The organism is Plantactinospora soyae, assembly GCF_014874095.1.
Lineage (GTDB): Bacteria > Actinomycetota > Actinomycetes > Mycobacteriales > Micromonosporaceae > Plantactinospora > Plantactinospora soyae.
Genome location: NZ_JADBEB010000001.1, coordinates 8492607 through 9415352 on the forward strand (window position 1 = coordinate 8492607; position 922746 = coordinate 9415352).

Sequence of the window (922746 nt, forward strand, 5' to 3'; positions counted from 1 at the left end):
GAAGTTGGGTCCACCGTTGGGCTCCTCGAACGGAATCCAGTTCGCGATGAACGTGAGGTACCCCGGACGCTCCGGGCTGACGAAGGCGTACAGGTCGGTGTTGTCGATCGCCGGGTCCATCGCGACCAGGGGTGCCTCCCGGTGGCTGGACGCCCCGGCGGTACTCGGCCCGAGGCCGGTGAGTGCTCCGGCGAGCGCGACGCAGAGCGCGGCGACCACCGCCGTCTTCGCCCGTCGCGCGGATCTGAACCGCGGCGCCGGGCCTGGGATCGTGGCCATCTTTCCTCCCACTCTCGGTAGACGCTGGTGTCGTCTGCCGAGGGTTCGGAGGAGACGGGTACCCGGATGGTCGGGTGTGAGATTGCCGGCAACCACCCATCCGGCCGGCGGTCGGCTCCGAATACTCCGGCCGGAGGACCGGGCTGTTCCGGTCCTCCGGCCGGCGAGCGGAGGTGACCGCGCCGGTGGTGGGGCGGTTATCGGGTCCGGACGGCCAGGCTGTCGATGCCGGGCGTCGGCAGCGTCGTCGCCGCCCGGGTCGCCGGCCCGGCGTCCTGCGGACAGTGTGCGGCCAGCAGGAACCGCGCCCACGCTTCGTCGATCGGATGCGCCTCCGGCAGGAACAGACCGTAGTGGCTGATGTTCAGCCCGAACGACGCCTGCCGGCTGGCGTCCCGGCTGTGCAGGGAGAACGTGATCTGGCCGACCACAACGCCGTCGTGGCCCCAGAGCGACCCGCACGGCGTGCGCATCTCGTAGATCCCCAGACCGTAGCCGCCGATCTCCGGCTGCGCGGGATCGAACGGTACGACCGTCAGCATCTCCTCCAGCGTCGGCGCCGAGAGCAGCCGGCCGTCGAGCAGCGCCCGATAGAACGTGTTCAGGTCGGCCATCGTGGCGACCAGTTCGCCCGCGGTCCAGGCCCAGGTCATGTTGTACTCGGCGAAGTTGCGCACCCCGAGCGGAGCGAAGTACGCCCCGGCGTGCCGGCCACGGATCCGGGGATCCGAGCCCGGGAAGTAGGTGTCGGTCAGCTTGAGCGGCCGGATGATCCGCCGGACCACCTCGGCGGTCGGATCGTTTCCGGTGACCCGCTTGATGATCAGCCCGGCGAGGATGTAGTTGGTGTTCGAGTAGGAGTACTTCTCCCCCGGTGCTCCGGTCGGCGGCAGTCCGAGGCCGATCGCGACCAGTTCGGCCGGGGTGTAGATCGTCGTCCGCATCTGCTCGACCGCGGCCAGCGAGCTGAGGATCGCGTCGGTGTAGTTGCCGAGTCCGCTGGTGTGGTTGAGCAGCATCCGTACCGTCACCTGTTGCCCGAGTTCGCCGGGGACGTGCTGCGGCAGCCACCGGCCCACCGGGTCGTCGAGGCGCAGCCGGCCCTCGTCCACGAGTTGCAGCAGGGCGGTCGAGACGAAGGTCTTGGTGATGCTGCCGACCCGGTGCCGCAGGTCCGGCCGCGTCGGCCGGGCATTCGACAGGTCGGCGATTCCGGCGGCCCCGCCCCAGCCGCTTCGTCCGGCCCGGACGGCGGCGTAGGTGCCCGGCGCACCGGCCTCCGGGATCGCGTCGAGGGCCCGCTGTAACGCCGCCCGGTCCAGCCCCGGGCCGTCGGCCCGGTCCGGCTGCGCCAGGGCCGGCGCGGGTACGACGGTGTTCAGCACCGCCAGCACCAGGCAGAGCGCCATGATCCGAAGTGTCCTGAAAAAGATCAACATGTAGCTATTATCGATCGCGATCGCAACCCGGCGCGGTACTCGTCCGGATGACGACGCGATCGGGCAGCCGGGGCGACCTCCGACATCGGCGCGGGTCGCCGACTTCTGCTGACGGATTGACGAAGTCCTCTGGTAATTCTACGCTGCTGCCGATGAGCCACCGTCCGCCGTGGACCTCCTCCCCCGCCCTGCCCCAGCCGGACCACCGGCTGTCGCCGTACACGGGGTGGGGCCGGGAGCACTGGGAGTCGGTGGTCGACCGGACCCTCGCCGCCGTGCGGCCGTACGCCTCGCCCCGGCACGCGCTGATCGACCTGCCGGGGCCGCAGAGCAGTTCCGGTCGGCGCAGCGACGGGCTGGAGGGGTTCGCCCGGACCTTTCTCGCCGCCGGCTTCCGGCTCGCCCAGGGCGACGACGGTGGACTCGCGCAGTGGTACGCCGAGGGCCTCGCCGCCGGAGTCGACCCGGACTCGCCGGAGCGCTGGCCCCGGGTCACCGAGACCAACCAGGCCAAGGTGGAGGCCGCGTCGATCGCGCTCGCCCTGCACGAGTCCCGGCACGTGCTCTGGGACGCCCTCGACGACCGAGTACGGGAACTGCTGGTGGGATGGCTCGGCGAGGTCCTCGGCCAGCCGTACCCGGCCTGCAACTGGTTGTGGTTCCAGAACGTGGTGCAGGCGTTCCTGCGCTCGGTCGGCGGCCCCTGGTCGGCCGAGGAGATCGACCGGAACATCGCGGTGATGGAGGACTGGTACCTCGGCGACGGCTGGTACACCGACGGGTACGAGGGCCGGCACACCCCCCGCAACTTCGACTGGTACGCCGGCTGGGCGATGAACTTCTACCCGCTCTGGTACTGCCGGATGTCCGGCGGACACGCGGACGACGCACTCCGGACGCGGTACCAGGACCGGCTGCGGCTGTACCTGTCCACCGCCCAGCACCTGTACGCCCCCGACGGGGCGCCGCTGCACCAGGGCCGGTCACTGACCTACCGGTACGCGGCCCTCGCCCCGGTCTGGGCCGGCGCGGTGTTCGACGCCACCCCGCTGCCACCCGGCCGGACCCGACGCCTGGCCAGCGGTGTGCTGCGGCACTTCCACACCGAGGGACTCCAGCCGATCGGCTGGTACGGCGAGTTTCCGGCGATTCGGCAGCCGTACACCGGGCCCGGTTCGCCGTACTGGTCGAGCAAGGGTTTCGCCGGACTGGTGCTGCCGGCCGACCATCCGGTCTGGACCGAGCCGGAGCGCCCGCTGGAGATCGAGGAGCACGACGTCTCGGTCAGCCTCCCCGTACCCGGCTGGCTGGTCTCCGGCACGAGGGCCGACGGGGTGGTCCGGATGGTCAACCACGGCACCGACCACGCCGACGACGAGACCCTCGCCACGGACGAGCCGGACTACTCCCGGTACGCCTACGCCAGCCACGCCGGCCCGGAGTACGACGGCTCGCTGCTGGACAACCAGGTGACCCTGCTCGACCGGTACGGCGATCCCGCGCACCGGCGCCCGCTGCGGCCGTTGGGCGTACGCGGCCGGATCGGGATGTCCCGGCATCGGACGCACTGGCCGGTCGGCCCGGCGCCGGAACGCAGCTGGCCACCCCGGCAGCCGGCGTTCCGGACCGGCCCCTGGCTGTGGACCGGCTCGGTGCTGCGGGGCGCGGTGGAGATCCGGCTGGCCATCGTCGAACCTCCGAACGACGGCGCTCCGGACCACGGCGCCCCGGACCACGGCGCTCCGGACCACGGCGCCGTGGACGACAACGCTCCGGACCACGGCGCTCCGGACCACGGCGCTCGGGGCCGCAGTGGGCCGTGGCGGTTGTGGGTCGGCGGTCACGCGCTCGCCGACGCCGAACCGCCGACCGCCCAGGTGCGCGGCGCCACCGCCACCGTCCGGCGCCCGGACGGGCTGACCGCCCTGGTGGTGGGGCTGCGCGGGCTACCCGTCGCCCGGGTGCTCGAAGGCTGCGGCGCGAACGCGTTCGGGGCGTACTCGGCCGTGCCGGTGGTCCAGAGCGACGGACCGGTACGGTTCGGCGAGCTCTACGCGGCGGCGGTGCTGCTCACCGGGGCGGCGGTGACCGAACTTCCCCTGGTCACGGCCGACTCCGGCGGCCCGGTCCAGGTGCGCTGGCCGGACGGGGAACTCGACGAGGTGCCCCTGGCCGACCCGGTCAGCCCTTGATCCCGGTCGCCATGATCCCCCGCACGATGTAGCGCTGAGCGGCGAGGAAGACCAGCGCCAACGGAATCACCGAGATGACCGCACTGGCGAACAGCGCCGGCAGGTTGATCGCCTGCGACGTGAGGTTGGTCGACATCGCCACCTGGACGGTCCAGAACGCCGGATCCTGTCCAATCACCAGCGGCCACAGGAACGAGTTCCAGTGCTCGATGAAGGAGAGCACCCCCAGCGCGGCGAGCAGGCCGGCCGAGTTGGGCAGCGCCAGCCGCAGGTACACGCCGAGGTGGCCGAGCCCGTCGATCCGGCCGGCGTCCTCGATCTCCTGCGGGAAGCGCAGGTAGAAACCCCGGAACAGCAGCACCGCGAGGGCGTTGAAGAGTCCCGGCACGATCAGCCCCCACAGGGTGTTCACCCCACCCATCGAGCCGACCACCACGAAGGTCGGCACGAAGGTCGCCGCGCCCGGCACCATCATGGTGGCGACCACCAGCACGAACACCGGCCTGGCCGCGGCGACCCGGATCCGGGCGACCGCGTACCCGGTCATCGAGGCCAGCAGGGTGGAGACCGGGGCCGAGATGACCGCGACGAGCGCGGAGTTGAGCAGCGCCCGGCCCAGCGGCACCGTGCTGTTGTCGAACGCGTCGGTGAATCCGGTGAAACTGATCTTCTCCGGCCACCAGTGCCACTCCAGCGCGCCGAGTTCGGCCTGGGTCATCAGCGAGTTGCGCAGCAGCAGGTAGAACGGAAGCAGGAACGGCACCGCGAAGACGACCGCCGCCAGATAGCTGCCGACCGGAAATCTCCGCCCACGCCGACTCGGTCGCTCGGTCATTCGCCATCCTTCCGGCCGAGTCCGACGAGACGTCCCTGCACCAGGGTCACCACGACGATCAGCAGCGTCACCACGAAGGCACCGGCGGAACCGACCCCGTAGTCCTGCTGGACCAGCGAGACGTCGTAGAGGTAGACCAGTGGCGGTCGGCCGTCCGGGCCGGGTGCGCCGGCAAGCCCGGTACTGAGCAGGTTGTAGAACTCGTCGAAGGCCTGGAACGACGCGATCACCAGCAGCAGGGTCACCGCGACCGAGGTGTTCCGGAGCAGCGGGAAGGTGATGTGCCGGAACAGCCGCCACTCGCCGGCCGCGCCGTCGACCCGGGCCGCCTCGTACAGCTCGCCGGGTATCTCCTGCATCCCGGCCAGGAACAGGATCATGTAGAGACCGATCTGCAACCACAGCCGTACGGTGATCAGCACCACCCAGTACAGCGGCGGGTCCACGGTCGCGATCCAGGCCGTCGGTTCCTGCCCGAAGAGCGCGGCGAGCGAGTTCGCCGCGCTCGACGGCACCCCGCTGAACAGGCTCATCTTCCAGATCAGCGAGGCGACCACGTAGGAGACCGCGGCGGGCAGGAAGAACGTGGTCCGGAACAGGGCCCGTCCCCGGCGCAGCCGGTTGACCAGCACCGCCAGCCCCAACGCGATCGCGAAGGTCAGCGGCACGATGACGAGCGTGAAGACCACGATCATCGACAACGAGGTGCGGAAGCGCGGGTCGTCGAGCAGCGCCCGGTAGTTGGCCAGGCCGGCCCAGTCGCCGAGTGCGATGGTGCCCCGGGCGTTGCTGAAGCTCAGCAGCAGGCCCCAGCCCATCGCGACGTACTTGAAGACGACCAGCCCGACGACCAGCGGCGCGGTCAGCAGGATGAAGGCCCGCCAGGCCGGCCAGTCGACCCGGCGACGGCGCGGCGCGGCGGGCGCCGGTCCAGTGACGGGCCCGGCGCTGGTGCCCGGGCGTCCGGTACGCAGGGACACCCGCGCCTCAGACCGTGGGCAGCTTGTCGAGGGCCTCCTGCGAGCGCTGCGCCGCCGCACCGAGCGTCGCCATCGGGTCGGCGTTCTTCTTGACGATGTCGGAGACCGCGTCGTCGTACGGCTTGCTGACCGTCGGCGCCCAGAGGGCGGTGGTCCGGGTGCCGTACTGGTTGAGCAGGTCGATGGCGGTCTTCGCCGGACCGGACCGCAGCGGCTCGGCCTGTGCGGCGAGACCCGCCCGGGGCGGCACGTGGAAGCCGTAGCTCAGCGCCCAGTCCTGCTGCACCTCGTTGTTCTGCAACCACAGCCACTGGATGTACTTCTTCGCCTCGGCCACGTGCTTGCTCTTGCCGTTGACCACCTGGGACCAGCCACCGAGGATGACCACCGGCTTGCCGCCCGGCCCGTGTGCCGGCCAGGGGATGAGGTCGAAGTCGTCGACGAGTTCCTTCTTGATCTGCGGCAGTGCCCACAGGCCACCCCAGGCGATCGCGGTGGCGCCGGTGATGAGCGCGCCCGGGTCGTACCACTCGGTGGCGTAGCCGAGCAGCATCGACTTGTCGGTGAACATCCGGCGCACCAGGGCGAACGCGTCGGCGATCTCCGGGGTGGCGTAGCTGACCCTGCGGCCCGTCAGCACGTTCTGCCCGACGGAGAACGGCAGCAGGTTGCGCATGCCGGCGAGACCGTCGTTTCCGACGAAGATGCCCTTGGTCTTGCCCCGGGTGAGTGCCTTGGCCGCGCTGACCAGCTCGGTGAGAGTCTTCGGCGGCTGCACCCCGGCGGCGGAGAGCAGGCTCTTCCGGTAGTACAACAGCATCACGTCGATGATCATCGGTACGCCGTACGCCTTGCCGCCGTGGGTCAGCGGGCTGAGCGCGTGCTCGTTGAGTTCGCCCTTCGCCGCACCGAGGATGTCGTCGAGGGCGGCGACCTGCTGCTGCGCCACCATGTCCGGGGTGACCTCGTTGATCTCGTAGATGTCGGGGCCTTCCGGGGTCAGCACCGACGACTGCCACTTCGTCTTGTAGTCCCCCGGCACCCAGGTCACCTTCACCGCGACGTCCGGGTTCTGCTTCGTGTAGTCGGCGGCGTACCGCATCGCCGCCTCGCGGGTGCCCTGCTCGCCGTACTCGTGGTACCAGTGGTTGAGGGTGACCTTGGCGCCGCCGGAGCCGGAGCCGGTCGGGTCGGTCTGGCAGCCGGAGATCGCGGCACCGCCGACGAAGAGCAGCGAGGTGCCGAGGAAGCGCCGGCGGGACAGGCCGGGCGTGGGACCGCTCATGATGCGACTTCCTTCTCCTCGTGGTGGCGGGGACGCACCTGCCCACAGCCGGCGGGGATGCATCGGAGTACATGGATCAGGTCGTGAGGTGAGGCCGAGCCTAGGGTTCTGCCACTACTTCGTCAAGGACAAAGAATAAGCCCCTGCGATCGGTTGACGCCCGCCTCGTCCACGTCGGACGATCTAGCGATGGCGTTCGACATCCCGGCCCTGCGCGGCCTTGCCTTCGGCGGCGACTACAGCGCCGAACAGTGGCCGGAAGAGGTGTGGACCGACGACGTCCGGCTGATGAAGATCGCCGGGGTCAACCTGGCCACCGTCGGCGTCTTCTCCTGGGCCATGTTGGAGACCGCACCCGGCCGGTACGACTTCGACTGGCTCGACCGGCTGCTCGACCTGCTCGCCCGGCACGGCATCGCCGCCGACCTGGCCACCGCCACCGCCGCGCCGCCGCCCTGGTTCAGCCACGCCCATTCGGAGTCACTGCCGGTCGGCCCGGACGGCACCCGCCTCTGGTACGGCAGCCGCCAGTCCTTCTGCCCCAGCTCACCTGCGTACCGGGACGCGGCGGCGGCACTGGTCGAACAGCTCGGCACCCGCTACGCCGGCCATCCCGCCCTCGCCATGTGGCACGTCAACAACGAGTACGGCTGCCACGTCGCCCGCTGCTGGTGCGACACCTCGGCCGAGGCGTTCCGCGGCTGGCTGCGCGACCGGTACGACAGCCTCGACGCACTCAACACCGCCTGGGGTACGGCCTTCTGGTCGCAGCGTTACACCGACTGGGAGCAGGTGCTGCCGCCCCGGCAGACGCCGAGCTTCGCCAACCCCACCCAGCAACTCGACTTCCACCGGTTCTCCTCCCGGGAACTGCTCGACTGCTACCGGGCCGAACGTGACATCCTGCGCCGGCTCAGTCCCGGCGTACCGGTGACCACGAACTTCCTCGTCGACCGGTGGAGTGTGGACTTCTGGGCCTGGGCCGGCGAGGTCGATCTGGTCGCGATGGACCACTACCTGACGGCCGGACGCGTCGACCCGTACGCCGATCTCGCCCTCATCGCGGACCTGGCCCGGTCGCTGGCCGGCGGCCGGCCCTGGGCGCTGATGGAGCACGCCACCAGCGCGGTCAACTGGCAGCCCCGCAACCTCGCCAAGCCGCCCGGCCGGTTGCGCCGCGACTCGCTCGGGCACGTCGCCCGGGGCGCCGACTCGGTGCTCTACTTCCAGTGGCGGGCGTCCCGGTCCGGCGCCGAGAAGTGGCACTCCGGAATGGTGCCGCACGCCGGCACCGACACCAAGGTGTGGCGGGAGGTGGTCGCGCTCGGCTCCGAACTGGACGGACTCGCGGAAGTCGTCGGCAGCGAGGTGATCGCCGAGGTCGCCGTCCTGCTCGACTGGTCGAGCATCTGGGCACAACGCCATCCCAGCCAGCCCAGCGTCGACGCCGACCCGATCGGTTGCATCGAACAGTGGCACGCGGCGCTCCGGGCCGCCACGGTCACCTGCGACTTCGCCCCGCCGGGCGGCGACCTCGGCCGGTACCGGCTGGTGCTGCTGCCGGCCCTGCACCTGGTGAGCGAGGCCGACGCGGCCAACCTGGTCGCGTACGTCGCCGAGGGCGGGACGGTGCTGGTCGGGCCGTACGCCGGGGTCGTCGACGAGCACGACCAGATCCGGCTCGGCGGGTACGGCGCCTGGCGGGAACTGCTCGGCGTCCGGGTCGAGGAGTTCTTTCCGCTCGACGTCGGGGCCACGGTCGCACTCAGTGACGGCGGCACGGGTCGAGTGTGGACGGAGCTGGCGACGGCGGACCAGGCCGAGGTGCTGGTGTCGTACGCCGACGGGCCGCTGGCCGGCGGTCCTGCGCTGACCCGACACCAGTACGGCCGGGGCACCGCCTACTACCTGGGCACCCACCTGGACGACCCGGCGCTGCGCGCCCTGCTGACCCGGCTGGCCGTCGACGCCGGGCTGACGCCGATCCTGGCCACCCCGCCGCCCGGGGTCGAGGCGGTCCAGCGCCGCCATCCCGACGGGCGCCGCTACACCTTTCTGGCGAACGACACCGACGCCCCGGTCGAGGTACCGGTCGACGGCTCGATACTCACCGGCGCCGCCCGGGTCCCCGACGGCATCCAGATCCCGCCCCACGGCCTCGCCGTCCTCCGGGACAGGTGTTAGGAAGGGGCCCTTCATCTACAGAAAGCGATAAGAAGGGGCCCTTCCTTTCAGACTCGGCGGATGAGGCCGCCGGCCGGGGTGCCGATGCCGGCGAGGAACCGTTTCAGGGCGAAGGTGGCCGCGCCGAGGCTGACCGGATTGCCGGCGATCTGGCAGAGGGTGATCTCGGTGGCGGCCAGCGGACGGCTGAGCGCGTGCTGGGCCACCACCGCGCCCACCTCGGCGAGCAGGGATTCACCGAGCCGGGCGGCGACCCAGCTGCTGAGCACGATCACTTCCGGGTTGACCAGATTGATCAGGTCGGCGACCGCGACGCCGAGGTAGCGGGCGGTCTCGGTAACCACCTTCGCGGCCACCGGATCTCCGGCCGCCACCCCGTGGGCCAGCGCCTCGATCGTGGCGGTCTGGTCCTCGGGGTGCAGCAGCGGGCTGTTCGGGGCCAGGTCGCGCAGGGTCTGCATGATGCCCGGCGCGCCGACGTACGTCTCGACGCAGCCGCGACTGCCGCAGTGGCAGAGCCGCCCGTCGACCACGAGAGTGGTGTGTCCCCACTCGCCGGCACTGTTCGTGGCGCCCCGGTAGAGCGTGCCGCCGAACGCCAGACCGGCGCCCACGCCGGTACCGAGGTTGACCACCACGACATCGTCGCGGCCCCGGCCGGCGCCGAACCAGAGTTCGGCGACCACGCAGGCCCGCAGCGGGTTGTCCAGGTACAACGGCAGGTCCAGGGACTCGGCCAGCAGGCTGCGCAGCGGTACGTCGTGCCAGTCCCAGTTCGGGGCGTACACCGACACCCCGCCCTCCCGGTCGACCTGGCCGGGCACGCTGACGCCCGCTCCGAGCACCCGGTCCGGGCCGACACCGGCCGCCTCGAACGCCGCCTGCACCCCCGAGGCGATGTGCGCCACCACCTGCTCGGGCCGGTTCTCCCGGGGGTGCAACTCCTCCTCGACACTGGCCAGTACGCCCAGCGCGGCGTCGAAGAGCTCGACGTGCACGTACGTCTCGGCGACGTCGACGCCCACCAGCACGCCACCGGAGGGGTTGACCGAGACGACGCCCCGGGGACGCCCGCCGCCCGAGTCCTGGAAGCCGACCTCGACCAGCAGGCCCAGCTCCATCAGCTCGCCGATCAGGTTGGCCGCGGTGGCCAGGCTCAGCCCGGTCTCGCTGGCGATCTGCTGGCGGGAAACCATCGGGGCCCCGATGATCCGGCGCAGCACCTCGAAACGGTTGGCTATCCGGATGTCCCTGGAGGTGCGCTTCACGCCGAAACTCTAGACGGTGGAGGCCAGGGTCGATCAGCGCCGCCGTGAGCTGTGGCTCCGGATCGTCGCGCACATCTCATAACACTTAGCGTAAGCACACGAGATAGTGCCGCGCCAGCCCCGGGGGGCACGTCCTTTCGGGCCGGGCCTCTGCTCAGTCCGGCGGTGCCCGCAGCAGGTCGGCGTGGGCCGCGCGCAGCCGGGCCAGCGCCGGATCACTGCCCGGCACGACCCGGCGGTCAAGCTCGGCCCAGACCTGGGCGAGCGCGTCGCTGACCGTCCGCAGCTCGGCCGCGTGCCGGCGGGCACTTTGCCGGTGCAGCTCGTCGAGCCGGCGGGCCCAACCGGCGGTCACCGCACCGACCCGGTCGGCGTCGGCGCGGGCCCGTGCCGCCGTGCGGGCGGCCGAGGCCGGCACGATCGCCGCGATGGGTCGCGGGTCGCCGTCCCTGGTGATCATCGTGACCGCGTCGGCCACCTCGGCCAACGCGACGAGCTGGGTGAGCCGGACCCGGACCTCGCGGAGCGGCAAGGCACGCGCGGGATCGGGGTCGGAGGCCGGAGCGGGGGCAGCCATCCACCCATGCTGCCCCCGGGGTACGACACCCGCGCCGCCGTCGTCCGTAGTGGACCACCCCGAGGTGGACGGTCCATCGATATAGTTTGCCGGTCTCAGCCCGAGTCCGCCTCCCAGCACCCATGCTTCAAGCAGCCGCCGGGCGGTACCGGCTCCGCTGCCCCGAGCCACGGCTGCCGGCGCCACCGCCTCGGCCGCGAGGGCGTGTGGCGGAAACATGGCGGCAGGTAGGTGCAAAAGCCGTTAGGTTCCCAGACATGGGCAGAATCCTCTCCGTCAATCTCGCGGTGCCAGAGCGCTCCACCGCGAAGGGGGTCGGCATAACCGGGATCAACAAGCAGCCGGTCGACGGACCCGTGGCGGTCCGCGCGCCGGGGCCGAAGACCACCGGGTTGCACAGTGGCCTGGTCGGCGACCAGATCTTCGACATCAAGCACCACGGCGGGGACGACCAGGCCGTGTACGCGTACGCCCGCGAGGACTACGACTGGTGGGAGGTGCGGCTCGACCGGGGGCTGCCGGGCGGCATCTTCGGCGAGAACCTGACCACGCTGGGCGTCGACGTCAACGGTGCGGTGATCGGCGAGACGTGGCGGATCGGCGATGCCCTTGTCCTACAGCCGACGTTCGGGCGTATCCCGTGTACCACCTTCCAGGTAAAGATGGCCGAGCCGCACTGGCTCAAGACGTTCACCCGGGAGAACCGCCCGGGCGCCTACCTGCGGGTTGTCACACCGGGCGACGTCCAGGCCGGTGACCCGGTGGTTGTGGAGGGTCGACCGGCCCACGGAGTGACGATCGCGGACGCCTTTCGCGCGTACATGACCGAGCCGGAGTTGCTGCCTGCGCTGATCGAGGTCGAGGGCTTGCCCGACCAGGTGCGGGACTCACTGCGCCGCCGCATAGGTAGCCTGAGATGAACGGTGCGTCGGTCGCTTACCGGCCGGCGCGGGACGGCCACCTGCGCAAGGTGCTGGAGTTGGCCGCCCACGGCTCGACGAACCGCGGGGCGGCCGGATGGCTGTGCACCAGCGACGCCACGGCGCTGACGTTCCGCGCGGACTACCCGGAATAGACCTCGAACTCCGACACCTGGCCGGCGGGCCAGCCGGTGTTGCCGGTGAACTCCAGCCGGACGTACCGGGTCGGCGTCGCGGTGAAAGTGATCGTGACCGTGTTGCCGGTGGCCGGATCGAACCGGCGCCCGGCCGAGGCCGAGAGGGTGCCGAACGCGGAACCGTTGGTGCTGCCGCGTACCGCGAGGGTCTGGGTACGGGCGCCCCAGGCGGACAGCGGCGGCAGCTTCAGTACCACCCGGCCGACCGGGGTGGTGGTACCGAGGTCGACCTGCACCCACTGCGGGAACGCGTGGTTCGGGCTCTCCCAGTAGCTGTGTGCGTCGCCGTCGACGACGTTGCCCGAGCCGTAGTGCTGGACGTGCCCGCTCTCCGCGGTTGCCCTGCCCCGGGCCAGGTTGGTGTTCGGCGCCGCGTCGGTGGTCGCCGTGACGAGGTTGGACGACGGCGAGACGTTGCCGGCCGTGTCCCGGGCGACGACGGAGAAGCTGTAGCCGGTGCCCGGGCCCAGCCCGGTCACCGTGTACGACGTGCCGGTCGGCGTGCCCGCCACCGTCGTACCCTGTCGGACCTGGTAGCCGACGACGCCGACGTTGTCGGTCGAGGCGGTCCAGGACAGCGAGACGCTGGTGGTGGTCTTTCCGGTCACCGTCAGGTTGCCCGGCGCGGTCGGCGGGGGGTCGCCGCCGCCGACTACCGGCTGGGTCGGCCGGACCGGGGTCAGCGCGAGCTGGCCCTTGAGCATCCGGTTGCCGTCGGCGGTGATCCGCAGGTAGTAGTCGGAGGAGCAGAAGGTGCCGTCCTCGTCCAGCGCGCGGATTCCGGCCCCGGCCGGGGTGGTCGCCTGGGTCTCGCTGGTCTTGGCGATCTGGTTGCCCTCGTTGAACTCGTCGAACATCGAGATGTAGATGCCCTGCGCGCCGACCCGCACCATGTTGTAGAAGTGCCGCCAGTAGAAGTCACCGTGGTAGCGGTGCCCCGAGGACAGGTCGCCGGGCATCACGCACGGCTGGTAGTCGATGCCCCGGGCGTTGCAGTCGGCCTGGTCCGGCTGGTTGACGTTGGTGTAGAACCAGTCCAGCCCGTCGAGCGTGCCGGTCCGGCCGACCATCCACGGCGAGATCATGTTGAACGCGTGGTAGACGTCGAGGAACCCGGGTCGGGAGTCGTTGATCCCCTGCCGCCAGTACGTCGGCACGCCGCCGATCACGTAGCAGCCCTGCGCCTTGAACCAGTTGACCACTTCGAGGCAGGGCGCCGGCGGAAACGGTCGGCCCTCGTCGTTGAAGCCGAATCCCCAGATGCAGACGACCGGCTTGCCGTTCTGCCGGGCGTACGCGGGCGAGGCGGTGTGCGCCGACATCTTCGTGGCCCAGTCGGTCTTGATCTCGCTCTGGAAGTTCGTCCAGCTCGTGACGTCGTACATGATGTAGTACTTGCGGCCGAACCGCTCCGCCGCGCCACGGACCTTGGTGGCCATCGCGTCGCGGGTCGGGCCCTCGTCACCCATCGGGTTGAACCGCTGTAGCGCGGCGGTGTCGCAGTTGTACTCCTGCATCCACCGGAAGTGCGTGTCCACGGTCTGCTGGTCGTACGAGGAGAAGAGCTGCGCGGGCTGCCCGTTGCCGAGGTTCGGGTACGCGGTGGTGTAGCCACGGCTCAGTTCGCGCATGTCCGGCCAGGACACGATCGTGGTGTTGCTCGGCGACGGCGACTGGAACCGGTCGCGGCTCCAGTGCCACCAACCGCCGATCGGCGCACCGTCGCCGGGGCAGGCGAACCAGCCCTGGTATCCGACCGAGACCTTGCCGACGACGTCGCCCGGTGGGCTGGCCGCGCTGGCCGGACTGGCGAGCGCCGACAGCAGCTCGGCGCTGGAGACGGCGGCGAGGGCAGATCCGGCCGCTGCGGACGTGAGAAGTTTCCGGCGAGAGACCGCCATGGCTACCGCTCCTCGGGGGGGGAAGGGATGCGGATCGATGCCTCAGCTTGCCAGGACTCGACAGATTCCCGCAAGAGTTCGACTTTGCTCTGCAATCTCCTGGCCTTGAGGCAGAAAGAAAGTTGCAGGATGATGTTGGGCTTCCTATGCTCGGCCGCGTGACTGACGTTCTCGTGCAGGCGGTCGACCTCGTCAAGCGCTACCCACCCCGACACCGGCGGGACGCGAGCTTCACGGCGGTCGACGGGATCGAATTCACGCTTCACCGGGGGGAGGCGTTCGGGTTCCTCGGCCCGAACGGCGCCGGAAAGTCCTCGACGATGCGGATGATCGCCTGCGTCTCACCGCCCACCTCGGGAACGCTGCGGGTGCTCGGGATGGATCCCCGGAAGGACGGCCGACGGATCCGGGCCCGGCTCGGCGTCGTACCCCAGGACGACGCCCTCGACCGCGAACTCACCGTCCGGGAGAACCTGCTCATCTACGGCCGCTACTTCGGACTGCCGAAGCAGGTGATCGCCGAACGCGGCGACCGACTGCTGGAGTTCGCCCAGCTGACGGAGCGCGGCGCGGAACGCGTGGAGGCGCTCTCCGGCGGCATGCGGCGGCGACTCACCATCGCCCGGTCCCTGATCAACGAGCCGGAGATCCTGCTGCTCGACGAGCCGACCACCGGGCTCGACCCACAGGCCCGGCACGTCCTCTGGGACCGGCTGTTCCGGCTCAAGCAACAGGGTGTCAGCCTGGTGCTCACCACCCACTACATGGACGAGGCCGAACAGCTCTGCGACCGGCTCGTGGTGATGGACGCCGGCCGGATCGTCGCGCACGGCTCCCCGGCCGAACTGATCGCCGCACACTCCACCCGGGAGGTGCTCGAACTGCGGTTCGGCGTCGGCGAGCAGGGCACCGCGCTGGAGAAGCTGCGCGACGCGGGCGTACCCGACCGGCTGGAGGAACTGCCCGACCGGCTCCTCTGGTACACGGCGGAGGGCGAGACGGCGCTGGCGTTCGTACACCGGTTGGGGTTGAGCCCGATCACCGCGATGGTGCGGCGGGCGAGCCTGGAGGACGTCTTCCTCGCCCTGACCGGCCGGACCCTGGTGGACTGACCGTGGCCACCTCGACCCTCGTCCCGCCCCGGCCCATCCCGGTCAGCGGCGCTGGAATGGCCTTGCGGGCATACGGCTACTGGGCGCTGCGCTACCGGCGGACCTGGCGGGGCACCATCGTCATCGGCGTCGCCAATCCCCTGCTGTTTCTGATGGCGATCGGGCTGGGGCTCGGTCGGTTGATCAGCCCCGACCTGGCCGTCCTCGGCGGCGTCGACTATCTCGCGTTCTTCGCGCCCGGAATGCTCGCCGCCGCCGCGATGCAGAACGGCATCGTGGAGGCGGCATTCCCGGTCAGCATGAGCCGGCAGCCGGGCGGGGCCTATCCGGTGGCCGCCGGCACCCCGCTGGAGCCGGAGGACATCCTGCACGGCCACGCCCTGTTCATGGCGCTCCGGGTGGCGACCAACGCCGCGGTGTTCCTGGCCGTGATGGTCGCGTTCGGCGCCGCGCAGTCCCCGATGGTCGCGCTGACCCTGCCGGCGGCGACCCTGACCGGCCTGGCGTTCGCCCTGCCGGCAGCTGCCTGGGCGGTCACCCTGACCGGCGTCGGTCCGGTGATGGGCGCCTTCAAGTGGGTCGTCATGCCGCTCTACCTCTTCTCCGGCACGTTCTTCGCGGTCGAGCAACTGCCGGACGCACTCCGGCCGATCGTCTACGTCACACCGCTGTGGCACGGCGTCGACCTCTGCCGGACGTTGAGCCTCGGCACCGCGACCTGGCCGGCCAGCCTGGGCCACCTGGCCTACCTCGTCACCCTGGCCGGCGCCGGCTACCTCGTCGCGCGCCGCAACTACCGACGAAACCTGCACGGGTAGGAAGTGGAGTCGCACGTGTCATCGGCACATCTGATCGTCCTGCGACACCTGTGGGTGCTGCGCCACGGGCGCCCGTGGAACCTCGTCGTCAACGGCATCTTCGAGCCGTTCCTCTACCTGCTGTCGGTCGGCATCGGGATCGGGCAGCTCGTCACCGCCGGAGCCGACGGGGGCGCCGGCCGGTACGCCGCGTTCGTCGCGCCCGCCCTGCTCGCCACCTCCGCGATGAACAGCGCCGTCAACGAGACGACCGGCAACGTGTGGTGGCGGGTCCGCTTCGACAAGCTCTACGACTCGGTCGTGACCACACCGATGCGGATCGCCGACATCACCGTTGGCGAGATCGCCGCCTCGGTGCTGCGCAGTACGCTCTCCGCCGTCTGTTTCTGCGCCGTCATCGTCGCCCTCGGCATGATCCACTCGTGGTGGGCCCTGCTGGCCGTGCCGGCGGCCGTGCTGATCGCCTTCGCGTTCTCCGCCGCCGGTCTCGCCGCCGCGACCTACCTGCGCGACCCGCACGACCACCAGTACCTGCAACTCTGCATGCTGCCGATGTTCCTGTTCTCCACGACCTTCTACCCGCTGTCGGTCTATCCGGAGCCGGTCCAGGTGGTGGTCGCGGCACTGCCGCTCTACCAGAGCATCGAACTGCTCCGCGGGCTGACCACCGGGCAGCTCGGTGTCGGTCTGCTCGCCGCGACCGCGTACCTGGTCCTGATGGGTGTCGGCGGCACGTGGTTGGCGAATCGACGGTTGGGCCGGATGCTGCTGGGCTGAGCCCGATGTTCGGTGAGCTCAGCGCTTCCGGGGGTGGGCGGCGAAGAATTTCCAGAGGAGTTCCGTCGCCACCACCCCGGCGTCGGGCGCGGCCAGCCCACCGGTCTTCGCGCCGGGCCAGGAGTGCCCCATGCCCTCGATCACGTAGACCTCCACCTCGCTGCCGTCGGCACAGCGGGTCCGGGTGAGGACGATCGTCTTGGCCGGGGACTTCGGGGCGGGGGTGACCGGGGTGCAGCGCAACCGCTGCTGCCAGGTCTGGATCCCGGTGCGGAAGGTCTCGGCGTACTGGTCCTGATCGCCGATGAACGTGATGACCGAGACCGGGCTCTTCGGCGCGTAGTCGGGCTTCGCGGCGAGTTGCCCGCCGAAACCGCCGCTGACCGCGCCGATCGCCGCGAACACCTCGCTGGCCTCGACCGCGGCCCGGAAGCTCATGTCGCCACCGTTGGAGATGCCGGTCAGGTAGACCCGGTCCGGGTCGACCCGCCAGTCGGCGACCAGGTGCTCGGTGATCGCCTTCAGGAACCCGACGTCGTCGGCCGCGCCGCAGCAGACCAGCGCGTTGAACCCACCGGCGACCCCGTCTGGGTACGCGACCAGGAAGTTCTCCCGCGCCGCCATCTCGTCCAGCCCGGTCATCCCGATCATCGCCGATCCGTTGCCGGGATAGGGATGCATGGCGATCACCAGCGGAACCGGCCGGGCCGGGTCGTAGCCGGCCGGCGCGTGCACCCGGTACTTGCGGGTGGCTCCACCATGCTCCAGGGTGAGCCAGTGCTTCCCTGGCGCGGGCGCCACGGTAGAGCTTGAAGGAGCTGGCGACGACGTCTGTTGCGTACCCCCGCCGCAGGCCACCGCGCCGAACAACACACCCAACAGCCCACACCACGCAGCCACTCGTCGCACACCCAGCTCCTTCCCGCCCGTGTGCCATACCCTGGGTCCACGGTTCCGCCCGGTCAACCCTTTCGGCGTACGCCGAATGCCGGCAGGCTGGGAAGGGTGATCTTCCTGCGGCTCGAACCGGCGGACCTGGTGCGGGTGCGGTTCGCCGACCGCCTGCATCCGATCGGCAACACGATCCTGGCCTGCCAGGCGTTGCGGGACCCGGCCCTGGCGGCGGTGATGCCCGAACCGGCCAGCCGGGGCGAGGCGGTCGCGGCGGCCACCGGGCCACTGCGGCACCTGCTCCCGGCCCAGGGGTTCCTGCCGGACTTCCTCACCCCCTACCACGGACTCGAATCGGTGGCGGCCGGCATCGAGGCGATCCGCGCGACGCCCCGGCAGCGGATCCGCGCCGAGCTGACCGAGGCGTACGCGAACCTGCCGGCCACCCCGTGGCGGCGACGGTTCGCCGCGGCCGACCGGGACGTGCTCGAACTGCTAACGGTGTCCCTGGCCCGCTACTACGACGCGGTGCTCGCCCCACACTGGTCGGACCTGACGCTGACCCACCGGAGCTGGATCGCCCGGGCCGCCCAGACGTACGCGTTGTCCGGAGTGGACGCACTGCTCACGGACCTACATCCGGCGATCCGCTGGCGGCCCCCCGTCCTCGAGATCGACAGCTGGTGGAGCGGCGACGTCCGAGGCACCGGCGAGGGTGTGCTGCTGATACCCACCCCGTTCGCCGGCCCCCGCCCCCGAGTCCTGGTCGAGCCGGGCCAGCCGGTGCTGCTCGTGTATCCGGCCCTGGCACTGGCGCCGACCGGAACGGCCCGGTCCGGACCCGATCCGCTCGCCCGGCTGCTCGGCGGTACCCGCGCGGCGGTACTGCGCCGCCTCGGCGAGCCCGGCCGGCACACCACGACGACGCTGGGCCGGCATTCGGGGATCAGCTCGTCGTCGGCCTCCGAGCACGCCACGGCGCTGCGCGCGGCCGGGCTGGTCAGCAGCGACCGGGCCGGTGGCGCCATCGTGCACCGGCTCACGCCGCTCGGGGTCCACCTGCTGGCCCAGAACGCGTCCCGGCCGGCCGGCCCCGGCGGATCCGCCCGGGTCGGCCGGGTCGGTGCCCGAGCTAGCGCCGGTCCCTCCGGTCCCCGGTCGGCGGCCGGCGAACCCTGGCCCGAGCCCGGGCCGCCTTGATCGCCCTGGTCAGCGTCGCGATGTCGTACGCCCCATAGTGGCGCTGCTCGTTGACGAAAAAGGTGGGCGTCCCGGAGACACCGCTGAGGTCGGCGGAGTCGACGTGCAGGGCGATCCGGTCGGCGTGCACGTTGTGCCGCAGGTCGTCGCGGAACCGCTGCTGGTCGAGGCCGAGTTCGCCGGCGTACCGCACGAGGTCCGCGGTGACCAGCTTGTCCTGGTGGTCCAGCAACAGGTCGTGCATCTGCCAGAAGGCTCCCTGCGCCGCCGCGGCCTCGCTCGCCTCCGCCGCGAGTTGCGCCTCCGGATGGACGTCGGTGAGCGGCAGGTGACGCCAGACGTAGCGCAGGTCGGAGTCGGTGAGCAGTTCGCGGACCACCGGCTCGGCCTGTCCGCAATACGGGCACTGGAAGTCGCCGTACTCGACGAGCGTGACGGAGGCGTCCGCCGGCCCCCGGATGTGGTCGTGCTCCGGATCGACCGGCGGAACCAGGTCGACGAGTTGGTCGATGTCACCGAGCAGTGCGCGGGCCCGTCGCGCCTTCGGCAGCGACGCCGTGATCCGGTACACGGCCCAGGTGATCAGGGTCGCGACGATCGCCGAGGCCAGCACGCCGATCTTCGCCTCGGCTAGTTGTGGGCCGTCGAAGGCGAGGGTGGCGATCAGCAGCGACAGGGTGAAGCCGATACCGGCGATCGTGCCGCTGCCGAGCACGGCCGCCCAGCCCACCGCCGGACGGATCCGGCCCCGGCTGAGCCTGGTCAGCAGCCAGGAGACGCCGACGACCGCGATCGGCTTGCCGAGCACGTACCCGAACAGGATGCCGAGGGTCACCGGGGAGGTGAAGGCGTGGGCGAGGAAGGCGCCGTCGACCGCGATGCCGGCGTTGGCCAGGCCGAACAGCGGAACGATGAGATAGCTCGTCCACGGGTGGTAGAGCCGCTGGAGCCGGTCGTTGGGCGACAGCGACCGGGCCAGGCCGAGGCTGGCGGAACGGGCGAGCTCGGCGGTCGGCTGCTCGCGGAAGAGCTTGAACAGGCCACTGGCGTTCTCCAGCGCGCCCCGGACCGGCGAGTAGGCCGTCGCGGTCAGCCCGATGAGCAGCCCGGCCACCACCGCGTCGACCCCGCTGGCCAGCAGCGCACCCCAGAGCGCGACGCAGAACGGGAGATAGACGAGGCCGCGCCGGACGCCCAGGGCCCGCAGGCCGAGCAGTACCCCGAAGATCCCGGCCGCGACGACGAGCGGCGTAAACCTGATCTCCTCGGTGTAGACGACGGCGATGACGGCCAGGGCGATCACGTCGTCCACCACGAACACGGTCAGCAGGAAGATCCGCGCCTGGTCGGGTACGCCACGGCCGAGCAGCGCGAGCAGGCCGAGGGCGAGCGCCGTGTCGGTCGACATCGCCACCCCCCAGCCGTGTAGGCCGGGGCCGCCTTGGTTGACCAGCAGGTAGATCAGCACCGGAAGCACCATGGCCACGACTCCGGCGACGAACGGCAGCACGAACCGGCGCCGGTCACGCAGGTCACCGAGGTCGAACTCGCGGCGCGCCTCAAGCCCGACGACCAGGAAGAACAGCGTCATCAGCCCGCTGTTGACCCAGGTTCGCAGGTCGAGCGCGACACCGGCGTCGCCGAGCCGGATGCTGAGTTCGGTCTCCCAGACCGCCTCGTAGGAGTGGTTGTCGACGTTCGCCCAGGCCAGTGCCGCGACGATGGCCGCGACCAGCACCCCCGCGCTGCCCGCCTCGGTACGCATGAACCTGCGCAGCGGCGCGGGGATCCCCTGACCCCACGCCGTGTGCCCGAGCCATCCGGACGAAGGTGAGTCCGTCACCATTACCCCCGTCCCGACGTATGCCGCCCACACCGAGATCTACCACGTGTCGACGGGACGGCAGGCCCGCTCGGGTGAACAGCCCAGGGAATCCCGGCCCGGCGCACGGCGTTGTGACTGTGCGTAACGCCGAGAAGGACCACCGCTAGGCAGCCAGGGGAGGCAGACATGAAGGTTCGCACCTCACTGCGGGCATTGAAGCAGAAGCCGGGTTCGGTGGTGGTACGCCGGCACGGCCGGGTGCTCGTGGTCAACCGTACGAACCCGCAGTGGAAGAGCCGCCAGGGCTGAGGCCACCCGGACAGCGCTGACGCCGATGTCCGGTTGAGGCCCGATTCCACCGACTGACCGATTCTCCCGTACGGCCCCCGTCACCTCGGCGGGGGCCGTACGTCATTCCCCACCGGAAGCGGCGGACATTGACACCTGTGAACGGCGAGATTACGCTCCCGTTTCAGGAAAGCGCTTTCCCAACATCGCGGCATCACCGGGTACGGAGCGCTCGGTACCCCTTCCAGAAGGGCCCGTGATGGACACACCCGCTCCCTCGACGCCCAGGTCGCGCCGCAGATGGCCGATCATCGGCGGCGCCATCGCGGCGATGACCGCCGGTGCGGCGATCTTCGCGCCGCTGGCCAGTGCCGCCACCGTCTTCACCGCCGGCTTCGAGGACGGCGACATCGGCGGCTGGTCCAAGTCCGGCGGCACCTGGGCGGTGGTCAGCGACGGATCGCAGGTCGCCCGCCAGTCCAAGGCCGACGCGGAGAACGCCCGGTTGTTCAACGCCCCCACCAACCTCACCGACTACACCGTCCAGGCCAGGGTCAAGCCGCTGAGCATCGGCACGAACGGCTTCGTCGGCCTGCTGGCCCGGTCCAGCGGGTCGACCGTCTTCTACCGCCTGGCCCTGCTGCCGGGACGGGCCGAGTTGCAGGCCGTACAGGGAAGCGCCGTCACGGTGCTCGGCAGTTCCTCACGTACCGTCGCCAACGGCACCTGGTACACCCTGTCGATCACCACCAGCGGTTCGGCCGTCACCGGGTCGATCGACGGTGCCCAGTTCGCCTCCGGCTCCAGCTCCCTCTCCGCCGCCGGCCGGATCGGCCTACAGACCTCGTACTCCTCGGCCTCCTTCGACGACGTGACGGTGACGACCGGCGGCACCACCCCGCCGCCCACCCCGACCCCGAGTCCCACCCGGCCGACCCCCACCCCCACCGGCCCGTCCACGCCCACCCCGACGCCGACCGGACCGTCGACCCCGCCGCCCACCGCCCCGCCCGGCAACGCCAGCGGCCTGGTCGGCTTCGCGACCATGAGCGAGTACGGTCGCACCGGCACCAACGGCGGAACCGGCGGCCCGACGGTGACGGTCAGCAACTACGCGCAACTCGCGGCGGCGGTGGCCGACGACGCACCCCGGATCGTCCGGGTGTCGGGCACGATCAGCGGCAACGGCGACGACATGCTGGACGTCGGCTCGAACAAGACCGTCATCGGGGTCGGCTCCAACGCGACCATCAGCGGCTTCGGCCTCGACGTCAACGGCTGGGGCCCGGCGGAGGTGGCCTGGGGCGGCGACCTCTGCGACCCCGCCGAGCGGGACCGGTTCACCCGCACCCAGAACGTCATCATCCGCAACCTGTCGTTCCGGAACTCCCCGGACGACTCGGTGAACGTGCAGTGCTACTCCCACCACGTGTGGATCGACCACAACACGTTCTACCCGGCCAGTGACGGCTCGGTCGACGTCAAGCGCGGATCCGACCTGGTGACCGTCTCCTACAACAGGTACGCCGGGACGGACAAGTCGATGCTGCTGGGGCACAGCGACAGCAACGGCGCCCAGGACACCGGGTACCTGCGCGTCACCTACCACCACAACTGGTTCGACGGATCCGCCACCCGGCACCCGAGAGTGCGGTTCGGGTACGCGCACGTGTTCGCCAACTACGTGAACATCAGCGACTACTTCATCGGGCTGGGCGTGGACGGCAGGATCTACGCCGAGAGCAACTACGTACGCGGCGCGAAGACGATCACCGAGGACTTCGGCAACGCCAGTCTCACCTGGACGAGCAGCAACTTCTACGACGTGGCCACGATCACCCGGGCCAACGACAGCGGCAAGACCATGGAGGACTGGCTGCGCGCCAACAACAGCGTGGCGCGGCCGCCGTACAGCTACTCGGCCGGCTCCGCGTCCTCCAGCCCACCGTCGGCGGGCGCCGGAGTCAGCGGCGCGGACACCATTCCGTAACCGCCTCCGTAGCCGCCGACGCGGCGCTCGGACGATCCCGCACGGCCCCGGGCGGCCGGTACACCCGTACCGGCCGCCCTCGGCGTGCGTGCCACGACGGCGCCGGCCAGCAGCGCCACCGGCCAGCAGCGCCACCGCGACGATCAGCAGTACCCGCACGGCCTGGTCGGCCGGCAGTCGTACCGGCTGCATCGGCAGCAGGGCCAGGCCGAGCAGGGACGCCAGGGCGACGGCCGACCAGAACGGGACCGGCCGGGGTACGACCGACGGCGGTGGCCCGTACCAGCGCCGCGGCAGCCCCGTACGGCCGGCGCTGTGAAGATCCGTCCAGTCCGCTGGGTCCCGCTCGCGCCGGTTCGGTCGCGACATCTCGTCCAAGTGATGGATGTAGATTGACCGTGCCCGTGAACACACCGTGTGCACGTCGATGTCCGCTAGGTATGGAGGACACGTGGTCGACCAGTCGGGCGGACACCTGCCGGACCTGGACCCGGGGACCATCGCGCGGGTGGCGAGCGTCGCCGAGTTGGCCGCGCTGCTGCGCCAACTCCGCCGCCGGGAGGCCCGGCAGGAGGGGGCGAGCCCGCTCACCTACCGCGAACTGGCGGCCAAGACCGGATGGTCCCGGGGCATCCTCGGGGAGTACTTCGCCGGCGGGGTGCTGCCACCCACCGACCGGTTCGACGTCCTGATCCGCCTCCTCGGTGCCAGTCCGGCCGAGCAGGGCTGGCTGGCGACCGCCCGGGACCGGGTCGAGGAATCCCGCCGGTCCGGCAGTACCGCCGCCGGACCTCCGCCGGTCCCCACCTCGCGCCAACTGCCGTCGGCGGTGCCCGGCTTCGCGGGCCGGGCCGGCGAACTCGCCGAACTCGACCGCCTGATGGACGCCACCCCACCCACCCCGGTGGCGCTGATCACCGCCGTCTCCGGCACCGCCGGAGTCGGCAAGACCGCCCTGGCCCTGCACTGGGCACACCGGGTCGCCGACCGGTTCGGCGACGGGCAGCTCTACCTCAACCTGCGCGGATTCGACCCCAGCGGCTCGCCGGTCGCCCCGGCCGAGGCGATCCGTACGCTGCTCGACGCCCTCGGGGTGCCGCCACAGCGGATCCCCACGACGCTGGAGGCACAGGCCGCCCTCTACCGGGGCCTGCTGGCCGACCGGCAGGTGCTGGTGCTCCTCGACAACGCCCGGGACGCCGACCAGGTCCGCCCACTGCTGCCCGGCGGTCCGGCCTGCCGGGTGCTGGTGACCAGTCGCAACCAGCTCGCCGGCCTGGTCAGTACCGGAGGCGCCCGACCGATCAGCCTCGACCTGCTTCCCGTCACCGAGGCCCGCCAACTCCTCGCCGCCCGGATCGGTGCCGCCCGGCTGGCCGCCGAACCGGAGGCGGTCGACGACATCATCGCCGCCTGCACCCGGCTGCCGCTGGCCCTGGCGATCGTGGCGGCCAGGGCGGCGTTCCATCCCGAGTTCCCGCTCACCGCGCTGGCCGGCGAGCTGCGCTCGGCGCGCGGTGGGCTGGAGGCGTTCAGCGGCGCCGATCCGGTCTCCGACGTACGGGCGGTCTTCTCCTGGTCGTACCGGGCACTCAGTGCCGGCGCCGCCCGGCTGTTCCGGCTGCTGGCGTCGCATCCCGGCCCCAGCGCCAGCGGCCCGGCGGTGGCCAGTCTCGCCGGGCTGCCCCCCGTTCGGACGCGTCCGCTGCTGGCCGAGCTGACCTCCGCCAACCTGGTGGCGGAACAGGACCCCGGCCGTTACACCTGTCATGACCTGCTGCGCGCGTACGCGGCCGAGCTGAGCCAGGCCGTCGACCCCGACTACGAACGGCGGTCGGCCACCCGCCGGGCACTCGACCACTACCTGCACAGCGCACACGGCGCCGATCGCCGGCTGGACCCGCACCGCGACCCGATCCCACTGCTGCCGGCCGATTCCGGCGTGACCCCGGTCGAGATCGCCGACCACGGCGCGGCACTGGCCTGGTTCGACGCCGAACTGCCGGCGCTACTGGCCGCCGCCGGGGAGGCCGGTCCGGCCGGGTTCGACCGGCACCTGTGCCGGCTCACCCGCAGCATGGCGCACTTCCTGGAGCGTCGGGGCCACTGGCACCGGTGGGCCACCGTCCAGGAACTCGCCCTGGGCGCGGCGCAGCGGTTGGCCGACCCGGCCGAGGAGGCGCACGCCCGACGGAGCCTCGGCCGGGCCCACGTACACCTCGGCCGGACCGCCGGAGCCGCCACGCACCTCGGTGCCGCGCTGGCGCTCTATCGCGACGCCGACGACCCCGTCGGCCAGGGGCGGGTCCAGTTCGACCTGAGCTGGGTCGCGGTCCGGCAGGACCGGTTCCCGGACGGGCTTAGGCACAGCCGGGCGGCGCTCGACCTGTTCACCAGTGCCGGCAACCGGTCCGGGCAGGGGCGGGCGCTGAACAACATCGGCTGGTGCCTGAGCTGGCTCGGCCAGCACTCCGACGCCGTCGGGTACTGCCAACGGGCCCTCGACCTGCTGCTGGAACTCGACGACCGGTTCGGCGCGGCCGACGCGTGGGACAGCCTCGGACACGCCGAGCACGAACTCGGCCGGTACCGGGAGGCCGCCGACTCGTACCAGCGCGCGTACGCGCTGTGGCGGGAACTCGGTCACCGCTACCAGGAGGCCGATCTGCTGGCCCGGCTCGGCGACACCCAGTCGGCGCTCGGCGACCTCGACGCGGCCTCCGACAGCTGGCGCCGGGCGCTCGACATCCTCGACGAACTCGACCATCCCGACGCCGAGCAGTTGAAGGCCCGGCTCGACCGGGTCGGCCGGAGTACACCGGGCCGGCACCGATGAGGCGCCGACCCGGTCGCACCCGCAACGCCCCGCCGACGGGCGGCACGCCGGTCGCGCGTACCGCCGGTCGCGGTGACCGGGCCCGCCGCTGTCCCCCTCGGCAGCGGCGATCGTAGCCTCGGTCCCTGTCCCGACCCGGTACCCGACGGGTGCGAGGGGACCGATCCTGCCCAGCGCCGGCCACCGGCCACCGCGATCCTGGACCCGGTTGGACACGGTTGGACACCGCTGGGAGGACACCGCACGCTCCGCCCGCGGGTCCGAGCCGGGAACACGGTCGAGCACCACCGGGGCACCGCCGCGTCGCCGCTGCCGCACCCCGGTTGGCGTAACCGAACGTTTGCGGGGTAGGCGGTGCCCCGACGACCTGCGGGTGCGACCGGGGAAGGGAGCGAGGGTGCGGTCCGGCGACTCCGATGACCGGCACTCGGCGAGGGAGGAGCGCCAGACCAGGGCGTACCCGCTACGCGAGTATGCGCTGCTCGCCGACGGCCATCGCGGCGGACTGGTGGACCCCGCCGGCAACGTCGGGTGGCTCTGCGCACCGGGCTGGGACAGCCCGGCCGTCTTCAGCAGCCTGCTCGGCGGCGCCGGCCGCTACAGCGTCACCCCCACCGACCCGCGCTTCACCTGGGGCGGCCACTACGAGTCCGGCTCGCTGATCTGGACCAGCCGCTGGGTGGGTACCGACGGGATCGTGGAGTCACGGGAGGCGCTGGCGTACCCGGGAGACAGCTGCCGCCTGGTGCTGATCCGCCGGATCCACGCGCTCGACCACCCGGCCCAGCTCTCGGTCTGGCTGGAACCCCGCGCGGACTTCGGCCGGGAACCGCTGCGCGATCTGCACCGGACCGGCGGGACGTGGTCGGGCCGCAGCGGCCCGCTGCACCTCCGGTTCACCAGCACCGCCCGGCTCCAGCCGACCGGAGACGGCGCGATCACCGGACTGGTGACCCTTCCGGCGGGCGGTCGGCACGATCTGGTGCTGGAGATCTCCACCGTCCGGTTCGACCGGCCCGCGCCCGATCCGGACGAGACCTGGCGTACCACCGAACGCGCCTGGCGGTCCACGGCGATCTCTCTGCGCGGCTGCCTGGCCCGGCGCGACGCGACGTTCGCGCACACCGTGCTGCGCGGAATGACCAGCCCGGGCGGTGGCATGGTCGCGGCCGCGACCACGTCACTGCCGGAGCGGGCCCGCGCCGGCCGCAACTACGACTACCGGTACGTCTGGATCCGCGACCAGTGCTACGCCGGCCGGGCCGCCGCGGTCGCCGGAGCGGACGACCTGCTGGACGGCGCGGTCACCTTCGTCCGGGACCGGCTTCTGGCCGACGGGCCACGGACGGCGCCCGCGTACACGGCCACCGGTGCGCGGGTGCCGGACCAGGAGCCGTTGGCCCGACTGCCGGGCTATCCGGGCGGCGTGGTGCACATCGGTAACCGGGTCGCCGAGCAGTTCCAACTCGACGTGTTCGGCGAGTGCCTGCTCCTGTTCGGTACGGCCGGGCGGCGGCAACGGCTGGACATCGAGGCGTGGCGGGCCGTCGAGACGGCGGTGGCGGCGATCGAGCACCGATGGCGGGAGCCGGACTCCGGGATGTGGGAGCTGGAGCCCCGGCAGTGGACCCCCTCCAAGCTCACCTGCGTGGCGGGACTGCGTTCGGTGGCCCGGTTGGCGCCGTCGGCCCAGGCCAGCCGGTGGACCCAGCTGGCCGACACCGTACTCGCCGACGCCGGGCGGCACGGCCTGCATCCGTCCGGGCGCTGGCAGCGCTGTTACGACGATCCCCGGGTCGACGCGGCGCTGCTGCTCCCGGTGGTACGCGGCGCGCTGCCGGCCTCCGACCCGCGCAGTGACGCGACCCGGCAGGCGGTGTTCGGAACGCTCGCCGTGGACCACCACCTCTACCGGTTCGCGCCGGACGAACGACCGCTCGGCGACGCCGAGGGCGCCTTCCTGCTCTGCGGTTTCATCGCCGCCCTCGCCACCCACCAGGCCGGTGACCCGGTCGCGGCGACCCGCTGGTTCGAACGTAACCGTGCCGGCTGCGGCCCACCCGGCCTCTTCAGCGAGGAGTACGACGTCCAGCAGCGCCAACTGCGGGGCAACCTGCCGCAGGCCTTCGTCCACGCGCTCCTGCTGGAGACGGCGGTGACGCTGAGCGGCCCGATCGGCGGAACGGGGTTCGACGGACCGATCGGCGGAACGGGGTTCGACGGTCCGGTCGGCGGAACCGGGCTCGACGGACCGGTCGGCAGAACCGGGCTCGACGGCCCGGCCGGCGCCGCCGGTCAGCCGACCCGGTAACGGTCCGCGTCGGTCTCCCGGAACGCCAGGCCGTTGCCGGGTTCGGTGAGGTTCACCGGCGCCACTCCCCCGGTGGCCGGCACGGCGCCGTCGAACAGCATCGCCTCGATCCGGACGTGGTCGTGGAACCACTCCAGGTGCCGCAGGTTCGCAATTGCCGCCGTCACCGCCAGGTGCTGCTGCGGGGCGCAGTGTGCCGACACCTCCAACCCGGCCGCCGCGGCGACCGCCGCCGCGCGGAGGAACTCGGTGATTCCGCCGCACCGGGTGACGTCGATCTGCAGGCAGTCCACGTACGGGACCATGCGCTGGAAGTAGACCAGGTCGAAGCCGTACTCGCCGGCCGCGACGTCGGCCGACACCTGGTCCCGGACCACGCCCAGCCCGATCAGGTCGTCCGAGCTGACCGGCTCCTCGAACCACCGCACGTCGGAGTCCGCGGCGGCCCGGAGGACCCGGACGGCCTGTTTGCGGCCGTAGCCGCCGTTCGCGTCGACGTACAACTCGACGTCGGGGCCGACGGAGCGGCGGGCGGCGGCCATCCGGGCCAGGTCGCGGCCCTCGTCGGCGCCCCAGCTCTCACCGATCTTGATTTTGACCCGGGTGATCCCCTGGTCCCGGGTCCAGCCGACCAACTGGCGGTGCTGGGTCTCGTCGTCGTAGGTGGTGAAGCCGCCGCTGCCGTAGACCGGCAACCGGTGCCGCGTGGTGCCGAGCAGCCGGGCCAGCGGCAGGTCGAGCCGGCGGGCCTTGAGATCCCAGATCGCGTTGTCCGCCGCCGACAGCGCCAGTCCGGCGATGCCCGGACGCCCGGCGTTGCGCAGCGCCCGCCGCATCGCCAGCCAGGCGGCCGGCACGTCGTCCGGGTCGAGATCGACCACGGCCGGGGCGAGCAGTTCGGGCACCACCGGCGCGACCGCCGCCGGCCCGTACGTCCAGCCGATCCCGACCACGCCGTCCGCGCTGGCCCGGACCAGTACCAGGGTGGTGGCCGACCAGGTCAGCGTGCCGTCGCCCTCGGGCGCGTCGGTCGGGATCCGGTACGCCCGCGCGTCGAGCCGCATCCGCTCACCGCCTCGGGGCGGTACGGCCCCGTGCCCCACCCCCGGCGGTCCGGCCACCGCCCAGCGCGGTCACCGCTCCGGCCAGCAGTCCGGCGGCGACCAGCCCGACAGCCGCGCCGACCAGGGCGCGGACCGGCGAGGCCGGAGCCGCCGGCCGGGAACCCCACCGGCGCTCGGGCAGCGGATCCGGGCGCTCGCCGCGCAGTCCGGCGCGAAGCAGTTCGGCGAGGTGGATCGCCTGCCGCCCGAACGCCGCGCCCTGCTCGATCTGGGTACGGCAACTGAACCCGTCGGCCAGGATCACGTCGGTCGGGTCGGCGGCGCGCAGTGCGGGCAGCAGCACCCGTTCGGCGCATGCCTCGGAGACCTCGTAGTGGCCCGGTTCGAAGCCGAAGTTGCCGGCCAGTCCGCAGCAACCGGAGTCGAGGAACTCGGCGGTCACCCCCGTCTCGTCCAGCACCGCCCGGTCGGCGCCGGTGCCGAGGATGGCGTGCTGGTGGCAGTGCGTCTGGATCAGGGCGTTGCCGGAGAGCTTCGGCGCATGCCAGCCGGGGCTGTGCTCGTGCAGCAACTCGGCCAGCGTGACGGTCTGCTGCCGCAGCCTGCGGACGTCCTCGTCGTCGGGGAAGAGTTCGGCCGCGTCGGCCCGGAACACCGCCGTACAGCTCGGTTCGAGGCCGACCACGAGGGTGCCGGCGCGCAGTGCCGGGCGCAGCGTCTCGATGGTGCGGCGCAGCACCCGTTTCGCGGTGTGCAGTTGCCCGGTGGAGATCCAGGTGAGTCCACAGCAGACGGGGCGCTGCGGTACCCGGACCCGCCAGCCGGCGGCCTCCAGCACCTCGACCGCGGCCTGCCCGACGGCCGGATGGAAGTGGTTGGTGAAGGTGTCCGGCCAGAGCAGCACCTCGCCCCGCGCACCCGTCCCGGTCGGCTGCCGACCGGCGAACCAGCGTACGAACGTCTGCTCCGCGAGGACCGGCAGGTCACGCCGCTGTTCGATGCCCCCGACGGCCTTGGTCAGCCGGGCCAGCCCGGGGGTGTGGATCACCGTGTTGACCAGCCGGGGCACCCGCGACGCCAACGCCATCGCCAACGGCAGCCAGCCCATCGAGTAGTGCGCGCGCGGACGCAACCGGCCGGCGTAGTGGTGCGAGAGGAACTCCGCCTTGTAGGTGGCCATGTCGACGTTGACCGGGCAGTCCGCCTTGCAGCCCTTGCAGGCCAGACAGAGGTCGAGGGCGTCGCGTACGGCGTCCGAGCGCCAGCCGTCGGCGATCGTCCCGCCCCGGGCGGCGCCGTCGAGCATCTCGAAGAGCAGCCGGGCCCGCCCCCGGGTGGAGTGCTCCTCCTCCCGGGTCACCATGTACGACGGGCACATCACGCCGTCGTGCTGGCGCCGACACTTGCCCACCCCGACGCAGCGCAGTACGGCCCGGCCGAAGCTGCCGCCGTCGTCCGGATACCGGAACACGGTGTCGACCTCGCCGTGGTTGTAGTCGACACCGAGCCGTAGCTGGCCGTCCAGCGGATGCGGCGCCGCCACCTTGCCCGGGTTCATCCGGTCACCCGGATCGAAGATCGCCTTGAGCTGGCCGAAGGCCCGGACCAGCCGGTCGCCGAACATCTTCGGCAGCACTTCGGCCCGGGCCTGCCCGTCACCGTGCTCGCCGGAGAGCGAGCCGCCGTGCGCGATGGCCAGGTCGGCGGCGCGTTCGACGAAGGACCGGAACCGGGCTATCCCGTCGGCGGTACGCAGTTCGAACGGGACACTGCTGTGCACGCAGCCCTGGCCGAAGTGCCCGTAGACCGAGGCCCGCTCGAAGCCGTACTCCTGGTAGAGCCGGGCCAGGCCGCGCAGGTAGTCGCCGAGTTGGTCCGGCGCCACGGCGGAGTCCTCCCAGCCGGGCCAGGTGTCGTGCATGACGGTCGGATGGGCGGTGGCGCCGAGGCCGGACTCGCGGACCGCCCAGAGCTGCACCTCGTCCGCCTCCTCCTCGAACCGGGCCACGCTGGGACCGTCGGCCCGGTCGATGGCGTCACTGAACCGGTCCGCCGCGGCGTCGGCCTCCTGCCGGGTGTCCCCGCCGAACTGCACCATCAGCCAGGCGCCGGCCGGGGGCAGATCGTGCAGCGCGGCCGGGTGCAGGTGCTGCTGCCGCTCGAGATTGATCAGTTTGTCGTCGATTCCCTCCAGCGCGATCGGCTCGTACGGCAGGATGCGTGGCACGTCGTCGGCGGCGGCGGCGATGTCCGGGTAGCCGAGGATGACCAGCGACCGGACCCGCACCGCGGGCAGCAGCCGCAGCCGGGCCCGCAGGACCGTCACCAAGGTCCCCTCGGAGCCGACCAGCGCCTGGGCGACGTGGAAGTTCTTTTCCGGCAGCAGACTGTCCAGGTTGTAGCCGGAGACCCGGCGCGGGATGTCCGGATAACGGCCGCGGATCTCGTCCAGGTACTCGTCGCGCAGTGCCCGCAGCTGGCGATGGATCTCCGCCGGCCGGCCGCCCTGGCGCTGGATCTCGGCGTACCGGTCGTCGCCGGTCTCGCCGACCCACATCCGGGTGCCGTCGTAGAGCAGCACCTCCAGCTCGATGACGTTGTCGACGGCCTTACCGGTGCGCTGGGCACTGGCTCCGCAGGAGTTGTTGCCGATCATGCCGCCGACCGTGCAGTGGTCGTGGGTGGCCGGCTCCGGGCCGAACTCCAGACCGGCCGGCGCCAGCAGCTCGTTGAGGGTGTCCCGGACGATCCCCGGTTCCACCAGGCAGGTACGCCGGTCCTGGTCGACCTCCACCAGCCGGTTGCAGTACTTCGACCAGTCCAGCACCACGGCAACGTTCGTGCACTCGCCGCCGAGGCTGGTGCCGCCGCCCCGGGACAGCACGGGCGCCCCGTGCCGCCGGCACACCGCGACGGCCTCGACCGCCGCGTCGACCGAACGCGGCACCACGACGCCGAGCGGCACCTGCCGATAGTTGGAGGCGTCCGTCGAGTACGTCGCCCGGGACCCCGCGTCGAACCGCACCTCGCCGTCGACGGCGGCCCGCAGGTCGGCTTCGAGACGCCTCAGGTCGAGGCCGTCGGCGTGACCGTCGACGTGGGCGTCGCTCCGGACGACCGGATCGGGCAGGACGACGCCGCTCATGCCGTCACCTCGCCGCGCTCCGCGCCGTCAGGAGCCTTCCCGGCCCCGAACCGGCTGACCCGCCCGCTCCGCCCGTTCATGACCGGAGTTGGTTGATCTTGTCACGGGCCACCGTGGCGAGGGTGGCGATCCGGTGCGGCTGCCCGCGCAGGAACGCCTCGGTGAACTCCTTTGCCTGCTCGTACCGCACCTTGCCGGGCATCGGCGGCTCGTTCGGATTGACGCTGCAGTCGACCAGCGCCGGCCCGGGATGCGCCAGGGCCTCCCGGACCGCGTCTTGGAGCCGCCCCGGATCGGTGACCTTCACGCCGTACCCGCCACAGCTGCGCGCCCAGCTGGAGAAGTCCGCCTCCGGCTCCCGGTGCCGTACCGCGTACTCGGGATAGCCGAGGAGGATCTGCTCCCAGAGAATCTGCCCGTACGAGTTGTTGTTGTTGACCATCACCTTGATCGGCAGGTCGTGCCGGGCGGCGGTGAGGAACTCCGCCATCAGCATCGCGAACCCGCCGTCCCCGACGAAGGCGATCACCTGCCGATTGGGCAAGGCGTGTTGCATCGCGATCGCGTACGGCAACCCCGGCGCCATCGTGGCGAGGTTTCCGGACAGGTAGAACTCCCGGCCGCCCCGGATGGTCCAGTGCCGGGCCGACCAGGTGGCGATGGTGCCCGAGTCGCAGGTCAGGATCGCGTCGTCGGCAGCCAGATCGTCGACGCAGCCCATGAAGTACGACGGCGCGATCGGATGCCGCTTCGGATCCCGCAACGCCTTCATGCTGCTGCGCCACTCCGTACTGCCCCGCTGGTACTTCTCCAGGAACGAGCGGTCGGTGGTCGGGTTCAGCAGCGGAAGCAACTGCCGCAGCGCCGTCCGGGCGTCGGCGGCCAGCGCCACCTCCACCGGCAGCCGCAGGCCGATCCGACTGGCGTCCCGGTCGATCTGCACCACCCTGGCCTTCCCCGGCGCCGGCAGGTAGCTGCTGTACGGGAAGCTGGTGCCGACCATCAGCAGGGTGTCGCACTCCTCCATCAGCTCCTCGCTCGGCTTCGTGCCGAGCAGCCCGAGGCCGCCGGTGGTCAGCGGGTGCTCGTCCGGCACCACCTGCTTTCCGGGCAGGGTCTTCACGATCGGCGCGGCGAGGCAGTCGGCGACGGCCAGCACCTCGTCCCGGGCATCCCGGGCGCCGATGCCGACCAGCATGGCGACCTTGCCGCCCTCGCCGAGCACCCGGGCGGCCCGGTCCAGTTCATCCTGCGCCGCCGGCACCGGTGGACGGGAGAGCACCGGACTGCTCTTCGGCGGCTTACCCGGGCTGACGTGCCGGTACGGGTCGGCGGACGCCTCGGCCACCTGGATGTCGTTCGGGAAGCTCAGGTGCACGACGGTCCGCTCCGCCAGCGCCTTACGAATGGCGATGTCGACCACGCCCGGCAACTGCTGCGGGTTCGTCACCATCAGGTTGTAGGCGGCGACGTTCTCGTAGAGCTGCGGCGTGTGCACCTCCTGCTGGTAGTACGAACCGAGCACCGAGGTCTCCTGCATGCCGGTGAGCGCGAGTACCGGCGCGTGGTCGAGCTTGGCGTCGTACAGGCCGTTGAGCAGGTGGATCGCGCCGGGGCCGGAGGTGGCGGCGCAGACGCCGAGCCGGCCGGTCGCCTTGGCGTACCCGGTCGCCATGAACGCGGCGGCCTCCTCGTGGTGGACGAGGACGAAGCGCAGCGACTCGCGCTGCCGGCGGAAGCCCTCCATCAGCCCGTTGATGCCGTCGCCGGGCAGCCCGAAAATCGTGTCGACACCCCAGTCGACCAGGCGCTTGGCCAGCGCCTCTCCGACGATCTCACGCATTGCGGTCCCCCCGTGCTGTCTGTCGTGGCCCGGCGGCGGGTGCGGCCTCAGCCTCGCCGTTGCATCCGGCGGCCGATCAGGTAGCCGACCAGAACACCGACCGCGACCAGGACCGGCACGGTCGAGTGGCTCCGTATCTGTCGTATCCCCTGCCTGGGATCCACGACGGTGCCGGCGGCGGTCCCGATCACACCGGTCGCCAGGTCACCGACTCGTCCGTCCGACATCCCCGTCCCCTTCGACGTGGACCTCCCGGGCGGAGGCCGCCGTCATCCCGCCGTCATCCCGCCGTCGGGACTCGCCGGGGCGCGACAATCGGCGCCTAACCGACCATAACCAATCGCTCCGGAAGAACGGGACGGACGGTGAATTCCGCTCCGATTCCCTGCGGATGGTATGAGCGGTTCCTGATCTTCGGGAGTAGTAATTTCACCTATATCCGCCCGCCGGTCGTGCTGGGTACGTTCGCCCTGCCACCCGATGGAAGGAGCAACCGTGACGGCGACCGTGTCCCACCTCGGCGACCGTGCCGCTGCCGCGCCGGCCCCGGAGCGGTACACCATCGACAGCCTCGCCCGGGTGGTCGGAATGTCACCCCGCAACATCCGGGCGCACCAGGCCCGGGGCCTGCTGGCACCGCCGACCCGGCACGGTCGGACCGCCTACTACGCCGCCGGACACGTACGCCGGCTGGAGAGCATCAAGCTGCTGCAACGGCAGGGCTTCAACCTGGTGGCCATCGAGGCGATGCTCGGGGTACGACGGGCGGCGACCACACCGACCGAGCCGCTGACCGCCGCGCTCTCCCGGCTGGCCACCGAGCATCCGGCCATCGTGTACGCCCTGGCCCGGCACGGCGTGCTCGCGCACACCCCGGACGGGGCGGTCACCGTGGCGCGGGCCCGGGCGGTCCAGCCGGCGCTCGACCTCCGGCATGCCGGCGTGCCGATACCGGCCGGGTTGACCCTGCTCAGTGAGGTGCTGGACGAGTTACGTCTGGTCGCCGAGGAACTGGTCCGCGACGCCGGCACCCGGATGCTGGCGATGCGCCGGCCGGAAGCCGCCAGCACCGCCGGGCCCCAGCTCGACCACGAGAGCGCCGCGCTGACCCAGAGCCTGATCCGCCTGCTCAGCGAGGCGTTCCGGGTGGTGGCGGAGAACTCCGGCGAGGCCGCCATGGCCGAGTTCGGGACCGGGCCGACCGACGTCGACCGACGGGGCGGGAAGTCCGACCTCTGAGGCGCCGACAGCCGCGCGGACGCCACCGGCAACGGGTGGGATCGGCGCCGGTGGATCAGCGCGGCCGGTCCGGACCTCGGGCCAGCAGGCTGACCATGGCGGCCCGGGAGGTGACCCCCAGCTTGCGGTAGATCCGCATCAGATGCGCGTCGACGGTACGGGGGCTGACCTGCAACTGCCGGGCGATGAGCCGGGAGGTGGCGCCGGTGGCCGTCAGCTCGGCGACCTCGCGTTCCCGGGAGGTCAGCAGCGCCAGTGGATCCGGGACGTCCGGCACCGCCCCCGGTCTGGTCGCCAGGCAGATGCGCCGGAAGACCGCGTCGCCGACCGCGGACCGGACCGGTCGGGGCAGCGGCGTACCCGGCCGTCCGGCCAGGAGCAGCAGCAACGGGCCCCGGACCGGGTACCGCGCCAGATGGTCGATCAGCTCCGTGGAGGCGGGATCGGCCCAGTGCAGGTCGTCGAGGACCAGTACCATCCCCGTACCCACCCGGTCGGCGACCGCCCGCCGCCAGCCACGGTAGAGCTGGAAGCGTGCGACGCTGAGCAGTCCGCCGGAGCCCTGTAGCGCCACCTCGGCCCACAACTGGTTCCCCGGCCCCAGATGCTCGGCGGCCTCGTCGCCGAGGGCGTGCAGGAACACGTGGAACGGTATCTGGCGCTCCACCTCCGCCGCCGCTCCGGCGAAGATCTCCGTACCGGTCCGGTCGATCCGGCGCAGGGCCTCGGCGATCAGCCGGGACTTGCCGGTACCCGCCGCACCGATCACCTCGACGATCACCTGCCGTCCGGCGTCGAGTGCGGCGACCGCCGCCCGGATGCCGGCCAGTTCCGCCTCCCGGCCGACAAAGGGCGCCGCCCGCTGATGGTCGGTCGTCAGTGTCACGGCTCAGCCCGCCCGCACCGTCGCCCGGCCGAGCCGGTCCAGGCAGATCCCGATCTGTCTGCGCGCCTCCGGATCGCCGGTGGCGGCGTGCACCTCGGTGAAGTCGGCGAGCGCCTCCTCGCACCGGTCCGCCTCGACCAGCGCCATGCCCCGGTGGAACCGGGTCGAGGGACTGTCGGCGAGGGCCAGCGCGCGATCGAAGTCGGCGGCCGCGGCGGCCAGGTCACCCCGCTCGTAACCGGCGACACCCCGGGCGACCCAGCCGTCGGCGAACTGCGGGTGCGCGGTCACCAGCTCGGTCAGCGCCGCCTCACCCGCCCCGGGATCCTCGGCCATCAGCAGCTGGGCCCGTACGCGGAGCAGGCGTGGATTGTCCGGCTCCAGGGCGAGTCCGTGATCGACGTCCTGCCAGGAACCGTCGGTGTCGCCCAGGTCGTAGCGGAGTACCGCCCGGTGGACGTAGGCGTCCAGCTGGGACTCGTCGAGTTCCAGCACGTGGCCGAGGTCGACCTCCGCACCGGTGAGGTCACCGACCTCGAGCCTGGCCTCGGCCCGGCGGTGGTACACCTCCGGGAACGGCGGGGAGAGCTCCATCGCCCGCTCGTAGCTGACGATCGCCTCGGCCGGACGCGCCAGCCGGCGTAACAGGTCACCCCGGTCGACGTGGTACTCCGGGCAGTCCGGTACGGCGGCGATCACCGTCTCGAGGTCGGACAGCGCCTCGTCGTACCGGCCGAGTGCCGACAGCACCCGCGCGCGGTGGTGCCGGAGCATCGACCGGTGCCCGAGGTACCCGGTCGGGCCGAGTTCCCGGTCGAGTCGGTCGAGCCCGGCGGTGACCAGCCGCAGTGCCTCGTCGAGCCGGCCCTCGTGCCCGGCGACCGAGGCGAGGCCGTTCTGCTGGAACACCGTCTCGACGGCCCGGGTCAGCGGATCGGGCAGGCACCCGGCGAGCGCGATGGCCAGGTTCGCCCAGCCCCGGGCGGCGGAACTGTCCCGGCTCTCCGCCGGCAGGTGTCGGACGTGCAGCATCGCGGTCGCGTACGCCGCCTGGCGGTGCACCGCCGGGCTGCTGGAGTACGCCCGCGCCTCCTGGTAGAGCCCGAGGGCCTCCGCCGGCCGGCCGAGTTCGGCAAGTGGGGTCGCCATCCGGCTGACGAACGCCCACGAGTGCTCCGGATGGCCGGCCCAGTCGACCACCGCCCGACCACGCCGTCCGTAGTCGACGGCGGCGTGCCGGAACCCCAGGCCGACGCAGTGGTCGAGGGCCGCCAGCAGGGCTTCGGCGCCGGCACCGGCCGGGTCGCCGCCGTGCTCGGCGTGGTAGGTGAGCGCCCCCAACCGCAGCGACCACTCCCCGGTGCCGGTCAACCGGGCAGCCCGCTCGTCGTGCAGCCGAGCCCGCTTCTCCGGGTCGAGCCGCTGGTACGCGTGCCGTACCCGGGGGTCGTCGTCGGTGCCGTCGGTCGCGACGAACCGGCGGGCCAGCTCCTCGACGGCGGCCAGCTCCTCGACGGGCAGCGCGGGCAGTTCCGGCAGTTCGGTCGCGGTCACCCGCACCGCTACCGCGTACCGGTGCAGTGCCGCCGGCAGGGACATCGCGACCGGGCCGGCCGGATCGGCGATCGGCTCGGTACCGGTGGCCAGGTGCAGGCGGAGCCGGCGTCGGTCGACCCGGCGCAGCAGTACGACGCAGAGCTCCTGGTCGGTCGGGTCCGCCTCGTGCAGGTTGTCGACCAGCAGGTCCCGGCACTCCCCACCGAGCCGGTCCAGGTACGCGTCGAGAAACTCGACCAGCCCGTGGGCGAACCGCAGCGTAGCGGGCCGGGGATGCGCGCGGAGCCACTCGTCGGGCGCCACCGGTGCGGGCGGGGTGTGGTGCCGGGTGGCCGGAACCAGGTCGCGCAGCTCCGGGGCGAGGGCGAGGATCTCCACCTCGTGCCGGGAGACCAACTCGGGCCAGCGCTTCCATGCGCCGGGCACCAGGGCCCGCAGCAGCTCGCCGGCCGCGCTGTACGGCCCACGCCGGCGCCGGTGGGCGTCGAGGCTGGCCAGCAGCGGGCCGGTGGCACCAGCGGCGAGTTCCCGCCGGCGGTCGTGCCCGTGCCGCGCGCGGATCCAACGGTGCGGCGCCTGGAGCATGCTCGTCTCCCCTGTGCGATCGGCTCGGCGGTGACGTGTCGGCCGTGGACATGTCGGCGGTGCGGCGAGCCCGGCGGTCACCGGCCTCCCGCCCGGCGGCCAACGCCCTCCCGCGCGGCGGCCAACGCGTTCCGTCCGGCGGTTACCGCGTTCTGTCCGGTGCCGGACGTCGTCCGGTCGCGTCGCGGGCCCGACCCGACCGGACGAACTCGTCCGACCCGTGCGGTGGCGCGGCGGACCCCGGGACGGATGCGACATCGCATTCACCTCCTTCATTGCGATCGGTGCCTCACTGTGCACCTGGGACGGCTTACTTAGGATCCGGGGAAACACCTAACCCGGACGGATTGACCACACTGCGTCATCGACGACCGGCCCGGCGTCAGAGCTGTCGGGCCACCGCCGCCCGGGACGGAATGCCGAGCTTGGCGATGATCCGGGTGACGTGGGTTTCCACGGTGCGTGGGCTCAGCACCAGCTGACCGGCGATCTGATGGTTGGTCAGTCCCTGCGCGACCAGTTCGGCGACCTCCCGTTCCCGGGAGGAGAGGGTGACCGGACCGTCCGTACGTTGCCGGGGCAGCCGGGCGGCCAGTCGACGTTGGGCCCGGTCCGCCTGTCCGGCCAGCCAGCGCGCGCCGCTGCCGGAGAAGAGCCGCTTGGCCCGGCCCAGTTGCTCCCGGGCCAGCTGCGGGTTCCCGGTCCCGAACTGCGCCTCGGCGAGGAGCATCCGGGCCTCCCCCTCGGCCACCGGCATGCCGGCCCGGGTGAAGAGGCTGATCGCCGGGGCGGCCTGGCCGACGGCCTCGTCCGGGCGGTGCCGCGCCAGCGACAGCGCCGCCCTGGCCATGCCGACCGCACCCAGTCGGGCGGGCAGGTCGCCGGCGATTGTCGCGGCCCGGCTCAACCACCGCCCCAGCTCCGGCGCCTCACCACCCGATCCGCCGCCCATCCCGTCACGCGATCCGCCGCCCGAGCCTTCGCGCAATCCGCCGCCCGAGCCTTCGCGCAATCCGCCGCCCGAGCCGCCGCGCGATACGTCGTGCGATCCGCTGCCCGAGCCGCCGTGCGGACCGTGTACGCCGACGGAGCGGGCCCGCAGGGCGAGAATGGTCGCCTCGGCCGGCCCGAGACAGCGGTAGATCTCCGGGTCGGCCAGAAGGCGCTGGCAGTCGGCGTGGTCCCCGACCGCGTCGCAGGCCTCGGCCAGGTGCGTCTGTACGACCGCCCGGTACAGCGTGGACCGTGGTGCGGCGCTGCCCTTGAGCCGGTCCAGGGCCGGGCGTACGGCGTCCGGGCCGGCGAGCCAGAGCAGTGGGCGGAGCCGTACGGCCGCCGCCAGCGTCGCCGCCTCGGCACTGCCCTGCCACCGGGCGATCTCCTCCGCCTCCTCCGCGTCCCGCAGTGCCTCGTCGACCCGGCCGACCGCGCCGTACAGGACCGAGCGGGCCGAGTAGAGCAGCGGGTGCACATGGATCCGGCCGAACCGCAGGCCCACCTCGATGCCGTGTTCCGCGTGGGCCAGCCCGTCGTCGACCCGGTCCAGCATGGGCTCGATCCAGGCGAGCAGGGCGATCGCTCCCAACTCGTCCCGGAGCGCGGCGTCCCCCAGGGCGTCGACCATCCGTTTGGCGTACGACACGCGTACCCGGGCGGTCGACAGTGGACCGCTGGCCACCACGCAGGCGGCGAGTACGGCGCTCGCCGCCGCCTCGATGCCACGGTGCCCGCCGGCCCGGGACCGCTCGATCGTCTTACCCGCGTGCCGGGCACCGGCCCGCCACCGGCCGGCCAGCATCTCGGTCACGGCGAGCTCCAGCCGGAGCATCGCCTGGGTGGCTCCGGTGGCGTCGAGTCGTTCCAGTTCGGTACTGAGCAGCGCGCTGGCGACGTCGAGCCGGCCGGCGAGCCGTTCCAGGACGGCCAGTTGCTCGACCGCCGCGTGCCGGTGCGGGCCGGCGACCGCGACCAGGTCGTGCAACACGGTCCGGGCCTCGTCGAACTGGCCGGTGACGCCGAGGGCCTTGGCGAACAGCAGCCGCAGCTCGGCCCGGCGGTCGGCGTGGCCGGGGTCGTCGGGCAGCGCGGACAGGGCCGCACGCAGCCAGGCGGCGCTGCTCCCCGGCGCCGTACCCATGGTGCTCCTGGCCGCCATCGCGAGCACCTCGACGGCGTCCTCGTCGCCCGGCACGACGGCCTTGGCCAGATGGTGGGCCCGCAGCGGGAGCGGGGCGGCCCGGCGCTCCAGGTGGGTCGCCGCCCGGCGGTGCGCGCCGAGCCGCCACGCCGGGCCGGCCATCCAGTACGCCACCGCCCTGACCAGCGAGTGCCGGAAGTCCAGTTGCCCGCCGACCTGGCGCAGCAGGTTCCGTTCGACCAGCGCGTCCAGCGCGGTGGTGGTCGGCAGCGGATCCAGTTCGGCCGCGGCGGCGACGGCGGCCACGTCGAGACCGGGGCCGATCACCGCGATCGCCTGGAGGACGAGCCGCTCGATCGGCGCCAGCCCGCGCACCTCGACCGCCATCGCGCCGTGCAGGGCCGCGCTCACCGGTTCGTCGGGGAAGTCGCCGCGACGCAGCGCGCCGAGAATCTCCGTCGAGGTGCCGGCGAGCAGCTCCAGGTACAGCGGGTTGCCGCCGCTGACCTGGTGCAGCAGCCGGCGCCGGGACGCCGGCTCGGTGGGTAGCAGTTGGTCGACGTCGGCGCCGGAGAGCGGACCGAGGTGCAGCCGGAGGGGTACCGGCACCAGGTGGGCGAGCCCTTCGGCCAGCCGCGCGGGACACTGCTCCGAGCGGAACGCGAGCACCACGGTGATCCGGGCCTCCGGCGGGTGCCGCAGCAGATATCCGAGGAACTCCACGGAGGCGTCGTCGGCCCACTGCACGTCGTCGAAGACGAACAACGCCCCGGCCGGCCGGGCGACCGCGGTGAGCAGGTTGCGCAGTCGCCGGTGCCGCTGGTGCCGCTCCACGGCCGCGGTGGCCGGCACCCCGTCCGCCGAGCCGGGATCGCCGCCGCCGGCCGGGTCCGGCACCGCCAGCGCGTCCAGCAGCACGTGCAGGTCGGACCGATGATCCGGTACGGCGGCCAGGGCGTCGAGCACGACTCCGTACGGAAGGAAGCGCTCGAACTCGGTCGCCCGCCCGAACAGCACGGTACGGCCACGCTCGCCGGCGATCTTCGCGAACTCGGAGACGAGTCGGCTCTTGCCGATCCCCGGCTCCCCCTCCACCACCAGGAAACGCGCCGACGGTACGGAATCGTCGAGCAGATCGACCATCCGGGTCAGGTCGTCCTGGCGCCCGACAAGCTCACTGGTCCCGGCTGTTGTCTGATCCGGGACAGCAGGAGTCTCCGATGTTGATTCGACCCGCACCCGGCACCTCCGTGGACATGCGAAAAAACCTGTCCCGAGGTAACCGCGTTGACCGTTATCCATGCCAGACCGATCAGGCCGGACTATAAGCAGTCATCAGTCCATTGACACCGGCGCGACGGGAACATATGGCGTCGGATCGTCCACTGTTTCCGAGGTGCGGGACATCGCTGCCGGTCAGGCCGGTGGGCTGGGCGTCCGGCCACGTTCCGCGACACAGTACGGCGGCGCCGATAGCGGGCCCGCACATCCGGGAGCGCATGGCGAGCAGCCCCAACAACGTGACATTTGCGCTGCTCTACTTCCCGCCATGCGAGACGAGTCGGTCCCGCAGGCGGGACCATTCCGGAGCGCATCGGAAACGACCCTGTCCCGCAGGGGCACGGCCGACGCGGAGAGTACTCCCACTGCCACCGGAGTCGGGGCGGGCCCGCCACTTTCGGTCCCAGGTCCGCGCGATCCGTCCGGCCGATGTGACCGAACTGACGGTGGCGGGCACCGTTGCTCCTCGGCACAATGCCCGCCGCCGTCTGTGGACTGACCTACTGGAAAGTTCCGGTCAGAAAAACGACGGAAACCTTATCTTGGTCCGCAAGAACCCGATCCATCGTCGTCCGGCAGAACCGGGGCCCGGCTCCGGCCCGGCATTGGCCGAGCGGATCAGTGCCGCACTTTCGCCATTGCTTGCTGGCCCACCCGCATGCCGATCTTGCGCATCCCCATCGGCATGCTCTTCGACATCACCAGGGGCATGCCCCTGGAGACGCCCTTCGACATCATCGGCACGCCCCTCGACACGCCCTTCGAGACCCCCTTGGACATGCCCTTCGACATGGCGGTCAGCCCGCTCATCCGCTTCAGGACTCCCCTGGCGACCTGACCGGGCTTCTGCTGCTCACCGGCGAGCGCGGTCACGATGATCAGTCCGCCGGTGAGCGCCGGAATGGCCCACTGCAACACCCTCAGCTGGCGCTGCTGGGAGGCGAGCTGCTGGGGTGTCCCGTGATCGGGCTCGGTCACCCCCGCCACCGGGGTCCCATCGGACTTCGCCAGCCGCATGCCGAGCAGCCGGCTGTAGCCGGTCACCGCCAGGGCCGCGACGGTGAGGCCGGTCTTGATGACGCTCATCCGGCCCACCCCGGACTGGGCCATCACCCGAGGACTCTCGGTGATCAGCTCACCGGCGGCGCCGGCCACGTGGACGCCGATCGCCGCCGCGTTGACGGGCGTCCACCGGGCCCAGCCGGCCGAGGCCACCCCGAGTCGCTGCTTCGAGTCACTCAACTTCGCCGCCGCGCCGTTGACTCCGATCGCCCCCATCAGGGATCCGCCGAACCAGGCCGCCAGGCCGAGATCGTGGATCGAGCGCATTACGGTGTGCCGTTCCGACATGTGCCACCCCCCGAGATACGAGATCCGACGCGTACCCGCTGGCCACCGCTCCAATCCTGTCCGGCCCGAACGTACCGCCGTCGGCACCCGGGTCGGGACACCCGCTTGTTCGTTCCCCGTTCCGCACGGCGGGGCCCGGCAACAGAATTGCGTGCCATTGAGCGGATGCTCCCGGGCCGATCGAGCGATCGCCACTCGGTCGTTTCGGATGGTGTGGGCGGTGGGTGGCGGTCGAGCGTACTGACTGGGCGGGTGCGCTCGTCCCCGTACGGACGAAATCGCCTTTGCGGGCTTGCTGACCGCCGAGGAAGAAGCAACGCTCATTGGCAGCGGCACGGGATGCCGCGAAATTGTTCCTCGGACGAATTGAAGGGGGACCCGTGGATTCTCCGGTTGTCGTCGCGCTCCTGATCGCGCTCGGGGTGGCAGTCATCGCCATGCTCGGGATCGCGATCTTCCTCCTGGTGAAACTTCTCAGGATGGGCCGGCTCGTACGGGCCGACCTGATGCCCGTACAGGGGAAGGTGGCCTTCTGGGCTGCCATCGCCTACAGCATTTTTCCGGTCGACGTCCTTCCCGATCCGATCTATCTCGACGACGTGGGCGTTCTCGTCGGCGTGATCACCTACATCGGACACCTGGCGAAGAAGCACGGACTTCTCGGTGCTCGACCGACGGAGCCGGAACTCGAAGGGCCGACCGGGAAAACGCGGTAACGTGCGGCGGAATGGCAGATGGTGTTTCCCCATGACGACGGAGTGGCCGCCGGTCAGCCGACGCGGGTTACCCGTACCGCATCGGCGACGACGTAGCCGGTGCCGGACGTCCACCGGCTCACTCCCACCTTGTTCTCGTCTCCGGCGGTCAACGCAAAGACCCCGAGCGACACCCACCGGCCGCCGTTGGCGCGCTGGTTGACCCGTACGGTCTGGTTGCCGCTCGTGCTGGCCACGATGAACGGGGTCGCATCGTTGTAGCCCGGATCGGCGGCGTACCAGACCGAGACCTCGTAGCTGGCGGTGGTCGGGATGTTCACCTTGTACCAGGCGACGTCGCTGGACAGGACCGGGTCGGCGAACCGGTAGTCGGTGCCGTACCGCTGGCTGGAGTAGGTCGACGTACCCCAGCTCGCGCTCGCGGTGAACCGGCCGGCGGTGGTGTTGTCGACCGTGGAACTCCAGGCCTGCGCGGTGGAGACGAAACCGATTCCGTTGGGTACCAGCCGTTGGGCGCCATCCGACGGCGTGTTGCGGACCGATACCGACGTGTCGCCGGGCATCCGGGCGACCATCGTGCTCGACCCGCCGCCGTCGAGGTTGATCGCGTCGTCGGCACCGATCGACTTCATGTAGTTGGCCAGCTCGACGTAGGTCATCCCGACGCTGTTGGTGGCCCGGCCGTCGACGACGACCATCCACATCTTCAACCCGTCGGCGGAGAAGCCGACCGCCGTCCGTGGATTGCGCGGATGCGATTCCGTCGTCACCACCCCGTCCCGGACCAGTACGAGGTTGCCGCCGATCGCGACCTGGGCCGCCCCGTCCCCACCGCGCGGGGTGTAGTTGACCGTGACGCTGTCGCCGACCACGACCCCGGCCAGCGCGTCGGCACCGGCATTCACGCCGAGTACGACGACACTTCCGGCCGCCACCTTGCCCCCGGCGGTGGTGCTGACCTTGCTGACCCGGCCGGCCGTTATCTCGATCTCGCGGGACCGGGTGGCACCATCGAGCACCTGGCTGCGTGCCTCGTCGCCCCAGAGCGAGTTGTAGACGCCGATGCCGTTGGCGGCGATGTTCGGCGAGTTGAGATTGGTGGCGGTGAGCTGCCTACCGCCCGGCAGCGTGACCCTCGCGTCGAGGAAGATCTGGGCCAGGCCGCCACGGCTGCCCCCCGCACCGTTGGCGTACAGCGCGGCCACGTTGTTCCAGCCGGCAGCCGGGCCGTTGAGCAGGGTGCCGTTGTCCAGTCCTATCCCGCGTGGCGCCCCGGTGACACCGATGTCGAAGAAGTCTCCGTTGACGGCGGCGATCGCCCCGACCCGGTTGGCCTGGCTGGTCAGGGTGGCGGTGGCGCCGACGGTGCCGGGGTTGAGGTACTTCGGCTTCAGCGTCGGCTCGGCCAGGTTCGCGGCGAGGATGTTGACCCGGTTGGGGCCGGTCGCCGTCGTGTTGCTCAGGGAGAGCCCGGGCGCGAGCGCCGTGGTGGCGAGCGTACCCACATCGGGTCCGACGGCGACCGCGACCGCGGGGGCGGGCGCCGCGCCGAGCCCGACGAAGGCGATCGATGCGGACAGCAGGACAGCGAGGGTTGGTCGTCGCATGGCGTCTCCCGGGAGGGCGGTGGCGAGATCGAACATTGACGGATATCGCGAAAGATATTGTCACCTGCCACTATGCACTTGGCAAGAATCTTCGCCGCTGGCCGTGCCGCACCACCGTGACAGGTCGCGATGGTTCTGCGTACGGTCCGAAGTTGGCTCGCCGCGCGGCCGAGCTGGCTGCTGGATCCTCCAGCCCGAGTCGACGCCGTCCGCCGCCGAGTTGCGCCGGATCACCGGGCTGGGCTGAACCTGAGGCGTTAGGAAGGGGCCCTTCTTCTACAGGAAACGATAGGAAGGGGCCCTTCCTTACAACCTCAGGGCGGTTTCTTCTGTGGTCCGAGATTGCTACCGTCTGTAGCCACGCCCGGCACTCGACCCGGAGAGCGGCAGTGACGAAGGTTTACGTCTCGGCGACGTTCACGGACCTGCAGGAGTGCCGTGCTGCGGTCCAACTCGCGCTGCGGCGACTGCGGGTCGAGGACGTGGCCATGGAGTCGTACGTGGCCGAGGAACGGCGACCCCTGGAACGCTGTCTGGCCGACGCCGCCGAGTGCGACATCTACATCGGAATCTTCGCCTGGCGCTACGGCTTCGTTCCCGACGGGTACGACCGGTCGATCATCGAACTGGAATACCGGGAGGCGCTGACCGCCGGCAAGCCCTGCCTGATCTTCCTGCTCGACGAGGAGGCGCCCTGGCCGCGCAACTTCATCGACCGGGGCCCGGCGGCGGAGAGAATCGAGGCGCTCCGGGCCGAGTTGGCCGACCGGCACACGTGCAGCACGTTCCAAAGTCCGGCGGACCTCGCCGCGATGGTCACCGCGGCGGTGGCGAACTCCGTGACCGAGTCGGGCCTGCCGGTCGGCGGCATGCAGGCGTTGAGCCGGAACGCCCTGGAGCAGTACTTTCTCCGGTTGCGTCAGCACTACGGGGTGCTGGACCTGGACGCGCTCACCCCGGAGCAGACCGAGGACTACGTGCGGATCCAGTTGATGTCGGTCTTCGTCGAGCAGTGGGTACGCGAGGATCCACCCCCGGCCGAACTGCCCCGGGAATGGCTGCGCCGGATCCAGTCCCAGGGACACATCGGCACCGAGGACGTACCCGAGGAGGTGGACCCGCAGGAGCTGGTGCACCTGCACGAGTCGTACCGGGCGAAGCCGTTGCAGCGGCTGTTCGACGTACTCGGGGCACCGGACCAGCGGGCGATCGTACTGCTCGGCGACCCCGGCTCCGGAAAGTCAACCGCCGCCCGCTACGTCGCCCTGAGCCTCACCCGCGGCCCGACCGACGACCGGCTGGCCATGCTCAGCGGGCATCTACCGCTGCTGATCGAGCTGTCCGCGTACGTCGCCGCGTTCACCGAGCGCCGCTGCGTGAACGTCGTCGACTATCTGGACCACCGGGCGGCAACCGACGGCCTCGGCATCGAGCGCTCCGCGCTGCACCGGCACCTGAGCACCGGCGGGCTGGCGGTCGTCATCTTCGACGGCCTCGACGAGGTCTTCGACCGGCGACAACGGGAGGAGGTGTCCCGGCAGATCGCCGACTTCGCGGTCGGCCATCCGCAGGTACGGATCGTCGTCACCTCCCGGACGACCGATTACGGCCGCCGGATTCTGGGCGATGTCGGGTTCACCCATTTCACGCTCCAGGACCTGGACGAGGACCAGACGTCGGAGTTTTTGTCGAGCTGGTACCGGCTGGCGATCCCGGATCAGGCGGAGGTCGCTCACTCGGCGCGGACCCGCCTGCTGGACGCCCTGCGCCGCTCGGACGCGCTCCAGGAACTGGCCGGCAATCCGCTGCTGCTCACCGTCCTGGCCATCGTCGGCAGACGACACGCCCTGCCCCGCGAGCGCTGGAAGCTGTACGACCACGCGGCGACGGTGCTGGTGCAGCATTGGGACGTCTTCCGGCACCTTGGCGGGCAGTCCCCCCTCGCCGATTTCATCGACAGCGAGGACAAGAAGGAACTGCTGCGCCGGCTGGCGTACCGGATGCAGGCTGACGAGCGCGGTCTGACCGCGAACTACGTCAGCGCGCAGACGTTGAGCACGGTCTTCGAGCAGTACCTCGTCGAGCGTTACGACCGCGACCCGGTCGACGCCCGGCGGATCGCCCTTCAGTTGACGAGCGAGTTTCGGGAACGGACCTTCACCCTCAGCCGGTACGGCCCCCGGATCTACGGCTTCGTCCACCGTGCGTTCCTGGAGTTCTTCTCCGCCGAGGCCATCCTGAACAGATTCAAGTCCGACCTCTCGTTCACCTTCGAGCACGTCAAGGATCTGCTCCGCCTGCACTGGGCCGTCCCCTCCTGGCGGAGCATTTTCCGGCTGCTCGCCGGCCACATGCATGAGAGGCACACCGCCCAGATCATCCACCTGCTGACCGCCGACGTCGGCCAATCCTGGCCAGCCGCCGAGATCAGCCCGCCGCCGTGGAAACTGGCCCTCGCCGTACAGTGCCTGGCCGAGGTCCGGAGGCTGGACAGCGCCGTCGCGGCACCCGCCGAAGCACTGCTCCGGCGACTCGTCCTCCTTCTCGAACACTGCGTCTCGATCGACGACCGCGACACCGTCCGGCTGATCGAGGAGGAAATTCTGCCCGCCGCCAGGACCATCGGATCGAAATGGCCCGGCCGCGAGCTCTACCTTTCCTGGTACCGCCGACGCGGTGTCCGGGTCGTCTGGAGTCCCGTTTCCACCCATGCCGCCCGACTCGCCGCTGTGCTCTCCACCCCGACCGAACGCATCGACGACCTCTTCGACAAGATCCTCGTCAGGATGGACGAGAGTCCGGCCGCGCACGCCTGCGTCGCCGGACTGGCCGAGATCGCCCAACTCGCCGTCGCCACCGTGGACAGTCCCGCCCACTCGGCCGCCGCCGCCCGGGTCCGTACCCGCCTGATCGAGCGCGCCCGCGACGACAACCATGCCGTCGTCAGGATGGCCGCCGTCGAAGCCCTCGGCGAATCCTTCCGGGCCGACCCCCGGGCCCAGGATCTCCTCATCGAACGTGCCCGCACGGACGGGTACGTCGGAGTCCGGCTCGTCGCCATCCAGGCCCTTGGCGGGGGCTTCTGGGACGACCCCGACGTGGGTGGCCTCATCGAGGGCGCCCACGCCGACGAAAACCCGAGCGTACGTCGCGCGGCCGTACAGATCCTGGGTGAACGCGCCAGCGGCGACTCCGACGTACGGGCCGCCCTCGTCGGCTCCCTGCACACCGACACCGATGCCGAGGTCATCCGCAGCACCGTCCAGGTCCTCGTCGAACGCTTCGAGGCCACCCGAGAAGTCCGGGAGGTGCTCATCGCGCGCGCCCACGACGACGCCATCGCCATCATCCGACGCACCTGTCTCCGTGTCCTCGGCGACCGACTCCCCGCCGACAGCCAACTTCACGCTCTGCTGGTCGACCGGATCCAGCACGATCGGGATCCCGGTGTTCTGGACGCCGCGGCCCGGGTCCTCGTCGACCGGTTCGGTTCCGCCGCTGGCGTCCGCGAGATCCTGGTCAGCCGCGCGACCGGCGACTCGGACGTAACCGTCCGCCGCGTCGCCCTCCAACTGCTGACCGGGTACCACCCCCGGGACAGTGCGCTGATCGCACTGCTGACCACCGCCGCCGGTCAGGACCGCGACGCCGACGTACGACTGCACGCCACCCGGGCCCTCGCCGACCGGATCGGCACCGACTCCACCATCGGCACCGCCCTCGGCCGCCTCGCTCTGGGTGATCTGGATGCCCGGGTCCGGCTCGCCGCCGCCGGGGCCCTGGTGGAACGCGTCGGCCTGGACGACGGTGTCTCCGGCGTACTCGTCGGACTTGCCCGTGAGGATGCCGAGGCCGGCGTACGACTCGTCGCCGTCAATGCCCTTGCCGAGGTCGTCGCCACCGATCCGGCCGCCCGGGACACCCTCACCGACCGCGCCCGCACCGACCGCGACGCCGGGGTCCGGCTGGCCGCCGTCAGGGCTCTCCTCCGGTACCCGGAGGTTCGGGACAGCAGCTTCGAGACCCTGGTCGACCGGACTCACCACGACCTTGATGCCGGGGTGTTCGCCCTCGCCGCCGCTGCCGTGGTCGGTGACCGTGGATCTCCCCAGGACCCGCACCGCCTGCTGGCCGACCGGGTACGCGGGAACAGCAACGCCGAGGTCCGGCTCGCCGCCGTACGGTTGCTGATTCGGCACTTCGGCGTCGACAGCGACGTCCGGGAGGCGTTGTTGGAACGGGTCCGGCACGACCCGGACGCCGAACTGGTCCACGAGGTCGCCGTCGAACTCGCCTCCCGGACCGGCGCCGAGCTCGACATCGCGCACCGCGACGTGCTGCTGGAGCGAACCCTCGACGGCGACGCGCAGATCCGGGCTGCGGCGCTGCGCATCCTGGCCAGCTACTTCGGCACCGACGAGGCGGTCCGTGAACTGTTGGTCAGACGGGCCGCCGACGATCCGGACGTACAGGTCCGCCGGGTGGTGCTCCGGGTGCTCGACCAGCCCCAGGTCGCCCACCACCCCGAGGTGCACACCCTGTTCGTCGAGCGGCTCCACGACCAGGACTGGTCGGTACGCGCCACGGCGGTGCACGCCCTCGGTACCCACTTCGGCGACCAGGAACAGACCCGGAAGCTCCTCACCGACCTGGCCCGCGACGACCCCGATCCCGACTTCCGGCGCCGCGCCGGCCAGGCCCTCACCTGGCTACCCGACGCCGACCCGGACCACCTGCCCAGCCTCGGTAACGCGCCGCCACCGGGGGACGAGTCGCGGCCAGAGCAGAACAGCAGAGGTGACGCCATCTTCACGCACCCGCTCAGTGACGTCTTCAAGCGGAACGGTCATCCGACGCTGACCTTCGTGGAGCCGCCGAACTTCGCCATGTTCCGGATGGCCCTGCGCCAGCCCGGTCTGGGAATCGTGATCGAGGGGCCGTCCGGAATCGGCAAGAGCACGGTCCTGCAACGCGCGGTCCGGCTCGAACGCGAACAGGGCCGCAACATCCTCGTACTCAGTGCCAGGAAGCGGGACGACCTCGAACAGATCAAGACCCTGCCGACGACCCGGCAACGCGGGGTGGTGGCCGTCGACGACTTCCACCGCCTCTCGCCCGAGTTGCAGGCGGCGTTGACCGACCATCTGAAGCTGCTCGCCGACGAGGAGGCTCCCGACGATCGTCTGATCATCGTCGGTATTCCGGGGACCGGCCGTCACCTGGTCGAACGGTCGTCCGATCTGGCAATCCGGATCGAGGTCTTCCAGGTGCCGGTGGCCACGGACGACCTGATCCTGGAGATGGTGCGCAAGGGTGAGGCCGCCCTCAACGTGTCGTTCACCCAGGCCGACGAGATCGTCAGGCTGGCCAGGGGCAGTCTGAGCACCGCCCAGATGTTGTGCTGGTACCTCGCCACGCAGAACGGCATCGAGCGTACCCAGCTCAGTCTGGTCACCGTGAAACGCGGCCTTGACGAGGCGATTCAGCACGTCGAGCAGACGTTGGCCGCCCGGTACCAGGGGGTGGTGCGGTCGTTCGCGGCACTCGACGGGGATCGCCAACAGGCCTGCATCGAGCTGCTGCTGATGTTGGCCGCCACCGACGGCGTACTGTCGCTGGACGATGCCGCCGTGCGGGACCCGAACCTCGCGCCCGCGATCGACAAGCATCTGCTCCGCCGGTTTCCGCACGGCTTCGACGGGCACGACCAGCTGGACGAGCATCTTTTCCTCGACACCCAGTCCCGGCAGCTGGTCATCGAGGATCCACAGTTCCTGATCTATCTCCTCCGGCAGCAGCGGGACGCGTTGGCGAAGGCGGTCGGGAAGCGGATCCGCGCCCCCCGTGCCCAGGTCTTCATCAGCTACAGCCACCGGGACGCGGAGTGGCTGAGCCGGCTCGAACGGCATCTCAAGCCACTCGTCCGGCGGGGCCTGGTCGACGTCTGGGCCGACACCCGGCTCAAGCCCGGCGACGTGTGGCGCGACGAGTTGGAGGCCGCGATGTCCCGGGCCCGCGCCGCGATCCTCCTGGTGACGGCGGACTTCTTCAGTTCGGCCTTCGTGGACGAGGTCGAGTTGCCGACCATGCTGGAGGCGGCCCGGGAGGACGGCTGCCAGATCCTGCCGCTGATCGTCAAGCCGAGTGTCTTCGCCCGGATTCCCGAGGTCGCCTGCTTCCAGGCGTTCAATCCCGTCTCGCGACCGTTGAGCGGACAGAGTGACCACGATCAGGAGCAGCTCCTCAGCGAGCTGGCCGCGTTCGTGTTGAGCATGTTCGACGACGGAAGAGGTGGCGTCACGGCCGGCTGAGCCTGAGGCGTTAGGAAGGGGCCCTTCTTCTACAGAAAACGATAAGAAGGGGCCCTTCCTTACACCCTCAACGCCCGCCGGCCCGCCACTCGAAGCGGATGTCGCCGACCGTGGCGGAACCTCCGGCGGGGCAGACCTTGACCTCCCGCGCGTCGGTCGAGCCGTCCCGGCTGTACGCGATCTCCAGGTCGGTACGGCCGGAGCGTGCCGTGGGGCGACGCCCCCGGGCGGTACCCGAACCCGGTATGCCGAGTGTCGCCGCGCTGATCGTCATCCGCCGGCCGTGCAGGGTCACCGAGCCGCCGTTCACCGAACCCGATCCCCGGGAGCCGCCCGTCGCAGTAGCGGTCAGGACGCCGCTGAGCACCGGATGCAGTCGGTGCCAGCGCAGCAGCGCGGCGAGGGCCACCAGGAGCAGCAGCAGCCCGGCGCCGAGCTGCCACCAGCCGGGGCGACCCTGCTGCGCCCGCAGTGAAGCGGCGCCGTCGGGTCCGGCCAGAGTCGAGGTCAGCTTCGCCGAGGCGCCCAGCTCGTCGGCGAGGAAGGCCGCCCAGGGCGTACCGACCCGACCGGTGAGGGTGAGCGCGCACTGCTGGCGTACCACCTCCGACGGTTTCCAGCTCCGGTCACCGGGGTTCCAGTCGACGGTCAGCCGGACCGGTGCACTGCCGCCGGGCGGCAGCTCCACCGGGTCGCCGTCCAGGGTGGACGTCACCGTCGCCCCGCAGGTCGTACCGACTGCCAGGTCGGTGACGGTCAGCGGCAGGTGGTCGTTCTGGGACCGGAGCGTCGCGGTCAGTTCGTTGCTGCCGGCGTCCAGTCGGCCGAGCTGCCCGGGCCACTGGACCGAGACGTTCCGGGCAAGATCTCCGGCCAGCAGTTCCTGCGCCTTGGCCGCCCGGACCCGCTGCTTCGGCTCGGCCAGCCGGGCGCCGATCTGGTCCGGGTTCGTGGTCGGCAGGACCGAGGCCCGCGTTCCGAAGACCTTCTTCAGCAGGTGCGCGCTGGTCCCACCGGCCAGCGGGATCGCGTACGCGCTCAGCGCGTCCTTCTCCAGCCCGCCCGCCGCTTTCGTCAACTGGTTCCAGGCGTACCCGGACTCCACCGGGTACCGACTACCCGGCTTCGGGTCGTGCCGGCCGTCGGTGAGCAGGATGACCGTACCGATCGACGGTGCCTCGGGCCGGCGCAGTACGCGTACGGCGCTCTCCAGTGCGAGCCCGATGTCCGTGTACGCCCCGTTGGCGACCGGCGGCAGCTTGGCCACGATCGCGTCCGGTGACTCGCCGGCCGGCTGCCGCCACACCTGCACCGCCCGCTCGGCGAACGTCACCACGGTGACCTCGTCCTTCGGCGCCAGCGCCGCGAAGAGGTTGCGTAGCCCGGTCTTCAGGGCGGCGTACAGGTTCCCGGTGCGCAGTGATCCGGAGACGTCGACCAGTACGACGTAGTCGGCGGCCACCTCCTGGACGCCGAGCTGTTCGTAGATCCGCTCGGTCGCGGCGGGGTCGGCCCGGCCCGGCACCGGAGCACCGAGGGCCGCCGGCACCGGAGCACCGAAAACTCCAGGCACTGGAGCACTCAGGACCGCCGGCACTGGAGCACCGAGGGCGGCCGGGACGGGCACGCCGAGCAGTCCGGTCCCGAGCCCGAGGGTCAGGGCCAGCCCGGCGGCCGTCCGACGGATCCACCGGTGGCTCGGCCGCACATCGCGGTGACGCGACTTCCCGCCCTTCGCAGTCATGCTCTCCCCCACCTGGTCAACGAAAGTGGCGCCGGTTCGCCCGGCTCCATTGCCGATCGCATTTGTCGTACCGGAAGCGTGCTGTCGATTTCCGTGCGGAAATGGCCGACCGTTCCCGGGTGCCGCGCCAAGAACACGCGGGAGGGTGGCACGAGGTGTCGGGAAGCCGACCGGGATATGCGTACACCGGGTCCGGTTCGGCACCGGAAACAATCGTGCCACTCCCTTGTGACACGCAGACCCGACGCGTTCAATTGACGGGGGACGGGCCCGTTCTGGCAATCACCCGGTCGTCCACCCGGGATGGCCTGATCGGCTCGCGGGGCGCCGGGAGGGCGACCAGCGTCGCTGATCAGTTGACCTGCTCCGGGTATTTTCGTCGTTCCGGAGAATGCGTACGGAGTCGACGACGACCCGATCCGAATGGCGTACATGGTGACGTCTTCGACCGATACCACGATCCGTTTGGTCAATAGCCCGGGGTAGATCAGCTAAGAGGGTCAAACGGGTCTGGACCGCTTTCGGTGCCGCCCTCTACGGTTCGGGGCGTCACTGGGGTGTCCACAGCAGAGACGCCATGTCGGTGGAGGTGCGCACGTGCCGGAAGAGATTGTTCCCGGGTCGACCGACTCCGAATCGGGGCGGACCATCGACCTGGAAATTGTGCGGGATACGACGGGAAACACGGACTTTCCTTCGCCACGCAACGGTACCCAGGTCACGGTCTCCGGAACGCGGACGTCCGTTTCCGGCGACCGGGAGGCGCCCGGTCCCGACGAACAGGCGACGGGCGCCGACCCGACCGCGCCGGGCCACGGCCCGGAGGTTCCGGCGGCCGGGACCGGACCGGCGGAAGGCGTTCCGCTGACCTTCGCCGAGCGGCTCGACCGGCTCGACGCGACGGTCGCGACGCTGCACCGCGGGCTGGCCAGCGGCAACGAGCGGGCGGCCGCCCGGGAGCGGGTCATCGACCGGCAGTACGAGGACATCGAACGGCTCCGTGCCGGTGAACGCCAGTCCCTGCTCCGGCCCATGCTGGTCGAGTTGCGCCGGCTCCGGGACGACCTGCTCCGGCAGGCCGCCGGACTTCCGGAGAACCTGCCGTCCACCCAGGCGGCCAGCCTGCTGGAGTCGTTCGCGTACAGCACGGAGCTGATCCTCGGCCGGGCCGGAGTGGAGGTGCTCCGCCCGAATCCAGGCACCCCGTTCGACCCGACCCGGCAACGCGCGGCCGGGATGCTGCCCGCGCCCTCGCCGGAACTGGACGGCACCGTCGCCGAGGTCGTCAGCGACGGATATTTCGACCTGGCCACGGATCGGGTCCTGGCCACCGCGACGGTACGCGTGCAGCGGTGGCAGGAGCCGGCGCCGGTGATCGCGCCGGACGACCCCGACGAGGCGGCACGGCCGGAGGCCGGGCTGCCGGAGGCCGGGCTGCCGGAGGCCGGGCTGCCGGAGGCCGGGCTGCCGGAGGCCGGGCTGCCGGAGGCCGGGCTGCCGGAGGCCGGGCTGCCGGAGGCCGGGCTGCCGGAGGCCGGGCTGCCGGAGGCCGGGCTGTCGGAGGCCGGGCTGTCGGAGGCCGGGCTGTCGGAGGCCACGGCGCGCCCGGTCGGCGCCGACATCTGAAGTTCCGACGCCCGAAGTCCGACGCCCGAAGGAGGAGAGATGTCCCAGGAACCAGTCACATATTTCGGTATCGACCTCGGCACCACGTACTCGGTGGTCTCCTACGTCGACCAGTCCGGCCATCCGACGGTGGTCCGGAACGTCATCACCAACAGCGAGACGACGCCGTCGGCGGTGTACTTCGAGAACGCCGGCAACGTGGTGGTCGGTGCCTCGGCCAAGAACGTGTCCCGGCTCTACCCGGACCGGGTGGTGCAGCGGGTGAAGCGGCGGATGGGCCGGGAGGCGCACTGGGAGTTCGACGGGAACACCTACACCCCGGAGTCGATCTCGGCACTGATCCTCAAGCAGCTTGCCGAGGACGCCGCCGAGGCCACCGGGCACGAGGTACGTCAGGTCGTCATCACCGTACCGGCGTACTTCGGGATGCTGGAGCGGGACGCGACCCGCAACGCCGGTCGGATCGCCGGGCTCGACGTGATCGGCATCGTGCCCGAGCCGGTCGCCGCCGCGCTCCAGTACGAGATGCGGGACAGCGCCGCGGGCGCCGAGCGGATCGTCCTGGTGTACGACCTCGGCGGCGGCACCTTCGACACCACCGTCATCCGGATCACCCCGGGCGCGATCGACGTGCTCTGCACCGACGGCGAGCAGGAACTCGGCGGCGTCGACTGGGACAACCGGCTGATCAAGTACCTGGTCGACGAGTTCGTCAGCCAGGCCGAGCCGGCCCAGGACCCCTACTCCGACGAGGAGTTCATGCAGTCCGTCGCGTCCAGCGCGGAGGAGCTCAAGCACCAGCTCTCCCAGGTGGAGTCCCGCAAGGTGCCGCTGCGGTTCGCCGGTGCCGCCGCGATGATCGAGGTGACCCGGACGACGTTCGAGCAGATCACCCGCGATCTGCTGGACACCACGCTGGTGGTCACCGACCGGGTACTGGCGAAGCTGGCCGACAAGCTCGGCGCCGCCGACCCGGCCGGGCGGATCGACGACGTACTGCTGGTCGGCGGCTCCACCAAGATGCCGGCGGTCAAGGGCCGGCTGACCGAGAAGTACGGCTGGAAGCCCCGGTTGCACGATCCGGACCTGGCGGTGGCCAAGGGCGCGGCCCGGTTCGCGCTCAGCCGGGCGCTGTGGGACTGGAAGGACGCCGAGTCTGCCGCACCGACCCCGCAGGAGCAGGAGTTCCGGGTCCAGGAGCTGGCGCTGCGTACCGGGGTGGATCCGGACGAGCTGGCCGAACTGGCGAGCAAGCGGATCACCACCGTGCTGCCCAAGGCGTTCGGCGTACGGCTGGTCGACACCGACCTGCCGAACTGGGAGGCCGACCCGATGGCCGCCTCGTACGTCGAGCACCTGGTGCACGCCGACGACTCGCTGCCCAGCGACCTCAAGGTGCTGCACGCCGGCACGGTCGTACCGAACCAGACCGACATCGAGATCGCGGTCTACGAGCAGGCCGGCGCCACCGAGAGCCGGGACCTGGCCGCGAACAAGGCGGTGGACCAGGGCAAGGGCGTCATCAGCGGGCTGCCGCCGCTGCCGGTCGGCTCGCCGATCAACATCACCCTCCGGGTGGACGACGAGGGCTTGCTGACGGTGCGGGCGGTGGAACCGGGCACCGGCAAGGAACTCACCATCGAGGTCCGGGTCAGCATGCTCACCGAGGCCGAGGTGGTCGAGGCCCAGCAGATGGTCTCGGCGATCGCGGTACGGGCCTGAGCGATGACCTTCGACCCCGTCCGGTACGAGCAGGAGGTGATCCGGCCGCTGCGCCGGCACACCCGGCTGCCCGCCGGTGACCTGCTAAGGCGGTACGCCATCGAGCCGGGCCTGGACGACACACGGCTAAAGGAGCACCTGCGCCGGATCCGGGCGTACTGGAACCAGAAGGCCGGCAGCCCGGACAACCGGGCCAAGGTGTGCCGGCTGCTGCTGCTCGCCGACGAGGAACTGCAACGCAACCACGGTGCGGCGATGTACCAGCCCGCCTGGTGGCAGCAGCAGGCGCAGCAGTGGCAGCAGAGCAGCCGGGCCAAGGTGACCGCGCTGGCCGCCGACCTGGCCAGGGCGCACCAGCCGCTGGGTCAGGTGACCCGGGCCCAGTTGGCCGCCCTGGCCGCGAGCTTTCCGGAGCTGTCCCAGGCGCAGATCGACGACGCGGTACGCCAGGCCAAGCTGCGGGTCGTCGACACCGTCGAGCTGCCGAAGACCAGCGGATTGGACCGGACCGCCTACGGGCGGCTCAAGACCGGCTGCGCGGAGGTGGACGCGCCGACCGTGGTCCAGTTGCTGCATCCGACCCTGAACCGGCCGTTCACCCTGCTGCGCGAGTTCGGGGTGCCGGGCGGCCCGGCGCTGCGACTGGACCGCCCGGTGCTCGACGCGTGCCTGCGGGCCGTCGACTCGGCCGCCGACTCGTCCACGGTACGGGCCCGGAAGGCGGCGCTGCACGTGCTGCGTACCGGCCTGGAGGGCGGCGCGGACCTGCGCGTCATCGCGCTGTACCAGGTCGTCGAGCAGTTGGCGGCGGCCCGGTCCCAGGGGCTGGCCGAACTGCTGCTGATCCATCAGGCCACCGCGCTGGGCCTGGCCCAGCCGGAGGCGGAGCTGCTGGTCGCCAGCCTGGGCAGCGCGGGAGGCCAGGCCGCCAGTGGCGCCGACCGGATCCGCGAACTGCTGGCGGACGGCGAGTTGCGGGCCGCCCAGCAGGCGCTGGCCGCGCTGCCGGGCAGGGATCCGGAACACACCGCGGTGGCGGCCCTGGTCGCGACCCAGCAGGCGACCGTGGAGCGGCTGGTCCGGGAGGCCGGCGCGGCCCTGGCGGCACACCGCGAGCAGGACGCCGAACGGCAGTTGCGGGAGGCGCTGCGGATCGCCTCCGACGACGAGGACCTGGCGGCCCGGCTGCGCCGGCTGCCGCCACCGCCGCCGCGTGACCTCTCCGTCGTGCCGGTCGACACCGACGTGCGGCTGGACTGGAAGGCGCCGGACTCGGCAATGGCCGAACTGCGCTACCGGGTGGTCCGGACCGAGGGCCGGGTGGCGGCGGCACCGGCCGACGGTGTGCAGGTCGCCGCGCCGACCTCGACGTCGGCGGTGGACCGCCAACCGCCGGTGGCCCGGCCGATCGCGTACGCGGTCTTCGCCAGTGCCGACGGTACGGTCTGGTCCCGCCCGGCCAGCGGCACACTCTCGATCGTCCCGCCGTTGACCGAGGTGACCCTGCGGGTGCGCCGGGACCAGATCGTCGGCGCCTGGAAGCGGCATCCGGCGACGGTGGCCGTCCGGGTACGCCGGGTCGAGGGCTCCCCGCCGCATGGCGCGGGTGACGGCGATCCGGTCGACGCGGAGCTGGACTCGTTCGTCGACCGGGGCATCGGCGAGGGCCGGGAGTACTTCTACAGCGTCGTCGCGGTGTACCACGACGTACGCCGACGTGAGGTGACCGCGCCGATGGTGGTGGTCTCGGCGTCACCCCGGGCTCCGGCCACCCCGGTGGAGACGCTGCGGGTCAGTCCGCTGGCCGCCGCCGACGACGGCAACCGGGTACGGGTGTCCTGGACCACCTCGGCCGGCACCGAGGTACGCGTCCGGTACGCCGCGCAGCGCCCGCCGTGGGAGGTCGGCGCGGTCGTACCGGTGACCCATCTCGACCGGTACGGCCGTCCGCTGGTCGGCGCGCGGCACGTCGAGGGGCCGGACACCGTGCTGGAGGCCGACGTGGCGGCCGGACAACAGGTGTACGTCCCGTTCGCCATCGGTGGCACCGGCGCCGTGGTCGGTCGGCCGGTGGTGGTCGGAGTCGCCGAGCCGGTACGCCAGCTCGTCGCCCGGCGTACCGGTCCGGAGGTACGGCTGTCCTGGGTGTGGCCCGACGAGGTGGGCATGGCGGAGGTCACCTGGACCACCCCGGAGCACGGCACCCGGCGGCACCGGGTCACCCGGGCACAGCTCGTCGACGGCGAGGGCTGTCTGCTGCCGGTCGGACCGGGTGGCGGCAGCGCCGAAGTCAGCGCGATCGCGGTCGGCTCGCTCGGCGAGGCCAGCTCGGTCCCGGTCTCGGTGACCGTGGAGGGAACCGCGCTCTCGCTGTCGTACGAACTGTGCCGGCTGCCCGGGATCCGGCGGCTGTCCCGGCAGCGGCAGCTGCGGGCCACCGTGAACGCCGACTGCCGGAACGTCGATCTGGTGGTGGTGGCCGCCGCTGGACTGATCATGCCGCTGCGTCCCGAGCAGGGCACCGTGGTGAACCGGTACGACGGGCTCACCTTCACCCGGGACGTGCCGCTGACCTTCGACATCGAGATCCCGTCGGGGTTGGGCCGGCCGTACTGGCTGCGCTGCTTCGTCAACGGCCCCGGCAACCTGACCGTGACCGACCCGCCGATCGACAACCTGAAGGTGTCCTGATGACTCCTCTGCTGGGGCAGACGGCCTGCCCCTACTGCTATCACCAGATCCCGGGGCGGAAGCTGGCGTACCAGTGCACCGGGCGGGGCTCACCGGGCCGGGACGGCTGCCCGAAGACCGTCGACGAGAAACGCCGACGGGAGACGGGCTTCAACCAGCCGTCCCGGCCGGTGTTCACGGCCGACAAGGCGGGTCTGTACGCGCCGCCCCGGGCCAAGTGTCCGACCTGTCGGGCGGAGAGCGGGATCCGGGCCTGTCCCTGCTGCCACACGCCGCTGTCGGCGAACTTCGGCGCCTCGGCCGGCCCGTTGATCGCGATGGTCGGCGCGACCGGCACCGGCAAGACGGTCTACCTGACCGTACTGGCGCACGAGCTGATGAACGGGCTGCGCCGACGGTTCGACGCCGACGTACGGCGGGTCGGCGGCTCGTCGTCGGAGGTGGAGCAGGTGTTCGGCGAGCAGACCCTGTTCGGGCAGACCGCACAGGCCAAGGGCGGTTGGCGGGAGCCGGTCGTCTTCGAGTGGCGGCAGCAGCGCCGGGGGCTCGGGATCGGTCCCCGGTTCCGCACCACCTACCTGTCCTTCTACGACACCGCGGGTGAGGACCTCACCGAGCAGGACACCACGCACGACCTGACCTACCTCGGTGCGGCGGAGGCGCTGATCCTGCTGCTCGATCCCTTCATGATCCGCAAGGCCCGGGACCAGATCCGACTGCCGAAGTCGGCACTGCGGTCCCAGGAGTCGACGCTGAACGTGGTCAACCGGGTGACCGAGACCCTGCGGGCCAGTCACGGGCTCAAGCCCCGGCAGAACGTGAAGATCCCGGTGGCGGTGGCGTTCGCGAAGATCGACGCCTTCTTCGACGTACTCGGTCGGGACCACGCGCTGCTGCGGAAGCCCCCGGTCACCGCCGGCTACGACGAACTCGCCGGCCAGGCGACGCACGAGCAGATCCGAGCCCTGCTCCGGGAGTGGGACGCCGACGACATCGACGCCCACCTGCGGCACAACTACGAGAACTTCCGCTACTTCGCCGTCTCCGCGCTCGGCGCCCAACCGGACTACGACGACGCGGTCGTCGATCCGCGCGGCGTACAGCCGTTCCGGGTGGACGAGCCGCTGGTCTGGCTGCTCAGCCGGTTCGGCGTGGTACCCCGGCTGGTGAACAGGTGACCGCGCCGGAGGGGCAACCCGGCTTCGACACCCTGATCTACACCGACTGCCGGGCCGGACAGGGCCTGCGCGGCGCGGTCGGACTCCAGTTCCAGGCCCGTTCGGCCGGTGCCGACGAGGCGGCGATGGCGGTGGTGCAACGCAACCTGCTGTACGAGCCGCCGGCGAGGTGGATGCGGGAACGCCGGTCGGTCTCGGACTATCCGCCCTCGTTCGCGCACGTCTGGGACGGGCACCTGGCCACCGCCGCCGGGGTCTACCTCGGCAAGGAGGTCAACGGCAGCCGCGAGGGCAACCAGCTCACCCACAGCGTGGTCACCCGCGACCCCGCCGCGTACGGCCCGGTCCGGCCGGCGCAGCTGTTCGGCGCGACGTTCTGGACCGACCGACCGGCACCGACCACCCAGTCCCCGCCGGTGCCGCCCGGCTGGCAACCCGGACCGATCGGGATCGAGGACGCCCAGAAGTTCGTTCTCGACCAGCCCGACGGGCGGCAGACCCTGATCGCCCTGGTCTCCGCGCTGGAGGAGGTGACCGAGCCGGGCGCCCGGCGGGTGCTCTTCGTCGCCGACGCGCCGGCCCCGGTGCTGCACTGGATCACCGCGGCGACGCTGCTGCTGCCCCGGAACCGGGCGCTGGCCATCGGGTTCAAGGTCTTCACCACCAATCCCGCGTACGCCACCCAACCGGTGGTGGCGGTGCATCCCGACTGGGGCACCACCGACGCCCGGGTCGACAACGATCTCGGGTACGCCGTCTTCGACCTGGTGCACGGCGGCTGCTCCGAGGTGCCGTCGACCCGGCACGCCGAGACCTGGGTGCCGCTGTTCTGCGCCGAGGACCCGTACGACATCGTCGACGCGATCGAGGTCGCCGCCGCCTCCGGGCTCGGCCGGCACGCGCCGGTGCTCGGCCTGGCCGCGACGCTGCGCCGCCGGCAGACCCCGGAACAGGCGGCGATCCTGCTGCGCTGGCTCCGGGACAGCGACCGCGACCTGCTGGCCGGCTGGCGGGGACCGGTCGTCGACCTGCTCGCCGAGTCGGTCGACGAGCTTCCGTCGCCGGTGCTGCTCGCCTTCGACGAGGTGGCCCGCTCCGGGCAGGTGCCCGCCGACCGGGTGGCACCGGTACGACTGGCGCTGATCACGGCCGAGATCCAGCGGGCGTACCGGGACGCCGAGGTGGCCGGCGTGGTCCTGCCGGCCCTGCCCGCCGGTACCTGGCTGCCGGAGCACCAGGCCGCCGCCGAACGGGCGGTACTGGCGGCGCTGCGCGGCGCACCGCCGGCCGCGTTCGACGCGGTGCTCCGGGTCGCGTCCCGGTTCGAACTGGCGGTCCGGATCGCCGACATCAGGGACGAGGCCGGCCGGTTCGTCGACGACTGGGCCCAGCACCGCCGGGCGTACGAGCCGGCCGGCTGGCCGTGCGGCGAGGAACTCGACGCGATGCTCGTCGACGGGCTCTGCGAGCAGATCGCCCGGGATCCGGCCCGGGGCGCCGGCATCGGCGACGGCTGGTGGCGGCAGCGCTGGCGGGGGTGCGTCAACGGGGCCACGCCGTTCGACCAGGCGGTGCTCGGCGCGGCGATGGTGCACCTCGATCCGGACCGTCGGCTCGACCTGGTCCGGCTGGTGTTCCGGGACCTGCCGGCCGCCGACGATCCGAGGCGACTGGCCGGCGAGCTGGCCGAGATCCTCTGGGCCCGGCGGCCGGCCACGCACGAGGAACTGCAACTCCTGCTGGACACCGTGCCCCGGGACACCGTGCTGCCGCACGTCGTCTGCCAGGCGCTCTGCGCCGAACTCCTGGACGGGAAGCTGACCGAGCAGGTGGTGGTGCTCGGCCACCGGCTGCGCAGCAAGGGCATTCTGCGCAGCCGGAACCGTCGGGTGGCCGACCTGCTGGAGGCCGACTACGACCTGTACGACCTCATCGAGCAAATCGCCCGGCTGAGCTCCGCGAACTCGGCGAAGTCACTGGAGAGCCGACTCGGTGCCATTCCCGGCCCGATACTGCTGCTCCGGGTCGACAAGGTGGTCGACGCGCTGTTGGCGGCCGACGCACCGCACGTCGTCCGCCGTCTGCTCAGCGCCCGGCCGGAGCTCGCCGAGCCGTACGTCCGGCGACTCTGCGCCGACCTGCGCCGGGGCGGCCGGAGCCCGGCCCGGGTCCGTACCGCGTTCTATCTCGGCACCTCCCCGCACGTGGCCGGCGCCGACCAGACCGAGTGCAAGCAGGCGGTCCGGCACTGGCTCGGGCGGGCCGGCACCAGACGGATCAAGCCGGTCACCGAACTCGTGGCGCAACTCAGCCCCGACCATCTGAGCATCTGGCAGGCGTGGGTGGCGGAGACCCGGCGCGGTTTCCCGGCCCGATTCCTGCCCCGGCGGAGGTGAACCATGCCCACTCTGGTCATGTTCCTGGCGCTCGCCGCCGCAATCATCGGGTACGGCTGGCTGTGCTACCTCGTCCTGGCCCTGGTCCTTCCGGCCGTGGCCCCGGTGGCGTTCGTCGCCGGGGTGGTCGGCGGACTCGGGCTGGCAATGGTGGCCGCGACCCGGGTGCTCAGCGGCCACTATCCGCCGACCCGGGTGCTCGGGCCGACCGACGTGGCGGCGGGCCGGCTGGCCGGCAGGGTCGGCGCGGCACAGGTCCGGCGCGACCGGGCCTGGCCGCAGTACTTCACCGCGCAGGTCCGGCTGGACCTGATCGCGGTGCACCGGCTCGGCTACGGCGTGCTCGGCCGCGCCTGGACGGGTGCCGTCCGGCCGTTCGGGCCGACCCGCCGCCCCCGACTGCTGCTGTTCTGGCCACTGCTGCTGATCGGCGTCGCCGGGTTCGCCGGGTTCGGCGCCGGGACGGTGCTGGGCACCGCACTGGTGGCACTGCTGTCCGGGATCTTGACGATCTCCGCCTGGCTGGTCGGCTTTCCGCTGGTCCTGTTGCTGCGCGGGGCCGACCGGTGCTGGCAGTGGATCTTCCGGGCCGGGGGCAGCTGTCCACGCTGCTACGAGGTGACCTCGCTGCCCGCGTACCGGTGTCCCGGTCCACACTCGACCGAGGATCGGCGGTGCGGCGACGATCTGCACCGGAACGTCCGCCCCGGCCGGCTCGGCGTGCTGTGGCGGCGGTGCGCCTGCGGTACCCGACTGCCGACAACCGTGCTCCGGGCCTCCCGCACACTCGCGGCACACTGTCCCACCTGCACCGCCGCGCTGCATCCGGGTGCCGCGGTCGCCACCGACGTACGGGTGCCGGTCTTCGGTGCCTCCTCGGCCGGCAAGACCCAGCTCATCATGGCGGCGCTGGTGGCACTGGTCGGGGCACCGTCGACCGGGGCGGACCGACCGGCGGGCGGCTCCGACGATCCAGTGGACGGCATCGGGGCCGGCGAGGCGTCGGGCGGGGCCGGAACCATGCTGGCCGACGAGTACAGCCGGCGCCGGTACGACGAGTACCTGCAACTGGTGACCGAGGACCGGGCGGCGCCGAAGACCGACGTGGCGCAGCAGCCGGTGGCGGTGACCGTACGCATCCCGACCGGCCGGCACCGCTCCGCGCTGCTGCACCTGTTCGACGCGGCCGGCGAGGCCCTGGTCGACCAGCAGCTCAACGCGGGGTACGCGTACCTCGACTACGCCCGGACGCTGCTCTTCGTGCTCGACCCGTTCTCCGTACGCGATGTCCGGGACCAGTCCGCGCGGGCGTTCGCGGACGTCTTCGCGGAGGCCAACCCGGCGCAGCACGATCCGGAGGACTCGTACCAGTCGACCGTCACCCGACTGCGCCAGTACGGCGTCGACACCGCCCGCCAGCGGCTGGCGTTCGTGGTCAGCAAGCGGGACCTGATCGAGCGGCTGCCGATCGGCGAACGGCTCGGCATCGATCCGGACAGCATCCGCGGCTGGTTGCTGGATCGCGGGCTGGACAACCTCGTCGCCTCGGCCGCCCGGGACTTCGCCGAGGTGCGGTTCTTCCTGGTGTCGTCGAAGGACCTGTCCGAGTCCGGCGCGGTGGCACCGGTGCGTTGGCTGCTGGAGACCGAGCGGGTCGCGGTACGGCCGCAGGGCACGGGCATCGGCCGGGCCGCGCCGGCTCCCCGGGGCGTACCGAACGAACGCGACCAGCACCAGACCGCCTGATCCAGTCTTCGACGGCCCGACCGGAAACGAGGAACGACATGTCCGGCACCGCACTGCCCGTGACGCACCGGATCGCCCGGGGCGTGACCCTCCTGCTCGTCCTGGTCTCCTTCGGCGTGCTCGCGGTGGGCAGCGGCGCGCTCGCCTGGCTGCTCGGCGAGGGCGCGGAGATCCTCGAACGGATCGGCTCGGGCCCGCAGTGACCGAAGCGGAAGGCGTGGAACGACGATGAGAACGCTCGGCATCGACCTGGGCACCACCTTCTCGGTGGTGGCCACCCTGGACAGCGCCGGACGGCCGATGATCCTGCCGAACCCGCTGGGCGAGGAGGCCACCCCGTCGGTGGTCTGCTTCGAGTCGCCCGGCTCGGTGCTGGTCGGCTCCGCCGCGTACAACGCCGGACCGGCCTTTCCGGACCGTACCGTCGCGTTGATCAAACGTCAGATGGGCACGGACCGGCTGCTCCGCTTCGACGGTGTCGAGTACACCCCGGAGGCGGTCTCCGCGCTGATCCTCCGCGCACTGGTGCACGGCGTACTGCCCGGACACCGGCCGGAGTCCGGTCGGACCGTACCGGCCGTGGTGACGGTGCCGGCGTACTTCGGGATCCGGGAACGCGAGGCGACCCAGCAGGCCTGCCTGCTCGCCGGGGTACGGCCACTGGAGCTGGTCAGCGAGCCGGTCGCCGCCGCCGTGCACTACGGCTTCTCTGACGTGGCCGGCATCGGCACCGCCCTGGTGTACGACCTCGGCGGCGGCACCTTCGACGGCACGGTGCTGAGCCTGGGCGGCCGGATCCAGGTGGCGGCGACCGACGGCGACACCGAACTGGGCGGCGCCGACTGGGACCGCCGGCTGGTGTCGTTCCTGCTGGAGCAGTTCCTGGCCCGCGTCGAGCCGGCCGACGACCCGGCCGACGACGAGGTCTTCATGGCCGAACTGCTGCTCACCGCGGAGCGGGTGAAGCGGGCCCTGTCCAGCACCTCAGTGCACCGGGTCCCGATCCGGTACGGCGGCCGGGGCGTCACCGTGACGGTGAGCCGGGACGACTTCGAGGCGGCCAGCCGGGACCTGGTGGACCGGTCGCTGGTGGTGCTGCGCCGGCTGCTCGACGCGGCCGGCCGGGCCGGTGTTGCGGAGATCGACCACTGCCTCCTCGTCGGCGGATCCAGCAAGATGCCGATGATCGCCGCCGCGCTGGCCGCCGAGTTCGGCTGGCGGCCCCGACTCTTCGATCCCGACCTCGCGGTGGCCAAGGGCGCGGCGCTGCGGGCACACCAGTTGACCCAGCTGGCGGTGCAGGACCGACCGGAGACCGGAGACCGGGAACCGGGCCCGCGCAGGACCCGACCCTGGACCCGGGGCGGTGGCGCCGACGGCGGCGGGTCCACTCCGGTACGGGTGGACTGGCGCCGGCCGGACGCCGCCGTCGTACCGGTGGAGGCGGCGCCGGAGTTCTCGCCGCCCGGCGGCAGCGGGCTGAGCATCGCGCCGGCCGCCTCGGTGGCGTCCCGGGGCCTCGGGCCGCTGGTCCACGACAGCCACGACCGGACCGGAGAGCACCGGTTCGTCGCACACGTCATCCACCAGAACGACCCGCTGCCGGTGGCGAACCGGGAACTCACCCTCGCCACCATCCTGGACAACCAGCGCAGCGTCCGGATCGAGGTGTACGAGCAGGCCGGCGCGGTGGAGTCCGCCGAGGTGGCCGACAACCGGCCGGTACTCGACGGCGAGCTGACCGGACTGCCGGAGCGGCTGCCGGCCGGCTCACCAATCCGGCTCAGCCTGGGCCTGGGACTGGACGGCCGGCTCAGCATCACCGCGTCGGAGCCGGGCAGCGGCGCCAGCCTGACCCTGGAGGCCTGCATCGACGGCGTACTGGACCGGGCCGGACGCGAGACGGTCGCCCACGACCTGGCCGCGCTGACCGTACGGCACTGAACGACCCAGCTTCGGGAGGTACCCCAATGGCAGACTGGATCAGGCGCAGCTACACCGGCGTCGGGCTGACCCAGTACCGACCCGGCCGGCACCTGAACGCGCTCCAGGAACCGCACCTGGGCAAGGTCATCCTCTGCATCGACGTCAGCGGTTCGATGGCGTACCGGGAACGGGGCCGTACCCGGCTCGCGCACGCGGTGGCCGGCGCCGAGCGTTTCGTCACCGACGCGGTGCGCCACCACTACCGGGTCGGCCTGGTGCTCTGGAACCACCAGGTGCAGCAGTTCGTGCCGCTGTCCCGGGGCGAGGACGCGGTGCGCAAGGCCCTGCGGCGGGCGCCGATCACCGGCGGCAACAACATCATCCCGACCCTGCGGCTGGGCATCAGGGAGCTGGGTCAGCTCGGCGGTGACCGGGTCCTGGCGATCTTCGGCGACGGCGACATCGGACCGGCCCGGCCCGCCGTCACGGTGGCCCGGGAGGCGGCCGCGCTCGGCATCCGGATCATCGTCCGTGGTCTCGGCGAGCACGCCGCCGCCCAACTGAACCTGATCGCGACCGAGGCGCCGGAGGCGGAGGGCGGCGGCACGGTGCTGCGCGACGCGGCGGAGATGGAACAGGGCATCGCCTCGATGGCGCGGAGCCTGATCGGGCCGGGCCTGGCCGCCGGGCGTCGGGGCGGAAAGCCGTGACGGACCTGCGGGGCGGCGACGACGCCGGGGCCGACCGTCTCGGACCGGAGGCCGGACCGGACCAGGAACTCCGCGAGGTGACCGAGGGCATCGCCGAGGTACGCGACGAACTGACCACGTTCGACACCGATCCGGACTACCGGAACAGCCTGCTGGCGCAGTACCGGGCCGAGCGCACCTACGAGCTGGCCCGGCTGTCCTGGCAGCGGTACCTGCTCCTCGACGACCGGCCGGACGTCGAACCGGACGACACCGCCGCCGCCCTGCGAACCGCGATGGAGTCGCTCCAGCAGGCCCGGGCCGGGCTGCCCACCGACTCCGAACTCGGTGTCGACCTGGCCTGGTGGCTCGGCGGCGGCTGGACCGAGCGCTACCTGGCGGACGCCGATCCGGCCGCGCTGGACCAGGTGATCCGGCTTGCCGCCGAGGTGGCCGGGGCCGGGGCGACGGTACCGGGTGCCGTCGGACCGGCCCGGCACAGGCTGGCCGAGGCGCTGCTGGAGCGGCACGGGCTCGCCGCCGACCCGGACGACCTTCATCGGGCGGCCGCCGAGGCGGAACTGGCGCTCCGGCAGGACCCGACCGGCGACCCGGAGGCGGAGTCGGGCTGGTGGTACGGCGCGATGTTCACCGCCGGGATGGCCCGGGCCCGGCGCTGGATCGCAGACCGGCAGCGGGACGACCTGGACGCGGCGATCGGACACCTCGACCGGCTGGCCACCGCCGACCCGCAGGACGGACCGGACCCCGCGACGCTCAGCGGCCTGGCCCGGATGTACCACGACCGGGCCGCGCTGCTGACCGACGACGAACCGACCGACCGTACGGCGGCCGCGTCGGACCTCACCGCCGGCCAGCGCTGGGTACGGATCGCCCTGGACCGGTGCGGCGCCGACGATCCGGCCCGCCCCGGGATCCTGGCCGCCCGCGCGCTGTTGAGCTGGGCGCGGTACCGCGGCAGCGGGCAGCTCGACGATCTCGTCGCGGCCGAGCCGGAGCTGACCGAGGCGGTGGAGGCGCAGGACGGCAGCAGTGGGGAGCGCGAGACACTGCTGGCGATCCGGGCCATGCTCGTCGCCGAGCGGACGGTACGCGGGGTACCCCACCGACCGACCGACGGGGCGACGCTGGACCAGGCGTACGCCGGGATGTGGCAGGAGTACGACCGCGTCCGGCAGGAACAGGCCGGCGCCGGGTCGACGGACGTACCGGCCGAACCGGTCCTTCCGCCGCTCCCCCCGCCGGGCACCGAGCCACCCCCGGAACAGCTGCGGGGCCTGCTCGATCAGGCGATCGACGCCTGGTCGAAGCTGCCCGCCAGGGCACCGGAGCGGGCCCGCTTCGCCGCCATGCTGGTCACCACGCTGATGGCCCGGCACACCCGACAGCACGATCTGCTCCCCCATCCCCGGTCCGACGAACTGGTCGAGTCGGCGCGTACCGCGTATCCGGACGACGCCGGCTGGCAGCAGCGCCTGCTCGCCTTCGAGGGGATGCTCGGCGTGCTCCGCGCGCGCCAGGGCGACACCGCACCGCTGGACGATGGCCTGGCCGCGATGGCGAAGGCCCGACGGCTCGCCGCGGACAGCCCAAGCGGCACCGACCTCGACATCGCGATCGCCACGATGAGGCAGGTGGGTGCGCAGTTGACCGACGACCTTGGCGGCACCACCCGGGCGATCGCGGAGCACGCCGACATCGCGGCCCGGCCCGACCTGACCGAGCAGCAGCGGTCGCTGCTGCACCTCCAGGACGCCGCGGTCCGGGTCGCGCACGGATTGCAGCACCGCGACCGGGTCGAGGTGGACTCGGCCCTGGCGGAACTCCGGGCCGAGCTGGCCCAGCTGCCGGAGCAGGATCCCCGGCGCACGGCGCTGACCCCCCTGCTGACGATGGCGGACCTGTGGCAGCGGGCGTTCTCCACCGACCGGCCCGACCCGGCGGTGCTGGAGCAGGTCGCCGAGCAGCTGGGCACGATGGCCGGGCGGAGCGGCGCCGCCAGCCTGGCCGACCTGGACGTCTACGCCATGCTGGCCCGGGCCGGCGCGGCGGTGGCCGGCTACGACCAGCCGGGGCTCGAACGGCAGATCGCCCAGTTGCGGCAGCGGATCGACCAGATGCCGGTGCACGAGCTGCCGGCGATCACCCTGCGGATCATGCTGGCCGGGGTGTACATGATGCGGCTCGAGGCGTGGCGCACCTTCGCCGACGCCGATCGGGCGGTCGAGGAACTCGAACTGGTCCGGCCGTACGTCGTCGACCCGACCCACCAGCTCTGGTCGGCCGAGATGTCGTGGCTCAGTCGCGCGTACCGGGCCCGGGACGACCGGACCCACGACGACCGGGCGCGCAGCCGGGAAGCCGGACTACAGGCGCTGCGCGGGTACGCCTGGCGGACGCTGGTGCAGTCCGGTACCGCCGAGGCGGCCCTGGCCAGCCGCGACGTGCTGGACGACGCGACCGAGGTCTTCGACTGGTGTGTCTCGGACAACGAACCGGCGCAGGCCGTCCGGGCCCTGGACGCCTGCCGAGGGCTCGTTCTACAGGCGGCGTCGCACAGTCGGGACCTGCCGGCGTTGCTGCTCGCGGCGGGGCAGCCGGAGCTGGCCGACCGGTGGCGCTCGGGCAGCCGCGCGTCCGGGCCGATCCCGGCCGGACTGCGCCAGCAGGTGATGCGGACACTGTTCGCGCACGAGCGGTCGCTCCGGATCGGTGGCCGGATCGAGCTGCTCGACCCGCCCGAACCGGCGGAGATCACCGACGCGCTGCGCTCGGCCGGCGCCGACGCACTCGTCTACCTGGTGCCGGCGACGAGCGAGCGGCCGCCGATCGCCGTACTGGTGCCGGCCAACGGCGAACCGGAGATCGTGGCCCTGCCGATGCTCGCCGCCCGGTTCAGCGCCCTGGACGGCTACCTTGCCACCCGGCTGGCCGGCCGGCGGGTGGCGGCCGGGGCCCGGGACGCGGTGCCGCCCGATCCATCCGACGGCGCGGCGGCCGATCCCGAGGCGTACCAGGCGTTGCGCCGGCTCTCCGACTGGGCCTGGTACGCCGCCATGGAACAGATCCTCCAGTACTGCGCCCGGCGGGAGTTCTCCCGGCCGTACCGGCTGGTGCTGGTGCCGATGGGCCCGTTCGGGCTGGTCCCCTGGCACGCCGCCCGAGCCCCCGGCGGCCGGTACGTCATCTCCGACGCCGTACTCAGCTACGCGGCCTCGGCCCGGATGTTCTGCGGCACCATCCGCCGCGAGCCGGTACGGACCGGCGCGGACAGCCTGATCGTCGGCGACCCCACCGGCGATCTCGTGCACGCCGAGGCGGAGGCGAGCGCCATCCGGAGCACCTTCCATCCCGCCGCCCCCTACCTCGGCCGGCCGGGCAGCGGTACGGCGACCGGGCCGGCCAGCCCGGCGGAGCTGCTGAGCTGGCTGGAGTCGTCGTTGACCGCCGATCGCGGCGTACTCCACCTCGCCTGTCACGGCGTGGTGGTGCCGGACGGACCGGAGCGGTCGTACCTGGTGCTGGCCGGTTCGGCGGGGCCGACACCGTTGACCGCCGAGCGGATCAGCGAGACGGCACGCCGGTCCGAGGGCGGATTCCAGCTCGCCGCGGTGGTGCTGGCGGCGTGTTCCAGCGCGGTACCCGGGCGGGCCTACGACGAGGCGTACTCGCTGGCCACGGTCTTCCTGATGGCCGGTGCGCGATCGGTGGTCGGCTCGCTGTGGCCGGTGCCCGACGAGGCCACCTCGCTGCTGATGTACATGCTGCACCACTATCTGGCCGTGGATCGGATGGGTCCCGCCCAGGCGCTCCGGTTGGCCCAGTTGTGGATGCTCGACCCGGACCGCGGGGTACCGGCCGGAATGCCGGCGACACTTCGGAGCCGGTTGGCCGCGATCGATCCGGACGACCTCGGCGGTTGGGCCGGGTTCAACCACCTCGGTCAGTGGTGACGTCCGCCGGACCCGGCACCTCGGTCAGCACCGGAAGGGTGACGGTCGTCCAGTCGTACGCGGCGGGCGCGTCCGGGACCGCGTCCCGGTACATCATCCGGTGGCCGAGCCGGTCGACGATGCCCAGCAGGCCGATCGGGGCGCGGGACCCGGGCGGCCACGGCGCGTCCAGTTGCGGCATCTCGAACGGACGCGCGTTGAACGCCTCCTCGGCGACCAGCAGTTTCAGCCAGTCCCGGGTCCGGGCGCCGGGCATCGGCGGCTGACCGTGCGGCAGGGCGAACCAGATCGGCCGTCCGGCCGAGGCGGCGGCGGTGCCGCCCGCCGCGACCACGTCCCCGGCGAACAGGTCGGTGTGCACCCGGTACCGCTCGGTCAGGTCGAGCAGCGCGCAGTACAGCGGCCGGTCGGTGCCGTTGTGGATCCGGACGAAGGCCCTCGGCGGAACCGGGCGGCCCGCCACGTACCGGTACCGCAGCCGGACCGCGCCGTCCGCGTCCGCGCGCAGACCCGGCCGGTGCAGCGGCACCACCGCGTCGCCGGGGCGGGTGGGCACCAGTTCCACGCTCACCCCGCCGGCCAGCCCGGAGCGCGGGTTGCTGAGCCCCCGCACCTGGCGCCAGCGCGCGACGTGTTCCAGCGCCCGGACCACGGGCCCGACCGGGTCGCCGTCGGCTGCGCCGATGTCGCCGGTCAGCGCCGTCCCGTCGGTGCTGAGCACCCGGATCCGGCCCGGGGCGGGGGTCGCCACCCGCAGTTGCGGTGCCGCCTCGGACCCGGCGGGATCGACGACCCGCAGGTGCGGCGACGGCCCGCCGGCCGGTCCGGCGACGGCCAGTGCGGCGGCCAGCCGGTCCGCGAGCCCCGGATCGTCGTCCGGGCCGCCACCGACGGCCACCGTGGTACGCGGCAGCGGCACCGAGCTGACCACGACCGGGTACTGGCGTTCCGGATGGGGTCGCCAGCCGATCGGCGCGACGATGCTTCGTTCGGTCAGTACCTCGGTGACCCGCGCCTCGCGGACCGGCACCATCCCGTGCGCGGCGACCCGGAGCGCGCCCTCCGGGTCGACGCTGGGCAGTCCGTGGCAGACGCCGGCGTCCATCTCCCAACCGTCCCTAACGAACCGCATGGTCATGCTCGCCCCGCCGGCCCGGACCTGGCCGCCCAGGAACGGTTGGTCGGCCAGCGTTCCGTTGACCGGAAACAACTGCGGCACCTGGTGGGCCACCTGGTTCTCCACCTCGCACCGGGCCGCCGTGAGCAGTTCCCGGTACGTCGCTCCGGGGCCGAGCCGACCGGCCGCGGTCAGCAGTGCCGCCGTGAACACCCCTCGGGGCTCGCCGTAGTGCAGCAGCTCGACGGCCTGCTCGTCGTGCCGGCAGGCGGCCAGCGCGACATGGTCCTCCCGGCCGGCGTAGACGCCCACGGTGCCGTCGGCCGTCCGGGTCACCACCTCCGGCAGCAGCAGGTCCATCGCCGGTGGCTCGTTGAGCCGGGGTACCGAACGGGTCGCCAGCCCGAACCGGTTCGCGCCGCCGGAGTGGCAGGAGTCCAGCACCAGCAGTACGTGCGCGCCGGCGGCGGCGACCTCGTCGGTGAGGACCGCGATCTCCTTGTCGTACAGGTCGGGTACGTCGCCGTGCCGGCTGTCCACACAGAGCACGGTCTGCAACTCGCCACGCGACTCCAGGTGCCACGCCGAGCGCCACACCGGGGCGTACGAGCCGTGCCCGCTGAACCAGAACAGCGCCGTGTCGCCCTTGCCCGCCCTGCCGAGATGCGAGCGGAATTCGTCGATCACCGCCGCCCGGGTCGCCTTTTCGTCGCACAACTGACTGATCACCGGCGTGATCCCCGGATCGATCCGGTGCCGCAGGAATTCCGCCACCGCGAAGACGTCATTCCGACATCCGGCCAATGGTGTCGCCACGTCGCGGTATTTGTCGATGCCGACCAGCAGTGCGTACAGGACGGGCATGGCCACCCTCTCAGTGGGGTACGGCGCAGACGCGCAGCCAACTCCGGGCGACGAAATTCTTCTCCGGCAGTTCGACGGTGACGTCCGTATAGTCATCCGCCGCCATCTGGCCGGGCAGGATGACGTCCTGATAGAGGAAGTCGGGGACCACCACCACGAATCCGCCCCCGGTGTGTGCGCGCAGCGCGGCGCGTACGGGTGGCGAGTCGAGCAGCCGGTGGACCGCGATCGCCGAGGTGCCGACCCAGCCGTTCGGGGCCGGTTCGACCAGGCCCCGGTGCAGCGCCACCCGCAGCCGTACCCGGTCGTCGCCGAGTTCGGAGTTGGCCTGGGCCAGGGCGTGTCCCAGTCCGGTCAGGAACTCCGGGATGACCACGGACTCGTCGATCCCGGCCGGCAGGATGGCGAACTGCCCGTCGCCCTGCGGCTGTACGTCCACGGCCGACTCGTCGAGGCCGGCGGCACTGCGGGCGACGGCCAGCATCCGGACGAGGTGGTGCTGGATCCGCGCCGCCGAGGCGTTGCCGTGCCGGCTGTACCCCTCGACGTCGGCGGCGACGCAGAGTCGTACCGCCGCTGCCGTGGGCCGGCCGCCGCCCGCCTCCCACGGCGGGGCGCCGAGGGAGGCCCGTCCGGGGGCAGGGGTCCCGGTGCCGGACTCCGCCGACTCCGGCTCGGCCGGCTCTGGCTCGGCCGGGGGCAGCGGCTCGACGAACGGTACGGCGTCCCGCAGGTCACCCGGGATCGGATGGCGCCGCCCGCGCAGCGACCGCGCGACGTCGACGTGCACCGTGATGGTGCCGGCCAGCGTGGCCGCCTCGGCGGGGGCCGCGAGCAGGGCGTGCAGGACGAGATTGCGCGGCACCGGGCGGTTCCCGTCCGGGTCGTAGTACACCCAGCCGAAGCGGTGGCTCTGGGTGCCGGTGGGCCAGGGCCGGGCCTCCCCCGACCGGGGCAGCAGCCGGCCCAGCCAGTCCGGCCGGCCGGCACCCGCGCCGATGGTCCGGGCGGCGGTGTCCGAGGCCGCGAACATCCCCCGTGGCCCGTATCCCAGGCCGAGGGTGTCCGCGTCCATGTCGAGCCGGATCGCGAGGATCCGGGGATCGGCCAGCCCCACCTGCAGGCGCGCGGTCGTGTAGCGGTGCCCGACCGGCAGTGCGGCGAGGTCGAACGCGAAGAGCACCCCGAAGTACCGCTCCCCGGTCGTACCGACCCGTCGGCGCAGTGGGGCGGGCAGATCACCGGCGGGTACCGGATAACTCAGCGGACGTCCACAGCGGACCGTTGCCGTCGGGTCCGCCCCCGACCCGGTCCCGCCCCGGCCGTCCGGCGGATACAGCGTGACCGAGGCGAGCAGGTCCGTCGGCCGGATCGCGGGTCGGTCAAGGTCCGTCGTCTCCACCTGGGGAGGGGCCATGGCACCGCTTCCTCACTTCCGTGACGGGGTCCGGGAAATTGGCGTCGGCGCTGCACGGAGAAGCCTGGCACCGTCGGCGCCCGACCTTCAACAATCGAATGGCCACCCCGGGCGGCAGCACGGATGAGTAAGTCCAGAGATCGGATCGGTTCCGAAGAATTCGGTCGGTGGATAGAACGCACCCAGCCGATATCTCATGCACCTTCAGCGCGTTGTGTCCGCCGCACCGGGTGCGGTATACCAAATTCGCCCCAGTTCCGGCGCCCCGCCTTTCTCCGACCATCAGCCGATTCCGGTGCCGCCCACCGGTGACGAATTCGCAGAGGGAAGCCGATGATCAATACTTCCGATCCCGACGAACGGATCCGACTGCTGCGGAGCACCTTGGCGAACGTGACCGGCACCGGCCGGATCGGACCGCTGATCGAACTGGGGCGGGCGCATTCGGACCGGTACGGACGCGACATCCAGCGTGGCCTGCCGAGCGCCGCCGACGACCTGGTCGCCGCCGTGGCGGCGTTGCGGGAGGCGCACGGGCTGCTCTCCGAACGCGATCCCTGGCGTCCCGGGATCGCCGCCATCCTCGCCCGGCTGATGGGCATCAGGTACATCACCAACCTCGGCTCGGCGGCCGACCGGGACGGCGCGATCGACCTCTTCACGGAGTCACTGGCCCATCCGGACCTGTCCGCCGCCGACGTCGAGATGGGCCGGTACATGTGCGCGTCCCTGTTGCTGCTGCGGGCGACCCCCGAGCACCAGGAGCTGTTCAAGAGCGGCTCGCTCGACATCGCCACGGTCGTCGGCATGGTCTCCGCAATGGCCCAGGGCGAGGTGTCGGCGCGGCGACGGCAGGACCTCGACCTCGCCGCCACACTGGTCCAGCAGATGATCGACACCCCCTCGGTGGTGCCGCAACTCGGTCAGGTGGCGGGGGCCCTGATGACCCAGATCACCATGCTCCGCACCATCTGGGGCCTGGGTGGACCCGGTGGGAGCTTCGATCTCGCCGGCATGATGCAGACCGTCAACCAGGCCATGCGGGCCGCCCCACCGGGTTCGCCGGGGCACGACGAGATCACCGCCATGCGGGCCGGGATGTTCGCGCAGGGCTTCGGTGGGCCGGGTGGGTCCGACTCGCTCGGCAACGCGATGCGACGGCTCATCGAGGAGCGGTCCGGCGTACGGATGATGCTTCCCGCCCTGGTCCAGGAGCTCGCCCGGCTCACCGGCGAGGGTGGTGAGCCCGGTGCCGGCGACACGTCCCGGATGGCCCGGCTGCTGGAACTGGACACCGACGGCGGGCTGCCGGACGCTACCGCCCTGCTGCTCGTCGACGCCACGCTGGCGGCCCTGGCCTACCGGCCGGCGGCCCCGGCCGACCGGGTGGTCGAACTGGCCAACGCCGTGGTCGGGGAGTCCGCCGAGGCGCCCGGCATCCGGGGTCGGCACCATCTGTTGGCCGCACTGGCCCTGACGATGCGCGGGTACTGGGCCGGGCAGCCCGACGACCTGCGCAGCGCCGCCGGTCACCTCCGGGAGTCCGTGATGCTGCTGGCGCCCGGCCACCCGCTGGCCCCGGGCGCCCTGGGGCTGCTCGGCGTGCTGCTCGACGACCGGTACGTCCTGGGTGGACCCGCGACCGACCGGGTCGACGCCCGGCAGCTCGTCGAGCTGGCCGGCCGGATCCTCGACGCGCATCGGGGAACGGCAGGCCGGGACGCGGAACGGCTCGCGGTGGTACGCGGACTGCACTGCCTCGGTCAGATCGCCCGGGCCGTCCACGCCGGCGACCGGAGCGGCCTCGGCACCGCGACCGCCGCCCTCCGGGACGCGCTCGGTGCGGTGCCCGAGACGTACCCGTGGCACGGGCGGCTCGCCAGCGGTCTCGCCCTGGCCCACCTGGTCCTCGGCGGCACCGACGACCTGGCCCGGGGTGCCGACGTGCTGGCCACCGCCGCGCGGGCCGTGCCGGAGTACCACACCGGCCGTCCCGGGCTCACGGCGCTGGCCGGGCTCGCGGCGCTGCCGGCCGCCCGGGCCGGTGCGTCGGACGCGGCGGCCCGCGCCGTCGACCTGCTGCGCGCGAGTCTCGACGCCGGCGGTCGGATCCCGATCGACCGCACCGTGCTGCTCGCCGCGCTCGGCGCCGCCCACCTGGTCCGGGCCTGCGCGCGTGACGCCGGCCCGGCGGAGACCGGCACCGGGCTCGACCTCGCCGTCCGCCATCTGGCGCAGGCCCGCGACCGGTCCGTCGCCCGCCCCACCTACCTCGCCCATCCGGTGCTGCGCGACCTGGCCACGGCATACCGGCGGCGGGCCGACGCCGGTGCCGGCGGCCACGAGCAGGCTGCCCGGACCGGACTGGCCGCACTGCGCTCGGCCGGCGCGGCGGTGCCGATGGAGTCCGGCGTCGACCGGCGGCTGGCGCTGGCCCGGTCCGCGGCGACGTTCGGGCTGACCGTCGCGCACTGGTGCGCCGCCGACGGCTGGCCGGACGGGGCGGCCGAGGCGGCCGAGCTCTCCCGCGTCCTCACGGTGCTGGGCGCGACCACGGTCGCCGACGTACCGGACCGGTTGCACGACGCCGGACAGCCCGATCTCGGCCGCGAGTGGCGGCAGACCGAGGTCGGTCCGCTGGTGCCGGCCACGCTGCGCGAACTGTTCGACCTGTCGCCGCCCACCGCGCTCTACCGGCGGGTCCGGGAGGCCCTCGGCACCCCGGTGCTGCGGACACCGACGGTGGCGCAGACCGCCGCCGCGTTGCGTGCGGTCGACGCGGACCTGCTGGGTTACCTGCTGCCGGCGGCGCCCGACCGGCCCGGCCGGCTGGTCTGGATCAGCGCGGCCGGCCGGGTCGGGATGCTGGCCGCGCCCGGCCTGACGGCCGCACCGGACGGCCCGGTCGCCCACCATCTGGCCGGCGGCGACGGCGACCGTCACCTGGCCGAGGTTTGCGACTGGGCCTGGCCCGCCGCCGTCGGGCCACTGCTGGACGCCATGCCGCAGCCCGCCGAGCGGGACGGCCCGGCGAAATTGGTCCTGGTACCGCACGGCACCCTCGGCCGGGTTCCGTGGCATGCCGCCCGCACCGCCGGGCCGACCGGGGAGCACCGGTACGCCAGCTCGGTGCTGACCATCGCCTACGCCGCCTCGGCGGGACAACTGGTCGGCGCCGCCGGACGCGAACCGCCACCGGTGACGGAGAACCCGGTCTTCCTGGTCAATCCCCTGGGTGACGACGGCGCGACGGCGTACGCGGTCCTGGCGCTGCGCCGGGTGCTGTATCCACGCTCGACCGGTCTCGGCCGGACCGGCGACCCGCAGGACCGGCCGGGTACCGCCGACAGTGTCGTCGAGACGCTGTCCCGGGGCGCCCGGACCGGTACCGGCGTCTCGATGCTCCAACTGCACTGCCGCGGGGTCCTCACCGCACCGCCGGCCGGCCCCTGGTGGGAGCTGGCCGGACCTCGGCCCGGTGAGCCGACGACGACGCTGCCGATGGGCCGGCTGCCCCGACGCCCGGCCAGCGAGGGCACCGGCGGCCTGGTCACGCTCTGCCTGGACAGCACCGACCTGCTCGGTGCGGAATACGACATCGCGTTCACCCCGGCCACCGCCCTGATCGCGGCCGGCGCGACCGGCGTCGCCGGATCGGGGTGGCTCGGCGGACCACCGGGGCATCGGGCGTTGCCGCCGATGTTCCACCACTTCCTGACCGATCGGCGGATGTCGCCTGTGGACGCGCTGCACGCGGCGTACCGGTGGTTGCTCGACCCGGACCGGAAGGTGCCCCCGCAGCTGGCGTCGGCGCTGCCCGAGCCGATCGAGGCGGTCGGGATCGGCGACTGGGCCCGCTTCCGCTACCAGGGCCGGTAGCCGGCCCTGCGGACATCCGCGCGCGCCGTCGCCGTCGCGCCGCTGCCGTCCGACACCCGACGGGCAGACCCCTTATTAGTACGTCATCTGCCCCTCCGCACCCTGCGACGCTCGGCCCAGCCGAGAGGAGAGTCGGATGCATCCGTCGTCAGCGGCGACACCGTACGGACCACCGGTACCCTATGGACTGCTCGACACGGCCAGTGCCCGGTGGCGTCGGAGGCTAGCCGGCCCCGACAGCGACGAGCGGGCCCACTGGCGCACCAGAACGTGGTACTACCAGGCCGTCGCCGAGCTGTTCGCCGAACCCACCCCGGGCCGCTTCACCTGGCGGGACGTCGTCGCGGCGGTCCGGCCCCGGGGCAGCCGGAGCACCTTCTACGACGTCGCCGGCCGCAAGGCCAAGCACACCCTGGTCGAGGAGATGCTCGGCACCGGTACGTCGACGGCGACCCAACTCGCGCTCTGCTACCTGCGGACCGCCGCCGTGGACCAGCTCGTCGACGAGACGAAGGTCTGGTCGTACTGGCCGTACCGGCAGGGTTGGCTCGACCAGCTCCAGCCCGACTCCGACCCGGCGGCGGCCGAGTCACTGGTGTGCGTGCTGACCGAGTGGGCGATCCGGAATCCGGGCCTGGCCCAGGCGGTCGGGTACGCGCCACCGGTCTGCGCGGTCGAGGACCTCGTGCTGATCCGACGCGGCCGGATCAGTCCGAACCGCGCATTCGGCACCCTGACCGGTGCACTGCGCGCCGCCGCCGGCCCGCTCGGCGAGGTCCCCGGCGGGGTGCTGGCCTCGGTACGCGACGACCTCGGCACCGCACCGACCCGGACGGCCGTGCCCGACACCCTGCTCGTCGGCCTGGCGGAGCAGATCTACGGACTTCGCGAGGAGCTGCGTACCCTGCGGCCGGAGCAGGCCGGCACGATGCGTGAGCTGGCCACGGCGCTGGTCCGGGACGCGGCGGAACTGCTGGCCGAGGAGCCGGCCGAGGAGTCCGGCACGGATCTCCGGCGGCTGGATGCTGACCGCCCCGGCGCCGGGCGGCGGGCGCGATGAGCACCGGAGCCGGCGCCGCGCCCGCCGGGAAGAGCGCGGCCCGGTTGCACGCCCGGCTGCACACCGTCCTGGGTCAGGGCGGCGATCCGACGCAGCTCGCCGTGCTGCACCGGGACGCGGCGCAGCTGCTCGGCGAGTCCCACGAGACCAGCCTGCTGGTGGAATGCGCGCTGGAGCACGCGCTGAGCCCGGACCGGCCGGTGTCCGACTCCCTCGCCGCCTGGCTCGACCTGCGCGAGCGCGCCGGAAGCACGCTTGCGGAGCACCATCCGACCGTGCTCGCCGTACGCGACCAGTACATCCGCTGGCTGCGCCGACGCGGCGAACCCGGCGACCTCGACCTGGTGGTGCAGCTGCGCCGGGACGAGGTCGAGCTGCGCGCCACCCAGCCGGTCGGCCCGCACCAACTCGGCGTCGCCGCCACCGGGTACGCCGTCGCACTGCTCGACCGGGCCCGGTACGGCAGCTTCGACCCGCAGTTGAAGAAGCACGAACCCGGCACGGATCTCGCCGAGGCGTACCGGCTGGTCGACGGGGAGATCAGCCGCCGGGGCGCCGGGTACGGCAGCGGGCACGAGTCGACCTGGCAGGCGCGGCTGCTGCTCGGCGACATCCGCTGTGCCGGGCTGCGGCTGACGCCCGACGACCCCGATCTCAGCCAGGCCGAACCGGCGCTGCGCGAGGCCGACACGATCCTCCGGTACGACTGGCAGCGGCACGGGCGGCACGGCCGGAGCGCGCTACGGGCCCAACTCGTCCGCGCCGAGGTGCTGACCGTGCTCGGCCGGGATCGGGCGGCCGAACGCGAGGCGCGGCTCGCCAGCGTACTGGCCCGGCGGTATTCCGACCTCGACCTCGGCCGGCCGCTGCTGGTGCTCGCCCAGGCACAGGCGCACCGGGACGCCGTCGCCGCCCTGCGTACCGCCCGGGCGGCGGTGCGGGAACGGCGGCTGCGGTACCCACCCGCCGGACATCGCCTCGTCGAGGCCGAACGACTCGTCCAGACCCTGTCCGCGTCGGCGCACCGGACCGGCTGACCGAAGGGCGGTTGCGTACGCTGGGTGACGGAGTACCGGTCGGGTAGTATCCGGCCCGTACTGCTCCCTGCGTCTTCCTGCGTCGAACTGTTGGGGCGGACATGGCCGGTGCCACGCAGCCGCGAACCGAAGTCCTCGCACCCGGCAGCTTCCTGCACCGGTTGTCCCCCGCCGACCGCGACGAACTGCTGACCCTCGGGGTGTCCCGGGAGTTCCCGGCGGGCCGCCGGCTGATCCGCGAGGGTGCCGACGACAGCCACGTCGAACTCCTGCACCGCGGCTTCGTCAAGGTCACCACCGGGGTGCAGGGCTCCGAGACGCTGCTGGCCATCCGGATGCCGGGCGACATCCTCGGCGAGACCGCCGCGATGACCGGGGGGCCACGCACCGCCACCGTCGTCACCTGCGGCCGGGTCCGGTCCAGCGTCGTCTCCCGGACCGGTTTCGAACGCTTCCTCAGCCGGCATCCGGAAGCCGCCCTGCACATGGGCGCCATCATGGGCGAACGGCTCCGCTGGGCCAACCAACGCCGGGCCGACTTCACCGCGTACCCGGCCGACGTCCGGGTGGCCCGGATCCTCACCGAGATCGCCACGACCTGCGGGCAGCGGGTCGACCGGGGCATCCTGCTCGGCGTCGCGCTCAGTCAACCGGAGCTGGCGTCGATGGTCGGGGTGGCCGACGTGACCCTGCAGAAGGCGCTGCGCGCCCTGCGCCGACGCAACCTGGTGCACACCGGGTACCGGCGGTTGCTGGTCCTGGACCTCGACCTGCTCCGAGAAGTCGGCGAGGGCGCGGCGGTCGGCTGAGTCCCCCGGAGTTCCCACTGGTGGCGACGGGGAACCAAAACTGGAACCGCTGTGCAAGACTCCGAGGCTGCGCCATGGCGCGAAATTTCGAGGTCGCCCCGGCCGATCACGGCGGGCACTCCCCACATGAAAAAGGAACCCCCAATGCAGCTCGACATGCTTCAGACCCAGCGGCAGTTCCACGTCCGGCAGCGGGTCCGGTTGATGGTCAACCAGTACCAGGTGCACGCGGTCACACCGGACGGCTCCGAGGGCGAGATGCTCGCCTTCGCCCAGCAGAAGCGGATGGCCTTCAAGGAACAGGTGACGCTCTACACGGACGACACCAAGCAGCAGCCGGTGCTCGGCTTCAAGGCCCGCCAGGTGATGGACCTCGGCGCGACGTACGACGTGACGGACGCGGCTGGCAACCCGATCGGCCTGTTCCGGAAGGACTTCAAGGCGTCCCTGCTCCGCTCCACCTGGCACGTCGAGCAGCCCGGTCTCGGGCGGGCCACCGGGCAGGAGCGGAGCCTCCCGGTCGCGCTGCTCCGCCGTTTCGTCGACTCGCTCTCCTGGCTGCCGTACCACTTCGACTACACCATCGGCGGGCAGCCGGCGTTCTCGGTCATCAAGAAGTGGGGCCTGCGCGACCGGTACGTCATCGAGATCCACCAGCCGCAGCTCGACCGCCGTCTGGTCATCGCGATGGCGGTGGGCCTGGACGCCCTGCAGAGCCGCTGAGCCGGACCGGGCGCGTGCCCACGTCGGACACGCGCCCACCAGCGCTGACGACCCGGTACCGGGCGGTCCCTGGCTCCGGCACGTCCGCCGACGCCGCCGTGCGACGCCGGAGGTCCGGTGCCGCCGGCATCGACCACCGCCGTACGACAACGTTCGGGACCCGGCTGGCGCGCCACCCCGTCGAGGGGGCAGCATGACGGGCGTGTCCCAGCCTCCACAACTCGCCGCCGTACAGGGTCGCGCCCGGGCGCTTCGCGACGGCGGCGACGACCCGGCCGCCCGGCGGCTGCTCGCACAGGCGCTCGAAGCGGCCCGGCCGGCGTACGGTAAGGACCATCCCGACGTGCTGGCCACGGCGCACCTGCTGGCCCAGTGGCACCGGGAGGCCGACGATCCGGCGGCGGCCCGCCGCATTCTCGAAGAGGCGCTGATCGACGGCCAGCACCGCTTCGGTGACGCGGATCCGCTGATGCTCGCCCTGACCTTCGAGTTGGGCACCGTGGCCGAGGAACTGGGCAACCGGCACGAGGCCCGCCGCAACTTCGGCCGGGTGGCCAGCCTGGGCCCCGGGGTGCTCGGCGACGACAACTGGCAGGTCCGGGCGGCCCGGAACTATCTCGGCGACGCACCGTCGAACGGCGGCGGCGCGGCCCAGCAGCCACCCGGGCCTCCCCCGATACCGGTCTCGGCGCCACACGCACCCGTCTCAGCGCCACACGCACCCGTCTCGGGGCCACACGCACCCGTCTCAGCGCCGCACGCACCCGTCTCGGGGCCACACGCACCCGTCTCGGGGCCGCATGCGGCGGCACCGGTGTCGTCGGCACCCGGGCCGTTCCAGCCGCAGCCCGGTGGGCTGTACCCGGCGAGCACCGGGGTCGGCGAGGAGTGGGCCCCGACCCCGACCAGCGGGCCGGCCTACTCGGCGATCGACGAGCCCACCTCCACGTACCCGTCGATCTCTGCCGGCCAGCCGTCCTCGTCGTACGCGCCGCCGCAGGCCGAGCACGTGGCGTCGACGTACCCGCCGTACTCCTCGCGGTCGGTGGGGCAGCCGGAGCCGTACCCGGTGATCGCCACGACCCCCACCCCGACGCCGGTCCCGGCGCCAGCGCCGGCCGAGCCCGCCCGGGGCCGGGGCGCGACGGTGGCGGCGGCGGTCGCCGCGGCCGCCGCGGTGATCGCCGCGATCGTGGTGGTGTTCGCCGTGGTCGCCGACCGGGACCCGCCGGCCAACACCGCCGACCAGGGCGACAACCGTGGGGAGCCGGTCATCGCCGGCGAGAAGCCGACGAACGTGAAACTGCTCGACGAGGGTGCGGCGATCACCATCAGCTGGACCGACCCGAGCGGCGGCACGGTGCCGTTCGTCGTCGCCGGTGCCCGGGCCAACCAGGAGACCAAGGCGATGGGCTCGCCCGTCGCGGGTGAGACCACGTTCAAGGTCAACGCGTTGAATCCCCGGCTCGATTACTGCTTCACCGTGCTGGCGGTCTATTCCACGAACGAATACGCCCCCTCGGACCTGGTCTGCACAAACCGGGGTGGCGCGGGGGCAACTCCTCGCTGATCACAATTCAACACCGATTGCAGCCCTGTTGACCTGCGGGGACGGCCGTGGAAGCCCAAGGTTATCCACAATTCGCCGCGCGTCCGTCCACAGCGTCATGTTCCGGGTACCCGCGTACAAAGGGCTGGCCATATGATGGCACCCGGTTTCGGGGAGATTCGCTGACGACGGCGGTGGACACGACCGCCAAGGCGTGGGGAGGGCGGCCGGCTGTGGTCACCACAGACAACGGCTTCACAGGTAGTGACGGAATCGGCGGAGAGAATTCCGTCGGGGTGGCGCCCGGCACGCCCCCGGCTCGTCGCCGGTCCCGCCTTCGCGGCGGCCTGGTCACCATCGCGACCGTGGCGGCGCTGGCCGCCGCGATGGGTCTGACCGTTCTCGGGCTGGGCGCGGCGGACAACGCGGTGGCCAGCTACGACGCGAGTTCCTGGCTGTGGAGCATGGCCAAGAGCGAGATGGCCCGGGTCAACGGGGTCACCGGCAAGGTCGACACCCGGGTGCAGATTCCGCAGGGTCGCAGCCACCGGATGCAGGTCGTCCAGACAGACCGCCTGCTGGTCCTGCGCGACCTGAACACCGGCCAGGTCAGCTCGCTCGACCTGGCGACGCTACAGATCATCGCGACCACCAGGACCACGGCCGGGATCGGCGTCAACGTGGCGCTGCACGAGGACTCGGCGTTCGTGGTCGACGCGGTGCAGGGAATCGTCCGGCAGCTCGACCCGCGCGCGCTCACCCCGGTCGGCGAGCAGATCAACTATCCGCCGGGCATCACCGGCGGCGCCTTCGACGGCAAGGGTCGACTCTGGATCGCGGTGCCCAGCGAGGGGACGGTCTCCGCCATCACCGCCGCCGATGTCGGCGCGGCCGGCTCCGCCGACGGCGGGGGCACGGGCGGCGGGGTAAGCCCGAAGCAGATCCGCAGCGAGGCGGTCGCCGACCCCAGCCACGACCTGACCATCTCCACGCTGGACGACGGCGTCGCGGTGCTCGACCGGACCACCGGCACGCTGACCACGCTGCGCGGCGACGAAAAGCCGCTTCCGGTCAAGCTCCCGCTCACCGGGCCCGGCTCGCTGCCGGAGCGCACCACCGGTCCACAGGTGCCGGTGACCGTGCTCGACGACCGGAACGTCGTCGTCTCCGAGAAGGGCACGATCGGACAGCAGTTCAAGGTGCCCGGGGCGGGGACCCAGCTCAGCCCGGCCGTCTCCTGGGCCGGCCGGTTCTACTGCGCGGACGAGGACACCGGCACGGTCTACTCGTTCGACGAGGCCGGGAAGTTGATCGAAAAGATCGAGATCAAGGGCGCCAACGGTCCGCTGGAGCTGGAGGTCCGGGAGAACCACCTGTTCATCAACGCCCCGAACTCCGCCACCGCCCGGGTCATCGACGACCAGCACCACGTCCGCGAGGTCGACAAGTACGCGGACAACATCCTGGGTGGCGACCCGCCGCCGGACCCGCCGGCCCCGCCGCCACCACCGAAGCCGAGGATCAGCAAGCCGAGTGCACCGAAGTCCGTGACCGCCTCGGCCGGAAACGCCCAGGCGCGGGTGAGCTGGCGCGCGGCCGCCCCGAACGGCTCGGCGATCACCCGGTACGTGGTGCAGGGCGCCGGCCGGACCTTCGAGGTGGGTGCGAACCAGCGCTCGGTGGAGGTGACCGGCCTGACCAACGGCGAGACCTACCGGTTCGCCGTGCACGCGGTGAACGGCAAGGGCGCCGGCCCGACCCGGAACAGCAACCCGGTGGTACCGACCTCCGAGGTGCCCGACCCGCCGGCCAGTATCACCGCGCAGGAGCGGCCGGACGGCACGGTGCTGGTCAAGTGGCCGGCGGCCAACGGACAGGGCTACAAAATCAACAAGTACGCGGTGACCGCGATCTCGGCCGGCGCGAACGCCCCGGCCGGCGAGTCGACCAAGACCGAGCTGGTGATCCCGGCCGGAGAACTCGACTACGGCAACCAGTACGCCTTCACCGTGATCTCGATCAACGAGAAGGGTGCCGGCTCGGCGGCGTCACCGGTCAGCAACAGCGTGGTGCCGTTCGCCACCCCGGGTGCACCGGTCAACCTGAAGGCGCAGACCGTCGGCGGGTCCAAGGGCACCATCTCGATGACCTGGAGCCCGCCCGCCGACAACGGCCGGCCGATCACCAAGTACGTGGTCGAGGCGGGCGGCAAGAGGAGCGAGGTGACCGACACCCGGGCCACCGTGGACGGTCTGGGCAACGGCGCGACCGTCAACGTCCGGGTACAGGCCGTCAACGAGGCCGGTCCCGGAGCCGCCGCCACCGACACGGCGACCACGGTCGCGCTGCCCACGGTGACGGTCACCGGCGGGTCGTCGGACGCCACCTCGGTCACGGTCGACTTCACCGTGAACGCGGGCGGTGGAGACCCGGCGTGTTCGGTCACCCCGGCGGGCCGCGCCAAGGTGAACGGCGGCTGTTCCAGCATCAGGGTCACCGGGCTGGCCCCGGGCACGACGTACGACCTCACGGTGACCGTGACCAACGCGGCCGGCAGCGACACCGCTCCCGCCAGCAGGGCGACCCAGCCCGTCTACGGCATCGCCACCTGCCGCAACGGCCAGAACGGTGACACCGCGACGTACTGTGACAACGACCGGGCCGGTCGCAACGGCAACGAGATCTTCTCGGTGACCCGGCAGGACAACAACCGGCAGGTCGGCTGGGTGCCGAACGGCCGCCGGTTGAAGGCGTTCTGCAAGGCGTCCGGCGAAGACGTCGACGCGTACATCTACAACAGCAACAAGCGGAGCACCTGGTGGGTCCGGGTGGAGTACGAGGGGCAGAACTACATCCCCTGGGCCTGGCTCAACCTCGAAGGCGGCGACAACATCAACGTCCTGCCGACCTGCTGATCGCACCACCTCGCAAGGAGCACCACAGCCGTGAACAACCACGAGCCGCTTACCCCGCACCATGTGCAGGGCTTCGCCAGCCTGGCCGCCCGGATCGCCGACAACATCAACTCGGTGGTGCTGGGTAAGCCGCACGTGGTCCGGCTGGCGCTGACCGCGCTCTTCGCCCAGGGGCACGTCCTGCTGGAGGACGTGCCCGGGGTCGGCAAGACGACCCTGGCCCGGGCGATCGCGGCCACCGTGCACGGACAGTGGCGGCGCATCCAGTTCACCCCGGACCTGTTGCCCTCCGACGTCTCCGGGGTGACCATCTTCAACCAGGCGACCCGGGCCTTCGAGTTCCATCCCGGGCCGGTGTTCGCCAACATCGTCATCGCGGACGAGATCAACCGGGCCTCGCCGAAGACCCAGTCCTCGCTGCTGGAGGTGATGGAGGAACGGAACGTCACCGTCGACGGGGTCCGGCACCCCGTACCCCGGCCGTTCCTGGTGGTCGCCACCCAGAACCCGGTCGAGATGGACGGGACGTACCGGCTTCCCGAGGCGCAGCTCGACCGGTTCCTGGTGAAACTCTCCATCGGGTACCCCGACGAGCTGGTCGAGATCGAGGTGCTGCGCGGGGCCACCGTCCGGTCACCGGAGGCGCTGGAGGCGGTCACCGACACCGCCACGGTCGGCGAGATGGTCCGGATGGCCCAGCGGGTGCACATCGCCGACCCGCTCTACGCGTACGCCGTCCGGCTGGCCGCGGCGACCCGCAACCACTCCCAGGTCCGGGTCGGGGTCAGCCCCCGGGGCGTGATCGCCCTGACCCGGGCGGCCTGTTCGTACGCCCTGATCGACGGGCGCGGTTGGATCATGCCGGAGGATCTCAAGATCCTGGCCGAGCCGGTCTTCGCGCACCGGATCCTGCTCTCCCCCGACGCCCAGGTGCGCGGTGTCACCGCAGCCGAGGTGCTGCACGAGGCGGTCGCGTCGGTACCGGTGCCGCTCCCCTCGGGGCAGCTCGCCGCCGCGGGCACCTGACCCCGACACCATGATCATCACTGCCCGCGGCATCGGTCTTCTCGCCGCCGCCGCCCTGCTCCTGGCCGCCGGCTTCGGCTTCGGCTACCCCGAACTCGCCCTGCTCGGCGCCACCGCCGCGATCGCGGTGGCCTGCGCCGCCGGCAACGCCGCCTGGCGGCCCCGGCTCGACGTGTCCCGGGTGGCCGATCCGGACAGGGTGGGCCGGGGCGAGCCGGCCACCATGACCCTCACCGTGCGGAACAGCGCCCGTCTGCGGTCGGCGAACCTGATCGCCGAGGACCGCTGCGGCACCCGTCCGGTGCCGGTGCCACTGCTCCGGCTGCGCCCCGGCCGGGACACGACGGTCAGCTATCCGGTACCCACCCACCGGCGCGGGGTGATCGCCGTCGGCCCGCTCCGGGTCACCGGCCGGGACGCCCTCGGGCTCATCACCGTCGCCCGGTCACACGGCGGAACCGCGCAGGTCTGGGTGCACCCCCGGATCCACCTGTTGTCCGCCGTGCCCGCCGGAGTGTCCCGGAGCCTGGACGGCCGGCACGACAAGGTGCCGCACGGCTCGATCACCTTCGACTCGCTCCGGGAGTACGTCGTCGGCGACGAACTGCGCCGGGTGCACTGGCGGAGCAGCGCCAAGGTGGGCGAGCTGATGGTCCGCGAGCAACTGGACACCAGCCTGCCCCGGATCGTCGTACTGCTGGACAACCGGGCCGGCGCCCATCCTGACCGGACCGGTGGGATCGCGGAGACGTTCGAGTCGGCCTGTGAGGCGGCGGCCTCGGTGGTCGCCGCCGCCCGCCGCGAGGACCTGCCGGTGACGCTGCTGCTGGTCGCCGACGACGACGGGACCGGAGAGTTCCTCGACCGGCTCGCCGCCGCCGACCTGGTGCCGGGGCGACGGGGCGACGACAGCGATCCGCTGCGTACCGCCACCCTCCGGCTGCGGCAGGAACGGCTCGGCGACACCCTGGTCTTCCTCACCGGGCCGGGCGCCCGCGCCGACCTGGGCTACGTCGGGGCGCTGCGGCCGGCGTACCCGTCGGTGGTCGCCGGGGTGTTCGCGACCGGCGGGCAGACCCCGGGCGCCGTGTCCGGCCTGGTCGTGATCGACGCGGCGGACGGCGCGGAGTTCGCCGCCGAGTGGGACGGAGTCCGGCGGTGGTGAGGTTGCTGCGGGCGCTGCCGGTGCCCTTGGCCCTGATCGCGATGATCGGGCTCGCCGGCACGGTGCTCGGCCGGGTCTACGCCGGTCCGCTGCTCACCCAACTCGTGCTCGGCGCGGCGGTCGGCTCCGTCGGGGTCAGTGTGGCCGCCCGGCGGCTGCCGTCCTGGTTGGTCGCACCGCTCTCGGTGGGCGCACTGCTCGGTTACACGGCGTTCGCGCTGTGGTTCACCGCGCAGCGGGCCGACCTGCCGGGCGCGCTCGGCACGGTGGCGACGGACGCCGCCCGCAACGGCATCCCCCGGCTGCTCACCGCGCTGATTCCGGTCGAGCCGATGCCGGACACCGTGATCGTGCCGCTGGTCACCGCCTGGCTGGCCGGGCTGGCCGGCGCCGAGGTCGGGATCCGGGCCAGCCGGGTGCTGCTCGGTCTGGTCGCCCCCGCCGGCCTGTACGCCGGGGCGCTCTACGTGGTCGGCCCGAACGCCGACCCGACCATCTGGCCTACGGTGGCGTTCGCCGCGGCGGGAGCGGTGGCGCTCGCCGCGGGCGGGCGGCCGAACCAGCCGGTCCCGGGCGGGTCCGGCCCCGGTTCCGAGCTTCCCCCGGCGGTCCGGGCCAGCATGCGGCTCCGGCTGCTCGCCAGCACCGCCGCCGGACTGGCCGTGGTGATCGGGCTGGCCGCCCTGCTGGCACCGCTGGTGGCCCGCCAGGTCGGCACCACCCCGGTCGACCCGCGCCGTTACGTGCAACCACCGCAGGTGGAGAGCCTCGACGAGAACCCGCTCATCCGGATCTCCGGCTGGGCGTTGAGTCCGGAGCAGAAGCTGCTCGACGTGATCACCTCCGGTGTACCGGTGCCGGCCGGTCCGGCTACCGGAGCCCCGACCGGCGGTGCCGAACCCTCCCCGGCCGACGGCGAGGCGCCGGATGGGCAGGACCCGGTCGAGGAGCTGGAACGGACCCGCGCGGTACGGATCCGACTCGCCGTGCTGAACGACTACGACGGGGTGACCTGGCGGGTCGGCGCCACGTACCGCAACGCCGGGCGGGTGCTGCCGGCGGCGGAGTCCCTGCCCGACGTTCCGACGGAACGGGTCGAGCAGCAGATCACCATCGACGGGCTGGCCGGACGGCTGCTGCCCGCCGTACCCACTCCGCGCGAGGTGACCGGCGCCCGGGTGGCGTACGACCAGAGCAGCGGCACCATGATCCAACCCGACGGGCTGCGCTCCGGGCTGGCCTACTCGGTCACCTCGGTACGCGAGCGCCCCGACTACAACCTGCTGCCGGCGGCGAACGTGCCGTCCGGTGACGCGGTCGCCCGGTTCCTCCGGGTGGAGGCCGGTGCGCCCGAGCAACTCCAGCGGCTCGCCACCCAGCTCGCCGAGGATAACGGTGCCCCGTACGAGCGGGCCGCGGCGATCGAGAGCTTCCTCGCCGAGCACTACCGGGTGGTCCCGGACGCACCGAGCGGGCACGCCTATCCGAACCTCAACTTCTTCCTCTTCGGCCCGAGCAACGGTGGCGGGCAACGCGGCACCTCGGAGCAGTTCGCCGCCTCGTTCGCCGTACTGGCCCGGATGATGGGCCTGCCCAGCCGGGTGGTGGTCGGCTTCCAGTCGTCCACCGGCAGCGGACCGGTACGCGCCGCGGACGCGCTCGCCTGGCCGGAGGTGCTCTTCGACGGGCTCGGCTGGGTGCCGTTCAACCCGCTGCCGAAGCCGAACACCAAACCCCGGCCGGTCGAGGAGGACTTCAAGCCGGAGCCGGAGGACCCGACCCCGCCACCGGACGAGGCCAGCGCGACCGCCGAACCCACCCCGAGCGGTACGCCCGACCCGGCCGCCGCCCCGAGCCGGCGCGGCGGCCCGGGCACACCGGTGCTGGTCGGTGGCGGTACCGGCGGCCTGTTACTGGTGCTGGCCGGGCTGGCAACGGTGGTCGTCAGCCTGCGGCGGGCCCAGCGGCGCCGCCGGCTCGCCGACGGTTCGCCGGCGCAACGGATCTACGGTGCCTGGCGGGAGGTGACCGACGCGTTGCGGCTGGCCGGCCGACCGGTGCCGAACCACCTGGCGGCGACCGAGGTCGCGGAGCACGCCCGGTCCAGCCTCCGGGGCGCGACCGACCCGTCGGCTCCGACCGGCCCAACCGGCTCGGCCGGCTCCGTCGGCTCGGCCGGCTCCGTCGGCTCCGTCGGCTCCGTCGGCTCCGTCGGCTCCGTCGGCTCAGCCGGCTCCGTCGGCCCAACCGCCCCAGCCGGCCCCGTCGGCTCAGCCGGCGATGCTCGGGACCTGGCGCAGGCACCGGCCGGCCCGACGGATCCGGCCCGGCCGGGGGCGCTGCGCCACGCCGTTCCACCGATCGACGATCTGGCCGTCCTGGTGAACCTGGCCGCGTTCGCGCCGGGCAACGCCACCGACGACGAGGCCCGCCGGGCTGCCGAGCTGGCGCTGACGTACGCGGACGAGCTGCGTGCAGGCCGGCCGTGGTGGCGGCGGGTGCTCTGGTCCCTGCATCCCGGCCCGCTGCGCTGGCGGAGCTGACCGGCTCAGCTGGTTCCTCCGGTCGCCGGGCCGAGCTGGGCGATCGTCGTGGCCAGCGCCGCGGCTCCGCCGGCCGCCAGCTCCGGGGTGGGCAGCAGGGCGAGCACCGGAATGTCCACTCCGGCCGCCGCGTACCGCTCGATCCCGGCCCGGCAGGCCTCCGGTGAGCCGTGCACCACCAGGGCGTCGACCAGCTCGTCCGGGACCAGCTCGCCGGCTCCTCGGCGGTCGCCGGCCGACCAGGCCCGCCACATCGGACCGAGTACCGGCTCCCGGCCGAGCCAGCGGTGGAACTCGGCGTACGCCGGCACGGTCAGGTAGGTGGTGATCAGCCGGCGGCCCACCGCGCGGGCGTGTTGGACGTCCTCGGTGGGGCAGACGAAGATCCGGGCAGCGACCTCGAAGCCGGCCCGGCGCTCACCCAGCTCGGTCAGGACCGTCGGTACGTCCTGCGCGGCGAGCCAGTTGAGGATGGTGCCGTCCGCCTCGGCACCGGCCAGCCGCAGCATCCGGGGGCGCAACGCGGCCAGCAGGATCGGCGGCGGTACGACCGGCGGCCGCTCCAACCGGAACCGCCGTACGGTGAAGGTGTCGTACACCTCGTCGACCAGTTCGCCCCGCAGTGCCGCGCGCAGGAAGCGCAGCATGTCCCGGGTCCGCCGGAACGGCTCGACGAACCGGGCGGCGTTCCAGTCCTGGACCAGCACCGGGGACGACGCCCCGATGCCGAGCGAGAACCGTCCCGGCGCGGCTTCGGCCAGGGCCGCCGCGCTCATCGCCAGCAGGCCGGGCCCACGGGTGTAGACCGGCGCGATCGCGGTGCCGAGCCGCACGTCCGGTTGCCATGCGGCGGCGAGCGCCAACGGCGTGAACGCGTCGCTGCCGGCCACCTCGGAGGACCACAGGTCGGTGAACCCGGCTTCCACGAGTGCGGCGTAGATCGCGGCGTGCCCGGCGAGCGGGACGCCGCTCAGCGGCACGGTCATCCCCCAGCGTGTGGTCATCGGTCGATGGTGCCTGGTCGATCGCCGGCCCGGCAAGATCCCGCGCCGGTATCCCCGGAACCAGGCCCGATCTTGTAGCCTCGGCCGCGTGACGTTCTCGATAGTCGCGCGGTCCGACGACGGCAGGATGCACGGCGTCGCGGTGGCGAGCAAGTTCCTCGGGGTCGGCGCCCTGGTGCCCGCCGCCGAGGCCGAGGTGGGCGCGCTGGCCACCCAGGCGTACGCCAACCTGGCCTACCGGCCGCAGGGACTCGCCTTCCTCCGTACGGGTCTGGCCGCGGCCGACGTGGTGGCCGGGCTGGTCGCCGCAGACCCGGGCCGGGCGCAGCGGCAACTCGGGGTGGTCGGCGTCGACGGCGAGGGCGCCAGCTACACCGGGCCGGGCTGCACCGACTGGGCCGGTGGGCAGGCCGGTACCGGCTGGGCGGTCCAGGGCAACATCCTGACCGGCCCGGAGGTGCTGGACGAGATGCGCGACGCGTGGCTGGGCCTCGCCGACCGGACCTTCGCGGAACGCCTCCTCGGGGCGCTGGCCGCCGGCGACCGGGCCGGCGGCGACCGCCGTGGCCGGCAGAGCGCGGCGCTGCTGGTGGTCGCCCGGGGCGGCGGGTACGGCGGCGGCAGCGACGTCGTGCTGGACCTGCGGGTGGACGACCATCCCGAGCCGGTGCCGGAGTTGGCCCGCCTGCTGGACGTGCACACCCTGCTCTTCGGCCGGCCCGATCCGCAGACGCTGCTCGACCTTACCGGTGACCTCGCCGACGAGGTGGCGGTGCTGCTCGGCGTGCGGGGCTATCCCGACGACGGCTCCGGGCTGGACGACCGGCTCGCCGCCTGGGCCGGGGTGGAGAACCTGGAGGAGCGCCTGGTGCCCGCCCGGATCGACCCGGTCGTGCTGGCCCACCTGCGCGCCCGGTCCTGACCCGGCGACGGGGGCACCGGCGGGATCACCCGAAGGTCGGCCAGCGTACGTCCCGACGGTCGATCTCGGCCCGTTCGGCGTCGGTGAGCGGCCATCTACCGGTGGCCTTGGCGATCAGCGTCAGCCGGTCCCAGCCCAGCTCGTCGGCGAGTCCGGCACCCGCCGCGCCCGCCGCCCGATCCAGCAGACCACTGATCAGGTCGGCGGCCGGCGTGGTCAACCACGGCTCCCGCCCGAGCGCGCTCGCCAGGTCCAGCCCGTGTACGCCCAACTCCACCACCCGGGTCACCAGGAACTCGTCGAGCGTCATCGGGTCGCCGTGCCTCGTGCGTACCAGCCGGTCGGGTTCTGCCTTGGCGCTGGCCGCGTACGCCGCCCGCCAGGTGCGGTCGAAGTCCTCCGCCAGCGCGCGACCGCTGTCGAACTCGGCGCCCTCCCGCCGCGCGGTGTCGACCCGGGCGGCGTCGGTCTCCGGGGCGAACTTCGCCGGCCCGAAGTAGTCCGCGGCGTCGACCTCGGCACCCGGCGGCGCGGGCGCGGCGAGCATGCCGATCACCCGGCCGGCGCCGGTACGCACATGGGCCGCCAGATCCCGGACGTTCCACGGCGGACAGCCGGTGGGGCGCAGCTGGTCCGCCTCGGTCAGCTCGGCCAGTACGTCGGAGAGCCGCCCGGCCTCCGCCGCGAAGGCGTCCCGTACCAACATCCCGGGAACGCTAGCCGACGGCGGGTCGGTCGGCGTCGGCCGTGTGCCGGGGAACCACCCGGTGCATGGTGAGCAGCACCAGGGCGGTCACCACGGCGGCGGTTCCGGCGATGCCGGCCGCGCTGCCGCCGTACGCGACCAGGAGCTGGTGGCGGTCGAACTCCGGCATCGGCGTCGAGCGCGCACCGTCGGTCCAGCCGATGGCGATCGCGGCGGCCAGCAGCAGGGCCAGGCCGCCGATGGCCAGCACGCTGAACACCCGACGGTTTCCGTCGGCGGGTTCGACCTGCAGGTCGTCGCCCTGCCTCAGCAGCAGTACGAAGCTGGCCGCGGTTGCCCAGGCCCCGACGATCAGCAGTGCCGTCACGGAGTCGCTGGGCCGGTGCCAGCCGGCCGACAGGGTGGCGACCCCGGCCGCCGCGGCGTACCCGGCGCCGACCAGCGCGCCCCAGCCACGGACCCGGGGCGGCAGCACCATGACCAGCGCGATCGCCACCGAGGCGGCCACCGTGGTGTGTCCACTGGGCAGGCTGTTGCCGGCCGTCTCGCGCTCCGGGTCGACGCCGAAGTCGGGCCGCTCGATGAAGTACTTGAGGGCCTGGGTGGTCACGTTCGCGCCCGCGATGAGCAGTACGGTCACCACCGCCAGCAGAAACCGCCGGCGGATCAGCGCGATGAACCCGATGACCGCGGTGGCGGCCACCAGCGACAGCAGGGAGACCGCGTTGAGCACCCCGCCGATAATGCCCTCGATCCGCTCCCGCCCGATCGAGTTGCCGTTCAGCGCGATCGTGTCGAGCAGTTGGCCCTGCTCGGTGCCGACGGCGAACCGCCAGACGACGACAACCGTCATTATCTGCACCGCGGTCAGCACGACCAGCCAGGCGCCTGTCAGGATCCTGCTCCGCCCACGCACGCGGCACACCGTAGCGGACGTGCCGGACATGCCCGGCACCGCACCCTCCGGGTACCACGCTCGGATCGGGACAGCAAGAAGCAGGAGGGGCCGCCACGGGGGAAGCGGCCCCTCCTGCTCTCTGCCACGATACTCCGTCCCGGCGCAGACGGCACGACGGGCTGACTGAAAACTCAGGATCCGGCGTACGGCGGAGCCGGACGTTTCGCCCCGGACTCCTCCGGGTGGCAAGCCAAACGGGCGGCACCGGAGGTACCGCCCGTCCGTGGTCTTACCGCTGGTCCGGCAGGTACTGCCGGAGGAGGGAGTGGCGGGCCGGCCGGACCGCTGCGTTGGCCAATCCGGCCGGGCCCGCCACGTGTGGCCTGACCGTGGGAATCAGGCCCGTCTGGGAACCGGGATCAACCGATCAGCCGGTCGTAGTCGTGCAGTGCCATCGCCACGTCGATCTGCGCCCAGAAGCGGTGGTAGTTGAACGTCGGCACCGCGCCGCCGTTCAGGTACGCCTCCACCTTGGGCCAGTCCGGGTCCTCCTCGAGGAACGAACGGATGCTCAGGAAGGTGGACTGGGAGTTGATCGGGTCACCGTTCGGCATCGTGCCGGTGAAGCTCGACGGGACGTACAGGCCCTGGCCGGTGCTGGAGTTGTAGGTGTCGTCGAACCGGTTGTAGTCCGCCTTCGACTCCGTCACCGACACGCCCAGGTCGTCCTTGTGCTGCAGGACGGCGTCGAGCAGCGCCTTGGCCATGGTCTTGGCGCCCGCGTGGTCGGCCTTGGCACCGTAGTAGACCAGCGTCCGGGCGTACGCGCCCGCGACACCGACGTCCGTGGTGTGGTCGACCACCGAGACCCGCAGGTTGCTGTTGTTCACCGAGGTGGTGCCGGCGGACCAGCTTCCACCCGGCTGGCCGCTCCAGCTCAGCGTGGACGGGATCTGGTAGTTCGAGCCGCTCACCGTGGTGTTGGCCAGCGCCCAGTTCACCCACTTGTCCAGCAGTGCCTTGGCCCGGGCGTCACCACTTTCGTGGTAGTACTCCGCCACCCGCTCCATGCTCCACGCCTGGAAGCCGAACCACTGGTTCGACGGCGGGTCGTGGTAGACCGGCTTGACGTCGTACACCATGCCGTAGAACGTCGGCACGCCGGCCGGGCGGGCGCTGTAGTCGCCGTTCCAGCTGTTGGTCGCGCCACCGGCGATCGCACCGTCGGCCGACTGCAGCCAGGTGTAGAAGTCGATCTGCCGGGTGAGGCTGGTGGCCCAGTCGGTACGCGCCGTCGGCGACCGCGGGATCAGCTCGGTGACCGTGGACAGCGCCCAGGCCGCGAACGGGTTCTGGTAGCCGCCGTGGTTGTGGCTGGAGCCGATCCGCCAGGACCAGCTGCTGCTGCCACCCTGCGAGCCGCCCCAGGCGTAGTACCAGGACAGCAGGTAGGCGGAGCTGTTCTTGCCGGTGCCGACCGCACAGGACGGCGAGGCGCAGCCGGGCTGCTTGAAGTACTTGTCGTACATCGCGTAGCGCAGGTAGTCGCCCATCTTGGCGGCGTTCTGCACGGTGGTCGCGATCTGGCTCTGGTTGCCCTGCTCCTTGGCCCACTTCAGCGCCCAGTACGCGGCCTGGACGGCACGCGCGTCGGCGTCCGGAGCGTTGGTGTAACGCCACTGCTGGGCGTACGACGAGTCGCCGATGAACAGCGGCAGGTACCCGTTCGGGCCACCGTCGGCGAACGTCTCGCAGGAGGGGTGCGGAACGGTCTCGAAGACCGACTCCTGCGGGCCACGCTGGTAGGTGTTGATGTACGCCGGCTTGGTGGTGCCGTCGCCGCAGCGGCCGTAGCCGTACACGTTGTCGACGTCGAGCAGCCAGTGCATGCCGTACACCCGGCCACTGTTGTACGTGGACTGGAGTTCGGCGGCCAGCGGGTCCTGACCCACCCGGATGTTCGCGTCGAGCTTGCCACCCTGCTGCGGGTAGAGGTCGGGCCGGTTGGCCTCGGGCGCGTAGTCCGCCGGGTCACTGGCGTTGTAGTTCGACTGGGTCTCGGACGGGATGATGTACCGGTCCATGATCTGCCAGGCGTTGTTGAACGGACCCCACTGCCCGGTGGTCCGGCCGTACATCGCCTCGAGGAAGAGCCAGTAGCTGAACGCCTCACTGGTGGTCTCGTGACCGTGGTCCGGGGCCTCGACCAGCAGCGTCTCGACGGAGTGGTACGGCACGCCCTCGGGGCTGAAGTAGCCGTTCGCCGGAGCCTTGATCTTGTTGTAGAGCTCCAGGAACTCCTCGCCGTACTCGCCGCTCGGCTCGCCGCCCTCGTCGTCGGTCACGGTGACCGCGGTGCTTCCCGGGGTACGCCCGCTGGCGGTGCCGGTGATCGACGCCGCGTCGTTGGTGCTGTCGGCGTCCTGTGCGGCGCTGACCGTCGCGTTGACCCCGCTGTTCCAGTTCGACGGGGTGATGGTGACGCTGGCGGGGCTGACCGTCACGTCGGTGTCGCCGGTCCTGGCGAGCGAGACGGTGACGTTGCTGGTCGGTGCGGCGCTGAGCCGGACGTTGAGCGGGGAGGTGCTGCCCTCGGCCACCGTCACGGTGGCGGGGACGATCACGCTCGCCTGGCTGGTGCCGCCGACGGTGAAGGCCACCTCGTCGATGCCGCTGAGCCCGGCGCTGTCGTACGCGCGGGCCTGGGCGGTGTACGAGCCGGCCGGCAGCGCGCTGTTGGTGTAGCTGTACGGCGCGCTGGTGTCGGTGCCGACCAGCATGCCGTTGCGGTAGAACTCGACGCGCTGGACCGGGCCCTCCGCGTCACTGGCGTTGGCCGAGACGGTGACGTTGGCCGGCGCGGCGAACGTGGCGCCGGCCGCCGGCGCGGTGATGTCCACGGTCGGCGCGGTGTTCTGCGCGCCGTTGCAGGCGACACCGTTGATCGTGAAGGCGGTCGGGCTGGCGTTGGTCCCCGAGTAGGAGCCGTTGAATCCGATGCTGGTCGAACCGCCGGTGCCGATGTTGCCGTTGTACGACAGGTTCGTGGCCGTCACGTTGGCGCCGGACTGGGTCCAGTTGGCCGACCAGCCCTGGGTGAGGCGCTGGTTGCCCGGGAAGGTGAATCCCAGGTTCCAACTGGTCATCGGGTCGCCGACGTTCCGGATGGTGATCGCGGCGGTGAAGCCGGAGCCCCAGCTGTTGGAGGCATAGGTGACGTCGCAGGCGGGGGCGGCATAGGCGGTACCGGGGACGACGGCGACACCCCCGACCACAAGTACGCCTGCGGCGGCCATCGCCACCCGGCGTCTTCCTAAGCTCAACTTCATTTCGTGACTTCTCCTCGCGGACCGGGCCGCGGTGCTGCCGCGGCTGTGGCGCCTCCTGCGCATGGAGCGGAAGCGGTGCGCGTGGGTGGGTGGGCGCCAGGATGGTGGTGGTCAACCCGTCCCGGACCGGGGTCGGCGGACGCCGGAGGAGACGCCGGACGTGGCGGCTCCGATCGGTAACTCAAGGGGGCGCCGTACCGAAATTCGGATGCCCTCGGCGGCCCGCGATCGCGTCAGCTTTTGGCTCCCTAGCGCGATGCTCGACAGTGTGGCATGGGAGCGCTCCCGCAGCAAGTGGAGGCGCGTGCCGCTCCACTACAGAGGGTCGGAGAACAGCCACTGACCTGCGTGGAGAGTCGATCGAGGCGAGCACAACGGAGTTTCCTCGACGTTGGCCAGATGTTTCGATCTTATTTTGGGTCTTTCACAAAACCGTGACGCGGGCTACAGTCCAACCAACGTCGATGGGAGCGCTTCCATCGATGATGGTGTAAGTAGCTTGGATCGCACCAGCTACGGAGACTGTGAACATCCGGTCCGCCGGATTGATCCAACTCCGTTGGGCGAGCTACGGGAAGTATGCCGTAGCCGCCGACCGCTCAGCCACAAGGCTGGCGGCGGGCCAGCCCGGACTCCGCCGTCGGTCATCTCACCACCGTCGAGAGGAGGTGGAACCAGAGCCACTCGCGTGGCCCGGCTCCCGCGCGGCACGCACGACATGGACGCCAATCCGCTCGTGCGTGTTTGTAACTCACGGTGGGGACGGGGGTTGCCCTCCCCGTCCCCACACACTAAACCCCCCGCCAACGACGGGAATATCGGTCGTCGGTACAGCGTCTCGACGCCGAACCGGTCGACCGGCTTCGTCATCGGCACTCCGACGGCGACCGGCCTCGTCGCGACGCGACGCACAGGCGCCGGTCGCCGTGGTCATGGTGCACGTGGGGACGGGCAATGGACGAGGCCCAGACCCCCATTGCCACCCGAACATCCCATACGCATTCGCCCGCTAGATCGCTACGCTCTTGTTTGGGAGCGCTCCCGGGCGTCCTGCGGAGGGCCCCACTCACGAGGAGACAGCATGTCCGTACTGACTCGGCGGCATTTGCTGCGCCGCGCCGCGTTATCCGCCAGCGCCGTCCCGGCCGCCCGCCTGTCGACGAGCGCGGCCGCCACCGCCGCCACCACTGGCACGGCGGCCACCGGATGCGACGGCGGGTCCGAGGCCGACGACGAGCGCCTCCCGGCGCCGCAGACGCAGCTCGGCCTCCGCTTTCCGGACAGCTTCGGGTGGGGCGCTGCCACTTCGGCGTACCAGATCGAGGGCGCGGCCAAGGACGACGGTCGTGGCGAGTCGGTCTGGGACACCTTCAGCCACACCCCGGGACGGGTCCGGGGTGGCGACACCGGCGACATCGCCGCCGACCACTACCACCGGTACGTCGAAGACCTGGACCTGATGAAGGACCTCGGACTCGGCACGTACCGGTTCTCCATCTCCTGGCCCCGGATCCAGGCCGACGGCACCGGCGCGCCGAACCAGCGCGGCCTGGACTTCTACCGGCGCCTGGTGGACGGGCTGAACGAGCGCGGCATCGCCCCGATGGCCACCCTGTTCCACTGGGACCTCCCCCAGTCGTTGCAGGACATCGGCGGCTGGGAGTCGCGGGACGTCGCCTACCGCTTCGCCGACTACGCGGAGGCGGTGTTCGAGGCGCTCGGCGCCGACGTGCCCGTCTGGCTGACCATCAACGAGCCCAAGACGGTGGTGCAGAACGGCTACCTCCAGGGCCACCACGCCCCGGGCCTACAGGACCCGGCCGCGGCCTACCTGGTCGCGCACCACCTGCAACTGGCGCACGGGCTAGCCGTACGCGCGCTGCGCGCCACCGGCAGCGGCAGCCGGATCGGCCCGGCCCTGAACCTGCACCCCTGCTACCCGGCCGACGACGGCCCCGGGGTCGCCGAGGCCACCCGGCTCTACGACGGCTACGAGAACCGGCTCTACCTCGACTCGATCTTCAAGGGCGCCTACCCCGCCGATGTGCTCGACGACCTCGGCCCGGACGACCGGATGATCCGGGGCATTCGGGACGGCGACCTGAAGATCATCTCGTCTCCGGTGGACCTGCTCGCGGTGCAGTACTACACCCCGATCTACGTCACCGGCGACGGCGGTACGACCCGGAAGTGGCCGACCTCCGAGGCGAGCTGGCAGCAGCTCTACCCCGACGGGATGTACGACATCCTCTCCCGGGTCACCCGGGACTACGGCGACGTGCCCCTGACCATCACCGAGAACGGCCTGCCCACCCCCGACATCCTCGGCGCCGACGGCACGGTCGACGACCCCGGGCGGATCGCCTTCCTCCGCGACCACCTCGCGGCCGTACACCGGGCCATCGCCGACGGCGTGCCGGTGGAGAGCTACCACGTCTGGTCGCTGATGGACAACTTCGAGTGGAACGAGGGATACGAGCAGCGCTGGGGACTGATCTACATCGACTTCCCGACCCAGCGCCGGATCCCCAAGCGCAGCGCGAACTGGTACCGCGGGGTGATCGCCGCCAACACCCTCTGACCCTCGTCGGCGTACCGGCCACCACTCGGGCGCGTACCGGCCGCCCGACCGCAACCGCCGAAACGGGGGTCCATGGAAATCCACAGTTCGACCAGAAGGCACGTCACCGAGACCGAACTCCGGTCCCTGGTCCGCCGCGGTTTCGGCGACCGGGTCGAGATCGACCGATGGCAGGAACTGACCGGCGGCACCTACAACGCCGCGTACGCCATCGTCCTGGACGACGGCACCGACCTCGTACTCAAGGTCGCACCGTCGCCGGAGCTGAAGTTGCTCAGCCACGAGGTCGACCTGATGCGCACGGAGGTGGACTTCTACCGCCGCGCCGGCCGGGCCGACGTCGCCGTACCGGACGTGGTCTACTTCGACTTCGGCCGGGACCTGATCGGCACCGACTTCGTGTTCCTGAGTCGGGTGGCCGGAACCGACCTGCACCAGACCCGGGACGACCTGACCCCGGCGCAGCTCGCCGCCGTGCGAGGGGAGATCGCCGCGATCGCGGCCCGGCTGCACACGGTCACCGGCTCGGCGTACGGGTACCCGCTCCGGGGCAGCCGCAGTTGGCAACCCTCCTGGCGGGCCGCGTTCGGCGCCATGGTCGACGACATCCTCGCCGACGCCACCCGGTTGGGCAGCGTGCTACCCGCCCCACCGGAACGGATCGGCACGCTGCTACGCCGGCATGCCGACGCGCTCGACGAGGTACGCCGGCCCGCGCTGGTCCACTTCGACCTGTGGGACGGCAACGTCTTCATCGCCGCCGACGCCGCCGACACGGTCCGGGTGACCGGGCTGATCGACGGCGAGCGGGCGTTCTTCGGCGACCCGCTGGCCGAACTGGTCTCGATGACCCTGTTCCGGGAACTGGACGACGAACCGGAGATCCTCGCCGGGTACGCGTCGGCCGGGCACGGCCGGCTCGAACTGACCGACACGGCCCGGCGCCGACTCACCCTCTACACGAGCTACCTCTATCTGATCATGGCGATCGAGGGCGCCACCCGGGGCTGGGACGGCCCGGAACGGTCAGAGTACGAACAACGCCTCGTCGGGCTGCTCGACGCGCAACTCGGCCGGCTCGACCAGTTGCGACGCGGATGAGGCGTACCGGATCCGTTGTCCCGCTGACCGACCGCCGTCGGTCAGCGGGGCAGCGCCTGCTGGAGTTCGGCCCGCAGTGCGGGAGTCAGCATCTCGCCGGCAGACTTGGCCAGTTTCGCCATCTCGTAGCCGACCACGCCGATGTCGGCGTCGATGGCGGCGAGGGTGGCGAGGATCGAACCGTCCCTGATCTGCATCACCAGGAAGTAGCCCCGGCCCATCTCGACCACCGTCTGCTTCACGATGTCGCCGTCGAACATCTCGGCGGCGCCGGTGGTGATGCTGCACAACCCCGACGTGACCGCCGCGAGTTTGTCCGCGTGGTCCCGGGGCAGGTGCTCGGAGACCGCGACCAGCAGGCCGTCGGCGGAGACGACGATCGTGTGGGCTACTCCGGGTACCCGTTCGGTGAACCCGCTCACCAGCCAGTTCAGATCCCGTGCCTCTTGACTGAGCGTGCTCAATACTGCTCCTCTTCGCTGCGCGCGCCGGCCGGCGCCATGGGTATCACAATCGTGTCCTCGGCCTCGGCACGCCGGACGCCGCCGTAGTACCGCGACAGCGTCCCGGCCACCTGCTCCGGATCCGGTTCCTCACGCTGGACCGGAACCCTCGGCCGGGTCGGTTCGGACTTCACCGGCAACTGTGCCATCGGCACCCGGATCGGCAGCCCACTGGGCTTGATCCCGCCCGTCACCGGCACCGCCGGCGGGGCGTTCCCGGTCGGCAGGGGGCTGTGTTCGACAACCGGCGTCGCCGCCGACCCGGACCGGCCCTGCCGGGACCACCAGGTGCTGCCGGGCGCCGGGCCGCTGCCGTCGGTGGACATCCCGAGCACGTCCTCGGCCCGGGTCGGGGTCTCCCGCCGGACCCGTTGGCGGGCCGACGCCGCCTCACCGGGGGCACCGCCCGGCCGGCCAGCGGCCAAGGGGTGCGCCCCGTTCGGGCCGGCTACCGCGCCCGCGACGACCGTGAGCATCCGCCGGCCACGCCCGTCCGCCGGGTCCGCCGTGGGTGCCGGCGCCAGCAGGTTCGCCGGCAGCCAGACCGTCGCCATCAGCCCACCGGACTCGATGGGCCGCAACCGCACCCGTACGCCCTGCCGGGCGGCCAGGTGGCTGACCACGAACAGGCCCATCCGCTCCGACGCCGACACGTCCGCGGCCGGCGGTACGGCGAGCACCTCGTTGGCCTGCTCGAGCGCGCTCGGGCTCATCCCGAGACCCTGGTCGACGATCTCCACCAGCACGCTGCCGTCCGGCTGGCCGGCGGCGTCGATCCGGACCACGGTGTCCGGTCTGGAGAACGACGAGGCGTTCTCCAGCAGCTCGGCGAGCAGGTGCACCAGGTCGGCGACGGCGTGCCCGACGATGTACAGCTCGTCGGCGACGTTGTGCCGGATCCGCTGGTACTGCTCGATCTCGGCGACGGCGGCGAGCATCACCGTGGGGAGCAGCACCGGACGGTTCCACCGCCGGGTGGCCTCGGTGCCGGCCAGGACGAGCAGGCTGTCGTCGTTCCGGCGCATACGGGCGGCGAGATGGTCCAGTTTGAACAGGTTCTCCAGCTGGTCGGGATCGCCCTCGTCCTGTTCCAACTCGTCCAGCAGTTCGAGTTGGCGCTCGACCAGCACCTGACTGCGCCGGGCGAGGTTGACGAACATCGCGTTGACGTGCCGACGCATGACTGCCTGTTCCAGCGCCACCGTCACGGCGCTGCGGTGCACCGCCACGAAGGCCTCGGCCACCTCACCGATCTCGTCCATCGACCGTACGTCTGCCGGCGGTACGTCGAACTCGGAGGCGACCGGATCCACCGTACGCAGCCGCTCCAGCGTCTCCGGCAGCTCGACCTGGGCGACCCGGAGCGCCTGGCTCCGCAGCATCCGCAGCGAACTGGCGACGGACCGGCCGATCGCGATCGAGGTGAACAGCGCCGCCACCAGGACGGCCAGCACACCACCGGCGGTGAGCACCGTCCGGCGCAACTGCTCGGCGCTGCGGTTCTCCGCCAGCGTCACCGCGTCGCCGACCGCACCCGCCTCGACCTGCCGCAGCAGGTCCTGCCGCTGCTGGCTGGTCGTCCACCAGGTCTTCGGTTCGAGCACCGCGGCGATCCGGTCGCCGGAGGTGAACGTGGTCTCCTCCATCTTGACGGCGGCCAGGAAGTTCGGATTGCTGGCGGCGCTGGCGTACCGCTCGATCTGCCGGTCGGTCGCCGACAGCCGGAAGTCGGCGAGCCCGGTGAGCTGCTGGGCCCGCAGGTCGGTGAGCGCGACCAGGTCGGTCGGCTCGTACCGGCCGGCCCGCGCGGCGGCGTAGAGATGCCCCCGCATCTTCGAGTTGACCTCCTTCACCTGGGCGAACTCGACGTACCGGAGCACCGCGTCGGTCAGGTCGGGACGGTCACTTCCCGGCGACGGCTCGGCCAGCAGCACCAGCAGCACCTCGATGACCCGGTCGTACTCGCTGAGCACCGGATCGGGGGTCAGCCCGGCCGCCGGCACCGCGGCCCGGACGTCGGGCAGCCGCTTGAGCGCCTCGTCCACCCGGTCGTAGGAGATGCGCCAGGAGGCCTCGCCCCGGGCCAACGGCTCCGCGGCCACCCGGAACTGGTTGATCGCCCGGTCGGCGACCGGGTACACCGGTTCGAGTGCCGGCAGGGCCTGGCCCGGCTCCAGTTGCCCACCCGGTGCCGAACCGAGCGCCGCCAGCTCACCGGCGGTCTGGTCGCGCTCGCGCTGCAACTCGTGGATCAGCGTGGTGATCTCACGTCCCACTCCGACCTGGTCGGCGAACTCGCCGAGCAGGCCGGCCTGGCTGACCAGCGCCCCGGTCTGCGCCCCGGCGAGCACCAGGAACGCGATCGACGGCACGACCAGGACGGCGCCGAGCTTGGTACGCATCCGCCAGTCCCGCAGCCGGAACGCGGACCGGCGCCGGTGCGGTACGACCCGGACGTCGAGACGGCGCCGACGGTGACGCGAGACGGCGCCGTGTGACGGATCCGGGGCAACAGCCACCACGCCTCCTACCGTCCTCGATGCCGGGCGCGCCAAGGAGCGGAGCTATTTCAAATCAGGCCCGGTCTCGCTGTCAATGATCCAGTGGGCAGAACAGCTCACGAAGGATACTGCGGGCGATCAGATCTTGTCGCTGTCGCCGACTCGTCCTCGTCCGTCCGGACGATGCGTTCAAGTCCGGTCGCCCCATTGAGTCGACCGATCGCCACCAAAGCCGCACCGACCGCACCGATCTCCGGATTTCGGACGTGACGTACCTCGCGCGGGGCCAGCGCGACCGCGAAGGCCCGCCGCCACCACCCCGACGCGGCGACCGCACCGCCGCCGAGCACCACCTGGACCGACTCGTCCAGGGTGGACTCGATCGCGGCGACGCCCACCGCCACCTGGGCGCAGAGCGCGTCCATCAACCCGGCCAGAATGTCCACCGAGGTCGTGTTGAACCCGAGTCCGGCCAGCATGCCGGAGCCGGCCGGGGCCAGTCCGGGCGGCCGGTCACCACCGAACCGGGAGTCGGCCGGCACTCCACCCCGGGACGGCACCCGGGCCAGTGCCTGGTCGAGTTCCGGCCCCTCGGGCAACCGCATCTCCCGCCGGACCCAGGCGTAGAGGTTGCCGCCGCCGGAGAACGCGGTGCCGGTGACCACGTGGTCGTGGTCCACCCGGTACCGCCAGAGCTCCTCGGGCAGCGGGGGCAGTTCCGCTCCGGCCGGGGCGCGCTGCACCAACCGGACGGCCGCCGAGGTGCCGACCGTGACCGCCGCCCGACGGCTGTCGAAGCATCCGGAGCCCACGTTGGAGGCGGCACCGTCGCCGCAGGGTGGCGCCCATCCGGCGGCCCGCAGCGCCGGCCAGCGGCGGGCGAAGTCGTCCCGGAGCCGGCCGACCCAGGCCCGGGACGCCAGCGCCGGCAGCTCTCCCGGCCGGACCCCGGCCAGTGCGCACGCCTCCGGATCCCAGTCCAGGGTGCGCAGGTCGAGCAGGCCGGTACCGGACGCCTGGGAGATCGACATGACCCCCTCGTCGAGCAGCATGCCGTAGATGTACTCGACCAGGCCGGCGAAGCGCACCTGGCCGGCACCCACCCGGTCGCGCAGCCACGGCAGCCGGACCGACCAGTAGAACCGGTGCCACCAGGTGCCGGTCCGTCGGTGGAAGTCGTCGGCGTCCGCCGGCCCCCGGACCCCGGCCGGCACCACGGGCCGGGTGTCCAACCAGGTCAGCACGGGCCCGAGCGGGGCGCCGCCGGGATCGAGGGGAACCACCGAGTGCCACTGCGCGGAGGCGACGACCAGGTCGACCCCGTCGAGGTGGTTCGCCTCGGCCAGCTCGTCCAGGCACTCGACGAGGGCACCGAGGTAGGCCCGCGCGTCCAGGGTCGCCTCGCCGTCGTCGCCGATCTTGACATCCGCCGGGCGTCGGGCCAGCGCACCGGGCAGCGGCCGGGCGGCGGTGTCCAGCACCAGGCCACGCACCGACGACGTACCCAGGTCGAGAGCGAGAATCCTCATCGACGAAAACCGTACCCGTTCGGCGTGCCGCCGAAGCCAAGGTGGCGCGGAGCGGCCGGAAGAGGTGTCGGCGCGCGGCGAACCGCCCAGCTGGTGGGCGGTTCGCCGACACCGGTGCCGGCCCGGCCTCCGGTGCCCTAGACTTCCCGGCATGCTCGCGCGACTTCACTCCTGGTGGCCCGCCATCCCGGCGGCCGACCTCCGCGCGTAGCTCTTCCACGCGGCCGCCCCACGCGGCGGCCGCCAGCGTCACCTCCAGCCTCCCGGCCACCGCACCGGACGGCCCCGGCTGTGAGGGACGAACGAAGATGAATCTGCTGCACCACCTGCTCACCACCATCGTCGCCGGTGCCGATCCGGGTCCGTTCGCCCTGGTCCGCCGGGACGGTGCCGCCGGCCTGGACGTCTTCACCGGTGCGCCACGCACGGTGTCGAGACTCGCCGACATCCCCCTGCCGCCGGGCCCCGCCGGACCACGGACGCTCGCCCTGGTGCCGTACCGGCAGATCGGCGAGCGCGGCTTCGCGTGCGTCGACGACGGCGCCCCGCTGGAGTGCCTGGCGCTCTCCGGACACGTCCGGGTGCCGCTCGCGGAGGCGCTCGCCGCGCTGCCCGACACACCGACACCGGTCCGGGACGCCGCCTTCGACCTGCCCGACGGGGAGTACGCGGAGATCGTCGGGCGGGTGCTGCGCGACGAGATCGGCCGGGGCGAGGGCGCGAACTTCGTGATCTCCCGCTCGTTCGTGGGCACCCTGACCGGCCCCGCCCTGCCGGCCGCGCTGGCCGCGCTGCGCCGGCTGCTCCAGGGCGAGCGGGGCACGTACTGGACGTTCCTGGTGTACACCGGAACCCGGATCCTGGTCGGCGCCTCCCCGGAACGCCACGTCAGCGTCGAGGACGGCCTGGTCCTGATGAACCCGATCAGCGGCACCCTCCGGCATCCGGGCGGCGTGGCGGACCGGGAGTCCCTGCTGCGGTTCCTCGCCGATCCGAAGGAGATCGACGAGCTGTACATGGTGCTCGACGAGGAACTGAAGATGATGGCGACCGTGGCCGAGCAGGGCGGCCAGGTGATCGGGCCGTACCTGAAGGAGATGGCGCACCTCACCCACACCGAGTACCTGCTCGCCGGGCGCGGGTCGCTGGACGTCCGGGAGGTGCTCCGGGAGACCATGTTCGCGCCCACCGTCACCGGCAGCCCGATGGAGAACGCCTGCCGGGTGATCGCCCGGCACGAGCGACGCGGCCGGGGCTACTACGCGGGCGTACTGGCACTGCTGGGGCGGGACGACGCCGGCCGGCAGACCCTGGACGCGCCGATCCTGATCCGTACCGCCGAGATCTCCCCCGCCGGAGCGCTGCGGGTGCCGGTCGGCGCGACCCTGGTACGCCACTCCACCGCCGCGGGCGAGGTGGCCGAGACGCACGCCAAGGCGGCCGGGGTACTGGCGGCGCTGGGGCTGCGGTCGACCTCGGCCGAGCCGGACACCGTACCGGCGGGGGTCGCGCCGGCGGCCGTCACACCGCCGGACGCCGTACCGGTGACGGTCGGGGCCGCGCCGGCGGCGGAGGTCCGGCTGGCCGAGGACCCGGCGGTACGCGCCGCACTCGCCGCCCGCAACCACGGACTCGCCCCGTTCTGGCTGGAGGAACGGACGCCCGGCGCGGCGGTGCTGCCGTGGCTCGTCGGGCGGCGGGTACTGGTCGTCGACGGCGAGGACACCTTCACCGGAATGCTCACGCACCAGTTGCGGGCGCTCGGACTGACCGTCCGGACCCGGCCCTGGGGCGACGCCGCCGGTCAGGAGCGGTTCGATCCGACCGACGCCGACCTGACCGTGCTGGGTCCGGGTCCCGGCGACCCGGAAAGTCCGACCGATCCGAAGATGACCGCCCTGCGCGGCGTGGTCGACGGCCTGCTCGCGGCCGGGCACCCCACCCTCGGGGTCTGCCTCGGCCACCAACTGCTGGCCGGGCGGCTCGGCCTGCCCCTGCACCGCCGGTCCGCGCCCTACCAGGGGCTGAGCCGGGAGATCGAGGTCTTCGGTGCCCTCCGGCGGGTCGGTTTCTACTCCAGCTACACGGCGCTGGCCGACGCCGACGAGGTGGTCACGGCGTACGGGCCGGTGCGGCTGGACCGGGACGCGGTGGACGGCACGGTGCACGCGCTGCGCGGGTCGACGTACGCCGGGGTGCAGTTCCATCCCGAGTCGGTACTGAGCCGGGACGGGATGGCGGTGCTGACCGATCTGCTGGGTTGGCTGCTGCCGGACCCGAGCGTGCCGACCGGCCATGGCACGCCCGAGCCGCATACTTCCCGGCATCCCGGGTAGCCATTGAAGTAAGCCGGCGGTCCGGGCGGGTTGAGAGCCCCTGCCCGGGCCACCGGTCCTGATCCGATGTGGCCGGCGACCCGCAGCCGACACGACTACCCCACGCGGACCGGGCACGACGGTACGGGTCGCGGTGCCGATCCGATCACGCCCGGGCGGACCCGTTCCGGGCCCAGGCGTCGATCTCGGCGAGCGCGCCGCGTAGCCCGGCACCGCGCTCGGTCAGCGCATAGCTGATCCGGGTGGGTGGGCCGGTCACGACCCGGCGCCGCAGCAGATTCTCGTCGGCGAGTTGCCGCAACCGTTCGGTGAGCACCCGTCGGGAGAGGCCGGGGACGGCCTCGACGAGATCGCTGAACCGGGCTTCGCCGTGGCTGAGCACGAAGAGCAGTTCGAGGGTCCAGCGGCGGCCGAGCAGTTCCAGCGCGGCCGAGGCGGGCGGGGACGGCGACCTGTCAGCTGCTTCGGTTACTTTTCCCAACCTGGTTATCTGATTGGCGGAGAAGCCGGTTCCGGACTCGATCACGGTGGGTCCGGGTTGGGATCGCGGTCGGGTAAGGAAGACCTCGATGCCGTCGAGCACCCGCCGAAGGCCGAACTCGAAGTCCTTCGCCACCAGCGTCGGCGCACCGGTGGCCGGGTCGAAGAGCCCGGACACCAGCGGAAACCGACCGGTGCGGAGCAGCCCGGCCAGCGTCGCCGACTCGGCCGCCCACCACTGTTCGGCGCTCACCCCGGTACGCCGCTCGTCCTCGGCCTCGTTCCGGACGTACAGCGCCGCGCCCTGCACGTAGTCGCTGACGGTGAAGTAGAGCTGGGTCATCGTCGCCCGGTCCAGCCCGAAGCCGTCGACCGCCCGCAACACCCACTCGAAGTTGGCCAGCACGTTCGGCCCGAGCGGCGGGCGCCAGGTGCCCGCGACGATCGGCAGCACCCACGGGTGCCGCTGGTACATCGCCCACTCCCCCCGGGCGGAGAGCTCGATCCTCGCCCGCCAGCCGGCGGGGCCGGGATCGGGATAGCGGATCTCCCCGAAAACGGTCTCCACCATCAGGTTGACCAGCTGCCTCTTGCCGGGCACATGGCGGTAGAGGGACATCACCCCGGCGCCCAGCGCGGTGGCGACCCGGCGCATCGAGAGCGTTCCCAGGCCGTCCGCGTCGGCGAGCCGGATCGCGGTCCGGACGATGCGATCGAGGCCCAGCCCCGACCGGGACCCCTGGATCCGGTCGCCTTCCATCCGCGCCCTCCCCATTCCCGCCGTCGTCATTTCTACCGTCGTCATTTCCACCGTCGTCGACGGCTCGCGTACTTGGCACGCTGCCGCGTACACTGTACCCGTCGGAATCGAGGCGGTGGAGGTCGAGGCGGTGGAGGTGAGGATGACCGAGACCATGACGGTACGACCGGCCGGGCCGGACGACGCCGGGGCGGTCGCGCTGGCGCTCGGCCGGGCCGGGCTGGACGAGACGGTCTTCGGCTGGGTGGTGCCGGACGAGGATGCCCGACGTGCTCGGGTCGAGGCATGGACCGAACACGCGGTCGGGTGGGTGTCCGGGATGCTCGACGCGGGCGAGATCCTGGTGGCGTACCAGGGCAACGGGGAGATCCTCGGGCTTTCGGTGTGGGAGTTCTTCCCCGACGGTCCGGCCCGGTCCGATCCCGCCTCCGCCGCCGAGCAGGCCGCCCTCGTCGCCCAGGCCTACGACGAGTACGCGCCCCGGATGGCGCTGGTCGGGGAACTGACCCGGGAACGCCACCCGGCCCGGGAGCCGTACTGGTACCTGCAACAGATGGCGGTCGTACCCGCCTCGCGCGGCCAGGGACTCGGCGGTGCGATGCTGCGCCACCAGCTTGCCCGGGCCGACGCCGCCCAGATCGGGGCGTACCTGGAGGCGAGTTCGCCCCGCAACCGCGCGTTGTACGAGCGGCACGGGTTCCGGCCCCGAGGTGAGCCCATCCGGTTGCCGGACGGCGGGCCGGGCATCCAGCCGATGTGGCGCGACCCCCGACTCGACCCCGCGACGACCCCGACGGGTTAGCCCCGCACGGTCAGGTGTTCGGGGCGCCCTCGAATCCCTCGCGACCGGACGGGCGGGTGCTGGCCAGCCAGATTCCGAAGATCATCGCCAGTACGGCCGGCACCTCGACCAGCAGCCGGAGCCCGCCGAACGACAGCGTCTCGTGGAAGGCGGTGACACCGATGAGGACGCTGCTGACCGGGTCCACCAGGGTGATCGCCGTCAACGGCGCGGCGAGCGGGCCGTTCTGGAAGGCGTTCTGGTTCAGCGCCACCGCCGCGACCCCGATCACGGCCAGCGCGTAGAGATGCCAGTCGGTCAGCGTCGAGAGCGGGTCGCTGAACACCCGTTCGGCGAAGGTCTTCAGCACCGAGGCGGTGCCGGCGTAGAGCAGGCCGGTGGCGATCCCGAGCAGGGTTCCCCGGAGGGCGCCCCGGGCCCGGTGGGCGAGGACCAGGCAGACCCCGATCAGCGAACCACCGATCAGCGCGACCCCGAGCCAGCCCATCAGGGAGGGCTCGGAGACCCCCGCCCGGGGCTGCGCGGCGGCGAGGAAGGCGCCCAGGCCGAACACGCAGGACGCCACCGCCGTGACGTCCCGGGGATGCGGCCGGCGGTGGTCGAGCGCCGCCTCCAGGGGGATCGCCAGGAACATTCCGCTGATCAGCAGGGGCTGGACCAGGGTGAGGGGCCCGAACCGGAGGGCGAGCGCCTGTAGGGCGGTACCGGTGAAGTCGGGAAGCTTGGCGAGCAGCCAGCGCTTGCGCCGGAGCATCCGGAGGAACAGCCGGAGGTCGGCCGTACCGTGCGGCGGTTCCCGGCGTACGGCACGCTGCTGCAACGCGGCCCCGAGCGCGAAGCAGCTCGCGGAGGCGAGCGCGAGCAGCACCGCGGCGATCGTCACGCCTGGGTCCCATCGCCGTCGGCACGGGAGACGCCGGGTACCGTACGCACAAAGTCACGCTACGTGCTCAGTCGGGTACGGGCAGACGGTTCTGGCCGGGCGACAACCAGAACCCCCGGTCACCCGGCCACCTCGGCCCACTTCTGGTAGGGGATCTCCACTGGCGGGTCGCGCCGCCCGGTCGTCGTCGCCACCCCGGCACCCTGCGCGAGCGGTGCCACCCCGGTCGACCAGATTCGCAGGTCACCGGGGGGTGGGATCGACGACCACGAACGGCGCGAACCCGGCCCGTGGTCGAACGGACGGTCAGGTCAGGAGGCGAGCGTCCCGGCCGCCCGCCCCTCGTGCAGGGTGAGATTCCGGCCGTTGGCCGGGTCGAAGAGGTGGATCTTCTCCAGGTTGAACCAGATCCGCCGGCTCTCTCCCTCGGTGGCCGTGGACTCCGCCGACAACCGGGTCACCAGACTGCTCCCGGAGCCGGTGAGGTCCTCGGCGCCGACATCGGCGGCGAGTTCCTCCAGCTCCGCCGCGCTGGCCCGCTCCCCCTCCACGGTGAGGTACACGTACTTGTCCGAACCCATCGACTCGACGATCTCGACCGGCGCCTCGAACTCCATCCCCCGCGCCCGGGTCTCGTCGTCGATCAACGACGCGTCCTCGAAGTGCTCGGGGCGGATGCCGAGGATCAGCTCACGGGGGGCGTCCTCCGCCGCCAGCTCCCGGCGGATCCGGTCACCGAGCGGTACGTCGCCCACCGCCGTACGCAGCCCGCCGTCCTCCACCGCCGCGTGCAGGAAGTTCATCGACGGCGAGCCGATGAACCCGGCGACGAAGAGGTTGGTGGGATGGTCGTACAGCTCCTGAGGCGGGCCGACCTGCTGCACCGAGCCGCCCCGCATGATCACCACCCGATCGCCGAGGGTCATCGCCTCGGTCTGGTCGTGGGTGACGTACACCGTCGTGGTGCCGAGCTGCTTCTGCAACCGGGACACCACGGTGCGCATCTGCACCCGCAGTTTGGCGTCGAGGTTGGAGAGCGGCTCGTCCATCAGGAACGCCTTCGGACTCCGTACGATCGCCCGGCCCATCGCCACCCGCTGACGCTGCCCGCCGGAGAGGTTCGCCGGCTTGCGGTCCAGCAGCGCGGTCAGCTCCAGCACCTTCGCGGCGTCGTTGACCTTCTGTTCGATCGTCGCCTTGTCCAGCTTGGCCAGCCGGAGCGGAAAGGCCATGTTCTCCCGTACGGTCATGTTCGGATAGAGGGCGTACGACTGGAACACCATCGCGATGTCCCGGTCCCGGGGCGCCTTGTCGTTGACCCGCTCCCCCGCGATCCGCAACTCGCCCCCGCTGACGTCCTCCAGCCCGGCAATCATGTTCAGCGTGGTCGACTTCCCACAGCCCGACGGACCGACCAGGATGACGAACTCGCCATCGGCGATCTCCAGGTCGACGTCGCGCACCGCGACCGTTCCGTCCGGGAAGCTCTTGCTCACCTTGTCCAGCACGATGTCAGCCACTGCGATTCACCCCTTGACGGCGCCGGACGTCAGGCCCGACACGATGCGACGCTGGAAGAACAGCACGAACAGAATGATCGGAATCGTGATCACCACGGCCGCGGCGCAGATCGCCCCGGTCGGGTCCTCGAACTGCGACTCCCCGGTGAAGAACGACAGCGCCACCGGCACCGTGCGGGACCGCTCGGTGGAGGTCAGCGAGATCGCGAACAGGAAGTCGTTCCAGCAGAAGATGAAGACCAGGATCGCGGTGGTGAAGACCCCGGGCGCGGCCAGCGGGGCGATCACCCGACGGAACGCCTGCCCCTGCGTCGCCCCGTCCATCTTGGCGGCCTTCTCCAGGTCCCACGGGATCTGCTTGAAGAACGCCGAGAGGGTGTAGATGGCCAGCGGAAGCGCGAACGTGATGTACGGCAGGATCAGGCCCGGCCAGGTGTCGAAGAGCCCGAGCGACCGCTCGATCTCGAACAGCGGGGAGACCAGCGACACCTGCGGAAACATCGCGATCAGCAGGGAGACCCCGACCAGCGCCTTCTTGCCCGGAAAGTCGAGCCGGGCGACCGCGTACGCCGCCATGGTGCCGAGCACCACGGCGATCGCGGTCGCGATCAGCGCGATCCCGATCGAGTTGGCCAGCGCCCGGACGAACTGGTTGGTGGAGAAGATCGTCCGGTAGTTGTCCAGGGTCCACTCCCGGGGGATGAAGTTCCCGTCGGTGAGCGTGCCGGTGGTCTTGAACGACAGCGACGCGATCCAGAGCACCGGAACCAGCGCGAAGACCACCACCACGAGGTCCAGCAACCCCCACCGCCACCTGGCCGAGGCCGTGGTGTTCATGGCGGCCATCAGATCCTCCTTTCGTTCGCGACTGCGGGGCTCCGCGCGTTCACCGGCGGCCTCCCTCGTCGGTGCTGCCGGGAGCAGCCGTGCCGAAGAGCTTCACGAAGATGAACGCGATGATCGCCACGGTGACGAAGATGAGCACCGACATCGTCGATCCGATCCCCAGGTTCAGCCCGCGGATCAGGTTGTTGTAGGCGAGCATCGACACCGAGGACGTCTCGTTCGCCCCGGCGGTCAGCACGAAGATGTTGTCGAAGACCCGGAACGCGTCCAGGGTGCGGAAGAGCAGCGCGACCAGGATCGCCGGCTTCATCACCGGCAGCATCACCTTGGTGAACCGCTGCCAGGCGGAGGCGCCGTCCATCGAGGCCGCCTTGAGTAGGTCCTCCGGCACCAGGGCCAGGCCCGCCATCAGCAGCAGCGCCATGAACGGGGTGGTCTTCCAGATCTCCGCCAGCATGATGATCGCCAGTGCGCTGGCCCGCTCGGTCAGCGGCGCCCCCTCCCCGAACAGGGTGGCCAGGTATCCGGTACCGGGTGTCCAGGCGTACCGCCAGGAGAACGCGGCGACGACGGTGACGATCCCGTACGGGATCAGCGCCGACGTGCGGACCAGCCCGCGCCCGATGATGGTCCGGTGCATCACGATGGCCAGGCCCATCCCCAGCACGAGTTCGACCGCGACCGTCACGACGGTGATCAGCATGGTCACGCCGAACGCCGTCCACCAGTACTCGTTGCTCAGCACCGTGACGTAGTTGGACAGCCCGACGAACTCCCGCTGGTCCGGGAACTTCAGGTCGAAGCGCTGCAACGACAGCCAGATCGAATACAGGATCGGGTACGCGGTGACGCCCAGCATCACCACGGCGGCCGGCGCGCAGAGCAGCCAGCCCAGTTTGCGTTCGGCCCGCTTGCCCTCGCTCAGCGCCACCCGGCCACGACCCCGCCGGGGCGCCGGAACGCGTCCCTTCGACCCGGCCGGGTCGCCCTGGTCCACCGTGGTGGCCGCCTCCGTGCTCATGCCGCCACCTCGCTTCGCCGGGCGTCGCTCTGGCCGGTGCCGTTGAGCGGGCCGATCCGCCCGCTGCGCCCGCTCATGGCAGAACCCCCTTGGACTCGAGCGCGTCCTGCGCCGCCTTCCGCATCCGGTCCGCGGTCCGCTCCGGCTGGATCGCGGACGGCGGGGAGAGCGTCGCCGACAGCACCGTGGAGATGTTCTGGTACGCCGGACTGCGCGGCCGGGTCGCCGCGTCCTTCAGTTCGGCGAGGATGGTGTCCCGCATCGGGTACGCCTCGGCCATCTCCGGTTCGGCGTAGACGCTCTCGATCGTCGGCGGTACCCCGTCGTTGATCGCGGAGAACTTCTGGTGCTCCGGGTTGCGCAGGCAGGCGGCGGCCTCGAAGGACTCCTCGGGGTGCCGGGAGTAGCGGCTCACCGCGAGGTTGACGCCGCCGATGGTCACCTTGCTCGGCGTGTTCGCATCGACTGCCGGGAACCGGGCCCAGGCGACCTTCTTGGCCAGTTCCGGATCGGCCTCCTGCATCGCCGGATAGACGAACGGCCAGTTGAGCTGGAAGGCGCCGCCACCGGACTGGAAGTCGAGCCGGGCCTGGTCCTCGATGGTGTTCGAGAACGACGAGGTGGTGATTCCGGCGTTGGCGAAGTCGCGGAGCACCTCCAGGGCCCGGACCGCACCGGCGTCGAAGACGGCCTTCGTGCCTTCGGGGTTCAGGATCTGCCCGCCGGCGCTGGCGACCAGGGTGTTGTAGAGGACCACCAGGCCCTCGTACTGGGCACCCATCGTGATCACCCGGTACGGCTGCCCGCGCCCCTTGAGGCCGAGCGCAAAGTTGATCATTTCGTCCCAGGTCCGGGGCGGCTGGGACACCAGGTCGGTCCGGTACCAGAGCAGTTGCACGTTGGTGTTCTTCGGCGCGGCGTACAGCTTGTCCTCGTACCGGGCGGTCTCCAGCGGCCCGGCCAACGTGCCGCGCTCCGCCTCGGTACGCCGCTCGCCGGTCCACTCCAGCAGCCAGCCCGCGCTGGCGAGCTCCTGGGTCCAGGTCACGTCCAGGCCCAGCACGTCCATCCCCGAGTCCTCGGCGGCCAGCCGGCGCACCATCTGCACCCGCTGCTCGTCGGCGGCCCGGGGCAGCACCCGGTACTCGATCTCGTACCGGCCGCCCGCCTCCGCGTTGCAGTCGTCGACCACCTTCTGCAGGTTCTGTTCCGGGGCGTAGTAGAGGTTGATGGTGGGAACGCCGCTGTCCTCGCCGGAGCCGCAGGCGGCCATCGGGGCCAACAGGGCCAGCAGGGTCGCACCGGCCGCGAGGCGCATCCGGTGGGACCGGACCGGGCCGCCCCCGTCGGGCTCAGCCATGTCGGCACCCCGCTGTCGGAACCGTTCCGGCCAGGCCTTCCCCGACCGGCGCCGGGCCGGTCGGAGCCCGCCCGCCCGCCGACGTACCGCCCACGTCGACCTCGGGACATCGGAAGTACTGCTCGGACCGCGCCGACCGTACGTCGCGCACCCGGTGACCGCTCATCACGCCGCCCTTCTTCCCACGACGGCCGGAACGCCATCCGTCCCGGCACACGGCGAAAGCACCTCGCCTCCGGCCGTAACCGAACCGCCGACCGGGCGCAGGTGTACTGCGCCTCCCACTGCCCCGTCGGCCGGCGGACGAAACCTGGGTCCCGACCGGCCGCTACCGAGGAGCTCGGACGGGCGATACCGAGGAGCTCGGACAGGCGGTCCCGAGGAGCTCGGACGGGCGGGCCGACCGGCGGTGGGCCGGCTCGCCGGGGCGCGGTCGGGCCCGGCCGGGACCATCGCGTCCAGACTGGTATTCCCCCGGCCCCGGCGCCTCGGATACCGTGGGTCGCACCTCCGGCGCCAGCACGTCGCCGTCGACGCCGACACGCTCCCGGACCTGCGCATGCCGCCCGATCGGCAGCCGCGTCGATCGGCGAAACGCGCCCCGTCCCCGCGATCCGTTCGGCAGGATCGTCTGCAAGAGGAGGTGCCGCCGTGCGGAACACCAGGGCGCTCACGTTGTCCTTCGAAGTTCCGGGACCGCCCCCGGTCCGGACCGAGGCACTGTCGATCTTCGCGGCCGGGCACCGGCAGGCCACCCGGGTCCGGACGCTGCTGGAGGCCGCCTGCGGCGCGGCCCAACACACCGGCTGGACCGCCCTGACCGAGCCGGTCGGCCTGGAGGTCGTGCTGCGCTGCCCACCCGGCCGTCGTACGTCCGACGCGGCGACACTGCTCGGCGGGATCGGCGCCGTGCTCCAGGACAAGAAGCGGGCCGCCGACATCGGGCTGGCCCACCTGGGCGTACTCGCCGACGTGGCGCTCTACGTCGACGACCGGCAGATCCAACAGATCTCGTACCGGGAGGAGCCGGCCGAGGAACTGTCCTACCTGGTCCGGGTGAGCACGCTGGCGACACCGGCCTGAGCGCCGGGCAGCAACGGTTTCGCGACCACCGGCGACTGGGTAACGCGGACCCGCGACGGAGGGAGCAGCACATGTCGGAACCACACATCACGCTCGATCCCGGTGGGCTCAGCCAGGCGCAGCAGCACCTGCGGGGGCCGCTGGAGGAACAACTCAACTCGGCACTCCGGGTGGCGACCGAGCGGGTCCGGGCGGAGTACGCCGGCGAGCCGGTCGAGCAGGTGTGCCAACGGCTGCTCGACGAGACCCGGGCCGGGCTGCACCCCGACATCGCCGAGGGATTCAACCCGGACATGGACGAGTTCTGCCGGGTGGCGGTGGCGATCGTCCGGCGCGACGTTCCCGGGGACCGGTGACCACGGCCGGCGGGCCGGGTTGACGGCTTCCCGCCGGAGGTTCCCCATTGGCTGATGGTGGCCGGCCTCCGTACACTCAGTGCGCCGTCACGGCCGACCGTGTTCGTCTGGCGTTCTCTGCCGAGATCCGGTCGATCTCTACGGGAGGCCCAGTGCCCGCACTGCCGTCCAGTGTGCCCGCCGCGGTGCTCGACACCACCTCGACCGCGTTGCTGACCGCGTCCGAGCAGGGCGAGGTGACCTGGCACAACCGCGCGGCGCAGCGACTCGGCCACCTGATCGGCGCCGACGTCGGCTCCCTACCGTTCGCGACGGCGACCCCGGACGGTCCGCCGGTCGAGTTGCGCTGCCCGACCGTCGACGGCACCACCCGGTACCTGCGGGTGACCTGCCGTCGGTTGTCCCAGATGCGGGGCGAGGACCCGACGACGCCGGTCCGGCTGGTCTACGAGTTGACCGACGTGACCGAGCAGCGGGCCGACCGGAACCGCGCCGACGACTACGCCTGGCGGCTGACCCATATCGAGCAACTGGCCCGGGTCGGCACCTGGGAGTGGCACCTGCCGACCGACCAGGTGGTCTGGTCACCCACCCTGAAGTCGATGATCGGGCTGAACCCGGAGACCGCGCTCGACTACCCGACCTACCGGACGATGATCCATCCGGACGACGTCGACATGATCGAGGCGACCCTCGTCCAGGCCATCCGGGGCGCCACGTCCTTCACCTACACCCACCGGATGTTCCTGGCGCACAGCCGGGAGATGCGGGTCCTGGAGTGCTACGGCGAGGTCTTCACGGACGAGTCCGGCCAGCCGCTCCGGATGCTCGGCACGGCACACGACATCACCGAGATCCGCCAGGTCCAGGACGAGCTGGCGTACCTCGCCGAGCACGATCCGCTGACCGGCCTGCCGAACCGGCGGGCCCTCACCGCCCGGATGAGCGACCTGACCTCGGCCGGGGCTCCGACGTCGGCCGCCCTGCTCCTGATCGACATCGACAACTTCAAGGACATCAACGACCTGCGTGGGCACGTCGTCGGCGACGAGGTCCTCCGCCTGCTGGCCCGGCTGCTGACCCAGCACCTGCCGGCCGGTGCCGTGCTCGGCCGGCTCGGCGGCGACGAGTTCGCCGTCCTGCTGCCGTCCTGCGACGCCGACCGGGCGCTCGCGATCGGCGCCGGACTCTGCGACCTGGTCGCGCACACCCCGTTCGCGGTACGGGGTGAGCCGCTGCGGGTGACCCTGAGCATCGGGGCCGCCCCGCTGGACACCTCCGACGACGACACCCTGCTGCTCGCCCACGCCGACCTCGCGCTCTATCAGGCCAAGGGCGAGGGCCGGAACCGGGCCCGGCTGTTCGCCCCGGAACAGCAGCGCCTGGCCGCCCAGCGGGTCGACCTGGTGTCCCGGGTCCGGAAGGCACTCGACACCGGGCAGTTGCAGCTCGACGCGCAGCCGATCATCGACCTCGCCGATCAGCGGGTACGCAGCTACGAACTCCTGATGCGGGTCCGCGACGACCAGCGCCGGCAGATCGGCCCCGGCGACTTCCTGCCCGCGTTGGAGCGCGGCGACATGATCTACGAGTTGGACCGCTGGGTGGTGGAGACCGCCACCCAGGCGCTCGCCTCGGCCCGGAGCGCCGGTGTCGACCTCCGGTTCGACGTGAACATCTCCAGCCGATCGCTGGAGGACCCGAGCTTCGGGGACTGGGTGGTCGCCACCCTGGCCGCCGCCGCCGTACCCGCCACCCGGCTGGGCCTGGAGATCACCGAGACCACCGCCATCGCCAACCTGGACGCCGCGCGCCGGCTGGCGTCCACGCTCACCTCCGCCGGCTGCGGATTCAGCCTCGACGACTTCGGCGCCGGGTACGGATCCTTCGTGTACCTCAAGCACCTGCCGTTCAGCACCGTCAAGATCGCCGGCGAGTTCGTCCGGCAGGCCGACCACGGCGGCTCGGACCCCATCCTGATCGACGCCGTGGTCCGGGCCGCGCACGGGCTCGGGATGCGTACCGTCGCCGAGCACATCGACCGGCCCGAGCTGGTACCCGTACTGCGGCAGCTCGGCGTCGACTGTGGACAGGGGTACCACCTCGGCCGGCCGGAGCCGCTGCACCTGCTGATGGAGCGGACCACCGCCCGGGGTGGCGTTCCCGCGACCCTCGCCTGACCGGGCGGTGCCACGGGGACGGGCGGCGCTGCGGCCGTACCGGGAGGATCGTCAGCGCTCGCAGGATCCGACGTCGAGGTGCAGGTATCTCGCGTTGACCCAGCGACAGACCTTCACCCCGACCACGATGCCCACGATCGTGACGAGCGCCGGAAGATATCCGGTGCCGACCTGGACGATCGGGATCGCCGGGCATCCACCGGAGACCGCCCAGCCGGTGCCGAACAGCACCGCACCGGGTATCACGCCCGCGTGGATGCGCCCTGGACTACGGCGGACCCGGATCAGGGCGAAGACCACCACGACCATCGCCACGCCGCCGCCGAAGGCGAGGAGCATGCGCAGGTCCTGGAAGGTGAACATCCGGTTCAACTCGGCGTAGTCACCGAACCCGATGTTGGCGACGACGAAGCCGAGGGCGAGCCCGGCGATGATGTTGGCGACGAGAACCCCACCCCGGGTGCGCATCACACCACCTTCCAGAGCAGGAACGACACGACGACGGCGGCACCGAAGAAGACGGCCGTCGCGACCAGGCTGTCCGGATGGAGCCGGCCGCAGCCGTTCAGGCCGTGGCCGGAGGAGCACCCGCCGGCGAGACGGGTGCCGAAACCGACGAGGAGACCGCCGGCGAACAACACACCGACCATGTGCGGCGGGCTGTCGGTCACCAGGTCGCGGAAGCCGTCGCCCATGTCGAGCCGGAGGTCGAACCGGCCGGCGGTAACCGCCGCGAGCCATCCACCGAGGAGGATCGACAGCAGCAGGGCGGCCTGGCTGACCAGCGGTGCCGGGCGCGGTCTCGGGACCGGGGCGGGCTCGCTCGCGGTCGGCCCGGCCTCCCGGACCGCTGCCGGTGGTCCACCACCTCCGGGGTACGGCGGCGGGGCGGCCGCGCCGGGGCGGGTGCCGAAGTGCTCGGCGGTCGCCGTCGCGATCGCCTCGGTCAGGACGCGGTCGTCGGTGAACTGGGCTTCCATTCGTTCGACCCGGCGCTCGGTCCGCCACTGAAGAACGCGTTCCCAGGCCGAGGAGACACCGAAGGACCGGTCGGTGGTGACGGTGTAATTGATGGTGACGACGGCGAGCCCGAGAGCGCCCGCCCACCAGGGCCAGTAATTACTCATGCGGGACCTGAGATCCAATCAGTGAAGCGGGTCCACCAGCCGCGCCGCCGTACCGGCGGCGCTGGCGGGTTTCCTGGAGTTTGCACACCATGTGCGGACAGCGGGGGCTCCGCCGATTGGCCCGGCATTCGGACGCCCTCGAAATTGGCCGGCGGCACGGGCGCCCAGCCTTGCCGGGGATCCGGCCCTGACCAGCGGTTCTGCGTCGGCTGGGCGGGGCCGGTCCGGTCGGCTCCGGCGGCGGCACGTTTCAGATGTTGCGCGTGGGCGCCGTTCGGGAGCAGCGAGATCGGCACGACGGCACCGGTGAGCGACAACTGGTATCGGGCACAGCCGTGCCAACCCTCCGCCGTGTCACAGTAGTAATCCCGCCAGCTGCGCAAACTGGCTCTGAGCAGTGGGAATAAGGGGCATCGTTCAGTGTGTGGGCAGCCCATAACGCTCCAGCCTGATCGACATGCGTCACCGAGCGGATTGGCGGTCTGTGCGATCCCGATCTGCATGATCCAGCGAGCAAGCATAGAACATCGTCAGCACGTTTGCATTCGGCCATTGATCATCGGACCCGGTCCGGGCACGGTATGCGCGCACGCTGCACCGATAGCGCCGCTCCGGAGTTCCGGGCGTGCTGCGACGAGGACGTACCCGTTTGTCGACCGGGAGGTTCGTCAGCCCCGTGGGGCGGTCCGCACCGGATCGGCCAGCACGGCGACCTCGTCCGCACAGCCCCAGGCCAGGGTGACCCCGGCACCACCGTGCCCGTAGTTGTGGACCAGCCGGGCTCCACCGCCGGTCCCGGAGGGATCCACCGCCACCCGGACCCCGCCGTCCCGGGCGGGTCGCAGTCCGGCGAGCTGACCCAGGACCGGCGCCCCGGCCAGTTCCGGAACGAGTGCGACGCACCGGGCCAGGATCGCCGCACCGGCCGCCTCGTCCGGCCCGGTCTCCGCCGCACCCGGTTCGAAGGTGCCGCCGAGCACCACGTCCCGGCTGCGCGGATGTACGTAGGTGATCCCGGCCGGATTGTCCTCGTCGCGAACCGAGGTGACGAGTCCGGGGTTGGCCACCAGCACGATCCGCCCCCGGACGGGGTGCACCGCGGGATCGTCGGCCAGCTCTCCGGCGGCCAGTCCGGTCGCGTTGACCACGATCGGTGCGACGTCGGCCGCCTCGGCGAGCCGGGTCACCCGGTGCCGGCGTACCCGCACGCCGAGTTCGTCGAGCCGGGTGACGAGCCAGTCCAGGTACGGGCCCATCTCGACCGTCGGCACGGTGAACTGCCACTGCCCGGCGTACCCGGGTGGGGCCGGGGCGGCTCGGAAGTCCGGTACGCCGGCGGACCACCACGGGGCGCCGTCGACCGGCGCGCGCAGCAGCATCCGGGTCGGCCGCATGACCACTCCGGGCACTCCGCTGCCGGCCTGGGCGGCCAGTTCGTCGAAGGTCCGGCGGGCCCACTCCAGCACCCGAGGATCGGCGCTGGTGTGGGTCGGGTACCAGACCGCGGCGGCGACCTGGGAGACGGTCCGGGCCGGTTCGTCGGCGGTCAGCACCGCCACCCCGGCACCCGCCTCGGCCAGCCGCACCGCGGAGGTCAGGCCGATGACTCCCGCGCCCACCACGACCACGTCCACCATCCGACCAGCGTGCCGTACGACTCACCGGGCGTCCACCACCGGAACTCCAGCGCCACGGACGTCAACCGCGCCGGTCAGCCGTGCCGGACGTCCACCGCTATCACGTAGCTGCCGTCCGTCCGGGTCAGCTCCAGCGCCCGGACCGGCAGTGCCTGGTCGCTTCCGGGTGCCACCTGGATGCCCAACCCGTAACCGAGGTACCCCTCGAAGTCGCCGGCGAAGCCGTAGCCGCGCAGGGTGGGATAGCCGAGCGCGGGTCGGGGCGAGGCGGTGACCGACCACCGGCCGCGCTCGTCGTGCGCCTGCGCCTGAACGAACCGGATCCGGAGGAAGGCGTTGCCGGGCAACCGAACCGGCTCGCCGGACCCCTCGGCGGTGACCTGTGCGACGTATCCGAGTTCGTAGGACGGGAAGCCGCCCCGGAAGGTGAACGAGATCCGGCTGTAGCCGGGCCGCTCCGCCGGATGGTCGGCCGCCCGGATCTCCACCAGGTACGGCAGCGGCGGAGCCGGCGGCGGGGCGATCGGCGGTCGGACCCGGTGCCGGACCAGTACCGGCTCGGCCGGAACGCCCCACCCGTACGCGGTGCGGAACGAGGTGACGTCGTCGTCCGGGGTGGGCCGGGCGGGTGCGCCCGTAGTCCGTGGTGGCCCGGTGCCGGTGCCGCCCGGCGCCACGGTCGGGTCCGGACCGGTCGGCTGCGAGGTGGGCGCCGGAGGTTGTCCGGCCGGTGTGCCGGAACCGCCGCCGGGGGTCGGCTCGCAGCCGGTGAGCGCGAGGAGCAGGGCGAGGGCGAACAGGGGTACGCGCTGACGTGTCATGCCGCTGTGACGCGCCACCGCAGCGGTCGGTTTACCTCGGGCCATCCCCCGTCGGACCCGAAGGCCCCGCCGGTTCGTTCGACCGGAACGGGTCCGTGCCGTCCCCGCGGATCTCCGTTCGGACGACGTCGCACGCCCGGTGCGCGAAATCCATGGAGATGGATCTAATGTGAGTGCGTTCGTCATCGGCGAGCTGGACCGCTTTCCACGGGCGAGGAGGGCAGACGGCGTGACCAAGCTTGGGATTCACTTCGACCGCGACGAGGTCAGTTGGCTCGCGGAGAGCCAGGCGGCGGTACGACCCGCGATGGTGGCGGCGATCGGCGATCTGCGACCGCAGATGCGCGCGGTCTGCGAGTACCAGTTGGGCTGGCGTGACGGCGAGGGCCGGCCGGTGAAGGCCGGTACGGGAAAACTGATCCGGCCGGCGCTGACGCTAGTCAGCGCGGCCGCCGTGGGCGGTGAAACCGGGGCGGCGCTGCCCGCGGCGGTCGCCGTGGAGCTGATGCACAACTGCACCCTGTTGCAGGACGACGTGATGGACCAGGACACGGTCCGCCGGCACCGCCCGGCGGCCTGGACGGTGTTCGGCGAGTCCGCCGCCGTACTCGCCGGGGACGCCCTGCTGGCCCTCTCGTTCGCCGTACTGGCCCGGACGCCGCCGCAGCTGGCCGGGCCGGCCGCCGCCCAGCTCGCCCGCACCACCGACGAGCTGATCGAGGGACAGGCTCTCGACCTCTCCTTCGAGGAGACAAATCTGGTCAGCGTGGCGGACGGGGAGCGGATGTCCGCCGCCAAGACCGCGGCCCTGCTCGGCTGCGCCTGCGCGCTCGGCGGCCTCTACGCCGGAGCCGGCGAACCGACCCGGGTCCTGCTCGAACGCTACGGGCGTCATCTCGGCATGGCGTTCCAGCACCGGGACGACCTGCTGGGCATCTGGGGCGACCCGATGCGTACCGGCAAGCCGGCGATGGCGGACCTGCGGCGGCGGAAGAAGAGCCTGCCCGTGGTCGCCGCGCTGGCCGCCGACAACCCGGCCGCCGCGCGGTTGCGAATCCGCTACGCGGACGCGGCGCCGTGCACCGACGCCGAGCTACGCGATCTCGCCGACCTGGTGGAGCAGGCCGGTGGACGGGCCTGGTCGGAGCGGGCCGCCCGGCGCGAGGTCGAGCTGGCCCGGGAGACGTTGACGGAGCTGGCCGGCTCCGACGTGGACACCTCGGGGCTGGCGGCGATCGGCCGGTTCATCGTGGGCCGGCAGGAGTGAACGCCGGCGACCTTCGAGCCGAGTTCCATCCCGCAGGGTAGCGACTCCCTCACCCCAGGTCCATACGGGAAGACCCCTAAACATCACCGGAACCCCGTAAGTAATTAAACTTCCGTGATGAGGGAGCAATGAGGGTTTCTGCGCATGAAAGGTACGACTATGCTCGGATCCGTGAAGGAAGAGATGGACCGCGAGCTCAGCCCTTCCACCCGGACCCAGCGCTACGTCGTGGTCTCCGAGGTCGTCGTCGAGGTGGAAAACGAATACCGACTTCGGGCGGCGGCCCTGGTCAAGCTGGACGCGGTGGCGGCCAGCACACCCGAGGGGCTGGAGCGGATGCGCACCCGGATCGAGGGTGACACCGCGGTCGCACTGGACTTCCTCACCGATCCGGCGGCCGCCATCGTCGGTGCCGACGGCATCCGCACCCACGGCCACGGCATCCGGGTACGCAAGTACCTGCCCCGGGACGACGGCGACGGCTGCGCCGGCTGACGGCCGCCCCGGGTCGCCATCGGACCCGCCCTCGGGACGGTACGGACCACGCGAACGCCACCGCCGCGACCGCCTACCGCCGGGGAAGGATTCGTTCGACTATCAGCGGTACCAGCCGATCGGCCTGGTCGTCCAGATAGAAGTGGTCGCCGGGCAGCTCATGGACGTCGAGTCCCGCGCTGGTGTGCAACACCCAGTGGCGGGCGTCGGTGACGTTGAAGGTGTGGTCGCGGTCTCCGACGATCGCGGTGATCGGAGCGCTCAACGGCTCGCCGGGCACGTACCGGTAGGTCTCGATCAGCCGCACGTCGCTGCGTACCATCGGCAGCGCGATCTGTCGCAGCTCCTCGACCTCCAGCAGTTCCGCACCGCCACCGAGTTCCCGGACGTACGCGACCAGGCCCTCGTCGTCGCGCAGGTGAATCCCCCGCGAACGCCGCTGGGACGGAGCCGGCCCGGCCGAGGCGAACAACCGCAGCACCGAGATCGATTCGCTGGTCCGCAGGCGTCGCGCCACCTCGAACGCGACCACCGCACCCATGCTGTGGCCGAAGAGCGCCACCGGTCCGGAGATCGCCGGGGAGATGGCGGCGAGGATCTCGTCGACGAGGAGGTCCATCTCCTCGATGCACGGCTCCCCGTAGCGGTTCTGCCGCCCCGGGTACTGGACCCCGATCACCTCGACCTCATCGGGCACGAGGTCGACCCACCTCCGGAACGACGTCGCGCCACCGCCCGCGTGCGGGAAGCAGAGCAGCCGTACCGCCGCTCGGGGCGCGGACCGGAAGCGCAGGAACCAGGAGCCGTTCGTCGTTTCCCGGACGTAGCTGGTCACCGATGGAAGACCCTTCTGCTCGGCCGGGCGGGTGCTGCCCGGACGGCCGGTCACCCGTTCTCCCCGGAGATCGTGCCGGAGCGGCTGCCGAACGCCCGGTCCAGCGCCGCGTACCGCTCGTCGGCGGTCTCCTCGTCGGCGGCCCGCTCCAGGGCGAGCGCCCGAACGAGGTCGTGGAAGAAGTAGCGGACCTGACTCGCGCCGTCGACCTGGGCCACGTCGAGCAGCCGCGCGTCGACCAGTTGTTCGAGTAGTTCCCGCGCGGTGGCGAGCGTGACGTCGAGCAGCACGGCGGCGGTCCAGATGGCGAACCGTGGCACGTCCAGGAGCGCCAACAGCCGAAAGGCCCGCCGGGCGGCCTCGCCCAGGCCCTGGAGGCTCAACGCCACGCTCGCCCGGACCTCCAGGTCGGCGATCCGCAGTTCGTCGAGGCGTCGGCGCTGGCTGGACAGCCGGTCGGCGAGCCGGGCCAGCCGCCAGTACGGCTTCGCGGTGAGCCGGGCACCCGCGATGCGTACGCCGAGCGGCAGGTGACCGCAGAGTTGGACGATCCGTTCCGCGGCCTCGGGTTCGGCGGCCACCCGGGACGCACCGACGATCTTGGAGAGCAGTTCCAGCGCCTGTACGTGTTCGAGGACGTCCAGGTCGATCAGGGGTACGCCCTCCAGCGCCGCCAGCCGGGCCCGGCTCGTCACCATCGCCGCACAGGTCGGACTGTCCGGCAGCAGCGGACGTACCTGCTGCTCGCTCGCGGCGTTGTCGAGCAGCATCAGCACCCGTCGCCCGGCCAGCCGGCTCCGGTAGAGCTGGACCCGCTCGGGCATCGTCGCCGGGATGGTGGCCGGATCCGAGCCCAGGGCCCGGAGGATTGTCACCAGCAGGTCGGAAGGGTCGGCGGGCTGCGGGCCGGCACCGCGCAGGTCCACGTAGACCTGACCGTCCGGGTACGACGACCGCAGCAGGTGCCCGACGTGGATCGCCAACGTGGTCTTGCCCAGCCCGGCCATCCCGCCGATCACGCAGGCGAGCCGCTGGCCCCCGCTGTCGGCCCGGGTACGCAGCAGCGCGGTCACCTGCGCGGCCTCCCGGTCCCGGCCGGTGAAGTCCGCCACGTCGGGGGGCAGTCGGGCCGGCAGCGGCTCCGACGAAGGCCGTCCACCGAGGATCCGGGGCTCCGCCACCGGAACGTTGAGCGAGGCGTCGGCGGCCAGGATCGACTTGTGCAGGTCCTGGAGTTCGCGTCCCGGGTCGATGCCGAGCTCGTCGGCCAACGAGTGCCGGTAGTCCTGGTAGCTGGCCAGCGCGTCCGCCTGCCGGCCGCACCGGTACAGCGTAAGCATGAGCTGGCCACGGAACTGCTCCCGCAGCGGATCCGCGGCGATCAGCCCGGTCAGTTCGACGACCAGGCGGCCGTGGGAACCGAGGGCCAGCTCCGCGTCGATCCGGTCACCGAGCGCGGCGAGCCGCGCCTCCTCGAGCCGGGGTCGCTCCGCGTCGCTGAGATACTCGGTCACGCCGGCCAGCGCGGGGCCGCGCCACATGGCGAGGGCGGACCGCAACGCCTCGGCGGCCTCCTCGAACCGTCCCTCGGCCAACGCGTCCCGGCCCTGCGCCGCGAGCTGCTCGAAGCGCACCAGGTCGAACTGGTTCGGCGTGACCCGCAGCACGTATCCGGGCCGCTGCCGGACGATCTCCGCGTCCGGCGCGAGCTTGGCCCGTAGTCGGGAGACGTAGGTCTGGATCTGCGCGGCGGCCGTCACCGGCGGGTCCTCACCCCAGAGCACGACGGCGAGTCGCGAGTCCGAGACCACCCGGCCACGGGCGAGCAGCAGCGCGGCGAGCACGGTACGCACCTTGGACGCGCTGAGGTCGATCGGCCCCGTCGAGTCGAGCACCTCGACGTTCCCGAGAATTCGAAATTCCATCTTTCTCCAGAGGGAGTGGCGGTCCGGGTCCGCTCCACCCGAACGGGTCGAGGGCGGGGTCTGCCGGGACACGACGAGTTGCGTTCCGCCGGAGCTCATCAGGAGTCCCTGCCGTGGGTCATCACGAGCCGGGATCCGGTGGCGCGGTAGCGGCGAGCCGTCTCGACGTCGAGGTCCTCGTAGACCGGATCCAGGGCGTCCGCCATGAACAGCTCCCGCATGAGTTCCCGCTGGACGTTGCCGTCGGCGGACATCCGTACCTTGCCCGGCCGCAGGAACACCACGTTGGCCACCCGGACCCCGAAACACCGGCCCAGCCAGGCCTTGACGCTCTGGGCCAGGCCCGGCAACGAGGTGCCGTCCGTGGGCTCCAGCCGCACCTCGTGCAACACGACGATCTCCTGCCGGGGCGAGGGCACCGAGAAGACCGTGCCGGTCAGGTCGGCGAAGCGGGTGCTGGAGTTGCGGACGACCTTCTCCATGTCGTGCGGGTACAGGCTCCGCCCGCCGATGACGAGCATCTCCAGCATCCGGCCGAGCACGTACAGCTCCGAGGCGACGCAGACACCGAGGTCGCCGGTACGCAGGTAGCCCGCCTCCCCGTCGGCCGTGGTCGCCTGGAAGACGCGGGCGGTCTCGACCTCCCGGCGCCAGTAGCCCCGGGCCACGCTCCGGCCCCGGATCCAGATCTCGCCGAGGCGCCCGTCGGGCAGCACCGCACTCGTGTCCGGATCGACAATTCTCACGTCGAGACCATTGACCGTGCCGCTGCTGACGAGTGATCGACCGGCGGCGTCCGCGACGGCGGGCAGCAGGATGTTCTGCTCGAGCCGGCTCGGATCGAATCTCTCGACAACTAGCGGTCGACCGGGGCGGGTACCGGAAACGAACAACGTCGACTCGGCGACGCTGTAGCCGGCCCGCAGCGAGTCGCGACGGAATCCGGCCGACTCGAAACGGTCGGCGAATTCGACGACCGGCTCCGGCTCGATGGGCTCGGCACCGCCGACACAGGCGTGTTCCCACCGGGACAGGTCCAGCCCTCTGACCTGCTCGTCGGTCAACTCCCGGGCGCACAGGCGATAGGCGAAATCAGGGGCGGAGCTGAGGCGGATATCGTATTTGTCGATAGCCTTCAACCACCGCCACGGCTCCTCGAAGAAATCGTCGGTCGACAGGAGCACCGCCGTGGAACCACGATACAGCGGCTCCAGCAGCATTCCGATGAGGCCGGGCCCCTCGTGCAATGTCAGCCAACTGAGGAAACGGTCTTCCGGGGTCAGGCCGAGAGCGTTCTCGAATACACCGAAGTTGTGGACCAGATTCTCATGACTGATCATCACTCCCTTCGGGTCACTGGTCGATCCGGTGGTGTACTGCAGAAGCGCCAGAGTGGCCGGGCCGATATGTGGCAACCCTTCGCGGAAGCCCAACTCCGGGCCGCCCTGGTCCGTCAGGTCGGTGGCGGTGCAGAGCAGCCGGTCCAGTCCGTCCTGGCTCATCCAGTCGGAGACGGCGACCAGGCTGGCACTGTCGGTGAGGACAATGCGTGGATCCGAGTCCAGCGCGATCCCGGTGGCCCGCATCAGGTGATGCTTGCCCCCATCGGGTAAAGGCGCCGGGACGGGAACCACTCCGGCATACATGCAACCCAAAAGACTCTTGACGAAGTCGATGCCGGCCGAGTACAGCAGCAGGGCGCGGTCACCGGGGCAACAACGGTCCCGCAATCGCCCGGCCAGCGCTCGGGCCGCTCGGTCCAGTTGCCCGTAGGACAACGATTCCGAACGTTCCTCGCGTTCTTCCCAACCCAGGAAGACAACCGCCTCCCGGCCCGGATCCTCGCGCGCATGTTGAGCGACCCGGTCCACCAAACTTTCGATTCCCACCCGCCATTCCCCCCAATATTGCCTGCGGAGAGTGTGGCCACCCACGTCGGGACGCCGATTCAGCGGCAGATCCTCGGCGACGACGACCGCGGACGCCACATCTCCCCAAACGCTCACGGACGGTTCCGCTTACAGTATCGGGGCCGGCATATTCAATCAAGTCAGGTTCGAGACAGCGATAAGAACTTCCCGCGAAAGATGTGGGAAATCGCCCCGCTGCTAATCAAGCCACTACCTTTACTACCGTAAAGTAACCTGGGCCCGTTGCCGGAATGTCCCGCCTACCAGGGCAATTAGCCCGGTCTGCCGGGCAGGTTCCCGTCCCTTTGCTGACGCAAACATATAGTCGGTCGTCGTCAGGAGGGACTCCCGGTCCCTAGAAGATAGCCACCAGTTTCACTACTCACCCGTAGTCGGGCGAAAGTGACGCGTCGATGGGTAGCCGCATCGAACGGACCGAGCGTAGCGGAGAGACACAAGCGGAAAGCCCGCCCGGAGGCACCGTGACGGTGCGTCCCCGGACGGGCTTGATGGCGTGACGGAGTCAGCCGTTCGACAGCTCGGCCATCGCCACCGCGATCTGTCGCGGGCCGGTGAACGGCTCGCGGCCGTGCGCGGCGAGCATGTTGTCGACCACCAGGATGTCGTCGAGCTGCCAGTCGAACCGGACCGTCGCCGCCCGGTAGCAGTCCCGCAGATGCGCGACCACCTCGTCCGGAATCCGGCCACCGTCGCCGTAGTACGTGTTCGTCGGCAGGTCCTCGGGGTCGAACATCTCCAGGATGCCCTCCCGCACGTCGCTGGGCAGGGTCGTCACGTGGAAGAACGTCGCGTGGTTGAACCACACCGTCTCGCCGCTGACCGGATGCGTGTGCACCGCCCGGCGGACCGCGCGGGTACGAAGGTGGTCGCCGTCCAGCCACTCCGTCTGAATGCCGTTGGCCCCGCAGTACGCGGTGACCGCGGCCCGGTCATCGGTGTTGAAGATCTGCTGCCAGGCGGTGCCGAACTGCCCGTGGAAGTTCCGGACCACCATCCAACCGCGCCGGACGAACTCCTCGCGGATCGTCGGGTCGACCGCCCGGTACACCCGCCGGATGTCGGCCAGCGGGGTCGCGCCCCGGGTCAGGGGTGCCTGCCGGCAGTAGAAGTACAGCGTCAGCGGCCAGGCCGCCTGGTAGGAGTTCTCGTTGTGCAGGAAGATCTCCTCGTCCGGCGGATAGTCCGTCGAGGTGTAGACCTGCCCCTTGATGGTGCTCCGCGGCGAGGACCGCTCGGAGTACGTCAGCGGCGGGCCGGACAGCGCGCGTACCACCGCGTCGAAACCGTCGACCCCGCCGATCGGAAAGCCGCGCAGCAGGATCGCTCCCCGCTCGCCGAGGATCTTCCGGAGACTGGCGCGCTCGCTCCGGATCAGCTCCTCGATCCCGGCTCCGCCAGCCTCCCGGCTGACCGTGAACGGCATCGTCCCAACATCCTGCGCAGAGATAGTCATGAACCGGCCCTTCGAAACAGATCGCGGGCGCGCACCAGGGCGACGCGCGCTCAGTCGGACATGGCCACCAGGACCCGGCGACGCCCGGTGAACGGTCGCCGGCCGTGGCCGACCAGTACGTTGTCGATGAGCAGCACGTCGCCCTGGCGCCAGTCGACGTTCACGGCGGAGGCCAGTCCACGGTCGCGGACCTGGATGACGTACTCGTCCGGGATCGGGCTGCCGTCGGCGAAGCTCACCGACTGGGGCAGCTCGTCAACCGGCAGCACCTCGGCCAGCGACTTGGCGGTGTCGTCGCCCAGCGCCGCCGGATGCCACTGATCGGACTGGTTGAACCACACCTCGACCCCGGTGACCGGGTGTCGGGTGGTGGACGGACGGTCCTGGGTCACCCGCAGGCCACCGTCGGGCTTCCACTCCCAGCTCGCCTTGGTACTGCCGAGGAACGCCTCGACCTCGTCGCGGTCGGAGGTCTCGAAGGTCTCCTGCCAGCTCTTGCCGAAGCCGAACCCGTCGTGCAGGTTCTGGGTGTACCGGACCCCGTGCGCGTACGCCGCGCGCACCTCCGGGTCGAGGGCGGCGAGCCACCGTACGCCGTCGACCACCGGAGTGGCGCCACCGGTCTCGGCCGCCTTGGCGCAGAAGAACATCAGCCGCGCCGGCCACTGGTGCGCGTACGACAGCTCGTTGTGCATCGAGATGGTGAACTCGGGCGGGTACTCGGTCGAGGTGTAGACGTTCTTGCCGACCTTGGTACGCGGCGAGTTGCCGTGCACGTACGCCAGGCGGTTCGGCAGTAACTGGTCCATGACCTGGTCGAGCGTCTCCTCCGTCACCTGGAAGCCACGGAAGACCAGCGCCTTCTCGGCGCTGAGCAACGCGGCCAGGTCCGGCAGGGCCGAGAGGTGGTCGACCAGCCCTTCCGGGCTCGCGGCGACCCCGGCGGTGGCCGGGTCGATCTCCGTCGGTCTCCAGGCCTGGTGATCATCCATCGAACTCTCCCTTCGAGGGGACTCCCGCGGGGCTGGAGACCGGTAGCGGGAATCAGAAGGTGATGCGTCGTCGACGCAACCGTCATCTAGCTTCAAGAATGCGGGCAAGATCTATACTTTTCCGATACTCCGGCCATCCGCGGCCATGGCCGCGGGCATCGGGGTCCGTCAGGCCCGTTTCCGGACCAGCCGGGCGTTCTGCTCGGTGTCGGCGATCGCCCGCACCGAGGGGCTGAGCACGGCGAGCAGCACCAGCAGCGCCATCACCGCGCCCAGGCCGAGCACCGTGGACCGGACGCCGAAGCTGGCCAGGAGCAGGCCGCCGGCCAGCACGCCGAGGAAGTTCGCCCCCGACGCGAGCAGCGTGGCGACCCCGCCGACCCGGCCCATCAGGGCGTCCGGGGCGATCTGCACCATGTAGACCCCACCGACCACGTTGAACAGCCCGCCGACGTAGCTGTTGGCGGCGAAGAGCACCGCCAGGACGACCGGATCGCTGGTGAACGCCATCGCGGGGACCGTCACCGCCCAGGCGGCCAGTCCGCCGACCACCAGGGCCCGCAGGGTGGCCCGGCGCATCCACCACATGCCGCAGAGGGCGCCGAGCATTCCACCGACCCCGCTGACCCCGATCACGATGCCGACGACCGCGGCGGAGCCGCCGTCGTTCCGCACGATGATCATGAGGGTCAGGGTCAACGCCTGGAAGACGGCGTTGCTTACCGCGACGAACCCCATCACGGTACGCAGGAACCGCTGCCCCCACATCCAACGCACGCCCTCGGCGATGTCGGCGCGCAGCGACGTCCGACGGGGCGGCCGGGCGTGCTGGAAGTCCCGCCGGATCAGCAGCAGCGCGACCAGCGAGCCGAGGTGCGCGATCGTGGTCACCACGAACGGTGCCCACCTCGTGAGGCTGAACAGCAGGCCGCCGATGGGCTGACCGATCAGCACCGCGGCCCGGCCACGGGTCTCGTTCTGGGTCAGCGCCGTGGGCAACTGCTCCGGCGTGACGAGGTGCCGGACGGCGGCCCGCTCGGCGAGCTGGTAGAAGATGGTGAGGCTGGTCTGGACGAACGCGACGAGCATGAGCTGGGGCAGCCAGACCCGGTCGAGATACACCGCCAGCGCGACGCTGCCGGTCGCGGCGAGGCAGCCCAGATCACAGAGGATCATCAACCGCCGCCGGTCCCAACGGTCGACGAACGCGCCCGCCGGGAGCTGGACCAGCAGGTGCGGCAGCAGCGCGGCGGATCCGACGAACCCGGCCTGGGTCGCCGACCCCGTGTACCAGAGCACCAGCAGCGGGTACGCGATCGCGGTGATCCGGGCTCCGACCTGCGTACCGGCCGCCGCCGTCCAGAGCAGCAGGAAGTCGCGGTTGCGGCGCAGCGGAGGCGGCCCGGTGCGCTCCCGGCCGGTGCCGGCGGCCCCGGGCGGCTCCCCGACGGGGCTGTTCCCGGCACCGGCCTGCCTCGCCGGCTCCTCGACGAGGCTCACGAACCGGCCACCGGACCGCGCCGGCACCACTCCAGCACCGCCATCGCGCTGTGCATCTTGTTCTCGGCCTGGTCGAAGGCGATGCTCGCCGGGCCGTCGAGCACCTCGGCGGTGACCTCCTCGCCCCGGTGCGCCGGCAGGTCGTGCATGAAGATCGCGTTCGGACTGCCCGCCCAGAGCGCGGTGGTGACCTGGAACGGCGCGAAGATCTCCCGCCAGTTCGGATCGGGCTTGCTGGTCCCGGTCGTCTGCCACCGGGTGGTGTAGACGACGTCGAAGTTCCCGGGCAGGTCCACCATGTCGTGCCGCTCGCAGAGCGTCGCCGTGCCCCGGGCCGCCTGCGCCGAGGCGGTCGCCCGGATCTCGTCGGGCAACCCGTAACCGGGCGGCGTACGCACCTCCAGGTGCGTTCCGGCGTACCGGGTGAGGGCCAGGGCGAGCGCGGTCGCGGTGTTGTTGCCCTCGCCGACGTACAGCACGCGCAGCCCGTCGATCCGGCCGAAGTGCCCGAGCAGCGTGGTGAGGTCCGTCAGCGCCTGGGTCGGGTGCTCGTCGGCGCTCATCGCGTTCACCACCGACATCCGGTCCTGGGCGGCCAGCATCCGCAGCTCGCCCGGGTCGGCTGCGGTCCGCGCCACCAGCACCTCGAGCATCCGGGACATCACCGCGCCGGTGTCCTCGTGCGTCTCGCCGGTGTTGAGTTGCAGGTCGTCCGGCCCGTACGAGACGATCTGCGCCCCGAGCCGCAGGGCACCGCTGGAGAACGCGGTCCGGGTCCGGGTCGACGTCTTCCGGAAGTAGATTCCCACCACGTCGCCGGCCAGCGGACGCTCCGGGCCGGCGGTGCCGGCCCGGAACCGCGCTCCCCGGGCGACGATCGAGCGCAGGTCCTCGTCCGTCAGGTCGTTGATCGAGATGAGGTGCCGGACGGACCCTCGCGGGCTCCGCGCCGGGCCGGTCACCGCCGGCACCTCGCTGGCCCAGTCGGTGGAGAACCCGCCCCCGCCGCGCCGTTCCGCCTCCCGGCCACGTCGCTCACCCGCCTCACCACGTCGCTCACCCTCCCGGCCACGCCGCTCGCCCGCCTCACCTCGTCGCTCACCCTTGCGCGCGGCCGGGTCGGCCCAGCCGGCCAGCTCGCTGGCGACGAACGACTGCACCGCCTTGCCGGACTCCGCGTTGGTCAACACCACGAACCCGTTACCCGAGCGGATCCGGCCCAGCGTCATGGCCCGGTACCCGACGGTCTCGCCGGGATGGCCGAACTCGAGATCCGACACCGTGTCGTCGACGACGGTGCCGAGCCCGTAGAAGCTCCCCGGATGCGCCACGGTGACCAGTTCCGCCGCCAGCGCCGGGGTCAGCAGCGCCGGTCCGGCGTCCAGGTGGGCACGATGGATCTCGACCATCACCCGGGCCAGGTCCGCGGCGGTCGACCACAGCCCGCCGGCCGCCAACGCCGGCCGGACCCGCCACCCGTCGGGTACGGGTACCCCGTGCGCGTCGTGACCGAGCGCCACCCGGCGATCCGGAGCCGTCGGAAAGGCGGGATCGAAACTGCTGCCGGTCATGCCCAGCGGTGCGAAGACGAGCGCGCGGATCAACTCCGGGAACGGCTCACCGGTGAGGTCGACCAGCACCTGCTGCAACACCGCGAAGTGGCTGTTGGTCTTCCGGAACGACGTCCCCGGCACCTGCTCGGGCCGGACCGGGGCGGAGGTCGCGGGCGGCCGGCCGTACAGCACGTCGAGCAGGGTCGGTGCCGGCTCGGCCGGGGCGTACCCGGTGTTCGGGCTGGTGGACAGGCCGGACAGGTTGGCCAGCAGGTGGCGTACGGTGACCGGCCGGGACGGGGCCGGCACCCGCCAGGCGGTCAGGTACTCGTTGATGTCGGCGTCCAGGTCCAGCGTGCCGTTCCGGACCAGCCGGAGCACCCCGAGTGCGGTCACGTGCTTGCTGATCGAGGCGACCTGGAACGGGGTCTCCGGCGTGACCCGCTCCGTTCCACCGGCCGCGAGCACGCCGTGGGCCTGCACGTCGACCACCCGGCCGTCGCGGACCAGCGCGATACTGGCCCCCGGAACGTGGTGTCGGGCCATCGTGGTCAGCGGCGACGGCCCGGACACCGCCCGGACCGGCCGGGACGCCGGCCAGTTGCTCGCGGGCGTCGGCGCGGGAACGACGGCGGACCCGGCGTCGACCGTCGGCACGGGCGGGCCGTCGACCGTCGACGGCTCCGCGTCGAGCGTCGGTGGCGCGTCAGCGTCGAGGGACGACGGCGCGTCAGCGTCGAGCATCGGTGGCGGCTCCGCATCGAGCAACGGTGGCGCGTCCGCGTCGAGCACCTCGGCCAGGGCGGCGACCGTCTCGTGCTGGTACAGCATCCGCAACGACACCGGTAGTCCGGCCCGTCGGGCGGCCGAGACGAGTTGGACGATCCGCATCGAGTCCGCGCCCAGGTCGAAGAACCGGTCCTGCGCACCGACCTGGTCGAGGTCGAGGACGCTGGCGCAGACCTCGGCGATCCGCCGCTCGGTGTCGGTCCTCGGGGCCACGAACTCGCGCTCGGCGCCGAACGAGTCCCGTTCCGGAGCCGGCAGGGCCCGCCGGTCCACCTTGCCGGCCGAGTTGAGCGGCATCGCGTCCAGCGTCACGAACGCGGCCGGCACCATGTACCCGGGCAGCGTCGCGGCCAGGAAGTCGCGCAGCTCCGCCGGCTCGATCGGCCGCCCGTCCACCGGTACGACGTAGCCGGCGAGCCACTTCTCCCCGCTGGCGTCCTCGCGGGCGACAACCACCCCGTTGCGGACGTCCGGATGGGCCAGCAGCCGCTCCTCGATCTCGGGCAGCTCGATCCGGTGTCCCCGGATCTTCACCTGGTGGTCCGCCCGGCCCAGGAACTCCAGGTTGCCGTCCGGCCCGAACCGGACGAGGTCCCCGGTGCGGTACATCCGGGCGCCGACGGCCCGGCCGAACGGCTCCGGCAGGAACTTCTCCGCGGTCAGTTCGGGGCGGTTGACGTACCCCCGGGCGACGCCGTCACCGGCGATGTACAGCTCGCCGACGACCCCGACCGCGACCGGCTGGAAGTCCCGGTCCAGCACGTACAGCCGGGTGTTCGCGATCGGCCGTCCGATCGGCGCCACCTCGACGTCGCCGGGGACGTCCCAGGTGGTCGACCAGATCGTGGTCTCGGTCGGGCCGTACACGTTGAGCAGTCGCTTGACCCGGCCGCGCAGCTCGCCGGCCAGCGCCGGCGGCAGTGCCTCGCCGCCGACCAGCGCGACCACCGGCCGGGTCGCGAAGCCGGCGTCGAGCAGCAGCTTCCAGCCCGACGGGGTGGCCTGGACGTGGGTCACCGCGTACCGGTCGACCAGCCGGAGCAGCTCCGGGCTGTCCCCCACCTCGTCGTCGCCGGCCAGCACCAGCTGGGCACCGGTGACCAGCGGCAGGTACAGCTCCAGCCCGGAGATGTCGAAGGAGAGCGAGGTCGCGGCGAGCCAGACGTCGCCGGCGCCGCCGTCCAGCAGCCGCCGCATCGAGAACAGCAGGTTGAGCAGGGCCCGGTGCGAGATCTGGACGCCCTTGGGCCGCCCGGTCGAACCGGAGGTGAAGATGGTGTACGCCAGCCCGTGCTGGTCGTCGCGCCGGGACACCGGCTCCGTCGACCGGGCGGTGATCTCGGCGGCGTCCCGGTCGGTCAGGACGTACCGGCCGGGGTAGACCCCGTCCAGCCCGGCGGCGAGCGTGGAGTCGCTCACCACCAGTTCCGCCCCGGCGGTGTCGAGCATGTAGCCGAGCCGCTCCGCGGGCAGATCCGGATCCAACGGTACGTAGCCGGCGCCGGCCTTCCAGACGGCCAGCAGCCAGGCCACCAGTGCCGGGGTACGGCCGCACAGCACCCCGACCACCGACTCCGGTCCGACCCCGACCGCCCGCAGGTGCCGGGCATAGCCGTTCGCCAGCGTGTCCAGCTCGGCGTAGGAGACCCGCTCCTCGCCGTGGACCACCGCCACCGCCTCCGGGGTGGCCGCCACCTGCGCCTCGAACACGTGGTGCACAGATCTGGTCATGCCTCTCACCACTCCACGGATGTGTCGTTCCAGTCGGTCAACAACGTGTCGCGTTCCGCCTCCGGCATGTACGTCGCCCGGGCGTCGCCCTCGGGGCCGGCGGCCATCGACTCCAGTACGGCCCGGTACATCGCCACCACCCGCTCGGCGTTCACCGGGCTCAGCGCGCTGTTCCGGATCCGCAGCATCAGGTGCCCGGGACCGGTCGAGACGGCGAGCGCGAACTCGTTCGCGGCGTCGCCCGCGCCGGCCCGCACGTCCACCCGACCGGTGTCGACCTGGTGGAAGTCCTGGTAGCTGAACATCACCTCGATGAGCTGCCGGCCGCCGACCTGGCGCTGGATCGCCGGCATCGGATAGCGGCGGTGCGGCCAGAGTTCGACCTCGCGGTCGAAGACCTGCCGGACCAGCTCACCCCAGGTGGCGGCGGTCCGGTCGTGGGCGAACGGCAGGGTGTTCAGGTACATCCCGTAGACCCGGTCGGCGCCGTCGACCTCGGGCCGGGCGCTGCACACCAGACCGGTGAAGAACGCCGGCTCGTCGGTGAGCTGGCTCATCACCTTCAGATGCGCCGCGTGCAACACCGCCTTCAACGACGTACGCGTCGCCGTCGCCAGCGCCCGCAGCTCGGTCTCCAGCTCCGGGAACGGCACCGGGATCCGGAAACTGCCGGAACCGTCGGCGTCGCCGCCCCAGCCGGTGGGCAGGGCGAACCGGGAATGCGCGGTGACCACGTTCCGCCAGTAGTCGCGGTCCACGCCGGACTCCAGCGACTCGAGTTCGGCGGCGATGAAGTCGGCGTACCGGACCTCGGGCAGCGGTGTCGGTTCGGGCGACGTTCCGGCGGCGATCCGCCGGTAGAGGTCCAGCACCTCCATCAGCAGCGACTGCTGACTCCAGCCCTCGGTGATGGCGTGGCACTGGGTGAAGCCGAGCCGCCAGGCCTCGTCGCTCTCGACGAAGCCCGCCATCCGGAGCAGCGGCGGACGGTCCAGGTCGAACAGGGCGGCCCGTTCCTGGGCGATGAAGTCGTGCAGCGCCTGCTCCTTGGCCGGATCGTCCAGGTGCCGTACGTCGCGCACCTCGACCGGCATCTCGGCGGTGGCGTGCACGAGCTGCATCGGCACCGAGTACGTGGTCAGGTCGAACGAGGTACGCAGCAACTCGTGCCGCTCGACCACGATCCGGGCCGCCTCGCGCAGCGCGTCCGGCTGGAACGGCCGTTCGTCGCGGATCCGGTAGAAGCTGGTGTTGTGGTAGCGGTTGCCACCCACCCCACCGAGCATCTCGACGACCATGCCGAGTTGGACCTGGGACAGCGGGTACGCGTCAACGACCCCGACCGGCAACCCGGCCCGGTCCCGATCGCCGAGCAACGCGAACGGCGTCACCACCGGACCATCAACCGACCCCACCACCGACACACCCTCGACCGACTCCGCCGGCATCTTCCCCGACATCGCCTCGGCGAACTCCGCCACCGTCCGGAACTGGAACACATCCCGCACCGCAACCTCGAACCCCGCCGCCCGCAACTTCCCCACCAACGCCACCGCACGAATCGAATGCCCACCCAGATCGAAGAAACTCTCATGCACCCCGACCCGATCCAGACCCAGAACCTCCCGCCACACCCCCGCGACCCGCACCTCCACCGCATTACGCGGCGCCACGAACACCGGACCAGCCGCAACCACCGCCGAATCCGGATCCGGCAACCCCCGCCGATCCACCTTCCCATTCGCATTCAACGGCAACCCGTCCAACGACACGAACACCGCCGGCACCATGTACTCCGGCAACCGATCCACACAATGCGCCACCAACACATCAACCCCGACAACACCATCAGCCGGCACCCAATAGGCCACCAACCGCCGATCCGACGCCGACCCAACCGCGACCACCACCACATCCCGCACCGCCGGATGCGCCAACACCACCGACCGAACCTCACCCAACTCGATCCGATACCCGTGCACCTTCACCTGATCATCAACCCGACCCACGAACTCCACCACACCACCAGGCAACATCCGCACCAGATCACCGGTCCGATACAACCGGACACCAGAACCGAACGGATCCGGCACGAACCGCTCCGCCGTCAACTCCGGCCGATTCACATAACCCCGAGCCACCCCGACCCCACCAACAAACAACTCACCCAACACACCCACCGGAACCGGCGACAACTCCGCGTCCAACACATACATCGACATCCCCGGCAACGGACGACCGATCGGCACCACCTCCGGCACCAACCCCGCCACCACCGGATACGTACACGTACCCACCGACGCCTCCGTCGGCCCGTACTCGTTGACGAGTCGGCCGTCGCCGAGGATCTGCCGCCAGTTCTCGGCGACCGGGCCGGGCAGCGCCTCGCCTGCCACCACGACGACCTCGGCCAGGGCGGCGAGCTGGGCGGCCTCGACCTGCTGGCCGAGGATCTCCAGGTGGCCCGGGGTCAGCTTCAGGAAACTGAACGGACCCGCCGCCACCAACTCCCGACCCAGATCCGCCATATCCACATCCGAACCCAACAACCACACCCGCTGACCCGACACCAACGGCGCCCACACATTCGGCACCACCAGATCGAACGCCACCGACGAGAACAACGCCGACCCACCAACACCCCGACCAGCCAACTCCCGCGCCGCCCAGGACACGTGGTTGACCAGCCCACGATGGGTGACCGCCACCCCCTTCGGCCGACCCGTCGAACCCGACGTGAAGATCACGTACGCCAACCGGTCCAGGTCGGGCGGCTCGGCCAACGGGGTCGCCGGGCGGCTCGCGATCGCCAGGCGTTCGGTGTCGACCAGTACGCAGTCGAGGGTGGAGTCGAACCGGTCCGCGTGCCGGGACCGGGTGACCACCATGCTGGCGCCGGCATCGGCGAGCATCCGGTTCATCCGCTCGGCCGGGAAGGACGGGTCGAGTGGCACGTACGCGCCACCGGCCTGCCAGACCGCCAGCATCGAGGCGATCAGGTCCGGTCCCCGGTCCAGCAGCACCCCGACGACCGACTCCGGCACCACGCCCCGGGCCCGCAGGTGCCGGGCCAGCCGGTTCGCCCGGGCGTCCAACTCCGGATAGCTGAGCTCCATCTCGCCGAGCGTCACCGCCGGCCGGCTCGGGTTCGCCGCGACCATCTCGGCGAAGAGCTCCGGCACCGTACGGACCGGTGCCGGGCCGGGGTTGACGGCGTACTCGTCGAGCAGTTGGATCCGCTCGTCCGCCGGCAGGTGGCTGTTCCGGGCGTCGCCGTCCGGACCGGCGGCCATCGCCTCCAACACCGCCCGGTACATCGCGGCCAGCCGGGTCGCGTCGGGCCGGCTCAGCGTGTGCGTGTCGGCGGTCAGCACCAGGCTGCCGGTCATCGCGGCGACGGCCAGGCCGAACTCGGTGGCCCCCTCGCCGAGGCCGGACTCCACGTCGACCAGGTCGGCGTCGACCGCCTCGAAGTCCTGGTAGCTGAACCGCACCTCCAGCAGGCGCTGCCCGTCGGCCAGCTCACGCTGGATGGTCGGCATCGGGTAGCGGCGGTGCGGCCAGAGTTCGACCTCGCGGTCGAAGACCTGCCGGACCAGCTCACCCCAGGTGGCCGCGCCGCGCCGATGGGCGAACGGCAGGGTGTTCAGGTACATCCCGTAGACCCGGTCGGCGCCGTCGACCTCGGGCCGGGCGCTGCACACCAGACCGGTGAAGAACGCCGGCTCGTCGGTGAGCTGGCTCATCACCTTCAGATGCGCCGCGTGCAACACCGCCTTCAACGACGTACGCGTCGCCGTCGCCAACGCCCGCAACTCGGTCTCCAGATCCCGGAGCCCGACCGTCACCGAGTACGGCTCCCGCGCGCTACCCGGTGCGGCCCAGCCGGCGGGCAGGGCGAGCCGGCTGTGCCCGTCGACGATCCCGCGCCAGTAGTCGCGGTCCACGGTGGACTCCAGCGACTCGAGTTCGGCGGCGATGAAGTCGGCGTACCGGACCGCGGGCCGGGGCGCCGGCTTCGGCTCTGCACCGGCCCGAATCTCCTGGTAGAGGTCGAGCAGCTCGGTCAGCATCGCCCGGTGGCTCCACCCCTCGGTGATCGGGTGGGACACGGTGACCGACATCCACCACGCCTCGTCGCTCTCCACGTGGACGGTGAACCGCAGCAGCGGCGCCACGCCGAGGTCGAAGAGTTCGGCGCGTTCCGCCGAGGTGAACTCGCGCAGCGATTGCCGCCGCGGCTCCGGGTCCAGGTGCCGGAGGTCGCGTACGCCGATCGGAATCTCGGCGGTGGCGTGCACCAGCTGCATCGGCACCGAGTACGTGGTCAGGTCGAACGAGGTACGCAGCAGCTCGTGCCGCTCGACCACGATCCGGGCCGCCGCACGCAGCGCGTCCAGGGCGAACGGATGGGCGGTACGCAGCCGGAACGACGTCACGTTGTGGTACGCGTGCAGGTCGGTGTCGGCCAACATCTCGACGACCATGCCGAGTTGGACCTGGGACAGCGGGTACGCGTCGACGACCCCGACCGGCAGCCCGGCCCGGTCCCGATCGCCGAGCAACGCGAACGGCGTCACCACCGGACCATCAACCGACCCGACCACCGACACACCCTCGACCGACTCCGCCGGCATCTTCTCCGACATCGCCTCGGCGAACTCCGCCACCGTCCGGAACTGGAACACATCCCGGACCGCAACCTCGAACCCCGCCGCCCGCAACTTCCCCACCAACGCCACCGCACGAATCGAATGCCCACCCAGATCGAAGAAACTCTCATGCACCCCGACCCGATCCAGACCCAGAACCTCCCGCCACACCCCCGCGACCCGCACCTCGATTGCTGTACGCGGCGCCACGAACACCGGACCAGCCGCCACCACCGCCGAATCCGGATCCGGCAACCCCCGCCGATCCACCTTCCCATTCGCGTTCAACGGCAACCCGTCCAACGACACGAACACCGCCGGCACCATGTACTCCGGCAACCGATCCACACAATGCGCCACCAACACATCAACCCCGACAACACCATCGGCCGGCACCCAATAGGCCACCAACCGCCGATCCGACGCCGACCCGACCGCGACCACCACCACATCCCGCACCGCCGGATGCGCCAACACCACCGACCGAACCTCACCCAACTCGATCCGATACCCGTGCACCTTCACCTGATCATCAACCCGACCCACGAACTCCACATCACCACCAGGCAACATCCGCACCAGATCACCGGTCTGATACAACCGGACACCAGAACCGAACGGATCCGGCACGAACCGCTCCGCCGTCAACTCCGGCCGATTCACATAACCCCGAGCCACCCCGACCCCACCAACAAACAACTCACCCAACACACCCACCGGAACCGGCGACAACTCACCATCGAGCACATACATCGACATCCCCGGCAACGGACGACCGATCGGCACCACCTCCGGCACCAACCCCGCCACCACCGGATACGTACACGTACCCACCGACGCCTCCGTCGGCCCGTACTCGTTGACCAGCACCGCTTCGGGGTCACACTCGCGCCAGCGCTCCAGGGTCTGCCGGGTGAACGCCTCGCCGGCCACCACCGTCACCCCGGCCAGCCCGGTGGCCTGGCCCGGTTCGAGTTGGTGGGCGAGCACCTCCAGGTGGCCCGGGGTCAGCTTCAGGAAACTGAACGGACCCGCCGCCACCAACTCCCGACCCAGATCCGCCATATCCACATCCGAACCCAACAACCACACCCGCTGACCCGACACCAACGGCGCCCACACATTCGGCACCACCAGATCGAACGCCACCGACGAGAACAACGCCGACCCACCAACACCCCGACCAGCCAACTCCCGCGCCGCCCAGGACACATGATTGACCAACCCACGATGGGTGACCGCCACCCCCTTCGGCCGACCCGTCGAACCCGACGTGAAGATCACGTACGCCAACCGGTCCAGGTCGGCCGGCACGTCGAGTGCGGTCGCCGGCTGCTCGGCGATGGTCGACCCGGCCTGGTCGAGCACGACCCGGACGGGGACCTCGGGGAACCGGTCGACGTAACCGGACCCGGTCACCACCACCCGGGCACCCGCGTCGGCGAGCATGTCGCCGAGCCGGTCGGCCGGGGAGGAGGGGTCGAGCGGCACGTACGCGCCACCGGCCTTCCAGACCGCCAGCATCGCCACGAGCAGGTCAGGTCCCCGGTCCAGCAGCACCCCGACGACCGACTCCGGCACCACACCGCAGGCCCGCAGGTGCCGGGCCAACCGGTTCGCCCGGGCGTCCAGGTCCGCGTAGCCGACCTGACCGTCGGCGCCGTCGATCGCCACCGCCTCGGGGGTCGCGGCCGCCTGTGCGACGAACCGCTCCAATATCCCGGGGCCGGCCGGCTCGGTCGGGCCGCTGCTCCACTCGACGAGCAGTTGCCGCTGCTCGTCGGTGTCCAGACAGGTCCGCCGGGCGTCCCCGTCCGGGTCGGCGGCCATCGACTCCAGCACGGCCCGGTACATCGCGCCGATCCGGTCGGCGTTCACCCGGCTCAACCCGCGCGGGTTGACCGCCATCGTGACGTAGCCGAGCCGGACCGCCACGGCGAGCGGGAACTCGGTCGGGCTGTCGTCGATGCTGGCCATGTAGTCGACCAGTTCCTTGTCCACCTGGTCGAAGTCGTGGTAGCTGAACCGGACGTCCATCAGCCGCTGGCCGTCCCCGAAGGCACGCTGGATCTCCGGCATCGGGAAACGCCGGTGCGGCCACACCTCGACCTCGCGGGCGTAGGTCCGGGTGACCAGCTCCAACCAGGTACGGGCGCCCCGGTCGTACGCGAAGGGCAGGCTGTTGAGGTACATCCCGTACACCTGGTCGGCGCCGACGATCTCCGGCCGGCCGTGCAGGACCAGGCCGGTCAGGAACGACTCCTCGGCGGTGAGCTGGCTCATCACCTTCAGGTGCGCGGCGAGCAGCACGGTCTTCAGCGACGCCTTCGCCCGGCTGGCCAGCGCCCGCAGGTCGGACTCCAGGTCGTGGAAGGGCACCCCGAGCATCAGCGAGCCGCGCGGCGCGTTCTCGTCGCCCCAGCCGGTCGGCAGGGAGAACCTCGGGTACCGCTCGACGATGCCCCGCCAGTAGTCCCGGTCCCCGGTCGAGTCCAGCGAACGCAGCTCGGCGGCGATGAAGTCGGCGAACCGGATCGTCGGCACCGCCGCCGGCTCCGGCCGGCCGCCGTCCCGCATCTCGCGGTAGAGGTCCAGCACCTCCATCAGCAGCGAGTGGTGGCTCCAGCCCTCGATGATCGCGTGGCACTCGGTGACCGACAGCCACCAGGTCTTGTCGTCGCAGACGTGCGCGTACAGCCGCATCAGGGCCGGCTCGGCGAGGTCGAGGACGTCCGCCCGCTCCGCCGCGGTGAACTCGCGCAGCGACCGGTCCAGCTCGGCGGCGTCCAGGTGCCGCAGGTCCCGCTCCCCGACCGGCATCTCGGCGGTCGGGAAGACCACCTGCATCGGCACCGAGTACGAGGTGAGGTCGATCGCCGTACGCAGCACCTCGTGCCGGTCCACCACGATCCGGGCCGCCTCGCGGAGCGCGTCCAGCGTGAACGGCCGCTCGTCCCGGATCCGGAACGACGTCACGTTGTGGTACGCGTGCAGGTCGCCGTCGGAGAGCATCTCCACGACCATGCCGGCCTGGACCCGGGACAGCGGGTACGCGTCCACGGCACCGGCCGGCACCCTGGCCCGATCCTCGGCGGAGATCAGCTCGAACGGCGTCACCGGACGCTCGGCCGGAGCGGGGGCGGAACGGCCGTCGAGCACGCCGCAGAGCTCGGCCACCGTACGGTGCTCGAAGACGTCCCGTACCGCGACGTCCAGGCCGATCGCGCGCAGCTCGCCGACCAGCGCCACGGCCCGGATCGAGTGCCCGCCGAGGTCGAAGAAGCCGTCGTGTACGCCCACCCGCTCGACCCCGAGCACGTCCCGCCAGACCGCCGCGACCCGCTCCTCGATCGGGGTCCGGGGTGCGACGTAGGCGGATCCGGCGGCCAGGGTGCCCCGGTCCGGCGCGGGCAGCGCCCGCCGGTCGAGCTTCCCGTTGGCGGTCAGCGGGATCCGGTCCAGCGGCACGAACGCCGCCGGCACCATGTACTCCGGCAGGGTGCGGGCGAGGAACTCGCGCAACTCCCCCGGTGTCGGCGCGGAGCCGACCTCGGCCACCAGGTAGCCGGCCAGCCGCTTGTCGCCGGGCACGTCCTCCCGGACCACCACGACCGCGTCCCGGACCCCCGGATGTGCGGCCAGCGCCGCCTCGATCTCGCCCAACTCGACCCGGTAGCCCCGGATCTGCACCTGGTCATCGATCCGACCCAGGAAGTCCAACCCACCATCGGAACGCCGCCGAGCCAGATCACCACTGCGATACATCCGGGCACCCGGCGAGGTAGCGAACGGATCCGGCACGAACCGCTGCGCCGTCAACTCCGGCCGCCCCAGATAACCCCGCGCCACCCCCGGCCCACCCACGTGGATCTCCCCCGGCACCCCGACCGGCACCAGATTCCCGTACGAGTCCAGCAGGTAGACCCGCAGGTCACCGAGGGGGTAGCCGACCGGGTTGCCCGGGGCGGTGATGTCCTGCGGGCGTACCTGGTGGAAGCTGGAGTGCACGGTGGTCTCGGTGATGCCGTACATGTTCAGCAGGGCCGGCCGGTCCAGTCCGAACTGGTCGGTCCAGGGGGCCAGCTCGGCCATCTCCAGCTTCTCGCCGGCGAAGACCACGGCCCGGAGCCGGAGTGCGGCCAGCCGCGGATCGCCGTCCCGAGCGAACCCGACCAACGCCCGGAACGCCGACGGCGTCTGGTTCAACACCGTCACCCGCTCCCGGACCAGCAGATCCAGGAACTCGTCCGGCAGCCGGGTCACCTCCCGGGGCACCACCACCAGCCGACCGCCGTACAGCAACGCACCCCAGAGTTCCCAGACGGAGACGTCGAAGGCGTACGAGTGGAACAGCGGCCAGACGTCCGAGGCGGAGAACTGGTAATGGGTCTCGGCCACGGTCAGCAGCCGGAGCACGTTGGCGTGGGTCAGGCAGACGCCCTTCGGTCGACCCGTCGAACCCGACGTGTAGATCACGTAGATCAGGTTCTCCGGACCCGACACCGGCACCGGATTCGACACCGGCTGCCCCGACAGGTCCTCCCGGTCCAACAGCACCGTCACGCCGTCGTGGAACCCGGCCACCGTGTCGGACAGCGCCGACTGGGTCAGCACCACCGACGCGCCCGCGTCACCGACCATGAAACCCAACCGGTCCACCGGCTGCGCCGGATCCAACGGCAGATACGCCGCCCCCGACTTCAACACCCCCAGCAGGGCCGGAACCAGCTCCACACCCCGCTCCAGGCAGACCCCGACCAGAGACTCGGGCCCGACGCCCAGACCACGAAGCCGATGCGCCAACCGATTCGCCCGCGCATTCACCTCCGCGTACGACAACTCCACACCCTCGAACACCACCGCCACCGCATCCGGCGACGCCACCACCCGCTCCTCGAACACCTCGTGCACGCAGCGGGTCGGCGGCACCGCGTCGATCCGGAACAGGTCGGCGACGCCGGTCACCTCGGTCCGCTCCGCCGCGTCGAGGAAGTCCGCCGCCGAGACGGCCCGGGTCGGGTCGACGACGACCGCCTGGAGCAGCCGGACCAGGTGCGCGCCCATCCGGTCCACCGTGGCCCGGTCGAAGAGCGCGGTCGCGTACTCCAGGTGGCCGCGCAGCCCACCGTCGGCGGCCTCCTCGATCTGGAGGGTCAGGTCGAACCGCGACACCTGGGACATCCCGTCCAGCGGCGTCACCACGAGGCCCGGCATCGCGTACGCCCCGGCGCCCGCCTCGTGCATGGTGAAGGCGACCTGGAACAGCGGGGTACGGGACATGTCCCGTTCGGGCTGCAACTCGTCGACGAGCTGGCCGAACGGCACCTCCTGGTGGTCGAACGCGCTCAGCACGGTGTTCCGGTTGGCGGCCAGCAGTTCACCGAAGGTGATGTCGGAGTCCCACCGGGCCCGCATCACCAGGCTGTTGATGCCGTACCCGATCAGCCGGCGCAGTTCGGGCCGGCTCCGGCCCGACACGACGGTCCCGACCGGGATGTCGGTGCCACCGGTGTACCGGGACAGCAGTGCCTGGTAGCCGGTCAGCAGCACCATGAACAGCGTCGCGTCGTGCCGGCGGGCGAGGTCGCGGAGCCGCTCGCCGAGCCCGGCCGGCAGGTCGAACCCGGCGACCGCACCGGCCCAGTCCCGGGTCGCCGGCCGGGGCCGGTCCGCCGGTACGTCCAGCGGCGGCACCCCGGCGAGCTGGTCCCGCCAGTAGTCGAGGTGCCGCTGGTGCTCCGCCTCGGAACGGTTCCGCTCCCAGGCGGCGTAGTCGGCGTACTGGACCGGCAGCGGGGCGAGCGGGTCCGGTCGGCCGGTGGTGGCGGCGTCGTACAGCGCGCTGAGTTCCTCGGCGAAGACCCCGACCGACCAGGCGTCGCAGGCGATGTGGTGGAAGACGACGACCAGCAGGTGGTCGTCGTCGGCCAGCCGGAGCAGTCGGGCCCGCACCGGCCACTGCGCGGCCAGGTCGAACGGCGTGGCCGGCTCCTGCGCGGCCAGCGCGAAGGCCCGGCTCTCCCGCTCCGACTCCGGCAGCTCGGACAGGTCCACCACGGCCAGCGGCACCGGCGCGGGCGGGTCGATGACCTGGGTCGGCTCGCCGGCCGCGAGCGCGTACCGGGTCCGGAGGATCTCGTGCCGCCCGACCAGCCCGGTGAGGGCCCGACGCAGCGCGTCGTGGTCCAGCGGGCCTCGCATCCGCAGCGCGAGCGGGACCAGGTACTCCCAGCTCCCCGGGTCCAGCCGGCTCAGGAACCACATCTGCTGCTGCCCGAAGGACAGCGGCAGCGGGCCGTCCCGGTCCACCCGGGTCAGCGCCGCCCGGCGACCGCCGCGCAGCTTTCCGGCGAGCCGGGCCCGCAGCAGTTCCTCGCGGACCACGTCGATGCCACGCTCGATCGTGTCTTCGCCCGTGCTCATCCCTTTTGCTCCTTCAGCAACGCCAGGCCCGCCAGCAGGTCGGATTCGGAAAGCTCGTCGATTTCTGCGCGGATCCGCTCCTCGACGGCCTCGGCGATCCGCGCGATCGTGGGGCGCTCGAAGACGGTCCGGACCGGAAGTTCGATCTCGAACTCCTCCTGGATCCGAGCGGCCAGCCGGACGGCGAGGATCGAGTTGCCGCCGGCGGCGAAGAAGTTCGTCCGCGCTCCGGCCTCGACGTCGAGCAGTTCGGTCCAGATCTCGGCGATCCGCTCCTCGAGGGCGCCCTGCGGCGGCACGTAGTCCGCGGCGTCCACCTCGGCCAGCGCCCGACCAGGCGCGGGGAGGGCCCGCCGGTCGAGCTTGCCGTTGGCGGTCAGCGGAATCCGGTCCAGCGGCACGAAGACCGCCGGCACCATGTAGTCGGGAATCCGGGTCGCGCAGTGTGCGGCGAGTTCGGCGGTCGACGGCGACGCGTCCGGCTCGGCCACGTGGTACGCGACCAGTCGCAGGGCGCCCGGGGTCGGCTCGTCGGTCAGCACGACCGCGTCCCGGACCCCCGGATGTGCGGCCAGCGCCGCCTCGATCTCGCCCAACTCGACCCGGTAGCCCCGGATCTGCACCTGGTCGTCGATCCGACCCAGGAAGTCCAACCCACCATCGGGACGCCGCCGAGCCAGATCACCACTGCGGTACATCCGGGCACCCGGCGAGGTAGCGAACGGATCCGGCACGAACCGCTGCGCCGTCAACTCCGGCCGCCCCAGATAACCCCGGGCCACCCCCGGCCCACCCACGTGGATCTCCCCCGGCACCCCGACCGGCACCAGATTCCCGTACGAGTCCAGCAGGTAGACCCGCAGGTCACCGAGGGGGTGCCCGACCGGGTTGCCGTGCCCGTCGACGTCGGTGGCGCGTACCCGGTGCTGGGTGACGTGCACCGTGGTCTCGGTGATGCCGTACATGTTCACCAGGGCCGGGCTGTTCCCGAACCGGTCGGTCCAGGGGGCCAGCTCGGCCATCTCCAGCTTCTCGCCGCCGAAGACCACGGCCCGGACCCGGAGTGCGGCCAGCCGCGGATCGCCGTCCCGAGCGAACCCGACCAACGCCCGGAACGCCGACGGCGTCTGGTTCAGCACCGTCACCCGCTCCCGGACCAGCAGATCCAGGAACTCGTCCGGCAGCCGGGTCACCTCCCGGGGCACCACCACCAACCGGCCGCCGTACAGCAACGCACCCCAGAGCTCCCAGACCGAGAAGTCGAAGGCGTACGAGTGGAACAGCGGCCACACGTCGGACGAGGTGAACTCGAAGTGCGGATAGGTGGTGCTGAACAGCCGGAGCACGTTGGCGTGGGTCACGCAGACGCCCTTCGGCCGACCCGTCGAACCCGACGTGTAGATCACGTAGATCAGGTTCTCCGGACCCGACACCGGCACCGGATTCGACACCGGCTGCCCCGACAGGTCCTCCCGGTCGACGACGACGAGATCACCGTCGTGGAAGCCGGCGACCGTCGCCGACAACGCCGACTCGGTCACCACCACCGACGCACCCGCGTCGCCGACCATGAAACCCAACCGGTCCACCGGCTGCGCCGGATCCAACGGCAGATACGCCGCCCCCGACTTCAACACCCCCAACAGCGCCGGAACCAGCTCCACACCCCGCTCCAGACACACCCCCACCAAAGACTCCACACCCACACCCAGACCACGAAGCCGATGCGCCAACCGATTCGCCCGCGCATTCACCTCCGCGTACGACAACTCCACACCCTCGAACACCACCGCCACCGCATCCGGCGACGCCACCACCCGCTCCTCGAACACCTCGTGGAGGCAGCGGTCCGGAACACCGGTCCGGAACGGGTCGGCGACGCCGGTGGCCACCAGCCGGTCCACCGGGTCGAGGAAGTCCACCGTGCCGAGCCGCAGGTCCGGGTCGGCGACGACGGCGTGAAGCAGCCGGACCAGGTGTCCACCCATCCGGTCCACCGTGGTCCGGTCGAAGAGCGCGGTCGCGTACTCCAGGGCGCCCAGCATCGTGCCGTCGGCCTGGACCCGGACGAAGAGCGTCAGGTCGGTCTTGGCGACCTGCCAGGAGGCGGTGAACGCCGCCAGGTCGTCGGCCCGGACCGCGCCGCCGGTCAGCCCCTCGTCGTGCAGGTCGAACGCGACCTGGAACAGCGGGGTACGGGACATGTCCCGGTCCGGCTGGAGGTCGTCGACGAGCTGCTCGAACGGCAGCGCCTGGTGCGCGAACGCCTCCCGGCAGACCTCCCGGGTCGCCTCCAGTGCCTCGCCGAACCGCAGTCCGCCGTGCAGGCCGGGCCGCAGTACCAGGGAGTTCAGGAAGAAGCCGACCATGTTCTCCAACTCGGGCCGGGTACGGCCGGCCACCGGCGTACCGACGGCGACGTCCCAGCGCCCCGCGTACCGGGCGATCAGGGTGCCGAACGCGGTCAGCAGGGTCATGTACGGCGACGCGCCGTACCGCCGGCCCAGTTCGCGTACGGCGGTGGCCAGGTCGGCCGGGATGGTGAACGGGGCCAGTGCACCCCGGGAGTCGCGCCGGGCCGGTCGGGGCCGGTCGGTCGGCAGATCCAGTGGCCCGAGCCCGGCGAGAGTACGCCGCCAGTAGGCCAGGTCCGCCGCGAGCACGTCGTCGGTCAGCCAGCCCCGTTGCCAACTCGCGAAGTCCGCGTACTGCACCGGCGGCGCCGGCAGTTCCGGGGTACGTCCGGCGGCGAACGCGGCGCAGAGTTCCCGCAGTTCCCGCTCCAGCACCACCGACGACCAGCCGTCACAGGCGATGTGGTGCAGGGTGAGCAGCAGCACCGACTCGCCAGCCGGGGTCCGGCCGGCCGTCGCCGGAATGCGTACCGACGTCGGCGGGACCGGGACCGGGGTGCCCGGCAGCCGGACCAGCAGGGCCCGCCAGACCGGCCCGGTCGCCAGGTCGAACCCGCGCTCGAACTCGGCCCGGAACACCGTGTCGAGATCCACCCGGTCGGCCTCGACCGTCCGCAGCTCGACCGCGCCCGGGGACTCGATCACCTGCCGGGGCTCGCCCGCCTCGTCGACGTACCGGGTCCGCAGCACCTCGTGCCGCTGGGCGAGCGCGGTCAGCGCCCGTCGTACCGTCGCCGCGTCGATCTCCGGAGACAGCCGGAGGTAGAGCGGGGCCACCCACTCGGTGCTGCCCGGCTCCAACCGGTCCAGGACCCAGAGCCGGCGCTGCCCGAACGACAGCGGCAGCGGACCGGTCCGGGGCACCACGGTCAGCGGCGGACCGTCCTCCTCGGCGACGGCGACCAGCCGGGCCTGCTGCTCCACCGTCGGCGCGGCGAACAGGCCCCGCAGCGCGACCTTGCTGCCGGACGCCGCCCGGAGCTGGTTGGCCAGCCGGGTCAGCAGCAGTGACGAGCCGCCGAGCTGGAAGAAGTCGTCGTGCGCCCCGACCTGGTCGACCTTGAGCAGCTCCGTCCAGGCCCGGGCCACCAGCCGCTCGGCGGCGTTGCGTGGCGCCACGTACGGCGCGCGGCCGTCGGCGTCGCCGGGGTCCGGCACCGGCAGCGCGGCCCGGTCCACCTTTCCGCTCGTGGTGAGCGGGAACGCGGGCAGGGCGACGAAGGCCGCCGGGACCAGCGGGTCGGGCAGCCGGTCGCGGAGGAAGGCGCGCAGCCGGTCGGGCGTCGGCACCCGCGGGCCGGTGACGTACCCGACGAGTCGCTTCGTACCGTCGGCGCCGTCCTGGGCCAGCACCACGGCACCGGCCACGTCCGGATGGCTGACCAGGACGGACTCCACCTCACCGGGCTCGATCCGCACCCCGTTGACCTTGACCTGCTGGTCCAGCCGGCCGATGTACTCCAGGGTCGCGTCACTGCGCCAGCGCACCAGGTCACCGGTGCGGTACAGCCGCGAGCCGGCCGGCCCGTACGGGTCCGGCACGAACTTCTGCGCGGTCAGGTCGGGCCGGCCCAGGTAGCCCCGGGCCACTCCCACCCCGCCGGCGTGCAGTTCGCCAGCCACACCCACCGGCACCGGGTCGCCGTTCTGGTCGAGTACCAGCACCCGCAGGTTGGTCAGCGGTCGACCGATCGGCACCGGGCCGGTCGGCAGCGCGGGGTCGTACGGGTGCGCGGTCACGTCGATGGCGCACTCGGTCGGCCCGTACGTGTTCCAGAGGGTGACCTTGAGCCCGTCGGTGAGCCGCCGGCACAGCTCGGCGTGCAGTGGCTCGCCGGCCGAGAAGAGCAGCCGGAGCGAGGTGCAGTCCCGCCAGCCCGGATCCTCGGCGACGAGCCGGAGCACCGACGGCACGCCCTGGAAGACGGTGACGCCGTGCCGGGCGACCGCCCGGACCATTGCCGCCGGGTCGTGCTCGGCGCCCACCGGTGCGAGTACGACGGCACCGCCGCTGACCAGGGGTGCGAAGAACTCCCAGCACGCCGCGTCGAAGGTCAGCGCGGTCTTCTGCAGCACCCGGTCGTCCGGACCGAGACCGTGCTGCTGCACCGCCCAGCCGACCCGGTTGGCGATGGCCGCGTGGCTGATCATCACGCCCTTGGGGCGCCCGGTCGAGCCGGAGGTGTAGATCGCGTAGGCGAGGCTGTCCCCGGTCGCCGGGCTGACCAGCGGCTCGTCGGAAAGCTCCGCGAGCTCCGCCGAGAGCGTGTCGAGGCAGACCGTCCGGGCACCGGTGCCGGCCACCAGGTCGGTCAGGGCCGACTCGGTGAGCACGATGCCGGCACCGGTGTCGGTCAGCACCCAGGTCGCCCAGTCGCGCGGGTGGTCCGGGCTCAGCGGCAGGTAACCCGCACCCGCCCGCCAGACGCCGAGCAGCGCGACGACCAGGTCCACGCCGCGCGGCAGGCAGACGCCGACCAGCGAGTCGGGCCCGACGCCGAGCCCCAGCAGGAGCCGGGCCAGCCGGCTGCTCCGGCAGTCCAGCTCGGCGTACGTCACCTCGACGTCGCCGGCCAGCACGGCGACCGCGTCCGGCGTGGCCGCCGCCTGGCGGGCGACCAGCGCCGGCAGGATGGTGGCGGATCCGGCGTCGGCCGCCGTTCCGTGTCCGGCGCCGACCACGTCAGTCCGGCTTCGATCGGGGTTCATGGGTGCTCCTCACCTCGTTCCGGCGGCCGAGCGGTCAGCTGGTGCTGGCCGCCATCCGCTGGCGCAGGCTCAGCGGGCGCATGTCGGTCCAGACCTCGCCGATCCGGGCGAGGCAGTCGGCCCGGAGGCCCTCGGTGCCCTCGGCGTGCCAGCCGGCCGGCAGGTCCCGGTCGGCGGGCCAGATCGAGTACTGCTCCTCGTCGTTGCGGACCACGCGGTAGACCCGGTCGTCCGTCTGCTCGTCAGCCATGGGAACTCCTTGTCGATAGTTGGGGCTCCGGCCGCTGGCCGGGACCGGGCAGGAAGTTGTCGACGCGGACGCCCAGGCCCCGCTCGACGGCGGCGGCCCGGACGAACTCCGCGAGGGCGATGTCCAGGGCGCCGAGCCCGAACGGCGAGAAGACCACCCTCCGGGATGGATCGCGGCGGAAGCCGCCGGTACCGCGCAGGATCTGGCCGATCGGCGCGTCGATGAAGTTCCGGTGCCCGACCTGTAGCTCGGTCAGGTGCAGCGAGGTCCGCTCCCGGCACACGTGGTCGGCGTCGTCCACCACGTTCTGGCTGGCCAGGATCGTCGCCGGGGGCAGGTCGCGCAGCGAGACGTGCAGCACGAGGGTGCCGGGGCGGGCCGGGCCGAGGTCGAGGTGCGGTTCCGCGGCGGTGGTCGCGACGGAGATCAGCTCGTGTGCCGCGACGGCCCGGCCGATGTCGGCGGCCAGCGTCACGTGCACCGTGCCGGCCAGTGCCGCGCATTGCCGGGCGAACGCCGCCGCGCGCTCGGGGTCGCTGTCGAAGAGGGTGACCTCGGTGAGGGTGGGCAGCGCCGCGAGCAGGAACCGCAGCACCTCCAGGTTGATCACGCCGCAGCCGATCAGCGTCACGCCGCTCGGGGCCGGGTCGCGGACCAGCAGCCGGGCGGCGAGCGCGGCGCTCGCCGCGGTCCGCTTGGCCGAGATCACCGATCCTTCGAGGAGTGCCCGGGGCACTCCGGTGTCGAGGTCGTTGACCAGGATGGCGGCGTTGGCCCGGGGCAGGCCGTCGTGGATGTTCCCCGGCCAGGAGGCGATCCACTTCATTCCGGCGGCGGGTGCCGGCCCGCCGACGTACGCGGGCAGCCCGATGATCCGGTTGCGGGGCTCGTCGGGGAAGCGCAGGAACGTGGAGTGCGGCACCGAGGTCCTGCCCTCGTCGTGCAGCTTGTACGCCTCGCCGACCAGTTCGATCAGCGCGAGCTCGCGGTCGGCCAGGATCTCCTGGACGTCGTCATGTCGAAGGATCAGCATCAGGCTTGATCACCACCGGCGGCTTCCTTCCAGAGGTGCGAGGCCTCACCGAAGCGCCCGCGTACCCATTCGTCGGAATAGATCGTGTCGAGGTAGCGGTCGCCACCGTCGGGGAAGATGAGCACGCAGTTCGCGTCCTCGGGGATGGTCGGGCTCCGCCGCTCCAGTGCCGCGACGGTGGCGCCGGACGAGCCGCCGACCAGGATCGCCTCCCGGGCGGTGAGCCGGCGGCAGGCGGCGACGCATTCCAGGTCGGTCACGTGGATGACCTCGTCGGCCGCGTCCGGGTCGAAGAGCCCCGGCCGCAGCGATGCTCCGTGTCCGGGCAGCAGTCGTTCGATCGGCTGCTGGCCGTCGAAGATCATGCTGCCGACCGCGTCCACCGCGATGATCTTGGTGGTCAGCCCGTGCTCCCGGATGTAGTCGGCGCAGCCGCGCAGGGTGCCGCAGGAGCTGACCGCGCAGAACAGGTAGTCGACGGAACCATCGAGCGCGTCGACGATCTCGCCCATGGTCTGCCGGTGCGCCAGCGGATTGCGCGGATTCGCGTACTGGTTCGGCCAGAACGCGTGTGGGGTGTTCGCCACCAGTTCACGTACCCGCCGGACGCGCACCGGCAGGTACTCGCCGCTGTCCGGATCGGGCTGGGTAACCACCTCCACCGACGCCTGGTACGCGCGCAGGATCGCGAGGTTCTGCTCGGTCGTCTTCGCGTCCACCACACAGACGAACCGCAGCCCGAAGTACCGGCAGATCTGTGCGAGACCGACCGCCAGATTTCCCGAACTGGACTCGACCACCACCGACCGGCCCGGCTGGAGCTCGCCGCTGCGGATTTTCTCCAGCAGCATGCTCAGCGCGGTCCGATCCTTCACGCTGCCGCCGGGATTGAACCGCTCCAGCTTCGCGAACACCCGCATTCGAGAATCGGGTATCAGGCGTTCGAGTTCTACCAGGGGCGTGTTCCCGATGGCCGCGAGGATGCCCTTCAGCGCATGCATTGCCACGGCTTCCCTTCGCGGGTCATTTTCTTTCAACGGATCCGCATCGAAGGCGCCGGTGCTGTCCCGTTGTTGGCGCCGCGCTGCTTTCTCGGCTCGTTGTCATCGTGCGACCCGCGGCTATACCTGCCCCATACCGAAGCTATCTTCGAAAGGAAACGGGCCCCGCCACGCCCGAAATCGGGAGAAGCGGGGCCCGGGAAACCGGTCCGGAGTGGACGCCTATTCGCGTACGCCGGCCAGCTCGACGGCACGGGACCGGAACGCGAGCCGGACCGGCACCACCGCGCCCAGTACGGCCAGCACGGCGCTGACGGCGGTGATCAGTGCCACCGTCCCCCACGGCACGGTGACCGGGGTGGCCCCCACCAGCTGCCCGAGGGCGAGCCGAAGTCCCGCCAGGTTCACCGCCGAGGCACCGACCGCCAGCAGTACGCCGACGCCGACCACCAGCAGCGACTCGCCCGCGAAGACCCGCAGCACCTGTCTCGGCGTGGCCCCGGCCAGGCGCAGGATGGCCAGGTCGCGCAGCCGGTCCGAGGTCGCCATCACCAGGGTGTTGACGATCGCGATGAAGCAGAAGACGATCGCGATGCCGAGCACCAGGAGCATGCCGAGGGCGGTGGTCTCGCTGTTCTCGGAACTCTCCTCGCCCAGCCAGTTCTCGGCCGGGACGGCCCGGGCCCCTCCTCCGGCGGTGGCGCTGTCCAGGGCGGCCCGGACGGTCGCCGGATCGGTGCCGGGTTGCAGCGACACGTACACCCGCCGGGCGAGGCCGGTGAAGGCGTACCGGGCGGTGCCGGCGTACCGGGTGCTCAGGTAGGCGACGTCGTTGCTGCCGGAGGTGGTGGAGAGCACCGCCACCACCCGCAGCGGCACGGTCGTGCCGTCGGCCATGAACACCTCGACGGTCTCGCCGACCCCGACTCCCCAGTCCTCGTTGACGATGATGGTGTCGTCGCGCAGTTCCGCCGCCGAACCCTCCTCCACGGGCAGGGTCAGGGTGCGGGACAGCGCCGCCGGATCCACCGTCTGGGCCTCGTAGTCGGCCAACCTCGCGTCGTCCCTGGCGTACACCATGGTCGGCAGCGCGGCGACCACGTCGACGCCGGGGATCGCCCGGACCCGCTCGGTCACCGCCTCGTTGACCCCGGGAGTGCCGTCCGGGGTGACCACGAAGTCCGCGGTGACCTGGTTGCGCCGGCCGGAGTCCTTGGCCCGGTCGATCGTGGCGGCGGCGCCGAGCAGCGAGATGGAGAGGCCGACGGTGAGCAGCACCGGCGCGGCCGTGGCGGCGGTCCGGCGTACGGCGGTCAGCGCGCCCTCCCGGACCAGCATCCCGGCGGCGCCGCCGAACCGGCCGAGCGGCCAGGTGATGAGCCGGGCGATCGGCTTGACCACCACCGGCGCCAGCAGCGCGAAGGCGAGGATCGGGAACATCAGCACCCCGATGTACCGGGTCGGCACCATCACCATCCCCGGGTTCACCGCCGCCACCCAGCCGATGGTGACGAGCCCGAAGGCCAGCGCCAGCAGCCCGTAGAGCCACCGGCCCGAGGTCATCGTGCGGGTGTCCACCGCGGCGTCCCGGAGCGCCTCGATCGGGCGTACGTCGCCGGCCCGGCGGGACGCCGCCCAGACCCCGGCCAGCGCCACACCCAGTCCCATGCAGAACGCGATCAGCAGCGGCACCCAGACGGCCGGTCCCGTGCCGACCTCGACGGTGAACCAGGACGGCGCCAGCCCGAGGTCGACCATCCAGCCGGCCAGCAGCGGTGCCGTGCCCAGTCCCAGCGCGCAGCCGGCGACCGCCGAGGCGATGCCGACCACCGTCGCCTCGCTGACCACCATCCGCCGCACCTGCCGGGGGGTCGCGCCGACCGTCCGCAGCAGCGCGATCTCCCGACGCCGTTGCGCCACCGCGAAGGCGAAGGTCGAGGCGACCAGGAAGATCGAGACGAAGCCGGCCACCACCGCCGTGATCGGCAGCAGGGTACGGGTGTTGTCGATCGCCTCCCGGTCGGCGTTGTAGCTCGGGTCCAGCACGTTGCGCCGGTCCCCGGTGAGCACCTCGGCGTTCCCGCCGACCGCCGACCGGATCGCCTCGGGCGCCCCGTACGCCACCAGCGCCTCCACCCGGGGGGAGAGCCGTGCCGCCTCCGCCTCGGTGAAGAAGACTGCCGACTCGAATCCGACCGGGGCGGTCACCCCGGCCACGGTGTACTCCTTCGGACCGGCGGTGGTGAAGACGGTGACCCGTTCGCCCGGCGCGGACCCACCGGCCGGTACCACCACCTCGGTGTCCGCCTCCGGACCGCGCCCGGCGGCGAGGCCGTACGCGGCGAACTGGGCGGTGGACCAGCCGTGCCCCACCTGGTCGGTCTCGCCACCGGCGAGCTGTGCGTAGAAGGAGCGGACCGGCACGGTCCGGCCCAGCGCGCCGACCTGCGCGGCGAGCCCGTCCGAGATGCCCCGGGCCTGGATCAGCGAGCGGCTGCCCGGGTCGTGCCGGGCCGGGTCCCACTCCGGGTCGAGCGCGGCGACCACCACCGGGGCGGTGGCGAACCGCTGTGGCGCGCGCTCCGGCAGGCCCAGGGTGGCACCGATCTCCAGCCCCATCGCGGCGATCATCCCGGCGCCCAGGGTCAGCGCCACGAACGTACCGACGAACGCGGCCCAGCGGACCCGGATCGTCTGCAGCGCGATGGTCAGCACGCGCTGACCTCCATGCGCGTCATCCGGGCCGCGATCGCCTCCGCCGTCGGGTTGACCAGTTCGCCGGCCAGCACCCCGTCGGCGAGGAACACCACCCGGTCCGCCTTCGCGGCGGTCACCGGGTCGTGGGTCACCATCACGATGGTCTGGCCGTGCTGGTCGACGAGCCCACGCAGCAGCGCCAGCACCTCCCGGCTGGTGCTGGTGTCCAGCGCCCCGGTCGGCTCGTCCGCGAAGAGCACCGCCGGCTTCGTCACCAGGGCCCGGGCGATCGCGACCCGCTGCTGCTGGCCGCCGGAGAGTTCCGCCGGCCGGTGCCGGCCGCGGTTGCCGAGGCCCACCTCGGCGAGGACGGCCGCGACCTCGGTCCGGCCCGGCTTGCGCCCGGCCAGCCGCAGCGGCAGCGCCACGTTCTGCTCGGCGGTCAGCGACGGCAGCAGGTTGAAGGCCTGGAAGACGAAGCCGATCTTGTCCCGCCGGAGCAGGGTCAGCGCCGTCTCGCTCAGCCCGGTCAGATCGGTCTCCGCGATGACCACCCGACCACTCGTCGGCCGGTCCAGACCCGCCGCACACTGCAAGAGGGTGGACTTGCCCGATCCGGACGGGCCCATGATGGCGGTGAAGCTACCGGCCCGGAAGTCGAGTGAGACCTCCGTCAGGGCCGTCACCGCGTTCTGGCCCGAACCATAGGTCTTGCTCAGCGACTCCAGCCGCACAGCCTGCTCCATAGCGAGCATCCAATCACTGAATGTTAGATCGACACATTAGATACCACCCTGAGAACCCCCGGACCATTGACCCTGAGCTGTCCCGGGTTTTCCCGGAATCCACCCGAATCACTGTCCGGGACGTACACCGCCGGTACCCAACGCGAGCAGCATTTCCAGTTGCGCGCTGTCGACAAGGGAAACCCGGTCGATCCGACGCGCCGGGTCGACGGTGGCCGCCTCCAGCAGCCGCCGGTAGTGCCCGGTGAGCCGCTCGATCGTCGCAGCATCGAACAAATCCGTGTTGTACCGGAAGGCGCCGGTGAGTGAACCGTCGCTCTGCCGCAGCTCCACCGAGAGGTCGAACTGTCCCTCCAACTGGGGCACGTCCAGCGCCGCGAGCCGCAGGCCGGCGTACTCGATCTCCGGGCCGACGACCGCGCCCTCGGGCACCAGCGGCAGCGGCGGGTCCAGCCGGTCCGCCGCCACCATCGTGAAGGCGATCCGGAACAGCGGCGCCCGGCCCGCCCCACGGCTCGCCCCGACCATCCGGTCCAGCAGCGGGAACGGGTACCCGACGTGGGCCAGGCCGGCCAGGAGTTCCCGGTGCGCTCCGGCCACGGCGTCCGCGAAGGTGGCGTCCGGGGCGAACGAGGACCGGAGCACCAGCGAGTTGACCAGGTACCCGACCACGTCCCGCAGCCCCCGACCGTGCCGGGTCGCCACCGGGCAGCCGATCGCGAAGTCGTCCTGGCCGCCGTACCGGAAGAGCATGGACTGGAAGACGCCCAGCAGGAACGCGAACGGGGTGACCCCGGCGGCCGTCGCGGTCGTCCGGACCCGGGCCGCCAGGTCGTCGGGCAGCCGCAGGTGATGGGTGGCGCCGTCGAACGTCTGCCGCTCCGGCCGGGGCCGGTCGATGGGCAGCACCCCGGCCGGTACGCCGGCGCAGCGCTCCCGCCAGTACCGCTCCAGCCGGTCCCGCTTCGGCGAGTCGAGCAGCGCCCGCTCCGCCTCGACGTAGTCCTGGTAGCCCGACCGCAGCGGCGCCCAGTCCGGCGCTCCACCGGCGACGATCCCCCGGTAGGCGGCGAGCAGGTCGCGCAGCAGCAGCCACTGCGACGTCGCGTCGCTGACGATGTGGTGGGCGGCCACGACCAGCACCGCGTCGGCGGCGGAGCGGCGCAGCAGCACGACCCGGAAGACGTCCCCGGCGCCGAGCCGGAACGGCACCGCGCCGGCCGCACCGGCGAGCCCGAGCAGCGCCTCGTCGCCGACCCCGGGCACGTCGCGGATCTCCAGCCGACCCGGGGCCTGCCCGGACGGATGCGGCATCCCGGTGCCGTCGGCGGCCGACCCGCCGGATCCGCCCGACGCGGCGAACTGCCGGGGTACGCCGTCGACCTCGGCAAAGGTCGTCTCCAGTACGACGTGCCGGGTCACCAGCGCGGCGACCGCCCGGCCCAGCGCCTCGACGTCGAGCGCGGTACGCACCCGGACCGCGAGCGTGATGTTGTACGCCGGACTCTCCGGCGCGAGCTGGTACAGGAACCAGAGCGCCTCCTGACCGACCGACAGTGCACGGCCCACGCCCGGCGCCGCAGTCCCGGTCGGCGCCGGGACCACGGCGGTCTGCTCGGTCATCCGCGCGATCCCAGTACACCGTGGAGATAGCCGGCGAGGGCGTTGACGGTCGGGTGGTCCCAGGCCATCGTCGGCTCGACCTCGATGTCGAACCGCTCCTCGACGTCCCCGCTCAGGGTCATCGCGTACACCGAGTCGAGGCCGATCTCCACCAGCGGCAGGTCGGGATCGATCTCGTCGGCGGAGCGCTGGAGGTAGAAGGCGATCCGACCCGCCAGCCAGGCACGGATCGCGGCCACGGACGTGTCTTCGATGATTCCGGACATGTTGCACTCCCCTTCGGCGGGCGGAACTCAGCCGGCGAGACGCCGATTGACGAGATCGAAGCTGCGGCCGTCGACATGACGCTCCAGCAGCTCGGCGTACAGGTGTTTCTCCAGCCCGTCCGCTGCCGTACCCGGGTCGAGGCCCAGTCGTGCGGCCAGGCGCGACAGCGCGGCGAGCAGCCACGGCGTGTCGCGCAGGAACGGATCGTCGGAGTTGTACCGCCACACGCCGAGGCAGGCGGCGGCAGCGAGCAGCACGGCGTACCGGTCGGTCAGGTCGAAGCCGCGCCGGCCGGCGATCACCGTACGGTCCCGGGGCGGCAGGTCGGCGCAGAGCCTCCGGAGCCGGCCGAGTTCGGCGGCCAGGCGCCCGCAGAGGTCGGCGACGTCCGGATCGGTGCCCGGCTCCGCGCCGTGCTCCCGGAGCGTGGCGAGCAGGCTGTCCTCCCCCCGGGCGGAGAGCCCGAGCCGGTCGAACTCCAGTGCGGGGATCGGGTCGGACAGCCGGAACAGCGCCGGTGGCGCGGGCGTGGAGCGGTGCCAGCCGTGCTGGGCCAGCCGGGGCAGCTGCGGAATGATCGTCGCCTGGCAGACCGCGGCGCTGGCGTGGGTGAGCGTCGCGGCGAGCAGGTCCCGGATGTTCTTCTGGAAGATCCCGTACGGCCCGTCCCGCAGGAAGGACCGGGCCCCGAGTACGACGGACAGGCTCTGCGTCGCCTCCTGCAACAGCTTCGGCACCAGGTACTTGACGGCCGCCGTGTAGACACTCGTCTGGGCCGGCAGCACGTGCAGGGCCCGGGCGACCACCGTCGACAGAGAGTCGCTGATCAACAGGTCGAGGAAGCCGCCGACCAGGGTGGCCCGGGCATGCGGAAGCTCCGCCACGGGCAGCCCGTACAGCCTGCGGTCGAGCCCGAACCGCAGCACCGTACGCAGTTGGGTGTCGACGATCCCGACCGCCATCCCCGGCAGCACCCCGCGGGTGACCTGGAACGCCCGCAGTACGGTCTCCATCGCGTCGCCGAGTTCCCCGATCACGGCATCGGCCGGTACCGGGCAGTCGGTGAACTCCAGCCCGCCCAGCAGCACGCCACGCACTCCGGCGGTGCGGTACCGGCGCAGGTGGCGGCGCCGCTCCGGCGGCAGCGCGGCCATGTCCAGCAGCAGGTGCGAGTGGCTGCGGCTGCCCGGCCGGTCGTCGGTGCGGGCGAACAGGGTGACCGCGTCGGCCCGGGCGAGGTTGCCGACCAGTTCCTTGCGACCGTTCACCAGGAGCCGGGTGCCGTCGGGGCGGGCCCGCAGCCGGGCCCGGGTGAAGTCGGTGCCGTGGGCCAGTTCGTTGTAGCCGGCCGAGGCCTTGCCGTGCCGGAGCAGCAGGTCCGCCATCCAGCGCCGCTGCTCCGCGCTGCCCGAGGTCCAGACCGGGGTGGCCGCGATGAACGTGGTGACCCCGTATCCGACGCCGAGGGTGGTGTCCCGGCGGAACACGGCCCGGAGCACCTGCGCCAGCCGGTCGGCCCGGTCGAACCGGCCACCGAGCGCCCGCGGTACGAACTCGGCGTTCAGCCCGTACCCGTCCAGGGCCCGTTCGCCGGCGGCGAGCAGTTCACCGCGCTCGTCGGCGGCGAGCACCGCCGGATAGCCCACCGGGTTGGTCGGGTCGTGTGGATCGCCGAGGTACGTCTCCAGGTCCGGAACCGCCGCCGCCGTGCCGGCGTCGGGGTCGGCGGCCGGCTGCCCGCCGGGGCCGCTCGTATCGGGGCCGATCGCACCGAACCCGGTGGTGTCGGGGCCGGTCGTGGCGGGGGCCGTGGGCGTCTGGGTCATCGGGTTTCCTCGGGAAGCCTCGGTGCCTCGTCGGCGAGTCGGCAGGGCAGCAGGGAGAAGAGCCGGCCCTCGCGGTGCTGGGCGCGCAGGTCCGGAAGCAGCCGGTCGTAGACGGCTCCGCCGTCGCCGTCCCCGTCGGTGCCGTCGCCGTCCCCGTCGGTGCCGTCCCCGGTCGCGCCGTCGACGCCGTCGGCGACCACGTCGTCGACGCCGTCGGTGCCGGTGCCGAGCGGCCGGAGCTGCCCGATCAGCCGGTGCAGGCAGGCCCGCAGCCAACGGGCGTCCGCCCACAGTGGCGCCGTCGGGCCGCCGACCAGCCGGTGCCGGTTGGCCAGCCACAGTTGCAGACAGGACGCCGCGGCGAAGGCGACGGCGTACCGCCCGGCCAGGTTGAACGCCTCCGCCGGCACCTGACGCGGGGACGGCCGGTAGCCGGCCATCTGCTCGTGCAGCCGGTCGACCAGTCGGCGCAGCGTCTCGGCCTGCTCGGCCACGGCGGTCGGGGCGTGGCCGGCGTCGGCGAGTACCCGGATCTCCGCGACCGCGACCGGCAACCGGGCGACGACGCTGCAACCGGTCCGGGACAGCAGGGAGAGCCGGTCCCGGTCGAAGTCGGGCAGCGGCCGGGACAGGTCGGTGGTCGCTTCCAGCCCCGGATCGACCAGCCCCCGCCGGTAGCCACGGACCAGGCCGGGGAACTGGTTCACCAGCGTGTTCAGGTTGACCAGGGTGTTCCCGTCGAAGATCCCGACGATCCGGTGGTCGCGTTCGATCTTCTGGAACAGTCCGTCGGCATGGTCGGAGGTGAGCAGGGCCCGTGCCCCGAGCACCTGGCCGAGCCGGGGAATCGTCCGATCCATCATCGTCGGCACCAGGTACTTCGCGATCGCCGAGGTGACGCTCAGCTCGCCGGGACTGGCGTGGATCCCCCGCGCGGTCACCACGCTGGTCGCCTCGCCGATCAGCAGGTCGACGTACGCCTCGGTGAGGGTCCGGTTGGCGTGCGGCAGGTCGACCAGGTAGCGGTCGTACAGCCGGTGCGTGCTGGCGAAGTCGAGGACCAACCGCAGCGCCTGGTCGGCCAGGCCCAGCGACATGGCCGCGCACATGGTCCGGGTGAGCTGGACGCTCTTCAGCACGATCTCGGGACCGGCGCCGACCGCGCCCAGCACCGCCTCGGCCGGTACGTCGGCACCGGCGAACGCGATACCGCTGATGTCCGCCCCGCGTACCCCGTGGGTCCGCTCCTTCGGCAGGCAGCTGTACGTACCGGGGGCGAGCCGCCGCTTGTCGACCAGCAGCAGGCTGAACCCCCGGGTCCCGCCGGCCGGATCGGTCCGGGCCAGTACGCAGACCAGGTCCGCCCGGCTGGCGTTGTTGATCAGCCACTTCTCGCCGTCGACCCGGTACCCGGTGTCGGTCGGGACCGCCGAGACCTCACCGGCGAGCAGGTCGCTGCCGTGCTCCCGCTCGGTCAGCGCCAACGAGATGACGCTGCCGGCGAGTACCTCGGCACCGACCCGGCGGGCCTGTTCCGGGCTGGCGCCGACCCAGGCCGAGACCGCCCCGAGGTACGTCTTGCCGTGTCCGATCGCGACGGTCAGGTCACGCCGGGCCAGGATCCGGACGGCGTGCAGCAGTTCCTCATAGCTGCGCAGCTCGCCACCGAACTCGGCCGGTACGTACCAGCGCGGCAGGCCGAGCCGGTCGAGTTCGTCGCAGATCTCGGCCGGGAACTCCTCCCGGGCGTCCAGCGCCACGCAGCGGGCGAACGAGGACGGCCGACCGGAGTCGTACGGGTCACCGAGGCCGTGGTCGAGACGCTCGGCGAGGGCGAAGGCCGGATAGCCCGACATCCCGGTCACCCCCGCCCGGCCGGCACCGGCACGGCCGACCGGTCGGTCCGGAACCGGTCCCGGAGCTCCGGATCGAGATCGGCGTACGTGGCGTCGAGCGCACCGGAGACGAAGAGTTCCCGCATCAGCGTGCGCTGGATCTTTCCGCTGGTCGTCCGCCGGACCTGACCGACCCGGACGAAGACGACGCCCGCCACCCGGACCCCGAGCACCCGGCCCAGCGTCGTCTTCACCGCACTGGCCAGCCCGGCGACCTCGGCCGCGTCCCGGCTCCGGGTCCGGAGTTCCTGGACGACGACGATCTCCTCCCGGGGCACGGGTACCGAGAACACCGCGCTGGGCAGCCCGGCGAACGCCTCGGCCACGCCCCGGACCTCCCGCTCGACGTCGTGCGGATAGAGGTTGCGGCCGTGCACGATCATCATTTCCTTGATCCGGCCGGTGACGTAGAGCTCGCCGTCGTCGAAGGTGCCGAGGTCGCCGGTGCGGAGGAAGCCGCCCTCGCCGTCCGCGGTCACCGCGTCGAAGCTGCGCCGGGTCGCCTCCGGGTCGCCCCAGTAGCCCCGGGTCACGCTGCCGCCCCGGATCCACACCTCGCCGACCCGCCCGTCCGGCAGCACACCGCCGGTGCCCGGATCGACGATCCGGACGTCGAGCGAGTTCACCCGGCCGCTGCCGACCAGGGCCAGTCCCGGCGTACCGGCCGGCGCCGGTGCGAACACGTCCCGGGCCAGCAGGTCGGGGTCGACCAGTGCGCCGACCGGGCGGCCGGTGGGCCGGGCACCGGTGACGCAGAGGGTCGCCTCGGCCAGCCCGTACGTCGGCAGGAACGCCTCGTACCGGAAGCCGGCCGGGGCGAACCGGGACGCGAACCGGTCCAGGGTGGCCGGGTCGATCGGCTCGGCCCCGTTGCAGGCGTACCGCCAGCTGGACAGGTCCAGCGCGGCGACCTGCTCGTCGGTCAGCAGCCGGGCGCAGAGGTCGTACGCGAAGTTCGGCGCGCAGGCGACCTCGGCCCGGTACCGGTCGATGGCGTCCAGCCAGAGGTGCGGGCGCTTGAGGAAGTCGTTCGGCCGGATCAGCACCGCCGTGCTGCCCAGGTAGAGCGGCGCGAGCAGCATCGCGATCAGGCCCATGTCGTGGTAGAGCGGCAGCCAGCTACAGAACCGGGTCTGCGCGGTCCAGCCGAGCGTGCGGTGCACCGAGCCGAGGTTGTGCAGCACGTTGCCGTGGGTCACCATCACGCCCTTGGGGTCGCTGGTCGAGCCCGAGGTGTACTGGAGGAACGCGATGTCGTCCGGGCGGGCCGGGTGCGCGGTCCCGGCGTCGGCGGGGTCGGCCGGACCGCCGGCATCGTCGGCACCGGTGACCGTGCCCGAGCCGGTTCCGTCGGTGGCCGCCCAGCCCAGGTCGTCGAGTCCCTCCTGGAGCATCCAGTCGGCGACGGTGCCCAGGTTCGCCGCGTCGGTGAGCACCACCGCCACGTCGGCGTCCCGGGCGATCGCGCTGGTCCGGTCGACGTGCTGCCGGAAGTTGCCCGGCAGCGGCACCGGCACCGGGATCACGCCCGCGTACAGGCAGCCCAGAAAGCTCGCCACGAAGTCGAGTCCGGTCGGATACAGCAGCAGCGCCCGGTCACCGGGCCGGCACCGCCGACCCAGCCAACCCGCCGTCGCCTCCGCCGCCCGGTCGAGTTCGGCGTACGTCAGGGACGCCTCGACCAGCCGTTCCCCTGCGCCACGACAGAACACCACGGCCTGCCGCTGCGGCGATTCCGCGACATTGTGCCGGAACGCCTCGACGATACTTCCCCACCTGGACACGCTTTTTCCCCGGCCTCTTCCCGGTACGACACCACCGTCGGATCTCCGCGGCAGACCGTACGATCGACGTCCATATTCGGGCTATATCGCCCCGGCTAGCCGCAGCCGCCGGCGTGCCCCTCGTCGGTCCGGCCGGGTGCGCCGACCGGTAGTGGCCCGGCGTCGGCGCGGACCGGCAGTGGGACCGAGGCGGCGAACGCGGGCAGCCGGTCCACGCCCCAGAACTTCTCGAATCCGTGCACGAAGAACGGCACCCCGAACACGCCGTCGCGGTAGATCGCGAGCAGCGCCTCGACGCCCTCGCGCCGAACCTCGGGGTCGTCGGAGGCCGAGGCCAGCTCGTCGGCGTCGAGCCCCAGCGCGTCCCCGATCCGGGCCACGGTGGCCCGGTCGCAGATGTTCCGACCCTCCTGCCACCGGGCCCGGTACGCGTGCGCGACGTACTCCGGTCCGGCACCGTGCCGGCAGGCCACCAGGTAGGCCAGGTGCGGTATCTCCCAGCACGGCTCGCGGTCGACCGGCCAGCTGAACTCCAGTTCCCGATCGGCCGCGAGCCGCCGCATGTCGGAGAGCACGTACAGGTGCTTGGCCCGGGACATCGCCGTGTAGACGAACTCGCCGCCCGCCTCGGCCAGCAGCCGCCGGCTCAGCTCGTCCGGTTCCCAGAACGGCACCCAGTCCAGCTCGTTCGCGAGCGTCGGGTACCGCTCGAGCAGGTCGCGGTAGGCGAGCCACGAGTACGGGCTGCGCAGGCTGAAGTAGAACCTCGGGGTGCGACGCACCGCCATGGTGGACTCCTCGGGAGTTGGGGCGGCGCGCTACAGCGCGATCCCACCGTCGACGTGGAAGACCTGGCCGGTGACGTAGGAGGCCCGGTCCGAGACGAGGAACCCGACGAGGTCGGCGGTCTCGTCCGCCCGGCCGAAGCGGCCCAGCGGGATCCGGCCCAGCATCTCCTTGCTGACCGCCGTCGGCAGTCCGGAGGTCATGTCGGTCTCGATGAAGCCCGGTGCGACCACGTTGGCCCGGATGCCGTACCGGCCCATCTCCTTGGCCATCGCCTTGGTGAAGCCGATGATCCCGGCCTTGGACGCCGAGTAGTTGGTCTGACCGGCGTTGCCGGCCACTCCGGCCACGGAGGAGAGCGTCACCACGGCCCCCCGCCGCCGTTTCATCATCGGGAACATCGCCGACCGGCAGACCGTGTACGTGCCGTCCAGATTGGTCCGGAGCACGGCGTTCCACTCGTCCTCGGCCATCAGCACCAGCGGCCGGTCCCGGGTGATCCCGGCGACGGTGACCACCGCGTCGATCGGCCCCAGTTCGTCCTCGGTGGCGGACACGAACGCCCGTACCTGGGCCAGGTCCACCACGTCGACCTGTCGGGCCAGTACCCGGGCACCCGCCTCGCGGGCGGTCTTGGCCGCCAGCTCGGCGGCCTCCACATTGGCCTGGAAGCAGAAGGCCACGTCGAAGCCGTCGGCGGCCAGCCGGTGCACCACGGCCGCGCCGATGCCCCGGGAACCGCCGCTGACCAGCGCCACGCGTCGCTCGTTGTCGGTCATCTCGCTCCTCATCCCGCTACCGGGATCGGGTCCGCCGGACGCAGCGCACTCACCGGCCGCTGTGTCTCGACGAACTGCCCGACCCGCATCACCGTCGTGTCGCCGACCACGGTCTCGCCCTCGAGAATCACCGTGTCGCCGATGACCTTGACCATCCGGACCCGGTGTTCGAGGACGTCGCCCGGGTACGCCGGGCCGCCGAAGCTGACGTCGTTGATCGCCCCGGCCAGCCCGACCATTCCCACCAGCACGTCCGGGTTGGGCCGGTCCCAGGTCGCCAGCAGCACGCCCGCCTGGGCCCACGACTCGACGATCAACGTCGCCGGGTACGCGTAGTCGCGGTCGACCGCCTTCTCGTCCAGCCCCTCGTAGCAGGGCTCGGTGCAGCTCACCGCCTTCTGCGCGGTCAGCCGCTCCCCGGGTACCAGCTCGACCACCCGGTCGAGCAGCAGGATCGGGTACCGGTGCGGCACCACCTTCCTGATCTCGGCAACCCCGATCATCAGTCCTCCTCCGGGCGGTAGCGCAGGCGCAGGTCGGCGGCGCGGCCGCGGTCGGTGGTGATCGTGGCGGCGCAGCGCAGGTCCGGACCGGACCAGGTGAGCGCCACCTCGATCCGCAGTTCGTCGCCGGGGGCGACCGGGCTCAGGAACCGGCACCGGTCCAGGGCCGCCAGCTCGGGCCGGTAGCTGCCGTGCAGCGCCGCCCGGACGGTCTGGCCCACCAGCTCGACCAGGTACACCCCGGGCAGCAGCGGGAAGCCGGGGAAGTGGCCGGCGAACACCGGATCGGCGGGGTCCACCGTCGCGGTGGCCACCGCCTGATCCGGGCCGGCGCTGACCAGGCGGACCTGGTCGGCCAGGGGTGCGCAGCGGGCTGTCACGAGCCGCCCCGCAGCTTGCCGTCGAGCAGCTGGTACGTGCTGTCCAGCGTGCTGACCGCGATCAGCTCGCTCTCCTCCATCTTGACGCCGTACCGCTTCTCCAGCCGGACGGTGATCTCCAGCGCCATCAGGGAGTCCACCTCCAGGTCGTTGACGAAGTGCGCGTCGTCGGTGACCTCGGCGATGTCGACGTCGATGGTGTCGGCGATCAGCGTCCGCAGGTCTTCCTTGTCGAGCCCCGTGGTGAGCTGGTCAGACATGACTTTCCGTCCTCTCCTCGTTACTTCGGTGGTCTTTCCGGGTCTGGTCGGTACCGGCGGTCGCGGCCGGCGCGGTCGCCGTACCCCGCCCCGCTTGGCGGTCCCGGTCGTCGGGCGGGGTGGCCAGCACGGACTCGACGACGCCGAGCTGGTAGTCGCCGGAGCGGAAGCCGGGATGGCGCAGCAGCCGGCGGTGGAACGGCACGTTCGTGGTGACGCCCGCCGACCGGTACTCGGCGAGCGCCCGGTCCAGCCGGCGCAGCGCCTCGTCCCGGGTCGCGCCGTACGCGATGATCTTGGCGAGCAGCGAGTCGTAGAAGGGCGGTACGACGTACCCGTCGAACAGGTGGCTGTCCACCCGTACGCCGGGTCCGGCCGGCATCCGGAGCCCGTGCACCCGCCCGGTGGAGCCGGCCCAGTCCCGGTCGACGTCCTCGGCGTTGATCCGCGCCTCGATGGCGTGCCCAGCCAGCCGGACGTCCGACTGAGTGAGGGCGAGCCGTTCACCGGCCGCGATCCGGATCATCCACTCGACGATGTCGATCCCGCTGCGGACCTCGGTGATCGGGTGCTCGACCTGGAGCCGGGTGTTCATCTCCATGAAGTACGCCTCGCCGTCCGGCGCCACCAGGAACTCGAAGGTGCCGGCGTTGACGTACCCGATGTCCCGGGCACCCGCGACCGCCGCCGCGCAGAGCCGCTCCCGCAGCCCCGGATCGAGGGACGGCGACGGGGACTCCTCGACGAGCTTCTGGTGCCGGCGCTGCACCGAGCAGTCCCGTTCGCCCAGATGCAGTACGGTGCCGTGGCCGTCGGCCAGGACCTGCACCTCGATGTGCCGGGCCGCCGGCAGGTACCGCTCCAGGTAGACCCGGTCGTCGGAGAAGAGCGTGCGGGCGGTGGCCCGGGTCGTCTCGTACGCCGCGGTCAGCTCCCCGGCCCCGTGCACCACCGCGATGCCGCGCCCGCCACCGCCGGCCACCGCCTTGATGATCAGTGGATAGCCGATCTCGGCGGCCACCGATGCCGCCTCGGCCAGCGAGTCGACGGTGCCGTCCGAGCCGGGCAGCACCGGCACCCCGGCGGCGCGCATCGCGGACCGGGCCGCGACCTTGTCCCCCATCAGGGCGATGTGCTCGGCCGACGGGCCGATGAAGGTGAGCCCGACGCTCCGGCAGGAGGCCGCGAAGACCGGATCCTCGGAGAGGAAGCCGCAGCCCGGATGCACCGCGTCGGCGCCGGACTTGGCCGCCGCGTACAGGATGGCGGGGATGTTGGTGTAGCTGCGGCCAACCGGGCCGGGTCCGATCTGGACGGCCTGGTCGGCGAGCTGGACCGCCAGGCTGTCCCGGTCGGCCGAGGAGTACACCACGACGCTGGCCAGACCGAGGTCCCGGCAGGCGCGGAGGATCCGGACGGCGATCTCGCCCCGGTTGCAGATCAGTACCCGCGTGACCATCGCCCGCTCCTCAGCACGGCTCGACGCTGAGCAGCGGCTGGTCGTACTCGACGACCTCGCCGTCGACGGCGTGGATCGCCCGGACGATGCCGGCCCGGTCCGCGACGACCGGATTCATCATCTTCATCGCCTCGACGATCGCGACCTGGTCACCCGCGTCGACCCGCTGGCCGAGCTGCACGAACGGCGGCTGGTCCGGGCCCGGGGCCCGGAAGAAGACGCCCATCAGCGGCGCCGGCACCGCCACCGTGCCGACCGGGTTCGCGACGGCTCCGGCGACGGCCGCGACCGCCGCACCGGGCACCGCGGCCACCGCCGCCGCACCGGAGACGGCCCCGCCGGAGACGGTGACGACCGCCTCCCGGACCGGCGCCGCCTCGGCGCCCTCGACCTCGATCCGGACGTCGGCGACCGTCACCTGGATCCGCCGGATCGCCGAGTCGCGCACCAGCTCGACCACCTCGGCGGCGGCCCGCACCGCCAGCCGCAGCGCCTCGTCGGTCACCCGACCGGCGCCACCGGCCGGATCGGGAGCGTCGACGGCCGGCCCCGGCACCGCCTCGGCGGCCGCCGGCCGGCCCCCGTCCGGCCGCGACGCGCCGTTGCCGGCTCGCGGCCGGGCCTTGTCCCGGACGATGTCAGACATGCGCGCCTTCCTTCCAGGGTTCGGCGTCCAACCGGCCGGTGCCGGTGCCAGATTCGGCGTCCAACCGGCCGGTGCCGGTGCCGCCCGGGGCCAGCACGCCGTACGAGCGCAGCCGGCGGTACCGGGCGGCCATCAGCTCGTCGGCCGGAACGGCGGCGAGTTGGCGGAGCAGTCGGCCCACCGCCGCGGCGAGCAGTGCCGACGATCGGGCCGGGTCACCGGCCGGCTCGGGCACGATCTCGTCCACGACGCCGAGCCGGTGCAGGTCGTCGGCGCGTAGCCGCAGGGCGCGGGCCGCCACCGGGGCCAGTCCGGCATCGCCGAACAGGATCGCGGCGCAGCCCTCCGGGCTGATCACCGAGAAAATGCCGTTCTCCTGGATCAGCAGCCGGTCGGCGACCGCCAGCGCCAACGCCCCACCACTGCCACCCTCGCCGGTGATGACCGCGACCACCGGGGTACGCAGTCCCGCCGCCAGGGCGAGGGTCTCGGCGATCGCGGCACTCTGGTTGCCCTCCTCGGCCGCCAGCCCGGGGTACGCCCCCGGCGTGTCCACCAGGGTCACCACCGGTACGCCCCAGCGTTCGGCGAGCCCGAACAGCCGCATCACCTTGCGGTAGCCCGCCGGATGGGGCATGCCGAAGTTGTTCGCCACGTTCTCCCGGGTGTCCCGGCCCTTGGCGTGCCCGACCACCACGACCGGGAGGCCGTCGAGTCGGGCCAGTCCGCCGACGATCGCCGGGTCGTCCCGCTCCCACCGGTCGCCGTGCAGCTCGACGAAATCGGTGAAGATCTGGTCGATGTGCTGCCGGGCGGTCGGCCGGTCGGCGGCCCGGGCCCGCGCCACCGCCGCCCAGGCGTCCGGCGCCACCGGAGCCCTCCGCTCGTCCCGGCCCGCGTCGCGCGGGCACGCCCGGGCGCCGGTACCGACCCGCGACCCCGTTCCCGGCGTACCCGCAAGGGCGCTGTCGGCGCAGAAGCCGACCAGCCGGGTCAGCACCCCGCGCAGCTCCTGGCGGCGTACGACCAGGTCGACGTGCCCGTGCTCGTGGAGGAACCGGGCGGTCTGGAAGCCGTCCGGCAACGGCTGCCGGATCGTCTGCTCGATCACCCGTGGACCCGCGAAGCCGGCCCGGGCCCCCTCCTCGGCGATGATCACGTCACCGAGGCTGGCGAAGGAGGCCGCCACCCCGCCGTACACCGGATCGGTGAGCACGCTCAGGTACGGCACACCGGCGTCCCGGAGCAGCCGGATCGCCGCCGAGGTCTTCGCCATCTGCAACAGCGACAGCACGCCCTCCTGCATCCGGGCACCCCCGGAGGCGCTGACCGCGATCAGCGGTACGGCGTGGTCCAGCGCGGTCTCCGCAGCCCGGGCGACCTTCTCCCCGACCACCGACCCCATGCTGCCGCCCAGGAACGCGAAGTCGAGGACCACCAGCGCCACCCGGTGGCCGCCGATCGTCGCCAGCCCCAGCACCGCGCCGTCGGCCCGCCCGGTCCGGGCCTGTGCCCGGGCCAGCCGCTCCGGGTACGGGATCCGGTCCGTGAACTCCAGCGGATCCGCCGGAGCGAGGTCGGCGTCGTGCTCGACGAAACTGTCCGGGTCGACCAGCAGGGCGATCCGGTCCTCGGCGCGCAGCGGCAGGTGGTGCCCGCACTCGGGGCAGGTGTGCAGGGCCCGCACCACCCGGTCGGAGTGCAGCAGTGCGGCGCAGCGCGGACAGGGGCGCCAGACGCCGTCGGGCAGCCCGTTGATCAGGTCCAGGGTCGAGGCGGTCATGCTCAGCTCACCGCGCCGAGCAGGGTGGCGCCGACCTGGCCGTCCCGGTCCACCCCGGTGACCAGGGCGACCCCGTCCGACCGATCGGACAGTTCGGACAGTGCCGCCGCGAGTTGGAACGCCGACGACGCCGACGAGGTGTCGCCGAGCAGCGCCCGGCAGTGCAACCGGGTGGGCCGGTTCGCCCCGAGGACGTCCGCGATCGCGGCCTCCTCCGCGGCGGCGAGGCCGTTCCCGGCGTCCGACGCCGCCACCACCCGTACGTCCTCCGGGCGCAGACCCGCCGCCCCGAGCGCGTCCCCGATGCACCGGCCCAGCACCGGGCGTACCGCCGCCGGATCGGAGAAGGCGCGGAAGCGGGAGCCCCGGACCGTGGCGAGGGGCCGACGGCCGTCCCGGACCGCACTGGACAGCGGTTCGAGCAGGAAGATCGCGCAGCCCTCGCCGAGCGGGGCCGCCACGCCCTCCCGCCCGTGCCACTCCAGCCAGCCGCGCTGCACCGAGTACTCCTCGACCGCGCCGCAGAGGATCAGGTCGCTGTGCCCGCCCCGCTGGAGCCGTACCGCGTAGTTCAGGGCCAGCAGGCCGGTCAGGGAGCCACCGGCGATGGTGGTGTTCGGCCCCTTCAGCCCGTACCAGATCGCGCTCTGTCCGGCAGCGCGGTTCATCACGGTGTTCGGGAAGCGTGCCGGGTCGACATGGAACGGGCGGGCGCCGGTCAGCGACTCGCGGGTGAAGTCCATGATGCTCTGCACGCTGCCGGAACTCGTACCCAGGACCAGACCGATCCGCTCCGGCTCACCGACCAGTTCCGGACCGCACTGGTCGAGCAGCATCCCGACGGTGGCGATCGCGATTCCGGTGGCCCGGTCCATCGACCGGGTGCCCTTGCGGCCGAGCAGTTCGGGAATGTCGAAGCCGGGAATCAGGCCGGCCCGGTCGTACGGGCCGGGCCAGGCGGCCCGGTCCAGCGGCGCGACCGCGTCGGTGCCGGCCCGGACGCCGTCGGCGAACCGGTCGGCGCCCAGCCCGAACGCCGAGGCGGCCGACCAGCCCGACAGCACCAGTTCGTCCCCGGCGATGGTGGTGGCGATCATCTGTCTTCCCTCCCTCAGGCCGGGACCGGCTGCTGCGCCGGCGCCCCGTTCGGCGGTACGGCCCCGGGCTGATCCGGCCCCGGCGATCCGCTCGGCTGATCCGGCCCCGCCGACCCGCTCGGCTGATCCGGCCCCGCCGACCCGCTCGGCTGATCCGCCTCGGCGCGGTTCGGACTCCACGCCGGAATGCCGGCGATGCCCTCGGCACCGTCCACGCCGATCGTGTTGCCGGTGATCCAGGACGAGTCGGTCCGGGACAGCAGCAGGATCGCCTCGGCCACGTCCTCGGGCCGGGTGAGCCGGCCGTGCGGGTTCGTGGCGCTCGCCTGCGAGACGAACTCGGCGTGCTCGGGAATCCGTTGCAGGGCCGGCGTCACGGTCACCCCGGCGCAGAGCGCGTTCACCGCCACGCCGAACCGGGCCAGTTCACAGGCGAGCTGCCGGACGTGCGACTCCAGCGCGCACTTGGCCGCCGAGACCGCACCGTAGCTGGGCATCACCTGACTGGCGCCGGTGCTGGTCATCGCGTACACCTTGGCGCCCCGGGGCAGCAGGCCCGCGGCCATCAGCTCCTGCACCCAGTAGACGAGGCTGTGCGCCATCACGTCGACGGTCATCTCCATCTGCCGCTGACCCAGCGTCCGGTCCCAGCCCGCCCGGGGCAGGTACGGCAGCAGCGAGCCGAAGGCCAGCGAGTGCAGCACGATGTGCAGCCCCGCTCCGCCGGTCAGCTCGGCGATGGTGGGCAGCAACTGCTCCCGGGCGGACCGGCTGGAGGCGTTGACGTTGAAGAAGTGCGCCTGGACGCCGTACCCGCGCAGCTCCTCGACCAGGTCCTGGGCCGCCTGCGCCCGCTCACCCATGTCGAGGTGCACGCCGAGAACGTTGCCGCCCTCCCGGGCCAGCGCCAGCGCCGTCGCCCGGCCCATCCCGCTGGACGCGCCCAGCACCAGGCTCCACGTGCCTTTCAGGGGAATCAGCATTCCGCGCTCCTCGCAGATGTCGTCGCGGTCCGCCAGATCCGGACCATCGCCACGTTTCCGGTGCCGGCCGCCGTGACCAGCAGGCTGTCCCCGTCCAGGGCACGCAGCCGCTCGGCCAGCCGCAGCATCGGCCCGAGGCTGCCGGCGGCGGTCGGGCCGACGTCCCGGACCGGACCGGCGCCGGTCGGCACCACCCCGGCCACCAGCTCACTCACCGGGGAGTCGTCGAACATTCCGTACACCGGCACCTGGCCCGCGCCGAGTCCGGCCGCCGCCTCCCGGACCAGGTCGGCCGACCGCCGTCGTTCCGGCGTACCGGCACCGAGCCGGTGCGGCGGCAGCAGCAGGGTCCGGACCTCGCACCGGCCGTAGCCGGTGCCGCCCCGGGCCCGTACCGAGGCCGGCGGCTCCAGCACCAGCACCACGGCGCCCTCCTCCGGCGCCGCCATCGCCGGCTCCGGGACCGCCTGCTCCATCGCCCCGGCGAGCAGCAGTGCGGACCGGCCGGCGGCCAACGCCCGCGCGCCGACCTGCACCGCCTCCAGGCCGGCCACCAGCGGCGAGGTGAGGGTCAGGCTGACCCCCTTGAACCCGTGCTCCATCGACAGCCGGCTGGTCAGCACGTTCACCGCCCCGAACGGCGCGGTGACCGGGCTGAGTTCGCCCGCGTGTTCGGCGATCACGACGCGGTCCTGCTCGTCGTGCAGCGCGGCCACCCCGTTGTTGGTACCGACCACGACGCCGCGCTGCTCCTCGGCGGCGCCGTCGAGGCAGTCCCCCGCGTCGGTCAGCGCCCGGCGGCCCGCCACCAGCAGGTACTGGCAGGCCGCCGGAAGGTACTTGTAGCCGCGCCGGCCGAGCTGGGCCCGTACGTCGAACCACGCCCCGTCCGCCGCCGGCCGGTCCAGCGGCGGTGCGCAGATCCCGATCCCGGTGACCACGGTCCGGCCGCCGGCCACCCCGGCTGCGTCCCCGCGCGGGTCCTGGCTCATCTCCCGGCACATGTCCTGGCTCATGTTCCAACTCCGGCGAGTGTCTCCGCTCCGGCGAGCGTTCCGGCCCCGGCGAGTACCAGGGAGACGTTGTTGCCGCCGAAGGCGTAGCCGTTGACCATGATCCGGTCGGAAGCGAGCGGGGTGACCAGGCCCTGGGGCAGCCAGACCCGGCACTCCGGGTCCTGCTCGGTGATCGGCACGTTCGGCGGCACCGTCCGGTACCGCAGGATCAGTGCCGCCGCCACCGCCGCGACCGCGGCCGCCGCGCCACCGGTGTGCCCGATCAGCGCCTTCAGGCTGTAGAGCGGCACGTCGACGCCGAGCACCTCGTTCAGCGCGCGGCTCTCCACCACGTCGTTCAACTGGGTTCCGGTGCCGTGCGGCAACACGCAGCCGATCCGGTCGGAGTCGGTGCCGGTCTCGTCGAGCGCGGCGCGCATCGCCCGGATGATCTGCGTACCGCCGGGCTCCGGAGCGGTCAGGTGGTACGCGTCGCAGGTCCAGCCGGACCCCTCGACCACGGCGCGCACCGTCGCGCCCCGGGCCCGGGCGTGCTCGGTCGACTCGACCACCAGGGCGCCGGCGGCCTCGCCGAACGACGTACCCCGGCGGTGCAGGTCGAACGGCCGGCAGCGGACCGGATCCACCGCGCCCATCCGGTTGAAGCAGGCCAGCATCACCCGGCTGTACGCGTCCGCACCGACCGCGAGCACGATGTCGGCCTCGCCGGACCGGACCAGGTCCGCCGCGGCCCCGAGCGCGAAGCCGCCGGCCGCACAGGCGTTGCTGATCGTCGTGGCGACGCTCAGCGGCCCGAGCCGGTCGGCGATCTCACCGGCGACCCCGAGTGCCGAGGTGAACCGTTCGGCCGGCTTGCCGCCGTCCGCCCGCCACTGCTCGTGCAACCCCGAGTCACCCATGCAGGTGCCGAGCGAGAGCCCGATCCGGGCCCGGGCCGCACCGGCCGACTCGGCCAACGGCAGGCCGGCGTCGGCGAGAGCCTCGTCGACCGCCGTCAGGGCGAGCCGGGAGGTCCGGGCCAGCGCCTGGGACTCGGCCGGCAGGTAGACCTCGGAGACGCCCTGCACCACCGGCACGTCCATGTGCGCGAACGGGTCCGACACCGGACCCGGGTCGGTAACCGGTGCCGCCATCATCGCGTCCCAGAGGGCGCGCGTACCACTGCCGTGGCACGTGACGACACCGAGGCCGGTGATGGCGACGCCGGTCATCGACGCGTTCTCGGAGCAGCCGGCGCACCTTCCAGCGCACCGGCGAGACGGTCGTCGAAGGTCACCAGGCTCCAGTCGCGCCGGTTCTCGATCACGGCGTAACCGTGGGTGATCCGGCCGGTCGCGGTCGGCACCAGTACGCCGTCGCGCAGCACGTAGCAGTCCATCCGGGAGGTGTACGTCAGCCGCTTGAAGACGCTCTCGACGGTGAAGACGGTGTACAGCTCCTCCTCCATTCGCGCCTCGTCCAGCAGCGTGATCCGGGAGTGCGGTACCACCGGGATCCAGTCCTGCTCGTCGAGCAGGGTCTTGATCGAGACGCCCCGGTCGGCCAGGAAGAGGTCGACGACCTCCTCCATCTGCCGCAGGTAGCCCGACATCTGCATCCGCTCGGTGAAGTGGCAGTAGAAGTACGGGATCCGCCACTTCCAGGCGTACGCGTTGCGGCCGGCGGTGAGCTGCGCCAGCACGTCGTCGCTGGCGGTCACCCCGGCGGCGGCCGGCCGGTCGACCCGGACCGGCGCCGTTCCCAACCGGGCGACGGCGTACGTAGCCAACTCGTCCGGCACCGGCTCGGCGGCGCTGCCGTGCGGGTCGAGGCGCAGCTCCACCCGGACCTTGGCGGTCACCGCCTTGACCGGCGGCACACCGTCGACCGAGATCTCCACCGCGAAGGCGAGCTTGTCACCGGGCAGCGGCCGGACCTCGGCCATGGCCACGTCGTCGATGTGGAAGGCGTGGGTGATCCGGCTGTCGATGTCGACGATGTCGACGCAGAGGCCGTACGTCTCGTACAGCCCGCCGGGGGCCAGGCCGCGCTGCCGGAGGTGGTCGAGGACCGCCTCCTCGACCAGGTAGTTGACGTGCTTGAAGCCGATCCAGGTGCAGATGTTGGACCCCTCGTACCGGGGCCGCAGGTTCACGCGGGTCACCGCGTCCGCGACTGGTTCGTGGACGGGACGGGGTGACAGGGTCGTCGAGTTCACGTGCGCTCCAGGTGAGTGTCGAGGATCGGTTCCGGTGCTACGTCGGAGGCCACCAGCGGCCTGGTGAAGTCCGCCACCAGGGCGGCGAACCGGTCGGGGTGCTCGGCCATGGCGAAGTGGCCGCAGTCGGGGACCAGGGCGTACCGGCCGGCCGGCGACGCCGCGGCCAACGCCCGCCCGTCGGAGGGCTGGGCGGCGAAGTCCCGGTCGCCGGAGACCACCAGCAACGGGACCGTCAGGTCGGCGACCGGCAGGAACGGCGTACGCAGGTAGGCGTCGAAGAACCGCATCCAGCCGTACGGCCCGATCCGTTCCCGGACCCGGTCCGCCATCGCCGCCCGCACCTCGGTGGGCAGGCCGGCTCCGGCGCTGACCCGGATGCCCTCTTCGAGGATCCGGTGGAAGTCGTTGAGGTAGAACGTGATCGCCGCCCAGTCGAAGTCGTCCGCGGCCGGTCGGTAGAACGGCGACACCAGCACCGCCGCCCGTGGCGCAGCCGCATCCGGGCGACTCCACGGCTCGGCCGCACCCGTGCGGCACAGCAGTTCCAGCATCATGTTGGCGGCGAAGGAGTGCGCGACGACGAGGTCGACTCCGCCGTCGACGGCTCGCAACGCCTCCGTCGCCCAGTCGGCGGGGTCGCCGTGCTGACTCCAGCCGCCGTTCCCTCCGCTCGCCCAGGGCAGCTCGGCGTCCCACAGCTCCAGCTCCGGCGGCGCGACGCTGACGAACCGGTCCCAGATGGCCCGGCTACTGCCCAGGCCGTGCAGCAGCAGGGTACGAACCGGCCGGGTGGTGCCGGCGGACCGGCGCCGCCGGACCGGGACCCCCGGAGCCGCCCGCAGCGGTGTGGTCGCGGTCATGACCGGCCACCCCCGACGGTGAGCAGCAGCGCCGCCGCCGCGTCGGCACCCTCGCCGTCCGCGCTGGCCAGCACCGCACCGGAGTCGTTCCCGCTCAGCCAGGCGGTGCCGGCGACGCACTGGAGCACGCCGAGCGCACCCGAGCAGTCGCCGTGGTAGGCGGTCAGGTCGTACGTACTCGCCGGGGTGATCCCGGTCGGACCGCCGGCGCCGGAGCCGAACCACATGTCCACCGGACGCGGGTCGGTACCCCGGATCGCCGCCACCGCCGTCGACTGGTCCGCCTTCCGGGCGTACGGGCCGACGGTGGCGAGCGCCTCGACCTCGCGGTCCCGGACCGCCCTGGCCGACTCCAGTACCAGCGCCGCCGCCCCGTCGAACAGCCGTGGCCGGACGCCGTCCTGGTCGCTCGCGCCGCCGGTGACGAGATGCCGTACCGGCGGATTGTCCGGTTCGACCCCGACCACCAGTACCCGGTCCACCCGACCGGCCAGGACCAGCAGCCGGGCCCAGTTCACCGCGTCCAGACCCGAGGTGGGCCCGTTGCACATCGTCAGGTTCGCGCCCCGCAGCCGGAACCAGATCGCCAGCCAGGACGCGATCACGTTGCTGGCGGTGGCCGGCAGCGCCATCGGGCTCAGCCCGACGTACGTCTCGTCGGCGATGGTCCGCACGGTGTCGCAGATCGTGTCGACGTTGCCGTAGTTCGAGCTGACCACGACTCCGACGGTCTCGCTGGACACGGTGAGACCGGGATCGCGCAGCAGCCCGGCGTCGGCCAGCGCGTCCCGGCCGGCACAGAGCGCGAGCCGGGTCGCCCGATCCTTGTAGCGCAGTCCCTTGCCGGTGAGCCGCCGGGCGGGATCGCCACCCTCGCCGGCCGGCATCCGCCGCAGCAGGTCGTCGGGGCCGTCGACCCCGGCCACCGCGACACCCACACCGCTGATCACCACATCGGCCGCGCCCATCAGGCCACCTTCTCCACGATCGCGACGGCGTTGAGCCCGCCGAAGCCGAACGAGTCCACCTGGGCGACCCGTAGGGCGGCGACCTCGGCCCGCTCGCGGACCAGCCGGAATCCCTCGACCTCGTCGATCGGGTTGTCCAGGCCGAGGATCGGCGGCACCACTCCGCAGCGGAGCGTCTCGACCGCCACCACCAGGCTGTGCAGCCCGGACGCCCCGGCCGTGTGTCCGGTCATCGACTTGATCGCCGTCATGTACGGCGACGGCGCCACCCCGGAGAAGACCTCGCGGACGGCCAGCGCCTCGGCCTCGTCGTTCAGGGCCGTTCCGGTGCCGTGCAGCATCACGAGGTCCACATCGGATGGCTCGACGCCGGCTCGACGGTGGGCTTCCCGGGTGACCAGGGCGATGCTCTTCGCGTCCGGCGCCGACGGGTGGTACGCGTCGCAGTTCATCGCGACTCCGCGTACCCGGGCGTGCCGGTGCCCGTCGCCGGGACCGTCCGCCTCCCGGCGCAGGACGACCGCCACCGCGCCCTCGCCCTGGAGCATGCCGCGCCGGTCCCGGTCGAACGGACGTACCTGGTCGGGTGCCTCCGGGTAACAGCGGTCGAGCAGCCCGTACGTGCTCTCGGTGATGGTGTCCACCCCCGCCACCACGACGGTGTCGGCGGCACCGACGTCGAGCAGGTCCATCCCGAGCCCGAGGGTGTACAGCGAGGCGGAGCAGGCGTTGGCGACGGTGTACGTGTTCGTCGCGCCGAACCGGTTCCGCAGCGCGGTACCGAAGTGCAGGTCCCGGACGTCGAACGGTACGCCGTCCCGCCAGCTCAGCTCGACCGAGCGCAACTCGCGCAGCGTGGTGCCGACCAGCACCGGGATGTCGCCGAGCTCGGGATCGAGGCCGGCGTCCCGCAGTGCGGCGGAGACCGCCTGCTCCAGCCACCGGCTGGCCCGCAGGGTCGTGTCGCTTCCCGGCACCGGCCGGTCGTCGATCTCGTACGCGTGCTGGGCCCGGTACCGGCTCCGGTCGAAGCCGCGCAGCTCGGCCAGGCCGCTGTAGCCGGCACAGAGCGAGTCGAAGAACTCGACGGTGGTACTGCCGATGCTGGTCACCGCCCCCATCCCGACCACCAGCGCGTCGGTCCGCCCGCTCATGGCGTCTCCTCGTATCTGCCGAGGATCAGCACCGCGTTGTTACCGCCGAAGGCGAGGGCGTTGTTCTGCACCACCCGCAGGTCGGCGGGCTGGGCCACGTTCGGTACGCAGTCGAGCCCGCACTCGGGATCGGTCTCGACGTGGTTGATGGTGGGTGGGATGAACCCGTGAGTGATGGCGAGGGCACAGGCCGCCGAGGCCAGCGCGCTCGCGGCGCCCATCGTGTGTCCGATCATCCCCTTGATCGACACGGTGCGCGGCGGCTGTTGGCCGAACACCTGCCGGATCGCGCCGGCCTCGGTCACGTCGTTCGCCTTGGTGCCGGTGCCGTGCGCGGAGATGAAGTCGATGTCGTCCGGTTTCACCCCCGCGTTGCGGTGCGCCAGTTCGATGCAGCGCGCGATGCTGTTCCGGTCCGGCGCGACCGGGTGGTACGCGTCGCAGTTGAGCCCGTACCCGAGCACCTCCGCGTAGATCCGCGCCCCGCGCGCCCGCGCCGAGTCCAGGCTCTCCATCAACAGGATGCCGGCGCCCTCACCGGTGAGGATGCCCTTGCGGTTGCGGTCGAAGGGCTGGCAGGCCTCCGGCGCGATGGTGCCGAGCCGGTAGAAGCCGGTGAAGGTCTTGCGGCACAGCGCGTCGGCGCCGCCGCAGAGGGCCACCTCCACGTCGCCGCTGCGGATCGCGTCGAAGCCGTACCCGACCGCGTAGTTGCCCGCCGCGCACGCGGTCGGGATGGTCACCGCCTCGACATCCGTCAGCCCGAGTTCGGCGACGATGCTCGACGACAGCCGACCGGCGGGAACGCGGCGGGCCACGACCGGGTCGAGGTGCTCGGCACCCCGTTCGACCTGCACCCCGACCAACCCGTCGAGGTCGTGGGACTCGCCGTCCGTGGTGCCCACCGACACCAGCGCCCGCCGCGCCCGCAGTGTCTCGACGGACATGCCCGCGTCCGCGACCGCCATTCCGGCGGCGGCGGCCGAGAGCTGGCTGGCCCGGCCGAGCCCGGCCGGGTCCACGTTGCGCAGCCAACGGGCCGGGTCGAAATCGGTGATCTCGCACCCGTTGGCGTGGGCGAACCCGGTCGTGTCGAACGCGGTGATCGGCTTGACCCCGCTCCGACCGGCCCGCAGCCCGGCGAGAAACCTCTCGACCCCGATACCGATGCTGGTGACCACGCCGAGCCCGGTGACGACCACCCGGCGGGGCGATCGAGCATCGCCTGGCAGAACGCTCATCCTCGCGCCTCACTCACCTGTAGTCTCCGACCTGACTCGCACCCGTCCGACGGAACGGTCAGGCTGCCGGGGCCTCGCCGACAACGGCGTAAACGCCCTGCAGATTCACCATTCGGCTCAGTTCCGCCTGGTCGATGGTGACGTGGAGATTCCGTTCGAGCGCCGCGAGGATTTCAATCGCGAGCAGCGAATCCGCACCGTGGTCCTCTTTGAAGAGACTGGTTTCGGTAACCTCCTCGACGTCGATTTCCAGGATCTCGCAGACGATCTCCTTAACCTGCTCGTTGCGGTCAGCCTCGGTGCTGGTGGTCGGGGCCGTGCTGGTCATGTCGCCTCCAGAGCGGATCGGAAGATAAAGTGCCTCGATGGCTACGTCTGACTGGCGGCGCCGTGCGCCGCATTACCGATACCGTTTGCCGGTCGGCCGCATCGCGGCACCATCGGATCGCGGCACTGTCCAGAGTCTGGAAGCCGCGGCTATATTTCTCCTATATGGCGAACCCGCCGTCCGCCATATCCGCCCGACATCGGGCGGCGGCGTCACCTCGGTTCAGGAGCGGCCGGCGTCGGCCGTCCCCAGCACGACCGCGCCGCCGCCGGTGATGACGGCGACGGCGGTGGTGACGACGGTGGGTGGTGGTGACGCTGGGTGGTGGTGACGGTGGGCGGCGACAGCGGCTGCGGTGGTGCTGCTACCGCACCGGGTCCGGGCGGCGACGCCCCTCGTACCAGTACAAGCCGACGATGCCCAGGGCGAAGACGCCGACGGGGGGCAGCGCGAGCAGCACCCACTGTTCCGGACTGAGCGGAAGCGGTGGGCTGAAGTGGTAGGTCGCCATCCGGTAGCCCAGGAAACTTCGGTCGATCACGAGGTAGAGAACGACGACCGGTAGCGCCACCGTCGCGATTCGGCGCCGGACCGAGCCGGCCAGCGGCGCCAGCACGATCAGCAGCAGCACCAGGGCAATCAGGTAGAGCACCGTCGCGGGCAGGTCGACCGACAGGTGCAGGGTGCGGAAGTAGATCCGGCCGTCGGTTTCCCGGTAGGCGTCGCCGCCGGGCAGCGGGACGATCGTGACCTGGAGCAGTGCGGCGACTCCGCTGCCGACGACGAGCAGACCGGCCAGCAGCAACCCGGCGGTCCGCCACCGGCCGAGCAGCTTCGCCACCGGTCGGTGCCGGACCGACATGGCCAGCCCGACCGAGGCGATGACGGCGACGAGGAGTGGCCGCAGCCCGTACAGGAGGTCGGTGGGAAACATCCGGTACCGCTCGACCAGCACGACGGCCTCGGCCAGGGTGACCAGCCAGGCGATCGCGGCGGCGCCGGTCCGCCAGCCGACGAGGGCGGCGAGCACCACCGGCAGCCAGACGAGATCGTGGAGCACGTCCGGCAGCGACCGGACCATGATGTCGTCCACCAGCAGCCGCCAGCCGAGGTGCACCACGAGGTTCCGCAGCCCGAGGCTGGCCAGCAGGATGGCGGCGACGATTCCGATCACCGCCGCCGCCGTGGACCATCCGTGGTCGTCGGCGGTGTCGCGCAGCGCCCGGAGCCGTACGCTGGTCGCCGCCCGCAGCAGGTCGACGGTCTCCACCAGGGTCGGTCGACGCTGGCCGGGGCGTGCCCGGTCCATCAGGACGCCGAGCATCTCCTCCTGGTACTGCCGTCGGTGCCGGGCCGGAAATGCGTTGAGCAGCAACCGGTAGTGGGCTTCCAACGACCACCTTTCGACCGATCGGCTCACGACGCGCCACCGAGACGGAGCCGACGCAGGCCCTTGTCGGCGGCGTCGGCGGTCCGGCGCAACCGCTCGCTCTCGGCGGCGAGTTCCTGGGCGCCCAGCCCGGTGAGCCGGTAGTAGCGCCGCAGCCGGGACCGGACGACCTCCTCCCGGTCGAGCTCGATCAGACCCGCCTGGCGCAGTCGGTCGAGAATGGCGTAGAGCGAGCCGGTGCCGAGCTGGAGCCGGCCACCGGAGACCTGTGCCACCTCTCCGATCAGGCCGTAGCCGTGTTGCGGCCCGCTGGCGAGGACGGTGAGCACCAGCAGTGCCGGCTCACTCAGCGGGGTCGACGTCATAACCGCAGGATATATGCCGGCAGCCGACATATCAACGATCCGACCTGTCGGGCCGGTCGACCGGCACCGCCAGCCGTCCGTCCGGCGCGTACAGCCGGTAGCCGGCGACCTCGACCGCACCGGCCAGCACCGCCGGGCCCTCGGGCAGCACCCGCAGGTAGCCGGCGAACGCGGTCTCCTCCGGCCCGCCCGACGCGAAGACGTACACCGGTCGTGCCGCCGTCTCGATCTGGTGCCGGGCCCCCGGCACCTTGTCGGCCCCACGCCGCAATAGCGCCGTCACGCTCGCACAGCCGATCCGGCGCGAGGTGGCGAACATCAGCCGCTGACAGGTCCAGTAGTCGGTGTACAGCCGGTCGATACCACGTCGGTCCAGTTCGGCGATCAGGGCGCGCTCGTCGACGGCCGCCTGCCGGTGTCCGTCGACCGTGGACCCGACGGCCAGACCGGCCGCCCCGGCCGCCGCCGCCAGGATCGCGATCGCCGCGCGGGCCGGCCAGGCCGACCGGACCCGCCCGGTCCGCCGGGCCAGTGACCAGAGCGGCCAGAGTACGGCGGGAAGCGAGATCACCAGACAGCACAGGTACCTGACGCTCTCGGTCGGCGTCGCGCCGGCCGGTGAACTGGCCGCGTAGAGCCCGATCGTGAGCAGCCCCGGCACGGCGAGCGCGAGCCGCCCCGCCGTACGGGCCGTCCGGGCGCCAGGCGTACGGGCGGTCCATGCGCCGCGCGACACGACGCCGATCAGCAACCCGACGATGACCGGCCCGCAGAGCTGGGCCAGCGGTGCACATGAGCCGGGCCCGCAGAGTCCCATCCGCATCGGAACACCGATCATCAGGCCACCGTGCAGCCGGGCCAGCGCGCCCGGTGGCTCCCCGGGAGGGTCCTGCCCGAAGGCCATCCGCAGGTAGGCAAGGGTCGAGTTGTCCGCCAGCGGGCTGGTCAGATCGTGCAGCAGTTGCGGTGCCACCCCGACCAGGAAGCCGGCGCCGACCAGCAGGCCAGCCCGGCCGAGCAAATCGCGCCGGCAACCCGCCACCAGCAACGCGAACGCGCCCAGCAGGTACGGCGCGGCGAGCCAGTCCGTCCAGACCACCAGCCCGGCGACCAGTCCCCAGCCGGCGAATCCGGCGAACCGGAGGCCGGCCGGGCCCACCGCCCCGGCAGACCGGCGGTTGTCCCGACCCGGTGGGTCGGCCAGCCGCAGCGCACCCCAGAGCAGGGCGGCACAGCCCGGCACGATCCAGGCGAAGCCGTTGGCGATGAGCTGGTCCTTGACGACCCGGTCCGATCCCACCGCCAGCAGGCCGGTGACGAGAACCGCGAACCAGGGCGAGTAGAGCCGCGCCGTGAGCCGGTAGAGCAGCACCGCGAAGACCAGGTAGGCCACCGTGGTCGGAAGTCGCAGCGCCGGCACGGACGGACCCACGAGCCACACCACGGGCGCGGCCAACCATGCCTCGGCCGCCCCCATGTAGTGCTGCCCGTAGAGGAAGGCCGGCGCCGCGGCTCCCTCGGCGATGTCGGTCGCCATCAGACCGATCAGCGCCTCGTCGCTGTTGGTCCGCGGCACCACCAGCATGGTGAGCCAGGCCCGCCAGGCCAGCCCGGCGGCGATGAACAGTCCGGCGACGACGACCGGTCCCGGAAGCGTCCCCCGTGGTATCACGCCGACAAGATATATACCTGTCACCGATATATTCAAGAGCCACTGATATTCGCCGCAGGTCCACGACCTGAGCAAAGTGGATTAGCCTGCCCGGATGCGGCACACCCTCGTACCCGGCGACGCGACCCTGCACGGTCACTTCTCCCGGGATCTCCCGCCGGTGCTCACCATCGACCCGGGCGACACCGTCGAGTTCCGAACCCTGGACTGCTGGTGGTCGGCCGGCCCCTACCCCGGCGGACGCAACCGGGACCGACCCCGGGTTCCGCAGCACCAGCCCGACTGCGGCCACGCGCTGATCGGCCCGGTGGCCGTACGCGGCGCCGAGGTCGGCGGAACCCTCGCGGTACGGATCGACGCCGTCGTACCGGCCGGTTGGGGTACCACGGTCGCCGGCGGCTGGCCCAGCCCGTTCAACCAGCGGTACGGCGTCGAGGAGACCGGGGTCGTGCACGCCTGGCAGCTCGACCCGGTGGCGATGACCGGCCGGAACCAGCACGGCCACACCATCGCGCTGCGGCCGTTCATGGGGGTGCTCGGAATGCCGCCGGCGGAACCCGGACGGCACTCGACGATCCCGCCCCGGCCGCACGGCGGCAACCTGGACTGCCGGGAACTGGTCGCCGGCAGCACGCTGCTGTTGCCGATCCCGGTCGACGGCGCGCTCTTCTCGGTCGGCGACGGGCACGCCGCCCAGGGCGACGGCGAGGTGGGCGGCACCGCCGTCGAGTGTCCGATGGACGAGGTCGTGCTGACCTTCGACCTGTGGGACGACTTCCCGGTCACCGGACCCGTCGCCCGGACCGCCGACGCCTGGCTGACCATGGGGGTGGGCCCGACGCTCGACGACGCGACGTTCACCGCGCTGAACTCGATGCTGACGCTCCTGGAACGGCTGCACGGCATCGGCCGGCCCGACGCGGTCGCGCTGGCCAGCGTCGCGGTGGACGTCCGGGTCACCCAGATCGTCAACCAGACCGTCGGCGTGCACGCGGTGCTCCGCGACGGAGCCGTACGCATGTAAGGAAGGGCCCCTTCTTATCGTTTTCTGTATAAGAAGGGGCCCTTCCTAACACCTCAGAGGGTGAGTGACCAGACGTCCAGGTAACCGGTGACACCGCTCACCGTGTCCTGCACCCGCAGCCGCCAGCTGCCGTTGCGGGTCTCCCGCGAGAGGTCCACCACGAATACCTGGTCGACGATGCCCTCGAAGCCACCGGTGCGGTCGCGCAGCAGATAGGAACTGCCGTCGGGCGCGACCAGGCGCAGCACCAGGTCACTGACGGCCCCGTGCGGGATCACCACGGCGACCTCGCTGGTCCGGGACGCGACGCCCGAGCAGCCGGTGAGCGCGATCGTGCTCTGCACCGTGCCCGGGTCGGGAATGGTCAGGTCGGTACCGTTGCTGCCGGAGCAGAACACCGGACCGTTGCCGCCGAGGTTGACCGTCCAGGTGTCGATATGACCGACGTCCCAGCCCGCCCGGTCCTGCACCCGCAGCCGCCACCTGCCGTTGCCCACCTCGCTCGACAGGTTGACCGGGAAGCTCCGGTCGATGTTGTCCTCGCCGCCACCGGTCTGGTTGTGCAGCACGTACGCGCTCCCGTCCGGCGCCACCAGGCTCACCACCAGGTCGCTGCGGAACGTGTGCACGATGCGTACCCGGACCGAACTCGACGCCGACGCCCGACCCGGGCACCCCGAGATCGCCACCGCGCTCTCGGCCGTGGACAGGTCCGGAATCTCGACGTCGGTATTGTTCGTCCCCACGCAGCCGGGCGGGTTCGTGACGGTCAGCGTGTACCTCACCAGGCGGCTGGCGTACCGGCTGGTGCCGGTGATCGTGAGTGGATAGACGCCGGGCGGGGTCGTCGCCGCGACCCGCAGGGTCAGGACCGACGACCGACCGGCGGGCAGCGCCGCCGGGCTGAACGACGCGGTGACCCCGGCCGGCAGGCCGGTGGCGCCGAGGGTGACGGTCTGGGCGGAGCCGGCCGTGATCCGGGTCGACACCGTCGTACTCACCGAACCGCCCGGCGGGACCGAGCCGGCCGCCGGGGCGACCGAGATGGCGAAGTCGTGTGCCGGTGGCCTGGTGTCGGCGACGTACAGCAGGACGTTCGGCGAGCCGGTGCCAGGGTTGGTGACCAGTCCGGTGGTGCCGTTGTTGACCAGGTGGTCGCGGACCTGGAGGGGGGTGAAGGACGGGTTCTGCGCCAGTACGAGCGCGGCCGCGCCGGCCACGTGCGGGCTCGCCATCGAGGTGCCGTCCCACGACTCGCTGGAGGTGTCGCTGGTGATCGTGGACGACGTGATCGCCACGCCGGGCGCGAAGATGTCGACGCAGCTGCCGTGGCTGGAGAAGGAGGCCCGGGCGTCGCTGCGGCCGGGGCCGCCCTGCGCACCCCCGGTGGCCGCGACGGTGATCGCGGCGGGGACGGCGGCCGGCGAGCTGCCGCACGCGTCGACGTTGTCGTTGCCGGCCGCGACGGCGTAGCTGACCCCGTCGGCGATGGAGTTCACCACCGCCGTGTTCATGGCGGTCGAGACCGGTCCGCCGAGGCTCATGTTCGCCACGGCCCGCTCACCGGGATCGTGGTCGCCGGTGACCCAGTCGATACCGGCGACGACCTGGGCGGTCGTTCCGCCGCCGTCGCAGTCGAGCACCCGTACGCCGACCAGCGTCACGCCCTTGGCGACCCCGTGGATGGTGCCGCCCGCGGTGCCGGCGACGTGGGTGCCGTGCCCGTGGCAGTCGCTCGCGGGTCCGCCGTCGATCGCGTCGAAGCCGGAGACCGCCCGGCCGCCGAAGGTGGTGTGGGTGAACCGGATGCCGGTGTCGAGGATGTACACCCGGACCCCGGCGCCGGTGGTCGGGTACGTGTAGCTGTTGTCCAGCGCCAGTGGGCGCCGGTCGATCCGGTCCAGTCCCCAGGACGGGGTCGGGGTCTGGGTGCCGGAGATCCGTACCCGGTGGTTCTGCTCGACGTACGCCACCGAGGGGTCTGCCGCGATCCGCCGGGCCGCCCCGGTGTCGCCGGCCAGTTCGAAGCCGCGCAACGCGTGCCGGTAGGTCCGCGCGACCCGGGCGCCGACCCGGGCGGCGAGGGTGTCCGCCCGGGCGGACACCGAGGCGGTCTCGACCGACGTGTCCTTGAAGACCACGAGGTAGCTGTCCGCGACCGCGGTGCTGCCACCGAGGTGCCGGATCGTCTCCTTGGCCGGTGCCGTGGGCGTCGCCGACGCCGCGGACGCCGGTGCCCCGGGTGCCAGGGTCGCGGTCAGCGCGACCACCAGACCGATCGCGAGCGGTACGGCCGTCCACCGCTGCTGGAACGTACTGGGAATCCTCATCCCCATCCTTCTCCCCTCCCGCCGATGCCCGGGGCTCGCCCGGCGGTGCCGCGACGTCGCCCCGGAGATCGACTACGGGGACACTACGAGGAGTGTTGGATTACTGGCGGACAGTAACCGACAGCAGGTCAGTCGGCATCCAGTCCATGTGGCCTGGGTCACTTTCCGTGCCGACGGGTGTTAAGAAGGGGCCCTTTATCGACAGAAAGCGATAACGGGGGGCCCTTCCTTACCGGCGGAGGGTGAGGATGAGGTCGGCGACCAGGGCGGTCCAGCCGGTCTGGTGCCAGGCGCCGAGGCCGGCACCGTTGTCGCCGTGGAAGTACTCGGGAAAGGCGATCAGGTCCTTCCAGTCGGGGTGGGTCTGGAACAGCTCACAGATGCCGTAGATCGGCCGCCGCCCCCAGGTGTCCGGGACGAACAACGAGATCAGCCGGGCCGAGAGGTCGTCGGCGATCTCGGTCAGGGTGTGCTTGCTGCCGGACCGGGTGGGATATTCCACCAGCAGGTCGTCGCCGAAGAACGCGGCGTGGTCGCGCAGCGCGGAGATCAGCATGAAGTTGGTCGGCATCCAGATCGGACCGCGCCAGTTGGAGTTGCCGCCGAAGAGACCGGAGGTCGACTCCGCCGGCTCGTAGCCGACGGTGAACTCCTGACCGCCCATCTCCACCGTGAACGGCTCCGCCAGGTGCCGCCGGGACAGCGTACGCAGCCCGTACGGGGACAGGAACTCCTCCTCGTCCAGCATCCGGGCCAGCAGTCGGACCACCTGGTCCGGGCCGACCATGGAGAGCAGCCGCTGCTGCCGCCCGTCACCACCCAGCCGGCGAGCCCCGATCACGCTCGCGTACTCCGGCTTGTTGGCCAGGAACCAGCGCAGCCGGGCGGTCAGCTCCGGCAGCCGGTTCAACGTCACGGTGGTGAGCCGGGTGATCGCGGCCAGCGGCAGCAGGCCGACCACCGAACGCACCTTCAACGGCGTACTGGTCCCGTCCGGCAGCCGCAGGACGTCGTAGAAGAAGGCGTCCTCCTCGTCCCAGAGGCCCTGGTCGTACGCGGCCGCCGCGATGTACGCGAAGTGCTCGAAGAACTTCGTCGCGATGTCGGAGTACGTCGGGTCGTGCACCGCCAGGATCAGCGCCATGTCGAGCAGGTTGAGCGCGTACATGGCCATCCAGCCGGTGCCGTCGGACTGCTCCAGCACCCCGGCCACCGGCAGCGCGGCGGAGCGGTCGAACGGGCCGACGTTGTCCAGCCCGAGGAAGCCGCCCTCGAAGACGTTGTTGCCGCCGATGTCCTTCCGGTTCACCCACCAGGTGAAGTTCAGCAGCAGTTTGTGCATCATCCGGGCGAGGAAGTCGAAGTCCCGCCCGCCGTCGATCTCGAACACCTTCAGCGCCGCCCAGGCGTGCACCGGCGGGTTCACGTCGCCGAACGCCCACTCGTACGCCGGGATCTGCCCGTTCGGGTGCAGGTACCACTCGCGGAGCAGCAACAGCAGTTGCGACTTGGCGAACCCGGGATCGACCCGGGCGATGGTCACGCAGTGGAAGGCCAGGTCCCAGGCGGCGTACCAGGGATACTCCCAGGGGTCGGGCATGGAGATGACGTCGAAGCTGTTCATGTGCCGCCAGGAGCTGTTCCGGCCGAACCGGTGCCCGTCCGGCGGCGGCGTGGCGGCCGGGTCGCCGTTCAGCCACTGCTGCACGTCGAAGTGGTAGAACTGCTTGCCCCACATCAGCCCGGCGATCGCCTGCCGGGCCACCGCGGCCTCCTCCCGGGACGCCCCGTCCGGAATCAGCCGCCCGAAGAACTCGTCCGCCTCGGCCTGCCGGGTCGCCATGACGGTCCCGAAGTCCGTGCCGAGATCCAGCACCGGCGCGGGCTGGTTGGCCGGCGGCGGGGAGGTACGGCTGAGCCGGATCCGGATCTTCGCCTCGCCGCGCGCCGGTACGTCCAGGACGTAGTGCAGCGCCCCCTTGGTGCCCTCGCCGGCCGGGTTGACCGTGTCGGCGCCGCTCACCACGTGGTCGTTGATGCCGTCCTTCGGGTACGGGCTCCGGCCCGGCAACCCCCACAGCCGGTCGGTGTTGGTCTCGTTGTCGCAGAGCAGTGTGGTCGGCTCGCCGTCACCTTCGAGCACGAGTTGCCCGAGCACCCAGTGCTCACCGACCAGCCGGCCCGGCGAGCCGACCAGCTTCGGCACCTGGTCCCGCCCCGGCAGCCCCCAGGACCAGGTGTTCCGGAACCACAGCGTGGGCAGCACGTGCAGCCGGGCCTCCTGGTCACCCCGGTTGGCCACGGTGATCAGCACGCACATGTCGGTCGGTGACGCCTTGGCGTAGTCGACCGTCACCACCCAGTACCGGTCGTCGTCGAAGACCCCGGTGTCGACCAGCTCGTACTCGGTCTCGTCCCGGCCGCGCTCGCCGTTAACCGCGACCAGTTCGTCGTACGGGAAGGCGGCCTGCGGGTAGTGGTAACGCCAGCGCATGAAGGAGTGCGTCGGGGTGGAGTCCAGGTACCACCAGTAGTCCTTGACGTCCTCGCCGTGGTTGCCGCCGTCCCCGCCCAGCCCGAACATCCGCTCCTTCAGGATCGGGTCGGCACCGTTCCACAGGGCGAGCCCGAAGCAGAAGGTCTGCCACTCGTCGCAGATCCCCGCCATCCCGTCCTCGTTCCACCGGTATGCCCGGGAACGGGCGTGGTCGTGCGGGAAGTAGTCCCAGGCCGTACCGTGCTCGCTGTAGTCCTCCCGGACCGTCCCCCAGGCCCGCTCGGCCAGGTACGGGCCCCAGCCGCGCCAGGGCTCCTCCCCGGCATCCGCCTGGGCCAGCCGGGCCCGCTCCGCGTCCCGCCGGTCATCCATCCGATCCCCGCCCGTCATCCGACCGAACCGTCCCGGTCATCCTTACCGATCATTGTTATCGGTTCGGTCATACCCGGTCAGGATCATGGGAACGCCTCGGCACCACCCGTGTGTGCCCGGTCACCCGGGGAGGGCATCATGGGCGCCATGCTGCCGATCGAGTTCGGGCCGCGGGTCTGCGGTCACCTGGAGTCCGGCGTCGACCGGGAGTGGCTGGTCCCGGACGGCCTGGGCGGGTACGCGATGGGCACCGTGAGCGGGCTGCGTACCCGCCGCTACCACGGGCTGCTGGTGATCGCGGGGGAAACCCCGGCGGCCCGCCGGCTCGGCCTGGTCAGCCTGGACCCCGAGCTGATCCTGCCGTCCGGCGCCACGGTACGGCTCGGCGCCCACGAGTGGCGGTCCGGCGACGTCGACCCGCGCGGCTTCGAACTGCTGGAACGCTTCGACCTCGTGGACGGGCTGCCGCGCTGGCGGTGGCGGATCGGCGACCTGGTGCTGGAGCGTGATCTGGCGCTGGTGCATGGCCGGTCCGCCCTGGCGGTCCGGCACCGGCTCGTCTCCGGCGGCCCGGCCCGGCTCGGCCTGGCCGCGGTGGTCACCTGGCGGGACGGCCACGGCGAGCGGGGCGCGGCGGGACCACCGCCCCAGGTCGAGCCGGCTGCCGGCGGGGCGGTGGTCGAGGACGCGTTCCGGCTGGCCGGGCCGGACTGGGCGCCGCAGGGGCAGTGGTGGCACGGCGTGTACCACCGGCAGGAGGCGGCCCGGGGGCTGACCCCGGAGGAGGACCTCTGGTACGCGGGGCGGTTCACCGGCGCACTCGACCGGCCCGGTGACAGCGTCTCGGTACTCGCCTGGGCCGGCGACCTGGCCGACGAGCCGCCGCCGGCCGACGAGCTGATCGAGGCGGCCCGGCGGCGCAACCGCCGGGTGGTGGCGGCCGGCAAGCCGACCGACGAGGTGGCCGCGACGCTGACCCTGGCCGCCGACGCGTTCGTGGTCCGGACCAGCGCCGGCCCGGACGTGGTGGCCGGCTATCCGTGGTTCGGGGCCTGGTCCCGGGACACGATGATCGCCTACGAGGGGCTGTTCCTGAGTACCGGCCGGGCGGACGAGGGCCGGGACCTGCTCCGGGCGTACGCCGGGGCGCTTTCGGACGGGATGCTGGCGAACACCGCCGACACCGGCCGACCGGAGTACAACACCACGGACGGCACGCTCTGGTTCCTGCACGCCGTGGCCCGGCACGTGGCGGTCGCCGAGGACACCGATCTCGGCGCCGAACTGCTGCCGGCGCTGCGCGCGGTGCTGCTCGGCCACCTCCGTACCGACCCCCGGGCCGCCGCGGGCGGCGGGACGGCGGCCTTCCGGGGCGCCCGATACGGCATCGGGGTGGACCCGGCCGACGGGCTACTCACCCAGGGCTGTGCCGGGGAGGCGCTGACCTGGATGGACGCCCGGGTCGACGGCGAGCCGGTGACCCAGCGGGCAGGCAAGCCGGTCGAGGTGAACGCGCTCTGGATCAACGGGCTGGCCGCCGTCGCCGAGCTGGCCGACCTGCTCGGCCAGGATGCCGGTCCGCTGCCCGCCGCCCGGGACCGGGCCCGCGCGGCGTTCCGGCGCCGGTTCCCGGCCCCGGCCGGTTGGCTGTACGACGTGGTCGACGCCCCGCCGCCGGTCTACCCGCGGGGCGCCGCCGCCCGGCACGACGACGACCTGCTCCGGCCGAACCAGCTCCTCGCCTGGTCGCTGCCGCACGCCCCGCTGGACCCGGACCCGGCGACCCTGCGCCGGCTCGCCGACGCGCTGCTGACCCCGCTCGGCCCGCGCAGCCTCGCCCCGGGCAGCCCGGGGTACGTCGAGCGGCACCGGGGCGGTCCGGCCGAGCGCGACTCCGGCTACCACCAGGGCACCGTCTGGCCCTGGCTGATCGGCCCGTACGCGGACGCCTGCCGCCGGGCCGGGCTGCCCACCGACGAGACGTTCGCCGGGCTGACCGCGCACCTGTCCGAGTTCGGCCTCGGGTCGGTGAGCGAGACCGCGGACGCGGCGGCACCGCACGACGGCACCGGAACGCCGTTCCAGGCCTGGTCGGTCGCGGAACTTCTACGGGTACGACCAAGCTGACCGACCGGCGTTACATCCCCGCAACGGCGACGTCTTCACCGGTTTTTCCGGCGCCGGCAGTATGGGCCCCAACCCGAGAACGCGTCGACACCCGTCCCAGGTGTCCGGTCGCGCCTGCCCGGGAGTCAACTCGAAGGGGGCTGGGCCATGTCACCGAACGCCGAGGTCATCAACTTCCCCGCGGCCCACCCGCAACGCGTACTGATCCTCTCCTGGGAGTACCCGCCGGTGCTGGTCGGCGGGCTGGGTCGGCACGTACACGCCCTGGCCACCGCACTGGCCGCCGCCGGGCACCAGGTGACGGTGGTGACCCGGCACGCCGAGGGCGTCCCGGTGGAGGCGTACGTCGACGGGGTGCACGTGCTGCGTGCCCCCGAGGACCCGGTCGGGTTCCCGCTGGCCACCCCGAGCCTGCTGGCCTGGACCATGGCCTTCAACCACACCCTCACCCGGACCGCCCTGCGGGCCACCCGCAACCAGCGGTACGACGTGATCCACGCCCACGACTGGCTGGTCGCGCACACCGCGATCAACCTCGCCGACCACCTGGACATCCCGCTGGTGACCACGATCCACGCCACCGAGGCGGGCCGGCACCAGGGCTGGCTGCCCGACGAGATGAACCGGACCATCCACTCGGTCGAGCACTGGCTCAGCCACGCCTCGCACCGGGTCATCACCTGCTCCAGCTACATGCGGGACCAGGTGGCGGCCCTGTTCGGGCTCGCCGCCGGGCAGCTCGACGTGGTCCCGAACGGGGTCGACGACCGGGCCTGGTCGGCGCAGCCCCGGGCGGTCGCCGCCGCCCGTAAGCGGTTCGCCGGGGCCGGGCCGCTGATCGGCTTCGCCGGCCGGCTCGTCTACGAGAAGGGCGTGCAGCACCTGGTCCGTGCCGTACCCCGGCTGCGGGAGCGGCATCCCGAGCTGCGGGTGGTGATTGCCGGGGACGGGCCGTACCGGTCGGAGTTGCAGGACCAGGCCCGGGGGCTCGGGCTGGACCGCAGCGTCAGGTTCGCCGGGTTCATGACCGAGCGCCAGTTGCCGGCGCTGCTCGCCGCCACCGACGCCACGGTGGTACCGAGCCTCTACGAGCCGTTCGGGATGGTCGCCCTGGAGGCGGCCGCCGCCGGGGCACCGCTCGCGGTCGCCGCCACCGGCGGGCTCGCCGAGATCGTCGAGGCCGGGGTCACCGGGGTGACGTTCCCGCACAGCGATCCGGACGCGCTGGCCGGCGCCGTCGACTCGCTGCTCGGCGACGAGGTCTTCGCGCGTCGGGTCGCCCGCCGGGCCCGCACCATGGTCTCCGAGCGGTACGGCTGGGCGAGCATCGCCGCCCGCACCGCGGCGGTGTACGCCAGCGCGGCCGGGCGTACCCGGTCCGGCGGGGCTACGGCGGGCGGCGTCTCGCCGCGGATCGTCGTACCCGAGGGGAACCTGCTGGCCCTCGGCGGCGCCGCCTGCTGACTCCCCGACCCCGCTCGCGCCGACCCCACCGGTCCCCTCGGCCGGCGGGGTCGGCGAAATTCTTTCCGATCAGCGCCCGGAGCAGTACCTACGCCGCGACGGATGATGCGAAAGACACTGTCCGCTCGCTATCGTGTACGGCGGGTAACAGAGGGGAAGCCGCCGGTGCAGCAGGTACGGATCGCGGATCGTTACCTGCTGCTGGATACCGTCGGCAGCGGCGGGATGGGGCGGGTCTGGCTGGCCCGGGACGAGATGCTGCACCGCTCCGTCGCGATAAAGCAGGTCGTCCCGCCGAACTGGATGACGCCGGAGGAACGCCAGGAACTTCGGGCCCGGACCCTGCGGGAGGCCCGGACCGCGGCCCGGCTGAACCACCCCAACGTGGTACGGATCTACGACGTCGTGCACGCCGACGAGTGCCCCTGGATCGTGATGGAGTACGTCCCGTCCCGCTCGGTGCAACAGGTGCTCGACGCGGACGGCCCCCTCACCCCGCTGCGGACCGCCGAGCTGGGCCTGGCCGTACTGGCCGCGCTGCGGGCCGCGCACCGGGGCGGGGTGTTGCACCGGGACGTCAAGCCGCACAACGTGCTGATCGCCGACGACGGGCGGGTGGTACTCACCGACTTCGGTCTGGCCACCGTGGACGGCGGTGACGGGGCGCTGACCCGGGACGGCGTCGTGCTCGGCTCGCCGCAGTACGTCTCCCCGGAACGGGCCGCGAGCGGCTCGTCCACGGTCGAGTCCGACCTCTGGTCGCTGGGCGCCACCCTGTACGCCGCAGTGGAGGGCCGGTCGCCGTACCGCCGGCCGACCACGATGGCCACCCTGACCGCGCTCGCGGTGGCGCCACCGGACCCGCCGAAACGGGCCGGTCCACTCCGGCCGGTACTGGCCGGGCTGCTCCGCCGGGATCCCCGGCAGCGGCTGACCGCCGACGAGGTCGAGCGGCTGCTGCGCCGGATCACCGAACCGCCGCCGCGGTCCGGGCGAGATCCGCTTGCCGTGGCCCGTAGCCTCGCCCGCCGCTCGCCGGTCAGCCCGGAGGCCGATCAGCCCGGTCCGGACGATCCGGCCGGCACGGAGCCGGACCGGCGGCAGCAGCCGAGGCAGCGCCGGCCGCCCAACCAACGCCCGCAGCCCGAGCAGCGGGCACAGCCGAACCAACGACTCCGGCCGAACCAGCCGCTCGCACCCCATCGCGACGACGAGCCGGACCAGCGGCGGGCTGCCGACCCGCCCGGAGCGGCCGAGCAGTACGGGGGGACCGATCAGCCCGGGTCAGTCGATCGGCGCGGTGCCGCGGCCCGGCACCCCGGCCCGTACCGGCCCGGTGACCGGGACGGGCCCGGTGGACCGGACCCGAATGGCCGGCCGGACGATCCCGGCCCACCAGTCGAGCTGTGGGAGCCGTCCTCCGGCGGGCGTCGGCGCGGCCGGCACCCCTGGTGGGTACTGGCGACGGCCGGGGTCCTCGCCGTGCTGACCGGGCTCGGCACCGGGCTGGTGCTCTGGAACCAGCGCGGCGAACCGGCCACACCCGACGCCTCCGGAACCCATCGGTCGACGACGCGGGTGCCGGCCGCGTTCCCGTGCGCTCCGCCGCCGGAGGAGAGCAGCACGGTGACCGCCGCGCCGCATCCGCCCGAGGAGCGCTTCGGACTCGTCAAGAACTGGACCTGGTACACCGATCCGTCCGGCTTCCGGATCGCCGTACCGATCGGTTGGCGCCGGTACGCCGACGGACCGGTCGTCTGCTTCCGGGAGCCGGTGGCCGGTACCGCCCGGACGCTGAGCATCGACCCGACCACTCCGGCGACCCGGAACGCGGAGGCGTACTGGCTCGCGGAGGAGCGGCGGCTGCTCGGGCGCGGCGCGTTGACCGGTTACGAACAGGTCGCCATCGGACCGCTGGACCTGGGAGCCGGCGGCGCGACCTGGGAGTGTCGCTGGACCAACGCCCTCGGTGACCGGGTGCAGACCGCCCGAATGCTGATCAACACGTCTTCCCGCCGGGCGTACACGGTGTCCTGGTTGACCCGGGAGTTCGACTGGGGAGTCAACCAGAGCTATCTGCGGATGTTGCAGACCAGTTTCCGACCGGCCACCTGACCCCAGCCCCACCGGGCCACACCGGCTCGTTCTCCGGCGTGACTGCGACGATCTCGCGGCGACACGCCGGGGCTCGCCGGGGCGGTACCGTTCCCGGCCCCGGCACCGACCGCTCGCCGGAGGCGTACGACCACCCACGACACCCGCGCTGAGCTGCGAGTCAACGCGATTCCCGATCACGTTCGGAGTGGCCGCGCCAGCCCGGTCGTCCTGCCCGGAACCACCCGGACAGCACTGTGGATCAAATGGTGATTGCCTGCCGATCCGCCGTTTGGCACAGTGGCGGAGCCATGTGGATGCTCCAGGGGAAGGACGTACGCAAATGATGGGGCCATCCCATGCATTGTCCGGTGCTGCGGTCTGGTTGGCCGGGTCCTGGGCGCTGGACCAGTTCGCCGGTTACGAGCAGTCGCCACTGGCGATCGCGGTCGGTACGGCGGTCTGCGCGGGCGGGGCGCTCTTCCCCGACCTCGACATGTCCGGCAAGGTCACCAAGAACCAGGGTGGTGCCACCGTCGCCCGCACCTTCGGTGTGGTGTCGCTGTTCTTCGCCGAGGTGATGGAGAAGATCTCCCTCGGCGTCTACCACGCCACGAAGCTCAGCAAGGATCCGCACCGCAACAACGGCCACCGCACCCTGACCCACACCCTGCCGTTCACCGCGCTGGTCGGCTGGGGAACCACCGCCCTCTGCACCGCGTACGGCAAGTGGGCGGTGATCGGCATCCTCTTCTTCATGATCGGGTTGGCGCTGCGCGGCCTGTTCGACGAGTGGGCGAAGCGGGCCGGCTGGGTGATCGTCACCATCGTCTCGCTGGCGGCGGCCTACTTCACCTTCCTGCACCTGCCGGACGACCGGGGCTATCCGATGCTGGGCCTGGCGGTCGGCGTCGGCTGTTTCGTGCACATCATGGGCGACTTCATCACCAGCGCCGGTGTGCCGATCCTCTGGCCGATCCCGATCAAGCGTCGAATGTGGTTGATGATCGGCATACCGAACAAGATCGCCGTCAAGGTCGGCGGCAAGGTGGAGACGGTCGTGCTGCGCGGCGTCTTCACCGTGGTCTCCGTGCTCGCCACGGCCGGCCTGCTGGCGCCGTCGGTGCTCCGCAGGTTCAACATCGAGATCTGACGGTACGCCGGGGTCGCGGTCGCCTCAGACCGCGACCCGCTGGGCCGGCACCGGCACGGTCAGTCCCCAGACGGCGAGCAGTTCGGGCGTGTTCGCCCGGCTGCCGTCCGCCACGGCGTCACAGGCGATGTCGACGATCTCGTCCTTGTGCGCCATCAGGTAGGGCCGGGCGCCGACGTCGGCGTTGGCGAGCGCGGCGATGCCCGCCCAGTGCCGCCGGCCGAACAGCATCGGATAGCCGCGCAACCCCTCGTAGGTGGCGCAGACCAGCGCCTCGGGATAGGGCAGTGCCGCCACCCGGCGGACCGCCGCGGTGGTCAGGCCCGGCATGTCCACCGGGACCACCACGACCGCCTCGATCCGGGGATCGGGCAGGGCGTTCAGGCCGAGTCGGATCGACGATCCGATTCCGGTGCCCCACGAGCGGTTGACCACCACCATCGTGCCGGAGAGGTCTGCGGTTGCCCGGACCTGGTCGGCCGCGGCGCCGAGCACCACGACCAACGGTCCGCACCCCGCCTCGCGCATGGTGTCGAGCACCTGGTTCACCAGGGGTCGCTCCCCCTGGTGCAGCAACGCCTCCGGGCCACCGATCCGGCGTCCCCCGCCCGCGGCGATGATCATTCCTGCGATCCGACTCAGCGCCGTCACCTTCCGCCTGTCGTACGACCCCCCGCCGCACGCACACCTGTCGTACGACCCCCGCCGCACGCACAACGGACCCAACGAGCGGATGTCAGCCAGGTATCGGCACTAAACGGACTAATTTGGAGTTATGCCGCATCGGCGTAACAGTCCACCGTCGACACGTCGAGCGGAAACCGGACCGGGCTGTCGCCGAACAACAACCGTCCCGCCTGGGTCGCCGCCTGGTGCACCAGGGCGGAGACCTGGTCGGCCAGCTCCGCCGGGCAGTGCACCAGGACCTCGTCGTGCTGGAAGAAGACCAACTCGGCACCACCGGCCCCGGCCGGCCCGGCCCGAAGACCAGCGAGTCCGTTCCGCAGCCCGGCGAGCAGGGTCAGCGCCCACTCCGCCGCCGTGGCCTGGATGACGAAGTTGCGGGTGAACCGGCCCCGGGCCCGCGCGGCGGCCCTGGCCCGGGGACCGAACGGATCACCGCCGGCCGACTCGACCACCGGCCCCTCGCCCTCCTCCGACTCCCGGACCGAGACCGAGGACGGTGGACAGGTACGCCCGAGCCAGGAACGCACCAGCCCGCCGCCCTCCCCGGTCCGCGCCGCGGCCTCGACGTACTCGAAGGCGGTCGGATAGCTGCGCCGGAGCACCGCCAACGCGGGGATCGCCTCACCTCCGGTCTGCCCGTACATCGCGCCGAGCAGGGCCAGCTTGGCCCGACCCCGGTCACCACCGAAGCTGTCCCGGGCCAACGCGGCGTAGAGATCCCCGGACCCGCCGGCAGCGGCCAGCCGGGCGTCGCCGGATACCGCCGCCAGCACCCGGGGCTCCAACTGACCGGCGTCGGCGACCACGAACCGCCACCCCGGATCGGCCCGAACGGCCCGCCGGACCACCTTCGGGATCTGCAACGCCCCGCCGCCCCGGGTCGCCCAGCGACCGGAGACCACCCCGGCCGGTACGTACTCCGGGCGGAAACGGCCGCCCCGGACCCATGCCTCCCGCCAGGTCCAGCCGTGCGCGGTCCAGATCCGGTACAGCTCCTTGTATTCGAGCAGCAGTGGCACCGCCGGATGATCCACTCCACGCAACACCCAGGCCCGGGTGTTGGGCAGGTCGAAGCCGGCCCGAGCGAAGGCGCGGAGCAGTTCGGCCGGCGACTCGGCGTGCAGCTGCCGTACGCCGAACGCCGCCGCGATCCGCGCGGACAGCTCGGCGAGCCGGCGGGGCGGCCCACCCATCGGCGACGGTTCACCGAGCAGCTCGACCAGGAGCGCGTCGTGTACGTCGGCCCGCCAGGGCAACCCGGTCGCGCCCATCTCGGCGGCGACCAGGGCACCGGCGGACTCGGCCGCGACCAGGAGCCGGAACCGGCCCGGATGCTCGGTCTCGGCGATCCGGGCCTGCTGGTCGGCGTACACCCGGACCAGCGCGTCGAGCCCGAGCGGCGGCGGCCCGTACGCCATCTCGAAAAGGGCGCCCTGGCCGTCCCCGGGGGGCGCGGCGGCCCGGGATGGTGGATCGGCCGGCACCGGCGCACCCGTCAGCCGGGCCCACGCCGCGGCCAGCCCACGCGGCTCGCCCCAGCGCCCAGCCTGGCCGAGCAGCAGCGCCTCGGTCAGTTCGACGTCGTGACACCGGTCCACCCGGACGCCCCGACGCAGCAGCCCCGGATAGGTCGCGGCGGTGGAGGCCCAGAGCCAGCGCGGCGGCTCGCCCGGCCTCCGGCCGGCGGTCTCCCGGGCGGCGACCGCCGCCCCGACGTCGGCGACCCGCTCGGCGGGGCCGGCGAGCCGGCCGTCCGGATGGAGCGACTGGAGCAGACCTCCGTCGCCGTCCTCGTCTCGGACCACCGCCACCAGCACGCCGTGGATTCTGCCCGCCCCGTCCGACATCCCCGCCGGCAGCGGCGGCACCGAGACGACGGTCACCGGGCTCGAAGGTCCTCAGCTTGCCCGGCTCTGCCCCGGCTCGGGCTCCGCCGGGCGGTCCCCGTCGGAGCGCAGCCGGGCATGCAGGTGTACGTCGTGCCATCCGTCCGCGTGCAGCATCGCCTGCCGCAGTACCCCCTCAGTCGGGTAGCCCACCTTGCCGGCCACCCGGCAGGAGGCCCGGTTCCGGGTCGAGTGCAGCAGGACCAGCCGGTGGATGCCGAGGATGTCGAAGGCCCAGCGGGTCAGCGCGGTGACCGCCCGTCCGGCGACGCCCGCGCCCCGGGCGGCGGGCAGCACCCAGTAGGAAAGCTCGGCGCTTCCCTCGACCAGGGTGACGTTGCGCAGCCCGACCTGCCCGACCGGCCGGTCTGCGGGCCCGTCGACGAGAGCCCAGCTCGCGTCCGTCTCCGCCGCCCAGCGGGCCGGCCACTGCGCCGTCCAGTCCCGCGCCTCGGCGTCGCTGTCCATCCGGCGGATATGCCACCGCTGGATCTCGGGACAGTCGAACGCGGCCCGTACGGTCGCAGCGTCGTCCACGCGCCACGGCCGCAGGCTCAGCCCGCCCTCGGCGGCGAGTCGGGGCTGACGGAGGGAGTGCAGCGAGCCGGCGGGAAGCACCGGCGGGACGAGCAACGGCATCCGTTCATGATGGCCGAGCACCTACGCAGGGCGACCACATCGTCATAGGGTGACCTGCCGGCGGGCGGCCATTCTGCTGACCATGACGTTGATTGCAAAAATTCCGACCACGGCTCCGAGAAACACGTTTCGCGGGCTCAAATTCCACCCGTGGAGCGCCCAATTGGTTCGCTCATTGACCAGCATAGGCACGATCAGCGCCAGCAGGACCACGCTGGCCACGATCGATATCCGCACATCAAACGCCGCGCCCACGAGGGCCGCCACCAGCCCGGCGCCCACGATGACCGTTAGGGTAAAACGCTCGGCCCAGCCATTGAGCGGATTGGGCGTAATAACCGCTATAACCATTGTCGCACCGAGAAGCCAGGTCCATGGTCGCGTGGCCCGTGGTTGGCGCGCTCGAAGTAGTGGCACCATCGTCAACGCGGCTAACATGCATGTCCAGGTAGATATTTGCATGATCAGGTAGAGACCCGTCCGCAGCCCCGACACTGCTTCGTACCCTGCCGATGGCCCTACCATGTACCACAGCTCATAGGCCGCGGAGTACCAGATCTCCGCACCGAAGGCGCCAATGGTTATGGCGAGTGCGATGCGGTAGCGAGCCCACGCTGCGGCGATCAACGCGAGAAGCAGCAATGCGGGCGTGACCGGGCTTCCCCCGTAGAGGAAGGTGGCGGATTTACCCGGCAACAGCAGCCATAAGCGCCAGATGAGGGGCAGTGCCGTAAGGGCAACGCCGCACACGAGCAGGGACAGCGCCGTCGATCGCAGCGCGGAGTATCGCAAGGTGTCCCGGGAGCGAAGCCGGTCTACACCGGTGCGGGCCCGCAGGCCTCCCACCACGAGCGCCAGGGACTCCCGAAGACTCGGGCGCCTCTGGTCCGTCTCGTCCACGGCCAGCAGTGTTTCCAGCATCTCGTCGGCGCGGTACTGCCGATAGGCCCGAGGGTACGCGCGCAGTAGCCACCGGTAGCGGCGCTCCAGGCCGGTCACGCCGGCACCGTCCGCCCCGTCGCGGCCGTCGACCGCACGGAACGGTCTCGAACGACCCGAGCCGCAGCGGCCATCCGCGCCGCCTCCTCACGCAGTGCGGACAACCCGCGCTCGGTCAGCTCGTAGGTGCGACGGGCGCGGCCGTTAACCACCGCCTCCTCGGCCACTCGCACCATCTCCTCGCCGGTAAGCCGGTCCAACGCGGCGTACAGCGTGCCGGTCGTCAACCGCACCCGCCCGCCAGACAGGTCCTGCGCGCGCTTGACGATGGCGTAGCCGTGCAACGGCTCGTCCTGCAGCGCGGCGAGGATGAAGTATGTGGGTTCACGCATCGACGCGGAGACCGTAGTCATGTCATCTACATAAGCAGATGGTCGACGTATCGGTCAAGCTCGACTCTCCACTCGGCACACGGGATGTCACTGCCCGTCGAGGTCGCCATCCTCAGCGGTGGCCGACGACGTTGACCACCTTGCCGTCCGGGTCACGGACGAAGAAGCGCCGGACGCCCCACTCCTCGTCGGTAATCGGGTGCACGATCTCCGCGCCCGTCGCGCGTACCGCCTCGTAGGCGGCGTCGACGTCATCGACCTCCACGCTGAGGTCCGGGTTTACCGGCGCCGCCGCGTCTTTGGTGATGAGGATGATCTGGGCGGTGGGGTTGGACGGCGAAACCAGGTTGACCACCCACCCCAGGTTCATCTCCTCCCGGAAGCCCAGGAGCTGGTAGAAGCCGCTGCTCGCGACCGGGTCGGCGGTGGTGATATCGGGCACGGCACGGCGGATCGTCATGCCGGATTCTGACATGCGAAGTACTCGCTCGTACGACTAGTGGGCCCCGCTCACCAGGCGCCCGGACGGAGGCTGCGGACCGCTGACACCATGACGTGTCGCATCCGGATCTGCCGAATTGAGTGCGCTGGATAGCCGCGCCATGCTCGATGAATGAACGGCGACTGACGGACTAGGAAGGGGTGACGCGACGCTACAAATTGGCCTTACTCGCAGAATCCTTGTGAAATATATCGACACCTTCAACGAGCACTTGAACCGAATGTCTGTCGCTTACCAGGGCTGCTTCATCTGCCATGGCACGCCAGCGTTTTCTCAGGGCCGGCGTGTCCGAGTCTCTTACAGCAAGATAGATGGCGCGCGCCGTACTTGCTGGCTGTTCATGTAGATGGGCGTCTGAGTCTGCAGACCATGCCAAAATTTGCCACTCGTCAACCTCTTCATCTCCACGATCACCCGCATGCGTCGGTCACCGCTAAAAGTAAAGTCGACCGGTCCCCTTCCAGTTTCGACCTCTCGGTCTACCTGTATTCCCGCCATCTCGCAATAGCTATCAATGACGGCGAGGAAAAGAAGTTGCATCGAGGGCTCAGGAATGGCGTTCTCGTAGGTTGCGTCTTGCCAAAAGACCCGCCACCCACCCTTCTCCTCCGCCCATGCCGAAAGTATCCTGGCGCCCCTCACTGACGACGCCCTGATCTGCCGCAAGGTGATCCGGGAAAGGGACCCGGTAGCCGAACCCCCCGACCCTGCCGTTGAGCACGACCCGGACTCATGACCGGACGCTGAGAGTGGTGCGAGTGATTAGCGGACGGTTCCACCGGGCCAGCAACTCGTTCGACAGATCCGCGACCGCGAGCAGGTCCTGAATCCTCGCCCGGACTCCGGCGGCGGACAGACCCCTCGGAACGGCGTCGGCGTCCAGCAGCACCCGCCAATCGTCCAGGTCGAGTTCCAGGTATTCCAGCCCGGTCAGCAACGCGACCTCGCGCGGGTCGGCGAGACTGCCAGGGACGGCTACGAGGGTGCGCAGCCGAGGCAGTCCCGCGAAGGGCGCGAGGCGGAACGGCCCGGCCTTCGACGATCCGACGCCGAGCACCTCCAGGTCGGGGTGAACGGACAGGTTCCCGTCCGTGGCGTCGGCGATCACCGGGGTCTGGTCACCGGTGGGGTCGGGGTAGTCGTACTCCCGCTCGCGCACCATCAAGTCGGTGAGCGATTCCGCGATCGGCACGGCGCCGACGCTCTCCTCGTGGTTGATCAGGATCACCTGTCCCCGGTAGCCGCGCGGGCCCGGGGTGAGGTCGATAGCGTATAGGTCGCCTCCACAGGTGCTGGCGAACGCGATCCAGCCGGGTGAGCCGACCACGCCCTGCACCAGGGCGTCCGGTCCTGTGATCACAGCTTCCATGGCCGCGAACTCCCACGGGCAGGGCCGGGACGCGGCGTCGGCGACGAAGATGCTGTCCGGCCCCACCAGCTCGAAACCGAGCGCCTCGAGCAGGCCGTCGCGGGGATCCTCCCGGCCGGCCCGGACCACGCGGTAGAGCACCTTGAGTTCCTCGGGCAGGGCGACGCCGAGTCGCGCCTCGACCGCGGCGATCTCCGCCCCGGTGGCACCCCGGACCGTCGGCAGCCGCTCGCGGAGGTGCCGCTCCAGCAGCGCCAGATCGGTCGACGGGGACACCGCCGCCCCGGGTGTCGGCGACGGCAGGCGACGCCAAGGCTCCGGAACCGCGCCCTCGACCAGCAGGAGCGACCCCGCGTTGACGCCGAGGCCGTCCACGGCAGGACCGGTTTCGATCAGGTACAGCGCAGACCCGTCCAGCACGAAGGAGATATCCTCCCGGCCGTCCTCGGCCAGGGCGCCGAGCACGGGCTCGACAGCCGCGTGCATGGTGCGCCAGTCGTGGTGGGGACCGGGAACGCTCCACCCGGCCGGGCTGACGTGGCCGTGCACCGGGCCGACGGCGCCGCCGCCGGCCCGCATCAGCCGGACCAGCATTTCCCACGTGGCGACGTCGTAGATCGAGGGCATCGATCGATTATCAGGCATGCAGCGCCTGCTTCAGTTGGGACGAGCCGGAGACTACGGCGAGGAACCATGATCACCGGGTGAATAGAACACATGCTCGACGTACTGATCTGCCGCGAACCGCGAGCATCCACCCGTCCTACCGTGAGACGCCGCAAAGCGGCAACGGCCGGTGACGATGGTAGCCGTCAAGGCGCCGACATTGCTTTCGTCGACCTGTGACTTTGTAGGTCAGACTGCAACTGGCTGTGTACATGGACCCGCGCGTCGAACACCTGACAACGAGACCAGCGAGCAGCCCAGCAACCGGACTAGCAGCGTTCGACGCCTGGTCGCGGCCCAAGGGCCGCGGCAGTGCGGGTCGGCTGCCGAGTGGCGGCAGGGCGCAGCAGCACGATCCCTGCGACCCGCAGGAAGATCTCTCGCTTGTCGGTTGCCATCCCCCTCCGGTCGAGTACGTAGCCTGTCAGCCAGCACCAGCCGTGATAGGTCGGCCTGTCAGCCAGCACCAGCCGTGATAGGTCGGCTTGTCACACACGGACACCACCCGCAGCACGAGCCGGCGGTCTCCACGGAACTGGACGCTCGCGGCTGCACAGACGCCGATCACCTCCCCCGCGACTGGTACCCGGTTCACCGGGACCAGGGATCGTTACGCCGCTTGAGCTGCTTACACGTCTCGCCGCAGCGACAGACCACGCCGGCGTGGAGGTGCGACCACACCGGCCCATGTCGCGTCCGCAACCAGAGCCATGCCTCACGCAGGTACCACCGGATCAGGAACATGCCTGACCTCCCATCGACCGGGAGCACGGTGGCCGGGCCTTCGGGTCGGTCATCCGACCACCGCACCCGGCATCCATCATGGATGCATCGTACGATGCTCCGCAATCCCCTGGAATCATGATGATGAAAGGTTAGGAGAGAGAGCGACCATGAGGGACGATCGCAGGATGGCCCGCTTCACTCCCGCAACGCCCCGGAGCCGCCGCCTCGGTCGCGAACTCAGGCGACTTCGCGACGCCGCAAGGCTTACGTTGGAGGAGGCCGGGAAGCGGATCGGCAGTTCTGGATCACGAATCCAGCGCATCGAGTCGGGTGACATCAAGGTCAGGCCCGGCGACGTCATGGAACTGCTCGTCGCCTACGGCGTAGCGATCGACGGCGAGCCTGGCGAGTCGCTCCTCGTAATGGCCCGCGAGCTGCGTGAGGCCGGATGGTGGCAGCGGTTGGACGCTCTACCGTCCCGTTACGCAACCATGATCGCCTACGAGGAAGAGGCTGCCCAGATCCACAACTTCGAGCCGGTGCTGATCCCTGGACTGCTCCAGACCGAGGCGTACGCCCGCGCCGTGATCAGCGTTGGCCAGGAGATGAACGCTCAGGCGATCGACCAACGCGTACAAGCGCGGATGACCCGGCAAGCCATCCTCACCAGGAAGGATCACTACCCGAAGCTGGATGTCGTTGTGGCGGAGGCCGCGCTGATGGTTGAGGTCGGCGGTACGGAGGTCATGCGTGAGCAGCTCGACCACCTGGCCGAGGTCAGCCGTCAAACGAACATCACGATCCGGATGCTTCGGTTCGCCGCCGGGGCACACATGGCCAACCACGGCGGCTTCCTGATCCTGGAGTCTCTCAACGATCCACCGCTCGGCTACATCGACACCCTGGCCGGCGCCTTGTTCCTGGAGTCCCCCAACGAGACCAACCGGTTGACCGTCGTGTACAACCACCTCAAGGAGCTGGCGATGTCTCCGGCAGAGTCAGTCAAGTTCATCAAGGAGCGATCCCGTGCAATGGCGTAAGTCCTCGAAGTCGAACAGCGACGGCAACTGCGTCGAGGTTGCCACACCGCCCCAGGTCGTCATGGTGCGCGACAGCAAGGACCAGGCCGGTCCGGCGCTGACGTTCAGCCCGACCGCATGGCGGGCATTCGTCCGGCACGTCCCGGCCTGCTGAGCGGATCAGCGCGGCCGGCCGTGCACAGCCCGTCCTCCAGCGAGCGGGCCCCGATCTCCTCGTGAGAGATCGGGGCCCGGTCCGGTAGGTCGAGCCCTACTTGAGCGCGCCTGCGGTGAGGCCGCCCTGGATCTGCCGCTGGAAGATCGCGTAGACGAGGATCATCGGCAGGATGGCCATGGTCAGCGCCGCGAACAGGCCGGACCAGTCCGCCTCGTATCCGGCGTTGGTCGAGATGTCGGCGATGCCCTGGGTGAGCACCCACTTGTCCTCGGCGTTGGAGAGCAGTACCAGCGGAAGCTGGTACTGCGACCACTGCCCGATGATGTTGAAGATCCCGACGCTGATCAGGCCGGGCTTGGCCATCGGCAGCATCACCTGGAAGAACAGTCGGGTGTGCGAGCAGCCGTCGATCATGCCGGCCTCGGCCACCGACGTCGGCAGGGTCTTGAAGAAGGCCGCCAGGAAGAAGACCGTGAACGGCAGCGAGTAGGCGATGTACACCAGGACCAGCCCGGTGTGCGTGTTGAGCAGCCCGAGGTTGTCCACCACGAAGAAGAGCGGCACCAGCGCCAGGAACACCGGGAACGCCAACCCGGAGACGAACAGGTAGTAGACGAACCGGTTGCCGACGAACTTGTAGCGGGCCAGTACGTAGGCGGCCATCGAGCCCAGCAGCATGGTGCCGGCGACCCCGCAGGTCACCACGATCACGCTGTTGATGAAGAACTTGCCGACCCGGGCCTGGGTCCAGGCGCGGCTCCAGTTCTCCCAGCGCAGTTCGGCGGGGAGCGTCCAGGGGCTGCTGAAGATCTCCGTGGTGTTCTTGAACGAGGCCAGGAAGGTCCACAGGATCGGCACGATGACGATCACCGCCCACACCACCAGGGCGACGTGGCCGAGGCTGGAGAAGAGCCGTACCTCGGACTTGACCTGCCGGTCCCGGCCGTTGCGGCCTCCGGCGGTCGGCTTCCCTGTTCCCGAGCCGGTCGCCGGGCGGTCGGTCTTGGTCGTCATCTTCGGTCCCATCTCAGTACTCGACGCTCTCCCGCTTGGACACCCGCAGCGTCAGCGCCGCGAACGTGAGGGTCAGGAAGAACAGCGCCACACCCATGGCCGAGGCGTACCCGAACCGGCTGTAGGTGAAGGCGTTGCGGTAGATCTCCACCGCCAGCACGGTGGTGGCCCCGTCCGGGCCACCGCTGTCGACGGAGAGCACCGCGACGATGGCGAAGCAGTCGAACGCCGCGATGCCCAGGTAGACCCAGGCCACCTGGAGGGTGTCCCAGAGCAGTGGCAGGGTCACCCGGAAGAAGAGCGTGACCCGGCTGGCGCCGTCCATCTCGGCGGCCTCGTAGATCTCGGTCGGGATCGACGCCATCCCGGCCGAGAAGAGCACCACGTAGAAGCCGACCGCCTGCCAGACCAGCACCCCGATGATCGACCACAGGGCGAGGTTCGGTCTGATCAGGAAGAAGACCGGATCGAGGCCGAGCTTCATCAGCACGCCGTTGATCAGGCCCGACTCGTTCGGCCGGTAGACCATCTGGAACAGCACCGCGATGATCGCCACCGCGAGCACCTGGGGGAAGAAGAACACCACCCGGTAGAACCCGGAACCCCGGACCCCGACCCGTTGCCCGCTCCGGCTGCCACCGCCGACGTTCAGCATGAACGCGAAGTACAACGCGATGGCGATGGTGATCAGCGGCAGGGCAAGCAGCAGTATCCCGTGGTGCTGGACCGCCTTCCAGAAGGCCTCGTCCTCGAACAGCCTCTGGAAGTTGTCGAAACCGACCCACTCCGGCGCGCCGACGCCCCGCCAGTTCGTCATCGCGAGCTGGAACGCCTGGACGTACGGCGCGATCACGAAGACCGAATACAGCAGTACCGGCAACGCCAGGAAGCCGATCACGAACGGGTACTTGCCCTGCCGCATGATCACTCCGCTCCGGTCAGCGCTTGAACTTGGCGACGCTGCTGTCGCCCTTGATGGTGTCCGCGCGCTTCTGAATCCGCTCGGCCCACTGCTCGGCCGAGGCGCGACCGAACATCAGCTCGTTGGTCGCGGTCCGGGCCTCAGTGTCCAGCTCCTTGTACCAGTTGTCGAACATCATGTTGAACACGTTCGCACCGGCGGTCTTCAGCGCTGCCTGCGAGCTGGCCACGCCCGGCGGGAACTGGTAGCCCTCGCTGCCGGCCGGCACCACGGTGGCCGCCCCGACGGTCTCGGTGAAGCCCCGGGTACCCGCCTTGGAGAGCATCTGCCGCATGTACTCCATGCCGCCACGCGGGTTCTTGCTCTTGGCCGAGACGAAGTACCCCTCACCACCGGCGGCCCGGATCGCACCGGCCGGCAGCTTGTCCGACGCGGTCAGGCTGGGCACCGCCATGAGCTGGTACTCGAAGCCGGCCGGCGTGTCCTTCTTCTGCTCGTTCTCCAGCCAGTCGCCGCTGGGGTAGAAGGCGAGCTTGCCCTGGTTCTGCCGCAGCTGCACGTCGGTGTGCTTGAGCCCCTCGAAGCTCTTGTCACCGTACTTGGCGCCGATCTCGGCCCACGCCTTGGCGGACTGGATGACCGAGTCGGCCTTCCAGGCATCCGCCTCCAGGTTGTCGATGTTCTTCAGTACGTCCGGCCCGCCGACCTTGGCGGCCTGGGTGAGGATGACGTTCCACATGTAGTAGGCCGCGTTCGCCCCGGCGTACCCGAACGGGGTGATGCCCTTGCCCTTGATCTGCTCGCAGAGCGCGGTGAACTGCTCCCAGGTGGTGGGGGCGGTCCAGCTGTTGTCCTTGAACAGCTTGCCCGAGTACCAGATGCCGTACACGGTCGAGACGTAGTACAGGACGTAGGGCTTGCGCGAACCGTCCGGGGTGCTGAACATGCCCTGCTCGACGACGCCGGGGATGAGGGTGTCCCGGACCTTCTTGCTCGGGTCGTCGACCGACGGCGCGTCCCAGAGCTCGGTCAGGTCCTGCATCTGGCCGTCGGCGACCAGCGCGCCGAAGTCGAGGAACTTCTCCCCCGAGTTGTTGACGAACTCCGGCGGGTCACCGGCCGCGAAGCGCGGCTGGAGCACCGTGGAGACCGCCTGGGTCGCCTGGTGCTTGATCTGGGCCTTCGGGAAGGCCGTCTGGTACAGCTTCTCGTGGACGTCGGTGGCGTACTTCTCGCCGTAGCCGCCGTTGAAGATGATGATCTCCAGCGCGGCGTCTTCCTTGACCCCGAGCGGGTTGGTGGCGCTCTTGGTGCCGGTGTCCTGCTCGGTGGTGCCCTCGTCGTCGCCACCACTGGTGGCGCAGGCGCCGAGGAACCCGGCGGCCGGGATGGCCAGCAGTCCGACGGCGGCGGCCCGGCGCAGCACCGTACGCCGGCTGGCGCTCAGCGCGGCCGGCAGGCCCGCTCCGGTGGTGGCCGACGGGTCAACGCGGTCCGACGTGTGGTCGGGGCTTGCGGACATCTTCATCTCCTCAGTTGAGAATCGGGTCGGGTCAGCCGGACGGATCCGGCCGACCTGGACCTGCCAGCGGTGCGGTAGCTCGTCCCCGCCGGGGACGATCGGGCCAGAGGCGGATAGGGACGCCTCCGACCCGACGTTGGACTCCTCGGACGCGCCGGCCGCTGCCGGCTCGCACGTCGGGGTCGGGCACCGGTCGGTCGGGCGAGGCCCGCCGGCACCGGTGGCACGTCGGTTGTCGAAGTCCGGTGGAAGGCTCACTGCCGCGCCTCCTTCGCCGCCTTGTGCCCGCCGACGGCCTGGGCCGTCCGCTGGAACGCGGCGTGGGCCCGGTCGTAGGTCCGCTGGGCGACGGCGATGTAGAGCAGGTCGAGCACGACGAGCTGCGGGTGCCGGGCGGAGAGTCCGTCCGGCCGGAAGGTGGTCGCCTGGCTGGCGGTGAGCAGGACGATGTCGGCCAGCTCGGCCAGCGGCGAGCGGGCGAAGCCGGTCAGCGCCACCGTGACGGCGCCGTGGCTGCCCGCCTCGGCGAGGGTCTCGATCGTCTCGCGGGTCTGGCCGGTGTGCGAGATGCCCAGGGCCACGTCGCCGGCGCGGAGCAGCGCCGCGCCGGCCAACCCCTCGTGTACGTCGTTCCAGGCCCACGCCGCGACGCCGATCCGGTGCAGGCTGAACTGCATCTCCTCGCCGACCAGGGCACTGCCGCTGGCACCGAAGATGTTGACCCGGGTGGCTCCGGCGATCGCCTCGGCGGCCCGTTCCACCTCGCCCAGGTCCAGCAGCGTGGCGGTGTCGTGCATGGCCTGGGTGTCGGCCGCGATGATCTGGCCGAGCACCCGCTCCAGCGGGTCGGTCGGCTGGATCTCCCGTCCGATGTCGACGCTCCAGCCGGCGGTGTGCGCCCGGCCGGTCTCGGCGGCGATGCCGAGCCGGAGGTCGGCGTACCCCTCGAATCCCATCGCCCGGCAGAACCGGGTAACGGTGGCCGGGGAGGTGCCGCTGCGCTCGGCCAGCTCGACGATGGTGGCCCGGGCGGCGGCGGCCGGATCGCTGAGTACCTGCTCGGCGACGCGCTGCAACGCGCCGGTGAACTCGGTCAGCCGGGCCCGGACCCGGACCAGCACGCTGTCCGCCGGCGAGAGCCCGGCGGCGGCCCGGCGGTCGGGCTCGGCATCGACCACCGCGGTCCCCGCGATGGTGTCCGCCTTCTGCTCGACCATGGGCACGCCTTTCAAAAAAGGAAGTTAACTGTTAGTGGTAAAAGTTCTTACTAAAGCCCCCTCCTTGTCAAGACGATGGGTGAAGTTTTCAAACTGTTACCTGGCTTGACCCTGATGTCGATCGATCGACCCTTGCCCGGGACAGCCGTACCGAGCAGCATGGACCCGTCCCGTGGGCGTACTGGAAGGGCTGGGCGACGAATGTCCGACGGCATGGTGGTGGGGCTCGACGTCGGTGGCACCTCGACCCGGGCCACGGTGGTCTCGGTCGCCGGGGAGCGGCTGGGCGCCGGCCTGGGTGGTGGCGGCAACCCGACCAGTCACGGCGCCGAACGGGCCGCCGAACAGCTCCGGGTGGCCCTGGCCGCCGCCCTCGCGGGACTCGATCCGAGTCTGGTCCGGGCCGGCACCATCGGGATGGCCGGAGTCGCCCGGCTGCTCGCCGACCCGGTGAGCCGGGAGGCCTTCGACCGGATGTGGCAGGACGTCGGGCTCCGCTGCCCGTACGAGATCGTCGGCGACGCCCTCGTCGCGTACGCCTCGGGGACCGCCGCGCCGGACGGCACGATCCTGATCGCCGGCACCGGGGCGATCGCGGCCGAGGTACGCGGGCTCACCCTGGACCGGGTGGCCGACGGCCACGGCTGGCTGCTCGGCGACGCCGGCGGCGGATTCTGGCTCGGCCGGGAGGCGGTCCGGCACGCCCTCACCGACCTGGACCGGCACCGTCCACTCGGCCCGCTCGGCACCCTCGTCCTCACCGAGCTGCTCGGCTCTGCGCAGGTCGCCGCCCGCCCACGGGACACCGTGGACGTCCTCGTCCAGACGGTGACCCGACGACCCGCCGTCGAGCTGGCCGGGCTCGCCCCGCTGGTGATCCAGGCCGACCGGGACGGCGACCCGGCCGCCGCCACGATCCTCGCCCAGGCCGCCCGGCTGCTCGCCGCCAACGTGCAGCGGATCCGGCCGGCCGACGCCACCGCGCCGATCGTGCTCGGTGGCGGCCTGCTCACCGGAGCCACCCCGCTCGCCGACGCGGTACGTCCGGCGCTGGCCGCACGGTGGCCGGGGGCCCCGCTGTCCGGTGCCGGTGACGGCGCCGTCGCCGCCGCCTGGCTGGCCGCCCGGACCCTGCCCGAGGTGACCGATCCGGCCGACCTGCACCGCCGGCTGATCGGCCCGACCCCGGGCCGGTGAGGCCTGCCCGCCGGTGACGGCGGCTGGCGCGCTCCGGCCCGGGACCGTCGGCGACGCTATTTCAGCTGGCCGGCGGTCAGGCCGGACTGGATCTGGCGCTGGAACACGATGTACACCGCGAGCACCGGGAGCATCGCCAGGGTGAGCCCGGCGAACAACCCACTGAAGTCGCCCTGGTAGCCCTGGCTGACCGCCAGCGCCGACAGGCCCTGGGCAAGCACCCATTTCGACTCGTCCCCCTGCATCAGCACCTGGGGCAGGATGAACTGGTTCCACTGGCTGAGGAAGTTGAAGATCGCCACGCTGATCAGACCCGGTCGCGCCATCGGCAGCATCACCCGGAAGAAGAGCCGGAAGTGTCCACAACCGTCGATCAGTGCCGCCTCGGCGACCGACGACGGCAGCGTCCGGAAGAACGCGGTCAGGAAGAAGACCGTGAACGGCAGCGAGTACGCGGCGTAGACCAGGCTCAGTCCGGTCCAGGTGTTGAACAGCCCGGCGTTGCGGACCACGAAGAAGAGCGGCACCAGGGCGAGGAAGACCGGGAACATCATGCCGCCGACGAACAGGTAGTAGAAGACCTGCCGGAACCGGAACTCGTACCGGGCGAAGACGTACGCCGCCGTGGCGCCGAACAGCATGGTCAGGGTCAGCGACCCGGTCACCACGATCCCGCTGTTCAGGAAGTACTGGCCGATCCGGGCCTCGGTCCAGGCCCGGGCCCAGTTCTCGAAGCGCAGCGCGGCGGGCAGTCCCCACGGGTCGGAGAGGATCTCCCCGTCGCTCTTGAACGAACTGATCACGACCCAGACCAGCGGCAGCGTGGTCAGCAGCCCCCAGAGCAGCAGGAACCCGTGCGAGAAGACGTTCACCACGCCCAGTTCCCGGCGGGGTGCCCGGTCGCCGGTCCGGGCCGGGCCGTCGCTGTCGGCGGCGGGCGTGGCCGGCGCGGAGGTGTCGACGGTCGTCATGAGTACTCGATTCGGTCACGCCGGGCGGCCCGCAGCGCCATCACCGCCACCGACAGGGTCAGGAAGAACATCACCACGCCGATCGCCGAGGCATAGCCGAACTTGGTCTCGCTGCCGAACGCCGTGTTGTACATCCGCAGACCGATCACGTCCGAGGAGTGGTTGGGCCCGCCGTCGGTCATCTGCTGGATCAGGATGAACCCGTCCAGCGCGGCGATGGCCAGGTAGATCCAGGCGACCTGGACGGTGTCCCAGAGCAGCGGGATGGTGACCTTGACCAGGGTGGTGAACCGGGACGCCCCGTCCAGCATCACCGCCTCGTAGATGTCGCGCGGGATGGCCTGCATGGCCGCGCCGAAGAGCACCACGTAGAAGCCGACGTTGCTCCAGACCATCACCGCCACCACCGCCCAGAACGCGGTCCGGGGATCGCCGAGCCAGGTCGGCGCGCCCAGCCCGAGGCCGCGCAGCGTGGCGTTGAGCAGCCCGTTGTTGGGGTGGTAGACCTCCTTCCAGAGCAGCGCGATGATCACTACCGAGAGCACCTGCGGGAAGAAGTAGACCAGCCGGTACACCGAGGATCCGCGTACCCCGACCACGCCGGCGACGCCGCGCCGGCCACCCATGTTGAGCATGGTGGCGAAGAACAGGCCGAGCCCGATGGTGACGATCGGCAGCATCACCAGCAGGACCAGGTTGTTGCGGACCGCGTTCCACAGGGCTCCGTCGCGCAGCAGCGTCCCGAAGTTCTCCAGGCCCACGTAGTTGGCGCTCGGCGAGTAGCCCAGCCAGTCGGTGGTGGAGATCTGGAACGCCTGCAGGTACGGCGAGAGCACGAAGATGCCGTACAACAGCAGCGGCGGCACCAGGAAGGTGATGATCAGCGGGTACTTGCCATGTCTCACGAGAACAACATCCTGCCCACTCCACGCGGGAAGACCTGTCCCCGCGACAACCGCGTCGTGGGGGTCGACCGTGCCTGGCCGACCCCCACCCGACGGAACCCGACTATGAGCGCTTGTACTTCTTGATGCTGCTGTCCCCGGCGATCTGGTCGGCGCCCTTCTGGCACTGCTCCAGGAACTCCGCCGGGGTGGTCCGGCCGCTGAAGAACTCGCCGCAGGCCGCGTCGACCAGCTCGCGTTCCAGCTTCCGGTAGAAGTTGTTGTACACCCAGTTGAACCCGTTGTTGCCGGACGCGTCCAGTGCCTTGACCACGGTGCTCAGCCCGAACGGCAGCTCGATCCCCTGGGTGGAGCCGGCGACCGCGCTCAGGCTGGAGACCTTCCGGGTGAAGTCCTGGGCGCCCTTCATCGAGAGCATGGTGCGGAAGTACTCCAGCCCGCCGGCCTGGTTCTTGGCCTTGGACGGCACCATGAACGGCTCGCTGGCCGTACCGCGGATCGCCTCGAACGGCAGCTTGTCGCCGGTGCCGAGGCTGGGGGTCGGTGCGACGGACATGTTGAAGCCGGCCGGGGTGACCTTCTTCTGCTCGCTCTCCAACCAGGAGCCGCAGGAGATGAAGGCGGCCTTGCCCCGGCACCACTCGGTCTGCGACTGCACGTGGTCGAGCCCGGGGGTGCCGGGCAGGATGTAGCCGTCCTTGACGATCTGGTACCAGGCGTCGGCCGCGGCCTTCATCGCGTCCGACTTCCAGGCGTTGGGCTCCAGGTTGTCGATCGCCTTCGCCACGTCCACGCCACCGAACTTGACGGCCGTGGAGATCACCGGCCAGCTCATGTAGCGCGGGTGCTTGCCGGCGTACGTCCAGGGCGCCATCCCGGACGCCTTGATCTTCTTGCACAGGGCGATGTGGTCGTCCCAGGTCTTCGGGTACTCCCAGCCCTTGTCGGTGAAGAGCTTGGTGGAGTACCAGATGCCGTACGCGGTGTACGCGTAGTTCAGCACCAGGAACTTGCCGTCGTACGAGCCGACGTCGACCACGCCGGGCAGCAGGGTGTCCCGGACGGTCTTGCCCGGGACGTCGAGGCTGGGCGCGTCGAGCAGTTCGCTGAGGTCCGCGATGGCGTTCTGCGAGACGAGTCCGTTGAAGTCGATCTGGCCGGCGCCGGAGTTGTTCACCACGTCCGGCGGGGTGCCGTCGACGAAGCGGGGCTGCAGGGTCTTGTTGATTTCCTGCGTCGCCGAGTGCTTGATCGTGGCCTTTGGATATTTCTCGGTGTACATCGCCTCGTGGGCCTTGGCATAATCCTCACCGAAGCCACCATTGAAGATGACCACCTCAAGCGGCGCGTCCTCCTTGACGCCGAGCGGGTTCTGCTCGCTCTTCGTGCCTTCGGCGCTCTCGCCGGTGCTGTTGTCGTCGCCGCCGAGAGCGCAACCGGTCAAAAGGCCGGTGGCGGGGACCGCCAGCAGGCTGGCCGCCGCAGTACGACGCAGGATGTCACGCCTGTTCATAGCTTCTCCTCGGATCCGGTCCAGGTAGACGCCGCGGCCGCACTCGTCGACCGGTAGTGCTTCTATCACCCAGGTGGTGCCGGCTGTTGCTTGTCTTCACTTAACTCAAAGTTACTGAAGGATTCTTACGGAAGTGCGTGCCGGCAGCAAGCCCCGGGGGCCGAACCGTTACGCACCGGCAATCCACCCGGCCCGGTTGCCGCATAGTGCGTCGGCGTTCCGGCGAAGTCGATAGCCTGGCCACATGCGCCGCCTGCGGGAGATCGCCGGCCGTACGCCCGCCCAGCGGGAGCGCTACGTCGACCTGCTCCGCGCGGTGGCGATCATCATGGTGGTGCTCGGGCACTGGCTGATCGCCGTCATCGACCACGACGACCAGGGCGGGCTGCGCGGCCACTCCGCACTGGAGGAACTCGTCTCGGCCCGGCCCGGCACCTGGCTGTTCCAGGTCATGCCGCTATTCTTCCTGGTCGGCGGCTACGCCAACGCCGCCTCGTTGGAGGGACACCGTCGGCGCGGCGGCTACGCCGGTGGCTGGCTCCGGGACCGGAGCGGGCGACTGCTCCGACCCACCACCGTGCTGCTGGTGGTGCTGGCGGTCGCGGCGCTGACCGCCCGGCTGCTCGGCGGCGGGCCGACGCAGATCCGCAACGTGGTCTGGTACGCCACCGTTCCGCTCTGGTTCCTCTCCGCGTACCTCTGCGTGGTGCTGCTGACCCCGGTCATGTACGCGCTGCACCGGCGCTTCGGGCTCGCCGTACCGGCCGTGCTGCTGGTGCTGATCGTTCTCGGGGACGTCGGCCGACTGCTCGGCCCGGAGCGGCTGTCGTACGGCAACTACCTGTTCGGCTGGCTCGCCATGCACCAGGTGGGCTTCGCCTGGCGGACCGGGGACCTGCCGATGCGCCCCCGGGTGGGCGTACCGCTGCTGCTGGTCGGGCTGACCGCGCTGCCGCTGCTCACGTTCCTCGGCCCGTACCCGACCAGCATGATCAACCAGCCGGGTGAGCGGATCCAGAACATGTCCCCGCCGAGCCTGGCGCTGCTCGCCCTGGCCACCGCGCAGCTCGGACTGATCATGCTGTTCCGCGGCTCGGCCGAGCGGTGGCTGCGCCGGACCCGCCCCTGGACGGTGGTCGTCGGAATGAACGCGGTGGTGCTGACCATCTTCCTCTGGCACCTCACCGCCGTGATCCTGCTGGCCGGCGCCCTGGACGCGCTCGGCGTACTGCCCACCCCGCAGGTGGGCAGTACGGCGTGGTGGCTCTGGCGCATTCCCTGGCTGGTCCTGCTGGCGGTGGTGCTGGCGGTCCTGGTCGCCGCCTTCGGCCGGATCGAACTGCGCGGTTCCCGACGCCCCGCCGTACGCCCACGCTGGCTGCCGGCCCCGCTCTGCCGCACCCTGGACCGCCCGCTTCCCCGGCTCCTGCTGCTGGTGGTCGGGTTCGCGGCGACCGTGGTCGGGTTGTTCAGCAACAACGTCGCCCCGAAGAGCGGCGAGTACCTGTTCGGGCTGCCCACCGTGGCGCTGGTCGGCTACCTGTTCGGGGCGGCCCTGCTCCGGCTGCTCCGTTCGGTCCCCACCGGTCCCCCGGGCTGACCACGCCAACCCCACCGGCCGGGGCGTCAGACGTCGGCGACCGCCACCGCCTCGGCCAGGATGCCCAGCGCCTCGGCTGCCTCGGACTCCGTCACCGTCAACGGCGGACCCATCCGCAGCACGTTCCCGTACAGACCGCCCTTGCCCACCAGCAGGCCGCCCCGCTTGCACTCCTCGAAGACCCGGGCCGTGACCGCCGGGTCCGGTTCGGTGCCGCCGGACCGGACGAACTCGAGACCGATCATCAATCCCCGGCCGCGCACCTCGCCGACGATGCCGTGCCGGCGGGCCACCTTCCGCAACCCGGCGAGCAGGATGCCGCCCACCCGGGCCGCGTTGGCCTGAAGGTCGTGCGCCAGCAGGTAGTCCAGTACGGCGTTGCCGGCCGCCGTCGAGATCGGGTTGCCGCCGAAGGTGGAGAACGACGTGGCGTGCACCTCGTTGAGTACCTCGGCCCGGCCCACCACCCCGGCCAGGGCGAACCCGTTCCCGATCCCCTTGGCGAAGGTCAGCAGGTCCGGCGTCACGTCGTGGGCCTGGTAGCCCCAGAAGTGGTCCCCGGTACGCCCCCAGCCGGTCTGCACCTCGTCGGAGATCAGCAGGATGCCCGACTCGTCGAGCACCTTCTTGAACGCCCCGAACAGCCCGTCCGGCGGGGCCACGAACCCGCCGACCCCCTGGATCGGCTCGGCGATCAGGCAGGCCACGTCCCCGGCGGTCTGGGTGGCGAGCACCTCCCGCAGGTCCTCGACGGCCGCGTCGAGGTACTCCTCCGGCCCCAGCCGGGACAGCAGGCCGCGCAGCCGGTCACCGGAGTGCAGCCAGCTCACCTGGAGGGGGTTCAGCGCGCTCGCCGACCAGCTCCGGTGCCCGGTGACCCCCATCGCCGCGTACGACCGGCCGTGGTAGCTGTTGCGCACCGCCAGGATCTGGTGGGACCGCCGGTAGTTGGTGGCGACCAGCAGCGCCGCCTCGTTGGCCTCGGTGCCGGAGTTGGTGAAGAAGACCCGGGCGTCCGGAATGCCGGAGACCGCCGCCACCTTCTCGGCCAGCTCGACCTGCTGCCGGATCAGGTAGAGGGTCGAGGTGTGCACCACCCCGGTGTCGAGCTGGCGCCGTACCGCCTCGCGTACCTCGGCGATGTCGTAACCGATCATGTTCGTCAGCACTCCGCCGAAGAAGTCCAGGTAGCTGCGCCCCTGCGCGTCGGTGACCCGGCGGCCGGAGCCGGAGACGATCTCGATGGGCTCGGCGTAGTAGAGCGGCATCCAGGACGGCAGGACCGCCCGGTGCCGTGCCAGCAGGTCGTCGGTGGTCATGGTCATCACACCCTTCACCCGGGTACGCGGACCACTGCACGCTCCCACCAGGCGGTCCGGCGGGCAACTTCGGCCGGCCGGGTCGACCGGCGCCGGACATCGACCTGCCGTCAACCCGAAACGGACTACTATTACCTGTGCCCAACGGACAACTCCGACGGATGGCCGCCTTCGCCTTCCCGTCCCACTCGTTCGACCCGGCCACCGGCAACGCGGCCCTGGAATACGCGCTGACCGGCCCGGACGGTGACCTGCGGTTCACCGAGGTGATCACCTTTCCCCGGCCGGAGGCACCGCCGTCACCACGGACCCTCGACGCCTTCGGACGGGTGCTGGAACTGCTGCACCTGGTCGCCGGGGTCAGCTACTACAAGGCCGCCGCACCGCCCCGGCTGATCCTGCCGGCGCCGCTGGGCGAGGCCGCCACCGCGCTGGTCACCGCCGTCTACACCAAGGGCCTCGCCGAGTACGCGTACCGCAACGACCTGCCGTACGTGCTGGAGCTGACGCCGACCGTGCCGGACGGGGAGGTCGCCGAGCCGGACGTGCTGGACAACTCCGACCGCCGGCCGCTGTCGACGGTGGGCGGCGGCAAGGACTCGATCGTCAGCCTGGAGGCGCTGCGCCGGGGCGGCTTCGATCCGGTGCCCTTCTCGGTCAACCCCAACCACATCATCGTGTCGGTGAACGAGGCGTCCGAGCTGGCCCCGCTGGCGGCCCGCCGCCGGCTCGACCCGACGCTGATCGAGCTGAACGCGGCCGGGGCCCGCAACGGGCACATTCCGGTCACCGCGATCAATTCGCTGATCGCGGTGGCGACCGCCGTACTGCACGGGCTCGGCCCGGTGGTGATGTCGAACGAGCGCTCCGCCTCCGATCCGAATCTGATCTGGAACGGTCACGAGGTCAACCACCAGTGGTCGAAGGGGGTCGAGGCCGAGGGACTGCTGCGCGCGGCACTGGCCGGGCACGCGGGGCTGACCGAGCCGTACTTCTCGCTGCTGCGCCCGCTCTCGGAGCTGCACATCGCCCGGCTGTTCGCCCAGTTCTCCCGGTACGACGACGTGGTGACCAGCTGCAACGCGGCGTTCAAGTTGCGCGATCCCAGCGCCCGCTGGTGCGGGAACTGCCCCAAGTGCCAGTTCATCTTCCTCGCGCTGGCCCCGTTCATGCCCCGGGCCCGGCTGGTACACATCTTCGGCACCGACCTGCTCGCCGACCCGGCCCAGACGCCGGGCTACCTCGAACTGCTCGGCATCGACGCGCACAAGCCGTTCGAGTGCGTCGGCGAGGTGGAGGAGTCGGTGGTCGCGCTCGGCCTGGTCGCCGAGCACCCGGACTGGCGGGACGCGGCCGTGGTCCGGACCCTGCTCGCGGCCATTCCGCCCGAGGCGTGGACGGCCGCGAACGCCACCGACGTGTTCACCCCGACCGGCCCGCACTTCGTGCCGCCGACGTACGCCAAGGCGTTGACCGCGATCTCCTGATCCGGATGACCGCCGTCAGAAGCTGCTGACCAGTTTCACGAACGCCTCGTCGATCGTGGCGGGGTCGGTGGCGTCGAACGCCTTGCCCGACGACACCTTGGCGATCCGGTTCAGCGTGGCGAAGTCCGACTCCCGGTCGAAGGCGATGCAGAAGACCTTGACCGGGCGGTCCGGGTCCAGGGCGACGTCGGCGAGCAGCTGGGCCAGGTTGTTGTCCTGGCTGTACTCGTTCTTGCCGTCGGTCAGCACGACGACGGCGTTGATCCGCGCCGGGTCGTACCGTTCGAGCACGTGCTGGCGGGCGGCCCGGACCGTGGCGTAGAGCGCGGTGCCCCCCTCGACGTGCAGGTCGGCGATCCGGCTGTTGATCCGCTTCTGGTCCAATGCGCCGAGCCGGACCTCCTCACGGTAGGGGGCGCTGGACCGCTTCGTCTCCGAGGAGAACGACCAGAGTCCGACCCGGTCCTCCGCGTTGAGCAGCGCGAGCCCCTTGGCCGCCGCTGCCGAGGCGACCTGGAAGCGGGTACGCTCGCCGACCGCCGCCTCCATCGACCCGGAGGTGTCCAGCGCGATCAAAATGTTGGCCTTCTTACGCAGCGTGCTCCAGCCGTCCAGCATCGCCTCGACCACCATCGGGTCCGGCGGCTCGAAGTAGGTCAGCCCACCGGCGGGCTCGGCGCCGACGCTGGCGAGCAACCCCGCCGCGGCTCGGCGTTCGTGGTCCCGGAAGCCGAGGCGGGCGAAGCTCTGCTGCTGGTCGTCCTCGGTCAGGAAGGCCAGGAAGTCGGCCGCCGCCGCGCGCTGCCCTTCGTCGGCGGAGGGCAGCACCACGAACGGGTGGTCCAGGTTGAAGGTGCCCTCCTTCGGATAGACGGCGACCAGCGGGACGTTCGGCCGGCGGCCCCGCTCCTCGCCCTGCTGTCTGGGGCTCAGTCCCCCCTCGTTGTAGAGGTGGACCAGTTCCTCCTGCATGACGATGGCGCTCATGTCCTCCGTGCCGGCACCCCCACCGGCGAGATCGGCCTCGGCGAGGTTGCGCAGCAGGTCCACCACGTCGTCGCTGTAGTGCGACACGTTCGCCTCGATCCGCCGGACGAACCCGGTCACCTTCGGGTCGGCCAGGTCGGACCGGGTCAGGTCGCTGGACCGGTTCACCGCGGCGTAGTACGTGGCTATGGTCGCCGCCAGCCCGGAGGTGGAGAGGTTCGGGTTGTCCTTGCCGAAGGTGAAGCGGCCCCACTCGGGCCTGCCGAAGCCCGCCCACCCGTCCCGTCCGGAGAGGCCGAGGACCTCTCCCCAGCCCAGCGGCCCGCGCCGGCGTACCAGCTCGCCCTTGGGCTGCGGCATCGCGATCACCAACGGGCTGTTCGCGATCGACGGGTACTGGTCCGGGGTCTGCAACGCCCGTCCGGCGGACCTGTCGAGCAACCGGAGTTGGCCGGTCCACAGGCTCGACGTCGGCAACCAGACCTGCGGCTCCGGCAGGCCGGTGCCGCTCCAGCCGGCGGCCAGCGCCTCGGTGGCCTTTCCAGAGGTCAGACCGCTGACGTGCACCTGTGCGCAGCCGCCGTCGAACGACCGGTCGCTGCTGTTGTACCGCTCGGCCAGCTCAACCAGCAACGCCGCCTTCTCCGTCGAGGAGTTGACCTCCAGCTTGGTGGTGCAGTCGGCCCGGCCAGCGTCCGCGTCCCGCTGCCGGACGAGCACGAACGCGCCGGCGATGACCAGCAACCCGGCAGTGACGGCGGCGGTGTACGGCAACCACTGTCGGGTACGCGGCGGGGCTGGGGCCATCTGGACGTCCTCCTCGGCGGCTACCTGATGGCAGTCAAACTATCGGTGCAGCGCCACCGGCGACGCCGGTCCGGCGCCCACCGGTCAGCGGCGGTCGGACGAGTCGCCGAGTGCCGTCGCGACCAGCAACCGCACCAGGTAGACCACTACGAAGGCGGCCGCCCCGGTCGCCACGGCCGCGTCCAACGCGCTCGACGCGACGTAGCCGGCAGCGGCGCCGACCGAGCCGAGGAAGATCGCGGTCGAGATGCCCCAGGCGTCGACCGACTCACGTCGGAGCCGGCGCCCCCAGCCGCCGTGGCCCGGTGTGGCCGGCGCGGCGGGCGCACCGGGCGCGAACTCGGAAGCCCGGTACTGCGACGGTGCCACCGACCCGGGACGGGACAACGGCAGCGGCCGGGTCGGCGGCGCCGCGCCGGCGGTCTCGTTACCCACCTGGAGCACGGTCTCCCGGCGGAGCGGACCGGTGACCCTGGCGTCCTGCCCGAGCAGCCGCATCAGTACGTTCTCGGCATCCGGCCGGGCCGTCGGATCCTTGGCCAGGCACTGCCGGATCAGCTCGTCCAGGCTTCGCGGCAGCGGTGGTAGGTCGGGCGGCTCGTTCAGCACCCGGTGCATCACCGCGAAGAGCGAGTCGTTGCCGAAGGGTGGCCGGCCACCGGCAGCGAAGGCGATCGTGGCGGCCCAGGCGAAGACGTCGCAGGGTGGGCCGACCGAGTCGTTGCGGAACCGCTCCGGCGCCATGTACGCGGTGGTCCCCATCACCCGACTGGTCACCGTCTCGGTGGTGCCCAGGGCGCGGGCGATGCCGAAGTCGATGACCCGTGGGCCGTCCCGGCCAAGAACCACGTTGTCCGGCTTCAGATCGCAGTGCACGACGTCGGAACGGTGGATCGCGGCGAGCGCGGTGGCGGTGCCGACGGCGAGCCGGTGCAACGCGTTGCCGGCGACCGGGCCGTGGTCCTGGACCTGCCGGTAGAGGGTGGGGCCCTCGATGAACTCGCTGACCACGTAGGGCCGTTCACCGTCCACCTCGGCGAAGAGCACCTGTGCGGTACAGAAGGGGACGACGCGGCGCGCCGCGGCGATCTCCTTCATGAACTGCGACCGTGCCCGGGGGTCGCTCAGATCGACATTGATCATCTTGACCGCGACCTGGTCGCCCTGGTCGTCCTCGCCGAGATAGACCACTCCCTGGCCGCCCGCGCCGAGCCGGCCGACCAGCCGGTACGGGCCGGCGGTGACCGGGTCGTACGTCCACAGTGGCGCCAGCCCCGGCACCGGCGTGCCGGCCAGTCCTGTCATCCCGACTCCATCGACGTCGCGTCCGGCCACCCGGCGGCGGAGGACGCGTCCATGGTGCCACGTCGCCGCCGCCAGGCTGACCAGGTAGCCGCATGCCGGATTCCGCCGGCACGCAGGGCAACGGCGGGTGGAGTCGTGGCGTGACTCAGTCGTCCCGGACGGCGTCCAGGGCCAGCAGGGCGACGTGCAGGGAGAGACAGTCCTCGACCACGTCCAGGTCGACGGCGAGAATCCGGGAGATCCGGGCCAGCCGTTCGTAGAACGCCGGCCGGGACAGGTGCGTCGCGGCGGCGGCGGCCGACTTGTTCCGGCCGCTGTCCAGATAGCCGCGCAGCGTACCGAGCAACTGCTCACGGGGATGCTCGGCGTCGTACGCCAGCAGTGGCCCGAGTTCGCGTTCGACGAAGGTCTGCAACCTCGGCTCGTCCCGCAGCAGGTGCAGCAGGCCGGCGAGCCCGACGTGTGGCAGCCGGTACACCGGCAGGTCCCGTCGACCCCGTCGGGCCGCGTCGGCGACCTGCCGGGCCTCGATCAGGGAACGCCGAACCTCCCGTACGGTGTCCACGCCGGATCCGGCGGCCACGATCACCCCGACCGGTGCGCCGTACGACCGACCCGCCGTCGGGCCGGCGTCCAGGCGTACCCGGTCCAATGCCGTGGCGAAGTCGGCCAGTGCGCGGTCGACGTCCGCCGCGTCCCGGAGCGCCAGTACGGCACCGACCGCCTGGTCGTCGAGCGTGCTGGACAGCCCGTTCAGGTCGGCGTTCCGCAGTGCCTGGCTGACCGCCTCCGCGAGATCGCGCAGTCGGGCCTGGGCCGCCGCCGAACCCGGCTCGTCGGCCCGGTACCGGACCACGACGCCCACCAGATGTCGACGTTCCAGGGCGACCCCGAGGGCGCGGGCCCGCAGCGCCACCTCGTCGACCGGCCGGGTGTGGTCGAGCAGCGCGGTGAGCAGGCTGCGGTGGATCTGCCGCTCCAGCCCTTCGGCGTCCCGGCGGATCAGCCGGCCCAGCGCCAGGGTGGAGGCGGCCCGCTCGACCAGGATCGTCAACCGGGTCGGCGGGGTACCCGAGCCCGTCGCCAGTTCCCCGGCCGGCCACCGCAGCAGCAGCCTCCCCCAGTCCTGTCCCCGGGCACCGACGGTGGTCACCAGCCAGCCCACGTCCGGGTCGTACCCGGTCCGTCCGGTCGACCGGATCCGTCGGGAGTGCTGCTCCCACGCCCGGAGCAGCAGTTCGGCGCTTTCCCCCGCCGGGTCGTACGCCAACACCTGCCGGGAGACGTTCTCCAGGACCACCGGGCAACCGGCCAGCTCCGCGGCCTGCCGTACCACCTCGGCCGGCTCGGCTCCCTCGACGGACAGTTCGGTGAACCGCTGGTGGATCTCCTCCGTGGCCCGCAGTTCGGTGAGTTGGGCGTCGACGATCAGCGCGTGCACCGCCTCGGTGATCCGGACGAACGGGGTGACCCGGCGCAGTTCGACCAACGCCAGGCCCCGCTGCTCGGCCGCCGACGCCATCACCCGGGGCACCACCGTCGGGTAGCGGCGGCCGAGCTCGACCACCAGCCCGGACACCCCGACGTCGGCCAGTTCACCGATGAACGCCCGGAGCCCCGCGTCGTCGCCGGGCAGCCCGATTCCGGTGGTGAGGACCAGTTCGCCGCCGCTGAGCAGCGCCGCGATGTCGGGTACCTCGGCGACGTGCACCCACCGCACCAACCGGTCGAGCCCGCCCGCCCCGGCGACCACCCGAGGTCCACCGTGCCGGACCGGGTCGAGGGCCAACACCTCACGCACGGTAGGAAACACGGACTCGACGGTACCGCCCGGCGACGTGGGCGGCCCCGCGCTCCGGATTCGGAACGGCCACCGGCCGCATCTACCGGGATCGCAGCACGGGCGCGCTACACCGGGTCGTCGCGACCGAGTTCCCAGCAGGCGACGGCCGCCGCAGCCGCGACGTTGAGCGAATCGACACCCCGGCGCATCGGGATCACCACCCGTACGTCGCTGGCCTTCTGCGCCGCCCCGGTCAACCCGGCACCCTCGGCGCCGAGCAGCAGCGCCGCGCGGGTCCGCTGGGCCGGGTCGAGCCGCTGGATCGGTACCGCGTCCACCGCCGGGGTGAGCGCGAGCACCGCGAAGCCGGCCGCGCGTACCTCGGCGAGGCCGTCGGGCCAGGGCTCCAGCCGGGCGTACGGGACCGCGAACACCTCGCCCATGCTGACCCGTACGCTGCGCCGGTAGAGCGGATCCGCGCAGGACGGCGAGAGCAGTACGGCGTCCACGCCGAGTCCCGCCACGGCTCTGAAAATCGCGCCCAAATTGGTGTGGTTGTTGACGTCCTCCAGGATCACCAGCCGGCGCGCACTGCCGAGCACCTCGGCCACGCTCGGCAGTTCCCGCCGCTGGAACGACCCGAGTACGCCCCGGTGCACGTGAAAGCCGGTCGTCTGCTCCAGCACGCTGGGACTGGCGGCGTAGACGGGCGCACCACCGGTGTCCAGGTCGCCGAGCTGGTCGACCCGTTTCGCGTCCACCAGGAACGACCGTGGCCGGTAGCCGGCCCGGACCGCCCGGCGCAACACGAGTTCCCCCTCGGCGATGAAGAGCCCGTGCGGCGGCTCCCAGCGAGTGCGCAACTCGACGTCGGTGAGCGCCCGGTAGTCGGCGATCCGGGGGTCGCCCGGCTCGGTGATCTCCTCGATCGCCGCCACCGGTACGGCGCCGGTGGGCTTCCCGACCTCGCCGGGCGGGGGGCTGGGGACTTCTTCGGCGGACACGGCGCCGATTCTCCCCCGCGCCGGTCCGGGCCCCGGTCAGGAGGGTGCCGAGCCCTCAGGTAGGCAATTTCCTACCCTTGACTGGTAGGGCATCGCCTACCTATCCTTCCCGGTATGGCGATCACAAAGATCCAACTACAGGCCACCGCCGCCCGTGGCTGACGTCGACGTCTTCGCCGCGTTGGCCAGCCCGACCCGGCGACAACTGCTCGGCCTGCTCCTGGACCGGGGCGCCCGTCCGGTCCAGGAGTTGGCCGAACACTTCGACATGCGCCGACCGAGCCTGTCGGAACACCTCCGGGTGCTCAAGGACGCCGGTCTGGTGGTCGAACGCCGGGCCGGCCGGCAACGGCTGTACTCGCTGCGCCCGGAGCCGCTGCGGGACCTGTCCGAGTGGCTCACCCCGTACGAGCGGTTCTGGCGGGAGAAGCTGTCCGGCCTGCGCGACCTGCTCGACGCGGAGGACGACCAGGAGACGGAGAACCATGATGACTGACGTCGGTGTGATCAGAGCAGGACAGTTCCTTCCCCAGCCACCGGTACGCGTCTGGCACGCCCTCACCGACGCCGAACTGCTGGCACGCTGGTTCATGCCCAACGACTTCAAGCCGGTACTGGGACACCGGTTCACGTTCCAGGCCAAGCCCCGGCCCGAGCAGAACTTCGACGGTGTCGTGCACTGCGAGGTCCTGGAACTCACTCCGGAGCGCCTGCTCCGGTTCGCCTGGCGCGGTGGGCACCTCGACACCACCGTGACCTGGACGTTGACACCCGAGGGGCGCGGCACCCGGCTGGTGGTCGAGCACGCGGGATTCGATCCCGACGACCCGGACCAGCGGTTGGCTTTCAAGATCATGGGTGGCGGTTGGCGGTCACACGTCCTGCGCGGTCTGGCGGACCTGCTCGCCGCGCAGGACGAACCGTCGGACCGGTGAGCCCGGTTCGCGGAGCGAGGTGTCGCTGTCCACTCAGGACGGAGCGGGCTCGGGTGGTGCGGTCGGGAGCAGCCCGCCATGGCCGGGCACGACACCGCCACCGGCAGGTACGACCCCACCGCCGGATACGACCGCGGCGACCGCGCTGGCCGTACTCGCCCGGGTCAGGGTGGCCCGGCCGACCGGCGGCACCAGTCGGCCCGCCCGCCAGGCCACGCCGATCCCGGCGGCGAGCACGAACATCGCGCCGAGGCTGTGCAGCGCGGCGACCAGCAGCCCGCCGACGCCGAGCAACGGAGCCGCGATCATCAACAGCGTGCCGTCGGCCCTACTGAAGACACCGGAGCGGAACACCGCGAGACCGGTCAGCCACCAGCCGAGCGAGTAGAGCACTCCACCACTGATCGCGATGACCCGGCCCGCCGTACCGAACGCCGCCGTGTCGTCCGGCAGTCCACCGAACGGCAGCAGCAGCATCGTCCCGGCGATCGCGACCAGCAGCCCCGCGGCCGCGATCGCCCGGCTCCGGGCGGCGACCAGCAGGCTGGCCACGGCCATCAACCCGAGCAGGCCGAGCCAGAGCGCCCCGATCCAGCCGAGCAGGTGGGCCGGGCGCTGCTGGGTGAGAAAGGGCGCCGAACCGGATCCGACCAGGGTCACCGAACCGTAGACAATGGCGTAACCGGGTAGCACCCAGACGGCGGCGCGGGCGGACCGGCGCAGCGACCAGGCCCAGGTGGCATCGCTCGCCGGCTGCTCCGTGCGGCGCTCGACGACGAACGGCAACAGGGCGAAACCGCCGTACGGCCAGCGCCCCGAGACCGGATCGGCGGTCTGGCCGACGACAGGTCCGGAGCGGAGGGAAGTGTCGGGCACGGGTCCACTGTCACCGATAGCCCGGTTTGATGAGTTCGTTCGCTTTGACGGGTACGCACCTTTTGCTGGTACGAGGTGGTACCTGGGGTCCGAGGGGTGGGTTTCCGAATTTGAGGGGTGGATCACACGCCGTCACCTCGCTCCACGTGCCGCACGGGTGGGCGCGGGCGCATCCGCTCCGGCACCCCGCTCCTGGTCACCACCCGTCGCTAGGACCGATCGTGTCAGGTGCCGGGGTGCCGCGCGGACGCTTTCGCGAATCAGCCGTCGGAGCACGGGCGAAAGGCCCGAAGGCTCAGGCGCGCTCCTCCCGCTTATCCACAGTGGAGTCGTCGACCAGGCTGGCCGGCGAGACCGGCTCGGGCGCCGGCAACTCCGGGCTGCTGGCAACGGGCCGGGACGTCACCTGCGCTTCGGCGGCGCGTACCTCTTCGTTGACCTGCCGGGCCGCCTCGGCCGCGGCCTCCGCCGCCTCGGCTGCCTCCCGCTCGACCGCACCGGAGTCGACCGCCGCCCTCGGTACGTCGCCGACCATCTGGCTCAAACCGCCCAGCGCGCCGCCGATCCCCTCGAGTGCCTTGTTCAGCTCGGCCGGCACGATCCAGACCTTGTTCGCGCTGCCGTTGGCGATCTGCGGCAGCGCCTGGAGGTACTGGTAGGCCAGCACCTTCTGGCTCGGGTTGGCCTGGTGGATCGCGTCGAAGACCGTCCGGATCGCCTTGGCCTGACCCTCCGCCTCCAGGATCCGGGCCTGCCGGTCACCGTCGGCGCGGAGCACCGCGGCCTGCTTGTCGCCCTCCGCGGTGAGGATCTGCGACTGCTTCTGCCCCTCCGCGTTCAGGATCGCGGCCCGGCGGTCCCGCTCGGCGCGCATCTGCTTCTCCATCGAGTCGCGGATGCTCGCCGGCGGCTCGATGGCCTTGATCTCCACCCGCGTCACCTTGATGCCCCAGCGTCCGGTGGTCTCGTCGAGCACGCCGGACAGGTGCCGGTTGATCTGGTCCCGGCTGGTCAGCGCCCGCTCCAGGTCGAGCGAGCCGATCACGTTACGCAGGGTCGTGACCGTCAACTGCTCGATGGCCTGGAGGAAGTTGGAGATCTCGTAGGTGGCCTTCACCGCGTCGGCGACCTTGAAGTACAGCACCGTGTCGATCGAGACACCCAGGTTGTCCGAGGTGATCACCGGCTGGGGCGGGAAGCTGACCACCTGCTCCCGCATGTCGACCTTGGTCCGTACCGCGTCGATGAACGGCACCAGGAGGTTGAGGCCGGGGTGCAGCGTGCGCTTGTACTTACCGAGCCGCTCCACCACGTCCTGGCGCTGCTGCGGAACGATCCGGACAGCCCTGATCAGAGTGACCACCACGATCAGGGCCACGGCGGCCAACAGTAGACCGACCACAGTTTCCACGCTGCTCACCTCTTTGTATCGGGTTGCTCATCAGTAGCGACATCGTCGTGCCAGACCAGGGCGGTCACGCCCTTGACCTCGATCACCCGCACCCGGTCGCCCGGAGCGAACACCTGGGTCACGTCGTAGGACCGGGCGGTCCAGATCTCTCCGTCGATCTTGACCACCCCACTCTCGGCGTCCACCCGTTCGAGCACCAGCGCGGTGCTCCCGGCCAGCGCCTGCATGCCGAACGGCTGCTCATCGCCACCCAGCGCCGACTGGCGGTGCCGCTGGATGGTCGGGCGGGCGAACACCAGGGTCAACGCCGAGACGGCGGCGAACACCACGGCCTGGAGGGGCACCGGCGCACCGAGGGCCGCAGCGCCGGCCGCGGCGAACGCTCCGATCCCGAACATGATCAGGAACAGCGTCGTCGTGAAGATCTCCGCGACGACCAGCACGACGCCCAATACGATCCACAGGAGTGGCTCCACACACTGATCCTGTCACGCGGGTGCACGTGTCGGCGACCGACGCATCGGTGCCGATAAGATCCTGTGCGCCGGTGTTTGATCGGATTCGCGCACCAATGCCGAAACCGCCGGTCCGCACCCTCGGATCCGGCCTCCCGGTCCCCCGGCGACCGGCCCGCCCCCCGTCCCCCAGCCCGAGGAGGTACCCGACGTGGTCCCCCTGTCGCCGGAGTCCGGCCTGCTGCCCGACACCACCCGCCGGATCGACGCACTCGTCGCCCAGGCCCAGGCCGTGGGCCGGGCACCCTCGCTGATCCTCGGGGTGGTCCGCGACGGCGGACTCGCGCACGTCGCCGCCGCCGGCCAGACCCCGGAACCGGAACCGGACACCCAGTACCGGATCGGCTCGATCAGCAAGACCATGACGGCGGTACTGCTGCTCCAACAGCGCGACGAGGGGCGACTCGACCTCGACGACACCCTGGACCAGCACCTGCCCGGCACCCCCGTCGGAGCGGTACGACTCCGCCAGCTCCTCGGCCACGCCGCCGGGCTGCAACGCGAGCCGGACGGCGACTGGTGGGAACGCTCCGCCGGAGCCGACCTCGACACCCTGCTGGCCGGGCTCACCGCCGCCAAGCTGGCCCATCCGCCGCACCGCACCTTCCACTACTCCAACCTGGCGTACGGGGTGCTCGGCGGGGTGTTGGAACGGATCACCGGGGAATCCTGGTGGAAGCTGGTCCGGACCCGGCTGCTTGATCCACTGGGGATGGTCCGCACCTCCTACCAGGCGACGGAGCCGTTCGCGCGCGGATACGTCGTACATCCGTGGCACGGGACGCTGCGGGAGGAACCGCGTACCGACACCGGGGCGATGGCGGCGGCCGGACAGATCTGGGCCACCACCACCGACCTGGCCCGGTGGGCCGCCTTCCTCGCCGCGCCGGATCCGGAGGTCCTCGCCCCCGGCACGCTCACCGAGATGTGCGTTCCGGTGGCGATCTCCGACCTCGACTCCTGGACCTCGGGGTACGGGCTCGGCCTGGAGCTGCACCGGCTCGGCGACCGGGTGTACGTCGGGCACGGCGGCTCGATGCCCGGCTACGTCGCGACACTGTCGGTACACCGGCCGTCCCGCACCGCCGTCGTCGGCTTCGCCAACTCGTACGGCTTCCGGTCCGGCTCGCTGCCCGTGCTCGGTCGGCAGGTGCTCAGCACGGTGCTCGACTCCGAACCCGTACCGGTCCGGCCCTGGCGACCGGTGTCCGCGCCGCCGGTACCGGAGATCGCCGAGCTGACCGGCCGCTGGTGGTGGATGGGCCGGGAGGTCGAGGTGGCCTGGGAGCCGACCACCGACGAGTTGCTGATCGCCCAGCTACCGCCGAGCGGGGCCGTACCCTGGCGGTTCGGCCGGGACGGCACGGGACGCTGGCGCGGCCGGTCCGGCCTGAACGACGGCGAGGTACTGGTGGTGCGCCGCGACCCGACCGGCGCCGCGACCGCGCTGGACATCGCCACCTTCGTCTTCACCCGCGACCCCGACCGGGTCGGCTAGGGGCCGGACGGCGCCGTCACGAAGTCGATCAGCCGTTCCACCGCGTTGATCAACGGTGTCTCCACGTCGTGGAAGCTGTCGACCCGGGAGAGGATCCGCCGCCACATCTGGGCCGGCTCGGCGACACCGAGCGCCGCACAGACGCCCTCCTTCCACGGCCGTCCCGGCGGAACCACCGGCCAACGGGGAATGCCGAGCGCCGACGGCTTCACGGCCTGCCACACGTCGACGTACGGATGCCCGGTGACCAGGACGTCCGGCGAGTTGACCGCCGCCACGATCCGGCTCTCCTTCGACCCGGGCACCAGGTGATCGACGAGGACGCCCAACCGGCGCCCCGGTCCGGGACCGAAGTTCCGGACCTGCGCGGCGAGTTCGTCGATGCCGTCGAGCGGCTCCACCACCACGCCCTCGATCCGCAGGTCGTCGCCCCAGATCCGTTCCACCAGGGCGGCGTCGTGGATCCCCTCCACCCAGATCCGGCTGGCCTTGGCCACCTGTGCCCGTACCCCGGCCACGGCGACCGATCCGGACGCGGTCCGCTGGCGTACCGGTGCCGCCGTCGCGGGCGCCGGGCGACGCAGCGTCACCGGCCGCCCGTCGAGCAGGAACGCCGCCGGCAGGAGCGGAAAGTTGCGCCGTCGCCCGTGTCGGTCCTCCAGCACCACCGCGCCCGACTCGAATCCCACCACCGCGCCACAGAAGCCCGAGTCGGCATCCTCGACCACCAGATCGGGCTCGGCCTCCACCTCGGGTACGACCTTGCGGCGCCGCCAGTTTCCGGCGAGCACGTCGTCTCCGTACATCCTCCCCATGAGGGCCGACGCTAGCCGTCGCCGGTCGATCAGTGTCGTAGACGCGCCGCCCGGCGGGCACCCGAGACAGCCACCACACCGAGCACGTACCCTAGCCGCATGTCCCCCGCAACGGGCGCGGCGACTCTTGTAGCGCGCCGGTCCAGCCGTTTCGTGGCCTGGGTACGCGCCTGGCGTGCCGGGCTGGTGTCGTACGACGAGATCGCCGAGGAGATCGCCCGCGGCGAGGAACACCTCGTCGCCGACGCTCCGGGCACCTGGACCGACGTGCCGCTACGGGATGCGCTGGCCGCTTTCTCCAAGCACTCGCCCGACGAGATCCGGCTGGTGCTGCCCGCCCCCGGTGACCCGCGCGGGCTGCCCGGCCCCGGCCCGTTCGCCTCCGCCGCCCTGCTCGCGGGCGAGGCGGTGGTGGCCCGCGACCTGGGCGTCATCCCCGAGGTACGGAGCCACACCTCCGGGTCGGGAGTGACGTTCGAGACGCTGCTGTGGCGGGTGTACCCACTGCCGGCGAACGCCCCCGCCGCCTCGCTGGTCAATCCCGGCGCGGCCGAGGCCGAGGCGGAACTCTCGATGGCCCTCGCCGAGGCGACCGCGGCGCTGACCCGACTCGACGTCGCGCAGTGGCGACCGGAGCTGGCCGGGGCGCTCGCCGCGCTGCGCCGCCCGGACAGCGGGATCGACCTGCCACCCGGTTTCGACCCGCGCTCCCGCCGGCTGTTCGCCCGGGCCAGCGTGCTGGACCAGGTGCTCGCGCTGGCCGAGAACGCCGCGCCCGGCGGCTCGGTCAACGGCCACGAGGCCCAGCAGCGGGACGCCGCGCTGCGACCGCTCACCGCGGCCTGTCGCCGAGCCGTCGTCGCCGCCTGTAACGCCCCGCTCTCGGCCTAGCGACACGCGACGGAGGACCACCTCCCGATTCACCCCCTCGCCCGGCCGTCACCAACCGGAACTGAATCGGAAGGCGGCCCGTCCTCCCCGGTGCCCGGCCCGGTCAGAACTGCGCATGCCTACGCTGGAAAGTCATCGCCTCAGCCGTAGAGAGTGCCGTCCAGATAGTTCCACTGTGGCTTGTCGCCTCCGCCATCCTGGGTCCAGATCTGAAAAAAGATCAGGTCGCCAGCGCGGACCGGGGCGGCGAGCGGCGTCAACGTGCACGCGGCGTCGCTCCCGCCATTGGCGCCGTCGACGTCCTCGGCCCTGCCCAGCTCATAGTTCCGGGTCACGTTGGAGACCTCGATGACGGCACGCCTTCCGTCCGCCTTGAGGTCACAGACCTTGATGAGTCCGGAAACCGTGGAGACCGCTCCCGATGCGTTGTCGTTGCCCAGTCTTCCGGGCGCCGCCGGGGCCGGGGTGGCGAGACCGATCAGGGACACCGTCGTCACCAACGCGGTGAGGGCCAGTGCTCGTCTGGTCTTCCGCACGCCGACTCGCACGGCTCCATACACACACATAACTCTTCCTCCCACGCAGGGCCTTCACGAACCGACCCGGGCCGAATTCCTTTTGCCTGGCCAATCCTGCTGATCCCGACCGACCGGAACCTGCGCCATTCCTTGAATGTGCTGGTCAACGCCCTACCCAGGTAATCAGCGACGCACCTGTCGAAGCCACCGCGCGGCCACCGGCGTACTCGCTCCTATGTCGACTTGTGCAATCCTTGAATGTGCTGGCTGGCCGGTCCGCATGGCACCAACCCAGACAGATTCGAAGGGCGACTGGTGGTAACGACCTTTCACCTGCTCGGCGACGCCGGTGCGCGGATCGACGACCTCCGGATCGACGTCGGGCACGCGCGTCAGCGTTGCGTACTGGTGGCGCTGCTGATCGACATGGGCCAGGTCGTGTCGGCCGAGCGGCTCACCGACCGGGTGTGGGGCGATCAAGCGCCGCAGCGCTCCCGCAGTGTGCTGCACAGCTACCTGTCCCGGCTGCGGCAGGCGTTCCGGGGCGCGGAGGACGTCGCGATCCACCGGCAACCGACCGGCTACGTCCTGACCGCTGCCGCCTCCGCCATCGACCTGCGCCGGTTCCAGGACCTGGTCAAGCGGGCCCGGGGTGCCCCCGACGAACAGGCGCTACCCCTGTTCGAACAGGCGATGGACCTGTGGCGGGGTGAGCCCTTTCCGCGTCTGGACACACCATGGCTGAATCAACTCCGGGAGATGCTGCAACAACAGATGCTGGCGGCGCGGCTCGATCATCTCGATGTCGCGCTCAGGGCCGGTCAGCACGGCCGGCTGCTGCCCACGCTGCGATCGCTGGTCGAGACGTACCCGCTGGACGAACGTCTGACGGGGCAGTTGATGCTGGCGTTGTACCGGTCCGGTCAGCAGGCGGAGGCGCTGGACCAGTACCAGCGGGTGGGACGCCTGCTCGCGGACGACCTCGGCGTCGACCCCAACCCCGACCTGCGGCAGCTGCATCTCAGAATCCTCAATGCCGACCCGGCGCTAGCCGGGTCCGAGGACGCCCCGGTCACCGTGGCGCATCCGCGCACGGGGCCGACGCCACGGCAGTTGCCCCTCGACATCGCGACCTTCGTCGGTCGGGAGACCGAGTTGACCGGACTGGGCAACCTGCTGCAGGCGGACGACTTCATCGGCTCGGGCCCCGTGGTGGTCATCCACGGACCGGCCGGCGTGGGCAAGTCGGCGCTCGCCGTCCGGGCCGCGAGTCTCTGGTCCTCCGCCTTCCCCGACGGCCAGTTGTACCTGAACCTTCGCGGCGCGACTCTCGGCGTCGAGCCCCTCACCAGTGCCGACGCGCTGGGCCGGTTCCTTCGTGCGCTCGGGGTGTCCGCGGCGGACGTACCTCGCGACGTCGAGGAGTCCGCCGCGCTGTTCCGTACCGTGGTCGCCGACCGACGCATGCTGATCCTGCTCGACAATGCCGCGACCCCGGCCCAACTGCGCCCGCTGCTGCCCGGCAGCGGCGGCAACGCGGTCCTGGTCACCACCCGGACCAACATGGCGATCCTCGACGGGGCGACCCACCTGCATCTGGGACCGCTGAGTTCGGACGTGGCGCGGACGATGCTCGACCGTCTCGTCGGAGATGACCGGACGGCTACCGACCGGAACGCCACCCGACGCCTCGCCGAACTCTGCGACCATCTGCCGCTGGGGCTGCACCTGGCAGCCGCCCGCCTCAGGGCGAGGCCGAGCTGGAACGTCGCCCACCTGGTGGGCCGGCTCGCCGACGAGCAGCGCCGCCTGGGTGAACTCGCGGCCGGAGACGTCGCCGTGCGCAGCAGCCTCCGGGTCAGCCACGCCGCGCTGGAGAACGGCACGCACCCCGGGGACCGGGCGGCGGCACACGCCCTGAGCGCGCTCGGCCTGCTCCGGATGGCCAGCATCGACGTCAACCTGGCGGCGGCGCTGTTCGACACCGCTCCGCCGGCCGCCGATCGGATCATTCAGCGGCTGGTGGACGTCCATCTGATCGAGGAGAGCGAGCCCGGTCGGTACCACCTGCACGACCTGGTCCGGCTGTTCGCCCACGAACTGGCCGCGGAACTCTTCTCCGCCGACGAGACGGCCGCCGCGTTGGGCCGGGTCCTCGGCTTCTATCTGGCAACCGCGCGGCAGGCGAACGGCCTGGTCTATCCACGGCGCGCGCACTATCCGGTGCCGGCCATCGCCGCGGAGTCGGTGCGGTTCAGTGGGCGGGACGACGCGTACGGCTGGCTGGAGGCGGAACGCACCAACATGGTCGCGATCATCCGGCAGGTGTTGTCCGGCCAGGATGATCAGGCGCGTCTCGGTGTCGGCCTCACCCTGGCCCTGCACTGGTTCTTCGTCTTCGAGGGCTACCGACGGGAGCAGTCGGTGCTCGCCGAGGAAGCCCTGGGCACCGCCGTGCGGATCGGTGACCGGGCGGCAGAGGCGTACGTGCGTGGCAGTCTCGCCGGCGCCCTCATGGACACCGGACGGCAGGACGACGCGATCACCCAGGTCACGGCGGAACTGTCCATCTGCCGCGAGATAGGTGACCGGTTCGGCGAGCAACGCGCGCTGGGCAACCTCGCCCACATCCATCTGAGCCTACGGCGCCCGGAAGCGGCCATTCCGCTGGTGAAGCGCCAGTACGAGGTCGCCGAGGAGATAGGCGCGGAGATCGGCATGGCTTACGCGCTGTCGGGACTCGGCAAGGCGTACCACCAGCTCGGCCGGTCCGAGGAGGCGGTGGGACTGTTCCAGAGATCGCTGGCCTGGCACGAACGGATGGACGATGACCTTTCCCGTTACGGGGCGCTGACGGAACTTGGTCAGTTGTACATCGATATCGGGCAGTCCGACGAGGCTGTTCCGGTGCTGACCCGCAGTCTCGAATGTGCCCGCAGAAGCGGATACCGGATGGGCGAAGTCTGGGCACTCGCCCGCCTGGCCCGCGCCGCGCGATCGCTCGGCCTGCCCGCGAAAGCACTGCGCCATGCCGAGGCGGCGATCGCGATCAGCGGTACGTTGACCATCACCCGGGCCCGGTCCGCCGCTCTCGCCGAGCGGGCTGCGGCGCGCTCCGCCGAGGCCGCTGGAGTGATCGGCTGAGGCGATTCACCCCGGTCGACCGCCCCGGGCACGGCGAGCCGGTCAGCCCGGTACGGACACCCGCTCCCGGTACGCCTGCGCCCTGGCCCGGGCGAACCGATCCTCCGGCTCGCCGGCCAGGTAGTTCCACGGATCCTTGGTCACCAGGTCGCCGACCGCGTCGAACTGCTCCGCCGCCCCGGCGTACTCCTCGGCCAGCCAGAAGGCCATCGCGAAGCTGTTGTGCGGAGCCGGCCAGCCCGGCCGGCGCCGGTAGTCGGGGTGCCGGACGGACCGGTCCGCCGCCCAGTGCAGCGCGGCGCGTACCTCCGGCTGCCGCATGTGCGCCCGGTCCGGGCCGTCGGGCAGGTCAAGCCACCGTTCGATGTGTGCCATCGGCACGAGCGCGCCGAGCCGGCTGCCGGCCGGCGCGTCAGCCACCGTGTCGTCGACGAAGCGGTGCATCTGCTCGTGCGACCCACCCCATTTGGCGCAGAGCTGACCGAACATCCTGTGGTGGGCGGCGCGGTGCCAGCGGTACCGGGCGGTGGCCTCCGAGAACCGACGGCCGGCCTCCTCGACGCCCAACCCCCGCCCGAGACCGGTGACGATCAGCAGCGCCCAACCGGTGGGGTCGTCCGGCGCCCGCTGCACCGCCTCGTCCAGGCAGTCCTCGGCGAGCTGAAGACGCTTGGCGAACATCTGGAACTGGGCCGCCGAGGTGTCCTTGGCCCGCCCACTGCCCCGGGCCTGCCAGGCCCAGCGGATGGCGTGGGCGCCCCGGACCAGCACCGGCAGCGCCGACCGGGACTCGGCCTCGATCCACTCACCGATCCAGGACTGCAACCCCGTCGTCTCCGCCGCCACGTCGACGTACCAGTCGAAGTCGTCCGGATCCTGGACGGTACGCAGGAAGTCGTGGACCGGGCGCCAGTTCCGGTTCGCGAGGTGATCGCGCAGCACCGCCGCGTCCGGATCACCGGCCGCCGGGTCGATCGTCGGAACGGTCAATTTGGCGCCACGACGGAACGGCCACACAGGTCATGTCCTCTCTAGACGGTCGGCACGGATCGTACGGGCATCGACGGGTCTTGTGGGGGCACGGTGCGAAGCGATAACGTCCCGCTCCGTCCTCGAACGAGCGCGCGACCACGGGGGAATGTCGCATGATTGCTACGGTTCGGGCGGGATTGGCCGTCGCTATGCTCGCCGGTTTCTACCTGCTCGCGCTCGTCCAACTCGTCGCCGTCTTCGGGCTCGGCGCGTGGCTGGCCAGCCTGATACCGGGACTGTTGGCGCTGAAACTCATCTGGCCGCTGCTCGTCGCGGCGTCCGGAACGGTCGGCCTGGCACTCTGGCGAGCGATCCGCAGCCGGCCGGAACCACCCGAGGGGCTACCCGTCACCCCGGCGCAGGCGCCGATGCTGTGGAACGCGGTCCGGGCCCTCGCGACCGAGGTCGGCACCCGGCCGCCGGACGAGATCCGGCTCGTGCCGATCGTGAACGCGGCGGTGGTCGAGCAGAGCCGACTGCTCGGGCTGATGTCCGGGCGCCGCCACCTCTACCTCGGCATCCCGCTGCTGTACGGGCTGAGCCTCGCCCAGTTCTACGCCGTACTCGCGCACGAGCTCGGGCACTACTCGGGGCGGCACACGACGCTCGGCGCGGTCGCCTACCGGGGGCGGCTGGCGATCGGCGGAACGATCGGCCGGATCGGTCGGTACAACCCGATCGGGTGGGGCTTCAAGGGGTACGCCCGGCTGTACCTGCTGGTCGACCACGCGGTGGTACGGCGTCAGGAGCTGGAAGCCGACCGCGCCGCCGTACGGGTCGCGGGGCGGCAGGCGGCCGGTGACGCGCTACGGGAACTGCACGTGATCGACGCCGCCTGGGACTTCTACTTCTCCCGATACGTCGGACCCGCCTGGGAGTCCGGACACACCCCGGAGGACCTCTTCGGCGGCTTCCGTCACCTGCTGGCGGGCCGGCAGTCGGAGCTGGCCCGGCTGCGACAGGAGACTCCCGACGACCAACCCTCGCGGTGGGACACCCATCCACCGCTCACCGAGCGACTCGCCGCGATCGCCGGCGCCCCGGCCCGGAACGTGGCCGTCGACGACCGCCCGGCCGCGCTGCTGCTTCCCGAACTCGACCTGCTCGGCCGCGAGTTGCAGGCCGCGCTGGTCGACACCGACGGCCGGACCGTGTTGTCCTGGCCGGAACTGACCGCGATCACCGCCGGGGCGGCCACCGAACGGGCCGCCGCCCGGGTCGGAACGAGGTTGGCCGAGGTCGTCGCCGGCACCGCGCCGCCGTGCCTGGGCGCCCTGCTCGACCTCGTCGAGGCGGGTCGGCTGGTCGAGCTGGCCCAGCCGCTGCTGCCGTCCGCCACCCGCCGGGAAGTCGCCGAGAAGTTCGCGCCGATGCTGGTTCCGCTGCTGACCCTGGCCGCCCAGCGTTCCGGGGTCGTCCAGTGGCGGCACTCCTGGTCCGGCCCGCCGGAGCTGCTGGGCGTCCGCGACGGCAGACCACTCGACCTGGCCGAGCTGGCCCGGCTCGCCGTCGTACCGGAGACCACCGCCCGGGCCCGGCACTGGCTGGCCGCGCTCGGGGTCGATCTCGGTGCCGCGCTCGTCGCCACCCGGGCGGCCGGATCTCCGGCCGGCCCCGCAGCGGGTACGTCGCACGCCGCGCCCCCGGCCGACGAGGTGCTGGGCGGCTTCGCCCACCTGAAGGTCAACAACGTCCCGCACGACGTGCTCGTACTCGGCAGCGGGCTGATCCTGGTCGCCAACCCGGACCAGTCCGAAACCGGCAAGGAGCGGCTGACCCGGCTGATCGACAGCATGCCCGTCGCGGAGTTGGCCCAACGGCACCAGTTCGTGCCGTACGCCGAGATCGGCCGGGCCCAGATCCTCAAGTCCATTCCGCTGCGGGCCGAACTGACCCTGTCCGACGGCCGTCAGCTCTCCCTCGCCGCCGGCTGGACGACGCCGTTGCTGACCAAGGAGAGCGACAGCGTGCTGATCCGACTGCTCGGCTCGGAGTCGAGCGGCCGGTTGCCGGGCCCGTCGGCCGCCGGTGGCCGCGCACCCGCCGCCGGCCCTGGCGGCGGTGGCCCGGGCGGGCCGGCCCGCCTCGCCTCGGGTGGTGGCGGTGCCGATGGTGCCCGGGTGCTGGACGGCCTGGCCAACGTCAAGGTCGACAACGCCCAGTACGACCTGCTGATCCTCGACGTCGGCCTGGTGCTGATCGGCGACCCCGGTCCGTTCCAGCACGGGCGGGAGCGACTGCTCACGCTGATTCGGCGCTGGCCGGTCGAGGAGATCGCCGACCGGAACTGGCTGATCCGGTACGAGGAGATCATGAGGGCCCGGGTCAACCGGAGCATCCCGGTCCGGGCCGAACTCGAACTCGGCACCGGCCACCGGATCACGATCACCGAGCCGTGGACCACCCAGACGCTCACCGACCAGGGCGGACAGGTACTGGTGCACGCGCTCCGGTCGGTCGGTGCCGAGGTTGTCGGCTGACCGGCGTCGAGTCGGGTGAAAGGTGGGTGCTCAGATCTCGTCGATCAGGTCCGCGACCGACGCGACGATCCGGGACGGCCGGTACGGATACCGTTCGGCCTCGGTCCGGGTGCTGATCCCGGTGAGCACCAGCACGGTCTGCAGGCCGGCCTCCAGGCCGCAGAGGATGTCGGTGTCCATCCGATCGCCGATCATCGCCGTCGTCTCGGAGTGCGCGTCGATGGTGTTCAGCGCCGAGCGCATCATCATCGGGTTGGGCTTGCCGACGAAGTAGGGCTCCACCCCGGTCGCCTTGGAGATCATGGCGGCTACCGAACCCGCCGCCGGCAGCGCGCCCTCGGTGGACGGGCCGGTCGGGTCGGGGTTGGTGCAGATGAACCGCGCCCCTCCGTCGATCAGCCGGACCGCCTTGGTGATCGCCTCGAAGCTGTACGTCCGGGTCTCGCCCAGCACCACGTAGTCGGGCGCGAAGTCGGTCAGTACGTACCCGACGGCGTGCATCGCCGTGGTGAGACCCGCCTCACCGATCACGTACGCCGTACCCCCGGGTCGCTGGTCGGCCAGGAACTGGGCGGTGGCCAGCGCGGCGGTCCAGATCGCGTGCTCGGGGACGTCGAACCCCATCCGGTTCAGCCGGGCCTGCAGATCCCGGGCCGTGTAGATCGAGTTGTTCGTGAGGACCAGGAACGGCTTGCCCGAGGAGCGGAGCCGGCTGATGAACTCGGGAGCGCCGGGCACCGGCTGCCCCTCGTGCACCAGCACCCCGTCCATGTCGGTGAGCCAGCTCTCCACCGGCTTGCGGTCGGTCATGGCCGTTCCTGGCTGCTCTGGTTCATCGCTCTCCTGGTTCGGGGCGGAAATGCACGGGTGACACCGGGCCGGTCAACTGTCCGGGGTCGGGGTCGGGGTCGGGTACGCGGGCTCGGGGTGCGGTCGGTCAGGGCCGCCTGACCGGCAGGCAGCAGCCGTCCGGACAGGTGTCCCAGGCGGGCAGCGTACCCAGCCGACGTCGCGGGACCGTATCCGCCGGGTTAAGCCGCTCGGTCACCAGCTCCCGGATCATCGACACGAACCCCGGATCGGTGCCCGGGGTTCCGGCCCGGACGAAGTCCAGGCCGAGCTGTTTCGCGGTGGCGGCGGCCTCGGTGTCCAGATCCCAGACCACCTCCAGGTGATCGGAGACGAACCCGATCGGGCTGACCACGACCGAGGTCACACCGTCGGCGGCGAGCGCCCGGAGGTGGTCGTTCACGTCCGGCTCCAGCCAGGGCACCTGGGGCGGGCCGGAGCGGCTCTGCCAGACCAGGTCGTACCGCAGGTCCGGAGCCGCCCGCTCGGCCACCAGGCGGGCCGTCTCGCGCAGTTGGGCCTCGTAGCGGCCGCCCTCCGGCCCGGCGGCGGCGGCCGCCGTGACCGGGATCGAGTGCGCGGTGAAGACCAGACGGGTGCTTTCCCGCCGGTCGGCGTCGAGGGTGGCCAGCGCGGCGGACACCGCGGCGGCGTGCGGCTCGACGAACCCGGGGTGGTCCCAGTACTGCCGCAACTTGTCGATCCTCGGGGCCTCCGGGCCGACCGCCGACCGCGCGGCCGCGATGTCCTCGAGGTACTGCCGGCAGGACGAGTAGCCGCCGTACGCGCTGGTGACGAAGCCGAGCGCGGACCGGACGCCGTCGTGGTGCATCTGGGCCACCGTGTCGGCCAGCATCGGGTGCCAGTTCCGGTTGCCCCAGTAGACCGGCAGGTCGAGCCCGTGCGCGGCGAAGTCGGTCCGGATCGCGGCGAGCAGGTCCCGACACTGCTGGTTGATCGGCGAGACGCCGCCGAAGTGCTGGTAGTGCTCGGCGACCTCGGCCAGCCGGTTCGGCGGCACGTTCCGGCCCCGGGTCACGTTGGCCAGGAACGGGAGTACGTCCTCGGGCTGTTCCGGCCCGCCGAACGAGATCAACACCACGGCGTCGTACGACATGCCACCATTCTCCCCGCCCTGCCCAACTGTTAGGAGGGGCCCCTTCTTATACAGAAAACGATAAGAAGGGGCCCTTCCTTACACCTGTCAGCTGCCGGCGCCGAGGGCGTGGTAGCCGCCGTCGACGTGCACGATCTCGCCGGTGGTGGCCGGGAACCAGTCGGAGAGCAGGGCCAGGCAGGCCCGGGCCGCCGGCTCCTGGTCGGCCAGGCTCCAGCCCAGCGGGGCCCGCTCGGTCCAGGCGTCCTCGAACTGCTCGAAGCCGGGGATGGACCTCGCCGCCATGGTCCGCAGCGGTCCGGCCGAGACCAGGTTGCTCCGGATCCCCTTCGGGCCCAGATGCATCGCCAGGTAGCGGGACGCCGACTCCAGCCCGGCCTTGGCGACGCCCATCCAGTCGTACACCGGCCAGGCCTTGGTGGCGTCGAAGGTGAGCCCGACGACCGCACCGCCGGGGCTCATCAGCGGCAGCGCGGCCACGGCCAGCGACTTGTAGGAGTACGTCGAGACATGCACCGCGGTCGCCACGTCCTCCCACGGGGCGTCCAGGAACCCGCCGCCCAGGCAGCTCGGCGGCGCGTACCCGATCGAGTGGACGACCCCGTCGAGCCCGTCGACGTGCTCGCGGACCTTGTCCGCCAGCCCGGCCAGCTGTTCGCTGTTGGTCACGTCCAGTTCGATCACCGGCGCGGGCTCGGGTAGCCGCTTCGCGATCCGCTCGACCAGGGACATCCGGCCGAAACCGGTCAGTACGACCGTGGCACCGTTCTCCTGGGCGAGCTTCGCCACCGAGAACGCGATCGACTGGTCGGTGATCACACCGGTGACGAGCAGCCGCTTGCCGGCCAGCAGTCCAGACACGTGAAGATCCCTCCATACCCTCGTGGTCCCCCGCGTCCCGTGACCGGACCCGGGTCGATCCCGGCCGGTCGACGGCGCCTGGGCGATTGTGTCAGTCAGTGGCCCATGCCGAGGCCGCCGTCGACCGGGATGACCGCCCCGGAGATGTAGCCGGCGGCGTCGGAGGCCAGCCAGGTGACGACCCCGGCCACCTCGTCCGGGTTGGCCATCCGGCCGGCCGGGATGGCCTTGCGGATCTCGGCCTTGCGCTCGTCGGAGAGGCCGGCGGTCATGTCGGTGTCGATGAAGCCGGGCGCGACCACGTTGGCGGTGATGTTCCGGCTGCCCAGTTCCCGGGTGATCGACCGGGCCACCCCGACCAGGCCGGCCTTGCTCGCCGCGTAGTTGACCTGACCGGCGCCGCCGGCCAGTCCGACCACCGAGGAGACGAAGATCATGCGGCCCCAGCGGGCCCGGAGCATCTTCGACGACGCCCGCTTGGCACACCGGAACGCGGCGGTCAGGTTCGCGTCGATGACGCTGGTGAACTGCTCCTCCGACATCCGCATCAGCAGCGTGTCGGCGGTGATCCCGGCGTTGTTGACCAGCACCTCGACCGGGCCCAACTCCGCCTCGACGGCCGAGAACGCCTCGTCGACCTGGGTACTGTCGGTGACGTCACACCGCACCCCGAACAGGTCGGCGGGCGGGGTGCTGCCCCGGTGGGTGATCGCCACCCGGTCGCCCTGCTTGGCGAAGGCCTGCGCGATGGCCAGGCCGATGCCCCGGTTGCCTCCGGTCACCAGCACGGTTCGGGCCACGGTGTCCTCCTCACGGACGGTACGGACGCTGGGCACATGCCACGTGGGCACGTACGCACGTGCGGCTTGGAGACTAGGCGCTACCGGCAGGTAATCCGTAACCAGGGGGCGGGCCGACCGGTGTGCTACCGGGGTACTACCGGCGGGATACCACCACGGGGTCACGACGGGTACGCCGCCGCGCCCGTACCCTGCCCTTGATGGAGGACGCGACCGGCGCGGTACTACGGGGCGCACTGGACGACCTGCGCCGGCTGCTGGTCGGGGCGGACTATCCGCCGTCCCCGCCAATCGGCCCGCCGGGCTGGTGGCGACGGCGGTGGCGACGGCTGCGGCCGTTCCTGGGCCCGCTGCTGCTGCTCGCCCTGATCGGCCTGGGTATCGCCGGGGCGCAGTACCTGACGGATGAGCGGGCGATGCCCGAGCCGCTGGCGATCCTGCTCGGCATCGGCGGGATTCTGCCGGCGGTGCTGGCCCCGGTCCGGCCACTGCTCGCCTGGCGGGTCGCCTCTCCGCTGCTCTATCTGGGGGTCATCGGCGCGGGCAGAGATGAGGCGTGGCCGTGGAACCCGGTGCAGATCATCGCCTTCCTGTTCGTGCTGCTGGTGCTGGCCGCTCGTGCCGGCCCCGGGGTGGCGGCCTGGGCCGGACTGTTCAGCGTGCTGCCGGCGTACCTGTTCGTCGAGACCCGGGCGAACGCACACGGCGTCGCCATCCTCTTCGTGGTCATCCTGATCGTCGGCGACCAGGTCCGACGGCGCCGGCAGAGCCAACGGGCCCTGGCCGAGCAGGCCGAGCGGAGCGAGCTGGAGCAGGCCCGGCGGGCGGTGCTGGAGGAACGCACCCGGATCGCCCGGGAGATGCACGACGTGGTGGCCCACCACATGTCGATGATCGCCGTGCAGGCGGAGACCGCGCCGTACCGGTTGACCGGGCTGCCGGAGCCGGCCCGCGCCGAGTTCACCGCGATCGCCGGCTCGGCCCGGGAGGCGCTGACCGACATGCGCCGGCTGCTGGGCGTGCTGCGTAGCGAGTCGGCCGCGCCGGAGACCGCGCCACAGCCAGGGCTGGCCGAGGTACCGGAGCTGGTCGAGGCGGCCCGACGAGCCGGGATGTCGGTGACGGTCGCCACCGCGTCGGGCCGGCCGGCCGAACTGGCGGCGACCGGCGACCGGCCGGTGCCGGAGGCGGTCGGGCTGGCCGCGTACCGGATCATTCAGGAGGCCCTGGCCAACGCCGGCCGGCACGCCCCGGGCGCGACCGTCCGGGTGTCGGTGAGCGCGGACGACGAGGCCCTGACGGTCGCCGTCCACAACGACCCGACCGGGCCGCCCGGCCCGGCGACCGGTACCGCCGAGACCGGCGGTCACGGGTTGACCGGGATGCGGGAGCGGACCCGGCTGCTCGGCGGCCGGTTCACCGCCGGACCGACCGGCGACCACGGGTACGCGGTGACCGCCTACCTGCCCTACGACGCGGAGGCAGCCGGATGATCCGGGTACTGATCGCCGACGACCAGGCGATGGTCCGGCAGGGGTTCGGCGCGCTGCTGGCCGCCCAGCCCGATCTGCTGGTGGTCGGCGACGCCGCCAACGGGTCGGAGGCGGTCACCGCCGCCCGCCGGTTGGATCCGGACGTCGTGCTGATGGACATCCGGATGCCGGTGCTGGACGGACTGGCCGCCACCCGGCAACTCCTCGGGAACCGCCCGGAGTCCGCCCGGCCCCGGGTGCTCATCCTGACCACCTTCGACCTGGACGACTACGTCTACGAGGCGCTGCGGGCCGGAGCGAGCGGCTTCCTGCTCAAGGACGCGCCCGCCGCCGACCTGGTGCACGCGGTCCGGGTCGTCGCCGCCGGTGACGCGCTGCTGGCCCCGGCGGTGACCCGTCGGCTGATCGCCGAGTTCGCCGCCCGGCCCGGTCGGGATCGACCTCGGCCGACCACCCTGGCCGCGCTCACCCCCCGGGAGACCGAGGTGCTGCGGCTGATCGCGCGCGGCCGGTCCAATACCGAGATCGCCGCCGAGCTGGTGGTCGCCGAGCAGACCGTCAAGACCCACGTCGGGCGGGTCCTCGGCAAGCTGGGCCTGCGCGACCGGGCCCAGGCGGTCGTCGTGGCGTACGAGTCCGGTCTGGTCGCGGCCGGGGAGTAGTTCCCCGGTAGCCCACCCAGGACCACTCCCTGGCGTGACGCGCCACCGGGGCTCGGCTCCGCATTCTTTCTCCGGCAACGATCGGAGGGAGACGGCGAGATGAGATGTCGACCAGCGGTACGCGGCACGGTGGTGGGTCTGCTGGCCCTGGGGCTGCTGGTTCCCCCGCCACCGGCCGGGGCGGCTCCGGTCGCGGCGGCGCCGGCCCGGTTCGTGGACGCGTACCCCGAGGTCGCCCGGGCGATGCGGGCGGCCGGAACGCCGTACGCCGACTGGGTCGGCACCGGCCGGTCCTTTCTCGCCTTCGACCCGCACGGCGACGGGCTGGCGGTGGAGGTGCTCGGGGACCTCGGCACCGCCGACCGGATCGCCGTACTGGTGCCCGGGGTGGACAACACGCTGCGGGACTTCGACCGGGGACTTGGCGGGGTGTCCCGGCGAGCGCCGTCGGTCCAGGCCCGGATCCTGTACGACGAGATCCGGGCCGCCCAGCCCGACGCGCGGGTGGCGGTGCTGGCCTGGTTGGGCTACGACCCGCCGAACGGGCTGGGCCGGGCGGCGGCCCGCCAGGAGAGCGCCCGACCCGGGGCACAGGCCCTGCTCGACCTGGTCCGGACGCTGGCCCGACACCGCCCGGCCGCCACGGTCACCCTGATCGGGCACAGCTACGGCGCGCTGGTGATCGGGCTCGCCGCGCCGGCACTACCGGCCCAGGTCACCGGGATCGTCACCGTGGGCGGGGTCGGGATGGGCGTGGACGAGGTCGGCGAGCTGCATACCGGCGCGACCGTCTGGGCCGCCGAGGCACCGGACGACTGGATCCGCTGGTTGCCGCCGCTGCAGGTACTCGGATTCGGCCACGGTGTCCGGCCGGCGGCGCCGGGCTTCGGCGCCCGGCGGATGCCGGTCGACGGGGTGACCGGCCACGATGGCTACCTGGTGTCCGGCACCGGGACCTTGCGGGCGGTGGCCCTGCTCACGCTCGGCCGGACCGGGTCGGTGGCCGGGGCGGCGGTGGCGGCCCGATGAGCACGATCGAACGGCAACCGGCCATCAGCACAGGCCAGCGGGCCACCGCCGAAGATCGACAGCACGGTCGCGACGACGCCGGACGGGATCGGGACGGCGCCGGACGGGATCGGGACGGTGCCGGACGGGACCGGGGCATCGACGGGCTGCGGGCGTACGCGATCGGCGGGGTGGTGCTCGGACACTGGCTGGTGACCGCCCTGGTGCTGCTTCCCGGCGGGGCGCTGCGGCCGGCCAGTCCGCTGATCGCGATGCCGGGACTGGTGCCGGCGACCTGGCTGCTCGAGACGCTCGGGCTGTTCTTCTTCGTCAGCGGTTACGGCTCGGCCAGGTCACTGCGGTCGGCCACCGACCGTGGGCTCGGATCGACGGACTGGCTGCGGCGACGACTCGGTCGGCTGCTCCGGCCGGTACTGCTGCTGCTCGGCGGCTGGCTGGTGGCGCTGGCCCTCGCGGCGGCGCTCGGCACCCCGGCCGCGACGCTGCGGACCGCCGCCACGCTGGTGATCAGTCCCCTGTGGTTCCTGCTGCCGCTGGTGGTGCTGATCGCCCTGACCGGCCCCCTGTCCCGGGCACTGCACCGGTACGGAGCAATGCGCTTGAGCGCGGTTGCGGTGGCCCTGGTCGCCCTCGGGGACCTGGCCGGCCGGAACCTGTCGGACACCCGGGACTGGCCGGTGCCGCTGCCCGGCGACGGAAGTTGGCGGGTGCCGGTCGCCGTGCTCGCCGCCTGGCTGGTGCCGTACCTGCTCGGCATGGCGCTGGCCGGCGGTCGGCTCGGGGAACGGCGTACCGGATGGTGGCTGTTGCTGGGCGGGGCGGCCGGGATGACCGCCCTGGTGTGGTACGCCGGCTATCCGGCCAGCGCGGTCGGCGTACCCGGGGCTGGGATGTCCAACCTCGACCCGCCGTCGCTGTTCGCGGTCTCGCTGGCCCTCGCCCAGATCGGCGTGGCCCTGCTGATCCGGCCGGCCCTGGCCGGCTGGCTGTCCCGGCCGGGCCGGTGGCGACCGGTGCACCGGCTCAACGGCGCCGCGATGAGCGTCTACCTGTGGCACCAGAGCACCCTGCTCGGGGTCACGGCGCTCGCCGCGCTCGTCGCCCGGCTGGTCGGCGGCGGCGCCGTACCCGGCCTGCACTCGGCGCCGGACGGGCCCGGCTGGGTACTCGCCCGGCTGGCCTGGCTGCCGCTGCTCGGTCTGGTCCTGGCCGTGCTGGTCGGACGACCGGCCCGGCCGGAACCGGGGTCGACGCCGAGGGCGGTCGGCGCCGACCTGCCGCGGATGCGACGCCGGTCGGGATGAACCGGGGGCGGCGTACGAGACGTGCGCCGCCCACCCGCCGCCCCGCGTACCGCAGGGTGAACAGGTCCGCGCGGCGATCGTCCCCGGCCCAGTGCCAGTGCCAGTGCCCGGCCCAGTGCCCGTGCCCGTGCCGACAGTCGGCAATCCGTCGGCTGACTTCGCTCCCGGGGGTGGTGCGGGTGTACGATGACTCGCGTTCCAGTGCCCGGCCGGCAGAAGGAGGTGATCGCTGTGCGAGATAGCGATCCTCCTAGTCGTGGCCGGGCCCTTGGTCAGTCCGCCTGAGTCATTGACTTCCCTGGCCGGCTGACCCAGCTCGCTCCACACCGCATCCCAGGCCCTGCCGGCATCGACCGGCACGCCGAGGGCTGCGCGCCTCGACGGCGGTAGCCGAGTTCGAGCGTGTGTGGAGCCTCCCGGTCACGACTTCGTGTGCGCGTCCGCTGATCCCCAGACCTCCCTACCCGGCCCTGCGCCGACCCGGGACGTCTCAGTCGCCACCGGAGAGCAGAATCATGAGCCGTTACGCCGCCCCACTCGGTTTCACCCTCGCCGCCGCCTGGATCGTGGTGGTCTTCATGCTGGTCCGCGCGACCCCGTGAGCATGGGAACCCTCGCCACCGCCGGAACGCGGTCGCGCAGTCGTCCGTCGTCGCGTACCCGGCCGGGCCGGTAACCGGGACCGGCCGGGTACGTCGTACGACCGCGTCGGGCGTTGCACCGCAGCACCCCGCGCACCCCTCAGACCAGCCGGGACGTCCAGATCAGGCTCATCCCCGCCGCGCAGAGTGCGAAGAGCAGCGCGATACCCGCGTACCACTGGGTGATCTCCCGGGGTTCGGTCCGGAACCCGATCGAACTTCCCATGTCCTGGTACACCTGCTTCAGTTCGCTGACCGACGCCGCCTCGTAGAAGAAGCCCTGGGTGGTCTCGGCGAGTTCGGCGAGGGCCAGCCGGTCGACCGGTACCCGCTGCACCTGGCCGCCGATGTCGACCTGACCGGAGTCCGTGCCGAACGCGATGGTCGAGACCGGCACGTTGGCCGCCTGCGCGGCCGCACCCGCCTCCTCGACCGACCGGCCCGAGGTCCGGTAGCCGTCGGAGAGCAGCACGATCCGGGCCGGTGGGATGCCCTGGGCGCCGTCCGCCGGAACGGACCGGATCGCCTCCAGGCAGGTGAAGACCGCCTCGCCGGTGGCGGTCGCCTCGGCCAGGACCAGGCCGTCGATCGCCTGGGTGACCGCCGGGCGGTCCTTGCCGGGCGGCACCAGCACGTTCGCGGACTTGGCGAAGGCCACCAGACCCAGGTTGTACGTCGGCGGAAGTTCGGCGACGAACTGCTTGGCCGCCTCCTGGGCCGCCTCCAACCGGTTCGGCGCCACGTCGTCGGCCTCCATCGACAGCGACACGTCGATCGCCAGCATGATCGTGGCCCGTTCCAGCGGCTCCTTCCGGTCCACCGAGGGCCGCGCCATCCCGGTGGCGAGGACGAGAAGACTCAGCAGGAAGACACCGGCCGCGGCGTGCCGGCGCCAGCCGAGCCCCTTGGGCGCGAGCGTACGCAGCAGTTCGACGTTGGTGAAGCGCAGCGCGTACGTGCGGCGGTGCAGTTGGCGCCAGACGTACGCCCCGGTGAGGGCGAGCACCGGCAGTACGGCCAGCAGCCACCAGGGTTGCAGAAAACGGATCATCGAGTCGTCCCCCGGGTACGGGCGTGCCGCTGCGCTGCGACGAAGCGCACCATGTCCAGCAGCCAGTCGGAGTCGGTACGGAGCCGCAGGTGCGCCGCACCGGCGGCCCGCAGTTCGTGGGCGATCGCCGCGCGCTGGGCGGCGGCGGCAGCGGCGTAACGGCGCCGCAGGCGGGGGTCGGCGGTCTGCACCTCGTGCAGTTCACCACTTTCGGGGTCGACGACGGCGAGCACCCCGACGTCCGGCAACTCCAGCTCACGCGGGTCGACGACCTCGATGGCGAGCACCTCGTGCCGGACACCGAGCTTGCGCATCGGGCGTCCCCACTGCTCGGGCGGGGCCAGGAAGTCCGAGATCACCACGGCCATTCCGCGCCGCCTCGGCGGCCGGTTGAGCGCGTCGACCAGGGCGCCGAGATCGGTACGACCGGGTCTGGACTCCAGCTTCGCGATGGTCCGCAGCAGGCCCTGGGCCTCCTTGCGGCCGGGCCGGGCCGGCAGGCGCAGCACGCCCGATCCGCCGGTCCCCGGGCCGGAGCCGGTGGCCCCGCCGGGACCGGTGCCGATCACCGCGCCGATCCGGTTGCCGCCCCGCACCGTCAGGTGGGCGATCGCCGCCGCGGCGGCGACCACGAGTTCCCGCTTGAGCCAGCGGCCGGTGCCGAAGTCGAGGCTGGCGGAGAGGTCCACCGCCATCCAGCTCTCCAGCTCCCGGTCCGCCACCGTACGCCGGACGTGCGGCACGGTGGTCCGGGCCGTCACCGGCCAGTCCATCCGGCGTACGTCGTCGCCGGGGCGGTACTCCCGGGACTCCCCCGCCTCGGTGCCGGGCCCCGGCAGCAGGCCGAGGTAGTCGCCCTGGAGCAGCCCGTCCAGTTTCCGGGTGACGAGCAACTGCAGCCGGGACAGTACGGCCTCGGCTCGGGCCGGATTCGGGTTGATCGGGGTACCACTCATCATGCCGGCGGGCGTCCCGGCCACGTCGAACCGGCCGCCGGAGCCGGCGCGGCCGGCGAGGAGCCGAGCGGAAGACCGGAGCTGGCACCGTTCGACGGTGCCGGGCTGGCGTTCTGCCGGGGCGTGACCGAGGGCAGCGGAATCGTGGACATCACCCGGTCGACGACGTGGTCGGCCGGGATGTTGTCGGCCAGCGCGTCGTAGCTGAGCACCAGCCGGTGCCGGAGGATGTCCGGCGCGATGTCCTGCACGTCCTGCGGCAGCGCGTAGTCGCGGCCCCGCATCAGGGCGAGCGCGCGGGTGGCCCGGACGATGCCGAGCGAGGCGCGGGGGCTGGCGCCGTACTGGATGAGCTGGGCCACGTCCGGCATGCCGTGCTCGGCCGGGGCGCGGGTGGCGAGCACCAGCCGTACCGCGTAGTCGACCAGCGCGTTGTGTACGAACACCCGGTCGGCCTTCTGCTGCAACGTGACGAGTTCGAGCGGCGTGAAGACCGACGACGGCTCCGGCGGGCTGACCCCCATCCGGTAGACGATCTCCCGCTCCTCGGCGTCGGTGGGATAACCGACCAGGATCTTCATCAGGAAGCGGTCCCGCTGCGCCTCGGGCAGCGGATAGACACCCTCCTGCTCGATCGGGTTCTGGGTGGCCATCACCAGGAACGGGTTCGGCACCCGGTGCGTCTGCCCGCCGATCGAGACCTGCTGCTCGGACATCACCTCCAGCAGCGCCGACTGCACCTTGGCCGGTGCCCGGTTGATTTCGTCGGCGAGCAGGAAGTTGACGAACACCGGGCCGAGTTCGACGTCGAACTTCTCGCTCGACTGCCGGTAGATCCGGGTACCCACGATGTCCGCCGGCACCAGGTCCGGGGTGAACTGCACCCGGGCGAACGTACCGCCGACCACCCGGGCCAGGGTCTCCACGGCGAGGGTCTTGGCCACCCCCGGTACGCCTTCGAGCAGGCAGTGCCCCCGGGCCAGCAGGGCGACGAACATCCGCTCCACCATCCGGTCCTGCCCGACGATCACCCGCTTGACCTCGAACAGGGCGCGTTCGAGCAGGGTCGCGTCTTCGGCCGGGGTGGAGCCCGCGGCGGGGCCGGCACCCCCGACGTCGGGCGGGGTCTGGGCGTCGGGCGTGGTCGGCTGGGCCACCGGTCCTCCACAGCGGGGTGCACGGAATCGATTGGGTCGGCGCGAGGCCGACGCCCCCAAGCCTCGCACGTCCGCCTGTGAGCCGACGAAGGGAGAACCGGATTTGCGGTTCCGAGCCTCCGCAATCCGCGAAACGGGTCGGACCGGGTAGACATAGAGGGAGTTTCCATGTGTACGATGCAGCGAATCGCCGGGCGGCTCCCCCCGTGGCCGCCCGGCGATCTCTATGATCCGGCCGCCGTAGACTCGCCGCCGTGAGCGACACCTCCTCCGCAGAGCTCCCCCGGATCTGCTCGGCCCGTGGCTGTCAGGCCCCGGCGGTCTGGGCACTGCACTGGAACAACCCCCGGCTGCACACTCCGGAACGCAGGAAGACCTGGCTCGCCTGCGCCACGCACCGGGAGTCGCTCGGCGAGTTTCTCGGCGCGCGCGGGTTCCTTCGGGAGGTAGCACCGGCCGACGGATCGCCTACGCTCGACACGTGAACGAGCGAGGCGGCAACCCGGGTGAGCGGCGCGACCGACGGGTGAACGGGGCGGCGACGTGAGTGAACACGGCGAGCAGTCGCCGACCGGCGCCGTACCACCCGCGCCGACAGGCGGTCCCGTACCACCCGAGCAGCCGGTGGGCGGGCCGACGGATCCGCTGGAGCCGTGGCCGGAGACCGTCCGGTGGCAGCCGGTGTCCCAGGATCTGATCTGGGTGGAGGCGCTGCGGCTCAGCATCGGAATGCTGGTCGTGATCGCGGGCCTCCTGATCGGCCTCGTCCTGACCGGCAGTTGGCCGTTCGGCCTCGCTCTCGGCCTGGCCGTCCTGCTGACCGTCTGGCGGCTGCTGGTGATCGCGCGGGCGGTCCGGGCCTGGGGGTACGCCGAGCGCGACAACGATCTGCTCGTCCGGCACGGCCTGCTGGTCCGGCGACTGTCGATCGTGCCGTACGCCCGGATGCAGTTCGTGGACGTCACCGCCGGCCCACTGGAGCGGGCCTTCAAGCTGGCCACCGTGCAGTTGCACACGGCGGCGGCGGCGAGCGACGCCCGGGTGCCGGGGCTGCGGCCGGCCGAGGCGTCCCGGCTGCGGGACCGGCTCACCGCCCTCGGCGAGGACCGGGCGGAGGGTATATGACCACTGACGGCGTCACCGAGCCCCGGCGGCGGCTGCATCCGCTGAGCCCGGTGCTCCAGTCGGCGAAGTCCCTGGTGGTGATCGTCGCGGCGCTCTCCTGGTCGACGCTGTCCCAGGTCGGGATCGGCTTCTTCAGCCTGCTGGTGGTGGTGCTGCTGATCGGCGCCGTCCTGCTCTCGGTGGTCAGCTGGTACAACACCGGTTACCACGTGGTCGGGCGGGAGTTGCGGATCCACGAGGGCCTGCTGTGGCGCCGTACCCGGGCCATCCCGCTGGAACGGTTGCAGTCGGTGGAGGTGGTACGCCCACTGCTGGCCCAGCTCACCGGCCTGGCCGAACTCCGGCTGGAGGTGGTCGGCGGCGGCAAGACGGAGGCGCCGCTGGCGTACGTCACGGTGGCCGACGCGATGGCCCTGCGGGAGCGCCTGCTGACGCTGGCCGGTCGGGCCCCGCATGCCGCACCGACGGCGTTCAGCGAGGCGCCGGAGTGGTCCGGGGCGGTACCGCCCGGCCAGTCCACGGTGCCGGGGCCGGGCCAGCCCGGAGCGGCGGGGCCGGGGCAGCCGGCGGCCGGGCCCGGTCTGCCCGGGATGTCGACCGTCGACACGCAGCCCGCCGGGCGGCATCTGCACGCCGTGTCCAACCGCGACCTGCTGATCAGTCAGCTCCTCACGCCGCAGGCGTTCCTGCTGCCGTTCGGCGTCGCCTTCGTGCTGGTGCAGTTCTTCACTGCGGACTCCTGGTCGTTCGTCGCCGTCGCCAGCACCCTCACCGCGATGGCCGGGGTGGTGCTGCAACCGATCCGGCGGGTGCTCGACGACTGGGACTTCCGGCTGGCCCGGGACGACTCGGCGTTACGGGTCCGGCACGGTCTGCTGGAGACGCGGGCTCAGACCGTACCGCTGGACCGGTTGCAGGCGGTCGGGGCCACCTGGCCGCTGCTCTGGCGGATGAAGGGGTGGCTGCGGCTACGCCTCTCGGTGGCCGGCTACTCCGGCGGCGAGGTGGACGACCGGAAGAACCCGGACCGGCTGCTTCCGGTCGGTGACCTGGAGACGGCTCAGCGGATCATGGCGGAGGTGCTGCCGGGCGTGAAGCTCGGCGGGGTGCTCACCCCACCGCCGGCCCGGGCCCGCTGGGTGCACCCGCTGGCCCGGACCTCGCTCGGCGCCGGCCTCTCCGCGCGGGTGTTCGCGGTCCGCTCCGGGCTGCTGACCCGGGAACTCTTCGTCGTGCCGTACGCCCGGATCCAGAGTGTCCGGGTGGTCCAGGGACCGCTGCAACGGCGGCTCCGGCTGGCCACCGTCTATGCGGACACGGCCGGCGGTCCGGGCGCGGCGGCCCGGGACCGCGACATCCACGAGGCGTGGGCGCTGGCGGCGGAACTCACCGCGCGGGCCCGGTCGGCCCGGCTCAGCGGCACAGGGTGAGCGTCCGGCCCCAGCCGCCGACGATGAGCGTCCGGCGCCTCAGCGGCACAGGGTGAGCGTCCGGCCTCAGCGGCCGACGGTAAGCGTCCGGCCCGGCTCCGAGCCGGGGCCCGATTCCTGATCGTTCTCGTCCGGTCCGGGGCGCTGGGCACCGATCGCGGCGGATGGTGGGTCCTCCGGCTCCGGCTCGGTCGGCCGGCGTCGGGCCTTGCGGGCCGCCCACCACCGTTCGGCGAGCCCGACGACCAGGAAGGTCATCCCCACGTACGCCCAGCCGACCAGTACATCGATCACGTAGTGCTCACCGGCGTAGACCAGGGTGAAGGTCATCGCCAGCGGATAGCAGAGCAGCAGCGGCCACCAGCGTCGCCGGGTCACGCCGAGGAAGAAGACGACCACGAAGAGCGCCCAGGCGGTGTGCAGCGAGGGCATCGCGGCCACCGGGTTCGAGGCGATCTGGCCGGCGTTGAGCAGGTTGCCGGCGCCGTGCATGCCGAACTCCCGCCAACCTCGGGTGGAGATCCGGGCGACCTCCTCCAGCATCCCGTACTGGGCGGCCCACCAGGGCGGCGCGGCCGGGTAGATGAAGTAGGTGACCAGGCCACTGGCGCAGAGGAAGCCCCAGCGACGCATGAACGCCGCCCACCGGGCCCGCTCCTTCAGCCAGAGCACCACCGCGGCGGCGAGGGTGACCACGAAGTGCGAGAAGTACACCCAACTGACACCGACGTCCCACCAGTGGATGCCGTCCGGGTCGTAGAGGTGCTGTTGCAGCCAGATGGTCGGCACCTGGCCGTCCATGGCCCAGCCGAACATCCACTTGTCGGCGACGATCAGCTCCATGGCGTGCGGCGTCGCCCCGTTGTCCGCGAAGCCACGGGACAGGTTGTAGAGGGCCAGCAGCACCACCACGGGCAGCCAGTCCCGGGCGAAGCCCAGATGCGTACGCCATGGCCGGTCGCTGCGCCACGCGATGGTGGCGGCCCAGAGCCAGGCGAAGGCGTACAGCGGGTCGGTCGGCAGGCCGATCAGGAACCAGCCGGCGACGAAGGCCACCGTCCAGATCGACATGGCGACGATCCGGCGACGGCGGAGGCCATCCGGAGCCGGTGGGTCGGGTGGCGACGCGGGCGGGGTGTCGGTAACGGTAACGAGCATCGCCCACCAGGTTAACGGCGCCGCTACGGCGGACTGCGGGAGGGACGACGGCATCGCGCGGAGCGGTCGACAGCCGCCGCTACCAGGGCTGGGCAGGCAGTCAAGGGTATATTTACCCCAATTCGGACAATGCGCCTCGACGACCGCCTACGATTACCGGGAATTTGGTGATTATCGGTCGGTTTGGGAGCAATGGTGCCACCGTCCAAACAAGAAGTGCTTTCGGTGCCGCAGGTGTCGTCCTTCCGCCCTGACATCGAGGGTATGCGGGCACTCGCCGTCATTATGGTGGCTCTTTACCATGCCGGGACGCCCGGATTCGACGGCGGCTTCCTCGGCGTCGACGTCTTCTTCCTGATCTCCGGCTACCTGATCACCGGACTGCTCATCAAGGAGCGACAAGCAACCGGGCGAATCAACTTGCGTCGGTTCTACGCCCGGCGCATCCGCCGGCTGTTGCCGGCGTCGATCGTGGTGGCGCTCACGACCTTCGGCCTGGCAAAGTTCGTCATGTCGCCGTTGGGACTGCTCGACTTGCGACCGGACGCCCTTGCCACACTGGGCTACCTGGCCAACTACTGGTTCGCGCTTCGAAACACGGACTACCTGAACGATCACGTCGGGGCGTCGCTGTACCAGCAGTACTGGTCCCTGGCGGTAGAGGAGCAGTTCTACCTCGTGTGGCCGGCACTGCTCATCGGTGGTTGCCTCGTGCTGCGCCGGCTCGGGGTCATCAATGCGGCTCGGGTGGTGATCGCCGGAGTGCTCGCCGCGTCGTTCGCGTTGAGCGTCGTCCTGACGACGTCCGCCCAGCCGTGGGCATTCTTCAGCCTGCCGACTCGCGCCTGGGAACTGGCCGTGGGCGGCCTGCTCGCCCTCTTCCTGGGTCGAGTGAATTCCTGGCCGGCACCGCTGGCGCAGGCTCTGGGTTGGTGCGGGCTCCTGCTCATCGTCGTCGCGCCACCGTTGCTGGTGGGCAACGTGACATTTCCGGGGTGGGCCGCGGCCGTACCGGTGATCGGGGCCGCCATGATGATCTCCGCAGGCACACGTCATCGCGGGCCACTGCAGGCAGTGCTCGCCAGTGCTCCGCTGACCTTCATCGGCCGGCTGTCGTACTCGATTTACCTTTGGCACTGGCCCCTGCTGGTCCTGGCCGGCGGGATCCGCGGCGGTTCTCTGCCCTGGCCGGCGCGGGGAGCCGTACTTGGTGGGACCGTGGTCGTCGCCTGGCTGACCTATCGACTGGTGGAGAACCCACTACGGCATCAACGATGGCTCGGCGCGAGGCCCGGGTGGTCGATAGCCGTCGGCGCCGCCAGCACCGCCGTCGGCGCTGCCGCCGCCGTCCTGATCGCGATGCCACCGGCCCTTCACGTCGATCGCACGGCCGACCCCGTCAACGGCTCCGCCATCGGGCGGGACGACTGGACCAGCTACGTCCCGAGTAACCTCACCCCTCCGCTGCAGTCCGCCGGAGCCAACTTCCCGGCGGTCTTCTCCGACGGCTGCCACGCCGACTTCCGCGACGAGGTCGTCCATGACTGCGTGTACGGGCAGGCCGGGTCGGACGTCACCGTGGTCCTGTTCGGCGATTCACATGCCGCCCAGTGGTTTCCGCCCCTGAGAGCGGTCGCCGACCGGCACGGGTTCCGCTTCGTGTCGCTGACGAAGTCCGGGTGTCCGAGCGCGAGCATCCGCAAGACGAGCAATTATCTCGGCCGGGACTACCGCGAATGCTACGAATGGCGCTCCCGGGCCATGGACCGGATCGTCATGGAGCAGCCCGAACTGGTGATCATCGCGAACAGCACGAACGCCACTCACGATGGAATCGTTCCGAAGGAGGATTGGCTGGCAGGTATGGGAAAGACCCTCGATCGTCTCTCCTTCGTACCACGTCTGACAGTGCTGGCCGACACCCCCTATGCCGACGCCGACGTCCCGAGTTGCCTGTCGGCACAGCTCTCTTCCGCGTTGTCCTGCACCCTTCCCCGAGCCACCTCCGTCAACGCCGACTTCAGCCGGGGCGAGGCAGAATTGGTACGCGGCAAGGGCCGCCAGGTGCGCGACCTCAACGAATACCTCTGCTCCGCCCAGGAATGCCCCCCGATCATCGGCGACACCCTGGTCTACATCGACAGGCACCATCTCAGCCCGCAGATCACCCTGGCGCTGGGCAACGTCATAGAACGACACGTGCTGTCGAACGTCACCACTTCCGGGCAGACGGAGCTGGACTAGCCCGCCGGACGGGCCACTCGCCGAGGACCAGATCGAGGCGCTGCGCGACTAGCAACTCGCTTGCTAGCTTAGTAACTCAGTTGCTAGTGTCCCGGCATGTCGGTGTCCCGGATCCTCCTCGGACTGCTCGAACCCAGCTCCCAGCACGGTTACGTGCTGCGGCGCCGCTACGACGAGTGGTTCGGCACCAGCCGGCCGCTCAAGTCGGCCCAGGTCTACGCCACCCTCAACCGGCTCGACCGGGACGGGCTGATCAGCCTCGCCGGGGTCGCCGCCGGCGTCGGCCCCGACCGTCGGGTCTACGCCATCAGCGAGGCCGGCGTCGTCGAGCTCGACCGCTGGCTCGACGAGCCGGACGTGCCCGAGGTGACCGCCAGCCGCAAGGTGCTCTTCGCCAAGGTGCTCATCGCGCTCTCCAGCGGCCGGCCCGCCGAGCCGATGCTCGACCGGCAACGGCAGGCACACCTGGCCCGGATGCGGGAGCTACGCGCCCAACGGCAGGCCGGCGACCTGCTCGGGCAACTCGACGCCGATTTCGAGATGTACCACCTCGACGCCGACCTGAAATGGATCGACGGCGCCGTCGCCCGGCTCAGCCGGCTGGCCGCGCTCGTACACGGCGGCGACGGCGCGGAGAACGGTCTGGAGAAGAACGCGGAGAAGGAGAACCCACGATGATTCTGCAGGGCAGCAACCTCACCATCCGGTTCGGCCAGACCATCGCACTGAACGGCGCCGACGTGGCGATCTCACCCGGCGAGATCGTCGCCATCATGGGACCGTCCGGATCGGGCAAGTCGACCCTGCTGCACGTGCTCGCCGGAATCCTCCGCCCCGAGCACGGCGAGGTACGCCTGAACGACGAGCGGATCGACAACCTCTCCGACAGCCGGCGCAGCCGACTGCGGCTGCGATCGTTCGGCTTCGTACTCCAGTTCGGTGACCTGGTACCCGAGCTCTCGCTGCGGGAGAACGTCGAACTGCCGCTGCGGCTGCTCGCCGTACCCAAGGCCAAGGCCCGGGTACGCGGCAGCGAACTGCTCCGGCACCTGGAGGTGGACGAACTGGCCGACCGGCGCCCCGGCCAGGTCTCCGGCGGCCAGGCGCAGCGGGCCGCCGTGGCCCGGGCACTGGCGCACCGACCGACCGTGATCTTCGCCGACGAGCCGACCGGTGCCCTGGACAGCGCCGCCGGTGAGGTGGTGCTGGACACCCTGACCGGACTGGCCCGCAAGGAGGGCAGCGCGGTGGTGATGGTCACCCACGAGGCCCGGGTCGCCTCGTACGCCGACCGCACCATCCTCCTGCGCGACGGGCGGGTAGCCGCGTGAGGGCGAGGAGTGAGCCGGGCCTGCGAGCCCCGCAGTCACGAACGAAAAGTGGTACCGCGTGAGGGCGAGGAGTGAGCCGGGCCTGCGAGCCCCGCAGTCACGAAACGAAAAGTGGAACCGCGTGAGGGCGAGGAGTGAGCCGGGCCTGCGAGCCCCGCAGTCACGAAACGAAAAGTGGAACCGCGTGAGGGCGAGGAGCGGGCCGGGCCTGCGAGCCCTGCGGTCACGAACGGAAGGTGGAACGGCGTGAGGCGCTGGATCTGGCTCGGACTGCGGCTGTCGCTCGGCTCCGGGCGGGGCGGACTGCTGCGTACCGCGTTGATGTCGTCCGGCGCGGCGATCGGCGTACTGCTGGTGCTGGCGTCGTTCGCCAGCGTCTCGGTCGCCGGGGCGCAATACGATCGGGCGCGGGCGCGTACCCCGGTCTGGGACTCCTCCGGCGCGAGCCCGGCGACGCTGCGCATCTCGGATATCGAGGACGCGATCGGGGGTCGGGTGCTCCGGCGTACCGTCGTCTCGGGCGCCACCGCCGACAGCCCGCACCCGCCCGGCATCGCTGCACTTCCCCGGCCCGGGGAGGTCATCGTCTCCCCCGCGCTGCGCGACCTGATCGCCGACGATTCCCGGGCCGCCGGCCGGTTCCCGCAGCGGATCGTCGGCACGATCACCCCGGCCGGGCTGCTCGCCCCCGACGAACTGATGGCGTACGTCGGGGCGGACCCCCTGCCCCCGGCCCCACCGGAGACGGCCGAGCTCCGGGAGAACCAACCGGTCACCGGATACGGCGGCCCGCTGCAGTACGCCCTCGGCTCACAGTCCTCGGGACCGGACGTCTTCACCCCGGCCCGGCTGCTCGCCGTCGGCTTCGGACTGTTCGTGCTGGTCCCGTTCGGTGCCTTCCTGATCACCTGCGCCCGGCTGTCGGCCTCCACCCGGGACCGCCGGATCGCCGCGCTACGCCTGCTCGGGGTCTCGGGTCGGCAGGCGACCCTGGTCAACGCGGTGGAGACCGGGGTAATCACCGCCGGCGGCGCGCTGCTCGGCCTGGTCGCGTACGCGCTGCTCGGGCCGCTGTCCCAGGGCTGGCGGATCGGCCGGCTGCACTGGTACGCCGCCGACGTCCAGGTACCGGTCATGTTGATCGTCACCGTGCTCACGGTCACCGTGACGTACGCGGTCGCCATCGGGGTCTTCGCCACCTGGGCCGCCCGGACCAACCCCCTTGGCGTACGGCGGGACGCACCCGCCCGTCGCCCCGGACTGTGGCGGATCGGTCCGCTGCTGCTCGCAGTGGCCTGTGCCGCACTGGCCGCGGTCACCGGCCGGGACGTACCCGGGCAGGGCACCGGCCTGCTCTTCGCCGCCGCACTGCTGCTGACCGGGCTGGCCCTGCCACTGATCCTGCCGACTCTCGGGTACGCGGTCGCCGGCCTGCTGGCCCGGGTGCCCCGTACCCCGGTCTGGTTGGAGCTGGCGGCGGCCCGGCTGCGACACGCGCCCGGAGTGGCTCCCCGGCTGGTCGCCGCGCTGACCGTGATGATCTACGTGGCCGGGGTGGGTTCGCTCGGCGTCGGCCTGGTGGCCAACGACCGTGAACTGCTGCCGACGACCGACTCGAGCGGCGCGCGGATGTACCAGATCGTCGACGCGGGTCCGGCGCCGATCGGCGAGCTACGGCAGATGCCCGGCGTCCAGGTCGTCGATCTGCGAAGCGTTCCGGCGACCATCGGGAGTGCCCAGGACTACCTGATCGTCGGGGAGTGTGCCGATCTGAGCGGCATGTTCCGACTGGGCGCGGGTGAGTCCTGCGTGGACGGCGCCACCTATCGGCTCGCGCACGACTACTCGCCCGGAGCGCCACTGCCGGAGCCCGGCACCGAGGCGATCGCCGAAGGCGGTGTCCGGGTCCCGGTGCCGAGGCAGGTCCTGCACCTCAGCGCGCGGTTCGACATGGCCCAGGGCGGTTCCCTGCTGATCACGCGGCAGGCACCGGTGGCCGCCGCGCTGGACACCTCCGAGCCCTACTTCGCGAACCTGGTGGCATCCGACCTGGCCACCGCCGACCGTGCCGCGCAACTGATCGCCGCCCGACTTCCGGCCGGCTTCCTCAGCGGCGACCTCGGGGCAAGGCGGGGCTTCGACGGCGATCTTCTGGTGACCCTGCTGGTCACCGGACTGGTCCTGAGCTTCGTGCTCGGCATCGCCGCGTTCGCCGCCGCCGCCGTCGACCGGACCATGGAACGTCGCCGCGACAACGCCACCCTCGCGGTGGTCGGCACCAGCCCGCGCGTCATCACCGCCGGTGAGGTGGGCTTCGGCGCCATACCGCTGACCATCGGGCTGGCGCTGTCCAGCCTGGTGACGATCATGCTCACCGGTGTCCTGGCCGGCCTCCTCGACCTTCCCTTGGGCACGGTCTTCGAGCGGATCGCTCCGACCCTCTGGCTCGCGGCCGGTGCCCTGGGGGCGGGGCTGGTGCTGATCGCCGTACCGGCCTGGTTGACCCAGCGGATCAGCGCCGAGCAGTTACGTCGGCCCTGATCGGAGCCGGCGCTGATCGAGGCCCGGCCGGCGACGGGGGCCGGCGCTTATCGAGGCCGGCCCCGGCGACCGGGGCCGGCCAGCGGTGCAGCCGGGCAGCCCCTGGGCTGTCGACCATCCGATCGTTCCGGCGCAGGTCAGAGCGTGTCGCCGATCGGCGCAGACGAAACATCTAGGCTCTGCCCATGGAACAGCAGCGCCCTGTCGAGCCGGAGCGGGAACCGGGGTCGGGCCAGGACTCAGACCAGGAGACGGGGCAGCGGCAGGACCGCGAGCGGGCACCCGAGTCCGAGAGCATTTTCCCACCAGGGCTGACCGCCCGGGTCGAGCTGACCGTCACCGATACCGACACCGCGCAGGCGGTCGGCTCCGGGGACGTACCCGTGCTGGGCACGCCCCGGGTGCTGGCGCTGGCCGAGGCCGCCACGGTGGCCGTCACGGCGAGCCGGCTGCCGGCCGGGATGACCACGGTCGGCATGCGGGTCGAGTTGGACCACCGGGTGCCGACCCCGATCGGCCGGACCGCCGTGGCCCTGGCCCGGCTGGCAAAGGTCGACGGACGACGGCTGCTGTTCGAGGTGACCGTCACCGAGGGGACGACGACGGTCGCGGACGGCCGGGTCGAGCGGGTCATGGTCGACCGGCAGCGGTTCGTGGACCGGGCGCTCGGCAACCCATGACCATCGCCTTCACCGAGATCGCCGACCGGGTGTACGTGCTGCGCCAGCCGATGCTCGACGTCAACGTCACCCTCGTGCTCGGCGACGCCGAGGCGCTGGTGGTGGACACGCTCTCCACCGCCGCCCAGGCCGCCGAACTGGTCGCCGCGGTCCGGGTACTCACCCCGGCGCCGTTGACCGTGGTCAACACCCATCACCACTTCGACCACTGCTTCGGCAACGCCACCGTCGCCGCCGACCAGCAACGCCCCGTGTACGCCCACCAGGCCACCGCCGATCTGCTCCGCGAGCACACCGCAGCCTGCCGCCGGGAGGCGTACGACGAGATGCTGCCCGCCGATCCCGGGCTCGCCGCCGAGCTCGCCCGGACGACGATCCTCGCGCCGAGCCACGTCGTACGCCAGGAATCCACGGTGGATATCGGTGGCCGGCCGGTCGTCCTCCGGCACCTGGGGCGGGGGCACACCGAGGGGGATCTGGTGGTGCAGGTGCCCGACGCCGACGTACTGGTGGCCGGTGACCTGATCGAGGAGAGCGGGCCGCCGGCGTTCGAGGACGCGTACCCGCTGGAATGGGTGGAGACGGTCGCCGCGCTGCTCCGACTCGTCACCCCGGGCACCGTGGTGGTACCCGGACACGGCGCGGTGGTCGGCCAGGACTTCATCCAGGTCCAGCACGACGACCTGGCCACGATGAGTTGGCTGATCCGCAGCGGGGACGCCGACCGGGCGCCGGCCGAGCGGGTCGCCGCCCGGACCCCGTTCGATCCGGAGGCCGGGCTGACCGCCGTCCGGCGCGGCTACGCCGAACTACGCGGCGACGCCTGAGCCGACCCACTCCCGACACGGTCGGGCCCGCCGGGGTCAGGTCGGGAAGCGGCGGGCCACCTCCGCCCGGGTCGGCATCGCGACCGCGCCGCCGGGCGACTCGCAGACCAGCCCGGCGACCCGGAGGGCGAAGCCGACCCGCGCCAACCAGCCGGTCGGTTCCGCCGGCGGCCCGTCGACGATCAGGTCGGCGATCAGGGCCGCCATCACCGAGTCGCCGGCTCCGGTCGCGTCGACGGCCCGGACCACGGGTGCCGGCAGCCACACCGACGTACCGCTCGCGCTGGCCGAGACCAGCGCCCCGCGCGCCCCGGCGGTGATCACGACGGCGCCGGCCCCGAGGGCGTGCAGCCGCAGCGCCACGTCCTCGGCCGGGTCGTCCCCGTACAGCACCTCGGCGTCGGCGGCGCTCAGCTTCACCAGGTCGGCGGTTGCGACGAAGCCGGCCACCACGTCACGCAGGTCGGCGATCGCGGCCCGGTCCGGCAGCAGCCGTGGCCGGACGTTCGGATCGAAGACCCGCAGGCCGGTGGCGAGCGCCCAGGCCCGCCGGGCGGCGGCGAGCACCGGCGGGCAGAGCAGCACGATCGAGCCGGCGTAGAGCACCGCCGCACCCTCGACCAGCGGTACGTCGAGATCCTCCGGCCCGAGCAGCCCGTAGGAGAGCGGTTCGCCGTAGAACCGGAAGTCCGGCTCCGCCCCGGCGAAGGTGGCCACCCCGAGCGTGGTCGGAGCGGGTCGCAGCACGACGCCCCGCCGGCCGACCCCGGCGGTGCCGAGGAAGTCCAAGATCCGTCCGGCGAGTACGTCGTCGCCGAGCGACCCGACGAACTCCACCTCGGCGCCCAGCCGGGCCGCCCCGACCGCGACGTTGAGCGGCGCTCCGCCGATCGCCTGCCGGTACACCGGTTGCCCGTCGTACTCCCCGTCCAACAGGTCGACCAGTGCCTCACCGAGCACCACCGCGTAGCCCATCGCACCTCCCGATCCACCGCCGCGCACCTGCCGACCCTGACACACCTGCCCGGTGCCGCCCTCGACGTACCCGCACCGACGTCACACCGCTCCCGGTGTCACACCGCTCCTGTGTCCTACCCACTTCCGATGTCGTACCCGGTGGGCACACTGCGGCATGACCACGGCACACGAGACTGTCTCGAAATACTGGACCATCTGCGAGGCGCGCGACTGGGCGGGCTTCGCCGCACTGCTCGCCGAGGGTGTGGTCTACGACCTGCCGCAGCCCCGCCAGCGGATCAACGGACGCGACGCGTTCGTACGCTTCAACGTCGAGTATCCGGGCGACTGGCACGTGACGGTCGAGCGGGTGGTGGGCGAGGGGTCGCACGCGGCGTCGTGGGTCCGGATCGCCCTCGACGGGGAGGACCTACCCGCGCTCTCCTTCTTCGAGTTCGACGACTTCGGGCTGATCGTCCGGATCACCGAGTTCTGGCCGGAGCCGTACGACCCGCCGGCCGGTCGCGAACACCTGGCCGAATCCTACTGATCCGCCCCTTGGACAGCCTGGCCGGCCGATCGGCCATGGTCGATCGGCCGGAAACCTCTCATCGAGACCCACCTATTGCATCGGATCCCGATCCATGATGCGATTGCGCTTACCGAGCCAGTGCGGGGGCTGACGCGCTGTGCCGGGTGCCGGCAGGGGCCACGCCGAGTAGCACACATCCGTGATCGGACTGTGCGTCGTGTCGCCGCCTGCCATCGGAGCAGATAACAGCCCACCACCCTCCGGGCAGACCGGCGATACCGCAAACAGTGTCGGAAGCGGGCGCCCGCGTGCTGCGGGTCCCCCGCAGGTTGCCCGCAGCGTCGGATTATCCCGCTGCGGCACTGCCCCCAGAAGGAGAACTCGGTGAAACGTCTTCGCAGGATCGCGGTGCTGGGCGCCGTGGCCGCGCTTACCGCCGGTATGATCACGGTGCTCAATCCCACCTCGGCCGTCGCCCACGGTGCCGCAATGGCGCCGGGCAGCCGTACCTTCCTCTGCTGGAAGGACGGGCTCAGCCCCCGGGGCGACATCCAGCCCATCAACCCGGCATGTGCGGCAGCGGTCGGGCAGAGCGGGGCCAACTCGCTCTACAACTGGTTCAGCGTGCTGCGCTCGGACGCGGGCGGCCGGACCACCGGCTTCGTCCCGGACGGGCAGCTCTGCAGCGGTGGCAACAGCAGCTTCAGCGGCTACAACCTGGCCCGCAACGACTGGCCACTGACCCACCTCACCGCGGGCGCGAACTTCAGCTGGAAGTACAGCAACTGGGCCCACCACCCCGGCACGTTCTACTTCTACGTGACCCGGGACGGTTTCAACCCGACCAGCGCGCTGAACTGGAGCAGCCTGGAGAGCACGCCGTTCCTGACGGTGACCAACCCGCCGCAGCAGGGCGCGGTCGGCACCAACGAGGGCCACTACTACTTCAGCGGGCAACTGCCGACCGGTAAGAGCGGCCGGCACATCATCTACTCCCGCTGGGTCCGCTCGGACAGCCAGGAGAACTTCTTCGGCTGCTCGGACGTGGTCTTCGACGGCGGAAACGGCCAGGTGACCGGGGTCGGGAACGGCGGCAGCAACCCCACCAACCCGCCCACCACCACGCCACCGAACAACCCGCCCACCACCACGCCACCGAACAACCCGCCGACCACCCCGCCGGGTGGCTCGGCCGGCTGCACCGCCACGTACCGGCTCACCGGTAACTGGTCCGGCGGCTTCCAGGGCGACGTGACGGTCGCCAACAGCGGAACCTCCGCGCTCAGTGGCTGGACCGTCCGATGGACCTGGGCGAACGGCCAGACCATCGGCAGCCTGTGGAACGGTACGCACACCCAGAGCGGAAGCGCGGTGACGGTACGCAACGTCGGCCACAACGGCAACCTCGCACCCGGCGCGACCGGCACGTTCGGCTTCACCGGCAGCGTCAGCGGCAGCACCAATGCCGTACCGACGCTGACCTGCAGCAGTCCGTAACCACCACCGCACACCACGACGGGCCCGGCGCCACTGGCGTCGGGCCCGTTCGCGCGTATGCACAGGTGCGGGTGCACAGGTGTTAGAGCCTGGTAAATAAGTGGTTTAGGTGTGTTGATGGCGGGCGAGGCGTCGGGTCATGTTGGTGATCATGGTTAGTTGAGGACGGGGCGAAAGCCGTTGGGTAGGCGGGGCTTCTGACTGCTCCCCTTCCGGCAAGTACGGCACGACCCGCGAGGTGCGGGCCCGCCAGAGGCCTGCGCGTTCCGTGCTGCATCAGCGGCGCTCACCTCGGTCTGCCACTATGTCCCGTCATGGACTACCACGGTCAATTCCGCCGGGCGGCGACCGAGTCAGGTGTGTCGGAGGATGAGTCGGCCCGGTTCGCCGACCTCCTCCGGTTCCGGATCCGCGCCGGTGACCAGTCCGACGGTGTCCGCGTCGGACAGTTCGGAGGGATGCCTCACCTGCCGGCGGGGATGCCCTGGCCGTCCGTGTCGCCGGGTGCGCCGCTGGCGTTCATGGCCTCCCTCGACTGTGCGGCACTACCGAGGATTGCCGGCTTCGCCCTTCCGGAGGCCGGCTCGCTGCTCTTCTTCCTGTCACCCACGGCGGCGTTCGAATCCTGTTCCGTTGCCGACGAGCAGAAGTTCGCGCGGGTCGTGTATGTGCCCGCCGGCGTCGAGACAGCGGCTGCCGAACCGCCGGTCGACGAGCACGACGACGAGCCGTTGTCCGGCCCGGAGCACGTCCTCTTCGCCAGGGTGGAGGTGAATCTGCCGGGCTGGCTCGAATGGGCCGAGGACGTTCGGTCCGACTTCCAGAAACATCTGACCCGTGACATGCCGCGCTGCGCGGAGCTCACCGCTCTCGTACAGCGCCTCTGGCCGGTGGGGCAGTCCTGGATCGGTGATGACTTGGTCATCGGGGGGTATTCCGTCTCGGCGCAGAACAGCCCCGAAACGCAACTGGTGGACGACGAAGAGGCGCATCTTCCGCCGGGCCCCGAACGGGCCTACCGCTGGGAGGAAGCGGAACACCGGGTGAGGCGCGAGTGGGTGCCGCTAGCCCAGTTCGCCGTGCCGGGCGAGGAATACGTCAACGGGCGCTTCCTGATCCGGCACGAGGACCTCGCTGCCCGGCGATTCGACAGGGCGCTGTCCTTCTGCGAGTTCACCGAGTGACCGGGTTGCGGAGGCTGGGGTGCCGCTGTCGTAGCCGGTCTGTACCCGTCGTTGCACCTCAACCTTGGCGAGTGCTATCGCAAGCTCGGTGATCTCGACGCCGCCCGCGAGTGCCTCCAGCGTGCGCAGGCGGGTATCAGCACGCTCGGCTGTTAGGAAGGGGCCCTTCTTCTACAAAAAGCGATAAGAAGGGGCCCTTCCTTTCACCCTCAGCGGACCATGCTGCCGACCACCGGCTTGGTGAGCAGGGCGGACTGGTTGCGCTGGATGCCCGGATCGAGGGTGCGGGCCACGAAGATCGCGTGCCAGACGCAGAAGATGAGGACGGTCCAGATCTTGCGGGAGTGGTCGGCCTCGCCCCGCCGGTGCTCCTCGAGCAGCCGCATCGCGTACGACAGGTCGAGCAGGTCACCGGCGCCGGAGATGGAGAAGACGTGCCGGGCCCAGTCGTACATCTCGCCGGCCAGCCAGACCCGGGTCGGGGTCGGGAAGCCCAACTTGCGCCGGTTGACGATGGCCGGCGGTACGACGCCCTGCAACGCCTGCCGCATGGCGTACTTGGTGGCGTCGGAGCGCGGCGGGAGCTTCAGGTCGACCGGGATGCCGGCGGCGACGTCGAAGACCTCACGGTCGAGGAACGGCACCCGCACCTCCAGCGAGTGCGCCATCGAGATCCGGTCCGCCTTGACCAGGATGTCGCCGCGCAACCAGGTGTAGAGGTCGATGTACTGCATCTTGGTCACGTCGTCCAGCTCGGTGGACTCGGCGTAGAACGGGGCGGTGACGTCGGTGTACCGCACCGAGGGGTCGTACCGGCGCAGCAGGTGCTGCTTCTCCTCCTCGGTGAACATCCGGGCGTTGCCGTAGTAGCGCTGCTCGATCGGGGTGGTGCCGCGCTCCAGGAAGCTCTTGCCCTTCACCCCCTGCGGAATCGCCTTGGAGACCGCGCGCAACCCCTTCTGTACGCCGCCGGGCAGCCCGTTGACCGCGCCGAGCGACAGCGGCTCCCGGTAGATGGTGTACCCACCGAAGAACTCGTCCGCGCCCTCACCGGAGAGCACCACCGTGACGTGCTCGGCGGCCTTCTTTGCGACGAAGTAGAGCGGCACCAGGGCCGGGTCGGCGACCGGGTCGTCCAGATGCCAGACGATCTTCGGCAGCGCCTCTATCATGTCCTGGGGCCCGATCTTCACCGGGATGGTGGTGACCCCGAGGTGCCGGGCCGAGTCCTGGGCCACGTCGATCTCCGAGTAGCCCTCCACGTCGTAGCCGACGGTGAAGGTCAGGATGTTCGGGTTGAACTCCCGGGCCAGCGCCACCACCGCGGTCGAGTCGATGCCGCTGGACAGGAAGGCACCTACCGGTACGTCGGAGCGCATGTGCATCCGGACGCTCTCCCGCAGCGTCTCACGGATCCGGTCGTACAGCTTCTGGGGCTCCTGCACGGGAGCGGGCCGGAACACCGGCCGGTACCAGCGGCGTACCTCGATCTGCTGGCCCGGGGTCCAGGTCAGGTACTCCCCCGACCCGATCCGGCTGATCCCCTGGTGCAGGGTGCCGGGCTCCGGGACGTACTGGAGGGTCAGGTAGTGCGACAGGCTGGCGGTGTCCACGCCCGCGTCCCCGGCGTACGCCGAGGGCGCGAACGGCAGCAGCGCCTTCTTCTCCGAGGCGAGGTACACCCCGTCCCGGGTCTGGAGGTAGTGCAGCGGCTTGATCCCGAAGTTGTCCCGGGCGCCGAAGGCCCGGCGCAGCTGCCGGTCCCAGATGACGAAGGCGAACATCCCGCGCAACCGGGTGAGTACCTGCTCACCCCAGTAGTGGAACCCGGCGACGATCACCTCGCCGTCGCCGTTGGTGGAGAACTGCGCACCGTAGTCCCGGGCCAGCTCCTCGCGCAGCTCGATGTAGTTGTAGATCTCGCCGTTGAAGGTCAGCAGGTAGCGGCCGTTCGCGTACGGCAGCGGCTCGTGGCTGAGCGCCACGTCGATGATCGACAGCCGCTTGTGCGCGAAGACGGCGTCGGTGTACCCGTCCGGCGTGGAAATCACCTCTACACCGGTCTCGTCCGGTCCTCGGTGGTGCAGGCATTCCAACGCGCCGGCCAGGGCGTCCCGATGTGCGCCGGCGTTGCCGTGCGCGCTGAAAAAGGCCAGGAGTCCGCACATGGCGGTCATCTTTCCACGCGGACCTGTGCGGCGTGCCGGCACCGCCGGGAGACCGGACCCGGCCCGGCACGGTACCGTCGGATCACGCCAGAAGCGGGATCAGGTCAGCCGGACGAGGAACCGGATCGACCTCGCGAGGATCCGACCAGACGTCGCGGGAGATCGGGCCGAGCCGGACGAGGGAGGAGCGGCGATGTCCGACGAGCGGATCGACATCACGGCAGAGCCGGGACAGACGGACTCGGCCGGTACCGAGTCACACGACCCGGACTTCCCGGAGAAGTTCCTCGAGTTCATGCGGCAGGGGTGGCGGGACAGCACACTGCCGGTCGGGCCGCGTCCCGAGGTGCCTAACTACGCCAAGCGCCGGGCCGCGCTGTCGGCCTCGCTGGCCGGCGAGACCCTGGTGATCCCCACCGGTCCGGAGAAGGTCCGGGCCAACGACACCGCCTACCCGTTCCGGCCCGGCAGCGACTTCGCCTACCTGACCGGCGACCATGATCCCGACAGCGTGCTGGTGCTCCGCCCGAACGGCTCCGGCCACGACGCCGTGCTGTACATGCGACCCCGGTCGTCCCGGGACAACGACGAGTTCTTCCGCAGCCGCAACGGCGAACTCTGGGTCGGCCGCCGGCACACCCTGGTTGAGAAGTCCACCGAGCTGGGCATCGAGACCGCGCCGCTGGAGGAGTTGGCCGACGCGCTGGCCGACTGCGCGCCCCGGCGTACCCGGGTGCTGCGCGGGCTGGACCCGTCGGTCGACGCCGCCGTGCGCGCGTACGAGCCGCGCCGGCCGGAGGCGCCGGCCGCCGGGCGGGAGGAGAACCCCGCCCCGCTCGGCCGGGACCGTGAACTGGCCGCGCTGCTCTCCGAGCAGAAGCTGGTCAAGGACGAGTGGGAGATCGCCCAGCTCCAGGAGGCGATCGACGCCACGGTACGCGGCTTCGAGGACGTGGCCCGGGTGCTGCCGGTCGACCGGCCGGTGACCGAGCGGCTGATCGAGGGCGTCTTCGGGCTGCGGGCCCGGCACGACGGCAACGGTGTCGGCTACAACTCGATCGTCGGCTCCGGGGAGCACGCGACGATCCTGCACTGGATCCACAACAACGGTCTCACCCGACCGGGTGACCTGCTGCTGATGGACATGGGGGTGGAGGGGCGCAACCTCTACACCGCCGACGTCACCCGGGTGGTGCCGGTTTCCGGCACCTTCACCCCGCTGCAACGGCAGGTGTACGACATCGTCCACGCCGCACAGCAGGCCGGCATCGACGTCATCCGGCCCGGGGTGACGTTCAAGGACGTGCACCGCACCTGCATGCGGGTGCTCGCCGAGGGCCTGGCCGACCTGGGGCTGTTGCCGGTCAGCGTGGACGAGGCGATGGACGAGAAGTCGATGGTCTACCGCCGGTGGTCGCTGCACGGCTTCGGGCACATGCTCGGGATCGACGTGCACGACTGCGCGAACGCCCGCAAGGAGCAGTACCGGGACGGCAGCCTCGGCGAGGGCTACGTGCTCACCGTGGAACCCGGGCTCTACTTCCAGCCCGAGGACGACCTGGTTCCCGAGGAGTTGCGCGGGATCGGCGTACGCATCGAGGACGACGTACTGGTCACGGCGGACGGTGCGGTCAACCTGTCGGTGGGGCTGCCGCGCCGGGCCGACGAGGTGGAGGCGTGGCTCGACGCCCAGCGCACGGCCGGTCCCCGACTGCCGGGCTGAGCTGCCCGACCGAGCGCCCGCCCCGCCGAGCCCCGCCCGGCTAGCCTCTTCGGCCGAGCCTCGCCCGGCTGGGCCTGAAATCCACCGGTCGCGGCTCGGACCGGGGGCCATCGTCGACGGTCGCTACCAGCAGTCCGCGACGGTACGATGGCGCTGCGTCACCAGCTTGAAGGGCAGGGGAGGCGTCCGTGCCAGAAAGCAACCTCGGCGAGCCGCCCCGGGCTCCGACCAAGAGCGTGCTCAGGCTGACCTTCGCGCTCGCCGGGGTGGTCGCCTTCGTCTGCGGCTACGTCGGGCTCCATCAGCACCTGTCCAGCTCCACCGAGTACGGCCACACCCCGTTCGACCTGTTCTACTACGACCTCCAGCTCTTCGTACTCGGCGCCCCGCCACTGGACGGAGGGGGACCGTTTCCCCCGCTGCTGGACATCGCCCGGTTCGCGGCGCCGGCCGTCACCGCGTACGCCGTGGTGGAAGCCTGCCGGCTGCTGTTCGCCACCGAACTGCGGCGGCTGCGGGACCGGAACGCGCGCGGGCACGTGATCGTCTGCGGGGACGGCCTGGTGGCGGACACCCTGACCCGCCGGCTCCGGGCCGCCGGCCGGCGGGTGGTGACCGTACGCTCGGACGTCGCGACGGTGTCCGGGGGCGGCGGGGTGGCCCGGGCCGCCCGGGATCCCAGCGTGCTGCACGGTGCGGGGATCAGCCGGGCCCGGGCCGTCTACGCCTGCACCGACGACAGCGCCACCAACGCGGCGATCGGACTGGCGGCGGCCCGGCACGGCCGCTCCCCGCTGTCCGTCTACGCCCAGGTCAGCGACCCCGAACTCTGCCTCGCCCTACAGGCCCGGCATCTCGGGCTGGCCCGGCAGCCCGGCGCTCGGCTGGACTTCTTCAACATCGACGACCTGGCCGCCCGGAAGCTGCTCACCGAGGAACCGCTGATCGCCGTGGCCGGCCGGCCACCCCGGGTGGTGATCCTCGGCGCCACCGCGTTCGGCCGGGCGGTGCTGGTCGAGCTGGCCCGTCGCTGGCGGGTACGCGACCCGCACGGCGCCCGGATGATCCCGCTGGCCCTGGTCGACGAGTCGGCGACCGAGGTGGCCGCCCAGCTGACCCACCGCTATCCGTTCCTGGCCCGGGTCTGCCGGATCATTCCGCTCGACGGTGGGCTCACCGACCTGCCCCAGCGGCTGCCCCGGATCGGCTTCCCGCTGCCGCCGGACCGGGTCTTCATCTGTTACGACGACGAGGAGCAGGCGCTCAAGACCGCGCTGACCGCCGAGCAGCTGTGGCACGGGGGTCCCGGCTCGATGGTCGTCCGGTTGGACCGGCTGGCCAACCTGCAGGAGGCGTTCGGCAGCGGACAGGGGATCGGCGTCCTCGACGACCTCTCCGGGGCACTCCGGCTCTACGGCGTGGTGCACGCCGCGTGTGACCCGGCGCTGATCGGGGACGACCTGGTCGAACGGTTGGCGCGGGTGATCCACGAGAGCTACGTGGTGGCCCGCCGCCGGCATGGCGAGCAGCCCGGTACCAACCCGTCGCTGGTGCCGTGGGAGGAACTCTCGGAGCCGCTGCGGCGGGCCAACCGGGAACAGGCAAAGGACATCGGACGCAAGCTGCGCGAGCTGGGCTGTGCCCTGTCACCCCGGGTCGGGCCGGGCGACGAACACGCCCTGGCGGAGCCGGAGATCGAACGGCTGGCGATCCTGGAGCACCAGCGCTGGCTGGCGGCGCAGCAGGCCCACGGCTGGCAGTACGCCGCCGACCGCGACGACGCACGCCGCCTGCACCCGGCGTTGAGCCCCTGGGAAGATCTACGGGAGGATCTACGGGAGCGTAACCACGAGGCGGTCCGGCAGTTGCCGGGCATCCTGGCCGACGCCGGCTTCAGGATCGTCCGGGTCGGGCAGGCGTAACGACGAACGGACGGTGCTCGATGGCCCGCATCGGTGTCACTGGGCATGTAGTGCTCGCCGACGGAACCGCGGAGCTGGTCTACGCCCGGTTGACCGAGGAGCTACAGCGGTACGCCGGCCCGGACCTGCTCGGGATCACCTGTCTCGCCGACGGCGCCGACCAGCTCTTCGCCCGGGCGGTCCTCGCCTGTGGCGGCAGGTACGAGGCGGTCATCCCGGCTCGGGACTACCGGCGGCGGGCGGTCGAGGCACACAACCGGGCGGCCTTCGACGAGTTGCTGCGCCGGGCGAGCGCGGTGTCGTACATGCCGTTCGCGGAGTCCGGTCGGGAGGCGTACCTGGCGGCGAGCATGGAGATGCTGCACCGCTGCGAGCAGCTGTTCGCGGTCTGGGACGGCCTGCCGTCGGCCGACATCGGCGACACGGCGGACGTCGTCCGGGCCGCGCACTCGCGCCACCTGCCGGTCACCGTGCTCTGGCCGACCGGGGCACGGCGGCACTGACCGTACGTCCCGGGCCGGCGGCGCCGCCGGTCGGCGGCCCGGTCACCGCCGGCTGACCGCGTCGTTTCCGGTGAGCAGGGCGCGGGCCAGCGGGGTGAGCGTGTGATGGGCCGCCTTGCCGTGCCTGGTCGTCCGCAACAGCCCGGCGTCACGCAGCACGCTGGCGTGCTGTGACGCCGACGGCATGCTGATCCCGGCCCGCCGGGCCAGGTCGGTGGTGTTCGCGCCGACCAGTGCGGCGCGGAGCACCGCGGCCCGGGACCGGCCGAGCAGCGCGGTGAGCGGATCGCCGGAGGCCGCGGCGACCCCGAGGGCGTACGCCGGTACCGGCCGGTGCCCTGCGGTGCGGTGCTCAGCGGGGCGGGGGCGCCGGACCGGGTAGACCAGGACGACCGACTCGGGTTGGCCGCCCACCCACAGGTGGCGGGCGAAGACCGACGGCACCAGCAACAGTCCGGCGCCGCCCGGCCGCAGGTCGACCTCGACGGTGGAGCCGACACTGAGCACCGGATTCCGCCAGGTCGCCCAGGGGTCGAGCAGGGCGAGCAGTGCCTCCACCCCACCGGTGGCCAGGGCCCGGCTGCGTTCGTTGACGTCGAGCCGGACGACCGACTCCCAGGCCGACAGCTCATCGGCCACCCACCGGTCGTAGTAGGCGCGGACCGCCGCCGCGAGGCTCCGTACCCGACCCACCGAGGTGGTGAGCAGCCACTCCAGTGCCCCTTCCAGGTTGCGGTCCTCAGGCAACGGGGCGAGCAGGTTGGCGGAGTGCGGACGGCCCGGCCCGCGCCCACGCTCGGCCGGCGGTTCGCCGTTCGGGTCCGGGGACGCCCACCGGCCGGCCGGGGTGGGGCCGGAATCGCGCAGGTCGCCCAGCCAGCGGAGAAGTTCCGGCCCACCGACCGGCTTCGGTCCGGTTCCGGTCCGTTGCGCGGCGAGGCTGACGAAGACCTCGTGCAGCGGCAGGGGTGCGGGAGCGATCCGGGTTCGGGCGATGTCCTCGGGGCCCAACCAGATCCGGATCATCACCACCTCCACGGCTTTCGTCTGATCACGAAACGCCGTCGCCCCGCCGCCTAGTTGTCGGCCCTCCGGATGGTTTGGACCCAGTCAAAAGCATTGCCGCGATGACCTGATCGGCTCGTAACTGGTGAACAGGAGCCGGCCGGTCATGGCCTGGTCCGGCCGGACGAACGCCCGTACGCCCGGCAGGGTCGCGCCGCCCTGTTCAGGGTCGCGGCGCGAACACGAAGGAGGCTCAATGCCGGTGCGCAGACGTGTCACCTGGAGCGCGATGGCACTCGCCGTCGTACTCGCCGTCACGGCGTGCAGCGACGACGGCGGGGAGCCGAGTCCTGCGGACGGCAACGGCATCGTCCGGATCGGTCTGGTCGAACCGCAGCACCTGATCCCGTCGAACGCCACCGAGAGCGCCGGGGCACAGGTGATCGCCGCCCTCTTCACACCCCTTGTCGACTTCGACGGGGAGAAGAAGCCGTTCGAGGTGGCCGCCGAGTCGATCGAGTCGTCGGACAACAAACTCTGGACGGTGAAACTGAAAGGCGGTTACACCTTCCACAATGGCGAGCCGGTGACCGCCGACAGCTACATCAACGCCTGGAACCACGCGGCGTACGGGCCGAACGGCAACGGCGGGGCGTACTTCTTCGGGCAGATCGACGGGTACGACGACCTCCAGTCGACCGATCCGGACGGTGATGGTCCACAGAAGGCACCGGAGCCCAAGGCGAAGAAGCTCACCGGCCTGCAGAAGGTCGACGAGCTGACCTTCACCATCACCCTGTCGGGACCGTTCGCGGAGTTCGAGTCGGTGCTCGGCTACCACGTCTTCTCCCCGCTGCCGGCCGCCGCCTGGGCCTCCGACGGCGTGTTGAAGGACGGCTTCGAGGAAGCGCTGATCGGCAACGGACCGTTCAAGATGAAGGGGACCTGGCAGCACGATTCCAGAATCGAGGTCGAGCGGTACGACGCGCACCCCGGCACCAAGCCGAAGATCGGCGGCGTGGTGTTCCAGATCTACCAGGCATTGACGGCCGACTACGCCGATCTGGTCGCCGGAAACAACGACGTGACCAAGACCATTCCGACCGAACACCTGGCCAGCGCGCCGGGCGATCTCGGTGACCGGTTCAAGAAGAGCCCGTTGTCGTCCTTCCAGTTCCTGGCCTTCCCGACCTTCCAGCAGGAGTTCGCGAAACCGGAGGTCCGCAAGGCCATCTCGATGGCGATCGACCGGGACGAGATCGTCAAGACCATCTTCAAGGACTCGCAGACCTCGGCCCGCGCGTTCGTGTCACCGGCGGTGGCCGGGGCCCGGCCGGACACCTGCGGCGAGGCGTGCGTCTTCGATCCGGCGAAGGCGAAGGCGGCGTACCAGGCGGCCGGTGGGCCGAACCGGTTGCAGATCTCGTACAACGGCGACGGTGGGCACCGGGACTGGATCGACGCCACCTGTAACCAGCTCACCAACAATCTCGGGGTGGAGTGCGTCGGCACGGCCGAGACGAGGTTCGCCGACCTGCTGACCAAGGTCGAGGAGAAGACGCCGGTCGGGATGTTCCGGCTGGGCTGGTCGATGGACTACCCGTCGATGCAGAACTATCTCGGACCGCTCTACAGCACCGGCGGATCGTCGAACTACTACGGCTACAGCAACCCGGAGTTCGACCGGCTGGTCGAGGAGGGTGTCGCGGCGCCCAACCAGGACGAGGCGATCAAGAAGTACCAGCAGGCCGAGGAGATCCTCGCCCGGGAGATACCGGTGATCCCGCTCCGCTTCGGACAGAACAACTTCGGTCACTCGACCCGGGTCGGCAACGTCGAACTGGACCTGTTCGGTCAGGTCGACCTGTTGAAGATCGAGGTCAGCGGCTGATCCTGCCCGGCCGTACCAATCGGTCCGCCCTCCGCCGTCAAATTCTCGACGGCGGAGGGCGGCTCTGTGGCGGAGGACGGACCGGCCGCACGTTCTATGTCACCGGCACTTCCAGGTGACCCCCCCGATATAGTTATCCGTGCTGTCCTGTGCGTTGCCCGTCACCATGCCGTTGTCGCTGATCGATACCAGGTGCGCATTCTCGGCTCCAGCCGGCAACGGCAACCGCTCGACCGCGCCGTCCGGCGCCACCAGCAGCGGGCCATATTCCTCGGTCGCCACCGCCAGCCAGCCCTCGCTGTTGACGGCCATCCTCTGGACGCCCCCGGTGTCGAGATTGGTAAAGATCGACAACTTGCCGGTACGAACGTTCCACCGCAGCGTCGCGCTCGGCTGCTGATACACGTCGTGATCCCTGGCGACCAGGCCGGAGATCCAGTCGCCACTGCCGACCCAGAGCGACATCCGCCCCCAGCCCTCGGGCTTCGGCACGGTGCTGGTGGTGCCGTCCGCCCCCCACACCCGCATCTCCTGAGTGTCCACCAGGGTGCCAATCACGGAACCGTCTCCGGTCACGCCCTCCACCTCGTACCGCCCGGGCTCGTCCAGCACGCGTGGCGCGTCATAGCCGCCGGACGGCCAGATCACCGGGACGCGCGCGCTGTAGGCGTCCTGCCCGGCCGCGACACCGACCACATCGCCCCGACCGTTGATCGCGCTGGGTATAGCGTGGTCGTAGCCGGGCGGCAACGTCAGCTGCCGGGCCTGGCCGTCCGGGTATTGCCGGCCGACGGCGCCCGAAGGACCACTGGGCCCCCAGGGTCCGATCTCCCGCATCATTGTCGACGGCGAGAGGCCACGATCCGGTGCGGGTTCATCGCGCACGAGGCGCGACGGCACGCCGTTGTCCCACAACACTCTCGTTGCCGATGAGCGTCGGTCGGCTTTGCTCGCTGAGCCCCCGACGACGTACCGGCCCGTGCTGTCGGCGACCAGCGCCTGCGTAAAGTCGAAACCGGGCAGCGCGGCGAGCGGCTCGACGCTGCACCGCGACGAGGCCGCGTCGGGAATGCGGGCCTCGATCTGCTCCAGATCCGTTACGGATGTCGCGAATGGGCTCGCTGCCGCCGGCTCCGGCGGATCCCGTCGATCGGCCGGGGTGAGCACCGTCGTCGCGATCACTCCGATCACGCCGACGACGGCGAGCGCCGCCGTCGCGGCGGTGACGGTTCGGCGTCGCCGCTCGGCACGCCGGCCCAGCCGTACGGCCAGCGCGACATCGGTCCGCGCGGGTGGCACCTCCGCCTGGAGCATCATCGTACGAAGCGCCCGGCCCGTACCCTGCTCCTCCTCCGTTGACATGTCTGCCTCCTTCATCAGTTGCCGGCCGCGCTGGACTGTCCGACGGCGAGATGACGCCGGAGCGCCGCCAGCCCTCGGGAGGTGTGGCTCTTGACGTTGCCGGTGGAGCACCTGAGTACCGCCGCGACCTCCTCGACCGACAGATCGGAGTAGAAGCGCAGCACCAGAACCGCCCGTTGCGCGGCCGGCAGCTCACCGAGCAGCGCGCTGAGGACGTCCCGGTCCTCGACACTGCCGTTCGGCACCGTCGGACGATCCGGTGGATCGAACATCAGCCGTACCCGCGCCCAGGGGCCCCGCTGCTCGTCGAGGTACTTGCGGACCAGCATCCGGCGGACGTACGCGTCGATGTTGTCGGCCGCCCTCGCCCGGCGCCAGTGCCGGTACAGGGCGATGATCGTGGTCTGCACGATGTCGTCGGCGCGGTGCGCGTCCCCGCACAACAGGTACGCGGTCCGGTGCAGGGCGGGCAGCCGCGCGGTGACGTACTCCCGGTACTCGTTCTCACCATCGGTGCGCATGCATGCCATTCCCTTCTGGATGCCTCGCCCCGATGACGGCCGGATCCGGGAGCCGGGTTGCAGTCCGGATGTTTGACGTCGAAGTGCAATTTTTTGCTGAAAAAGGGCGAACCCTCTGGATTGCCTACCGGTCTACCGCCCGACCAGGCTCAGCTCACGAAGCTGGGGCGCCTGGTACCCGCGATCATGCCCTCGGAGCCCGGCGATCAGGGAGGCGTCGATCAGCCCGGGTGACGTTGCGGCAGCCGACCAGGACAGGAGGTGAGGGCCCCGGCGACATCCCTGGGGCCCTCACCTGTCGTCGTGTGGTTAGCCGTGTTCGCCTTCAAGATCCTTACGGCGCTTGGCGGCCCACGCTCGAACATCCTTGCTTGCCCAGACGCGGCCAACCGTCAGGTGTGCGATCGGCGCGGGGAAGTCCTCCCGCTCCGCCAGGGCGTTAGCTCGCTGCCGAGAGATGCCAAGGAAGTCGGCAATCTCAGCCATCGCCATCACTTCCTCGGTCACCGACAGACCTTCCGACGGACCACCCTTTACGACTCGTCACGTGCCTCCCCTTGACGAGTCGTAAAGGGGGTGGGACGGTTGGGCATGCCCAACCAGAGCGCCTCGAAACCCGACCGGTCAACCGACGTTTCGCCGCGTCCGGCAACCTGTGACGCCAGGCGACACCCTGTATGCCCCAGAGGGTGATCACTATCAGCCGTACGACGCGACGCCCCGAATCCTCGGGGATCTCCGGCTACGGGTCACAGTCGTTCCCCGCAGCGCCTCGGCGCGTGAGGGCTTCCTGATGCTGCGCGGCTACCTGGTCGACTCCGACGGGGTTGAAGCCGTACGGGAGTCGTGGCACTACGTACGGCTAGCTCGGTGCCGTGTCGCTACCCCGCCCACTGGGACATCGTGATGACCGAACGCCCCAGTGTGATCACTCGGCCAGGCTCGAAATTGAGTTGCCCGAGGTACGCCCAGCCCTACGGTGGACGGGTGCTGACACCACCGGACGGCCTGCCCGAGGATGCCCTTCGGACCACACTCAGGCAGGAGTGGGGGCTCGACGTCGCCGCGCTGGCGTACCGGCCGGTCGGCTTCGGCAGCCACCATTGGGAAGCCGTCGACATCGGACAGGTCCGGTGGTTCGTGACCGTCGACGAGCTGGAGGTCAAGCGGCACGTGCTGGACGAGCCGCTCGACACGCCGTTCGACCGGCTCCGTGCCGCCCTGGGCACCACCGCGCGGCTCCGGGAGCACGGCCACCCGTACGTCGTGGCCCCCGTCCCGACCCGCGACGGCGCACCGCTGGCCCGGCTCTCCGACCGGTTCGGCGTGTCGCTCTACCCGTACGTCGAGGGGCAGAGCTTCGAGTGGGGCGAGTTCGCCACCGCGACACAGCGGAACGCCGTACTCGATCTCGTCGTCGCCCTGCACACGACTCCGGAGGAACTCCGCGCTGCCGCCCTGGCGGACGACTTCGCCATCGCGCACCGGGACGAGTTGGAGTCGAGCCTGGACGGCGCTGGAGATGTCGACGGCCTCGGCCCGTACGCCCGGCCCGCCGCGGACCTGCTCGTCGAGTACGCGGCACCGGTCCGGCGGCTGCTCGCCCGCTACGACGCACTCGTCAGCACCGCCCGCACCGAGCCGTCCCGGACGGTCCTCACCCACGGGGAGCCACATCCCGGCAACGTGATGCGGGTCGGCGACGACTGGCTGCTGATCGACTGGGAGACGGTCCTGCTGGCACCGCCCGAACGCGACCTGTGGATCCTGAGTGCGGGCGACGATTCGGTCCTCGGCGCGTACGCCGACGCGACCGGCACGATTCCGCTGGCCCCGGTGCTGGAGCTGTACCGCATCCGCTGGCATCTCGCCGACATCGCATTCGAGGTCAGCCGCTTCCGGAGCCCGCACAGCGGGGACGCGGGCGACGACGAGTCGTGGAAGGTCCTGCGCTCCGTACTCGAACACATCGCCACCGAGCCGGCCGGAACGAACTGAGGCAGCGATGACATCGGTCCCCGACCACGAGACGTACCGGCGCCGAGCCGCCCGGGTGCTGCTGCTCGACGCCGCCGGCCGGGTCCTGTTGCTGCGATGCCTGCTGGATCCCGAGCATCCTGACGCGGGCCACTGCTGGGCAGTCCCCGGCGGTGGCGTCGACGACGGCGAATCCCTGCGCCAGGCGGCGGCCCGGGAACTCCACGAGGAGGTCGGTCTGTTGGTCGATCCCGACGAACTGGGTGAGCCCGTGGCACTGACGACCGGGTACGCGAATCTCGGTTGGGCCGAAGGACTCTTCCGGGACGACTTTTTCTGCCTCAGGGTGGACACCCACGTCGTCGACACCAGTGCGATGGAACCACTCGAACGCGGCAGCCACGCCGGGTACCGGTGGTGGCCGGTCGACGAGCTGGCCTCGACCGACGAGATCGTGTACCCGTACGAACTCGCCCCGCTCCTCGCCGACCTGCTGGTTGGCAGCCACCAGGGTCAGCCGGTCGAGTTGCCCTGGCACCACTGACCCGGTACGGGCTCCCGGCGCCCGGAAGCCCGTACCGGATGTCGGCTCAGCCGGAGAGGGTGAACGGAACGGTGACGGTCGACTGGGCTCCCTGGACGGCGGTCGCGTCGACCCGCAGCGTGGTCGGCACCGACCCGATCGCGTTCCAGACCTCCAGGCGTACGCAGCCGCCGGTCATCGCGGCGAAGCTGCCCGCGACGGCACGTACCCCGGCGGCCTGTGTGTAGGCCTCGGTACCGGTCACCGGATCGGTGGCGAAGTACGAGTACGTCTCCACCCGGCCGTAGCTGCCCGAGCCGGTGAAGTCGTACGAGATCCGGGCCTGCACCCCGGCCCCGACGGCGGTCCCGGCGTCGACGTGCAGGGCGAAGTTCGTCGCCCCGCCCCCGGTGTACGTCCCGGTCAGCCCGCAGACCCGGTGCGTGACCGGGTTGTTCGGGGTGCCGTCGTGGTTGCCGTTCGCGGCGGCGACGGTGACCGAGCCCGCGCCGCCGCCCGCCGTACCGGCCAGGGCACCGCCGGAGCGGACGTAGAGCCGGTTACCGGTGGTCGGCGGCCCGGTCGGGGTCGGCGTCGGAGTCGCCGTGGGAGTGGGAGTGGGTGTCGGCGTGGGGGTGGGCGTCGGGTTCGGCGTCCCGCCACCGGCACTTCCCCCGCTCCAGGTGTACGCCCCGGTGGTGGCGGTACGGCCCGCCGGCACGGTCAGGGTCCGGCCGTCGGAGAAGGTCACCGTGACCGGGCTGCGGGTGATGTTCGACGCCACGTACGTGCGCGCCCCGCTCCGGTTGAAGACGGCGTAGAGCGGGGTGTTGGCGGTGACCGTGGTGTCGACCTGGCCCAGCGCCGTGAGGTTACGCAGCCAGTGGAAGGTGTGTGCCCGGCTCTCCCCCTCCTCCTGCGGGTACCCGGGATTGGCCCGGAAGCTGGCCAGCGCGGAATCGGGGTTGGCCAGTGCCTGGAACGACCAGAGCACGTCCTGCCAGACCGTTGGCGGTCCGCCGTTGTTGGTGACGAGTTCGTTCCAGTTCGTCGTGACGTAGTCCGGCCGGTAGCCGAGGTAGAGCGAGCCACCGGTGATCGGCAGCATGTTGATGCCCTGGATCATCTCCGGCTCGCCGCTGAACCAGGTCGCGTACGCCCCGCCGTCGCCCCAGACCATCCCGACGGTGCTGTGCCCGAACGCGGACGGGAAGTTCTGGTTGGCGGAGTCGAACCAGTACTCCTGGATCGCCTGTGCCTGGGTGGTGTAGATGAACAGGCCGGCGTCCCGGACGGCGGTGTTGCCGGTGGCCAGTCCCCACTGGATCAACGCGCTGGCGAAGTTCATCCCCTCCGAGGAGGACTCCTGGTTGTTGCCGGCGCCGAACGAGCCGTGCCCGGAGGCCCAGTCGTGCCCGGCGAAGATGTCGAAGTCCCGCAGGAACGGGAACATCGAATCGGCCCGGTCGATGCCGTTCGCGTCCCGGATCAGCAGGTTGACCATGCTTCCGTACCGGTCGGTGGCGGCCCAGGCGGGATCGAACTTGGCCAGGGTCGCGGCGGCGGCGATGTAGTAGCCGTAGTGGAAGTGGTGGTCGTTGAGTTCCTGGTCCGACCCGTACGACGCCGGGTAGCCGACCAGGGTCCCCCAGGCCCGGTCGTAGTGGAACAGCCGTCCGGTCTCGCCGGAGGAGGCGGTGAACCAGTCGGTCAGCCGGGTCCGGATCGCGTTCAGCAGCAGGTCCCGCTGGCCGGTCCGGCCGAGTTGGTCGGCGATCTCGGCGAGCCGGGCGGCCCGGCCCAACCCCTTGCCGGTCCAGTAGGTGTCGTTGCCGAAGCCGGCCAGCGGGTCGCCGGTGGCCACCTGGTCCAGGTAGCCGCCGAGGGTGGCCAGGTCCGCGCCGCTGGAGGTGGCCACGGCGGGCACCTCGGGCAGCACCCCGGAGTAACGGATCGCGGTGCCGAAGGAGCCGACCCCGACCAGGGTACGCAGCGGGCCGCGCGGCGAGACGTACGTCTGGGCGATCGGGGTACCGCCGGACAGGTTCTTCCACTGGTGCGGGTAGAGCGAGACGACGGTGTTGCGTTCGCTGCCCTCCCGGGCGGTGGTGGTCAGTCCGTAGGTCGCGTGCACCGTGCTGCTCGCCTGGTCGAAGCGCCAGTCGACCCGGGTGCCGGTGATGTGCGCGTGGGCGTACCGGCCGTAGCTGTCGGCCAGGGCGGCCCGGTCTGCGGCCGAGGTGCTTCCGGTGGTGGGGAGCAGGGCAACGGAGAAGTAGCCCCGGCCGGCGAGTGTGGAGGTGACGGTGTTACCGGTGACCGTCCAGCTCGCACCCGTCGGGGCGTACGCGACGTAGTCGTGGCCGCGTACCGTGAAGCCGATCCGGGCGCCGCTGTTGCTCCAGACCGTGGGCGTCGCGCCGAAGCCGAGCTGGGCGTTGCCCCCGGTGACCTGGGCGTAGACGAACGGCAGTCCGTGCCCGATGGTGGCCCGCAGCGTACGCGCGCCATCCGACCAGTACGGCGAGACGGTCCAGTCGGACCAGCCGTCCACCTTGACGTCGGGCGAGTTCAGCCCGGTCACCCCGAGGGTGAACTCGGTGCTGTACGGAAAGTGGTACTCGCCGACCGTGGTCGGGGTTCCGGAGACGGTGGGCGTGGTGGTGTATCCGACGCCGAGCCCGCCGGCCGCCGGTTGGAACGCCATCGGGTGCGCGTGCAGCGGTACCGAGTAGGCACACTCGGTGCGCTTGAACAGCAGCGACGACCACCAGTCGTTGGTCGGGACGGCTCCGGCCGGTGCGTTCGCGGTGACGTACCGCCGGGGGTTGGTGCCGATGTCAGCACAGCCGGACGGGCCGGCGGCGCCGGCCGGGCGGACGGTGGTGTAGCTGCCGGCGCCGAGCGGGTCGGCGCCCGCACCGGTCGGGGCGGCGAGCGTGACCGCGATGATGGCGGCGGCCGCAGCGGCGAGCGCGACCAGGCGGTGGCCTGGCCGGTGGGGACGGTTCATGATGCCTCCGGGCGGGGATGGCACGGCCGGGTGGATTACCCGGGTGTTACCGACAAGTTGCGGCAAGGCCACCAAATCCAGGGAGCGCTGTCAATATCGACGCTCGTTTTTCAGATCGGGGCAATCGCACCAGATTTCGGTAATCCCACCGGCCCGGCGCCCTCCACAGAGGTTGGCCTGATCGGGTACGGGTTCCCTGTTACGGTCGGCGCCATGGTTGCCGTGTGGCGGATCGGAAACTACCACCGCGCAGAGACGCCGGTGACCGAGCCGATCACCAAGTTCGGCGGTCAGCCCAGCTGGATCGGGCAGCCGCAGTGGCCGCTCAGCGTGGCCTGGGGCACCCCGATGCGCTTCCTGGGTCAGATCGCGCTGGAACCCGAACTCGTCGGCGACGGCCCGGGGCGGCTCGCCTACGTCTTCGTCACCCATGGCGACCATGGGCGCGACGCCGAGGAGTTCGACCCGGACGTAGTCTTCCCCGACGGTGGCGAGAACGCCGTCGTCGTCCAGCCTGGCGCCTTCGCCGGACCGACCAGCCCACTGACCAGCGGTCCGACGCTCTACCACGAGGACGGGTCAGCCGCGGAGTATACGGTCGACCTGGTCCGTGGCGAGGATCCCGAGCCGCTGTCCTCCGACGAATACCTGGCACTGCCGCCCGCGCAACGGGACCGCTATTTCCAGGCCCTCGATCACGACAAGATCGGCGGAACGGCGCTGCTGCTGCACGAGCACGACTGGCCGGCGGGCGGGCCGTGGCGCCCGCTGCTGCGCCTGGCGACGAACTGGACGCCGTTCCACCTCAATCTCGGCGCCGCGCCGGTGGCCCTCGCCTTCCTTGCCACCGATGGCCGGACAGGCTGCCTGCTCGTGGAGGACTCCTAAGCGTCTTGTCCATCGACTGGTGGACGCGGGGTTCCACTGGTCGAGGCTGTCTGCGGGATGGACCCGGCGACCAGCATTTCAGTCATGAGAAACACCCCTGTACGCGTGGCGCGTTGGAGCGCCCGGCACCCCTGGCGGGCCATCGGCGGTTGGTTCATCTTCGTCATTGTCTGCCTCGGCGTGGGCATCACGGTCGGCAGCAACGCGGCCACCACGGAGGACTTCTGGGTCGGTGAGGCCGGTCGCGCCGAGGCGATGGCGACCGAGGGCGGCCTGCAGCGCAAGCCCACCGAACACATCATGATCTACGCCGAGTCCGGGCCGCTGGATATGGCCGCAGCCCGTTCCGCGGCCGAGGACCTCACCGGCCGGATGCGGGCGCTGCCCGAGGTCGACAGCGTGGCGGCCCCGATCCTCTCGCAGGACGGCACCGTGCTGCGGGTCTCCGTGGTCCTCGACGGTGCCGAGTTGGCGGGCAGGGAGAACGTCGTCCCGCTGCTGGATCAGACGGCGCAGGTAGCCGGCAGCCACCCGGACCTGGTGATCGAGGAGACCGGCTCACCCTCGATCAGCAAGGGCGTCAACGACCAGCGCGGTGAGGACCTCGCGCTGGCCGAGCGCATCACGCTGCCGGTCACGATCGTCGCCCTGCTGGCCGTCTTCGGATCGGTGGTCATGGCCAGCGTGCCGCTGCTGCTGGCGCTCTCCTCGATCGCGGCCGCCCTGGGGCTGTCCATGGTCGCCTCGCACCTGCTTCCCGACCCCGGAATCGGGACCAACATGATCCTGCTCATCGGCCTGGCGGTCGGCGTCGACTACACCCTGTTCTACCTCAAGCGCGAGCGCGAGGAACGGGCCCGCGCCGACGGCCGGGTCAGCTCCGAGGCCCTGGTGGAACTCGCGGCGGCGACCGCGGGCCGGGCCATCGTGGTCTCCGGGCTCGCGGTGATCGTCTCCACGGCCACCCTGTATCTGGCGACGGACGTCATCTTCTCCTCCCTCGCCACGGGCACGATCCTGGTCGTGTCGGTTGCCGTGATCAGCTCCCTGACCGTACTTCCCGCGCTGTTGGTCAAGATCGGCCAGCGGGCCGAGCGCCGGGCCGGAAAGAAGGCCGCCCGCCGGGCGAGGCAGGGCAGGCCGGCCCGTACGAAGCCGGCGAAGCCCGAAACCGGCCGGGTCTTCGACGCGCTGCTGCGGCCCGCACGGAAGCACCCCGCCGCCACGCTGTGCGTATCTGTGCTGGTCATGCTCGGGTTGGCGGCGCCCGCGCTCGGCATGAAGCTCGTCGACCCGAGCAGAGACACCTTCTCCCGCGACATCCCGGCCATGCAGGTCTACGACCGGCTGAACTCCGCTTTCCCGGAGTTGCTGGTCAAGCACGAGGTCGTCGCCCGATCCACCCCGGACCGCGCTCCCGAGGTGCGACGGGCACTGGCGGAGCTGGGCCGGCAGGCCCAGGCGGACCCGCTGTTCGCCCAGAACGCCGCGCCGGCGGTGCGGACCTCCGCCGACGGCCGGATCAGCGTGCTGGAGCTGGCCGTCCCGCACCCCGCGCCCACCGACGAGGCCATCGCATCGCTCGCCCACGTCCGCGAGAACTATCTGCCGGCCACCCTCGGCACGCTGCCCGACGTACAGGCGGCGGTGAGCGGTGACGTGGCCCGGGGCCAGGACTACGTCCAGCACGAGAAGAGCAAGCTACCGCTGGTCATTGGCGCGCTGCTGCTGCTGACCTTCGTGATGACCGTGCTGGCGTTCCGGTCGGTGGTCATCGGCCTGATCGGCGTGTTCCTCAACCTGCTGTCCGCCGCAGCCGCCCTCGGCGCGCTGGTCGTGGTCTTCCAGGGAACGTGGGCGGAGGGCATCCTGAACTTCGACTCCCTCGGCGCGATCGCGTCCCGGGTGCCGCTGTTCCTGGTCGTGATTCTGTTCGGACTGTCGATGGACTACCAGGTGTTCGTGGTCAGCCGGATCAAGGAGGCGATGGAGAACGGGATGACGGCCCAGGAGGCGGTACTCGCCGGCATCGCCCGATCGGCGAAGGTGGTGACCAGCGCCGCGGTGGTGATGGTCACGGTGTTCGGCGCCTTCGTCGCCCTGCACCTGACCGAGATGAAGCAGATGGGCTTCTGCCTGGCGTTGGCCGTACTGCTGGACGCCCTGGTCATCCGGATGATGGTGCTGCCGTCGATCCTGCTGCTTCTCGGCGACAGGGCCTGGTGGCCGCTGCGCCCGGCACGACCGGGGCAGGCCACCGCCGTGGATGCCCGGCCGCAGACGCAGACCCTACGCTGACATCATGATCCAACGGCCACGGCGCGGCGACCCGTTCTGGATCTGGACGCTCCACTGGTGGGACGTCCTGTCCTGGGCGCTGCTCGCTCTGCTGATCCTGCTCACCGTCGTGGGAGACCTTCCCGCCACGGCGCGGTACGGGTCGCTCGCGCTGATGGTCGGGCTCGGCCTCTGCTACGCGACAACGCGCAGGTCCCCCGGCAATCCGGTGCTGACCCCGCAGCACTACCTGGGCCTGCTGGTTCTCGTGCTGGGCGGACTCGCCTACCTGCGCGACGGGTTCGGGGTGCTGTACACGGTGCTGCTCCCCCAGTTCACCATCCTGGCCAGGAACACGCGGTCCGCGATCGTCTACAGCGGCCTCGGTGCCGTGGCGATCACGATCGGTGGCGTCCTCCGGCAGGGCTGGACCCTCGACGTCCTCACCACCAACACCATCTCCTCGCTCGCCGTCTACGCCGCGAGCGTCCTGATCACCGTGCTGACGCCCCTGGGACTGCGACAGGCCGCCGAACGCGCCCAACTACGCGCCGACCTGACGGCCACCGAACTGCGGCTGGCCGAGGCGCAGAAACGCCAGGGCGCCGCAGAGGAACGCGAACGCCTCGCCCGGGAGATCCACGACACCCTCGCGCAGGGCTTCGCCTCGATCATCGTCCTCGCCGAGGCTGCCCGCGCCGGCCTCGGCAGCCGTCCGGACAAGAGCGCCCAACAGCTGCAATCCATCGAGCAGACCGCCCGCGAAAACCTCGCCGAGGCCCGGATCCTCGTCGGCTCCGCCCCACAGAGCGGCCTGGCCGCCGGCTCCGTGGCCCGCACCCTGCGCCGGACCCTGGACCGGTTCGCCGAAGACACCGGGCTGACCGTCACGGCAGACCTGCCCGACATCGACGTCGACCAGCCAACCCGGATCGCGCTGCTGCGCTGCACCCAGGAGTCCCTGGCCAACATCCGCAAGCACGCCGCGGCCTCCACCGTCGGAGTCGTCCTCACCCAGCACCAGGACCGGGCGGAACTGGAAATCACCGACGACGGACAGGGCTTCGTGGTCGCCGACTCCCACGGCTTCGGCCTGGACGGCATGCGCAAGCGCCTCGCCGAGCTCGGCGGCGAACTCACCGTCACCAGTTCGGTCGGCAACGGCACCCGCGTCCTCGCCATGCTTCCGACGAACGGGCAGGTGTGACATGACGGAAGCCACACTCCGGATCATCCTGGTCGACGACCATACGGTGATGCGGGCCGGTCTCGTGGCGCTACTGGCCTCCGAACCCACCATCGACATCGTCGGCGAGGCCGGCAACGGCCGCGCCGCCATCGAACTCGTCGAACGCGTCGAACCCGACGTGGCGCTCCTCGACCTGCGGATGCCCCTCCTCGACGGCGTGGCGGCCACGGCCGAGATCCTCGCCGTACGGCCGCGGACGCGGGTGCTGATCCTGACCACCTACGACACCGACGCCGACATCGAACGCGCGGTCGAAGCCGGGGCAACCGGCTACCTGCTCAAGGACGCCACCCGCGACCAACTCGTCGACGCCATCCACTCCGCCTCCCGAGGCGAGACCGTGCTCGCCCCACGGGTCGCGCAACGGCTCGTCGCCCGCATGCGGCAACCCACACCGGTAACCCTCACCTCCCGCGAGATCGACGTCCTCAACGGCGTGGCCGACGGCCTCAACAACGCCGACATCGGCAGGCGACTGTTCATCGCGGAAGCCACCGTCAAGACCCACCTGCTGCGCATCTTTGCCAAACTCGACGTCAGCGACCGTACCCACGCCGTGGTCCTGGCACTCGAACGCGGCCTGCTGACCCGCCCGTAACGTTGCGAAGTAAACGCCCTTCCGAGTAGCAGTGACGGCACAGCTCAGCGTGCCTCGACGTACACGGCGACGCTGCGTGGTGGGACGGTGAAGGTACCGGTGGACCGGTCGAAGGAGGCGGTCCGGAGCACCGGATCGGCCGATTCGCGCAGCACCGGATGCAGTGCCACGTCCGCCCCGCGCAGCCCGGCAACCGTCTGGGTCGCCGCCGTCGGAGTCGCGTTGAAGACCACCGTCACCGACCGCCAGCGCGAATCGATCCCGGTCCCGTCCAACCGCATGGTCAGCACCCCCGGGGTCTCCCTCACCCCCGACAGCGGGAACGACATCCGCCGCTGCACCTGCGCGGCGTCCGCCAGCCCGAACACCGGCGACGACGCCCGGACCCGGAGCAGCTCCCGGTAACGCGCATCGGTCAGGTCGATCGCGGCGCAGTCCGGCACCAGTTTCGGATCCGCCAGCAGCGGCCGGGCGTACGGCCACTTGTCGGAGTTGTCGGCGGCCGGCGGCAGCCCCGCCCCGAACCCGTTGCCGGACGCGCAGTCCCAGCGGATCTGGTTGAACCAGTCCCCGCTGTTGTACGAGTTCCGGTCCAGCGACTTCGACCGCAGCCGTTCGCTGCCGGCGGTCACGAACCCGGTCCCCTGGCTCAGTACCGCCGTGCCGAGCGAGAGCACCTGCATCCGCGCCCGGTCCGCCGCGCTCGTACCGGACGGCAGCTTGTACGCCAACGCGTCGTACAGGATCTCGTTGTCGTGCGCGTCGACGTACGTGACCGCCTCGCCGGGAGCGGCGGTGTAGCCGGCCGGTGCGCCGTTGTAGTCGACGTCGGCCCCGGTGACCGGCTCGCCGGACGACGCCACGAACCGGTACGCCGCCAGGTTGCCGGTCAGCCCCACCTTGATCTGGTCCTGCTGGTGCAGCAGCCGGGCCCGCTGCTCGGCCGCCGTTCCGTTGACCGGGTCGCCGTTCGGATCGGTGAACAGCCCCGACCCGAAGCCCTGCACCCGGGGGTTGGTGTCGAACGGGCCACCGCCGCGTACCGCGTCCCGGAGCCGGTCGTTGAAGGTGCCGATCCCGGTGCCGGCCATGTTGGCCTGGGTTGCCTGGGTGAACCGGACGTCGCCGGCCACCTCGCCGAAGTCCCAGCCCTCGCCGTAGAGCAGGATCGACTTGCCATCCACTCCGTCCCGAGCCGGCGTCAGCCGGTCCAGTGCGGCCCGGACCGCCAGGATGTTGGCCTTCGGATGATGCCCCATCAGGTCGAACCGGAACCCGTCCACCTTGTACGCCTTCGCCCAGGTCACCAGCGAGTCGACCACCAGTTTGCCCATCATGGCGTGTTCCGGGGCGGTGTTGGCGCAGCAGGTCGAGTTGGCCACGGTGCCGTCGTCGAGCAGCCGGTGGTAGTAGCCGGGGACGATCTGGTCCAGCACCGACTTGGGATCGGTGCCGGACGCCGAGGTGTGGTTGTAGACAACGTCGAGCACCACCCGCAGCCCGGCCGCGTTGACCCCGGCCACCATCTGCCGGAACTCGACTGTCCGCCGGTCCGAGTCGACCGCGTACCCGCCCTCCGGCACGGTGTAGTGCAGTGGGTCGTACCCCCAGTTGTAGCCGTCGGTGTCCCGGACCGCGCCGACGCACTCCTGCTGCCGGTCGGAGTCCGGCGGCAGCGCCGCCAGGTCGCAGGCCGGCACGGCCTGGTCGGACCGGCGTTCCGGGATGGTGGCGAAGTCGAAGGCCGGCAGCAGGTGCAGGTGGGTGACCCCGGCGGCGCCGAGCGACCGCAGGTGCCGCATCCCGGTCGAGGCCGGGTCGGTGAAGGCGAGATACGTCCCCTGCCGGGCCGCCGGCACCGACGAGTCCGCGATGGAGAAGTCCCGGACCGAGACCTCCTGGATCTGGGTACGCGTCGACGGCACCGCTGCCGGCTTGCCCAGTTTCGCCCAGCCGGCCGGCGCGGACGCGGGATCGGTCAGGTCGACGAGCCGGCTGTGCGTGGAGTTCACCGCCAGCGCCACCGAGTACGGATCGGTCACCGAGGCGGCGACCATCCGTTGGGCCGCCGGCTGCCAGGCGTCCACCCGGTACCGGTAGTACCGGCCGACCCAGCTTCGCTCACCGCGTACCGACCAGACGCCGGTCCGGTCGTCGCGGCGCATCGCGACCTGCCTCGGCGCCGCCGTCGGTGCGTCGAACAGCTCCAGCGCGACGCTCCGGGCCGTCGGCGCCCAGACCGACACCGTCGGCCGTCCCTGGTCGAAGGTCGGGCCGAGCCGGGCGGCGGTGGCGGGCGCGTAGACGTCGTCGAGCACGCCGGGTAGCTGCACTCCGGTCGCGCCGATCAGCGCCCCGGTGTGGTCCCGTTCGGTCACCACGAGCTGCCCGCGCAGCGCCGTCGCCACTCTGGCCTGGTCGCGCGGGTCCAGGCCGAGCGCGTGGTACTGCCACAGATGCGGGAACTTCGCCCGCTGGGCCTCGGTGAGCCCGTTCCGCCGCGCCCGCAACGGCATCGAGGTGTACGTCCCGACCAGCTCGCCGTCCACGATCGCCAGCCCGCCGGCCGGGGCGCTGACCAGGTCGTACCGCCGGCCGTCGGTCGGCTGCCCCGGTGGCCAGGCCACGGTGGACCGGTCGAGCCAGTGTGCCCGCTGCTTCGTGATGTCCAGGTCGGCGGCGGCGGCGTTCTCGGCCACCGGCAGCAGCCGGCCCGGGGTCGCGGCGAGCAGCCAGGCCTCCCGTCCGGCGGTGGCGAAGTCGAGCCGCTGGTCGTCGGGAAGATCTTTCGTGTCGCCGGAGTGGATGATGTAGCTCAGCCCGGTCGCCCCGGCGGCGAGCGGCACCCGGAAGGTGACCCCGAACTCGTCCCGGCCGGCCGGCGGCAGCGGTTCCGCCCAGTCGGTCGGCTCGGCGGCGCCGTCCCAGACGTGCAGCCCCCAGCCGGCGTAGTTGCCGTCGGTCCGGCGGTAGTGCAGCACCGCCGTACCCTCGTCGGCCGGCGGGTCGGGTTCACCGGTCGCCGCCGCCCGGGTCGGATAGACCGTCGGGTCGCCCTGCTTGAGCCAGACCTCTCCGGTACGGCTCACGTCGACGGTCCGGTCGACGGCCACGTCCTTGTTGCCGTCGGCGTCCACCACCAGGAAGCCGACGCTGCTGGCGCCCGGCTTCAGTTTCACCCAGGCGAACCGGCCGTACGCGTCCTCCCCGGCGAACGGCTGCCCGGTCGGCCACGGCGTCTGGTACGCCGGATCGACGTCCCCCCAGGCGTGCAACTGCCAGTCGGGGTAGCCACCGGCCGGCCGCTGGTAGTGCACGACCAGCCAGTCCCGGCCGGCGGCCCGGGGCGGGGTGCCCACGGTCGCCGTCGACCTGGTCGTGGCGGTACGGCCAGCGGAGTCCCGCACCACCGCCTTGTACTCGATCCTGGCCCCCGCCGGCAACCCGGCCAGGTCGTGGTAGACCCGGTACGGCACCGGCGAGCCCTGGTTGCGGGCCTGGCCGAGCAGCGTCCAGCTCCCGCCGTCGACCCGGGCCGCCACGGCGACGGTGGCCAGCGGGTCCCCGGTCACCTGGGCGACCACCCCGACCCGGGTGGGTACGGCGGTGTCCGGCGCCGGCTCGGTGATTCGGACCGTCGGCGCGGCGGCCGGACGGGCGATCGGCGTGCCGGCCCGGAGCACCAGCGCCGACAGCGCCGGCACGGTCAGGGTGAGCTTCCCGCCCGGGCCGGCCGTGCTGGCGCCCGTCGATCCGTAGACGCTGGTGAAGGAGGCGCCGGCCGACCAGGTGTCCACGGTGACGGTCTGCGCGGTGGTGGCGTTGTTGACCGCGGCGACGTACTCGATCCGGTCGGTCGGGTCGGCCCGGGAGACGGCGAAGACGCCGGGCCCGTCGGCGGCGTACCGGGTGACCTGGATGCCGTCCCGCAGCGCCGGATGCGCCCTGCGCAGCGCGCCGAGGTCGGCGATCGCGCGGTACAGCGGATGCGTCGGGTCGAACTGGTCGACGGCATGGCTGCGGTCGGTGCCGAGCAGGTCGTCGTCGAGATAGTCGGCGGTCCGGGAGGCGAACATGTCCTGTCGGGCGTCCTTGTCACCGCCCGGCCCGGTGAAGCCCTGCTCGTCGCCGGAGTAGACCACCGGCTGCCCCCGGGTGAGGAACATCAGCTCGTGTGCGAGGACGTCCCGGCGCAGGTGGGTGGCGGGGTCGGTGCCGCCACCGGCGATGAACGAGCCGATCCGGCCCATGTCGTGGTTGCCGAGGAAGGTCGGCAGCCGGCCGGCGTCGGTGTCCCGGGCGGTGTAGAGGTCGTCCCGGGCGAAGCCGTCGGCCAGGGCCCGGGCCGAGCCGCCGGCCGCGACGTAACCGCGGGCCGCGTCCTGGAACGTGAAGTCGAGGGTGCCGGGCAGTCCACCCCGGCGGACGTACGTCGAGGCGACCTCCGGGTTGCTGTCGTAGACCTCGCCGAACATGAAGAAGTCCGGCTTGCCGGCCCGCTGGGCGGCCCGGTCGATGCCCTGGCTGAACTGTGGCCAGAAGTCCAGGTTGACGTGCTTGGCGGTGTCGAGCCGGTACCCGTCGACGCCGAGTTCGGTGATCCAGTCGGCGAAGATCTTCGTCATCCCACCAACCACCTCGGGGCGTTCGGTCCAGAGGTCGTCCAGGCCGAAGAAGTCGCCGTACTCGCTGTTCTCCCCGACGAAGGTCGAGTCGCCCCGGTTGTGGTACATCGTCGGGTCGTTCAGCCAGGCCGGCACCTTGACCCGCCGGTCCGCCTCACTGCCGAAGGTCGGGGTGTACGGAAAGGACGCCTCGTCGACCGGCGGAAAACTCCGGCTGCCGTCGGCGTAGTTCCGGTCCTCGAACGGTCGCCCCTGCGCGTCCCGGTACGGCGTGCTCGCCTTGTCCCGATAGGAGTACTCCCCCTCGGCGTGCTTCAGCACGTCGGCGGTGTGGTTGACGATCACGTCGAGGTAGATCTTGATGCCCCGGCGGTGCGCCTCCCGGACCAGCCTCTTCAGCTCGTCGTTGCTGCCGAAGTGCGGGTCGACCTGGGTGAAGTCGGTGATCCAGTAGCCGTGGTACCCGGCCGAGGCGTCCGCTCCGCTGCCCTGCACCGGGCGGTTCTTGAACACCGGCGCCAGCCAGATCGCGGTGGTGCCGAGCCCCTGGACGTAGTCCAGCCGGTTCAGCAGGCCACGCAGGTCGCCGCCGTGGTAGAAGCCCTTGTCGGTCGGGTCGTGGCCGGTGCTGAGCCGGTCGCCGGTCAGCCCGCCCCGGTCGTTGCCCGGGTCACCGTTGGCGAACCGGTCCGGCAGGACGAAGTAGAACTGTTCGGCCCGGTTCCGGTCCGGGTCGGCCGCCCGGAGCAGCGCGTCGGCAGATGGCTCCGCCGGCCACCGGGCGGCGCCGGCGGCGGCCAGTACCCCGGCCTCCGCTCCGACGCCGGCGCCCGATCCGTTGCCGGACCGGGGATCGGGTACCACCACCGACCCGCCGACCAGCGCGAACACGAGCAGTGGAACCAGCGCGAGCAGGGCGGTACGCGGCACGGGCAGCGGCTTCATCGACGGCCTTCCTCTGGTCGCTGATTCGCCCGCACGCTAGTCCCTTGCGGAAAGATTGTGCAAGACCTTGCAACACAGCCGCACACCATCCATCATCTTGCGCAAGTTGCGGGCACCACGACGGCGCCGATCGGCCTACCCTTCAGGGCGTGCAGCTTCGACACCGCAAGAGACTTCCGAAGCGACTGGCGGCGGCGCTGCTCCGGGAGGACGCCCGCGCCGTGACCGCGTTACTGCGGGCCGGAGCGGACCCGAACGCGGCGACCTCCGACGGCACGACCCCGCTGTACACGGCCTCGGTGCAGGGCAGGGCCCCGATCGTGCGACTGCTGCTGGGCGCGGGCGCGGCACCGGACACCGAGAGTGGGCACGGCGCGGAGGGCACGCCGTTGACCGGCGCGGCGGCCTGGGGACACACCGACGTCGTACGCGAACTGCTCTGTCACGGCGCCGAACCGAACCTGCGGGAGGACCACGGCGCCGGCCTGTCCCCACTGGACTGGGCGCTGCGCGCCGGTCACCGGCAGACCGCCGACGTCCTGCTGGCGGCCGGCGGCACGACGACCACCGCGCACGGGGACGCGCCCGACACACCGGCCCCGGACGAGCCGACCCGGGCTCCGGACGAGCCGACCTGACCTGACCTGACCCGGATGCCGGGCCGGCCGGGCCACGCGACCCCGTCAGGGCAGGTCGGCCGCGCGGCTTTCCGTCATCGGGTCACCGCAGCTCGCAGGCCCGACCGTTGACCGCGCAACTGGTCGGGGTCTCCCGGTAGCCGCGCCGCTCGAAGTGGAACCGCAGCGGGGCGGACGCGCCACCGGCCAGTGCGGTGCCCTTGAAGATGTACCGCCCGTCGGAGCGCTGCAACGTCGGCCGATCTGCCCCCTCGACCCAGTACGACCGCAGGTCGTCGATCTCGTCCGGGAACCGCAGCTCGACCGTCCACACCCCGGCCGTTCCGGAGACGTTGCGGACCAGCACCTCACCGACGAACGAGTCGCGGTAGTCGGCCAGTACCCGGTACCGGCCGGTCAGTTCCGCCCTGGGCGCCGGTACCGCTGGCGGCGAGGCCGAGGTCGGCCGGGTCGCCGGTGCGGTCGTCCGGGCCGGCGTAAGCCGGGACGGTGACGTCGCCGCCCTCGACGGCCGGGCGTCGGGTCCCGGCGACCGGTCCCCGCCGAGCGGGGAAGCGCTCGGACTGACCGGACCGGCGGCGGAGACCAACGGCGACGTCGTCGTGCCCGGCACGAACGGCCAGACCGGCTCGGGGGCGCCCGAGGAGCGCCGGTCGGCGGAGAGGTATCCGGTGGTGAGCACGAAGAGCACCGTCATCACCAGGACACCGGCCAGGACGACGATCCACGGCGCCGACGCGAGCAACCGCGGTCGGGTGGGTTCGGGTGCGTTCACCGAGCCGGGATCCGGACCGCGATCTCGCTACCGAGCCGTGCCCCGGCGGCGAGTTCCAGGTCGTCGCCGCTCCAGAACCGTCCCGGGTCGTACCAGCTCGGGCGGCGTCCGGCCGGAAGCAGGCCCATCGCCTGGTAGGTCACCGCGACGACCTCGGCGCAGTACGCCGTCTCCAGCGTGCTGTCGCTCGGTCGGCGACGACGGACGGCGGGTGCCCGCCCGCGCAACCATCGCCAGGCGAGTTGGCTGGTGGACGGAAAAGGCGTTCCGTCCAGGCGGGCGATGGTACGCAGCACCCCGTTCTCCATCTCCTGATCGGCCGGTGGTTCGAGTTGCCGCAGCCAGCCGCGCTGGCCGTACCGGTTTCCCCAGACCCGGACCGCGTCCCGCAGGTCGTGCAGTTGCACGCCCCGGTGGTGGTTGCCCGACCACATGTCCGGCAATGACCGGCCGAGCTCGGCGTGCCACATTAACGGCGGCAGGTCCTCGATGACCACAGACATTCCGACATGATTCACCGGACTGTTCGTGGTGAACTGGATCGCCCGATCCGGCACGCTGCGGCCCCGAAAGACCCAGACGTCGCCGGTGCGGGTCAGCTCGATCGCCTCGTCGAGGCTGAGTTCGCTGCTCTCCTCGCTCATTTCCCCACCTAGGTCCGCCCGCTCATCCCGGGCCCCCGACTACCCTAGGCGGATGCGCTGGTGGAAGGTAATCGGTGTGGCGAGCTTTGTCGGGGTCGCGGCCACCGGGGTGGTGCTGGCCCGGGCCGAGCGACGGCGGCGGGCGTACACCCCGGAACAGATCCGCGATCGGCTCCGGGAGCGGCACGCCGAAGCCGCCGACGGTGCAACTTCCACGAAGGGTCGGCAGATCGACGGCCCGAACAAATCCCATACCTCGCAGTAAGTACTCTCACCCCAGCCGTGGTTGCGGGTGAGACAGCAAATCAACATTATCGATAGATGGCGGTGCCGCAACCGGGGGCGGAGCGGACGAGCGTCGGCGGCGACGCTTCCGGCGTACCCGAAATCGTGGGTTTCGGCGCGCTGAACGTCGACTACATCGCGAGTGCGTCGCGGCTCTCCCAACGCAGGGCGGAGCGGATTACCGAATCCGTGGCGCGGTTCGAGTGGAATCGCGAGGGACCGGTCGACGAAGAGGTCATCAACGAGGCGATCCAGCATCTCGGGGTCGCTTCCCTCGGCTACTCGCTTGGTGGATCGGCCTGGCTCACGATCTTCGCCCTGGCCCAGATGGGAGTGAGTCTCCGGCTCGGCTACGTGGGCGTGGTCGGCCGGGTGGAGGCGCCCGGCCTCTCCTTCCTCAGCCAGATGGAGGAGTTGCGGATCGATCATCGCTGGGTCAGCGAACGGCCGGACCGGCTCAGCGGGCTGTGCCTGTCCTATATCGACGACACCGACCGGGTCATGCTCACCCACCCCGGCGCGAATTTCGAGATGTGCGGTTACATCCGGGACAACATCGACGAGTTGGCCGCCTACCTGGCCGGGGCCCGCTACGTCCATGTCACCTCGTTTCTGGACGATGCGACGCCGGTGCAGGTACTTGAGGTGCTGACCATGGCGAAACGACTGAATCCGAAACTCTGCCTCAGTTTCGACCCCGGATTCGACTGGGCGGAACATCCCAGCGCGGCGATCGAGGGAATTCTCCGCCTCACCGATCTGCTCTTCGTGAACTACCGCGAATTCAAGGCGCTCGGCCGGTACGTGTACGGCGAGCCGGACGATCTGATCGCCCGGAAGACACTGGACCGGTGCAGTCCGGGATGCACCGCCTTCGTGACGAAGCGCTACGACTTCATCGAGGTGTTCCGGGCCGTGTCCGCGGGAGTGCTCACGTCGCGGTTCCAGTTGCACCGGCCGGTGCGGGAGACCGAGTTGGAGGACGCCACGGGCGCCGGCGACGTCTTCGCGGCGGGTGTGCTCTCCGCCCTGGCGTCCCGGCGCCTCCAGATCGAACTCGGCGCGTTCGTCGGACTCAGCCTGGCCCGGCACAAGATGTCGCACCGGACCTCGTCGGCCGACCAGCCGAGGCCGCCCGATCTCAGCAAGGGCTTCCTCCAGAAGACCGAGCGGCTGGGCGGTTCCGGTCCCGGGCCCCCCGGGGTGTTCATCGCGCACGACGAGCATCCGCAGTGGAGAGTCGTACGTCGCTTCATCGAGCAGAACTGCGGACTGCCGACGTACGAGTTGAAATCCTCGGACGTCGACGAGCACAACCTCGCGGATCTCATGCGCCGGACCCTGGCCCGGTGCAGCTTCGCGGTCTGTCTACTCAATGCGAAGGACACCGCTCCCGGTGGCCGGACGCCGGCCGATCAGAACATCGTTCACCAGGCCGGTATCTTCCAGGGTCACTACGGCTTCGGGCGAGTCGCGATACTGGCCGAAGAGGGCTGCGATACGTTCTCGAACATCGCGGGCCTGATCCGGATGGACTTTCCTCCCGGCCGGATCACCAGCACGTTCCTCGAACTGGAACGGATGTTGCGGCGCGAAGGCCTGATTCGGCGATGGGGTGACAGACGTGACGGATTTTCCAATTCGCATTGACAACCGTGCCGACCTGGCGGGTTTCGCCCTTGATGTCGTCGGTGTCGGGGCGTTGAACCTCGACTATCTCGTCAGCGCCCCGCCGTCGACGCCCGACTCGTCCCCCCGGCCGCTGACCGACCGCCTCTCCCGACTTGTCGAACGGACCGGACCACCGGTGGAGCCGGGTACGGAACGGGCGGTGGACGCCCAGACGATCCACGCCGCGATCGAGGCCGCCGGCTTCGCCCGGCCGGAGACCTCGCTCGGCGGTACGTCGTTCAGCCTCGGCGGATCGGCGTTCAACGCGATCTTCGCGATCGCCCAGACCCAGGTCGGCCTCAGGCTCGGCTACGTCGGGGTGGCCGGACGGGTGCCGGTGATCGGCCTGTCCACCGTCGCCCAACTCGAAGCCCTCGGGATCGACCACCGGTTCGTCTTCCAGGACAACGAGCACCTCTGCGGGATCTGCCTGTCACTGGCCGAGGACGGTGACCGGACCCTGCTCACCCATGCCGGCGCCAACGAATACCTGGCCGACCACCTGGACCGGGAGTTCGACCGGGTGGTGGGGTACCTGGCCGGGGCCCGGGTGGTGCACGTGACCTCGTTTCTGGACGACCGGACACCAGGCCGGCTGCTCAGGGTGCTGCGGGCGGTCAAGGAGGTCGCCAGCGGCACCGCGATCTGCTTCGACCCGGGCCACGTCTGGAGCGCGGCGGCCAGCGACGAGATCGAGGCGATGCTCGGACTGAGCGACTACCTGCTGGTCAACTACCGCGAATTCCGGGAACTCGGCCGGCACGTCCCGGGTGAGTCCGACGAGACCGTGGCGGCCCGGCTGGTGGCCCGGACCGCTGGCGGAACCGGTGTGGTGGTGGTCAAGCTGCCCACCGGCATCTGGTCCTACCACCAGGAGACCGGCAAACTGGTCAGCGACTTCTACGCCCAGGTGCAGGTCGCGCCGGCGGACATCAGGGACGCCACCGGAGCCGGCGACGTCTTCGCGGCGGGCCTGCTCGCCGTACTGACCAGCGACAGGTTGCAGGTCGAACTGGGTTCACTGCTCGGTATGCGGCTGGCCCGGCACAAGCTGCGGCACGTGGGCAGCGCGGGCCACGCCCAGTTCGCCGAGGTCACCCGCGATTTCATCCGCTCGCTGGCCAGCGAGCGGCGCCCGGGCGGGCTGCCCAACGGCGTTTTCATCGCCCACGGCGCCCATCCGGAGTGGCTCGCTGTCCAGCGCTTCATCGAGGAGCGGTTCGAGCTTCCGGTGTACTCGTTCGAGAGCGGGTCGTGGGGCGGGCGCCAGGTGACCGAGGCCCTCGCCGACTACCTCGAACGGTGCGGGTTCGCGATCTGCGTACTCACCGCGGAGGACTTCACCGGCGACGGTCGGCGGTTGGCCCGGCAGAACGTGGTCCACGAGGTCGGACTCTTCCAGGGGCGGCACGGCTTCGACCGGGTGATGGTGCTGGCCGAGGAGGGCTGCGACTTCGTCCCTCAGGCCGCCGAGCCGTACACGATCTCGTTTCCCCGCAACGGCATCAGCCGTACCTTCTACCAACTCGACGAGATGATCCGGGCGCAGGGTTTCGGCGTCGTCGAGTCCTGACGACGCCACCGTCCCGGATGCTGGACGGGCTTGCGTTTCTAGCAAGACGGACGTACGGTTTTGTTGAATCCGCACATTGGTAAGGGTTACCTGAGCCTGATGGCCAGGTATTGGGTAGGAAAGACTGCTCAGGACTACGCCCGGTCGCCCGCCGGTCGGGAGGCAGGCCGGACGAGCCGCCGGACCGGACAGCGCGGCCGGGACGAAGACAGCGTGAAGGAGTACGACGTGGCGAGCCTCGACACCTTCGGTGCGAAGAGCCAGCTACGCGTCGCAGACGCGAGCTACGAGATTTTCAAGATCAGCACGGTGGCCGGGCACGAACGCCTGCCGTACAGCCTGAAGATCCTGCTGGAGAACCTGCTCCGCACCGAGGACGGCGCGAACATCACCGCCGAACACATCCGGCAGTTGGGCGACTGGGACCCGGCCGCTGATCCGAGCGTGGAGATCCAGTTCACCCCGGCCCGGGTGCTGATGCAGGACTTCACCGGCGTGCCCTGCGTGGTCGACCTGGCCACCATGCGCGAAGCGGTCCGCGACCTCGGTGGCGACCCCACCAAGGTCAACCCGCTGGCCCCGGCCGAGCTGGTCATCGACCACTCGGTCATCGCCGACCTGTTCGGCCGGCAGGACGCCTTCGTCCGCAACGTCGAACTGGAGTACGGCCGCAACAAGGAGCGCTACCAGTTCCTGCGCTGGGGCCAGACCGCGTTCAACGAGTTCAAGGTCGTCCCGCCCGGCACCGGGATCGTGCACCAGGTCAACATCGAGTACCTGGCCCGGACGATCATGGAGCGGAACGGTCAGGCGTACCCGGACACCGTGGTCGGCACCGACTCGCACACCACCATGGTCAACGGCCTGGGTGTGCTCGGCTGGGGCGTCGGCGGCATCGAGGCCGAGGCGGCGATGCTCGGCCAGCCGGTCAGCATGCTCATCCCCCGGGTGGTCGGCTTCAAGCTGCACGGCGAGGCGCCGGCCGGCACCACCGCCACCGACCTGGTGCTGACCATCACCGAGATGCTCCGCAAGCACGGCGTGGTCGGCAAGTTCGTCGAGTTCTACGGCCCCGGCGTGAGCGCCGTGCCGCTGGCCAACCGGGCCACCATCGGCAACATGTCCCCCGAGTACGGCTCCACCGTCGCGATCTTCCCGATCGACGCCGAGACGATCCGCTACCTGAGGCTGACCGGACGCGCCGAGCAGCAGGTAGCGCTCGTCGAGGCGTACGCCAAGGAACAGGGCATGTGGCACGACCCGGCCGCCGAGCCCGACTACAGCGAGCGGCTCGAACTCGATCTTTCGACCATCGAACCGTCGCTGGCCGGCCCGAAGCGCCCGCAGGACCGGGTGCCGCTGGGCAACGCCAAGACGCTGTTCCGGGGCGCTCTGATCGACTACGTCGGGGACGGCGGCGACGGTGCGCACGGCCCGGCCGACGAGGCGAGCGAGGAGTCCTTCCCGGCCAGCGACCCGCCGGCCAACGGGGTCAGCGACCCGGCCGACGCGCCGCGCGATCTGGTCTCGGCGGCCACCGGGGCGAAGGGTCGGGCCAGCAACCCGGTCCGGGTCACCAGCGAGGACGGCGTCGAGTACGAGCTGGACCACGGTGCGGTGGTGATCGCCGCCATCACCTCCTGCACCAACACCTCCAACCCGCAGGTGATGATCGGCGCGGCGCTGCTGGCCCGGAACGCCGTCGACCGGGGGCTGTCCCGCAAGCCGTGGGTGAAGACCACCCTGGCCCCGGGCTCCAAGGTCGTAATGGACTACTACGAGCGCGCCGGCCTCACCCCGTACCTGGAGAAGCTCGGCTTCCACCTGGTCGGCTACGGCTGCACCACCTGCATCGGCAACTCCGGTCCCCTTCCCGAGGAGGTTTCCGGCGCCGTCAACTCGCACGACCTGTCGGTGGTCTCGGTGCTGTCGGGCAACCGCAACTTCGAGGGCCGGATCAACCCGGACGTCAAGATGAACTACCTGGCGTCCCCGCCGCTGGTGGTGGCGTACGCGCTGGCCGGCACCATGGACATCGACCTGGCCAACGAGCCGATCGACGTCGGCGCCGACGGACAACCGGTCTACCTCCGGGACATCTGGCCGGACGCCGCCGAGATCGACGAGGTCATCGCGCACGCGCTGCGCAGCGAGATGTTCACCAAGGACTACGCCGACGTCTTCGCCGGGGACGAGCAGTGGCGGGCACTGCAGACCCCGGAGGGCGACACCTTCGCCTGGGCCGGCGACTCGACGTACGTCCGGAAGCCCCCGTACTTCGAGGGAATGGACCGGGAGCCGACGCCGGTCGTGGACATCTCCGGCGCCCGGGTGCTGGCCAAGCTCGGGAACTCGGTGACCACCGACCACATCTCCCCGGCCGGCTCGATCAAGGCCGACTCGCCGGCCGGAAAGTACCTGGCGGACCACGGTGTACCCCGGCACGAGTTCAACTCGTACGGCTCGCGGCGCGGCAACCACGAGGTGATGATCCGGGGCACCTTCGCCAACATCCGGCTGCGGAATCAACTGCGGTTGCCCGGAAACGGGCAGGCCGAGGGTGCTGTGCTTCCCGAGGGCGGGTTCACGGTCAACCACCTGACCGGCGAGCAGACCTCGATCTACGATGCCTCGACGGCGTACCAGGAGGCGGGGATTCCGCTGGTGATCCTGGCCGGTGCGGAGTACGGCTCCGGATCGTCGCGGGACTGGGCGGCCAAGGGCACCATGCTGCTCGGCGTACGGGCGGTCATCGCCCAGTCGTACGAGCGGATCCACCGGTCGAACCTGATCGGCATGGGCGTGCTTCCGCTCCAGTACCCGGCTGACACCGATGCGGAGTCGTTGGGGCTGACCGGCACCGAGACGTTCTCGATCAGCGGGGTGACCGCGCTCAACGAGGGACAGATCCCGCGTACCGTCTGCGTCACCACGGACACCGGGGTCGAGTTCGACGCGGTGCTCCGGATCGACACTCCCGGTGAGGCCGACTACTACCGGCACGGCGGCATCCTGCGGTACGTACTCCGCAAGATGCTCGCGAGCTGAACTGAGCTGAACTGAACTGAACTGAATTGAGCTGGGCCGAACCGGGCCGGGCCGATCGCCTGATCGAGGCGGTCGACCCGGCCCGGAGGTGTTAGGAAGGGGCCCTTCTTCTACAGAAAACGATAAGAAGGGGCCCTTCCTTGCATCTAGGCGTTGGACGAGTCCGGGAGCAGGCTCGTCGTGCCGGGCAGGTACGGGTCGAGCAGGTGGGTGGCGAGCACGATCCGCTGCCAACGGCTGACCGGCACACCGCTGGACTCGGCCAGCCGTACGACCGCACGCCAGTCCCGCGAGCCCCGGCCCCGTACCCGGCCGATCAGTGCCGACAGCTCCCGGGCCGCCGCAGCCGATTCGCCGTACCGGCGGGAGTCGGCCGCCGCCGCCAGCTCCCGCAGGGTCTGGTCCAGTTCGAGGTCGACCTCGGGAGTGACCGCCTCCAACTGGTCGACCAGGGCGAACGCCTCCGATCGACCGTCCGACGCCGGACCCGGCCCGCGGTCCAGGCTCCGCCGGTAGACGGCCGCCCGGGTCTCGTGGTTGCAGAGCACGGCCAGTTCCCGCAGCAGGTCGGCCGGCTCGTCGGCGGCGTGGACCAGGTTGAGTTGATAGTTGAAGCTGCCGACGTCGTAGCGGAGCTGTCCGGGTCGGCACCGGACCGGGTCGGCCGGCCCCTTGGCCGTGCTGAGCACCAGCGACGCCGGCTCGGTGCGGTCGGGCAGGGCGAGGAGCAGCAGCAGGCACTCGCACGCCGTGACGTACAGGTCGGCGGCATCCCGCCGGTCCCGGCTGGCCGCGTTCAGGCCGTACTGCCACAGTGCCCGGATGCCGTGCCGGTCGATGGTCACCGTCGCCGCCCAGACGATGGTGAACCCGTACGCCAGCACCCAGTGCAGCACCGCGCCGAGCCGGCGGGCGACCACCGCGTCCGGCTTCAGCAGCAGCAGCGCATGGTCGTGGCAGAACTGTTCGACCCGGCCGTCGCCGATCGCGGCAAGGTCCTCGAAGCCCTCCCGGAAGTAGGTGTCCGCCGCGTACAGGGACCGCTTACGGGGGAGCTTCGACAGGAACGCGGGTATCTCCGGGGCGCTGGGGGTGGCCATGGCGGATCACTCACGCAGTTCCGCGGCTCGGCGGCCAACCTCTCCGGGGGTCAGGATCTCACCGTCGAGCACCACACCGACGAAACTGGCCAGCGGGATGTGCTCGAACACGGGCGCGCCGAGCCGGTCAAAGACCGGCGCCGGGACCAGTTTCAGCGCGGTGGTGACGACCAGGGTCGGCAGCCGCCGCGCCAGCTCCCGGGTGCCCCGGATGTTGAGCACCGTGGTCGGGCCGATCGCGTCGGCGCCGGCCAGCGCGATCAGGGGTTCGCCGGTACGGATCTCCGCCGGCAGTTGGGCCAGCACCTGGCCGACGATCGAGCTGCTCGGCGCGAAGGTGACCGGTTCACCCCGCTCGCCGACCCAGGTGACCGCCGCCTTCACGGTGTTCTCGACGGAGTGGTCCAGTTCGGCCCGGATCCGGCGCAGCGCCTCGGCCGGCTCGGCGGACCGTACTGCGTTGGCGATGTGCCACATCGGTGCGTAGCCGGGCAGCCGAGCCGTGAGGAACTCCGTCGCCTCGGTCGCCGCGGCGCGGTCGTCGACCAGCTCGAGCAGGCCCTGGATCACCATCCGGGCCACTCCGGTAGCCCCGGCCGTGGTGACCGTGACGGCCTCCCGCAGCGATGGCGGCAACATAGCTTGATCCATGATGCTGGCTCTTTCCGTTCCGGGTCTGGTCCCCTGGGGACAGGGCTTCTCCCTGGTATCGAGAATGCCCGATCTACGGGCGCATCGGCACCAGGATTGGTAGTTCATATCAAATGGACAACCCGGCGGGAGTGAAATGACCAAATGGCAGCGGGCGTCAGTGCCCGAACACGCGGAGTGCCCCCGCGCGGACGTCGCGCGGGGGCACTCGCTGGCGGCCGGCCGAGACCCACCTCCCGACCGCCCACCTCGGCTGCCCCGGGGCTGTCCGGTCGAACGATCGACCGGGTCAGCCAAGGGATCGGGTCAGCCGACGAATCCGTTCAGCCGGCGATCCTCCCGATCCCGGCCCCGGCCCGGACCGCGGCCGGCACACCGGCCGCGGAGTCGAGCTGGTACGCGTAGTACGTGCGCGGTTCGACCACCGAGCCGGCCGTCTCCGGTACGCCGGAGTTGACGAAGATGTTGTTGCGCTGCACCGCCCGGCCGGGCCCGCTGTCGGCGTAGCCACTGGCGGAGATGAGCGGGAACGGGACGTTCTCGAAATAGTTCCCCTCGACCAGCACCCCGGCGTTCTCCGTCGAGGCCACCCCGTACAGCTCGTTGTTCAGGAAGTAGTTGTTGTAGACGTGCACCGGTTCGCCGAACCGGATCCGGGGATGCCGCTGCCGGCTGTTGTCGAAGAAGTTGTGGTGGATGCTGACCTTCAGGTGCCCGACGTCGGTGGACGCGGCTCCGTCGGAGTGGCTGATCAGCATGCTCTTGTCGGCGTGGTCGAAGTGGTTCCAGGACACCGTCACGTAGTCGGAGCCCCGGACGATGTCGACCGAGCCGTCCACCGCGCCGGTGAACCGGTTGTGGTCGATCCAGATGTGGTGGGACTCCTGGCCGACGTTGACCGCGTCGTCCTCGGCGTTGGTGAAGTTGATGTTCTGCACGATCACGTTGTACGACCGGTAGAAGTCCAGCCCGCCACCGTTGATCGTCGCGTTGGACCCCACGCCGATGATCGTCTTGTTCGGGCGTACGCCCTGCTTGCTGCTGATCTGGATGGTCCCCTGTACCCGGATCACCATTGGACCGACGGTGTCGATGTACTCCAGGAAGTCGTCCGCGTTGGTGGCAGTGACCGTCGGTCCGCCGACACCGCCGGTGGTGCCGTTCTGGCCGAGCGCGTTGACGCTGGCGAACCCGTCCGGCTGGCCGGCCGCCACTGCCGAGGATCCGCCGGAGGGGCTCCATCCGGTGGAGTTGTCACCGGAGACGGTGTCGGTGAACGGGTTCGTCGCCTGTGCCGGCCCGCTGCCGGTGGCCAGTACGGCGGTCAGCGCCACCACCAGCGCCCCGGAGAGCGTGCCGACGAGTGGCCGTCGACGCGTGCCGTGGCGTACGGGGAAGGATCCGGTCATCGGTCAGCCCAGCTTTCCCACCCCGGCACCGGCCGGGACGATGGTCGGGAGGTCGGCCGCGTTGTCCAACCGGTAGCTGTAGAAGCCGCTCGGTTCGGGCACCGTGCCTCGGGTTTCGATCGGGTGGTTGCAGTCGACGAGGATGTTGCCCCGCTCGACGATCCGGCCCAGGTCACCGCTGAACTCGACCCGACCCGGGTTGTTCACGCTGAAGAAGTAGTTGTTCTCGACCAGCACCGCGGCGTCGTACGTGGAGGCCACCCCGTAGCTGTTCTCGAAGTAGTAGTTGTTGTAGACGTGCGCGAGGGCGGAGAACCGTACCCGGGGATGCCGCTGGTCCGAGGCGTTGAAGTAGTTGTGGTGGTACGTCACCCGCAACCGGCCGATGTCCTGCGCGCCGGCGTCCTCGTCGTGCGAGAGCAGCAGCGTCTTGTCGTGGTCGTGGAAGTTGTTCCAGGAGACCGTGACGAAGTCGGAGCCGCGCTTGATGTCGACGGCGCCGTCGTCCCCATTGGAGAACTCGTTGTGGTCGATCCAGATGTGATGGGAGAACATCTGGACGTTGAGCAGGTCGTCCGTCGCCCCGGTGAGGTGCAGGTTCCGGATGATCACGTTGTGTACGGCGTTCGCCGGGGGCGAGGTGGTGGCGTCGTCGACCGGCAGGCCGATGTTGAGGCCGCCCCCGGAGAGGGTCGCGTTGGCACCGACGCCCACGATCGTCTTGTCCGAGGTCACGTTGTGCATGCCGTCGCTGGTGCCGGTCGGCAGCGTGATGGTGCCGGCGACCTGGATGACGTACGGGCCGGGTCGGGCGATGTAGTCGAGGAAGGCCGCCGTGCTGTTCACCGTCACCACCGGTCCGCCGGCACCGCCGGTGGTGCCGTTCTGGCCGAGCCCGTTGACGCTGGCGAAGCCGTCGGCGGTGCCGGCCGGTACGGGCTGGCCGGTGGGGCCGGGGGTGCTCGGCGTCGGGCCGGGCGGCGTGGTGGTCGGTGCCGGCGTGGTCGGGCTCGGCGGTGGGGTGGTCGGGCTGGGGCCGCCGGGAGCGGTTTCGACGGCGACGTCGTCGAAGTGCGCCGCCGCGTACCGGCCGAACAGGCCGACCTGTCCGGTGCCGAACTGACCGTCGCTGGCCCTGAGCACGGTGCCGTTGTCGACCTGGCCGGTCAGGCTGGTGCCGGAGACCTGCAACCGGAGCGCGTACCAGGTGCCGGTGCCGACGGTCAGGGCGGCGCTGGCCAGGGTGGTGTCGACGCCGCCGGCGACCTTGCCGAGCACGGCCAGGTTGTCGTTGCGTACCCCGAGGTAGTAGTAGTTGCCGCTGCCCTGGGCCCGGGCGGCGACGCCGGTGGACCGGGCGGCACCGCCCCAGCCGGCCGGCTTGACCCGGGCGGTGACCGTGTAGTCGGTCCAGCTCGCCTGGCCGGTGCGGACCCGGGCGTCGGCGCCGGTGCTGGCCTGGCGCAGCACCTGGCTGCCGTCGGCGGTCACGCTCCACGATCCGCCGGAGCTGCTCCAGCCGTTGTGGTTGCCGTCTTCGAACGTGTCGGTGAACAGGGTGGCGGCCTGAGCGGGACCGGTGCCGTAGATCAACGCGGCGGCCACCGCGGCGGCCAGGGCCACGGCGGCGGGCCGGCGCCATCGAGGTGCGGCCCGTCCGCGCGAACTGCCCGGGACGGCCGTCCCGGCTCTGCTGCTCGGTGCGGTCACGATGCTTCTGCCTTTCGGGTGGCGGGGACGACCAGAGCGCGGTGTGCGGTGGCACGGAGAGCACGGCAGCGACTCCGCCGGAGGGCGGCTCGAGCTGCCGAGGTGGAAGCGGGGAAGATGCTGGAAAGCGCTTTCCTATGGCCACCATAGAAACCGGTCGGGCCCGTGTCAATGAATCCTGTCTATGTCCCTCGGCCGGACCGGCGGGGCCGGGGACCGCCCCGGTCCGCACCCGCTGCCCGGAAGGTGGGCGGCACGGTCGGCACTGTGCCAGGATCCTGGGCATGGACGACAGCACGATTCTGAGCCGGATCACCGAACTCGTGGACGAGGAGCACCGGCTGCGCGGTCACGCCCAGCAGGTCGAAGGCTCCACCGACGAGGAACGGACCCGGCTACGGGAGCTTGAGGAGTCCCTCGACCAGTGCTGGGACCTGCTCCGCCGCCGCCGGGCCGCCCGTGAGGCCGGCGGAGATCCGGACACCACCGGCAACCGCAGCGTGAACGAGGTCGAGAAGTACCTCCAGTGACCGGCGGCGGCCGCGTGGACCGCCGCCGGTGACACGTCAGCGCATCCCCGCCTCCCGCAACAACTGCTCCGTCAGCACGCCCGGGTCGACCAGGTCGGCGGGCAGGCCCCGCGCCACGAACCAGGTGGCGACCACCCGTACGTCCCGGGTCAGGAACTCCCGTCCGCTCGGGTTGGCCACCACGTCCACCACCTGCGGCAGGTCGATCAGCACCAGCCGACCGTCGTGCACCAACAGGTTGTACGGCGACAGGTCACCATGGGCCAGCCCCGCCCGGGCCAGTACGACCAGCGCGTCGACGAGCTGGTCCCAGAGCTGCCGGAGCGGCACCGGATCGGGCCGGAGCTGGGCCAGCCGGGGGGCGGCCAGACCCTCGACCGGGTCCCCGACGAACTCCAGCATCAGTTCGGTGCCGAGCAGCTGCACCGGGTACGGCACGGCGATGCTGCCGAACTCGGACCCCACCTGCCAGAGCCGGGACAACGCGGCGAACTCGGCCGCCGCCCACTGACCGGCGATCATCTGCCGGCCGAACGCCGTACGCCCCTCCATCGCCCGGTTCTCCCGGGACCGGCGTACCCGACGGCCCTCCAGGTAGCCGGCGTCCCGGTGGAAGAGCCGGTGCTCCGGATCGCGGTAGCGCTTGGCCGCCAGCAGGCAGCTCCGGTCGGTGCCCGGCACACCGCGCCGAACCAGGTGCACGTCGGCTTCCTTGCCGGTCTTGAGCACGCCCAACTCGGTGTCGGTGGCGGCCAGCTCGGTGACCAGCCAGTCGGGATGCGGCGCCGGCCCGTGCACCGCCTGGTCCCAGCTCGACCAGCGGTCGCCGTCGTTCGGGCGGTCGGTGTCGGCGTTGGTGTCGAAGGCGGTCGCCGTGGCGTGCCGCGTTCGTTTCAGTAGTCGCGGCTCGTCGTCGTCGAAGCGGCGAGCGGTACGGCCGCCACGAGGGCGGGCGGAGGTGCGGTAATCGTCGTCATCGCGTGTTGGCACAGCGGAATTCCCTTGGTCGAGACGGAAGAAGGCAGGCGGAAGCGGAGCACAAAGACAGCCACCGGGATCTCCTTCCACTCGACCGGGCGGTGCCCGGGAATCTGCACGACAACGGGGACCTCGCAGGGCCCCTCCGTCGACCGGCGTACGCGTCGACGCGCGCAATGTTCGTCGCCGCCGTACCGGCCCGTCAACCGAATTACCGCACCGGCGGTGTCCGGCGGGTGTTACGCGGCGAGCACCGTGGCGACCGCCGCGATCAGCCCGTCCACGGTCTTGGTCGGGGCGTACCGGCGCTCCATCCAGCGACGGCCCCGGTGCAGCCACACGCTCGGCAGGCCGACCGCCGCGGCGCCGCCGATGTCGGCCTCGGGGCTGTCACCCACCATCCAGGCGCCGCGCAGCCGCATCCGGGCCCGCTCGGCGGCGAGCGCGAAGATCCTCGGATTCGGCTTGCTGACGCCGACCTCCTCGGAGATCACCCAGTCCGCGAGATAGCGGTCCAGACCGGTGTTCCTGATCTTCAGCTCCTGCTGCCGGGCCGCCCCGTTGGTGACCGCCACCGGCACCCAGCCGGCGTCGTCGGCGATCCGTAACGCGCACGCGATCAGCGGGTCGAGCCGGATGAACTCCATCACGCCCTCGTGCAGCGCCTCGACCAGGTCGATGGAGGGAATCCGGAGCCCGTACCGGTCCCGGATGGCGTCGGCCACGTCCCATCGGTTGGTCAGGCCGTCCGCGTCCACGGACAGCAGCCAGTCGAGGTCGCTTTCCGGCGCTCCGATCTCGGCCAGGAAGCCCTGCGCCCAGGTGCGGAACGGACCGGCCCGGTCGAGCAGGGTGTTGTCCAGATCGAGGAGCAACAGCGGCACTTGCGCACAGTACGGGACGCACCCGGTCGGACAACAGTCCCACCATGTAAACAACCGGCTTGCCCGAACTGACAACCGGTGTTCAGCCGGTCAACAGCAGGCGTACCCCACCCTGATAGGCCCGTCGGTCGGCGAGCATCCGGTGCGCGTCCCGGACCCGGCGCAGTTCCACCGGATCGAGTCGGGCCACCACCACCGCCTCGCCGTCGTCCCCGGCCCGACCCAGTGGCCGGCCCTCCGGATCGTAGACCGCCGCGCCACCGTTGAACCGCCACGGTGCCGCCCCGCCCACGGCGTTGGCGAAGACGACGTACATGGTGTTGTCGAGGGCGCGGGCCGGGTAGTAGAGGTCCCGGCGGTGCTCCGAGCCGACCAGGTAACCGCTGGGGCAGAGGTAGCCGTGTGCTCCGCCCATTGCCGCCGCCCGACCGTGTTCCGGGAAGCAGCCGTCGTAACAGACGCCGAGACCGAACCGCCATCCGTCGACCAGCAGCGTCGCGCCGCGTTCTCCGGGACTGAACAGGGCGTTCTCGTCCGGCCCCCAGAGGTGCTGCTTGGCGTACCCGGCCGCCACCCGGCCCGACCGGTCCACCACCAGCGCCGAGCAGGTACGCCGGCCGTCCGGCTGCCGTACCGCCGCGCCGACCAGTACGACCGCCTCCCGGTCCCGGGCGACCGCGCGCAGCGGGTCGAGCCGGGGGTCCGACACGACCTGCCGGTCGTCGGCGGCCACGTCGGTACCGGCCGGGTCGTCGCGCAGTGCCGGCGGGTGGTACGCCGGCAGGAACAACTCGGGAAGTACGACCAGCCGGGCCCCTGCCCGGGCGGCCCGCTCGACCAGCCGGGCCGCCAGCACCGCGTTGCCGGCGACGTCGCCCGGTACCGGCTCGGCCTGGACGGCGGCGACCGACAGCGGTGCCACCGGCAGGTCGCCAGCGGAGAAGGACGGATCATGATGTTGCGGCGGCCCGGAAGTGGCATGCGTCACGGCGGTGATGATATCGGCCGGCGACGCTGTCCGATCTTGCGAACTTCACCGCAGCAAGGAGAATCACCGGCGTGCCCGACGCGTTCTATCTGCCCACCGATGATCCCGGGCGATTCGTCGCCACCCCGCACACGCAGGGTCCGTGGAATGCCGACCTGCAGCACGCGGGGCCGCCGTCCGCCCTGCTGGCCCGCGCCGTGGATGAGGTCGCCACCTCGGTCGACGGACCAGCCCAGGTCACCCGGCTGACGGTGGAGATCCTCGGCGCGGTGCCGGTCGGCGAGGTCACCGTCCGGGCCGCCCTGGCCCGGCCCGGACGCTCGGTCGAACTGGTCGAGGCGGAACTCTCCGCCGCCGGACGACCGGTGCTGCGGGCCCGGGTCTGGCGGATCCGCCGCACCCCGGTCGACCTGCCGACCGGGGCGATCACCGCGCCGGTGCCGCCGCCACCCCGGCCGGCGTCGGCGTCGGAGGTCAGCGAGCCCCGCTGGCAGACCGGATATCTGCGGGCGATCGAGTGGCGGTTCGTCGAGGGGCACTTCGAGCGACCGGGTCCGGCCTCCGTCTGGGCGCGGCAGCGGGTGCCGCTGGTGGCCGGCGAGGAGCCGAGCCCGCTGCAACGCACCGTGCTGCTCGCCGACTCGGGGAACGGACTGAGCCGGCTGCTGGAGATGGCGGACTGGTGGTTCATCAACACCGAACTCACCGTGCACCTGCATCGCCGGCCACACGGGGAGTGGATCTTCGTCCGGGCCGCGACGACGCTGGACCCGCACGGGTCGGGGCTGGCCGAGACGGTGCTCTCGGATGCCACCGGTCGGGTGGGCCGGGGCGCCCAGGCCCTGATGGTGGGCCGACGCGCCGACTGACCGATCCAAGACGTACGTACGGATTGCATACCGGGGCACTGCCTGGCACGATCGGGTCGTGCCCAGGGTAAGTCAGAACCAGCTCGACGCCCGCCGTCAGGAGATTCTCGGCGCGGCACGGGCCTGCTTCGCCCGGCACGGCTACGAGGGCGCCACCGTGCGCCGGCTCGAAGAGGCGACCGGGCTGTCCCGGGGAGCCATCTTCCACCACTTCCGCGACAAGGACTCGCTCTTCCTCGCGGTCGCCGAGGACGACGCCGCCGCCATGGTCGAGACGGTGGCCCGCAACGGTCTGGTCCAGGTGATGCGGGATCTGCTCGACGGCGCCACCTCACCGGACACCACCGGCTGGTTGGGCAGCCAGCTCGAGGTGTCCCGGCGGCTCCGCACCGATCCCGCGTTCGCCAAGCGCTGGGCCGAACGCTCGGCGAGCCTGGCGGAGGCGACCCGGGAACGGCTGGCCCGGCAGCGCGACGCCGGAGTGCTGCGCGACGACGTACCCATCGAGACGCTGGCCCGGTTCCTGGAGCTGGCCTACGACGGGCTGGTGCTCCAGTTGGCCATGGCCCGGCCGGCCGGCGACCTCGGCGCGGTCCTCGACCTCGTCGAGGAGGCGGTGCGGCGGCCGGGCCGCTGAGCCCCGCGGCGGCGGCCGGCAACCGGTCCCGCGCCGACGGCCGGCAACCGGTCCCGCGGCTGATCCGGTCCGGGCAGCGACGCCGCAAGCCTCGACCCGACGACCGGTTGCACCGACGTGGACAGTGGTAGTGGAGGAGACAGCGGCAGAGGCGGAGGTTGGGCGGATGATTCCGGACGACTACGGCGTGGGCATCGGCTGGCGACCCGAGATCGCCGGCTTCGTCGCCGAACTACCCGGGCTGCGATTCGTCGAGGTGGTCGCCGAGTCGGTACCCGCCACCGGGCCACCCCCACCGGCGCTGGCCGCACTACGCGACCGGGGCGTCGCCGTCGTGCCGCACGGCGTACGGCTCTCCCTCGGTGGAGCCGAACCGGTCGAGCCGGCGCGGGTCAGCCACTTCGCCCGGGTCGCCGAACTGCTGGACGCGCCCCTGGCCAGCGAACACATCGCGTTCGTCCGGGCCGGCGGGGTCGAGGCGGGTCATCTGCTGCCGCTGCCGCGTACCCGGGAAGCGGTGGACGCGGTGGTCGCGAACGTCACCCGGGTCCAGGCCGAGCTGACCGTACCGCTCGCGCTGGAGCCGATCGCCGCGTTGTTCGACTGGCCGGACGACGAACTCGACGAGGCCCAGTTCCTCGGCGAGATCCTCGACCGGACCGGTGCACTGCTGCTGCTCGACATCGCCAACGTCTACGCCAACGCCCACAACCGGGGTACCGATCCGCTCGACCTGCTCGACCGGCTACCGCTGGACCGGATCGGGTACGTACACGTCGCCGGTGGTGCCGCGCACGACGGGATCTACCACGACACGCACACCGATCCGGTGCCGGACGCGGTGCTCGAACTGGTCGCCGAACTCTCCGCCCGACACCGGCCACCGGCACTGCTGCTGGAACGGGACGGCCACTATCCACCGGCTGCGGCCCTGCGTGCTGAACTCGACGCGATCGCCGCCGCCTCCGGCCACCCCCGGGTGACATGACCGGCGGAACACCGGCCCCGGCGCCGGACCCGACCCCGCTGGTGACCGGCCACACCGGCACGCTGGCCGACCGGCAGGCGGCGCTGGTGGCGACGTTGGTGGCGGGAGCGCCGGTACCGCCGGGATTCGACGTCCGGCTGGTCGGGGCGGCCCGCTCGGCACTGCTGGGCAAGCGGGCCGGCGACGTCGCCCGGTCCTGGCCGCTGCTCGCGGCGGGACTCGGGGAACGCTGGCCCGCCGTATTCGCCCGGTGGGCGGCGACCCGCCCCACCCAGGGCTCGCTGCGGGACGGCTGGGACCTGGCCCGCGAACTGGCCGGCGAGGGACCGCTGCCGACACCGGCCGCCGAGGAACTCGCCGTCCGCGAGGTCCGCTGGCGGTACGACGGGACGGCGGCGCCACGTCGACGGGGACTACCGGCGGTCCACCGGCTCGGCGGGGTGACCGTGCTGCAGATCGCCGGCCGGATCCGGCTCTGGTCCCGCCGCGACAGGTGACCGGAGCAGCACGTTCCGACATCGGCCAAACCCAAGATCCGGTTCTCCGGGCCTACGCCATAGGATGACGCGCATGGATCTCGGACTCGCGGACCGGGTGTACGTGTTGACCGGCGCGTCGAAAGGACTCGGCTTCGCCACCGCACAGTCTCTGGTGGCCGACGGCGCCCGGGTGGTCGTCTCGGCCCGGGACGCCGATCAGGTGGCCGAGGCGGTGCGCCAGCTCGGCGACGAGGAACGGGCGGTGGGCCTCTGCGCCGACCTGACCGATCCCGACACCCCGGCCCGGCTGGTCGACACCGCCATGGCCCGGTTCGGCCGGCTCGACGGCGCACTCGTCTCGGTCGGCGGTCCGCCCCGGGCCAGCGCCGGACAGGCAACCGACGAGCAGTGGCGGAACGCGTTCGAGACGATCTTCCTCGGCACGCTGCGGACCGCCCGTACCATCGCGGCGGCGCTGCCCGACGGTGGCGCCATCGGCCTGGTGCTCTCCAACTCGGTCCGGGCCCCGATCCCGGGCCTCGGCATCTCGAACGGCCTGCGCCCGGGGCTCGCCGGTGCCGCCAAGGACATGGCCGACGAGTACGGCCCCCGGGGCGTACGCGTCGTCAGCCTGCTGCCGGGGCGGATCCTCACCGACCGCAACCGGGAACTCTTCGCCGCCACCGGTGACCCGGAGCGGGCCCGCGCCGCCGCGGAGGCGGAGATCCCGCTGCGCCGGATCGGCGACCCGGCGGAGTTCGGCCGGGTCGCCGCCTTCGTCCTCTCCCCCGCCGCCAGCTACCTGACCGGTGTCGCCATTCCGATCGACGGCGGCGCGCTCCGGGCCCTGTGAGGTGACCACACCGGATCGCGGCGGAGTACGCCATCGACGCGGAACGCGATCCGGCGGCCTCGCGATCCGGCGGCGGTGGTGGCGGTCACCGGAGCGGGAGCCGAGCTGTCGGGCCGGGTCGGCTGGGGCAGGATCGTCGGCATGGCATCGCTGACCGCAGCCGGCGGCACCGGATCGGTCCGGCCGGGCGCGGTCGGCCCACGGAAGCTGCCCCGCCCGACTCCGGCCGAGCTGGCCGCGGCGGCCGACCTGCTGCTACCGGACCTGATCGGCCCGGATCTGGACGTACTCTTCTGCGGAATCAACCCCGGGCTCTACTCCGCCGCGACCGCGCGGCACTTCGCCCGCCCCGGGAACCGCTTCTGGCCGGCCCTGCACCGCGGCGGATTCACCCCGCACCTGGTCGACCCCGCCGACCAGGCGGAGCTGCTCGGGTACGGGCTGGGCATCACGAACCTGGCGGACCGGGCCAGCGCCCGGGCCGACGAGCTGACCCGGGACGAACTCGCCGAGGGCGGTCGCCGGTTGGTCGACAAGATCCGGCGTCACCGGCCCCGCTGGGTGGCCGTACTCGGCATCACCGCGTACCGGATCGCATTCGACCGGCGGACGGCGCTGCTCGGCCGGCAGGACGGGACGCTCGGTGGCGCCGAAGTCTGGGTACTGCCGAACCCGAGCGGACTGAACGCGCACTTCACGCCGGACGCACTGGCCGCCGAGTTCGCGGCCCTACGGGCGGCGGTGGGCGGGCCGGTCAGCCGGCGGCGCTCACCTCGATCTCGACCGGCCAACCGCTGACCGGTGTCCCGGCGACGATCGCCGGAGGTCAGACCGGGTCGTAGTCGGGACGCGGCACCGTGATCATCGGTTCGGGGCCGACCGCGTCGACGTACGGGGCCGGAGAGTCGGCGACGGCGAACTGCGTCCGGTACAACTCGGCGTACAGGCCGCCGACGGCCACCAACTCGTCGTGCCGGCCACGCTCGACGATCCGCCCGTGATCCATGACCAGGATCTGGTCCGCCTCCCGTACGGTCGACAGCCGGTGCGCGATGACCAGTGCGGTACGGCCGCTCAACGCCACCGAGAGCGCCCGCTGCACCGCCGCCTCCGACTCGGAGTCCAGGTGTGCGGTGGCCTCGTCGAGGATCACGATCGACGGGGCCTTGAGCAGCAGCCGGGCGATCGCGATCCGCTGCTTCTCGCCACCGGAGAACCGGTAGCCGCGTTCGCCGACCATGGTGTCGAGCCCGTCCGGCAGTTCCCGGACCAGTTCCTCGACCTGTGCACCGCGCAACGCCGCCCAGAGTTCGTCGTCGCTCGCGTCCGGTTTGGCGTACCGGAGGTTCTCCGCGATCGTCTCGTGGAACAGGTGCGAATCCTGGGTCACCACACCGATCGTGTCGCGCAGCGAGTCCGCGGTGGCGTTCCGGACGTCCACCCCGCCGACCCGGACCTCTCCGTCGGTCACGTCGTAGACCCGGGAGACCAGCATCGAGGTGGTGGACTTGCCGGCGCCGGACGGTCCGACCAGCGCCACCATCTGCCCCGGCTCGACGGTGAACGAGACCCCGCGCAGCACTGGCTCGTTGACCGTCCGGTCCAGGGCGGCGACGTCCTCCAGCGAGGCGAGCGACACCTCGGCGGCGGTCGGGTAGCGGAACCGAACGTCCCGGAACTCCAGTCGGCCCGCGCCGCGCGGGATGGCGACGGCGTCCGGCTTCTCCGCGATGGACGGGGTGAGGTCGAGCACCTCGAAGACCCGGTCGAAGGAGACCAGTGCGCTCATCACGTCGACCCGGACGTTCGACAGCGCGGTCAGCGGACCGTAGAGGCGGGTCAGCAGCAGGGCGAGGGTGACCACCGTGCCGGCGCTCACGTTGCCGCGTACCGCGAGCCAGCCGCCGAGGCCGTAGGTCAGCGCCTGGGCCAGCGAGGCGACAAGCAGCATCGCGACGAAGAAGGTCCGGGAGTACATCGCGGACTGGATGCCGATGTCGCGGACCCGTTCGGCCCGGTCCCCGAACCGGCGTGCCTCGACGTCCGGCCGGCCGAAGAGCTTGACCAGCAGCGCGCCGGCCACCCCGAACCGCTCGGTCATGGTCGCGTTCATCTTCGCGTCGAGGTCGTACGACTCCCGGGTGATCTCCGCCAGGCGCTTGCCGACCCGCCGGGCCGGAATGATGAAGATCGGCAGCAGTACCAGGGAGAGCGCGGTGATCTGCCAGGAGAGCGTGAACATGACGCCGGCGGTGAGCACCAGTTGGATGATGTTGCTGACCACCCCGGACAGGGTGCTGGTGAAGGCCCGTTGGGCGCCCGTCACGTCGTTGTTGATCCGGCTGACCAGTGCACCGGTCTGGGTCCGGGTGAAGAACTGCAGGGGCATCCGCTGGACGTGGTCGTAGACCCGGGTCCGCAGGTCGAGGATGATCCCTTCGCCGATCCGGGCCGAGTACCAGCGCTGGGCCAGCGAGAGCAGCGCGTCCACCACCGCGAGGCCGGCGATCACCAGGGCCAGAATGATGACCAGGCGGCCCGCGTCCGACTTGCCCCCGGAGATGGCGTTGATGACGTCGCCGGCCAGCACCGGGGTCGCCACCCCGATGATCGCGGCGAAGACCACGGTGACCAGGAACACCCCGATGTCGCGCCGGTAGGGACGGGCGAACTCGACGATCCGTCGGACGCCGCGCCGGGTGACCCGGTGGGCGGTGACCTCGTCGCCGTTGCGGAGCGATCGCAGCATGCCCCAACCGCCCATGCCGCCACCGGAGCCCATCCCGTTCACCACGCACGACCTCCCACTCTTCGACTACTACGACAACCGGAGTGGCGGCCCGAATCTTCCCGAATGGTCCTCCAAGATCGAATTTATCGGACGCGCCATCGGCGTCCAGGCTATTCGCCGGCTCTGACAGGTCCGGCTATTCACCGGCCCCGACAAGATCACGGAAGCGGCGGGCCTGCGCCTCGCGCTCGGCCCGCTGCTGGTCCGCCGGGGAGCGGCCGGCCGCGCCGGCCAGCAGGGCCTTGATCTCCACCACCGCGTTCCGGTTGCCGGCCAGGATCGCCCCGACGAGATCCTCGACCGCCGCGTCGAGTTCGGTCGGCGGTACGACCACGGTCGCCAGGCCGAGCCGTTCGGCCTCGACCGCGTCGATCCGCCGACCGGTGACGCAGATCTCCAGGGCCCGGGCGTATCCGACCAGGTCCACCAGACGCTTCGTACCGGCGAGGTCGGGCACCAGGCCGAGGGCGACCTCGGCCATCGAGAACCTGGCGTCGTCGGTCAGCACCCGGAGATCGCAGGCAAGCGCGAGTTGGAAACCCGCGCCGATCGCATGGCCCTGCACCGCCGCGATCGAGAGAAGATCGGGGCGGTGCAGCCAGGTGAATCCAGCCTGGAATCCGGCAATGCGATCGGCACACTCCTCCGGTGACAGCGCAGCCAGCACCGCCAGCGAGTTCTCCGCAGCCGGGTCGTTGACCACCGACAGGTCGAGCCCAGCGGAAAAGGCTCGACCCTCGCCCCGCACCACCACGACCCGTACGTCGCCTGGGAGATCCCGGGAGAAGTCATACATCGCCCGCCACATCTCGGGCGTCTGTGCGTTGAGTACGTCGGGCCGGCACAACGTCACTGTCGCGACCGGCCCGTCGCAATTCAGTCGTACGCCGACGGTCACGAATGAATCCGCGGGCGTTCGGGTCCGGACCAGGCTGCTGAGCGGGTCACGCCTTCTTACGACGACGAGCGCCGCCACGCTGACGAAGCTGTACACCAGACTCGGTGAGCACCCGGTGGATGAACCCGTAGGAACGGCCGGTCGAGGCCGCCAGGGCGCGGATGCTTTCGCCGGAGGTATACCGCTTGACCAGGTCCTTGGCGAGCGTCTGGCGCTCGGCTCCGACGATCCGGCGACCCTTCTCAGTGCTGGTGGCTGTGCCAGTGGCTGCCATGTTGATTCCTCACGTCCCAGACTGTGCGGTTCGATACGGTCCCACCTATTAGACCGCCTCGAACGATCATGCGCTAGATATCAACTCTTCGCCAACCGACACGCACAGCAGTGTCAGTTTCCCGATTGAGTGATTGCGCGGTCCGCGCCATCCCTCCTCACCGGGGAGTTTCCGCTGCACCTCAGCGGCGGTATGGGTCCCGCCCGGTCGGTTGCCGACCCGCACGGTCGGGATTTTCGCACCCGCCGGTCGAGTTTCCTTCCGACGCGGTCGGAGTTTCGCTCGCCGCCGATCGAGTTTCCATCCCCGCCCGCGAAGTTCAGCTCGCCGTCGGTCGGGTTTCCGTCTTCCGCTCGGATTCAGTCAGACGGATTCCGCAGAATGGTGATCGACCCCCTACGGTGTCGCATGTGGCAGATCAAGTCGGCATCCTGGCAAGCGCGGTGGCCATCTTCGCCGGCACCAACATCGACGACATTGTCGTACTCACGGTCCTCTTCGTGACCTCGCGCACGGCGGGCCGCCCGCGAACCTGGCAGATCGTCGTCGGTCAGTACGGCGGAATCGGGGTTCTGGTGGCCGCCAGCCTGGCGGGAGCGGCCGGGCTGCTGGTGGTGCCGGACCCGTGGACCGGCCTTCTCGGGTTGCTGCCGCTGGCGCTCGGCGTACGGGCCCTGCTGCGCCGGACCGACGACGACCCGGACACCCCGAAGGTGGTCACCGGGGCGCTCGGGGTGGCCGGGGTGACGATCGCCAACGGCGCGGACAACATCGCCGTCTACGTACCGGTGTTCCGGGCCCTCGGTCCGGCCGAGGTCGGAACGTACCTGCTGGTCTTCGTCGGGCTGATCGCGCTCTGGTGCGCGGCGGCCGCCTGGCTGGGCGGCCACCGCCGGGTGATCCGGCTCGTCGGCCGGGTGGGCCACTGGCTCGTGCCGGTGGTCTTCATCGGCATCGGACTGGTCATCCTGGTCGGCTCCGGCGTGCTCGGCCGGCTCACCGGACTCGGCTGACCGCCAAGGCGATCCGGGCCGGCCGGCGCGGCGGGGTCAGGCCAATTCGACGAGTTCGAGCAGGTCGTCGCTCCAGGCGTCCTCGTCGCCGTCCGGCAGCAGGATCGCCCGGTCGGGCTTGAGCGCCAGCACCGCCCCCGGATCGTGGGTGACCAGCACGATCGCGCCGGGATAGCGGGCAATCGCGTCGAGCACCTGCTCCCGGCTCACCGGATCGAGGTTGTTGGTGGGCTCGTCCAAAAGCAGCACGTTGGCGCCGGAGCAGACCAGTGTGGCCAGCGCCAGCCGGGTCTTCTCGCCGCCGGAGAGCACCCCGGCCGGCTTGTCCACGTCGTCACCGGAGAAGAGGAAGGCGCCGAGGATCTTGCGCAGGTCGGTGTCGGACTGTTCGAAGGCGGCGCTGCGCATGTGCTCCAGGACGGTCCGGTCGATGTCCAGCGTCTCGTGCTCCTGGGCGTAGTAGCCCAGCCGCAGCCCGTGCCCCGGCCGGACCTCACCGGTGTCGGATTTCAGCAGTCCGCCGAGGATGCGCAGCAGGGTGGTCTTGCCGGCACCGTTGAGCCCGAGGATCGCCACCCGGGAGCCACGGTCCACCGCGACGTTCACATCGGTGAAGATCTCCAACGAGCCGTACGACTTCGACAGGCCGGACGCGGTGAGCGGCGTCTTACCGCAGGATGCCGGACTGGGGAAGCGCACCTTGGCCACCCTGTCGGCGACCCGCGCGTCCTCCAGCCCGGAGAGCAGCTTCTCGGCCCGGCGGGCCATGTTCTGCGCGGCCACCGTCTTGGTCGCCTTGGCCCGCATCTTGTCGGCCTGGGCCATCAGCGCCCCGGCCTTCTTCTCGGCATTGGCCCGTTCCCGGCGCCGCCGCCGCTCGTCGGTCTCCCGCTGTTCCAGGTAGGTCTTCCAGCCGACGTTGTAGACGTCCACCACCGAGCGGGTGGCGTCCAGGAACCAGACCTTGTTGACCACGGACTCCAGCAGCGAGCCGTCGTGACTGATCACGATCAGCCCACCCTTGTGCCCGGCGAGAAAGCCACGCAGCCAGGTGATCGAGTCGGCGTCGAGGTGGTTGGTCGGCTCGTCGAGCAGCAGGATCCCGCCGCTGCCGGCCGCCGCGTCCCGGAACAGGATTCGGGCCAGCTCGACCCGGCGGCGCTGGCCACCGGAGAGGGTGCCGATGGTCTGGCCGAGCACCCGGTCGGGCAGCCCGAGGTTGGCGCAGATCCGGGCCGCCTCGGCCTCGGCGGCGTACCCGCCGAGGGAGGCGAACTGGTCCTCCAGGGTGCCGTACCGGCGGACGAGCCGTTCGTCCCCGGACTCGTCGGTGAGCCGCTCCTCGATCTCCTTCATCTGGGCCATCAGGACGTCCAGGCCCCGCGCGGAGAGCACCCGGTCCCGGGCGGTCACCCCGAGATCGCCGGTCCGGGGGTCCTGCGGGAGGTAGCCCACCGAGCTGCGCCGGTCGATCTGGCCGGTGTACGGCTGCCCCTCGCCGGCCAGCACCTTCAGCGTGGTGGTCTTGCCCGCGCCATTACGGCCGACCAGACCGATCCGGTCGCCGGGCTGCACCCGCAGGGTGGTGTCGGACAGCAGGATCCGGGCGCCGGCACGGAGTTCCAGGCCGCTCGCAGTGATCATCTCGGAGAACTCGCTCTCGGGGTCGAAGGCTGACTCAGGGCACACAAACCAGCCGGCGGATCTCGTCGATCCGTCGGCGCGGGGCGTTCAGCCTTCGCAGAGCAGCACGGAACCGATTGTACCGGGCGGCTCGGCGGAGCCGTCCACGGATTACCAATCAAGATCAACGGGTATCGCCAACACCAAAATCGGGCGATCGGGGTTGTGATGGAACTCAACGAGGACGCACGCATCGATACCAGCCAGGTGGAGGACCGGCGCGGGTCCGGCGGCGGCGGGGTGGCCGGGATCCCCATCTCCGGCCGGGGCGGCCTGATCGGCCTGGTGATCACGGTCCTGGTGGCGCTGGCCGGCGGTGGCTTCGGAATCAGCCAGCTGACCGGGGACGGCGGGGACCAGGGCGACAACACCGCGCTCGAGCAGCGGTGCAACGCCGAGGACGCCCTCCGACACCTCGACTGTCGCAACAACCTTTTCATCAACTCCATCCAGTCGTACTGGCAGCGGGCGTTGCCGGAGCACTTCGACCGGCCGTACCAGCAGTCCGACACGGTCTTCTTCGAGCAGGCGGTGAGCAGCGGCTGTGGCCAGGCCGACTCGGGCGTGGGGCCGTTCTACTGCCCCCTCGACGACAAGGTCTACATCGACCTGAGCTTCTACCGGGTACTCGCCGAACAACTGGGCGCCCCCGGCGAGTTCGCCCAGCCGTACGTCCTGGCGCACGAGTACGGCCACCACGTGCAGGACCTGCTCGGCACCGAGGCGCGGGTACGCGGGCAGCGGGAACAGAGCCCGGACGACGCCAACCGGCTCTCGGTGCTGCTCGAACTCCAGGCGGACTGCTACGCGGGCGCCTGGGCGAAGAACGCCACCGGTACCGCCGACGAGCGGGGTGTGAAGATCTTCACCAGCCTCAGCGACCAGGACATCCAGGAGGGCCTGGACACGGCGGCGGCGATCGGCGACGACGCGATCCAGCGCAGGTCCGGCGGCCGGATCGACGAGTCGCAGTTCACCCACGGCAGTTCGGCGGACCGGCAGAAGTGGTTCAACACCGGCTACCAGAATGGCAACCCGACCGCCTGCGACACCTTCCAGAACGCCCGCTGAGCCCGGCCGGCTCTCCGCTGGGCAACCGGATCGCCGCCGACCGGTCGGGGCCCGAGGCCGGCCCCGACCGGGGGCGGGAGCGGTGGCGTCGCGGCCGTACCCTCACTGCGGGTCCCGGACCAGCACGCGTACCGCGCGGGCGGCGGTGACCGCGTCGACCAGGACCGCGTGTCGGGGTTCGGGCACGTCGAGCAGCCGTTCCGCGCGCAGCGGCACCAGCGGCGCCAGCCGCCGGTCGGCGAGGATCCCGTCCACCGCCAGCCGGTCGCCGCCGCCCACCACCGCCGCGAGCCGGTCGGCCTCCGGCAGCAGCAGCCGGACCGCCAACTCGGCCGCGTCCGCCATGGCCGCCTTCGCCTGGTTGTCCCGCCGCCGGGCGAAGCGCTGCTGGGACCAGCCACCGGCGGCGGTACGGCCCTGCACGTACCGCCTGTCCACCTTGGAGACCACGAGCCGTTCGCCGTCGGCGACCCCGACCGCGACCGCGCCCTTGCGGGCCAGCAGCAGGCCCAACCGGCGCGGTGCCTGGACGGCCGCGAGGAATCCGGCCAGGTCCTCGGCGCCGGGCACCCCCGGCGGCGGATGCAGCACCGCGGTGGTGCCGTCCGGGGCGGCGAGCCGGAGCCCGTCCGGCACCGGGCCGGTCTCCGGCGGTCCGCCGTGGCGCTCGGTGAAGCCCTCGATCCAGCGCACCATCCGGGCCGGCGGGACGTCCACCCAGCGGCCACCCCCGGCAGCGGGTCGGCTGTTCATCACCAGACCGTACGGCACCGTCCAGCCGGATCAGCGCAGCAGCAGTTCGACAGCGAGCACCACGATCAGGGTGCTGGAGACGAGCGCGGTGGCCAGCCGACCCCGGGGCCCGGCCAGCAGCCGGCCGAGCAGCGAGCCGCCGGAGGCGACCAGCAACTGCCAACTCGCCGACGCACCGAACGCCGCCGCCACGAACGCCAGTTCCTCGCCCGCCGACCAGTCCACGGCGGCCTGCCGTCCGATCACCAGCGCGGCGAAGTAGAGGACCGTCAACGGGTTCAGCAGGGTCAGCGCCAGCAACCCGCCGTACGCCCGGGCCGGGGTGCCCAGGCTGCGGTCGGTGACGGCGACCCGGCCCTGGTCACGCCGATGCCGGAGGGCGCCGTACGCACCCGAGGCCGCCAGCCCGAGCAGTACGGCGACGGCGGTCCAGCGCAGCGGCTCGGCGACCGGCTCGATCAGGCCGGCGAGGGCGGCGCCACCGAGCACTGCGACGGCGGCGTAGAGCCCGTCGGCGGTGGCCACCCCCAGGGCCGCCGCCGCGCCCACCCGGATCGAGGTCCGCGCGGCCAGGCCGATCACGAGGATCGCGATGGCCCCGACGGGTACGGCGACGCCGTACCCGGCCAGCAGGCCGGCGACGAACGCGTCGGTCACGACGGCTGCGGGTCGATCCACACCGGACCGGCGCACCGCTGCTGTCGCCGGGCGGCCGAAGCCACGACGGCGGAAGCACGGGTGCGGAGGGTCGGCGTGATCATGCACCGATTCTGACCGGTAGCGAGCGGCCCCGCGACGGATTATCGGGCCAGGGCCCGGCCCCCGCGGCGCGGCCGGATCGCCCGCCCGGGACGGAACCGCGATCGGGCGCTGCCGGTCTATCTATCGACAGCGTGAGATAGATACCATTTGGAACCTGAGTGTCCTTCAGGTATGCCCGGACGCCGGCGGAAGGATTCCCCCATGCCCCGACGCGCCACCTTCCGACGCGCAACCGCCGCCGGCATCGCCGCACTGACCGTGGCGGCGATCGCGTTGACCGCCACCCCCGCACCGGCCGCACCGCCCGGAACCGGCCCGGCGACCGCCGCTGCCCCGGCCGCGCGGGCGGCCACGACCGCCTTCGTGGCCGGCGACCACTGCCTGGGTGAGTGTGCCGACATCCTGCCGCCCGGCCAGAACGGCAACGCCACCCTGGTCGACGTGCTCGCCAACCAGGCGCTGGGCGTCCTGCCGGCGCACTCGGGCGACCAGCTCGGCCCGTACGCCGACCTGGTCTACTCGTACGCCGGGTTGCGCGAGGAGCAGATCGGGGCGTTCTTCAACGACGCCTCCTTCGGAGTGCCGGCGGGCCAGGCCGAACGTACCTACTCCCCCCGTGCCGACGTGACGATCGTGCGGGACCGGGCGAACGGGATCCCGCACGTCACCGGCACCACCCGGGGCGGCACCATGTACGGCGCCGGGTACGCCGGCGCGGAGGACCGGCTCTTCACGATGGACCTGCTCCGGCGGGTCGGCCGGGGCACGCTCACCCCGTTCGCCGGTGGGGCGCCGGGCAACCGGGCGTTGGAACAGAGCGTCTGGCGCAACTCGCCGTACCGGGAGGCGGACCTGCAGGCCCAGGTCGCCGCGCTGCGCGACCAGGGTGCCCGGGGCGAGCAGCTCTACGCCGACGTGCAGGAGTACATCGCCGGGATCAACGCCTACATCCGGCACTGCATGGCGAACCGCAACTGCCCCGGCGAGTACGTGCTGACCGGCCACCTGGACGCGATCACCAACGCGGGCGGGCCGGAACAGTTCCAGATGACCGACCTGATCGCGATCGCCGGGGTGGTCGGCGGGCTGTTCGGCGGCGGCGGGGGCCATGAGATGCAGTCCGCCCTGGTCCGGATCGCCGCCCGGGCCCGGTACGGACCGGTCGAGGGCGACCGGGTCTGGACCGCGTTCCGGGCGCAGAACAATCCGGAGACGGTGCTGACCCTGCACGAGGGGCAGAGCTTCCCGTACGGCGCCGCGGACCCGGACGGGCCGAGCGTCGTACTGCCCGATCCGGGTTCCGCCCGGGTGGAGCCGGTGACCACCAGTCCCAGCGGATCGGCCCGGAAGTCCACCGGCGGCCCGTCGGAGCTGGCCGCCGCCCTGTCCGGCCTGACCATCACCCCGGCCAACCGGGGCATGTCGAACGCCGCCGTCATCTCCGGCGCGCACTCCGAGACCGGCCATCCGGTCGCCGTCTTCGGCCCGCAGACCGGGTACTTCGCGCCGCAGTTGCTGATGATGCAGGAGTTGCAGGGACCGGGAATCAGTGCCCGGGGCGCCGCCTTCGCCGGGGTCAACCTCTACGTGCTGCTCGGCCGGGGCCAGGACTACGCGTGGAGCGCCACCTCGTCCAGCCACGACATCACCGACACGTACGTCCTACCGCTGTGCACGGTGGACGGCAGCACCCCCACCCTGGCCAGCAACCACTACCGGTACCGGGGGCAGTGCCTGGCGATGGAGGAGCTCTCCCACGTCAACTCGTGGCGGCCGACCCTCGCGGACAGCACCCCGGCCGGCTCGTACCGCATGATCGCCTGGCGGACCAAGCTGGGGCTGGTGGGCTGGCGGGGCACCGTGGACGGTGCGCCGCACGCCTTCACCCAGCTCCGCTCCACCTACCGGCACGAGGCCGACTCCGCGATCGGGTTCCAGCTGTTCAACGATCCGGCCGCGATGGGCAGCGCGGCGCAGTTCATCACGGCGGCGGCCGAGGTCGAGTACGCCTTCAACTGGTTCTACGTCAACGCGGCCGAGTCGGCGTACTACAACTCCGGGCTCAATCCGGTCCGGGCCGCCGGGGCCAACCCGAACCTGCCGATCCGGGCCGAGCCGGCGTACGAGTGGCAGGGCTACGACCCGGAGACCAACACGGCCGACTACGCCCCGATCGCGGCGCATCCGCAGTCGGTGGACCAGGACTACTACGTCTCCTGGAACAACAAGCAGGCCAAGGACTTCGGTGCGGCCGACGGCAACTTCAGTTTCGGCTCGGTGCACCGGGGTGACCTGCTGGACAGGCCGATCCGGGCGGCGCTGGAGGCCGGCCAGAAGTTCGACCGGGCCTCGTTGACCTCCCTGGTGGAGCGCGCCGGGCTGACCGACCTACGCGGGATCGAGGTCCTGGACGAGCTGATCCGGGTGCTGGAGAGCCAACCGGTCGGCGACGCCGGCCTGGCCGGGACCGTGGACCGGCTGAAGGCGTGGCGACAGGCCGGCGCGTTGCGGGTGGAGACCGCCCGGGGCTCGAAGACGTACCAGCACGCCGAGGCGATCCGGATCTTCGACGCCTGGTGGCCACTGCTGGTCCGGGGGCAGTTCGCCGCCCCGCTCGGCGCCGACCTCTACCAGGCGATGGTCAACGCCATGCAGATCAACGAGTCGCCGTCCGGGCAGCAGCGCGGGGACACCTCGGACCTGCCCGGTTCGGCCGCCGAGGCGCAGACGCACAAGGGTTCGTCGTTCCAGTACGGCTGGTGGAGCTACGTCGACGCCGACCTGCGGGCCGTGCTCGGCGAGCCGGTACCGGGCGGGCCGGGTCGGACGTACTGCGGGGACGGCAACCTCTCCGCCTGCCGGCAGATCCTGCTCGACACGCTGCGGACCGCCGCCGCCCAGCCGGCCGCGCAGGTCTACCCCGGCGACGACCACTGCACGGCCGGGGACCAGTGGTGTGCCGACGCCATCGTGCAGTCCCCGCTCGGCGGGATCAAGCACGCCACGATCGCCTGGCAGAACCGGCCGACGTACCAGCAGGTGGTGTCCTTCCCGGCCCGGCGGGGCGACGACCTGACCAACCTGGCCGCGGGGCGGTCGGTGGCCGCGTCGAGCAGCCAGACCGGCAACGGCGCGGCCCGGGCGGTGGACGGAAACCCCGGTACCCGCTGGGCCAGTTCCTGGGCCGACAACCAGTCGATCACCGTGGACCTGGGTGGCGTCCGGTCCGTCAGCCGGGCGGTACTGAGCTGGGAGGCGGCCTACGCCCGGTCGTACCGGATCGAGGTCTCCACCGACGGCGGCACCTGGCGTCCGGTCTGGTCGACCACCGTCGGCGACGGCGGTACGGACAACGTCGACTTCGCCGCCACCCCGGCCCGCTACGTCCGGATGTACGGCCAGACCCGCGCCACCGGCTACGGCTTCTCCCTCTGGGAGTTCCAGGTCCACGCCCACTGACAGGTCCACGCCCACTGACCGGAGAGGTCACCGAAGACGTCGACGGCCTGTTGTCCACACCGCGACAACAGGCCGTCCATCCTCGCGAAAACAGTTACACGTTGAAGCCCAGGGCGCGAAGCTGGTCGCGGCCCTCGTCGGTGATCTTGTCGGGGCCCCACGGCGGCAGCCACACCCAGTTGATCCGGATGTCGGAGACCAGTCCGCCACCAGGGCCGGTGGTCAGCGCCGACCGCGTCTGGTCCTCGATCACGTCGGTCAGCGGGCAGGCCGCCGAGGTCAGCGTCATGTCCAGGGTCGCGACGTTCTCGTCGTCGATGTGCACCCCGTACACCAGACCGAGGTCGACCACGTTGATGCCCAGCTCGGGGTCGACGACGTCCTTCATCGCCTCTTCGACGTCGGCGACCGCGGCCTTGCCGGTCGACCCCGTCGACTCGGTCGACGCGGTCGCCATGTCCTGATCAGTCATGCCGTCTTCACCTCGCTCCGCTCGTTCTTGTCATCACTACCGGCCTCGAACTCGACCCCGGCCCGCGCCGCGGCGTCCTTGAACGCCATCCACGGCAGCAACGCGCACTTCACCCGGGCGGGATAGCGGGCCACCCCGGCGAACGCCACCGCGTCGCCCAGCAGTTCCTCGTCCGGGGTCACCTGACCCCGGCCCGACATCAACTCGACGAAGGCCGCGTGCACCGCGAACGCCTCCTCGGCGCCCCGGCCGGTCAGCAGCTCGTGCAGCACGCTCGCCGAGGCCTGGCTGATCGAGCAACCCAGACCGTCGTACGACACGTCACTGAGCGTGTCGTCGTCGAGGGCGATCCGTACCGTCACCTCGTCCCCGCAGGTCGGGTTGACGTGATGTGCCTCGGCGGCGTACGGCTCGCGCAGCCCGCGCCCGTGCGGATGCTTGTAGTGGTCCAGGATGATCTCCTGGTAAAGCTGGTCGACCTGCATTACCCGAACACCTTCCGTACCTGTTCCAGCCCGCGCACCAGGGCGTCGACCTCGCTGGTCGTGGTGTACAGGTAAAACGAGGCGCGGGTGGTCGCCGGTACGCCGAACCGTACGCAGACCGGTCGCGCACAGTGATGGCCGACCCGTACCTCGACACCCTGGGCGTCCAGCACCTGACCCACGTCGTGCGGGTGGATGCCGTCCAGTGCGAACGAGATGGTGCCACCCCGGCCGATCGGCACCGTCGGCCCGAAGATCCGCAACCCGGGCACCGTGTCCAGGGCGTCCAGCGCGTACGCCGTCAGCTCCTTCTCGTGCCACTGGATCGCCCGCATCCCGATCCCGGACAGGTAGTCCACCGCCGCGCCCAGCGCCACCGCCTCGGCGATCGGCGGAGTACCCGCCTCGAACCGGGCCGGCGGCGCCGCGTACGTCGAGCCGGCCATGGTGACCGTCTCGATCATCGAACCACCGCCGAACACCGGCGGCATCGCGGCCAGCAGCTCGCCTCGGCCCCACAACACGCCGATGCCGCTCGGCGCGCACATCTTGTGCCCGGTGAAGGCGATGAAGTCGGCGTCCAGGTCGACCACGTCGATCGGCAGGTGCGGCACCGACTGCGAGCAGTCGAGCAGCAGCAGCGCGCCGACCTGGCGGACCCGCTCGGTGATCCGGGCGGTGGCGTTGATCGTGCCGAGGATGTTGGACATGTGCACGAACGAGACCAGCCTGGTCCGCTCGTTGACCAACTCCTCCAGGTTCGACTCGTCGAGCCGGCCCCCGTCGGTGACGCCGAACCAACGCAGCGTGGCGCCGGTCCGCTCGCAGAGCAGCTGCCACGGCACGATGTTCGAGTGGTGCTCCATCTCGGAGATCACGATCTCGTCGCCGGGGCCGAGCCGGAACCGGGGGTCACCGCCGGTGCCGACCGAGGCGTTCGAGAAGGCGTACGCGACCAGGTTGATCGCCTCGGTGGAGTTCTTGGTGAACACCACCTCGTCCGGGCTCGGCGCGTTGATGAACGCCGCGACCTTGCCCCGGGCCCCCTCGTACGCCTCCGTCGCCTCGGTCCCGACGGTGTGCACCGAGCGGGAGACGTTGCCGTTGTGCCGCTCGTAGTGCTCCCGCAGCGCGTCGAGCACCTGGCGGGGCTTCTGCGAGGTGTTCGCGCTGTCCAGGTAGACCAGCGGGTGGCCGTTGACCTCGCGACCCAGGATCGGGAAGTCCGCCCGTACCGCCTCCACGTCGAACCGCGGCACGTCGTCGTACTGTGGCATCCCCGGTGGGATCGCGATCGTGGTCATCTCGATGGTGCCCTTCCGCTCAGGCCCGGGCCGTGCCGGCGCCGGCGACGTACCGCTCGTAGCCCTCGGCCTCCAGCTTCTCGGCCAGCTCCGGGCCACCCTGCTCGACGATCCGGCCGGCCACGAAGACGTGCACGAAGTCGGGCTTGATGTAGCGCAGGATCCGGGTGTAGTGGGTGATCAGCAGCAGGCCGGTCTGTCCGGTCTCGCGGACCCGGTTGACTCCCTCGCTGACCACCCGCAGGGCGTCGATGTCGAGCCCGGAGTCGGTCTCGTCGAGGATGGCCACCTTCGGCGCGAGCAGCTCGAGCTGGACGATCTCGTGCCGCTTCTTCTCACCGCCGGAGAAGCCCTCGTTCACGTTGCGCTGGGCCATCGCGGGGTCCATCTGCAGCCGCTCCATCGCGCCGCGCAGCTCGCCGGCCCAGGTACGCAGCTTCGGCGCCTCGCCGTCCACCGCCGTCTTCGCGGTACGCAGGAAGTTCGCCACCGACACCCCGGGCACCTCGACCGGGTACTGCATCGCCAGGAAGAGGCCGGCGCGGGCCCGCTCGTCCACGGTCATCGACAGCACGTCGGTGCCGTCGAGCAGCACCTCGCCGCTGGTGATCTGGTACTTCGGGTGGCCGGCGATCGAGTAGGCCAGGGTCGACTTACCGGACCCGTTCGGGCCCATGATCGCGTGAGTCTCCCCCGCCCGCACGGTGAGGTCGACTCCGGCCAGGATCGGCTTCAGCTCGCCGTCGGGCAGCTTGACCGACACCTGCAGGTCACGGATCTCAAGAACACTCATGGCGCGGAAACTCCATTACTCGGCGTGAGACTCAGGTAGATGTCGCCGTCGCGGATCTCGACGGGGTATACGGGTACGGGTTCGGTCGCCGGCAGCCCGGTGGGCTCACCGGTACGCAGGTCGAAGCGGGAGCCGTGCAGCCAGCACTCCAGGGAACAGCCGTCGACCTCGCCCTCGGAGAGCGCGACCGCGGCGTGCGAGCACTCGTCGCGTACGGCGTAGAAGTTGCCGTCCTCGGCGTGTACGACGGCGACCTCGGTGCCGTCGACGTCCGCCTGGATGGCGGTGCCCTTCGGCACGTCCTCGGTCGAACAGATCCGGATCATCAGACGGCGGCCTTGCTGAGCCGTACCTCGATCTGCTCGCCGAGCCGGTCGCGCAGCGCCTCGGCCGGGATCTTGTTCAGCAGCTCGGCGAAGAAGCCCCGGACGACCAGCTTGCGCGCCTGGTCCTCCGGAATTCCCCGGGCCATCAGGTAGAACAACTGCTCGTCGTCGAACCGTCCGGTGGTGCTGGCGTGGCCAGCACCGGCCACCTCGCCGGTCTCGATCTCCAGGTTGGGCACCGAGTCGGCGCGGGCGCCCTCGGTCAGCACCAGGTTGCGGTTGATCTCGTAGGTGTCGGTGCCGGTGGCCGCCGCCCGGATCAGCACGTCGCCGACCCAGACGGTGTGCGCGCTGGCGCCCTGCAACGCGCCCCGGTAGCCGACGTAGCTGCGGCAGTCCGGCACGCTGTGGTCGACGAGCTGCCGGTGCTCCAGGTGCTGCCCGGCGTCGGCGAAGTAGAGGCCGTACAGCTCGGCCTCGCCGCCCCGACCGGTGTACTCCACGCTGGTGTACTGCCGGACCAGCTCCCCGCCGAGGGTGACCTGTACGTGCGTCACCTTGGCGTCCCGGCCCAGCTTGACCTTCAGGTGCTGGGCCTGCACCGAGTCCGGCGCCCAGTCGGCGACCGTGACCAGGGTGAGCTTCGCGCCCTCGGCGACCGCCACCTCGACGTTGTCGGCCAGGGTCACCGAGCCGGTCTGCTCCAGCACCAGGGTCACCTCGGCGAACCGGCCGACGTCGACGAAGGTGTGCCCGAACGAGGCACCGTCGGCGCCCTGCCCGACCAGCCGGACCGACACCGGTTCCGCCGGCCGGGTCTCCGGGGCCACCGCGATGACGACCGCCTCGGCCGCCCGGCCGTGGGCCAGCGCGCTGATCCGGTCGAACGGGGTCAGCACGCTGCCGATCCGGGCGTCACCCTCGTGCACGCCGCCGAACGTCACTCCGTCCGGCAGCGCGTCGACCTCGTAGCGCAGCCGGCCGTCGGTCGGGGTGAACCCGTCGTCGGCCAGTCCACGCAGCCGCTTGAGCGGAGTGAACCGCCACTCCTCCTCCAGACCGGTGAGGGCCGGGAAGTCGCCGACGTCGTAGGAGCGGAGCGTCTGCGCCTTGGTCTGCGGCCCGCCTGGTGCCGTGGGCGCGAATGCTTCGGTAGTCATCTCTTCCTTGGTCTTGTCTCACGAGGTCCGAGGCGAACGGATGGAATCGGCGTGCCGGCGTCAGCCGACCGCGCCCTCCATCTGCAGCTCGATCAGCCGGTTGAGTTCCAGGGCGTACTCCATCGGGAGTTCCTTGGCGATCGGCTCGATGAAGCCGCGCACGATCATCGCCATCGCCTCGTCCTCGGTCATGCCCCGGCTCATCAGGTAGAAGAGCTGGTCCTCGCTGACCTTGGAGACGGTCGCCTCGTGCCCCATCGACACGTCGTCCTCGCGGATGTCGACGTACGGATAGGTGTCCGAGCGGGAGATCGCGTCCACCAGCAGCGCGTCGCACTTCACCGTCGACCGGCTGTGGTGCGAACCCTCCAGCACCTGGACCAGGCCCCGGTAGGAGGTCCGGCCACCGCCCCGGGCGATCGACTTGGAGACGATCGTGCTCGACGTGTGCGGGGCGGCGTGCACCATCTTGGCGCCCGCGTCCTGGTGCTGCCCCTCGCCGGCCATCGCCACCGAGAGCACCTCGCCCTTGGCGTGCTCGCCGGTCATGTAGACCGCCGGGTACTTCATGGTGACCTTGGAGCCGATGTTGCCGTCGATCCACTCCATGGTCGCGCCCTCGTGGCAGACCGCCCGCTTGGTGACCAGGTTGTAGACGTTGTTCGACCAGTTCTGGATGGTCGTGTAGCGGCAGCGCGCGTTCTTCTTCACGATGATCTCGACGACCGCGCTGTGCAGCGAGTCGGAGGAGTAGATCGGCGCGGTGCAACCCTCGACGTAGTGCACGTACGCGCCCTCGTCGACGATGATCAGCGTCCGCTCGAACTGGCCCATGTTCTCCGTGTTGATCCGGAAGTACGCCTGCAGCGGGATCTCCACCTGCACGCCCTTGGGCACGTAGATGAACGAGCCACCGGACCAGACCGAGGTGTTGAGCGCGGCGAACTTGTTGTCGCCGACCGGGATCACCGTGCCGAAGTACTCCTTGAAGACGTCCTCGTGCTCCTTGAGCGCGGTGTCCGTGTCCAGGAAGAGGACGCCCTGCTCCTCAAGGTCCTCGCGGATCTTGTGGTAGACCACCTCGGACTCGTACTGGGCGGCGACACCGGCGACCAGCCGCTGCTTCTCGGCCTCCGGGATGCCCAGCCGGTCGTAGGTGTTCTTGATCTCCTCGGGCAGGTCCTCCCAGCTGGCGGCCTGCTTCTCCGTGGAGCGGACGAAGTACTTGATGTTGTCGAAGTGGATCCCGCTCAGGTCGGCGCCCCAGTTCGGCATCGGCTTGCGCCCGAACAGCCGCAGTCCCTTCAACCGGAGGTCGAGCATCCAGGCCGGCTCGTTCTTCTTGGCGGAGATGTCCCGTACCACCGCCTCACTGAGGCCGCGCTGGGCGCTCGTGCCGGCCACGTCGGAGTCGGCCCAGCCGTACTCGTAGCGTCCCAGGGCGGCGAGCTGCTCCTCCTGCGTCAGGGGCTGGACGATCTGCTCGGTCATCTATCTGTCCTCACATTGATGACGGAATGTATCGACTGGGCCGGAATGTGCGTGGTGCACACTCCGTCACCGTGGGCGATGGTGGCCAGGCGCTGCACGTGGGTGCCGACCAGGCGGGAGATGACCGCCGTCTCGGCCTCGCACAGCTGGGGAAACTCCGCGGCCACGTGGGCCACCGGGCAGTGGTGCTGGCACAACTGGCCACCGGAGGCGATCGTGGACGCGTTGGCAGCGTATCCCTCCGCGGTGAGCGCCTCGGCAAGTGCCTCGGCCCTGGCCAGCGGATCGTTCCCGGCGCCCTCCATGGCCGCCCGGCAGCGGGCCTCCAGCGCGGAGACCTGCTCGGCGGCGAACGCGCCCACCGCGTCCGGGCCGCCCTGCCGGGAGATCCAGCGCAGTGCGGCGGTGGCCATCCCGTCGTAGGTGTGCGTGCCGCAGCGTCGCCGCCCCGAGTCGGTGAGCCGGAACAACTTGGCGGGCCGTCCCCGACCACGCTGGCCGCGTACGGCCTGGTCACGGGCGATGACCTCGCCGTCGGCCAGCATCGAGTCGAGGTGTCGGCGGATGGCCGCGGAGCCGAGACCCAGTTCCGTACCGAGCTGGGCGGCGGTCGCCGCACCGTGCTCCAGCAGCAACTGGGTCACCCGGTCCCGGGTGGTACGCCCGTCAGGCCCGCCGACCGGACCGGCGGCGACGACAGGACCGGCGACCGGCTCGGTCGCCTGCTCCTGCTCGGAGTACACCGCCAGGTTTTTCACAACGCCAACGTTACGTATTTCATCCAAGGTCCGCAAACCCGGGCTCCGGTGATCCGGACCACCGGGCGGCGGGCTTGCCGTCCAGCATGATCACATTTGCACGTACGATGGCCGACGTGAGCCGATTCGGCGAATTCTCTGGCAAACCCACCCTATCGCGGTTGGCGCTCGCCTCCGTGGTGGGGAACGTCCTGATCGTCGGCACCGGCGGCGCGGTCCGACTGACCAAATCCGGTCTCGGCTGCCCGACCTGGCCCCGCTGTACGGACGAGTCGTACGTGGCGACCAGCGAGATGGGCGTACACGGGGTGATCGAGTTCGGCAACCGGCTGCTCACCTTCGCCCTCGCCGCCGTGGTCATCGCCGGAGTGGTCGCGGCGTGGCGGCAGCGCCCCCGCCGCCGGCCCCTGCGGCTGCTCGCCGTCGCCGCCGCCTTCGGCATCCCGGCGCAGGCGATGGTCGGCGGCCTGACCGTGCTCACCAACCTCAACCCGTGGGTGGTCGGGCTGCACTTCCTGGCCTCCATGGCCGTCATCGCGGCGGCCTTCGCGTTCTGGCGGCGCACCCTCGAACCGGACGACCCGGCCCGGCCGACCGTGCCCACCCCGCTGCGCGGGCTCGCCTGGGTCGTCGCCGGGGTGACCGCGGCGGTCCTGGTGGTCGGCACCTGGGTGACCGGAAGCGGACCGCACTCCGGCGACGCGGGCGCGGCCCGCAACGACCTGGACCCGGAGACGATCTCCCAGGTGCACGCCGACATGGTGTTCCTGCTGCTCGGCCTCGCCATCGCGCTGTGGTTCGCCCTGCGGGCCGTACGCGCCCCCGCCGGGGCACTCCGGGCGGCCGGCCTGCTCCTGCTGGCCATCCTGGGCCAGGGCCTGATCGGCTTCGTGCAGTACCTCACCGGGCTGCCGGTCCTGCTGGTCGGCGCGCACATGCTCGGCTCCTGCCTGGTCTGGCTGGCCGCGCTGGCGGTGCTCTGGTCGACCCGGGAACGCCGGCCAGCCGGCATCGCCGAGACACCGCAGCCGCACCTCGCCACCGCATCGGTGTAAGGAAGGGCCCCTTCTTATCGTTTTCGGTAGAAGAAGGGGCCCTTGCTAACCGGTCAGCGCACCCGGGCGGCGATGGCGTCGGCGAAGCGCTCCGCCGCGCCCGGGTCGTGGGCCAGGAAGAGTGACGGCTCGGTGAGTTCGACCTCGACCAGCACCGGCGCCCCGTCCGGGCCCGGGATCAGGTCCACCCGGGCGTAGAGCGGCCGGCCCGGCCCGCCGGGCAGTGCCGCGAGCACCCGTTCGGCGACCGCCAACTCGGCCTCCTCCGGGGTACGCGGGCTGATCTGCTCCGCCCGGAACAGCCCCTCGGCGCCGTAGTCCGGACCGAGGAGCATCGGCCCCTTCCGGATCGCGTGGCTGAACCGCAGGCCGTCGGGGCCGGCGAAGAACAGCAGCGCCGTCTCGCCCGCGCTGTCCACCGCGCTCAGGTAGGGCTGCACCATGACCTGCCGCCCGGCCGCGTGGAGCCGCTTGACGTGGGCCAGGGCCAGTTGCCGGTGCTCGACGTTCGCCAGGTCGTAGCGGCCGGTGTCGAGGCTGCCGGCCCCGATCGCGGGTTTGAGGACGTACTCGCCGGTGGCCGGTGGATCGTTCCAGTCGGCGTTCGGATCCAGCCAGGTGGTCGGCGCGGTGGGCACTCCGGCGGCGGCCAGCTCGCGCAGGTACCGCTTGTCGGTGTTCCACCGGACCAGGTCGGCCGGGTTCGCCAGCGCGGGCACCGTCTCGGCCCAGGCGACGAACTCGGCCCGCCTCGACGGGTAGTCCCAGGGCGACCGGAGCACCGCGAGGCGGTAGCCGGCCCAGTCCACCTCGGCGCTGTCCCAGACCACCGGCTCCACCGATATGCCGCGATCGGCGAGCGGGGCCGACAACAGTCGGTCGTCCGGATCCAGTTCCGGTAGTTCGGCACAGGTAATGAGAGCGACCCGGGGCTTACCCCGGGCCGCGCGGTTATCGGACAAAAGATATCAACGAGCCATGGTACGACGAGCCATCGACCGCCATAGATCGTGACCCGGACGCATCTGGTCCATCAGTTCCCGCTCCCATTCATTCTCAACGGCGACCCCCGCCTTGGCGCAGGCCAGTCGCGCGACATCGGTGCTCTCCGCGAACTGGTCAGCCCACACGCCGTCCTCCCCCACGAGGACAATGCGCGCGCCCCGCTTGCCGACGTACTCGATGACCGCCTTCGCGCCGCCGTGGCCGGCGGCAAACGACTGGATGCCAGAGACCAGACCATTGGGGGTCTGGCCCGCGACGGCGGTCTGATCGGCCGTCGGCGTCGTATCGGAACCATCTGCCATAACGCGAAGCCTAAGCAGACTTCGACCGGCATGCGGGGCGCCTACCGATATTTTGTGATGCCAATTACTGTCGGTTTACCGTTCCGACCGCGCATCTTCGTCCGATTTTTCGGGCTATAAGTGACCAAATTAAAGCCACAATTCACGTTTAAAGCCGACAAACAGGACGAACGGTGACGTAACCACCCGAAACCGGAGGTCAGAGCAGCGCGTCCACCGCGACGGCGGCGAAGAGGATCGTGAGATACGTGATGGACCAGTGGAACAGCCGCATCGGCTTCAACGACTCGCCGCGCCGGGACCGCTGGCTCAGCCGGTGGGACTCCGCGATGAACATCCCGCCGGCCGCCAGGGCCGTGATGCCGTAGACCGGGCCCATGCCCAGCGGCCACAGCAGCACCGAGGTCAGCACCGTCAGCCAGGTGTAAAAGACGATCTCCAGGTTGACCCGGCGGATCGAGGCCACCACCGGCAGCATCGGAATGCCGGCCCGGCGGTAGTCGTCCTTGAACTTGATCGCCAACGCGTAGAAGTGCGGCAACTGCCAGAAGAACACCACCGCGAAGAGCCCCCAGGCGCGCGGCGCCAGCGACCCGGTCACCGCGGCCCAGCCGATCAGCACCGGTGCCGAGCCGCAGATGCCGCCCCAGAAGGTGTTCTGCGACGTGTTCCGCTTGAGCCACATCGTGTAGACGACGTCGTAGTAGACGATCGCGGCCAGGGTCAGCGCGGTGGCCAGCCAGTTGGTGAAGACCGCCATCAGGGTCACCGAGATCACCGCCAGCACCAGCCCGAAGACCAGCGCGTTGCGCGGCGCGACGGTGTGCGTCGGCAACGGGCGACGCTTGGTCCGCTGCATCAACTGGTCGATGTCCCGGTCGATGTAGCAGTTGAGCGCGTTGGCGGCACCGGCGGCCAGCGAGCCGCCCAGCAGCACCACGGCGACCAGCCAGAGCGACGGCAGGCCGTCGGCGGCCAGCATCATCGTCGGCACGGTGGTGATGAGCAGCAGCTCGACGATCCGCGGCTTGGTCAGCGCGACGTACGCCCTGATCCGGGCCGCGGCGTCAGCGCGCCGGGACACCTCGCGGTCGGCCGTCGTCCCCGCACTCGGGGCACCGCCGGTCGCGGGGCGCTCGGTGATCGTGCTCACGGATTGCCACCTTCCGGCGTCGACACAGGGGAGAACGGTGCGTAACAGCGTGGGCGGCGGGCGACCAGCCGGACCAGCATGCCGACCGACAGCCTACGCGTCGCCGTTTGCGCTGCCCGGGCGACCCTTCAACGGTGCGAACGATCACACTCCCGACGAAGCGGCGCACTGGTGGCGACATCCGGGGGTTGGGTTTCGGAAGCGGTCGCTAGGGTCATCAGTGAGGGTTCCGCCCATCTGTTGAGGAGCGCACACGATCGTGGCTGACAATCGACCCGCCCAAGACTCGCTGAGCTGGTCCGATCTCGACCAGCGTGCCGTCGACACCGCCCGCGTGCTGGCCATAGACGCCGTCGAGAAATCCGGCAACGGCCATCCGGGTACGGCGATGAGTCTCGCGCCCGCCGCCTACCTGCTGTTCAACCGGGTGATGCGGCACGACCCGACCGACCCCGACTGGACCGGCCGGGACCGGTTCGTCCTCTCCGCAGGGCACAGCAGCCTCACGCTCTACGTCCAGCTCTACCTCAGCGGTTACGGGCTGGGCCTGAGCGACCTCAAGTCGTTGCGCCAGTGGGGATCCCTGACCCCGGGCCACCCCGAGCACGGTCACACCCGGGGAGTCGAGACCACCACCGGCCCGCTCGGCCAGGGGCTCGGCAACGCCGTCGGAATGGCGATGGCGGCCCGCCGGGAACGCGGCCTGCTGGACCCGGACGCCCCGGCCGGCACCTCGCCGTTCGACCACCACATCTGGTGCATCGCCTCGGACGGCGACATCGAGGAGGGGATCAGCCACGAGGCCAGCGCGCTCGCCGGACACCAGAAGCTCGGCAACCTCGTCCTGATCTACGACGACAACGAGATCTCGATCGAGGACGACACCCGGATCGCCAAGAGCGAGGACGTCTCCGCCCGGTACGCCGCGTACGGCTGGCACGTGCAGACCGTGGACTGGCGTACCGGCGACGCGGACCAGGGCGACTACCACGAGAACCTCGAGGAGCTGTACGCCGCGCTGCTCGCCGCGAAGGCGGAGACCGACCGGCCCTCGTTCATCGCGCTGCGCACCATCATCGGCTGGCCGGCCCCGACCAAGCAGAACACCGGCAAGATCCACGGCTCGGCGCTCGGTGCCGACGAGGTGGCCGCGACCAAGAAGCTGCTCGGCTTCGACCCGGGGCAGCACTTCGAGGTCGACGACGAGGTGCTGGCGCACGCCCGGCAGGTGCTCGAACGCGGCCGGACCGCACACACCGAGTGGGAGACCGGGTACCAGTCGTGGGCCGGGGCGAACCCGGAGGGTAAGGCGCTGCACGACCGGCTGGCCAGCCGTACGCTGCCGACCGGCTGGACCGACGCGCTGCCCGAGTTCCCGGCCGACGCCAAGGGCATCGCCACCCGGGCCGCCTCCGGCAAGGTGCTCCAGGCCCTCGCCCCGGTGCTGCCGGAACTCTGGGGCGGCTCCGCCGACCTGGCCGAGAGCAACAACACCACGATGGAGGGCGAGCCCTCCTTCATCCCCAGCGAGTACGCGACCAAGGCGTTCCCGGGCAACGAGTACGGCCGGGTCCTGCACTTCGGCATCCGCGAGCACGCCATGGGTGCGATCCTGAACGGTATCGCCCTGCACGGCGGCACCCGGCCGTACGGCGGCACCTTCCTGGTGTTCAGCGACTACATGCGCCCGGCGGTACGGCTCGCCGCGCTGATGAAGCTGCCGGTGACGTACGTCTGGACGCACGACTCGATCGGCCTCGGCGAGGACGGGCCGACCCACCAGCCGGTCGAGCACCTGACCGCGCTGCGGGCCATTCCCGGGCTCGACGTGATCCGGCCGGCCGACGCCAACGAGACCGCCTGGGCCTGGCGGCGGGCGCTGGAGCAGACCGACCGGCCGGCCGCGCTGGCGCTGAGCCGGCAGCCGCTGCCGACGCTTGACCGCAGCGAACTGGCCGGGGCCGACCAGACGGCCAAGGGCGGTTACGTGCTGGCCGAGGCGTCGAACGCGCAGCCGGAGGTGATCCTCATGGGCACCGGTTCCGAGGTGCAGCTCTGCCTCACCGCCCGGGACCGGCTGGAGGCCGATGGCACCCCGACCCGGGTCGTCTCGATGCCCTGCCAGGAGTGGTTCCGGGAGCAGGACTCGGCCTACCAGGAATCCGTGCTCCCCCGCGACGTCAAGGCCCGGGTCAGCGTCGAGGCCGGCATCGCGATGTCCTGGCGCGACCTGATCGGCGACGCCGGCGAGGCCGTGAGCCTGGAGCACTACGGCGCGAGCGCGCCGCACACCGTGCTCTTCGAGCAGTTCGGATTCACCCCCGACCGGATCGTGGCGGCCGCGCACGCGTCGCTGACCCGGATCGGTTCCATCACTGGTACGACCACCGGAAACTAAAGGGAGCGTTGGCGAACATGACGGACCGGTTGGGTGAGCTCACCGCCGCGGGCGTGGCGGTCTGGCTCGACGATCTTTCAAGGGTACGGCTCAGTTCGGGCAACCTGGACCAGTTGCGTCGGGAGAAGCACCTGGTCGGGGTGACCACCAACCCGACGATCTTCGCGAAGGCGCTCAGCGACGCCGACGAGTACAGCTGGCAGCTGCGTGACCTCGCCATGCGTGGGGTGACCGTCGAGGAGACGGTCCGGATGCTCACCACGTACGACGTGCGCTGGGCCTGCGACGTGATGCGCCCGGCGTACGACAGCAGTGCCGGCGTCGACGGTCGGGTCTCCATCGAGGTGGACCCGCGGCTGGCGTACGAGACTGAGAAGACCGTGGCCGAGGCGAAGGCGCTGTGGTGGCTGGTCGACCGGCCGAACCTGTTCATCAAGATCCCGGCGACCGAGGCCGGGCTGCCGGCGATCACCGCCACCCTCGCCGAGGGGATCAGCGTGAACGTGACGCTGATCTTCGGACTGGACCGCTACTCGCAGGTGATGGAGGCCTTCCTGGCCGGCCTGGAGCAGGCGAAGGCGAACGGGCACGACCTGACGAAGATCGCCTCGGTGGCGTCCTTCTTCGTCTCCCGGGTCGACTCCGAGGTCGACAAGCGGCTGGACAAGCTCGGCGCCGCCGGCCGGCCGGACCTCGCCGCGCTGAAGGGCAAGGCGGCGGTCGCCAACGCCCAGCTGGCGTACGAGCGCTACTCGGAGGTGTTCTCCTCCGACCGGTGGCAGGCGCTGGCCGACGCGGGCGCCCACCCGCAGCGCCCGCTCTGGGCGTCGACCTCCACCAAGAACCCCGAGTACCGGGACGTGATCTACGTCGAGGAACTGATCGCGCCGGGGACCGTGAACACCATGCCGGAGCCGGTGATCGACGCGTACGCCGACCACGGCGAGGTGCGCCCGGACGCCGTCACCGGCGCGTACACGCAGGCCCGTGAGGTCTTCACCGGACTGGCCGCGGCCGGCGTCGACTTCGACGACGTGATCGCCACCCTGGAACGCGAGGGTGTGGAGAAGTTCGAGGCCAGCTGGCTGGAGCTGCTGGACGGCGTACGGAAGTCGCTCGAAGCGGCGGCCGAGGGCGCCGGGAAGCCCGGCCGGGCCGCCCAGGACAACGCGGCAGCGGCGCAGCGCGCGGGAGGTAATGCATGAGCGAGGACCTGTTGGACGGCGGATGTGAGGGGGCGGCCGGACTCGCGGTGTACGGCGCGGACGCGGTCGACGCGGAGGCTCCGGCGTCGGCTCGGGCCGCGCTGCTCGCCGAGGACGTGCCGGCCCGGCTGACGCAGAAGGACCCGACGCTGTGGGGGACGGAGGCGCAGGCCGAGGCGGCGGTCCGGCTCGGCTGGGTGGACACCTTCCGGCGCAGTCGGGAGTTGCTGCCGCAGCTCGCCGAGCTGAAGGCGGAACTCGCCGACCTGGACCACGTGGTGCTGGCCGGGATGGGCGGCTCCTCGCTGGCCCCCGAGGTGATCACCCGTACCCTCGGCAGGTCGCTGACCGTGCTGGACACCACCGATCCCGGGCAGGTCCGGTCGGCGATCGCCGACCGGCTGGACCGGACCGTCGTGGTGGTGGCCAGCAAGTCCGGTTCGACGGTGGAGACCGACAGCCACCGGCGGGCGTACTGGCAGGCGTTCCTCGACTCCGGGCTGACCGAGGCCGAGGCCGGCCGGCGCTTCGTCGTGGTCACCGATCCGGGCTCGCCGCTGGCCGACACCGCCGCCGAGATGGGTGCCTTCGTGGTGCTCGCCGACCCGGAGGTGGGCGGGCGGTACTCCGCGCTGACCGCCTTCGGGCTGGTCCCGTCGGCCCTGGCCGGGGTCGAGGTCGCGGAACTGCTCGACCAGGCCGAGGAGCTGTTCGACGCGCTCGGCGGCGACCGGGACAACCCGGGGCTGGCGCTCGGCGCCGCGCTCGGCGCGGCGGCCACCAACGGGCGGGACAAGGTCGCGTTGATCCCGGACGGCACCGGCATCGACGGCCTCGGTGACTGGGCCGAACAGTTGATCGCCGAGTCCACCGGCAAGAACGGCGTCGGGATCCTGCCGGTGGTGATCGAGGACCCGAGCAGTCCCGGGGCGACCGGACCGGACGTACTGACCCTGACCTACGGCGGCGGGCTGCCGGCCGGAGCGGTGCCGGGCGGCGGGATCCGGCCGCAGGTGGCCGTGAACGGCCCGCTGGGCGCGCACTTCCTGGCCTGGGAGTACGCCACCGCGGTCGCCGGTGTGGTGCTCGGGATCGACCCGTTCAACCAGCCGAACGTCACCGAGTCCAAGGAGAACACCAACCGGCTGCTCGGCACCGGCCTGCCGGTCGAGGCGCCGACGTTCGTGGACGACGGGGTCGAGGGGTACTGGTTCCCGGGCGGGAGCCAGCAGGAGGCGCCGCTCCCCGGCGACCTGGCCGGCGCGCTGCGGCTGCTGCTGGACGGGCTGGCCGACGGCGGCTACCTGGCCGTGATGGCGTACCTGGACCGGTTCGCCGACGCCAAGGCCGGGCAGGTACGCCCCGGACTCGCCGCCGCCTCCGGTCGACCGGTCACCTTCGGCTGGGGCCCACGCTTCCTGCACTCGACCGGTCAGTACCACAAGGGCGGTCCGCAGCTCGGCTCGTTCCTGCAGATCACCGGGGACGTGGCCGAGGACCTCGCGGTGCCCGGCAAGCCGTACTCCTTCGCGCAGTTGCAGGCGGCGCAGGCCGCGGGCGACCGGCAGGCGCTCGCCGAGCGGGGCCGTGCCGTCCTACGGCTACACCTTCCCGACCGGGCCGCCGGGGTACCGCACGTGCTGGACGCGGTACGGGGTCTGCGGAGTTGACGACGAGCCGGCATGCTGACAGTGGAGGTCGGATGAGCCAAGGAGAGGAAGCCGTGAATCCGCTGCGCGACCCGCAGGACCGGCGGCTGCCACGGATCCCGGAGCCGTGTGCGCTGGTGATCTTCGGCGTGACCGGCGACCTGGCCCGTAAGAAGCTGCTGCCGGCGGTGTACGACCTGGCCAACCGGGGATTGCTGCCGCCCGGCTTCGTGGTGCTCGGGTTCGCCCGGCGGGACTGGGGCGACGGCGACTTCGAAACGGTGGCCCGGGAGGCGGCCCAGGCGCACGCCCGGACCCCCTGGCGTGAAGAGGTCTGGGCCCGGCTGGCCGGCAACATCAAGTTCGTCGGCGGCTCGTTCGACGACGACGCGGCGTTCGACCACCTGGTCGCCGCGCTGGACGAGTTGCGCGACACCCACGGCATCGCCGGCAACGCCGCGTTCTACTTCTCCATCCCACCGGCGGCGTTCCCGACCGTGCTCAAGCAGCTCGCCCGGACCGGCATGTCCGACAACGACAAGTCCGGCGGCTGGCGCCGGGTGGTGGTGGAGAAGCCGTTCGGGCACGACCTGCCCTCGGCGAAGGCGCTCAACGATCTGGTCGACGACGTCTTCACCCGGGAGGACGTCTTCCGGATCGACCACTACCTGGGTAAGGAGACGGTCCAGAACATCCTCGCCCTGCGGTTCGCCAACAACCTCTTCGAGCCGCTGTGGAATTCCAAGTACGTCGACTCGGTGCAGATCACCATGGCCGAGGACGTCGGCATCGGCTCGCGGGCCGGCTTCTACGACGCCACCGGGACCGCCCGGGACGTGCTCCAGAACCACCTGCTGCAACTGCTCGCCCTGGTCGCGATGGAGGAACCGACCAGCTTCGACGCCAGCGAGATCCGGGCCGAGAAGCTGAAGGTGCTCCGCGCGATCACCCTGCCGAAGGACGTCAGCACCGGCACGGTCCGGGGGCAGTACCTGCCCGGCTGGGTGGCCGGAAAGCGGGCGGTCGGCTACCTCGAGGAGGAGGGCGTACCGACCGACTCGACCACCGAGACCTACGTCGCCGTCCGGCTCGGCATCCAGAACCGGCGCTGGGCCGAGGTGCCGTTCTACATCCGGGCCGGCAAGCGGCTGCCGCGCCGGGTGACCGAGGTCGCGATCATGTTCAAGAAGGCGCCGCACCTGCCGTTCAACCCCGCCGACATGGAGATGCTCGGCAACAACCAGCTCGTGATCCGGGTCCAGCCGGACGAGGGCGTGGTGCTGAAGTTCGGTTCCAAGGTCCCCGGTACGACCATGGAGGTCCGGGACATCGCGATGGACTTCCAGTACGGCGAGGCGTTCACCGAGTCCAGCCCCGAGGCGTACGAGCGGCTGGTGCTGGACGTGCTGATCGGGGATCGGACGCTCTTCCCCGACGCGGCCGAGGTCGAACAGAGCTGGCAGGTGATCGACCCGCTGGAGGAGGCCTGGGACGGTGTCAAGCCGGAGCCGTACCGGGCCGGCGAGTGGGGTCCGCGGGCGGCGGACGAGCTGCTGGCCCGCGAGAGCCGGGCGTGGCGCCGGGCGTGATCCTCCGAGGATCCCAACAACTACCACCAGCACCAGGAGGCACCGTTGATCGGCTTGTGGGACACCACCGGTAACGAGGTGGTGAAGGCGCTGGCCGCCGAACGGCGCAGCGCGGGCGGGGTGGCCAGCGGAATGGCGCTCACCCTGATCGTGGTGGTCGACGAGGCGCATGTCCGGGAGGCCGAGGCGGCGGTGACCATCGCCTCGGCGGCGCACCCGTGCCGGATGGTGGTCGTCGTCCGCTCCGACATCGAACGTGACCGCAACCGGCTCGACGCCGAGATCGTGGTCGGCGGTCGACTCGGTCCGGGCGAGGCGGTGGTGACCCGGATGTTCGGCCGGCTCGCCCTGCACGCCGAGTCGGTGGTGATGCCGCTGCTGGTGCCGGACGTACCGGTGGTGACCTGGTGGCACAGCGCGCCACCGTCGGAGATCGCCAACGACTTCCTCGGGGTGGTGGCGGATCGCCGGATCACGGACAGCGCCCAGGCACCCGATCCGGTGGAGGCGCTGCGGCAGCGGGCCCGGGACTACGCCCCGGGGGACACCGATCTGGCCTGGACCCGGATCACGCCCTGGCGCACCCTGGTCGCCGGCGCCTTCGACACCACCGAGGGCAACCAGGTCACCTCGGCCACCGTGGTGGCGCCGCACACCGACCCGACCGCGGCGCTGATGATCGGTTGGCTGAAGGCCCGGCTGGGGCTCAATCCGCAGTGGCAGCACACCAGCGAGTTCCCCCGGATGCGTTCCGTCGAGCTGCGCTGTGCCAACGGCGACGAGATGGTGCTGAGCCGGGAGGACAGCCAGGCGACGTTCCGCCGCACTGGGCAGGCCGACCGGAAGTTGCCGCTGGTCCGCCGGCCACTCGGAGACGAGCTGGCCGAGGAGCTGCGCCGGCTGGACCCCGACCAGATCTACGCCGACGCGTTGGGCGCCGCCGCCGGGATCTCCGACCTGGACTCCCGGCCGTCCCAGCGGGTGCACATCTGGAAGGACCCGTCCAAGCAGCCGTCCAGCGCCGCCGCGCAGGGAGTGGCCACGGCGTGACCCACACGACTCTCGTGGTGCACGCCGACCCCGACCTCCTCGCCCAGGCCGTCGCCGCCCGACTGGTCGTCAAGGTGATCGACGCGCAGGCGGAGCGGGGCCAGGCGAGCATCGTGCTGACCGGCGGCCGGATCGCCGCGGCCGTCTACCGGGCGGTCCGGGACCTGCCGGCCCGGGACGCCGTCGACTGGTCCCGGGTCGACGTCTGGTGGGGCGACGAACGCTTCCTGCCGGCCGGGCATCCGGACAGGAACGAGACCCAGGCCCGCGCCGCCCTGCTCGATCATCTGCCGTTGAGCCCGGCGCGGGTGCATCCGATGCCACCCTCGGACGGGCCGGACGGCGCTGACCCGGAGGCCGCCGCCGCCCGGTACGCCGAGACCCTGGCCACGGCGGCACGGCCGGCGGCCCTGCCCCACTTCGACGTGCTGATGCTCGGGGTGGGTGAGGACGGCCACGTCGCCTCGATCTTCCCGGAGCACCCGGTCGGCTACGAGACCCGCGCGGTGTCGGCGGTCCGGGGTAGCCCCAAGCCGCCGCCGGTCCGGACCACCCTGACCCGGTCGACGATCAACAGCGCCGAGGAGGTGTGGTTGATCGCCGCCGGTGCCGACAAGTCGGCCGCCGTCCGGATGGCGCTGGCCGGTGCCGGGCCGGTGCAACTGCCGGCGGCCGGGGTCCACGGGGTGGGTGCCACCCGGTGGCTGTTGGACCGGGCCGCCGCGGCCGAGGTCGCGCCGACGTTCCGTAGCCTGCGCTGACCTACCGGCTCCCGGAAACGGCGCCTAAGCACGACCCCCGGCTCAGCGTGACGACGACCCGGCGCTCGGCTCGGTGTGACGGCCCAGCGCCCGGGTCGGCGTGACGGGTCAGCGCCGGCCGCGGCGCTGGCGCAACTCGGCCAGCGCCTCGGCGAGGATCGCCTCGGCGTCCGCCTCGCTCCGCCGCTCCTTCACGTAGGCCAGGTGCGACTTGTAGGGCTCGGCCCGCTGCCGCCCCGGCGGATTCTGCACGTCCTGCCCGGCCGGCTGCCCGCAGTGCGGGCAGTCCCAGGTGACCGGGGGCTCCGCCTCGGCCGCCAGCAGGATCTCCACCGTGTGCCCGTTGGCACACCAGTAGCTGACCGGGCGGCGGGGGGCGGGTTCACATCGTTCGGTCGGCCGGGCTGGCCCGGCACCAACTCGGCTGCCACGGATGGCACTGCCACTTGGCACGGCTGCTCGCTCCGTTCGTCAGAGGGGGTCCGCCACGACAACGGCGGTATGACGCGGTGGGCGTATGGCACGGTGCGGCGCAGACAACTGCGCGCGGCCCACGTTAGCGGACCGCGCGCAGTTTGTACGCCCTGGGTCGGTTGGAAACGACCCAAATTGTCAGGTGGTCTCGGCGAGCCTCAGCCACAGGCCCAAGCCCACGATGCAGGCAAACCAGACAAGACTCACCAGAACGGTGTAACGGTCAAGATTCTTCTCGGCGACCGAGGAGCCGGCCAGGCTGGAGCTGACCCCTCCGCCGAACATGCTCGACATCCCGCCGCCCTTGCCCCGATGCAGCAGGATCAGCATGGTGAGCACCAGGCTCGTGATGACCAGCAACACGATCAACGTGTATGCGAACCAGATCGGCATGGTAGGGGTCAGTCCTCTCAGCTACGCGGGGCCCGTCAAGGATAGCGACCGTCAGCGCGCGATGTGCTCCGGGAACCGGCAGATCTGCACGAAGTCCTCGGCGTCCAGGCTAGCCCCGCCGACCAGCGCGCCATCCACGTCAGGCTGCGCCATGATAGCCGCGATGTTGGCCGCCTTCACCGACCCCCCGTAAAGTACCCGGACCTGGTCGGCCGTGGCCTGGCCGTGCAGCTCGGCGATCCGCGCCCGAATCGCCCCGCAGACCTCCTGGGCGTTCTCCGGAGTGGCGGTCTTGCCGGTGCCGATCGCCCAGACCGGCTCGTAGGCGACGACCACCTTGAGCACCTGCTCGGCGGTCAGCCCGGCCAGCGCACCGTCGAGCTGGTCACGGGTGTACGCCACCTGCCCCTCGGCCTCGCGGATCTCCAGCCCCTCGCCGACGCAGAGGATCGGGGTCAGCTCGTTCGCCAGCGCCGCCTTGACCTTGGTGTTGACCACGGCGTCGTCCTCGTGGTGGTACGCCCGCCGCTCGGAGTGGCCGACAACGACGTAGCCGCAGCCAAGCGCGGCCAGCATCGCCCCGGAGATCTCCCCGGTGTACGCCCCCGACTTGTGCGGCGACAGGTCCTGCGCGCCGTACCCGATCAGCAGCTTGTCGCCGTCGACCAGGGTCTGCACGGTACGCAGGTCGGTGAAGGGCGGCAGTACCACCGTCTCGACGTCGGTCAACTGCTTCTCGTTGAGGCTCGCGGCGAGCTTCTGGATCAGCAGGTTGGCTTCCCTGTGATTCAGGTTCATCTTCCAGTTGCCGGCCATCAGGGGCCGGCGGGCGGGCGTGGTGGGGGTGGCCACTATTGCTCCAGAGCGAGGATGCCGGGGAGGGCCTTGCCCTCCAGGTATTCCAGCGAGGCTCCCCCGCCGGTGGAGATGTGCCCGAACGACGACTCGTCCAGGCCGAGCGCCCGCACCGCAGCGGCGGAGTCACCGCCACCGACCACGGTGAAGCCCTTCACACCGGTGATCGCCTCGGCCACGCCCCGGGTACCGGCGGCGAACGGAGCCAGCTCGAAGACGCCCATCGGGCCGTTCCAGAACACCGTACGGGCCGTACCGATCGCCTCGGCGAACTCGGAGACGGTCCGGGGGCCGATGTCCAGGCCGAGCCGGTCGGCCGGGATCTGGTCGACCGGCACCGTGTCGTGCCCGGCGTCCGCGCTGAACTCGGTCGCCGCGACCACGTCGACCGGCAGCACGATCCGGCCGGCGCCGCGCTCCAACAGCTCGCGGCAGGTGTCGAGCATCTCCTCTTCGAGCAGCGACTTCCCCACCTCGTGCCCCTGGGCGCGGAGGAAGGTGAAGCACATTCCGCCGCCGATTAGCAGCTTGTCGACGGTGGGCAGCAGCGCCTCGATCACGGCGAGCTTGTCGGAGACCTTCGAACCGCCGAGCACCACCACGTACGGCCGCTCCGGCTCGTGCCGCAGCCGCGCCAGTACCTCGACCTCACGCAGCACCAGCCGGCCCGCGACGTGCGGCAACCGGGCCGGTACGTCGTACACGCTGGCGTGCTTGCGGTGCACGGCACCGAACGCGTCGTCGACGTACGCGACCGCGAGCGCGGCGAGCTGGTCGGCGAAGGCGCCCCGCTCGGCGTCGTCCTTGCTGGTCTCGCCCGGGTTGAACCGCAGGTTCTCCAGCAGGGCGACCTGCCCGTCGCCGAGCCCCTCGACCGTCTTGCGGGCGGACTCGCCGACCGTGTCGGCGGCGAACGCCACCGGGGAGCCGAGCAGCTCACCCAGGCGGGTGGCCACCGGGGCCAGGCTGTACTTCGGGTCGGGCGCGCCCTTGGGGCGGCCCAGGTGCGAGCAGACCACGACCGCCGCCCCGGCGTCCCGCAACGCGGTCAGCGTCGGCAGGACGGCCCGGATCCGGCCGTCATCCGTGATGGCGCCGCTCTTCTTGTCGAGGGGCACGTTCAGGTCGGCGCGTACCAGCACGCGCCGACCTGACACCCCCTCGGCGAGAAGATCGTCGAGGTTGCGGATGCTCACAGCGACTTGCCTACCAACTTGACCAGGTCGACGAGGCGGTTGGAGTAGCCCCACTCGTTGTCGTACCAGCCGACGACCTTGACCTGGTTGCCGATCACCTTGGTCAGCCCCGAGTCGAAGATGCACGAGGCCGGGTCGGTGACGATGTCGCTGGAGACGATCTCGTCCTCGGTGTAGGTGAGGATGCCCTTGAGCGGCCCCTCGGCGGCGGCCTTCATCGCGGCGTTGATCTCTTCCACCGAGGTGTCCCGGCCGGCGTCGATCGTCAGGTCGGTGGCCGAACCGGTCGGGATCGGCACCCGCAGCGCGAAGCCGTCCAGCTTGCCCTTGAGGTCCGGCAGCACCAGGCCGATCGCCTTGGCGGCGCCGGTCGAGGTCGGGACGATGTTCAGCGCGGCGGCGCGGGCCCGACGGAGGTCCTTGTGCGGGCCGTCCTGGAGGTTCTGGTCCTGGGTGTACGCGTGGATGGTGGTCATCAGCCCCTTCTCGATGCCCACCGTGTCCCGCAGCACCTTCGCCATCGGCGCGAGGCAGTTGGTGGTGCACGAGGCGTTGGAGATGATGTTGTGCTTCGCCGGGTCGTACGACTCGTGGTTGACGCCCATCACGACCGTGACGTCCTCGTTCTTGGCCGGCGCCGAGATGATGACCTTCTTGGCCCCGCCGTCGATGTGCGCCTTGGCCTTGGTGGCGTCGGTGAAGAAGCCGGTCGACTCGATCACCACGTCGACACCCAGGTCGGCCCAGGGCAGCTTGCCCGGGTCCTTCTCGGCGAACACCTTGAGGGTGTGCCCACCCACGGTGATCTCGTCGGCGCTCGCCTTGACCTCCTGCGGCAGCCGGCCGAGGATGCTGTCGTACTTGACCAGGTGCGCCAGCGTGGCGTTGTCGGTCAGGTCGTTCGCGCCGACCACCTCGACGTCGGCGCCGGACGCGAGCACCGCGCGGAAGAAGTTGCGGCCGATCCGGCCGAAGCCGTTGATGCCAACCCGGATGGTCACTGGGTCCATCTCCTCGTGTGTTCTGGTTCGCCGCCGTGAGCCAAGCGGCGGCGAAGGTGGGTGCGCCGACCGCTGAAGTCGGCCGCTGATTGTCACCCGGCCACCCCGCCGCGACCCGACCTGACCGCGTCGAGGCGATGGCCCCGAGGCGGAGAGCGCGGCGAGAAGCCGGTTCCGGCCCCGTCGCCGTACGCTGCGACCCTATCCGAGCGCGGGACGTCGCGCTGCGTCGGGGCATAATCCGACCCGTCCCCCGCGCGGACTCCGGTCAGATCCGGCTGACCTGGGGGTTGGATCGGACCGCCGGGGCGGGACGACGCCGGCCCGGGGTGGAAACGAGCCCCCCGGGGGCGGGAGCGGACCGGCCCGGAGGTGGAAACGGGCCCGGCGGTGGAAGTGGGCCGGTGACGGACGGCAAGATGCCCCTTCGGGCGAAGGTGGCCCGCCCGTCATCGCGGCGGCCAGCGCCGACCGGCTCAGACCGCGAGCATGTCCGGGGTCACCGCCGCCTCGGTGTCCGGGATGCCGAGGTCGCGGGCCCGCTTGTCGGCAAGGGCCAGCAGCCGCCGGATCCGGCCGGCGATGGCGTCCTTGGTCAGCGGCGGATCGGCCAGGGCGCCCAACTCCTCAAGGGATGCCTGCCGGTGCTCCAGCCGCAGCCGGCCGGCCGAGGTGAGGTGGTTGGGGGCGTCCTCGGCCAGGATCTCCAGGGCCCGGGTCACCCGGGCGGCGGCGGCGACCGCGGCCCTGGCCGAACGGCGCAGGTTGGCGTCGTCGAAGTTGGCCAGCCGGTTGGCGGTGGCCCGCACCTCGCGGCGGACCCGGCGCTCCTCCCAGGACAGCACGCTGGAGTGCGCGCCGATCCGGGTCAGCAGCGCGGCGATCGCGTCGCCGTCCTTGACCACCACCCGGTCGACGCCACGGACCTCCCGGGCCTTCGCGGTGATGCCGATCCGCCGGGCGGCACCGACCAGGGCGAGCGCGGACTCCGGCCCCGGGCAGGTGATCTCCAGCGCGCAGGACCGGCCGGGCTCGGTCAGCGACCCGTGGGCCATGAACGCGCCCCGCCAGGCCGACACGGCGCAGCAGACGTTCGCCGCCACCACGTGCGGCGGCAGGCCACGCACCGGCCGGCCGCGCACGTCGAGCAGGCCGGTCTGCCGGGCCAGTGCCTCGCCGTCCTTGACCACCCGGACGATGTAGTGGCTGCCCTTGCGCAGGCCGCCGGAGGCGAGTACGTGGATTTCGCTCGGATAGCCGTAGACCTCGGCGATCTCGCGGCGGAGCCGGCGGGCCACCGCTCCGGTGTCGAGTTCGGCCTCGACCACCACCCGTCCGGAGACGATGTGCAGTCCACCCGCGAAACGCAGCAGGGCGGCCATCTCCGCCCGCCGGCAGCAGGGTTTGGGCACGTCGACCCGGCTCAGCTCGTCCTTGACCGCAGCCGTCATCGCCATCTTGTCGTCACCTCGTGAGCCGATTCCGGCGGGTGCCGGTGATTTCGTACGTGCTTCGTGATTCGTACGTGCTTAACGATCGGCGCCCAGGAGAGGCACCAGCGCGGCTCCCAGCGCTGCCGGATCGTGCTGGGGACCACCGTCCGGTACGGCCACCGGGGCGAGCACGAGCCGCGCACCCAGCGATTCTGCCGCACGATGCACCGGCTCGGGGTCACCCACCGCCTTTCCGTCCGCGACCACCGCGTCGACCTTGAGTTCCGGCAGGTACCAGCCGAGTGCCGCCAGGTGGTCGGCGAGCGACAGGTCGAGGGTCTCCGCCTCGTTGGCGAGGTTGAGCGTGACCAGCCGTCGGGCCGGGCTGGCGACGATGGCGGCGGCCAGATCCGGTACCAGCAGGTGCGGGATCACGCTGGTGTACCAACTGCCGGGGCCGAAGATCAGCCAGTCGGCGTCCCGCACCGCCGCGAGCGCCTCCGGGCAGGCGGCCGGGCCCTGCGGGGTGAGGCGCACCGACTCGACCCGGCCGTCGGTGACCGCGACCGCGTGCTGTCCGCGTACGGTCAGCACCGCACCGGGCCGGCGCGGGTCGGCGCCGCGTACCCGGGCCTCGATCCCCACCGGATGGCAGGACATCGGCAGCACCCGGCCGACTGCTCCGAGCATTCCCGCGGCGTGGTCCAGCGCGGCCACCGGGTCGTCGAGCAGCTCCATCAGCCCACACAGTACGAGGTTGCCGACGGCGTGCCCGGCCAGCGGATCACGCCCCGCGCCGCCGCTGTCGAACCGGTGCTGGAACAGGTCGGCGCTGCGCCGCGTGGCGGGCCGGTCCGCCGCCAGCGCGGCGAGTGCCTGCCGCAGGTCACCCGGCGGCAGGGCGCCGCGGTCGGCACGGAGCCGCCCGCTGGAGCCGCCGTCGTCGCCCACGGTCACCACGGCGGTGATGTTCAGGTCCAGGTCGGGGGCGCAGTGCCGCAGCGCCCGCAGCGACGCCGCCAGGCCGTGTCCGCCGCCGAACGCGACGACTCGCATTCTCACTCGCGCCCCAGGTCGCGGTGCTGCGCGTTGGCGGCGAGCCGGGCCTGCCGGAGTCGGGAGGCGAGTTCCTCGGCGATCGCCACGCTACGGTGCTTGCCGCCGGTGCAGCCGACGGCCACCGTCAGGTAGCGCTTCCCCTCGCGCTCGAAACCGGGCGCCGTCGCGTTGATCAACCGGGCGTACGTCTCGACGAAGGTCACCGCGCCACGCTGCCCGAGTACGTACCGGCTGACGTCCTCGTCCCGACCGGTGTGCTCGCGCAGCTCCGTCACCCAGTACGGGTTGGGTAGGAACCTGGCGTCGAGCACGAAGTCGGCGTCCGGCGGCAGGCCGTACTTGAAGCCGAAGGAGAGCACCGTGACCCGCAGCCGACGGGCGTCCTCGCCGCCGAACAACTCCTCCACCCGGCGCCGGAGCTGGTTCACGTTGAGGTGGCTGGTGTCGATGATCACGTCGGCCAGGTCGCGGGCCTCTTCGAGCAGCCCCCGCTCGACCGCGATGCCGTCGGCGAGCCGACCGTCCCCCTGGAGCGGATGCGAGCGCCGGACGCTCTCGAAGCGCCGGATCAGTACCTCGTCGTCGGCGTCCACGAAGACCACCCGGGGCTGGAAGCCACGCTCCTTGAGTGCCCGGATCGCCCCGGCGAGGTCGGTGGAGAAGGCCCGGCTGCGCACGTCGAGCACCATCGCGGTCTTCCGGGCCGCCCCGCCGGCCTGGAATGCCAGTTCGGCCATGTCGATCATGAGCGCCTGGGGCAGGTTGTCGACGACGTAGAAGCCGACGTTCTCCAGCGCCCGGGCGACGGTGCTGCGACCGCCGCCGGAGACCCCGGTCACCACGACCAGGGCCGTGTCGGACCGGGTCGGGTCCGCCTCGGATCGGACCTGCACCGGTCGTACCCCCTCCGGTCCCGGCTCCGCCTCGGGCTTCTCGCCCGTCGGCGAGCCGTCGGTCGCCACCCGCGTTTCGCTCATGCTCCACCCCCAGCCGTGCACGCCTGCCGGATCGACGGTACGCGCCGATGGGCACGTTCCCGAGCGGTCGACCATCCGGCGAGGTTGGAGACGTAATCTACCCGGCCGTCGCAATCCGGCCGGCCGCCGGGGCCGCGCGGTCCGGCGTCCAAACTTGCTAAAGAGGTCTCTAGAAAGATATCTTTAGAATATGATGAAGCCCGAGATTCGGCTGACCGATCCGCGTGCTCTCCGGGGGTTCGCGCACCCGCTGCGGATGACGCTGGTCGGGCTGCTCCGCCGGGAGGGCCCGATGACGGCGACCCAGGCCGCCGAGCGCCTCGACGAGAGCGTCCCGAACTGCTCCTACCACCTGCGCCAGCTCGCCAGGTACGGCCTCGCCGAGCGGGCCGAGGGCGCCGACGCGCGGGAACGGCCATGGCGGGCCACCGCGAGCTCCACCACCTGGGACGACCTCTCCGACGACCCGGCGGTACGCGCGGCGGCCAACGAACTGAACGCGAGCATCCTGGAGCACTACTTCATCCGGGCCCGGGCACACCTGGCGGAGCGCGCCTTCGAACCGGTCGACTGGCGGGCCGTGCTCGGCTTCGGCGACGCGCTGGTGCACGTGACGGCGGCGGAGCTGGCCGACCTGAACGGCCGGATCGAAGCCCTGCTCGCCGAGTACGACGAGCGCCTGCACGACCCGTCGACCCGGCCCGCCGACTCCCGGCCGGTCGGCGTCATCCAACTGCTCGTGCCCACCGGACCCCCGCCGGGGACCGAACCCGCGTCGCCGGCCACGACCCCCGCCCCGGACGCCGACGCCGACGCGGACACCGCCCTCGACGCCGACGCCGACGCCGACGACGATGCGGATGCGGATGCGGATGCGGACGACGACGCCGACTCGGGGCCGGGCTCAGCGACGGAGCCGGGTCGGTGACCGGCACGCTCACCCCGCCGGAGGCTCCGGTCCGGCGTACCCGGCGCTGGTTTCCCGTACTGCTCCGGCAGGCGCCGTTCCGGCGGTACTGGTCGGCACAGACCGTGTCGATGTTCGGCGACCAGATCTCGCTGCTCGCCCTGCCCCTGCTGGCGGTCCTCGGCACCGGAGCCGGCCCCGCCGAGATGGGCTACCTGACCGCCGCCGCGCTGATTCCGAACCTGCTCTTCTCACTGGTCGTCGGCGCCTGGATGGACCGCTACCCGCACAAGCGCCGGATGATGGTGCTCGCCGACCTCGGCCGGGCGCTGCTGCTCGCCGCCGTACCGCTGGCGTACCTCTTCGGCGTACTCAGCCTCGGCCAGCTCTACGTCGTGGCGTTCCTGACCGGCACCCTCGCGATGCTGTTCGAGGTCGCGCACGGCAGCCTGTTCGTGTCGCTGGTGCCCCGGAAGGACTACGTCGACGCCAACGCGCTGATCAACGGCAGCCGGGCGATGTCGTACGTGGCGGGGCCGAGCGTCGGCGGCGTACTCGTCCAGGTGCTCACCGCACCGGTCGCACTGGTCGCCGACGCGGTGTCGTACCTGGTCTCGGCGGCGTTCCTGAGCAGGATCCGACCGACGGAACCGCCGCCGGCCGAGGGTACGGGCCTCGGCATCGGCCAGGGACTGCGGTTCATCGTCCGCTCCCCGATCCTGCGTACGACGCTGCTCAGCACCACCACGCTGAACCTCTTCAACTACATGTTCGCCGCCCTCTTCGTGCTCTACGTCAGCACCGAACTGCACATCTCACCCGGCCTGCTGGGCCTGGTGATCGGGGTGGGCTCGGTGGGCGCACTGCTCGGCGCCGCGATCACCAGTCGACTCGTCCGGCGGTACGGGATCGGCCCGACGATCGTGTCGAGCTTCATCCTGTTCCCCGCTCCCCTGGTGCTGGTGCCGCTCGCCGACGGCCCGACACCGCTGATCCTGGGTGCCCTGGTCGTCTCGGAGTTCCTCGCCGGGTTCGGCGTGATGATGATGGACATCACCGTCGGCTCGCTGCAGACCGCCGCCATCCCGGAGACCATGCTCGCCCGGGTCACCGGCGCGAAGCGCACCGTCAACTACGGCATCCGACCGGTGGGCGCCCTGCTGGGCGGCACGCTGGGCGCCTGGATCGGGGTACGTCCGACGCTCTGGGTCGCCACGGTCGGTGCGCTCGCCGGGTTGCTCTGGTTGCTTCCCTCACCGATCCCCAAGCTGCGCGACCTGCCGGAGCCGGACGGGTCCACGCTGACCTGACATCCGTCGATATCCTGCCGGTAGACGCGATGGGGCGGGGAGAAATGGGCGATGTCGGCAAGCGGCTGGCCGGGACACTGCGCCGGCAGCGAATGCGATGGCGGCTGTCCCGCCGGCCGCTCCGGCTGGTGGTGCAGGCGATCGGACTCGCCGCGCTGGCCTGGACCGGGTTCACGTTCCTGCGTACCGGTGGCGAGATCAACGAGACGGCGGCGTCGATCCTGATCGCCGTGGTGTTCGGGGCGGTCACCGTACTCCAGCAGCGGCAGTCGCAGCGCCGGCAGTACACGGTCGGCCTGATCACCGCATTCCAGAGCGCGGATCCACTCAGCCAGGCGGACGTCTGGATGGCCCGCCGGATCAGCGCGCACCGGCCGGTCGGTGCCGACCTGACCGACGACGACGAGGAGCACGTGCTTCCACTGCTCGACTACTACGAGTTCCTGGCCGTGCTCGCCGTACGCGGCCTGGTCGACGTGCCGCTGCTACTGAACCTGCGCGGCGGCACGATGACCCGGTGCTTCGAGCTGTGCCGGGGGTACGTCGAGGATCGCCGGGTCCTGGCCGGGGGCGAGGTCTACCAGGCGTTGGAGTTGCTGGCGACCGAGTACCGCCGCCGCACGCCGGTACGCCGAACCGGCCCGGTGCGATCCGAGCCGGAGACGCCACCGGCCGGGTCCCCGATGGTGGGGACCCGGCCAGCGGATGATGCGGTGGCTTAGCTGTTGGTCCAGGCGCTGGCGACGAGGTCGGCAGCCTGGTTCTCCCACTTGGCGTACGCGTCCGGGTACGCCGAGACCTGCACCTTCTGCGCGGCGTCGGTCAGCGGCAGGTTCTGCCAGCCGTCGACCTGCCTCAGGCCCTTGAGGAACGCGGTGGTGGAGTACTCCGGATCGGTGATCTGGTCCGGCGAACCCCAACCCGAGGACGGCCGCTGCTGGAACAGACCCAGCGAGTCGTGGTCGTTGCGGTCACCCAGGTGACCCAGGTTCTCCAACTTCGACTCCTGGAGGCTCGTACCGACCGCGATCACGGCGGCACGCTCGTCCAGACCAGCCTTCTTCGTGGCCTTCACGATCGCCTTCACGTTGCCGGACTGCTCACCCGAGAGCCGGATCGACTGCTGCTCGCCCTGCACACCGTGCGGAACCAGCTTGTCCCGGGCCGGCTTGGCCTTGGAATCCCGGTCCTTGTCGCCCTTGACCGAGTTGGCCACCGCCTGGGCCACCGACACCGGCTGGCCCTGCTCCGGGGCGGCCTGTGCCGCCATCGCCGGACCGGCGACCGCGCCGCCGACAAAGGCCAGACCGGCCAGGCCCAGGGCGCTCTTACGGATGATCGAAGTCTGCTCGATGGCCGGGAGCCATCGGCTGAACAGAGTCGTGTTCACGATGGTTGCCTTCCATTCGGGGATGAACACCCCACGGGGGATGCGGGATGTCAATGGAGATGTCCGCACCAGAGCCCGAAGACCCCGGGGACAGGAACGCCCGAGCGGGGGGGTGCTCGGGCGAACACTATATGTAACGACCGGGGGCCCTGGATCATTCCCGGCCCGCCACCCAACAGCCCAGCTCACACGCCGTGGTACTCGGTCGTACGGGTAATGTAACGACCGACTAGCCGCCAACATTCCGCCGACCGGGCCCCGGCGCGAGTTGATCACGGATTGGCTCTGGACCCGCGACGCGGGGTGCCCGGAGTCCGCCCGACAACGCCTGCCGGGTGATTTGTCTCAGCCGCGAAGGCCGCCCGACAGCAGCGGAAGATAATCCTCCGGCCGGTCGAGGCACGAGGTGAACTCGGCCGCCGTGACGATCTCCGCCACCCTGTCCCGCAGGTCGTCCGGGTCGGGTTGCAACGCTTCACAGAGCCGGAGGTGGACAGCGCGCACCGCGTCACCGATCTCCTCCGCTTCGTCGTCATAGCCGTGGCGTGCGTCGTAGAGGTGACGTGCCAGGTCGTCCCAGACCTCAGCCGCGTGCTCGACCACGTCGAGGATCCCGTCGTTGGCCAAGCGCTGGACCAGGAGCTCCAACTCGTCCACGATCCACTGTCCGGCCTTCACGACATCGTGCAGCTCCCACTCCCCCGCCGTGGCGTCGTTCGCCAGGTTGTCGATGGTCCGGCGAGCGTTGGCCAACTCGGTGTCGGTGGGCGCCCCCAACCGTCCGGCGTACGTCAGCAGCCGGGTCGCCAGATGTCGATCCTGCGCCGCGTGCTCGCCGATCAGCATGGCCAGCCGGCGGGCCGGAATGGTGGCCGCGATCTCGGCCAGTCGGCGTACCTCGGGGTCGACCGCGATCTGTGCTGGCGGGGTGGCCACCGATGACCAGGCGAAGTCGTCCCGGAGCGCACCGAGGGTGAGTGCCACGGCGTGCACACAGAGTTCGTCGGGATCGGCGGGTTCGCCGCCACAATCGCACTCGGCGGTGAACTCGCCGCCGACCACTCCCACCCACACCTCGTAGCCGGGCTGGCTTCCCCGATCGAGCACACAGGAGGCGCCGCCGCCAAACGGCGTGATCTCCCCCAGTCGTCCCGACTCCAGCAGCTTTTCCGCGTCCTTAAGGGTGGAGGGTGCTACGGCGTTGCGGATCGCGTCGATGTCCAGTCGCACAGCCACGCAGACATCTAACGCCTCCCACGCCAACATTCATCGGCCGGCCCCCCGGGGACCGGGTAGGCCCTGGATTGCCTCCGGACTCCGCATCCAGAGCGCCCCAGGCTGCACCAGACCCTCGGCGTTGGCGGGCCGCGTGGACGTACTCGCTCAGCCTTGTCGGCGTCGGTGGAACAGCGCGATGCCGCCGACGGCCAGGACGCCGACAAATACCGCCAGTCCGAGCCGGGACATGTCCGTCACGCTCATGAGGAGGCCGGTGACGCCCAGAAACACGCCGACGAGATCGAACAGGGAGGCCCGGGTCAGTTCACCACGTCGGCCGGCCGCCGGGAGGCTCTCGCGGGTCGTAGCGACCTCGCTCGTCGTCGTGGCCACCTCGCTCGTCGACCCGTCGTCGGGCCGGGGGCTCCGGGCGGACCTCACCGACCAGAGCCGTGGCAGGTGGTAGACCAGCGCGGCCAGCCCGAGGCCTGCGACGCCGACGAGCGCGTAGCCGAGTACCACCTCGTACCAACGCCCGTAGGCATCGTGGAACATCCACTGTGCGAGGTAGTAGAACCCGATCAGTGAGGCAACCCGACCGGCGAACACGAGGCGGCCCTGCGCCACCGCCAACAGGCGCCGCTCGGCGGCCAGCACCATCCAGCGCAGCACCACCACGATCACGGTGGGCAGCAGGCCCTGGAAATTCTGAATTTCCATGCCCTCGTCTTCGAGCACCTGGTACGGCTCGATGGCCGCGGTGACCGCGAACACCGTTACGACAACCACGTCGACAGCGACCAGCAGTCGCCAGACGACACTCGCCCGTTCCACCCGAAGACCAGTCACCAACCTCATGGTCCTCGATGTCCCATCCATTTACCAGCGCGAGCAGCACGGGTTCGAGATTGATCGACGCCGTTGTCGTCCTGACCGTGTTGGCGATAACCTTTGCCGATGCGTACCCGACGGAAACTTTCCTTCTTCGCGACGGGCCTCCTGGTGCTGGTGGGCGGGATCGCGGCGTCGCCGCCCGCTGCGAGCGCAGCCGACGTACGGCTCAGTCAGGTCACCGCACGCAGTGGCGCCGCCTTCGCCCTGACCCCCGACTTCAGCCTCACCAGCTACGCCAACGCGCTGGCCAACCGGATCGGCGCGGACAACGTCGCAACGGTGCTGGACACCGCCAACCGGTCCGTCACCTCCTGCAACAGCAGCCAACTGCTCGCCCGGCCGGAGCACTACGCCCGGACCGACATCCCGCTCACCCCGGAACAGATCATCAGCTCGTCCGACCGGTTCTGCTGGAACGCCGAGGACAGCTCCGCCAAACACTGGATGCCGCAGGGCATCACCGGCTCCTCGGACGCGGACGACGACCACATCTGGGGCGACGACCGGGTGATGATCGTCGCCTCGCACTACTCCGCCACCATCGCCGGCACCTCGTACGACAAGGGCGCCCGGCTCTCCATGGTGGACCGGACCACCGGACGGTACCGCCAGGTGCTGCTGGTCGAGCCGACCAAGACCAGCACGCCCAACTACCGGTCTGCGGGCATCCACGCCGGCGGCATCGCCTGGCTGGGCAACTACCTCTACGTCACCGACACGGCGGTCGGAATCCGGGTCTTCGACATGCGCAAGTTCCTCTGGGTGGACGCGGCCGACGGTCAGCTGGTCGGCCTGCACGGCGGGGTCTACAAGGGACACGGCTACTCGTACGTGCTGCCGCAGATCGGCGTATACCGGCAGGCGAACGTGCAGAGTGCCTGCGTACCGGCGACGTCGTCGTTCTGCTTCTCGTCGCTGACGCTGGACCGCAGCACCACCCCGGACACCCTGGTGGCCGGCGAGTACCGCAACAACGTCGACACCGCCAACCTCAACGTCGTGGGTGGCCGGGTGCTCCGCTATCCGGTCGACTCGTCCACCCGGCAGTTGACGCTGAGCGCCGGCAAGGCCGTACCGGTCGACGCGGTGACCATCCCCAAGTCGAACATCCAGGGCGTGCAGACCTGGGACGGCGTCTACTACCTGGGCCGCTCCTCGGCCGACAAGCACAGCTTCCTCTTCAGCGGGCCGGTCAACACCCCGATGGCGACCTGGAGCTGGGGCATCGGCGGTGAGGACCTCTACCACGAGCACAGCGGGTCCGGGACCGGGATCGGAGCGGGCCGGATCTGGACCGCGACCGAACACTACGTCGACCCGAACGGCGCGGTGATCGACAAACGCGTCGTCTTCGCCGTACCGCTCGCCGAGACGTACTGAGCCGTTCCGCAGCTTCAGCCGACGGCCCCGGTCCGGCGGGGGCGCCCGCCCGGTGACACGTCACCGGGCTTCGGGAGCCTCCGTCGGACGCAGGGCCGCGACGATCGCCTCGGCGGTACGTCGACCGACGCCGGGCACCTCGGCGATCTCCTCGACCGTGGCGGCCGTGAGCCGCTTGACCGACCCGAAGTGCCGCAGCAGGGCCTTTCGGCGTATCTCGCCCAGTCCGGGAACCTGGTCCAGTCCCGACGTCGTCATCCGCTTGGACCGGCGCTGCCGATGGAAGGCGATGGCGAACCGGTGGGCCTCGTCCCGGACCCGTTGCAGCAGGTACAGCCCCTCCGAGGTCCGGGGCAGGATGACCGGGAACTCGTCGCCAGGCAGCCACACCTCCTCCAGCCGCTTGGCCAGCCCGCAGAGCGCGATGTCGTCGATGCCCAACTCGGCCAGCACCGCCGCTGCCGCCGCGACCTGCGGTTGCCCACCGTCCACCACCACCAACTGGGGTGGGTAGGCGAACTTCCGGGGCCGGCCGGTGGTCGGGTCGACGCCGGGGCGGTCCGGGTCCGAGGCCATCTCCTCGCCCAGCTCACCTGTCTCGCCACGGGTCTGGAGATAGCGGGAGAAGCGTCGGCGCAGCACCTCGGAGAGCGCCGACAGGTCGTCGGTGGCCCCGCGTACCGCGAACCGCCGGTACTCGCTCTTCCGGGCCAGACCGTCCTCGAAGACGACCATGCTGGCCACCACGTCGGTGCCCTGGATCTGGGAGACGTCGTAGCACTCGATGCGCAGCGGGGCGGTCCGCAGACCCAGCGCCTCGGTGATCTCGTCGAGCGCCTCGCTGCGGGTGGTCAGGTCGCCGGCCCGACGCAGCTTGTGCCGGGTCAACGCCTCGCCGGCGTTCCGGGCCACCGTCTCCAGCAACGTCTTCTTGTCCCCGCGCTGCGGCACCCGCAGGGTCACCCGGCTGCCCCGGCGCGCCGACAGCCAGTCGGCCAGCGCATCCGCGTCCGCCGGCAGCGCCGGCACCAGCAACTCCCGGGGTACGTCCCCCTCCCCCTCTGCCTCGCCGTAGACCTGGGAGCAGAAGTGGTGCACCAGGTCTCCGGTGCTCAGGTCCTCGACCTTCTCCACCACCCAGCCGCGCTGGCCGCGTACCCGTCCGTCCCGGACGTGGAAGACCTGGACCGCCGCCTCCAGCGGGTCCTCGGCGAACGCGACGACGTCGGCGTCGGTGCCGTCGCCGAAGACCACGGTCTGCTTCTCCATCGCCCGGCGCAGCGCCGCGACGTCGTCGCGCAGCCGGGCGGCCTTCTCGAACTCCAACTGCTCGCTGGCCTCGCCCATCTCGCGTTCCAGCCGGCGGACCATCTGATCGGTACGACCGCCCATGAAGTCGCAGAACTCGTCGACGATCTGCCGGTGCTCGTCGGCGGAGGCCCGGCCGACGCACGGGGCCGAGCACTTGCCGATGTCGCCGAGCAGGCACGGGCGGCCGATCTGCCCCTGCCGCTTGAACACCCCGGACGAGCAGGTCCGGGCCGGAAAGACCCGGAGCAGGAGGTCCAGCGTCTCGCGGATCGCCCAGGCGTGCGAGTACGGCCCGAAGTAGCGCACCCCCTTGCGCTTGACTCCCCGCATCACCTGGAGCCGGGGAAACTCCTCGTCCAGGGTGACCGCGAGGTAGGGGTAGGACTTGTCGTCGCGGTAGCGGACGTTGAACCGGGGGTCGTACTGCTTGATCCACAGGTATTCGAGCTGGAGCGCCTCGACCTCGGTGCCGACCGTGACCCAGTCCACGCTCGCCGCGGTGGTGACCATCTGCTGGGTGCGCTGGTGCAGGTTCCAGACGTCGCCGAAGTAGGAGTTGAGTCGGCTGCGCAGGCTCTTCGCCTTGCCGACGTAGATCACCCGGCCGGTCGGATCACGAAACCGGTACACCCCGGGCACGTCGGGAATCGTGCCCGGTGCCGGGCGGTAGGTAGCGGGGTCGGGCACGTCGACAAGCGTAGTCCGTACCCCTGTCAAGATCGGTCGCCACCGTCTGGCGCGGCGGCGGCGGACGGCCGGCCGCGCCAGACGGTTCCCGGCTCAGGCCAGGACGATGTTGTCGCCGTCGACCGTGACCTTCTTCTCTTCCAGCTTCTTGCTCGCCGGACCGGTCTTGACCGAGCCGTCCGCGACGGCGAACTTGCTGCCGTGGCAGCTGCAGTTGATCGTGCCGCCGTCGACGCTGGTCACCGGGCACTGCTGGTGAGTGCAGATCGAGCTGAAGGCCTTGAACTCGCCCTCGGTGGGCTGGGTCACCACGATCTGCTGATCCTGGATGATCTTGCCGCCGCCGACCGGGATCTCACTCTTCTTGGCCAGCGCGTTGCCCCCACCGTTCGCGGCCGGCGCGCTCGCCGAGCCACCGGTGGCCGGGGCGCCGCCCGCCGAAGGGGTGCTGTCCGTGCCCCCGTCGAGGGCGTCGTCGTCGCCCGTGCCGCACGCGGCAAGCACCACGGATACCCCCACCGCACCCGCACCCGCCAGTAGCGTCCGTCGGGTCTGCGGGCCCGAACCGGTTACGGCCTGATCGTCACTCATACCTAGCCTTTCTTTCGGCGCCGCGTGCCTTGGTCGTTCGCGGCCACGACCGAAGACACGGGGATATCCACCAACCGGTTCAATTGGACCATCCTCAGGACGCTCCGGTACGCCGGACCCGGGCGGCACTCTTCGGCTGCGTCGCCTTCGCGGCCACGGTCTTTCCGCTCTTCGCGCCCTTCGCGCTCGCGCCGGCCGCCGCCTTCACCCCGCCGCCGTCGGCCTTCGCCGCGCCGGTCGCCTTCGCGGTGCCATTGTCCTTCGCGGTGCCGTTGTCCTTGGCGGTGCCATTGCCCTTGGCGGTGCCGGTCGCCTTCGCGGTGCTGCCGGGCGCCTTCGCGGCTTCGGTCACCTTCGCGGTGCTGCCGGCCGCCTTCGTGCTCGCGCCGATGGCCCTGGTCGGACCGCCGTTGGTCTTCGCGGCCCCGCCGTTGGCCTTGGTCGCCCGTCCGATGGCGGCGGTCGCCCCCTGGGCCGGGCCGGTGAGTCCCAGCACCGGGCGCAGGAACTCCCCGGTGTGGCTGTCCGGTACGTTGGCCAACTCCTCCGGGGTGCCGGCGGCCAGGACCATGCCGCCCCGGTACCCGCCCTCGGGGCCCATGTCGATCAGCCAGTCGGCGGTCTTGATCACGTCGAGGTTGTGCTCGATGACGACCACCGTGTTGCCCTTGTCCACCAGGCTGTCCAACACCCCGAGGAGCTTGCGGATGTCCTCGAAGTGCAGGCCGGTGGTCGGCTCGTCGAGCACGTACACGGTGCGTCCGGTGGACCGCTTCTGCAGCTCGGAGGCGAGCTTGACCCGCTGCGCCTCACCGCCGGAGAGCGTGGGTGCCGGCTGGCCGAGCCGGACGTAGCCGAGGCCGACGTCGACCAGAGTCTTCAGGTGCCGGTGGATGGCCGGGATCGCCGAGAAGAACTCGGACGCCTCCTCGATCGGCATCTCCAGGATGTCGGAGACCGTACGGCCCTTGTAGTGCACCTCCAGGGTCTCCCGGTTGTAGCGGGCGCCCTTGCAGACCTCGCACGGGACGTAGACGTCCGGCAGGAAGTTCATCTCGATCTTGATCGTGCCGTCGCCGCTGCACGCCTCGCACCGGCCGCCCTTGACGTTGAACGAGAACCGGCCCGGCCCGTAGCCGCGTACCTTCGCCTCGGTGGTCTCGGCGAAGAGCTTGCGGACGTGGTCCCAGACCCCGGTGTAGGTGGCCGGATTGGATCGCGGGGTACGCCCGATCGGCGACTGGTCGACTCCGACCACCTTGTCGACGTGCTCGATACCACTGATCCGGGTGTGCCGGCCGGGCACCAGCCGGGCACCGTTGATCTGGTTGGCCAGCACCGCGTAGAGGATGTCGTTGACCAGCGTCGACTTGCCCGAGCCGCTGACCCCGGTGACCGCGATGAACTGGCCGAGCGGGAACGACACGGTGAGGTTGCGCAGGTTGTGCTCCCGCGCCCCCTGCACCACCAGCTCCCGACCCGGCGTCTGCGGCCGGCGCCCCTGCGGAGTGGGGATCGACCGGCGACCCGAGAGGTAGGCCCCGGTCACCGACTCGGGGTTGGTCAGCAGGTCGGAGACCGAGCCGCTGTGCACGATCGCTCCGCCGTGCTCACCGGCCCCCGGCCCGATGTCGACGATCCAGTCCGCGGTCCGGATGGTGTCCTCGTCGTGCTCCACCACGATCAGGGTGTTGCCCAGCCCCTTGAGCCGGACCAGCGTCTCGATCAGCCGGTGGTTGTCCCGCTGGTGCAGCCCGATCGACGGCTCGTCCAGTACGTACAGCACCCCGACCAGGCCGGAACCGATCTGGGTGGCGAGCCGGATCCGCTGCGCCTCGCCGCCGGAGAGCGTGCCGGCGGGCCGGTCCAGCGACAGGTAGTCCAGGCCGACGTCGACCAGGAACCGCAGTCGGGCGTTGATCTCCTTGAGCACCCGCTCGGCGATCATCTTCTGCCGGTCGGTGAGGGTCATCGCGCCGAGCAGGTCGGCGCACTCGCCGACCGACAGCGCACAGACCTCGGCGATGTTCCGCCCGCCCAGCGTGACCGCCAGCACCTCGGGCTTGAGCCGGCTGCCCCGACAGACCGGACAGGGGACGTCCCGCATGTAGCCCTCGTACTTGTCCCGGGACCAGTCCGACTCGGTGTCGGTGTGCCGGCGCTCGATCCACTGCACCACGCCCTCGAAGCCGGTGTAGTAGGAGCGCTCGCGGCCGTACTTGTTGCGGTAGCGCACGTGCACCTGGTCGCCGGAGCCGTGCAGGATGGTCTTCTGCGCCCGCGAGGGCAACGCCCGCCACGGGGTGTCAACGTCGAAGTGCTCGGCCTCGCCCAGCGCCTCCAGCAGGCGCATGAAGTATTCCTGGGTCTGCCCGCCGGACCACGGCTGGATCGCGCCCTCCCGCAGGGAGCGCTCCGGATCCGGGACGATCAGGTCGGCGTCGACCTCCTTCTTGGTGCCCAGCCCGGTGCACTCGGGGCAGGCGCCGTAGGGGGCGTTGAAGGAGAAAACCCGGGGTTCGAGGTCCTCGATCGCCAGCGGGTGGTCGTTGGGGCAGGCCAGGTGCTCGGAGTAGCGGCGCTCCCGCTGCGGGTCGTCCTCGGGCAGGTCGACGAAGTCGAGCAGGACCAGCCCGCCGGAGAGCCCGAGCGTGGCCTCGACCGAGTCGGTGAGCCGCTGCTTGGCGCTCGCCTTGACGGTGAGCCGGTCGACCACCACCTCGATGGTGTGCTTCTCCTGCTTCTTCAGCTTGGGCGGCTCGGTCAGCGGATAGACCACGCCGTCGACCCGGGCCCGCGCGTAGCCCTTGGACTGCAGTTCGGCGAAGAGGTCGACGTACTCCCCCTTGCGGCCGCGCACCACCGGGGCCAGCACCATGAACCGGGTGCCGTCCTCCATCGCCAGCACCCGGTCGACGATCTGCTGCGGGCTCTGCTTGGAGATCCGCTCGCCGCAGATCGGGCAGTGCGGCTCGCCCACCCGGGCGAAGAGCAGCCGGAGGTAGTCGTAGACCTCGGTGATCGTGCCGACCGTGGACCGCGGGTTACGGGAGGTCGACTTCTGGTCGATCGAGACCGCCGGGCTCAGGCCCTCGATGAAGTCGACGTCCGGTTTGTCCATCTGGCCGAGGAACTGCCGGGCGTACGACGACAACGACTCGACGTAGCGACGCTGGCCCTCGGCGAAGATCGTGTCGAAGGCCAGGCTGGATTTACCGGACCCGGAGAGCCCGGTGAAGACGATCATTGCGTCACGCGGCAGGTCAAGGTTGACGTCACGCAGGTTGTGCTCACGCGCGCCACGGATGATCAGTCGGTCGGCCACTGTCCGCGTACTCCCGGGGAGAAAAGATATGTTCTGTCCGATTCAGCGGCGCAGAGAAGCGCCTCGGCAACTCTAGCCCCGGCGTATGACAGTTTCCCGCCCCCGGACATTCCCGCAGCTCAACGGGCCGGCCCTGCCCGCCTCCGGTGCTCCTTGTGAATCCGCTTCCACCGCTGCCGCTCCTCGGCGGACAGCCGGGCGTCCCGGCGCCGCATCTCGAAGGCGACCTCACGCTGGAGCTTCTGCCAACTCGCCCACCGGCGCGGAGCCAGGTCGCCGGACTCCAGCGCGGACCGGACCGCGCAGCCGGGCTCGCCCCGGTGCCCGCAGTCGGCGAACCGGCACGCGGCGATCAGCTCCGCGACGTCCGCGAACGCCTGGTCCAGGCCGGCCGCCGCGTCGAGCAGACCGACCGCCCGCACCCCGGGGGTGTCGAGCACGGCTCCACCGCCCGGAATCAGGATCAGTTCCCGGTGGGTGGTGGTGTGCCGACCCTTGCCGTCCACCCCGCGTACCCCCTGGGTGGTCATCACCGTCGCCCCGGCCAACGCGTTGACCAGCGTCGACTTGCCCGCACCCGACGGTCCGAGCAGCGCGAGCGTACGACCGGCGGCGACCCACGGGCGCAGCTGGGCCAACCCGGTCCCCCGCTGGGCGCTCACCGGCAGCACCGCCACTCCCGGCGCCACCTCGGCGAGCTGGGCGGCGACGGCCACCGGGTCGGCGACCAGATCACACTTGGTCAGCACCAGCAGTGGCTGTGCCCCCGACTCCCAGGCCAGCGCGAGCAGCCGCTCGATCCGACCCACGTCCGGCTCGGGGTGCAGCGGCTCGATCACGGCGGCGGCGTCGGCGTTGGCCGCCAGCACCTGCCCGGTCGAGTCCTTGTCGGCGGTCCGGCGCACGATCGCGGTACGCCGGGGCAGCACCGCCTCCACCGTCAACCGCTGGTCCGGCCAACTCCGGACCAGCGTCCAGTCGCCCGCGCAGGGCAGGTTGACGGCGTCCCGCGCCGCCGCGATCAGCACCCCGCCGCCGAGACTGGCCCGCACCGGACCGTCGGCGCAGAGCACCGTGCACACTCCCCGGTCTGCCCGGGCCACCCGGCCGGGTCGGAGTTCATCGCCGCGGTCCGGGTACGCGGCGGCCAGTGACGCGTCCCAACCCAGGGACGCGAGATCGAAGGTCATGTCAGCCCTTTGTCGTCAGAAGTGGGGTTCAGAAGTGGAAACGGGGGCCACGCGCACTGCGACCGGCATGAATCCCACCTCCTCACAGCTTCGGGTGACGCGTCGGCAATGACGGTAGGCGCTGTCCCGACCACACCGAAAGCCAATTCCGCCCCGCGACGCCGGATCGGCGGGACACCGCCTCCACCCGGCCCCGACGACCGACCGATAGGGTCGTAAGCCGTGACCCTCGACCCACTCGCACTCCTGCCCGAGGTGGACCGGGCGACGGAACGACTGTTCCGGACCGTCGCCGGGCTGGACGACGCCTCGGTCGGCGAACCGTCCCTGCTCCCCGGCTGGACCCGTGGACACGTGCTGACCCATCTCGCCCGGAACGCCGACAGCTACGTCAACCTGCTGACGTCGGCGCGTACCGGCGAGGACGTCCCGCAGTACCCCAGCCCGGCGGCCCGGAACGACGGCATCGCGGCCGGAGCCGGCCGAACCCTCGCCGACCAGCTCGCCGACCTGCGGGCCAGTGCGGAGCGGCTCGCGGACGCGGCCCGGGAACTGCCGGCGGAGGCCTGGGCCGCGCAGGTCCGGTCGAACCTGGGGCCACGGGCGGCGGCGACCCTGGTCTGGGGCCGGCTGCGCGAGGTGGAGGTGCACCATGTCGACCTGGCCGCCGGCTACCGCACCGCCGACTGGCCGGACGCGTTCAGCCAGCGCCTGCTGCACGAGGTGGTGCACGACCTCGCCCGCCGGGACACGCCGCTCGCCCTGGTACTGCGCCCGACCGAGACCGGACAGCCGCTGCTCCTCGGCCCGGCCGGGCGACCCGACGGCGATCCGGAGCGCGGCGCCACCGACCGGAGGTCATCCGGCGTCGCCGACCCGGACCCGCGTACCGTCGCCGGCCCGGCACACGCGCTGGCCGGCTGGCTGACCGGCCGCGGTGCCGGCGAGAACCTCGTGGTCACGCCCGCCGGGCCGCTGCCGGCCGCGCCGGCCTGGATCTGATCCGCCGACCTGGACACCTACTCGGAGGCACCAACATGAGCGAGCACTACACCGGAGACGTCACCACCGGCGGACCACCCGACGTACGGACGCTGACCGGCCTGACCATCAGCAAGCTCTCGGTCGGCCCGATGGAGAACAACGCCTATCTGCTCCGTTGCCCGGCCAGCGGTGACCAGGTACTGATCGACGCCGCCAACGAGGCACCCCGGCTGCTGGAACTGGTCGGCGACGCCGGCCTGTCGACGGTGGTCACCACGCACCGGCACATGGACCACTGGGTGGCCCTGGAAGAGGTGGTGGCGACCACGGGGGCCCGCTCGCTGGTCCACGCGGCGGACGCCGATGGACTGCCGATCGCGTCCGAGCCGCTCGCCGACGGTGACCGGATCCGGGTCGGCGAGCGGTGGCTCGACGTGATCCACATCGTCGGGCACACCCCCGGCTCGGTCGCGTTGCTCTACCAGGACGACACCGACGGCCGGCACCTCTTCACCGGGGACTCGTTGTTCCCGGGTGGGGTGGGGAACACCGAACAGGACCCGGTGCGGTTCAACTCGCTCATCGACGACGTGGAGCAGAAGGTCTTCGGCCGGCTGCCGGACGACACGTGGTTCTACCCCGGCCACGGGAAGGACTCGACGCTCGGCGCCGAGCGAGCGGCGCTGCCGGAGTGGCGGGCCCGCGGCTGGTGAACCAGCCGGCCAGCCGTCGTCGCGGTGGCCGCCGCCCGGACCGATCCGCCCGTGCCTAGCCGAGATCGTCCAGTACGTCGGCCGCCAGGCCCCGCATGGTGTCCCGGTGCTGCGCCAGCGCCGCGTCCCAGGCTGCCTCGTCCAGCTCCTTGACCTGGTAGAAGACGGTAAACCTGGCGTTGCTCGACAGTACGAACAGCTCGATGGTGACCCGGTCCTTGTGGATGCCGAGGTAGGCCTTCTCCTCCAGGCCGGGCTCGGGCTTCCAGTGCAGGGTCGACCCGTCCTGCACGTACTTGTCGAACCCCTGCTGGAACTCCTGGGCAGTGGCCTGGTCGGCCGGCAGCGGCCCGTCGCTGCGGTTGAGGTACAGGGAGACACCCACCGAGCCGGTGCCCTCCCCCCAGGTGCAGTTGACGTTCTGCGCCAGCGGAGTGTCCGCGTCGGCGGCGCTGGGCGTACCGGGTCCCGTCTTCCGCAGCGAGGTGGCCGCCGCGCCGGTCAACGCCGGACAGGTGGCGGCGAGCTTCGACCACTTCCCGGTGAACCCGGCCGACGAGGCGGAGGGGGTCGGCGCGCCACCCGAACTGCCCACCCCGGCGGGCGGATCGGACTGCCCGCAACCGGTCGCCAGCAGCGGAAGAGCCAGCGCCAGCAGGGACACCTGCGCTAGCCGACGGAGTCGACCGGGCGTGCGGAGCATGGGATGTTCCTCTCCTGATTCTTGGCTGTCCTGGGCCGGCGTACCTCGCCGGCCGCTATTCGGCGACCGGTGCCGGCCACTTCCCGTCCGCCGTCAGCCCGGTGAGGTCCGACTTCTCGGTCTCCAGGGCGAGGATCTGGTTCAGTACCTCGGCGATCCGGGTGCCGAGCGCGGTGATGTAGCCGATGACCTGGTTGACGGCCGTACCGATCAGCTCGGAGAAGTGCGCCAGTGCGTCCATCACCTGGGTGATGGCGCCGGCACCGGCGGCCGCGAGGTCGACGCAGCAGGTGGTGAGCGCGCCGTACACCTCGCCCATCCGCGCGCCGAGGCTCGACATGTACGTCATGTTGCCGGTGGCGGCGTCACCGAGGTACGTGGCCAGCGCCTCCACCTTGTCGGAGGCGTTGGTGACCGCGTCCTGCTGGTCCTGCCTCCGCTTCTCGTACGTGTTCTTGGTCGGGCCACGCCAGGCGTCGATCTCACCGGATCCGGTCATGTCCCCGTGCATCCCGGTGAGGGGGCGGTTCACCTTGTCCCCGAGGTCGAACGCGCGGGAGAAGAGCGAGGCCACCGGGATCGAGCCGGCCACGGACTTCTCGGCCTTCCCCAGCAGTTCCCCGATCTTGGTCTTGACCTGTTCGAGACGCTTGACGATCTCGCCGAGCCCCTCGCTGATGTCCGCGTTGAAGAACTCGAAGAACGAGTCGACCCAGCTGTCCTCGAGCTCTTTCTGCACCTTCTGAAGGAAGGCGTTGATCCGGTTTATCAGGTTGTTGAGCTCGGTGCGGGTCTTCGCGATGAACTGCTCGACCAGCTTCACCGCGCTGTCGAACGCCTGCACGGAAAGGGGCGTGTAGCTGGAGCTGGGTGGCGGCAAGACCGTACCTTTCTGGGACGCGCGGAAGCCGCTAGGACTTCGCGATCTTGTCGAAGCTGGCGGCGCTCCGGCCATCGGTCCTGTCGTACTCGTCCGCGCACTTGTTCAACGCGTTGCCGAACTGGTCGAACTTCTTCGCCGCGTCCCGGAACAACCCGGTGAGCCAGCCGTGCGTCTTGGTGTACGCGCCGTGCTGGTCGGTCGCGGTCATCAGGGCGGTCCCCGGATCGATCACCATGAAGGCCGTCGGTCCGAGCGTCAGGCCGGCCATGCTCTGGGCGACGGTCTCCATCTTGTCGGAGAAGCCGAACCACTTCTTCGCCTCGGCTCGGATGCCGTCGGTCGCCGCCTCGACGCTCTCCTCGCTCATCCAGTCGTAGTCCGTCATCGCCGCGCCCCTTCCCCGGAGAGCCAGTACGTCGGATCCTTCTCGCGAGTGGCCTGCCGCAGGACCGCCCGCGCGTCGTCGGCGATCCGGTCGGCGTCGTCGGGAGCGATCCGATGCGAGTTGATCTCCGCGCTCACGACGGTGAATCCGACCAGTCGCAGGTGGAACAGGCCCAGCGGCCCGGAGATGGTCCTCGGTTCCGGCGAGTCCCGCAGCTGCGCGACGCGGTCCGCGACCTCCATCAGGGCGTAACCCCGATCGACCTTCGCCTCCGCCGCCGCCCACTCGGCCCAGGCGTCCCGGGGCGACCAGGAGGAGTCGGCCTCGTCGTCGCGCGACGATTCGTCCGCCGGTGGGTCCGCAGACGTCTGCCTGCCGTTGCGGCGCAGCAGGGCCATGGCCAGCATCGCCTTGTCCTGGGCGAACTGGAGGGCGTCGAGAATGCCGGCGCCGACCCCGGACGGTCCGACCGTGTACCACCAGTCGGATCCGATGCTCAGGTCCACAAAGTCGCCCCGGGCGTCGACCACGCAGGTCACCGTGCCGGTCTGATCGGTGCCCGAAATCCGGTCGATCGCCTCGATCGGCAGGTAGCGGGGTGTCCTCGCCAGGTCGTCCTCAAGCTCACGCACGAAGCGCCGGGCCTGATCCAGCCGGGGGTCGTCACGGCTTACGGTACGTGATGTGTGCAGCATGACGCTTCCCCCATCGCCCCGGGCGCCCATCACCTCGACGAGGATGGCCCCGACTGCCTTCGGATCTTAGCTGCTGGGCGCTTGCCCGTGGGATCGGCAAACTGGACGGTGCCCGATGCGCGGCACACCCCGGCGACCTTTCGCACCATCCTTTTCGGACATCCGCCGCACCGGCGAATCCGCTTTCGTCGACGCCGGCCGCAGGCCCGGAGTACGGTGTGCCGCATGGTCCCGTTCCCGCCTCCGCAGCAGATCGCGCAGACCCGCGAGGTTGACGCGTTGGCCCTGATCAATGGCCAGGTCGACCTCCGCGGCTACCCGTTCCGGCATCTCGCGGTCGTGGCGGGGAGCAACCTTTCGATGCCGCGGACGACAGGCATCCTGATCGCGGTGGAAATCCTCAGCCAGTGGGGCTGGGAACTGGTCAGCGTCACGAAGCCGTTCGAGTCGGTCGACAAGTTGGTCGCCTTCCTGCGCCGCAACTGACAGGCGGCGTACCCGGCCGAGGCCGATGGCCCGACCGGTCGGATCTGCAAGCCCTTCCTTCCCATCCGACGCGGCGGCGGTGGCATCGCCGCCCGGCTCGGCTTGGCAGCCCTTGGCTAATGGTGGTAGCTTTTCGGCTATGACCAGTGTGCGGCACCTCCGGCGTCCCGAGGGACGGATCGCGTACGACGTGCAGGGCAGCGGCCCGCTGGTGATCTGCGTACCCGGGATGGCCGAGTTGCGGCAGACGTACCGGCTGTTGGTGCCGAGGTTGCTCGACGCGGGCTTCCGGGTGGCCACCATGGACATCCGGGGACACGGCGACAGTGACGCCACCTTCACGGCGTACGACGATGTCGCGCTCGCCAGCGACCTCCTCGCGCTCATCGACGAACTCGACGAGCCCGCGTTCGTGGTCGGCAACTCGATGGGCGCCGGCGCTGGCGTGATCGCCGCCGCCGAGGCACCCGCGAAGGTGCGCGGCCTGGCCCTGCTCGGCCCGTTCGTGCGCGACCCGGAGGGCGGCGCGATGCAGAAGCTGCTGATCCGGGCCCTCTTCCTCCGCCCCTGGGGTCCGGCGGCCCTGCTCGGCTACTACCCGAAGTGGCTGCCGGGCAGCAAACCCGAGGGGTACGAGGAGCACCGGCGGCGGGTACGCGACAACCTGCGTCGCCCCGGGCACTGGCACGCCTTCGTCCGGACGAGCCGTACCTCGCACGAGCCGGCCCGGCGCCGACTGGCCGACGTGTCCGTGCCGGCCGTGGTGGTGATGGGCGCCGCCGACGTGGACTGGGCGGATCCCAGGGCCGAGGCCGAGTGGATCGGCGGACAGTTGCGGGCCGAGGTGGTCGTGGTCCCGGACGTGGGCCACTTTCCCCAGGCCCAGGCGCCGGACGTGGTCGCCGACGCCGTGACCCGCCTCGTCGAGCGGGTCACCAGGGCCTGAGTGGAAGCCTCCCGAGGCTGATCCGGCGCCGGCGGGCCACTGCTCCGGTATCGCGCCGACCAGGCCATTGCAGCCGTCCGGAAAACCCGGCGAGGAATAGTCGAAAAAGATGTTGCCCCGCGCGTGGGGTCGCCCTACCGTAGTTACCACAGCGATCAACAAAGCGACACCAACCGACAGGGAGCATCCGATGTTGTGGCAACCCTCATCGCAACCGCGACGGCACGTGCCGTGCGGTCCGATGGGTTACGCCATGCTCGGCCGACCCGTCTACCTAAGTGCCAGCGAGTGTGCCGATCTGGGCAGCTGGCGGACGTAACGCGACTTCCGACGCGTATACGCCGCCCACCCCGACCGGGACCGGGCGGCTTTTTCGTGCACCACACAGGGGTGTGGCGCAACTGGCAGCGCAACGGCCTCCAAAGCCGAAGGTTGCAGGTTCGAATCCTGTCACCCCTGCTCTTCCCCCGACCTCGGCCGGCGGGACCGGTACCTCTTTGAAAACTCCACAGTGGATGGCAAGAGTAGTGCCCGGCCGGTGCCGTACCACCGCGCCGGCCGGGCTGATCCGGGGCGAGGGAGACGGTTGACCCGCCTGTTTTGGGAACAGGAGACACCGAGTTCGATTCTCGGGTCCCGGACGCATGGGGCGGTGGCTCAGTCCGCTCCACCACACGCACCGGGACCGTTGGAGTAGTGGTTATCTCGCCAGACTCTCGATCTGGAGAAGGCCGGTTCGATTCCGGCACGGTCTACGTACGACAATCGCGGCCATAGCTCAGTGGCAGAGCGCCTGGCTTCCACCCAGAGAACCGGAGTTCGATTCTCCGTGGCCGCTCGCAGTATCCGTCGGGGAATGGTGTAACTGGCAACATACCCGGCTTTGAACCGGGAGACGGTATCGCTTGTGCTGGTTCGAGTCCAGCTTCCCCGGCTTGCGCTCCGGTAGCCCAACGGCAGGAGGCGGCGCGCTCAAACCGCGCACAGTGTGCGTTCGAGTCGCACCCGGAGCACATTGTCGAGCCCCCGGTCCGAACTCCGGTAGCCGCTCGGAGAACTGGTTCCCACCCACGAGGAGAGAAGGAGGCATCCGGTGGACGTCCTGGTCATCAACGCCGATCTCGGCCCGCTCCACCGGGTCAGTGTCCGGCACGCCGTACGGATGCTCGTCCGGCGGGTCGCCGAAATCCACGAGGCCGAACCGGACCGGCTGATCGGGGTCTACCCGATGCCGAAGGTGGTCCGCCTGGTCCGGTACGTCGTCACCCGCTGGCGCTTCACGTCCGGGCCGGCCTGGTCCCGCTCGGGGGTACTCGTCCGGGACGGCCGTCGCTGCGGCTACTGCGGCGGACACGCCACCACCGTCGACCACATCCTGCCCCGCTCGCGCGGCGGCCGGAACACCTGGAGCAACACCATCGCATCCTGTGACGGATGCAATCAGCGCAAGGCAGACCGCACCCCCGCCGAGGCGGGCATGGCACTGCGGTCGGCGGCGTCGGTCCCCTCCTGGGCCGCGCTGACCCGGCGCTGAGACGCGGCCGGTGGATCTCGCCCCCGCCGGCCGCCTTTCCCGGATCGTCCAACCGGCAGGACGCCTGACTCTGGATCAGGAGATCGAGGTTCGAATCCTTGTCCGGGAGCGCAATGCCCTCGTGGCCCAACGGCAGAGGCAACGGTTCGAGGGACCGTACGGTGCGCGTTCGAATCGCGCCGAGGGCACGTTTTCCTGGGGTGGGTGCTGGTGCACAGCGTTGCCTTGCAAGCTGCGCGTGCGCGGTTCGATCCCGCGTCACTCCATCCCGCCCGGGTAGCCCAACGGAAGAGGCCGCCGGCTCAGAACCGGTGTGTTGCAGGTTCGACTCCTGCTCCGGGTACGCAACAGCAACACGGTGTCGTAGCTCAGTAGGTAAGAGCGCCGGACTGTCGATCCGGAGGTCGCGGGTTCGAGCCCCGTCGACGCCGCGCGTGGAGGGTTCGCCATCGGCAAGGCAAGCGGGTTGCTAACCCGTCGCGGGTCACACCGTTGCCGGTTCGACTCCGGCACCCTCCGCTCCAGTCCGTCGTGGCGCACCCGGGTGGGCCCGCTGCTTGAAGGCAGCGCGGGGCAGCTCGACGCTCCCCGACGGACCATTGCCCCTGTAGCTCAGTGGACAGAGCGCCTGGCTACGAACCAGGAGGTCGGACGTTCGAACCGTTCCAGGGGCACGCATCGGGACGTGGCGCAGCTTGGTAGCGCACCGCACTGGGGGTGCGGGGGTCGTCGGTTCGAATCCGGCCGTCCCGACAACGGAAGGCGCCGCTCAGCGGTGGGCGACCGGTCTTGAAAACCGGGGTGCCGGCAACGGCAGGGGTTCGACTCCTCCGCCTTCCTCTCCACCTTTTCCCGGTCCCGCCCCGGTTCCGGTAGCTCAGCTTCGGTAGAGCGCCGCGTCGACATCGCGGAGGTCGCTGGTTCGAGTCCAGCCCGGAACACCCACGGCGCCGTAGACGAGTGGCCAGAGTCGCCGGGCTTTCACCCCGGATTTCGCGGGTTCGAATCCCGTCGGCGCTACAGATACCCGGCCTCGGCGGTCCACCCGTCGGGGCGACGCCCGGATAGCTCAGCGGCAGCAGCGCCTCGTTTACACCGAGGAGGTCCCTGGTTCGATCCCAGGTCCGGGCACGATGGCGGAAGCTCAGCCTGGTCGAGCGCCGGAATGTGAATCCGGAGGTCACGGGTTCGAATCCCGTACGTCACCCCATGCGGGCGCGCCGACGTTGGAGAGTCGGGGCCGGCTGTAACCCGGTCGCTTTGCTGAGGGGGTTCGAATCCCTTCGCCCGCACTCAGCCGCTCACCGAGGCCACTGGTTCGATCCCGGCCGGGGGCGCAGCACGACCTCGCTTCGTCCCCGGTGGGGCGGCCCGTCTGCAAAACGGGTGATTCTGGTCGGGTTCGACTCCCGGCGAGGTCTCGATCTGCCATCCGCTGTGGACGCCGTGGGCGCGGGCGTTGGCTGCTCGGCCGCCACTCATGATGGCGGTGTGCCCGGTTCGACACCGGGGCCCACGACCGAGGAACACCGCCGCGTCGCCGTCGAACCGGCAGGTCAGCGGCGGGCGGCCGGCGCGGCCCGCCAGGCCCGGATCCCGAGTACGCCGACCGTCGTACCGATCACCAGAGACGCCCCGATAAGCAGGGCGTGTACCCACAGAAAGCTGGTCGGGCTGCCCTGTCCGATCTCGCCGCTCGACCAGGCGCGGGCGTCGTTCCAGATCGCGACCCCGAATCGGGGCCAGATGACCCAGGTCCAGACCCCCACCAGGATCAGGAATCCGGACCAGGCTCGCGTCAGCACCATGGCTGGCCAGTATGCCAGCCGCCCTGACGGGGTCGAGAGCGACCGGTCTATCCCCCCGACCGGCCGCTCTCGAACTGACCGGCCGCCCCGACCGATCACCCCCTGTCGGGCTGCCCCGACCGATCGCCCCCCGACCGGTGCAGCCCGCGCCGCGCTAGCTCGGCACCGCTTCGGCGTCGACGGTCGCGGCGAGTCGACGACGGACGCCCAGCAGGACGAGCCCCCCGAAGAGCATTCCGAACGCCACCGTGCCCAGCAGGGCGAACGACTCTCCGGGCAGCAGCCCGCCGACCGACCGGGCCACGATGCCGAGGACCATGTAGAGCCCGGCCCAGAGCACCGCGCCGACCGCCGCGAATCCCACGAACCGGCGGTACGACATCCGCAGCCCGCCCGCGGCGAGCGGCAGCAGCGCGTTCAGCACCGGCAGGAAGGGCGCCACCATGACCATCCGGCCCCCACCGCTGCCGAGCATGCGTTCCGCGGCGGCCCAGCGCGCCTCCCCGATCCACGCCCCCGTCCGGCTGCGGCGCAGTCGCGCACCGAACCGCCGACCGGCGAAGAAGGTGAGCGACCATCCGCCGAGGCAGCCGCCGATCACCGCGAGAAACGCGCTCACACTCGCCGGCCGTCCGACCCCCACCGCGGCGAGCACCGCGATGTCGCCGGGCACCAGAACGCCCAGCAGCGGAATCGCGTCGAGCATCATGACCCCACCGAGCACCGCCAGGAAGACCACCGACGGAAGCTCCCCCACCTGAACCAGCCAGTCAGCCACGTGGAGAACGCTACGGGTCGTACGGGACGTGGACATCCGGGTCAAGCCCCCGGAAGCGCGGCCGGTAACCCTGACCCGATCTCGGGGTATGTCCGCCGCCCGGCGTAGCCTGGCCCCACCCCGTCGGAGTAGGTCGGACTCGCCCGGTAACGGTACGACTCGCGACTTCCGGCCGCATTCGGCAGCCCGGGAGGCTACTGTCGGTGCGTGCGGGGCGCGCCGCTTCCCAGACGCGCCGCTAAGGAGACACGTATGGCAACCGGGACCGTGAAGTGGTTCAACTCGGAAAAGGGCTTCGGCTTCATCGAGCAGGATGGTGGGGGGCCCGACGTTTTCGTCCATTACTCGGCGATCTCGTCGTCCGGCTACCGAGAACTCAACGAGGGGCAGAAGGTCGAGTTTGACGTGACACAGGGCGACAAGGGTCCGCAGGCGGCGAACGTCCAGCCGCGCTGACCAGGCCCGACCCTCCGGCCCTGGACCCATCCGTCAGGTTCGGTCCGGGGCCGGGCGGTCGGGCAGTTCCCGGTGGTGGCGGAGCGGACCGATCAGCAGGATCAGCCCGGCCAGCCCCAGGCCACCGGTGATCAACCACATCGCCGGACGAAGGCCCAGTACGGTACCGAGGGTGCCGCCCAGCAGGGCACCCAGCGGGATGGTGCCGTAGTTGACGACCTGCATGCTCACGATGGCCCGACCGAGCAGCCCGTGCGGCACGTACGCCTGCCGGAAACTGCCCTTGAGCACGTTGCCCACGACGGCACCCGCGCCGATCACCACTCCGGCGACCACCACGTACGTCAGTCGTACGCCGGGTCCGGCCAGTGGGATCAGCAGTCCGAACGGCGCGCTGCCGACGTTGCTCACGAGCATCGCGCGGGCGCTGCCGAGGCGCTGGCTCAACGGTGTGGCGAGGGCCGCACCGAGGACCCCGCCGAGGCTCATGGCGGCGACCAGGCCACCGACCGTACCCGGACTGACCCCGATCTCGCGGACCAGGAAGACCACCAGGATCGCCTGGTATCCGGTCAGGCCGAGGTTGCTGACCGCGCCGAACACGGTCATCACCCGCAGGTAGGGATCGCGGGCCACGAACCGGATGCCCTCGGCGATCTCCCGACGCAGTCCACCGGCGGCCCGGTCGACGACCCGGCGCGGCTCACGGACCCGGACCGCCAGCAGACAGGCCGCCGAGCCCAGAAAGCTCACCACGTCCAGCAGCAGGGCGAGCACCGGGCCGAACGCCGAGGCCAGCAGCCCGGCGGCGCCGGGGCCGGCGACCTGGGCGACCGCCTCGGTCCCCTGTAGCTTCGCGTTGCCCTCCGGCAGCTCGGACCGGGCCAGCAGGACGGGCAGCCAGACCTGGTAGGCGGTCTTGAAGAAGACGCTGACCACGCCGCCGCCGAGCGCCACGGCCAGCAGGTGGCCGACGCTCAGCGTGCCGAGCCAGGCGGCGACCGGCACGCTGAGGAACAGCAGCGCCGCGACCAGGTCGCAGACCAGCATCACCGGCCGGGCCGGCAGCCGGTCGACCCAGGCCCCCGCGGGCAGCCCAACGACCAGCCACGGCAGCCAGGCCGCCGCGGTCAGCAGCGCGACCTGGAACGTGCTGGCGTGCAGCACCGTGATCGCCACCAGCGGCAGCGCCACGCTGGTCACGCTGCTGCCGAAGCTGCTGGCGGCCTGGCCGGTCCAGAACAGTCGGAAGTCCCGCCGCCGGAGCAGCCCGCCGGGTCGGCGCGGCGGGCCGGCCCGGGTCAGCTCAGCAGCCACCGGCGCGGGGCCGCTCACGGCCGGGCCGGGATGCCGTAGGCGAAGAGGAACACCGGGTCGCGCTGACGGCCGTCGTCCGGCACCTCGCGGTCGGCCCACCGGGCCAGTACGCCGTTCAGCTCCTCGCTCAGCGCGGCGAGTTCTTCCGGAGTGAGCCGCAGCCACCGGTCGGTGGAGAAGGGGCCCTCTCCCCATGCCTCGTGCGCGTCGTCGCCGGCCGCGTGCCAGTCCCGGACGAGGCCGGCGTGCCGGTCGAGGTTGAGCGAGACGGCGGCCTGCTGCACGGCCTGCGCCGCCGGGTCGGCGGCGAAGTCGGCGGCGGACCACCGCACGCCGGGGGCGACCAGGCGCCACCAGCGTTCGCGGCGGTCCCGGGCCAGTTCGGGCGCCTCCTGGACGAGTTCGGAGGCGGCGAGCACCTTCAGGTGGTGGCTGACGTTGGCCACGGCCTGGTCGGTGCGCTCGGCCAACATGCTGGCGGTCGACGCCCCGTACACCTTGAGCACGTCCATCAGCCGGCGCCGGAGCGGATGGGACATCGCGGCGAGCACCCGCGAGTCGGTGACCTGGCGGATCTGCTTCTCCATGCTCTCAGGCTGACATACGCAAGAGCTGTTGCGCAATGTCTCTTGCGCAATACGTGTTGCGGAGTGCCGCCACCAGCGCGGCAAAGCTCATATTTGTGAATACATAGTGACAACCTCATCTGCGCACCGTGGCGTAGCATGGCCCTCGTGGTTCTCGCAGGTGAACGCACCGAGAAGGTCCCGTTGGACGGCGTCGCCATCGACCGCGACAGTCCGATGCCGCTCTACTTCCAGATCGCCCAGCAACTGGAACAGGCGATCACCAGCGGGGCACTGCCCGCCGGCGGCCGGCTCGACAACGAGATCGAGCTCGCCGACCAGCTCGCGGTCAGCCGACCGACCCTGCGCAAGGCGATCGAGACGCTGGTCCGACAGGGCCTGCTGGTGCGGCGGCGCGGGCTCGGCACCGTGGTGATGGCCCGGCCGGTACGCCGTCCACTCGCCCTCACCAGCCTCTTCGACGACCTGACCAGCACCGGGCGGGCGCCGACCACCGAGGTCCTCGAGTTCGGCCTCGGGCCGGCCGACCACGACGCGGCGGCGGCCCTGGGCGTACCCGAGGGCACCGAGGTGACCGTGGTCGAGCGACTGCGCCGGGCCGACGGCGAGCCGCTGGCGCTGATGCGCAACTACCTGCCGCCCGCACTGGTCAGCGTGGACCGGGAGAGTCTGGGCGCGTACGGCCTCTACCAACTGCTGCGCCGGCAGGGCGTGACCCTGCACCTGGCCAACCAGCAGGTCTCGGCCCGGCCGGCCCGTCCCCGGGAGGCTCGGCTGCTCGGGGTGCCCCGGAACGCCACCGTGCTCACCATCGCGCGGACCACGTACGACTCGGCCGGTCGCGCCGTCGAGTACGGCGCCCACTGCTACCTCGCGGCGCGCTACTCCGTCGAGATGACCCTGGTGGCCCGCTGACCGGCGCGGGGATCGCCGTCGACGGGTCGCGCGGTCGATGGCCGGGGGCCCGTTCGGCTGTCAGCTGAAGCACGGAAGACAGTCCGGCGGTGGGCCTAGCGTGGTGGCATGGAGAAGCTCGCCGTGGTGGTCGGGGCCACCGGTCAGATCGGCCGGGCCGCCGTCCGGGCCCTGGTTGCCGACGGCTGGCGGGTCCGGGCCGCCGCCCGGGGCCTACGGGCCGGCGCGCCCTGGCCGCTGGACTGGGACGTCGAGCTGGTGCCGCTGGACCGCGAGGACGACACCGAGCTGGCCACCGCGCTCGGCGACGGCTGCGACGTACTGGTGGACACGGTCGCGTACGGCGCCCGGCACGCCCGGCAACTGCTCGGACTCGCCGACCGGATCGGCTCCGCCGTCGTCGTCTCCAGCGCGGCGGTCTACCTCGACGACGCCGGGCGGGGCTTCGGTGCCGAGGGCTTCCGGTTCCCCGTACCGATCGCCGAGACCCAGCGGACCGCCGAGCCGTTCGACCCCGACGACGCTGCGGGGAACGACCCGCCGCCCGAGGAGACGTACGCGGCCGAGAAGGCGGCCATGGAGCGTCAACTGCTCGCCGCCGGAGCGGTGCTCCCCACCACTGTCCTCCGAGCCGGCGCCGTGCACGGGCCGCACACGGTGCACCCCCGTGAGTGGCACTTCGTCAAGCGCGCCCTGGACAACCGGCCGGTCCGGGTCCTGGCGTACGGCGGTGCCAGCCGGTTCCATCCGGTCTGCACGGCTAACCTGGCCGAGTTGATCCGGCTCTCCGCCGCCGAGCCGGGGGCCCGGGTGCTCAACGCCGGCGACCCGGAGCCGCCCACCGTACGGGAGATCGGCGCGGCCATCCACGACGTGCTGGGGCACGGCGCGGAGGAGGTGCTGATCGACGGGCCGTCTCCGGCACCGCCGGTCGGCGAGACGCCGTGGACCACGCCGAATCCGGTGGTGCTGGACATGAGCCTGGCGGAACGTCAGCTCGGCTACCGCCCGGTGACCGGCTATCTCGACTCGTTGCCGGAGACCGTGCGGTGGCTGGTGGACGCGGCGCACGGGCGGGACTGGCGAACCGTCTTTCCCGACCTGGCGGAGAACTACCGGACCGACTACTTCGACTACCTGGCCGAGGACGCCTGGCTGCGCCGACGCCACTGACCGGGTCCCGGCCCCGGTCTGCCAGCCCGGGGCACGACAGGACGGTCGACGACGTCCCGGGCCGCCGCCGGGATCAGGCGCTGGCGGCCAACTTCGCGGCCAGTTCCGCGGCCCGGTCCCCGAAGGCCGCCTTCAGCGCGGCGACCGCGTCGTCCAGGTCCTTCGAGCCCAGCCCGGTGAGCACACCGTCGATGATCTGCTGCTCGTTCACCCAGTCCTTGCCGAGCATGGTCATCTGATTGGCCTTGATCGTGACCAGCAGGTCCTCGATCTCGTAGAAGTACTGCCGGAAATCGGTACGGCCGCTGCCGTCCGGTTTCTGGGCACCCTGCCAGAGGATGTAGTTGGAGTCCTTGGCGTACTTGAGCAGCTGCTCCTGCTCCGCATCGGACAGTGCCGGCATGATGTTTTCCCCTCCGGACGATGTTTCGGCGACGTCGCGTCGGAACGTGTCCATGTTGAAGCTGGGATCGGTCTTGACGCTGGGGTGCCCGTAGCCGCCGGGCTGGTGTTCCTTGTGCCCGCCCACACCCCAACCGGTACGACGCTTGAGCGCCGCCACCCCGCGGACGTACGAGTCGTACTGCCGGTCGGTCCACGGCTCACCCAGGGCGTGCTGCGCCTCGATGCCGATCAGCCCGGAGTTGCCGACTCCCTTGAACGGCCCGGCCCAGCCGACCCGGACGTGGTTGCACCGACCGGAGGCGACGACGTGCCAGTCCCCGGTACGGGACAGGTAGAGCTGGGCGATCGGCGGTGGCGCGGTCGCGGAGCCGTTGAGCAGGACGTAAATCTCACCGGCGTCGGTGGAGTGCAGTGAGCCACGGGTTTCGTGGCAGATGATCCCGTGTGGGTCGAAGGACGTCGACCCCCGGCTACGCCATCCACCGACCTCGTGGACGGTGAGCCCGGCGGAGCGGAGCACGTCGGCGAGCCAGAGCAGTCTCATCGGTCAGCCCGCCTAACTCAGAGGCAAAGTCTCACTACCGACCGTATCTATGACATCGACCGGAGTCCAGTCGTACAACATGCCAACTTGACTTATAAGCAATGGTCAACCTACCTATGACCAAGATCCATCGGTCGATTTCGAAGCTCGCCCAGAAATCGAGACACTCACACTCCGTCATCGAGGCGCGGACGTTGCGCACGTACTGGAGCAGACAGGAGTTGGCGCTGCGCGGCGACTCAGGGGGCCTCAGCCGGCGGTGTGCAGCGGCCCGTTGGCCTCGCCCGGCGCCGGCCGATCGGCACGCTCCGCCGGCACCGGACCCGCCGACTCCGCCGGCACCGACTCGCCCACCGCGGGCCGGGAGGCGGCCGGGGCCGAGGTGGCGGCGGCGGGCGTGGCGGACGGCGACGCCTCCGCCGGTACGGCACCGCGTACCGCCCGGTCCCGGGTCGCCCAGGCCACCATGAACACCGCCGTCCAGAGCACGCCGAGCAGCATCGAGGTGACCGTCTCACTGGCCGTGCTCCAGCCGACGTAGAGCCGGGCCGCCCCGATGGTCACCACGCCGACCGCCGCCACCGTCCAGGCCGCCACCGCCATCGGCCAGCGGCTCTGCCGGGCCAGCAGCCAGGCCAGCGTGCACAGACTGGCCGCGACGACCGCGTTCTGGGCCGGAAACAACGCCACCGGCGTACTCCGGGTGGGCCCGGTCACATCGGTGACCAGGGTCAGCACCACCAGCGGTACGAAGGCGCCGACCGTACCCAGCACGCTGACCAGGTCGACCCGCCACGGCCGGGTACGCCAGCCGAGCACCGCGGCGACCAGCGCCACCACCAGGATCAGCACCGAGCCCCGGAGTGCCCCGATCGCGCCGTGCGCCAGGTCGGCGACCCCCTCGGTCCGGCGCGACGTGAACCAGTCCGCGATCGCGTGGTCGACCACCGACAGCCCGCTCTGCGCCACCACCAGGTCGAGCAGCCAGGCCAGCACGAGCCCGATCACGAACAGCACCGCCAACCCCGCCACGAGGTTGGTCAGCAGGGTCCAGCCGGGCCCGATGTGCATGGACAACAGGAAGAACAGCACGCCGTACCGCCGGGCCAGCCCGCGCAGCGGTGGTGCCGCGACGGCCCGGGTCAGCAGGGACCTCGCCGGGTCCGGGTTGCGCCCCAGCCACCGGCCGACCAGCACGATCGCGACGATGAACAGGATCAGCAGCAGTACGGCACCGGTCGCCCTGCCCAGGTAGTGGGAGACCGTCTCGTACGACTCACCGGCCAGGTAACCGGCCAGCACCGACCCGCCGACCCAGCTCACCACCCCGGCCAGGTTCCACGGCGCGAACCGCCGGTACGGCATCCCGGCGCTGCCGGCGAGCCGGGGCACCAGGGTACGGGCGAAGGCCACCCAGCGGGCGACGAAGACCCCGCGCCCGCCGAGCCGGACGAGCATCGCGTCGGCCCGGGCCCAGCGTGCCGCGCCGACCCGGGCCCCCCACCGGCCGGCCCGCAGCCGTGCGCCGTGCCGTCGCCCGCTCCGGAACGCCAACGCGTCACCGAGCACCGCTGCGAGAATCATCACCACCAGCGCCGGTGCCAACCGCAGCATTCCGGTGTACGCCAGAAAGCCGACCAGCAGCAGGGTCGCCTCGGCCGGCATCACCAGACCGACGATCACCGCCGTCTCGGTGGCCACGAGCAGCGCTGCGACCAGATACACGAGTACCGGTGGCAACTCCCGCACCACCGTCAACACATCCTGCACGGCGACCCCCCGAACACCCCGGCCAGCATGCCAGGCTGACAGCGGGACCACACAGTGATTCCCGCGGAGTACCGGGTTACCTCAGGGGGAACCCGGACGCCGACCAGGATCGCCGAGACGAGAGGATGGAGGACATGCAGACCCGCGCCGACCTTCGTAACGTCGCCATCATCGCTCATGTAGACCACGGCAAGACAACGTTGGTCGATGCCATGTTGCGGCAGTCCGGCGCGTTCGCCGCCCGGCTTGAGCCGACCGACCGGGTAATGGACTCCATGGACCTGGAGCGGGAAAAGGGCATCACCATCCTGGCCAAGAACACCGCCGTGCGCTACGTGCCGGTGGACGGTTCCGACCCGGTCACGATCAACATCATCGACACCCCCGGCCACGCCGACTTCGGCGGCGAGGTGGAACGCGGCCTGACCATGGTCGACGGGGTGGTGCTGCTGGTGGACGCCAGCGAGGGCCCACTGCCGCAGACCCGGTTCGTCCTGCGCAAGGCGCTCCAGGCCCGTCTGCCGATCATCCTCGTGATCAACAAGGTGGACCGGCCGGACGCCCGGATCAAGGAAGTGGTCGACGACACGTACGAACTCTTCCTGGACCTGGACGCGGACGCCGAACAGATCGACTTCCCGATCATCTACGCCTGCGCCCGCGACGGCGTCGCCTCGCTGACCGCACCGGCCGACGGCTCCGTGCCCGCCGACAGCAGCTCGCTGGAGCCGCTGTTCCGGACCCTGCTCGGCACCATCCCGCCGCCCGCGTACGACGAGGGCTCCCCGCTCCAGGCGCACGTCACCAACCTCGACGCCTCGCCGTTCCTCGGCCGGCTGGCACTGTGCCGGGTCCGGCAGGGCACCATCCGCAAGGGCGAGACGGTGGCCTGGTGCCGCACCGACGGCAACATCTCCCGGGTACGGGTCTCCGAACTGCTGATCACCAAGGGCCTGGAGCGGACCTCGGCCGAATCCGCCGGCCCCGGCGACATCATCGCGGTCGCCGGCATCCCCGAGATCATGATCGGCGAGACCCTGGCCGACCCGGAGGACCCCCGGCCGCTGCCGCTGATCACCGTCGACGAGCCGGCCATCTCGATGACCATCGGCACCAACACCTCGCCGCTGGTCGGCCGGGTGAAGGGCGCCAAGGTCACCGCCCGGCTGGTCAAGGAACGGCTGGCGCGGGAACTGGTCGGCAACGTCTCACTGCGGGTGCTTCCCACCGACCGGCCGGACGCCTGGGAGGTGCAGGGTCGGGGCGAGCTGGCGCTGGCCATCCTGGTCGAGCAGATGCGCCGCGAGTCGTACGAGCTGACCGTCGGCAAGCCGCAGGTGGTGACCCGGGAGATCGACGGGAAGATCTGCGAGCCGGTGGAGCGGCTGACCATCGACGCCCCCGACGAGTACCTCGGCGCCATCACCCAGCTGCTGGCCACCCGGAAGGGCCGGATGGAGCAACTCGTCAACCACGGCACCGGCTGGGTCCGGATGGAGTGGCTGGTTCCGGCCCGGGGCCTGATCGGCTTCCGGACCGAGTTCCTGACCGACACCCGGGGCACCGGCATCCTGCACCACGTCTTCGAGTCCTACGAGCCCTGGTTCGGCCAGCTGCGTACCCGGAACACCGGCTCGCTGGTGGCCGACCGGTCCGGCGTGGCCACCCCGTTCGCGATGATGAACCTCCAGGAGCGGGGCACCCTCTTCATCGAGCCGACGACCGAGGTCTACGAGGGCATGCTGGTCGGCGAGAACTCCCGGTCCGACGACATGGACGTCAACATCACCAAGGAGAAGAAGCTCACCAACATGCGCTCCTCGACCAGTGACGAGACCGAGAAGCTGATCCCGCCGCGCAAGCTGTCGCTGGAGCAGGCCCTCGAGTTCTGCCGCGAGGACGAGTGCGTGGAGGTCACCCCGACCTCCATCCGGCTGCGCAAGGTCATCCTGGACGCGCCGTCCCGGGCCCGGGCCACCGCCCGGCGCAAGCACGCCGGCTGAGTCCGGCGTACCTGCCGCAGATGACCTGGGACGAACTCGACGCCGAACTGGCCGGCTTTGCCGGCACGGTCTCGGTCTACGCCGGCCGGCTCGGCCGTCCGCCCGCGTACGTCCGGCTGCCGGACGCCCGGCACTACGCGGCCAGCACCATGAAGGTGGCGGTGCTGGCCGCCCTGTACCGGGCCGCCGAGGCCGGAAGCGTGGACCTGGCCGCGCCGGTGCCGGTGGTCAACGATTTCGCCTCGGCCGGGCCCGGCGCCGGACGGTTCTCCTGCGCCCCGGACTACGACAACGACGACGCCGTCTGGGACCGGCTCGGCGACACCGCCCCACTGGGCTGGCTCGCCGAACGGATGATCGTCCGCTCCAGCAACCTGGCCACCAACCTGGTGATCGGGCGGGTCGGGCTGCCCGCGATCGGTGCGGTCTGGGCCGACAGTGGCGCCCGGCACAGCCGTACCGGACGGGGGATCGAGGACTTCGCCGCCCGGGACGCCGGGCTGGACAACCAGGTCACCGCCGCCGACCTCGCCGGGCTGCTCGGCGGGATCGCCCGGTCCCGACTCGCCGGGCCGGCCACCTGCGCCGACATGCTCGACGTGCTGTTCCGCCAGGAGCGCGGCGAGGACCTGGCCGCCGGGCTGCCGCCGGGCACCCGGATCGCGCACAAGAACGGTTGGGTACGCGGAGTCCGGCACGGCGCCGGAGTGGTGTTCCCGGACGACGCACCCCCGTACGCCGTGGTGGTCTGCACCACCGCGACGCCGGGCGGGGACGGTGATGCCGACAGCGGCCGGGACGACGACGCCTGCCGGCTGATCGCCCGGATCTCGGCGATGGTCTGGGCGACCCGGCACCGGTTGGGTCCGCTCGACTGAACCGGGCCTGGATAGGGTGCCCTCATGTCGATCGCCTCGGTTCGCACCCACCGGCTCTCCGCACCGTTGCACACCCCGTTCGTGACCGCACTGCGGCGTACCTCCACAGTGGAGACCCTGGTCGTCGAGGTGGTCGACACCGACGGGCGGTCCGGGTACGGCGAGGCACCCCAGGTGTGGCAGGTCACCGGCGCCTCGATCGGTGGGGCGCGGGCCTGTGTCGAGGAGATGCTCGCACCGCTGCTCACCGGCCGTAACGCCGACGACCTGGTGGCCCGGTGCGCCGAGGTCCGCCGGGCGGTGGTCGGCAACGAGGCGGCCAAGGCCGCGGTGGACACCGCACTGCACGATTTGGCGGCCCGGCGGCTCGGCGTACCCCTGGTCCGGCTGCTCGGCGGGGTGTCCCGCCGGGTGCCCACCGACGTCACCCTCTCGGCCGGCGACGCCGTCGAGTTGGCGCACGCGGCCAAGCAGCGGGTCGCCGAGGGCTTCGACGTACTCAAGGTGAAGGTCGGCACCGACGCGTCGGGAGACCTGGCCCGGGTCCGGGCGGTACGGGCGGCCGCCGGACCGCAGGCCCGGATCCGGCTCGACGCGAACCAGGGGTGGACGCCCCGGGAGGCGGTCCGGGTGATCCGGGGCATCGAGGACGCCGGGCTCGACGTCGAACTGGTCGAGCAACCGGTGCCGAGCCGGGACATCGCCGGGCTGGCCTGGGTCAGTGACCGGGTCGACCTGCCGATCCTGGCCGACGAGGCGGTCTACGGGGTACGGGACCTGGTCGAGGTGATCCAACGGCGTGCGGCGGACATGGTCAACGTCAAGTTGGCCAAGTGTGGCGGGCTCGGTCCGGCCCGGACTCTGCTGGAACTGGCGACAGAACATGGCGTCGGGACCGTGGTCGGGTCGATGATGGAGAGCCAGATCGGGTTGGGCGCGGCGGCCAGCCTGGTCGCCGCGTACGGCACCAGTGCGGTGTCCGACCTGGACGCCGCCTGGTGGCTGGCCTGGTCGCCGGTGCAGGGCGGGATCCGCTACGAGGGGGCGAACGTGCTGTTGCCGGACGCACCGGGGCTCGGCATCGCCGGCCTGCACGCCCCGGTGCCGCAGCAGCGTTGAGCACGGCGGTACGACAGCTATGAAGGCAACATTCATGTGAATCTTGCAGTACGGCGCTAATTTTCATATCGTTCGGACCGAGATCGGTCGAGGACGGGTGGGGTCGACATGGTGCTGCGCTCCGGCCACGAGGCCGTCGTCCGGGTCGCTGTCGCCACCCTCTGGGCGCGACCCGAGGCCGTCCGGCCGGTGGACGGGCCGGCCCTGTCGAGCCGGACCGACATCGCCGGGTGGATCTCCGGAATGAGTTCCGACCAACGGGTCGGCGACTGCGTGCTCAGCCAACTACTGCTCGGCGAACGGGTACTGGTCGAAGAGATCAGGCCGGACGGCTGGGTCCGGCTCGTCGCGGTGGAGCAGCCGGCGGCCAAGCTCGACCCACGGGGCTACCCCGGCTGGTTGCCGCTCGAACAACTCGCCGAGTCCACGGGGCCGGACGAGGCGCCGTCCGGCCCGGTTCTGGTGGTGGCGGCCACGGTCACCCGGCTGCATGCCGCCCCGGCCGGCCCGGTGGTGCTGCCCGGCGTCATCCTGGGTACCCGGCTGACCGGAGCGGGACCGGCCCGGAGCGGTTGGCGTCCGGTCCGGGTGCCCGGACACGGGAAGCCGCTCTGGGTGGCCGAGGGACATCTGTCACCCGCGCCGACCCGGCTGCCGAGCGCGGTGGAGGTGCTCACCGTCGCCTGCCGGCTCCGCGACGTGGTCTACGTCTGGGGTGGCGTCTCGGCGTACGGGATCGACTGTTCCGGTCTGGTGCACCTGGCCTGGCGCCGGTTCGGGGTCCGGCTGCCCCGGGACGCCGACGACCAGGCGGCGGCGACCATGCCGGTGCCGCTCGGTGCCGAGTGCCCCGGCGACCTCTACTTCTTCGCCCGGCCCGGGCGGCGGGTCCACCACATCGGGATCGTCACCGCCCGGCCCGGCCCGCAGGGCCACCGGCGCATGCTGCACGCCTGCTACACCCAGCGGAGGGTGCTGGAGGAACCGATGCCCGCCGACCGGACCGCGACCCTGGTCGGCGCGCATCGGGTTGCCCTCTGACCCGCTCGGCGGTCAGCCGACCGGCACCTGCTCCTCCGCCCGGCGGTCCCGGCTCGACTTGATCAGACTGGCCACGGTCGCGATCGCCAGGGTGCCCAGGATGATGGTGAGTGAGAGCCAGATCGGGATGTGCGGCGCCCAACCGATCGGCTCGCCACCGTTGAGGAAGCCGAGGTTGTTCCCCGCGAGCGCCTCCAGCACCAGCTTGACCCCGATGAAGCCGAGCACCACGGCGAGACCGATGTTGAGGTAGACCAGCCGGTCCAGCAGGCCGCCGAGCAGGAAGTAGAGCTGCCGCAGCCCCATCAGCGCGAAGACGTTGGCGGTGAAGACCAGGTACGGCTCCTGGGTGATCCCGAAGATCGCCGGGATGGAGTCCAGCGCGAAGACGAGGTCGGTGGTACCGATCGCGATCAGCACGATCAGCATCGGGGTGAAGAGCCGCCGACCGTTCTCGTGGACCGTGAGGCGGGTACCGGAGAAGTCCCGGGAGACCGGCAGGGCGCGCCGGGTCCAGCGGATCAGGGCGTTCTCCTTGAAGTCCTCCTCGTTCGGCTCACCCTGGCGGAAGAAGTTGATCGCCGTGTAGATCAGGAAGGCGCCGAAGATGTAGAACACCCAGGAGAACTGGGCCAGCAGCGCCGCCCCGGCGGCGATGAAGCCACCCCTCAGTACCAGGGCCAGCACGATGCCGATCATCAGCACCTTCTGCTGGTGCTGCCGGGGTACCCCGAACCGGGCCATGATGATCACGAAGACGAAGAGGTTGTCCACCGAGAGGCTGTACTCGGTGAGCCAGCCGGTATAGAACTCTCCGGCGATGGTGAAGTTGTTGGTCAGCGCCAGCCCGACCCCGAAGATCAGGGCGAGGCCGACGTAGAAGGCGACCCAGAGACCCGATTCCCGCAGGCTCGGCTCGTGGGGTCGACGGCCGATGATGACGAGATCGAGTATCAGGACCGCCGTCAGTACGACGAGCGAGATGGCCCATACCCATGCGGACACGTTCAAGACACTCCTCCGGCAGACACGCGGCACCGCCGTCGGCACGTGGGTAGCGTGCGTCGGGCGGTGTAAACGATGGTGACTGTCGGAGGTCTCTTCCGCCATCGCCGCGCGAACCGCGTGGCGACAACCTACGGTGCCGGGTCGTCGTGCCGGCTACTGCCCGACCGACGACCGTGTTGACGACACCGTCGCGAAGGAATACTCCCCTCCTACAGGGCCATTGTTCACTATTCCCCGCCGGTTGCGCATCTCCCCTAACCTGGTGTGCCATCCGGCACCCCTGGTAACCCATCCTAGGAAACTAGGTGTGACCTCCGGGCGACATCGGGGCGGACAGGGACCAACCCGCCGCCAGCAGCCCGTCACAGGCCCGGACCGCATCGCGGAGCCGCTCCGAATGTGGCCCGGTGAGTTCGATCACTGGTACGGCGGAATCGGCCAGTACCTCCCGGAACCGGCCGGTCATCCATTCTCGCAGGTGCTCACCGTCCCGCAGCCCGTCATCGCGAAACGGCACACCGCAGTGGTCCGTCAGCAGGTACAGGTCGGGTCGGCGAGCCGCGGCCCGGACCGGCGGCGACGCCGAGCCGAGATAGCGCTCCTCCCAGACTGCGGTGGCCCGGGCGTCGGTGTCGCAGAACAGCAGCGGCCCGCTCCGGCGCGCGGCGGCGTCCTCCGCCGCCTGCTGCTCGCGGACCACCGACACGAAGTCGGCCCGCTCCCAGGTGACGTCGAAGACCGTCGCCTCCGGCGTGATCTTGTGCAGCCGGGCCAGCTTGTCGGCGGTGAGTTCCCGGCCGTACTCCGGCACCCAGGTCGTCCGGTAGTGCCCGGCCAACGCCTCGGCCATCGTGGTCGTCCCGGTCGACTCGGCGCCGACCACCACCACCCGGCGGACGAACCAGGCCCGCACCGGCGGGCTGAGCCGGTCCCAGTGCGCCACCGGATCGGACCGGACCGCCGTCCCGGAGACGGGTACGGCCGCCCGCTCCGGATCCACCGGCACGTCGACCGCGTCGAACCGGCGGGCCAGTTCGGCACCGTACGCCTCGGAGGAGAAGACCGCGTCCACCCGGGCCCCGCCGACGGCCTCCCGGAACACCGCGCAGTGCACCTCCCACGCCACCGGATCGGCGTAGTCGACCGGGTGGTCGTCGTACCGGCCCACGAACCGGACATGTGGATCGGCCGCGTGCACCTCCCGCAGCCAGTCCAGCCGGAACTCCAGCGGAATCGACTCCCGCCGGGACGGCGCGACCACGACCGTGACGGCGGCACAGCGCCGGGCCGCCGCGTTGATCAACGCGTGGTGCCCGGCATGCGGCGGATAGAACTTGCCGACCACCAGCCCGTGCCCGAACCGGGTACTCACGTCGTGGCGGGCGCCGGACCGGGAGCCACCGGCCGGGCGGCGGAGAGCCGGCGCAGGTCGGCCTGCCAGTTGCGCAACCCGAACACGCAGAGCCCGAGGAAGACCAGGTACAGGCCGGCGGTGAGATGCAGCCCCTTGTACGCGTACAGCGGGATGTAGATGACGTCGGCGGCGATCCAGATCCACCAGCTCTCCACCCGCTTGCGGCACTGGCCGTACGTCGCCATCAGGGACAGCGCGGTGGTCACCGCGTCCGGCAGCGGCACGGTCGAGTCGGTGGCCCGGTCCAGTAGCAGCCACAGCAGCAGCGTCAGCACCGCTCCGGCGCCGACCAGCACCATCCACTCCCGAGCACCCGTCCGGCTGACCACCAGTCGGCTCCGCTCGGCACCGCCGAACAGCCACGCCCACCAGCCGTACAGCCCGAGCGCGACGTAGACGATCTGTAGGCCGGCATCGGCGTACAGGCCGGCCGTCCAGAACAGCAGCATCAGCAGGAGCACGTTCGCGATGCCGATCGGCCAGTTCCACATCCGCTGCCGGGCCAGCAGCCAGACATTGAGTACGCCGGTCGCGAAGCCGAGCAGTTCGGCCCGGCTGGTCGGTGTGTCCGCCACGGTGAACGCCGTTCCGGTAAGCCAGTCGAGCATGCCGCACCTCCCGCGCAAGATCCCCTGGAGCTCCTACGTTAGGGACCGGCCGTCGGGACGGATAGACCCCCGATCGACCCGGCGGGACCCGGCCGTGCCAAGATCCGGCCATGGTGCTGGAGGTTGCGCTGATCGACGTACTCGCCGGTCAGGAAGACGCGTTCGCGCGGGCGTACGCCGAGGGTCATCCGGTCCTCGCCGGTACACCGGGCTGCCGCTCGGTACGGATGACCCGTGGCATCGAGTCCCCGTCGCGGTTCGTACTGCTGGTCGAGTGGGACTCGGTCGAGGCCCACCTGGAGAACTTCCGGGACACCGAGCGGTTCACCACCTGGCGCTCGCTGATCGGCCCGTACTTCGCGACGCCGCCGGTGGTCGAGCACTTCACGGACGTCGTACCGCCGGCCTGACCGCCGTCGCGACCAATCTGTCGCACCCCGACGTTAGCCTCCCCGGCGAACCCAGTTCCTCCGGAGGCGGCAGATGTACCGACAGGGCGATGTTCTGGTCACGCCGATCGATCCGACCGAGCTGCCGGGCGGCCTCGCGCCGGCGGGTCGGGACGCCCGGGGCCGGCTGGTCCTCGCCCGTGGTGAGGCGACCGGGCACGCGCACGTGGTGACCGGATCCGGACTCACCGCCTGGGCACTGCCCGACCAGGTCGAGCCGGCGTTCCTGGTGGTCGACGGCTACGGCCGGCTCGGGCACGAGGAACACGGCCCTATCGCGCTGCCCGCCGGCACCTATCGGGTGGTGCGACAACGGGAATACCTGCCCGGCAGCTGGCGACCGGTGGCCGACTGATGACGGCCGGACGGCCCGACCTCGCCACCGATCCCGGCCCCACCGGCAACCACACCGGCCGCGAAACCAAGCCCGACCTCGCCACCGAACCCGGCCCAGCTGGCACCCGCACCAGCCGCGCCACCGGGCCCGACCGTGACACCGAGCCCGACCTCGCCACCGATCCCGGCACCGGCACCCGCACCGGCCGTGACACCGGGCCGTCCGATCCCCATCCCGGCACCGGCAGCGGCAGCGGCACCGATCCGGCGACCGAGGAGGCGCTCCGGCAGGCGGCACGGGTGGCCGAGGTGTGGCTGGCGCACGGGCTGGCCACCGGGCCGGCCGACCGGCCCGCGGCGGAGGCCGCGGTCCGGGCCGCCTACGCGGCGGTGGGGCTCGCTCCGCCCGGACACGTGGTCTGGCTGCCGTCCCCACGTGCCGGTGCGCTGGCCGCCGCCCTGCTGACCGGTCCGGCCCCGGCGACCGACCGGGCCGCGACAACCGACCGGGCCGCGACAACCGGCCCGGCTCCGGTGGCCGATGTGGATACCGGCACCGCCGGCCCCGGCGGGTTCGGGGCCGCCGGGCCCGGCGGCCCCGCGCCGGCGACGTCCGCTGCCCGGGTCGGTGGTACTCCGGTGGCGCCGGACGCCGTGGACCGGATCGACAGCTATCCGGGTACCGCGACCGGAGCGGCCCTGGCCGACGTGCTGACCAGACTGCGGGCGGCGGGCTGCGATCCCGCCCTGGTCCAGGCCGGCCGGCCGGTCCGGGCCGAACTCCGGACCGCGACCTGGGCAGCGGCCCGGTCCGCCGCCGTCGCCCGGCTCGGGCCGGTCGGCTGGGCGGCGCACTGGGCGGCCGGTGGGCGCCGCAACTGGCACCTGCTCACCGACCGACTGGTCACCCCGCTGCGCGGCCGGCTGAGCGCGGACCTCACCGAGGAGGTCGACGACGCGTTCACCCGCCGGGCCCGCACCAGCCTGCTCGACGCGGTACCCGGACAACACGACGCCGCCTGGCTGGCCGCCTTCGACGGCGAGCGGGGACTGGCCGGCCTGGGCCGGAGTCGCCGCCGCGGCCGGTTGGTGGTGGCCCTACGAGCGGGTGGCGATCCTCACCGAGCGTCCGGTCCGACTGCACCGGGACAACCTCGGCCGGCTGCACCACGACGACGGGCCGGCGCTGGCCTACCCGGACGGGTTCGGGCTGCACGCCTGGCGGGGGATGCCGATTCCGGCCGACGTCGCCGCCGAACTGCCCCGGCTCGACGTGCGGCGGATCCGGGCGGAACGCAACGCCGAGGTCCGCCGGGTCATGCTGGAGCACTTCGGCTACGACCGCTACCTGCGGGAGAGCAGGGCCACGGCGGTGCACCGCGACGCGTACGGCGTGCTCTGGCGGCTTCACCTGCCCCAGGACGAGCCGCTGGTGATGGTCGAGGTGGTCAACGCCACGCCCGAGCCCGACGGCACCCGGCGCACCTACTGGCTGAGGGTCCCGCCGGACACCGGTACCGCGCGTGCGGGGGTGGCCTGGACGTTCGGCCTCGACGCCCAGGAGTACGCACCGCTGGTGCAGACCTGATCGCGGCCGGGTGACCCGGCCAGCCGCTCAGCGCAACGCGGCGGCCGGTACGCCCCAGCGCGGATCGGCGGGCACCCGTTCCAGTACGCCGCCGGCGAAGACGTCGTACAGCGGCAGGGTCTTCAGGTGCACGTACCCGATGTGGCAGTCACAGGCCGCGTTCGGGCACGGCCGGGGCCGCAGGGCGGCGCGGTACGACCCGTCATAGAGGTTGCCCAACGGGGTGTCCACAAAGTGGCACCGCCGGACGCTGCCGTCCCCGCGTACCGAGATCACCGTCTCCCCGGCCCGGCACGGCGCCCCGGCCGACGGATGTGGCCGCACGCTGTAGCCGAACAGCGGATCGACGGCCGACCACTCGGTCTCCTGTGCGGCGGTGTAGTGCTGTCCCTCGGCCGCGTTCACCCAGAGGTAGACGTCGGCGGGCAGGGCGGCCCGCAGCGCCCGCGCCTCGGTCAGGTGTTCCGGCAGCCCGACCACGCCGACCGAGAACCGCACCCCCAGTTCGGCCAGCCGGGCGCAGCGACCCAAGAACGTCTCCCGGCGTACCTGACCGGGGTGGTACGTGGCCCAGAGCGCGACGGTCCGGCGGTCGGCGGCGTCCAGCCAGTCCAACCGGCAGGCCAGGTTGGTCTGGATCGCCACCCGGTCCAGGTGCGCCAGGTGGGAGAGCCGGACCAGCGCGTCGCGGTACCAGGACCGGCTCAGTCCCTCGCCCCAGGGGGTGAACAGCACGCAGAGCCGGTCGTCGTCCGGGTTGCGGGCCGCCCAGTCGACGAACCGGCCCAGCGCGGTCCGGTCGGCGTCCAGCTCCGCCCGGCTGTCCCGGCGCTTCGCGAACGGGCAGTACGGGCAGTCGTAGTTGCAGCTCGCCAGCGGTCCCCGGTAGAGCACGGAGAGGTTCATCGGAGGGCGTACCCGGCCATCGCCCGGCGTACCGGGACGGAGACCAGCCAGGGGCCGATCGCGTCGGCACGCTCCAGCCCGGCGTCGGTGAGCGCGGTCCGCCCGCCCGCCGAGCCCAGCCAGCCCCGGCCGGCGAGCACGTCGAGCTGTGGAAAGTCGTCGTCGACGGAAGAACCGAACCGGTCCCGGTACGCCGCCGGTTCGAACCCGTCCGCGCGGAGCAGCGACTTGACCAGCCAGCGCCGGCGTTGCTCCACCGGATCGAGCCGGAAGCCGACCTCGGCGACGTCGAAGTCGGTCTCCGGCCGGCGCAGGTAGTCGTCGATGATGGTCCGGACGTGCCGGACGCCGACCGCGTAGTCGAACGAGTAGTGCAGGTCGGTGGTGTACGAGCGGGCGCCGCAGCCGAGCCCGACCATGCCGTCGTCCTGGCAGCAGTAGACCGGCCCGGTCGCCGCGGGATCGTCGCCGGACGCCAGGTCGGCGCGGCGGAAGTGGCGCAGCGAGAGCTGCCGGTAGCCGGCGGCCCGCAGCGTGTCCCGGCCCTGCCGGTAGAGCGTGAGCCGCTGCGCGTCCCAGGTCGGGTCGGCGCTGTCGTCACCGTCCACCGTGGAGGTGCGCCGGCCGAGGCCGGTGAGCGGGCGGACGTAGAGCGGGTAGAGGAACACCTCCTCCGGCCGCCAGTGCAGGGCCGAAGCGAGCGACTCGGCCCAGGTCCGCTCGGTCTGCCCGGGAATGCCGTAGATCAGGTCGAGGTTCAGCTCCGGGATGCCGCAGTCCCGGATGGTGCCCAGGGCGCGCTCGACGTCGGTCCGGCGCTGCGGACGCCCGGCCGCCCGCGCCTCGGCGTCGAGGAAGCTCTGCACCCCGATGCTGACCCGGGTGACACCGCGTTCGGCGAGCACCCCGATCCGGTCCGGGGTGGCGGTGTCCGGCGAGGTCTCGACCGCCGTCGGCACCGCGCCGACCCGGGCGCCGAAGCCGGCGAGCAGGTCGAACATCGAGTTCAGCTCGCTCGCGGTCAGGTAGGTCGGGGTACCGCCGCCGACCGCGACCCGGGCGAACTCGGCGTCGCCGAGCGCCGCGCGTACCCGCCCGGCCTGCCGGCCCAACTGGCGGAGGTACCCGGTCACCTGCTCGGCCGGCGGGTTCGACCGGGTGAACAGGTTGCAGAACCCGCAGCGCATCTCGCAGAACGGCAGGTGCAGATAGAGGAAGAGGGCGTCGCGCGGCTGCTGAGCCCAGACCTCGCGCAGCGCGGGGCGGGGACGCAACGGCCGGTACGCCGTCTTGTGCGGGTACGCGTACAGGTAGCCCTGGTACGGCGAGCCGTCGAGCGGGTTCACCCCGGTTCACCCCCGCCGGCCGGGTCAGCCGACTCGGGCCAGTCCCCCGGCTTGCCCCAGTCACCGGGTTCGAGCACGAACTGCCCGTACGGCACCGTCCACACCACCTCGTGGCCGAGTCGGTGCCCGTTGTGCCCCTCCTCGCCGTACGCCGTGCCGTGGTCGGCGCAGAGCAGCACCAGGCACGGCCGGTCCCGGGAGGTGACGAGGGCGAAGAGCCGGCCGATGTGCCGGTCGACGTACTCCAGGGCGGCGGCGTGGCTCTCCCTGCTGTCCCGGTCGGCGCCGGGCAGGTAGTGCCGGTTCGGCTGGTGGATCGCGGCGACGTTGACGAACAGGAAGAGCGGCTTCTCCTCCGGCACCGTCGGCAGTACGGTGGCGATCCGGTCGAGCTGCGCCTCGAAGCAACGCGGCGCGGAGACGCCGAACTCGGCTTCCCAGTGCGCCTCGGTGAACAGCGCCGGCAGCACGCCGCCCAGTGGTGACCTGGCGTTGAAGAAGCCGACCCCGCCGACGCAGACGGTGTGGTAGCCGGCGGTGGCCAGCGCACCCACCATGTCGGGGGCGTCGAAGGTCCAGGTCTGCTCGCCGGTAGTCTCGCTGCCCGGAAAGGCCGCCGCGAAGAGCCGGGGATGCGGACCGGGTGTGGTCGGGGTGGGCAGGAAGCCGGCGAAGAACGCCTGGTGCGCCGCGTAGGTGAAGCTGGCCGGGCTGTGCCGGCGCTCCCACGTCCCGTCCGGTAACGCCCGCGCCAGGTTCGGCGTACGGCCGGCGGCGGCCAGTTCGGCCGCGACGTCGTAGCGGAGCGTGTCGAGGGTGACGAACAGCAGGTCATGGGTGCCGATCAGGTCTCTCATGCTGCCCTCCCGGCCGACGTCCCGGCCCGCCACCGATCGAACCGGCCGGACGTCAGCGCATGCAGTTCGGCGGCGTAGCTGTCCCGGCCCGCCGGGTCGGACACTCCGGGAAGGAGGTCCCCGAACGCGTTCACCTCGGCGACCACATGCCGCCGCCAGTCGGTGCCGACCAACAGGTCCACCCCGACGTGCAGGCTGGCGGGGAAGCACGCGGCGGCGCGTACGCAGCTGTGCAGCGCCGCCGCGTACGCCGGCTCGCCCATTGCCGTACGCACCGCGGCGAGATCGCCCCGGGCGTTGCCCAGGTGCAGATTGGTCAGTGGACCGGGGCTGGACCGGACCACGACATGCTCCGGCCGTCCGGCGATGACCAGCACCCGCAGGTCGATCGTGGCGGCACCCAGCCCGGCCTTGGGGAACCAGCGCTCGACGTGCAGCCCGTCCGGGGCGAGCCGGTCCACGATGGCCGCGACCTCCCGCTCCCCGGTGTAGTCGCGGACCCGCAGTGAGTTGAACAACCGGCCGTCGGCGGCGAGTTCGACCGAGGTGGTGGCCCGGATCCGGCCGGGCGCCACCTGTAGGGCGAGCACTCCGGAGGCCGAGGAGCCGTGCGCGGCCTTGACGAAGACCCGGTGCCAGCCGACGGCCCGCATCGCCGCGCGCAGCTCGTCGTAGCCGGCGATCCCACCCGTCCCGGCGACGGAGCCGCTGCGCCCGGTGGCCGGGCCGGGCAGTGCCGGCGGCACCGGAACTCCGGCGGCGGTCAGCCGGGCGTGGCAGGCGCGTTTGTCGAACATCCCGAGGACGTCGGCCGGCTGGTTGAGCAGGGTCGCATCGGCGGCGCGCACGGCCGCGTCGAGCCGGTCCAGGGCGGCGCGCAGGCCCGCGTACCAGGGTGCGAATCCGATGATCTCGCCGTGCTCGGCCGGCCGGTCGGCGCCGCGCAGCAGCCGGTCGACCTCGGCGTCCTCGCCCGGTGAGTCGATCCGGACCACGGCCTGCCGGTGCAGCCGGACCGGGCCGGCCGCCAGCTGCCGCCACGGCAGCACCGTCGTCGGCACGCCGGCCTCGGCAGCGGCGTCCCGGAACAACGTCACCCGCCGGTTGTCCGGGTTGCCGACGACCACCAGCGGCGCCCTGCCAGTCATCCGTCGATCATGCCAGTCACTCGTCGACGGCCACGTACCGGTCGCCGTACGCGTCGGGCAACTCGGCCTCGGCCAGGTCGACCTCGACGCCGGGCAACTCCGCGACCAGCCGGGCCGCCAATTCCCGCCCGATGTAGTGATGCCGCAGGTCCAGCCGGTCCAGATGCGTCAACGGCTGCCCCGCTAACAACGCCGCCGCCCCCTCGTCACCGAGAATCCCCAACGACAGATCCAACCGACGCAACCGCGCCACCACCGGCGCCCCCGCCAACGCCCCCGCCACCTGATCCGCGATCTCCGCGTTCCGCAGACCCAACGACACCAACCCCGGCAACCGACCACCACCCAGCACCGCCGCCAGATCCTCCACCGAGGCGTCGCCGCCCCACCGGTCGGTGCCGAGCCACAGCTCCAGGTGCTCCAGCGCCGGCAGGTCACACTCGCCCACCGCCCGGACCACGCCGGTCGACAGCCCCGCGGACTCGACGACCAGCTCGCGCAGCGCGGTGTGCCGGATCGGCGAGAGCGCGAGACCGGTGCCGTGCTCCACATTCGCGTCGCCGCTGCGGATCCGCAGCCGCTCCAGATTCGGGTACGCGGCCAGCAACGGCGTGACGTCCCCCTGGCAGATCCACGACAACTCGCACTCCTCGGCGGGAACGTCACCGAGGAAGAGCGCGCGCAGCCCGGTCAGTCGGGAGGCGGCGGCACAGAGCTGGTCGATCGGGGCGGCGTTCATCGCGCTGTAGCCCCACTGTCCGATCACCAGGGCCCGTACGTCGGCCGGGTCGACCAGGTCGAGGAACCGTTCGAACGCGGTCTCGAAGGCCGGCGACGGCCCGTAGTCCCAGTTGTCGTCCTCCTCCCACGCCTCGATCCGCCAGGCCACCGCCCCGGGGTCGGCCGGCAGCTCCGCCTCGGGAACGAGCACCGGCGGATCGTCCGACCAGTTCTGGGTCAGCCCGAAGACCGGCAACCCGGCGAACTCGCGGGCGTGCCCGTGGAAACTGGTCCTCACTCGGACACCGCGACGTACCGGTCACCGTCCCGGTCGGGTTTCTGGACGTCGGCCAGGTCGACCTCGACGCCGGGCAGTTCCGCGACCAGCCGCGCCGCCAGCTCCGGCCCGATGTAGTGATGCCGCAGGTCCAGCCGGTCCAGATGCGTCAACGGCTGCCCCGCCAACAACGCCGCCGCCCCCTCGTCACCGAGAATCCCCAACGACAGATCCAACCGACGCAACCGCGCCACCACCGGCGCACCCGCCAACGCCCCCGCCACCTGATCCGCGATCTCCGCATTCCGCAGACCCAACGACACCAACCCCGGCAACCGACCACCACCCAGCACCGCCGCCAGATCCTCCACGGTGGCGTCCCCGCCGTACTCGTCGGTGCCGAGCCACAGCTCCAGGTGCTCCAGCGCCGGCAGGTCACACTCGCCCACCGCCCGGACCACGTGCGCCGGCAGGCCGCCGGCCTCGATGGCCAGCTCGCGCAGCGCGGTGTGCCGGGTCGGGGTCAGGCTCAGCCCTTCGGTCGCGCCCCGGATCCGGAGAACGCGCAACTGCGGGTACGCCGTCAACAGCGGCGCCGGATCGGCCTGGGTGATCCAGGAGATCTCGCTCTCCTCCATGGTCAACTCACCCATGAAGAGTGCGCGCAGCCCGGTCAGTCGGGGCGCGAGCCGGACCAGCAGGTCCACCGGAGCGGGTTGGTCGTACGACTCGCCCCAGTCGCCGACGATCAGTGCCTGCACCTCGCCGGGTTCGACGGCGGCCAGGAACCGGTCGGTCAGCTCCGCGAACCTCTCGCCGCCCTCCGAGCCGTCGTCGAGGCGCAGCCGCCAGGCGACCGTACCCGGCGCCGCGTCCACCGGCCGGTCCGGATCGAAGTCCACCACCGGCAGGCCGGCGAACTCGGTAATGTGCGAATTGATCGTCATCTTCTGCGACTCCGAAGCACTCGAGGGCGGCAAGACCCTAACAAGTCGCCCCGACATCCCACTGCCCGCCGCGACGACCGGGACACCACTGTGGACATGTGCATGACGGTCCGGCAGGTGACCGGGGTGGCCGGAAGCCGACCGATCCGGTTGACTCGGCACATGAACGAACGGGTAGCCCTCGTCACCGGGGTCAGCCGACGGATCGGGATCGGTGCGGCGGTGGCCCGCCGGTTCGCCGCCGCCGGCTACCGCCTACAGCTCACCGGCCTGCCCCGGTACGACGACGCGCAGCCCTACGGCGGCGACCCCGACGGCGTACCCGCGCTGCTCGCCGAGTTGAACGGGGTGACCGGCGATCCCGACGCGGTCCGGTACCGTGTCGTCGACCTGACCTCGCCGAGCGCGCCCGCCGAACTGATCGAGACGGCGGTACGCACCCACGGCCGGCTGGACGTGCTGGTCGCGGCACACGCCTACTCCACGCACACCCCGCTGAACGGGCTCGACGCCGCCGAGATCGACCGGCACCTGATCGTCAACGTCCGGGCCACCCTGCTGCTCGCCGAGGCGTTCGCGGCGGCGTTCGGCGCCGGCTCCGGTGGCCGGCTGGTGCTGTTCTCCAGTGGTCAACGGCTCGGCCCGATGCCGGCCGAGTTGGCGTACGCGGCCAGCAAGGCCGGCGTGGAGAACCTCACCCGGCAGTTGAGTCCCCTGCTCATGCCGAGGGGCATCACGGTGAACTGCGTCAACCCCGGGCCGACCGACACCGGCTACGCGTCGCCGGAGGGTCTGGCCGCGGTCGGGCGGCTGTTTCCGGGCGGCGAGTGGGGCCGCCCGGACGACGCGGCCCGGCTGATCGAGTGGCTCTGTTCACCGGACGGCCGGTGGATCACCGGACAGGTGATCGACTCCGAGGGCGGCTTCGACCGGTACGGCTGAGCCGGGATCGGGGCCGCATCCGCCCCGGGGCGGCCGGGCTCACTTCATTCCGGCCGCGTCCATTCCGCGCAGCTCCTTCTTCAGCTCGGCGGCCTCGTCCCGGATCCGGGCGGCGAGCTCGAACTGCAACTCGCGAGCCGCGGCGAGCATCTGGTCGTTCAGTTCCTGGATGAGCTGGGCCAGCTCGGCGCGGGCCATCCCCTCCCGGGCCGGTGCCGTTCCGATCCGACCCCGGTTGCGGGTCTCCGGCGCCTTGCCCCGGGACATCTGCCGCACCCCGCCGCCGACCCGGGTGGTCGCATTCTCGTTGTCCTCGGCCTCCCGGTAGATGTCGTCCAGGATGTCGTGGATCTTCTTGCGCAGCGGCTCCGGAGTGATCCCGTTCGCCTCGTTGTGCGCCACCTGCTTGGCTCGGCGCCGGTTCGTCTCGTCGATCGCGGCGGCCATCGACGGGGTCATCTTGTCGGCGTACATGTGGACCTGGCCGGAGACGTTACGGGCGGCCCGGCCGATGGTCTGAATCAACGACCGGCCGCTGCGCAGGAAGCCCTCCTTGTCGGCGTCGAGGATCGCGACCAGCGACACCTCGGGCAGGTCCAGCCCCTCCCGGAGCAGGTTGATCCCGACGAGTACGTCGTAGTCGCCCTTGCGCAGCTCGCGCAGCAACTCGACCCGGCGCAGCGTGTCGACCTCCGAGTGCAGGTACCGCACCCGGATGCCGTGCTCCAGCAGATAGTCGGAGAGGTCCTCGGCCATCTTCTTGGTCAGTGTGGTGACCAGCACCCGCTCGTCCCGCTCGGTACGGAGCTTGATCTCGTGCATCAGGTCGTCGATCTGCCCCTTGGTGGGCTTCACGATCACCTCGGGGTCGATCAGGCCGGTGGGCCGGATCACCTGCTCGACCACCTCGCCCTGGGCCTGCTCCAGCTCCCACGGCCCCGGGGTGGCGGAGAGGAAGACCATCTGGCCGACCCGCTCCAGGACCTCGTCGAACCGCAGCGGGCGGTTGTCGGCCGCGCTGGGCAGCCGGAAGCCGTGGTCGATCAGCATCCGCTTGCGGGAGGCGTCGCCCTCGTACATCGCGCCGATCTGCGGGATCGTCACGTGCGACTCGTCGATCACGGTCAGGAAGTCGTCCGGGAAGTAGTCCAGCAGACAGTGCGGGGCACTGCCCGGCGAACGGCCGTCGATGTGCATCGAGTAGTTCTCGATGCCGGAACAGAAGCCGACCTGGCGCATCATCTCGATGTCGTAGCTGGTCCGCATCCGCAGCCGCTGCGCCTCCAGCAGCTTGCCCTGGCGCTCCAGCTCGGCCAGCCGCTCGGCCAGCTCGACCTCGATGCCGGCCAGCGCCCGCTCCATCCGCTCCGGCCCGGCCGTGTAGTGGGTGGCGGGGAAGATCAGCAGGTGGTCCACCTCGCGGACCACCTCACCGGTCAACGGGTGCAGGTAGTAGAGCTTCTCCACCTCGTCACCGAAGAACTCGATCCGCAGCGCCAGCTCCTCGTACGCCGGGATGATCTCCAGGGTGTCGCCGCGGACCCGGAACGTGCCTCGGTTGAACGCCATGTCGTTGCGGGTGTACTGGATGTCGACCAGCCGGCGGAGCAGCTTGTCCCGCTCGACCTCCTGGCCGGCCCGGATCCGGACCGAGCGGTCGAGGTATTCCTGCGGGGTGCCCAGGCCGTAGATCGCGGAGACCGTGGCCACCACGATCACGTCCCGGCGGGTCAGCAGGGACATCGTGGTGGCGTGCCGCAGCCGCTCGACCTCCTCGTTGATCGAGGAGTCCTTCTCGATGTAGGTGTCGCTCTGCGGGATGTACGCCTCGGGCTGGTAGTAGTCGTAGTAGGAGACGAAGTACTCCACCGCGTTGTGCGGCATCAGCTCGCTGAACTCCTTGGCGAGCTGGGCGCAGAGGGTCTTGTTGGGCGCCAGCACCAGGGTCGGCCGCTGGAGCCGCTCGATCAACCAGGCAGTGGTCGCACTCTTACCCGTGCCGGTGGCGCCGAGCAGCACGGAGTTCCGGTCGCCGCGCCGCACCCTGCGCTCAAGATCGTTGATGGCAGTCGGCTGGTCGCCGGAGGGTATGAACTCGCTGACCACCTCGAAGCGGCCATCAAGTCGTGGAATGTCGAGCGCCATGACCTCAACCGTACGCCGAGGGTCTGACATGCCGCCGGCACGACGGTGGGTACACGATCGGCTTCGATATCGTCATTGTGTGGTAAAGATCACCGCGATACCGTTCTAGGGTAGGCCGCTCGCGGCGGCCGATCGGGTCAGCGACGGAGCCGCCACACCGGTACCGTCGCACCCGGCGCAGAGGTTGCAGCCCCGGCGCAGGCTGGCGTGCGCACCTGATGCGGTCGCGCGAGAGCGCAGACCGGCCGCCGCGAGCGCCCCTTCGCCCGGAGCAGCGAGCTACCGTCACGAGCGCCCCTTCGCCAGGGAGCAGCCAGCACCGTCACGAGCCCGGTCAGGGCCGCCAGTCGCTGGTCGCCGCCCACTCCTCCGCGCGCTGGTGCTCCAGATCGAACCACGGCTCCTTGGCGCCGGAGTACGCGTCGAGATCCGGGCCGAGATCCGCCAGGTTCCGCTTGACCGCCAGGTAGCCCGCCCGCTGCTCCGGGTCGGCCCGGAGGTGGTCCCGCATCAGCAGGGCGAACCGCCAGCCGGGCGACCCCGCCACCCGGACGTGCAGGTTCACCAGCCGGCCGGGGTCGGCATTGCCGTGCAGCCGCTTCTCCCACCGATCCCCGCCCCCGGGGTGGCGGGGCTGATCCCACCACTGCCCGGGACACCTGGGAAAGCCCGCCTCGGCCAGCCGGTCGGCGAGGGCGTCGGCGTCCGCCAGGGTGGCCACGCTGAGCTGGATGTCGATGATGTCCTTGGCGGCCAGCCCGGGTACCGAGGTCGAGCCGATGTGGTCGACCCGCGCCTCGGCGGGGCGTACCGCGTGCCGGATCCGCGCGGCCAGCCGGGCGAACTCGGCCGGCCAGTTCGGATCGGGCTCGACCAGCCGGACCTCGTCGGCCCGCATCGGCCGCCGTGTCCGGACATTCCGCTCGTACGGCACCAGCCGGTCGTGCCAGAGCCGCTCCACCCCGGCGTACAGCTCGGGAAGTTCGCCGTCGTTGTCGAGCAGAACGTCGGCGGCGGCCTCCCGCCGATCGTCGCCGGCCTGGGCCCGGATCCGCTGCTCCGCCTGCTCCGTGCTCATGCCACGGTCCCGGACGAGTCGACCGATCCGGGTCGCCTCCGCCGCCCGTACCACCACCACCAGGTGGTACGTCGGCGCGAGCCCCACCTCGACCAGCAGCGGTACGTCGTTGACCACGATCGCGTCCGGAGGTGCCTCCGCGACGAGTTGCGCGGTGCGGGCGCGTACCCGGGGATGGATGATCTCCTCCAGCCGGGCCCGCGCCGTCGGGTCGGCGAAGACGACCTCACCGAGCGCGGGGCGGTCCAGGCTGCCGTCGTCGCGGCACACCCGGTCGCCGAAGGCGGCCACCACCTCCCGCAGCCCGTCGGTGCCGGGGGCGACCACCTCGCGGGCGATCCGGTCGGAATCGATCACGATCGCCCCGAGGCTGGCCAGTCGGGCCGCGACGACGCTCTTGCCCGAACCGATCCCACCGGTGAGTCCGACCTTCAGCACCGGTCCAGTCAACCCGATCGGCGCCGAGTCGCCAAGATCTCCCCGGAGCGGGCGTGTCGCCGGTCTCGGCGGCACATCGTCGTGGAACGGCGGAGGCCCGCTCCCCGGCCCGGCGGAACCGGGATGGGGAACGGGCCTCCGTCTTGGGACTACTTGCCTCCGGCGAGCTTCTCGCGCAGTGCCGCGAGCGCCTCGTCGGTGGCCAGCGTGCCAGCCGGCTCCTCGGCCTGGCGGGCCGGAGCGGTGCTGGACGAGCTGCCGCCACCGCCACCGGTGCCACCGCCAGCGGCGGGGACGACCGGGGTCGGGTTGGCAGCGGCCTCGGCGTCGGCAGCGCGGGAGTTCTGCACCTGCTTGGTGTGTGCCTCCCAGCGGGTACGAGCCTCGGCGTACTGGGTCTCCCAGGTCTCCCGCTGCTTGTCGAAGCCTTCCAGCCACTCCCCGGTCTCCGGGTCGAAGCCCTCCGGGTAGATGTAGTTACCCTCGGTGTCGTAGGTCGCCGTCATGCCGTAGAGGGTCGGGTCGAAGTGCTCCTCGCCCTCGACGAAGCCCTCGTTGGCCTGCTTGAGCGACAGCGAGATCCGCCGACGCTCCAGGTCGATGTCGATGACCTTGACCATGACGTCGGAGCCGACCTGGACAACCTGCTCCGGGATCTCCACGTGCCGCTCAGCGAGCTCGGAGATGTGGACCAGGCCCTCGATGCCGTCGTCAACCCGGACGAACGCACCGAACGGCACCAGCTTGGTGACCTTACCCGGCACGATCTGCTGGATCGCGTGGGTACGGGCGAACTGCCGCCACGGGTCCTCCTGGGTCGCCTTCAGCGACAGCGAGACCCGCTCGCGGTCGAGATCGACGTCCAGAACCTCGACCTCGACCTCCTGGCCGACCTCGACAACCTCGGACGGGTGGTCGATGTGCTTCCAGGAGAGCTCGGAGACGTGCACCAGGCCGTCCACGCCGCCAAGGTCGACGAACGCGCCGAAGTTGACGATCGAGGAGACGACGCCCTTGCGAACCTGCCCCTTCTGCAGCTTGTTGAGGAACTCGGTACGCACCTCGGACTGGGTCTGCTCGAGCCAGGCCCGGCGGGACAACACCACGTTGTTGCGGTTCTTGTCCAGCTCGATGATCTTGGCTTCGAGCTCGCGCCCGACGTACGGCTGCAGGTCCCGCACCCGACGCATCTCCACGAGGGAGGCGGGCAGGAAGCCACGCAGGCCGATGTCCAGGATGAGGCCGCCCTTGACCACCTCGATGACGGAACCGCGGACGACGCCGTCCTCGTCCTTGATCTTCTCGATGGTGCCCCAGGCGCGCTCGTACTGCGCCCGCTTCTTCGAGAGGATCAGGCGCCCCTCTTTGTCCTCCTTCTGGAGGACCAGCGCCTCGATGTGATCACCGACCGACACCACCTCGGCGGGGTCCACGTCGTGCTTGATCGACAACTCGCGCGAGGGGATGACGCCCTCGGTCTTGTAGCCGATGTCGAGCAGGACCTCGTCCCGATCGACCTTGACGACGGTGCCTTCGACAATGTCGCCGTCGTTGAAGTACTTGATGGTCTCGTCGATCGCGGCGAGGAAAGCTTCCTCGGACCCGAGGTCGTCGATGGTGACCCTGTTGGCGCTCGAGGGGGCCTCGATGCTGCTCGTCATGTGGGCGGTTGCTCCGGTCGGATGGATGTCACAGCAGGTTTGTGTCGCGGTGACCCGTTTACGCCCCCGGATCCGCCGTCGGCCACACCGTCCGATCGGTGGTCCCGATCGTAGGTTGTATCCGACGACCGCGGACCTGCTCCCTGCCGAGGCACACGATCCGCGAGCGCATCGAACAGCTTACCGTGCGCATTACCACAGCATGCAAGCCCTCCCAGCACGTGATGAGATCCGCCGTCCACTGCTCGGGAAGAGCTTCCCCCCGACGCCCGGACCGGTCCGGCGCCCACGGCGTTCGACACCCCCGGCCGCGCGGCGGCCCGCAGGCGACGCGGCACCGTCCCGGGCACTAGCGTGACCACGTGGATGATGACGCCCGGCCGGACGACGACGTGCCCGGAGTGCTCCGCCGTCGGGTCAGCGACCGGGAGAGCCGGCGGGCCAACCGCCGGTGGTGGGACGCCGACGCCGACAACTACCAGGCCGAGCACGGCGGGTTCCTCGGCGAGGTGGACTTCGTGTGGTGCCCGGAGGGGCTGCGCGAGGCCGACGCCCAGCTGCTCGGCAGGCTGCCCGGCCGGCGGGTGCTCGAACTCGGCTGCGGCGCCGCCGCGGCGGCCCGCTGGTTGGCCACCCAGGGCGCCCGGCCGGTCGGGCTGGACCTGTCCGCCGGGATGTTGCGGCACGCCGCGCTCGCCGCCACCACCTCCGGGGTACGCGTGCCACTGGTCCAGGCGGACGCCCTGGCCCTGCCCTTCGGCTCCGGCACGTTCGACATCGTCTGTACGGCGTTCGGCGCGATCCCGTTCGTGGCGGACTCGGCGGCGGCGCTGCGCGAGGTGTTCCGGGTACTGCGGCCCGGCGGCCGCTGGGTCTTCTCGGTCACCCACCCGATGCGCTGGATCTTCCTCGACGATCCGGGCGAGGGCGGGCTGACGGCCACCCACTCGTACTTCGACCGCCGGCCGTACGTCGAGCAGGACGCCGCCGGCGTACCGAGCTACGTCGAGCAGCACCGCACCCTCGGCGACCGGGTACGCGAGATCGTCGGCGCGGGCTTCGTCCTGCGGGACGTCCTCGAGCCGGAGTGGCCGACCGGGCACGAGCAGATCTGGGGGCAGTGGAGCCCGCTGCGCGGTCAACTCTTCCCCGGCACCGCCATCTTCGTCTGCGACAAACCGGACAGCATGTCCGTCTAGCGTCGGTCCGGCTCCGTAGGCTGCTCCGGTGAGCGCCGAGCGGCCGCCGACCTGCTGGAGCTGGAGCAGCCGTTCCCGGTCAAACTTCCGATCGCGGAGATCATTCCGTAGCGGGGGCGATTGCGGACGGCTGACCCGGCCAGTTTTGTCCCGACCGGGCCGGGTAGACGCAGCACATGGCCGAGCGGAGGAAGCTGCACGAGGGCGACCGGGTGAGCTGGCGCAGTCACGGCTCCACGGCGCGCGGCACCGTCCAGGAGGAGATCACCGAACGGACGTACGCCGGCAAGCGCACCGTCGCCGCCTCGAAGGAGGATCCGCAGTACCGGGTCCGTACGGACGAGGGGCGGGACGCCGTACACAAGCCGGAGGCGCTCCGCGATGACTAGGCGCGAGGACGGCGGCGATCGCGACCCGGTCCGGGAGTTCAGGGACGCGGTCAACATGAAGCCGGGCGAACTCGGCACGTGGCTCGCCACGGACGATTCGAAGTCGGCCGGGCAGCACAAGGGCGGCGGCGAGTCGGTCGGGCACGAGTCGGGCCGGCGAATCATCGACCTGTTGCGCAAGCGGGCGAACCAGTTCACCGATCGCGACCTGGCACACATGCGCAAGGTCGTCGGGTACGTACGACGGCACATGGCCCAGCGCCCGTCCGGCGACGTACGCAACACCAGGTGGCGCTACTCGCTGATGAACTGGGGCCACGATCCGCTCAAGGAACCTCTTCCGCCGCCCGGCGGCCCGTCCCGCAAGGCCCTGCAACGGCATCAGGAGGCCGAGCGGTCGTCGGGGCGGAACCGGCGGCGTTGACGACCGTGGCCCGGCGGTGTCCCGGTCGGGACGGCTGTCAGTGGTCGGCGCTGTTCCAGTCCGTGCCGACGCCGACGGAGACCTCCAGCGGCACCGCCAGCGGATAGGCGCCACCCATCTCCCGGCGGACCAGCGCCTCCAGTTCGGGCCGCTCGCCGGGGGCCACCTCGAAGACCAGTTCGTCGTGCACCTGGAGGAGCATCCGGGACCGGAGCGCGGAGTCGCGGAGCGCGGTGTCGACGTGCAGCATCGCCACCTTGATGATGTCGGCGGCCGAGCCCTGGATCGGGGCGTTCAGCGCCATCCGTTCCGCCATCTCCCGACGCTGCCGGTTGTCGCTGACCAGGTCCGGCAGGTAGCGCCGACGGCCGAGGATGGTCTCGGTGTACCCGTCGAGCACCGCCTTCTTCACCACCGTCTGGAGGTAGTCGCGGACGCCGCCGAACCGGGTGAAGTACTCCTCCATCAGGGTCCGCGCCTCGTCCGCCCCGATGCCGAGCTGCTGGCCGAGGCCGAACGCGCTCAGCCCGTACGCCAGGCCGTAGTTCATTGCCTTGATCTTGCGCCGATGGTCCGGGGTGACCTCGGTCAGCGGAACCCCGAAGACCGACGAGGCGGTGGCGGCGTGGAAGTCGGCGCCGGAGTTGAAGGCCTCGATCAACGCCTCGTCGCCGGAGAGATGGGCCATGATCCGCATCTCGATCTGGCTGTAGTCGGCGGTGAGCAGGCAGTCGTAGTCCTGACCCACCACGAAGGCCCGGCGGATCCGCCGCCCCTCCTCGGTACGGATCGGGATGTTCTGCAGGTTGGGATCGGTCGAGGAGAGCCGGCCGGTCGCGGCCACCGTCTGGTGGAACGTGGTGTGGATCCGTGCGTCGTCGGAAACCGACTTGAGCAGGCCGTCGACGGTGGACTTGAGCCGGGCGACGTCACGGTGCCGGAGCAGGTGCTCCAACAGCGGATGCGGCTGCTGCGCGTACAGCCACTGCAGGGCGTCGGCGTCAGTGGTGTAACCCGTCTTGATCTTCTTGGTCTTCGGCAGGCCCAGCTCGGTGAAGAGGATCTCCTGCAACTGCTTGGGCGAGCCGAGGTTGAACTCCCGGCCGATCACCCCGTACGCCGCCTGGGCCACCGCCTTGACCTCGCCGGCGAAGTGCGCCTCCAGCTCCGACAGGTAGTCGGTGTCGGCGGCGATGCCGGTCCGTTCCATCGCGCCGAGCACCTCGACCAGCGGCTGCTCCACCCCGCCGAGCAGCCGGGCCGACAGCTCGCCGTCCCGGGACAGCTCCGCGTCGATGGCGTCGGCCAGGTCCAGGGTGGCCCGGGCCCGGAGCATCAGGTTCTGCTCGATCTCGCCGTCGTTGCCCAGCCCGTCGAAGGCGAGCTGACCGGTCTCCGGAACGTCGACCCGCAGCTCCCGGTGCAGGTAGCGCAGGGCCAGGTCGGTGAGGTCGTAAGAGCGCTGGTCGGGTCGGGCCAGGTAGGCGGCGAGCGCGGTGTCCCGCAGCACGCCGCGCAGCGTCCAGCCGTGCGCGGCGAACGCCAGCAGCGCCGGCTTGCTCTCGTGCAGCACCTTGGGCCGGTCCGGATCGGCCAGCCAGGCCGCCACCGCCACCTCGTCGGCCTGTTCCAGGGCGGCCGGGTCGAACCAGCCCGCCGCTCCGGTGGTGGTGGCCAGGGCGACACCGGTCAGCGAGCCGGTCCCCCGGCCGAACGTGCCGGCGACGGCGACGCCGGCCGGAACGCCGGAGGGCGCGTGTTCGGCCAGCCAGGCGGCCACCTCGCCGCTGGGCAGGACCTTGCCGGCCAGGTCGAAGCCGGCCTCGGCCTCCGGCTGGACCGCGTCCAGGTACTGGTAGAGCCGGTCCCGCAGGATCCGGAACTGCAGGGTGTCGAAGACCTGGTGCACCGCCTCGCGGTCCCAGCCCGCCCAGCGGGCGTCCTCGGGCCGCAGTGGCAGCTCGAGGTCGGCGACCAGGCAGTTGATCTCGTAGTTGCGGATCACGTCGGAGAGCCGCTCCCGCAGGCTCTCCCCCGCCTTGCCCTTGATCTCGTCGGCCCGGGCCACCACGCCCTCCACGCCGCCGTACAGGTTGATCCACTTCGCGGCGGTCTTGGGGCCGACTCCCGGTACGCCCGGCAGGTTGTCGCTGGTCTCGCCGACCAATGCGGCGAGGTCGCGGTAGCGGTCCGGCGCGACCCCGTAGCGGTCGCTGATCGCGGCCGGATTCATCCGGGCCAGGTCGGAGACGCCCTTGCGGGGATAGAGCACGGTGATCCGGTCGTCGACGAGTTGGAAGGCGTCCCGGTCACCGGTGGAGATCAGCACGTCCATCCCGGCGTCGCGGCCCTGGCAGGCGAGCGTGGCCAGCACGTCGTCGGCCTCGTAGCCCTCCTTCTCCACCACCGGCACCCGGAGCGCGGCCAGCACCTCCTTGACCAGGCTGACCTGGCCGTGGAAGTCGGTCGGGGTCTCCGAACGACCCGCCTTGTACTCCGCGTACTTCTCGGTCCGGAACGACCGGCGGGAGACGTCGAAGGCCACCACGATGTGGGTCGGCTGCTCGTCCCGCAACATGTTGATCAACATGGAGGTGAAGCCGTAGACCGCGTTGGTCGGCTGCCCGGTCGTGGTGGAGAAGTTTTCCACCGGCAGGGCGAAGAACGCCCGATAAGCCAGGGAATGACCGTCGAGCAGGAGCAGGCGCGGCGTCGAGGCTGTCACGATAGGCGACTCTAGTCCGCACCCCCGACAGGAGTGCTGCCAGGCCGCCGGAAGCGGTCAGTGGTTAAGAAGGGGCCCTTCCTATGCAGAAAGCGCTAAGAAGGGGCCCTTCCTTACCCTTCCTCAGAGCACCTTGGCGAGGAACGCGCGGGTGCGCTCGTGCTGCGGGTTGGCGATCACCTCGCGCGGAACGCCGGACTCGACCACCACGCCGCCGTCCATGAAGACCAGCGAGTCGCCCACCTCGCGGGCGAACCCGATCTCGTGGGTCACCACGATCATGGTCATGCCGTCCCGGGCCAGGTCCTTCATCACGTCCAGCACCTCGCCGACCAGCTCCGGGTCGAGGGCACTGGTCGGCTCGTCGAAGAGCATCACCTTCGGCCGCATGGCCAGCGCCCGGGCGATCGCCACCCGTTGCTGCTGGCCGCCGGAGAGCTTCCCCGGGTACGTGTTGACCTTGTCGGACAGGCCGACCCGCTCCAGCAGTTCGCTGCCGCGCCTGCGGACCTCCGCCCGTGGCTCCCGGCGTACCCGGATCGGCGCCTCGATCACGTTCTCCAACGCGGTCATGTGCGGGAACAGGTTGAACCGCTGGAACACCATGCCGATCGACCGGCGCTGCGCGGCGACCTCCTTCTCGCGCAGCTCGTGCAGCTTGCCGCCGCGTTCCCGGTAGCCGACCAGGTCGCCGTCGACCCAGATCCGGCCGCCGTCGATCTTCTCCAGGTGGTTGATGCAGCGCAGGAAGGTCGACTTGCCCGAGCCGGAGGGGCCGAGCACACAGCACACCTCGCCGGCCCGCACCTCCAGGTCGACGCCGCGCAGCACCTCCAGGTGCCCGAACGACTTGTGTACGTTCTCCGCCCGGACCATCACGGTGGCGTCGGCCTCGGCCTCCGGCGGCGTGGCCTGCTCCGGAATCGTCGCCCCGGTCATCCCGGCGTTCCCCCCGTCCCGCTTCCCGTTCCCGTCCTGCCCGCCGTTCCGCCCGCACCGGCGGCACCGCCACCGGTCTCGGCGGCCAGGTTACGCAGCCGGAACCGGGCCCGCTCGGTCTGGCCGTACCCCTTGCCGAAGTGCCGCTCGAGGAAGTACTGGCCGATCAGCAGGATGCTGCTGAGCAGGAGGTACCACAGGCAGGCGGCGACGTACATCGGAAAGATCTGGAAGGTCCGCTTGCCGACCGCGTCGAGCTGGAAGAACAGCTCCATGCTGACCGGTACGTACATCAGCAGCGAGGTGTCCTTGAGCATCGCGATGGTCTCGTTGCCGGTCGGCGGGATGATCATCCGCATCGCCTGCGGCAGCACCACCCGGCGCAGCGTCTGGCCCCGGCTCATCCCCAGCGCGCCGGCCGCCTCGCCCTGTCCCGGGTCCACCGACTGGATGCCGGCGCGGACGATCTCCGCCATGTAGGCGGCCTCGGAGAGCGCGAGACCGAGCAGGCCGGCCATGAAGCCGGTCAGCACGTCCCGGGAGTCGAAGCCGAAGAGTCGCAGTTCGAGGCCGTCGATGCCGAACAGCTGCCCGATCTGGGTGTCGAACGGCACACCGAACTCGAGCCGGCTCCAGAGGATGCCGATGTTGCCGAACACGGCCAGCAGCACCAGCCGGGGCACCGCCCGGAAGAACCAGGTGTAGAGCCAGGAGACGGTACGCAGGATCGGGTTGGTCGACAGCCGCATCACCGCGACCGCGACCCCGAGCCCCACGCCGATCACCATCGCGCTGACCGTCATCAGCACGGTGCCCTGGACCAGCCCGCTGATGATCGGCGGGCGGAACATGTTGTCGATCATGAACGACCATTGGAACGCGTCGTTCGTTAGCAGTACGTGCAGGAACATCGCCGCCAGCACGGCGAGTACCGCTATGGTCACCCAGCGGCCGGGATGCCGTACGGGCACGGCCTTGATCGGTTCCGGCCGTGCCCGTGCGGTCGTGGCTTCCTCGGTGGTCATCTCAACTCACGGATTGATGGCCGGATCGGTGATGGCGCCGTCGCCGACCTTCCACTTGTCCAGCACCGTCTTGTACGAGCCGTCGGCGATCAGTGCCTTCGTCGCGTCCCGCACCGCCTCGGCGAATGCCGCCTGGTCCTTGGCGATCACGTAGCCGTACGGGGCCGCGTCGTACATCTTGTCCAGCAGTTCGAGCTGGTCGTTGGACTGGGTGACGGCGTACACCCCGACCGGGTAGTCGGCGAGCATCGCGTCGTCCTTACCGGAGACCACCGCGGCGGTCGCCGCGTCCTGGCCCGGGAACTGCTCGATGGTGATCGCCGGCTTGCCGCCGTCGGTGCAGGTCTTCGACCGGGCCGTGATGTCGTCCACCTGGACGGTGTCCCGCTGTACGGCGATCTTCTTGCCGCACGCGTTGTCGATCGTGACGCCCGCCGGGTTGCCCTTCTTGGTCACCCACTGCGTGCCGACCTGGTAGTAGCTCACCATGTTGGCCTGGCCCTTGCGCTCGTCGTTGATGGTGAACGACGAGACGCCGACCTCGTACTTGCTGGTGTTGACGCCGGTGATGATGTCGCCGAAGTTCGCCGAGACGAACTCCGCCTTCAGGCCGAGCTTCGCCGCCACCGCGGTGAAGAGCTCGACGTCGAAGCCGACCACGGTCTTGCCGTCCGGGTCGAGGAACTCGGCAGGGGCGTAGGACGAGTCGGTGCCGACGACGATCTTGCCGTCCGACTTGATCGCGTCCGGCACCTTCGCCGCGAGCGCCGAGTCGGCGTCCGCCGAGACGCTCGGGCCGGCGCCCGGGGTGTCCCCGCCATCCTCCTGCTCGCCGCAGGCGGCGAGGGTCAGGCTCAGCAGGGCCGCGCCGGCGATGCCGAACACGGCCCGCCGCCTACCGCTATTGATATTGAACATGCACTCCTCCTCATAACTGAGCCAGCCGACAGGTTAGGCCACACCCAGATACGCCTCTTTCACCGCGGGGTCGTGCAGCAGCTCGGCGCCGGTTCCGGTCTTGACGATCCGACCGGTTTCCAGTACGTACGCCCGATGTGCCCGGGCCAGCGCCTGTTGGGCGTTCTGTTCGACCAACAGGATCGTGGTGCCCTGTTGGTTGATTTCGGTGATGATCGAAAAGATCTGCTGGATCAACATCGGCGCCAGCCCCATCGACGGCTCGTCGAGCAGCAGCAGCTTCGGCCGGCTCATCAGCGCCCGGCCCACCGCCAGCATCTGCTGCTCGCCGCCGGAGAGCGTGCCGCCCGCCTGCTTGGCCCGCTCGGCCAGCCGGGGAAAGAGCTCCAGCACCCGGGCCAGGTCCGCGGCCACACCGGCCCGGTCCCGTCGGGTGTAGGCACCCATGTCCAGATTCTCCAGCACCGACATGCCGGGGAAGATCCCCCGGCCCTCCGGCGCCTGGCAGAGCCCGAGCCGGACCCGCAGGTCCGCTCGCATCTTCGTGATGTCCTGACCGGCGAAACTGATCCGACCGGAGGCGACCGGGCGGATCCCCGAGATCGCCCGCATCGTCGTCGACTTGCCGGCGCCGTTCGCACCGATCAACGCGACGATCTCGCCCTCGTTGACCGTCAGGCTGATGCCGTGCAGCGCCTGGATCCGCCCGTAGAGCAGGCTCACGTCCTCGATCTCAAGCAGCATCTTCCGGCACCCCCAGGTAAGCGGCGATCACCCGGTGGTCCTCGCGCACCTCGGCGGGGAGCCCTTCAGCGATCTTCTTCCCGAACTCGAGCACGACGATCCGGTCGGTGACCCCCATCACGAGCCGCATGTCGTGCTCGATCAGCAGCACCGTCACGCCACGGTCGCGGATCTGCCGGATGAGCTGGAGCAGCTCCTCCTTCTCCGCCGGGTTGAAGCCGGCGGCCGGCTCGTCCAGGCAGAGCAGCACCGGTTCGGTGGCCAGCGCCCGGGCGATCTCCAACCGGCGCTGCTCGCCGTACGACAGGTTGCGGGCCACCTCGTCGATCCGGTCCCGGATACCGACGAACTCCAGCAGCTGCTCGGCCTTCTCACGGCCGTCCCGCTCCTCCCGCCAGTGCCGGGGAAGCCGGAAGAGCGCGGAGATCACACTCGTCTTGTGGTGCGTGTCCGCGCCGACCTGGACGTTCTCCAGTGCGGTCATCTCCGGGAAGAGCCGGATGTTCTGGAACGTCCGGGCCATGCCCATCTTGGTGATCTGGTGCCGCTTCTTGCCGCTGAGCCGCGATCCCCGGAACCGGATCTCGCCCTCGGTCGGCTGGTAGATGCCGGTCATCGCGTTGAAGCAGGTGGTCTTGCCGGCCCCGTTCGGACCGATCAGCCCCAGGATCTCTCCCTTGTAGAGGGTGAAGTTCACCTGGTCGAGCGCGACCACACCACCGAAGCGCAGGGTGACGTTGTCGACCTCCAGCAACGGCTCGCGGGCCGCACCCGCCGGCTGTGCCGTCGGGCTCGCCGCCGCGTCCGGACTGGCCGGAGCGGTCCGCTCCGACTCGGTTGCGCCCGGGGCCGGCTGTGCCGGTACCGCCGGCTTCCGTCCGGTCTCAGCCACCGACGGTCACCTCCTTGCGACGGTCCTTGAACTCGGCCGCTCGTCGTCGGTTCGGGATCAGGCCCTCCGGCCTGAAGATCATCATGACCACGAGGATGACTCCGAAGAACAGGAAGCGGTACTCGTACAACTCGACACCGAACAGCTCGATGCCCCGGAACCGCTCGATCAGGTACGCCACCAGGCCGCCCCCGACGATCGCTCCGACGATGTTGCCGGAACCACCGAGGATCACCGCGGCCAGAATGATGATCGAGTTGAGCAGTTCGAAGTTCTGCGAGTTGACGAAGTTCTGCTTGCCGGCGTACAACGCCCCGGCCAGGCCACCGATCGCGGCTCCGGCGGCGAACGCCCAGAGCTTGAACTTGAACGTGGGCACACCCATCAACTGGGCCGCGTCCTCGTCCTCCCGGATCGACACCCAGGCCCGACCGACCCGGCTACGGGTCAGGTTCCGCACCCCGAAGACCACCAGGATGATCACGCTCAGCACCAACCAGTAGTACGGGCGCGCGTCGAGCACCCCGAAGACCGGCTTACCGTCGGCGTACTCGCCGGGCGGGTGCGGGATCTGGTTGAAGCCGCGCTGTCCCTTGAGGAACGTCGAGCTGGTCGCCGCGATCCGGATCATCTCGGCGAAGCCGAGTGTGACGATCGCCAGGTAGTCACCGCGGAGCCGCAGGGTCGGCGTACCGAGGGAGACACCGGAGATCATCGTTAGTGCGACGGCCAACGGCACCACGGCCAACCATGGCCAGAGGGTCTTCAGGTCGCTGCTCGGTGAGGTCAACACCGCCACCGTGTACGCGCCGACCGCGAAGAAGCCGAAGTAGCCGAGGTCCAACAGGCCGGCGAACCCGACCACGATGTTGAGTCCGACCGCCAACAGCACGTAGATGGAGACCGTGAAGAGCACCTGGCCGAAGTTGGACTCGGTGGTCGGGATCGGCCCCAGGTACTGGTAGAACTCCTTGTTCGGCAGGGCGTAGAAGAACACGATCACGGCGGCCAGTACGACCCACCGCATCCACCGTGGGGCTCTACGCCACCGCGCGCCAACCGACCGCCAGTCGTTACGGATCCGTTCTGTAGCACCGCTCATGCCCGCGCCCTCCCCAGTGACTCGCCAAGCAGTCCAGTCGGCCGGAACATCAGCAGGACGACGAGGACGGCGAACGCGGCGAAGTCCTTCCACTGCGAACCGATCAGGCCCGATGCGTAGTTCTCGACCAGCCCGAGCAGCAGTCCGCCGAGCAGCGCGCCGCGCAGGTTGCCGATACCGCCGAGCACCGCGGCGGTGAACGCCTTGAGACCCAACAGGAAGCCGACGCTGTAGGTCAGTGCACCGATCCGGATGTCGTACAGCAGGCCGGCCACGCCGGCCATCGCACCACCGGCGACGAAGACCAGCAGGATGATCCGGTCCTTGTTGACGCCCATCAGGGCGGCGGTGTTCGGATCCTGTGCCACGGCACGGATACCGCGACCGAACCGGGTGCGGTTCACGAAGAGGTCGAGCAGCACCATCATGACCAGCGCGGAGCCGACGATCAGCAGCTCGATGGGCCTGATCGGCGTACCGGCGATCGTGAACAGCGGCTCGATGCTGACCAGGTTCGGCACGCCCTCCGGCAACCGCCGGGTGTAGATGCCGAACGCCTCGGAGATGGCGATCGAGGCGCCGATCGCCGTGATCAGGAAGGCCAGCGGCGGCGCGTTGCGCTTACGCAGCGGTCGGTAGGCCACCCGCTCGATCACGGTCGCCGTCACCGCCGAGGCGAGCGCCGCCGCCACCATCGCGATGCCCAGGTACATGATGATCGACCCGACGCCGTTGACCACGGAGTCCTGGTTGAGACCGAGGGCACCCAAGGTCCAGATCGCCGCGAAGGCGCCGGCGATGAAGACCTCGGAGTGGGCGAAGTTGATCAGCTTCAACACGCCGTAGACCAGCGTGTAGCCGAGCGCGACGAGGGCATAGATGGCGCCCTGGGTCAGGCCCGTTGTGGTGAGTTCCCCGAAATTGGAGAACAGTCCGTTGAAGTCCAAGGAAGGGTGCTCCCGGTTTGGCTGAAGGACGACTTCGGGTGCGACCGGGACTGTGCTCCCGGTCGCACCCGAGATCAATCAACTGCTACAAGACGGGCAGGTCAGGCCTTCGGAATCTCCTGGTCCGGCACAACCTTGCCACCCTGGATCTTGTACGCCCAGACCTTCACCTGCGCGGGGTCCAGCTCGCCGGTCTCGGTGAACTTGTAGGTCGCCGAGACGCCCTCGCCGCTGTAGCCCTTGACGAACTCCAGCAGCCCCTCACGGGTCGACTTGCCGTCCTTGATACCCGCGAGCAGGATGTTCGCCGCGTCGAAGGCGGTGTCGCTGTAGGTACCCGGGGCGACACCGTTGAGCGCCTGGTAGTCGGCGGCGAACGTGCCCTTGGCCCTGGTGGCCGGCTGGCACGGGCAGGTCAGGATGGTGCCCTCGGCAGCCGTCTGTCCCGCGCTGGAAATGTAGGCCGGGTCGTTGACGCCGTCCCCGGCGACCAGCGTGGCGGTCACACCGGCGCCGGTGAGCTGCTTACGGATCAGGCCGGCCTCCTGGTAGTAGCCGCCGTAGAAGACGACCGTGGCGCCGGAGCTCTTGACCTTGGTGACGCTGGCCGAGAAGTCCGTCTGCTTCCCCTCGCCCTGCACCTTGTCGGTGCCGACGACCGTGGCACCGAGGAGCTTCTTGACCTCGTCGGACAGACCCGCACCGTACGCGGACTGGTCGTCGATGACGTAGACCTTCTCGGCCTTGAGCACGTTCTTGATGTAGGTTCCGGCCGCCGGGCCCTGGCTCAGGTCGTTGCCGACCGCGCGGAAGAACGTCGGCCACTTCTGCTGAGCCAGCGTCGGGTTGGTCGCGGAGGCGGTGATGTGCACCAGACCGGCCTCGGAGAAGAGCGGGTTCGCCGCCTCGGACTCGCCCGAGTAGGCCGGGCCGACGATGCCCAGGATCTTCTCGTCGTCGATGGCCCGCTGGGCCAGCTGCGGCGCCTGGTCCGGGCTACCCTGCGAGTCGAGCTCGACCTGCTCGACCTTGCAGTCGGGGTTGGCCTTGTTGTACTTGTCAACCGCGAGCTTAACGCCGTTGTTCTCATTGATACCGAGCGCCGCCGAGCTGCCGGTCAGTGCGCCGAAAAAGGCGATCTTGCTGCCACAAGCCTCACCACCGGCGGTTTCCTCGCCGCCGCCGCCGCATGCCGCTGCGCTAGCGACGAGCGCCACCAGGGCAACGCCGCCGATTGTGCGTGCGATTCTCTGCCTCAAGGCCCGAACCCTCCTCCATCCAGGGGCCCAAACCACCCGCCGCTAATTGGCTCTTGCCGGGTATCGCGGGGATGGGTGAACCGGACCGTTGTCGCGGTCTGGGGCCGGACGTTATCCCACGGATCGGCAGCGCCGATAGACCCGCAGCAGGGGGTTGACCTAAACGTTACAAGGCGTGGCTGATCCACTGCGCCAGCTGTAAGACCGGAGCGGGCCGTGCCGGCCAGCGGCAAGCAGCCGTCGACCGCCGGGCCCACCGGCGGAGCGACCGGCCAGCGGACTTCTCAGCCGGGCACCGGCGTTCCGGTCGACCAGAGGGTGCTGTGGGTCCCGTCGTCCACGGCGAGCACGAGGCGGTGACCCTGCGTACCGAGCGTCACGGCGCGGGCCGCCCCGGCCGGCAGGTTCGGGACCGGGCCACGCATCGGACGCCACGACCCGCCCTCGTCGTCGGAGATCCAGAGTCGCTGGGCCGTGCCGTCGGATACCGCCGCGTAGAGCTGGCCGTCGATCCCGACGAGACCGGAGACGGTAGCCGTACCACCACCCTCGGTGCTGCCGAACCGTCCGGCGGGCACCCAACCGGAGCCGTCGTCCCGCCACGTTCCGAACGTCGTACCGCGTGGGCCGACCGCGATCCGGTGGCCGTCGACCACCGTGACGCGCTGGAGTTCGTCGTACCCGGTAATGGCCGGCACCTCCTGCCGCTGCCAGCCGCGGCCGTCCCGGGAGACCCAGGCCACCGGATCCCGCTCGACCCGCCCGCTCCGGCCGATACCGCCGACGGCCAGCCAGCCGCCCGGCCCGGCGGTGGCGTCGAACGCCCAGGTCCGCCCGGCGGCGTCGCTGGCCAGACCGGGAGCCGCCTCGACGATCTCGAAGGCGGCCGGGTCACCCGTCACCCAGGCGGCGGCACCACTGATCCGGTTCCCTACGATCAACCAGCCGGACGGTCCGCCGGCCATCCGGGCGACGCTCGCCGCCGTCGGGCCGCCGAACAGTTCGAAGGGCGCGGGCACCTCGGCCAGGAACCCGTCGTCGGTCTGCCGCCACCCGGTCACCCGAGGGTTGCCGTGCACCCCTCCGGCGCGGGCACCGAGCGCCGCCAGCCGGCCGTCCCGGCAGGCCACGGCATAGAGCACGGCGCGTCGGCCGTAGAAGCTCTCCGCGTCCACCGCCAGTGGCTCCCAGGACCGGCCGTCCCCGCTCCGCCAGGCGACGGGACGCTCGGTTCCGTCGGCCGCCACCGCCCCGCCCACCAGGAACCACCGGTCGGCGCAGGCCGCCACGTCCCGCACCATCAGCCGCTCGGCGCCGCCGTCCGGAGCGGGCAGGGTCGACGCGACCCAACCCGGATCGATCGGGGCCTCCCGGTCGATCCGGTCACCCCGGGCCTCATCGCCGCGGAGCGGCTCGCGACAACCACCGGCCAGCGCCAGTGCCGCCAGCACGGCGACCACCGCCCCGACCCGTCGCCCGCGAAGCATGCCGTCGATCGTACGGAGCCGAGGCCGCCGCCGTGACTACCGGCACACCGGCCCGTCGCCGCCGCCTCAGCCCGCCTCGACCGGCTCGGTACCCGTCCCCTCGGCCAGGATCCGCTCGGCCACCTCACGCATCGTCATCCGATGATCCATCGCGGTGCGCTGGATCCACTTGAACGCCTGCGGCTCGGTCATCCCGTACGTCGTCATCAGGGCACCCTTGGCCCGTTCGACCGCCTTGCGGATCTCCAGCCGGTCGGTGAGCCCGGCCACCTCGGCTTCCAGCGCGGCGATCTCGGAGTACCGCGACAACGCGATCTCGATCGCCGGGACCAGGTCGCTCTTCTGGAACGGCTTCACCAGGTACGCCATCGCTCCGGCCGCCCGTGCCCGCTCCACCAGGTCACGCTGGCTGAACGCGGTGAGGATGACGACCGGCGCGATCCGGCCACCGGCGATCCGCTCCGCGGCGGCCAACCCATCCATGATGGGCATCTTGATGTCGAGGATGACGAGATCGGGTTTCAGTTCCTCGGCCAGCCGGACGGCGGTCTCACCATCGCCGGCCTCCCCCACCACGTCGTAGCCCTCCTCGACCAGCATTTCGGCCAGGTCCAGCCGGATGAGCGCCTCGTCCTCAGCAATCAACACCCGCCTACGCTCGGCACCAGCCTGAATGTCGGCCACGAGCCCCTACCCCCAACTACTTTCCGACACCTGCCCAGCCGGGTGTCGCCGCCCTCAGCGTAGTGGGTAGTCTTATCGACGCTAGGCCCCTGTAGCCCAATGGCAGAGGCGCGATTCTCAAAAGATCGACAGTGTGGGTTCGAATCCCACCGGGGGCACGCGAAGCATCACAAACGGTCGATTCGGCGGCCGGAGCGGCCGCGTCCGGCGCCTCCCGGCCTGGAACGCCGAGGTCCCCGGCGGTGGAGGCAGTGGCGACGGCCGGCCGACCCTCGTCGGACCGACCGCCGGCCGACCTCCCGGCGAAGCCGAGAAAGGCCCTCGTCCGCCAGAACTCCGTCAGTACGTCAGGGTCCGGGTACGTGCTGCGCCTTCCACTCCTCGACCTGGGTCAGCGGGACCGGCGCGGGCCGGTCCACCTCCGTCGTCAGCACGATCCGCCGGCCGACGTCGGCCGACCGGAGCAGGGCGGTCATCGTTTCGAGTACGTGCAGCGCGATCTCGCCGCTGGCGCGCGGCGCACGTTGCCCGTCGGCGCTGACGAGGTCGAGCAGGCCGACACCCCGGGAGGCGCCCGCGTAGCCCCCCTGCGGTTCGAGCGCCCGCCATCCGCCGCCGCCGAGCGCGAAGAGCCGGACCTCACCGTCGAAGTGGTTCGGATCGGGTACGGCGAGCGTGCCGGTCTCCCCGTGCACCTCGATCGGGGCGGCCGTCGTCGCCACGCCGTCGAAGCTCGTCGTGATGGTGGAGAGGGCGCCACTGGTGTGTTCGAGCACACCGGTCACGTGGCTGTCCACGTCCACCGGAACCCGTTGGCCGACGCGCGGACCCGAGCCGATGACCCGCTCGGCGCGCAGCCGGCTGGCGGCTCCGACCACCGCGCGAACCGGCCCGAGCAGGTGGATGAGTGCCGAGACGTAGTACGGCCCCATGTCCAGCAGTGGACCGCCACCCGCGGTGTAGTAGAAGTCGGGGTGCGGATGCCAACGCTCGTGCCCGGGCGTGACCATGACGGCCGACGCGGACATCGGACGCCCGATCAGGCCGCCGTCGATCGCCGCGCGCGCGGTCTGCGTACCCGTGCCCAGAACGGTGTCCGGCGCGCAGCCCACCTGGACGCCCGCCGCCGTGGCCCGGTCGATGATCGATCGGCCGTCCGGGAAGGTGACCGCGAGCGGCTTCTCGACGTAGACGTTCTTGCCCGCGTCGATCGCACGGAGCGAGATCTCGGCGTGCGCGGCGGGGATCGTGAGGTTGAGCACCGTCTGCACGTCCGAGCGGTCGAGCAGGTCCTGCACGCTCGTCGCCTCGGCCCCGGGAAGGTCGGCCGCCACCGCGGCCGACCGGGAGGCGTCCAGATCGGCCACCGCGGCGATGCTCACCGCGGGATGGTCCGCGAGCGTCTTCAGGTAGGCGCGGGAGATGACCCCGAGACCTACGATCCCGATGCGGTGCGGGTCGCCCATACCATTCCCCTCTCGATGACGGTACGGACGCTCGGGTGCTCCAGTACGTCAAGACTGTGCCCGGGGGTCGTCACGACGACGCGCCCGGCGCCCCAGAGCCGGGTCCAGATCGCCGGTGAGGTGACCGGCCGGTGCCATGGGTGCCACGCCCGGGTCGGGTGGGTCGTGGTGGCCAGGACGTCGATCAGGTCGTCGTGCAGCACCCAGTACTGCTCGGTGACCAGGTCGAAGTCCTCGATTCCCGCGGTGATCGGATGCGTCCGTCCGAGGTCGGTGATGCCCACCGTGTGCGGCAGGAAGTTGTCCTCCGCACCACCGGAACGTTCGCACGGCTCCTTGCCCGGATGGGTCGCGAACTGCCCGCCCACCAGGTGCAGGTAATCGGATGACGCCCGGAAGGAGTCCGCGATGCCCCCGTGCCAGCCCGTGAAGCCCGTGCCGGCGACGACCGCCGCGCTCAGGCCCGCCAGTTGCTCCGGGGTGATCTGCGACATCGTCACGCACTGCACGACGAGGTCGGTGGCGGCCAACTCGGCGGCATCGGCGTAGACCTCCGTCGACTCCTCGACCCGTACCGCGTAGCCGCTACGTTCGAGGAACGGGAGGAACAACTCGGTCGCCTTGACCGGCTGGTGCCCCTCCCATCCGCCCCGAACCACCAGTGCCCTCCGCTGCGCCACACTCGCTCCTTCTCGCTGTCCATCGCCCGGGCTGGCCGCTGCCGCCCGGCATCGGCGTACCACCGATCGTGCCGCCGATACCGATACCGATGCCCGTCGCTCGACGCAGCCTACCGACCGGACCGGTGCCGACGGTCCGGCCGCCGGCCGACGGTCGGACCATGCTCGCCGCGGCCTCCGACGATGTCGACGCGACCCGGTCGGTGCCGACCTCACCGGTGACCGTTGAGGTAGGCCAGGACCGCGAGGACCCGGCGGTGTCCACTGTCGGTGGCCACCAGGCCCAGCTTGGTGAAGATGTTCCCGATGTGTTTGTGCACCGCGTTGTCGGTGATGAAGAGCTGGGCCGCGATCGTGGCGTTGTCGTGTCCCTGCGCCATCACCGCGAGGATCTGCCGTTCGCGACGGGTCAGGCACTCGACGGGGTCACCGGCCCGGCGGCGGAGAAGCTGCGCGACGACTTCGGGGTCCAACGCGGTACCGCCCGCCGCCACCCGGTTGAGCGCCTGGATGAACTCGTCCACCCGGCTGATCCGGTCCTTGAGCAGATAACCGACGCCACCACGGGCGGTGGAGAGCAGTTCCGCCGCGTACTGCTGCTCGACGTACTGGGACAGCACCAGTACCGGCAGGTCCGGGCGGCGTCGACGGGCCTGGAGCGCGGCGCGGATCCCCTCGTCGCGAAACGACGGTGGCAACCGGACGTCGACGATCGTGATGTCGGGCCGGTGTTCGTCGACCGCCGCGAGGAAACCGTCGGCGTCGGGCGTGACCGCCGCGACCTGGAATCCCTTGCTGGCCAACAGCAGTTCGAGTCCGGTCGACAGCAGCACGTTGTCCTCGGCGATCACCACCCGCACGGCAACTCCACACAGATCTCGGTCGGCCCGCCGGCCGGGCTGGTGACGGTGGCGGTGCCGTCGAGCGCCTGTGCCCGGCGCCGGATACCGGCCAGCCCGGTACCGATCCGCTCGTCGGCGCCACCGGCGCCGTCGTCGCTGACCGTGACGGACAACCGGTCACCGGTCCGGCGTACCCGCACCCGCACGTCGGTCGCGCGGCCGTGTCTGGCCACGTTGGCGAGCGCCTCGGTGACCACGAAGTACGCCACGGCCTCCACCGCGGCGGGGACCTGCCCGAGGTCGTCGAGGTCGACGCGGGTGGGTACGCCGCTGCGCGCCGCTGCCGCCGTCAGCGCTCCGGCTAGGCCACGGTCGGACAGGATGGCCGGGTAGATGGTCCGGATGACGTCGCGCAACTCGGTCATCGCCTCCTCGGTGCCCTCGTGCGCCTCCCGCAGCAGCTTCGCCACGAACGGGGAACTGTCGGGCAGTGCCTCGCGGACCAACGCCAGCCGTACGGCGATGCCGACCAGCCGGGCCTGGGTACCGTCGTGCAGGTCCCGCTCGATTCGGCGCAGCTCCGCGCCGTGCGCCTCCAGCACGTCGGCCCGGGTCCGGGTGAGTACCGTGACCCGGTCGGCGAGCCGCTCGACCGCCGACGGGGCCAGCACCGCCAGGCCGATCCTGGCGTGCGCGCGGGCCAGCGGCGGAAGGATCCAGTACGCCACTGCGACGAGCACCAGCAGCTGGGTCAGGCCGAGGACCAGCGCCGTACCCCAGCCGGTCACCGGGACCTCGATCAGCAGCCGCGGCGGGTCGCCGGGTGGGAACGCCCACCACAGCGGCGTCACCACCACGGCGAGCAGGGCGTTGCCCATACAGAGCAGGGCGACCAGGCCGAGCGGCACACCGGTCGCCGCGTGGACCAGCAACCAGCGCGGGTACCGACGCACCGGGGTCACGGACGGCGTGACCGGCGCGTCGAGCAGGTGAGCGGCGCGGTGCCGATGCCATTGCGCCCACGGCCTGCCGAGCGCGGGATGGCACAGCAGCGGCAGCGCGAACACCGTCACCACGGCGGTGGACAACGTGCCGAGCAGGTAGGTCGTGGCGCGCCATGGCCGCCCCCACCGTCCGTCCAGTCGCGACATCCTCAAGATATAGCCAGGCCGCGATGGGGTGGCAGTACAGCCAGCTGTAGCTTTTCCTGGCCAGTCCGGGGTATCGGCCGGGGCTCCCACCCGCAAATAGCGTACGGCCATGAGACCTTTCCACCGGCGGGTAGCCCTCGCCCTGGCCGGCCTGACGGCCGTCGCCGCAACGGTTGTCACGGCCGGAATCGCCGGGGCCGGTACGACCGGTCCGCAACCCGACCACACCCGCCTGCACCAGAATGCCGCCGCGATCCACGCCCTCGGCGTCACCGGCGTGCAGGCCCGGCTGGTCGGCCGCGACGGCCGCCAGTACGTCGCGACCAGCGGAGTCGCCGATCTGGTCACCGAACGCCCGGTACCGTCCGACGGCTACTTCCGGATCGCCAGTACCGCCAAGACGTTCGTGGCGACGGCGGTCCTGCAACTGGTCGGGGAGGGCCGACTCTCCCTGGACGACACGGTCGAGCGCTGGCTGCCCGGCCTGGTACGGGGCAACGGCAACGACGGCCGTCGGATCACCGTCCGCCACCTCCTGCAGCACACCAGCGGGATCCACGACGACTTCCCGGACTACTCCACCGCCGCCGAGTACCACGAGCACCGGTACGACGTCCTCACTCCCCAACAGGTGGTCGCCCGTGCGCTGCGCCATAAGCCCGATTTCCCGCCCGGCACCCAGTGGCGCTACTCCACCACGGGTTATGTCCTGGTCGATCTGATCATCGAGCGGGTCACCGGCCGGCCCTGGCACGAGGTGGTCACGAACCGGATCATCCGCCCGCTCGGCCTCGATCACACGTTCTGGCCGGGACACTCGCCGACACTGCCGTCGCCACACGCCAGGGCGTACCAGCGCTTCGAGACCGACACGCTGGTGGATGTCACCGACAGGATCTCGGCCGATCCCGAGGGTGCCATCCTCGCCACCACGGCGGACGTCAACCGCTTCTTCCGCGCCCTGTTCGGTGGCCGGCTGCTGCGCCCCGCGCAGCTGGCCGAGATGAAGCGGACCGTCCCGGTCGGCCCGGACGTCGAGCAACTCATGCCCGGCGCCCGGTACGGCCTGGGCCTGTTCCAGCGCCCACTGGAGTGCGGCGGCACCTACTGGGGCCACAGCGGCGGCGACGGCGGCTACATCGGCGACAACGGAATCACCGCCGACGGCCGGCGCAGCGTGGTGGTCTCGATGTCGAGCGTGCTCGGCAACTCGCTGGAGCACTTCATCCGGCAGCAGCGCGCGACCGACGCCCTGGTCGGCCAGGCGCTGTGCGGCTCGGCCTGAGCCGAAACGGCTCGGCCCGGCTGCGGTGACCCCGGTGGGTCACCGCAGCCGGATCGCGTCACATCAGTTTGGAAGGCCGATGGCTGGTCGATCCGCTGGAGGTGTGCACGACCACCGTGAGACGGTCGACCTCACCGCCCGCGGGCCCCGGCCACCAGGCCGCCCACCAACCGGCCTTGACGCTGGCGTGGAGGATCTGGCCGTTGTCGAGCCGAACGTCCACCCCGGTGACGTCCGGGCCCACCAGGCCGATGATGTTCGACCACATGCTGTCACCGCTGCCGGTGGAGCTCATCGTCTCCAGGGTGACCCTGCCGGCCGGCGGGGCCGGCGGAGTGCGTCCGTCGGTCAGTCCCATCGAGGCGAACTGGTCCTCCCCCACGCTCAGGCACTCGACGACGGTGCCGCCGCTCTTCTGCATGACGAGCAGTGTCGCGACCCCACGCTGTTCGGCGAGGAGCACGTCCGTCGGGCGTACCGTCGACGAGCTGCCCCCGACCTCGTTCCCGGCACACGCCCGCGCCTGCGGCAGCACCTGCTCGCCCGTACGCGAACTGGGTGCGGCGCTCCAGGACGCGACCGCCTTCTCGGCCGTGCCCGGCAGCAGTACCGGCACGGCCACGGCCGCGACGACACCCGCCGCCACCGTGACGCCGCCCACCGCCAGCCAGCGTCCCACCGGTCGCCGGCGGGCCGGCCTTCCGGTGACCTCGCCGGCCACCACCCGCTCGACGAACGCCTGCGAGCGCGCCCACTCCATCGCGGTCGGCTCACGCCCCCGCGCCGGGTCAAGGCTCGCCAACTGCTCCAGGTCCTTCATGCTCGTGTCCACGACTGCTGCTCCTTGAGAAGGTGGGGGCGGGGCGACGGACGGCTGTCCGACTCGGCGGGTTCCAGGGCCGACTGCAGGCGTTTCCGCGCCCGGCTGAGCCGCATGGCGAAGGTCGACCGGCGGCAGCCCAGTACGGCGGCCGCCTGTTCGGCTGTCAGTCCGTCGAACGCGATCAACGCCAGAACTTCGCGGTCTGCCGCGCTCAAGGCGGCCCAGGCGCGTTCCAGGTCGATCCGTACCGCCGTACCCGTGGAGTCGTCGTCGGACGGCTCGCGCGCCTCGAACGACGCCACCCGGACGTCCAGCGCCCGGCGCCGCAACCAGCCCCGGGTCCGGTTCGCCATGGTCTTGTGAGCCACCGCGAACAGCCACGGCCGGGCGTCCTCGGGCAGTTCGTCGAAGCGCCGCCACGCCGTCAGGAAGACCGTCGAGACCACGTCCTCCGCCTCGCTGCCCGGCACCCTCCGCTCCACGAAGCGCAGCAGGTCGGCGTAGGTCTCCACGTGCAGGGAACGGAAGCGTTCCGCTCGTCCACCGGCGTCGTCCTCACTCATCTGTGTTTTCCTTCGTCGTCGTCCATACCCCCTACCTGTCCGGCTCGGCAGCGGCTGTCACATCCCGGTTCCTCGGCTGCCGACGCCCGGCACACCATCCGACGTTCCGGGGCGTATGACCGAAATGTCGCTCCCCGGCCCACACTCCGGCGCGGCTTCACTGCGAGGCACTCGCCCACCATGGCGTCTTCACCGCTCCGCCGCAGTTACCCCCGGCACAGCCGTACCCGATTTCCCCTGGTCCGGCCGTTGCCGCAGGCCCCGCAGCCCGGCCGGGGCGAGACAGGCGGGCAGGGCGGGCAAGCAGGCAGGCAGGCGGGCCGGGCAGGGCACGCGGGGCGGGCTCAGTCGGCGAAGTCGACGCCGGTGAGCGTGGCGGCGCGGTACGCGGCGAGGTGTTCGGCCTGCTCGGCGACGGCCTTGCGGCCGGCGCCCGACAGCTTGCGCCAGGGCTGGACGGCAACCGTCAACTTCTTGCCCGACTTGCGTGGACGCCAACTGCCCACCAGCTCACCATCAACCAGTACGGCGCCCGGACGGCCCAGCACCGGCCACAATTCCTTGGCGTGGGCGGCCTCGGCGACCAGCGTCGCCCGGTCTTTGGCCTGGAGGAACAGGTCGTACGGGCCGAGTAGCCGGGTCATCCCGGCGTCGGCCGATTCCAGTGCCGCCCGGTCGCCGGCCAGCAGCGAGCGCGATTCGCCCTCGACGGTCACCTCGACCACGTCCTCGGGCCACCGCGCCTTGACGTCCTTGACCGGTGCGTCCAGATAGTCGGCGACGTGTTTCGGGGTGGCCGGACCAAGCAGGCGGAGATATGTCCGGACGAGATGGAATCTGTCGCCCGCCGCTTTCGCCTTCCTGAAGCCGGCGATGCGTTCCAGGACCGGAGGCGAGGTGCCGGGCCGCAACTCCAGGCCGGCCCGCAGGGCGGCCAGCCGGAACGGCATCTCGTAGATGTGGGTGGCGTCACACGCGCGACAGAATCGTAGGTACGGCTCGGTCACCAGCCCGGCCAGCCGGCCGGAGGCGTCGCCCTTGACCGTCGGCTCGGTGACGATGGCCCGCAGCCGCGCGGCCACCTCGTCGAGCGCGGCGAGATTGCCGATGCCGGCCGCCTTCAACGGCCTGGCGGCGTCGTAGATCCGCTTGCCCGCGTCGGACTCGGAGAACGGCTCGACTGCGGCCGCCACCTCTCCCACGTCGGCGCGGCGGTAGAGGTGCGGGGCGCCCCGGACGGTCCAGAGCAGGACGAACTCGTCCGCGGGCAGTGCCGCCACGTCGATCCCGCGCATGGCCAGCGCCCAGCCGGCGCCGTCCGGGCCGGTGTCCTGCACGCCGATGTCGAGGACGGCGGTGTCGAGGACGGCGGTGTCGCCGAGCGCGCCCCGGGCTCGATCGAGCTGCTGCGCCCGGGCCCGGAACCTCATCACCTGACGACGATCGACCATGCCCTCACCCTAGGCGGCATCCCCGACACCGGCCCGCCACCTGCCGCCCCGAGCGCGGCGCGCGTCCCACCCGCCCGCAGCCGGTAACCGGAGGCCTCCGCCCGCCTACGACATCAGACCGTGTCGTCACGCAATCTCGACCAAACCTCCCTGGCGGTACGCCTAGGCCGGGACGTCGGCGAAGAACCCGCGCAGAGTGTCGGCGACCAGAGCCGGCGCCGTCATGGTCACGAAGTGGGACTGCCCCGGCCAGATGATCCGGCGCGCCCGCGGAAGGGTCGCCGCGAGGGCGTTCATCGTGCTGGGCATCGGTTCCCAGGTATCGGCACCCTGCATCAGCAGGGTCGGCACGCCGATCGAGGACCACCGGGCGACGTCGGTGCTGTCCTCGGCGAGCGCCTCCAGATCGTGCAGCCAGCCGATCGCCGAGCGCCGCGCCTTGACCGGGTCGGGCGTCCGGTCGCCCGCCGCGGCGGCGAACGCCGCGACGATCTTCGCCGGGACCCGCGTCACCTCGTTCAGCGTCGCGGTCATCGCCGACGCGTCGTCCCGCTCGAAGGCGGAACGGTACCGATCGAGCAGGGGCGCGAGCTGCGGCCCGGCCGCGAAGAGCGGGGGTTCGAAGATGGCCAGCGAGCGTACGTCACGGGAATCCGTCGCTACGGTGTGCAACGACAGCGTCGCTCCGTACGAGGCTCCGACGAGGTGTACCGGGCTGCCCGAGGACTCGCGCACCGCCCCGAGAACGGCGGACAGGTCCGCACTCTCGTCCTTGAACGACTTCGTACCTGCCGGAACGTCACTCGGGCCGTAGCCACGCCTGGCCGGCATCCACACCTCGTGGTCGTCGGCGAGCAGGTCGGCGACGGCGGCCCAGGAGTGCAGCCCGCCTCCCGACCCGTGTACCAGGACGACGGGGTCGCCGGAACCCACCCGCCGGACCGCCAGCCGGGTACCGTCCGCCGACCTGACGTACTGATCGTGGCTCTCGTGACTGTTCATCGTCGTGGTTCCTTCGTTCCGGTCGGCCAGTTGCCCAGCGTGGTGTGTACCGCGTCGAGGATGTGGCTCCACGACTCGTCGATGTCGCGGGGATGCCCGAATCCGTCGACCGTTTCGAGACTCGCGAAACCGTGGAAGGTGCTGCGTACGAAACGCATCGCGTCGGTCAGGTCTGGCTCGTCGAGCCCGTACCCGCGAAGCATCGCGTAGCTCAGCTCGATCATGCGCAGATGCCCCGCCGACCGCAGGCCGACCTCGCGCGGCAACTGCAGTTGGGTCGCGGCGTACTGCCCGGGGTGCGCCACCGCAAAACTGCGGTAGGCGTCGCCGAATCCGACGAGGGCCTGCCTACCGGCCCGACCGGCGACGGCGAGCGCCAGTTCGTCGGCGAACGCGGCCGCCGCCCGAACCGCGACCTGCTCGATCAACGCGTCGCGACTTCGGACGTGTACGTACAGCGCGGCATCCGAGACCCCGAAGTGCCGGGCGACCGCCGCGACGGTCAACCGCGACAGGCCCACGGCGTCCACCAGATCGGCTGCCGCAGCCGAGACACGCTCGCTCGTCAGACCCTGCCGGGGCATACCGTGTACCGACCTTTCGGGGCACCGCCCTCTCGGCGGCACCGACCTTCGGGGCACCGCCCTTTCGGGGCAGCAGGCGAAAACTTAGGAGCCCTAAGGTATCACTTAGCCTCCTCCACCAGCGAACCTGTCCCTCGCCCTCCGGTCCGGAGACGACGTCCGGACGGCCTCGATCCGGGTCGCGCCGGTCCACCCGGCCCGGCCTGAAGAGTTCCTTAAGCCGGCGCCGCCCGGGTCGGTCGGTCGGAGACCGGGACCTACCATCTGGCGGTGCGCATCAAGACCACCTCCGCCCTGCTCGTGGCCGGGCTGCTCGCCGCCACCGCCCTGACCGGCTGCGGTTCCTCGCCGGCGGAAAAGGCGGCGGGCGGCGCACCGGGCCCCACGGAGACCACGAGCGCGTCCGCGACGCCCTCGCCGTCGGTCCCACCCGGGCCGTCGCCGACCGCCAGGCCCGCCACCTCGACCACGCCGGTACCCGCACTGCCCCGGCCGGGCAACCCGAAGGGTCGGGCCAGCGTGCCGGCCGAGGCCCGCGCGGTGAACACGGCGAAACCGAGCCGGGTGATCGGCAACGGCACCCCCGGAAGCTGCACCTCGGCGGCGGTGGTCGCGGCGGTGGCCCGGGGCGGCATCATCACCTTCTCCTGCGGTCCCGCTCCGGTGACCATCACGATGAAGGCCACCGCGAAGATCCGGAACTCGACCGGTCCCCGGATCGTGCTCGACGGCGGCGGCAGGGTCACGCTCTCCGGTGGCGGCAAGCGCCGGATCCTCTACATGAACACCTGCGACGAGGCGCAGGGCTGGACCACCTCGCACTGCCAGGACCAGGACCATCCACAGCTCACCGTGCAGAATCTGACCTTCGCCGACGGCAACTCCACCGGCGACCGGGTCGAGGGAGGTGGCGGCGGGGCCATTTTCGTCCGAGGCGGCCGGTTCAAGGTGGTCAACTCGCGGTTCGTCCGCAACCGCTGCGACCAGACCGGCCCGGATCTGGGCGGCGCGGCCATCCGGGTGCTGAGCCAGTCCAAGGGGCTACCGGTGTACGTCGTCAACAGCACCTTCGGCGGTGCCTCCGGACAGGGCGGCACGTGTGCCAACGGCGGCGCACTGAGCAGCATCGGCGTCTCCTGGGTGGTGCTCAACAGCGTGCTGACCTACAACAGGGCGGTCGGCCGGGGGGCCAATCCGGCCCGGGGTGGCACCTCCGGCGGCGGTAGCGGCGGTGCGATCTACACCGACGGCAACCGGTTCACGGTGACGATCGCCGGCAGCGTGATCGAGAACAACCGCGCCAACGAGGGCGGCGGCGCGGTCTTCTTCGTCAGCAACGACCGGACCGGCACGATGAAGATCGAGGGCTCGACGCTGCGGCGAAACCCCAGCGACGGCTTCGAGACCCGGGGCTTCCCCGGCATCTTCTTCCTCGGCGCCCGGAACCCGACGGTCACGGGCTCCAGGCTCGGCTAGCCGGCGACGTGACCGTGGTCGGTCAAACCATCGTGAGCTGGCCGTTGCTGTCGGTTCGGTCGGACCAGAAGCCTGGCGGGGTCCCGCCGACCGATCCGGCGGCCCGCGCCTACCGACCCCGGGGCAGGTACCGCCCACTGACCCCGGCACCGACCGCCGCGACCACACAGGCGACGGCGACACCGACCAGCACCGGCAGGTAGCTGCCGGTACCGCTCCGGACCTCGGCGGCGACGACCGGCGCGGTCGCCTTCGCCAGGGTCACCGGAACGGCGAGCATCCCCGAGACGGCGCCGAAGACGGCGGTGCCGTAGATGTCGGCGACCAGTGCCGGCTGGGCGACGGCGGCGACGCCGAACCCGAGCCCGAAGAGGAGTACCGCGACGACCGCCCCGACCGCGCTACCCGCCACGGCCGCCAGCGCCAGCGCGCCGACCCCCTGGACCAGGAAGACGACGGCGACCACGGAGGTGACCCGGAACCGGCGGGCCACCGTGGTCAGCGTCAACCGGCCCGTCACCGACAGCACGCCGAGCAGACCGGCGACGGTGGCGGCGAAGGTCGCCGGATGACCGCGTTCGACCAGGTAGATAACGAGATGCACGCCGACCGTGGCGGTCGCGGTGACATGTGCGACGAAGACCAACGACAGGGTCCAGAACCGGCGGTCGCCGGCCACCGCGCGAAGCGACCGGCGCGGTCGACTCGCCGTCGCGCCGTTCCGACCGGCGTACGGCGGGCGCCGCACCACCAGCCAGTGCCCCGGAACGGTCGTGGTGGCGTAGACGGCGGCCAGGATCAGCAGCGTGTTCCGCCAGCCGTACTGGGCGGTGAGGAAGCCGGTCAGCGGCATGAAGACGGTGCTGGCGAAGCCCGCGACCACGGTGACGGCGAGCAGGGCGTTGGCCCGGCGGTGCGGTTCGGGGAACCAGGTGACGACGACGGCGAGGGCCGGTCCGTACAGCGTCATCGCGCCGGCCAGGCCGATGCCGGCCTGGACCAGGTAGAGCGCGGGCAGGGCGTCGACCCGCGACCAGGCCAGGACCAGCACGGCGGCGACGATCGAGCCGACCGTCATCAGCCCGCGTCCGCCCCGACGGTCCAACCAGCGCCCCACCGGAACCGCCGCGACCGCGCTGGTCAGGACCGAGACGGTCAGCGCGCCGGTCACGGCGGTGGTGCTCGCGTCGAGGTCGTACGCGATCGGCTCCAGGAGTACGGCGAAGGCGTAGTGCAGGACGCCGTACCCGACGGTGGTGCTGAGGGCGAGGGTGGCGACGATCGGCCAGCGCCGGTTCCGCCCGGTGTCGGAACTCGCGTCGGTACGTACGGAGGCTCCGGTGCGCGCCGTGACCGGCATGGATCAGCCTACGGTGTCCGCTGTCGGCCGGTGACCGAGGCGCGCCCACCGGCCGGGCCGCCCGGCGCGGTCACCGGTTGAGGTACGCCAGGACGGCCCGCACCCGGCGGTGCGAGTCGTCGGCCGGCGGCAGGTCGAGCTTGGCGAAGATGTTCGTGATGTGCTTCTCCACCGACACGGGCGCCAGTACCAGGGCCGCGCAGAGCGCCGAGTTGGACAGCCCCTGCGCCATCAGGTCGAGGACCTGCCGTTCCCGGGGGGTGAGGCCGCCGATGCCGTGGCTGCGGCTGTTTCGGGCGAAGAGTTGGCGTACCACCTCGGGGTCCATCACCGTGCCTCCGGCGGCGACCCGTTCGATGGCGTCGAGGAAGTCGTCGAGCGCGGTGACCCTGTCCTTCAGCAGGTAGCCGACCCCGCCCCGGCCGTCGGCGAGCAGTTCCGCGGCGTAGGCCCGTTCGACGTACTGGGAGACGATCAGCACCCGGGCGTCGGGCTCGGCCGCCCGGATCCGCAGGGCGGCCCGAAGCCCTTCGTCGCGGAACCCCGGCGGCAGCCGTACGTCCACGATGGATAGATCCGGGCGGTGTTCGGTGACGGCGTCCTCCAGCGCGGACGCGTTGTCCACCGCCGCCACCACCGTGTGTCCGGTGTCGGTGAGCAGCCGTACCACGCCCTCGCGCAGCAGGAGCAGGTCTTCGGCGATCACGATGCGCATGGGAACTCCGCGTGCAGGATGGTCGGGCCGCCCGGCGGGCTGGTCAGGGTGAGCGTGCCGTCCAATGCCTCGACCCGGCGCCGCAGCCCGTCGAGCCCGGGACCGGCCGGGTCGGCGCCGCCCTGGCCGTCGTCGGCGAGGGTGACCGAGATCGTGTCGGCGGTACGGACCAGGTCGATTTGGCAGGCGTCCGCGTCGGCGTGCTTGCCTGCGTTGGTGAGCCCCTCGGCCACCACGAAGTACGCCGCCGACTCCACCGCCGCCGGGTACCGGTCGGACTGGTCGCCGCGCAGGTCCACCCGGAGCGGGCTGTCGGCGGCGAGCGCGGCCAGCGCCGCGTGCAGGCCCCGGTCGGTGAGGATCGGTGGATGGATGCCCCGGACCAGTCGGCGCAGCTCGGCGAGCGCGTCGTCGAGCTGCCGGCGGGCGAGTGCGACGTCGGTGTCCGCCGCTCCTCCACCCCGCAACTTCCGGGCCGCCAGCGCGAGGGTCATCCCGGCGGCGACGATCCGGGCCTGCGCCCCGTCGTGCAGGTCCCGCTCGATCCGGCGCAACTCCGCGGCCTGGGCGTCCACCACCCGGGCCCGGGTCTCGGCGAGCCGGGTGGCCCGCTCCACCAGCCGGCGGTGCGCCCCCGGGGCGAGCAGGGCGCGGGCGACGGCGACCGTGAGCCGGGCCAGCGTACGCAGCAACCAGCCGGCCACCGGCAGCAGCATGAGCCCGATCACGGTCAGCCCGAACCGACCGGGCGTTGTCGTCATCAGCGGGCGCATCGGGAACGGCGCGTGCGGGTTGGGCACCGCCCAGGCCCAGAGGGGCGCCACGATCGCGGCGAGGTCGACAGCGGCGATCACGATCCCGGCGATGCCGCCGGCCAGCCCGATCGGAAAGAGCAGCACCAGCCAGGCAAGGTCCCGCCAGGTCGCCGGCTGGGCGCCGATCGCGGCGACCCGCTGCCGGATCGAGCCGCCGCCGGCCGGCAGGTACGGGGCCGGAATCGGCTCGCCGAGTATCCAGCCCGCCCGGTGCCGTTCGACGGTCGCGAGCCGGCGGGTCAGCCAGGCGGCGCCGAGGAAGGCCGGCCCGCCGAGCTGGGTGATCGAGAGGAGCCCGACCCCGAGCACCGCGGCGAGGCTCCAGGCCAGGTCGACGGCGCCCGCGACGAGGCCGCTGGCCAGGTACGCCAGGGCCCGTGCCGTCGCTCTTCCCACCGCGCAGATGGTAGTCCGGACAACACGGGCCCCGGGCAGCACGTCTCAGCCCGCGTCCGCGACGGCCGGCAGGCTCCGGCGGCGGATCACGAACCGGGCCGGCAGCGCCCCGGCGAACAGGCCCAGCGCCGCGACCCCGCCGAGCATCCCGGCGTACGTCCAGGGGTCGATGATCAGCCGGAACGTGCCGTCCTGCGCGGTGCTGAACGCGCCCACCACGATCGAGGTGACCGCGCAGCCGAGCAGCAGTCCCACCGCGACGGTGATCGCCGCCTCCCGGGTGGCCAGCCCGCGTACCTGGCCGGCGGTGGCGCCGGCCAGCCGCAGTCCGGCGTACTCCCGGCGGCGGGCCGCGGTCGCGATCGCGAAGGTGTTGATCACCGCGATGGCGGTGAAGCCGAGCGAGATCACCACCATCAGCTCCCAGGCGCCCTGCTGGTTGTCCGCGTCCCCGGCGGCGGGTGCGTCGACGGTCGGGGTCAGCCGCAGTTCCGGCCAGTCGGCGCGGATCCGCTCCGCCACGTCGCCGTCGTAGCGCAACGCGACCGCGGCGGCGAGCCCGCGCGGATCGTGTTCCGCGACCAGCCGGGCCGGCAGGACGAGGTCACCGAAGCCCCGGGACCGCTGGTAGATCGCCGACAGCCGCAACCGGACCGGGGTTCCGTCGGCCAGCCAGATCGGCACCTCGGCACCGACCCGCCAACCCCGGGCCTCCGCCAGGGGCCGGCTCGCGGCGAAGGTACCGTCCCCGGCCAGCTCCCCCGCCCGGACGTCCAGGTCGAGCGCCGGCTCGCCCCCGCGCAGCAGCAGCCCCTGCGCCGGATAGTCCTCCGGCTTGCCTCCGGTGTCGACGATCGCCCGGGTCGGCAGCGTCGCCGCCGCCCCGCTGACGCCGGGCAGCGCCACGAGCCGCTCGACCGTGCCGAGCGGAATCCCGGCCGCGCCGGTGACCTGGGCGGTCGCGGCGGCGTTCCGGTCCTGCTGCTCGGCACCGGACAGTTCGACCAGCAGCGCGCCGTTGAGCAGCATGGTGGCGTTGAGCGCGAACATCAGGACCAGCGGTACGGCCACCCCCGTCACCCGCCGGCTCTCCACCCGGGTGATCGCACCGGCGAGCCGACCCGTCATGCCGGCGAGTCCGGCCAGCCGCGAGACGGGGACGACCAGCAGCCGGACCACGATCGGGCCGAGCGCGGCAACCGCGCAGAGCAGCAGCGCACAGGAGACGAAGCTCATCCCCATCCCCAGGTCCCCGCCGAGCGGCACGAAGGTCAGCACCGCGACGGCACCGGCGGCCGGGAAGAACGCGAGCAGTAGCCGGAGCAGTACCCCACCCGACGGCGCGGTGGCGGTCTCGGCCAGGGCCTGGGTCGGCGCGATCCGTACCGCCCGTCGGCCGGCGAGCCGGGCCGCGACGAAGGTCACCAGCACCCCGGCCAGCACGGCGCAGAGCAGGACCAGCACGTTCACCTGCACGGTGAACTGTCTCGGCACCGCGCCGAGGGTCCGGAACCGGGCCGCCACCAGGTGGGCGACCAGCACCCCGAGCGGCAGTGCCGGTACCGCCGCGACCAGCGCGAGCAGGACGCTCTCCAGCCCGAGCAGCCGGCGCAACTGGGTCGGCGTCGCTCCGGCCGTACGCAGCAGGGCCAGTTCACGCAGCCGTTGCCGTACGCCGAGCGCCACCGTACCGGTGAGCACGAAGACCGCGGCGAAGCCGGTGATGCCGATGACGAACCCGAAGATCGAGATCGGGCCGATGTAGTCCGGCAGCGCCCCGGGCAGGTCGGCCCGGATCCGGTCCACCCCGGTCAGCACGGGCGCGTCGCCGGCCTCGGCCCGTACCGCCGCCAGCAGCGCCGCCCGGTCGGCGCCGGACGCGGCGAACACCCCGATCCCGGTGGGTCCGGCCAGCCCGGAGAGCACACCGACCTCGGCGTCGCTGACGAACAGGGCACCCTGGGCCGGCAGCCCGTTCCGGCCGGCGGGCGCGGCCACCCCGGCGACCCGCATCGGCCGTACCCCGGTCTTCGTGGTGACCGTGACCGCACCACCCACGCCGACCTCGGCTCGGGCTGCCAGGTCGGCGTCCAGCACCACCTCGCCGCGCCCCGGCGCCATCCCGGCCCGCAGCCGGTACGGGGTCAGGGTCGCGGACGCCCAGCCGTGCCCGATCACCGGCGCGTCCTGCGCGCCGCGCACCGCCCGCCCGGCCGACCCGGTCAGCGTCACCGGGAACGCGGCGTCCGGAACCGCCTGTCCGACCCCGGGCAGTCCGGCGATCCGCCCGACCAGGTCGACGGGAAGGGTGCCGGCGCCGGTCAGTCGTTCGGTCTTGGTCTTGGTCTTGGCCTTGTCCTTCTTCTTCTTGACCGTCTGGAGGGTGACCTGGCGGTCGCCCGAGACCATCGCGGTGGTGGCGCCGAACCGGTCGGCCGGTGGCTTCGCGGCGAGCACCGAGAACAACAGCAGTCCGGCGCCGGCCAGCAGCGCGACGGCGAGGAACGCGGCGAAGAACGTACCGAGGTAGCTGCCCCGGTGCCGGCGCAGCGTGCCGAGAGCGAGCCTGATCATCGGACGCTCACCGCCATCATCTGGCTCGCGACCTTCTCCGCCGTCGGGTCGGCCAGCTCGGCGACGGTACGGCCGTCGGCGAGGAACACCACCCGGTCGGCCCAGGCCGCGGCGGACGGGTCGTGGGTGACCATGACCACCGCCGTACCGACGTCGTCCACCGACTCCCGCAGCAGACCGAGCACCTCCCGGCCGGTCGACAGGTCGAGCGCACCGGTCGGCTCGTCGGCGAAGATCACTTCGGGCCGGCTGGCAAGGGCCCGGGCCAGTGCGACCCGCTGCCGCTGCCCGCCGGAGAGCCGGCCGGGACGGTCGTTCTCCCGACCGTCCAGCCCCACCCGGCGGAGCACCTCCCGGGCCCAGTCCCGGTCCGGCTTGACCCCGGCCAACCGCTGCGGCAGCAGTACGTTGTGCCACACCGACAGCGAGTCGATCAGGTTGTACGCCTGGAACACGAAGCCGACCCGCCGACGCCGCGCCTGGGTGAGCTTCGGCTCCCGGAGCCCGCCGATCTCCTGCCCGGCGAGCAGCACCCGCCCGCTGTCCGGCCGGTCCAACCCGGCGGCGCAGTGCAGCAGCGTCGACTTGCCGGACCCGGACGGTCCCATCACCGCGCAGAACGTACCGGCCGCGAAGGCCACCGAGACGCCCCGCAACGCCTGGACCCCGGCGCCCGGATAACTCTTCACCACGTCGACGACCTCGACGACCGGCCGGTCCACGACCACCGGCGCCGTACCCCTGTTTTCCATGGTCATCAGCCTGGTCCGGACGGCTTTCCGAAAACACATGGTGACCTTGGATCTCGCCGGTAGGGGCAGCCCTACCCCCGAAGCCCAGAACGGTTAGGAAGGGGCCCTTCTACAACAGAAAACGATAGGAAGGGGCCCTTCCTTGCACTCAGCCCCAGCGGGAGCGGGTGGAGTCGTCGGACAGGGCGGCGGGGACGCCGAGGCGGCGACGGACGAGCACCGACAGGCCGTCGACCAGCAGCACCAGGATCAGCACGGCGGCCATCAGGGTGGCCAGCTCCTGGTAGCGGAACAGGTGCAACGCGACCCCGAGTTCCTGGCCGAGGCCGCCGGCACCGACGTAGCCGATCACGACCGAGCTGCGGACGTTGCACTCCCACTGGTAGAGCAACTGGGAGGCGATGGTGCCCCGGGCCTGCGGCGCGATCGCGAGCAACGCCGTCGCGGTCCGGGAGGCGCCGGTGAGCCGTACCGCCTCGACCGGGGCCGGGTCGACGGCCTCCATCTGTTCGGAGCAGAGCTTGGCCAGCATGCCCGCCGAGTGCAGGCTGATCGCGTACACCCCGGCGGTCGGGCCGAGGCCGACCGCGGCGACGAACAGCAACGCCCAGAGCAGTTCCGGTACGCCGCGCAGCACCGTACCGAGGCCACGGGCGGCCAGCGCCAGCCAGCGCGGCGCCCGGACGTTGCCGGCGATCAGCACCGCCAGCGGCAGCCCGAGCAGCGCACCCAGCACCAGCGCCGACACCGAGATCTGGACCGTCTCCAGTACGGCGGTGCCGATCCGGCGCAGCAGTGCCGGATCGAGGTCGGGCGGGAACAGGCCGGAGACCAGTCGGGCGATCCCCTCCCGGCCCTCCACCAGCTGACCGATCCCGACCCCGGTCGCCGACAGCGACCAGAGCGCGAGCGTGGCGACACCCAGGTACGTCAGCCAGCGGAGGGTGCGCATCGGTGCCCGAGGTCGGCCGCCGACCGCCCGCTCCCACTCCACCTGTCGATCGCCGCTGCCGGGTCGGGGCGTCTCTCGGACCGGCTCCCCGGTCTCCAGCTCAGGCCGCATAGATCAGCTCCATCGTCGCCGCGTCCGGGGGCGGGCCGTCGTGCACGATCCGCCCGTCCCGCAGCGCCACCACCCGGGGGAACCGGCCGGCGAGCGCCACGTCGTGGGTCGCCACCAGCAGGGTCGCCTCGCCCGCGTTCCGCAGATCCTCGATCGCCGCCTCGGCGCGTACCGGATCCAGGCCCGAGGTCGTCTCGTCGGCCAGCAGCAGTCGAGGCTGCCCGAGCAGCGCCCTGACCAGCGCGACGCGCTGCCGCTGACCACCGGAGAGGTGTTCGATCCGGCGCCCGAGCAGGTGTGCGATGCCGTGCCGGTGGACCAGCGTGTCGACCCGGGCCGCGTAGCGCGCCGGCACCGCACCCCGGAGCACCGCCAGCCAGTCCGGCAGACGCCATCGTGCGGCCTGCCCGATCAGCAGGTTCGTCCGGGCGGTGAGGCCCGGTACGAGGTCGTCGCGCTGCCGGATGAACCCGGCCGCCTGGCGCAGCCGCCGTACCTCGGTGGGCGTGCCGAACGGGTCGAGACCGCCAACCCGGACCTGCCCGGCGACCGGCCGTACCGCGCCGAGCAGTACCCGGAGCAGGGTGCTCTTGCCCGCACCCGACGACCCGAGCAGGGCGACCGCCTCGCCTTCCGCCACCCGCAGGTCGATGCGGTCGAGCACGGGTTCGGCCCGGCTGTCGAAGGTCGCCGTGACCCCGGTGAGTACGACGTCCACCCCACCGCCGATCCGATCCGCGTCGCTGCTGTCGATCCGGTCTGCCGCGCCGTCGATCCGGTATGCCGTGCTGCCGCCCTGGTCATCCATGGTGCTACCGCACGGTGACCAGACCGAGCCGGGTCGCGTTCTCCCGGACCTCCGTGTAATCCCCCGAGGACACCGTGACGTACGACTTCGCCCGCATCAGGCTCAGCAACTCCGGATCGGTGATCCCGGTGAACGCGTCGGTGACCTTCTGCCGGGCCGCCGCGTCCAGACCGTCGCGGGCCACCCACGGGTATCCCATCACCTCGCGCTGCCCGACGACCCGCAGCGCCCCCGCCGGGATGGTGCCCTGCCGCTCCAACCGGTGCAGGATCCGCAGCTCCAGGCCGCCGGCCTCGACCGCACCCGTGAACACCGCCTGGGCAGTGGCATCGTGCCCGCCGGTGAACGTCACGGTCCGCAACGGAGGACAGACGTCGAGTTCGTCGGCCCGGCACTGGGCGCCCGCATCGGTGATCATCATCCTCGGGTAGAGGCTGCCGGACGTGGAGCCGACGTCGCCGAAGGCGAACCGTCCCTTGGCGGCCACGACGTCCTGGACCGTCTTCGCGGGCGAGGCGGCCGGTACGACCACGGCGGCGTAGTAGCGCGGTGTCCCGGTCTCCTCGTCGATCTCGGTCACCAGCGGCGTGACGCCACTCGACTGCTCCACGGCCTGCGCGTACGTGAGGCCGCCGAGGTACGCCACGTCCACCTGCTTGGCGACCAGCGCCGCCACCACCCCGGCGTAGTTGTTGGCGACGAAGAGTTCCACCTTGACGCCGAGCGTCTCGGTCAGGTGCTCGCGCAGCGGCTCGTACTGCGCCCGCTGCTTCTCCGGGGAGATGTTCGGAATGATCCCCACCCGGAGTGTCTTCGGCAGCCCGTCGCCACCGCTCTCCCCGGTACCCCCGCAGCCCACGGCGGCCAGCAGCAGCACAATGACGGTGAGTAGACCGGGTACGGCGTACCCAACCCGACGTCGGCGCATGAATTCCTCGCTTTTCCATCCGGATACGGAAGCGACGACGAGCCCTGGTCTGCGCACAGTAGACGGACCGCCGCTGCCCACCCGTCGCGGCCACGCACTCGGTGGCACCGAGACTCTAAGGCCCGGTGGCCGTGCCGGCAGAGGCGACCGCCGCAGGTGTTCTGATTCCACCGCACCGGTCAGGATGCCAGACGGTCCCGCAGCCGGCTCGGCTCGGTCCGGTCACAGCGGTGACGAAGCGGGCGCCGGCTCCCGGCCTCTGATCCGGGCCACGTCGTGGACGATGATGCCCAGCAGGATGGCGCTGACGATGCCGGCGGCGGCCAGCGGCGGTACGAAGACCAGCGCCGGGGCCACGACGACGAGCAGGACGATCCCGATCAGCCGCGACCAGAGCAACCGGGCGTAGACCTCGTACCCGAACCGTGCCCGGCCGGCCATGAAGAGCACCGGGCCGCCGACGATCACACCGACCCAGGCAGCGTCGGTGTGCCCGAGCGGACGGGTGACCACGAGTTCGTAGCCGACGGCGGTGGTCACCACACCGGCCACGATCACCAGGTGGGTGTAGGTGGCCGACCAGGTGAACCGGGTCGGGTCCCGGGCGCTGTTGAAGGCCTCCGCCAGCGCGAACCCGGCCTGGAAGAAGTAGAGCCGCCACAGCAGCACGGTGGTCGCGAAGGCGATCACGAAGGCGGCCGACCGGGCGATGGTGAACTCGTTGCCGCTGAACGCGAATCCGGTGACCAGGATCGATTCGCCGAGCGCGATCAGGAAGAACTGCTGGTAGCGCTCGGCGACGTGCTCGCCCGCGAACCGCCACTCCAGGCTCGCCGCGCGGCCCAGCCTCGGGGTGGGCCAGCGGAGCAGATGCCCAAGGTAGTCCGCGCCGATGGCCAGTCCCCAGAACAGCAGTCGGAGGTCGCCGGTGGCGAGCGCTCCGCCGATCCAGAGCGGGGCGGTGCACAGGCCCCAGAACACCAGCCGGACGGAGATCCGCTGCCGGGGGTCGCCGCGCAGGGTCAGCCCCAGGACGAGGGGCCGGCCGATCTGGCTCAGCACGTACGCCAACGCGAACATCAGGCCGTGCTGCTCGAACGCCCGGGGTACGGCGACCGCCATCACCATGCTGCCGAACATGGTGGCCACGACGATGACCTGGACCATCGCCCGTTCCGGGTCGAACCGGCTGGTCATCAGCGTGGTCATCGCCCAGAGCAGCCAGAGGGTCAGCAGCAGCAGTACGGCGCGGAGCGCCTGGCCGAAGACCTCCCCGTCGAGTTCGCTGAAATCCTGCACGAGCCGCTGTGAGACCCGGGTCAGCGCGAAGACGTACACCAGGTCGAGGAAGAGCTCCAGGAAGGTCGCCCGTGGCGAACTTTCCTCGTTGCGCAGCAGGTCCGCCCCGCCACCGAGTACCATTCGGCCCGCTTTCTCCCGTCACGCGTCGCTCACCCGAGATGTCCGGCTTTCCGTTCCGAGTGATACCACGAGCCGCCCACCGATCGGGCCTTCCTGCGGAAAGACCGGCCCGGAGCAGTCGACGCCCGGCGGGGAGTTGTCGACCGCCGGCGGAAGAAATCCGGCTCTTCCCGGGTTGCCGAACGTGTGATTGACGTACCGCTGTCTGTCCTTGACCTCGCACCGGTCGCCGCCGGCACCACCGCCGGCCCGGCCCTGCGCCACACCACCGAGCTGGCCCGGCGGACCGAGGAACTCGGCTACCACCGCTTCTGGGTGGCCGAACACCACAACATGCCGGCGATCGCGAGCTCCGCGCCGGCCGTGCTGATCGCCCACCTGGCCGCCGCCACCTCGACCATCCGGGTCGGTTCCGGCGGGGTGATGCTGCCCAACCACGCGCCGCTGGTGGTGGCCGAGCAGTTCGGGACGCTGGAGGCCCTGCATCCGGGCCGGATCGACCTGGGGATCGGCCGGGCGCCCGGCACCGACCAGGCGACCGCGCTGGCGCTGCGGCGTACGGTCGAGGGCCTCTCCGCCGAGGGCTTCCCGCAGGAACTGGCCGACCTGTTCAACTACTTCACCGGGGAACGGCCGGGACCGATCACGGCTACCCCGGGCCGAGGCGAGCGGCCGGCGATCTGGCTGCTCGGCTCCAGCGGCTTCAGCGCCCGGCTCGCCGGGTTGCTCGGCCTGCCGTTCTCGTTCGCCCATCACTTCAGCTCGGCGAACACGCTGCCGGCGCTGGCGCTCTACCGGGAGAGCTTCCGCCCGTCGCAGTGGCTGGACCAGCCGTACGCGATGGTGGCGGTGAACGCGGTCTGTGCCGAGGACGACGCACGGGCCGAGTGGCTGGCCGGGCCGGCCTCGCTGTCCTTCCTGCGCCTGCGCGGCGGCCGACCGGAGCCGCTGGCCACGCCGGAGGAGGCGGCGGCCTACCCGTACACCGAGTTGGAACGGCAGTTCGTGGCCGATCGGCGCGAGGGGCAGGCGATGGGGTCGCCCGAGACGGTCCGCCGGCAGCTCACCGACCTGCTGGCCCGGACCGGCGCCGACGAGCTGATGCTGACCACCCTGGTGTACGACATCGCCGACCGGGTGCGCTCGTACGAGCTGATCGCGGAGAAGGTGGTCGGCGGACTGCGCCGGGAGCACTGACCGGCGATCCGTGCGGTGGTGGCCGGCGATCCGTTGTCCGGTGGGTGGCCGGCGATCCGTTGTGCGGTGGGTGACCGGGGTCCGTTGTGCGGTGGGTGACCGGGGTCACGCTGGTCGGCGGGCGCGAAACACACTCTTCACCGCGCTGTCATCGGCCGGCACCGGAAGGGGCCTAGTGTTCATACCGGTGGTGGTTCGACAAGCGCGATCGGGACGGGTCGCGTGATGTCGCGGTGTGTGCCGCACCGGCCGGCGGGGAGATGAGCGACCCTGCGGGCCGGTGCGGCTTCGCGTTGTCGGGTCCGCCGCGGCGTCCGGCCCTACCGGCGCCGCGGCGGTCCGACCGCCAATCCGAACGGGCCGCTACCTCAGGTAGATCGACGGCGCCGGTGCCGTGGACATGCCGTTTCCGATGAAGAAGCTCGGGTGCGGCGGCTGGTTGTAGGCGGTGTTCTGCCAGGCGATCGCCACTCGGTACATCGGGTCGTGCATCAGGGTGTGGATCCGGGTACTGGTCTGGGTCGGAGTGCTGTAGATCCGCAGCGCCCCGCTGTCGCTGGTCCGCCAGATCACCTCTTCGCGCCAGTCACCCAGGATGTCGGCCGAGAGCGCCGGGTTGGCCTTGGTGCCGTTGTTCGACGCCACCCCGCTGCCGTTCAGCAGCCGGGTGTCGGAGCTGGTGCCGTACTTGTCGATCCGGGTCTGGTCCAACAGTTCCCGGACCGGGTCGCCGTCCCACCAGATCAGGAAGTTGCTCGACGACGGCTTGCGGCCGACGTTCGCGCCGGACGGGCTGCGCAGCCCGTCGGCCGCCGACGACCAGGACTCCGCCCCGGCGCTGCCGGCGTAGATGTCCCCGGCCACGCCCCGGCCGTTATCCCCGGCCGCGGCGGTGGACCAGTAGATCTGTCCGGTACGCGCGTTGGCGAACCAGGACGACGGCTTGGAGGAGTCCTCGCTGACCTTGAAGTACTCCAGCCCCGAACGGGCCGGATCGAGGTCGCCGAGGTGGGCCGCGTCGCCGTGCCCGTGGCCGGTGTTCCACAGCGCCGAGCCGTTGTCGTTGACCGCCATCGCCCCGTACAGGATCTCGTCCCGGCCGTCGGCGTCCACGTCGCCGATGGTCAGCGAGTGGTTGCCCTGGCCGGCGTACTGCGACCCGGCGGAGTTGGAGTCGAAGGTCCAGCGCCGGGTCAGCGCGCCGTTGCGGAAGTCCCAGGCGACGATGACGCTGCGGGTGTAGTAGCCCCGGGCCATGATCAGCGACGGCCGCTGCCCGTCCAGGTAGGCCGTACCGGCGAGGAACCGGTCCACCCGGTTGCCGTAGTTGTCGCCCCAGGCCGAGACGGTGCCCCGGGCCGGCTCGTAGTTGACCGTCGAGAGCACCGCGCCGGTCTGACCGTCGAACATGGTCAGGAACTCGGGCCCGGCGAGCACGTAGCCGCTGGAGTTGCGATGGTCGGCCGAGGACGATCCGATCAGCTGACCGGTGCCGGACCGGCTGCCGTCGGCCGTCTTCATCGCGACCTCGGCGCGGCCGTCGCCGTCGTAGTCGTACACCTGGAACTGGGTGTAGTGGGCGCCGGCCCGGATGTTGCGGCCCAGGTCGATCCGCCACAGCCGGGTGCCGGTCAGGGTGTACGCGTCGACGTAGACGTTGCCGGTGTACCCGGACTGCGAGTTGTCCTTGGCGTTGGACGGGTCCCACTTGACGACGATCTCGTACCGGCCGTCGCCGTCCAGGTCGCCGACCGAGGCATCGTTCGCCGAGTAGGTGTACGCCTCCCCGGACGGCGTGCTGCCGCCCGGTGGCACCTGCAACCGGACGTCGAGGTAGCCGCTGCCGAACTGGAGTGCCGGTGCCGACGCGGCCTGCTCGGTCCCGTTGACCACGGCCCTGACGGTGTACGCCGAGCCGGCGGCCGCCCCGGAGTCGAGGTAGTTGGTGGCGCCGGTGATCGGGGTCGAGTTGACCAGGGTCGAGCCCCGGTAGAGGTTGAACGACACGCCGGAGGTCTCGGTGCCGAGCAGCCGCCAGGAGACCAGGTTCGCGCTGCCGGACCGGACGCTGACCAGGCCCCGGTCGAGATCCTCCATCTGCTTGGCCCCGGCCGGTGGGTTCGTCGGCGGCGGGGTGGTGACCGGAGGTGTGGTGACCGGCGGGGTGGTCGGCGGGGGTGTGGTGACCGGCGGGGTGGTGGTCGGTCCGCCCGGCGTGGTGGCGGTCGGGCCCACCGAGCCGGTGCAGGTGGTGCCGTTCATCGCGAAGCTCGTCGGCACCGGGTTGCTGGAGGTCCAGGATCCGTTGAAGCCGAACGCGACACCGGCGTTGGTGGCGAGCGCGCCGTTGTAGCTGACGTTGGTGGCCGTGACCTGACTGCCGCTCTGGCCGACCGTGGCGTTCCACGCCTGGGTGACCGTTTGGCCGGCGCCGTACGTCCAGGTCAGGCTCCAGCCGGTGACCGGGTCTCCGAGGTTGGTGAGGGTGACACTGGCGCCGAAGCCACCCTGCCACTCGTTGGCCACCTGGTAGTCGACCCGACAGCCGGCCGCGGCGGCCGAGGCGACCACTGCGGTGAACGCCCCGGTCGCGGTCAGGACGGCCGCCGTCGTCGCGGCGAGCAGGGTGGTGCGATGTCGCGAAATACGCATGATCAACTCCGTTGGAGGCGGGGGCGCGGCACGGAGGTACGAAGCCCGGCCGGCGACAGCGATGCTGCTCCGGCCTGCCCGGGGCCGGTGGTACTCGGACCGCGCTTGGGTAGCCGAAAATGGAACAGTTCAACGGCAACCCGACAACGGGGGGACGGCTTCCAGCGCACTTGAATGCTAGGGCAAGCGCTTTCCGGAGCACAACATCGAGCCTCGCAATTTAAAGGTTTCATCTCCCGCGCACACCCCTGGCCGACACCCCACGCTCCGGCGTCGATGCGCAGCGCCCGCGCGCTCGCCACCGACCGCGCGAACCCCCCGCCAGCCGAACGGAAGGAGCGGGGCCGGACGCGGGAGGGCGCGGGTTGGAAGCGAGGGCAGGGCCGGACGCGCGAGCGGGGCTGGACGCGCGAGGGTGGGGCCGGACGCGAGGGCGGGGTCGACGGAGGGGCGGGGTGGGAACGCAAGGGGCCGGGCTGGACGGACGGGGCACCGATTTATCCGACGATTCGAACGAGCGACAGAAGAACGGATGCCCACCCGCGTTGGGGGACGCGGGTGGGCATCCGTGGCCGGACAGTTCTCAGAACTTGTCGCGGCCAGTCAGAGTACGTTCGAGGTTGTCGGCGGTCGTCGTCACCAACAACAGGGGGCGCTCAAACTCGTTGATGTTCAGGTTGAGCAGCGGAACCGCATGGCGGAACGTCACGAGCTTGCCCATCAGCGCCATTCCGCCGCACACCGTCTCGCCAATTTCCTTCAATGCCCGGGACAGGTCCACCGAGCCGAGCTCGCCGAACGACGACTCGATCTGGACCCACTCCTCCTCGCCGTTCGCCAGCGTCAGGTGCCACAGCAGGACGGCCTGCGACCGAAGGCCCTCGGTCTCGAAGATGAGCTTGATCAGGTTGGGCTCTTCGTGCGAGATCTTGTAATTCGATCGGACGTAGGAAGCGAGGTCTGTCCAGGTCGCCATTAGCCCTCCTCCAGTTTGTACGACACGAGCAGTGGACACCGGGCGAAAAGAAATCGCAAGCGTCGACACGTACGCTGTACAAGATCTGTCTCTATTCGAAACAGCGGCCGTACAAAGAATGGATGCGACGCCGTACTGAATAGTCACCGATTCGGACCCGATCGACATCTTGCCCGGTGACTTTCGCCGGTGCCGGATAAACGGTCCGACATAATCGGCGCTACGGGTTCGCTCAGCGCGACCGAACGGCGGAACGGTTCCGGTCGTCCGTTGGCGGCGCCGGATCGGTCGGGCGACACGGGCGGACTCGATGGTGGACGTCCTCGCCGGGTGGCTACGCTCTGCCGATGCGACCGACCGTTACCGAGATCCGGCAGCTCGAGGTCGGCGAGTTCGCGGCCGCCGGGGAGTTGGGGCGGCTGGCCTTCGGCTCCGCCCCGAGCGCCGCGCCGAGCGCCGCCCCGACCACCCCGCCGCCGCTGCTGTCCGGGCTGACCCGGTACGGCGCGTTCGACTCGGACGGGCGTCTGGTCGGCAAGGCCGTCGACCTGCACCACGAGCAGTGGTGGGCCGGCCGCCGGCTGGTCGCGGCGGACGTCGCGGGAGTCGCGGTGCTGCCCGAGGCGCGGGGGCGGGGCGTGGCCCGGTCGCTGCTCCAGGAACTACTGCGCGGCGCCCACGCCCGCGAAGCCGCGGTCAGCGCGCTGTACCCGACCGTGACCGAGCCGTACCGGCGCAGCGGCTGGGAGGTCACCGGCGCCCTGCGGGCCGTCGACCTGCCGACCGTGGCGCTGCCCCGAACCCGGCCGGCCCCCGACCTCTCGGTCCGGCCCGGCGGCCCCGAGGACCTGCCGGCGGTGGCCGACCTGTACGACCGGATCGCCCGCCACCGCTGCGGCCTGCTCACCCGCCGGGGTGGCCTGTTCGACCGGGACGAGCCGCCGACCGCGCTGCCGGACGGGATGGACGGGCTCACCCTGGTCGAGCAGGGCGGACACCTGGTCGGGTACGCGAGTTGGGAACGCGGCCGAGGGTACGACCAGCACGCCGTACTGACGGTGCAGGATGTGCTCGCCACCACGCCGGAGGCGGCCCGGGAACTCGTCGGCGTACTCGCGAGCTGGCACAGCGTCACGCCGACCGTACGGCTGTGGCCGCTGGCCCACGACGCGATCGCCGCACAGCTGCCACTGGAACATGCCCGACAGCACGAGCAACGGGTCTGGATGCACCGGCCGGTCGACGTGGTCCGGGCGGTAGCCGGTCGAGGCTGGCCGGAGCGAGTACGCGGCCACGTCGAGTTCAGCCTGACCGACGACGTCGCACCGTGGAACTCCGGCAACTGGCGGCTGGAGGTCGACGGTGGCGCGGCGGAACTGCACCGGATCTCCGAGCAGCCCCCGCTGACCCTCTCGGTACGCGGCTTCGCCCTCCTCTACACCGGCGCCGCCAACGCGTACGCGGTCGCCGAGGCCGGTCTGCTGCACTGTCCCGCCGGAACGGACCCGAGCGGGCTCGACCTGCTCGGCACCGGTCCCCGAGCCGAACTGCTCGACTACTTCTGAGCCACCGCACCGGATCTGCCCGCCCGATCGGTCACGACGGCGGCGGGTACGGCACTCCCAGCAGGTCGGCCGTGCTCCGACCCGGAGCCGCCAGCGCGTTGAGGGCTTCGGAGATCTTCTTCTCCTCGTACCGGAAGTGCGTCTCCATCACCGCCTCCAGGCCCTCCAACTCGGCGCGTACCCGCATCGCCTGATCCGGGTCCGGTTCCGGTTCCGCACCGAGGCCGTCGAGGAGTTCGGTCAGCTGGCGCAGGATGTCGGTCAGGATCCGGTGGTCGCGTTCAAGCTCCGCCAGCACCGGGCGCAGCGCCGGAAACTGTTCCGCCAGCGCCGGAAACGCCCCGCCGTCCTCGCCGGTGTGGTGTCGGGTCAACGCCGAACAGAAGGCCAGGCAGTGCGCGGGCAACGCCGCCGCCAGGTTGGCGCGAACGCCGGGCTCCCCGCCGTCGAGATAGGAGTCGACGTCCTCGCGGAGCCGGGCGAACTCCTCGCGGAGCCAGATGTGGATCTCGATCAACTGATTGCCGAACGCCAGAACCCGGCCGTCCGGTCCGGTGGTTGACACCATCAGAACCCTTGCTGTACCGCGCCTCCATGCCCTCGGCGGTCTCCGTGCCGGGTACACCGCGACGCTGCGGACGAGTCTACCCACGGGAGAACTCATCGATGTCGACCCCAGGCTGGATCGCCCGACTCAACGGTCCGGGGTGTCGATCGGGGCCATCACCCGCAGCGCGTTCGCGTCAAGCCCGATCTGGATCGGGGTCTTCCCACACACCTCGCCGTCGACCTCCACCGGCGCCGGTCGATCGGTTTCCACCCAGAGTTCGCCGGTGGCGAGGAACGGCTCGTCGCCGAGGGTGCGGCGGTGGCCGGTCGCCGCGTTCCGGGCCGTGTCGCGGAGCAGGTCCCGGCGCGCCGGGCCACCGACCGGGTACGCCACCAGCAGCCGGTCGTCGGCGTTCGCGTCCGCCGTGATCGGGCGGCCGGCGTGGAAGCCGCCGTTGGCGACGTACAGCTGGTGGGTCAGGAACTTCCGGGCCTGCCCGTCGGCCCGTACGGTGATGCTCACCGGGCGGTGCCGGGGCAGCAGCGCCAGTGCGGTGGCCGGGTACGCGAGCCGGCCGGTGATCCGCTTGAGTCGTGGCGGCGCCGCGAGCATCACCTCGGCGGACAGGCCGATGCCGACGTGGTTGGCGAACGGCATCCCACCCGCGATCCCGAGGTCGACGTCGATCACCTTGCCCTCGGCGAGGGTGGCGATGGCCGCGTCGACGTCGAGCGGAACGCCGACGGTCCGGGCGAAGTTGTTGGTGGTGCCGAGCGGCAGCAGGCCGAGCGCGATGTCGCGGTGGGCGAGCAGCCGCGCGGCGGCGCCGATCGTGCCGTCCCCGCCACCGACGACGAGCAGATCCGGACCCAGCTCGGCGGCGGCCGCCAGGCTCACCTCGAGTTCACCGGGCCGATCGACCGGGTACGTCCCCAGCAGGGTGAAGCCGGCCGCCGCCAGCCGGGACCGGACTCCCGCGTAGAGCCGGCGACCTCGGCGGGAGCGGGCGTTGACGACGAGCGCCGCCCGGCGCTGCCGCCGGATGGCCTCGCCCAGCTCCTGCTTCGTCCGCATGGGCCCAGACCCTATCGCCAGTCCTCAGCCGGCCGACGCGGCGGAGGACGACCCGGGGGACGGTCCGCCGCCGACCGGACGCCGGACGGTCACGACGCGTTCGGGGTGAGCAGATAGTCGTCGCTTTCCGGGCTCCAGCGCAGCTGGACCGCGCCACTGGTGGCGGCGGCCTTGCAGAACTGGAGGAAGGTGCGATAGCCGAGCTTCTTCTCGCTGAAATCGGGTCGGGCCCGCCGAAGTTGGTTCTTGAGGCCGGACAGCGCCACCGCGCCCTCCTTGCCGGCCAGGTCCACCACCACGGAGCGAAGCAGCCCGAACGCCTCCTCCCGATCGCCGTGCTCGGGCAGCGACACCTCGGGGTCGCCCTTGGCCGGGCCCTCGGTCAACTCGATCACGTTGCGCCCGGCGAGGTACCGCAGGAGTTCCCCGAAGGCGCGGAATCCGTAGTTGGATTCGCTGAACGTCGGGTCCTTCCTGAGCAGGGTTCGCTTCAGCGTGGAGGCGGTCACCGCACCGCCGGAACTGCCCTGGAGCCCGGCCACGGTCTGGGCCACGAGGACTGCGAGCGCGTCGACGTCGCGTACGGGTTCCTCGACCGCCGGCTGCGGCTCCGGTTCCGGTTCCACCTCCACCTGCTGCGGGTCCGGGCCGGCCGGCCGGGCCGGGCGTCCCCGCCGACCCCGTGCCGCCGGGACGTCGACGCCCTCGAGGCGGTCGTAGTACAGGAACTCGTCACAGGCGGGCGGCAGCAGTGCCGAGGTGGAGTTCTCGACGCCGACCCCGATGACCCGCTTATTGAGTTCGCGGAGCTTGTGCACCAGCGGCGTGAAGTCACTGTCACCGGTGCAGATCACGAACGTCGAGATGTACCCGCGTTCGAAGGCGAGTTCCACGGCGTCGACCGCCATCTTGATGTCGGCGGCGTTCTTCCGCGAGGCACCCATCCGCTGGGGTATCTCGATGAGTTCCACGTGCGACCGGGTGAGCATCCGACGGTCCTCGTCAAAGTACGACCAGTCCGCGTACGCCCGCCGCGCGATCACCCGCCCCCGCTCGGCGAGGGCGTCGGCGATCGGACGGAAGTCGAACGCCATTCCGCCGAGGTGGTCGCGCGCCCCCAACGCGAGGTTCTCGTAGTCGAGGAACAGGGCGATGCGGTCTTCTTGATCCACGCGGGTCAGCCTACGCCCGGCGCAGGGCCGTAGCCGATGACTTGGGCTCGCGGCGCCGGGCGCGTCCTGGTCGGGGGCAGCCCGCGTCGTTCCACCAGTGGCAGGTACACCTCGTCGACGATTTCGACGATGGTGGCGTCCGGGACCTTCTTGATGCCCCGGGTCAGGTACTCGTTGCGGAGCAGGTTGATCGCCACGGTGGCGACTCGCGGGTGCAGTGCCTCGGGCCGAGCCTCGCCGCGGGCGACGGCCCGGCCCAGGATGGTCAGCCAGGTACCCACGTTGGCGTCGGCGGTCTGCTCGTGCAGTTCGGCCAGGAGCGCGGGATCATCGGCGACGCTCGCCAGCAGGCTGTGCAGGATCTTGCCCCGAGGTGAGGCCGCGTCGCTGTTCAACCGGCCCAGCAGGTCCAGCACATCGTTGCGCAGGTCGCCGGTGTCCGATGGCCGCAGGTCGGAGTCGACGAGTTGCCGATAGGCGGCGACGCTGAGGGCCGCTCGGCTCGGCCAGCGGCGGTAGATCGCGTTCTTGTTGGTGCCGGCCCGCCGCGCGACCGCGTCCATGGTCAGGTCGCGGTATCCGCCGTCGACGAGTTCGTCCGCCGCCGCACGCAGGATCGCCTGCTCCAGCTCGGTTCCCCGCCGCCTCGTCGCGGGCGGCCGGGACCGTGCTGGCACGTCCGCAGCCATGGGCCCCTCCTTCAGGGTACGGATCGTACCGCAAACCCACCTCGTCTCCATGCCTTGACCCGACCAGAGGGTCCTGCCAGTACCCTAGGTCACGAGGCCCGCAGGAGCGCCGATCCCTCACCGCTCCCGCAGCACGGCACAACCACCGGCCGGCAGCGTGACGGACTCAGCGCGTACCCCGGTCAGCAGGTCCACTCCGGACGCCGGCACGGTCTGCGGGACGTCGGTGTGGTTCAACAGGAACAGCCAGCTTTCCCCGGCGGTACGCCGGCGCACCGCCTCCACCCCGTCCGGCGCCCCCGGACAGGTCGGCCCGACGCCGGCCGCCCCGGCGACACCGGCCAGCAGTTCGCGGTACGCGTCGTCGCCCAGCCGGGTCGAGACGTACCAGGCCACGCCGTCGCCGTACCGGTGTCGGGTCACCGCCGGCCGCCCGTCGAGCACCCCGCCGACGTACGTCAGCACCGGCTCGGCGCCGGTCAGGCGTACCGTCTCGGACCAGAGCCGGCCGGTGCTGGTGCCGTCGGAGAGCGGCAGCCGCTCCGCGGCGTCGAGCGGGTGGAACTCCTCGACCCGGATCCCGAGCAGGTCACGGAAGGCACCGGGGTAGCCGTCGAGGCGTACCCGACCGTGTTCGTCGGCGATCCCGCTGAAGTAGCCGACCACCAGGTGTCCACCGGCCGCCACGTAGTCGCGCACCTGCCGGGCGTACGCGTCCGAGACCAGGTAGAGCGCCGGCAGCACCAGCAGGGCGTACCCGGAAAGCTCGTCGCCCGGGGCGACCACGTCGACGCCGAGGCCGGCCCGCCACAGGGACCGGTGCGCCGCCGACACCTCGGCCAGGTAGTCGAGCTGCTCCGACGGCAGTACGACGGCCTGCATCCCCCACCAGCAGGCCGCGTCCCAGGCGATCGCCACCGGTGCCTGGACCACCCCGCTGTCCACCTCGGCCAACCGGTCGAGGGTCGCGCCGAGCGCCACCGCCTCCTCGAACGCCCGGGTCTGCGGGCCGGCGTGCGGCAGCAGTGCGGAGTGGAAGAGTTCCGCACCGCCGCGCGAAGCCCGCCACTGGAAGAACATCGCCCCCCGGGAGCCCCGTGCGACGTGCGCGAGGCTGTGCCGGATCATCCGTCCCGGCTCCTTGGCGTGCATCCGGCCGGGCGTGAGGACCAGGTTCGGCGCGCTCTCCATCAACAGCCAGCTCGGCCCGCCGACGGCCCGTCGACCCCAGCACCGGGCCAGGTCGGCGGCGAACGCGGTCTGCTCCTCCGCGCCCGGTCCGGCCTCGCCCGGATAGTGGTCGATCGCCACCAGGTCCACCTCCGTCGACCACCGGGTGTGGTCCACCGGCACCCATCCACCGAGTACGTAGTTGGTGGTCACCGGCACCTCCGGGGTGGCCGCGCGGAGCAGGTCACGCTGCTCGACGTACGCCCCGAGGAGCTCGTCGGAGAGGAACCGGCGGAAGTCCAGGAGTTGGCCGGGGTTGCCGAGGTACTGGGTGGCCCGGGGCGGCCGGATCTGCTCCCAGTCCGAGTAGTACTGGCTCCAGAAGCTGCCGGTCCACGCCTCGTTCAGCCGGTCCAGCTCGACATAGCGCACTCGCAGCCAGTTCCGGAACGCGGCGGCGACGTGCTCACAGTGGCACGTCGTGCCGTACTCGTTGTGCACGTGCCAGAGCGCGAGCGCCGGATGGTCGCCGTACCGCCCGGCCAGCGCGGACGCGATCTTCCGGGCCGCCGTCCGGTACGCCGGGGCGCTGACGCAGTAGGTGTCCCGGCTGCCGTGACTCAGCCGGACCCCGTCGGCGGTGACCGGCAGCCCCTCCGGGTGCCGCAGCGAGAACCACGGCGGCGGGGACGCGGTGGGGGTGGCCAGCGCCACCCGGATGCCGCCGTCGTACAGCAGGTCGAGCACCCGGTCCAGCCACTCGAAGTCGTACCGGCCGGGCTGCGGTTCCAGGCGCGACCAGGCGAAGACCCCGACCGTGACCAGGTTGACCCGGGCCCGGCGCATCAGCTCGACGTCGGCCGGCCAGAGTTCCGGCGGCCACTGCTCCGGGTTGTAGTCACCGCCGTAGCAGAGCCCGGTCAGGCCGCCCGGCCAGCGCATCCGCCCCCGCCCTTCCACCGCCCGGGATCGTTGACCTTTGTTGGGCTTCCAGCCAAAGTAGGCGGGGTGGATCTCCCTGTCAACGGACTCGTCTCGACCACCGTGACCGACGACTGGGAACACGCGCTGGTCACCGGCAACGGCCGGCAGGGCGCCCTCTGCTACGGCGGCCCGGCGGGAATCCGGATCACCGTCTCGCACGAGCGGCTGTTCCTGCCGCTGGGTCCGCCGCTCGACCCGCCACCCACCGCCCGGATCCTCGCCGAGCTACGGGCGCAACTCGCCGCCGGGCGCTACCAGGAGGCCGCCGACCGGGTGGCGACGTTCGCCGCCGAGGTGGAACCCGGGTACGCGACCACCCGCTGGGTCGACCCGCTGGTCGGCGCCGCCACCCTGTTCTGCACACCGACGACCGGCACATCCACGGCCGGCATCCCACCGCTGCCGAACCCGGCCGACGGCTATCGAAGGCGTACCGACTTCGCCACCGGGGTGGTCACCCAGTCCTGGCGGGGCGTCGACGGCGAGACCGGTGTCGACGGCGAGACCGAGGTGGCCGCGTTCGTCTCCCGGGCACACGACGTGCTGGTGGTCCGGTTGACCGGTCCGACCCGGTGGCGGATGAGGCTCGGCCCGATCGGGGGCGAGCCGCCGGTGCCGGTCGAGGTGCGGATCACCGCCGACGGGCTCGGCCTGCGCGCCCACTTCCCGACCGCCGGCACCGGGCAGGCCACCGGCTACACGGTACGGACCAGGCTGGTCGACGACACGCTCCTGCTGCTGCGTACCACGGTGGACGGCGTACCCTCGCCCGGTCCGGAACTGGCGGAACTGCCGGCGGACTTCGACACGCTGCTGGCCGCGCACGCCCGGCGGCACGGCGACCTGGTCGGCCGGGTCCGGCTGGACCTGGGTGGAACACGGGCCGGCCGGGCGGCCGACACCGAGGACCTGCTCGCCGCGGCACCGGGCACGGCGCTCGTGGAACGACTCTTCGCGGCCGGCCGGTACGCGACCGTCTCCGCCTGCGGCGGCCTGCCGCCGACCCTCCAGGGCGTCTGGAGCGGGACCTACCGACCCGCGTGGAGCAGTGGGTACACCCTGAACGGCAACCTGCCGGCCGCACTGGCCGCGCTGTCGGTCACCGGTACGCCGGAACTGATGACCCCGCTGTTCGACCTGCTCGACTCGGTCACCGACGACCTGCGGGACAACGCCCGCCGGCTGTACGGCGCGGGCGGCGTGCTGACGCCGACCCATCTGACCAGCCACGGCCGGCAGAACCACTTCGGGCCGGTCTGGTGCCAGACGTTCTGGACCGCCGGGGCGGCCTGGTTGTCCCGGCTCTACTACGACCACTGGTGTTACACCGGCGACGACCGCTTCCTGCGGGACCGGGCTCTTCCGTTCCTGCGTCGGGCCGCCGAGTTCTATCTGGACTTCGTCACCACCGGCCCGGACGGGGACGGCCCGGCCCGGTTCGCGCCGTCGTACTCGCCGGAGAACGCGCCGGCCAACACCGGCTCGCAGGCCGGCGTCGATGCCACCGCCGACGTCGCCGCCGTCGGTGACCTGCTGCGCAACCTCTCGGCCGCCACCGCGGCACTCCGCACCGCCGAGACCGCGGAGACGGGCGTCGAACCGACCGGGGAGGGCGTCGAACCGACCGAGGAGCGTTGCCGGGCGCTGCTGGCGGCGCTGCCCGGGTACCGGATCGCCCCGACCGGCGAACTCGCCGAGTGGATCGCACCGGAGCTGTCGGACAACCATGCGCACCGGCACGCCTCGCACCTCTATCCACTCTGGTACGAGCCGGACCCGACGATCACCGCCGATCCCCGGCTGCGCCGGGCCGCCGCCCTGGCGATCCGCCGCCGGCTGGCCTGGTGGCAGGGCGCGGAGTCCGACGAGATGGGGTACGGGCTGGCGCAGCTCGGGCTGGCCGCCGCCGGGCTCGGGCTGGCCGAGGAGGCGTACCAGACCCTGCTGCTGATGGCCGGTCGCTACTGGCGCCCCAACCTGGTCTCCACGCACAACCGGAACGCGATCTTCAACGTGGACCTCTGCGGCGGACTGCCGGCGGTGGTCGCGGCCATGCTGCTGCGGAGCACCCTCGGTCCCGTCCGGGCCGGCGCCGGGGCACCGCCGAGCCGGCTGGACCTGTTGCCCGCGCTTCCCCGGGCCTGGCGGCGGGGCAGCGTCACCGGGCTGCTGGCCCGGGGACCGGTGACGGTGGCCCGGCTGGCCTGGACACCGACGGATGTCGAGGCGGATCTGGTCTCCCCGGTGGACCGGTCGGTGACGGTGGGGCTGCCGGTCGGCGGGCCGGTCCACGTCGAGTTGGTGGCCGGGCGCTCGTATCGACTCCGCTTCCGCCGTTGACAGTTTGTTGGGTTACCAAAGAAACTAATAGGAGCCCGCCGGGTGTCACGGTCACCGCCGCCGACAACCGCGCCGGTCCGCGTCCCGGGAGCCGAGGAGACCGAATGCCGTACCGACCGCCCCTGGTCCCGCACGAGACGTTCGTCGCCGACCCGCCCGAGCTACCGGTCCGGGCGCCGGGCGAGCACGGACTCTCCGCGCTGACCCGGGCCGAGGTACTCAGCGCGGACGGCCAGGGCGTGACGCTCAAGGCGGGCACCTCGGACGGTGGCTCGCTCGCGGTCCGGATCACCGCCGCCGGCGAGGGCGTGATCCGGGTACGCCTCAGCGAGGACCCGACGGCCCGGGGCCGCGCCGCTCGCGCCCTGCCCCTGGTGCACCCCCAGCCGTACCGGGCCGACGTGCGGGTGGAGACCGACCGGGTACGCGTCGACGCCGGGGCCGTCGTCGCGGAACTCTGCCTCGACCCCTGGCACCTGCGCTTCGTCGATTCCACCGGGGCCGAACTGGTCAGCCAGAGTCGCGGCGAGCAGGACATCAGCGGACGGCTCCGGACGCTGCCGTTCGGCCGCTCGCTGGTCGACGGCACAGTGGCCGCCTACCACGAAAGTTTCATCACCCCCGGCGACGAGCAGTTCGTCGGCCTCGGCGAGAAGTTCACCCCGCTCGACAAGCGCGGCCAGCGGGCGCTGATGTGGAACTTCGACGCCTTCGGCAGCGAGTCCGACCGCTCGCACAAGAACGTCCCGCTCTACCTGTCCAGCCGGGGCTACGGGGTGCTGGTCGACAGCGGCATGCCGGTCGAGTTCGACATCTGCCAGTCCACCCACAGCTGCGTACAGATCCTGGTGCCGGACGACCTGATCGACTACTACGTACTCGCCGGCCCCACCCCGGTGGAGATCCTGGACCGGTACGACCGGCTGACCAGCCGGCCCGCGTTGCCGCCGAAGTGGGCCTTCGGCACCTGGATCTCGTCCGGGTTCTTCCGGGACAGCCAGCCGCGGGTGCTGGAGCGGGCCCAGCAGATCCGGGACCGGGGCATCCCCTGCGACGTGCTGCACCTCGACTGCTACTGGCAGGTCGCCGGAGCCTGGTCGGACCTGCGCTGGGACGCCGAGCAGTTCCCGGATCCGACCGGCATGCTGGCGTCCCTGGCCGAGCAGGGCTTCAAGGTCAGCCTCTGGATGAACCCGTACGTGATGACCGGCAGCCCGCTCTTCGCCGACGCGGCGGAGGCCGGTTACTTCCTGCGCCGGACGGACGGCTCGGTCTACGTCGCCGACACCTGGCACGGCAGTCATCCGGCCGGCGGAATCGTCGACTTCACCAATCCGGCGGCGGTCGACTGGTTCGCCAGCCTGCTCCGGCCGCTGCTGGAGCAGGGCGTCAGCGTGTTCAAGACCGACTTCGCCGAGGGCGTACCGGCCGACTCCGTGGCGTACAACGGGATGACCGGCGTCGAGCTGCACAACGTCTACACGCTGCTCTTCAACGACGTCGTCTCGGCGGTCACCCAGCAGGTCGCCGGGCATGCCACGGTGTGGGCCCGGTCGTCGTACCTCGGTGGGCAGCGGCACTCGGCGCAGTGGAGCGGGGACGGCAACTCGACGTACCCGGCGATGGCCAGCACGCTGCGCGGTGGGCTGAGCCACGGACTCTCCGGGGTGCCGTTCTGGAGCCACGACACCGGCGGGTTCCACGGCACACCGTCGCCTGACCTCTACGTACGCTGGGCCCAGTTCGGCGCGCTGTCCCCGCTGATCCGGTTCCACGGCACCACCAGCCGGCTGCCCTGGGACTTCCCCGCCGATGCCGAGCGGGACGCGGTGGACGCGCTCCGGCTGCGGTATCGGCTGATGGCGTACCTCTACTCGGCCGCCGTGGTGGCGGCCCGGACCGGTGCGCCGATGATGCGGGCGCTGCTGGTGGACTCCCCCGACGACCCGGCCGCCTGGACGGCGGAACTGGAGTACCGGCTCGGGCCGGACCTGCTGGTGGCCCCGATGACGAACCCGGAGGGGCGCCGGCACGTGTACCTTCCGGCCGGCGACTGGGTCGACTTCTGGACCGGTGAGGTGCACACCGGCGGCCGGCACCTGCTGGTACGGCGACCACTGCACCAGGTCCCGCTCTTCGTCCGGTTCGGCGCGCTGATTCCGGTGCTGCCGCCGGCCGACCGGGTCGGCGACGCGCCCTTCTCCGATGTCACCGTGCTTAGCTGGGGCGCCAGCGACGCGAGCACGGTGGTGTACGACGTCGACGGCGACACGACGATCCGGGCCAGCCGCTCCGGGAACGAGTTCCGGGTCGAGGCCGACGGGCCGCTGTCGATCAGTGGAATCGCCCTCGCCAGGGTGGACGGAGCCCGGCTGCCGGATCGGCTGCTGCTCAGCGGCGCCGAGACGGTGCCGGTGCTCCTGGATGGACTACCCACCGTGCGGGGTTGAAGGTCGGGGCGGGGTGCCCAGGTGGGGGGCGCCCCGTCCCTCTTCAAAGTCGCGCCGATCCCGGCGCACCTCCACCGGGCCCTGGTCTCGACGATCGCGAGCTGGCGGTATTCGAGGCCGGTGCAGAACCTGATCAGGCGGCCGGCGACGCCACGGCGACCCGGTCGCGCTCCACCGGTCCGGCGTCGGGCCGGCCCTGCGGCCGGCGCAGCACGGTGAGCGCGACGACGAGGGCGGCGACGACCAGCCCGGTGGCGACCGCGAAGGCGAGCCGGTAGCCGCCGGTCAGCGCCGCCGCCTCGGTCTGGCCGGCCGCGAGCAGGTCCCCGGTCCGGGACGCCGCGAGCGTGGCGAGCACCGCGACGCCGAGGGCCATGCCGAGTTGCTGGGTCGTGTTGAACAATCCGGAGGCGAGTCCGGCGTCGTCCTCGCGGGCGCCGGACATCCCGAGGGCGGTCAGCGCCGGAAGGGCGAGGCCGAAGCCGGCGGTCAGCAGCATGACCGGAAGCAGGTCGACGACGTAGTTCGCCTCCACCGGAATCCGCACCAGCAGTCCGAGCACCCCGACCAGGAGCACCAGCCCGGCCAGCAGGACGGTGCGTTCGCCGAACCGGGCGTTGAGCCGGGCCGAGACGCCGAGCGACACCGCCCCGATCACCGCGGCCGCGGGCAGCATCGCCAGTCCGGTCTTGGCGGCGCCGTAGCCGAGCACGTTCTGCAGGTAGAGCGCGACCAGAATCTGGAACGCGAAGCAGGCCGCGACCATCAGGATCTGCACCAGGTTGGCCCCGGCGACGCTGCGGGACCGGAAGATCCGTAGCGGCAGGAGCGGGTTCGCCGCGGTGGCCTGCCGGGCGACGAAGGCGACGAGCAGGATCACGGCCAGCGCGCCGTACCCGAGGGTGGCGCCCGAGGTCGCGCCGCGCGACCCGATGCTGACGACGGTGTGGATGCCCAGCATCAGGCCGGCGGTGACCAGCAGCGCACCGAGTACGTCGGCACCGGCCCCGAGGCCGAGCCCCCGGTCCCTCGGCAGCACGGGACGGGCGACCACGAGCGCGGCGAGCCCGATCGGCAGGTTGATGAAGAAGATCCAGTGCCAGTCGAGCGCGTCGGTGAGGAGCCCACCGAGTACGGAACCGAGTGTCGCGCCGACGGCGCCGGTGAAGCTGAAGACGGCGATCGCCGTACCCCGTTCCCTGCGGTCGACGAAGAGCGTCACCAGGATGCCGAGGCTGACGGCGGTCGCCGCCGCGCTGCCGACGCCCTGGAGGAACCGGGCGACGATCAGTACCGCCGGGGAGCCGGCCACGCCGGCCAGGAGTGAGGCGGCGGTGAACAGCGCGGTGCCGGCCAGGAACATCCGCTTGCGGCCGAGCAGGTCGCCGAGGCGTCCGGCCAGCAGCAGCAGGCTACCGAAGGCGATGAGGTAGGCGTTGACGACCCAGCTCAGGCCGGCGGAGGAGAAGCCGAGATCGCGCTGGATGGCCGGCATCGCCACGGTCACGATGCTGCCGTCGAGGATGGTCATCAACATCGCCGAGGCGATCACCCCGAGGGCGACCCAGCGGGAGCGCGGCACGGACGAACCGGATGTAGCGGACATTTGTCCTCCTGTCGAGCGGACTAACAGAAGGACCGTACCAAATAGTTTTGTTGCAGACTATCTGTCTGCGATCTAACTCTCCCGCTGACGGGCGCGGCGTACCGGGGTGGGCGTCTCGACCGGCGCGGCGAGATACCCGGTCACCAGGCGTTCCATCACCCGCAGCAGGACCGCCCGCTCGTCCGGGGACATCGTCGCCAACGCCTCCTCGTGCACCCTGTCCACGATCACCTGGCTCTGCGCCGCCACCCGGGCACCCTGCTCGGTCACGGCGATGATCCGGGCCCGGCGATCCCGGCCGGACGGCCGCCGCTCGGCCAGCCCGGCCGCCTCCAGCGCGTCGACCGTGACCACCATCGTGGTCTTGTCCATGTCACCGATCTCGGCGAGCTGGGCCTGGGTCCGCTCCCCTTCCATGGCGTGCACCAGCACGCAGTGCATCCGCGCGGTGAGCCCGATCTCGGCCAACGCCGCCGCCATCCGGGTCCGCAGCACATGACTGCCGTGGTCCAGCAGGAACGACAGATCCGGCTCGGTACGGGTCGGCGCCATAGCGGTCATACCGATCAGCATAGCAATCCGGTCCGTAACGGATTATCTACCAACAGTAACAAGTGTAAGGAAGGGCCCCCTGTTATCGCTTTTTGTAGATGAAGGGGCCCTTCCTAACAGGTCAGCCCTTGACCGCGCCGATGATCACGCCCTTGACGAAGTGGCGCTGCACGAAGGGGTAGACCAGCACGATCGGCGAGACCGTGACGATGACCACCGCCATCTTGATCGCCAGCGTCGGGGGCATCGAGACGCCCACCGCCATCCCCGAGGTGTTCGGGGACTGGCCGGCGAGAATGAAACTCTGCAAGATCCGCTGGATCGGGAACTTCGAGTTGTCGTCGATGTACAGCAGCGCGTTGAACCAGACGTTCCAGTAGCCGACCGCGTAGAACAGGCCGACCACGGCGATCACCGCGCGGGACAACGGCAGCACGATCCGGGCCAGGATCCGGAACTCGCCGGCACCGTCGATCCGGGCACTGTCCAGCAGCTCCGCCGGAATGTTCTGGAAGAAGGCCCGGATCACCACCAGGTTGAAGACACTGATCGCGGTCGGCAGGATCAGCGCCCAGATGCTGTTCTTCAGCCCGAGCCCGGTGACCACGAGATAGCTGGGCACCATGCCGGGATAGATCAGGAAGGTCAGCAGGAAGTAGAAGAGCAGACCCCGGTGCGCCACCGAGCCGGGGCGGGACAACCCGTACGCGGCCAGCACGGTCAGGGTCAGGCTCACCGCCGTACCCAGTACGGTGATTATCGTACTGATCCAGAGCGCCCGGGCGACCAGACCACCGGAGAAGATCGTCACGTACGCCGAGAAGTCGATCTCCCTCGGCACCAGGACCAGACCACCGACCTCGTTGATGGTCTCCCTGGACGCCAGACTGGTCACCAGGACCACCCAGAGCGGAATCAGCACCGCCAGAACCACTCCGGTGAGGACGGCGCCCCGAGTGACCTGGCCGGCCACGCTCGGCTTCTCCTCCCAGGCCGGTCGGCTGCTCGGCCGTCGGCGCAGGTCCGGACCGACCTTCCGTACAGGATCAATCACACTCATGATCGCGAATACACTCCCCGCTCGCCGAGGGCGTGGGCGAACCGGTTGGCGGCCAGGATCAGCACCAGTCCGACCATCGCCTTGAACAGGCCGGCCGCCGCTCCGTACCCGTAGTTTCCGGTCGTGATGGAGTTGAAGTAGACGAAGGTGTCCAGCACCTCGGCGGCCTGCCGCCCCACGCCGTCCCGTTGCAGCATGAACTGCTCGAAGCCGACCGAGAGCGCGTCACCCAGCCGCAGGATCAACAGCAACACGATCACCGGCCGCAGGCCGGGCAGGGTCACGTGCCAGAGCCGCCGCCAGCGGCTCGCCCCGTCCACCGCCGACGCCTCGTATAGATGTTGGTCGATCATGGACAGCGCGGCGAGGAAGACGATCGTGCCCCAGCCCACGTCCTTCCAGACGGTCTCGGCGGTGACCAGCAGGATGAAGGTGTCCGGGTTGGACATGATGTTCCACGGTTCGAGCCCGACGTCGCGCATCTCCTGGGCGAGCAGCCCCGCCCCGCCGAACATCTGGACGAAGAACGTCACCACCAGCACCCAGCTGAAGAAGTGCGGCAGGTAGACCACGGTCTGCACGAAGCCACGCAGCCTCGAGGAGAGGATGTTGTGCAGCATGATCGCCAGCACGACCGGCAACGGGAAGTAGAAGACGAGCTGGAACGCCGTGATCGCCAGGGTGTTCCGCAGCGCGTCCCAGAACGCCGGGTCACCGAAGAGCGCCTCGAACTGGCCGAACCCGATCCACGGACTGGACGTGAACGCCGCCAGCGGCGTGTCCCCGGCGTACGGGTTGTAGTCCTGGAACGCGACCACGTTGCCCAGGGTCGGCAGGTAGTGGAAGACCAGCAGCAGCAGGGCGGCCGGGGTCACCATCAACAGCAGTGGCCAGTCCCGGCGCAGCCGGGCCCGCAACGGCGCCCGCTTGCCGCGCCGGCCCCGACCCCGTCCGTGCCGGACCGGCGTACCCGGAGGATCGCCGGTGCGGTCCGGGTCGCTGGCCGCGCTCAGGGCGTCGGCGCCGGTACGGTTGCCGGCCGGCCCGGAGAAGCCGGGCGGGCGGCGCCGGTCCTCACCGGCACCACCCGCCCGGGCCGCCTCACGAGTGCTCATCGTCCGGCGTCGGCCAGTGCCTTGGCACGGAAGTCGCGAGCCTCGTCACCACCGCCGCTGCGCCACTCCGAGATGATCGTGTCGAGATCGGTCAACGGGCGGCGCCCCCGCATGACGTCGATGATCTTCTCGTCGGTCGGGGTCAGGCTGGCCTTGAACCGGGCCGGCATCTCCAGCTTGAGCCCCGCCCACGGGTCCTTCTCCATGAACTTCACCATGTCGTTGGAGTAGGTGAGCGCGTCCCGGACGAAGTTCGGCGTCTGTGGGAACGGCTGGAGCACCGGGTTCCGCCCGCTGATGAAGAAGTACTGGTTCTGGATCTCCTTGAAGCCGAGGTCGGTCTTGACCGGCCCGGTGGCCGTCCGGGTGTGGTGCTTGCCCTCGACCCCGTACTCGCGCAGGTCGAACTCCTTCGTGCCGAACGGCGCGGAGCACCAGTTGATCACCCGCAGCAGCTCCTCGACCCGGGCCTTGCCGAGCCCCTTCTTGATGAAGGTGAACGAGATCGGGTCGTCGTCGCCCCAGACCAGCGGGTCACCGCCGGTCGCCGAGAAGATCGGCACCGCCTGCACGTTGAAGCCGGGGGTGGTCTTCTGGTGCTCGGCCTGCAGGCCCTGCCAGGCGCCGGGACCGTCCTGCATGAAGACGATCTTGCCGCCGGCCATCAGCTGCTTGGCGTCGGCGCCCTTGGTCGCCACCAGGTCGGGATGGACCAGGCCGGCCTGGAAGACCTTCACCATGAACTCGACGGCCTGCCGGAACTCCGGCGTCTCGTACTTGAACTCCGGGGTGCCGTCCGGCTTGAGCCGCCAGCCGTCGTCGGTACCCGGTGCCTTGTAGAACATCTGGACCACCGCGAAGATCTCGTTGAAGGCCCAGACCCCCTTGCCGGGGTTGGTCACCGCCTTGCCGACCTCGAAAAGCTCGTCGATGGTCTTCGGATAGGTCAGCCCGGCGGCGTCGAGCAGGTCCTTGCGGTAGAGGAGCGCCCACGGGAAGGGACCGTCGGTCGGGTTCGGGACGGCCATCAGCCGCTCGTTCCAGAACGAGTTCCGCCAGGCCCCGGACGGGAAGGTGGCCAGCATCGGGTACGCGTCGACCGCGGGGCCCTTGAGATAGTCGGTGAGGTCCTCGAAGAGTACGGCGACCGCGTCGGAGAAGCGCGGCAGCTTCGACACCTCCCACTCGGGTACGCAGAGCAGGTCCGGTACGTCCCGCGCCCCGAGCATCGCGTTGAGCTTGTTGGCGTAGAGGAGGCCGTCCTGGACGCTGAAGTTGACCTCGACGCCGAGTTCCGCGTTCACCGCCGCCAGATAGGCGCTCTGTCCCACGCCGGGCGGGGCCGGCCCCCAGGCCGGGGTCATCGCGGTGATCTTCTGGCCGCTGGTCGCGGGCTTGTCGGCGATGGCGTCGACCAGGCTGGTCGGGAACTCCGTGTAGCCGTCAGGCACCGGCCGGACACCGGTGATGCTCGGCTTCGGAATGTCCAGCGCCAGTTCCTTGTGGTTGGGCAGCAGGCCGGCGAGCTTGTCCAGGTCCTGCGCGTTGCTGGTGGGGCCCACCTCGCCGCCGCAGCCGGCGAGCAGGCCGCCGCCGGCGGTCGCCGCGGCACCGAGGCCCACCAGGCTCAGGAAGTTTCTACGGTTGGTGGCGCCGCCCGGGCCGGATGGTTCCACGGGGCGCTCCCTTCGTTATCGCCGAACGGCGGTGGCCCCCGCGAGCCACGCGGGTGCGAATCGTTCGGTTGCTGGGTGGGTATGGGGTAGAGTTAGTTCGTCGGGTGACTAAACAAACGTAATCGACGGTGACCGGTGCCACAAGCACCGGAATCATGGTGCGGCGGGCGGACGTGGCCCCGGCGCCCGGAGGTACGGCATGATGGGGCGCACCGTCGGCGACCGGAGCGCACCGGCCCGGACACCGATACGCGGGGAGCGGGGCTGACCTTGATCACGACGCAGACCGGGCCACAGCCGGCCGATCTCGCCGACGTACGGGCCACGAACCTCGCCGTCGTGCTGCGCTTCGTACGCGTACACGCACCCTGCTCACGCGCGGACATCGCCGCCTCGACCGGGTTGAACAAGGCGACCGTCTCCAGCCTGGTCGCGGAACTGATCGACCGCCGCCTGCTCCGGGAGACCGGGCTGGCGGAGAACCGAATCGGGCGGCCGGCCACGATGCTGGTGCTCGACGGGGCCCCCTACGCGGCGATCGGCATCGAGGTGAGCATCGACGAGCTGACGGTGGTCGCCGTCGACCTCTCCGGCACCGAACTGCTTTCCTGGCGACGGGCCTTCGACGGCTCGACCGCCTCCCCCGGCCGGGCGGTCAGCGCGATCGCCGCACTCGCCGGCCGGGCCGTCAACCGGGTCACCGGTCAACAGCGCCAGGTACTCGGTCTCACCGTCGCGGTGCCCGGACTGGTGGACGGGGCCGGCGCCGTCCGGCTGGCCACCACGCTCGGCTGGCGGGACCTGCCGCTCGGTGCCGACCTGCGCCGGGCCCTGCGCGAGCCCGCCTTCGAGGTGGTGGTGGACAACGACGCCAACCTCGCGGCCCTGGCCGAATACCGGCACGGCCCGCACGCCGGCACCGCCAACCTGGTCCACCTGACCGGCGGCGCGGGCCTCGGCGCGGGTGTGGTGGCCGACGGCCGGTTGCTGCGCGGCGGGCGCGGCTTCGCCGGTGAACTGGGCCATGTGACGATCGATCCGGACGGCCCGCTCTGCCCGTGCGGCCGGCGTGGCTGCCTGGAGGCGGTGGCCGGGATTCCGGCGCTGATCCGCCGGGCGCTGCCGGATGCGGCGGAGGACGGGCCGGTCACCGACTTCGCGCCCGAGGTCGACCGGATCCGGACCAAGGCCCGCCGGGGCGACCAGTCCACCCTGGACGCGCTCGCCGAGATCGGCCGGCACCTCGGGCACGGCGTGTCCCTGCTGGCCAACCTGGTGAACCCCGAGGTCGTGCTGCTGGGCGGATACTTCGCGACGCTGGCGCCGTGGCTGTTGCCCGCGGCCGAGGCCGAACTGACCGCCCGCTCGCTGGCACCGGAGGCCGGCGGCACCCGGCTGCTCGCCTCCGCCCTCGGCACCGGCGCCGCGGCCGCGGGTGGCGCGGCCCGGACCCTGGAGACGGTCGACGCGGGCCGGCTGCCGAGCCGCGATCCGGGTCGGGGCACCGGCCGGGAGCCCGGTCCCGCCGCGAGCGTCACCCGGAAGTCGCCCACCCGGTCCGCCAACCCGCCGGGCGCGGGCGGCCACAGTTCCGCCGCCCCGGATTCCGCCGGCTCCGACACCACCGCCCCCGGCTCCGGCACCACCGCTCCGCGCTCCGACACCACCGCTCCGCGCTCCGGCACCACCGTTCCCGGGTCGCCCGCCGCCCCGGCGAGCGGGACCGACAGCGTCGCCGCCGGCTCCGACAGCGCGGTCGTCGATGCGGCCGACGCCGCCGGGTCCGAGCCCGTCGCAGCGGCGACGGAGCCGCCGTCGACCAGCTCAGAGCGGCTGCCGGCGGGACGTCGCTGACCGCGTTCCGCCCGCATCCAGCCCGCACTCCGCCCGTCCGGGACCCGGCCCGGAAACCGACCGCCGCCAATCCGTTCGACGGAAACCCTTGACCGGTACGACGGCTGATGGAAGCCTCGAAATGCTCCTCCGTAACAGGCGGGAAACCGCTATCCACGGTGGAGTCTCTTTTCCACGGTCGTCGAAGCGCTTCGAGCTTCCCGGGCTGGCGACCTGTCCGTTCCGCCATACCCGCCACCGCAGTATTCGAAGCGCTTCGACGATCCGCGCCGCCGCCACCACGATCCGCCACCCGGGCGCGCTAGTCGAAGATCATGGAAGGTGATCGACCATGAGCGACAGGACGTTCCGCGACCCCGACCGCCCGCTCGACGTACGGGTCGCCGATCTGCTGGGCCGGCTCACCCTCGCCGAGAAGATCGCACTACTGCACCAGCACCAGGCCCCGGTGCCCCGGCTCGGGCTGCCCGCCTTCCGTACCGGCACCGAGGCGCTGCACGGGCTGGCCTGGCTCGGCCCGGCCACCGTCTTTCCCCAGGCGCTCGGGCTCGGCAGCACCTGGAACCCCGACCTGGTCCGGGCGGTCGGGTCCGCCGTCGGCGACGAGGTCCGGGGCCTGCACCACAAGGACCCGACCCGGGTCGGCCTCAACGTCTGGGCCCCGGTGGTCAATCCGCTCCGGGATCCCCGCTGGGGCCGCAACGAGGAGGGCTACGCCGAGGACCCCTGGCTGACCGGACGGCTCGGCACCGCGTACGCCCAGGGATTGCGCGGAGACCACCCTGAGTACCTGAAGACCGCGCCCACGCTCAAGCACTTCCTCGGCTACAACAACGAGACCGACCGGTGTACGACGTCCAGCAACCTGCCGCCCCGGGTGCTGCACGAGTACGAGCTGCCGGCCTTCCGGGAGCCGATCGCGACCGGCGCCGCAGTGGCGGTGATGGCGTCGTACAACCTGGTCAACGGTCGGCCGGCGCACCTGAGCCCGCTGATCGGCACCGAGCTGCGGCGGTGGACCAGCGACGAGATCATGGTGGTCGGCGACGCCGGTGCGGTCTCCAACATCGCCGGCGCACAGGGCTACCACCCGGACCACCCGAGCGGGTACGCGGCGGCGCTGCGCGCCGGAATCGACAGCTTCACCGAGGACGGCGAGGACTCCGGCCCGACCGTCGAACGGGTCGGCGAGGCGCTGCGGCGGGGCCTGCTCGACGAGTCCGATCTGGACACCGCCGTCCAGCGCATCCTCAGCATCCGGTTCCGGCTCGGCGACTTCGACCCGCCGGAACGCAACCCCTACACGGCGATCACCACCGACGTGATCAACTGCGCCGCCCACCAGGAGCTGGCCCGGGAGGCCGCCCGACAGTCGATCGTGCTGCTCCGCAACGCTCCCACGGCCGGCGCCGGGCCGCTGCTTCCGCTCGACCCGGCACGCCTGGGCCGGCTGGCCGTACTCGGTCCGCTCGCCGACACCCTCTACGAGGACTGGTACAGCGGAACACTGCCGTACGCGGTCACCGCCCGCGCGGGGCTGGCCGCCCGACTCGGCGCCTGCGACGTCGTACACCACACCGGGGCGGACCGGATCGCGCTGCGTACCGCCGGAGGTTACGTCCGGGCCGCCGGCGGTCCGGACGGTGGCCCGTTGACCCTCGCCACCGCCGCACCCGACACCCGGGGTCCGGCCGGCACCCGCCCGTCGGCCGACGGCGACCGGAGTACCGCCGACAGCCGGTTCCCGGCCGACGGCGTGTTCGAGGTCTTCGACTGGGGCCAGGACATCGTCGCGCTCCGGACGCTGGCGAACGGCCGGCACGTCGGCGCCGACGAGGAGGGCACACTGGTCAACGACCGGCCCGGCCCCGGTGGCTGGGTGGTCCGGGAGACCTTCCGACTCGTCGGCCGACCGGCCGGCGACCACGTACTGCACCACCTGGCCAGCAACCGGTACGTCACCGCCGGCCCGGACGGCGTACTGCGGGCCGACGCCGTCGACCTCGACGAGGGCAGCGGGTTCACGGTCGAACTCCTGCACGACGGGGCGGCCGGGGCGGCGGCACTGGCCCGCGAGGCCGACGTCGCGGTGGTCGTACTCGGCAACCATCCGATGGTCTGCGGCCGGGAAACCGAGGACCGGGCCGACCTGGCGCTGCCGACCGGGCAGGAGACCCTGCTCCGGGCCGTGTACGCGGCCAACCCGCGTACGGCGCTGGTGGTCAGCAGCAGCTACCCGTACGCGCTGGGCTGGGCCGACGAGCACCTGCCGGCCGTACTCTGGTCGGCCCACGGCGGCCAGGAGTACGGCACCGCGCTGGCCGCCGTGCTCTGCGGCGACGCCGATCCGGGCGGCCGGCTGACCCAGACCTGGTACCACGATGCGGCCGAGCTACCCGACCTGTTCGACTACGACGTGATAGCCACCGACACCACGTATCTCTACCATCGGGGCACCCCGCTCTACCCGTTCGGCCACGGGCTGAGTTACGCCGACTTCGCCTACGCTGACCTGCGGGTGAGCGCGGACGAGGTGGACGCGGCCGGAGAGATCGAGGTCAGCGTGCGGGTGAGCAACGTCGGCACGCGACCGGGCGACGAGGTGGTGCAGCTCTACACCCGGCAGCGGCGGTCCCGGGTCAAGCAGCCCCTGCGCCAGCTCCGGAACTTCGCCAAGGTGACCCTGGCTCCGGGCGAGCGGACCACGGTACGGTTCCGGCTGCGCGCCGCCGACCTCGCGCACTGGGACGTCATCCAGGGCCGGTACGTCGTGGAGGACGCCCGGCACACCGTCGCGGTCGGCCGGTCCAGCGCCGACCTCGTACTGAGCACCGCCCTGACCGTGCACGGCGAGCCGATCCGACCCCGGGAGCCACTCGCCGGTCCACTGTGGGCGATGGACCACGACGAGTACGCCGGCACCGAGCCGCTGCCCGACGGTCCGGGCGGTGCCGCCGTGGTCGCCCGGGAGGCGGGCGGCTGGATCCGGTTCTCCCGGGTGGACTTCGGCGCCGGGGTACGCGGCGTGGCCGCCCGGGTCGGTGGACGCCGGCCACTGCGGGACGGGGCCGAACTCGTACTGCGGTTGGACGATCCGGTCTGGGGCCCGGTGGCCGGTACGGTCCCGATCCCGGCCGGCGACGAGCACGATCCGGGACCGGCCACCGACCAGGGACCAGCCACCGATGCGGGGCCGCGGCTGGGTACCGGTGCCGACCCCGGCATGGTTCCGGCGGTCGTCGGGGCGACGGACCGGCAGCCGGACCGCGAGGTGTCCGGTCACTGGCGCGGCGAGGCCACCGGGGTACGCGACCTGTATCTGCTGTTCGACGCGCCGGGAGCTACCGTGAGCTGGCTGGCCTTCGAAGACGGGACGGACGGCGACCGTTCCGCGACTGGAAGTGGGGGCGCCTAGTGTCCGAAACGTCGCGCCCCACCTCGCGACCCGTGCCCCGGCAACCCGCCGGGACACCCGCCAAACGGCCGGACATGGTCACCATCGCCGACGTCGCCCGGCACGCCGGAGTCGCGGTCAGCACCGTGTCGTACGTGCTCAGCGGCAAGCGCGCGATCTCGGCGTCCACCCGGGAACGGGTGCTGGCCAGTGTGCGTACCCTCGGCTACCACCCCAACGCCGGGGCCCGGGCGCTGGCCAGTAGGCGGGCCAACGTGATCGCGCTGGTGCTGCCGCTGCGCTCCGGGATGCACCTGCCGGTCCTCATGCAGTTCGCCACCTCGGTGGTGACCACGGCGCGGCAGTTCGACCACGACGTACTGCTGATGACCGCCGACGAGGGACCGGCCGGGCTGCGCCGGATCGCCGCCAGCGCGATGGTGGACGGGATCGTGCTGATGGACGTCGAGATGCACGACGCCCGGGTGCCGCTGCTCCGCGACCTGGAACGGCCCAGTGTGCTGATCGGCTTTCCGGCCGATCCGACCGGACTGACCTGTGTGGACCTGGACTTCTACCGGGCCGGGGAGGCCTGTGTCGAGCACCTGGCCGGGCTCGGCCACCGCCGGATCGCGCTGCTCGGCGCACCGGCGGTGGTCTACGACCGGGACACCGGGTTCGCCCACCGCACCAGGGCCGGGTTCGCCGAGGCCGCCGCGCGGTACGGCATCGCGGCGATCGCCCAGCCCTGCGAGGAGAACTTCGACGCGGTCCGCCGGGAGTTGGCCGGACTGCTGGCCCGGCAGCCGGACCTGTCCGCGCTGGTGGTGCACAACGAGGCGGCGGTCGGCCAGGTGCTGGCGGCGCTGCCGGCGCTCGGCCGACGGGTTCCGGACGACGTGTCGGTGGTGGCGATCTGTCCGGACGAGGTCGCCGAGCGGGCCAGCCCGGCCCTGACCTCGGTGCTGATTCCGGCCGAGGAGGTGGGCCGGCAGGCGGTGTCGCTGCTGATGCGCAAGCTGGAGGGTGATCCGGTCCCGGAGGGGACCCTGCTCGATCCCCGGCTGACCGTCCGGGCCAGCACCACTCGGGCACCGGCCGCCGACCCGGGCAGCCCCGCGCCCACCGGGGTGACGCGGCTCCGGAGCTGATCGACCATCGTCTTGATCCGAAGCGGGTTGCCTGGTCGACTCGGATGATGGCCAATCACATGAGCCCGGACGAGTTCCGCCGGCACGGGCACGCCGTCGTCGACTGGATCGCCGACTACTGGTCCAGCCTCGACCAGCGGGCGGTCCTGCCGGCCGGTCCGCCCGGGGCGGTCGCCGCCCGGCTGCCGCCCCGGCCACCCGAGCGGGGCGAGGGGTTCGACCGGATCCTCGCCGACCTCGACTCGGTGATCGCGCCCGGCCTCACCCACTGGCAGCACCCCGGCTACTTCGGATACTTCCCGGCCAACACCTCCGGGCCGAGCGTGCTCGGTGACCTGGTCAGCGCCGGTCTCGGCGTACAGGGGATGCTCTGGGCCACCGGGCCGGCCTGTACCGAGGTGGAGACGGTGATGCTGGACTGGCTGGCCGAACTGCTCGACCTGCCGGCCCGGTTCCGGTCCACCGGCTCCGGCGGCGGCGTCATCCAGGACTCGGCCTCCTCGGCCACCCTGGTCGCGGTGCTCGTCGCGCTGCACCGGACCGGCGGCGGGCGGTGGCGGGAGCACGGCGTCGAGCGGCGGCACCGGATCTACACCTCCACCCAGGGACACTCCTCGATCGAGAAGGCGGCCCGGATCGCCGGGCTCGGCGACGACGCCGTACGGGCCGTCGAGGTCGATCCAGACACGTTGGCGATGGAGCCAGCGGCGCTGCGGGCGGCGATCGAGGCCGACCGGGCCGCCGGACTGGTTCCGACGGCGGTGGTCGCGACCATCGGTACGACGTCGACCACCGCGGTCGACCCGCTGCCCGCGATCGGCGAGATCTGCCGGGAGTACGGCGTCTGGCTGCACGTGGACGCCGCGTACGCCGGGTCGGCCGCGATCTGCCCGGAGCTGCGCTACACGCACGCCGGCCTGGAGTACGCCGACTCGTACTGCTTCGATCCGCACAAGTGGCTGCTCACCGGCTTCGACTGCGACGCGTTCTGGGTGGCGGACCGGGCCGAGCTGATCGAGGCGTTGAGCATCCTGCCGGAGTATCTGCGCAACGCGGCGACCGAGTCCGGTGCGGTGATCGACTATCGCGACTGGCAGGTGCCGCTGGGCCGGCGGTTCCGGTCCCTGAAACTCTGGTTCGTGCTGCGCTGGTACGGCGCCGAGGGGCTGCGCGCGCACGTCCGTGCCGGGGTGGCGCTGGCGGACCGGTTCGCCGGCTGGGTACGCGCCGACGAACGGTTCGAGGTGGTGGCGCCGCATCCGTTCTCGCTGGTCTGCTTCCGGCTGCGCACCCGCGCCGGCGCCGGCGACAGCCGCGCCCCGAGCAGCACAGACGCCAACGCGAACGGCACAGACGCCGACGCGAACGGAACGGGCGCCGAGCTGGACCGGGCGAATGCCGAACTGCTCGACCGGGTCAACGGCACCGGGCGGGTCTACCTGACGCATACCCGGGTCGGCGGTCGGCACACGCTGCGGCTGGCGGTCGGTTCGCCGTACACCCGGGAGGAGCACGTGGCCGAGGCCTGGCGGCTGATCACCGACGCCGCCACGGCGTCGCAGGTCGGGCGCTCCTGAGCTGGTCGCCGGGCGACGGCACGCGGTGCCGCCGCCCGGCGTGGGTAGGACAGGCTCAGCGCGGCACCCGGAGCGCGGCGATGAACCACTCGAAGTCCGGCACCCGGGGCGGGAACGCCGGCCGGTCGTTCAGCACCCCGATGAGCTGCCAGTACCGCTCGACCCGACGGTCGGAGAACGTCTCCATCTGGTCGGCGATCCGGAGCCGCTCGTCGGTCGGCACCGCCGGATCCACGAGCCGGTCCAGGATCGCCTGCCCCTCCATCGAGTCCGGCGCCACACCGGCCCGCACCGCGCGTCCGGCGTGCTCGATCACCTGCTCGTGGTCGTACCGGGGTGCCTCGGCCGGGCCGTCGGACCGCGCGCCGGCCACCGCCATCTCCCGGACCCGGGCGCCGAAGCTGGCATCGCCGACGAGTTCGGCGAGTTCGAGCCAGGCGTCCACCTGTTCCGGGGTGGGATCGTCGGGAAGTTCGGCCGGCATCTGCCGCATCCCGTGGGCGATCTGCGCCCCGGGCGTGTCCGGATCGATGCCCTCGAAGGTACGGTCGACGAAGTCGTCGATTATCCGCTGCCGCTCCTGGGCGGAGAGTCTGGCCAGTCTGTTCATCACACTCATCTCCTCGGTCGTGCTGTTCCGGCGGGCGATCGACCGCAGCACCGCGCGGCGCAACTGGAGCGTGCGGATCTCGGTGCCCAGCGCCTCGGCGTGGGCCCGCGCGACCTCGGCCAGCGTGCTCTGTCGGGCCAGGATCCGTCCGACAGTGCCGAGGTCCAGTCCGAGTTCGCGCAGGGTCCGGACCAGATCCAACCGGGCCAGCGCCTCGGCGTCGTAGAGCCGGTATCCGCCCGCCGAGCGGGCGGTCGGCGGAATGACGTCGATGTCCGACCAGAACCGGATGGTCCGGACCGGTAGGCCGGTGCGTCGGGAGAGCTGTCCAATGGTGAAAAGCTCGGTGCGGTCGTTCACGGGACGAGCATCAACCTTCCAGTCGCTGGAGACTCAAGCCCATTATTGACCCGGGCTGCTACGTACTGCGATGCTACGTTGGACGTAGTAGATGGAAGGTGGCCTCGTGTCCGGACTATCCGACCTGGGCAGGTTCTCCGAACCCGCGCTGCTCGTCCTGATCAGCCTGGCCGCCGGCCCACGACACGGGTACGCCATGCAGGACGACATCGCCGGACTCACCGGTCAACGGCCCGGCCCGGGGACGCTGTACGGCGCGATCCGACGCCTGGAGGAACACGGTTACATCGAGGCGCTGGCCGAGCAGGATCGGCGCCGCCCGTACCGGCTGACCGACGCCGGACGGGCCGCCCTCGGTACGGAACTGGAGCGGATGCGTACCGTCGTCAGCACCGGGCTCCGCCGGCTGGCGGTGTCCTGATGCGCTCCCTCCCGGCGGTGTCCTGATGCGGCGCCGACGTCCCGGCGACGGCGAGCCGACCCGGCCGGTCGACCGCGAGCCGGGGCAGCCGGTCGACGGCGAGCCGACCCGGCGGTTCGATGGCGTACTGGCGCGGCTGGTCGCCACCGTACTGGCGCTGTATCCCCGCCCGATCCGGGAGCGTTACGGCGCGGAGATCGCCGACCTGCTGACCCACTCCCCCACCCCGGTACGCGATCTCGCCGACGTGACCTGGTGCGCCCTGGCGGACCGGGTCGTCCGCGGCGCGCAGGCGTTGACCCTCGCCCGGGCCCGTACCGGGGTGTTCATCCTGGCCAAGTTGCTGCTGATCCCGCTGGGGCTCACGATCGCGCTGCTGGTCCTGATGGTGGCCGCCGGACCGCCACTGAACCTGATGGTGGCGCTCGACATCGACGTGGAACGGACCGCGTCGATGGTGCACAGCCTGTCGATACTGCCCCTCGGGCTGCTCGCCTGGTGGCTCGGGCGCCGGCTGGGCCGTAGCGGCGCGGTCCCGGCCGCGTGGGCGCTGGCTCCCACCGCTCTCGCCGTCGGGCTGCTCGCCCTGGCCGCGCTGCCCGGAGTGGGCGTGATACTCGGCGAGACCCCGGACTCGGCCACGCTCGCCATCCTGTGCTGGTCCGCCGGCACCGCCGTGACCTGCCGACTGCTCCGGACCGCCCTGGTCCACCGACGGGTCGCCAGGGCCTGGCTCACCGGCCTCGGCGGCGGGCTCGTCCTGCTCACCCTGAGCACCATCGGGTACGTCTGGAGCGCCATCGACGCCGCCCGGGCCCCGCGCGGGTCCGCGCCGTACTGGTATCTGAGTGCGATCAGCGGAATCGATCCGGGCCTGGTCGACGACACCCATCTACAGCTCGCCGACGCGGTCGCACTGCTGCCGTCGGTGCTCACCGCCTGCACGGTGTACGCGTTCGCGCTGACCGCCGGGGCCGTCGGGGCCAGCGGCGCGGCCATCACCGCCGATCAGGGCAGGAAGAAGGCCCCGTCCCGGCTGGCGTCCTGACCTGCTCGGTACGGCACCGCCGCAAGAACTACCGGTCAGATCCAGGCGTTCGGGTCGGCCGCCAACTCGCGGACCCGGTCGGGCAGCTTCCCACTGGCGACGTCGGCGATGGTGACCGAGTCGAGGATCTCCCGCTCGCTGGCCCGCAGCGCGATCCAGACCTCCTGGAGCGCCCGCGCCGCGCCCTGGTAGCCGAGGTCCTCCGGTCGCTGGCCCCGGATGTTGGCCAGAGGGCCGTCGATCACCCGGATCACCTCGGCCAGCGAGATCTCCGTCGCCGGACGGGCCAGCCAGTAGCCACCCTCCGGACCCCGCTGGGCGTGCACGATGCCGCCCCGGCGCAACTGCAACAGGATGCTCTCCAGGAACTTGGGCGGGATCTCCTGGGTCCGGGCGATCTGCTCGGCGGTGACCGGGGTCGGCCGCTGGGTCGGCATTCCGGTCCGGATCGTCCCACCCGAACGGCCGCCGGGTCGGGCTCGGCCGTCGGTTCCGGAGCCGGCACCCGGCCCCGACGCGCTTTCCTCGGCGTGTGCGGCGAGTTCGGCGACGGCACGCAGCGCATAGTCGACCCGGGCGGAGAGACGCATGTCGGCAAGGTTAGTCCGGTCGCCGCGCCGGCCCCGCCGGGCCCCGAGCCAATGCCGCAGCCCGGGTAGGTTAAGGACCGGCGGGGAACGCCGAGCGCCGCCGGGTCAGCCGCCGACGCGGCGGAGCAGACCCTCCTGTACGGCGCTGGCGATCTGCCGGCCGTCGACCGTGAACATCCGGCCGGTGGCCAGCCCCCGGCCCCCCGAGGCCGACGGGCTCCAGCAGTCGTAGAGGAACCACTCGTCGGCCCGGAACGGGCGGTGGAACCAGAGGGCGTGGTCGAGGCTGGCGCCCACCATGCCGCCCGGTCCCCACACCTCGCCGTGCACCGACAGGACCGAGTCGAGCAGCGTCATATCGGAGGCGAAGGTGAGCGCGCAGGCGTGCAGCAGCGGGTCGTCCGGCAGCTTTCCGTCGATCCGCATCCAGACCCGTTGGTGCGGGTCGACCGGCCGGTCGCCGGGCGCGACCCAGCCGGGTTCGCCGACGTAGCGGACGTCGATCGGGCGCGGGATCGTCCCCCAGATGCCCAGCCGCTCCGGGTACCGGGCCAGTCGGTCGGCCATCGTCGGCACCTCGTCCGGCGGTGGCACGTCGACCGGGGTCGGGGCGTGGTGGTCGAGTCCCTCCTCCTGGCGGTGGAAGGAGGCGGACATGAAGAAGATCGTCTTGCCGTGCTGGAGCGCGACGGAACGGCGTACCGAGAAGGAGCGGCCGTCCCGGATGTTCTCCACCTGGTACTCGATCGGCTCGGCCGGGTCGCCGGGGCGGACGAAGTAGCCGTGCAGGGAGTGCACGACCCGGGACGGGTCCACGGTCCGGCCGGCGGCGACCAGTGCCTGGCCGGCAACCTGACCGCCGTAGACCCGCTGGGGTCCGACCGGCGGGCTGATGCCCCGGAAGGTCATCTCGTCGAGCTGCCGCAGGTCGAGGACGTCCAGCAACTGGTCGACCGCGGCCTGCCCGACGACCACCGCACGCCCGTCCTCGGAACTCACTGCCTGGCCCGGGCCGCCGACACCGCGTCGACCAGCGTGCCGAGCTGGTGCACCCGGAGGGTGTTGGTGGAGCCCGGGGTGCCGGACGGGGTCCCCGCGACGATCACCACGTAGTCGCCCGGGTTGGCGTGGTTGAGCCCGACCAGCGCCTGGTCGACCTGCCGGAACATGTCGTCGGTGTGCTGGACGAACGGCATCAGGAAGGTCTCCACCCCCCAGGAGAGGGCGAGCTGGTCCCGGACCTCGGGCACCGGGGTGAAGGCCAGCAGCGGCAGGTCGCAGTGCAGCCGGGACAGCCGCCGGACCGTGTCACCGGTCTGCGAGAACGCCACCAGGGCCTTCGCGCCGATGGCCTTGGCGATCTGGGAGGCGGCGACGGTCAGCGCGCCACCGTGGGTACGCGGGTCGTGCTGCAACCGCGGCACGCCGATCGACCCGGACTCGGTGGTCGTCACGATCTTGGCCATGGTGCTCACCGTCAGCACCGGGTACTTGCCGACGCTGGTCTCGCCGGAGAGCATCACCGCGTCCGCGCCGTCGAGCACCGCGTTGGCGACGTCGGACGCCTCGGCGCGGGTCGGCCGGGAATTCTCGATCATCGAGTCCAGCATCTGGGTGGCCACGATGACCGGCTTGGCGTTCTCCCGGCAGAGCTGCACGGCACGCTTCTGCACCAGGGGCACCTCGTCGAGCGGAAGCTCGACGCCGAGGTCGCCACGGGCCACCATGATGCCGTCGAAGGCGTCGACGATCGCCTCCAGGTGGGTCACCGCCTCGGGCTTCTCCACCTTCGCCATCACCGGGCGGTGCACCCCGGCCTCCTGCATGATGCCGTGCGCCAGCTTGATGTCCTCGGGCGAACGGACGAACGACATCGCCACCATGTCGACACCGAGACCGAGCGCGAAGCGCAGATCCTCGGCGTCCTTCTCCGACATCGCCGGAACACTCACCGCGACGTTGGGCAGCGAGACGCCCTTGTTGTTGGAGACCGGACCGCCCTCGGTGACCAGTACCCGGATGTCGCTGCCGTCGACGTCGGTGACCTCGACCGCCACCCGGCCGTCGTCGATGAGCAGTCGGTCGCCCGGCTTCACCTCGAACGGCAGCTTCTCGTAGGTGCACGAGACCCGTTCCCGGGTGCCGACGATCTTCTCTCCGGTGATCACCACGGAGTCGCCGGTCCGCCACTCGTGCGGGCCGTCGGCGAACTTGCCGAGCCGGATCTTCGGGCCCTGCAGGTCGGCCAGGACCGCGACCGCGTTGCCGGTCGACTGGGCGGCCTCGCGTACCAGGTGGTAGACCTTCTCGTGGTCGGCGTGGCTGCCGTGGCTGAAGTTGAGCCTGGCTACGTCCATGCCCGCCTCGACGAGCCCACGGATCCGCTCCGGTGAGGAGGTCGCGGGGCCAAGGGTGCAGACGATCTTTGCGCGGCGTGTCACGGCCATCAGGCTATTCTCTCTCTCGGATCGGCCCGCTAGACCTCGGAAGCCGAACGGTTGACCAACGTCTCGCGGCGGGGAAGTGACCGGCGGGTACGTCACACCGGGACGTTGTCGGCGGGCATCAGCGACCGCGCGGCGCCGAGCCTACCCCCGCCGCCCTTGCCACGTCCTCCCGGCCTGATCTACTCCGGTCCCGGCCTGATCTGCTCCGGGTGGTACGCGGACGGCAGCGACGCCCGACGAAAAGTGTACGCCGACGCCGCACGGTTCACCGCGACGTGATCTTGCCGTTATCGCGCCGATACCGTTCGGACCCACAGTCGGTGGTCAACGATGTTGATCAAGATGACGCCACTGGTCGACACGTCGCCACCCCCGGCACCCCCAACGTCCGAGGAGCGCCATGGCCCCCACCCCGCCCACCGATGCCGAACTCAACGTCCTGATCCGGGCCCGGCTCGCCAGCCTGGGCATCGACCTCGACCAGCTCCCGCCCGGTACCGCCACCGACCCGGAGACCGGTTCGCCGGGTCAGGACTCCGTCCTCGCCTCGCTGCGCTCCTTCGTCCGGGGCACCGTGGGCGCGCTCGCCGCGTACCAGCTGCCCGCCCCCGCCGGCACCGACCCGGAGGTGGCGAAGGCGCTCTCCCAGCAGGCGGCACCGATGCTCTATCCCTCGATCAGCACGGAATGGCGGCAGTCGTGACCTCCACCTCCGAAACCGTGAACACCTTCGAACCCGTGGACCGGACGGTCGACCGGCGGGCGTTCCTGGCCCGCGCCGCCGCGCTCGCCGCCGCCGGCACCGTCGGCGCCGCCATCGCCCTGCCGGGCACGGCCGGCGCGCACGGACCCGCCACCGGAACCCCGGGCGGGCACGGCAACGCCGGAAAGCCGAACCCCGCCCTGGACCGGCCCGACGCGTACCGCCGGCCCCGGCCCGAGGCGCTGGCCGACCCGACCGAGCTGACCATCGCCGAGGCGGCCTGGCTGATCCGCGCCGGCAAACTCAGCCCGGAGCAGCTGGTCGAGGCGTACCTGGCCCGGATCGGCAGCTACGACGGCACGTACCAGGCGTTCAACCTGGTGCTCGCCGACGCGGCGCTCGCCTCGGCGCGGGCCGCCACCCGCCGGTCACACACCGGCGCGCTGCACGGCATCCCGGTGGCGATCAAGGACAACTACTACACGGCGGGCGTCCCGACCACCGCGAACTCGTACCTGTTCCGGGACTTCGTGCCGCCGTTCGACGCGACGGCGGTGGCCCGACTCAAGGCCAGCGGCGCGATCGTGCTCGGCAAGACCCAGATGGGTCCGCTGGCGACCACCCGGGCCACCACCCCGGCGGGCGTGATCACCACGGTCAACGCCTGGACGCCGACCAACCCCGGCACCGATCCGGGCGGCTCGTCGACCGGTACCGCCACCGCGGTCGCCGGCCGGATGGCCACCGCCGGCACCGGCACCCAGACCGGCGGCTCGATCACCGCGCCGTCCAACGCGCAGAACCTGACCGGGATCAAGCCGACCATGGGACGGGTCTCGCTGAACGGGATCATCCCGCTCAGCTACACCCGGGACCACCCGGGACCGCTCGCCCGGGACGCCAAGGACGCCGCGATCATGCTGACCGCGATGGCCGGCGAGGACCCCGCCGACCCGCGCAGCCAGGGCCTGCCCGCGGTGCCCCGACTGATCGAGGCGGCCACCCCGGTGTACGCCGGCAAGCGGGTCAAGCTGCGCTGGAAGACCCGGATCGGCATCCTGCCCGGGTACGCCACCGGCACCTCGGCGACCGCGCTGGCCCGGCAGGCGTTCCTGGCCGAACTGGCGGCGATCTCCGGCGCGACCCTGGTCGACGTACCGCTGCCGGAGGAGTGGGACCTGCTCGGCGGCAACACCTTCAACAACATCCGGCTGCCGGAACGCAGTGAGCCGTTCATGCCGTACCTCCGGACCGACCTGCGCGGTTTCGGGGTCGCGGTGACGAGCTGGTTGCAGGGCGCGCTGATGGGCGGCAACGAGTTCATCACCGGGCAGCGGGCCAAGCTGCTGTTCCTGGAACGGGTGCTCGACCAGCTCTTCGACGCCTGTGACGTGGTGGTGCAGACCAGTCCGGTGCCGTTCGACATCCTCGGCCTGCCGGAGATCGCCTTCCCGATCGGGTTCAGCACCGCCGGCGTACCGGTCGGCACGATCCTCGGCGGCCTGCCGTACGGGGAGGACCGGCTGTTGTCGGTGGTGGCCGCGTACCAGGAGGTCACCGACTGGCACTGGCGCCGCCCGGCGAACCCGCCGGCTCCGGCGGCCGGCGCCCGGGCCGCGCGCGGCACGCTCGCGGCACCGCAGCCGGACGAGTCCCGGGGCCGGCTCACCGCCGACCAGGTGGCCGAGCTGACCCAGTAGCCGATCGGGTACGCGAACGCGTAGGAGGGGGGTCCTCAGCCTCGGTGCTGAGGACCCCCTCGTGAACTCGCGACGTGATCAGATCTCGTCTGATCAGCCGGGCTGGCAGTGCCCGGAGAATGTCCGGCCGGTTACGAGATAGCGGACGGCGTACCCGGCGCAACTGACCTCGACCAACGAGCCGTGCGTGTCGTCGTCGACGTATCCGAGGGTCCCGCCGATCGCCTGCCGCATCTCCTCCGCCCAGCGGGCCGGGGTGTTCCACTCGTGGGTGTGGGCCACCAGTTGGAGGGATCCGGACCGACGCTGCTGGACCAGTGGCTGCACCGGGTGCGGCCAGCCGGTGCACTCGCTGTACCGGGGGCTCATCGATCCGGCCATCGGGAACTGACTCACCTGGCGTTCGTGGGTCGCCCAGACCTGGTCGAAGTTCCGGGACGTGGTGTCCAGGTTGCAGTAGGTGGCGAGATTCATCAGGCCGCTGTAGCGCTCCCGGTGGTCGGACGACGGCCAGTCCGTCGCTCCGGCGAATGCGGTGTAGGCGGCAGCGACAGCGGCCCGGTCACCAGCGACGACACCGGTGATCAGGCGGGCCGTCACCGGCCAGTCGGCTGAAGACCAGGTGGCGAGGCCGACTATGTCGTTGCCGGTGATCTCACCACCGTCGAAGCCGAACGGCTCCGCCCGCAGTTCTTCGCGCAGTGCCAGCAGTCGTGACCGCACCTGGACCGGCTGGTCGCCGAGGTGGTAGCGGTCGTCGTGCCGGGCCAGCCAGGAACTGTAGGCGTGGAAGGCCCGCTCCATGTCGGGTATGACGTCCGCCGCGGTGAACGAGAAGGTCGGGCTCGACACGCTGTCCAGCAGCATCCGGTCCACCCGGTCGGCGAACAGGGTTCGGTAGGTGGCGCCGAGCGCGGTGCCCCACGACACGCCGAGATAGCTGATCCGCGGCTCGCCCAGCGCCGCCCTTATCCGGTCCATGTCCCGGGCGATGTTCTGCGTGGTGAGGTTGCGGGCGAATGCCGGATCCGCGTTGCCGCACCGGCTGATGGCCGCACCGTACGCCGCGGCCTCCCGAGCCGCCTGCTGCCGGGGGGAGAGTCCGGGTTCGGGCGGGTACGGCGCCGGCGGGTCGCAGCGGAAGCCGGTGCTCTCTCCGGTACCGCGCGGGTCGAAGCCGATCAGGTCGAAGTGTTCCGCGACCTCGCCGGCTCGGCTGCCGGCAAGGTACGTGGGCAACTGCCGGCCGCTCCACCCCGGACCGCCCCAGTTCAGCAGCAGCACACCCCGGCGCCGGTTCGGGTCGGCAGCGGCCAGCCGGCTGACGGCGATGGTGACGGTGGGACCGTCGGGCCGGGCATAATCGAGTGGAACCAGCACGGTGCCGCATTCGAGTCGCTGTGTTGCTCCGCCCGCTGTCGATGGTGTCGCTGTCGATGGTGTCGGGCAGTCAGCCCAGTCGATCGCGGGTGACGCGCTGCTGGGAGCGGCGGCGACCACGCCGCCGAGCCCCACGCCCAGCAATGTCGCCGCCAATAGCATCCTCATCGGCCCTCTGCGGTGCACGCGTTCCTCCTGTTCGCTTATGGACGGTGGGAAGTCCTCATAAAGTACGAGCGGAGGGCCTGTTCACACGTCGTGCCCGGGGACGACACGGTCCCGGCATCGCGGACGGGGTGAACCCGGTGCCGTACCGGATCTGGTCAGCGCCGTGGCCCGTACGGGTAGCAGTGCGGGCGCAACAACGACCTTGACGTTCATCAATATGAGCCATACGTTTGCCCCGGGTGCAGCGTCCTCACCGGAGGGGGAAGAACCGGATGAGAACTCGGTCGTGGGCGGCCATCATCATGGTCGGCGTCATGGTCAGCAGCGGCGGATCGGCGGTGCCGAGCGCCAAGGCGGTACCCGGATCCGGACCGGAGGGCGACGGCGCCGTACCGCCGATCTACTCCAACCGGGCGTACCCGGCCCGGGAGCGGGCGGTCGACCTGGTCTCCCGGATGACCCTGGAGGAGAAGGCCGCCCAGATGGTCAGCAGCCAGTCGGCGGCCCTGCCCCGACTGGGCATCGCCGCCTACGGCTGGTGGAACGAGGCCGCGCACGGAGTCGCCCGGGAGGGCACCCTGCACAACGCCAACCCGCCCATCCTGACCAACACCACCTCGTATCCGGTCGACCTCTCGCTCGGCGCGACCTGGAACCCGGACCTGGTCTACCGGGAGGCGACGCTGATCTCCGACGAGGCCCGCGAGGTGGTCCGGGACAACCGGCTCGACCTGAACTTCTACTCCCCCACCATCAACCTCGCCCGTGATCCCCGCTGGGGGCGCAACGACGAGGCGTTCAGCGAGGACCCGCTGCTCACCGCCGCGCTGGCGGCACAGTTCGTGAACGGGATGGAGGGCAAGGACCGGGCCGGTCGGCTGCTGCCGCAGGGTGGCGGCTACCTGAAGACCAGCACCACGCTCAAGCACTACGCGGCGAACAACAGCGAGTTCGACCGGATCACCGGCTCGGCGAACATGGACGACCGGACCTTGCGCGAGTACTACACCGCGCAGTTCCGCGAGGTGATCCGGCGCAGCTCACCGGCCTCCATCATGACCTCCTACAACCGGGTCAACGGGGTGCCGACGTCGGCGAGCGGCTACCTGATGGACGAACTCGCCCGGCAGACGTTCGGCTTCGGCGGCTTCTTCACCTCGGACTGCGACTCGATCCGGGAGATCCAGCACGGCCACCACTGGCAGCCGCCGGGTGAGCCGGAGCCGCTGGACCACATCGAGCGGCACGCCTGGGCGAACGCGGCCGGTGAGGACCTGAACTGCCAGCAGGGCTACCACGACCAGTGGAGCTACGCGAACACCATTCCGGAGGCGGTCGCCCGGGGCATCGACACCCCGAACGGTCGCTACACCGAGGAGCACGTCGACGCCGCACTCGTACGGCTGCTGACCACCCGGATCCAGCTCGGCGAGTTCGATCCCGCCGAGAACGTGCCGTGGGTGACGGCGGCCCGGAGCCGGGTCGCGCCCGGCACCTGGACGAACTCGGACGCCAACGGCGCGGTGACCCAGACCGCCGATCGGCTCGCCCTGGCCCGCGAGGTCGGCGCCGAGAGCATCGTGCTGCTGAAGAACGAGGCCACCCGGCCGGTGGCGACCGACGCGGCCGGTAACCGGCACGGTGGCCGGAACGCGCTGCTGCCGCTGCGGGTTCCGGCGTCCGGGGCGTACCGGGTGGCGGTGATCGGGCACTACGCCAATCCGCCGAGCATGTACCTCGGCGGCTACTCCAGCATCCAGGCCAGCGCCGGGCAGGCGAACGAGGTCAACGGCTACGCCGGGGTCCGGGCGGCGATTCGGGCGATCAACCCCGGTGCCGTCGTCGACCACCTGCCCGGCGTCACCCCGGGCACCCTGGCCGAGGTCGACCCGGCGTCGGTGGCCGCCGCCGCCTCCTACGACGCGGTCATCGTGTACGCCGGCACCGACGACCGGCACTCCCGGGAGGACGTGGACCGTCGTACGCTGGCCCTGCCCGGTGCACAGGCGTCCCTGATCAGCCAGGTGGCGGCCCGGAACCCGAACACCGTCGTCTACCTGGAGACCGCCGGACAGGTCGACGTCGCCGACTTCGAGGCGGCGGTGCCGGCGCTGCTCTGGAGTTCGTACAACGGGCAGCGCAAGGGCGAGGCGCTGGCGGATGTGCTGCTCGGGAAGCGCAATCCCAGCGGGCGGCTGCCGTTCACCTGGTACCGGGACGTCGGTCAGCTGCCGCCGATCGACGACTACGGAATCCGGGGCGACGGATCCCGCCCCGGTCGGACGTACATGTACTTCGACGGGGAGGTGTCGTACCCGTTCGGGCACGGTCTCGGGTACACCGGCTTCGCGTACTCCCGGCCGTCGGTCGACCGGTCCAGGGTCGACGCCAACGGCAGCGTCCGGGTCAGCGTCGACGTCACCAACACCGGATCGGTCGCCGGGTCCGAAGTGGTCCAGCTCTACGTGGGTACGCCCACCGCGCCGGCCGCCCGGCAACGCCCCGACAAGCGGCTGAACGGCTTCCAGAAGATCTCGCTGCGGCCGAAGCAGACGAAGCGGGTCAGGTTCACCGTCGACGTACCCGACCTTGCCTTCTTCGACGACCAGCTCGGCCGGTACGTCGTCGACCGGGGCGCGTACCTGATCCAGGTCGGCAGGTCCAGCGCGGACACCGGCCCCCGGCAGCAGGTCCGGGTCCTCGTCGGCGGCAGCCTGCGGCCGGAGCTGTCGGTCATCACCGCGACCGCGCCGACGCTGCTCCCCCGGAACGCCGTCGTGTCGCCGAGGGTCACCATCGCGATGAGCGACGACACCCGGTACGGCTACCGCGCCGAGGGCGCCAGCACGCCGCTGCCGGCCGGCACCATCGTCCGGTACCGCAGCAATCGTCCCGGCGTGGTCTCGGTGGACCCGGCCGGAGTGATCCGGACCGGCGTGCCCGGCGTCGCCACCATCACCGCCACGGTGAGCTACCGGGGCGTCAGCCGATCGACCGAGTTCTCCCTCGGGGTCCGCTGATCCGGGGCAGGGTCGGCACGGCGACGCCGAATAGGTCGTCCGGGTCGTACCGGCGCTTGGCGGCCGGCAGCCGAGGATAGTTCGGACCGTAGGCGAGCCGGACCCGCTCCGGCTCGTCCGGCGCGAGCAGACCCCGAGATGGCTGGGCGGGGTGCCGGGGCGGCGAAGGCCGCTCCGGAAGTGGCCGGAAGTCGGGCCACTCCGATGAATGCCCGTTGTTGGCTTATATAAGCTCGTCCTGATACGCTCCCACCCGTTCCAGCGGGAAAGACCAGGACAGAGGAGTGATGGTGGACATCGTCGACGAGATCAACGCGACCCATCGGGTGCTCGGCCGGGCCGACACCCCGGTCGGCGAGGCACGGACCGTCCTGTTGCGACGGACCTACGACACCTCCGCCGAGGATCTCTGGGACGCCGTCACCAATCCCGAGCGGCTACCCCGCTGGTTCCTGCCGGTCAGCGGCGACTTCCGACTCGGCGGCAGGTACCAGGTCGAGGGGAACGCGGGCGGCGAGATCATCGCCTGCGAGCCACCCCGCCGACTCAGGCTGACCTGGGTGTTCGGCGAGCCCACCGAGGGCGGATTCAGCGAGGTGGAGGTACGGCTCGCACCCGGCACCGGGCCCGACGACGACAAGACCACCGTCTTCGAACTCGAACACATCGCGATCGCGGATCCCGAGTTCTGGACCAAGTACGGCCCGGGCGCGGCCGGTGTCGGCTGGGATCTGGCCCTGCTCGGCCTCGGTCTGCACCTGGCCGGCGCCGGAATCGAGGACCCCAGCGCCTGGGAGCAGTCCAAGGAGGCCCGGGAGTTCGCGACGCTCAGCAGCAACGCCTGGGGTGCGGCCTCGGTGGCTGGCGGCGAGTCCCCGGACGTGGTGGCCGCGATGGTCGCGAACACGACCGCGTTCTACGCTCCGGACGTGCCCGCCCCGGAACCGTCGGGCGACTGACCGCCTACGCCGCCATCGGCTCATGCCCCCAGGAGACCGCCGCTTCATGTACGCCAAGCAGTACGAGATCACCCTGCCCGCCGACTACGACATGCGGATCATCCGCAAGCGGGTCGCCGACTTCGGCCACCTCCTCGACGACCGCGCCGGGCTGGGGCTGAAGGCGTACCTGATCCGCGAGCGGAGCAGCGACGGCTCGCCGGTCAACCAGTACGCCCCCTTCTACCTCTGGAACGACGTCGGCGCGATGGCCCAGTTCCTGGCCGGCGGCGGTGGCTTCCAGGGCATCATCCGCGACTTCGGGCGCCCCACCGTCGCGCACTGGACCGGGATAGCCAGCGTCGCCGGACCCGGTCGGAAGTTCGTTCCCAGGGCGGCGTCGCGCCGGCTCACCCCGCTGCCGGTCGACCCCGAAACCGAGGCGACCGGGCTGGGCCTGACCGCCCGGATCGAGCAGGAGAACGCCGCGCTCGCCCTGCTGGCCCGGCGGGACGGTGTACACACCGCCGCGCTCGCCATCGATCCCCAACACTGGCAACTGCTGAGATTCGTACTGTGGTCGGACGCCGTACCGGCGGACGAGCAGGCCACCGAGCGGTACGAGGTGCTGCACCTGTCGGCACCGGGGCTGGCGGAGCTGCCGAACGGCCGAACCTGGTGACGACGGTGCTCCGCAGCACAGTCGACTACGCCTCGTCGCGAACTCCTGCCGTCCGGACGTGGTGACCGTCTACCCGCAATGTAATGCCGGATCGCCGTTCTTCGATGGCAGACCGCCGGCGACTTGCTGCTGCGCTCGGCTCGTCATCGTCGAATACCAGCCCGGCCTGGGGCCTTGAGGTCCTGGTCCGGCAATGCGGTACGGCTCGCCCGGCGCTGTTGGACCAACCGGGTCAGGTAGATCAGCGAGCCGGCCAGTACGCCCATGTCGTCGAGGTAGATCGGATCGGGCAGCAGGTCGACCGGCAGCACCGTGTAGATCAGCGCGCCGTAGAAGGCCACCTTGCCCCCGGCGCCCAACTCGCCGAGCAGTCGACGGGTCCGCAACACCTTCACCCCGAGTACGACGGCTCCGACCAGCGTGGCGAGGGCCACGATGCCGCCCAGCACCAAGACCACGATCCACGTCTCCCGCGACATGCGGTAACGGTAACCCGGCAGCCCGTCCGCCGCCCGGCGGCACTGCCGATCCCCGACGTTGCCAGCCCAGTACGCCGTAATTGTGCGAGCGTGGGAACGCTTGTTGTCGGCTCGTTGCCGGCCGTTGCCGCAGGACCCAAGCGGGAATTGTCGACGCTCATGCAATTCCCCTGGCCTGGCTCATTAGTGGGACTGGCTTCGTTCCATGGGCCGTCACCGTGATCGCATCGAGCGGCCTCGCCGTGCTGTACTGCGAGGCATGGCGACGTGGGGACCGGAACCGTTCGCGAGTGATGCCGGCCAGGACCTGCTCGACCTGCTGGCCGGGAGTACCGAGGATGAGCGGCGGAGGGTGCTGCGCGAGATCCTCGGCGGCGTGCCCCGGATCGGGGAGCGCGGCTTCGACTGGTTCGAGCAGGACGTCGTGGATGCGGCGGCGCTTGTGGCGCTGAGCGTGCCAGGCGGTATGGAGCAGCTAGCCGACATTGGGCACGGCGCCAAGGATGCGGTCGTGATCGGTGGCGTCGACGTCGAATTGCGGACTCAGGCGCTCGTCGGGCTGGAGCTGATGCTGCAGCCCGGCAACGACTGGTACGACACCTGGATCGACGGCGACGAGGACTGCGAAGGCGCCCGCACGGCCCACGCGATCGCCGCAGTCCTACGCTTGTCTTTGGGCTAGTTGCAAGCACCACCTATCCGAGAAACGCCATTGGTGGCCTGGTCGGCGTCTAAGCGCCGGCAGACTTCGCGGTCGCCTGCATCTCGACCAGGGACGTGAACTCCCTGCCTTTCCGCCACGAGTCACGGATATACCGCATCTGACGCTCGACGCGGGGCTTGTCCTTGGGCTTGCGGGCCCGCGCCGGGTCGACCAAGACGCCCTAGCGCGCCGCGAGCCGGTTGTTGAGACCGACCGACGGCGGACCGTCGACGCTGCTGTTCGCCGAGCCGGCGGCGGACGTCGGCGTTGGACAGGTTGAGATCCTCGCCGACGGCGAACCGTCGGCGCTGGTCTGGTACTCCTTGGCCTGGTAGGCACCGTGCTTGGTGAGTTGAGATCCTCGCCGACGGCGAACCGTCGGCGCTGGACGCTGACGTCAAGCATGTTCGGTTCCGCTCTGTGTTGAGATCCTCGCCGACGGCGAACCGTCGGCGCTGGCTCCAGCTCGGACACGGTGGCGGTGACCAGGACGGTGTTGAGATCCTCGCCGACGGCGAACCGTCGGCGCTGGGCTTCGTGAGCTGGGGAAGCGTTGGTGCTGTGGCTGTTGCTTGCTTTGGTTTGCCTGCACAATGTCCGTTTGGACCCGCTCCACGCCCGGGAACCCCACGCTCAAGACCGCCGCACTTGGGGTTCCTAGATCAACTATCGAGCCCTCGTCAATCTGGAACCCGTCCCCGAGCGTACCGAAGGTGTTCGACGATAATTCAAGATGACCTGCCGACTTACAGCAAGCAGGCTGAGCACTGTTTGAGCGGACACAAGCGCAGGGCGCGGTTGAATCGACGCCGACCCACGCTGTCGACCTCTAAGTCCGTACTATGCGCCAGTCGCGCCTGTCGGGATGCGGCCCGACAGGCACTCGACGCTGATGGTGGTCACTCCTCAGTGACAAACACTCCGACTCCACCTACGCCTTCGACGACGCCCTCGGTCTTGAGCGCGTTGATCGCCTGACGGACCACGATCGCGGAGACGTCGTACTGCTTGCACAGTTCAGTTGTGGACGGCAGTTTGTCGCCGGGACGGAGGTCACCGGACGCGATCTGAGCGCGGATGCTGTCGACGATCTGCGCCCACTTGGGCTTGGCGGGCATAGTGACTCCCAGGTCTGCACCGCCATTTGATCACGCCTGGCCTTATATAGCAACTAATAGCAGCCAAGCCTTGCGCGTACATCACTTGTTATATACGCTTCCCTTCGATCGGCTCCCAGGTCTGCAACCGGAGTGGGCTGGTCTTGTCCCATCGCACAGAGCCCGGCCGGCTGATCCCCCGGTCGGTCGGGCGCCCCCATCTGCCCGTACCCGGCGTCCCCAACCGACGGGAGGCAACTCATGGACCCCTACCCACGACGCAGGACACGACGGTGAGCGCACTGTCCGGGACCGCGTACGCCAGCTACGCCCGTACCCGGATCGCCGAGGCGCGGGCGGCGGTCGTCCGGCACGCGGTGTGTGCGTACACGGGGGTGTGTCTGGGGTGTGGGCGGCCCGGCCCCTGCCCCACCCTGGCCGCCGCCCGGCGGACCCTGGCTCACCACACGCACAGGTCGACCAACCAACGCGCGCACACCTACGGCTACCGGCAGTTCCCGATGATGAGCGGGGACGTGACCAACGGCGTATCCCCTGCCGAGTTGCGGGCCGCCTGCCTGGCCGTCGGGGCCGCCGTCGACCCGGCACACCGGCAACTGGCCGGTGTCGACCGTCCGCAGCCCCAGGCCGAGCAGGCCCACTGGGGCGACGCACTCACCGACGCCTGGCAGGCGCTCGGGATGCTCTACTCCCGCATCTCCGAGGCCCGACGGCCGCCCGGGAATGCTCCGACGAGCGTCCGACACGTACTCGTTGGGCTGGCGGCGGCTCGGGCGGACGCCGAGCGGGCCGGCGCCGTGGTCGGACGGGTCCGGCGCCAGGTCGCCGCCGCCGAGGACCGGGTCCGCCGGGCCGGCGCAGACCCGTCGGTCCGGGTCGCGGCCGACCGAGGGCGTACGACCCACGCCCGGCTCGACCTCGTCGCCGCCCGACTCGCGATCGGAGTACGCACCATCGACCGGTACGCCGATGCCCTGTCCGGCGCCATCCAATCACGCCGCCCACGGGCTACCTCGACAATCGACGCCGAGTCCATCGCGGCCGGGGCGACTACGGCCGGCGCGGTGCTGCTGACCGTGCACCCGCAGACCGGCTGGCGAGGTTTCCTGGCCCGGCTACGCCACGGGCACCCACTCGTCCGACGAAGGACGGGACTGTGCTGAGCCGGTACGCCGTCCCGCTTCGCGACCTCGCCACCGGCCGGGTACGCGACTACCAGCACCGGCTGGACCGATTCGACGAGCCAGCCTGGCGGCGGTACGGCCTGCTGATCGACACCGCGTTCCGGCTCGCCGTCGACCGGCGGTTCCGGGCCGGCCAGGATCGTGCTCCGGTGATCAGGTTCGTGGCGAGTGTGCGGGAGCGCTACGACCACGCCGGCTACGACCTCGATCCTCGGCTCGCCGAGTCGCTGCTCTGGGCCGCATTGGACGCACACCCGATCCCGGAACCGGTGCACTCCGCGACCCACACCGCGCAGACGCTGCTGCTTCTCGGCCTGCTCGACGACGAGGGCCTGTCCCGCGCCGAGCTTCACCGGTTCCTGGCCGAGGCCGACACGGCCAGCGGCGCCGAGTTCGACGCCGCGCTCGGATCACATCAGGACCAGGTAGTACGCCATGAAGGCGATCGGGGCGGCAAGGAAGCAGATCAGGAAGCCGAGCCGGGCGTACGCAGCCGGCCTCCCGACGATGATCCTGGGCTTTCCCCAGACGTTGAGCACGGTGTACCCGGCGAAGAAGAGCATGGTCGGCAGGCCAGCGCAGCTCCAGGAGAAGACCCCGATGGTGTTTCGGTCGAAGCCCTTGGAGCCCTGCACCTCGGAGACGGTGAGCAGGATCCAGATGATGATCGCGAGGACGCCGGCACAGCCGAAGTAGACGGTCATCGCCCGGGCCAGCGGTGACATCGAGGGCAACAGGGGCGCCTGCTGCGCCATCGTCTCCGCCTGCACGATCATGACGTCGGCGCCGTCGGCGGCCTGTCGGGCCAACTCCAACTCGCGTCGCGGATCGACCGGCCGCGCGGGCGGCATCGCCGCACCGGGCCCCTGGCCCGGACCGGCCGGCGACCGTTGGTCGAACGGCAGCCGCGGACCGGGTACCTGCCCGGCCGCCGAGCTGGCCGGCAGCGCCCGCCGCCCCTGACCGCCCGGCAGTTCCGGGTACGCCTGACCGGCCGGCAACTCCCCACCTCCCGCCTCCTGCCCACGTCCCCCGTACTGGACCGGCGGACCGAACGGCGTCGGCGGGCCGAACTGGCTCGACTGTCCGGACTGAGTCGACTGTCCGGACTGAGTCGGAGTTCCGAACTCGTTGGAGCGGTCGTACGGAACTGGACGGTCCGACGAGCCAGGCGGGCGGTCGTACGGGATCGGACGGTCCAGCTGGTCCGGGCCGGCGTACTGGGCGGGCACGGTGGGATGGCCGCCGGAGGCGGGTGGGGCGTACCGGGGCGGCTCGGGCGGCAGCATCTCGCCGACCAGGGGCGCCGACGGCCCCACTGGCACCGGTTTGCCGATCATCTGGCCGAGCGCCGTCAGCCGCTGCTGTTGCAGGGCGAGCCGCTGGTCGAGGCGGTCGACGGCCGCGCCCGTACTGCCCCGGTGTTCGGCGACCTGGGCGGCGGTCCGCTCACCGGTCCGGCGCAGGTCGTGCAGGTGCCGGGCCAGGGCCGCGTACTCGGAGAAACTCGCCACCTCAGTGCCCCTCGTCGTCCTCTTCGTAGCCGGGCCGGACGAACGGCACGATCAGCCGGGTCCGCTGGTCGTGCCGGTCCACCAGCAACGCCCGGTTCGCCCTCGGGGTGTACGCGAGATCGGTCACCCCGAGGTACATTCCCAGCTCGCCACCGGGCACGTTCAGGGCCACCAGGCAGGCGATGTCGTCACGGTTGCTGGACCCGCCGATGTCGTCGGAGAGCCGGCGCAGCCCCCGCCACCAGCCGAGCAGGTGCACCCCGTACGCGGGGCCCTGCCGGAGCACCGCCTGTAGGTCGTCCAGCCCCGACTTGTAGTTCTCGTCCCGGGCGCTGAGGATGCCGCTGGCACCGTCCATGCCGTACCCGACGAGGAAGGTCCGGCCCGGTCCGTCGGCCGGTTGGCCGGAGAGTTTGCGCAGTTCGTCGCGGAGCCCGGCGGCGTCGAGCCGGCTGACCGGATGCCCCGCCTCGGCCAACTCTGCCATCGTCGCGTCGGCGATCTCGTCCGCGACGGCGACCAGCGGGGCGATCAGGAACCGGGCGCTGCCCGGCGGATGCTGCCGGGCCAGGCTGATGGTGGCGGCGTGCAGCACGCTCGCCCCGACCGGCGAGGTGCCGACCACCGCCAGGTGCCGCCCGGGGGTGGCGTCCAGCGGGAAGAGTGCCGAGGTCAGGTCGACGTCGACGGTACGGCCGACCAGCGCCAACGGCCGCCGTCCGCCGGGGACCAGTCCCCGGTACGTCGGATCGTCTTCGACGTGCGCCGACTCGTACCCCTTGAAGACCGCCGGTGGGCGTGAGCCCGGCTTGCGGGCCTGCCACAGCTCGTGCCGGAGCTGGGCGACCTCGGCGGCGCTGGCGTGCGCGTCCGGGAACCGGACCACGCTGTTCGCGGCGGCCAGCCCGGCGGCCGGGTTGATGATCGCCGAGCCGATCGGCAGCGCCCCGGCGGCGTCGTTGAGCGTGTCCAGCACTCCCCCGCCGCCAGGCAGGGCGACCCGGAGCGGGAACTGCCCGAAGATCGAGTCGGTCTTGCCGTACAGCGCCTCGATCCCGGTCATGCTCTGGCTGGCCAGTACGAGGTGGATGCCGTACGACCGGCCCTTGCGGGCCAGCTCCTCCAACAGGGTGACGGCCTCCCGGGCCACCGCGTCGTTGCCGGCGAAGAGGACGTGGAACTCGTCGATCACCGCCACGATCCGGGGTACCGGCTTGTCCCGGGGCAGGTCGGACAGCTTCGTCACGCCGTGCCGCTTCAGCGCCGAGGCGCGCCGGTTCAGTTCTCGGCGCAGTTCGCGGAGCACCGCCACGCCGTACTCCCGGTCGGATTCGATGCCGACCGCGCGGGCGTGCGGGATCCACGACGGGTCGCGGCCGGTCGGCACGAACTCGGTGAAGCTGACGCCCTCCTTGAAGTCGAGCAGGTAGAGCGAGAGTTCGTCCGGGGAGTACCGGGCGGCGAGTCCGTAGAGGACGTCGAGCAGGAAGACGGTCTTGCCGGCACCGGTCCGGCCACCGACCAGCCAGTGCGGGGTCTGGTCGTCGAAGGCGCAGATCACCGGCTCCCGGCCTGATCGGCCGATCACGGCGCGCAGGCCGTTGCCGGACGACTCCGCCCAGGGGCGGGCCGGCAACAGGTCGGTGAAGTCGAGTGTCGACTCACGCCGGTGCACCTCGCCGAGCCGGTCGGCCAGCGCCGCGACCCCGCCGGCCGGGGGATCACCGTCCAGGCGTACCGGAGCGGCCAGGCCGGAGCCGTCGGAGCTGAACGGGTGGCCGGGCGGGTCGCCGATCCAGGCGTACCCCTGATGGTCCAGCCGGACTCCGGTGGTGCCACCCAGCGGCGGCGGGGTGAGCCCGGCGGACCGGGGCGGATAGCCGGCGGCGATCACGCAGACCCCGGCGGTCGGCCCGGCGTGGGTGAGCGCGGCGAGCCGGGCGAGGTCCCGGCCGTCCGGCAGCGAGGCGGCGACCAGGAGCAGCAGTTCCGGCGTACCGGTGGTGGCCTGCTGGGCGGCGCGGGCGTGCCGTTCGGCCTCGTCGAGCCGGGCGGCGATCTCGGCCTCGGTGGTGGCCGGCGGCGGGAGCGCCCCGGCGTCGACCAGCGCCCGCAGCGGCAGGAAGGTGGCCCCGAGCGCGGCGGCGTCCAGTACCGACACCCGGACCGAACCGGCCGGCGCGGCGGCCAGCAACCGCACCACCAGGGTACGCAGCAGCGCGGCGACCCGCCGGTCCCGGGCGTCGGTGTCGATCGCCAGGTGGGTCCCGCCGTGCAGCGGTACGACGGCCGGGAACTCGCCGTCCATGGTGGTCGCCACCCCGAGCCGGACCGGCAGCGGGCCGGCGAAGAACTGGGCTGGCTCGGGTTCGGCGCTGACCGCCTCGCCGATCCGGCGCAGCCGGTCCACGATGCCGGCGGCCTCGCCGGAGTCCGCCGGGGCCTGGATCTCGGCCAGCCCGTACCGGGCCGCGTCGAGATGCGCCCGGGCCTGCCGGTGTGCGGCGACCGCCCGCCCGAACGTGGCTGCCAGTCCCACCCTGCCTGCCCCCAACCCGCCTCGGCCTGTGTGGTCACCGGCCACGGGCCCCGCCCGCTCCCCCGCTCTGCGGGAAGGGGCCGCGTAGTCACCGGAACACTAACCGACACAGCCGGCCGCGAGCATCTCGGCGAGCCGGCGCGCCCTCGGCTGGGGCGTTAGGAAGGGGCCCTTCTTCTACAGAAAGCGATAACAAGGGGCCCTTCCTTACATCCCTTCCTTACACCGCCAGCTTGCGGACGTGCTCGTAGAGGTCGAGGTAGGCGCGGGCCATGACGGCGGGGGTGAAGCGGTCGGCGGCCGTCGACAGGCAGCGCCGTGGGTCGATCCGGGTGGCCGCGGCGAGGATGAGGTCGGGTAGTTCCTCCTCGTCGTCGGTGAGCAGGCCGGTATCGCCGTGGTCGATCAACTCTGGGAGGCAGCCCTTGGCGAGTCCGACGGCTGGGGTGCCGAGGGCGAGGGACTCGACGACGGCGGTGCCGCCGGGCTCCGCCCAGCGGAGCGGGAAGAGTGACGCGCGGGCGGATGCGACCAGGTCGTCGCGCTCCCGCCCGGCGACGGTGCCGATCCAGCGCACCCGCGCCCCGTCGACGTGCGGGGCGACGTGTTCCCGCCAGAACTGGACGTCGGGGTTGGCGCCCGCGACCGGGTCACCCTCAGCGGCGGCCAGGTCGGCAGGCTGCCGGTACGGCCCGACCGGCCCGGCGAGGACCAGATCGAAGCCGGCCCGGTGGGCCAGCCGGGCGGCCAGGTCCTGCCCCTTCCCGGCGTTGATCCGACCGAGTACGACGACGTGTCCGCCCTTGTCGGCGGGGCGGCGCCGGTCCGCGTCCGTCGCCAGTGGGGTGGCCAGGTGGACGTGCCCGACCGAGTGTTCGCGGAGTGCCTCGGGGGCACGGGCGAGTTGTGACGCCGAGACGCCGTTGACCCGTACCCGGTTGCCGCCGTCGAAGCTGCCGTACAGCTCGGGGTGTTTGGCCAGGTCCCAGTGCAGGGTGTGCAGGGCCGGCGGGGCGTCCGGGCCGAGCGCGGCGAGGGTGGCCAGGCCGGCCGCCTCGACATGGTCGTGTACGAGGTCGATGTCGTCCCGCTCCCGCAGCGCCCGTACGACGGCGTGCAGATGGGCCTGCACCACCCCGCAGCTCTGGTTGTACGGCCGTTGCAGGCTCTGGAACTGGCCGTCGGGAAAGATCGCGAGCCGCTCGTCGACCGGCAGTTCGCTGCTGCCGACGGTGGCGAGTACGACCCGGACGTCGAGTCGACGCAGCTCCGGTACGAGGGCGGCGATGATGTTCTCGATTCCGCCGTACCCGTTCGGCGGCACAGGCAGCCACGGTCCCGCGTTGATCAGGACGGTCAGGCTCATGCGCCGGTCACCGCCAGCCGGCGTGCTCTGCTCCGGGCGGCCCGCATCTGCCGGGCCACCGTCGTCAGTGGCGGGCGTTCGGCGACCGAGATGTCGGTGACCTCGATCTGCCGGTCCAGGTTGGGCAGCACCTGGTCGCCGCCGCGCCGGAACTGGGTCAGTGCGGCGGCGGGGGGCACCGGTTCGGCCACCAGACCCCGGCGGTGCAGCCGGGACCAGACGGTGTAGAGGATCTGCGCCGACATCCGGCCCAGCGCCTCGGTGTCCTGGTGCCGGTGGAACCGCTCACCGAGGTCGACCTGGGCCAGTGCGTCCAGCCCGACCAGGTCCAGCAGGTCGATCAGCATGGCGATCTCGACGCCGTACCCGGAGACGAACGGGATCTGTTCGAGGACGTCGCGGCGGGCGGCGTACTCGCCCGCGAGTGGCTGGACGAAGCCGGCCAGTTCCGGCCAGAACATGTTGAGCAGTGGTCGGGCCATCAGTTCGGTGACCCGGCCGCCGCCGTCGGGTTCCACTCCGGCGGCACCGACGAGCGGCCGGTGGTAGAAGCCCTTGACGAACGCGACGGTCGGATCGGTGAGCAGTGGTCCGATCAGCCCGGTGAGGAACCGGGGTGAGAAGCGGCGCAGGTCGGCGTCGATGAACGCGACCACGTCACCGGTGGCGGCGGCCAGGCCGGACCAGAGCGCGTCGCCCTTGCCTTCGAGCCGGGGCAGGCCCCGGGTCATCTCGTCCTGCCCCACCACCCGGGCCCCGGCGGCGGCGGCCACCGCCGCGGTCGCGTCGGTGGACCGGGAGTCGACCACGATCAACTCGTCGATCAGCGGAGTCTTCTCGATCAGATGGCGACGCAGGGTGTCGACGATGGCACCGACGGTCGCCTCTTCGTTGCGGGCCGGGATCACGACGCTGACCGTCGTTTCCCCCTTGGCCTTCGACAGTCGGCGCGTCGTCCACTGGGCCGCATTGCCGGTCCGGTACGTAGTCCACGCCTCTACCACGGGTGAGACGGTCGCTTTCACATGCCGCACGGGCACACCCCCTGTTTTGCGATCCGATACGCCGGCCGATCTCCTACCCCGAGCAGGTACGACGAACCCGGTTCAGGGATGACAACTTGATCACCGGACTGCGGCATCCGCGCGGCGCTCGGATGAACGGTGCGTTTCGCCACACCGGCCGGACGTTTCCCCATCCCGGAAGAGTTTCCGCACCCCGGGAAGCGGAAAGGAGCTCAGTTCGTGTTTCTGGACGGGGAGGTCGGAATGAAGACGGGGAGGTCGGGATGAAGGTGTGTCGGGTCGGGCTGGTCGGGGCCGGCAATGTGGCGCAACGCCATGCCCGGGTGCTGGCAGGATTTGCCGACACACGGATCGTCGGGGTCACGGACGTCGTGGCGGAGTCGGCCGGGCGACTGGCCGAGTCGTGTGGGGCGCGGAGGTTTCCGGACGTCGCAGCCCTGCTCACGGCGGACCTGGACGCAGTGTACGTCTGCGTGCCGCCGTTCGCGCACGGTGCCACCGAGGAGGCGGTGCTCGACGCCGGGCTGCCGCTGTTCGTGGAGAAGCCGATCGCGGCGGACCGGGAGACCGCGCTGCGGATCGCCCGGCGTCTGGCGCCGACGCCGGAGCCGGAGGCGGAGCCACGAGCGGAACCGGCCATCGGGCGACCGAGGGTGCTGACCGCCGTCGGGCACCACTGGCGCTACCTGGCGGTGGTCGAGGAGGCCCGGCGGATCCTGGCCGACCGGGCGATCCGGCTGGTCAGCGGCGCCTGGCTGGACAAGGTACCGCCGGTCGGCTGGTGGCCGCGCCGGGAGAGCTCCGGCGGCCCGGTGGTGGAACAGGCGTCCCACGTGCTCGATCTCGCCCGGCACCTGGCCGGTGAGGTCGACGAGGTCTGGGCGGTCGGGAACGGCAGCCCGCCACCGGTCGACGGGGCCGACGTCGACGGCGCGACGGCCGCCACCCTCCGGTTCGCCTCCGGCGCGGTGGGCACGCTCAGCGCGACCTGCACGCTCGGCTGGAAGCACCGGGCCGGTCTGGAGGTGTACGCCGACGGCCTGGCGCTCGCCGTCGGCGAGACCGGGCTCCTGGTCCGGGACGGCGAGAACGAATGGCAGATTCCCGGCGATCCGGAGGCGGCCCGGGTGGCCGTCGACCGTGCCTTCGTCGACGCGGTCCGAGGCGTCGGCGACGACATCCGGGTGCCCTACGCCGAGGCGTACCGGACCCATCTGCTGGCGCTGGCCGTCGCCGAGTCGGCCGCCACGGGTCAGGGGGTGCGGGTACCGGCGGGAACGGTGGCCGAGGCGGCGTGGACGGAGCGGGCCGGTGTCTGACGAGCTGAACGTGGTGGTCACCGGGCCGGGCGAGGTGGTGCTCCGGGCGACCGGGGCACTGCCCGTCGTGGACGGCACCTTCCGGGTGGAGACACTGTTCAGCGGGGTGTCCGCCGGCACCGAACTGAGCTACGTCAAGGGCACCAACCCGTACCTGTCGGCCGGCTGGGACGCCACCCTGGGGCTGTTCGTGACCGGTGACCCGGACACGCCGTACCCGGTGGAGCGGCTCGGGTACATGGAGGTGGGGCGGGTCACCCAGAGTCGTACCCCGGCGGTCACCGAAGGCACGGTGGTGGCGATGACGTACGGGCACCGGACCGCGTACCGGGGCGATCCGCTGGTCGACCGGGTGGTGCCGGTGCCGCCCGACCTCGACCCGATGCTCGGCATCTACGTGGCGCACATGGGTCCGATCTGCGCCAACGGGCTGCTGCACGCCGCCGCCGACCTGTACGGCAGCACAGTGCGGGACCTCTCCGACGGAGTCCGGGGCCGCCGGGTGGCGGTGACCGGGGCGGGAGTGGTCGGGCTGCTCACCGCGCTCTTCGCTCGACGGGCCGGCGCCGCCTCGGTGGTCGTACTCGATCCGACGGCGCAGCGGCGGGCGGTCGCCGAGGCGCTCGGGCTGGAGACCCTCGATCCGGCGGACGGGGATCCGGCGGTGGTGCTGAAGACCCGGTGGCGGCACGCGGCCGACGACCGGGGTGCCGACGTGGTCTTCCAGTGCCGGGGGCAGGCGTCGGCGTTGCAGCTGGCGCTGCGGCTGCTCCGACCGCAGGGCACGGTGATCGACCTCGCCTTCTACCAGGGCGGCGCGGAGCCGGTCCGGCTCGGTGAGGAGTTCCACCACAACGGGCTGTCGCTGCGCTGCGCGCAGATCGGCCGGGTACCCCGGGGGCTGGCCCCGACCTGGGACCGCGACCGCCTGTCGGCCGAGACGATCGCCCTGCTCCGGGAGTACGGCGACGAGCTGCGCAAACACCTCGTCTCGGCGGTGGTCCCGCTCGACGAGGCGCCCGCGTTGCTGACCGACCTGGCCGCCCGCCGACGTTCCGAGTTGCAGGTCGTACTCGCCGCCTGACCGGATCGGCTGGGTCCCGGTCGAGGTGCGTGTGCGGGTCGGTAGGGGTCCGGCCGAGATGCGTGTGCGGGCCGTGTGCGCGTCGTGTGCGCCGGGCCGGCGACGCTCCGTTCGAGGAAGTTCAGACGCGAACGGAGACACGGAATGGCTGTACGCCATGGCATCCGGGCCGAGGGCCTGGTCAAACGGTTCGGCAAGACGACCGCGCTGGACGGGGTGGACCTGACGGTCCGGCCGGGCAGCGTACTCGGACTGCTCGGCCCGAACGGCGCCGGCAAGACCACGGCGGTACGGGTCTTCGCCACCCTGCTACGCCCCGACGCCGGGCGGGTCGAGGTGGCGGGTCACGACGTGGTCCGCTCCGCCGACCAGGTACGGGCGCTGATCGGGCTGACCGGCCAGTACGCCGCCGTCGACCAGGACCTGACCGGGGTCGAGAACCTGATGCTGATCGCCCGGCTGCTCGATTTCAAGCGGGCCGACGCCAGGCGCCGGGCCGACGACCTGCTGGGCCGGTTCGGGCTCGCCGACATGGCCGGTCGGGTCGTGAAGACGTACTCGGGGGGTATGCGTCGCCGGCTCGACCTGGCGGCCAGCCTGGTCAACCGGCCGGAGGTGCTGTTTCTCGACGAGCCGACGACCGGGCTGGACCCGCGCAGCCGGGGTGAGGTCTGGCAGTTGGTTCGGGCGATGGTCGCGGACGGGACGACGGTCCTGCTCACCACGCAGTACCTGGACGAGGCGGACCGGCTCGCCGACGAGATCGTGGTGCTCGACCGGGGGAAGGTCGTCGCCGCCGGCAGTCCGGCGCAGCTGAAGGCAAAGGTCGGCGGGCGGACGCTGGACATCCGGGCCACCGAACCGACGGACCTGCCGGCGGTCGCCGCGCTCGTCGAGGCGAGCGTCGGGGTGGCCCCGGTGCCACATCCGGACGATCCCGGGCTGCTCTCCGTGCCGGTGCCGGACGCCGACGCGCTGCCGGCGGTGGTCCGCGCGCTGCACGACGCCGGGATCCCGGTGACCGAGCTGGCCCTGCGCCTGGCCAGCCTGGACGAGGTCTTCCTGGCGCTGACCGGTCACGACACCGGGGAGGAGTCCTGATGTCCACCGCCGCACCCGCGCTGCCGACGTCGTCCGCCGCACCCGGCCGGCGCCGCCGACCGGGCCGTACGCTGCGGCACGCCGGCACCCTCGCCTGGCGGGCGATACTCAAGATCCGTCGTGACCCACAACAGCTGATCGACGTCACACTGTCGCCGATCCTCTTCGTCACGATGTTCGTGCTGCTCTTCGGGGGCGCGATCAGCGGCGGCGCGACCGGCGGCGGCGATCGCCAGGACTACCTGCTGTTCGTGCTGCCCGGCATCATGGCGCAGGCGATCGTACTGGCCAGCATGGGTACCGGGGTCAACCTCGCCACCGACATCACCCGGGGCATCTTCGACCGGTTCCGGAGCCTGCCGATCGCCCGGTCCGCCCCGCTGACCGGACTGATCCTCGGCGACGTGGTTCGCCAACTGGTCGCCCTCGCCGTGGTGATCCTGTACGGCGTGATCCTCGGCTTCCGGTTCCAGACCGGGGTGCTCGCGGTACTCGCCGGATGCGGGCTGATCATGCTCTTCTCGTTCGCGCTCGGCTGGATCTGGGCGTACCTCGGACTGCTGGTCAGGTCGCCGCAGGGCGTACAGGGGACGGTGTTCCTGGTCGCGTTTCCGCTCACCTTCGCCAGCAACATCTTCGTACCGGCCGGAACGCTGCCGGGCTGGTTGCAGGCGTGGGTGGAGGTCAATCCGGTGTCCCAACTCGCCGACACCGCGCGTGGGCTGATGATCGGCGGCCCGGTGGCCGGTCCACTCTGGCCGACGCTGGCCTGGATCGCGGGCATGGTGCTGCTCTTCGGACCGCTCGCGGTGACGAAGTACCGGCTCAGCACCTGACCGGGCACCGGCGCGGCACCTGACGGTGCGGCCACCACCCGCCTCCCCTTCTTCCGGGTGGCGCGGGCGGTGGCCGTCGCCGACCATGGGAAGGGTGACGAACAGTCCCTGGAAACGCGAGCTGCGGGAGCGGTGCGAAGCCACCTTCGACTTCCTGGTCAGCGAGCACGACTGCCGGAAACGTGGCCGGTTCATCAGTCAGGGGATCGAGGTCTTCTACTGGAACGCGACCACGGGTGTCTCGGTGAGTGCGGTGTACCGCGATCCGTTCTCGGTGGATCTCTGTGTGCTGCCCGAGGACGGCTTCCCACCCCGCAAGGACGAGTACGGCGCACGTCTGCGGATCGACTGGTTCGACGCCTTCTACGTGGTCACACTCGTGACCGGCAAGCGGCCCAAGTTCAGCCAGGAGCAGGTCTACGGCAACGACCAGGCGGTGCTGGACGCGTACGCCGACGCGCTCCGGGGGCCGTGCCGCCCGCTGCTGCACGACGCCGAGGATCCACTGTGGGCGCGGCTGGGCCGGCAGCACTAGGCCATCGTCGCGGCCAACAAACGCCGGGTCGCCGCCATCGAACGCAGTTGGGGCTTGGCGGAGAGCACCGAATAGCCGGACCGGGGACCCGCGGCCCTACGGCTTCGACCCGACCGCCCGCTCGCCGAGGATGGCGATCGCCTCGTCGACCGACCGTCGCGCACCGGCCGTGTGGGCCGCCGGATAGTCGTCCCCGAGCGCGGCCCGGACCGAGTCCATCGTGGCCGCGACGTCGGGGTCCCCCCGCGCCGGTACGCCCCGGATCGCCTCGGCCAGCCCGAGCAGGTACGCCGCCGTGGCCGGATCGTCCTCGGCGAGCGCGATCGCCGCCAACGCCTCGCCGGCACCGGACAGGCTCGGCCGGTGCCGCCCGGGTGTCACCACCGACAGCAGTTCGCGGACGTGTTCCCGGGCCACGACCAGGTTCCCCCGGGCGATCGCGGTCAGCGCCAGCCCGAGCAGCCCCGGTGCGCGCAGTTCGGCCCGTACCACCTGACGGCCGCCGCCGGTCAGCGCCTCGACGGCGGTCCGGTACGCCCGCTCGGCCGTGGCCAGGTCACCGCCGCGCCGGGCCAGCTCGGCCTCGCCGAGGCTGAGCAGTACCTGCCGGGCGGGAAAGCCCACCAGGTGCGCCTCGTGGGCCGCCCGGTCGAGGTCGGCCCGCGCCCCGGCCAGGTCACCGGCGCGGCAGCGCAGCAGGCTCAGCCGCAGGGACGTGTGGGTGCTGTCGTCGCGCGCGCCCAGCTCGGTGGCGAGCCGCAGCGCCTCCTCCAGATGGCCGATCGCGGCGTGGTGTTCGCCCCGCAACGCGCTGCTGTCGGCCAGCCCGGCGACCGCGATGCCGCTCCCCCACCGGTCGCCGACCGCGCGGAATCCGGCCAGCGCGCCGGCGTAGTCCTGCTCCGCCGCGTCGGTGTCGCCGCGCTTCGCCCGCAGCGACCCGCGCAGTGCGAGCCCGATCGCCCGGGCCCACGGGTCGGGATGCTCCAGCAGCGGCGGCAGCCGGGACCAGGCCAGAGCGTCGTCGTCGACGTACACGGCCGACAGCGGCCCGGCCAGCGCCACGAACGGGTCGGCGAGCCCGTCCAGCGCCTCCGCCTCGGCCAACGCCGCCCGGCTGCCGGCCAGCTCGCCGGGCCTGATCTGGAACAGCGCGTGGTACGCCAGCGCGACGGCCCGCGGCCGGGACGGTGTCGTACCCGGTACGGCGAGACACTGCGCCAACCAGGTGGCCGCCTCGTCGTGGGCGCTGCGCAGCGACCAGAACCGGCACAGCGCGGCGGCCAGCCGTACCGCCGTCGGCGCGTCGGCGGAGTCGACCGCCCAGCGCAGCGCGGCGGTGAGGTTCTCCCGGTCGGCGCCCAGCCGGTCCAGCCAGTACACCTGGTCGGGCCCGCGCAGCGCCGGGTCCGCGGTCTCGGCGAGCCGGAGGAAGTACGCCGCGTGCGCCGACCGGGCCCGGTCGGCCTCGCCCGCGTCGGCGAGCCGCTCGGTGGCGTAGTCGCGGATGGTCTCCAACATCCGGTACCGGCCGTCCGCGAAGGTCACCAGCGACTTGTCGACGAGCCCGCCCAGGGTCTCCAGTACCGCCGGGATCTCCGTCTCGGCGGAGGTGTCCGCGCAGACCGCCTCGACGGTGTCGATCGTGGCGCCGTCGAGGAAGACCGAGAACCAGCGGGCCAGCCGCTGCTCGTCCCCGCCGAGCAGGCCCCAGCTCCACTCGACCACCGCCCGGAGGGTGCGGTGCCGGGGCAGGGCGACCCGGCTGCCGCCGGTGAGCAGGCGGAACCGGTCGCCGAGCCGGGCCGCGACCTGGTCCACCGACAGGGTACGCAGCCGCGCGGTGGCCAGTTCGATCGCGAGCGGCAGCCCGTCGAGCCGGCGGCAGATCTGCACCACGTCCGGCGCGGTGGCCGGGGTGACCGCGAACTCGGGCCGTACGGCGGCGGCCCGGTCGGCGAAGAGGCGTACCGCCGGGAAGTCCAGGGCCCGCGCCGGCGGGGCGGCACCGGGTGGCGAACCCAGCGGTGCGACCGGGCACAGCGTCTCGCCGGTGATCGCCAACGGCTCCCGGCTGGTGGCGAGGATCCGCAGCTCCGGACAGCCGCCGAGCAGCGCGTCGGCGAGCCGGGCGCACTCCTCGACGAGATGCTCGCAGTTGTCCAGCACCAGCAGCATCCGCTTGTCCGCCAGCGCCTCCAGCAGCCGTCCCAGCAGGTCACCACCGCCCCCGGGACCCGAGGTGACGCGCAACCGCAGCGCCTCGGCCAGCGCCCGGGTCACCTCCTCGGGTTGGCGTACCGGGGCCAGTTCGACCAACCACCCACCGTCCGGTGCGCGGCCGGCGTAGGCCCGGGCGGTCTCGGTGGCCAGCCGGGTCTTGCCGACCCCGCCCGGCCCGACCAGGGTGACCAGCCGGCTCCCCGCCAGCAGCCCGGTCAGCCGGGCCACGTCCGCGTCCCGGCCGACGAAGCTGGTCAGCGGGGCACGCAGATTCCCGCGTGGGCCACTTCCGGCGCGCAGGATCGTGGTGTGCAGCGCCGCCAGTTCGGCGGACGGGTCGACGCCCAGCTCCTCGGCGAGGGTCCGACGCAGCTGCTGGTACGCCCGCAGCGCCTCGCCCGGCCGGCCGGTGTCCCGCAGCGCCCGCATCAACAGCCCGTACGGCCGCTCGCGCAGCGGATGCGCGGCGGTCAGTTCGGCGCACCGGGCCACCACGTCGGCACCGCCGCCACGCTGGAGATCCGCCGCTATCCGTTCCTCGACGGCGGTCAGCCGCAGGTCGGCGAGCCGGGCCGCCGGCGCCTGTACGAAGTCGGCGTCGGCCACGTCGGCGAACGCCGGCCCCCGCCACAGCGCCAGCGCCTCGTCCAGCAGCTTCGCCGCCACCGTGGTCTCGCCGGCGGCGACCGCCTCGACACCGGCCGCCGTGAGCCGTTCGAACTCGACCGAGTCGAGCTGCTCGGGCGCGAGATCGAGCCGGTAGGCGCCGGACCGGGCGCCGAGTCGGGCCGGCTCCGGCAGCACCCGGCGCAGCCGGAACACCAGGGTCTGCAACGCGTTGGCCGCGCCCGCCGACCGGGTCCCGCCCCAGACGGCGTCGATCAGGGCATCGGCGGTCACCGACCGGCCGGCGTCCAGGGCGAGCCGGATCAGCAGCCGGCGCAGCCGGTCGCCGTTGACGTCGACGGTCCGGCCGTCGTCCCCGACGACGACCAGCGGCCCGAGCAGCCCGATCCGCACCAGAACCTCCCGCCGGCCGGTCCACAGCCTCCGTGGCCAGCGTACGGGTGGCGCCCGCCGACGCCCCGACCCGGCGGAGCCGCACGGCGCGCCACGCGGGTGCTTTGATGGGCTCCATGGACGTCAACCGGGACGGGCGGAGCTGGCGGATCGGCACGGCCGGCGACGTCGCCTGGATCGCCGGCCGGACCACGCACGGTCACTCGGTCACCACGGCGATCCCGCCGGTGTTCGACGCCTACGCCACCTTCCACCCGCCGGACGGCATCGGTTTCGCGGCCCACGAACGCGCCGTGGTCGCCGAACTCGCCGCGCACACCCCGGACCAGCCCTGGTGGCTGGGCTACCTCGAAACCGGCCTGCACGACGTCGTCTTCCCGCTCGCGCCGAGGCTGCGCCTGTACTGGGACTGGCCCTACGTACTGGTCGAGGCCGGACCCGAGCAGGCCCTCGGCTGGCGGACCGGCCACATGCGGGGCGACGGATCGCTGCCCGATCTGATCTTCCCGGCGGACCACTCCTGGCTCGTCTCCGCCCTCTGGGACGACCTCTGGACCGACGTCGGCGGCGCTGCCGACCTGATCACCGCCTTGCAGCGCAACCCGCTGGTCAACGCCCGTCCCGTCGGCCCCGACGAGGACGCCCTTCCGCCGGGACTCGTACGCGACTGACCCGGCCCCGTCGACTGACCCGGCCCGGCCGACTGACCCGTCGACCGGGCGGTCCGGGGTTCAGCGCGGCGCCGGACGGAGTGCGATCGCCCGGAGGAAGACGTCACCGATCTTCGCCGGATCCTCGGCGATGAGTACGCCGCCGCCGGTGGTCCTGGTGATCTGGTCGAGCGGCTCCCGGTTGACCGCGTCACCGATGCCCAAGATGATGAGCTGAATCGGCTGCGCATCGTCCCTCAGCGCGGTGAGCTTGCTGATCAGGCTCTCCAGGGAGAGACCGGCGGGGTCGTCGTTGCCGATGCCGTCGGTGAGGATGACCACGGAGTTGACCCGGCCCGCCTGCCAGCCGTCCTGCACCTCCTTGTAGGCGGCGAGAATGGTGTCGTAGAGGCCGGTGTCGCGGTTCTGCCCGGGCGTGATCCCGGCCAACGCGCCGACCAACTCGCTCCGCTGGCTGGAGAGGGTGCCGATCGGCACGAGTTGCCGGTAGTCCCTGGATCCGTCGAGGCGGGTGGAGAAGACCCACAGGCCGACGGCCCAGTCGTCGTTGAACAGTCCCAGGCCGCGTTGCGCCGCCTGGAGGGTGACCTGCATCCGGGTGGCGTTGCCGGCGGTGGGCACCCGGCCGCGCATGGTGCCGGAGACGTTGATCGCGGCGAGCATCCGGCCCGGCGCGGTGATTGCCGACCAGGTGGAGAGCGCCCGGTCGACCACGGCCGGGTCGGCCCGGGTCGGCGCCGCACCACCGGCCCTCGGTGACGCCGACGGCGACCCGCCGGCCGGGCTCGGCGCGCCCGTCGGTGCGGAGAAACCGGCACCCCAGGTGCCGTCGGCGGCGCGCAGGCCCTGGGCGGCGAGCTTGTCGCGGAAACGGCCCGTGCTCAGCGCCTGATGCAGCCCGTCGGCGGCGGCGACCTTGGCCGGATCCGTACCGGGCATGACCGCGAACGGGTAGTCCAGCGGTGTCGGCGCCGGGTCGAGGTACAGCGCGGCGAGCGGGACCGGTGGCTTGGCCGCGTTGTAGGCGATGACGTCCTCCTCCGACAGCATCGCCAGGCGCAACGCGCCACTGATCGACGAGACGTCGCTCGACCGGGGGAACTGCGCCAGCAGATCGCCGCGGAGCGCCGAGCGGCCCGTCGCCACCGCGCGCAACGTCGCGGTCGTCGCCTGCTGGGCGCCCGCGCCGGCGGCACCCGCCGCCGCCCCGAGCGCCATCAGCCCGGACAGGCCGGCCGCGTCGCGGGTGGGCTCGACGATTCCGGTACGCAGCCCGGTGCCCGTGGTGATCTTCTCCAGCAGGTCGTCCCAGCTGAGCGTGGTGTTGGGCCAGCCGAGGCCGGACGCGACGGGCTCGGGCATGGCCACCACGACGGGGCTACGGGCGATCGAGGCACCGTCGGTCGTGGCGAATCCGGGTGCGGCGGTACGCAGCCGCTGCAGCCAGGTCGAGGAGTCGGGCACCCACACGTCCGGGATGACCGTGGTGCCATTGCCCTGACCCACCCCGGCCAGACCCACCCCGTGTGCGGTGGCGAGTGCGGCGGCCATGTCCGCCGGTTCGACCGGGCTGACCGAGACCGTCACGCAGACACCGCCGGGCGCCCCGCCCTGGTCGATCCCGGACTCGGCGACGGACTGCACGGCGGGGACGATCTCCGGGGCGGCGGCGACCGTGAGTTTCGCCTGACTCGTGCAGCCTGATCCAGCCAATTGCTGGTAGCCGAGGGAGACTCCGGACACGACGGCGACAACCGACACCGCAACGGCGGCGGCGCCTATCCCTCGGGAACGTCTATTCCCTTGGGAACGTCTACGTATGCGATGGCGGCCAGACACGCGATCAATACTGGACACCCGGACCCCCTTGTGGCCAGCCATGTCCGGCCGAAACTCCAGAAAAGCGAGCATTAGCCGAGTTTCGCTACCTGATGTCGCCGACCGGCGGCGGATAGTAGCGAACGGTTCAGGCCGGCAGGGTGACGACCCGGCGCTCGGCGGCTGCGGTCCGAGCCGCCTCGATGATCCGGAGCGTCTGCACCGCACTGGCCGGATCGACCGGGAAGGCACCCTCGCCGCGCAGCGCGTCGCGTACCTCGGCGTAGAACTGCTCGTAGCGTCCCCGTTCGGTGGGGATCCGCTCGACCTCGTCGTTGACACCCAGCAGACCAGCGTCCGACTCCGGCTCGACGCCCCAGCCCGGGTCGCCGGGACGCATCCCGGAGATCACCTGGGGCTCCTGCACGTCGAGGCCGTACTTGGTGAAGGTGGCCCGGTCGCCGAGAACCCGGAAACGGGGATTGCGGGTACCGGCCAGGGCGGAGGCCCACAGGTGCGAGCGCACCCCGCTGGAGTGCCGCAGCGCGACGAAACTGTCGTCGTCGACCGCCACCCCGGCACGCCGCCGGTCCAGCTCCGCGTAGACCTCGGTCACCGGGCCGAACAACTGCAGAGCCTGGTCGACGATGTGCGCGCCAAGGTCGTAGAGCAGGCCACCGGCCTCGGCGGGGTCGCCGAACTCGCGCCAGTTCTCCTTCGGCTTCGGCACCCAGCGGTCGTACCGGGACTCGAACCGGAACACGCTGCCGAGCCGGCCGGAGCTGAGCACCTTACGCAGGGTCAGGAAGTCCGAGTCGAGCCGGCGGTTCTGGAACACGGTCAGCCCGACGCCCGCCTGTTCGGCCGCCCGGACCACCTGCTCGGCCTCGGCCGCGGTGGGCGCGAACGGCTTGTCCACCACCACCGGCGTACCCGCTTCGATGGCCCGCAGCGCGAGCGGCACGTGGGTCCGGTTCGGGGTGCTGACCACGACCAGGTCGAGCGAGTCGACCCGGTCGAACAGCTCGTCGGCGGTGGGTACGACCTCCGCCTGCGGGTACCCCGCACGGGCCTGCTCGGCACGTTCCGGGTTGCCGGTGACGATCAGCGCGACCGAGAGGCCGGAAGTGGCGTCCACCAGTGGGGCGTGGAAGCGCTGCCCGCCGATGCCGTACCCGAGGATGCCGACCCGTAGCTCGGCGGAGGAGGCGTTACCCATGACGCCCATTTAAGCCCCCTGACCAGTCGGCGGCGGCGTTACGCGGCGTCGGGGTGACGCTCGTCCCACTCGGCGAGCCGGCCGGAACCGGTGACGGTGACTGGTGTGCCCGACCGGACAGACTCCGACCCGGACCGGCGGCGACCCGGGCAGGGTCGGCGGCGGCTACCCGGGGGTGATTCGGATCGCCGGTTTCAGCGCGTCGGGAGCGGGCGGCCGGGCGAAGGTGAGCACGGTGTCCGGGCCCTCGACGGTCAGCGCGACGGGGCTGTCGTCACCGAGCAGCCGGGCAGTGCCGGTGAGCTGGACGCCGGCCAGCCGGACCCGGTCGCCGGTGACCGGCCCGCCGAGGATGACGTTGACGGCACCGTCCCGGCCGAGGGTGAAGTGCGCACCCTCGCTCTCGGGTCGGCTCCACGGTCGGCTGGCGTAGATCGCGGCACCGTTGGCGTCGAGCCACCGACCGAAGCCCGCCAACCGGCGCAGCTGCTCCGGCGGCAGGGTGCCCTCGCCGCCGGACGGGCCGACGTTGAGCAGCAGGTTCCCGTTCTTGGCAACGGCGTCGACGAAGTCCGGCAACAGCGTGTCCGGGAACGACGCGTAGTCCTGGTCGCGCTCCATGCGGTTGAAGCCGTACGAGTTGCCGATGCCTCGGGTCGTCTCCCACTTCTTCGCCCGCACCGTGTCGTACTGGGTGTACTCGGGGGTGGTGAAGTCGCTGTGCGGCACGGCCGGCGGCGTGACGTTGTCGATGAACTCCGGGTCGTCGGCGATCGCCCACTTCATCAGCCGGTCGAAGCCCGCCCTGCCGAGCGTGGTTCCCATCGTCCAGCGCCAGAAGGAGTCGGTCTGCCAGCGGTCGTTCACCACCCCGTCCGGGACGGTGTTGTAGTAGTCGGCAAGCAGGCTGAACAGCCGTTTCTGCCCGGTCGGCCAGGAGATGTCGTTCCACAGCAGGTCGGGCTTGTACCGGATGACGAGTTCCCGGAGCTGGGCGTCGGCGTAGTCGGCGTAGCCGTCGCCGTACCGGGCGTAGGTGTAGTCGCCGAGGGTGCGGACGATGTCGCGCTGGAAGGTCCAGTCCACCCCGCCGGAGTAGTAGACGCCGAACCGCAGCCCCTGGGCTCGGACGGCGGTGGCGAGTTCGCCGACGATGTCCCGCTCGCTGTGCCAGCCGGGCCGGTGCGGGTGGCGTACGCCGGTCGGCCACAGCGCGTACCCGTCGTGGTACTTGGCGACCAGTACGACGTACCGGGCGCCGGAGTCGCGGAACGTCTTCGCCCAGGCGTTCGGGTCCCACCGCTCCAGCCCCTTGTCGAACATCGCCTTGAAGCCCTCGTACGGCAGGTTCCCGTAGGTCGCCCGGTGGTGCTCGGCGGTCGGCGTCGACGGATCCCGCATGGCGTTGCCGTAGTCCTCGGCGTACGGGTGCACCAGCATCGCCCGGTCGTAGTCGGAGCGCAGCACGTCGGCGTAGTTGCCGGTCGGGGCGAACCCGGGGACGGAAAAAAGTCCCCAGTGGATGAAGATCCCGAACTTGGCGTCGGAGAACCAGTCGGGCACCGGGTGCGCGTTCAGCGATTCCCGGGTCGCCCGGTACGGCCCCTCGGTCGTCATCCTGGCCAACCGGTCGTCCCGCCAGGCGTAGACCGCCGCCGCGATCGGCGGCGTGGCCACCAGCAGTGTCAGAACGACCAGCCCCACCAGCAGTTTCTTTCGGTGTCGACGGATGAATGCCCGCATGACTCCCCCTCCCCAGGTAGCAATACAAATGTATTGTCTGCCAGCGTGGCGGAGGTTGCAAGTCGAACGTATTGCTTAGAGAATCGGATCATGCCGAGGAAGGTCGACCACGAGCAACGCCGGAGCCGGATCGCCGAGGCGGTGTGGACGATCGTCGCCCTGCGCGGGCTGGAGGCGGTCAGCCTGCGCGACGTCGCCGCCGAGGCCGGGGTTTCGCTGGGCCAGGTCCAGCACTACTTCAAGACCAAGGACCAGGTCCTGCTGTACGCCTGTCGTCGCCTCGTCGAACTGGCCGGCGAGGAACTGGGCCGCAAAGCCGGGACACCGCCCGAACCCTCGTCCCCCCGGGCGGTCATCCGGGCGATCGCCGAGCAGACCGTGCCGACCACACCGGAACACCAGGCCGGCGCCGCGGTCTGGTACGCCTTCATCACCAGGTCGGTCACCATGCCGGAGCTGGCCACAGTCATCCGGACCACCTGGGCCGACACGCACGCCCTGATCACCGAACAGGTACGCCTGGCCCAGCGGGCCGGCGAGGTGGACCCCCGGCTCGACCCGGCGGGGCTGGCCGCCACCCTGCAAACCGTGATCGACGGCGTCGTCCCGCAGGTGCTGGTCGGACACCGTACCGGCACCGAGGCCCTGGCCATCGTGGACGAGCATCTCGATCTGGTCTTCGACCCCGCCCCGAGCCGCCGACAGCCCGGCTGACCAGGCAACGAGTACCGGAGCGGTGTCCACCGGAGATGTTGACGGCGAACGGGTCTCCGACGACAGCAGCGCCGCCGCCACCTCGGAGTGCTGGTAAGAACGTGTCACCACCAGCTAAAGCGGGCGTGCACGGGAGACCTGGTGTGGCCGGAGGTGGCGGCCAGGCTGGCTGGCCGCTGGTCTGGACAAACCTTCAACTTATTGATTTTGAGCCGGCTGGTCTACAGACCACGCAGACCCCCCGGCTCCTCCCCTGGCCGACTCGTGAACAGTCCCGCCACACATGGCGCATAGGCATGACATCACCGGCGAACAGGCCGGCTCCTCTGGCGGCCATGACCGATGTCAGCGCGACTCACTCCAGGGGATCAACATGGACACCACGCCCACTGTCCCCGGATACCTCCGCCCTCCCAGTGGCGGACGGGCAGCGGGACGAAGTTGTCAGCCTCTACGTCCCCTGTGCGTTCTGCGGGATCTGGCACAGCCACGGCAACGGCCGCGCGTCCGAACCGCTCAACCAACCCGGGGAGGTCACTCACCGCGTGGAGCACTGCACCAGCCCCACGGACCGCTACGGGCGGTCCACCGCCCCCGAGAGAGGCTGGGCCGTACGCGCGCACCGGTTACAACATCCTGATGCAGGAGGAGCCGTTCCGCCAGGAGTGGGGCACGGGACACGCGTAGGCGGTCCCGCGTGATCGCCGCTGCCTTCTCCTGGCCGGACGCGCACCGGTGCCCGGCGTGAGGTAGCGCGAGAGTCCGCTGCAACCGATGGAGGAGTGGCGTTGGACCGGACAGATGGGCGGCCACTTCTACAACTGCTAGCCGGACACCACGGGCGAGACTCCGGCGTGTCGGTGGACATGTCCCCACGGGGGCGCGCTCCGTGTCCGGGAGTTGTCCGGGACACGCGCAGTCCTGATCGCTACCGCGGCGGCCTTCGACGCCTGGGGGGTCTGGCCGTAGCGACGGCAGCCCGTTCAGGCTGCCTGGTCACGCACGGCTCTGATGCGGAACGGCATCCTCGGCGACACTGATTCCTCGGTCGGCGCGCCGGCGATGCCATCGCCGCTGCCGTGTGAAGGTCGTGATCGTTGCGGCAACACCGATGGCCGCGCCGGCAATCAAGGCGGTGGGCAACCAGCCGAACCACTTCGCAGTCGCTGCCCCGAAGGCAGTCCCAAGGCTGCCGCCCACAAAGTAGACCAACATGTAGGCACTGTTAAAGCGTGCCGGGGCCGCCGGATCGATCGCCAGAACAGTGCTTTGGTTAGCCACCTGGGCCGCGAACAGCCCCGCATCGAAGACCGCCAGGCAGACCAGGGTCACGGCTGTGTTCGCGAGGCTGAAGCCCAGAATGGTCGCGGCTACCGCGGCCAGGACGAGGCCGGCGAGGATCACCCGGCGAGCACCGACGCGGTCAGTCCACGCACCCGCGACCTGGGTGGCCAGGATGCCCGAGAGGCCCGCAAGTGCATACAGTCCGATCCGTTCGGCCGAGTACGAGAACGGGGGCTCAGAGAGCGCCACGGCGATCCCTGCCCACACCACGGAGAACGCGAAGAACCACATTGAGCCGCGCAATGCGGCAACGCGCAGGGTCGCGTGACGGACGAACAAGCCAGGCAGCGAACGCAACGCAGACAGGTAGCCGCGCTCGGCGGTGCCGTGTGCTCGCGGGAGCGCCACCAGGCAGCACACCGTGACCAAGCCGCAGGCAGCGGCGAAGACGAGCAGCATCTTGCGCCAGCCGAGCTCGTCTGAAAGCCACCCGCCGACGATTCGGCCGGCAAGAATCCCGGCTGAGATGCCGGCGGTCACGACCCCCAAAATCGTTGCACGCCGTCGCGGAGGAGCCAAACGGCCCGCGACCGAACTCAGGCCCGCCCCGACCGATGAACACGCACCGACCACGGCGACCATCAGGCCCAACAGCGTGACAGTGGGGACGACTGCGCTGGCCGCAAGTGCACACGCAAGGACCCCGAACTGAGCGGCCAGGACCCGCCCAGGAGCGAAGCGGTCGACCAACGGCACGAGAACACCGAGACCAACCATGTAGCCGATAGGCCCAAACGCGAGTGCGACCCCAACGGCAGTGATCTGTGTACCCAACGAGTCCGCCACATCCGCAATCGCTGGCTGCAACGGGTAGATGGTCGACGTGGCAAGGGCAGCCGAGGTCGACATGAACAGGACGGCGGAACCGCGGAGCCGAGCAGAACCAGGAGCCCCGATGTTGGTTTCAGTTGTCACCCGACCGACCGTAGGGGTGCAAGAGCAGGAGTGCTGGCGAGAATAGGACGTCGATGGCGTGGGAGGCCCAGCTCAGCTCGATCACTGCTGAGGAGGTCGTCGAGCGCAGCTGTCGGTGGGCGGATGAGGTGCCGTCCATCGTCGTTCGGCCGCCCACCGAGCGCGGCGGGGCGTGGCGGGTAACACGCGGGTTGCTCCGCTTCGACGGGGCATGGCTACCCGCTGAGGCGGACTTGGTGCCGTTCATCGGGTGGGTGCTGTCCGGACGGTTCGTCTACGACGCTTTGCGGTGTCCGGCCATCGGCCAGGTCCCGGCCCGCCACGTACACCCGGACACCCTTGCGGACCTGCTCCGCCTCCAGTCGCTCACCGTGGAGGCGACCCGGCTCCGGGGTCCGCGCGGCAGGCTTAGCGCGCGGCCGGGAAAGGCCAGGTGGAGGCCCGGAAACTGGTGGCGGTGGCTGCCGCCGCTTGCGATGCGTCGGACGTGGCCGGAGGTGAACCGGATCATCCGCCAGCGTCAGAAGGAGGCGACCACCGCTGAGACCGTGGCGGAGGGCACGGCGGACGGGGTGACGACGCTCCGGCGTCAGGTGGCCGCCGGGATCGAGTAGCGTCGGCCGGAGTGGCTGGCGTACCTGCACGGCCAGGCGGCGGAACTGGCCCGGCTGGACCTGGTGGCGGAGGAACTGGCGGCCACCGTGAAGGCCCTAGCGGAGTTTGACCGCGTGCGCCAGGTGATGGAAGTCCCGGCACGCCTGTTCATGGCTGCATCCACGCTCGAGGCCTGGCGGTCCAGGAAGCCCGGGAGCAGGCCACTACCGCGTCGGCGAGCCTGGAGCGGCACGTGGTCCAGGCCACTCGGGGGAGGCCGCTGCGGCGGTCTGAGTTTCACAAACAGGGGCCCGCATCCGCCGGACTGGCCTCCTCCGGGTGCGGGCCGTTTCGTGTCTCTGCGAGCCGCCTCTGTTACTCGCTCTCGTCGCGTTGGCTGGGCCGGTTCTCGCGAATCCAGGCTTCAACGGCGTCTCGGTCCCAGATCCGCATGCGGCCATTGCCGACGGTATCGACGGGCTCGGGGAATCCAGGTCGACGGACGATCTCGGTTGTCCTGGTACGTGATACACCGCCGAGCATCGCGGCGACGTCTGCCAGGGCAACCAGCCTCATACGGCGACGGTAAGCACAAATGACCTTGCCACTTCGGCACTTGCCGCATTGACGGTGTCGAAGTGGCAAGGGAGGCTGTTGTGCATGGGTTGTGCCGCTCGTGGAGCGGGGCTCGGGGGCGGCACGTCAGCCTTAGCCTGCCCGCGCGGCCGGATCACCCCGTCCCCTGGCAAGGGGCGCCGGCCGCCGGGCAGGCCCGGACGCGACGAAGGGTGACGCACGTGTTCAGCGACGACATACCGCACCAGCCCGTACCGCTCACCAATCCCGGACCCGTGCCCGTGCCTGAGTCGATCGAGCGGGCCGAGATGCGCACGGTGCTCCGGCGCCACGTCAGCAACGGAGGCAACTGCCAGTCGTGCGGCAACCCCCCGGATCACACCGGGATGTGCTGGGCGGCCAGGGTGGCGTACGAACGGCTGGCGAGCGACTGGGGGAAGTGACCCCGGAGACGCGGAACGGCCCGGACCTGCGTGGGATAGGTCCGGGCCGTTCTGTGCGCGGCTACGCCCCTTGGATCCCTGGATCCGCCTGGATCCGACGGGCGTGGCTCGCGATGCCCAGCTAGGTTCGGTGGATGCGACTATCGGTGCTCGGCGGTTGCGGCGGCTGGCCGACCGCGAACCAGGCGTGCAGCGGATACGTCATCGAGCACGACGGGTTCAGGCTTCTGGTGGATCCGGGCTACGCGACGATGCCCCGGCTGCTCGATCTCATGACACCCGACGAGGTCGACGCCGTGTTCGTCACGCACGGGCATCCCGACCACTGCGCCGACCTCAATCCCCTGCTGCGCGCCAGAGCCATGCGGGACAACCCCCCGGCACCGCTGCCCGTGTACGCCCTTCCGGGCGCCCTGGACGCCGTCCTCGCGCTCGACCGGCCGGAAACGCTCGACAGCGCCTACGATCTGCGCGAGTTCAACGCCGGCGACCACTTCGACATCGGCCCCTTCTCCGCGTGGACCCGCATGCTGCCGCACTTCACGCCCAACGCCGGCCTTCGGCTCGAGCAGGGCGGCCGGATCCTGGCCTACACCGGTGATACCGGCCCCAGCCCCGAGGTGGTGGAACTGGCGCGGGGCGCCGACCTGTTCCTGGCCGAGGCCACCCATGCGGACGAGGTTCCGGCCGACTCACGGGAGGCCCTGACGAGCGCCGACCAGGCCGGCCGGCAAGCCCGGCGGGCCGCCGTGGGACGCCTCCTGCTCACGCACCTCTGGCCCGGTTCCGACGTCGAACTGGCCAGGGCAAAGGCCGGTGCGGAGTACGACGGCGACATAGCGATAGCCACCCCCGGCCTCGCCACCGACGTGTGAGTCAGCCAGCGACGCCCGCACGGGAACGTGCGAGGACCTCGGCGGCCCCTAACTCGAGGCGGGCCGGCGTTCTGTCTACCTCACGCTCGCGGCGGCGGTCGGCCGGGCCGGCGCCTGGTTCCGCCGGCCGATGGTGCGACGGCGGCTGGACGCGGTCAGCGGCACCGTGCTGATCGCCCTCGGCCTGCGGGTCGCCGCCCAGACCCGCTGAGCGACGACCAGCACGTGGCGGGTCAGCGGGCGGGTACGGCCAACGGCTGGGTGGAGGACGCCACCGGGGCCGGCAGCTCCCCCGTACCGCCGAGGTAGCGGTGGATCGCGGCGGCGGCCGCCCGGCCCTCGGCGATCGCCCAGACGATCAGCGAGGCGCCCCGGTGCATGTCCCCGGCGACGAAGACACCCGGCGTACCGGCCTGCCATTCGGCGTCCGAGTCGATCGCACCACGCCGGTTGCGGACCACACCGAGCTGATCGAGCAGCAGCTGCTCCTCGGTGCCCTCGAAGCCGATGGCGAGCAGCACGAGGTCGGCCGGCAGTTCCCGCTCCGAGCCGGGCACCACGGTCAGGAAGCGCTGACCGTTCCGCTTCTCGACGGTGACCTCGGCGATCCGGACCGCGCGCACCTGGCCGGTGCCGTCGTCCACGAACTCCTGCACCGCGACCGCGAAGACCCGCTCGCCACCCTCCTCGTGCGCCGGGTACTCGCGCAGGATCCACGGCCAGGTCGGCCACGGGTCGCGGGCCTCGTCGCGCTCGTGCGGTGGTCGCGGGTACAGGTCGAGCTGGTGTACGCCGGCCGCGCCCTGCCGGTGCGCCACGCCCAGGCAGTCGGCCGCGGTGTCCCCGCCCCCGATGATCACCACGTGCCTGCCGGCGGCGTCGATCGGCGTCGACGACTCCCGCCCGCTCACCAGCCGGTTCGACGCCACCAGGTGCTCCATCGCCTGGTGTACGCCACGCAGCGGCCGGCCCGGGGTTTCCGGGGTGTCCCGCCCGGCGAGGGCACCGCAGGCGAGCAGCACCGCGTCGTGCTCGGCCCGGAGCTGCTCGGCGGTGACGTCGACGCCGACGTTCACGCCGGTCCGGAACTGCACGCCCTCGGCGGTGAGCTGGGCCAACCGCCGGTCGATGTGTTCCTTCTCCAGCTTGAAGTCGGGGATGCCGTACCGGAGCAGGCCGCCGATCGCGTCGTCCCGCTCGTACACGGTCACCGCGTGACCGGCCCGGACGAGCTGCTGCGCGGCGGCGAGTCCGGCCGGCCCGGAGCCGACCACCGCGACCCGCCTGCCGGACGGCCCCGGTACCTCGTGCGGGGTCACCAGGTCCAGGTCGAAGGCCCGGTTGACGATCTCGACCTCGACCTGCTTGATGGTCACCGGCGCGCCTCCGGCGATGCCCAGTACGCAGGCCGCCTCGCACGGCGCCGGGCAGAGCCGCCCGGTGAACTCCGGGAAGTTGTTGGTGGCGTGCAGCGACTCGATGGCGGTCGCCCAGTTGCCGGTCCGGACCAGGTCGTTCCAGTCCGGGATGCGGTTGCCCAGCGGGCAGCCGTCGTGGCAGAACGGGATGCCGCAGTCCATGCAGCGGGTGGCCTGCGCCCGGATCAGGGGCTCGTCGGCGGACGGGTAGACCTCGCGCCAGTCGGAGATCCGTACCGGGACCGGGCGGCGGGCCGGGAGCTTCCGGTCGTACCGGAGGAAACCGTTCGGGTCAGGCACGAGCCACCTCCTGGGACGGCCGCGAACCGGGGCTGACCGGCCGGGCGGGGGACGCGGGCGGACCGGCCGGTGTGGCACCGGACGGCGGCTGGGCGGGTACGGGTACGGCCGGCGGGGCGGCCGGAGCCGCCAGGGCGGTCATCACCGCCTCGTCGACGTCGCGCCCCTCCGCCTCGGCGATCCGCATGATCTCCCGGACCCGCTTGAAGTCGCGGGGTACCACCGCGGTGAACTCCTCCACCGCCTCCGGCCAGCGCTTGAGCAGCGCCTCCGCGACGGACGAGTCGGTCTCGGCGAAGTGCCGCTGCACCAGGTCGTGCAGGCTGCCCCGCTCGTCGTCGGTGAGCGGCGCCAGGTCCACCAGTTCGGTGTTGACCCGGCGGCGGTCGAGTTGCCAGACGAACGCCGTACCGCCGGACATGCCGGCCGCGAAGTTGCGCCCGGTACCGCCGAGCACCACCACCGTGCCGCCGGTCATGTACTCACAGCCGTGGTCACCCACCCCCTCGACGACGGTCGCCGCGCCCGAGTTGCGGACCGCGAACCGCTCGCCGACCCGGCCACGCAGGAACAGTTCCCCGCCGGTGGCCCCGTACAGGATGGTGTTACCGGCGATGATCTGGTCCTCGGCCCGGCCGTTCGGTCCGGCCGGGGTGTCCAGCCCGCCGGCGAACGGCGCGGCCGGATCGGGGCGGACCACGATCCGCCCGCCGGACAGCCCCTTGCCGACGTAGTCGTTGGCGTCGCCGGCCAGCCGCAGCGTCACTCCGCTGGGCAGGAAGGCGCCGAAGGACTGACCGGCGGTGCCGGTGAGATCGAACTCGATGGTGTCGGTCGGCAGGCCGGCCCCGCCGAACCGCCGGGTGACGACGCCGCCGAGCATCGCGCCGACGCTGCGGTGTTCGTTGCGGACCGCCACCGCGGCCCGGACCCGGGTACCCGACTCCGTCAGCGCCGGAGCGGCCAGGGCCAGGAGTTCGTTGTCCAGCGACCGGTCCAGCCCGTGGTCCTGGGCCCGTACGCCCCGGCGGGCGGCGCCGGCCGGCAGTTCCGGCACGTGGAGTACGGGCCGCAGGTCCAGACCGTGCGCCTTCCAGTGGCCCAGGGCGGGGGCGAAGTCGAGCAGCTCGGTCGCGCCGATCGCCTCCTCCAGCGAGCGGAAGCCCAGCTCGGCGAGGTAGCCCCGGACCTCCTCGGCGAGGAAGAGGAAGAAGTTCTCCACGAACTCGGGCCGCCCGGTGAAGCGCTCGCGCAGCACCGGATTCTGGGTGGCGATGCCGACCGGGCAGGTGTCCAGGTGGCAGACCCGCATCATGACGCAGCCGGCGACGATCAGCGGGGCGGTGGCGAAGCCGTACTCCTCGGCGCCGAGCAGGGCCGCGACCACGACGTCCCGGCCGGTCTTGAGCTGGCCGTCGACCTGCACGGTGACCCGGTCGCGGAGCTTGTTGAGCAGCAGCGTCTGCTGCGCCTCGGCCAGCCCCAGCTCCCACGGGGTGCCGGCGTGCTTGAGCGAGTTCAGCGGGGAGGCACCGGTGCCGCCGTCGTGTCCGGAGATCAGGATGACGTCGGCCTTGAGCTTGGCGACCCCGGCCGCGACCGTGCCGACACCGATCTCGCTGACCAGCTTCACGTGTACCCGGGCCGCCGGGTTGACGCTCTTCAGGTCGTGGACGAGCTGCGCCAGGTCCTCGATCGAGTAGATGTCGTGGTGCGGGGGCGGCGAGATCAGTCCGACTCCCGGGGTGGCGTGCCGGGTCCGGGCGATCCACGGCCAGACCTTGTTGCCGGGAAGCTGACCGCCCTCGCCCGGCTTGGCACCCTGGGCCATCTTGATCTGGATGTCGTCGGCGTTGACCAGGTATTCGCTCGTCACCCCGAACCGGCCGCTGGCGACCTGCTTGACCGCCGAGCGCCGGGACGGGTCGTAGAGCCGCTCGACGTCCTCGCCGCCCTCGCCGGTGTTCGACTTGCCGCCGAGGCGGTTCATCGCGATCGCCAGGGTCTCGTGCGCCTCCGCCGAGATCGACCCGTACGACATGGCGCCGGTGGCGAACCGCTTGACGATCTCGCTAGCCGGCTCCACCTCGTCGAGTGGGACAGGCTCGCGTACTCCGCTGCGGAAGGTGAACAACCCGCGCAGCGATCCGGCCTGCCGGGCCAGGTCGTCGACCTTGGCGGTGTACTCGCGGAAGACGTCGTACTGGCGGGAGCGGGCGGCGTGCTGGAGCAGGAAGACCGTCTCCGGGTTGAACAGGTGCAGCTCGCCCTCGCGGCGCCACTGGTACTCGCCGCCAACCTCCAGCGGCCGGTGGTTGAGCGCTCCGGTGTTCTCGGCGTACGCCCGGCTGTGCCGGGCGGCCACCTCGGCGTGGATCCCGGTCAGCCCGATGCCGCCGATCTTGCCGGCCGTACCGGCGAAGTAGCGCTGCACCAGCCGGTTGTCCAGGCCGACCGCCTCGAAGACCTGGGCACCGCAGTACGACGAGACGGTGGAGATGCCCATCTTCGACATGATCTTGAGTACGCCCTTGCCGAGCGCCTTGACGTAGTTCCGGACCGCCGTCCCCGGCTCGATCCCGGCCAACGCACCGGTCGCGATCAGGTCCTCGACCGACTCGAACGCGAGGTAGGGGTTGACGGCAGCGGCGCCGTAGCCGATCAGCAGGGCGGTGTGGTGCACCTCGCGGCAGTCACCGGACTCGACGATCAGCGCCACCTGGGTCCGGGTCTGCTCCCGGACCAGGTGCTGGTGCACGGCGGCGGTGAGCAGCAGCGACGGGATCGGCGCCAGGTCGGCGGTGGAGTCGCGGTCGGAGAGGACCAGGATGCGTACCCCGTCCTCGATCGCCTCGGAGACGTGCCGGCAGATCTCGGTCAGCCGGGCCTTCATCCCGGCGGCGCCGTCCCGGATCCGGTAGAGCCCGGAGACCCGGACCGCCTTGAACCCGGGCAGGTCGCCGTCGGCGTCGATCTTGAGAATCTTGGCCAGCTCGTCGTTGTCGATCACCGGGTACGGAAGTACGACCTGCCGGCAGCTCGCCGGACTCGGGTCGAGCAGGTTCCCCTCCGGCCCGATCGTCGCCTGGAGGCTGGTCACCAGCTCCTCCCGGATGGCGTCCAGCGGCGGGTTGGTCACCTGGGCGAAGAGCTGGTGGAAGTAGTCGTAGAGCAGCCGGGGCCGGGTGGACAGCGGCGAGATCGGGGTGTCGGTGCCCATCGAGCCGACCGGTTCGGCGCCGGCCCTGGCCATCGGCCCGAGCAGGATCTTCAGCTCCTCCTCGGTGTAGCCGAAGGTCTGCTGCCGGCGCCGGACGGAGTGGTGGGCGTAGACGGTGTGCCGGCGCGGCGGCAGGTCCGACAGGTCGATCAGGCCGGCGTGCAGCCAGTCGCCGTACGGCTGCGCGGCGGCGAGCTCGGACTTGATCTCGTCGTCCAGGACGATCCGCCCGGCGGCGGTGTCGACCAGGAACATCCGGCCCGGCTGCAACCGCCCCTTGGCGACCACGCTCGCCGGGTCGAGGTCGAGTACCCCGGCCTCGCTGCCGAGCACCACCAGGCCGTCCGAGGTCAGCCACCAGCGGCCCGGCCGCAGCCCGTTGCGGTCCAGTACGGCACCGACCAGCGAACCGTCGGTGAAGGCGACCGACGCCGGCCCGTCCCACGGCTCCATCAGGCTGGCGTGGAAGCGGTAGAAGGCCCGCTTCGCCGGAGCCATCTCCGGGTCGTTCTCCCAGGCCTCCGGGATCATCATCAGCACCGCGTGCGGCAGGCTCCGCCCGGCCAGGTGCAGCAGTTCCAGCACCTCGTCGAAGTTGGCCGAGTCGGAGGCGGCCGGGGTGCAGATCGGGAAGAGCCGCTTCAGGTTGCCGGGAATCTCCGGGCTGCGCAGCAGCGCCTCCCGGGCCTGCATCCAGTTCTTGTTGCCCCGGATCGTGTTGATCTCGCCGTTGTGCGCGATGAACCGGTAGGGGTGGGCCAGCGGCCAGGACGGGAAGGTGTTGGTGGAGAACCGCGAGTGCACCAGGGCGATCGCGCTGGTCATCCGGGGGTCGGTCAGGTCCGGGAAGAACTCCGGAAGCTGGTCCGGGGTGAGCATCCCCTTGTAGACCATGGTCCGGGACGACAGCGACGGGAAGTACGCCGGCACGCCCCGCTCGGCGGTCTCCCGTTCGGCCTGCTTGCGTACGCAGAACGCGACCCGGTCCAGCTCGAGGCCGGTCAGCGGGGTGCCAGCCGGACCGGCCGCCGAACCGGTCAGCCGGTGCGCGGCGAGGAAGACCTGCCGGATCCGGGGCCGGGCCGCCAGTGCGGTCTCGCCGAGATCGTCCGGCCGAACCGGTACGTCCCGCCAGCCCAGCACCTCCGCGCCCTCGACCAGGGCGTACTTCTCCAGCACCGTCCGGGCCCGAACCTCGTCGGCCGGATCGGCGGGCAGGAAGACCAGGCCGGTGGCGTACTGCCCGGCCGGTGGCAACGGGAAGTCGACCACGGCCCGCAGGAAGGCGTCCGGCACCTGGAGCATGATTCCGGCGCCGTCGCCGGTGTTCTGCTCCGCGCCCCGGGCGCCCCGGTGATCCAGCCGACACAGCGCCGACAGGCCCTTCGCGACCACGTCGTGCGAACGGCGGCCGTGCAGGTCCGCCACGAACGCCACCCCGCAGGCGTCCCGCTCCGTGCCCGGGTCGTAGAGCCCCTGCGGCTCCGGCGTTCCCGTCAGCCGAGCGGTGGAGTCCAGGACGTGACCGCCGCCGGTCAGCTCACGGTCGGCGGTTGCCGCCGACGGGGAGAGGCGCGGTTCCTGGGGGTACGGAGAGGCCACCGGGGCTCCTGTCGTCACTCACGTTCAATCATTGGGTCGGGACGACGTCGGCCCTGCTGGGTCTCTCGAGTCTACGTTAGGGGCCGGCGGGGTCCACCAGTTCGAACTGATCACAGGCAGCGGAATTGATCACATGCCCGGGATCCGCTACGTGTACGCTCCCCCGGTGGCTTCTGTGCGAGACGAGCCGTTTGACCGGTTGGAACGCTTTTACGATGCGGTGCCGCGTGACGGGGCACACACAGAGGATTTCGGCGGGCTGGTTCTCTTTGTCCGCGACGGGGCTGGCTGGCCATTCTACGCGCGCCCGCGACTGGACGCCACGGAGTCGCCGTCGGCAGCCGACGTGACCGCCGTCCGTCAGCGGCAGCGTGACCTCGGCCTGCCGGAGGCGTTCGAGTGGGTCCACGACAACAATCCCGAACTGCTGGCGGTGGCCCGGTCCGCGGGCCTGTCGGTGCTGGAGGCGCCACTGATGGTGCTCGACCCGACCGCCCTGCCGCCGGCCGCCGAGTTGGGCGGGCCGGCGGTACGGATCCTCGACCCCGCCGCACCCGGCTTCGCCACCGACGTCGCGGTCCGGCGGGCGGTCGCCGCGGTCGGCTTCGCCGCGCCGGGGACCGAGACCGGCGCGGCCGGGCCGACCGCCCGGGACGCCGCCCTCGTCGAACTGCCGGTCGACTCGCTGGACGAGGAGCGGGCCAGGACCGCCGCCGGAGGGCGGATCTCCGCCCTGGTCGAGATGCCGGGCGAGGGAGCGGTGGCCAGCGGCATGGCGCTGCGGGTCGACGACGTCGCCGAGATAGCCGGCATCGCCACACTCCCCTCGGCCCGCCGCCGGGGCCTCGGGGCGGCGGTCACCGCCGCCCTGGCCCGCCGGCTGCTCGACGACGGCACCAACCTGATCTTCCTTTCGGCCGGCAGCGACGAGATCGCCCGGGTCTACCTGAGGGTCGGGTTCCGGCGGATCGGCACCGCCTGCATCGCCGAGCCCGCCCCCGCCGCACTGTAAGGAAGGGTTCCTTCTTATCGCTTTTTGCATAAGAAGGGGCCCTTCCTAACCGGCGTCGGCCGGTCCCCGCACAGCCTCAAGACATACTCAAGATCATTGCGTCGTCGCACGTGGGCAACCATGATGACCGGCAGTGTTGTCCCGTACAACTCCATCCCCCTCGGAGTTCACATGAGAATAAGACGACCGACGGTAGTTGTTATATCGACACTGCTGGCCGCCTCCCTCGGCGTCGTCACCGCCCCGTCGATGGCACTGGGCCAGCCGGCAGCGGCGCTGCAGATCGCCGTCGCGGAGCCGAACCAGGTCACCGGGCTCACCGTCACCCAGGCCGACGGGTACGCCACGCTGGCGTGGACGCCGGTCGACGGCGCCACCGACTACCAGATCGAGCGCACCCCCGTCGACGCCGGGAACGTCGCCACCGGTCCGGCCGTGATCGTCGGCGTGTGGCGCCCGAACCGGCAGATCAACAACGAGTCACCCACCTTCGCCGACGCCGGGTTCAGCCCGGGCGACCGGTTCTCCTGGCGGGTACGCGCCCGGTTCGACACCACCGAGCAGCCGTACTCCACCCCGGCCTCCGGCAGCACGCTGTCGCCCTGGGGCAACCCGAACGTTCCGGGCGAGAGCCTGCGTACCCAGTGGGAGACCACCAAGGCGGCGCAGTACACCAGCGACGTCGACGAGTACGCGTACACCGCCGAGATCGACCGGCTCAGCGAGCGCGTCCGGGTGGTGGAGATCGGCCGTACGGTGCTGAACCGGCCGATCAACATGCTCGTCTTCGGCTACCCGACCCCGCCGACCACCGCGCAGGCCGTCGCGGCGACCTCGCCGCTGGCGGTCAACTGCAACGTGCACGGCAACGAGCCCGGTGACCGCGAGGCCTGCCTGGTGCTGGCCCGCAAGCTGGCCTTCGGCAAGGACGCCAAGACCGTCGACCTGCTGTCGCACACCACCGTGCTGATCGTTCCGACGATCAACGGTGACGGGCGGGCCGCCAACACCCGGGGCAACTCGACCGGGCAGGACCTCAACCGCGACTACTCGCTGATCCGCCAGCCGGAGACGGCGGCGTACGTCCGGATGCTGCGCGACTACCGCCCCGTGGCCGGCTACGACGGGCACGAGTACGGCAACTCCACCGCCGGTGACCTGCCGATGCTCCCGCCACGACACCAGAACGTGGCGAAGCAGATCTTCGACGAGTCGATGGACATGATCGAAGACCACATGTACGTGCAGGGCGCCAAGGACGGCTGGTGGGCCTGCCCGTACGGCTGCCAGGGCGGCAGTGGCGTGGGGCTGAGCGAGGAGACGATCCTGCGCAACACCCTGGGCCTGAAGAACACGGTGAACTCGCTGCTGGAGCTGCGCAGCTCCGGTGGCCAGACCCGGCCCGACGAGGGCAACACCGCGAACAACCGGCGCCGCAAGACGTACTCGGCGTTCTGGACGTTCAGCCAGTTCTTCGACTACCACCGGGCCAGCCTGCCCGCCATCAAGCAGGCGCGGAGCGAGGCGATCGAGTTCCAGGCCTCGAACACCGGTCGACTCGTCTTCCGGGGCTCCCGGCCGATCCCGCTGCACCCGGCACCGCACCCGGGTGAGGCCGGACCGCGCGACGACCTGCCCGAGCCGGAGATGATCCTGGACAACGCCCCCTGTGCCTACAAGCTCACCGAGGAGCAGTACAACGGGGCACGCACCGACGGTCCCGGCGGGGTGGGCGCCACCGTGGCGCAGCGGATCGCCGCGCACGGCTGGAAGGTCGTCAAGGCCGCCGACGGGTACTACGTGCCGCTGGCCCAGCCGGAGCGGGGCCTGATCCCGCTGCTGCTCGACGCCCAGGGCGCCGAGGAGTGGGTGGACGGCCAGCGGGTCTACCCGACCAGCACGGGCCGGCACAACGGGCCGCTGAGCGTCTCCGGCTTCACCTGCATCTCGGGTGGCACGGTGAACGGTCCGGTCACGGTCCGGCCGGGCGCGGTGTTCATCGCCACCGGTACGACGATCAGCGGTCCGGTCAGCTCGTCCGGTGCCGCCGGCGTCTTCCTGGCCAACAGCACGGTGCGGGGTCCGGTGCAGGTCTCCGGCACCACCAACGCCGTGTCGCTGGTCGACAACCGGATCTCCGGACCGGTCGCCCTGTCGCTCAACAACACCGGCAGCGACGTACCGCTGCTGGCCGGCAACTCCGTGAGCGGTCCGCTGAGCTGTGCGCTGAACAGCCCGGCACCGACCAACCTCGGTGTGCCGAACCAGGTGAACGGCCCCAAGGCGGGCCAGTGCGCGGCGCTCTGAGCCGCGTCCGGCGGTGACCTGAGCACCACCGGTCCTCGCCGTACCGGCAGGTCGGGCGCGACGCCCGGCCTGCCGGTACGACACCTTGCAAGCCCCTCGTGGAGGTTGTCGTGTCCGAGCCGTCCCACCCGTCCCAGCTACCTGGCCACCTCGGTCGGGCGGCCGGACGTACCCGTGATCACCGGGCGTCGTGGCGCGGACCGGTCCGCCTCGCCGCCGCCGCGCTGCTGGTGGCGGCCACGACCGTCGGCTGCACGGACTCCGATGCGGCCGACCAGGGCGCGGCGGCGCGGGCGGCCGCCCAGCCGGCGGGTCCGGTGACCGGGCCGCTCTGCTCGGCGCTGCCCTCCGGCAGCGACCCGGGAAACCCGGCGTCCCTGGCCAAGGAGCCCGGTGACGTGGCGTTGCAGTGGATCCCGGTGCTCACCCGGTTCGAGGCGGCGGTACGGGCAGCGGACGTGTCGGCCGAACTCCGCGATCCGGACGGGGTGACCATCCTGGCGCCCACCGACGACGCGTTCGCGAAGAAGTTCTCCGAGGACAACCTCGACAATCTGATGATCAAGCAGAAGGACGAGCTGCGTACGCTGCTCCGGGCGCATCTCGTCGCCGGCTCACACTCGCTGGCCGACCTGGTCGCGAAGGGCAGAGTCAGTACGCTCGACGGCACGTCCGTCACGATCACCCGGGCCGACCCGATGGCCCGGATCGGCGACCACACCCAGGCTGTCTGCGCCGACTACCAGGTCAAGGGCGGCCGGATCCACATCATCAACGGAGTGCTCGGCAGCCTGCCGACGACCGCCGACGCCAACGGCGACCCGGCCCACTGAGGCCCCGCGCGCCCGACCTGGTCTACGGATCGCCCTCCGGCGGCACGGCGGCCAGTACGGCGTCGAGCGGCGCGTCCCGGCCGTACCGGTGGGCCACCGCGAAGGCGCCGGTACCGAGGAGTGACCCGGCCGCCCCGGGCGAGCCGAGACGCCATCCGTCCGCCTCCGGCCGCCATCCGACCGGTTCCGAGCCGGGTCGCCAGCCACCCGACCCCGACCGCCGCCCATCCGCTTCCGGGCCGGGTCGCCAGCCACCCGCCCCGGGTTGCCGGCCGTCCGGTTCCGGGCCGGGCCAGCCGGTCGTCCGGGGCCACCCGCCCGCCCCGGGTCGGCCCTCCGCTCGGGTCCGCCCGGCCCGTCTCGACCGGGTCGGCCCGTCCAACTGGGCGCGCAGTGCCCGCTCGGTCGCCTCGGCGTCCGGTCGCTCGCAGGCCGGCACCGGAGCGCCGATCTCCGCACGGATCCGGTCCGCCGCGCCGAGCAGTCGGGCACCCCGGATCGGCTCGCCCTCCAGCCGGGCCACCTCCGCCAACGCCTCCAGTACGCTCGCCGTCCGCCACAGGTCGCCGACCCGGCGGTGCTCGGCGAGGCTGATCCGCAGATGTCCCGCCGCCTGTCGGGTACGCCCGCCACGCAACTCGACCAGGCCGCGCAGGTTGTGCGCCCAGCCGACTCCCTCGGGGAACCCGATCGCCGAGTGCCGGCGCAGGGCCACGTCGAGCAGCGACGACGCCCGGTCGATGTCGCCCTGGTAGAGCGCGACCGCGCCGAGGTTCATCAGCGCGCTGGCCGCCGCCAGGGCATCGCCCAGCCGTTCGTGTCGGCGCAGGCTCGCCCGCAGCCGCGAGTAGGCCCGGTCCAGATCGCCCGCGAGCCACGCGGTGAAGCCCCGCAGCTCCGTGGTCTGTGCCTCGCCCCACTCGTCGTCACACTCGGCGAAGATGGCGCCGGCGGTGGCGAGGTGGCGGGCGGACTCGGCGTACCGGGCCTGCTCCCGGGCCACCGAGCCCAGAATCAGCTCCACCCGGGCCTGGGTCCTGCGGTCCCCGGTGCCCCGACAGGCGGTCCGGGCCAGCTTCGCGTGCTCGATCGCGGCGGGATAGTCACAGCGCAGCATCGCCAGCATCGCCGCGCCGATCCCGGCCCGGGCCCGCAGCGCGGGCGGTGCCGCCGGATGCCGCGCCAACGCCCCCGCCAGCCATCGGTGCCCGTCCCGGTAGTGGCCCTCCAGCCGGCAGTACATCGACAGCGCGGTGGCCAGCCGGAGGTCACCGTGCACGGGTCCACCGGCCCCCGCCTCGGCCAGCCAGGTCATCGCCGAACGCAGGTTGGAGTCCTCGGCCCGCAACCGGGAGAGCCACCGGTCCTGGACCGCGCCGCGAAGCTGGGCATCGGCCCGCTCGGCCAGGCCCAGGCAGTACGTCGCGAGATCCTGCCGGGCGGCGACCTCGGCCCCGGAGGCGACCAGCCTGGACAGGGCGTGCCGCCGGATCGGAGCCAGCATCCGGTAGCGGACCGGCATCGCCTCGGACGGCTGGCCGGAGGTCGGCGACGATTCGGCCGGCTCGCCGGGCAGCGGCTCCGCCAACGACGCCTCGACCAGCGCGGCCAGGTCGGCCGGGGCCGACGCCCCACCCATCGCCTCGGCCAGTTCGGCGTCGAAGCCACCGGCACAGATCGAGAGCCGGTCGAAGAGCCGGCAGGCGTCGGGCTCCAACTGGGCCAGGCTGGACTCGACCGCGGCGGCAATGCTCCGGTGCCGGTCCGGCGTCCTCGGATCCGAGCTCCGCAGCAGCCGTACGTCGGCCCGGAGGCGAGTCGTGATCTCGTTGACGCTCAGCATTGGCGTACGCGCCGCCGCCAGTTCGATCGCCAGCGGCAGTCCGTCGAGTTCGGCGCAGAGCCGTACGACCGCTTCGGCGCTGGCCTCGGGAACCGGGCGACCGGAGAACTCGTGGGCGCGTTCGAGGAAGAGCCGGGTGGCCGGATGTGCCCGGAGCGCGGCGATGTCGTGCCCGCTCGCCGGCTCGGGTACGGCCAGCGCCGGCACCCGGATCCGCGACTCGCCCGGCACCCGCAGCGCGACCCGGCTGGTCGCCAGCACCCGCAGTCCCGGGCACTGCGACAGCAGCCGCCCGACCAGCTCCGCACAACCCGTGACCAGGTGTTCGCAGTTGTCCAGCACCAGCAGGGCCGGTACGGCGCCGAGATCGGCGACCAGCGCCTCGACGAGGTCCCGCCCCAGGTCGGGTACGCCGAGCGCGGCGGCCACCGCCTGAGGTACCCGTACCGGGCTCTCCACCGCGGTGAGGTCGACGAACCAGACCGGCCGGTCGGTGACCCGTCCCGCCGCGGCCACCGCCAGCCGGGTCTTGCCGGCGCCCCCGGTACCGGTCAGGCTGACCAACCGATGCTGGTCGAGGCGCTGCCCGACGACGTCGAGCAGGTCCTCGCGGCCGAGTAGCGCGGTGAGCGGGACCGGGAGCCGGGCCGCCGCACGTGCCCGGGACGCCGGACGACCCGTGCCGGCCTCCGGGACCGGTTCGCCGCGCTGCCCCGTCGCCCAGTCCTCCGGCAGCTCTCCCCGTTGCGCCGCCTCCGCCAGCGCGCAGATCCGACCGGCCGGCTCGACGCCCAACTGCTCCGAGAACACCTCCCGGGCGCGGCGCTGTACCTGCGCGGCAGCCCGCCGCCCGTCGGCCAGGAAGGACGCCACCAGCAGCAACTCCCAGAGCCGGGCTCGCAGTGGCCGGCCGGCCACCGCCACCGACAGCTCCCCGACCGCGGTACGAGCCAGCCTGGTACCAGCGGCACCGGCTGCCACCACGGACCGGTCGGCGACGGGGCCACCGGCGGCGGCGTACGCCGAGACCGCCAGTCGCAGCAGGCACTCCCACCGGTCCTCGAACGCGTCGAACCGGGCCTGTCGCAGCCGGCGTACCTCGACGGCGGCCCACCCCGACGGACACAGCCGGTGGCCGCGCAGCGGCTCGCCTCCCGCCTCGGCCAGCGGCTGACCGGTCGGCTCCGGCGAACCGGGTACGGTCGGCGGGACGATCTCCGGACGGGCACCGGGCGGCAGCGTCCCGGAGCAGGTCACGACCGCCGGTTCCGGGGCCACGCCGGTGCCGGGGCAGGTCACGCTCGGCGGGACGATCTCCGGACGGGCACCGGGCGGCAGCGTCCCGGAGCAGGTCACGACCGCCGGGTCCGGGACGAGACCGGTGCCGGGCCCGGGGGTGGCCGGGTCGGACCAGGTGGCGAGCGCGGCGCCGAACAGGCGGCCGGCGGCCGGAAGGTCACCGGCGGCCATCCGGCGACGGGCCCGGGCGACGAGCCGGATGAACCGGTGCGCGTCGATCCGGCTGCCCGGCAGTCGCAGCCGGTAACCAGCGGGTCCGATCTCCAGCGCGTCCGGCGATCCGCAGTCGGCGAGCGCGGCGGCCAACAGGGTGGCCGGCCGGTCCAGGATCCGAACGTCCGCCCGCACCGCTCCGTCGACAGCGGCTCGGGCGTGCCGGGGACCGTCGACAGGGGCGCGCGGCGACGTAGGACCGTCGACAGCAGCTCCGGTATGCCCGGGACCGTCGACAGCGGCGCACGGCGACGTAGGACCGTCGACAGCGGCTCCGGTATGCCCGGGACCGTCGACGGGGGCGCATGGCGACGTCGGGTCGTCGGCTCGGGTCCGGGCGGTGCCGGAGGTGCCGATCGCCGCCAGTAGCTCCGCGTCGGGGACCGGCTCGCCGGCCCGGAGGGCGAGCAGGCCGAGCAGCAGGCGCGACTCGTCCGGCAGGGCCACCGGTCCGTCCGGTCCGATCAGCCGGACTGGTCCGAGCAGCCGTACCTCGCCTCCGGTGGTGACCGGCCGGTCCGTGTTGGCCTGCTGACCAGGCACGCTGTGCCGCAACTGGGAGCCCTCGCCTTCGCTTGCGGCAAGTGTGCGACGCGGCGACGCGGAGGGCATACCCCCGATCGGTCGGTTAGCCCGCGAACCGGAGGGTCCGGCGCGACCCGCTTGGGCAGCGGCCCCCTTCGATTCGGATACCACCTGATCGACCGGCTGCGGACGACCCGGCAGTCGAAGATCGCCGGATGGTCAGGCCGGCGGCCGCCACTGGGCGGCTGCGGTCGCCGCGCTGCCCATCAGGCGGGGCGTGATGGTGCCGAGGGCCGCGTCACGAGCTCGTAGCGCCAGCCGGCCCCGGGTCTGCAGCACCGCCGACATCCGCCGGGTCTGCCGGACCACCGTCACGGCCCGGGGACGGCGCAACCGGCTGTACGACTCAACCGCCTCGCGCAGCGGTGCGCCGGGTACCGCCTCGCGAACCACCGAACGCAACGTCGCGGCGTCCTCCAGCGCCAGGCAGGCACCCTGGCCGAGGTGGTGCGGCATCGCGTGCGCGGAGTCGCCGAGCAGTACAACCCCACCCGCACCGGCCGGGAAGCCGTACGACTTGGGCAGCGGGCGCAGTTCGCGTACCTCCTGCTGGACCAGGTCCTCCGGCTCCGTCGCGGCGAGCAGGTCACCGATCGGCGCCGGCCAGTCGGCGAACCAGCGCCGGAGCAGGGTGAGCTGGGTCGCGGGCGACTCCGGCCGGGACGCGCCGGCCGCGGTCGCCACCCAGTAGATCCCGCCCCGGGTGGAGCCGCCGGACGAGCCACGGTCACCCAGCGACGCCGCGACGAATCGATAGCCGGCGCCGAGCGTCTCCCCGTCGACCGGCCGGTCGACCGGAAGCTGAGGAGCGCGGTACCACGGGATGACCGCCCGCCAGGCGGCACAGCCGGAGCTGACCACGGTGGCACCGGGAGCCAGCCGGCGACGTACGGCGCTGTCGATGCCGTCCGCCGCGACCACCAGGTCGGCCTCGTAACTGCTCCGCCCGTCGCCGACGCTCGGCCGTTCGCCGTCGGTCGCCCGCACGGTCCGCACCTCGACCCCGGTCCGGATCTCCACCCGGTCGCCGAGCCCGGCGACCAGCGCGTCGTGCAGGTCCTCCCGGTGTACGACGACCGGAGCGCGGTCGCTCGGCACGGGACGGGGCTGCACCAGCCAGTGCCCGTCGGGGCGCCGGACGCCCACGTCGGGCAACGGGGTCGCGATCGCCGCCAGGCCCTCGCCGAGGCCGAGCGCGCGCAGCGCCCGCAGCCCGTTGGGCCAGAGCACCAGTGCGGTGCGCTCGGCGCGGACCCGGTCACCACGTTCGAGCAGCGTCACCTGCCAACCGGACCGGGCCAGTGCGCCGGCCGTCGCCAGCCCACCGATCCCGGCGCCCACCACCACGGCCGTACGCATCGGTCCGGCTCCCCTGCTCAACGGTCCCGGTCGGCGTTCCCCGGCGCGGCCCCGGCATCGGCCGGCTCGCCGTCGCCGTTGCGACCCGCTGCGGTCACCGTACCGTCGTCGGTGGCCGTCTTGTCGACACCGTCGGCGGTGGCCGTCTTGCCCGGGTCACCGGCGGAGGCCGGTTGGACCGCGCTCTCGGCGGTGGCCGTCCTGGCAGCGCCACCGGCGGTGGCCGTCTTGGCGGCGTTGTCCGCGGTGGCCGTCCTGGCGGCGTTGTCCGCGGTGGCCGTCCTGGCGGTGTTGTCCGCGGTGGCCGCCTCGGGGACAGCGTCGGTGGCGGCCGTCTCGTCGACGCGGCCGACGGGGGCCAGCTGCTCCGCGTCGTCGTCGGAGGCCGCCTCGTCGTCGTCCGGATCGCCGGAGTCGTCGGACGACGCCCGCTCCGTCGGCTCCTCCGGCGGTATCTCGCCGGTTTCCTGGTACCGGCCGAACTGTTCCTCGGTGACCACCCGGTAGGCCGTCGGTATGCCGATGGCGCCCGGCGCACGCGACACGTCGACCTGGGACACGTCGACCTGGGACACGTCGCTCGCGGCGGGAGCGCCCGAGGTGACCGGTACGGCGGCGGCACCGTCGAGCGGGATGAGGTACTCCTGCGGTCCACGGACCCGTACGAAGTAGATCAACGCGCCGAGGAAGACCAGTACCGCGGTCCAGACGTTGAGTCGTGCGCCGAGGATCTCGGTCGCCTTGTCGGTACGCATCATCTCGATCCAGAACCGTCCGGCGGTGTAGCCCATGACGTAGAGCGCGAACGCGCGCCCACGGCCGAGCTTGAGCCGGCGGTCGAGAAGCAGGACGAAGCCGGCGACCCCGATGTTCCAGATCGCCTCGTAGAGGAAGGTGGGATGGAAGAGCCCCGGCTCGAGAACCGGGTTTCCGCTGTCGTCGCGGAGCGCGTGCCCGGGGTTGGTGCCGTCCATCCGGTGGATCTCCAGGCCCCACGGCAGGGTGGTCGGCCCGCCGAAGAGTTCGTTGTTGAACCAGTTGCCCACCCGCCCGACGGCCTGGGCGAGCGGCAGCCCGGGCGCGAGGGCGTCGGCCACCACGGTCAGCGGAATGCCGAGCTGCCGGGCGGCCAGCCAGGCTCCCACGGCGCCACCGGCGACGGCTCCCCAGATGCCCAGGCCGCCCTCCCAGATGTAGAGCGCCTTGATCGGCTCGCCACCGTCACCGAAGTAGTCCCCGGGTGAGGTGATCACGTGGTAGATCCGGGCACCGACGATGCCGAACGGCACCGCCCAGACCGCGATGTCCAGCACCGCCCACGGCGCGACGCCACGGCGGCGCATCCGAAGCTCGGTCACCACGCAGGCGACCACGATGCCGAGCACGATGCAGAGCGCGTAGGCCCGGATGGGCACCGGTCCGACCTGCCATACGGCAGTGGCGGGACTGGGCAGGGCCGCCTGGGGAGATAGCGAGGCGAGGGTCACGGGTGCACAGGCTACCGTCGCAACCCGTCCCAGCGGCACCCCGGTCCGGTTGGCAACCGCGAGCGATCGCATCCTGGTTTGGTGGGTTACACCCGGTTTAACCGCAGGTGTCGGTTGTACCCGACCAGTCCGGGCCGACGCCTCAGATCCCCGCCCGACCGGCACCTTCGACCACGTCGGGATCGACGACGTCGCCGGACAGGTACGGCCGGCGGCACGGTCGACCCGGCCGGCGGACTGTCGGCGCAGGGTACCCCCGGCCCCGGTCGGCCGGTTCAGCGCTGGACGGCGCGAACACCCTCGGCGAGTTCGGCGCTGAGGGTACGCAGCGCGGCCAGCCCGGTCGCCTCGTCGGGCGTGTCCAGCAGGCACCGGATCAGCGCGCTGCCGACGATCACCCCGTCGGCGTACCGGCCGACCTCGGCCGCCTGCACACCGTTGCCCACGCCGAGACCCACCCCGACGGGCAGCCCGGTTACCGCCCGGACCCGGGAGACCAGGGTCGGTGCCGCGTCCGAGGTGCGCTCGCGCGCCCCGGTGACCCCCATCAGCGCGGTCGCGTAGACGAAGCCCCGGCAGTGCCCGACCGTCATCGCGAGCCGCTCGTCGGTGGACGAGGGCGCCACCAGGAATGTCCGGTCCAGGCCGTACGCCTCGGAGGCGGCGAGCCACTCGCCGGCCTCCTCCGGGATCAGGTCCGGCGTGATCAGGCCGGTGCCACCGGCGGCGGAGAGGTCGCGGGCGAACGCGTCGACGCCGTACCGCTCGATCGGGTTCCAGTAGGTCATCGTGACCACCGGCGCCCCGGTCCCGGCGACCGCCTCGATGATCCGCAACGTGTCGGCGGTGCGTACGCCTCCGGCGAGCGCGATGTCGCTGGCCCGCTGGATGACCGGCCCGTCCATCACCGGATCGGAGTACGGAATCTCCACCTCGATCACGTCGACCCCGGCCGAGACCATGGCGGTCATCGCGGCGATGCTGCCCTCGACGGTCGGGAACCCGGCCGGCATGCAGCCGATCAGCACCGCCCGCCCCTCGGCGCGCGCCTTCTCGAACGCGACCGCGATGCTGCGCTCGGCCGCCCCGCCCGGGCCGGGCGCCGCGACGGACTGATCTACGCCGCTGCTCACGCCTGCTCCCCGTCGAGGATGCCGAAGTACTCGCCGGCGGTGTGTACGTCCTTGTCGCCCCGCCCGGACAGGTTGACCAGGATGGTGGGCTTCCGGCCCAGCTCCGCGGTCAGGGCCGGGATGATCTTCAGTGTCCCGGCCAGCGCGTGCGCGCTCTCGATCGCCGGGATGATCCCCTCGGTCCGGCAGAGCAGCTGGAACGCGCTCATCGCCTCGGCATCGGTCACCGGCGCGTACCGGGCCCGACCGATGTCGTGCAGCCAGGCGTGCTCGGGGCCGACCCCGGGGTAGTCCAGCCCGGCCGAGATCGAGTGCGACTCCCGGGTCTGCCCGTCCTCGTCCTGCAAAACGTAGGTACGGGCGCCGTGCAGTACCCCGGACGAACCGCCGGTGATGCTGGCCGCGTGCCGCCCGGTCTCGACCCCGTCGCCGCCGGCCTCGAAGCCGTACAGCCGGACGTCGTCGTCCGGAACGAACGCGTGGAAGATGCCGAGCGCGTTGGAGCCGCCGCCGACACACGCCGCGACCGCGTCCGGCAGTTTGCCGTCGAGGTCCAGGGACTGCTGGCGCGCCTCGACCCCGATGCCCCGGACGAAGTCGCGGACCATCGCGGGGAACGGATGTGGGCCGGCGGTGCTGCCGATGATGTAGTGGGTCCGGTCGACGTTGGCGACCCAGTCCCGCATCGCCTCGTTCATCGCGTCCTTGAGCGTGCGTGAACCGGACGTCACCGGCACCACCGTGGCACCGAGCATCCGCATCCGGGCCACGTTGAGGGCCTGCCGCTGGGTGTCCACCTCACCCATGTAGACCACGCACTCCAGATCGAGGTACGCGGCCGCGGTCGCGGTCGCCACCCCGTGCTGGCCCGCACCGGTCTCGGCGATCACCCGGGGCTTGCCCATCCGCTTGGTGAGCAGGGCCTGACCGAGCACGTTCCGGATCTTGTGTGCCCCGGTGTGGTTCAGGTCCTCCCGCTTGAGCAGGATCCGCGCGCCGACCTCGGCGGAGAGCCGCTCCGCCCGGTAGAGCAGGGACGGGATGTTCGCGTACTCGCGCAGCATCGTGCCGAACTCGGCCTGGAACGACTCGTCGGTCAACGCCGTCCGGTACGCCAGGTCGAGCTCGTCGAGCGCGGCCACCAGCGCCTCGGGGACGAACCGTCCGCCGTACCGGCCGTAGTGGCCGGCGCTGTCGGGCGACGAGCCGGCGTTCGCCGGCAACGTGGGGGCGCTCATGCTGACCTGCCTCTGATTCGCGACTGCGGGGCTCGCAACCCCGGCTCACTCCTCGCGCTCATGCTGATCTACCTCTAACTCGCGACTGCGGGGCTCGCAACCCCGGCTCACTCCTCGCGCTCATCGGACGGGGCGGGGGGTGGCGGGGTGGTTGCCGGCGTTGACCAACTCGGCCACCGCCTCGCGCGGACTCTTCTGGGTCACCAGGCCCTCGCCGACCAGTACCGCGTCGGCACCGGCCGAGGCGTACCTGATCAGGTCGTGCGGACCGCGTACGCCGGACTCGGCGATCTTGACGACGCTGTTCGGCAGGCCGGGTGCGATCCGTTCGAAGACCGACCGGTCGACCTCGAGGGTGCGCAGGTTGCGGGCGTTCACCCCGATCACCCGGGCGCCGGCCTCCAGTGCCCGGTCCGCCTCCTCCTCGTCGTGCACCTCGACCAGCGCGGTCATGCCCAGCGACTCGATCCGTTCGAGCAGGCCGACCAGCACGTTCTGTTCCAGCGCGGCGACGATCAGCAGGACGAGGTCGGCTCCGTGCGCCCGGGCCTCGTGCACCTGGTAGCTGGAGACGACGAAGTCCTTGCGGAGTACGGGAATGTCCACCGCCGAACGGACCGCCGCCAGGTCGTCCAGCGACCCACCGAACCAGCGCCCCTCGGTCAGTACGCTGATGCAGCGCGCACCGCCGGCGGCGTAGTCCCCGGCCAGATCGGCCGGATCGGCGATCTCGGCCAGCTGCCCCTTGGACGGCGAGGAGCGCTTGACCTCGGCGATCACCCCGACGCCGGGCCGGCGTAGGGCCGCGTAGGCGTCGCGGGGCGGTACCGCCGCCGCCGCGAGTTGCTTGATCTGCTCCAGCGGAACCAGGAGCTGTCGACGCTCGACGTCCTCCCGGACTCCGGCGAGGATCTCGTCGAGCACGTTGGCGGACGCGGCCGGTGTGGCGTCGTCCCCCTCTGCGTGCGAATGCTCAGCAGTCACCAACGGACTCCCCTCTCCGGGTGTCATGGGCCGATGCTAGGCGCCGCCATGGGGCGGACGCCGTCGGGGGTATGGCGTGCTTCACGAAATGGGCTGGGGCATAATGCCCGACCTTGTGAGTGAAATGTCACGCTGCGCCACCGGAATCTCGATGGCGACCGCAAGCGGGCGGTACCGGATGAACGCGCGGTAACCAGACGCGGGTGTGACCCAGGTCAAGGAAGCCGGAGCCCCCGCCGGAGGTTGGCACAGCAGGAGCGGCAGACCCGGGAACGGAACCGTTGACCCCCGGGTGACCGGTCGGAAACATCGCCTCGGCACCATCAATGTCGGGCACACTGGGCGCGGGAGCCGCGGACCAGTCGGATCGATCTTCGTGCGGGGAAGACCATGAGCGCTGTGAAGCCTGCCTCGACCATCGACGTGACCAGCATCCCCCGGGCCGTACTGTCCGTCGCCGTCGGCGTCGTGCACAGCGTGGAGCGGGCGGTGGTCGGCGACGCGCGGATCCGGACCGCCCGGGGCAACGCCTGGGAGGCGATCTGCGCCGACCGCGACCGGGCGCACCGACGCGACGAGATCCGGGCCCTGGTGGCCGCGCTCGCCGCGACGCCGCCGGCCGGCCTGCCGACGAACGGTCAGCCGACCGTCCGGTCCTCGTCCGGGTCGGAGGCGTCCCGCGCCGCGGTGAACTGACCGTCGGGTCCGCACCCCGGTCCGGCGCGTCCACGCCGTGGTCAGCCGACCGTCGGATCCTCACCCCGGTCCAGCGCGTCCCACGCCGCCCTGGTCCGTCGACCGTCGAGCCGGCTCTCGTCGGCCACCGGGTTCGGTTCGGGCTCGCTTCGGCGTGGCGCCCGCTCGTAGCGCGCACCCATCACCGGCCAGGCCGCCCCGCGCGCGGTGGTGACCCCGCCGGCCACCATCGTCAGCAGGCCACCGAGCACACAGAGCAGCGGCCAGGTGAGCCGGATGTCGCCCTGGTCGGTGCCGAAGCCGCCGTACGCCCCGCCGATCGCGACACCGGCCCCGACCGCCGCCAGCAGCCCACCGACCAGCCGCCGCCCGAGCCCTCGGGTGCCGAGCACCGCGCCGGCTCCGGCCAGCCCGACCAGGGCGAGCGCCGGCAGCCAGGGCAGCAGGTCGGCACCGCTGTGCACCGTCCGGGTGGCCGGCAGTGGTGCCGGTCGGGCGGCCACCTCGACCGCCCAGGTCCGGGTCGCCGCGAAGACCGCCAGGCCCGCACCGAGCAGGCACCCGAGCACGGTGTACGCCAGGACGCGGCGACCGGCCGGCGACGGCTCCCCGGCGTCGCTCACCGAGCCGGCCGCAGGGTTTCGGCGGCCGCGATCGCGGCGAGTACGGCAGCCGCCTTGCTCCGCGTCTCCTGGTCCTCGGCGATCGGGTCGGAGTCGGCGACGATGCCGGCACCGGCCTGCACGTACGCCCGGCCCCGCCGGATCAGCGCGGTCCGGATCGCGATCGCCATGTCCAGGTCCCCGCCGAACCCGAAGTAGCCGACCGTGCCGCCGTACAGCCCCCGGCGGGTCGGTTCCAACTCCTCGATGATCTCCATCGCCCGTACCTTCGGCGCGCCGGAGAGCGTTCCGGCCGGGAAGGTGGCGGCCAGCGCGTCGAAGGCGCTCTGGTCCTCACGGAGCGTCCCCACGACCGTGGAGACGATGTGCATGACGTGGCTGTACCGCTCGATGGTGGCGAACTCCGGCACCTCGACCGTGCCCGGCCGGCACACCCGGCCCAGGTCGTTGCGGCCGAGGTCGACCAGCATCACGTGCTCGGCCCGCTCCTTGGGGTCGCCGAGCAGTTCGGCGGCCAGTCGGCCGTCGTCGGCCGGGGTGCCGCCCCGGGGACGGGTACCGGCGATCGGGTGCAGCAACGCCCGCCGCTGCCCGTCCTCGCCGGCGGTGACCTTGAGATGCGCCTCGGGAGACGAGCCGACGATGTCGAAGTCGTCGAACCGCAACAGGTACATGTACGGGCTGGGGTTCGTGGTCCGGAGCACCCGGTAGACGTCCAGCGGATCGGCCCGGGTCTCCCGCTCGAAGCGCTGGGACACCACGATCTGGAAGCACTCCCCGGCCCGGATCGCCTCCTTGGCCGCCTCGACCGCCTTCGGGTACTCCCCTTCCGGGGTGCGGCTGACCACCTCTCCCGGGGACGGCCGGTCGATGGTGGAGATCATCGGCGGGATCGGCCGGGACAGTGCGGTGGTCATCGCGTCCAGCCGGCCGACCGCCTGGTGGTAGGCCGCCGTCACCTGTGCGACCCGGACCGCCGGCCCGTCCCCGCCGCTGTCCCCGGGTGCGGGCAGGACGGCGTTCGCCACCAGGATCGCGGACCCGTCGAAGTGGTCCAGCACCACGAGATCGGTGGCGAGCATCATGCCCAGTTCGGGTAGCCGCAGGTCGTCCTGGGTCAGCGAGGGCAGCCGCTCGAAGCGCCGGACGACGTCGTACCCGAGATAGCCGACCATCCCGCCGAGCAGCGGCGGAAGTTGGCCGGGGTCCCAGCCGGCCGGGCCGTCGGCCGCGACCGGACCGGTCAGCTCCGCGACGGTCGCCCGCAGCGCCCGCATCGGGTCGCCGCCGGTCGGCAGGCCGACCGGCGGGGTGCCCAGCCAGTGCGCCTCGCCGCCCCGCTCGACCAGGGTGGCGCTGCTGCGCACGCCGACGAAGGAGTACCGGGACCAGGCGGTCCCGGCCGCCCCGGCACCCTGTTCGGCCGATTCCAGCAGGAACGTACCCGGCCCGCCGGCCAGCTTGCGGTAGACCCCGACCGGGGTCTCGCCGTCGGCGAGCAGCCGCCGGATCACCGGCACCACCCGTCGGGTCCGGGCAAGCCGGTGGAAGGTCGCCTCGTCCGGGCTCACCGCTCCGGTGGTCATCCGGTCACCGCCTCCTGCTCGATCATGACGTGGTTCCGGCGGTCAGGTTTCCGGTCCCGGTGACCGGCAACTCGTCCGCGAAGCAGGTGCGGCTGCCGGTGTGGCACGCGGCACCCACCTGGTCCACGCTGACCAGCAGGGCGTCCCCGTCGCAGTCGAGCGCCACGGCCCGGACGTACTGGTGGTGGCCGGAGGTCTCGCCCTTGACCCAGTATTCCCGGCGGCTGCGGGACCAGTAGGTGGCCCGGCCGGTGCTGAGGGTGCGGTGCAGCGCCTCGTCGTCCATCCAGGCGACCATCAGCACGTCGCCGGAGTCGTACGCCCGGACCACCGCCGTGACGAGTCCATCGGGGTTGCGGCGTAGTCGCGCCGCGATCGCCGGATCAAGGGCAGACGGCCGCGCGGGACCGTCCGCCGCCGGTCCGGGCGCGGCCGTCCGGGCCGCCGGGGAGAGATCGGGTACGGGCATAGTTCCCGATTGTTTCGCACGCGGGGCCGGAGCCGCCCACCCGTCCCGGATCGAGTGGTCCTCCCGACCCTCCGCCGGGTCCACCGCACCGGCCGCCGAGCGCCCCTGATCGGCCGCCGGGGACCTGTGTGGGGGCGTCGGGGAGCCCGGATCGGCGTCGGGCCGGCCCGGTCGGGCCAACTGGGCGACGTACCGGTCCAGCCGGCCGTCCCGGAGGGCGGCGGTCAGTTCCGGGCCGATCAACGGCGCCAGGTCGTCGGCGTACGGGCCGGCCAGGGCCACGGCTCCGGCCACCAGCCGGCCGGCGGCGGCATGCAGTCGGGGCAGGCTGTCGGTGCGCAGCCCGAGACAGCTCACCATGTCGTCGCGGTAGCCGGCGGGCGCGACCGGCAGGTCGAGCGCGGCGCTCAGCGCGGCCCGCCGGCTCGGGACCGTGACCGACGGGTTCGCCAGCCGGATGATCGAGGGACAGCGTCGGGCCAGTTCGGCGGCGGCGAACCGGGCGCCGAACTCGTCGCCGGCCGCGCACGCCGCGGTGACCTTGCCGAGGCCGGCGACGACGTTCTCCAGATCCGGGTCGCCCGGACGTTGCCGGATCTCCGTCAACTCGATCGACTGTCGCCACTCGTCGCTTGCCCAGAGTAACCGGGCGGGCGCGACAACCGGCAGCCCGAAGGACCAGTCGGCGGGCTGATCGAGTCGGGCGAGCCAGGATCGGACGTCCCGGACGGCGACCGAGAGGTGCGTCAGCCGCTCACCGGTCTCGGCCAGATAGGCCGGGTACGCGACGTACGGCCCACCGCTGACCAGGACATCGATGTCCACATCGCTGTACGCCGTGGCGGCGCCCCGGGCATGACTGCCGCGTAGCAGTACGCCGACGACGGGCGGGCCCGGCGCTCGGCGCAGCCGATCCGTCCAGTCGTCGAGGAACCCGAGTTGCAGTAACGGACCGTGACCCACGGCGCCATCGTGCCGTAGGTGCGATCATGACGCAACGCCCGATCACGCGTCGACTGGGCGTTTCGCGCGCTATTTACCCAAGAATCCCATTGCCCGCTCGGGATATCGTTCTCCGGCCGCCGCTCCGGGCGGTACCGCCGCCGAGAGTCGGGCCACCTGCTCGCCGGTGAGCCGCAGGTCGTCGGCGGCCGCGTTCTCCTCCAGGTACCGCACCCGCTTGGTGCCGGGGATCGGCAGGACGTCCTCGCCCTGGGCGAGTAGCCAGGCCAGCGCCGCCTGTGCCGGCGTACAGCCGATCTCGGCGGCGACCTCGCGGACCCGGGCCACCAGGTCGAGGTTGGTGTCGAGGTTCTCCTGCGCGAACCGGGGCGCCCCGGACCGGAAGTCGTCCGCGCCGAGTTGCTCCCGACTGCTGATCGTCCCGGTGAGCAGCCCCCGGCCCACCGGCGAGTACGCCACCAGCGCCACTCCGAGGTCCCGGCAGGTCGCCAGCATCTCCTGCTCGACATCCCGGGTGAAGAGCGAGTACTCCATCTGCACCGCCGCCACCGGATGTACGGCGTGCGCCGCCCGCAGGGTCGCCGGGCTCACCTCGGAGAGCCCGATGAACCGCACCTTGCCGTCCACGACGAGTTCCGCCAGCGCGGCGACGGTCTCCTCGATCGGCGTCTCCGGGTTGCGTCGGTGCAGGTAGTACAGGTCGATGGTGTCGATGCCGAGCCGGGCCAACGAGGCGTCGCACGCCTCGCGGGCCCACTGGGCGGTGCTGTCGACGTACGCGCCGGGCGAGGCGGTGGTGCCGGCGTCGCCGGTGAACCGGTTGCCGAACTTCGTCGCCAGGAACACCTCGTCGCGGCGCTTGCGGACGATCGGGCCGAGCAGTTCCTCGTTCCGCCCCCGTCCGTACATGTCGGCGGTGTCCAGGTGGTTCACGCCCAGGTCGAGGGCCCGGTTCAGGGTCCGGACCGACTCGGCGTCGTCCCCGGCCCCGTACGCCATGCTCATCCCCATACAACCGAGGCCGATCGCGGAGACCTCCGGTCCGATCGCACCGACACTGCGCTTTCTCATCACTCTCGCTCCGTCCGGCCGTACGTCTCGCGCTGATGGTTCGACTGTCTCGGGTTCCGACACTGCCAGGTTGTGCTCTGGTCCGGCCAGCCGGATCCATACCCGATCGGGGCGCGCGTCGAAACAACGCCGCCCGGTCTTCGCCGCCCGGTCTTCGCCGCCCGGTCTTCGCCGCCCGGTCTTCGCCGCCGGAAAGTCGACAGTCGGCGGCCGATTGCCGGCGGCCAAGATTTCAACTAGCGTTGATTTCAACAGTTGTTGAGTTTCTGGGAGGAGGGTCCATGGAGACCGCGATCGAGGTCGACGACCTCGTCGTACGGCGTGGCAAGCGGCGGGTCCTGCACGGGATCAGCTGCGTCGTTCCGCGCGGCAGCGTGACCGGCCTGCTCGGCCCGAGCGGCAGCGGCAAGACCACTCTGCTCCGGGCCGTGGTCGGGGTGCAGATCGTCGGCGGCGGCACGGTCACCGTGCTGGGACAGCCGGCGGGCTCACCGGCACTGCGGCACCGGCTCGGCTACCTGACCCAGGCGCCGAGCGTCTACCCCGACCTCACGGTCCGGGAGAACGCCCGCTACTTCGCCCGGCTGTACGGCCTCGGCGCCCCGGACGCCGACCGCGCGGTTGTCGACGTCGGCCTGGGCACCGCCGCGACCCAGCTCGTCGGCACCCTCTCCGGTGGACAGCGCAGCCGGGCCTCACTCGCCTGCGCCCTGGTCGGCCGCCCCGAACTGCTGATCCTGGACGAGCCGACGGTCGGCCAGGACCCGGTGCTCCGGGCCGAGCTGTGGGACATGTTCCACAGCATGGCGGCCAGGGGCAGCACCCTGCTGGTCTCCAGCCACGTGATGGACGAGGCGGCCCGCTGTGATCGACTGCTGCTGATCCGGGAGGGCCGGCTGATCGCCGACGACAGCCCGACGGCGGTCCGGGCGGCGGCCGGCACCGACGACCTGGAGGAGGCGTTCCTGCGCCTGATCAAAGCGAGCGCGGGAAGCACGGCGAGCGCGGGAAGCACGGAAAGCACGGCGAGCACGGGGAGCACGGAGAGCGCGGGAAGCACGGGGAACCCGGAGAGCAGCACCCGGACGAGCGAAGGGACGGGCGCACGATGAGTCTCCGGATCCTGGCCGCCACCACCGGCCGCATCCTGCGTCAACTGCGCCACGACCGGCGGACGATCGCGATGCTGATGGCGGTGCCGACCCTGCTGCTGACGTTGCTCTACTTCATGTTCGCCGACCAGCCCACGCCGCCCGGCCAGCCCAGCACCTTCGACCGGATCGCGCTGGTGATGCTGGGTGTCTTCCCGTTCGTCATCATGTTCCTGGTGACCAGCATCGCGATGCTCCGCGAGCGCACCTCCGGGACGCTGGAACGGCTGCTGACCACCCCGCTGGGCAAGCTCGACCTGCTCTTCGGGTACGGCCTGGCGTTCGGGCTGGCCGCCGCGGTGCAGGCGAGCGTGGCGGCCGGGGTGGCGTACTGGCTGTTCGACCTGGGTACGGCCGGCAACGGCGGGCTGGTGGTGCTGATCGCGGTGGTCAACGCCGTACTGGGAGTCGCGCTCGGGTTGCTCTGCAGCGCCTTCGCGCAGACCGAGTTCCAGGCCGTACAGTTCATGCCGGTCGTGGTGATCCCGCAGATCCTGCTCTGCGGTCTGTTCGTCGACCGCGATCAGATGGCCGGCTGGTTGGGGGCGGTCAGCGACGTGCTGCCGCTGTCGTACGCGGTCGAGGCGCTGCAACAGGTCGGCGCGCACACCGAGCCGACCGGCACGATGTGGCGCGATCTGGTGGTGGTCGCCGCAGCGGTGGTCGTCGCCCTGATCCTCGCGGCGGCGACGTTGCGGCGGCGTACCGGCTGACGAACCGGTGCCGGTCGGGGTGCCCGACCGGCACCGGACGGAACGAGCACGAGGACGGCGATGGCACGACGCAGTGGGCGGCGCCCGGGCAACCCCGACACCCGGGAGGCGATCCTCACGGCCGCCCGGGACGTGTTCGCCGAGCGCGGCTTCGACGGCGCCTCGATCCGGGCCATCGCCACCGGCGCCGGTGTCGATCCCGCGCTGGTCCACCACTATTTCGGCACGAAGGACCAGCTCTTCGTGGCCACGATCAACATCCCGTTCGACCCCCAGGAGATACTGCCGCAGATCGCCGCCGGCGGCCTGGACGGCGTCGGCGAGCGACTGGTCCGGACCTTCCTGAGGATCTGGGACTCCCCGGCCGGCACGGCCGGGGCCGCGTTGTTCCGCTCGGCGATGAACAACGAGTGGACCGCCAAACTGCTCCGGGAGTTCCTGGTCACCCAGGTGCTGCGCCGGGCGACCGGCCTGCTCGAGATCGATCCGGCGCAGGCACCCCTGCGCTCGTCGCTGGTCGCCTCCCAGATGGCCGGCCTGGTGATGGTCCGATACATCCTGCGGATGGAGCCGCTCGCCTCGGCGTCTCCGGACGTGGTGGTCGCGGCCGTCGGGCCGACCGTGCAGCGTTACCTGGCCGGCGACCTGACCGGCCTCACCGAACCAGCCTCGCCCGGCACCGATACGGCTGCGCCCGGCACCGGCCCAGCCTCGCCCTGACCCAGCCTCGCCCTGACCCGGCCTCACCCCGCACCGATACGGCCTCGCACCGAACCGGGATGCCGGAGCAGCCGAACGGCGGGTAGGGGTCGGGCCGCCGGCCGGGACCGGGCGGTCAGCCCCGGCTGCGGCCCTGGTCGGGCAGCACCGAGGGGGACCAGTCCTGGTCGACCCGGTCGGTCTGCCGTCGACGCCGGCAGAGCACCGGATGCAGCAGCTCCGCCAGCTCCGCCTGGCCGGACATCGGCCGGGGAAAGGCGAGCCGGGCCCGGTACCGGGCGCCACCCGGACCGAGCGCCACCACCAGGCCGTACCGGTCGAGCCGGACCACCTGCGGCGGCGGCTCGTCCGGACCCGCCGCCGGTACGACGCCGCCGAGCTGACGCCGGATGAACGCGGCGACCTCGCTGCCGTGGTGGTCCGTGAGGTCGGCGAGCAGTTCCCGTTCGATCGGGTGCAGCGGGTCGGGCTCGGCCGCGGCGTACTCCGCGGGTTCCACATCGATCACCGTGCCGCCGCGTTCGAGCCGGACCTCCACCGGCTCGAAGCGGTGCAGCGTGAAGCGCCGCCCGACGTCGAGCAGGTCTCCGGTCGGCACCACCTCGGCGAAGTCGACGGCCGCCTGGCGGGCGGCGGGGCCGTCCAGCGGCTCCGCCCAGCCGCTGACCCAGAGCCGGCCGAGTGCGGGTGCCCCGGCGGCCGGTGGCAGGTCCCGCACGTCGAGCACCAGCGCCCGGCCCCGGGTACCCGGCTCGGGCCGCAACGCCGCCGCCAGGTCGCTGACGATCGAGACGAGCAGGAGGATCCGGCCGGACGGGTCGGTGGCGTGCCGGACCTCGTGCGGCCCGGGTCGGTACGCGACCTGGGCGGTGCCGGCGAGCCGGCCGGCGGCCAGCGTACGGGCCACCTCCGCGGGGCTGGGCTGCATGACGGGAACCTCCAGCACAAGTTAGCCTTCCCTTAGTAAGGGGAGGCTAACTTATCAGCGGAGTCCCGTCCATCTGCCCAGCGGATTCGCTCCGGTCACCGTCAGGTCGCTCCGGTCACCGAACGCGTCTGCTCCAACTCCTACCGGGTCTGCTCCAACCAGGACGCGAAGAGCAGGGCGTAGACCGACTCCGGATCGTTGACCAGTTCCTCGTGCGGGCCACGCTGCACGATCCGGCCCCGGTCCACCACGATCACCTCGTCGGCGGCCTGTGCGGTGGAGAGCCGGTGCGCGATGGCGACCGTGGTCCGGCCCCGGGTCACCGCGTCGAGGGTGCGTTGCAGCCGTACCTCGGTCGCCGGGTCGACGGCGCTGGTCGCCTCGTCCAGCACCAGCAGGTCCGGGTCGGCGACGTACGCCCGGGCGAGCGCGACCAGCTGCCGTTCGCCCACGCTGAGCGCCTCGCCACGCTCCCCGACCGGGGTGGCCAGGCCGGCCGGCAGCCCGTCCACCCAGTCGCCGAGCCCGAGCTCGACGAAGGCGGTCGCCAACTCCTCGTCGGTCAGCTCCGGACGACCGAACCGGACGTTCTCCGCCACGCTGGAGTCGAACAGGAAGCCGTCCTGCGGCACCATCACCACCCGGGAGCGGAGCGAGCCGAACCGCACCTGGTCCAGCGGCACCCCGGAGAGCAGGACCGCCCCCTCGGACGGATCCATCAGCCGGGTGAGCAGCTTCGCGAAGGTGGTCTTGCCGCTGCCGGTCTCGCCCACCACCGCGACCCGGGTCTTGGCCGGAATGTCCACGTTGACGTCGACGAGCACCGGAGGGCCGCCGGGATAGGAGAAGGTGACCTCGGAGAAGCGCAGGTCGATCGGCCCGGCCGGCAGGTCGACCCCGCGCTCCCCCGGGTCCGCCACGTCCGGCGTCATGTCCAGTACGTCGAGCACCCGCCGCCACCCCGCGACCGCGTTCTGCGCCTCGTTCAGCACCTCGGTGGCGATCTGGACCGGCTGGATGAACATCGTGACCAGGAACAGGAATGCGGTCAGCTCGCCGATTCCCAGGGTCCCGTCGACGCCGAGCTTGACGCCGAGCACCACCACGCCGGCGAGCGCCAGCCCGGCGGCGATCTCCCCGGTCGAGAAGCTGATCACGCTGGTCCGGATCGCCCGTTGCTGGGCCCGGCGCTGCGCGTCGATCGTCTCGTCCAACCGGGCGGCGGTACGCCCCGACACCCCGTACGCCCGGATCACCGGCGCGCCGACCACGGTCTCCGAGACGGCGGCGAGCATCGCGCCCAGCCGTACCCGGACCACGCCGTAGGCGGTGGCGAGGCGCTTCTGGAAGACCCGGATCACCGCCACGGCGGGTACGAACGCGGCGAAGACCACCAGGGTCAGCTGCCAGGAGTAGACCGCCATCACGACGGTCGTGACCACCACCTGACCGAGGTTGATCAACAGGATCACCCCGCCCCACTGGAGGAACTGGGTGATCTGGTCGACGTCGCTGGTGACCCGGGAGACGAGCGAACCGCGCCGCTCCGCCTGCTGGTGCAGCGTCGACAGGTCGTGCACGTGCCGGAAGGCGCGGATCCGTACCCCGGCCAGCGCCGTCTCGCTGACCGTGAACAACCGCCGCATCATCAGGTAGCCACACACGGTGGTCACCACCAGGACGGCGGCGGTGGCCGCCACCACGATCCCGACCACGCCCAGGTCCGGACCGCCGGGGGCCCGCAGGCCACGGTCGATGCCCTGCTGGATCGCCACCGGTACGGCGGCCCGACCGATCATCGCGACCAGGGCCAGCCCGAGCGTGCCGGCCAGCCCGGTACGCAACTCCGGGGAGAGCGCCAGTCCTCGGCGCAGGGTCTGCCAGGTCGTCTCCGTCCGTTCCGAGATCGCCTCGTTCGCGGTCGTGGTCATGCCGTCCCCCCGCTGCGCTCGGCGCCGTCCTGACTGCTGCCCCTGAACCGGTCGGTCCCGCTCACGCGTCCACCTCTTCGTCCTGCCGGTTCGCCGGTGTGCCGGGCGGCGGTTCCTCGTACGCCCGCTCCCGTTCCCGCTCCGCCTCGGCCCGCTCGTACGCGGTGACCAGGGCGGCGTACCCGGGGGTGCTGCGCAGCAGCGTGGCATGGGTGCCCCGGCCGACCACCCGGCCGTGCTCGACGTAGACGACCTCGTCGGCCAGCGCGATGGTCGCCCGCCGGTACGCCACCACCAGGATCGACGCGCCCGGCGGCAGGGCGGCGGTGTCGGCATCGCCGGGGGTCGGGTCGGCCGCGGTCGACGGCGGCGGGGTATCCGGTGCGGTCGCTGGGGCGCGCAGCGCGGCCAGGATCGCCGCCTCCACCCTCGGGTCGACCGCGCTGGTGGCGTCGTCCAGCACCAGCAGCCGGGGCCGGCCGGCCAGTGCCCGGGCCAGGGTGAGCCGCTGCCGCTGGCCGCCGGACAGGGACGCGCCGCGCTCCCCGACCAGGGTGTCCAGCCCGTCCGGCAGAGCCGCCACGAACCCGTCCGCCTCGGCCAGTCGCAGCGCCGTCCACACGTGGTCGTCGGTGATGCCCGCCCGGTCCAGGGTGATGTTGGCCCGGATGGTGTCGTCGAAGACGAACGGCACCTGGGCCACCAGTGCGGTGGTGTCGGCAAGCGAGGCAGCCGTCAGCGACCGGACGTCGACCCCGTCCAGGGTCACGGCCCCGGCGTCGGGGTCGACCAGCCGCACCGCGAGGGAGACGATCGTCGACTTGCCGGAACCGGTGGGGCCGACCAGTGCCACCGTACGACCGGCCGGAACGGTGAACGACACGTCGTGCAGTACCGGCACAGGCTCTGCGGGCGCGGACTCCGTCGGCACCGGCTCGACCGGTGCGGTCACCCCGGCACCCGGGGCGGGTTCGGTCGGGACGCTGGCCCCGGTCGAGTCGAATTCGTCGGCCGGGGCGGGCACACCGACCGGCCGGGCCGCCGCCTCCGGCTCGGTCGACAGCCCCGGCTCGGCGGGTGCGGTGGCCGGAGCCGGCTCGGTCAGGGCGTAGCCGAAGTCGACCCGCTCGAAGACGAGAGTGGCGGGGCCGCCCTCCCGCCGGTCCAGCGTCGTGTTCCCGTACGGCATCTCGCCGGTGGCGGTGAGCACGGCCTGCAACCGGTCCCAGCCGGCGACGCTGCGCGGCAGTTCGGCGAGCACCCAGCCGATCGCCCGGACCGGGAAGGCCAGCACCGTGAAGAGGAAGGCGACGCTGACGAGTTCGGTGATGGTGACCGCGCCCTGACCCAGCCGGACCGCGCCGACCAGCAGCACGGCGAGGGTGCCGAGGCTGGGCAGGGTCTCCAGCATCGGGTCGAAGACTCCCCGCAGCCGGCCGACCGAGATCAACGCATCGCGCAGCTCACCGGCCTGCGCCGCGAACCGGGCCGTCTCCCGGGCCTCCTGGCCCATCGTCTTGACCACCAGGGCACCGTCGAAGCTCTCGTGGGCGATCGCGCTGACCTCGGCGCGCATCTGCTGCGCCCGGGCCTGTCGGGGCGCCATCCGTCGGGAGTAGACGACGTTCAGGGCGAAGAGTGCGGGGAAGATCGCGACCCCGACCAGGGCGAGCACCCAGTCGGTAACGAGCAGCGAGCCCATCGCCGCGACCAGCATCACCAGGGTGCCCACCGCGAAGGGCAGCGGCGCGATCGGGAACCAGGCCGCCTCGACGTCCGAGTTCGCGTTGGACAGCAGGGTGCCGGTGGCGTGCCGGTGGTGCCAGGAGAGCGGCAGCTCCAGGTAGCGGCGGGTGATCCGGCGCCGGTAACTGGCCTGTAGCCGGTACTGCATGAAGCCCGCGCCGATCCGGCGGCCGAACATCCCCAGCACCCGGCCGAGGCTGACCGCCAGCAGTGCGACGGCGCTCAGCACCACCGCCGTGGTGTCGGCCCGGCCGCTCTCCAGCGACGGCACCACCACGTCTCCGACGACCGCGCCCACCACGTAGGCGCTGGCGATGATCAGCAGGCTGTAGAGCACGCTGCCGCCGACCGCGACCGAGAAGATCCGGGGCTCCTCGCGAACGGCGTGACCGAGGACCCGGATCCCCCTGATGAGCACGTCCCGGCTTGTCTTGCCCGCCACACTGTCCCCCGCCGTAAGCCTTCTTCGTCAACCTCATCCTTACCGATCGGGCCGAGTGATGACGAACCGATTGGCGCTGGTCGTACCGGTCCGGACCTGATTGTGTCTGCTGTCACAGGGCCGTACGCCGCTCGGAGCGGACCGGCCGCCCGGACCTACCCGAATCGCGGCGCGCCGGCAGCGGCATCAGCACTTACGATCAAGACATGCCCCGCTACGCGGAATCCGAGCGCCGATCGCTGGCCGACCTCCTCCTGGCCCTTGGACCCGACGCGCCGACGATCATCCCGGACTGGGCCGCCCGGGACCTCGTCGCACACCTGGTGATCCGGGAACGGCGGCCCGACGCGGCGGCCGGAATCCTGCTCCGCCCATTCCGTACCCACACCGACCGGGTGCAGGCCGCGACGGCGGCGAAGCCCTACCCCGGCGTGGTCGACCTGTTCCGCAGCCCGCCGCGCTGGAGCCCGATGACCCTGCCGCCGATGGACGAGTTGGCCAACCTGACCGAGTTCTTCGTGCACCACGAGGACCTGCGCCGGGCGCAACCCGGCTGGCAGCCCCGGGAGCTTTCCGAGGGGCACCGGGCAGCGCTGTGGAGGCGGGTACCCGCGCTGGCCCGGATGGTGCTGCGCCGCTTCCCGGCCGCCCTGCTCATCCAGGCGCCCGACCACGGCGAGGCGTCGGTCGGGGCCGGCGGCGACCAGGTCAGACTGGTCGGCGCGCCGGGCGAGCTGACGATGTTCCTGTTCGGCCGGCAGCGCGTCGCCCGGGTGCAACTGGTCGGGCCCCCCGCCCTCACCGACCGGCTGCGGACCGCGAGGCTCGGGGTCTGAGGGCCGGCCGGTCTAGTCGTCGTTCTTCTTCCAGGTCGGCACGGGCCGGCCGGCGATGCACTCCACCTCCACCTCGATCCGCTGGTCCGAGCCGTGGAAGGTCACCTCGGCGTCGTCGTCCGGCCCCCGCTCGACCTCTCCGACCCGGTAGCCCTGGGCCGGCGTCCACGAGGCCAGCCACACGGTCCGGCCGTCGCACTCGGCCACCACGGTGCCGCCGGGGGTGGAGAGCAGCTGGCGTGGACCGTGCCCGGTGCCGCCCGGAGCCGGCGTACCCGGACCCGGGGAGCCGGTGGTGGCCCCCGGCGACGTCGGAGTGCCCGGGGACGTCGCGGGACCCGGACCGGCGGACGCGGAGCTGGCCGCCAGCGCCCGCGCCACCTCGTCCGGGCTGCGCACCTCACCCGCCGGCCCGGTGAGGCCGGCCCCGATCACCTGTACGGCCGCCAGCCCGGTGCCGGTCGCGGCCAACGCGGCGAGCAGCCAACCGGCCACCGCGAACCCGGTACGTCGACGCATCGTCCGATCATGCCCGTCCGGTCGTTAAGAGCGGAGCCGGTGGACCCTAAGGGAAGGTTAACGCCGCTGTCCCGATCCGGGGTCCACCGGCCGTCGTCGGGTTACCGTGCCTGGTGTGGCGCGCCTACTGCTGATCGAGGACGACCCGGCCATCCGTACGCCGCTGCTGCGCGCGCTGCGTGAGCGGGGGCACGCCGTCGCGGCTGTCCAGACCGCGATGACCGGACTGCAGAGGGTGCTCGACGACCGGCCCGACCTCGTCGTACTCGATCTGGGTCTGCCCGACCTGGACGGTCTGGAACTGCTCAGGATGCTGCGCGCGGTGAACAGCACCCCGGTGATCATCGCGACCGCCCGGGACGAGGAGAGCGAGATCATCCGAGGGCTGGACGCGGGCGCCGACGACTACGTGGTGAAGCCGTTCACGGCCGCCCAGCTCGACGCCCGGATCCGGGCGGTACTCCGGCGCGGTACCGGTCCGGCGAGCGGTCCGGCCCCGCTGACCGTCGGCGAGCTGCGGGTCGACCCGGGAGCCCGGCAGGCCAGCCTCTCCGGTGTCCCGCTCGAACTGACCCCCCGGGAGTTCGACCTGCTGCACCACCTGGCCAGCCGGGCCGGTCGGGTGGTCAGCAAACGCGAACTGCTGACCGAGGTGTGGCAGCTGCCGTACGGCGGCGCGGACAAGACGGTGGACGTACACCTGTCCTGGTTGCGCCGCAAGCTCGGCGAGACCGCCCAACGCCCCCGGTACCTGCACACCGTGCGCGGGGTCGGGGTCCGGCTCGACGTACCCGGGGCCGGATCGTGAGGCGCCGGTTGACCCTGCTGGTCGCCGCCACCACCTGCCTGGTGCTGGTCGCCTTCCTCGTCCCGCTCGCCGTGCTGCTGCGCACCGTCGCCGCCGACCGGGCCGTGGTGGCGGCCACCGCCGACGTACAGGGCCTGGTTCCGCTGGTCGGCACGACCGACCTGGACGGCCTGCGGCTCGCCGCCGAGCAGGTCGGCGCGGCGGCAGACCGGCCGGTCACCGTCTTCCTGCCGGACGGTTCGGCGCTCGGCACCGGGGCACCGCGTACCGACGGGGTGGAGCTGGCGGCCCGAGGTGAGAGTCTCACCGTGGCCCGGCCGGACGGCCGGGAGATCCTGGTCGCCGTGCAGGGCCGGCCGGACGGTACGGCGGTGATCCGCACCTTCGTACCCGACAGCGACCTGACCCCGGGGGTCTACCGGTCCTGGCTGGTCCTGGCCGGGCTCGGGCTGGCGCTGCTGCTGCTCGGTCTCGCCGTCGCGGACCGGCTGGCGCGTTCGCTGGTCGCCCCGATCACCGAACTCGCGGCGGTCTCGCACCGGCTGGCGCGGGCGGAACTGACCGCTCGGGCCCGGCCGTCCGGCCCGCCGGAGCTGCGTGCCGTGGCGACCGCGCTCAACCATCTGGCCACCCGGATCCAGGAACTGCTGCGGGAGGAACGCGAGCAGCTCGCCGACCTGTCGCACCGGCTCCGTACGCCGCTGACGGCGTTGCGGTTGGAGTCCGAGTCGCTGACCGACCCGCAGGAGGCCGCCCGGGTCACCGAGCAGGTCGACGCGGTGGAACGGGCGGTCACCGGGCTGATCCGGCTGGCCCGGCGGCGCGCCGCCGAGGGCGGTGGCGAGCCGGCCTGTGACGCCACGACGGTGGTCCGGGAGCGGGTCACGTTCTGGTCGGTGCTGGCCGAGGACACCGGCCGGCAGGTCGTCCTCGACCTGGCCGACCGGCCACTGCCGGTACGGCTACCGGCCGACGAACTCGCCGCGGTGCTGGACGCCCTGCTCGGCAACGTCTTCGCGCACACGCCGGACGGGGTCGACTTCGCCGTGACGCTGGTCCCCGGTCCCGCCGGCGGCGCCCTGCTGACCGTCGCCGACGCCGGCCCCGGACTGCCGTCGACCCTGGTCGACCCGGCGGCGCTGGTGGAGCGGGGGGCGAGCGCCGCCGGGTCGACCGGTCTCGGCCTGGACATCGCCCGCCGGGCCGCCCGGGCCAGCGGGGGTCACCTCGATCTCTCCACCGGCGGCGACGGCGGGGCACGGGTCGCGCTCACGCTCGGGCCGCCGGTCCTCGCCCCGACCCCGAGGCGTGGGGTCGGGGCGACCTGACGATCGCGGTCTTTACCTCGGCTTAGCATTCCCACAGCGCGCCGCTATCCCCCGTCCGGCGAACCTTCCCAGGACAACACCGAACAGAGTGTTCGAGGTTCGAGGAGGACTGTGATGCGGCGCAAGACGCTGATCCTGAGCATCGGTGGCGCGCTGGCCGCTGCCGCCGTCGTCGGTACCGCGATCGGTGCCAGCGCGGCGGAGGGCGAACGGCAGGGGCTCGGGCTGGCGCCGTTGGCCACCACAGCCGCCACCACCGATCCGACCGGCACACCCGGCACCGGTCCGTCCGGTACGCCGACGAGCGGCCCCACCGGCACGCCCGGCGGTACGCCGACGGGTTCGCCGACAGGCTCACCGGGCGCGACCGGCGGTACGGCGGTCAGCTCCGAGCGGGCCGTCGAGATCGCGCTGGCCAGCGCGGGCGGCGGCCAGCTCGACGAGGTCGAGCGGGAGCAGGAGCACGGCCGGACGGTGTGGAGTGTGGAACTGGTCAAGGACGGCGGGGAGGTCGAGGTCGACGTGGACGCGACCACCGGCGAAGTCGTCAAGACCGAGCGTGACGACAAGGACGACGACTCCGACGACGACAAGGGTTCCGACGACCGGGACGACGACGATGACGACGGTGACGACGACTGATTGCTGCGACAGCCCGTAGTGCCACCCACCGCCCGCTGGCGTCGTCCAGCGGGCGGTGGACGGTTTCCGGCGCGCGCGGCGTCGCTGTCGGCCGGCACTGTTAACCTTCGCCGCCATGGAATCCGGGAACGGCCAGGACACGCTGCGGGAGCAGGTCGAGACGTACGTCCGGCTGCAGGTCGCCATCGGCGAGCGGCCGTACGCCGCGATCGTCGACGGTGCCGTGGAGTACCTCGACGACGTGGAGGACGAGGAAACCGTCGAGGCGCTGGCCCGGGAGGTGGCCGCGGTGGAGTTCGCCGCGCACGCCACCGCCCAGGCGCAGTGGCCCGAGGTCAGCGATGCCGACCGGCTCACGCTCGCCTTCCGCGCCCTGGACGTGGCCGGGATCGTCGCCCGGGAGGCGTTCACCTGTTGTCAGAACTGTGGACTGGCCGAAATCGGCGCGGAGGTCGCCGACGGCGAGACGCCCCGGGGGTACGCCTTCTACCACCAGCAGGACGCGGAGCACGGCGCCGACGGTGCGAGCCTGCACGTCGCGTACGGGCTCTTCGGGCAGCCGCCCTCGGCCGAGATCGGCGCCGAGGTGGCGGCGGCGCTCCGCGAGCAGGGGCTGCCGGTCCACTGGACCGGTGACCTCGGCCAACGGATATCCGTGCCGCTGACCTGGTGGCGGCGGCGTACCGGTCGGCTGGCGGCGGTCCCGCCCACAGTGGACGACGACGTGGAGGTCGAGATCGAACTGCTCGACGCCTGGACCGGGCGGTACGCCCCGACCGACGGTCCGATCGCCGCCACCTGGCTGACCAGCCTGTACCTGCCCTGGCTGCCGACCGGGACCCGACTGCGGATCAGCCTGGGCGGCACGGCGATCACCGTCCACCGCGACTGGGACGTCCTGGTGGGGACGTCCGCCGCCGCCGACCGCCCCGAGATCCGGGTGGACCGGCAGGACGGGATGGCACTGGTACGACGCCTTCGGGCCGACCCGGCCAGCACCGGCCGGCCCGCTCAGGCCAGCGAGCGGGCGGCCCCGGCGGAGCGGACCGGCCCCGGCGGGGAGGCGGGCGCCGCCGGGCGAGCGGGTCTGTTGGAGGTCACCTGGCAGCACTCCGCCGGGCACGAGTACCAGGGCGTACCGCTGACCCGCTCGGAGAGCGTCGACGTGCTGCGCCGGATGCCCGTCCGGACCGACGCCTGGATGTCCTGTCGGGGCCGGTCCCGCGGCATCGTCCAGGTGCGCTGGGAGGAGCGGCGACTCTGGCTGGAGACGCCGGACCCGGAGGCGTCCGCCTCGTTCGGCCGGTACGTGACGATCCCGGAGGCGGAACGCATGATCGGCGTACTCGCCACCGAGGACCGGGTCGCCGTGGCGGAGCTGGGCGACCTGGTCAGGAACTCCTGGGGCTGACCGACGGGCCGACCCAGGCGCCGGAGGCGGCGTGCGCCAGCGACCTCTCGGGCCCGGGCACGGTCCCCGGGACGCCGGCCACGCACTGTCCCGGATGTCCCTCGCGCTCGCCGCACCGGCCGTCACCGAAGAGCAGCCGGTCGCAGAACACCCGGTGCCGCTCGTGTTGCGCGTCCTCCGCCGAGACGGTGACCTCGCCGGCGTCGAGTTCCGGAAGGAAGGCCAGCGACTCGGCCAGCAGCGCGGCCAGTTCGGCGGCGGCGTCCAGGGTGTGTACGGCGACCGGAAGGTGGATGACGTGGCCCGGTACCGCGTCGCCGCGACCGAGACTTCCCGTGACCGGACCTTTCTGACCCATGGTTGACGACCCTCATCCGTGGTTGGCGATTCCGTGGTTGACGATGACTCCCGCCCCCGGTCCGGCGGCGCGATCTGCCGGGCCGACCTGGGCCGACGCCCCGATAGCTTAGAGACGTATCCGGTCATTCCGGGTTTGCCACTCGGATCGACCAGGGACCGCCACCAGGTCTCTTCCGCCGGCTCGGTCCACCCGGCCTGGCCGAACGGGACTAGCCGATTCGAGGTCAGACCAAATACCCTTCGGTAACCGCGAGTTAACGTGACCGCCGTCACGCCACGATATCCGGAGGCTGCCCCCGCCATGGCTCTCGATGTCCCCTACCGCTCCATCCCTGACATGTTTCTCAAGCGTGTCTCGGCCTCCCCCGACCGGGACGCTTTCGCCCATCCCGCGCCGGACGACTCCGGCCCGGTCTGGCTCAGCTGGGCGCAGGTCGGCCAGCGGGCGAAGGCGATCGCCGCCGGGTTGCGCGGCCTCGGCGTCGGCCACGAGGACCGGGTGGCCATCCTGGCCAACACCCGGCTCGACTGGATCCTCGCCGACCTCGGAATCATGTGTGCCGGAGGCGCGACCACCACGGTCTATCCGACCACGGAGCCGGAGGACACCGCCTTCATCATCGCGGACTCCGGGTCCAGGGTGCTGATCGCCGAGGACGCCGGCCAGGCCGCCAAGATCTCCGGCGCCGACCTTCCGTCGCTGACCCATGTCGTACTGATCGACGGGCCGGCCGACCCGGGAGCCACGCCGCCGCAGCTCACCCTCGCCGATCTCGAGGTGCAGGGGGCGCTCGTGCTGGAGAGCGATCCCGACCTGATCGACCGGGTGGTCGCCGAGATCGACCAGGACCACCTGGCGACGCTGATCTACACCTCGGGTACCACCGGCCGCCCCAAGGGCGTCGAGCTGATGCACGCCGGCTGGTGCTGGGAGGGCGTGGCCCAGGCGCAACTGGGCCTGATCAGGGCCGAGGACCTCCAGTACCTCTGGCTGCCGTTGTCGCACTCGTTCGGCAAGACGCTGCTCTGCGGCGTGATCCACGTGGGCATGCCCACCTACGTCGACGGTCGGCTCGACAAGCTCGTCGAACTGCTCGGCGTGATCAAGCCGACCCTGATGTGCGGCGCACCCCGGATCTTCGAGAAGGTCTACAACCGGGCCGTGACCACCGCCCAGACCGGAGGCGGCGCCAAGGCCAAGATCTTCGCCTGGGCGGTCCAGACCGGCAAGCGGAAGGTCTCGCTGGAGCAGGCCGGCAAGCCCGTCTCGGCGGGACTGCGGATCAGCTACGGACTCGCCGAGAAGCTGGTCTTCAGCAAGTTGCAGGCCCGGCTGGGCGGCCGGATCCGGGTCCTCGTCTCCGGGTCCGCGCCCCTGAGCCAGGACATCGCACTCTTCTTCGCCGCGGCCAACCTGCCCATCTCCGAGGGGTACGGCCTGACCGAGACCAGCGCCGGCAACTTCGTCAACCGGCCCGGAGCCCTCAAGATCGGCACCGTCGGCAAGGCACTCGGCGACCTGGAGTGCAAGATCGACTCCGACGGCGAGATCCTGCTCCGTGGCGCACCGGTGATGCGCGGCTACCACAACCTGCCCACCGAGACCGCCGACGCGTTCACCCCGGACGGCTTCTTCCGGACCGGCGACATCGGCGAGCTCGACGACAACGGGTTCCTGAAGATCACCGACCGGAAGAAGGACCTGGTCAAGACGTCCGGCGGCAAGTACGTCTCGCCGTCCCGGATCGAGGGCATGTTCAAGGCGCTGTGCCCGTACACCTCCCAGGCAGTGGTGATCGGCCAGGCCCGCAACTACTGCACGATGTTGCTCACCCTGGACGCGGACGCGATCGCGACCTGGGCCGCGAACGGTCCCCTGGCCGGCCGGCCGTACGCCGAGATCGTCGGCTCCGCCGAGGTGGCCGCGATGATCGACGACTACGTCAAGCAGCTCAACGACAAGCTCAACCGCTGGGAGACGATCAAGAAGGTCACGGTGCTGTCCCGCGACCTGACCGTCGAGGACGGCGAGATGACGCCGTCGATGAAGATCAAGCGTCGCTCCGTGGAGACCAGCTTCGCGACGGAGATCAACGGGATGTACCAGGGCACCCTCGCCCAGATCTGAGCGGACGGACCGGCCGCCGAGGAGATTCGTGTCCTCGGCGGCCGGCACCCGACGTCGCCGTCCGACTACTGCCGGACAAGGTGACATCTGGTCGGCTTCACCGGACCACCACCGGGGTAAGACCAGGGTCAGAGCGCGAAAGGACCGGCCGAGAGCGGGGCCGATCGCGGCGGCGTACGGGTGGGCGAGGGGGTTCCGGTAATGGCGGCCACGGTGGCAGCTCACATCGAGACCGGAGCCTTGGTGATCACCATGGCCGGGCGATGGAGCGTGGGACAGGCGTACGCACTGCAGCGGGCATTCGAACGGTGCGCGGCGCACCGTCCGCCGTACGTGGCGGTGGACTGCACCCGGATCGTTCCGGACGGGCTGGTGCCGGCGCTGCTGCCGGCCCTGGTGGTGCTCGGGGAGTCCTGCCGGCGCGGCATCACCGTGCTGGTCTGCGCCCCGGCCTCGACCCTGACCGGTCTGCTCCGTCGCCTGCCGACCACCCGGATCCGGTTCTACCCGCGGCTGACCGAGGCGCTCAGTCGGGTCCGGCCCTACCATCTTCCGGGCCCGAGCCGACGCGTCCACCGCCGGTTCACCCCGTCCCCCGGTGCGGTCGGTACGGCCCGCCGGCTGGTCCGCGAGTGCTGTGAGCGGTGGCGGCTGGACGGCGTGACCGACAACGCCCAGCTCGTCGTCTCCGAGCTGATGGCGAACGCGGTGGAGCACGCCGGTACCGATATCGACCTGACCATCTGTCACCACCGGCAGCACCTCCGGATCGCGGTCGCGGACCGGCACCACGCGGTACCGGCGATCGACCACAAGGGTGCGGACGATGGCGACGCCGATCCGCGACAGGAAATCGCCCTCCGGGGACGCGGTCTGGCCCTGGTAGCCCGGTCCGTCGCCAACTGGGGCGTGCTGCGGGGTACGGACGGCAAGGTCATCTGGGCGGCCCTGGCGGCACCCCGGGCGACTCGGCTGCGCCTGTCGGACCTCGCCCTGCTCTCCGGAAGCGGCTACCCGGCCTGACCCGTGGCCACGGCGGGTTTCGCCGGGCCACCGGTGCCACCGACAGCCTCAGCCGAGGCTGCCCGCGTCGTGGAGATGGTCGAAGATGACCTGGTCGACCGGGGAGACGCGGTGCCGGTCGGCGTGGGTCAGCCAGACGATCTCGGCAACCTCGTTACTCGGTCGCAGTTCGCCGTGATAGTCCGCCGTGTAGCAGGTCATCCGGACTATCGTTCCGGCCGGATGCCCGTACGCCTGGGCCCGGAAGGTGCCGAGATGTCGGGCGCTGTCGGCGGCGATGGCGACACTCAGTTCCTCTTCGATCTCGCGTACCAGCGTCTCGACGTCGGTTTCGCCCGGCTCCCGCTTGCCGCCGGGAAGGAAGTAGACGTCCTTGCCGTGCGATCGCGAACTGAGAATCCGACCGTCCTCCAGGCGGATCCAGGCGATCTTGTCAATCATGCCCATGCGGGTTCGACTCTCCAGTCTTCCGGGGACACCGGTGGCTCCGCCGAGGACGCCGACCCTCGCGGTGTTCCGATGCGCGGGCCGGCGGTCAGGCGATGACCACCGGCTCGCGCCACAGCGAGCGTTCCGCCCGGTCGATGTCGTAGCGGACCGCCGCGATCCGGCGTACCGCCTCGGTCAGTTCGGTGGCGGGAAGGGTGAACGGGAGCCGGAGAAAACGCTCCAGCGTGCCGTCCAGGCCGAACCGTGGGCCGGGCGCGAGCCGTACCCCGACCTCCTCCGCCGCCCGGGCGAGCGCGCTGGCGATCGGTCCGTCCAGCTCCGCCCAGAGGGTGACCCCGCCGAGCGGGGTGCGGACCCGCCAGCTGGGAAGTTCGTCGCGCAGGGCGGCCAACAGGGCGTCCCGCTGCGTGGCCAACTGCCTGCGCCGGGCCGCCACGATCGCGTCGGCGTCGGCGAGCAGCCGCACCGCGACCAGTTGGTCCAGCACCGGACCGGCCATGTCGACCCCGACCCGCGTCGCGGCCAGCCGCTGCACCTGGGGAGCCGAGGCACGGATCCAGCCGATCCGCAATCCGCCCCAGTACGGCTTGCTCATCCCGCCGATCGTGACCACCCGGGAGTGCCGGTCGAAGACGGCGGTCGGCGGCGGCATCTCGGTGCCGTCCAGTGCCAGATCCACGAAGGACTCGTCGACGACCAGGTCGGTACCGCTGGCGTGCGCGGTGGCCACCACCCGCTCGCGCAACTCGGTCGGCATCAGGTGGCCGGTGGGATTCTGGAACTCCGGGATCAGGTACGCCAGCCGGGGGCGCGTCTGCCGCAGGCTGCCGAGCAGCAGGTCGGCGTCCCAGCCCGCGCGCTCGGTGGAGAGCCCGTGGGTGCTGATCCGGGCCCGACGCGCGGCGAACGCGGCCAGCGCGTTGGGATAGGTCGGCGACTCGACGAGGACGCCGGCCCCGGGCGGCAGGACGAGCCGGAGCACGAGGTCCAGCGCGTGCTGCACCCCGTTGGTCACCATGATCTGCTCGGGGCTGGTGGTCAGGCCACGGTCGGTGTACGACCGGGCCACCGCCGCGCGGAGCTCGACGATCCCGGTCGGGTGGTATCCGGCACCGCCGAGATAGCGCGGCAGGTCCTCGGCGGCGCCCCGGGCCGCCCCGCCCAGTTCGGCCGGGGCCGCCAGCGCGGCACAACCGAGGTCGATCATGTCCAGATCGTCCTGCGGCGTCCACAGCCCGGAACTGGCCACCCGGTGTCCGCCCGGCAGCGTCGTCCAACTGCCGGCACCCCGGCGACTCTTCAGATGACCGGTCTCGCGCAGTTCGCGGTAGGCGGCGGTGACCGTGGTCCGGCTCACCCGCAGCGCCTCGGCCAGTTCCCGCTCGGCCGGTAGGCGTACCCCGAGCGGTAGCCGTCCGTCGGCGAGCAGTCCGCGTACCGCACCGGCCAGCGCGATGTAGTCGGGGCTCCGCCGCCGGCCCGGAAGGGCATGCCACTGGCCGAGCATCCGGCCCAACTGTGGACCCCGAACGAGGTTAGTCACAGCCACTTCCCCTCGATTGGCCCTTCGTACATCCTGGATTGGCCCTCAGAGTGGCACGCATGGCAATGATTGGCAACAGCGGTGACCGGCTCGTCCGGCGACTCGGGCAGCTCTACGTCGGTCTGGCGCTCTACGGGGTCAGCATGGCGTTGATGATCGAATCAACGCTCGGGCTCGATCCCTGGGACGTCTTCCACCAGGGGCTGTCCAGGCTCACCGGCGCGTCGATCGGCACCGTCACCATCGCCGTCGGCGCGCTCGTCCTGCTGCTGTGGATCCCGCTGCGCCAACGCCCCGGCCTGGGCACGCTGAGCAACGTCGTCGTGATCGGCCTGGCCGTCGACCTCGTACTGGCGGTCCTGCCGACCGTCGGCTCGCTGCCCGCCCGGATCGGCTTCGTCGTCGCCGGCATCCTGCTCAACGGCGTGGCGACCGGCCTGTACATCGGCGCCCGATTCGGCCCCGGACCGCGTGACGGCCTGGTGACCGGGTACGTCGCCCGCCGGCCGCACCGGTCCATCCGACTGGTCCGGACGGTCGTCGAGGTGACCGTTCTCGCGATCGGCTTCGTGCTCGGCGGAAAGGTGGGGATCGGCACGGTGGCGTACGCGCTCGCCATCGGTCCGCTCACGCACGTCTTCATTCCGATGTTCACCGTACGTCCCGTCGCCGCCGGGCCGGTGCCGCCGACGGGACCCCGGGCGACGCCGGAGACCGGGATCGGACAGTCGGCCGCCCGAGGACCGGAATCCGACAGCCGGGCCGTGGAGCCGGCCGGACCGGACGCCCGAACTGCACCGGTCCGCTGAAAAAGATCGTCGATCTGGACCGGATCGTCCCACGTGGAGGGCGGGTGGCCGGGGTTCGCCGGAATGAACGGGTGGCCAACGGTTCCGTCGGCCCGCGTCGCACGGCATCATTTCCCCCATGGGGGATGAGGGCTGGCGATGGTCCGACGCCTGGATCTTCGTATCGCTGATCATCGCGGGCGGCGCCGGTCGCCACCGACGTTCGAGCAGCACGCGGCGACCGGAAGGCGTCCGGCTCGCCGACGTGCTGTCCACGGCCGACCATCTCAACCGGGCCATCCCGGCCCGGCACGAGATCGAGGCCGCCGTGCGCCGCCTGGTCGGCGCGGGACTGATCACGGTCGCGGACGGTTGGTTCCGGGTCACCACGGCCGGAGAGCAGTTGTGGCGGACCCGCCCGCACGGCGGCCTCGCCACCACCGTGGAGACGGTGCACGGGGTGCTGACCCGCCGGCACGCCCCGGGCAGTCACGACTGGGAACTCGGCGAGGACGAGCACGCCGCCGCGGTCCAGGAGTACGCCGCCCGGTTCACCCTGCCGATGCCGCGCCGCTCCCCGGAGAACGGTTCCTGACCGGCCGCCGGGGATCTCGCCGCTCCCCGGAGAACGGTTCCTGACCGGCCGCCAGGGACCTCGACGGGTCCCGGGTGACCGGTCAGCGGACCGGATGTCCGGCGGCCTGTAGCGCGCCCTTGACCTCGCCGACGCTCAGCTCGCCGAAGTGGAAGACGCTGGCCGCGAGGACCGCGTCCGCGCCGGCCGTGACCGCCGGCGCGAAGTGCGCCACCGCCCCGGCGCCGCCACTGGCCACCACCGGCACGTCGACAACCTGCCGGACCGCGCCGATCAGCTCCAGGTCGAACCCGGCCTTGGTGCCGTCCGCGTCCATCGAGTTCAGCAGGATCTCCCCGGCGCCCAACTCGGCGACCCGGGCCGCCCAGTCGACCGCGTCGATGCCCGTGCCACGCCGGCCGCCGTGCGTCGTCACCTCGAACCCGCTGCGGGTGGAGGTGCCCGCCGGAGTCCGCCGGACATCGAGCGAGAGCACCAGCACCTGCCGCCCGAACCGCTCGGCGATCTCGGCGATCAGCTCCGGCCGGGCGATCGCGGCGGTGTTCACCCCCACCTTGTCGGCGCCGGCCCGCAACAGCACGTCGACGTCGGCGACCTGTCGCACTCCCCCGCCGACGGTGAGCGGGATGAACACCGACTCGGCGGTGCGGCGTACCACGTCGAGCATGGTGCCGCGATCGTCGGACGAGGCCGTGACGTCGAGGAAGGTCAGCTCGTCGGCGCCGGCCTCGTCGTACGCCGCCGCCAGCTCGACCGGGTCACCCGCGTCCCGCAGGTCGACGAAGTTGACCCCCTTGACCACCCGACCGGCGTCCACGTCCAGACAGGGAATCACCCGTACCGCCACCGTCATACGGCGAGCCTAGCCAGCGCCGCCGACGGAGCGCAGGACGAATCCAGCCGGCGGGACGGACCCGGAGCGGGGCCGTTCACCCCTGCCCGTCCCCCGCCACCGCCAGGGTCACCTCGACGTTGCCCCGCACCGCGTTGGAGTACGGGCACAGCTCGTGCGCCTTCGCCGTCAGCTCGCGCACCACGTCCCGGTCGACTCCGGGTACGTCGACGGTGAGCGTGACGGCCAGGCCGAAACCACCGGTGTCGGCGCGGCCTATCCCCACCTGCGCACTGACGCTGGAGCCGGCGAGGTCGACCCCGGTCCGCCCGGCCAGCCGTCGCAGCGCCGAGTGGAAACACGCCGCGTAGCCGGCGGCGAAGAGCTGCTCCGGATTGGTCGCACCGCCCTCGCCACCCATCTCCTTGGGAACGGCGAGGTCGAGCGCGAGGATGCCGTCCGAGGTGGCGACGTGACCCTCCCGACCCTCGCCGGTGGCACGGGCCTGGGCGGTGTAGAGCACCCGCATTGTCGCTCACGTCTCCTTCCGGCACCGGTCGCCACGTGCCGGCCGGGGCCTGACTGGGCCGGGGCCGGCCGGCAACCTGGCTGGCCGGGCCCCGCCGGCCGTGCTGGCCGGTCGGCCCAAGATACGCCTCGGCACCGCCCTCGACCAGGCACCCGGATGATCAGGTGACCAGTCCCTCAGCTGTGCTCCGGACCGCGTCGCACCCGGCCAGCGTCGCACCCGACCAGCGTCAGGGCTGCGCCAGTACGGCGAGAGCCTGCGCGACGGTGAACGCCCCGGCGTAGAGCGCCTTGCCGGCGATCACGCCCTCGACCCCGATCGGCTCCAGTGCGGCGAGCGACCGCAGGTCGTCCAGTGTGGATACGCCGCCGGAGGCGATCACCGGGGCGTCGGTACGGGCACAGACCTCTCGCAGCAGCTCCAGGTTCGGTCCACGCATCGTGCCGTCCTTGGTGATGTCGGTCACCACGTACCGCGTCGCGCCCGCCTTGTCCAGCCGCTCCAACACCTCGAACAGGTCGCCGCCGTCCCGGGTCCAGCCCCGGGCCGAGAGGGTACGGCCGCGCACGTCCAGCCCGATCGCCACCCGGTCGCCGTACTCGCCGAGCACCCGGTCACACCAGAGTGGGTCCTCCAGCGCGGCGGTGCCGATGTTCACCCGCGCCGCCCCGGTGCCCAGGGCCGCCAACAGCGACTCGTCGTCGCGGATCCCACCGGACAGCTCCACCCGGACGTCGATCCGGCGGACCACGTCGGCGAGCAGGTGCGCGTTCGAGCCCCGGCCGAACGCGGCGTCGAGGTCGACCAGGTGAATCCAGTCGGCACCGTCGCGCTGCCAGGCCAGCGCCGCCTCCAACGGGTCGCCGTAGCTCGTCTCGCTGCCGGCGGCGCCCTGGATCAGACGGACGGCCTGGCCGTCCGCGACGTCGACGGCGGGAAGCAGGGTCAGGCTCAAGGTGTTCTCCTCGGTCGGCTGGCGCGGTTGTCGGATCGGATGTCGTCCGGTCCAGCGATCAGGCTCGCCGTCCCAGCACTCGGGTCGGTCGGTCCGGCGTTCGGGTCCGCCGGCCCGGCACTTCGGTTCGTCCTCCGGCGTCAGGTCCGCCGGCCCAGGGCGATCACCACGACCGCCGGCAGCACCAGCAGCAGCAGCGCGATCAACCCGAGACGCAGGGCCAGGTCGTCGACCAGCAGCCAGATGACCGCCAGCGCCGTCAACGAGAGTACGACCACCCCGGCCCGCTCGCCCCGGCTGCGCCGGACGAAGATCCGCCCGGTACGCCGGTCGGGCAGCCGGGGCGTGAGCCGGCGCAGCAGCGCCCGCCGACGCTGGCGACGGGACACCGCACGGGCCCGCACGGCCCGATCCCGCTCTGCCTCGGCCAGCCGTACCGCCCGGCGCCTGGCTCGTTCCTTGCTCACCGGACCGCCCCGGACGGGTCCGCGCTCACAGCGTGGCCAGCCAGTTGCGGAGCAGGATCCGGCCCGTCTCGCCGGACTTCTCGGGATGGAACTGGGCGGCCGACAACGGCCCCCGCTCCACCGCCGCGACAAACCGCGACTCGTGCTCGGCCGTCGTCGCCAGCGCACCGGCCTCGGCCAGTACCGCCGTGTCGGTCGAGGCGTACGAGTGCACGAAGTAGAAGCGGGCCCCGGAGGGCAGGTCCGCGAAGAGCCGCGTTCCGGGCGACGGCGCGACGGTGTTCCAGCCCATGTGCGGCACCCGCCGGGCGGCGAGCCGGGTCACCCCGCCGGGCAGCAGCCCGAGACCCTTGGTGACCACGCCGTGCTCCTCGCCGTACTCGAAGAGGACCTGCATGCCGACGCAGATGCCCAGCACCGGACGGCCCGCCGCGACCCGCTCGGCGATCACCGGACCGGCCCGGAGTGCCTCGATGCCGGCCATGCAGGCGGCGAAGGCACCCACCCCCGGCACCACCAGCCCGTCCGCGCCGGCCGCCGCGGCGAGGTCGTCGGTGACGGTGACCTCGGCACCGGCCCGGGCCACGGCACGCTGGGCGGAGCGGAGATTGCCCGAGCCGTAGTCCAGGACCACGACGGTGGGCGGCCGGCCCGGGACGGCGGGCGAGCCGGTCATCAGCCGTCTCCGGGAACCAGATACAGCACGCCACCGGCGGTGGCGAGCAGCGCGAGGGCGCCGACGATCAAGAGTGCGCCCCGGGGCGCACCCTGGCGGTGCAGCGACCAGGCGCCGCCGATCAGCACGCCGCCCAGGGCGAACAGCAGCACCGGCAGTACCGCGCCCATCAGAGCAGTCCCTTGGTGCTCGGGATCGCGCCGGCCGACCGGGCGTCGATCGCCACGGCCTCGCGCAGCGCCCGGGCCACCGCCTTGAACTGCCCCTCCACCACGTGGTGGGCGTCCGGATGCCCACCCGGCCGGGCGGCCCGGAGCACGGACACGTGCAGGGTCATCCGGGCCGACTGGCCGAACGACTCCCAGATGTGCCGGGTCATGCTGGTCGGATAGACCGGCCCGATGTACGGCGCCAACGCGGGCTCGTCGTGCACCACGTACGGCCGGCCGGAGAGGTCGACGGCGGCCCGGACGAGCACCTCGTCCATCGGAATGGTCGCCGACCCGTACCGCCGGATGCCCGCCTTGTCGCCGAGCGCCTGGTCGAAGGCCGCGCCCAGGGCCAGCGAGGTGTCCTCGATCGTGTGATGTGCATCGATCTCCAGATCGCCGACCGTGTGCACGGTCAGGTCGAAACCGCCGTGCCGGGCGATCTGGTTGAGCATGTGGTCGTAGAAGCCGACTCCGGTGATGATGTCGGCCTGACCGGTGCCGTCGAGATCCAACTCGACGAGGACCTTGGTCTCGGCCGTGGTCCGCTCGACCCGGGCGGTTCTGCTCACGGTAGGACCTTTCGCTGTTCGGGTAGCTCGACTCACTGTTCGGGATCGGTCGACGCCGCCTCCGGGCCGCTCGACGCCGGCCCGGGACGGGTCGACGCCGATCCGGGGCCGATCGGGTCGGACCCGGGACCGGTCGCCCATGAGTCTAAGGCGGCCAGGAAGGCGTCGGTCTCCTGCGGCGTGCCGGCGGTGACCCGCAGCCATCCGGGCAGCCCGACGTCGCGGACCAGCACACCCCGGTCGAGCAGCGCCCGCCAGGCCACCCGCTGGTCCCCGCCGACGGCGAACAACACGAAGTTGGCGTCGCTGTCGGCCACCGCTCGACCGCCGGCCCGCAGGCCGGCCACGATCCGGTCCCGCTGCTCCTTGATCGCCTGCACCGTGCCGAGCAGGATTTCCCGGTGGGCCAGCGCTGCCCGGGCCGCGGCCTGGGTCAGCGCCGAGAGGTGGTACGGCAGCCGGACGAGTTGCACCGCGTCGACCACCGCCGGATCGGCGGCGAGGTAGCCCAGCCGCCCACCGGCGAAGCCGAACGCCTTACTCATGGTCCGGGTCACCACCAGGCGGGGATGGCCGGGCAGCAGGGCCAGCGCGGTCGGCGTACCGGCACGGGCGAACTCGGCGTACGCCTCGTCCACCACCACCATGCCGGGCGCCTCGGCGAGCACCGCGTCGATCACCGCCGGATCCAGCGCGGTGCCGGTCGGGTTGTTCGGCGAACAGAGGAAGACCAGGTCGGGCCGGTGCTCGCGGACCTGCGCCACCGCGTCGGCGGCGGTCAGGCCGAAGTCGGCCCCCCGGTGGCCGTCCCGCCAGCCGGTACCGGTGCCGGTGGCGAGCAGCGGATGCATCGAGTACGCCGGGGTAAAGCCGAGCGCAGTCCGCCCCGGACCGCCGAAGACCTGGAGCAGTTGCTGCTGGATCTCGTTCGACCCGTTCGCCGCCCAGACGTCGGCGGTACTCAGCCCGTGTCCCAGGTAGTCGGCCAGGTCGGCGCGGAGCGCCACGGCGTCCCGGTCCGGATAGCGGTTGAGGTCCCGCAGCTCGGCCGCGACCGCCTTGCCGATCGCCTCCACCACCGGCTCCGGCAGCGGGTACGAGTTCTCGTTGGTGTTCAGCCGCACCGGCACGTCGAGCTGCGGTGCGCCGTACGGACTGCGACCGCGCAGGTCGTCGCGAATGGGGAGATCGTCCAGCGAGGTCACGCCGACGGCCCGCCCGGGGACTCGATCGCCGACGCCCCGGCCGGGGAGCCGAACCCGTCCGACGACTCGATCGCCGACGCCCCGGCCGGGGAGCCGAACCCGTCCGACGACTCGAACCGCACCCGCACCGCCTGACCGTGCGCGGGCAGGTCCTCCACGGTGGCCAGGGTCACCACGTGCCGGGCGGTGTCCCGGAGCGCCGCCTCGTCGTACTCGATGATGTGGACGCCGCGCAGGAAGGACTGCACCGAGAGGCCGGAGGAGTGCCGGGCACAGCCACCGGTCGGCAGCACGTGGTTGGAGCCGGCGCAGTAGTCGCCCAGCGACACCGGCGCGTACGGCCCGACGAAGATCGCCCCGGCGTTCCGGACCCGCATCGCCCACTCGCGGGCGTTCCGGGTCTGGATCTCCAGGTGCTCGGCGGCGTAGAGGTCGACCACCCGCAGCCCGGCTTCGAGATCGTCGACCAGCACCGCGCCGCTCTGTGGACCGGTCAGCGCCGTGCCGACCCGGTCCGCGTGCTTGGTCTCCGGGACCTGCCGGCGCAGTTCCCGCTCCACCGCCTCGACCAGCTCGACCGACGGGGTGACCAGTACGCTCGCCGCGAGCGGATCGTGCTCCGCCTGGCTGATCAGGTCGGCGGCGACGTGCACCGGATCGGCGGTGTCGTCGGCGAGTACGGCGATCTCCGTCGGTCCGGCCTCGGCGTCGATGCCGACCACACCGCGCAGCAGTCGCTTGGCCGCGGTGACCCAGATGTTGCCCGGTCCGGTGATCATGTCGACGGGATCGCAGTGTTCGCTCCGCGCCGCGTCGGTCCACGAGCCGTACGCCAGCATCGCCACCGCCTGGGCGCCGCCGACCCCGTAGACCTCGTCGACGCCGAGCAGCGCGCAGGCGGCCAGCACCCGGGCGTCGGGCAGGCCGCCGTTCTCCGCCTGCGGCGGGCTCGCCACCACCAGCGACCGGACCCCGGCCGCCTGGGCCGGCACCACGTTCATCACCACGGTCGACGGGTACATGGCCAGGCCGCCGGGGACGTAGAGGCCGACGCGGTCGACCGGGATCCACCGCTCGGTGACGGTGCCGCCGGGGACCACCTCGGTGGTGAGGTCGACCCGCCGCTGGTCGGCGTGCACCCGGCGGGCCCGGTCGATGCTCTCTACCAGGGCCTCCCGGACCTCCGGCTCCAGCATCGCCTCGGCCTGCATGATCACCTCGGTCGGCACCCGGAACCGGTCCAGCCGCAGCCCGTCGAGGCGATGGGTGGCGTCCTGGATCGCCGCGAACCCATGCTCGCGGACCGCCTCCACGATCGGGCGGATCCTGTCCACCGCGACGGACACGTCAAGCTGGGCACGGGGCAGCAGCGCGCGCGGGTCGCGCCAACCTCCGCGCAGGTCGATCCGGTTCAACACCCTTGGGAGTCTATTCGCCGGCCACGGATCGCCACGCCGCCCGTCCAGCGGGCGGGACGGTGAGCCGAGCCACGTCCGTTCACTGCCGGCCGGTACGGGCTAGGCTCGACCGGTGGATGCGCGGCTGCCGGTGTTTCCGCTCGGGACGGTGCTCTTTCCCGGCCTGGTACTACCGCTGCACATCTTCGAGTCCCGGTACCTCGAACTGATGCAGCACCTGATCAATCTGCCCGACGGCACGCCCCGGGAGTTCGGCGTCGTCGCCATCCGCAGCGGCGGGTCGGCCCCGGTCGCCGCCGGCCCGGACCAGGAGCGGCACGCCGGGCCGGAGCAGTCGCCGGGGCGACCGGAGCAGTCGGAGCCCTCCGCACGGCAGCCGGACGGCGCTCCGGTGACCCTGCACGAGATCGGCTGCACCGCCGAACTCCGCCAGGTGACCGAGCTGCCCGACGGCCGGCTGGACGTGGTCACCGTGGGCCGCCGGCGGTTCCGGATCGCGGAGGTCGACGAAGAGTCGACGCCGTACCTGACCGCCGAGGTGGAGTGGCTGCCCGAGCCCACCGGCCAGGAACAGCTCGCCGATCTGCTCGCGCCCCGGGTGCTGGCGGTGTTCCGACGCTATCTCACGCTGGTCCGGGACGACGAGGACGAGGTCACGGAGCAACTGCCGGACGACCCGACCGTGCTGTCGCACCTGGTGGCGGCCACCGCCGCGCTGACCCTGACGGACCGGCAGCGGCTGCTGGCCACCCCGGACACCGCCGGCCGGCTGACCGCGGAGCTGCGCCTGCTCAACCGCGAGGCGGCTCTGCTGCGTCAGGTCCGGGCGGTGCCGGTGTCGCTGTCGGACCTGGCGGTACCGGCAAGTCCCAACTGAGCACGGTCGGGGCGGGCTCGGCCTCGGGCCGCAGTCCCGGATACCGGGACCAGCCGGCCAACAGGGTGTACATCACGGCGGCGCCGAACGCCGGCACCAGCAGGTCCTGGATCCGGGGAATGAACCCGAGCACCATCTCGAACTGCCCGCCGTGCAGGTCCGGCGGTTTCGAGAACGTCTCGCCGGGCGGTGCGGTCTGCAACAGCCGCTCGTAACCGGAGAGGCCGATCTGCCGCCCGACCTGCCAGGCCAGCACCGCCGCACCGATCATCCCGAGGACGACCAGCAGCAGTCCGAGCGGACCCCGGTACCGGCGCAGCAGCAGCCACACCGCGATCGCGGCCAACACCCCCAGGCCGAAGCCGAGCAGGCTGAACCAGCCGTCGGCGGCGATGAACTCCTCCGGCTGTGGCTGGGCCAGCAGCGCGCCGTCGTCGGTCTGTACCACCGGCACCCCGGGTGCGAGGGCCGACCAGATCAGCCCGAGCGGGAGTCCCAGCAGGATCATCACCAGCAGCGCGACGGCGCTGACCGCGAGGCCCCGGAGCAGCCCGCCGCCCGCCGGGGAGTCGCCGGAAGCGGCGCCGAACCCGGCGGCGGCCGGGTCGTGCCCGAAGTCCGGCCGGCCGGCCGGATCCGGTCCGGGCCAGGCCAGCGGATCGAGATCGGTTCCGGACCCGGAAGTCGTGCCGGGTCCGACCGGAGGTTCCGGATGCCCTGGTACGGACCCGGCCGGGGTACGTCGTTCCGCCTCGCCGCCCGGCGGTCCACCGGTGGTCGGCGGGGCCGGAAAGGTCGGGGCAGGCGTCGACGGGGCGGCGGGGCGGCCGTCGTCCCCATCGCCGAGCGGGCCTTCGGGATGGGAGTTTGCCGGGCTCACCGGATGATCCTCTCAGGCGGGGTGGACCGGCCGGGGCCCGGATCCGGAGAACGGCTCAGGACAGGGGTGATCCGGAGCCCTCGCCGTCACCCGGGCGCCCCGGCAGCCCGGATGTTGGGAAGGGCCCCTTCCTATACAGAAAGCGATAGGAAGGGGCCCTTCCTTGCACCTCAGCCGGCGACGGCGCTGGGGCCGAGCAGGGCCTTGAGGTCGGCCATCAGCGCGGTGGTCGGGGCCACCCGGAGGGGGCTGAGCCGGAGCAGGGTGGCCCGGGAGCCGTTGATCAGTTTGACGTGCACCTCGGCCGAGCCGGGATGGCTGGTCAGCACCTCGCGGAGTCGTTCGACCAGAGGTGGGGTGCAGCGGGACGGCGGAAGGGCGAGGACGATCGGCTTGACCTCGTCGGCGGCGGTGATCTCCGGCATGGAGAGGTCCATGGCCATCATCCGGGGCTGATCGTCCCGGCGGTCGACCCGGCCCTTGACGACGACGATCGCGTCCTCGGCGATGTACTGGCCGACCAGTTCGTAGGTGTTCGGGAAGAACAGCACCTCGACCGCCCCGCCGAGGTCCTCCAGGGTGGCCGACGCCCAGGCCCGGCCCTGCTTGGTGATCCGTCGCTGGACCCCGGAGAGGATGCCGGCCAGGTTCACCACCGCACCGTCGCTGACCGCGCCCTCCTCGGCGAGCGTGGCGATGGACATGTCCGCGGCGGCGGCGAGGACGTGCTCCACGCCGAACAGCGGATGGTCGGAGACGTAGAGGCCGAGCATCTCCCGTTCGAAGGTGAGCAGGTCGGTCTTGTCCCACTCCGTGGTCGGGATCGGCGGGGTGACCACCATGCCGCCGCCGGCACCACCGTCGCCACCGCCACCGAAGGCGTCGCCGAACAGGTCGTACTGGCCGACCGCCTCGTTGCGCTTCAGCGCGATGAACGAGTCGATCGCGTCGGTGTGTACGGCGAGCAGCCCCTTGCGGGTGTGCCCGAGCGAGTCGTAGGCGCCGGCCTTGATCAGCGATTCCATCGTCTTCTTGTTGCAGGCGACGGCGTCGACCTTGCGCAGGTAGTCGTAGAAGTCGGTGAACCGGCCCTTCTCCTTGCGGGAGCGGCGGATCGACTCGACCACGTTCGTGCCGACGTTGCGGACGGCGGCCAGCCCGAACCGGATGTCGGTGCCGACGGCGGCGAACCGGGCGTTGGACTCGTTGACGTCCGGCGGCAGCACCTTGATGCCCATCCGCCGGCACTCGGCGAGGTAGACCGCCGACTTGTCCTTGTCGTCGCCGACCGAGGTCAGCAGCGCGCTCATGTACTCGGCCGGGAAGTTGGCCTTCAGGTAGGCGGTCCAGTAGGAGACCACCCCGTACGCGGCACTGTGCGCCTTGTTGAAGGCGTAGTCGGAGAACGGGACCAGGATGTCCCAGAGCGTCTTGATCGCCGCGTCGCTGTAGTTGTTGGCCTTCATGCCGGCGGCGAACGGCTTGAACTCCTTGTCGAGGATCTCCTTCTTCTTCTTGCCCATCGCCCGGCGGAGCAGGTCCGCGGCGCCGAGGGTGTACCCGGCGACCTTCTGGGCGATCGCCATCACCTGCTCCTGGTAGACGATCAGCCCGTAGGTGTCGCCCAGGATCTCGGAGAGGGACTCGGCCAGCTCGGGGTGGATCGGCACCACCGGCTTGCGGTTGTTCTTCCGGTCGGCGTACTCGTTGTGCGCGTTGGCGCCCATCGGGCCGGGCCGGTAGAGCGCGCCGACGGCCGAGATGTCCTCGAAGTTGTCCGGTGCCATCGAGCGGAGCAGGGCCCGCATCGGGCCGCCGTCGAACTGGAACACCCCGAGGGTGTCGCCCCGGCCGAGCAGGGCGTACGTCGCCTTGTCGTCCAGCGGCAGGTCCTCCAGGACCAGGTCGATCCCCCGGTTGTCCCGGATGGCGTCCAGCGCGTCGTCCATGATGGTCAGGTTGCGCAGGCCCAGGAAGTCCATCTTGAGCAGGCCGATGGTCTCGCAGGCACCCATGTCCCACTGGGTGATGATCGAGCCGTCCTGCTCGCGCTTGTGGATCGGCAGCACGTCGAGCAGCGGGTCCCGGGACAGGATGACGCCGGCCGCGTGTACGCCCCACTGCCGCTTGAGCCCCTCCAGCCCCTTGGCGGTGTCGACGATCTTCGCCACCTCGGCGTCACCGTCGTAGAGCTGGCGGAACTCGGCCGCCTCCTGGTAACGCTGGTGGTTCGGGTCGAAGATGCCGCCGAGCGGGATGTCCTTGCCCATCACCGCCGGGGGCATCGCCTTGGTGATCCGGTCACCCATCGCGAACGGGTAGCCGAGGACCCGGGCCGCGTCCTTGATCGCCGCCTTCGCCTTGATCGTGCCGTACGTAATGATCTGCGCGACCCGCGCCTCGCCGTACTTCTCGGTGGCGTAGCGGATCATGTCACCGCGCCGACGCTCGTCGAAGTCCATGTCGATGTCGGGCATCGAGACGCGGTCGGGGTTGAGGAACCGCTCGAAGAGCAGGCCGTGCGCCATCGGGTCCAGTTCGGTGATGCCCAGCGCGTACGCGATCAGCGCGCCGGCCGCCGAGCCACGGCCCGGTCCGACCCGGATCCCCTCCCGCTTGGCGTACGCGATGAGGTCGGCGGTGACCAGGAAGTAGCCCGGAAAGCCCATCGTGATGATCACGTCGAGCTCGTACTCGGCCTGCTTGCGGCGGTCCTCCGGAATGCCGCCCGGGAACCGCCGCTCCAGCCCGCGCAGCACCTCCTTGCGGAGGTACGTCTCCTCGGTCTCCCCGGCCGGGATCGGGAACTGCGGCATCAGGTTGCGCGAGGCGAACACCGTCGAGTAGTCGCCGATCTTCTCGGCGATCTCCAGGGTGTTGTCGCAGGCCCCGGGGACCTCGGCGTCCCAGAGTGCGCGCATCTCGGCCGGCGACTTCAGATAGAAGTCCCGGGCGTCGAACCTGAACCGCTTCGGGTCGGCCATCGTCGACCCGGACTGCACGCAGAGCAGCACCTCGTGCGCGTCCGCGTCCTTGGCGTACGTGTAGTGCAGGTCGTTGGTGGCCACCGGCTTCAGGTTGAGCTTCTTGCCCAGCCGGATCAGGTCCTGCCGGATCCGGGTCTCGATGTCGAGCCCGTGGTCCATCACCTCGAGGTAGTAGTTGTCCGCCCCGAAGATGTCCCGGAACTCCGACGCCGACTCGCACGCCTTCTCGAAGTTGCCGATCCGCAGCCAGGTCTGCACCTCGCCGGACGGGCAGCCGGTGGTGGCGATGATGCCCTTGCCGTACTCGTGCAGCAGTTCCCGGTCGGCGCGCGGCTTGTAGAAGTAGCCCTCCAGGCTCGACCGGGACTGCAACCGGAACAGGTTCCGCAGCCCCTCGGCGTCCGCCGCCAGCATCGTCATGTGGGTGTACGCGCCACCGCCGGAGACGTCGTTCTCGCCGCCGTCGGCCCAGCGGACCCGGGTCCGGTCCCGACGGTCCGTCCCCGGAGTCAGATAGATCTCACTGCCGATGATCGGTCTGACCCCGGCGGCCGTGGCCTGCTTGTGGAAGTCGTACGCGCCGAACAGGTTGCCGTGGTCGGTCATCGCCAGCGCCGGCATGCCGAGCCGGTCCGTCTCGGCGAACAACTCCTTGAGTCGGGCCGCCCCGTCGAGCATCGAGTACTCGGTGTGCACATGAAGGTGCACGAACGAGTCAGACACCCAGGGCCCCCTTCCCTCACGCGGCTGCCGGCCGACCCGCCAACCCACCGGTCGACGGCGGCTACCGGTCACCCAGCGACGCATCCCCCACGGCACCACCGCCGCACCTGGCGTACGCAGCCGGAACGGCACGATCCATGCCCTACGGCAGGACACCGTCCCCGGCGAAGCGCCACCGCCGGCCCCCGAGCCTAGTCCCCGGATCGTCCGGCCTCTAGGGGCCACACCCGCCGTCGCGAGCTGTCCCACATCCCGCCCGCGACACGCCGACCGACGCCACCGTTCCGGCCCGGACGGTGCCCTGATCCGGACCGGACAGCGGGACGATCCGGCCCGGCCGGAAGCGCGTCCCGGAACCGGTCGACCCGGCCGGGGACACGGCCCGGGACTCGGCGGGGACGCCGCAGGTGAGCAGGGTCCGGGTGCCGACACGGCCCGGAACTCGGCGGGGACACGGCCCGGGGACCGGCCGACCCGGGACCGGCCGACCCGGGACCGGCCGACCCGGGACCGGCCGACCCGATCCGGGCGACCCGATCCGGGCGACCCGATCCGGGCGACCCGATCCGGCGGCCGGCGGTCAGCGGGCGAAGGGCTCGATCATCATGGACGCCGCCTGGAGCCAGGCGTCCCGGGTCTCCTGCTGGAGATGGCCGTACTCGATGGACGAGCCGGTCTCCAGCGCCGGGTCGTACGGCACCACGGCGACCGCGCGGGTCCGGGTGGCGAAGTGCCGCTTCAGGTCGTCGAGCAACGGCGAGCGGCCCGGCGTCGGGCAGGAGAGCAGGGTCACCGCGTTGTCGGCCAGCTCGCCCATGCCGATCTCGTGCAGCAGGTCGAGCATCCAGTCCGCGGTGAACGCGGCGTCCTCCCGGGGGACCGTGGTGACCACCAACTGGTCGGCCGCGCGCAGCACCGTCTGCCAGTTGGCACTCTCCACGTTGTTGCCGGTGTCCACGCAGATGACGTCGTGGGTGCGGCGGAGCAGTTCCAGCACCCGGCGGACGGTGTGCTCGTCCAGCCGCTGGGCGAAGCGCGGGCTCTCCTCGCCGGCCAGCACGTCGTACGACCCGTCGGAGGCGTGCCGCAGGTAGTCGTCGAGTCGCTCGATCAGCTGTGGGTCGGGTAGCGCCTCGGTCTCGATCAGGTCGGCGACCAGGTGCCGGATCGTACGCGCGTGCCGGGCGCTCCCCGCCCGTAGCCCGAGCGTGCCGCGCAGTTCGTTGTCGTCCCAGGCGAGCACACCCCGGCCGCGCACACTGCCCACGGTCGCCGCCGCGAGGACGGTGGCCGTGGTCTTGTGCACGCCGCCCTTCGGGTTGGCGAAGGCGACCACCCGGGGCGTACCGAGGTCGCGTCGCAGTACGCCCATCGCGCGCTCGACCTCGGGATTCGACGATCGTTGCTGCCGCTCGATCCTGGCCAGGTAACCGGGCTCGACGCTGGCCCGCCGGGACACCTGGGCGTACCCGACGTCGGACGGCGGCGCCGGGGCGGGCGCGTCGCCCGGCGTCGTCGGCGGAGCCAGGATCGACGGCTGTCCGGCGGGTGGCATCGGCGGCGCGGGAGGTACCGGGGTCACCGGCGGCGACAGGGACGTGCGGGGAGCGGGGATCGACCGTCCCGGTGCCGCCGGTGGCAGCGCCGGCTGCGGCAGGGCGGGCATGGTCGGCGGGGCCGGGCGGCGGGCCAGCGGCGGCGGACCCGACGGGGGAGCCGGACGCGGGGCCGGGGCGACCGGCGGCGGAGGTTGGTAGCCGGTACCGAGGGCCGCGTACCGGGACTCGCCCGGGTAGCCCGGTTCCGTCGGATAGCCGGGCTCGGGTCGGTAGCCGGGATCGGACCGGTAGCCGGGGGCCGGCTGGTACGCGGAGTCGGGCCGTGGTTCGGGGCCGGTCCGGTAGCCGGAATCCGGCCGGCGCTCCGGCTCTGCCCGGTAACCGGATTCGGGCCGGAAGCCGGGATCGAGCCGGTAGCCCGGTTCCGGGCGGTAGCCGGGATCGGGCCGGCCGTAGCCGGGGTCGACCGGCCGGGCCGGAAGGCCCGGGTCGGCGGAGGGCGTCCGCCCGGGGTCCGGGCCGAAACCGGGATCCGGACGGTAGCCGCTCTCGAGCGCGGCGTAGCGGGATTCGCCGGAGTATCCGGGCTCGGGGCGATGTTCGGGCGCTACGCCGTAACCGGGCCCGGACAGGTAGCCGGGGCCGGACGGTTGGCCCGGGTCGGGTGCCGGGGCGCGCTCCGGCCGGCCGGGATACCCGGTGCCGGCGCCGCGCCCGGCGCCACGGCCGGGCTCCGGCGGCTGCTCCGGGCCCGGTCGTTCGTCGAGAACATGCTGCTCACCGGTGCGGCCACCGTGCAGGGCCCGATCGAGCAGCGCCCGCCAGCGCGGCGCTGATTCCGCCGGCCGGCCCCAGCCGGTCTCGGTGCCGTCCACGGCTCGCCCCTCCCAGCACCATCGGTCCCCGCCCTGACAGGCTACGAAGCAAACCCTATTCGGGCCACATCGGGAGCGCACCCACCACGGTCGGCGTGGCCACCGTCGAACAGTCGCCCTCGGACGTAACCATCGTCACGGTTCTCCGTCCGTCGGGCCGGAGGGCAGGCCCGACGTGGTGCTGGGCACCTCGGCCGACGGCACGTCGACCGACGGCCGGCCCGGCTCCGGATCCTCGAACGTCGGCGGGTCGACGGGATTCTCGCCGGTCGGCAGCGGATCGGGAAAGTCGGGGCCGGTCGTGCCCACCCCGGGGGTGGCCTCCGGCTCGGGGAGCGGATCGGTCGCGGCACCGGTCGACGGAACCGTGGTCGTCGTCCGGGCCGGCTCGTCACCCGGCGCGCCCGGCCCACCCGGGCCGGTCGGTTGCCCGGTCAGCCCGCCGCCGGCCGCCGGCATGCTGGCATCGGCCGGCGGGCGGACCACGTCGACCTGCTCCGGTAGCGGCGGGGTGAAGACCGTACGGTCCAACCGCTGCACCTCGGGGGCCGGATCGACGGCGCGGATCTCCGATCGGGCGGCGATCCGCTCCAGTGCGGCCGGCTCGCCCCGCACCACGGCGGCGTAGACGCAGGAGCAGCCGGCGCGGTAGGCGGTCGCCTCCTCCGAGGCGACCTGGGCCCCGCTCTCGTACCACTGCCGCAGGTCCCGCTCCGGTGTGCCGTCCCCGATCACGGCGGCGCCCCGCTCCTGGTAGTCCCGGACCTCCTGGTCCTTGCGCTCGGCGACCCGCAGCATCCCGGCGACCACGTCCTCGGGGATGCGGAACGCCGGAATACGCACGATCTGGGTCTGGGTACCCGGCCGCCACAACCGGCTGAAGACCTCGGAGACCGAGACCCCGGTCAACACCGGGGTCAACCGGTCCGGCGCCAGGTACGCCGACATGGTCACCAGGGCGTACGTCTGCCGGCTCGACTCGTCCGGTCCGGCGGCGAGCAGGGCCCGCAGCTCTCCCCGGCTGGACTCGACGTAGCCCGGAATGGACTGGCCCTGCGTCACCCCGACCCGGGTCACCTCGCCGACGGTCTGGTCGACGGCCGGCCGCCGATCGGCAGCCCACACCGCCGTGACGAGTACGGCGGCCGAACTGAGCAGCGCGACGGTGGTCAGCAGCCGGAGCCGCAGCCTGCCGTGCCCGAGCCGGGCCATCCCACGGGCCAGGGGCGGCAACAGTTGCCGGTCCAACTGTCGCAACAGGTCGCCGGGGCGCACGGGCGAAACTCCCCCTCGTCGGGTAACCGCTGACGGTCGGTCAGTCGCGCAGTTTGCGAAGCGCAACTTCCAGGTCGTCAGGGTAGTCGCTGACGAACCGAACCTGCTCGGCCGTACGGGGGTGCTCGAAGGCCAACTCGTGGGCGTGCAACCACTGTCGGGCAAGGCCGAGCCGGGCCGACAGGGTGGGATCGGCCCCGTATGTCAGATCGCCGACACAGGGATGCCGCAGGGTGGAGAGGTGCACCCGGATCTGGTGGGTCCGGCCGGTCTCCAGCCGTACGTCGAGCAGGCTCGCCGCCGGAAACGCCTCCAGGGTGTCGTAGTGGGTGATGCTGGGTTTGCCACCCGCCACCACCGCCCAGCGGTAGTCGTGGTGCGGATGGCGGTCGATCGGGGCGTCCACCGTCCCGCGCAGCGGGTCGAGATGGCCCTGGACCACCGCGTGGTACCGCTTCTCCACCTCCCGGGCCTTGAAGGCCCGTTTGAGGAGGCTGTACGCCTGCTCGCTCTTGGCCACCACCATCACGCCGGTGGTGCCGACGTCGAGCCGGTGCACGATCCCCTGCCGCTCGGCCGCGCCACTGGTCGCGATGGTGTGCCCGAGCGCGGCGAGCCCGCCGATCACCGTCGGCCCGGACCAACCCGGACTCGGATGTGCGGCCACGCCAACCGGCTTGTCGACCACCACGATGTCGTCGTCGGAGTAGACGATCCGCAGCCCCGGCACCGTCTCGGCGATGACCGTCGGCGCCGCGGCCGGTGCGGGCAGCACCACCTCCAGCCACGATCCGGCGGAGACCCGCTCGGACTTGAGTCGGGCTACACCGTCGACGAGCGCGTCGCCGGCCTCGACCAGCGCCGCCGCCGTGGTGCGGGAGAGGCCGAAGAGCCGGGAGACCGCCTGGTCCAGCCGCATGCCGTCGAGTCCGTCCGGCACGGGCAGGGACCGGACGTCTCCGGTGGGCCGGAGTTGGCCGGCGCCGTAGGTCGAGGTCATGCCCGGTCCTGCCGCTCGGTCTCGGCCGTGGCGTCGGCCTTCGGTTCGTCGTCCGGACCGGTGGCCGGGTCGGCCGCCTTGGGCCGGGCCCGGAGCCGGGTGCCGTCGCGCTGGCGGCCGGTGAGTTCCAGCAGCACCGCCAGGACGACACCGCTGACCAGAGCGCTGTCCGCGAGGTTGAAGATCGGCCAGACCTGCCCGTACGGGTCGAACAGGCTGACCATGTCGACCACGTGCCCGACGAACACCCCGGGAGCCCGGAAGATCCGGTCGGTCAGGTTGCCGAGGGCGCCGCCGAGTACCAGGCCCAGTGAGATCGCCCAGGGCAGCGAGCGCAGCCGGGCGGCCATCCAACCGATCCAACCGATCACCACGGCGGTGACCAGTGGGAACACCCAGGTGTGATCGGAGGCGAGACTGAACGCCGCCCCGCTGTTGCGGGTGAGCGTCAGGTACACGGCGCCGCCGAGCAGGCGTACCGGTTCCCGGTCGGAGAGTTCCGCCAGGGCCAGGTGCTTCGTACCGAGGTCGGCGAGCCAGGCCAGTACGGCGGTGGCCAGCAGGATGGTGACGGCGATCCGCCGCGCGCGCCCGGGGGTCGGCCGATCCGGGGACGAGCCGATGGGCCCTGCCTCGGTCGTCCGCTCGTCGTCGATGTTCAGCAGGGGTCCCTCTCTCCGTTCACGACCCGGCTGGGCTCACCGGCGCTCCTCCAACTGCTTGCACGAGACGCACAGCGTGGCGGATGGGAACGCGGCGAGCCGCTCCACCGGGATCGGATTGCCGCACCGCTCGCACCAGCCGTAGCTGCCCTCGTCAAGCCGCTCCAGGGCCCGCTCCACCTGAGTGATGCGTTCCAGGATGCTGTTGGCGAGGGTGATCTCCTGCTCCCGCTCGAACGTCTTGGTGCCGGTGTCGGCCTGGTCGTCCCCGGCCGAGTCGGTCAACCGGTCGCGCTGCAGCTCGGTGATCTCGCTCAACGTCTGATCGTACTCGCCGCGCAGTTCGTCGCGGCGGGCCGCCAGGGCGGCCCGGATCTTCTCGGTCTCCGCGGCGCTGCGGGCGGTCCTCGGCGCGGCCTTCGGTGCGGCCTTCGATGCCGACTTACGGCCGGCGGCGGTCCTGGTCTCGGCTGGCTTAGCCATCGTCGCTCCCTAGGCCGCGGACTCCGCGGCGATCGGCCGTGCCTGGACAGGATGCTCCGGTGCCCCGGCGGCGGATCGAGTGATCCTGTTCGGTCCGGTCGCTCCGGCGGGTGCGACCGGCGGGGTGGCGTCGACAGCGGACGGCGCCGTCGCCGGGCCGCTGGGTCGCCGGGTGTCGCCGTCGCGGGACGCCGACCGGTGGTCGGGCCTGCGGGGCCCTGAGCGACAAACCCGACCTTCCGGGTGTCTCACCCCCGACCTTCGCCCGCTCGCCCACGGCTTTGCCCCCAATTGCAAAACGGGCGCGGCGGGACGCCGCGCACTCCGGAGGTTGGCAAGAATACGGAACGTACAGACGTCCGACAACATGCCGCACCGATGTGACGCATTTCAGCCCGTAATAAACCACAAACCGGGCAAAAGGAACGGTAGCATTATTTGTCGCGATCGTCGCCGGACTCCCCAAACCAGCGCGCCAGCCGCCCGCGCCGGCTGACCGCCCGCAGCCGACGCTCGACGTCGTCCCGAACCCGCGCGGTCGCCACGATCAACACGCTGTCCCCGACCTTCAACCGGGTGTCCGGCGCCGGCACGAACCCGACGCCGTCCCGGGAGACCAACGTCACCGAGGCGCCGACCGGCAACCGCAGTTCGTCGAGGTGTACGCCGACCAGCCGGGAACCGGGCGGAATCTCCAACTGCAACAGGTCCGCCTGCATCCGCTCCAGCGGAGCCGTCTCCACCCGCAGTTCCGTCAACTCCGCCGGGGCGGTGATCCCCAGCCGGCGGGCCACCGGACCGAGGGTGCCGGCCTGCACCAACGTGAAGATCACCACCAGTACGAAGACCGTGTCGAAGAGTTGCTCGGCGCCCGGCAGGTTCTCCGAGAGCGGGATCGTGGCCAGCACGATCGGCACGGCCCCGCGCAGCCCCGCCCAGGACAGGAACGCCTGTTGCCGGGCCGGGACCCGGAACCCGAGAGCGCAGAACACCACCGACAGCGGCCGGGCCAGGAAGAGCAGCGCCAGCCCGGCGACCACCGCCGGCAACAGGGCGTCCACCAGTCGACCCGGCACGCTGAGCAGGCCGAGCAGCACGAACAGGCCGATCTGGGCGAGCCAGGCCAACCCGTCGGCGAACCCGAGAATCGCCTGCCGGTGCGGCAACCGGGAGTTGCCCAGCACCACCCCGGCCACGTAGACGGCGATGAATCCGGACGCGTGCAGCACGGTGGCGGCGCCGTACGCGAGCACGGTGAGCCCGACCGCGGCGATCGGATAGAGCCCGGACGACGGCAGGGCGGCCCGGCGCAACGTCCAGCGCCCGAGCATTCCCACACCGAAGCCGAGCACCGTGCCGAGGCTCAGTTCGTAACCGAGCACCAGTACCTCGTACCACCAGGGGTGCGCGCCGAGCCCGGAGGTGGAGAGGAGGACGACCAGCAGCACCGCCGGGGCGTCGTTCATCCCGGACTCGGCCTCCAGCGTCGCCACCAGCCGGGGTGGCAGCCGGAGCCAGCGCAGGGTGGCGAAGACCGCCGCCGCGTCGGTGGAGGAGAGCACCGCGCCGTAGAGCAGGGCGAGCCGCCAGTCCAGCCCGAGCAGGAAGTGGACCACCACGCCGACCACCGCGATGCTGACCACCACACCGACCGTGGCCAGCGTGGCGGCGATCCCGAGTACCGGCCGCACGGCGGTCCACCGCGAGGTCAGTCCCCCCTCGGCGATGATCACGATCAGCGCGCAGAAGCCGAGGGCGCGGGTCAGTTCGGCATCGTCGAACCGGATCCCTAACCCGGATTCACCGATGGCCACCCCGAGCGCGAGATAGACCAGCAGGCTGGGTAGTCCGAGCCGGGTCGACAGCCGGACGGCCCCGACGGCGACGAGCAGCACCGCGGCGCCGATCAGCAGCGCCATATCGAGCCGGTCGGTCACGGCAACCGCGCTCGGCACAGACCCGGGCCAGGGTCGGCGGATCGCCGGCCCCCAGCAGTCACTGCGCGGATCCGTCCCGCAGCTGGCGCAACCGCGCGTCGATCGCCGAGGTGAGGCCGTCGACCTGGAAGAGCTTGTCGCGGCTCGCCGCGCCGGTGCGGAGGCTGACCGCAGCCGGACGCAGCCCGAGCGTCTCGGCGAGCGCCCGCCGGGCGGCCTCGGTGGCCCGACCGTCGACCGCCGGCTGATGCACCGCGATCACCAACGCCGGGCCGTACGGGCCGTCGAACCGGCCGCCCACCCGAGCCCTGGACGAGCCGGGCTTGACCCGGACCGCAACGGTGACCGTCTCGGATCCGGCCATCGACCGGACCCGCCCACCGCCGTCCGACACCCCTGCCGCCGTCAGCCGCGACGGGCGTCGGCGAGCAGGAAGCTGTCCGGCTCGCAGCGCCCACACGGGCTGAATCCCAGCTCCACCGCCTCGCCCACCGGCACCGGCTCGCTCTCCCGGCTGTGCAGATGCGGGCAGTCGGCCAGGTGGTAGCGGGGTCGTCCGTCGACCACGTACACGTCGTCGACCAGCCCGGCCACCAGCGCCGCGTCGGCCTCGGAGACCACCTGTGCCGCCGGCTCGTCCGCCGGAACGGCGTCGTCGCCGGGCTCGCCCCGGCTCACCGGCCCGGAACCGGGCATCTCCGACGCGTTGGCCGGTTGCCGCCAGCCGGCGTCGTCGATGTCCGCGTCCGCGTCGGCCGGTTGCCGCCAGCCGGCGTCGTCGATGTCCGGGTCCATGCCGGACCGGTTGGCCTGGCCGGGTACCGCAACGTCGCGCGGATCGGTCAGCACCGGGCCCGCCACGTCGAACGGATCCGCCCCGCCGTCCCGACCAGCCCCGGCCAGCCGGGGATCGGTCGGTGCCATCCGGGTGCTGGTCGGTGGCCGGCGGCGGCTCGGTGCCGGCTCGCCCTCGCCGCCGTCGTCCAGCTCCACCCCGTCGTCGACGAACCGCTCGTCGTCGGCGGCGAAGCCGGTCCCGCCCCGGGCGCCGGCGGCCTGCCGGGCACCCACCACCAGCGCGACGGCGGCCAGCAGGCTGACCGCGATCGAGCCGATCAGCAGCCCGCTAGACCCACTCGCCAGACCGAGCACGAGCAGCATGACGGCGACGAGGATGAGCAGCAGACTGCCGACTATCACGGCTCACCCCCGACGCATCGTTTCCAGTTGTCGTTCCGTGTCGACCCGGTGGATCAGCGGCCGGTCTCGAGCGCACCGGACCGGCTTCCCCCGCCGTACGAGTTCGCCAGGCCCGCGGTCGCCAGCCCGGGGGTGCTGCCGCTGGACCGATTGCCGTCGGTCCGCGTCATCTCCACCTCCAGGCCCTGACCACGCCCGTCGAGATCCCGCAACTGGCTCTCCAGGTATGCCTTGAGCCGGGTCCGGTACTCGCGCTCGAACTGCTTGAGCTCCTCGATGTGCTTCTGCAGCGCGGTCCGCTTGGCGTCCAGGCCGCCCATCGCCTCCTGGTGCCGCTGGCGGGCGTCCCGCTCCAGCGCGTCGGCCTTGGCCCGCGCCTCGCGGGTGACCTCTTCGGCCTTGGTCCGCGCGTCGGAGAGCAGCTTGTCGGCCTCACGCCGGGCGTCGGAGACGTGGTCGTCAGCCGTACGCTGCGCCATCATCAGCACCCGGAGAGCCTGCTGCTCGCCGTCGCCGCCCACCGCCGGACCCCCCTGGGCCCGTACCTGCTCCAGCTCGGCCTGCATCGCGCGGGCGGCCTGCTCGGCCTGAGCCTTGTCCCGCTGCACCCGGTCGAGCTGGGCCTTCACATCGCCCAGCTCGGCGGCCAGGCGCGGATCGGCGCTCGGGCCGGCTGGCGCGCCGCCACGACCGCCGCGCTCCACCTGGGCGCGCAGCTCGTTGTTCTCTTCAATCAGACGGGCGAGCTCGCGCTCGACCTCGTCCAGAAACGCGTCGACTTCCTCCTCGTCATACCCCCGCTTGCCGATCGGCGGCTTCTTGAAGGCGACGTTGTGGACGTCGGCCGGGGTCAGCGGCATCGAAACTCCTCGGGTCAGTTGCGGCCGCGTGGCACGCCGGTCACCAGGTTGTTCAACTGACGATCAACGGCCTTAACACGAACTCCATCAGCACGAACAGGATAACCAGGAGCACAAGGGAGGCCAGGTCGATGCTCACGGTACCAATTCGCAATGGAGGGATCACACGCCTCAACGCCTTGAGAGGGGGATCAGTGACGCTCCACACCGACTCCATTCCGGCGGCCGCCCCTCGGCTGGGCTGCCAGCGGCGGCCGTACTGAAGGACGGCACTTAGGACAAAACGGCCCAAAAGCACCAGAAGGAAGACGTAGAGGATCAGGTAGAGGACCTGAAACAGGATGGACAGAAACACGGCAGGCGAGATCCCTCGTTCGGGCTAACTCAGGCTGAAAAACCCACCCTCAGCGATCTTGGCCTTGTCCTCAGCGGTGACCTGGACGTTGGCCGGTGAGAGTAGGAACACCCGATTGGTCACGCGCTCGATCGTACCGCGCAGCCCGAACGCCAAACCGGCGGCGAAATCCACCAATCGGCGGGCATCGGCCTCATCCATCTCGGTGAGGTTGATGATCACAGGTACACCATCGCGGAAGTGCTCCCCGATAGTGCGGCCCTCGCGGTAGGTGGTCACGTGCAGCGTGGTGATCTGGTAGCGCTGTTCTGGCTCCGCCGGCACCGCGCGCTCACGCAGCTGCGGCTGCGGTGCCAACGCGAGATTGTCCCGGGTCTGGTACGTCAACGCGCCCGACGGCTCCGCGTTGCCCGGCCGGCTGATCGACCGCACGCTCGACCGCTCCGTGCGCTCGTTCCGCTCCGGCCGATCGCCGTCCGACCGGTCGTGGTCGGTCGTCCGGGCGGCCGACCGTTCCGAGAGCCGGGTCCGTTCGCCGGCCCGGGACCGGGGCGGCGGCGGATCGTCCTGCTCCTCGTCCTCGTCAGCGAACTCGTCGGCGTACCGGCGCTGCCGGTAACGCGACTCGCGGTAGCCACTCTTCTCGTAGCCACCGTCGTCGTAGGCTCGCTCGTCGTCCTCCTCGACCAGTCCGAGCCAGACCCCCGCCTTGCGCAGTGCACCCATCCCGCGCCCCTCCGTCCGCCGTGCGACACACACCCCCCGTGCCGTGCCACTGTCACGCGCGTGAACACTGCCAGTGCCCACCGGCCTGAGACTTCAACCCCTGGCACGACCGCAAGCGGTCTCACCCCGACCCCCGCCAGCGGGGATGTCGTCTCAAACAACACTGATGTAGTTTGGTGTCCGGTTGTCAGGCTACCGCAGCGTGCTACGCATTCCGAGCAACGCGCTACCGATCCGCACATGTGTCGCGCCGTGGGCGATCGCCGGCTCCAGGTCACCGCTCATCCCGGCCGAGACGACCACCGCACCCGGATACCCGGCCCGCAGCCCGGCCGCGATCTCGGCCAGCCCGGCGAACGCCCGCTCCGGATCCCAGTCCAGCGGCGCCACCGCCATCACTCCGGCCAGCCGTAACGTCTCCCGCCCGGCGATCTCGGCGGCCACCGCGTCGATCTCCCGGTCCGGATCGTCCCCGCCCCGCAGCGCGCCGCCCCGGTCGACGGCACCGTCCAGGTTGACCTGGACCAACACCTCCAGCGGCCGGTCACGGTGCCGCTGCGCCGCGTCGGCGAGGGCGCCGGCCAGCCGTACGCTGTCGACCGAGTGGACCAGGTCGGCGTACCGCACCACCGAACGGGCCTTGTTGCGCTGCAACTGCCCGACGAAGTGCCACCGTACCCGGGCACCGGCCGACGCCACCTCGGCCGCCTTGGGCGCGGCGTCCTGGTCGCGGTTCTCCCCCACGTCCAGCACACCCAGCTCGGCCAGCAGGCGAACGTCGCTGGCCGGATACGTCTTGGTCACCGCGACCATGGTGACCTCGGCCGGATCCCGGTCGGCAGCGGCGCAGGCCGCGTCGATCCGGGACCGCACCCGGGCCAGGTTGACCGCGAGCTGCGCCCGGCGCTCGTCCAGCGCCGGGGAAGGGGCTTGGCTCATCTGCGGAGTTCAGGAACCGTTCTTGAGAAAGTCGGGCACGTCCACGTCGTCGAAGAGCACCCGACGCGGCGCCTGGCTCGGTGCCGACACCGGAGGTGGCGAAACCGGGACCGTGCTGTGCGGCGTCGTCGGCGTGCTCGCCTTGCGGGGCGGATCGGCCGGCTTGTACGCCGGAGTTCCGCCGTCGAAGCCGGCCGCGATCACAGTCACCCGGACCTCGTCGCCGAGCGCGTCGTCGATCACCGCACCGAAGATGATGTTCGCGTCCGGGTGGGCGGCGTCGGTGACCAGTTGTGCCGCGTCGTTGATCTCGAACAGGCCAAGGTCGGAGCCGCCGGCGATGGAGAGCAGCACTCCCCGGGCACCGTCCATGCTCTGCTCCAGCAGCGGGCTGGAGATGGCCGCCTCGGCCGCCTCCACCGCCCGGTTGTCCCCTCGGGCACTGCCGATGCCCATCAGCGCGCTGCCGGCGCCGCTCATCACGCTCTTCACGTCCGCGAAGTCCAGGTTGATCAGACCCGGCGTGGTGATCAGGTCGGTGATCCCCTGCACACCGGAGAGCAGCACCTGGTCGGCCTGCCGGAACGCGTCCATCATGCTGATGCCACGGTCGCCGAGGGCGAGCAGCCGGTCGTTCGGGATCACGATCAGGGTGTCGCACTGGTTGCGCAGCTCGTCGATGCCGGCCTCGGCCTGGACCTGGCGACGCTTCCCCTCGAAGGAGAACGGCCGGGTCACCACGCCGATGGTCAGCGCGCCGAGCTTGCGGGCGATGTTCGCCACCACCGGAGCGCCACCGGTACCCGTACCGCCGCCCTCACCGCAGGTGACGAAGACCATGTCGGCGCCCTTGAGCACCTCCTCGATCTCGTCGCGGTGGTCCTCGGCGGCGTTCTTGCCCACGTCGGGGTTGGCGCCGGCGCCCAGCCCCCGGGTCAGCTCCCGACCCACGTCGAGCTTGACGTCGGCGTCACTCATCAACAGCGCCTGCGCATCGGTGTTGATCGCGATGAACTCGACGCCCTTGAGTCCGACCTCGATCATCCGGTTCACGGCGTTGACTCCACCGCCGCCGATGCCGACGACCTTGATGACCGCCAGGTAGTTGTGCGGAGGTGTCATCGGGGTCCTTTCCTTCGATCTCGGCGGAGTGCCCACCCGCCCGGCGATCCGGCCGGGTCAAGGCCGACAACCATTCGGTACGAGGAGGCGAAGGGTAACCCTCACCCTCTACTAGAGGCTTACAGTTATGTCAACTATTTGATCCTCTCGGGGCAACGTATGCGGACGCGAGGCAGGAGCCAAGGACCCGCCCGGCGTGTCGGCGCGCCCACCGACAAACGTCTCGGGCGACCACCCCGGCCGAAGCGCCGAAACGGATCAGCGGATGGTCACCACGTCCGGGGTCCGGACATCGATGGTGTTGCCCTTCCTGGCCAGCAACGACGTCGCCACCTGAGACTTCGTGTCGCTGCGCGAGGCGTCACCCCAGAGCACCGTACGGCCGCCGCGCAGCTTCACGGTGATCCTGGCCGGTCCCTCCACCACCACCTCGGTGAGCCGTTCTCGCAGCTCCGGGCTCAACGCGGCGAGCACCGTCAGCGCCCCTGTCGTCGCCAGGTCGTCGGGACCGGGCGTACCGAGCCGGGCCAGCGGCAGCCCCGCCGGATGGTCGGAGCGGGTCTGGAACACCACTCCGGAACCGTCGATCACCACGAACCGGCGGTTCTGCGGCACCACCGCCACCGGGGTCCGCTCGACGAGTTCGACCAGGATGGTCCGGGGCCACTGTCGGGAAACCGTCACCCGGGCCACCGGGGGCAGCTCGGCCACCCGGTCCTCCACGGCGGCCAGGTCGATCCGGGCCAGCGGAACGCCGTCCGACAGCCGGGCCGCCTCGCGTACCTGCTCCGGGGTGACCAGGGCCGCACCGACGATCCGGAGCGTACGGAAGCCGAGCGCCGAGGTGCCGTACACGATCCCGGTGCCGACCAGGGCGACCACCAGCGCCCCGGCGAGCACCGTCCACGGCATCGCGGCGCGCATCCGCCGCTGCCGGGCCCGGGCCGTGAACCGGCGCACCGACGGCGGTACCGCGTCGCTGCCCGCCCGGACCAGCCGCCAGCCCCGACCGGCGGTCCGTCCCGCGCCGGGCCGGGCCGCGCCGGACCGGGGAGTCGCACCGGAACCGCCCCGGGGGGACCGCCCGGTCCCCCGCCCGCCGGAGCCTCGCCCGCCGGATGAGCCCCGCCCGGCTGGGGCCGGACCACCGGACCGGCCGCCCGGCGTCGGTCCGCCGGCCCGGCCGCGAGGCGAGCCGGGGCTCATCCGGCGTCGGTGGCCGCTGCGTCCGGCCCGACCGGCCCCACTCCGCCGGCACCCGGCAGCCGGGTCTGCGCCGGATCGCTGGCGGCGGAGGTACCGGAGAGCGCGTCGAGCAGGTCGTCACCCATCAGCGAGATCGGCGGTGCGCCCATCGTCACCACCACGTCCCCGCGCCGGGCCCGCCGGGCCACCTCGGCCGGCACGTCCTCCCAGGAGGGCATGAAGATCTTCCGTTCGGCCGGCAGCGTGATCGCCTCGGTGAGCGCGGCCCCGCCCTCGCCGGGCGCCCGGACCTCACCCGGCCCGAAGACCTCCAGCACCACCGCCTCGTCGGCGATCGCCAGCGCGGCGGCCAGCTCGGTCTGGAGGTCGCGGGTGCGGTAGACCCGGTACGGCTGGAAGACGACGACCACCCGCCCGTCACCGGCCACCTCACGCAGCGTCTTCAGCGCGGCGGTCATCGACGTCGGGTGGTACGCGTACTCGTCGTACACCTGGATGCCGGCGACGACACCCTTGCGCTCGAACCGGCGGCGTACCCCGGGGAAGGAGGCCAGCGTCGAGACGACCGAGTCCAGCCCGAGGCCGAGCTTGCGGGCGGTGAGGACCGCCGAGGCGCTGTTCAGCCCGATGTGGGCCCCGGGCACCGGCAGCCGGATCTCGCCCAGCGACTCCCCGTCCAGGGCGGCGAGATAGCGTACGCCGCCGGCCGACGAGACCAGTTCGGTCAGCCGCAGGTCAGCGTCCTGCGCCGTACCGTAGGTGTAGACCGTACGACCCTCGGAGCGGAGCACCTCGGCCATCCGCCGGGTACCCGGGTCGTCCGCACAGGTCACCACGAACCCGTCCGGGTCGGTCAGCCGGGCGAAGTCCGCGAACGCCTGCTCCAGCCCGGCGTAGTCGCCGTAGGTGTTGAGATGGTCCGCGTCGATGTTGGTGATTATCGAGACGTACGGCCGGTAGAGCAGGAACGACCGGTCGCTCTCGTCGGCCTCCGCGATGAAGTACTCGCCGCTGCCGTGGTGGGCGTTGGATCCGACCTCGGAGATCTCGCCGCCGATCACGAACGACGGGTCCTGGCCGGCGTGCTGCATGATCAGCGTGACCATCGAGGTGGTGGTGGTCTTGCCGTGGGTACCGGCGACCGCGATGGTGCGCCGGCCCGTCATCGCGGCGGCCAGCGCCTCCGACCGGTGCAGCACCCGCAGCCCGCGCTCCCGTGCCTCGACCAGTTCCAGGTGGTCGGACGGGATCGCGGTGGAGTAGACGACCGTGTCGACGCCGTCCAGGTTGGTCCGCGCGTGGGTCATGTGGATGGTGCCGCCCAGCGCCCGCAGTCCGGCCAGCGCCGGCCACTCCCGCAACTCGCTGCCGGAGACCTGGATGCCCCGGGTCAGCAGCAGCCGGGCCAGGCCGCTCATGCCGACCCCGCCGACCCCGATCAGATGGATCGTGCCCAGGTCCTCGGCCGCCAGCGTGCCGACCGGGCTGAACTGCGCGGTGTTCATAGCGCCAGCCTTCCACTTCCGGGCCGCCCGGTCATCGGGTCGTCCTCCTTTGCGACCACCAGCCCGTGGACCGGGCCGGATCCGTACCTCGGCGCCGACCCGGTCACCGGGCCACCGCCTCGTAGACGAAGTCGAGCAGCGCCTCGTCGCCGTCGCGCCGGCCGTACGCCGCCGCCGCCGCGCCCATCGCCGCCAACCGAGCCGGATCGCGGATCAGCGGGATGATGTTCTGCTCGACCCAGCCCGCCGTCATCTCGGCGTCGTCCACCAGCAGGCCGCCGCCCGCCTCGACCACCGGCAGGGCGTTGCGCTTCTGCTCCTGGTTACTGTGCGGGTACGGCACGTAGACGGTGGGCAGCCCGATCGCCGCTACCTCGGCACAGGTCATCGCGCCGCCCCGGCCCAGCATCAGGTCGGCGGCGGCGTAGCCCAGTTCCATCTGCGAGAGGTACGGCAGCGTCACGTACGGCACCGGCAGGTCGTGCGGCAGCGCCACGGGCTCGTTACGGGCCCCGATCACGTGCAGTACCTGCACTCCGGCGGCGGCGAGCGCCTTGGCGCCCTCGGCGACGGCCAGGTTGATCGAACGGGCGCCCTGTGAGCCACCGGCGACGAACAGGGTCGGCAGGTCGGGATGGAGGCCGAACTGCCGGCGTGCCTCGGCCTGCTGCCGTGCCCGGTCCAGGGTGGTGATCCCGCGCCGCAGCGGTACGCCGACCACCCGGGCGTCGCGCAGCGAGTCGGCCTGGGCCGGCTGGTGCGGGAAGCCGACCGCCACGTGCTTGGTGAACTTCATGCCGAGCCGGTTGGCCACCCCCGGCGGCACGTTGACCTCGTGGATCACGATCGGCAGTTCCCGGCGCCACGCGGCAAGGTAGCCGGGCACCGAGACGTAGCCGCCGAACCCGATGACCACGTTGGCCTGCACCTCGTCGATCACCTTGCCGGCGGCCCGGGAGGCCTTCCACATCCGGTCCGGAGTACGCATCAGGTTCATGTTGACCGAACGCGGGAGTTGATACGCCGGGATCTGCCGCAGATCGTAGCCATGTGGCGGAATCAGGTCGTTCTCAAGCCCTCTCGGGGTACCGAGGCAGGTGATGCGGACGCCCGGGTCGTGTCGACGCAGACAGTCGGCGAAGGCCAGCAACGGGTAGATGTGGCCGCCCGTGCCTCCTCCCGCGAGCACCACCGACCGCAGCGGACCCATCAGCGTCTCCTCTCGCTCGCCGTACCGGCGCGCCCTTTCCTGGCCCGGCCACCCGCCGGTCCGGCCTCGGTCTCCCGCCGCTTCCCGGCTCCGGATACGGGCTCCCGACGGGCCGGCGCGGGGACCTTCCCCCGGCGGCGCGCCGGCGGAATCGGCGGCAACGGGGCCCACACTAGTCGGACCCAACGGGGCGCCGGGCGGGCGTGCAGGGCTCGCGCGGCGTCCGGTTCGGCGCGGGCGAACGAGGCCAGCATGCCGATCGCGGCCAGGGTCACCACGAGGGCACTACCGCCGTCGGAGATGAACGGAAGCGGCAGCCCGGTGATCGGCAGCAGGCCGACGACGCCACCGATGTTGATCACGGCCTGGCTGACCAGCCAGGCCGTCGCGGCGGTGGCGGCCAGCCGGCGGAACGGATCGGCCACCCGGCGGGCGATCCGCAACCCGGTGTACGCCAGCACGGCGAACAGGCTCAGCACCACCACACAGCCGACCACGCCCAGTTCCTCGGCCAGGATGGCGAAGATGAAGTCGTTGTGCGCCTCGGGCAGCCAGTTCCACTTCAGGCTGCTCTTGCCCAGCCCCACGCCGAACCAGCCGCCGTTGTCGATCGCGTACCGGGCCTGGAAGTACTGGTAGCAGTCGTTGAGCCCGCACTCCTGCGGCGGTGGCGGGTTGAAGAACGTGGTGAGCCGGGCGAGCCGGTAGTTGGGACCGCCGTCGCCGCTCGACCCGGCGCCGATCGAGGCGGCGGCGACCAGCAGCCCGACGCCGAGCAGCCCGAAGATCGACAGGGTGGCGAAGATCCGCTTTCGGATGCCGGCCGCCCAGAGCAGGCCGACCAGCACGGCGAGCAGGCAGAGCATGGTGCCGAGGTCGTTGTAGCCGACCAGCAGGAACAGCAGTCCCACCACCGGGAACAGCGGGGTGGCGAGCTCCCGCCACCAGCCCAGTGCGGCCCCCTTGCGGGCGATCATGTCGGCACCCCAGAGCACCAGGCCGAACTTCGCCAACTCGGAGGGCTGCACCTGGATCGGGCCGATGTACAGCCAGAGCAGCCTGGCCTCCAGCGGCCCGAGGCTGGCGTCCCCGCCGTCGCCGTTCAGCTTGTCGAACAGGTGCAGGATGTCCAGCACCACCAGCAGCACCACGGCGACGCCGAGGGTCGGCAGCCCGACCGCCCGGAACGTCCTGGCCGGCAGGCGCTGGCAGATCCAGAACGCGCCCAGCCCGATGAGCGCGAAGAGCGCCTGCTTGGCGAGCATCGCGAAGGCGTTGCCGTCGGTGGCGTACGCCCGGACGCTGGTGGCCGAGAAGACCATCGTCAGCCCGATCAGCAGCAGCAGCCCCGAGCTGGAGATGAGCAGGTAGTAGGAGGCGAGCGGGCGGGCCAGCAGCCCACGCAGGGCGGCCAGACCGCCGGCCAGGTCGACCCCGGCCGGCTGGCCGGACGCCGGTTTCGCCCCGGCGCCGTCCGTCGTACGCCCACCACCTGGAGCCGGACGGCCGGAGTTCTCCCCCGTACGCCCGCTGCCCGGAGCCGGACGCCCGGCGTTGTCTCCCGTGGTACGCCCACCGCCCGACGCCGGGCGCTCGTTACCGTCGCCCGGACGGCCACCACCGTCATCCGCGCGCGCACCGCCGGAGCCCGTACGCCCGCCGCCGGAAGCGGCCGGGCCGGTCTGCCGGCGGAACTGGTCCTCGGTCACCGCGTCGACCCCCCGTCCTCCCCCATCCGCCCATCATCGGCGTTGGCCCCGCCGGCCCGGCGCAGGTGCCCGGCCGGCGTGTCGGATCGGAGCCGGATCCCGTTCGCCCGTAAGCCGGTCCCGTTTCCGTTCCCGGAGAACGGCTGCGGGTCAGGTGGTCGCGGCGGAGGACGTCGCTCAGGTGGTCGAGGCGAGGAACTCGCTGTAGAAAAGGCCGAGCGCGATGGCCACCCCGATCCCGGCGATGATCCAGAACCGGACGACGATGTTGACCTCGCTCCAGCCGGCCAACTCGAAGTGGTGCTGCAACGGCGACATTCGGAACACGCGTTTACCGGTGGTCCGGAACGAGATGATCTGGATGACCACCGACATCGTGATGATGACGAAGAGGCCGCCGAGGATCAGCAGCAGGATGACCGTCCGGGTGGCCATCGCCATTCCGGCGATCAGCCCGCCCAGGCCGAGTGCTCCGGTGTCGCCCATGAAGATCCGGGCCGGCGAGGTGTTCCACCAGAGGAAGCCGACACAGGCCCCGGCCGCCGCCCCGGCGATCAACGCGATCTCCAACGGATCTCGCACCGTGTAGCAGTAGGCCCCGCCCCGGGCGTAGTCCGTGTCCGCGCACCAGTGCCGGTACTGCCAGAACGCGATCAGGGCGTACGCGGCGAGCACCATCACCGAGGCACCGGTGGCCAGCCCGTCCAGCCCGTCGGTCAGGTTCACCCCGTTGGTCGTCGACATCACCACGAAGATGAAGATGACGACCGAGGCGACCTTGCCCACCTCCAGGGCGTTGATGTCCCGGATGAAGGAGAGCGCGGTGCTGCCGACGGTCGCGCCTGCCGTGCTCGGGAAGTAGAGCGCGACCACTCCGAAGACCGCGCCGACCAGGATCTGCCCGAGCAGCTTGCCGCGCTTGTTCAGGCCGGCGCTGTTCCGTTTGCGTACCTTGAGGAAGTCGTCGATGAAGCCGACGGCACCGGAGAAGACCATCAGGCCCAGCAGCACCAGTGCGGTGATGGTCGGGGTGACCTGGGCGATCTGCGCCTCGGGCAGGGTGGTCAGGGCGAGGTGCCCGGCGACGTACGCGATCACCGTGGCGACGATGAAGACGACCCCGCCCATCGTCGGGGTGCCCTTCTTGCCCTGGTGCATGATCGGGCCGTCGGCGCGGATCGGCTGACCGGCCTTCAACCGGGTGAACACCTTGATCGCGACCGGTGTGGCGAAGAGCGAGATCAGGAACGCCACGAAGATGGCGACGATGACCGCCCTCACGCCGGCACGCCGTCCGCCGGAACCGCCCCGACCAGATCGCTCATCGGGACCCGCCCGTGGACTGGGCGGCCTCGGCGCGCAGCGCGTCGGCCACCTCCCAGGTGCGGTAGCGCGAGCCCTTCACCAGGACGACGTCGCCCGGCCGCAGCTCGCGCCGCAGCTCCACGACCGCCGCCTGCTGATCGGTAACCAGCACCGACTCTCCTCCCCAATCCGCCACTGCCACCGCCCCGTCGTGAATCGGCGTGGCAAGTTCACCGACCACCAACAACCGATCGACGCCCAGTTCGGCCGCGAGCTGGCCGACCTCGACGTGTCCGTCCCGCTCGTACTCACCCAGTTCGGCCATGTAGCCGAGCACCGCGATGGTCCGCCGCCGCGCACCCATGCCGGCCAGCGCACGCAGCGCGGCGGTCGTGGACGCGGGGTTGGCGTTGTACGAGTCGTCGATCACCGTCACCCCGTCGGTGCGGTCGAAGACGTCCATCCGGCGGGTCGAGGGCAGGCCCAGCGTGCCGAGCGCCTCGGCCAGTTCGGCCAGCGGCATGCCGAGTTCCAGCGCCACCGCCGCCGCGGCGAGCGAGTTCCCCACCTGGTGCCGCCCGCTGATGCCGAGCCGGACCGCCGCCCGCCCGGCCGGGGTGACCAGGGTGTACGACGCCCGTCCCCGGTCGTCCACGGTCACGTCCACGGCCCGGATCTCGGCGTCGGACGCCTCACCCACCAGTACGGTCCGGGCGGCGGTACGGGCCGCCATGGCGCGTACCCGGGGGTCGTCGGCGTTGAGCACCGCGAGCCCGTCGGCCGGCAACCCCTCGACCAGTTCGCCCTTCGCCTCGGCGATCGCCTCGACGGAACCGAACTCGCCGATGTGCGACGACCCGACGTTGATCACCACGGCGATCCGGGGCGGTGCCACCTCGCACAGGTAGCGGACGTGTCCCAGCCCCCGGGCGCCCTTCTCCAGCACCAGGAACCGGGTGTCGGCGTCGGCCTGCAACGCCGTGTACGGGTGCCCCAGCTCGTTGTTGAACGACCCGGGCGGCGCGACCGTGGCGCCGAGCCGGACGGTGAGCTGGGCGATCAGGTCCTTGGTGGTGGTCTTGCCGGACGAACCGGTCAGCCCGATCACCGTCAGTGCGGGCAGCCGGTCCAGCACCGCCCTGGCCAGCCGGCCCAACGCGGCGCGCGGGTCGTCGACCAGCACCATGGGCACGCCGTCGACCGCCCGGGAGCCGAGCACCGCCACCGCGCCGCCGTCGGAGACCGCTCCCGCCGCGTAGTCGTGGCCGTCCACCTTCTCGCCCGGGAACGCCACGAAGAGCCCGCCGGGACGCACCTTGCGGGAGTCGAACTCGACCGGGCCGGTGACCTGCGCCTGCGGGTCGGCCCCCGCCAGTCGGCCGTCGACGGCGGCGGCCAGTTCGGCCAGGGTCATCGGGATCACGGCGCCACCTCCGAGTTTTCGAACCGGGCGGCGAGCGCGGCGGCCAACTCGACCCGGTCGTCGAACGGGTACGTCCGGCCGGCGATCTCCTGGCCCCGCTCGTGGCCCTTGCCGAGCACCGCGATCACGTCGTCGGGTTCGGCGAGCCGGACCGCCTCGTCGATGGCGGCGCGGCGGCCGGCCACCTCCAGGACCCCGGCCGAGGTGCCGGCCCGCTCGGCGCCACGCCGGACCTCGGCCCGGATCAGCGCCGGGTCCTCGGTCCGCGGGTTGTCGTCGGTGACCACCACCAGGTCGGCCCCGTTCGCCGCGGCGGCGCCCATCAGCGACCGCTTGCCGTGGTCACGGTCGCCACCGGAACCGATCACGCAGATCAGCCGGTTGCCGGAGGTGGTCAGGTCGCGCAGTGCGGTGAGGGCGGCGACGACCGCGTCCGGGGTGTGCGCGAAGTCGACGACGCCGCGCACCGGTCCGGGCGCGTCTACCAGTTCGAGCCGGCCGGGCACCCCCGGGCAGGCGGCGACGCCGTCGGCCGCGACCGTCGGGGCGACCCCGGCGGCGACCAGGACGGCGATCGCGAGCAGCGCGTTGGCGACGTTGTGCCGGCCCGGCAGCGCCACCCCCGCCGGGACCGGCGAGCCACCCGGGCCGAACGCGGTGAAGGTCTGGGTGTAGCCGGACTCGTTGACCTCGCCGGCCCGCCAGGTCGCGTCCGGGTTCCCGGCGGCGGAGTAGGTGGTGGTGCCCGGCCTGACCAGTGGGCGCAGCGCCGGATCGTCGTGGTTGAGCACCTCGGCCGCACACCTGCCGTCGAACAGCCGCGCCTTGGCCGCGAAGTAGTCCGCGACGTCGGCGTGGAAGTCCAGGTGGTCGTGGCCGAAATTGGTGTAGCCGCCGACCGCGAACCGCACCCCGCCGACCCGGCCCATCGCCAGGGCGTGGCTGGAGACCTCCATCGCCACGGCGGTGACCCCGCGTTCCCGGGCCGCCGCCAGCATGGCGTGCAGGTCCGTCGCCTCCGGAGTGGTCCGGACGCTCTCCACGGTCAGGTCGCCGAGGCGGCACTCCACGGTGCCGATCAGCCCGGTGACGTGACCGGCGGCCCGCAGCCCTGACTCGATCAGGTAGGTGGTGCTGGTCTTCCCGGCGGTGCCGGTGATCCCGATGACGGTCATCGCGGCGGTCGGATCGCCGTAGACCGCGCTGGCGACCTCGCCGAGCACCGCCCGGGGGTCCGGTACGACCAGGGCGGGAAGCCCGGCCTCGGCCGCCGCCGCAGCGCCGGCCGGATCGGTCAGTACGGCCACCGCGCCCGCCGCCGCGGCCGCCGCGACGAATTCGGCGCCGTGCCGGCGGGCCCCGGGCAGCGCCGCGTACAGGTCGCCGGGGCGGACCTCGGTACTGGCGTGGGTCACACCGGTGATCGTCACGTCGGCGGTATCCGACGGCGACTCGGCGGCGACTCGCGCGACGAGATCGGCGAGCCGGAGCGGCGTCACGGCGCGGGGACGGGGATTGCCGGGCACGGCGTCAGACCCTACCCCGTCGGGGGGTCCACCCCGCACAGCCGCCCCGGTGGTTTGCCCGCACCCACCGATGATGTCCCGTTTCGGCTGGTCAACGCGGATAGACGACGAACTTGGGCGGTGCGCTGCCGGTCGACGGCACCCGATAGTGGCGCAGCACGTAGTTCATCATCTCCTTGAACGCCGGGGCGGAGATGTCTCCACCGCCGCCGCCCGGGGTGTAGCCGAAGACCGCGATCACGTAGCGCGGCTGGTCCGCCTGGTCCATCCCGATGAACGAGGCGACCTCACCGCCGACGTACTCGCCGTTCACCACCCGCAGTCCGGTGCCGGTCTTGCCCGCCACCCGGTAGCCCGGGATCGCCGCCTGGGTACCGGTGCCGCCCTCGATGGTCACCGGCGCCTCCATCAACCGGCGCAGGGCGGCGGCGTTGGTCGGGCTGATCACCTGTCGGGTCTCCGGTGTCGTCGCGGGCTTCCGCTTGCCGTCCGGGCCGATGATCTCGCGTACCAGGTGGGGCTGCACCCACTTGCCGTCGTTGGCGATCGCGGCGTACGCGGCGGCCATCTGCAGGGGCGTGACGTCGACGCTGTGTCCGATCGGCACCGACCCGTACGTCGACTCGCTGTACTCCGACGGTTTGAGCACCCGGCCGGACGCCTCGCCGAGCACTCCCTCGCCGGTGGGCTGGCCCAGCCCGAACTTGAGCTGGTACTCGTAGAGCTTCTGCGCGCCGAGCTTCTCGGCGATCTTGATCGTGCCCACGTTGGAGGAGTACCCCAGCATGCCCGCCACGCTCAGTTTCCTGCCCCCGACGGGGTGGGTGTCCGGGAAGGGCTCGCCGCCCTTGCGGATCACGCTCGGGACCGGCCAGGCGGTGTCCGGAGTGATCACACCCTCCTCCAGCCCGGCACCGAAGACGAGGGCCTTGTGCACCGATCCGGGGTCGACGACGAAGCTGGTGGCGGCGTCGTCGCGGTCGGTGGCCCGGTACTTCCGCCAGTCGGCCGCGTCGTACGTCGGGTAGCTGGCCTGGGCCAGCACCTCGCCGCTGCGTACGTCGAGCACCACCGCCGCACCGATGGTGCCGTCCACCTCCAGCATCCGGTCGGTCAGGATCCGCTGCACCGTGTACTGGAGGTCCCGGTCGATGGTGAGTTCCAGCGAACTGCCCGGCTGTGCCTTGACAACCCGGCTGTAGCCGCCCGGGATCTCGGCGGCCAGTTCGCCGTTGCCCACCTCGTACTCCCGCTTGCCGTTCACTCCGCGCAGCAGGTCGTCGTAGCCGGCCTCGATGCCCTCCAGGCCGTCGAGGTCCTGACTGGTGAAGCCGATCAGGTTGGCGGCCAGGTCGCCGCCGGGCACCTCGCGTCGTTCGTCCCGGCCGGTGGCGATCCCGCCCAGGTTGAGTTCCATGATCTTCTCGGCGGTGCCGATCTCGACCCCACGGGCGAGGTACTCGAACTCCGAGGGGCGCCCGTCCGGCCGCTTCTGCTTCTTCATCCGCGCGGCCAGGTCGGAGGCCGGAAGGCCGAGCAGCGGCGACAGGGTCGCGGCGGTACGGGCGGGATCCTCGATCAACTGGGGGTCGGCGTAGACGTACCGGGCCTCCACGCTCCGGGCCAGCGGCGCTCCGGACCGGTCGTAGATGGCGCCCCGGGGTGCCGGCAGGACGACCTGGCGGACCCGGTCGTTGACCCCGCCGCCGTCGTACTCGGGGGCGTCCACGACCTGGAGCGCGACCAGCCGGATGCCGATGGTGGTGAACATGGCGAGCGCGAGCAGGGTGCCGAGGCGCAGCCGCCGGTGCGGGTCGGCCAGTCGGGGTGGCCGGCGGGGCCGACGCCCCGGCCGGCGGGTGGGGGCGGCGGCCCGGGTCGGGCCACCGGCGCCGTCGGCCGGACGCCGCCGGACCGGCTTCGCCACGTCGCCGCCCCGGACCGGGCGCGGGGTGATGGTGCGGCCGGTGCCGGTCGCGGCGACCCGCCGGGTGGTCCGCGAGGCGCCGGTCCGACCACCGTCGAGCACCTGCAACGCGGGCCGGAACGGGTCCGCCGATCGGCTGGACCGGGGAGTACGCCGGGACCGGCCGGCGGCGTCGCCACCGGCCGGCACCGGTCGGGTGGGTTCGGGGTTGTCCCGCACGGTACGACCGCGCGGGGTGTAGGCGCGGGCGTCGGAGATACCGCCGAGACCCGACCCGGAACCGGAGCGCCCGCCGTGGCCGGCGCCGCGTTCGTCCGGCTCCCGACCGCCACCCGTACGTGACGAGCCGCGCCGGGACACCGAAGCGTCCCGGCGCGGCTCCTCGGACCGCGGTGCCATCCTGCTATCCCCCGGCACCCTGGGTACTGGTGATGGCGGGCTCGCCGTCGGCCGGTTGCGGTACCCCGATCAACCGGCCGTCGGGCAGCCGGATGAAGGCGGGCGGCCCGGAGTCGACCAGGCCCAGCTTGCGGGCCCGGGCGGCCAGGTTGCCCGGCACCTCCGCCTCGGCGATCTTCTGCTCCAGCTCCTGCTGTTTGACGTCCAACGTGGACTGCTGCTGTTGGAGCCGCTCCAGCCGGAAGGCGTTCTCGTTGACCTTGCTGTTGACCACCAGGATGCCGAGCATCCCACCGACCACCAGCACCAGGACCAGCGCCACGAAGGAAACCCGGGGCCGGGCGACCGGATGCGGTGGCGCCACCCGGAGCCGGGAACGCCGCGCGGGCGTGTCGGACTCCGGCGACCGGTCGGGCCGCTCCTCGGAACTGTCCCAGACCCGCAGTTCCGGGTTGGGTTCGCTCGGCTGGTCGAAGGCCCGCTCCCGCAGCGCGGCACTGCCCTGTGTCGGATACTGTCGCGCCCCCCGGACACGAGTCTCCGAAGCCGGATTCGACCGGCTGTTACCCGCTCGCGGAGCCCGCTCCACCGTGGTCCGGCCCCCCGACCGCGGTGTGCGCTGCTCAGCGCCGCGCGCCGCGTCGGGCTGTCCCCGACGGTCGCGCTTGTTGGCGTTCATCATCCCTCCCCCTGTACTGTCGTGCCGCTGCCGTCCCCTGGCGATCGCGGCATCTCCCGTCGTGCTACTTCGAACCCGTCCGCTATCCCCGTATCGGACGTGCGCACTTCCTCGGCGACTCGGCCGGGCCGTTCGCGGGCGGCCCTTCTCCTCGTCGTCGTCTCCGTACCGTTCCTGCCGTCCTGCTCGATCCGCTCCGCCGCCCGCAGCCGCACCGATGCGGCGCGCGGATTGGCCTCGACCTCCGCCTCACCCGCCAGCTCGGCCCCCCGGCTGAGCAGCCGCAACGTCGGCCCGGTACCGGGCAGCTCGACGGGAAGGTCGACCGGCCCCGTGCTCCGGGACCGGGCGGTCAGCGCCTGCTTGGTGATCCGGTCCTCCAGAGAGTGGTAGGACAGCACCACCATGCGACCGCCCAGGGACAGCGCGTCCAGGGCGGCCGGCAGCGCCGTTTCCAGCGCGGCCAGCTCCCGGTTTACCTCGATCCGCAAAGCCTGAAACGTCCTCTTCGCCGGATGTCCACCGGTACGCCGGGCCGGTGCTGGAATCGAGTCCCGGACCAGCTCGGCCAGCCGCGCCGACGAGGTCATCCGGGTCCGTTCCCGTTCCCGGATGATCGCCGAGGCGATCCGACCGGCGAACCGCTCCTCGCCGTAGACCCGTAGTACCCGGGCCAACTCGCCGTGTGAGTAGGTGTTGACCACCTCTTCGGCGGTCGTACCCGTCGACTGGTCCATCCGCATGTCCAGCGGCGCGTCCTGGGCGTAGGCGAACCCGCGGTCGGGTGCGTCGAGCTGGAGCGAGGAGACGCCCAGGTCGAACAGCACACCGTCCACCCGGGGGTGGCCGAGCCGGTCCAGTACCTCGGTGAACTCGTCGTAGACCGCGTGCACCAGATGGATCCGGTCGGCGTACCGGTCGAGGCGGGCCCGTGCGTGGGCGAGCGCCTCCGTGTCCCGGTCGAGTCCGATCAGGACGGTACGCGGATGCGCCGCCAACACCGCCTCGGCGTGCCCGGCCAGGCCGAGCGTGGCGTCGACGTACACGGTCGCCCGGTCTTTCCGGTCCAGCGCGGGGGCGAGCAGCTCGAGACATCGCTCAAGCAGCACCGGCACGTGTGTACCGCGTAGCTCCCCCATGTCGACCCCCACTGACCACTGTTCCGTCCGGACGTGCCCCGGTTACCGTTCCTGCTCGTCGTACCGCCAGATCCCCATCCGCTCTGGTCCCCCGGGTCCGACCGTCGGACCATTTCGGGGGATCGCGCCTGGCACCGGGGAAGAGGCGCCAGGAACTTCGAGCGGGTGGAGATCTCGCAGTACGTCGGGCGTTGGCAGGCAGCGCCCTACAGTCCGCCCGGCAGCACCCCCTCCTCGATGTCGGCGAAGTCTCCTTCGCTCTCCGCGAGGTAGGTCTCCCAGGCCCGCTTGTCCCAGATCTCCACCCGGGTACTCGCCCCGATCACCACCAGCTCCCGATCCAGCGCCGCGTACTCGCGGAGGTGGATCGGGATGGTGACCCGGCCCTGCTTGTCCGGGATCTCGTCGTGGGCGCTGGCGAAGAACACCCGGCCGTACGCCCGGGCCGCCTTGTGTGTCATCGGCTGCTCACGCAACTGCCCCGCGATGCGCTGGAACTCGGGCATCGGGAAGACGTAGAGGCAGCGCTCCTGCCCTTTGGTGATCACGACACCTCCCGCCAACTCATCCCGGAACTTGGCCGGAAGAATCAGCCGGCCCTTTTCGTCCAGGCGCGGAGTGTGCGTGCCGAGAAACACCGGCCCAACCCCCTCGCCCTTCCAGCGACGTTCGCGGCGCCGCTGTCCCCCGGGCCGGCGGGCCTTCCTGGCCCCCCATCGCGCCCCACTCTACTCCACTTCCCTCCACCCGCAACCAGAATCGCCCGGAAAGCGCCGCTACCGCTCGGACGAAACCGCACGTCAGAAGGGGTGGCCGTCGGTGGAGGGAAATGGGCCACCCCGGGCGGGGGTCCGCTATCCGACACGGTCAAGGCCGGTGCCAATCGTTCGGGAATGCCCGGTTTTCCCGGCCCAACTGTCCATCGGCACCGGCCCGATCGGACGGTGCGGGGAGCGAAGTGGAGGAAAAAACACGGTGCTCGGCACGGTGGGCCGAGATCTCCAGGGCGGCCCGGACGGGATCGCCGGCCCAGCGGCTGGCGAAGGCGTCCACCAGGACCCAACCGGCCTGGTCGAGCGCCCGCTGCCGGGCGATGTGCGCGGCCGCCCCGGTGGGGTGCACCGCGCAGATCAGCCCGAGTGCCGACGCGCCCTCGCCCACGCACAGGTCCACCGTCCAACGGCCGACCGGATAGCGGAGCCGGACCGCCAGCCCGATCCGGGTCAGCTCGGCCGCCAGCTCCCCGGTCCAGTCGGCCGGGTTCCGGACCGGCCGGGTCGAGCGGGTACCGGCGGTAGGGGTGTCGGGCAGGACGTACGGCTCGCCGTACGGCGACGGCGGTGCCGACGCGTAGCGCAGGTACTCCCCGAGCAGGCCGTTCGGGGCGGACTGCGAGGTCAGCACGACCATCCGCCGACGGGCCCGGGTCACCATCACGTTGAACAGGTTCGGATCGGTCAGGAAGCGCATCCGCCCGGCGGGTACCGGGTCGGTGACCGCCAGCGACACCAGCACCGTCTCCGCCTCGCTGCCCTGGAAGGAGTGCACCGTGCCGACCCGCAGCCCGAGCCGCTCGATCTCGGTCACCTCGAACGCGGCGACCAGCGCGGACTCCAGCGCGTCGGCCTGGGCCCGGAACGGGGTGATCACCCCGATGCCGACCCGGCCCGCCTCCGCCAGCCGCCGGACCTCGGCCACCGCGGCCTCGACCTCGGCCGGGTTCACCCCCGACTCGGTGCTCGTCGCCTCGACCGTCAACACGTCGATCACGTCCGCGGTCTCGTTGCCGGGATGCCTCGTGGCCACCGCGATCCGGTCGTCGTAGAAGCGGTGCGCGGAGAAGTCGATCAGGTGCGGGGCACACCGGTAGTGCTCGTCGAGCCAGGTGACGGGTGCGGCGCCGGCAGCCAGGTCGAAGGCGCTCACCCGGCGTACGTCGACCCGTGCGTCGAGGCCGTGCCGGTCCAGGGTCTGCGCGACGTCGACGTCGGCGACGAACGAGACGAACCGCAGCTGCCGGGGATCGCCCACCACCAGCGCCCGCCGGGCCCGGGCCAGTGCCGGCGCCGCCCGGATCTGGTCGGTGTGCGACGCCTCGTCCAGGATCACCAGGTCGAAGAGGCCGGCGGTCGGCGGCAGCAGCTCCTCGACGTCGGTGACCGTGCCGATCCACAGTGGCAACGCGCGGACCAGCGAGTCCCCGCGCAACTCGGCGAGGAGTTCCCGACGCCGGTTGCGGCCCGCCCGAAGCGCCCCGCTCAGCGCGGCGGCACTGCGCCGCCCGGCGTCGTCCCAGCGCCGGGCGCTGCGGCTGCGATGCTCCATCGCCGTACCGAGCGCCACCGACAGCGCCTGGTGGGCCCGGTCCAGCGCCGACCACAGTGGCCCCGGATCGGCACCGCCGACCGTCGCCAACCGGGCCGCCGCGACCTCCGCCCGGGCTGCCGCGATCGCGTCGTCGAGCCGGTCGAGCGACACCGTCTCGGCCGCGCCGAGCCGGCGCCGCAGCCGGCGTCCGGGTGACCCCGGCGCCCAGCGCCGCCACCAGGCATCGATGGAATCCCGGGCACGCCGGGCCGACCGCACCGCCGCGGCCAGGTCGGCCCCCGGCTCGAAGGCACCGGGTACGTCGAGCCGCAGCCCACCCAGCAGTGGCTGCCACCGCTCGACGGAGTCGGCCAACAGTTCGAGTTCCAGCAGCTCGGTGAGTTGACCGGTGACCCGGTCGAGTTCCGCGCCCGCCTCGGCGACGGCGCTCCGGTCCGCGTCGAGGGTCGCGGACGACACCACGTCGCCGACTCCGAGGCCCAGCGTGCTGGCGATCGCCGCCCGACGTTCGGCGTCACCGAAGAGCACCGGCTTCGGCCCGGGGTAGCGGTCCAGCAGGTCGCCGAGCACGTCGGCGGCGTGTGCGGACTGGGTGACCACGAGGACGCTGCCGCCCCGGTCCACCACGTCCAGGGCCGCCGCGACCACAGCGTGGCTCTTGCCGTTCCCGGGTGGTCCGGAGACCACGGTCACCGGCTGGTGCCGGACCCGGCGTACCACCTCGATCTGGGCGTCGTTGAGCGGCAGCGGCGAGTTGACCGGCTCGACGGGGCCGGTGGGTACGGCCGGCGCGGTGGTGACGGCGCCGTCCTCCGTCGGGCGGGTGCCGTACACCTGCGCCAGCGCGGTCGACTCCACTCCCGGCCGTCCAGCCCAGGCCCGCAACCGGTCGCCGAGCGCGATGCCGGCGATGTCCCGTACCCCGAACAGCGCCGCCGCGACGAACAGCACCAGGCCCTTGGTGGGCAGCGGAGCCGACCCGCTGCGCTCCGTCCGGTCGACCCCGGTCACCGGCAGCCCGGCCGCCTCGGCGACGGTACGCAGCCAGGCCTCGGTTCCGGTGGCGGAGAGCCAGCGCGGCCCGGCCAGGCCCGGTGCCGCCTCCAACCGCGCCGCCAGGGCCCGGTCCTCGACCAGCGGGGTGATCTCCAGGTCGCCCGCCGGGACGATCCGGTAGCCGTGCGACGCGTTCTCCACCCGTACTGGCTCGCTGAGCAGCGGCAGCCGCACCTTGCGGGTACCGCCACCGGCCACCTCCACCGTCCCGGCGACCACGCCCCAGGCGCGGCGCACCGTCCGCTCGTCCCGGTGCAGCAGGTCGGCGGCGGCCAGCCGGGCCACCTCGCGGTACCGGCCGCAGTAGTCGGGGTTCCCCGGCAGCCAGATCAGTGGCTGCCCGGGGCGGGTGACGTCGAGGACCCGGGCGGACGCGGCCGGCGCGAGGTCGGCGAGGGCCCGCAGGACGGTCGCGGCGGAGGGACTCATCGGCCGCCGAGGGTAGCAACGGGATACCCCTGGCCGCGTCGTCCGGCTCCGGCCCGGCCGGCCGACGAGGAACATCGATCGCAAAACGGACCCACCGGCCCGGGACACGGCGGCGCCGGCCGACCTCGGTATCGGGTCGCCCGGTGAACCGGTCCTTCGTGCGGCGGTCGTCCGCCCCGTGTCGTCCGGTAACCTCGCTCGGGTGACGGACGGGAAAATGCCCCTTCGGGCGAAGGTGGCCAGTTCGGTATCGCGTACCGCCGCGGCCCTCTCCCGGGCCGCCGGCCGGGGCGACGGATCTGTGATCGGCGGGTGGATAGGACTCAAGATCGACCCGGACCTGCTGGCGCATCTGGCCGCCGGCCGGGCCATCGCGCTGGTCTCGGGAACCAACGGAAAGACGACCACCACCCGGCTGACCGCGGCGGCGGTCGGCGTACTCGGTCGGGTGGCGACCAACTCGTTCGGGGCCAACATGCCCACCGGACACACCTCGGCGCTGGCGAAGGCGGGCACCACCCCGTACGCGGTGCTCGAGGTCGACGAGCACTACCTGGCCCAGGTGCTGGAGGCCACCGAGCCGAACGTGGTGGCCCTGCTCAACCTCAGCCGGGACCAGCTCGACCGGGCCAAGGAAGTGGCGATGATGGCGCAGCTCTGGCGCGCCGCCCTGGTCCGGCATCCGAACGTACGGGTGGTGGCGAACGCCGACGACCCGATGGTGGTCTGGGCCGCCACGCCGCCACCGATCCGCAGCAACCAGGTGCAACCTCCCTCGGTGACCTGGTTCAGCGCCGGCCAGCGCTGGCACGACGACTCGTGGGTGTGCCCGGAGTGCGGCTCCCCGATCGAGCGGATGTCCGACCAGTGGTGGTGCACGGGCTGCTGGCTGCGCCGGCCGGAGCCGCAGTGGGTGGTCGAGGACGACGGGGTGGTCGACCCCGCCGGTGACTGGCACAAGGTGGTACTGCAACTGCCGGGCCGGGTCAACCTGGGCAACGCGGCCACCGCGCTGGCCGTCGCGGCGGAATTCGGCGTACGCCCGACCGACGCGGTCTCCCGGCTCGGCGGCGTCGCCTCGGTGGCCGGACGCTACGCGCAGGTGGTCCGGGACGGGCGCACCGTACGGCTGCTGCTGGCGAAGAACCCGGCGAGCTGGCTGGAGGCCTTCGACATGGCCGACGTGGCGCCCACCCTGCTGTCGATCAACGCTCGGGACCCCGACGGGCTGGACACCTCCTGGCTCTTCGACGTCGACTTCGCCCCGCTGCGGGGTCGGCAGGTGCTGATCACCGGCGACCGGGCGTACGACCTGGCGGTGCGGCTCGACGTCAACGGCGTGCCGTTCCAGCACGTACGGACCTTCGCCGACGCGATCGCGAACGTCCCGCCGGGCCGGCTTGAAGTGATCGCCAACTACACGGCGTTCCAGGACATCCGAGCGGAGTTGGACCGTGTCAACTGAGGCCGCCTACCCGATGCCGCCCTCGCCGGGTGGGGAGAGCAGTCTGCGCATCGTCTGGATCTATCCGGACCTGCTCTCCACCTACGGCGACCGGGGCAACATGCTGATCCTGGCCCGCCGGGCGTACCTGCGCGGGATGCCGGTGGAGACCATCGAGGTCCGTTCCGACCAGCCGTTGCCGATCTCGGCCGACATCTACCTGCTGGGTGGTGGCGAGGACGGCCCGCAGGCCCTGGGCGCGCAGCGGCTGATCGCGGACGGCGGCCTGCGCCGCGCCGCGCAGCAGGGCTCGGTGGTGTTCGGGGTCTGCGCGGGCTACCAGCTGCTCGGCGGCTCGTTCTTCGCCAAGGGCGCCAAGTGTGCCGGGCTGGACCTGCTCGACCTGCACTCCGACCGGGGGCCGTCCCGGGCCGTCGGCGAACTCGCCGGTGCCATCGACCCACGGCTCGGGCTGCCGCCGCTGAGCGGGTTCGAGAACCACGGCGGGCGTACCCACCTCGGTTCCGGGGTGTCCCCGCTGGCCCGGGTGAGCACCGGGATCGGCAACGACGGCGCCACCGAGGGCGCCTGGCGGGGCAAGCTGCTCGGCACCTACTCGCACGGGCCGGCCCTGGCCCGCAACCCGGCGCTGGCCGACCTGCTGCTGCGCTGGGCCACCGGGGCACACCAGTTGCCGCCGCTGGACGAGACCTGGTCCGACCGGCTCCGGGCCGAACGCACCGCGGCACTGGCCGCCACCCGGCAGTGATCGGGCGCGTCCGGCGGCTGCTAGGTCAGCGGTCGGTCGCGCGATTCGCCGTACTGCTCCTGGTCCTCGGTCTGTTCGGGCTGGCTCTGTTGCTGGTGCCCCGTCCCGACGTGGCGCAGTTGCCCGGCCTGGCCGACCGGCTCGGCCCGCTGGCTCCGGTGGCCGCCGTCGGTGGCGGCGCGCTGTTGATGGTGGCGCTGGTGCCCCGGACCGCCGTCACGGTGGTCTGGGGAGCGATCTTCGGGCCGTTGCTGGGCGCCGGCTACATGCTGGCCGCGGCGTTGCTGGCGGCGGCCGCCGGTTTCGCGGTCGGCCGGCTGCTCGGTCGGGAGTTCGTCGCGGAACGCGTACGGGGACGGCTGGCCCGGCTCGACCGCTGGTTCACCCGGCAGAGCCTGCTCGGGGTGATCAGCGTCCGGCTGCTCCCGGTCGGCGGCTTCGGGCTGGTCAGCTACGGCTACGGCACCACGGGTGCCCGGCTGGCGCCGTTCCTGCTGGGCAGCATGCTCGCCTCCGCCCCGTCCGCGTTCGGGTACGCCGCGGTGGGCGCGGCGGTGGTGTCCCCGGGCGAGGTGAACTGGCTGGCCGTGGCCCCGGCCGGGCTGGGCCTGGTGGCCGCCCTGGCCCTCGGGGCACGCTGGTGGCGGGCGGAGCGGGCCCGGCCGGTCGATCAGTCGACACCTCGTCCACTTTAGGTTATTTGCCCGAAAAGAACGGAATGGGCGATAAGGTGGGGAACACCACCGCCCGATCGAGTGGCAGCTTTACCGGGCGGGTGGCCAGTCCTCACCCCGGGGTCGGCAACCCCCGCTCCGGGGTGAGCGGTCCCACCGACGGCCGACGGCCTCGGCGGGGTACGCAGTCCACTCCGGAAGGTCAGCGAGGTGGCCCGGTGAAGTCGTACGCGGAAACGGCCGGCGCGGTGCAGGTCGCCGACACCGCCGTGGTGCGCGGCCCCAACTCGGTGGTCGTACGACTCTCCGTCAACGGCACGCTCCGGAACATGCTGATCGAACCCCGGGTCAGCCTGCTGGACGCCCTCCGGGACCGACTCGACCTCACCGGCGCCAAGAAGGGCTGCAACCAGGGCGCCTGCGGGGCGTGCACGGTCTGGGTGGACAAGCGGCGGGTCCTGGCCTGTCTGACCCTGGCGATCACCTGCGAAACCCGCGAGGTGACCACGATCGAGGGGCTCTCCGACGGGGTGGACCTGCATCCGATGCAGCAGGCGTTCGTGACCCAGGACGCCTTCCAGTGCGGCTACTGCACCCCCGGTCAGATCATGTCGGCGGTGGCCTTCCTGGCCGAGGGGCACGCCACGGACGACACGCAGATCCGGGACTGGATGAGCGGCAACATCTGCCGGTGCGCGGCGTACCCGAACATCCGGGCGGCGATCCGGCAGGTCCGCGACGAGGCCGCGACGGAGGACCCCGATGCGACCGCTTAGCTACTCGCGGGTGGCGGACGTCGCGACCGCGATCGGCACCGTCGTCGCGGATCCGGGCAGTTCGTTCCTGGCCGGCGGCACCACCGAGGTCGACCTGCAACGCATCCAGGTCGCCCGGTCCCGTCGACTCGTCGACATCAACGACCTGCCGCTGCGGCAGATCGAGGAACTTCCCGGCGGCGGAGTACGGATCGGGGCACTGGCCCGGATGAGCGACGCGGCCCAGTCACTGCCGATCCGGCGCCGGTTCCCGATGCTCTCGCAGTCGCTGTTCCTCAGCGCCTCGCCGCAACTGCGCAACATGGCGTCGATGGGCGGCAACCTGATGCAACGGGTCCGCTGCGGCTACTTCCGGGACGTGATGGCCCCGTGCAACAAGCGGGTGCCCGGCACCGGGTGCAGCGCCCTGACCGGCGTCAACCGTGGCCACGCCGTGCTCGGGACCAGCGAGCACTGCATCGCCACCCACCCCTCCGACGCCGCCGTCGCGCTCGTCGCGCTCGACGCCGTGGTGCTGACCCAGGGACCGGCCGGACACGACCAGATCCCGATGGACGACTTCTTCCTGCTGCCCGGGAACACCCCCGAGCGGGAACATCCGCTCGCACACGGCGAACTGGTGGTGGGCATCGAGGTCCCGCCGATGCCGATGGCGAGTACGTCGCTCTACCTGAAGGTCCGCGACCGGGAGTCGTACGAGTTCGCGCTCGCCTCGGCCGCCGTCGCGATCTCGCTGGACGCCGGCGTGATCACCGACGTACGGCTGGCGCTGGGCGGCGTCGCGACCAAGCCCTGGCGGGCGTGGCGGGCCGAACGGGTGCTGACCGGTGCACCCGCGACCGTCGAGACGTTCACTTCGGCGGCCCGGGAGGAACTCACCGGCGCGGTGTCGCACGGGATGAACGCGTACAAAATCGAACTTGCCACCCGCACCATCGTCCGGGCACTGCACATGGTCACCGGTGACGCCCGGATGGTCAGCGACGACGGGAATCCGCCATGAGCCCAGCGATCGGGGCCGCCATCGACCGGGTGGACGGCCGCGCCAAGGTCAGCGGCGCCGCCCGGTACTCGGGCGAGATGAACCTGACCGACCTGCACCACGCCGTACTGGTCGGCGCCCGGATACCCAGCGGTCGGATCATCGGGATCGACTGCCGGCAGGCCAGTGTGGCGGACGGGGTGCTCGCCGTACTGACCCACCTCGACCTGCCCAAGGTCGCCGTGCAGCCGAAGCTGTTCCCGTCGCTGGCCGGGCTGACCGCGCACGGGCAGAGCTTCTTCCCGATGCAGGACGACGTGGTGCACTACGCCGGGCAGCCGGTCGCGATGGTCGTCGCCGACACCGTCGAACGCGCCGAGTACGCGGCCACGCTGGTCGAGGTGAACTACGCCGAGACCCCCTCGGTGACCCTCCTCGACCAGGGACGCGACCAGACGTACGAGCCGGAACGGATCTTCGGCGGGCTGATGCCCGGCCGGAATCCCACCCGGGGCGACCCGGAGGCGGGGTTCCGAGACGCCGTGATCAAGCTCGACCTCAGCTACCGGTACGCGGCCAACCACCAGAACCCGCTGGAGCCGTCGACGACCACGGCGGTCTGGGACGACGTCGACCGGTTGACCCTCTACGACGCGACCCAGGGACCGACCGCGACCCAGCTCAGCGTCGCCGAACTGCTCGGCCTGCCCCCGACCGTGGTCCGGGTGGTGAGCCACTTCGTCGGCGGCAGCTTCGGCGCCAAGGCACTGATCTGGGCCCATCCGACCCTGGCCGCGCTCGCCGCCCGTCGGGTCGGCCGGCCGGTACGGCTGGCGTTGAGCCGCGAGCAGATGTTCCACTCCTGCGGACACCGGGAGGAGCAGGAGCAGCGGATCAGCATCGGTGCCGGCCCCGACGGCCGGCTGACCTCACTGCGGCACGACAAGATCTCGCTGACCTCGCACTACGACGACTGGGCCGAAACCTCCCTGCTCTCCGCCGCGATCCTCTACGCCAGCCCGAACTACGCCGGCGGCTACCGGCTGGCCCGGGGCAACACCATCAGCCCGACCTTCACCCGGGGACCCGGGGCGGCCACCGGGATCTTCGCGCTGGAGTCCGCGATGGACGAACTGGCGTACGAGATCGGCGTCGACCCGATCGAGCTGCGGCTGCGCAACCATGCCGACGTGGACCCGTCCACCGGCAACCCGTGGTCGAGCAAGGGGCTCAAGGAGTGCTACCAGCGCGGCGCCGAACTCTTCGGCTGGTCCGAGCGCGACCCGCAGCCGGGTACCCGCCGCGAGGGGCAGTGGCTGATCGGCACCGGCATGGCCAGCGCCGCATATCCGGTCGCCGCCCCGATCAACCCGCAACGGGCCCGGGCCCGGCTCTACGCCGACGGCAGTGCGGTCGTCGAGGCCGGCGTCTCCGAGTTCGGCACCGGAATGACCACCGTGATGACCCAGGTCGCCGCGGACGGCCTCGGACTGCCGGTGGACCGGGTACGTTTCCTCGGCGGCACCACCGACCTGCCCAACATCGCCGCTGCGGTGGGCTCGGCCGGCTCCGGTGCGGCCAGTTCCGCCGTACACCTGGCGACCACCGCACTGCGCGACCAGCTGATCGGTCAGGCGGTGGCGGACGGCCAGTCTCCGCTGCACGGCGCCGACCCGTCCGGCGTGGTGGTACGCGACGGCCGGATGTGCCTGCGCGACCACCCCGACACCGGCGAGACGTACGTCGACCTGCTCCAGCGCAACCACATGCCCGACGTCGAGGCGCTGGGCAGCTGGATGCCGACCCCACCGGACGGTGGCGGGCACGGCATGCACACCTTCGGGGCACAGTTCGCCGAGGTCGCCGTCGACGCCGACCTGGGCCTGGTCCGGGTACGCCGCCTCGTCGGTGTCTTCGCGCCCGGCCGGATACTGAACCGCAAGACCGCGCACAGCCAGCTGATGGGCGGGATGCTGTGGGGGCTGGGCCAGGCGCTGCTGGAGGCGACCCGGATGGACCCGTACACCGGTCGGTGGGCCAACGCCAGCCTCGCCGACTACCTCGTCCCGGTCAACGCCGATGCCCCGGACATCACCATCGACACCATCGAGGTCCCGGACCAGGTGGTGAACCCGCTGGGCGTCAAAGGAGTCGGTGAGATCGGCATCGTCGGCACCGCCGCCGCGATCGCCAACGCCGTACACCACGCCACCGGCCGCCGGATCCGCCACCTCCCCATCACCCTCGAAGACCTGCTGTAGATGCAAGGAAGGTGTGTAAGGAAGGGCCCCTTATTATCGTTTTCCGTTGTAGAAGGGCCCCTTCCTAACACCCTGGCCCGAGACGGCGCCGCGCGTTGGCCTAGTGCGGGCGCGGCTCGGCGACCTTGCGCCAGCCCCAGGCGGCGTAAGGCGTACGCGTTTCCGCTCTGACGGTCCCCTCAGAGGGGGTACCCGAGGGTTGCGAAGTTGTCGCACGCCACCCTGTGCTCGGCTTCGTTGATCCAGAACGAGCAGAGCACCATCGTGAACGACGCCCGCTGACCGACGGCGGTGCCTCGGATCCGTACCGACCACAGGTCTGGGAATCCGGGCTCCCGCTGGGCACCCTCGTACGGGTCCTCCATCCGGGTCAGGATCCACTCAGCGACAACGAACCGCAGGTCCGGCGATGGATTGTCGCGATCGGCCCAGGCTTCGAAGCGGTCTTCGAAGTCCGCCAACTGCCACAATCCGCGCCCGTCAGGCACTCCGCCCCAGTTGTGCCCGCAGCTCCGCTACCTGGGCGCGCAACCGCTCCGGGTCGTCGGGTCGCGGGTTCGGGTTGCGGCGCGCTTCGGCGCCCTTGAGGATCGCCCGCACCTCGGCGGCGTCGACGGGTGTCTCATCGTCGTCGTCCAGCGCGCCGGTGGTGGTGAAGTAGTCCCGTAGCCAGTCCAGCTCGATCCGGGCTGACTCGCCTGGCATCCGGGCGGTATTGGCGTACTGCCACGGGGTTTCGGAGTGGGTGAGGTGTTCCAGGTCGGTGCCGGTGAGCTTGCCGTAGCGGGAGACGACGTAGCCGATGGTGTTGAGTTCGGCTTCACCGAGTCGCTGGGGACCTGGGATGTCACCGCTGCGTTCGGCTCGCCAGAGGGTGCCGACGACCGGACCCATGTCCCAGGCCGAGATCGCCTCACCAAACAGAGGTGTGCCGAATGCGGCCAGATGGTGCCCTTGGCAGTAGTAGAGCAGTTTGTGCAGCTTCTTTGTCGGTAGACCGGGAAGCCGGGCGCGGAGCGCTGCGGCTACGTCGTGGGCTGACACGGTCATTGCGCCAGCCTACTTTCCTGATCTCTGCCGTGGGGGGCGCCACGCGTCGCGGGTCGCTCGCACATGCGTACGAGAGTGCCAGGTACGTCCGACAAGGTTGGGCGAACGCCTGCGACATCCGTCGCCGGCCCGGTTGTGCATCAGGGAGGTTGGTGTGACGATTGGTAAACCTTCATTACAGTTACTCGGGATATCGCCCTTAAGTTCGCAAGTTACTCACTTCGCTTAAGTCGGATATTGACGCAAGATCCTTTGAGTCATAGCGTGTCATCGATCGCCGCGCCCCACCCCCACCGCGCGGCGACGAGCGAGAGGACGCGCATGATCGGCCGTACCCGCACCAGCCTGACCCGACGACTGGCCCAGTTCCTCGCGCTGTTCCTGGCGCTGGCCACCGTCTTCGCCCAGCCCGCCTACGGCACTGCCCGAGCCGCCGCCGCCCCGGCCTTCAACGTGATCGCCTTCTACAACGGCACCTGGGACGCGGCCCACATCAGCTTCGTCAAGGAAGCCAACCAGCGGTTTCCGCAGCTCGCCGCCGAGCACAACTTCTCCTACACCGCCACCACTGACTGGAGCCGGCTCAACGCCGCCAACCTGGCCCAGTACCAGGTGGTGATGTTCCTGGACGACCTGCCGCCGGCCGCGCAGCGCCCGGCGTTTGAGCAGTACATGCGGGGTGGCGGCGGCTGGCTCGGCTTCCACGTCTCCGCGTTCACCACCAACCCGGGCGGCTGGGACTGGTACCACAACCAGTTCCTCGGCACCGGCGCGTTCCAGTCCAACACCTGGGGACCGACCACCGCCGTGCTGCGGGTCGAGGACCGCGCCCACCCGTCCACCGTCCGGCTGCCCGCCACCTTCACCTCGGCGGTGAGCGAGTGGTACAGCTGGAGCCGCGACCTGCGGACCAACCCGAACATCGACATCCTGGCCTCGGTCGACCCGAGCAGCTTCCCGCTCGGCACCGACCCCAACCAGACCTGGCGCAGCGGCTACTACCCGATCATGTGGACGAACACCAACTACAAGATGTTGTACGCGAACTTCGGCCACAACGCGATGGACTACGCCAACAACGTGCCGCTGTCCTCCACCTTCGCCAGCGAGGTGCAGAACCGGTTCCTGATCGACGGGCTGCTCTGGCTCGGCGGGGGCGGCGGTACCACTCCCCCACCGTCCGACCCGATCTCCCCGACCGCCTGGTACAGCCTGGTCAACCGGGGCAGCGGCAAGTGTGTCGACGCCCGGGCCGCCGGCACCACCAACGGCACCGCCATCCAGCAGTACGCCTGCAACACGAGCCTCGCCCAGCAGTACCAGTTCCAGCCGACCAGCGGCGGCCACGTACGGGTGAACAACCGCGCGAACAGCGCCCAGGTGATCGACGTGACGAACGTGTCCACCGCCGACAACGCCGCGATCCAGCTCTGGAGCTACGGCGGCGGCAACAACCAGCAGTGGCAGGCGGTACCGGAGACCGGCGGCTACCACCGGCTGGTGAACCGGCTCAGCGGAAAGTGCCTGGACGTCCCGGGCGCCTCCACCGCCGACAGCGTGCAACTGGTGCAGTACGCCTGCAACGGCAGCGCCGCCCAGTCGTTCCGGCTCGTACAGCGGTAGGGCCCGGGCCACGGTAAGCGGACCGCCAGGGCTCACCTGGACACCAGCGGCGCTAACGGCTTCGCATAACGCCTCTGGTGTCCAGGTCGACGGTCCAGGTCGACAGTCCAGGTCGACGATCCAGGTCCCCTGTCCAGGTCGCCGAGCGGAATGCCCGGCGGGGCCGGGTCAGGCGACGACGCTGACCATCCGGCCCGGCACCACGATCACCTTGCGCGGCTCCTTGCCGCCCAGCTGGTCGGCGACCGCCGCCAGGGCGGCGGCGCGTACGTCGTCCTCGGCCGCGTCCGCCGCGATCTCGACCCGGCCCCGGACCTTGCCGTTGATCTGCACCGGGTACGTCACCGTGTCCGCCACCAGCATCGCCGGATCGGCCACCGGGAACGGCGCGTACGCCAGCGACTCGGCATGCCCCAGCCGCTGCCACAGCTCCTCGGCGACGTGCGGGGCGAACGGCGACAGCATCAGCAGCAGCGGCTCAGCCACCTCGCGGGGTGTCGCCTCCAGCCGGGTCAGCCCGTTGGTCAGCTCGATCAGTTTGGCGATCGCGGTGTTCATCCGGATGCCGTCCAGGTCGCCCCGGACCCCGTCGATGATCCGGTGCAGCAGCCGCCGGGTCTGCTCGTCGGCCGGAGCGTCCGTCACCCGCAGCTCGCCGGTCTGCTCGTCGACGATCGTCCGCCAGACCCGTTGCAGGAACCGGTACGCCCCGACCACCGCCCGGGTCTCCCAGGGCCGGGAGACGTCCAGCGGTCCCATCGACATCTCGTAGACCCGGAAGGTGTCGGCGCCGTACGCCGCGCACATCTCGTCCGGGGTCACCACGTTCTGCCGGGACTTGCCCATCTTGCCGTACTCGCGGCGGACCGGTTCGGCGCCGAAGAAGTAGTCGCCGTCCCGCTCGGTCACCTCGGACGCCTCGACCCAACTGCCCCGGGCGTCCTTGAAGGCGTACGCCTGGATCATGCCCTGGTTGTACAGCCGGCGGTACGGCTCGAAGGACGAGACGTGGCCCAGGTCGTACAGCACCTTGTGCCAGAACCGGGCGTACAGCAGGTGCAGTACGGCGTGCTCCTGGCCGCCGACGTACAGGTCGGTGCCGCCGCAGTCACCGGGCGACTGCGGACCCATCCAGTACCGCTCGTTCTCCGGGTCGACGAACCGGTCGGAGTTCGTCGGGTCCAGGTAGCGCAGCTCGTACCAGCAGGAGCCGGCCCACTGCGGCATCACGTTGGTCTCCCGGGTGTACCGCTTCGGCCCGTCGCCCAGGTCCAGCTCGACCTCGACCCAGTCCTTGCGCCGGGACAGCGGGGTCTCCGGGTCGGAGTCGGCGTCCTCCGGGTCGAAGGTGCGCGGCGCGAAGTCGTCCACCTCGGGCAGTTCGACCGGCAGCATCGACTCGGGCAGCGCGACCGGGTTACCGCCCTCGTCGTAGACGATCGGGAACGGCTCGCCCCAGTAGCGCTGGCGGCTGAACAGCCAGTCCCGCAGCCGGTAGGTGACCGCGCCGGAGCCGTGCCCGTTCGCCTCCAGCCACTCGATGATCTTCGCCTTGGCGTCGGTGATGAACAGCCCGTTCAGGTCCGGGCCGTCCGGCGCCGCACTGTTGATCGCCGGCCCTTCCCCGGTGTACGCCTTGCCGTCGAAGTTCTCCGCCGGCTGCACGGTACGCACGATCGGCAGCTCGAAGACCTCGGCGAACTCCCAGTCCCGGTCGTCCTGCCCGGGCACCGCCATGATCGCGCCGGTGCCGTAACCGGCCAGCACGTAGTCGGCGATGAAGATCGGGATCTGCGCTCCGGTGACCGGATTGGTGGCGTACGCCCCGATGAAGACGCCCGTCTTCTCCCGGTTCTCCGCCTGCCGCTCGATGTCGGTCTTGGCGCCGGCCGACTTCCGGTACGCGTCCACGGCGGCCCGCGGCGACGCCTGTCCCCCGGTCCACGCGTCCTTGGTCCCGGCCGGCCACGCCTCCGTCGCCAGCCTGTCGACCAGCGGATGCTCCGGCGCCAGCACCATGTAGGTGGCCCCGAAGACGGTGTCCGGCCGGGTGGTGAAGACCCGGATCGGCTCGGCGCCGGTCGGGAAGTCGATGTGTGCACCGGTCGACCGGCCGATCCAGTTCCGCTGTTGCAGCTTGATCGGCTCCGGCCAGTCCAGCGTGTCCAGATCCGCGATCAGCCGGTCACCGTACGCGGTGATCCGCATCATCCACTGCTTCAGGTTGCGCTTGAAGACCGGGAAGTTGCCCCGGTCCGACCGGCCGTCCGGGGTCACCTCCTCGTTGGCCAGCACCGTGCCCAGCCCGGGGCACCAGTTGACCGGCGCCTGGGAGACGTACGCCAGCCGGTGGTCGTCGACGATCCGTCGGCGCTCGACCTCGGACAGCTCGGCCCAGTCGCGGCCGTCCGGGGTGCTCCGGGTACCGGCGGCGAACTCGGCGATCAGGTCGGCGACCGGACGGGCCCTGGCGGCGGTCTCGTCGTACCAGGAGTTGTAGACCTGTAGGAAGATCCACTGCGTCCAGCGGTAGTACTCGGTGTCGATGGTCGCCACCGAGCGCCGGTCGTCGTGCCCCAGCCCCAGCCGGCGCAGCTGCGAGCGGTAGTACGTGATGTTCGACTCGGTGGTGCCCCGGGGGTGCTTCCCGGTCTGCACCGCGTACTGCTCGGCGGGCAGCCCGAACGCGTCGAAGCCCATCGTGTGCAGCACGTTACGGCCGGCCATCCGCTGGTAGCGGGCGTAGCAGTCGGTGCCGATGTAGCCCAGCGGGTGCCCGACGTGCAGCCCCGCCCCCGACGGGTACGGAAACATGTCCAGCACGTACAGCTTCTCGGCGTTGGCCCGGGGATGATCGGGATCGGCCAGCGGGCCGACCGGGTTGGGCGCCCGGAAGGTGCCACGCTCGGCCCACCGGTCCTGCCAGCGGATCTCGATCTCACCGGCCAGCTCGGCGGTGTACCGGAACGGCGGAATGTCCACCGCCGGCTCGGCTACCTCGGTCATCGCGTCTCCTCGTTAGCTTTCTTGCCGCCGGTGGGCCGGGGGTCATTCTCCGGGCATAAAAAAGCCCCTCACACAGGAGGGGTAGCCGCGCTGTCGCTGTCTATCGCGTCAGCACGGCTCGCTAAGGAGCAGGTGGACCCTGGACATGAGGCCACTGTACCGCTTCGCCGCCCGACCTGTCGCACCCGTTCCCGACCGGCGATCCGGCCGGGCCTCCTACCGGGTGTGCTCGGCTCCACAGCCGAATACGGCTAGCCTGAGGCATGCGGGTGATCCGGGTGTCCCGGACGGACGTACTCTCCCGCGAACCATACGGCCACCCCAGCGACTCTTAACTAGGCAGGCGGCCGTGAACGACGAGGAGGAGGCCCGTGACTCAACAAACCTGGGACGAACTGGGCGGCGCACTGCCGAATGAACAGTTCCGTTCCGCCAGCGACGCCATCGTGGCCAACATCGAAGAGGTCATCGAGGGCAAGACCGCCACGGTCCGACTCGCACTCGCCGTCCTGCTCGCCGAGGGCCATCTCCTGATCGAAGACGTTCCCGGTGTCGGCAAGACCAAACTCGCCAAGGCACTCGCCCGGTCGATCGACTGCTCGGTCCGGCGCATCCAGTTCACCCCCGACCTGCTGCCCAGCGACGTCACCGGGGTCAGCGTCTACAACCAGGAGACGCACGACTTCGAGTTCAAGCCGGGCGCGGTCTTCGCCAACCTGGTCGTCGGCGACGAGATCAACCGGGCCTCGCCGAAGACCCAGTCGGCCCTGCTGGAGTGCATGGAGGAGCGGCAGGTCACCGTCGACGGCGTCACCTACGAACTACAGACGCCGTTCATGGTCATCGCCACCCAGAACCCCATCGAGATGGAGGGCACCTACCCGCTGCCCGAGGCACAGCGCGACCGGTTCACCGCCCGGATCGCGATGGGCTATCCGGACTCCGGCGCCGAGCTGGCCATGCTCGACGCGCACGGGGGCCGGGACCCGATCCACGAGCTGCGTCCGGTCTCCGACGCCGCCACCGTACGGAGACTGATCGCCACGGTCCGCGACGTACACGTCGCCGACGCGGTCAAGCAGTACGCCGTCGACCTGGTCACCGCGACCCGGGAGGCACCCGACCTGCGGCTCGGCGCCTCGCCCCGGGCCACCCTGCAGTTGCTGCGCACCGCCCGGGCGGTCGCCGCGCTGGAGGGTCGGGACTACGTACTGCCCGACGACCTGCAGGCGCTCGCCGTACCGGTGCTCGCCCACCGGGTCATCTCCACGGCCGACGCCCAGCTCGCCCGCCGGACCACCGACGCGATCGTGTCGGACCTGGTGCACCGGCTGGCGTTGCCACACGAACGGCAACGCTCGCCCTACGACACCCGGCCACCCGGTTCCGGCGACGGCACCGGGCGATCGCAGTACGAGCCCCGGGGGCGATGAGGCGTGCGCGAGGCGATGCGCGGACTCACCACCCGGGGGCGGTCCTTCCTCGCCGCCGCCGTGGCGGCGGCGATCTCCGCGCTGATCCTCGGCGAGAAGGATCTGCTCCGGGTGGCCATCCTGCTCGGGGTGCTTCCGCTGCTGGCCGCCCTGTACGTCGGCCGCAGCCGCTACAAGCTCGCCTGCAGCCGCTCACTGGAACCGCACCGGGTGCCGGTGGGCGCCAGTTCCCGGGTGGTGCTGCGACTGCAGAACATGTCCCGGCTGCCGACCGGGACACTGCTGCTCGAGGACCGGCTGCCGTACGCTCTCGGTAGCCGTCCCCGGGTGGTCCTGGAACGTCTGGGGGCGCACCAGGCGAGTTCGGTGGCGTACACGGTACGGGCCGACGTGCGGGGCCGGTACGAGGTCGGGCCGCTGGTCATCCGGCTGACCGACCCGTTCGGGCTCTGCGAGCTGACCCGCGCCTTCCCGAGCGTCGACCCACTCACCGTCATCCCGCAGGTCACCCCGCTGCCCTCGGTCCGGCTCGCCGGCGAGTACGCGGGCACCGGGGACAGCCGGGCCCGCTCGGTGGCGGTACACGGCGAGGACGACGCCGCCACCCGGGAGTACCGGCGCGGGGACGACCTGCGCCGGGTGCACTGGAAGTCCACCGCACGCACGGGTGAGCTGATGGTGCGCCGGGAGGAGCAGCCCTGGGAGAGCCGGGCGACGGTGGTGCTGGACACCCGGTCGTTCGCGCACCGGGGCGAGGGACCGACCGCGAGCTTCGAGTGGGCGGTCTCGGCGGCGGCGAGTATCGCCGTACACCTGCGGCAGGCCGGCTACAAGCTCCGGCTGGTCACCGACTCCGGAATCGACACGCACGCGAACGACGCCGGCGGCGAGGGCCTGCTGCTGGACCACCTCGCCGATGTCCGGCTGACCCAGCGGGGCGACGTGGCGACACTCGTCGAACGGGTCCGGCAGCGGTCCGACGGTGGGCTCGTCATCGCCCTGCTCGGCACGCTGACCACCGCCGAGGCGGAGTTGCTGACCGGACTGCGCAGCAACGGCACCACCTGCGTCGCCTTCCTGGTGGACAGCTCGACCTGGCTCAACCTCACGCCGCAGGCCCGGGCGGAGGCGAACCACGCGCACGGCGCGGCCGCCCTCGGCCTGATGCAGAGCGGCTGGCGGGTGGTCGGCGTCGAACACGGCAGCAAGCTGCCGGCGCTCTGGCCGCAGGCGGCTCGCGGCTCGCAGGGTTTCGCCTGGCGGGCCGTGTCGGCCGAGACGGTGGCCGGCGGGGTGCGATGACCGGCCGGCGGGGTGCGATGACCGGCCGGAGCGGGGCGACGGCACGAGCGAGCGGATCGGCCAGAGGTGACGGCATGAAACGGAACGGTCGGATCATCGGCAGGGACGGGGAGAAGGCATGAGGGGACGCCGTCATCTGGGGTTCGTGGCCGCGGCGGCCACCCTGCTCGCCGCCGCCCCGCTCTCCACGATCTACGACCGGTGGACCTGGCTGGTGGAGTGCGCCGTCGTGGTCGGCATGGTCGCCGGCACGGCGACGCTGGTCCGCTGGTGGCGGGGGCCGGTCTGGGCGCAGGGGCTCGGCATGCTCGTCGCGCTGCTGCTCGGACTGACCTGGATCTTCCCGAGCGGCGAGGAGTTCCTGGCCCTGCTGCCCACCCCGGGCACCATCACCCACTTCGGCTCCCTGGTCGCGGCCTCGGGCGAGGACATGCGGTCGTACGGGGTGCCGGTGCAGGACATCGACTCGCTGCTCTTCCTGACGGCGTTCGGGGTCGGCACGGTGGCGATCGTGGTGGACCTGCTCACCGTCGGATTGCGCCGCCCGGCCCTGGCCGGACTGCCGATGCTGGCGATCTACTCGGTTCCGGTGGCGGTGCACGTCGACAGCGTCTCGGCGGTGCCGTTCGTCATCGGGGCGGTCGGCTTCCTGTGGCTGCTGGCCGCGGACAACGTCGACCGGGTCCGCCACTTCGGGCGCCGGTTCACCGGTGACGGGCGGGACGTGGACGTCTGGGAGCCGTCGCCGCTGGCCGCCGCAGGTCGCCGCCTGGCGGTGATCGGCGTCGCCGTCGCGGTGCTGCTGCCCCTGGCCGTGCCCGGGATGACCTCGGGGCTGCTCAGCCAACTGAACGCGAGTGGTAGCGGCGATGGCAACGGCCCGGCCGGCCTCGGCGGCTCACCGGGGCGGATCAACCTCTTCGCCCAGCTCAGCGGGGAACTCAACCGCTCCGAGGTCCGCGACATGGTCCGGGTGACGACGGAGGATCCGGAGCCGTTCTACCTACGGTTCGCGGTCGCCGACGAGTTCCGGCGCCAGGGCTTCGTTCCGCGTACCCCGAACGGCGAGCAGGTGACGGCCCCGCTTCCGGATCCCCGCCGGCTGAACCGGGCGTCCCAGGGCATCACCCGCACCGCGCACCAGGCCAGCGTCGAGGTGCTCGACTTCGTCATGCCGTTCCTACCGGTGTACGCCGAGCCGGTGGCCACCCGGGGCATGGACGGCAACTGGCGTTACGACCCGACCATGCAGGTCGTGTACTCCAACCGGGCGTCGTCGAAGGGGCGGAAGTACTCCTTCGACTACGTACGGTCGGAGTACAGCCCGCAGGCGCTGGCGGCCGCCGAGTCACTTCCGGAGGGGCACTCGCTGCGCACCCTCTACACCCGGGTCGAGCCGTCGGCCGACGTCGAGGCGCTCGTCGCGCGGCTCACCGAGGACAAGCGGAACGACTACGAACGCGTCCGGGCGATCTACGACTACTTCTCCCGGGAGAACGGCTTCAGCTACCAGCTCAGCACCGAGGGTGGCACCAGCGGGCAGGACATCGTCAACTTCCTCACCAACAAGGCCGGCTTCTGCCAGCAGTACGCCGCCGCGATGACCTGGCTGGTCCGGCAGGCGGGCATCCCCGCCCGGGTCGCCTTCGGGTTCACCAACGGCAACAACCGGCGGGAGAACACGTACACCCTGACCAACCTGAACCTGCACGCCTGGACCGAGGTCTACTTCGCGGACATCGGCTGGGTCCCGTTCGATCCCACACCGGCGGCTAACGTTCCCGGTTCGTTGCGCTCGGACTACGCGCCGGACCCGGACCGGCCCGACCTGCCCAGCCCGACGACGGACACGAGTGCCGGTCCCGCGGCCGACCCGTCGGCCGGACCGGAGACGTCCGCCGGGCCTGAGGAGGCCTTCGACGGTACGTCCGCCGACGGCGGCGGCGTGGTCCAGGACAGCGGTCCGAGTTGGCCGATGTACGTGCTCGGCGTGGCGGTGCTGCTGGCGCTGCTGCTCAGCGTGCCCGCCCTACGCCGGGTCCTGCTCCGCCGGAGACGTCAGGTCCGGGTGGCCGCAGCGGCCGGCACCCTGGCCACCGTGGCGGGGAACGGCGACGCGACGCCGGGAGTCGCACGGGTGGTGCTCAGCGATTCGGAGCTGGCCCGGGCCCGGGCGGATGCGCACGCCGCCTGGGACGAATTGGTCGACACCCTGGTCGACTTCCGGATCCGGGTGGATCCCGCGGAGACTCCCCGGACGACGGCCGACCGGCTGGTGCGCGAGGAACTCTCCGCCGGACCCGCCGGAGAGGCGGTACGCCTGCTGGGCCGGGCCGAGGAACGGGCCCGGTACGCCCGGGAGCCGTTGCGGCACGGTCCGTTGGTCGACGCCCTCCGCTCGGTACGGCGGGAACTCAGTGCCGGTGCCGATCGGCGTACCCGGATCATGGCGGCCACCCTGCCGCCGTCAGTGCTGTTCCGCTGGCGGTCGGCGATCATGGACATGTCGGCCGGTTTCGTCGGCCTGAGCGGTCGGCTGCGGGATCGCATGCTGCGGTGGAGCCCGCGCCGGATACTCGCCAGCCGTCCGTCCCGCTGAGGTCCCGCCCGGCCCGACATCCCCGGCACGACATTCTCGGCACGAAAAGAGATCCCCGTACTCCGGTACGGGGATCTCTGTCGTCTCGTCTCGGGGTGGCCGGGGACGCGAAAACGGCCCGCCGGTCAGTTCGGGCTGACCGGACGAGCCGTGCTGGAGCGGGGTGCGGGCATGGAGAATTACCAGTGGTCGCCGGGAACGATCCGGCTGAAACCGTCGGCGGGGGTCAGCCCGCTGACGGGGACGCGATCAGCGGTGGCCTTCCGGCCGCTGACGCCACCTCTCTTCGAGTCGGTCGACGAACGACAGGCGTCGCCCGCGGACCCGACGGCTGGTGGTGCCGCCGACCACGTGCAGATCCGGTGACTGCGCCCGACGCTGCGACAGCATCGCGAACGCGGCCGCACCGAGCATCACCACGAAGCCCGCTACTCCGAGCAGCGGAGTTTTGCTCACCGTGCCGTAGACAACCAATGCAAGGCCAGCGACTATCACGCTGATCGCGACGAGCAGGCGACGTCGCGCGTGGAAACGCGGGTCGCTGGCACGCACAGCCGAGGCGAACTTAGGGTCCTCGGCAAGCGACTGCTCGATCTGCTCGAACAGCCGCTGCTCGTGCTCCGAGAGCGGCACGGCACTCCTCCCCGGTCACGTTGAGTCGGTCCGCTCGGACCGACAGACCGTGGCAGCCGACCGGCTGCTTACCCGCCAGTCTACGAGGGGGCTCGCGGGTCGGAAAGCGGGACGACCTATGGCCGCGCCGGATTTTCCGTCCGGCGCGGGTTGTCGCGCCCCAACAGGCTCGCTGGACGCACCATTGAACGCCCGAATCGGGCGGCGGCGGCGTCCGCCGCAGCCTCCGCGTCCCGCCAGCCGTGCTCCGGCGCACCCAGGGTGAGCTGCTGCGGCGTCTCGTCGACGGCGCTGAGCCCCTCGACCCGGACGCCGAGGAGCCGGATCCGGTCACCCGGGCCGAGCGCGTCGAAGAGTGCCCAGGCGGTGTCAAAAACCTCACGGGCGACGTCGGTCGGGCCGCCGAGCGTACGAGACCGGTTTACCGTACGGAAGTCGGCGAATCGGACCTTGATCGAAATCGTCCGCCCCACCTGCCCGGCCCGACGCAGGCGTACGCCCACCTTCTCGGCGAGCCCGAGCAGGGCCCGGCGGAGCACCTCCCGGTCGGCCAGGTCGGTGTCGAAGGTGACCTCTGCCCCGATCGACTTCTCCACCTGCTCCGGACTGACTCCCCGGGGATCCCGTCCCCAGGACAGTTCGTGCAGGTGGGACGCGGCCGCCTCGCCCAGGCTGCCCCGCAGCATCCCGATCGGCGCCTCGGCGATGTCGCGGACGGTGGTCAGGCCGAGCCGACGCAGGCTCTCCGCCGCCCGCTCCCCCACCCCCCACAACGCCTCGACCGGCAACGGATGCAGGAACTCCAGCACCTGGTCGGCGGGAACCACGATCATCCCGTCCGGCTTGGCCCGGGTCGAGCCGAGCTTGGCCACGAACTTGGTCGACGCCACCCCGACCGAACAGGTCAGCCGCTCTTGCTCCACGACCCGGGCACGGATCAGCCGGGCGATCTCGGCCGGCCGGCCGATCAGCCGACGGGCGCCGCCGACGTGCAGGAACGCCTCGTCCAGGGAGAGTGGCTCGACCAGTGGCGTCACGTCACGGAAGATCTCCATCACCGCCCGGGACGCCGCCGTGTACTGGTCGAAGTCGGGCGGCAGGAAGATCGCCGAGGGGCAGAGCGCCCGAGCTCGCATCGCCGGCATGGCGCTGCGCACGCCGTACTCGCGGGCCTCGTAGCTGGCCGAACTGACCACGCCGCGCGGGCCCGTCCCGCCGACCACGACGGGCCGGCCGCGCAGCTCGGGCCGGCGCCGCACCTCGACCGCGACGAAGAACGCGTCCATGTCGACGTGCAGGATCGGGCAGCCGGAATCGTCGGCGTCCGCGCCGAAGCGCGGATCACTGCCCCGTGGCACGGACTGGCTGCGACCCATAACCGCAGGCTAGCCCCCGGGTACGACGGATCCACCCCGCCCGGCGCACCCCGGCCTTCCGGCGCGGCCTTCCCGCCCCCGGTCGGCTGGGACGGAAAATTTAGTTGACCTTGCGGTGTCCTCGATGCCTAGCATTGACGGTTTCGCGTCAGCATCGGCTGAGCGTTGGCGACGGGGAGGAATCCGATGAAGACGGTGCCACTCGGCCAAACCGGCGAACAGGTCAGCCAGTTCGCGCTCGGCTGCATGTTGATGGGCACGCTGGCCGACGACGAGTCGTCGTACGCGATGCTCGACCGCTACCTCGACGCCGGTGGCACGTTCCTGGACACCGCGAACTGCTACGCCTGGTGGCCCGGTCCGCCGTTCCGGGGCGGGGAGAGCGAGAGCCTGCTCGGCCGCTGGCTGCACCGGACCGGCCGGCGGGACGAGGTCTTCCTGGCCACCAAGGGCAGCGCGTGGATCCGGGACGTGGACGCCGTCCGGGACAACCCGCACGACCCGGCGGCGGCCAGCCGGCAATATGAGGGGGCCGGGGCACAGACCCTCCGCCAGGCGCTCGACGACAGCCTGCGCCGGCTCGGCACCGACCACGTCGACCTCTACTACGTGCACGTCGACGACCGGAACACGCCGCTGGAGGAGACCCTGGAGGCGCTGGCCGGCCTGGTCGCGGCCGGCAAGACCCGGTACGTCGGCTGGTCGAACATCCGGACCTGGCGGCTGGAACGGATCCGCCAGCTCGCCGACCGGTACGGCTGGCCGGCGCCGGTCGCCCTGCAACAGCAGCACTCGTACCTGCGCCCCCGCCCAGGGGCGGACACCCGGTCCATCGTGGATGACGAGCAGCTCGACTACCTGCGGGCGAACGACGATCTGACCCTGGTCGCGTACTCGCCGATCCTGAAGGGCAGCTACGACGACCTGACGAAGCGGCGCGACCACCACGTGATGGCGTCGTACCGGGGAGCGGACGCCGATGCCCGGTTCGCTGTCGTGGCCGAGATCGCCGCCGAGTTCGGGGTGACCGGCAACCAGCTCGTACTGGCCTGGCTGCTGCACCAGCGCGACCCGGAGTTCGTCACCCTGATCGGCCCCCGCACCCCCGAGCAGTACGCGTCGGCGCTGCCCGCCCTCGACATCGCCCTCACCGATGAGCACCTTGCCCGGCTGGCGGCGGCGGGCGAGGGCACCGACGGTTAGCGGCGGACGGCCGACGAATGGTGCACCTGGCCGGGGTGGCCTCGACGCGGGCGGCAGCGTCACCTCGGCCGATCGGTGTGCGGAGCCGGCCCTGATGATTCAGTTGGACGGCGAAGGCGTCTACCTGTACGCGGAAGCTGGGACCGACGAGCCCGGCGACGAACAGGATGGTCAGCGTCGGTTTGTGGCGGACGAGCCAACGGGCGAGTTCAGCTCGCAGCCGATCCATGTCGATATCGCCGACAAGGTAGATGGTCAGCTTGACTACATCCTTGACCTGCAGGCCGGCGGCGAACAGGTTCCAACGGACGTTGTCAAGCGCGATCACCAGTTGTTCGATCGAGTCGTCCGGCACATGTCCACCAGGTCGGATCCCGAACTGGCCGGAGAGCACCAACCAGCGCGGCGAGCTAACCTCGGCCTGGTGGTGGAAACCGGCGATCGGCGGGTGCACCCGCTCCGGCGAGGGATTGTGAAATCTCGTCATGACGAATCAGCTTGGTCCCGTCCGGGAGAGGTGGGACACCGCCTCCTGAGTGAACGCTTCCGCGAAGTTACGGAGGAAGGCGAGAACCTGATCGATTTCCGGAGTTGCTGCCCGGTTATCAATGCGTGTGGTGACGCGCAGGTTGCCGTGGCGTAGCTCGTAAAGAACCTCCACCCCGGCGGCGTCAAGGTCTTCGATGCGAGGATACTGCTGCGGTTCGATCGGGACTACCGTCTGGAAATAGACCCCTTCGTCCCACCAGCCACTGACATCCTGTATCGACACCTCCGGCTTGGATTCCGCGAACTTCCGCAGTGAGATCACCTCTGCCTTGTGAGCATCCTCGGCATCCTCGTGGTTCGGGTACGTCCGCAGGCTGACGGTGCCGGCCGGATCAAACTCCCCGACCTCGGTACGGAATCGTCCACTGTCGTCGTGGGCCCTGATTTCGCAGCTTAGGGAAACGTTGCTACCCCGAGGATCGAAATGTACTTTCGGGTCGTACGAGGAGCGGAGTTTCAGGCCTGAGCGTGTAGCGACCTCCGCCATCCTCATCCGATCGCACATGTCCGGGGTCGCCTGCCCGTACGTGACACGTGGCTCGGGGGTCTCGGTCGGCTCTGGGCTGGAGTCGCATCCGCCGATGGCAAGGGCGGCAGCTGCGGCGAGCACTGCCCAGGGCCGGATGATCGGGTAACGCTCTCGACGGTGTACCTGCATGCCGACAACTCCGCTCATCGGGCCCGCGGTAGATGGAAGTCGCTGCTGTTGGTGCCGTGGAGCAGCAGGGGCTGTCGAGGCACCAGCCGCCCGTCCCCTCCATCCGGTGTGTCCCGAATGGATTCCATCCGAGAGAGTACGCCCGTAACTTGTTCATCAAGCTCCCGGTATTGCTTGTCCGAGTTCTCAGCGACAACTTTGATGGCCTCGCTCAGCGCAAGGAGCAACTCCTCCGCAGTGCCTCCGGTCAGGGCATGTTCCTTCATGGGATTAGCGGTTGCGGCGCTCGCCCCTGCGCTGCCCAGGTCGAGGCTGTTGGCCCAGAGATCCCGGCCTTTTGCCATGGGCACGAACGCGCTGACGATGATCAGCGCATGCTTGGTGGACTGCTCCTGCTGCTGCGCCGCCGCCTGCTGGGAGCGTCCGCGCAACTGCTCCAGGAGCGCGTCGCAGGTGGCGTGCAGCACGTTCATCAGGCTCTGCTGGGTGAGGTCGACGGTCGTGTGTGCGGCCTCCAGACCGGCGACGAGCGCAGCGAGCATCCGGTGGTGGCTTGCCAGGGTCCGTTCGAAGGGGTTGTAGAAGTTGGTCGCGAAGTCCTCGGCCGCCTCTCCGGACCAGTTGCCGAGGGTGTGCCGCAGCTTTCCGAAGTCGTGGGACACGAAGTCTTCCAACCGCGCCAGTGCGTCCCGCACCGGTTGGATGATGTCGTTGGAATAGACGGACCCGGTGGGGTGAGCTAGTGGCTTGACCATCGACTTGATCGAGTCCATGTTGTCCGACGCCCAGCCTGGTGCCTTCGCCTTGTACTCCTCGACCTGCTTCTGAATCTCTTCCTCTATCGAATCCTGCCAGATCAGGCGGGGCGGGAACGGCGGCGGCACGCGCCAGGTACGGCTGAACGAGACCGTCCCGGTGAACTCCACGCTGAACCAGGAACCGGAAGCAAACCCGGCAGCGGCAATCTCGGCGAGTACTTCAAACGAGCTGGACTCGATATCGTCCATGTACGCGAACACCTGGTCGATGTAGTGCAGCTCGGCCAGGTAGGTGCCGATTTCGTTGAGGTACTGGTGCATCTGGCGATAGTCGAAGCGGATCGAGTTGTCGACCATGACGTCTCCCGTCTGGCCAGGTCAGTCAACGATGTTGCGGGGAATGCGGGGATCCGCCAGGGGTGGATCCCCGGGGGCCGGGGGGTCGGTCGGGGCGAGGGCGGGGCGCTGGTAGTCCGACGCGTTGTTGCCAAGGAGCCGAGTGAACTCACTGGCCGCAGCCTCGTCCGTGGCCGCGTACCGGTCGGCGATGGTAACCAGCGCAGTGCCGACCTCCGACATCCGCAGCGAGGTCAGCCGCAACACGTCCTGCACCTCGGCACGCAACTCCAGCAGACGCTGCTGAGCCGGGCCAATCCCCCGCCCAGGCAGAGTGAACTGCCCTTCCATCGCCCCGGCCGTCTGGTGCACCAGCACCGTCACGTCCGCGTAGGTCCTGGCGATCCGGGGCAGCTCGTTACGACCGGCCCGGTAGAGGTAGTAGAGGTGTGCGCCGAGTTCTCTGCCCGAGCCGACATCGCCGACGCTGCTGTCAGCGCCGCGATACTCCGGCCGCCATCCCGGCTCGGTTGTCACCATGATCCCGTTACCCCCGATTACAGGTGAAATTACCTCGGAGGTTATAGCACGAAGCGCGACTGCCCCGTCACCCCACGGTCAAAAACCTGTGGATAACCTCAATGCTCGTACCACCCCGACCCTCCGATCAGGATCCGTCTTCCTCGGCGGCGTCCCAGGTGAGTTCCTCGTCGCCGATCTCCTGGAGGAATTCCTGTTTCAGGCCGGCCAGCGTCGCGGTGCGTTCGCGGATGAAGCTGTCGCGGTCGTCGGCGAGCAGCCGGGCCAGCGCGACCGGCGGGATGCCGTGGCTGACCGCCACCGACCGGAGCCGGTCCGGCCGCAGGACGAGCAGGGCGTGGCGGGCCGAGATGCCGGGTGGGGTGGGTAGGACGATCCGGTTGGCGATACTGGACGCGTCCCGTACTCCGGTTATCGAGCCGAGGGCCATCCGGGCCAGCGACATGGGCCACACCTCAACCGGGTGACCGGACGGCTGCGTACTGCCACCGATCCGGACGACGGACGGCCACGATGGCACCGGGTGAGCCGGCCTGATCGATGTCAGTTCACGCCCTGCGAGGTGACCTGGTTCCGTGCCGGCCGTCGGTAGCGTCAGCCCTGTTCAACGACGGGGGCTTCCGATCACGATTAGCAGGAAGCGGTGGCCATGGGACTGTTCAACCGCGTGCCAGCGGACCTGAAGTACTTCGAGGACAAGGTGCAGTCGCTCGCCGGACAGATGGGCGGTCTCCGGTTCGGGGCATCACCGCCGGGGCTCGTGCAGGAACTCGCCGCCGAGGTTCGGCAGGAGGCGGTCCGGCTGCGGGTTCGACTAACCGCCGAGGGTCGTCAGGGCGACCTGAAAACCCTCCGAAAGGCGATCCTCAGCAACGGCAGGTTCCTGGACAACGGCACCTACAACCACGTGTTCTATCCGTTTGTCGAGTCGATCTTTCCGTAGCGTTTCCTAGATCTACACAGCCGGTAGGGTTGGACGATTCGGTGCGGCGCAGCACGAGGGCAGACGGACTGTGATCGATCGTCGGGCGTTGCTGAAGGACCTACAGGGCCAGGTCAGGGCGTTGGAGAAGGACCTGGTCGAGCAGATCGGCGAATCCGGAGAGCACTACGCAAAACTACGACCCGAGTACGACCAGGCGTTCACTTTGAAGTGTACGGCGGCGACCTGACCGGCGTGGCGGGACGAGCGGGTGACCCAGTCGGCGGTGGCCTGGGTGCTGGGTTCGGTCTTCGTCCGGTTCTGCGAGGACAACGGGCTGTTCGGCGGCGTCTGCTACCGGGCCGGGCCAGAGAAGGACCGGGCAGTGCTGGCCGAGGAGTCGCAGGACGACTACTTCCGCCAGCATCGGGGGAAGACCGACCGGGACTGGCTGCTGGCGTCGTTCGAGCACATCGGAGGGACGCAGGCCGGGCGGCTGCTGTTCGACCCCGAGCACAACCCGGCGTACCGGATTCGTGGAGTTGGCGCGGGAACTGGATGCGGCGGCGCGGCGCTTGACGGCGGTGAGCCCTGCGGCGGTCGCGGTGGAGGCCGTGCCGACGCGGGGGCGGTTGTCCGGTGCTGAGGCTGAGTGGGAGTCGACCCGAGGGCGGATGATCGCGCTCTAGGAGGAGCTGGACTGGCAGGTCTACCACCAGTACGAGTTGCTGCCGGACGAGCTGACAGCGCCGGCCGAGTCTGTGCCGGAGTTGCAGCTCGGTGAGCGTGCCTTCGAGATCGTGCTTGCCCGCAAGATGGCGGCGGGTAAGGCCGAGACGCAGTGGTTCGCCCGACACGGGTCGAGGCCGATCACCGAGCTGCCGGAGCACTGGGCGCCGGAGTATCGGGCGGTGGTGGAGAAGCGGATTGCGATCATCGAGCAGAACCGCTACCTGGCGCTGATCGAGCGGCCGGAGTGCAAGCGGCGGTGGGCCACCGAGGGCTGGGACCGGATGCTCGACAAGGCGCTCCGGGACTGGCTGCTGGACCGCTGCGAGGCACGCGAGCTGTGGTACGCCCCGGACGAGAACGGCGTCCCGCAGCCCCGTCCGCTGTCGGTCGCGCAGCTCGCCGACGAGCTGCATCGGGATCCGGACTACCTGGCCGTGGCGGACCTCTACGACTCGGGCAAGGAGCTGTCGGCCCTGCTCGTGGAACTGATCGAGCCCGAGCACGTGCCCTACCTGGCGGCGTTGCGTTACAGCGCAGATGGGATGGAGAAGCGTGCCCGCTGGGAGAACGTCAGGGACCTACAACGGCAGGAGGACGCGGCGCCCGACGAGCCGGCCAAGCGGAAGATCCGGGACCAGATCCCGGTACCGGAGAAGTACAAGCCGGCCGACTTCCGTAAGAACAGCTACTGGAGCGGCCGAGGCAAGCTCGACGTGCCCAAGGAGCGGTTCATCTCGTACCCCCAGGCGGGCCGGGACAACGATCCGTCGCTGCTGATCGGCTGGGCTGGTTGGGACCATCGCGAGCAGGCACAGGCGTTGGCCGTACTCATCGTGCTGCGCGACGAGCAGGCGGGCTGGTCGGCAGAGAAGCTGACGCCCCTGCTGGCCGGGCTGCGGGAAGTGATGCCCTGGGTAAAGCAGTGGCACGGCGAGTTCGACTCGGAGATTGGTGACTTTCCCGACACCATTTATAAACGGCTTCCTCGCCGACCGGCTCAACATCCACGGCCTTACGGAGAGCGATCTAGCGGCGTGGTGCCCTCCCTCCACAGCACGAGGTCGACGACGAGCCTGATCGCCCGTTCGAAAGACTGCAATGGACCTGACAACCGAAAAGCTACTTCGGCTACGGCCTGTCCCGGCGGGAACGGTCAGACATCTCGGCCCAGAATCATCCTCTGAACAGCAGCTCCCGCCGCCGCCCAATTCCATCAGCTACCTGACGGGTCGTATCCGCTGTTCGTGGCAAATCAGTAGGTTCAAACGGCATCTTTAATCTGTAGGACGACTGGCCCTGCTGCGGTGGGAGCAATCCAAGCCTCGTAGTTGAGATTTCGCAGTTCGGTCTTCTTGGCGTCGAGCCACGTATAGCGCACGACTAATTCATACGTGCCCTTCACGCGGTATATGCCGAACTTCGTATCGAATGTAGCGCGAGCCGTCAGCAACGGGTCGCCTGTCAAAGACCATTTAAGCTTTTCGGCGCCCGACGGCGGATGCCATTCAGGACAACCGGCCGGCATAGCCAAGTCGGCATCACGCACGCAACGGGTGAATGCGTCTCTCAGTGTCGCCGACATCGGTTCCCAAGCCACCCTGGGATCTTGTTTCGCAACCTCGGGATCACCTATGGCTGACTGCTCTTTAATCCCCTGGACGTCGAGCTTTCCTTCGACCCACTCCACCTTGGCCCAGTACGTCGTTGGCGTCACGACGCGGCGCGGCTTCTTGGAGACGGTGTAGTCCGCCGATACCACGACGGTCCCGAGCAGGTCAAAGCGGCTTTCCGCCTGGTTGTAGTGGATGACCGGAGATTCAATAGGATTGCCGAAAAAAGCCCAATGGACCTTAGAGACGTCTGATGCCTCAACAATGGATTGCGGGCAGTTGGCCGGAGTTGCAGATGCTGACTTTGCGCATTTGTCGAGCCAGTCACTTACAGTCGCGACCACGGACTCCTGCTTCACTTCAGCCGGCCAGGGATCTGATGTCGCCGGGAACGGCTCGTCGCCCCCGAAGACGAAAAAGCCCAAGACGGCAAGGACCCCAACTACGCCCAGTCCACCGCCGCCTGCGGCTGCCGCCGTACCAGCGCCCGAACCTGATTCCGACGACTCTTCGCCATCCTCTTGATCAGCGGGATTAGGAGGCGGACCGTAATACTTCTTCGTCGTCCTGTAGTCATGATGGACGTAGTCGCGCGCGGGCTGGACCACGTCTCCATCGTTGGTGCGGCCGGTCTGATTGACCACTTAGTCACCGACCGTCCGAGCCGGGCTGGCTCTGAACGATGTAGTCACGTCCGACTTGGATGACGTCTCCGTAGGATGTGTATCCATTTTGGTTCATAGCTGGACCGCCACCGGCCGAGGCACCCCTGCCGTTCACTCCATCCTGATCTCGCGATTCGGAGACGCGTGACGAGCGCCGAAGTGTCAGATACGTACCGGCGGCTGCCACCGGCAGTGCGATGATGTTTGCCCATGCTGCGGCGCCGTCGAGGCTTCCACTGAAGATCATGATCACCGAGGAGGTGATGATCAAGACGAGCGCAGAGGCAGTCCAGAGTCGCTTGGGCACGTCGTCCATGATGAGCGATAGATGCAACTCGGGAAAGCTTCGAGTGCGGGTGTCGTTGATTTGTCACATACGAGCAATGAACTGAAACTCATTTGGATACCGCCTCCGACCTGGTCACGAACAGAGTCGGCGCCGCAAACCACGAGACGCGGGCAGGCATTCCAACTATTCGGACAAGTCGTGTCAAGTGTCATGAGTGCGCCTTTACCTGCCGAGTTGAGCACAATCGCACACCCGGGTGAGAGCGCTGCAGAACATCGCCGCCGTCTCTCAACGCATCCCCGTTGAGCGGATATGCCCGCCCCTGACACGGGCCACTTCCCTTCAGAACCTGTCGACGCGGACTGCCCTCATCATCGTCGACATGCCCGTGGCCGGACCTGTGGCCGGACTGGCCATCTTTTTCGTCGTCCTTCAAAGCTCTGAGTCGGAGCATCGGGCGGGACACGATCAGGGCGGCGGACGACGCCGTCCTCCCCCGTCGGTAAACAGCCGACGCGCATTACATGTAGCGCGGTGCGGTCACTCTCAGCTCACCCGCATTCCGTTATAGGGCCAATGGCGTCACGATTGCGCACAGGTCGCAAGATCCGCCGCAGAACGGCGCGGTTATGCGTTCGGCGCACTGACCTGACGATGAGAGTAAAACTGGATCTTGTTGACGACTTACCCAGTCGGCGGCTGTTTTACCAGGATAACTGTTGTCGGGTCGATGCCCTGACCCGTCGCGAGGTATGGCAATTCGTGCTCCCCGCCTGCCAGCTCGATGGCTGCCTTGCCCGCGAGGTGGGCGGAGTTGACTGACTGGCCGTTAGCAACCGAAGAGTAGAGGGCGGCGGCGTAGTTAAGGGCGTCGCCGTCGTCGATGCTGTCTGTCATACCGATCGCCAGGGGTGCGAAGCGGTCGACGAGCGCGTCGGCCGTGCCGGAGGACTTGCAGGCGTTAAACACGATCAGGGTCGGCGGAGAGTCGGTGGCTTGGCAGGCTGAGGCGAAGGCGCTCGCAGTCACCACGACACCGGAGTGGAAGTCATCCACGTCTTCCTCGAAGGAGATCAGTTGCTCATCGCCGTGTCCGGAGAAGTGGACGACATGGGGGCGGAATTTGGCGATGCCGTCCTGTAAGTCCTGCGTCGTGGCCGAAAGTCGCACGTCAATCTCAACTTGATCACGGTGCAGCGCAGCTTCGACTGCTCGGCGGATTCTGGTGTGTTCGCGCGTGACGCGGAGATCTCCCTCGGAGGACGCGCCCAACATGAGGATACGGAGTCTTTCGGCTCTCGGCGCGCTGAGTGCACGCAACGCCTGCTCTGACATGGCGATTCGCTCCTGCGAAGATGCGACCTGCTGGGCGAGCTGGCGTTGCTGGACCTGTGCTGCCCGCTGGGCGATAGTCTGCTGACGGGCGGCCCGTTGACGTTCAGCTGTCTCCGCGTTCGCGATCCTGGTTTGTAGCTTCGCCGCATCGGAGCCGTAACCAGCAGCTTTCGCCTCCAGTGCGGATGCGTCTCGGCCGTACTTGTTGGCAGCCTCCACGGCCCGGACGGCTTCGCGTCTTTTGCGTTGAGCTTGCGACGGGCTGCGAGTACGGCCAGCCGCTTGATCGGCTTTGGCTGCGTCGACGCGCTTGCGCGCCTCCTTGGTCCGCAGGTCGGCGGCCCTGCGCGCGCTGTCCGACTGCGCCTTCTGCTTGCGCTCCAACTCTCGCCGATCCTGCTGGATACTCACGAGTCTCCTATCGGGGCGGTTGATGATGATGTTGGCCGCCGCCGTTACTGGCCTTCCCATGCGCGGGTTGCCGGACCGGTAAACTCCAGATCATTTGTCCGAGTTAGGAACGACGCTCGGGCTTCGGTGGAGAGCTGCGTATTCAGGTCGAATTGAAGCAGCCTGCGCCATCTGTCTTTCTGCCACCACCGACGCGGAGCCGACCGAACCTCGACGGTGACAACGTAGGGACCGCCTGCGAGCGTCGTGGGTGGATCATCCCACTGAAACTCCACGAACTTCTCCGCCATCCCTCGCCCATCCACTGCGAACGGCGCGTTGTATGTCCGTAAGTCGGAGTAGACGTGGGATCGACAAGCGATCCACGGCATGATCTTTGGCAGAGCGACAGAATCGGCCGTCGGCTCGGCGACATCCCGGCGCCTGGCCACCGGTAAGTCGACCCGCAACCGGAGCCCAACCACCGCCAGCGGCGCCGGTGCCGGATTATGGATCACCAGGGGCAGCACTATCATTATCTTGTTTGGCCCAAAGGCGGCTGCATAGACCTGTGGCGAATAGCTGCGTAGCCGACCACGGCGAACTTGGATCCACCAGAACGAACCGATCGTGAATAAGAGGGCGCAGATGGACGCCACCAGGGCTGGAGTAATCCAGGCGTCTGAGGCGCCAATGACTGGCTTGGCGAGCGGCATGGGCGCACGTTACCGCAGAGAAGCCCTCAGCTGCACCATCGGATCAGGCCGAAGCTATCCAATACTGCACCGCCACAGCAATGTCACCGAGGTTGCTACCGTCCTCCTGGTCGACGAACCGCCATAGCGGCCATCCGCAGCCGTGAAGTTCGGCCCAACCGCGTACTGCCGGCGCTGGTAGCTCGTTCTCGACGATCGTTCCGACGTCGCCCGCGACCGTCCCGCAGCCGAAACGGACCGGCACGCCACCGATGCTGCGCCACCTGATCAGAAAGCGTTGGTTGGCACAACCGTTCATGGTGGCCAGATAGGGATCGTCCGGGTCGTCGGGTGATAGAGATTGCCACTCCCCGCAGAACACCCGCAGGTGCGCTTCCCACTCCCGACGGAGACGCCAGCTCCGCAGAACAGTGGGAAAGTCTGGGCCCTGCTCTGCGTGGATCGAGTTGCCTGTGTTGGCGCCGTTCCACAGGAGCGTATCGTCCACGTTCGAACAGTAGCGCATCACGAAGCATCTCCACTACGACGCAGCCCGGCCTGGCTCACGGTGACCGTCGTCCACAAACGCCGCAACCCAACTGTAGGCAGACTTTTGTAAGTGATCATGGCTCGCGAGGTCGCTTTCGGCGGGAGTATCCGCTCATGCGCGCGATCAGTGCGCCCGTTGGGTGCGGTGACCGAGCATAGCCGGATGAGTAGATCAGTTCGGGCCACCCGCCACTGTGCTCGGACCTGTACGTCGATGCCCAGCCCGTGAACGAACCGGGGGCGGGAAAATGTGCCCACTCGGCCCCGACGTCAGGCCTCCGAACGAGCCCATCGGGATGCTGCGGTGTCGTCTCGGGCCCTGTCGGTCAGTGCGCGCTGAGCCCGGGGTCTTGATCCAGAGCGTTGGTGAAGCTGGCCCAGGCGTACGGGGTGAACCGCAACACTGGCCCTGTCACGTCCTTCGAATCCCGCACCCCGACCGCCTCAGCCAGCCCGGCGACCTCAACGCAGTTGGAGCCGTTCGGGCTGCTGCGACTGCTCTTGCGCCAGACGGCAGGCTCCAGGTCGGGGGCGGTCATCGATCGTCTCCTTGCAGGGCTACTTGGGGTAGTCATCCATCACCCGAGCCAGGAACTCACCCGAGTGGTCGGGATCGAGCGCCTTCGCCCGCAGGTGGTCGAACATGAGTCTATACCGGGCGACCTGCGGCTCCTTGTCCAACAGCAGGGTGCTCGTATCGTTCTCGATGTAGACAAGAGTTGGGTCGAGCAGCTCGTCGTCATAGCCCAGGACCGTGAACGGTCCGCTCATGGCAGCGTGCGCCCCGGCACTGAACGGCAGCACCTGCAACACGACCGACGGGTTCGCGCACGCCTCGATCAGGCGGGCAACCTGTGCACGCATCACACTGGGTCCGCCGACCATGCGTCGCACCACCGCCTCGTCCAGCACGACCCAGAGCTTCGGCGGTACATCTCGGGAGAGTAATGCCTTCCGCGCCAGGCGGGCGGCGACGATGCGGTCACTCTCGTCTTCATCAGCCGTTGCTCGGCCGGCCTGGATGGACGCCCGGATGTACTCCTCTGTTTGCAACAGGCCCGGAACGAGAAGGCTCTCGTAGGAGCTGATCGACGAAGCCTCGGCCTCGAAACCCACGTAGGCGTCGGGCAGCACGTCACCGTACGCGTTCCACCAGCCCTTCTGACGTGCCTGCCGAGCCAGAGCGGCGAGCGATTCCTGTTCCTCATCGGTGGCCTTGTAGAGGGTCACCAGGTCCCGGACGTCGTCCTGCGTCACGCGGGAGTGACCCTGCTCGATCCGGATGACCTTGGTGCGATGCCAGCCAAGGTCGGTGGCCACGTCCTCGGCGATCAAACCAGCGCGGTCACGAAGCCGTCGCAGCTCGCGTCTGAGGCGGCGAGCCCTGATGGTCGGGCTGGGGATTTGCGCCACTACCTCACTCCCTTCCAGAAATCCTCGTCGATCGTTGCTCCATCGCGCTCCTGAGTCAACTATCTCTCTCCATTAGAAGACTTTCACCGTGCATGCGACGTTGCAAAGTCGACTCCAGTCATCCATGCTCTCTGTAGTGACCCACTCACTCCTGATGATCAACGCCTGGAGGCTCACGTGGCACCGAACAACTCGCCGGACTGGGACCGGCTGCGTCGCGAGTGGACGCCGCCCGAGCCGCCCCAGTCCGTACCAACCACCCACAGTGCACAGCCCGAGCCGTACGCCGATCTCTTTGCCGCGCTCGACCGGGCCGACGTCTCCGAGTCCGTCCGCGCGGCCCTGGCGCACGCCCTCAACCCACCCCCACCCGCCGGGCTACCGGACGAGCCCGACGACTCCCCGAGGCAACCTCGCCCGCGCCACGACAGCGCCCCCAACCTGCGCCTCCGCTCCATCGGTCACACCACCGAGCCCCGCCGCCGCTACACCCTGCACGTGACCTTCCCGGCGCACGATCTGCTCGCCGCCCGCAGCAAGGCCGCCGTCTACACCGAGGCGCTGCTCCTGCTCCGGCCCGAGCTGACCACCGACCCGGCACTGCTCTCCCGGGCCGACCAGTGGAACCACAACGAGCCGGTCACCTGCGGCCGGGCCGGACCCGACGGCGAGGTCTGTGTCCGGGCCGCCGACCATCCCGGCTGCCACTGGGACAGCGTCCTCGGCGGCTCGTGCTGGATCACCGAGAAGCCCACCGGTCCGGCCAGCTACTGCGACCGGACGGCGGACCGGTGACCCGGGCCACCCGGGGCGGCCGGCTGCCGTCGTACCCCAGAGTTTGTCCCTGCCGGCACTGCGGCCTCGTCGTGCTGCGCGACAACGACGGCAACTGGATCCACGCCAGCCTTTCCTACACCTGCCGCGACCGCTGGGGCGGCGTGGCCGGCACCACCGCCGAACCGGCCCTACCTGGTCCCGGACAAACCCCCGGAACCAGGTAGGTGTTCCGGACCCGAGTCCGGGTCACTGGCCTGGGCTGACGGCTCCGATACGCGGCTCGCCCTCGCCACCTTGGCCACCCGGCTGGCCGACCTGCCCGCCGCGCTCGATGTGCTGCGCGAGCCCAGCCGATTCGTCATCGTCTGACGGCAATCCGGTCACGTCGAGACGGCTGCCGGGGGGTCCACCTTGGCGCTCCGATAGCTGAGGACGAGGCAGAGCAGCACGACGTTGAGGGCACCCGCCACGACGAGCAGCGGTGCCGCGAGCAGGCCGGGTGTGATGGCGGCTATGACGCACAGCGCGACGGGTCCGCGCCATGGTCGGCGGGCCTCGAACATCACCACCCCGTACACGGTCCGGGCAATGATGTGCAGGACGACCCCCGCGATGATCACCATGATCCAGGCCACCCGGGTCTCGCCGAGCGGCCGGCGGATGAGCATTTCGGCACCGACCGCCGTGACGACCGCTGCGGCGACCATGAGCCCGTGGCAGTACGAGGCGGCGACGGCAATACGCGGGGCGGTCGTATTGACCACGGTGCCGAGATCGCGCCCACGCGGTAGGAAATAGCTCCACAGCATCAGGACCGCGTTGGCGAAGGCGATGGTGAAGGCCAGCGTCCGGATGGAGTCGAAGCCCGTACCGCTGTAGGTCAGCCCGCTCACCAGGACCAGTTCGCCCAGGGCGATGATGTAGACCTGCCGGTACCGCTCCGCGATGTGCTCGCCGATCACCCGCAGATGTGCCTGCGGTCGGGTCAGTCTCGGCACCGGCCAGCCGAACCAGGCACTCGCGCCGTCGACGGCCACCGCCACCGCCCAGAGCGCCAACTGCGGCAGCGGAGGCAGCAGGGCTCCCACCACCCAGAGCACGGCGGAGATGCTGAACCAGATGAGCACCCGCGCCGACCGTGCCTGGAGCGGATGGCCCCGCAGGACGGGGACGATCGCCAGACCACGGCCGAGGTGGATCGCGGCGTAGGCGCAGGCGAAGAGGAGCCCGTGCTCGCCGAAGGCGTTCGGTACGGCGGCCGCCATCAGCAACCCGGCGAACATGATGCCGATGATGAGGCGTTGCAGGTAGGGCTCTTCCGGGTTGAACCAGTCCGTCGACCAGGCCGTCGCCACCCACACCCACCAGACCGCGCAGAACAGCACCAGTGTCTCCGCGAGGTTCACCAGACCGTAGTCGTTCAACACGCGTTGGGACAGCCGCGACAACGCGAAGATCATGGCCAGGTCGAAGAAGAGCTCGTGAAAGGAGATCTCCCGAGGACGTTCACGCTTGCGGAGCAGCCCTTCCAGCCTGCTTCCGGAAGCGGCTCTCCGGGGGCCGAGCCGGATGTACCGGTAGCTGAGCACGACAGCGAGCAGCACCAGGTTGGCGACGACCGCCACGGCGAGGGGTGGCAACATCAGCAGGCCGGGTGAAATCCCCGCGATGACCAGCATTCCGACCGGCGCCCGCCAGGCGGGACGGTGGAATATGATCCACGCGTAGATCGCCCTCCCGGCGAGGAAGAGGAAAGGCCCGGCGAGGATGCCGGCCGACCACACGGCCCGGGTCTCGCCGAGCGGATGGGCAATCAGGATCTGATCACCCATCGCCGTGACGACGATTCCGGCGAGCCCGACCACCTGGATGTGCGCGGTGCGTAATGCCCTACGAGGTTGCTGGTCGATCGTGTTCGCGAGATCGAGGCCGCGCGGCAGGAACCAGCTCCACAACAGCAGCACCGCGTTCGCGAACGCGATGGCGAAGGCAAGCAACCGGACGATGTCGAGTCGTGTTGTGCTCAAACTGATGCCGCTGTCCAGGATCAGCACGCCCAGACTGATGATGAAGATCTGCCGGTAACGCTCCGCGATATGGTCGCCGACCAACCGCAGGTGTTCCACACCCGCCTCGCGGAGCCCGGGTACCGGCCGGCCGAGCGCGATACTCACCTGTTCCAGGAGCACGGCCACCGACCAGCACACCAGTCGCGGGGTGGCGGGCAGGAACGCTCCCACCAGCCACGGGACCGCGGTCACGCCGAACCAGACCGCAGTTCGCACCATCTGCTCCTGGAGCGGATGACCACGCAGCATCCAGATGTTCGCCAGCTGCCGACCGAGGTTTATCGCTACGTACACGCCGGCGAATACGAAGCCATGTTTACCGAAGGCATTGGGCACCGCAGCGGCGACCAGCAGCACCGCGAACATGCTCACAACGGTGAGCGCACGCACGTACGGCTCGTCCGGGTTGAACCAGTCCGTCAGATGCGCCGCCGCTACCCACAACGACCAGATCGCCGCCAGCAGAATCAGCGTCTGTACGGTGTCTTCCCAGCCGAAATTATGAAGGAAACGCCCCGAGAGCTGTGTGAGCGCGAAGATGATTACCAGGTCGAAGAACAGCTCGAGAAAGGAGATCTCACGCGGACGCCCGGGCTTCCGTAAAAGCCGTTCCAATCTGGTGTCCGCCACAGCTCACCGCTTCGTCGGTCCTCTCACCGAGTATTCGTATCATGGCGGCTGAGCCCAGGGGCCATTACGCGCCACAGGCGGTACGGGTGGCCGAGGCGGAGCTAACTGCGCGGCGAGGGTACGACCAGCAGCGGGATGGTCATCTCGGTCGCGGTGCACGAACCGTGGTACGCGACCAGGGTCGCCTCGATCGGATGGTGCGTCTTCGAGGCGAGGACCACGGCCTCGCCCAGGCAGGCGACCACCACGTCCCCGATCCGCTCCAGGTGTGCCTCGGGCACCGGGCCGAACCAGCCGGCCGCGACCGCCTCGGCCCGGGTGGCGATCCACGCCTGCTCGCCCAGCACCTCGGACCAGGCGGCCACCACGTCGGCGGTCGCGCCCGCAACGGTGTGCAGGTAGCGGACCCGGGCCTCCCCCGCCACCACCCGTACCCCGGCCCGCAGGCGCGGGTCGGCGTCGAGGTCGTACCGCCCGTCCGCCGGGACGTTGAGCTGGCCGTGGTCGGCGGTGACCAGCAACGCGGCGTCCGGCGGCAGCCCGTCGACCAGCCGGGCCACCAGCCGGTCCACCTCGCCGACGGCGTCCTGCCAGTCGGCCGAGCCGATGCCGCTGCGGTGCCCGCGCCGATCCACCTCGGGGTGGTAGCCGTAGACCAGGGTCGGACCCTCCCCGGCGGTCAACGCGCCGAGCATCTCGCTGGCCAGCGCGGCCACGTCGGCGGCGCCCCGGTGTGCCCCGGCACCGCCGTACGCGGCGAGGCTGAGCCCGGTGCCGGCCAGTTCGGGCTTGCTCACCACGGTCACCGCGACCCCGGCCGCCTCGGCCCGCTGCAACTGGCTCGGCAGCGGCTGCCACCGACGTGGATCGGGGTCACCCATCGACTCGGCGGAGTGCACCGGTGGCGCGTCCCCGGCCGGGGCGCCGGGCCGTTCCCCGGCCGTCGACCTCGGCTGCTCCTCGGTGCCGGCGGGCGGCCAGGAGCCGCGCGGCCGGTTCCCACCGAGCGGCGAACCCGGCCCGCCGCCCGGAAAATCCGGACCGTCGTCGGCCGCCCCCGGCCAGTTGATGTGGGTGAGCACCCGGTCCGTCCCGGGCACGTTGATCCGGAAGCCGAGCACGCCGTGCGCGCCGGGCGCGGCTCCGGTGCCCAGGCTGACCAGACTGGTCGGGGTGGTCGACGGAAAACCGCAGGTCAACGGCCGCCCGTACCGGCCGGTCAGGTCGGTCAGGATCGGCGCGTACGGGGCCGCGGCGGGCAACTGGTACCAGCCGAGCCCGTCCACGAGCAGCACCGCGATCCGGCGTACCCCGGCCAGTTGGCCGGCCAGCCCCAACGGGTCGGACCGGTCGACGCCCAGCACCGCCAGTGCGCTCGGCAGTACGTCGGCCAGGCTGCCGCCGAAGTAGTTCGGCCGGACCACCTGGAGTGGATCAGTCATGGCCGCTCCCTGCCCCGTCCGGTCACGCCGGACGGCGGGCGAACAGGTGCAGCTGGGCGGCGATGTCCCGGTAGGGCGGCTGGGCCGAGGCGGCCAACTCCAGGTCGAGCAGGGCCGGCGGGTCCGCCTCGGCGGCCACCGCGGGGATCAGGTCGGCGAAGACGCGTACGCCGTGGGTCTGCTCGATCTCCAGCCCGGCGGAGCGGAGCAGCGCGGCGGCGCTGTCGGCGTCGTAGCGCCGCCGCAGGGTGTCCCGCGGTCCGGCGTGCCCGTCGGGCTCGGCGAGCAGCGCGGCGGCGACGTCGAGGTGACCGTTCATCACCCGGCTGAGCACGGCGGCGGCCCGGTTCGCCACCAGTACGCTGGCCGCGCCGCCGGGGCGCAGCGCGGTGCCGATCGCCCCGACCACCCCGGCCGGATCGTCGACCACCTCCAGTACGGCGTGACAGAGCACCAGGTCGGCGCTGGCCGGCTCGACCAGCCCGGCGAGGGCGTCACCGTCGCCCTGCACCGCACGTATCCGGTCGGCGACGCCGGATTCGGCGGCCCGCCGGGTCAGCGCGGCGAGCGCGTCGGGGCTGGCGTCCACGACCGTCACCCGGTGGCCCGCCTCGGCCAGCGGCACCGCGAACCCACCGGTCCCGCCGCCGACATCGAGCACGGTGAGCGTCCTGCCCGCCGTCTGGGCGAGTTCGCGCCGCAGTACGGCCCAGACCACGGCGGTACGCGGGCCGATCGCCGTGCCGCCCGGACGGCTCTGAGTTCGCTCCACCCGACGAGCCTAAGCCACCGGCATCACCCGCAGCGCCGGCAGTCGGCCGCCCGGTTAGGAAGCCGCCCGGTTAGGAAGGGGCCCTTCTTCTACCGAATGCGATAACAGGGGGCCCTTCCTTGCACCCTTCCTTGCACCCCCTCAGCGGAAGTCGCGGGAGGCGGGGGTGACGGGTGGGGTGATCGCGTCGAGCCGGTCGGCGATCAGGTTGATCACGCCGTCGTGCTTCTCCAGGCGACCGCGCACGATCAGCGCCGTGCTGTTCCGGGCCACCTTGCGGTAGCGCTGCCACAGCCCGGGCGAGCAGGTGACGTTGAGCATGCCGGTCTCGTCCTCCAGGTTGATAAAGGTGACGCCGCCGGCGGTGGCCGGACGTTGCCGGTGGGTGACGATGCCGCCGACCCGGACCCGCTGGCCGGAGTCGAGCCGGGCCAGCCGGGCGATCGGTACCGCGTCGACCGCGTCGAGCTGGGCCCGGACGAACTGCGCCGGATGGCTCTCCGGGGAGAGGCCGGTGGCCCAGACGTCCGCGACCAGCCGGTCGACGGCGTCCATCCCGGGCAGGGTCGGCGCGTCCGCTCCGGCGATGGTGCCGGGCAGCCGGTCCGGCTTGTCCTGGGCCGCCGCGCCGGCCGCCCAGAGCGCGGCCCGCCGGGTCAGCCCGAAGCCGGCGAAGGCGTCCGCGGTGGCCAGCGCCTCCAGGTGCCCGGCGGTCAGCCCGGCCCGCCGGGCCAGATCCGCCATGTCCCGGTACGGCCCGTGCGCGGTCCGCTCCCGCTCGATCTTCTCCGCGAGGTCGTCGCCGAGGGTACGCACCCCGGACAGCCCGAGCCGCACCGCCGGACCGCCCAGCCCCCACCAGTGCGGCGGCTCGCCCGGTGCGCTGCCCCAGCGGGTTTCCCGGGTGGCTTCCAGGACCGCCTTGGCAGCACTGGCGTTGATGTCCGGCCGGCGTACCTCGACGCCGTGTCGGCGGGCGTCGTCGACCAGGGTCTGCGGCGAGTAGAAGCCCATCGGCTGGGCGTTGAGCAACGCGGCCAGGAACGGCGCCGGGTGGTAGCGCTTCAGCCAGGAGCTGGCGTAGACCAGGTACGCGAAACTCATCGAGTGGCTCTCCGGGAAGCCGAAGCTGGCGAAGGCGGAGAGCTTGAGATAGACGTCGTCAGCCAGCTCACCGGTGATCCCCCGCTCGGCCATCCCCGCGTACAGCCGGTCCCGGATCTCGGCCATCCGTTCGGCGGACCGCTTGGAACCCATCGCCCGGCGCAGTTGGTCGGCCCCGGCGGCGTCGAAGCCGGCCAGGTCGATCGCGAGCTGCATCAACTGTTCCTGGAACAGTGGCACCCCGAGGGTCTTCTCCAGCGCGTTGCGCATCAGCGGATGTGGGTAGCTGACCTCCTCCAGCCCGTTGCGCCGCCGGATGTACGGGTGCACCGAGCCGCCCTGGATCGGGCCGGGCCGGATCAGCGCCACCTCGACCACCAGGTCGTAGAACTCCCGGGGCTTGAGCCGGGGCAGCGTGGCCATCTGCGCCCGGCTCTCCACCTGGAACACCCCGACCGAGTCGGCCCGGCAGAGCATGTCGTACACCTCGGAGTCGTCCAGGGACATCGAACTCAGGTCGAGGGTCGACTCGATCATGTCGTACGCGTAGTGCAGCGCCGAGAGCATGCCGAGGCCGAGCAGGTCGAACTTGACCAGCCCGGCGCTGGCGCAGTCGTCCTTGTCCCACTGCAGGACGGTCCGGCCCGGCATCCGCCCCCACTCCACCGGGCACACCTCGATGACCGGCCGGTCGCAGATCACCATCCCGCCGGAGTGGATGCCGAGGTGCCGGGGGAACGTCTGCAACTCGTTGGCGTACGCGACGACGTGCTCGGGGATCCCCTCGACGTCGACCGCCGCCACGCTGCCCCACCGGTCGATCTGCTTGCTCCAGGCGTCCTGCTGGCCGGGCGAGAAGCCGAACGCCTTGGCGATGTCCCGCACCGCCGACCTCGGCCGGTACGAGATGACGTTGGCGACCTGGGCGGCGTGCTCCCGGCCGTACTTGGTGTAGACGTGCTGGATCACCTCCTCCCGGCGGTCGGACTCGATGTCGACGTCGATGTCCGGTGGACCGTCGCGCTCGGGGGCGAGGAAGCGCTCGAAGAGCAGGTTGTGCCGGACCGCGTCCACGTTGGTGATCCAGAGCGCGTAGCAGACCGCCGAGTTGGCCGCCGAGCCCCGCCCCTGGCAGTAGATGTCGTTGTCCCGGCAGAACGTGACGATGTCGTAGACCACCAGGAAGTAGCCGGGAAAGCCCAGCGCCTCGATCATCTTCAGCTCGTGTTCGAGCTGCCGGTACGCGTCCGGATGCGCGTCGGGCGGGCCGTACCGCTGTAGCGCGCCGTCCATGGTCAGCTTGCGCAGCCAGCTCATCTCGGTGTGGCCGGGCGGCACCGGGTAGTCCGGCAGGTGCGGCGCGACCAGGTTCAGGTCGAAGGCCAGTTCGGCACCGAACTCGGCAGCTCGGGCCACCGCACCGGGATAGGCGGCGAACCGGGCGGCCATCTCGGCTCCGCTGCGCAGGTGGGCGGTGCCCGCCGCCGGCAGCCAGCCGTCGATCTCGTCCAGGCTGCGCCGGGCCCGTACCGCCGCGAGCGCGGTGGCCAGGCGGCGGCGGGACGGGGTGGCGTAGTGCACGTTGTTGGTGGCGACGGTGGGCAGCCCGGCAGCGGCGGCGAGTTCGGCGAGCGCGTCGTTGCGGTCGCCGTCGGTCGGGTCGCCATGGTCGGTCAGCTCCACCGCCACGGTCTCGGCGCCGAACAGTACGGCCAGCCGGTCCAGTTCGCGGGCCGCCGCCTCGACCCCCTCGGTGAGCAGCGCGGCCGGCACCGGCCCCTTGCGACATCCGGTGAGCACCAGCACGTGGTCCCTCAGATCGGCGGCGACCTCCTCCAGTTCGCCGTAGACCGGGCGGCCCTTCTCCCCGCCGCGCAGTTGCGCACGGGCGATGGTGCGGGCCAGCCGGGCGTACCCCTCCGGGCCGTGGGCGAGTACCAGCAGGTGCCGGCCGAGCGGGTCCGGTTCGCCGTTCTGCGGTCCGGGCAGGCCCAACGACAGTTCGGCGCCGAAGATGGTGGGCAGCCGCAGTGTCCGGGCCGCCTCGGCGAACCGCACCACGCCGTAGAACCCGTCGTGGTCGGTCACCGCGAGCGCGGTCAGCCCCAGCCGGGCCGCCTCCTCGGCCAGTTCCTCGGGATGGCTGGCCCCGTCGAGAAAGCTGAAGTTGGTGTGCGCGTGCAGTTCCGCGTACGGCACCGCACCCTCGACCGGTGCCGCCGGCGGTTCCGGTGGGATGTAGCCGGGGCGCTTGCGGGTCCAGGCCGGGGAGTCTCCGCCGTCGGCGTCGACCGCGAGCGGGTCCACCACGCGCAGTCGCGGCTCAGCCGGACCGGCGGGCCGGCCGGAGAGCGTGCGTTCCAGCTCTGACCAGGGCATGTCGGGGTTATGGAAGCTCATCGGTGGCCTCCCCCGGCCCCGGATCGCCACCAACTAGTCATAGACGGCCTCCACCCACCACTGGCCGCCGGTCAGGAAGAGCAGCAGCGCCGTACCGTCGGCGAGGCACACCTGGAACCGGGCCCGCCGCCGGGCCTCGGCCGGAGCCCACCAGCGCTCGTCGACCGGCCACGGGCCGGACCAACTGACGATCTCCACCGCCCCCGCGCCACCGGCGTCCATCTCCAGCCGGGCCGGCGCGGCGCTGACCTCCAGCCGGGCGGTCACCCGGACCGGTTCCCCGGCGGCGTCGTGGACGACCGCCGGCAGCGGCACCGGCAGCACCAGGGCCGGGGCGGGCGACGGCAGCCGGCCCGGCCACGGCGGGACCAGCGGTCGGGCCGGCGTCCGCTCGTCACCCCAGGGCACCAGCCGGGCCTGTTCGGCCGGTGAGCGCCCACCGCCGAGCACCGCGGTCAGCACCGACTCGGGTCCGAGGATGCCCTGTACCCGGCTCAGTGCCCGGTGCGCCCGGTCCCGTTCCTCCCCCGTCTCGCCCCACAGCCCCGGCTGGAGGCCGACGTGGGCCAGCACCCCCTCGGGAACCAGCCGCAGCCGGATGATCCCGGCGGTCGGTCGGGTCGGGCCGGCGCGGCCCGAGCCGGGGCGGCGGCTGGTCCCGGTCAGCCAGCCGTCGAGCTGCCAGCGCACCCGGTCGGCGATCGCCGACGCGGTCAGCAGGCCGTCGTGCCGCCAGACCCGCCGCAGTTCCTGCCCGTGGGCGGTCACCGCCTCGATGCCCAACCGGGTGCAGGCCAGGGCGTGTCCGGCGAGCGTGTCGTGCAGCCGTTCGGCCAGCGTCCGGGCGGCGAACGCGGCGGCGTCGACCCGGTCGAGCGGGTCGTCGTCGTACGTCTCGGTCACCGCCAGGTCGGGCGGTGGGCGGCGGACCGCGAGCGGGCGGTGGTCACCGCCCGCGGCCAGCCGGTGGGCCAGCGTTCCGTCGAACCCGAACCGGGCCAGTACGTCCCCGGCCGGCAGCGCCGCGAAGTCGCCGAGGGTACGCAGGCCGAGCCGGCGCAGCAGATCGGTCAGCGGCGGCCGGCCCAGCGCCTCGACGGGCAGCCCGGCGAGGAACTCCGGGGTGCCGCCGGGCGGGACGATCCGCCCGGACCGGGCCGCCAACCCGGCGGCGAAGACCCCGTCGGCGATCCCGATCTGGCTCTCCACCTCGCAGGTCTCGGCGACCTGCTCGACGATCCGCTCGGCGGCCTGCTCCTCGCCGCCGAAGTACCGGGTCGGGCCGCGCGCGGCCACCGCACAGGCCCCCGCGCGGATCACCTCGACCCCGGCGACGACCTCCTCGACGGCGGCGACCACCGGCTCGAAGGCGCGTACGTCCCGACCGGGGTCGTGGTCCACGGTGGTCAACTGGGGGCATCGGCTCTGCGCCTCCCGCTTACGCAGCCCTCGGCGTACGCCCTCGGCGCGGGCGGACGCCGAACAGGCGACCACCCGGTTGGCGTGCAGCACCGCGACCGGGGTGGTGGCCGGCACCCCCTCGACGATGTCTGCCGCGATCACCGGCCAGTCGGGGCACCAGAGCAGCATGGTTCGCACCGGCGTCATACACACCTCCCTCGACCAGCAGTTATGCGGATCTTAGAACGTGTGTTCGACTCGCGTCAGCCCGCCCCGGCCATCGGGCCGTCCGGGATCCGCGAAACCGGTCCGGCACTCACTTCCCGACGAGCGTGAGCGAGGTCCGGCGTGCGGTGGGTGGCGCCTGTCCGGACGGCGCCTTGGCCGACACCGCCTCGGGCGACGTCGACGTCGTCGCCCGCGTCGACCGGTCGCCGGGCATCCAGACCCGGATCTCCTTGGGCCGGGCCGCCGCACCACGACCACGGGCGGAGATCGTCACCTCGCGTCGGCGCAGCCGGCCCCGGCCCTGGCCCAGCCCCTCCCAGACGCCGCGCATCACCCGCAGGGTCACGTCGGCACCCGCCCACTGGCCGTACGGGACGAGCACGCTGCCGCGTTGCCGGGCCCGGGCGGCCAGCCGGCTGACGACCGAGGCGGAGACCGTACCGGGCACCGCGGCGACCACGACGTCGACCCCGTCGATCAGGGCGGCGACCACGGTCGCCCACTCCGGGCCGGGATGGGGGACCAGGGCGAGCCGATCCAGGTCGATGCCGAGGTCGGCGGCGGCGACCGCACCGAGGGTGGGCACCCCGACCACCGCGCACCACGATCCGGCCCGGGACGCCTCGGCGAGCAGTGCCAGCACCAGCGAGGTGCTGCCGTTGCGTGCCGGATGGTCGTTGCCGACCGCGACGGTGCTGCCACGCCGCAGTCCTCGATTGGGCAGCAACCCGGCCAACTCCGGCAGGACCGGCAGCATCCGGTGCGCGCCCGCCTGGTCCGATCCGCTCGCCGGCCGGACCAGGTCCGCCAGGGCGGCGGAACCGACAACCATCCGCCCCGCCATCTCGATTCCCGTCCCCGTCGTTCCGTTGCCCCACAGGGCGTCCCAGTCGGCGCGGTTGCGCCACAGGGCTCCCGGTCGGCGCGGTTGCGCCACTGGGCATTCCGGTCGGCGCGGTTGCGCCGATCAGGCAGGTGGTGCGCCGTCGGTGTCGGTCAGGCGGCGATCCCGTCGAGGACGGGTTGATGGGCCACACCGAGCGCCACCTCGATCACCGCGACGAACTGCTCGGCCGCGCGGAGCAGGTCATCGGCCTCCCGGGGACTCACCACCCGGGGAATGCCCGCCTCGGCGGCGGCCCGCTTGTTCGCGCCGGTGGCGAAGTAGTTGGCCCACTCCCCCAGCTCCGGGGCGACGACCACCAGCAGCGCCCAGACGCTGGTGACCCGGTTCCGGCGGGTCGGTGCGGGTCTGGCCCGGGCGGCGAGCATCGCCGCCGCGGCGCGCAGGGCGGCCAGGTGTGCCGCGGCGTAGCGCAGGCCGTCGGGCCGGGTCTCGGCGGCTTCTGCCAGGCCCATCCGGGCGATCGTCAGCAGTTGGGCCGGAGTGCGGTGCGGCAGCACGTGCGACGGCACCGTCGGCGCCTGACTGGTCGGCATGGGACTGTCTCCTCCGCGTCACCCAATTTGCCGCGTCACCGCTGTCGGACCGGGCCGACGATGACGCACGAGTCGAGATGAAGCCCGCTGCGGAGGAAGACGCACCGGTGGGTCGCCGGCCGGATGTGGACGCTTCCCCACACCACACCCGGCCGGCTGAACCGGCGGGTTCGTCGCCCGCCACCCGGGGGTCGTGGGCGGCGAGCGACGATCCTGCCTGGTGGGCCCGGATCGCGAATCCGGATCCCGTGCGGCTCGCGAAACCGCAGCCGGGGGTTACGCCGCGAACGCCGCCCCCGGCGTCAGCCCGAGCGTCCGCCTCCGGCGGGTCGACTCGCATCGACCGTCACCCAATCGAACACTCGTTCTAACTACTGCAGAGAGTACACCCCGCCCCCGACAAAAACGCAAGTAACCGCAGCCGGTCGCGCCGTGGGCGGAGCGGGGTCAACACCAGTTCAGGGTGGAGTTGACCCGGGTGACGTTCCGGACCACGTTGTTGGCGCCACCGCAGGGATTCTGGGTGATGTTGGTGTTGGTCACCGTCAGGTTCTGCAGGGTGATGCCCGAGGAGATCGGGAACTCCGTCCGCGCCGCGACCCGGACCTCGCCGCCACCGGTCACCGTCCCCGACTGCCCGGCGATGGTGACGTTGTAGCAGTTCTCGATCAGGATCGAGTTGTTGCCGGTGTTCGAGATGGTCACCCGGTCGATCACCGCGCCACCGCTCTCCGAGACGCAGAAGATCCCCCGGCCGCCACCCCGGGCGATCACGTTGCCGACCCGGATGTTCGTCGGGTAGCTGCTGCCCACCCGCCCGTTGCGGTTGGCCATCCGGAACGCCGCGTACCCGGTGCCGGCGCCGGCGTTGTCGGCGTCGACCGTACCGATGGTGGCGTTGATCGTGTCGTTGAGCAGCAGTCCGGACTCGCCGACGTTGCGGGCGGTGACGGTGCCGACGGTCAGCCCGTCCACCCCGTACGTCTCCACGCCCTGGCTTCCGGTGCCCTGGACGTACACGTTGTCGATCCGGATGTTGCGGGCCTTCACCGCCCGGTCGCCGCCGTGGTTGTCGATCCGCACCCCGAGGCCGCCGGAGAGCCGCATGTCGATCTGCCCGAGCGTCAGGTTGTTCACGTTGCGCATGAAGATGCCGTACAGCGGTGCGCCGGTGAGGGTCAGGTGCTGCACCTCGATGTCGGTGGCACCCCTGGCGTACACCGGTGCCTGGTCCCCGGAGCCGGAGCCGGTCACGTTCATCGTGCCGCAGACGTCCAGGATCGTGTAGCTGGGCAGCGAGAGCCGGCCGCCGGCACTCACCGAGCCGGAGCCCCGGACGACCACCCGCTGCTTCGAGGTACGCCCCGACGACAGGCTGTTCACGGCGGCCTGCATCGCGGAGCGCATGTCACTGCCGGTGTAGACCGTGCTGCTGCCGTTGCGGGCGGTCCAGGTGCTGCCGCTGAGCACCGCCTCGGCGTTGTACGAGCCGCTGCCACAGTCGGCGCTGCCGCCCCCGCCGCCCCCGCCGGAGCCGATCCGGATCATCTGCCACTGCTGGTTGTACCCACCCAGGTCCTCGAACTGGGCGATGATCCCGCCGTCGGCGGTGGACCACTCCCAGATGTCCAGCGCCTTGCCGCTGTGCCGGCTGATCAGCCGTACGTGCCCGCCCTCGGAGTCGGCGACCCCGAAGTGCTGACGGGTGGTGCCGTTGTCGGCGTTCTGGATCAGCTGGGTGCCGTCCGTGGTGTTCGGCATCTCCAGGAACTTGCCGCTGTGCCGAGATCTGATCTTGTAGTAGCCGCTGCCCGCGTCGACGAACTGCCACTGCTGCTGGTTGCCGTCGTTGCGGGCCCACTGCACGATCGGCGCGCCGTCGCCCGTGGCGAAGTCGTAGAGGTCGAGCGCCTTGCCGCTGTGCCGGGAGACGAAGACGTAGTAGGCGCTGGTGTCGATGGTGGCCGCCGAGGCGGGTTGCAGGCCGACCACCGCGCCGGTGGCGACCAGGGCGGTCGTGGTGGCCACCACGAGAGCGCTACGCCAGCGGCGCCAGCGCGATCTGCCCTCGGGTGGCGTCCGGTTGGTGACGGTGAGCGTCATTGGGTCCTCCTGAGCTAGGAACGGTGGCCGGGAGAGCCCGAGGCCGGGAGCCGTGCGGAAAGGGCTTTCCCAACGTTTCGGCAACGTATCGAATCGTTTCAATTTAGTCAACGTCATCGATGGATCGGCGGTGTCGCGACGGGCGCGGCGCCCGTACCCCGACCCGATCCGGCACCGCCCGCACGTCGCCACCGGCCGAGTCCCGCAGCCGAGGGCTGTGACCTGTTTGGTAATGACCAAAAGCCGTACAGCTCCTGACCCGGGGCCGGATACCCTTCCCCGGTGACGACTCGCAGACCGGCCCTCGGCGTACTCATGGTGATCTTGTCGGCCGTCCTGTTCGCGGTCAACGGCACCGTTTCCAAGCTGGTGCTCCGGGCCGGTGTCGAGGCCGCGCAGCTCACCCTCATCCGGGCTGCGGGCGCGTTCGTCGGGCTGCTCGCGCTGAGCCTGCTGCTGCGCCCCGGCGCCCGCCGGCTCCGGATCACCGTGCGCCAACTGCCACTGCTGATCGGGTACGGCCTGGCCGGGTTCTTCCTCGTCCCGATGCTCTACTTCGTCGCGATCTCCCGGATGCCGGTCGGGATCGCGCTGCTGTTCGAGTACACCGCCCCGCTGCTCGTCGCGCTCTGGGCCTGGTTCGGCGAGCACCAGCGGGTGCGCCCCCGACTGTGGGGCGGGCTGGCCCTGAGCCTCGTCGGGCTGGCCTGCGTGGCCGAGGTGTGGGGGGACCTCAAACTGGACGGCCTCGGCGTGCTCGCCGGCCTCGGCGCCGCCGTACTGCTGGCCGGCTACTACGTGCTCGGCGCCCGGGGCGTACGGCAGCACGACAGCCTCTCCCTGACCACCTGGGCGTTCGGCGCGTCGGCCGTCGCCGGGCTGCTCACCCGGGCACTGACCGACGGCACCGGTGGCTGGGAGCCGCTGCGCGAGAGCAGTGGCGGCGTACCGGTCCTGCTGCTCTGCGGGTACGTCGTCGTACTCGGCTCGATCGTGCCGTTCCTGCTGGTGGCCGGCGCGCTGCGGCACCTGCCGGCCACCAGCGTCGGAATCCTCGGCATGGTCGAGCCGGTGATCGCCGCCACCGTCGCCTGGATCACGCTCGGCGCCGGTGAGGCCCTCAACGTCGCCCAGCTCGGCGGCGGCCTGCTGGTGCTGGCCGGGGTCGCGATCGCCGAGACGGCCCGGATCGCCGAACCACCGGCGGCACCCGCCGTCCCCGCCCCCGCCCCCGACGTGGTGGCGGCGCCACACTGACCGGCCCGGGCCGCGGGATCCACCGGCCGTCGGACGAGGAAGTCAGCGACGGCCCGGCGTGGGTACGCCGTCGCCGGGCAGCCCGGCCGGAACCCGGGCCCCCGGCCGGGACAACGCCCTGGCCGGGCTCAGCGCCAGCAGCAGCGCGATGCTGGCCGACGCCCCGAGCAGCAGCCCCGCGACCACGTCGTGCGGGTAGTGCACCCCGGCCACCACCCGTAGCGCCGCCACGGCGACGGCGACCGGCACGGCCACCAGCCCGAGACGCGGGGCCAGCAGGACGAGGCCGGCGGCCAACGCACCGACGACCGTCGAGTGGTTGCTCGGGAACGACCAGTCGCCACTGGGCGGGCAGGAGATCCAGGTGGTCACCTCGCCGAGGGCCCAGCACGGGCGCTGCTGGTCGACGACCAGCTTCAGCGCCTCGCTGACCAGGTACGCCAGCACCGTAGCCACGCCGACCAGCAGCGCGCCGACCCAGACCGGAGTACGCCGTCGCCAGCCGGTCCAGCCCGCCCAGCAGACCAGCCCGATCAGCCCGAACACCCCGGCGACGGCGCCGTACTCGCCCAGTCCGTGCAGCCAGCCGGGCAGATCTCCGGCGGTCCCGACCACGTCCCGGTACGCCTCGGCAGACACCCCGTCCGTCACCACCTGCGGCTCCGGATCGCCCAGCCCGCCCGGAGCAAGCAGGACGACCACCACCGCACCGAGTACGAGAACCGGAACCGCCAGCAGGATTCGTCGCAACACCGTCATAGCCGACCAACGTAATCACTACTCGACCCGCTGGCCCCCTCCAAAGGTCAATTGGTCGTACGACCTTTCGTCAGGGTTGGCGTCCCACCGTGTCCCGTCCAGGTCAAGTTGACGATTGGTCGACCCGGTTCGGGGCCTCGTCGGGTGGTGTCGGCTCGCCGGGGCGGGTCTGCTGGACGGCGTGCTGCAGCGCGGTGATGAAGGCCGTGGTGGCGGGGGGATCCGGTGGGTCCCCGTAGGTGGCGAGGTAGACGCGTCGGCGGAGGTCGGGCAGCGGGGTAGCTTCGATTCCGGGGGCCCGGTGCGTGCGCAGGGTCAGGCCGGGCATGGTGGTCACGCCCATGCCGGCGGCGACGAGGGCCTGTTGGACGATAACGTCGTCACTGGTGTAGGCCACGTGCGGGGTGAAGTCGGCCCGTTCGCACGCGTCGACGAACTCGCGGCGGCAGTTTTCGCAGCCGGCGATCCAGGCCGAGTCCCGGTGGTCCCGCAGCGTCTTGCCGGATTCGAGGCTGAGCAGGTACATCGGGTCGTCGAACAGGTGCGTGGTACGGATGTCGTCCGGTGTCGTGTCGTCGTAGCGGAAGACGAGGGCGGCGTCGACCTGCCCGTCGCGCAGCAGGTTCAGTGCCACCTGCGGGTGGGCGTCGACCAGGTGCAGTTCGATGCCGGGGTGGTCCTGGCGCAGGGTGGCGGCGGCGTGCGGGACCAGGGCGGCGAGCGCTGATTGGAAGCCGGCGACCCGGACCCGGCCGGTCCGCAGGCCCACCATCGCGGACAGTTCCGCAGCGGCGGTGTCGACCCGTCCGACGATCTCGGCAGCGCGGCGGGCCAGGTGCTCACCCTCCGGCGTGAGTCGGATGCCCCGCCCGATCCGCTGGAGGAGCCGGGCACCGGTCTCGGCTTCCAGCCGGGCCAGATGGTGGCTGACCGCCGGCTGGGAGTACTTCAGGTGCTTGGCTGCCTTGGTGACCGAGCCGTGCGCGGCGACAGCCGCGAGGATGCGTAGCCGCACGATGTCCAGCATTCATTCATGATAGTTATGGGTAGCCGCAGAAGTTGGCATTGGACGAATGAGTCCTGCTCGGTAGACGCTGAACGGGACAACCCCGCTCGCGAACGAGGAGGACGACATGGCGGGCACGGTTCTCCAGCACGTGATCACACCCCGGGGCGGCTTCGCCGCCGGTCCCACCGACGATCTCATCGCCGCGGTGCGCCACGTGATCGGCATGCGGGCCGACTGGGCGCGAACCGCGGAACTCGTCGCCGATCAACTCCGCGGATACCTGCCCGACCCCGACATCCTGACCCCCGACCAGCAGCACGGTCACCCCGACCGACCCGCCGGTCACGTTCTGCACGCCGAGCCGGACGGCACCTTCTCCATCCTCGGCCTGGTCTGGCGCCCCGGTCAGAGCACCAGGATTCACGACCACATCACCTGGTGCGTCGTGGGTGTCCTGCGGGGCGTCGAGCACGAAGACCTCTATGACGACGAACTCAACCTCATCGGCACCAGGGAGAACCCCGTGGGCGAGGTCAGCGGCTTCGCCCCACCCGGTGACATCCACCGGATTCGCAACACCGGCACCCGCACCGCCATCAGCCTGCACATCTACGGCACCGACATCACCCGGACCGGGTCCAGCGCCCGCCGCTACTACAACTAACCTGCAAACCGCCAGCAGGTCCTGGAACTCAGCAGCTCCTGGACCTCAGCACGTCCGCGGGTGTCGAGAAGGCGCTGCCGCATCCCCGAGGACACCAACGGCCATGACGTGCCGTGTGACGAAACAAGGAGAACCACCATGATCGAACGGATGGACAACGTCCTCATCGTTGTCGACGACCTTGCGGCCGCTGTCGCGTTCTTCGTCGAACTCGGTATGGAGCTGGAGGGCCAGACGACAGTCGAGGGTGAATCGGTCGACCAGCTCGTCGGGCTGAAGGACGTCCGAGCGGACATCGCCGTCGTGCGGACCCCGGACGGCCACGGCCGGGTCGAGCTGACGAAGTTCCACACGCCGAAGGCGATCAGCGCCGAGCCGAAGGATGCCCCGGCGAACACGCTGGGCATCCGCCGCATCATGTTCGCCGTGAACGACATCGAGGACGTCGTTGCCCGCCTGCGTACCCACGGCGCCGAACTCGTCGGCGAGCTGGTCCAGTACGAGGGCAGCTACCGGCTCTGCAACGTCCGTGGCCCGGAGGGGATCATCATCGCCCTCGCCGAGCGGCTCAGCTGACGGTCCGACGCCGTCGACGGCATTCCGGACGGGTACCTGAGGGCGACCGGCGTACCCGGTGGCACATCCGGTGGGACCCACCTGGGGGCAAGATAGGGACCATGCGCTCACATCCCCGCCGAGGTGGCGTGAGCCGGGACGGCCGTCGCGGGATCGCGACACACGGCGAGCCGGCCGCCGGGCGGGGCGACCCGACCCCGGTACGCCTGGTCACCCTGCATGTCTGGCGGGTGCCCCGCCGTGCCCTGCCCCGGGCGCTCGTCCGGATGGCCGTCGACCCGGGCCGGTTACGGGCCATCCCCGGCGTCCGCTTCGGCAAGCTGCTCGGTACCGGCGACGGCACCGGGTTCGGGCCGACGGACGCCGACCTGACCCGCTGGGCCGCCCTGGTCGTCTGGGCCGACCCGGACCGGGCCGCCGGGTTCGACGACACGCCGGTCGGGCGCGCGTGGCGCCGCATCGCCCTGTCCGACGCCCGGATCGACCTCGCCCCGCTCGCCAGCCGTGGCCGATGGTCCGGAGTCGAGCCGTTCGGCGATCCCGGACCGGCGACCTCGGCCGGACCGGCGGCCCGAACCGGGACCGGACCGGCGGCCCGAACCGGGACCGGACCGGCGGCCGGGACATCCGACGGGCCGGTGCTCGCGCTCACCCGGGCCCGGTTGCGACCATCCCGCGCCGCCACCTTCTGGCGAGCGGTGCCACCGGTCGCCGCCGCGCTGCGGGACGCCCCGGGGCTGCTCGCCCGGTTCGGCGTCGGCGAGGCGCCGCTCGGCTGGCAGGGCACGGTCAGCGTGTGGCGTGCCGCGACGTACCTGCGCGATTTCGCGTACCGTCACCCCGAGCACCGCACGGCGATCATTCGTACGTCCACCCAACGGTGGTACGCCGAAGAACTGTTCGCCCGGTTCGAGATACGTGATCTCGTCGGCGACCCGGCGGTGCTCGACTGGGTCGGATCCGACGACGACCCACAGTTCCGACGCTGGCCGGAAGTGAGGAGCGGGCAAGTATGAGGTTGGTGCCGTGGCAGCCGGACGATCTCGCCCGGCGGCTCGACGACGTGGTGACGGTCTACGGGGAGGCGATGGGGTACCGGGCCGAACTGCTGGAGGCACGCCGCGGCTATATCGCCACCCACGTACGCCGGCCCGGCTTCCGCGCGGTCGCCACCCTCAGCACCAACGGTCACCTGGTCGGCTTCGGCTACGGATACCTCTCCGCACCCGGACAGTGGTGGCACGACCAGGTGCACGGTGCGCTTCCCGACGACGCCCGCAAGACCTGGTTCCCCGACTGCTTCGAGGTGGTCGAACTGCACGTCCGGCCGGCGACCCAGGGCCACGGGCTCGGCGCCCGGCAACTTCGTGCCCTGCTCGGCATGGCCGACGGCAACAGCACCCTGCTCTCCACCCCGGAGGCGGACGAGCAGACCTCCCGGGCCTGGCGGCTCTACCGGCGGTTCGGTTTCGTGGACGTCCTACGGGACTTCCGCTTTCCCGGTGACGAACGGGCCTTCGCCGTGCTCGGCCGGCGACTGCCGCTGCCCCCACCGGAGCGATGACCTCCGGCCGCCTGCCCTGGCTGCTGCTCGGCGTACTGGTGCTGGCCCAGATCGGGTATCCGCTCACCGACGGCGTCGTACGGGCCCGGCTGACCGTCGCGACGGTCGTCCTCGGCTTCCTGTTGTCGGTGACGCACGCCCTGCTCAGCCGGGGTGCCCGGACGGCCGGCGCGCTGGTGCTGGTCACCACCGGCGGCGGACTGCTGGTCGAGGCGCTCGGCGTGGCCACCGGAGTGCCGTTCGGCGGCTACACCTACTCCGGCGAACTGGGTCCGAAACTGGCCGGCGTGCCGCTGGTGATCCCGCTGGCCTGGACCTGGATGGCCTGGCCGGCCTGGCTCGCCGCGATCCGGCTGGCCCGACCGGGGCCGGCCCGGATCGCCCTGGCCGGAGTGGGACTGGCCGGCTGGGACCTCTTCCTCGACCCGCAGATGGTCGCCGAGGGCTACTGGAGTTGGCGGGACCCGACTCCGGCGCTGCCCGGGGTGCCGGACGTACCGGTCAGCAACTACCTCGGCTGGCTGCTCTTCGCCGTACTGCTGATGGCTCTGCTGGGACCGGTCGCCGGGCGGGCCGCCGGCACGGCCGGTCCCCGGGACGCGCCGATGTACGCCCTCTACCTCTGGACCTACCTCGGCAGCGTCCTCGCGCACGCGGTCTTCCTCGGCCTGCCCGCGTCGGCCGCCTGGGGCGCCCTGGCCATGGCGGTCGTCGCCGGCCCGCTCGCCGTGACCCTGGCCCGGCAACGGCGGCACCGCCCCGGCAGCGCGGTGCCGGCATGACCAGCGCGGTGCCGGCATGACCAGCGCGGTGCCGGCATGACCGGCACACCGGGCCGGGCGCTCGCCGCCGTCGTCGTCGGTGTGCCGGGATGACCGCCGCCCTGGCCTGGGCGCTCGTCGTGGCCGTCGGCGTGCTGACCGGGCACGCCGGGCTGAACGCCACCCGCTGGCTACGCCGGCCGTCCGGCACCGCCACGACGACCGACGAGCGGGTCGCGGTGCTGCTGCCACTGCGCGACGAGGCGACCCGGGTCGGGCCGTGCCTGCGGGCACTGCTGGCCCAGCGCGGCGTTCCCCGGCTGGAGATCGTCGTACTGGACGACGGGTCGGTCGACGGCACCGCCGAGGTGGTACGCACGATCGCCGCCGACGATCCCCGGGTACGGCTGATCGCCGGAGTCCCGCCACCACCGGGCTGGCTCGGCAAGCCGTACGCCTGCCAGCAGCTCGCCGACCAGGCCGGAACCGCTCCGGGCGTACTGGTCTTCGTCGACGCCGACGTGCGGCTCGCCCCGTACGCGGTCGCCGCCGCAGTGGTGACGCTCCGGGACGCCTCGGCGACGCTGCTCTCGCCGTACCCCCGGATCGTCGCCGGTTCGGGAGGTGAGCGGCTGGTCCAGCCGTTGTTGCAGTGGCTCTGGCTGACCTTCCTGCCGCTGGCGGCGATGGAGCGTTCGCGCCGGCCGAGCCTGGCGGCGGCCGGCGGCCAGTTCCTGCTGGTGGATCGGGCCGGCTACCAGCGGGCCGACGGGCACGCGGCGGTCCGGGACCGGGTGCTGGAGGACATCGAACTGGCCCGGGCGGTGAAGCGGTCCGGCGGCCGGATCGCGCTGGCCGACGGGTCCCGGATCGCCAGTTGCCGGATGTACGAATCCTGGGCCGAGCTGCGGGACGGCTACGCCAAGTCGCTCTGGGCGGCGTTCGGCCCACCGGCCGGCGCGACCGCCGTCGTGCTCCTGCTACTCCTGCTGTACGCCCTGCCGCCGGTGCTCGCGGTCGGCGCGGCCCTGGCCGGCGTGCCGGAGGTGGCCCTGCCGGCGCTGGCGGCCTACCTGCTCGGGGTCGCCGGCCGGCTGGTCAGCGCCCGTGCGACCGGCGGTCGGGGCTGGCCGGACGCATTGGCACAGCCGGGGTCGGTCGTGCTCCTCGGCTGGCTCACCGCCCGGTCGTACCATCTGCGGAGGCGGGGACGACTGTTCTGGCGGGGGCGCCCGGTGCGCTGACCGGCGCCGCCGGCCGGACCTCGACGACCATGGGGAGGGACGGCAGTGAGTCGGGTGGTGGTCATCGGCGCAGGCGTGGGCGGACTGGCCGCCGCGGCCCGGCTGGCGGCGCTCGGTCACCAGGTCACCGTCTACGAACGGTCCGACGTGGTCGGCGGCAAGCTCGGCCGGTACCGCCGGGAGACTCCGGTCGGGACGTTCCACTTCGACACCGGCCCGAGCCTGCTCACCCTGCCGCAGATCTTCGCCGAGCTGTTCGAGGCGACCGGCGCCAAGCTGGACGAATATCTCGACCTGGTGCCGCTCGACCCGGTCGTCCGGCACGTCTTCCCGCCGACGGAGCCGCCCGGGAGGGCCGGGACGGCTGGCACGGCCGGGACGGCGGTCGTCCTGGACTCCTGCGCCGACCCGGCGGCCTTCGCGACCCGGATCGGCGACCGGTTCGGCGACGGGGCCGCCGCCGACTGGCGCCGGCTGTGGCGCCGCGCCGAACGGGTCTGGGACGCCTCCTGGCGCGACATCCTGCGCCGCCCCGTCGACTCCCCGCTCGCGCTGGCGAAACTCGCCTGGCGACTACCGGACCTGACCGCGATCGCTCCGGGCCGGACGCTCCGGGGACTGGGGCGCCGGCACCTGCGCGAGCCCCGGCTGCGGACCATGCTGGACCGGTACGCCACCTACACCGGCGCCGATCCGCGCCGGGCGCCGGCCGCGCTGGTTGCCATCCCGTACGCCGAGCTGGCGTTCGGGGCCTGGTATCCGCGCGGCGGGCTGGGTACCCTCGCCGACGCGCTGCTGTCCCGCTGCCTCGACCTGGGCGTGGTGGTGGCAACCGGCACCACGGTCACCGGAATCGACACGGCCGGCGGCTGGGTGCACGGGGTACGACTCGCCGGCGCCAGCGCACCGGTACCGGCCGACGTGGTGGTGGCGAACGCGGACGCGCTGACCGTCTACCGGGACCTGCTGCCGACGCCGGGCCGACTGACCCGGCTGACCGATCGGAGCCTGGCCGGCTTCGTCCTGCTGCTCGGGGTACGCGGCGACTCCGGCCTGGCGCATCACAACGTCTTCTTTCCGGCCGACTACGACGCCGAGTTCGACGCGGTCTTCGGCGACCCCGGACGGGGCGTACCGGCCCGGCCGGTGCCCGACCCGACGGTGTTCGTCAGCGTGCCCGACGATCCACTGGTCCGGCCGCCCGGACACGAGGCGTGGTTCGTGCTGGTCAACGCCCCCCGGCAGGCGCGGACCCTGGACGGGATCGACTGGCGCCGCCCGGGTCTCGCGGACGCCTACGCCGACCGGGTCCTCGACGTGCTGGCCGCCCGAGGTGTCGACGTACGGGACCGGCTGGTGTTCCGCGAGGTCCGTACCCCGGCCGACCTGGCCACCTCGGCCGGCGCGCCCGGCGGGGCGATCCACGGCACCGCGGGCGGGCTGCTGCGTACGCCCAACCGGGGTCCGGTACCCGGGCTGTTCCTGGTCGGCGGGTCCACCCATCCGGGCGGCGGGCTGCCGATGGTCGCCCTCTCGGCGCAGATCGTCGCGGACCGGATCGGTCCGGCCTGACCGTCCTCCTTCACCGCCTGGGCAGGTCATCCTTCGCTGCCGGGCGGGTCCCGGCGGCTCAACTCCATCTCGGTCGGTTCCCGCCTGGCCAGTTCCTTACCGGGAACTCCGCTGCCGGCCGGCCCCGGACCGGCCGGCTCGTCCCCGATCGGCCTGCGGCCCGACGACTCCTCCCCGACCGGGTGACCGGCCGGCGCCTGCCTTCCGGTCGCCTCCGGTGCGGCCCCCAGCGAGCGGCGCACGGCGGAGAGCAACTGGACCACGCCGAAGAAGCCGAGCAGTACCCAGATGGCGGTCGCCACGGTGATGATGCCGGCCGCCAGTTCCGGCATGATCAGGTGAGCCACCCCGGCCAGCAGCAGCCCGACCACGGCGACGCTGACCCGGCTCGGCCGCTCCCCGACCGTCACCGTGCCGATCTCCTTCATTCCGGCCGAGACGGAACGGGCCCGGATGTACTCGTGCAACCAGGACAGCGCCCCGGCGGCGACGACCAGTTCTCCCGGGGCGCCCACCAGCCAGAAGGCGATCAGCCAGCAGACCTCGCCCACCCGGTCGGCCAGCGAGTCGTAGACGTACCCGAGCCGGGTCGTCCGGCCGGTGACCACCGCGACCGCGCCGTCGATGCTGTCCGCGACCGAGGCGAGCAGGACGAAACCGGCCGCGACGATCGGCCCCATCGGCCCGGGCGACGCCTGGATCACGGCGACCGGTACGCAGGCACAGAGCAGCACGCCGAACACGGTGACGGCGGTCGGCGACACCCGCAGCCGGGCCAGGAGACAACCCAGGTGGTACGACATGCGCAGCCAGCGGCGCACCGAGGTGGTCGCCATCCGGGGGTCGAACCCGCCGTGCAGTCGCGCCCACTTGTTGGCGTACTCGTCCCAGGTCAACCGGTTACCCACCATGGCTCAACCGTCGGACGGTGCCTCAGGTGGCGCCCGACCGATCATTTCGGGCCCCGCCGGTCAGACCCGTACGCCGGCCTGGAGCGTCTGCCAGACCTCCCGGGTCGCGGTCGACCGGTTGAGGGTGATGAAGTGGATCCCCGGTACGCCCTCGTCGAGCAGCCGTCGGCACATCTCGCTGGCCTGCTGGATGCCGAGCTGGCGGACCGCCTCCGGGTCGTCCGCGATCCGGTCGAACTGGGCGGCCAGCCCGGACGGGAACGGCGCGCCGGAGAGCTGCTGCGAACGCTCGATCGTGCTGAACTGGGTGACCGGCATGACGCCGGGCAGGATCGGCGTGTCGCAGCCGGCCGCCGCGACCCGGTCCCGGAGCCGGAGGTAGTCGTCGGCGTCGAAGAACATCTGGGTGATCGCGAAGTCGGCGCCGGACCGGCACTTGCGGATGAAGTGCTCGGTGTCGGTGGCGATGTCCGGCGAGCGGGGATGCTTGTACGGAAAGGCCGCCACCCCGACGCTGAAGTCGCCCGACTCGCGGACCAGCCGGACCAGGTCCTCGGCGTAGAGCACGCCCTCCGGGTGCTGCACCCACTCCCCCATCGGGTCGCCCGGCGGGTCGCCACGGACGACGAGCACGTTGCGGACCCCGGCGCCGGCCAGCCGGCCGATCACGTTGCGCAGCTCGGCGACCGAGTGGTTGACCGCCGTCAGGTGCGCCATCGGCAGCAGCGTCGTCTCGGTCGCGACCCGCTCCGTCACCGCGACGGTGGTGTCCCGACTCGACCCGCCGGCCCCGTAGGTGACGGAGACGAACGACGGACGCAGCGACTCCAGCTCCCGGATCGCCTGCCAGAGCAGACGCTCGCCGTTGGCGGTCTTGGGCGGGAAGAACTCGAACGAGAACGTCGGCTGGGGGCCACGGACGAGTTCCCCGATCGACGGTGGCGAGTCGGGGAGGACGGAGGGAAGACCGAGGGCCACGCCGCGACTCTACCGGTCGTACCGACCCGGTCTCATCCCATTGCTCGCCGTTCGGGACGGGAAGTCGGCTTTCCGATGTCACGCCGACGTCACCTCGGGCCCCGGCAGGCGGCGAGCAGGCCCCGTACGGCGATCCGGCGGCCGTGGCAGGGCCAGGGGTCCCCGCAGGTACGGCAGACGTCCGGGCTGCCCGGTCCCGACATCTCGGGCGTCGGCCCGGCGGGAAGCGGGCTGTGGTCGCGGTGCAGTCGTACGGCCAGCCGCCAGGCCATCGGCTGCCGCACCCCCGGCGGTGGCTCGTCGGGCGGGTTCTCGGGGTCGAACGGCAGTTCGCTTCTCACGGCACTCCTCGGCGGTCGGTCTCTCGGCGCCGACGGCCGCAGATCGGTGTCGACCGGTGGCCGGGTTCAGGGGGCGCGTACCGGTCGACGCCGGAACTGATCCGGCCGCCACGGAACGAGCAGAACGTGAACCGGGCCGACCGGGAGTAGCCAGCGCCCGGGGGGCCAGCCCATTGGCCCCGGGGCCAATGGGGGGGCCGACGAACGACCCCGGCCGCATCACGAGCCATCTGGATGTTGACGAGTTCGTGTCGTCCCATCGACAACAACTCGTCAACATCGACCGAGAACCGAGCGATCCGACCGGGACCGGGTGCCGGGTCCCACCGGGCGGTGGGCAGAACGTCGTACCGGGCCGGTAGGAATAGTCGACGCATGGGAGCCGACCGCTGGCTCCGGGGCCGTGCGCGGGGGTCAGCAGGAGGTTCGTCGACAATTCCGGCCAGAGGACCGCCATGACCCGACCCGATCATGATCCATCTGACATCCCCCCGATGTCGCTCGGCACACTCCTGACCGAGCTGCGGCTCGCCCGGGGCTGGAGCCAACTGCGCGTGGCGGAGCAGCTCTGCGCCGCCTCCGGCGTACCGACCATCAGTCGGCACGAGGTCTCCCGATGGGAGCACCGGCGACGGGTCCCCGGCGAGTTCTGGCTCGGCTGGCTCGCGGCCGTACTCGACGTGCCGGTCGCCGACCTGACCACCGCCGCCGCGGCGGCCCGGCTCAGGACGGCCGGGCGGGACGAGGCGTCGACCGGGTACGACCTCGGTGCCGGCCCGACGCGCGGGGTGGGCCGGCTCCGCCAGGAGTTGCTGACCGCCGCCCACGCCTGGCTCGCCGACCCAACGGAGCCGCTCGCCAATCCGAGGGAGCCGCTGGCCGGGCCGACTGAGCCGCTCGCCGGGCCGATGGCCGGGGCGTCCGTACCACTGGTCGGGCCGATGGCCGGAGGGTCCGTACCGCTGGTCGGGTCGCCGACGGACCCGGGTCCGACACCGGAGCTGCCGCTCGACGGGGCCGGCCTGGCGCGGCTGCGCCGACTCGACGACCTCGTCGGCGGAGAAGATCTGCTGCCGTCCGCGATCGGTCAGCTCGCCGTCGCCACCGCGCGGCGGGCCACCGGTCGAGCCGGGCGGCGGGCGCTGCCGGTGGTCGCCGAGGCGGCACAACTGGCCGGCTGGCTCAGCGCCGACGCGGGCGATCCGGCCGGTGCGCTGCACGCCTACCGACTGGCCCTGGCCACCGCCGCCACCGTGGGTGACCGGGCTCTCGGCGCACACGTACTGGGATCGGCCGGTCATCTGCTCACCGCCGGTGGCGATCCCCGGGGCGGGCTGCTGCTCGCCCGTACCGGATATCTCGGGGTCCGGCGCACCGGCCCGGCCGGGCTACGCGCGCTGCTGCTGCACCGGATCGCGCTCGCGGCGGCGCTGTGCGGACGGCGTCGGTCGGCCGAGGCCGCGTTGACCGCCGCCGAGCGGACCGCCGGGCGACGGAAGCCGGCCCGGGAGCCATCCTGGCTCTACTGGCTCGACGAGGACGAGTTGGCCGCGATGTCCGGCCGCTGTCTTGCCGCCCTGCGCCGGCCACTCCGCGCCGAACCGCTGCTCACCGCCGCGCTGGCCCGGACCGGAGAGCCGAGGACCTCGGCGATCTACGGCGCCTGGCTGGCCCGCACCTATCTCGACCTGGGCGAGCCGGAGCGGGCCGGCGAGGTGGCGGACGCCGCGCTGCTCGACGCCGTACGGTCCGGGTCGGCGCGGGCGGCGGCGGAGCTGGCGGTGACCGGCCGCCGCCTGGCGGCGTACCGGGGCGAGCCGGCCGGCCGCCGCCATGCCAGCCTCGCCGCCTCGGCCCGTCGCTACCTGCCGGAGCCCGCGCCGACGGTGGCGACCAGGGGGCCCTCCTGAGCCGCGCCCGCACCCGGAAGGTCGATCCACTAGCGTCATGGCGTGACCGAAGCCGCCCCCGTCCCGCCGGTTGACCGCGCTGGCCTGCGCCAGCGGGTCGACGCCTCGTTGGCCAGGTTCCTCGCCCGGCAGCGCGGCTGGATGAGCGGCGTCGACGACGGGCTCGTCCCGGTCGCCGACGCGCTGGAGGCGTTCGTGCTGGGCGGCGGCAAGCGGCTGCGCCCGGCGTTCGCGTACTGGGGGTACCGGGGGGCGGGGGGCGCGGACTCGAACGAGATCGTCGACGGCCTGGCCGCGCTGGAGTTCGTACAGGCGAGTGCGCTGATCCACGACGACCTGATGGACCGCTCCGACACCCGACGCGGCGAGCCGTCGGTCCACCGCCGGTTCGCCGCCCACCATCGGGCGGCCGGCTGGGCGGGCGAGCCGGACAGTTTCGGGGAGTCGAGCGCCATCCTGCTCGGCGATCTGTGCCTGGTCTGGTCCGACGAGCTGCTGCACGGCAGTGGGATCGACCCGGTCGTGGTCAGCCGGGCCCGGCCGGTGTTCGATGAGATGCGTGCCGAGGTCACGATCGGGCAGTACCTGGACGTACTCACCCAGGCGACCCGGGACACCTCCGTCGAGCGGGCCAGCAAGGTCGCCCGGTACAAGTCGGCCAAGTACACCGTCGAACGTCCGCTGTTGTTCGGCGCCGCGCTCGCCGACGCGTCCGCCGAGGTCCGGGCCGCCTTCTCCGGGTACGGGCTGCCGCTGGGCGAGGCGTTCCAGCTTCGCGACGACGTACTCGGAGTGTTCGGCGACCCGGGTCAGACCGGCAAGCCGGCCGGTGACGACCTGCGGGAGGGGAAGCGTACCTACCTGGTCGCGGCGGCGTTCGAGGCGACCGACCCGGCCGGCCGGGAGTTGCTGACCCGGCGGTTGGGCGACCCCGGACTCGATCCGACCGGCGTCGACGAACTACGCGAGGTCATCACCGGCAGCGGGGCACTGGACCGCACCGAGCGGCGGATCGCCACCCTCACCGACACGGCCCTGACCGCGCTCGTCGGCGTCGAACTGGAGGCCGAGGCGCGGGAGGTACTGGTGGACCTCGCCGTGGTGGCGACCCGCCGCAAGGACTGAGCCGGCCGATCGTGAGTGGGGGCTGATCACGTCGTGCGACCATCGGAGGCGTGCCCGCACCGGATCGGCTGACCCGGATCCGGTTGGCCGGCCTCGCCGCCAGCACCGTCATGGCGGCGGGCGCGTACGGCGCGGGCGCGCTTCCGTCCGGCGACGCCGACGCCGTCCTGTGGCCCGACACCGCACCACCCGGCTCGGCGGGCTACTGGCTGGGCCTGGCCGGCTGGCTCGTCGGACTGGCCGCACTCGCGGGCGCCTGGTGGCGGCTCGGCGTACGGATCGGCGAAGGCACCGTCGCCGGAACCGGGGCGGTACCGCTGGGTCGGGTGCTGCGTACCGGGCTGCTCTGGGCGGTGCCGCTGCTGCTCGCCCCACCGACCGGCAGCCGGGACGTGTACGCGTACGCCTGCCAGGGTGCGCTCTGGCTCGACGGCGTAAACCCGTACACGGTCGGCGTGCTGCCGGGCGGGTGCGTCTGGTCGGCGGCCGTACCCACGCTGTGGCAGGACACCTCGGCCCCGTACGGGCCGCTCGCGATCGCGCTGTCCGGTGGGGTGGTGGCGCTCGCCCGGCTGGCAACGGACTCCACCGACAGCCAACTGCTGGTGGCGGTCGCCCTGCTCCGCGCCGTGGCACTGGTCGGCGTGGCCCTGGTCGCCGGCTGCCTTCCCCGGCTGGCCCGGGCCGGTGGCGTCGATCCGGTCCGGGCGACCTGGCTCGGCCTGCTCTCGCCACTGATCATGATCCACGCCGTCTCCGGTGCGCACAACGACGCGTTGATGCTGGGGCTGATCCTCGTCGCGCTGACCCTGGCCGCCGCACCGTCCCGGGGCGGGGTGGTTCCGGTCGCCGTCGCCGGGGCGGTACTCGGGCTGGCGATCGCGACCAAGGTCACCGCGATCGTGGCACTGCCGTTCGCCGTACTGCTCGGTGCGGCCGGGTCGCGCCGGCGGCAGGTACGCCGTCCGGGCCAGCGGGAGGTACGCCGTCCGGGCCAGCGGCAGGTACGCCGTCCGGGCCGTCCGGAGGTACGCCGTCCGGGGTTACCGCGGCTGGTCCTGCTCACCGGCGGGGCGCTGGGCGGCGGGGCGCTGACCTTCGGCGTACTGACCCTGGCCACCGGGCTCGACCTGGGCTGGATCGGCGCGCTCTCCGACACCGGTCGGCTGGTGCAGTGGACGTCGCTGCCCACCGGGCTGGGCATGGCGGCCGGGTACGTCCTGCGGCTCGCCGGCCGGCCCGAGGCGGTCGACCTCGCGGTGACTGTCGCCCGGCTGCTCGGACTCGCCGTGCTCGCCGCGACGGTCGTCGTACTGCTGGTGCGCGGCTGGTGGACGATGCCGGTGCCGGACCGGCTGGCCCGGCGCCGGTTGGTGCTGGCCGCAGGTCTGGCCTTCGCCGCCCTCGCCGTGCTGTCCCCGATCTTCTACCCCTGGTACGCCCTGGCCGCCGTCACCGTGCTCGCGGCGGGCCTGCCCGGCGGGCCGTGGACCTACCGGGTCGCCGGCATCCTCGTACTGGTCAGCTTCCTGGTCCTGCCCGACGGGCTGGGACTGGCCGTCTCGACCAAACTGCCCGGAGCCCTGTTCGACGTCGTCCTCGTCGGCGTGCTGACCGTGCTGGCGTACCGGCGGTGGCGTACCGCAGGTGGCGTACCGGCGACGGACGGCGGCGGCGAACGCCGGCCGGCCGACCGGTCGGAGCCGCGCTGACGACCGACGGGGTCACGGCCGGTCGGCGGCACGCCCGTCCCGGCGGTTGACCTGCCGGTTCAGCAGGCGGTGCAGCCGGGGGCGGCCGGGGCCGTCGCCGGCGGCCGGGGTGCGCTGCACGCCGGCCCGACCGAGCCGAACCCAGACCGCGAGGGTCAGCAGCACCAGCGCGAATCCGAACAGCAGGTCCTCGACCGGGGCGTGCACCAGGCGCGGGCCGAGGATCGCCGCCGGGTCGTACCGGACGATGTCCCGACCGGTCAGGATGCCGTTGGAGATCAACTGAAAGAACACGATGATCGGGTACGTGGCCCAGAACACCGGCCGGAGCACCAGCCGGGTACGCAGCACGAACAGGTCGACCAGTACGGCGCCGGCCACCCCCAGCAGCGCCGCCACCGTGTAGGTCATGCCGACTCGTCCCCGGCCGGCCAGCGCAGCACGGCGCGTACCGCCTCGAAGCCGAGGATGGCGCAGAACGGCACGACGACGAAGAAGAGCAACTCGTCCAGCGGCAGGTCACCGGGGAGCAGCACCCCGGTCGTCTGCTCCGGGTCGAACGTCCAGTGTCCGGCGGCGATCGCGGCCAGGTCCCACAGCGCGAAGATCACCACCACCGGCAGCAGGGTGAGCAGCAACCGCCGCCACCGGCGCAGCACGTTCACCCGCAGGATCGGCTCCAGCCACAGCGCGCCGCCGAGGCACCCCGCGAGCACCGTCAGGTACGCGAATCTGGCCACCCCGCCGACCCGGTCAGAACCCCGTGGCCTGGGCCCGGCGCTTGACCTCACGGGCCCGGTCACCGCCGAGGGCCTCCGCCGGGGTGCCCGGCAGCGTGTCGTCGGGCAGGTAGAGCCAGCGGAGTACGGCATCGTCGTCGTACCCGGCGTCGTGCAGCAGGGTCAGGATGCCCGGCAGGTGCTTGCGGACGGTCTGGTTGGCGACCAGTTCGGCGGGGACCAGTCGGACCCCGTCCCGGCGGACCGCGAGCAGTTCCCGGTCCCGGATCATCTGGTGCACCTTGCTGATCGACACCTCGAAACGCTCGGCGACGTCCGGCAGGGTCAGCCAGCCGGTCGGGTCGATCGGCTGCACGTCGGCGGGTACGGATTCAGTCACCCGAACACCTTGCCACGCAGCCGCCTGAGTCGACGAACGGCTCCCCACGAACCGGCGTCCCGGGCACCGCCGAGCGCCCCCGGACCGATCCGAGCCGGACTCGGCTCCGCTGTCGGCCACCCGTCTGCGCGTCGTCATTCCGCTCTCGGCGCGCGTCCGAAATGCCCGCCGAGGTTTTCGGTTGGGTGTCGGCTGTGGCATCCTGTTCTGCCGCCACCCTCTGGAGACATAGACTGCCTGCCGATGGACATTCAGGTCGCCGACACGCTGCTCAACTCGCTGATCGACGGGCGCTACCGCATCCGCGGTCGCGTGGCCCGTGGTGGGATGGCGACTGTCTACACCGCCGTCGACGAACGCCTCGACCGCACCGTCGCAATCAAGATTATTCACCCTAATCAGGCCCGCGACGCACAGATGCAGCTCGCCGGGTTCGTCGAACGGTTCACCGACGAGGCCAAGACGATCGCCCGGTTGACCCACCCCAACGTGGTGGCCGTCTACGACCAGGGCATCCACGGTGGGTTGCCGTACCTGGTCATGGAGTACGTGCGTGGCCGGACCCTGCGGGACATCCTCGCCGAGCGCGGACGACTCAACCCGAGCGAAGCGCTGGCGATCATGGAGCAGATGCTCGCCGCGATCGGCGCCGCGCACCGGGCCGGCCTGGTGCACCGGGACGTCAAGCCGGAGAACGTCCTGGTCGCCGAGGCGCCGAGCGGTGGGCCCGCGAACCTCGTCGACGGTGTGGTGAAGGTCGCCGACTTCGGGCTGGCCCGGGCGGTCGAGGCGAGTTCGGAGACCGAGGCCGGCAACCAGCTGATGGCGACCGTCGCGTACGTGGCGCCGGAGCTGGTCACCGAGGGCCGGGCCGATCCCCGTACCGACGTCTACGCGGCCGGCATCGTGCTCTTCGAGATGCTCACCGGCCGGGTCCCGTACGACGGCGACCGGGCGGTCGAGGTCGCCTGGCAGCACGTCGACCGGGACGTACCACCGCCTTCCACGCTGGTCCCCGGCCTGCCGCCGGTGCTCGACACCCTGGTCGTCCGGGCGACCCGGCGCGACCCGGGTGCCCGGCCGACCGACGCGGGCGCGCTACAGACCCAGGTACAGATGGTCCGCGACGATCTCGGCACCGCCGCCAACGCCCACACCACGGTCCTGCGGCAGATCCCGTCGGTGGAGCACCCGACGATGGCGGTGGAACAGCCCACCATGGTCGTCTCCTCGGTACGCCCGAACGAGCGGCCGACCTGGGCGCGGCTGCCGGAACAGCAGCGGGAGAAGCCGGCACCGCACCGTCGGCGCGCGGCAGCCCCGAGTTCCGGGTTCGCCGAGCGGCTCCGCGAACTGGCCGCCCGGCTGCCCGGCATCGCCGGAAGCAACCGGGTGGCGGTCATCGCCGTCGTGGTGGCGATCGGCCTGGTCGCCGCGATGGGCGGCTGGTGGTTCGGGGTCGGCCGGTACACCGAGACGCCGGCCCTGATCAGCATGGCCGGGAAGGACGCACAGACCCAGGCCGAGCGGGCGGGCTTCGTCGTCAAGTTCGCGGATCCCCGCTACAGCGAGGCGGTCGCCAAGGACGCGGTGCTGGACCAGGATCCGGCGTCGACCGATCGGATCGTCCGGGGCGGCACGATCACGCTCACCCTCTCGCTCGGTCCGGAGCGTTTCCCGGTACCGGACGTGACCGGCAAGACGCTCGACTCGGCCCAGCTCGACCTGGAGCAGGCCAACCTGGTCGTGGCGCGCGGCCCCGACCGGTACGACGACAACCTGCCCAAGGGTGTGGTCATCTCGACCAACCCGAAGGTCGGAGCCGTGGTCAAGCCGGGTGACAAGATCACCGTCACGGTGAGCAAGGGCAAGGCGCCGATCAGCGTTCCCGACCTGGTCGGCAAGAGCATCAACGACACCCGCTCGGCACTGCGCGAACTCGGTCTCAAGCTGGCCGAGACGTACAAGGACTCCGACAAGCCGAAGGACCAGGTCATCGCCCAGAGCCCGCAGAGCGGCGCCGGGGTGGAGACGGGTGCGGAGGTCAAGGTCGACGTCAGCAAGGGCCCGCCGGAGATCCCCGTACCCCGGGTGATCGACCTGCCGTGCCCGCAGGCGAAGCAGCAGTTGGAGAGCCAGGGATTCGCCGTCGGGGTGAACATCAACCCGAACGCGGTGGTCCGGTTCCAGAACCCGCCCGAGAACACCCCGGTGCCACCAGGAACGCAAATTGTCCTCACCTGCTTCTGATCCGGTTCCCACTCCGGCACCCCGTCGGCCGGTCGGCTCGCACACGCCGACCGCCGGCGGGCTGGCCAGGGCGGCCCTGCCGTACGCCGACGCCGCCGGTTCCGAGGCGGTGCAGGTCTACGTCGGGAACTCCCGGGGCTGGGCGCTGCCCCCCGGTGACCCGGGCCAGGACGCCGCCTTCCTGGCCGGCTGCGCCGAACGCGGCCTGCCGGTCTACATCCACGCGTCGCTGCTGACGAACATCGGTTCACCCACCCCGGCGACGGTGGAGCGGTCGGTGGCGACGCTGGCGCACGCGCTGGACCGGGGCACCGCGATCGGCGCGGCCGGGGTGGTCTTCCACGCCGGCAGCGCGGTCGACGCCGGGCACGCCGAGGCGGCGATGCGCCAGGTCCGGGAGGCGCTACTGCCGCTGCTCGACTCGGCCGCCTCGCGCGGCGGCCCGAAACTGCTGGTCGAGCCGAGCGCCGGAGGTGGCCGTTCGCTGGCCTCCCGGGTCGAACACCTGGAGCCCTACCTCGACGCGGTGCAGTGGCATCCCTGGCTCGGCGCCTGCTTCGACACCTGTCACGCCTGGGCCGCCGGGCACGACCTGGCCCGCCCGGGCGGCATGACCGAGACCCTGGACGCGCTCGTCACGGCGGTCGGCGCGGACCGGCTCTGGCTGGTGCACGCCAACGACTCGCGCGACCCGTGCGGCTCGACCCGGGACCGGCACGAGACGATCGGCAAGGGCAGCATCGGCGAGCCGGCCTTCGCCGAGCTGCTGGCCCATCCGGCGACGGCGGGCATTCCGGTGATCGTCGAGACCCCGACCGAGAAGCATCTCGGGCACGCCGACGACATCGCCACGCTCCGGCGCCTGCACCCCTGACCTGCACCGACGGCCGCGCGGCGGCGTACCGTGGCGGCGGTGAAACGCTGGTCGCGCTTCGGAGTGCTGGCGGCGCTGCTGGCGGCGCTCGCCATCTCGGGCTGCGCGCCCGGCACGGCCGATCCGGATCGGGCCGCCGGCCCGCCGACGTCACCGGGGCAGCCGACCGGCCAGGCCGGTGCCCCGCAGCCGAGCACCGGTCCGGCCGTACCGCCGTTCGTCGACGATGTGTCCCCGGTCACCGCCGGTGACGTCTCGCGGAGCTGGCGGCCCGGCTGTCCGGTCGGCCCGGAGCAGCTTCGACGGGTACGACTCGGCTACTGGGGCTTCGACGGCCAGCCCCACGTCGGGACGATCATCGTGCACCGGACGGTCACCGCGGATGTGATCACGATCTTCGCCGCCCTCTACCGTGAACGGTTCCCGATCCGTCGGATGGAACCGGTCGACCGGTACGACGGCAGCGACGACGCATCGATGGCCGCCGACAACACCTCCGGCTTCAACTGCCGGAAGGTGGTCTCCACCGGTCCGTCGAAATGGTCCGTCCACGCGTACGGGCAGGCGATCGACGTCAACCCGGTGGAGAACCCGTACCTCGTTGCCGGCAGGGTGCTGCCGCCGGCCGGATCGGCGTACCGGGACCGCTCCGACGAGCGGGCCGGCATGGCGGTTCCGGACGGCGTACTGGTCGAGGCGTTCGCCTCGGTCGGCTGGCACTGGGGTGGCGGCTGGAAGTCCCCCGACTACCAGCACTTCAGCAGGACGGGTGGCTGAGTACGCCCGTCCGGCCCACCCCGGTCAGCGCCGGAAGATCTCCGTGAGCACCTCGACCGCCCGGTCCACCCCGGCGTCGTCCAGGTCGTAGTGGGTGACCAGCCGGGCGATGCGTGGGCCGAGCACCGAGACCAGTACGCCCCGCTCCCGAGCCGCCACGCCCAGCGCGGGGGCGTCGAATCCGCACTTCGTCAGGTCGAGCGGCACGATGTTGGTGCGTACCGGACCGGCCAGCACACCGAACGGGGCGAGCGCGTCGGCGAGCCGGGCCGCCCGGACATGGTCGAAGGCGAGCCGGTCGATGTGGGAACGCAGCGCGTACCGGCCGGCGGCGGCGAGCACGCCCGCCTGACGCATTCCGCCGCCCATCCGCTTGCGGATCACCCGGGCCCGCTCGATCCGCTCCGCGCTGCCGACCACCACCGAGCCGGCCGGCGCACCGAGCCCCTTGGACAGGCACACCGACAGGGTGTCGAACAGCTCGCCGTAGCTGGCCAGCGGCACCCCGTCGGCCACGTGTGCGTGCCAGATCCGGGCCCCGTCGCAGTGCAGCGCCACCCCGGCCTCGTCAGCGATCCGGCGCAGTTCGCGCAGGGTGCCGAGCGGGAGCACTCCCCCGCCGCCCCGGTTGTGGGTCTGCTCGACCGCGATCGCCCGGGTCGGCACCGCGTGGTAGCCGTCCGGCCGGATCATCGAGGCGACCTGTTCCGGATCGACGTCCGCGCCGGCCGGCGACCAGGTCCGCGAGGACACCCCGCCGTACGCGGCAGCGGCCCCGACCTCGTACGTCACCACGTGCGCGTCGGCGTCACAGAGCAGTTCGTCGCCCGGTGGCACCAGCAGTTGGATCGCGATCTGGTTGGCCATCGACCCGGTCGGGGCGAAGAGCGCCGCCTCGTGCCCGAACAGGGCGGCGACCTCGGCCTCGAGGGCGTTGACGGTCGGGTCCTCGCCGTACACGTCGTCGCCGACCTCGGCCGCCGCCATCTCGGCGCGCATCCCCGGAGTGGGCCGGGTGACGGTGTCCGACCGGAGATCGACCGGGGTGGTCGGGGTCGGGTCGAGGTCAGCCACGAAGCATCTCCGCCACCAGGAAGGCCAGTTCCAGCGACTGCTGGGTGTTCAGCCGGGGGTCACAGGCCGTCTCGTAGCGATCCGGCAGGTGTACGTCCTCGATCGCCTGTGCGCCGCCGAGGCACTCCGTGACGTCCTCGCCGGTCAACTCGACGTGCAGGCCGCCCGGATGGGTCTCCAGGCTCCGGTGCACCTCGAAGTAGCCGAGCACCTCGTCGACGATCCGGTCGAAGTGCCGCGTCTTGTAGCCGTTCGAGGACTCGTGCGTGTTGCCGTGCATCGGATCGCACTGCCAGACGACCTTGGCGCCGGACGCGGTGACCTTCGCCACGATCGGCGGCAGTACGTCGCGGACCAGACCGTTGCCCATCCGGCTGATCAGGGTGAGCCGGCCCGGGACGTTGTCCGGGTTCAGCTTCTCGCACAGCTCCATCGCCTCGTCGGGGCTGGTGGTGGGGCCGAGTTTGACCCCGATCGGGTTGGCGATCCGGGAGATGAAGTCGAGGTGTGCCCCGTCGAGCTGCCGGGTGCGCTCACCGACCCAGAGGAAGTGCCCAGAGAGCCCGTACGCCCGCCCGTCGGAGATCCGGGTCAGCGCCCGGTCGTACTCCAGGGCCAACGCCTCGTGCGAGCAGTAGAGGGTGACCGTGCGGAGCGCCTCCTCCTCGGTCAGCCCGCAGGCCCGGATGAAGGCGAGCGCCCGGTCGATCTCCCGGGCGATGGCCTCGTAGCGCTCCCCTGCCGGGGAGTTCCGGACGAAGCCCTTGTTCCAGTCGTGCAGCCCGTGCAGGTCGGCGAGCCCACCCGCGAGGTACGCCCGGAGCATGTTCATCGCGGCGGCCGAGTTGGCGTACGCCCGGATCATGCGCTGCGGGTCGGCGATCCGCGCCTCCGCCACCGGCTCCAGCGAGTTGATCATGTCGCCCCGGTACGCCGGCAGCCCCCGCGCGTCGGTCGGCAGCGAGCGCGGCTTGGTGTACTGCCCGGCCACCCGGGCCACCTTGACCACCGGAAGCGACGCCCCGTACGTCAGCACCACCGCCATCTGGAGCAGTGTCCGGGCGTTGGCCAGCAGGTGGCTCTCGGTGTTGTCGACGAACGTCTCGGCACAGTCGCCGCCCTGGAGCAGGAAGGCCCGCCCCTCGCAGACCATCGCCAGCCGCGCCCGGAGCTCGTCGACCTCGTAGGGCGCGACGACCGAGGGCACGCTCTGGAGGATCTTGCACACCCCGTCGACCTGGCTGGAGTCGGGCCAGGGCGGCGTCTGGGCCCGCGGCAGGTCCCGCCACCGGTCCAGTCCGAGAGCCTCGTCCTCGGCGGAATCCTCGGTCGGACGGCTGGTCTGCAACGCGGGACTGCCCACCGCGGGGTAGCTCAACTGATGCCACTCATGGCGCATGGACAGAAGCCTACGGCGACGCTCCGGCCCGCCCGGGTGCGAGGGGCGCCCGTCCGCTTGGTGGGAGTCCGCTCCGGCCGGTGATCCTGACCACTCCGGCCCTTGCTCCGGTCAGGCTCCGGCCGCCGGAGTCGGCTCACCGGACGGGGACGGCGGGGTGTTGCCGCCGGGCGCCTCCTTGGCGATGCACCACTGGCCGCCCGCGCGGGCCACCGTGAAGAGGATCTTCGTCGGGGTGGACCGGGTGCCGACCTTGACCGTGATCGAGGTGCTGACCTCCTGGTCGGCGCCCTCTGCCCGGACGTCGGTGATGGTTGCCGCGGAGACCGAGAAGTGCTTCGCGAAGTCACCGTTCGGGCCGGTGGCCGCCTGGTCGAAGGCCTCCTGCAAGGGTGCGCAGAGCTGCTCGCGGCCGTCCGCGACGCTCTTGGCCTTCATCGCGTCGAGATACGTCTGCACCCGCTCCCGAGCCCGGTCTGGACCATCGTCGACCGGGGTGGGGGTGACGTCCGGATCCTGCCCGAACACCTCGAGCAGGCCGCAACCGGTCAGGCTCAGCGGCAGCATCGCCAACACCATGGCCACGCCGGCCGCACGCCGCCGTACGACGAGCATCGCGCTCCTTCCGAAGGGGATCCCCACCCTAGTCGAGTCATCGACCAGCGGTCCGCCCCCACACCCCGGGCCGACGTGCCGGATCGGCCGGCAGGCCGCCGGCCGATCCGGTCACGTCGGCCCTGCCTCAGCCCTTCACCAACCGGTACGCCCGGATGATCGTCTGGTCCGTGGTGTTGCCGGCGCTGTCGGTCGCCCTGGCCCGCAGCGAGACGTACCCGCCGGACGCCGGATGGCGCAGGGTGAGCGTGCCGCCGTCGCCGGAGCGCCCCAGCTCCGCCCGCTGCCAGGTCTGCCCATCGTCGTACGACACGTCGACGCCGAGCGTCCGGACCGTACCGGCCGCTGAGCCGGGCTGCCGGAACACCGTCACCGGAAACCGGACCGTCGCCCCGGCGGGTGCCCCGTTGACCTCGTCCAGCCGTGGCTCGAACCGCACCACCGACACCGGCAGTGGGGTGTTGGCAGCACCGTTGCCACGGGACCGGAAGGTCCATTCGACGGAGGTCCGGGTGGCCAGGGTGGCTGGTGCGGCCCGCTGGGCCTCGTACCGGAGCCGGTAGCCCGCCTCGGCGGTCGGGACCTCGAAGCTGCTCTCCCAACCGTCCGCCGTGCCGATCAGTGCCCCGTTCCGGTGCAGCGTGCTGGTGTAGTCCGCGTTCTGGCCGAGCCCGAACCGGTCCACCGCGTCCGAGTAGAGCGACAGGAAGGTGTGGATGGTGTCACCGACCCGGGCCACCTCCTTCGGTTCGCCGTCGGGGATGTCGAGGCCGAAGAAGGCCGGGCCGAGCACTCCCCGGTTCCAGCTCTCCCGGTAGGTGACGCCCGCCCGGTAGCGACTCACCCCCCACAGTGAAGTCAACATGTCTCCCTGGTCCGCGCTGTACTCGAGGAAATCGTTCTGCCAGGTCAGTCCGGTGTCGGCGGAGTAGTACTCGGTCCGGGTGGTGGGCGGCGCGAAGCCGATGTCGGTGAGGAATCCGCCGCCGGGCAGATCGTCGGCCGCCGCGATCGCGGCGAACCGGCCACGCATCCCCGGCGTGGAGCTGGCGTACGAGTGCCGCACGGCGGCCAGGTCCTCGGGGCGTACGTTCCGGATGAACCCGGTGGGCAGCCGTCCCCGCTCGTACCAGGCCAGGCGGTAGCCGTACGGGCTGTCCGACATCCCGTCGACGCCGCCCCGGGCCCACTGGCTGCCGATCTTTGCCCAGACGCCGTCCCGCAGGTCAGCCGGGCCGAGCTGCGCGCTGTAGGTCCGGTCGAACGACTCGCCGAAAGTCAGCGTGGCGGCGCCGAGTTTGTCGTCGGTCGGGATGGTCGAGATCAGCTCGGCCAGGATCTGGCCGGCCGTCGGATCGGGCACTGTCACCTGGAGCGGTCTGCCCAGCCGGGCATCCAGGTTGACGGTCTGGTTCCCGGTCAGTTCCAGCCGGGGCCACACCAGGTGGGTCAGATCGCCGTCCGGACCGTAGATCCAGGTGTAGACCAGGTAGCTGCCCCGGGGCAGCCGCATCCGGCCGTTGGCGGGTACCGGAATCTCGGTCGTCTCGCCGTCGATCCGAAGCACCCCCGGCTGGACGTCGGTGGCCGGCGCGCCGTCCCGGCCGGTGTGTACCAGCGTCAGGTCGTAGCTCTCGATCTCCCGGCCGACCGAAACCGGGGTGTTCACCACCAGGTCTCCCGCGCTCGCCAGCAGATATCCGGCATAGTTGCCGTCCTGGGTACCCGGCCGGACGTCCGCGGTCACCGTGGTCTGCGCGGTCCCACCGGCCGGTACGGTGAGCCGGCTGGCGCCCAGGGTGAACATCCCCGCCGGGGCCGGCGTACCGGCCGGTCCGTCGGCCTGCACCGCCAACGCCAGCTGCACCGGCTGGCTGCCGCCGTTGTGGTAGGTGACGGTCCTGACGACCGGCTCGTCGTCGCCGTGCGGCCACTGGTGCAGCCCGAACGACACGCTGGCCGGAGTCGTCGTCACCGACTGCGTCATCGCCCGGCCCAGGTCCACCCGGCCGGCGCCCTGCCCGAAGACCCCGGTACCGGTCGACCGGCGCGCGGCGGCCATCAGCGTGCGCTTGAGCTGCTCGCCCGACCAGTCCGGGTGCTGCTGCGCCAGCAGCGCCGCCGCGCCGGCCACGTGCGGGGTCGCCATGGAGGTGCCCGAGATGGTGGCGTACGGCTCGCCGGGGCTGCCGAATCGGCCGTCCGCACCACGTGCCGCGGTGATGTCCACCCCCGGCGCGGTCAGGTCGGGTTTCACCGCGGCGGTCCCGATCGCCGGTCCCCGGCTGGAGAAGTCGGCGAGCGCGTCGGACCGGTCGACGGCACCGACGGCCAGCGCGGCCGGGGCACTGGCCGGCGAGCCGACCGACGCGTCGGCGCCGAAGTTGCCGGCGGCCACCACGAAGAGGGTGCCGTACCGGGCACTCAGCTCGGTGACCGCCTGCTCCAACGGGTCGGTCTCCGGGCCGTCCAGGCCACCGAGGCTGAGGTTGACGACCTTCGCCTGCCGCTCGGTGACGGCCCACTGCATCCCGGCCAGGATCCAGGAGTCCATGCAGCCACCGTCCACGCAGACCTTGCCGTTGACCAGGGTGGCGTCCGGGGCGACTCCCCGGTTGCGCCCGCCGGAGGCGGCTCCGTTGCCGGCCACCGTGGACGCCACGTGGGTGCCGTGTCCCACCAGGTCACGGTCGTCCTCGACGCCCTCGGTGAAGTTCTCGGCCGCGACGACCCGACCGGCCAGGTCCGGATGCTTCCCGTCGATCCCGGTGTCCAGCACGGCCACCGTCACCCCCGCCCCGGTGTAACCGGCCTGCCACGCCGCCGGGGCGCCGATCTGCGGCACGCTGGTGGCCAGTACGGGTTTACGGAGCCCGTCCAGCCACACCTTCCGGACCCCGCTGGCCGGGGCGAAGCCACCGGCGGTGACGCCCAGACTCCGCCAGAATCCTCCGGCGTCGCGCCGTTCGGCACGTACCGCGAAGGTGGCCGGGCCGGGCAGGGACCGCAGCACCCGTACCCCGGCCGGCGCGGCGGTCCGGACGGTCCGGGCGGCGGCGTCGTCGGCGTACGTCACGATCAACGGCAGGTCGGCGCGCCGGTCGTCGTACCCGCTGTCGAGCAGTGTGCTGACGTCGAACAGCCGGCGGTCCAGCAGGCCGTCGCGGAGCGGGCCGACCGCGTCGCTCGGTACCACCCGCAGCTGGTCGCCGACTCTGCTGCCCTGGAAGGTGACGTGCTCCCGACCGGGGCCACGGGTGACCGCCCACCGGGACCGGTCCGCGCCGTACACGGTGATCCGGTCACCGGTGACCAGGGTGACGGTCCGGACCGGTTGTGCCGACGACGCCTCGGCGGCGCGGTCCGGCGCTGCCGCCACGGCGTGCACCGCCCGCCCGCCGGTGGCAGGCTGGCCAGCCGCCGAGGCGGCGCCGGGGCCGCCCGCGGTGAGCTGCCCGGCGGTCAGGACGGCCACGGCCAGGCCCAGTCGGGCCACCGGTCGTCGACGGATCCTCATCGTTCTCCCCCTTCGGGCACTGCCAACGGACGGGTACGGAACCCGGTGTCACCCTTCTATCGGCACCGGGGTGGGAGTCGGTTGACAGTCCGCGTCGAAATTCTGCCGCGATCGCGCACGGCCATCGACCGAGCAACGTGGACGGAGCCTTCAGGTACGGCTGTGGCTGTCGATGCCACGCCGGTCGGTCAGCCCGCTGCGGCGACGGCCGGGCCGCCGCGCGCCGACCTGTGCGACGATACATTCGCATCGATCTTTGTCGATCAAAGGAGGCAACATGAGAAGGCTCGCCGCCGTCCTTGGCGCGCTCGTCGTGGGGATCGCCGCACCGACGGTGTCCGCCGGGTCCGCGCTGGCCGACGGACCTGTGCAGGCGTCCGGATCCGTGTCGGCGACACCGTCGGTCACCTCGCTGCACGTCGTGATCGGCCCACCCCAGGGACCTGGCCCCAGCAAACGGACCGAGCCGGTCGTCGTGCTGTTGCGCTGCGACGCGCCCGGCAACGAGCACCCGTACGCCGCCGAGGCATGCGCCGAGGTCGAGGCGGTCAAGGGCGACATCGACGCCATCCCGGCCGGCAACGCCGGGTGCGCGGGCGTGTGGCAGCCGGTCCGGATCAGCGTGAGCGGAGTCGTCGCCAACGAATTGGTGCAGTGGTCGGACGAGGTCTCGAACGAGGGCTGCGCGGTCAACTCGCACGGACACGTCTTCCGGCTGCCACTCGACGCCCCGCCCCGGGACATCGACTGATCCGACCACCCCTGTCGGGTACCAAGCGGGGGAAGGCCACCGGTGGCCCTCCCCCGTACTCCGGGTGACCAGCGACACCCTGGCGCAGCAGCCCCGCACTTCCTAGGGTCTAGCCGGGCGGTTACTGGAAACAATCCTTACCGGAGGACGGGTGCGGGCGGCAAGGGCGTGGCTGAGCGACACCGCCGGCGGGCTACCTGGGACCTTCTGGTACCTCTGGACGGGTCTGCTGATCAACCGGATCGGCGCCTTCGCCATGCTGTTCCTGCCGCTCTACCTCGCCGACGAACGTCAGGTCGGTGCCGCGCTCGCCGGCCTGGTCGTCGGGGCGTACGGGATCGGTGGCGTGGCCGGGGTGCTGCTCGGCGGGGTGCTCGCCGACGGGTGGGGCCGGCGGCGGACCCTCCTCGGCTCGCATCTGGCCGCGTCGGTGCTGATGGCCGGGATGGCGGTCACCACGAACCTGCCCGCCATCGCCCTGCTCGCCGGACTCGTCGGTGTCGCCCACTCGATGTCGGGGCCGGCGTTCGTCGCCGCGATCGTCGACGTGGTGCCGGCGGGCCGTCGGTCCCGCGCGTTCAACCTGCACTTCTGGGCCTTCAACCTCGGCATGGCCGGCGCCTCGGCCCTCGCCGGACTCCTCGCCGAGGCGAGTTATGTGGCGCTGTTCCTGATCGACGCGGCGGCCACCCTCGCCACCGCCGTCATCATCGCCTGGAAGGTGCCGGAAACCCTGGCTCCGGCCACGGTCCGGACCACCCCGGCCGTCCGGACCGGGCTGCGGACCCCGCTCACCGACCGCACCTTCCTGGCCTTCGCCGGGCTGACCTTCGTACTCGCCGTGCTGACCACGCAGACCTCGACGGTGATGCCGCTGGCGATGCGCGCCGACGGCCTGAGCTCCTCGGCGTACGGCCTGGTCGTGGCGCTGGGCGGCGCGCTCATCGTGGCCGGTCAGCTCTTCGTGCCCCGGCTGATCGACGGTCGCCGCAAACACCGGGTGCTGGCCTGGGCCACCGGGCTGACCGCACTCGGGTACGGCAGCCTGGCGCTGGCGGACCAACTTCCGGGGTACCTGCTGGCGGCGCTGGTCTGGACGATCGGCTCGATGCTCGCCGCACCGCCGAACGCGGAGATCAACGCCGAACTGGCCCCGGCTGCCCTGCGTGGTCGATACCAGGCGGTCTTCTACCTGACCTTCCCGGCGGCGGCGTTCGTCGCCCCGACGATCGGCGGGGTGAGCCTCCAGTACCTCGGCGACTGGCACTGGCTGGTGGTCGGCGGGGTCGGCCTCCTCGCGGTCGCCGGCCACCTCGTCACGGGACCACGCCGGGAGCGTCGGGTCGCCCTGCTGGCCACGACCGCCGTTCCGGTCGCCGCCGGGCAGGCCGCCTGAGGTCGACGCGCCCGCGCCGTCTTGCGTGGTCGGGCTAGCCTGACGGCATGTTGGAGGCCCGGAAAGTCAGCGTCTGGCGCAGCCGCTACGAGATCAGTGTCGACGGCCGGACGGTCACGACCTGGGACAACGCCTTCTGGAAGAGCGGCGGTAGCTTCGAACTGGATGGCCGGCACTATCAGGTACGCGGCAACTTCCTGGGCAACCGGTACGCCATGGTCGACGTGGACGACCGGATCGTCGCCTCGGCGGACCGGGTCGGCCGGAAGCGGTGGACGGTCGACGCCGACGGCGAGACCTACCAGTTCCAGCGGGCCTCGGTGTGGAGCCACGAGCAGGAACTGCACGCCAGGGGCGGCCGGGTCGGCTCGGTGAAACGGACCAGCGTCTGGCGTGGTGACCTCACCGCCGACCTGCCGGGGCTGTCGCTGCCGGTGCAGATCTTCGTCCTCGGGGTCCTCATCACCATGCTGGACCAGCAGTCCGCCGCCGCGGCGAGCGCCGCAAGCTGAGCGAGCGACCGCGACGACGGTGGGTCAGCGGCTACTGAACAGCAGATACCGCTCGTCGTCGATCTCCCGGCCCCAGAGACGGGACCCGCCCAGCACCTGTACCTCGGCCTTGCGACGGCAGCGCAGTACGAGTGCCCGACAGTCGGCTGCGGATAGCCCCGTACCGGTCGACCAGTGACCCTCGACCAGCACGAGTCGGCCCTGCGGCCGGAGCAGGCTGGTCCAGTCCGCCAGCACCCGATCGGGATCCGGCAGGGCCCAGAGGACATGCCGCGCGAGCACGACGTCGAAGGACGACCGCGCGAACGGAAGCTTCGCACCGTCCGCGAGGACGTAGTCGACGTGCACCCCCGCGCCGCTGCTCTTCTTCCGCGCCGCCGCCAGCATCCGGGGAGCGAAGTCGACGCCCCGCACGTCGTGCCCGGCCCTGGCCAGCAGCACCGACAGGCTCCCGGTCCCGCAGCCGACGTCGAGGACCGATGCCGGCGCGGGTGGCATGAGTGGCAGCAGCAACTCCGCCCACGCCTGCCGGACGTCGGGGTCCCGCAGGCCGTGATCGGCCTCTTCGTCAAAGGCGGCGGCGTGTTCGTCCCACAACTGTCGCGCTCCCCCGCTCACGGACGACGGCCCGCCGCGCTCGACCTCGGCCGGCCAGCCGAACCATCGGCGATCACCAGCCCTGCCGGATGCCACCCGTGGGATCGTCGTCCAGTCATGGCCGGAACCATAACGACGAGGTCCGACGCGTAGGGACCGGGACGGTTACCGCACGCCGTCGACCCGCTCGGGCAGGAAGGGCGCGAAACGCGCGGCCACGAGATCGGCGACGCTCCGTGCGTCCCTGGTCCCGTCGACCTCGATCACCGCGATGTTCAGACGTCCGGCGTTCCGTACCGCGTCCTCGGCGATCAGCCGGTCCCGCTCGATGCGGTTCCGCTGGGCGAGTCGGGGGTCGCTGACCCGGGACCCGACGTCGCCGGCGCGCGGAAGTCGGTCGAGCTGATGCTGTCGGAACTCCTCGGTGGGCACCATGACCACCATCCGGTCGGTCGATTCGGTGATCGAGGCGACCAGTTCCGGGCGTAGGCCCCAGCCGTCGGCCAGGATCGGACGGGGTGAGACCAGCGCCCGCAGGTCGTCCTGCACCCACTCGAAACGCTCGACGAACTCCGCCAGCGCCTTCCGCACCATCTCCGCCGGTGTCGCCTCGATCCAGATCGCCTCCGGATCCGGTTCGGTCGGCGCCTCGCCGCGTCGGATCCGTCGGGCGAGCCGGCGATCGTGATGGCCACGGGCGTCGTGGTAGTCGTAGTGGTAATGCGTCAGGCCGTACTCCTCGGCGAGAATTCCGGCCACCGTGGACTTTCCGGCCCACTGACCGCCGCCAATCCAGAGTGCGCGACGCAGGGTGCTGAACGGGTCCCATCGCATGCCTCAAAGCGTGGGACGACCAGAGCACAAGATCAAGTCTTGTTCTTCGATCGACGAAGTGGTCAACTGGGAGAAGAGGGATCGTGGTTCCGGCCGCCGATTCTCCCAACCGGCCAGCACGTTCCGGACAGATCCGAGAACGGTCGTGCGTACTCGACCATCGTTCGTCAATCACGACCTGACCCAGAGGCCGAGGGTCGGCGGACGGACGGGCCAACCACACCATCGCCCGTTGTGATCATGAGATCACAGCGGGTATAGATGACTCATTGCCGTGCGATCTGACGCACGAGTGAGTGGCCGCGCTCCGAAATGGCGTTGATTGGACGACAGCACGCTGCCGAGCACGATAGTTAATGTGTGGAGGGCTGATGCCCGAGGAGCAAGCAGAGATCCATCAGGGCACGATTGTCGAGTACGGAGTGAACGGCCCGTGGGGTCGAATTCGACTGTCGGACGAAACCGACGCGTGGTTCAACGAGGACATCGCATTCAGTGCGGCCGGCCGGATAGAGGTCGGCGAACAGGTCGAGGTGCGACTGCGTTACCAGGAGAAATCGCACCTGTGGGAGGCGACGAGGATCCGTCGGGCCAGGACCGCAGGGTCCGACGGGACGGACGGGGCTCTCCCGTCCGAACGGGCCGGCCAGCTCAGCGGAACCGTGCGAACCTTCAGCCCGGACAAGGGGTTCGGGTTCATCGGCCTGGACGGCAGGGCCGACGTGTTCGTCCACCAGAGCCACATAGTGGGCCAAGGATTTCGCTACCTACTGCCAGGGGAGCCGGTGGAGTTCGAGGTGGAGCACAACGACGCGAAGAACCGGCTTGAGGCCCGGAATGTCCGCGCACCTGCCGGTCGTGTCCGTGGCACCGTCAAGAGGTTCGACCACGCGAAGGGTTGGGGCTTCATAAAGCCCGATGACGGAAGCCCGGATGTCTTCTTCCACCACAAGAGCATCCTTGCCTACTCGAAGGCGGGGCGTACGACCGCCGAAGAGGGCGAGCAGGTCGAGTTCGAGTTGGAGACGCCGGACGGCGGTCGAATTCGCGCGATCCGGGTCAAACGCCAGGATTCGCGGCCGCCCCTACTCCGGTTCGCCGACATGGGCAACGAGGCTGACTGGCTGCTGCGGCTCGCCCAGAAGGCGGAAGCAGAGCCGTGGCAGCATGGGGACAAGCCCAATCCACACTCGAAGTGGCCGGTGCTCAAGAGCTACATCCAGCACACCTTCGCCCGTCTCGAACAGGAGGACCGCTCGAACCCAGGGCTGAAGATAGTCCTGGGCAAAGACGGCAACCGCCCCTACGCGTGTTTCAACACCGGGCTGGTGACACCGAACCAGGAAGAGATATTCGCGCTGTTCATCGGCAAGGATTCCGGCCGGGACGGCCGCCTCTGGCGACTCAACGGATTCCATGCGGCAAGCGACAACGCCATGCTGGGAAGGTTCGACCGGCTACCGGAACTGGCCTACTACTTCGACGACCCGTCCGTCCTGCTGTACGACCGGCGGTGCGAGTTGTACATGGACATCGACCATATCCTGGACGACAATATCGGCCGATTCCCCGAAGAGCTGCAAAGCCGCAAGTACCTGGCCCGCCAGTCACTCGAAGCCGCGCGTACGCAGACACAGCAGCGCGTCTACCGCAACTACAAGACCGCCGTGCCGCAGTTCCACCGCGGATCGGTGCAACTGTTGTTGCCGCTGTGCCTGTTACGGCCGAACGTCGCGGACCTGGCCCTGGTGGTGAGCCGCAACAACATGCAGTACCGGGGCGAGACCGTCCTGACGCTGGACATGGCGTACAACAACGCCCGACTGCTGTGCCGCCCGGACAGCGAATGGTTGAAGCCCTAGCGGAGCATCGACGTCCCGGACCTCGCTGACGGTGAGTGTGCGGGTACCCCGGCCGGCATCCGTCGGAGTGTCGACGCCCCTCCCCGTCGACGCCCCGATGGATGCCGGCCGGACGTTCCGGTCGGCCGGAACGGTCACTCGTTGTGCAGCACCTTGGCGATGCTCAGCCGGGCCGCCGCCCGGGCCGGGACGAACGCGCCGAGCATTGCGATCAGCACTCCCGCGAAGGCCAGTACGCCGAGCACCCACGGCTGCCAGACGTGCAGCAGGACCCGCGCGACGCCGACCTGTGCCGCGTCGGCGGCCAGCGGCACGATGAGGTGGTGCGCGACCACCCCGAGCGGGATGCCAAGCAGGCCGCCGGCCGCGCCCAGCGCCGCCATCGAGGTCACCATCATCGCCGTCACCTGCCGGGGTGTCATCCCGATCGACTTGAGCATCCCGAGGTCACGGCGGCGTTCCCTGGTGTTGAGCACGACGGTGTTGAAGACGCCGAGCGCCGTGACGGTCCCCAGCATCAGGGTCAGCGCCAACGCCAGGCCCACCGCGGCCACGGTGAACTCGTCGGTGCCGCCGTTGTCCCAGGCGTAGAGCCCCGGATCCGCCGCCCGGACCGCGTCGAGGTAGCCGGGCACGTCGGTCCCGGGCGCGAGCTGGATCTGGTAGAAGAACTGGTTGTTGGCGAACTGGCGGTCCGGTGCGAGGGTGGCCAGCGTCCCCCAGTCCGTGAGGAGCCCGGACGGTCCGGGGGCGCCCGCCATGGTTTCCCCGACAACGGTCACCACGCCCCGTCGGTCGTCGAGCGCGAGGGTGATCCGGTCACCGACGGCCAGCCCCCGCTCGCGAAGCAGATCCGAGGGGACGACGACCTCGTCCGGCCCGGCCAGCCAGCGTCCCTCGACGATCTGGTCCGGGTAGCTCTGACTGTCCACGTCCCCGCGAAGGAAGATCGCGCTCACCGGCTGGGTCGACCCGACGAGGGAGAACTGGAGATCCAGGTTGACGGTCACCCTGGTGGTGCCCGGCAACGAGCGCAGCAGCGCTTCGACCTGCGGATCGGTCAGCGCCGACCGGGCCACCTCCCGGCTGGACGGGTTCGGCCGTACCCCGACCGCGTCGTTGCCGTCCGTGAGGTCGGCGTACCTGGTCACCGTGCTGGCCAGGCCGGTCGCGAACGTCACCGTCGTCACGCCGATGAGCACGGCGGCCATGGTCAACGCCGTCCGGCCCGGTCGGGCGAACGGCAGGCCCAGGCCCAGGCTGACCGAGCGCGGCAGCCGGCTCCCACTCAGCCACCGTTGGATCCGCAGCCCCCGCCCGGTCCGGGACGCGCCGCCCGCGCTGATCGCCTCGGCCGCGGGCAGCCGGTGCGCACGCAGCGCGGGTACGAGTGCCGCGAGCACCACGACGGCCGGCACGCCCAGCAGGGCCACCACGTCGACCCAGACCGGAACGGCGGCGTCACCGGGCGCGAACAGCAACTCACCGTACGCGTTCGCGAGCAGCGGCTCGGCCGCGAGATTCCCGAGTACGGTGCCCAGCACGCAGCCGACGACCGCCGGAACGCAGACCATCACGAGGTAGACCGCGAGCACCTGCCCCGGGCTGAATCCGAGCGCCTTGAGGATCCCGATGTGCCGGAACCCGGACACCACCGCGCCACTGACCACGTTGCCGACGATCAGGACCGCCGCCACCAGGCCGAGCACGCCGAAGACCATCAGGAAGGGCACGTACACGCCCGGTCCGGCGGCGGCGGCCTCCTTGACCACGAGGTACGACTGCGCGGCGACCAACGCGTCCGACGGAAGCTCCCCGGTGACGGCGGCCAGGCCGGCGTCGATCTCGTCGCTCGTCACCGCGGCACCGAACCTGTAGAGCATCTGGACGGTGCGCGAACGCAGGGCCGTGGCCTGCTCGGGCGAGACCCAGGCGGCAGCCGTCTGGCCCAGGCTGTAGGCGTACCCGACGACGGTGAACGTTCCCTGGTCGGGGAGGTCGACCCGCTCGCCGAGCGGGAACGGCGAGGGGCGGCCCGAGTACGGCGGCGCCAGGTTGACCACGATCTCCCCGGCACCGGTCGCCCAGCGCCCCGCCCAGAGGTCGATCTGGTCCACCGGACCGCCCGGGTCCGCCCGGCCCACCACGGTGATCGGCCCCGACAGGAACGGAAGCGCGCTGTCGTCCGGCGGGATCTCCAGCACGGCCTGCGGAAAGGGGCCCGCGACGGCCTCGACGCCGGGCAGTCCGGCCGTCCGGGTCAGCTCTGCGGCCGCGACCCGGGTGCTGTCGAACGAGGCGACGACGTGGGCACCGCGCTGCGCCGCGAAGGCCCGCTCGAAGGGGGCCGAGGAGGCGTCCAGCAGCCCCAGCGCGACCACGATCGTCGCGGTGGAGAAGAGCACGACGAGACCGATGACCGTCGTCTGCAACCGGCGGCGGCGTACGGCTGCCCGGGCGGTCCGCCACACCGCGCTCATACGGCCCGCTCCAGGGCGCGTTCGCCGACCACCCGGCCGTCGGCGAGGTCGACCACCCGGCTGGCACACCGGGTGGCCAGGCGCTGGTCGTGGGTGACCAGCAGCAGCGTCTGGCCGATCTGGTTGAGGTCGAGCAGCAGGTCCATCACCTGCTCACCGGCGGAACTGTCCAGGGCACCGGTCGGCTCGTCGGCCAGCAGCAGCGCCGGCCGGTTCATCAGGGCCCGGGCCACCGCGACCCGCTGCCGCTCGCCGCCGCTGAGGGCGGACGGATAGATGTTCCGCCGGTCGGCGATGCCGAGTTCGTCGAGGAGTTCCAGCGCACGCCGGCGGGCCTGCCGGGCCGGGGTACCGGTCAACTGTCCGGCCAGCGCCACGTTGTCCAGCGCCGGCAGGTCGTCGAGCAGGTTGAAGAACTGGAAGATCATGCCGATCCGCTTGCGGCGGAACAGTGCCAGTCCGGTTTCGCCCAGCCGACCCAGCTCGTCGCCGTGCACGGTCACGCTGCCGGAGGTCGGGCGGTCCAGTCCGGCGATCATGTTGAGCATGGTCGACTTCCCGCAGCCCGACGGGCCCATCACGGCGACCGCCTCCCCGCTGAGGATCTCCAGGGACACGCCGTCCAGCGCGGTGGTGTCGCCGTACTCCTTGCGTACGGCGTCGAGTCGCACGACGACCTGTCCGGTGCTGTCTTCGCTGGTCATGGCTGAAAACTAGAGGTGGGGGCCCGGGCTCGGCATCAGCCCCCGGAGGTAACGTCCGGCCAGGTCATCCTGGGGATGTACGCCGCTGCTGCCCGGGGATGACGCGGATCGTGGCGGGTACTGCGAAGGTGGTCGGTGTGTGGGGATCCGGAACCGTCTGGCTGACCGTCGCGCTCGTGGCGGCCGGCGTGGCCGTGGTGTGGCTGGCGCTGGCGCTGGTCCGGGCGCGGCGGCTGCACCGACGGGCCCTCGGCGACCGGGGTTGGCTGTTCGAGCGGGAGCGCGAGAGCGCCGCCCGGATCGCGGTGGAGGCGGAGCGGGCCCGGATCGCCAGGGAACTGCACGACATCGTCAGCCACAACGTCAGCCTGATGGTGGTCCAGGCCGGGGCCGCCCGCGAGGTGCTCGCCACCCTGCCGGACGAGGCCTCGGCGGCGCTGTCGGCCGTCGAGGGCGCCGGACGGGACGCGATGACCGAACTGCGGCACCTGCTCGGCCTGCTCGCGCCGTCGCAGGACGGTGCGGAGGGAAGCGACGGCACCGGCCTCGCGCCGCAGCCGGGACTGGGGCAGCTGAGCCCGCTGGTCGACCGGATCGCGTTCGCCGGCCTGCCCGTCGAGGTACGGATCTCCGGCGAGCCCTACCCCCTGCCGGCCGGAGCCGACCTGACCGCGTACCGGATCGTGCAGGAGGCGCTGACCAACGCGCTGCGGTACGGCGACGGGGCGAAGGCCGAGGTGACCATCCGGTACGCGCACCGCTACCTGCGGGTGGAGGTGCTCAACACCGGCCCGAGCGTGCTCTCCGGCGGGCGGGACGGGTCGGCGGCACCCGGCACCGAACGTCGCCGGGGATCGGTGGACGATCCGCCGGGCGACGGCACCGGGGCGGGACGTGGACTGCTGGGGTTGCGGCAGCGGGTCGCGGTGCACGGCGGTGACCTGGACGCCCGGCGACGCCTCGGCGGCGGCTACCGGGTACGCGCCCGGATCCCGTTGGACCGGTCGTGACGGCGTCCGGCGGTCGGGCGACGGTCGGGACCGAGCCGGTGCCCCGGATCCTCATCGTCGACGACCAGGCCCTGGTCCGGACCGGCTTCCGGATGATCCTCACCGCGCGCGGGCTGGACGTGGTGGGTGAGGCCGCCGATGGCGGCGCGGCGGTGACGGCGGCGCGGGAGCTTCGGCCGGATGTCGTGCTGATGGACATCCGGATGCCGAACATGGATGGTCTACAGGCCACCCGGCGGATCCTGGCAGAGACGCCGGAGAGCCGGGTGATCATGCTGACCACCTTCGACCTCGACCGCTACGTCTATGCCGCGTTGGCGGCCGGAGCCAGCGGTTTCCTGCTCAAGGACGTCACGCCGGAGCACCTCGCCGCCGCCGTGCGGCTGGTCAGCACCGGGGACGCCCTCCTGTCCCCCTCGATCACCCGACGACTCGTCGAACGCTTCGCCGCCAGCGACGCCAGATCCGGCGGCAACCGGGCGGGCGACGACAGGTCCGGTGGCGGCGGTGCGGTCGGGGCGGGGTACGCCGCCGGGACCCGCACCGCCGCACACCGGGACCTCGCCGCGTTGACGCCCCGGGAACTCGAGGTCCTGACCCTGCTCGGCCGGGGTCTGTCCAACACCGAGCTGGCGCACCGGCTGACGCTGAGCGAGGCGACCGTGAAGACCCACGTCGCCCGAATCTTCGCCAAGCTCACCCTCCGGGACCGGGCCCAGGCCGTCGTCCTCGCGTACGAGACCGGACTCGTGGCACCCGGCGACGCCGACCGCTAGGGCGTGTCTCGCGGATCTCGGTGGAGCGAGGCGGAGTCCAGGCGGCGATCCGGCAAGGCGGTACGGCACCGGGCCCCGGCCACCTCGTGAGTGGCCGGGGCCCGTCCGCTCCCCCCGCGGATATCCCGGTTAGCGAAGACCGTTCGAGATGGCGCTGATCAGCTCGCCGTTGCTGGTGTCACCGGAGAGCTCCCAGAAGAAGGCGCCGCCCAGCCCCTGACCCTTGGCGTACGACATCTTGCCGCCGATGGTCGCCGGGGTGTCGTAGCTCCACCAGTTGTTGCCGCACTTCGCGTACGCCGTGCCGGCGATGGTGCCGGTCGCCGGGCAGGTGTTCTTGAGGACCTTGTAGTCCTCGATGCCGGCCTCGTAGGTGCCCGGCGCCGCCCCGGTGGCCGTACCGCCCGGGGTGGCCTGGGTGACGCCGGTCCAGCCCCGACCGTAGAAGCCGATGCCGAGCAGCAGCTTGTTGGCCGGCACGCCCTTGCTCTTCAACTTCTGGATCGCCGCGTCGGACCAGAAGCCCTGCTGCGGAATCCCGTTGTACGAGGTGAGCGGCGAGTGCGGCGCCGTCGGGCCCTGCGCGGCGAAGGCGCCGAAGTAGTCGTACGTCATCGGCATCAACCAGTTGAGGTTGTTGATCGCCCCGGCGTAGTCGGCCGCGTCGATCTTGCCGCCGTTGCTGCCGTCCGCGGTGATCGCGGCGGTGACCAGTGCGGACGAGCCGAACCGGCTACGCAGCGCGGAGACCACGTTCTTGAACGCGTTCGGGCCGCTGGCGTCGCAGGTAAGTCCGCACGCGTTCGGGTACTCCCAGTCGACGTCGATGCCGTCGAAGACGTCCGCCCAGCGCGGATCCTCGACCAGCGCGTGGCAGGACTCGGCGAACGCGGCCGGGTTCTGCGCGGCCTGGGTGAAGCCGCCGGACCAGGTCCAGCCGCCGAACGACCAGATCACCTTGAGGTTCGGGTACATCCGCTTGAGCTTGCGGAGCTGGTTGAAGCTGCCCCGCAGCGCACCGGCGTCCCAGGTGTCGGCCACCCCGTCGACGCTCTCCGCCGCCGTGTACGCCCGGTCGTAGTCCGCGTAGCTGTCCCCGATCGTGCACCGGCCGCCGGTGGTGTTGCCGAAGGCGTACAGGATGTGGGTCATCTTCGCGGCCGAGCCGCTGGTGTGGATGTTCTTCGCGTGGTAGGCCCGCTGGTAGACGCCCCACTGGGTGAAGTAGCCGACCACCTTCTGCGCGCCCGGGTTGGTCGGCGGCGGGGTGGTCACCGGCGGCGTGGTCGGTGGCGGGGTCGTCGGCGGCGCCGTGGTGGGCCGGACGGTCGTCGGAGTGGCGGTCGGCGTGGTTCCGCCGCCGCAGGCGGTTCCGTTGACGGTGCAGTTCAGCGGCGCCCGGTAGCCACCTGAGCCGACGTAGCCCCAGGTTGCCGAGGCGCCCGGGGCGAGCGCACCGGCCCAGCTCTTCTTGACCGCCACGTACCGGTCGCCGCTACGGGTGACGTCGGCGTCCCAGGAGCTGCTGACGGTGGTGCCGGCGGGCAGGTCGAACTCGACCCGCCAGGTGCTCACCGACGCGTCGGTGCCGTTGGTGACGGTCACCTTGACCTCGTGGCCGGAGCCCCAGTCGGAGCTGACGGCGAAGCTGGTGGTGAGGCTGCCGGCACCGAGAGCCGCGGTGACGGGGACCGCGGCGACAACCACCGCGGCCGCGACGCCGGCCCAGAGCGCCCGGCGGATGGATCTCCTCATGGTGGCGTCTCCCTGTTTAATTAATAGGAAACTTTCCATTTAACTGAGGCGACGCTACTCAGCGGTACACCGCTTCGTCAAGATGTCGATGTTTCGATTTCCCGCCGGCCACGGCCCGGTGCGGTCGGCAGCGCCGTAACCGGTACCAGCGGGCCGCCCGACCGGTAACCTCGGCGCAGGGCCGAGTAGCCTCGGCGCGTGGCAGAGCGAAGCGAGGGCATCGACCGGCCCGGCCCAGTGGGTCACCCCGACGACGAGCGCAGCGAGGAGACGAGATGACCGTCTTCGACACCGAGATCGGAGCGCTGACCGGAGGCTTCACCGATCTCGGTCAGTTCCGCGGCAACGCGCTGCTCGTGGTCAACCTCGCCTCACGCTGCGGGCTGACCCCGCAGTACGTCGGCCTCCAGGCGCTGCACGAGGCCTACGGAGAGCGCGGTCTGACCGTGCTCGGTGTGCCCAGCAACCAGTTCGCCGACCAGGAACCCGGCACACCGGCCGAGATCGCCGAGTTCGCCCGGTCGAACTTCGGCGCGACCTTCCCGATGACCGAGAAGATCGACGTCAACGGTCCGGACCGGCACCCGCTCTACGCCGCACTGGTCGACGCCCCCGATGACGGCGGGCACTCCGGTGACATCCGGTGGAACTTCGAGAAGTTCCTGGTCGCGCCGGACGGCACCGTCGTCGCCCGGTTCGCGCCCCAGGTAGAGCCGGAGGCGCCGGAGGTCGCCGCCGCGATCGAGACGGTGCTGCCCCGGTAGTACCTGCCGGCTGCCCCGACGCCACAGCTCGTCCGCGCCTCGGCGGGGCGGCGGCGCGGCGGGTCAGAGCCAGCCGCGCCCGTGCGCCTGCCAGCCCAACTGAAGCCGGGATCGCGATCCGGTGCGCTCCATCAGGATCTGCACCCGGCGTACGACCGTACGGCGGCTGATCCCGAGCCGGGCGCCGACCGCCTCGTCGGTGAGGCCGGCGACCAGCAGCGAGAGCAGTTGCCGGTCCTCGGCGGAGATCTCGGCGGCCCCGGCCACCTCCGCCAGGCCGACCGATGACAGGGGCGTCGCCTGCGTCCACACCGTCTCGAAGAGCGCGATGAGGGCGTCCAACAGACCGCACGGGTGCACCAGCAGTGCCGCGTCGTGCGCCGACGCGCTCCAGGCCAGCGGCAACAACGCCAGTTTGCGGTCCGCGACCGCGAGCTTCGTGGGTAGCGCCACGGCGAGCCGGGCCCGTTCCCCGGAGCGGATGTGGGCGGCGACACTGGCCGTGAACTCGGCGTCCTCCAGCGCCGTGCTGTCGTACACCGCCCGATAGGACACCCCGGCGGCCTCCCGATCGAGCTGGGTGGGGTTGATCGACGTCGGGATCGCGTACGGCGGCGCGACCAGCACCCGCATCTCCCGGCGGGCGGTCCGTTGCACCTGCTCGAAGGCCCGACCGACGGCGGCCCGCCCCGAGACGATCTCGATCAGATCCTCGGTACGCCGGTTGGCGGCCCTGCCCCGGGCCTCGGCCGCGATCCGGTGTGCCGCCTCCCGGGCCAGCTCCAGCTCCGCGTACCGGCGTCGGATCAACTGTTCGACGGCGAGGTCCGGCGGCACCGGCACGACCCGTTCGCCGGGCGGCGGGGTGCGGTGTACGAAGCCCTCCCGTTCGAGGACGGCGACGACCCGCCGTACCCGGGCCTCCGTCAGCCCCATCCGGTCGGCGAGGTCCACCACCCGGGCGCCGCCGTGCCGGATCAGCGCGAGGTAGGTCGCCTCCTCCACCGCGCTCAGCCCGGCGGATCTCAGCACGGACGGAACCTCCTGGCTCATCTGCGTCATGGCGCAGCTGCGCTCACTCTAGATCTTTCCCCTCGCGGTGACGAAGTGTGACGCTGCCTGAGCATCCAGAGGCACGTCAAGGGAGACTACGTGGCCAAGCCACTACGGACGGTCGCCATATTTGTGGTCGCCGTCGCCATCCTGACAGCCGGCGCTCCGCCGGCCGCCGCCACACCGGACGGTGGCGCAGTCACGCCAGCGGCGCCGGGCGCACCGGTGGCGACCCACACCGTCACCCTGGTGACCGGCAACGTGGTCCGGCTCTCCACCTTTCCCGACGGCCGGCAGGTGGCCGAGGTGGACGATCGGGGTACGCCGAGGGGACTCGGTTTCCAGCTGTCCGAACGCGACGGTGACGTCCACGTCACGCCCTACGAGGCGCTGCCCCTGGTAGCCGCGGGGCGGCTCGACCCGGCCCTGTTCAACATCACCGATCTGGTCGCCGAGGGCTACCACGACGCGGCCCGCTCGACGCTGCCGCTGCTGCTCACCGGAGCGCCCACCGCACCGGGGCTGCGCGCCGTCGCGCCGGCCACCCCGACCGGGGCCACCCGGCAGCGCGAACTGTCCAGCATCGGCGCGGTCGCGGTCCGCGAGGAGAAGTCCCGGGCCCGCGACTTCTGGACCACCATCACCGGCGGTGCCACCACCGCCGGGAACCGGCCGAAGGCCGGCCCCTCGAGGTCCGTTCCGGCCGACCCGCCGACCCTCGCCACCGGGTTCGACAAGATCTGGCTGGACCGCCGGGTCCGGGCCGACCTGACCGAGAGCGTGCCGCAGATCGGCGCACCCGCCGCCTGGCGGTCCGGGTACGACGGCAAGGGTGTCAAGGTGGCCGTCCTGGACAGCGGCTACGACCCGACCCACCCCGACCTCGCCGGCCGGGTGAGCGGCGCGGCGAGCTTCACCGGTACGCCCGACACCACGGACCGGTTCGGCCACGGCACCCATGTCGCGGCCACCATCGCCGGCAGCGGCGCCGGCCGTCAGCCCAGCGGCAGCGCCGGTCAGCAGCAGGGCGGCAACGCCGGTCGTCAACCCAGCGGCGACGACCCCGGGTCGGGGCGGGACGGCAGGGGGCAGGACGGCAAGGATGTCGGTGGCAAGGGTGTCGCCCCCGGGGCGGAACTGCTGATCGGCAAGGTGCTCGACGACACCGGTTCGGCCGACCTCTCCTGGGTGATCGCCGGAATGGAGTGGGCGGTGCGGCAGGGGGCCAGGGTGGTCAACCTAAGCCTCGGCGGCCCGGCGGCCGAGGGCCCCGATCCGGTCACCGAGGCGCTCGACGCGTTGAGCGCCAGCTCCGGCACGCTCTTCGTGGTGAGCGCCGGCAACGCCGGCCCCGGCCGGCAGACCGTCGCCACCCCGGGTACGGCTGATCGGGCGCTGACCGTCGGCGCCGTCGACGGGCGCGACGGGATCGCCGACTTCTCCAGCCGGGGGCCACGGCTCGGGGACGGCGCCGTCAAGCCGGAACTGACCGCCCCCGGGGTCGGAATCGTCGCGGCCCGCGCCGCCGGCACCACCCTCGGCGAGGTCGTCGATGCCGACTACACCTCGATGTCGGGAACCTCGATGGCCGCCCCGCACGTCGCCGGGGCGGCGGCCCTGCTCGCCCAGCGGCATCCGGACTGGCGGGCCGAACAGCTCAAGGCCGCCCTGGTCAGTAGCGCCACCGAGACGCCCGGTACGCCGACCTGGACCCAGGGCGCCGGCCGGGTCGACGTGGCGGCGGCGCTGGACCAGGAGATCAGCATCGACACCGCGACCGTCACCCTCGGAAAGATCCCGGCCGGTACGCCGCCCCGGACAGCCACCGTCAGCTACCCGAACCCGGGCCGCCGGCCGATCACCCTCACCCTGGCCGCCGAGGCCCGGGACGTGGGCGCCAGCAACCGGCGGGCGGTCCTCGGCGTCACACCGAGCCGGCTCACCATCCCGGCCGGCGGGCGGGCCAGCGCGGTCGTACGCCTCGATCCGACCGCCACCGTTCCGAACCTGTACGCCGGCCTGCTGACCGCCCGGGGCGGCGGCGCGGAGCTGCGTACCCCGATCGGTTTTCATGTGGTGCCGCCCACCCGCACCGTGACCATCGAGGCGGTCGCCCGGGACGGGGGTGCCCCGGCCGACTTCTACAGCCGCAGTCAGCTCTGGAACCTGGACACCGGCGAGACGTTCTGGGCGCACTTCGCCGACGGGCGGCCAGCCACCGTGGCGGTGCCGGCCGGTCGGTACGCCCTGACGACGTTGGTGATGAGCACGGCCGAGTCGGGCTCTCCGAAGGACGCCGTGCTGCTCAGTGAACCGGAGCTGACCGTCGAGTCGGACCGGACCGTGCGCCAGGACGCGCGGACCGCGAAGGAGATCCGCGTCGACACCCCGGACGAGACCACGATGGAAAGGGTCGCGCTGGTCTGGCAGCGCGACACGAAGGCGGGGTCGCTGCTGATCGGCGAGTCGGTCAATTCGGATCAGATCCGCCGGGTGTACGCCGGGCCGACCCGTCCGGTGTCGACCGGCAGCTTCCAGTTCTTCAGCCGGTGGGATCTGGCCGCCCCGATGCTCACCGCCCGGGTGACCGGTGCCGGCGGTTTCGCCGTGCCGGAACTCCAGGCGGTCGAGGGCGCGCCGCCGCTGGACGGACGGTCGACGGCCCGTCTGGTCGACGGGGGCGACGGTACCCCCGCCGAGTTGGCCGGGGCCGGCGCCCGGGACGGGGTCGTACTGCTCCGGCTCGCTGCCGGCGGCGACGAGGAGCCGGGCATCGCGCAGTTGCGGGCGGCCGGCGCGGCAGGCGCGAAGGCGGTGATCCTGGCGGGGCCGCTCCCGGGCCACTACTACATGAACGGCAACGTCTCGACGGTCGCGGCGTACGGCGTGGACGCGGACGTCGCCCGGCGACTGCGGGACCGGCTGGCCAGCGGGCCGGCGACGATCGACCTGGACGCGGTGGCGCGGTCGCCGTACCGGTACGACCTGCTGCTGCCGGAACTGGACCGGATCCCGGAGGACCTGCACTACACGGTGCGGGATCTGGCACTGGCCACGGTCGAGTCCGAGTTCCACCAGCACACGACGGAGATGCTGGCCCGGGAGACCCGGGCCGGTTACCCGGACGGCGTGATGACCGGGTTCGGCTTCAGCCGCAACATCACCGAGGCGCATCGCCGGACCGACCGGATCAGCACCCGGGGCGTCGCCTGGCGGAGCAGCGCCATCATCGAGGCGTACGACGTGGGCCGGCCGCAGGGGCAGATGTACGGGCCGTTGCGGGCGTACCGGGCCGGTGACCGGGTGCGGGAGGTGTGGTTCCCGGCCCTGACGCGTCCCGCCCTGCCCTCGGGGGTGACACCGGATCACGCGTACGGGCTGCCGGTCAACCGGGCGCACGACGCGATCCGGGTCGCAGTCCCGCAGTACGCCAACGGTGACGCCACGGCGTACGGCTGGATCGACGGCCGCTCCGACCGGACCGAACTGACCCTGCGCCGGGCCGGTACCGTCGTCGGCCGGAGCACCGGCTCGGCGGCCCAGTTCACGGTGCCCGGCGGCAGTGCGCGGTACGAGCTGCGGCTCGACGTGACCCGCGACCAGTTCGCCGGGGAGCAGCCGTGGTGGACCACGTCCACGGCGACCTCGACGATCTGGACGTTCCGCTCCGGACGGCCGCACGGCGACCAGCCGGCGGTGCTGCCACTGCCACAGGTGCAGTACGACCTCGACACCGACCTGACCAACGCGGTCCGGGCCGACCGGCCGTACGGGTTGGTGTTGCGGCCGGGGTACCAGCCCGGAGCGAAGGGGCCGGGCCGGTTCACGGTGGAGGTGGCGGTGTCGTACGACGACGGGGCGCACTGGCAGGCGGCGCCCGGCCGGGGTGACCGGGAGATCGTCGTGACGGTGCCGGCCGCACCCGCCGGGGCGGAGTTCGGCACGCTCCGGATCACCGCCCGGGACCGGGACGGCAACGGCATCGCGCAGACCATCACCCGGGCCTGGCGGGTGACCCGCTGACCTGAGCACGCTGCCGGGAGAGGTCGGGCCCGGGTCGGTGGATGCCGGCCCGGGCCCGATCCGCGCGTGAGGACGGTCCACATCCGATATACGTAACGATTAAGTAACCCTGTGTGGCGAGCTTGCGGGCCCGGGATCGGCTCGGGACCCTTTCAACGGCCCAATGGTCCGCCGACCATCCCCCGCGATCGCTCCCGTCCGGACGGACCGCCAGTGCGACATTCCGGGCCGTCGGGCCGCTACCGTGCCCGCCACACTCAGGAGGCACGATGGAGCACACCACCACACCACAGATCCGGATCGGGCGACGGATCGCGGCCGGCGCGGCGGCCCTCGGCCTCGGCCTCGGGCTGGGCCTGGCCAGCATCGTCCCGGCCCCCGCCAACGCCGGGGCCACGGTCGGCTACGTCCGGCTGGCCCACCTGTCGCCGGACACCCCGGCCGTCGACGTCTACCTCGGCGCCGCGACCGACTCGACGGAACCGCAGGTGTTCAAGGCGGTCGGCTACGGCGTGCTGTCGCCGTACCTGCCGTTGCCGGTCGGCCCGTACGTGGTGGCGATGCGCAGGGCCGGCGCCGCCGCCACGGATCCGCCGGTACTCACCGAACGGGTCTCGGTGGCCGCCGGCAAGGCGTACACCGTCGCCGGTGTCGGCCGGTACGCCGAACTGGGACTGAAGGTGCTCGACGACGACCTGACCGCACCGCCGGACGGCCGGGCGAAGGTACGGGTGGTGCAGGCGTCGGTACGCGCACCGGTGATCGACGTGTCGGTGGCCGAGGGGGCGAGCATCGCCAGTGGCGTGCAGTTCGCCACCACCACCGCGTACCACCAGGTCGCGCCGGGGCGGTCGACGCTGCGGCTGTCGGCCACCGGCGCGAAGCCGACGACGGTCGACGTGTCGCTCACCGACGGCACGGTCTACTCGCTGCTGGTGCTCGACGCGAAGCAGAGTGGCCTGACCACCGAGCTGCGGGTCGACGCGCGGGGCGGAGTGGTGGTGCCGACCGGTGGCGTGGACACCGGTGCCGGCGGTACGGCCGGCCGGAGCGCGTCGACGTACCCGATCGGGCTGGCCTCGGTCGGTGCGCTCCTCGCGGTCGTCGTCGCGGCGACCGGCCGGCGCCTTCGCCAGCGCCGCCCGCGCCGCACCTCGTGAGATGACGGAAGGCCCGACCGCGCCCGGCACCGCCCGCTGGTGGCGTCGGGTGCGGGCCCGCGCGTCCCGACCGGCCCCCGGCTCCGGCCCGACCCGGTACGGTGCTCCGCTGCGTCGGGGTGGTCTGCGGTATCTGGTGGAGTCCGTCGCCGGCGACCTCGTCGGCGTCATCACCGGCCGGTCGGCGGTCGCAGCAGGTCGACGGCCGGCCGCGCGGCCGGCCGCGCCGAGCCTGGTCAGCCTGCTGCTCTGTGCCGTGCTCGGCGCCGGACTCGGCGGCACGGTGGCCGGCGACAATCGGCCGGCGGCCACGCCCGACCACGCCACGACGACCGACTACACCGCGACGACCCGGATCCGGCCGGCGGACTGCCCGGTCGACTGCCCGCCCGCCGCGACCCGGACCGACGGCCGGACACCCACCGGCCCACCAACCCGGGTACGGATCCCACGGATCCGGGTCGACTCGACGCTGGCCCGGCTGCGCCTGGACCGGACCGGCCGACTCGCCGCACCCGCCGACTTCGCCGAGGCCGGTTGGTACGCCGGAGGAACCGCACCCGGTGACGTCGGGCCGGCGGTGATCGCCGGGCACGTCGACTCGGCGGCCGGACCGGCGGTGTTCCACCGGCTCTCCCAGTTGCGACCGGGCGACCGGATCGAGGTACGGCGGGACGACGGATGGGTCCCGTTCCGGGTGACCGGGCTCAGCCGGTACGCCAAGGACGACTTTCCGACAGCCGCCGTCTACGGGCCCACCCCCGGACCCGAGTTGCGCCTGATCACCTGTGCCGGGGTGTTCCACCGGCCGACCGGACACTATCTGGACAACCTGGTCGTCTTCGCCGTCGCCGACCTGCCGGTGGTGATCCCGAACTCGGTCGCCGGCTGACGGCCCGCCGGCCCGGAGGACCGGCCCGTCCCCGAGGAGTCGAATCAGACCCGGCGTCGACCCGCGAACCCGCACTCCACCCGGTGGTACCAGCCCACGTCGTCGTCCCCCTCCAGCCAGCACCACAGCACCGGCCGGCCGTCGCGCTCGCCGGCGAAGTCGAGTAGCACCGGCGCGAAGCCCTTGACCTGGATCTCGTGCCCGGACAGCTCCTCCAGGATGCCGAAGATCCGTGCCTCCAGCCCCTTGACCTCCGGCAGCCCACCCAGCGGGCTCGCTCCTCGGTCGGTGAGGTCGGTACGCAGCTCGGCCAGATCGGCCCGGAGCGTGATGAGCTCGTCGATCCGGGGACGCAGCGTGGCGATCATGTGGCGAGCCTGGGCAAGGGTGAACACGCTGGCCAGTATGGGGCACAGGACCCGGCGCCGCGCCCGCGCAACGGCTCAGCCGCGCCGGCCCGCTCAGTCGTGCTGGGCGGCGATCTCCCGGGCCCGGTCCCGGGCCGCCTCGAGGGCGGCCAGCAGCGCGGCCCGGACGCCGTGGTTCTCCAGCTCCCGGATCGCCGAGATCGTCGTACCGGCCGGCGAGGTCACCGCCTCGCGCAACTTCACCGGGTGCTCGCCGGAATCACGCAGCATGATCGCGGATCCGATCGCAGTCTGCACGATCAGGTCGTGGGCCACCTGACGGGGCAGGCCGAGCAGGATTCCGGCGTCGATCATCGCCTCGACCAGCAGGTAGAAGTAGGCCGGTCCGGAACCGGACAACGCGGTCACCGCGTCCTGCTGTGCCTCGGGGACCCGGATGGTCGCGCCCAGCGGCCGGAACATCTCCTCGGCGAGTTCCAGGTGGGCCGCTGTCGCGTGCCCACCGGCCGAGAGCGCCGTCATCGCCTGGTCGACAAGTGCCGGTGTGTTCGTCATGACCCGGATCACCGGCGTGCCCTCGGGCAGCCGCCGGGCAAAGAAGCTCGTCGGCAGGCCGGCGCAGAGCGAGATCAGCAACTTGTCGGCCGGCACCTTCGGCCCGATCTCGTCGAGCAGCGCCGCCGCGTCCTGCGGCTTCACCGACACGGCGAGAACGTCCGCCTCCGCGACCGCGGCCAGGTTGTCGACCACCTGTACGCCGTACCGGGTGGCGATCTCCTCGGCCCTGCTCTGCCGTCGCGTCGTGGCCAGCAGCCGGTCCGCCGGCCATCCCGCCCGAAGCAGCCCGGAGAGCATCAACTCGCCGATCTTCCCGGTGCCGATCACGGCCACCGTGTGCGCTCCCGGCGCCATCGCTCCTCCTCAGGTGAAAGCCGTCAAGCCATCGCGGTCGGGTGGCCACACCGGCCGGCGGGGGTGGCCCGCCGTGCCCGGCGGAGAGATCAAGCCTGACCGCTCGGAGCCGGGCACGGCGGGCCACCCCACCACCGCGAGACGTCAGCTGCCGAAGAAGACCTCGGCCTCGGTGTAGCGCTCCAGCGGCACGGTCTTCAGCTCACGGGTCGCCTCGGCCAGCGGGACCCGGACGATGTCGGTGCCCTGCATGGCGACCATCTTGCCCCAGTCGCCCTCGTTCACCGCGTCGATCGCCTGCAGGCCGAGCCGGGTGGCGAGAACCCGGTCGAACGCGGTCGGGGTGCCACCGCGCTGGATGTGCCCGAGTACGACCGTCCGGGCCTCCTTGCCGGTCTTCGCCTCCAGCTGCTGCGCGAGCCACTGCCCGATGCCACCGAGCCGGACGTGGCCGAACGCGTCCAGCTCCTTGTTGTGCAGCACCATCTGACCGTCGAGCGGCTGTGCGCCCTCCGCCACGACCACGATCGGGGCGTACTGGTGCTGGAACCGCTTCTCGACGTACCCGGCGACCTGCTCCACGTCGAACTGCCGCTCCGGCAGCAGGATCACGTTCGCGCCACCGGCGAGCCCCGCGTGCAGGGCGATCCAGCCGGCGTGCCGACCCATCACCTCGACGACCAGGGTGCGGTGGTGGCTCTCGGCCGTGGTGTGCAGCCGGTCGATCGCCTCCATCGCGATGTTCACCGCGGTGTCGAACCCGAACGTGTAGTCGGTGGCGCTCAGGTCGTTGTCGATCGTCTTCGGTACGCCGACCACCTGGACGCCGAGCTCGTGCAGCTTGGTGGCGACACCGAGGGTGTCCTCACCGCCGATCGCCACCAACGCGTCCACGCCCTGCTCGGCGAGGTTGGTCTTGATCTGCTCGACCCCGCCATCGATCTTGAAGGGGTTGGTCCGGGAGGAGCCCAGGATCGTGCCGCCACGCGGCAGGATGCCCCGCACCTCCGCGATGCCGAGCGGCTTGGTCAGCCCCTCCAGCGGACCGCGCCAACCGTCGCGGAATCCGACGAAGTCGTGGCCGTAGGTGGCAACGCCCTTCCGCACCACCGCTCGGATCACCGCGTTCAGACCCGGGCAGTCACCACCACCGGTGAGCACGCCGATACGCATGATCTGCTTCTCCTCCTGGAGCTTCGAGTAAGCCCGTCAAGCCCCAGGGTCGAAGTCAGGTCAGACCGTCGGCGTCATTGCCGGCCCGGGGCGGGCCGTCATTGCGCACTGTAGTCGCCCGCCGGAGGGCAGGCCAGCGCGCCCCGTGCGCGGTTGGTGGGCAGAACACGAAGATCATCATGATCAAGAACCGGATGGTCCCGGTCCGGTGGATCCGCCCGGTTCAGCCGTGCTCGCACTTCCGGTCCGCATCCATGATCACGTCGGGCGGGCCCGGTCAGGAGGACGTCGACTCCGGCTCGGTGCGGGAGTGCATGGCCTGCCAGCGGGCCAGGTTGTGCCGGGCGTCGACCAGGGCGTCATGCCGCTCGGCGTCGGCCTCGGGCAGCGGCGGCCGCCCCCGGTCGTCCCACCGCTGTCGAAGTTCCTTCGTGAACCGCGGGATCTCCCTCGGCAGCGCGGGCATCGCCCCCCAGAGCTGCGCCAGCACCACGTGGTCGTACGCCGCGTACCAGGCCCAGAGTTCCAGTCGCTCCCCCGGCCGGCCCCGGACGGGTTCGACCAGGAACTCGTAGAGGTCGTCGCGGATCCGCTCGCGGGAACGCCACGCCCGGTCCGCCGGGGACGGCAGTTTGTCCAGTACGTTCCGGCGCACCCACGGCACCGCCCGCGAGTCGTCGAACTCGGTGGAGACGGCATAGAACTCGCGACCGTACTCATCGACGACGCCGATCGACACCAGGTCGACGAGCCGGCCGTCCTCGATGAACTCGCAGTCGTAGAAATAGCGGTAGACCATCGGGGCCATCCTTGCCCATCCGTCCCGCTCGGCGGGAATCGGGGGCGGAATTGTCGAACCCACCGCCGGTGACCGCCACTGCCGGCATCTGGCCCTGCCCGTCACGCCAGCCGGCGTGGTGATCCGATACTCCGGATCACCACGCCCTCCCCTGGCCGGGTGACCGGCGCCCCCACGCCGGTCACACCGCTGTCCGCCGCGGCCGGCCAGGAGCTGGCTCGCTCTCCGGCCGGTCGCGGCGCCCCGCGCCCCCAAGATCCGCCACGCCCCCGTACGGTCCCCACCCAGCGGCGAATCTGAGGCTCAGAATGCCCGCTGGTCAGCGGCAGAACTGTCACGGAAGTGATTTGAGGGGTGTACAGCAAGCGACACGACCGTCATGATCTGATGTGTACCGCTACCGGACTCCTACCGGTATGAGTTTCACCTTGCTTACTCGGTCGGTTGCGGGTCGTCCGAGAGCAACTGTGGTCATTTACCGGGGAGGGGTTGAGCCTTGGAGGTTCGCCTGCCTGAGCCGGGTGACGCCCTCACCGGCGTCGAGATGTTCGCCGGCCTTGAGCCCGAGGTACGTCAGCGGGTCATCGCCGCAGCGGTCCCGCGCACCTATCGCAAGGGCCAGCTGTTGTTCGTGGAGAACGATCCGGGCGAGTCCCTCATCGTGCTCCGCCGGGGCGCGGTCGCGGTCTTCCGGACCGCACCGACCGGTGAGCGAGCCGTGCTCAACGTGATCCGCCCGCCCGACGTGCTCGGCGAGGTGTCCCTACTGGACGCCTCCACCCGGTCCGCGTCCGCCGAGGCCATCGAGGACTGCACGGCCCTCGCCCTGTCCCGTGGGGCGTTCATGGAGCTGGTGCACTCCAATCCGCGCATCCTCGACGCGGTGATGCGGTCGCTGGGCGGGCTGATCCGCCGGCTGACCGAGCAGAACGCCGACCACGTCTTCCTCGACCTGCCCGGCCGGGTCGCCAAAACGCTGGTTCGGCTGGCCGGGGAGAGCCAGGCGCCGATGATCACCATTGAACTCAACCAGAGCCAGCTGGCCGAGATGGCCGGCGGATCGCGGCAGAGCGTCAACCAGGCCATCGGGTCGTTCGCCAGCCGGGGCTGGCTGCGTACCGAGGGGCGCCGGATCGTGGTGACCGACGTCGCCGCCCTGCGCCGCCGAGCCGGTATGGCCGACCGCTGACCCGTACGTCGCACCGTTGCCACCCGAATCCACTCCAGACCGACGAAGGGCGTTCCGAAGGCCCCCACAGCCTCCGGAACGCCCGGTCACGCTCGGTCCGGGTACGACTCAGGTCGACCCGGGCCAGTTCGTCGTCGAGCCACCCCCACCGCCACCGGTCGGTCCCGGCCAGTCGGGGCCCTCGCCACCGACGATCCCCGCCGCCTGGAGCTTCGCCAGGGTGGCAGCGTCCACATCGATCATGTCCCCTGGGGAGTGCCCGTCGCCATCGCCGTCGGTCCATTCCCGTTCCAGTCGGACGTACACCATCGCCCATCTCCCTGATAATCCGTCGATCGGTAGGCGCCAATGACTGTATCTTGGAACACTATCGGGTGAACTGTCCGCTAGCTAACAGGCCGGTTCCTGACAGACGTTCGGACGGTGATACTCGGCGGTGGCGATTCGCCCGACAACACGGCGGTTGAAGAGCCACCGGATCCCGCGGCCAGCAGGGCCGGACGGCAAGGCCGCCGCAGCAGGACAGCAGGCTACTTCGACGCTGTAGGAGGTCGGCATCTCCGCTCTCTGTACCAGATGCGGCCGGGCCACCGCCGTCGGCGACCGCTACTGCGGGGGCTGTGGGACCGAGCTGACTGCGACCTGCCCCCATTGCGACCAGCCACTCGCCGCCGACGCGGCGTTCTGCACCGCCTGCGGCAACCCCCGGTCGGGCCGGTCCGGCCGGCGGGCGGCGGCCCCGCAGGAGGACCGGCGGCGGGTCAGCGTCCTGTTCGTGGACCTGATCGACTTCACGCCGTACGTCGAACGCGCGGATCCCGAGCTGGTCCGTGGCATGCAGACCGCCTTCTTCTCGACGGCCCGCCGGGTCATCGGCCAGTACGGCGGGGTGGTGGAGAAGTACATCGGCGACGCCGTGATGGCCCTGTTCGGCGCGCCGGTGGCGACCGAGACCGACCCGCTGCGCTGCGTACGCGCGGGTCTGGAGCTGCAACGGGTGCTGACCCGGTTCACCCCGACCGGCGCCGACCACCTGCGTTTCCGGGTGGGGGTGGCGACCGGCGAGGCGCTGGTGGACGTCGCCGCCGCCCGGGACGGCGGACAGGCGATCGTGGCCGGTGACGTGGTGAACACCGCCTCCCGGATGCAGTCGGTGGCGCCGCCCGGCGGGGTGCTGGTGTGCGGCCCCACCCACGCGATGACCAGGGACGCGATCCGGTACGAGGAGCAGGCCCCGGTGACCCTGCGCGGGCGGTCCGCCCCGACCGAGGTCTGGCTGGCGCTGTCCCCGGTGCAGCAGCAGCCGCCGGACCGGGAGCCCGACATCACTCCGTTGATCGACCGCGAGCACGAGCTGGGGCTGCTCGTCAACGCCCTGCACCGGTCCATCCGGGACCGCCTGCCGCAGATGATCACAGTGCTCGGGCATGCCGGGATCGGCAAGAGCCGGCTGGTCCGCGAGCTGTTCCGGCACACCGAGCGGCTGACCGACGAGCCGCTGACCTGGCGGATCGGCCGGTGCCCGCCGTTCGGCGAGAACGTCACCTTCGCGGCGCTGGCCGACATCGTCAAGGCCGAGGCGGGCATCCTGGACACCGATCCGGCCGCCACCGCGACCCGTCGGCTGGACTCGGCGCTGGCCGAGCTGGTCGGGCCGGGTGAGGCGGACCGGCTGATGGACGCGCTCCGCCCGGTGGTCGGGCTGCCCGGGCCGACGCTGCCGGCCGAGGAGTCCGAGTCGGCCTGGCGGCGGTTCCTGGTCGCGCTCGCCGCCCGCCAGCCGACCGTGCTGGTCTTCGAGGACCTGCACTGGGCGGACGAGGCGATGCTGCACTTCGTCGAACTGCTCGGGGCGTACGCCCAGAACGTGCCGCTGCTGCTGCTCTGCACGGCCCGACCCGAACTGGTCAACCGGGAACCCAGTTGGGCGGGGACGACCAGCGGCTCGTTGATCATTACCCTGCCTCCGCTGCGGGACACCGGCATCGCCTCGCTCTACGGCCACATCTTCGGCCAGGCGGCGTTCTCGACCGACATGCTCAGCCCGCTGGTCGAGGTGGCCGACGGCAATCCGCTCTACGCCCACGAGTATGTCCGGATGCTCATCGAACAGGGTGCGTTGCGCCAGTCGGGGCGGGGCTGGTCGCTGGAGAAGCAGCACGACATGGCGATGCCGGACAGCGTGCACTCGGTGATCGCCAACCGGGTGGACCTGCTCGACGGCCCGGACCGGACGGTCCTGCTGGCGGCGTCGGTGGTCGGCATGCAGTTCTGGCCCGGTGCCGTCGCCGCCGCGCTCGGCCAGCCCGTCGAGTCGGTCGAACGGGCCCTGCGCCAGTTGGAACAGCGCGACTTCGTCCACGAGCAGTCGTCCTCGACGATGGCCGGCCAACCCGAGTTCCGGTTCCGGCACGTCCTGGTTCGGGACGTCTGCTACCAGCGGCTGCCCCGGACCGAGCGGGTCGCCCGGCACGACCGGACCGCGGACTGGCTGGACAGCATGTCCCGGGGCCGGGACACCGACCTGGCCGAGGTGCTCGCCCATCACCGCTGGGCGGCACACGAGATCGCACACACCCTCGGCGTGGACACCGACCGGTACGCCCCGTCCGCGCGGGACGCGCTGCACCGGGCGGCCCGGCGGGCGTACGCCCTGCACGCGCTCGACGCGGCGGCCAACCACGCGGCCCGGGCGCTCGGACTGGCCGACGACACCGATCCGGTCGGCCGGCTGCAACTGGAGTTGCTCAGCACCGAGATCTCCTACTTCCGGGACGGTGCCGGGTTCCTCGCCGGAGGCGGTACGGACCAGTTGCACACGCTGGCGGACCGGCTCTTCGCGTACGGCGAGCACGGTGGCGCGGCGCGGGCCTGGACCCTGCTCGGCCAGGCGGCCTGGCTGCGGGCCGACCGGGCCGGCGCGCTGTCCTGCCTGGACCACGCCGTCGAACTGTTCGACGCGCTGCCCGACACCGGCCACAAGGCGGACGCCTACGCCGAGCTGGGCCGGCTGCACATGCTCAACTACGAACGCGACCCGGCGGTGGCGGCGGCCGGCGCGGCGGCCGACATCGCCGAACGGCTGGGCCTGATCGAGACGCAGACCGACGCGCGGATCACCGTGGCGACCACCCGCTACCAGGCCGGCGACCGGGCCGGGCTGGACGAGCTGCACGAGATCCTGCGGTTCTGCCAGTCCCGCCAACTGCTCGCGCTGCCCCGGGTGGTACGCAACCTCGCGCACGCGATGCAGGAGGAGGGCGACTGGATCCGGGCCGGCGAACTGAGAGCGTCCTTCGCCGCGCTCACCGAGGGCGGCACGCCGGCCACCGGCGGCTCGATGGAGGCGTTGCGGGCCTACTGCGAGGGCGACCTCGGCAAGGTGCTGACCGTGGCCGACGCCTTCGTCGACACCCCGGACGGCCGGTGGGACATGCAGCTGCGCGGCGTGCGGGCGTACCTGCGGGTGCTGCGCGACGAGCCGGTTCCGGGCGAGGTACCGCCGGGCCGGCCGGGCGAGCTCCCCGTCGACGACATCACCGACGCCCTGGACACCGCCCGGCGCAGCGGCTTCCACCGGCTGCACTGGAACATGCTGGGCCTGGGCGCGCTGTGCCGGGCCCTCCAGGGGCGCACCTCCGAGGCCGCCGGGCTGCTCGCCGAGCTGGCCGAGTCGTGGTCTGCGGTGCCGTCCCTGGCCAGCGGCGAGTGGATTCCCGCCGCCGCGTACGCCGCCGCACTGAGCGGCCGGGACTCGAGCCTGCGGGTCCGGGACATGCTGGACCGGGTCACCCACCACACCCCGTGGGTGGAGGCCTCGCTGCGTACCGTGACCGCGGCCCTGGCCGGCTCGGACGGGGACCATGATCGGGCCGGGCAGCTCTACACCGCGGCGGCGGAGACCTACGCGCAGATCCCGGCCTTGACCGACCGGATGCTGGCGCTGGCGCTGGCCGCCAGCGAGCTGACCCTGGCCGGCGCCCGCGCCGATGCCGAACTGGCGCTGGCCGAGGTACGCGCCTTCGCGCTCCGGAACCGGGCACCCGGCCTGCTCCGGCTCGGCCAGGCGCCGCCGAGCACCGACGCGGCACCGGGCCTCGCCTCCTGAGCGACGAGCGACGAGCACCGAGCCGCTGAGCACCGAGCCGCTGAGCGCCGAGCGCCGAGCGCTGAGCGCCAAGCGCCGAGCGCCCCGCCCCGGCCCCGTCCCCGCCGAGCTGGGCCGGCGGTGGAGCCGGGACGGGGAGCGGGGTCAGGGCCGAGGAGCCGGCTTCGGAGTCAGGCGGCCACGGAACCGGTGGTCGACCCGGCGGGCGGCTTGACGGTCGGGGTGGCCGCCGCCTTCAACTGCTGGTTCTTGATCTTCTGGGCGTAGATGTCGACGTACTCGCGCCCGGAGAGTTCCATCAGCTCGTACATGATCTCGTCCGTGATCGCCCGCTCGACGAACCGGTCGCCGGACATCCCGGCGTACCGGGAGAAGTCGAGCGGCTCGCCGAACCTGATCCGGACCCGCTTGATCCGGGGCAGCAGCTTTCCGGGCGGCTGGATCTCGTCGGCGTTGAGCATCACCACCGGGATGACCGGCGCTCCGCTGTCCAGCGCCAGCCGGGCCACGCCGGTCTTGCCCCGGTAGAGCCGGCCGTCCGGGGAGCGGGTGCCCTCCGGATAGATCCCGGCGACGTTGCCCGCCCGGAGGACGTGCAGCTGGGTGTCCAGCGCCGCCTGCGCCGCCCGGCCGCCGGAGCGGTCGACCGGGATGGTGCCGGTGCCGACGAAGAACATCTTCACCAGCCAGCCCTTGAGCCCCTTGCCGGTGAAGTATTCGGCCTTCGCGACGAAGGTCACTTTTCGCTTGACTATCAGGGGCATGAAGATCGAGTCTGAGAACGACAGGTGGTTGCTGGCGATGATCGCCGGACCCGAGTCGGGTACGTTCTCTCTTCCTTCGACCTTCGGTCTGAAGATCAATTTCAGCCAGGGTCCGAGGATGACGTACTTCATCAGCCCGTACAGCACCAGTGTCCTTCCCGAGCGTCCCGCGCATCCCCACGACGGCCTCCGGCCGGTGCGGTACGCCGGAAAGCGTCGCACCGGAACCACGGACCGCGGGCGGGAACTGTCGGCAAGAAGCCTACGAAGCGGGTACGGCACGCCACAACGCACTCCCGGAACCAGTGGCCGGCGTGTCACGATTCATTGCACGGTTCGTGGGTCAGCCAACGACATGATCACGGTCGCGCGCCACAGACCGGTAGGGAGGGTGTCGGGTGTCAGCGGGTGGGGCTCGTCGGGGACGACGGGACAACGGACTGGAGGCGACGGAGTACGCCGTCGCCGGCGATGTGGATCCGCGGCTCGGTGAGCATCTGCTCGACGTGCTCGCCGCGGGCGGCATCGCCGCGTACCTCCAGCCGTCCGCCGATCTCAATCCGGTGACCCGTACCACCACCGTGCCCGCCCGGCCCGTCGACCGGCTCTACGTCGACCGCAGCTTCCTGGCCACCGCCCGGGACTACCTGACCCAGCTCGCCGAGGAAGATCTTCCGGACCAGCCCGCGCCGCACCCCGACCCGGACGTGGAGGCCGAGTGGGCCCGGATCGTCGCCGGCTACCACACCGAGGTCGCGGCGGACTCCCGATCCTGGCCCGCCGTCGAGGACATCGCCGTCACCGAGCCACCCGAGCGGGCCGCCGAGACCACCCCGCCGACCCGCCCCGGCCAGGACTCCTCCGGCCCGGTCGACACGGGCGTACGCCGGTTGCCGTCGGCCACCGACATCTCCGGCATCTCGGTCGGTGGCCGGACCGACGACCCGTCGCTCCTCGACGGCCTGGACACCTTCGGCGCGGATCTTCCGGACGATCCGGAGGAGCGCTACGTCCCACCACCGCCGCCGCCCCTGCCCCGGATGTCGAAGTACGCGGTAATCGGTGTACTGGCCATCACCGCCGGGTTCGCCCTCTTCCTCTTCCCGTGGCTGCTCCCGATCGACCGGGCCCTGGTGACGATGCTCGGTTTCGTCGGGATCCTCACCGGCTTCGTGACCCTGGTCTGGCGTCTTCGGCCGGGCGACGAGGAGGACGACGACCCGGACAACGGTGCGGTGGTCTGACCCTTCGTGTCCAGATCGCGAGATTCATCGCCGTGTGGAGGCAAGGCGTAACACTCGCGTAATTTCTCATCAGTAGGAATACTGCTGTAAGTCACCTTTCCCTCACGACTACCCGATCGCTCTTCATTCGCGGTGGTCGCCTCGCCCGGAACGAGGTGCCCGAATGCGACAGAGTTCCCTCGTGGTGGTGGCCAATCGGCTGCCCGTCGACGACAGTGTGGCGCCGGACGGCGCCTGCGAATGGCGCCGCAGCCCCGGTGGGCTGGTCAGCGCCCTACATCCCCTCCTCCAACACACCCCCGCGACCTGGGTGGGCTGGGCCGGTGGCACCGGTCCCGCACCCATGCTCGCCGACATCGACGGCGTACGGATGCACAGCGTGCCGCTGGCCCGCGACGACGTACGCGACCACTACGAGGGCTTCGCCAACTCGACGCTCTGGCCGCTCTACCACGACGCGGTGGAGCAGCCGGTCTACCACCGTCGCTGGTGGGAGGCGTACCAGCGGGTCAACCAACGGTTCGCCGAAGCCGCCGCCGAAGCCGCCGAACCGGAGGCCGTGGTCTGGGTGCAGGACTACCACCTGCAACTCGTACCCGGCCTGCTCCGAGCCATCCGCCCCGACCTGCGGATCGGTTTCTTCCTGCACGTGCCCTTCCCACCGCCGGAACTGTTCATGCAGCTCCCCCGCCGGGCCGAACTGCTGCGCGGCATGCTCGGCGCCGACCTGGTCGGTTTCCAGCGGGCCCAGGCGGCGCACAACTTCGCGCAACTGGCGACCAAGGTGCTGCAACTGCCGGCCACCGACCGTCGGATCGCGGTCGGCGAGCGGGTGGTACGGATCGGCGCGTTCCCGGTCTCCATCGACATGACCGAGATGGAGGCGCTCTCCGGCCGCCCGGACGTGGCCCAGCGAGCCACCCGGATCCGGCGCGATCTCGGCGATCCGCAGCACGTGATCCTCAGCGTCGACCGGATGGACTACACCAAGGGCATCGAGCAGCGCCTGAAGGCGTACAGCGAGTTGCTCGCCACCGGACACGTCAAGGTCCGGGACACGGTGATGGTTCAGGTGGCGGTGCCGAGCCGGGAACGGGTCGAGCAGTACCAGATCCTGCGGGAACGGGTCGAGCGCGAGGTCGGACGGATCAACGGCGAGTTCGGCCGGGTCGGCGAACCCGCGATCCACTACCTCACCCAGCCGTTCGACCGGGCGGAACTCGCCGCCCTCTACCGGGCCGCCGACATCATGGCCGTGACGCCACTGCGGGACGGCATGAACCTGGTCGCCAAGGAGTACGTGGCCGCCCGGGTCGACGACGGCGGCGCGTTGCTGCTCAGCGAGTTCGCCGGGGCCGCCGCGGAGTTTCCGCAGGCATTCCTGGTCAACCCGCACGACCTGGAGGGCCTCAAGCTGACCCTGATGCACGCCCTACAGGCCACCCCGGCCGATCTGAACGCCCGGATGCGGTCGATGCGGGAACACCTGCGGGTGCACGACATCCGGGCCTGGGCCCGGTCCTACCTGACCTCGCTGGACCAGACTGGGAACCTGGTCACCCAACTGACCACGACCTGACCAATAACGGCCTGGCCACCCTCGCCCTCGACAGTTGTCAGGCGAGGGTGGCCAGGCATTGTCAGGCGAGGGTGGCCAGGCATACGTCAGGCGAGGGTCGCCAGGCAGGAGAACTGGGTGCCGACCGGTCGGTAGCCCAGGCGCGCGTTGATCGCGAGCATCGGCGCGTTCGACTCGGCGTTGGAGGTGTAGGCGACCGTGGCGCCACGCTCGGCGGCCCGGCGCAGAGCCGCCACCTTCACAAGCCGGGCCAGTCCCCGGCCACGGTGGTGCGGCATGGTCGCGGTCATGTCCGACCACAGCCGCTCGCCGTCCCGTTTGACCAGTGAGAACGCGACGACTTCCGAGTCCACCACGGCGGCCGTGCTGGCCACCTTGTCCAACGCGACGTGATCCCAGACCTCGTACCGCCAGGTCTCGTAGGAGATCGCGTCGGCGGGCACGTCATCCGGCTCGTCCGCGCTGGCCACGACGTACGCCTCGTAGAGGCGCCGGTCGTCCAGGTCCGCCAACGGCACCAGCCGGACGCCGTCCGGTGCGGACTGTCCGGGCGGCGGCGGGTCCAGCGTCAGCGCCGAGTAGCGCGCCTCCCGGGTCGGCGCGAAGCCATGCCTCCGGGCGAAGTCCAGCGAGTCCGCCAGCGCCCAGGCCCGGACCCGCCGGACACCGAGCCGGCCGAGGTGCTGTCGCGCCGCGCCGAACAGCGCGTCGCCGGCACCGCGCCGCCGATGCTCCGGATGTACGTGCAGCAGCGAGATCTCCCCGAAGTCGGGCTCCGAGGTGGTGATGCTCCGGTAGGCGGAGGCCCAGCCGACGACCTGCCCGTCGACCTCGGCGACGAACGGGACCCAGTCCTCGCCGGGCGGCGGCTCGGCGATCATCCGGCGGGTCGACTCCACCCCTCGGACGAGATACGGGTAGACCACCGCGCGCAGCGCCACCACCGCCGGAGCGTCATCGGGCACGGCAGATCGGATCCGCACGGCGTCTCCCCCCAGATCGGTCCTACCTGACCAGGTCCTTGTCCAGCCAGTCGAGGATCGCGTCGATGGGCTCCCGCCATCGGGCGTCGAGCATCATGTCATGGCCCATCCCGGGGAACAGCAGCGGCGCCGCGCCGTACCGGCCGGCCGTCCGGGTCAGCGCCGCCGGCGGTACGACCCGGTCGTCCGGGCTGCCGAGGACGAGAAGCGGCGGGTCACCCACGGCCCGCTCGGGCGCCCGGTGCCGGAGCAACTGCCACTGGGCCCGCGACGACGCCCGCCCGAGTCGGCTGGCGTAGTCCCGGGCCGCCGCGTCCGGCAGCTCCCGGCTGAACAACTGGCGGTAATTGAGCCGCAGCGCGCCGCCGAAGACCGCCGGCAGCGTACCGACGGGATTGCGGCGCAGCGCCGCGCCGAGCGTCCCCCAGCCGCCGAACACCGGGGCGACCAGTACCCCGGCCCGCGCCGGATAGCGGGCCAGCGCGTGCGCCACCACGAGCGCACCGGCGCCGTGCCCCACCAGCACCGCCTGCCGGGGCAGGCTCGCCGCCACCTGGACCACGTCATGGGCGTACGCCCGCAGCGTCGCCTCCGGCGCCGGGCCGCTGCCGCCGTGCCCCCGCAGGCTCACCGCGTGCGCCGGAAAGGCCCGCGACGCGGCGTGTTCGAGCCAGTGCTCGGCGAACACCCAGGCACCATGGCCGAACCCGGGGACGAACAGCAGCGGCGGCTTGCCCTCGGGCGCCTCCGGCGTGGCGGCGCGTACCTCGCGGTAGACCGCCGGCACCGGACGGGTCCAGTCGGTCACCCGTACCACCCGGGTTTTCACGCTGACACCTCCAGCTCGTCGAGCGTGCGTTGCAGGGCGCGCAGATAGTCGATGTGCCCGATCTCGAACCAGTGCCGGGTGCTCTCCTTGACCTTGGCGGAGTGCCACCGGGTGCCGGCCTCGGCGTCGACCCGGGCGGTGAAGGCGCGGGCCCGGTCCGGCGCGTTCTCGCGCAGCCGCAGCCAGCGGGCGATCGCCACGGTCTGCCAGTGCACCATCGTGAACAGGCCGGAGTCGGGCTGGAGCAGGCCGGCGACGGCGAGCGTCGGATGCCGGCGGGGAAACGCGTTCAGGTAGAGCGCGGGCCGCCCCGAGGCGTCGATGCCGAGCACCTCCGGGGCCAGGAACTCGAACCGGGGCAGGTAGCCGGTCGCTAGCACGACGAGGTCCGGCTCGACCTCCTGCCCGTCGACCAGGGTCACGCTGTTCCGGCGGAACCGGGAAACGTCCGGCACCGGCGTGATCGAGCCGTGCCCGATGGAGTGCACCAGGTGGCTGTTGACGATCGGATGGGTCTCGAAGACCTTGTGGTCCGGCCGGGGCAGCCCGAACCGGGTCAGGTCACCGACGGTCAGTTTCAGGATCTGGTGGAACATCCACTGCCGTACCCGCAGCGGCAACCGGTACGCGCCGCCCGCGTCACCGACCTGGTCGGCGGGGCGGCCGAAGGCGTACTTCGGGGCGTACCAGTAGCCACGGCGGGTCGAGTGCCAGCACTTGGCCGCCTGCTGACCCGCCTCCACGGCGATGTCACAGCCGGTGTTGCCCGCACCCACCACCAGTACCCGCTTGCCGCGAAGCTGGGTGGCGTCCTTGTACGCCGACGCGTGGATCACCTGACCCCGGAACTCGTCCAGCCCCTCGTACGCCGGCAGCTTCGGGGCCCAGTTGTGCCCGTTCGCCACCACCACGGCGGCGTACCGGGAGGTGCGCTCGGCACCGTAGCCGCCGGTACTGCGGGTGGTGACGTCCCAGCGATCGGAGTCGGCGGGCTCGACCCGCACCACCTCGGTACCGAACCAGATGTGCGGGCGCAGGTCGAAGTGGTCGGCGTACCGCTCCAGATAGGACAGCAACTGGCTGTGGTGCGGATAGTCCGGCCAGTTGTCCGGCATCGGGAAGTCGGGGAACTCGGTCAACGGCTTGGACGAGATCAGGTGGGTGCTGGCGTAGACCGGACTGCGGTCGTGCCGCCAGTTCCAGGCCCCGCCGACCCCGGTCTCCCGTTCGTAGCAGTCGGCGCCGAAGCCGTACTCCTTCAGGTTTTTTATCGCGGTGAGGCCGCTGGCCCCGGCGCCTATGACGCAGACCGTGCTGCCCCGGTCGTAGACCGGGCGCCCGTCCCGCCAGAGGGTCGCGCTCGGCTCGTGGCTCTCCTGGTCACTGAAGGTGGACACCGAAGAATCTCCTTTTGTCCGGCACAGGTGCCGACGTGCGGGGGAATCCTCTCGACTCCCCTCGCCTTTTGTCCAGCCCGCCGCGCGACTCCCCTCGGGTACGACCGTTCTGTGCCACATCGATCCCCGCCCCGGTGTGCCTGCCGCTTCGGTCAGCGCACCTGGGCGGTGTCGCGCAGCACGGTGTCCAGCACCCGGGCTATCCCGGCTGCGCCGATCGGCGCGGTGGGATCGGTCGTGTACCGATGCACCGCCTGCCGGACCGCCGTCAGCGACGGGTCCCGGTGAAGGGCCCACCCGGCGGCCGACACCTTGGCAGAGTGCACCCCCTCGACCGCGTAGCGCCAGATCCGGCAGGCGGTCAGCACCATGTGCATGGCATCCTCCGCATCGACGGCGTCCTCCGCGTCTTCAGCCTTCTCCGCGTCTTCGACCTTCTCCGCGTCTTCGGCGCCCGCCGCGTCGTGGGTGGGTGACTGCCACGTCGTCAGCCAGTGCCGGCCGCGCTCCCGGATCCACTCGGCCGGCACCGGCGCGATCGCGTCGGTCGGCGCCACCCCGACCAGAGCGCGCCCGTCGGCGCGGGCCATCGACAGTTCGGCCGGCAGGTCCGGAGCGGCCGCCACCCGCGACTCGACCTCGACCCCGATGGACAAGCTGTCGTATCGCCCGACGTGCAGTTCCATCGGCGGCACCCGGGCCGGCGTGCCGGCGACGTCCTCGGTCACGACATGCAGGTCGATACCGCTCGCACCGCCGGGGTCGGCCCGGCGAACCAGGTCCTCCAGCGCGGCGACGTGCTCGTCGGGAAGCGTGCCGTCAACGATGACGAGCAGGTCGATATCACTCCGGCCGGGGATGAAGTCGCCGGTAGCGAGCGATCCGTGCAGGATCACCGACCGGACCGGGGCGCCGATGATGGCGACGCAGGACCCGGCGAGGTGTTTCGCGGCGGCCAGGGCCGTCGCGACGTCGTCACGGTGGATCATCCGGCATTCCTACCAGGCAGTGGTCATCAACTGACATCTCCGCGTCGGCCTCAGTCCTCTTCCAGGGTCGCCAGGGTTTCGCGCAACCACGCCAGCTCGGTACGCGTGGTGGCCGTAGCGATCGTGAAGAGGCCCCGCCGGAACGGATCGTCGAAGTCGGCGGCGCGCAGCGGCCGGTCGCCGTCCCAGAAGAAGCTGGCCGGCTGGGTGAGGAAGTGCATCCTGCGTCGCAGGACAACAGCCTGCGCCGGCGCGTCCTCCAGATGACGCAGGAAGGCCAGCAGCGTGAACCAACGGTTCTCGTCGGTGATGAAAAGCTCGTCCGGCGCGCGTAGCCGCTCCAGGAGCGCCGTCCTGCCGTCGGCAGTCAGCGCCAGCATGTGCCGGGGTGCGGCGGCCTGCCCCGGCTCGAGTTCCCGGCTGAGCAGCCCGGCGTTCTCCATCCGCTTGAGGAGCGGGTACAGCGTGCCGTCGGCGATGGGCCGTACGTGCCCGGTGAGCGCGGCGATGCGCATGCGCAGCTCGTAGCCGTGCAACCGCTGCTCGTAGAGAAAGCCGAGGACTGCGAGTTCCAGCATGATCGACATCATATCCTCTTGCCAAGGTACCTCGGAGGCGATGTACCTTGGCAGCTATGCATAGCGTTGAGGTTCTTCCCGACGGTTCCTGCCTCCGCTGGGTCGAGCTCCCTGGCAGCCGCCCGACCCGCGTCTACCTGCACGGCCTTGGGGCCAGCTCCGCGCCCTACTTCACCGAGGCGATCACGCACCCGGCCCTGGCCGGCCACCACTCACTCCTGATCGACCTGCTGGGCTTCGGCATCAGCGACCGGCCGACGGACGCGCCGTACACCCTGGAGATGCATGCCGACGTCGTGGCGCGCGCGCTCAGGCTGGTCGCGGTGACCGAGGCCGACGTGATCGCCCACAGCATGGGTGGCGCGGTGGCGACCGTCCTCGCCGCCCGCCACCCGGACCTCGTACGCCGGCTGGTCCTGGTCGACCCGCCGCTCGATCCGGTACAGCATCTGCCCACCACCAAACGCCCGGGCAGCTCAGGCATTGGCGTCTACCCGACCGAGGAAGAGTTCCTCGACCACGGCTGGCGCGAGACGTTGCAGTTCGTCGGACCGCACTGGGCGGCCACCATGCGGCAGGCCGGGCCACACGCGCTGTACCGCAGCGCCATGAGTCTCCTGCACGGCACCGTCCCGACAACGCGGCAGCACCTGGAGACGTTGTCGATCCCGCGCGCGCTGCTCTATCCGGCGGCCGACGGACCCCGCGTCGACGGCGACCGACTCGCGGCCGCAGGCGTCACGGTGGTGCCCATTCCCGACTGCGGGCACAACATCATGCTCGACAACACGGATGCCTTCGCCGGGGCGGTGCGGGCCGCGCTCGAAGACGAGCCGCAACGCCGCCTCCCGGCCGCCGAGACCTACTGACGCGATCGCCGAGAGCCCCGTCCACGGGACAGGGTCGAGCGGTCAGCCCGTCTCGTAGGCGGTCCGCTCGGCGTGGACGATCTCCCGCTCCCATCGATGTTGTGGCTGGGTGTGCAGCCGCCAGTACTGCTCGGCGATGTCGTCCGGATCGAAGGCGGTACCCGGGGCGACAGCGCCGGCCACGGTGACCGTCGCCACGTGTACGCCGGACTGCCCGTACTCCTGGTCGAGCAGGGCGACGAGGGCCCGTACCCCGGCCTTGCCGAGCGAGAGGGAGACGTACGCCGGCTTCGGCTCGGGCATGCCGCCGGTGACAATGAACGAGCCGGCGCCGCGCTCGGCCATCCCGGGCAGGACGTGTGCGGCGGTGGTGATCGCCCCGACCACGTTGACCGCCCAGGCGTGCTGGTGGGCGCGTACGGAAAGTTCGCCGATCGAGTCGGCCTGGATGATCGCGGCGTTGTAGACCACCACGTCCGGCGGGCCGAGTTCGGCGGCCGCCGTGTCGAGGGCGGCCCGCAGCGCGCTCTCCTCCGTGCTGTCGGCGGTCAGCGCGACGACCCGTACGCCGAGTGCGGCCACCTCCTCGGCCACCGCCCGCACTCCGGCCGTGGTACGCGCCACGAGGGCGACCGGTAGGCCCTCCCGGGCGAATCGGAGGGCGACCGATCGCCCGATCCCTGGTCCCACCCCGATGACCACTGCGCCTGACATCTGCGCCTCCTCCGCCCTGACCTGCACCGACGGATGGAGGCTAAACTCTGACATCGATGTGAAGGTCAACCGGAAAGTGCGGAGGCGCACAGTGCGGATCGGTGCCCTGGCCCGGAAGACCGGGGTGAGCGAACGACTCCTGCGCTACTACGAGGAGCAGGGGCTCCTCCGGCCGGTCCGGCTCGCCAACGGCTACCGCGAGTACGCCGAGTCCGACATCGTCGCGGTCTCCCACATCCGTTCCCTGCTCGCCGCCGGGCTGTCCAGCACGGTCATCGCGCAGGTGCTGCACTGCGTACACGACGTTGGTGGCCGGCTGACCCCGTCGCCGTGTCCGGGCATGGTCGACCACCTGGAACGGGAACGGGCCCGCATCGCCGAGGCGATCGCACGACTGGGTGCGGCGCAACACTCGCTCGACAACCTGCTGGCCGCCATGCCGGGCCGATCTGCCGGCGCCTGACGGGGTCGGCGTCGGAGACGGCGTAACCCATGTCGAGAACTGCCGAGCTGGCGGTAAAAATGCGGACCTGCGCACGCTCGATACCGTCCACGATGATCCCTGACAGCTCCGAACCAGCTCGTCCTGGGATGTGCGATGGCGATCAGAGGAATCTGGCGAAATAAACTGGGGATCGTGCTGGCCGGGGCGGTCGTCCTGGCCGGCTGTTCCGACCCGGCCGAGGTCGCCGACGCCGCCCCGCTGACCGGTACGCCCACCCCGGCGCCGACCACGCCGACAATCGTGCCGACCACACCAGCCGAACCGGAGTTCGAGGCGGAGGAGGTCGACGACCTCGGGAAGCTGTGCGGGACCGACGACGTGAGGTTCCACCGGGCCGCCCCGTACCAGGGTGCCGCGCCACATCCCCTCGCGGTGTTCGCCAAAGAGAAGGGCACCAAGGGGTACGAGTTGCGGTACGTCCCCCGTGACGACCCACCCGGGTACGAGCCGGAACGCCCGGAAGACGTCGCCCTGTTGGCCTGTCTGACCACCACGAAGAGCCTGCCGGTCGGCACGTGCCGCTACCGGACCGACAACGGCACGAAGGGCGTCCGGACGGACGGCCAACGCTTCAAGATCGAGCTGTTCGCCCTCGCCACCGGGAAGCGGATCGTGAACCGGACCTTCGACGTCGACTTCTGCCCGCCCACGCTGATCACCTACCGGGGCGAGATTCCCAAGCGCCTGACGTCCACCTTGAACGACGAGCATCTCTTCCAGATGTTCGACCGGTACGTCAGCCGCCCGGCCGTCTGACGTCAGCGACAACGGACGAGCGTCACGCCGGTGGGGGTGGTGGTAGGTCGCCGTCCAGGCGGGTGCGGGTGATGGCGACGCGCGGTCGTACCCAGGCGAGGAAGCGGGCATGCAGAGCCGCCGGGTCCGGGCCGGGGTTGGGGTTGAGGGCGGCCAGGTCCACGATGGCGTCCTGGAGCTGGGCGGCGAGATAGACCGCCAGCCCGGTCGGATCGGCGACGAAGTCGACGGTCAGTAGGGTGCGGGCGCCGAGACAGGGCCACGCGACGGCACAGGTCCGGCAGAGCCAGATCGGGCGTTGCGGGGTGTGCGGCTCGATTCCCGGGCGAGTCCCCTGGTTACTCGTCTGGTCGCTCGTCATCGCGGGCCGGTTCTGGCCTGGTGCGCCTGGGCGGCTGTCGGTTGTCCGGCTCGGCCGACCGGTTGCGTCTGGGCGTCGACGTCTCCGGCTGGACGCTGACTGCTGGGGCGGACTGGACGCTGATTGGTCGGGCGGACTGGACGCTGATTGGTCGGGCGGGCGCCGGCTGGCGGCGGTGGCGGGTCCGGGGTGACCGCCGACCGAGCCGGGGCCGCGTCGGGCGGCGGAGGTGGTGGGACGGTTACTGGTGGCGGCAGTACCCCCAGCGCTGGCGAATCCGGGGTGAAGCGATCCGGGCACGGCCAACGCAACCCGCAGCGGCAGTACCGCCAGAACCGACGCCAGTCGCGACAGTGCAGGGGCGCGAAGCGAAACCCTTTTGGTGTACGCCGGAAGCCTCGCATTGTCCTGTCCTTCCTCGAATGGTGCGACACCGTTCTTTGACCGAACGGTTGGATGCGGGGAACCGCCCCTCGGGGAGTTGGCTTGGGTGGTTCCCCGCTCGGTTCCGCCCGGGTGTTTGCCGCCCGCCGAACGGTTCCGCTGCTGACACTCTGCTATGGACACCACTACGCTGAGGAGGGAAGACGCACATACGACCAGGGCGTATAGAGCCTCGTCGTGCCCGTCCGGGACCTGTCCGAAGCCAGCGCCAGATCTGTCCGGAGGTTGTCCGTGGAGCGACCGGCCATGCTCGAACACTTCGCCGAGGAGTTACGGCTAGCCCGTACGAAGCGCGACATGTCCCAGGCCGAATTGGCCGAGGCGTCGAACTATTCGGCCGCAATGATCGCAAAGGTCGAGGCGTGTGAACGGCGGCCCAGTCTGGACCTCGCCCGCCGCTGCGACACCATCTTCGGCACCGACGGCCTGTTCGAGCGGATCCAGCGCAAGATCGGCCGGGAGACCGTAGTCGGCTACTTCCGGGAGTGGGCCGCCGTCGAGCAGGAGGCCAAGGCGCTGCGCGGCTTCCAACCAACGTATGTGCCGGGTCTGTTGCAGACCGAGGCGTACGCCCGCGCCGTGCTCGCCAGCAGTGGGTTGCTCACCCCGGAGGAGACCGAGCAGCAGGTCGTCACCCGGCTGAACCGGCAGGAGATCCTGACCCGTGCCAGTCCTCCGCTGCTCACCTTCGTGATGGACGAGAGCGCGTTGCGCCGCGCGATCGGCGGGCCGGCGGTGATGCGCGAGCAGCTTCTGCACCTGGTCAAGGTCGGCACCGCCCTGCCCCGGGTGCGGATCCACGTCGTGCCGGCCTCGGCCGGCGCCTACGCCGGCCTGGACGGTCCCTTCGTGATCGCCACTCCCCCGGTGGGTGAGCAGGTCGTCTACTTCGAGGGGCACATCCACGGGCAGATGGTCGACCGTCCGGATCAGGTGCAACATATGCTCGATGTCTGGGATTCGGTGCGGGGCGAGGCACTGCCCCACCAGCAGTCGATGGAACTGATAGCGGAGGTGGCGGAGACATGGACCTGACCGGCGCGCGGTGGCGCAAGAGCAGCCGCAGCAACAGCACCGGCGGCGACTGTGTCGAGGTCGCCGACAACCTGCCCGGCATCGTCGGAGTCCGCGACAGCAAAAACCCGACCGGCCCCGCCCTGACCTTCGACCCCTCCGCCTGGCAGGCATTCGTGGCCAGGGTCGCCCGGCGGGCATAACCGGCTGACCGACGCTATCGAGCGCCCCCGCGCCGGGCTAGCATCGCCCGCTCGCATGGCCTCACCCCCAACGTGACCAACGTCGAGATCACGTCGCGCAACGTGCGCCACAGCACCAGGCCGTCGCGCCTGCTGGACGGCAAGCAGCCCTCGGTCGGCCCCAGCCGAAACGGCAACGGGGCCGCCCAGCTGGGGGCCGGAAGTACGCCCCCGACCTCACTCGCTGAGGTCGAGGGCGTATTAAGTTCCTATCGGCGGTGCGTCGAGGTCATCCGAATCGCCGCCGTATCGCGTCGATGAAGAGGCTCACGGTCGCCGCGTCGGAGGGCACGATCCGGATGACATCGCTGCCTTGCCGCTCGATGTCCTCCCGTATGTTGCTATTTTCCCATTCGCAGTCGCGGGTGTACACCTGGCCGTACGTCCCGCTGCCGTTCGAGGCATCCCACTCGCGCAGAACACCCGTCGGCTGGGCGGTCGGGTCGTCGTCGAACACGAGAATCGAGTAGCGATAGGAGACCTTCTCCTCTCGTCGCTGCTGGATGCGGGCGGCGGCTCGCTCGCTGATGGATCGGACCTGGTATGCGACCTCGCCGGCCTCGATCCGATCGAGCAGCCTCGTCCGCACCCAGGCGGCGTCGTTGTCGAGCGCGAAGACGCCGGTGCGCTCGGAGACTCGGACGACGGTGAACGGGTCGTTGACATCGTGCTCGTCGTCGACGAGGGCGAAGTAGTGGTTCATCCGTTCACCTGCCTAGCGGGAAGTCGAGTGTATCGGCATCCTCCGGGTCCGGGACGGTCGCCCACAGCGCCCTTGAGATCATTTTCGCCTCCGACTGCAGTATGCCCCGACCGGACGGTTCCGGTCCGCCCGGTTCCTGCTCGAGCCGACGGATCTCGTAGAACAGATGCTCTCTCTTGTTGACCACGAAGCTCTCCGGCGTGTGGAACTGCACTTCGAACAGGTGACCGGTCCCCGGGTCGCGCCACGTCGTGTTGATGCCCTTGTAGTTGCCCATATTGCCGACGATCCACCCGTTTTCCATCTTAGTGAGCTCGTAGTGCTTCAGCTTCAGCGCGGCGACCGTCTCCTTCACACCGCCGACATACCGATTCCCCTCGAACGTCACGGCGTAGCGGATGTTGTCACCGATGCCCTCGAGCCACTGCCGCGTGCCTCCGGGGGTCGCTTTGATCTTGGTGGCGAGCTTGCGCTTGAGCGAGTCCGGTTTCTTCAGCCGTTGGTCCCAGCCCTGCCGGGCCGCGCCCGGAATCGAATCGATCAGGACCTGCCACCGCGGGGACAGCTGCTCCTCGGCGATTTTGGCGGTGGCGATCGCCGCGTCCGCCAGCTCGTTGTCCTGCCTGGTGAGGCTGAGCGTGACGCGGTTCTCTTCGTACTGCCAGCTGCCGTCGGGCTGCGTGCCGTTGCAAACCGCCGCCGCCGCTGCGATTGCCGTCTTCGCCGCCGCCGGAATCCGGCAGGTGGGCGGCGTGTCGGGGAAGTCGACGTCGCGCGCGAGCCTGAGCACGAGATCCCTGATCGAGGCGATCCCGTTCTCGATGCTGAGGAGCCCGCCGTCGAGGTGCACGACGGCGCCCTCAAGGTCGGCAGCCGTCCCGTCGAGCCGGGCCGTGGCGCCGTCGACCTTGTACAACTTCTTGTCGACGAGGGCGAACGCCTCGTCGAACTTGGCGACGCCGTTCTCCAGCCGCAGCCCGATGCCGATGATCTGGGCGATCTCGTCCGGCGCGTCGGCGAGCCGGACCGCGAAGCGCTCGATCCGCCCGATACCGCCGGAGACCTTGGTGAGCCCGAGGCGCAGCAGGTTGCTGATCTCACCGAGCGTCTTGTTGAGCGCCCCGCCGAGTTCGCCGACACCGGGGATGGCGAACGAGGCGACGTCGAACAGGGTCAGCCCGAACGCCTTGCCTGGGTTCTCCCGCCACTCGGTGACGTGGATCAACTCGAGCGGGTGGTCGCGGAGCATCGCCGGCATCTGCCGGAAGCCCTCGACGGTCTTGCCACAGTTGTTTCGGAAGTAGTCGCCATCCAGGCCCACCACGACCCAGCTGCCACAGTCGGCGAGCGCCTTGAGGCCCAGGACGAAACCCTTGGCGCCCTCGACCAGACCGGCGCCAACCTGGACGAAGAAGTCGATCACCTGATCGCCGTTGGCCTGCCCCTCGTCGCAGGCGGCATCGTCGCCGGTGTAGCACTTGGCCAGCAGGGCGATGTGGTCTTTGCTCGCGTCCAGAGCCGTTTTTAGGCTCGGTTGGACCAGTTCCCAGAGGTGCTTACAGGCGTCCACCATCCGGGCCTGGCACTTGAGGTAGGAGAGGATGCCGTCCTCGACCTTGTCCTCGAACGCCTGCTGCTCCCGGGCGATCGCTTCCTGCTTCGCCCGCTCGTCCTGGAGTCCCTTGAGGGTGTCTGAGAGCTTCTTGGCCTGAGCGTGGATGTCGGCGGTGGCCGCCTTGGCCCACGCGTACGCCTTGTCGATGCTGGCCGAGGCCCGGCCCGCGCTGGCCGCCGCCAGGCTGGCGTTCTGCGCCGCGTAGTCGGCGATGTTGGCGTCCCGCCACGCCGCCGACTCCCACTGGGTCGCGACGTGCGCGGCCGTGCTGGCCCCGTTCGCATCGGCGGTGGCCGCCACCGCAGCCTGGTACGCCTTGTTCGCCGCACCGATCGCCGTGTTCGCCGAGCCGACCGCGCGGGCCGCCGCCTCGTACGCCGGCTTGATGGCGCCGATCGCCTCGGTGGCCTGCTCGGTGGCGTGGTCTGCCGCAGCCTCGGCTTCGGCGGCCCGTTCCGCAGCCGCCGCGGCCTGCTCCTGCGCGACCACCAGTGCTTCGCTGGCGACCGCCAGCGCGTTCCGGGCGTCCGCGTTGACTGCGGCGAACCGCGACGCGATGTAGCTCGCGGTGCCGGCCCGGTCGACGGTCAGCGCAGCCAGCGCGGCAGCGCTGCCGGCCGCGTTGCCGGCGATGTCCGCCTGGACGATGGCATGCGCCGCCTCCCGGACCGCGGCTATGGCCTCGGCCTGGGTACGCTCCGCGTTCACCCGGGCGTTCTCCGCCGCGCGCACGCTGGCGACGGCCGCCTGCCCGGCGCTGTCGGACGCCCGCCGGGCGGTCAGCGCGCTCTGCTGGGCCGCCTTCGCCGCGTTCCGGGCCTGCTGGGCGGCGGCACTGGCCCGTTGCGCCTCGCCACGGGCCGCATCGGCGGCCGCCCTCGCCCGGTCCGCCCAGGCCTGCGCGGAGTGGAAGGCATTGCGGGCACGGTCGGCCTGGATCTGCAGGTCGCGGGTTGCCTCGTCGGCGTCCTGCCCGGCCGCGATGGCCTCGTCCCGGGCTTTCTGCAACGCCGCAGCAATGGCGTTGTACTCCTCCTCGGCAGCAAAGCAGCGGGAGGTGGCGGCCTGAAGCTCCTCGGTAGACCGGTTCACCCGGTTGATCGCCGCCGACTCCCGCTGGATGGCGTCGTTTGCTTCCAGTTGAGCCGACGCGGCGACCTGCGCCTGGGCGATCGCGTTGGCGGACGCCCGCTCGGCGTCGGCCCGCAGCGACTTCGCCCTGCCCGCGTGCTGGCGGGCGTCACTGGCGGCTTGCTCCGCGATGCCGCGCTGGTCCTTGGCCCGCTTGGCCGCGTCTTCGGCGATCTTCTGCTGCGCCTTGGCCACGACCGCCTGGTCCGCGGCTACCTTCTCCTGGTACTTGGTCTCGGCCAGCCACCGGGCCGCGTTGTTGGCGTGCAGGGTGGCGTTCTGGTCGGCGTCCAGCGCCAGGCTGTCCGCGAGCGTGGCCGTGGCGGCCTGGCCAGCCGTCCCGGCGGCGTGCGCAGCCGCCTGCGCGGACAGGCCGACCGAGATGGCAACCTGAACCCAGTCCTGACCGTGGTCCTGACCCGACTCGATCAGGTCCCTCGCCGCTATCTGCACCCGGGCGATGACGGCGTTCATCTGCAACGCCGTCTGCTCCGCCCGGCCCGCCTGTGCGATCGCGACGGCCTTGTGCGCCTCCAACAGGGCGGTCCGGCCCGGCTGCTGAGGACGGTGCACCCGGTCCTGCTCGAAGACCTGATCCGCGGCGTTGGCCGCGGCGGCCGCCTGCCGCATGGCAAGCAACGCGTCCTCGAGGTACCTCAGACCCTCGATGTTGGCGGCAATGATCTCCGCCCGCGCCCGAGCACCGGCCTCGGCGGCGGTGGCGCCGGCGGTGAGCGCGTCCAGGATCTCGTTGCGCTGCTCGATGGCCAGTCGGACCCGTTCGCGATTGTCCCAGTCGACCCGGTTGGCCGCGGCATAGCCAGTGGCATAGAAGGCGGCGATCGTCGCCGGGTCCCCGGACGCCAACACCTGGCTGCCCTCGGCCACGACCGTCGGCCCGCCGATCGCGATCATCTGCTCGACACGGGCGTAGATCCGCGCGCGCTCGGCCTCGGTGTCGGCAACCGGGTGGTCCAGCCGATCGGCGACCTCGTAGCCCCAGGCCACGAACTCGCTGATCGCGTAGTCGCCGCCCAGCAGCGCCAGGTTGGCGGCCCGCTTCACGTTCGTACCGCCGCTGGTGGACCACGTCTTGACCTGGTTCTTCTCCCGGGTCTTGCGCTGGCTCGCGGCGAGCCTGGCCCTGGCCCAGCCGGTGTCCACGAAGTCGGCGATGGCCTGGGTGGTCCCGACCGCCAACGCTACGGTGGCCGCCTCCCGAACCTCGGGCTCAGCCGCGTAGGTGGCGATATCGACGACACTGTCGCGATACCAGTCCGCCTCCTCGTCGGTCCACTCGTTGCTGCTCGCAGTGGCAGCAGGCTTCAGCTCGGCAGGCTTCGGCTCGGCGCCCGCCGGCGGGGTCACGACCACCCCGCCCAGCGAGAAGCCGAGGAGCGCCGCCAGGACGAAGCGCAGAGTCACGTCCATCAGTCGCCGGTTCATCGGTCGTCCGCCTCCTCGGCCAGCCGCGCCCACATCTGGGCCTGTTCCTCGGCCCAGCGGACCGCGTCCTGCCAGGCAGCGGCGTTGGTGCCGGCACGGGCCACCACGGCAGCCCAGTCCTGCTCGGTGGTAGCGCCCTGGGCGTACTCGGCCACGGTGGCCCACTTCGCCGCCTGCTCGGCGGCCCGGTCCCGCTCAGCGGCCCAGTTCACGCTGGTGCCAGTGGCCGCCGTGGCCACGGCGCGCCAAGCGGCAACGGTCTCCGCGTGCAACTTCTCGGCAGCTTCGCCGCTGGCCGCCGCCTCGGCAGCCTCCGCGTCGAGGGCCGCCTGCCGCAGTCGCGCCATCGTCGCGTTGCCCCTGAGGTCCAGATCGCTGATCGCGAGCCGGTACGCCTCGTCGTCGAGTCGGGCCCCGGCAGCCCAGTAGTAGTTGAAGAAGTCGGCGATATCCCGGTCCTCGCCACCGGCAATCGCTGCGACCGCCGCCGCCCGGACCTGCGGTCCCGGGTCGGACTCGGCGAGTGATCCCACGAAGTCGCGGTCGGCCTGGGCCTGCTCCGCGACCTCCTCGTCGTGCTGGTGCTGACCGGACGCGTCCAACTCCTGCGCGATGGCCAGTCCGGTCTCGACAAACTCGTGTTTCTCGTCGTGCGTCGCCATCAGCGCGCGTTCGCAGCCGAGATGCACGGCCGAGTCGGTGGGCGATATCCGCAGCCAGTAGTTGATCTCCGCGACGTCCGCGCGCTCGAAGATGACGGCCCGGTTGATGGCGGACGCCAGGCCGGTCTGCAAAAACCTGGTGACGGCATCGGGGTCGGAGCTGTTCAGGGCCACGACCGCAGCCGTACGGACCTCCCAGCGACCGTCGGACATAGCCCGCCACTGGACCCGTTCCCGGTCGGCCTGACTGGCCGCCGCGACCGCCGGTGGAGCCACCGCCAATTGCGCGATTCCCAAGGCGAGTACGAGGGCCAGCAGTGCTGCCGGCAGCCGGCTCTGACGATGGATTTTCAGCATGAAGCGCCTCCCGACGACGTCGGTGAGTTCAAGGGGGTGGATGAGGTGCCCGGGGCGGGCGGCGCCATCAGGACTGCCCGCCCCGGTGCAATCACACGCCGTTGCCGTTGCTGTACATTTCGTTAACCGCCGCCGGTGTGACATTCATGAACCGGACGGCTTTGGCATTCGTGCCCGTCGCGGTCGTATCGACCTGCGCGTACTTCTTCGTCGCCTTGGACTGCAACACCTCGATCACCGAGTTGTAGGTGGTGTCGACGGACAGGCGATTTTGCAGGAGGAACCGTTCCGCGTTCGCCGCCGACGTCTGGTCGGCGATCAGCATCCCGGAGGGGGTGACATCCATCGCCTCCCGCACGTAGGCGTTCCTGGCGACGTTCCGCAGCGTCACTTCCATCTGGCTGCTGGTCGGCATTCCGACGACGCAGTACTGGAATGAAGACTCGGCGCTCTGCCACGAGGCGTCATTCGCGCGGACCAGGCCCTTCTTCGCGTTTGCCGCGTCGGCCCGCCACAAGAGGAGGTCCCCCGCACCCGGTAGGAAATACATGCGCCACCTGGTGGTGGTGCACGCTGGTTGGAAGGTGACCGCGGTGCCGGAGAAGCTGGTCAGGGGTTTGCCGGACGATGTCCAGATCGGCGCCGGCGCGGTCGCTCCCTCGGACACCGGCTCCAGGATCCACTGCTGATCGGTCGCGGCCGAGTAATCCGCGGTTCTCACCACACTGCCGTTGGCCGTGCCGCTGTTGAGCACACCCAGGTAGCCGCCGCCCACCGTGCTCCGCAGGTAGGACCCGGTGGACTTCTGGAACATGACCGACCACGAGGTGTAGTGGTCGCCGCAGTTCCGCTGGTCGACGAATCCTCCGTTGACCAGATCGGCGTAGCTCGCGCTGTGAAAGAGGCAGTACCCGGAGGCCCGGTTGCGCACCTCGAACCGGGTGTCGGACAGTTGGGTCACGTCCCAAATCTGCTCGGTGCCGCTCCCGCAGTCGCGCAGCTCCATGTCGGCCCCGCTCGCGAGAGCGCCCGAACCTGCCGTGCCGAGCGCTCCGATCGGCCGGACGCAGCGTCCGGACTGCACACCCTTGATCCGGAACGAGCCGGTCGGCGGCCTACTTATGGCCGCCTGGTGCGCCGGGTCGATCAGCCGCCACTGCTGTGTGGCGAGGTGCCCGTTGGGGTTCTGCACGATGTCCAGCGAGCCCGCCGAGCTGCCCGCCACCGCCGTGATCACCTTGTTGTTGGTGACGTTCCGAATCTCCACATTGCCCTGCCCGCCGTCAAGCAGCTCCCAGACGCTGGCGGCCGTGGCGGCGGGGCCGCTGCCGCACGGGAAGGCGGTGATCGGAGCGCCGTCCTGCGAGATCCTCGAGGGCTGCGGGAAGAGGCACACGTTCTCGTGCCCGTTCACGAGCTTGTAGCGCCCGGTGGTGGTGTCCGGCAGCAAGACCCACCGCTGCGACACATTGCTCTCGTTACACGGCTCCACCCGAGCGTTGAGCTCGGCGTTGGCGACGACGAAATAGTTGGCCACCCACGCGACCGGTTCGGCGATGCAGCCGTTGTAGCCGACCGCCTGGATCATCACGGTCTTGTTGGCCGACGGCCGGACGTAGTCGGCCTGACGGGCGGTGTCATGGCCACCCAACAGGAACAGGCTGCGGTCCAGGGCCGGACCCTCGAGCGCCTTCTTTGCCGCCGACACCGTCACCGGCTGGAAGCCGTCCGCCTCGGCCGCGTACATGATGTCGCGCACCCGAACCTCGTTCGCCCGCGCCTCGGCCAGATCACGCTCATCGAGGTCGACCTTGTTGGCGAGGTGGACGCCGGTGAAGATGAACGCGACCCACACCTCCTCCGAGGAGTTGGCGTAGGCAACCGTCGCGTCCAATTTGACCTTGCGGCCCGTGCTCTGCGACGCGAACAGGTAAATGAGCTCGCGCAACTCGAGATCGTCAAGCTCGTACGGCGTCGCCGACCGCTTCAGCGCGGTCGCGATCGCCTTCTCCTTTGCCGAACGCAGCGCCGCAGCCTGCCGAGCGGCGACCTCCTCGGCGTTACCGTTGGCGATCTCGTTCTGCCGGTCGGCCTCGGCCTTCTCGAACAGCGCGTGCTGGAGGAAGTCCAGACGCTGCTCGTCGGTCGCGCCAGCCACGGTCAACGGCTCGGCAGCCGCCTTCACCTCCGGCCAGGTCGCCGCCTTGCGCCAGAACGCCAGCAGGTAGTTCTGCAGGGTCTGGTCCAGCATCGTGGTGCGCTCGGTGTTGTTCGCCGGCACCCAGTTAATCTCCTGCGCCGCGCGCAACCGAATCGTGTCCAGCTCGGCCTTACGAGCCTTCGCGGCCAGGTCCCGGTCGTTCGCCGCGAAGATGCCGGTCCGGATGAACGCGGCGGACGCGGCGTCGGCGTCGGTCGTGTCGCTGAAGGCGGCCAGCGCGGCGGCCTTCACCTCGGCGTTGTGCTTCTCCGAGGCCTTCTCCCAGAGGACCGAGACGAAGTCGCGGTCGGAAAGCGTCACCTCTTCCCGTGGCACCCAACCCAGAACGGCAGCTGCCCGGTACTTCTCATCGATCGTGGTCTCGGCAGTCCGCGCGATCGTGGTCTCGGCAGCCCGCGCGAGCACCGATGGGCTCGCGATCGCGCCGGCCGGGACGGCCATCGCACCGATGACTGTCGCCGCCATGACGGCAGCGGTCACCATCCACAGACGTGACCGTCTGCGTACCCTTCTCGACATTCTTTCCCCCGTGGTCCAGAAGACAGATTTTTAGTTGTACTGACTGACAGCAACCGAACGCTACGCGTCACGGTATCAGCTGTCCTCGATCGGTGGGGTTCCGTTCCGGCACGAAAAAAGCCGCCCTCCGGGACTGCCCGAGGGCCGGCACTGTCCTGATAGGTCAACCCTTGATGTCGTTCACCGTGGGCACCTCGAGGGGTGCCGTTGCCCGACGTGCCAAGCTTGATCTTGCGGACCGACAAATTGCTGTCGGTCTTGGTCTCCGCCCGCTTGACCCGACGCGGTAGTCCACTGGTCAGGATCGCCAGCGCGGCCGCCGCATCGCATCCACAGCAGAGACCAAGGACGTCGGCGAAGTCGCGGTTACCGGGTCACGTACCTGTCGAGAGCCCGGCGCAGGTCCTCGCTGGTGACCTGCGAGTACATGTCGCCGTCGTCGCTGCCGACGTAGGAGTCCGGGCACTGCGCGTCGCTGCCGGTAATCCCGAACGAGTCGACCCGCTTCCGGGTACGCAACTCGAACACCTCCACCGTGTACTTGCCAGTCCGCATCGTACGGATTTCTACATCGCTGCCGAGCTGCTCGCGGTAGGTGCAGGTGGTGCTGTTCCCGAGCTCCACTCCGGTACGACGGACGCACGCGACAAGCTGGATCTGGGTGGGATCGCTGATGTCGAAGCCCGGTGTCGTCTCGCTGAACACGCCGGCGGCCTCGTACACCCGACCGTTCTCCTCCTCGTCCTCGACGAACGCGCGGATCGGGTGTGGGGCCGGGCCGGTGAACGCCGCCGCATCCGGGTACTTCGCGCCGGCACGCTCGCAGGCTCGGGACAGTTCGACGACGTTGCCCGGCAACGACTCGCTCCGGACCACGAAGTCGGGTAGGAAGACGAGCCAGGCCGTCATCAGCAGCGCGACCCCGAGCACGCCGCCGACGACCGACCGGACGAGCACCGGCGGCCGGATGGCGTGCCGCTCGGTGATCGAGCGGATCAGGGCGCCGCGTCCGTTGACCTCGACGATCCGAAGAACGGTGCCCCGACCCATTTCTCCGACGTACGCGACCTCGAAACCCCGCCGTGCACCGAACTCCCGGATCTCGCTGACGCCGAGGATCCTGGGCCACGGCACCGCGATCGGACCGCCATACCTGGGCGCCAGGACGAGGCCACCATCCGCGACACCGATCCGGTACCAGCCGGCGGGGTCACCGGTGTCGGTGAAGTACACGACGTAGAGGTAGCTGGCGATGGCGAGCGCCGCGACGACGTAGGCCAGGGTCGGGGAGAGGTTGAAGTAGATCGTGGTGGTCAGCAGGCCGCCGCCGATCAGGATCCACGACTTGCGGCCGTCGAACTCGTTGCGCGTCCGGTAGACCCGGCGCAGCGGCCCGATGCCACCGGCGTCGGCGACCTTGGCGAGCTTTCCGCGTGGCAGCAACGGCCCCTCCGGCGTGGAGATGATCGACGCGCCGGATTGTAGCGGTCCCGATCCAGCGGACCCCGCCGTCAGCTATCGAAATTCGTCACAGTGCTGACGTGCGGACCTTGATAGCCCGAGGAGCCGAAGACTCCACGGCCGCCCCGCTTCTTAGCTGGCCTTCGTCAGAGTGCGGCGGGGAGCAGGAGGTCCGCCCGGATCGGGAAGTGGTCACTGGCCCGGCGGGTCTGCGGCGTGTCCACGACGTCGTAGTCGAGCACGCCGATCCGAGGATCGACGAAGAGGGCGTCGATCCGGTTGTGCGGGTACACGCAGGAGAAGGTGAACCGCTCGGCGGCGTCGGCGACCACGGCGGCATCGGTCAGGCCGTCGGCGACGGTACGCCAGGCACCGCCGCCGGAGTTCTCGTTCAGGTCGGCGCCGACCACCACCGGCAGCCGCAGTGCGGCCAACTCCTGCTTGAAGAGTGCGGCCTGGCCGGGGCGCTCGGTCGGGTCTGTGGACAGATGGGATCCGGCGAGAACGAACCGGGACGTCCCGATCCCGCACTCGGCGAAGACCCCGCCGCGCAGATGCCGGCCCGGCGTCAACGGGTACTGCTGGCACCAGGTGCGGTACACCTGGACCCGCAGGCTGGTCAGCAGCAGGTTGCCCAGTGCCGGCAGGCCACCCGCCGCGACCACCAGGCCGAGCCGGTCGGCCAGGGCCGCACACTTGTGTCGCCAGCGGAACCGGCGCGGCGCCTCCTGCACGATCACCACGTCCGGCTCTAAGCTCCGGACCACCTCGGCCAGCGCGTCGACGTCGTCCCGCTGGCCGTGCACGTTGTACGACAGCACCCGCAGGCGCACCGACGAATCCCCGTTTCCGGGGGACTGCACCTGCCCCACGCCGTGCCCCTTGCTCATGTATTCGAACTACCGCGCCGACCGGGTCGGCTACCGCCGACGGGCCAGGTCTGCCGCGCCGACCAACCCGGCGGTGTTGCCCAGTTCCGCCGGCCGGATTTCCGCCACGGGAATTGTGGCACGCGCCGAGAGAGCGTCCATATAGGACCGACGGGTCGGGCCGAGCAGCAGCTCGCCCGCCTCGACGACGCCGCCCCCGACGACGAGCACCTGCGGATCGAGGATCTGCGCCATGTCGGCCAGACCGGTGCCGAGCCAATGACCGATCTGCGCGAACGCGGCGCCGGAGACCGAGTCGCCGGAGCGGGCCGCCGAGGTCACCATCGGTCCGGTCACCGCGTTGACGTCGCCGTCGGCCAGTTCGAGCAGGATCGTGGCCCGGTCCGGTTCCTGGCGCGCACCCGCGCGGGCGAACCTGACCAGGGCGTTGCCGCTGGCGTACTGCTCGATGCAGCCGAGCCGGCCACAGCCGCACAGGTGACCGTCCGGCACCGAAAGCATGTGCCCGAGTTCCGCCGCGATGCCGTGCGCTCCGCGCAGCAGTTCCCCGCCGAGCACGATCCCGCCGCCGACACCGGTGCCGATGGTGAACAGCACCATCGAGTCGTCCGCGTCCCGTGCCGCGCCGTAGCGGAACTCGGCCCAGGCCGCGACGTTGGCGTCGTTCTCCACGATCACCGGCAGTCCGACGGCGTTGCTGACGTAGTCGCGGATCGGTTCGTTCCGCCATGCGATGTTCGGGGCGAACAGCACGGTTGACCGGGCGGCGTCGATCCAGCCGGCGGCACCGATGCCCACCGCGTCCACCTCGTGCTCGGCCGCGAGCTCCTTGACCACCTCGACGATCACGTCGCGGGTCTTGGCGACGTCGTCGGCGGGGGTGTCGCGGCGAATCGACGCCTGCACCTCACCCGCCACGTCGACGACGCCGGCGGCCACCTTCGTACCCCCGACATCGACTCCGATGGTCAGCGTCACCGCTGCCGCTCCCCTCTGCCGTACCGCCCTCGCGGTCGCTCTCCCGCCACTGCCGCCCTACCGTGCCGTCACCACCGCCGTGGCCTCCGGCCCGCCCGGTCGGACGGTTCCGGCAGTCAGGGGCCCTGGTCGGGGGCCACCTGCTCGCCCGGGTCGGCGGTGGCCGATCCCTCCGGGGTCCGCGACGCGGGCACCGGAGGTCGCCCGGCGGCCGACGAGCCGGCGGGCCGGGCCCCGCCCGTCCCGGTCGGGGTCGACCGGTCCGGATCGGCGGTCGCCCCGGTCCCCCGGGCTCCGGCCTCCGCACGGGTGGCGGCCGCCCAGACGTCCTGCTCGTCCGCCGGCCACGAATCATGCCTGGTACGAGTGGCATTGCGCCACACCGCGTCTTCGAAAGCGCTCGACGGGCCGGCCGACGGGGCAGTGTGGGTGTCCGCTGGCTCACCACCGGCCCGGCCGCCGGTGCCGTCGCCGGGCCGGGAGCCCTGGGCGTCTGCGCGCGAGCCGGCGCTCCCCGCCGCGCCGTTGCCGGTGCTGCCGGTGCTGCCGGTGCTGCCGGTGCTGCCGGTGCTGCCGGTGACGGTGGAGAACGCGCGGAGCAGGCTGGCCACCCCGGCCGCGAAATCTCCGGCACCGGTGGCGAGCCGTTCGGCGAATTCCGGACTCGGATCGCGCAGGGCGGCGATCGATCGGCAAACGGGACAGACGCAGCATTCGGAGCTACCGGTGGCGAAACCCGCGCCCACCGGTGAGTCACCCCCCGATGGCGAACCGGGTCCGGCCGTGGTCGATGAAGGCCCGGCCTTGGTCGAAAACGGTCCGGTCGAAGGAGGTTCAGTCGAAGGAGGTCCGGCCGCAAAAGGTTCGACCGAAGGAGGTTCGGTCGCAAAAGGTTCGGCCGGAGGAGGTCCGGGAGAAGAAGATTCGGAAGAAAAAGATTCGGGCGAGGGAGCTTCGGTCGAGGGAGCTTCGGTCGGCGGAGGCTCGGTCGTGGCGGCCGACCATGGGTCGGTGGTCGTCGAGCCTGACCCGGTCCGCCACGGCGACGATTCGGCCGTCTGCCGTGGCGGCACCACCTGGTCCAGTACGTCCGAGATCACCTGGCTGAACGGGCCGAAGGTCCCCGCCCGGTCCCGGGCCCCGGAGGCGGCCGAACGGGCCATCGCGAGCGCGGCGGCGACCAGCCGCTCGGCCTCCTCGCGTGCGGACCCCGGATCGGTCGCTCCGCCGTACGAACCGCCTGCTCCCATGATCGGCTCCTTTACGCCCGAGGCCCACGGGGTGAACGCGTCAACGCGCTCCGTCCGGGGATTCCACCCGCCGCTTGAGCGTGCTCAGTGCGGCATCCATGATCATTTTCTCGGCCTTGCGCCGGAACATACCCAGCATGCCCACCGACAACTCGACCTCAAGTGTGTAGGTCACGGTCGAGGTGCCGTCCCCGTTGTCCTCGATGTCGTACGACCCGTTCTGGGTCTTCTGCATCCGTGAGGGCTCCACCAGGTGCCACTCGATCCGCGAGATGTCCTCGGCGTACTCGTACGCGAGGACGTACTCGTCGGTCATCACCGAGGCGTCGAGCACGAACCGGACCTGGGCGGCGTAACCGTCCTCGTATTCCTCGACCACCTCGACCTGCTTCACCGCTTCGGCCCACTCGGTGTAGCGCGGAAAATCGCAGATCACCGCCGTTACCCGGGCCGGTGGCGCGGCGATGACGATCGACTGGGTGGAGGAATCCGCCATGTCCGGCAGGCTACCCCGCAAGGGGGTGGCTCCGGCCCACCACCTCGCCCCATTCGTGTGCCGGTGGGCGTACCTGGCCGGGCGGGCCGACCCGGAAGGCGGGTAGGTTGCGGGGTAGCCGGAGCGGTCGGAGGCAGGCCGGTCCGATACGAGCACGAGGGAGTGCAGGTGCGCGAGTTCTCGGTCCCGCCAGCGGTCACGGTCGGCGACGCGGCCAACCTCACCGACCCGGTCTGGGACAACGCCGAGGAGGCGCCGGACAGCGTGCAGTTCGTCCGTCGTGCCCCGGGCACCTCCGGCACCAGTGGCGAGTGGACCGACGTCACCTGCCGGCAGTTCCGGGACGAGGTCGTCGCGCTGGCCCGTGGCCTGATCGCCGCCGGGATCACCCCGGGGGCGCGGGTCGGCCTGATGAGCCGGACCCGGTACGAGTGGACCCTGATCGACTACGCGATCTGGACGGTCGGCGGCGTCACCGTACCGATCTACGACACCTCCAGCCCCGAGCAGGTGGCCTGGATCCTGTCGGACTCCGGCGCGGTGGCCTGTGTGCTGGAGACCAACGCGCACGCCCTCGCGCTCTCCGGAATCCGGGACCGGCTACCCAAGCTGGAACAGGTCTGGCAGATCGAACTCGGCGGCATCGACGAACTACTCGCTCTCGGCGACCGGGTCGACCCGGCCCAGGTCGAGGTACGTCGCAAGGCGGTGAAGGCGGCGGACATCGCCACCATCATCTACACCAGCGGCACCACCGGCCGGCCCAAGGGCTGCGTGCTGACCCACCGGAACATGCTCTCCGACATCTGCAACGCCATCCCGGTGCTGCCGAACCTCTTCAACGAGGGGGCGTCGACGCTGCTCTTCCTGCCGCTGGCCCACTCGTTCGCCCGGCTGATCCAGATCGGCACGGTCCGGGCCCGGGCCACCGTGGCGCACAGCGCCGACACGAAGAACCTGGTCAGCGAGCTGAAGGAGTTCCAGCCCAGCTTCGTGCTGTCGGTGCCCCGGGTCTTCGAGAAGGTCTACACCGGCGCCGTCCAGAAGGCGAGGGACGAGGGCAAGGGCAAGATCTTCGCCAGTGCCGAGCGGGTGGCGATCGCGTACAGCCAGGCCCTGGACACTCCGTCCGGGCCGGGGATGGGTCTGCGGCTGCGGCACCAGGTCTTCGACCGGCTGGTCTACCGCAAGCTCCGGGCCGCGCTCGGCGGACGCTGCCAGAACGCGATCTCCGGGGGCGCCCCGCTGGGCGCCCGGCTCGGCCACTTCTTCCGGGGCGTGGGCGTGCTGGTCTACGAGGGGTACGGCCTGACCGAGACCTCACCGGCGGTCGCGGTGAACCTGCCCAGCGCCACCCGGATCGGCACCGTCGGCCGCCCGCTGCCCGGGGTCACCATCCGGATCGCGGACGACGGCGAGATCCTGATCAAGGGTGACGTGGTCTTCCAGGGCTACTGGAACAACCCGGAGGCGACCGCCGAGGTACTCACCTCCGACGGCTGGTTCCACAGCGGTGACCTGGGCGAACTCGACGGCGACGGCTACCTGTGCATCACCGGGCGGAAGAAGGAGATCATCGTTACGGCGAACGGCAAGAACGTCGCTCCCGCCGTACTGGAGGACGCGGTCCGGGCGCACCGGCTGGTCAGCCAGTGCATGGCGGTCGGGGACCGACGGCCGTTCGTCGCCGCGCTGGTCACCATCGACGCGGAGGCCCTGCCGAGCTGGCTGCGGGAGCACGACCGGCCGGCGGACACGGACATCGAGACGCTGCGGAACGACCCGGAGCTGCGCGCCGAGATCCAGAGGGCGGTGGACGAGGCCAACCAGAACGTCTCGCGAGCCGAATCCATCCGGCAGTTCAGGATCCTTCCCCGGGACTTCACCGAGGCCACCGGCGAACTGACCCCGTCGATGAAGGTCAAGCGGAACGTCGTAGAGAAGACATACTCGGCGGACATCGCCGAGATATACGGCAACTGACTACCATCCGTCAGGTGCCCGCCTCGACCTCCGGTCTTCCCCGCCCACATCCACTCGCGGCGGCGGCGCGCGTCGTCATGCTCGCGCTCGTCGCGGTCCTCACCCTGATCGCCACCCGGGATCCCGGGCAGCTCCGCTGGGTCGCCCTGCTCGCCGTCGCGGGCATTCCGGCGGTGATCGCCCCCGGACACTGGCTGCTGGCCCCGCTGGGCAGGTTCGCCGAGGTCATGATCGTCGGGCTGGCCGCCGGCCAGGTAGCGGCGGCGGCGAACATCGGCACCCCGATGCCCGGCCTCGGGGCGTCGGCGATCCTGCCCTACCTCGCCGTACCGCTCACCGTCGCCGCCCTGCAACGCCGCTCGCGGGAGGGCATCGCCCTGATCGCGGTCGCGGCGGCGACCCTGGCGCTGAGCGGCACCTTCACCGGCGGCGAGGGCGGGCTGCTGATCGGCCAGCTCGGCTACCTGGCGGTGACGGCCCAGTGGTTGATCCTGGCCGCGCTGGGGCTGTCCGCGGCGGGCACGCTGCAACGGATCATCCAGGCCCGGGGCGAGGGCCGGCCACAGCCGTACGCCGAGGCGACCCGGCTGCTCACCCAGTTGCGCAGCGTCGCCAGGCAGCTACCCGGAGCCACCCTGGATCCGGGCAGCATCTCCGAACACCTGGTGGAGGAGCTGCGCGGCGTCGCCCGGGCGGACCGGGCGGCGGTGCTGTCCGCCAGCGGCGGGGGCCGGCTGGTGGTGCTCGCCCAGGCCGGCGTGGACCGGGTCGACTGGGAGACGACGCTCGACGCCGACTCGGCCATCGCCGACGCCTGGGCCAGCCAGCAACCACAGACGGCACACCGGTCACAGGCCCGTTCACACTCGGGCGGGGACGTGTCGGCGCTGGTCGTACCCCTGGTCGCCGGGGTCCGGACGGTCGGCCTGGTCACCCTGGAGGCCGACGTCACCAACGCCTATCCACCGGCGGTGGTGGCCCAGGTGACCGCGCTGACCGGGCCGGCGGCGCTGCGGCTGGAGGCCGCGCTGCTCTTCGACGAGGTCCGGTCGCTGGCCACCAACGAGGAGCGCCAGCGGCTGGCCCGGGAGATCCACGACGGGGTCGCCCAGGAACTGGTGATGGTCGGGTACGGCATCGACAACGCCCAGGCCAGCCTCCCGGAGAGCGCCAAGGAGACGGCCGAGGAGCTGCGGGTCCTCCGGGGCGAGGTGACCCGGGTGATCACCGAGTTGCGGCTGAGCCTCTTCGAGCTGCGCAGCGAGGTCGACCGGCACGGCGGGCTCGCCACCGCGATCGCCGAGTACGCGCGCACGGTCGGCGCCTCCGCCGGGCTGCGGGTGCACTACACGCTCGACGAGTCCACCGCCCGGCTGCCGGCCGCCACCGAGGCGGAGTTGCTACGCATCGCCCAGGAGGCGATCACCAACGCGCGCAAGCACGCCGGGGCGGCGAACCTTTGGGTCAGCTGTGCCGTAGATCCCCCATTCGCCCAAATTGAAGTGTCGGATGATGGTCAGGGCATCGCTGACCAGCGCCCTGACGGCAGGTATGGTCTTGCGATCATGGCGGAGAGGGCGGAACGTATCCGGGGCCGGCTAGAGATCAGTCCGCGACACCCCAGCGGCACGACGGTGGCAGTGGTGCTCGGAACCTCGCCCCGGCGCGATAACGTGCGCGATAGCGTCACTGCATCAGAAGGGGAGTAACCCGAGCATGACCACCAGCCCCACGCCGACCACTCGGACCAAGGTTCTGCTCGTCGACGATCATGACCTGATCCGCAAGGGCCTGCGGCACGCCTTTGAGCGGGACCGGCAGTTCGAGGTCGTCGGCGAGGCCGCCACCGCCGCGGAGGGGGTCCGACAGGCGGGCGCCCTACAGCCCGATGTCGTAATCATGGATCTCCGCCTTCCCGACGGCAGCGGGCTCGAAGCTACCCGAGCCCTCCGCAAGTCCAGCGCCACGATGGGAATCGTGGTCCTCACCATGTACGCGGGTGACGACCAGCTTTTCGGTGCCCTCGAGGCCGGCGCGAGTGCCTTCGTACCGAAGACCGCTCCCGCCGACGAGGTGGTGGCCGCCGCCCGGCACGCCGCCTCCTCGCCGAGTGCGTTCACCGCGGCCGATCTCGCCGAGGCGATGAAGCGTCGGCTGGCTCCGTCCGGCCCGCAACTGTCGCCCCGGGAGGGGCAGGTGCTGCGCCTGCTGGCCGACGGAATGAGCGTCGCCGGCATCGCCAAGCAGCTGTTCGTCAGCGAGTCGACGGCGAAGACGCACATCTCCAAGCTCTACGAGAAGCTGGGCGCGGCCAACCGGGCCCAGGCGTTGATGACCGCGCTCCGGCTCGGCCTCCTCGAGGCACCGGACGCACCGAAGTTCTGACCTGCACCAAAGTTCTGACCCGTACCAAAGCTCTGCCCGGCACCGACGTTCCGAGCTGACCACGTGACCGCCGCCCGGCCCCCGCTGGCCGGGCGGCGGCCGTGTACTCCCCGGCTTCGGGTCCCCGGTCAGGGGGCCGGATTGGGCACCCGGGCCGGAATCGCCCGCCCGGTCAGCCGCCGGAACAACAGGTACGCCTCGCAGCCCAGGCAGAGCCCGAAGGCGGCGTTGAGGAACGCGGCGGCGAGAGCCAGGCTGGCCATGACCAGACCCAGGACCGGCAGCCCGGCCAGATAGCCGGCGGCGCAGCCGATGAGGAAGACGAACCCGACCACCTGGGTGAACCGGACCGGTGCCACCGGCTCCAACTCGGCCGGTCGACCCAGTCGGGGCGCGACGAGGGCCCGGAACAGCCAGGCGTACGGGCCCCGGCGTGGATCGATCGCGGTGATGCCGAACACCAGTGCCTGGGCGAGCGCCAACCAGCCCGAGCCGGTGATCATCACGACGACAACGACGAGTGCGGTGAGACCCGCGGCGAAGCGCGGTCCACGAGGGTCCAGCATCACAGTCACCTCGGTCAGCAGGGGCGGTGCCCGGTTCGGCTCAGGCGGGTGACGATCTGGCGGATCATGGTGGCGACCCGGGAAGCAGGGGCGCCACGGCGGCGACGACCTCGGTGCTGACCGGTACGCCGCAGGCACGGTGCAGTACCCGGCCAGCGGCGTCGACCACCAGCACCGTGGGCGTACGCCAGATGCTCAGCGCCCTGACCCCGGTCGGCTGGCTCGCCGCGTCGACCTCCACGTGTCGTACCCCGGGGAGCGTCCCGGCGACCTCGGCGAGCACCCGACGGGTCGCCCGGCAGGGTGCGCAGAACTCCGAGGAGAACTGCAACAGCGTGACGGGAACACCGGGCTCGACGCCGAGCGTCACCAGCAGGCTCGGACTGACCAGCAGCCCCGGCTGCACCGGTGGCCCCGGACTCACCCGCAGGCCCGGGTCCCCCCTCACGCCGAGGCTCCGTACGGGTGCGACCGGCCGCAGCACGCCGTCCCGCCGACGCCGCCACAGCCCGACGCCGGTGGTGAGCACCAGTACGCTCGTCACCGCCAGCAGCCCGGGAAGCACGGAGTCCCGCACGTGATCAGCGTGCCACGGTGAACCATCGATAGCCAGCTCTGTTTGTTCCCATCACGACCCGCCCGGGTCGCGCCGGCACACCTGTCGGTTCCGCCGTCCGGGTCAGCCGGTCAGCAGCTCCGTCATCCGGTCCGCCTGGTTCTCCCAGCGCCATTCGCGCTCCACCCAGGCGCGACCGGCGGCACCCATCCGGCGGGCCAGCTCGGGGTCGGCGAGCAGGGTGGCGACCCGGTCGGCGAGCTGACGCCCGTCCCGCCCGTCGACCACGTGCCCGGTCTCGCCCTCCCGTACCGCGTCCGGGGCGCCGCCGGAGTTCCCGGCCACCACCGGCAACCCGGTCGCCGACGCCTCCAGGTAGACGATGCCGAGCCCTTCGACGTCCAGCCCACGGTTGCGGGTCCGGCACGGCATCGCGTAGACGTCACCGGCCGCGTAGTGCGCCGGCAGCTCGGCGGTCGGCACCGACCCGGTGAACACCACGTCGGCCTCGACGCCGACCCGCCGGGCCAGCTTCTCCAACGTGCCCCGGTACGGCCCGCCGCCCACCACCAGCAGTGCCGCGCCGGGCACCCGACGACGAATCTCCGGTAGCGCCCGGATCAGGGCGTCCTGGCCCTTGCGCGGTACCAGCCGGGACACGCAGACCACCACGGGTCGGTCGACGAGGCCGTGTCGGGCCCGGACCTGCGCACCGTCGACCTCCGGGTGGTAGACGTCGACGTCCACCCCGGGCGCCAACCGGCGGAGTTCGGTACGGCCCCGCAGCACCCGGTCCAGCCGTACCCGGGTGTACTCCCCCAGGTAGGTCGTCACGTCCACGTCGTCGCCGATCCGGCGCAGCGCCGACCGGGCACCGGGCAGCGCCGCCCAGCCGACCTCGTGACCGTGGGTCTGGGCCACCGCCCGCCGGATCCCGGCCCGGCGACGCAGCCCTCCGGCGAGCAGGCCGAGCGGCGCGGCGGCACCGAACCAGACGGTGTCGCAGTCGTACGCGCGGGCGAGTTCGGCGGCCCGACGCGCGACGTGCCGGGTGGGCAGCAGCACCTTGGTCGGTTCCCGCACCACCTCGAACGGCTGGTCGGCATCGAACTTGTCGGCACCGCGCCAGGTCGAGGCGTAGACGACGAGCGAACCCGGGGGCTGCCGCACCGCGAGGCCGTGCACGAAGGACTGGATCCCGCCGGGACGCGGGGGAAAATCGTTGGTGACGAGCAGTGTCCTGGTCAACCGCCGGCTCCTCGGGCGTAGGCACGGGCCGCCGCCATCCGTTCCACCGTGGAGGGGTGGCTGGCCGAGTAGAGGTACTCCCAACGCGGCGGGTCCGGGTCGGCGAGGTTGACGCTGGAGAGCCGGCGCTGCATCGCCTCGAAGGCGGTCGGGTCACCGGTGAGGGCCAGCGCGTGGGCGTCCGCCCGGGCCTCGACCTGCCGGGACACCCACGCCTGGGCCGGCGCGGCGACCAGCCCGGCCACGGTCACCAGGGCTATCAGCAGCGGAAACGCCCTCGGCTCGGCCACCGAGTCGACACCCGCGGCCCGGAGCAGCCCACCCCACGAGCCGAGCAGGTAGAGCGCCACCACCGCCGCGGCGGCACCCAGGGCGCCGGTCAGGGTGCCGGCCACCACGTCCCGGTCCTTCGCATGCCCCAACTCGTGCGCGACCACGCTGGCCACCTCGGCCGGCGGCGCCTCGCGCAGCAGGGTGTCGTAGACGACGATCCGCCGGGTCGGGCCGAACCCGGAGACGTACGCGTTGACCGCCCGGGTACGCCGGGACGCGTCGGCGACCAGCACATCCTTGACCGGTACGTCGTCCCGCTCGGCGAGCGCCATCAGCTCGGTACGCAGTGCCCCCGGCTCCATCGGGGTGAACCGGTTGAAGATCGGCTCGACCAGCACGGGCAGCACGAACGACAGGAGCGTGACCAGCACCGCCGCGCCGCCCGCCCCAACCGCCCACCACCAGCGCGGCGCCAGCCGGATCACGGTGTAGAACCCCAGCAGGGCCACCGCGCCGATCACGGCACTGACCGCGTACGACTTGAGCAGGTCGATCGTCCATCCGCCCCAGCCCTGGGTGGAGAGCCCGTAACGGGCCACCACCGAGTGTCGCCAGGCGGCGAAGGGCAGGGTCAGCAGGTCCGCCACCAACACCACGGCCAGCCCGCCGAGCACCGCCTGGGCGATCCAGTTGTCCCCGAACGGGCGACCGACCAGGCCGACCAGCTTCGCGCCGAGCGGAGTCAGGCCGAGCAGCAGGGCGATGAGCAGCCCGACTGCCATCGCGCCGTAACTGCCCGGCCGGAGGGCGGACTTGAAGGCACGCCCCCGCTCCACGTCCGCGGGCCGCAGCTCGTCGAGGGCGGCCAACTGGTCCGCCCGGGGCGCTGGCGGCCGGTGCCACGGCACCAGCAGGGCGGTGACGACGATCAGCAGGAGGACGAGGGCGCCGAGGGTCAGGCCCGCCCAGGCACGCGGCGTCATGCGGCGACGCGCTGTCGCTCGGTCATCCCGCTCCGCCCCTTCGCCGGCTCTTTCGCGCGGCCAATCCTATGCCGGTGCACCGCCGGACGGGTCGGCCGGGAGATCTATCCCCGGCCGGGCGGGAGGAGCCTGGTCAGGCGACGTGCCGGCGACGCCGGGACCGGGGCCGTGGGGCCAGCCGCACCGGCGTCGCGGTCGGCTCGGGCCCGGCCAGCACCTCCACGTCGAAGCCGGCCCGGCTGAACACCTCGATCGCGTGCTGCTCGGCGGCGGTGAGTGCGGCCTGCGCGGCTGGCTGGTCCAACAGGGCACTCACCAGGCACCCGGAACAGGCCACACCCCGAACGGTGCAACTGTCGCAGTCGATGAGCATCGACCCTCCTTCAGAGGCGGTTCCGGGATTGTCGTGACCCGGCCACCGTCGGTGACATCGACGCTAGGTCACGGGTACGACAAAACCGATAACGCGTGAGGAGGGGGCCCTTCTTCTACAGAAAACGATAAGAAGGGGCCCTTCCTTACATCTCAGGAGCGGGCGAGGCGGCGGAGCAGCGAGTCTGCGCCGAGTGGGTAGGCGCCGTGCCGGCGTACCCCGTCGGCGACCTCGCGGTCCGACGAGACGACCACGATCGGGCGCCCGGGCGGCTCGGCCCGGACGAGCCGTCGGATCAGGTCGTCGGCCGTCTCCCCCTTGCGGGAGAAGAGCACCCGTACGCCGCGCGGCGCCGGTGGCAGGCCGTGCATCCGCTCGGCCCCGTCGAAGACGACGGTGACCTCGGCACCCGTCTGCGCCGCGATACCGCCCAGCCCGGTGATCAGCCGCTTGCGCTGCTGCTCCAGGGACATGTCGCCGAAGCCACGCTTCGTGACGTTGTAGCCGTCCACCACGAGATGTGCCCGGGGCAGCGCCAACAGCTCGTCGAGCCGGACCGGGTCGTCGGCGTCCAGGGCGCGCGCCGAGTTCGCGGTGGCCGGGCGCTCGGCGAAGGCGTCGGCGACGTAGTCGGCCGGAAGCCGGTCGGCCGGGTCCAGGGCCAGCTCCCGGCGGAGCCCCACGGCCGCCCGACCGATCGTCTCCAGCAGCAGCCACAGCCGGGCGTCGTCGACCGAGCGCGCCTCCTTGGCGGTCTGTCGGACAGCACCGGCGGTCGCCTCGGCCTCGGCCAGCCGGGCCCGTACCCGACGCAGTTCCGCCTCGTGGTCGGCCGCCGCCCGACCGGCCCGGCCCTTCTCGGTCGCCAGCAGTTCGGCCGCCCGGCGCTCCCGGGCCTGGGTTTCCCGCAGCGACCGGCCCAGCACCCGGCTCTCCTCGCGCAACTGACCGAGTTCCTCCCGGAGCCGGGCCACCTCGTCCCGCAGCTTGTCGGCCTCCACCTTGGCCACCGCGCGGTCGTGCTCGGCCCGGGTGGCACGCTGTTCGGCCTCGCGGACCAGTTCGGCGACGACCGCGCTGTCGACCTCGGCCCGGACCACCGCACCGGCGTTCTCGACCAGTGCGCGCCAGCCCGCCGGGCGGGTGAGGTAGGCCAGGGCCGCGACCTCCACCGGATCGGCGGCGGCGGGGCTGCCGCCGGAGACGACCGCCGAGCCGAGTTCGCCGGCCTCCGTCAGCACCCGACTGGCCACCCGCTGCCGGAACAGCGGGTCGGCCGCGAGCTGGGTCGCGATCGGCGCCCCGCCGAGCCGGGCCCGCCGGTTGGGCGCGAACTTGGCGACCCGGCGCAGCGGCGCCGGCAGTTCGTCGCCGGGCAGCGTCGGCAACGCGGCGGCGGCGAGGCTGACGATCCGCTGCCGTACCGGTTCGGGCAGCGTCGGCTCCGGCTCGCGATCAACGGGCTCGCCGGAACCGCGATCATCGGAACCGGCCTCGTCGGAACCCGGGTGCTCGGAAGCGGGATCATCGGAACCGGCCTCGTCGGAACCCGGGTGCTCGGAAGCGGGATCATCGGAGCCGGCGTCGGCAGAACCGGGGTGCTCGGAAGCGGCATCATCGGGACCGGCACCGTTGGAGCCGGCGTCGTTGAAGCCGGCGTCGTCGGGACCGGCGTCAGGATGGACCGGCAGGGGCAGGTCGCCCTCGTCTTCGGCGGCCGGGACGCCCTGGTCGTCGGCGGGCGCCGGCAGGTCCGGCCCGCCGCCGAAGGCGGGCGTCCCGTCCGGTTCGTCCTCGGCCGGAAGTCCGAATTCGGAGGTACCGGGAGCCGCGTCCCACGCTGTGCTGCCGCCGCTTCCGGCGCGCGTGGTCTCCGCCGCCCCGTCGGGAAGGCGGTGGTCGGACGGTTCGGCGCGCGGCATGTCGCCAGTCTCCCACCGACACCCTACGGATTGCCGAACACCTCAGATGATCTCGGCTCGTCGCGCCCTGCTAACCGGGACGGACGAGACGGAAGTGTCGTACAGGGCATCTAACCTGGCCGCCGTGGTCCAACCTAAATATGTCCAGGGCACGCTGGACGGCCTTCCGGCCGGCGAGTCCCTGCCGGACGGCTGGCCGACCGACGCGCTGGCGCTGAGTCAGACCACCTTCGTGGTGCTCGACCTGGAGACCACCGGAGGCGCTCCGGACGGCGGCGGGATCACCGAGGTCGGCGCGGTCAAGGTACGCGGTGGCGAGGAGCTGGGGGTGCTGGCCACTCTGGTCAACCCCGGCGAGCCGATCCCACCGTTCATCACGGTGCTGACCGGGATCACCCAGGCGATGCTGCTTCCGGCGCCACCGATCGAGCAGGTGCTGCCGAGCGTCCTGGAGTTCCTGCACGGCGCCGTACTGGTCGCGCACAACGCCCCGTACGACGTCGGGTTCCTCAAGGCGGCCTGTGCGCGGCACGGCTACACCTGGCCGAACCCCCGGGTGCTGGACACCGCCGCGCTGGCCCGCCGGGTGCTCACCCGCGACGAGGTGCCGAACCGCAAGCTCGGCACCCTGGCGGCCTACTTCCGTACCCCGCACCAGCCGAGCCACCGGGCGCTGGACGACGCCAAGGCGACCGTCGACGTCCTGCACGGGTTGATCGCCCGGCTGGGCGGGCACCGGGTGGAGACGCTGGGCGACGCCATCGAGTTCGCCCGGGCGGTCACCCCGACCCAGCGGCGTAAGCGGCACCTCGCCGAGGGGCTGCCCCGGGTGCCCGGGGTCTACATCTTCCGGGCCGCCGACGACCGGCCGCTCTACGTCGGCACGTCCGGCGACATCGCCACCCGGGTACGCAGCTACTTCACCGCCTCGGAGAAGCGGGCCCGGATCTCCGAGATGCTGGCCGCCGCCGAGCGGGTGGAGGCGGTGGAGTGCGCGCACACCCTGGAGGCCGAGGTACGGGAGCTGCGGCTGATCGGGGCGCACGCTCCGCCGTACAACCGGCGGTCCAAGTTTCCGGAGCGGGTGGTGTGGCTGAAGCTGACCTCGGAGCCGTATCCACGGTTGTCGGTGGTCCGAGCGCTCGGGCCGGACGACGAGGCGTACCTGGGGCCGTTCAGCTCCCGACGGGCGGCGGAACTCGCCGCGGCCGGCATGCACGACGCGGTGCCGCTGCGCCAGTGCACGCCCCGGCTCTCGGTCCGGACCACCAGCCTGGCCTGCGCGCTGGCCGAGCTGGGCCGCTGCCCGGCACCCTGCGAGCACCGGATCTCGGTCTCCGAGTACGAACGCCAGGCGGTCACCCCGGTCCGGACCGCCATGGTGGACGATCCGCAGGTACTGGTCGATGCGTTGCTGGCCCGGATCGAGGCGCTGGCCGGCGCGGAGCGGTACGAGGAGGCGGGGGTGGTCCGAGGCCGGCTGGTGGCGGTGCTCCGGGCCACCGTACGGATGCAGCGACTGATGGGGCTGACCCGGATCGAGGAGTTGGCCGCCGCCCGACGGGCCGCCGACGGTGGTTGGGAGATCGCGGTCATCCGACGTGGCAGGCTCGCCGGGGCCGGCACCGCCCCGCCCGGCGTACCGCCCCGCCCGGTCCTCGACCTGGTCCGGGCCACCGCCGAAACGGTGCTGCCCGGCCACGGTCCGGTCCCAAGCGCCTCGGCCGAGGAGTCCGAACGCATCCTGTCCTGGTTGGAGCGGCCCGACACGCGGTTGGTCGAGACTTCCGACGGTTGGGCCTCCCCGGCCAGGGGTGCCGCCCGGTTCCGTGACCTGCTGGAGCGGGCCGAGGCGGCGGCGTCGAGGACAACTCCCGACCGAACGCACATAAGCAAGTGACCGATCGGATGACGTCCGCTCCTTTAGGCTGTTAGAGAAGTGCAGTCCTGCCCGATTTCGGGGTTTGCGTTCGCGTGCCGGGTACCACGGCGGTGGCGGGCGGCGGACACCGGAAGACGGGCGGTGAGTGAGGAGGTGTCTCCGCGTGGACCTCGACGCCGGCCACGGCGCCGCCCTGGGGAGCGCCCGACCGTCCGAGATCACGCTGAGCAAGCGGTTACGCGCGCTGCTCTCCTGGCCGTCCGCTGAGGACGATCCGGTCACCCATCTGGTCCGGGCCCACCGTGCCGTCCATCCGAGTGCCGACGTGGGCGTTCTGCGCCGCAGCTACGCCATCGCGGAGAGCATGCACCGGGGGCAGTTCCGCAAGAGCGGCGAGCCGTACATCACCCATCCGCTCGCGGTGGCGCAGATCTGCGCCGAGCTGGGCATGGACACGGTCACCCTGGTCGCCGCGCTGCTGCACGACACGGTGGAGGACACCCGGTACACCCTGCAGGCGCTGACCGGCGACTTCGGAGCCGAGGTCGCGCACCTGGTGGACGGGGTGACCAAGTTCGACAAGGCGTTCTACGGCAAGGCGGCCGAGGCCGAGACGATCCGCAAGATGATCATCGCCGCCGGCAAGGACGTCCGGGTGCTGATCATCAAGCTGGCGGACCGGCTGCACAACATGCGCACACTGGACGCCCGCTCGCTGGCCTCCCGGGCCCGGATCGCCCGAGCCACCCAGGAGGTGCTGGTCCCGCTCTGCGACCGGCTGGGCATCCAGGCCCTGAAGCGCGACCTGGACGACGTGGTCCTGCGGCACCTCGAGCCCGACGCGTACGCCCGGATCGACGAGCACGTCAGCAGCCGTCCGGGCTGGGCCGGCTATCTCGACGACGTGGTGGGCCAGGCCCGGGTGGTGCTCCGGCGGGACAAGATCGTGGCGGCGGTCAAGCCCCGGCCCCGGCACTACTACTCGATCTGGAAGGACACCGTCGCCCGGGAGCAGGACATGCCGTTCGACCTGCCCCGGATCGTCATCGTGGTGGACGGGGCGGACACCGACTGCTACGCCGCGCTCGGTTCGATCCACGGGCTCTGGCGGCCGGTTGCCGGGCGTTTCAAGGACTACATCGCCGCGCCGAAGAACAACCTCTACCGGTCGCTGCACACCACCGTGATCGGGCCGGGCGAGCGCACCGTCGAGGTGCTGATCCGGACCAAGACGATGGACCGGGCCGCCGAGTACGGCATCGCCGCCGACTTCCGCTATCCGAAGGCGGTCAGCGACTCCGCCAACAGCGCCGAACAGCTCGACTGGCTGCAACGGGTGCTCAACTGGGAACGGACCACCACCGATCCGGCGCAGTTCCTCCAGTCCCTGCGCTGCGACCTCGCCGAGACCCAGATCCAGGTCTTCGCCGAGGGCCGGCAGGTCGTACTCCCGGCCGGGTCCACACCGGTCGACCTGGCGTACGAGCTGGGCCCGCACCGGGGCGACCACTGCCTCGCCGCGAAGATCAACGGCAGGCTGGCCCCGCTCTCGTCTGAACTGGACGAGGGCGACGTGATCGAGATCTTCAGTGAGACCGACGCGCACAGCGAGTTCGACCTGGCGGTCGCCCCGCCGGGGCCCCGCAGGGAGTGGCTCGGCTTCGTCAAGTCACCGCACGCGCAGATGCAGATCCACCGGTTCTTCGCCGAGCACCAGGAACCGGCGATCTCGATAATCGACAAGGTCCGGTTGGGCCGGGCCACGATCGGGCTGACGCTGCGCAAGCACAACCGTGGGCTGGCCAGTGACCTGCCGCTGCGCCGGTTGGCCGAGGAGCAGGGCTATCCCGACCTGGAAACCCTGCTGGTCGCCGTCGTGGACCGGACGATCGAGCCGGACGCGGTGGTCGAGCAGCTCATCGCCATGGTCGACCATCAGGAATGATTGGCTGTGCCCCGGGTCACCAGGCGCACCGGTACGACCTCTAGCCTGGTCGCGTGATCGCCCGCCGCTCGCCGACGCGTGCCATCGGCTACAAGGTCTTCTACCGCCTACCCATCGGAGTACGCCGGCAACTGGTCCGGCTGGCCGTGCCGAAGTACATCGTCGGCGCGGTCACCCTGGTCCGGGACACCGAGGCGGCGGAGCCCGGACGGCTCCTGCTGCTGCGCCAACCGTCCGGAAAGGGTTGGACGCTTCCGGCCGGTCTGCTGCAACGCCGTGAGGCACCGCTCGTCGGCGCCGCCCGCGAACTGCACGAGGAGACCGGCATCGACCTACCGCTGGAGGAACTCCAGCCCGCTGTGCCGAACGCCGTCGTACACGCCAAGGGCTGGGTCGACATGGTCTTCGAAGCCCGGGTTCCGGCCTCGACCACGGAACTGGTGGTCGACGGTGCCGAGGTGTACGAGGCCGCCTGGCATCCACTGGACGACCTGCCCCGGCTGAGTACCGCCACCGCCCGGCTGCTCGCCCACTACGGGATGGGGCCGCTCGCCGAGCCCGGCTCGACCAGTACCCGACCACCGGCATGACTCCGGCCGCCACCGCCTCGCCGACCCCGCCGAACGGTGGCCCGCCCCCGAGCCGTGGCCCGACCCCGCCGAGCGGTGACCCGGCCCCGCGCGGTGGCCCGGCCCCGCGCGGTGGCCCGGGTACGGGGCGGGCCGGCGTCTGTGTCGTCGTACTGGCCGCCGGTGAGGGTCGCCGGCTGCGCCCGCTCACCGAGCACCTGCCGAAGGCGCTCTGTCCGGTCGGGAACGTACCGCTGCTGGACCGGGTACTCGGCCGGGTGGCGGCGCTCGGCTTCGCCGGTCCGGCCACCGTGGCCGTGAACGCCTGCTACCTGGGCGACCAGGTGGTCCGGCACGTGGGTGACCGGGCGTGGCTCTCGGTCGAGCCCGGCGACCCGCTCGGCACGGCCGGTGGGCTGGCGAACCTGCGCGGCTGGATCGACGGCCGAGCCGTACTGGTCGGCAACGCGGACGCCTATCTGGCCGATCCCGCCACGTCACCGGGCCCGGACATCGCCGCACTGCTCGCCGGTTGGGACGGCCGGACCGTACGGCTGCTGGGTCAGCCGGCCACCGATCCGGCCCGGCCCGGCGAGTTCGGCAGCCACCGGTTCACCGGGTTCTCGCTGTTGCCGTGGTCCCGGATCCGGGACCTGCCGGACGGGCCGGCGGATCTGACCCGCACCGTCTGGCGGCCCGCGGAGGCGGCCGGCGAGCTGGAGATGATCGACTTCTCCGGGACGTACCTCGACACCGGCACCCCGGCCGACTACCTGGCGGCGAACCTGCACGCGGCTGCCGGCGAGAGCCTGGTCGACCCGACCGCCGAGGTGAGCGGCGAGCACCGGAACGCGGTGATCGGTGCGGGCGCCGTCGTGCGGGGTACGGTCGAACGCTGCGTGGTCTGGCCCGGCGGCGTCGTACGCCCGCAGGAGCGGCTGACCGACGTGATACGCGTCGGCGACAGCATCACCGTTCCGGCGCTGGCCGGATCCGCACCGGCCCGGTAGCCGCCAGCGGTCCGGCACCCCGGTGCGGCTGGCCCGCCCCCGCGTGCGGGTGCCCCGGTTCGGCAACATCTAGCATGGGCGGGCAGTCAGAACACCGCACCGATCCACGCCACCGGCGGTCGCCGGCGCGGGGATGCGCCAGCGAGCACGTCGACGAGAGGAGTATTCCGGTGATCACCGCGATCGTACTGATCGACTGCGCCACTGACTCGATCCCCGAGGTGGCCGAGACCCTGGCCGCCGTGCCCGGGGTCAGCGAGGTCTACTCCGTCGCCGGTCACGTCGACCTGATCGCCGTGATCCGGGTACGCGAGTTCGAGCAGATCGCCGAGGTGATCGCCGGACGGATCTCGAAGGTGCCCGGCGTACTCGGCACCGAGTCGCACATCGCCTTCCGCGCGTACTCCCAGCACGACCTGGAGGAGGCGTTCGCGATCGGCCTGCCCGAGGCGGACTGAAGCGTCGGGGCGGTACGCCGACAGGTCCCCCGGCACTGCCGGAGGACCTGTTCCGTCGCCGACGTACGGCTCTGGGCTAGCTGATTGTCGGTCCGGGCGTCACCGGCGTCCCGCTCCGCGTCGGGCTTCCGGAGCTGACGCCCGGGCTGGGCGCCACGGTGGTACCACCCGGGATCGGCACGCCCAGGCTCTGGGCCGCCGCCACCAACGCGTTGTGATGCGCCTGGAGCACCGGCGCCGCCTGCTGCGCCACCTGCTTGGCCGACGGGTCGGAGCCCTGGGTCAACTCCGCCTGCACCAACTGCATGGCCTGGGTGTGGGCGGTCAACTGGGCGGTGATCCACTGGGTGTCGAAGTCGGCGCCATTGACGTTCTGCAGCTGGTTGATAACCGCCTGCTGCTCACTGGTCACCTTGTTCGGCAGGGTCAACGCCCCCGACGAGGCCACGCTCTGCACCTTCTGGTCCAGTTGCGTGTGGTCCGTCACGAACCGCCCGCCGAGATCCTTGACCTCCTGGCTCGTCCCCTTCTGCTTCGCCAGGTTACCGGTCGCGATCTCCGCGAGATTCACCTGGTGCATCGACTGCAGGAACTGCCTGTCCTGCGCCGACAGCGCGGTGGACGGCGTCGCGGACGGCGTCGCCGACGGCGCGGCGGCGCTGTACGCGGCCCCGGCCGGCGCGAGGCCGAGCACCACCATCGAGACGAGCACACCCAACCGTTTGACGACCAACATGTTGGTTCCCCCCTCCGTCGTTGAACTTCGGGGGTACCCGGTTGACCGGCGGACACGCGGATCGATCGCGCCGACATGGGCCTCGTACATCATGATTCCGCATGTCGGGTGTCGCGCGACGCCGAACGCCCGGGTTTGCCGGTCGACCCGGCGGGTAGGCCCAGTCGGCGAGGTCGGTCGGGGAGGGTACGGAACCTACTCGGCGACCTTGGCGGCCTTGGCCACGCCGATCCAGCGCTCCAGGGTCCCGGCGGCGGCACCGGAGTCGATCGCCTCCGCCGCCCGCCGCAGGCCGGCCCGCATCGCCGACAGCAGGTCGCCCGCGAATCCCGCCTGGGCCGCCAACGCCGCCGCCGCGTTGACCAGGACGGCGTCCCGGACCGGGCCGGACTCGCCGGCGAGCAGCCGGTGGGTCACGTCGGCGTTGAAGGCGGCGTCGCCACCGCGCAGGTCGCCGGGTGCCGACCGGGCCACCCCGAGGTCGGCCGCGTCGGCCACCGTCTCGGTGACCTTTCCCTGGTGGGCGATCCACAGCCGGGTCGGCGCGGCGGTGCTGAACTCGTCGAGCCCGTCCTCGCCCCGCATCACCAGCACCGAGTCGCCGCGTCGGGCGAACACCTCGGCCACCACCCCCGCCATCCGGGTGTCGAAGCAGCCGACGGCGCCCGCACCGGGGCGGGCCGGATTGGTCAGCGGACCGAGGAAGTTGAACGCGGTCGGCACCCCGATCTCCCGCCGGGCCACCGCGGCGTGCCGCATCCCGGGATGGAACCGGGCGGCGAAGCAGAACCCGATCCCCACCTCGGTAACGCATCGGGCCACCCCGACCGGACCGAGGTCGAGCGGAACACCGAGGAATTCGAGCAGGTCGGCGGCGCCGCACGAGGACGAGGACGCCCGGTTGCCGTGCTTGACGACGCGTACGCCGGCTCCGGCCACCACCATCGCGGTCATCGTGGAGATGTTGACCGTGTGCGCCCGGTCTCCGCCGGTGCCGACGACGTCGATCGCCCCGGCCCGCAGGGCGGGCGGCAGATCGACCAGGGTCGCCTGGCCGAGCATCGCCTCGACCAGCCCGGCGAGTTCCGCCGGGGTCTCCCCCTTGGCCCGCAGGGCCATGGCGAAGCCGGCGATCTGGGCCGAGGTCGCGGACCCCGACATGATCTCCCCCATCGCCCACGCCGTGTCGGCGGTGGACAACTCCTCGGCGCGCAACAGCGCGGCGAGCAGGTTGGGCCAGGTCCGTTCCCCCATGCGGGCCTCCCGGGCGGGGCGGGTGGTTGGCGGTGTGTTTCCCGGTACGCCCTAGGAGAGCGCGCTGGCCCCGCTGGCGCGGGCACGCAGCAGGCCGGCCACGGTCTGGCCGGTGGTCACCGGGTCGAGCGGATGCACCAGCGTGGCGTCGACCTGTGCGTAGGCCGCGAGCCAGCGGTCCGCGGCCCGGGCGATCACCACGCAGGTCGGCGGGGGGTCGTCCCGGTCGTCCTTGATCTGCCGGGCGATGCCGAGCCCACCGGACGGGGTCGCCTCGCCGTCGAGCAGCAACAGGTCGATCTCGTACTCGTCGACCAGCCGGATGCACTCGTCGTAGCTGGCCGCGTCGACGAACTCGACGCGAAGATCGGCCGCCGGCCGGGTGCCGACCGCGGACCGCATCCGGTCCCGGACCTCCGGGTCGTCGCTGTAGAGCAGGACGGTGTATAGACGATCGCTCATCGGTCGCTGGGCTCCCACCTCGTAGCTGCCCGCCGATCGTACCGGTCCGGTCCGGCAGCCGACCGGCCCGCCCGGCCCCGGGGCAAGGGGCGACCAGATCCCGGGACGTCGACCCGGTCGGCGGCCGGCGGGAACCCCGGCCTTACACCGAGGTACCGGCGGCACGTTCCCGGGCCTCCTGACGGTCCAGCTCGCGGTCCACCCGGCGGGCCTCCCGCTCGGACTGGCGTACCCACTGGACCACCAGTACGCCCAGCATGGTGACGCTGACGAACTCTCCGCCGGCCCATAGGATGCCGCCCGCGGCCTTCTGGTCGCTCCACGGATCGGCCCAGCCCAGCGCCAGGGACGGGTACCAGTCGCCGCCGAACAGCGTGGTGCTCTGCATGACGGTGAGTCCGAGCACGGTGTGGAACGGCACGGAGAGCACCATCAGCAGGGCCCGGGCCGGGTACGGCCAGCGCCCCGGCAGCGGGTCGAGCCCGACCAGCGGCCAGAAGAACAGGCAGCCGGTGAGGATGAAGTGCGCGTGCACCAGCTCGTGGCCGAGCGGGTTCTCCAGGGTCCAGCGGTAGATCCCGGAGAAATACAACACGAACGGGTTGACCACGAAGAGCGCGTACGCGAAGAGCGGAAAGGTGACCACCTTCACCACCCGGCTGTGCAGTACTGCGAGCAACCGCCGCCGAGGCGCCTTGCCGAGGGTCCGCAGCGCCAGCGTGACCGGGGCACCCAGGGCCAGGAAGATCGGCGCGACCATGGACAGCACCATGTGCTGCACCATGTGCACCGAGAGCAGCGTGGTGTCGTACGCGCCCAGCCCGGTCAGGGTCACCGCGGCGATGCCACCGAGACCGGGCCCGAGGAACAGCACGGTACGCAGCGGCGGCCAGTGGTGGCCCCGGACCCGCAGCCGGTGCACCCCGTAGAGGTAGCACCCGGCGGCGAGCACCAGCCCGACGGCGAGCCAGCTGTTCAGCGTGGCGTGGGTGAAGATGGTGGAGATGGTGAACGGCGTCGTCTCGGCGCCCCCACCGGCGAGGACGTCCGGGGCCGGGGGCACGGCGGACGCGGAACCGGGATCGACGTGCAGCACGTTTTTCAGGCTAGGCCAGACGAACCGGGCGGGGCACGTCACCCCGTCCGACAAGGCAGTTAGGCCACCCCGACGATGGCCGATGCCGATCAGGGGCAATAATGACCGCGTGACTGCGGCCTCAGCCATTGACAAGAGCCGGATCCACTCGCTGACCCGACCCAACATGGTCAGCGTCGGGACGATCGTGTGGCTCTCGAGCGAACTCATGTTCTTCGCGGCGTTGTTCGCGATGTACTTCTCCATCCGGGCGGCAGCGCCCGAACAGTGGGAGAAGCACACCGAGGTGCTCCAAATCCCGTACGCGACGACGTTCACGGTGATCCTGGTGCTGTCGTCGGTGACCTGCCAGCTCGGCGTGTTCGCCGCGGAGCGGGGGGACGTACACGCGCTGCGTCGCTGGTTCACCATCACGTTCGTGATGGGCCTGGTCTTCGTGCTCGGGCAGCTCAACGAGTACCGCAACCTGGTGCACGAGGGCGTGAAGATCAACGCTGACGGTTACGGCTCGGTGTTCTACCTGACCACCGGCTTCCACGCGTTGCACGTGACCGGCGGTCTCATCGCCTTCATCATCTTCATGATCCGGACAACCATGGGCCGGTTCACCCCCGCACAGGCCACCTCGGCGATCGTCGTGTCGTACTACTGGCACTTCGTCGATGTGGTCTGGATCGCCCTGTACGGCATGATCTACTGGCTTCAGTGATCTTGGTGCTGTCACGTTTCGCCCCGATGCCCCGTCCCTGAGACAAGGTCGAGAAAACCGTTAAGGACACAGGCCATGACTTCTGACACCCCCGGCGGCGACCGCTCTGGCGGCCTGCTCTCGCGGCTGCGCCGCGCGCGGTCGACGCCGCGCGGCAAGACCCGCCGGCGACTGGGCGCCGCGGTCCGGCTGCTGGCCGCACTGATCCTGGCCGGCGGCGCCTACACCGTTTCCGCTCCCGGTCTTCAGGCGCAGGACACCCCGCAGCTCACCTCGGCCGCGCAGGAGGGCAAGGCCCTCTTCGACGTGAGCTGCGTGAGCTGCCACGGCCGGAACGCACAGGGCGTCGAGGGACGTGGCCCGAGCCTGATCGGCGTCGGCGCCGCCTCGGTGGAGTTCCAGGTGGGCACCGGCCGGATGCCGCTGGCCCGGCAGGAGGCCCAGGCCGAGGCGAAGCCCCCGGTCTTCAACGACGACCAGACCACCCAGCTCTCCCAGTACGTGCAGGAGCTGGGCGGCGGCCCGCAGCTCCCCTCCGGCAAGAACCTGCACGAGGGCGCCGACGTGGACGAGGGCGGCCGGCTGTTCCGGATCAACTGCTCCTCCTGCCACTCCTTCGGCGGCGGCGGCGGCGCGCTCTCGTCCGGCAAGTACGCCCCGGACATCAAGTCGGCGAGCGACCGGCAGATCTACGCCGCGATGCTCACCGGCCCGCAGAACATGCCGGTCTTCGGTGACAACCAGCTGCGGCCCGAGCAGAAGGCCGACGTCATCGCGTACGTCCAGCAGACGCTGGCCGAGGACCGCGACCCGGGCGGACTGAACCTGGGCCGACTCGGTCCGGCCACCGAGGGCATCGCGATCTTCCTGGTCGGCATCGTCGCGCTGATCTTCGCCGCGCTCTGGATTGCGGGGAAGTCATGAGCACCCGGACCGACGGACACACGCAGGCAGGCGCCAGCCAGTCGATCGACGTGGACGACCCGAAGGTGTCCCGCTTCGACATCGTCCGCGAGGGCGCCCGGCGTGACGACATCGAGATCGTCCACTACGAGGCGCAGTTCCCGGTGCCGGGCACCAAGGCCGAGCGCCGGCTGACCCGGACCCTCACCGGGATCTTCCTCCTGGTCGGCCTGTTCGCGACCGCGTTCGTGGTCGCGTACATCTGGTGGCCCTGGGAGTACAAGCCGGGCAGCGGCGCCGGCAAGTTCTACACCCCGGTACTCGGCCTGACCCTCGGTCTCGCCCTGCTCGGCGTCGGCTTCGGCATCCTCGCCTGGGGCAAGAAGTTGCTGCCGAAGGAGGTGTCGATCCAGGACCGGCACATCGAGCCGGCCAGCGACGAAGAGCGCAAGATCACCGGTAACACGCTGGTCTACATGGCCGACGAGCTGGGCGTACGGCGTCGTCCGCTGCTCGGCATCTCGCTGCTGGCCGGTCTGGCCCCGATCGGTGCGGTCGCCGCCGCGCCGCTGGTCGGTGGGCTGATCGAACAGCCGCACAAGAACAACCAGTACTTCACCACCGGTTGGCACCCGACGGACGGCAAGCTGATCCACCTGACCCACCACGACGGCACCCCGGTACGCCCGGAGGACGTCAGCCCCGGTGGGCAGATCACCGTCTTCCCCGGCATCGAGGGCGGTGCCACCAACAAGCACGCGGACTCCCCCGTTCTGTTGATCCACCTCCGGGAGGGTGACGCGAGCGAGGCGCGGGCGGCGAACCAGCGGGACGGCAAGCCGGAGTCGATGTGGAACAACTACATCGCCTTCTCGAAGATCTGCACGCACGCCGGCTGCCCCGCCAGCCTCTACGAGCAGCAGACGAACCGGCTGCTCTGCCCCTGTCACCAGTCCCAGTTCCTGATCACCGACAACGCCCGCCCGATCTTCGGCCCCGCCAGCCGCCGGCTTCCCCAGCTGCCGCTGACCGTCGAAGAGGGCTTCTTCGCGGCAAAGTCCGACTTCACCGAGACCGTCGGGCCCGACTTCTGGGAGCGGCCATGAAGCGTCGAAGGTTTGACCTGGCAGCGGTGCCAGGCAAGGCGGCCCGGGAGGTCGACGACCGGCTGCAGGTGAACACCCCGCTGCGGTCCCTGCTCAACAAGGTCTTCCCGGACCACTGGTCGTTCCTGCTGGGCGAGATCGCGCTCTTCTCGTTCGTCGTACTGCTGCTGACCGGCGTGTACCTGACGCTCTTCTTCGAGCCGTCGCTGCGCGAGGTCACCTACAACGGCAGCTACGCCCCGCTGCGCGACACGCACATGTCGGCGGCGTACGAGTCGTCGCTGAACATCTCGTTCGACGTCCGTGGTGGTCTGGTGATGCGACAGATGCATCACTGGGCGGCGCTGCTGTTCATGGCGGCGATCATCGTGCACATGATGCGGATCTTCTTCACCGGAGCGTTCCGCAAGCCGCGCGAGCTGAACTGGATGATCGGCTACCTGCTCTTCTGGGTCGGCTTCCTGGCCGGCTTCACCGGGTACTCGCTCCCGGACGACGGGCTGTCCGGCACCGGCCTGCGGATCGCCTCCGGGATCATGCTCTCCATCCCGGTGATCGGCACCTGGGTCACCACGGCGATCTTCGCCGGGGAGTTCCCGGGCGAGATCATCATCAGCCGCTTCTTCATCGCGCACGTACTGCTGATCCCGGCCCTGCTGGTCGGCCTGATCACCGCGCACCTCGGTCTGGTCTTCAAGCAGAAGCACACCCAGTGGCCCGGCCCCGGCCGGACCAACTCGAACGTGGTCGGCGAGCGGATGTTCCCTCGCTACGCGCTCAAGCAGGGCGGCTTCTTCATGATCGTCTTCGGGGTGATCGCGCTGCTCGGCGGGCTCGTCCAGATCAACCCGATCTGGTTGTTCGGGCCGTACGAGGCCGGCGTGGTCTCGGCGGCCAGCCAGCCCGACTGGTACGTGATGTTCCTCGACGGTTCGACCCGACTGATGCCGCCCTGGGAAATCAACATCCCGATCGGCAACGGTTACGTCGTCCCGCCGCTGTTCTGGCCCACGGTGGTGCTGCCCGGCATCCTGACCATGGTGCCGCTGTTCTACCCGTTCATCGAGGCACGCCTGAACAAGGACCGGGAGCTGCACAACCTGCTCCAGCGCCCGCGTGACGTCCCCGGCCGTACGGCCCTGGGCGCGATGGCGGTGTCGTTCTATCTGGTGCTGACGCTCTCCGGCGCCAACGACGTGATCGCGGACAAGTTCTTCATCAGCTTGAACGCGATGACCTGGGCGGGCCGGATCGGACTGATCGTCGTACCGCCGCTGGCGTACTACTTCACCTACCGGATCTGCCTCGGGCTTCAGCAGCACGACCGGGAGGTCCTGGCGCACGGCGTCGAGACCGGCATCATCCGGCGGCTGCCGAACGGGCAGTTCGTCGAGGTACACCAGCCGCTCGGCCAGACCGACGACCACGGCCACGGCGAGCTGGAGTACGTCGGCTGGGTGGTACCCAAGAAGATGAACCGGCTCGGCGCACTGGGCCCGGCCATCAAGGGCTTCTTCTACCCGATCGAGAAGCCGGTCGACGCGCCGGTCTCGCCCGGCCATCCGCCGGTCGAGCCGCGTGCCGAGCGCGAGGAGATCGGCAGCGGCGAGCGCCGCTAGCCCTTCGCACCACCACGACCGTGGCGCCCGCCGGAACTTCTCCGGTGGGCGCCACGGTCGTTTCCGGCGGGGTTCTCCGCCCGGTCACCTGATCCGGTCGGCGGCTCTCAGCGCTGGGCGAAGGCGAGCGTGGCGCCGAGCCCCACGAACGAACCGGCGAAGATCCGGCGGAGCCAGGCCATCACCCGGGGCCGGCCGACAACGTGGTCGCGTACGGCGGCCGCGAAGATGCCGTACCCGGCGAAGACGACGAAGGTGACCAGCATGAAGACGCCGCTCAACCCCAGCATCCGCGGTACCGAGCCCGGCTGGCCGGCGTCCACGAACTGCGGCAGGAAGGCGAGGAAGAAGATGGTCAACTTGGGATTCAGCAGGTTGACCAGGACTCCGGAGACGACGACCCGGAACGCCGAGCGCGGCGCCCGCTCCGTCGTCACCGCCACGCCCTCGGAGTCCCGCAGAGTGGCCCACGCCAGGTAGAGCAGGTACGCCACGCCAAGGTACTTCAGTGCCTGGAACGCCACTGCGCTCGTGTGCAGCAGGGCTGCGAGCCCGGTGATCGTCGCCACCATGTGCGGAACGATGCCGAGGGTGCAGCCGAAGGCGGCGACGAGGCTCGCCCTGGTCCCCCGGGTGAGGGCAGCCGACAGGGTGTAGATGACGCCGGTGCCCGGCGTGGCCACCACGACGATCGTGGTCACCAGGAATGCGATGCTCACGGTTCTTCCTCCGGTCCGGGCTGGGTCTCTTCCGGGGTCGTTCCCGGTCGGACTCCACTCTGCCGAGACAATGGTCCGATGAGTAGGGCCAAACCCGGTTCCGATGACCGGTCCAAAACCTCCGCGTCCGACTTCCTGCAACTGGACATCGGCGTCGCGCCGGCCGGGCGCCGGGCCGAGTGGCTCGCCGACCAACTCCGGCTGGCGATATCGGACGGCCGTCTGCCGCTCGGGGGCAGGTTGCCGGCCAGCCGGGTCTTCGCCGAGGACCTGGGCGTGTCCCGGGGCCTGGTCACCGAGGCGTACCAGCGCCTGATCGAGGACGGCCACGTCGTCGGACGCGGTCGGGCCGGTACGGTCGTGGTCGCCGCCGTCGGCCCGGTACCGGCCGAGGTCGGCTCCCCGGTCGCAGCGCAGACCGCCACCACCGAACCGGTGACGCTGTTCAGCGCCCCACCCGGCAACGACGTCTTCGACGCGTTCCGCGCGGCACCGGCCCGGATCGACCTGTCCCCCGGGCTGCCCGACCTCGCCGCCTTCCCCCGGGCCGCCTGGCTGCGCGCCGAACGGACCGTGCTCGACAACCTCGCCCCGGCCGACCTCGGATACGGCGACCCGCGCGGTACGGCGACCCTCCGGCTCGCCGCCGCCAGCTGGCTGGCCCGGTACCGGGGCATCAGGGTGGACCCGGCGGAGATCATCATCGTCGCCGGGGTCGCGCAGGGGATCGGACTGCTCGCCCAGGTACTCCTGGACGCCGGGATCACCAGCATGGCGGTGGAGGACCCGGGCTCCCTCGGTGCGCGGCAGCACCTGCGTAACTGGGGACTCGACACCCCGCCGATCCCGGTCGGTCCGGCCGGACTGCGGGTCGACGCACTGGCGGCCAGTGGCCTCCCGGCGGTCATGCTCACCCCGGCACACCAGTTCCCGACCGGAGTGGTGCTCGGTGGTGAGCCCCGGCGCCGGTTGATGCGGTGGGCCGAGGCGGGTGGGCTGATCGTCGAGGACGACTACGACGCCGAACACCGGTACGACCGCTCCCCCGTGCCGGCCCTGCGCTCCGTACTGGCCGAACAGGTCTGCTACACCGGAAGCGTCTCGAAGCTGCTCGCTCCCGCGCTGCGGGTCGGTTGGCTGCTCGCACCGGCGCGGTACCGGGACGCCCTGGTGGCCGCGAAACGGAACGCCGATCTCGGCAGCGCCGTGCTACCCCAACTGGTGCTGGCCGAGCTGATGACCTCGGGTGCGTTGGAACGCCACCTGCGGCTGCTGCGGCGACGTCACGTACGCCGCCGCGACACGATGATCAGGGCCATCCGGACCCATCTTCCCGGTGCGGCGGTGCACGGCGCGGCCGCGGGCCTGCACCTCATGGTCACTTTCGGCAGGGATCTCGCCGACGTCGACCTCGCGGCGGCCTGCCTCGCCGAGGGGGTGAAGGTGCAGCCGCTGTCCTGGCACTGCCAACGCCCGTACCGGCCGGGGCTCGTCCTGGGCTACGCCGCGAGCCCGTCCAGCGAGATCGAGGACGGCCTGGCGGCGCTCGGCCGGGTACTACATGGGCTCGGCGCCTCGAGGCGCTGAGCCGTCCGCTGGGCGGGCTGGGCGCCTCCAGATCGCCGGGCCTGCCACCGCCGGCCTGCCACCGCCGGGCCTGCCGTCGCCGCACCGAACGTGCCGATCGCGGCCCTCGCCCGGCCGCCGGGGCGGAAACGGGAACGACCCGCCGGCCCGGTAGGGCGGCGGGTCGTTCCGACGGTGCTGTCGACTCAGTGCTCGGCGGTGCGCCGGGTTCCGCTGTAGTACTCGAAGAGCAGGCCGCAGGCGCCGCCGAGTACCGCGATCAGGCCGGTGGCGATCAGCCACCACTGCCAGAACACCAGGCCCAGGCCGGCGATCGTGGCGGCCAGGGCCAGCCCGAACGGCCAGTAGCTACCCGGGCTGAAGAACCCGATCTCGCCCGCGCCGTCGGCGATCTCGCCGTCCGGCCGGTCCTCGGGGCGCGGGTCGATCCGCCGGGAGACGAACCAGAAGAAGGTGCCGCACATCGTGGTGAGCAGGAAGGACAGCGCCAGCGCGACGGTGCCGATCCACTCGACCCGACCGTCGGCTCCGTGCGTCCAGATCCCGTAGACGATCCCGGCGATGGCCAGGAAGAGGGAAACGATGCCGAACAGCCGCCACTCAGACTTCATCTCCGGCCCCTCAGCTTCCCGCGCTCGCGTTACCGAAGTTGTTGACGTCCCGCCGGGTGTCGAACGGCTTGGTCGTCTGCGCCAGTGGCGGCTCGCCGATCGAGACCAGCGCGTCCTGGGTCGACTGGCCGGACTGCTTGGCGGCGATGAACCGGTCGTACTCCTCCGGTGAGACCACCCGCAGCTCGAAGTTCATCATCGAGTGGTACGTGCCGCACAGCTCGGCGCAGCGGCCGACGTACGCCCCCTCGGTCTGCAGGTTGCTGACCTGGAAGACGTTGCGCACGTTCCCGGGGAAGACGTCCCGCTTGAACAGCAGCTCCGGCACCCAGAACGAGTGGATGACGTCCCGGCTGGTCTCCTCGAACAGGACGCTGCGCCCGGTTGGCAGCACCAGGATCGGGATCACCTCGGTGGTGCCCAGCGTGGAGGCGATGGTCTCGGCGTCCGGCTCCGCGTTGGGCGCGGTGCGGTAGTTGAACTGCCAGTTCCACTTGAACGCGACGACCTCGACCGTCACGTCCGGGTCCTTGGAGACCTTGTTCACCCCGGTCTGCACGATCGCCGTGTAGTAGAACAGCACGGCCACGACCAGGATCGGCGCGATGGTGTAGAGGAACTCCATCGGCATGTTGAACCGGGTCTGCACCGGCAGGGTCTCACCCCGCTTGCGGTACCGGATCACGCACCAGAAGATCAGGCCCCATACGAAGACGCCGACCGCGAGGGCCGCGATGGACGAGGCGATCCAGAGGTCGTACATGCGGTGGGACTCCGGGCTGATCCCACCCTGCGGCCAACCGAAACCGTCGAACGTCCGGCCGACGTCACAGCCGGTCAAGAGGGCGAGCAGCGCGGCGCCGCCGACTCCGAGCCCGGCCAGCCGACCGACCGTCGGGCGACGACCGCGCCCTCGGGCATCTCGGGGACTGCCCTGCCGTACGACCGACGGCCGTACCTCCGAACCCCTTGCGACCACCTGGTCCTGCCTCCCTAGCGCGCCGCCGTGTCGGGTTTGTCGACCCCGGCGGCAAAGGCGTCACCGACGGTCGCAGATTACTCGACCTGCGTCGGCTGGACGGCCTTGGGGTCGGCGTCCCCACTCTCCCGGGGGATCTTGCCCGATCCCGCTGCGCGCTACGGTTTGCTGGTGAGCGAGCCCCCGGCGTACTTCGACGCGGCCTCCGCCGCACCATTACATCCGGTAGCCCGACAGGCGATGCTCGCGGCGCTGGAGGACGGCTGGGCCGATCCCGGCAAGCTGTACACGCAGGCCCGCCGGGCCCGCCAACTCCTCGACGCGGCGCGGGCGGCCACCGCCGAGGTTCTCCGGGTACGTCCCGACGAGCTCTCCTTCACCCCCAGCGGTACGACCGCCGCGCACGCCGCGGTGCTGGGCGGTCTGACCGGGCGCCGTCGGGTCGGTGCCACCCTGGTGCACTCGGCGATCGAGCACTCCGCGGTGCTGCACGCGGCGGAACGACACCTGGCCGGCGGCGGTTCGAGCACCTCCGTCCCGGTGTCCCGGTCGGGGCGGCTCGATCTCGACGCCTGGTCCGGTGCGGTGGCCGGGCCCGGGGTGGCGCTGGCCGCGCTGATCAGCGCCAGTCACGAGGTCGGCACCGTCCAGCCGCTGGCCGAGGCGGCCGGGGCGTGCGCGGCGGCCGGCGTACCGCTCTATGTCGACGCCGCCCAGTCGGTGGGGCGGATTCCGGTGCCGGAGGGCTGGTCGGTGCTGTCGGCCAGTGCGCACAAGTGGGGTGGCCCGCCCGGCGTGGGGCTTCTGGTGGTGCGCAAGGGCACCCGGTGGGAGTCGCCGTATCCGGCGGACGAGCGGGAGGCCGGTCGTACCCCGGGGGTGCCGAACCTGCCGGCGATCGTGGCAGCGGCGGCCGCGCTGCGGATGGTCGCGGCCGAGGCGAGCGCCGAGGCGGAGCGGCTGAGCCCACTCGTCGACCGGATCCGGGCCACCGTGTCGGCGACGGTGCCCGACGTGGAGGTGGTCGGCGACCCCGTCGACCGGCTGCCGCACCTGGTCACCTTCTCCTGCCTGTACGTCGACGGCGAGGCGCTGCTGCACGCGCTGGACCGGCGTGGTTTCGCCGTCTCCTCCGGTTCGTCCTGCACCTCGTCCACCCTGCGGCCGTCCCATGTGCTGGAGGCGATGGGCGTGCTGTCGCACGGCAACGTACGGATCTCACTGCACCGGGACAGCACCGAAGCCGAGGTGGACCGGCTCCTCGCCGAGCTGCCGGGGATCGTCGCCGACCTGCGGGCCGAGGCCGGGGTGGTCGGCCTCTGAACCTGGCCCGGCAAAAATATTGACAGCTACTTTCACTTGGCAGTTACTCTCATATTAAGAGTAGCTGTCGAGAAGATTGGCGCTGTCATGAAGGCAACGGAAACCCGGAAGTGGTGGGCGCTGGGCGCCCTCTCCGCCAGCGCGCTGGTGATCGGCCTCGACGTCACCGTCCTCAACGTGGCGCTGCCCAGCCTCGCCACCGAGCTACCGGCGACAACCAGCGACCTGCAGTGGATCGCGAACTCCTACAACCTGGTCTTCGCCGCGATGCTGCTCCCCGCCGGTCTGCTCGGCGACCGGTTCGGGCGGAAGAGGCTGCTGCTCGCCGCCCTGGCCCTGTTCGGGACCGCCTCGCTGATCTGCGCGTACGCCCCGTCGGCGGAGTGGCTGATCGGCGCCCGCGCGCTACTCGGCCTGGGTGCCGCCTTCGTGGTGCCGCTCTGCATGTCCCTCCTGCCGGTGCTCTTCACTCCGCAGGAGCGGGGACGGGCGATCGGGCTGTGGGTCACCGCCAACGCCATCGGCCTGCCACTCGGTCCGATCGTCGGCGGCTGGTTGCTCGACCACTACTGGTGGGGCTCGGTCTTCCTGATCAACATCCCGGTCATCGTGATCGCCCTGGTCGCGGTCGTCCTGCTGATGCCCGAGTCCGGCAGCAGCCGGCGCCTCCGCCTCGACCTGGCCGGAGTGCTCCTGTCCTGCGCCGGCCTGGTGAGCCTGACCTGGGGCGTCATCGAACTCGGCGACCAGGGGCTCGGCAACGGCATCCCGGCCGTCGCCGTGGCTGCCGGGCTGGCGCTGCTGGCCACCTTCGTGGCCTGGGAGCGCCAGCTCGGCCAGCGGCCCGCGATCCATCCCCTGGTCGATCTCGCCCTGTTCCGGTCGGCCGGCTTCACCTGGGCGACCCTGCTGGCCACCCTGGTGACCTTCGCGCTGTTCGGTGCCCTGTTCACACTCCCGCAGTACTTCCAGTCCGTGCTCGACGCCGACGCACTCGGCACCGGCCTGCGGCTGCTCCCGGTGGTCGGCGGCCTGCTCCTCGGCGCCCGGCTCGGCGTCCGGCTGGTACCCCGACTGGGCGTCAGGACGCCGGTCACCACCGGGTTCCTGGTGCTGGCCGCCGGCCTGCTCGCCGGTACCGCGACCGGAACCGGAACCGGGTACGGCTTCGTCGCCGGCTGGCTCACCGCCGTCGGCCTGGGAATGGGGCTCATCCTGCCCACCCTGATGGACGTCGCGCTCGGCGCCCTCTCGGTGGAGCACAGCGGCGCCGGTTCCGCGCTCATCCAGGCGCTGCGCCAGGTCGGCGGCACGATCGGGGTGGCGATCCTGGGCAGCGTGCTCAACGCCGTCTACCGCGATCGGCTGGACCTGTCCGGACTGCCGGCACCGGCCGCGGACGCGGTCCGGGACAGCGCCCCGGCCGGGGTACTGGTCGCCCGCCAACTGGACGCTCCGGAGCTGCTGGACACCGTCCGGCGGGCCTTCGTCGACGCGATGGACGCCATGCTCTGGGTGTGCGGCGGGCTCGGGCTGCTCGGCGCCGTACTGGCCATTGCCTTCCTTCCCCGGCAAACCTGGCCGGTCACCGACGTGCCGGTTGGCCGGCCGGGGTCGAAAGCCGGAGAATCGGGGCAGGTGACCGTCGGCTGAACAGGAGTACGCGAGGTGCCGGGGCTACGCGAACGCAACAAGGCCAGGACGAGGGCGGAGATCCGCCGCCAGGCGATGCGCCTGTTCCGGGACCAGGGATACGCGTCCACCACCGTGGAGCAGATCGCGGCGGCGGCCGAGGTGTCGCAGAGCACCTTCTTCCGGTACTTCCCCAGCAAGGAGGACGTGGTGCTCCGGGACGACCTGGATCCACTCGTCTTCGACGCCTTCGTCGCCGCACCGCCCGAGCTGACTCCCGTCCAGGCGTTCCGGGCGGCCATCCGCACGGTCTTCCTGAGCCTGTCCCCGGAGCAGCGGGCCGAGGAATGGGACCGGCACCGGCTCACCCAGTCCGTACCGGAGCTGCGCAACCGCAACCTGGACGCGTTGATCCAGGCCATGGGCCTGCTCACCGAGGCGGTGGCCCGGCGGGTCGGCCGGCAGCCCGACGATCTCGCGGTGCGGGCCTTCGTCGGTGCCGTGGTCGGAGTCGGGCTCGCCGTGCTGCTGAACGACAATCCGGACCCGGCCAACTACGTCGAGTTGTTCGACGAGGGACTCGCCCAGCTAGAGGCGGGGCTTCCGCTGTGAACGGGCCGACCTCCGGGCCCGTTCCGCCGGCCCCCCGGCACGCCCCGGCCTCGGCCGGCCCCGCCGCCGAATCCGGTGCCGAGTCGACGCGCACTCCGGACGAGGTCGTCGACTGTCTCGGTCAGCGCTGCCCGTTGCCGGTCATCGCGGCGGCCCGGCGACTGGTCGAACTGCCGGTCGGCGGGGTGCTCCGGGTGCTCGCCGACGATCCGGCCGCGGCGATCGACATTCCGGCCTGGTGTCGGATGCGTGGGCAGGAGCTGCTCGGCACCTCGACCGTGGCCGGCTCCCCGGCGTACGACATCCGCCGCGCCCACTGAACCGGCGGGCTCGGCGCGTTCCCGTACGGGTCACGACCCTGCCGGCGGTTCCGGCCGGTGCCGAGCAACCAGCTCCGTACGCAGCCGCCGCACCCCGGGCCGGACACCCGTCAGCAGGACCCTGATCTCGTACGGCCGTTGCGCGCGGGACGGGCGCCGCCGGCCGAGCCGGTCCCACTTCCACCGGCCGATGATTGGGTCGGTCCGCTCGGGATCCCTCGGCTCGACCACGAGCGTCGGGGCGGTTCGGCCGGTCACCCGGGCGTCCGCCAGGTTGTCCCAGCCGATCGAGAGCGGCTCGCCGTCCGGCCAGGTCAGCACCAGATGGTCCCAGTTGCCGAAGCGGGCCAGCGGCAAACCCGGGACACGGCAACGGCCGGGTCGGGGGGTCCACCCGCACCCGGCCGTGCCGAACGCGACCGCCTCGGGGCTACTGCAGGTGCGGCCGGACGTCCTCGGCCGCCTGGTCGCCGTACGACTCGGCTAGGCGCTTCACGAAGAGGTCGCCACGGACCTCGTACTCCTGGGGGCCGACGGTCTCCAGTACCAGGGTGGCGAGCAGCGAGCCGATCTGGGCCGACCGCTCCAGGCCGAGCCCCCAGGAGAGTCCGGCGAAGAAGCCGGCCCGGAACCCGTCGCCGACACCGGTCGGGTCGGCGGCCTGCATCTCCCGGGCGATCGGCACGTGGATGGGGGCGATGTCCCTACCGGCGATCTCGACGCCGTCCTTGCCGAGCGTGGTGACCCGGATCTTGACCCGCTCCAGCAGCTGGGCGTCGGTCAGGCCCGCCTTGCTCTGGAGCAGCGACTTCTCGTAGTCGTTGGTCAGCAGGTAGTCGGCGCCGTCGATCAGGCCGATCACGTCACTGCCGTCCATCCGGGCGAGCTGCTGGGACGGGTCGGCGGCGAAGGCGTACCCGCGCTGCCGGCACTCGGCGGAGTGCCGCAGCATCGCGGCCGGGTCGTTGGCGCTGACCAGAACGAGATCGAGACCACCGATCCGCTCGGCGACCGGGGCGAGTTCGATGTTGCGGGCCTCGCTCATCGCACCGGCGTAGAAGGAGGCGATCTGGCACATCTCGGTGTCGGTGGTGCAGACGAACCGCGCGGTGTGGGCCACCTCGCTGACGTGCAGGGAGGCACAGTCGACGCCGTGCCGCTCCAACCAGGACCGGTAGTCGTCGAAGTCGGCGCCGACGGCGCCCAGCAGCACCGGACGCAGGCCGAGCTGCGCCATCCCGAAGGCGATGTTGGCGGCCACCCCGCCGCGCCGGAGCACCAGCTCGTCGACGAGGAAGGAGAGCGAGACCTTGTGCAACTGGTCGGCGATGAACTGATCGGCGAACCGGCCCGGGAAGTGCATCAGGTGGTCGGTGGCGATCGAGCCGGTAACGGCGATCTTCATGTCGGCCCTCGGATCGGAAGAATGGACTACAGCCGGGTCAGCCTACCGGTACGCTCCCCGCCCCGCCCCCGATCGATCGGCTACCGGCCACCCGAGTGTCACCTCGACCTCGTACCCCGGCAACCCGGGACGAGACGCCGAACGGGCCGCTCCCGGCGGGGGCGCTGCGACGGACTCTCCGGACGTCGCACCGCCCGCGCGGGGCGACCCGCTCAGGCAATCATTATTTCAGGTGGAACCACGCTTTTTCGTCCGAATCAGGACGAAGCGCCGATCAGTGGAACAACGTGCCGATCAGTGGAACGAGTCGCCACACGCGCACGAGTTCTGCGCGTTCGGGTTGTCGATCGTGAAGCCCTGGGCGTCGATCCGGTCGGCGAAGTCGATGGTGGCGCCGGCCAGGTAGGGCGCGCTCATCCGGTCGACGACGACCCCGACCCCGCCGAAGTCGGTGACGACGTCACCGTCGAGCGAGCGCTCGTCGAAGAAGAGCTGGTACCGCAGGCCGGAGCAGCCACCTGGCTGCACGGCGACCCGCAGCCGCAGGTCGTCGCGGCCCTCCTGCTCGATCAGACCCTTCACCTTCTCCGCCGCGACGTCGGTCAGGGCGATGGTGCTCGGGGCAGTTGCCGCGGTCGACTCGGTCTGCGCTGGCGTTGTCACGTGAAAGTCTCCCCTGCGCGGGTGCGATGTTTATCCGTACTGGCCAACGCTAGCCGGCTGGCCGGTGATTCCCAATGCGGTTCGATTTGATTGTAGGTCGGTGCGGCGCAGGTCACCCGGGGACGGCGGAGGACGCGGGACGGAGAATCCCCGCCAGCACGCTCCGCTGGGTCGGCCGAGCCGCCGCGTGCCGCTCCCGCCCGGCATCGGTGAGTGTGACGAAGACCCCCCGCCGGTCCTGCTCGCACAGGGCCCGGCAGACCAGTCCGTCCCGCTCCAGCCGGGCCACCGCCCGACTCAGCGCGCTCTGGCTGAGGTGCACCACCTCGGCCAGCTCCTGCATCCGCAGTTTGGTCTCCGGCGCCCCGGCCAGCCGGTCGACGACCTCGAACTCGCTCATCCCGATCCCGTGCCGGTCGTGCAGCTCACGTTCGAGCGCGCACGACGCCGCCGCGTAACGGTTGGCCAGCTCACGCCACTCGGCGGCCAGGGCCTGGTCCTCGGACACGCGGCCGATGTTATCAGATGCACAGGAAAAACTTGCACACGCATTAGTTGCTTGCACATTAGATGCGTGTGCACGTAAGTTCGCCGGCATGGCTTCTTCGGCACCACCCGGTACCCCGCCGACCAGCACCGACGTCCCCGACCAGGCCGGCGGCTCCATCGACGGCACCCCGGCCGGCGGCCCACGGATGACCGCCCGGCTCTGGGGAGCGCTGATCGTGCTCTGCGGCGCGCTCTTCCTCGACGGCCTCGACGTCTCGATGGTCGGGGTGGCGCTGCCCTCGATCCAGGCGGACCTGGGACTGTCCAACTCGGCGCTGCAATGGATCGTCAGCGGTTACGTCCTCGGCTACGGCGGGCTGCTGCTCCTCGGCGGGCGGACCGCCGACCTGCTCGGCCGGCGGCAGGTCTTCCTCTGGGCGATCGCCGTCTTCGGCGTCGCGTCGCTGGTCGGCGGCCTCGTCGACGATCCGTCACTGTTGATCGCCACCCGCTTCGCCAAGGGCGTCGCGGCGGCCTTCACCGCCCCGGCCGGCCTCTCCATCATCACCACGACCTTTCCCGAGGGGCCGGCCCGCAACCGGGCCCTGAGCTTCTACACCGCCTGCGGCGCGAGCGGGTTCTCCCTGGGACTGGTCTTCGGCGGCGTGCTGACCGAGGCCGGCTGGCGCTGGACCTTCCTGCTGCCCGCCCCGATCGCCCTGCTCGTCCTCTTCGCCGGCATCCGACTCATCCCGGCCGACCGCCTTCCCCGCCGGACCGGCGGCTACGACCTGGGCGGCGCCGCCACCGCCACCGCCGCACTGCTGCTCCTGGTGTACGCGGTGGTCTCGGCGCCCACGGCCGGTTGGCTCTCGGTCCGTACCGTCGGCTCCTTCGCCCTGGTGGCGGCACTGCTCGCGGCGTTCGTCCGGATCGAGCGCCGGGTGGCCCATCCCCTCGTCCGGCTGGGCATCCTCGGCAACCGGAGCCTGGTCGGCGCCAACCTGGCGGCCCTGGCGGTGACCGGGTCGTACGTCGGATTCCAGTTCATCGGCACCCTCTACACGCAGGTCGTGCTCGGCTGGTCCCCGCTGGACATGGCGCTCGCGTTCCTGCCCGGCGGCCTGATCGTGGCGTTCGGCGGCCCCCGGGTCGGCAACCTCGTCAACCGGTTCGGCACCGGCCGGGTGGTGATGGCCGGATTCGCCGCGTTCCTCGCCGCGTACCTGCTGTTCCTCCGGATCGACGGCGAACCCCGCTATCTGGGCGTGATCCTGCCCACCATGCTGCTGGTCGGCACCGGCTTCGCCCTCGCCTTCCCGGCGCTCAACATCCAGGCCACCGCCGGGGTCGCGGACGAGGAGCAGGGGCTGGCGTCGGGCCTCGTGCAGACCTCGTTCCAGATCGGCGGCGCGATCGTGCTGGCCGGTGTCACCGCGGTCCTGGCCACCGACCAACCCACCCCGGGCCACGTGCCGGACTCGTTCTATCCGGCAGTGGGCCTGGTGAGCGGGGTGGCCCTGCTCGGACTGCTCGTCGCGGCGGTCACCGGCAGCCGCGCCCGCGGCCGTCATCGCGGCCCGGTCCACCTCGGCTGAGCCGGCGGGGGCGGCCGGCCTCGTGCGGATCCAGCTCGTGCCGGCGGTAGCCCCTCAGCGGCTCCACTGACCGGCCAGCCGCGCGGCCAGCGCCCGCAGCCCCTCGGCCGGACGGCTCATCGCCCGCTCGACCCCACCGTGCGGCTCGCCGCCGAAGTGGTCCACCAGGCTGTGCGTCTCGGTCACGCCGGCCGCCGCCGACTCGCGGCGGCCGGCGCTGACCCGGCCGGCCAGCACCACGCAGGGCAGCCCCCGGTCCCGGGCCGCGCCCGCGACCCCGGCCACCACCTTGCCGCGCAGCGACTGGTGGTCGAACGAACCCTCCCCGGTGATCACCAGATCCGCCTCGTCGAACGCGGTGTCCAGGCCGGTCAGCCGGGTAACCAGGTCGATGCCCGACTCACACCGGCCGCCGAGCGCCAGGACGGCCGCGCCGAGCCCACCGGCCGCACCGCCGCCCGGCAACCCGGCCAGGCCGGGAGGACAACCCGGCAGGTCCCGCTCCAGCACCACGGCGAGGCGCGTCACCGCGTCGTCGAGCAGGAGTACGTCCTCCCGGGACGCCCCCTTCTGCGGCCCGAACACGTTCGACGCGCCGGTCAACCCGGTGAGCGGGTTGTCGACGTCGGTCGCCGCCACCAGCTCCATGCCCCGCAACTGGGGCAGACCCGTGAGGCCGGCCACCCCGAGCAGCGCGGCTCCGCCGTACGGCAGGGCCATTCCGGTGGCGTCCACCGGTACGGCGTTCAGGGCGGCCAGCAGCCCCGCTCCGGCATCGTTCACGGCCGAGCCGCCCAGCCCGATCACGGCGCGCCGGGCCCCGCTCTCCGCCGCCATCGCGACCAGCGCGCCGAGGCCGTACGAGGTGGTCCGCTTCGGGTCCCGCTCGTCCGGGGCCAGCAGGTGCAGCCCGCACGCCTGGGCACTCTCGACGTACGCCGTCATGCCGTCGGCGGTGAGCAGGATCTCGCCGTCGACCGGCCGGCCCAACGGGTCGACGGTGGGCACCGGCACCCGACGTCCGGGCACGGCGCCGGCGAGTACCTCGACGAAGCCGGGTCCCCCGTCGGAAAGCGGCCTGAGCACCAGTTCGTCGTCCGGCGCGGTCTCCCGCCATCCGGCGCGTACCGCGGTCGCCACCTCGGCCGCCGACAGGGTGCCGGCGAACTTGTCCGGACAGATCAGGATCCGCATGGACGGCAAGTGTGGCAGGCCACATCCGTGCGGCGGGAAAGCGGTCCCCGCTGTGCAAGCATGGTGAACGTGACTTCGACGTGGCTTGAGCCGTCCAGCACCGCGACCGCCCTGCTGCTGCTCGGCCGGGGTACCGACCCGGCCAGCGAGCGCGGGGTGGACTGTCCCGGCGAGCTTCCGCCGCCCAGCGACCCGAATCTCGTCGCCCGGGCGACGGCGGCGAAGGCGAAGCTGGGCCAACGGGTGTTCGTGCTCGGCCACCACTACCAACGTGACGAGGTCATCCAGTTCGCCGACGTCACCGGCGACTCGTTCAAACTCGCCCGGGAGGCCGCCGCCCGACCGGACGCGGAGTACATCGTCTTCTGCGGCGTGCACTTCATGGCCGAGAGCGCGGACATCCTCACCACCGAGGCGCAGCGGGTGGTCCTGCCCGACCTGGCCGCCGGCTGCTCGATGGCGGACATGGCGGCGCTGCCCCAGGTCGAGTCCGCGTGGGAGACGCTCGCGGAGGTGGGTGTCGCCGATTCGACCGTGCCGGTGACCTACATGAACTCCTCGGCCGACATCAAGGGCTTCGTCGGGCGCAACGGTGGCGTGGTCTGCACCTCGTCCAACGCCGAGCGGGCCCTGCAGTGGGCGTTCGAGCGGGGCCAGCGGGTGCTCTTCCTGCCCGACCAGCACCTGGGCCGGAACACGGCGGTACTGAAGATGGGCCTGGACGCCGACGACTGCGTGCTCTACGACCCGCACAAGCCCGGCGGCGGGCTGACCGCGAAGCAGTTGCGGGAAGCCAAGATGATCCTGTGGCGGGGACACTGCTCGGTGCACGGCCGGTTCACGCTCAGCAGCGTGGAAGAGGTCCGGATGCGGGTGCCCGGGGTCAACGTCCTGGTCCACCCCGAGTGCCGGTACGACGTGGTGACCGCCGCCGACCAGGTCGGCTCGACGGAGTACATCATCTCGACCATCGAGGCGGCGCCGGCCGGCTCGGCGTGGGCGATCGGCACCGAACTGAACCTGGTCCGCCGGCTCGCGAACGCCCATCCGGACAAGCAGATCATGTTCCTGGACCGGGCCGTCTGCTACTGCTCGACGATGAACCGGATCGACCTGCCGCACCTGGTCTGGTCGCTGGAGGAACTCGTCGCCGGCCGGGTACCGAACCAGATCACCGTGGATCCGGACACCGCGTACCACGCCCGGGTGGCCCTGGACCAGATGCTCGCACTGCCGTGACCGTCCGCCATCACGGAAAGTAGCGAATTCGGCACGGATTTCTGTCCCCGTCCCCGTTTCGTGCCATCCGTTGCGCTGTGACCGCTCTTTTTTCGTAACGGAGCGCTATGCTGCCGGGGGCCGCGACAGAGCCGTGCCGTGACATTGAAGATGCCGCGACGATCCGGCCCCGCCACGGGGAGCGGGAGTGTGGACCGGATGGTCCACCCTCGCGGACAACATCGACGTAGAGCACACCGACCCGCTGGAGGTTGCGTTGACCGACGACGTCCTGGTCGTACACGGAGGTACGCCCCTTTCCGGGCAGATCCGGGTACGCGGCGCGAAGAATCTCGTCTCCAAGGCGATGGTCGCCGCCCTGCTCGGCGACGAACCCAGCCGACTCTTCGACGTGCCGCGGATCCGTGACGTCGAAGTGGTCCGCGGCCTGCTCGAACTGCACGGCGTGAAGGTCACCGACGGCGTCGAGGACGGCGAACTGGTCTTCGATCCGGCCAACGTCGAGAGCGCCAGCACCGACGAGATCAACGTGCACGCCGGATCGAGCCGGATCCCGATCCTGTTCTGCGGTCCGCTGCTGCACCGGCTCGGCCACGCGTTCATCCCGGACCTCGGCGGCTGCCACATCGGCCCCCGGCCGATCGACTTCCACATCCAGGCGCTGCGGCAGTTCGGCGCGGTCGTCGACAAGACCCCCGAGGGGATGCACCTCACCGCCCCCACCGGCCTGCACGGGACCAAGTTCGAGCTGCCGTACCCGAGTGTGGGTGCCACCGAGCAGGTGCTGCTGACCGCGGTGCTCGCCGAGGGCGTCACCGAGCTGCGCAACGCCGCCGTCGAGCCGGAGATCATCGACCTGATCTGCATCCTGCAGAAGATGGGCGCGATCATCAAGGTGCACACCGACCGGGTGATCGAGGTGCAGGGTGTGGCCCGGCTGAGCGGCTACACGCACCGGCCGATCCCGGACCGGATCGAGGCCGCGAGCTGGGCCGCCGCCGCCCTCGCCACCGGGGGCCGGGTCGAGGTGCTGGGCGCCGAGCAGGCCGACATGATGACCTTCCTGAACGTCTTCCGGTCGGTCGGCGGGGCGTACGAGGTCACCGACACCCGGCCGCCCCGGGTGGGCAGCGCCGGCCAGGAGGGCGGCATCCGGTTCTGGCACCCGGGCGGCGAACTCCGGGCGGTGGCCCTGGAGACCGACGTACACCCCGGCTTCATGACCGACTGGCAGCAGCCGCTGGTGGTCGCGCTGACCCAGGCCCGGGGCCTGTCGATCGTGCACGAGACCGTCTACGAGCAGCGGCTGGGCTACACCGAGGCGCTGAACAAGATGGGCGCCACCATCCAGGTCTACCGGGACTGCCTGGGCGGTACGCCCTGCCGGTTCGGCCGGCGCAACTTCAAGCACTCCGCGGTGATCGCCGGGCCGAGCAAGTTGCACGCCGCCGACCTGGTGATCCCCGACCTGCGGGCCGGGTTCAGCCACCTGATCGCCGCGCTGGCCGCCGAGGGCACCTCCCGGGTCTACGGCGTCGACCTGATCAACCGTGGGTACGAGGACTTCGAGGCCAAGTTGTCCGCTCTGGGCGCCCACGTCGAGCGTCCGTAACCGGTCCTGCACGACCGACAGCGGTCAGCCGGTACCGAACCCCCCGACGCCGGTCCCGGCTGGCCGACCGGTCCTTCCGCTCCTGCCCCGTACCGCGAGGTGCGGGGCGGGCCCGCGGTTGGCTACCCTTCATCCGTGCCGTCGCTGTTTCGTCGAAAGTCCGCCGACCTCGTCGAGGATGCCGTCTCACAGGTGTCCCCCGAGGAGTCCTCGTCCGCCCGCCCTCGGGGCTACACCCCGAGCAAGAAGGAGTTGGGCCGGGAGACTCCGAAGCGGCCGAACGCCGGCCGCCGCCCGGCGGCCGACACCAAGCCGCTCAGCAAGCAGGAGGCGCGGGAGCGGCGCCGAGTCCTGCGGGCCGAGTCCGCCGCCGAGTTCCGGCGTGAGGGCGGCCCCCGGGACCGCGCCCCGGAGCGGGGACTCGCCCGTGACGTGGTCGACTCCCGGCGTACGGTCGGCACCTGGTTCTTCGGTGGCGCCCTGGTCGTCCTGATCGGTTCGGCGAACACCATGCCCCCGGCGGTACGGTTCGGCTCCAACCTGCTCTGGGGTCTGCTGGCCATCGCACTGGTGATCGACTCCGTGCTGATCTCCCGGCGGATCAAGAAGCTGGTCCGGCAGCGGTTCCCCAAGACCGATCAGCGGATGGGTTCGCTCTACCTCTACGCGATCATGCGCGCGATCACCTTCCGCCGGATGCGTGCCCCAACCCCCCGAGTCAAGATCGGCGACTCCGTCTGAGGTGTAAGGAAGGGCCCCTTCTTATCGCTTTTTGCATAAGAAGGGGCCCTTCCTAACACGCGGCGCCGACCGCACCCGCGCACACCGAGCGCAGCACGCCCACCCGCGCACCCGCACCACGCACGCGGCGCGCCGGCAGCCGGGCTCAGGGGATGCCGAGCAGGCGGAGCAGTGCCGCCGTACCGGCCGCGGCCACCACGACCGCGATGAAGGGGGCGCGCCGCCAGGCCAGCGCGGCACCGACCAGCACTCCGGTCGGGCGGGCGAAGCCGGCGAAGGCGCCGGCCTCGGTCAGCGCGGCGGTCACGGCCAGCGCCGCGAGCAGCGCCGCCGCCGCCATCGGCAGGAGCCGGTGTACCCGGTCGGGGAGGGTCAGCCGGTCCCGCAGCACCACTCCGGAGAGCCGGAAGGCGTACGTGCCGACGGCCAGGGTCAGGATCACGGCGATCAGCACGGCCGCGCCCGGTGCCGGCCGCGGCGGGGCAGCAGAAGTACGGCGAGGCCGCTGAGCGCGAGCAGGATCGGCAGGCCGGCCGGCAGCACGGGCGTGACGAGCACCGCCACCGCCGCGCCGACCAGCGCCACCCGACGGGTCTCCGGTTCCCGCAGCGCGGGCAGCAGCAGGGCCAGCAGACCGGCGGGGAAGGCCGCGTCCAGCCCCAGCCGGAGCGGGTCGCCGACCCGGCTGGCCAGCAGCACCCCGGCCAGGGTGCCCAGGTTCCAGGCGAAGAAGAGGACGATGCCGGCCAGCCAGAAGGCCCGGCGCCGGCCGGCCGGGTCCGGTTGGGCCAGCGCGAACGCGGTGGCCTCGTCGGTCATCAGGTGACTGCCGAGCAGCCGGTCGCGCCACCGCCGGCCCAGCACGTCGCCGAGGACCAGTCCGAACGGCAGATGCCGGGCGTTGAGCAGCAGCCCGGCGAAGACCGCCGCGACCGGACTGCCGGCCGCGATCAACCCGACGGCCATGAACTGGGCGCCGCCGGCGTACAACAGGGTGGACATCGCGATGGTCGCCAGGACGGGCAGGCCCGCGGCCACGGCGACGGCACCGAAGGAGGCGCCGATCGCGACGATCGCCACCCCGATCGCCCCGACGTCGCGCAACAGCGCGGGTGTTGATGCGGGTGTCGCCGTTCGTTCTGCCGTACGCATGGTTCAAAATGATGAACGCAGTACACCTGTTCGTCAAGCCGAACGGATGGACCGATGAACCGAACGACCTCTCGTGCCGACAACTCCCCCGTACCCGCCATCGCCGCCGCGCTGCGCCGGGAGCGGGAGCGGGTCGGGATCTCCCTCGCCGAGTTGGCCCGCAGAGCCGGGATCGCCAAGTCGACCCTGTCCCAACTTGAGGCCGGCAGCGGCAACCCGAGCGTGGAAACCGTCTGGGCCCTGGGCGTCGCGCTCGGCGTACCGTTCAGCCGGCTGGTGGAGCAGCCACCGCCCGCCGTACGGGTGATCCGGGCCGGGGACGGTCCCGGGCTGCGCTCGCAGCAGGCGGAGTTCACCGGCACGCTGCTCGCCGCCGGTGCGGCCCACGTCCGCCGCGACATCTACCTGATCGAGCTGGAGCCCGGGGCGGTACGCGACGCGGAGCCGCACATCCCGGGCAGCGTCGAGCACGTGGTGGTGGCCGCCGGCCGGCTGCGCACCGGGCCGTCCACCGAACCCGTCGAACTCGGCCCCGGCGACTACGTCACCTTCCCCGGCGACGTCCCGCACGGCTACGAGGCGCTCGCCCCGGGCACCTTTCTCGTGCTGGTGATGGAACACCCCTGAACGGGCCGGCGTACCGGCGTCCAGACCGGGGCCGACCGGCCGAGCGGAGCGGATGTCGACGACTCCGGCGTGCCGAACCCGGTCAGACGGGCTCGACCGGGGCCGGTGCCCGGTAGAGCCGGGTGACGACGTCCTCGATGTCCGGCTCCACGATGGCGATGTCCCGCAACGCGACCAACCGGGCCAACCCGGCCACCACCTCGGAGGCGGTGACCGACTCACAGGCGAAGACCAGTCGCCGCCCGTCGGCCTCGGTACGCAGTAGTGGCGCACCGACCAGCACCGGCGGTGCGGCCAACGGCTCGTCCAGGTCGGCCACCACCAGGCGCCGCGACCCGTACCGGGCGTGCAGCGCCTCGATCGACCCGTCGTGCACCACCCGGCCGTGGTCGATCACCACCAGCCGCCGGCAGAGCCGCTCGATGTCGGCGAGGTCGTGCGTGGTGAGCAGCAGCGTGGTGTCGCCGGCCCGGCCGAGTTCGGCGAGGAAGGACCGGACCGCCTGCCGGCTCACCACGTCCAGCCCGATCGTCGGCTCGTCCAGGAAGAGCACCTCCGGCCGGTGCAGCAACGCGGCCGTCAACTCGCCGCGCATCCGCTGGCCGAGCGAGAGCTGCCGTACCGGGATGTCGAGGAAGCCGTCGAGGTCGAGCAGGGCCCGGCAGCGCCGCAGCCGGGCGGCGTGCTCGGCGGCGGGTACCCGGTAGATGTGCCGGAGCAGGTCGAACGAGTCCCGCAGCGGCAGATCCCACCAGAGCTGCGAGCGCTGCCCGAAGACCACCCCGATCCGCAGCGCCAGCCGGGTGCGCTGCGGCACCGGGATGAGCCCGCAGACCTGTACCTCGCCGGACGACGGGGTCAGCACGCCGGTGAGCATCTTCAGCGTGGTGGACTTGCCGGCACCGTTCGGCCCGATGTAGCCGATCATCTCGCCCCGGCGCACGGTCAGGTCGATCCCGTCGACCGCGGCCACCACCCGCTTCGTCCGGCGGAACCGGCCCGCCCGGACCCGTACCACGAAGTCCTTGCGCAGCTCGCGCACCGCGATCACCGGCTCGTCCGGCCCGGTCCCGGTCATGAGCCGGTACTCCGGTAGTGCCGGACCCCGACCCGCCAGGCGGTTGCCGCGCCCGCCGCCGCCAGCAGCGCGACGCCCGGGGCGGTCCAGCCCACCCAGGCCGGCAGGCCGAGCGGGTCGGCCCGGCCGAGCAACGCCAGCGCCGGATAGTAGGCCACGAAACCGAACCCCAGACCGTACGCGAAGACCGCTCGGAACCAGCCACTATAGACGGTCATCGGGTACGTGGTGAAGTCTCGCCCACCGTAGGTGAAAGCGGCACCCACCTCGCCGGAGTCGATCCACCAGAACGACAGCGTGGCGGTGGCCACGAAGATCGACCCGAAGAACACCACCCCGGCCAGCGGCGCCAGCACGGCCAACGCCACCCGGCCCGGCGTCCAGGAGACGTCGGCCAGCGCCAACGCGGTCACCAGCACACCGATCCCGAACAGGGACCGGGCCGCCTTGCGCAGCGGAAGGTCCATCAGGAGCAACTGGGGCAGCGCGCCGAGCGGGCGGACCAGCACCGCGTCGAGCAGCCCGGTCCGGACGTACTGGCGGACCCGCTCGATGCTTCCCACCGTGAGATCGGCGGTGGCGAAGGCGGCCGAGGAGATCCCGACCATCACCATCGCCTCGGCCCGGTCGAAGCCGCCCAGGTTCCGGGTGACCTGGAAGAGCACCAGCACGGTGAACACGTCGAACACGGTGGCGCCGACGTTGCCGACGAGGTCGACCACGAACGACGTCCGGTACGACGCCTGTGCCCGGGCCTGTCCGCGCAGCAGCGCCAGGTACGCCGGCAGCACCCCGATCCGGTACGTCCGGTCAGCCACCCTGCACCACCATCCGGCGCTCGGCCCGGCGCTGGACCGTACGGCAGCCCAGCAGGATCAACCCGGCCCAGACCAGTTGTACGGCCACCGTGCCCGCCTGGACCGGCCAGTCGTCCCGTTCGATCACCACGTCCAGCGGCGTCTGGAGGAGGCTCGGGAACGGGGTGGCCAACCAGAGCGGCAGCAGGATCCAGTCCGGCAGGAACCGGAGCGGGAAGTAGAGCCCGGCCAGTACCCCGGAGCCGAGCGTCCACAGGATCATCGGACCCCGGACATCCTGCAACCAGTAGCCCGTCGCGTTGACCAGGTACCGGCAGCCGAAGCAGATCACCACCGCCAGTCCGACGGAGAGCACGAAGAGTGGCACCGTCGGCCACCGGCCCGGCAGTTTGAAGTCGAAGAACAGCAGCCCGGTCAGCACCGGCGGCACGAACCTGGTCAGCAGCGCGTACCCGGCGCGACCCAGGTCGGCGGCGAGATAGCTGACCACCGGGTGTACCGGCCGGAGCAGGTCGCTGGCCACATCGCCGGTACGGATCCGCTCCGCCAGGTCGGACCAGCCCCAGAGCAGCACCACGGCGAGCAGACCCTGTCCTACCCAGACGAACGTGGCCAACTGGGCCGGCGTGTAGCCCGCGACGACGCCTCCGGCGCCGCCCGCCACCGCGAGCAACACGTAACAGCGAAGAAAGCCGAAGACCGTATTGGTGAAGGCGCCGGCAAGGGTAGCTTGCCGATAGGTAGAGTACCGACGAAACCCTGATCCGGCTATGGCAGTAAATGTCCGGAACCACGGGATGATGTTTCGGCTGATCGGTGGTGGCACAGTGGCGGTGACAGAGCCCACGCCGTTACCCTCCTTCCGCGACCACGCTGCCCCGAGCCGGGTGACTTTACCCGGAACACCCGGCTGCCCAGCGAGATTTTTCGACGAGGTGACACCCTGTGAGTGAGCGACGCGAGCCGGTCCTTCCGGCCGCGCCGCGCGCGTATCGCCGCCTCGGTCGCACCGCCGTCACACGGTACGGAGCGACGGTATGACGGAGCGATACTCCAGTCGGTGGGGCGAGGCCCCCGAACCGTCCTGGGTGGCCGAACCGACCGCGGAGTGGCAGCCGCAGTTCCCGGGCCAGCGGTATCCGGGGGACATCGGTCACCAGCGGCAGCGGCCGCGCCGGCCGACCGGGCGGGCGGCCGTGCCGACCGGCCGCGCCAGCGTGCCCGCACCGGACGCACAGCCGGGCACCTCCTCCCCGAACGGACATCCCGGCCAACCGACCGGATCGCCGACGACCGCCCGCCCCGACGGGCCACCGCCCCGCGACGGCCGCACCGGGTCGACAGACCGCCGGGACGGCCGGGCCGAGCCGCGCAAGTCACTCCCCGGCTCCTGGGACGAATCCCCGGACTCCCGGAACCAGCCGTCGAACGGACGCGGCCGGTCACCGGCCGAGTACCGCACCGGCGCACCGGTACCGGTCGCCCGCGACGACCGACGGCACGACCGACGCGATGACCGGCGGGACGACCGACGCGATGACCGGCGGGACGACCGGCGGGACGACCGACTCGGGGTACCCGTCGCCCGCGATGACCGGCGGGACGACCGACGCGACGACCGGCGGGACGACCGACTCGGGCTGCCGATCGCCCGGGACGACCGACGCGATGACCGACGCGATGACCGACGCGATGACCGACGCGATGACCGACGCGACGATCGGCGGAGCCCGACCGGTGCCGACCCCGGACGTCGCGGCGAGCGCGGCGAGCCGGCCGGTGGCCGGGCACCGCAGGAACACGATCCACATCGGTCCGGCGCGGACCGGACCCACGCGGCCCGATCGGCGCCGTCTCCCGAGCGACGGGGACGATGGCTCACCGGACCGGCGGCGGAAGAGACCCAGCCGCTGCCCGACCGTCGGCCGGCGCCGTCCGAGGGCCGTCCCGGTACCCGGGACGACCGAGGCCGGGTCGGTTCGGGCGGCCGAAGCCAGATCTACTCCCCGGCGGCCTTCGACGGACCTCCCGGGTCGGACCGTTCCGAGGGCTGGGCCGCGCGCTCCGGCGCTGCGCCGCCGCACCCGCCCGGTCGGGAGACACCGCCCGGTCGGGAGACACCGCCCGGCCGCACGCCGTCCCGCAGCGGAGCGGACCGGCCCGACCGACCGGACTCCGACCTTCCGCCGCCGACCGACCGGCGACCCGGTGGGTTGCCACCCACACCCGCCTGGCCGGCCCAACGGGGTCCGGTCCAGGAGCCGCCACGGGAGAGCCGACGCTTTCCGGATCTGGGGTCCGGCCGACCGCCGGTTCGCGACCCACGCTCCGCGCCGGAGCCGACCGGCCGCCCGGGCCAGGTACCGCCCGGCGAGCGTCCCGGGTCGATGCCGCCCGGGGTCGACCGACCGGCAGCCGAACTGGCACCGGGGTACGGGCGACCGGACCGCACGCCGGTCTCCAATGTCGACCGGCCGCCCACCCGGCCAACCGAGCCCGCCGACTTCCCCGCCCGGCGGGATCGCGTCGCCGGATACCCGCCCGCCGCCGGACCGGCGAGCCCGGGCGGACCTGTCGGGCCGACCGGCCCGCCCCGGCACGGGGACACCCCGCCCCGGCCCGGCGAGCTGCCGCAGGTGGCCCGGCACGGAGATCCCCAACCCCGGCCCGGCGAGCCGCCGCAGGTGGCCGCCCAGCCGCGCCACGGGGAGCTGCCACGGGTCGCGGCCCAGCCACGGCCCGGCGAGCCGCCACGCGCCGTCGAACAGCCACGGCCGGTCGAACCCGCCCGGAGGATCGAGCCGTCACGTCCGATCGAGCCGGCCCGCAAGATCGAACAATCCCGGCCGATCGAGCCCCGCGTGGTGGAGCCCGCCCGGCCCGTGGAACCACCCCGTCCGGTCGAACCGGCCCGGCCGGTCGAGGCGGCGCCGACGGGCTCGACCGACTCCCGTACCGAGCCACGGCCGGTCGAGCCGCCGAGTTCCGCCGAGCCGACCCGTCCGGTCGAACGCCCGCGCGAGACGGCGGCCGGCTGGTTGACCCCGATATCGCCGGCGCCCCCGGCTCCGGCTCCGGCTCCGGCCCCGGCTCCGGCCCCGGCTCCGGCCCCTCGGCCGTCCCGGCCGCCGGCAGCCGACGAAACCGGCCAACGCCCTCCGGTGGTCACACCTCCGCCCACCGCGGGCCTACGGCTGGAGTTCCTGCCTGCCCCGGCACCGGGTGCCGGACCGGCGGGCACCCCGCCGTCGCCGGCCGGTCCCGAGACCGGACCGCCCACCGGGCCTCCGCCGGCCTCGGCCGTCGGACCGGACACCGTCGCGCCGGTGGAACCGGCCGGCACACCGGTCGAACCGGCCGGCGCCGCACCGACGGACATCCCCGTGATCGAACCCGCCTCCCCCGCCCCCACGTCCGGGCCCCCGATCGAACCGGCCTCGGCCGGGCCGATGCCGGAATTCGGACGAGCGGCCGAGCTAAGTGAGACTTCCGTACCCCCCATGCCGACGACCGGACCTGTCGCGGCCCACGCCACATCCGGGCCGCTCACCGATGCCGATCCGCCTCCCCCGGTACCCGGGGCCGACCCTGACGTTCCGGCTGTGCCCGCCGTTCCGGCTGTGCCGGAGGACCTCGCCACGGCTCCAACCGATCCGCCGACCGCCGGTCCGTCCGACCCGGCGGCCGAGCCGGCTCGACGGCCGCAACCGACGGCGGCCCAACCGACGCCGACCGGCCGCGTACCGGCCGGCGACGGTGGGACGGAATCCACCGGCGCCAGCGCCGGATCCGTCGCTTCGGGGACCGGAACTCCCGGTACGCCGCCGTCCGGCCCGCCCGGATCCGAGTTCGCGCCCGCCGCTCCCCCAGCGGGCCCACCGGCTCCCGTCACCACCTCCGGTACGTCCGGAACACCGGCCGTCCCCGGCACGACCGGCCCGGCGGCCACCTCGGCAGCCCCGTCCGGCACGACAGAGGCGTCCACCCCCGCGCCCACCGGTCCCGAGTCCGACCCGACGTCCGGGGGCGACGTGCCCGACCATCCAGCGGTCCCGGCGGCACCCGGCTCGCCAGCCACCGCACCCGGCTCCGGACCGCCGTCCGGATCGGTCACTCCGAGTCCGGCTCCGACCCCGGGCCCGACTCCTACTCCGGGGCCGGGCTCGGGACCGCAGCCCACCGACCCCGCCGCCGACCCGCCCCTGGCCACCTCACCGCCCGGCTCGCCGGTCGCCGAGGCGAGCCCGGACACCGTGTTGCCGACCGGGCCGGCCGCCGGTGCGGCCACCGCGCTGAGCGCGCCCACCATGCTCACGCCGATCGTCCGGCCCGGTGGCCGGAAGGCGGAGCAGGACGCCACGGACGTCACCCCGGAGCCGACGCCGACCGACCCGGAGCAGGTGCTCGCGTCGTACAAGTGGCGTTTCCACCACGAGACGCTGCGCGAGCTGGTCGAGGACCCGGAGTCGCTGCGGGCGATCCGGGACCGGCTGACCGAGAAGCTCGAACCGGCGAAGGACAACGGCACCCGGGCCCGGCTGCTGAGCCTGCGGGCCGTCGTCTCCCGCATCCTCGGCGACCTGGGCAAGGCGCTGGCCGACGGCAAGCTGGCGCTGGCACACGCGGAGGCGACCGGCCAGCTGCGGCGCATCGCGATCGCCCAGGCGCGGCTGGCGCACGTTCTCCAGTGGCGGGGCGACTTCGCCGAGGCGGACCGTCTCTTCGCGGAGGCCAACTCCTCCGAACTGCCGGACCGGCTGCGGGCCACCATGCACGAGCACGCCGGACGGTCCTGCTACGACCAGGGCCGCTACATCGAGGCGTGCAACCACTTCGAGAAGGCGCTGGAGCTGCGCAAGGTCGAGGATCCGGACCTCATCGCCCGTACCGAACTGGCGCTCGACGCGGTGTTCAACAAGGTGGCGCAGAACGGCTGGGGCCCCTATCCGCGCGAGCGCGACGAGATCCTCCAGGTGCACCGGCCACCGGTACCGAAGTTCAGCGAGAAGATGCAGCGCTGGGGGTACGCCGATCCCGACGGTCAACTGGCGATCGCGCCGAGCTACGCCGACGTACAGCCGTTCCGGGACGGGGCGGCCTGGGTACGCCGTCCGGACACCCGGACCTGGGAGCTGATCGACGAGTCAGGCGGTCTGCTGATCGAGTCCTCCGCCGGGTACCTGGGAGTCGGCTCCTTCTCCGACGGACTGGCCTGGGTCTCCCGGGACGGTACCGGCGGATGGGTCGCGATCGACAAGTCCAACAAGGTGGTCATCGCGGCCGGCTTCGAGGACGTACGTCCGTTCCGGCGCGGTGTCGCCGCCGTCCGGCGCGGCGGCTGGGGCGCGGTCGACCGCACCGGTCGGGTCTTCCTGCCGACCCGCTACACCGGCTTCAGCACGGCGCTGACCGACGGCCGCTACCTCGACGGGTTCACCGACGAGGGGTTGGCGATCGTCGACTCCGGCGGACGCAAGGGCGTGGTGGACCGGTCCGGGCAGGTTCTCATCGCCCCGGCACATCCGGCGCTGGTCATCCATCCGGTGGCGTTCCTGGTCGGCGACGGTGCCGGGCAGTGGGGGGCGCTCGACCGCCGTGGCGAGCCATTGATCGACGTGGTGCACCCCAGCCGGAACGACGTGATGGAGGAGATCGACCGGCTGTTGGCCGACACCAAGCCCGTGCTGTGACCTGTGTTCCTGATCCGGCCCGCCAGTCTGATCATTCCCGGCCCCGAGGACTAGGGTCGAGGGCATGGAATTCCGTCACCTTGGCCGTTCGGGCCTGCTGATCAGCGAGATCTCGTACGGCAACTGGCTCACCCACGGCTCACAGATCGAGGAGGACGCCGCGCTCTCCTGTGTTCGCGCGGCTCTGGACGTCGGCATCACCACCTTCGACACGGCCGACGTGTACGCGGGCACCAAGGCGGAGGCCGTACTCGGCCGGGCCCTGAAGGGCGAGCGCCGCGAGGGTCTGGAGATTCTCACCAAGGTCTTCTGGCCGACCGGGCCGGGCCGCAACGACCGTGGCCTCTCCCGCAAGCACATCATGGAGTCGATCAACGGGTCGCTGCAGCGGTTGCAGACCGACTACGTCGACCTCTACCAGGCGCACCGGTACGACTACGCGACGCCGCTGGAGGAGACGATGGAGGCGTTCGCCGACGTCGTGCACTCCGGCAAGGCGCACTACATCGGCGTCTCCGAGTGGAAGGCCTCCGAGATCCGGGCGGCACACGCGCTGGCCCGCGAGCTCAAGATCCACCTGGTCTCCAACCAGCCGCAGTACTCGATGCTCTGGCGGGTCATCGAGTCCGAGGTGGTGCCGACCAGCGAGGAACTCGGCATCGGACAGGTCGTCTTCTCGCCGATCGCCCAGGGCGTGCTGACCGGCAAGTACCAGCCCGGCCAGGAGGCGCCGGCCGGTTCCCGGGCCACCGACTCGGCCGGCGGCGCGAACATGATCTCCCGGTTCATGTCGGACGAGGTCCTGACCCGGGTGCAGAAGCTCAAGCCGCTGGCCGAGCAGGCCGGGCTGAGCATGGCGCAGCTGGCCGTCGCGTGGGTCCTGCAGAACCCGAACGTCTCCTCGGCGATCGTCGGCGCCTCCCGTCCGGAGCAGGTGCACGACAACGTCAAGGCCGCCGGGGTCAAGCTCGACGCCGGGCTGCTCAAGGCGATCGACGAGATCGTCGACCCGATCACCGAGCGCAACCCGGCCAAGACGCAGAGCCCGGCCCAGCGGCCCTGATCTCCGTCCCCACCGGTTAACGGTTAGGAACGGCCCCTTCTTATACAAGAAGCGATAAGAAGGGGCCCTTCCTTACAACCTCAGCCCTGCCAGAAGCGGATCAGGCGGAGTCCGTCGGCGTAGAGGTAGTCCGGCAATCCGATCAGGTCCCCGATCGCGAAGACCCCGCTGAAGAACCAGCCGCCGACGGTGGGGTTCCAGAGCAGGGCGAAGAGCAGCAGGAAGCCGTACGGGGCCATCAGGTCGTACCCGCGTCGCCACTGGGCGGACAGCCAGGGCTGGAGCACGTTGCCGCCGTCGAGTCCCGGCACCGGCAGCAGGTTCAGCAGGCTGGCGGTGACCTGGAGGAAGGCGAGCAGCGCGACCCCGGCCCAGAACTCCGGCCGGGCGAAGACGTCCACGCCGATGGCGAACGGCACCACCAGCAGCAGCGCGAACACCACGTTGGTCGCCGGCCCGGCGAGGCTCACCAGGGAGTGCCGCAGCCGACCTGGGATCTCGTGCCGGTCCACCCACACCGCACCGCCGGGCAGGCCGATGCCGCCAAGCAGCACCACCACCACAGGCAGGATGATCGACAGCAGCGGGTGGCTGTACTTGAGCGGGTTGAGGGTCAGGTAGCCGCGATGGGCGACGCCCCGGTCACCGGCCCGGAACGCCACCACGGCGTGCGCGTACTCGTGCAGGCACAGCGACACCAGCCAGCCCGAGACCACGAAGAGGAACACGTCGAACCGGACGTTGCCGTACCCGTTCCACGCCATCGCGCCGCTGGTCACGAAGAGCGCGACCAGGGCCAGGAAGATCGGACTGGGCCGGAAGGCCTCCCGGGGCACCCCGAGTACGAGACCGTCCCGGTCCCGCTGATCGAAGTTCATCGGGTCACTCGGCCACGGGCTGCAGGCTCATCCGATACTCCACCCGGTCGTCCTCGACCAGCAGGACCGTGGCGACACCCGCGGCGGCGAGTTCCCGCCAGGTCTGGCCGATCCACGACTCGGCGTCGGCCTGGCTGCTGAACGCCTCGGTCGGCCCGCTCGCCGGCCCGCCGTCCGCGCCCTCGTACCGCCAGCTCCACGGCATGTCGCGTCTCCCCTCGCCGATCTTTCCGCGCCGACAAAACCTCCGCCAGCCTAGTCGGCCGGCCTGTACGAGCCAGCCGGAGCGTACGGAGCGACCGCCGACCCGCACCTCGGCGCGAGAAGCCCAGCCGAGCGCTCTAAGGTACGGGCATGTCCGTAGACGGGTGGAACAGGATCCTGGTGCTGGGTGGGATTCGGTCCGGCAAGTCAGAATTCGCCGAGTCACTGGTGCGGGACCTGCCCGCTGTCCGGTATGTCGCGACAGCGATCATCGGCGCCGAGGATCCCGACTGGGCCGCCCGGATCGAGGCGCACCAGATCCGCCGGCCGGCCGCCTGGTCGACCGAGGAGGCCAATGTCGATCCGTCGCAGCTCGCGGAGCTGATCGGCGAGGCGAAGCCGGGTGAGACCCTGCTCATCGACGATCTTGGTGGCTGGGTCACCGTCCTGCTCGACCCGGCACACCAACCGGCGGACGACCTCGCCACGATCGGCGAACTCGGCACCGCGATCCGGAACTGCCCGGCCCGCCTGCTGCTGGTCAGCCCCGAGGTGGGGCTGTCGATGGTCCCGATGACCCCGCTCGGCCGCGCCTACGCCGACGCGCTCGGCGCCACCAACCAGGCCGTCGCCGACGCCTGCGACGAGGTCGTCCTGGTGGTCGCCGGACAGCCCGCCTGGCTCAAGGCCGGCGGGACCACGGATTCCCCGGCCCCGGCGGCAACGGTGCCGGCGGACGCCGGGACCGCCCGGCCGAATGTGCCGGCCCAGGCTGCCCGATCGCCGCACGGCGACGCCGACCCCTCGGCCGGGACCGCGCAGCCGTCGGCGGCGACCCCGTCGGCCGGGCCTGCGGAGCCGTCGGCGGCGACCCCGTCGGCCTGGACGGACGTGGTCGGCGCGATGCCGGAGGTGCTCCGGCCGGGCACCGCCCCGGCGCCGACGGCCGAGTTCCAGCCGCCGTCCGGGGCCGGCTGGGCCACACCCACGATGGCGTTGCCGATCGTGGCCACCGGACTGGTCATCCAGCCGGGGATGGACCTGCCGATGCCGCACGAGTACACCGGCCCCGCCGCCGTCGACCGGCTCGGCACGCTCGACCTGCCCGGCGCCGGACTCGGCAGCCTGGATCGGGTCGTCTCGTTCGCCGCCGCCACCCAGGGCACGGAGACGCCGGCACCCTGGCGTTCGGTGCGGGTACTGCTGCTGCACGGCGACCACGTCGGTGGTGCCGCCGCCGGCACGGTGGCCGGCGAGTCCGCCCGGCGGGCCGACCAGGCCCGACGCGGCGAGGGACCGATCGCCCGGCTGGCGGCCGAGGTCGGCGCGACCCTCCAGGTCGTCGAGGCGCCGACCGCCGCCCCGATGGAGGACGGCCCGGCGCTGTCCGTGGACGACGTGGAGACCGCCCTGCGGTACGGCTGGCGGCTCGCCGAGGAGGCCGTCGAGGCGGGCGCCCAGTTGATCGTGCTGGCCGCCTGCGGTGCCGGTACGGACGCCGCTGCCGCCGCCGTGCTCGCGGCCACGGCCGGTGCCGAACCCGCGGCGGTGCTGGGTCGGGTGGTCAACCCGGGCGGTCAGGTCGACGACGCCGCCTGGATGACCCGTTGCGCGGCGGTCCGCGACGCCATGCACCGGACCCGGCGGAGTACCCGGGACGCCAAGGACGTGCTCGCCGAGATCGGCGGTGGTGACATCGCGATCGCGACGGGTGTACTGCTCGGCGCGACGGCCCGCCGGACGCCGGTACTGCTCGACGGCCCGGTCGGCGTCGCAGCCGGTCTGGTCAGCCGGGACCTCGCCGGCCAGGCCCGGCACTGGTGCCTGCTGCCCGACCACGGCGAGCATCCGGCCGTCCGGCTCGGCGCCGACGTGCTCGACCTGACGCCGCTGCTGGACCTGCGGCTCGGCCTCGGCGAGGGCGCCGCCGCGCTGGCCGCGCTGCCGCTGCTGCGCTCCGCGCTGACCCTGGCCGCGGTGCTGCCGGTGCATCCCAGCCTGGCCGCCGCCGAACCCGGTCTGGCCAACGCCGGACCGGTCGACGGTGCTTCGGCCGACACCGGACCTGGCGACACCGGACCGGCCGACACCGGACCGGGCGACACCGGACCGGGCGACACCGGTCCTACCGCCACCGGGCCGGATCCGTCCGGCGAGCGGAACCCGACGCCGGCCGCGCCGGTGCCGGACCCGGCGGAGCCGTGGGCGCCCGAACCGGGCCTGCCCGGGATGGACGACGACCAGGAGTTCATCGAACCGCCCCCGGCCGGCCCCGGGCCGACCTCGGTCCCCGACGACGAGCCGCCGACCGGCCGCGGGGACCGGCTCTCCAGCGGCGCCACCGTCCCACCCGGTGCCTGACGGCCGACTCGCGGCCGGCGGCCGGCTGGCACTCACCACGTTCACCGTCGCGCCGCTGCGGGCCGGTCGGGTCGACCGGTCCACCGCTGGTACGGCGATGGCGCTGGCACCCGCCGTCGGCGTACTCCTCGGCGTGCTTCTCGGTGCCGTGCTCGGGGTTCTGGGCGCGGTCGCGCCACCCCTGGTCGCCGGCGGGGTGACCGTGGCGGTGGCCGCCCTGCTCACCCGTGGGCTGCACCTGGACGGGCTGGCCGACACGGTCGACGCGCTCGGGTCGTACCGGTCCGGACCGGCGGCGCTACAGATCATGCGGCAGCCGGACGTGGGGCCGTTCGGCGTGACGGCGCTGGTCCTCGTACTCCTGCTCCAGGCGGCGTCCCTCGCGGCGCTGGCCGGCCGGCCCTGGCCCGCGCTGCTCGCGGCGGTGGCCGCCGGTGCCGCGACCGGACGGCTGGCGGTGAGCTGGGCCTGCCGGCGCGGCGTTCCGGCGGCGCGGCCGGACGGGCTCGGCGCGCTGGTCGCCGGCACCGTCGGCCCGGTGACGCTGGCCGGGCTGTCGGTCGGGGTCGCACTCCTGGCCGTACCGTCGGTGCCGGGCCGCCCGTGGCAGGGGCCGCTCGCGGTCGCCGCCGCGCTGGCCGGCACGCTGCTGCTGGTGCGCCACCTGGTACGCCGGGTCGGCGGCATCACCGGCGACGTGCTCGGTGCCGTCGTCGAACTCGGCACCACGCTGTTCTACCTGGGTCTCGTGCTGACCGGCTGACCAGGCAGGCGTTCGCGGGTAGCCTTCGCGAAAAGGACACCAGCACAGCACGCCAGCGCAAGCACGCCAGTACAACGCACAGCGGTACGCGGTCGAGCGGGGGAACACAATGCTCATCACGGACGACTTCCTGCCCGTACCGGTTCCGGAGTCGCTGACCGCGACCTATCTGGTTCCCACCTCCGGCGGGGTCGACCCGGCACCGGCCGAGGCGGTGGCGGCGCTGGGCGGCCGGCTCTCCGGACCCGTGCACGACCTCGCCCGCCAGATGCTGGACAGCCCGCTGATGACGGTCGACACCCGGCCGATAAGCGAGTTCCCGCACCTGCCACCGGACCTGCTCACCGCGTTCGGCGCCACCGAGACCCAGCTCGCCCGACTGGCGGCGGCCGACGCACTGGTGGTCGTCCAGGCCAGCTACCGGCCCGGCTGGCCGCCGGCACACGAGTGGGCGGCCCGTACGGTCGCCAGCGCGATCGCGGAGAGGCTCGACGCCGACGTGGTGGACGTGTTCGCGTTGCAGTTCCTCGATCCCGCCACCGCACTGCGCTCGCTGCCGGACTCCGAGGGTCGGGTACGACTGATCGACTGGGTGCTGGTGCCGTACTCCTCCGACGAGGGTGGGCTCTGGTTCACCACCAAGGGACTGCGCCGGTTCGGACTGCTGGAGTTGCAGGCCCAGTCGGTGCCGACGCATCTGACCCGGGCCTGGGGTGCCGTGATGACCGGGGTGGCCCGCCGGCTGCTCCGGGCCTGGACCGACGGGCTGGGCGACAGCGAGGTGCCGGCGTTCGTCCAGCTTCCGGTGGTCACCTCGGTCACCGGCCACGACATCGCGGTGGCGTACGGCAACCCGCAGCAGCACGACACGACCGGACCGGCCATGCTGCGGTTGGAACTCGATCCGGCCACCGATCCCGACGCCGACTCGTTCCTGAGCCTGTTGCCACCCGTCGGCCACTCCGGCCCGGCCGGTCGGTACTTCGCCGCCGTCTGTGCCGCCCTGTTCGGCGCGACCCAGTCCGACGTCCGGTACGCCCGGCCGGACGACGCGATGGCCAAGGCGATCGCGACCGCCCGGGACGGGCTGCCGGGAATCCGGGAACGGTTCCTCGCCGACGCGCTGCCGGACGGGGTGCAGTTGCTGGTCAAGTACGGCCTGCCGACCGACGAGGGGCCGGAGTTCGTCTGGGCCGGGGTCACCTCCTGGCCGACCGCCGAGCGGATCGTGGGCGCCAGTGCCAGTGACGCGGCGGCCGATCCGGCGGTCCGGGTCGGCCAGCCGGTCGTGGTGGACGCCGTCGACGTGGTCGACTGGGCCCTGCTCGACGGCGGCGGTGTGGTGGAGGGCGGCTGGACCCAGGCCGTACTCGACGCCGGGGACCGCTCACAACGCTGACCGCCGCCGGCGACCCGGTCGGCGCTACTTCACTGGGCGCTACTTCACCGAGGGGTCGACGAACGGCGGGCGGACGATCTCCATAGCGGCGCGGCGACCCCGTACGTCGACCTCCACGTGGTCGCCCTGGCTCAACCCGGCGGCACGGTCCAGCAGGGCGAGGGCGATCCCGGCCTTGCGGGTCGGCGAGAAGGTCCCGCTGGTGACCGTACCGACGCCGGCATCGGCGGAGAGCACGGTCATGCCCGGCCGGGGAATGCCCCGGTCCAGCGCCACCAGACCCCAGAGGGTGCGCCGCGCTCCGGCGGCCCGCTCGGCGAGCAGCACCTCCCGGCCCCAGAACGCCGGCTTGTCCCAGCCGACCGCCCAGCCCGACCTGGCCTGCACCGGAGTGATCTCCAACGAGAGGTCCTGGCCGTGCAGCGGGTAGCCCATCTCGGTACGCAGGGTGTCCCGGGCACCGAGCCCGCAGGCGCGGATTCCGTACGGCTCACCCGCGGCGAGGAGCGCGTCCCAGACCGTGGTCGCCGACTCGGCCGGAACCACCAGTTCGTACCCGTGTTCACCGGTGTACCCGGTACGGCAGACCACCAGCGACACGGGTCCACCGGCCGGGGCGGCTCCGAGTGCGGCGGTGGCGAAGCTCAGGTCCGCGGTGGAGAAGCTCATGTAGTCGTGTCCGGTCGGCAGCCCGAGTGCGCCGAGCAGCTCGGCCGAGCGCGGCCCCTGCACCGCCAGTACGGCGTACGCGTCGTGCTCGTTGGTCACCGTGATCCCGGCCGGGGCGGCGGCGCGCAGCCGGCGTACCACCTCCGCCGTGTTGGCGGCGTTCGGGATCAGGAAGACGTGCTCGGGACCGTAGAGGTAGGCGATGATGTCGTCGACCACTCCGCCGGAGGATTCGTCGCAGCAGAGCGTGTACTGCGCCCGCCCCGGCCCGATCCGACCCAGGTCGTTGCTCAGGCAGGAGTTGACGAAGTCCGCCGCCCCGGGACCGGTGATCCGGGCCTTGCCCAGGTGGGAGACGTCGAACACACCTACCGCGGAGCGGACCGAGGTGTGCTCGCGGAGCACTCCGCCACCGGCGTACTCCAGGGGCATGGACCAGCCGCCGAAGGCGGCGAACTTGGCGCCCAGCGCGACGTGCCGCTCGTGCAGGGGCGAGTGGCGCGGCTGGTCGGCGGACGGCTCCGGGATCTCTCCGGTCACGTGTGTCGCGTCGGTCATGGGTCGCAACCTACCTGCGATCCCGCTCCTGGTTAGCATCGGCGGGACCCTTCCGGCCGACCGTCGGCGGGACAGCCCATTCGTCCGGCGGGTAGGTTGCGCCGGAGACCATTTTCGCCGGCCCGCACACGAGGCGGCCGGCCCACGCCCGCCCGGAGCCGCGCAGTGACATCGCCCAGCACCACCCTCAGCCTGGTCGACACCGACCCCGCCGAACTCGCCGTTGACGCCATCGTCATCGGGCTGCACAGTCAGACCGAGAGCGCGGAGAGGCCCGCGGGGTCCACCGGCTTCGCCTCGACGCTGCTCCTCGCGACCGGTGCGGAGAGCATCGCGGTGGCGTTCGACGGCCGGCTGACCGAGACCCTGGCGCTGCTGGGCGCCACCGGCGGTCCGGGCGAGGTGATCAAGCTCGCCACCCTCGGCACCATCACCGCACCGCTGGTCGTCGCGGTGGGGCTCGGGCCGGAGCCGACCGGCGCCGCCCCGGCGCCGGAGACCCTGCGTCGGGCCGCCGCCGCGGCGATCCGGGCGCTCGCCGGTGCCGAGCGGGTCGCGCTGACCCTTCCGGTGCCGGACGACGAGGACGCACCGGCCGTGTTGCGGGCCACCGCCGAGGGCGCGCTGCTCGGCGCGTACCGGTTCGCCGGCTACAAGACCCGTCCGCAGCCGACCCGCCGCCCGCCGGTGACCGCCGTCGCGGTGCACGTGCCGGACGCCGGTGACGAGCGGGCCCTGGCGGAGATCACCCGGGCCGCGGTGGTGGCCCGGGCGGTCGGCCAGACCCGGAACTGGGTGAACACCGCGCCGAACGAGCTGCGCCCGCCGTCGTTCGCCGACTCGGTCGCGGCGGCGGCCCGGGAGGCCGGCCTCGGCGTGGAGGTGCTCGACGAGAAGGCGCTGGCGGACGGCGGCTACGGCGGCATCCTGGCCGTCGGCCTGGGCTCGGCGGCGCCGCCCCGGCTGGTGAAGCTCTCCTACGACCCGGCCGGCGCCGGCTCGGACAAGCCGGTCAAGCGGGTCGCGCTGGTCGGCAAGGGCATCACCTTCGACACCGGCGGCGTCTCGATCAAGCCGGCCCAGGGCATGTGGGAGATGAAGTCCGACATGGCCGGGGCGGCGGCGGTCGCCGCCACGATGCTGGCCATTGCCGAACTCCGACCGTCGGTCGCGGTGACGGCGTACCTGCCGATGGCCGAGAACATGCCCTCGGCCACCGCGTACCGGCCGGGTGACGTGGTGACGATGTACAACGGCAAGCGGGTCGAGGTGCTGAACACCGACGCCGAGGGCCGGATGGTCCTGGGCGACGCGATGGCCCGAGCCTGCGAGGACGGCTGCGACTACCTGTTCGAGACCTCCACGCTCACCGGCGGCCAGGTGATCTCCCTGGGCAAGCGGGTGGCCGGGGTGATGGGTACGACCGAACTGTGCCAGCGGGTGCAGGCCGCCGGTGACGCCACCGGCGAGCCGACCTGGCCGATGCCGCTGCCGGAGGACGTCCGCAAGGGGATGGACTCGGAGGTCGCGGACATCTCCCAGGTCAACGCGTCGATGGACCGGGCCGGGCACATGTTGCAGGGTGGCGTGTTCCTGCGCGAGTTCGTCACCGACGACGTGTCCTGGGCGCACATCGACATCGCCGGCCCGAGCTACCACTCCGGCGAGCCGACCGGGTACTGGGCCAAGGGTGGCACCGGGGTTCCGGTCCGTACCCTGCTGGAACTCGTCGACGACATCGCCGCCAACGACTGAACCGGTCGTACCCGCCGATCCGGCGCCAGGCGGGCGCCGGATCGGGGGTCCCGGTCCCGCCGGGAGGCGCGTCCGCGCCCCGACTGGCCGGAAAAGAGCGGGTTCGCGTTCCCGGCCCGCCGGACGAGGCCGGTCGGGTCAGCCGGCCGACCGCTTGCGGCGCTCGTTGAAGTCGCGCATCCGCTGCGGGTATCCCATCAGGCGGACGTCGTAGACCGGGATGGCCATCCGGTGGGCGAACCGTCGGGCGCCGTCCGGGCCGTCGATCCGGCGCCGGGTCCACTCCCCGTCGTGCGCGATCAACATCACCGTGGTCTCGGTCACGGTGGTCCGAGGTTCGATGAACGCCTCGACACCCCGCCTCGATCTGACAAACTGTTCGAGATGGTCGACGTCCGCACGGCTGGCCGGACGATCGCCCGCCGTGACAACCGCCTTCTTCCGTCGGCGAAACCAGGCCACCGGATCGTCTCCTCCCCGCCACACGCGTCCCGCCGGTAACTGGCGACTCCGGCAAGCGTACGTCCCGACGCTGTGTCCTTGGGCACCGCGACGTGTCCTTGGGCACCTCGGTACGCGGCCCGCTTCCACAAGTGACAAGATGGCCGAGGTGGTCTCTCCCCGGTCCGAACTGGTAGTCCGGGTAAAGTCCACGCCCCTCCGGCCGAAAGGCGTCGACCGGGGGCGGTGGTATGCCCGGTTGACCGGCATCACCCTCGTAGCAGCGACGCGACCTGGGAGTTAACTGTGAGCGAGCCGAACGGCGAGACCTTCGATGTGGTCATTCTCGGAGGTGGCAGCGGCGGGTACGCGGCGGCGCTGCGCGCCGTACAGCTGGATCTGTCCGTAGCGCTGATCGAGAAGGGCAAGTTGGGCGGCACCTGCCTGCACAACGGCTGCATTCCGACCAAGGCGCTCCTGCACGCGGCCGAGATCGCCGACCAGACCCGCGACTCCGAGCAGTTCGGCATCAAGGCCGAGCTGGTCGGCATCGACATGTCCGGGGTCAACGCGTACAAGGACGGCGTGATCGCCCGGCTCTACAAGGGCCTGCAGGGCATGATCAAGGGCGCCAAGATCACCGTGGTGGAGGGCGCCGGCAAGCTGGTCGGCCCGAACACGGTCGAGGTCGACGGGGCCCGGTACACCGGCCGCAACGTCATCCTGGCGACCGGCTCGTACGCGCGCAGCCTCCCCGGCCTGGAGATCGACGGCGAGCGGGTGATCACCAGTGACCACGCGCTGACCCTCGACCGGGTGCCCGCCTCGGCGATCGTGCTCGGCGGCGGCGTCATCGGCGTCGAGTTCGCCAGCGTGTGGCGCTCCTTCGGGGTCGACGTGACGATCATCGAGGCGCTGCCCCGACTGGTGGCCGCCGAGGACGAGGAGTCCTCGAAGGCGCTGGAGCGGGCGTTCCGCAAGCGCGGCATCACCTTCAAGACCGGCAAGCGTTTCGAGAAGGTGGAACACACCGACTCGGGTGTCAAGGTCACCATCGAGGGTGGCGACACCTTCGAGGCCGAACTGCTGCTCGTCGCCGTCGGTCGCGGTCCCGTCACCGCCGACCTCGGGTACGAGGAGCAGGGCGTCAAGATCGACCGTGGCTTCGTACTGACCGACGAGCGGCTGCGTACCGGCGTACCGAACGTCTACGCGGTCGGCGACATCGTGCCCGGCCTGCAACTCGCGCACCGGGGCTTCCAGCAGGGCATCTTCGTGGCCGAGGAGATCGCCGGGCGCAATCCCGCGGTGATCGACGAGAACGGCATCCCGAGGGTCACCTACTCCGACCCGGAACTGGCCTCCGTCGGGCTCACCGAAGCCCGGGCGAAGGAGCAGTACGGCGCCGACAAGGTCAAGGCCTACAACTACCCCCTCGGTGGCAACGGCAAGAGCCAGATCCTCAAGACCGCCGGCTTCGTCAAGCTCGTCCGGGTCGTCGACGGCCCGGTGGTCGGGGTGCACATGGTCGGCGCGCGCGTCGGCGAGCTGGTCGGCGAGGCGCAGCTCATCTTCAACTGGGAGGCTTACCCGGCCGAGGTGGCGCAGCTCATCCACGCCCACCCCACCCAGAGCGAGGCGCTCGGCGAGGCCCACCTGGCCCTGGCCGGCAAGCCGCTGCACGCCCACGCCTGACCACAGATTTTCCGCGGCACCCGGGGAACAACCGGGGCAGGATCGCAGAGGCCACGAAGGAGTCTTGAAAGATGCCGGTATCGGTCACCATGCCCCGGCTGGGCGAGAGCGTCACTGAGGGCACCGTCACTCGCTGGCTGAAGCAGGAGGGCGACCGGGTCGAGGTCGACGAGCCCCTGCTTGAGGTTTCCACCGACAAGGTCGACACCGAGATCCCCTCCCCGGCCGCCGGTGTGCTCGCCCGGATCGTGGTGAGCGAGGACGAGACCGCCGAGGTCGGCAGCGAACTGGCGGTGATCGACGGCGAGGGCGAGTCCTCCGGCGAGGCCGCACCGGCACAGCCGGAGCAGGCCGAGCAGGCTCAGGCTGAACCGGCTCAGGCCGAGCCGGAGCAGGCCGAGCAGGCCGAGGCGGCACCCCCGGCCGAGGCCCCGGCGCCGAGCGACCAGCAGGAGCAGGCCGAGCCGGAGACCGTGGCGGCGCAGACCGCCCCGGCCGGCGACGGTGGCACGGTGCTCAAGATGCCGGCGCTGGGCGAGAGCGTCACCGAGGGCACGGTGACCCGTTGGCTCAAGGAGGTCGGCGACACCGTCGAGGCCGACGAGCCGCTGGTCGAGGTCTCCACCGACAAGGTGGACACCGAGATTCCCTCCCCGGTCGCCGGCACGCTGCTGGAGATCCGGGTCGGGCAGGACGAGACCGCCCCGGTCGGCGCCGACCTGGCGGTGATCGGGGCCGCCGGCGGCGCACCGGCCAAGCAAGCCGAGCCGGAGAAGCCGGCGCCGGCCGCCGCTGCGGAGCCGGAGAAGCCGGCCGCACCGGAGAAGCCGGCCGCGTCGGCACAGGCCGGGGCGTCGTACCAGGCTCCGGCACCGCAGACCGAGCGCTCCGAGCAGCCGGCCCGGACCGAGCAGGCCGCCGCTCCGGCGCCCGCACAGGCGTCGGCACCCGCGCCGAGCGCCGGGCAGGCCGGCAGTGAGAACGGCGCCGGGTACGTCACCCCGCTGGTCCGCAAGCTCGCGGGCGAGCAGGGCGTCGACCTGTCCACGCTCTCCGGCAGCGGCGTCGGCGGCCGGATCCGCAAGCAGGACGTGCTGGCGGCGGCCGAGCGGGCCAAGGCGGAGCGCGCCAAGGCGGCCCAGCCCGCACCGCAGGCCGCCGCGCCCGCCGAGCCGGCCGCGAAGGCACAGCCGAGCCCGTTGCGGGGCAGCACCCAGAAGATGACCCGGATCCGTTCGGTCATCGCCAAGCGGATGCAGGAGTCGCTGCACGAGTCGGCGCAGCTGACCACCGTGGTCGAGGTGGACGTCACGAAGGTGGCCAAGCTGCGGGCCAAGGCCAAGGACAGCTTCCTGCAACGGCACGGCGTGAAGCTGTCGTTCCTGCCGTTCTTCGCGCTGGCCGCGGTGGAGGCGTTGCAGACCCACCCGGTGGTCAACGCCCGGATGGACCTGGACGCCGGCACGATCACCTACCCGGACGCGGAGCACCTGGGCATCGCGGTGGACACCGAGCGGGGCCTGATGGTGCCGGTCATCCACGGTGCCGGCGATCTCAACCTGGCCGGGCTGGCCCGACGGATCGCCGATCTCGCCGAGCGGACCCGTACCAACAAGATCAGCCCGGACGAGATCGCGGGTGCCACCTTCACGCTGACCAACACCGGCAGCCGGGGGGCCTTGTTCGACACCCCGATCGTGCCCGCGCCGCAGTCGGCGATGCTCGGCACCGGTGCCGTGGTCAAGCGCCCGATGGTGATCACCGACCCGCAGCTCGGTGAGGTGATCGTGCCCCGCTCGATGGTCTACCTGGCGCTCTCCTACGACCACCGGCTGGTCGACGGCGCCGACGCCGCCCGGTTCCTGACGGCGGTCAAGGAGCGGCTGGAGGGCGGCCAGTTCGAGGCCGAACTCGGGCTTTCCTGATCCAGCGAAACCCTCTCGGGGGCGTCCGGCCGGTGGCCGGGCGCCCCTGAGCCCGTTCGGGGCCCGCTCGACAGCGAGCCGATGCGCCCGGGGAGGACCGGCCTGGGCGAAGATGTCGGGATGCGCATCCTGGTCGCCGGCGCGTCCGGCTTTCTCGGTACCCGTCTGACGGATCTGCTCCGGACGGAGGGCCACGAGGTGGTCCGACTGGTCCGGCGGCCCGCGCACGGCGCGGACGAGGTGCGGTGGGATCCGGGCGCCGGCCAGCTCGACCCGGCCTCGCTGGCCGAGGTCGCCGCGGTGATCAACCTGTCCGGGGCGAACATCAGCGAGCGGCGCTGGAGCGGCGGCTTCAAGGACGTGCTGCGGAGCAGCCGAGTCGACACCACCGCCACGCTGGCCAGGGCGATCGCCGGGCTGCCGGCACCGCAACGGCCCCGGGTGCTGCTCAACGGCTCGGCGATCGGCTGGTACGGCGACACCGGCGACCGGCCGGTCGAGGAGGACGCGCCCGCCGGTGACGGATTCATGGCCGACCTGTGCCGGGTCTGGGAGGCGGCGACCGCTCCCGCCGAGCAGGCCGGCGTCCGGGTGGTACGGCTGCGCAGCGGCCTGCCACTGGACCGGGCGGACGGCTTCCTCAAGCCCCAGCTGCTGCCGTACCGGCTCGGTATCGCCGGCAAGTTCGGCAACGGTCGGCAGTGGATTCCCTGGATCTCGATCGCCGACTGGTTGGCGGCGGTCTCCTTCCTGTTGGCCCGCGACGACATCGCCGGGGCGGTCAACGTCGTCGGCCCGGCGCCAGTCACCAACGCCGAGTTCACCCGGACGCTGGGCCGGGCGCTGAACCGGCCCACCGTGATGCCGGTACCCGGAATCGCGCTGCGGATCCTGCTCGGCGAGATGTCGATCGAGGCGCTGCGCAGCCTTCGGGTACTGCCCGGCGTGTTGAACCGGGCCGGGTTCCGGTTCGCGCATCCAGACCTGGGCGGGGCTCTCCAGGCAGCCCTCAAACGCGAATGACCTTTTCGTCCGAATTGAGCTGATTCGTCTTAGTAATCTCCTGAGAAGGCTCATGTCCTACCCCAACAGGAGATTCGCATGAAAAGGACGTTCTTAGCCACCTGCCTGGCCGGCGTCGCCGTGGCTGCGGCCGTCGGACTTCCCGCACCGGCATCCGCCGACGAGGGGACCACCACCGTCACCCTCAACGTCACCGCCTCCGGCGGGCTCACCATCACCGTCCCGGCGACGGCCAACCTGGGCAACGGCACCGAGGGCAGCACCATCTCCGGAAACCTGGGCCCGGTCACCGTACTGGACCAGCGTGCCCTGCTGAACGCGAGTTGGAACGCCACCGTCGTCGCCTCCGACTTCACCACCGGCGGGGGCACGGCTGCGGAGACGATCCCGGCAATCAACGTCCGGTACTGGTCCGGGCCCGCCACCGGCACCTCCGGGGAGGGCACCTTCACGCCGGGACAGCCGACCGCGGCCGACGCGGAGATCATCAACGTCCCGCAGACGGCGTTTACCCACACCGGCGGTTCCGGCAACAACTTCGCTACCTGGAATCCCACCGTGCTGGTCGACGTGCCGGATGCGACCTCTGGCGGCACGTACACCGGGACGGTGACACATTCGGTGCTCTGACCGCGTCCGCCGATGGGTGCCGCTGGCCTGCGTCGCCGCCCTCGCCCTGGCGATGCCGGCGGCGCCGGCCTTCGGCGGTCGTGGCGGCCCGGTGCAACGGGATCCCGAGGCGTCCGGGCTCGGTCTCCAACTCCTGGACATCCCGCTCGCCCGGGTGAAGGATCCCCGGGCGCACGCGTACATCGTGGACCACGTCAAACCAGGGGCGAGCATCCAGCGCCGGGTCGAGGTCCGGAACACCTCGGGCGAGCACCAGAACGTCGAGTTGTACGCCGGCGCCGCCAAGGTCGAGAAGAGCGTCTTCACCGCGGTCGACGGTCGTGGCGGCAACGATCTCAGCGACTGGGTGACCTTGGACTCGGACCGGGTCGAACTGGCACCCGGAGCGAGGAAACGGGTACAGGTCACGGTCGCCGTGCCGGAGACCGCCCCGGCCGGTGAACGGTACGCGGCGATCTGGGCGCAGGTCACCAGCCCGACCAGGAACGGCGGCGGCGTCACCCAGGTCCACCGGGTCGGCTTACGCATGTACCTCGACATCGGGATGGGCGGGGAGCCGCCGACCGACTTCCGGATCGACGGCATGGCGATCGTACCCGGACCCGGGAAATGGCCGGTGGTCACCGCGCGGGTGCACAACACCGGCGGGCGGGCCCTCGACATGGACGGAACCCTGCACCTGGCGAACGACTCCGAGACGGTCCGGGCCGGCCCGTTCCGGGTCACCACCGGAGTGACCATCCTGCCGGGCCAGAGCGGCCAGGTCAGCACGTCGGTGGACCAACCGCTGGCCGCCGGCACCTGGACCGCGCGGCTGACCCTGAGCAGCGGAACCGTACGCCGCACCGCCGAGGCGGAGCTGACCCTGCCTGGCGTGGCCGAGAAGGCGAAATCGGGCGGGCCAGGTTGGCTGCTCTTCGCCCCGGGCGTCGGCGTGGCACTGCTCCTGTTCGCCGGGCTGCTCGGCTGGCGCCGACTCCGCCGGTCGCCCCGGCGGCGGTCCAATCCTGAACCAAGGAGCCGGCATTCAGTCAGCTAACCCTGCTTAACAGCCGAAATAGCCAAAAAATGTGAGGAACTATGTAAAAGTAACTTCATCTTCCGTACCGGGCATAGCTCCGGTACCCGGGCCGACCTGTCCAGGTCGGCCCGGCCCCGGAAGGTGATCCGCGCCGCGAGTCGGCGCCACCAGGGCTGGAGGCAACGATGACTGCGCAGGACCGGACCGGCCGACCGGAGAGCCCGACCCACCCGCGCCGGAGACCTCACCCCGGAGTGGCCCTGCTCACCGGCCTGGCGATCGTCACCGCGCCGGTCGTCGCGGCCAGTTGGCCAGCCAGCCGGGCGGCGGTGAGCCAGGCCGCCCCCGCCCCGACATCACCCTCGGACAGCGCTCCGGGAAGTGTCACCTTCCGCGTGACACCCGCGACACCGACCGCTCCGCCGACGCCGCAGCCCCCGACGCCCGAACCGACGCCGCAGCCCCCGACGCCCGAGCCGACGCCGTCCGGTGGCCATCTGCCGGTCACCGGCGGCGACCAGGTTCCCGGCTGGCTGCCGACCCTCGGGGCGCTGCTGGTGCTCGGCGGCGGCCTGACGATCGTCATCGCCCGCCGCTCGCGGCGCGCGTCGCCCGATTCCACCGGGCAGTACTGACCTGACCGGGACGGCCGACGGCCCTCGACTCCGTTCGAGCGGAGTCGAGGGCCGGCCGGACCGGACCGTCAGCAGTCGCGCAACTCCGGGGACTGGTTACGGACCTGCGCGAGCGGCGAGACGAATCGCCGGTACGTCGCCCCGCCCACCGCCCCCGGTCTGAACGCGGCCACCCGGTGGCAGTTCTGGAACGCGAGTCGTACCCCGAAATGGTGCTCCAGACCACCGCGGATCGCGTCGCTGGCCAGCGCGCGGAGCAGTTGACCCCGTTCCGCCTCGCTCGGTGGCGGTACGGCGTGGTCGGCGTAGTCGGCCGTGGTGGCGTGGGCTCGGGCCGACACCTCCGAGACCACCGCCCAGGCGTACGGCAGGGATCGGCGGACACAGTCGACGAACTCGTCGTCGTCGACCCGGCCGGCTTCGGCCCGCTCCAGCAGAGCGGCGGGTACGTCCAGGGACATCTCTTCTCCTCCTGTTGCGATTGGATGGGGATCGGTCCGGTACGGCTCGATCTGCTGCCGCCCGGATGGGCCGGTACGGATCAGCGGACCGGCACCTGCGGGCCGGGTACGAATCCGGGGTCGACCTGTCCGGCCAGGTCCTCGCCGACCCGGTCGTTGGCCCAGGCGACCGCGTTGCGCAGGTGGAACTCCACCGCGTGCCGCTGATATTCGGCCCAGTCCTTGACCTGGGCGTCGACGGTCGTCCGGAGCAGGTCCAGCGCCACCCGGTTCGCCGGCTCCAGCCCGCCGATCGGTTCCGGTGCGCCCCGCTCCGCGCCCTTGACGTAGCGGGACCGGGTCAGCCAGGTGAGCAGGTCGGCCCCGACGTGCTGGCGCAGGAAGTCGACGTCGGACGGGTCGTCGACCTTGTTGCCGACGACGAAGACCCGGACGCCGTAGTCGCGGGCGTAGCCGACGTACTGCCGGTAGACGCCGACGCTGCGCAGGGTCGGCTCGCAGACCAGGAAGGTGGCGTCGAACCGGGTGAACAGCCCGGAGGCGAACGAGTCGGCGCCGGCGGTCATGTCCACCACGACGTACTCCCCCGGACCGTCGACCAGGTGGTTGAGCAGCAGTTCCACGGCGCCGACCTTGGCGTGGTAGCAGGACACCCCGAGGTCCTCGGCGCCGAACGGGCCGGTCACCGCGAGCCGGACGCCGCCGACCCGGCGGACCAGCGCGGCGTAGATCGGGTTGACGCCGTCGACCGGCAGGAACCGGGAGCCGTGGCCGGGCGGGGTGGTCTTGACCATCGCCGCGGCCGAGGAGATCCGGGGGTTCTCGCCGCGCAGGTACTCCTTGATCTCCCCGAGATGCTCGCCGAGCGCGGGCAGCCGGGCGGCCTCGGCCTCGGTCGCGCCGAGCGCGGCGCCGAGGTGCTGGTTGATGTCCGCGTCGATGGCGAGCAGCGGCGGTCGGCCGCCGCCGACCGGGTCGGCCTCGGCCAGGTAACGGGCGAAGAGGGCGGCCAGGGTGGTCTTGCCACTGCCGCCCTTGCCGACGAACGAGATCTTCACGGTACGGGTCCTCCTGTGCACTCTGCGCCGTTAATCCAATTGGAAATCATTTCCATCAGATTCGTCAAGCCCGCCCGGTTGCTCGGCGTGTCGGCGCCAGGTTGGTAACCTGCGGCCCGTGCCGCTCTCCTCGTCCGCGCTCGCCGGGCCGACCCCGCAACCGTCGACGCCGCAGCCGCCGACCGCGCCACCCGCCGAACGTCCGCACCGGCGCCGGATCGACCTGCTCGTCGCGGTCGCCGCGATCGCCGTCGCGTTCTGGGTCACCAGCGGACTCTGGCTCGACCCGAACGGCCGGGCGATCACCGTCAACTCCAGCGACCAGGCGCTGTTCGAATGGCTCCTCGCGTACGGCGCACACGCGCTCAGCCACGGCCAGAACCCGTTCTTCACCGACCTGGTGAACTCCCCGGACGGGGTCAACCTCGCGGTCAACACCTCGGTCACGGTGTACGCGGTCGTCTTCGCCCCGCTGACCTACCTGATCGGGCCACCGGCGACCTTCCTGGTGGTGCTCACCGCCAACCTCGCCGGCACCGCGTTCGGCTGGTACTGGCTGCTCTCCCGGCACCTCGTCCGCAGCACCCCGGCCGCCGTGCTCGGTGGACTGTTCATCGGGTTCGCGCCGGGCATGGTCGCGCACGCCAACGGCCACCTGAACTGGAGCGCCGGATGGGTGGCCCCGATGCTGCTCTGGGGCGTACTCCGGCTGCGCCAGCCCGGCCGGTGGCTGCGCAACGGGCTGCTGCTCGGCGTACTGGTCGCGGTGGCGTTCTCGATCGCCGCCGAGGGACTCTTCTTCACCGCACTCGCCTGCGGGGTGTTCCTCGGCACCTGGGCACTGGACCGGGGCCGGCGGGCCGAGGCCAGGGCCCTGCTGCCGAACTTCCTGCGCGGGCTCGGGGTCACCGCCGTGGTGGCGTTCGCGCTGCTGGCGTACCCGCTGTGGATGCACTTCCTCGGCCCGCAGCGGTTCCACGGCACCGGCTTCGATCCGGTCATCCACGCCGAGGACATCGCCGCGTACGGGGCGTACCCGCAGCGGACCCTGGCCGGACTCGTCGGGCTGGACACCTCGCTGGCGCCCAACCCGACCGAGGAGAACTCCTTCCTCGGGCTGCCGCTGCTGGTGCTCGCCGTGGCCTGTTTCGGCCTGCTGTGGCGACGCGCCGACCCGGTACGCCGGGCCACCCTGCGGGCGCTCGGGGTGACCGCGCTGGTCTTCACCGTGCTCTCCTGGGGACCCCGGGTGAAGATCTTCGAGACGCACACCGACATCCCGCTGCCGTACTCCCTGCTCGGGCACCTGCCGGTGTTCAACGCGGCACTGCCGTCCCGGCTGGCCCTGGTCGTGGCTCCGGTCGTCGGGCTGCTGCTCGCCCACGCCGTCGACCTGCTCCGGAGCGTTCCGCTGTCCCGGCGGGCCCGAACCGGCTGGCTGGCCGCCTTCGCGGTGGCGCTGCTGCCGCTCCTTCCGACGACCCTGTTGACCGTGCACCGCGATCCGGTCCCGGAGTTCATCACCTCCGGCACCTGGCGGCAGTACGTCTCCCCCGGCGGCGTGCTGACCCCGCTGCCGCTGACCCTGGACCTGGCCCCGGACGGGCAGCGCTGGCAGGCGTACGCCCTGGCGCACCGGCAGGGCGAGTTCGCCATCCCGGCCGGCTTCTTCCTCGGGCCGGGCGGCCCGGACGGGCGCGGCCGGATCGGGCCGGTGCCCCGACCCACCGACGCGCTGCTGATGGAGGTCGCCCAGACCGGCGACGTGCCGACCATCACCGACGCCGACCGGGTCACCGCCCGGGCCGACCTGGCCTACTGGGGTGTCGAGCTGGTGGTGCTCACCCCCGAGGCGCACGGTGCGAAGTTCCCGATCCACTGGGAGGAACTGCTCGACGTCGGCACCGCGCTGTTCGGCGAGCCCGAGCGGGTCTCGGACGTCTGGCTCTGGCGGATCGCGCCCTGACCGCCCGGTCATCGCACAGACCTCGGCTCGCTCCGACCCGCCGCGTCACAGTTCGCCCGTCGGCGCGGCGGGCGGCGGTGACTCCGACCACGTACCGGAGCGACCGGCCGGTAGCGAACTAAGCTGGGGAGCGTGACCAGCACAGTTGCCGGATTGACCAGCGTCCGGGTCGGGACGATCGACTATCTGACCGGCTGGGACGAGCAGCGTCGGGTGCACGAGGCGGTGGTCGCCGGGAAGCGCCCCGACACCGTCCTGCTGCTCGAACATCCGAGCGTCTACACCGCCGGCAAGCGCACCGAACCCTGGGACCGGCCGATGGACGGTACCCCGGTGATCGACGTGGACCGGGGCGGCAAGATCACTTGGCACGGGCCGGGACAGCTCGTCGGCTATCCGATCATCAAGCTGCCCGGGGCGGACAGCGGCCTGCCGGTGGACGTCGTCGCCTTCGTCCGGCGTACCGAGCAGATGCTCCAGGACGTCTGCGTCGAGCTGGGGCTGACCACCGCCGGCTTCGTCGAGGGCCGCAGCGGGGTCTGGGTACCGGCCGACGAGCGGGGACCGGAACGCAAGGTGGCCGCCCTCGGCATCCGGGTGGCCCGGGGCGTGACCCAGCACGGCTTCTCGATCAACTGCGACTGTGACCTGTCGGCGTACGACCGGATCGTCGCCTGCGGGCTACGGGACGTCGGCACCACCTCGCTGAGCGCCGAACTCGGCCGCCCGGTGACCGTCGCCGAGGTCCTCCCGGTGGTGGAACGCCACCTCCCGACTCTTCTTGGTTAGGAAGGGCCCCTTCTTCTACAAAAAACGATAAGAAGGGGCCCTTCCTTTCATGGCGTGAGCCGGTGGAGGTCGCGGGGGAAGGCGGTGACCTCGCGGACGTTTCCGGCGCCGAGGAGCCGGGCGACCATCCGCTCCAGGCCGAGGGCGAAGCCACCGTGCGGGGGCATGCCGTGGCGGAAGGCGTCCAGGTAGGACGCGTACGGGGTCGGGTCCTCGCCTCGGGCGGCCAGTGCCGTCAGGTAGTCCTGGTGGCGGTGCAGGCGTTGGCCGCCGGTGACCAGTTCGACGCCACGGAAGAGCAGGTCGAACCCGTTGGTGTACGCCCGGGTCGGGCCGCCGGACGGGACCTCCGTGGTGGCGGGGTGGGTGTAGAAGGGGCGTTTCGCCATCGGGTAGCCGGTGACGAAGAGGAAGTCGGAGCCGTGCTCGGTCCGGGCCCACTCGCCGAGGGCGCGTTCGTGGACCGGGGCGAGGTCCGGCTCGTCCGGCGGGGCACCGGCGATCCAGAGCGCCTCGGTGAAGTGCACGGCGGGGATCTCGGACGGCACCACCGGCAGCTCCACGCCCAGCGTGGCCAGTACGGCGCCGGCCCGGTCCGGAAGATGTCCGAGCATCCCGGCGAGGGTCGTACGGAGCATCCGCATCACGTCCCGGTGGTCGGTGACGAAGCCGAACTCGACGTCGAGCGAGGTGTACTGCGCCAGGTGCCGGGTGGTGTCGTGCGGCTCGGCCCGGAACACCGGACCGACCTCGTAGACCCGCTCCAGCACGCCGACCAGCATCTGCTTGTAGAACTGCGGCGACTGGGCCAGGTAACCGGGCCGGCCGAAGTAGTCGATGGCGAAGACGTTCGCCCCACTCTCGGTGGCGGAGGCCACGATCTTCGGGGTGTGCACCTCGACGAAGCCCAGCCCGTCCAGGGTGGAACGGAAGCCGGCTACCAGCGCGGCGGAGATCCGGAGCGCGGCGGAGCGGGTCGGGTGGCGCAGCGCCACCGCCGCGTGGTCGAGCTGGGTCGGCAGGGCGGCGGTCAACTCCGGCCGGTACACGTCGAACGGCGGTGGCACGGCGGGGTCGCCGAGCGGCCGTACCGTGGGCTCGACCAGCTCGACCCCGGCGGGCGCGGCCGGGTTCGCGACCACCCGGCCGGTCACCTCGACCACCGACTCCTCGGGCAGTTCGGCCAGCCGGGCCCGCAGGTCGGCGTCGGTCACCACGGCCTGGGCCAGGCCGACGCCGTCCCGGACGATCAGGAACGTAACGGACTTGAGCTGTCGGCGGCGGTGCACCCAGCCGGCGACCGTGACGGTCGCACCGACGTGCTCGGGCAGGGACGTGGTGCCAAGGCGGGACATCGGTGGTACTCCTCGAAATGTCGCGACGCCCACGGCCGGTGTGGTCCGCGGTACGTCGAGCGGGCCCCGGGGAGTGTGGGCGAGCGGGAACTCGCGGTGCCACCACACCTTCACCGCCGCGGTACGGCCGGCGGCCTCGTTCGCGACCCGTGTCGTCGGGCCGGACGGCGGGTTCTACTGAGCGCCGGAGCGCCGTTCTTCCCGCAGCTCAGGAGGGTCTTCCCAGCCCCGGCCGGAGATCACCTTCCAGCAACGGTGACTTCCTGGACTCCGGTGGTCGAGGTGGTACTCGGCTCCGTCTTCGCAACGCGGGCAGCGTAGCCACGCCCGCCGGAGCTCCGGTACCGAATATCCGCTTCCGGCGTGAGTGGCATCACCCGGCTCGGCGCGTGAGTCCGGTCGCCTCTGGTCGATCGACCGGGCCGTTCCGCGTAGGCTCGGATTCGTGACCATCGAGCACTCCGCGCCATCCACCGCCGCTGAAGTCGGACGGGTGAGCGTCGTGACCGCACCGGAGACCCGTACCGGTGCTCCCGGCACTCCCGTCGCTCCCGAGGGACGCCGGCTGCTGCGGGTCGAGGCCCGCAACGCCGCGACCCCGATCGAGCGCAAACCGCCGTGGATCAAGGTCAAGGCGAAGATGGGACCCGAGTACACCCAGCTACGCGGTCTGGTCTCCCGGGAAGGGCTGCACACGGTCTGCCAGGAAGCCGGCTGCCCTAACATCTACGAGTGCTGGGAAGACCGGGAGGCGACCTTCCTGATCGGCGGCGACCAGTGCACCCGCCGGTGTGACTTCTGCCAGATCGACACCGGCAAGCCGGCCGACTTCGACGCGGACGAGCCCCGCCGGGTCGCCGAGTCGGTCGTCGCGATGGGCCTGCGGTACGCCACCATCACCGGCGTGGCCCGGGACGACCTGCCGGACGGCGGCGCCTGGCTCTACGCCGAGACGGTCCGGCAGATCCACGCGCTGACCCCGCGGGACCGGTCGATCGCTGCCGGCGAGGGCGCGGTCGGCGCCCTGGACGCGCTGCCGCACTGCGGCGTGGAGCTGCTGATCCCCGACTTCAACGCGAACCCGGAGCAGCTCGCCGAGGTGTTCGGCGCCCGCCCGGAGGTGCTCGCGCACAACGTGGAGACCGTGCCGCGGATCTTCAAGCGGATCCGGCCGGCGTTCCGGTACGAGCGGTCGCTCGACGTGATCACCCAGGCCCGGACCGCCGGGCTGGTGACCAAGTCCAACCTGATCCTCGGGCTCGGCGAGGAGCGGTCCGAGGTCTCCCAGGCCCTGCGCGACCTGCACGCCGCCGGTTGTGAGCTGATCACCATCACCCAGTACCTGCGGCCGACCCCACGGCACCACCCGGTCGAGCGCTGGGTCAAGCCGGAGGAGTTCGTCGAGCTGCGCGAGGAGGCCGAGGAGATCGGCTTCGCCGGGGTGATGAGCGGGCCGCTGGTGCGCTCGTCGTACCGGGCCGGCCGGCTCTACCAGCAGGCCGTCGAGGCTCGGACGGCACCGGCTCCGGCCGCGCTGCGGTAACCGCTCCGCCACCGGCCTCCACCGGCCCTTTTGCACCGTTCCGCCCGGGCTCGACAGCCCTGTGGCGCAACGGACCCGACGTGTTGAACCGTGTTAGATTCCGGCCGTCCTCTGCCGGGTAGTTGCCGGCGACACGTCGAAGGTGATGAATAGAAGCATGACAGCACCCCACACCGTAATCATCGGCGCCGGCCCGGCCGGCCTGACCGCGGCGTACGAGCTGACCAAGCGGAACGCCACCGTCGAGGTGTTCGAGGCCGACGACGTGGTGGGCGGGATCAGCCGGACCGTCGAACGTGACGGATGGCGTTTCGACATTGGCGGGCATCGCTTCTTCACGAAGGTGCCCCAGGTCGAGGCGCTCTGGCACGAGATCCTGTCCGACGAGGACTTCCTGCTCCGGCCCCGGATGAGCCGGATCTACTACCGGGGCAGGCTGTACGACTACCCCCTCAAGGCCGGCAACGCACTGCGCAACCTGGGCATCTTCGAGGCACTGCGCTGCGTCGGCTCGTACCTCTGGGCCAAGGTGTCGCCGCCGAAGGACCAGTCCCACCTCGCCGGCTGGGTGACGGCCCGGTTCGGCCGGCGACTGTTCACGCACTTCTTCAAGACGTACAACGAGAAGCTCTGGGGCGTACCCGCGACCGAGCTCTCCGCCGACTGGGCGGCGCAGCGGATCAAGAACCTTTCGCTCTCCAACGCCGTTCTGAACGCGCTGATGCCCAAGCGCAACCAGAAGGACATCACCAGCCTGATCGAGGAGTTCAACTATCCGAAGTACGGCCCCGGGATGATGTGGGAACGCTGCGCCGAACACGTGGAGAAGCGGGGTGGCGTCGTCACCCTGAACTCCGGGGTGAGCGCCGTGCACCGGGCGGACGGTCGGGCCGTCGCGGTCACCGTCACCAGCCCGACCGGCGAGCGCCGGGTGCCCGCCGACCACGTGGTCTCGTCGATGCCGATCTCGCAGCTGGTGCTGGCGATGGAGCCGCCCGCCCCGGCCGACGTCGTCACCGCCGCGCGGGACCTGTTCTACCGCGACTTCCTGACCGTCGCGCTGGTGGTGCCCGAGGAGTTCAGCTTTCCGGACAACTGGATCTACATCCACGCGCCGGAGGTGAAGGTCGGGCGGATCCAGAACTTCGGTTCCTGGTCGCCGTACCTGGTCAAGGACGGCCGGACCTGTCTCGGGCTGGAGTACTTCCTCAATTTCGGCGACGAGCTGTGGAACAGCCCGGACGCCGATCTGGTCGCGCTCGGCACCGCCGAGTTGGAGCGGCTCGGTCTGGTCCGGCCCGGCTGCGTCGAGTCCGGGTACGTGGTCCGGATGCCCCGGGCGTACCCGTTCTACGACTTCGCCTACAAGGACAACGTCGCCACGATCCGGGCCTGGCTGGAGGCCGAGGTCCCGAACGTGCATCCGGTCGGCCGCAACGGCATGCACCGCTACAACAACGCGGACCACTCGATGATGACCGCGCTGCTGTCGGTGTCGAACATCCTGGACGGCACCGACCACGACGTGTGGGAGGTCAACGTCGAGGAGGAGTACCACGAGGAGAAGACCCCGGGCGAGCACGGCACCGGACGGGCCGCGCCGGTGCTGCCCCGCGACCGCGTACCGGGCTGACCCACGCCTGTCCCATCGTGACGCGGCCGACCGGCCGGGGCAACGGCCGGTCCACCGTCATCGGGTCGATCCGTCGGTCACCCGGGTGCCCGCGTCGAGCAGTCCGAGCCGGTGCGCCACCGCCGCCGCCTCGATCCGGTTCGCCACGTCCAGCTTGGCGATGATCCGGGAGACGTGCACACTCGCCGTCTTGGGCGAGATGTAGAGCCGCTCGGCGATCCGGCTGTTGCTGTGTCCCTCCGCGACCAGCCCCAGTACCTCCCGCTCCCGCGCGGTGAGCAGGTCCGTACCGGGCGTCGACCCGGGCGCGGCCCGCAGCCCGAGCCGCCGGGCCAGCACCTCCGCCCGCTCCCCCAGCGGTACGGCAGACAACTGAGCGGCGATCGCCGACACCTCCTCGATCGCGCTCGCGGCGAGCGGACGGTCCCCGGCCGACGCCGCCGCCTCGGCCAACGAGAGCAGTGCCCGCCCGAGCGGGTACGGCTGACCATCCACCCGCCAGGCCGCCACCGTCTCCTGCCAGGCCGCCACCGCCGTACCCGGGCCGGCGAAACTGGCCGACACCTGCGCCGCACACGCCAACTCGGCCGGATAGCGGGCGACCACCCCGCCGGCCACCGCGCGGACCTGCTCGGCCAGCGTCTCGTCGCCGGACAGCACCGCCGCCCGGGCGGCAGCGGCCAGAGCGGGCCAGCCGTACCGGGGATCGGTGTCGAGCCGGCGGTCGAGGAGGGCCCGGGCGGCGGCCACCGCCTGCGGAACGTCTCCGGCCGTGAGCGCCGCCTCGACCCGCAGCTCGTAGAGCGGCAACTCCAGCGGCAGGAACGGCCGGCGGAGGAAACCCAGCGCCCTGGAGACCAGTTCGTCGGTGCCGGCCTGGCCCCGGGCCAGCCGCAGCCCGGCCCGTAGTTGCAGCCAGTGGTATCCGGTGATGCCCGGCAGGTCCAGTCGGGCGGCCTGCCCGCAGAGTTCGTCGGCCTCGTCCCAGCGGCCGAGCGCGATCAGCGCCTCGGCCTGGTTGGAGAGGAGGAACGCACCGGTGGACCGGCTGATCCCCACCCGCCTCGCCTCGGCGAAACCGGCCGCCGCCGCCTCGGCCGACTCGGCGTACCGGCCGAGCTCGCAGAGCGTGTCGGAGGCGACCACCAGCGAGGTCACCACCGCTTCCGGGTCGTTTGCCGCGCGGGCCAGCTGCTCGGCGCGGCGCAGGTCGGCCAGCCCGCTCTCCGCCGAGGCCTGGCGGGTACAGACCCATCCGGCGGCGAGCGTCGCGCTCAGCACGGCGTCCTCGTCACCCAGCGCCGTCGCGGCGGCCACTGCCTCCCCGACGATTCGGCCCCCCTCGGCCCGGTCCACCCGGGCCATCTGGAAGGCGACCTCGGCGAGCAGCCGGATCCGTTGTGGATCGTCGCTGATGTCGCGCACCAGGTCGTACGCCTGGCGCAGCTCGTCGGTGCCGTCGTTCTTGCCCAGGATCCGGAGCAGCCGGCCGCGCAGCAGCAACACCCTGGCCGTACGCACCGGTTCCGCGTCACGGTCCAGCTCGGCCAGCATGGCGCGGGTCAGCGCCAGCCCCCGGCTGTAGTCGCCGGCGGTCGACACCGCCGACAGGGTCGCCTCCAGCAGGGCAAGGTGATCCCGGCCCAGCCGTTGTGCCGCGTCCGGCACCTGCTCCCAGAGTTCGAGCATCCGCTCCAGCAGCCGCCCCTGCTCGGCGTAGGCGTACCGGGATCCGGCGGCCTCGGCGGCGGCCCAGGCAGCGGTCAGCGCCCGGGGGTAGTCGTGTGCGGCGTACCAGTGGTGGGCCAGCTCGGCCGGGGCACGGCCGTCGGCGACGAGCTGGGGCTGCGCCTCGATGGCGGCCGCGTACCGGGCGTGCAGCCGGGCGTGCTCCCCAGGCAGCAGATCCTCGTGTACGGCTTCCCGGACCAGCGCGTGCCGGAACTCGTACCCGCCGTCCGGATCGGCGACGACGAGCTGCGCGGCGACGGCGGCCCGGAGCGCGTCCTCCAGCTCGGTCTCCGGCACTCCGGCGACCTCGGCGAGCAGTTCGTGGGCGATCCGGGTGCCGCCGGCACCGGCGATCCGCAGCACCCGCTGGGCCGGTTCGGGCAGCCGGTCGACCCGGGCCAGCAGCAGGTCGCGCAGGGTGTCGGGCAGGTCGGCGCAGCCGGCCGGATCGCTGGCGGCGGCGAGTTCCTCGACGAAGAACGGGTTTCCCTGGGTCCGGTCGTGGATGGTGTCGATCGCCCGGTCGCTCGGCTCGAACCCGAACAGGTCGGCCAGGACCTGACCGGTGCCCTCCCGGTCCAGCCGGTCCAGTTCGACCCGCTCGACGCCACGGGCCCGGTCCAGTTCACCGAGGAACGGTCGCAGTGGATGGCCCCGGTGCAGCTCGTCCGAGCGGTACGTGCAGATCAACAGCACCTGCGGGGGCCGGACGGCCCGGGACAGGAAGGCGATCAGGTCCCGGGTCGACCGGTCGGCCCAGTGCAGGTCCTCGATCACCAGCACCAGCGGGCGTTCGGCGGCGAGCCGGGAGAAGAGGCCGGCGACCAGCTCGAACAGGTAACCCCGGTGTGGATCCAGGGACAGCTCGGGGCCGCCGTGTCCGCCCAGGCCGGTCCGGACGTCGCCGGCCCCCGTCGGCCCGGCGGCGAGCCGGCCCAGCTCGGGCAGGAGCCGGGCGAACTCCCGTTCGTACCCGTCGAACGCCGCCGGGCCGTCCCGGCGCAGTACCTGACGCAGTACGGCGGCGAACGGCGCGAACGGCAGCCCCTGCTCGCCGAGCTCCAGGCACTGGCCGACGAGGACCTGATTGCCCCCGGCGACCGCGTACCTGCCGAACTCCTCGATCAACCGGGTCTTGCCTACCCCGGCCTCGCCGCCGACCAGCAACGCCGCCGGCTCGTCGGCACGGACCCGCTTCAGCGCGTCGCGCAGGATGGCGAGTTCGGGTTGACGGCCGACGAGGGCGGTGCTGGCGGCGCGAGTGGTCACAGGTTCGAGAATGCCACGCCGCTCGGATTGATCGAGTACCCGAGCCCGCTGGTCGGAACGATCACCGGCCCGGGGCCCGGGTCCCGGGACGGTGTCGGTCACCTGCGCACCGGAGCCCGGAACGGTGCCGATCACTTGTGTGCCGGGTCCCGGGACGCGGCGGAATCGAGCGGATGGCCACCGGCGGACCTGGCGCGGTTTCGCCCAAAGCGGCGTACCGAGCGTGCCAACCGGGCGGCGTCGGCCTCGGCCAGCAGTTCGTCGATGTGGGTACGGTGCAGGCTGAGCAGGAAGTGCGCGTCTGTGCTGAACATCGCTGAGCTCCATTTCGGTTCGCTTCTCTTCGCTGATGTCCACACTTCGCCCGAAGGCACCGTCACCGCATTGGTGCACCGCCTCATGTCCGACCGGGCAGCCTCCTTACTTCCGGGTCGCCACGGGTACTTCCGGCCGTAAGGTCCTTACCCGGCCTGCCCTTACCCGGCCTGCCGTCTCCGCCGGAGTTGGGCACCGGCCGGGGATCAGGCGACGGCACCCGGCCCACTAGACTCCGACGCATGGCAAAGGCGCAGGAGAAGGTGTCGTTCGGCCAGCGGCTGAAGCAGATCGGGATGGTGTTCTCGTTCACCGCCAAACGCGACAAGTGGTTTGTGCCGCTCGGCGTCGTCGCGGTACTGGTCCCGCTCGCGCTCACCGTGGTCGCGGTCATGCAGTGGGGCTGGCTGTGGCTGCCGATCGGAATCCTGATCGCCCTGCTCGGCCTGCTGATCGTGCTGAACCTGCGCTCGAACAAGGCGATGATGAACGCCGCCGAGGGGCAGCCGGGCGCGGCGGCCCAGATTCTGGAGAGCATGCGGGGGGACTGGCGGGTCACCCCGGCCGTCAGCTCGACCACCCAGATGGACATGGTGCACCTGGTCGTCGGCAAGCCCGGCGTGATCCTGCTCGCCGAGGGCAACCCGCAGCGGACCCGTGGCCTGCTCGGCCAGGAGAAGCGGCGGCTGTCCAAGGTCATCGGCACGGCTCCGCTGTACGACTACCTCATCGGTCAGGGTGACGACGAGCTGTCGATCCGCAAGCTGCGGATGACCCTGATGCGGCTGCCACGCAACCTCAGCGGCAAGGACGTGAACGCGCTCGACAAGCGGCTCAAGGCGCTCTCCGCCGCCCGGCCGCAGATGCCCAAGGGCGCGATCCCGAAGAACATGCGCCCGTCCAAGGGTGCCTTCCGGCAGCAGCGCGGTCGCTAACCAGGGGCGGACCGCGCACCGTGCCCGACCTGTACGCCCGGGACGGCACCCGACTCGCCCTGCACGACTTCGGCGGTTCCGGCGCCCCGGTGCTGCTACTTCCGGGCCTGTGCGGCCACGCCGGCGAATGGTCGGCCACCGTCAGCGGGCTCACCGGTGCGTACCACGGGTACGCGCTCGATCCGCGCGGTCACGGCGACAGCGAACGCCGCCCGACCGACGTCTCCCGGGACGCGCACGTGGCGGACACGGCGGCGGCGCTCGGTCTGCTCGGCCCGGCGGTCGTGATCGGCCAGTCCCTGGGTGGGCACACCGCCTTCCTGACCGCCGCCCGCCATCCCGAACTGGTGACCGGGCTGGTCCTGATCGAAGCCGGTCCGCAGGGACCGGATGACGGCACCCCGGACCGGATCGACCGCTGGCTCGGCGAGTGGCCGGTGCCGTTCCCCGACCAGGCCACCGCCGCCCGCCATCTCGGCGGCGGACTCGTCGGGTCGGCGTGGGCGAGTGGGCTGCGCCGGCGGGACGACGGCTGGTACCCGGCGTTCGACCGGGACGTCATGGTCGCCACGATCGCCGCCGCCGCTCCGCGCTGGGACGAGTTCGCCCGGATCAGCTGCCCGACCCTGGTGGTGAGGGGCGGGGCGGGCTCCCTGGACGCCGACGAGTACGCCCGGATGAGCCGCCATCCAATGGTCACCGCCGTCGAGATACCGGGTGGCGGGCACGACGTACATCTGGACAGTCCGGAGCGGTGGCGGAAGGAACTCGCCGACTTTCTCGCCCGCCTCGGGTCAGCGGGTTCCTGAAGTACCCGGTACGGCGACGATGATCGACCCCGCCGCCCGGTCGTGCAGGCCGCGCCGGTCCCCGTCCATGATCAACGCCGGCACCACCAGGCCGAGCAGTGCGCCACGGAGCAGCCCACGGAGGATGCCGATCCGCCCACCGTCGGCGTACGAGACGCACCGCAGCCGGCACACCCACATCCCGGGCGTCTGCGCGAAGAGGCCGGCGAAGAAGCCGTACACGGCGATCAGGGTGACGACCGGCGCCCAGTTGTCGCGGAGCGGGTCGGTGAAGAGGTTGGTGGCCAGGAGGCAGAGCACCCAGTCGATGGTCAACGCGCCGAACCGGCGCGCCAGGCTCGGCGTCGGGTCGATCGGGTCGGCCGCCGGCGTGAGCGGGGCGGCACCGTCCTGCTGTCTCACCACGGCAAGCCAGAGTATCGGCAGGTCGTGATCACCGTACCGGCGCCCTTGTCCGCTGGGTCGCCGGTCACCCGGTGTCCGACGCACCGGCGGGGGCCGACAGACCGGCGGGCCGGCGGGGCGCTGGGCCGGCAGGGCCGGAACGTGGCAAAGGGCGCGAAGCGGCCGAACGGGGTATCATCCCGAAGAAGCCCGGGTTGAACCACCAGCGGAGATCACGCTCCGCAGATGACGTAACACGGCAGAAACATCAGAGACATGCTCGGGCAATCGCGTGGCCATAGCGTCGCCTACCAGCCTAGCCATCAGTGGACGTGCCAGGAGGACGTGTGTTCGCCAACCCCGAGGAACTCCTGCGATACCTCAAGAACGAGGACGTAAAGTTCGTCGACGTACGCTTTTGTGACCTGCCCGGCGTGATGCAGCACTTCAACCTGCCGGTCGAGTCCTTCGACGAATCGGTCTTCACCGACGGTCTCGCCTTCGACGGATCCTCGATCCGCGGCTTCCAGGCGATCCACGAGTCGGACATGCTGTTGCTGCCCGATGTCGCCACCGCGTTCATCGATCCGTTCCGGACCCAGAAGACGCTCGCACTCAACTTCTTCATCCACGACCCGTTCACCCGGGAGCCGTACTCGCGTGACCCGCGGAACGTGGCGAAGAAGGCCGAGGCGTACCTTGCCGCCAGCGGCATCGCCGACACCGCCTACTTCGGTGCGGAGGCGGAGTTCTACATCTTCGACTCCATCCGGCACGAGACCTCGGCGAACCAGGCCTTCTACTACATCGACTCGATCGAGGGCGCCTGGAACACCGGCCGCGAGGAAGAGGGCGGCAACCGGGGCTACAAGACCGCCTACAAGGGTGGGTACTTCCCGGTCCCGCCGGTCGACCACTACGCCGACCTGCGTGACGGCATCGTCCGGCGCCTGATCGACTCGGGTTTCACCGTCGAGCGCTCGCACCACGAGGTGGGTACGGCCGGCCAGGCGGAGATCAACTACAGGTTCTCCACCCTGCTGCACGCCGGTGACCAGCTCCAGCTCTTCAAGTACATCGTCAAGAACGAGGCGTGGGCCGCCGGCAAGACGGCGACCTTCATGCCCAAGCCGCTCTTCGGCGACAACGGCTCCGGTATGCACACCCACCAGAGCCTCTGGCTGAACGGCGAGCCGCTGTTCTACGACGAGACCGGGTACGCCGGGCTCTCCGACACCGCACGCTGGTACATCGGCGGCCTGCTGCACCACGCCCCGTCGCTGCTCGCCTTCACCAACCCGACCATCAACTCGTACCGCCGGCTGGTGCCCGGCTTCGAGGCGCCGGTCAACCTGGTCTACTCGCAGCGGAACCGGTCCGCCTGCACCCGTATCCCGGTGACCGGCAGCAACGCCAAGGCGAAGCGGGTCGAGTTCCGGGTGCCGGACCCGTCGGCGAACGTCTACCTCGCCTTCTCGGCGATGATGATGGCCGGCCTCGACGGCATCAAGAGCAAGATCGAGCCGCCGGAGCCGATCGACAAGGACCTCTACGACCTTCCGCCGGAGGAGTGGGGCTCGGTCAAGCAGGTGCCGGGCTCGCTGCCCGCCGTGCTCGACTCGCTCGAGGCCGACCACGACTTCCTGCTGGAGGGTGGCGTCTTCACCCCCGACCTCATCTCCACCTGGGTCGACTGGAAGCGGACCAACGAGGTCGACCCGGTCCGTCTGCGGCCGACCCCGCACGAGTTCGCGATGTACTACGACTGCTAGAGCTACAAGCTGTTGACCCGGGGGTCGCACCCCGGGTACGACATCGGCGTCAGCGGCGCGCTGTCGACCAACCGCCACGGGCGGGGTCGGCAGCGCGCCGTGCTGCGTCCGGTGCACCGAAAGGCCGACGGGCAACGGGCAACGGGCAACGATCGGCGATCGCGGGGTTGCCGATGCTCCGCCCGGGGTAGTGGGTCCCCGGATCCACGACCGTCCACCCCGGATCCACGATCGTCCACCCCCTGAGCCCGGAGGCCAGCCATGACCGTCTCGCTATTCCTCTACATCCTCGGCACCATCGGCCTCGCGCTCGAAGCGGTCGGCGTCCGGGTCCCGCGCGTCTCGCTCGGCTGGCTCGGCCTGACCCTGATCGCCTTCACCGCACTGGTCCTGCCCGAGATCGACTGACACCTCCTGCCAAGGTCGATCGACGTCCGAGATCGACTGACGGCCGGGATCGAGTGACGCCTGAGGCTGATTGACGCCTGGAGATCGACTGACGCCCGGAGATCGACTAATCCACGAGACACTCCGACCGATAGCTTCTCCACCGGTATAGCTTCGTCACCGATATACTGCCGACATGACCGCACCCACGCCACTTCGGGAACCCACGTTCCTGATCCTGACCGCGCTCGCCCGCGAGCCGATGCACGGCTACGGCATCGTCAACGAGGTAGCCGCCCTCTCCGACGGACGACTGGCCCTGCGCCCGGGAACGCTCTACGGCGCCCTCGACCGGCTCACCGACGAGGGCCTGGTCGAGCCGGACCGGGAAGAGATCGTCGGTGGCCGGCTGCGCCGGTACTACCGGCTGACCGAGGGCGGCACCGCCGCGCTGACCATCGAGACCGAGCGGCTGCGCCGCAACGTCGAGGCGGCCAGCGAACGGCTCCGGGAGCGTGCCGCCCGGGCCCGGCGGACGACCACCGTGCGTCCGTCGCCAGCCGTTCGCCTCGCCGGGGGTGTCGCATGACCGGCCCGACCGACCCCGACAGCACCGAGGCCGTGGACCGGTCCGACACAGACACCCCCGGCAGTACGACATTGGAGCGCCGCTACCGGCGACTGCTGTACGCGTACCCGCGCCGCTACCGCGCCGTCCGGGGCGACGAGCTCGTCGGGACGTACCTCGACCTGGCTGGAGCGGAGCGGAGCTGGCCCTCGCCGCACGACGCCGCCGACGTGCTGCGCGGCGGGATCCGCGAGCGACTGCGCGAGCGGGGCGCGACCGGCCTGCTCGCGGGCCTGCCGATCGCCGCGATGTTCGCCCTGGGCTCGCTGACCGCGCTCGCGGTGTTCCTGCTGTACCAGGTCGAGTTGACGCCGTACCCGGACGGGGTGGTGACCGAGCCGGTGGGCCCGGTGAAGACCTTCGGGGCCTTCGTCTGGGCCGGCTGGCTGCTGGCCGGCCTCGCCACGGCGGTGTTGCCGGGACGCTGGGCCCGGCGGGCCGTCCTCGTCGCCCTGCTGCTGACCGTCGGCACCCTGCCTGCGTCCGCGCTGACCGGGCTGTCCCGGCCACCGCTCTTCGTGCTCCTGCCGGTGCTCGCGTTGGGCCTGACCACGCTGGCCCTGCCCGACCGACCGGGCTGGATCGGCCGGATCATGCCAGCGCTCGTCGCGCTGATCGGCACCGGCGTGGCCCTGCTCTTCGAGCGGGCCGAGACCGGCGGGGACTGGTTCACCTCGTACTACTCGACGAAGGAAATCCTGCTCATGGCGGCCGGGATCGTTCTCGGGCTCGCCCTGCTCGTCGGGCTCGGCCGGGCGACCGTCGCGGACAACCGGAGCCTCTGGGCGTTCCTGGTGCTGCTCACCCCGGTCGGCCTGCTCGGAGTCCGGCAGATCGCCGAGGCGTACTGGTGGAACGTGAACATGCCCCGGCTCGTCGCGACCTCGGCCGCGCTCGTCCTGATCGGCGGGGGCATCCTGCTCGCGGCGATCGTCGCGCAGGGCGTACGGCACCGGGCGACCCGACAGCGAACGGCAGCCGGCCCGTGCCCGACCTGCGGACACGTACCCGAGGTCGCGGCGCGGACCAGCACCGCCACCCCCGGCACCGCCATCTGAACGGCCCTTGGGCACACAGAAACCCCGACCGGGAGGTGGGGTTTTCTGTGCTCCTGGTCCCGGTACGTCTCAAGGGCGCGTTGAACCGGCCCGGCGTCCTCGCGATCGCCAACCGGGTCGCCGAGGACCGAGGTGACGCGGGGCGGGCGCCAGCCCACCCCGCGTCTTGTCGTAGGGACGTGTGCCCCCGTTAGCTGGTCTGGCCCGCTGCGTTCACGATCCGGCCGGCCAGCCGGGTCAAGATGACCTGGATATCGCCCTTCTTCACATGGACCGGTTCGCCCTGGACGGAGCCGGCGGGGGTGGTCTCGTCGGTGTTGAGGTCGATGTCCTTGGCGGCCACGGATCGGTAGCCGATGAACTCATGGCTGCCCGGGTCGAGGAGCAGATCCTCCTGCCGCCACCCGTCCTGAAGGCGGCCGACCGCCGTCGCCGTACGGCCGTCGATGCTGACCGGGCTCGGTGCCTGGTCGACACCGGGGATCAGGGCGGCCGCTCGCAGCAGCGCCGCCGTCACCGCGGGCGGGAGCAGGTTGTCCCGCAGGATCGTGGAGATCGCGTTGAACAGGCCGGTGTTCCGTTGCTCCTCGGTGTCCACGTTGAAGGGGCCCGTCCTGGCCCGCAACCAGTCGAGCAGCGCGTGCGGATCGGTAGGCAGCCCGGCCAGCGTCGGATAGTCCGTCGGGGGGAAACGGGTCAGTCCCGGGGACTCGTCGAAGATCTCGAGCGCCCCGTCAACGATCACGGCGGCTTGCTTGCCGTCGGCCCGGCTCCACCGCTGCGTAATTACCTCCGGCTTCAGCCCCTTGCTCTCGACGTACGTGTCCGAGTTGACAACCCTGATCTCGACATAGGTCCACTGGTCGGGTCGCGGTGGCGTGAACGGCTGTGCCTCGGCGTACGCGGCAGCCAGCTCGAAGGTCACGGCCGCAGACCCGGACGCTCCGGACGGCTCGTCCGGCTCCTTGCCGAGGCCACCGACGGTGACGAGGCCGACCACCAGGGCGGCTGCGGCCACCGTGGCGATGCCGGATCGCAACGCCCAGCCGCGCGGGCGCCAACCGCGAGCCTTGACCCGCTTCCGTACGGGCACCTCCGCGACGTCGGTCCGCGCGATCCTGGCCATCAGCGCCGCCCGCGCCCGGTCCTGCGCGTCCGGCGACGGCGGCTCGACCCCGTGCCAGCACTCACGCAGGGTCGTGATGTTGTCGGTCACTCGAAATCCCTTCCAATTGCCGTAGGGTCAGCGCCACCCAGCGCCACCTGCAACCCCTTGCGTGCCCGATGGAGCCGTGAACGGACGGTGCCGGCCGGAATCTCCAGCGCGCGGGCAATTTCCTCACCTGTCAGGTCCGCCCAGGCGACCAGGAGCAGCACCTCCCGATCGGAGGGTGCGATCTCGTGCAGCGCCGCCGCGAGCCGACCGCGAACGGCCTCCGCGTCCAGCCGGATGGCGAGTTGGTCGGCGTCGACGTCGAGGTTGGCGTCGGCCGTCGCGAGATGTTCCGCGCGGGCGAACGCCCGGTACCGCCGGGCCTCTGCCCGCTCGTGGCCGGCGATGAGATTGGACGCGATGCCGTACAGCCAGGGCCGGGCGCTGTTCTGGGCCGTGTCGTACCGCCGCCACTTGTCGAACGCGACCAGGAAGGTCTCCGCGGCCACGTCGTCGGCCAGGTCCCGCCCCAGCCGCCGGCTCGCGTATCCGTGGATCGCGGGGTAGTAACGATCGAAGATCGCCTCGAACGCCGCCGGATCCCCGTGCATCCGGCCGATGATCTCGGCATCGGTGACCTCCGCGGCGGTGCTCGCGTCTTGTGTCACCACACCCATAAATTCTCCATTCGCGTCACATGCCCCCGTACCCGACGCGGGGGCTTGTCTCTACTCCGCCGATGGCGACAGGAGTGTTCGCGGATGTGGAGGGGCGAGGCGGCGGCGTTCCCGCAAGTAGGCGGGCTCATCTGGCTGACGGCCGGTGGGTCCGCCACACCTGACTATGCATACGCCGTTCGCGAGGACGGTCCGATCGCGAGGACGGTCCGAGCCTGCCTACGACAGCGCGAGGTGGGCGAGGAGTTCGCGTACCACCTCGACCAGCAGGTCGATGTCCGCCTCGGTCGTCTGCCAGTTCACGATCGCGGGACGGAGGGCGACCCGGCCGTCGTAGACGGTGGTTCCGGCGAAGACCCGCCCGTCCGCGAGCAGCGCCGCACCGAGCCGGCGGTTGAGATCGTCCAGTTCACCGGCGGGCAGGTGCGGCGGACGGGCCCGGAAACAGACGATGCAGAGCGGTACCTCGGCGAGCCGTTCCAGGTCCGGTGCCTCGTCGACCAGCCGGGCGAGCCGCTGGGCGAGGTCGAGCTGCCGCTCCACCATCGCCCGGTGGCCGTCGCGCCCGTACGCCGCCAGGGTCGCCCAGATCGGCATCGACCGGGCCCGCCGGGACGACTCCGGACCGTGCGCGGCGTAGTCCACCGGCCCGGCCGGCACCGCCGGCTGGACCGAACGGGCCGAACTGGGACGCGACCCGGTCGAGCCGCCGACCTCCGCCGACCACAGTGGACTGCCCGGACCCGGCAGGTACGCCGCACCGGGCATCCCGAACGCCGCCGGCAACCGGGACGGCTCCCGGACGAAGGCGAACCCACTTTCGTACGGCACGTTGAGCCACTTGTGCGCGTCACAGGCGATCGAGTCGGCCCGCTCGACCCCGCGTACCAGGTCGGCGGTGCGCGGGGACAGCGCGGCGAAGAGCCCGAACGCCCCGTCGACGTGCAGCCAGGCGCCGTACCGCTCGGCGATGTCGGCGAGCGTGTCGATCGGGTCGAAGTGGCCGGCGTTGACCTCACCCGCGTTGGCGATCAGTACGGCCGGTCCGGCCAGCTCGGCGAGGCGCCGCTCGATGGCCGGCAGGTCGACGCGGCCGACCCGGTCCCGCGCGTACACCTCGACCGTGTCCCGACCGTGCCCGAGCATCTGCAACGCCTTACGGGAGCTGGCGTGCAGGTAGCCGCCGGAGAGCACCGGCATCCGGGGCAACCCGGTCAGCCCGTCGGCGGCCACGTCCACGTCGTGCTGCTCGGCCCACCAGTGCGTGGCGACACCCAGCGAGGTGAAGTTCGCGAACGTGGCGCTGGTGACCAGGACCCCGCCGTACGACTCCGGCAGCCCGAACAGCTCGCGGAGCCAGCGCAGCGCGATCGTCTCCACCTCGGTGGCCAGTGGTGAGGCCGTCCAGGACACGGCGTTCTGGTCCAGCAGTGCCGTGGTCCAGTCGGCAGCGAGGGCGGCCGGGGTGGCACCGCCGACGACGAAGTGGAAGAACCGTGGCCCGGCCGAGTGCGTGGCGACGGTGGTACCGATCCGGAGCAGCCGCTCCAGCGCCGCGACCGATCCGACGCCCTTCTCCGGCAGCCGGCCGCCGTCGGCCAGGTCGGAGAGTTCGGCCAGCAGCGGCTCGGTGGCCGGATCGTGCACCGGCCGGTCGGCGAGCGAGGCCAGGTACGGCACGGCGGCGCCGTACACCTGGCGCAGCACCGCCTCCGCCGAGTCCCGATCGTGCAGCGGATCGCCCATACCGACCTCCCGTACTGGCCCACGCCCTCGTCCGCCCACCCTGACACCTCGGCGCCTGCCTCGGCAGGGGCCAATTCACCGGTGGTGGTCGGCGTGCTGTCCACGACGGCCTCGGCCAGCGGCGCGGCCTCGCACCAGCGTGGCGGCCGAGTTCGTCACTCAGTCGGCGCAGCGTGGAGCGGCCGCGGTCAGGCTGCCGGTGATCCGGTAGCGGCCGGGCTGCGGGACCCGGAGCACGGTCCAGTCGCCGTACGGAGCCAGGCAGGCCGGCAGGACCGTCGCGGTGGGGTCGGTCGGGCGGACGGGTACCCCGTCTGGGCCGAACGGGCCCGTCACTCGCAGCCAGCGCGACCAGCGGAGCCGGACCAGGATCTCGCCGCCGGCCGGTACGTCGATCGTCAGCTCCGCCGAGGTGGCCCGGACGAGTTCGGCCCCGCCCCGCTCAGCACCCGGCCCCGGTCCCCCGCTCTCGTCCGGCAGATCACCGCCGCCCGGCGTCGCACCCGACCGGATACTCTCCACAATGGACGGAGCGCCGGTCACCGCGTACAGGGTCCAGTCGCGGTGCTGCCAGATCGGCGTCAGGTACGGCAGCCCGGCCCGGATCAGCTCCGCCTCCCGGCGACCGACCCAGGACGGCTTCGCATCCGCCAGCGCCACGTAGCCGACGCCGTTGTCCCGCAGCCACCGGCCGTACGAGTCCGCGTCCACGCTGCCGTCCAGGAAGAGCCGGTTGTACGCCTGGTCGACCTGGCGCAGCCAGCCCCGGGCCAGCGGTGCGGCCTCCGGCAGGTACGCCGCCTCCCAGTAGTTCGCGGTCGGCACCACCTCGATCCGGCCGGGTGGACGACGGGCGAGTTCGGCCATCAGCGGCTGGAAGTAGCTCCGTGACGCGGTCGGGTCGCCGGCCGCCCGAAGGTCGGCCACCAGCACCGGTGGCTCCACCACCGTCACCAGCACCAGCGCGCCGGCCAGGGCGGCGCCGGCCACCCGGGGCGACCAGCGCCGGGCCAGCCCGACCGGCAGCGCCCCGTAGCCCACCAGCACCGGCAGCGCGAACATCGCGGCGAGCCGGGTCGCGTTGAGCCCGACCGGCGTACGGACCGCGAACGCCGCCAGCACCCCCAGCGTGGCCAGGATCGCACCGATCCGTACCGCCCGTCGCGACACCAGCACCGCGACCAGCGCACTCGCGACGGCGGCGGTGACGGTGTCCGAGAGGCTGATGTTCATCCAGCCCCCCGAACCGAATACCAGTCCCAGCCCGGCCACCGGAACTCCGGCGCCGAGCGCCAGCGCCGCACCGTCGAGCACAGTGCGCCGCGCGTGCCTCAGGTGTGAAAAGGGGGCCCTTCTTCTACAGAAAGCGATAACAAGGGGCCCTTCCTTGCACGCCAGCGCGACCCCGGCGAGGCCGACGAAAAGCCCGGCGACCGGGCTGGCGGCGCCGGCCAGTAGGGCGGCGGTGCCGGCGGCGAGCCGGCGGGGTACCGGGCGGGGGGTGGTCAGCGCCAGCAGGGCGAGAAGGCCGAAGGCGACGCCGACCGCGTAGGTGATCCGGCCGGAGACGAGGTTGCCGGCTATGCAGGCGGCGCCGACCAGTGCACCGGCCAGGGGGCGGCGGGCGGCGGTACGGACCAGGAGCAGCGCCAGCGCCGCCGCCGAGACGAGCAGGGCGAGGACGCCCGCCAGGCGGGGGCCGAGCGAGTCCCCGCCGAGCCAGTCCATCAGCGGCGGGGTGACGAGGCTGTAGCCGTACGGCGACACGCCCCCGTACCAGCCGAGGTCCAGGGGCGCGAAGCCGTGCCGGGCGAAGAAGTTGGCCCGGGCGACCTGCGCGGACAGATCGGTGCCGAGAGGGGGTGCCAGCAGGAACACCCCGCCCAGCAGCACCGCCAGCCCGACCGCGCCGAGCACGGTGCGGATCGGACCGGCCGGCGACACCGTCCGGCGCTGATCAGGCATTGAGTACGCGTTCCGCAGCGGCCCGGCTGCGCCGCGCGGTTCGCAGGTAGTCGTCGAGGAACTCGCCCGGATCGTCGGCACCGAGCAGTCGGACCACGCCGGCGAGTTCGACCCCGTGCCGGGGCAACTGGTCGCCGGCCCGGCCGCGTACCAGCATCAACGCGTTGCGTACCTGCGCCGCCATGGTCCAGCCGGCGGCCATCGCGGCGGCGTCGGCGGCGTCGACGACGTCGGCCTCCCGGGCGGCGGCCAGCGCGTCGAGGGTACGGGTGCAGCGCAGTTCCGGCAGCGTGCCGGCGTGCCGGAGCTGCATCAACTGCACCGCCCACTCCACGTCGGCCAGCCCGCCCCGGCCCAGTTTGGTATTGGTCGCCGGATCGGCGTTCCGGGGCAGCCGCTCGGTCTCCACCCGGGCCTTGATCCGCCGGATCTCCACCACCTGCTCCCGGGTCAGTCCCTGCTCCGGATAGCGGACCGGATCGGCGACGGCCTCGAACTCGGTGCCGAGATCGGCGTCGCCGCAGACGTACCGGGCACGCAGCAGGGCCTGCGCCTCCCAGACCTTCGACCAGCGGGCGTAGTACTGCGCGTACGCGGCCAGGCTGCGGACCAGCGGCCCCTGCCGGCCCTCGGGGCGCAGGTCGGCGTCGACTCCGAGCGGCGGATCGGGCGCCGGCATCCCGAGCAGCCGGCGCAGCTCCTCGGCGATTCCCCGGGCCGCCGTACTCGCCGCGTCCTCGGCCACTCCCGGTGGGGGGTCGTAGACGAACAGCACGTCGGCGTCGGAGAGGTAGTTCATCTCGTACCCGCCGAGCCGGCCCACACCGATGACCGCGAACCGGAGTCCGGGCATCGTCGGCTGGGTCGCCCGGGCCACCCGCAGCGCCGCCCCGAGGGTGGCGTCGGTGACGGCGGAGAGCGCCGCGCCGACCGCGGTGACATCAAACATCGCCGCGTCTGCCGTACCCCGTTCCGGGCGGACCGGCGGCACCGGTCCGGTCCCGCCGCTCGGACGGGCCGGGGTCAGCGAACCGGCCTGGTGGAGCACGTCGGCACAGGCGACCCGGATCAGTTCCCGGCTGCGTAGCGCCCGGACCGCCCGGATCGCCTCGGTCGGGTTGGCCGGCTGCGGTCCCCGGCCGCCGAGGTGCCGGTCGGCCGCGGCGGCCAGCCCGTCGCGCAGTACGTCGGTGCCGCGTGGGGTCAGTTCGGCGTCCTCGGCGAGCAGCCGGAGCGCCTCCGGGTCCCGGGCCAGCAGGTCCGCGACGTAGCGGGAACCGGCCAGGATCCGGGCCAACCGGCGGGCCACCGGCCCCTCGTCACGCAGCAGCCGCAGGTACCACGGGGTGCCGCCGAGCTTGTCGGAGACCGTCCGGTAGTTGAGCAGTCCCCGGTCGGGCTCCGGCGCGTCGGCGAACTCCTGGAGCAGCACCGGAAGCAGGGTCCGCTGGATCGCCGCCGTCCGGGTCAGCCCGCCGGTGAGGGCCTCCAGGTGACGCAGCGCCCGAACCGGATCGCCGAATCCGAGGATCTCCAGTCGCTCCCGGGCCGCCTCCGGGGTCATCCGCAGGCCGTCGGCCGGTACCCGGGCGACCGACTCCAGCAGCGGCCGGTAGAGCAGTTTGGCGTGCAGTCGACGTACCTCGGTGGCATGCCCGACCCAGTCGGCCCGGAACGCCTCGACGGCGCTCTGGCCCGGCGATGCGGTGTAGCCGAGCGCGTGGGCCAGCCAACGCAGCGCGGGCGGATCCGCCGGCACGGTGTGGGTACGCCGCAGGCCCTGCAACTGGAGCCGGTGTTCGACGCCACGCAGGAACCTGTACCCGCGCAACAGAGCCTCACCGTCGGCCCGGCCGACGTAGCCGCCCGCGACCAGCGCCCGAAGTGCCGGAAGCGTGCCCCGGGACCGCAGCGACTCGTCGACCCGCCCGTGTACGAGCTGGAGGAGCTGTACGGCGAACTCGATGTCCCGCAGCCCACCCGGACCGCGCTTGATCTCGCGCTCCAGCTCCTTGGGTGGGATGTTGTCGATGATCTTCCGGCGCATGGACCGAACGTCCTCGACGGCCTCCGGACGCTCCGCCGCCCGCCAGACCAGCGGGGCGAGCTGGTCGATCCACTCCCCGGCCAACTCGGCGTCCCCGGCCGCCGGACGTGCCTTGAGCAGCGCCTGGAACTCCCAGGTCCGGGCCCACCGTCGGTAGTAGGCGAGATGACTGGCGAGGGTACGCACCAGCGGGCCACGGTTCCCCTCGGGCCGCAGCGCGGCATCCACCGGCCAGGCCACCAGCCCACAGATGTGGATCAACCGGGTCGCGATCTGGGTGGCGGCGGGCAGGTCCTCGTCCGTCGCGGCCACGAAGATGACGTCGACGTCGGAGACGTAGTTCAGCTCGTCGCCGCCGCACTTGCCCATCGCCACCACGGCGAGCCGGGGCACCGGGGTACCGTCCGCCAGCTCGCCGACCGCGATGTCGTACGCCGCGCCCAGGGTGGCATCGGCCAGCGCGGAGATCGCCGCCATGGTCTGCTCCAGGCCGCGCCCGCCGGTCAGGTCGGCCGCCGCGATCCGCAGCAGGGCCAGCCGGTACGCCTGCCGCAGCGCGGCCACCGCCGGCAGCCGCCGAGCGGTATCCGTCTCGGTGGCGCCTTCCGGAAACAGCATTCCCTCGGCGCTGGGCGGCAACCCGTCCGCCCCGGTGGAGAGTGCCTGCCACTGCTCCGGGTTCGCCACCAGGTGGTCGCCGAGCGCCGACGAGGCCCCGAGGACGGCGACCATCCTGCGTCGAAGCCCCGGGTCGGCGTGCATCCCGGTGATCAGTGCCGAACTGTCCGGGTCGGCGGCCGAGCGGCGTTCCGCCTCCACGATCCGGTGCAGTTGCCGCAGCGCCAGGTCGGGATCGGCGGCCCGGGACAGCGCGGTGAGCAGTTCGCCGGCCGGCTCGTCGACCGGTTCCAGAGCGACGACGTCCCACAGCCCGAGCCCGTCCGGCCCGAGTAGTTCCGTGGCCCGCCCGGCACCGGTCCCGACCCCGCCACCGTCGCCCACCCCGAAGCCGTACCGGGCGAGCCGGCCGGGCGCGCTGGTCGGTCTGGTCATCGCCGACGCCTCCTAGTGTCCGAGGAGCGGCAGCGTCCGCCGGGGCTCCGCGTCCGGTAGCCGGCCCTGGGCAAGCGCCGCGAACCGGGCGGCGAACGGCTGCCACACCTCCTCGACGTCCGGCAGCACCTCGGCGCAGGCGGCCACCACCAGCTCGGGGTCGTAGTCCAGCTCGGCCAGCACCGCCGAGTCGCGCGCCCAGTCGGCGATCATGTCCGTGTCGCACTCGATGTGAAACTGGAGTCCCCAGGCCCGGTCGCCGAGCCGGAACGCCTGGTGCGGATAGCGGGTCGAGGCGGCCAGCAGGGTCGCGCCGTGCGGCAGTTCGGTGATCTCGTCGACGTGCCACTGGAGCACGTCGGGGATCATCGGCACATACTTGAACAGCGGATCGCCGTCGGCCGCGTCCCGCTTACCGACCACGGTCGGCCCGACCTCCGGCCCGGCCTCGCTCCGCTGCACCGTACCGGCATGCGCGGTGGCCAGGAGCTGTGCGCCGAGACAGATCGCCAGGGTGGGCACCCGGTACCGGACCGCCTTGCGGAGCAGACCCTCCAGGGCCGGGAACCAGGGTGCACCGGGAGAGCCGTCGGGCGCCGGGTAGGGCTGCTGGTAGCCGCCGAGCACCACCAGCGCGTCGTACCCGGTCAGGTCCTCGGGAAGGCTCTCCCCGGCGTGCGGCCGGAGCACCCGCAGTTCGAGGCCGGCCTCGGTGAGCCACTCCCCCAGCCGGCGGGCGTCGTCCGTCGGGTCGTTCTCGATCACCAGCGCGATCGCGGTCGCGGTCGCACTCTCGGTTCCGGTCTCGCTGCCGGTCTCGGTTGTCACGGTGTCGAGGCTATCCGGTGGCCCCGCCGCACACCGATAGGCTCTGGGCCGACTGAACGAGGAGGCACGGTGCTCGACGATCAGGCCGTACGCCCACCGGCGCTGCGCCCCGGGGACACGGTGCTGCTGGTGTCACCCTCGGGGCCGACCCGACCGGAACGGGTGGCCCGGGGCGTGGAACTCCTCACCAGTTGGGGCCTGCGTCCGGTCCTCGCCCCGAACGCGTACGCCCAGCGCGGCTATCTGGCCGGCGACGACGCACTCCGGGCCGCCGACCTCAACGCCGCCTTCGCCGATCCGGCGGTACGCGGTGTCCTCTGCACCCGAGGCGGCTATGGCGCCCAGCGGGTCGTCGACGCCCTCGACATGGCGCCGGTCCGAAACGATCCGAAGGTGGTGGCCGGGTTCTCCGACATCACCGCGCTGCAACTCGCGCTCTGGCGCGGCGCCCGGCTGGCCACCGTGCACGGGCCGGGAGCCGCCTGGCTGGACGAGCGCACCCCGCCGGCCTCGGCAGAGTCGTTGCGCGCCGCGCTGATGAGCACCGAGCCGGTGGTGGTGCACCGGCTGGCAACCGAGGAGACCGCTCCGGTGCACGTCCCCGGTACGTCCACCGGCCCGCTGATCGGCGGCAACCTCTGCCTGATCGTGTCGTCGTTGGGGACTCCGGACATGCCGGACCTGACCGGGGCGATCCTGTTGATCGAGGACGTCGGGGAGCCGCCGTACAAGGTCGACCGGATGCTCACCCATCTACGCCGGGCCGGGGTGCTGGCCGGGGTGGCCGGGGTGGCGGTGGGCCAGTTCACCGACTGCGCCGACAGCTGGGCGATCGGGGTGGCCGAGGTGCTGGCCGAACGGCTGGGTGACCTGGGGGTGCCGGTGCTCGGCGGGCTGCCGATCGGGCACGGAGTCGGCCAGCTCACTGTGCCGGTGGGCGTACCCGCGACCCTGGACGCCACCGCCGGCACCCTGACCGTCTCCCCCGCCGTACGTTGAGGCTACGCGATTCGAAAACGTCGAGGGACATCCACCGCGCCAGGCTGACACTGCGTCGACAAGCAATCCGAGGTCATCTGTTGAGCCGATAGCCCACGTGCAGCCCGGAGCATGGATACCGATCAGGAACAACCGTTGTTCCTTCGCAATATCGATCGAGATCCTGCCCCTGCAGTCTCGATCCTGGCCCCGAAGGAAAGCTGAACCATTGTTTCGATGCCCCGGCCGCTCAACCGGCGACTTCCTCCATTGCAGCCCTCAGCCCTCCCATCGCGATGAGATCCGGGTACAGGCGACGCAGGGGCGGGTCCATGTGCCACACGTCAGTCATGACATCTACAGCACCGCAGTGCCCCACCTTTCAACGGGAACAGATCTCCCTTTAGCACCGACAGGTCCGACAGGTCCGAGGGAGGATTCCTTCATACCTCCCGTGTCCAGTAAATCATTCGAAATCCCTACCGTAAGGAAGCCGAAACGCGAATACCGGGACACCTGATTCCGTTGCCATAACGATGCCCTTGAGGCCGTCGTTCGTGCTAAATCGGATCATCTCAAACGTATCGCCTTCCAGTTTGTCTAGCGCCTCAAGAATTCCGTTTGTCTGAACGGTCAGTGGCGAGTCTGGGGCGAGCCGTTTACGGCGCCGGACATAGATGGCGCGAACCGCCGCAACCGAAGCGGTTGACCCTTCTGCATCTCGAATCCCCGAGGCACGGACGGCCGAAGAAAACGCCGCCGTACACCACGTTGCAACTGCATCAAACAGGGTTGAGTCATGCATCTGGAAGTTCCAATCCGCGCCTCAGGCTCGAGTCATTTAGCATCCGGAGAACGTGGAGCCACCGACACTCGACCGCACTTCCGCGCCCGTAACCTGGCCACGAATAGTCACTTCACCTTCCTCATACGGGTAGTTAACCCCGTCGACGATCTGTGACGCGACGGACGATCGAGGCACTCGGAGAACTACGCCCGGCCCATTGCCCTCTCTGCTGATGTCAAGGGCAATGTCAGGATCGGCGGTCCAGGATGTAAAGTTGCTACGAGTGTTACCACCGGCATGCTTGTCGGGGTCGTCATGCCCACCCCAGGGTGTCGCGATTCCACGCCGCGCCTCGTCGAGTTTCACATGATCAGACGCCAGGCCACGATAGAGCCAGTCGTCCCCTTCACTGTTGTGGACCAGGATTGGCGTGTTACCGGCCACCACATAGTACGTGTGGATGGTGTCCACAGTGAGGTTGTGGACCCGCTGGTTCTGGGCAGTCCACCGCTCGATCGCCGTTATCTGTACGTACGTGCCGGCTGCAGTGCGCAGCAGCGAACCCACCCGCAGGTCCGTGGCATCTATCCAGGCGCCGAGTTCCGCCGCCCAGAACGGGTGGCCGTCGGTGGCGACGAGCTTCCCGATCCGGTCGCCACGGTCGCCGTCCAGGTCGATCGTTACCCCGACCAGCTTCTTCTCGCCCTGACCGACGATCAGGTTGGTGACCGGTTGGGCTCCCGTCTCCCCGGTCGTCGGATCGGTGGCGAGCACCAGGTCGCCGACCCGCACGTTCTCGATCGGCTTCCCGCTGCCGTTCGCCATCAGGACCGCCGTACCGGGAACGAAGCTGTTCTTGCCGGGAACGGAGCAGCTCCCGCCGGGAGTGGTCCGCGCCGGCGCCGGCGCCGGTCCGTCGGGGCTCATCATCGAGCCGGCGCCGCTTCGACCACCGCCGGCCAGGGCGCCGCCGCTGAGTCGGCCACTCGCGATGCTGGCGATCTCTTCACGAGCGCCCCGGATCAGGCCCTGTCCGGCACCCCGCAGCCCCTGGCCCAGCCCACGGATACCGGCCCCGAGCGCCTGGCCGGCGACGGAACCGAGGGCGCCGCCGAGCGCTCCGGTCAGTCCGCCCATGGCCGCCGTGCCCACCAGGTCCCAACCACGCTTGCCGTTCATGTAGCCGGTGACGGCCGAGCCGACCGCACCGGCGAGTGCGCCGCAGGCGACCGCGCCCACGCCGGTCCAGCCGATGGCCGCACCACAGCCGATCCCTACGACGGCGCCGGCCGCGAATCCGACAATCTCGGCGGCGTGGTCCTCGACGAACTGAGTGGCCTTGTCCCACAGCTTCGTCGCACCCTCGATGAGGGGCGCGGCTTCTCGAAGCGCCTCGAGATACAGCCCCTGCCGGAACTTCGCCGGATCCTTGATCCCGGCCATCGTTACCGCCGTCACGCTCGCCGCGACCTTGATCGAGACGCTCACGACCTTGAGGGCGGTGAGCAGCGGCGCGGTCAACGCCTTGACCACCGGCAGTTTGGTGAACTTGACGACCTGTTCGACGGCCGCCTTCGCCCGCGCGGTGATCGCCACCTTGGCCCGGTGCAGCTGTGCCTGCGCGGCCCGGGCCTGCTGCACGGCCCAGTTCTTGAAGTTGCCGGTTCGCAGCGCGTTGACGCCCTCGCCAATCTTGGTGAACGTGGTCTTGATCGCGCTGACGGTCTTGTTGATGACCCAACTCGCACCGCGGGCTACGAAGCTGTTGAAGGTCTTGAACGCGGACCAGCCCGCCGAGACGGCGCTCGAGGTGTAGTGCCGCACATTGGAAACTGCCCTGGAGAACCCGCTGCTGATCGAACTGCCGATTGACTTCAAGCTCGGCCAGTGACCGTCCGGGTCGTCGTAGTCCAGTGGCGCACCGGCACCGTAGGTGTAGCGGTTGGCCAGGATCGAGTCACCCTTGGCGTAGTTGACGCTGTCCCGCGAGGTGAAGGTACCGGTGCCGGGCTGGTACCAGCGGGCGCCCATGTCGACCTGACCGGTGTCCGGATCGGTCCAGTCACCCTGGAAACCGACGTTGCCGGTGTCACCCGCGCTGTCGACCTTCTTTCCGAACGGGTCGTAGGTGCTGGAGTCGGTCAGTGCCGGCAACGCGGTGTCGGCCGGGTCGAAGGCCGCCACCACATCACCGTGGGCATCGCTGATGACGAGCTGCTTGTCCGACGCACGCCCCACCGCCAGCAACTCGTCGGCGGGGCCCCGGGCGTAGTACTCGACGCCGTCGGAGACCGCCTCGTCGCTGAGCCCGGCGTACGTGAAGGGGTTACCGCCGCGCTTGGTGAGCCGGTCCATGCCGTCGTAGCTGTAGTTCTGCCCCTCGGCCGAGATGAGCCGGTCGAAGGCGTCGAAGCTGTAAGGCTCGACCAGTCCGGAGCTGTTCCGGGTCGCGATGTTGCCTCGGGCGCTGTACGTGTAGGTGTAGTCCCCGTCGGAGAGCAGTCGGTTGCGCTCGTCGAAGGTCGAGGTCTTCGCTCCCGTACGGATCCGGTTGCCGGAGGCGTCCCAGCCGTATCCGACGGTGCCCTCGGGGCCGGTCCAGGAGGTGAGCCGCCCCGCGTCGTCGTAGGTGTACGTGTTGTTGCCGGCGCCGGCCGTTCCGGCGGTGTTCTTACGGGTCAGATGACCGTTGAGGTCGAACCCGTAGCCGACCGAGCTGACCGTGCCACCACCGGAGTTGCGCAGGACGTCGCTGTTGACCCTGCCGTAGTCGTCGTACCCGAAGGTCCGGACCCGGCCGCCGCCGTAGTCGATCGTCTTGACCTCGCCGGCGGCGTCATAGCCGAGTTGCTGCCGCTGCCCGGTGATGCCGTCGGTCATCGAGTCGAGCCGGCCCTTGAGGTAGCCGAAGGTCGCGGAGCCGGCGGCGTCGGTCCGGGACACCAGGTTGCCGTCGTCGTCGTAGCCGAAGCTCGCCGTGCCGGACGGGCCGGTCGCGGTGAGCAGTCCGCCACGGTCGTTGTACGTGAAGGTGTTGGTGCCACCGGGGGCGCTGACGCTGGTCGGCCGGCCCACCTCGTCGTAGCCGAGGGTACGGGCGGTGGTGGCGCTCCCCCCACCGGAGCCGGTCTCGCCGGTGAGCCGGCCGGCAGCGTCGTAGGTACGTTGCCGGCTCACCCCGCCCGGCGCGCTCAGTTGGGCCGGACGGCCCTCGGCGTCGTAGCCGACGGTCCAGGTTCGGTCCGCGGCGGCCGGATGACTCGCGGTGGCCGGATCGATCACGGATTCGGCGAGACCGAGGGTGTTGTAGGTGTAGATGGTGGAGTTGCGGCGACCGTCGGTGTAGCGGGTGCGGTTGCCGGCCGCGTCGTAGCCGAAGCTCGTGGTGATCGACTCCGTCGCGCTGACCGGCTCGACCTGCTCGGCCAGCCGGCTGGCCGCGTCGTACCGGTACGTCGTGACCGCGTCGTACGGGTCCTTCGACGAGATCATGTTGCCGGCGACGTCGTACCCGTAGGTCTGGGTACGCAGCACCGTGTTGTCGGGCTTGAGGTTGGCGTCACTGGCCCGGTTGCCGAACAGGTCGTAGTTGACCCGGACGGTGCGGCCGAGCCCGTCGGAGACCCGGACCTGCCGGCCGGAGGAGTCGTAACCGAACAGTCTCGCCTCGCCGGTCGGTGCGGTGGTGCGGATGACGTCACCGACCGCGTCGTGCGCGTTGATCGTCATCGCACCGGTCGGCGAGACCGTCGAGGTGAGGTTGCCGGCGTCGTCGTACACCATCCGGCTGGTGAGGGTCTTCGCGACCGGCCGACGCTCCAGCCGGGTCTGGGTGACCTGCCGGTCCAGGTCGTCGTAGGTGGACTCGACCCGGGCACCCGTCGGGTCGGTGACCGAAAGCACCTGCCCGGTTCGGGTGTACGTGTAGTGGGTGACCGCCCGGTCGTCGTTGGTGACGGTCGGCACGTCCTGGCTGGTCAGCCGGCTGAGCTGGTCGTAACTCATCCGGGTGGTGCCGCTCCGCCTGATCTGCTCGACCACGTTGCCGAGCCCGTCGTAGCCGGTCCGGACCTCGGGCGTGATCGGTACGGTCATCCCCGGCGGGGTGTACGTAGGCGCGATCGTGCGTACGGCGCGACCGAGCTTGTCGTACTCCACCTTGGACACCTGGCCACGTGGGTCCCGGACGGCCACCTGGTCGCCGAAGGCGTTGTAGCCGACCGCGCTGGTCGGGTTGACCACGCCACCCGACACGCCCCCGCTCTCGACGGGTACGGCGGGACCGGTCGATCCGATCTGCCGGCCGAGTTCGTCGTACTGGAAGCTGGTGGTGAAGGCGGCCTTGGTCGCGCCGGGCACGTTCCCGCGCGGATCGGTGACCGTCAGCCGCAGCCCGCGCCGATCGTAGGTGTAGCTGGTGATCCGGCTCTCGGTGCCGGCGATGACCTTCTCCTCGAGGACGTTGCCGACCTCGTCGTGGCTGTACTCGACGACCTCGGAGCCCGCGACGACCGTCCACGGCACGTTGGAGGGCCGGCCGGTCCGGGTGGTCCGGTCGACGTTGCCGTTCAGGTCGTACCGGTAGCTGGTGGTCCGGGCCAGGCCCGCCGGGTCGACGACGGTGGTACTGACCTTGCCGGCGGCGTCGACCGTGTGCTGGGTGGTCAGCCGGCCGTTCCCCTCGACCTTCCGCACCAGGCTGCCGGCGCCGTCGTAGGTGTTCTCCTCGATCACATAGTCGCGCTTGCTGCCGTTCGGGTCGCGGAAGTCCTTCAACACCAGCCGGTGCAACCGGTCGTCCCGGTAGTACTGGTACTCCAGCCGGCGGCCCATCGCGTCGGTGTCGCTGACCATCCGCCCGGCGTGGTCGTAGGAGTAGGAGTGCAGCACCAGGTAGTCGCCGGTTCCGGTGCCGGGCGAGCCGGCCGGGTCGCTGCGCCAGTTCCGCAGCCGTACCTCGGCGACGTTGTTCCGGGCGGTGTACGCCCAGTCGTACCGGTTGCCGTTTGGGTCCACCATGGACGTACGGTTGCCGAACCGGTCGTAGCCGTAGCTCGTCTCGTTGCCCTCGGCGTCGACGACCCGGATCGGCCGGTTGTGGTCGTCGTACTCGGTGCTGCTGACCCGCTCGGGGCCACCGGCGGCGATGTCGGCGAGCGTCACCGTGAGCAGGTTGCCGTCGTCGTCGTAGCCGTTGGTCGTCTTTGACTGGTGCGTGGTGCTGCTGACCGCGTTGGTGGTGACCGGTCCGACCACCGTTGCCACCCGCCCGTGGGCGTCATAGGTGTAGGTGACGGTGACGCCGGCCGGATACTTGTCGGAGATCACCTTCTCGGTGGTCTTCCGGCCCAGCGTGTCGTAGGTGTACTCGGTGACCAGCCCGGATGGCTCGGTGACCCGGGCCAGGTCGCCGTTGGCGTAGTACTCCTGCCGGGTCAGCTTGTTCCGCGCATCCATGCTGGTGGCGAGCAGGCCGCTCGGCGGGCTTCCCCCACCGACCGCACTCTCGGTGCCCCGGGTGTAGGTGTGGCTGACCCGGCTGTTGTCGGGGCTGAGCTGGCTGGTCAGTTGGCCGGTCGTCTGGTCGTACGTGTACGAGGTGCGGTAGGTGTTGTCGGCGGCGTCCCTGGAGCGCTCGTCCCGGGTCTCCGTCGCCAGACTGCTGAGCGGGTTGAACGGGTCGGTCACCGTGGTCGAGTAGCTGTAGTACGCCGTGTAGCACTCGGTCGCCGTCCGGCAGCTCTTCCGCGTCGCCAGGTTGCCCCGGCTGTCGTAGGTCATCTCGACCGCGTGGCCGTTCTCGTTGGTGACCTTGCCCTGCTGGCCCTGGTTGTTGTAGGAGAAGGTCCGGATCGCCATGCCGTCCAGCGGATGCCGGACGAAGATCGGACCACCGGACGAGTCCGGGATGATGGTGCAGAAGGCCGGGTCACCCGGGTCCGGCACGCTACAGACCTCGGTCGGCGGATTGGGCGAGGTGGTCGGTATGCCGCCCGGCCGGTCCTCCTCCCGCGTCTCCAGGCCCAGCGGTACGCCCGAGCGGAGCAGCCGCCCGGCCAGCGCGTCGTACTCGTACAGGTGGGGCCGGTTGGCCGGGTCGAGCACCTGCACGCTGCGCCGCAGGTCGGTGTCGCCGCCGTAGACGGCGGGCAGGCCGACCTTCCAGGTGCCGCCGTCGCCGTCCGTGTACTCCTTGACCCGGTCGCTGACGGTGTCGTACTCGACCTCGGAGGCGACCCGGCCGGTCGGCAGGATCACCTTGGTGAGTTGCTGCGCCGCCGGCTTGGCGTACTGGAAGTGCGCCTCGACGGTGTCCGGGCCGAGCGGGTGGGAGTAGACGGCGGCCTCGTCGATCAGCCCGGCGAAGTGCCGTTGGCCCGCGCCGCCCCAGCCGGGCCAGGCGGTCGGGTTCGGCACGGCCGCCGCACCGAGCTGGTTGACGGTGAGCAGCGAGTGCTCGATGGTCTGCCCGGTCAGCTTGCCGATCTCTTTGCCGTCCAGGAACAGCGTCTGGATGTTGCCCATCGCGGACAGCACGACGTGGTGCCACTTGTCGTCGTTGACCTTGGCCCCGGACGCGATCGTCGTGGTCGTACCGGTGGCGAACTGGCCACGCAGGAAGCCGTTGGTGTCGGTGTAGAGCACCGGCACCCCGCTGGTCGGCGCGGTGCCGAGCGCCTTGTCCTGGTACCCGAGCAGCGGTCCACCGGTCTGGGTCAGCCCGATCCTGAACCACAGCTCGACGGCGGCGTCCCGGCTCTTCTTCACCAGCCCCTTCGGAAGTTCGACCTGCGACGAGGTGCCGTTGAAGCCGACCGCCGTACTGGTCGTACCCTCCAGCACACCCGGCTGGTTGAGAAGCACGTTGCGGTAGGTGCCGGCGTCCTTGCCGAGGTTGATCGCCACGTCACTGGCCGCGGAGGTGCCCTCGGCCTCACCGAGCCGGTAATACGAGTCGGGTCGCGCGTCGAGCACCCCGGTCCGGTAGTGCGAGCCGGCGGCGTACTCGTAGGTGGTGCACTTGGCGTCGGGGGCACACACCTTGGTCAGCAGTCCGTTGGTGTAGGTGTAGGCCCAGGTGAGCGCCGCGCCGTTGACCGGGTCGGTGCTGACCGTGCCGATCCGGTCGCCGGACCAGGTGAACCGCAGGGAGCGCCCGGCGGTGTTGCTCTGGCTGTTCGAGACCTGCACGCTGGTCAGCCGACGGGCGTTGTCGTACCTGAGCAGGAGCGAGCGGGCCGCGTTGTCGGTGATTTTGACCAGCGTGCCGTCGAGCGCGAAGTGGTGGACCGTGCCGGCGCGGTCGAGCAGTCGCCACTCGGTGCTGGTCACGGTCAGTTTCGCGAGCCGTCCGGCCGGTGCGGCGTAGCTGCCGTCCGGATTCTTGCCGAACCGCACCTCCTGGCCGTCCGGATAGCGGACCACCACGTTGCCGGAGCCGTCGTCGTCCGGCGTCAGCCGCACGTCGTACCGGCTCGACCAGCCGGGCCCGAAGACCGACGAGGTACGCGGATCCAGGCTGTTGTACGTCCGTACCAGGCTCAGCTCCGGTCCGACGGTGGCGACCGCGGCGTCCACGGCCGAGGTGGTGAAGTTGCCGACCTGGGCGTCGAACTGCCGGCCCTGCTCGGCGCCCGGCGCCCCGGCGATCCGGGAGATGACGTCCGGCTGCGGAACCGAGGTCCGCAGCACCACGTAGTCGGTGATGACCTCGTTGCCGGCGTCCTTGACGTAGGCCCGCCACGAGTAGTTCTTGCTCCAGACCAGCCGGCCGGCCGGCACCGTCCAGCTGGGCTTCGTCTGGTAACCGGAGTTGGCGCAGTTGGTCGGGGCACCCGCCTCGGTCTGGTCACAGAGCTCGAACTTGTACTGCAGGGCCAGTCCCGGCGGCGCGTCGGTGTCGATCGCCTGAGCCCAGAGCAGCGGGGTCAGCGTCGGCGTCTCGTAGCCGTTCGCCGGATACAGCGCCTGCACCACCGGCTCCACGTCGAAGATCTGGAGCACGATCCGGGCGGGCGGCACCTGATGGTCGGTGAAGACGATCCCACCGGTACGGACCATGGTGAAGTCGAGGAAGTACGCCCCGGGCGGCAGTGCCTTGATCGTCGCGTCCAGCGTCACCCGACCACCCCGGGCCACGTTGCCGGGCAGGTTCGCGGACCGCTGCTGGGTCACCGACGCACCGGTGTTCGCGTTGTAGGCCCGGTAGGCGAGGTAGTAGGAGCCGGGTGACCAGGCCTCGGCCCCTCGGTTGGTGACCGTGATCTGGACCTTGCCGTCCCGGTTCTGCAGGACAGCCGGATCCGGGGTCGGCTTCGGGATCTCGTATCCGGCGTTGTACGGGGTGTGCGTGACGTACAGGCTCGGCGGGTTGGCGGTACCGGTGCCGGCGAACGTCTTCCGCGCCAATTCGTCGTTGGTCGGCGCCCGCAGCGACAGCCCGTGGTTGGCCTGCTGGCCGTTCACCCATCGCTGGACGAGCTTGCGCCCGTTGACACCGAGGTCGAACATCTCGGCCGCGACCGGGCAGGCCGACTGGGACTGGCCCGTCCCGATGAAGCCGTGCGCGAACGACTTGGTGACCAGCGCGCCACCGACCGCCGGCCCCGGGTAGGCATAACCACTGCCGGCCGTCCACGAACCGGTGACCGGGTGCACGCTGACCGGTCGGGCGCGACAGGAGGGCGCGTCGTAGTTCACCACGGAGAGCGCGGCGCCGTAGATGGTGTGGTTCTGCAGCCGGCTGGTCACCCCGCCGAACTTCAGGTACGTCGCGGCGCTTCCGTTTTTCGTCTGGCCGACGAGCAGCTCGGTCGTGTTCGCGACCGAGTTCCCGCCCTGCACGTACATGGTGCTGTCGGTGGTGAACGCGCCCACCGGCGGCCCGACGGTCGGGTCGACCTCGACCGGGTACCGGCGGTCCGGATCCTGCAACCAGGTGCCGTCCAGGTCCATCCGCAGCGCGGGCCGGCCATTGTCGGTGACGAGTTGGTAGGTGACCCCGGTCGACATGGCCGGGCCGTCCGCGCCCGTGCCGGCGTCGAGCATGTAACCCGGCGGGATGGCGGCGCGCTGCCGGCCCGCCGGGTCGGCCAGCACGACGTGACCGTCGACGAGGCTGGTGCTCAGACCGTGCAGCTCCAGCGGGAAGAGGTAGGAGCGTGGCGCCTGCGCGGACGCCAGCACCAGGGTTTCCTTCACCCCGCCCGGCCGTGCCGTCAGGCGCAGGTCCACTCCCGGCCGCACCCCCGGATAGGTGACGGTGTCGCCGTCGACCCGGCCCGGACTCGTGGCGGCGCCGGCCAGGCCGAACGCCAGCACCTCGCCCCCGTCGAGGGTCAACCGGGCCAGTTGGCCGGCGCTTGCGTCCTCGGCCAGCCGCAGCTCGACCGAGTCGGCGGCGTTGCGCCAGCCGGAGCCCTCCGGGTCCGGGACCAGGGTGCTGTCGATCGGCGCCCAACTGCCGTCCGGGCGCTGGTAGTTCAGCGGGGATGGCGAGAATTCGGTGGTCTGGCTGCCGTCGGCGTTGTCGTAGACCCGCTCGTTTCCGCCCCGGCCACTCGGGCGTTCCCGGCTCGTCGCCTTGTCGAAGCCGCCGGACTCCGCCACCGGCGGATCGGCCACCCTCGCCTCGTTGCGGCCCGGTTTCGGCTGCTGGTCCAGCGTGCGGAGCGGATACTGGCCCCGCAGCGACCGGGGCAGCTCGCGGTTGACCGAACCACCGGTCAGGTGGGAGCCGCCGGCTGCCGAACCCCAGCGTTGGTCGGGCGCCTTCCCGGCGGTGTGCCGCGCCGCCGGATCCCGCCAGGAGGCCGGCGCCGCGACGATCCCGCTGCCCGCGAGATTCAGGGCGAGCAGTCCGACGAGCCCGGCCGCGACGCCCGGGCGCCAGACGGACCGGAGGCGGCGTCGTCGCCGACGCCCCCACGCTGTCCGCTCTGGACGGTCTTCGGACACACGCAATGAAATCGGCATCAGACACCCCCGTGCATCTGATTGACTCAGACGAATGCGATTACCGTGGCAGCACGATCACGAACTGTCAAGTGACCAATCGAACGTGGCGATATCATCCCGAACAAGGCGGCAAACAGACATCGTAGGCATTGCCGGCAACGACGATAGACCACAGCCCTACCACATACCGCAACTCATTTATCGAACTATAGACAGTCGACGACCCGGTCACATCGGGGTAGCGGCGGATGACGCGTTCACGCATGATGAAGCCACTCATCGACTGCGGTCAGGCTGTGGTCGGTGGGCGCCGTCTACACGGAGTTACGGAGGCATGGGCGCTTGTCCATACCAGACCAGTCAATGCCCATTCGGGGAGGGTAACGAACCGTGACGCACACTTCTGATTCGCATCCGAGGACATCCGGTAGACGGAGATTTCTGTCTCTGGCCACCGCAGCATTCACCACGTTGACCGTCGTCGTCGCCCCGCTGTCACCGACACCGGCACAGGCCGCCGACACCAACGTCTGCGCACCGACCGCATCCGTATTCGCCGTATTGTCGAGCGGTCCGCTACGGCGTTACACGCTGAGCAACCCGGGCAGCACCAACACCGGCTGGACGAACGAGCAGGTCGGCCACGCGGGCTGGCAGAACTTCGGCCGGGTCCTGGCTGGACCGGACAACCGGGTGTACGGGATCGGCTCCACCGGGCTGCTCCGCTACAGGTGGCTCGGTCCCGGAGCCATCTGGGAGCAGAAGGAGGGTCTGACCGCCTGGCCCATCAGCTCGAACTTCACCGAGTACGCCACCGCCGCGCTCCGGAACAAGATAACCGTCGACGAGCGGGGCGACTTCTACAGCGTCGACGCCACCGGTCGGCTGCGCTGGAGCCGGTTCGACGAGCCCACGAAGACCTGGCTCGTCGACCGACGGGTGATCGACACCGGCTGGGACCGGTACAACCTGATCGTGGCCGCGGGCGACGGCGTGGTCTACGGCCGGGCGGCGAACGGACAGCTCCACCGCAGCCGGTTCGACCCGCACAGCCAGCGCTGGCTGGTACAGCACCAACTGGTCCACACCGGCAACTGGGGCACCTTCCCCAAGGGCATCTTCTCGGCCGGCGGCGACACCCTCTACGGCATCCAGGCCGGCGGTAACCTCCTCCAGTACCGCTACCGCGAGGACAACAACAGCTGGGTCATCAACGGCCGGCAGATCGGCGCCGGTTGGCAGGTCTTCCCCGACGTCGGCGCCAGCACCAACGTCTGCAAGCTGACCGCCTCGCACACCCCGGAGCGGCCGACCGTGCAGGCGGAGAACTACGCCCCGACGGCCGCGATGCAGGCGAAACCCAACGGGACCGCGTTGGGCACCCTGGAGTTCGCCCACACCGACAACATCGGCGGGGTCTGGCACGGCACGATGGATCCCAGCAACGTCAACACCCTGCGCTGGGAGCCGATCGAGGTATCGGACGCCTATGTCGGGAAACCGGCCCTGGTCGACTACACGGACGGCCGGGTCAACATCATCGCCCAGGGGCTCTCCAGCGATGCGTACCAGCTCGGTCAGGCAACGGCGAACGTGGCCGGCTGGAAACCCTGGCTCAATCTCGGCGGACGGATGTCATCACAGCCATCCGCCGTACGCCTCTCCGACAACACCCTCGCGGTGTTCGCCCTGGACGCCGCCGGTGCACCGTGGTTCCGTCAACAGGACGGCACCACCGGTGACCTGATGGGGTGGCGCAAGCTCGCCGGTACCGGCTTCACCGGCGCTCCGGTGGTCACCGTCGGCGCCGAACGCGCGGCGTTCCTCACGGTCCGGGACAGCGCCGGCACCCTGCACACGGCGACCTACAAGGACGGCGCCCTGAGTGCCTGGGTGAGCCTCGGCGGCAGTGGCTTCACCGGAAACGCGTCGGTAGTCGTCCTGCCGGGGCAGCGCCGGATGGTCTTCGCCCGGCACGGCGACGGCACGGTGCAGACCCAGTTCCAGAACGCCGACGGCACCTTCCCCGGCACCTGGGGGCAGGTCGGAGATGCCAGCATCACGGCGGCGGGCTCGCCCAGCGCCGCCCTGAGCCCGAACTCCGGTCGGGTCTCCGTGGTCGTCCGTGGCCCGGACGGAATCATCTACTACTCGGCGCAGACCGCACAGGGCTCGCAGACCTGGCGGGACTGGATCATCGCCAGGCCCGACTCGGTGTCGGAGTCGTACCCGACCGACCCCACCATGCTCACCTACCGGGCGAACAACGGCATGAACCTCGGGTTCGTCGTCCGTACCGCCGCCAACGGCGGTCGCCTGTACGAGATCGTCGAACCGCCCGCCCGGGAGGGCGCCCGGGCCAGCACGGCGGAACCCAGCTTCGTCCGACAGGTGATGCCGGCGCTGCCCACGCGCTGAACCGCTGAACCTGGTCCGCCCGGCGAGCTGTCCGGGCGGACCAGGCCGCTGTCCACCCTGGCCAGGGCGACGGTCTCCCGGTCCGGACGGTTCGCCGACCCGCCGTCGGTCGTTCGGCGGCGTACCGTCAGTCGGCGGTGCCTTGCAAGGCCCGCTCGTAGCGGGCGCGTAGCTCCGGATCGGATTTCACGGATGCGGCCAGAGCCGCGAGGGACGGCCCCGAGACGGCGATGATGGTTTCGGTCTCGGCCAGCCGGACGAACGCCTCGGCAGCGAGTTCCCGATCGACCCCGGAGACGAAGGACTCGTCCAGGGCCTCCACCCCCAGTAGCGCACCCAGCCGCCTGTCGACGATCCGGTCACGGCCGAGGAAGACCAGGCCACACCGGAGCAGCGCCTCGGCCAACCGGTTATCGGTGACCAGGTACAAGGGCAGCGACGCCATTACCTGGTACGCCAGCTCGGCCGGCAGGTCCGAGTCGTCGGCGAGCCGATCGAGGACGAGCGCGGTGAACCGGAACAGCACATCAATGTCGGTCTGGAGTGCGGTCAGTGACCTGGCGACCCGCAGATAGCCGTCCAGGCGTTCGGCCACGGTACGGTCCGGCGACGGGAACATCACGAGCGCGAGCACGTCGTGCAGCCCGGACCCGGCCCCGGCCTGCGGGGTGACGAGGAAGCCGTTGATCCCCGCCGGATGGGCCGCCACCGCCGGTTCGAGCGCGTGGATCAGCACGTCGTCGTCGATCGCACATCGCAGGTACGCCCGGCGGGCGAGCTGAACCCAGGACTGGCCCGGCCGGATGAAGCCAAGCGATCGATCCGGCGGCAGGCCGTACGTCCACAGCGGGTCGATCGGCCGGGGCTGCCAGGCGACCGGATCGGTGGTGATCCGCAGCGCGATGTCCCGGACGTCGTCGTCGCCGGTACGCAGCCGGTCGAGGAGCAGCGTCTCGACCATGCTGCTCCAGTCCTGGCTGCCGAGCTGGGACTGCCACAGCAGGGTCTCCCGGTGCCAGCAGGCCACCACGTTGCGGCCGGGATAGAGCCGGCTGCCGTGCAGGGTGCCCGCGGCAGAGAGCGCCAACAGCAGCAGGTTCGCGCTGTACGCGGCGTGCCTGGCCGGTACCGGCAGCGGATGGGGCTGGTACGACTCGAACCGCCGGGAGGGCCGGGCGTGGTGGGCCGTCTGGAAGAGCCCGACCAGCAACTCCGTCAGTCCGGCCCGTCCTTCGGCCGGCACGCCGGACATCAGCCCGGTCAGGAACCCGAGGATCGGCGTCCGCCCGCTCAGCGCCGCGTACGACAGCAGGGCGTGCAGCAGGTCGTCCTCGGGCGGCCCGCCCCCGAACGACATCGTCGCGGCCGCTTCCCGGGCCGCGATGTCGGTCAGCGCCTGCCAGGCGAACCGGGCGACCAGGAACTCGCCGAAGGTGGCGTGCAGGAACTCGTACGTCTCCAGCCGGCTGTTGTCGCGCTCCGCCCTCGCGCGGTGCACGAAGAAGAACCGGCCGAGCACGATCTCGGCGTGCCCCAGCGGCGCGCGCAGGTCGGCGGGCGGGCCGGGCGCCGGCGCCGCGCCGAACAGGGCGAGCAGGTCGGTCTCCAACTGAGCTTCGGTCACCCACTGGGCGTTGCGGTTGAACATCGCGAAGGCGACCACCGACAGCCGGCGCAGTTCCACCTCGACGGCCCGGTCCACCTCGCCGGGCGGCAGCCCCGGCCGGTGCTTGACCACCTCCCGATGGGCGAACCGGCGCAGCAGGCGCTCGTAAAGTTCGTCCTTGCGCAGCACACCGGCCGAGCGCAGCGCGTTGCCGTCGGCGTCGTACAACGCCAGCATCAGCAGCAGCAGCGGCTGCCCGGCCAGCTCGCGATGGGCCAGCACGGTCGGCAGGTCCAGCGGAGCAACCTCACGGGCCACGAACTCGTCGGCGTTGACGGTGTTCCAGGTCGTCAACCAGGCTGCCACCCGCTCCTCGTCGAACGGCTCCAGCCGCAGCCCGACGCTTCCCTCCGGCGGGCGGGCCCGGTCGGCGACGCTGGTCCGGCTGGTCACCATGACCACGACCGGTCGGCCCTGGTCGGCCTCGCGACGCTGGAACGCCGCGACCTTGAGCAGGTAGTCGGTCTGGCTCACCCCGGTCGCCTGGAGCAGTTCGTCGAAGCCGTCGAGGAGCACCACCGGCAGGGCGTCACCGGCCGACCGGACCAGCGCCGGCCAGTCCAGCCGCTCGCCGGTCGCCGCGCGGACCGCGTACTCGATCTGGTCCTGAAGGTCGGCGGCGGCCGGCACGTCCCGGAGCACCACCCGGACCAGCAGGAAGTCGGCGGCCGGTAGTTGGGCCGCGAGCACCCGGGTGAGTACGGACTTGCCGGAACCGGGCTGTCCGAGTACCAGTAACGGCGCCTCGACCGCGCCCGGTGTGGTGAGGTAGCCGGCGAGGAACTCGGACAGATCTTCCCGGACGGGCTGGTCCAGCCACCACGATTCGTCGCTGGGCCGGGCGTCCGACCCGAGTGCGGCCACCCGGCACAGTGGTGGCACGTACGCCGCGCCGAGGGTCGGCACCCGGATCCCCGCCGGTACGTCCCCGGACTCGACGATCGACCGGGCCAGTTCCGCCGCGTACGCCGTCGCCAGCGCGGCCCGCCGATCGTCCGGGGCCCGACCGGTCGAGATGTGTCGAAGCAGCCGTTCGAGATCGCCGAGGGCGGCGGAGAGCTGGCGGAGTTCGGCCCGGGTCGCGGCATGCTCCCGGAGCCCGGCCCAGAAGGACACCTCGGGAAACTCCCCGGCCAACCGGCCGAGCAGGTCCTGGTGCCGGTCCACCGCCCTGGCCGGCAGCACCTCGAGGACGGCGTCGAACCGCTGCCACTCGCCGAGACCCAGCCGCTCCCAGGCCGCCAGCCCGGCCACGAACCGCCGAAGTCGGTCGCCGACGTCCCGGTAGTAGCCCTCCAGGGCGGCCCGAAAGTCCTGGTACGCCTGCTCCGGGGCAGGTGCCGGAACCCCTCCGCCGAAGAACGCCCGCAGCAGCGGCCCGTGGTCGGCCCAGTGTGCCCCGGCCACCGCGACCTGCTCGCGCTCGGTCAGCGCCAGGTCGCCGAACCGCAACGGCAGGTCGGCCTCGGACAGCGCCTCGAAGAACGCGGTTGCCACGAGCACCCGATGTGCACCCGCCAGCCGCTCGGTCCGGTCGTACCGGGTGAGGCCGGCGCGTCGCTCCGAGACGGTGCGGACGAGATCGTGGCTGAGCCGGACGAACTCGGCCTTGGCGTCGAAGAGTGCCAGCACCGCCGGCACCGCGACGGCCGTGCCGAGCAGAGCGCCTCCGGCGAGGGTGTCGAGCGCGCTCAGCACCCGGCTGCGGTCGCCGCCGAGCAGCCGGGCGGCGTGGGCGTAACTCAGCGTCCGGGGCACGCGGCGACTCCTGTCGGTTCGGGATTCTCGGCCCAAGCATTGCCGTACCGGACAACCGGCGGTAGTGGCCGCGGACCGCCCGGACGGGCCCGGACCGGGACGGAATTCGGAGTTCCGGCCATGATTCTCAGCCGCCTGCCAGGTCGGCCAGGGTTACCGCACAGGGTGGTGCCGCAGTCTGGGCGACTTGCACGCGCATCGTCGACGAGAGGAAAACCGCAGATGAGCAGCCTGCTATCCCGGAAGAGAGTCCTCGGCGGCCTGGTCGCCGCCGGAGTGCTCACGGTGGGCATCGCGGCCCCGGCCGTGGCGTTCGCCGAGGACGGCGCGACGCCGGCTCCGTCCCCGTCGGCCTCCTCCGACCCCGGTACGACGCCGCAGGGCCAGGATCAGCGTGCGGCGGATCGGCGCGGCAAACTGGCCGAGCAACTCGCCACCGAACTGGGCGTTCCGCAGGACAAGGTCGAGGCGGCGCTGACCAAGATCACGCAACAGCGCCAGGCCGAGCGGAAGGATCAGGGCAGTCCGGATGGGAAGTCGGGAGCGGACCGGGAGGCGTGGCTGAAGACCCGGCTCGACAAGGCGGTGTCGGACGGCAAGCTGACCCGGGAGCAGGCCGACGCCATCGTCGCGGCGTTCCAGGCGGGCGTGCTGCCGGCCTGGGGCGGCGGTCCGGGACACCGCGGCGGCTGGACCGGCGCGAAGCACGACGGATCGAAGCACGAAGGCAGCTGGACCGGCCCGAAGCACGACGGCGCGACGGGCGACGGCGCGACGGGCGGTCCGGCGGACGGTGGCCAGAGCGACACCCCGGCCGCGAAGTAGCCCACCCCCGCCCGGGTCGCGCACCTCTCCCCCGCGCGCTCCGGAACCGTACCCACCGGCGTCTCGGACGGACCGGCGGGACGGTACGCGGCGGGACGGCGGTTCCACACCGTCGTCCCGCCGCTGGGCGGGGTACGCCGGTCAGGTGATGCAGGCGCAGACGATTGGGCGGGGTACGCCGGTCAGGCGATGCAGGCGCAGACGATCAGAGCCGCCCCGAAGTGCGTCGCCGCGCTCACCCGGGCCGCCGGATGCGGCTCCTCGGAGCAGATCACCTCACCGAGCTTGCCCGGGGTCAGCCAGTCGAGCACCAGGAACGCCAGCGCCATGATGCCGATCCCGATGACTCCGAACAGGACGGTCGAGGCCAGCCCCTTGGCGAAGTCGGTGTAGCTGGTCAGGATCGCGGTGAAGACGATGCCGGCGATACCGAGCTGGTTGGCCAACAGCAGCAACGACGCGTTCGGGTTGCGCTGGATCCAGATCAGTTCACGCAGCTTGCCCGGGGTGAGGGCATCTACCAGCACGAATCCGGCTGCCATCAGCGCAATGCCGACCACACCGAACACGATGCTCTGCCAGGCTCCCGCGAACAGATCCTCGACCACCGACTGCCTCCAAACGAGGTGTGGACGGCCGCCGGAAGCGGCCGCGGTGGTCAGGACGATAGCGTGCGGTGGCAAGGCCAGACAGCCCCACGTAGCCCGGGGCGGTGTTAGGAAGGGCCCCCGCTACCGCAGAAAGCGGTAGGCGGGGGCCCTTCCTAACTGACCGAACAGTCAGAGCAGACCCAGGTAACGCTGACGCTCGTACGGGGTGACCTCGCGGCGGTACTGCTCCCACTCGGCGCGCTTGTTCCGGAGGAAGAAGTCGAAGACGTGCTCACCGAGCACCTCGGCGACCAGTTCCGATCCCGACATCACGTCGATCGCCTCGGCGAGGTTCTCCGGCAGGGACTCGTACCCCATCGCCTTACGCTCGGCGTTGGACAGCGCCCAGACGTCGTCCTCGGCGCCCGCCGGCAGCTCGTACCCCTCCTCGATGCCTTTCATGCCGGCGCCGAGCAGCACCGCGAAGGCGAGGTACGGGTTCGTGGCCGAGTCCGGCGAGCGGACCTCGATCCGGGCGGAGTTCGGCTTGCCGTACGCCGGCACCCGCACCAGCGCGGACCGGTTGAGGTGCCCCCAGCAGACGTACGCCGGGGACTCGGTGATCCGGTCCGGCAGTGCCTGCGGGAACAGCCGCTTGTACGAGTTGACCCACTGGTTGGTGACCGCCGTGTACTCGCGGGCGTGGGTGAGCAGCCCGGCGATGAAGGCGCGGCCCACCTTGGAGAGCTTCATCGGGTCGCTCGCGTCGTGGAACGCGTTGCGCTCCCCCTCGAAGAGGGAGAGGTGGGTGTGCATCCCACTGCCCGGCTGGTCGGTGAACGGCTTGGGCATGAAGCTGGCGCGTACTCCGGTGGAGAGCGCGACCTCCTTGACCATGTGCCGGAACGTCATGATGTTGTCGGCCGTGGTGAGCGCGTCGGCGTAGCGCAGGTCGATCTCCTGCTGGCCCGGCGCGACCTCGTGGTGGCTGAACTCGACCGAGATGCCGATCCGCTCCAGGGCCAGTACGGCCTGCCGGCGGAAGTCCCGGGCCACCGCGTGGGTGGTGTGCTCGAAGTAGCCGCCCGAGTCGACCGGCACCGGCACCGAGCCGTCGGCGGGGCCGTTCTCCAGCAGGAAGAACTCGATCTCGGGGTGGGTGTAGAAGGTGAAGCCCTTCTCCGCCGCCCGGGACAGCGCCCGGCGCAGCACGTGCCGGGGATCGGCCCAGGACGGGCTGCCGTCGGGCAGCAGGATGTCGCAGAACATCCGGGCGCTCTCGCCGCTGACCCCGCCCTCGAAGGGAAAGACCTGGAAGGTCGTCGGATCGGGCATGGCGACCATGTCCGACTCGAAGACCCGGGCGAATCCCTCGATCGCGGAACCGTCGAACCCGATCCCTTCGTCGAAGGCGGCCTCCAGCTCCGCAGGCGCGACTGACACGCTCTTGAGCGTTCCGAGCACGTCGGTGAACCACAACCGGACGAAACGGATGTCACGCTCTTCCAGCGTACGGAGCACGAACTCCTGCTGACGGTCCACCTCAACCCCTCGCACACGTCGTTCGGACCGGCCCAGCCGGTGTACGGCCTAGCGGTCCAGTCTTCCCCGGTTCCGTTACGCGGACGTTACGTGAGCTGGACCGCAACGGCTGCGCGGGGTGGCTCGCCGTGCCCGCATGCTGGGCGTTCATACCAAAGATAGCCGTAACCGCCGTTCTGGCGTTGTCGGGAGCGCGCCCAGCGGTGTTAGGAAGGGGCCCTTCCTATACAAAAAGCGATAAGAAGGGGCCCTTCCTTGCAGGGTGGAGTGCGGCGCGTCCGGCCGGGACGGCTGGGGCAAGATGAAGGCATGCCGACCTTGCGCATCGCTCTGGCCCAGGTCAATCCGACCGTCGGCGACATCGCCGGCAACGCGGCGGTCATCCGGGACCGGTCCCGCGCCGCCGCCGACGCCGACGCGCACCTCGTGGTGTTCCCCGAGATGATGCTGACCGGGTACCCGGTCGAGGACCTGGTCTTCCGGGACTCCTTCGTCGCCGCCTCCCGGGCGACCCTCGACCAGCTCGCCGTCGACCTCGCCGCGGACGGCCTCGGCGCGATGCCGGTACTGGTCGGCTATCTCGACGCCGACGGTCCGGCCAGCGCCAACGCCGAGGCCACCCCGGGCCGGGGGCCACGCAACGCCCTCGCCGTACTGCACGACGGGCGGGTGGCGGCCCGCTACTTCAAGCACCACCTGCCCAACTACGGCGTCTTCGACGAGGACCGCTACTTCGTCCCGGGCGACACCCTCACGGTCGTCCGGATCGGCGGTGTCGACGTCGCGCTCACCGTCTGCGAGGACCTGTGGCAGGCCGGCGGCCCGTTCCAGGTCGCCCGCCGCGCCGGCGTCGGCCTGGTCGTCAACATCAACGGCTCGCCGTACGAGTTGAACAAGGACGACGTACGGCTGCCGCTGATCCGCCGCCGGGCCGCCGAGGCCGACGCGACGGTGGCGTACGTCAACACCGTGGGCGCCCAGGACGAGCTGGTCTTCGACGGCGATTCGATGATCGTCGCGCCGGACGGCACCCTGCTGGCCCGCGCCCCGCAGTTCGTGGAGCAACTGCTGCTGCACGACCTGGAACTGCCCGCCGGCCGCGTCGACGCGCCGACCGGCACCGAGCCCGCCCAGCCGGTTCCGGCAGGCGCCCGGGAGGACATGGCCATCAGCCGGGTACGGATCAGCGCCGAACTCCCCGCGCCTCCCGGACCACCGGCGGTCGGCGGCGTCACCGAACCGGTCGTCGACGAGGGCGAGGTGTGGCAGGCGCTGGAGCTGGGGCTGCGCGACTACGTCGACAAGAACGGTTTCCGCTCGGTGGTCCTCGGCCTCTCCGGCGGGATCGACTCGTCGGTGGTCGCCGCGATCGCGGTGGACGCGCTCGGTCCGACCCGGGTGGTCGGGGTGTCGATGCCCAGTCAGCACTCCTCCGAGCACTCCCGGGAGGACGCCGCCGACCTGGCCGCGCGGACCGGGCTCGACTACCGGGTCGAGCCGATCCAGCCGATGGTCGACGGCTTCCTGGCCAACCTGTCGCTGTCCGGGATGGCGGTGGAGAACCTCCAGGCCCGGGTCCGTGGGGTGCTGCTGATGGCGTTGTCGAACCAGGAGGGCCACCTCGTCCTGACCACCGGCAACAAGAGCGAACTGGCGGTCGGCTACTCCACCCTCTACGGCGACTCGGTCGGCGGGTTCAACCCGCTCAAGGACGTCTGGAAGAGCCTGGTGTGGAAGCTGGCTAGCTGGCGCAACGCGGAGGCGATCCGACGCGGCGAGACCCCGCCGATCCCGGAGAACTCGATCCGGAAGCCGCCGAGCGCGGAACTGAGCCCGGGCCAGTTGGACAGCGACACCCTGCCCGACTACTCCGTACTCGACGCGATCCTGGTCGGCTATGTCGACGGCGACCAGGGCCGGGACGACATCGTCGCCGCTGGGCATGATCCGGAGGTGGTGGACAAGGTGCTGCGGATGGTCGACCTCGCCGAGTACAAGCGCCGGCAGTCCGCCCCGGGTTCGAAGATCTCGATCAAGGCGTTCGGCCGGGACCGCCGCCTGCCGATCACCAACCGGTGGCGCGAACGCCCGTAGCGCCGTCAGCCCGTCAGCCGTCAGCCCGTCGGGCGTCGGGCGTCGACGGGCGGTCGGGCGGGCGGGCGGTGTGACAACCTGCACTCTTCTCTGCCGGTACCGCCGGAAACGGTGGGACGATCGGAAGCGACCCGGGGACCGTGGACGCGGCCTCGAGGCGAGAGGAGACAAAGATGTCTGAGCAAGGGATGGAGTCCGCCCCGACCGAGGTGGCGACGCTCTACGGCGGGCCGGCGACCCGACGGGTACGGGCCCGTGACCTGATCGCCGCCAAGGAGCGCGGCGAGCGCTGGCCGATGCTCACCTCGTACGACCAGTACACGGCGGCGATCTTCGACCAGGCCGGAATTCCGGTGCTGCTGGTCGGTGACTCCGCGGCGAACAACGTCTTCGGCTACCCGACGACGGTGCCGATCACGGTCGACGACCTGCTTCCCCTGGTCCGCGCGGTGGTACGGGCGACCGAGTACCCGCTGATCGTCGGCGACCTGCCGTTCGGCTCGTACGAGGAGGGCCCGACGCAGGCGCTGCGCACCGCCGTACGGTTCATGAAGGAGGGCGGCTGCCACGCGGTGAAACTGGAGGGCGGCCGGCAGGTGGCCGAGCAGATCCGGGTGATCACGAATGCCGGCATCCCGCTGATGGCGCACATCGGGTTCACCCCGCAGCGGGAGCACACCCTCGGTGGCTACCGGGTGCAGGGCCGGGGCGACGCCGCCGACGACGTACTGGCGGACGCGCTCGCGGTGGCCGAGGCCGGCGCGTTCGCGGTCGTCCTGGAGATGGTTCCGGGCGAGGTGGCCAAGCGGATCACCCACGAGCTGTCGATCCCCACCATCGGGATCGGGGCCGGGCCGGACACCGATGCCCAGGTGCTGGTCTGGCAGGACATGGCGGGCCTACGGTCCGGCCGGATGCCCCGGTTCGTCAAGCGCTACGCCGACCTGGCCGGCACGCTGGCCGAGGCAACCCAGCGGTTCGCCGCCGAGGTCCGCGACGGCGAGTTCCCGACCGCCGAGCACACCTTCTAGTTCCGCGTTTCGCCCGCTACTCCCCCGACGGGCCGGCGGGTCCGACGGTCGCGCGGCGGACGGACGGCTCCGGCCGACGGACCGCCTTCGACCGGGCGGCTTCCGGTCCGTCGGGGGACGGGGGACGGGTCAGATGTCGGTGACGCGGATTCCGGCGTGCGCCTTGTAACGCTTGTTGATCGCGATCAGGTTGGCGGTGAACGCCTCGACCTGGTGCGCGTTGCGGAGCCGGCCGGCGTAGATGCCGCGCATCCCCGGGATCCGCGCGACGAGGGCGGCGACCAGTCCGACCAGTTCCCGTTCCTCGGTGCAGATCAGTACGTCGAGATCGATCCGGTCGACGCGCGGATCGGCCAGCAGCGGGGCACTGACGTGGTTGAAGGCCGAGCAGACCCGGGACTCCGGCAGCAGCGCCGCGGCCTGCTGCACGGCACTGCCCTCCTCGACCCGCAGCGGGTACGGCCCCTGCTTGTCGAAGCCGAGCGGGTTGACGCAGTCGATGACGACCTTGCCGGCCAGCGGCTCGCGCAGTGCGGCGATCGTGTCCCGGTGCCCGTCCCACGGCACCGCGATGATGACCACGTCCGAGCGGCTCGACACCTCGACGTTGTCGCCACCGGAGACCGCCGCGTCGTCGGGTAGGCCGGGCAGGGCGCCGATCTCTTCCGCCGCCTGGACGGCCCGCGCCGCCGACCGGGACCCGATCAGTACGCGCTGACCCGCCCGGGCCAGCCGGTACGCCAGCCCCCGCCCCTGGTCACCGGTGCCACCGATGATCCCTACGGTGAGTCCGGAAACGTCGGGTAGCGCACTCACGTCAAATGCCATTCCGGCATCCTCGCAAATCCGGCGTCACGCCGGGAGCGCCGGGCCAGATGCGGAACGTCACATCAGCCCGGCGCCGCCTCCGTCGCCCCCGCGTCACCGCACCGGAACGCCCCCGCTCCGGGGCGTTCCGGTGCGGCACTCAACCAATCATCTTCTGGGCGGTCGACCTGGTGGCCTTCCGTCCCGGCGACTTGGCCGGCGCCTTGCGGGCCGCGGCCTGCTTACTCGGCGCCTTCCGAGCGGTGATCTTCTTTGCCGGCGCGGCGGTCGTCCGCTTCGCCGCCGCGGTTCCCCGCTTCGCCGGAGCCTTCGTCGCCGACGCCCGCTTCGCGGTGGCCCGCTTCGCCGGAGCCTTCTTGGCCGTGGCCCGCTTCGCCGGAGCCGTCGTCGCCGTCGACCGCTTCGTCGCGGCCTTCTTCGCCGGTGCCTTCGCCGGAGCCTTCCGGGCGGTGACCTTCTTCGCCGTGGTGCCCGCCTTCCGGACCGCCGTCGTCGTCCGCTTCGCCGCCGCGGTGGTCCGCTTCGCCGCCGTCGTCGTCTTCTTCGCCGCCGTCGTGCGCTTGGCCGCCGTCGTACGCTTCGCCGTGCCGGCGCGGCTCGTAGTCGTCCGCGTACCGGTCGTCTTCTTCGCGGTGGCCTTCTTCGCCGGCGCCCGTTTCGCTGTCGCCTTCTTCGCCGGCGCCTTCTTGGCCGCCGTCGCGCGCTTGGCCGGGGCCTTCTTCGCCGGTGCCTTCTTGGCCACCGACGAACTCGCGGTCCGCCGGGCCGCGGTGCCCTTGCTGGCACCCACGGTCCGGCTCCGCGCCGCAGTCTTCTTCCCGGCGGCGCTTCTCGCCACCGGGCGGCTGGCCCTGGTTGCTTCGGCCATCTGTGTTCCTCCTTGCGGGACATGCTCTCGGGGGTCTCCTCGCGGAGCACCACGGAGTTTCTCGACGCGGGCTGTCGCCGCGCCGGTCTAGCGCTCCTCCCCGGCCCAGCGGGCATCCTCGGCATCCCACGCTTCGTTGCGTTGCCGCACACGCTGCAACGCCTGCTCCGCGTCGGTGGCCGAGGCATAAGGACCGAGCACGTACCTCGCAGGGCACACGTCAGCACCGGTCTCTGTCCGGTGATGGCGGATGCACCAGAAGTACTGCACATCACTCCCGCTGTCGCTCATGGGATTACTGTGCACGGCAAACCGACCAAGCGCTACCGTTTCACGCAAAATGGCGGGGTGACTTCCACAGTAGACCCCATCGGATAAGCCCGGCCGCGGAATCGGCAAACTGCGGTCGTACTCCGGAAAGGCTTTCTGCGGCAAGGGATTCACCACCGTCAGCGACGGGCGGACCCCTCGGCGCCGCGCTCTGGAAGGCGCGGGAAAAAATTCCCCACCGGTACGCTCCGCCGACCGCCTCATCGCCTTGACCTGGCACTTGGCGGCGAAGAATGGAGCACAATTCGCAGTGTGAGCATGATGCGACGGGCGGATGGGACAGGGCGGCTTCCCCGGGTGCTGTCAATCGTCGTGCTGGCCATTCTGCTGCTGCTCGTCGCCAGCGTCGGGCACACCATTCTGACCATCACCACGGAGCCCTCGATCGAGGAACGGGCGCATAGCGAAGCGGTACGGCGGGCCGCCCTCGTCGGCGACGCACTCGTGCACGGTGTCGCCGACGGCGCGACCGAACTCGGGCAGAGCGCGGCCCGCAACGACCGCGTCGACGTGTTGACGGTCGACGGCACCGACCGCCGCCACTCCCCCGGCGTACGGGTCGTCTTCCGGGTGCACGTGACGATGTCCCAACCCGTGATGGCCGGCCGGGCGTCGACCGAGATGCGGGTCTGCTTCCGTCAGGTACTCGACCAGGAGCGCCGTGACTTCTCCCGGACCCAGGTGCCGTGTCCGGAGACCGCCCCGCCCGACGGAACGTCGACACCGGTGCCGTCGCGGTCGCCGACACCACCGCCGCCGGTGCTCGGGCCACCGACGACGGTTCCTGGTGCACCAGCGGGAAGTTCGCCGGCCCCGGCCCGCTGAGCCGGCCCATCCGATCAATCGTTATCGTCGTCGCATGACCGTCCCCGAGTACGTCCGGCGGCTGCGCAAGGCGGTCGGACACGAGCTGCTCTGGCTGCCCAGCGTCAGCGCGGTGGTGGTGAACGACGCCGGAGAACTGCTGCTCGGCAAGCGCGCCGACGACGGGCGCTGGTCGGTCATCAGCGGTGTCGTGGAGCCGGACGAACAACCCGCGCAGGCCCTGGTCCGGGAGGTCCACGAGGAGACCGGCGTACGGGTGGCACCCGTACGGGTGTCGAGCGTGCTGGCTCGTCCGCACACCTATCCCAACGGCGACCAGTGCCAGTTCCTGAACATCGGTTTCCGCTGCCGGTTCCTCGACGGGGTGGCCCGGGTCAACGACGACGAGTCGGTCGCCGTCGGGTGGTTTTCGCCGGACCGGTTGCCGCCGGTGGACGAGCATGCCCAGATCACCATCGCGCAGGCGCTCGCCCCGGCCGGAACCGCTACCTGGTTCGCCGCCGACGCCTCCGCCTTCGCCTGACTGTGAGCATGGCGGGATCACCTCGACTCAGGGGCGCGGCGGCGCCGACCGGTCCCGGTTCGGCGCGGCGGCGGTTCCGGTTCGGCGCGGCACCCGGCCACCGAGCCGGCCCGGGAACGCCGGATCAGCGGCCAGGTGGGTGACACCGTCCCCGTCGCTACGCTCGGCGTCGTCCCGGTCGGGGCCAGCCCTGGGCGCGGGCCATCCGCTCGGCGGTGTCGACGAGCAGCCGTACGGCCGCCGAGGCGGGCACGGTCCAGGACAGCGCGAGGTCGATGGTCGGCAGGTCGTCGCTGACCACCAGAGCGCAGACCCCGGCCGGAAGATGACCCGTCAGCGAGGCCGGCAGCAGCATGAAGCCCTGCCGGCTCAGGCTGACGCCGAGGTTCCGCAACCCGGGCAACGGGTTTTCCCACACCTCGAACGCCTCACCCGTACCGCCCAGCACCGCGAGCACCGTGTCGTGGTAGCGCGGCGCCAGCTGCCGGGGAAAGAACCGGAGCGTCTCGCCGCGCAGCTCACGCAGCTTGACCGTACCGGCGCCGGCCAGCGGGTGGTCCGCGCCGACCACCACCGTCCAGCGGTCACGCCGCAGGACCCGTGACCCGACTCCGGCCGGTAGGTCGACGCACCGGCCGAGCACCACGTCGAGCTTCTCCTCGACCAGTGCGGTCGACAACGCCGTGTCCCAACCCTCCTGGGCCTCGACCAGTACTCCGGGGTGGTGCTCGGCGAGGGCCGCGAAGAGTGCTGGCATCTCGCCGAAGGCTGCGGTGACGGTGTAGCCGATCCGTACCCGACGCACGGCGGGCTCCGCCGCCCGCCGGGTACGTTCGACGGCCTGCTCCGCGTCGGCCAGGATCTGTCGGGCGGAGGCGATGAACACCAGACCCGCCTCGGTGGGGCGGGTCGGTCGGCGGTGGAACAGCTGGACGCCCAGTTCCCGTTCCAGTTGCCGGATCTGCCGGCTCAGTGGCGGCTGGCTCATCCGCAGGAGCTGCGCGGCGGCCTCGAACCCACCGGCGTCGCACACCGCGATGACGTAGCGCATGAGCCGCAGCTCCACCAGCATGCCCGCAAACTACCCGAGCGGCTGGCGTACCGGCCCCGGCCGCCCGGCGCGCGGACCGCCACCTCAGTGCCCGACCGGCAGCTGTCCCCGTCCGACCGGCAGCTGTCCCCGTCCGACCGATGGTGGGCTCATGGCCACCAAGGGCTTCGGCGGCGTAGTGCCTCCTGGGCCCGGGAGACCAGCCCCGGGTAGTTCTTCTCCGGGTACCACGGCATGGTGCCGATCTGGTCGAAGCCGGGGAACGTCTCCAGGTGCCGACGCATCCGCTCACGCATATCCGGGTCGGGCAGTTGCCCGCGCATCGCGGCGACGTTCTCCGCCAGGTGAGCCGGGTTCGAGGTGGCCGGGAGCGCACAGGTCACGGCCGGGTGCGCGATCACCCACTTGAGGAAGTACTCCGCCCAGGTGTGCATGCCGGCCTCGCGGGCGAAGTCCGGCACCGGCCGTCCCGCCACCACCCGGTGCAGCCGGGCCTTCTCCAGCGGCATGTTCACCAGCACCGCAACGCCACGCTCCTGCGCGGCCGGCAGGATCCGCTCCTCGGCCGCCCGGGTGTGGATCGAGTAGTGCACCTGGACGACATCGAGTGCGCCACGCTCCAGCCAGGAGGCCAACTGCGGGAAGTAGCTCGGGTCGTGGTGGGAGATCCCGAGCCGGCGGATCCGGCCCTCCTTCTTAAGCGCGTGCAGCAGGGGTACGACCACGTCGACGTTGACCAGGCTGTGGCAGTGCACGACGTCGAGTGGCGCCCGGCGGGAGAGTCGCCGCATCGAACGGCTCAGGCTGTATTCGGCGTGCTGGACGTCCCACAGGTAGTCGCCGGTCGACCAGATCTTGTCGGCCACGAACATCCGATCGTTGATCCGCAACTCCGCGGCGGCCCGTCCCAGGTTGGCCTCTGCCGCCCCGTAGACCGGTGACGAGTCGAAAACCCGTCCGCCCGCCTGCCAGAACGTACGGACGATTTCGGCGTGCGTGTCCCGCCCCCGGCCGGGCAGCGAGTCGAAGGTCATGAACGTGCCGAGCCCGATCGCCGGCAGTCGTTGCTGGCTGCCCGGGATCGTCCGGGTGATCAGCTCGGTCTCCGTAGGCGTCGTCTCCGTAGGCGTCGTCTCCGTACCCGCTCGTCGGCTCTGTCCCTGGGCTGGGCCGGCGGCGAGACCGGCACCGACGATGGCGGCGGCGCCGATGCCGCCGGCCCGGATGATCTCGCGCCGGTTCGGCCGCCATGCGGCTGACTCGCGCCCGGCTGAGGGCTGGGGTTGCTGTTCGGTCTGCTGCTCGGGGGTCAAGGAACGGCTCCCTTCGGTCCACTGCGGATTGCGGTGGTGACGGAGCCAAGGCTGCCCAGTGGGCGCCGGAGCGACCAGATCGGTTGGGTGTGGTTCGGGACCCGACAGGTATACGAAGTGATCAGGCGGGTCGGCCGACCGGGCTGACGGTTTCGGCCGACCCCGTCGATCACCCGTCCTGGCGCGGGCGGTTCGTGGCCGCTCGTCCTATCGCGGCCGGGCCTGCGGTCGCCCGGCCCAGTACGCCTCGAGCCGATCGGCCAGCTCGGTCGGATGACCGAGCATGCCCAGGTGGTCGCCGGGCATCTCGTCCGGCTCGATGCCCAGCCGCTCGCGGGCGAGCCGGCGGGCAAAGCCGACCGGCAGGAACCTGTCGTCACGGTGCAGCAACACCCTCGTGTGCACCTCGGGCCAGGCCGCGAGCGGCCACGGCTCGCCGAAGGGCCTGCCGGCCTGTTGCCTGCCGTGCCGGAACGCCTCGGCCGCCAAGTCCGGCGGGAGGTCGTTGGTGAACAGCGAGGCGAGGTCGTCCTCGGCCCGGCCGTCCCGCGCATCCTGCTCCCGCCTGGCCTCCAGGTATCCGGTGCTGGTCCACCAGTCCTCCGGCTTCTCACCGGGGGTCGGGATCTGTCCGGCCAGCAACACCAGCAGGTCCACCGGGACCCGGTCGCAGACGATCGGCGCAGTGAACCCACCGAAGGAGTGCGCCACCACCGCCAGGTCGGTCCGGTCGCCGATGGCCGCGATCACGGCGTCGGCGTACTCCGACAGGCCGGCGGACTCGTCGTCGCAGGGCAGGTCGACCGGCACCACGTCGTGTCCCCGGGCGCGCAGCTCGGCGGCCAGCAGGTGCCAGCACCAGGAGTCGGCTGCGGCGCCGGGGATCAGCACGAAGCAGGGCGGGGTCGGTGCGGGCGTGGTCACCGGGCCAGTCCGACCGGTTGCCCGACGGTCGGGAGCTGCTCGGCGAGCCGTACGAACGAACTCGACCAGCCGTCCGCCAGGCCCGCGCTCTCTTCGCCCACGCTGACCCCGGCGGCGTGGAACGTCATCTCGGTCCGGGGGCCGAGGTCGGCGAAGGTGACGGTCACGACCGCGCGCTCGGCGCCGGCGTTCTCCGGGCCGCTGGCCGGGACCGTGTCAAACACCAGCCGCTCCGGCTCGACGATCTCCCGGTAGACGAAGGCCACCGGGTACTCGGCGCCGTCGTCGTCACCGACCATCCGGAGTTGCCAGCGACCGCCTGCTCTGACGTCCATCGAGATGGTGGACCGGGGCACCGTGATGCCACGCGGCCCGAACCACCGGGCAAGGTGTTCCGGGTCGGTCCAGGCCCGGAAGACGAGTTCGCGCGGTGCGTCGAAGACCCGGGTGATGGTGAACGCCCGGCTGTCGGGCCGGCTCTCAGTCATCCTGCTCGCCCTTCTGGATCTCTCGTAGGTGGTCGGACAGCCTGTCGAAGCTGCCGGACCAGAACTCCTGGTACTGCTCCAACCAGTCGACGGCGTCGCGCAACGGTTCGGCCCTGAGTCGGCACGGACGTTGTTGGGCGGTACGCCGTCGGCTGATCAGTCCGGCTCGCTCCAGCACCTTGAGGTGCTTCGAGACCGCCTGCAGCGTCAACGGCAACGGCGCCGCCAGTTCGTTGACCGTGGCCTCGCCCTCGGCCAGCCGGGCGAGGATCGCCCGCCGGGTCGGGTCGGCGAGCGCCGCAAAGGTGGAGTCGAGGTGCGCCGACTGCATGCCAGAAGTCCTCATTCAACCGATCGGCTAATTAACTGATGGGTTGAATATAGGGGCGAAGCCGAACACCCACAAGCCCCGGCCGCATCGGACGGCGGTCGCGGTGGTGCTGGAGAACGGGTCCGGAGAACCGGTCGCGGCGGTGCCGAGAACGGGTCCCGGAGCCTGCTGGCCGCCGCGCCGAACCGGGCTGCCTAGCGCTCCGGCGTCGGCAGGAGCCCGTGTACCTCCGGGTCGACCTTCAGACCCAGGTCGGGCTGTCCCAGCCAGTCCAGCCGGACCGATGCCGTCTCCGCGCGCTCGGCCAGCTTCAGTTGCAAGCCGTACACGGACAGCAGCAGGGCCTGGAGGGAATCGACACCGAAGGAGGCCTGCACCGCCTCGTCGCCCAGGCCCAGAATCTGATGGGGGCAGTACCAGTCCCCGCCCGGCAGGACATCCGGCAGCGGCTTGCCGATCCGCAGGACCACCGGCGTACGGCTGCCCTCCTCGGCGACGGCGTCCACCTGCCGCTCAGCCACAATCTCGCCGAGTTGATAACTCATCGTCATGCGCTCCCCAACTCACCTCGGAAATGCGGGACCAGCGTGGCGGCGGTCGCGGTCACAGTGGAGCGCCGCCGGTCTCCCGCTTCGACGGCTCGACGCCCCGGTCGGCCGCCTGGGAGGCCAATGCCGGCGGGTAGTCGTTGACTGGAATTCCCGCGTACGGATCAAGGGCCACGGCGCCATGCTAATTGACCGCTGTGCGTTGGTGCCCGATGGTGGCGAGCCTGCTGGGGCCGTTCTCTGCTTTGAATTTGCGGTCAGGGCTGGTCCGCCAGGGCGGCGGTGAAACGCGTCGCGAGCGTCGCCACCGCGGCCCGGAGTTCCTCGCCACCGTCGACGCGGAAGGCGAACGGGACGTTGGCCAACCACTCCTGCGCGTACATCGTCGGATTGCTGGTGCTGCCGACCAGGACGCATCCGTCCCCCGACGGCTCGAGCCGTCCCATCGGAGGCCGGATCCACGGGGCCACCTCGGCCAGCGGGGCCTCGAACACGACGCGGGTGGGGAACTCCCACCCGGTACCCAGGTTCTCCTCCAGCGCCGCCACCGGGTCGAGGTCGGCGGGCGGCTCGAACTCGTACGCGGTCTGCTGGACCGCCCGGATCCGGTCGACCCGGTAGGTACGGACCGCGTCCGCGCGATGGGAGTGACACAGCAGGTACCAGCGACCGTGGCGGACGACGACGGCCCAGGGATCCACCTCGGTCTCCCACTCGTGGCCGGCCTCGCTCCCATAGGTCACCAGTACGCGACGCCGGAGCGCGACGGCGGCGACGAGTGCGCTGGTGGTGGCGGGATCGGGACGGGCCGAGCTCCGGTCGGGCGCGGCCGACGCGTGCTCGCGCAGCGTGGCAGCCTGCCGGCCGACGCTCTCGGGCAGCGCCTTGATGACCTTGGACAGGGCAGAACCGACGAGATCGTTGACGTCGGCGGCCGCGGGCTGACCGTCGAGCACCGCCATGACCAGGCCGAGCGCCTCGGCCTCCGTGAAGACGACCGGAGGCAGCCGCGTACCGCGCCGAAACCGGTACCCGCCATGCGGACCCCGAACCGACTCGACGGGGATGCCGGCCTCCCGGAGGATTCCGACATATCGCCGCGCGGCCCGCTCCGTGACACCCAGTCGCTCGCCGAGTTCGTCGGCCGTCGTGCCCGGTCGGGCCTGGATAATCTCGATGGCGCGTAGGGCCCTGGCGGTGGGGCTGAGATCGATCGGCACCCGAGCAGATTAGGTGGTCAGGGAAAGAACCGGAAGTCGATCGTCCGGAACTGGTTCTAGCGTGATCCCCATGACCGAGTTCCGCGAGCAGGACCTCACCGGTGTCCGTTTCGAGCGCGTCAATCTCCGGGGCGCGACCTTCCGCAAGGTGTCCCTCGACGACGCCAGGATGCGTGAGGTCGACCTCACCGGGGCCCGGGTCCACGGCGCCCTGTTCCACAACAGCCGCCTGCGCGGTGTCGAGCTGGTCGATGTCGAGATCAGCGGCGAGGTACGGAACGTCGTCGTGAACGGCGTCGACATCGCCCCGTTCGTCGAGGCCGAGCTGAACCGTCGGATGCCCGAGCGGGCGAAAATGAAGCCAGACGACCCCGACGGGTTCCGTGAGGCGTGGGCGATCCTGGAACGGCTCTGGGAGGACACTCTCACGCGGGCGAGAAAATTCCCCGAGGCGGCGCTGCACCGCAGCGTCGATGGCGAGTGGTCCTTCATCCAAACTCTGCGGCACCTCAACTTCGCCAGCGCCTCCTGGGTGGGCCGGATGATCGTCGGCACCGCCTCGCCGTGGCACCGGTTGGACCTGCCGTGGGACGAGGCTCCCGGGTGGGACGGTGTCCCGTGGGACCGGGAGGCCCGACCCTCGCTCGACGAGGTGCTTCCGGTCCGACGCGAACGCCAGGCGATGGTCCGCCGCGTCATGGAGTTCCTCACCGACGAGCAGCTCGCCTCCGAGGTGACACAGACCGGGCCCACCTGGCCCCCGATGGAGACGTTCCCCTTCCGGGAATGCCTCCGCATCGTCCTCAACGAGGAATGGGAACACCGGCTCTATGCCGAACGTGACCTCACCGCACTAGAGAAGGAAAACTGATCATGGACATACTGCTCATCGGCGGGCTCTGGCTCGACGGATCCGCGTGGGACGACGTCGTACCCGCGCTCCAGGCACTCGGTCACCGGCCGGTGCCGCTCACCCTGCCCGGTCAGGGCGACGGATCCGCGTCCGCCACGCTCGACGACCAGGTGGCGACGGTGCTCGCCGCGATCGACTCGGCGTCCGGACGACCTCTGGTGGTGGGGCATTCCGCCGCCTGCACCCTGGCCTGGCTGGCCGTCGACGCGCGGCCGGAGAAGGTCGCCAAGGTCGCCCTCATCGGCGGCTTCCCCTCCGCCGACGGGCAGCCCTACGCCGACTTCTTCCCGCTCGAGGACGGTGTCATGCCCTTCCCCGGCTGGGCCCCGTTCGAGGGACCGGACTCGGCCGACCTGAACGAGGAGGCCCGGCGCGGCTTCGTGTCCGCCGCGATCCCGGTACCCGAAGGGGTGGCCAAGGGCGTGGTACGGCTGACGGACGAGCGACGATTCGACGTACCGGTCCTGCTCGTGTGCCCCGAATTCACGCCCTCCCAGGCCAAGGAGTGGATCGACGCCGGGGAGGTACCGGAACTCCCCAGGGCCAAGCACCTCGACTACGTCGACATCGACTCGGGCCACTGGCCGATGGTCAGCCAGCCGGTCGAACTCGCCCGGATCCTCGCCGCGGCGGCCGACGAGGGCTGAACCGGCGCCCAGCCGGGGACCCTCTGGCCAGGGTGTCCGAGCACGACCCAGGGGCTCTCGGGCAGGGTGTCCGAGCACGACCGGTCCAGAGCCGCGTTGAGGGCTCTGGACCGGTGCCGGGAACGTTGACGGGCCATGCTCACTGGTAGACCAGGTCCAGGGTGTCGGTTCGGCCCGACCAGGTGAGGGTCAGATGCCAGCAACCGGGCTGAGGAAGGTCGATGATGGAGGGTCCAGGTCCGCCCGGGACACGACGGGTTTCGGAGGTACCGGAGCCGTCGAGTTCCGCCTCGATCACGAGATCGCCGGCCGGTTCCGAGGACTTGGACACCCAGAGGACCTTGTTCGTCGGTCCCTGCGGCCTGACGACGGTGAGCGGGTACCCGAAGATCGCGGCGACGATGTCTCCCCGGTCTCCCATGACGTGCGGCATGCTCGAGTCGCCGGTGAACCCGGCCCGAGCCCACTCAGGCAGCGGGCCGGTCTCGACCGGGCTGCCGCAACCCGTTCGAACCGGGCGGGGCGATTCTGAAGCAGGTGGAGCCGACCGGACAGGCGCGTCCCCAGCCGTGCATCCGGCAAGGAGACCGACGACGGCCGAGAGGAGCAGGACAGCCGACTGCGGAGGTTTCATGCATCTGGGAGTCACCAGGTGACCATCGAGTTCCCGGGCGGGGATCTTGAACCGGGTGATTTTCGACGCGAGGTTGCTGGGGCCGGCCCGCGCCTCGAGGCCCGTGACGGCCCGTTCGGTTCCGGCAGCGGTACGTCGCCTGCCTGTCAGCGCGGAGTCGTCGTCGACGGCTCGTCTTCACGGGCGCTCCACTGACCTGCGAAGACGAACTCCAACAGCACACGGTCGCCCGCGGCCCGCATCACCAGATCCTGAGACTCCTGCAATCGGCAGATGAACTCGGCGAACAGGACCGGCGGCGCGGCCAGCAACCGCTCTGACCGCTCAAGGATCACGATCCTGCCGCCCTGGCCGACAGCGATGAGGTCCCCCAGGCAGTCACTCCAGGCGTCCCAGTTAGCACCGAAGTAGTCCGGGAACTGCAACGCTTCCCCCAGCCGCTTCAGGACGAGTTGCCGGGTGGGATCGGGTGGAACCTCGACTCGCAGTGGCTGGGCCTGGATGCCATGAGCGAAGGAGACGACGTAGTCGACGAGTTCGTGGTCGATGACGTACGGCGGCCCCGACAACCGACGGTTCTGGCTCAACGAGCGAAGCATGGGACATTGTCCCACCGCCGCTCATGCCACCGCTGACCGTGCGGAAGCGCCGGTGCAGCCCGCCATCACAACGGCCGCGCGTACCGGGCGGCCGCACTTTGGGTCTTGGGGTGCACTTCGGGGGCATGGACTCGTTGTGGAGGCCCTTGATCACAATGGGGAGCGGGTCGTTTGTTGCCAGTGGCAGAGGGAATACCTCTTCCGGCAGTCTAATGGGGCCACCAGAGGGGGGATTTGAAATGGCTCGACAGGAGAAGAAGCAGGGTCAGCAGAACTCGGCGGCCAGTCGGAACGAGATGGCAGGAATGGACCTCCACTCAATGCGCGAACGGGCCCACTCGATGGGGATCGATGGAAGCTCGAAGATGAGTGAGGACCAGCTGCGCAAGGCAATGATGATGATCAACAAGGGGACGGACCCCATGATGGCAAAGCAGGAAGCCAAGGGGAACATGTAGTACCCACGGGTCCGTCATACCCTGTCGCTGCCGGCGATACGGCGAGCAGGTCCCGCGACAGCTCGAGGGAGCCACGACCGGAGGGCCGCCCCATCTCATCCGGAGTCGACGCTCACCCCGGCGAACTGGGCGATGTCCTCGCGCCGCAGTCCGGGTACCGCGCCGACGGGACCTACCGGGAGCAGCCCCACGTCCACGGGCTACAGCCGGGGCGGCGGAACATCAGGAAGCCGCTGAGGGAACGCGACCACGGCGGAACATGCGACCAGGTCAGAGCCATGATCACGGCTCCGACCTGGTGAACGACGGACGAGTCGACCTGTACGCCGGATTTTGGAGCCATCAGCCTCTTGAGCAGTGACTGAGTCCGGCGAAGGCCACTGTGGGCCGTCGCCGGGCCGTCAGTAGCAAGATGCTTAATTATCGCCAACGTGATACTACTGACTATGCGAGCACAGCAGCCAGCTCGAAGGCCTGCCTCCGTATATCTTCCTGCTGACACCAAAGCCGAATCAGCACACTTGTTACGAACCGTAGATCCAGCCCTAGTTGAGTAGCAAGAACATCGGGCCATCGTTGATGTTCGAAGAATTCAAAACCGCCTAGGGCTACCAGTAATGCGGTTTCACTGCGACCCAAAGCTGCCGCCACTGCTTCAGAATTGCCATAGGCAAAACCGATAAGCTCTTGCTCCGGGTCCGACTTTCCGGGCAGCAAAAAAAGTCCGTTTGAGCTGTCAGCAAAATCTCGCTGGTCGGCATCAAGGACGCCAATAACCCGTACTCGCGATGCACTAGACAGGCATCTTACGCCCGCTATCACATTATCCTTTCCGCCGGCTTGGACAACTTCTATTCCGGCGATGGAAGCATTTAAACAACCAAGGACTCCCACAAGAACCAAAGAAGCGAAGGCGTCTTCGACCAGCACGATGACCGCCACGGGAATCTCCAACCCGACGGCACGCTGCACCTGCACAAGCGATTCGGGCTCGACGACTCTGATCTTTCCGCGAGAGCCCCTCACACACATTCTTACGTTCTTCAAGGGAAACCGGGAGAACACTTGCGGGGAGTGGGTTGCAACGATCAGCTGTAGTTTCCCTTTAAGCGCGCGACGCGCAACTTCGTCAATGAAGGCGCGATGGCCACGTAAGGCTAGGAACGACTCAGGCTCATCAAGCATGAACATGGATCCGGCATCCAGTCTTCCTTGCTCCCAAAGAACCTGATACACCCAAAGCTCACCTAAGCTGAACGACGTATTGTCAGACTCTCGCCCGGCAGTCTTTGAGATCACGTAGGGCCTTTGCTGATACCAGCTCTCATCGTCGTCGCTCCTGCTATCCAACACGACCGTCCACATAGAGACGGAGTCATATTTTTTACCCAAGATTCCAGCGAGCGCAACAAGCTCACTTGACTTAAACCTCTGTTCATTCAAGAGGCGCTTCTTAGAGTGCGGAAGTTCCTGATAATACCAAGTGAAGTCATTAGCCAATTCAGCAGAACTTACGTAGGCCGGCCAGTTCGTCTGCCACCCGTCAGTTGCCCACGCCTGAAAACGCTCATCGACAGACCCCGCCAGGTCGATGACTTTCTTCTCCTCATTGCCATCCACGGATACGGTCAACTCAATCACACCAACAACAGGATTATCGACATTTCCGTACCCTTCGGCGCCCACGAATGGCGGAGTTCCGCCCCCGAATCCGAAGGCTGCCTGAATGACGCGAAGGAGCAATGTTTTTCCGGCGCCATGCGAGCCAACGATGCAAATCGCCGAGTCGAGTTCGATTACCTGCTCCTCGAATACCTCAGACTCGATAATTCGTATGGATTTAATCCACTGAGGCGGATTTGTCGCCAAGATGCGGCTCCAGACGCGACTACGCGCATCGTTCTCGCTAGCAACCATGATTACACCATGCCAGCCAGACATACACCGTGTCGAGCCTATTCGTAGCTACGGTCAAGCTACCTAGCCTCTCCGCAATACCTCGTCAATGGCCTGACGTGTGCGCTCCTCGCTGGCAGGCATGAGATGCGTGTACACGCGGAGGGTGAAGCCGGGATCGGCGTGCCCGAGGTACGACGCGAGAGCCTTGATGCTCTCCCCCGCGTCCAGCAGCGCCGAGGCGTAGAAGTGGCGCAGCGCGTGCATCCCGGTCGCCCGAGTCGGCGTGATGCCGGCCGCCACGACAGCGGGTCGCCAGCTCTTGCCGTCGAAGGTGCGTCGGTTGATCGCACCGCGCCGGGTGGTAGTGAACAGGAGCGGCACCGTGACCCGCTCGTCGTCGGCCGGGTTCTCCCATGGCAGCGTGAGCGAGAGCGGGGCGAAGTCATCGACGTGCCGGCGCAGCGCCTGGGCGACGGAGTCAGGCAGCGGTACTCGGCGGTCCCGGTCGTTCTTTGGAAGGCCGAACACCAGCCGGGAACGGACGAGCTTGACCTGACGGCAGACGTGCACCCATCCCGCGTCGAAGTCGATGTCGTCGACCCCGAGGCCGAGGATTTCCCCCTGTCGCATCCCGCACCCGGCTCCGAGGTCGACCATGGGGCGGTACCGCTGGGCGAGGCCACCGCGGATTGCCGAAACCTGTTCGTACCGCCAGGGCACCACCCGGCGCTGCACCGGTCGCGGGGGCTTGACCGACTTTGCCGAACAGGGATTCTTGGCGATCCGCTCGTCGTCGACTGCTGCGCCGAGGATGGTTCGCAGGTGGGCGAAGACCACGGCCCGGGTCGCCGGGGCAAGCTTGCCAACCATGCTGGCGTCCCACTCCCGGACGTGGCCCGGCTTGATCGAGGCCAGTTGCCGAGAGCCGAAGAACGGCAGCAGATGCTTGCGTACCCGGAACTCCGCGATCTCCCGGGTCGACTCGTCGAACGACCTCGTCCGCAGCCAGGTTTCGGCGTACTCGGCGAAGAGCATCCGACCGGCGAGCGGATCGATGTACGAGCCACGGAGCTTGTCCGTCTCGGTCGAGACGAGGAATGCCTCAGCGTCCCGCTTGGCCCGGTCGGGGAATGACTGGCTCCGCTCCCGGCCGTCCGGGCCGATGTAGCGGACCCGGTACCGGAGTCCCTTGCCGAACCGGTCGGACTTGACCCGTTCCTTACGGCCGCCAGGGTGCCGGACGACGTCGTACCAACGATCTTCCACGTGTGCCATCAGGCCGCCGCCTGCTGACGTACCCACGACCGGACCGCTTCCGGCTCGTACCGCAGGTGTCGGCCGACCCGGGCCGCCGGCGGACCGTACTTGACCTTGCGCCAGCGGTACAGCGTCTCCGTCGGCACCCGCAGGTACGCCGCCACGTCCCGGATAGTCCATAGCCCGTCGTTCGCCGCCATCACAGCCCCTCCCCCGTTGTGCCGCCTACTCCCGTCGCCGACCCGCTGTCGGGTAACTGGGCAGCCCGGTCCTTGGCGGCGAGGAGTTCGGAACGCCAGCGAGCACGCTCACTGATCGACCGCAGCAGCCGGTGAGAGAGCGGCCCTACGTCGGGATCGTCGGGCCGGGCGAGTTCCCACGCGTGCCGGACCGGTTCGACGGTAGCGCCCTGGTCGTCGACCCCGTCCAGGCCGACGGTCACGCCGAGCAGCGCCCGCACCCAGGCCCGCGCATCGTGCTTGTGGTCGGAGAGCGTCTTGCCGGACCAGTCGCGGGAGATGAGGATGCGCCGGCCGCCAATGCCGAGCGTGTCCCGCTGGTGAACCTTGCCCTTGCAGCGGCCCGGCTTGAGCCTCGCGTGTGCCTTCTTCGGCTGGACGCCGTACAGCATCCAGTTCGCGCACCGGTCGGTACACGGGGTCACCTGGAGTTCCTGCCACAGCCGGTCCAGGTGCGCCCGCTGCCGACCGGTCGTGATCTTGTGGCAGTCGCCCGTGTGCTTGGTGATGTACTTCGTGACGTACCGGATGGTGCGTTCTGCGTCTTCGGTGCCCGGCATGACACCGCGCGCGTCGACCTGGGCGCCGAAGCGGACGAGGTGGACCGGCTCAGCGTCCGGATCGTCGTCGAGCGCGTCCGTCCAGGTGGTCAGCGGCTCGCGGGTGTCGGGGTCGACCCACGCCGACGCCTGCTCATCCCAGACCGGGAGCCGGTCGAGGGTGTACCGCTGCACGTCGGTCGACGGCCACCACACCTGGTGGTACGTAGCCGCCGCCACGGTCCGCAGCACCTCCCGGGGGATGGTGCCCCGGATGGCGAAATGCGCGTGCGGGGCGAGTCGGCGTTGCGGCTCGACACAACCCGCGTACTGGACGTTCCAGCCCTCGCAGCGGCGCAAGTTCTGCCAGAACCGGTCCAGCAGCCGGGGAAAGTGGACGGCGTCCCAGGCAGCGCGCCGGTAGTTGTACCGGTCGGGGTTGACCGGAGTGCCGTCCGGGCGGACCGGGCCGTACGAGTCCAGGGTCAGCGTCAACCACATCGACGGCCGGTACGTCGACCCGTCCGGCGCGGAGTAAGTCTTCCCGACCGTGCGCCGCTCGACCTTGCGCCGGGGTAGGTCCGGAGCGTCCTGCCGCCGCCGAGTGGAGCGCTTGCGGCGCCGCCCGGTGTCCTCGTCGCCCTGGTCGTCGTCGCCGGTTGAGTGCGGGGGCGCGACCCGTCCCCGGAGCCCCTCGGCCGCAATCGCGTCCTCCACCTCCCGGATCGCCTCGTCGAGGTCGGCGACCTGGTCCAACTGAGACGCCCGGGACGCTTCGTCGCGGGAGAACTCCAGGTGCCCGCGCAGCAGGATCAGCGTCTTCTGTTCCTCGGTTGCCGGCTCCGGGGGCGGTAGCGGCTCGTCGTCGCGGTGCCAGCCCTCCCGAATCTGTGCCTGCCGCAGCCGGCGGTTCTTCTTCGCGCACGGCGGGCACTTGTCCTCCCGGGTCGCGCCGCACGGCAGGTCTATGACCTCGGTCAATCCGGTGGCGAGGTCTGTCCGGCGCATGGCCAGGGGGCGGATGCAGACGCCGTACTCGGTGGCGATGTCCCGCAGCACGTCCACCGCACGGGGCAGGCCCATCCGCGCCGCCCGCGACCCCGGCCGAGGAGTCTCGACGACCGGGGCAGCGGGAGCGAGGCCGGGCAGCGTCGGAGCGGTCATCGCACGATCCCGACGACCTGGGGCCGGTTCTGATGGACCACGCCCAGCGGCGGCCGGACCGTCGGCGTGACCAGTTGAGGCGTGGCGACAGGTGCGGGCATGTCGCCGGTCGGTTCGGGTTGCCGAACGGATTCGGTCTGCTCGACCACGACCGCCACCAGTTCGGCGGTAGCCGGGTCAGCAGCGGTTTCCGGGGTGGCGGGTGCACTGGACAGGACGACCTTGACCAGGGCGAGGAAGGCCAGCGAGGGGACAGCGGCGACGATCCAGCCCCACACCGACGGTTCGGCTTCGGCGACCTGGGCCGCGAGGGAGAGCAGCGCGAAGGCCACCAGGAGCACGCCGACCAGGCCGACGGGTCGACCGGTGCGACGTCGGGCGCGGATCTCCAGGCCGAGGTAGATCGCCATCAGTTCGACGGCTACCGCGTTGGCCCAGCCGATCCAGTCGGGTTGGCCGTGCGCGACGGTCAGGTCATGGACGTGGGTGAAGGCAGCGGCGCCGGCCATCCCGCCGATGGCGAGCAGGATCAGCACCCGTACGACCGATTCGGTCCGGTGGCGGTTCATCGCTGGCTCCGATTCGGGGTCTCGCGGATGGTCAGGTCGACCCGGATGCGCCGGCCGTCCATGTCGTCGCGGCGGTTGATGATGTCGGCGAGCACGCGCAGGGCGTCGGCGATCTGGTCGGGCGGGCCGACGAGCCGGACGAGCAGCGGCCGGCGGAGTCTGTTGACGAGTCGGGTGAAGGGGTTCACGGCGGTTACCTCCGGGCCGGGCGGACGTCGGTGCGGATGTGGTCGGGCGGATCGCCGAGGGAAGCGACGGCTTCGGAGAGGCAGCGCCACAGCGCCCACGCCTCGTCGGGGGTCAGGGACATCCGGCGTCGACCCGCGCCGACGGCGAGATAGACCGGGTACGGGTCGGGCCGGTCGGGGTCGACCCGGACGGATACCGCCGTAGCCGGTTCCGGTGTACGGAGCCGGTAGAACCGGCGACCGGACGGCGCGGTCATCGGCGCTCACCGCCGTTGTCCCGGTCAAGCAGGTTCCGCAGCGACTCGGGCAGCAGCGGCCCGGAGGGGCGTCGCGGCAGCGGGACGCGGGCCGGCTCGGTGGCGGTTTCCCGACCGACCTGGGCGAGGATGTCCGCCGCGTCGACCGGGGCTGGGTGCTGGACCGCCATGGCCCGGATGTCGTCGTCGGTGACGTAGGAGAAGCGGACCCGGATCGGTTCCGGGGTGCCGTCGAGGATCACGTAGCCGACGCCCTTGGCCCATCGGGGCATCTGGTCGGCCAGCGCGCCCCGGTTACGGGCACCGTCACCGAGGACCATGTCGACCTGGGACGCTTCGGTCAGGCCGAGCGCGATCCGGGTCGGGAACAGGTCCCGGAACGGCAGTACCTCTTTGCGGGGGTCCTGCAACGCGGCGACGACCAGGACCCCGACGCCGGCCCCCTGGGACAGCAGCAGCCCCAGCGACGAGGCGATCCGCTTACGCAGGTCCGCGTCTTGCAGGTAGGCCGTGAGCGCGGCCATCTCGTCGATGACGACCACGACCAGGGGGTCAGCCTCGGTCGGGGTGTGGACCCGGACGACGCCGGCCAACCGAGTCTGTCGCTCTCGCAGTACCTCTACCGCTTCGTCGAGCAGGTCCGCCATTGCCTCGAAGGACTTGCACGCGAACCGGGCGAACATCGGCCGCCCGATCGCAAACTCCATCCAGCCCTTGGGATCGATGACCCACAGCCGCACCAGGCCGGAGGCGATCCCGCCGCCAAGCGCCCGGACCAGCGACCAGAGGACGGAACCCTTGCCGCGCCGGGTCGCGCCGCCGACCAGGACGTGTGTCGCCAGCAGATGAAGGGACCAGGTGCGCAGGTCTTCCCGTCGGGCCAGGGCAAGCGCGGTGAAGTCCGGGACCGTCGGGACCGGGAACGGTGGCACGACGGTACGCAGCGCGTCGGTACGCACCAGGACCAGGTAGACGACGGTCGGGCGATCCCGGAAGCGAACCCGGTCCACAGCCCGCAGCAGCCAGCCGAGCCGGCCGGAACGCGTCGGCGGTTCGTCCGGACATTCGGAGTAGACCCGGGCGTGCCGTCGACCAAAGGCGTACGCCAGGTTCGCCGTGACGTTCTGGAACTCTTCCGGGGTCTGGCCCCGGACCATCCGGACGGTCAGCACGTCGAGCGCCTGATCCGAGCGGACCGCCAGCAGCTCCGGCAGGACGGTCCGATGGTCGTACGTCGCGGCGAGGCCGCACAGCGTCATGGCTTCACGCCAGACCCGCCGATAGACGAACACCCGCCGGAGCGAGCCCAGCAGTGGACCGGCCAACCAGGCCCACCAGGACGACTCGTGTCGCCACCGCCACACCGCCGAGGCCGCCGACAGCAGGACCACCGGCACGACCAGGCCGGGCCAGTCGTACTCGACGTACAGGGTGAGAGCCAGGGCCGCCGTGCCGGTGGCGACGGGGTGGCGTAAGCACCACCAGGCCGCCCGCCAGGACCAGCGCAGCAGCAGACCGAGCAGTACCGCCCAGACCGGCAGTTCGAACCGCTTGGGTCGGGCGATCAGCAGATCCCCGGCCGAGGTCATCACCACTTCACCGCGAGGCCGCCCGATCACTTGGCACCCCGCAGGGACACGAACCGGCCCGATGCGTCACGCACCGGAGGCAGCGGAAGGACGAGCTGATCGACACAGACGACACATCGGCCGTTGCCGCCGGTGGCCGGGTCGAATCGGGACTGACACACGTTGCACCGGGGCCGCCGAGGGCCAGCCGGACGCTTACGCTGGGACACGTCACTACCTCTCTCGTCACGAGCAGGGGGAAGACAGAGAGGGGCGGGGCTGCCGTCCGCCAAGATCAGACAGCCCCGCCCACACTTGAAGCGGCTACGCAGCCGCCTTCTGCTTGCCGGCCACACCAGCCGGAGCACGCAACGCGGTAGCCCGCAGGGAGTACGCCATCCGGCCGTTGTTCGCCACGTACGGCGTGACCGTCATGCCCTCGAACTCCACCGCCTCGAACGGCGCACCGGTCGGCGGGACGGGCTGGTAGTCAGCCGAGATCTTCACCGTCGTCTCCCGCGACCGCTTCCCAAGCTCCGGGTCCAGGTCCATCACCCGGACCTGCCACACCCGCTGACCGGTCAGCTTGTCCTTCGCCGGGCTGCGCCGGCCGGTCTTCTCGTCGTAGTCCTCCACCTCACCCAGCGACTCGGGCACCAACGCGCACCCCGCCGGGAACACGTCTTCACAACGCACGGCGAACCTCGTACCGCCACGCAGAGCCATCGCTCAGACCTCCACCTGTCGCCCTGGCTGGCTTGACTAGCCAGGTAATGTGGATCAAAGGTAGGCCGGCTTGGCTAGTCATGTCAATGACAGTTGGGGAACTTTCCTAGCTTGGCTAGTCAGCGGTAGTGTCCGGTCATGAGTCTTGACCCTGATGACCCGCGCACTCCCTCGCAGCAGATCGCCGCCGCGCTCCGCGCCGAGATCAAGACAGGCAAGTTCGCCCCAGGCGAGAAATTGCCGTCACAACACGATCTCGTCGAACGGTTCAGCGTCGCCCGCGAGACGATCAAGGCAGCGCTACGCAAGCTGCAAGACGAGCGGTTGATCGTCACCCGCCAGGGCAGCGGCACCTTCGTCCGCGCCAACACCGAACGGCCGGTCGGACTACGGCCGCACGTCGAACGCGCCTTCGAGGCCACGAACGTCACGATCGACTTCGCCGGCTTCTCCGGAGAGACGCTCTACAACGCCATCCAAGAAACCCTGGACAAGGTACGCATCGGCCGACTCACCCCGGAGTCGATCCGACTGCGAGTGCTGATCTCCGACATGACCGCACCGATGGCGATCCCCTGCCGCGCCGAGGACCAGGCCGACGACCCCGCCATCCGCGCCCGAGCCCGCCGGATCACCGACCGATCGATCCACGCCGTAACCGACGCCGTACAGGAACTCGCAGACCTGGGCCTGGTCAAGACCGCCACCGCCGACGTACGGGTACACAAGGCAGCCCCGTTGTTCAAGCTCTTCATCATCAACGAGCAGGAAGCGTTCTTCGGCTTCTACCCGGTCGTCGAACACACGGTGATGATCGACGGCAAGCCGATGGCGATCTACGACGCGATGGGCAAGGACGCCATCCTGTTCCCGTTCACGCCCAGCGACGAGGACTCCTCCAACGACGCCCTCTACGTGGAGCAGGCCCGCGCCTGGTTCGACAGCATGTGGGGAACCATCGCCCGCGAGTACGCATCGTGAGCCGTACCGACCTTGCCGCCGTCGTCGGCTGCGCCCGCGTCGTCCTGCTCGACTTCGACGGACCGGTGTGCAGCATCTTCGCCCAGCGCCCCGCGTCGACCGTCGCCCATGAACTGCGCCGCCTGCTCGTCGACCAGGGCGTGACGCTGCCCGCCGAGATCCTGCACGAGCCCGACCCGTTGGCCGTTCTACGGTTCACCGCGACACTCGGGCGGCCCGCCGTCGCCCGCCAGGTCGAAGAGGCGCTGTGCCGCGAGGAGGTCACCGCGGCCCGTACCGCCGAGCCGACCCCGTACGGCCGTGAGGTCATCGTGGCCGCGCACCAGACCGGCCGCCGGGTCGCCGTGGTGTCGAACAACTCCGCCGGTTCGATTCACGCCTACCTGACCGGTCGCCGGCTTACCAGCTATGTCCACCCGGTCATCGGCCGCGCCCCCGCCAACCCCGACCGGATGAAGCCGAACCCGGCCCCGGTCCTGGACGCCGTCCGGGAGCTGCACGCCGACCCAGAGCATTGCGTCCTGGTCGGCGACTCGCTCAGCGACATCGAAGCGGCCCACGCCGCCGGGGTCGCCTCCATCGGGTACGCCAACAAGCGAGGCAAACGCGAGCGGTTCGCCGCAGCGGACGCCGTTATCGACAGCATGGCCGAACTGGTAGCCGCCTTCGCCGTCGACGAGCTGTAGCACCCTCAGCACCCCCGCACACGAGCGCCCCGGTCGAACATTCCCGGGGCGTTACTCCTGCCCCTAATCGACGTGCGGCACCCGCCCCGCGAGGTAGTCCGCGATCTGCCGCCGCATCGTCGGGTGGATGTCCAGCCCCGCCAGCTCAGCCGGCAGGAACCAGGCAACGTCACTCGCCTCGTCGCTCGCCGCCGGAGCCCCGCCGATGGGCCGGGCCAGCAACGTCACCTCGTACTCCTGACGAACCTCACCATCGGAGTACGCCACGATGTGCCCCGGATCGGAGTAGACGCCAACGATGCCGGTGACCTCGACCTCGACCCCGGTCTCCTCCAGGGTTTCCCGGACCGCGCACTCTGACGGAGTCTCGCCGATCTCCATCTTGCCCATCGGCAAAGCCCACTGGTCGGTGTCGCGTCGCCGTTGCAGCAGGATCGCGCCATGGTCGTTGACCGCCAGCACCCCGCAAGCAGGAACGAGCGTGTTCGCCTTCGGCGCGTCCGGATCGTTCCAGTGCTCGACGCGACCCATCCTCAGACCTCCGTCCCCAGCCACGGCACCGCCGTAGCCCACACCCGGTCGAAGGTGGCCGTGTAGTGGTCGAACAACCCGCCACCGTCGACCTTACGGAGATGGAACGTCGGATTGGCCGACGCCGCCTCACCGTACGCGTGCGGGTTAGTCAGGATCTCGTCGTCGTACCGGAACAGGCTCGCGTAGAGCGTGGTCGGATGAAGCCGAATCTCGCACCTGTCCACGCCAGCAAGCTCCCGGTAGTACGTCAAGGACGCCCGGATCTTCGCCGCCAGCGTGCCGCCAAGTCCCTCCTCACGATCCCGGACCGCAACCGCGTCACTGGTCGGATCGCCGAAGCACAGCCGGACTTGCACCCCGGCCGACAGCCGATCGGCGAGCATGCGCGCCACCCGAGGCTGTGTCTGAGCGAAGAACGTCCCGGAGAACACCAGCACGTCAATCCGCTCCTGGGCCTCCGTCAGCAGTCGTAGCCACGTCTCACGCGGCACCGACGCCCGATCCGGGAACACCTCGATCAACTCCGCGCGGCTGGCGTCATCCCGCTTGCCAGCGACCGAAGCGAGCACAGCAGGCCACAGGTACGCCTCTTCCGCACCCAACCGCCGCGCCGTCGCCCACCGATGCCGCCGATGCGGAACGCGGCCCAGGCTGATCCACCGCTCCACCGTCTTCGGATCAACACCGCACTCATCGGCCAGGTCCTCAACCCGTACGCCACGACGGACCATCACCGTCCGCAGACGTTCGTTCATCTCCCCATTGGACGTCTCCGCTACAGGACGTTTCAAGCCCGTCACAGGACGTTTCTTGACGCCCCCAGACGTCGACCGACAGTCCACCAGGGCGGATGCGCCGTACCCGCCACCAGCCGTTGACTACACACCGTCGTACGGAGTTGTCCGTGTCTTCGTGCCCGCCGTAACGGCCGCGAGGGCAGGTGAGTACGACACCAACGGTCGGGGTGCGGGCCTTCCCCGTCAGCTCGCGCCCCGACCCTCAGATCCGAAGGAGAACGGGACGTGTCCGGACACCGACGCTCCGGGGAGTGGCCGCCCCGAAACTCAATCACCCCAGGGGCAAGCCAACATCCATCGTGGATAGCGGAGCCGACCGAGCAAGACAATCGATTCGTCCTGCACATACCCTTTTTCGCCTCTGACATCGGCGCCGCCTTCAAGCGAGCGGGGTTAGTCGCCGACGTCTTGATGTTCCTGCCTCACTTTGAGCAAGGCGAGAGTACCGTCACATACGAGGGCGACCAAGACAATCACTACAGCATAATCTGTGATCGGCCGTTCCCCGACGGAATCCGCTGCCCCCTCCACCGCTGCCACTCAGGCGAATGCCGCCCCGTTCGAGAAATCGGACGTTGAAGACCCAACCTTCTCGTTAGCGGACCCTCTGTTACGTTTTCAGGACGACCCTAAACGGGGCCACACGCGCCGCTAGCTGGGCATGCATATGGCCCCGCTGTCCCTCCGTGCCGGCCAGGCAACGTGCCCAGTGGATGGCGCAAAGGGCGGATGGCCGGTACCGCCACAGACCGATCGGTCTGGGAACGTAGTGACGGTTCATCGCCGGCACCCGGCCGCACGAGCGACACGGCGCGGAGAAGGGCACACCGGATCCACGCGGCCGGTCACGGCCGTTGGGGGTACACCGTGACGTCAAGGTCTAATTGACGTGGCAGGACGGCCGGCGGTCCGCCCCCGAGGACGGCTTGACGGCAGACGGGATGACGATGCATCCCTAGGAATACGTTGTGGAAGTTTGTTCGTATGTGGTTGGCGACTCAATTGTATCCAAGACCTCGGCTGCTGCGTAATAGAGCCGTCCGCCGCGTCCGTGCGGGCCGATGTACTCAAGCCACCCGTAGCTGGCTGCCCTGTCTAGCAGGTTACGGGCTCCCTGAAGAGTCCCACCAATGTTTCCCTGCACCCTCTTGGCCGTTATGAAGGGGTTTTGGAACATGAGAGGAATAAGGGCGCCTACTCGCGATCGGTCATCCCTGCACTGTCGATAGTATTTTTCACGCAAAGCAACTAGCTTCGTCGCCCTTGTTGCTGCATCTGCAGATTGCTCTTTGATGGCTTGGCAGAAAAATTGAATCCAGCCCTGGATCGAGCCAGACTCCCTTACTGCTTGAAGATGATCATAGTATTCACGACGGTGCGTCTCAAGATATCCCGACAGGTACAGGAGTGGCGCAGCCAGACGTTGTTCCTGTATCAACTGGAGTACTATTATTAGGCGGCCAATTCTTCCATTACCATCCAAGAATGGGTGAATAGTCTCGAATTGATAATGCATCAATGCACTGCGCACAAGCAGGGGAATCCTGCTATCCTCATTGACAAATCGTTCCCAGTCAGTCAGAAGTTCGGGTAGATGCTCCGGCAAAGGGGGGACAAATAAGGCATTCGAAGGAGTGGACCCCCCGATCCATACCGGGGAGCGCCTAACTTCTCCCGGCAAACGGTCGTCACCTCGAACGCCTTCCATTAGCGCCTCATGCACTTCTTTGATGAGTCGCATAGTGAGGGGAAGCGTGTTAATCAAACGAAGTCCCGCCCGTGTCGCCGAGAGGTACCGCCCCACTTCGGCAATGTCATTGGTTCTTTCTGACGCGTCCTCTTCTGCCTTCAAGACCTCAGTCAGCGAAGCGTTCGTTCCCTCAATGCGAGAACTCGCTATAGCTTCGCGAGTCAGGAAGGGACCGACCAATAGTTCTGGCTGAGAAATAAGTCGCCCTAGACCCTGGAGGCGTCCGAGTGCATTATCCGCCTCCGACAGGAGAAGGACCGTATCATTGTCAAATGAAAGCATGCGAGGTAGTGGCTCAGGCATATAGTAGGTAAAAGCCCACTTGTCACCCGGCCGTTGGGTAGGGTAACCAAAGGGAGTCTTGCCATAGTTCGCGGCTTCCATGACAGGTTAGTATACCAACAGAACCGCGCAAGTCGTTGGCATATCGCGGCTCCTGCCAACGACCACGGTGCTCCTGTTTGCGTGAGCGTTCAAGGGGCCAAGTGTCGTTGGCATGTCACGGCTCCTGCCAACGACCACGGTGCTCCTGTTTGCGTGAGCGTTCAAGGGGCCAAGTGTCGTTGGCATGTCACGGCTCCTGCCAACGACCACGGCGTTCCTGTTTGCATGAGCGTTCAAGGGGCCAAGTGTCGTTGGCATGTCACGGCTCCTGCCAACGACCACGGCGTTCCTGTTTGCATGAGCGTTCAAGGGGCCAAGTGTCGTTGGCATGTCACGGCTCCTGCCAACGACCACGGCGTTCCTGTTTGCATGAGCGTTCAAGGGGCCAAGTGTCGTTGGCATGTCACGGCTCCTGCCAACGACCACGGCGTTCCTGCTTGCATGAGCGTTCAAGGGGCCAAGTGTCGTTGGCATGTCACGGCTCCTGCCAACGACCACGGCGTTCCTGCTTGCATGAGCGTTCAAGGGGCCAAGTGTCGTTGGCATGTCACGGCTCCTGCCAACGACCACGGCGTTCCTGCTTGTGCAAGGGAAAGCTGCGAGCCATGGCAACCCCTGGTACAGCATGGGAGCAGGACGCCATGTGGTAACCGGGAGTTCAAGTCGGTCAGCAGGTACAGGGTTGTCCAGGTCAACACTGGCTGGTTGTCGGCGGATGACACGCTCAACGAGCTTGTCCATCTCATCCAACGGCGCCAGGTCGAGGGACTGTCGACAGCAGCGCTGACAGCAACCAGGCAGGACGGCAGCGCGCGAGTGCGGGCCGAGACGGACGAGGCTTCGACCTAACGGCCGTTCCCAGAGCGCAATGAACGTGCTGTACCGAGCTTCTAAGCGAGACGTCGACACAGACATCCTGCAAGGCGTCCCTGTCTACACCGCGCGCACTGCCGAAATAGTCTTTTTTGGATCAAGGCACCGCGCTCCGCGCGGTGCGGGCGGCAAGCCCGGCCGGCGGCACGCCGCCCCGGCTGCCTCCGGCGCCGGGGCGGGAAGCCACCGACAGCCGCCGGGGCACCGCCTCTAACAAGGGGAGCATCCCCAACGAGGTCGTGACGGAAGCTGGCGGGGCTGGCCACCGTCGTGGTTGGGGCTTCCGGCTGCCGCGCCAGTCCAAAACACGGACTGGCTTGCCACTGAGTCGCCCGGCCGGCCGCCAACTCCACCGCCAGGACGTGCCCGACCCCATCCTCCACGTCGCCCACCGCCCACGGGAAAGGCCGCCACGGAGCCCGTACTCACTCAGCCTGCGGAGCCTCGCCAGGTCGGCCATGGCCACACTCCAGGACATTCCCGGACCGGCCGTCGACCACCTGCACCTCGTAGGGGTCGCCAGCGTTCGCCCAGACAATCACGTGATCGGAGATGACGCTGACCGAGAATTCGGGATCGACGGCACCGCCAATCACGACAAAGGTCTCCTCCGGCTGCAACCAGAAGTCCTCCCCGAAGGGCTCGACGAAGAGGCAGACCACCTGGTCGCCGACGTTACTCACGGGCAGCCTGCGTCTACCATCCACGCCCGGCAGGGGCTCATCCACAGCCCGGCACCTTAACGCCTACCTGCGCCCGGCCACCCACTGGCCGCCGCGCCACGGAGAGGGCACCACTCACCGGCCCCGTAGCGGGGAGCATCAAGGGGACCGGGTCGCCCATTCCTGGGCCGTCTCTGGGCCGTCTGGGCCGTCACCGGGCCGTCAGACGCCGCCCAACAGTGACCAAGGTCAACCAACAGCACCAGACAAAGAAGCAGGTCACGGCCTTGATCAGGACCGTGACCTGGGGTGCGACGGACGAGTCGACCTGTACGCCGGATTTTGTGACCGGCGCGCACCGTTGCCGGTGGGCGCCGACGGCGGTCATCCATCTCGGCCTACCGTTGCCGGCAGGCTCCAGCGGTCTACCCGCAGACATCGGACGGGCCGCCCTCAATCGCCTGCGCGGGGCTGTCGCCTCTCGGCGATGGCCCTTTCTTGACCTTGCTCCGAGTGGGGTTTACCGAGCCATCCCGGTCACCCGGGATGCTGGTGGGCTCTTACCCCACCGTTTCACCCTTACCGAACCGGTCATTCCACGCGTTTCCGGGTGGAACCACCAGGCTCGGCGGTTTGTTTTCTGTGGCACTTTCCCGCGGGTCGCCCCGGGTTGCCGTTAACAACCACCCTGCCCTGTGGAGTCCGGACGTTCCTCGGCGGCGGGCTCACGGCCCGCCGACGCGACCGCCCGGTCGACTCGTCCGTCGCGTACCCAATGTTAGCGATGATCCGTAAAAGCGATCCACCGGACCCGACTCCACCGGGCGGCACAGCAACCGGGAAGGATGCCGGGTCTCCAGGGGCCCCCGGTCAGGCTCCAACAGAACGGTGAGTAAGGCTGCACCCGAGCTGCTCCTGTCTGGCGGTGTCCAGTTCCGGCCCCTTGGGGCTGACCAGTACGGCTGAAAGGCCCCCGCCGCCGGTGGGGTGCCGTCGTCGCCGGGGATCCAGCCACCCCACCGGACTCTGCCCGAGTGAGTCCTCGGGTCAGGGAGTCGCCGACTCCGGCTCTCATGATGCCCACCCCCGTGAGCAGCCGTCGGGGTTGGGGCATCCGCCGTCAGCCCACCGGGAGCGCCCGGAGCAGCCGCTGGAGCTCTCCGACGCACATCATGTATCCGGTCGGGGTGGGCAGTCGTTCGAGGTAATACTCCAGGTCCGCACCGAGCGAGAACACTCTGGTCGGGGTTCCGGTCTTCCGTGCGTCCTCGATGGCCTTGCCCAGGCCATCGAGGACGGCTGGGTGCCGGGTGCGGTACGACTCGGCCACCAGGTGGTTGCTGCGGTCGGCGGCGAGATAGAACTGCGCCAGGTCCTTGGTGCCGAGGAAGAGTTCATCGGCGCCGGCAGCGCAGATGGCCGACGTGGCGTGGACCGCCGCCGGCGTCTCGATGAACGCGGACAGGGGTATCTCGGCCGGCAGGCCGAGGTGGGGCCGGAGCTTCGCGAACTCCTCGGCATCGTTGAGGAACGGGGCCGAGAGGCTCACTCGCGCCGCCCGGGCGCCGAGCCGTGCCTGCAAGGTCTCCAGCATGACGTGCAGCGCCTGCGGATAGGCGACCGACCTGAGCAGCCACCGTGTGCCGTGCAGGCCCATGTCGGGATTCGGCTCGGGCTGGACCGGGGCCTGCTCCGTGATCCGGGCAGCATCGTCGGAACGCAGATCGAGCATCCGCAGGATCAGTTGCTGGCCCGGCAGAAGCTGCTCGACGTACGTCTGTAGCTGGCCTGCGATCGCCCGCCCGTAGGCGTCGATGCCGGCCGTCCCGCCGTACAGCGCGTCGATCGGGCTGAGGGCCGCGGCCAGGCACAGGAACTCCTCGCGCAGGAAGAACGATTCGACTCGCGCCGCACCCGGGCCACTGGTGTTGACGGTGCGGATGTCATCGAGGTCGGCGATCACCGCGCAGGCCGAGCCGAGCTGCTCCGGTGACGGCATGCTCGTCCCCGTCGGCTCGGTCTCGGCGCTGCCGCCGGAGCCGAAGGTGATCGACTGGCTTCGCAGGTCCAGTGTCACTTCGCCAATGAGCTTGTCGAGGTCGGTCCGGTCGACACGCAGGACGGGGATGCTCTTGGCGCGGCAGATCGACTGCATATGGCCGGTCAGACCGCCCGAGCTACAGACAACCGCGCGGGCGGCCATGATGGCGGCGTACAGCTTCGGGTTGAGGGAGGGGGCGACGAGGATGGAGCCGTCGAGTGGTTCGCCGGTGCGATTGCACGGTCCGCCCACCACCGGCTCGGTGCCGGGGGTGAGCAGGACGCCGCAGATCCGTTGTTCGGTCACGTGACCTCCGTATCTTCATCGGCCGAGATCCGCAGTTGCCCGCGTAACTGCCGTGGTGTAACCGAGATGTCCGTGAGCCGCTTGACCGCCTCCTGAAGGACAGCGGTCCGGATCAGGTGGCCGTGCGCTCCGGCGCGGATGGCGCGGAAGCTGACGGTGGTACGCAGGTGGGCTTCCAGGCGGGCATCAAGACGCACGCGCTCGTCCCTGCGCCTGGCCGCCAGCCGCCTGACCTCAAGAGAGACGGCCTCCTCGAACGCCGGCCGGGTCGATTCACCGGCGACGAGCGTGTGGCAGAACTCGGCAGCGGCCCGGCGCGCCGCGCCGTCGCAGCGCAGTTCGAGTCGTTCGATCAGGTGGGCGGCGACCACGATCGAGTGGTTCTTGATCGCGGCAAGGTTGAACGCGAAGGCGCCGGCGCGGCCGTTGCGCACTATCTCGTCGCCTTCCCGCATCACACCGATCGCGGAGAGCGGGATGATCGGCTCACCGCCGGGTTTCAGGGGGGTTCCCCGGTCGTCGACCTCGATGCCTCGTCCCGTGCGCTGGTGGGGCATGACCACCTGCCTGGTCAGAAGGTTCTTCCAGAGCCGTGAACCGACCTGGGTGTAGTCGGCTTCTCTGCCGACGTTGCACACCACCAGGTCGGCCGGGATGACGCGCCTGGTCGTGGGTGCCGTGACGGTGACGGCCAGCCGGTCTGATCCGACCGGGGCGATCTGCTCGACCTTGCCGATGACGACCTCCACGGAACCGTGGTCCGCGGACAGCGCGTGCTCGACGATCGACGTCGTGTACCGCACGGCACCGACTCGGAGCGCGGCGATCTGGGTGCCGAAGTCGTCGAGCAGGCGGCGCAGTTCGTCGGTCGGGATCCGGTCGATGATCGTCGGGAGGTGTGGTTCCCACGCCTTGGCCACCCGCTCGGTGACGACCTGCTGGTCGATCTCGGGATGGTCGTCGCGCACTGCCGCGCAGGCGGTCTCCCACTCGGCCCGGATCCGCGCCCGGAACTCCTCCCGGTTCTGGTACGGCTCAAGCAGACGCGCGGGAACGGGCAGTTGGACGACGTCGTGCTGGTGATGCTCGGGGTACGCCCGTGGGGTGGTGCCGGACCTGGAGACCAGGTGGATGGGCCCGGTGTGGCCCTGCCGCAGCAGCAGGGCCGCGGAGTCGTACGCGCTGAGCACCGTCCCGACGATCACCACGCTCGCCGGGCGCGGCACCGCCAGGAGTCTGCGGACGCCATCGGTCGAGTACGGGTGCCGGATGAAGGCGTCATGTGCCAGCACGTCGACGGCGAACGCCGGCCACTTGAGTTCCAGGCCGGTCGCGAGCACCACGTGATCTGCCGTCAGGGTCGAGGTGTGCTCGGTGTCAGTCCCGGCGGCGTGCCGGATGGTCGCCTCCACATCGTCGGCGTGGATGCCGAGGTCCACCGCCTCGCCCTCGGCCTCGACAAGGTCGACTCCCGGGTATGCCGCGCGGCGTGCCTCCGCCATCCGGTCGGTCAGGTAGTCGTGATAGATCCGGCGAGGGGCTGGCCCGTGTTCGACGAACTCGAAGTCGGCCCACGGTGCCGGCCAGTGTTGCCGGTCGGCCTCCCGGTTGGCCCAGCGTACGAAGTCGTCGACGTCCTCCCGGAACGCCGACATCCGGCCCGCCTGGATGTTGAAGACGTGATCCCAGGGATTACCGTCCCGGTGATAGGCCACGCCGGCGTACCGGTATTCAGAGCGCCGCTCCAGCATCACTATTTCGAGTGGTGTGCGGGCGAACTGGAGGAGCCGGATCGCGGTGGCGGTGCCGGCCAGTCCGGCGCCGATAATGAGAATTCGCGGGTGACGCATACATGCCTCCGTCGTCGTATCCGGAGCGCGCTTTTCCCAGCTCGCCCGGATGTTCTCGATGCTGAACGGCAGGCACACCGCCACACGAGCGACGAATTCCCATACACGTGGCCCGGCACGCAAAAAACTGCACTCCGGATGTCGCGGGAAAGAAGGGATTCCTGCGTCGTGACCACGACACGGGGAGGTCGGTCATCCATCTCGGCAATTACGTCGCGTCCCTCGGATTGCAGTCCGCCTGCCGGGCAGGGTCCCATCATAAGGGTTCGACCTCCGTCGCGTCAGGCCTTGATCCCCCGAGGCGCAAGATCCACTGGGGACGTTCGGCCGGATTTGCTCAGTCTGGCCGCTAACGTCGTGGACATTCATCTCCGTTCTTGCGGAATACGATGGCGCTCCACCTGCGGAACCTGCGCATCACCAGGTCAGCGGGCAGGTCACCCGATCGCATCCACAATGACGGCATTGAGGGATGGCATCGAGGCCACTAGATTCAGCGGACATGGGACCGCCCACGGAGCCGATCGGATGCATCCCCCGGCGCGACCGTGTGCCGGAAGCCGCCGAGCACATCCTGCCGGAGCCGCTGGGCACGTGCGACGACTGCGGGTTCGCGTCGTTCGGCGACGACACGTCGACATCGCGGGACCGGCCTTCGTGAAAGTCCGCGCCCGGATCGAGGGCACCCAGCTGGCCGACGAGAGACTAGGAGCGTGATGGCATGGCACACATCGACCTAGGGGTGAACGAGAAGGAGTTCCCTGGCATCAGCGGGCCGATGCAATTCCGCCCGGAGACGGCCAAGCCGCTCAACGAGCTGGCCGAGGTGCTCCTCCGTAGTCCGAACACGCTGACGTCCGGCGAACGCGAGCTGATCGCAGCCTACGTGTCCGGCGGCAACGAGTGCCGCTTCTGCTGCGCGTCGCACTCGGCGTTCGCCGCGGCGCAGCTCGACGGCGGCATCGGGGTCGTCAACCTGGTGGTCGCCGACCCGGACGCGGCGCCCATCTCGGCCAAGCTCCGCGCGCTGCTGCGGATCGCCGCCGCAGTACGCGAGGGCGGCCGCACGGTCACCACCGAGCTGGTCGCCGCGGCACGCGCCGAGGGTGCCACCGACATCGAGATCCACGACACGGTGCTGATCGCGGCGGCCTTCTGCATGTACAACCGATACGTCGACGGGCTGGCCACCTTCGCACCCGAGGATCCCGAGCAGTACGCCAAGCGCGCGCAGCGGATCGTCGAGTCCGGCTACGGCGCCTGAGCCTCACCGGGTGACAGCGGTGGGGTGATTGCCGGGCTTGGCCGGCGTGGTGGGGCACGTCCTTCTTGCCGTGCGGCAGGTCCTGGGCGGCGTCCCGGGTGCCGGTCGAGAGGTACGCGGTGCGCGGCGGCGACGCAGTTCGTCCGGGCCGAGCCCGCACGCCCGCCAGGGAGGGATCACCCCCGCGTGCGCGGGGAGCAGACGTCCTGACCAGCAGCTCTAAAGATCAAACACGGTCCGGGGACGCCCGGGGACGGCGAGCGGGAAGTTGCCCGCCGCCCCCGGAGTCAGCCTCACCATTCGGTCAAAAAGCTCTCGCCGAACATCTGTCGCCCGGTGTCACGCTCGACCAGTTCCGTCGAGGCGATGGTCCTACCGGCCGTGTCGAGGGCCCGCACGGTCAACTTGGTGCCGAGCGGGACGGTGAACAGAGCGGCGCCGCGCTGCTGCGGGCTGACGTCGGGCAGCACATTCCCCGCCGCGTCGATCACCGAGTACGAGGCGTCGGTCGCCCGCCCCACCACGAGCAGCCGGTCCGACAACACCGCCCGACCACCGGCCCGCTCCGGAATCCGTACCGTGATCAGATCGGCGGAGTTGGTGTAGCCGGTGGAGACGAGGGACCAATTCTCCCGGTCGGCGTCGGGTGCCGCCGGATCATCCGGGGCAGGATCATCCTGCCCGGCCAGTGCCAGCATGCCCTTCACGCCCGGCCCGACCTGCAAGAGCACCGGTCCCGGGGCGCTCGGGCTGACCAGTACGGCCGGCGGAATCTCGACGCCGGTCCGGATGTCTTCGTCGAAGATCCAGCCGGACCACCGTACCGCCGGGGCGAGATCCCGGGTCAGGGAGTCGCCGAAGCCGGCTCTGCGGGCCAGTTCCCAGTACGACCCGATCGCGGCCGATGCCACGGGCCCGTCGATCGTCGTCGCGCCGACGCTCGGCGTAACAGGTGCGGCCGGCACCGCCGATCCGGTGACCTCGTCGAGCTGGGCGCCGAGCGGAGCCCGGTGCCGGAGCGTCCCATCACAGGTGGCTCGCCAGTACCCGGTCGCCGGCACCCGCTCGTCGAGCGCGTAGTCACCACCCGGCGCCGGTCGCCAGTTCCGCCGGATTCCGTCGGCCACCGGGCCGATCGTCGCGGTCTGCGACACCTCGACCGCGCAGCCGGCCGGGGCAAGGCCCAGGGTGAACCGCACCGACGAGTCGTCGCCCCCCTGGATGGTCTCCGATACGACGAGGAACGGCTCGACCCGCGCGTTCATGATGCCCGCCCCCAGAATCAGCTCCTGGGCGGACGCCCCCCGCCGAGCCATCCGGGTCACCAGGCTGGCCCTCGAATCGGAGTGGTACGCGACGACGACCGATCGGGCCTTCGGAAAGTCGTGTACGAAGAGCACCTTGGCCTCGGGCAGCGCTGCGGCGCCCTGGCCGACCCGGTCCGCCACGAATGCCTGGGTGAGCCCGTCGACCAGTGCCCGGTCGTCGCCGAGGTTGCCCCGGGCCGGGGACTCGATCAGCCGCCAGCTCAGGTCCGAGGTGACCGGATAACCGTTCTCCGGAAACCGGGGGCTCCCCCGTCCGTCACCGGGCCCGGCCGGACCCAGCCCCACTACCCCGGATCCGAGCAGCGCGGTGGTCAACAGCGTCGCCAGGCCACCGCCGATCCCGGCGAACCTGACCCGTCGCCGACGGCGCGTGTGCCGGCGCAACAGCAGCGCGTACGGATCCTCGTCCGGTGCCACCGACTCGGCCAGTCGGGCGAACCCTGCGCGCAGCTCGTCCACACTCATGCGTTCCCCCCAACGATCATGTTCTGCGGTGGACGCGGCGGAGTCGGTCGTACCGCCGACGCCGACGCCGACGCCGACGCCGACGGACGGAACCCCGACGAGTCCTCGCCCGACGCCAGTACCTCGCGTAGCCGGGTCAGCCCCCGGGCCGCCTGGCTCTTGACCGTGCCCACCGAACAGTTGAGCAGCGCCGCCGTGTCCGCCTCGGACTGGTCCTCCCAGTACCGGAGCACAAGTACCGCCCGCATCCGGGCCGGCAACTTCTGCAACGCGGTCATCAGTTCGTCGCGTACCACCACGGTCTCGGTCGCGTCGGGGCGTACCCGGTCCGGGACGGTCGCGGTGAGCAACTCGCGGGAGCCGATCCGACGCCACCGGTTGGTGCGTTCGTTCACCAGGATCTTCCGGACGTACGCCACCGGCTCGTCGAGCCGTCGCCACCGACGCATCGCCTTCAGCAGGGCGGCGTGCAGCAGGTCCTGGGCGGCGTCCCGGGTGCCGGTCAGGAGGTACGCGGTACGCAGCAGGTCGGCGTACCGGACCTCCACGAACTCGCGGAACCCGTCGTCATCCACATGCCGTCCCTTCTGCTGGCCAGTGTCACCGAACAGAACGCGGCAGGTCGCCGGGAAGTTGAGAGGGTGGGCGGATCAGCCTCGACCGGTGATCGATCTCAGCACCACACCCACGACGGCGTCGACGGGGACGTAGCCGTACTGCCGGGAGTCGCCGCTGCCGTCGGGGTTGTCGCCGAGCAGCACCAGGCTGCCGGGCGGCACCAGCGGCCCCGAACCGTCGATCGGAAACGGAACCGGGTCACCGGGCACGGCGGCGACCCGCTTGATGACCCGGCTGTTGCGCAGCCGGTCCTCGGGGGTGACCCATCCCGGTAGCGGCCGGACCGTCTCGGGCAGGTCGACCACGGCCACCTGCCCGCTCCGGACCCGGGCGCCGGGACGGCGGCGTACCAGTAGGCGGTCGCCGTTTCGATAGGTCGGCGCCATGCTGGGACCGCGCACGGTGACCACCAGGTGCCGGCCCCGCAGCCAGCAGAACCAGCCGGCCAGCGCCGCCACCACCGTCACGGCCACGGCTGCGGCCGGCCAGGTCATGCCGGGGCCGCCGCGGCGTAGCCACGGGCCTGGAGGTTGAACAGCCGGGCATAGACGCCGTCGACCGCCAGCAACGTGTCGTGGTCGCCCAGTTCGGCGATCTGGCCGTCGGCGAGTACGGCGATCTGCCCGGCGTCCCGGACCGTGTTGAGCCGATGCGAGATCAGCAGGCTGGTGCCGTTGCCCCGGTGCCTCCGAAGCTGGCTGTGGATCTCGGCCTCGGCCTCGGCGTCAAGTCCGGAGCTGGGTTCGTCGAGGATCAGCAGGTCCCGGTCCTCCCGCAGCAGCGCCCGGGCCAGGGCCAGTCGTTGGCCCTGTCCACCGGAGAGCAGTACGCCGGTGTCGGCGTCCTCGGAATCAATGCCCTCCAGGAACATCCGGGTCAGCATCGTGTCGTAGCCCTTCGGCAGCCGGGTCAGCGCCTCGTGCACCCCGGCCCGTCGCCCCGCCGCCTCGATCCGGTCCCGGTCGCCGAGTAGCGACAGGTCGCCGACCCCGATGTTCTCGGCCGCCGAGAGTTCGTACTCGACGTAGTCCTGGAACACGGTGCCGATCCGCTGCCGCAGTTCGTCGGGATCGAGGTCCCGCAGGTCGACCCCGTTCCACCGGATCTCTCCCCGGACGGGGTCGTAGAGCCGGCAGAGCAGTTTGACGACGGTGCTCTTGCCCGAGCCATTGAGGCCGACCAGTGCGGTGGCCTGCCCGGCCGGGAGGACGAGGTTGACGCCGCGCAGCACCCAGGGCCGGCTGGGCCCGTACCGGAACCAGACGTCGCGGAACTCGATCCCGTCAACCAGCGCCGGCACCGGGGCCGGGGTCGCCGGTACCGGCAGGTCGGGTTCCGTCGTGGTCGCCACGTGGAAATGGTCCATCATCATCAGCGCGTGGTGCACGGCACCGAACTGTCCCACGATGCCCGACAGCCCACCCTGGACCCCGGCCACGGCGGCGACGAAGACGGTCACGTCCCCGATGGTGAGCTGACCGGACCGGGCAGCCAGAACCGCCCAGACCAGGCCGCCGCCGGCCACCGCCGCGCCGAGCAGGGCGAGCATGCTCTGCACCTTCAGGTCCCGACGGTCAACGGACCGGCTGTCGGCGTTCGCGGACCGCAGCTCGGCGAGCATCCTGGCCCGAAAGAAGGCGCCCAGCCCGAAGAGCCGGATCTCCTTCGCCTCCCGGGGCATGCTGAGCAGGTTCGCGTAGAAGTGCTGGCGCCGGTTGGCGTGGCCGATCCGCCACATGGTCGCGGTGCGGAGCCGGCTCAGCAGCAGTTCGGCCCGGATCGTCGGCAGTGCCGCGACGGCCACCGCCAACAGCAGCCACGGGTTGACCACCCAGAGGGTGACCATGAACCCGCCGGTGGTCAGCAGGTCCCGGCCGATTCCGGTGCCATTGGTCACCAGGTCGCCCGGGCTGCTGCTGCCGAACTGCTGGGCGAGCTGGATCCGGGTGTGGAACGGGGGGTCCTCCAGTTTGGTCAGACCCCGCAACCGTTGGTGCAGCGCGCGGTAGAGCCGGTCCACGGCGGCCAGCCGGACCTGCCGGCCCAGTTCCGTCTGGGCGTACCGGGACAGCATGGGCAGCACGACGGTGGCGATCCCGGCCACCGCCAGCGCGCCGGCGAGCCAGACCAGGGTCCGGTCGGCCATGCCCCCGACCAGACCGTCCAGCACCAGCCGGGTGAGCCAGGCCGCCCCCACCGGCGCCAGGCCGGCGGCAACGGTCAACGCGAGCAGTCCAGCGAGGCTCTGCGGAGCCGCCCGGACCGCCAGTCCTGCGGCGGTCCGGGCGTGGCTCCACATCACCCGTGCGGGAAGTGGTTCCGCTCCGGACCCCGCGGCGCCGGGACCTCCGGTCACGCCCCCACCGGTACGGCCACGACGTCCGCGGCGTGGTGGCTGACAACCGTGCCGTTCTCGTCCAGCCGGCCCATCGCGGGGTACCCGGTGATCCTGAAGGCGTCGTGCAGCGGTTCCTTCCGTCCCCGCTCGATCACCACCAGGGCCACCTCCCGGAGTTGCGCCACCATCTCGGCCCGGTCCGCCTCCGTCTCGCCGGACACGACCGCCAGCGCACCCTGTCGCCCGGCCGGCAGCGCGCGGGCCGCCTCGACGAACCGGGGCAGCCACTCTCCGCACGCGGAGCAGGTCGTGGAGAAGAAGCCGACCAGCCCGCCCCGGGCAAGGTCCGCCTCACTGATTCGGTGCCCGTCGATCGTCTCGACGGCGAACGGTGCGGGCCGGCGACCTGGTCCGATCATGAGTTCCGGCTTCGGCGCCGTCTCGGCGAGGGCGACGAGCCGCTCCGAGTGGTCCCGTAGCCGTCGGATCACACCGAGCATGAGCACCAGGTTGAGGAGCGTGACGGCGACGCACACGATCACCACTGCAACGAGGATCATCATCAGTTTTCCTTCGAATTCCTGCTGCACCGATAGGGATTGGAGTCAATGCGGAGACGCCCCGTCGAGCGCGCCCCTGATCAGGGCCGGAATACGCCGAACCGGCTGCCGCCGACCCACGAGCACGGGTACGGCGGCAGCCAGTCAAACGGGACGGTGAACTCCTGGCGAACGCCTTCGGTTATTTGCGACCCACCGCTGCCGCAAGAACCCCTGTCCGGAACGGCTCAACAGCCTGAACAGCGACGCTCACCACCGATTGTGCGCCGTCTAGTCGACGTGGCAGGGGCCGCAGGAGACGTCTCGACCGCTGTTCGCGCAGTAGCACTGCTTGTGCTGGCCACCGCTGCACGGCAGGGTGTAGTAGCACGGACCAGTGTACGGATAGGCCCCACACGGACAGCTCGCTGCCGCGCTGGTGGCGGGCACGAACTTGCTCAGCATCCGATCGCTGAGCTCTTCCAGTTTCCTGAACATCTGCTCCCCTTCCGGTGAACGGGTCGCCGAATCCATACAGGATAGCAATGCGCTGGGTTCCGCGCTCGGCGACGGTTCCGCAACGCTATCAGGATCACTTCCAGACAAGCAACGCTCGTGAATGGATAGATCCCGATCCGCTCGTCGGCGGAATAAGCGTGACGACCGGCCAACGCCGCCGTACGGTGGCGCACGGGCCCATGTGCGCGAGGATGCCAGTGCGCTGGCCAGCACGTCAACCCCTGCGCCACCGTTCCACACCGCCGGACCCGGCTCGACTTCACGGACTGTCACTCGGCCGAACCGTCCACCCTCGGAGTCAATGGCACGGTAATGCGCATGCATTTCTGCGCGCATATCCGCGAGACGGCTCCACTGTGGCACGCCGAGCACGCCGCACCGGCAACGACACCACATTTTCTCAATTCAACACATCGCCACGTCGACCAGAACTGCTGCTTCCGGAACTTCGACGGAATCGTCCAGAGCAGATCCGCGATCGCAACCGGAACCACGTCGAACTTTCTGGGCGAGGAACTGCTTTCGATACTTATCGGTAACCGCCGGGAAGTTCCGCTCTGCTCGACAATGCGCACACCCGGACAGGGCGATGGGAATCGGCCGTACGCGCGATGCTGCCGGGTCACCAATTCCGAGATTCCGGTCCGGACAGCCGGAAGTGCACAACGTCCACCCCGACCAATGGTGGGCTCGCTCCCATCGACGACCTCCGCAGTTCAGCCACCCGGCGCTCGGACCGGACCGGACCGGCGTCAGTTGCGGGCAGTCGACGACTCCGGTCGACAAAGAACGCTTGATCGTCGCCGTAGCCCGGGCCGGGGAAGGACGTACCGGGAAAGCTGGATCATCGTTGCCAGCGGCTCCGCCCCGTTTCCCGATACCGTCGCGGGATTCCGGTGGGCACCGACGCCAGCCGGCCGTGCCTACGAAGCCGAATCCGCGGGGCGGGCCGCGCCGAAGCGGGAGCGTCACGGATCTTCTCGGGCCACTCGGTTCCGCCGCCGGGAAGTCGGAGGAACCGGATCCGATCCCTTGAAAGCGCGCCAACATCCCCGTGCCGGGACAACTGCCGCGATGCGCGCCGTCGAGGAGATCATCGAACGCCAACGGCGACCCGAGATCCTGGCGCGGATACGCACCGGGCGAGATCAATTCGGCCGGCTACCCACCGTAAACATGATCGGCTTTTCTCCGGTGCGCGACGGCAGCCGTCGACCGGCGAGCCGGAGGGCAGCCGCCGACCGACGAGCCGTTAGCCTCGACGATCTATGGAGTTTCCCGAGATGCTGCTGCTGGTCGGCGCGGGGCTCACCGCCGGCACGGTGAACGCGGTGGCCGGTGGCGGCTCGCTCGTCACGTTCCCCGCGCTGATCGCGGTCGGTCTGCCGCCGGTGCCGGCGACCGTCTCCAACTCGATCGCGGTCTTCCCGGGTTACCTGGCCAGCGTGGTCGGCAGCCGGGCGGACCTACCGGAGCGACGCCGGCTGCTCCGGCTGCTTCCGGGAACCGCCCTGGGCACCGCCGCCGGCTGTGCGCTGCTGCTCTCCACCCCCGCGCGGGCGTTCGAACTGATCGTGCCGTTCCTGGTGCTGGGCGCGACGGCCGTACTCGCCTTCCAGGACCAGTTGCGCCGGCTGGTCGGGCATCCCCGGGAGCTCGACCCACGGCGTCGAAGCCGCTCCGTACAGCTCATGGTCGTGCTGGGCGCGGTCTACGGCGGCTACTTCGGCGCCGCGCTCGGAGTCATGCTGCTCGCCGGCCTGGCCCTGTTCCTGGACGAGACGCTGGTCCGGGTCAGCGCGATCAAGAACGTGCTGTCCGCGGTGGTCGGGGTGACCACCACGGCCACCTTCGCCGCGTTCGGCCCGGTCGACTGGGCCGCCGTCGCGCTGGTCGCGCCCGCGACCATCGGCGGCGGGTACGGCGGCGCCTGGCTGGTCCGCCGGATGCGGCCGACCGTACTCAAGGCCGTGATAGTGCTCTTCGGTACGGCGATCGGCCTGCTCCTGCTCTACCGCGCGCTCTCCTGACCCGTAGGGGCGATCCCCGTGATCAGGGAGGCCGTCTCCGGGAGGCGCCGGGACGGTTCCCTGATCACGGGGACCTCGTCGGTGGTTGGTCGTTCGGTTGCGGGTCAGACCTTGGGGGCCGGTTCGGTCGGCTCGGCCACCAACTCGGTCTCCTGCCGGGGACCCGGGACGAGCCTCGGGTCGCCCTCGTCGGCGAAGTAGTCGTCCCGCTCGGTGCCGTCGGCTCCCTCGGTCACCTTCGCGGCCCGCAGGATCAGCGTGACGATCACCGCGACCAGCAGGTTGACCGCGACCGCGACGAGTCCGACGTAGATGGTCTTCGTCGAGCCGTCGAAGCCGAACTTCTCCAGCGGGAAGGCTGACCCGCCGAAGTGCAGCCGCTTCGTCGCCGGGTTGGGGATCTGGTAGAGCATCCACATCCCCAGGCCCATTCCGGCGGCCCAGCCGGCGATCAGCGCGCCACGGTGGAACCAACGGGTGTAGAGGCCCAGCGCGACCGCCGGCAGCGTCTGGAGGATGATGACGCCGCCGATGAGCTGGAGGTCGATCGAGAACTGCGGGTCGAGGAAGACGATGCAGGCGACCGCGCCGACCTTGACCACCAGCGAGGTGATCTTGGAGACGTTAGCCTCCTGCGCCGGTGAGGCGTCCTTGCGCAGGTACTCCTTGTAGATGTTCCGGGTGAACAGGTTCGCGGCGGCGATCGACATGATGGCCGCCGGCACCAGTGCCCCGATCCCGATTGCCGCGAACGCCACCCCGGCGAACCAGCTCGGGAACTGCTGCTCGAACAGCAGCGGCACCACCGTGTTGTTGTCGACGGTGCCCTCGGTCGAGCCGGGCAGTGGGGTGACCCCGGCCGCGATGGCGGCGTACCCGAGCAGGGCGATCAACCCGAGCAGCAGGCTGTACGCCGGCAGCGCCGACATGTTCCGCTTGATCACGTCCCGGCTCCGACTGGCCAGTACGCCGGTCAGGCTGTGCGGGTACAGGAACAGCGCCAGTGCCGAGCCCAGCGCCAGGGTGATGTACTGCAACTGGTTGTTCGCGTTCAGCGTGATGCCGTCGTTCGTGGACGGACTCGCGTCGAACTTCGCGTCCGCCGCGTCGAAGATGCTCCCCCAGCCACCCAGCTTGTACGGCAGGTAGATGATCGCCACCAGGATCACGATGTAGATCAGCGTGTCCTTGACGAACGCGATCAGCGCCGGTGCCCGCAGCCCGGACTGGTACGTGTACGCGGCCAGGATGGCGAAGGCGATGATGATCGGCAGGTGCCGGGCGATGGTGCTCTCCCCGGTCACCCCCATCGTCTTGAGCACCGCCTCGATGCCCACCAGTTGCAGCGCGATGTACGGCATGGTCGCGACGATGCCGGTGATCGCGATGATCAGCGCCAGCGTCGGCGAGTCGAACCGCTTCCGGACGAAGTCGGCCGGGGTGACGAACCCGTGCCGGTGCGACACCGACCAGAGCCGGACCAGCACCAGGAAGACCAGCGGATAGATGATGATCGTGTACGGCACGGCGAAGAACCCGGCCGCGCCGGCCCCGAACAGCAGCGCCGGTACGGCCACGAAGGTGTACGCGGTGTAGAGGTCGCCGCCGACCAGGAACCAGGTGATCCAGCCGCCGAAGCTGCGCCCGCCGAGTCCCCACTCGTCGAGGTGGTTGATGTCCTTCGGCGCCCGCCACCGGGCCGCCACGAAGCCCATTCCGCTGACCAGCAGGAACAGGACCGCGAAGACGATGATCTCAGTGAGATGGTCCCGCCACACCGCCGCTCACCTCCGCTTCTTCGTCATCTGGTAGACCAGCGTCGTGGTGGAGACCCCGAGCAGGATGAAGGCCAGCTGTAGCCAGTAGAAGACCGGAAACCCGAACAGCCGGGGTGAGTCGTAGTTGAACAGCAGCGTGACCAGTGGCACCACGATCGGGATGAAGAGCAGCCAGTTCCACGGACTGTGGTCCTTCGCTCTGGACACCGCCGGGACCGGCGCCGCCTGTGGGGTGTCAGGTTCGCTCATGCCGTCACCTCGCTGCGCTCGGCGCCGTCGTGAGCTGTTCCAGCCCTGGACCGGCTGATTCGCTCGCTTCGCTCGCTCATACCGGAACTCCTCCGGGACTGTCCGTCATGGATCTACATGTGACGCCGGAGGTTAGGGCAGAGTGACGGCCGTCACCTGGCCACCTCGGGACCGTTGCGCCCAACGGCGACCACGGTGCGCCGAATGGTGACCAACGGGACCAACAAGGCCCGCATAGCGGATCTTTCAGATCAAAGAACAGATCGAAGGCCGGCGATAGGCCTTGATCGCCGGTCGGGAGGTTGCCATGCTGACCGGGTGCCGAGATTCCGCTCGTACGACACCACCGAACTGGCGTACCACGTGCTCGGCTCCGGGCCACCGTTGGTCTGCCTGCCCGGGGGGCCGGCCAGAGCGTCGAGCTACCTCGGCGACCTGGGCGGACTGAGCCGGGAACGCACCCTGCTCAAGCTCGATCTGCGCGGCAGCGGCGAGTCGGCTGTGCCGGAGGATCCCGCGAGCTACCGGTGCGACCGGCTCGTGGACGACGTCGAGGCGTACCGGATCCACCTCGGACTGGACCGGATGGACCTGCTGGCCCACTCCGCCGCCGGAAACCTCGCCGAGCTGTACGCGGCCCGGTTCCCCCACCGGCTGGCCCGACTCGTACTGGTCGCGCCCGGCCTGCGGTCGGTCGGGGTGGAGACGGTCGGCTTCGCCGAGGCGGTCGCCGCCCGGTCAACCCAGTGGTGGTACCCGGAGGCGAAGGCGGCGATGGACGCCTGGCAGGAGGCGGCGACCCGGGGCGCGGCACCCGAAGAAATCGCGGCGCACCGCACCGCCGCCGCCCCGTTCGCGTACGGGCGGTGGGACGAGCGGGCCCGGGCACACGTCGAGGCCGAACAGGAGGAGCGGTCCGGACCGGCCTCCGCCGGGTACTACGCCGGGTTCGCCCCGGACGTCGCGGCGGTTCGCGCGGCACTGACCGGACTCGACGCCCCGGTACTGATCGTGGCCGGTGAACTGGACCCCGCGCCGACGCCGCAGGCCGCCGAACTGCTCGCCGCGCTCTTCCCGAAGGCCGAGGTCGCGGTCCAGGACGGCGCCAGCCACTCCCCCTGGATCGACGACCACGGCAGGTTCGTCAAGACCGTGCTCGCCTTCCTCGCCGACGGGCGTCCCGCCGACGAGCGCTGAACTTCACGGGCACCCGGGAGGTCAGGGGTCAGATCCCGGCCAGGTGGGCGGTGTCGTTGACGGTCCGGACCGCCATCCCGCCGTCCGGCCAGATGTCCATGAGGGACAGGCCGGCCGGATCGAGGTAGAGCCGGTGCAGGAAGGCGTCCGTCGCGGCGAGCGCGTCCCGCAGCGCGATCTTCACCGGCGAGACGTGCGAGACCACCACCACCGTCTCCCCCGGGTACGAGTCCAGCAGCTTGGCCATCGCCCGGTTCACCCGGATGGTCACCTCGACGAAGGACTCCCCGCCCGGCGGGGCGACTGCCGGCGAGGCCAGCCAGGCGTCGAGTTCGGCCGGCCACCGCTCGCGTACCTCGGCGAAGGTCCGACCCTCCCAGTCGCCGAAGTCGCACTCGATCAGGTCCGGCTCGACCACCAGCGGTACGCCACCGAGCCCACCGGCGATGATCCCGGCCATCGACGTACACCGGGACAGCGGTGAGCTGACCACGGCGGCGACCGAGGAGACCAGGCCGGCCACCCGGCGGGCCGCCGCCCCGGCCTGGGCCAGGCCACGGTCGGAGAGCGGTACGTCGCCCCGGCCGGAGTACCGGCCCCGCTGGGTGTACTCCGTCTCGCCGTGCCGGAGCAGCAGCAACCGGGTGGCGGTGTCCGACGGTCGCGGCTCCCAGGAACTCTTCGCCGTGGACCCCTGGGCGGCGACCTCGTGGGACTTTGCCCGCCCGCTCGGATCGGCGGGTGCCTCGGCCCCGCCGGACTCGGCCGCCGGCCCGGTGGCGGCGGTGTCCCGGGAGACGCTCGGCACCTTGCCGGCGGCCAGGTCCATCGCCGCGTTGGCGAGCGCGTCGGCGTGCCGGTTCCGCTCCCGGGGAATCCAGGTGTACGACACCGAGTCGAACCGGCGGACCAGGCCGGCCGCCTGGGCGGCGAGCGGCCGGAGCCCGGCGTTCTTGATCTGCCAGCGGCCGGCCATCTGCTCGACGACCAGCTTGGAGTCCATCCGTACCTCGACCCCGGCCGCCCCCGTCTCGCGGGCGGCCTCCAGCCCGGCGATCAGGCCCCGGTACTCCGCGACGTTGTTGGTGGCGACGCCGATCGACTCGGAGCGCTCGGCCAGCACCTCGCCGGTACCGGCGTCCCGGACCACGGCGCCGTAGCCGGCCGGACCGGGGTTGCCCCGCGCGCCGCCGTCCGCCTCCACCACGACCCTACGACCGGGCACCGGTCCCCCCTCGATTCTGGTCATCGACTACGGTCACAGCCCCGACTCGGCGGTACGCACCATGATCCGCCGGCACTCCTCACAGCGCACCACCTCGTCCGGTGCGGCGGCCCGGATCCGGGCCCGGTCCGCGCCGTACAGGTCCAGCCGGCAGCCGCCGCAGCGTCCGCCCTGCATCAGCGCCGCGCCGAGCCCGCCCGAGGTTTCCCGGATCTTGTCGTAGAGCGTCACCAGGTCGGCCGGCAGGTCGTCCGCGAGCGGCTGCCGCGCGCCGACCTTGAACTCCTGCTCCTTGGTGATCTCGGCAAGGGTCTGGTTCCGCCGTTCCTCGGTCTCGGCACGCCGCTCCCGAATCGCCGTGAGCCGCTGTCCGATCCCGTCGAGTACGCCCTGCGCGGTTTCCCGCTGCTCCATCAGCTCCAGCTCGGCGTCCTCCAGCTCGGTCTGCCGCCGGTTGAGCGAGGCCATCTCGTGCTGCAACGCCTCCAGTTCCCGGGCCGGGCCGGAGCCGACCGTCAGCCGCGCCTGGTCCCGGTCCTTGCGGATCCGGACCTGCTCGACGTCCCGTTCCAGCCGGGCGATGTCACGATCCAGGTCGTCCACCGCCACCTGGGCCCGGACCCGCTCGTCCTCCAGCCCGGACAGCTCCCGGGCCTGCGCCTCCAGCTCGGCGTGCTCGGGCAGCGTACGGCGCCGGTGGGCGAGCTGCGCCAGCCCGGTGTCGATCGCCTGTAAGTCGAGCAGACGACGCTGGTCCTTCGGGTCGGCCTTCATCGGCGGGACTCCTTGTCCACTGGAGATGCGGGGGATGCCATGGGAGGTGCGGGATGTACCGCGGGTGCGGAGGAGGCAGCGTGCACCGTCCAGGGGTCGGTGTCCAGATCGGACACCACGGTCTCGACGGGAAGCCGCTTCCGCAGGTGTTCGGCGACGTCGTCCAGCCAGGGCCGCTCCGTCGCCCAGTGGGCGGCGTCCAGCAGGGCCGGCCCGCCGCCGGCGAGGTGCTCGCTGACCGGATGGTGGCGCAGGTCGGCGGTGAGGTACGCGTCGACACCGGCCCGCTCGGCGTCGGCGAGGTAGGAGTCGCCGGCCCCGCCGCTGACCGCCACGGTCCGGACCAGCCGGTCCGGCTCGCCCGCGGCGCGTACGCCCCAGGCGGTGGGCGGCAGCACCTGGGCGGCGTACGCGGCCAGGTCGGCGAGCGTCATCGGGGTGGGCAGCCGGCCGATCCGGCCGATTCCCCGCCCCTGCCCCACCGCCGGGTCGCCCGGGGCGGGCGGAACCAGTGGACGCAGGTCGATCAGGCCCAGTCGGGCGGCCAGCGCGTCGGAGACGCCCGGACTGGCCACGTCGGCGTTGGTGTGCGCGACGTACAGCGCGACGTCGTTCTTGATCAGCTCGTGCACGATCCGGCCCTTGTAGGTGGTGGCGGCCACCGACGAGACGCCACGGAGCAGGAGCGGATGATGCGCCACGATCAGGTCGGCCCGCTGGTCGAGCGCTTCCGCGACGGTCTCGGGCACCACGTCGACAACGCAGCAGACCCGACGTACCGGGGCGGAGGGATCACCGACCACCAGACCCACCCGGTCCCACCCCTGCGCCCAGGCCGGCGGATAACGCTCGTCGAGCGTCGCCACGACGTCGGCCACACTGACCTTCGGAGATCCGGATGCACCCACGGCGGCCCAGCTTACCGGCGATGGCACCACGGTGGCGTCGGCGGCGTCGCTCCGGGCCCCGTCGAGCGTACGGCGACCTCGCTCCGGCCCGCCCCGGCCGCCGTCGGCCGGGAACTCAGCCGAGCTGACCGCTGACCGAGAATCTGCTCCGCAGCGCCGTGACGGCCATCTCCCACGGAAAACTCTCCAGGTGACGCTCGCCCATGCCCGGCGGATGCAGCGGCATGACGTGGTCGCCGAAGAGCACCGTGACGTCCCAGTCCCGGAGGCGGGCGATGCTCTCCCGGAAGGCCGGATGCGCCGCCATCGCGGCGTTCGTGAACGGCATCGCCACGATCGGCAGCCCCTTGCCCAGTCCCTCGACCAGAAGACCGAGGGCGAGCGTGTCGGCGATGCCGGCGGCCCACTTGTTGATCGTGTTGACCGTGGCCGGACAGACGATCATGGCGTCCGCGTCGGGCAGCACGTCCGGATCCCCCGGGTTCTTGTACGTCGACCGCACCGGATGCCCGGTCTGTCGGGTCAACGCCGGTACGTCGGTGAACTTCGTCCCGTCCGGGGTCAGGATGACGCACACGTCCCATCCGTCACGCTGCCCCGAGTCGACCAGCCGGCCGACGTCCCGGGTCACCGGCGAACCGCAGGCGAGCACGTACAGCACCCGTGATCCCGTCGTCTCCGTCACGGGGCAATCCCGCGCAGCGCGGTCATATTCCTACTCCCATGTGCTCAGCCAACTCCGCAAACGGCGCCGGCGGCGCACCCCTTGTGCGACGGAGCACGTTTGACATCACCTCGTGCGCGATCGGCCGGCACCGGATCTCGGACGGAGCGAGCCGGTCGCCGTCGACCAGCGCCTCGCCGGCCTTGTCCAGGTCGCCGATCTGCGCGAACCCCCGGGCCAGGTCCAGCATGTGATGGGCCCGCCGCTCCGGCAGCAGCGCGTTGAACCCGTCCTGCCCCATGATCTTCTGCTCGTGGGTGTCGACCGCCTGCCAGCCCTCGCCGAGTTCCACCGCCGCCGCGGCCCGGTGCAGTTCCAGGTTCGTCGGCCCGAAACTGGTCCAGTAGTGGTTCTGGTCGCTCCCGAGCGCCCCGGCCACCTCCTCGGCGCCGTTCACCAGGTCCCGGACCGTGTTGTTGTCACCCATCCGGGCGGCCGCCATCGCACCCTGCAACAGCAGCATCCCGTAGACCGAGAGCCGCTCCGGGTTCGAGTCGTTGCCGCCGCCCGGCGCGAGCCGGTTGGCGACGCTGACGTTGACCTCCAGCGCCGGCCGGGCCCGGCCGAGCGCCAGCAGCGCGCTGCCGACCCGGTAGGTGGCCACGCCGGCCAGCAGCGGATCGTCGGCCCGCTGCGACACCGCCATCGAGCGATCGGCGGCGAGCCAGGCCAACTCGTACTCGCCCAGCTTGCGCAGCGCCGACGAGGCGATCTGGTACACCTGCCCCAGCAGGTGGGCGGCCGGCTGGGCATCGTCCCCGTTGGCGACGCTGTCCAGCGCCTGCGCGTCCCGGACCAGCTTCGGCAGCGCCCGGGTCAGTACGCCGTACCGGGCGTACTGGAAGGTCAGCCAGGCGTGGTTCACCGACTTGGTCATCTCGGCCAGCGACGGCGGCTGCGGAGTCGTCGCGAAGAACGTACTCATCGAGTCGTAGCGCTCCAGCGCAGAGCGGATCTCCTCCACCTCGACCTCGTCGATGCAGGTGAGGCCGTCGGCCCGGCGTTCGGGCTCCTTGCCGAGCAGCAGCGAGGCGTCGAGCTGCAGGACGTCGGCGATCTCGTACAGCACGGAGAACTTGTCCAACCGGCGTACGCCCCGCTCGACCTTGTCCACCCAGCTCTTCGACTTTCCGAGCCGATCGGCGAAGACCTGCTGCGACATCTTGCGGCGACCGCGCCAGTAGGCGACCCGGCGACCGATCGGCAGCTCATCCACGTCCGCCCCTCCTCTCTGCGTCGACGACGCCTCCGGCGGCCGGAAGAACACCCCGACCAAAGCGTGATGACCTCGTGTCTGTGCTGGTCGCACAGCATGTACGTCACCCCACAGGCGGCCGCTCGTAGCTTTCGATGCAACTTGCGGCTGTCTGACCGGACAAACGACCGCGCCATGACGCCAGTGACGGGCTTCGACCTGCATAACTGGCTGAGATCGTCAATTTAGGGGGTTCGCCATGATGTGGGGAAGAGTCCGTCCGCCCACAGTCCGGCTCAGCCAACTCGACCGGGTCCGGCTGCGCCGGGTCGCCGTCCGCTACGCGGGGCACGGCTGGGACGTCACACCCGGCGCCTGCCTGGCCCGACATCGATTCGTCTGCGGCCGGGCCGGCTGCCCGACCACCGGCTGCCATCCCGCCCTTGAGCAGTGGGAACAGACCGCCACCGCCGATCCGGCCCGGGTCGCCACCTGGTGGCGGATCCGTCCGCACGCGATCCTGCTGGCCACCGGACGGGCCTTCGACGTCCTGGAGGTCCCCGCCTACCTCGGCCGGTACGCGCTGGAACAGGCCCGCCCCCGGCTGTACGGCGCCGTCTCCGGTCAGCTGCGCGGCCCGGTGGCGATCACCCCGGGTGGGCGGTGGATGTTCCTGGTCCGTTCCGGCGAGCCGCTGCGGCCGGAGCTGGACAACTCCCTCTACGTGGTCCGGCACGGCCCCGGCTCGTGGATTCCGGCCCCGCCGACCCGGCTGCCGGAGGGGACGGTCCGCTGGGCCGTCTCGCCGGAGGAGAGCCGGTGGCGGCTGGCCGATCCGTACTGCGTACAGGAGTTGCTCATCGAGGCGCTGGAAGTCGTCACGCCCTCCCTGCCCGCCCCGCTCTTCCCCGCCCACCTGCCGGTCCCACGCCGAGGCTTCTGAGCCGCCCCGGTGGGCCGGGTCCAGGCGGGCGGTCCGGGCCCGGTCGTACGGTCCGACCCCGGTCGTACGGTCCCCGCCCACCTGCCCGGTCCCGACCGACCGCTCGCAGGGCCGGCCAGGAGAAGCGTGAGAGCCGGCCCGGACCGGGTACTCCGGCGGCGGACTGGTAGACGTCTGAGGAGAGGGCCCTGGCCATGCTCAGCAAAGAGGATCAGCGCCGGTTTGACGAGATCACGCACCAGCTCCGCGTAACCGATCCGGAGTTCGTCGCCCGGCTGGGCGACCGGAGCAGGCTCCGCCGTGCCCGACTGATACTCGTGTTGACCTTCGTATTGTGGGCCACGGTACCGGCCCTGGTCGTCCTCGGCGGCTGGCTGGCCGTGGCGATCGCCCCGGCGGTCCTGGTCGCGGCCACCCTGTTGATGTGGCAGGCGCGACGGAACCGGTGAGCCCGGCTGCCCGGTCGCCCGGGTGGCGCTACCGCTCAGCCCTGCTCCGCGCCGAAGCGGAGGTAGGCCCGGCGAAGCCGCTCGGCCAGTCCGGGTCCGCCGATCGCCGCGCCGGGCGGACCGAGCTGGCGCAGCACCAGCTCCGGCTCCGTCGCCAGGGTCGGCCCTCGGGTCGGCAGCGGCACCGGGGCCAGCCAGAACCGGTCGACCATCCCGGACAACGGCTCGGCGGGCAGGTCGGCGAGCGCCAGCTCGGCACCGACCGGAGCCGGCTGCGCCGGGCCCGGCGACGTGGCGGACGGCGCCGATCCGTCGACACCGGACAATGCGGCGCCGGTACGGGCCCGACGGCGGCCACCGGATCGCGCTGTCGCACCGGCCCCGGCAGCCCCGTGCCCGGTACCCGGGTCGGCGCCGGTGTCGCCGCCGCGCAGCTCCCGTAGTCGGGCCAGCAGCCGGGCCCGGTCCCGCCCCCGCCAGTGCAGCAGCTGGAACGGATCCGCGTCGAAGGCCTCGGCGAGCAGATAGAACGTCGCGGCCAGATGCTTGCAGGGCACCGCGAAGTCCGGGCAGTTGCACCGCTGGTCCAGCTCGTTGATCCGGGCCGGAAACAACGGTGCGCCCGCCTCGGTGAAGACCGCCTCCAACTCCGGCGGTACGTCACCGGCGAGCAGCCGCGCGCTGAACAGCGCCTGCGCGGCGAGCAACGTCTCGATCCGGGCCCACACCGGTTCGGCGAACGGGCGCAGTCGGATCGACACCTGGTAGGGCGCGGGCCGGGAACCCTGCACCAGGGCGGTCACCTCGCCGGGCGCCACCTCGAGCGAGAGCACCTGCCCGGCCCGGGCGTACGACCGGCCCCGGGTGAGCCGGGTGCCGAGGGCGAACGACTCGAGTACGTCGAGGAAGCGCCGGGACCACCAGGACTGCCCGATGGCCCCCCGGGCGGTACGCGCCCGCAGTCCACCGGAGACCCGGCGCGGTGGGCCGTACTCGGCGAAGTCGGGCCCGCCGGAGCGCCTCGGCTCGCCCGTGCCGTCGCCCCTGGACTTGCCGGTCACTCCACCACCGCCCCGGTCTCGAGGGCGAAGAGCTGCCGCAGCTCCGATGTCGACAGTTCGGTGAGCCACTGCTCCCCGGTGCCGACGATCCTCGCGGCCAGTCCGCGCTTCTCGGCGATCATCGCCGCGATCTTCTCCTCCACGGTGCCGGCACAGACGAACTTCCGGACCTGTACCGCACGCCGCTGGCCGATCCGGAACGCCCGGTCGGTGGCCTGGTCCTCCACCGCCGGATTCCACCAGCGGTCGACGTGGATGACGTGGTTGGCGGCGGTCAGGGTCAGCCCGGTGCCGCCGGCCTTCAGGGAGAGGATGAACAGCGCCGGACCGTCCTCACCGGCCGCGGTGGACCCGTCCGCCGGCAGACCCTGGAAGCGGGCCACCATCGCGTCCCGGTCCGCCTTGCCGATCCCGCCGTGCAGGTAGAGCACCTCCCGGCCGAACCGGGCGGCCAGGTGCGCCCGGAGCATGCCGCCGAATTCGGCGTACTGGCTGAAGATCAGTGCCTTCTCGCCGGCCGCCAGCACCTCGTCGAGGATCTCCTCCAGCCGGGCGAGCTTGCCGGACCGGCCGGAGAGCGTCGAGCTGTCCCGCAGCAACTGGGCCGGGTGGTTGCAGACCTGTTTCAGCCTGGTCATGGTGGCCAGCACCAACCCGCGCCGCTCGATCCCCTCGCTGGACTCGATCTTGGCCATCATGTCGTCCACCACCGCCTGGTAGAGGGACGCCTGCTCCCGGGTGAGGTTGCAGAGCACCTCCATCTCCAGCTTCTCCGGCAGGTCGGTGATGATCGACTTGTCGGTCTTCACCCGTCGGAGCACGAACGGGCCGGTGATCCGGCGCAGCCGCGCCGCCGCCTCGTCGTCCCCGTGCCGCTCGATCGGCTCGGCGTACCGCTTCTTGAAGGCCGACGCGCCACCGAGCAGGCCGGGATTGGCGAACTCCATGATCGACCACAGGTCGGCCAGGCGGTTCTCGACCGGCGTACCGGTGACCGCCACCCGGTGCCGGGCGGGCAGTGCCCGGACCGCGCCGGCCTGCCGGCTCGCGGCATTCTTGATCGACTGTGCCTCGTCCACCACGATCCGGTGCCAGTCGATCTCGGCCAGCGCGGCCGCGTCCCGGGCCGCCAGCGAGTACGTGGTGAGCACCAGGTCCGCGTCCCGCACCGCCGCGACGAACTCCGCCCCGCGCGGGCGCTCGGCACCATGGTGTACGTGCACCAGCAGCTCCGGTGCGAACCGCGCCGCCTCCCGCTGCCAGTTGCCGACCAGGGACATCGGACAGACCAGCAGGGTCGGACCGGCCTCCGTCGGGTCCCCGGCGATCAGCGCCAACATCATGATCGTCTTACCCAGCCCCATGTCGTCGGCGAGGATGCCGCCGAGGCCGAGTGACTGGAGGAAGCTCAGCCAGGCCAGCCCTCGCCGCTGGTACGGGCGCAGCGTGCCCCGGAAGCCCTCCGGCGCGTCCCGGGGGGTGAGGTGCCGCTCGGCCTGCCCGGCGAGCAGGTCACCGAGCGGGCCGTCGGCACTGACCCCGAGCACCGGCAACGCCTCCGGATCGTCCTGACTGGCCAGGCCGAGCCGGAGCAGGTCGCCGACGGTCAGTTCGCCGCCCGCCCGGAGCAGCTTGAGTCCGGCCGCGAGCCGCTTGGCGTCCAGCTCGACCCACTGGCCACGGAGCCGGACCAGCGGCGTCTTCAGCTTCGCCAGCGCCCGCAGTTCGGTACCGGAGAGCGGCTGGTCGCCCAGCGCCAGCTCCCACTCGTAGTCGACCAGCGCGTCCATCCCCAGCGAGCTGCGCGAGGCAACGGTCCCCGGGGCGGTACGGGTACGCGCCTGCAACCGGGCGCCGAGTCGCGCGCCCGGCCGCTGCCACCAGGAGGGCAGCAGCACCCCGAACCCGGCGGCGTGCAGCACCGGCGCGCCGTCGCGGAGAAACCGGTGTGCCCCCTCGGTATCCAACTCCAGAGCCTCCGGCGCGGCCGTACGCAGCGCGTCGTCCAGCTCCGGCCACAGCCGGCTGGCCCGGCCCAGCTCGGTCAGCAGCGTCTCCTGGGGCGCGGCCAGGTGCCGGGCCAGCGCCCGCAGATCGGCTCGGGCGGTCCAGATCCGGTCCGCCCCGACGACCAGACTCGGCTCGTCGGCGGCCTGGAGGGCGAACTCCACCCGCCAACGGCCGCCCGAGCCGTCGGAGCTGTCTGGGGCGTCAAAGTCGCCCGAGCCGTCGGAGCCGTCGCCCGAGCCGTCGGAGCCGTCCGGGCTTGCTTCCGCCTCGTCGGCCTCGGCCAGGTCGATGATCAGTCCGGTGGCGGCGTCGATCTCCGCCGGGGCGGCCGGCTCGACGAGGCGGAAGCACGCCCGGACCGGACTGCCGGCGGCATCCCGTTGCCAGGCGCGCAACTCGGTGTCGAGCGCGACGAGCGCCTCCGGCCGCGCCGTGAACCCCCGCTGCCGTCCGGTCAGCGCCCGCAGCCAGGCCCGTACGGCGGCGTCGGCGGCGCTGGCCCGACCCGCCCCGATCAGGCGTACTCCCTCCAGGGTGCTCCGGGCGGCGGCGTCGGTGAGCGCGTCCAGCGCGTCCGCGACCGTGGCCGCCGCCGAGCCGCCCGGTACGGCCGCAGCGTCCGACGGTGCGGTGGCATCCGCCCCCGGTGCCTCGGCCGCGGCCCGGGTCACCGGCGGCAGTGCCATGGTGAGCGCGCGGGCCCAGCCGGCGTCCGCGCCGGTCAGCAACGGTCGCCAGACCGCGTCGGCCGACGTGGCGGACCGGCTCGACTGATCGGCGTCGACGCCACGCCGCACCCCGGGCAGGGCCCGTCCCCGGCGTACCAGTTCGACGGCGAACCCGGCCAGCCCGGCGAGATGTCGCAACGACGCCCCGTGCACCGCCCCGGTCACCTCCGGAGCGCCGGGAGCCGCCCCGGCACCGAGCGGTCCCTGCTCGCCGAACGCGATCAGCACGGGCAGCGCGTGGTCGGCGTCGTACTCCAGGACCGGCACCTGCCACCGCGCCAGGGTCACCGGCCCCCGGGCGGGCTCGGCCGGGTCGGTGCGGACCAGCTCCGGCGAGTCGGCGGGGGCGCCGGAGCGGGTGGGCAGGGCGAGCGGGACCGTGTCGGTCGTCGCCTTGGCGGCGAGGTCACCGAGCGCTCCGGTCAGCCCGGGATGCCCGACCGCGAACGGATGTGGCCGGCTCCTGGGCGGGCGACCGGGCCGACGCGGTGGTCGGGCGGGCAGCGTCGAATCCTCACCCCACACCGCGAGCCGGCCGCCGGCCAGCCACACGCCGTGGATGACCAGCACGGACACGTCCCTTCTTCGGCGGCAGGAGTCAACCGGGCGATCCATTTCTAGCATCCCCGCCCGACACCTCGGCGGTTGGACGGGCCGCCGGCCGAGGGAATGTCGGCAGCCGTCCGGCGCCATTCCTACGCCGTCCGGCCGCTCCCTGGCATTTTTCGGCATTACCCCAGTCACGAATCGAACAGTTACGGGCTTCGGGCCGTACTAACAGACAGGATGACGATAGGTATGGATGCGTCGGCATCACGAGGCGAGGCGGTGACCATGGACTTCCCCATCGTGAAGCGAGCCACGCCAGGCCGCTATCTCCTCCGCGGGCTGCTCTCCTGCGGGCCCTGCGACGAGTTGCTGATCCCGTCCTTCTCGTCGAGCGGACGCCGGTACTACGGCTGTCCCCGACGGCAGTGCCCCCGGCCCTGGATACCGGCCGAGCAGACCGAGCAACTCGTCTGGGCGCACTTCGCGTCGACGTACGGGGCAGCCGCCCGTGACGTACCGGGCGACCAGCGGCAGGCGATCCTGACCGCCGTACTCGCCCGGGTCAGCATCGGCGTACGGATCGCCGACCTCCAGTACCACTGGCGCTGAGCACGGGGTACCGGCGAACCGCTGCGCCCGGGGCGCCGACGACGGCAGGATGACTGCATGGAGGGCAGCACGGAGATCGCACTGGTCGGTGGTGCGGCAGACGGCGGCACGGTGACCGTCGACCTCGACGTGCACGGCCGGCCGCCGCTCACCCACCACCATCTGGTCGACGGTCGGCTCGCCAACGCGGAGATCTACGAACTCGAGTCGGTTCTCGGCGACGGGCCACCCTGGCTGTACCGGTGGCGCGGCCCGGCGACCTGAGCGCCTCCGACGGCCGTCCTGCGTCGTCAGGGAGCGACACCGCCCGACGCGGCCGGGTCGCGCCGGCGACCGCCGTGGGCGGGCCCACCGACCGCGGACGCGGACCGGCCCCGGCGGGATCACCCACCGGGGCCGGCTCGGTCGGGCCGGACCTACCGGGGCGGCTACCTGCCGCCGCGGAAGACCCGGATCGTCGCCATGCCGCCCAGCGCCACCGCACCGAGCAGCACCGCCCAGATGACCGTCGTGTTCAGTCCGGTACCGAACTCCGCGTTGGCCTTCGCGTTGGCCACCAGGGAACTGTCCGGCGGCACGGGCATGGCCACCGGGGGCAGTTCCGCGTAACGGACCAGGCCGGTGCTCTCCAGCAGGGTCATGTGGGTCATCACGAAGCCGTTGGCGTCCTCGGCGAGCTTGCGTACGGTCTCGTTCCGGGTGCCCGACCGGACCGCCCCGATGACCGGGAAGATCGCGCCGTGCGCCGCCCGGAGCCGGTCCACGAAGATCCGGTCGAACCGATCACCGGACGCCTTCGCCATCTCGTCGAGCCAGCCCTTCTGCTGGGCGCTCGGCTCGGCGGGCAACTGGACGCCCAGCTTGTTGGCCGCCTCGACGGTCAACTCGTCCAACTTGTCGTGCTGCTTGGCGATCTCGGCGCCGACCTCCCGGACCCGCTGATTCACGCCCTTTTCGGCCGCCATCGTTCCGGCCGGCATCTCCCACAGCCCGGCCAGCCGTACCCCGTTCAACAGGGCCATGTCGGTCGCACCGAGTTGGGTCGGCCCGGCCGGTGCCGCCATGCCCACACCGGGCAACATCAGCAGTCCGACGACGAGGCCAGCCAGGACGGTTGCCGTCCGGCGCGTTGCCTTTACCGCAGATCGGGCCGTGGCCACCTGCTCAACCTCCCAGAGATACAACGCCGAAGTGGCGGGGATATCGGCCAGGACGCTATTGCGCGGCACGGTTATGAGTCAATCTCAACGGGCCGAAGGAAGCGAAGCTTAGGCCACTCTTAAAGGAAACCTATACCGGCGGGTAGCCGTGGACCCGCCACGGCGCCGAGGGGCGACGTGTCGGCCGGAACGGGAAGCGGGGTGCCGGAACACCGGCACCCCGCTGCCACGTCGCTGGAGACGGTGGGCGCGGCAGGTTTCGAACCTGCGACCCCTCGCTTGTAAGGCGAGTGCTCTCCCGCTGAGCTACGCGCCCGGAACGCCCGTCACGGCCACCGGCGGCGGCTAGCTTACCCCGACCACGGGGGTGGGCGTCGACCGACCAACGATCTTGGTCCGGTCGGACGGTCAGCCCGACGCCATGGCAAGCGCCTTCCGCCAGCCCGCCTGGTCGCGCGGTTCGCCGGGCTGGTTCAGCTCGGCGAACCGGACCGTTCCGGTTCTGTCGATCACGAACGTGCCCCGGTTGGCATAACCGGCCGCGTCGTTGAAGACGCCGTACGCCCGGGCCACGGCCCCGTGCGGCCAGAAATCGGCGAGCATCGGGAACTCGTACCCCTCCCGGTCGGCCCACACCTTGTGTGCGAAGACCGAGTCGACGCTGACGGTCAGCACCTGCACGTCGTCGTTCTGGTACTCGTGGAGGTTGTCCCGCAGCTCGGCCAACTCCCCCTGGCAGGTGCCGGTGAAGGCCAACGGGTAGAAGACCAGCAGGACGACCCGCCGGCCCTGGAAGTCGGCCAGCCGTACCTCCTGGTTGTTCTGGTTCTTCATCACGAAGTCCGGCGCCGGGGCACCAACCTCGATCGACATGCGGCTCCTCCTGGTCATGGGGCATCCGCCGGCTGATCATGAGCATCAGCCGACCCGGCCGGGTCCCGCCGGATTTCCGTTACGGGTCCCGCCACGAACCCCGTCCGGGCGGTCGGCGCCCGGACCGTGGTCCGCGGGTTACTTCTTCGCCTTGGCGCCCCGGCGCAGGACCAGCCGTGCGCCGCTCCAGTCCTTGCCGGCGTTCACCGTCGAGGTCTGTTGCAGGCCGGCGGTGGGTGCCGCCTCACTGATCTCGCTCGGCTCGACGTGGCCGTCCCGTCCGGCCTTCGGGGTCAGCAGCCACACCACACCGTTGTCGGCCAGCGGGCTGAGCGTCTCGACGAGCATCTCGAACAGGTCACCGTCGCCGTCCCGGTACCAGAGCAGCACCGCGTCCACGACCTCGTCGGTGTCCTCGTCTACCAGCTCTCCGCAGCGATCGGTCAGGGCGTCGCGGAGATCCTGGTCGACGTCGTCGTCGTACCCCATCTCCATGACGACCATCCCCGGCTCGATGCCGAACCGGTCCGCCAGACTCCGTACGCCGTCGGCGGCCTGACCAGCGGTCGCGCTCACTGTCACGTGCCTCCTCATCTCCACTGCCAGCGGCATCCCATGCGACACCGATAGCGCAAAGTCCACACAGTTGTCCCGCCGCGCGCAAGTGGCGCACCGAGTCGAAGGGAATTTACCGTGCCAGCAGCGTTCGGGCACCCTGGGTAATGGCCTCTTCGGAGACGAGAACCTGACGGGCAGCCGGGCCCAGCGGGACGAAAGTGTCGATTGAGGCAACTCTACGGGCAGAACCGACAAATCCGGCATCGACCAGAGCCGCCACCACCCCCTCGCCGACCCCGCCGGACCGGCGCGTCTCGTCCACGACCAGCACCCGGCCGGTCGCGGAGGCCTCCCGGATGATGTCCGCCACCGGCAGCGGAGCCAGCCAGCGCAGGTCCAGGACCCGGGTACCGACGTCCTCCTCGGCCAGTTTCGCGGCCGCCCGCAGCGACATCCGAACCCCGTTACCGAACGTGATTATCGTGACGTCTTCGGCCGATCCGACGCCGTACACCCGGCCCCGGCCGATCGGCACGTGGCCGGCCGTCCACCCGCCCGGCCCCTGGTAGGGGGCGAGCCACTCGCCGTCGCCGTCGGCGTACAGGTCCCGGGTGTGGTAGAGCGCGATCGGCTCCAGGAACACGCAGACGCTGCCGTCGACCGCCGCACTGGCCAGGCACGAGCGCAGCATCGCCGCGGCGTCGTCGGCCCGCGCCGGCACCGCGAGCACCAGCCCCGGAACATCCCGGAGTACGGCCAGCGAGTTGTCGTTGTGGAAGTGCCCGCCGAACCCCTCCTGGTACGCCAGCCCGGCGATCCGCACCACCATCGGATTGCGGTACGCCCCCCGGGAGAAGTACTGCATCGTGGCCGCCTCGCCCCGCAACTGGTCCTCGGCGTTGTGCAGGTACGCCAGATACTGGATCTCCGGCACCGGCAGCATCCCGCTCAGTCCGGCGCCGAGCCCGAGGCCGAGCACCGACGTCTCGTCCAGCAGCGTGTCGAAGACCCTGGGCGCGCCGAAGCGGTCCCGCAGGCCCTTCGTCACCCCGTACACCCCGCCCTTGACCGCCACGTCCTCGCCGAACACCGTCATGCCCGGATGGTCGAGCAGCCCGTCGGCCAGTGCGGCGTTGATCGTCTGGGCCAGGGTGAGCGGGCCCTCCTGCTCGGGCAACTTGGCGCCGAAGGCGGCCTTGCGGGCGGCGGCTGCCGGCCCGGCGGCCCGTCCGGCGGCGTCGGTGATCTCCTTGGCGACCCGGACCGGCCGCCTCGGCGCGAGCGGCGCCACGATGTCCGCCGCGTGCTCCAGCTTGCGTTCGCCGAGCACCTCCTCGGCGACCTTGCGCACCTGCCAGCCGATCTCGTCGTACCGGGCGATCAGCTCCGCCGGGGTGGCCAGGCCGGCCTCGGCGAGCAGTCTGGCGGTGGCCACCACCGGATCCCGCTCCACGTCCCGGGCGATCTCGGCGGTGGTCCGGTACGCGATCTCCGCGTCCGCGCCGGCGTGACCCATCAACCGCACCGTGGACAGGTGCAGTACGGCCGGCCGCCGGTGCCGGCGTACCCAGGCCGCCGCCTCCACCGCGACGTCGTACGTCTCGACCAGGTCGCAGCCGTCGGCGGAGAAGTACCGGATGCCCGGCTTGGCCCGCAGCGCCTGGGCCACCCAGCCGTCCGGCGACTTCACGCTGATGCCCAGGCCGTTGTCCTCGCAGACGAAGAGCACCGGGATGCGGAGCCCGGTGTGGTCGCACCAGCCGGCGGTGTTGAACGCGGCGACCGCCGTGGCGTGGTTCACCGAGGCATCGCCGAAGGAGCAGACCACGATGGCGTCGGCCGGCCAGGGCGACTCGGCCTCGGCACGCTGCCGGTTCGGGCCGCCGGTCGACCGTCGGCCGATCGGCCGGGCCCGCCCGTCACCCAGCCGGCGCAGCCGCTCGATGGCGAACCCGATGCCCACGGCCCGGGGCAGGTGCGAGGCGATGGTGGAGGTGGTCGGCACGATCGCGAGGGCGGCGTTGCCGAAGACCTTGTGCCGGCCGCCGGCCACCGGCTCTTCGGCCGAGGCCACCACCCCACGCAGTACGTCCCGGGCGGCGCTGATGATCGCGTCCGGCGCGCCGTCCTCGTCGTCGCCGTCGGAGTCCCCGCCCCGGCGCTCGACGCCGTTGCCCTCCACGCCACGCATCGCCTCGGCCACCCGTTCGGCGACCCCCACCCGGCGGGGCGCGGCCTCGTCGGTGTCGGCGCGCCCCGGGTCCGCCTGCCCGACCCGGGCGCAGTAGAACGCCCCGGACCGGTAGTGCAGCAGGGCCGGATCGGTAGGCCGGACGGCGAGCGCCACCGCCGCGTTCCCCTCGTGTCCGGAGGAGCCGATGGTGTAGAACCCCTCACCGAAGCTGCGTAACCAGCGGGCCGCGAGGTCCAGGTGTCGGCTGGCGAGTTGGGCGTCGTACAGTTCCAGGGCCCGTCCGCCGTCGAGCGTGCCGCCGTCCCGGACCGGCTCCTCGGCCGACCGCCCGGACGTCGACGCCGGGACGGCACCGACCGCCTCCCGGAACCGTTCGTCGAGATCTTGAGGGGTGGTCACGTCGGACAGCATTACCGACGCCGGCCACCCCTGACCACTCAGACACGTCGCAACGGGACAGTGTGTCGCAACCGTCAGTTCTTACCCGGCTCCGCCGCGTCGCCACAGCCGACCGATCTGCTGCCCCGAACGGCTTCGCCGACCAGGCACACCCGACCGAATCCGGCAATGCCGCTCCCTTGCCTTCACTCGATGTTCGACGGGTAGTTATCGGGACGATCAACCCAGGGAACCGGTGATCGCCAGGCTGCTCCCAGTCTGTCCACGCAGATCCTGGGAGATCCCGATGGCCCTGTCCCGCCGTACCCTCCTGCTCACCAGCGCCGCGGTCGGTGCCGCCGGCGCGGTCACCGTGCTGCCCTCGGCCGCCGTAGCCGGCCGGCCGCTCCGCACCGATCCCTTCACCCTCGGCGTGGCCTCCGGCGACCCGGACCACGACGGTTTCGTGCTCTGGACCCGGCTGGCCCCGACCCCGCTCGCCGAGGACGGCCTGGGCGGGATGCCGAACCGGACCGTGCCGGTGCGCTGGGAGCTCGCCGCCGACGAGCGGTTCCGGCACGTCGTACGGCGCGGTAGCGCGGTGGCCCGCCCGGAGTCGGGGCACAGCGTGCACGTCGAACTGGACGGCCTACAGCCGGGACGCGAGTACTTCTACCGGTTCCATGCCGAGCGGCACACCTCGCCGGTCGGCCGGACCCGCACCGCGCCGGCACCGTGGGCGTCCGGTGGCAAGCTCGTGATGGCCTTCGCCTCCTGCTCGCAGTTCGAGCACGGCTACTTCACCGCGTACCGGCGCCTCGCCGAGGAGGACCCGGACCTGG

Annotated in this window: 740 protein-coding genes, 23 tRNA genes, 1 other RNA gene and 14 pseudogenes (2 of these 778 running past the window's edge); 317 read left to right on the forward strand and 461 right to left on the reverse strand. The window is 71.3% G+C overall.

What is annotated here, in order from left to right:
* Positions 1 to 279 carry the 5' end (the start) of a DUF4331 domain-containing protein gene (locus H4W31_RS37175; protein ID WP_192770874.1) on the reverse strand. 1431 nt of this gene lie to the left of the window's left edge, so 279 of the gene's 1710 nt are visible here — the first part of the coding sequence; the start codon lies at positions 277 to 279; the stop codon falls past the left edge of the window.
* Between the two features lie 197 nt (positions 280 to 476).
* The gene (locus H4W31_RS37180) at positions 477 to 1688 is read right to left on the reverse strand and encodes a serine hydrolase domain-containing protein (protein ID WP_192772699.1); all 1212 of its coding nucleotides are present in this window, start codon (positions 1686 to 1688) and stop codon (positions 477 to 479) included.
* Positions 1689 to 1870: 182 nt separating this feature from the next.
* On the opposite strand from H4W31_RS37180, the gene H4W31_RS37185 reads away from it, so the two are divergent.
* Complete coding sequence (locus H4W31_RS37185; RefSeq protein WP_225945880.1) at positions 1871 to 3910, forward strand: DUF2264 domain-containing protein; 2040 nt, start codon at positions 1871 to 1873, stop codon at positions 3908 to 3910.
* Here the strand turns inward: H4W31_RS37185 and H4W31_RS37190 are convergent.
* Genes H4W31_RS37190 through H4W31_RS37200 form a run of 3 tightly spaced genes read right to left on the reverse strand, consistent with a single transcriptional unit; the run spans position 3900 to position 7010 of the window.
* Positions 3900 to 4745, reverse strand: a complete 846-nt coding sequence (locus H4W31_RS37190; RefSeq protein ID WP_192770875.1) for a carbohydrate ABC transporter permease — start codon at positions 4743 to 4745, stop codon at positions 3900 to 3902. The genes H4W31_RS37185 and H4W31_RS37190 overlap by 11 nt on opposite strands.
* Complete coding sequence (locus tag H4W31_RS37195) at positions 4742 to 5725, reverse strand: carbohydrate ABC transporter permease (protein ID WP_318783636.1); 984 nt, start codon at positions 5723 to 5725, stop codon at positions 4742 to 4744. Before H4W31_RS37195 ends, H4W31_RS37190 begins: the two co-directional genes overlap by 4 nt.
* 7 nt (positions 5726 to 5732) lie before the next feature.
* Positions 5733 to 7010, reverse strand: coding sequence for an ABC transporter substrate-binding protein (locus tag H4W31_RS37200; protein ID WP_192770876.1), 1278 nt, complete (start codon positions 7008 to 7010; stop codon positions 5733 to 5735).
* 189 nt (positions 7011 to 7199) lie between these two features.
* Here H4W31_RS37200 and H4W31_RS37205 point away from each other — a divergent pair, with 189 nt between their 5' ends.
* Positions 7200 to 9194, forward strand: coding sequence for a beta-galactosidase (locus H4W31_RS37205; RefSeq protein ID WP_192770877.1), 1995 nt, complete (start codon positions 7200 to 7202; stop codon positions 9192 to 9194).
* A 47-nt stretch (positions 9195 to 9241) separates the two neighbouring features.
* Here the strand turns inward: H4W31_RS37205 and H4W31_RS37210 are convergent, their stop codons facing one another.
* Positions 9242 to 10462, reverse strand: a complete 1221-nt coding sequence (locus tag H4W31_RS37210) for an ROK family transcriptional regulator (RefSeq protein WP_192770878.1) — start codon at positions 10460 to 10462, stop codon at positions 9242 to 9244.
* Positions 10463 to 10616: 154 nt separating this feature from the next.
* Positions 10617 to 11039, reverse strand: a complete 423-nt coding sequence (locus tag H4W31_RS37215; protein WP_192770879.1) for a type II toxin-antitoxin system Phd/YefM family antitoxin — start codon at positions 11037 to 11039, stop codon at positions 10617 to 10619.
* A gap of 257 nt (positions 11040 to 11296) precedes the next feature.
* Between H4W31_RS37215 and H4W31_RS37220 the strand changes: the two genes are divergently transcribed.
* Together H4W31_RS37220 and H4W31_RS37225 are read left to right on the forward strand one after the other, a co-directional pair.
* On the forward strand, positions 11297 to 11959 hold the full coding sequence (locus H4W31_RS37220) for an MOSC domain-containing protein (protein WP_192770880.1): 663 nt from the start codon (positions 11297 to 11299) through the stop codon (positions 11957 to 11959).
* Positions 11956 to 12114, forward strand: coding sequence for a hypothetical protein (locus H4W31_RS37225; protein ID WP_192770881.1), 159 nt, complete (start codon positions 11956 to 11958; stop codon positions 12112 to 12114). The genes H4W31_RS37220 and H4W31_RS37225 overlap by 4 nt, the downstream gene beginning before the upstream one ends.
* Here H4W31_RS37225 and H4W31_RS37230 read toward each other — a convergent pair.
* Positions 12102 to 14057, reverse strand: coding sequence for a galactose-binding domain-containing protein (locus H4W31_RS37230; protein ID WP_192770882.1), 1956 nt, complete (start codon positions 14055 to 14057; stop codon positions 12102 to 12104). The two genes, H4W31_RS37225 and H4W31_RS37230, sit on opposite strands and share 13 nt — an antisense overlap.
* 146 nt (positions 14058 to 14203) lie before the next feature.
* Here H4W31_RS37230 and H4W31_RS37235 point away from each other — a divergent pair, with 146 nt between their 5' ends.
* The 3 genes from H4W31_RS37235 to H4W31_RS37245 are packed head-to-tail and all read left to right on the forward strand — an operon-like array spanning position 14204 to position 16764.
* Positions 14204 to 15169, forward strand: coding sequence for an ABC transporter ATP-binding protein (locus tag H4W31_RS37235; protein WP_192770883.1), 966 nt, complete (start codon positions 14204 to 14206; stop codon positions 15167 to 15169).
* 56 nt (positions 15170 to 15225) lie between these two features.
* A complete protein-coding gene (locus tag H4W31_RS37240) occupies positions 15226 to 15987 on the forward strand; it encodes an ABC transporter permease (protein WP_192770884.1) in 762 nt (253 codons plus the stop codon).
* 15 nt (positions 15988 to 16002) lie between these two features.
* Positions 16003 to 16764 carry an ABC transporter permease gene (locus H4W31_RS37245; protein WP_192770885.1) on the forward strand — a complete coding sequence of 254 codons (762 nt, stop codon included), beginning with the start codon at positions 16003 to 16005 and terminating at the stop codon, positions 16762 to 16764.
* An 18-nt stretch (positions 16765 to 16782) separates the two neighbouring features.
* Here the strand turns inward: H4W31_RS37245 and H4W31_RS37250 are convergent, their stop codons facing one another.
* Positions 16783 to 17565 (reverse strand): alpha/beta hydrolase family esterase, encoded by a 783-nt coding sequence (locus tag H4W31_RS37250; RefSeq protein WP_318783638.1) that lies wholly within the window; start codon positions 17563 to 17565, stop codon positions 16783 to 16785.
* A gap of 204 nt (positions 17566 to 17769) precedes the next feature.
* On the opposite strand from H4W31_RS37250, the gene H4W31_RS37255 reads away from it, so the two are divergent.
* The gene (locus tag H4W31_RS37255) at positions 17770 to 18855 is read left to right on the forward strand and encodes a transcriptional regulator (RefSeq protein WP_192770887.1); all 1086 of its coding nucleotides are present in this window, start codon (positions 17770 to 17772) and stop codon (positions 18853 to 18855) included.
* Here H4W31_RS37255 and nhaA read toward each other — a convergent pair.
* Positions 18788 to 20701, reverse strand: coding sequence for a Na+/H+ antiporter NhaA (gene nhaA / locus H4W31_RS37260; RefSeq protein ID WP_192770888.1), 1914 nt, complete (start codon positions 20699 to 20701; stop codon positions 18788 to 18790). The two genes, H4W31_RS37255 and nhaA, sit on opposite strands and share 68 nt — an antisense overlap.
* 165 nt (positions 20702 to 20866) lie before the next feature.
* Here nhaA and H4W31_RS37265 point away from each other — a divergent pair, with 165 nt between their 5' ends.
* The 4 genes from H4W31_RS37265 to H4W31_RS37285 all read left to right on the forward strand — a co-directional run bounded on the left by H4W31_RS37265 (position 20867) and on the right by H4W31_RS37285 (position 28105).
* Positions 20867 to 20989, forward strand: coding sequence for a ribosomal protein bL36 (locus H4W31_RS37265; protein ID WP_192770889.1), 123 nt, complete (start codon positions 20867 to 20869; stop codon positions 20987 to 20989).
* A 238-nt stretch (positions 20990 to 21227) separates the two neighbouring features.
* Entirely contained in the window at positions 21228 to 22958 is a 1731-nt protein-coding gene (locus tag H4W31_RS44045; protein ID WP_264084112.1) for a pectate lyase family protein, read from the forward strand.
* A 451-nt stretch (positions 22959 to 23409) separates the two neighbouring features.
* The gene (locus H4W31_RS37280; protein WP_192770890.1) at positions 23410 to 25794 is read left to right on the forward strand and encodes an ATP-binding protein; all 2385 of its coding nucleotides are present in this window, start codon (positions 23410 to 23412) and stop codon (positions 25792 to 25794) included.
* A 397-nt stretch (positions 25795 to 26191) separates the two neighbouring features.
* Positions 26192 to 28105: a glycoside hydrolase family 15 protein gene (locus H4W31_RS37285; protein WP_192770891.1), complete on the forward strand. Its 1914-nt coding sequence runs from the start codon at positions 26192 to 26194 to the stop codon at positions 28103 to 28105.
* Here the strand turns inward: H4W31_RS37285 and H4W31_RS37290 are convergent.
* The 4 genes from H4W31_RS37290 to H4W31_RS37305 all read right to left on the reverse strand — a co-directional run bounded on the left by H4W31_RS37290 (position 28090) and on the right by H4W31_RS37305 (position 34384).
* Complete coding sequence (locus tag H4W31_RS37290; protein WP_192770892.1) at positions 28090 to 29169, reverse strand: enolase C-terminal domain-like protein; 1080 nt, start codon at positions 29167 to 29169, stop codon at positions 28090 to 28092. The two genes, H4W31_RS37285 and H4W31_RS37290, sit on opposite strands and share 16 nt — an antisense overlap.
* Before the next feature lie 4 nt (positions 29170 to 29173).
* Positions 29174 to 32314, reverse strand: coding sequence for an FAD-binding and (Fe-S)-binding domain-containing protein (locus H4W31_RS37295; protein ID WP_192770893.1), 3141 nt, complete (start codon positions 32312 to 32314; stop codon positions 29174 to 29176).
* Between the two features lie 76 nt (positions 32315 to 32390).
* A complete protein-coding gene (locus tag H4W31_RS37300) occupies positions 32391 to 34157 on the reverse strand; it encodes a thiamine pyrophosphate-dependent enzyme (RefSeq protein ID WP_192770894.1) in 1767 nt (588 codons plus the stop codon).
* A gap of 47 nt (positions 34158 to 34204) precedes the next feature.
* Positions 34205 to 34384 carry a hypothetical protein gene (locus H4W31_RS37305; RefSeq protein WP_192770895.1) on the reverse strand — a complete coding sequence of 60 codons (180 nt, stop codon included), beginning with the start codon at positions 34382 to 34384 and terminating at the stop codon, positions 34205 to 34207.
* A 268-nt stretch (positions 34385 to 34652) separates the two neighbouring features.
* Between H4W31_RS37305 and H4W31_RS37310 the strand changes: the two genes are divergently transcribed.
* Positions 34653 to 35396, forward strand: coding sequence for a MerR family transcriptional regulator (locus H4W31_RS37310; RefSeq protein WP_192770896.1), 744 nt, complete (start codon positions 34653 to 34655; stop codon positions 35394 to 35396).
* A 55-nt stretch (positions 35397 to 35451) separates the two neighbouring features.
* Here H4W31_RS37310 and H4W31_RS43475 read toward each other — a convergent pair whose 3' ends face one another.
* The 4 genes from H4W31_RS43475 to H4W31_RS37330 all read right to left on the reverse strand — a co-directional run bounded on the left by H4W31_RS43475 (position 35452) and on the right by H4W31_RS37330 (position 43192).
* A complete protein-coding gene (locus H4W31_RS43475) occupies positions 35452 to 36282 on the reverse strand; it encodes a LuxR family transcriptional regulator (protein WP_318783639.1) in 831 nt (276 codons plus the stop codon).
* Between the two features lie 3 nt (positions 36283 to 36285).
* Positions 36286 to 38424: a tetratricopeptide repeat protein gene (locus tag H4W31_RS37320; RefSeq protein ID WP_192770897.1), complete on the reverse strand. Its 2139-nt coding sequence runs from the start codon at positions 38422 to 38424 to the stop codon at positions 36286 to 36288.
* A gap of 382 nt (positions 38425 to 38806) precedes the next feature.
* Positions 38807 to 41863 carry an ATP-binding protein gene (locus H4W31_RS37325; RefSeq protein WP_225945883.1) on the reverse strand — a complete coding sequence of 1019 codons (3057 nt, stop codon included), beginning with the start codon at positions 41861 to 41863 and terminating at the stop codon, positions 38807 to 38809.
* A 597-nt stretch (positions 41864 to 42460) separates the two neighbouring features.
* The gene (locus tag H4W31_RS37330; protein ID WP_225945884.1) at positions 42461 to 43192 is read right to left on the reverse strand and encodes a hypothetical protein; all 732 of its coding nucleotides are present in this window, start codon (positions 43190 to 43192) and stop codon (positions 42461 to 42463) included.
* Positions 43193 to 43572: 380 nt separating this feature from the next.
* Between H4W31_RS37330 and H4W31_RS44605 the strand changes: the two genes are divergently transcribed.
* The gene (locus H4W31_RS44605) at positions 43573 to 43908 is read left to right on the forward strand and encodes a YkvA family protein (protein ID WP_192770899.1); all 336 of its coding nucleotides are present in this window, start codon (positions 43573 to 43575) and stop codon (positions 43906 to 43908) included.
* A gap of 53 nt (positions 43909 to 43961) precedes the next feature.
* Here the strand turns inward: H4W31_RS44605 and H4W31_RS37340 are convergent, their stop codons facing one another.
* Complete coding sequence (locus H4W31_RS37340; RefSeq protein ID WP_192770900.1) at positions 43962 to 45515, reverse strand: golvesin C-terminal-like domain-containing protein; 1554 nt, start codon at positions 45513 to 45515, stop codon at positions 43962 to 43964.
* Positions 45516 to 45904: 389 nt separating this feature from the next.
* Here H4W31_RS37340 and H4W31_RS37345 point away from each other — a divergent pair, with 389 nt between their 5' ends.
* Positions 45905 to 51826 (forward strand): HEAT repeat domain-containing protein, encoded by a 5922-nt coding sequence (locus H4W31_RS37345; RefSeq protein ID WP_192770901.1) that lies wholly within the window; start codon positions 45905 to 45907, stop codon positions 51824 to 51826.
* 67 nt (positions 51827 to 51893) lie between these two features.
* Here the strand turns inward: H4W31_RS37345 and H4W31_RS37350 are convergent, their stop codons facing one another.
* A complete protein-coding gene (locus H4W31_RS37350; protein WP_192770902.1) occupies positions 51894 to 53399 on the reverse strand; it encodes a vWA domain-containing protein in 1506 nt (501 codons plus the stop codon).
* Between the two features lie 768 nt (positions 53400 to 54167).
* On the opposite strand from H4W31_RS37350, the gene grpE reads away from it, so the two are divergent.
* Genes grpE through H4W31_RS37400 form a run of 10 tightly spaced genes read left to right on the forward strand, consistent with a single transcriptional unit; the run spans position 54168 to position 71518 of the window.
* Positions 54168 to 55196 (forward strand): nucleotide exchange factor GrpE, encoded by a 1029-nt coding sequence (gene grpE / locus H4W31_RS37355; RefSeq protein ID WP_192770903.1) that lies wholly within the window; start codon positions 54168 to 54170, stop codon positions 55194 to 55196.
* Positions 55197 to 55235: 39 nt separating this feature from the next.
* Positions 55236 to 56918, forward strand: a complete 1683-nt coding sequence (locus tag H4W31_RS37360; RefSeq protein ID WP_192770904.1) for an Hsp70 family protein — start codon at positions 55236 to 55238, stop codon at positions 56916 to 56918.
* A 3-nt stretch (positions 56919 to 56921) separates the two neighbouring features.
* On the forward strand, positions 56922 to 59609 hold the full coding sequence (locus tag H4W31_RS37365; RefSeq protein ID WP_192770905.1) for a hypothetical protein: 2688 nt from the start codon (positions 56922 to 56924) through the stop codon (positions 59607 to 59609).
* Positions 59609 to 60787, forward strand: a complete 1179-nt coding sequence (locus H4W31_RS37370) for a hypothetical protein (protein WP_225945887.1) — start codon at positions 59609 to 59611, stop codon at positions 60785 to 60787. Before H4W31_RS37365 ends, H4W31_RS37370 begins: the two co-directional genes overlap by 1 nt.
* Complete coding sequence (locus H4W31_RS37375) at positions 60784 to 63183, forward strand: GTPase-associated protein 1-related protein (RefSeq protein ID WP_192770906.1); 2400 nt, start codon at positions 60784 to 60786, stop codon at positions 63181 to 63183. Before H4W31_RS37370 ends, H4W31_RS37375 begins: the two co-directional genes overlap by 4 nt.
* 3 nt (positions 63184 to 63186) lie before the next feature.
* Positions 63187 to 64929: a TRAFAC clade GTPase domain-containing protein gene (locus tag H4W31_RS37380; RefSeq protein ID WP_192770907.1), complete on the forward strand. Its 1743-nt coding sequence runs from the start codon at positions 63187 to 63189 to the stop codon at positions 64927 to 64929.
* A 38-nt stretch (positions 64930 to 64967) separates the two neighbouring features.
* On the forward strand, positions 64968 to 65132 hold the full coding sequence (locus H4W31_RS37385) for a hypothetical protein (protein ID WP_192770908.1): 165 nt from the start codon (positions 64968 to 64970) through the stop codon (positions 65130 to 65132).
* Between the two features lie 25 nt (positions 65133 to 65157).
* Positions 65158 to 66873 (forward strand): Hsp70 family protein, encoded by a 1716-nt coding sequence (locus H4W31_RS37390; protein WP_192770909.1) that lies wholly within the window; start codon positions 65158 to 65160, stop codon positions 66871 to 66873.
* A 26-nt stretch (positions 66874 to 66899) separates the two neighbouring features.
* Entirely contained in the window at positions 66900 to 67565 is a 666-nt protein-coding gene (locus H4W31_RS37395) for a vWA domain-containing protein (RefSeq protein ID WP_192770910.1), read from the forward strand.
* Entirely contained in the window at positions 67562 to 71518 is a 3957-nt protein-coding gene (locus H4W31_RS37400) for a CHAT domain-containing protein (RefSeq protein ID WP_192770911.1), read from the forward strand. The genes H4W31_RS37395 and H4W31_RS37400 overlap by 4 nt, the downstream gene beginning before the upstream one ends.
* Here H4W31_RS37400 and H4W31_RS37405 read toward each other — a convergent pair.
* Both H4W31_RS37405 and H4W31_RS37410 read right to left on the reverse strand, forming a co-directional pair.
* Positions 71496 to 73499, reverse strand: coding sequence for a caspase family protein (locus H4W31_RS37405; protein WP_192770912.1), 2004 nt, complete (start codon positions 73497 to 73499; stop codon positions 71496 to 71498). The two genes, H4W31_RS37400 and H4W31_RS37405, sit on opposite strands and share 23 nt — an antisense overlap.
* A 10-nt stretch (positions 73500 to 73509) precedes the next feature.
* Positions 73510 to 74916: a hypothetical protein gene (locus tag H4W31_RS37410; protein ID WP_192770913.1), complete on the reverse strand. Its 1407-nt coding sequence runs from the start codon at positions 74914 to 74916 to the stop codon at positions 73510 to 73512.
* Between the two features lie 333 nt (positions 74917 to 75249).
* On the opposite strand from H4W31_RS37410, the gene H4W31_RS37415 reads away from it, so the two are divergent.
* The 10 genes from H4W31_RS37415 to H4W31_RS37460 all read left to right on the forward strand — a co-directional run bounded on the left by H4W31_RS37415 (position 75250) and on the right by H4W31_RS37460 (position 91622).
* A complete protein-coding gene (locus H4W31_RS37415; RefSeq protein WP_192770914.1) occupies positions 75250 to 78795 on the forward strand; it encodes a hypothetical protein in 3546 nt (1181 codons plus the stop codon).
* Positions 78796 to 78931: 136 nt separating this feature from the next.
* Positions 78932 to 79855 (forward strand): hypothetical protein, encoded by a 924-nt coding sequence (locus tag H4W31_RS37420; protein WP_192770915.1) that lies wholly within the window; start codon positions 78932 to 78934, stop codon positions 79853 to 79855.
* Positions 79852 to 80892: a hypothetical protein gene (locus H4W31_RS37425; RefSeq protein WP_192770916.1), complete on the forward strand. Its 1041-nt coding sequence runs from the start codon at positions 79852 to 79854 to the stop codon at positions 80890 to 80892. Before H4W31_RS37420 ends, H4W31_RS37425 begins: the two co-directional genes overlap by 4 nt.
* Before the next feature lie 101 nt (positions 80893 to 80993).
* A complete protein-coding gene (locus tag H4W31_RS37430; RefSeq protein ID WP_192770917.1) occupies positions 80994 to 81701 on the forward strand; it encodes a Crp/Fnr family transcriptional regulator in 708 nt (235 codons plus the stop codon).
* Positions 81702 to 81845: 144 nt separating this feature from the next.
* Positions 81846 to 82424: an LURP-one-related/scramblase family protein gene (locus H4W31_RS37435; protein ID WP_192770918.1), complete on the forward strand. Its 579-nt coding sequence runs from the start codon at positions 81846 to 81848 to the stop codon at positions 82422 to 82424.
* Between the two features lie 202 nt (positions 82425 to 82626).
* Positions 82627 to 83994, forward strand: a complete 1368-nt coding sequence (locus tag H4W31_RS37440; protein ID WP_192770919.1) for a tetratricopeptide repeat protein — start codon at positions 82627 to 82629, stop codon at positions 83992 to 83994.
* Positions 83995 to 84269: 275 nt separating this feature from the next.
* The gene (locus H4W31_RS37445) at positions 84270 to 86888 is read left to right on the forward strand and encodes a fibronectin type III domain-containing protein (protein WP_318783767.1); all 2619 of its coding nucleotides are present in this window, start codon (positions 84270 to 84272) and stop codon (positions 86886 to 86888) included.
* A 30-nt stretch (positions 86889 to 86918) separates the two neighbouring features.
* Positions 86919 to 87914 (forward strand): AAA family ATPase, encoded by a 996-nt coding sequence (locus tag H4W31_RS37450; protein WP_192770920.1) that lies wholly within the window; start codon positions 86919 to 86921, stop codon positions 87912 to 87914.
* Positions 87915 to 87924: 10 nt separating this feature from the next.
* Positions 87925 to 89079 (forward strand): DUF58 domain-containing protein, encoded by a 1155-nt coding sequence (locus H4W31_RS37455; RefSeq protein WP_192770921.1) that lies wholly within the window; start codon positions 87925 to 87927, stop codon positions 89077 to 89079.
* 41 nt (positions 89080 to 89120) lie between these two features.
* Positions 89121 to 91622: a DUF3488 and transglutaminase-like domain-containing protein gene (locus H4W31_RS37460; protein ID WP_192772705.1), complete on the forward strand. Its 2502-nt coding sequence runs from the start codon at positions 89121 to 89123 to the stop codon at positions 91620 to 91622.
* A gap of 5 nt (positions 91623 to 91627) precedes the next feature.
* Here H4W31_RS37460 and H4W31_RS37465 read toward each other — a convergent pair whose 3' ends face one another.
* Positions 91628 to 92608 (reverse strand): LLM class F420-dependent oxidoreductase, encoded by a 981-nt coding sequence (locus tag H4W31_RS37465; RefSeq protein ID WP_192772706.1) that lies wholly within the window; start codon positions 92606 to 92608, stop codon positions 91628 to 91630.
* Between the two features lie 106 nt (positions 92609 to 92714).
* Here H4W31_RS37465 and H4W31_RS37470 point away from each other — a divergent pair, with 106 nt between their 5' ends.
* On the forward strand, positions 92715 to 93548 hold the full coding sequence (locus H4W31_RS37470) for a DUF1028 domain-containing protein (RefSeq protein ID WP_192770922.1): 834 nt from the start codon (positions 92715 to 92717) through the stop codon (positions 93546 to 93548).
* Positions 93549 to 93573: 25 nt separating this feature from the next.
* Here the strand turns inward: H4W31_RS37470 and H4W31_RS37475 are convergent, their stop codons facing one another.
* The 3 genes from H4W31_RS37475 to H4W31_RS37485 all read right to left on the reverse strand — a co-directional run bounded on the left by H4W31_RS37475 (position 93574) and on the right by H4W31_RS37485 (position 98481).
* A complete protein-coding gene (locus H4W31_RS37475; protein ID WP_192770923.1) occupies positions 93574 to 94254 on the reverse strand; it encodes a maleylpyruvate isomerase N-terminal domain-containing protein in 681 nt (226 codons plus the stop codon).
* A gap of 10 nt (positions 94255 to 94264) precedes the next feature.
* Complete coding sequence (locus H4W31_RS37480) at positions 94265 to 95200, reverse strand: phosphatase PAP2 family protein (RefSeq protein ID WP_192770924.1); 936 nt, start codon at positions 95198 to 95200, stop codon at positions 94265 to 94267.
* A gap of 371 nt (positions 95201 to 95571) precedes the next feature.
* The gene (locus tag H4W31_RS37485; protein ID WP_192770925.1) at positions 95572 to 98481 is read right to left on the reverse strand and encodes a glycoside hydrolase family 48 protein; all 2910 of its coding nucleotides are present in this window, start codon (positions 98479 to 98481) and stop codon (positions 95572 to 95574) included.
* Positions 98482 to 99562: 1081 nt separating this feature from the next.
* Between H4W31_RS37485 and H4W31_RS37490 the strand changes: the two genes are divergently transcribed.
* Positions 99563 to 101062, forward strand: a complete 1500-nt coding sequence (locus H4W31_RS37490) for a GH1 family beta-glucosidase (RefSeq protein ID WP_225945889.1) — start codon at positions 99563 to 99565, stop codon at positions 101060 to 101062.
* A 72-nt stretch (positions 101063 to 101134) separates the two neighbouring features.
* Entirely contained in the window at positions 101135 to 102163 is a 1029-nt protein-coding gene (locus H4W31_RS37495; RefSeq protein ID WP_192770926.1) for a phosphotransferase family protein, read from the forward strand.
* Between the two features lie 41 nt (positions 102164 to 102204).
* On the opposite strand, the gene H4W31_RS37500 is transcribed toward H4W31_RS37495, so the two are convergent.
* The 3 genes from H4W31_RS37500 to H4W31_RS37510 form a co-directional block, all read right to left on the reverse strand.
* Positions 102205 to 102627, reverse strand: coding sequence for a roadblock/LC7 domain-containing protein (locus H4W31_RS37500; protein ID WP_192770927.1), 423 nt, complete (start codon positions 102625 to 102627; stop codon positions 102205 to 102207).
* Positions 102624 to 105185 carry a sensor histidine kinase gene (locus tag H4W31_RS37505; protein WP_318783640.1) on the reverse strand — a complete coding sequence of 854 codons (2562 nt, stop codon included), beginning with the start codon at positions 105183 to 105185 and terminating at the stop codon, positions 102624 to 102626. The genes H4W31_RS37500 and H4W31_RS37505 overlap by 4 nt, the downstream gene beginning before the upstream one ends.
* Positions 105186 to 105283: 98 nt before the next feature.
* Positions 105284 to 106696: an FGGY family carbohydrate kinase gene (locus tag H4W31_RS37510; protein WP_192770928.1), complete on the reverse strand. Its 1413-nt coding sequence runs from the start codon at positions 106694 to 106696 to the stop codon at positions 105284 to 105286.
* Between the two features lie 308 nt (positions 106697 to 107004).
* Between H4W31_RS37510 and H4W31_RS37515 the strand changes: the two genes are divergently transcribed.
* Complete coding sequence (locus H4W31_RS37515; RefSeq protein ID WP_192770929.1) at positions 107005 to 109032, forward strand: chorismate-binding protein; 2028 nt, start codon at positions 107005 to 107007, stop codon at positions 109030 to 109032.
* 145 nt (positions 109033 to 109177) lie between these two features.
* Here H4W31_RS37515 and H4W31_RS37520 read toward each other — a convergent pair whose 3' ends face one another.
* On the reverse strand, positions 109178 to 110272 hold the full coding sequence (locus H4W31_RS37520) for a winged helix-turn-helix transcriptional regulator (RefSeq protein WP_192770930.1): 1095 nt from the start codon (positions 110270 to 110272) through the stop codon (positions 109178 to 109180).
* A 142-nt stretch (positions 110273 to 110414) separates the two neighbouring features.
* Between H4W31_RS37520 and H4W31_RS37525 the strand changes: the two genes are divergently transcribed.
* The gene (locus H4W31_RS37525; protein ID WP_192770931.1) at positions 110415 to 111074 is read left to right on the forward strand and encodes a GNAT family N-acetyltransferase; all 660 of its coding nucleotides are present in this window, start codon (positions 110415 to 110417) and stop codon (positions 111072 to 111074) included.
* Between the two features lie 10 nt (positions 111075 to 111084).
* On the opposite strand, the gene H4W31_RS37530 is transcribed toward H4W31_RS37525, so the two are convergent.
* The 5 genes from H4W31_RS37530 to H4W31_RS37550 form a co-directional block, all read right to left on the reverse strand.
* Entirely contained in the window at positions 111085 to 111957 is an 873-nt protein-coding gene (locus tag H4W31_RS37530; RefSeq protein ID WP_192770932.1) for a DMT family transporter, read from the reverse strand.
* A gap of 311 nt (positions 111958 to 112268) precedes the next feature.
* A complete protein-coding gene (locus H4W31_RS37535) occupies positions 112269 to 113477 on the reverse strand; it encodes an ABC transporter ATP-binding protein (RefSeq protein WP_192770933.1) in 1209 nt (402 codons plus the stop codon).
* 6 nt (positions 113478 to 113483) lie between these two features.
* The gene (locus H4W31_RS37540; protein ID WP_192772708.1) at positions 113484 to 114314 is read right to left on the reverse strand and encodes a carbohydrate ABC transporter permease; all 831 of its coding nucleotides are present in this window, start codon (positions 114312 to 114314) and stop codon (positions 113484 to 113486) included.
* A 49-nt stretch (positions 114315 to 114363) separates the two neighbouring features.
* Complete coding sequence (locus tag H4W31_RS37545; RefSeq protein ID WP_192770934.1) at positions 114364 to 115344, reverse strand: carbohydrate ABC transporter permease; 981 nt, start codon at positions 115342 to 115344, stop codon at positions 114364 to 114366.
* 73 nt (positions 115345 to 115417) lie between these two features.
* On the reverse strand, positions 115418 to 116704 hold the full coding sequence (locus H4W31_RS37550; RefSeq protein ID WP_192770935.1) for an ABC transporter substrate-binding protein: 1287 nt from the start codon (positions 116702 to 116704) through the stop codon (positions 115418 to 115420).
* A gap of 651 nt (positions 116705 to 117355) precedes the next feature.
* Between H4W31_RS37550 and H4W31_RS37555 the strand changes: the two genes are divergently transcribed.
* The 3 genes from H4W31_RS37555 to H4W31_RS37565 all read left to right on the forward strand — a co-directional run bounded on the left by H4W31_RS37555 (position 117356) and on the right by H4W31_RS37565 (position 120323).
* Positions 117356 to 117787: a RusA family crossover junction endodeoxyribonuclease gene (locus H4W31_RS37555; protein ID WP_192770936.1), complete on the forward strand. Its 432-nt coding sequence runs from the start codon at positions 117356 to 117358 to the stop codon at positions 117785 to 117787.
* 71 nt (positions 117788 to 117858) lie between these two features.
* Positions 117859 to 118143: a hypothetical protein gene (locus tag H4W31_RS37560; RefSeq protein ID WP_192770937.1), complete on the forward strand. Its 285-nt coding sequence runs from the start codon at positions 117859 to 117861 to the stop codon at positions 118141 to 118143.
* A 152-nt stretch (positions 118144 to 118295) separates the two neighbouring features.
* Entirely contained in the window at positions 118296 to 120323 is a 2028-nt protein-coding gene (locus tag H4W31_RS37565; RefSeq protein WP_192770938.1) for a sensor domain-containing protein, read from the forward strand.
* Positions 120324 to 120374: 51 nt separating this feature from the next.
* Here H4W31_RS37565 and H4W31_RS37570 read toward each other — a convergent pair whose 3' ends face one another.
* From H4W31_RS37570 to H4W31_RS37585, 4 genes are all read right to left on the reverse strand, one after another.
* Positions 120375 to 120791 carry a YeeE/YedE thiosulfate transporter family protein gene (locus H4W31_RS37570; RefSeq protein WP_192770939.1) on the reverse strand — a complete coding sequence of 139 codons (417 nt, stop codon included), beginning with the start codon at positions 120789 to 120791 and terminating at the stop codon, positions 120375 to 120377.
* Positions 120791 to 121450: a YeeE/YedE family protein gene (locus H4W31_RS37575; protein WP_192770940.1), complete on the reverse strand. Its 660-nt coding sequence runs from the start codon at positions 121448 to 121450 to the stop codon at positions 120791 to 120793. Before H4W31_RS37575 ends, H4W31_RS37570 begins: the two co-directional genes overlap by 1 nt.
* A gap of 668 nt (positions 121451 to 122118) precedes the next feature.
* Positions 122119 to 123087 (reverse strand): FAD-dependent oxidoreductase, encoded by a 969-nt coding sequence (locus H4W31_RS37580; RefSeq protein WP_192770941.1) that lies wholly within the window; start codon positions 123085 to 123087, stop codon positions 122119 to 122121.
* 74 nt (positions 123088 to 123161) lie between these two features.
* Positions 123162 to 123908 carry an AMIN-like domain-containing (lipo)protein gene (locus H4W31_RS37585; protein ID WP_192770942.1) on the reverse strand — a complete coding sequence of 249 codons (747 nt, stop codon included), beginning with the start codon at positions 123906 to 123908 and terminating at the stop codon, positions 123162 to 123164.
* 229 nt (positions 123909 to 124137) lie between these two features.
* On the opposite strand from H4W31_RS37585, the gene H4W31_RS37590 reads away from it, so the two are divergent.
* Complete coding sequence (locus H4W31_RS37590) at positions 124138 to 125175, forward strand: polyprenyl synthetase family protein (protein ID WP_318783641.1); 1038 nt, start codon at positions 124138 to 124140, stop codon at positions 125173 to 125175.
* Between the two features lie 171 nt (positions 125176 to 125346).
* Positions 125347 to 125670 carry a hypothetical protein gene (locus tag H4W31_RS37595; RefSeq protein ID WP_192770943.1) on the forward strand — a complete coding sequence of 108 codons (324 nt, stop codon included), beginning with the start codon at positions 125347 to 125349 and terminating at the stop codon, positions 125668 to 125670.
* Between the two features lie 73 nt (positions 125671 to 125743).
* Here H4W31_RS37595 and H4W31_RS37600 read toward each other — a convergent pair whose 3' ends face one another.
* The 38 genes and pseudogenes from H4W31_RS37600 to H4W31_RS37780 all read right to left on the reverse strand — a co-directional run bounded on the left by H4W31_RS37600 (position 125744) and on the right by H4W31_RS37780 (position 184142).
* Positions 125744 to 126559 carry a thioesterase II family protein gene (locus H4W31_RS37600; RefSeq protein WP_192770944.1) on the reverse strand — a complete coding sequence of 272 codons (816 nt, stop codon included), beginning with the start codon at positions 126557 to 126559 and terminating at the stop codon, positions 125744 to 125746.
* Entirely contained in the window at positions 126556 to 128430 is a 1875-nt protein-coding gene (locus H4W31_RS37605) for an AfsR/SARP family transcriptional regulator (RefSeq protein WP_192770945.1), read from the reverse strand. Before H4W31_RS37605 ends, H4W31_RS37600 begins: the two co-directional genes overlap by 4 nt.
* Before the next feature lie 98 nt (positions 128431 to 128528).
* The gene (locus H4W31_RS37610; RefSeq protein WP_192770946.1) at positions 128529 to 130436 is read right to left on the reverse strand and encodes a fatty acyl-AMP ligase; all 1908 of its coding nucleotides are present in this window, start codon (positions 130434 to 130436) and stop codon (positions 128529 to 128531) included.
* 427 nt (positions 130437 to 130863) lie between these two features.
* Entirely contained in the window at positions 130864 to 131784 is a 921-nt protein-coding gene (locus H4W31_RS37615) for a TauD/TfdA family dioxygenase (RefSeq protein ID WP_225945890.1), read from the reverse strand.
* A gap of 80 nt (positions 131785 to 131864) precedes the next feature.
* On the reverse strand, positions 131865 to 132806 hold the full coding sequence (locus H4W31_RS37620) for a TauD/TfdA family dioxygenase (protein WP_192770948.1): 942 nt from the start codon (positions 132804 to 132806) through the stop codon (positions 131865 to 131867).
* A gap of 168 nt (positions 132807 to 132974) precedes the next feature.
* The gene (locus tag H4W31_RS37625; RefSeq protein WP_192770949.1) at positions 132975 to 134306 is read right to left on the reverse strand and encodes an MFS transporter; all 1332 of its coding nucleotides are present in this window, start codon (positions 134304 to 134306) and stop codon (positions 132975 to 132977) included.
* The gene (locus H4W31_RS44610; protein ID WP_318783768.1) at positions 134303 to 135268 is read right to left on the reverse strand and encodes an ornithine carbamoyltransferase; all 966 of its coding nucleotides are present in this window, start codon (positions 135266 to 135268) and stop codon (positions 134303 to 134305) included. Before H4W31_RS44610 ends, H4W31_RS37625 begins: the two co-directional genes overlap by 4 nt.
* A gap of 216 nt (positions 135269 to 135484) precedes the next feature.
* Positions 135485 to 138379, reverse strand: a pseudogene (locus tag H4W31_RS37630) (non-ribosomal peptide synthetase); the annotation flags it as partial.
* Positions 138380 to 138384: 5 nt separating this feature from the next.
* Positions 138385 to 149454, reverse strand: a complete 11070-nt coding sequence (locus H4W31_RS37635; protein ID WP_192770951.1) for a non-ribosomal peptide synthetase — start codon at positions 149452 to 149454, stop codon at positions 138385 to 138387.
* Positions 149451 to 154577 carry a non-ribosomal peptide synthetase gene (locus H4W31_RS37640; RefSeq protein WP_192770952.1) on the reverse strand — a complete coding sequence of 1709 codons (5127 nt, stop codon included), beginning with the start codon at positions 154575 to 154577 and terminating at the stop codon, positions 149451 to 149453. Before H4W31_RS37640 ends, H4W31_RS37635 begins: the two co-directional genes overlap by 4 nt.
* Before the next feature lie 34 nt (positions 154578 to 154611).
* Positions 154612 to 154827 (reverse strand): MbtH family protein, encoded by a 216-nt coding sequence (locus H4W31_RS37645; protein ID WP_192770953.1) that lies wholly within the window; start codon positions 154825 to 154827, stop codon positions 154612 to 154614.
* Positions 154820 to 155860, reverse strand: coding sequence for a 2,3-diaminopropionate biosynthesis protein SbnB (gene sbnB, locus H4W31_RS37650; RefSeq protein WP_192770954.1), 1041 nt, complete (start codon positions 155858 to 155860; stop codon positions 154820 to 154822). Before sbnB ends, H4W31_RS37645 begins: the two co-directional genes overlap by 8 nt.
* Entirely contained in the window at positions 155860 to 156861 is a 1002-nt protein-coding gene (sbnA, locus tag H4W31_RS37655) for a 2,3-diaminopropionate biosynthesis protein SbnA (RefSeq protein WP_192770955.1), read from the reverse strand. Before sbnA ends, sbnB begins: the two co-directional genes overlap by 1 nt.
* 222 nt (positions 156862 to 157083) lie before the next feature.
* Positions 157084 to 159576, reverse strand: a complete 2493-nt coding sequence (locus H4W31_RS37660) for an FtsX-like permease family protein (RefSeq protein ID WP_192770956.1) — start codon at positions 159574 to 159576, stop codon at positions 157084 to 157086.
* A complete protein-coding gene (locus H4W31_RS37665; RefSeq protein WP_225945891.1) occupies positions 159570 to 160304 on the reverse strand; it encodes an ABC transporter ATP-binding protein in 735 nt (244 codons plus the stop codon). Before H4W31_RS37665 ends, H4W31_RS37660 begins: the two co-directional genes overlap by 7 nt.
* A 108-nt stretch (positions 160305 to 160412) precedes the next feature.
* Positions 160413 to 161927 (reverse strand): condensation domain-containing protein, encoded by a 1515-nt coding sequence (locus H4W31_RS37670; protein ID WP_192770958.1) that lies wholly within the window; start codon positions 161925 to 161927, stop codon positions 160413 to 160415.
* Complete coding sequence (locus H4W31_RS37675; protein ID WP_192770959.1) at positions 161924 to 162193, reverse strand: acyl carrier protein; 270 nt, start codon at positions 162191 to 162193, stop codon at positions 161924 to 161926. Before H4W31_RS37675 ends, H4W31_RS37670 begins: the two co-directional genes overlap by 4 nt.
* Before the next feature lie 27 nt (positions 162194 to 162220).
* Positions 162221 to 164020 (reverse strand): acyl-CoA dehydrogenase, encoded by a 1800-nt coding sequence (locus tag H4W31_RS37680; RefSeq protein WP_192770960.1) that lies wholly within the window; start codon positions 164018 to 164020, stop codon positions 162221 to 162223.
* Entirely contained in the window at positions 164017 to 165876 is a 1860-nt protein-coding gene (locus tag H4W31_RS37685) for an acyl-CoA dehydrogenase family protein (protein WP_192770961.1), read from the reverse strand. Before H4W31_RS37685 ends, H4W31_RS37680 begins: the two co-directional genes overlap by 4 nt.
* Before the next feature lie 5 nt (positions 165877 to 165881).
* Positions 165882 to 167699, reverse strand: coding sequence for a fatty acyl-AMP ligase (locus H4W31_RS37690; RefSeq protein ID WP_192770962.1), 1818 nt, complete (start codon positions 167697 to 167699; stop codon positions 165882 to 165884).
* A gap of 95 nt (positions 167700 to 167794) precedes the next feature.
* The gene (locus tag H4W31_RS37695; protein ID WP_192770963.1) at positions 167795 to 168487 is read right to left on the reverse strand and encodes a 2-hydroxychromene-2-carboxylate isomerase; all 693 of its coding nucleotides are present in this window, start codon (positions 168485 to 168487) and stop codon (positions 167795 to 167797) included.
* A gap of 30 nt (positions 168488 to 168517) precedes the next feature.
* Positions 168518 to 169264: a 3-oxoacyl-[acyl-carrier-protein] reductase gene (gene fabG, locus H4W31_RS37700; protein WP_192770964.1), complete on the reverse strand. Its 747-nt coding sequence runs from the start codon at positions 169262 to 169264 to the stop codon at positions 168518 to 168520.
* An 8-nt stretch (positions 169265 to 169272) separates the two neighbouring features.
* Positions 169273 to 169767, reverse strand: coding sequence for a hotdog family protein (locus H4W31_RS37705; RefSeq protein ID WP_192770965.1), 495 nt, complete (start codon positions 169765 to 169767; stop codon positions 169273 to 169275).
* A complete protein-coding gene (locus tag H4W31_RS37710; protein ID WP_192770966.1) occupies positions 169767 to 170147 on the reverse strand; it encodes a 3-hydroxyacyl-ACP dehydratase FabZ family protein in 381 nt (126 codons plus the stop codon). The genes H4W31_RS37705 and H4W31_RS37710 overlap by 1 nt, the downstream gene beginning before the upstream one ends.
* Positions 170144 to 170407: an acyl carrier protein gene (locus H4W31_RS37715; RefSeq protein WP_192770967.1), complete on the reverse strand. Its 264-nt coding sequence runs from the start codon at positions 170405 to 170407 to the stop codon at positions 170144 to 170146. The genes H4W31_RS37710 and H4W31_RS37715 overlap by 4 nt, the downstream gene beginning before the upstream one ends.
* Positions 170400 to 171866, reverse strand: a complete 1467-nt coding sequence (locus H4W31_RS37720) for an acetyl-CoA carboxylase biotin carboxylase subunit (RefSeq protein ID WP_192770968.1) — start codon at positions 171864 to 171866, stop codon at positions 170400 to 170402. The genes H4W31_RS37715 and H4W31_RS37720 overlap by 8 nt, the downstream gene beginning before the upstream one ends.
* A 10-nt stretch (positions 171867 to 171876) precedes the next feature.
* A complete protein-coding gene (locus H4W31_RS37725; protein WP_192770969.1) occupies positions 171877 to 172512 on the reverse strand; it encodes an acetyl-CoA carboxylase biotin carboxyl carrier protein in 636 nt (211 codons plus the stop codon).
* The gene (accD, locus tag H4W31_RS37730; protein ID WP_192770970.1) at positions 172505 to 174295 is read right to left on the reverse strand and encodes an acetyl-CoA carboxylase, carboxyltransferase subunit beta; all 1791 of its coding nucleotides are present in this window, start codon (positions 174293 to 174295) and stop codon (positions 172505 to 172507) included. The genes H4W31_RS37725 and accD overlap by 8 nt, the downstream gene beginning before the upstream one ends.
* Positions 174296 to 174297: 2 nt before the next feature.
* Positions 174298 to 175392 (reverse strand): beta-ketoacyl synthase N-terminal-like domain-containing protein, encoded by a 1095-nt coding sequence (locus H4W31_RS37735; protein WP_192770971.1) that lies wholly within the window; start codon positions 175390 to 175392, stop codon positions 174298 to 174300.
* 14 nt (positions 175393 to 175406) lie between these two features.
* Positions 175407 to 176375, reverse strand: a complete 969-nt coding sequence (locus H4W31_RS37740; protein ID WP_192770972.1) for an SDR family oxidoreductase — start codon at positions 176373 to 176375, stop codon at positions 175407 to 175409.
* Complete coding sequence (locus H4W31_RS37745) at positions 176369 to 177391, reverse strand: beta-ketoacyl synthase N-terminal-like domain-containing protein (RefSeq protein ID WP_192770973.1); 1023 nt, start codon at positions 177389 to 177391, stop codon at positions 176369 to 176371. The genes H4W31_RS37740 and H4W31_RS37745 overlap by 7 nt, the downstream gene beginning before the upstream one ends.
* On the reverse strand, positions 177388 to 178602 hold the full coding sequence (locus tag H4W31_RS37750) for a beta-ketoacyl-[acyl-carrier-protein] synthase family protein (protein WP_192770974.1): 1215 nt from the start codon (positions 178600 to 178602) through the stop codon (positions 177388 to 177390). The genes H4W31_RS37745 and H4W31_RS37750 overlap by 4 nt, the downstream gene beginning before the upstream one ends.
* On the reverse strand, positions 178599 to 179588 hold the full coding sequence (locus H4W31_RS37755; protein ID WP_225945892.1) for an acyl-CoA thioesterase family protein: 990 nt from the start codon (positions 179586 to 179588) through the stop codon (positions 178599 to 178601). Before H4W31_RS37755 ends, H4W31_RS37750 begins: the two co-directional genes overlap by 4 nt.
* A complete protein-coding gene (locus H4W31_RS37760; RefSeq protein WP_192770975.1) occupies positions 179585 to 180451 on the reverse strand; it encodes an alpha/beta fold hydrolase in 867 nt (288 codons plus the stop codon). Before H4W31_RS37760 ends, H4W31_RS37755 begins: the two co-directional genes overlap by 4 nt.
* Positions 180448 to 181419 carry a beta-ketoacyl synthase N-terminal-like domain-containing protein gene (locus tag H4W31_RS37765; RefSeq protein WP_192770976.1) on the reverse strand — a complete coding sequence of 324 codons (972 nt, stop codon included), beginning with the start codon at positions 181417 to 181419 and terminating at the stop codon, positions 180448 to 180450. The genes H4W31_RS37760 and H4W31_RS37765 overlap by 4 nt, the downstream gene beginning before the upstream one ends.
* Positions 181419 to 182573 (reverse strand): beta-ketoacyl synthase N-terminal-like domain-containing protein, encoded by a 1155-nt coding sequence (locus H4W31_RS37770; protein WP_225945893.1) that lies wholly within the window; start codon positions 182571 to 182573, stop codon positions 181419 to 181421. The genes H4W31_RS37765 and H4W31_RS37770 overlap by 1 nt, the downstream gene beginning before the upstream one ends.
* Entirely contained in the window at positions 182570 to 183814 is a 1245-nt protein-coding gene (locus tag H4W31_RS37775; protein ID WP_192770977.1) for a beta-ketoacyl-[acyl-carrier-protein] synthase family protein, read from the reverse strand. Before H4W31_RS37775 ends, H4W31_RS37770 begins: the two co-directional genes overlap by 4 nt.
* Before the next feature lie 58 nt (positions 183815 to 183872).
* On the reverse strand, positions 183873 to 184142 hold the full coding sequence (locus H4W31_RS37780; protein ID WP_192770978.1) for an acyl carrier protein: 270 nt from the start codon (positions 184140 to 184142) through the stop codon (positions 183873 to 183875).
* A gap of 37 nt (positions 184143 to 184179) precedes the next feature.
* Here H4W31_RS37780 and H4W31_RS37785 point away from each other — a divergent pair, with 37 nt between their 5' ends.
* Positions 184180 to 184473: a hypothetical protein gene (locus H4W31_RS37785; RefSeq protein WP_192770979.1), complete on the forward strand. Its 294-nt coding sequence runs from the start codon at positions 184180 to 184182 to the stop codon at positions 184471 to 184473.
* 33 nt (positions 184474 to 184506) lie between these two features.
* Here H4W31_RS37785 and H4W31_RS37790 read toward each other — a convergent pair whose 3' ends face one another.
* Genes H4W31_RS37790 through H4W31_RS37800 form a run of 3 tightly spaced genes read right to left on the reverse strand, consistent with a single transcriptional unit; the run spans position 184507 to position 187569 of the window.
* Positions 184507 to 185535 (reverse strand): hypothetical protein, encoded by a 1029-nt coding sequence (locus H4W31_RS37790; RefSeq protein ID WP_192770980.1) that lies wholly within the window; start codon positions 185533 to 185535, stop codon positions 184507 to 184509.
* A 23-nt stretch (positions 185536 to 185558) separates the two neighbouring features.
* On the reverse strand, positions 185559 to 185897 hold the full coding sequence (locus tag H4W31_RS37795) for a PadR family transcriptional regulator (protein ID WP_192770981.1): 339 nt from the start codon (positions 185895 to 185897) through the stop codon (positions 185559 to 185561).
* A gap of 31 nt (positions 185898 to 185928) precedes the next feature.
* A complete protein-coding gene (locus tag H4W31_RS37800; protein WP_192770982.1) occupies positions 185929 to 187569 on the reverse strand; it encodes a glycosyltransferase family protein in 1641 nt (546 codons plus the stop codon).
* A 94-nt stretch (positions 187570 to 187663) separates the two neighbouring features.
* Here H4W31_RS37800 and H4W31_RS37805 point away from each other — a divergent pair, with 94 nt between their 5' ends.
* Positions 187664 to 188593, forward strand: a complete 930-nt coding sequence (locus H4W31_RS37805; protein ID WP_192770983.1) for an acetamidase/formamidase family protein — start codon at positions 187664 to 187666, stop codon at positions 188591 to 188593.
* Positions 188594 to 188646: 53 nt separating this feature from the next.
* Here H4W31_RS37805 and H4W31_RS37810 read toward each other — a convergent pair whose 3' ends face one another.
* Together H4W31_RS37810 and H4W31_RS37815 are read right to left on the reverse strand one after the other, a co-directional pair.
* Positions 188647 to 190923, reverse strand: coding sequence for a S8 family peptidase (locus tag H4W31_RS37810; protein ID WP_192770984.1), 2277 nt, complete (start codon positions 190921 to 190923; stop codon positions 188647 to 188649).
* Between the two features lie 229 nt (positions 190924 to 191152).
* Entirely contained in the window at positions 191153 to 193792 is a 2640-nt protein-coding gene (locus H4W31_RS37815) for an MGH1-like glycoside hydrolase domain-containing protein (RefSeq protein WP_192770985.1), read from the reverse strand.
* 147 nt (positions 193793 to 193939) lie between these two features.
* Here H4W31_RS37815 and H4W31_RS37820 point away from each other — a divergent pair, with 147 nt between their 5' ends.
* The 4 genes from H4W31_RS37820 to H4W31_RS37835 all read left to right on the forward strand — a co-directional run bounded on the left by H4W31_RS37820 (position 193940) and on the right by H4W31_RS37835 (position 200630).
* Positions 193940 to 195919, forward strand: a complete 1980-nt coding sequence (locus H4W31_RS37820) for an amylo-alpha-1,6-glucosidase (protein WP_192772712.1) — start codon at positions 193940 to 193942, stop codon at positions 195917 to 195919.
* 147 nt (positions 195920 to 196066) lie between these two features.
* Positions 196067 to 197383, forward strand: a complete 1317-nt coding sequence (locus H4W31_RS37825) for a glycosyltransferase family 4 protein (protein ID WP_192770986.1) — start codon at positions 196067 to 196069, stop codon at positions 197381 to 197383.
* 165 nt (positions 197384 to 197548) lie between these two features.
* On the forward strand, positions 197549 to 199498 hold the full coding sequence (locus H4W31_RS37830; RefSeq protein ID WP_192770987.1) for a protein kinase domain-containing protein: 1950 nt from the start codon (positions 197549 to 197551) through the stop codon (positions 199496 to 199498).
* 322 nt (positions 199499 to 199820) lie between these two features.
* Positions 199821 to 200630: a metal-dependent hydrolase gene (locus H4W31_RS37835; RefSeq protein ID WP_192770988.1), complete on the forward strand. Its 810-nt coding sequence runs from the start codon at positions 199821 to 199823 to the stop codon at positions 200628 to 200630.
* 24 nt (positions 200631 to 200654) lie between these two features.
* On the opposite strand, the gene H4W31_RS37840 is transcribed toward H4W31_RS37835, so the two are convergent.
* The 7 genes from H4W31_RS37840 to H4W31_RS37870 all read right to left on the reverse strand — a co-directional run bounded on the left by H4W31_RS37840 (position 200655) and on the right by H4W31_RS37870 (position 207671).
* On the reverse strand, positions 200655 to 201254 hold the full coding sequence (locus H4W31_RS37840) for a nucleotidyltransferase family protein (protein ID WP_192770989.1): 600 nt from the start codon (positions 201252 to 201254) through the stop codon (positions 200655 to 200657).
* A 149-nt stretch (positions 201255 to 201403) separates the two neighbouring features.
* Entirely contained in the window at positions 201404 to 203164 is a 1761-nt protein-coding gene (locus H4W31_RS37845) for a bifunctional 3'-5' exonuclease/DNA polymerase (protein ID WP_192772713.1), read from the reverse strand.
* 51 nt (positions 203165 to 203215) lie between these two features.
* Positions 203216 to 203842, reverse strand: a complete 627-nt coding sequence (locus H4W31_RS37850; RefSeq protein ID WP_192770990.1) for a GNAT family N-acetyltransferase — start codon at positions 203840 to 203842, stop codon at positions 203216 to 203218.
* A 42-nt stretch (positions 203843 to 203884) separates the two neighbouring features.
* Positions 203885 to 204841, reverse strand: a complete 957-nt coding sequence (locus H4W31_RS37855; RefSeq protein ID WP_192770991.1) for a hypothetical protein — start codon at positions 204839 to 204841, stop codon at positions 203885 to 203887.
* A complete protein-coding gene (locus H4W31_RS37860) occupies positions 204838 to 205173 on the reverse strand; it encodes a PadR family transcriptional regulator (RefSeq protein WP_192770992.1) in 336 nt (111 codons plus the stop codon). The genes H4W31_RS37855 and H4W31_RS37860 overlap by 4 nt, the downstream gene beginning before the upstream one ends.
* A gap of 112 nt (positions 205174 to 205285) precedes the next feature.
* On the reverse strand, positions 205286 to 205633 hold the full coding sequence (locus H4W31_RS37865) for a VOC family protein (RefSeq protein ID WP_192770993.1): 348 nt from the start codon (positions 205631 to 205633) through the stop codon (positions 205286 to 205288).
* A 772-nt stretch (positions 205634 to 206405) separates the two neighbouring features.
* Positions 206406 to 207671, reverse strand: a complete 1266-nt coding sequence (locus tag H4W31_RS37870) for an SMI1/KNR4 family protein (protein ID WP_192770994.1) — start codon at positions 207669 to 207671, stop codon at positions 206406 to 206408.
* Between the two features lie 950 nt (positions 207672 to 208621).
* Between H4W31_RS37870 and H4W31_RS37875 the strand changes: the two genes are divergently transcribed.
* Together H4W31_RS37875 and H4W31_RS37880 are read left to right on the forward strand one after the other, a co-directional pair.
* Positions 208622 to 209476, forward strand: coding sequence for a helix-turn-helix domain-containing protein (locus H4W31_RS37875; RefSeq protein WP_192770995.1), 855 nt, complete (start codon positions 208622 to 208624; stop codon positions 209474 to 209476).
* Positions 209463 to 209630, forward strand: a complete 168-nt coding sequence (locus H4W31_RS37880; protein WP_192770996.1) for a DUF397 domain-containing protein — start codon at positions 209463 to 209465, stop codon at positions 209628 to 209630. Before H4W31_RS37875 ends, H4W31_RS37880 begins: the two co-directional genes overlap by 14 nt.
* A 96-nt stretch (positions 209631 to 209726) precedes the next feature.
* On the opposite strand, the gene H4W31_RS37885 is transcribed toward H4W31_RS37880, so the two are convergent.
* From H4W31_RS37885 to H4W31_RS37900, 4 genes are all read right to left on the reverse strand, one after another.
* Positions 209727 to 210647 (reverse strand): carbohydrate ABC transporter permease, encoded by a 921-nt coding sequence (locus H4W31_RS37885; RefSeq protein ID WP_192770997.1) that lies wholly within the window; start codon positions 210645 to 210647, stop codon positions 209727 to 209729.
* Positions 210648 to 210660: 13 nt separating this feature from the next.
* A complete protein-coding gene (locus H4W31_RS37890) occupies positions 210661 to 211569 on the reverse strand; it encodes a carbohydrate ABC transporter permease (RefSeq protein ID WP_192770998.1) in 909 nt (302 codons plus the stop codon).
* Positions 211570 to 211585: 16 nt separating this feature from the next.
* A complete protein-coding gene (ngcE, locus tag H4W31_RS37895) occupies positions 211586 to 213091 on the reverse strand; it encodes an N-acetylglucosamine/diacetylchitobiose ABC transporter substrate-binding protein (protein ID WP_192770999.1) in 1506 nt (501 codons plus the stop codon).
* A 254-nt stretch (positions 213092 to 213345) separates the two neighbouring features.
* Positions 213346 to 214308, reverse strand: a complete 963-nt coding sequence (locus H4W31_RS37900; protein WP_192771000.1) for a MurR/RpiR family transcriptional regulator — start codon at positions 214306 to 214308, stop codon at positions 213346 to 213348.
* A 201-nt stretch (positions 214309 to 214509) separates the two neighbouring features.
* Between H4W31_RS37900 and H4W31_RS37905 the strand changes: the two genes are divergently transcribed.
* Positions 214510 to 215505, forward strand: a complete 996-nt coding sequence (locus tag H4W31_RS37905; protein ID WP_192771001.1) for an N-acetylglucosamine kinase — start codon at positions 214510 to 214512, stop codon at positions 215503 to 215505.
* A gap of 56 nt (positions 215506 to 215561) precedes the next feature.
* On the opposite strand, the gene H4W31_RS37910 is transcribed toward H4W31_RS37905, so the two are convergent.
* From H4W31_RS37910 to ngcE (H4W31_RS37920), 3 genes are all read right to left on the reverse strand, one after another.
* Complete coding sequence (locus H4W31_RS37910; protein WP_192771002.1) at positions 215562 to 216476, reverse strand: carbohydrate ABC transporter permease; 915 nt, start codon at positions 216474 to 216476, stop codon at positions 215562 to 215564.
* Positions 216473 to 217381 carry a carbohydrate ABC transporter permease gene (locus tag H4W31_RS37915; protein ID WP_192771003.1) on the reverse strand — a complete coding sequence of 303 codons (909 nt, stop codon included), beginning with the start codon at positions 217379 to 217381 and terminating at the stop codon, positions 216473 to 216475. The genes H4W31_RS37910 and H4W31_RS37915 overlap by 4 nt, the downstream gene beginning before the upstream one ends.
* Before the next feature lie 103 nt (positions 217382 to 217484).
* Positions 217485 to 218894 carry an N-acetylglucosamine/diacetylchitobiose ABC transporter substrate-binding protein gene (gene ngcE, locus H4W31_RS37920; protein WP_192771004.1) on the reverse strand — a complete coding sequence of 470 codons (1410 nt, stop codon included), beginning with the start codon at positions 218892 to 218894 and terminating at the stop codon, positions 217485 to 217487.
* Positions 218895 to 219138: 244 nt separating this feature from the next.
* Between ngcE (H4W31_RS37920) and H4W31_RS37925 the strand changes: the two genes are divergently transcribed.
* The gene (locus H4W31_RS37925) at positions 219139 to 220494 is read left to right on the forward strand and encodes an acyltransferase family protein (RefSeq protein ID WP_192771005.1); all 1356 of its coding nucleotides are present in this window, start codon (positions 219139 to 219141) and stop codon (positions 220492 to 220494) included.
* 26 nt (positions 220495 to 220520) lie between these two features.
* Here H4W31_RS37925 and H4W31_RS37930 read toward each other — a convergent pair whose 3' ends face one another.
* On the reverse strand, positions 220521 to 221813 hold the full coding sequence (locus H4W31_RS37930) for an aspartate aminotransferase family protein (RefSeq protein WP_192771006.1): 1293 nt from the start codon (positions 221811 to 221813) through the stop codon (positions 220521 to 220523).
* 137 nt (positions 221814 to 221950) lie between these two features.
* Here H4W31_RS37930 and H4W31_RS37935 point away from each other — a divergent pair, with 137 nt between their 5' ends.
* Positions 221951 to 223300, forward strand: a complete 1350-nt coding sequence (locus H4W31_RS37935; protein ID WP_192771007.1) for a hypothetical protein — start codon at positions 221951 to 221953, stop codon at positions 223298 to 223300.
* Between the two features lie 15 nt (positions 223301 to 223315).
* Here H4W31_RS37935 and H4W31_RS37940 read toward each other — a convergent pair whose 3' ends face one another.
* From H4W31_RS37940 to H4W31_RS37955, 4 genes are all read right to left on the reverse strand, one after another.
* Positions 223316 to 225094 (reverse strand): vWA domain-containing protein, encoded by a 1779-nt coding sequence (locus H4W31_RS37940; protein ID WP_192771008.1) that lies wholly within the window; start codon positions 225092 to 225094, stop codon positions 223316 to 223318.
* A gap of 84 nt (positions 225095 to 225178) precedes the next feature.
* Positions 225179 to 226399, reverse strand: coding sequence for a serine/threonine-protein kinase (locus H4W31_RS37945; protein ID WP_192771009.1), 1221 nt, complete (start codon positions 226397 to 226399; stop codon positions 225179 to 225181).
* A gap of 145 nt (positions 226400 to 226544) precedes the next feature.
* The gene (locus H4W31_RS37950) at positions 226545 to 228212 is read right to left on the reverse strand and encodes a PucR family transcriptional regulator (protein ID WP_192771010.1); all 1668 of its coding nucleotides are present in this window, start codon (positions 228210 to 228212) and stop codon (positions 226545 to 226547) included.
* Between the two features lie 95 nt (positions 228213 to 228307).
* A complete protein-coding gene (locus tag H4W31_RS37955) occupies positions 228308 to 229111 on the reverse strand; it encodes a TrmH family RNA methyltransferase (protein ID WP_318783769.1) in 804 nt (267 codons plus the stop codon).
* Between the two features lie 229 nt (positions 229112 to 229340).
* On the opposite strand from H4W31_RS37955, the gene H4W31_RS37960 reads away from it, so the two are divergent.
* Together H4W31_RS37960 and H4W31_RS37965 are read left to right on the forward strand one after the other, a co-directional pair.
* Positions 229341 to 229682, forward strand: a complete 342-nt coding sequence (locus H4W31_RS37960; protein ID WP_192771012.1) for an ArsR/SmtB family transcription factor — start codon at positions 229341 to 229343, stop codon at positions 229680 to 229682.
* Entirely contained in the window at positions 229672 to 230121 is a 450-nt protein-coding gene (locus H4W31_RS37965; protein WP_225945895.1) for an SRPBCC family protein, read from the forward strand. Before H4W31_RS37960 ends, H4W31_RS37965 begins: the two co-directional genes overlap by 11 nt.
* Positions 230122 to 230154: 33 nt before the next feature.
* Here H4W31_RS37965 and H4W31_RS37970 read toward each other — a convergent pair whose 3' ends face one another.
* The 3 genes from H4W31_RS37970 to H4W31_RS37980 form a co-directional block, all read right to left on the reverse strand.
* Positions 230155 to 230997, reverse strand: coding sequence for a hypothetical protein (locus H4W31_RS37970; RefSeq protein WP_192771013.1), 843 nt, complete (start codon positions 230995 to 230997; stop codon positions 230155 to 230157).
* Between the two features lie 295 nt (positions 230998 to 231292).
* Positions 231293 to 232408, reverse strand: a complete 1116-nt coding sequence (locus H4W31_RS37975; protein ID WP_192771014.1) for an SPFH domain-containing protein — start codon at positions 232406 to 232408, stop codon at positions 231293 to 231295.
* Between the two features lie 5 nt (positions 232409 to 232413).
* A complete protein-coding gene (locus H4W31_RS37980; RefSeq protein WP_192771015.1) occupies positions 232414 to 232884 on the reverse strand; it encodes an NfeD family protein in 471 nt (156 codons plus the stop codon).
* 199 nt (positions 232885 to 233083) lie between these two features.
* On the opposite strand from H4W31_RS37980, the gene H4W31_RS37985 reads away from it, so the two are divergent.
* Positions 233084 to 234421, forward strand: coding sequence for a serine hydrolase domain-containing protein (locus tag H4W31_RS37985; protein ID WP_225947633.1), 1338 nt, complete (start codon positions 233084 to 233086; stop codon positions 234419 to 234421).
* Here the strand turns inward: H4W31_RS37985 and H4W31_RS37990 are convergent.
* Positions 234418 to 235236 (reverse strand): DUF3097 domain-containing protein, encoded by an 819-nt coding sequence (locus tag H4W31_RS37990; protein WP_192771016.1) that lies wholly within the window; start codon positions 235234 to 235236, stop codon positions 234418 to 234420. The two genes, H4W31_RS37985 and H4W31_RS37990, sit on opposite strands and share 4 nt — an antisense overlap.
* Positions 235237 to 235335: 99 nt before the next feature.
* Between H4W31_RS37990 and H4W31_RS37995 the strand changes: the two genes are divergently transcribed.
* Positions 235336 to 236127 carry a hypothetical protein gene (locus tag H4W31_RS37995; protein WP_192771017.1) on the forward strand — a complete coding sequence of 264 codons (792 nt, stop codon included), beginning with the start codon at positions 235336 to 235338 and terminating at the stop codon, positions 236125 to 236127.
* A 140-nt stretch (positions 236128 to 236267) separates the two neighbouring features.
* On the opposite strand, the gene H4W31_RS38000 is transcribed toward H4W31_RS37995, so the two are convergent.
* Positions 236268 to 236663 carry a hypothetical protein gene (locus tag H4W31_RS38000; RefSeq protein ID WP_192771018.1) on the reverse strand — a complete coding sequence of 132 codons (396 nt, stop codon included), beginning with the start codon at positions 236661 to 236663 and terminating at the stop codon, positions 236268 to 236270.
* 297 nt (positions 236664 to 236960) lie between these two features.
* Between H4W31_RS38000 and H4W31_RS38005 the strand changes: the two genes are divergently transcribed.
* Positions 236961 to 239789 (forward strand): AfsR/SARP family transcriptional regulator, encoded by a 2829-nt coding sequence (locus H4W31_RS38005; protein ID WP_192771019.1) that lies wholly within the window; start codon positions 236961 to 236963, stop codon positions 239787 to 239789.
* A 42-nt stretch (positions 239790 to 239831) separates the two neighbouring features.
* Here the strand turns inward: H4W31_RS38005 and H4W31_RS38010 are convergent, their stop codons facing one another.
* The gene (locus H4W31_RS38010) at positions 239832 to 240779 is read right to left on the reverse strand and encodes a hypothetical protein (protein ID WP_192771020.1); all 948 of its coding nucleotides are present in this window, start codon (positions 240777 to 240779) and stop codon (positions 239832 to 239834) included.
* A gap of 155 nt (positions 240780 to 240934) precedes the next feature.
* On the opposite strand from H4W31_RS38010, the gene H4W31_RS38015 reads away from it, so the two are divergent.
* A complete protein-coding gene (locus H4W31_RS38015; protein ID WP_192771021.1) occupies positions 240935 to 243301 on the forward strand; it encodes a M48 family metallopeptidase in 2367 nt (788 codons plus the stop codon).
* Between the two features lie 30 nt (positions 243302 to 243331).
* Here the strand turns inward: H4W31_RS38015 and H4W31_RS38020 are convergent, their stop codons facing one another.
* From H4W31_RS38020 to fabG (H4W31_RS38035), 4 genes are all read right to left on the reverse strand, one after another.
* Positions 243332 to 244111, reverse strand: coding sequence for an HAD-IIA family hydrolase (locus H4W31_RS38020; protein ID WP_192771022.1), 780 nt, complete (start codon positions 244109 to 244111; stop codon positions 243332 to 243334).
* Between the two features lie 127 nt (positions 244112 to 244238).
* Positions 244239 to 245267: a ferrochelatase gene (locus tag H4W31_RS38025; protein WP_192771023.1), complete on the reverse strand. Its 1029-nt coding sequence runs from the start codon at positions 245265 to 245267 to the stop codon at positions 244239 to 244241.
* A gap of 87 nt (positions 245268 to 245354) precedes the next feature.
* Positions 245355 to 246128: an enoyl-ACP reductase FabI gene (fabI, locus tag H4W31_RS38030; RefSeq protein ID WP_192771024.1), complete on the reverse strand. Its 774-nt coding sequence runs from the start codon at positions 246126 to 246128 to the stop codon at positions 245355 to 245357.
* Between the two features lie 95 nt (positions 246129 to 246223).
* On the reverse strand, positions 246224 to 246928 hold the full coding sequence (gene fabG / locus H4W31_RS38035) for a 3-oxoacyl-ACP reductase FabG (RefSeq protein WP_192771025.1): 705 nt from the start codon (positions 246926 to 246928) through the stop codon (positions 246224 to 246226).
* 200 nt (positions 246929 to 247128) lie between these two features.
* On the opposite strand from fabG (H4W31_RS38035), the gene H4W31_RS38040 reads away from it, so the two are divergent.
* The 4 genes from H4W31_RS38040 (at position 247129) to H4W31_RS38055 (ending at position 251416) form a co-directional block, all read left to right on the forward strand.
* Positions 247129 to 248421, forward strand: coding sequence for a sensor histidine kinase (locus H4W31_RS38040; RefSeq protein WP_192771026.1), 1293 nt, complete (start codon positions 247129 to 247131; stop codon positions 248419 to 248421).
* Entirely contained in the window at positions 248418 to 249083 is a 666-nt protein-coding gene (locus tag H4W31_RS38045) for a response regulator (protein ID WP_192771027.1), read from the forward strand. The genes H4W31_RS38040 and H4W31_RS38045 overlap by 4 nt, the downstream gene beginning before the upstream one ends.
* Before the next feature lie 99 nt (positions 249084 to 249182).
* Entirely contained in the window at positions 249183 to 250112 is a 930-nt protein-coding gene (locus H4W31_RS38050) for an alpha/beta hydrolase (protein WP_192771028.1), read from the forward strand.
* Positions 250109 to 251416, forward strand: coding sequence for an acyltransferase family protein (locus H4W31_RS38055; protein ID WP_192771029.1), 1308 nt, complete (start codon positions 250109 to 250111; stop codon positions 251414 to 251416). Before H4W31_RS38050 ends, H4W31_RS38055 begins: the two co-directional genes overlap by 4 nt.
* 741 nt (positions 251417 to 252157) lie before the next feature.
* Here H4W31_RS38055 and H4W31_RS38060 read toward each other — a convergent pair.
* Genes H4W31_RS38060 through H4W31_RS38070 form a run of 3 tightly spaced genes read right to left on the reverse strand, consistent with a single transcriptional unit; the run spans position 252158 to position 255221 of the window.
* Positions 252158 to 253108, reverse strand: a complete 951-nt coding sequence (locus H4W31_RS38060; protein WP_192771030.1) for a VWA domain-containing protein — start codon at positions 253106 to 253108, stop codon at positions 252158 to 252160.
* Positions 253105 to 254067: a DUF58 domain-containing protein gene (locus H4W31_RS38065; protein WP_192771031.1), complete on the reverse strand. Its 963-nt coding sequence runs from the start codon at positions 254065 to 254067 to the stop codon at positions 253105 to 253107. Before H4W31_RS38065 ends, H4W31_RS38060 begins: the two co-directional genes overlap by 4 nt.
* Complete coding sequence (locus tag H4W31_RS38070; protein ID WP_192771032.1) at positions 254064 to 255221, reverse strand: AAA family ATPase; 1158 nt, start codon at positions 255219 to 255221, stop codon at positions 254064 to 254066. The genes H4W31_RS38065 and H4W31_RS38070 overlap by 4 nt, the downstream gene beginning before the upstream one ends.
* A 254-nt stretch (positions 255222 to 255475) precedes the next feature.
* Between H4W31_RS38070 and H4W31_RS38075 the strand changes: the two genes are divergently transcribed.
* From H4W31_RS38075 to H4W31_RS38085, 3 genes are all read left to right on the forward strand, one after another.
* Positions 255476 to 255706, forward strand: coding sequence for a hypothetical protein (locus tag H4W31_RS38075; RefSeq protein WP_192771033.1), 231 nt, complete (start codon positions 255476 to 255478; stop codon positions 255704 to 255706).
* 139 nt (positions 255707 to 255845) lie between these two features.
* On the forward strand, positions 255846 to 256346 hold the full coding sequence (locus H4W31_RS38080; RefSeq protein WP_192772716.1) for a PH domain-containing protein: 501 nt from the start codon (positions 255846 to 255848) through the stop codon (positions 256344 to 256346).
* Positions 256343 to 257776, forward strand: a complete 1434-nt coding sequence (locus H4W31_RS38085) for a PH domain-containing protein (RefSeq protein ID WP_192771034.1) — start codon at positions 256343 to 256345, stop codon at positions 257774 to 257776. The genes H4W31_RS38080 and H4W31_RS38085 overlap by 4 nt, the downstream gene beginning before the upstream one ends.
* A 66-nt stretch (positions 257777 to 257842) precedes the next feature.
* On the opposite strand, the gene H4W31_RS38090 is transcribed toward H4W31_RS38085, so the two are convergent.
* Entirely contained in the window at positions 257843 to 258847 is a 1005-nt protein-coding gene (locus tag H4W31_RS38090; RefSeq protein ID WP_404825744.1) for a phosphatase PAP2 family protein, read from the reverse strand.
* Between the two features lie 312 nt (positions 258848 to 259159).
* Between H4W31_RS38090 and H4W31_RS38095 the strand changes: the two genes are divergently transcribed.
* The 6 genes from H4W31_RS38095 (at position 259160) to H4W31_RS38120 (ending at position 266557) form a co-directional block, all read left to right on the forward strand.
* On the forward strand, positions 259160 to 261178 hold the full coding sequence (locus H4W31_RS38095) for an acyltransferase family protein (protein WP_192771036.1): 2019 nt from the start codon (positions 259160 to 259162) through the stop codon (positions 261176 to 261178).
* Between the two features lie 96 nt (positions 261179 to 261274).
* The gene (locus H4W31_RS38100) at positions 261275 to 261856 is read left to right on the forward strand and encodes a PadR family transcriptional regulator (protein ID WP_192771037.1); all 582 of its coding nucleotides are present in this window, start codon (positions 261275 to 261277) and stop codon (positions 261854 to 261856) included.
* Positions 261853 to 262509, forward strand: coding sequence for an ABC transporter ATP-binding protein (locus H4W31_RS38105; protein WP_192771038.1), 657 nt, complete (start codon positions 261853 to 261855; stop codon positions 262507 to 262509). The genes H4W31_RS38100 and H4W31_RS38105 overlap by 4 nt, the downstream gene beginning before the upstream one ends.
* Positions 262510 to 262755: 246 nt before the next feature.
* Positions 262756 to 265050, forward strand: coding sequence for an FtsX-like permease family protein (locus H4W31_RS38110; protein ID WP_192771039.1), 2295 nt, complete (start codon positions 262756 to 262758; stop codon positions 265048 to 265050).
* A 185-nt stretch (positions 265051 to 265235) separates the two neighbouring features.
* The gene (locus tag H4W31_RS38115) at positions 265236 to 265730 is read left to right on the forward strand and encodes a thioesterase family protein (RefSeq protein WP_225945898.1); all 495 of its coding nucleotides are present in this window, start codon (positions 265236 to 265238) and stop codon (positions 265728 to 265730) included.
* Positions 265727 to 266557 (forward strand): MBL fold metallo-hydrolase, encoded by an 831-nt coding sequence (locus tag H4W31_RS38120; protein WP_192771040.1) that lies wholly within the window; start codon positions 265727 to 265729, stop codon positions 266555 to 266557. The genes H4W31_RS38115 and H4W31_RS38120 overlap by 4 nt, the downstream gene beginning before the upstream one ends.
* A gap of 36 nt (positions 266558 to 266593) precedes the next feature.
* Here H4W31_RS38120 and H4W31_RS38125 read toward each other — a convergent pair whose 3' ends face one another.
* Entirely contained in the window at positions 266594 to 267532 is a 939-nt protein-coding gene (locus tag H4W31_RS38125) for a PfkB family carbohydrate kinase (protein ID WP_192771041.1), read from the reverse strand.
* Positions 267533 to 267689: 157 nt separating this feature from the next.
* On the opposite strand from H4W31_RS38125, the gene H4W31_RS38130 reads away from it, so the two are divergent.
* From H4W31_RS38130 to H4W31_RS38145, 4 genes are all read left to right on the forward strand, one after another.
* A complete protein-coding gene (locus H4W31_RS38130; RefSeq protein WP_192771042.1) occupies positions 267690 to 268064 on the forward strand; it encodes a nuclear transport factor 2 family protein in 375 nt (124 codons plus the stop codon).
* Between the two features lie 423 nt (positions 268065 to 268487).
* Entirely contained in the window at positions 268488 to 269543 is a 1056-nt protein-coding gene (locus H4W31_RS38135; protein WP_192772718.1) for a lytic polysaccharide monooxygenase auxiliary activity family 9 protein, read from the forward strand.
* Between the two features lie 314 nt (positions 269544 to 269857).
* On the forward strand, positions 269858 to 270727 hold the full coding sequence (locus H4W31_RS38140; RefSeq protein WP_192771043.1) for a YwqG family protein: 870 nt from the start codon (positions 269858 to 269860) through the stop codon (positions 270725 to 270727).
* Positions 270728 to 270778: 51 nt separating this feature from the next.
* A complete protein-coding gene (locus H4W31_RS38145; RefSeq protein WP_225945899.1) occupies positions 270779 to 270883 on the forward strand; it encodes a tetratricopeptide repeat protein in 105 nt (34 codons plus the stop codon).
* A gap of 53 nt (positions 270884 to 270936) precedes the next feature.
* On the opposite strand, the gene asnB is transcribed toward H4W31_RS38145, so the two are convergent.
* Positions 270937 to 272895 carry an asparagine synthase (glutamine-hydrolyzing) gene (gene asnB, locus H4W31_RS38150; RefSeq protein ID WP_192772719.1) on the reverse strand — a complete coding sequence of 653 codons (1959 nt, stop codon included), beginning with the start codon at positions 272893 to 272895 and terminating at the stop codon, positions 270937 to 270939.
* 193 nt (positions 272896 to 273088) lie between these two features.
* Here asnB and H4W31_RS38155 point away from each other — a divergent pair, with 193 nt between their 5' ends.
* The 3 genes from H4W31_RS38155 to H4W31_RS38165 all read left to right on the forward strand — a co-directional run bounded on the left by H4W31_RS38155 (position 273089) and on the right by H4W31_RS38165 (position 277043).
* Positions 273089 to 274618 (forward strand): aminopeptidase P family protein, encoded by a 1530-nt coding sequence (locus H4W31_RS38155; RefSeq protein WP_192771044.1) that lies wholly within the window; start codon positions 273089 to 273091, stop codon positions 274616 to 274618.
* Between the two features lie 188 nt (positions 274619 to 274806).
* Positions 274807 to 276540: a RyR domain-containing protein gene (locus H4W31_RS38160; RefSeq protein WP_192771045.1), complete on the forward strand. Its 1734-nt coding sequence runs from the start codon at positions 274807 to 274809 to the stop codon at positions 276538 to 276540.
* 20 nt (positions 276541 to 276560) lie between these two features.
* Positions 276561 to 277043: a hypothetical protein gene (locus tag H4W31_RS38165; protein WP_192771046.1), complete on the forward strand. Its 483-nt coding sequence runs from the start codon at positions 276561 to 276563 to the stop codon at positions 277041 to 277043.
* Positions 277044 to 277085: 42 nt separating this feature from the next.
* On the opposite strand, the gene H4W31_RS38170 is transcribed toward H4W31_RS38165, so the two are convergent.
* Complete coding sequence (locus tag H4W31_RS38170) at positions 277086 to 278069, reverse strand: ArsR/SmtB family transcription factor (protein WP_192771047.1); 984 nt, start codon at positions 278067 to 278069, stop codon at positions 277086 to 277088.
* Between the two features lie 235 nt (positions 278070 to 278304).
* Here H4W31_RS38170 and H4W31_RS38175 point away from each other — a divergent pair, with 235 nt between their 5' ends.
* A complete protein-coding gene (locus tag H4W31_RS38175) occupies positions 278305 to 279939 on the forward strand; it encodes a peptide ABC transporter substrate-binding protein (protein ID WP_192771048.1) in 1635 nt (544 codons plus the stop codon).
* Positions 279940 to 280038: 99 nt separating this feature from the next.
* On the opposite strand, the gene H4W31_RS38180 is transcribed toward H4W31_RS38175, so the two are convergent.
* The 3 genes from H4W31_RS38180 to H4W31_RS38190 form a co-directional block, all read right to left on the reverse strand.
* Positions 280039 to 281256 carry a hypothetical protein gene (locus tag H4W31_RS38180; protein ID WP_192771049.1) on the reverse strand — a complete coding sequence of 406 codons (1218 nt, stop codon included), beginning with the start codon at positions 281254 to 281256 and terminating at the stop codon, positions 280039 to 280041.
* Between the two features lie 59 nt (positions 281257 to 281315).
* On the reverse strand, positions 281316 to 281822 hold the full coding sequence (locus H4W31_RS38185) for a SigE family RNA polymerase sigma factor (protein ID WP_192771050.1): 507 nt from the start codon (positions 281820 to 281822) through the stop codon (positions 281316 to 281318).
* A 309-nt stretch (positions 281823 to 282131) separates the two neighbouring features.
* A complete protein-coding gene (locus tag H4W31_RS38190) occupies positions 282132 to 282329 on the reverse strand; it encodes a helix-turn-helix transcriptional regulator (protein WP_318783643.1) in 198 nt (65 codons plus the stop codon).
* 480 nt (positions 282330 to 282809) lie between these two features.
* On the opposite strand from H4W31_RS38190, the gene H4W31_RS38195 reads away from it, so the two are divergent.
* Positions 282810 to 283820: a phosphotransferase gene (locus H4W31_RS38195; RefSeq protein WP_192771051.1), complete on the forward strand. Its 1011-nt coding sequence runs from the start codon at positions 282810 to 282812 to the stop codon at positions 283818 to 283820.
* A 7-nt stretch (positions 283821 to 283827) separates the two neighbouring features.
* The gene (locus H4W31_RS38200; RefSeq protein ID WP_192771052.1) at positions 283828 to 284343 is read left to right on the forward strand and encodes an NUDIX hydrolase; all 516 of its coding nucleotides are present in this window, start codon (positions 283828 to 283830) and stop codon (positions 284341 to 284343) included.
* A gap of 46 nt (positions 284344 to 284389) precedes the next feature.
* On the opposite strand, the gene H4W31_RS38205 is transcribed toward H4W31_RS38200, so the two are convergent.
* Positions 284390 to 287335, reverse strand: coding sequence for a glycosyl hydrolase (locus H4W31_RS38205; protein ID WP_192771053.1), 2946 nt, complete (start codon positions 287333 to 287335; stop codon positions 284390 to 284392).
* A gap of 213 nt (positions 287336 to 287548) precedes the next feature.
* On the opposite strand from H4W31_RS38205, the gene H4W31_RS38210 reads away from it, so the two are divergent.
* From H4W31_RS38210 to H4W31_RS38225, 4 genes are all read left to right on the forward strand, one after another.
* Positions 287549 to 288223, forward strand: coding sequence for a hypothetical protein (locus H4W31_RS38210; protein ID WP_192771054.1), 675 nt, complete (start codon positions 287549 to 287551; stop codon positions 288221 to 288223).
* Between the two features lie 84 nt (positions 288224 to 288307).
* Positions 288308 to 290521, forward strand: coding sequence for an MMPL family transporter (locus H4W31_RS38215; RefSeq protein ID WP_192771055.1), 2214 nt, complete (start codon positions 288308 to 288310; stop codon positions 290519 to 290521).
* 4 nt (positions 290522 to 290525) lie between these two features.
* Positions 290526 to 291707: a sensor histidine kinase gene (locus H4W31_RS38220; RefSeq protein WP_192771056.1), complete on the forward strand. Its 1182-nt coding sequence runs from the start codon at positions 290526 to 290528 to the stop codon at positions 291705 to 291707.
* Between the two features lies 1 nt (position 291708).
* Positions 291709 to 292347: a response regulator gene (locus H4W31_RS38225; RefSeq protein ID WP_192771057.1), complete on the forward strand. Its 639-nt coding sequence runs from the start codon at positions 291709 to 291711 to the stop codon at positions 292345 to 292347.
* A 44-nt stretch (positions 292348 to 292391) separates the two neighbouring features.
* Here H4W31_RS38225 and pulA read toward each other — a convergent pair whose 3' ends face one another.
* Positions 292392 to 297917: a pullulanase-type alpha-1,6-glucosidase gene (pulA, locus tag H4W31_RS38230; RefSeq protein ID WP_192771058.1), complete on the reverse strand. Its 5526-nt coding sequence runs from the start codon at positions 297915 to 297917 to the stop codon at positions 292392 to 292394.
* A 149-nt stretch (positions 297918 to 298066) separates the two neighbouring features.
* On the opposite strand from pulA, the gene H4W31_RS38235 reads away from it, so the two are divergent.
* The gene (locus H4W31_RS38235) at positions 298067 to 298555 is read left to right on the forward strand and encodes an ankyrin repeat domain-containing protein (RefSeq protein ID WP_192771059.1); all 489 of its coding nucleotides are present in this window, start codon (positions 298067 to 298069) and stop codon (positions 298553 to 298555) included.
* Positions 298556 to 298637: 82 nt separating this feature from the next.
* Here the strand turns inward: H4W31_RS38235 and H4W31_RS38240 are convergent, their stop codons facing one another.
* Together H4W31_RS38240 and H4W31_RS38245 are read right to left on the reverse strand one after the other, a co-directional pair.
* The gene (locus H4W31_RS38240; protein ID WP_192771060.1) at positions 298638 to 299330 is read right to left on the reverse strand and encodes a hypothetical protein; all 693 of its coding nucleotides are present in this window, start codon (positions 299328 to 299330) and stop codon (positions 298638 to 298640) included.
* Complete coding sequence (locus H4W31_RS38245; protein WP_192771061.1) at positions 299327 to 299974, reverse strand: hypothetical protein; 648 nt, start codon at positions 299972 to 299974, stop codon at positions 299327 to 299329. The genes H4W31_RS38240 and H4W31_RS38245 overlap by 4 nt, the downstream gene beginning before the upstream one ends.
* Positions 299975 to 300026: 52 nt before the next feature.
* Here H4W31_RS38245 and H4W31_RS38250 point away from each other — a divergent pair, with 52 nt between their 5' ends.
* From H4W31_RS38250 to H4W31_RS38265, 4 genes are all read left to right on the forward strand, one after another.
* On the forward strand, positions 300027 to 300239 hold the full coding sequence (locus H4W31_RS38250; RefSeq protein WP_192771062.1) for a hypothetical protein: 213 nt from the start codon (positions 300027 to 300029) through the stop codon (positions 300237 to 300239).
* Between the two features lie 56 nt (positions 300240 to 300295).
* Positions 300296 to 301909 (forward strand): PfkB family carbohydrate kinase, encoded by a 1614-nt coding sequence (locus H4W31_RS38255; RefSeq protein ID WP_225945901.1) that lies wholly within the window; start codon positions 300296 to 300298, stop codon positions 301907 to 301909.
* A complete protein-coding gene (locus H4W31_RS38260) occupies positions 301884 to 303503 on the forward strand; it encodes a PfkB family carbohydrate kinase (RefSeq protein ID WP_318783644.1) in 1620 nt (539 codons plus the stop codon). The genes H4W31_RS38255 and H4W31_RS38260 overlap by 26 nt, the downstream gene beginning before the upstream one ends.
* A gap of 213 nt (positions 303504 to 303716) precedes the next feature.
* Positions 303717 to 306551, forward strand: coding sequence for an aconitate hydratase (locus tag H4W31_RS38265; protein WP_192771063.1), 2835 nt, complete (start codon positions 303717 to 303719; stop codon positions 306549 to 306551).
* A 146-nt stretch (positions 306552 to 306697) separates the two neighbouring features.
* On the opposite strand, the gene H4W31_RS38270 is transcribed toward H4W31_RS38265, so the two are convergent.
* The 4 genes from H4W31_RS38270 to H4W31_RS38285 form a co-directional block, all read right to left on the reverse strand.
* Entirely contained in the window at positions 306698 to 307651 is a 954-nt protein-coding gene (locus H4W31_RS38270; protein ID WP_192771064.1) for a nucleoside-diphosphate kinase, read from the reverse strand.
* A 6-nt stretch (positions 307652 to 307657) separates the two neighbouring features.
* On the reverse strand, positions 307658 to 308290 hold the full coding sequence (locus tag H4W31_RS38275) for a hypothetical protein (RefSeq protein WP_192771065.1): 633 nt from the start codon (positions 308288 to 308290) through the stop codon (positions 307658 to 307660).
* Positions 308291 to 308625: 335 nt separating this feature from the next.
* Positions 308626 to 309711, reverse strand: a complete 1086-nt coding sequence (locus tag H4W31_RS38280) for a pectate lyase family protein (protein WP_192771066.1) — start codon at positions 309709 to 309711, stop codon at positions 308626 to 308628.
* A gap of 3 nt (positions 309712 to 309714) precedes the next feature.
* A complete protein-coding gene (locus tag H4W31_RS38285; protein WP_318783645.1) occupies positions 309715 to 311421 on the reverse strand; it encodes a pectate lyase family protein in 1707 nt (568 codons plus the stop codon).
* A gap of 284 nt (positions 311422 to 311705) precedes the next feature.
* On the opposite strand from H4W31_RS38285, the gene H4W31_RS38290 reads away from it, so the two are divergent.
* Complete coding sequence (locus H4W31_RS38290) at positions 311706 to 311951, forward strand: DUF2630 family protein (protein ID WP_192771067.1); 246 nt, start codon at positions 311706 to 311708, stop codon at positions 311949 to 311951.
* Between the two features lie 36 nt (positions 311952 to 311987).
* Here the strand turns inward: H4W31_RS38290 and H4W31_RS38295 are convergent, their stop codons facing one another.
* The 3 genes from H4W31_RS38295 to H4W31_RS38305 form a co-directional block, all read right to left on the reverse strand.
* On the reverse strand, positions 311988 to 312941 hold the full coding sequence (locus H4W31_RS38295) for a serine protein kinase RIO (RefSeq protein WP_192771068.1): 954 nt from the start codon (positions 312939 to 312941) through the stop codon (positions 311988 to 311990).
* Positions 312942 to 313168: 227 nt separating this feature from the next.
* Positions 313169 to 313813 carry an HAD family hydrolase gene (locus H4W31_RS38300; protein ID WP_192771069.1) on the reverse strand — a complete coding sequence of 215 codons (645 nt, stop codon included), beginning with the start codon at positions 313811 to 313813 and terminating at the stop codon, positions 313169 to 313171.
* A gap of 82 nt (positions 313814 to 313895) precedes the next feature.
* Positions 313896 to 314801: a carbon-nitrogen hydrolase family protein gene (locus H4W31_RS38305; RefSeq protein ID WP_318783646.1), complete on the reverse strand. Its 906-nt coding sequence runs from the start codon at positions 314799 to 314801 to the stop codon at positions 313896 to 313898.
* 71 nt (positions 314802 to 314872) lie between these two features.
* Here H4W31_RS38305 and H4W31_RS38310 point away from each other — a divergent pair, with 71 nt between their 5' ends.
* The 6 genes from H4W31_RS38310 to mug all read left to right on the forward strand — a co-directional run bounded on the left by H4W31_RS38310 (position 314873) and on the right by mug (position 319425).
* On the forward strand, positions 314873 to 315670 hold the full coding sequence (locus H4W31_RS38310; RefSeq protein WP_192771070.1) for a thioesterase family protein: 798 nt from the start codon (positions 314873 to 314875) through the stop codon (positions 315668 to 315670).
* A gap of 58 nt (positions 315671 to 315728) precedes the next feature.
* Entirely contained in the window at positions 315729 to 316307 is a 579-nt protein-coding gene (locus H4W31_RS38315) for a TetR/AcrR family transcriptional regulator (RefSeq protein ID WP_192771071.1), read from the forward strand.
* Positions 316308 to 316473: 166 nt separating this feature from the next.
* Positions 316474 to 317295 (forward strand): DUF692 domain-containing protein, encoded by an 822-nt coding sequence (locus tag H4W31_RS38320; RefSeq protein WP_192771072.1) that lies wholly within the window; start codon positions 316474 to 316476, stop codon positions 317293 to 317295.
* Positions 317292 to 317792, forward strand: coding sequence for a hypothetical protein (locus tag H4W31_RS38325; RefSeq protein ID WP_225945902.1), 501 nt, complete (start codon positions 317292 to 317294; stop codon positions 317790 to 317792). Before H4W31_RS38320 ends, H4W31_RS38325 begins: the two co-directional genes overlap by 4 nt.
* A gap of 73 nt (positions 317793 to 317865) precedes the next feature.
* A complete protein-coding gene (locus tag H4W31_RS38330; protein WP_192771073.1) occupies positions 317866 to 318627 on the forward strand; it encodes an SDR family oxidoreductase in 762 nt (253 codons plus the stop codon).
* Positions 318628 to 318768: 141 nt separating this feature from the next.
* The gene (gene mug / locus H4W31_RS38335; RefSeq protein WP_192771074.1) at positions 318769 to 319425 is read left to right on the forward strand and encodes a G/U mismatch-specific DNA glycosylase; all 657 of its coding nucleotides are present in this window, start codon (positions 318769 to 318771) and stop codon (positions 319423 to 319425) included.
* 28 nt (positions 319426 to 319453) lie between these two features.
* On the opposite strand, the gene H4W31_RS38340 is transcribed toward mug, so the two are convergent.
* The 3 genes from H4W31_RS38340 to H4W31_RS38350 form a co-directional block, all read right to left on the reverse strand.
* Positions 319454 to 321409: an ABC transporter ATP-binding protein gene (locus tag H4W31_RS38340; RefSeq protein ID WP_192772726.1), complete on the reverse strand. Its 1956-nt coding sequence runs from the start codon at positions 321407 to 321409 to the stop codon at positions 319454 to 319456.
* A 145-nt stretch (positions 321410 to 321554) separates the two neighbouring features.
* On the reverse strand, positions 321555 to 322316 hold the full coding sequence (locus H4W31_RS38345; protein WP_192771075.1) for an enoyl-CoA hydratase/isomerase family protein: 762 nt from the start codon (positions 322314 to 322316) through the stop codon (positions 321555 to 321557).
* A gap of 46 nt (positions 322317 to 322362) precedes the next feature.
* Positions 322363 to 322590, reverse strand: a complete 228-nt coding sequence (locus H4W31_RS38350; RefSeq protein WP_007462679.1) for a helix-turn-helix domain-containing protein — start codon at positions 322588 to 322590, stop codon at positions 322363 to 322365.
* A 410-nt stretch (positions 322591 to 323000) separates the two neighbouring features.
* Here H4W31_RS38350 and H4W31_RS38355 point away from each other — a divergent pair, with 410 nt between their 5' ends.
* Entirely contained in the window at positions 323001 to 323603 is a 603-nt protein-coding gene (locus H4W31_RS38355; RefSeq protein ID WP_192771076.1) for a cadmium resistance transporter, read from the forward strand.
* A 36-nt stretch (positions 323604 to 323639) separates the two neighbouring features.
* Here the strand turns inward: H4W31_RS38355 and H4W31_RS38360 are convergent, their stop codons facing one another.
* Positions 323640 to 325247: an ABC-F family ATP-binding cassette domain-containing protein gene (locus tag H4W31_RS38360; RefSeq protein WP_192771077.1), complete on the reverse strand. Its 1608-nt coding sequence runs from the start codon at positions 325245 to 325247 to the stop codon at positions 323640 to 323642.
* A gap of 207 nt (positions 325248 to 325454) precedes the next feature.
* Here H4W31_RS38360 and ypfJ point away from each other — a divergent pair, with 207 nt between their 5' ends.
* Positions 325455 to 326357 carry a KPN_02809 family neutral zinc metallopeptidase gene (ypfJ, locus tag H4W31_RS38365; RefSeq protein WP_192771078.1) on the forward strand — a complete coding sequence of 301 codons (903 nt, stop codon included), beginning with the start codon at positions 325455 to 325457 and terminating at the stop codon, positions 326355 to 326357.
* A gap of 102 nt (positions 326358 to 326459) precedes the next feature.
* Here ypfJ and H4W31_RS38370 read toward each other — a convergent pair whose 3' ends face one another.
* Together H4W31_RS38370 and H4W31_RS38375 are read right to left on the reverse strand one after the other, a co-directional pair.
* Positions 326460 to 327110 carry an acVLRF1 family peptidyl-tRNA hydrolase gene (locus tag H4W31_RS38370; protein ID WP_192771079.1) on the reverse strand — a complete coding sequence of 217 codons (651 nt, stop codon included), beginning with the start codon at positions 327108 to 327110 and terminating at the stop codon, positions 326460 to 326462.
* Between the two features lie 30 nt (positions 327111 to 327140).
* Entirely contained in the window at positions 327141 to 327767 is a 627-nt protein-coding gene (locus H4W31_RS38375; RefSeq protein WP_192771080.1) for a LysE family transporter, read from the reverse strand.
* A gap of 306 nt (positions 327768 to 328073) precedes the next feature.
* Between H4W31_RS38375 and H4W31_RS38380 the strand changes: the two genes are divergently transcribed.
* Entirely contained in the window at positions 328074 to 331331 is a 3258-nt protein-coding gene (locus tag H4W31_RS38380) for a penicillin acylase family protein (RefSeq protein ID WP_192771081.1), read from the forward strand.
* Positions 331332 to 331425: 94 nt separating this feature from the next.
* On the opposite strand, the gene H4W31_RS38385 is transcribed toward H4W31_RS38380, so the two are convergent.
* The 8 genes from H4W31_RS38385 to H4W31_RS38420 are packed head-to-tail and all read right to left on the reverse strand — an operon-like array spanning position 331426 to position 338120.
* A complete protein-coding gene (locus H4W31_RS38385; protein WP_318783647.1) occupies positions 331426 to 331803 on the reverse strand; it encodes a metal-sulfur cluster assembly factor in 378 nt (125 codons plus the stop codon).
* Positions 331800 to 332288: a Fe-S cluster assembly sulfur transfer protein SufU gene (sufU, locus tag H4W31_RS38390; RefSeq protein ID WP_192771082.1), complete on the reverse strand. Its 489-nt coding sequence runs from the start codon at positions 332286 to 332288 to the stop codon at positions 331800 to 331802. The genes H4W31_RS38385 and sufU overlap by 4 nt, the downstream gene beginning before the upstream one ends.
* The gene (locus H4W31_RS38395) at positions 332288 to 333592 is read right to left on the reverse strand and encodes a cysteine desulfurase (RefSeq protein ID WP_192771083.1); all 1305 of its coding nucleotides are present in this window, start codon (positions 333590 to 333592) and stop codon (positions 332288 to 332290) included. The genes sufU and H4W31_RS38395 overlap by 1 nt, the downstream gene beginning before the upstream one ends.
* Positions 333593 to 333611: 19 nt before the next feature.
* Complete coding sequence (sufC, locus tag H4W31_RS38400) at positions 333612 to 334385, reverse strand: Fe-S cluster assembly ATPase SufC (RefSeq protein WP_192771084.1); 774 nt, start codon at positions 334383 to 334385, stop codon at positions 333612 to 333614.
* Positions 334382 to 334711, reverse strand: a complete 330-nt coding sequence (locus H4W31_RS38405) for a non-heme iron oxygenase ferredoxin subunit (RefSeq protein WP_192771085.1) — start codon at positions 334709 to 334711, stop codon at positions 334382 to 334384. Before H4W31_RS38405 ends, sufC begins: the two co-directional genes overlap by 4 nt.
* Positions 334711 to 335871 (reverse strand): Fe-S cluster assembly protein SufD, encoded by a 1161-nt coding sequence (sufD, locus tag H4W31_RS38410; RefSeq protein ID WP_192771086.1) that lies wholly within the window; start codon positions 335869 to 335871, stop codon positions 334711 to 334713. The genes H4W31_RS38405 and sufD overlap by 1 nt, the downstream gene beginning before the upstream one ends.
* Positions 335872 to 335931: 60 nt before the next feature.
* Positions 335932 to 337362, reverse strand: a complete 1431-nt coding sequence (gene sufB / locus H4W31_RS38415) for a Fe-S cluster assembly protein SufB (protein ID WP_192771087.1) — start codon at positions 337360 to 337362, stop codon at positions 335932 to 335934.
* A complete protein-coding gene (locus H4W31_RS38420) occupies positions 337359 to 338120 on the reverse strand; it encodes a helix-turn-helix transcriptional regulator (RefSeq protein ID WP_192771088.1) in 762 nt (253 codons plus the stop codon). Before H4W31_RS38420 ends, sufB begins: the two co-directional genes overlap by 4 nt.
* Before the next feature lie 107 nt (positions 338121 to 338227).
* Between H4W31_RS38420 and H4W31_RS38425 the strand changes: the two genes are divergently transcribed.
* Positions 338228 to 339175 (forward strand): COX15/CtaA family protein, encoded by a 948-nt coding sequence (locus H4W31_RS38425; protein ID WP_192771089.1) that lies wholly within the window; start codon positions 338228 to 338230, stop codon positions 339173 to 339175.
* 53 nt (positions 339176 to 339228) lie between these two features.
* On the opposite strand, the gene H4W31_RS38430 is transcribed toward H4W31_RS38425, so the two are convergent.
* The 3 genes from H4W31_RS38430 to H4W31_RS38440 form a co-directional block, all read right to left on the reverse strand.
* On the reverse strand, positions 339229 to 340137 hold the full coding sequence (locus tag H4W31_RS38430) for an ATP-grasp domain-containing protein (RefSeq protein ID WP_192771090.1): 909 nt from the start codon (positions 340135 to 340137) through the stop codon (positions 339229 to 339231).
* A 6-nt stretch (positions 340138 to 340143) separates the two neighbouring features.
* Positions 340144 to 340482 carry a hypothetical protein gene (locus H4W31_RS38435; protein WP_192771091.1) on the reverse strand — a complete coding sequence of 113 codons (339 nt, stop codon included), beginning with the start codon at positions 340480 to 340482 and terminating at the stop codon, positions 340144 to 340146.
* Positions 340483 to 340681: 199 nt separating this feature from the next.
* Positions 340682 to 341635: a heme o synthase gene (locus tag H4W31_RS38440; protein ID WP_192771092.1), complete on the reverse strand. Its 954-nt coding sequence runs from the start codon at positions 341633 to 341635 to the stop codon at positions 340682 to 340684.
* A 259-nt stretch (positions 341636 to 341894) separates the two neighbouring features.
* Between H4W31_RS38440 and tkt the strand changes: the two genes are divergently transcribed.
* The 6 genes from tkt to pgl are packed head-to-tail and all read left to right on the forward strand — an operon-like array spanning position 341895 to position 350287.
* Positions 341895 to 344033 carry a transketolase gene (gene tkt, locus H4W31_RS38445; RefSeq protein WP_192771093.1) on the forward strand — a complete coding sequence of 713 codons (2139 nt, stop codon included), beginning with the start codon at positions 341895 to 341897 and terminating at the stop codon, positions 344031 to 344033.
* Between the two features lie 17 nt (positions 344034 to 344050).
* Entirely contained in the window at positions 344051 to 345238 is a 1188-nt protein-coding gene (gene tal, locus H4W31_RS38450; RefSeq protein WP_192771094.1) for a transaldolase, read from the forward strand.
* The gene (locus H4W31_RS38455) at positions 345235 to 346908 is read left to right on the forward strand and encodes a glucose-6-phosphate isomerase (protein ID WP_192771095.1); all 1674 of its coding nucleotides are present in this window, start codon (positions 345235 to 345237) and stop codon (positions 346906 to 346908) included. The genes tal and H4W31_RS38455 overlap by 4 nt, the downstream gene beginning before the upstream one ends.
* A 32-nt stretch (positions 346909 to 346940) precedes the next feature.
* Positions 346941 to 348476 (forward strand): glucose-6-phosphate dehydrogenase, encoded by a 1536-nt coding sequence (zwf, locus tag H4W31_RS38460; protein ID WP_192771096.1) that lies wholly within the window; start codon positions 346941 to 346943, stop codon positions 348474 to 348476.
* Positions 348477 to 348521: 45 nt separating this feature from the next.
* Positions 348522 to 349526: a glucose-6-phosphate dehydrogenase assembly protein OpcA gene (locus H4W31_RS38465; RefSeq protein ID WP_192771097.1), complete on the forward strand. Its 1005-nt coding sequence runs from the start codon at positions 348522 to 348524 to the stop codon at positions 349524 to 349526.
* A complete protein-coding gene (gene pgl / locus H4W31_RS38470) occupies positions 349523 to 350287 on the forward strand; it encodes a 6-phosphogluconolactonase (protein ID WP_192771098.1) in 765 nt (254 codons plus the stop codon). Before H4W31_RS38465 ends, pgl begins: the two co-directional genes overlap by 4 nt.
* 108 nt (positions 350288 to 350395) lie before the next feature.
* Here the strand turns inward: pgl and H4W31_RS38475 are convergent, their stop codons facing one another.
* From H4W31_RS38475 to rapZ, 8 genes are all read right to left on the reverse strand, one after another.
* Positions 350396 to 350740, reverse strand: coding sequence for an RNA polymerase-binding protein RbpA (locus H4W31_RS38475; protein WP_192771099.1), 345 nt, complete (start codon positions 350738 to 350740; stop codon positions 350396 to 350398).
* Positions 350741 to 350899: 159 nt separating this feature from the next.
* Positions 350900 to 351154 (reverse strand): preprotein translocase subunit SecG, encoded by a 255-nt coding sequence (gene secG, locus H4W31_RS38480; RefSeq protein ID WP_192771100.1) that lies wholly within the window; start codon positions 351152 to 351154, stop codon positions 350900 to 350902.
* 51 nt (positions 351155 to 351205) lie between these two features.
* On the reverse strand, positions 351206 to 351970 hold the full coding sequence (tpiA, locus tag H4W31_RS38485; RefSeq protein WP_192772727.1) for a triose-phosphate isomerase: 765 nt from the start codon (positions 351968 to 351970) through the stop codon (positions 351206 to 351208).
* Between the two features lie 35 nt (positions 351971 to 352005).
* Positions 352006 to 353205: a phosphoglycerate kinase gene (locus tag H4W31_RS38490; protein WP_192771101.1), complete on the reverse strand. Its 1200-nt coding sequence runs from the start codon at positions 353203 to 353205 to the stop codon at positions 352006 to 352008.
* The gene (gap, locus tag H4W31_RS38495; RefSeq protein WP_192771102.1) at positions 353202 to 354206 is read right to left on the reverse strand and encodes a type I glyceraldehyde-3-phosphate dehydrogenase; all 1005 of its coding nucleotides are present in this window, start codon (positions 354204 to 354206) and stop codon (positions 353202 to 353204) included. The genes H4W31_RS38490 and gap overlap by 4 nt, the downstream gene beginning before the upstream one ends.
* Positions 354207 to 354682: 476 nt before the next feature.
* Positions 354683 to 355663 carry a DNA-binding protein WhiA gene (whiA, locus tag H4W31_RS38500; protein ID WP_192771103.1) on the reverse strand — a complete coding sequence of 327 codons (981 nt, stop codon included), beginning with the start codon at positions 355661 to 355663 and terminating at the stop codon, positions 354683 to 354685.
* A gap of 72 nt (positions 355664 to 355735) precedes the next feature.
* The gene (locus tag H4W31_RS38505) at positions 355736 to 356695 is read right to left on the reverse strand and encodes a gluconeogenesis factor YvcK family protein (protein ID WP_192771104.1); all 960 of its coding nucleotides are present in this window, start codon (positions 356693 to 356695) and stop codon (positions 355736 to 355738) included.
* A gap of 2 nt (positions 356696 to 356697) precedes the next feature.
* Positions 356698 to 357675: an RNase adapter RapZ gene (gene rapZ / locus H4W31_RS38510; protein WP_225945903.1), complete on the reverse strand. Its 978-nt coding sequence runs from the start codon at positions 357673 to 357675 to the stop codon at positions 356698 to 356700.
* 190 nt (positions 357676 to 357865) lie between these two features.
* Here rapZ and H4W31_RS38515 point away from each other — a divergent pair, with 190 nt between their 5' ends.
* Genes H4W31_RS38515 through H4W31_RS38525 form a run of 3 tightly spaced genes read left to right on the forward strand, consistent with a single transcriptional unit; the run spans position 357866 to position 360614 of the window.
* Positions 357866 to 358603, forward strand: a complete 738-nt coding sequence (locus H4W31_RS38515) for a helix-turn-helix domain-containing protein (RefSeq protein WP_318783648.1) — start codon at positions 357866 to 357868, stop codon at positions 358601 to 358603.
* The gene (locus tag H4W31_RS38520; RefSeq protein WP_192771105.1) at positions 358600 to 359892 is read left to right on the forward strand and encodes an MFS transporter; all 1293 of its coding nucleotides are present in this window, start codon (positions 358600 to 358602) and stop codon (positions 359890 to 359892) included. Before H4W31_RS38515 ends, H4W31_RS38520 begins: the two co-directional genes overlap by 4 nt.
* Before the next feature lie 29 nt (positions 359893 to 359921).
* Positions 359922 to 360614, forward strand: coding sequence for a DUF4760 domain-containing protein (locus H4W31_RS38525; RefSeq protein ID WP_192771106.1), 693 nt, complete (start codon positions 359922 to 359924; stop codon positions 360612 to 360614).
* Here H4W31_RS38525 and H4W31_RS38530 read toward each other — a convergent pair.
* The 3 genes from H4W31_RS38530 to H4W31_RS38540 all read right to left on the reverse strand — a co-directional run bounded on the left by H4W31_RS38530 (position 360611) and on the right by H4W31_RS38540 (position 363349).
* Entirely contained in the window at positions 360611 to 361282 is a 672-nt protein-coding gene (locus H4W31_RS38530; protein ID WP_318783649.1) for a hypothetical protein, read from the reverse strand. The genes H4W31_RS38525 and H4W31_RS38530 overlap by 4 nt on opposite strands.
* Positions 361283 to 361627: 345 nt before the next feature.
* Positions 361628 to 362518: a hypothetical protein gene (locus H4W31_RS38535; RefSeq protein ID WP_192771107.1), complete on the reverse strand. Its 891-nt coding sequence runs from the start codon at positions 362516 to 362518 to the stop codon at positions 361628 to 361630.
* Between the two features lie 147 nt (positions 362519 to 362665).
* The gene (locus tag H4W31_RS38540; RefSeq protein WP_192771108.1) at positions 362666 to 363349 is read right to left on the reverse strand and encodes a hypothetical protein; all 684 of its coding nucleotides are present in this window, start codon (positions 363347 to 363349) and stop codon (positions 362666 to 362668) included.
* A gap of 108 nt (positions 363350 to 363457) precedes the next feature.
* Here H4W31_RS38540 and H4W31_RS38545 point away from each other — a divergent pair, with 108 nt between their 5' ends.
* Entirely contained in the window at positions 363458 to 364774 is a 1317-nt protein-coding gene (locus tag H4W31_RS38545; RefSeq protein ID WP_192771109.1) for a hypothetical protein, read from the forward strand.
* 60 nt (positions 364775 to 364834) lie between these two features.
* Here the strand turns inward: H4W31_RS38545 and uvrC are convergent, their stop codons facing one another.
* The 4 genes and pseudogenes from uvrC to rsgA all read right to left on the reverse strand — a co-directional run bounded on the left by uvrC (position 364835) and on the right by rsgA (position 371878).
* Entirely contained in the window at positions 364835 to 366772 is a 1938-nt protein-coding gene (uvrC, locus tag H4W31_RS38550) for an excinuclease ABC subunit UvrC (RefSeq protein ID WP_192771110.1), read from the reverse strand.
* 93 nt (positions 366773 to 366865) lie between these two features.
* Positions 366866 to 367363 carry a Rieske (2Fe-2S) protein gene (locus H4W31_RS38555; protein ID WP_192771111.1) on the reverse strand — a complete coding sequence of 166 codons (498 nt, stop codon included), beginning with the start codon at positions 367361 to 367363 and terminating at the stop codon, positions 366866 to 366868.
* Positions 367364 to 367754: 391 nt separating this feature from the next.
* A pseudogene (gene uvrA, locus H4W31_RS38560) lies at positions 367755 to 370688 on the reverse strand (excinuclease ABC subunit UvrA); the annotation flags it as partial.
* A gap of 119 nt (positions 370689 to 370807) precedes the next feature.
* Entirely contained in the window at positions 370808 to 371878 is a 1071-nt protein-coding gene (gene rsgA, locus H4W31_RS38565) for a ribosome small subunit-dependent GTPase A (RefSeq protein ID WP_192771112.1), read from the reverse strand.
* Positions 371879 to 372100: 222 nt separating this feature from the next.
* Between rsgA and H4W31_RS38570 the strand changes: the two genes are divergently transcribed.
* The gene (locus tag H4W31_RS38570) at positions 372101 to 372880 is read left to right on the forward strand and encodes a maleylpyruvate isomerase family mycothiol-dependent enzyme (RefSeq protein ID WP_192771113.1); all 780 of its coding nucleotides are present in this window, start codon (positions 372101 to 372103) and stop codon (positions 372878 to 372880) included.
* A 35-nt stretch (positions 372881 to 372915) separates the two neighbouring features.
* Positions 372916 to 373575 carry an MBL fold metallo-hydrolase gene (locus tag H4W31_RS38575; RefSeq protein WP_192771114.1) on the forward strand — a complete coding sequence of 220 codons (660 nt, stop codon included), beginning with the start codon at positions 372916 to 372918 and terminating at the stop codon, positions 373573 to 373575.
* A gap of 55 nt (positions 373576 to 373630) precedes the next feature.
* Here the strand turns inward: H4W31_RS38575 and H4W31_RS38580 are convergent, their stop codons facing one another.
* Genes H4W31_RS38580 through H4W31_RS38595 form a run of 4 tightly spaced genes read right to left on the reverse strand, consistent with a single transcriptional unit; the run spans position 373631 to position 376241 of the window.
* The gene (locus H4W31_RS38580; protein WP_192771115.1) at positions 373631 to 374278 is read right to left on the reverse strand and encodes a hypothetical protein; all 648 of its coding nucleotides are present in this window, start codon (positions 374276 to 374278) and stop codon (positions 373631 to 373633) included.
* A gap of 55 nt (positions 374279 to 374333) precedes the next feature.
* Positions 374334 to 375158, reverse strand: a complete 825-nt coding sequence (locus H4W31_RS38585; protein WP_192771116.1) for a hypothetical protein — start codon at positions 375156 to 375158, stop codon at positions 374334 to 374336.
* A 31-nt stretch (positions 375159 to 375189) separates the two neighbouring features.
* Entirely contained in the window at positions 375190 to 375546 is a 357-nt protein-coding gene (locus H4W31_RS38590; RefSeq protein WP_192771117.1) for a hypothetical protein, read from the reverse strand.
* Positions 375543 to 376241 (reverse strand): hypothetical protein, encoded by a 699-nt coding sequence (locus H4W31_RS38595; RefSeq protein WP_192771118.1) that lies wholly within the window; start codon positions 376239 to 376241, stop codon positions 375543 to 375545. Before H4W31_RS38595 ends, H4W31_RS38590 begins: the two co-directional genes overlap by 4 nt.
* Positions 376242 to 376466: 225 nt before the next feature.
* Between H4W31_RS38595 and H4W31_RS38600 the strand changes: the two genes are divergently transcribed.
* The 24 genes from H4W31_RS38600 (at position 376467) to H4W31_RS38715 (ending at position 380628) form a co-directional block, all read left to right on the forward strand.
* Positions 376467 to 376727 carry a transcriptional regulator gene (locus H4W31_RS38600; RefSeq protein WP_192771119.1) on the forward strand — a complete coding sequence of 87 codons (261 nt, stop codon included), beginning with the start codon at positions 376467 to 376469 and terminating at the stop codon, positions 376725 to 376727.
* A gap of 139 nt (positions 376728 to 376866) precedes the next feature.
* Complete coding sequence (locus H4W31_RS38605) at positions 376867 to 377673, forward strand: alpha/beta fold hydrolase (protein ID WP_192771120.1); 807 nt, start codon at positions 376867 to 376869, stop codon at positions 377671 to 377673.
* A 386-nt stretch (positions 377674 to 378059) separates the two neighbouring features.
* Positions 378060 to 378132, forward strand: a tRNA-Trp gene (locus H4W31_RS38610).
* A gap of 109 nt (positions 378133 to 378241) precedes the next feature.
* Positions 378242 to 378314, forward strand: a tRNA-Pro gene (locus H4W31_RS38615).
* 41 nt (positions 378315 to 378355) lie between these two features.
* A tRNA-Glu gene (locus H4W31_RS38620) sits at positions 378356 to 378428 on the forward strand.
* 12 nt (positions 378429 to 378440) lie between these two features.
* A tRNA-Gly gene (locus tag H4W31_RS38625) sits at positions 378441 to 378511 on the forward strand.
* A 12-nt stretch (positions 378512 to 378523) separates the two neighbouring features.
* A tRNA-Gln gene (locus tag H4W31_RS38630) sits at positions 378524 to 378607 on the forward strand.
* A gap of 5 nt (positions 378608 to 378612) precedes the next feature.
* Positions 378613 to 378686: transfer RNA gene (locus tag H4W31_RS38635), tRNA-Leu, on the forward strand.
* Between the two features lie 80 nt (positions 378687 to 378766).
* A complete protein-coding gene (locus tag H4W31_RS38640) occupies positions 378767 to 379207 on the forward strand; it encodes an HNH endonuclease (RefSeq protein WP_192771121.1) in 441 nt (146 codons plus the stop codon).
* Between the two features lie 37 nt (positions 379208 to 379244).
* Positions 379245 to 379316, forward strand: a tRNA-Gln gene (locus H4W31_RS38645).
* Positions 379317 to 379322: 6 nt separating this feature from the next.
* A tRNA-Leu gene (locus tag H4W31_RS38650) sits at positions 379323 to 379395 on the forward strand.
* Between the two features lie 9 nt (positions 379396 to 379404).
* Positions 379405 to 379473 (forward strand) — tRNA-Ala (locus tag H4W31_RS38655).
* Between the two features lie 4 nt (positions 379474 to 379477).
* Positions 379478 to 379550: transfer RNA gene (locus tag H4W31_RS38660), tRNA-Leu, on the forward strand.
* Between the two features lie 14 nt (positions 379551 to 379564).
* Positions 379565 to 379638: transfer RNA gene (locus H4W31_RS38665), tRNA-Asp, on the forward strand.
* Between the two features lie 5 nt (positions 379639 to 379643).
* Positions 379644 to 379726 (forward strand) — tRNA-Ser (locus H4W31_RS38670).
* Between the two features lie 82 nt (positions 379727 to 379808).
* Positions 379809 to 379881 (forward strand) — tRNA-Arg (locus H4W31_RS38675).
* A 5-nt stretch (positions 379882 to 379886) separates the two neighbouring features.
* Positions 379887 to 379960, forward strand: a tRNA-Pro gene (locus tag H4W31_RS38680).
* A 4-nt stretch (positions 379961 to 379964) separates the two neighbouring features.
* Positions 379965 to 380047: transfer RNA gene (locus H4W31_RS38685), tRNA-Ser, on the forward strand.
* Positions 380048 to 380073: 26 nt separating this feature from the next.
* A tRNA-Val gene (locus H4W31_RS38690) sits at positions 380074 to 380148 on the forward strand.
* A 5-nt stretch (positions 380149 to 380153) separates the two neighbouring features.
* Positions 380154 to 380227: transfer RNA gene (locus H4W31_RS38695), tRNA-Glu, on the forward strand.
* A gap of 38 nt (positions 380228 to 380265) precedes the next feature.
* Positions 380266 to 380338, forward strand: a tRNA-Val gene (locus tag H4W31_RS38700).
* A 1-nt stretch (position 380339) separates the two neighbouring features.
* Positions 380340 to 380417, forward strand: a tRNA-His gene (locus tag H4W31_RS38705).
* A gap of 1 nt (position 380418) precedes the next feature.
* Positions 380419 to 380499: transfer RNA gene (locus tag H4W31_RS38710), tRNA-Tyr, on the forward strand.
* Between the two features lie 51 nt (positions 380500 to 380550).
* A tRNA-Cys gene (locus H4W31_RS38715) sits at positions 380551 to 380628 on the forward strand.
* 135 nt (positions 380629 to 380763) lie between these two features.
* Here the strand turns inward: H4W31_RS38715 and H4W31_RS38720 are convergent.
* A complete protein-coding gene (locus tag H4W31_RS38720; RefSeq protein ID WP_192771122.1) occupies positions 380764 to 381015 on the reverse strand; it encodes an SCO4848 family membrane protein in 252 nt (83 codons plus the stop codon).
* 154 nt (positions 381016 to 381169) lie between these two features.
* Entirely contained in the window at positions 381170 to 381793 is a 624-nt protein-coding gene (locus H4W31_RS38725; protein WP_192771123.1) for a DedA family protein, read from the reverse strand.
* Positions 381794 to 382045: 252 nt separating this feature from the next.
* Between H4W31_RS38725 and H4W31_RS38730 the strand changes: the two genes are divergently transcribed.
* On the forward strand, positions 382046 to 382249 hold the full coding sequence (locus H4W31_RS38730; RefSeq protein ID WP_192771124.1) for a cold-shock protein: 204 nt from the start codon (positions 382046 to 382048) through the stop codon (positions 382247 to 382249).
* A gap of 33 nt (positions 382250 to 382282) precedes the next feature.
* Here H4W31_RS38730 and H4W31_RS38735 read toward each other — a convergent pair whose 3' ends face one another.
* Both H4W31_RS38735 and H4W31_RS38740 read right to left on the reverse strand, forming a co-directional pair.
* Complete coding sequence (locus H4W31_RS38735; RefSeq protein WP_318783650.1) at positions 382283 to 383584, reverse strand: MFS transporter; 1302 nt, start codon at positions 383582 to 383584, stop codon at positions 382283 to 382285.
* A complete protein-coding gene (locus H4W31_RS38740) occupies positions 383581 to 384153 on the reverse strand; it encodes an ArsR/SmtB family transcription factor (RefSeq protein ID WP_192771125.1) in 573 nt (190 codons plus the stop codon). The genes H4W31_RS38735 and H4W31_RS38740 overlap by 4 nt, the downstream gene beginning before the upstream one ends.
* A gap of 147 nt (positions 384154 to 384300) precedes the next feature.
* Between H4W31_RS38740 and H4W31_RS38745 the strand changes: the two genes are divergently transcribed.
* Both H4W31_RS38745 and H4W31_RS38750 read left to right on the forward strand, forming a co-directional pair.
* Positions 384301 to 385068, forward strand: coding sequence for a GntR family transcriptional regulator (locus H4W31_RS38745; protein WP_318783651.1), 768 nt, complete (start codon positions 384301 to 384303; stop codon positions 385066 to 385068).
* 108 nt (positions 385069 to 385176) lie between these two features.
* Positions 385177 to 386241: an NAD-dependent epimerase/dehydratase family protein gene (locus H4W31_RS38750; protein WP_225945906.1), complete on the forward strand. Its 1065-nt coding sequence runs from the start codon at positions 385177 to 385179 to the stop codon at positions 386239 to 386241.
* A gap of 73 nt (positions 386242 to 386314) precedes the next feature.
* On the opposite strand, the gene H4W31_RS38755 is transcribed toward H4W31_RS38750, so the two are convergent.
* Together H4W31_RS38755 and H4W31_RS38760 are read right to left on the reverse strand one after the other, a co-directional pair.
* A complete protein-coding gene (locus tag H4W31_RS38755; RefSeq protein WP_192771127.1) occupies positions 386315 to 387190 on the reverse strand; it encodes a peptidoglycan recognition protein family protein in 876 nt (291 codons plus the stop codon).
* A gap of 249 nt (positions 387191 to 387439) precedes the next feature.
* A complete protein-coding gene (locus H4W31_RS38760) occupies positions 387440 to 388960 on the reverse strand; it encodes a DedA family protein (RefSeq protein ID WP_192771128.1) in 1521 nt (506 codons plus the stop codon).
* Between the two features lie 134 nt (positions 388961 to 389094).
* Here H4W31_RS38760 and typA point away from each other — a divergent pair, with 134 nt between their 5' ends.
* The 4 genes from typA (at position 389095) to H4W31_RS38780 (ending at position 394001) form a co-directional block, all read left to right on the forward strand.
* Entirely contained in the window at positions 389095 to 390963 is a 1869-nt protein-coding gene (gene typA / locus H4W31_RS38765) for a translational GTPase TypA (RefSeq protein ID WP_192771129.1), read from the forward strand.
* Between the two features lie 20 nt (positions 390964 to 390983).
* Positions 390984 to 391841: a serine hydrolase gene (locus H4W31_RS38770; protein WP_192771130.1), complete on the forward strand. Its 858-nt coding sequence runs from the start codon at positions 390984 to 390986 to the stop codon at positions 391839 to 391841.
* A 24-nt stretch (positions 391842 to 391865) separates the two neighbouring features.
* Positions 391866 to 392960, forward strand: coding sequence for a mandelate racemase/muconate lactonizing enzyme family protein (locus tag H4W31_RS38775; RefSeq protein ID WP_192771131.1), 1095 nt, complete (start codon positions 391866 to 391868; stop codon positions 392958 to 392960).
* A gap of 108 nt (positions 392961 to 393068) precedes the next feature.
* The gene (locus H4W31_RS38780; protein ID WP_192771132.1) at positions 393069 to 394001 is read left to right on the forward strand and encodes a C40 family peptidase; all 933 of its coding nucleotides are present in this window, start codon (positions 393069 to 393071) and stop codon (positions 393999 to 394001) included.
* Between the two features lie 12 nt (positions 394002 to 394013).
* Here the strand turns inward: H4W31_RS38780 and H4W31_RS38785 are convergent, their stop codons facing one another.
* The 3 genes from H4W31_RS38785 to pnuC all read right to left on the reverse strand — a co-directional run bounded on the left by H4W31_RS38785 (position 394014) and on the right by pnuC (position 397031).
* A complete protein-coding gene (locus H4W31_RS38785) occupies positions 394014 to 395012 on the reverse strand; it encodes a TerC family protein (protein WP_192771133.1) in 999 nt (332 codons plus the stop codon).
* Between the two features lie 298 nt (positions 395013 to 395310).
* Entirely contained in the window at positions 395311 to 396381 is a 1071-nt protein-coding gene (locus tag H4W31_RS38790) for an AAA family ATPase (protein ID WP_318783652.1), read from the reverse strand.
* On the reverse strand, positions 396378 to 397031 hold the full coding sequence (pnuC, locus tag H4W31_RS38795; RefSeq protein ID WP_192771134.1) for a nicotinamide riboside transporter PnuC: 654 nt from the start codon (positions 397029 to 397031) through the stop codon (positions 396378 to 396380). The genes H4W31_RS38790 and pnuC overlap by 4 nt, the downstream gene beginning before the upstream one ends.
* A 110-nt stretch (positions 397032 to 397141) precedes the next feature.
* On the opposite strand from pnuC, the gene H4W31_RS38800 reads away from it, so the two are divergent.
* Both H4W31_RS38800 and H4W31_RS38805 read left to right on the forward strand, forming a co-directional pair.
* Positions 397142 to 397441 carry an antibiotic biosynthesis monooxygenase family protein gene (locus H4W31_RS38800; RefSeq protein ID WP_192771135.1) on the forward strand — a complete coding sequence of 100 codons (300 nt, stop codon included), beginning with the start codon at positions 397142 to 397144 and terminating at the stop codon, positions 397439 to 397441.
* Positions 397442 to 397514: 73 nt separating this feature from the next.
* On the forward strand, positions 397515 to 397835 hold the full coding sequence (locus H4W31_RS38805) for a hypothetical protein (RefSeq protein ID WP_192771136.1): 321 nt from the start codon (positions 397515 to 397517) through the stop codon (positions 397833 to 397835).
* A 652-nt stretch (positions 397836 to 398487) separates the two neighbouring features.
* Here the strand turns inward: H4W31_RS38805 and H4W31_RS43485 are convergent.
* Positions 398488 to 398694: a hypothetical protein gene (locus tag H4W31_RS43485; protein ID WP_225945907.1), complete on the reverse strand. Its 207-nt coding sequence runs from the start codon at positions 398692 to 398694 to the stop codon at positions 398488 to 398490.
* Between the two features lie 230 nt (positions 398695 to 398924).
* On the opposite strand from H4W31_RS43485, the gene H4W31_RS43490 reads away from it, so the two are divergent.
* Complete coding sequence (locus H4W31_RS43490; protein WP_225945908.1) at positions 398925 to 399404, forward strand: DUF6745 domain-containing protein; 480 nt, start codon at positions 398925 to 398927, stop codon at positions 399402 to 399404.
* A gap of 27 nt (positions 399405 to 399431) precedes the next feature.
* Here H4W31_RS43490 and H4W31_RS38815 read toward each other — a convergent pair whose 3' ends face one another.
* From H4W31_RS38815 to H4W31_RS38840, 6 genes are read right to left on the reverse strand one after another with little or no spacing between them, the layout of a single operon-like run.
* A complete protein-coding gene (locus H4W31_RS38815; protein ID WP_192771137.1) occupies positions 399432 to 400310 on the reverse strand; it encodes an STM4011 family radical SAM protein in 879 nt (292 codons plus the stop codon).
* Complete coding sequence (locus H4W31_RS38820; protein ID WP_192771138.1) at positions 400307 to 401656, reverse strand: STM4012 family radical SAM protein; 1350 nt, start codon at positions 401654 to 401656, stop codon at positions 400307 to 400309. Before H4W31_RS38820 ends, H4W31_RS38815 begins: the two co-directional genes overlap by 4 nt.
* Positions 401653 to 402513, reverse strand: a complete 861-nt coding sequence (locus H4W31_RS38825) for an STM4013/SEN3800 family hydrolase (protein WP_192771139.1) — start codon at positions 402511 to 402513, stop codon at positions 401653 to 401655. The genes H4W31_RS38820 and H4W31_RS38825 overlap by 4 nt, the downstream gene beginning before the upstream one ends.
* The gene (locus H4W31_RS38830; protein ID WP_192771140.1) at positions 402510 to 403661 is read right to left on the reverse strand and encodes an STM4014 family protein; all 1152 of its coding nucleotides are present in this window, start codon (positions 403659 to 403661) and stop codon (positions 402510 to 402512) included. The genes H4W31_RS38825 and H4W31_RS38830 overlap by 4 nt, the downstream gene beginning before the upstream one ends.
* 16 nt (positions 403662 to 403677) lie before the next feature.
* Positions 403678 to 404679 (reverse strand): STM4015 family protein, encoded by a 1002-nt coding sequence (locus H4W31_RS38835; protein ID WP_318783653.1) that lies wholly within the window; start codon positions 404677 to 404679, stop codon positions 403678 to 403680.
* A complete protein-coding gene (locus H4W31_RS38840; RefSeq protein ID WP_192771141.1) occupies positions 404676 to 405605 on the reverse strand; it encodes an STM4015 family protein in 930 nt (309 codons plus the stop codon). Before H4W31_RS38840 ends, H4W31_RS38835 begins: the two co-directional genes overlap by 4 nt.
* 162 nt (positions 405606 to 405767) lie before the next feature.
* Between H4W31_RS38840 and H4W31_RS38845 the strand changes: the two genes are divergently transcribed.
* The gene (locus tag H4W31_RS38845; RefSeq protein WP_192771142.1) at positions 405768 to 406547 is read left to right on the forward strand and encodes an SDR family oxidoreductase; all 780 of its coding nucleotides are present in this window, start codon (positions 405768 to 405770) and stop codon (positions 406545 to 406547) included.
* Positions 406548 to 406586: 39 nt separating this feature from the next.
* Here the strand turns inward: H4W31_RS38845 and uvrB are convergent, their stop codons facing one another.
* From uvrB to rpsA, 3 genes are all read right to left on the reverse strand, one after another.
* Positions 406587 to 408692: an excinuclease ABC subunit UvrB gene (gene uvrB, locus H4W31_RS38850; protein WP_192771143.1), complete on the reverse strand. Its 2106-nt coding sequence runs from the start codon at positions 408690 to 408692 to the stop codon at positions 406587 to 406589.
* A 334-nt stretch (positions 408693 to 409026) separates the two neighbouring features.
* A complete protein-coding gene (coaE, locus tag H4W31_RS38855) occupies positions 409027 to 410208 on the reverse strand; it encodes a dephospho-CoA kinase (protein WP_192771144.1) in 1182 nt (393 codons plus the stop codon).
* A gap of 149 nt (positions 410209 to 410357) precedes the next feature.
* On the reverse strand, positions 410358 to 411869 hold the full coding sequence (rpsA, locus tag H4W31_RS38860; RefSeq protein ID WP_225945909.1) for a 30S ribosomal protein S1: 1512 nt from the start codon (positions 411867 to 411869) through the stop codon (positions 410358 to 410360).
* Between the two features lie 362 nt (positions 411870 to 412231).
* On the opposite strand from rpsA, the gene H4W31_RS38865 reads away from it, so the two are divergent.
* The 3 genes from H4W31_RS38865 to H4W31_RS38875 all read left to right on the forward strand — a co-directional run bounded on the left by H4W31_RS38865 (position 412232) and on the right by H4W31_RS38875 (position 413881).
* The gene (locus H4W31_RS38865) at positions 412232 to 413068 is read left to right on the forward strand and encodes a class I SAM-dependent methyltransferase (protein WP_404825666.1); all 837 of its coding nucleotides are present in this window, start codon (positions 412232 to 412234) and stop codon (positions 413066 to 413068) included.
* A 176-nt stretch (positions 413069 to 413244) separates the two neighbouring features.
* Positions 413245 to 413457: a hypervirulence associated TUDOR domain-containing protein gene (locus H4W31_RS38870; protein ID WP_192771145.1), complete on the forward strand. Its 213-nt coding sequence runs from the start codon at positions 413245 to 413247 to the stop codon at positions 413455 to 413457.
* Positions 413450 to 413881 (forward strand): DUF3140 domain-containing protein, encoded by a 432-nt coding sequence (locus H4W31_RS38875; protein WP_192771146.1) that lies wholly within the window; start codon positions 413450 to 413452, stop codon positions 413879 to 413881. The genes H4W31_RS38870 and H4W31_RS38875 overlap by 8 nt, the downstream gene beginning before the upstream one ends.
* Before the next feature lie 37 nt (positions 413882 to 413918).
* On the opposite strand, the gene polA is transcribed toward H4W31_RS38875, so the two are convergent.
* The 11 genes from polA to H4W31_RS38930 all read right to left on the reverse strand — a co-directional run bounded on the left by polA (position 413919) and on the right by H4W31_RS38930 (position 426603).
* Positions 413919 to 416606 carry a DNA polymerase I gene (gene polA, locus H4W31_RS38880; RefSeq protein WP_192771147.1) on the reverse strand — a complete coding sequence of 896 codons (2688 nt, stop codon included), beginning with the start codon at positions 416604 to 416606 and terminating at the stop codon, positions 413919 to 413921.
* 123 nt (positions 416607 to 416729) lie between these two features.
* The gene (locus tag H4W31_RS38885; protein ID WP_318783654.1) at positions 416730 to 417545 is read right to left on the reverse strand and encodes an amino acid ABC transporter ATP-binding protein; all 816 of its coding nucleotides are present in this window, start codon (positions 417543 to 417545) and stop codon (positions 416730 to 416732) included.
* Positions 417542 to 418570, reverse strand: a complete 1029-nt coding sequence (locus tag H4W31_RS38890) for an amino acid ABC transporter permease (RefSeq protein WP_192771148.1) — start codon at positions 418568 to 418570, stop codon at positions 417542 to 417544. Before H4W31_RS38890 ends, H4W31_RS38885 begins: the two co-directional genes overlap by 4 nt.
* 6 nt (positions 418571 to 418576) lie before the next feature.
* Entirely contained in the window at positions 418577 to 419488 is a 912-nt protein-coding gene (locus H4W31_RS38895; RefSeq protein WP_192771149.1) for an ABC transporter substrate-binding protein, read from the reverse strand.
* 33 nt (positions 419489 to 419521) lie between these two features.
* Positions 419522 to 420232 (reverse strand): ABC transporter ATP-binding protein, encoded by a 711-nt coding sequence (locus H4W31_RS38900; RefSeq protein ID WP_192771150.1) that lies wholly within the window; start codon positions 420230 to 420232, stop codon positions 419522 to 419524.
* The gene (locus tag H4W31_RS38905) at positions 420222 to 420986 is read right to left on the reverse strand and encodes an ABC transporter ATP-binding protein (RefSeq protein ID WP_225947665.1); all 765 of its coding nucleotides are present in this window, start codon (positions 420984 to 420986) and stop codon (positions 420222 to 420224) included. The genes H4W31_RS38900 and H4W31_RS38905 overlap by 11 nt, the downstream gene beginning before the upstream one ends.
* A gap of 130 nt (positions 420987 to 421116) precedes the next feature.
* Positions 421117 to 422226 carry a branched-chain amino acid ABC transporter permease gene (locus tag H4W31_RS38910; protein ID WP_192771152.1) on the reverse strand — a complete coding sequence of 370 codons (1110 nt, stop codon included), beginning with the start codon at positions 422224 to 422226 and terminating at the stop codon, positions 421117 to 421119.
* The gene (locus tag H4W31_RS38915) at positions 422223 to 423173 is read right to left on the reverse strand and encodes a branched-chain amino acid ABC transporter permease (RefSeq protein WP_192771153.1); all 951 of its coding nucleotides are present in this window, start codon (positions 423171 to 423173) and stop codon (positions 422223 to 422225) included. Before H4W31_RS38915 ends, H4W31_RS38910 begins: the two co-directional genes overlap by 4 nt.
* A 101-nt stretch (positions 423174 to 423274) precedes the next feature.
* Positions 423275 to 424432: a branched-chain amino acid ABC transporter substrate-binding protein gene (locus tag H4W31_RS38920; protein WP_192771154.1), complete on the reverse strand. Its 1158-nt coding sequence runs from the start codon at positions 424430 to 424432 to the stop codon at positions 423275 to 423277.
* Positions 424433 to 424716: 284 nt separating this feature from the next.
* The gene (locus tag H4W31_RS38925; RefSeq protein WP_192771155.1) at positions 424717 to 425919 is read right to left on the reverse strand and encodes a hypothetical protein; all 1203 of its coding nucleotides are present in this window, start codon (positions 425917 to 425919) and stop codon (positions 424717 to 424719) included.
* 66 nt (positions 425920 to 425985) lie between these two features.
* The gene (locus H4W31_RS38930; protein WP_192771156.1) at positions 425986 to 426603 is read right to left on the reverse strand and encodes an ANTAR domain-containing response regulator; all 618 of its coding nucleotides are present in this window, start codon (positions 426601 to 426603) and stop codon (positions 425986 to 425988) included.
* An 85-nt stretch (positions 426604 to 426688) separates the two neighbouring features.
* Here H4W31_RS38930 and H4W31_RS38935 point away from each other — a divergent pair.
* Positions 426689 to 426761 (forward strand) — tRNA-Leu (locus tag H4W31_RS38935).
* 189 nt (positions 426762 to 426950) lie between these two features.
* On the opposite strand, the gene H4W31_RS38940 is transcribed toward H4W31_RS38935, so the two are convergent.
* The 4 genes from H4W31_RS38940 to H4W31_RS38955 all read right to left on the reverse strand — a co-directional run bounded on the left by H4W31_RS38940 (position 426951) and on the right by H4W31_RS38955 (position 430742).
* Positions 426951 to 428069 (reverse strand): Gfo/Idh/MocA family protein, encoded by a 1119-nt coding sequence (locus H4W31_RS38940; protein WP_192771157.1) that lies wholly within the window; start codon positions 428067 to 428069, stop codon positions 426951 to 426953.
* Positions 428039 to 428749 (reverse strand): ThuA domain-containing protein, encoded by a 711-nt coding sequence (locus tag H4W31_RS38945; RefSeq protein ID WP_192771158.1) that lies wholly within the window; start codon positions 428747 to 428749, stop codon positions 428039 to 428041. The genes H4W31_RS38940 and H4W31_RS38945 overlap by 31 nt, the downstream gene beginning before the upstream one ends.
* A gap of 212 nt (positions 428750 to 428961) precedes the next feature.
* Entirely contained in the window at positions 428962 to 429609 is a 648-nt protein-coding gene (locus H4W31_RS38950) for a response regulator (RefSeq protein WP_192771159.1), read from the reverse strand.
* Entirely contained in the window at positions 429597 to 430742 is a 1146-nt protein-coding gene (locus tag H4W31_RS38955; protein WP_192771160.1) for a sensor histidine kinase, read from the reverse strand. The genes H4W31_RS38950 and H4W31_RS38955 overlap by 13 nt, the downstream gene beginning before the upstream one ends.
* Before the next feature lie 109 nt (positions 430743 to 430851).
* Between H4W31_RS38955 and H4W31_RS38960 the strand changes: the two genes are divergently transcribed.
* Positions 430852 to 432027 carry a serine hydrolase domain-containing protein gene (locus H4W31_RS38960; protein WP_192771161.1) on the forward strand — a complete coding sequence of 392 codons (1176 nt, stop codon included), beginning with the start codon at positions 430852 to 430854 and terminating at the stop codon, positions 432025 to 432027.
* Between the two features lie 58 nt (positions 432028 to 432085).
* On the opposite strand, the gene H4W31_RS38965 is transcribed toward H4W31_RS38960, so the two are convergent.
* The 5 genes from H4W31_RS38965 to H4W31_RS38985 form a co-directional block, all read right to left on the reverse strand.
* Positions 432086 to 432859 (reverse strand): hypothetical protein, encoded by a 774-nt coding sequence (locus tag H4W31_RS38965; RefSeq protein WP_192771162.1) that lies wholly within the window; start codon positions 432857 to 432859, stop codon positions 432086 to 432088.
* The gene (locus tag H4W31_RS38970; RefSeq protein ID WP_192771163.1) at positions 432844 to 433413 is read right to left on the reverse strand and encodes an RNA polymerase sigma factor; all 570 of its coding nucleotides are present in this window, start codon (positions 433411 to 433413) and stop codon (positions 432844 to 432846) included. Before H4W31_RS38970 ends, H4W31_RS38965 begins: the two co-directional genes overlap by 16 nt.
* A gap of 344 nt (positions 433414 to 433757) precedes the next feature.
* Positions 433758 to 434864 carry a winged helix DNA-binding domain-containing protein gene (locus H4W31_RS38975; RefSeq protein WP_192771164.1) on the reverse strand — a complete coding sequence of 369 codons (1107 nt, stop codon included), beginning with the start codon at positions 434862 to 434864 and terminating at the stop codon, positions 433758 to 433760.
* A gap of 162 nt (positions 434865 to 435026) precedes the next feature.
* Complete coding sequence (locus H4W31_RS38980) at positions 435027 to 435866, reverse strand: alpha/beta fold hydrolase (RefSeq protein WP_192771165.1); 840 nt, start codon at positions 435864 to 435866, stop codon at positions 435027 to 435029.
* A complete protein-coding gene (locus H4W31_RS38985) occupies positions 435863 to 436450 on the reverse strand; it encodes a TetR/AcrR family transcriptional regulator (protein ID WP_192771166.1) in 588 nt (195 codons plus the stop codon). The genes H4W31_RS38980 and H4W31_RS38985 overlap by 4 nt, the downstream gene beginning before the upstream one ends.
* A 270-nt stretch (positions 436451 to 436720) precedes the next feature.
* Between H4W31_RS38985 and H4W31_RS38990 the strand changes: the two genes are divergently transcribed.
* Positions 436721 to 437926 carry a hypothetical protein gene (locus H4W31_RS38990; RefSeq protein ID WP_318783655.1) on the forward strand — a complete coding sequence of 402 codons (1206 nt, stop codon included), beginning with the start codon at positions 436721 to 436723 and terminating at the stop codon, positions 437924 to 437926.
* Between the two features lie 109 nt (positions 437927 to 438035).
* On the opposite strand, the gene H4W31_RS38995 is transcribed toward H4W31_RS38990, so the two are convergent.
* From H4W31_RS38995 to H4W31_RS39035, 9 genes are all read right to left on the reverse strand, one after another.
* Entirely contained in the window at positions 438036 to 439286 is a 1251-nt protein-coding gene (locus H4W31_RS38995) for an MFS transporter (RefSeq protein WP_192771167.1), read from the reverse strand.
* Positions 439287 to 439356: 70 nt separating this feature from the next.
* Positions 439357 to 440001 carry a response regulator transcription factor gene (locus H4W31_RS39000; protein WP_192771168.1) on the reverse strand — a complete coding sequence of 215 codons (645 nt, stop codon included), beginning with the start codon at positions 439999 to 440001 and terminating at the stop codon, positions 439357 to 439359.
* Complete coding sequence (locus H4W31_RS39005) at positions 439989 to 441212, reverse strand: sensor histidine kinase (protein ID WP_192771169.1); 1224 nt, start codon at positions 441210 to 441212, stop codon at positions 439989 to 439991. Before H4W31_RS39005 ends, H4W31_RS39000 begins: the two co-directional genes overlap by 13 nt.
* Before the next feature lie 45 nt (positions 441213 to 441257).
* Positions 441258 to 443786 (reverse strand): ABC transporter permease, encoded by a 2529-nt coding sequence (locus H4W31_RS39010; protein ID WP_192771170.1) that lies wholly within the window; start codon positions 443784 to 443786, stop codon positions 441258 to 441260.
* Entirely contained in the window at positions 443783 to 444538 is a 756-nt protein-coding gene (locus H4W31_RS39015; protein ID WP_192771171.1) for an ABC transporter ATP-binding protein, read from the reverse strand. The genes H4W31_RS39010 and H4W31_RS39015 overlap by 4 nt, the downstream gene beginning before the upstream one ends.
* 148 nt (positions 444539 to 444686) lie before the next feature.
* The gene (gene phnE, locus H4W31_RS39020; RefSeq protein WP_192771172.1) at positions 444687 to 445601 is read right to left on the reverse strand and encodes a phosphonate ABC transporter, permease protein PhnE; all 915 of its coding nucleotides are present in this window, start codon (positions 445599 to 445601) and stop codon (positions 444687 to 444689) included.
* Positions 445591 to 446409, reverse strand: a complete 819-nt coding sequence (locus H4W31_RS39025) for an ATP-binding cassette domain-containing protein (protein WP_192771173.1) — start codon at positions 446407 to 446409, stop codon at positions 445591 to 445593. Before H4W31_RS39025 ends, phnE begins: the two co-directional genes overlap by 11 nt.
* Before the next feature lie 4 nt (positions 446410 to 446413).
* Positions 446414 to 447337 (reverse strand): phosphate/phosphite/phosphonate ABC transporter substrate-binding protein, encoded by a 924-nt coding sequence (gene phnD, locus H4W31_RS39030; RefSeq protein WP_192771174.1) that lies wholly within the window; start codon positions 447335 to 447337, stop codon positions 446414 to 446416.
* Between the two features lie 222 nt (positions 447338 to 447559).
* Positions 447560 to 448759 (reverse strand): low temperature requirement protein A, encoded by a 1200-nt coding sequence (locus tag H4W31_RS39035; RefSeq protein WP_192771175.1) that lies wholly within the window; start codon positions 448757 to 448759, stop codon positions 447560 to 447562.
* Positions 448760 to 448945: 186 nt separating this feature from the next.
* Here H4W31_RS39035 and H4W31_RS39040 point away from each other — a divergent pair, with 186 nt between their 5' ends.
* The gene (locus tag H4W31_RS39040) at positions 448946 to 449956 is read left to right on the forward strand and encodes an LLM class flavin-dependent oxidoreductase (protein WP_192771176.1); all 1011 of its coding nucleotides are present in this window, start codon (positions 448946 to 448948) and stop codon (positions 449954 to 449956) included.
* 363 nt (positions 449957 to 450319) lie between these two features.
* On the opposite strand, the gene H4W31_RS39045 is transcribed toward H4W31_RS39040, so the two are convergent.
* Both H4W31_RS39045 and H4W31_RS39050 read right to left on the reverse strand, forming a co-directional pair.
* Positions 450320 to 452608, reverse strand: coding sequence for a rhamnogalacturonan lyase family protein (locus H4W31_RS39045; RefSeq protein ID WP_192771177.1), 2289 nt, complete (start codon positions 452606 to 452608; stop codon positions 450320 to 450322).
* 583 nt (positions 452609 to 453191) lie between these two features.
* Positions 453192 to 453584, reverse strand: a complete 393-nt coding sequence (locus H4W31_RS39050; RefSeq protein WP_192771178.1) for a hypothetical protein — start codon at positions 453582 to 453584, stop codon at positions 453192 to 453194.
* Between the two features lie 347 nt (positions 453585 to 453931).
* Between H4W31_RS39050 and H4W31_RS39055 the strand changes: the two genes are divergently transcribed.
* Positions 453932 to 455149 carry a GNAT family N-acetyltransferase gene (locus H4W31_RS39055; protein WP_192771179.1) on the forward strand — a complete coding sequence of 406 codons (1218 nt, stop codon included), beginning with the start codon at positions 453932 to 453934 and terminating at the stop codon, positions 455147 to 455149.
* Positions 455150 to 455180: 31 nt separating this feature from the next.
* Here H4W31_RS39055 and H4W31_RS39060 read toward each other — a convergent pair whose 3' ends face one another.
* The 5 genes from H4W31_RS39060 to H4W31_RS39080 all read right to left on the reverse strand — a co-directional run bounded on the left by H4W31_RS39060 (position 455181) and on the right by H4W31_RS39080 (position 460746).
* On the reverse strand, positions 455181 to 455717 hold the full coding sequence (locus H4W31_RS39060) for a hemerythrin domain-containing protein (protein WP_192771180.1): 537 nt from the start codon (positions 455715 to 455717) through the stop codon (positions 455181 to 455183).
* A gap of 126 nt (positions 455718 to 455843) precedes the next feature.
* Entirely contained in the window at positions 455844 to 456773 is a 930-nt protein-coding gene (locus H4W31_RS39065; RefSeq protein WP_192771181.1) for a diacylglycerol/lipid kinase family protein, read from the reverse strand.
* 89 nt (positions 456774 to 456862) lie between these two features.
* Entirely contained in the window at positions 456863 to 457945 is a 1083-nt protein-coding gene (locus tag H4W31_RS39070) for an NYN domain-containing protein (RefSeq protein ID WP_192771182.1), read from the reverse strand.
* A 5-nt stretch (positions 457946 to 457950) separates the two neighbouring features.
* Positions 457951 to 458634 (reverse strand): TetR/AcrR family transcriptional regulator, encoded by a 684-nt coding sequence (locus H4W31_RS39075; RefSeq protein ID WP_192771183.1) that lies wholly within the window; start codon positions 458632 to 458634, stop codon positions 457951 to 457953.
* A 117-nt stretch (positions 458635 to 458751) separates the two neighbouring features.
* Complete coding sequence (locus H4W31_RS39080; protein ID WP_192771184.1) at positions 458752 to 460746, reverse strand: beta-galactosidase; 1995 nt, start codon at positions 460744 to 460746, stop codon at positions 458752 to 458754.
* A 66-nt stretch (positions 460747 to 460812) separates the two neighbouring features.
* Here H4W31_RS39080 and H4W31_RS39085 point away from each other — a divergent pair, with 66 nt between their 5' ends.
* Both H4W31_RS39085 and H4W31_RS39090 read left to right on the forward strand, forming a co-directional pair.
* Entirely contained in the window at positions 460813 to 463128 is a 2316-nt protein-coding gene (locus tag H4W31_RS39085) for a glycosyl hydrolase family 95 catalytic domain-containing protein (protein ID WP_192771185.1), read from the forward strand.
* A 104-nt stretch (positions 463129 to 463232) separates the two neighbouring features.
* Positions 463233 to 465578: a TIM-barrel domain-containing protein gene (locus H4W31_RS39090; protein WP_192771186.1), complete on the forward strand. Its 2346-nt coding sequence runs from the start codon at positions 463233 to 463235 to the stop codon at positions 465576 to 465578.
* 133 nt (positions 465579 to 465711) lie between these two features.
* On the opposite strand, the gene H4W31_RS39095 is transcribed toward H4W31_RS39090, so the two are convergent.
* The 5 genes from H4W31_RS39095 to H4W31_RS39115 form a co-directional block, all read right to left on the reverse strand.
* Complete coding sequence (locus H4W31_RS39095) at positions 465712 to 467184, reverse strand: DHA2 family efflux MFS transporter permease subunit (protein ID WP_192771187.1); 1473 nt, start codon at positions 467182 to 467184, stop codon at positions 465712 to 465714.
* Between the two features lie 72 nt (positions 467185 to 467256).
* Positions 467257 to 467745, reverse strand: coding sequence for a MarR family winged helix-turn-helix transcriptional regulator (locus H4W31_RS39100; protein WP_192771188.1), 489 nt, complete (start codon positions 467743 to 467745; stop codon positions 467257 to 467259).
* Between the two features lie 112 nt (positions 467746 to 467857).
* Positions 467858 to 468796, reverse strand: a complete 939-nt coding sequence (locus H4W31_RS39105; protein WP_192771189.1) for a carbohydrate ABC transporter permease — start codon at positions 468794 to 468796, stop codon at positions 467858 to 467860.
* Positions 468793 to 469911: an ABC transporter permease gene (locus H4W31_RS39110; protein WP_225945911.1), complete on the reverse strand. Its 1119-nt coding sequence runs from the start codon at positions 469909 to 469911 to the stop codon at positions 468793 to 468795. The genes H4W31_RS39105 and H4W31_RS39110 overlap by 4 nt, the downstream gene beginning before the upstream one ends.
* Positions 469908 to 471587: an extracellular solute-binding protein gene (locus H4W31_RS39115; RefSeq protein WP_192771190.1), complete on the reverse strand. Its 1680-nt coding sequence runs from the start codon at positions 471585 to 471587 to the stop codon at positions 469908 to 469910. Before H4W31_RS39115 ends, H4W31_RS39110 begins: the two co-directional genes overlap by 4 nt.
* 270 nt (positions 471588 to 471857) lie before the next feature.
* On the opposite strand from H4W31_RS39115, the gene H4W31_RS39120 reads away from it, so the two are divergent.
* From H4W31_RS39120 to H4W31_RS39135, 4 genes are all read left to right on the forward strand, one after another.
* On the forward strand, positions 471858 to 473441 hold the full coding sequence (locus H4W31_RS39120; protein ID WP_225945912.1) for an ROK family transcriptional regulator: 1584 nt from the start codon (positions 471858 to 471860) through the stop codon (positions 473439 to 473441).
* A gap of 331 nt (positions 473442 to 473772) precedes the next feature.
* Positions 473773 to 476856, forward strand: a complete 3084-nt coding sequence (locus tag H4W31_RS39125; RefSeq protein ID WP_192771191.1) for a glycoside hydrolase family 3 protein — start codon at positions 473773 to 473775, stop codon at positions 476854 to 476856.
* 74 nt (positions 476857 to 476930) lie between these two features.
* The gene (locus tag H4W31_RS39130) at positions 476931 to 477986 is read left to right on the forward strand and encodes a LacI family DNA-binding transcriptional regulator (RefSeq protein WP_192771192.1); all 1056 of its coding nucleotides are present in this window, start codon (positions 476931 to 476933) and stop codon (positions 477984 to 477986) included.
* Between the two features lie 59 nt (positions 477987 to 478045).
* The gene (locus H4W31_RS39135; RefSeq protein WP_192771193.1) at positions 478046 to 479563 is read left to right on the forward strand and encodes a pyridoxal-dependent decarboxylase; all 1518 of its coding nucleotides are present in this window, start codon (positions 478046 to 478048) and stop codon (positions 479561 to 479563) included.
* Positions 479564 to 479618: 55 nt separating this feature from the next.
* On the opposite strand, the gene H4W31_RS39140 is transcribed toward H4W31_RS39135, so the two are convergent.
* Positions 479619 to 480533, reverse strand: a complete 915-nt coding sequence (locus tag H4W31_RS39140) for a helix-turn-helix domain-containing protein (protein WP_192771194.1) — start codon at positions 480531 to 480533, stop codon at positions 479619 to 479621.
* 106 nt (positions 480534 to 480639) lie between these two features.
* Here H4W31_RS39140 and H4W31_RS39145 point away from each other — a divergent pair, with 106 nt between their 5' ends.
* Both H4W31_RS39145 and H4W31_RS39150 read left to right on the forward strand, forming a co-directional pair.
* On the forward strand, positions 480640 to 480954 hold the full coding sequence (locus H4W31_RS39145; protein WP_318783656.1) for a PadR family transcriptional regulator: 315 nt from the start codon (positions 480640 to 480642) through the stop codon (positions 480952 to 480954).
* A gap of 25 nt (positions 480955 to 480979) precedes the next feature.
* Positions 480980 to 482002 (forward strand): hypothetical protein, encoded by a 1023-nt coding sequence (locus tag H4W31_RS39150; RefSeq protein ID WP_192771196.1) that lies wholly within the window; start codon positions 480980 to 480982, stop codon positions 482000 to 482002.
* A 35-nt stretch (positions 482003 to 482037) separates the two neighbouring features.
* On the opposite strand, the gene H4W31_RS39155 is transcribed toward H4W31_RS39150, so the two are convergent.
* The 3 genes from H4W31_RS39155 to pyk form a co-directional block, all read right to left on the reverse strand.
* Positions 482038 to 482592, reverse strand: a complete 555-nt coding sequence (locus H4W31_RS39155; protein WP_192771197.1) for an RrF2 family transcriptional regulator — start codon at positions 482590 to 482592, stop codon at positions 482038 to 482040.
* Between the two features lie 105 nt (positions 482593 to 482697).
* On the reverse strand, positions 482698 to 483567 hold the full coding sequence (locus H4W31_RS39160; protein ID WP_192772740.1) for an acyl-CoA thioesterase: 870 nt from the start codon (positions 483565 to 483567) through the stop codon (positions 482698 to 482700).
* Positions 483568 to 483587: 20 nt separating this feature from the next.
* Complete coding sequence (pyk, locus tag H4W31_RS39165; RefSeq protein WP_192771198.1) at positions 483588 to 485039, reverse strand: pyruvate kinase; 1452 nt, start codon at positions 485037 to 485039, stop codon at positions 483588 to 483590.
* A gap of 400 nt (positions 485040 to 485439) precedes the next feature.
* Here pyk and H4W31_RS39170 point away from each other — a divergent pair, with 400 nt between their 5' ends.
* Positions 485440 to 485742 carry a hypothetical protein gene (locus H4W31_RS39170; RefSeq protein ID WP_192771199.1) on the forward strand — a complete coding sequence of 101 codons (303 nt, stop codon included), beginning with the start codon at positions 485440 to 485442 and terminating at the stop codon, positions 485740 to 485742.
* Positions 485739 to 487442 carry an amidase gene (locus H4W31_RS39175; RefSeq protein ID WP_318783657.1) on the forward strand — a complete coding sequence of 568 codons (1704 nt, stop codon included), beginning with the start codon at positions 485739 to 485741 and terminating at the stop codon, positions 487440 to 487442. Before H4W31_RS39170 ends, H4W31_RS39175 begins: the two co-directional genes overlap by 4 nt.
* A gap of 93 nt (positions 487443 to 487535) precedes the next feature.
* Here H4W31_RS39175 and H4W31_RS39180 read toward each other — a convergent pair whose 3' ends face one another.
* Positions 487536 to 488822 (reverse strand): alpha/beta fold hydrolase, encoded by a 1287-nt coding sequence (locus tag H4W31_RS39180; protein ID WP_192771201.1) that lies wholly within the window; start codon positions 488820 to 488822, stop codon positions 487536 to 487538.
* 440 nt (positions 488823 to 489262) lie between these two features.
* Here H4W31_RS39180 and H4W31_RS39185 point away from each other — a divergent pair, with 440 nt between their 5' ends.
* Positions 489263 to 492010: a glycoside hydrolase family 3 C-terminal domain-containing protein gene (locus H4W31_RS39185; RefSeq protein WP_225945913.1), complete on the forward strand. Its 2748-nt coding sequence runs from the start codon at positions 489263 to 489265 to the stop codon at positions 492008 to 492010.
* Here H4W31_RS39185 and H4W31_RS44960 read toward each other — a convergent pair.
* Complete coding sequence (locus H4W31_RS44960) at positions 491973 to 492140, reverse strand: BBE domain-containing protein (RefSeq protein WP_192772742.1); 168 nt, start codon at positions 492138 to 492140, stop codon at positions 491973 to 491975. The genes H4W31_RS39185 and H4W31_RS44960 overlap by 38 nt on opposite strands.
* 157 nt (positions 492141 to 492297) lie before the next feature.
* On the opposite strand from H4W31_RS44960, the gene H4W31_RS39195 reads away from it, so the two are divergent.
* Positions 492298 to 492969, forward strand: coding sequence for an SRPBCC family protein (locus tag H4W31_RS39195; RefSeq protein WP_192771202.1), 672 nt, complete (start codon positions 492298 to 492300; stop codon positions 492967 to 492969).
* A gap of 22 nt (positions 492970 to 492991) precedes the next feature.
* Entirely contained in the window at positions 492992 to 493630 is a 639-nt protein-coding gene (locus H4W31_RS39200; RefSeq protein ID WP_225945914.1) for a DUF4865 family protein, read from the forward strand.
* Positions 493631 to 493773: 143 nt separating this feature from the next.
* Here H4W31_RS39200 and H4W31_RS39205 read toward each other — a convergent pair whose 3' ends face one another.
* On the reverse strand, positions 493774 to 494109 hold the full coding sequence (locus H4W31_RS39205) for a DUF1232 domain-containing protein (protein WP_192771203.1): 336 nt from the start codon (positions 494107 to 494109) through the stop codon (positions 493774 to 493776).
* A gap of 259 nt (positions 494110 to 494368) precedes the next feature.
* Between H4W31_RS39205 and H4W31_RS39210 the strand changes: the two genes are divergently transcribed.
* Positions 494369 to 494791 (forward strand): DUF4259 domain-containing protein, encoded by a 423-nt coding sequence (locus H4W31_RS39210; protein ID WP_192771204.1) that lies wholly within the window; start codon positions 494369 to 494371, stop codon positions 494789 to 494791.
* A 224-nt stretch (positions 494792 to 495015) separates the two neighbouring features.
* Positions 495016 to 495147: a hypothetical protein gene (locus tag H4W31_RS45055; RefSeq protein ID WP_450091428.1), complete on the forward strand. Its 132-nt coding sequence runs from the start codon at positions 495016 to 495018 to the stop codon at positions 495145 to 495147.
* Between the two features lie 564 nt (positions 495148 to 495711).
* Here the strand turns inward: H4W31_RS45055 and H4W31_RS39215 are convergent.
* A pseudogene (locus H4W31_RS39215) lies at positions 495712 to 495956 on the reverse strand (winged helix-turn-helix domain-containing protein).
* Positions 495957 to 496202: 246 nt separating this feature from the next.
* On the opposite strand from H4W31_RS39215, the gene H4W31_RS39220 reads away from it, so the two are divergent.
* Positions 496203 to 497093, forward strand: coding sequence for a hypothetical protein (locus H4W31_RS39220; RefSeq protein ID WP_192771206.1), 891 nt, complete (start codon positions 496203 to 496205; stop codon positions 497091 to 497093).
* 431 nt (positions 497094 to 497524) lie between these two features.
* Here the strand turns inward: H4W31_RS39220 and H4W31_RS43500 are convergent, their stop codons facing one another.
* The 4 genes from H4W31_RS43500 to H4W31_RS39240 form a co-directional block, all read right to left on the reverse strand.
* Entirely contained in the window at positions 497525 to 498628 is a 1104-nt protein-coding gene (locus H4W31_RS43500; protein WP_225945915.1) for a hypothetical protein, read from the reverse strand.
* A 1-nt stretch (position 498629) separates the two neighbouring features.
* Entirely contained in the window at positions 498630 to 501161 is a 2532-nt protein-coding gene (locus tag H4W31_RS39230) for an FtsK/SpoIIIE domain-containing protein (RefSeq protein WP_192772745.1), read from the reverse strand.
* Between the two features lie 226 nt (positions 501162 to 501387).
* Positions 501388 to 502533 (reverse strand): glycosyltransferase, encoded by a 1146-nt coding sequence (locus H4W31_RS39235; protein WP_192771207.1) that lies wholly within the window; start codon positions 502531 to 502533, stop codon positions 501388 to 501390.
* Positions 502530 to 503567 (reverse strand): glucosyl-3-phosphoglycerate synthase, encoded by a 1038-nt coding sequence (locus H4W31_RS39240; protein ID WP_192771208.1) that lies wholly within the window; start codon positions 503565 to 503567, stop codon positions 502530 to 502532. The genes H4W31_RS39235 and H4W31_RS39240 overlap by 4 nt, the downstream gene beginning before the upstream one ends.
* Before the next feature lie 254 nt (positions 503568 to 503821).
* On the opposite strand from H4W31_RS39240, the gene H4W31_RS39245 reads away from it, so the two are divergent.
* From H4W31_RS39245 to H4W31_RS39265, 5 genes are all read left to right on the forward strand, one after another.
* Positions 503822 to 504877: a Gfo/Idh/MocA family protein gene (locus H4W31_RS39245; RefSeq protein ID WP_192771209.1), complete on the forward strand. Its 1056-nt coding sequence runs from the start codon at positions 503822 to 503824 to the stop codon at positions 504875 to 504877.
* Positions 504870 to 505961: a zinc-dependent alcohol dehydrogenase gene (locus H4W31_RS39250; protein ID WP_192771210.1), complete on the forward strand. Its 1092-nt coding sequence runs from the start codon at positions 504870 to 504872 to the stop codon at positions 505959 to 505961. The genes H4W31_RS39245 and H4W31_RS39250 overlap by 8 nt, the downstream gene beginning before the upstream one ends.
* A gap of 144 nt (positions 505962 to 506105) precedes the next feature.
* Entirely contained in the window at positions 506106 to 507062 is a 957-nt protein-coding gene (locus tag H4W31_RS39255; RefSeq protein ID WP_192771211.1) for an ATP-binding cassette domain-containing protein, read from the forward strand.
* Positions 507062 to 507898: an ABC transporter permease gene (locus H4W31_RS39260; protein WP_192771212.1), complete on the forward strand. Its 837-nt coding sequence runs from the start codon at positions 507062 to 507064 to the stop codon at positions 507896 to 507898. The genes H4W31_RS39255 and H4W31_RS39260 overlap by 1 nt, the downstream gene beginning before the upstream one ends.
* Positions 507899 to 507992: 94 nt before the next feature.
* On the forward strand, positions 507993 to 508433 hold the full coding sequence (locus H4W31_RS39265) for a hypothetical protein (RefSeq protein ID WP_192771213.1): 441 nt from the start codon (positions 507993 to 507995) through the stop codon (positions 508431 to 508433).
* A gap of 96 nt (positions 508434 to 508529) precedes the next feature.
* Here H4W31_RS39265 and H4W31_RS39270 read toward each other — a convergent pair whose 3' ends face one another.
* Positions 508530 to 511676: an AfsR/SARP family transcriptional regulator gene (locus tag H4W31_RS39270; RefSeq protein ID WP_192771214.1), complete on the reverse strand. Its 3147-nt coding sequence runs from the start codon at positions 511674 to 511676 to the stop codon at positions 508530 to 508532.
* A gap of 107 nt (positions 511677 to 511783) precedes the next feature.
* Between H4W31_RS39270 and H4W31_RS39275 the strand changes: the two genes are divergently transcribed.
* Complete coding sequence (locus H4W31_RS39275; RefSeq protein ID WP_225945916.1) at positions 511784 to 512347, forward strand: hypothetical protein; 564 nt, start codon at positions 511784 to 511786, stop codon at positions 512345 to 512347.
* A gap of 60 nt (positions 512348 to 512407) precedes the next feature.
* Here H4W31_RS39275 and H4W31_RS39280 read toward each other — a convergent pair whose 3' ends face one another.
* The 3 genes from H4W31_RS39280 to H4W31_RS39290 form a co-directional block, all read right to left on the reverse strand.
* Entirely contained in the window at positions 512408 to 514228 is a 1821-nt protein-coding gene (locus H4W31_RS39280) for a substrate-binding domain-containing protein (RefSeq protein ID WP_192771215.1), read from the reverse strand.
* Positions 514229 to 514313: 85 nt separating this feature from the next.
* The gene (locus H4W31_RS39285; RefSeq protein WP_192771216.1) at positions 514314 to 515393 is read right to left on the reverse strand and encodes a Gfo/Idh/MocA family oxidoreductase; all 1080 of its coding nucleotides are present in this window, start codon (positions 515391 to 515393) and stop codon (positions 514314 to 514316) included.
* A 156-nt stretch (positions 515394 to 515549) separates the two neighbouring features.
* On the reverse strand, positions 515550 to 517127 hold the full coding sequence (locus tag H4W31_RS39290) for an alpha-L-fucosidase (protein ID WP_225945917.1): 1578 nt from the start codon (positions 517125 to 517127) through the stop codon (positions 515550 to 515552).
* Between the two features lie 90 nt (positions 517128 to 517217).
* Between H4W31_RS39290 and H4W31_RS39295 the strand changes: the two genes are divergently transcribed.
* Positions 517218 to 517841 carry a TetR/AcrR family transcriptional regulator gene (locus H4W31_RS39295; RefSeq protein ID WP_192771217.1) on the forward strand — a complete coding sequence of 208 codons (624 nt, stop codon included), beginning with the start codon at positions 517218 to 517220 and terminating at the stop codon, positions 517839 to 517841.
* A gap of 996 nt (positions 517842 to 518837) precedes the next feature.
* Here the strand turns inward: H4W31_RS39295 and H4W31_RS39300 are convergent.
* On the reverse strand, positions 518838 to 520100 hold the full coding sequence (locus tag H4W31_RS39300; RefSeq protein WP_318783658.1) for an MFS transporter: 1263 nt from the start codon (positions 520098 to 520100) through the stop codon (positions 518838 to 518840).
* Positions 520101 to 520336: 236 nt separating this feature from the next.
* Between H4W31_RS39300 and H4W31_RS39305 the strand changes: the two genes are divergently transcribed.
* On the forward strand, positions 520337 to 520714 hold the full coding sequence (locus H4W31_RS39305; protein ID WP_192771218.1) for a hypothetical protein: 378 nt from the start codon (positions 520337 to 520339) through the stop codon (positions 520712 to 520714).
* A gap of 355 nt (positions 520715 to 521069) precedes the next feature.
* Here H4W31_RS39305 and H4W31_RS39310 read toward each other — a convergent pair whose 3' ends face one another.
* Positions 521070 to 521270, reverse strand: coding sequence for a helix-turn-helix transcriptional regulator (locus tag H4W31_RS39310; RefSeq protein ID WP_192771219.1), 201 nt, complete (start codon positions 521268 to 521270; stop codon positions 521070 to 521072).
* A 221-nt stretch (positions 521271 to 521491) separates the two neighbouring features.
* On the opposite strand from H4W31_RS39310, the gene H4W31_RS39315 reads away from it, so the two are divergent.
* A complete protein-coding gene (locus H4W31_RS39315; RefSeq protein WP_192771220.1) occupies positions 521492 to 521713 on the forward strand; it encodes a hypothetical protein in 222 nt (73 codons plus the stop codon).
* A 134-nt stretch (positions 521714 to 521847) separates the two neighbouring features.
* Entirely contained in the window at positions 521848 to 522588 is a 741-nt protein-coding gene (locus H4W31_RS39320) for an MBL fold metallo-hydrolase (RefSeq protein ID WP_192771221.1), read from the forward strand.
* A gap of 233 nt (positions 522589 to 522821) precedes the next feature.
* On the opposite strand, the gene H4W31_RS39325 is transcribed toward H4W31_RS39320, so the two are convergent.
* Positions 522822 to 524306 (reverse strand): glutamate synthase subunit beta, encoded by a 1485-nt coding sequence (locus tag H4W31_RS39325; RefSeq protein ID WP_192771222.1) that lies wholly within the window; start codon positions 524304 to 524306, stop codon positions 522822 to 522824.
* Positions 524299 to 529044, reverse strand: coding sequence for a glutamate synthase large subunit (gene gltB / locus H4W31_RS39330; protein WP_225947682.1), 4746 nt, complete (start codon positions 529042 to 529044; stop codon positions 524299 to 524301). Before gltB ends, H4W31_RS39325 begins: the two co-directional genes overlap by 8 nt.
* A 217-nt stretch (positions 529045 to 529261) precedes the next feature.
* Between gltB and H4W31_RS39335 the strand changes: the two genes are divergently transcribed.
* The 3 genes from H4W31_RS39335 to H4W31_RS44615 all read left to right on the forward strand — a co-directional run bounded on the left by H4W31_RS39335 (position 529262) and on the right by H4W31_RS44615 (position 533280).
* Positions 529262 to 530140, forward strand: coding sequence for a GNAT family N-acetyltransferase (locus H4W31_RS39335; protein ID WP_192771223.1), 879 nt, complete (start codon positions 529262 to 529264; stop codon positions 530138 to 530140).
* 171 nt (positions 530141 to 530311) lie between these two features.
* Positions 530312 to 532447, forward strand: coding sequence for a M14 family zinc carboxypeptidase (locus H4W31_RS39340; RefSeq protein ID WP_192771224.1), 2136 nt, complete (start codon positions 530312 to 530314; stop codon positions 532445 to 532447).
* A gap of 110 nt (positions 532448 to 532557) precedes the next feature.
* The gene (locus tag H4W31_RS44615; protein WP_192771225.1) at positions 532558 to 533280 is read left to right on the forward strand and encodes a fasciclin domain-containing protein; all 723 of its coding nucleotides are present in this window, start codon (positions 532558 to 532560) and stop codon (positions 533278 to 533280) included.
* A 22-nt stretch (positions 533281 to 533302) separates the two neighbouring features.
* Here H4W31_RS44615 and H4W31_RS39350 read toward each other — a convergent pair whose 3' ends face one another.
* The 6 genes and pseudogenes from H4W31_RS39350 to trpC all read right to left on the reverse strand — a co-directional run bounded on the left by H4W31_RS39350 (position 533303) and on the right by trpC (position 543361).
* On the reverse strand, positions 533303 to 537190 hold the full coding sequence (locus tag H4W31_RS39350; RefSeq protein ID WP_192771226.1) for an ATP-binding protein: 3888 nt from the start codon (positions 537188 to 537190) through the stop codon (positions 533303 to 533305).
* A gap of 189 nt (positions 537191 to 537379) precedes the next feature.
* Positions 537380 to 538579: an FAD-dependent oxidoreductase gene (locus tag H4W31_RS39355; RefSeq protein ID WP_192771227.1), complete on the reverse strand. Its 1200-nt coding sequence runs from the start codon at positions 538577 to 538579 to the stop codon at positions 537380 to 537382.
* Positions 538580 to 538842: 263 nt separating this feature from the next.
* Positions 538843 to 540066 (reverse strand): annotated as a pseudogene (lgt, locus tag H4W31_RS39360) (prolipoprotein diacylglyceryl transferase); the annotation flags it as partial.
* A gap of 275 nt (positions 540067 to 540341) precedes the next feature.
* Positions 540342 to 541136 carry a tryptophan synthase subunit alpha gene (gene trpA, locus H4W31_RS39365; RefSeq protein ID WP_192772750.1) on the reverse strand — a complete coding sequence of 265 codons (795 nt, stop codon included), beginning with the start codon at positions 541134 to 541136 and terminating at the stop codon, positions 540342 to 540344.
* A gap of 59 nt (positions 541137 to 541195) precedes the next feature.
* Entirely contained in the window at positions 541196 to 542437 is a 1242-nt protein-coding gene (gene trpB / locus H4W31_RS39370) for a tryptophan synthase subunit beta (RefSeq protein WP_192771229.1), read from the reverse strand.
* Between the two features lie 120 nt (positions 542438 to 542557).
* Positions 542558 to 543361, reverse strand: coding sequence for an indole-3-glycerol phosphate synthase TrpC (trpC, locus tag H4W31_RS39375; protein WP_192772751.1), 804 nt, complete (start codon positions 543359 to 543361; stop codon positions 542558 to 542560).
* A 450-nt stretch (positions 543362 to 543811) separates the two neighbouring features.
* Between trpC and H4W31_RS39380 the strand changes: the two genes are divergently transcribed.
* Positions 543812 to 544117 carry a hypothetical protein gene (locus tag H4W31_RS39380; RefSeq protein WP_192771230.1) on the forward strand — a complete coding sequence of 102 codons (306 nt, stop codon included), beginning with the start codon at positions 543812 to 543814 and terminating at the stop codon, positions 544115 to 544117.
* A gap of 41 nt (positions 544118 to 544158) precedes the next feature.
* On the opposite strand, the gene H4W31_RS39385 is transcribed toward H4W31_RS39380, so the two are convergent.
* From H4W31_RS39385 to H4W31_RS39400, 5 genes and pseudogenes are all read right to left on the reverse strand, one after another.
* Entirely contained in the window at positions 544159 to 544740 is a 582-nt protein-coding gene (locus tag H4W31_RS39385; protein WP_192771231.1) for a Trp biosynthesis-associated membrane protein, read from the reverse strand.
* On the reverse strand, positions 544737 to 546326 hold the full coding sequence (locus tag H4W31_RS39390) for an anthranilate synthase component I (protein ID WP_192771232.1): 1590 nt from the start codon (positions 546324 to 546326) through the stop codon (positions 544737 to 544739). The genes H4W31_RS39385 and H4W31_RS39390 overlap by 4 nt, the downstream gene beginning before the upstream one ends.
* Positions 546327 to 546348: 22 nt before the next feature.
* Positions 546349 to 546795 carry a phosphoribosyl-AMP cyclohydrolase gene (gene hisI, locus H4W31_RS43510; protein WP_225947686.1) on the reverse strand — a complete coding sequence of 149 codons (447 nt, stop codon included), beginning with the start codon at positions 546793 to 546795 and terminating at the stop codon, positions 546349 to 546351.
* A 285-nt stretch (positions 546796 to 547080) separates the two neighbouring features.
* Positions 547081 to 547758 (reverse strand): annotated as a pseudogene (locus tag H4W31_RS44620) (nucleotidyltransferase domain-containing protein); the annotation flags it as partial.
* A 69-nt stretch (positions 547759 to 547827) separates the two neighbouring features.
* Positions 547828 to 548829, reverse strand: a complete 1002-nt coding sequence (locus tag H4W31_RS39400; protein ID WP_192771234.1) for an aldo/keto reductase — start codon at positions 548827 to 548829, stop codon at positions 547828 to 547830.
* 281 nt (positions 548830 to 549110) lie between these two features.
* Here H4W31_RS39400 and H4W31_RS39405 point away from each other — a divergent pair.
* From H4W31_RS39405 to H4W31_RS39415, 3 genes and pseudogenes are all read left to right on the forward strand, one after another.
* Positions 549111 to 549845: pseudogene (locus H4W31_RS39405) on the forward strand (ABC transporter ATP-binding protein); the annotation flags it as partial.
* 92 nt (positions 549846 to 549937) lie between these two features.
* Positions 549938 to 550693 carry an ABC transporter permease gene (locus tag H4W31_RS39410; RefSeq protein WP_192771236.1) on the forward strand — a complete coding sequence of 252 codons (756 nt, stop codon included), beginning with the start codon at positions 549938 to 549940 and terminating at the stop codon, positions 550691 to 550693.
* A 60-nt stretch (positions 550694 to 550753) separates the two neighbouring features.
* Positions 550754 to 551413 carry a TetR/AcrR family transcriptional regulator gene (locus H4W31_RS39415; protein WP_192771237.1) on the forward strand — a complete coding sequence of 220 codons (660 nt, stop codon included), beginning with the start codon at positions 550754 to 550756 and terminating at the stop codon, positions 551411 to 551413.
* Between the two features lie 115 nt (positions 551414 to 551528).
* Here H4W31_RS39415 and H4W31_RS39420 read toward each other — a convergent pair whose 3' ends face one another.
* From H4W31_RS39420 to H4W31_RS44970, 4 genes and pseudogenes are all read right to left on the reverse strand, one after another.
* The gene (locus H4W31_RS39420) at positions 551529 to 552341 is read right to left on the reverse strand and encodes a DUF2470 domain-containing protein (protein ID WP_225945919.1); all 813 of its coding nucleotides are present in this window, start codon (positions 552339 to 552341) and stop codon (positions 551529 to 551531) included.
* Between the two features lie 140 nt (positions 552342 to 552481).
* Positions 552482 to 554272, reverse strand: a complete 1791-nt coding sequence (locus H4W31_RS39425) for an ABC transporter ATP-binding protein (protein WP_192771238.1) — start codon at positions 554270 to 554272, stop codon at positions 552482 to 552484.
* Between the two features lie 61 nt (positions 554273 to 554333).
* Positions 554334 to 555173, reverse strand: a pseudogene (locus H4W31_RS44965) (ABC transporter ATP-binding protein); the annotation flags it as partial.
* A gap of 171 nt (positions 555174 to 555344) precedes the next feature.
* Positions 555345 to 556460: pseudogene (locus H4W31_RS44970) on the reverse strand (ABC transporter transmembrane domain-containing protein); the annotation flags it as partial.
* A 206-nt stretch (positions 556461 to 556666) separates the two neighbouring features.
* Between H4W31_RS44970 and H4W31_RS39435 the strand changes: the two are divergent.
* The gene (locus H4W31_RS39435; RefSeq protein WP_192771240.1) at positions 556667 to 557296 is read left to right on the forward strand and encodes a TIGR03085 family metal-binding protein; all 630 of its coding nucleotides are present in this window, start codon (positions 556667 to 556669) and stop codon (positions 557294 to 557296) included.
* Positions 557297 to 557308: 12 nt separating this feature from the next.
* Here H4W31_RS39435 and H4W31_RS39440 read toward each other — a convergent pair whose 3' ends face one another.
* Positions 557309 to 557815: a septum formation initiator gene (locus H4W31_RS39440; protein WP_192771241.1), complete on the reverse strand. Its 507-nt coding sequence runs from the start codon at positions 557813 to 557815 to the stop codon at positions 557309 to 557311.
* Between the two features lie 115 nt (positions 557816 to 557930).
* Between H4W31_RS39440 and H4W31_RS39445 the strand changes: the two genes are divergently transcribed.
* The 4 genes from H4W31_RS39445 to H4W31_RS39460 all read left to right on the forward strand — a co-directional run bounded on the left by H4W31_RS39445 (position 557931) and on the right by H4W31_RS39460 (position 562004).
* Positions 557931 to 558623, forward strand: a complete 693-nt coding sequence (locus tag H4W31_RS39445; protein ID WP_192771242.1) for a response regulator transcription factor — start codon at positions 557931 to 557933, stop codon at positions 558621 to 558623.
* Positions 558620 to 559951, forward strand: a complete 1332-nt coding sequence (locus tag H4W31_RS39450; RefSeq protein ID WP_192771243.1) for a sensor histidine kinase — start codon at positions 558620 to 558622, stop codon at positions 559949 to 559951. Before H4W31_RS39445 ends, H4W31_RS39450 begins: the two co-directional genes overlap by 4 nt.
* A 114-nt stretch (positions 559952 to 560065) precedes the next feature.
* Complete coding sequence (locus tag H4W31_RS39455; RefSeq protein WP_192771244.1) at positions 560066 to 560593, forward strand: PepSY domain-containing protein; 528 nt, start codon at positions 560066 to 560068, stop codon at positions 560591 to 560593.
* 115 nt (positions 560594 to 560708) lie between these two features.
* Positions 560709 to 562004 (forward strand): DUF6891 domain-containing protein, encoded by a 1296-nt coding sequence (locus H4W31_RS39460; RefSeq protein WP_192771245.1) that lies wholly within the window; start codon positions 560709 to 560711, stop codon positions 562002 to 562004.
* On the opposite strand, the gene H4W31_RS39465 is transcribed toward H4W31_RS39460, so the two are convergent.
* Positions 561985 to 562362 (reverse strand): hypothetical protein, encoded by a 378-nt coding sequence (locus H4W31_RS39465; protein ID WP_225945920.1) that lies wholly within the window; start codon positions 562360 to 562362, stop codon positions 561985 to 561987. The two genes, H4W31_RS39460 and H4W31_RS39465, sit on opposite strands and share 20 nt — an antisense overlap.
* A gap of 303 nt (positions 562363 to 562665) precedes the next feature.
* On the opposite strand from H4W31_RS39465, the gene H4W31_RS39470 reads away from it, so the two are divergent.
* Positions 562666 to 564492, forward strand: a complete 1827-nt coding sequence (locus H4W31_RS39470; RefSeq protein ID WP_192771246.1) for an AMP-dependent synthetase/ligase — start codon at positions 562666 to 562668, stop codon at positions 564490 to 564492.
* Positions 564493 to 564705: 213 nt separating this feature from the next.
* Positions 564706 to 565515, forward strand: coding sequence for an ATP-binding protein (locus H4W31_RS39475; RefSeq protein WP_192771247.1), 810 nt, complete (start codon positions 564706 to 564708; stop codon positions 565513 to 565515).
* A 48-nt stretch (positions 565516 to 565563) separates the two neighbouring features.
* Here the strand turns inward: H4W31_RS39475 and H4W31_RS39480 are convergent, their stop codons facing one another.
* Positions 565564 to 565962 (reverse strand): NUDIX hydrolase, encoded by a 399-nt coding sequence (locus H4W31_RS39480; RefSeq protein ID WP_192771248.1) that lies wholly within the window; start codon positions 565960 to 565962, stop codon positions 565564 to 565566.
* Between the two features lie 88 nt (positions 565963 to 566050).
* Positions 566051 to 567508 carry a MocR-like transcription factor YczR gene (gene yczR / locus H4W31_RS39485; RefSeq protein ID WP_192771249.1) on the reverse strand — a complete coding sequence of 486 codons (1458 nt, stop codon included), beginning with the start codon at positions 567506 to 567508 and terminating at the stop codon, positions 566051 to 566053.
* Between the two features lie 59 nt (positions 567509 to 567567).
* Between yczR and yczE the strand changes: the two genes are divergently transcribed.
* Complete coding sequence (gene yczE / locus H4W31_RS39490) at positions 567568 to 568317, forward strand: membrane protein YczE (protein ID WP_225945921.1); 750 nt, start codon at positions 567568 to 567570, stop codon at positions 568315 to 568317.
* Positions 568318 to 568435: 118 nt separating this feature from the next.
* Positions 568436 to 568891, forward strand: a complete 456-nt coding sequence (locus H4W31_RS39495) for a hypothetical protein (protein WP_192771250.1) — start codon at positions 568436 to 568438, stop codon at positions 568889 to 568891.
* 82 nt (positions 568892 to 568973) lie between these two features.
* Here H4W31_RS39495 and hisF read toward each other — a convergent pair whose 3' ends face one another.
* The 9 genes and pseudogenes from hisF to hisD form a co-directional block, all read right to left on the reverse strand.
* A complete protein-coding gene (hisF, locus tag H4W31_RS39500; RefSeq protein ID WP_192771251.1) occupies positions 568974 to 569744 on the reverse strand; it encodes an imidazole glycerol phosphate synthase subunit HisF in 771 nt (256 codons plus the stop codon).
* 76 nt (positions 569745 to 569820) lie between these two features.
* Positions 569821 to 570252: an organic hydroperoxide resistance protein gene (locus tag H4W31_RS39505; protein ID WP_192771252.1), complete on the reverse strand. Its 432-nt coding sequence runs from the start codon at positions 570250 to 570252 to the stop codon at positions 569821 to 569823.
* Between the two features lie 229 nt (positions 570253 to 570481).
* Entirely contained in the window at positions 570482 to 571207 is a 726-nt protein-coding gene (priA, locus tag H4W31_RS39510) for a bifunctional 1-(5-phosphoribosyl)-5-((5-phosphoribosylamino)methylideneamino)imidazole-4-carboxamide isomerase/phosphoribosylanthranilate isomerase PriA (protein ID WP_192771253.1), read from the reverse strand.
* A gap of 140 nt (positions 571208 to 571347) precedes the next feature.
* A complete protein-coding gene (locus tag H4W31_RS39515; protein WP_192771254.1) occupies positions 571348 to 571674 on the reverse strand; it encodes a hypothetical protein in 327 nt (108 codons plus the stop codon).
* Positions 571675 to 571699: 25 nt separating this feature from the next.
* Positions 571700 to 572350 carry an imidazole glycerol phosphate synthase subunit HisH gene (gene hisH / locus H4W31_RS39520; protein ID WP_192771255.1) on the reverse strand — a complete coding sequence of 217 codons (651 nt, stop codon included), beginning with the start codon at positions 572348 to 572350 and terminating at the stop codon, positions 571700 to 571702.
* Complete coding sequence (locus tag H4W31_RS39525) at positions 572350 to 572520, reverse strand: hypothetical protein (RefSeq protein WP_192771256.1); 171 nt, start codon at positions 572518 to 572520, stop codon at positions 572350 to 572352. The genes hisH and H4W31_RS39525 overlap by 1 nt, the downstream gene beginning before the upstream one ends.
* Positions 572520 to 573131: an imidazoleglycerol-phosphate dehydratase HisB gene (gene hisB / locus H4W31_RS39530; protein ID WP_192771257.1), complete on the reverse strand. Its 612-nt coding sequence runs from the start codon at positions 573129 to 573131 to the stop codon at positions 572520 to 572522. Before hisB ends, H4W31_RS39525 begins: the two co-directional genes overlap by 1 nt.
* Before the next feature lie 143 nt (positions 573132 to 573274).
* Positions 573275 to 574336: pseudogene (locus H4W31_RS39535) on the reverse strand (histidinol-phosphate transaminase); the annotation flags it as partial.
* A 113-nt stretch (positions 574337 to 574449) separates the two neighbouring features.
* Positions 574450 to 575754, reverse strand: a pseudogene (gene hisD, locus H4W31_RS39540) (histidinol dehydrogenase); the annotation flags it as partial.
* A 112-nt stretch (positions 575755 to 575866) separates the two neighbouring features.
* On the opposite strand from hisD, the gene H4W31_RS39545 reads away from it, so the two are divergent.
* Positions 575867 to 576631 (forward strand): LON peptidase substrate-binding domain-containing protein, encoded by a 765-nt coding sequence (locus H4W31_RS39545; RefSeq protein WP_192771260.1) that lies wholly within the window; start codon positions 575867 to 575869, stop codon positions 576629 to 576631.
* On the opposite strand, the gene H4W31_RS39550 is transcribed toward H4W31_RS39545, so the two are convergent.
* From H4W31_RS39550 to H4W31_RS39680, 27 genes are all read right to left on the reverse strand, one after another.
* Positions 576546 to 577511: a DUF2567 domain-containing protein gene (locus H4W31_RS39550; protein WP_318783659.1), complete on the reverse strand. Its 966-nt coding sequence runs from the start codon at positions 577509 to 577511 to the stop codon at positions 576546 to 576548. The two genes, H4W31_RS39545 and H4W31_RS39550, sit on opposite strands and share 86 nt — an antisense overlap.
* A gap of 170 nt (positions 577512 to 577681) precedes the next feature.
* Positions 577682 to 581221, reverse strand: coding sequence for a DNA polymerase III subunit alpha (dnaE, locus tag H4W31_RS39555; RefSeq protein ID WP_192771261.1), 3540 nt, complete (start codon positions 581219 to 581221; stop codon positions 577682 to 577684).
* A 580-nt stretch (positions 581222 to 581801) separates the two neighbouring features.
* Positions 581802 to 583655 (reverse strand): AAA family ATPase, encoded by a 1854-nt coding sequence (locus H4W31_RS39560; RefSeq protein WP_192771262.1) that lies wholly within the window; start codon positions 583653 to 583655, stop codon positions 581802 to 581804.
* 135 nt (positions 583656 to 583790) lie between these two features.
* A complete protein-coding gene (locus H4W31_RS39565) occupies positions 583791 to 584930 on the reverse strand; it encodes a hypothetical protein (protein WP_192771263.1) in 1140 nt (379 codons plus the stop codon).
* 40 nt (positions 584931 to 584970) lie between these two features.
* Positions 584971 to 585930, reverse strand: a complete 960-nt coding sequence (locus tag H4W31_RS39570) for an RluA family pseudouridine synthase (protein ID WP_192771264.1) — start codon at positions 585928 to 585930, stop codon at positions 584971 to 584973.
* A complete protein-coding gene (lspA, locus tag H4W31_RS39575; RefSeq protein WP_404825745.1) occupies positions 585927 to 586586 on the reverse strand; it encodes a signal peptidase II in 660 nt (219 codons plus the stop codon). The genes H4W31_RS39570 and lspA overlap by 4 nt, the downstream gene beginning before the upstream one ends.
* Positions 586587 to 586628: 42 nt before the next feature.
* Positions 586629 to 587075 (reverse strand): TraR/DksA family transcriptional regulator, encoded by a 447-nt coding sequence (locus H4W31_RS39580; protein WP_192771265.1) that lies wholly within the window; start codon positions 587073 to 587075, stop codon positions 586629 to 586631.
* A 434-nt stretch (positions 587076 to 587509) separates the two neighbouring features.
* The gene (locus H4W31_RS39585; RefSeq protein WP_192771266.1) at positions 587510 to 589012 is read right to left on the reverse strand and encodes a potassium/proton antiporter; all 1503 of its coding nucleotides are present in this window, start codon (positions 589010 to 589012) and stop codon (positions 587510 to 587512) included.
* A gap of 58 nt (positions 589013 to 589070) precedes the next feature.
* A complete protein-coding gene (locus H4W31_RS39590) occupies positions 589071 to 589376 on the reverse strand; it encodes a DUF167 domain-containing protein (protein ID WP_192771267.1) in 306 nt (101 codons plus the stop codon).
* A 41-nt stretch (positions 589377 to 589417) separates the two neighbouring features.
* The gene (locus H4W31_RS39595) at positions 589418 to 590212 is read right to left on the reverse strand and encodes a hypothetical protein (RefSeq protein WP_192771268.1); all 795 of its coding nucleotides are present in this window, start codon (positions 590210 to 590212) and stop codon (positions 589418 to 589420) included.
* Between the two features lie 53 nt (positions 590213 to 590265).
* Complete coding sequence (locus tag H4W31_RS39600; protein ID WP_192771269.1) at positions 590266 to 591072, reverse strand: DivIVA domain-containing protein; 807 nt, start codon at positions 591070 to 591072, stop codon at positions 590266 to 590268.
* 52 nt (positions 591073 to 591124) lie between these two features.
* Entirely contained in the window at positions 591125 to 591421 is a 297-nt protein-coding gene (locus H4W31_RS39605) for a YggT family protein (protein ID WP_192772754.1), read from the reverse strand.
* 30 nt (positions 591422 to 591451) lie between these two features.
* Positions 591452 to 592153: a cell division protein SepF gene (locus H4W31_RS39610; RefSeq protein ID WP_192771270.1), complete on the reverse strand. Its 702-nt coding sequence runs from the start codon at positions 592151 to 592153 to the stop codon at positions 591452 to 591454.
* A 192-nt stretch (positions 592154 to 592345) separates the two neighbouring features.
* On the reverse strand, positions 592346 to 593092 hold the full coding sequence (locus H4W31_RS39615; RefSeq protein WP_192771271.1) for a YggS family pyridoxal phosphate-dependent enzyme: 747 nt from the start codon (positions 593090 to 593092) through the stop codon (positions 592346 to 592348).
* Between the two features lie 9 nt (positions 593093 to 593101).
* Positions 593102 to 594214: a cell division protein FtsZ gene (ftsZ, locus tag H4W31_RS39620; RefSeq protein WP_192771272.1), complete on the reverse strand. Its 1113-nt coding sequence runs from the start codon at positions 594212 to 594214 to the stop codon at positions 593102 to 593104.
* Positions 594215 to 594472: 258 nt separating this feature from the next.
* Positions 594473 to 595174, reverse strand: a complete 702-nt coding sequence (locus tag H4W31_RS39625) for a cell division protein FtsQ/DivIB (RefSeq protein WP_318783660.1) — start codon at positions 595172 to 595174, stop codon at positions 594473 to 594475.
* 242 nt (positions 595175 to 595416) lie between these two features.
* Entirely contained in the window at positions 595417 to 596925 is a 1509-nt protein-coding gene (murC, locus tag H4W31_RS39630) for a UDP-N-acetylmuramate--L-alanine ligase (RefSeq protein ID WP_192771273.1), read from the reverse strand.
* A gap of 103 nt (positions 596926 to 597028) precedes the next feature.
* Positions 597029 to 598135: an undecaprenyldiphospho-muramoylpentapeptide beta-N-acetylglucosaminyltransferase gene (gene murG / locus H4W31_RS39635; RefSeq protein WP_192771274.1), complete on the reverse strand. Its 1107-nt coding sequence runs from the start codon at positions 598133 to 598135 to the stop codon at positions 597029 to 597031.
* On the reverse strand, positions 598135 to 599550 hold the full coding sequence (locus H4W31_RS39640; protein WP_192772756.1) for an FtsW/RodA/SpoVE family cell cycle protein: 1416 nt from the start codon (positions 599548 to 599550) through the stop codon (positions 598135 to 598137). The genes murG and H4W31_RS39640 overlap by 1 nt, the downstream gene beginning before the upstream one ends.
* A 471-nt stretch (positions 599551 to 600021) precedes the next feature.
* Positions 600022 to 601125 (reverse strand): phospho-N-acetylmuramoyl-pentapeptide-transferase, encoded by a 1104-nt coding sequence (gene mraY / locus H4W31_RS39645; protein WP_192771275.1) that lies wholly within the window; start codon positions 601123 to 601125, stop codon positions 600022 to 600024.
* A 40-nt stretch (positions 601126 to 601165) separates the two neighbouring features.
* A complete protein-coding gene (locus H4W31_RS39650) occupies positions 601166 to 602572 on the reverse strand; it encodes a UDP-N-acetylmuramoyl-tripeptide--D-alanyl-D-alanine ligase (RefSeq protein WP_192771276.1) in 1407 nt (468 codons plus the stop codon).
* A complete protein-coding gene (locus H4W31_RS39655; protein ID WP_192771277.1) occupies positions 602569 to 604137 on the reverse strand; it encodes a UDP-N-acetylmuramoyl-L-alanyl-D-glutamate--2,6-diaminopimelate ligase in 1569 nt (522 codons plus the stop codon). The genes H4W31_RS39650 and H4W31_RS39655 overlap by 4 nt, the downstream gene beginning before the upstream one ends.
* Before the next feature lie 52 nt (positions 604138 to 604189).
* The gene (locus H4W31_RS39660) at positions 604190 to 606424 is read right to left on the reverse strand and encodes a peptidoglycan D,D-transpeptidase FtsI family protein (protein ID WP_192771278.1); all 2235 of its coding nucleotides are present in this window, start codon (positions 606422 to 606424) and stop codon (positions 604190 to 604192) included.
* A gap of 4 nt (positions 606425 to 606428) precedes the next feature.
* The gene (locus H4W31_RS39665) at positions 606429 to 607103 is read right to left on the reverse strand and encodes a hypothetical protein (RefSeq protein ID WP_192772757.1); all 675 of its coding nucleotides are present in this window, start codon (positions 607101 to 607103) and stop codon (positions 606429 to 606431) included.
* Positions 607103 to 608242: a 16S rRNA (cytosine(1402)-N(4))-methyltransferase RsmH gene (gene rsmH, locus H4W31_RS39670; RefSeq protein WP_192771279.1), complete on the reverse strand. Its 1140-nt coding sequence runs from the start codon at positions 608240 to 608242 to the stop codon at positions 607103 to 607105. The genes H4W31_RS39665 and rsmH overlap by 1 nt, the downstream gene beginning before the upstream one ends.
* 206 nt (positions 608243 to 608448) lie before the next feature.
* A complete protein-coding gene (gene mraZ / locus H4W31_RS39675; RefSeq protein WP_192771280.1) occupies positions 608449 to 608880 on the reverse strand; it encodes a division/cell wall cluster transcriptional repressor MraZ in 432 nt (143 codons plus the stop codon).
* A 229-nt stretch (positions 608881 to 609109) separates the two neighbouring features.
* Complete coding sequence (locus tag H4W31_RS39680) at positions 609110 to 612055, reverse strand: AAA domain-containing protein (RefSeq protein WP_192771281.1); 2946 nt, start codon at positions 612053 to 612055, stop codon at positions 609110 to 609112.
* A 217-nt stretch (positions 612056 to 612272) separates the two neighbouring features.
* On the opposite strand from H4W31_RS39680, the gene H4W31_RS39685 reads away from it, so the two are divergent.
* The 6 genes from H4W31_RS39685 (at position 612273) to H4W31_RS39710 (ending at position 618961) form a co-directional block, all read left to right on the forward strand.
* Positions 612273 to 613520, forward strand: a complete 1248-nt coding sequence (locus H4W31_RS39685) for a MurT ligase domain-containing protein (protein WP_192772758.1) — start codon at positions 612273 to 612275, stop codon at positions 613518 to 613520.
* A gap of 13 nt (positions 613521 to 613533) precedes the next feature.
* Positions 613534 to 614268, forward strand: coding sequence for a type 1 glutamine amidotransferase (locus H4W31_RS39690; protein WP_192772759.1), 735 nt, complete (start codon positions 613534 to 613536; stop codon positions 614266 to 614268).
* Complete coding sequence (locus H4W31_RS39695) at positions 614265 to 614963, forward strand: TVP38/TMEM64 family protein (protein ID WP_192771282.1); 699 nt, start codon at positions 614265 to 614267, stop codon at positions 614961 to 614963. The genes H4W31_RS39690 and H4W31_RS39695 overlap by 4 nt, the downstream gene beginning before the upstream one ends.
* Before the next feature lie 248 nt (positions 614964 to 615211).
* Positions 615212 to 615718 (forward strand): (2Fe-2S)-binding protein, encoded by a 507-nt coding sequence (locus H4W31_RS43520; RefSeq protein WP_318783771.1) that lies wholly within the window; start codon positions 615212 to 615214, stop codon positions 615716 to 615718.
* Positions 615705 to 616721, forward strand: coding sequence for an FAD binding domain-containing protein (locus H4W31_RS39705; RefSeq protein ID WP_192771284.1), 1017 nt, complete (start codon positions 615705 to 615707; stop codon positions 616719 to 616721). Before H4W31_RS43520 ends, H4W31_RS39705 begins: the two co-directional genes overlap by 14 nt.
* The gene (locus tag H4W31_RS39710; protein WP_192771285.1) at positions 616718 to 618961 is read left to right on the forward strand and encodes a xanthine dehydrogenase family protein molybdopterin-binding subunit; all 2244 of its coding nucleotides are present in this window, start codon (positions 616718 to 616720) and stop codon (positions 618959 to 618961) included. Before H4W31_RS39705 ends, H4W31_RS39710 begins: the two co-directional genes overlap by 4 nt.
* Before the next feature lie 179 nt (positions 618962 to 619140).
* Here the strand turns inward: H4W31_RS39710 and H4W31_RS39715 are convergent, their stop codons facing one another.
* Both H4W31_RS39715 and H4W31_RS39720 read right to left on the reverse strand, forming a co-directional pair.
* The gene (locus H4W31_RS39715) at positions 619141 to 619326 is read right to left on the reverse strand and encodes a hypothetical protein (RefSeq protein ID WP_192771286.1); all 186 of its coding nucleotides are present in this window, start codon (positions 619324 to 619326) and stop codon (positions 619141 to 619143) included.
* Positions 619327 to 619441: 115 nt separating this feature from the next.
* Complete coding sequence (locus H4W31_RS39720) at positions 619442 to 620011, reverse strand: Panacea domain-containing protein (protein ID WP_192771287.1); 570 nt, start codon at positions 620009 to 620011, stop codon at positions 619442 to 619444.
* A 321-nt stretch (positions 620012 to 620332) separates the two neighbouring features.
* Between H4W31_RS39720 and H4W31_RS39725 the strand changes: the two genes are divergently transcribed.
* Positions 620333 to 621634, forward strand: coding sequence for a ThuA domain-containing protein (locus H4W31_RS39725; protein ID WP_192771288.1), 1302 nt, complete (start codon positions 620333 to 620335; stop codon positions 621632 to 621634).
* Positions 621635 to 621802: 168 nt separating this feature from the next.
* On the opposite strand, the gene leuS is transcribed toward H4W31_RS39725, so the two are convergent.
* A complete protein-coding gene (gene leuS / locus H4W31_RS39730) occupies positions 621803 to 624640 on the reverse strand; it encodes a leucine--tRNA ligase (RefSeq protein ID WP_192771289.1) in 2838 nt (945 codons plus the stop codon).
* 371 nt (positions 624641 to 625011) lie between these two features.
* On the opposite strand from leuS, the gene H4W31_RS39735 reads away from it, so the two are divergent.
* From H4W31_RS39735 to H4W31_RS39745, 3 genes are all read left to right on the forward strand, one after another.
* Positions 625012 to 626073, forward strand: coding sequence for an AAA family ATPase (locus H4W31_RS39735; protein ID WP_192771290.1), 1062 nt, complete (start codon positions 625012 to 625014; stop codon positions 626071 to 626073).
* Between the two features lie 3 nt (positions 626074 to 626076).
* On the forward strand, positions 626077 to 627375 hold the full coding sequence (locus tag H4W31_RS39740; protein ID WP_192771291.1) for a DUF58 domain-containing protein: 1299 nt from the start codon (positions 626077 to 626079) through the stop codon (positions 627373 to 627375).
* A 118-nt stretch (positions 627376 to 627493) separates the two neighbouring features.
* Positions 627494 to 629974 (forward strand): transglutaminase TgpA family protein, encoded by a 2481-nt coding sequence (locus H4W31_RS39745; protein ID WP_192771292.1) that lies wholly within the window; start codon positions 627494 to 627496, stop codon positions 629972 to 629974.
* Positions 629975 to 630223: 249 nt separating this feature from the next.
* Here H4W31_RS39745 and H4W31_RS39750 read toward each other — a convergent pair whose 3' ends face one another.
* A complete protein-coding gene (locus tag H4W31_RS39750; protein ID WP_192771293.1) occupies positions 630224 to 630607 on the reverse strand; it encodes a DUF3040 domain-containing protein in 384 nt (127 codons plus the stop codon).
* 116 nt (positions 630608 to 630723) lie between these two features.
* The gene (gene dinB / locus H4W31_RS39755; RefSeq protein ID WP_192771294.1) at positions 630724 to 631983 is read right to left on the reverse strand and encodes a DNA polymerase IV; all 1260 of its coding nucleotides are present in this window, start codon (positions 631981 to 631983) and stop codon (positions 630724 to 630726) included.
* Between the two features lie 186 nt (positions 631984 to 632169).
* Here dinB and H4W31_RS39760 point away from each other — a divergent pair, with 186 nt between their 5' ends.
* Complete coding sequence (locus H4W31_RS39760; RefSeq protein ID WP_192771295.1) at positions 632170 to 633186, forward strand: aldo/keto reductase; 1017 nt, start codon at positions 632170 to 632172, stop codon at positions 633184 to 633186.
* On the opposite strand, the gene H4W31_RS39765 is transcribed toward H4W31_RS39760, so the two are convergent.
* The 5 genes from H4W31_RS39765 to H4W31_RS39785 form a co-directional block, all read right to left on the reverse strand.
* Positions 633131 to 633640, reverse strand: a complete 510-nt coding sequence (locus H4W31_RS39765) for a RidA family protein (protein ID WP_318783661.1) — start codon at positions 633638 to 633640, stop codon at positions 633131 to 633133. The genes H4W31_RS39760 and H4W31_RS39765 overlap by 56 nt on opposite strands.
* A 39-nt stretch (positions 633641 to 633679) precedes the next feature.
* Positions 633680 to 634411 carry a hypothetical protein gene (locus tag H4W31_RS39770; RefSeq protein WP_192771297.1) on the reverse strand — a complete coding sequence of 244 codons (732 nt, stop codon included), beginning with the start codon at positions 634409 to 634411 and terminating at the stop codon, positions 633680 to 633682.
* On the reverse strand, positions 634408 to 635508 hold the full coding sequence (locus tag H4W31_RS39775; RefSeq protein ID WP_192771298.1) for a hypothetical protein: 1101 nt from the start codon (positions 635506 to 635508) through the stop codon (positions 634408 to 634410). Before H4W31_RS39775 ends, H4W31_RS39770 begins: the two co-directional genes overlap by 4 nt.
* Before the next feature lie 21 nt (positions 635509 to 635529).
* Positions 635530 to 636027, reverse strand: a complete 498-nt coding sequence (locus tag H4W31_RS39780; RefSeq protein WP_192771299.1) for a hypothetical protein — start codon at positions 636025 to 636027, stop codon at positions 635530 to 635532.
* A gap of 127 nt (positions 636028 to 636154) precedes the next feature.
* Entirely contained in the window at positions 636155 to 636472 is a 318-nt protein-coding gene (locus tag H4W31_RS39785) for a hypothetical protein (protein ID WP_192771300.1), read from the reverse strand.
* A 204-nt stretch (positions 636473 to 636676) separates the two neighbouring features.
* On the opposite strand from H4W31_RS39785, the gene H4W31_RS39790 reads away from it, so the two are divergent.
* The 4 genes from H4W31_RS39790 to pglX all read left to right on the forward strand — a co-directional run bounded on the left by H4W31_RS39790 (position 636677) and on the right by pglX (position 638865).
* Positions 636677 to 636970, forward strand: a complete 294-nt coding sequence (locus tag H4W31_RS39790; RefSeq protein ID WP_192771301.1) for a hypothetical protein — start codon at positions 636677 to 636679, stop codon at positions 636968 to 636970.
* A gap of 88 nt (positions 636971 to 637058) precedes the next feature.
* On the forward strand, positions 637059 to 637199 hold the full coding sequence (locus H4W31_RS39795) for a hypothetical protein (RefSeq protein WP_192771302.1): 141 nt from the start codon (positions 637059 to 637061) through the stop codon (positions 637197 to 637199).
* Positions 637200 to 637220: 21 nt separating this feature from the next.
* The gene (locus H4W31_RS43525; RefSeq protein ID WP_225945922.1) at positions 637221 to 637595 is read left to right on the forward strand and encodes a hypothetical protein; all 375 of its coding nucleotides are present in this window, start codon (positions 637221 to 637223) and stop codon (positions 637593 to 637595) included.
* 49 nt (positions 637596 to 637644) lie between these two features.
* Positions 637645 to 638865 (forward strand): BREX-2 system adenine-specific DNA-methyltransferase PglX, encoded by a 1221-nt coding sequence (pglX, locus tag H4W31_RS39800; protein WP_225947707.1) that lies wholly within the window; start codon positions 637645 to 637647, stop codon positions 638863 to 638865.
* A 77-nt stretch (positions 638866 to 638942) separates the two neighbouring features.
* Here pglX and H4W31_RS39805 read toward each other — a convergent pair whose 3' ends face one another.
* The 7 genes from H4W31_RS39805 to H4W31_RS39835 all read right to left on the reverse strand — a co-directional run bounded on the left by H4W31_RS39805 (position 638943) and on the right by H4W31_RS39835 (position 644627).
* Positions 638943 to 639935: a hypothetical protein gene (locus H4W31_RS39805; protein ID WP_192771303.1), complete on the reverse strand. Its 993-nt coding sequence runs from the start codon at positions 639933 to 639935 to the stop codon at positions 638943 to 638945.
* A gap of 4 nt (positions 639936 to 639939) precedes the next feature.
* The gene (locus H4W31_RS39810) at positions 639940 to 640263 is read right to left on the reverse strand and encodes a hypothetical protein (RefSeq protein WP_192771304.1); all 324 of its coding nucleotides are present in this window, start codon (positions 640261 to 640263) and stop codon (positions 639940 to 639942) included.
* Positions 640264 to 640929: 666 nt separating this feature from the next.
* Complete coding sequence (locus H4W31_RS39815) at positions 640930 to 641991, reverse strand: hypothetical protein (RefSeq protein ID WP_192771305.1); 1062 nt, start codon at positions 641989 to 641991, stop codon at positions 640930 to 640932.
* Positions 641992 to 642035: 44 nt separating this feature from the next.
* A complete protein-coding gene (locus H4W31_RS39820; RefSeq protein WP_192771306.1) occupies positions 642036 to 642686 on the reverse strand; it encodes a hypothetical protein in 651 nt (216 codons plus the stop codon).
* A gap of 43 nt (positions 642687 to 642729) precedes the next feature.
* Positions 642730 to 643173, reverse strand: coding sequence for a hypothetical protein (locus H4W31_RS39825; protein WP_192771307.1), 444 nt, complete (start codon positions 643171 to 643173; stop codon positions 642730 to 642732).
* A 367-nt stretch (positions 643174 to 643540) separates the two neighbouring features.
* Positions 643541 to 643753 carry a DUF397 domain-containing protein gene (locus tag H4W31_RS39830; RefSeq protein ID WP_192771308.1) on the reverse strand — a complete coding sequence of 71 codons (213 nt, stop codon included), beginning with the start codon at positions 643751 to 643753 and terminating at the stop codon, positions 643541 to 643543.
* Positions 643754 to 643772: 19 nt separating this feature from the next.
* On the reverse strand, positions 643773 to 644627 hold the full coding sequence (locus tag H4W31_RS39835; protein ID WP_192771309.1) for a helix-turn-helix domain-containing protein: 855 nt from the start codon (positions 644625 to 644627) through the stop codon (positions 643773 to 643775).
* Positions 644628 to 644804: 177 nt separating this feature from the next.
* Here H4W31_RS39835 and H4W31_RS39840 point away from each other — a divergent pair, with 177 nt between their 5' ends.
* Positions 644805 to 645422, forward strand: a complete 618-nt coding sequence (locus H4W31_RS39840) for a hypothetical protein (protein ID WP_192771310.1) — start codon at positions 644805 to 644807, stop codon at positions 645420 to 645422.
* Between the two features lie 362 nt (positions 645423 to 645784).
* On the opposite strand, the gene H4W31_RS39845 is transcribed toward H4W31_RS39840, so the two are convergent.
* From H4W31_RS39845 to H4W31_RS39880, 8 genes are all read right to left on the reverse strand, one after another.
* Entirely contained in the window at positions 645785 to 648103 is a 2319-nt protein-coding gene (locus tag H4W31_RS39845; RefSeq protein WP_192771311.1) for a low temperature requirement protein A, read from the reverse strand.
* Between the two features lie 101 nt (positions 648104 to 648204).
* Complete coding sequence (locus H4W31_RS39850; protein ID WP_192771312.1) at positions 648205 to 649545, reverse strand: alkaline phosphatase family protein; 1341 nt, start codon at positions 649543 to 649545, stop codon at positions 648205 to 648207.
* A gap of 22 nt (positions 649546 to 649567) precedes the next feature.
* Complete coding sequence (locus tag H4W31_RS39855; protein ID WP_192771313.1) at positions 649568 to 650317, reverse strand: methyltransferase domain-containing protein; 750 nt, start codon at positions 650315 to 650317, stop codon at positions 649568 to 649570.
* A 141-nt stretch (positions 650318 to 650458) separates the two neighbouring features.
* Positions 650459 to 653821 (reverse strand): error-prone DNA polymerase, encoded by a 3363-nt coding sequence (locus H4W31_RS39860; protein WP_192771314.1) that lies wholly within the window; start codon positions 653819 to 653821, stop codon positions 650459 to 650461.
* 33 nt (positions 653822 to 653854) lie between these two features.
* Positions 653855 to 655429: a DNA polymerase Y family protein gene (locus H4W31_RS39865; protein WP_192771315.1), complete on the reverse strand. Its 1575-nt coding sequence runs from the start codon at positions 655427 to 655429 to the stop codon at positions 653855 to 653857.
* Positions 655430 to 655538: 109 nt separating this feature from the next.
* Entirely contained in the window at positions 655539 to 656294 is a 756-nt protein-coding gene (locus H4W31_RS39870; protein ID WP_192772760.1) for a hypothetical protein, read from the reverse strand.
* Between the two features lie 152 nt (positions 656295 to 656446).
* A complete protein-coding gene (locus H4W31_RS39875) occupies positions 656447 to 656890 on the reverse strand; it encodes an SAV_6107 family HEPN domain-containing protein (RefSeq protein WP_192771316.1) in 444 nt (147 codons plus the stop codon).
* Between the two features lie 447 nt (positions 656891 to 657337).
* Positions 657338 to 658993 (reverse strand): RICIN domain-containing protein, encoded by a 1656-nt coding sequence (locus H4W31_RS39880; RefSeq protein WP_192771317.1) that lies wholly within the window; start codon positions 658991 to 658993, stop codon positions 657338 to 657340.
* Positions 658994 to 659275: 282 nt separating this feature from the next.
* Here H4W31_RS39880 and H4W31_RS39885 point away from each other — a divergent pair, with 282 nt between their 5' ends.
* Positions 659276 to 660250 (forward strand): EamA family transporter, encoded by a 975-nt coding sequence (locus H4W31_RS39885; RefSeq protein WP_192771318.1) that lies wholly within the window; start codon positions 659276 to 659278, stop codon positions 660248 to 660250.
* 42 nt (positions 660251 to 660292) lie between these two features.
* Here the strand turns inward: H4W31_RS39885 and H4W31_RS39890 are convergent, their stop codons facing one another.
* Both H4W31_RS39890 and H4W31_RS39895 read right to left on the reverse strand, forming a co-directional pair.
* Positions 660293 to 661003: a phosphatase PAP2 family protein gene (locus H4W31_RS39890; RefSeq protein WP_318783662.1), complete on the reverse strand. Its 711-nt coding sequence runs from the start codon at positions 661001 to 661003 to the stop codon at positions 660293 to 660295.
* A gap of 109 nt (positions 661004 to 661112) precedes the next feature.
* Positions 661113 to 662036, reverse strand: coding sequence for a LysR family transcriptional regulator (locus H4W31_RS39895; protein ID WP_192771320.1), 924 nt, complete (start codon positions 662034 to 662036; stop codon positions 661113 to 661115).
* A 106-nt stretch (positions 662037 to 662142) separates the two neighbouring features.
* Here H4W31_RS39895 and H4W31_RS39900 point away from each other — a divergent pair, with 106 nt between their 5' ends.
* The 7 genes from H4W31_RS39900 to H4W31_RS39930 all read left to right on the forward strand — a co-directional run bounded on the left by H4W31_RS39900 (position 662143) and on the right by H4W31_RS39930 (position 668399).
* Positions 662143 to 662682 carry a cysteine dioxygenase family protein gene (locus tag H4W31_RS39900; protein WP_192771321.1) on the forward strand — a complete coding sequence of 180 codons (540 nt, stop codon included), beginning with the start codon at positions 662143 to 662145 and terminating at the stop codon, positions 662680 to 662682.
* 138 nt (positions 662683 to 662820) lie between these two features.
* Positions 662821 to 663258, forward strand: a complete 438-nt coding sequence (locus H4W31_RS39905) for a VOC family protein (protein ID WP_225945923.1) — start codon at positions 662821 to 662823, stop codon at positions 663256 to 663258.
* Between the two features lie 152 nt (positions 663259 to 663410).
* Entirely contained in the window at positions 663411 to 664274 is an 864-nt protein-coding gene (locus H4W31_RS39910; protein ID WP_192772762.1) for a monooxygenase, read from the forward strand.
* On the forward strand, positions 664271 to 664822 hold the full coding sequence (locus H4W31_RS39915; protein ID WP_192771322.1) for a GNAT family N-acetyltransferase: 552 nt from the start codon (positions 664271 to 664273) through the stop codon (positions 664820 to 664822). Before H4W31_RS39910 ends, H4W31_RS39915 begins: the two co-directional genes overlap by 4 nt.
* Positions 664819 to 665604 carry a carotenoid biosynthesis protein gene (locus H4W31_RS39920; RefSeq protein ID WP_192771323.1) on the forward strand — a complete coding sequence of 262 codons (786 nt, stop codon included), beginning with the start codon at positions 664819 to 664821 and terminating at the stop codon, positions 665602 to 665604. The genes H4W31_RS39915 and H4W31_RS39920 overlap by 4 nt, the downstream gene beginning before the upstream one ends.
* Before the next feature lie 89 nt (positions 665605 to 665693).
* On the forward strand, positions 665694 to 666827 hold the full coding sequence (locus H4W31_RS39925) for a glycosyltransferase (protein ID WP_192771324.1): 1134 nt from the start codon (positions 665694 to 665696) through the stop codon (positions 666825 to 666827).
* A gap of 45 nt (positions 666828 to 666872) precedes the next feature.
* Positions 666873 to 668399: a phytoene desaturase family protein gene (locus tag H4W31_RS39930; RefSeq protein WP_192771325.1), complete on the forward strand. Its 1527-nt coding sequence runs from the start codon at positions 666873 to 666875 to the stop codon at positions 668397 to 668399.
* Positions 668400 to 668626: 227 nt separating this feature from the next.
* On the opposite strand, the pseudogene H4W31_RS39935 reads toward H4W31_RS39930, so the two are convergent.
* From H4W31_RS39935 to H4W31_RS39945, 3 genes and pseudogenes are all read right to left on the reverse strand, one after another.
* Positions 668627 to 669310: pseudogene (locus H4W31_RS39935) on the reverse strand (CDP-alcohol phosphatidyltransferase family protein); the annotation flags it as partial.
* Positions 669311 to 669370: 60 nt separating this feature from the next.
* On the reverse strand, positions 669371 to 670288 hold the full coding sequence (metF, locus tag H4W31_RS39940; protein WP_192771327.1) for a methylenetetrahydrofolate reductase [NAD(P)H]: 918 nt from the start codon (positions 670286 to 670288) through the stop codon (positions 669371 to 669373).
* 89 nt (positions 670289 to 670377) lie between these two features.
* Positions 670378 to 670629 carry a hypothetical protein gene (locus H4W31_RS39945; protein ID WP_192771328.1) on the reverse strand — a complete coding sequence of 84 codons (252 nt, stop codon included), beginning with the start codon at positions 670627 to 670629 and terminating at the stop codon, positions 670378 to 670380.
* A 494-nt stretch (positions 670630 to 671123) separates the two neighbouring features.
* On the opposite strand from H4W31_RS39945, the gene H4W31_RS39950 reads away from it, so the two are divergent.
* The 3 genes from H4W31_RS39950 to mptB are packed head-to-tail and all read left to right on the forward strand — an operon-like array spanning position 671124 to position 675376.
* A complete protein-coding gene (locus H4W31_RS39950) occupies positions 671124 to 672539 on the forward strand; it encodes a helix-turn-helix domain-containing protein (RefSeq protein WP_192771329.1) in 1416 nt (471 codons plus the stop codon).
* A gap of 42 nt (positions 672540 to 672581) precedes the next feature.
* Positions 672582 to 673664 carry a polyprenyl synthetase family protein gene (locus H4W31_RS39955; protein WP_192771330.1) on the forward strand — a complete coding sequence of 361 codons (1083 nt, stop codon included), beginning with the start codon at positions 672582 to 672584 and terminating at the stop codon, positions 673662 to 673664.
* A 50-nt stretch (positions 673665 to 673714) separates the two neighbouring features.
* Complete coding sequence (mptB, locus tag H4W31_RS39960) at positions 673715 to 675376, forward strand: polyprenol phosphomannose-dependent alpha 1,6 mannosyltransferase MptB (protein WP_192771331.1); 1662 nt, start codon at positions 673715 to 673717, stop codon at positions 675374 to 675376.
* A 12-nt stretch (positions 675377 to 675388) separates the two neighbouring features.
* On the opposite strand, the gene H4W31_RS39965 is transcribed toward mptB, so the two are convergent.
* From H4W31_RS39965 to H4W31_RS39975, 3 genes are read right to left on the reverse strand one after another with little or no spacing between them, the layout of a single operon-like run.
* A complete protein-coding gene (locus tag H4W31_RS39965) occupies positions 675389 to 675787 on the reverse strand; it encodes a lycopene cyclase domain-containing protein (protein ID WP_192771332.1) in 399 nt (132 codons plus the stop codon).
* Positions 675784 to 676116, reverse strand: coding sequence for a lycopene cyclase domain-containing protein (locus H4W31_RS39970; RefSeq protein WP_192771333.1), 333 nt, complete (start codon positions 676114 to 676116; stop codon positions 675784 to 675786). Before H4W31_RS39970 ends, H4W31_RS39965 begins: the two co-directional genes overlap by 4 nt.
* A gap of 13 nt (positions 676117 to 676129) precedes the next feature.
* Positions 676130 to 676495, reverse strand: a complete 366-nt coding sequence (locus H4W31_RS39975; RefSeq protein ID WP_192771334.1) for an Rv2175c family DNA-binding protein — start codon at positions 676493 to 676495, stop codon at positions 676130 to 676132.
* Positions 676496 to 676738: 243 nt separating this feature from the next.
* On the opposite strand from H4W31_RS39975, the gene pknB reads away from it, so the two are divergent.
* From pknB to H4W31_RS44625, 3 genes are read left to right on the forward strand one after another with little or no spacing between them, the layout of a single operon-like run.
* Entirely contained in the window at positions 676739 to 678745 is a 2007-nt protein-coding gene (pknB, locus tag H4W31_RS39980) for a Stk1 family PASTA domain-containing Ser/Thr kinase (protein ID WP_192771335.1), read from the forward strand.
* Positions 678726 to 679619: a deoxyribonuclease IV gene (locus H4W31_RS39985; protein ID WP_192771336.1), complete on the forward strand. Its 894-nt coding sequence runs from the start codon at positions 678726 to 678728 to the stop codon at positions 679617 to 679619. Before pknB ends, H4W31_RS39985 begins: the two co-directional genes overlap by 20 nt.
* 39 nt (positions 679620 to 679658) lie before the next feature.
* Positions 679659 to 680396 (forward strand): M15 family metallopeptidase, encoded by a 738-nt coding sequence (locus tag H4W31_RS44625; RefSeq protein ID WP_318783663.1) that lies wholly within the window; start codon positions 679659 to 679661, stop codon positions 680394 to 680396.
* 24 nt (positions 680397 to 680420) lie between these two features.
* Here the strand turns inward: H4W31_RS44625 and H4W31_RS39995 are convergent, their stop codons facing one another.
* The 4 genes from H4W31_RS39995 to H4W31_RS40010 form a co-directional block, all read right to left on the reverse strand.
* Positions 680421 to 681470 (reverse strand): threonine aldolase family protein, encoded by a 1050-nt coding sequence (locus H4W31_RS39995; RefSeq protein ID WP_318783664.1) that lies wholly within the window; start codon positions 681468 to 681470, stop codon positions 680421 to 680423.
* Complete coding sequence (locus H4W31_RS40000; RefSeq protein WP_192771337.1) at positions 681463 to 682869, reverse strand: class II 3-deoxy-7-phosphoheptulonate synthase; 1407 nt, start codon at positions 682867 to 682869, stop codon at positions 681463 to 681465. The genes H4W31_RS39995 and H4W31_RS40000 overlap by 8 nt, the downstream gene beginning before the upstream one ends.
* A 111-nt stretch (positions 682870 to 682980) precedes the next feature.
* Positions 682981 to 683484 carry a hypothetical protein gene (locus H4W31_RS40005; protein WP_192771338.1) on the reverse strand — a complete coding sequence of 168 codons (504 nt, stop codon included), beginning with the start codon at positions 683482 to 683484 and terminating at the stop codon, positions 682981 to 682983.
* 127 nt (positions 683485 to 683611) lie between these two features.
* Positions 683612 to 687001, reverse strand: a complete 3390-nt coding sequence (locus H4W31_RS40010) for a S8 family serine peptidase (RefSeq protein WP_192771339.1) — start codon at positions 686999 to 687001, stop codon at positions 683612 to 683614.
* Positions 687002 to 687278: 277 nt separating this feature from the next.
* Between H4W31_RS40010 and H4W31_RS40015 the strand changes: the two genes are divergently transcribed.
* From H4W31_RS40015 to H4W31_RS40025, 3 genes are all read left to right on the forward strand, one after another.
* Positions 687279 to 687752 carry an SSI family serine proteinase inhibitor gene (locus H4W31_RS40015; RefSeq protein WP_192771340.1) on the forward strand — a complete coding sequence of 158 codons (474 nt, stop codon included), beginning with the start codon at positions 687279 to 687281 and terminating at the stop codon, positions 687750 to 687752.
* A 151-nt stretch (positions 687753 to 687903) separates the two neighbouring features.
* Entirely contained in the window at positions 687904 to 689148 is a 1245-nt protein-coding gene (locus H4W31_RS40020) for an MFS transporter (protein WP_318783665.1), read from the forward strand.
* Between the two features lie 47 nt (positions 689149 to 689195).
* On the forward strand, positions 689196 to 689660 hold the full coding sequence (locus tag H4W31_RS40025; RefSeq protein ID WP_192771341.1) for an LURP-one-related/scramblase family protein: 465 nt from the start codon (positions 689196 to 689198) through the stop codon (positions 689658 to 689660).
* Between the two features lie 24 nt (positions 689661 to 689684).
* Here the strand turns inward: H4W31_RS40025 and H4W31_RS40030 are convergent, their stop codons facing one another.
* Entirely contained in the window at positions 689685 to 690353 is a 669-nt protein-coding gene (locus H4W31_RS40030; protein ID WP_318783666.1) for a class I SAM-dependent methyltransferase, read from the reverse strand.
* A 69-nt stretch (positions 690354 to 690422) separates the two neighbouring features.
* Positions 690423 to 691091: a hypothetical protein gene (locus tag H4W31_RS40035; RefSeq protein WP_192771342.1), complete on the reverse strand. Its 669-nt coding sequence runs from the start codon at positions 691089 to 691091 to the stop codon at positions 690423 to 690425.
* A gap of 371 nt (positions 691092 to 691462) precedes the next feature.
* Between H4W31_RS40035 and H4W31_RS44975 the strand changes: the two genes are divergently transcribed.
* Positions 691463 to 692953, forward strand: a complete 1491-nt coding sequence (locus H4W31_RS44975) for a DUF3825 domain-containing protein (RefSeq protein ID WP_404825668.1) — start codon at positions 691463 to 691465, stop codon at positions 692951 to 692953.
* A 134-nt stretch (positions 692954 to 693087) separates the two neighbouring features.
* Here H4W31_RS44975 and H4W31_RS40055 read toward each other — a convergent pair whose 3' ends face one another.
* The gene (locus H4W31_RS40055; RefSeq protein WP_192771343.1) at positions 693088 to 695433 is read right to left on the reverse strand and encodes an ABC transporter permease; all 2346 of its coding nucleotides are present in this window, start codon (positions 695431 to 695433) and stop codon (positions 693088 to 693090) included.
* Positions 695430 to 696137, reverse strand: coding sequence for an ABC transporter ATP-binding protein (locus H4W31_RS40060; protein ID WP_192771344.1), 708 nt, complete (start codon positions 696135 to 696137; stop codon positions 695430 to 695432). The genes H4W31_RS40055 and H4W31_RS40060 overlap by 4 nt, the downstream gene beginning before the upstream one ends.
* A gap of 197 nt (positions 696138 to 696334) precedes the next feature.
* On the opposite strand from H4W31_RS40060, the gene H4W31_RS40065 reads away from it, so the two are divergent.
* Together H4W31_RS40065 and H4W31_RS40070 are read left to right on the forward strand one after the other, a co-directional pair.
* The gene (locus H4W31_RS40065; protein WP_318783772.1) at positions 696335 to 697147 is read left to right on the forward strand and encodes a sensor histidine kinase; all 813 of its coding nucleotides are present in this window, start codon (positions 696335 to 696337) and stop codon (positions 697145 to 697147) included.
* Positions 697148 to 697239: 92 nt separating this feature from the next.
* Positions 697240 to 697923: a response regulator gene (locus H4W31_RS40070; RefSeq protein WP_404825746.1), complete on the forward strand. Its 684-nt coding sequence runs from the start codon at positions 697240 to 697242 to the stop codon at positions 697921 to 697923.
* A 129-nt stretch (positions 697924 to 698052) separates the two neighbouring features.
* Here H4W31_RS40070 and H4W31_RS40075 read toward each other — a convergent pair whose 3' ends face one another.
* On the reverse strand, positions 698053 to 699678 hold the full coding sequence (locus H4W31_RS40075) for a glycosyl hydrolase family 18 protein (protein ID WP_192771346.1): 1626 nt from the start codon (positions 699676 to 699678) through the stop codon (positions 698053 to 698055).
* 275 nt (positions 699679 to 699953) lie between these two features.
* On the opposite strand from H4W31_RS40075, the gene H4W31_RS40080 reads away from it, so the two are divergent.
* Entirely contained in the window at positions 699954 to 700442 is a 489-nt protein-coding gene (locus tag H4W31_RS40080) for a glutathione peroxidase (RefSeq protein WP_192771347.1), read from the forward strand.
* Positions 700443 to 700505: 63 nt separating this feature from the next.
* Here the strand turns inward: H4W31_RS40080 and H4W31_RS40085 are convergent, their stop codons facing one another.
* Complete coding sequence (locus tag H4W31_RS40085) at positions 700506 to 701474, reverse strand: helix-turn-helix domain-containing protein (protein WP_192771348.1); 969 nt, start codon at positions 701472 to 701474, stop codon at positions 700506 to 700508.
* Positions 701475 to 701594: 120 nt separating this feature from the next.
* Between H4W31_RS40085 and H4W31_RS40090 the strand changes: the two genes are divergently transcribed.
* The 3 genes from H4W31_RS40090 (at position 701595) to H4W31_RS40100 (ending at position 707570) form a co-directional block, all read left to right on the forward strand.
* Entirely contained in the window at positions 701595 to 705518 is a 3924-nt protein-coding gene (locus H4W31_RS40090; protein WP_192771349.1) for a S8 family serine peptidase, read from the forward strand.
* A 269-nt stretch (positions 705519 to 705787) separates the two neighbouring features.
* Positions 705788 to 706678: a DUF4397 domain-containing protein gene (locus H4W31_RS40095; RefSeq protein ID WP_192771350.1), complete on the forward strand. Its 891-nt coding sequence runs from the start codon at positions 705788 to 705790 to the stop codon at positions 706676 to 706678.
* Between the two features lies 1 nt (position 706679).
* Positions 706680 to 707570: a class F sortase gene (locus tag H4W31_RS40100; protein WP_192771351.1), complete on the forward strand. Its 891-nt coding sequence runs from the start codon at positions 706680 to 706682 to the stop codon at positions 707568 to 707570.
* 44 nt (positions 707571 to 707614) lie between these two features.
* Here the strand turns inward: H4W31_RS40100 and H4W31_RS40105 are convergent, their stop codons facing one another.
* The 4 genes from H4W31_RS40105 to H4W31_RS40120 form a co-directional block, all read right to left on the reverse strand.
* A complete protein-coding gene (locus H4W31_RS40105) occupies positions 707615 to 707965 on the reverse strand; it encodes a DUF2203 domain-containing protein (RefSeq protein ID WP_192771352.1) in 351 nt (116 codons plus the stop codon).
* A gap of 66 nt (positions 707966 to 708031) precedes the next feature.
* Positions 708032 to 708850 carry a pyrroline-5-carboxylate reductase gene (proC, locus tag H4W31_RS40110; RefSeq protein WP_192771353.1) on the reverse strand — a complete coding sequence of 273 codons (819 nt, stop codon included), beginning with the start codon at positions 708848 to 708850 and terminating at the stop codon, positions 708032 to 708034.
* A 144-nt stretch (positions 708851 to 708994) separates the two neighbouring features.
* Positions 708995 to 710023: a 6-phosphofructokinase gene (locus tag H4W31_RS40115; protein ID WP_192771354.1), complete on the reverse strand. Its 1029-nt coding sequence runs from the start codon at positions 710021 to 710023 to the stop codon at positions 708995 to 708997.
* A gap of 277 nt (positions 710024 to 710300) precedes the next feature.
* Positions 710301 to 710822, reverse strand: coding sequence for a polyadenylate-specific 3'-exoribonuclease AS (locus H4W31_RS40120; protein ID WP_192771355.1), 522 nt, complete (start codon positions 710820 to 710822; stop codon positions 710301 to 710303).
* A gap of 496 nt (positions 710823 to 711318) precedes the next feature.
* Here H4W31_RS40120 and H4W31_RS40125 point away from each other — a divergent pair, with 496 nt between their 5' ends.
* Positions 711319 to 712011 (forward strand): Crp/Fnr family transcriptional regulator, encoded by a 693-nt coding sequence (locus H4W31_RS40125; protein ID WP_192771356.1) that lies wholly within the window; start codon positions 711319 to 711321, stop codon positions 712009 to 712011.
* 108 nt (positions 712012 to 712119) lie between these two features.
* On the opposite strand, the gene H4W31_RS40130 is transcribed toward H4W31_RS40125, so the two are convergent.
* Complete coding sequence (locus H4W31_RS40130; RefSeq protein WP_192771357.1) at positions 712120 to 712320, reverse strand: hypothetical protein; 201 nt, start codon at positions 712318 to 712320, stop codon at positions 712120 to 712122.
* Positions 712321 to 712567: 247 nt separating this feature from the next.
* Here H4W31_RS40130 and H4W31_RS40135 point away from each other — a divergent pair, with 247 nt between their 5' ends.
* A complete protein-coding gene (locus tag H4W31_RS40135; protein WP_192772769.1) occupies positions 712568 to 716119 on the forward strand; it encodes an adenylate/guanylate cyclase domain-containing protein in 3552 nt (1183 codons plus the stop codon).
* 170 nt (positions 716120 to 716289) lie between these two features.
* Here the strand turns inward: H4W31_RS40135 and H4W31_RS40140 are convergent, their stop codons facing one another.
* Positions 716290 to 717030 (reverse strand): lysophospholipid acyltransferase family protein, encoded by a 741-nt coding sequence (locus H4W31_RS40140; RefSeq protein ID WP_192771358.1) that lies wholly within the window; start codon positions 717028 to 717030, stop codon positions 716290 to 716292.
* Positions 717031 to 717281: 251 nt separating this feature from the next.
* Here H4W31_RS40140 and H4W31_RS40145 point away from each other — a divergent pair, with 251 nt between their 5' ends.
* Together H4W31_RS40145 and H4W31_RS40150 are read left to right on the forward strand one after the other, a co-directional pair.
* Positions 717282 to 718127, forward strand: a complete 846-nt coding sequence (locus tag H4W31_RS40145) for an NADH-quinone oxidoreductase subunit A (RefSeq protein WP_192771359.1) — start codon at positions 717282 to 717284, stop codon at positions 718125 to 718127.
* 163 nt (positions 718128 to 718290) lie between these two features.
* The gene (locus H4W31_RS40150) at positions 718291 to 719706 is read left to right on the forward strand and encodes an alpha,alpha-trehalose-phosphate synthase (UDP-forming) (protein ID WP_192771360.1); all 1416 of its coding nucleotides are present in this window, start codon (positions 718291 to 718293) and stop codon (positions 719704 to 719706) included.
* 86 nt (positions 719707 to 719792) lie between these two features.
* Here the strand turns inward: H4W31_RS40150 and H4W31_RS40155 are convergent, their stop codons facing one another.
* The 5 genes from H4W31_RS40155 to H4W31_RS40175 all read right to left on the reverse strand — a co-directional run bounded on the left by H4W31_RS40155 (position 719793) and on the right by H4W31_RS40175 (position 724482).
* A complete protein-coding gene (locus H4W31_RS40155) occupies positions 719793 to 720689 on the reverse strand; it encodes a GNAT family N-acetyltransferase (protein ID WP_192771361.1) in 897 nt (298 codons plus the stop codon).
* 22 nt (positions 720690 to 720711) lie between these two features.
* A complete protein-coding gene (locus H4W31_RS40160; protein ID WP_318783668.1) occupies positions 720712 to 721518 on the reverse strand; it encodes an alpha/beta hydrolase in 807 nt (268 codons plus the stop codon).
* Complete coding sequence (locus H4W31_RS40165; RefSeq protein WP_192771362.1) at positions 721515 to 722915, reverse strand: flavin-containing monooxygenase; 1401 nt, start codon at positions 722913 to 722915, stop codon at positions 721515 to 721517. Before H4W31_RS40165 ends, H4W31_RS40160 begins: the two co-directional genes overlap by 4 nt.
* 152 nt (positions 722916 to 723067) lie before the next feature.
* Positions 723068 to 723904: a nucleotidyltransferase domain-containing protein gene (locus H4W31_RS40170; RefSeq protein ID WP_192771363.1), complete on the reverse strand. Its 837-nt coding sequence runs from the start codon at positions 723902 to 723904 to the stop codon at positions 723068 to 723070.
* A 50-nt stretch (positions 723905 to 723954) separates the two neighbouring features.
* Complete coding sequence (locus H4W31_RS40175) at positions 723955 to 724482, reverse strand: PadR family transcriptional regulator (protein ID WP_192771364.1); 528 nt, start codon at positions 724480 to 724482, stop codon at positions 723955 to 723957.
* Between the two features lie 56 nt (positions 724483 to 724538).
* Between H4W31_RS40175 and H4W31_RS40180 the strand changes: the two genes are divergently transcribed.
* Complete coding sequence (locus tag H4W31_RS40180) at positions 724539 to 725351, forward strand: alpha/beta fold hydrolase (RefSeq protein WP_192771365.1); 813 nt, start codon at positions 724539 to 724541, stop codon at positions 725349 to 725351.
* A gap of 42 nt (positions 725352 to 725393) precedes the next feature.
* On the opposite strand, the gene H4W31_RS40185 is transcribed toward H4W31_RS40180, so the two are convergent.
* Positions 725394 to 726065, reverse strand: a complete 672-nt coding sequence (locus H4W31_RS40185) for an SDR family NAD(P)-dependent oxidoreductase (protein WP_192771366.1) — start codon at positions 726063 to 726065, stop codon at positions 725394 to 725396.
* A gap of 91 nt (positions 726066 to 726156) precedes the next feature.
* Between H4W31_RS40185 and H4W31_RS40190 the strand changes: the two genes are divergently transcribed.
* Entirely contained in the window at positions 726157 to 726528 is a 372-nt protein-coding gene (locus H4W31_RS40190) for a MerR family transcriptional regulator (RefSeq protein ID WP_192771367.1), read from the forward strand.
* A 135-nt stretch (positions 726529 to 726663) separates the two neighbouring features.
* Complete coding sequence (locus H4W31_RS40195) at positions 726664 to 727326, forward strand: hypothetical protein (RefSeq protein WP_192771368.1); 663 nt, start codon at positions 726664 to 726666, stop codon at positions 727324 to 727326.
* Between the two features lie 22 nt (positions 727327 to 727348).
* On the opposite strand, the gene H4W31_RS40200 is transcribed toward H4W31_RS40195, so the two are convergent.
* A complete protein-coding gene (locus H4W31_RS40200; RefSeq protein ID WP_192771369.1) occupies positions 727349 to 727687 on the reverse strand; it encodes a hypothetical protein in 339 nt (112 codons plus the stop codon).
* Between the two features lie 675 nt (positions 727688 to 728362).
* Between H4W31_RS40200 and H4W31_RS40205 the strand changes: the two genes are divergently transcribed.
* Both H4W31_RS40205 and H4W31_RS40210 read left to right on the forward strand, forming a co-directional pair.
* A complete protein-coding gene (locus H4W31_RS40205) occupies positions 728363 to 729166 on the forward strand; it encodes a helix-turn-helix domain-containing protein (protein ID WP_318783669.1) in 804 nt (267 codons plus the stop codon).
* The gene (locus H4W31_RS40210) at positions 729157 to 729348 is read left to right on the forward strand and encodes a DUF397 domain-containing protein (protein ID WP_192771370.1); all 192 of its coding nucleotides are present in this window, start codon (positions 729157 to 729159) and stop codon (positions 729346 to 729348) included. The genes H4W31_RS40205 and H4W31_RS40210 overlap by 10 nt, the downstream gene beginning before the upstream one ends.
* A gap of 268 nt (positions 729349 to 729616) precedes the next feature.
* On the opposite strand, the gene H4W31_RS40215 is transcribed toward H4W31_RS40210, so the two are convergent.
* The 9 genes from H4W31_RS40215 to H4W31_RS40255 all read right to left on the reverse strand — a co-directional run bounded on the left by H4W31_RS40215 (position 729617) and on the right by H4W31_RS40255 (position 743116).
* On the reverse strand, positions 729617 to 730090 hold the full coding sequence (locus H4W31_RS40215) for a hypothetical protein (RefSeq protein ID WP_192771371.1): 474 nt from the start codon (positions 730088 to 730090) through the stop codon (positions 729617 to 729619).
* 4 nt (positions 730091 to 730094) lie between these two features.
* Positions 730095 to 734282: a hypothetical protein gene (locus tag H4W31_RS40220; protein WP_192771372.1), complete on the reverse strand. Its 4188-nt coding sequence runs from the start codon at positions 734280 to 734282 to the stop codon at positions 730095 to 730097.
* Positions 734279 to 735301, reverse strand: a complete 1023-nt coding sequence (locus H4W31_RS40225; RefSeq protein WP_192771373.1) for a hypothetical protein — start codon at positions 735299 to 735301, stop codon at positions 734279 to 734281. Before H4W31_RS40225 ends, H4W31_RS40220 begins: the two co-directional genes overlap by 4 nt.
* A gap of 91 nt (positions 735302 to 735392) precedes the next feature.
* Positions 735393 to 737963 carry an RICIN domain-containing protein gene (locus tag H4W31_RS40230; protein WP_192771374.1) on the reverse strand — a complete coding sequence of 857 codons (2571 nt, stop codon included), beginning with the start codon at positions 737961 to 737963 and terminating at the stop codon, positions 735393 to 735395.
* A 444-nt stretch (positions 737964 to 738407) separates the two neighbouring features.
* The gene (locus H4W31_RS40235; protein WP_192771375.1) at positions 738408 to 739484 is read right to left on the reverse strand and encodes a hypothetical protein; all 1077 of its coding nucleotides are present in this window, start codon (positions 739482 to 739484) and stop codon (positions 738408 to 738410) included.
* Between the two features lie 164 nt (positions 739485 to 739648).
* A complete protein-coding gene (locus H4W31_RS40240) occupies positions 739649 to 740392 on the reverse strand; it encodes an endonuclease/exonuclease/phosphatase family protein (RefSeq protein WP_192771376.1) in 744 nt (247 codons plus the stop codon).
* 30 nt (positions 740393 to 740422) lie between these two features.
* Complete coding sequence (locus H4W31_RS40245; RefSeq protein WP_192771377.1) at positions 740423 to 741370, reverse strand: ROK family glucokinase; 948 nt, start codon at positions 741368 to 741370, stop codon at positions 740423 to 740425.
* A gap of 116 nt (positions 741371 to 741486) precedes the next feature.
* Positions 741487 to 742116 (reverse strand): hypothetical protein, encoded by a 630-nt coding sequence (locus tag H4W31_RS40250; RefSeq protein WP_225945925.1) that lies wholly within the window; start codon positions 742114 to 742116, stop codon positions 741487 to 741489.
* Between the two features lie 544 nt (positions 742117 to 742660).
* The gene (locus tag H4W31_RS40255; RefSeq protein ID WP_192771378.1) at positions 742661 to 743116 is read right to left on the reverse strand and encodes an SRPBCC family protein; all 456 of its coding nucleotides are present in this window, start codon (positions 743114 to 743116) and stop codon (positions 742661 to 742663) included.
* A gap of 168 nt (positions 743117 to 743284) precedes the next feature.
* Between H4W31_RS40255 and H4W31_RS40260 the strand changes: the two genes are divergently transcribed.
* The 3 genes from H4W31_RS40260 to H4W31_RS40270 are packed head-to-tail and all read left to right on the forward strand — an operon-like array spanning position 743285 to position 747484.
* Positions 743285 to 745099, forward strand: a complete 1815-nt coding sequence (locus H4W31_RS40260) for an AMP-dependent synthetase/ligase (RefSeq protein WP_192771379.1) — start codon at positions 743285 to 743287, stop codon at positions 745097 to 745099.
* Positions 745100 to 745113: 14 nt separating this feature from the next.
* Entirely contained in the window at positions 745114 to 746808 is a 1695-nt protein-coding gene (locus H4W31_RS40265) for a sensor histidine kinase (RefSeq protein WP_192771380.1), read from the forward strand.
* 7 nt (positions 746809 to 746815) lie between these two features.
* Positions 746816 to 747484, forward strand: a complete 669-nt coding sequence (locus H4W31_RS40270) for a response regulator transcription factor (RefSeq protein ID WP_130460771.1) — start codon at positions 746816 to 746818, stop codon at positions 747482 to 747484.
* A 128-nt stretch (positions 747485 to 747612) separates the two neighbouring features.
* On the opposite strand, the gene H4W31_RS40275 is transcribed toward H4W31_RS40270, so the two are convergent.
* From H4W31_RS40275 to H4W31_RS40300, 6 genes are all read right to left on the reverse strand, one after another.
* Positions 747613 to 748050 carry a DUF4395 domain-containing protein gene (locus H4W31_RS40275; RefSeq protein WP_225945926.1) on the reverse strand — a complete coding sequence of 146 codons (438 nt, stop codon included), beginning with the start codon at positions 748048 to 748050 and terminating at the stop codon, positions 747613 to 747615.
* A gap of 64 nt (positions 748051 to 748114) precedes the next feature.
* Positions 748115 to 748627, reverse strand: coding sequence for a TlpA family protein disulfide reductase (locus H4W31_RS40280; protein ID WP_318783670.1), 513 nt, complete (start codon positions 748625 to 748627; stop codon positions 748115 to 748117).
* A 102-nt stretch (positions 748628 to 748729) separates the two neighbouring features.
* Positions 748730 to 749854 (reverse strand): glycosyltransferase family 4 protein, encoded by a 1125-nt coding sequence (locus tag H4W31_RS40285; RefSeq protein WP_192771381.1) that lies wholly within the window; start codon positions 749852 to 749854, stop codon positions 748730 to 748732.
* On the reverse strand, positions 749851 to 751110 hold the full coding sequence (locus H4W31_RS40290) for a M48 family metallopeptidase (RefSeq protein WP_192771382.1): 1260 nt from the start codon (positions 751108 to 751110) through the stop codon (positions 749851 to 749853). The genes H4W31_RS40285 and H4W31_RS40290 overlap by 4 nt, the downstream gene beginning before the upstream one ends.
* A gap of 133 nt (positions 751111 to 751243) precedes the next feature.
* Positions 751244 to 751483 (reverse strand): hypothetical protein, encoded by a 240-nt coding sequence (locus H4W31_RS40295; protein WP_192771383.1) that lies wholly within the window; start codon positions 751481 to 751483, stop codon positions 751244 to 751246.
* A gap of 152 nt (positions 751484 to 751635) precedes the next feature.
* The gene (locus tag H4W31_RS40300) at positions 751636 to 753180 is read right to left on the reverse strand and encodes an NYN domain-containing protein (protein ID WP_192772774.1); all 1545 of its coding nucleotides are present in this window, start codon (positions 753178 to 753180) and stop codon (positions 751636 to 751638) included.
* Positions 753181 to 753529: 349 nt separating this feature from the next.
* Between H4W31_RS40300 and H4W31_RS40305 the strand changes: the two genes are divergently transcribed.
* The 5 genes from H4W31_RS40305 to H4W31_RS40325 all read left to right on the forward strand — a co-directional run bounded on the left by H4W31_RS40305 (position 753530) and on the right by H4W31_RS40325 (position 759269).
* Positions 753530 to 755305: a DEDD exonuclease domain-containing protein gene (locus H4W31_RS40305; RefSeq protein ID WP_404825669.1), complete on the forward strand. Its 1776-nt coding sequence runs from the start codon at positions 753530 to 753532 to the stop codon at positions 755303 to 755305.
* Positions 755306 to 755450: 145 nt separating this feature from the next.
* Positions 755451 to 757232, forward strand: coding sequence for a RelA/SpoT family protein (locus tag H4W31_RS40310; RefSeq protein WP_192771385.1), 1782 nt, complete (start codon positions 755451 to 755453; stop codon positions 757230 to 757232).
* 56 nt (positions 757233 to 757288) lie between these two features.
* The gene (locus H4W31_RS40315; protein WP_404825747.1) at positions 757289 to 757822 is read left to right on the forward strand and encodes an NUDIX hydrolase; all 534 of its coding nucleotides are present in this window, start codon (positions 757289 to 757291) and stop codon (positions 757820 to 757822) included.
* On the forward strand, positions 757819 to 758811 hold the full coding sequence (locus H4W31_RS40320; RefSeq protein ID WP_192771387.1) for a nucleotidyltransferase family protein: 993 nt from the start codon (positions 757819 to 757821) through the stop codon (positions 758809 to 758811). The genes H4W31_RS40315 and H4W31_RS40320 overlap by 4 nt, the downstream gene beginning before the upstream one ends.
* Positions 758812 to 758981: 170 nt before the next feature.
* Positions 758982 to 759269: an Lrp/AsnC family transcriptional regulator gene (locus tag H4W31_RS40325; RefSeq protein ID WP_192771388.1), complete on the forward strand. Its 288-nt coding sequence runs from the start codon at positions 758982 to 758984 to the stop codon at positions 759267 to 759269.
* Between the two features lie 76 nt (positions 759270 to 759345).
* On the opposite strand, the gene H4W31_RS40330 is transcribed toward H4W31_RS40325, so the two are convergent.
* From H4W31_RS40330 to H4W31_RS40345, 4 genes are all read right to left on the reverse strand, one after another.
* Positions 759346 to 760005: a DUF4142 domain-containing protein gene (locus H4W31_RS40330; protein ID WP_192771389.1), complete on the reverse strand. Its 660-nt coding sequence runs from the start codon at positions 760003 to 760005 to the stop codon at positions 759346 to 759348.
* Positions 760006 to 760200: 195 nt separating this feature from the next.
* Complete coding sequence (gene trpD, locus H4W31_RS40335; protein ID WP_192771390.1) at positions 760201 to 761259, reverse strand: anthranilate phosphoribosyltransferase; 1059 nt, start codon at positions 761257 to 761259, stop codon at positions 760201 to 760203.
* Between the two features lie 51 nt (positions 761260 to 761310).
* A complete protein-coding gene (locus H4W31_RS40340) occupies positions 761311 to 761721 on the reverse strand; it encodes a response regulator (protein WP_192771391.1) in 411 nt (136 codons plus the stop codon).
* Between the two features lie 142 nt (positions 761722 to 761863).
* Positions 761864 to 762817 (reverse strand): cytochrome c oxidase assembly protein, encoded by a 954-nt coding sequence (locus H4W31_RS40345; protein ID WP_192771392.1) that lies wholly within the window; start codon positions 762815 to 762817, stop codon positions 761864 to 761866.
* Between the two features lie 109 nt (positions 762818 to 762926).
* On the opposite strand from H4W31_RS40345, the gene ctaE reads away from it, so the two are divergent.
* From ctaE to qcrB, 4 genes are all read left to right on the forward strand, one after another.
* On the forward strand, positions 762927 to 763526 hold the full coding sequence (ctaE, locus tag H4W31_RS40350) for an aa3-type cytochrome oxidase subunit III (RefSeq protein WP_192771393.1): 600 nt from the start codon (positions 762927 to 762929) through the stop codon (positions 763524 to 763526).
* Positions 763527 to 763601: 75 nt separating this feature from the next.
* Positions 763602 to 764450, forward strand: a complete 849-nt coding sequence (qcrC, locus tag H4W31_RS40355; protein ID WP_192771394.1) for a cytochrome bc1 complex diheme cytochrome c subunit — start codon at positions 763602 to 763604, stop codon at positions 764448 to 764450.
* Complete coding sequence (gene qcrA / locus H4W31_RS40360) at positions 764447 to 765535, forward strand: cytochrome bc1 complex Rieske iron-sulfur subunit (RefSeq protein WP_192771395.1); 1089 nt, start codon at positions 764447 to 764449, stop codon at positions 765533 to 765535. The genes qcrC and qcrA overlap by 4 nt, the downstream gene beginning before the upstream one ends.
* Complete coding sequence (gene qcrB / locus H4W31_RS40365; RefSeq protein ID WP_192771396.1) at positions 765532 to 767154, forward strand: cytochrome bc1 complex cytochrome b subunit; 1623 nt, start codon at positions 765532 to 765534, stop codon at positions 767152 to 767154. Before qcrA ends, qcrB begins: the two co-directional genes overlap by 4 nt.
* Positions 767155 to 767261: 107 nt before the next feature.
* Here qcrB and H4W31_RS40370 read toward each other — a convergent pair whose 3' ends face one another.
* Positions 767262 to 767873, reverse strand: a complete 612-nt coding sequence (locus H4W31_RS40370) for a LysE family translocator (protein WP_192771397.1) — start codon at positions 767871 to 767873, stop codon at positions 767262 to 767264.
* Positions 767874 to 767951: 78 nt separating this feature from the next.
* Here H4W31_RS40370 and pdxR point away from each other — a divergent pair, with 78 nt between their 5' ends.
* Complete coding sequence (gene pdxR, locus H4W31_RS40375; protein ID WP_192771398.1) at positions 767952 to 769460, forward strand: MocR-like pyridoxine biosynthesis transcription factor PdxR; 1509 nt, start codon at positions 767952 to 767954, stop codon at positions 769458 to 769460.
* Positions 769461 to 769645: 185 nt separating this feature from the next.
* On the opposite strand, the gene H4W31_RS40380 is transcribed toward pdxR, so the two are convergent.
* Positions 769646 to 770071 (reverse strand): cytochrome c oxidase subunit 4, encoded by a 426-nt coding sequence (locus H4W31_RS40380; protein WP_192771399.1) that lies wholly within the window; start codon positions 770069 to 770071, stop codon positions 769646 to 769648.
* Positions 770072 to 770081: 10 nt separating this feature from the next.
* The gene (gene ctaC / locus H4W31_RS40385) at positions 770082 to 771050 is read right to left on the reverse strand and encodes an aa3-type cytochrome oxidase subunit II (protein WP_192771400.1); all 969 of its coding nucleotides are present in this window, start codon (positions 771048 to 771050) and stop codon (positions 770082 to 770084) included.
* 171 nt (positions 771051 to 771221) lie between these two features.
* Here ctaC and H4W31_RS40390 point away from each other — a divergent pair, with 171 nt between their 5' ends.
* From H4W31_RS40390 to H4W31_RS43545, 4 genes and pseudogenes are all read left to right on the forward strand, one after another.
* On the forward strand, positions 771222 to 772373 hold the full coding sequence (locus H4W31_RS40390; RefSeq protein WP_192771401.1) for a cysteine desulfurase family protein: 1152 nt from the start codon (positions 771222 to 771224) through the stop codon (positions 772371 to 772373).
* Positions 772374 to 772460: 87 nt separating this feature from the next.
* A complete protein-coding gene (locus H4W31_RS40395; RefSeq protein WP_192771402.1) occupies positions 772461 to 774026 on the forward strand; it encodes an MFS transporter in 1566 nt (521 codons plus the stop codon).
* 15 nt (positions 774027 to 774041) lie between these two features.
* Positions 774042 to 774617, forward strand: a complete 576-nt coding sequence (locus tag H4W31_RS40400; RefSeq protein ID WP_318783671.1) for an acyl-CoA-like ligand-binding transcription factor — start codon at positions 774042 to 774044, stop codon at positions 774615 to 774617.
* Positions 774618 to 774709: 92 nt separating this feature from the next.
* Positions 774710 to 774937, forward strand: a pseudogene (locus H4W31_RS43545) (sulfurtransferase TusA family protein); the annotation flags it as partial.
* A 30-nt stretch (positions 774938 to 774967) separates the two neighbouring features.
* Here the strand turns inward: H4W31_RS43545 and H4W31_RS40410 are convergent.
* The 4 genes from H4W31_RS40410 to H4W31_RS40425 form a co-directional block, all read right to left on the reverse strand.
* A complete protein-coding gene (locus tag H4W31_RS40410) occupies positions 774968 to 775294 on the reverse strand; it encodes a hypothetical protein (protein ID WP_192771404.1) in 327 nt (108 codons plus the stop codon).
* A gap of 73 nt (positions 775295 to 775367) precedes the next feature.
* Complete coding sequence (locus tag H4W31_RS40415) at positions 775368 to 776342, reverse strand: carbohydrate kinase family protein (RefSeq protein ID WP_192771405.1); 975 nt, start codon at positions 776340 to 776342, stop codon at positions 775368 to 775370.
* A 294-nt stretch (positions 776343 to 776636) separates the two neighbouring features.
* Positions 776637 to 777005, reverse strand: a complete 369-nt coding sequence (erpA, locus tag H4W31_RS40420) for an iron-sulfur cluster insertion protein ErpA (RefSeq protein ID WP_192771406.1) — start codon at positions 777003 to 777005, stop codon at positions 776637 to 776639.
* A gap of 112 nt (positions 777006 to 777117) precedes the next feature.
* A complete protein-coding gene (locus H4W31_RS40425) occupies positions 777118 to 777513 on the reverse strand; it encodes a MarR family winged helix-turn-helix transcriptional regulator (protein ID WP_318783672.1) in 396 nt (131 codons plus the stop codon).
* 88 nt (positions 777514 to 777601) lie between these two features.
* Here H4W31_RS40425 and H4W31_RS40430 point away from each other — a divergent pair, with 88 nt between their 5' ends.
* Positions 777602 to 779092, forward strand: coding sequence for an MFS transporter (locus H4W31_RS40430; protein WP_192771408.1), 1491 nt, complete (start codon positions 777602 to 777604; stop codon positions 779090 to 779092).
* Positions 779093 to 779146: 54 nt separating this feature from the next.
* Here the strand turns inward: H4W31_RS40430 and H4W31_RS40435 are convergent, their stop codons facing one another.
* Positions 779147 to 780286, reverse strand: a complete 1140-nt coding sequence (locus tag H4W31_RS40435; protein ID WP_192771409.1) for a glycerate kinase family protein — start codon at positions 780284 to 780286, stop codon at positions 779147 to 779149.
* A 69-nt stretch (positions 780287 to 780355) separates the two neighbouring features.
* Between H4W31_RS40435 and nadA the strand changes: the two genes are divergently transcribed.
* From nadA to H4W31_RS40450, 3 genes are all read left to right on the forward strand, one after another.
* Positions 780356 to 781525: a quinolinate synthase NadA gene (nadA, locus tag H4W31_RS40440; protein ID WP_192771410.1), complete on the forward strand. Its 1170-nt coding sequence runs from the start codon at positions 780356 to 780358 to the stop codon at positions 781523 to 781525.
* A 187-nt stretch (positions 781526 to 781712) separates the two neighbouring features.
* Entirely contained in the window at positions 781713 to 783137 is a 1425-nt protein-coding gene (gene murA / locus H4W31_RS40445; RefSeq protein ID WP_404825670.1) for a UDP-N-acetylglucosamine 1-carboxyvinyltransferase, read from the forward strand.
* Between the two features lie 135 nt (positions 783138 to 783272).
* Positions 783273 to 783878 carry a DUF3043 domain-containing protein gene (locus H4W31_RS40450; protein ID WP_192771411.1) on the forward strand — a complete coding sequence of 202 codons (606 nt, stop codon included), beginning with the start codon at positions 783273 to 783275 and terminating at the stop codon, positions 783876 to 783878.
* Positions 783879 to 784023: 145 nt separating this feature from the next.
* Here H4W31_RS40450 and H4W31_RS40455 read toward each other — a convergent pair whose 3' ends face one another.
* Positions 784024 to 784332 (reverse strand): AzlD domain-containing protein, encoded by a 309-nt coding sequence (locus H4W31_RS40455; RefSeq protein ID WP_192771412.1) that lies wholly within the window; start codon positions 784330 to 784332, stop codon positions 784024 to 784026.
* Positions 784326 to 785030: an AzlC family ABC transporter permease gene (locus H4W31_RS40460; protein ID WP_192771413.1), complete on the reverse strand. Its 705-nt coding sequence runs from the start codon at positions 785028 to 785030 to the stop codon at positions 784326 to 784328. The genes H4W31_RS40455 and H4W31_RS40460 overlap by 7 nt, the downstream gene beginning before the upstream one ends.
* Before the next feature lie 54 nt (positions 785031 to 785084).
* Here H4W31_RS40460 and H4W31_RS40465 point away from each other — a divergent pair, with 54 nt between their 5' ends.
* Positions 785085 to 785657 (forward strand): helix-turn-helix domain-containing protein, encoded by a 573-nt coding sequence (locus tag H4W31_RS40465; RefSeq protein ID WP_192771414.1) that lies wholly within the window; start codon positions 785085 to 785087, stop codon positions 785655 to 785657.
* 82 nt (positions 785658 to 785739) lie between these two features.
* On the opposite strand, the gene H4W31_RS40470 is transcribed toward H4W31_RS40465, so the two are convergent.
* The 4 genes from H4W31_RS40470 to H4W31_RS40485 form a co-directional block, all read right to left on the reverse strand.
* Positions 785740 to 786735, reverse strand: a complete 996-nt coding sequence (locus H4W31_RS40470; RefSeq protein ID WP_192771415.1) for an ABC transporter ATP-binding protein — start codon at positions 786733 to 786735, stop codon at positions 785740 to 785742.
* A complete protein-coding gene (locus tag H4W31_RS40475) occupies positions 786732 to 787532 on the reverse strand; it encodes an ABC transporter permease (RefSeq protein ID WP_192772777.1) in 801 nt (266 codons plus the stop codon). The genes H4W31_RS40470 and H4W31_RS40475 overlap by 4 nt, the downstream gene beginning before the upstream one ends.
* A gap of 13 nt (positions 787533 to 787545) precedes the next feature.
* Positions 787546 to 788229, reverse strand: a complete 684-nt coding sequence (locus tag H4W31_RS40480) for an ABC transporter permease (RefSeq protein ID WP_318783673.1) — start codon at positions 788227 to 788229, stop codon at positions 787546 to 787548.
* A 766-nt stretch (positions 788230 to 788995) separates the two neighbouring features.
* A complete protein-coding gene (locus tag H4W31_RS40485) occupies positions 788996 to 789364 on the reverse strand; it encodes a hypothetical protein (RefSeq protein ID WP_192771417.1) in 369 nt (122 codons plus the stop codon).
* A gap of 2220 nt (positions 789365 to 791584) precedes the next feature.
* Between H4W31_RS40485 and H4W31_RS43550 the strand changes: the two genes are divergently transcribed.
* Together H4W31_RS43550 and H4W31_RS40495 are read left to right on the forward strand one after the other, a co-directional pair.
* Positions 791585 to 793243, forward strand: a complete 1659-nt coding sequence (locus H4W31_RS43550) for a WG repeat-containing protein (RefSeq protein WP_318783674.1) — start codon at positions 791585 to 791587, stop codon at positions 793241 to 793243.
* A gap of 64 nt (positions 793244 to 793307) precedes the next feature.
* Positions 793308 to 794306, forward strand: coding sequence for an aldo/keto reductase family protein (locus H4W31_RS40495; RefSeq protein WP_192771418.1), 999 nt, complete (start codon positions 793308 to 793310; stop codon positions 794304 to 794306).
* Positions 794307 to 794386: 80 nt separating this feature from the next.
* Here H4W31_RS40495 and H4W31_RS40500 read toward each other — a convergent pair whose 3' ends face one another.
* Positions 794387 to 795184 carry a site-2 protease family protein gene (locus H4W31_RS40500; RefSeq protein ID WP_192771419.1) on the reverse strand — a complete coding sequence of 266 codons (798 nt, stop codon included), beginning with the start codon at positions 795182 to 795184 and terminating at the stop codon, positions 794387 to 794389.
* A gap of 4 nt (positions 795185 to 795188) precedes the next feature.
* Positions 795189 to 795389 carry a hypothetical protein gene (locus H4W31_RS40505; RefSeq protein ID WP_192771420.1) on the reverse strand — a complete coding sequence of 67 codons (201 nt, stop codon included), beginning with the start codon at positions 795387 to 795389 and terminating at the stop codon, positions 795189 to 795191.
* A 149-nt stretch (positions 795390 to 795538) separates the two neighbouring features.
* Between H4W31_RS40505 and H4W31_RS40510 the strand changes: the two genes are divergently transcribed.
* The 3 genes from H4W31_RS40510 (at position 795539) to H4W31_RS40520 (ending at position 799911) form a co-directional block, all read left to right on the forward strand.
* The gene (locus H4W31_RS40510) at positions 795539 to 797749 is read left to right on the forward strand and encodes a bifunctional adenosylcobinamide kinase/adenosylcobinamide-phosphate guanylyltransferase (RefSeq protein WP_192771421.1); all 2211 of its coding nucleotides are present in this window, start codon (positions 795539 to 795541) and stop codon (positions 797747 to 797749) included.
* The gene (locus tag H4W31_RS40515) at positions 797742 to 798512 is read left to right on the forward strand and encodes an adenosylcobinamide-GDP ribazoletransferase (RefSeq protein ID WP_192771422.1); all 771 of its coding nucleotides are present in this window, start codon (positions 797742 to 797744) and stop codon (positions 798510 to 798512) included. Before H4W31_RS40510 ends, H4W31_RS40515 begins: the two co-directional genes overlap by 8 nt.
* A 109-nt stretch (positions 798513 to 798621) precedes the next feature.
* Positions 798622 to 799911 (forward strand): DUF2314 domain-containing protein, encoded by a 1290-nt coding sequence (locus H4W31_RS40520; RefSeq protein WP_192771423.1) that lies wholly within the window; start codon positions 798622 to 798624, stop codon positions 799909 to 799911.
* Positions 799912 to 799950: 39 nt separating this feature from the next.
* Here H4W31_RS40520 and gcvT read toward each other — a convergent pair whose 3' ends face one another.
* Positions 799951 to 801138 (reverse strand): glycine cleavage system aminomethyltransferase GcvT, encoded by a 1188-nt coding sequence (gcvT, locus tag H4W31_RS40525; RefSeq protein WP_225945929.1) that lies wholly within the window; start codon positions 801136 to 801138, stop codon positions 799951 to 799953.
* Positions 801139 to 801303: 165 nt separating this feature from the next.
* Here gcvT and H4W31_RS40530 point away from each other — a divergent pair, with 165 nt between their 5' ends.
* A complete protein-coding gene (locus tag H4W31_RS40530) occupies positions 801304 to 802893 on the forward strand; it encodes a leucyl aminopeptidase (protein WP_192771425.1) in 1590 nt (529 codons plus the stop codon).
* Between the two features lie 138 nt (positions 802894 to 803031).
* On the opposite strand, the gene H4W31_RS40535 is transcribed toward H4W31_RS40530, so the two are convergent.
* Positions 803032 to 803355 carry a hypothetical protein gene (locus H4W31_RS40535; RefSeq protein ID WP_192771426.1) on the reverse strand — a complete coding sequence of 108 codons (324 nt, stop codon included), beginning with the start codon at positions 803353 to 803355 and terminating at the stop codon, positions 803032 to 803034.
* Positions 803356 to 803640: 285 nt separating this feature from the next.
* On the opposite strand from H4W31_RS40535, the gene lpdA reads away from it, so the two are divergent.
* The 6 genes from lpdA (at position 803641) to H4W31_RS40565 (ending at position 810263) form a co-directional block, all read left to right on the forward strand.
* Positions 803641 to 805029, forward strand: a complete 1389-nt coding sequence (gene lpdA, locus H4W31_RS40540) for a dihydrolipoyl dehydrogenase (RefSeq protein WP_192771427.1) — start codon at positions 803641 to 803643, stop codon at positions 805027 to 805029.
* A gap of 71 nt (positions 805030 to 805100) precedes the next feature.
* Positions 805101 to 806954, forward strand: a complete 1854-nt coding sequence (gene sucB, locus H4W31_RS40545) for a 2-oxoglutarate dehydrogenase, E2 component, dihydrolipoamide succinyltransferase (RefSeq protein ID WP_192771428.1) — start codon at positions 805101 to 805103, stop codon at positions 806952 to 806954.
* A 120-nt stretch (positions 806955 to 807074) separates the two neighbouring features.
* Positions 807075 to 807977 (forward strand): TIGR01777 family oxidoreductase, encoded by a 903-nt coding sequence (locus H4W31_RS40550; RefSeq protein WP_192771429.1) that lies wholly within the window; start codon positions 807075 to 807077, stop codon positions 807975 to 807977.
* A 78-nt stretch (positions 807978 to 808055) separates the two neighbouring features.
* Positions 808056 to 808607 carry a hypothetical protein gene (locus H4W31_RS40555; RefSeq protein WP_192771430.1) on the forward strand — a complete coding sequence of 184 codons (552 nt, stop codon included), beginning with the start codon at positions 808056 to 808058 and terminating at the stop codon, positions 808605 to 808607.
* Positions 808608 to 808623: 16 nt separating this feature from the next.
* On the forward strand, positions 808624 to 809646 hold the full coding sequence (locus H4W31_RS40560; RefSeq protein WP_192771431.1) for a hypothetical protein: 1023 nt from the start codon (positions 808624 to 808626) through the stop codon (positions 809644 to 809646).
* 167 nt (positions 809647 to 809813) lie between these two features.
* The gene (locus H4W31_RS40565; RefSeq protein ID WP_192771432.1) at positions 809814 to 810263 is read left to right on the forward strand and encodes an LPXTG cell wall anchor domain-containing protein; all 450 of its coding nucleotides are present in this window, start codon (positions 809814 to 809816) and stop codon (positions 810261 to 810263) included.
* A gap of 68 nt (positions 810264 to 810331) precedes the next feature.
* Here H4W31_RS40565 and H4W31_RS40570 read toward each other — a convergent pair whose 3' ends face one another.
* Positions 810332 to 810724: an SCO5389 family protein gene (locus H4W31_RS40570; RefSeq protein ID WP_192771433.1), complete on the reverse strand. Its 393-nt coding sequence runs from the start codon at positions 810722 to 810724 to the stop codon at positions 810332 to 810334.
* A gap of 80 nt (positions 810725 to 810804) precedes the next feature.
* Positions 810805 to 811782: an ATP-binding protein gene (locus H4W31_RS40575; RefSeq protein WP_192771434.1), complete on the reverse strand. Its 978-nt coding sequence runs from the start codon at positions 811780 to 811782 to the stop codon at positions 810805 to 810807.
* A gap of 118 nt (positions 811783 to 811900) precedes the next feature.
* Here H4W31_RS40575 and H4W31_RS40580 point away from each other — a divergent pair, with 118 nt between their 5' ends.
* Together H4W31_RS40580 and lipB are read left to right on the forward strand one after the other, a co-directional pair.
* The gene (locus tag H4W31_RS40580) at positions 811901 to 813748 is read left to right on the forward strand and encodes a DUF2079 domain-containing protein (RefSeq protein ID WP_404825671.1); all 1848 of its coding nucleotides are present in this window, start codon (positions 811901 to 811903) and stop codon (positions 813746 to 813748) included.
* Positions 813749 to 813880: 132 nt separating this feature from the next.
* Positions 813881 to 814537 carry a lipoyl(octanoyl) transferase LipB gene (gene lipB, locus H4W31_RS40585; RefSeq protein WP_192771435.1) on the forward strand — a complete coding sequence of 219 codons (657 nt, stop codon included), beginning with the start codon at positions 813881 to 813883 and terminating at the stop codon, positions 814535 to 814537.
* A 47-nt stretch (positions 814538 to 814584) separates the two neighbouring features.
* Here the strand turns inward: lipB and aspS are convergent, their stop codons facing one another.
* Positions 814585 to 815892 (reverse strand): aspartate--tRNA(Asn) ligase, encoded by a 1308-nt coding sequence (gene aspS / locus H4W31_RS40590; protein WP_192771436.1) that lies wholly within the window; start codon positions 815890 to 815892, stop codon positions 814585 to 814587.
* A gap of 445 nt (positions 815893 to 816337) precedes the next feature.
* On the opposite strand from aspS, the gene H4W31_RS40595 reads away from it, so the two are divergent.
* Both H4W31_RS40595 and H4W31_RS40600 read left to right on the forward strand, forming a co-directional pair.
* Positions 816338 to 817435: a lipoyl synthase gene (locus H4W31_RS40595; protein WP_404825673.1), complete on the forward strand. Its 1098-nt coding sequence runs from the start codon at positions 816338 to 816340 to the stop codon at positions 817433 to 817435.
* 157 nt (positions 817436 to 817592) lie between these two features.
* Positions 817593 to 819068 carry an NAD(P)/FAD-dependent oxidoreductase gene (locus H4W31_RS40600; protein ID WP_192771437.1) on the forward strand — a complete coding sequence of 492 codons (1476 nt, stop codon included), beginning with the start codon at positions 817593 to 817595 and terminating at the stop codon, positions 819066 to 819068.
* A 57-nt stretch (positions 819069 to 819125) separates the two neighbouring features.
* Here the strand turns inward: H4W31_RS40600 and H4W31_RS44630 are convergent, their stop codons facing one another.
* The gene (locus tag H4W31_RS44630; RefSeq protein WP_318783675.1) at positions 819126 to 822068 is read right to left on the reverse strand and encodes a helix-turn-helix transcriptional regulator; all 2943 of its coding nucleotides are present in this window, start codon (positions 822066 to 822068) and stop codon (positions 819126 to 819128) included.
* Between the two features lie 131 nt (positions 822069 to 822199).
* Positions 822200 to 822382, reverse strand: coding sequence for a hypothetical protein (locus H4W31_RS40610; RefSeq protein ID WP_192771438.1), 183 nt, complete (start codon positions 822380 to 822382; stop codon positions 822200 to 822202).
* A gap of 243 nt (positions 822383 to 822625) precedes the next feature.
* Here H4W31_RS40610 and H4W31_RS40615 point away from each other — a divergent pair, with 243 nt between their 5' ends.
* Positions 822626 to 823318, forward strand: a complete 693-nt coding sequence (locus tag H4W31_RS40615; RefSeq protein ID WP_192771439.1) for a DUF4191 domain-containing protein — start codon at positions 822626 to 822628, stop codon at positions 823316 to 823318.
* A 20-nt stretch (positions 823319 to 823338) separates the two neighbouring features.
* Complete coding sequence (locus tag H4W31_RS40620; RefSeq protein ID WP_192771440.1) at positions 823339 to 824127, forward strand: alpha/beta fold hydrolase; 789 nt, start codon at positions 823339 to 823341, stop codon at positions 824125 to 824127.
* On the opposite strand, the gene H4W31_RS40625 is transcribed toward H4W31_RS40620, so the two are convergent.
* A complete protein-coding gene (locus H4W31_RS40625) occupies positions 824113 to 824481 on the reverse strand; it encodes an RDD family protein (protein ID WP_318783775.1) in 369 nt (122 codons plus the stop codon). The genes H4W31_RS40620 and H4W31_RS40625 overlap by 15 nt on opposite strands.
* A gap of 377 nt (positions 824482 to 824858) precedes the next feature.
* Here H4W31_RS40625 and glnA (H4W31_RS40630) point away from each other — a divergent pair, with 377 nt between their 5' ends.
* The 4 genes from glnA (H4W31_RS40630) to H4W31_RS40645 all read left to right on the forward strand — a co-directional run bounded on the left by glnA (H4W31_RS40630) (position 824859) and on the right by H4W31_RS40645 (position 828356).
* Positions 824859 to 826283 (forward strand): type I glutamate--ammonia ligase, encoded by a 1425-nt coding sequence (gene glnA / locus H4W31_RS40630; RefSeq protein ID WP_192771441.1) that lies wholly within the window; start codon positions 824859 to 824861, stop codon positions 826281 to 826283.
* A 261-nt stretch (positions 826284 to 826544) separates the two neighbouring features.
* Positions 826545 to 826691 (forward strand): hypothetical protein, encoded by a 147-nt coding sequence (locus H4W31_RS40635; RefSeq protein ID WP_192771442.1) that lies wholly within the window; start codon positions 826545 to 826547, stop codon positions 826689 to 826691.
* Positions 826692 to 826866: 175 nt separating this feature from the next.
* Positions 826867 to 827259: a PadR family transcriptional regulator gene (locus tag H4W31_RS40640; protein WP_192771443.1), complete on the forward strand. Its 393-nt coding sequence runs from the start codon at positions 826867 to 826869 to the stop codon at positions 827257 to 827259.
* On the forward strand, positions 827256 to 828356 hold the full coding sequence (locus H4W31_RS40645; RefSeq protein ID WP_225945930.1) for a GlsB/YeaQ/YmgE family stress response membrane protein: 1101 nt from the start codon (positions 827256 to 827258) through the stop codon (positions 828354 to 828356). The genes H4W31_RS40640 and H4W31_RS40645 overlap by 4 nt, the downstream gene beginning before the upstream one ends.
* Positions 828357 to 828546: 190 nt before the next feature.
* Here the strand turns inward: H4W31_RS40645 and H4W31_RS40650 are convergent, their stop codons facing one another.
* The 6 genes from H4W31_RS40650 to H4W31_RS40675 form a co-directional block, all read right to left on the reverse strand.
* Positions 828547 to 829572 carry a CU044_5270 family protein gene (locus H4W31_RS40650; protein WP_192771444.1) on the reverse strand — a complete coding sequence of 342 codons (1026 nt, stop codon included), beginning with the start codon at positions 829570 to 829572 and terminating at the stop codon, positions 828547 to 828549.
* The gene (locus tag H4W31_RS40655; protein ID WP_318783676.1) at positions 829569 to 830180 is read right to left on the reverse strand and encodes an RNA polymerase sigma factor; all 612 of its coding nucleotides are present in this window, start codon (positions 830178 to 830180) and stop codon (positions 829569 to 829571) included. The genes H4W31_RS40650 and H4W31_RS40655 overlap by 4 nt, the downstream gene beginning before the upstream one ends.
* A 225-nt stretch (positions 830181 to 830405) precedes the next feature.
* Positions 830406 to 831932 (reverse strand): pyridoxal phosphate-dependent decarboxylase family protein, encoded by a 1527-nt coding sequence (locus H4W31_RS40660; RefSeq protein ID WP_192771446.1) that lies wholly within the window; start codon positions 831930 to 831932, stop codon positions 830406 to 830408.
* A gap of 159 nt (positions 831933 to 832091) precedes the next feature.
* On the reverse strand, positions 832092 to 833897 hold the full coding sequence (locus tag H4W31_RS40665) for a hypothetical protein (RefSeq protein WP_192771447.1): 1806 nt from the start codon (positions 833895 to 833897) through the stop codon (positions 832092 to 832094).
* A complete protein-coding gene (locus H4W31_RS40670) occupies positions 833890 to 836997 on the reverse strand; it encodes a bifunctional [glutamine synthetase] adenylyltransferase/[glutamine synthetase]-adenylyl-L-tyrosine phosphorylase (RefSeq protein ID WP_192771448.1) in 3108 nt (1035 codons plus the stop codon). Before H4W31_RS40670 ends, H4W31_RS40665 begins: the two co-directional genes overlap by 8 nt.
* A 12-nt stretch (positions 836998 to 837009) precedes the next feature.
* On the reverse strand, positions 837010 to 837825 hold the full coding sequence (locus H4W31_RS40675) for a type 1 glutamine amidotransferase (protein WP_318783677.1): 816 nt from the start codon (positions 837823 to 837825) through the stop codon (positions 837010 to 837012).
* A 69-nt stretch (positions 837826 to 837894) separates the two neighbouring features.
* On the opposite strand from H4W31_RS40675, the gene H4W31_RS40680 reads away from it, so the two are divergent.
* Entirely contained in the window at positions 837895 to 838824 is a 930-nt protein-coding gene (locus H4W31_RS40680; protein ID WP_192771449.1) for a S66 peptidase family protein, read from the forward strand.
* A gap of 445 nt (positions 838825 to 839269) precedes the next feature.
* Here the strand turns inward: H4W31_RS40680 and H4W31_RS40685 are convergent, their stop codons facing one another.
* Both H4W31_RS40685 and H4W31_RS40690 read right to left on the reverse strand, forming a co-directional pair.
* Positions 839270 to 839608: a hypothetical protein gene (locus H4W31_RS40685; protein ID WP_192771450.1), complete on the reverse strand. Its 339-nt coding sequence runs from the start codon at positions 839606 to 839608 to the stop codon at positions 839270 to 839272.
* Between the two features lie 36 nt (positions 839609 to 839644).
* Positions 839645 to 849547: a polymorphic toxin-type HINT domain-containing protein gene (locus tag H4W31_RS40690; RefSeq protein ID WP_318783678.1), complete on the reverse strand. Its 9903-nt coding sequence runs from the start codon at positions 849545 to 849547 to the stop codon at positions 839645 to 839647.
* Between the two features lie 471 nt (positions 849548 to 850018).
* On the opposite strand from H4W31_RS40690, the gene H4W31_RS40695 reads away from it, so the two are divergent.
* Positions 850019 to 851965, forward strand: coding sequence for a tachylectin-related carbohydrate-binding protein (locus H4W31_RS40695; RefSeq protein WP_225945931.1), 1947 nt, complete (start codon positions 850019 to 850021; stop codon positions 851963 to 851965).
* A 127-nt stretch (positions 851966 to 852092) separates the two neighbouring features.
* On the opposite strand, the gene H4W31_RS40700 is transcribed toward H4W31_RS40695, so the two are convergent.
* Positions 852093 to 855389 carry an NACHT domain-containing protein gene (locus H4W31_RS40700; RefSeq protein WP_192771452.1) on the reverse strand — a complete coding sequence of 1099 codons (3297 nt, stop codon included), beginning with the start codon at positions 855387 to 855389 and terminating at the stop codon, positions 852093 to 852095.
* 222 nt (positions 855390 to 855611) lie between these two features.
* On the opposite strand from H4W31_RS40700, the gene H4W31_RS40705 reads away from it, so the two are divergent.
* Positions 855612 to 856214 carry a hypothetical protein gene (locus H4W31_RS40705; RefSeq protein WP_225945932.1) on the forward strand — a complete coding sequence of 201 codons (603 nt, stop codon included), beginning with the start codon at positions 855612 to 855614 and terminating at the stop codon, positions 856212 to 856214.
* 182 nt (positions 856215 to 856396) lie between these two features.
* Here H4W31_RS40705 and H4W31_RS40710 read toward each other — a convergent pair whose 3' ends face one another.
* Both H4W31_RS40710 and glnA (H4W31_RS40715) read right to left on the reverse strand, forming a co-directional pair.
* Positions 856397 to 856822, reverse strand: a complete 426-nt coding sequence (locus H4W31_RS40710; RefSeq protein WP_192771453.1) for a DUF350 domain-containing protein — start codon at positions 856820 to 856822, stop codon at positions 856397 to 856399.
* Between the two features lie 171 nt (positions 856823 to 856993).
* Entirely contained in the window at positions 856994 to 858346 is a 1353-nt protein-coding gene (gene glnA / locus H4W31_RS40715) for a type I glutamate--ammonia ligase (RefSeq protein ID WP_192771454.1), read from the reverse strand.
* A gap of 309 nt (positions 858347 to 858655) precedes the next feature.
* Between glnA (H4W31_RS40715) and H4W31_RS40720 the strand changes: the two genes are divergently transcribed.
* Positions 858656 to 860440, forward strand: a complete 1785-nt coding sequence (locus H4W31_RS40720) for an NAD+ synthase (RefSeq protein ID WP_192771455.1) — start codon at positions 858656 to 858658, stop codon at positions 860438 to 860440.
* Between the two features lie 173 nt (positions 860441 to 860613).
* Positions 860614 to 861471, forward strand: coding sequence for a 3-methyl-2-oxobutanoate hydroxymethyltransferase (gene panB / locus H4W31_RS40725; RefSeq protein WP_225945933.1), 858 nt, complete (start codon positions 860614 to 860616; stop codon positions 861469 to 861471).
* Between the two features lie 129 nt (positions 861472 to 861600).
* On the opposite strand, the gene npdG is transcribed toward panB, so the two are convergent.
* Positions 861601 to 862299, reverse strand: coding sequence for an NADPH-dependent F420 reductase (gene npdG / locus H4W31_RS40730; protein ID WP_192771456.1), 699 nt, complete (start codon positions 862297 to 862299; stop codon positions 861601 to 861603).
* A 170-nt stretch (positions 862300 to 862469) separates the two neighbouring features.
* Here npdG and H4W31_RS43555 point away from each other — a divergent pair, with 170 nt between their 5' ends.
* A complete protein-coding gene (locus tag H4W31_RS43555; protein WP_225947837.1) occupies positions 862470 to 863258 on the forward strand; it encodes a hypothetical protein in 789 nt (262 codons plus the stop codon).
* Here the strand turns inward: H4W31_RS43555 and H4W31_RS40740 are convergent.
* Positions 863255 to 863458, reverse strand: a complete 204-nt coding sequence (locus H4W31_RS40740) for a hypothetical protein (RefSeq protein ID WP_192771458.1) — start codon at positions 863456 to 863458, stop codon at positions 863255 to 863257. The genes H4W31_RS43555 and H4W31_RS40740 overlap by 4 nt on opposite strands.
* A 291-nt stretch (positions 863459 to 863749) precedes the next feature.
* On the opposite strand from H4W31_RS40740, the gene H4W31_RS40745 reads away from it, so the two are divergent.
* A complete protein-coding gene (locus tag H4W31_RS40745; RefSeq protein ID WP_192771459.1) occupies positions 863750 to 864322 on the forward strand; it encodes a hypothetical protein in 573 nt (190 codons plus the stop codon).
* A gap of 34 nt (positions 864323 to 864356) precedes the next feature.
* On the forward strand, positions 864357 to 864845 hold the full coding sequence (locus H4W31_RS40750) for an NUDIX hydrolase (RefSeq protein WP_192771460.1): 489 nt from the start codon (positions 864357 to 864359) through the stop codon (positions 864843 to 864845).
* A 157-nt stretch (positions 864846 to 865002) separates the two neighbouring features.
* Here H4W31_RS40750 and H4W31_RS40755 read toward each other — a convergent pair whose 3' ends face one another.
* From H4W31_RS40755 to H4W31_RS40785, 7 genes are all read right to left on the reverse strand, one after another.
* Positions 865003 to 865917, reverse strand: coding sequence for a LysR family transcriptional regulator (locus H4W31_RS40755; protein ID WP_192771461.1), 915 nt, complete (start codon positions 865915 to 865917; stop codon positions 865003 to 865005).
* Between the two features lie 128 nt (positions 865918 to 866045).
* A complete protein-coding gene (locus H4W31_RS40760; protein ID WP_192771462.1) occupies positions 866046 to 867209 on the reverse strand; it encodes an aldo/keto reductase in 1164 nt (387 codons plus the stop codon).
* Positions 867210 to 867416: 207 nt separating this feature from the next.
* Complete coding sequence (locus H4W31_RS40765) at positions 867417 to 868133, reverse strand: alpha/beta fold hydrolase (protein ID WP_192771463.1); 717 nt, start codon at positions 868131 to 868133, stop codon at positions 867417 to 867419.
* A complete protein-coding gene (locus H4W31_RS40770; protein ID WP_192771464.1) occupies positions 868130 to 868621 on the reverse strand; it encodes an SRPBCC family protein in 492 nt (163 codons plus the stop codon). The genes H4W31_RS40765 and H4W31_RS40770 overlap by 4 nt, the downstream gene beginning before the upstream one ends.
* Positions 868614 to 868952, reverse strand: a complete 339-nt coding sequence (locus H4W31_RS40775; RefSeq protein WP_192771465.1) for an ArsR/SmtB family transcription factor — start codon at positions 868950 to 868952, stop codon at positions 868614 to 868616. Before H4W31_RS40775 ends, H4W31_RS40770 begins: the two co-directional genes overlap by 8 nt.
* A gap of 194 nt (positions 868953 to 869146) precedes the next feature.
* A complete protein-coding gene (locus H4W31_RS40780) occupies positions 869147 to 869503 on the reverse strand; it encodes a DUF6968 family protein (RefSeq protein ID WP_192771466.1) in 357 nt (118 codons plus the stop codon).
* A 254-nt stretch (positions 869504 to 869757) separates the two neighbouring features.
* Positions 869758 to 870669: a helix-turn-helix transcriptional regulator gene (locus H4W31_RS40785; protein WP_318783776.1), complete on the reverse strand. Its 912-nt coding sequence runs from the start codon at positions 870667 to 870669 to the stop codon at positions 869758 to 869760.
* 121 nt (positions 870670 to 870790) lie between these two features.
* Between H4W31_RS40785 and H4W31_RS40790 the strand changes: the two genes are divergently transcribed.
* Together H4W31_RS40790 and H4W31_RS40795 are read left to right on the forward strand one after the other, a co-directional pair.
* Entirely contained in the window at positions 870791 to 871591 is an 801-nt protein-coding gene (locus tag H4W31_RS40790; protein ID WP_192771468.1) for a DinB family protein, read from the forward strand.
* Between the two features lie 2 nt (positions 871592 to 871593).
* Positions 871594 to 872280 (forward strand): alpha/beta fold hydrolase, encoded by a 687-nt coding sequence (locus tag H4W31_RS40795; RefSeq protein ID WP_192771469.1) that lies wholly within the window; start codon positions 871594 to 871596, stop codon positions 872278 to 872280.
* Between the two features lie 139 nt (positions 872281 to 872419).
* On the opposite strand, the gene H4W31_RS43565 is transcribed toward H4W31_RS40795, so the two are convergent.
* On the reverse strand, positions 872420 to 872701 hold the full coding sequence (locus tag H4W31_RS43565; protein WP_225945934.1) for a hypothetical protein: 282 nt from the start codon (positions 872699 to 872701) through the stop codon (positions 872420 to 872422).
* 359 nt (positions 872702 to 873060) lie between these two features.
* The gene (locus tag H4W31_RS40805) at positions 873061 to 873501 is read right to left on the reverse strand and encodes a barstar family protein (protein WP_192771471.1); all 441 of its coding nucleotides are present in this window, start codon (positions 873499 to 873501) and stop codon (positions 873061 to 873063) included.
* Between the two features lie 251 nt (positions 873502 to 873752).
* Here H4W31_RS40805 and H4W31_RS40810 point away from each other — a divergent pair, with 251 nt between their 5' ends.
* Complete coding sequence (locus tag H4W31_RS40810) at positions 873753 to 873971, forward strand: hypothetical protein (protein ID WP_192771472.1); 219 nt, start codon at positions 873753 to 873755, stop codon at positions 873969 to 873971.
* A gap of 444 nt (positions 873972 to 874415) precedes the next feature.
* Here the strand turns inward: H4W31_RS40810 and H4W31_RS40815 are convergent, their stop codons facing one another.
* From H4W31_RS40815 to H4W31_RS40855, 9 genes are all read right to left on the reverse strand, one after another.
* The gene (locus H4W31_RS40815; RefSeq protein ID WP_192771473.1) at positions 874416 to 875888 is read right to left on the reverse strand and encodes an AAA family ATPase; all 1473 of its coding nucleotides are present in this window, start codon (positions 875886 to 875888) and stop codon (positions 874416 to 874418) included.
* Positions 875889 to 875951: 63 nt separating this feature from the next.
* Positions 875952 to 877145, reverse strand: coding sequence for a tyrosine-type recombinase/integrase (locus H4W31_RS40820; protein WP_192771474.1), 1194 nt, complete (start codon positions 877143 to 877145; stop codon positions 875952 to 875954).
* Positions 877145 to 877327 carry a helix-turn-helix transcriptional regulator gene (locus H4W31_RS40825; protein WP_192771475.1) on the reverse strand — a complete coding sequence of 61 codons (183 nt, stop codon included), beginning with the start codon at positions 877325 to 877327 and terminating at the stop codon, positions 877145 to 877147. Before H4W31_RS40825 ends, H4W31_RS40820 begins: the two co-directional genes overlap by 1 nt.
* Positions 877327 to 879069, reverse strand: a complete 1743-nt coding sequence (locus H4W31_RS40830) for a replication initiator (protein ID WP_192771476.1) — start codon at positions 879067 to 879069, stop codon at positions 877327 to 877329. Before H4W31_RS40830 ends, H4W31_RS40825 begins: the two co-directional genes overlap by 1 nt.
* A complete protein-coding gene (locus tag H4W31_RS40835; RefSeq protein ID WP_192771477.1) occupies positions 879066 to 879638 on the reverse strand; it encodes a DUF2637 domain-containing protein in 573 nt (190 codons plus the stop codon). Before H4W31_RS40835 ends, H4W31_RS40830 begins: the two co-directional genes overlap by 4 nt.
* Positions 879635 to 879826 (reverse strand): hypothetical protein, encoded by a 192-nt coding sequence (locus H4W31_RS40840; protein WP_192771478.1) that lies wholly within the window; start codon positions 879824 to 879826, stop codon positions 879635 to 879637. Before H4W31_RS40840 ends, H4W31_RS40835 begins: the two co-directional genes overlap by 4 nt.
* A gap of 5 nt (positions 879827 to 879831) precedes the next feature.
* Positions 879832 to 880083 (reverse strand): hypothetical protein, encoded by a 252-nt coding sequence (locus H4W31_RS40845; protein ID WP_192771479.1) that lies wholly within the window; start codon positions 880081 to 880083, stop codon positions 879832 to 879834.
* Positions 880080 to 881672: an FtsK/SpoIIIE domain-containing protein gene (locus tag H4W31_RS40850; RefSeq protein WP_192772787.1), complete on the reverse strand. Its 1593-nt coding sequence runs from the start codon at positions 881670 to 881672 to the stop codon at positions 880080 to 880082. The genes H4W31_RS40845 and H4W31_RS40850 overlap by 4 nt, the downstream gene beginning before the upstream one ends.
* A 303-nt stretch (positions 881673 to 881975) precedes the next feature.
* Positions 881976 to 882377: a transcriptional regulator gene (locus H4W31_RS40855; RefSeq protein ID WP_192771480.1), complete on the reverse strand. Its 402-nt coding sequence runs from the start codon at positions 882375 to 882377 to the stop codon at positions 881976 to 881978.
* A gap of 138 nt (positions 882378 to 882515) precedes the next feature.
* Between H4W31_RS40855 and H4W31_RS40860 the strand changes: the two genes are divergently transcribed.
* Together H4W31_RS40860 and H4W31_RS40865 are read left to right on the forward strand one after the other, a co-directional pair.
* Positions 882516 to 883358, forward strand: a complete 843-nt coding sequence (locus H4W31_RS40860) for a GntR family transcriptional regulator (RefSeq protein WP_192771481.1) — start codon at positions 882516 to 882518, stop codon at positions 883356 to 883358.
* Positions 883355 to 884044 carry an HAD family hydrolase gene (locus tag H4W31_RS40865; RefSeq protein ID WP_192771482.1) on the forward strand — a complete coding sequence of 230 codons (690 nt, stop codon included), beginning with the start codon at positions 883355 to 883357 and terminating at the stop codon, positions 884042 to 884044. The genes H4W31_RS40860 and H4W31_RS40865 overlap by 4 nt, the downstream gene beginning before the upstream one ends.
* Before the next feature lie 63 nt (positions 884045 to 884107).
* On the opposite strand, the gene H4W31_RS40870 is transcribed toward H4W31_RS40865, so the two are convergent.
* From H4W31_RS40870 to H4W31_RS40900, 7 genes are all read right to left on the reverse strand, one after another.
* Positions 884108 to 884575 (reverse strand): NUDIX hydrolase, encoded by a 468-nt coding sequence (locus H4W31_RS40870; protein ID WP_192771483.1) that lies wholly within the window; start codon positions 884573 to 884575, stop codon positions 884108 to 884110.
* 2 nt (positions 884576 to 884577) lie between these two features.
* On the reverse strand, positions 884578 to 885333 hold the full coding sequence (locus H4W31_RS40875; RefSeq protein WP_192771484.1) for an XRE family transcriptional regulator: 756 nt from the start codon (positions 885331 to 885333) through the stop codon (positions 884578 to 884580).
* A 997-nt stretch (positions 885334 to 886330) separates the two neighbouring features.
* The gene (locus tag H4W31_RS40880; RefSeq protein ID WP_192771485.1) at positions 886331 to 887509 is read right to left on the reverse strand and encodes a Fic family protein; all 1179 of its coding nucleotides are present in this window, start codon (positions 887507 to 887509) and stop codon (positions 886331 to 886333) included.
* Between the two features lie 1298 nt (positions 887510 to 888807).
* Positions 888808 to 889110: a hypothetical protein gene (locus H4W31_RS40885; protein ID WP_192771486.1), complete on the reverse strand. Its 303-nt coding sequence runs from the start codon at positions 889108 to 889110 to the stop codon at positions 888808 to 888810.
* Positions 889111 to 889359: 249 nt separating this feature from the next.
* Positions 889360 to 889804, reverse strand: an RNA gene (gene rnpB / locus H4W31_RS40890) — RNase P RNA component class A.
* Positions 889805 to 890164: 360 nt separating this feature from the next.
* Positions 890165 to 891391: a putative PEP-binding protein gene (locus tag H4W31_RS40895; RefSeq protein WP_318783679.1), complete on the reverse strand. Its 1227-nt coding sequence runs from the start codon at positions 891389 to 891391 to the stop codon at positions 890165 to 890167.
* On the reverse strand, positions 891388 to 893241 hold the full coding sequence (locus tag H4W31_RS40900; protein WP_192771487.1) for an FAD/NAD(P)-binding protein: 1854 nt from the start codon (positions 893239 to 893241) through the stop codon (positions 891388 to 891390). Before H4W31_RS40900 ends, H4W31_RS40895 begins: the two co-directional genes overlap by 4 nt.
* 721 nt (positions 893242 to 893962) lie before the next feature.
* On the opposite strand from H4W31_RS40900, the gene H4W31_RS40905 reads away from it, so the two are divergent.
* The gene (locus H4W31_RS40905; protein WP_192771488.1) at positions 893963 to 894505 is read left to right on the forward strand and encodes a carboxymuconolactone decarboxylase family protein; all 543 of its coding nucleotides are present in this window, start codon (positions 893963 to 893965) and stop codon (positions 894503 to 894505) included.
* A gap of 293 nt (positions 894506 to 894798) precedes the next feature.
* On the opposite strand, the gene H4W31_RS40910 is transcribed toward H4W31_RS40905, so the two are convergent.
* The 6 genes from H4W31_RS40910 to H4W31_RS40935 form a co-directional block, all read right to left on the reverse strand.
* Positions 894799 to 896298, reverse strand: coding sequence for a hypothetical protein (locus tag H4W31_RS40910; protein WP_192771489.1), 1500 nt, complete (start codon positions 896296 to 896298; stop codon positions 894799 to 894801).
* Positions 896295 to 896873 carry a SigE family RNA polymerase sigma factor gene (locus H4W31_RS40915; protein WP_192771490.1) on the reverse strand — a complete coding sequence of 193 codons (579 nt, stop codon included), beginning with the start codon at positions 896871 to 896873 and terminating at the stop codon, positions 896295 to 896297. The genes H4W31_RS40910 and H4W31_RS40915 overlap by 4 nt, the downstream gene beginning before the upstream one ends.
* Positions 896874 to 896948: 75 nt before the next feature.
* The gene (locus H4W31_RS40920) at positions 896949 to 897410 is read right to left on the reverse strand and encodes a S26 family signal peptidase (RefSeq protein ID WP_192771491.1); all 462 of its coding nucleotides are present in this window, start codon (positions 897408 to 897410) and stop codon (positions 896949 to 896951) included.
* A complete protein-coding gene (locus tag H4W31_RS40925; RefSeq protein ID WP_318783680.1) occupies positions 897407 to 899272 on the reverse strand; it encodes an ABC transporter ATP-binding protein in 1866 nt (621 codons plus the stop codon). Before H4W31_RS40925 ends, H4W31_RS40920 begins: the two co-directional genes overlap by 4 nt.
* Positions 899269 to 899817 (reverse strand): thioredoxin domain-containing protein, encoded by a 549-nt coding sequence (locus H4W31_RS40930; protein ID WP_192771492.1) that lies wholly within the window; start codon positions 899815 to 899817, stop codon positions 899269 to 899271. Before H4W31_RS40930 ends, H4W31_RS40925 begins: the two co-directional genes overlap by 4 nt.
* Before the next feature lie 267 nt (positions 899818 to 900084).
* Positions 900085 to 900291 carry a hypothetical protein gene (locus H4W31_RS40935; RefSeq protein WP_192771493.1) on the reverse strand — a complete coding sequence of 69 codons (207 nt, stop codon included), beginning with the start codon at positions 900289 to 900291 and terminating at the stop codon, positions 900085 to 900087.
* Between the two features lie 1289 nt (positions 900292 to 901580).
* On the opposite strand from H4W31_RS40935, the gene H4W31_RS40940 reads away from it, so the two are divergent.
* On the forward strand, positions 901581 to 902342 hold the full coding sequence (locus tag H4W31_RS40940) for a sulfite exporter TauE/SafE family protein (RefSeq protein ID WP_192771494.1): 762 nt from the start codon (positions 901581 to 901583) through the stop codon (positions 902340 to 902342).
* Between the two features lie 104 nt (positions 902343 to 902446).
* Here the strand turns inward: H4W31_RS40940 and mctP are convergent, their stop codons facing one another.
* Together mctP and H4W31_RS40950 are read right to left on the reverse strand one after the other, a co-directional pair.
* Entirely contained in the window at positions 902447 to 904120 is a 1674-nt protein-coding gene (gene mctP, locus H4W31_RS40945) for a monocarboxylate uptake permease MctP (RefSeq protein WP_192771495.1), read from the reverse strand.
* 6 nt (positions 904121 to 904126) lie between these two features.
* Positions 904127 to 904369 carry a DUF3311 domain-containing protein gene (locus tag H4W31_RS40950; protein WP_192771496.1) on the reverse strand — a complete coding sequence of 81 codons (243 nt, stop codon included), beginning with the start codon at positions 904367 to 904369 and terminating at the stop codon, positions 904127 to 904129.
* 318 nt (positions 904370 to 904687) lie between these two features.
* Here H4W31_RS40950 and H4W31_RS40955 point away from each other — a divergent pair, with 318 nt between their 5' ends.
* Positions 904688 to 905566, forward strand: coding sequence for an alpha/beta fold hydrolase (locus tag H4W31_RS40955; RefSeq protein WP_192771497.1), 879 nt, complete (start codon positions 904688 to 904690; stop codon positions 905564 to 905566).
* A 28-nt stretch (positions 905567 to 905594) separates the two neighbouring features.
* Here H4W31_RS40955 and H4W31_RS40960 read toward each other — a convergent pair whose 3' ends face one another.
* The 5 genes from H4W31_RS40960 to H4W31_RS40980 form a co-directional block, all read right to left on the reverse strand.
* Entirely contained in the window at positions 905595 to 906791 is a 1197-nt protein-coding gene (locus H4W31_RS40960; protein ID WP_192771498.1) for a bifunctional RNase H/acid phosphatase, read from the reverse strand.
* A gap of 33 nt (positions 906792 to 906824) precedes the next feature.
* The gene (locus H4W31_RS40965) at positions 906825 to 907565 is read right to left on the reverse strand and encodes a zinc ribbon domain-containing protein (protein ID WP_192771499.1); all 741 of its coding nucleotides are present in this window, start codon (positions 907563 to 907565) and stop codon (positions 906825 to 906827) included.
* On the reverse strand, positions 907562 to 908473 hold the full coding sequence (locus tag H4W31_RS40970; RefSeq protein WP_192771500.1) for a Nif3-like dinuclear metal center hexameric protein: 912 nt from the start codon (positions 908471 to 908473) through the stop codon (positions 907562 to 907564). Before H4W31_RS40970 ends, H4W31_RS40965 begins: the two co-directional genes overlap by 4 nt.
* Positions 908474 to 908588: 115 nt before the next feature.
* The gene (locus H4W31_RS40975) at positions 908589 to 909158 is read right to left on the reverse strand and encodes a flavoprotein (protein ID WP_318783681.1); all 570 of its coding nucleotides are present in this window, start codon (positions 909156 to 909158) and stop codon (positions 908589 to 908591) included.
* A 22-nt stretch (positions 909159 to 909180) separates the two neighbouring features.
* Positions 909181 to 910413: a helix-turn-helix domain-containing protein gene (locus H4W31_RS40980; protein ID WP_192771501.1), complete on the reverse strand. Its 1233-nt coding sequence runs from the start codon at positions 910411 to 910413 to the stop codon at positions 909181 to 909183.
* Between the two features lie 241 nt (positions 910414 to 910654).
* On the opposite strand from H4W31_RS40980, the gene H4W31_RS40985 reads away from it, so the two are divergent.
* Together H4W31_RS40985 and H4W31_RS40990 are read left to right on the forward strand one after the other, a co-directional pair.
* On the forward strand, positions 910655 to 911335 hold the full coding sequence (locus H4W31_RS40985; RefSeq protein WP_192772791.1) for a bifunctional DNA primase/polymerase: 681 nt from the start codon (positions 910655 to 910657) through the stop codon (positions 911333 to 911335).
* A gap of 194 nt (positions 911336 to 911529) precedes the next feature.
* Positions 911530 to 911784 carry a DUF3040 domain-containing protein gene (locus H4W31_RS40990; RefSeq protein ID WP_192771502.1) on the forward strand — a complete coding sequence of 85 codons (255 nt, stop codon included), beginning with the start codon at positions 911530 to 911532 and terminating at the stop codon, positions 911782 to 911784.
* Between the two features lie 35 nt (positions 911785 to 911819).
* Here H4W31_RS40990 and H4W31_RS40995 read toward each other — a convergent pair whose 3' ends face one another.
* Together H4W31_RS40995 and H4W31_RS41000 are read right to left on the reverse strand one after the other, a co-directional pair.
* Positions 911820 to 912845, reverse strand: coding sequence for an SWIM zinc finger family protein (locus H4W31_RS40995; RefSeq protein WP_192771503.1), 1026 nt, complete (start codon positions 912843 to 912845; stop codon positions 911820 to 911822).
* Complete coding sequence (locus H4W31_RS41000) at positions 912842 to 916153, reverse strand: SNF2-related protein (RefSeq protein ID WP_192772792.1); 3312 nt, start codon at positions 916151 to 916153, stop codon at positions 912842 to 912844. The genes H4W31_RS40995 and H4W31_RS41000 overlap by 4 nt, the downstream gene beginning before the upstream one ends.
* A gap of 264 nt (positions 916154 to 916417) precedes the next feature.
* On the opposite strand from H4W31_RS41000, the gene H4W31_RS41005 reads away from it, so the two are divergent.
* Positions 916418 to 916741 (forward strand): zinc ribbon domain-containing protein, encoded by a 324-nt coding sequence (locus H4W31_RS41005; RefSeq protein WP_192771504.1) that lies wholly within the window; start codon positions 916418 to 916420, stop codon positions 916739 to 916741.
* Positions 916742 to 916798: 57 nt separating this feature from the next.
* Positions 916799 to 917005 carry a hypothetical protein gene (locus tag H4W31_RS41010; RefSeq protein WP_192771505.1) on the forward strand — a complete coding sequence of 69 codons (207 nt, stop codon included), beginning with the start codon at positions 916799 to 916801 and terminating at the stop codon, positions 917003 to 917005.
* Positions 917006 to 917169: 164 nt separating this feature from the next.
* Here the strand turns inward: H4W31_RS41010 and H4W31_RS41015 are convergent, their stop codons facing one another.
* From H4W31_RS41015 to H4W31_RS44980, 6 genes and pseudogenes are all read right to left on the reverse strand, one after another.
* Positions 917170 to 917901, reverse strand: coding sequence for a DUF4142 domain-containing protein (locus tag H4W31_RS41015; protein ID WP_318783682.1), 732 nt, complete (start codon positions 917899 to 917901; stop codon positions 917170 to 917172).
* A 244-nt stretch (positions 917902 to 918145) separates the two neighbouring features.
* A tRNA-Val gene (locus H4W31_RS41020) sits at positions 918146 to 918217 on the reverse strand.
* Between the two features lie 92 nt (positions 918218 to 918309).
* Complete coding sequence (locus H4W31_RS41025; RefSeq protein WP_192771506.1) at positions 918310 to 918774, reverse strand: peroxiredoxin; 465 nt, start codon at positions 918772 to 918774, stop codon at positions 918310 to 918312.
* Between the two features lie 138 nt (positions 918775 to 918912).
* The gene (locus H4W31_RS41030) at positions 918913 to 919350 is read right to left on the reverse strand and encodes a DUF3052 domain-containing protein (protein WP_192771507.1); all 438 of its coding nucleotides are present in this window, start codon (positions 919348 to 919350) and stop codon (positions 918913 to 918915) included.
* A gap of 112 nt (positions 919351 to 919462) precedes the next feature.
* Positions 919463 to 921433: pseudogene (locus tag H4W31_RS41035) on the reverse strand (transketolase C-terminal domain-containing protein); the annotation flags it as partial.
* 170 nt (positions 921434 to 921603) lie between these two features.
* Positions 921604 to 921937 (reverse strand): annotated as a pseudogene (locus H4W31_RS44980) (MFS transporter); the annotation flags it as partial.
* A 274-nt stretch (positions 921938 to 922211) separates the two neighbouring features.
* Here H4W31_RS44980 and H4W31_RS41040 point away from each other — a divergent pair.
* Positions 922212 to 922746, forward strand: partial view of an alkaline phosphatase D family protein gene (locus tag H4W31_RS41040; RefSeq protein WP_192771509.1) — the start only. Its footprint extends 1118 nt past the window's final position; the window shows 535 of its 1653 coding nt (coding positions 1-535); it begins with the start codon at positions 922212 to 922214; its stop codon lies off the right edge, out of view.

What these genes read in the sequence shown, in the direction of transcription:
- H4W31_RS37765 (WP_192770976.1), bottom strand. Translation starts at nt 181,419, where the DNA reads ATGGGCGCGGCCGATGTGGTGATCAGCGGTGTGGGTGTCGCGGTGGCC.
- H4W31_RS38775 (WP_192771131.1), top strand. Translation starts at nt 391,866, where the DNA reads ATGTCGATCGCCTCGGTTCGCACCCACCGGCTCTCCGCACCGTTGCAC.
- H4W31_RS38970 (WP_192771163.1), bottom strand. Translation starts at nt 433,413, where the DNA reads ATGAGTGAGGACGACGCCGGTGGACGAGCGGAACGCTTCCGTTCCCTG.
- H4W31_RS39900 (WP_192771321.1), top strand. Translation starts at nt 662,143, where the DNA reads ATGGCGGGCACGGTTCTCCAGCACGTGATCACACCCCGGGGCGGCTTC.
- H4W31_RS39870 (WP_192772760.1), bottom strand. Translation starts at nt 656,294, where the DNA reads ATGGCGGGGCGGATGGTTGTCGGTTCCGCCGCCCTGGCGGACCTGGTC.
- H4W31_RS38325 (WP_225945902.1), top strand. Translation starts at nt 317,292, where the DNA reads ATGACCGGCGGAACACCGGCCCCGGCGCCGGACCCGACCCCGCTGGTG.
- gcvT (WP_225945929.1), bottom strand. Translation starts at nt 801,138, where the DNA reads ATGACCGACGCGACACACGTGACCGGAGAGATCCCGGAGCCGTCCGCC.
- H4W31_RS37715 (WP_192770967.1), bottom strand. Translation starts at nt 170,407, where the DNA reads ATGTCTGACCAGCTCACCACGGGGCTCGACAAGGAAGACCTGCGGACG.
- H4W31_RS38425 (WP_192771089.1), top strand. Translation starts at nt 338,228, where the DNA reads ATGGCCGACGTGAGCCGATTCGGCGAATTCTCTGGCAAACCCACCCTA.
- H4W31_RS40120 (WP_192771355.1), bottom strand. Translation starts at nt 710,822, where the DNA reads ATGGTCTACCGCTATTTCTACGACTGCGAGTTCATCGAGGACGGCCGG.
- H4W31_RS39260 (WP_192771212.1), top strand. Translation starts at nt 507,062, where the DNA reads ATGTCCACCGCCGCACCCGCGCTGCCGACGTCGTCCGCCGCACCCGGC.
- H4W31_RS39130 (WP_192771192.1), top strand. Translation starts at nt 476,931, where the DNA reads ATGGTCACCATCGCCGACGTCGCCCGGCACGCCGGAGTCGCGGTCAGC.
- H4W31_RS40990 (WP_192771502.1), top strand. Translation starts at nt 911,530, where the DNA reads ATGCTCAGCAAAGAGGATCAGCGCCGGTTTGACGAGATCACGCACCAG.
- H4W31_RS39895 (WP_192771320.1), bottom strand. Translation starts at nt 662,036, where the DNA reads ATGCTGGACATCGTGCGGCTACGCATCCTCGCGGCTGTCGCCGCGCAC.
- H4W31_RS38575 (WP_192771114.1), top strand. Translation starts at nt 372,916, where the DNA reads ATGAGCGAGCACTACACCGGAGACGTCACCACCGGCGGACCACCCGAC.
- H4W31_RS39715 (WP_192771286.1), bottom strand. Translation starts at nt 619,326, where the DNA reads ATGGAGGACCCGTACGAGGGTGCCCAGCGGGAGCCCGGATTCCCAGAC.
- H4W31_RS39830 (WP_192771308.1), bottom strand. Translation starts at nt 643,753, where the DNA reads ATGACCGCCCCCGACCTGGAGCCTGCCGTCTGGCGCAAGAGCAGTCGC.
- H4W31_RS39035 (WP_192771175.1), bottom strand. Translation starts at nt 448,759, where the DNA reads ATGGTACTCGGTGGCGGGGCGGACCTGCTGCGCAACGAGGAAAGTTCG.
- H4W31_RS37235 (WP_192770883.1), top strand. Translation starts at nt 14,204, where the DNA reads ATGCTCGGCCGCGTGACTGACGTTCTCGTGCAGGCGGTCGACCTCGTC.
- H4W31_RS38960 (WP_192771161.1), top strand. Translation starts at nt 430,852, where the DNA reads ATGAGACCTTTCCACCGGCGGGTAGCCCTCGCCCTGGCCGGCCTGACG.
- pnuC (WP_192771134.1), bottom strand. Translation starts at nt 397,031, where the DNA reads ATGCTCGACTGGCTTACCGGAACGGCGTTCACCGTGGCGGACACACCG.
- H4W31_RS38600 (WP_192771119.1), top strand. Translation starts at nt 376,467, where the DNA reads ATGGTCCCGTTCCCGCCTCCGCAGCAGATCGCGCAGACCCGCGAGGTT.
- H4W31_RS37380 (WP_192770907.1), top strand. Translation starts at nt 63,187, where the DNA reads ATGCCCACTCTGGTCATGTTCCTGGCGCTCGCCGCCGCAATCATCGGG.
- H4W31_RS38870 (WP_192771145.1), top strand. Translation starts at nt 413,245, where the DNA reads ATGGCCGAGCGGAGGAAGCTGCACGAGGGCGACCGGGTGAGCTGGCGC.
- H4W31_RS38830 (WP_192771140.1), bottom strand. Translation starts at nt 403,661, where the DNA reads ATGACTGGCAGGGCGCCGCTGGTGGTCGTCGGCAACCCGGACAACCGG.
- H4W31_RS39685 (WP_192772758.1), top strand. Translation starts at nt 612,273, where the DNA reads ATGCCCCTTCGGGCGAAGGTGGCCAGTTCGGTATCGCGTACCGCCGCG.
- H4W31_RS37795 (WP_192770981.1), bottom strand. Translation starts at nt 185,897, where the DNA reads ATGACGTCGACCCCGCTGAGTGAGCCGGCACTGCTGGTGCTCACCGTC.
- H4W31_RS38555 (WP_192771111.1), bottom strand. Translation starts at nt 367,363, where the DNA reads ATGAGTGACGATCAGGCCGTAACCGGTTCGGGCCCGCAGACCCGACGG.
- H4W31_RS39075 (WP_192771183.1), bottom strand. Translation starts at nt 458,634, where the DNA reads ATGGCTGCGGACGTGCCAGCACGGTCCCGGCCGCCCGCGACGAGGCGG.
- H4W31_RS40880 (WP_192771485.1), bottom strand. Translation starts at nt 887,509, where the DNA reads ATGGAAGCCGCGAACTATGGCAAGACTCCCTTTGGTTACCCTACCCAA.
- H4W31_RS37240 (WP_192770884.1), top strand. Translation starts at nt 15,226, where the DNA reads ATGGCCTTGCGGGCATACGGCTACTGGGCGCTGCGCTACCGGCGGACC.
- H4W31_RS39770 (WP_192771297.1), bottom strand. Translation starts at nt 634,411, where the DNA reads ATGAGCGGAGTTGTCGGCATGCAGGTACACCGTCGAGAGCGTTACCCG.
- H4W31_RS40025 (WP_192771341.1), top strand. Translation starts at nt 689,196, where the DNA reads ATGTTGGAGGCCCGGAAAGTCAGCGTCTGGCGCAGCCGCTACGAGATC.
- H4W31_RS39185 (WP_225945913.1), top strand. Translation starts at nt 489,263, where the DNA reads ATGAGAACTCGGTCGTGGGCGGCCATCATCATGGTCGGCGTCATGGTC.
- H4W31_RS39245 (WP_192771209.1), top strand. Translation starts at nt 503,822, where the DNA reads ATGAAGGTGTGTCGGGTCGGGCTGGTCGGGGCCGGCAATGTGGCGCAA.
- uvrB (WP_192771143.1), bottom strand. Translation starts at nt 408,692, where the DNA reads ATGGCGCTCGACATTCCACGACTTGATGGCCGCTTCGAGGTGGTCAGC.
- H4W31_RS40200 (WP_192771369.1), bottom strand. Translation starts at nt 727,687, where the DNA reads ATGACGAGCGACCAGACGAGTAACCAGGGGACTCGCCCGGGAATCGAG.
- H4W31_RS37395 (WP_192770910.1), top strand. Translation starts at nt 66,900, where the DNA reads ATGGCAGACTGGATCAGGCGCAGCTACACCGGCGTCGGGCTGACCCAG.
- H4W31_RS38340 (WP_192772726.1), bottom strand. Translation starts at nt 321,409, where the DNA reads ATGGGCTCCGGTGGCGGCATGGGCGGTTGGGGCATGCTGCGATCGCTC.
- H4W31_RS38910 (WP_192771152.1), bottom strand. Translation starts at nt 422,226, where the DNA reads ATGAGCGGTGCTACAGAACGGATCCGTAACGACTGGCGGTCGGTTGGC.
- H4W31_RS37665 (WP_225945891.1), bottom strand. Translation starts at nt 160,304, where the DNA reads ATGGAGCAGGCTGTGCGGCTGGAGTCGCTGAGCAAGACCTATGGTTCG.
- H4W31_RS38225 (WP_192771057.1), top strand. Translation starts at nt 291,709, where the DNA reads ATGACGGAAGCCACACTCCGGATCATCCTGGTCGACGACCATACGGTG.
- H4W31_RS39690 (WP_192772759.1), top strand. Translation starts at nt 613,534, where the DNA reads ATGCCGCCCTCGCCGGGTGGGGAGAGCAGTCTGCGCATCGTCTGGATC.
- H4W31_RS40905 (WP_192771488.1), top strand. Translation starts at nt 893,963, where the DNA reads ATGGCACACATCGACCTAGGGGTGAACGAGAAGGAGTTCCCTGGCATC.
- sufB (WP_192771087.1), bottom strand. Translation starts at nt 337,362, where the DNA reads ATGACCGAGCAGATCGTCCAGCCCCTGACGCAGGAGGAGCAGCTCGCC.
- H4W31_RS40985 (WP_192772791.1), top strand. Translation starts at nt 910,655, where the DNA reads ATGTGGGGAAGAGTCCGTCCGCCCACAGTCCGGCTCAGCCAACTCGAC.
- H4W31_RS38985 (WP_192771166.1), bottom strand. Translation starts at nt 436,450, where the DNA reads ATGCCCCGGCAGGGTCTGACGAGCGAGCGTGTCTCGGCTGCGGCAGCC.
- H4W31_RS37705 (WP_192770965.1), bottom strand. Translation starts at nt 169,767, where the DNA reads ATGATCGGGGTTGCCGAGATCAGGAAGGTGGTGCCGCACCGGTACCCG.
- H4W31_RS37490 (WP_225945889.1), top strand. Translation starts at nt 99,563, where the DNA reads ATGTCCGTACTGACTCGGCGGCATTTGCTGCGCCGCGCCGCGTTATCC.
- H4W31_RS40395 (WP_192771402.1), top strand. Translation starts at nt 772,461, where the DNA reads ATGAAGGCAACGGAAACCCGGAAGTGGTGGGCGCTGGGCGCCCTCTCC.
- H4W31_RS39410 (WP_192771236.1), top strand. Translation starts at nt 549,938, where the DNA reads ATGAGTCTCCGGATCCTGGCCGCCACCACCGGCCGCATCCTGCGTCAA.
- H4W31_RS38120 (WP_192771040.1), top strand. Translation starts at nt 265,727, where the DNA reads ATGACCATCGCCTTCACCGAGATCGCCGACCGGGTGTACGTGCTGCGC.
- H4W31_RS40500 (WP_192771419.1), bottom strand. Translation starts at nt 795,184, where the DNA reads ATGAACTTCGATCAGCGGGACCGGGACGGTCTCGTACTCGGGGTGCCC.
- H4W31_RS40180 (WP_192771365.1), top strand. Translation starts at nt 724,539, where the DNA reads ATGCATAGCGTTGAGGTTCTTCCCGACGGTTCCTGCCTCCGCTGGGTC.
- H4W31_RS43565 (WP_225945934.1), bottom strand. Translation starts at nt 872,701, where the DNA reads ATGGGAGACCGGGGAGACATCGTCGCCGCGATCTTCGGGTACCCGCTC.
- H4W31_RS40130 (WP_192771357.1), bottom strand. Translation starts at nt 712,320, where the DNA reads ATGGTGTACGTCCGACTGGAACGGGAATGGACCGACGGCGATGGCGAC.
- H4W31_RS40685 (WP_192771450.1), bottom strand. Translation starts at nt 839,608, where the DNA reads ATGCATGACTCAACCCTGTTTGATGCAGTTGCAACGTGGTGTACGGCG.
- H4W31_RS40015 (WP_192771340.1), top strand. Translation starts at nt 687,279, where the DNA reads ATGAGAAGGCTCGCCGCCGTCCTTGGCGCGCTCGTCGTGGGGATCGCC.
- H4W31_RS37965 (WP_225945895.1), top strand. Translation starts at nt 229,672, where the DNA reads ATGATGACTGACGTCGGTGTGATCAGAGCAGGACAGTTCCTTCCCCAG.
- H4W31_RS39745 (WP_192771292.1), top strand. Translation starts at nt 627,494, where the DNA reads ATGAGGGGACGCCGTCATCTGGGGTTCGTGGCCGCGGCGGCCACCCTG.
- H4W31_RS40470 (WP_192771415.1), bottom strand. Translation starts at nt 786,735, where the DNA reads ATGACCGGGACCGGGCCGGACGAGCCGGTGATCGCGGTGCGCGAGCTG.
- H4W31_RS39615 (WP_192771271.1), bottom strand. Translation starts at nt 593,092, where the DNA reads ATGAGCCAAGCCCCTTCCCCGGCGCTGGACGAGCGCCGGGCGCAGCTC.
- H4W31_RS37370 (WP_225945887.1), top strand. Translation starts at nt 59,609, where the DNA reads ATGACTCCTCTGCTGGGGCAGACGGCCTGCCCCTACTGCTATCACCAG.
- H4W31_RS39205 (WP_192771203.1), bottom strand. Translation starts at nt 494,109, where the DNA reads ATGTCGCGGGAGACGTGGATCGTGGTCTTGGTGCTGGGCGGCATCGTG.
- H4W31_RS40185 (WP_192771366.1), bottom strand. Translation starts at nt 726,065, where the DNA reads ATGTCAGGCGCAGTGGTCATCGGGGTGGGACCAGGGATCGGGCGATCG.
- H4W31_RS39905 (WP_225945923.1), top strand. Translation starts at nt 662,821, where the DNA reads ATGATCGAACGGATGGACAACGTCCTCATCGTTGTCGACGACCTTGCG.
- ypfJ (WP_192771078.1), top strand. Translation starts at nt 325,455, where the DNA reads ATGGAACTCAACGAGGACGCACGCATCGATACCAGCCAGGTGGAGGAC.
- H4W31_RS37890 (WP_192770998.1), bottom strand. Translation starts at nt 211,569, where the DNA reads ATGCGGCAGGGCAAGTACCCGTTCGTGATCGGCTTCCTGGCGTTGCCG.
- H4W31_RS41025 (WP_192771506.1), bottom strand. Translation starts at nt 918,774, where the DNA reads ATGTCGATCGAGGTTGGTGCCCCGGCGCCGGACTTCGTGATGAAGAAC.
- H4W31_RS38730 (WP_192771124.1), top strand. Translation starts at nt 382,046, where the DNA reads ATGGCAACCGGGACCGTGAAGTGGTTCAACTCGGAAAAGGGCTTCGGC.
- H4W31_RS37205 (WP_192770877.1), top strand. Translation starts at nt 7,200, where the DNA reads ATGGCGTTCGACATCCCGGCCCTGCGCGGCCTTGCCTTCGGCGGCGAC.
- H4W31_RS40780 (WP_192771466.1), bottom strand. Translation starts at nt 869,503, where the DNA reads ATGACGATGAGTTATCAACTCGGCGAGATTGTGGCTGAGCGGCAGGTG.
- H4W31_RS39320 (WP_192771221.1), top strand. Translation starts at nt 521,848, where the DNA reads ATGCGACTATCGGTGCTCGGCGGTTGCGGCGGCTGGCCGACCGCGAAC.
- hisH (WP_192771255.1), bottom strand. Translation starts at nt 572,350, where the DNA reads ATGACCGGCTCGCCCGCCGTCCCGGGCCGGCCGCCCACCGTCGTGGTC.
- H4W31_RS39680 (WP_192771281.1), bottom strand. Translation starts at nt 612,055, where the DNA reads ATGAGTCCCTCCGCCGCGACCGTCCTGCGGGCCCTCGCCGACCTCGCG.
- H4W31_RS40935 (WP_192771493.1), bottom strand. Translation starts at nt 900,291, where the DNA reads ATGTTCAGGAAACTGGAAGAGCTCAGCGATCGGATGCTGAGCAAGTTC.
- H4W31_RS37930 (WP_192771006.1), bottom strand. Translation starts at nt 221,813, where the DNA reads ATGACCACCGACGACCTGCTGGCACGGCACCGGGCGGTCCTGCCGTCC.
- H4W31_RS40430 (WP_192771408.1), top strand. Translation starts at nt 777,602, where the DNA reads ATGGCTTCTTCGGCACCACCCGGTACCCCGCCGACCAGCACCGACGTC.
- H4W31_RS39440 (WP_192771241.1), bottom strand. Translation starts at nt 557,815, where the DNA reads ATGCGTCGACGTACCGGGTTCGCGGTGGCCGGTTGGCTGCTCGCCGCG.
- H4W31_RS39705 (WP_192771284.1), top strand. Translation starts at nt 615,705, where the DNA reads ATGCGACCGCTTAGCTACTCGCGGGTGGCGGACGTCGCGACCGCGATC.
- H4W31_RS38140 (WP_192771043.1), top strand. Translation starts at nt 269,858, where the DNA reads ATGGACTACCACGGTCAATTCCGCCGGGCGGCGACCGAGTCAGGTGTG.
- H4W31_RS39380 (WP_192771230.1), top strand. Translation starts at nt 543,812, where the DNA reads ATGAGCGCTGTGAAGCCTGCCTCGACCATCGACGTGACCAGCATCCCC.
- H4W31_RS39710 (WP_192771285.1), top strand. Translation starts at nt 616,718, where the DNA reads ATGAGCCCAGCGATCGGGGCCGCCATCGACCGGGTGGACGGCCGCGCC.
- H4W31_RS37230 (WP_192770882.1), bottom strand. Translation starts at nt 14,057, where the DNA reads ATGGCGGTCTCTCGCCGGAAACTTCTCACGTCCGCAGCGGCCGGATCT.
- hisI (WP_225947686.1), bottom strand. Translation starts at nt 546,795, where the DNA reads ATGCCCGTACCCGATCTCTCCCCGGCGGCCCGGACGGCCGCGCCCGGA.
- H4W31_RS38595 (WP_192771118.1), bottom strand. Translation starts at nt 376,241, where the DNA reads ATGCTGCACACATCACGTACCGTAAGCCGTGACGACCCCCGGCTGGAT.
- H4W31_RS39170 (WP_192771199.1), top strand. Translation starts at nt 485,440, where the DNA reads ATGGCCCCCACCCCGCCCACCGATGCCGAACTCAACGTCCTGATCCGG.
- ngcE (WP_192770999.1), bottom strand. Translation starts at nt 213,091, where the DNA reads ATGTCCGCAAGCCCCGACCACACGTCGGACCGCGTTGACCCGTCGGCC.
- hisF (WP_192771251.1), bottom strand. Translation starts at nt 569,744, where the DNA reads ATGACGGTGGCGGTACGGGTGATTCCCTGTCTGGACGTGGACGCCGGT.
- H4W31_RS40320 (WP_192771387.1), top strand. Translation starts at nt 757,819, where the DNA reads ATGACTCCGGCCGCCACCGCCTCGCCGACCCCGCCGAACGGTGGCCCG.
- H4W31_RS40750 (WP_192771460.1), top strand. Translation starts at nt 864,357, where the DNA reads ATGACCGTCCCCGAGTACGTCCGGCGGCTGCGCAAGGCGGTCGGACAC.
- panB (WP_225945933.1), top strand. Translation starts at nt 860,614, where the DNA reads ATGTCTGAGCAAGGGATGGAGTCCGCCCCGACCGAGGTGGCGACGCTC.
- H4W31_RS39090 (WP_192771186.1), top strand. Translation starts at nt 463,233, where the DNA reads ATGCCGTACCGACCGCCCCTGGTCCCGCACGAGACGTTCGTCGCCGAC.
- H4W31_RS39760 (WP_192771295.1), top strand. Translation starts at nt 632,170, where the DNA reads ATGAAGACGGTGCCACTCGGCCAAACCGGCGAACAGGTCAGCCAGTTC.
- H4W31_RS37840 (WP_192770989.1), bottom strand. Translation starts at nt 201,254, where the DNA reads ATGATCATCGCCGCGGGCGGGGGACGCCGGATCGGTGGCCCGGAGGCG.
- H4W31_RS37735 (WP_192770971.1), bottom strand. Translation starts at nt 175,392, where the DNA reads ATGATCGCCACCACCATCGCCGGGGACGAACTGGTGCTGTCGGGCTGG.
- H4W31_RS37385 (WP_192770908.1), top strand. Translation starts at nt 64,968, where the DNA reads ATGTCCGGCACCGCACTGCCCGTGACGCACCGGATCGCCCGGGGCGTG.
- H4W31_RS37200 (WP_192770876.1), bottom strand. Translation starts at nt 7,010, where the DNA reads ATGAGCGGTCCCACGCCCGGCCTGTCCCGCCGGCGCTTCCTCGGCACC.
- mug (WP_192771074.1), top strand. Translation starts at nt 318,769, where the DNA reads ATGGCATCGCTGACCGCAGCCGGCGGCACCGGATCGGTCCGGCCGGGC.
- rapZ (WP_225945903.1), bottom strand. Translation starts at nt 357,675, where the DNA reads ATGAGCGAAACGCGGGTGGCGACCGACGGCTCGCCGACGGGCGAGAAG.
- H4W31_RS37465 (WP_192772706.1), bottom strand. Translation starts at nt 92,608, where the DNA reads ATGACCGTGCCGCTGAGCGGCGTCCCGCTCGCCGGGCACGCCGCGATC.
- H4W31_RS37745 (WP_192770973.1), bottom strand. Translation starts at nt 177,391, where the DNA reads ATGAGCCAGGACATGTGCCGGGAGATGAGCCAGGACCCGCGCGGGGAC.
- H4W31_RS37605 (WP_192770945.1), bottom strand. Translation starts at nt 128,430, where the DNA reads ATGGAATTTCGAATTCTCGGGAACGTCGAGGTGCTCGACTCGACGGGG.
- H4W31_RS40270 (WP_130460771.1), top strand. Translation starts at nt 746,816, where the DNA reads ATGACCACCAGCCCCACGCCGACCACTCGGACCAAGGTTCTGCTCGTC.
- H4W31_RS37485 (WP_192770925.1), bottom strand. Translation starts at nt 98,481, where the DNA reads ATGAAGTTGAGCTTAGGAAGACGCCGGGTGGCGATGGCCGCCGCAGGC.
- H4W31_RS37460 (WP_192772705.1), top strand. Translation starts at nt 89,121, where the DNA reads ATGATCGGGCTCGCCGGCACGGTGCTCGGCCGGGTCTACGCCGGTCCG.
- H4W31_RS37615 (WP_225945890.1), bottom strand. Translation starts at nt 131,784, where the DNA reads ATGCCGTTCACGGTCAGCCGGGAGGCTGGCGGAGCCGGGATCGAGGAG.
- H4W31_RS38385 (WP_318783647.1), bottom strand. Translation starts at nt 331,803, where the DNA reads ATGACTGATCAGGACATGGCGACCGCGTCGACCGAGTCGACGGGGTCG.
- H4W31_RS37845 (WP_192772713.1), bottom strand. Translation starts at nt 203,164, where the DNA reads ATGTCGGACGGGGCGGGCAGAATCCACGGCGTGCTGGTGGCGGTGGTC.
- H4W31_RS40570 (WP_192771433.1), bottom strand. Translation starts at nt 810,724, where the DNA reads ATGTCCCTGGACGTACCCGCCGCTCTGCTGGAGCGGGCCGAAGCCGGC.
- H4W31_RS40855 (WP_192771480.1), bottom strand. Translation starts at nt 882,377, where the DNA reads ATGGCTCTGCGTGGCGGTACGAGGTTCGCCGTGCGTTGTGAAGACGTG.
- H4W31_RS37560 (WP_192770937.1), top strand. Translation starts at nt 117,859, where the DNA reads ATGTCGGAACCACACATCACGCTCGATCCCGGTGGGCTCAGCCAGGCG.
- H4W31_RS37990 (WP_192771016.1), bottom strand. Translation starts at nt 235,236, where the DNA reads ATGGGGAGGATGTACGGAGACGACGTGCTCGCCGGAAACTGGCGGCGC.
- H4W31_RS39095 (WP_192771187.1), bottom strand. Translation starts at nt 467,184, where the DNA reads ATGTCCGCTACATCCGGTTCGTCCGTGCCGCGCTCCCGCTGGGTCGCC.
- sbnB (WP_192770954.1), bottom strand. Translation starts at nt 155,860, where the DNA reads ATGCTGATCCTTCGACATGACGACGTCCAGGAGATCCTGGCCGACCGC.
- H4W31_RS37420 (WP_192770915.1), top strand. Translation starts at nt 78,932, where the DNA reads ATGCATCCGTCGTCAGCGGCGACACCGTACGGACCACCGGTACCCTAT.
- aspS (WP_192771436.1), bottom strand. Translation starts at nt 815,892, where the DNA reads ATGTCCCGCCTTGGCACCACGTCCCTGCCCGAGCACGTCGGTGCGACC.
- H4W31_RS39920 (WP_192771323.1), top strand. Translation starts at nt 664,819, where the DNA reads ATGACCTCCGGCCGCCTGCCCTGGCTGCTGCTCGGCGTACTGGTGCTG.
- H4W31_RS40615 (WP_192771439.1), top strand. Translation starts at nt 822,626, where the DNA reads ATGGCAAAGGCGCAGGAGAAGGTGTCGTTCGGCCAGCGGCTGAAGCAG.
- H4W31_RS38800 (WP_192771135.1), top strand. Translation starts at nt 397,142, where the DNA reads ATGGTGCTGGAGGTTGCGCTGATCGACGTACTCGCCGGTCAGGAAGAC.
- H4W31_RS39010 (WP_192771170.1), bottom strand. Translation starts at nt 443,786, where the DNA reads ATGATCAGGCTCGCTCTCGGCACGCTGCGCCGGCACCGGGGCAGCTAC.
- H4W31_RS39725 (WP_192771288.1), top strand. Translation starts at nt 620,333, where the DNA reads ATGATCGGCCGTACCCGCACCAGCCTGACCCGACGACTGGCCCAGTTC.
- H4W31_RS40340 (WP_192771391.1), bottom strand. Translation starts at nt 761,721, where the DNA reads ATGAGCGATCGTCTATACACCGTCCTGCTCTACAGCGACGACCCGGAG.
- H4W31_RS40815 (WP_192771473.1), bottom strand. Translation starts at nt 875,888, where the DNA reads ATGGTTGCTAGCGAGAACGATGCGCGTAGTCGCGTCTGGAGCCGCATC.
- H4W31_RS40005 (WP_192771338.1), bottom strand. Translation starts at nt 683,484, where the DNA reads ATGCTCGTCGTACGGCGGCGTGCGGCCGGCGTGGCCATGGTGTTGGCG.
- H4W31_RS39850 (WP_192771312.1), bottom strand. Translation starts at nt 649,545, where the DNA reads ATGACTGATCCACTCCAGGTGGTCCGGCCGAACTACTTCGGCGGCAGC.
- H4W31_RS39465 (WP_225945920.1), bottom strand. Translation starts at nt 562,362, where the DNA reads ATGGGTCAGAAAGGTCCGGTCACGGGAAGTCTCGGTCGCGGCGACGCG.
- rsgA (WP_192771112.1), bottom strand. Translation starts at nt 371,878, where the DNA reads ATGACCTTCGATCTCGCGTCCCTGGGTTGGGACGCGTCACTGGCCGCC.
- nhaA (WP_192770888.1), bottom strand. Translation starts at nt 20,701, where the DNA reads ATGGTGACGGACTCACCTTCGTCCGGATGGCTCGGGCACACGGCGTGG.
- H4W31_RS39050 (WP_192771178.1), bottom strand. Translation starts at nt 453,584, where the DNA reads ATGGCGACCTGGACAGACCTCGCTTCCTACGTCCGATCGAATTACAAG.
- H4W31_RS40790 (WP_192771468.1), top strand. Translation starts at nt 870,791, where the DNA reads ATGACCGAGTTCCGCGAGCAGGACCTCACCGGTGTCCGTTTCGAGCGC.
- H4W31_RS38050 (WP_192771028.1), top strand. Translation starts at nt 249,183, where the DNA reads ATGAGATGTCGACCAGCGGTACGCGGCACGGTGGTGGGTCTGCTGGCC.
- H4W31_RS38370 (WP_192771079.1), bottom strand. Translation starts at nt 327,110, where the DNA reads ATGAACAGCCGACCCGCTGCCGGGGGTGGCCGCTGGGTGGACGTCCCG.
- H4W31_RS39570 (WP_192771264.1), bottom strand. Translation starts at nt 585,930, where the DNA reads ATGACCTCGACCTACGGCGCCGGCCAACTCCGGCCCACCGGAGACGTC.
- H4W31_RS39025 (WP_192771173.1), bottom strand. Translation starts at nt 446,409, where the DNA reads ATGGATGACCAGGGCGGCAGCACGGCATACCGGATCGACGGCGCGGCA.
- H4W31_RS39720 (WP_192771287.1), bottom strand. Translation starts at nt 620,011, where the DNA reads ATGACCGTGTCAGCCCACGACGTAGCCGCAGCGCTCCGCGCCCGGCTT.
- H4W31_RS37905 (WP_192771001.1), top strand. Translation starts at nt 214,510, where the DNA reads ATGTCCGACGGCATGGTGGTGGGGCTCGACGTCGGTGGCACCTCGACC.
- H4W31_RS37325 (WP_225945883.1), bottom strand. Translation starts at nt 41,863, where the DNA reads ATGGATAACGGTCAACGCGGTTACCTCGGGACAGGTTTTTTCGCATGT.
- H4W31_RS37750 (WP_192770974.1), bottom strand. Translation starts at nt 178,602, where the DNA reads ATGACCGGCGTCGCCATCACCGGCCTCGGTGTCGTCACGTGCCACGGC.
- H4W31_RS38825 (WP_192771139.1), bottom strand. Translation starts at nt 402,513, where the DNA reads ATGAGAGACCTGATCGGCACCCATGACCTGCTGTTCGTCACCCTCGAC.
- H4W31_RS37680 (WP_192770960.1), bottom strand. Translation starts at nt 164,020, where the DNA reads ATGACCCAGACGCCCACGGCCCCCGCCACGACCGGCCCCGACACCACC.
- H4W31_RS39045 (WP_192771177.1), bottom strand. Translation starts at nt 452,608, where the DNA reads ATGCGTATTTCGCGACATCGCACCACCCTGCTCGCCGCGACGACGGCG.
- H4W31_RS39590 (WP_192771267.1), bottom strand. Translation starts at nt 589,376, where the DNA reads ATGGCCGGATCCGAGACGGTCACCGTTGCGGTCCGGGTCAAGCCCGGC.
- H4W31_RS40150 (WP_192771360.1), top strand. Translation starts at nt 718,291, where the DNA reads ATGCGACAGAGTTCCCTCGTGGTGGTGGCCAATCGGCTGCCCGTCGAC.
- H4W31_RS38015 (WP_192771021.1), top strand. Translation starts at nt 240,935, where the DNA reads ATGATTGCTACGGTTCGGGCGGGATTGGCCGTCGCTATGCTCGCCGGT.
- H4W31_RS38840 (WP_192771141.1), bottom strand. Translation starts at nt 405,605, where the DNA reads ATGACGATCAATTCGCACATTACCGAGTTCGCCGGCCTGCCGGTGGTG.
- H4W31_RS37885 (WP_192770997.1), bottom strand. Translation starts at nt 210,647, where the DNA reads ATGACGACCAAGACCGACCGCCCGGCGACCGGCTCGGGAACAGGGAAG.
- H4W31_RS40670 (WP_192771448.1), bottom strand. Translation starts at nt 836,997, where the DNA reads ATGACCAGACCGACCAGCGCGCCCGGCCGGCTCGCCCGGTACGGCTTC.
- H4W31_RS40845 (WP_192771479.1), bottom strand. Translation starts at nt 880,083, where the DNA reads ATGACCGCGCCGTCCGGTCGCCGGTTCTACCGGCTCCGTACACCGGAA.
- H4W31_RS38220 (WP_192771056.1), top strand. Translation starts at nt 290,526, where the DNA reads ATGATCCAACGGCCACGGCGCGGCGACCCGTTCTGGATCTGGACGCTC.
- H4W31_RS39525 (WP_192771256.1), bottom strand. Translation starts at nt 572,520, where the DNA reads ATGGGCGCGGTACTGCCGGTGCTGCTGTTCGCCCTGGGCGGCGTGCTG.
- pdxR (WP_192771398.1), top strand. Translation starts at nt 767,952, where the DNA reads ATGAGTAGGGCCAAACCCGGTTCCGATGACCGGTCCAAAACCTCCGCG.
- H4W31_RS40820 (WP_192771474.1), bottom strand. Translation starts at nt 877,145, where the DNA reads ATGGCACACGTGGAAGATCGTTGGTACGACGTCGTCCGGCACCCTGGC.
- H4W31_RS37810 (WP_192770984.1), bottom strand. Translation starts at nt 190,923, where the DNA reads ATGAGGATTCCCAGTACGTTCCAGCAGCGGTGGACGGCCGTACCGCTC.
- trpB (WP_192771229.1), bottom strand. Translation starts at nt 542,437, where the DNA reads ATGAGCGCCCCCACGTTGCCGGCGAACGCCGGCTCGTCGCCCGACAGC.
- H4W31_RS37720 (WP_192770968.1), bottom strand. Translation starts at nt 171,866, where the DNA reads ATGGTCACGCGGGTACTGATCTGCAACCGGGGCGAGATCGCCGTCCGG.
- H4W31_RS38020 (WP_192771022.1), bottom strand. Translation starts at nt 244,111, where the DNA reads ATGACCGACCGCAAGCCGGTGGAGAGCTGGCTCACCGACATGGACGGG.
- H4W31_RS40465 (WP_192771414.1), top strand. Translation starts at nt 785,085, where the DNA reads ATGAACCGAACGACCTCTCGTGCCGACAACTCCCCCGTACCCGCCATC.
- H4W31_RS40220 (WP_192771372.1), bottom strand. Translation starts at nt 734,282, where the DNA reads ATGAACCGGCGACTGATGGACGTGACTCTGCGCTTCGTCCTGGCGGCG.
- H4W31_RS40230 (WP_192771374.1), bottom strand. Translation starts at nt 737,963, where the DNA reads ATGGCCGTCCCGGCCGGCGCGATCGCGAGCCCATCGGTGCTCGCGCGG.
- H4W31_RS40275 (WP_225945926.1), bottom strand. Translation starts at nt 748,050, where the DNA reads ATGCTGGACCCTCGTGGACCGCGCTTCGCCGCGGGTCTCACCGCACTC.
- H4W31_RS37640 (WP_192770952.1), bottom strand. Translation starts at nt 154,577, where the DNA reads ATGAACCCCGATCGAAGCCGGACTGACGTGGTCGGCGCCGGACACGGA.
- H4W31_RS40640 (WP_192771443.1), top strand. Translation starts at nt 826,867, where the DNA reads ATGACCGCACCCACGCCACTTCGGGAACCCACGTTCCTGATCCTGACC.
- dinB (WP_192771294.1), bottom strand. Translation starts at nt 631,983, where the DNA reads ATGGGTCGCAGCCAGTCCGTGCCACGGGGCAGTGATCCGCGCTTCGGC.
- H4W31_RS40100 (WP_192771351.1), top strand. Translation starts at nt 706,680, where the DNA reads ATGACGGAAGGCCCGACCGCGCCCGGCACCGCCCGCTGGTGGCGTCGG.
- H4W31_RS40330 (WP_192771389.1), bottom strand. Translation starts at nt 760,005, where the DNA reads ATGTTGGTCGTCAAACGGTTGGGTGTGCTCGTCTCGATGGTGGTGCTC.
- H4W31_RS40900 (WP_192771487.1), bottom strand. Translation starts at nt 893,241, where the DNA reads ATGCGTCACCCGCGAATTCTCATTATCGGCGCCGGACTGGCCGGCACC.
- H4W31_RS40240 (WP_192771376.1), bottom strand. Translation starts at nt 740,392, where the DNA reads ATGAGCAAGGGGCACGGCGTGGGGCAGGTGCAGTCCCCCGGAAACGGG.
- H4W31_RS38085 (WP_192771034.1), top strand. Translation starts at nt 256,343, where the DNA reads ATGACCACTGACGGCGTCACCGAGCCCCGGCGGCGGCTGCATCCGCTG.
- H4W31_RS40835 (WP_192771477.1), bottom strand. Translation starts at nt 879,638, where the DNA reads ATGAACCGCCACCGGACCGAATCGGTCGTACGGGTGCTGATCCTGCTC.
- H4W31_RS39200 (WP_225945914.1), top strand. Translation starts at nt 492,992, where the DNA reads ATGCCCCCAGGAGACCGCCGCTTCATGTACGCCAAGCAGTACGAGATC.
- H4W31_RS39335 (WP_192771223.1), top strand. Translation starts at nt 529,262, where the DNA reads ATGCCCGGGATCCGCTACGTGTACGCTCCCCCGGTGGCTTCTGTGCGA.
- H4W31_RS39775 (WP_192771298.1), bottom strand. Translation starts at nt 635,508, where the DNA reads ATGGTCGACAACTCGATCCGCTTCGACTATCGCCAGATGCACCAGTAC.
- H4W31_RS37925 (WP_192771005.1), top strand. Translation starts at nt 219,139, where the DNA reads ATGCGCCGCCTGCGGGAGATCGCCGGCCGTACGCCCGCCCAGCGGGAG.
- qcrC (WP_192771394.1), top strand. Translation starts at nt 763,602, where the DNA reads ATGACTTCTGACACCCCCGGCGGCGACCGCTCTGGCGGCCTGCTCTCG.
- H4W31_RS38045 (WP_192771027.1), top strand. Translation starts at nt 248,418, where the DNA reads ATGATCCGGGTACTGATCGCCGACGACCAGGCGATGGTCCGGCAGGGG.
- H4W31_RS40055 (WP_192771343.1), bottom strand. Translation starts at nt 695,433, where the DNA reads ATGAGCGCGGTGTGGCGGACCGCCCGGGCAGCCGTACGCCGCCGCCGG.
- H4W31_RS39495 (WP_192771250.1), top strand. Translation starts at nt 568,436, where the DNA reads ATGGGGGATGAGGGCTGGCGATGGTCCGACGCCTGGATCTTCGTATCG.
- H4W31_RS38040 (WP_192771026.1), top strand. Translation starts at nt 247,129, where the DNA reads ATGGAGGACGCGACCGGCGCGGTACTACGGGGCGCACTGGACGACCTG.
- H4W31_RS38275 (WP_192771065.1), bottom strand. Translation starts at nt 308,290, where the DNA reads ATGTTGCCGCCATCGCTGCGGGAGGCCGTCACGGTCACCACGGCCGGG.
- H4W31_RS37620 (WP_192770948.1), bottom strand. Translation starts at nt 132,806, where the DNA reads ATGGATGATCACCAGGCCTGGAGACCGACGGAGATCGACCCGGCCACC.
- H4W31_RS40075 (WP_192771346.1), bottom strand. Translation starts at nt 699,678, where the DNA reads ATGAGGAGATCCATCCGCCGGGCGCTCTGGGCCGGCGTCGCGGCCGCG.
- H4W31_RS38320 (WP_192771072.1), top strand. Translation starts at nt 316,474, where the DNA reads ATGATTCCGGACGACTACGGCGTGGGCATCGGCTGGCGACCCGAGATC.
- H4W31_RS38885 (WP_318783654.1), bottom strand. Translation starts at nt 417,545, where the DNA reads ATGACCGGGGCGACGATTCCGGAGCAGGCCACGCCGCCGGAGGCCGAG.
- H4W31_RS37995 (WP_192771017.1), top strand. Translation starts at nt 235,336, where the DNA reads ATGTCCCCCGCAACGGGCGCGGCGACTCTTGTAGCGCGCCGGTCCAGC.
- H4W31_RS37695 (WP_192770963.1), bottom strand. Translation starts at nt 168,487, where the DNA reads ATGGCGGTGCGTCGCACCCCGAGGTTCTACTTCAGCCTGCGCAGCCCG.
- tpiA (WP_192772727.1), bottom strand. Translation starts at nt 351,970, where the DNA reads ATGGCCGGCAACTGGAAGATGAACCTGAATCACAGGGAAGCCAACCTG.
- sufU (WP_192771082.1), bottom strand. Translation starts at nt 332,288, where the DNA reads ATGCAGGTCGACCAGCTTTACCAGGAGATCATCCTGGACCACTACAAG.
- H4W31_RS39155 (WP_192771197.1), bottom strand. Translation starts at nt 482,592, where the DNA reads ATGCGTCTCTCCGCCCGGGTCGACTATGCGCTGCGTGCCGTCGCCGAA.
- H4W31_RS37820 (WP_192772712.1), top strand. Translation starts at nt 193,940, where the DNA reads ATGCTGCCGATCGAGTTCGGGCCGCGGGTCTGCGGTCACCTGGAGTCC.
- H4W31_RS38270 (WP_192771064.1), bottom strand. Translation starts at nt 307,651, where the DNA reads ATGGCCACCCCCAGCGCCCCGGAGATACCCGCGTTCCTGTCGAAGCTC.
- H4W31_RS39210 (WP_192771204.1), top strand. Translation starts at nt 494,369, where the DNA reads ATGGCGACGTGGGGACCGGAACCGTTCGCGAGTGATGCCGGCCAGGAC.
- H4W31_RS40775 (WP_192771465.1), bottom strand. Translation starts at nt 868,952, where the DNA reads ATGCAGTCGGCGCACCTCGACTCCACCTTTGCGGCGCTCGCCGACCCG.
- phnE (WP_192771172.1), bottom strand. Translation starts at nt 445,601, where the DNA reads ATGCGGCCTGAGCTGGAGACCGGGGAGCCGGTCCGAGAGACGCCCCGA.
- H4W31_RS38940 (WP_192771157.1), bottom strand. Translation starts at nt 428,069, where the DNA reads ATGGGCGACCCGCACCGCATCGGGATCGTAGGTCTCGGGGTCATCTCC.
- H4W31_RS40940 (WP_192771494.1), top strand. Translation starts at nt 901,581, where the DNA reads ATGGAGTTTCCCGAGATGCTGCTGCTGGTCGGCGCGGGGCTCACCGCC.
- H4W31_RS40495 (WP_192771418.1), top strand. Translation starts at nt 793,308, where the DNA reads ATGGAATTCCGTCACCTTGGCCGTTCGGGCCTGCTGATCAGCGAGATC.
- H4W31_RS38515 (WP_318783648.1), top strand. Translation starts at nt 357,866, where the DNA reads ATGATGAAGCCCGAGATTCGGCTGACCGATCCGCGTGCTCTCCGGGGG.
- H4W31_RS40290 (WP_192771382.1), bottom strand. Translation starts at nt 751,110, where the DNA reads ATGACGCCGCGTGCCTGGGCGGGCCTGACCCTCGGCGCCCTCGTCCTC.
- H4W31_RS38245 (WP_192771061.1), bottom strand. Translation starts at nt 299,974, where the DNA reads ATGAGCGAGGAGAGCAGCGAACTCAGCCTCGACGAGGCGATCGAGCTG.
- H4W31_RS37425 (WP_192770916.1), top strand. Translation starts at nt 79,852, where the DNA reads ATGAGCACCGGAGCCGGCGCCGCGCCCGCCGGGAAGAGCGCGGCCCGG.
- asnB (WP_192772719.1), bottom strand. Translation starts at nt 272,895, where the DNA reads ATGTGCGGACTCCTGGCCTTTTTCAGCGCGCACGGCAACGCCGGCGCA.
- H4W31_RS37215 (WP_192770879.1), bottom strand. Translation starts at nt 11,039, where the DNA reads ATGGCTGCCCCCGCTCCGGCCTCCGACCCCGATCCCGCGCGTGCCTTG.
- H4W31_RS40225 (WP_192771373.1), bottom strand. Translation starts at nt 735,301, where the DNA reads ATGCTGAAAATCCATCGTCAGAGCCGGCTGCCGGCAGCACTGCTGGCC.
- H4W31_RS40510 (WP_192771421.1), top strand. Translation starts at nt 795,539, where the DNA reads ATGTCCGTAGACGGGTGGAACAGGATCCTGGTGCTGGGTGGGATTCGG.
- H4W31_RS37785 (WP_192770979.1), top strand. Translation starts at nt 184,180, where the DNA reads ATGGCTACGTCTGACTGGCGGCGCCGTGCGCCGCATTACCGATACCGT.
- H4W31_RS38210 (WP_192771054.1), top strand. Translation starts at nt 287,549, where the DNA reads ATGGTTGCCGTGTGGCGGATCGGAAACTACCACCGCGCAGAGACGCCG.
- H4W31_RS37545 (WP_192770934.1), bottom strand. Translation starts at nt 115,344, where the DNA reads ATGAGCACGGAGGCGGCCACCACGGTGGACCAGGGCGACCCGGCCGGG.
- H4W31_RS39110 (WP_225945911.1), bottom strand. Translation starts at nt 469,911, where the DNA reads ATGAGCACTCGTGAGGCGGCCCGGGCGGGTGGTGCCGGTGAGGACCGG.
- H4W31_RS38740 (WP_192771125.1), bottom strand. Translation starts at nt 384,153, where the DNA reads ATGGAGAAGCAGATCCGCCAGGTCACCGACTCGCGGGTGCTCGCCGCG.
- sbnA (WP_192770955.1), bottom strand. Translation starts at nt 156,861, where the DNA reads ATGCATGCGCTGAAGGGCATCCTCGCGGCCATCGGGAACACGCCCCTG.
- H4W31_RS38955 (WP_192771160.1), bottom strand. Translation starts at nt 430,742, where the DNA reads ATGTCGCGACTGGACGGACGGTGGGGGCGGCCATGGCGCGCCACGACC.
- H4W31_RS38090 (WP_404825744.1), bottom strand. Translation starts at nt 258,847, where the DNA reads ATGTCGATCTGGACGGTGGCCTTCGTCGCCGGCTGGTTCCTGATCGGC.
- H4W31_RS38525 (WP_192771106.1), top strand. Translation starts at nt 359,922, where the DNA reads ATGGGGCGGGGAGAAATGGGCGATGTCGGCAAGCGGCTGGCCGGGACA.
- sufD (WP_192771086.1), bottom strand. Translation starts at nt 335,871, where the DNA reads ATGACTACCGAAGCATTCGCGCCCACGGCACCAGGCGGGCCGCAGACC.
- H4W31_RS38890 (WP_192771148.1), bottom strand. Translation starts at nt 418,570, where the DNA reads ATGACCACCGAGGAAGCCACGACCGCACGGGCACGGCCGGAACCGATC.
- H4W31_RS37435 (WP_192770918.1), top strand. Translation starts at nt 81,846, where the DNA reads ATGCAGCTCGACATGCTTCAGACCCAGCGGCAGTTCCACGTCCGGCAG.
- pknB (WP_192771335.1), top strand. Translation starts at nt 676,739, where the DNA reads ATGGACATTCAGGTCGCCGACACGCTGCTCAACTCGCTGATCGACGGG.
- accD (WP_192770970.1), bottom strand. Translation starts at nt 174,295, where the DNA reads ATGACCGCCTCGACCCTGGACCTGATCAACGGGCTGCCCGACGGCGTC.
- H4W31_RS40010 (WP_192771339.1), bottom strand. Translation starts at nt 687,001, where the DNA reads ATGAGGATCCGTCGACGACCGGTGGCCCGACTGGGCCTGGCCGTGGCC.
- H4W31_RS40175 (WP_192771364.1), bottom strand. Translation starts at nt 724,482, where the DNA reads ATGCTGGAACTCGCAGTCCTCGGCTTTCTCTACGAGCAGCGGTTGCAC.
- H4W31_RS39480 (WP_192771248.1), bottom strand. Translation starts at nt 565,962, where the DNA reads ATGGGCATGATTGACAAGATCGCCTGGATCCGCCTGGAGGACGGTCGG.
- H4W31_RS37340 (WP_192770900.1), bottom strand. Translation starts at nt 45,515, where the DNA reads ATGCGACGACCAACCCTCGCTGTCCTGCTGTCCGCATCGATCGCCTTC.
- H4W31_RS38185 (WP_192771050.1), bottom strand. Translation starts at nt 281,822, where the DNA reads ATGCGCACCGATGGTGAGAACGAGTACCGGGAGTACGTCACCGCGCGG.
- H4W31_RS40950 (WP_192771496.1), bottom strand. Translation starts at nt 904,369, where the DNA reads ATGAGCGAACCTGACACCCCACAGGCGGCGCCGGTCCCGGCGGTGTCC.
- H4W31_RS37675 (WP_192770959.1), bottom strand. Translation starts at nt 162,193, where the DNA reads ATGTCCGGAATCATCGAAGACACGTCCGTGGCCGCGATCCGTGCCTGG.
- H4W31_RS39915 (WP_192771322.1), top strand. Translation starts at nt 664,271, where the DNA reads ATGAGGTTGGTGCCGTGGCAGCCGGACGATCTCGCCCGGCGGCTCGAC.
- H4W31_RS39460 (WP_192771245.1), top strand. Translation starts at nt 560,709, where the DNA reads ATGGAATCCGGGAACGGCCAGGACACGCTGCGGGAGCAGGTCGAGACG.
- H4W31_RS40645 (WP_225945930.1), top strand. Translation starts at nt 827,256, where the DNA reads ATGACCGGCCCGACCGACCCCGACAGCACCGAGGCCGTGGACCGGTCC.
- H4W31_RS37185 (WP_225945880.1), top strand. Translation starts at nt 1,871, where the DNA reads ATGAGCCACCGTCCGCCGTGGACCTCCTCCCCCGCCCTGCCCCAGCCG.
- H4W31_RS37265 (WP_192770889.1), top strand. Translation starts at nt 20,867, where the DNA reads ATGAAGGTTCGCACCTCACTGCGGGCATTGAAGCAGAAGCCGGGTTCG.
- H4W31_RS40705 (WP_225945932.1), top strand. Translation starts at nt 855,612, where the DNA reads ATGAGCAGCCTGCTATCCCGGAAGAGAGTCCTCGGCGGCCTGGTCGCC.
- H4W31_RS37365 (WP_192770905.1), top strand. Translation starts at nt 56,922, where the DNA reads ATGACCTTCGACCCCGTCCGGTACGAGCAGGAGGTGATCCGGCCGCTG.
- pyk (WP_192771198.1), bottom strand. Translation starts at nt 485,039, where the DNA reads ATGGCCGTGACACGCCGCGCAAAGATCGTCTGCACCCTTGGCCCCGCG.
- H4W31_RS37900 (WP_192771000.1), bottom strand. Translation starts at nt 214,308, where the DNA reads ATGGTCGAGCAGAAGGCGGACACCATCGCGGGGACCGCGGTGGTCGAT.
- H4W31_RS40910 (WP_192771489.1), bottom strand. Translation starts at nt 896,298, where the DNA reads ATGAGTGTGGACGAGCTGCGCGCAGGGTTCGCCCGACTGGCCGAGTCG.
- H4W31_RS40060 (WP_192771344.1), bottom strand. Translation starts at nt 696,137, where the DNA reads ATGACCAGCGAAGACAGCACCGGACAGGTCGTCGTGCGACTCGACGCC.
- H4W31_RS37780 (WP_192770978.1), bottom strand. Translation starts at nt 184,142, where the DNA reads ATGACCAGCACGGCCCCGACCACCAGCACCGAGGCTGACCGCAACGAG.
- H4W31_RS37305 (WP_192770895.1), bottom strand. Translation starts at nt 34,384, where the DNA reads ATGTCGGACGGACGAGTCGGTGACCTGGCGACCGGTGTGATCGGGACC.
- H4W31_RS38350 (WP_007462679.1), bottom strand. Translation starts at nt 322,590, where the DNA reads ATGGCAGCCACTGGCACAGCCACCAGCACTGAGAAGGGTCGCCGGATC.
- H4W31_RS38770 (WP_192771130.1), top strand. Translation starts at nt 390,984, where the DNA reads ATGACCTGGGACGAACTCGACGCCGAACTGGCCGGCTTTGCCGGCACG.
- H4W31_RS40965 (WP_192771499.1), bottom strand. Translation starts at nt 907,565, where the DNA reads ATGAAGGCCGACCCGAAGGACCAGCGTCGTCTGCTCGACTTACAGGCG.
- H4W31_RS37220 (WP_192770880.1), top strand. Translation starts at nt 11,297, where the DNA reads ATGGGCAGAATCCTCTCCGTCAATCTCGCGGTGCCAGAGCGCTCCACC.
- H4W31_RS39580 (WP_192771265.1), bottom strand. Translation starts at nt 587,075, where the DNA reads ATGGCTAAGCCAGCCGAGACCAGGACCGCCGCCGGCCGTAAGTCGGCA.
- H4W31_RS37515 (WP_192770929.1), top strand. Translation starts at nt 107,005, where the DNA reads ATGAATCTGCTGCACCACCTGCTCACCACCATCGTCGCCGGTGCCGAT.
- H4W31_RS40660 (WP_192771446.1), bottom strand. Translation starts at nt 831,932, where the DNA reads ATGGGCGATCCGCTGCACGATCGGGACTCGGCGGAGGCGGTGCTGCGC.
- H4W31_RS38130 (WP_192771042.1), top strand. Translation starts at nt 267,690, where the DNA reads ATGACCACGGCACACGAGACTGTCTCGAAATACTGGACCATCTGCGAG.
- H4W31_RS39425 (WP_192771238.1), bottom strand. Translation starts at nt 554,272, where the DNA reads ATGACCACGACCGCGAACGAGGCGATCTCGGAACGGACGGAGACGACC.
- H4W31_RS37815 (WP_192770985.1), bottom strand. Translation starts at nt 193,792, where the DNA reads ATGGATGACCGGCGGGACGCGGAGCGGGCCCGGCTGGCCCAGGCGGAT.
- H4W31_RS37415 (WP_192770914.1), top strand. Translation starts at nt 75,250, where the DNA reads ATGATCAATACTTCCGATCCCGACGAACGGATCCGACTGCTGCGGAGC.
- H4W31_RS40070 (WP_404825746.1), top strand. Translation starts at nt 697,240, where the DNA reads ATGATCCTCACCGCGCGCGGGCTGGACGTGGTGGGTGAGGCCGCCGAT.
- H4W31_RS37480 (WP_192770924.1), bottom strand. Translation starts at nt 95,200, where the DNA reads ATGTCCGGCACGTCCGCTACGGTGTGCCGCGTGCGTGGGCGGAGCAGG.
- H4W31_RS38845 (WP_192771142.1), top strand. Translation starts at nt 405,768, where the DNA reads ATGAACGAACGGGTAGCCCTCGTCACCGGGGTCAGCCGACGGATCGGG.
- H4W31_RS38115 (WP_225945898.1), top strand. Translation starts at nt 265,236, where the DNA reads ATGGAACAGCAGCGCCCTGTCGAGCCGGAGCGGGAACCGGGGTCGGGC.
- murC (WP_192771273.1), bottom strand. Translation starts at nt 596,925, where the DNA reads ATGAACACCGCGCAGTTCAGCCCGGTCGGCACGCTGGCGGCCGAGGAC.
- H4W31_RS39860 (WP_192771314.1), bottom strand. Translation starts at nt 653,821, where the DNA reads ATGAGCTTCCATAACCCCGACATGCCCTGGTCAGAGCTGGAACGCACG.
- H4W31_RS38200 (WP_192771052.1), top strand. Translation starts at nt 283,828, where the DNA reads ATGACATCGGTCCCCGACCACGAGACGTACCGGCGCCGAGCCGCCCGG.
- H4W31_RS37585 (WP_192770942.1), bottom strand. Translation starts at nt 123,908, where the DNA reads ATGACACGTCAGCGCGTACCCCTGTTCGCCCTCGCCCTGCTCCTCGCG.
- H4W31_RS40215 (WP_192771371.1), bottom strand. Translation starts at nt 730,090, where the DNA reads ATGAACCACTACTTCGCCCTCGTCGACGACGAGCACGATGTCAACGAC.
- H4W31_RS39455 (WP_192771244.1), top strand. Translation starts at nt 560,066, where the DNA reads ATGCGGCGCAAGACGCTGATCCTGAGCATCGGTGGCGCGCTGGCCGCT.
- H4W31_RS40830 (WP_192771476.1), bottom strand. Translation starts at nt 879,069, where the DNA reads ATGACCGCTCCGACGCTGCCCGGCCTCGCTCCCGCTGCCCCGGTCGTC.
- H4W31_RS39355 (WP_192771227.1), bottom strand. Translation starts at nt 538,579, where the DNA reads ATGCGTACGGCCGTGGTGGTGGGCGCCGGGATCGGTGGGCTGGCGACG.
- H4W31_RS40810 (WP_192771472.1), top strand. Translation starts at nt 873,753, where the DNA reads ATGGCTCGACAGGAGAAGAAGCAGGGTCAGCAGAACTCGGCGGCCAGT.
- H4W31_RS38205 (WP_192771053.1), bottom strand. Translation starts at nt 287,335, where the DNA reads ATGAACCGTCCCCACCGGCCAGGCCACCGCCTGGTCGCGCTCGCCGCT.
- H4W31_RS37290 (WP_192770892.1), bottom strand. Translation starts at nt 29,169, where the DNA reads ATGCGGCTCGACGCGCGGGCGTACCGGATCCCGACCGACGCGCCCGAG.
- H4W31_RS38980 (WP_192771165.1), bottom strand. Translation starts at nt 435,866, where the DNA reads ATGAACAGTCACGAGAGCCACGATCAGTACGTCAGGTCGGCGGACGGT.
- H4W31_RS39285 (WP_192771216.1), bottom strand. Translation starts at nt 515,393, where the DNA reads ATGGGCGTCATGGGTAACGCCTCCTCCGCCGAGCTACGGGTCGGCATC.
- H4W31_RS39295 (WP_192771217.1), top strand. Translation starts at nt 517,218, where the DNA reads ATGCCGAGGAAGGTCGACCACGAGCAACGCCGGAGCCGGATCGCCGAG.
- H4W31_RS38995 (WP_192771167.1), bottom strand. Translation starts at nt 439,286, where the DNA reads ATGCCGGTCACGGCGCGCACCGGAGCCTCCGTACGTACCGACGCGAGT.
- H4W31_RS38875 (WP_192771146.1), top strand. Translation starts at nt 413,450, where the DNA reads ATGACTAGGCGCGAGGACGGCGGCGATCGCGACCCGGTCCGGGAGTTC.
- H4W31_RS40035 (WP_192771342.1), bottom strand. Translation starts at nt 691,091, where the DNA reads ATGCGATGGGACCCGTTCAGCACCCTGCGTCGCGCACTCTGGATTGGC.
- H4W31_RS37910 (WP_192771002.1), bottom strand. Translation starts at nt 216,476, where the DNA reads ATGACGACCGTCGACACCTCCGCGCCGGCCACGCCCGCCGCCGACAGC.
- H4W31_RS38925 (WP_192771155.1), bottom strand. Translation starts at nt 425,919, where the DNA reads ATGCTTCGCGGGCGACGGGTCGGGGCGGTGGTCGCCGTGCTGGCGGCA.
- H4W31_RS37225 (WP_192770881.1), top strand. Translation starts at nt 11,956, where the DNA reads ATGAACGGTGCGTCGGTCGCTTACCGGCCGGCGCGGGACGGCCACCTG.
- H4W31_RS37180 (WP_192772699.1), bottom strand. Translation starts at nt 1,688, where the DNA reads ATGGCGCTCTGCCTGGTGCTGGCGGTGCTGAACACCGTCGTACCCGCG.
- H4W31_RS39195 (WP_192771202.1), top strand. Translation starts at nt 492,298, where the DNA reads ATGGTGGACATCGTCGACGAGATCAACGCGACCCATCGGGTGCTCGGC.
- H4W31_RS44045 (WP_264084112.1), top strand. Translation starts at nt 21,228, where the DNA reads ATGGACACACCCGCTCCCTCGACGCCCAGGTCGCGCCGCAGATGGCCG.
- H4W31_RS37825 (WP_192770986.1), top strand. Translation starts at nt 196,067, where the DNA reads ATGTCACCGAACGCCGAGGTCATCAACTTCCCCGCGGCCCACCCGCAA.
- qcrB (WP_192771396.1), top strand. Translation starts at nt 765,532, where the DNA reads ATGAAGCGTCGAAGGTTTGACCTGGCAGCGGTGCCAGGCAAGGCGGCC.
- H4W31_RS39950 (WP_192771329.1), top strand. Translation starts at nt 671,124, where the DNA reads ATGTCGCTCGGCACACTCCTGACCGAGCTGCGGCTCGCCCGGGGCTGG.
- H4W31_RS39390 (WP_192771232.1), bottom strand. Translation starts at nt 546,326, where the DNA reads ATGACCACCGGAGCGGTGAGCCCGGACGAGGCGACCTTCCACCGGCTT.
- H4W31_RS37525 (WP_192770931.1), top strand. Translation starts at nt 110,415, where the DNA reads ATGACCGAGACCATGACGGTACGACCGGCCGGGCCGGACGACGCCGGG.
- H4W31_RS40380 (WP_192771399.1), bottom strand. Translation starts at nt 770,071, where the DNA reads ATGAAGTCTGAGTGGCGGCTGTTCGGCATCGTTTCCCTCTTCCTGGCC.
- H4W31_RS37390 (WP_192770909.1), top strand. Translation starts at nt 65,158, where the DNA reads ATGAGAACGCTCGGCATCGACCTGGGCACCACCTTCTCGGTGGTGGCC.
- H4W31_RS40860 (WP_192771481.1), top strand. Translation starts at nt 882,516, where the DNA reads ATGAGTCTTGACCCTGATGACCCGCGCACTCCCTCGCAGCAGATCGCC.
- H4W31_RS38590 (WP_192771117.1), bottom strand. Translation starts at nt 375,546, where the DNA reads ATGACGGACTACGACTGGATGAGCGAGGAGAGCGTCGAGGCGGCGACC.
- H4W31_RS39600 (WP_192771269.1), bottom strand. Translation starts at nt 591,072, where the DNA reads ATGCCGCTGACCCCGGCCGACGTCCACAACGTCGCCTTCAAGAAGCCG.
- H4W31_RS38330 (WP_192771073.1), top strand. Translation starts at nt 317,866, where the DNA reads ATGGATCTCGGACTCGCGGACCGGGTGTACGTGTTGACCGGCGCGTCG.
- fabG (WP_192770964.1), bottom strand. Translation starts at nt 169,264, where the DNA reads ATGACCGACAACGAGCGACGCGTGGCGCTGGTCAGCGGCGGTTCCCGG.
- H4W31_RS38975 (WP_192771164.1), bottom strand. Translation starts at nt 434,864, where the DNA reads ATGGTCGATCGTCGTCAGGTGATGAGGTTCCGGGCCCGGGCGCAGCAG.
- H4W31_RS37295 (WP_192770893.1), bottom strand. Translation starts at nt 32,314, where the DNA reads ATGAGCGGCGTCGTCCTGCCCGATCCGGTCGTCCGGAGCGACGCCCAC.
- H4W31_RS37940 (WP_192771008.1), bottom strand. Translation starts at nt 225,094, where the DNA reads ATGGCCCCAGCCCCGCCGCGTACCCGACAGTGGTTGCCGTACACCGCC.
- H4W31_RS40850 (WP_192772787.1), bottom strand. Translation starts at nt 881,672, where the DNA reads ATGACCTCGGCCGGGGATCTGCTGATCGCCCGACCCAAGCGGTTCGAA.
- H4W31_RS39665 (WP_192772757.1), bottom strand. Translation starts at nt 607,103, where the DNA reads ATGAACGCCAACAAGCGCGACCGTCGGGGACAGCCCGACGCGGCGCGC.
- qcrA (WP_192771395.1), top strand. Translation starts at nt 764,447, where the DNA reads ATGAGCACCCGGACCGACGGACACACGCAGGCAGGCGCCAGCCAGTCG.
- H4W31_RS41005 (WP_192771504.1), top strand. Translation starts at nt 916,418, where the DNA reads ATGGACTTCCCCATCGTGAAGCGAGCCACGCCAGGCCGCTATCTCCTC.
- phnD (WP_192771174.1), bottom strand. Translation starts at nt 447,337, where the DNA reads ATGCGCCGACGTCGGGTTGGGTACGCCGTACCCGGTCTACTCACCGTC.
- H4W31_RS38405 (WP_192771085.1), bottom strand. Translation starts at nt 334,711, where the DNA reads ATGATCCGGATCTGTTCGACCGAGGACGTGCCGAAGGGCACCGCCATC.
- H4W31_RS38105 (WP_192771038.1), top strand. Translation starts at nt 261,853, where the DNA reads ATGATTCTGCAGGGCAGCAACCTCACCATCCGGTTCGGCCAGACCATC.
- H4W31_RS37860 (WP_192770992.1), bottom strand. Translation starts at nt 205,173, where the DNA reads ATGCGTGAACCCACATACTTCATCCTCGCCGCGCTGCAGGACGAGCCG.
- H4W31_RS37510 (WP_192770928.1), bottom strand. Translation starts at nt 106,696, where the DNA reads ATGAGGATTCTCGCTCTCGACCTGGGTACGTCGTCGGTGCGTGGCCTG.
- H4W31_RS40600 (WP_192771437.1), top strand. Translation starts at nt 817,593, where the DNA reads ATGACAGCACCCCACACCGTAATCATCGGCGCCGGCCCGGCCGGCCTG.
- tal (WP_192771094.1), top strand. Translation starts at nt 344,051, where the DNA reads ATGACGGACCGGTTGGGTGAGCTCACCGCCGCGGGCGTGGCGGTCTGG.
- H4W31_RS39660 (WP_192771278.1), bottom strand. Translation starts at nt 606,424, where the DNA reads ATGGCACCGCGGTCCGAGGAGCCGCGCCGGGACGCTTCGGTGTCCCGG.
- H4W31_RS38805 (WP_192771136.1), top strand. Translation starts at nt 397,515, where the DNA reads ATGTACCGACAGGGCGATGTTCTGGTCACGCCGATCGATCCGACCGAG.
- H4W31_RS37495 (WP_192770926.1), top strand. Translation starts at nt 101,135, where the DNA reads ATGGAAATCCACAGTTCGACCAGAAGGCACGTCACCGAGACCGAACTC.
- H4W31_RS40920 (WP_192771491.1), bottom strand. Translation starts at nt 897,410, where the DNA reads ATGACCTGGCCGGCCGCAGCCGTGGCCGTGACGGTGGTGGCGGCGCTG.
- H4W31_RS40875 (WP_192771484.1), bottom strand. Translation starts at nt 885,333, where the DNA reads ATGAACGAACGTCTGCGGACGGTGATGGTCCGTCGTGGCGTACGGGTT.
- H4W31_RS38215 (WP_192771055.1), top strand. Translation starts at nt 288,308, where the DNA reads ATGAGAAACACCCCTGTACGCGTGGCGCGTTGGAGCGCCCGGCACCCC.
- H4W31_RS38165 (WP_192771046.1), top strand. Translation starts at nt 276,561, where the DNA reads ATGGCCCGCATCGGTGTCACTGGGCATGTAGTGCTCGCCGACGGAACC.
- H4W31_RS38250 (WP_192771062.1), top strand. Translation starts at nt 300,027, where the DNA reads ATGCGCTGGTGGAAGGTAATCGGTGTGGCGAGCTTTGTCGGGGTCGCG.
- H4W31_RS40520 (WP_192771423.1), top strand. Translation starts at nt 798,622, where the DNA reads ATGCTCATCACGGACGACTTCCTGCCCGTACCGGTTCCGGAGTCGCTG.
- H4W31_RS38780 (WP_192771132.1), top strand. Translation starts at nt 393,069, where the DNA reads ATGGTGCTGCGCTCCGGCCACGAGGCCGTCGTCCGGGTCGCTGTCGCC.
- H4W31_RS38605 (WP_192771120.1), top strand. Translation starts at nt 376,867, where the DNA reads ATGACCAGTGTGCGGCACCTCCGGCGTCCCGAGGGACGGATCGCGTAC.
- H4W31_RS39880 (WP_192771317.1), bottom strand. Translation starts at nt 658,993, where the DNA reads ATGACGCTCACCGTCACCAACCGGACGCCACCCGAGGGCAGATCGCGC.
- H4W31_RS39135 (WP_192771193.1), top strand. Translation starts at nt 478,046, where the DNA reads ATGAGCCCGGACGAGTTCCGCCGGCACGGGCACGCCGTCGTCGACTGG.
- H4W31_RS38505 (WP_192771104.1), bottom strand. Translation starts at nt 356,695, where the DNA reads ATGCGAGTCGTCGCGTTCGGCGGCGGACACGGCCTGGCGGCGTCGCTG.
- H4W31_RS39055 (WP_192771179.1), top strand. Translation starts at nt 453,932, where the DNA reads ATGCGACCGACCGTTACCGAGATCCGGCAGCTCGAGGTCGGCGAGTTC.
- H4W31_RS38065 (WP_192771031.1), bottom strand. Translation starts at nt 254,067, where the DNA reads ATGATGAGTGGTACCCCGATCAACCCGAATCCGGCCCGAGCCGAGGCC.
- H4W31_RS38280 (WP_192771066.1), bottom strand. Translation starts at nt 309,711, where the DNA reads ATGACCGGATCCTTCCCCGTACGCCACGGCACGCGTCGACGGCCACTC.
- H4W31_RS38175 (WP_192771048.1), top strand. Translation starts at nt 278,305, where the DNA reads ATGCCGGTGCGCAGACGTGTCACCTGGAGCGCGATGGCACTCGCCGTC.
- H4W31_RS37870 (WP_192770994.1), bottom strand. Translation starts at nt 207,671, where the DNA reads ATGCCCTCGATCTACGACGTCGCCACGTGGGAAATGCTGGTCCGGCTG.
- H4W31_RS38435 (WP_192771091.1), bottom strand. Translation starts at nt 340,482, where the DNA reads ATGGCAGATGGTTCCGATACGACGCCGACGGCCGATCAGACCGCCGTC.
- H4W31_RS38720 (WP_192771122.1), bottom strand. Translation starts at nt 381,015, where the DNA reads ATGGTGCTGACGCGAGCCTGGTCCGGATTCCTGATCCTGGTGGGGGTC.
- H4W31_RS38125 (WP_192771041.1), bottom strand. Translation starts at nt 267,532, where the DNA reads ATGGGCTACGCGGTGGTGCTCGGTGAGGCACTGGTCGACCTGTTGGAC.
- H4W31_RS38255 (WP_225945901.1), top strand. Translation starts at nt 300,296, where the DNA reads ATGGCGGTGCCGCAACCGGGGGCGGAGCGGACGAGCGTCGGCGGCGAC.
- ngcE (WP_192771004.1), bottom strand. Translation starts at nt 218,894, where the DNA reads ATGAACAGGCGTGACATCCTGCGTCGTACTGCGGCGGCCAGCCTGCTG.
- H4W31_RS37550 (WP_192770935.1), bottom strand. Translation starts at nt 116,704, where the DNA reads ATGGCTGAGCCCGACGGGGGCGGCCCGGTCCGGTCCCACCGGATGCGC.
- H4W31_RS37760 (WP_192770975.1), bottom strand. Translation starts at nt 180,451, where the DNA reads ATGACCGCGACCACACCGCTGCGGGCGGCTCCGGGGGTCCCGGTCCGG.
- H4W31_RS40550 (WP_192771429.1), top strand. Translation starts at nt 807,075, where the DNA reads ATGCGCATCCTGGTCGCCGGCGCGTCCGGCTTTCTCGGTACCCGTCTG.
- H4W31_RS38380 (WP_192771081.1), top strand. Translation starts at nt 328,074, where the DNA reads ATGCCCCGACGCGCCACCTTCCGACGCGCAACCGCCGCCGGCATCGCC.
- H4W31_RS39415 (WP_192771237.1), top strand. Translation starts at nt 550,754, where the DNA reads ATGGCACGACGCAGTGGGCGGCGCCCGGGCAACCCCGACACCCGGGAG.
- H4W31_RS39255 (WP_192771211.1), top strand. Translation starts at nt 506,106, where the DNA reads ATGGCTGTACGCCATGGCATCCGGGCCGAGGGCCTGGTCAAACGGTTC.
- H4W31_RS39290 (WP_225945917.1), bottom strand. Translation starts at nt 517,127, where the DNA reads ATGCGGGCATTCATCCGTCGACACCGAAAGAAACTGCTGGTGGGGCTG.
- H4W31_RS38455 (WP_192771095.1), top strand. Translation starts at nt 345,235, where the DNA reads ATGAGCGAGGACCTGTTGGACGGCGGATGTGAGGGGGCGGCCGGACTC.
- H4W31_RS40435 (WP_192771409.1), bottom strand. Translation starts at nt 780,286, where the DNA reads ATGCGGATCCTGATCTGTCCGGACAAGTTCGCCGGCACCCTGTCGGCG.
- H4W31_RS39865 (WP_192771315.1), bottom strand. Translation starts at nt 655,429, where the DNA reads ATGACGCCGGTGCGAACCATGCTGCTCTGGTGCCCCGACTGGCCGGTG.
- H4W31_RS40755 (WP_192771461.1), bottom strand. Translation starts at nt 865,917, where the DNA reads ATGCTGGTGGAGCTGCGGCTCATGCGCTACGTCATCGCGGTGTGCGAC.
- H4W31_RS39060 (WP_192771180.1), bottom strand. Translation starts at nt 455,717, where the DNA reads ATGGTGTCAACCACCGGACCGGACGGCCGGGTTCTGGCGTTCGGCAAT.
- H4W31_RS38135 (WP_192772718.1), top strand. Translation starts at nt 268,488, where the DNA reads ATGATCACGGTGCTCAATCCCACCTCGGCCGTCGCCCACGGTGCCGCA.
- H4W31_RS37775 (WP_192770977.1), bottom strand. Translation starts at nt 183,814, where the DNA reads ATGAGCGTTCTGCCAGGCGATGCTCGATCGCCCCGCCGGGTGGTCGTC.
- H4W31_RS39965 (WP_192771332.1), bottom strand. Translation starts at nt 675,787, where the DNA reads ATGACCTACACGGTGGCGGCGCTGCTGGGGGTGGCCGGCGCCGTACTG.
- H4W31_RS39610 (WP_192771270.1), bottom strand. Translation starts at nt 592,153, where the DNA reads ATGGGTGCACTGCGCAAGGCGGGGGTCTGGCTCGGACTGGTCGAGGAG.
- H4W31_RS39310 (WP_192771219.1), bottom strand. Translation starts at nt 521,270, where the DNA reads ATGAGGCTGGTTGCCCTGGCAGACGTCGCCGCGATGCTCGGCGGTGTA.
- proC (WP_192771353.1), bottom strand. Translation starts at nt 708,850, where the DNA reads ATGGCGCCGGGAGCGCACACGGTGGCCGTGATCGGCACCGGGAAGATC.
- H4W31_RS37580 (WP_192770941.1), bottom strand. Translation starts at nt 123,087, where the DNA reads ATGGTGGACGTGGTCGTGGTGGGCGCGGGAGTCATCGGCCTGACCTCC.
- H4W31_RS39340 (WP_192771224.1), top strand. Translation starts at nt 530,312, where the DNA reads ATGAGAATAAGACGACCGACGGTAGTTGTTATATCGACACTGCTGGCC.
- H4W31_RS37410 (WP_192770913.1), bottom strand. Translation starts at nt 74,916, where the DNA reads ATGGCCCCTCCCCAGGTGGAGACGACGGACCTTGACCGACCCGCGATC.
- H4W31_RS38580 (WP_192771115.1), bottom strand. Translation starts at nt 374,278, where the DNA reads ATGCTCCGCACGCCCGGTCGACTCCGTCGGCTAGCGCAGGTGTCCCTG.
- H4W31_RS38360 (WP_192771077.1), bottom strand. Translation starts at nt 325,247, where the DNA reads ATGATCACTGCGAGCGGCCTGGAACTCCGTGCCGGCGCCCGGATCCTG.
- H4W31_RS39105 (WP_192771189.1), bottom strand. Translation starts at nt 468,796, where the DNA reads ATGAGTGTGATTGATCCTGTACGGAAGGTCGGTCCGGACCTGCGCCGA.
- H4W31_RS38055 (WP_192771029.1), top strand. Translation starts at nt 250,109, where the DNA reads ATGAGCACGATCGAACGGCAACCGGCCATCAGCACAGGCCAGCGGGCC.
- zwf (WP_192771096.1), top strand. Translation starts at nt 346,941, where the DNA reads ATGAGCCAAGGAGAGGAAGCCGTGAATCCGCTGCGCGACCCGCAGGAC.
- H4W31_RS40415 (WP_192771405.1), bottom strand. Translation starts at nt 776,342, where the DNA reads ATGAAGATCGCCGTTACCGGCTCGATCGCCACCGACCACCTGATGCAC.
- H4W31_RS40095 (WP_192771350.1), top strand. Translation starts at nt 705,788, where the DNA reads ATGGAGCACACCACCACACCACAGATCCGGATCGGGCGACGGATCGCG.
- H4W31_RS38170 (WP_192771047.1), bottom strand. Translation starts at nt 278,069, where the DNA reads ATGATCCGGATCTGGTTGGGCCCCGAGGACATCGCCCGAACCCGGATC.
- H4W31_RS40870 (WP_192771483.1), bottom strand. Translation starts at nt 884,575, where the DNA reads ATGGGTCGCGTCGAGCACTGGAACGATCCGGACGCGCCGAAGGCGAAC.
- H4W31_RS37685 (WP_192770961.1), bottom strand. Translation starts at nt 165,876, where the DNA reads ATGTCGGGCTATCCGGCCTTCGCCCTCGCCGAGCGTCTCGACCACGGC.
- H4W31_RS37360 (WP_192770904.1), top strand. Translation starts at nt 55,236, where the DNA reads ATGTCCCAGGAACCAGTCACATATTTCGGTATCGACCTCGGCACCACG.
- H4W31_RS39150 (WP_192771196.1), top strand. Translation starts at nt 480,980, where the DNA reads ATGCGGCGCCGACGTCCCGGCGACGGCGAGCCGACCCGGCCGGTCGAC.
- H4W31_RS39875 (WP_192771316.1), bottom strand. Translation starts at nt 656,890, where the DNA reads ATGCCGACCAGTCAGGCGCCGACGGTGCCGTCGCACGTGCTGCCGCAC.
- H4W31_RS37475 (WP_192770923.1), bottom strand. Translation starts at nt 94,254, where the DNA reads ATGTTGGTACGGGACGCCTTCGCGGCGGAGGCCGGGCGGCTCTCCGAC.
- npdG (WP_192771456.1), bottom strand. Translation starts at nt 862,299, where the DNA reads ATGGCATTTGACGTGAGTGCGCTACCCGACGTTTCCGGACTCACCGTA.
- H4W31_RS39275 (WP_225945916.1), top strand. Translation starts at nt 511,784, where the DNA reads ATGGGCTCCATGGACGTCAACCGGGACGGGCGGAGCTGGCGGATCGGC.
- H4W31_RS39780 (WP_192771299.1), bottom strand. Translation starts at nt 636,027, where the DNA reads ATGGTGACAACCGAGCCGGGATGGCGGCCGGAGTATCGCGGCGCTGAC.
- H4W31_RS40565 (WP_192771432.1), top strand. Translation starts at nt 809,814, where the DNA reads ATGACTGCGCAGGACCGGACCGGCCGACCGGAGAGCCCGACCCACCCG.
- secG (WP_192771100.1), bottom strand. Translation starts at nt 351,154, where the DNA reads ATGCCGATCTGGTTCGCATACACGTTGATCGTGTTGCTGGTCATCACG.
- H4W31_RS39065 (WP_192771181.1), bottom strand. Translation starts at nt 456,773, where the DNA reads ATGCGGACGAAGCAGGAGCTGGGCGAGGCCATCCGGCGGCAGCGCCGG.
- H4W31_RS37300 (WP_192770894.1), bottom strand. Translation starts at nt 34,157, where the DNA reads ATGCGTGAGATCGTCGGAGAGGCGCTGGCCAAGCGCCTGGTCGACTGG.
- H4W31_RS40485 (WP_192771417.1), bottom strand. Translation starts at nt 789,364, where the DNA reads ATGTGGATCGTGTTCCTGCGGTGCCCGGCCACCGGCCGGCTCGCCGCG.
- H4W31_RS41010 (WP_192771505.1), top strand. Translation starts at nt 916,799, where the DNA reads ATGGAGGGCAGCACGGAGATCGCACTGGTCGGTGGTGCGGCAGACGGC.
- H4W31_RS37875 (WP_192770995.1), top strand. Translation starts at nt 208,622, where the DNA reads ATGGCCCGCTTCACTCCCGCAACGCCCCGGAGCCGCCGCCTCGGTCGC.
- H4W31_RS40720 (WP_192771455.1), top strand. Translation starts at nt 858,656, where the DNA reads ATGCCGACCTTGCGCATCGCTCTGGCCCAGGTCAATCCGACCGTCGGC.
- H4W31_RS37805 (WP_192770983.1), top strand. Translation starts at nt 187,664, where the DNA reads ATGCGGCACACCCTCGTACCCGGCGACGCGACCCTGCACGGTCACTTC.
- H4W31_RS39790 (WP_192771301.1), top strand. Translation starts at nt 636,677, where the DNA reads ATGGGACTGTTCAACCGCGTGCCAGCGGACCTGAAGTACTTCGAGGAC.
- H4W31_RS40795 (WP_192771469.1), top strand. Translation starts at nt 871,594, where the DNA reads ATGGACATACTGCTCATCGGCGGGCTCTGGCTCGACGGATCCGCGTGG.
- H4W31_RS44975 (WP_404825668.1), top strand. Translation starts at nt 691,463, where the DNA reads ATGCCCGAGGAGCAAGCAGAGATCCATCAGGGCACGATTGTCGAGTAC.
- H4W31_RS40555 (WP_192771430.1), top strand. Translation starts at nt 808,056, where the DNA reads ATGAAAAGGACGTTCTTAGCCACCTGCCTGGCCGGCGTCGCCGTGGCT.
- H4W31_RS39785 (WP_192771300.1), bottom strand. Translation starts at nt 636,472, where the DNA reads ATGTCGCTGGCCCGGATGGCCCTCGGCTCGATAACCGGAGTACGGGAC.
- H4W31_RS37945 (WP_192771009.1), bottom strand. Translation starts at nt 226,399, where the DNA reads ATGACAGGACTGGCCGGCACGCCGGTGCCGGGGCTGGCGCCACTGTGG.
- H4W31_RS37635 (WP_192770951.1), bottom strand. Translation starts at nt 149,454, where the DNA reads ATGAGCACGGGCGAAGACACGATCGAGCGTGGCATCGACGTGGTCCGC.
- H4W31_RS39470 (WP_192771246.1), top strand. Translation starts at nt 562,666, where the DNA reads ATGGCTCTCGATGTCCCCTACCGCTCCATCCCTGACATGTTTCTCAAG.
- H4W31_RS39100 (WP_192771188.1), bottom strand. Translation starts at nt 467,745, where the DNA reads ATGACCGCTATGGCGCCGACCCGTACCGAGCCGGATCTGTCGTTCCTG.
- H4W31_RS37865 (WP_192770993.1), bottom strand. Translation starts at nt 205,633, where the DNA reads ATGACGATCCGCCGTGCCGTGCCCGATATCACCACCGCCGACCCGGTC.
- H4W31_RS40080 (WP_192771347.1), top strand. Translation starts at nt 699,954, where the DNA reads ATGACCGTCTTCGACACCGAGATCGGAGCGCTGACCGGAGGCTTCACC.
- H4W31_RS39505 (WP_192771252.1), bottom strand. Translation starts at nt 570,252, where the DNA reads ATGCGGGTGCTCTACACCGCCCAGGCCCGTGCCACCGGCGAGGGTCGG.
- H4W31_RS40610 (WP_192771438.1), bottom strand. Translation starts at nt 822,382, where the DNA reads ATGTTCAGCACAGACGCGCACTTCCTGCTCAGCCTGCACCGTACCCAC.
- whiA (WP_192771103.1), bottom strand. Translation starts at nt 355,663, where the DNA reads ATGGCGATGACGGCTGCGGTCAAGGACGAGCTGAGCCGGGTCGACGTG.
- H4W31_RS37740 (WP_192770972.1), bottom strand. Translation starts at nt 176,375, where the DNA reads ATGCTGATTCCCCTGAAAGGCACGTGGAGCCTGGTGCTGGGCGCGTCC.
- ftsZ (WP_192771272.1), bottom strand. Translation starts at nt 594,214, where the DNA reads ATGACACCTCCGCACAACTACCTGGCGGTCATCAAGGTCGTCGGCATC.
- H4W31_RS40460 (WP_192771413.1), bottom strand. Translation starts at nt 785,030, where the DNA reads ATGCGTACGGCAGAACGAACGGCGACACCCGCATCAACACCCGCGCTG.
- H4W31_RS38895 (WP_192771149.1), bottom strand. Translation starts at nt 419,488, where the DNA reads ATGTTCAATATCAATAGCGGTAGGCGGCGGGCCGTGTTCGGCATCGCC.
- H4W31_RS37575 (WP_192770940.1), bottom strand. Translation starts at nt 121,450, where the DNA reads ATGAGTAATTACTGGCCCTGGTGGGCGGGCGCTCTCGGGCTCGCCGTC.
- murG (WP_192771274.1), bottom strand. Translation starts at nt 598,135, where the DNA reads ATGGGTCCGCTGCGGTCGGTGGTGCTCGCGGGAGGAGGCACGGGCGGC.
- H4W31_RS38815 (WP_192771137.1), bottom strand. Translation starts at nt 400,310, where the DNA reads ATGAACCTCTCCGTGCTCTACCGGGGACCGCTGGCGAGCTGCAACTAC.
- H4W31_RS38750 (WP_225945906.1), top strand. Translation starts at nt 385,177, where the DNA reads ATGGAGAAGCTCGCCGTGGTGGTCGGGGCCACCGGTCAGATCGGCCGG.
- H4W31_RS40295 (WP_192771383.1), bottom strand. Translation starts at nt 751,483, where the DNA reads ATGCTCATCGACTGCGACAGTTGCACCGTTCGGGGTGTGGCCTGTTCC.
- H4W31_RS40115 (WP_192771354.1), bottom strand. Translation starts at nt 710,023, where the DNA reads ATGCGTATCGGCGTGCTCACCGGTGGTGGTGACTGCCCGGGTCTGAAC.
- H4W31_RS38180 (WP_192771049.1), bottom strand. Translation starts at nt 281,256, where the DNA reads ATGATGCTCCAGGCGGAGGTGCCACCCGCGCGGACCGATGTCGCGCTG.
- H4W31_RS40170 (WP_192771363.1), bottom strand. Translation starts at nt 723,904, where the DNA reads ATGATCCACCGTGACGACGTCGCGACGGCCCTGGCCGCCGCGAAACAC.
- H4W31_RS37330 (WP_225945884.1), bottom strand. Translation starts at nt 43,192, where the DNA reads ATGTCGGAACGGCACACCGTAATGCGCTCGATCCACGATCTCGGCCTG.
- H4W31_RS40635 (WP_192771442.1), top strand. Translation starts at nt 826,545, where the DNA reads ATGACCGTCTCGCTATTCCTCTACATCCTCGGCACCATCGGCCTCGCG.
- H4W31_RS38395 (WP_192771083.1), bottom strand. Translation starts at nt 333,592, where the DNA reads ATGACCACGATCGCGATCCCACCGGGGATGCCACAGTACGACGACGTG.
- H4W31_RS39235 (WP_192771207.1), bottom strand. Translation starts at nt 502,533, where the DNA reads ATGAGCCTGACCGTCCTGATCAACGCGGGACCGTGGCTGCCTGTGCCG.
- H4W31_RS37670 (WP_192770958.1), bottom strand. Translation starts at nt 161,927, where the DNA reads ATGACCGAGCAGACCGCCGTGGTCCCGGCGCCGACCGGGACTGCGGCG.
- H4W31_RS38025 (WP_192771023.1), bottom strand. Translation starts at nt 245,267, where the DNA reads ATGTCGTACGACGCCGTGGTGTTGATCTCGTTCGGCGGGCCGGAACAG.
- H4W31_RS40740 (WP_192771458.1), bottom strand. Translation starts at nt 863,458, where the DNA reads ATGAGCGACAGCGGGAGTGATGTGCAGTACTTCTGGTGCATCCGCCAT.
- H4W31_RS37320 (WP_192770897.1), bottom strand. Translation starts at nt 38,424, where the DNA reads ATGCTCCAGGCGCCGCACCGTTGGATCCGCGCGCGGCACGGGCACGAC.
- H4W31_RS38545 (WP_192771109.1), top strand. Translation starts at nt 363,458, where the DNA reads ATGCGTACCCGACGGAAACTTTCCTTCTTCGCGACGGGCCTCCTGGTG.
- H4W31_RS40210 (WP_192771370.1), top strand. Translation starts at nt 729,157, where the DNA reads ATGGACCTGACCGGCGCGCGGTGGCGCAAGAGCAGCCGCAGCAACAGC.
- H4W31_RS40255 (WP_192771378.1), bottom strand. Translation starts at nt 743,116, where the DNA reads ATGGCGGATTCCTCCACCCAGTCGATCGTCATCGCCGCGCCACCGGCC.
- H4W31_RS37540 (WP_192772708.1), bottom strand. Translation starts at nt 114,314, where the DNA reads ATGAACACCACGGCCTCGGCCAGGTGGCGGTGGGGGTTGCTGGACCTC.
- pulA (WP_192771058.1), bottom strand. Translation starts at nt 297,917, where the DNA reads ATGAAGCCGCTGCCCGTGCCGCGTACCGCCCTGCTCGCGCTGGTTCCA.
- H4W31_RS37520 (WP_192770930.1), bottom strand. Translation starts at nt 110,272, where the DNA reads ATGGAAGGCGACCGGATCCAGGGGTCCCGGTCGGGGCTGGGCCTCGAT.
- H4W31_RS39280 (WP_192771215.1), bottom strand. Translation starts at nt 514,228, where the DNA reads ATGGCTGGCCACAAGGGGGTCCGGGTGTCCAGTATTGATCGCGTGTCT.
- H4W31_RS39420 (WP_225945919.1), bottom strand. Translation starts at nt 552,341, where the DNA reads ATGCAGCCCAGCCCCGCGGAGGTGGCCCGTACGCTGGCCGCCGGCCGG.
- H4W31_RS40770 (WP_192771464.1), bottom strand. Translation starts at nt 868,621, where the DNA reads ATGACTGAGAGCCGGCCCGACAGCCGGGCGTTCACCATCACCCGGGTC.
- H4W31_RS39400 (WP_192771234.1), bottom strand. Translation starts at nt 548,829, where the DNA reads ATGAGAAAGCGCAGTGTCGGTGCGATCGGACCGGAGGTCTCCGCGATC.
- H4W31_RS40665 (WP_192771447.1), bottom strand. Translation starts at nt 833,897, where the DNA reads ATGCCTGATCAGCGCCGGACGGTGTCGCCGGCCGGTCCGATCCGCACC.
- rsmH (WP_192771279.1), bottom strand. Translation starts at nt 608,242, where the DNA reads ATGGGGGAGCTACGCGGTACACACGTGCCGGTGCTGCTTGAGCGATGT.
- H4W31_RS38060 (WP_192771030.1), bottom strand. Translation starts at nt 253,108, where the DNA reads ATGATCCGTTTTCTGCAACCCTGGTGGCTGCTGGCCGTACTGCCGGTG.
- yczE (WP_225945921.1), top strand. Translation starts at nt 567,568, where the DNA reads ATGGCAATGATTGGCAACAGCGGTGACCGGCTCGTCCGGCGACTCGGG.
- H4W31_RS38900 (WP_192771150.1), bottom strand. Translation starts at nt 420,232, where the DNA reads ATGCTGCTTGAGATCGAGGACGTGAGCCTGCTCTACGGGCGGATCCAG.
- H4W31_RS40825 (WP_192771475.1), bottom strand. Translation starts at nt 877,327, where the DNA reads ATGGCGGCGAACGACGGGCTATGGACTATCCGGGACGTGGCGGCGTAC.
- H4W31_RS37850 (WP_192770990.1), bottom strand. Translation starts at nt 203,842, where the DNA reads ATGCCGTTGCTCGTCCCGCCGGTGCTTCCCGCCGGCTCGCTGCACTCC.
- H4W31_RS39435 (WP_192771240.1), top strand. Translation starts at nt 556,667, where the DNA reads ATGCCCCGCTACGCGGAATCCGAGCGCCGATCGCTGGCCGACCTCCTC.
- trpD (WP_192771390.1), bottom strand. Translation starts at nt 761,259, where the DNA reads ATGGGGGAACGGACCTGGCCCAACCTGCTCGCCGCGCTGTTGCGCGCC.
- H4W31_RS39015 (WP_192771171.1), bottom strand. Translation starts at nt 444,538, where the DNA reads ATGGAAAACAGGGGTACGGCGCCGGTGGTCGTGGACCGGCCGGTCGTC.
- H4W31_RS37405 (WP_192770912.1), bottom strand. Translation starts at nt 73,499, where the DNA reads ATGCCCGTCCTGTACGCACTGCTGGTCGGCATCGACAAATACCGCGAC.
- H4W31_RS39000 (WP_192771168.1), bottom strand. Translation starts at nt 440,001, where the DNA reads ATGCGCATCGTGATCGCCGAAGACCTGCTCCTGCTGCGCGAGGGCGTG.
- H4W31_RS39925 (WP_192771324.1), top strand. Translation starts at nt 665,694, where the DNA reads ATGACCGCCGCCCTGGCCTGGGCGCTCGTCGTGGCCGTCGGCGTGCTG.
- H4W31_RS38755 (WP_192771127.1), bottom strand. Translation starts at nt 387,190, where the DNA reads ATGAGACTGCTCTGGCTCGCCGACGTGCTCCGCTCCGCCGGGCTCACC.
- H4W31_RS39080 (WP_192771184.1), bottom strand. Translation starts at nt 460,746, where the DNA reads ATGCGCTGGCCGGGCGGCCTGACCGGGCTCTGCTACGGCGGTGACTAC.
- H4W31_RS37645 (WP_192770953.1), bottom strand. Translation starts at nt 154,827, where the DNA reads ATGGCTGACGAGCAGACGGACGACCGGGTCTACCGCGTGGTCCGCAAC.
- H4W31_RS37190 (WP_192770875.1), bottom strand. Translation starts at nt 4,745, where the DNA reads ATGACCGAGCGACCGAGTCGGCGTGGGCGGAGATTTCCGGTCGGCAGC.
- H4W31_RS40505 (WP_192771420.1), bottom strand. Translation starts at nt 795,389, where the DNA reads ATGCCGTGGAGCTGGCGGTACGAGGGCGCGGACGGCGGGCCGGCGAGC.
- H4W31_RS38100 (WP_192771037.1), top strand. Translation starts at nt 261,275, where the DNA reads ATGTCGGTGTCCCGGATCCTCCTCGGACTGCTCGAACCCAGCTCCCAG.
- H4W31_RS40195 (WP_192771368.1), top strand. Translation starts at nt 726,664, where the DNA reads ATGGCGATCAGAGGAATCTGGCGAAATAAACTGGGGATCGTGCTGGCC.
- rpsA (WP_225945909.1), bottom strand. Translation starts at nt 411,869, where the DNA reads ATGACGAGCAGCATCGAGGCCCCCTCGAGCGCCAACAGGGTCACCATC.
- H4W31_RS38290 (WP_192771067.1), top strand. Translation starts at nt 311,706, where the DNA reads ATGGACGACAGCACGATTCTGAGCCGGATCACCGAACTCGTGGACGAG.
- sufC (WP_192771084.1), bottom strand. Translation starts at nt 334,385, where the DNA reads ATGAGTGTTCTTGAGATCCGTGACCTGCAGGTGTCGGTCAAGCTGCCC.
- leuS (WP_192771289.1), bottom strand. Translation starts at nt 624,640, where the DNA reads ATGACCGAGGTAGCCGAGCCGGCGGTGGACATTCCGCCGTTCCGGTAC.
- H4W31_RS37570 (WP_192770939.1), bottom strand. Translation starts at nt 120,791, where the DNA reads ATGCGCACCCGGGGTGGGGTTCTCGTCGCCAACATCATCGCCGGGCTC.
- H4W31_RS38155 (WP_192771044.1), top strand. Translation starts at nt 273,089, where the DNA reads ATGTCCGACGAGCGGATCGACATCACGGCAGAGCCGGGACAGACGGAC.
- sucB (WP_192771428.1), top strand. Translation starts at nt 805,101, where the DNA reads ATGCCGGTATCGGTCACCATGCCCCGGCTGGGCGAGAGCGTCACTGAG.
- typA (WP_192771129.1), top strand. Translation starts at nt 389,095, where the DNA reads ATGCAGACCCGCGCCGACCTTCGTAACGTCGCCATCATCGCTCATGTA.
- H4W31_RS40930 (WP_192771492.1), bottom strand. Translation starts at nt 899,817, where the DNA reads ATGATGATCCTCGTTGCAGTGGTGATCGTGTGCGTCGCCGTCACGCTC.
- H4W31_RS37770 (WP_225945893.1), bottom strand. Translation starts at nt 182,573, where the DNA reads ATGAGCGGGCGGACCGACGCGCTGGTGGTCGGGATGGGGGCGGTGACC.
- H4W31_RS37430 (WP_192770917.1), top strand. Translation starts at nt 80,994, where the DNA reads ATGGCCGGTGCCACGCAGCCGCGAACCGAAGTCCTCGCACCCGGCAGC.
- H4W31_RS39820 (WP_192771306.1), bottom strand. Translation starts at nt 642,686, where the DNA reads ATGCCGCTCGCCAAGCCAGTCATTGGCGCCTCAGACGCCTGGATTACT.
- H4W31_RS37455 (WP_192770921.1), top strand. Translation starts at nt 87,925, where the DNA reads ATGATCATCACTGCCCGCGGCATCGGTCTTCTCGCCGCCGCCGCCCTG.
- H4W31_RS39125 (WP_192771191.1), top strand. Translation starts at nt 473,773, where the DNA reads ATGAGCGACAGGACGTTCCGCGACCCCGACCGCCCGCTCGACGTACGG.
- H4W31_RS37725 (WP_192770969.1), bottom strand. Translation starts at nt 172,512, where the DNA reads ATGTCTGACATCGTCCGGGACAAGGCCCGGCCGCGAGCCGGCAACGGC.
- H4W31_RS37835 (WP_192770988.1), top strand. Translation starts at nt 199,821, where the DNA reads ATGATGGGGCCATCCCATGCATTGTCCGGTGCTGCGGTCTGGTTGGCC.
- H4W31_RS40000 (WP_192771337.1), bottom strand. Translation starts at nt 682,869, where the DNA reads ATGCGCCATGAGTGGCATCAGTTGAGCTACCCCGCGGTGGGCAGTCCC.